Annotated in this window: 563 protein-coding genes, 1 tRNA gene, 2 pseudogenes and 2 riboswitches (1 of these 568 only partly in view); of the genes and pseudogenes, 259 read left to right on the plus strand and 307 right to left on the minus strand. The window is 45.5% G+C overall.

Annotated features, from left to right (window positions below; all coding sequences use genetic code 11):
- A protein-coding gene (locus tag VCHENC03_RS0125385) for a hypothetical protein (RefSeq protein WP_032802080.1) crosses the window boundary here: on the minus strand, positions 1-44 show its 5' portion. The gene continues 358 nt to the left of window position 1, outside the view; only the first 44 of its 402 coding nucleotides appear in the window; its start codon is at positions 42-44; the stop codon falls past the left edge of the window.
- Positions 45-322: 278 nt separating this feature from the next.
- Here VCHENC03_RS0125385 and VCHENC03_RS26625 point away from each other — a divergent pair.
- From VCHENC03_RS26625 to VCHENC03_RS21640, 3 genes and pseudogenes are all read left to right on the plus strand, one after another.
- Positions 323-773, plus strand: a pseudogene (locus VCHENC03_RS26625) (transposase); the annotation flags it as partial.
- A gap of 84 nt (positions 774-857) precedes the next feature.
- Complete coding sequence (locus VCHENC03_RS21645) at positions 858-1061, plus strand: hypothetical protein (protein WP_009704695.1); 204 nt, start codon at positions 858-860, stop codon at positions 1059-1061.
- Positions 1062-1239: 178 nt separating this feature from the next.
- Positions 1240-2916 carry a hypothetical protein gene (locus VCHENC03_RS21640; protein WP_009704696.1) on the plus strand — a complete coding sequence of 559 codons (1677 nt, stop codon included), beginning with the start codon at positions 1240-1242 and terminating at the stop codon, positions 2914-2916.
- Between the two features lie 272 nt (positions 2917-3188).
- Here VCHENC03_RS21640 and VCHENC03_RS21635 read toward each other — a convergent pair whose 3' ends face one another.
- The 12 genes from VCHENC03_RS21635 to VCHENC03_RS21585 all read right to left on the minus strand — a co-directional run bounded on the left by VCHENC03_RS21635 (position 3189) and on the right by VCHENC03_RS21585 (position 18894).
- Positions 3189-4571 carry a replication initiation protein gene (locus VCHENC03_RS21635; protein WP_032802081.1) on the minus strand — a complete coding sequence of 461 codons (1383 nt, stop codon included), beginning with the start codon at positions 4569-4571 and terminating at the stop codon, positions 3189-3191.
- A 744-nt stretch (positions 4572-5315) separates the two neighbouring features.
- On the minus strand, positions 5316-6146 hold the full coding sequence (locus VCHENC03_RS26390) for an HNH endonuclease (RefSeq protein WP_050554361.1): 831 nt from the start codon (positions 6144-6146) through the stop codon (positions 5316-5318).
- Between the two features lie 4 nt (positions 6147-6150).
- Positions 6151-6927 carry a M48 family metallopeptidase gene (locus VCHENC03_RS21630; RefSeq protein ID WP_009704700.1) on the minus strand — a complete coding sequence of 259 codons (777 nt, stop codon included), beginning with the start codon at positions 6925-6927 and terminating at the stop codon, positions 6151-6153.
- Positions 6928-6929: 2 nt separating this feature from the next.
- The gene (locus VCHENC03_RS21625; RefSeq protein WP_009704701.1) at positions 6930-10226 is read right to left on the minus strand and encodes a type I restriction endonuclease subunit R; all 3297 of its coding nucleotides are present in this window, start codon (positions 10224-10226) and stop codon (positions 6930-6932) included.
- Positions 10227-10228: 2 nt separating this feature from the next.
- The gene (locus VCHENC03_RS21620; protein ID WP_009704702.1) at positions 10229-11335 is read right to left on the minus strand and encodes a PD-(D/E)XK nuclease family protein; all 1107 of its coding nucleotides are present in this window, start codon (positions 11333-11335) and stop codon (positions 10229-10231) included.
- Positions 11319-11918 carry a GTPase family protein gene (locus VCHENC03_RS21615; protein ID WP_009704703.1) on the minus strand — a complete coding sequence of 200 codons (600 nt, stop codon included), beginning with the start codon at positions 11916-11918 and terminating at the stop codon, positions 11319-11321. The genes VCHENC03_RS21620 and VCHENC03_RS21615 overlap by 17 nt, the downstream gene beginning before the upstream one ends.
- On the minus strand, positions 11918-12793 hold the full coding sequence (locus VCHENC03_RS21610) for a GTPase family protein (protein WP_009704704.1): 876 nt from the start codon (positions 12791-12793) through the stop codon (positions 11918-11920). The genes VCHENC03_RS21615 and VCHENC03_RS21610 overlap by 1 nt, the downstream gene beginning before the upstream one ends.
- Before the next feature lie 229 nt (positions 12794-13022).
- Complete coding sequence (locus VCHENC03_RS21605; protein WP_009704705.1) at positions 13023-14294, minus strand: restriction endonuclease subunit S; 1272 nt, start codon at positions 14292-14294, stop codon at positions 13023-13025.
- Positions 14284-15801, minus strand: a complete 1518-nt coding sequence (locus tag VCHENC03_RS21600; RefSeq protein WP_009704706.1) for a type I restriction-modification system subunit M — start codon at positions 15799-15801, stop codon at positions 14284-14286. Before VCHENC03_RS21600 ends, VCHENC03_RS21605 begins: the two co-directional genes overlap by 11 nt.
- Positions 15802-15941: 140 nt before the next feature.
- Complete coding sequence (locus VCHENC03_RS21595; protein ID WP_009704707.1) at positions 15942-17984, minus strand: recombinase family protein; 2043 nt, start codon at positions 17982-17984, stop codon at positions 15942-15944.
- A complete protein-coding gene (locus VCHENC03_RS21590; RefSeq protein ID WP_009704708.1) occupies positions 17959-18195 on the minus strand; it encodes a DUF3820 family protein in 237 nt (78 codons plus the stop codon). Before VCHENC03_RS21590 ends, VCHENC03_RS21595 begins: the two co-directional genes overlap by 26 nt.
- 18 nt (positions 18196-18213) lie before the next feature.
- Positions 18214-18894: a DUF3313 domain-containing protein gene (locus VCHENC03_RS21585; RefSeq protein ID WP_009704709.1), complete on the minus strand. Its 681-nt coding sequence runs from the start codon at positions 18892-18894 to the stop codon at positions 18214-18216.
- 159 nt (positions 18895-19053) lie between these two features.
- Here VCHENC03_RS21585 and VCHENC03_RS0125395 point away from each other — a divergent pair, with 159 nt between their 5' ends.
- Positions 19054-19362 (plus strand): cysteine-rich CWC family protein, encoded by a 309-nt coding sequence (locus VCHENC03_RS0125395; protein ID WP_032802083.1) that lies wholly within the window; start codon positions 19054-19056, stop codon positions 19360-19362.
- A 60-nt stretch (positions 19363-19422) separates the two neighbouring features.
- Here VCHENC03_RS0125395 and VCHENC03_RS21580 read toward each other — a convergent pair whose 3' ends face one another.
- A complete protein-coding gene (locus VCHENC03_RS21580; RefSeq protein ID WP_009704711.1) occupies positions 19423-19767 on the minus strand; it encodes a HopJ type III effector protein in 345 nt (114 codons plus the stop codon).
- Between the two features lie 232 nt (positions 19768-19999).
- Here VCHENC03_RS21580 and VCHENC03_RS21575 point away from each other — a divergent pair, with 232 nt between their 5' ends.
- Positions 20000-21769, plus strand: a complete 1770-nt coding sequence (locus tag VCHENC03_RS21575) for a choice-of-anchor I family protein (protein ID WP_009704712.1) — start codon at positions 20000-20002, stop codon at positions 21767-21769.
- Between the two features lie 94 nt (positions 21770-21863).
- Here the strand turns inward: VCHENC03_RS21575 and VCHENC03_RS21570 are convergent, their stop codons facing one another.
- Both VCHENC03_RS21570 and phhA read right to left on the minus strand, forming a co-directional pair.
- A complete protein-coding gene (locus tag VCHENC03_RS21570; RefSeq protein WP_009704713.1) occupies positions 21864-22202 on the minus strand; it encodes a 4a-hydroxytetrahydrobiopterin dehydratase in 339 nt (112 codons plus the stop codon).
- Entirely contained in the window at positions 22192-22986 is a 795-nt protein-coding gene (gene phhA, locus VCHENC03_RS21565) for a phenylalanine 4-monooxygenase (RefSeq protein ID WP_009704714.1), read from the minus strand. Before phhA ends, VCHENC03_RS21570 begins: the two co-directional genes overlap by 11 nt.
- A gap of 221 nt (positions 22987-23207) precedes the next feature.
- Between phhA and VCHENC03_RS21560 the strand changes: the two genes are divergently transcribed.
- A complete protein-coding gene (locus VCHENC03_RS21560) occupies positions 23208-25181 on the plus strand; it encodes an acetoacetate--CoA ligase (RefSeq protein WP_009704715.1) in 1974 nt (657 codons plus the stop codon).
- Between the two features lie 144 nt (positions 25182-25325).
- Positions 25326-27134: a hypothetical protein gene (locus VCHENC03_RS21555; RefSeq protein WP_009704716.1), complete on the plus strand. Its 1809-nt coding sequence runs from the start codon at positions 25326-25328 to the stop codon at positions 27132-27134.
- Between the two features lie 63 nt (positions 27135-27197).
- Here the strand turns inward: VCHENC03_RS21555 and VCHENC03_RS21550 are convergent, their stop codons facing one another.
- Positions 27198-27896, minus strand: a complete 699-nt coding sequence (locus tag VCHENC03_RS21550) for a class I SAM-dependent DNA methyltransferase (protein ID WP_032802089.1) — start codon at positions 27894-27896, stop codon at positions 27198-27200.
- A gap of 49 nt (positions 27897-27945) precedes the next feature.
- Here VCHENC03_RS21550 and VCHENC03_RS21545 point away from each other — a divergent pair, with 49 nt between their 5' ends.
- Together VCHENC03_RS21545 and VCHENC03_RS21540 are read left to right on the plus strand one after the other, a co-directional pair.
- Positions 27946-28824 (plus strand): LysR family transcriptional regulator, encoded by an 879-nt coding sequence (locus VCHENC03_RS21545; RefSeq protein ID WP_009704717.1) that lies wholly within the window; start codon positions 27946-27948, stop codon positions 28822-28824.
- A 175-nt stretch (positions 28825-28999) separates the two neighbouring features.
- The gene (locus VCHENC03_RS21540; RefSeq protein ID WP_009704718.1) at positions 29000-29893 is read left to right on the plus strand and encodes a cation diffusion facilitator family transporter; all 894 of its coding nucleotides are present in this window, start codon (positions 29000-29002) and stop codon (positions 29891-29893) included.
- 1134 nt (positions 29894-31027) lie between these two features.
- Here VCHENC03_RS21540 and yddG read toward each other — a convergent pair.
- The gene (yddG, locus tag VCHENC03_RS21535; protein WP_032802090.1) at positions 31028-31930 is read right to left on the minus strand and encodes an aromatic amino acid DMT transporter YddG; all 903 of its coding nucleotides are present in this window, start codon (positions 31928-31930) and stop codon (positions 31028-31030) included.
- A gap of 129 nt (positions 31931-32059) precedes the next feature.
- On the opposite strand from yddG, the gene VCHENC03_RS27710 reads away from it, so the two are divergent.
- From VCHENC03_RS27710 to VCHENC03_RS21520, 4 genes are all read left to right on the plus strand, one after another.
- The gene (locus tag VCHENC03_RS27710; protein ID WP_005453721.1) at positions 32060-32206 is read left to right on the plus strand and encodes a hypothetical protein; all 147 of its coding nucleotides are present in this window, start codon (positions 32060-32062) and stop codon (positions 32204-32206) included.
- 12 nt (positions 32207-32218) lie between these two features.
- Positions 32219-32869, plus strand: coding sequence for an isoprenoid biosynthesis glyoxalase ElbB (gene elbB, locus VCHENC03_RS21530; protein WP_005442612.1), 651 nt, complete (start codon positions 32219-32221; stop codon positions 32867-32869).
- Positions 32870-33203: 334 nt separating this feature from the next.
- Positions 33204-34352, plus strand: a complete 1149-nt coding sequence (yiaY, locus tag VCHENC03_RS21525; protein WP_005442614.1) for an L-threonine dehydrogenase — start codon at positions 33204-33206, stop codon at positions 34350-34352.
- A gap of 149 nt (positions 34353-34501) precedes the next feature.
- Entirely contained in the window at positions 34502-35578 is a 1077-nt protein-coding gene (locus VCHENC03_RS21520) for a PQQ-dependent sugar dehydrogenase (protein WP_009704720.1), read from the plus strand.
- Between the two features lie 27 nt (positions 35579-35605).
- Here VCHENC03_RS21520 and VCHENC03_RS21515 read toward each other — a convergent pair whose 3' ends face one another.
- Positions 35606-36601: a S66 family peptidase gene (locus tag VCHENC03_RS21515; RefSeq protein ID WP_009704721.1), complete on the minus strand. Its 996-nt coding sequence runs from the start codon at positions 36599-36601 to the stop codon at positions 35606-35608.
- 124 nt (positions 36602-36725) lie between these two features.
- Between VCHENC03_RS21515 and VCHENC03_RS21510 the strand changes: the two genes are divergently transcribed.
- Positions 36726-37340 carry an HAD family hydrolase gene (locus VCHENC03_RS21510; protein ID WP_005388252.1) on the plus strand — a complete coding sequence of 205 codons (615 nt, stop codon included), beginning with the start codon at positions 36726-36728 and terminating at the stop codon, positions 37338-37340.
- 108 nt (positions 37341-37448) lie between these two features.
- Here the strand turns inward: VCHENC03_RS21510 and VCHENC03_RS21505 are convergent, their stop codons facing one another.
- The 4 genes from VCHENC03_RS21505 to VCHENC03_RS21490 form a co-directional block, all read right to left on the minus strand.
- A complete protein-coding gene (locus tag VCHENC03_RS21505; protein ID WP_005388254.1) occupies positions 37449-37928 on the minus strand; it encodes a Dps family protein in 480 nt (159 codons plus the stop codon).
- Between the two features lie 300 nt (positions 37929-38228).
- Positions 38229-40229, minus strand: coding sequence for a HAMP domain-containing methyl-accepting chemotaxis protein (locus VCHENC03_RS21500; protein WP_009704722.1), 2001 nt, complete (start codon positions 40227-40229; stop codon positions 38229-38231).
- A 121-nt stretch (positions 40230-40350) separates the two neighbouring features.
- Positions 40351-40704, minus strand: a complete 354-nt coding sequence (locus VCHENC03_RS21495) for a hypothetical protein (RefSeq protein WP_005375589.1) — start codon at positions 40702-40704, stop codon at positions 40351-40353.
- A 167-nt stretch (positions 40705-40871) separates the two neighbouring features.
- The gene (locus tag VCHENC03_RS21490; RefSeq protein ID WP_009704723.1) at positions 40872-58418 is read right to left on the minus strand and encodes a tandem-95 repeat protein; all 17547 of its coding nucleotides are present in this window, start codon (positions 58416-58418) and stop codon (positions 40872-40874) included.
- Between the two features lie 199 nt (positions 58419-58617).
- On the opposite strand from VCHENC03_RS21490, the gene VCHENC03_RS21485 reads away from it, so the two are divergent.
- The 7 genes from VCHENC03_RS21485 to VCHENC03_RS21455 all read left to right on the plus strand — a co-directional run bounded on the left by VCHENC03_RS21485 (position 58618) and on the right by VCHENC03_RS21455 (position 68155).
- Positions 58618-58971, plus strand: coding sequence for a hypothetical protein (locus tag VCHENC03_RS21485; RefSeq protein WP_009704724.1), 354 nt, complete (start codon positions 58618-58620; stop codon positions 58969-58971).
- Between the two features lie 12 nt (positions 58972-58983).
- Entirely contained in the window at positions 58984-60333 is a 1350-nt protein-coding gene (locus VCHENC03_RS21480; RefSeq protein ID WP_009704725.1) for an HlyD family type I secretion periplasmic adaptor subunit, read from the plus strand.
- A 3-nt stretch (positions 60334-60336) separates the two neighbouring features.
- Complete coding sequence (locus VCHENC03_RS21475) at positions 60337-62568, plus strand: ATP-binding response regulator (protein WP_009704726.1); 2232 nt, start codon at positions 60337-60339, stop codon at positions 62566-62568.
- The gene (locus tag VCHENC03_RS21470; RefSeq protein ID WP_017821589.1) at positions 62543-63967 is read left to right on the plus strand and encodes a TolC family protein; all 1425 of its coding nucleotides are present in this window, start codon (positions 62543-62545) and stop codon (positions 63965-63967) included. The genes VCHENC03_RS21475 and VCHENC03_RS21470 overlap by 26 nt, the downstream gene beginning before the upstream one ends.
- On the plus strand, positions 63957-65543 hold the full coding sequence (locus VCHENC03_RS21465) for an ATP-binding cassette domain-containing protein (RefSeq protein WP_009704727.1): 1587 nt from the start codon (positions 63957-63959) through the stop codon (positions 65541-65543). Before VCHENC03_RS21470 ends, VCHENC03_RS21465 begins: the two co-directional genes overlap by 11 nt.
- Positions 65540-67678, plus strand: coding sequence for an ATP-binding cassette domain-containing protein (locus tag VCHENC03_RS21460; RefSeq protein WP_005442632.1), 2139 nt, complete (start codon positions 65540-65542; stop codon positions 67676-67678). Before VCHENC03_RS21465 ends, VCHENC03_RS21460 begins: the two co-directional genes overlap by 4 nt.
- 108 nt (positions 67679-67786) lie before the next feature.
- The gene (locus VCHENC03_RS21455) at positions 67787-68155 is read left to right on the plus strand and encodes a hypothetical protein (RefSeq protein ID WP_005453700.1); all 369 of its coding nucleotides are present in this window, start codon (positions 67787-67789) and stop codon (positions 68153-68155) included.
- Positions 68156-68218: 63 nt separating this feature from the next.
- Here the strand turns inward: VCHENC03_RS21455 and VCHENC03_RS21450 are convergent, their stop codons facing one another.
- From VCHENC03_RS21450 to VCHENC03_RS21420, 7 genes are all read right to left on the minus strand, one after another.
- The gene (locus VCHENC03_RS21450; protein ID WP_032802095.1) at positions 68219-69109 is read right to left on the minus strand and encodes a sigma-70 family RNA polymerase sigma factor; all 891 of its coding nucleotides are present in this window, start codon (positions 69107-69109) and stop codon (positions 68219-68221) included.
- Between the two features lie 290 nt (positions 69110-69399).
- Positions 69400-70659, minus strand: a complete 1260-nt coding sequence (locus tag VCHENC03_RS21445) for a hypothetical protein (protein ID WP_009704728.1) — start codon at positions 70657-70659, stop codon at positions 69400-69402.
- Positions 70652-71365, minus strand: a complete 714-nt coding sequence (locus tag VCHENC03_RS21440; protein ID WP_009704729.1) for an ABC transporter ATP-binding protein — start codon at positions 71363-71365, stop codon at positions 70652-70654. The genes VCHENC03_RS21445 and VCHENC03_RS21440 overlap by 8 nt, the downstream gene beginning before the upstream one ends.
- On the minus strand, positions 71365-72600 hold the full coding sequence (locus VCHENC03_RS21435) for an ABC transporter permease (protein WP_009704730.1): 1236 nt from the start codon (positions 72598-72600) through the stop codon (positions 71365-71367). Before VCHENC03_RS21435 ends, VCHENC03_RS21440 begins: the two co-directional genes overlap by 1 nt.
- Positions 72590-73819 (minus strand): ABC transporter permease, encoded by a 1230-nt coding sequence (locus VCHENC03_RS21430; protein ID WP_009704731.1) that lies wholly within the window; start codon positions 73817-73819, stop codon positions 72590-72592. Before VCHENC03_RS21430 ends, VCHENC03_RS21435 begins: the two co-directional genes overlap by 11 nt.
- Positions 73820-73885: 66 nt before the next feature.
- The gene (locus tag VCHENC03_RS21425) at positions 73886-74632 is read right to left on the minus strand and encodes an outer membrane lipoprotein-sorting protein (protein WP_009704732.1); all 747 of its coding nucleotides are present in this window, start codon (positions 74630-74632) and stop codon (positions 73886-73888) included.
- A 117-nt stretch (positions 74633-74749) separates the two neighbouring features.
- Positions 74750-76192 (minus strand): transporter substrate-binding domain-containing diguanylate cyclase, encoded by a 1443-nt coding sequence (locus VCHENC03_RS21420; protein WP_009704733.1) that lies wholly within the window; start codon positions 76190-76192, stop codon positions 74750-74752.
- 363 nt (positions 76193-76555) lie between these two features.
- Between VCHENC03_RS21420 and VCHENC03_RS21415 the strand changes: the two genes are divergently transcribed.
- Positions 76556-77719: a threonine/serine exporter family protein gene (locus tag VCHENC03_RS21415; protein ID WP_009704734.1), complete on the plus strand. Its 1164-nt coding sequence runs from the start codon at positions 76556-76558 to the stop codon at positions 77717-77719.
- Here the strand turns inward: VCHENC03_RS21415 and VCHENC03_RS21410 are convergent.
- Positions 77716-77982, minus strand: coding sequence for an alternative ribosome-rescue factor A (locus tag VCHENC03_RS21410; RefSeq protein ID WP_009704735.1), 267 nt, complete (start codon positions 77980-77982; stop codon positions 77716-77718). The genes VCHENC03_RS21415 and VCHENC03_RS21410 overlap by 4 nt on opposite strands.
- A 368-nt stretch (positions 77983-78350) precedes the next feature.
- Between VCHENC03_RS21410 and VCHENC03_RS21405 the strand changes: the two genes are divergently transcribed.
- The 4 genes from VCHENC03_RS21405 to VCHENC03_RS21390 all read left to right on the plus strand — a co-directional run bounded on the left by VCHENC03_RS21405 (position 78351) and on the right by VCHENC03_RS21390 (position 80220).
- Positions 78351-78560: a cold-shock protein gene (locus VCHENC03_RS21405; RefSeq protein ID WP_005433440.1), complete on the plus strand. Its 210-nt coding sequence runs from the start codon at positions 78351-78353 to the stop codon at positions 78558-78560.
- A 75-nt stretch (positions 78561-78635) separates the two neighbouring features.
- Positions 78636-79181: a YaeQ family protein gene (locus tag VCHENC03_RS21400; RefSeq protein ID WP_009704736.1), complete on the plus strand. Its 546-nt coding sequence runs from the start codon at positions 78636-78638 to the stop codon at positions 79179-79181.
- Positions 79168-79710 (plus strand): hypothetical protein, encoded by a 543-nt coding sequence (locus tag VCHENC03_RS21395; protein WP_009704737.1) that lies wholly within the window; start codon positions 79168-79170, stop codon positions 79708-79710. The genes VCHENC03_RS21400 and VCHENC03_RS21395 overlap by 14 nt, the downstream gene beginning before the upstream one ends.
- Positions 79711-79860: 150 nt before the next feature.
- Positions 79861-80220 (plus strand): glutaredoxin family protein, encoded by a 360-nt coding sequence (locus VCHENC03_RS21390; protein ID WP_009704738.1) that lies wholly within the window; start codon positions 79861-79863, stop codon positions 80218-80220.
- A gap of 78 nt (positions 80221-80298) precedes the next feature.
- Here the strand turns inward: VCHENC03_RS21390 and VCHENC03_RS21385 are convergent, their stop codons facing one another.
- A complete protein-coding gene (locus VCHENC03_RS21385; protein ID WP_032802098.1) occupies positions 80299-80922 on the minus strand; it encodes an OmpA family protein in 624 nt (207 codons plus the stop codon).
- A 371-nt stretch (positions 80923-81293) separates the two neighbouring features.
- On the opposite strand from VCHENC03_RS21385, the gene VCHENC03_RS21380 reads away from it, so the two are divergent.
- Both VCHENC03_RS21380 and VCHENC03_RS21375 read left to right on the plus strand, forming a co-directional pair.
- The gene (locus VCHENC03_RS21380; protein WP_009704740.1) at positions 81294-81926 is read left to right on the plus strand and encodes a thiol:disulfide interchange protein DsbA/DsbL; all 633 of its coding nucleotides are present in this window, start codon (positions 81294-81296) and stop codon (positions 81924-81926) included.
- 14 nt (positions 81927-81940) lie between these two features.
- Positions 81941-82414 (plus strand): FKBP-type peptidyl-prolyl cis-trans isomerase, encoded by a 474-nt coding sequence (locus VCHENC03_RS21375; protein ID WP_009704741.1) that lies wholly within the window; start codon positions 81941-81943, stop codon positions 82412-82414.
- Positions 82415-82490: 76 nt separating this feature from the next.
- On the opposite strand, the gene VCHENC03_RS21370 is transcribed toward VCHENC03_RS21375, so the two are convergent.
- A complete protein-coding gene (locus VCHENC03_RS21370) occupies positions 82491-83093 on the minus strand; it encodes a beta-phosphoglucomutase family hydrolase (protein WP_032802100.1) in 603 nt (200 codons plus the stop codon).
- A 76-nt stretch (positions 83094-83169) separates the two neighbouring features.
- On the opposite strand from VCHENC03_RS21370, the gene arfB reads away from it, so the two are divergent.
- Together arfB and VCHENC03_RS21365 are read left to right on the plus strand one after the other, a co-directional pair.
- Entirely contained in the window at positions 83170-83583 is a 414-nt protein-coding gene (arfB, locus tag VCHENC03_RS0125405; RefSeq protein WP_032802102.1) for an alternative ribosome rescue aminoacyl-tRNA hydrolase ArfB, read from the plus strand.
- A gap of 71 nt (positions 83584-83654) precedes the next feature.
- Positions 83655-85424 carry a methyl-accepting chemotaxis protein gene (locus VCHENC03_RS21365; protein ID WP_009704743.1) on the plus strand — a complete coding sequence of 590 codons (1770 nt, stop codon included), beginning with the start codon at positions 83655-83657 and terminating at the stop codon, positions 85422-85424.
- A 94-nt stretch (positions 85425-85518) separates the two neighbouring features.
- Here VCHENC03_RS21365 and vmeZ read toward each other — a convergent pair whose 3' ends face one another.
- Together vmeZ and vmeY are read right to left on the minus strand one after the other, a co-directional pair.
- Positions 85519-88671 (minus strand): multidrug efflux RND transporter permease subunit VmeZ, encoded by a 3153-nt coding sequence (gene vmeZ / locus VCHENC03_RS21360; RefSeq protein WP_009704744.1) that lies wholly within the window; start codon positions 88669-88671, stop codon positions 85519-85521.
- A gap of 8 nt (positions 88672-88679) precedes the next feature.
- Positions 88680-89807: a multidrug efflux RND transporter periplasmic adaptor subunit VmeY gene (vmeY, locus tag VCHENC03_RS21355; RefSeq protein ID WP_005435881.1), complete on the minus strand. Its 1128-nt coding sequence runs from the start codon at positions 89805-89807 to the stop codon at positions 88680-88682.
- A 350-nt stretch (positions 89808-90157) separates the two neighbouring features.
- On the opposite strand from vmeY, the gene VCHENC03_RS21350 reads away from it, so the two are divergent.
- Complete coding sequence (locus VCHENC03_RS21350; protein WP_005435882.1) at positions 90158-90616, plus strand: dCMP deaminase family protein; 459 nt, start codon at positions 90158-90160, stop codon at positions 90614-90616.
- 120 nt (positions 90617-90736) lie between these two features.
- Here the strand turns inward: VCHENC03_RS21350 and pepT are convergent, their stop codons facing one another.
- Positions 90737-91966: a peptidase T gene (gene pepT, locus VCHENC03_RS21345; protein WP_009704745.1), complete on the minus strand. Its 1230-nt coding sequence runs from the start codon at positions 91964-91966 to the stop codon at positions 90737-90739.
- Between the two features lie 192 nt (positions 91967-92158).
- Positions 92159-93019 carry a DUF6279 family lipoprotein gene (locus VCHENC03_RS21340; protein WP_032802103.1) on the minus strand — a complete coding sequence of 287 codons (861 nt, stop codon included), beginning with the start codon at positions 93017-93019 and terminating at the stop codon, positions 92159-92161.
- A 263-nt stretch (positions 93020-93282) separates the two neighbouring features.
- Between VCHENC03_RS21340 and VCHENC03_RS21335 the strand changes: the two genes are divergently transcribed.
- A complete protein-coding gene (locus VCHENC03_RS21335; protein WP_009704747.1) occupies positions 93283-93456 on the plus strand; it encodes a hypothetical protein in 174 nt (57 codons plus the stop codon).
- Positions 93457-93514: 58 nt separating this feature from the next.
- Here the strand turns inward: VCHENC03_RS21335 and VCHENC03_RS21330 are convergent, their stop codons facing one another.
- The gene (locus tag VCHENC03_RS21330; RefSeq protein ID WP_009704748.1) at positions 93515-94147 is read right to left on the minus strand and encodes a response regulator; all 633 of its coding nucleotides are present in this window, start codon (positions 94145-94147) and stop codon (positions 93515-93517) included.
- Complete coding sequence (gene narQ, locus VCHENC03_RS21325) at positions 94134-95870, minus strand: nitrate/nitrite two-component system sensor histidine kinase NarQ (protein ID WP_009704749.1); 1737 nt, start codon at positions 95868-95870, stop codon at positions 94134-94136. The genes VCHENC03_RS21330 and narQ overlap by 14 nt, the downstream gene beginning before the upstream one ends.
- A 246-nt stretch (positions 95871-96116) precedes the next feature.
- On the opposite strand from narQ, the gene napF reads away from it, so the two are divergent.
- The 6 genes from napF (at position 96117) to VCHENC03_RS26630 (ending at position 100729) form a co-directional block, all read left to right on the plus strand.
- The gene (gene napF, locus VCHENC03_RS21320) at positions 96117-96602 is read left to right on the plus strand and encodes a ferredoxin-type protein NapF (RefSeq protein ID WP_009704750.1); all 486 of its coding nucleotides are present in this window, start codon (positions 96117-96119) and stop codon (positions 96600-96602) included.
- Between the two features lie 43 nt (positions 96603-96645).
- A complete protein-coding gene (locus tag VCHENC03_RS21315; RefSeq protein WP_005433349.1) occupies positions 96646-96954 on the plus strand; it encodes a chaperone NapD in 309 nt (102 codons plus the stop codon).
- On the plus strand, positions 96951-99440 hold the full coding sequence (gene napA, locus VCHENC03_RS21310; RefSeq protein WP_009704751.1) for a periplasmic nitrate reductase subunit alpha: 2490 nt from the start codon (positions 96951-96953) through the stop codon (positions 99438-99440). The genes VCHENC03_RS21315 and napA overlap by 4 nt, the downstream gene beginning before the upstream one ends.
- 76 nt (positions 99441-99516) lie before the next feature.
- On the plus strand, positions 99517-99972 hold the full coding sequence (locus VCHENC03_RS21305; protein ID WP_009704752.1) for a nitrate reductase cytochrome c-type subunit: 456 nt from the start codon (positions 99517-99519) through the stop codon (positions 99970-99972).
- 28 nt (positions 99973-100000) lie between these two features.
- Positions 100001-100579 carry a NapC/NirT family cytochrome c gene (locus tag VCHENC03_RS21300; protein WP_005435291.1) on the plus strand — a complete coding sequence of 193 codons (579 nt, stop codon included), beginning with the start codon at positions 100001-100003 and terminating at the stop codon, positions 100577-100579.
- A 15-nt stretch (positions 100580-100594) separates the two neighbouring features.
- Positions 100595-100729: a TIGR02808 family protein gene (locus VCHENC03_RS26630; RefSeq protein ID WP_009704753.1), complete on the plus strand. Its 135-nt coding sequence runs from the start codon at positions 100595-100597 to the stop codon at positions 100727-100729.
- A gap of 281 nt (positions 100730-101010) precedes the next feature.
- On the opposite strand, the gene phaC is transcribed toward VCHENC03_RS26630, so the two are convergent.
- The 4 genes from phaC to VCHENC03_RS21280 all read right to left on the minus strand — a co-directional run bounded on the left by phaC (position 101011) and on the right by VCHENC03_RS21280 (position 105205).
- Entirely contained in the window at positions 101011-102786 is a 1776-nt protein-coding gene (phaC, locus tag VCHENC03_RS21295; protein WP_009704754.1) for a class I poly(R)-hydroxyalkanoic acid synthase, read from the minus strand.
- A gap of 66 nt (positions 102787-102852) precedes the next feature.
- The gene (locus tag VCHENC03_RS21290; protein WP_005435289.1) at positions 102853-103200 is read right to left on the minus strand and encodes a phasin family protein; all 348 of its coding nucleotides are present in this window, start codon (positions 103198-103200) and stop codon (positions 102853-102855) included.
- A 44-nt stretch (positions 103201-103244) separates the two neighbouring features.
- The gene (locus VCHENC03_RS21285; RefSeq protein WP_009704755.1) at positions 103245-104453 is read right to left on the minus strand and encodes an acetyl-CoA C-acetyltransferase; all 1209 of its coding nucleotides are present in this window, start codon (positions 104451-104453) and stop codon (positions 103245-103247) included.
- 11 nt (positions 104454-104464) lie between these two features.
- Positions 104465-105205 carry an SDR family oxidoreductase gene (locus tag VCHENC03_RS21280; RefSeq protein ID WP_005435287.1) on the minus strand — a complete coding sequence of 247 codons (741 nt, stop codon included), beginning with the start codon at positions 105203-105205 and terminating at the stop codon, positions 104465-104467.
- Positions 105206-105958: 753 nt separating this feature from the next.
- Here VCHENC03_RS21280 and VCHENC03_RS0125410 point away from each other — a divergent pair.
- A complete protein-coding gene (locus VCHENC03_RS0125410; RefSeq protein WP_032802106.1) occupies positions 105959-106579 on the plus strand; it encodes a LysE family translocator in 621 nt (206 codons plus the stop codon).
- 13 nt (positions 106580-106592) lie between these two features.
- On the plus strand, positions 106593-106859 hold the full coding sequence (locus tag VCHENC03_RS21275) for a hypothetical protein (RefSeq protein ID WP_005435281.1): 267 nt from the start codon (positions 106593-106595) through the stop codon (positions 106857-106859).
- A 125-nt stretch (positions 106860-106984) separates the two neighbouring features.
- On the opposite strand, the gene secF is transcribed toward VCHENC03_RS21275, so the two are convergent.
- From secF to VCHENC03_RS21255, 4 genes are all read right to left on the minus strand, one after another.
- Positions 106985-107887 (minus strand): protein translocase subunit SecF, encoded by a 903-nt coding sequence (gene secF / locus VCHENC03_RS21270; RefSeq protein WP_009704757.1) that lies wholly within the window; start codon positions 107885-107887, stop codon positions 106985-106987.
- A gap of 2 nt (positions 107888-107889) precedes the next feature.
- Positions 107890-109728, minus strand: coding sequence for a protein translocase subunit SecD (gene secD, locus VCHENC03_RS21265; protein ID WP_009704758.1), 1839 nt, complete (start codon positions 109726-109728; stop codon positions 107890-107892).
- A gap of 166 nt (positions 109729-109894) precedes the next feature.
- Positions 109895-110374, minus strand: a complete 480-nt coding sequence (locus VCHENC03_RS21260) for a hypothetical protein (protein WP_009704759.1) — start codon at positions 110372-110374, stop codon at positions 109895-109897.
- A 144-nt stretch (positions 110375-110518) separates the two neighbouring features.
- Positions 110519-111187 (minus strand): SH3 domain-containing protein, encoded by a 669-nt coding sequence (locus VCHENC03_RS21255; RefSeq protein WP_009704760.1) that lies wholly within the window; start codon positions 111185-111187, stop codon positions 110519-110521.
- Positions 111188-111304: 117 nt separating this feature from the next.
- On the opposite strand from VCHENC03_RS21255, the gene VCHENC03_RS21250 reads away from it, so the two are divergent.
- Positions 111305-111844 (plus strand): ATPase, encoded by a 540-nt coding sequence (locus VCHENC03_RS21250; RefSeq protein ID WP_083481802.1) that lies wholly within the window; start codon positions 111305-111307, stop codon positions 111842-111844.
- Positions 111845-112020: 176 nt separating this feature from the next.
- Positions 112021-112251, plus strand: coding sequence for a hypothetical protein (locus VCHENC03_RS28165; protein WP_078609136.1), 231 nt, complete (start codon positions 112021-112023; stop codon positions 112249-112251).
- A 56-nt stretch (positions 112252-112307) separates the two neighbouring features.
- On the opposite strand, the gene VCHENC03_RS21245 is transcribed toward VCHENC03_RS28165, so the two are convergent.
- Positions 112308-112922 carry a class I SAM-dependent methyltransferase gene (locus VCHENC03_RS21245; protein ID WP_009704762.1) on the minus strand — a complete coding sequence of 205 codons (615 nt, stop codon included), beginning with the start codon at positions 112920-112922 and terminating at the stop codon, positions 112308-112310.
- A 44-nt stretch (positions 112923-112966) separates the two neighbouring features.
- Positions 112967-113422, minus strand: a complete 456-nt coding sequence (locus VCHENC03_RS21240; RefSeq protein ID WP_005442405.1) for an Lrp/AsnC family transcriptional regulator — start codon at positions 113420-113422, stop codon at positions 112967-112969.
- Positions 113423-113571: 149 nt separating this feature from the next.
- On the opposite strand from VCHENC03_RS21240, the gene VCHENC03_RS21235 reads away from it, so the two are divergent.
- Both VCHENC03_RS21235 and VCHENC03_RS21230 read left to right on the plus strand, forming a co-directional pair.
- Positions 113572-114498, plus strand: coding sequence for a DMT family transporter (locus VCHENC03_RS21235; protein ID WP_009704763.1), 927 nt, complete (start codon positions 113572-113574; stop codon positions 114496-114498).
- Positions 114499-114591: 93 nt separating this feature from the next.
- The gene (locus VCHENC03_RS21230) at positions 114592-115254 is read left to right on the plus strand and encodes a PilZ domain-containing protein (protein WP_009704764.1); all 663 of its coding nucleotides are present in this window, start codon (positions 114592-114594) and stop codon (positions 115252-115254) included.
- A gap of 58 nt (positions 115255-115312) precedes the next feature.
- Here VCHENC03_RS21230 and luxQ read toward each other — a convergent pair whose 3' ends face one another.
- The 5 genes from luxQ to VCHENC03_RS21205 form a co-directional block, all read right to left on the minus strand.
- Positions 115313-117892, minus strand: coding sequence for a quorum-sensing autoinducer 2 sensor kinase/phosphatase LuxQ (gene luxQ / locus VCHENC03_RS21225; RefSeq protein WP_009704765.1), 2580 nt, complete (start codon positions 117890-117892; stop codon positions 115313-115315).
- Positions 117892-118989 carry an autoinducer 2-binding periplasmic protein LuxP gene (locus VCHENC03_RS21220; protein WP_009704766.1) on the minus strand — a complete coding sequence of 366 codons (1098 nt, stop codon included), beginning with the start codon at positions 118987-118989 and terminating at the stop codon, positions 117892-117894. Before VCHENC03_RS21220 ends, luxQ begins: the two co-directional genes overlap by 1 nt.
- Before the next feature lie 352 nt (positions 118990-119341).
- The gene (locus VCHENC03_RS21215; protein WP_009704767.1) at positions 119342-119665 is read right to left on the minus strand and encodes a GIY-YIG nuclease family protein; all 324 of its coding nucleotides are present in this window, start codon (positions 119663-119665) and stop codon (positions 119342-119344) included.
- On the minus strand, positions 119662-120315 hold the full coding sequence (locus tag VCHENC03_RS21210; protein ID WP_009704768.1) for a YceH family protein: 654 nt from the start codon (positions 120313-120315) through the stop codon (positions 119662-119664). Before VCHENC03_RS21210 ends, VCHENC03_RS21215 begins: the two co-directional genes overlap by 4 nt.
- 93 nt (positions 120316-120408) lie before the next feature.
- Positions 120409-120612 (minus strand): hypothetical protein, encoded by a 204-nt coding sequence (locus VCHENC03_RS21205; protein WP_009704769.1) that lies wholly within the window; start codon positions 120610-120612, stop codon positions 120409-120411.
- Between the two features lie 238 nt (positions 120613-120850).
- On the opposite strand from VCHENC03_RS21205, the gene VCHENC03_RS21200 reads away from it, so the two are divergent.
- Positions 120851-121165, plus strand: a complete 315-nt coding sequence (locus VCHENC03_RS21200) for a DUF496 family protein (RefSeq protein ID WP_005442423.1) — start codon at positions 120851-120853, stop codon at positions 121163-121165.
- A gap of 123 nt (positions 121166-121288) precedes the next feature.
- Positions 121289-122614, plus strand: coding sequence for an MATE family efflux transporter (locus VCHENC03_RS21195; RefSeq protein ID WP_009704770.1), 1326 nt, complete (start codon positions 121289-121291; stop codon positions 122612-122614).
- Between the two features lie 79 nt (positions 122615-122693).
- Here the strand turns inward: VCHENC03_RS21195 and VCHENC03_RS21190 are convergent, their stop codons facing one another.
- Positions 122694-123683, minus strand: coding sequence for a Gfo/Idh/MocA family protein (locus tag VCHENC03_RS21190; RefSeq protein ID WP_009704771.1), 990 nt, complete (start codon positions 123681-123683; stop codon positions 122694-122696).
- Between the two features lie 59 nt (positions 123684-123742).
- Positions 123743-126379 carry a hybrid sensor histidine kinase/response regulator gene (locus VCHENC03_RS21185; RefSeq protein WP_032802108.1) on the minus strand — a complete coding sequence of 879 codons (2637 nt, stop codon included), beginning with the start codon at positions 126377-126379 and terminating at the stop codon, positions 123743-123745.
- A 631-nt stretch (positions 126380-127010) separates the two neighbouring features.
- On the opposite strand from VCHENC03_RS21185, the gene VCHENC03_RS21180 reads away from it, so the two are divergent.
- The gene (locus tag VCHENC03_RS21180) at positions 127011-128444 is read left to right on the plus strand and encodes a glyceraldehyde-3-phosphate dehydrogenase (protein ID WP_009704773.1); all 1434 of its coding nucleotides are present in this window, start codon (positions 127011-127013) and stop codon (positions 128442-128444) included.
- A 256-nt stretch (positions 128445-128700) separates the two neighbouring features.
- The gene (locus VCHENC03_RS21175) at positions 128701-128922 is read left to right on the plus strand and encodes a hypothetical protein (protein ID WP_005442428.1); all 222 of its coding nucleotides are present in this window, start codon (positions 128701-128703) and stop codon (positions 128920-128922) included.
- Positions 128923-129036: 114 nt separating this feature from the next.
- Here VCHENC03_RS21175 and VCHENC03_RS27960 read toward each other — a convergent pair whose 3' ends face one another.
- From VCHENC03_RS27960 to VCHENC03_RS21150, 5 genes are all read right to left on the minus strand, one after another.
- Positions 129037-129375, minus strand: coding sequence for a hypothetical protein (locus tag VCHENC03_RS27960; RefSeq protein ID WP_232310314.1), 339 nt, complete (start codon positions 129373-129375; stop codon positions 129037-129039).
- A 337-nt stretch (positions 129376-129712) separates the two neighbouring features.
- A complete protein-coding gene (locus VCHENC03_RS21165; protein WP_009704775.1) occupies positions 129713-130327 on the minus strand; it encodes a LysE family translocator in 615 nt (204 codons plus the stop codon).
- A 108-nt stretch (positions 130328-130435) separates the two neighbouring features.
- Positions 130436-131350: a LysR family transcriptional regulator gene (locus VCHENC03_RS21160; protein WP_009704776.1), complete on the minus strand. Its 915-nt coding sequence runs from the start codon at positions 131348-131350 to the stop codon at positions 130436-130438.
- Positions 131340-131717, minus strand: a complete 378-nt coding sequence (locus VCHENC03_RS21155) for a nuclear transport factor 2 family protein (protein ID WP_009704777.1) — start codon at positions 131715-131717, stop codon at positions 131340-131342. Before VCHENC03_RS21155 ends, VCHENC03_RS21160 begins: the two co-directional genes overlap by 11 nt.
- Positions 131714-132169 carry an Lrp/AsnC family transcriptional regulator gene (locus tag VCHENC03_RS21150; protein ID WP_005442432.1) on the minus strand — a complete coding sequence of 152 codons (456 nt, stop codon included), beginning with the start codon at positions 132167-132169 and terminating at the stop codon, positions 131714-131716. The genes VCHENC03_RS21155 and VCHENC03_RS21150 overlap by 4 nt, the downstream gene beginning before the upstream one ends.
- A 176-nt stretch (positions 132170-132345) precedes the next feature.
- Between VCHENC03_RS21150 and yjeH the strand changes: the two genes are divergently transcribed.
- Positions 132346-133608: an L-methionine/branched-chain amino acid transporter gene (gene yjeH, locus VCHENC03_RS21145; protein WP_009704778.1), complete on the plus strand. Its 1263-nt coding sequence runs from the start codon at positions 132346-132348 to the stop codon at positions 133606-133608.
- A gap of 61 nt (positions 133609-133669) precedes the next feature.
- On the opposite strand, the gene VCHENC03_RS21140 is transcribed toward yjeH, so the two are convergent.
- Together VCHENC03_RS21140 and VCHENC03_RS21135 are read right to left on the minus strand one after the other, a co-directional pair.
- Positions 133670-136720 carry an efflux RND transporter permease subunit gene (locus VCHENC03_RS21140; protein WP_009704779.1) on the minus strand — a complete coding sequence of 1017 codons (3051 nt, stop codon included), beginning with the start codon at positions 136718-136720 and terminating at the stop codon, positions 133670-133672.
- Positions 136720-137817, minus strand: a complete 1098-nt coding sequence (locus tag VCHENC03_RS21135) for an efflux RND transporter periplasmic adaptor subunit (RefSeq protein ID WP_005442435.1) — start codon at positions 137815-137817, stop codon at positions 136720-136722. The genes VCHENC03_RS21140 and VCHENC03_RS21135 overlap by 1 nt, the downstream gene beginning before the upstream one ends.
- Before the next feature lie 179 nt (positions 137818-137996).
- On the opposite strand from VCHENC03_RS21135, the gene VCHENC03_RS21130 reads away from it, so the two are divergent.
- Positions 137997-138602 carry a TetR/AcrR family transcriptional regulator gene (locus tag VCHENC03_RS21130; protein WP_009704780.1) on the plus strand — a complete coding sequence of 202 codons (606 nt, stop codon included), beginning with the start codon at positions 137997-137999 and terminating at the stop codon, positions 138600-138602.
- 20 nt (positions 138603-138622) lie between these two features.
- On the opposite strand, the gene pdxR is transcribed toward VCHENC03_RS21130, so the two are convergent.
- On the minus strand, positions 138623-140053 hold the full coding sequence (pdxR, locus tag VCHENC03_RS21125) for a MocR-like pyridoxine biosynthesis transcription factor PdxR (RefSeq protein WP_009704781.1): 1431 nt from the start codon (positions 140051-140053) through the stop codon (positions 138623-138625).
- Positions 140054-140153: 100 nt separating this feature from the next.
- Here pdxR and VCHENC03_RS21120 point away from each other — a divergent pair, with 100 nt between their 5' ends.
- Positions 140154-140810, plus strand: coding sequence for a pyridoxamine 5'-phosphate oxidase family protein (locus VCHENC03_RS21120; RefSeq protein ID WP_009704782.1), 657 nt, complete (start codon positions 140154-140156; stop codon positions 140808-140810).
- Here VCHENC03_RS21120 and VCHENC03_RS21115 read toward each other — a convergent pair.
- Positions 140791-142113 carry an ATP-binding protein gene (locus tag VCHENC03_RS21115; RefSeq protein ID WP_009704783.1) on the minus strand — a complete coding sequence of 441 codons (1323 nt, stop codon included), beginning with the start codon at positions 142111-142113 and terminating at the stop codon, positions 140791-140793. The genes VCHENC03_RS21120 and VCHENC03_RS21115 overlap by 20 nt on opposite strands.
- Before the next feature lie 3 nt (positions 142114-142116).
- On the minus strand, positions 142117-142809 hold the full coding sequence (locus VCHENC03_RS21110; RefSeq protein ID WP_009704784.1) for a response regulator transcription factor: 693 nt from the start codon (positions 142807-142809) through the stop codon (positions 142117-142119).
- 369 nt (positions 142810-143178) lie between these two features.
- Between VCHENC03_RS21110 and VCHENC03_RS21105 the strand changes: the two genes are divergently transcribed.
- A complete protein-coding gene (locus VCHENC03_RS21105) occupies positions 143179-144720 on the plus strand; it encodes a hypothetical protein (RefSeq protein WP_009704785.1) in 1542 nt (513 codons plus the stop codon).
- A gap of 12 nt (positions 144721-144732) precedes the next feature.
- Positions 144733-145422, plus strand: coding sequence for a hypothetical protein (locus VCHENC03_RS21100; protein ID WP_032802110.1), 690 nt, complete (start codon positions 144733-144735; stop codon positions 145420-145422).
- A 72-nt stretch (positions 145423-145494) separates the two neighbouring features.
- Here VCHENC03_RS21100 and VCHENC03_RS21095 read toward each other — a convergent pair whose 3' ends face one another.
- Positions 145495-146496, minus strand: a complete 1002-nt coding sequence (locus VCHENC03_RS21095) for an AraC family transcriptional regulator (RefSeq protein ID WP_032802112.1) — start codon at positions 146494-146496, stop codon at positions 145495-145497.
- Between the two features lie 107 nt (positions 146497-146603).
- Between VCHENC03_RS21095 and VCHENC03_RS21090 the strand changes: the two genes are divergently transcribed.
- The 6 genes from VCHENC03_RS21090 to VCHENC03_RS21065 all read left to right on the plus strand — a co-directional run bounded on the left by VCHENC03_RS21090 (position 146604) and on the right by VCHENC03_RS21065 (position 154374).
- Positions 146604-146930 (plus strand): MFS transporter, encoded by a 327-nt coding sequence (locus tag VCHENC03_RS21090; protein WP_005442452.1) that lies wholly within the window; start codon positions 146604-146606, stop codon positions 146928-146930.
- Entirely contained in the window at positions 146930-148153 is a 1224-nt protein-coding gene (locus VCHENC03_RS21085; RefSeq protein WP_005442453.1) for an HlyD family secretion protein, read from the plus strand. Before VCHENC03_RS21090 ends, VCHENC03_RS21085 begins: the two co-directional genes overlap by 1 nt.
- Positions 148154-148254: 101 nt before the next feature.
- Positions 148255-149577, plus strand: coding sequence for an ABC1 kinase family protein (locus tag VCHENC03_RS21080; RefSeq protein ID WP_009704788.1), 1323 nt, complete (start codon positions 148255-148257; stop codon positions 149575-149577).
- A 74-nt stretch (positions 149578-149651) separates the two neighbouring features.
- A complete protein-coding gene (locus VCHENC03_RS21075) occupies positions 149652-150998 on the plus strand; it encodes a magnesium transporter (protein ID WP_009704789.1) in 1347 nt (448 codons plus the stop codon).
- An 850-nt stretch (positions 150999-151848) separates the two neighbouring features.
- Entirely contained in the window at positions 151849-153087 is a 1239-nt protein-coding gene (gene codB / locus VCHENC03_RS21070) for a cytosine permease (protein WP_005442458.1), read from the plus strand.
- Between the two features lie 9 nt (positions 153088-153096).
- Positions 153097-154374, plus strand: coding sequence for a cytosine deaminase (locus VCHENC03_RS21065; protein ID WP_009704790.1), 1278 nt, complete (start codon positions 153097-153099; stop codon positions 154372-154374).
- Positions 154375-154424: 50 nt separating this feature from the next.
- On the opposite strand, the gene VCHENC03_RS21060 is transcribed toward VCHENC03_RS21065, so the two are convergent.
- Entirely contained in the window at positions 154425-154607 is a 183-nt protein-coding gene (locus VCHENC03_RS21060; RefSeq protein ID WP_009704791.1) for a hypothetical protein, read from the minus strand.
- Between the two features lie 535 nt (positions 154608-155142).
- Here VCHENC03_RS21060 and VCHENC03_RS21055 point away from each other — a divergent pair.
- The 10 genes from VCHENC03_RS21055 to VCHENC03_RS21010 all read left to right on the plus strand — a co-directional run bounded on the left by VCHENC03_RS21055 (position 155143) and on the right by VCHENC03_RS21010 (position 163105).
- Positions 155143-155913: a hypothetical protein gene (locus tag VCHENC03_RS21055; protein WP_005442462.1), complete on the plus strand. Its 771-nt coding sequence runs from the start codon at positions 155143-155145 to the stop codon at positions 155911-155913.
- A gap of 106 nt (positions 155914-156019) precedes the next feature.
- A complete protein-coding gene (locus tag VCHENC03_RS21050) occupies positions 156020-156673 on the plus strand; it encodes an HD domain-containing protein (protein WP_009704792.1) in 654 nt (217 codons plus the stop codon).
- Position 156674: 1 nt separating this feature from the next.
- Entirely contained in the window at positions 156675-157412 is a 738-nt protein-coding gene (locus VCHENC03_RS21045) for a helix-turn-helix domain-containing protein (RefSeq protein WP_009704793.1), read from the plus strand.
- Between the two features lie 10 nt (positions 157413-157422).
- Positions 157423-157782, plus strand: coding sequence for a hypothetical protein (locus tag VCHENC03_RS21040; RefSeq protein WP_009704794.1), 360 nt, complete (start codon positions 157423-157425; stop codon positions 157780-157782).
- A 182-nt stretch (positions 157783-157964) separates the two neighbouring features.
- Positions 157965-159821 carry an MFS transporter gene (locus VCHENC03_RS21035; protein ID WP_009704795.1) on the plus strand — a complete coding sequence of 619 codons (1857 nt, stop codon included), beginning with the start codon at positions 157965-157967 and terminating at the stop codon, positions 159819-159821.
- 59 nt (positions 159822-159880) lie between these two features.
- Positions 159881-160498, plus strand: a complete 618-nt coding sequence (locus VCHENC03_RS21030) for a PGAP1-like alpha/beta domain-containing protein (RefSeq protein WP_005442468.1) — start codon at positions 159881-159883, stop codon at positions 160496-160498.
- A 122-nt stretch (positions 160499-160620) separates the two neighbouring features.
- Positions 160621-160761, plus strand: a riboswitch (FMN riboswitch).
- Positions 160762-160935: 174 nt separating this feature from the next.
- Entirely contained in the window at positions 160936-161592 is a 657-nt protein-coding gene (gene ribB / locus VCHENC03_RS21025) for a 3,4-dihydroxy-2-butanone-4-phosphate synthase (protein ID WP_005433496.1), read from the plus strand.
- Positions 161593-161701: 109 nt separating this feature from the next.
- Positions 161702-162247 (plus strand): glutathione peroxidase, encoded by a 546-nt coding sequence (locus VCHENC03_RS21020; protein WP_009704797.1) that lies wholly within the window; start codon positions 161702-161704, stop codon positions 162245-162247.
- A gap of 11 nt (positions 162248-162258) precedes the next feature.
- Positions 162259-162705: a DUF3429 domain-containing protein gene (locus VCHENC03_RS21015; protein ID WP_009704798.1), complete on the plus strand. Its 447-nt coding sequence runs from the start codon at positions 162259-162261 to the stop codon at positions 162703-162705.
- Positions 162706-162859: 154 nt separating this feature from the next.
- Complete coding sequence (locus VCHENC03_RS21010) at positions 162860-163105, plus strand: hypothetical protein (protein ID WP_005433479.1); 246 nt, start codon at positions 162860-162862, stop codon at positions 163103-163105.
- Positions 163106-163161: 56 nt separating this feature from the next.
- Here VCHENC03_RS21010 and VCHENC03_RS21005 read toward each other — a convergent pair whose 3' ends face one another.
- Both VCHENC03_RS21005 and VCHENC03_RS21000 read right to left on the minus strand, forming a co-directional pair.
- Positions 163162-163761, minus strand: a complete 600-nt coding sequence (locus VCHENC03_RS21005) for a thiol:disulfide interchange protein DsbA/DsbL (protein WP_009704799.1) — start codon at positions 163759-163761, stop codon at positions 163162-163164.
- Between the two features lie 86 nt (positions 163762-163847).
- Entirely contained in the window at positions 163848-164225 is a 378-nt protein-coding gene (locus VCHENC03_RS21000; protein ID WP_009704800.1) for a hypothetical protein, read from the minus strand.
- Positions 164226-164418: 193 nt separating this feature from the next.
- Here VCHENC03_RS21000 and VCHENC03_RS20995 point away from each other — a divergent pair, with 193 nt between their 5' ends.
- Both VCHENC03_RS20995 and VCHENC03_RS20990 read left to right on the plus strand, forming a co-directional pair.
- Positions 164419-164724, plus strand: a complete 306-nt coding sequence (locus VCHENC03_RS20995; protein ID WP_009704801.1) for an isoamylase early set domain-containing protein — start codon at positions 164419-164421, stop codon at positions 164722-164724.
- A 226-nt stretch (positions 164725-164950) separates the two neighbouring features.
- The gene (locus VCHENC03_RS20990) at positions 164951-165670 is read left to right on the plus strand and encodes an SDR family oxidoreductase (RefSeq protein ID WP_009704802.1); all 720 of its coding nucleotides are present in this window, start codon (positions 164951-164953) and stop codon (positions 165668-165670) included.
- An 86-nt stretch (positions 165671-165756) separates the two neighbouring features.
- Here the strand turns inward: VCHENC03_RS20990 and VCHENC03_RS20985 are convergent, their stop codons facing one another.
- A complete protein-coding gene (locus VCHENC03_RS20985) occupies positions 165757-166410 on the minus strand; it encodes a GntR family transcriptional regulator (RefSeq protein WP_009704803.1) in 654 nt (217 codons plus the stop codon).
- A gap of 148 nt (positions 166411-166558) precedes the next feature.
- Here VCHENC03_RS20985 and VCHENC03_RS20980 point away from each other — a divergent pair, with 148 nt between their 5' ends.
- The 3 genes from VCHENC03_RS20980 (at position 166559) to VCHENC03_RS20970 (ending at position 170842) form a co-directional block, all read left to right on the plus strand.
- The gene (locus VCHENC03_RS20980; RefSeq protein ID WP_009704804.1) at positions 166559-167914 is read left to right on the plus strand and encodes an FAD-dependent oxidoreductase; all 1356 of its coding nucleotides are present in this window, start codon (positions 166559-166561) and stop codon (positions 167912-167914) included.
- A 10-nt stretch (positions 167915-167924) separates the two neighbouring features.
- Positions 167925-169049 carry a mandelate racemase/muconate lactonizing enzyme family protein gene (locus VCHENC03_RS20975; RefSeq protein ID WP_009696264.1) on the plus strand — a complete coding sequence of 375 codons (1125 nt, stop codon included), beginning with the start codon at positions 167925-167927 and terminating at the stop codon, positions 169047-169049.
- 188 nt (positions 169050-169237) lie between these two features.
- Complete coding sequence (locus VCHENC03_RS20970; RefSeq protein WP_009704805.1) at positions 169238-170842, plus strand: BCCT family transporter; 1605 nt, start codon at positions 169238-169240, stop codon at positions 170840-170842.
- 100 nt (positions 170843-170942) lie between these two features.
- Here the strand turns inward: VCHENC03_RS20970 and VCHENC03_RS20965 are convergent, their stop codons facing one another.
- Together VCHENC03_RS20965 and VCHENC03_RS20960 are read right to left on the minus strand one after the other, a co-directional pair.
- Complete coding sequence (locus tag VCHENC03_RS20965) at positions 170943-172178, minus strand: hypothetical protein (RefSeq protein ID WP_009704806.1); 1236 nt, start codon at positions 172176-172178, stop codon at positions 170943-170945.
- 226 nt (positions 172179-172404) lie between these two features.
- Entirely contained in the window at positions 172405-173592 is a 1188-nt protein-coding gene (locus VCHENC03_RS20960; protein WP_009704807.1) for a hypothetical protein, read from the minus strand.
- Between the two features lie 228 nt (positions 173593-173820).
- On the opposite strand from VCHENC03_RS20960, the gene VCHENC03_RS28205 reads away from it, so the two are divergent.
- From VCHENC03_RS28205 to VCHENC03_RS20925, 8 genes are all read left to right on the plus strand, one after another.
- Positions 173821-174072 (plus strand): helix-turn-helix domain-containing protein, encoded by a 252-nt coding sequence (locus VCHENC03_RS28205; protein WP_080773153.1) that lies wholly within the window; start codon positions 173821-173823, stop codon positions 174070-174072.
- 104 nt (positions 174073-174176) lie between these two features.
- On the plus strand, positions 174177-174890 hold the full coding sequence (locus VCHENC03_RS20955) for a response regulator transcription factor (RefSeq protein WP_009704808.1): 714 nt from the start codon (positions 174177-174179) through the stop codon (positions 174888-174890).
- Entirely contained in the window at positions 174890-176176 is a 1287-nt protein-coding gene (locus VCHENC03_RS20950; RefSeq protein ID WP_009704809.1) for an ATP-binding protein, read from the plus strand. The genes VCHENC03_RS20955 and VCHENC03_RS20950 overlap by 1 nt, the downstream gene beginning before the upstream one ends.
- Positions 176177-176310: 134 nt before the next feature.
- Positions 176311-176703, plus strand: coding sequence for a glycine zipper family protein (locus tag VCHENC03_RS20945; protein ID WP_009704810.1), 393 nt, complete (start codon positions 176311-176313; stop codon positions 176701-176703).
- Positions 176704-176882: 179 nt separating this feature from the next.
- On the plus strand, positions 176883-177239 hold the full coding sequence (locus VCHENC03_RS20940) for a diacylglycerol kinase (RefSeq protein WP_032802115.1): 357 nt from the start codon (positions 176883-176885) through the stop codon (positions 177237-177239).
- A 21-nt stretch (positions 177240-177260) separates the two neighbouring features.
- On the plus strand, positions 177261-178913 hold the full coding sequence (locus VCHENC03_RS20935) for a phosphoethanolamine transferase (protein ID WP_009704812.1): 1653 nt from the start codon (positions 177261-177263) through the stop codon (positions 178911-178913).
- A gap of 117 nt (positions 178914-179030) precedes the next feature.
- Entirely contained in the window at positions 179031-179747 is a 717-nt protein-coding gene (locus tag VCHENC03_RS20930; protein WP_009704813.1) for a hypothetical protein, read from the plus strand.
- Between the two features lie 153 nt (positions 179748-179900).
- Positions 179901-180833: a Gfo/Idh/MocA family protein gene (locus VCHENC03_RS20925; RefSeq protein WP_009704814.1), complete on the plus strand. Its 933-nt coding sequence runs from the start codon at positions 179901-179903 to the stop codon at positions 180831-180833.
- On the opposite strand, the gene VCHENC03_RS20920 is transcribed toward VCHENC03_RS20925, so the two are convergent.
- Positions 180834-181757, minus strand: a complete 924-nt coding sequence (locus VCHENC03_RS20920; RefSeq protein ID WP_032802117.1) for a GlxA family transcriptional regulator — start codon at positions 181755-181757, stop codon at positions 180834-180836.
- 120 nt (positions 181758-181877) lie between these two features.
- Between VCHENC03_RS20920 and VCHENC03_RS20915 the strand changes: the two genes are divergently transcribed.
- The 5 genes from VCHENC03_RS20915 (at position 181878) to VCHENC03_RS20900 (ending at position 185479) form a co-directional block, all read left to right on the plus strand.
- Positions 181878-182396, plus strand: coding sequence for a cysteine hydrolase family protein (locus VCHENC03_RS20915; protein WP_009704816.1), 519 nt, complete (start codon positions 181878-181880; stop codon positions 182394-182396).
- A 278-nt stretch (positions 182397-182674) separates the two neighbouring features.
- The gene (locus VCHENC03_RS20910; protein WP_009704817.1) at positions 182675-183208 is read left to right on the plus strand and encodes a DUF3332 family protein; all 534 of its coding nucleotides are present in this window, start codon (positions 182675-182677) and stop codon (positions 183206-183208) included.
- Between the two features lie 266 nt (positions 183209-183474).
- Complete coding sequence (locus VCHENC03_RS27245; RefSeq protein WP_005535284.1) at positions 183475-183627, plus strand: hypothetical protein; 153 nt, start codon at positions 183475-183477, stop codon at positions 183625-183627.
- A gap of 12 nt (positions 183628-183639) precedes the next feature.
- Positions 183640-184854 (plus strand): MFS transporter, encoded by a 1215-nt coding sequence (locus tag VCHENC03_RS20905; RefSeq protein WP_020194086.1) that lies wholly within the window; start codon positions 183640-183642, stop codon positions 184852-184854.
- A 193-nt stretch (positions 184855-185047) separates the two neighbouring features.
- Positions 185048-185479, plus strand: a complete 432-nt coding sequence (locus tag VCHENC03_RS20900) for a YccF domain-containing protein (RefSeq protein ID WP_009704819.1) — start codon at positions 185048-185050, stop codon at positions 185477-185479.
- A gap of 113 nt (positions 185480-185592) precedes the next feature.
- Here VCHENC03_RS20900 and VCHENC03_RS20895 read toward each other — a convergent pair whose 3' ends face one another.
- The 3 genes from VCHENC03_RS20895 to VCHENC03_RS20885 form a co-directional block, all read right to left on the minus strand.
- A complete protein-coding gene (locus VCHENC03_RS20895; RefSeq protein WP_009704820.1) occupies positions 185593-186243 on the minus strand; it encodes a hypothetical protein in 651 nt (216 codons plus the stop codon).
- 87 nt (positions 186244-186330) lie between these two features.
- Positions 186331-186996: a zona pellucida protein alpha gene (locus VCHENC03_RS20890; protein WP_009704821.1), complete on the minus strand. Its 666-nt coding sequence runs from the start codon at positions 186994-186996 to the stop codon at positions 186331-186333.
- 179 nt (positions 186997-187175) lie between these two features.
- Positions 187176-188117 carry a LysR family transcriptional regulator gene (locus tag VCHENC03_RS20885; RefSeq protein WP_032802248.1) on the minus strand — a complete coding sequence of 314 codons (942 nt, stop codon included), beginning with the start codon at positions 188115-188117 and terminating at the stop codon, positions 187176-187178.
- Positions 188118-188780: 663 nt separating this feature from the next.
- Between VCHENC03_RS20885 and VCHENC03_RS20880 the strand changes: the two genes are divergently transcribed.
- Together VCHENC03_RS20880 and VCHENC03_RS20875 are read left to right on the plus strand one after the other, a co-directional pair.
- Positions 188781-189398: an NAD(P)H-dependent oxidoreductase gene (locus VCHENC03_RS20880; protein ID WP_009704823.1), complete on the plus strand. Its 618-nt coding sequence runs from the start codon at positions 188781-188783 to the stop codon at positions 189396-189398.
- Positions 189395-191353, plus strand: coding sequence for a monovalent cation:proton antiporter-2 (CPA2) family protein (locus VCHENC03_RS20875; protein WP_009704824.1), 1959 nt, complete (start codon positions 189395-189397; stop codon positions 191351-191353). The genes VCHENC03_RS20880 and VCHENC03_RS20875 overlap by 4 nt, the downstream gene beginning before the upstream one ends.
- Before the next feature lie 51 nt (positions 191354-191404).
- On the opposite strand, the gene VCHENC03_RS20870 is transcribed toward VCHENC03_RS20875, so the two are convergent.
- Together VCHENC03_RS20870 and VCHENC03_RS20865 are read right to left on the minus strand one after the other, a co-directional pair.
- Positions 191405-191698 carry a hypothetical protein gene (locus tag VCHENC03_RS20870; RefSeq protein ID WP_005442525.1) on the minus strand — a complete coding sequence of 98 codons (294 nt, stop codon included), beginning with the start codon at positions 191696-191698 and terminating at the stop codon, positions 191405-191407.
- Positions 191699-191850: 152 nt separating this feature from the next.
- The gene (locus VCHENC03_RS20865) at positions 191851-192717 is read right to left on the minus strand and encodes a LysR family transcriptional regulator (RefSeq protein ID WP_009704825.1); all 867 of its coding nucleotides are present in this window, start codon (positions 192715-192717) and stop codon (positions 191851-191853) included.
- Positions 192718-192834: 117 nt separating this feature from the next.
- On the opposite strand from VCHENC03_RS20865, the gene VCHENC03_RS20860 reads away from it, so the two are divergent.
- On the plus strand, positions 192835-193206 hold the full coding sequence (locus VCHENC03_RS20860; RefSeq protein WP_009704826.1) for a YybH family protein: 372 nt from the start codon (positions 192835-192837) through the stop codon (positions 193204-193206).
- Positions 193207-193281: 75 nt separating this feature from the next.
- On the opposite strand, the gene VCHENC03_RS20855 is transcribed toward VCHENC03_RS20860, so the two are convergent.
- Complete coding sequence (locus tag VCHENC03_RS20855; protein WP_009704827.1) at positions 193282-194418, minus strand: permease; 1137 nt, start codon at positions 194416-194418, stop codon at positions 193282-193284.
- Positions 194419-194669: 251 nt separating this feature from the next.
- On the opposite strand from VCHENC03_RS20855, the gene VCHENC03_RS20850 reads away from it, so the two are divergent.
- From VCHENC03_RS20850 to VCHENC03_RS20840, 3 genes are all read left to right on the plus strand, one after another.
- Positions 194670-194963: an ArsR/SmtB family transcription factor gene (locus tag VCHENC03_RS20850; RefSeq protein ID WP_009704828.1), complete on the plus strand. Its 294-nt coding sequence runs from the start codon at positions 194670-194672 to the stop codon at positions 194961-194963.
- Complete coding sequence (gene sigZ, locus VCHENC03_RS20845; RefSeq protein ID WP_009704829.1) at positions 194950-195510, plus strand: RNA polymerase sigma factor SigZ; 561 nt, start codon at positions 194950-194952, stop codon at positions 195508-195510. Before VCHENC03_RS20850 ends, sigZ begins: the two co-directional genes overlap by 14 nt.
- Positions 195511-195685: 175 nt before the next feature.
- Positions 195686-196129: a GNAT family N-acetyltransferase gene (locus VCHENC03_RS20840; protein ID WP_009704830.1), complete on the plus strand. Its 444-nt coding sequence runs from the start codon at positions 195686-195688 to the stop codon at positions 196127-196129.
- A gap of 34 nt (positions 196130-196163) precedes the next feature.
- On the opposite strand, the gene VCHENC03_RS20835 is transcribed toward VCHENC03_RS20840, so the two are convergent.
- Entirely contained in the window at positions 196164-197057 is an 894-nt protein-coding gene (locus VCHENC03_RS20835; protein WP_009704831.1) for a LysR family transcriptional regulator, read from the minus strand.
- 85 nt (positions 197058-197142) lie between these two features.
- Between VCHENC03_RS20835 and VCHENC03_RS20830 the strand changes: the two genes are divergently transcribed.
- Positions 197143-198258: a linear amide C-N hydrolase gene (locus tag VCHENC03_RS20830; protein ID WP_032802119.1), complete on the plus strand. Its 1116-nt coding sequence runs from the start codon at positions 197143-197145 to the stop codon at positions 198256-198258.
- Between the two features lie 104 nt (positions 198259-198362).
- Here the strand turns inward: VCHENC03_RS20830 and VCHENC03_RS20825 are convergent, their stop codons facing one another.
- Both VCHENC03_RS20825 and VCHENC03_RS20820 read right to left on the minus strand, forming a co-directional pair.
- Positions 198363-199361, minus strand: a complete 999-nt coding sequence (locus tag VCHENC03_RS20825) for an AraC family transcriptional regulator (protein WP_009704833.1) — start codon at positions 199359-199361, stop codon at positions 198363-198365.
- 9 nt (positions 199362-199370) lie between these two features.
- Positions 199371-200150 (minus strand): SDR family NAD(P)-dependent oxidoreductase, encoded by a 780-nt coding sequence (locus tag VCHENC03_RS20820; protein WP_009704834.1) that lies wholly within the window; start codon positions 200148-200150, stop codon positions 199371-199373.
- A gap of 235 nt (positions 200151-200385) precedes the next feature.
- Between VCHENC03_RS20820 and VCHENC03_RS20815 the strand changes: the two genes are divergently transcribed.
- On the plus strand, positions 200386-200889 hold the full coding sequence (locus tag VCHENC03_RS20815; RefSeq protein WP_005441115.1) for a lactoylglutathione lyase family protein: 504 nt from the start codon (positions 200386-200388) through the stop codon (positions 200887-200889).
- A 74-nt stretch (positions 200890-200963) separates the two neighbouring features.
- On the plus strand, positions 200964-201953 hold the full coding sequence (locus tag VCHENC03_RS20810) for a zinc-binding dehydrogenase (protein ID WP_009704835.1): 990 nt from the start codon (positions 200964-200966) through the stop codon (positions 201951-201953).
- Positions 201954-202020: 67 nt separating this feature from the next.
- On the opposite strand, the gene VCHENC03_RS20805 is transcribed toward VCHENC03_RS20810, so the two are convergent.
- From VCHENC03_RS20805 to ppiC, 3 genes are all read right to left on the minus strand, one after another.
- Positions 202021-203370: an alpha-amylase family protein gene (locus tag VCHENC03_RS20805; protein WP_009704836.1), complete on the minus strand. Its 1350-nt coding sequence runs from the start codon at positions 203368-203370 to the stop codon at positions 202021-202023.
- Between the two features lie 504 nt (positions 203371-203874).
- Entirely contained in the window at positions 203875-204789 is a 915-nt protein-coding gene (locus tag VCHENC03_RS20800; RefSeq protein ID WP_009704837.1) for a BRCT domain-containing protein, read from the minus strand.
- Between the two features lie 158 nt (positions 204790-204947).
- Positions 204948-205241 (minus strand): peptidylprolyl isomerase PpiC, encoded by a 294-nt coding sequence (gene ppiC, locus VCHENC03_RS20795; protein WP_223976268.1) that lies wholly within the window; start codon positions 205239-205241, stop codon positions 204948-204950.
- Between the two features lie 253 nt (positions 205242-205494).
- Here ppiC and VCHENC03_RS20790 point away from each other — a divergent pair, with 253 nt between their 5' ends.
- A complete protein-coding gene (locus VCHENC03_RS20790) occupies positions 205495-206409 on the plus strand; it encodes a chemotaxis protein (protein ID WP_005441118.1) in 915 nt (304 codons plus the stop codon).
- Between the two features lie 6 nt (positions 206410-206415).
- On the opposite strand, the gene VCHENC03_RS20785 is transcribed toward VCHENC03_RS20790, so the two are convergent.
- The 5 genes from VCHENC03_RS20785 to hutW all read right to left on the minus strand — a co-directional run bounded on the left by VCHENC03_RS20785 (position 206416) and on the right by hutW (position 210143).
- A complete protein-coding gene (locus VCHENC03_RS20785) occupies positions 206416-206826 on the minus strand; it encodes a hypothetical protein (protein WP_009704838.1) in 411 nt (136 codons plus the stop codon).
- A gap of 141 nt (positions 206827-206967) precedes the next feature.
- Complete coding sequence (locus VCHENC03_RS20780; RefSeq protein ID WP_009704839.1) at positions 206968-207504, minus strand: ATP:cob(I)alamin adenosyltransferase; 537 nt, start codon at positions 207502-207504, stop codon at positions 206968-206970.
- A 104-nt stretch (positions 207505-207608) separates the two neighbouring features.
- Positions 207609-208139, minus strand: a complete 531-nt coding sequence (hutZ, locus tag VCHENC03_RS20775) for a heme utilization protein HutZ (RefSeq protein ID WP_005441121.1) — start codon at positions 208137-208139, stop codon at positions 207609-207611.
- 107 nt (positions 208140-208246) lie between these two features.
- Positions 208247-208750, minus strand: coding sequence for a heme utilization cystosolic carrier protein HutX (gene hutX / locus VCHENC03_RS20770; protein WP_009704840.1), 504 nt, complete (start codon positions 208748-208750; stop codon positions 208247-208249).
- Positions 208751-208772: 22 nt separating this feature from the next.
- Positions 208773-210143, minus strand: coding sequence for a heme anaerobic degradation radical SAM methyltransferase ChuW/HutW (gene hutW / locus VCHENC03_RS20765; RefSeq protein WP_009704841.1), 1371 nt, complete (start codon positions 210141-210143; stop codon positions 208773-208775).
- Between the two features lie 167 nt (positions 210144-210310).
- Here hutW and VCHENC03_RS20760 point away from each other — a divergent pair, with 167 nt between their 5' ends.
- The 6 genes from VCHENC03_RS20760 to VCHENC03_RS20735 are packed head-to-tail and all read left to right on the plus strand — an operon-like array spanning position 210311 to position 214890.
- Positions 210311-211057 (plus strand): energy transducer TonB, encoded by a 747-nt coding sequence (locus tag VCHENC03_RS20760; protein WP_032802122.1) that lies wholly within the window; start codon positions 210311-210313, stop codon positions 211055-211057.
- Entirely contained in the window at positions 211057-211755 is a 699-nt protein-coding gene (locus VCHENC03_RS20755) for a MotA/TolQ/ExbB proton channel family protein (RefSeq protein ID WP_005441125.1), read from the plus strand. Before VCHENC03_RS20760 ends, VCHENC03_RS20755 begins: the two co-directional genes overlap by 1 nt.
- Positions 211752-212165 carry an ExbD/TolR family protein gene (locus VCHENC03_RS20750; RefSeq protein ID WP_005441127.1) on the plus strand — a complete coding sequence of 138 codons (414 nt, stop codon included), beginning with the start codon at positions 211752-211754 and terminating at the stop codon, positions 212163-212165. The genes VCHENC03_RS20755 and VCHENC03_RS20750 overlap by 4 nt, the downstream gene beginning before the upstream one ends.
- Positions 212166-212191: 26 nt before the next feature.
- Positions 212192-213061: a heme/hemin ABC transporter substrate-binding protein gene (locus tag VCHENC03_RS20745; protein WP_009704843.1), complete on the plus strand. Its 870-nt coding sequence runs from the start codon at positions 212192-212194 to the stop codon at positions 213059-213061.
- A gap of 9 nt (positions 213062-213070) precedes the next feature.
- Positions 213071-214108, plus strand: a complete 1038-nt coding sequence (locus tag VCHENC03_RS20740) for a FecCD family ABC transporter permease (protein ID WP_009704844.1) — start codon at positions 213071-213073, stop codon at positions 214106-214108.
- On the plus strand, positions 214108-214890 hold the full coding sequence (locus VCHENC03_RS20735; protein WP_009704845.1) for a heme ABC transporter ATP-binding protein: 783 nt from the start codon (positions 214108-214110) through the stop codon (positions 214888-214890). Before VCHENC03_RS20740 ends, VCHENC03_RS20735 begins: the two co-directional genes overlap by 1 nt.
- Positions 214891-214977: 87 nt before the next feature.
- Here the strand turns inward: VCHENC03_RS20735 and VCHENC03_RS20730 are convergent, their stop codons facing one another.
- Positions 214978-215439, minus strand: a complete 462-nt coding sequence (locus tag VCHENC03_RS20730) for a TetR/AcrR family transcriptional regulator (RefSeq protein ID WP_005441131.1) — start codon at positions 215437-215439, stop codon at positions 214978-214980.
- 527 nt (positions 215440-215966) lie between these two features.
- Between VCHENC03_RS20730 and VCHENC03_RS20725 the strand changes: the two genes are divergently transcribed.
- A complete protein-coding gene (locus VCHENC03_RS20725; protein WP_005441132.1) occupies positions 215967-216266 on the plus strand; it encodes a YfcZ/YiiS family protein in 300 nt (99 codons plus the stop codon).
- A 71-nt stretch (positions 216267-216337) separates the two neighbouring features.
- Here VCHENC03_RS20725 and VCHENC03_RS20720 read toward each other — a convergent pair whose 3' ends face one another.
- Positions 216338-216610 (minus strand): YnjH family protein, encoded by a 273-nt coding sequence (locus VCHENC03_RS20720; RefSeq protein WP_032802124.1) that lies wholly within the window; start codon positions 216608-216610, stop codon positions 216338-216340.
- 147 nt (positions 216611-216757) lie between these two features.
- Between VCHENC03_RS20720 and VCHENC03_RS20715 the strand changes: the two genes are divergently transcribed.
- Positions 216758-217357 carry a hypothetical protein gene (locus VCHENC03_RS20715; RefSeq protein ID WP_009704847.1) on the plus strand — a complete coding sequence of 200 codons (600 nt, stop codon included), beginning with the start codon at positions 216758-216760 and terminating at the stop codon, positions 217355-217357.
- A 75-nt stretch (positions 217358-217432) separates the two neighbouring features.
- Here VCHENC03_RS20715 and VCHENC03_RS20710 read toward each other — a convergent pair whose 3' ends face one another.
- The gene (locus tag VCHENC03_RS20710) at positions 217433-218539 is read right to left on the minus strand and encodes a 1-acyl-sn-glycerol-3-phosphate acyltransferase (protein ID WP_009704848.1); all 1107 of its coding nucleotides are present in this window, start codon (positions 218537-218539) and stop codon (positions 217433-217435) included.
- A 192-nt stretch (positions 218540-218731) separates the two neighbouring features.
- Between VCHENC03_RS20710 and VCHENC03_RS20705 the strand changes: the two genes are divergently transcribed.
- On the plus strand, positions 218732-219340 hold the full coding sequence (locus tag VCHENC03_RS20705) for a hypothetical protein (protein ID WP_009704849.1): 609 nt from the start codon (positions 218732-218734) through the stop codon (positions 219338-219340).
- A gap of 65 nt (positions 219341-219405) precedes the next feature.
- Here VCHENC03_RS20705 and VCHENC03_RS20700 read toward each other — a convergent pair whose 3' ends face one another.
- Entirely contained in the window at positions 219406-219888 is a 483-nt protein-coding gene (locus tag VCHENC03_RS20700) for a hypothetical protein (protein WP_005441137.1), read from the minus strand.
- A gap of 26 nt (positions 219889-219914) precedes the next feature.
- The gene (locus tag VCHENC03_RS20695; protein ID WP_005441138.1) at positions 219915-220436 is read right to left on the minus strand and encodes a nicotinate-nicotinamide nucleotide adenylyltransferase; all 522 of its coding nucleotides are present in this window, start codon (positions 220434-220436) and stop codon (positions 219915-219917) included.
- A 210-nt stretch (positions 220437-220646) separates the two neighbouring features.
- Between VCHENC03_RS20695 and nadE the strand changes: the two genes are divergently transcribed.
- Positions 220647-221477 carry an ammonia-dependent NAD(+) synthetase gene (gene nadE, locus VCHENC03_RS20690; protein ID WP_009704850.1) on the plus strand — a complete coding sequence of 277 codons (831 nt, stop codon included), beginning with the start codon at positions 220647-220649 and terminating at the stop codon, positions 221475-221477.
- Positions 221478-221587: 110 nt separating this feature from the next.
- On the opposite strand, the gene VCHENC03_RS20685 is transcribed toward nadE, so the two are convergent.
- Complete coding sequence (locus VCHENC03_RS20685; protein WP_009704851.1) at positions 221588-223405, minus strand: hybrid-cluster NAD(P)-dependent oxidoreductase; 1818 nt, start codon at positions 223403-223405, stop codon at positions 221588-221590.
- A gap of 273 nt (positions 223406-223678) precedes the next feature.
- On the opposite strand from VCHENC03_RS20685, the gene VCHENC03_RS26645 reads away from it, so the two are divergent.
- Complete coding sequence (locus VCHENC03_RS26645) at positions 223679-223843, plus strand: YqaE/Pmp3 family membrane protein (RefSeq protein ID WP_005453437.1); 165 nt, start codon at positions 223679-223681, stop codon at positions 223841-223843.
- A gap of 154 nt (positions 223844-223997) precedes the next feature.
- Positions 223998-225026: a dihydroorotase gene (pyrC, locus tag VCHENC03_RS20675; protein WP_009704853.1), complete on the plus strand. Its 1029-nt coding sequence runs from the start codon at positions 223998-224000 to the stop codon at positions 225024-225026.
- A gap of 103 nt (positions 225027-225129) precedes the next feature.
- Here the strand turns inward: pyrC and VCHENC03_RS20670 are convergent, their stop codons facing one another.
- Positions 225130-226038: a DUF808 domain-containing protein gene (locus VCHENC03_RS20670; protein ID WP_009704854.1), complete on the minus strand. Its 909-nt coding sequence runs from the start codon at positions 226036-226038 to the stop codon at positions 225130-225132.
- 173 nt (positions 226039-226211) lie between these two features.
- Here VCHENC03_RS20670 and VCHENC03_RS20665 point away from each other — a divergent pair, with 173 nt between their 5' ends.
- The gene (locus VCHENC03_RS20665) at positions 226212-227129 is read left to right on the plus strand and encodes a M14 family metallopeptidase (protein ID WP_009704855.1); all 918 of its coding nucleotides are present in this window, start codon (positions 226212-226214) and stop codon (positions 227127-227129) included.
- Here the strand turns inward: VCHENC03_RS20665 and VCHENC03_RS0125420 are convergent.
- A complete protein-coding gene (locus VCHENC03_RS0125420; RefSeq protein WP_032802126.1) occupies positions 227124-227912 on the minus strand; it encodes an AraC family transcriptional regulator in 789 nt (262 codons plus the stop codon). The two genes, VCHENC03_RS20665 and VCHENC03_RS0125420, sit on opposite strands and share 6 nt — an antisense overlap.
- Positions 227913-228010: 98 nt before the next feature.
- Here VCHENC03_RS0125420 and VCHENC03_RS20660 point away from each other — a divergent pair, with 98 nt between their 5' ends.
- The 3 genes from VCHENC03_RS20660 to VCHENC03_RS0125425 all read left to right on the plus strand — a co-directional run bounded on the left by VCHENC03_RS20660 (position 228011) and on the right by VCHENC03_RS0125425 (position 230002).
- Positions 228011-228916 (plus strand): DMT family transporter, encoded by a 906-nt coding sequence (locus tag VCHENC03_RS20660; protein WP_009704857.1) that lies wholly within the window; start codon positions 228011-228013, stop codon positions 228914-228916.
- Between the two features lie 160 nt (positions 228917-229076).
- Entirely contained in the window at positions 229077-229562 is a 486-nt protein-coding gene (locus VCHENC03_RS20655; protein ID WP_005441158.1) for an acyl-CoA thioesterase, read from the plus strand.
- Between the two features lie 194 nt (positions 229563-229756).
- Positions 229757-230002 carry a hypothetical protein gene (locus tag VCHENC03_RS0125425; RefSeq protein ID WP_027726536.1) on the plus strand — a complete coding sequence of 82 codons (246 nt, stop codon included), beginning with the start codon at positions 229757-229759 and terminating at the stop codon, positions 230000-230002.
- A gap of 372 nt (positions 230003-230374) precedes the next feature.
- Here the strand turns inward: VCHENC03_RS0125425 and malG are convergent, their stop codons facing one another.
- The 3 genes from malG to malE form a co-directional block, all read right to left on the minus strand.
- Positions 230375-231265, minus strand: coding sequence for a maltose ABC transporter permease MalG (malG, locus tag VCHENC03_RS20650; protein ID WP_005441164.1), 891 nt, complete (start codon positions 231263-231265; stop codon positions 230375-230377).
- Between the two features lie 12 nt (positions 231266-231277).
- Positions 231278-232852 carry a maltose ABC transporter permease MalF gene (gene malF / locus VCHENC03_RS20645; RefSeq protein ID WP_009704860.1) on the minus strand — a complete coding sequence of 525 codons (1575 nt, stop codon included), beginning with the start codon at positions 232850-232852 and terminating at the stop codon, positions 231278-231280.
- A 79-nt stretch (positions 232853-232931) separates the two neighbouring features.
- Positions 232932-234110 (minus strand): maltose/maltodextrin ABC transporter substrate-binding protein MalE, encoded by a 1179-nt coding sequence (gene malE / locus VCHENC03_RS20640; protein WP_009704861.1) that lies wholly within the window; start codon positions 234108-234110, stop codon positions 232932-232934.
- 669 nt (positions 234111-234779) lie between these two features.
- On the opposite strand from malE, the gene malK reads away from it, so the two are divergent.
- The 18 genes from malK to VCHENC03_RS20550 all read left to right on the plus strand — a co-directional run bounded on the left by malK (position 234780) and on the right by VCHENC03_RS20550 (position 254399).
- Positions 234780-235898, plus strand: coding sequence for a maltose/maltodextrin ABC transporter ATP-binding protein MalK (gene malK, locus VCHENC03_RS20635; protein ID WP_005441167.1), 1119 nt, complete (start codon positions 234780-234782; stop codon positions 235896-235898).
- Between the two features lie 407 nt (positions 235899-236305).
- Positions 236306-237706, plus strand: a complete 1401-nt coding sequence (locus tag VCHENC03_RS20630; RefSeq protein ID WP_009704862.1) for an undecaprenyl-phosphate glucose phosphotransferase — start codon at positions 236306-236308, stop codon at positions 237704-237706.
- Entirely contained in the window at positions 237696-238922 is a 1227-nt protein-coding gene (locus tag VCHENC03_RS20625) for an outer membrane beta-barrel protein (RefSeq protein ID WP_009704863.1), read from the plus strand. The genes VCHENC03_RS20630 and VCHENC03_RS20625 overlap by 11 nt, the downstream gene beginning before the upstream one ends.
- A 12-nt stretch (positions 238923-238934) precedes the next feature.
- The gene (locus VCHENC03_RS20620) at positions 238935-239468 is read left to right on the plus strand and encodes a polysaccharide biosynthesis/export family protein (RefSeq protein WP_005441171.1); all 534 of its coding nucleotides are present in this window, start codon (positions 238935-238937) and stop codon (positions 239466-239468) included.
- A complete protein-coding gene (locus VCHENC03_RS20615) occupies positions 239468-241663 on the plus strand; it encodes a GumC family protein (protein WP_032802127.1) in 2196 nt (731 codons plus the stop codon). The genes VCHENC03_RS20620 and VCHENC03_RS20615 overlap by 1 nt, the downstream gene beginning before the upstream one ends.
- Positions 241641-242456, plus strand: coding sequence for a putative capsular polysaccharide synthesis family protein (locus VCHENC03_RS20610; protein ID WP_009704865.1), 816 nt, complete (start codon positions 241641-241643; stop codon positions 242454-242456). Before VCHENC03_RS20615 ends, VCHENC03_RS20610 begins: the two co-directional genes overlap by 23 nt.
- Complete coding sequence (locus VCHENC03_RS20605) at positions 242453-243505, plus strand: glycosyltransferase (RefSeq protein WP_009704866.1); 1053 nt, start codon at positions 242453-242455, stop codon at positions 243503-243505. Before VCHENC03_RS20610 ends, VCHENC03_RS20605 begins: the two co-directional genes overlap by 4 nt.
- The gene (locus tag VCHENC03_RS20600) at positions 243471-244733 is read left to right on the plus strand and encodes an O-antigen ligase family protein (protein ID WP_009704867.1); all 1263 of its coding nucleotides are present in this window, start codon (positions 243471-243473) and stop codon (positions 244731-244733) included. The genes VCHENC03_RS20605 and VCHENC03_RS20600 overlap by 35 nt, the downstream gene beginning before the upstream one ends.
- Positions 244734-244776: 43 nt before the next feature.
- Entirely contained in the window at positions 244777-245610 is an 834-nt protein-coding gene (locus tag VCHENC03_RS20595; RefSeq protein WP_009704868.1) for a putative capsular polysaccharide synthesis family protein, read from the plus strand.
- Positions 245607-246638: a glycosyltransferase gene (locus VCHENC03_RS20590; protein ID WP_032802129.1), complete on the plus strand. Its 1032-nt coding sequence runs from the start codon at positions 245607-245609 to the stop codon at positions 246636-246638. The genes VCHENC03_RS20595 and VCHENC03_RS20590 overlap by 4 nt, the downstream gene beginning before the upstream one ends.
- Positions 246639-246646: 8 nt before the next feature.
- The gene (locus tag VCHENC03_RS20585; protein ID WP_009704870.1) at positions 246647-247954 is read left to right on the plus strand and encodes an oligosaccharide flippase family protein; all 1308 of its coding nucleotides are present in this window, start codon (positions 246647-246649) and stop codon (positions 247952-247954) included.
- Between the two features lie 2 nt (positions 247955-247956).
- Positions 247957-248346, plus strand: a complete 390-nt coding sequence (locus tag VCHENC03_RS20580; RefSeq protein ID WP_009704871.1) for a VanZ family protein — start codon at positions 247957-247959, stop codon at positions 248344-248346.
- A 98-nt stretch (positions 248347-248444) separates the two neighbouring features.
- Positions 248445-249845 carry a serine hydrolase domain-containing protein gene (locus VCHENC03_RS20575; protein ID WP_032802130.1) on the plus strand — a complete coding sequence of 467 codons (1401 nt, stop codon included), beginning with the start codon at positions 248445-248447 and terminating at the stop codon, positions 249843-249845.
- Between the two features lie 98 nt (positions 249846-249943).
- Positions 249944-250264 carry a N(4)-acetylcytidine aminohydrolase gene (gene yqfB, locus VCHENC03_RS20570; RefSeq protein ID WP_005432046.1) on the plus strand — a complete coding sequence of 107 codons (321 nt, stop codon included), beginning with the start codon at positions 249944-249946 and terminating at the stop codon, positions 250262-250264.
- 50 nt (positions 250265-250314) lie between these two features.
- Complete coding sequence (locus VCHENC03_RS20565) at positions 250315-250902, plus strand: TetR/AcrR family transcriptional regulator (RefSeq protein WP_009704873.1); 588 nt, start codon at positions 250315-250317, stop codon at positions 250900-250902.
- Between the two features lie 102 nt (positions 250903-251004).
- Positions 251005-252036 carry an NADP-dependent oxidoreductase gene (locus VCHENC03_RS20560; RefSeq protein ID WP_009704874.1) on the plus strand — a complete coding sequence of 344 codons (1032 nt, stop codon included), beginning with the start codon at positions 251005-251007 and terminating at the stop codon, positions 252034-252036.
- A 14-nt stretch (positions 252037-252050) separates the two neighbouring features.
- The gene (locus VCHENC03_RS20555) at positions 252051-252668 is read left to right on the plus strand and encodes a glutathione S-transferase family protein (protein ID WP_009704875.1); all 618 of its coding nucleotides are present in this window, start codon (positions 252051-252053) and stop codon (positions 252666-252668) included.
- 294 nt (positions 252669-252962) lie between these two features.
- Complete coding sequence (locus tag VCHENC03_RS20550) at positions 252963-254399, plus strand: catalase (protein ID WP_009704876.1); 1437 nt, start codon at positions 252963-252965, stop codon at positions 254397-254399.
- A 195-nt stretch (positions 254400-254594) separates the two neighbouring features.
- Here VCHENC03_RS20550 and VCHENC03_RS20545 read toward each other — a convergent pair whose 3' ends face one another.
- A complete protein-coding gene (locus tag VCHENC03_RS20545; RefSeq protein WP_009704877.1) occupies positions 254595-255473 on the minus strand; it encodes an NAD(P)-dependent oxidoreductase in 879 nt (292 codons plus the stop codon).
- A gap of 116 nt (positions 255474-255589) precedes the next feature.
- Positions 255590-255958 carry a DoxX family protein gene (locus tag VCHENC03_RS20540; protein ID WP_009704878.1) on the minus strand — a complete coding sequence of 123 codons (369 nt, stop codon included), beginning with the start codon at positions 255956-255958 and terminating at the stop codon, positions 255590-255592.
- Between the two features lie 101 nt (positions 255959-256059).
- On the opposite strand from VCHENC03_RS20540, the gene VCHENC03_RS20535 reads away from it, so the two are divergent.
- Positions 256060-256947: a LysR family transcriptional regulator gene (locus tag VCHENC03_RS20535; RefSeq protein WP_009704879.1), complete on the plus strand. Its 888-nt coding sequence runs from the start codon at positions 256060-256062 to the stop codon at positions 256945-256947.
- Between the two features lie 63 nt (positions 256948-257010).
- Here VCHENC03_RS20535 and VCHENC03_RS20530 read toward each other — a convergent pair whose 3' ends face one another.
- Positions 257011-258882 (minus strand): fructose-specific PTS transporter subunit EIIC, encoded by a 1872-nt coding sequence (locus VCHENC03_RS20530; RefSeq protein ID WP_009704880.1) that lies wholly within the window; start codon positions 258880-258882, stop codon positions 257011-257013.
- 232 nt (positions 258883-259114) lie between these two features.
- On the opposite strand from VCHENC03_RS20530, the gene VCHENC03_RS20525 reads away from it, so the two are divergent.
- On the plus strand, positions 259115-259414 hold the full coding sequence (locus VCHENC03_RS20525) for a PTS fructose transporter subunit IIB (RefSeq protein WP_005441202.1): 300 nt from the start codon (positions 259115-259117) through the stop codon (positions 259412-259414).
- Between the two features lie 12 nt (positions 259415-259426).
- Entirely contained in the window at positions 259427-260203 is a 777-nt protein-coding gene (locus VCHENC03_RS20520; protein WP_009697159.1) for a PTS sugar transporter subunit IIA, read from the plus strand.
- Positions 260204-260226: 23 nt separating this feature from the next.
- On the opposite strand, the gene VCHENC03_RS20515 is transcribed toward VCHENC03_RS20520, so the two are convergent.
- Positions 260227-261069, minus strand: coding sequence for a helix-turn-helix transcriptional regulator (locus VCHENC03_RS20515; protein WP_005451367.1), 843 nt, complete (start codon positions 261067-261069; stop codon positions 260227-260229).
- 382 nt (positions 261070-261451) lie between these two features.
- Between VCHENC03_RS20515 and VCHENC03_RS20510 the strand changes: the two genes are divergently transcribed.
- From VCHENC03_RS20510 to VCHENC03_RS20495, 4 genes are all read left to right on the plus strand, one after another.
- The gene (locus VCHENC03_RS20510; protein ID WP_009704881.1) at positions 261452-263359 is read left to right on the plus strand and encodes a PTS fructose transporter subunit IIABC; all 1908 of its coding nucleotides are present in this window, start codon (positions 261452-261454) and stop codon (positions 263357-263359) included.
- A 76-nt stretch (positions 263360-263435) separates the two neighbouring features.
- Positions 263436-264668, plus strand: coding sequence for a mannose-6-phosphate isomerase, class I (manA, locus tag VCHENC03_RS20505; RefSeq protein ID WP_032802131.1), 1233 nt, complete (start codon positions 263436-263438; stop codon positions 264666-264668).
- 201 nt (positions 264669-264869) lie between these two features.
- Positions 264870-265805, plus strand: a complete 936-nt coding sequence (locus VCHENC03_RS20500) for an ADP-ribosylglycohydrolase family protein (RefSeq protein ID WP_009704883.1) — start codon at positions 264870-264872, stop codon at positions 265803-265805.
- Between the two features lie 144 nt (positions 265806-265949).
- Complete coding sequence (locus VCHENC03_RS20495; protein WP_009704884.1) at positions 265950-266855, plus strand: LysR family transcriptional regulator; 906 nt, start codon at positions 265950-265952, stop codon at positions 266853-266855.
- Positions 266856-266921: 66 nt separating this feature from the next.
- Here VCHENC03_RS20495 and VCHENC03_RS20490 read toward each other — a convergent pair whose 3' ends face one another.
- The 6 genes from VCHENC03_RS20490 to norV all read right to left on the minus strand — a co-directional run bounded on the left by VCHENC03_RS20490 (position 266922) and on the right by norV (position 272899).
- Entirely contained in the window at positions 266922-267917 is a 996-nt protein-coding gene (locus VCHENC03_RS20490) for an HlyD family secretion protein (protein WP_009704885.1), read from the minus strand.
- On the minus strand, positions 267917-268240 hold the full coding sequence (locus VCHENC03_RS20485; protein WP_009697165.1) for a DUF3302 domain-containing protein: 324 nt from the start codon (positions 268238-268240) through the stop codon (positions 267917-267919). The genes VCHENC03_RS20490 and VCHENC03_RS20485 overlap by 1 nt, the downstream gene beginning before the upstream one ends.
- Positions 268241-268666: 426 nt before the next feature.
- The gene (locus VCHENC03_RS20480; RefSeq protein ID WP_009697166.1) at positions 268667-269524 is read right to left on the minus strand and encodes a DUF2608 domain-containing protein; all 858 of its coding nucleotides are present in this window, start codon (positions 269522-269524) and stop codon (positions 268667-268669) included.
- Positions 269525-269856: 332 nt separating this feature from the next.
- Positions 269857-270195, minus strand: coding sequence for a DUF1971 domain-containing protein (locus VCHENC03_RS20475; RefSeq protein WP_009700543.1), 339 nt, complete (start codon positions 270193-270195; stop codon positions 269857-269859).
- Between the two features lie 42 nt (positions 270196-270237).
- Positions 270238-271386: an NADH:flavorubredoxin reductase NorW gene (gene norW / locus VCHENC03_RS20470; protein ID WP_009704886.1), complete on the minus strand. Its 1149-nt coding sequence runs from the start codon at positions 271384-271386 to the stop codon at positions 270238-270240.
- Positions 271387-271396: 10 nt separating this feature from the next.
- Complete coding sequence (gene norV / locus VCHENC03_RS20465) at positions 271397-272899, minus strand: anaerobic nitric oxide reductase flavorubredoxin (protein WP_009704887.1); 1503 nt, start codon at positions 272897-272899, stop codon at positions 271397-271399.
- A gap of 190 nt (positions 272900-273089) precedes the next feature.
- On the opposite strand from norV, the gene norR reads away from it, so the two are divergent.
- The 3 genes from norR to VCHENC03_RS20450 all read left to right on the plus strand — a co-directional run bounded on the left by norR (position 273090) and on the right by VCHENC03_RS20450 (position 276057).
- Entirely contained in the window at positions 273090-274622 is a 1533-nt protein-coding gene (norR, locus tag VCHENC03_RS20460) for a nitric oxide reductase transcriptional regulator NorR (RefSeq protein WP_009704888.1), read from the plus strand.
- A gap of 97 nt (positions 274623-274719) precedes the next feature.
- On the plus strand, positions 274720-275367 hold the full coding sequence (locus VCHENC03_RS20455; RefSeq protein ID WP_009704889.1) for an HAD family hydrolase: 648 nt from the start codon (positions 274720-274722) through the stop codon (positions 275365-275367).
- Positions 275368-275523: 156 nt separating this feature from the next.
- Entirely contained in the window at positions 275524-276057 is a 534-nt protein-coding gene (locus tag VCHENC03_RS20450) for a cytochrome b (RefSeq protein ID WP_009704890.1), read from the plus strand.
- Between the two features lie 50 nt (positions 276058-276107).
- On the opposite strand, the gene VCHENC03_RS20445 is transcribed toward VCHENC03_RS20450, so the two are convergent.
- The 12 genes from VCHENC03_RS20445 to VCHENC03_RS20390 all read right to left on the minus strand — a co-directional run bounded on the left by VCHENC03_RS20445 (position 276108) and on the right by VCHENC03_RS20390 (position 296343).
- Positions 276108-277415 (minus strand): dicarboxylate/amino acid:cation symporter, encoded by a 1308-nt coding sequence (locus VCHENC03_RS20445; protein WP_032802134.1) that lies wholly within the window; start codon positions 277413-277415, stop codon positions 276108-276110.
- An 83-nt stretch (positions 277416-277498) separates the two neighbouring features.
- On the minus strand, positions 277499-278728 hold the full coding sequence (locus tag VCHENC03_RS20440) for an NAD(P)/FAD-dependent oxidoreductase (protein ID WP_009704893.1): 1230 nt from the start codon (positions 278726-278728) through the stop codon (positions 277499-277501).
- 221 nt (positions 278729-278949) lie between these two features.
- Entirely contained in the window at positions 278950-280662 is a 1713-nt protein-coding gene (locus VCHENC03_RS20435; RefSeq protein WP_009704894.1) for a GMC oxidoreductase, read from the minus strand.
- A 211-nt stretch (positions 280663-280873) separates the two neighbouring features.
- The gene (locus VCHENC03_RS20430) at positions 280874-281824 is read right to left on the minus strand and encodes a hypothetical protein (RefSeq protein ID WP_009704895.1); all 951 of its coding nucleotides are present in this window, start codon (positions 281822-281824) and stop codon (positions 280874-280876) included.
- A gap of 246 nt (positions 281825-282070) precedes the next feature.
- Positions 282071-282838, minus strand: coding sequence for a LysM peptidoglycan-binding domain-containing protein (locus VCHENC03_RS20425; protein WP_083481803.1), 768 nt, complete (start codon positions 282836-282838; stop codon positions 282071-282073).
- A complete protein-coding gene (locus VCHENC03_RS20420) occupies positions 282786-283826 on the minus strand; it encodes a hypothetical protein (protein ID WP_009704897.1) in 1041 nt (346 codons plus the stop codon). The genes VCHENC03_RS20425 and VCHENC03_RS20420 overlap by 53 nt, the downstream gene beginning before the upstream one ends.
- Positions 283807-284499: a hypothetical protein gene (locus tag VCHENC03_RS20415; protein WP_009704898.1), complete on the minus strand. Its 693-nt coding sequence runs from the start codon at positions 284497-284499 to the stop codon at positions 283807-283809. The genes VCHENC03_RS20420 and VCHENC03_RS20415 overlap by 20 nt, the downstream gene beginning before the upstream one ends.
- 5 nt (positions 284500-284504) lie before the next feature.
- On the minus strand, positions 284505-287207 hold the full coding sequence (locus tag VCHENC03_RS20410; protein ID WP_032802136.1) for a TcfC E-set like domain-containing protein: 2703 nt from the start codon (positions 287205-287207) through the stop codon (positions 284505-284507).
- A 76-nt stretch (positions 287208-287283) separates the two neighbouring features.
- Positions 287284-287793: a hypothetical protein gene (locus VCHENC03_RS20405; protein ID WP_009704900.1), complete on the minus strand. Its 510-nt coding sequence runs from the start codon at positions 287791-287793 to the stop codon at positions 287284-287286.
- A gap of 44 nt (positions 287794-287837) precedes the next feature.
- On the minus strand, positions 287838-288437 hold the full coding sequence (locus VCHENC03_RS20400) for a hypothetical protein (protein ID WP_032802137.1): 600 nt from the start codon (positions 288435-288437) through the stop codon (positions 287838-287840).
- Between the two features lie 636 nt (positions 288438-289073).
- Positions 289074-292580, minus strand: a complete 3507-nt coding sequence (locus VCHENC03_RS20395) for an Ig-like domain-containing protein (protein ID WP_009704902.1) — start codon at positions 292578-292580, stop codon at positions 289074-289076.
- Between the two features lie 139 nt (positions 292581-292719).
- Positions 292720-296343 (minus strand): Ig-like domain-containing protein, encoded by a 3624-nt coding sequence (locus tag VCHENC03_RS20390; RefSeq protein ID WP_009704903.1) that lies wholly within the window; start codon positions 296341-296343, stop codon positions 292720-292722.
- A gap of 611 nt (positions 296344-296954) precedes the next feature.
- Between VCHENC03_RS20390 and azu the strand changes: the two genes are divergently transcribed.
- Positions 296955-297407, plus strand: a complete 453-nt coding sequence (gene azu, locus VCHENC03_RS20385; protein ID WP_005441233.1) for an azurin — start codon at positions 296955-296957, stop codon at positions 297405-297407.
- A gap of 81 nt (positions 297408-297488) precedes the next feature.
- Here the strand turns inward: azu and VCHENC03_RS20380 are convergent, their stop codons facing one another.
- The 15 genes from VCHENC03_RS20380 to pstS all read right to left on the minus strand — a co-directional run bounded on the left by VCHENC03_RS20380 (position 297489) and on the right by pstS (position 339995).
- A complete protein-coding gene (locus tag VCHENC03_RS20380; RefSeq protein WP_032802251.1) occupies positions 297489-299555 on the minus strand; it encodes an EAL domain-containing protein in 2067 nt (688 codons plus the stop codon).
- A 337-nt stretch (positions 299556-299892) separates the two neighbouring features.
- A complete protein-coding gene (locus VCHENC03_RS20375) occupies positions 299893-301983 on the minus strand; it encodes an EAL domain-containing protein (RefSeq protein WP_009704906.1) in 2091 nt (696 codons plus the stop codon).
- Positions 301984-302267: 284 nt separating this feature from the next.
- Complete coding sequence (locus tag VCHENC03_RS20370) at positions 302268-303116, minus strand: mechanosensitive ion channel family protein (RefSeq protein ID WP_005441240.1); 849 nt, start codon at positions 303114-303116, stop codon at positions 302268-302270.
- A gap of 97 nt (positions 303117-303213) precedes the next feature.
- A complete protein-coding gene (locus tag VCHENC03_RS20365; protein ID WP_009704907.1) occupies positions 303214-304119 on the minus strand; it encodes an OmpA family protein in 906 nt (301 codons plus the stop codon).
- Positions 304120-304128: 9 nt separating this feature from the next.
- Entirely contained in the window at positions 304129-307644 is a 3516-nt protein-coding gene (locus VCHENC03_RS20360; RefSeq protein WP_032802141.1) for a hypothetical protein, read from the minus strand.
- Between the two features lie 68 nt (positions 307645-307712).
- On the minus strand, positions 307713-319034 hold the full coding sequence (locus VCHENC03_RS20355) for a hypothetical protein (protein ID WP_443083367.1): 11322 nt from the start codon (positions 319032-319034) through the stop codon (positions 307713-307715).
- A gap of 142 nt (positions 319035-319176) precedes the next feature.
- Entirely contained in the window at positions 319177-319668 is a 492-nt protein-coding gene (locus VCHENC03_RS20350) for a DM13 domain-containing protein (protein ID WP_009704910.1), read from the minus strand.
- A gap of 363 nt (positions 319669-320031) precedes the next feature.
- Positions 320032-320949 carry an OmpA family protein gene (locus VCHENC03_RS20345; protein WP_009704911.1) on the minus strand — a complete coding sequence of 306 codons (918 nt, stop codon included), beginning with the start codon at positions 320947-320949 and terminating at the stop codon, positions 320032-320034.
- Between the two features lie 29 nt (positions 320950-320978).
- Positions 320979-324494: a hypothetical protein gene (locus tag VCHENC03_RS20340; protein WP_009704912.1), complete on the minus strand. Its 3516-nt coding sequence runs from the start codon at positions 324492-324494 to the stop codon at positions 320979-320981.
- A gap of 30 nt (positions 324495-324524) precedes the next feature.
- Positions 324525-334997 carry a DUF11 domain-containing protein gene (locus VCHENC03_RS20335; protein ID WP_050554365.1) on the minus strand — a complete coding sequence of 3491 codons (10473 nt, stop codon included), beginning with the start codon at positions 334995-334997 and terminating at the stop codon, positions 324525-324527.
- Positions 334998-335438: 441 nt separating this feature from the next.
- Positions 335439-336164: an SDR family NAD(P)-dependent oxidoreductase gene (locus VCHENC03_RS20330; RefSeq protein WP_009704914.1), complete on the minus strand. Its 726-nt coding sequence runs from the start codon at positions 336162-336164 to the stop codon at positions 335439-335441.
- A gap of 125 nt (positions 336165-336289) precedes the next feature.
- Entirely contained in the window at positions 336290-337150 is an 861-nt protein-coding gene (gene pstB / locus VCHENC03_RS20325; RefSeq protein WP_198158275.1) for a phosphate ABC transporter ATP-binding protein PstB, read from the minus strand.
- Complete coding sequence (gene pstA / locus VCHENC03_RS20320) at positions 337147-337983, minus strand: phosphate ABC transporter permease PstA (RefSeq protein ID WP_009704916.1); 837 nt, start codon at positions 337981-337983, stop codon at positions 337147-337149. Before pstA (VCHENC03_RS20320) ends, pstB (VCHENC03_RS20325) begins: the two co-directional genes overlap by 4 nt.
- On the minus strand, positions 337980-338909 hold the full coding sequence (gene pstC / locus VCHENC03_RS20315) for a phosphate ABC transporter permease subunit PstC (RefSeq protein WP_009704917.1): 930 nt from the start codon (positions 338907-338909) through the stop codon (positions 337980-337982). The genes pstA (VCHENC03_RS20320) and pstC (VCHENC03_RS20315) overlap by 4 nt, the downstream gene beginning before the upstream one ends.
- A gap of 51 nt (positions 338910-338960) precedes the next feature.
- Positions 338961-339995: a phosphate ABC transporter substrate-binding protein PstS gene (pstS, locus tag VCHENC03_RS20310; RefSeq protein WP_032802258.1), complete on the minus strand. Its 1035-nt coding sequence runs from the start codon at positions 339993-339995 to the stop codon at positions 338961-338963.
- Positions 339996-340365: 370 nt separating this feature from the next.
- Between pstS and VCHENC03_RS20305 the strand changes: the two genes are divergently transcribed.
- Together VCHENC03_RS20305 and VCHENC03_RS20300 are read left to right on the plus strand one after the other, a co-directional pair.
- Positions 340366-341760, plus strand: a complete 1395-nt coding sequence (locus tag VCHENC03_RS20305) for a sensor histidine kinase (RefSeq protein ID WP_009704919.1) — start codon at positions 340366-340368, stop codon at positions 341758-341760.
- Positions 341757-342386, plus strand: a complete 630-nt coding sequence (locus tag VCHENC03_RS20300) for a response regulator (protein ID WP_005441035.1) — start codon at positions 341757-341759, stop codon at positions 342384-342386. Before VCHENC03_RS20305 ends, VCHENC03_RS20300 begins: the two co-directional genes overlap by 4 nt.
- 90 nt (positions 342387-342476) lie before the next feature.
- Here VCHENC03_RS20300 and VCHENC03_RS20295 read toward each other — a convergent pair whose 3' ends face one another.
- The 8 genes from VCHENC03_RS20295 to VCHENC03_RS20260 all read right to left on the minus strand — a co-directional run bounded on the left by VCHENC03_RS20295 (position 342477) and on the right by VCHENC03_RS20260 (position 350969).
- A complete protein-coding gene (locus tag VCHENC03_RS20295; protein ID WP_009704920.1) occupies positions 342477-343037 on the minus strand; it encodes a sugar O-acetyltransferase in 561 nt (186 codons plus the stop codon).
- Between the two features lie 136 nt (positions 343038-343173).
- Complete coding sequence (locus VCHENC03_RS20290; protein WP_009704921.1) at positions 343174-344514, minus strand: HlyD family type I secretion periplasmic adaptor subunit; 1341 nt, start codon at positions 344512-344514, stop codon at positions 343174-343176.
- On the minus strand, positions 344489-346207 hold the full coding sequence (locus tag VCHENC03_RS20285) for a type I secretion system permease/ATPase (protein ID WP_009704922.1): 1719 nt from the start codon (positions 346205-346207) through the stop codon (positions 344489-344491). The genes VCHENC03_RS20290 and VCHENC03_RS20285 overlap by 26 nt, the downstream gene beginning before the upstream one ends.
- Before the next feature lie 61 nt (positions 346208-346268).
- On the minus strand, positions 346269-346853 hold the full coding sequence (locus tag VCHENC03_RS20280; protein WP_009704923.1) for a calcium-binding protein: 585 nt from the start codon (positions 346851-346853) through the stop codon (positions 346269-346271).
- 205 nt (positions 346854-347058) lie between these two features.
- The gene (locus VCHENC03_RS20275; protein ID WP_032802144.1) at positions 347059-347715 is read right to left on the minus strand and encodes a LuxR C-terminal-related transcriptional regulator; all 657 of its coding nucleotides are present in this window, start codon (positions 347713-347715) and stop codon (positions 347059-347061) included.
- 230 nt (positions 347716-347945) lie between these two features.
- The gene (locus VCHENC03_RS20270) at positions 347946-348614 is read right to left on the minus strand and encodes a LuxR C-terminal-related transcriptional regulator (protein ID WP_009704925.1); all 669 of its coding nucleotides are present in this window, start codon (positions 348612-348614) and stop codon (positions 347946-347948) included.
- A gap of 178 nt (positions 348615-348792) precedes the next feature.
- Entirely contained in the window at positions 348793-348993 is a 201-nt protein-coding gene (locus VCHENC03_RS20265) for a chromosome segregation ATPase (protein WP_009704926.1), read from the minus strand.
- 59 nt (positions 348994-349052) lie between these two features.
- Positions 349053-350969, minus strand: coding sequence for a methyl-accepting chemotaxis protein (locus tag VCHENC03_RS20260; protein ID WP_009704927.1), 1917 nt, complete (start codon positions 350967-350969; stop codon positions 349053-349055).
- Positions 350970-351286: 317 nt separating this feature from the next.
- On the opposite strand from VCHENC03_RS20260, the gene VCHENC03_RS20255 reads away from it, so the two are divergent.
- Genes VCHENC03_RS20255 through VCHENC03_RS20230 form a run of 6 tightly spaced genes read left to right on the plus strand, consistent with a single transcriptional unit; the run spans position 351287 to position 358099 of the window.
- Positions 351287-352243 (plus strand): AAA family ATPase, encoded by a 957-nt coding sequence (locus VCHENC03_RS20255; RefSeq protein WP_005432145.1) that lies wholly within the window; start codon positions 351287-351289, stop codon positions 352241-352243.
- A gap of 14 nt (positions 352244-352257) precedes the next feature.
- The gene (locus VCHENC03_RS20250) at positions 352258-353184 is read left to right on the plus strand and encodes a DUF58 domain-containing protein (protein WP_009704928.1); all 927 of its coding nucleotides are present in this window, start codon (positions 352258-352260) and stop codon (positions 353182-353184) included.
- Positions 353185-353227: 43 nt separating this feature from the next.
- On the plus strand, positions 353228-353704 hold the full coding sequence (locus tag VCHENC03_RS20245; RefSeq protein ID WP_009704929.1) for a DUF4381 domain-containing protein: 477 nt from the start codon (positions 353228-353230) through the stop codon (positions 353702-353704).
- Entirely contained in the window at positions 353697-354701 is a 1005-nt protein-coding gene (locus VCHENC03_RS20240; protein WP_009704930.1) for a vWA domain-containing protein, read from the plus strand. The genes VCHENC03_RS20245 and VCHENC03_RS20240 overlap by 8 nt, the downstream gene beginning before the upstream one ends.
- Positions 354694-356448, plus strand: a complete 1755-nt coding sequence (locus VCHENC03_RS20235) for a vWA domain-containing protein (RefSeq protein WP_009704931.1) — start codon at positions 354694-354696, stop codon at positions 356446-356448. Before VCHENC03_RS20240 ends, VCHENC03_RS20235 begins: the two co-directional genes overlap by 8 nt.
- Before the next feature lie 4 nt (positions 356449-356452).
- Positions 356453-358099, plus strand: a complete 1647-nt coding sequence (locus VCHENC03_RS20230) for a BatD family protein (RefSeq protein ID WP_009704932.1) — start codon at positions 356453-356455, stop codon at positions 358097-358099.
- An 81-nt stretch (positions 358100-358180) separates the two neighbouring features.
- On the opposite strand, the gene VCHENC03_RS20225 is transcribed toward VCHENC03_RS20230, so the two are convergent.
- The 5 genes from VCHENC03_RS20225 to VCHENC03_RS20205 form a co-directional block, all read right to left on the minus strand.
- Positions 358181-360247, minus strand: a complete 2067-nt coding sequence (locus VCHENC03_RS20225) for a sensor domain-containing diguanylate cyclase (protein WP_009704933.1) — start codon at positions 360245-360247, stop codon at positions 358181-358183.
- A 372-nt stretch (positions 360248-360619) separates the two neighbouring features.
- Positions 360620-361369: a phosphate ABC transporter ATP-binding protein PstB gene (pstB, locus tag VCHENC03_RS20220; protein ID WP_005441058.1), complete on the minus strand. Its 750-nt coding sequence runs from the start codon at positions 361367-361369 to the stop codon at positions 360620-360622.
- Positions 361370-361429: 60 nt separating this feature from the next.
- Complete coding sequence (gene pstA / locus VCHENC03_RS20215) at positions 361430-362293, minus strand: phosphate ABC transporter permease PstA (protein ID WP_005441059.1); 864 nt, start codon at positions 362291-362293, stop codon at positions 361430-361432.
- Positions 362294-362315: 22 nt separating this feature from the next.
- Positions 362316-363248 carry a phosphate ABC transporter permease subunit PstC gene (pstC, locus tag VCHENC03_RS20210; protein WP_009704934.1) on the minus strand — a complete coding sequence of 311 codons (933 nt, stop codon included), beginning with the start codon at positions 363246-363248 and terminating at the stop codon, positions 362316-362318.
- Between the two features lie 98 nt (positions 363249-363346).
- Positions 363347-364168, minus strand: coding sequence for a phosphate ABC transporter substrate-binding protein (locus VCHENC03_RS20205; RefSeq protein WP_005441064.1), 822 nt, complete (start codon positions 364166-364168; stop codon positions 363347-363349).
- Between the two features lie 333 nt (positions 364169-364501).
- Here VCHENC03_RS20205 and VCHENC03_RS20200 point away from each other — a divergent pair, with 333 nt between their 5' ends.
- Positions 364502-366145 (plus strand): methyl-accepting chemotaxis protein, encoded by a 1644-nt coding sequence (locus tag VCHENC03_RS20200; RefSeq protein ID WP_009704935.1) that lies wholly within the window; start codon positions 364502-364504, stop codon positions 366143-366145.
- A gap of 102 nt (positions 366146-366247) precedes the next feature.
- Here the strand turns inward: VCHENC03_RS20200 and VCHENC03_RS20195 are convergent, their stop codons facing one another.
- The 7 genes from VCHENC03_RS20195 to VCHENC03_RS20170 form a co-directional block, all read right to left on the minus strand.
- Positions 366248-366820 (minus strand): Lcl C-terminal domain-containing protein, encoded by a 573-nt coding sequence (locus VCHENC03_RS20195; protein WP_009704936.1) that lies wholly within the window; start codon positions 366818-366820, stop codon positions 366248-366250.
- A 1-nt stretch (position 366821) separates the two neighbouring features.
- Positions 366822-368255, minus strand: coding sequence for an Lcl domain-containing protein (locus tag VCHENC03_RS20190; protein ID WP_009704937.1), 1434 nt, complete (start codon positions 368253-368255; stop codon positions 366822-366824).
- A 25-nt stretch (positions 368256-368280) separates the two neighbouring features.
- The gene (locus tag VCHENC03_RS20185; RefSeq protein WP_009704938.1) at positions 368281-370533 is read right to left on the minus strand and encodes a proprotein convertase P-domain-containing protein; all 2253 of its coding nucleotides are present in this window, start codon (positions 370531-370533) and stop codon (positions 368281-368283) included.
- 9 nt (positions 370534-370542) lie between these two features.
- Positions 370543-372684, minus strand: coding sequence for a TonB-dependent hemoglobin/transferrin/lactoferrin family receptor (locus VCHENC03_RS20180; protein WP_009704939.1), 2142 nt, complete (start codon positions 372682-372684; stop codon positions 370543-370545).
- The gene (locus VCHENC03_RS20175) at positions 372685-374697 is read right to left on the minus strand and encodes a prolyl oligopeptidase family serine peptidase (RefSeq protein WP_032802146.1); all 2013 of its coding nucleotides are present in this window, start codon (positions 374695-374697) and stop codon (positions 372685-372687) included. It lies immediately after the preceding gene.
- A 383-nt stretch (positions 374698-375080) separates the two neighbouring features.
- Entirely contained in the window at positions 375081-375254 is a 174-nt protein-coding gene (locus tag VCHENC03_RS27720; protein ID WP_009704941.1) for a hypothetical protein, read from the minus strand.
- Between the two features lie 183 nt (positions 375255-375437).
- Complete coding sequence (locus tag VCHENC03_RS20170; protein ID WP_032802148.1) at positions 375438-376781, minus strand: DEAD/DEAH box helicase; 1344 nt, start codon at positions 376779-376781, stop codon at positions 375438-375440.
- A gap of 422 nt (positions 376782-377203) precedes the next feature.
- Here VCHENC03_RS20170 and VCHENC03_RS20165 point away from each other — a divergent pair, with 422 nt between their 5' ends.
- Positions 377204-377452 (plus strand): Lpp/OprI family alanine-zipper lipoprotein, encoded by a 249-nt coding sequence (locus tag VCHENC03_RS20165; protein ID WP_005441096.1) that lies wholly within the window; start codon positions 377204-377206, stop codon positions 377450-377452.
- A 26-nt stretch (positions 377453-377478) separates the two neighbouring features.
- Here the strand turns inward: VCHENC03_RS20165 and VCHENC03_RS20160 are convergent, their stop codons facing one another.
- The 4 genes from VCHENC03_RS20160 to VCHENC03_RS20145 are packed head-to-tail and all read right to left on the minus strand — an operon-like array spanning position 377479 to position 381594.
- Positions 377479-378405: a L,D-transpeptidase family protein gene (locus tag VCHENC03_RS20160; RefSeq protein WP_009704943.1), complete on the minus strand. Its 927-nt coding sequence runs from the start codon at positions 378403-378405 to the stop codon at positions 377479-377481.
- Between the two features lie 6 nt (positions 378406-378411).
- Positions 378412-379827: a deoxyribodipyrimidine photo-lyase gene (gene phrB / locus VCHENC03_RS20155; RefSeq protein WP_009704944.1), complete on the minus strand. Its 1416-nt coding sequence runs from the start codon at positions 379825-379827 to the stop codon at positions 378412-378414.
- Positions 379828-379850: 23 nt separating this feature from the next.
- Positions 379851-380654 carry a MerR family transcriptional regulator gene (locus VCHENC03_RS20150; protein ID WP_009704945.1) on the minus strand — a complete coding sequence of 268 codons (804 nt, stop codon included), beginning with the start codon at positions 380652-380654 and terminating at the stop codon, positions 379851-379853.
- Positions 380644-381594, minus strand: coding sequence for a YbgA family protein (locus VCHENC03_RS20145; protein ID WP_009704946.1), 951 nt, complete (start codon positions 381592-381594; stop codon positions 380644-380646). Before VCHENC03_RS20145 ends, VCHENC03_RS20150 begins: the two co-directional genes overlap by 11 nt.
- Positions 381595-381992: 398 nt before the next feature.
- Here VCHENC03_RS20145 and deoD point away from each other — a divergent pair, with 398 nt between their 5' ends.
- The 4 genes from deoD to VCHENC03_RS20125 all read left to right on the plus strand — a co-directional run bounded on the left by deoD (position 381993) and on the right by VCHENC03_RS20125 (position 387462).
- The gene (gene deoD / locus VCHENC03_RS20140) at positions 381993-382703 is read left to right on the plus strand and encodes a purine-nucleoside phosphorylase (RefSeq protein WP_005441106.1); all 711 of its coding nucleotides are present in this window, start codon (positions 381993-381995) and stop codon (positions 382701-382703) included.
- Between the two features lie 68 nt (positions 382704-382771).
- A complete protein-coding gene (locus VCHENC03_RS20135; protein WP_005441107.1) occupies positions 382772-384241 on the plus strand; it encodes a hypothetical protein in 1470 nt (489 codons plus the stop codon).
- A gap of 169 nt (positions 384242-384410) precedes the next feature.
- On the plus strand, positions 384411-385895 hold the full coding sequence (locus tag VCHENC03_RS20130) for a hypothetical protein (RefSeq protein ID WP_009704947.1): 1485 nt from the start codon (positions 384411-384413) through the stop codon (positions 385893-385895).
- Entirely contained in the window at positions 385879-387462 is a 1584-nt protein-coding gene (locus tag VCHENC03_RS20125; RefSeq protein ID WP_009704948.1) for a GGDEF domain-containing protein, read from the plus strand. The genes VCHENC03_RS20130 and VCHENC03_RS20125 overlap by 17 nt, the downstream gene beginning before the upstream one ends.
- Before the next feature lie 118 nt (positions 387463-387580).
- Here the strand turns inward: VCHENC03_RS20125 and VCHENC03_RS20120 are convergent, their stop codons facing one another.
- Positions 387581-388471 carry a DMT family transporter gene (locus VCHENC03_RS20120; RefSeq protein ID WP_009704949.1) on the minus strand — a complete coding sequence of 297 codons (891 nt, stop codon included), beginning with the start codon at positions 388469-388471 and terminating at the stop codon, positions 387581-387583.
- Between the two features lie 146 nt (positions 388472-388617).
- Between VCHENC03_RS20120 and VCHENC03_RS20115 the strand changes: the two genes are divergently transcribed.
- From VCHENC03_RS20115 to VCHENC03_RS20095, 5 genes are all read left to right on the plus strand, one after another.
- A complete protein-coding gene (locus tag VCHENC03_RS20115; RefSeq protein WP_009704950.1) occupies positions 388618-389004 on the plus strand; it encodes a DUF3302 domain-containing protein in 387 nt (128 codons plus the stop codon).
- The gene (locus VCHENC03_RS20110; protein ID WP_009704951.1) at positions 389004-390134 is read left to right on the plus strand and encodes an HlyD family secretion protein; all 1131 of its coding nucleotides are present in this window, start codon (positions 389004-389006) and stop codon (positions 390132-390134) included. Before VCHENC03_RS20115 ends, VCHENC03_RS20110 begins: the two co-directional genes overlap by 1 nt.
- A gap of 310 nt (positions 390135-390444) precedes the next feature.
- Complete coding sequence (locus tag VCHENC03_RS20105; RefSeq protein ID WP_005432209.1) at positions 390445-390993, plus strand: ECF-type riboflavin transporter substrate-binding protein; 549 nt, start codon at positions 390445-390447, stop codon at positions 390991-390993.
- 6 nt (positions 390994-390999) lie between these two features.
- Positions 391000-392781, plus strand: coding sequence for an ABC transporter ATP-binding protein (locus VCHENC03_RS20100; protein ID WP_009704953.1), 1782 nt, complete (start codon positions 391000-391002; stop codon positions 392779-392781).
- Positions 392778-393617 (plus strand): energy-coupling factor transporter transmembrane component T family protein, encoded by an 840-nt coding sequence (locus VCHENC03_RS20095; RefSeq protein WP_009704954.1) that lies wholly within the window; start codon positions 392778-392780, stop codon positions 393615-393617. Before VCHENC03_RS20100 ends, VCHENC03_RS20095 begins: the two co-directional genes overlap by 4 nt.
- Positions 393618-393737: 120 nt before the next feature.
- Here the strand turns inward: VCHENC03_RS20095 and VCHENC03_RS20090 are convergent, their stop codons facing one another.
- Both VCHENC03_RS20090 and VCHENC03_RS20085 read right to left on the minus strand, forming a co-directional pair.
- Positions 393738-394919 carry an MFS transporter gene (locus VCHENC03_RS20090; RefSeq protein WP_005438997.1) on the minus strand — a complete coding sequence of 394 codons (1182 nt, stop codon included), beginning with the start codon at positions 394917-394919 and terminating at the stop codon, positions 393738-393740.
- Between the two features lie 175 nt (positions 394920-395094).
- Entirely contained in the window at positions 395095-395562 is a 468-nt protein-coding gene (locus tag VCHENC03_RS20085; protein ID WP_009704955.1) for a YhcH/YjgK/YiaL family protein, read from the minus strand.
- A 306-nt stretch (positions 395563-395868) separates the two neighbouring features.
- Here VCHENC03_RS20085 and VCHENC03_RS20080 point away from each other — a divergent pair, with 306 nt between their 5' ends.
- From VCHENC03_RS20080 to VCHENC03_RS20070, 3 genes are all read left to right on the plus strand, one after another.
- Positions 395869-396747: an NAD(P)-dependent oxidoreductase gene (locus VCHENC03_RS20080; RefSeq protein WP_005438999.1), complete on the plus strand. Its 879-nt coding sequence runs from the start codon at positions 395869-395871 to the stop codon at positions 396745-396747.
- Positions 396748-396990: 243 nt separating this feature from the next.
- The gene (locus tag VCHENC03_RS20075) at positions 396991-397737 is read left to right on the plus strand and encodes a metalloregulator ArsR/SmtB family transcription factor (RefSeq protein ID WP_009704956.1); all 747 of its coding nucleotides are present in this window, start codon (positions 396991-396993) and stop codon (positions 397735-397737) included.
- An 832-nt stretch (positions 397738-398569) separates the two neighbouring features.
- On the plus strand, positions 398570-398815 hold the full coding sequence (locus VCHENC03_RS20070) for a hypothetical protein (protein WP_005439002.1): 246 nt from the start codon (positions 398570-398572) through the stop codon (positions 398813-398815).
- A 37-nt stretch (positions 398816-398852) separates the two neighbouring features.
- Here the strand turns inward: VCHENC03_RS20070 and VCHENC03_RS20065 are convergent, their stop codons facing one another.
- From VCHENC03_RS20065 to napG, 3 genes are all read right to left on the minus strand, one after another.
- A complete protein-coding gene (locus tag VCHENC03_RS20065; RefSeq protein ID WP_009704957.1) occupies positions 398853-399104 on the minus strand; it encodes a hypothetical protein in 252 nt (83 codons plus the stop codon).
- Between the two features lie 204 nt (positions 399105-399308).
- Complete coding sequence (gene napH, locus VCHENC03_RS20060; protein WP_005439006.1) at positions 399309-400163, minus strand: quinol dehydrogenase ferredoxin subunit NapH; 855 nt, start codon at positions 400161-400163, stop codon at positions 399309-399311.
- Positions 400163-400933, minus strand: coding sequence for a ferredoxin-type protein NapG (gene napG, locus VCHENC03_RS20055; protein ID WP_005439014.1), 771 nt, complete (start codon positions 400931-400933; stop codon positions 400163-400165). The genes napH and napG overlap by 1 nt, the downstream gene beginning before the upstream one ends.
- 405 nt (positions 400934-401338) lie before the next feature.
- Between napG and VCHENC03_RS20050 the strand changes: the two genes are divergently transcribed.
- Positions 401339-401839, plus strand: coding sequence for a GNAT family N-acetyltransferase (locus tag VCHENC03_RS20050; RefSeq protein WP_009704958.1), 501 nt, complete (start codon positions 401339-401341; stop codon positions 401837-401839).
- A gap of 64 nt (positions 401840-401903) precedes the next feature.
- Here the strand turns inward: VCHENC03_RS20050 and VCHENC03_RS20045 are convergent, their stop codons facing one another.
- The gene (locus VCHENC03_RS20045; protein WP_009704959.1) at positions 401904-402884 is read right to left on the minus strand and encodes a phosphotransferase; all 981 of its coding nucleotides are present in this window, start codon (positions 402882-402884) and stop codon (positions 401904-401906) included.
- On the minus strand, positions 402884-403159 hold the full coding sequence (locus VCHENC03_RS20040) for a GNAT family N-acetyltransferase (protein ID WP_005439019.1): 276 nt from the start codon (positions 403157-403159) through the stop codon (positions 402884-402886). Before VCHENC03_RS20040 ends, VCHENC03_RS20045 begins: the two co-directional genes overlap by 1 nt.
- A gap of 152 nt (positions 403160-403311) precedes the next feature.
- Here VCHENC03_RS20040 and VCHENC03_RS20035 point away from each other — a divergent pair, with 152 nt between their 5' ends.
- Entirely contained in the window at positions 403312-404049 is a 738-nt protein-coding gene (locus VCHENC03_RS20035) for a flagellar brake protein (RefSeq protein ID WP_370736490.1), read from the plus strand.
- 163 nt (positions 404050-404212) lie between these two features.
- On the opposite strand, the gene VCHENC03_RS20030 is transcribed toward VCHENC03_RS20035, so the two are convergent.
- The 3 genes from VCHENC03_RS20030 to VCHENC03_RS20020 form a co-directional block, all read right to left on the minus strand.
- The gene (locus VCHENC03_RS20030; RefSeq protein ID WP_005439023.1) at positions 404213-405160 is read right to left on the minus strand and encodes a porin; all 948 of its coding nucleotides are present in this window, start codon (positions 405158-405160) and stop codon (positions 404213-404215) included.
- Between the two features lie 408 nt (positions 405161-405568).
- Positions 405569-407197 carry a methyl-accepting chemotaxis protein gene (locus tag VCHENC03_RS20025; RefSeq protein WP_005439025.1) on the minus strand — a complete coding sequence of 543 codons (1629 nt, stop codon included), beginning with the start codon at positions 407195-407197 and terminating at the stop codon, positions 405569-405571.
- Between the two features lie 227 nt (positions 407198-407424).
- Positions 407425-409785, minus strand: coding sequence for a Lon protease family protein (locus tag VCHENC03_RS20020; RefSeq protein WP_009704962.1), 2361 nt, complete (start codon positions 409783-409785; stop codon positions 407425-407427).
- A 197-nt stretch (positions 409786-409982) separates the two neighbouring features.
- On the opposite strand from VCHENC03_RS20020, the gene VCHENC03_RS20015 reads away from it, so the two are divergent.
- Both VCHENC03_RS20015 and VCHENC03_RS20010 read left to right on the plus strand, forming a co-directional pair.
- Positions 409983-410480 carry a hypothetical protein gene (locus VCHENC03_RS20015; RefSeq protein WP_005439030.1) on the plus strand — a complete coding sequence of 166 codons (498 nt, stop codon included), beginning with the start codon at positions 409983-409985 and terminating at the stop codon, positions 410478-410480.
- Between the two features lie 74 nt (positions 410481-410554).
- Positions 410555-412186, plus strand: coding sequence for an ABC transporter ATP-binding protein (locus tag VCHENC03_RS20010; RefSeq protein ID WP_009704963.1), 1632 nt, complete (start codon positions 410555-410557; stop codon positions 412184-412186).
- Between the two features lie 221 nt (positions 412187-412407).
- On the opposite strand, the gene VCHENC03_RS20005 is transcribed toward VCHENC03_RS20010, so the two are convergent.
- Positions 412408-414447: a prolyl oligopeptidase family serine peptidase gene (locus tag VCHENC03_RS20005; RefSeq protein ID WP_009704964.1), complete on the minus strand. Its 2040-nt coding sequence runs from the start codon at positions 414445-414447 to the stop codon at positions 412408-412410.
- A 137-nt stretch (positions 414448-414584) separates the two neighbouring features.
- On the minus strand, positions 414585-415484 hold the full coding sequence (locus tag VCHENC03_RS0125430) for a LysR family transcriptional regulator (protein ID WP_005439033.1): 900 nt from the start codon (positions 415482-415484) through the stop codon (positions 414585-414587).
- A 156-nt stretch (positions 415485-415640) separates the two neighbouring features.
- Here VCHENC03_RS0125430 and VCHENC03_RS20000 point away from each other — a divergent pair, with 156 nt between their 5' ends.
- Together VCHENC03_RS20000 and lldD are read left to right on the plus strand one after the other, a co-directional pair.
- Positions 415641-417332 carry an L-lactate permease gene (locus VCHENC03_RS20000; RefSeq protein WP_009704966.1) on the plus strand — a complete coding sequence of 564 codons (1692 nt, stop codon included), beginning with the start codon at positions 415641-415643 and terminating at the stop codon, positions 417330-417332.
- A gap of 290 nt (positions 417333-417622) precedes the next feature.
- A complete protein-coding gene (lldD, locus tag VCHENC03_RS19995; protein ID WP_005439035.1) occupies positions 417623-418762 on the plus strand; it encodes an FMN-dependent L-lactate dehydrogenase LldD in 1140 nt (379 codons plus the stop codon).
- Positions 418763-418836: 74 nt separating this feature from the next.
- Here the strand turns inward: lldD and VCHENC03_RS19990 are convergent, their stop codons facing one another.
- Both VCHENC03_RS19990 and VCHENC03_RS19985 read right to left on the minus strand, forming a co-directional pair.
- Positions 418837-419892, minus strand: coding sequence for a glycosyltransferase family 9 protein (locus VCHENC03_RS19990; RefSeq protein ID WP_032802154.1), 1056 nt, complete (start codon positions 419890-419892; stop codon positions 418837-418839).
- 91 nt (positions 419893-419983) lie between these two features.
- A complete protein-coding gene (locus tag VCHENC03_RS19985) occupies positions 419984-420331 on the minus strand; it encodes a helix-turn-helix domain-containing protein (protein ID WP_005439037.1) in 348 nt (115 codons plus the stop codon).
- 349 nt (positions 420332-420680) lie between these two features.
- On the opposite strand from VCHENC03_RS19985, the gene VCHENC03_RS19980 reads away from it, so the two are divergent.
- Positions 420681-421784: a mechanosensitive ion channel family protein gene (locus tag VCHENC03_RS19980; protein WP_009704968.1), complete on the plus strand. Its 1104-nt coding sequence runs from the start codon at positions 420681-420683 to the stop codon at positions 421782-421784.
- A 66-nt stretch (positions 421785-421850) separates the two neighbouring features.
- Here the strand turns inward: VCHENC03_RS19980 and VCHENC03_RS19975 are convergent, their stop codons facing one another.
- Positions 421851-422570, minus strand: coding sequence for a carbonic anhydrase (locus VCHENC03_RS19975; protein WP_009704969.1), 720 nt, complete (start codon positions 422568-422570; stop codon positions 421851-421853).
- A 503-nt stretch (positions 422571-423073) separates the two neighbouring features.
- Here VCHENC03_RS19975 and VCHENC03_RS19970 point away from each other — a divergent pair.
- Positions 423074-424054: a hypothetical protein gene (locus VCHENC03_RS19970; protein WP_009704970.1), complete on the plus strand. Its 981-nt coding sequence runs from the start codon at positions 423074-423076 to the stop codon at positions 424052-424054.
- Positions 424055-424200: 146 nt separating this feature from the next.
- On the opposite strand, the gene tdh is transcribed toward VCHENC03_RS19970, so the two are convergent.
- The 9 genes from tdh to VCHENC03_RS19925 all read right to left on the minus strand — a co-directional run bounded on the left by tdh (position 424201) and on the right by VCHENC03_RS19925 (position 435923).
- A complete protein-coding gene (gene tdh / locus VCHENC03_RS19965) occupies positions 424201-425232 on the minus strand; it encodes an L-threonine 3-dehydrogenase (RefSeq protein ID WP_005383983.1) in 1032 nt (343 codons plus the stop codon).
- Between the two features lie 203 nt (positions 425233-425435).
- Positions 425436-426629: a glycine C-acetyltransferase gene (locus VCHENC03_RS19960; RefSeq protein ID WP_005432273.1), complete on the minus strand. Its 1194-nt coding sequence runs from the start codon at positions 426627-426629 to the stop codon at positions 425436-425438.
- A gap of 212 nt (positions 426630-426841) precedes the next feature.
- Positions 426842-429169, minus strand: a complete 2328-nt coding sequence (locus VCHENC03_RS19955) for a putative bifunctional diguanylate cyclase/phosphodiesterase (RefSeq protein WP_009704971.1) — start codon at positions 429167-429169, stop codon at positions 426842-426844.
- Positions 429166-430098 carry a transporter substrate-binding domain-containing protein gene (locus tag VCHENC03_RS19950; protein WP_009704972.1) on the minus strand — a complete coding sequence of 311 codons (933 nt, stop codon included), beginning with the start codon at positions 430096-430098 and terminating at the stop codon, positions 429166-429168. The genes VCHENC03_RS19955 and VCHENC03_RS19950 overlap by 4 nt, the downstream gene beginning before the upstream one ends.
- 61 nt (positions 430099-430159) lie before the next feature.
- Positions 430160-431560, minus strand: a complete 1401-nt coding sequence (locus VCHENC03_RS19945; RefSeq protein WP_009704973.1) for an aminotransferase class V-fold PLP-dependent enzyme — start codon at positions 431558-431560, stop codon at positions 430160-430162.
- Between the two features lie 606 nt (positions 431561-432166).
- Positions 432167-433540, minus strand: a complete 1374-nt coding sequence (locus tag VCHENC03_RS19940) for a sensor histidine kinase (RefSeq protein ID WP_009704974.1) — start codon at positions 433538-433540, stop codon at positions 432167-432169.
- 116 nt (positions 433541-433656) lie between these two features.
- Positions 433657-434388 (minus strand): response regulator transcription factor, encoded by a 732-nt coding sequence (locus tag VCHENC03_RS19935; RefSeq protein WP_009704975.1) that lies wholly within the window; start codon positions 434386-434388, stop codon positions 433657-433659.
- A gap of 146 nt (positions 434389-434534) precedes the next feature.
- Positions 434535-435230, minus strand: a complete 696-nt coding sequence (locus VCHENC03_RS19930) for a spondin domain-containing protein (RefSeq protein ID WP_009704976.1) — start codon at positions 435228-435230, stop codon at positions 434535-434537.
- Between the two features lie 9 nt (positions 435231-435239).
- The gene (locus tag VCHENC03_RS19925) at positions 435240-435923 is read right to left on the minus strand and encodes a spondin domain-containing protein (protein ID WP_005384002.1); all 684 of its coding nucleotides are present in this window, start codon (positions 435921-435923) and stop codon (positions 435240-435242) included.
- A 288-nt stretch (positions 435924-436211) separates the two neighbouring features.
- Here VCHENC03_RS19925 and VCHENC03_RS19920 point away from each other — a divergent pair, with 288 nt between their 5' ends.
- From VCHENC03_RS19920 to gloA2, 3 genes are all read left to right on the plus strand, one after another.
- Complete coding sequence (locus VCHENC03_RS19920) at positions 436212-436685, plus strand: hypothetical protein (RefSeq protein WP_009704978.1); 474 nt, start codon at positions 436212-436214, stop codon at positions 436683-436685.
- Positions 436686-436762: 77 nt separating this feature from the next.
- Entirely contained in the window at positions 436763-437692 is a 930-nt protein-coding gene (locus VCHENC03_RS19915) for a LysR family transcriptional regulator (protein WP_009704979.1), read from the plus strand.
- Between the two features lie 11 nt (positions 437693-437703).
- Positions 437704-438087, plus strand: a complete 384-nt coding sequence (gloA2, locus tag VCHENC03_RS19910; RefSeq protein WP_009704980.1) for an SMU1112c/YaeR family gloxylase I-like metalloprotein — start codon at positions 437704-437706, stop codon at positions 438085-438087.
- A gap of 51 nt (positions 438088-438138) precedes the next feature.
- Here the strand turns inward: gloA2 and VCHENC03_RS19905 are convergent, their stop codons facing one another.
- The 5 genes from VCHENC03_RS19905 to VCHENC03_RS19885 form a co-directional block, all read right to left on the minus strand.
- On the minus strand, positions 438139-439578 hold the full coding sequence (locus tag VCHENC03_RS19905; RefSeq protein WP_009704981.1) for a PepSY-associated TM helix domain-containing protein: 1440 nt from the start codon (positions 439576-439578) through the stop codon (positions 438139-438141).
- 414 nt (positions 439579-439992) lie between these two features.
- Positions 439993-440352, minus strand: a complete 360-nt coding sequence (locus VCHENC03_RS19900; RefSeq protein WP_080773099.1) for a hypothetical protein — start codon at positions 440350-440352, stop codon at positions 439993-439995.
- A 173-nt stretch (positions 440353-440525) separates the two neighbouring features.
- Complete coding sequence (locus tag VCHENC03_RS19895; RefSeq protein WP_005436021.1) at positions 440526-440915, minus strand: cytochrome b562; 390 nt, start codon at positions 440913-440915, stop codon at positions 440526-440528.
- Positions 440916-441015: 100 nt separating this feature from the next.
- Positions 441016-441768, minus strand: a complete 753-nt coding sequence (locus tag VCHENC03_RS19890) for a phosphatase (RefSeq protein WP_009704984.1) — start codon at positions 441766-441768, stop codon at positions 441016-441018.
- Between the two features lie 86 nt (positions 441769-441854).
- Entirely contained in the window at positions 441855-442295 is a 441-nt protein-coding gene (locus VCHENC03_RS19885) for an SRPBCC family protein (RefSeq protein WP_005436019.1), read from the minus strand.
- A gap of 252 nt (positions 442296-442547) precedes the next feature.
- Between VCHENC03_RS19885 and VCHENC03_RS19880 the strand changes: the two genes are divergently transcribed.
- Together VCHENC03_RS19880 and VCHENC03_RS19875 are read left to right on the plus strand one after the other, a co-directional pair.
- On the plus strand, positions 442548-442736 hold the full coding sequence (locus VCHENC03_RS19880) for a hypothetical protein (RefSeq protein ID WP_009704986.1): 189 nt from the start codon (positions 442548-442550) through the stop codon (positions 442734-442736).
- Positions 442737-442739: 3 nt separating this feature from the next.
- A complete protein-coding gene (locus VCHENC03_RS19875; RefSeq protein ID WP_009704987.1) occupies positions 442740-443447 on the plus strand; it encodes an EAL domain-containing protein in 708 nt (235 codons plus the stop codon).
- 8 nt (positions 443448-443455) lie between these two features.
- Here the strand turns inward: VCHENC03_RS19875 and VCHENC03_RS19870 are convergent, their stop codons facing one another.
- Together VCHENC03_RS19870 and VCHENC03_RS19865 are read right to left on the minus strand one after the other, a co-directional pair.
- Positions 443456-444403 carry a hypothetical protein gene (locus VCHENC03_RS19870; RefSeq protein ID WP_009704988.1) on the minus strand — a complete coding sequence of 316 codons (948 nt, stop codon included), beginning with the start codon at positions 444401-444403 and terminating at the stop codon, positions 443456-443458.
- Between the two features lie 248 nt (positions 444404-444651).
- Positions 444652-445605: a DMT family transporter gene (locus VCHENC03_RS19865; RefSeq protein WP_009704989.1), complete on the minus strand. Its 954-nt coding sequence runs from the start codon at positions 445603-445605 to the stop codon at positions 444652-444654.
- 143 nt (positions 445606-445748) lie between these two features.
- Between VCHENC03_RS19865 and VCHENC03_RS19860 the strand changes: the two genes are divergently transcribed.
- The 3 genes from VCHENC03_RS19860 (at position 445749) to VCHENC03_RS19850 (ending at position 450145) form a co-directional block, all read left to right on the plus strand.
- A complete protein-coding gene (locus tag VCHENC03_RS19860) occupies positions 445749-446663 on the plus strand; it encodes a LysR substrate-binding domain-containing protein (protein WP_009704990.1) in 915 nt (304 codons plus the stop codon).
- 101 nt (positions 446664-446764) lie between these two features.
- A complete protein-coding gene (locus tag VCHENC03_RS19855; protein WP_198158276.1) occupies positions 446765-447805 on the plus strand; it encodes a S1 family peptidase in 1041 nt (346 codons plus the stop codon).
- A 123-nt stretch (positions 447806-447928) separates the two neighbouring features.
- Positions 447929-450145: an EAL domain-containing protein gene (locus tag VCHENC03_RS19850; protein WP_009704992.1), complete on the plus strand. Its 2217-nt coding sequence runs from the start codon at positions 447929-447931 to the stop codon at positions 450143-450145.
- Here the strand turns inward: VCHENC03_RS19850 and fliJ are convergent.
- The 8 genes from fliJ to VCHENC03_RS0125435 are packed head-to-tail and all read right to left on the minus strand — an operon-like array spanning position 450140 to position 458091.
- Positions 450140-450580 (minus strand): flagellar export protein FliJ, encoded by a 441-nt coding sequence (gene fliJ, locus VCHENC03_RS19845; RefSeq protein WP_009704993.1) that lies wholly within the window; start codon positions 450578-450580, stop codon positions 450140-450142. The genes VCHENC03_RS19850 and fliJ overlap by 6 nt on opposite strands.
- Positions 450581-450611: 31 nt before the next feature.
- Entirely contained in the window at positions 450612-451961 is a 1350-nt protein-coding gene (gene fliI, locus VCHENC03_RS19840) for a flagellar protein export ATPase FliI (protein WP_009704994.1), read from the minus strand.
- On the minus strand, positions 451954-452709 hold the full coding sequence (gene fliH, locus VCHENC03_RS19835; protein ID WP_009704995.1) for a flagellar assembly protein FliH: 756 nt from the start codon (positions 452707-452709) through the stop codon (positions 451954-451956). Before fliH ends, fliI begins: the two co-directional genes overlap by 8 nt.
- A 4-nt stretch (positions 452710-452713) precedes the next feature.
- Positions 452714-453733, minus strand: coding sequence for a flagellar motor switch protein FliG (locus tag VCHENC03_RS19830; protein ID WP_009704996.1), 1020 nt, complete (start codon positions 453731-453733; stop codon positions 452714-452716).
- Entirely contained in the window at positions 453696-455447 is a 1752-nt protein-coding gene (fliF, locus tag VCHENC03_RS19825) for a flagellar basal-body MS-ring/collar protein FliF (RefSeq protein ID WP_032802161.1), read from the minus strand. The genes VCHENC03_RS19830 and fliF overlap by 38 nt, the downstream gene beginning before the upstream one ends.
- A 3-nt stretch (positions 455448-455450) precedes the next feature.
- On the minus strand, positions 455451-455807 hold the full coding sequence (gene fliE, locus VCHENC03_RS19820; RefSeq protein ID WP_005435984.1) for a flagellar hook-basal body complex protein FliE: 357 nt from the start codon (positions 455805-455807) through the stop codon (positions 455451-455453).
- Between the two features lie 14 nt (positions 455808-455821).
- Positions 455822-457153 carry a sigma-54-dependent transcriptional regulator gene (locus VCHENC03_RS19815; RefSeq protein WP_009704998.1) on the minus strand — a complete coding sequence of 444 codons (1332 nt, stop codon included), beginning with the start codon at positions 457151-457153 and terminating at the stop codon, positions 455822-455824.
- A complete protein-coding gene (locus tag VCHENC03_RS0125435; RefSeq protein ID WP_232310318.1) occupies positions 457153-458091 on the minus strand; it encodes a MotY family protein in 939 nt (312 codons plus the stop codon). Before VCHENC03_RS0125435 ends, VCHENC03_RS19815 begins: the two co-directional genes overlap by 1 nt.
- A 486-nt stretch (positions 458092-458577) precedes the next feature.
- On the opposite strand from VCHENC03_RS0125435, the gene VCHENC03_RS19810 reads away from it, so the two are divergent.
- From VCHENC03_RS19810 to lafA, 9 genes are all read left to right on the plus strand, one after another.
- Positions 458578-459396: a FliM/FliN family flagellar motor switch protein gene (locus VCHENC03_RS19810; RefSeq protein ID WP_009705000.1), complete on the plus strand. Its 819-nt coding sequence runs from the start codon at positions 458578-458580 to the stop codon at positions 459394-459396.
- On the plus strand, positions 459393-459761 hold the full coding sequence (gene fliN, locus VCHENC03_RS19805; RefSeq protein WP_005435977.1) for a flagellar motor switch protein FliN: 369 nt from the start codon (positions 459393-459395) through the stop codon (positions 459759-459761). The genes VCHENC03_RS19810 and fliN overlap by 4 nt, the downstream gene beginning before the upstream one ends.
- Positions 459762-459779: 18 nt before the next feature.
- The gene (fliP, locus tag VCHENC03_RS19800; protein ID WP_032802164.1) at positions 459780-460547 is read left to right on the plus strand and encodes a flagellar type III secretion system pore protein FliP; all 768 of its coding nucleotides are present in this window, start codon (positions 459780-459782) and stop codon (positions 460545-460547) included.
- Between the two features lie 12 nt (positions 460548-460559).
- On the plus strand, positions 460560-460829 hold the full coding sequence (fliQ, locus tag VCHENC03_RS19795; protein ID WP_005375036.1) for a flagellar biosynthesis protein FliQ: 270 nt from the start codon (positions 460560-460562) through the stop codon (positions 460827-460829).
- Positions 460829-461605 (plus strand): flagellar biosynthetic protein FliR, encoded by a 777-nt coding sequence (fliR, locus tag VCHENC03_RS19790; RefSeq protein WP_005435968.1) that lies wholly within the window; start codon positions 460829-460831, stop codon positions 461603-461605. The genes fliQ and fliR overlap by 1 nt, the downstream gene beginning before the upstream one ends.
- On the plus strand, positions 461602-462729 hold the full coding sequence (gene flhB, locus VCHENC03_RS19785; protein WP_005435967.1) for a flagellar biosynthesis protein FlhB: 1128 nt from the start codon (positions 461602-461604) through the stop codon (positions 462727-462729). Before fliR ends, flhB begins: the two co-directional genes overlap by 4 nt.
- Before the next feature lie 31 nt (positions 462730-462760).
- Positions 462761-464851, plus strand: coding sequence for a flagellar biosynthesis protein FlhA (flhA, locus tag VCHENC03_RS19780; RefSeq protein ID WP_009705002.1), 2091 nt, complete (start codon positions 462761-462763; stop codon positions 464849-464851).
- On the plus strand, positions 464844-465641 hold the full coding sequence (locus VCHENC03_RS19775) for an EAL domain-containing protein (RefSeq protein WP_086027696.1): 798 nt from the start codon (positions 464844-464846) through the stop codon (positions 465639-465641). The genes flhA and VCHENC03_RS19775 overlap by 8 nt, the downstream gene beginning before the upstream one ends.
- 226 nt (positions 465642-465867) lie before the next feature.
- Positions 465868-466731: a lateral flagellin LafA gene (lafA, locus tag VCHENC03_RS19770; protein WP_009705003.1), complete on the plus strand. Its 864-nt coding sequence runs from the start codon at positions 465868-465870 to the stop codon at positions 466729-466731.
- Positions 466732-466846: 115 nt separating this feature from the next.
- Here lafA and VCHENC03_RS19765 read toward each other — a convergent pair whose 3' ends face one another.
- Positions 466847-467134, minus strand: coding sequence for a hypothetical protein (locus tag VCHENC03_RS19765; protein WP_005435960.1), 288 nt, complete (start codon positions 467132-467134; stop codon positions 466847-466849).
- Positions 467135-467550: 416 nt separating this feature from the next.
- Here VCHENC03_RS19765 and fliD point away from each other — a divergent pair, with 416 nt between their 5' ends.
- The 9 genes from fliD to VCHENC03_RS19720 all read left to right on the plus strand — a co-directional run bounded on the left by fliD (position 467551) and on the right by VCHENC03_RS19720 (position 474162).
- On the plus strand, positions 467551-468888 hold the full coding sequence (gene fliD / locus VCHENC03_RS19760) for a flagellar filament capping protein FliD (protein ID WP_009705004.1): 1338 nt from the start codon (positions 467551-467553) through the stop codon (positions 468886-468888).
- Between the two features lie 19 nt (positions 468889-468907).
- On the plus strand, positions 468908-469294 hold the full coding sequence (gene fliS, locus VCHENC03_RS19755; RefSeq protein ID WP_009705005.1) for a flagellar export chaperone FliS: 387 nt from the start codon (positions 468908-468910) through the stop codon (positions 469292-469294).
- Positions 469278-469598, plus strand: coding sequence for a hypothetical protein (locus VCHENC03_RS19750; RefSeq protein WP_009705006.1), 321 nt, complete (start codon positions 469278-469280; stop codon positions 469596-469598). The genes fliS and VCHENC03_RS19750 overlap by 17 nt, the downstream gene beginning before the upstream one ends.
- On the plus strand, positions 469595-470653 hold the full coding sequence (locus VCHENC03_RS19745) for a flagellar hook-length control protein FliK (RefSeq protein ID WP_032802167.1): 1059 nt from the start codon (positions 469595-469597) through the stop codon (positions 470651-470653). Before VCHENC03_RS19750 ends, VCHENC03_RS19745 begins: the two co-directional genes overlap by 4 nt.
- A 22-nt stretch (positions 470654-470675) precedes the next feature.
- Positions 470676-471185, plus strand: a complete 510-nt coding sequence (locus VCHENC03_RS19740) for a flagellar basal body-associated FliL family protein (RefSeq protein ID WP_009705008.1) — start codon at positions 470676-470678, stop codon at positions 471183-471185.
- 12 nt (positions 471186-471197) lie between these two features.
- On the plus strand, positions 471198-471926 hold the full coding sequence (locus VCHENC03_RS19735) for a FliA/WhiG family RNA polymerase sigma factor (RefSeq protein ID WP_009705009.1): 729 nt from the start codon (positions 471198-471200) through the stop codon (positions 471924-471926).
- A 10-nt stretch (positions 471927-471936) separates the two neighbouring features.
- The gene (gene motA / locus VCHENC03_RS19730; protein WP_005435952.1) at positions 471937-472794 is read left to right on the plus strand and encodes a flagellar motor stator protein MotA; all 858 of its coding nucleotides are present in this window, start codon (positions 471937-471939) and stop codon (positions 472792-472794) included.
- The gene (locus tag VCHENC03_RS19725) at positions 472794-473786 is read left to right on the plus strand and encodes a flagellar motor protein MotB (RefSeq protein WP_009705010.1); all 993 of its coding nucleotides are present in this window, start codon (positions 472794-472796) and stop codon (positions 473784-473786) included. The genes motA and VCHENC03_RS19725 overlap by 1 nt, the downstream gene beginning before the upstream one ends.
- Positions 473787-473874: 88 nt before the next feature.
- Positions 473875-474162 carry a hypothetical protein gene (locus tag VCHENC03_RS19720; RefSeq protein WP_005435947.1) on the plus strand — a complete coding sequence of 96 codons (288 nt, stop codon included), beginning with the start codon at positions 473875-473877 and terminating at the stop codon, positions 474160-474162.
- A gap of 10 nt (positions 474163-474172) precedes the next feature.
- On the opposite strand, the gene VCHENC03_RS19715 is transcribed toward VCHENC03_RS19720, so the two are convergent.
- The 3 genes from VCHENC03_RS19715 to VCHENC03_RS19705 all read right to left on the minus strand — a co-directional run bounded on the left by VCHENC03_RS19715 (position 474173) and on the right by VCHENC03_RS19705 (position 476077).
- Positions 474173-474931, minus strand: a complete 759-nt coding sequence (locus VCHENC03_RS19715) for a PhzF family phenazine biosynthesis protein (RefSeq protein ID WP_083481804.1) — start codon at positions 474929-474931, stop codon at positions 474173-474175.
- Positions 474932-475365: 434 nt separating this feature from the next.
- A complete protein-coding gene (locus tag VCHENC03_RS19710) occupies positions 475366-475743 on the minus strand; it encodes a PH domain-containing protein (protein WP_005435945.1) in 378 nt (125 codons plus the stop codon).
- Positions 475744-475861: 118 nt separating this feature from the next.
- Positions 475862-476077: a TIGR02450 family Trp-rich protein gene (locus VCHENC03_RS19705; RefSeq protein ID WP_005435943.1), complete on the minus strand. Its 216-nt coding sequence runs from the start codon at positions 476075-476077 to the stop codon at positions 475862-475864.
- A gap of 182 nt (positions 476078-476259) precedes the next feature.
- Here VCHENC03_RS19705 and VCHENC03_RS19700 point away from each other — a divergent pair, with 182 nt between their 5' ends.
- Positions 476260-477024 (plus strand): transporter substrate-binding domain-containing protein, encoded by a 765-nt coding sequence (locus VCHENC03_RS19700; protein WP_009705012.1) that lies wholly within the window; start codon positions 476260-476262, stop codon positions 477022-477024.
- 558 nt (positions 477025-477582) lie between these two features.
- Here the strand turns inward: VCHENC03_RS19700 and VCHENC03_RS19695 are convergent.
- On the minus strand, positions 477583-477993 hold the full coding sequence (locus VCHENC03_RS19695) for a DUF1330 domain-containing protein (RefSeq protein ID WP_009705013.1): 411 nt from the start codon (positions 477991-477993) through the stop codon (positions 477583-477585).
- Between the two features lie 243 nt (positions 477994-478236).
- On the opposite strand from VCHENC03_RS19695, the gene VCHENC03_RS19690 reads away from it, so the two are divergent.
- Positions 478237-479034 (plus strand): aminoglycoside 6-adenylyltransferase, encoded by a 798-nt coding sequence (locus VCHENC03_RS19690; RefSeq protein WP_009705014.1) that lies wholly within the window; start codon positions 478237-478239, stop codon positions 479032-479034.
- 106 nt (positions 479035-479140) lie between these two features.
- Here the strand turns inward: VCHENC03_RS19690 and VCHENC03_RS19685 are convergent, their stop codons facing one another.
- The 6 genes from VCHENC03_RS19685 to VCHENC03_RS19660 form a co-directional block, all read right to left on the minus strand.
- The gene (locus tag VCHENC03_RS19685; RefSeq protein WP_009705015.1) at positions 479141-479563 is read right to left on the minus strand and encodes a hypothetical protein; all 423 of its coding nucleotides are present in this window, start codon (positions 479561-479563) and stop codon (positions 479141-479143) included.
- Between the two features lie 187 nt (positions 479564-479750).
- The gene (locus tag VCHENC03_RS19680) at positions 479751-480203 is read right to left on the minus strand and encodes a hypothetical protein (RefSeq protein ID WP_009705016.1); all 453 of its coding nucleotides are present in this window, start codon (positions 480201-480203) and stop codon (positions 479751-479753) included.
- 140 nt (positions 480204-480343) lie between these two features.
- Positions 480344-480589, minus strand: coding sequence for a hypothetical protein (locus VCHENC03_RS19675; RefSeq protein ID WP_009705017.1), 246 nt, complete (start codon positions 480587-480589; stop codon positions 480344-480346).
- A 302-nt stretch (positions 480590-480891) separates the two neighbouring features.
- Positions 480892-481605 (minus strand): class I SAM-dependent methyltransferase, encoded by a 714-nt coding sequence (locus tag VCHENC03_RS19670; RefSeq protein WP_009705018.1) that lies wholly within the window; start codon positions 481603-481605, stop codon positions 480892-480894.
- A gap of 156 nt (positions 481606-481761) precedes the next feature.
- Complete coding sequence (locus VCHENC03_RS19665) at positions 481762-482163, minus strand: GFA family protein (protein WP_005435931.1); 402 nt, start codon at positions 482161-482163, stop codon at positions 481762-481764.
- Positions 482164-482330: 167 nt separating this feature from the next.
- Entirely contained in the window at positions 482331-482810 is a 480-nt protein-coding gene (locus tag VCHENC03_RS19660) for a porin (protein ID WP_009705020.1), read from the minus strand.
- Between the two features lie 499 nt (positions 482811-483309).
- Here VCHENC03_RS19660 and VCHENC03_RS19655 point away from each other — a divergent pair, with 499 nt between their 5' ends.
- The gene (locus tag VCHENC03_RS19655; RefSeq protein WP_009705021.1) at positions 483310-484794 is read left to right on the plus strand and encodes a winged helix-turn-helix domain-containing protein; all 1485 of its coding nucleotides are present in this window, start codon (positions 483310-483312) and stop codon (positions 484792-484794) included.
- 21 nt (positions 484795-484815) lie between these two features.
- Here the strand turns inward: VCHENC03_RS19655 and VCHENC03_RS19650 are convergent, their stop codons facing one another.
- On the minus strand, positions 484816-485538 hold the full coding sequence (locus tag VCHENC03_RS19650; protein WP_009705022.1) for a TerC family protein: 723 nt from the start codon (positions 485536-485538) through the stop codon (positions 484816-484818).
- Positions 485539-486050: 512 nt separating this feature from the next.
- Between VCHENC03_RS19650 and VCHENC03_RS19645 the strand changes: the two genes are divergently transcribed.
- Entirely contained in the window at positions 486051-486665 is a 615-nt protein-coding gene (locus VCHENC03_RS19645) for a mechanosensitive ion channel domain-containing protein (protein WP_009705023.1), read from the plus strand.
- A 31-nt stretch (positions 486666-486696) separates the two neighbouring features.
- Here the strand turns inward: VCHENC03_RS19645 and VCHENC03_RS19640 are convergent, their stop codons facing one another.
- Both VCHENC03_RS19640 and VCHENC03_RS19635 read right to left on the minus strand, forming a co-directional pair.
- Positions 486697-486960 (minus strand): DUF3012 domain-containing protein, encoded by a 264-nt coding sequence (locus VCHENC03_RS19640; protein WP_005435930.1) that lies wholly within the window; start codon positions 486958-486960, stop codon positions 486697-486699.
- Positions 486961-487077: 117 nt separating this feature from the next.
- Positions 487078-487515 carry a PACE efflux transporter gene (locus tag VCHENC03_RS19635; RefSeq protein WP_009705024.1) on the minus strand — a complete coding sequence of 146 codons (438 nt, stop codon included), beginning with the start codon at positions 487513-487515 and terminating at the stop codon, positions 487078-487080.
- A gap of 151 nt (positions 487516-487666) precedes the next feature.
- On the opposite strand from VCHENC03_RS19635, the gene VCHENC03_RS19630 reads away from it, so the two are divergent.
- On the plus strand, positions 487667-488554 hold the full coding sequence (locus VCHENC03_RS19630; RefSeq protein ID WP_009705025.1) for a LysR family transcriptional regulator: 888 nt from the start codon (positions 487667-487669) through the stop codon (positions 488552-488554).
- A gap of 72 nt (positions 488555-488626) precedes the next feature.
- On the opposite strand, the gene fni is transcribed toward VCHENC03_RS19630, so the two are convergent.
- Both fni and VCHENC03_RS19620 read right to left on the minus strand, forming a co-directional pair.
- Positions 488627-489646 carry a type 2 isopentenyl-diphosphate Delta-isomerase gene (gene fni, locus VCHENC03_RS19625; RefSeq protein WP_032802170.1) on the minus strand — a complete coding sequence of 340 codons (1020 nt, stop codon included), beginning with the start codon at positions 489644-489646 and terminating at the stop codon, positions 488627-488629.
- A gap of 249 nt (positions 489647-489895) precedes the next feature.
- A complete protein-coding gene (locus tag VCHENC03_RS19620) occupies positions 489896-491689 on the minus strand; it encodes a cation:proton antiporter (protein ID WP_009705027.1) in 1794 nt (597 codons plus the stop codon).
- Positions 491690-491913: 224 nt separating this feature from the next.
- Here VCHENC03_RS19620 and VCHENC03_RS19615 point away from each other — a divergent pair, with 224 nt between their 5' ends.
- The gene (locus VCHENC03_RS19615) at positions 491914-494643 is read left to right on the plus strand and encodes a DUF2339 domain-containing protein (protein WP_032802171.1); all 2730 of its coding nucleotides are present in this window, start codon (positions 491914-491916) and stop codon (positions 494641-494643) included.
- 124 nt (positions 494644-494767) lie between these two features.
- On the opposite strand, the gene VCHENC03_RS19610 is transcribed toward VCHENC03_RS19615, so the two are convergent.
- The 12 genes from VCHENC03_RS19610 to flgB are packed head-to-tail and all read right to left on the minus strand — an operon-like array spanning position 494768 to position 504770.
- On the minus strand, positions 494768-495808 hold the full coding sequence (locus VCHENC03_RS19610; protein ID WP_009705029.1) for a flagellin: 1041 nt from the start codon (positions 495806-495808) through the stop codon (positions 494768-494770).
- 11 nt (positions 495809-495819) lie between these two features.
- Positions 495820-496719, minus strand: a complete 900-nt coding sequence (gene flgL, locus VCHENC03_RS19605; protein WP_005432410.1) for a flagellar hook-associated protein FlgL — start codon at positions 496717-496719, stop codon at positions 495820-495822.
- Positions 496720-496731: 12 nt separating this feature from the next.
- Entirely contained in the window at positions 496732-498105 is a 1374-nt protein-coding gene (gene flgK, locus VCHENC03_RS19600; RefSeq protein WP_009705030.1) for a flagellar hook-associated protein FlgK, read from the minus strand.
- On the minus strand, positions 498106-498654 hold the full coding sequence (locus tag VCHENC03_RS19595; RefSeq protein WP_009705031.1) for a rod-binding protein: 549 nt from the start codon (positions 498652-498654) through the stop codon (positions 498106-498108).
- A gap of 10 nt (positions 498655-498664) precedes the next feature.
- A complete protein-coding gene (locus VCHENC03_RS19590) occupies positions 498665-499786 on the minus strand; it encodes a flagellar basal body P-ring protein FlgI (RefSeq protein ID WP_009705032.1) in 1122 nt (373 codons plus the stop codon).
- Positions 499786-500457 (minus strand): flagellar basal body L-ring protein FlgH, encoded by a 672-nt coding sequence (gene flgH, locus VCHENC03_RS19585; protein ID WP_005435900.1) that lies wholly within the window; start codon positions 500455-500457, stop codon positions 499786-499788. The genes VCHENC03_RS19590 and flgH overlap by 1 nt, the downstream gene beginning before the upstream one ends.
- Positions 500458-500489: 32 nt before the next feature.
- Complete coding sequence (gene flgG / locus VCHENC03_RS19580) at positions 500490-501275, minus strand: flagellar basal-body rod protein FlgG (RefSeq protein WP_005432423.1); 786 nt, start codon at positions 501273-501275, stop codon at positions 500490-500492.
- Between the two features lie 39 nt (positions 501276-501314).
- A complete protein-coding gene (flgF, locus tag VCHENC03_RS19575) occupies positions 501315-502046 on the minus strand; it encodes a flagellar basal-body rod protein FlgF (protein ID WP_009705033.1) in 732 nt (243 codons plus the stop codon).
- Positions 502047-502058: 12 nt separating this feature from the next.
- On the minus strand, positions 502059-503258 hold the full coding sequence (gene flgE, locus VCHENC03_RS19570; RefSeq protein WP_005535960.1) for a flagellar hook protein FlgE: 1200 nt from the start codon (positions 503256-503258) through the stop codon (positions 502059-502061).
- 26 nt (positions 503259-503284) lie between these two features.
- Positions 503285-503971 carry a flagellar hook assembly protein FlgD gene (flgD, locus tag VCHENC03_RS19565; RefSeq protein ID WP_005535962.1) on the minus strand — a complete coding sequence of 229 codons (687 nt, stop codon included), beginning with the start codon at positions 503969-503971 and terminating at the stop codon, positions 503285-503287.
- Positions 503971-504405 (minus strand): flagellar basal body rod protein FlgC, encoded by a 435-nt coding sequence (gene flgC, locus VCHENC03_RS19560; protein WP_005432431.1) that lies wholly within the window; start codon positions 504403-504405, stop codon positions 503971-503973. The genes flgD and flgC overlap by 1 nt, the downstream gene beginning before the upstream one ends.
- A 2-nt stretch (positions 504406-504407) precedes the next feature.
- Positions 504408-504770 carry a flagellar basal body rod protein FlgB gene (gene flgB / locus VCHENC03_RS19555; protein WP_005432433.1) on the minus strand — a complete coding sequence of 121 codons (363 nt, stop codon included), beginning with the start codon at positions 504768-504770 and terminating at the stop codon, positions 504408-504410.
- A 78-nt stretch (positions 504771-504848) separates the two neighbouring features.
- Here flgB and flgA point away from each other — a divergent pair, with 78 nt between their 5' ends.
- The 4 genes from flgA to VCHENC03_RS19535 all read left to right on the plus strand — a co-directional run bounded on the left by flgA (position 504849) and on the right by VCHENC03_RS19535 (position 507250).
- Entirely contained in the window at positions 504849-505646 is a 798-nt protein-coding gene (flgA, locus tag VCHENC03_RS19550; protein ID WP_083481805.1) for a flagellar basal body P-ring formation chaperone FlgA, read from the plus strand.
- Positions 505647-505784: 138 nt separating this feature from the next.
- Positions 505785-506066 (plus strand): flagellar biosynthesis anti-sigma factor FlgM, encoded by a 282-nt coding sequence (gene flgM, locus VCHENC03_RS19545; RefSeq protein ID WP_009705035.1) that lies wholly within the window; start codon positions 505785-505787, stop codon positions 506064-506066.
- 22 nt (positions 506067-506088) lie between these two features.
- Positions 506089-506526 (plus strand): flagellar export chaperone FlgN, encoded by a 438-nt coding sequence (gene flgN, locus VCHENC03_RS19540; protein WP_009705036.1) that lies wholly within the window; start codon positions 506089-506091, stop codon positions 506524-506526.
- A gap of 46 nt (positions 506527-506572) precedes the next feature.
- Positions 506573-507250 carry a lytic transglycosylase domain-containing protein gene (locus VCHENC03_RS19535; protein WP_032802261.1) on the plus strand — a complete coding sequence of 226 codons (678 nt, stop codon included), beginning with the start codon at positions 506573-506575 and terminating at the stop codon, positions 507248-507250.
- A gap of 404 nt (positions 507251-507654) precedes the next feature.
- Here the strand turns inward: VCHENC03_RS19535 and VCHENC03_RS19530 are convergent, their stop codons facing one another.
- On the minus strand, positions 507655-508173 hold the full coding sequence (locus VCHENC03_RS19530) for an NUDIX hydrolase (RefSeq protein ID WP_009705038.1): 519 nt from the start codon (positions 508171-508173) through the stop codon (positions 507655-507657).
- Positions 508174-508401: 228 nt separating this feature from the next.
- Here VCHENC03_RS19530 and VCHENC03_RS19525 point away from each other — a divergent pair, with 228 nt between their 5' ends.
- Together VCHENC03_RS19525 and VCHENC03_RS19520 are read left to right on the plus strand one after the other, a co-directional pair.
- Entirely contained in the window at positions 508402-508662 is a 261-nt protein-coding gene (locus tag VCHENC03_RS19525) for a putative hemolysin (protein WP_005443680.1), read from the plus strand.
- Between the two features lie 263 nt (positions 508663-508925).
- Entirely contained in the window at positions 508926-509585 is a 660-nt protein-coding gene (locus VCHENC03_RS19520; RefSeq protein WP_009705039.1) for a hypothetical protein, read from the plus strand.
- Positions 509586-509600: 15 nt separating this feature from the next.
- Here the strand turns inward: VCHENC03_RS19520 and VCHENC03_RS19515 are convergent, their stop codons facing one another.
- Positions 509601-510437, minus strand: a complete 837-nt coding sequence (locus VCHENC03_RS19515) for a YdcF family protein (protein WP_009705040.1) — start codon at positions 510435-510437, stop codon at positions 509601-509603.
- 144 nt (positions 510438-510581) lie between these two features.
- On the opposite strand from VCHENC03_RS19515, the gene VCHENC03_RS19510 reads away from it, so the two are divergent.
- Both VCHENC03_RS19510 and VCHENC03_RS19505 read left to right on the plus strand, forming a co-directional pair.
- Complete coding sequence (locus VCHENC03_RS19510; RefSeq protein ID WP_009705041.1) at positions 510582-511952, plus strand: L-serine ammonia-lyase; 1371 nt, start codon at positions 510582-510584, stop codon at positions 511950-511952.
- 374 nt (positions 511953-512326) lie between these two features.
- Positions 512327-513802: a peptide MFS transporter gene (locus tag VCHENC03_RS19505; protein ID WP_005443672.1), complete on the plus strand. Its 1476-nt coding sequence runs from the start codon at positions 512327-512329 to the stop codon at positions 513800-513802.
- Positions 513803-513882: 80 nt separating this feature from the next.
- On the opposite strand, the gene VCHENC03_RS19500 is transcribed toward VCHENC03_RS19505, so the two are convergent.
- Positions 513883-515154 (minus strand): Nramp family divalent metal transporter, encoded by a 1272-nt coding sequence (locus tag VCHENC03_RS19500; protein ID WP_005443670.1) that lies wholly within the window; start codon positions 515152-515154, stop codon positions 513883-513885.
- A gap of 223 nt (positions 515155-515377) precedes the next feature.
- Positions 515378-515617 (minus strand): hypothetical protein, encoded by a 240-nt coding sequence (locus tag VCHENC03_RS19495; RefSeq protein WP_009705043.1) that lies wholly within the window; start codon positions 515615-515617, stop codon positions 515378-515380.
- Between the two features lie 209 nt (positions 515618-515826).
- On the opposite strand from VCHENC03_RS19495, the gene VCHENC03_RS19490 reads away from it, so the two are divergent.
- Positions 515827-516717 carry a LysR family transcriptional regulator gene (locus VCHENC03_RS19490; RefSeq protein ID WP_009705044.1) on the plus strand — a complete coding sequence of 297 codons (891 nt, stop codon included), beginning with the start codon at positions 515827-515829 and terminating at the stop codon, positions 516715-516717.
- Here the strand turns inward: VCHENC03_RS19490 and VCHENC03_RS19485 are convergent.
- The 6 genes and pseudogenes from VCHENC03_RS19485 to VCHENC03_RS19460 form a co-directional block, all read right to left on the minus strand.
- Positions 516714-517499 carry a phosphotransferase enzyme family protein gene (locus VCHENC03_RS19485; RefSeq protein ID WP_009705045.1) on the minus strand — a complete coding sequence of 262 codons (786 nt, stop codon included), beginning with the start codon at positions 517497-517499 and terminating at the stop codon, positions 516714-516716. The genes VCHENC03_RS19490 and VCHENC03_RS19485 overlap by 4 nt on opposite strands.
- Before the next feature lie 153 nt (positions 517500-517652).
- Positions 517653-518534 (minus strand): LysR substrate-binding domain-containing protein, encoded by an 882-nt coding sequence (locus tag VCHENC03_RS19480; RefSeq protein WP_009705046.1) that lies wholly within the window; start codon positions 518532-518534, stop codon positions 517653-517655.
- 120 nt (positions 518535-518654) lie between these two features.
- Entirely contained in the window at positions 518655-519620 is a 966-nt protein-coding gene (locus VCHENC03_RS19475) for an OmpA family protein (RefSeq protein ID WP_009705047.1), read from the minus strand.
- Between the two features lie 615 nt (positions 519621-520235).
- Complete coding sequence (locus VCHENC03_RS19470; RefSeq protein WP_009705048.1) at positions 520236-521360, minus strand: M14 family metallopeptidase; 1125 nt, start codon at positions 521358-521360, stop codon at positions 520236-520238.
- A gap of 113 nt (positions 521361-521473) precedes the next feature.
- Positions 521474-522822: pseudogene (locus tag VCHENC03_RS19465) on the minus strand (FAD-dependent oxidoreductase).
- Between the two features lie 259 nt (positions 522823-523081).
- The gene (locus VCHENC03_RS19460) at positions 523082-523441 is read right to left on the minus strand and encodes a DUF3316 domain-containing protein (protein ID WP_005442378.1); all 360 of its coding nucleotides are present in this window, start codon (positions 523439-523441) and stop codon (positions 523082-523084) included.
- Between the two features lie 525 nt (positions 523442-523966).
- On the opposite strand from VCHENC03_RS19460, the gene VCHENC03_RS19455 reads away from it, so the two are divergent.
- Both VCHENC03_RS19455 and VCHENC03_RS19450 read left to right on the plus strand, forming a co-directional pair.
- Positions 523967-524872, plus strand: coding sequence for a VirK/YbjX family protein (locus VCHENC03_RS19455; RefSeq protein ID WP_009705051.1), 906 nt, complete (start codon positions 523967-523969; stop codon positions 524870-524872).
- Positions 524873-524901: 29 nt separating this feature from the next.
- Complete coding sequence (locus tag VCHENC03_RS19450) at positions 524902-525453, plus strand: outer membrane beta-barrel protein (RefSeq protein ID WP_009705052.1); 552 nt, start codon at positions 524902-524904, stop codon at positions 525451-525453.
- Between the two features lie 92 nt (positions 525454-525545).
- On the opposite strand, the gene VCHENC03_RS19445 is transcribed toward VCHENC03_RS19450, so the two are convergent.
- The 5 genes from VCHENC03_RS19445 to VCHENC03_RS19425 form a co-directional block, all read right to left on the minus strand.
- Complete coding sequence (locus VCHENC03_RS19445; protein ID WP_009705053.1) at positions 525546-526451, minus strand: EamA family transporter; 906 nt, start codon at positions 526449-526451, stop codon at positions 525546-525548.
- Positions 526452-526517: 66 nt separating this feature from the next.
- Positions 526518-527222 (minus strand): phosphonate utilization transcriptional regulator PhnR, encoded by a 705-nt coding sequence (gene phnR / locus VCHENC03_RS19440; protein ID WP_009705054.1) that lies wholly within the window; start codon positions 527220-527222, stop codon positions 526518-526520.
- A gap of 9 nt (positions 527223-527231) precedes the next feature.
- A complete protein-coding gene (locus tag VCHENC03_RS19435; RefSeq protein WP_005442364.1) occupies positions 527232-528956 on the minus strand; it encodes a putative 2-aminoethylphosphonate ABC transporter permease subunit in 1725 nt (574 codons plus the stop codon).
- A gap of 8 nt (positions 528957-528964) precedes the next feature.
- Entirely contained in the window at positions 528965-530071 is a 1107-nt protein-coding gene (locus tag VCHENC03_RS19430) for a putative 2-aminoethylphosphonate ABC transporter ATP-binding protein (RefSeq protein WP_009705055.1), read from the minus strand.
- Between the two features lie 689 nt (positions 530072-530760).
- Entirely contained in the window at positions 530761-531771 is a 1011-nt protein-coding gene (locus VCHENC03_RS19425) for a putative 2-aminoethylphosphonate ABC transporter substrate-binding protein (RefSeq protein WP_005384363.1), read from the minus strand.
- 266 nt (positions 531772-532037) lie between these two features.
- On the opposite strand from VCHENC03_RS19425, the gene phnW reads away from it, so the two are divergent.
- The 3 genes from phnW (at position 532038) to phnX (ending at position 535443) form a co-directional block, all read left to right on the plus strand.
- Complete coding sequence (gene phnW / locus VCHENC03_RS19420; protein WP_009705056.1) at positions 532038-533141, plus strand: 2-aminoethylphosphonate--pyruvate transaminase; 1104 nt, start codon at positions 532038-532040, stop codon at positions 533139-533141.
- Between the two features lie 26 nt (positions 533142-533167).
- Positions 533168-534547 carry an aspartate aminotransferase family protein gene (locus VCHENC03_RS19415; RefSeq protein ID WP_009705057.1) on the plus strand — a complete coding sequence of 460 codons (1380 nt, stop codon included), beginning with the start codon at positions 533168-533170 and terminating at the stop codon, positions 534545-534547.
- A gap of 80 nt (positions 534548-534627) precedes the next feature.
- Entirely contained in the window at positions 534628-535443 is an 816-nt protein-coding gene (gene phnX, locus VCHENC03_RS19410) for a phosphonoacetaldehyde hydrolase (RefSeq protein WP_009705058.1), read from the plus strand.
- An 85-nt stretch (positions 535444-535528) separates the two neighbouring features.
- Here the strand turns inward: phnX and VCHENC03_RS19405 are convergent, their stop codons facing one another.
- A complete protein-coding gene (locus VCHENC03_RS19405) occupies positions 535529-536557 on the minus strand; it encodes a LacI family DNA-binding transcriptional regulator (protein ID WP_005442357.1) in 1029 nt (342 codons plus the stop codon).
- Between the two features lie 248 nt (positions 536558-536805).
- Here VCHENC03_RS19405 and VCHENC03_RS19400 point away from each other — a divergent pair, with 248 nt between their 5' ends.
- From VCHENC03_RS19400 to VCHENC03_RS19390, 3 genes are read left to right on the plus strand one after another with little or no spacing between them, the layout of a single operon-like run.
- Entirely contained in the window at positions 536806-537249 is a 444-nt protein-coding gene (locus VCHENC03_RS19400) for a PTS sugar transporter subunit IIA (protein WP_009705059.1), read from the plus strand.
- Between the two features lie 59 nt (positions 537250-537308).
- The gene (locus tag VCHENC03_RS19395; protein WP_005374080.1) at positions 537309-537596 is read left to right on the plus strand and encodes a PTS sugar transporter subunit IIB; all 288 of its coding nucleotides are present in this window, start codon (positions 537309-537311) and stop codon (positions 537594-537596) included.
- A gap of 9 nt (positions 537597-537605) precedes the next feature.
- The gene (locus VCHENC03_RS19390; RefSeq protein WP_009705060.1) at positions 537606-538862 is read left to right on the plus strand and encodes a PTS ascorbate transporter subunit IIC; all 1257 of its coding nucleotides are present in this window, start codon (positions 537606-537608) and stop codon (positions 538860-538862) included.
- Between the two features lie 191 nt (positions 538863-539053).
- On the opposite strand, the gene VCHENC03_RS19385 is transcribed toward VCHENC03_RS19390, so the two are convergent.
- Positions 539054-539416 carry an ATPase gene (locus tag VCHENC03_RS19385; protein WP_009705061.1) on the minus strand — a complete coding sequence of 121 codons (363 nt, stop codon included), beginning with the start codon at positions 539414-539416 and terminating at the stop codon, positions 539054-539056.
- Between the two features lie 9 nt (positions 539417-539425).
- Positions 539426-541801, minus strand: coding sequence for a S8 family serine peptidase (locus tag VCHENC03_RS19380; protein WP_009705062.1), 2376 nt, complete (start codon positions 541799-541801; stop codon positions 539426-539428).
- Positions 541802-542236: 435 nt separating this feature from the next.
- Between VCHENC03_RS19380 and VCHENC03_RS19375 the strand changes: the two genes are divergently transcribed.
- Entirely contained in the window at positions 542237-543496 is a 1260-nt protein-coding gene (locus tag VCHENC03_RS19375) for an SGNH/GDSL hydrolase family protein (RefSeq protein WP_157621040.1), read from the plus strand.
- Between the two features lie 102 nt (positions 543497-543598).
- Here VCHENC03_RS19375 and VCHENC03_RS19370 read toward each other — a convergent pair whose 3' ends face one another.
- The 3 genes from VCHENC03_RS19370 to VCHENC03_RS19360 all read right to left on the minus strand — a co-directional run bounded on the left by VCHENC03_RS19370 (position 543599) and on the right by VCHENC03_RS19360 (position 547394).
- Positions 543599-544459, minus strand: a complete 861-nt coding sequence (locus tag VCHENC03_RS19370; protein ID WP_027726729.1) for an SIS domain-containing protein — start codon at positions 544457-544459, stop codon at positions 543599-543601.
- A 73-nt stretch (positions 544460-544532) separates the two neighbouring features.
- Positions 544533-545933 carry a glycoside hydrolase family 32 protein gene (locus VCHENC03_RS19365; RefSeq protein WP_009705065.1) on the minus strand — a complete coding sequence of 467 codons (1401 nt, stop codon included), beginning with the start codon at positions 545931-545933 and terminating at the stop codon, positions 544533-544535.
- Between the two features lie 66 nt (positions 545934-545999).
- Positions 546000-547394, minus strand: a complete 1395-nt coding sequence (locus tag VCHENC03_RS19360) for a sucrose-specific PTS transporter subunit IIBC (RefSeq protein WP_005442341.1) — start codon at positions 547392-547394, stop codon at positions 546000-546002.
- A gap of 256 nt (positions 547395-547650) precedes the next feature.
- Between VCHENC03_RS19360 and rpiB the strand changes: the two genes are divergently transcribed.
- The 4 genes from rpiB to VCHENC03_RS19340 all read left to right on the plus strand — a co-directional run bounded on the left by rpiB (position 547651) and on the right by VCHENC03_RS19340 (position 553094).
- On the plus strand, positions 547651-548091 hold the full coding sequence (rpiB, locus tag VCHENC03_RS19355) for a ribose 5-phosphate isomerase B (RefSeq protein WP_009705066.1): 441 nt from the start codon (positions 547651-547653) through the stop codon (positions 548089-548091).
- A 1-nt stretch (position 548092) separates the two neighbouring features.
- Entirely contained in the window at positions 548093-548761 is a 669-nt protein-coding gene (gene rpe, locus VCHENC03_RS19350) for a ribulose-phosphate 3-epimerase (RefSeq protein ID WP_009705067.1), read from the plus strand.
- Between the two features lie 148 nt (positions 548762-548909).
- On the plus strand, positions 548910-552179 hold the full coding sequence (locus VCHENC03_RS19345; RefSeq protein WP_232310315.1) for a mechanosensitive ion channel domain-containing protein: 3270 nt from the start codon (positions 548910-548912) through the stop codon (positions 552177-552179).
- Positions 552180-552242: 63 nt separating this feature from the next.
- On the plus strand, positions 552243-553094 hold the full coding sequence (locus tag VCHENC03_RS19340; RefSeq protein ID WP_032802264.1) for a DUF3626 domain-containing protein: 852 nt from the start codon (positions 552243-552245) through the stop codon (positions 553092-553094).
- Here the strand turns inward: VCHENC03_RS19340 and VCHENC03_RS19335 are convergent.
- Positions 553091-553594, minus strand: a complete 504-nt coding sequence (locus tag VCHENC03_RS19335) for a hypothetical protein (protein ID WP_009705070.1) — start codon at positions 553592-553594, stop codon at positions 553091-553093. The genes VCHENC03_RS19340 and VCHENC03_RS19335 overlap by 4 nt on opposite strands.
- Positions 553595-553854: 260 nt before the next feature.
- Here VCHENC03_RS19335 and VCHENC03_RS19330 point away from each other — a divergent pair, with 260 nt between their 5' ends.
- Together VCHENC03_RS19330 and VCHENC03_RS19325 are read left to right on the plus strand one after the other, a co-directional pair.
- Positions 553855-554175 (plus strand): DUF4377 domain-containing protein, encoded by a 321-nt coding sequence (locus VCHENC03_RS19330; RefSeq protein ID WP_009705071.1) that lies wholly within the window; start codon positions 553855-553857, stop codon positions 554173-554175.
- A gap of 35 nt (positions 554176-554210) precedes the next feature.
- Complete coding sequence (locus VCHENC03_RS19325; protein ID WP_009705072.1) at positions 554211-554633, plus strand: DUF6559 family protein; 423 nt, start codon at positions 554211-554213, stop codon at positions 554631-554633.
- A gap of 121 nt (positions 554634-554754) precedes the next feature.
- Here the strand turns inward: VCHENC03_RS19325 and VCHENC03_RS19320 are convergent, their stop codons facing one another.
- Positions 554755-555294 (minus strand): NUDIX domain-containing protein, encoded by a 540-nt coding sequence (locus VCHENC03_RS19320; RefSeq protein WP_009705073.1) that lies wholly within the window; start codon positions 555292-555294, stop codon positions 554755-554757.
- A gap of 259 nt (positions 555295-555553) precedes the next feature.
- Between VCHENC03_RS19320 and VCHENC03_RS19315 the strand changes: the two genes are divergently transcribed.
- A complete protein-coding gene (locus tag VCHENC03_RS19315; protein WP_009705074.1) occupies positions 555554-556045 on the plus strand; it encodes a hypothetical protein in 492 nt (163 codons plus the stop codon).
- An 85-nt stretch (positions 556046-556130) separates the two neighbouring features.
- Here the strand turns inward: VCHENC03_RS19315 and yjjG are convergent, their stop codons facing one another.
- The gene (gene yjjG, locus VCHENC03_RS19310) at positions 556131-556805 is read right to left on the minus strand and encodes a pyrimidine 5'-nucleotidase (protein ID WP_009705075.1); all 675 of its coding nucleotides are present in this window, start codon (positions 556803-556805) and stop codon (positions 556131-556133) included.
- Between the two features lie 148 nt (positions 556806-556953).
- Here yjjG and VCHENC03_RS19305 point away from each other — a divergent pair, with 148 nt between their 5' ends.
- Complete coding sequence (locus tag VCHENC03_RS19305; RefSeq protein ID WP_009705076.1) at positions 556954-557862, plus strand: LysR family transcriptional regulator; 909 nt, start codon at positions 556954-556956, stop codon at positions 557860-557862.
- Between the two features lie 92 nt (positions 557863-557954).
- Here the strand turns inward: VCHENC03_RS19305 and atzF are convergent, their stop codons facing one another.
- From atzF to VCHENC03_RS19270, 7 genes are all read right to left on the minus strand, one after another.
- Positions 557955-559757, minus strand: coding sequence for an allophanate hydrolase (atzF, locus tag VCHENC03_RS19300; protein ID WP_009705077.1), 1803 nt, complete (start codon positions 559755-559757; stop codon positions 557955-557957).
- A gap of 19 nt (positions 559758-559776) precedes the next feature.
- Complete coding sequence (uca, locus tag VCHENC03_RS19295; RefSeq protein ID WP_009705078.1) at positions 559777-563367, minus strand: urea carboxylase; 3591 nt, start codon at positions 563365-563367, stop codon at positions 559777-559779.
- A 93-nt stretch (positions 563368-563460) separates the two neighbouring features.
- Complete coding sequence (locus tag VCHENC03_RS19290) at positions 563461-564099, minus strand: urea amidolyase associated protein UAAP2 (RefSeq protein ID WP_009705079.1); 639 nt, start codon at positions 564097-564099, stop codon at positions 563461-563463.
- Positions 564100-564110: 11 nt separating this feature from the next.
- Positions 564111-564869, minus strand: a complete 759-nt coding sequence (locus VCHENC03_RS19285) for an urea amidolyase associated protein UAAP1 (protein WP_032802181.1) — start codon at positions 564867-564869, stop codon at positions 564111-564113.
- Positions 564870-564879: 10 nt separating this feature from the next.
- Positions 564880-565665, minus strand: coding sequence for an ABC transporter ATP-binding protein (locus VCHENC03_RS19280; RefSeq protein WP_009705081.1), 786 nt, complete (start codon positions 565663-565665; stop codon positions 564880-564882).
- On the minus strand, positions 565658-566488 hold the full coding sequence (locus VCHENC03_RS19275) for an ABC transporter permease (protein WP_009705082.1): 831 nt from the start codon (positions 566486-566488) through the stop codon (positions 565658-565660). The genes VCHENC03_RS19280 and VCHENC03_RS19275 overlap by 8 nt, the downstream gene beginning before the upstream one ends.
- A gap of 33 nt (positions 566489-566521) precedes the next feature.
- On the minus strand, positions 566522-567595 hold the full coding sequence (locus VCHENC03_RS19270) for a putative urea ABC transporter substrate-binding protein (RefSeq protein ID WP_232310316.1): 1074 nt from the start codon (positions 567593-567595) through the stop codon (positions 566522-566524).
- Between the two features lie 66 nt (positions 567596-567661).
- Positions 567662-567759, minus strand: a riboswitch (guanidine-I (ykkC/yxkD leader).
- A 360-nt stretch (positions 567760-568119) separates the two neighbouring features.
- On the opposite strand from VCHENC03_RS19270, the gene VCHENC03_RS19265 reads away from it, so the two are divergent.
- Positions 568120-568302: a hypothetical protein gene (locus tag VCHENC03_RS19265; RefSeq protein ID WP_009705084.1), complete on the plus strand. Its 183-nt coding sequence runs from the start codon at positions 568120-568122 to the stop codon at positions 568300-568302.
- Between the two features lie 73 nt (positions 568303-568375).
- On the opposite strand, the gene VCHENC03_RS19260 is transcribed toward VCHENC03_RS19265, so the two are convergent.
- The 4 genes from VCHENC03_RS19260 to VCHENC03_RS19245 form a co-directional block, all read right to left on the minus strand.
- The gene (locus VCHENC03_RS19260; protein ID WP_009705085.1) at positions 568376-568609 is read right to left on the minus strand and encodes a hypothetical protein; all 234 of its coding nucleotides are present in this window, start codon (positions 568607-568609) and stop codon (positions 568376-568378) included.
- 44 nt (positions 568610-568653) lie between these two features.
- Positions 568654-569469, minus strand: a complete 816-nt coding sequence (locus VCHENC03_RS19255) for a hypothetical protein (RefSeq protein ID WP_009705086.1) — start codon at positions 569467-569469, stop codon at positions 568654-568656.
- A 121-nt stretch (positions 569470-569590) separates the two neighbouring features.
- Complete coding sequence (locus VCHENC03_RS19250) at positions 569591-570145, minus strand: sugar O-acetyltransferase (RefSeq protein ID WP_009705087.1); 555 nt, start codon at positions 570143-570145, stop codon at positions 569591-569593.
- 111 nt (positions 570146-570256) lie between these two features.
- On the minus strand, positions 570257-570655 hold the full coding sequence (locus tag VCHENC03_RS19245; RefSeq protein ID WP_005438193.1) for an OsmC family protein: 399 nt from the start codon (positions 570653-570655) through the stop codon (positions 570257-570259).
- A gap of 185 nt (positions 570656-570840) precedes the next feature.
- On the opposite strand from VCHENC03_RS19245, the gene msrB reads away from it, so the two are divergent.
- Together msrB and VCHENC03_RS26655 are read left to right on the plus strand one after the other, a co-directional pair.
- Positions 570841-571983 carry a peptide-methionine (R)-S-oxide reductase MsrB gene (gene msrB / locus VCHENC03_RS19240; protein ID WP_009705088.1) on the plus strand — a complete coding sequence of 381 codons (1143 nt, stop codon included), beginning with the start codon at positions 570841-570843 and terminating at the stop codon, positions 571981-571983.
- A 44-nt stretch (positions 571984-572027) separates the two neighbouring features.
- Complete coding sequence (locus tag VCHENC03_RS26655) at positions 572028-572174, plus strand: DUF2256 domain-containing protein (RefSeq protein WP_005374142.1); 147 nt, start codon at positions 572028-572030, stop codon at positions 572172-572174.
- Positions 572175-572235: 61 nt separating this feature from the next.
- Here VCHENC03_RS26655 and VCHENC03_RS19235 read toward each other — a convergent pair whose 3' ends face one another.
- From VCHENC03_RS19235 to VCHENC03_RS19225, 3 genes are read right to left on the minus strand one after another with little or no spacing between them, the layout of a single operon-like run.
- The gene (locus VCHENC03_RS19235; RefSeq protein ID WP_009705089.1) at positions 572236-572943 is read right to left on the minus strand and encodes an SDR family oxidoreductase; all 708 of its coding nucleotides are present in this window, start codon (positions 572941-572943) and stop codon (positions 572236-572238) included.
- On the minus strand, positions 572943-574487 hold the full coding sequence (locus VCHENC03_RS19230; RefSeq protein WP_009705090.1) for a cryptochrome/photolyase family protein: 1545 nt from the start codon (positions 574485-574487) through the stop codon (positions 572943-572945). The genes VCHENC03_RS19235 and VCHENC03_RS19230 overlap by 1 nt, the downstream gene beginning before the upstream one ends.
- Positions 574487-575839: a DASH family cryptochrome gene (locus tag VCHENC03_RS19225; protein WP_032802185.1), complete on the minus strand. Its 1353-nt coding sequence runs from the start codon at positions 575837-575839 to the stop codon at positions 574487-574489. Before VCHENC03_RS19225 ends, VCHENC03_RS19230 begins: the two co-directional genes overlap by 1 nt.
- A gap of 298 nt (positions 575840-576137) precedes the next feature.
- Here VCHENC03_RS19225 and gefA point away from each other — a divergent pair, with 298 nt between their 5' ends.
- A complete protein-coding gene (gefA, locus tag VCHENC03_RS19220) occupies positions 576138-577151 on the plus strand; it encodes a diguanylate cyclase GefA (RefSeq protein WP_005438203.1) in 1014 nt (337 codons plus the stop codon).
- A 119-nt stretch (positions 577152-577270) separates the two neighbouring features.
- Here the strand turns inward: gefA and VCHENC03_RS19215 are convergent, their stop codons facing one another.
- On the minus strand, positions 577271-577849 hold the full coding sequence (locus VCHENC03_RS19215) for a malate synthase (protein ID WP_005438204.1): 579 nt from the start codon (positions 577847-577849) through the stop codon (positions 577271-577273).
- 174 nt (positions 577850-578023) lie between these two features.
- Between VCHENC03_RS19215 and VCHENC03_RS19210 the strand changes: the two genes are divergently transcribed.
- On the plus strand, positions 578024-579580 hold the full coding sequence (locus tag VCHENC03_RS19210; protein ID WP_005438205.1) for a DUF3612 domain-containing protein: 1557 nt from the start codon (positions 578024-578026) through the stop codon (positions 579578-579580).
- 409 nt (positions 579581-579989) lie between these two features.
- On the opposite strand, the gene VCHENC03_RS19205 is transcribed toward VCHENC03_RS19210, so the two are convergent.
- Positions 579990-581348: a diguanylate cyclase gene (locus VCHENC03_RS19205; RefSeq protein ID WP_032802188.1), complete on the minus strand. Its 1359-nt coding sequence runs from the start codon at positions 581346-581348 to the stop codon at positions 579990-579992.
- 141 nt (positions 581349-581489) lie between these two features.
- Between VCHENC03_RS19205 and VCHENC03_RS19200 the strand changes: the two genes are divergently transcribed.
- Positions 581490-582098, plus strand: a complete 609-nt coding sequence (locus VCHENC03_RS19200) for an alpha-ketoglutarate-dependent dioxygenase AlkB family protein (RefSeq protein WP_009705095.1) — start codon at positions 581490-581492, stop codon at positions 582096-582098.
- A 69-nt stretch (positions 582099-582167) separates the two neighbouring features.
- Positions 582168-583268, plus strand: coding sequence for a DUF3541 domain-containing protein (locus VCHENC03_RS19195; protein ID WP_009705096.1), 1101 nt, complete (start codon positions 582168-582170; stop codon positions 583266-583268).
- 33 nt (positions 583269-583301) lie between these two features.
- On the opposite strand, the gene VCHENC03_RS19190 is transcribed toward VCHENC03_RS19195, so the two are convergent.
- From VCHENC03_RS19190 to VCHENC03_RS19180, 3 genes are all read right to left on the minus strand, one after another.
- Positions 583302-584096: a helix-turn-helix domain-containing protein gene (locus VCHENC03_RS19190; RefSeq protein WP_009705097.1), complete on the minus strand. Its 795-nt coding sequence runs from the start codon at positions 584094-584096 to the stop codon at positions 583302-583304.
- A 112-nt stretch (positions 584097-584208) separates the two neighbouring features.
- Complete coding sequence (locus tag VCHENC03_RS19185; protein WP_009705098.1) at positions 584209-585498, minus strand: sugar phosphate nucleotidyltransferase; 1290 nt, start codon at positions 585496-585498, stop codon at positions 584209-584211.
- 210 nt (positions 585499-585708) lie between these two features.
- Positions 585709-586917: a NupC/NupG family nucleoside CNT transporter gene (locus VCHENC03_RS19180; protein WP_005438212.1), complete on the minus strand. Its 1209-nt coding sequence runs from the start codon at positions 586915-586917 to the stop codon at positions 585709-585711.
- A 366-nt stretch (positions 586918-587283) separates the two neighbouring features.
- Here VCHENC03_RS19180 and VCHENC03_RS27965 point away from each other — a divergent pair, with 366 nt between their 5' ends.
- From VCHENC03_RS27965 to VCHENC03_RS19170, 3 genes are all read left to right on the plus strand, one after another.
- The gene (locus VCHENC03_RS27965; RefSeq protein WP_083481807.1) at positions 587284-587514 is read left to right on the plus strand and encodes a hypothetical protein; all 231 of its coding nucleotides are present in this window, start codon (positions 587284-587286) and stop codon (positions 587512-587514) included.
- Positions 587479-587562: transfer RNA gene (locus VCHENC03_RS19175), tRNA-Leu, on the plus strand. Before VCHENC03_RS27965 ends, VCHENC03_RS19175 begins: the two co-directional genes overlap by 36 nt.
- Before the next feature lie 31 nt (positions 587563-587593).
- Positions 587594-588205, plus strand: a complete 612-nt coding sequence (locus tag VCHENC03_RS19170) for a DUF2913 family protein (RefSeq protein WP_005438213.1) — start codon at positions 587594-587596, stop codon at positions 588203-588205.
- A gap of 65 nt (positions 588206-588270) precedes the next feature.
- Here VCHENC03_RS19170 and VCHENC03_RS19165 read toward each other — a convergent pair whose 3' ends face one another.
- Entirely contained in the window at positions 588271-589671 is a 1401-nt protein-coding gene (locus tag VCHENC03_RS19165) for a tryptophanase (RefSeq protein ID WP_009705100.1), read from the minus strand.
- Between the two features lie 414 nt (positions 589672-590085).
- Entirely contained in the window at positions 590086-591330 is a 1245-nt protein-coding gene (locus tag VCHENC03_RS19160; RefSeq protein ID WP_009705101.1) for an NADH:ubiquinone reductase (Na(+)-transporting) subunit B, read from the minus strand.
- 169 nt (positions 591331-591499) lie between these two features.
- Between VCHENC03_RS19160 and VCHENC03_RS19155 the strand changes: the two genes are divergently transcribed.
- Positions 591500-591907 carry a cystatin gene (locus tag VCHENC03_RS19155; RefSeq protein WP_032802191.1) on the plus strand — a complete coding sequence of 136 codons (408 nt, stop codon included), beginning with the start codon at positions 591500-591502 and terminating at the stop codon, positions 591905-591907.
- Positions 591908-591954: 47 nt separating this feature from the next.
- Here the strand turns inward: VCHENC03_RS19155 and lhgO are convergent, their stop codons facing one another.
- The 3 genes from lhgO to VCHENC03_RS19140 form a co-directional block, all read right to left on the minus strand.
- Positions 591955-593181, minus strand: a complete 1227-nt coding sequence (gene lhgO / locus VCHENC03_RS19150; protein WP_009705103.1) for an L-2-hydroxyglutarate oxidase — start codon at positions 593179-593181, stop codon at positions 591955-591957.
- 8 nt (positions 593182-593189) lie between these two features.
- Positions 593190-595313, minus strand: coding sequence for a TRAP transporter permease (locus tag VCHENC03_RS19145; RefSeq protein WP_009705104.1), 2124 nt, complete (start codon positions 595311-595313; stop codon positions 593190-593192).
- Between the two features lie 88 nt (positions 595314-595401).
- Complete coding sequence (locus tag VCHENC03_RS19140) at positions 595402-596412, minus strand: TAXI family TRAP transporter solute-binding subunit (RefSeq protein ID WP_005374185.1); 1011 nt, start codon at positions 596410-596412, stop codon at positions 595402-595404.
- 836 nt (positions 596413-597248) lie between these two features.
- Here VCHENC03_RS19140 and brnQ point away from each other — a divergent pair.
- Both brnQ and VCHENC03_RS0125445 read left to right on the plus strand, forming a co-directional pair.
- The gene (gene brnQ / locus VCHENC03_RS19135) at positions 597249-598556 is read left to right on the plus strand and encodes a branched-chain amino acid transport system II carrier protein (RefSeq protein WP_009705106.1); all 1308 of its coding nucleotides are present in this window, start codon (positions 597249-597251) and stop codon (positions 598554-598556) included.
- A 164-nt stretch (positions 598557-598720) separates the two neighbouring features.
- Positions 598721-599926 carry a GGDEF domain-containing protein gene (locus VCHENC03_RS0125445; RefSeq protein WP_032802193.1) on the plus strand — a complete coding sequence of 402 codons (1206 nt, stop codon included), beginning with the start codon at positions 598721-598723 and terminating at the stop codon, positions 599924-599926.
- Between the two features lie 23 nt (positions 599927-599949).
- On the opposite strand, the gene VCHENC03_RS19130 is transcribed toward VCHENC03_RS0125445, so the two are convergent.
- The gene (locus VCHENC03_RS19130; protein WP_009705109.1) at positions 599950-601299 is read right to left on the minus strand and encodes a sigma-54-dependent transcriptional regulator; all 1350 of its coding nucleotides are present in this window, start codon (positions 601297-601299) and stop codon (positions 599950-599952) included.
- A gap of 178 nt (positions 601300-601477) precedes the next feature.
- On the opposite strand from VCHENC03_RS19130, the gene VCHENC03_RS19125 reads away from it, so the two are divergent.
- The 3 genes from VCHENC03_RS19125 (at position 601478) to VCHENC03_RS19120 (ending at position 606413) form a co-directional block, all read left to right on the plus strand.
- On the plus strand, positions 601478-603541 hold the full coding sequence (locus VCHENC03_RS19125; RefSeq protein WP_009705110.1) for a sensor histidine kinase: 2064 nt from the start codon (positions 601478-601480) through the stop codon (positions 603539-603541).
- A 174-nt stretch (positions 603542-603715) separates the two neighbouring features.
- The gene (traF, locus tag VCHENC03_RS0125450) at positions 603716-604843 is read left to right on the plus strand and encodes a conjugal transfer protein TraF (RefSeq protein WP_032802195.1); all 1128 of its coding nucleotides are present in this window, start codon (positions 603716-603718) and stop codon (positions 604841-604843) included.
- A 178-nt stretch (positions 604844-605021) separates the two neighbouring features.
- A complete protein-coding gene (locus VCHENC03_RS19120) occupies positions 605022-606413 on the plus strand; it encodes a glycoside hydrolase family 1 protein (RefSeq protein WP_009705112.1) in 1392 nt (463 codons plus the stop codon).
- Between the two features lie 118 nt (positions 606414-606531).
- Here the strand turns inward: VCHENC03_RS19120 and VCHENC03_RS19115 are convergent, their stop codons facing one another.
- Positions 606532-608568 (minus strand): PhoX family protein, encoded by a 2037-nt coding sequence (locus tag VCHENC03_RS19115; protein ID WP_009705113.1) that lies wholly within the window; start codon positions 608566-608568, stop codon positions 606532-606534.
- 219 nt (positions 608569-608787) lie between these two features.
- Here VCHENC03_RS19115 and VCHENC03_RS19110 point away from each other — a divergent pair, with 219 nt between their 5' ends.
- On the plus strand, positions 608788-609126 hold the full coding sequence (locus VCHENC03_RS19110; protein WP_005438242.1) for a YggL family protein: 339 nt from the start codon (positions 608788-608790) through the stop codon (positions 609124-609126).
- A gap of 696 nt (positions 609127-609822) precedes the next feature.
- On the opposite strand, the gene VCHENC03_RS19105 is transcribed toward VCHENC03_RS19110, so the two are convergent.
- Entirely contained in the window at positions 609823-610689 is an 867-nt protein-coding gene (locus VCHENC03_RS19105) for a helix-turn-helix domain-containing protein (protein WP_009705114.1), read from the minus strand.
- 167 nt (positions 610690-610856) lie between these two features.
- Between VCHENC03_RS19105 and VCHENC03_RS19100 the strand changes: the two genes are divergently transcribed.
- Positions 610857-611102 (plus strand): hypothetical protein, encoded by a 246-nt coding sequence (locus VCHENC03_RS19100; RefSeq protein WP_009705115.1) that lies wholly within the window; start codon positions 610857-610859, stop codon positions 611100-611102.
- A gap of 527 nt (positions 611103-611629) precedes the next feature.
- Positions 611630-612529 (plus strand): LysR family transcriptional regulator, encoded by a 900-nt coding sequence (locus VCHENC03_RS19095; protein WP_009705116.1) that lies wholly within the window; start codon positions 611630-611632, stop codon positions 612527-612529.
- On the opposite strand, the gene VCHENC03_RS19090 is transcribed toward VCHENC03_RS19095, so the two are convergent.
- Positions 612497-612841, minus strand: a complete 345-nt coding sequence (locus VCHENC03_RS19090; protein WP_009705117.1) for a DUF5329 family protein — start codon at positions 612839-612841, stop codon at positions 612497-612499. The genes VCHENC03_RS19095 and VCHENC03_RS19090 overlap by 33 nt on opposite strands.
- A gap of 110 nt (positions 612842-612951) precedes the next feature.
- On the minus strand, positions 612952-613965 hold the full coding sequence (locus tag VCHENC03_RS19085) for an MBL fold metallo-hydrolase (protein WP_009705118.1): 1014 nt from the start codon (positions 613963-613965) through the stop codon (positions 612952-612954).
- Between the two features lie 155 nt (positions 613966-614120).
- Here VCHENC03_RS19085 and VCHENC03_RS19080 point away from each other — a divergent pair, with 155 nt between their 5' ends.
- The 3 genes from VCHENC03_RS19080 to VCHENC03_RS19070 all read left to right on the plus strand — a co-directional run bounded on the left by VCHENC03_RS19080 (position 614121) and on the right by VCHENC03_RS19070 (position 616454).
- Positions 614121-614735 (plus strand): TetR/AcrR family transcriptional regulator, encoded by a 615-nt coding sequence (locus tag VCHENC03_RS19080; RefSeq protein ID WP_009705119.1) that lies wholly within the window; start codon positions 614121-614123, stop codon positions 614733-614735.
- Between the two features lie 323 nt (positions 614736-615058).
- Complete coding sequence (gene rimK / locus VCHENC03_RS19075) at positions 615059-615964, plus strand: 30S ribosomal protein S6--L-glutamate ligase (RefSeq protein WP_005438260.1); 906 nt, start codon at positions 615059-615061, stop codon at positions 615962-615964.
- Between the two features lie 61 nt (positions 615965-616025).
- Positions 616026-616454, plus strand: a complete 429-nt coding sequence (locus tag VCHENC03_RS19070; protein WP_005432588.1) for an ATP-dependent zinc protease family protein — start codon at positions 616026-616028, stop codon at positions 616452-616454.
- Positions 616455-616513: 59 nt separating this feature from the next.
- On the opposite strand, the gene VCHENC03_RS19065 is transcribed toward VCHENC03_RS19070, so the two are convergent.
- Positions 616514-617263: an MBL fold metallo-hydrolase gene (locus VCHENC03_RS19065; RefSeq protein WP_009705120.1), complete on the minus strand. Its 750-nt coding sequence runs from the start codon at positions 617261-617263 to the stop codon at positions 616514-616516.
- A 336-nt stretch (positions 617264-617599) separates the two neighbouring features.
- Here VCHENC03_RS19065 and speA point away from each other — a divergent pair, with 336 nt between their 5' ends.
- The 4 genes from speA to VCHENC03_RS19045 all read left to right on the plus strand — a co-directional run bounded on the left by speA (position 617600) and on the right by VCHENC03_RS19045 (position 624332).
- Entirely contained in the window at positions 617600-619510 is a 1911-nt protein-coding gene (gene speA / locus VCHENC03_RS19060) for an arginine decarboxylase (RefSeq protein ID WP_009705121.1), read from the plus strand.
- A 1-nt stretch (position 619511) separates the two neighbouring features.
- Positions 619512-620432 carry an agmatinase gene (gene speB / locus VCHENC03_RS19055; protein ID WP_005432598.1) on the plus strand — a complete coding sequence of 307 codons (921 nt, stop codon included), beginning with the start codon at positions 619512-619514 and terminating at the stop codon, positions 620430-620432.
- 262 nt (positions 620433-620694) lie between these two features.
- A complete protein-coding gene (gene emrD, locus VCHENC03_RS19050; RefSeq protein ID WP_009705122.1) occupies positions 620695-621900 on the plus strand; it encodes a multidrug efflux MFS transporter EmrD in 1206 nt (401 codons plus the stop codon).
- 266 nt (positions 621901-622166) lie between these two features.
- The gene (locus VCHENC03_RS19045) at positions 622167-624332 is read left to right on the plus strand and encodes a S9 family peptidase (protein WP_032802197.1); all 2166 of its coding nucleotides are present in this window, start codon (positions 622167-622169) and stop codon (positions 624330-624332) included.
- Between the two features lie 180 nt (positions 624333-624512).
- On the opposite strand, the gene VCHENC03_RS19040 is transcribed toward VCHENC03_RS19045, so the two are convergent.
- From VCHENC03_RS19040 to VCHENC03_RS18940, 21 genes are all read right to left on the minus strand, one after another.
- The gene (locus tag VCHENC03_RS19040) at positions 624513-625508 is read right to left on the minus strand and encodes a porin (RefSeq protein WP_009705124.1); all 996 of its coding nucleotides are present in this window, start codon (positions 625506-625508) and stop codon (positions 624513-624515) included.
- A gap of 215 nt (positions 625509-625723) precedes the next feature.
- Positions 625724-626593, minus strand: a complete 870-nt coding sequence (locus tag VCHENC03_RS19035) for a metal ABC transporter solute-binding protein, Zn/Mn family (RefSeq protein WP_032802200.1) — start codon at positions 626591-626593, stop codon at positions 625724-625726.
- Positions 626594-626609: 16 nt separating this feature from the next.
- On the minus strand, positions 626610-627485 hold the full coding sequence (locus tag VCHENC03_RS19030) for a metal ABC transporter permease (protein WP_009705126.1): 876 nt from the start codon (positions 627483-627485) through the stop codon (positions 626610-626612).
- Positions 627485-628210 carry a metal ABC transporter ATP-binding protein gene (locus tag VCHENC03_RS19025; protein WP_009705127.1) on the minus strand — a complete coding sequence of 242 codons (726 nt, stop codon included), beginning with the start codon at positions 628208-628210 and terminating at the stop codon, positions 627485-627487. The genes VCHENC03_RS19030 and VCHENC03_RS19025 overlap by 1 nt, the downstream gene beginning before the upstream one ends.
- Positions 628210-629136: a metal ABC transporter solute-binding protein, Zn/Mn family gene (locus VCHENC03_RS19020; RefSeq protein WP_032802202.1), complete on the minus strand. Its 927-nt coding sequence runs from the start codon at positions 629134-629136 to the stop codon at positions 628210-628212. The genes VCHENC03_RS19025 and VCHENC03_RS19020 overlap by 1 nt, the downstream gene beginning before the upstream one ends.
- Before the next feature lie 23 nt (positions 629137-629159).
- The gene (locus VCHENC03_RS19015) at positions 629160-629714 is read right to left on the minus strand and encodes a DUF6162 family protein (RefSeq protein WP_009705129.1); all 555 of its coding nucleotides are present in this window, start codon (positions 629712-629714) and stop codon (positions 629160-629162) included.
- The gene (locus VCHENC03_RS19010) at positions 629711-630031 is read right to left on the minus strand and encodes a hypothetical protein (RefSeq protein WP_009705130.1); all 321 of its coding nucleotides are present in this window, start codon (positions 630029-630031) and stop codon (positions 629711-629713) included. The genes VCHENC03_RS19015 and VCHENC03_RS19010 overlap by 4 nt, the downstream gene beginning before the upstream one ends.
- A 44-nt stretch (positions 630032-630075) precedes the next feature.
- Positions 630076-630906, minus strand: coding sequence for a DUF4198 domain-containing protein (locus VCHENC03_RS19005; RefSeq protein WP_009705131.1), 831 nt, complete (start codon positions 630904-630906; stop codon positions 630076-630078).
- A 16-nt stretch (positions 630907-630922) separates the two neighbouring features.
- Positions 630923-631462 (minus strand): DUF2271 domain-containing protein, encoded by a 540-nt coding sequence (locus tag VCHENC03_RS19000; RefSeq protein WP_009705132.1) that lies wholly within the window; start codon positions 631460-631462, stop codon positions 630923-630925.
- 23 nt (positions 631463-631485) lie between these two features.
- Positions 631486-632115, minus strand: coding sequence for a PepSY-associated TM helix domain-containing protein (locus VCHENC03_RS18995; protein ID WP_009705133.1), 630 nt, complete (start codon positions 632113-632115; stop codon positions 631486-631488).
- Positions 632116-632253: 138 nt separating this feature from the next.
- On the minus strand, positions 632254-633111 hold the full coding sequence (locus tag VCHENC03_RS18990) for a CPBP family intramembrane glutamic endopeptidase (RefSeq protein ID WP_009705134.1): 858 nt from the start codon (positions 633109-633111) through the stop codon (positions 632254-632256).
- Positions 633112-633285: 174 nt separating this feature from the next.
- The gene (locus VCHENC03_RS18985) at positions 633286-634458 is read right to left on the minus strand and encodes a tetratricopeptide repeat protein (protein WP_009705135.1); all 1173 of its coding nucleotides are present in this window, start codon (positions 634456-634458) and stop codon (positions 633286-633288) included.
- The gene (locus VCHENC03_RS18980) at positions 634455-635075 is read right to left on the minus strand and encodes an energy transducer TonB (RefSeq protein WP_005438297.1); all 621 of its coding nucleotides are present in this window, start codon (positions 635073-635075) and stop codon (positions 634455-634457) included. The genes VCHENC03_RS18985 and VCHENC03_RS18980 overlap by 4 nt, the downstream gene beginning before the upstream one ends.
- On the minus strand, positions 635075-635479 hold the full coding sequence (locus tag VCHENC03_RS18975; RefSeq protein ID WP_005438299.1) for an ExbD/TolR family protein: 405 nt from the start codon (positions 635477-635479) through the stop codon (positions 635075-635077). Before VCHENC03_RS18975 ends, VCHENC03_RS18980 begins: the two co-directional genes overlap by 1 nt.
- The gene (locus VCHENC03_RS18970; protein WP_009705136.1) at positions 635476-636030 is read right to left on the minus strand and encodes a MotA/TolQ/ExbB proton channel family protein; all 555 of its coding nucleotides are present in this window, start codon (positions 636028-636030) and stop codon (positions 635476-635478) included. The genes VCHENC03_RS18975 and VCHENC03_RS18970 overlap by 4 nt, the downstream gene beginning before the upstream one ends.
- A complete protein-coding gene (locus tag VCHENC03_RS18965; protein ID WP_009705137.1) occupies positions 636030-637397 on the minus strand; it encodes a MotA/TolQ/ExbB proton channel family protein in 1368 nt (455 codons plus the stop codon). Before VCHENC03_RS18965 ends, VCHENC03_RS18970 begins: the two co-directional genes overlap by 1 nt.
- A complete protein-coding gene (locus tag VCHENC03_RS18960) occupies positions 637398-638165 on the minus strand; it encodes a DUF3450 domain-containing protein (protein ID WP_032802205.1) in 768 nt (255 codons plus the stop codon).
- A 75-nt stretch (positions 638166-638240) separates the two neighbouring features.
- Positions 638241-640331: a TonB-dependent siderophore receptor gene (locus VCHENC03_RS18955; RefSeq protein WP_009705139.1), complete on the minus strand. Its 2091-nt coding sequence runs from the start codon at positions 640329-640331 to the stop codon at positions 638241-638243.
- Positions 640332-640537: 206 nt separating this feature from the next.
- Positions 640538-641911 carry a sensor histidine kinase gene (locus tag VCHENC03_RS18950; protein WP_032802206.1) on the minus strand — a complete coding sequence of 458 codons (1374 nt, stop codon included), beginning with the start codon at positions 641909-641911 and terminating at the stop codon, positions 640538-640540.
- Complete coding sequence (locus VCHENC03_RS18945; protein WP_005438307.1) at positions 641911-642576, minus strand: response regulator transcription factor; 666 nt, start codon at positions 642574-642576, stop codon at positions 641911-641913. Before VCHENC03_RS18945 ends, VCHENC03_RS18950 begins: the two co-directional genes overlap by 1 nt.
- A gap of 160 nt (positions 642577-642736) precedes the next feature.
- Positions 642737-643690, minus strand: a complete 954-nt coding sequence (locus VCHENC03_RS18940; RefSeq protein ID WP_009705141.1) for a lactate/malate family dehydrogenase — start codon at positions 643688-643690, stop codon at positions 642737-642739.
- 271 nt (positions 643691-643961) lie between these two features.
- Between VCHENC03_RS18940 and VCHENC03_RS18935 the strand changes: the two genes are divergently transcribed.
- Complete coding sequence (locus VCHENC03_RS18935) at positions 643962-644672, plus strand: glycerophosphodiester phosphodiesterase family protein (protein WP_009705142.1); 711 nt, start codon at positions 643962-643964, stop codon at positions 644670-644672.
- A gap of 25 nt (positions 644673-644697) precedes the next feature.
- Here VCHENC03_RS18935 and VCHENC03_RS18930 read toward each other — a convergent pair whose 3' ends face one another.
- Complete coding sequence (locus VCHENC03_RS18930) at positions 644698-645180, minus strand: L,D-transpeptidase family protein (RefSeq protein ID WP_005432644.1); 483 nt, start codon at positions 645178-645180, stop codon at positions 644698-644700.
- A gap of 176 nt (positions 645181-645356) precedes the next feature.
- On the opposite strand from VCHENC03_RS18930, the gene VCHENC03_RS18925 reads away from it, so the two are divergent.
- Complete coding sequence (locus VCHENC03_RS18925) at positions 645357-646352, plus strand: 2-hydroxyacid dehydrogenase (RefSeq protein ID WP_009705143.1); 996 nt, start codon at positions 645357-645359, stop codon at positions 646350-646352.
- A gap of 84 nt (positions 646353-646436) precedes the next feature.
- Positions 646437-646793 carry a YibL family ribosome-associated protein gene (locus VCHENC03_RS18920; protein WP_005530256.1) on the plus strand — a complete coding sequence of 119 codons (357 nt, stop codon included), beginning with the start codon at positions 646437-646439 and terminating at the stop codon, positions 646791-646793.
- Positions 646794-647125: the final 332 nt, after the last annotated feature.

Consider the following 647125-nt stretch of genomic DNA (forward strand, 5'->3'; position numbering starts at 1 on the left):
ATATTTACACAGTCACAATCAAGTGCCACAACAGTAATTCCCACAATAAATTCCTTTGTTCTGAAGATTGATATATTTACAACATAGGAAGAAATATTATGGAAGGGTTTTTTAGGGTTATTAAATCAGAAATTGACCTAGATCAATGTGGCAACATAGTGACACAAGCCATTGTTTTTAAAGGATTATACCAAACCAAAAACTCAAGGTTTAGATAATTTCCTTCTCTTTTTCGTAATTTGTAATGGGATCGTGATTTTGGTTACTTAGTTAGAGGTGATATCATCACCTCATAAATTAACAGTTGACATAAGCTTCGTTTCGTAAATCGTGGAAACTTCATCTTGCTGTTGATACATATACACATGAAATGAACGCCGCTGAGCTGACACTATAGGGGGTGACCAATGCGGAAGTAGTAGCCCCCAATCTACTCAAGCAAACACGCCGAACCATCAAGGAAGTCTCGGGAGATGGTGTATACAATACAAGAGAATGTCACTAGGCGATTAGGCTTAAGAAAGCGCCCCCTCTAATTCCTCAGCGTGAGGGTGCAGCTTTCTGAGAAAAAGGCCTCACGTAATCTGGTAGTTGGCAGCCAAAAGCTCTATGGCTCGAACAAAAAGTGGAAACAGAAGTATTGTTACCATAAACGGTCATTGTCGGAGACCGCTATGTATCGTATAAAACAACTACTAGGTGCTTCACTCACGCTTCGAAATTACAATGCACAAATTGGTGAGACCTACGCTATGATCAAAAGCATTAGATAGTGGGTAGCGATTTCAGAACGCCACGGTGAATACTTCGACAGTAAATTTGATGAGCTTGACGGGTATTATAAAAACGATAGCTCCATGAAAAATATTTATTACTCTTACAAAGTGAATGATGGTGACGTTGTTTTTTGCGACCACTGCGACACCGAAGTAATCGAAACTGATAGTTTGACGGACGCTGCAATTTGTCCTGGTAGTGGTGAGGTTATAGAAGACGCTTGGGCTGGTTCTAAGTATCTCTGCCCTGCTTGCGATACAGTCGGTTACTCATACCCATCTTGATCAACAACTAGCGAATTTGTAATCTTTGTATATAACCCACAGATTTTTAATGTGTGGGTTAGTAACCAGCTACGTGCTCACACACTTTCACTTCGTGAAAGATGAGTAAACACTACTGGCGGGGCTGCCGCCTTCGACCCAAAGAGCGCCACAGCGCATAAAAAAGTTATAATTTTTCATGACTTTTACTACCGTAATTTACCGCCACGTTAACTACTCAAAACGTGCTAAATTTGCCAAGACACTTGCACATTCTTTGCGTGTAAAAACGTCTGAATTCAAGCACAACGAATGGGTTGAAGAACTCCAAGATCGCAACTTCATTTTTGATGAAAAACACCCTAACGGGTTGCGTCTGAATTCCATTTCACTAGCTCAACGCCAAGCTTATATCGATAGAGTTTTATCGAGCGAATTTGACTCTACGAACGCCACTAAAGAAGACAAAGCAAATTTTAAAAGGTACGAATACAAGCTGAAGCAAAAGATCGCTAAATCGACTGCTGATGGCGACGATTACGTTGCCAAGGCACTAAAGCATATAGCCGCCAAAAAGCCTAAAAACTACCGTGAAATCATTGAGAATATCGAGGGCGTTAAGCGTAAAAAACAGCTACTTGGAATGCTCGATAAATACATGGACTTTGCCTCTAAAGTGGAGGGCACAACCGATCAACGCCAAGCCCGTGTTCACGAAGCCTTTTTCAAGTTCCCACACAAGCACGGTGTTAAAGCCGATGCCAAGCAGATGGCAGATTGTATTCGTCATTTCTACGCCGAGATCGCCCCGAACCATAAACCTAAATTGGTTGTCGTCCATGACGACGAACGCACAAAGAACTCAAGCACTGGCACGCACCCACATATATTTTTATCTACGAGGGACAGCGTAACAGGCGAACGTAACCTCAATGTAACGCTACGTAACGCAGCTAACGCATACCTAGCTGCCAACCCTACTAACGTGCAGTTATGGAACGCTGAGAAACAAGATCACGAAGTACACCGTGTAACAAACATCGATACCGCCGTAAGCGGCTACGCTGCATCAAAATTACAGGGTATCGTGATCCAAGACATGTTTATGGCGCATGTGCGCAGGGTTTTCCCAGCGCTAAGCATTGCCTTTACTGACAAAAGAAGCAGAAAAATCAAGGCATTCCACGAGCAATACGAAGGCGCAAAGAAGCCAAAAGCAGATCGAGAATTCAACCTCAATGCGTTACTAAGTATCGAAAACGATGCCCTAAGCATGAAAATGAAAAAGCAGGCGGAGCATCATCGAATCAAGCTCGCTGAGGAAACCAAGGCACATCAAGCCAAACTAGCCGAGGAATCCATGTTGCATCAAGCCTCAATCACTCAAAAAACTGATGAACTAGCTGATCTCGACAAAAGACAGGATCACAGTAAAAGCATGATTAAGCGCACTGATGCCATGCTTAAAGACAAATTCAAGCAAGTATCTGAAATTGAAGAGCAAATTAAACAAAGTGAGACTCGTGTCGCTGATTTGACGGAACAAGAAGAAACCCTGCTGGATAGCATCAAACAAAAGCTTGCAGAGCATGTAGAGCGCTTTATGGCAGCATACAGCGCAATGTTTGAGAACATATTGAACAACAGAAGTGCATTCACCAACGCGAATCAAGTTTTGACAATATTTCGCAGCACCAATGAGGATGCGAGGAATGCGCTGTTTAATTTGGTTGATAGAAACCAGGGCCAATTGCAAACCATGCAAAACATTAAGCCCGAGGGTAAAGCCATTCACACAGACATTCACAACAAGTTTAAAGAAGTGGTAAACCCCAAGCCAGCAGGAATGAGATCACCATCCCCCCCTAGACCATAGGTCTGACCGATGGTCTAGCGCCTGTAGTCTTCTTAAAAAAACTCACCGAATTTACCGTGAACTGGTGTGAGTTTTTTTTCAAAAGGCATGATGCGATCGGTGGTACTCATCAACCATAAAAGAATTGTTTGTTAAGCTATTCTGCTCTGGTGGGTGCATGCGCCAAACCCACGAACACAGCGGTGCTTTATTAAAAATTATTAAACCATTTAATAATTCAACGCCCACAAAAAAGAGACCCGAAGGTCTCTGCGTTAATTATTTGTTGGTGCTTAAAAAGGCTTACTGTCTTTCACTGCATTTAAGATCTCAAGATTACCGCCACCCTTGCCAATCCTCCCCTCAAACCCAAGCAAATCCATCAAGCTAGGCTCGGCTGAGTCATCATTTGAATCAAATACATCCAGTGCTAACGGATTAGTTACGAAATCAGGGAGTGCGACTGGCGGCGGATTTCTAAGTTTGTCATTCTTCATTTTTTTCTTTGCTGATTTAGGTAACTTTGTCTCTGCTTTAAGCGCATCATCATGAGCAACCTTCCAACCAGCGTTAGAATTAGCTGTTTCTCGCTTCTTCGTCACTAACTCAGTCGGATCAATCTTAAATGTGATTGAGTACGTTTTTCTACCGCGCTCGTTAAACTCATAGTAATTATTCGGCTCATCAGAATTACCCTTAACCTTCAGTAGCTTGAAGCTTGCTTTTTTACGCGCATCCAATTCAGCGGTGCCATCATCAATCGCTTTATTTGTAGCATCGACGTTGGCGGTAATAGCCAAGATATCGCTAACAGCTTTATTAATCACGTACCGGGATAGATCTAGGCGCTTCTTATACTGCTCTTTAACGCCCATTTCGTCGCGAAACTTATCCATATCAATTGTGATCTCACGTACACCTGCAGCCCCTTTTAGGTTAATACGGCGAAGTAGAGCCATCAGCAGCTTCATGGTATGCTCGCTAGTTGCGTGACGCACAAAATAAATTGGAAGTTGAGTAAAACCCAATTTAAGTAATTCGCTTGAGTAAAAGACAAGATACGGCATAAATGCAGAGTTCAACCTCACTTGAACCGCTTTTGATGTCACCGCGATCTCACTAAAAACAGGGATATGGCGATGAACTTTCTCTCCATTTTCGGTGAGGCAGGCTTCGTATATAGCGCCTGAGAGTTTCTTTAAGCTTTTATTCATTGCTTTTGTGATTGCCGACATCTTAGCGTCCTCTCGCGCTAGCAACTCCGGCGTCCAGTAGTTAATGAAGTCGCGAGGATCGAAGTTGAATATGCGGTACTGGGCATTGCTTGCAAAAAACATGTGCGTACATTCAAGGGCAGCAGTCGCAGACCAAATCACCTTTCGCTCTTCACTACCCACCTCACCTTCAAATTTAATATTATTAGTAATGCGTGGCAGATCATCAAATGCTTTCAATCGTTCAGATATCTTCTTAGTATCCTCAAGAGCAATAAGATCTGCCTCGATACCACCAACAAACTCATTAATTTCTGCGTTCATAACTTTGCTAGTAGGTGCAAACGCCGCCACCGCAGAGATAAGTAGACGCTGTTGTGTGATAGAAGCATCGTGCGATAAAAGGTAATTGCTAAAATTCGCAGTACGCGAATCATCGATCAGGGTAAGTGGCATTTTCATGATTCTCTTTTTTCTTAAAAGATAAAAACATTTGGGAGAGGAGTCAACGCCTCTCTCGCCCAAAAAAAGGGGGGCGTCTCTCCCCCAACGGGGGAGCATCCCTCTCCCAAAGGGAGGGCATCCCTCTCCCAAGGGGGGGTATTCCCCTCCCAAAAGGGAGGTATTTCTCTCCCAAACACCATTTAAACCATTGATAGTAAACACCTTTTAACCACGAAAATCTTTAACTTATTAAAAGAATGAAACTTATAAAACTCACTTTCTCTTTTTTATAAGAGAAAGAACCACAACAAACACGAACTGAGATCCAAGATCCAGACTAGCTACGCTAGTTTGTTTTTGGAGGATTGTTCCAATCCTATATGTTGGCTTACAGCCATGCTCTTAACACAAATCAAGGACCACAGTGGAAGAAACAAAGGAATACGTGGTGGTTATAACTTATCGAAAAAACACCACTCCAATCAAAAGGTAAGTTCACCCTTAATCAGAACAGTCCCTTCATCAACCTCAAAACACCACCTAAAGGCGCATATAGCGCCAACCTGATGGTTTGGGCTAGTAACAGCAGAAATGGATACTAAATGGATATTGTTTTGGGCTATTGTGTGGGTTATTGACTTGCAAGGAACACCAACATGAAGAACAAACGCAAAAAGAATAAATCAGAGGTCAACAACATTAACAATCCGCGTAAATTGGCAGAAGTCTTGGCGAAAAATCAAAAGTCTGGCGAAATCGAACTTATCTAAAAAACCACAACCTCAACTCTTCCAAGTTTTTCTCAGCATCTTTTGTTCGATGAACCATCCTATGACAATTCGGGCATAGAAGTATCAGATCGTCGATGTGAGTCGGTGTGTGCTCCGCCAGTGTTGATATTGGTTTGATATGATGGACTTCAATATATCCTTCAGAAAGAGAACTTGGGTATTTCTCATTTAGATTTTCACGGCATAGTTCGCAATGGATGAAGTCATTGGTTGTCAGAAAATGCTTAACTTTCGCCTTGCGCAAAGCACTTGAACGCTCTCTTCTTTTGTGCAGGACATAACGATACTTACCCTCACAGTCCGTAACGTTACTAGGCGTGATTTCATCGATCTCTTCATCTGAATCATCGCTATTATTCCAAGCAGAGAGCATTACATGAGCTATGGTAGCTTCGACTTGAAATACTGTACCAGTGGGATTAGTAATAATCCGATGTTTGCTGACAACTGAATCTGACTTGAAGTGCTCTCGTGTTGTTGAATGCTCACCACAAGTCAATCTAACTTCACTGATAGCAATGCCAACCTTTATATCGTTGACATCCATTTCGTCCGAAGTCCAGAAACGCTGCCCCAGCAATTCAGGAAACTTGATACTTGATGCAAGAGTTGGGGCTTCAACAATTTCCCCAATAGCAATCATGCCTGCATCTTTACCAGCTCGCCACAATATGGCTTTGTCTCCGATTTGAATCTTATCTTTGTAGTTTGGACAGCGCCAGTAAATGTATGGATGTGTCGCCAAGTAGGTATCCATATCGTAATATTTGGGGTTGCCCTGAAATAGGTACGTATTAACCATTCTCTCACTCATTCAAATACAACTCCGCCATCCCATCTAAACGGCTTTTCACTTCTTTCCAGTTCGGCATCACGCTGGTTAATAAGCGCCAAAAACGCTCGCTATGGTTGTATTCTGCGATGTGGCAAAGCTCATGTAAGATCACGTAGTCAATACACTCTTTGGGGGCTTTGATTAGGTGAGGGTTAAGCATCAACGTGCCTTTAGCAGAGCAGCTTCCCCACTGTTTTTGCATCGGCATAATGCGAAATGAAGGGATGCCCTCTACCCACGTTGCCTGCGGCAACAGCGCAGCTAAGCGTTCATGGAATACGCGCTCGGCACGAACGCCATACCAACCAGACACCAGTGCTTTAACGAGCTTTGGCTTATTTTCATTGAAGCGGTTGAGCGTGACTAACAGCTTGCCTCGTTCCATCTTCACGTTGGAAATAGCATCTCTGTCTTCAACCACCTTTAACACATATCGACGGCCTAGATAGAATTGCATCTCACCGCTCACGTAGTGCTTGGTTTGAACGTATTCTAAATGAGTTCGAAACTCTACCAATGCATTCCAAATCCATTGAGCGCGTTGCATAACCGCTTCGTGTATTGCCGATTTCTCAGCGTCTTGAGGCGCTGTGACAGCCACTCGGCAATCTGGATGCACTCGGATGGTGATTTTCTTTTTCTTGCCTTCAGCAAATACCTTGCGGATCACTTCATAGGTAACAGCTTCATCACCGTAGATGAAGCTGTATTCCTCGATATTGCCTTCTTTATGGTTAACAGAAGTCATACTTAGTGACCTGACAAGCCAAGGCGAGTGATCTGAATGACATCCGTGATAATGCCTTGCGCTTTGTCGATACCAACATCATTAAACAGTAGTGGCAATAGCCCTAAACGGATTTGGTTTTCAATCTCCGATGGGTTAATTGAAAACTCGGCAACCGCTTTACGCACAATGCCATCAATGTCTAACGCATACTGAAAGCATTGCTCTTCGCTTAAAGGCAAAGGCTCTCCCAACACTTTCAAGAACAGACCATAGTAGGCTTGAACATGACGTTTGATTTTAGGATCAAGCTCTGCAAAACGGTCTGTCGGTAATCCTGCTACATCGCGATCCTTTACTTGTTGTTCAAAGTCAGCAAACAAAAGGTACTGTTTAACCGGGCTATCAAACATCTCTTTGGTTTTAGCGATGGCTTGCTTTAACAGGTTCGAGAAATACTCTTGAGCATACGGATCATCCGCCAAATCTTGCTCAATCATCTTGGTCACGCGACCTGTGATAACATCTTTTTTGTTATTGGCTTCATCATCGGTCATTTGCTCTGGTTTGGCATCTTTACCCATGTTGCCAACCAGATAAGCCCCCTCAGGCTCTTCAATCGACACACCTGCAATGTGCTTGTCTAGCATGGCGCGAATATTTTCCGAATACTCGTCGTAGTCCACGGTTTCTTCAGCATCTGCACGTACTTGTTGACGCAGTTGGCTCATGGACTTCAGTGTATTCTTGTAGTGCTGGCGAGTGCCCACGGTCGTGTTGGGGAAAATGGCGTCAAAACTTTTGTCTTCAAAGTACGTCGCTGATTGCAGTGCGACTTTTAGGCAGTTAGCAAACGCCGTCAACGCATCATAAAAATCATTACGCAGTTTTAAGTTGGTATCTGTTAATTGACCATCAATGGTATCAATTTTAGGTGCCAAAGCCTGACGAAGTGCTTGTCCATCTTGCTTGTTCTTCACACCAGAAAAAATGGCCCAAAGGTCATCATATAAACCTGGCAACTTCTTATACTCGGTATCCATGCGGTTATATAAACCTTTGAGATCATCGATATCAAAGCCGCCTTGGGTGCGTTCAGCCAAGTCTTGGTACTTTTCAATGGTGATATCCAACTCTTTGAGGATGCCACGGTAATCAATCAAATAACCGAACTGCTTTTTGCTGTGCAGGCGGTTAACACGCGCAATGGCTTGAATAAGGTTGTGCTGCTTTAACGGCTTGTCGATATACAATACCGTGTTTTTAGGCTCATCAAAGCCCGTTAGCAGTTTATCGACCACGATCATAATGTCGGGACCTTCATCCTTTTCAAATTCTTGGATGATGTGCTTGGTGTAGGCTTTTTCATCGCTCCAGCCTTTCTGTGTGACGTTCTCTTTCCACCAATTTTGCACCAGATCGGTACTTTCATTATCGACGTTATCGTGTCCCTCACGGGTATCTGGTGGCGACATCGCAACCACTGAAGTGACTTTACCGATTTGGTCGAGAAGCTTCTTATAGCGGATTGCAGAGGTTTTAGAATCACATGCCAGTTGTCCTTTCAAACCTTGCTGCTTGAAGTTCTGGAAGTGATCAGAAATATCGTGCGCGATTAACTCTAAACGCCCTTCAGTTTGGTAGATCTGACCTTTTTGCGCGAATTTGCGTTTTAAGTCTGCACGTTGCTTTTCCGATAGAGTATCGGTGATACGGTCAAACCATGCATCAATGGCTTTGTCGTTGGTGCTCAGATCGGGAATACGTTCTTCATAAAGCAAAGGGGTAACGGTGCCATCTTCGACGGCTTGCTGCATGGTGTAAGAGTGAATGATCTTACCGAACTTATTCTCGGTTTTATCGTCTTGCAGCAGAGGTGTACCAGTGAAACCGATGTAAGCGGCTTTCGGCAAGGCTTGCTGCATTCGGATGTTGTTCTCACCGTTTTGGCTACGGTGCCCCTCATCCACTAATACGATAATGTCAGGGCTATCGTTGTAGCATTCAGGTAGGTTAATCGCCGTACCAAACTTGTTGATGATCGAGAAAATGATACGCTCATTGCCTTTACCGATTTGCTCTGCAAGGCGTTTACCTGTGGTTGCCATTGCCTCTTTTTTGTCTTTATCTGACAGTGCGCCGCCAGAGGCAAAGGTGCGAGCAAGTTGGTCTTCTAAATCCACACGGTCAGTCACAACCACAACGCGGCATTTAGCTAACTCTTTTAGCCAAATCAGTGCTTTTGACAAAAACACCATCGTGAATGATTTGCCTGAACCAGTGGTATGCCAGATCACACCACCGTTACGTGCGCCTTTATCATCAAAAGAAGTGATGCGCTCCACTAAGGCTTTGATACCAAAAACTTGCTGATAACGCGCAACAATCTTGCCTGCTTTTTTATCAAACAGGGTAAATAAACGGGTTAGCTCTAGTAAGCGGTCATGGCGCAGCAAGGAGACCAATAAGCGATCTTGATCGGTCACCACTAAATCACCGCCTGCAATCAGTGACAGGTATTCATCTTTGATTGCTGGCGTGCGATGGCTGAAAATTGCATTCAGTTGAGCGCCATTCAACGGCGTGTTTTTGAGGCGTTCAAAGGTGCTTTCACTAATTTCTTCTTCTTTCCATTTCGCCCAAAACTTACTCGGTGTACCGCATGTAGCGTAGCGTCCATCATGCCCATTGACGGACATCACCAACTGATTGTATGCAAACAGGGTTGGAATATACTCTTGCTTCTGATTTCGAATCGTTTGAGAGATGCCTTCATCAATCGTCGGTTTCCCTGTCGTTGACGAATTAGGTCGTTTTGCTTCGATCACTACCCACGGTAATCCATTCACAAAACAAATGATATCAGGCGTGTAGTAGGTTGTACCTTGAGTATTGTCTACATCCATCTCTTCGGTGAAATGAAATTGGTTGTTTTCAGGTGCGTCCCAATCAATGATTTGAATGGTTGGGTTCGCTTTTTTGCCATCAACAAACTCGGTGACGCCAATACCGTAGGTTAACGCGTTATAGAGCTTCTCATTGGCCGCTTTAAGCCCTTCATTCATGGCAGGATTGGCAAGCTCTTGCACGATTTTGTCAATCGCAGCTTGTGATAAATGGCGCTCTTTACCCATGAATGAATAGGTTTTATAGCTTAATACCTTGCGTAAGATTTGCGGCAAGATCACCGTAGTTTTGTTGCCACGCATTGCCATGCATTCACTCGGCGGAATGAATTGGTAACCAAGGTTAGTTAGAATTGCGAGTGCAGGGATCTTTGCACTCTGCTCTTCTTTGAAGTTAGGGAGTTGATGCTGCATCATTAGTTCATTTCTATGGTAGGGCGAATGTTATGTTCAAAGTCGTTCATCAGTCGTAACTTGTGTGCGAGCTTATCTTGCATGTGCTCGATACCATCGTTATCAAAATGGGCTTTGTAGCAACGACACGTATCACGAACTTCATTCCATGGTTGACGGCAGTCTTGTTCCATAAAATGTTCATCCGCTACTTTTCTTGAAGCATCGTCATTTATCTCACTTGAATAGTAATTGATACAAAATGATTTACTTTCTCGCCCATCTAAAAATAGAACAACATCTGAATCTGTTGGCCAGTTGGTGTATGCAAAACGAATCGCAGGATATCCATACCAATGAACAAGCGCTGAATGCAATGTTGTATCTAACATCGATTCAAGCTGCTGATGAAGGCTTTGTTGATATTGTTTAATTGTTTTCGTTTTTAAATCTTGGATTTTTTTAATCTGTGTAAGGTTATCAAGCACGAAATCCAATGCTTCTTTTGATACGTTAGGCGTTGACATCACACTCTCCAGATGAAGAATAAACTCACGTAATAAGATGACCCACTTATTCATAGGTTGAGACAGAAAGCAGTTTGCCAATGCCTTCTTTATCGATTCGATAAACTGCGAATAGCTAACCCCTATCCAGCGATCCTGTTGCTTAGCTGGCACCAAACCGTCAGGAGACAGCAGTACAAATATCGTTTCCTTACCCCCATAGCGATTGATGTTATCTTTTAGCAAATGGTTCTGGTAATCACTGAACGGGTTCACTTTGGTATGAAATACCTTGTTCTCTATCAGCATCACCCACTCTTCACTTTCTAGTAAGAGATCAATCCTTTTCCCTCGCTTGGTTTTGACCTCACGTTCAGGTGATGTAGACAAAGAACAATCCAGCTTGTTAAAAGGCTCTGGAAGAGTATCCATTAATGCAGTTAAAACAAGCGCATCTAATCCATGGGCACCACTGTCATCTAAAAAAAACGCAAGGATGTCTGTGGTAGGGTTTTCATAGTAGCCACGGCTTCCTATACCGAAAATAGTTAACTCTTGTTGGGGCTTTGTTGTCAAAGCCAGCATTTGCTGAAATAGCTGCTCTATCCTATCGAAATCGTGCATTTTTATACTCTAGGCTCAATTGCTTAAGATATTGATGAAGTTCTGAAACACCAAAGCCCGTGGCGGCGGAATAGTATAAAGGACATTTGATCGCAGCCCCTGTATTCTCTTTGACTCGCGCTTGAATTGTTTCCGCTTGATTGTTAAGAAATTCTACCAAGGGCATTGTTGGCGAATGTTGTGAATGATCCCAATTACGGCCTTTCATCGCTTGATCGGCTTGATTCAGAACAATCGTCAGTGATTTGGAGTATTTGGGGTGAACGATTTCCTCAATCACCTTATACACGGTGCCGAGATCTCGCTTGTTGGCTTCAACAATCAGCAGAATATGATTAATGTGGTAGGCTGAACTGTCTGAAAGAAGTGATTTGATATGTTGGATATGACGAATATCTTCATTCACGCCTTCCCCTAAACCTGGTGTATCCCATAACACATAGCCATTCGCTCCATACCCCATCAGCTTTTGTGTTTTTGGCTCTGAGCCATACCCCACTTTTGCCATCGTTTTTTGGGTAAGTGCATTGATAGTTGATGATTTACCAACACCAGTAGCACCGAGTACAAGAAAATGCGCCATTAAAACAACCCAAAGAAAAAGCCGACAATTCCGCCTATTATTTTGCCCAGACCGAAAGATTCTTTTGTACTCGTGTTATAGTCTTTACGCCCATCAGAACTCTTCCAGCTTTCTTTCTTCTGTGAAAGATTGGTGCGCAATGCTAATCGTTTCTCGTTTGGTGCTTTTTCCACAATCATGTAAAGCAACTTCGATAAATTAAACGGACACTGTTTACCAAATTGATCTTGGTAGCCCGCAGAAAAATACATTGGCTCAACCATTACTTGAGTTGACGCATAAATACGTTGCTTAACATTTTCAACCTTTTCATCCAAAAATCGGTATCCAACTTCAGTTGGCGCATTAGTGCCAAAGTCCCAACCATTTGTTCCCTTGTATGCCACATCCGCTTGATTGATTGCAACCAAGATACGCTTCGCAGGTTGTTCTCCCAGATGAGGAATGACAACGTTGTTGATCAATTCAAATGATGTCCCCATATCTCTAGAACTTCCATCCAAGATAACCAAAACAAGATCGATGACAAAAGCGTTGTTGCCATCTTTTTGTTGTAACTGATGGATAATTTTCTGGATATGCTGCTTATCCTTTTCGACACCATCCCCTAACCCCGGTGTGTCCCACAGCACTAGGTTTCCTAAGTCGTAGCGAGTGATATCCATTGTCATCGGATCGGCACCAACACCAACCTTAGCTTGTTCGATCGCAAACAATGCATTGATAGTGGAGCTTTTACCAGCCCCTGTGGCACCAACGATCAAAATATTAAGCTGCTGGTTTACCAAGTAGTGAATCACTTTCTCTCTCTGTGCTTGAGAGAGTTGTTGATGCTCTGTGAGTAGAAGGCTTTCTAATTTAGCTTTGATATCCATACTTAGCCTATGACATTGTTCTTATTGTTAATCAGGGCTTGCTAAACAAGCCCTGTATCGGTAGTCAAAAGATGCGCCAATTAAGCGGCTTCGGTTTCAGAAACTTGTTCCCTTAAAGCTTAGGGTTTGTCGCTAGGCGGCAAGCTTTTCTAGCCCCATGAACATAGTTGTCCTATGTGATTGGGGTAGAAAAGCGTAGCCCGTCTTTTTTGCAAAAGGGCGACAAGCACTAAGATGACAGGGAAACGCGACGCTTACCCGTCAACAACTGCTGCATCAACGCTTTTTTCTCTTGCTTGAAGTGTGCAAGCTTGGCTTCTAACAACTCGATTTCCTTGTCGGCAGCAGTGAGGACGGAGGCGATTTTTTGTTGCTCGATAAGTTCAGGAACTCGAAACTTAATATTTTTTAGATCTGTTAAACCAATTCGTCTTCTCGTAGAGCCTGTGCTTTTAGCTAGGGCATTGTTTCTAAATTCACGATAGTTAATGGTTTCAAGGATAAATCTGTTATTGTACTTAGATTTATCAATAGCTAAGCGAATACCATCAGAGGCCATTAAATATCTTTGATGGATATGAGGTATCAAAGTTGCACGTGCAACTGGATCACCCATCTTTGAAATTATGATGTCGTCTGGAAAAATATTACAACTAACTAATTCATCGGCCTTTTCCTGACTCGTAAATATTTGGTAAGAGTTATGAAAAGTACCATCTCCAATGTTCTGAAGTTGAATAATTCGAACGCCATTTTCTGTGTAGTCTGATGATTTAAGATCAGAGCCAAATGGTCCGCCAGTAAAGCTGTACTTTTCTTTACTAACAGTATCGATTAGACGCACCTCTTCCCACTCCCCCTCAAACGCTTTACCCGTTTCAGGATCAACCAAACGCTTTTTACCCGTCAACAACTGTTGCATTAAGGCTTTTTTCTGCTGCTTGCTGGCATCAATCAGCTTTTCTGTGGTTGCAATACCGCGATCCCATGTCGAAAGGATTTGGGCGATTTTGCGTTGTTCAGGGAGTGGTGGAAGCAAACAAATCACAGATTTAAGCTTATCTGGCGATGTGTGCTTTACTTTGGTTCCTGTAGATTGCTCTGCTATTTGTTTTCTAACATATGGTGAATTGTAAGTTAGGTATAGAAACTCAGGACAAATACCATTTTTGTCTTTTATTTGAATCAGACCAAGCCGTTGATTATGCAAATAGCGATCATGACTAGGGACAAACAACGTACTACCCAAAAGCCCAGCAGCTTGTTCGGTCATAGCAACAAGTAACTCGCCTTTTGATAGTAAATATCCTTTGGGAATGTCGCCCACATAATACTTAGTTTTGCTCTTTTGGTCGCGAAAGCCACCTGGTTCATAGAAACTACCAGGAGTTAAAAGCACATACTCACCTTCCTCTCTAAAGTATTCACTCTTAAAGGCAAAGCCATGTTTGATATCTATAAAGGGATTGAGATCAGTTTTAAGCCAACCATTAGGCACCATAACCCAACTCCTCTAGGTAGCCCGCCATTTCCGCTTCTAGATCAGCGAGTTCAGTTTGCAGCGCCAAACGCTGACTACGTACCACCATCAAATCGATTTCCGCTTCTTCTTCAAACGTATCCACGTAGCGAGGAATGTTGAGGTTGTAGTCGTTCTCACGGATCTCATCAAGGGTGGCCACATACGCGTACTTATCCACGTTGTCGCCGCTGCGGTAGGTCTTCACGATCTTGTTGATGTTTTCTGCCGTCAGTACGTTCTGGTTTTTACCTGACTTAAACTCACGCGAAGCATCAATAAACATCACATCATTAGTATCTTTCTTCTTCTTGAAGATCAAGATTGCCGCAGGAATGCCCGTACCAAAGAACAGTTTTTCAGGTAAGCCGATCACAGCATCTAATAGGTTTTCTTCAATCAGTTGTTGACGGATTTTACCCTCGCTTGATGCGCGGAATAGCACACCATGAGGCACAACCACACCCATACGACCAGTTTCAGGTTTTAAAGTCTCGATCATGTGCGAGATGAAAGCGTAGTCGCCTTTGGTTTTTGGTGGCACGCCACGACGGAAACGACCAAAGTGATCGTTTTCTGCGTCTTCATGACCCCATTTATCTAATGAGAAGGGCGGGTTTGCGGTTACTACGTCAAAGTGCAGTAAGCCACCATTAGCATCTTGCAGCTTAGGGTTACGAATGGTATCGCCCCATTCAATGCGGTGGTTGTCTTCGCCATGCAGGAACATGTTCATTTTTGCCAATGACCATGTAGAGCCAATTGCTTCTTGACCAAACAGGGCATACTGCTTAGAGCCGCCAAAGTTCTTTTGAACTTGCTTACCACATTTCATCAATAGCGAGCCTGAACCACACGCTGGGTCACAAATACTGTCGCCTTGTTGTGGCTCTAGGATGATAGAAAGCAGATCCGATACCTCTGGTGGGGTATAGAATTCACCTGCCGATTTTCCGCTACCTGCGGCAAAGTGTTTGATCAGGTATTCGTAAGCGTTACCAATCACATCCAGCGAACCAACACGGCTTGGACGTAGGTTTAGAGTTGGCTTACCAAAGTCTTCCAAAAGGTGACGTAGGATGTCGTTCTTTTGCTTTTCATCACCCAATTTATCGGTGTTAAAGCTGATGTCTTGGAACACGCCTTTAAGCTTGGTGCCGTTGGCTTCTTCAATCGCGTGCAGAGCTTGGTCAATACGAGTACCGTTACCTGCGGTATTACGTGCATCATACAAATCCCAGAAGGTTGAGCCTGTTGGAATTTTGAATGATTGGCTGGCAAGCATGGCTTCAACCATCTCTTTGTTGTCACCGAACTGTTTAGTAAGTTCTTCAACTTTGTCTTGGCGTACATCTGAGATGTATTTTAAGAACAGCATGGTCAAGATGAAGTCTTTGTAGATAGATGGGTCTACGGTGCCACGGAAAGTATCGCACGCCGACCAGACGGCTTTGTTGATTTCATCTTGGTTGATTGCAGAGTTTGGCATGTTTATCTAGCCTTGGTATTTTTAATATTTGTTACTTGGTATCAGTGGCATACGCTGCCAAGCACCGCAAAAAGATAACGCCTCTACATCACCTTGCATCGGCGCTCTAGAAGCGTTATCAACAATAAAGCGAACAACTCTTACGACATCAAAAAGTCGAGTGATGCGTAGAGTTCTCTATTGAAGTGATTATCCCGTAAAAACTCTGTAAAATCACGCGTTTCAGCGAAGCCAAACTTACAGACTAATTCAATGAATGTAGACTCTGGATAGTCGTAAACGATATCATCCGTTGATGGGTCATTGAACATAAGGGAAAGGAAATTTTGAGAGTTCAAGGTCTGTACCACCTCATAGCCATCACGATTGAACTCGAATACATGACGATAACTTAAATCATGTGACTCTAAAAACACGCCATCAGTAAGCGGTACCCAATAAGATTTGCCACAAACCAAAACCAAATGGCTCCATTTATAACGGCCTTTTGACGGAAACAAATATTTTGTCAAATCGAGTTTATGCAGTTTTTTTAGTATATCTGATAAGAACTGGCTGCCATCTTCAACCTTAATGTTATTTGTGCTGCTGTACATATACACAAATGGCAAATATAGAGCTTTGCCACCATCATCTGTTTGCATGTACTTGTAAGGCAACATTGCCAACCTACGCTTTTGTCCATTTTTGAAGTGCCATGTAATATCAATACAGTTTGCTATCTTCGTTTTGGCATCACTGCAAGACTCAACAGAGCGAGTCACTATAATTGATGATATAAACCGATAGAGATTATTGCGAATAGCCAACCTCTCAGGATGTAAATAGTCTGAGCGAACATCATCACTGTAGATTTCAGGTAAGCTTGCCAACTCATCAGCGTTAATCACTACACTATTTTGGTTTATGGCATCTAACCTTGCTTCAAGATCCAAGATTTTAGCTTCATTGTCAGCAATAAGATCTAGAAAGGTTTTTGTTGGGGTAGCTTTATAATAATCACGTAAATTATCTCGGCTTTCTTGCTGCTTCTCCAACTCAGCCTCTAGTTTTAATTTTTCAGTATCAATAACGCTATTATTAGCATTCCCTGATTCAACAAGATAAGCATCTTTACAAACCTCTAGCGTCAATAGGTCAAGCATATTGGCATTGTATAGTTCACGTTCATGCTCGCCCTTCGATGCCAAATTACACACATAACTAACATTGTCGCCACCTTTATCCATAAAGACCATCGCACCACCGCAAATACCGCAACGAACAAGGCTTTTTAATAAAGGGATTTTGCCGCTTCCAGTGTCTCTACCTTTCTTTCTTTTCTTTAAAGCTTGCAACTTTCGGAATGTATCTTCATCAATCAATGCTGGATAATAGTTTTCCATAACATGTTCCACCCCCTCTATCTTAAAAGCCTTCTCACCTATCAGTGTTCGTCTATCCCATAGTTGGTAAATGGACGTGTAATCCCAAGTGTTTGATTGTTTGACGCGCCCCTTTTTCCTTGTAGGCTTGTATTCGAAGTTTGCATCAAGATATTGCTTGATTTTTAAGTCACCATAACCAGCAATCTTCATTTCAACCGCTTTTTTGACACCTTCAGCATTGATATTAAACGTGTTGGTACTTTGATCGATCCAAAGTGGCGTGCGCCCAAGGTTACGTTGTGACTCGCTGGTTTCCTTCCAACGTTTCAAGGCAACTTTTGAAGCACCAATCGTTCGCTTTGATTTGGTTTCTGATTCCTCGTTTGCAAGCTGCATGGTCAACAGTGACATTATGAGATCTACTGTCAAATGTTTGCTCTTCGCATCAAACATTTTACTATCAATATGGGTATACACACGCACACCTCGGTTGATGATCCTAAGCAGTTGCTCCATCGCGATATTAACGGTTTCTCTCGAAAGGCGGTCGAGAGAGAAAACGACTAGAATACTACCCGCAGGAATTTCACCGCTATCGATTCGAGACAACACAACGCCAAGCGCTCCCTCTTTATGCTTCCCATGATATGCGCTTAGACCCTGATCGACGAAGTTCTCATCGTGAATAGGAAGGTTATGTTCTAAAGATAGGCTTTCAAGGACGTTTTTTTGCTGCTGCGTTTCTAAACCAGCGCCATGTATCTGCTTGGTGGTGCTAACGCGAGCATAGTTATAGATTTTTGGGGTAGTTAACATTTTTCAGTGGCTTCACAACAGAATCTAAGCCCTCAATCTTGAGAGCCAAACAGAGCTGCATTAAATCACCCAATTCGCCCGAAGGAAATTGTTTTTTATTGGCAAACCAGAGTAGGTATTCTTCTGGAAGATCAATCAGTACTCGCCCTGCGTATTTGCCAAACGGCATTTGCATTCGAGCGAGTTTGATTAAATTTTCTTTTTCTAACATGGCGTTTTGTCTAACGACCTAGATTTGGGTAACTTGGTTGTCGAAAGTAACAAATAATCGATTAACCCACCAGTCGATTGCGTCTTTCGCTCCACTTAACCCGTCAACAATGTTATCCAAATCTTTATCGCCAACATGTCGGTCTATCACCGCAAAGATAGGCTCCGCCGTTTTAGAGTCGCTTACCAGTAATTCAATGGTCGCCTCTCCCACATTGGTGTGCTCGCCCGTTGTTAGCTTGGATATTGTAGAAACACCAATACCAAAAGGCAGCACAGAGCTTGTTACCGCTAAGATCGGATTAGGCGTTTCCACATTACTGATCGCGATACTCAAACGCAGTGTTGAGTCACTTGGCTCATCCACAATGCGTTTATTGGTCGAGATCTTCTCTTTGAGCCTCATCACCATGTAGTCAGACAGTTCATTAATGCTCTCATCATCCAACTCAGCATCTTTCACCACCACAAAAACACGATCCACCAGTACGCTATCGTATTTATCTAGAACGGCTTTTAATGTTTGCGCATCTTTAATGTCATCTCTTGCCCACACTAAATCGACTCTGCCTTCAGGACCCGGTCGAAAGTCCTCATACGAAGTAAATTTAGTCTCATCGACTTGTGGACCTCTGGCACAACCAGCCAAAAGAATGATAAAAACAGACAAGGTGATGCACTTAAAATACGGTTTAAACATGACGCCTCCTAAAATTGAATATACAGTTTATCATTCCATATAAATTTAACCAGTATTTATTCACTCAATGGATATTTTGTTGAATCAAGTATTGAGCTTCCCGCTGCACAATTTCATGTTAAAGTACGCCGCTTACTGGAAAGCATAACGAGAAAAATAATGAAGTCACCTTGCCGCGCAGCCTGTAAAAACAACGGCGGAATCTGTTCTGGCTGTCACCGAACCATGGAAGAAATCGTGCAGTGGAAAGATAAGTCTGATGCTCAACGAGACGCGATCATCGAACAATTGGTTGGAAATGATTCAACCCACTCTTGTCCTGAGTGTGGCACGAACGCGCACTGCGATATTGCTGCGGGGAAAGAGACGTGCTGGTGCTTTGATATTGAGCCCAGAGATCTACCCAAGCCAGAAGCGGGACAACTTTGTTTGTGTCGTAAATGTTTGGAGAAAAAGCCAGTCGCCTAACCTATCGAACATAGGACATAACGGACTGGCTATCATTGAAATGAAGGTGAGGTCTGCGAACTATTTCTGCGCTAACGCTTGGGATTCAAACTTCACACCATCCCAACCTGTCACCATAAAGTTACGAATGTTTTGATGGTCGTTGTTCTCTGGATGTGCCAATACGTCTTCACGGTAGAAGCGACCAAAACACGCTAGCGTCGCCTCTTTGCTTAGGTTATTCAATTGACCAAACGCGAAGATCTTGCACGAGCCGTTATTCTCACCGGCATTGTTATGCGTTTCACCATTCACAAAAGCCGCTGGCGTAAACGCGTAGTTTGCCTCTATCGCTGCCATTGTCGTTTCAAATTCGACTGTCTCAGGTGATGCCGCTAGCGCATCCAAAAATTCTTTAAGTTCCATTATTTCTAGTTCCTAGTGTCTTTTCATCTTAGGTGTTCGACATACGTTCAGATTAAAACTGACACATTTGTTTCATCAAAAGCCAATATAAGAGTCATAAATCATAAATATATTCAGAGCCTTATTTAATAACACATCAATCAATGCACTATTCCTCACTGTTGTAGTGAATGAATAGATATCTAATTTAGGTGCATTGAGCAACATTGTATCTGCTTAATAAGGAAATATCATGACCACCCCATTTAAGGCAATAGGCGTATTGGCATTATCTTCACTTGCCATCGCATGTTCATCTCAACCTGACGATTCTCTCTCTTCGTTTGCAGCCCAATGTAAAGCACCAGTAGCACCTGTTGCTGGAGAGACATCCATCCAAGGTTTGACCTTTATGGGAACGTCTATCGCTGACGCACCATTCGATACGTCGGCAGCAGAAATCGTTCAATATGATGCATGTACTGACAAGCTTTACGTGGTCAACGCTCAAGCAAAGCGTGTCGATGTGCTTTCTATGGATGACAACGGCGCACCAACGCAAACCGCATTCATCGATCTCAACAGCGCGGGCAAAGCGGCAGGCGTTGAAATTGGCGCAGCAAACAGCGTTGCAGTCTTTAATGGTTTAGTCGCTGTAGCAATTGAAAACAGCAATAAGCAGGCGAATGGCATTGTTGGCTTGTACCGCTCGGATGATTTGTCGCTTATCACCACCTTCCCTACTGGCGCATTGCCAGACATGGTTGGCTTCTCAAAAGATGGCAGATACATTGCGACAGCAAACGAAGGTGAGCCAAATGGTGACTACAGTGTCGATCCTGAGGGCAGCATCACATTGATCGACTTGAGCCAAGGCGTAAACCAAGCAGACGTCACGCAAATTGGTTTCAATGAGTTTGATGGTGTACGTAAGTCTGAATTACCTGCTGATGTTCGAATCTCAGGCCCAAATGCAACGGCGGCGCAAGATCTAGAACCGGAATACCTCACCTTTGCTGACAACGGAAAAATCTACGTTGCACTGCAAGAGAACAATGCAATGGCAATCGTAAACCCAGAAATCAAATCGGTAGAGAAGATTGTGAGTCTGGGTGAGAAATCTTGGTCTGATTCAAAACTGGATGCTTCGAACAAAGACAAAATCATTGGCAACTTTAAGAGCTACCCACAGCTGGTTGGTCTGTATATGCCAGATACCCTCGACAGCTACTCGGTAGATGGTAAAACTTACCTCCTCTCTGCCAACGAAGGTGACGGTCGTGAGTATGGCTTCAAAACAACACAAGCTCTATGTGACCAAGCAGGCTTCAAGTGGGATGAAGACGATTACCTCGGTACAGATGAATATACTTCTGAGCAAGGCACCTGTTTAAGCCATGTCGACGAAGTGCGCGGTAAGAAGCTGAAAGTCGCGGCAGACCACCCATTAGCAGAGGCACTAAAAGACAACAAACAACTCGCGCGTCTAAAAGTGATTAAGCCTGAACAAACGCTTTCTGCACAAGACAATGTTCAAGCCTTTGGTGCCCGTTCATTCTCTATTTGGGATGAAAACGGTGAGTTGGTTTTCGATAGTGGTGACAATTTCGCGACCATCGCACTAATGAATGAAGGTAAAAACTTCAACAGCACCAACGATAGCAATGACAGTGGCGATGACCGCAGCGATGACAAAGGCATTGAGCCAGAGGCAATTGAAGTAGCACAAATCAATGGTCGTCATTACGCGTTCATCGGCTTGGAGCGTCAAGGCGGCATCATGATTTATGACATCACAGACCCGAAACAAGCGCAGTTCCTACATTACGTAAACCGTCGTGATTACAGCCAACCAGTTTGTACAGAAGTGGAAGATGGCGAATGCGCGAACGACACTTACAATCCAAAAGCAGGTGATTTGGCGCCGGAGTCAATCAACTACTTTGCTCGTAACGGACAACACTTTATCGCAGTAGGCAATGAAGTGTCAGGCACAACATCTGTGTTTCGAATTGAGCTTTAATACCCACTTTTCAAGACGACAAAACTAAAAGTAAAGCGCCCGAACTTTAGTCCGGCGCTTTTTGTTTATAACGAGTGAACATAATCACTCAGCTCTATTCTTCAATCACCAATGCATCGCACTTCGAAGCACAGATAAAGTCGTTCTTATGCAGGCCTTTAATAGAATGGCTCCACCAAGTGATGGTCACTTTGCCCCACTCTAACAAGATGGATGGGTGATGGAATTCATCTTCTGCAAGTTCAGCAATCTTGTTGCTAAACGCCCACGCTTGCTTGAAGTTCTTAAACTTATAGACCTTCTCAAGTTGAGGAATCTCATCTCTCTCAATGATCTGCCAATCAGACAATTGCAGCAGCAAAGACTGTTGTTCCTCTTTACTAAGTGCAATGGCATCGATACTACAAGCTTCGCATTTTTGTTCATTCAACATGAGCAGGTTCCTTTGGTTCAAAAAGTGGTGGAAGCAATCCGGCTTCAATCGCTAGATCGGCTTGTTTCAATAGATTCAGTTGGCTAATTTGGAAAAGCTGGGACAAATCTTCAATCACGTAGTATTTCGGCTGCATGATATCGATGCGATAAGGGGTCCTTAGTACAGTTTGTAGGTCGAATTCGTCTCTAATCGCGATGTCGCTTTCCAATGAATAGATGGTTTCTCCCGGAGATGAAAGGATGCCGCCACCGTAAATTTTGGTTTTATTACCCTCTTGAACCAAGCCAAACTCGACTGTAAACCAATATAGACGCGCAAGGTACCCTCGCTGCTTTGGTGTCGCGGCTTGTCCAAGCTGTCCGTAATGCTCGGTAAAGGCGGCAAAATCAGGGTTGGTGAGCATGGCACAATGACCGAAAATCTCATGGAAGAAATCTGGCTCTTGTAGGTAATCAAACTCTTCTCGCGTTCTCAAAAATGTCGCGACTGGGAAGCGTTTATTGCCAAGCAAATTGAAGAAACGATCAAAGTCGATCAATGCAGGTACTGGCTCCACTTGCCAGCCCGTTGTTTCCATCAAGACACGATTGATTTCGGGCAGTTGTGGCACGCGGTCATGAGGTAAATCGAGTAACTTGAGTCCATGCAGATACGCGTTGCATGCACGGTCTTGAATCACGCTCATTTGTCTTGTTACCAAGTCGCGCCAAATGGCATCCTCTTCATGGCTCCATTCTACCCTTCCATCCTGATCGACGGGTTTTGAATGATACTGAGTCATTGCACATCTCCGTTAACAAATCCTTTACATCAAGCCTATCTACACTCTTTTGTCCTTCCAATCCCCTGACCATTTTCCACTCAAAATTCAGGTGTAACATTTTCTTTACATAAACACCTAACACATTGATATACATAAGGAGCCAGTTTCTCCAACGAGTTTGACTTTATTTCTGGTTCACCTCAGACTGAAAACGTTAAAACTTTGTTATAGAGGGAGCTATGCGCGAGAGCAACAAAGTCTGGCAGCCGACGGAAGATCGAATCGAGCAAGCCAATATCACGCAGTTTATCGAGCACATTAATCGGCAGGGTTTCGAGCTCAAAAACTACTCTGATTTGCATCAATGGTCTTTGGAGCATAACGAGCATTTCTGGAAAGAGGTTTGGCAGTTCTGCGACCTAATTGGCACGCAAGGCGATACCGTAAAAGCACAAGGTGAAAGCCGTTGGCAATCACCAATGCAAAATCGAGATGCCGTGTGGTTCCCTCAAGCCCAAGTTAACTATGCAGAGAATCTACTCAGCTTGGCAGAGAAACAAGCCGATGAGCTTGCAATTTGGTTCGAAAATGAACGCGGAGATAAACAGACCTACACATGGAAAGAGCTGTGTAATGAGGTCTCGAGCGTTCAGCAATGGTTAGTCGAATGTGGCATCAAGCACGGCGATGTGGTTGCAGGTTATTTACCACATATGCCACAAACCGTTATTGCAATGCTAGCCACCACCAGCTTAGGCGCGATTTGGACGTCCACCTCCCCTGATTTTGGCGTAGAAAGCGTTATTGAGCGCTTCGGGCAAGTGAAGCCAAAGGTTCTCTTTACCTGCGATGGTTATACCTTTAATGGAAAAACCTTCGATATGTCGGAGAAGAATCACCACATCGCGGATCATCTCGATGGACTGAAACAAGTGTGCCAGATCGGATACCTCAAACCGCATGTGTTCGAATGCGATGTTTGTACTCACGATTGGCAAAACATCATTAATCAGTATTCCCCAGCTCCGTTGCATTACACTCGCGTGGAATTCAATAGTCCGCTGTTTGTGCTTTATTCCTCTGGCACGACGGGCAAGCCTAAGTGCATCGTGCATTCTGTTGGCGGTACGATTCTTAATCATCTTAAAGAACATCAACTTCATTCAGATATTCAGCCTAAAGACCGCGTCTTTTACTACACAACTTGTGGTTGGATGATGTGGAACTGGCACGTATCTGCTCTAGCGAGTGGCGCGTGCTTGGTGATTTTCGACGGGAGCCCGGTTTATCCAGCACCTAATGTGTTGTGGGATTTAGCTCAGCGCGCCGAGGTGAGTCTCTTTGGTACTGCCGCCAAGTACCTAGAGGCGATAGAAAAAGCCGGACTGTCACCAATCCAAGATTACTCTCTCCCTGCTTTAAGAACTTTGTGCTCTACGGGCTCAGTGCTTTATCCAGAGCAGTTTGATTACGTGTATCAACACATCAAGCAAGATCTGCACTTGGCTTCTATTTCAGGCGGAACAGACATCTGTGGCTGCTTTGTATTAGGCAATCCTATCTCGCCTGTTTATCGTGGTGAGTGCCAGTACGCCGGCTTGGGTATTGATGTTCAAGTGTTTGACTCGCAAGGTCAAAGCGTGAGTGAACAACGCGGTGAGCTCGTCTGTGTCAATTCCATGCCTAACTTCCCTGTCGGCTTTTGGAACGATACAGGGGAGCGCTACCACAACGCTTACTGGGACAAGTTCGATGATATCTGGCATCACGGTGACGATGTCGAACGCAGCGCCAAAGGTGGATTTGTTTTCTACGGTCGTAGCGATGCATTGTTGAATCCTGGCGGTGTGCGCATCGGCACAGCAGAGATTTATCAGCAGGTAAATGCCATTGAAGGTATCGTCGATTCTATCGCTGTAGGTAAAGAAGTCGATCGCAATGAGCAAATCTGGCTGTTTGTGCAGACCGCTTCGGGTGTCACGTTAGATCACGGATTAGTATCAGAGATTAAGTCGCGCCTCAAAACGTCCTGTTCGCCAAGGCACGTGCCAAGCCAAATTTTCGCCATCAGCGACATTCCTAAAACACGCTCAGGAAAGTTGGTAGAACTTGCAGTCAAACAAGTCATAAATGGTAAGGAAGTTGAGAACTTAGGTGCGATTGCGAACCCGGAAGTTTTGGAGGAAATAAAGAGACACTCATTCCAAAGTTAGCGTTATGCCGAATATTTAGCCATACACTCAACAAGAAGTGTGAAACGAAACCAATTTACAGAGTGTATGCATTGCAAGGCTTTGCAACCATATGATTACATTCGCTCGTCTATTCAACAAACTATATAAAATGGATGTAATTATATGATCAGGCGAGATATTTATTGCATGATGTCAGGCTTGGCGCTTGTAGCGCTAACTGGGTGTGGAGGAGGCGGTGACAACGGTGGCTCAAAAGCTTCAAGCTCCATCTCCATGGCTGAAACCAGCTTCAAGACGGAGTCAAGCGCGTACTACTCAGCTTATGTCGAAGTCCCTTTCCGCGTCAACTACGTGGAAGGTGATGACCTGTACTACGGCGTACTAACCGATACCGGCAACTTACTTTCTGATGTGTTTTTCTACTTCAATGAAGACGGAAGTGGTTATGCATCGGTCACATTCAAAAGAGGTTATGAGATCGGAAACGGCGAAAAATCGACAACAGCGCAGTTTGCTGTATGTCATGACATAAACTGTGACAAACATTATTCTGGCTCTCCAATAGAAGTGACTTTGACGAACGAGGTTACCCTTGATCAGAAAATTGAGCTTGTCGTTCCGAAGATTGATGTTTCGGCTGATTACAGCGAAAGTTTTGTCTCCAAAGATGTTTCAGATGCCATCGCTCTTTCTGGCTCCAATCTCTACAATCTGAATATAAATGCCGACGAAAACAGCTCGGTAATTTCATACGTTTCACCGAGTGTCTCGAATACAAACGTAAACCTTTACATGCAAATGGAAGATCCTATCTTCCTTGGTACGGGAACATTTGATACGGAAATAACCGTAAATGCGTGTTTTGATAATAGCTGTTACTACCCTATTGAAGGTAGTCCTTTAACCATCCCTGTTAGTTACACGATCACAGATTATTCGACACCGGGTCCTGACGAAGGTTTGCCTGATACGCCTGCGGCAGGAACCGAGGTAACCTTTGATGGCGCATCTCGCCATAACGTGGTCGACTCTACATACTCTGACGCTTTAAATGTCATCGCCGTTGTTTCAAATTCGCCCAAAAATGCGATTTATTTTTATGATCTCAACGACTCTAAGTCATATGAATTTGAACTTGGTAAGTACCCATCTTCAGTAGACGTAGATAACATAAATGGGACAAATCGTTTTGTCGTTGGACATGATGCGATGATCACAACATTTGATTACAACGCAACTTCGCCGCTGAGTACTGTCGCGTCAAATGTATTCACATCACAAAACATTTATGACCTCTCTACTAATGGTAACTTCGTATGGACATTGCCCGCAGACGACCAATGGGCGGGGTTGCAGATCATTGATCTAGGAACTGGGGCTGTAACGTCAACCGGTGGCTGGAATTACTATGCTCAATCAGTGCTTAAAATGGACCCATCAGGAAGTGCTTTATATAGTTTATCCACAACAGTAAGCCCTGGAGATATTTCGAGAACCGACATTACGGACGCAGCAAGCCCGAGTGATCCAATTGATTCACCATACCATGGTGACTATGAGTTCTGCCGTAACTTCTGGTTTAATCATGCAGGCACATACATTTACACAGAATGTGGAGTTAGGCTAAATGCGTCAGGAGATGCAGCATTTGACATGACTTATGCAGGTAAGATCACGCTACCAGATAATGACTATACTTGGCCTTATATTGAGACAATTCAGTCTCTCGATGAATCTCATAACGGCAAAGAGGTCGCAATCGCACTGGCGGGAGCACAGAATAGAGTCGCTATTTTGAACTCTTTGTACCTAACTGAAATGGAGACGTTCAGCCTTCCAAATACAACCGTTAATGGTTCTAGCTATACAACGGTTCCTAAGTTTGTCTTTTATGATAAAGATGGCAAGCTAAATATTGTTGGTGATGCAACTGTTAATGGCATTTCCCATACCGTCGTCATCCAAAAATAACGACAGTTTGGAAACAAAAAAGCGAGCTAAATAGCTCGCTTTTCTTATGTTCTTTGTCGGGGATTAACGGCGACCTACGCCCATTAATACTGACATTGTGTGACCGTCTGATGTGATTTCGAAGACCTTCTTCGTTTCAACTTCAGTAAAGCCGGCTTTGATAAGTGCGTTTTCTGATTTCGCTAGCGTGAAGCCTTCTTTTGCTGAATCTGCGATCCAGTCAAAATGCACGAAGTGACCACCAGCGTTGAGTAACGAGTGAGCAATCTCTAGAGACGTTTCGTAGTCTTCGATAAAAGCCAGCACTGAAGAAGCAACGACAAGGTCAAACTGACCACGGAATGCTGGATGCTGAGCGACTAGACCACGCGTCAATGCGTCAACAACTGGTTCTACATTCTCTAGCTCTTTCTTATCAAGCTCTTCAATCATGGCTTCAGATGCATCCAGCGCCACAATCTCTTTTGCGGATGGCGACAATAGTTGGCTTAACTGCCCTGTCCCACACCCAAAATCCAATACTTTAATGCCATCAAGCTGAGTAAGCTGTTGTAACTGTGCAAACACCGACTGAGCAAATTGATCTGTTGCTGGGTTAGATTCCCAATTCTTTGCTAAGCCGTCCCAATCTTGTGCCATCGTGGCCTCCATGTTCACTTCTTGTAACCCCCATAGATTACCGCAAAAACGCCAAAACACCATAGACTTATCTGGCGAATCCGTGTTTTTTTCGATAATCTTTCTAAGCGTCAGTACGTTCATTCGTCTACGCTATCGATTCTCATCATTTCAGTTTAGGTCTTTTTTAATCATGAACTTATCGCAAGTTGAAGCCTTTTGTACCATTGCCGAGTATGGCTCCGTCTCGGAGGCTGCGCGTCAACTCGATTGCAATCGTACTAAGCTGAGTATGGCAATTAAAGCACTTGAGAAAGACCTAGACGTCGAGTTATTCACTCGTACTGGCAATCAGTTAACACTCTCGGAAGCAGGGAAAGCGATCTTTAAAGACTGTGAAAACCTGCTTGTAACCGCACAACGAATCAAAAAGACCTGCGCTCAAGTTTCTGACGGCTTCAATGCCGAGGTCTGGGTGGCACGTGATGACTCGCTGCCAGACGAATTATGGCAAGAGCTATCTCATACTCTAAACAATCGCTTCCCGTCGACAACCTTCAACTTAATATTGGCGTCAAGTGGTGACCTTTCAAATTTAGTCAGTACACAACAAGTCGACTTTGCATTTGGCGTGGACTACGAACGTGTCGACGATCCGCATATTGTCTACAATCCTCTAGGCAAAATTCGCATGATGTCAGTATGCAGCTTCGAACATCGCTTAAGTAAGATGCGCCGTGTCACAGACGAAGATTTGCGTAACCAGATGCAAGCGTTGATGGTGTATTTGAACGAAAAAGACAATCCAGAGCTGCAACCCTTTTCTACTCGATACATTGGCTTCTCCAGTTTTGACTACATGCTGAACACCATTTTGGAAGAAGATGCGTGGGGCGTATTACCAGAGCCACTGATCCGACATTACTTGAGACATCAGAAACTTGCAGTGATCAAACACACTTATGGTTTGACGCAAGAAGACTACTGTATGTTCGTTCCAAATGGACAAACAGAACACCCAGCAATGAGTTGGTTGGCCGATAAGTTAAGCGAGTATTTATTCGACTTCTAAACATATTGCAGTGAGCGTCAATTAAATTGACAGCGAGATTTCAACGTAAGCCATTGATATATAATAAAATACATAAAAACCCTCATTTCATCGTTTAAATGTCACACAGTTTTCATTTGCTTATATTTACCCCAAGGAGAAGAATGTAAGGGTGTAATAATTTAAGGCATCTTTTATGTGTGACAGGACAAGCAAAAACGAAAACCGTATCTTAACCTTCTCAGCCCTTTTAGCATCTGGGTTTGCAGTCGGAGGGATGGTACTTGGCTTGCTTGTTGGGTCGATCGTCATCGTATTTGACGGTGTTTATTCTCTAGTCAGTCTGCTGTTAACTTTATTGTCACTGGCAGCTTCTTACTACATCAGCAAGCCATCAAAATCTATTTTTCCTTTCGGCAAAGCTGTACTTGAACCTATCGTTATCGCTATCAAAGCAGCCGTTATTTTAGTTGTTGTTGCTTTCTCATTATTCTCTGCGGTAACTGCGTTGATGACAGGTGGTCGTGAGGTAGACGCTTCCATCGCAACCATCTTCGGTGTCGTTAACGTCGTTGGTTGTGGTTACGCTTGGTGGTTTATGGCGAAGAAAAGCCGTCGTTTTTCATCAGGTTTAATCGAGGCCGAGAAGAAACAATGGCAAATGGATACGCTACTTAGTGTTGCAGTAACCCTTGGTTTTATCGCTGCATGGTTGGTATCACTAACACCATACGCACACTACGCGGTCTATGCAGACCCTATGATGATGGTCTTGATGGGCTTCTACTTCCTTAAAGTACCATTTGATATGCTAGTTGGTGCCCTACGCGAACTGCTAATGATGACACCTAGCAAAGAACTATGTCAGAGCGTTGGTAAAGACGTTCTTGAGATTGAAAAGGTAACTGAGCACCAATTGAAACTGGCTGGCGTAACTAAAGTAGGTCAAGAACTGCGAGTAAATGTGGACGTGCATGTGGATGACGACACACTAGAGCTTGATACGCTAGAGCACACTCGTAAGCAGCTTACTAAGCGACTATCGAAGCACAGATTCAAGCTTCAATTACAATTGAACGTCGCGTATTAGAGCGCCACCTGAAATCATTAGAACTCAAAAGAAAAGCTCCCAATCTCGGGAGCTTTTTTATTTCTTCGATTGATGCACTTACAACCCCCTCCAACTCCCACTTTTATTGACTTGAGTTGCTTCGCATTTGAATACGGCGATTAAGGGGGAGAGCTATTCTTTGCTAACTTCAGCTACCCGCTTTTCGACTGACCCGGCGAATGCTCATAGTGGGCAATGGATTTATTCTCGGATGCAGGAACAGTCCCTCCCCTTTGGCTCGGGGTGTTGAGAGCTTGGATGCCAAATACAAGGGGAGGTTAGGAGGGGTTGGTACATTGAACTGTGGCTTGTGAACTTGTAACCCCTTCCAACTCCCCCTTTTATTGACTTGAGTTGCTTCGCATTTGAATACGGTGTTCAAGGGGGAGAGCTATTCTTTGCTAACTTCAGCTAGCTGCTCTTCTACTGCTCCGGAGAATGCTCATAGTGGGCAATGGATTTATTCTCGGATGCAGAGCCAGTCCCTCCCCTTTAAATCAGGGGTATTGAGAGCTTGGATGCCAAATACAAGGGGAGGTTAGGAGGGCTAGTACACTGAACTGTGACTTGTGAACTTGTAACCCCCTCCAACTCCCCCTTTTATTGACTTAAGTTGCTTCGCATTTGAATACGGCGATTAAGGGGGAGAGCTATTCTTTGCTAACTTCAGCTACCCGCTTTTCGACTGACCCTGCGAATGCTCATAGTGAGCAATTGATTTATTCTCGGATGCAGGACCAGTCCCTCCCCTTTGGCTCGGGGTGTTGAGAGCTTGGATGCCAAATACAAGGGGAGGTTAGGAGGGATTGGTACATTGAGCTGTGGCTTGTGAACTTGTAACCCCCTCCAAATCCCCCTTTTATCGACTTGAGTTGCTTCGCATTTGAATACGGCGATTAAGGGGGAGAGTTATTCTTTGCTAACTTAAGATCGCTGCTCCTCTACTGCTCCCGCGAATGCTCATAGTGCGCAATAAACTAATCGCGCATGCAGGACCAGTCCCTCCCCTTTGGCTCAGAGTGTTGAAAGCTTGGATGCCAAATACAATGGGAGGTTAGGAGGGGTTAGTACATTGAACTGTGGCTTGTAAACTTGCCCTCTCCTACAGAAAACTTATCCAGCGGCTTCGCGCTTCTCTTTAGTGACCAGCCAACACATCAGCGAACCAACCGTTACCATTACGACGCCTTGCCAAAAGCTGTGGCTTAAAGTGACGCCTAGAATAATAGAAGAAAACAGAGCAGAGAAAATCGGAGTAAAGTAAGACAAGGTTGCGAGAAACACCATATTGCCGCCAACAATCGCGATATTCCACAATCCGTAACCACCCGCCATTAAAGCTGCAGAAGCCACTAAGTACCCCATCGCTTCCCAACTGAATGTCATTGGCGGCTCATCAGTAAAGGCGTATTTGATCCACAAAGAGATGGCTGTCGCGATAAAGAACAAAGTAATCGCGTTATGCTTCGATTGTTGTCTTTGAGTCAGATTACAATACACAGCCCAGATGACTGCGCCTGCAAATGCCATGAAGTAAACAATCGGATTGCTGCTGATGTTCGCCAATAACTGCGTCGGTGATAAGCCGCTATCACCACTGACCGTCCAAGCGACACCAATGAATGCCAACATAACTGCCGGGTACAGTAACCAGTTCGGCTTTTTGTTACTGCCCAATACCGCAAACAACACGGTTAGTGCCGGCCATAGATAATTGACGATCGAAACTTCAATCGCCTGAGAACGAGAATTGGAGTAGCCCAATGCCAACGCGAGGAAGATCTCGTAGCAGACAAACATCGCCCCACCGAGAACTAAATACTTGGGTGAGAAATACGACAGTTTTGGGATACCAACCACAATCAACAGAAAAATGGAGCTCAGAGAATACAGCATGGCTGATCCGCCCACGGGCCCTAAACTTTCTGTCACCAACCTCGCGATGCCTAGCAAACAGCTCCAAGAGAGAATGGCGATACAACCATAAAGGGTGAAACGAAACTGATAGGATTGCATGTTATCTATGTGACCTACTGCTCATGAATGCCAAAGGAAACTGCAGCTTAACTCAAAAATGATCCGCTTCAACGTACTCTTTTTCCAAAATCGGTATAAAAACCACTCTATTAAGCGGTTGGAGTCGATATGAAACATTTTCTGCCTTCGAGTGTCATGCTGACACCGTTTGTTGTGCGCTACTATGAGGAAGACGACGAAAGTGAAAACGTTGAAACACATTCGGAAACGCATGGTCTAGATAGTGAAGAACAATCTAAGGAACGTTCAGAGTAAAGGAATCCAATCATGAAAAAAGTCGCAGTCATTTTAAGTGGTTCAGGCGTTTACGACGGTTCTGAGATCCACGAAGCCGTATTGGCGCTCTACGCCATCGAGAAAGCAGGTGCAACTTGGCATTGCTTTGCACCTAACATTGACCAACTCCACGTCATCAATCACCTAACTGGTGACGAAATGGATGAAACACGTAACGTATTGATCGAATCAGCTCGTATTGCACGCGGAAATATTGACGATGTCGCCAAACTTAACGTTGATGAATACGATGCCCTACTGCTTCCAGGTGGATTTGGTGCCGCGAAAAACTTAACCGACTTCGCCGTCTCAGGCGCAGAGTGTTCGATTAATACTCACGTCGCCCAAGCGTGTCGTGCGTTCGCTCAAGCGGGCAAACCTGCAGGGTATCTATGCATCGCACCAACCATTATCCCTATGATTTACGATCAAGGTGTAAAAGGCACCATTGGTAACGATGAAGCCACTGCAGCAGCATTCGGTCATATGGGGGGCGAGCATGTCAATTGTCAGGTGGATGAAATCCATTTCGATGAAAAACACAACGTGCTTTCAACACCAGCTTATATGTTAGCGGAGAATATCTCCCAAGCCGCGTCAGGCATTGAAAAACTAGTAGATAAGTTAGTTAAAATCGCCTAAATCGAAAACGTTTGCTTAAAACACACCATACGAATCCCCATTGATAGACTACATATTAATGGGGATTTTTTATACTTTAGTCGAATTGAGAGATAAACCGTACGAATCTTGTTATTTTTGCCAATCGTTTGCGTGATAAATGAGATATTTCAGCTACGTTAAGTAGGTGTTGCACCATCTCACTGTGCAACAAGACTGTCATCACACTTTCAGCCCTCAAGATACCCCTAAGGGGTTAAACTTGTCCTAGATCAATCTAAATCAAGAACGGGGTATGCAAGAGTAAATGACAGATTAAGAAAGATTATTAAAAATAACGACGGAGCAATCCAATATGACAAGTGCATTTTTTATCCCTACCGTAAACCTAATGGGCGCTGGTTGTCTGAAAGACGCAGCAGACAGCATCCAATCTCAAGGCTTTAAAAAAGGTTTGATTGTTACGGATAAGATTCTTAACCAAATCGGTGTAGTAAAGCAGGTTCAAGATCTACTAACAGAACGCGACGTAGCAACTGTTGTGTTCGATGGCACTCAACCAAACCCTACTATCAGCAACGTTAACGACGGTTTAGCACTTCTTACTGATAACGAATGTGATTTCGTTATCTCTCTTGGCGGTGGTTCACCACACGACTGTGCGAAAGGTATCGCGCTTGTTGCTTCTAACGGCGGCAAAATCGCAGATTACGAAGGCGTAGACCAATCTGCAAAACCAATGATGCCACTTATCGCAATCAACACGACTGCGGGTACTGCATCTGAAATGACGCGTTTCTGCATCATCACTGACGAAGAGCGTCACATCAAGATGGCTATCGTTGATAAGCACACAACACCGCTTATCTCTGTAAACGATCCAGAGCTAATGCTAGCTAAACCTGCTTCGCTAACTGCGGCAACAGGTATGGATGCGCTAACTCACGCGATTGAAGCTTACGTATCTATCGCTGCAACACCAATCACTGATGCGGTAGCAATCAAAGCGATTGAACTTATCCAAGCGTACCTACGCACAGCAGTGAAAAATGGTGAAGATCTAGAAGCTCGTGAACAAATGGCATATGCACAGTTCATGGCGGGTATGGCGTTCAACAACGCTTCTCTAGGTTACGTACACGCAATGGCACACCAACTTGGTGGTTTCTACGACCTTCCACACGGTGTTTGTAACGCGATTCTTCTACCTCACGTACAGCGCTACAACGCGCAAGTATGTCCTGAGCGTCTACGTGATGTAGCGAAAGCAATGGGCGTAAACGTAGAAGGCATGTCTGCTGAAGCAGGTGCAGCGGCAGCAATCGACGCTATCGTTACTCTAGCGAAAGATGTGGGTATCCCAGCAGGTATTAAAGAGCTTGGTGCGAAACTAGAAGACATCCCAACACTAGCAGACAACGCACTGAAAGACGCTTGTGGTTTCACTAACCCTAAACAAGCAACTCACGAAGAAATCTCTAAGATCTTCGAAGAAGCGATGTAATCTCGCTACATAAACAATTCTCTAGCCTTAATTCAATCCCCGATCTCGTATCGGGGATTTTTTACATTCTTATACAATCCATGCTCTGCAAAACGTTCTCTTTTAGTGTTAGCTTTTAAGCATTAATACGATTCATATTGGAAGGAACCATGAGAACGATTGCTGCTGCCCTACTCGCTTGTTTATCCTTTTCTGCCAACGCTGCCGAATACCGCGCTAACGAAGTGGCGAATGGATTTCAGATCCCTTGGGGGATCGAGTTCTTAGATAGCCAACGCGTTATCGTCAATGAAAAGAACGGTACGGTTTCGTTGCTGGATATCACCACAGGCAAACCTCAAAAGCTGTTTAACGTTCCCGATGTGAACACCAGTGGACAAGCCGGCTTATTGGATGTTGCGCTCGCACCGAATGCCGATAAGCAAAACCCGCAACTCTTCTTTACCTACAGCAAGCGTACGAGCAAAGGCAATACGGTGGCGTTAGCGACGGCGCAATTGCAAAACAATCAGCTTGTAGGTTGGAAAGATCTCTTTGTTGCTGATGCCTTCACCGATACCGGTCGCCACTACGGCAGTCGAATTTCATTTATTGACGACAAAGTTTACTTCTCAATCGGTGACCGTGGCGAACGTGATAATGGGCAAGACACTCAAACCCATGCTGGCAGTATTCTACGCCTTAATCTTGATGGTTCGGTTCCGCAAGACAACCCATTCAAACCTTCCGAAGCTCGTCCTGAGATATGGAGTTACGGGCACCGCAACCCACAAGGTATGTTTTACGATGAAGCAACAAAACAGCTGTGGTCGATTGAGCATGGACCACGCGGCGGCGATGAAATTAATCTAATCAAGAGAGGCGCGAACTACGGCTGGGCAAAAGTATCTCATGGCAAAGAATATTGGGGACCGTTGGACGTCGGCGAAGCTAAGTCGTTGCCGGGAATGGAAGATCCAAAGTTGGTATACATTCCTTCTATCGCACCCAGCAATATGATCTTGTACCGTGGCGATAAATACCCAGAGTTGGACGGAAAAATCCTCGCCGGCGCATTGAAGCTGGCGCACATCAACGTGGTCTCTATTGATAATGGCAAGCTCACCGAATCAAAAAGATTGATGGAGAATCTTGGTGAGCGAGTAAGAGATATAACCATCAGCCCCGATGGCTACATTTATTTTTCTACCGACAGCGGCAAAATCTTTCGTCTTGAGGAGAAATAGTTTTCTCTTAAGAGCTAGTCAAAAAAGCTAGCTCTTTAAACTCACTGCTACCGTTTCATTGTCAAAATCGAGCGTCATGGTCGAGCCCAATGGAACGGTAAGCATTGGGTGGGTATGACAGCTGTCAAAGTCATACAAAATTGGCAGTGGTTGACCGTTAAGTACTTCTAGTAACACGTCTATAGGTGCTCGTCCTGTGCCTTTATCATTGAACTTTTCATGCTTGCCGAGCACAACCGCACCAACTTTATCAAACACACCAGAGAGCTTGAGCAGCGCAAAAGAACGTTCGACCGTTTCAATACCTTGCAAACAATCTTCCACTAGCAAAATATCGCCTTGTTCGATACTCCGCATAAACTTACTTGCCCAGATGCCCGTCATGGTATTGAGGTTGCCGCCAATCAAACGTCCAGTGATCTTGCCTTCACCTTTGAAGTGCCACTGGTTTTGCAAGGTTTGCTTTGCGCGGTCTTGCTCGCCCCACTCTATCCATTCATCTGTCCAACCTTGAGGCATTGTGTATTGATGCGCCAAGCTATCTAATGTATTCACTATCGATTCGAACGAAGCGAAGGTCTCGTCCACCAGTGGCGGGAATTCACCCAGAGATGCCACCAAGGCAGGACCATAAAAAGTAACGATGCCAGTTTGTGCGTAAATGCCCATAAGCAAAGCTGTCACATCCGAATAGCCAACAATGATCTTGGGATCTTTCTTCAATGCCTCGTAATCAATGTAAGGTAGCAAGGAGTTACTGTTGTAACCGCCAATGGTCGACATAATACAGCGCACTTCAGGATCGCGAATCAGCGCATTCAATTCTTCTACTCGCTCTTGAATCGAACCCGAGCGATATTGGTCAGTTTTGCCGGTTAAGCTGCCTGCTTTTAGCTGGTAACCATGGGATTCCACATACGCTTTGGCACGCTCAAAACGCGCTGGTGCAAATACCGTGGCTGGGGAGGATGGCGAGAAAAAGCCGATGGTGTCGCCTTTTTGTAATGGTTTAGGAATGATCATACGCGTCCTTGTTTTGTGATACATGGTTGATTTATTTTCGTACAATCTAAGCAGAAGAATCTAAACTTAACAATAACCTTTTGTTTTTTAAAACGATAGTTCGGTTAAGTTGTACGAGGTCATTATGATTCCATTCCCTTTACAGCTCGATAAAATTAAAGCTGTGGTGTTTGATTTAGACAACACCTTGGTGAGTTCTGATATGAACTTCGGCGAATTGCGACAGCAGCTAGGTTGTCCGCAGAGTGAAGATCTATTGGATTTTGTCGACGCACTTGAGCATCCTCATCATCGAGAGCACGCTCATAACGTGATATTTGATTACGAGATTTCTGATGCTGAGCAGTCTGCTCCAATGATTGGCTGCCATGAATTGCTCGCCCACTTGCATCAAAATGAAATCAAAACCGCTATTGTGACGCGCAACTGCCAAATCGCCACGCAGCGCAAACTAGAACACAACCAAATCTCTGTGGAGCGTGTCATCACTCGTGAATGCTTCCCGCCCAAGCCAGATCCATTGTCTCTGCAGGTGTTAGCGAAAGAGTGGCGTTTGATGCCTGATGAAGTGCTTTATGTCGGCGATTACCTTTACGACTTACAGGCAGCGTATAACGCTCAGATGCCGTCTTGTCTTGTGCATCATGGTAATCAAGAAACCTTCAATGACTCAGCCTCGTTGGCGCTTAATGAACTCAGTGATTTATTGAGCCGTTTCGAATCCTTACCACGCAAATAAAGCACACATATAAAATACGCAAACAAAAAAAGGGGCACCAACGTGCCCCTTATGACTTATTCCCGATTGTTTCATGCGTTCCCAAGGATTACTTGGGTGATGCGCCACTTAGCCTTGTAGGTAAGCGTTAAGCATCCACATTAATTTTTCTTGCTCACGGATGTAGTCACCCATCAATGCCGCTGTACCTTCGTCATCTGCTTCACCCGCGTTTTGTAGAATCTCACGCTGTTTTAGAAGTAGAACGCTAAAGCCTTGAACCAGACCTTGTACACACTCCTCACCAGAAGTCGCGTTTTGATGTTCTTTAATTTCACTTGCTTCCAAGTAGTTGCTGAATGCGTGCGCTGGCGTATGACCCAAAGTTAGAATACGCTCTGCAAGCTCATCGATTTTTGTTTGTAGATCAGTATAGATTTCTTCAAATTTTACGTGCAGTTCGAAGAATTGCGCACCTTTAATGTTCCAGTGGTAACCGCGAGAGTTCATGTACAACACTTGGTAATGCGCTAGCAGTTGATTTAACTGTTGAGCTAGTTGTGCTGATTGTTCGCTGTCTAGACCAATTAGGCTTACTTGTTTGTTCATAATCTTGCTCCTAGAAGGATGATACCAATCGTAGTAACGAACTATTCTCTTACCGGGATTGGTATAAAGTTTAAAAATTCTTTTGCAGTATTTGCTGCCGATGGAGTCATATTACGACTCCGGCTCGGTGAAGAAAATTTGGTTTTAACTATGATTTAAATAGCTAAATCCAATGAGCAAGTAGACGAATATCGGCGTATCATCCAACAAAAAGCCCCAACCCTTTTTGTGTAAAAAGGATTGGGGCTTTTTTACTATTTGGTTAACGTTCAAAAGTAGATGAACAGACGTAAACCTTATCTACGCCGTTTTAAAAGTTGCCATCTGTTGATTCAGCTCGGTAACTTGCTCTTTTACCTGCAATGATGTCTCTGATGCACGTTGGCTAGTATTCGAAACCTCATCCACTGATTGAGTAATACCGGACATCAATCCAGTGATCGAGTTGGTCGCATGAGATTGCTGCTCTGCCGCTGCCGCAAGTTCTGCCATTTGTTCATTCAAAGAACCAATTTGCTCGGTCGTGACAAGCAAACGAGTTACCGCTTTTTCAATGTGCTCAGCGCCCTGCTCCGCAAGTGATTGGCTGTGTTCAATCTCCTCAACCACCGAATTGGTCGAGCGTTGAATCGCGTTGATAATGCCGTTGATTTCCGTCGTCGATTGAGTAGTGCGAGTCGCTAACATACGCACTTCGTCCGCCACAACCGCAAAGCCTCGCCCTTGGTCACCTGCGCGCGCGGCTTCTATCGCGGCATTCAATGCCAGTAAGTTAGTTTGCTCTGCCAAACCTTCAATCACTTCCGTCACTCGACCAATGGCTTCGCTCTCTTTGCTTAGCTGTGTGACTTGCGTACTCGCAGTTTCAATGCTGCCGTGCAAACTTTCCATAGTGACTTTGTTTTGCTCTAAGGCATCGCGACCTTGTTCAATCTCGCCTTTTGAATCAGAAAGCTTCTGCACAGATTGATTGGCTTGATCTAGAGTGTTACGCGCGGCTAAAGCGATTTCATCCAATTGGCTTCCCATTTCAACAATGCTGGTCTGTTGCTGTTCAACATTCGATGAAGTGACTTGCGCCGATTCCAACAAAGCTCCCATGCTGGTATCCACTTGGTGCGCTTTTTCACTCACCCCTGCCACGATGCTCGCTAACGATTGGTTCATGCGGTTAATCGAATCGGTAAGGTCTGCCAATTCATCTTTCCCAACAACGGTGAGTGGAGGCTGAGAAACGTCTCCTGAAGCGATCGTCTTTGCACGCTCCGATAAGTTTTTCACTCGGCGACCAATGGTATTGCCCATGTATTTTGAAATCGCTACTGCGGCAAACAAAACTAATGCTGCTGCAATCAACATAGTGGTCAGTACGTTCTTGATCGACTGATTAATACCCTGTCCACTTTGATCAGCACGACTTTGCTGAGCCAATACGATCGTTTCTAAACTTTGGTCTAGTGCATCCGCTGCTGGCAACAGTTCATTCGCCATTAACAAGTTTGATTCGTTCCATTCTGGCGATTGACGCAATGCAATCACCTGCTCTGCTAAAGGAAAGTACAGTTGCTGCATTTCTTTAAACAGTGACCACAGTGATTGGTCGTTATCAGTCAGTCTGTCGAGTTTGCTGTCGATTTCCGCCACGGACTGATTGTGGTACTTAATCAAGTCGTGGTATTTGTCCAGATGATCTTGCTGCCCGTACAACAGGAAATCTCGCAAAGCAGACAGTGCATTGGCGAGGGAGGTATAACTGTCGGCGTAGACTTTAAACAAACGCTTTCTGTCCCCACCAAATGGGTTCCCTGACTCTTCGTTGATTAAGCTTTGAAGCTGATCAAGTGCCACTTCTGCAATGGGTGCCGCTTCGTTAATAAAGAGGTTATGCGCGGGTAAGTTCTCATCACTGTGGCTAAGTTCAATCAACTTGTTTAGAGAAACTTTTACCGCATCCCACTGGGTTTGAATCGCTTGAAAATCCTGTTCAGAGAGCAAAGCCTGCAACGTTGGAAGCGACTCGTCTGTAGATGCCATGATATTGCGTACGTCCTCACTCAGACGTGCGCTCGCCTCTTCATCGCCACCTAGCAACATGTAGGCTCGAATAGAAGACAGCGACGCTTGAACGGACTGTTGGATACCGCGACTGGTGTCGACGGTCGGTAAATCGGATTTAAGTAACGAAGAGGCGTATTGCTCTACGGTGGTGACGTTGCGATACGTGAATACCGCTGATGCCATAAAAAGTACGGCTAGCAGCACAAAACTGAGCTGCAACTTCCCTGATATCGTAAGGTTCATCCATAAACTCCTGACAACGATGAGCCTTAAATATAACGATGTTTACAAAAATGTTAAATACGGGTATCAAAAGTTACCAAGAAAACCATGTAAACCACTATTTCAAGCCAATAAATGGGACTTATTCGAAGTATGGTATGCGCTCACTACGTAAAATCAGATAATTAACGTAAGTCGTTTCTAAGCAGTCTTGCTCCCACAACGAGAGAATCCGCTTGGTGGCAAAGTAGTAATCTTTGTTACGCAGTAGCACGCCCACCGTACGGCTGAGCTGCTCAAAGCGCTGCTGCTCATTAGCAGAAATGTAATTGTCTTCATTCTGAATGATGGGCGCCAATCCATCGGCAAACCAATTGTTCAGAATTTCACGCATCTCTAGTTCTGACTCCGGCACATCGATACTCGACAACTCACGATGCTGTGGTGGTGGCACTATGTACTTCGATGCTTTTGGCGAACTGACATAACGGTACATGCCGCTCCTCCTTATAATTCACTCTTTAATTAGATAAGAATACTTTTTTCAATTTCCAAGTTTTTTTCTACAGCTCATAGAAAGAAGCCCAACAAAAAAGCCATGCAAAGTAGGCTCTGCATGGCTTTGATTCGGGCAGCAATGACACTGCCCTTGTCTAGGACTGGTTACATTGAGCTTTGATCGAAATCGTTGCTTTGGTCAGTACCCGTTTGAGTATCCGAGTCGAAGCTGCCAGAGTCATCCGTGAAGTCAACACCTTGATCTTGACCTCCCGCACTTGTCCAGTCGCTGCCGCCAGATTCCATACCCGCCATGTCTGGTTGCTGATCTTGAGCAGAACCTTGCATGGTGTATTGATCATCGACTTCAACTTCAACTGTGCCACTCGCACCTTCTACTGCGCTGCCCAATTCGTCGTAACCTTGGAATTGGATTTCGCTCGTACCTTCGTAACCTTCTGGTAAGTCAACCGATACTGGTTGGTTCAGGTTGCCACTTAATGTGAAGCTGCCATCGCCATTATCCAATGCGTTGCTTACTGATGCACCATCAGGTAGACCGGACATTTCTGCATAATCCACCGATTCGTTACCACTGACCTCGTCTGGAACCGAGATAGAAATGGTATCGCCTGGTGCCGCAGTAACATCAGCTGCGCTCTCCTCTTCACTGTCTGCACCGTTTGCTGCTTGCTCTTCAGGCTGTTGCGCTTCGCCAACTTGCTGCTCTGATGATGCTTGAGCAGTTTGGATTTGTGGCTCGTCGCTTTGCGCTGAATCGTCCGCAACTTGGATGCTCAGATTCTGAGTCGATACTTCACCGTTGTCGTTGACCTGAACATCCATAGCCAAATTGCCATCGAAGTCATCGTTCGGCCAGTATGTCCACTCTTCATCACCTGATTTCGCGAAGAAACCTGCATCGTTTGCATCGGCGACATCCAACACTTCTGCTGAAGGGCTAATGCCAAGCTCATCAATCAACTGTGCTTCCGTTAGTGTTAGTGAACCATCATCAGCCAGTGCGTAGCTTTCGCTGGTAGTGGTTTCACCTTCACCTTGGATGTCGACATTAAAGAAGCTCTCAATGCGGTTTTCACCGTCAGTTGCAATGAAGCCAATTTGAACATCTCCGGTGTAGCCTTCTGCTGGTGTGAATTGGTAGTTACCTTGGTTATCGGTCTCTATCACACCTTGACCTTCCATTAGGCTCACTGACTCAATGCTCAAGCTGTCGCCTTCTGCATCGCTCAAGGTCGATAGCATGTCGTCATTGGTGAACGACAAGGTGCCATCCGCTGCCATTTCTGTGGTAGAAATGCTGTCGATTTCTGGTGAAGCATTCTCTTGTGGTGCGTCTTCTTTCACGACCACGCCTGTTTGCTCATCATGAAGCACACCGTCTTTATCAATCACGTAAGCGATATCCGCTTCACCCGTAAAGCCTGGTGCTGGATTGAATGTCCATGTGCCATCACCGTTATCGACAATCTCACCTTGGCTGCGATCAGCTAGGTGAACGAATTTCACTTCATCACCCGCGTCAGCATCTACGTTCTCTGCCAATCCGATTAGGTCATCTGCGGTTAGTATAACTGGCTCACCCGCTAGGGTTTCGAAGTCACCTGAATCGATGCCATCTTCGAACTCTTCTGGCTCGTCACCATAATCCACCGTTGTTGCGGTCACGGTTACGAAGAACTCGCCATTAAAGTCAGCCGGAGGCGTCATTTGCAGGTCTGAGATATCCCACTCGTTCAAGTCGATGTATTGACCCGGTTCCGTAATGGTAATGGTGTTCACACCATCCGTAACTTCGAAGCCAACAGGGAAACCAGTCATCACTAGGTTGCTTAGCGTTTCTGAATCGTCGATTAGACCGACATTCAAGCCTAGGTGACCTGTTTCGTCTTCACCGAAGACTAACGGACCATCATGATCGGTTGTGATGACCGCGCCATCCGCAACAGGGCGAACAAACACTGGTACATCAAGTACTGTCTCAAACTCACCGTCACTTACCACAACTTGCAAGTCAGAAACCCCTGCAAAATCGCCAGTTGGTGTGAATGTCCAAGTACCGTCACCGTTGTCTGTTACCTCACCACCATCTTCACCTTCTGCGGTGATAATGCGTGATACGACTAGGTTTTCAGTGTCGATATCGCCGAACAAGTTCATCAGGTCGCCAGCGTCGAAGGTGAATGCGCCATCCTCGTCAGTTGCCATAAAAGCATTACCCACATTGAATGGAGCATCGTTGACTGGAATGACATCCACATTCAACGAGCCTTCAACCACTTCTTCACCATCCGTCGCGGTGTAGCCCAGTTCCACCAAACCATTGAAGTCTTGAGTGGTTACCAAGTGGTACATACCATCTGGTTGCTGGGTTAATGTCGCGTTTGCAGGAGCGCGAACCGTGATGCTTTCTACGCTGATTTCGTCACCATCAAGATCCGTAACTTGATCAGCGATGTAAGCTGGGTCAATCACCATGACCACATCTTCTTCGCCTTGCATCTGGATGGTTGGCGCTTCTGGTGCATCGTTAACCGCTTCGACGTTTAGATTGCCTTCAACCGGCGTAACTAAATCACCATCGCTGACGCCGAACGACATTGGCACATCACCATTGAAGTTCTCAGCCGGAGTGAATGACCAAGTACCATCACCGTTGTCTAGCAAATCACCGTATTGCTCATCAATCACTAGGTCGACAGCAGACAGTTCATCGTAGGTGTTGTCGATGTCTGTCGCGTTAGCAAGCAACATGTCCTGCGTAATAAGAATGGTGGTATCTTCGGTGCCAGCAATATTCACTGGCGTTGATTGCGGCGCATCGTTAATTGGGTTCACCGTTAGGTCGACGCCCACTTCCACGCTTGCACCATCGTTATCAATCAAGTCGAAACTTAGGTCGATATCGCCATTGAAGTTCGCATCAGGCGTAATCGTGAAGCTACCATCTTGGTTCTCAACAACGGTCGCATTGGCTACCGCAGTTAAGTTCACTGCTTCTAGATTATCGCTGTCGACGTCACCCGCTTGAGCCAGTAACTGCTCTTGACTCAATGTGATTGAACCGTCTTCATCGACGCTGTAAGCCAAGTCACCAGATACCGGAGCATCGTTGACTGGCAATACATCAATGTTCGCGTTGGTTGTCGCAGTTGCACCGTCTTCATCAGCGACTACTACGTCTAGGCTTACGCCACCGTTGAAGTTTTCATTTGGCGCGAAGCTATAAGTGCCATCGTCATTCGCCGTTAGAATACCATCGCTACCACTGTAAGAGACACTTTCTAGGCTCACGTCGCCTTCCACGTCACTTGATTGCGCTAGCAGTTGCTCTTCCGTGAAGATAATGACTTCATCTTCATTGACAGAGTAACTTGTCGCACCTGCGATTGGCGCATCGTTCACCTCAAGAACGGTAATACCCGCAGTGGTTGAGTCTGTCGCACCCTCTTCATCGACAACTACAACGTCTAGGCTGACCTCGCCATTGAAGTTCTCGTTTGGAGAGAAGGTGTACGTACCATCACCATTGTCTTGGAACACACCATCGTTACCACTGTAAGTCACACTACTGATGTCTACGTCGCCTTCAATATCCGACGAATTAGCCAGTAGTTGCTCGTCACTGATGGTAATCGAGTTGTCTTCATGTACTGTGTAAGACGTGCTGCCCGCCACCGGAGGATCGTTCTCTGGCGTCACACTCACATCAATGTTGGCAGAGGTCGTATCCGTACCGTCTGACACATCGAAAGTGAAGTTCACATCGCCATTGAAGTTCTCATTCGGTGCGAAGCTGTAAGTGCCGTCACCATTGTCGGTGAGAACACCGTCTGCACCTGTGTAAGTCACGCCTTCAACTGTTAGGTTGTCACCTTCTACATCCGTCGCGCCTGTTAACAAGTCAGCATCGGTGAAGGTAAGAAGACCGTCCTCACCCACAGTGAACGCTTGATCTTGTGGCTCTGGTGCGTCATTGACTGGCGTTACCGTTAAGTCGAGACCAGCCGCAACCACTTCTTCGCCATCCGTGACATCGTAGGTGAACTCGATATCACCGTAGAAGTTCTCGCTCGGAGTAATGGTAAAACTGCCATCCTCGTTCATTTCAACCGTTGCATTTTCATCATTGGTGCTCAGGTTGATTGCGCTTAGATCATCACCATCGATATCAACGGCATGCTCAAGTAACTGCTCTTGAGTCAACGTGATGCTGTTGTCTTCGGCAGTGACTGCGCTAATATCACCCGTTACTTCTGGTGCATCATTAGTAGGCGAGATATGAATCGTCACATCTTGCGTCGCTGTCGCCGTGGTTCCGGTATCTACATCCGTAGAGGTTGCATTCACGGTTAGCGTCACATCGCCATTGAAGTCCGCAGACGGAATAAACTCTAACCCTTCTAGCTCGCCTGGTTGTAGTGACCAAGTGCCGTCGCCATTATCAACACCTGCTGATAGTGCGCTGCCTTCTGGCACGTCTTCAATCAAGATAGCGAGGTTTTCTGAACCATCGGTATCGGTTAATGCTGCATCGATATCAAGCGGCACTGGTGTATCTTCGGTACCAATGATTTGGTAATCCGCGTCCGCTACCGTGATTTCGATGTTGTCGATACCAAACGATTCATCCCAAACGTCTTGATTCAAGGTTGAGCCGAAGCCGAGTTGCAGTTCACCATCCTCGACAGGAACCGTCAGATTGATTTGGTGAGCTTGGTCATTCCAGCCACTGAAGCCTTCACGTTGAGAGGCTCCGTGGATCACTTCACCCACTTCATTACCATCTGAGTCGTAAAGCGTTGTCGTACCATCTTGAGTACGGAACGCGGAATTTTCCAAGGTGGTTAGCTGTTCGCCACCTACAAAGATTTGGAACGACTCGCCATCCCATGAATCGATTTCGTAGAAGCTAAACGAGATATTCACTTCGTTGACATCGCTTGGGATCTCGTAGGTTTTGCTGACCGCTTCATCACCGCCAGTGCCACCAATACGACCCAACATGTCGCCCGTTTCGAAGCCTTGAGAGCTTTCAGTGTTCGCGTTCCAACCGTTCGACCCAGACTCGAAGTTATCAGACGCAATCACCAAGTCCGAAGCAATAGACAGCTCTGGCATATCAACCACAGATTGAACATCAATGTTCGCTTCTGCTGGCACGGTTGCGGTGCCATCGTTGACATCAAACGTCACGTTCACGTTGCCGTCGAAGTTTTCGTTTGGCGCGAAGGTGTACGTGCCATCACCGTTATCAACCAAGGTACCGCTGTCAGAGGCAACGTTTTCAACCGTTAGGTTATCACCATCGATATCACCTGCATTTTGCAGCAGTTGCTCTTCGGTAAAGGTGAAGCTGGTGTCTTCTTGCGTGACGAACTGTGGCTGACCAACCGTTGGTAAGTCGTTTACTGGATTCACAGTCAGATCGGCAGTCGCTTGAATGGTTGCATCGCCGTCCGTAATGTCGAAGCTCAGGTCAATGTCGCCATTGAAGTCCGCATCTGGTGTGATTGTGAAGCTACCGTCATCGTTTGCAACAACGGTCGCATTACCGTCAACAGTCAGGTTGGATGCAGTTAGGTCATCACCATCCACGTCGCCTGCTTGTGCAAGAAGCTGCTCTTGGCTGAGAGTGATAGAACCATCTTCATCCACGCTGTATGCCAAATCACCTGATACCGGAGCATCGTTGACTGGAAGAACATCGATGTTGGCATTGGTTGCTACCGTTGCACCATCTTCATCGGTCACGACTACATCTAGGCTGACATCACCGTTGAAGTTTTCGTTTGGTGCGAAGCTGAATGTACCGTCGCCATTGTCAGTAAAGATACCGTCAGAGCCGCTGTAGCTAACGCTATCAATCGCGACGTCACCTTCAACGTCAGAAGCATTCGCCAATAGCTGCTCAGAGCTAATGGTGATGACTTCGTCTTCGTTCACTGAGTAGCTAGTCGCGCCGGCAATTGGCGGATCGTTCACCTCAAGAACAGTAATGCCAGCGGTAGTGGAATCCGTCGCACCGTCTTCGTCTACCACAACAACATCTAGGCTCACTTCACCATTGAAGTTCTCGTTTGGCGAGAAGGTGTAAGTACCATCACCATTGTCTTGGAACACGCCATCTGCGCCGCTGTAGCTGACGCTGTCGATTGCTACTTCGCCTTCGACGTCAGATGAGTTAGCCAATAGTTGTTCGTTACTGATGGTTATCGAATTATCTTCATGCACCGTGTAAGACGTGCTGCCTGCCACTGGTGGATCATTCTCTGGCGTCACGCTTACATCGATATTTGCGGTCACGGTATCCGTGCCATCAGAAACATCGAAGGTAAAGTTCACGTCGCCATTGAAGTTTTCGTTTGGCGCGAAGCTGTAAGTGCCGTCACCATTGTCGGTTAGGACACCATCTGCGCCAGTGTAGCTCACACCTTCAACCGATAGATTATCGCCATCGATATCCGTTGCGCCATCAAGCAGATCTTCATCAGTGAAGAGCAAGACGCCATCTTCACCGATGGTGAACGCTTGATCTTCTGACTGCGGTAGGTCGTTAACTGGATTAACCGTTAGGTCAGCCGTTGCAACGATGGTATCCGTGCCATCATTGATGTCGAACGTGATATCAATGTCACCATTGAAGTTCGCATCAGGCGTAATGGTAAAGCTGCCATCATCGTTTGCCGTGACCGTTGCATCACCGTCAACCACTAGGTTAGATGCAGTTAGCGCGTCGCCTTCTACATCCGATGCTTGAGCAAGAAGCTGCTCTTGGCTAAGCGTAATTGAATTGTCTTCATCGACACTGTAAGCCAAGTTGCCCGATACTGGCGCATCGTTGATTGGCAATACATCGATGTTTGCGTTAGTTGCCGCAGTTGCACCGTCTTCATCAACAACCACAACATCTAGGCTAACATCGCCATCAAAGTTGGCGTTTGGTGCGAAGCTGAATGTGCCGTCACCGTTATCGGTAAAGATACCGTCTGAGCCGCTGTAGCTTACGCTATCAATCGCAACTTCACCTTCAACGTCAGAAGCGTTCGCCAATAGCTGCTCAGAGCTAATGGTGATGACTTCGTCTTCGTTCACTGAGTAGCTGGTCGCGCCTGCAATTGGTGGATCGTTCACCTCAAGTACCGTGATACCTGCGGTAGTTGAATCCGTCGCACCATCTTCATCTACCACGACAACATCTAGGCTCACTTCGCCATTGAAGTTCTCGTTTGGCGAGAAGGTGTACGTACCGTCACCATTGTCTTGGAACACACCATCTGTGCCGCTGTAGCTGACGCTATCAACCGCGACATCTCCTTCGACGTCTGATGAATTTGCCAATAACTGCTCGTCACTGATGGTGATCGAGTTGTCTTCATGCACTGTGTAAGACGTGCTGCCTGCCACCGGTGGATCGTTCTCTGGTGTGACTGTCACATCGATATTCGCGGTCACGGTATCCGTGCCGTCAGAAACATCGAAGGTAAAGTTCACGTCGCCATTGAAGTTCTCGTTTGGCGCGAAGCTGTAAGTGCCATCGCCATTGTCAGTTAGGACACCATCTGCGCCTGTGTAAGTGACGCCCTCTACCGATAGATCATCACCATCGATGTCCGTTGCGCCATCCAGCAGGTCTTGATCAGTGAAGGTCAACACGCCATCTTCACCAATGGTGAACGCTTGATCTTCTGGCTGCGGCAAATCATTAACTGGGTTAACGGTTAGGTCCGCCGTTGCAACAATAGTATCGCTGCCGTCGTTGATATCGAACGTGATATCAATGTCGCCATTAAAGTTCGCATCTGGCGTGATAGTGAAGCTACCATCGTCGTTTGCCGTAACCGTTGCATCGCCATCAACCACTAGATTAGATGCGGTTAATGCGTCACCTTCTACATCCGATGCTTGAGCAAGTAGCTGCTCTTGGCTCAACGTGATTGAGTTGTCTTCGTCGACGCTGTACGCCAAGTTACCCGATACAGGTGCGTCATTGATTGGCAATACATCAACAGTGATGTAAGTATCGACCTCTGCGCCGTCTTCATCACGAATGGTCACATCCAACTGCACTTGACCATTGAAGTTTTCATTCGGTGCAAAGCTACAAGTACCATCACCGTTTACTGAGAAGATACCATCTGGACCGTCGTAGCTGATGCCTACTAGCTCAACATCACCTTCAACATCCGAAGCATTCAGTAGCACTTGCGACTCACTAAAGGTCAGAACTTGGTCTTCATCGATAGTGTATGCAGTAGGACCTGCAATTGGTGGGTCATTTACCTCAATCACAGTAATGCCAGCAGTGGTAGAGTCCGTTGCACCTTCTTCATCGACTACGACAACATCTAGGCTCACCTCGCCGCTGAAGTTCTCGTTTGGTGAGAAGGTGTAAGTACCATCACCGTTGATTTCTAACACACCATCGTTACCGCTGTAGCTCACGCTATCAATCAACACATCGCCTTCAATATCCGATGAGTTCGCTAATAGCTGTTCGTCACTGATGGTAATCGAATTGTCTTCATGAACGGTGTAAGCCGTGCTGCCTGCAACCGGTGGATCGTTCTCTGGCGTCACTGTTACATCGATATTTGCCGTCACGGTATCCGTGCCATCGGAAACATCGAAAGTGAAATTCACGTCGCCATTGAAGTTCTCGTTTGGTGCGAAGCTGTAGGTGCCATCACCATTGTCAGTAAGAACACCGTCTGCGCCTGTGTAAGTGACACCCTCAATAGATAGGTCATCCCCTTCAATATCGGTAGCGCCTGTTAGCAGATCCGCATCAGTAAAGGTCAGTACACCATCTTCACCAACAGTGAACGCTTGATCTTGTGGTTCAGGCGCATCGTTAACTGGTGACACCAATAACTCAAGGTTGGTAGAGACAACATCATCGCCGTCAGACACATCAAACGTAAAGGTGATATCACCATTAAAGTCCGCATCTGGCGTTAAGGTGTAAGTACCGTCGCCATTGTCTGTGATGGTGATGTTTTCATCATCCGTTGCCAAATTCAGCGCTGTCAGTTGGTCTCCATCCAAGTCACGCGCATTAGCAAGCAAATCTTCTTGCGTAATTAGGATTGAACCATCTTCTTCAACCATCGCTGAAACAGGCAATGCTTCAGGCGCATGTTCAATGTGGGCACCTGTTGCATTGACATAGATGGTTTGAGAAACGGTTTCAGAATCATTATTTGATAGCTCTGTTGCCGTTGCCGTTACATTGATTTCTAGCTGTTGGTTAAAGTCTTCTGGCAATTGAATCTGTAGCTCTTGTTCAATTGCTGTGGTTGGAAGCGTTACAGAACCATCTGGACCGACTGTAACTTCACCGCTGTAAATTTGGCTGTTCACTTCACCCACATCAATGGTGAAGTTGAAGTCGGTGTAATCGGCATCGCCGCCACCGTAGAGATCTTCAAAGCCGTAAACCAGTTCACCGTCTTCGTTCACGGTAGTTCGGGTATGTTCAATACCATCTTGGTTGAGCTCTGAGCTTGAACCACCGTGGAAGACTGCATCACCGAATTGACTTTGAATCACGGTTTCAGAACCATCAGCGCCAACAAACACGAGTTGTGGGTCAACTGTATCCATGTTCGCAGGAGAGCCATCTGCTGCACGGAACTCATATTGACCATCTTGCATGGACGCGAAGTCATTAAAGTTATGACCGTTAGGGATCAAGAATAGGTTGAAGCTTTCCCCTTCCGAGATTTGGAAGCTGAACTGATCTTGTCCCGGAACGAGGTCACCGCCGCCGCCAACTTGAGAGGCGTTTTCGTACACCACTTCAACGCCCGTGATGTTGCCATCTTCATCGACTTTGTAGTAACCCGCTGTGTTTTGGTAACCCGCGGTTTCACCTTCAAACGTAACCGTGATTTCAGTATCGTTGAAACTGGTGATACCGTTGTCTTGATCGTTAAGCACCCCTTCGTTGTCGTAGCTGATCACCGAACCTTCAGGAACACCATCCACGGTCACAGTCAGCGTTTCTGACAAGTCTTGGTCAACCAATGCTGCGGCAATGTTCACTTCAACAATACCGCCTGGCTCAACCAAGATCGCTTGGTCATCCACGTTTCGACCGTCGCCATCAGTGATGACTAGGTCTGGCGCATCTGCCACGGCTTCGATATGGACATTAATGTCTTGCTCAACTTCATCAGTACCGTCAGAAACCGTAAAGCTGAATTGCAAGTCACCACTGAAGTGCTCTTCTGGTACGAAGCTAAATGTACCGTCACCGTTGTCCGTTACAGTACCTTCATCACCCGAGTAGTTAATGCTGGTAACGGTGAGGTCATCACCATCAATATCAATCGCGCCACTTAGCAGATCTTCTTGCGTGAACAGGATGCTGCCATCCTCTTCAATGTGGTACATGCCAGGTGCAACAATTGGAATGTCATTAACTGGGTTCACCGTCAATGTCATTTCATTGGCGACACTCAATTCACCGTCGCTCACTTCATAAGTAAACTCGATGTCTCCATTGAAGTGCTGTGAAGGCGTAACGGTAAAGGTGCCGTCGCCGTTATCCACGATAGAGGCATTCGGATCATTGGTTTCTAGTGCCGTTGCGTATAGGTCATCACCATCTTGATCGCTGGCGTTTTCAAGCAGCATTTCTTGTGTCACGAGGATAGAGCCATCCTCGTCCACGTCTGCCACGATTGGTGCTGCTTCTGGTGCGTCGTTGACGAACTCAACTTTCAAGTCGATGTTTGCCGCCACCACATCGGTGCCATCACTCACATCAAACGTGAGGTCAACATTACCAAAGAAGCCCTGCTCTGGCGTTAACGTGTAAGTGCCATCGCCATTGTCTGTTACTTGAACCGTATCGCTTAAACTCGTCACGTTAACAACAGACAGATCATCGCCTTCGATGTCCGTCGCTTGAGCCAGCAGCTCTGCTTCAGTAATCGTGATAGCTTCGCCGTCTTCTGTGGTAAAGGACAAATCAGGTACATCTGGCAGGTCGTTCACTGGGTTAACGGTGAGGTTTAGATCCGCAGCGACGGTTTCAATCGCGTCCGTTACGTCATAAGTAAATTCGATTTCACCAAAGAAGTTTTCGCTCGGTGTAATCGTGAAGCTACCATCAGCGTTCTCAACGATGGTTGCATTAGGATCGTTGGTCGACAGGTTCACCGCTTCAAGGTTGTCACCATCCACGTCCGTCGCGTTCGCTAACAAGTCTTCTTGAGTGATGGTAATTGAACCATCTTCATCCACGACCGCATCAACAGGACCGCTAACCTCTGGACCTTCGTTGACGATCTCAACATCGATCTTCGCAGTGCTTGGTGCACTTGCTTGACCATCGCTGATGTCGAAGGTCAAGTTCACTTCACCATAGAAGTTCGAAGTTGGTTCGAAGGTAAAGGTGTTGTCGCCGTTGTCTGTCAACGTACCTTGTGACTGGTCAACAAGCAGCAGATTCTCGATATGCAGAATGTCGCCATCCACATCGGTCGCACCTGATAACAGGTCTTTTGCTTCGATGATGATGGTGCCGTTTTCTAGCATTTGAGTATGCAGCGGCGCACCAGGAACTGGCACATCGTTGACTGGAATAACGGTCAGATCTAGATGGGTATCGACTTCATCGGTGCCATCGAAGACTTTGTAATCGATGTCGACTTCACCATTGAAGTTTTCATTCGGCATAAAGGTGTAAGTGCCGTCGCCATTGTCGACAAGCTCACCGTTATCACCGCTGTAAGAGATATCAGAGATAGACAGCGCATCGCCTTCCACGTCACTTGCATTGGCAAGCAAATCATCCGCGCTAAACGTAATGCCCACATCCTCATCAGTCGACAACACAATCGGACCAGAAACGATTGGCGCATCGTTTACTGCTTCGAAGTTGATGTTGATGATGTTGTCGTCCGTGAGTTCACCATCCGTAACTTGGTAGCCAAGCTCAATCTCACCGTAGAAGTTCTCATCCGGTGTGACTGTCCACGTACCATCGCCGTTGTCGGTTAACGTAGCGTGCTCCGCGTTATCCCCCACCAGCTCTAGGTTTTGAATATCAAGGACATCACTATCGATATCACTCGCTTGTGCTAAAAGCTGCTCTTCTGTAATTACCACAGAGGCAAACTGCGTAGAACCTTCGGTATCGATGGTCACATTTGGCAAGTCAGCGGTCAGTTCGATTTCACTGTCACCTTCACGGATATTCAGTTCTACCGTTTCAGTGATTTCCGTGCCGTCCACGCCAATAGATGTGAACACCGCTTCATCATGACAAGTTTGCGAAACCGTCATGTTTTGAACCACGTAAGTACCGTTACCTTGAATCGTACCTAGCTCAAAGTAAGAGACCGGCTCGTTCACCGTTAGGGTGTAATCCGTCTCATAGCTACCACGATCTTCTTTGTGGTAAGTCATCGAGTCGATCAAGTCACCATCGGAGTTGAATGCGCGAATTTCGACTTCGGTAAAGTGGCGAGACTCTTCCATAAACCAACCGCCTAGACCATCTAGGTGGAAGCTGATTTCGTTGATGTCTTGACCTTCAACGGTCACAGTTAGTTTTTCATCACCACTCAAGCCCTGACGGTCAGTATCGCCAATACCATGCCCAATGTGTGTGTTACCATTCCATGCACCAAGCGGATCATCATTACTCTGTACCGTTACGGTCAAATCACCATCAGTGAACTGGCGAGTATATGGGTCAATTTCATCACCCCAATCATCAACACTCGCATTGTCATCAAAGGTACCGATTTGGGTGGTATGCGTACCGTTCGCCAACGCATCATCATTTGGAATGAAGCGCACTTCCGTATCTGCAGGAACCTCCTGCCCGACTTCTAGCTGTACCCATTCGTCATTTAGATTCGCTTCGATGATGCCGTTTTCAGGGGCTTGGTCGAGACGTAACGCAGGCTCTTCACGCAGAGAAACACCCACTGTTTGGTCTTCTTCTGCTTGAATAAAGATCTCGTCGCCCGCTTCTGGCGCATCGTTGACAGGGTTAACGGTCAGATCCAGCGTGGTCAGAACATCATTTTCGCCATCGCTGATGTTGTAAGTGAAGTCCAACTCACCGTTAAAGTTTTCGGTGTGCGTAATGGTGAAAGAACCATCGTCGTTGGCTACGATCGTCGCATCTGGGTCATTGGTTTGTAGATTGCTGGCAACAAGGTCATCACCTTCAATGTCTGTCGCATTCGCAAGCAATTGTTCTTGCGTGATGGTGATGGCGTTATCTTCATCCACTTCAGCTTGAATGCCTGACGTTTCAGGTGCGTCGTTCACCGCGATAACATCGATGCCTGCGGTTGTTGTATCCGTTGCACCATCTTGGTCGATGACCGTAACGTCGAGCGAAATGTTACCGTCAAAGTTCTCATTTGGCGTGAAGGTATATGTGCCGTCGCCATTGTCCACGAAGCTACCGTCGTTACCAGAGTAGCTAACATTCGCCAAGGCTACATCGCCTTCCACATCAGAAGAGTTGGCTAACAACTGCTCGTCACTAATGGTGATTTGACCATCTTCTTGAACCGTGTAAGACGTAGAACCTGCCACCGGTGGATCGTTCACTGGTGTCACGCTGACATCAATGAATGCAGGTGTTGAACCTGTGCCGTCAGACACATCGAATGTGAACTGAACATCACCGTTGAAGTTCTCATTCGGCGCGAAGCTGTAAGTGCCATCGCCATTATCGGTAAGCACACCATCCGCACCAGTGTAGAGAACGTTTTCGATAGACAGATCATCGCCGTCAATATCCGATGCGCCTTCCAATAGGTCTGCATCCGTGAACAGCAAGGTGCCATCTTCTTCTACCGTGAACTGTTGATCTTGCGCTTGTGGCAAGTCATTCACAGGATTAACCGTAATATCCAGACCAACTTGTACCGAACCACCATCGTTATCAATGATATCGAAGGTCAGATCTAGGTCGCCGTTGTAGTTTTCATCCGGTGTGATGGTGTAGCTGCCATCATCGTTGTATTGAATTGTCGCGTTGTCATCTGTCGATAGATTGATGGCTTCAAGGTTCTCACTATCAATATCGCCTGCTTTGGCAAGCAACTGCTCTTGGCTTAACGTAATTGAGCTGTCTTCGTTGATGGTGTAAGCCAAATCGCCCGATACTGGTGGATCGTTGATTGGTAAGACATCGACATTGATGTGTGTATCAACGGTTGCCCCATTCTCATCTTGAATGGTCACATCCAACTGAACTTGACCATTGAAGTTCTCGTTTGGTGCAAAGCTGCAAGTACCATCACCATTGACGGTAAAGATACCATCCGAGCCTTCATAGCTGATGCCAACAAGCTCTACATCACCCTCGATATCAGATGCGTTGGCAAGAATTTGTGACTCACTGAATGTCAGTACTGAATCTTCGTCAATCGTGTAAGACGTTGGACCGGCAACTGGAGGATCATTCACTTCAATGACCGTAATGCCTGCGGTCGTTTCGTCAATCGCACCTTGCTCATCCGCCACAATCACATCAAGGCTGATATCACCGCTGAAGTTCTCATTCGGCATGAAGGTATAAGTGCCGTCACCGTTGTCTTGGAATACGCCATCGGTGCCTGCATAGGTCACGCTATCGATGGACACTGCGCCTTCCACATCCGAAGAGTTAGCCAGAAGCTGCTCGTCAGAAATCGTAATCGCATTATCTTCATCAACCGTGTAAGACGTTGAACCCGCAACCGGAGGATCGTTCACTGGAGTGACGCTCACGTCCACATTTGCAGGTACGGTTTCAGTACCGTCAGAAACACCAAAGCTAAAGCTGACATCACCGTTGAAGTTTTCGTTTGGTGCAAAGGTGTAAGTACCATCACCGTGGTCAGTTAGCACACCATCGCTGCCGGTGTAGCTAATGCCATCAACCGTTAAGTTGTCGCCATCGATATCGGTCGCGCCAGCAAGCAAGTCTGCATCGGTAAACTGAAGCGTGCCATCTTCTTCAACACTGAACTGCTGGTCTTGAGGAACAGGAAGATCGTTAACTGGATTAACCGTTAGATCCGCCGTTGCTTGGATTGTGTCTGTGCCATCTGTAATGTTGAATTGGATATCAATGTCACCATTAAAGTCCGCATCTGGTGTAATCGTGAAGCTGCCATCATCGTTCGCTGTAACGGTTGCGTTTCCATCGACAGTCAAATCGCTAGCAGTCAGGTCATCGCCCTCAATATCAGACGCTTGAGAAAGAAGCTGCTCTTGGCTGAGTGTAATCGCACCGTCTTCATCAACGCTGTAAGCCAAATCACCCGATACTGGCGCATCATTGATTGGCAATACATTCACATTGATGACGGTATCAACTTCTGCTCCATCTTCATCTCGAATGGTGACATCAAGCTGAACTTGTCCGTTAAAGTTCTCGTTTGGCGCGAAGCTGCACGTGCCATCATCGTTAACGGTGAAAATGCCATCCGGACCATCATAGCTAATGCCAACAAGCTCTACATCGCCTTCCACATCAGAGGCATTCAACAGCACTTGCGACTCACTAAACGTCAGAACTGAATCTTCATCAATAGTGTAAGAAGTTGGTCCAGCGACTGGTGGATCGTTCACTTCCAGCACCGTAATGCCAGCAGTGGTGGCATCCGTTGCGCCTTCTTCATCAGCGACGACAACATCAAGCGTCACTTCACCATTAAAGTTTTCATTTGGAGAGAAGGTGTATGTACCGTCGCCATTGATTTGCAACACACCATCGCTGCCAGAGTAGCTCACGCTATCAATCGAGACATCCCCTTCTAAATCCGAAGAATTTGCCAACAGTTGCGCGTCAGAAATGGTAATAGAGTTGTCTTCGTGAACCGTGTAAGACGTTGAACCAGCCACCGGAGGATCATTCACCGGCGTGACGCTCACATCTACATTCGCTGAAACCGTATCCGTGCCATCAGATACGTCGAAGCTGAAGTTCACATCACCGTTGAAGTTCTCATTTGGCGCAAAGCTATATGTGCCATCACCATTGTCAGTTAGAACGCCGTCGGTGCCTTCATAGCTGATTCCCGTTACAGAAAGGTCATCGCCTTCAATGTCGGTAGCGCCAGTAAGTAGATCAGCGTCCGTAAAGATCAGTGTGCCATCTTCTTCCACGCTAAACTGCTGGTCTTGAGGAACAGGTAAATCGTTGATTGGATTAACCGTTAGGTCAGCGGTTGCTTGAACGGTATTCGTGCCATCTGAGATATCAAAGCTGATGTCGATATCACCATTGAAGTCTGCGTCTGGTGTGATGGTGAAGCTACCATCGTCATTTTGAGTCACCGTCGCATTGCCATCTACCGAAAGATTAGATGCCGTCAGTGCATCGCCTTCCACATCAGAAGCTTGCGACAACAACTGCTCTTGGCTCAGACGAATCGAGCCATCTTCATCCACTGAGTAAGCAAGATTGCCAGATACTGGTGCGTCATCGACAGGCGTGACGCTTACATCAATGTTGGCAGAAACCGTATCTGTGCCATCGGACACATCAAAGCTGAAGTTCACATCACCATTGAAGTTTTCATTTGGCGCAAAAGTATAAGTCCCATTGCCGTTGTCGGTCAGGATGCCATCGCCACCGTCGTAGCTCACACCTTCAACGGAGAGGTTATCGCCTTCAATATCCGTTGCGCCAGTAAGCAGGTCTGCATCGGTGAAGATCAGCGTGCCGTCCTCTTCCACCTCAAAGGTTTTATCTTCAGGCACTGGTGCGTCATTGATTGGACGAACGGTTAAATCGATAGAACTTGAAACGGTTTCTTGACCATCACTGATATCAAACGTTAAGTCGAGTTCACCATTGAAATCAGCGTCCGGAACCACGGTGAACGTGCCATCACCGTTGTCTTGAACCGATGCATTCGCACCCACTTGGACGTTAGACGCAACAAGGTCGTCGCCATCAACATCACTAGCGTATTCGAGTAATTGTTCTTGAGTGAAGGTAATGGTGCCGTCTTCGTCCATGATGTAAGCCAGATCTTGTTCTACCTCTGGCGCGTCGTTTTCACCTTCGACTTTAATTTGGAACGTTTCGCTCGTGGTTTCTGAGTCGAAATCATCTTCTACTTGCGTCGTGGTCTCTTCACTGGTGTCTTGAACGTCCACCGCAAAGGTTTCTTCTGTGGTTTCTGAATCTAGGGTATCACCACCTTGTGAACCTTCAGAATCAGATGAAGAGGCACTTGGCACTGCTGAAGTTTGTACAGCTTGTCCTTGTGCTTCATTGCCTTCTGCGTCCGAACCACCTTCAGAGCCAGAAGCATCACCGCCACCAACAGCTTGTGCACCCGCACCGGAAGCCGCGCCGCCGCTGCCAGCTGCTTCTTCACCAGACCCACCGTCTGATCCCACGCTGTCTACCACGTTCGATTGAGCGGCATCCGAGCCGCCAGCATTCTCTTTTGCTTCTTCTGACACTGCTTTACCCGGAGCATTATCACTGTTTCCAGGTCCAGCCGAAGATGGCGAGTCTTCCATCGCCTGATTGGCTTCGTCTGCTGCATCGGTATTTTCAGCACCCGTCGCTACGGTCGAAGCAATCGTATTTTGTTGATTTTGCTGATTCTGCTGCTGGGATGGCGTACCCGCGTCATTGGTTTCCGTTTGTTCTACCGCGTCGTTTAGGTCTTTGTTTTGGTTATTTTGGTTGTTGTCACCTGCCATTACAGCCTCCGTTGCCATTAGCTAACTGATCGTGTTTAGAGGCAGTAAAGGACACCATTCTGGAAAACCAACTTTTTTATCCAACTTTTTTCATACTCATGTTGTTTAACCAGAAAGAGGTAAAAAAATTTGAAAACGCAATTTAAAGATCCTTAGTTATTGTCATTAAAGCAATTAGGGCGGTGGAACAATGATAAACATGACGAATCTGTTGCGTTCAGTCGACAACAGCCACAAAGGGCTGCAATTGCTATTGGGAGATTTTTACAAGGATTTCAGCAGCGCGGCGATCAACATCGAAATGCTGCATAAACAAAACCGTTTCGAAGAGCTGAGCGGCTACTCAAAAAAGCTAAAAACCATTCTGGTCTTGCTTTGTGATGATGATTTACCACCCAAGATGGCAAAGCTGGAGCATTTGAGTAAGCACCACTTTCCTGCACCTAATGAATTGATTGAGGACATCAAAACTGAGCTCAACAACGTGAACAAGCAAATTAGCCAGCTGTTAGATATCGAGAACTCTATCGATGACAGCACTGATGATGAATAACCGAGGTGGATCATGAGTAACAAGCAGATCGAACACCACCTCAGAAAGGCACTCGTTTCCAACAACGAGTCTTCGAAGGTGACTGCAGACGATACGATCGTGCTAGCCAGTGCGATGACCAGCGTACACAAAACATTGCTGGTTATCTTTTTGCTTTCAATGGTGGCGATCGCCGTTGCGTCTCAAGCTCGTATCGACATTGTGGTGTCGGTGCGCGGTGAGCTATTGCTGGAATCTGACGTAGAAAAAGTGCAACACCTCGAAGGCGGTATTCTCGAAGAAATGTTAGTGCGAAAAGGCGAAGTGGTTTACGAAGGTCAACCCATTGCGCGAATTCGCTCTTTGGATAGAAACACTCAACTCGATACGGTGAACACAGAAATCATTCAGCTCGAATTGGACAAACTCCGTTATGAAAGCCTGCGCGATATGGTAGAGCCCGATTTCTCTGCCTACATCGAAAAATACCCAGAATTGGTTCAGGTAAATATGAATACCTGGCAACAAGAGTTTTCCAAAAACCGCTCTAATGAAGAGTTGATCACTCACGACATCAATCACAAGAACTCGTTGATTGATTCTATGCTTAAGCGCCGCAAAAGCTCCGAGAACCAGCTTTCTTTGATTCGTAAGCAGCTCAATATCAAGAACACCTTGTACAAAGAAGAAATGGCATCTTATGTCGATGTTCTGAATATGCAGGTTCAAGAGTCAAACATGGTGCGTGAGATTGAAAATCTCGATGAGTCAGTCATGAATGAGCGTTTCCAACTCGACAAGCTAGAAAAACAGTACCGTGACTTGGTGGAAAATCGCAACTCCGAATACCAAGCGCAAATCATTCAAGCGAAGAAAGATCTCAAGCTGAAACGCATTCTTCGTCCTCAACACTCAGACAAAGTGGATCGCCTCGTGGTCTACGCCCCTATTGATGGTGTGGTGGATAAAGTGCACTTTAATTTCCGTTCTGCCGTGATACCGCCGGGTGAAAGTATCGCGGACATTGCGCCGATTAATAACTCTCTTCACGGCGAAGCGAAGATTCCACGTAAAGACATGGGCTTTGTTGAAATCGGACAGGCAGTCAAAGTGAAGATGGACACCTACAACTTTGCCAAGTACGGATTTTTGGAAGGTCGAATCGCGTCGATCAGCCGTTCGTCCTATGAAGAAGAGGACGCTGAATTCTACCTCGCTGAAATCCAAATCAGCCAAAACTATCTAGAGCGTGGAGGCACACAATACAAACTGTCCCCTTACATGGAGTTTACCGCCGACGTGAAAACAGGGTCACGTCGGGTTATCGAATACGCTGCGAAGCCGGTTATGTCGGCTATCGAAGACGCGTTCGATGAGAGGTAATGGATGAGTAACAAACCTTCTTACAATATTTCCGTTCCTGTTATGCGCCTAAGCATTGCTTTCAGCTTGGTGCTGGCTGCCCTCGCCTTTTATTTGTATGTCTCTTGGGAAAAAGTGGATTCAGTGGAGCAAGTGCAAAACGCGCCTCTGTTAGTTCAAGCTCAACAACTCAACCAAACCATCGAACTTGATATCCAAACGCTTCAGCGCTGTTTAGCCGCGCGTTATTGTAGTACAACAGAACTCGATTTTGAGGTTCTGAAGAACGAAATTGACCAGTTTAAGTCTCTCGCGTCACTCAACAAAACCGAGTTTAGCTTGGTAGGCGCGACCGAATATACGCAGCTTGAACTGGCGATTAATCGCTTCTCGGACAGCTCAAAAACGCGTGACGATGTGTTGGCACTGTATCTCTCGCTCACCAATAACTACCTACAAATGGACGACAACTATCGCACCATGTTTAACAACCACGCGAGCGACCTAATGATGGAGAAAAACGAGTTCTTCATTTGGTTGTTTATGGTCGTTGTTGTGTTGGTTGGTATCGCCGTTCTATCGAATTTAGTGGCAATCCTAAAACTGAAAAAATCCAGTTCGAATGAGCGAGACATTGACCAAGAGTTCGATGGGCTTTATCAAGAGCTCAAACAACTGGATTTACAAAGGCTGGAAGAGTTGCTGAACGAAGTGAGCATCAATCCGAAGCAGCGTCAGATTTACTCTCACCTAAAACTGATTTTCAGCAAACTAGAAGAGCAAAAACGTAATAACGATCTCTACAAGCAACTCTATGCTCTGATTGGTTACGAGATTCGTGGAATCACCAACACCATTAACGGCGGCGTGCAATATCTCGTTCAAGAGACCGATGAGAGCGGCGTGTTGATGGCGCAAGATATAACCTCGGCTGCCAATACCTTGTCTGAATTGGCAGAGAACTACAACCGACTCATTTCACAAGGGACCGAGAGCAAATCGAAAGAGTTTTCACTGCTAAATGTACTGTCTGAATTGATGATTCACATCAGTTCAAAAGTGCAGCGAAATGAAGGTGAGCTAGACTGCTTTATCTCGGATAACTTACCAAACCGTGTTGAAGGACAGTCCACCAGCTTATTCTGGGTGTTGTTCCTACAGCTATCGAATGCCATCCAACTCAAAGCCGACAAAAAACTGTTTGTCACCATTGAATCGGGCGCGGCGTCAGACATTGAAAACACCCGCCTGACCATCAATCTAAACTTCTTAACCACACTGGATGTGCCGTTTGCCAAGCTCAATACTCTACACTGGAGCGACCATAAACAGCACACTGCAACCAAAGACGATTTGGCAAAAAGCGTACTGAAAGATTACGGCTATTACGAAAGCCATTGGTATCAATCGGGCAATCAGGAACGTTTTCAAATTCAGCTCGATTTGAAAGCCAAAAGCTTCCACACCGAGAAAACTCGCTTCGACAATAAGCGCCTATTACTGTGTGCCAACTCTCAGCTGCGCATTGATGTGATGAACAAAATGTTAATCAACTTGGGATTAGAGATCACACCAATTCGCACGCCGAACGAGCTCTTCTCTGCGGCAAAAACCTTTGGCGAATACGACGCCATCATGCTGACTGACACGTTCGAGCCAAACAAGCTGCCCTCACTGAGCAAAACAGTGAAATCGCAACTGCGCAATCACCCGAATACTAAATTGCTGCTTTCAGTCACTAGTACTCAGCAAGCACAAGAGAGCCATACCTTTGTCGACAAGATTCTGAACTCTCCTGCGATTCCGTATGAGTTCATCCCCAATCTTTTAGCAATCATGGAAGCGGAAGCCTCTGAAGATCAGATGGAGAACAGCTCATTCCTGATTGTGGAAGATGACCGTGTTCAACAGATTCTACTCAAACGTATTTTGAGCAAGCAAGAATACGAAGCCGACACCGTTGGCGATGGCGCAGACGCTGTTCAGCACTTCATGAATCAACGCTCGGACATCATCTTTATGGACTGCATCATGCCTGGCATGGGCGGTATTGAAGCAACCAAACGCATTCGACAATACGAACAAGAGAGCGGACAAAACCCTTGCACCATCATAGGTGCGACAGCATTGACCAGCAGTAATGAACACCAAGCTTGTATCGAAGCTGGAATGGATTACGTGATCAGCAAACCTTATAAAAACGACGAAATCATCAAGGTGATCAACAAGTATGTGGCGGTACAGAAACTTAACTAGCTGCGTATTGGCAGCGCTTACATTGAGCAATGCTCCTTCAGCAATGGCGACCACCTTGCTTGAGGCGGTCAAACTCGGCTTGGAAAACAATTTATCTCTGCGCGCTAGTGACAAAGGCGTGGAAGAAAATGAATACAACATCGACATTAGCCGTTCTAAGTTCCTGCCCTCTTTAAACGGTGCCGCTGATACTACATGGAATGAAAACGAGACCATATTAACGGGAACACCAGATACGCGTTCTAGCTACAACTCAAACAGCTACAGCGTGTCTTTATCCCAATCGGTGTTTAACCTTGGCGACATCTTCAAATACGGCACCGCGAAGCTGGATTTCAACATTGAAGAAATCAAGCACGAGAACAAAATCCAGAGCACCATTTCTGAAATCGCGACGCAATATTTCGAGTACCTGAAAAACAACGCGCAAATCAAAGCCACCAAAGTCGAGCTTAAATCTTCTGAAACACGTGAGCGCCAAATGCGTCGCAACGTGGAGCTTGGCAACACTGCGGCGAGCGAGTTGTATGAGGTGATTGCTCAGAAAGAAGGCATTGCCAATCGCTTAAGAACCTTAGAGAAAGACCGACGTGTGATTTTGAACGGTTTAGAGATTCAAGTTCAATACCCGGTCACCCCATCGCAGGACATCTACGAAAGCGTGCCCTTGGCAGAAATCAGCGAGTCCGAACAACGTGCGATTCTTGAACAAGCTTTGAAGCTCAATAACGATTTATTGGTTGCGAAGAAAACCGTAGAACGCAGCCGAAGAGGCTTGAAAGAAAGCGGTTCAAACTTTGTGCCGACCGTCTCGCTCTCTGCCAGTTACCGTTACGACGATGCGAACAACTATGACCGAACCGACCCCACCGCAACAGGGGACAGTAACTCCACCAGCGTCGGTTTGAACTTGAATGTGCCGATTTTCTCCGGCGGTTCGGATTATTACGGTTATCAAAAATCTTCAACTGCTATCGAGCGAACCGAGCTACTTTACCAAGATTCGTTGTTCACGACGCGCAATAGCGTTAACACCTCGGTACTCAACATTAATGACTTCTCCCGCGCTATTAGCAGTTACGAGAACATCATCCGAGCTAACTACGCCTCCTACAAAGGCATTCAGCGCGCTTACCAGCTTGGTACGCGAACCATTACCGACTTACTGGCAGCAGAAAGTAAACTGTTTAGCGCGCTACGTGATTACGAGAGCGCGCGTTATGACTACATCATTGAATCGATCAATCTTGAGCAAATCAAAGGTATGTTGTCGGTGCAATCCATCGAAAGCATCATGCAATTGATGAGCGATATCGAAGGCAGAAGCAATCAAGACTTAGTTCCAAAACACCTTCTCTCCAAACCATCGATTAAGAAAGGAGGTCGCAATGCAAACTGAGCATTTTTCCCAGAAGATTAACTTTACTGACAAGTGTTATCTGACTTTCTCAACGGTCATCTCGACGCTGTTTGGCTTAGTACTGCCCTTTTCGATACTCATTATTTTTGACCGTGTTTTACCTAACCAAGCCAAAGACACGCTGTTTCTTCTGTTTGCCATTATCTTGATCACCATCTTCCTCGACTATCACCTAAAGAATCAGGAAGAGAAGATTTCGTCGGTGATCATGAAGCAGTTTGAAACCAACTTAACTAACAAAGTGTTTCAATCCATCTGTTTGGCTGAGATCTCGAAATTTCGTCGCCTAGAACCCGGTGAATACCTAGAGCGTATTGCGACCATCCCTGAGATTAAATCCTTCTTTGGCGGAGAATCTGTACGGGCATTGATCAACCTTGCCGTCAGCATACTGACCATTCTGATTATCGGTCTGATCAACATCTGGGCAGGGGTGACCATCTTGCTCGCCTCCATCATTTTGGCAGTGTTCGCACTCAGTCTTTCCAAGCAAAAAATCAACAGCCTAGAAAACAAATCCGACATCGAAGGCTTAACCACGTCGAAAATCATCGAGATCATCTCTAGCCCACTCGATATCAAAGCGCGCAATATGGAATATCGCGTTGAGAGCTTGATGACACAAATGGTGGAAGAGCGTGAAGTCGAGAACATCAAATACGAGCAAATCGAATCAAACTTCAGCCTTATCCTTTCGCTCATACAACAGCTCTCCATTGCTTGTGTGGTGGTGGTTTTGGCAACGGCAGTTATCAACATGCAATCGAGCCAAGGCATCATGGCAGCCATCATCATGCTTACCAACCGTTACTTCGCGCCATACCAGCAAGTGATGCGCACAGTGAGCCGCTGGGAGTTGAACAAGCTTCATATTCAACGTATCGCCGAGTTGCTTGAGCTTGCTGCATCTGTAGAACAACAAAATGACACGACAGAAGTCGAGCGCATCTCGGTGAAGTATTCGGAAAAGCAACGCATCGAGTTTGAACGTGGTCAGGCTTACTTGCTGACGGGGAAAAGCGGCGCAGGCAAAACCCATCTTGCCAATTGCATTACGCGGCAAAACACCGACAGCAAGCTCGATATCCAAATCAACGAGACACCGCTCGATGACGTCAATTACAACGTCTGGCGCAATAGCGTGCTCATGGTCGACAAAACCAGTTCGTTCGTCGAAGGCACCATCATCGACAACTTGACTTGTTTCCGCCCGAGCTTAAACAACACCGCATTTGCGCTTTGCGAAACCATGAACATCAAAGCACAAATCGATGCCCTTCCCGCTGGTTTTTACACCGAGCTTAAAGGGCATTTACGCAACCCATTCTCGCGCCAAGTCGCTTATGCCTTGTTGTTGGTGCGTGCCTTACTCGCGAACAAACGTGTGTTGATCTTCGACGACATCGACTGTGTTTATGACGACGACTTTGCTCGATTGGTTTTGACTAGTACCGCCTATCGCGCCAACGACAAAATACTCATCATCGTCAGCAATAAGATGGACAAACTCAATCATCGCCTCAAACGCGTCAAACTTACCGGAGGTGACCAATGAGTATTTTGGTTGATTTTAATAATGTCCCTCAGCGCTTGTTGGACTTTGAGGCTCGCAGTTATGACGAGCGATACAATCAGTCACCTTTGATTCGTGGTTTAGCTTACACCCTCATTGCGCTTGAATGGGAAGGCACACCTTCTATCCTCAGTGACGCTTTTATCCCTAAACCAAAAGACAGCGACAGTTTTATCGCCACGATTGAACGCCTTGGTTACCGTTGTGACGTCACCAAATTAAAAACGTTGGAGCACATCGAGGGACACCCTCACCCTTGTTTTATCGAGATAGAAAACCTCACGGCGATTTTCTTGGGAACCAAAGATGGCAAACTGATCCTGTTTGATTACACCAATAACAACACCATTGAATACCCGCTCTGCAAAAAGCCATGTTTGTTGGTCTCGATCAGCGAATACTCACGCTTGTTCCGAGAGCCGCCACCAGAATCTCAAGACCGCAGTAACTGGATTAAATACGCGTTTTATCGCTACAACAATGAACTCAAAAGCTTGATTATTCTGAGCTTTGTCATCAGTATCTTGGGCGCGCTCCAACCCTTCTTTATTATGAGCGTGTACAACTTCGCCTTGACGTCTAGCTCGCAAGCCACGCTCTATTGGCTCACCTTGTTTGCGGTGATTGTTGGGTTCTCGGAATACTTTTTCAAGAAGATGCGGGTCAACATCATTGCCACGTCAGGTAAGGATTTGGCGGTGCACATTTCTCAAGCTGTTATTTCCAAGCTGTTATGGCTCCCTTATGCGATGACATCCACCGCCGGCGTGTCTTCTCAGCTGGCGCGTTTAAAAGACATCGACACATTCCGCCGATTGGTAACGGCAGAGTCTACCTTGAGCTACTTCGACATGCCGTTTGTTATCGTGTTCATTGTCGCGATTGCCATCATGTCAGGAACCGCTGCACTGGTCGTCATGGCGGGTTTGATTCTGATGTTGGTGTTCTGTGTTTATTCTCGATACATCTATTCACAAGCCACGTCAAAGAGCTCTCGCGCTAACGCCATGGTTTCTTACCAATGGAATGAGATTCTTCGCGGCATCAAAACCATCCAAGGCTTGCCTTTGCTGCGCGTTATTCAATCTCGCTTCAGCGCTTCACACATGCAAAGCACCAATGATGCAGAAAACGTTGCGGTGACCAACAGCAAAGTTCAAGCCGCAGGTGGCAGTTTGATTCAGGTGATAGGTACCGCAAGTATCGTGACCGCGGTTATCGGTGTAATGGATGGCACGTCAGACGCAGGCGCTATGCTTGCAACTGTGATTTTAGTCTGGAAGGCGTTAGGTCCGATAATGGGTATCTACAACTCCATTTCCAAATTCCAATCCATTAAGGCGTCCTCTGCGCAAATCAACAACCTTATGGCGATGAATGACGACAAGCTAACGTTGGAGAAAAGCCCCCCTATTCGCCTCTTCCAAGGCAGTATTGTCGGCAGCGGTGTGAGCCATCGCTACACTGGCGCAGCAACAGGCTTAACCAATCTCGGATTTAAAATTGCCCCAGGGGCGAAGGTGGTGATTTGTGGACCGACTGGTTGCGGTAAAACCACGCTAATTTCCATTCTTGCGGGTTTAGAAGATAGATACCAAGGCGCAGTGTCAGTAGACGGTTACAACATCAAACAGTTCAACAGCTATCGTTACCGAACCTCAATTAACTACATCCCGTTTAATTTGCATATTTTTGAAGGCTCTCTGGAGACCAACTTCATCTTGCATAATGGACTCATCCCTACAGAAAAGATGCAAGAGATGGTGAGCTTTTTCGAACTCGATGCGTGGTTGCCAGAAGGATTGAACACTCAGCTAAGCGTAGATAAATGCAAGAATTTACCTAACGGTATTCAACAGAAATTGCGCCTCGCGCTGGGGCTTGGAAGCTGTGAACAATCACTGATCATCATTGATGAACCATTTAATGGCGCTGAGCAAGAAAATGCCCAGTACTTCAACCGCTTGTTCACCGATAAATTGCTAAACAAAACCGTGGTGTTCTCTACCAATGACCCGGGGTTGATCGCCACTTCGAACATGAGTTTGGTATTAGAGCCAGACGGCAACTTGAAATATTTTGGCTTAACAGACAAATACTTAAACAGCTTAAGTTAATACTGTGGCGCTTATTCACAATTAACTCTTTAATCAGACAGATACAATTGACAAAGATATAAACCAGAGAGATGATTCGACCGAGATTTAGAGGTATTTAGGATTCAGATGTATACATTTGTTGCTGACAAATTGGATGTGGTTTATTTATCAGCGATACCGGAAAACCACGCATTGCAGGACTTTGATGTGCCTGAAGAAGAACTCGAAATCCGCGAGATTGTCGAGGTGTGGTACGAGTGTGCATTTTTGCCTGATTTCAATCTCGAGCAAATCGACATCGCAAACAAAGCGGAGCTAGTGGCAACACAAACTCAAGTGGTGAACAACTACACGAGTACTCTAGCTTTCTTACTCAAGAGCAGAGTGTATCGAGCAGCCCTTAACCGCATGTTGAGCATCTGGACACTGGAACCCTCCGCAAAAGCACAACTTGAGTTACTGCTTTTTGCCGAAGAACAAGCAAAGACCAACTGAGCAACACGCAGATAGAAAAAAGCCAGCAACAACGCTGGCTTTTTAGAAGCTATTGAACTGATATTACACCCATCCATCAAACTGAAGACGTTTTTGTATTCGCTCTACTGCCTCTTTCTGCATTTGTCTCACGCGTTCGTTAGAGACATTCAGTAAGTCCCCGACTTCAGCTAATGTTTTCACGTTATGTTCAAACAAGCCAAAGCGATGAATTAACACTTGCTGCAGCTTCACAGGCAATGTGTTGACGACGTGCTCTAATGCTTGAGTAAAGCAGTGGTCTTCGCAATCTTGCTGTGGGTCTGTTGTGTATTCACTTTCGCACTGTTCGAGCACAAATGGCGCATGATTAAGGTCGACAGTCGTTGAAACATCGATAAAGCCGCTCAACGCGACTAACTCATCAACACGTTCCACCTTTACGCCTGAACAATGGGACAACTCTGAAATCGAAATGTCTTTGCTCATGGTTTTGCTCGCATCGTGCTTTTTCGACGCAAGGCTATTTATCTCTTTACATACGTGAGCAGGTAAACGCACCGTGCGGCCGTTGTTCATTAATGCCGCTTCAATGTTTTCGCGAATCCACCACACTGCGTAAGTTGAAAAGCGATAACCCGGCTCAGGATCATACTTGTCGATGGCTTTGATCAAGCCAATGTTGCCCTCTTCAATCAAATCAAGCAGCGTGAAGTTATTACCAGTACGTTTTAAGTAGCTTTTGGCAATCTTCACCACTAAACGCAAATTAGATTCGATCATCACCTCGCGCGCTTCTTTGTCCCCCGCTCGATTGAGTTTGGCATAATGCAGTTCATCTTCTCGAGAGAGTAAATCAATCCCCACGATGTCTTTTAGGTAATGTGCATAAGGATCTTTACCTGCAGAAAACGTTTCTTTCATTGGCATCTCATCCGTGACACCTCGGGACCTAGCAAAACACTCGTTGTTCATTTCCCCGTCCTTATCAGCCAACTTTACTGGTGTAGCTCTTTGGCTACTTTTCTCCGTGGCTCAATGAATATGCCACCCAACGAATAACATTCGTTTTACGTTGAGTGTAGACAAGGCTTTTTAGCTTTACCAAGAAATTGCATTTAATTTCATATCAACCCTGCACTCAACTGTTAAAGCGTGAGCGGGTTGGGATTTATGGAGCAACATTCAGTATCGTATTTACATCAGAGTTGATAGAAGAGTTTCACTTACTAACCGTTAGATAAATTCATTGTTAAAACATATATTTAAAAACTGTACTTTACATTAGCAAACAACAAAGTCGCAGGTACTTCGCCAAACAAGCTGCCATTGCTACCGTTAAAGCTTTGGACTACCGTGAGCAATTGCCAGTCATTTGCGAGGGAATAGTTGCTCGATGCTCCTATGAAATAAGAGTGATCATCATAGTAACTGGTCGAGACTGTGACGCGGTTTAACGGGGTTAAATCAAAGCTCACATCGGCGTACCATGTATTTCGTGTAAAGCTCAACGTTTTTGCATCGAGAGGAAGATTCAAATACGCCAATGCGCTTGATGCATCTTGCGGTTCAGAGATAAATAACCACGCTGCACGCCCCATCCAGCTGCGTTTGCCGCCAAAGCTGTAATCCGATTCAATACTGGCAACTGTAGTCTTTTTGGTCGGTTCACCCTCAAATTCTGGATCAATGGGATCAAACCAAGTGAGCTCTCCACGAAAACCCGCATCAAACACATCCGTTGCAAAACCAGCGCCGAGTACGTAATCCATCCGAGCTCGTCCTGCAATAAACTGATAATCCCATCCCGATTGATTGGCGAAATAACGCAGTGAGGCACTGTCTTGTCCTGACTGACGAGCTGGTGAAAACACCAAATCTACCCCATCGGCAAAACCTAATTTTCTGCTCAGCATGGCCGCATCCGTGCCTGCTCGCTCTTCATAGTCAAAATCGTAAATCGAATACGCATTGTAGATATCGTTTGGATTCCATATCGTATTCATCGACCAATTGATACGAAAGCGCCCTAGTTGCGCTCCCCAGTCATCTTGCTGCCAAGTGAGATATAGACGATCAAGCTGACTGTTAATGACCACATCATCTTCATGCCAGTTTTTGCTCAAATCCATGTAACCAGAATCCAACGCAACCAAATCGGCATAGCCAGGAAAGTCGGTAGAATCGCCCCAAAGTGCTCGATTTCGTAGCCCAACATTCATACGCCAGTTAGAGGAAAAACGGTATTCAAAGTTAAGTCGATTGTGTATCAGGTTATCGAACGTATTATCAGTTCCATCAGGAATACTATAGGTTGCCATGTATTTGATGTAACCATCCAAATCCCATGACTTTTGAGGCTCCAATCCGGGGACAGCAGACAAGGCAGAACCAGCCTGAAGACTAAGCAATGAAAGACTTAATGCCTTAATAAACACTGCATTTACTTTTGTTCTAGACAAGCCGGTATAGAAATGGAGAGCTTTGGTGCAAGTCGCAGACAAATAGGAAACAGCTCTATGCATGCGACCTCTCTGCGCGATTATCAATATTACTGAAATCACGCGCTAAACGACCATCTTCAAACACGATAATTCGGTGTGCACGTTTTATCACTCGCGGATCGTGGGTCGAGAAGATAAACGTCGTCCCCTCTTGTTCGCTAAGTTGCTCCATAATGTCGAGCAACTCCGCGGTGCTTTTGGCGTCTAGATTGGCAGTAGGTTCGTCCGCCATGACAAAACGAGGCTTTGGCGCTAAAGCACGAGCAACCGCAACACGCTGCTGCTGCCCGCCGGACATTTTACCAGGCACCTTATTCATCTGTTCCGCCAATCCCACTTGCTCAAGTAAGGACGTCGCACGTTCACGACACTCTCGCTCGGTTTTACCTTGCAGCTGCATGACGAATTCCACATTCTCAAGCGCGGTTAACACAGGTAACAAACTGTAGTCTTGGAAGATGAAGCCTATATTATCGCGACGATAGGCAATCAGCTCTTTTTCTGACATCGATGAAATCATGCAACCATCGATTTCCACCTTGCCAGAGCTTGGAGCATCAATACCGCCAATCATGTTCAGCAACGTCGTTTTACCCGAACCGGATGGTCCCATGATCGCAACAAATTCCCCCTGCTTAATCTCTAAGTCTACCGACTGCACTGCGTGCACAGGGTAATCACCATCGGCGTTGTAAATCTTAGTTAGGTTTTCTAGTTTGATGGTCATTAGTTTTTCTCCGCCATGGCATCCACTGGTCGATGCTTCAAAATTTGTCGTGCGGGATACAGGGCTGCGATAAAGCTGGCAACAAAAATCGCGACAATGATCATTTGATATTCCGCTATCGATACCCGTGGGTAAAGCAAGGTATCCACGCCATAAGCCCCTAGCCCTTCCGCCATACCAGCCAGCGACAATCCGGTAATACTTAGCACCTTGAGCATAATTGCACTCCCGAGCAACCCAAGCGCACAACCGCTTAATCCGAGGAACAAGGTTTCAAAAACAATCAACAAACGTATCTTGTGTTTTTGCATGCCGACAGCCATTAACACACCGAACTCTCGTGTGCGTTCAAACACCGACATCAGCATGATATTGATGATGCCAAGGGTCATCGCCAGCACAAAAACCACCAGCATTACTTGGTTGGAAACATCCATCGTGCTCATCATGGTCGAGAGCAAAGGTTGGATCTCCTGCCAAGGTCTCACACTGAGCAAACCTTGACTTTCCGGCGGCAAAATAGAGTGAGTGAACGCCAGTAACTGCTTGAGTTCAGCATCGTTATTAGAAGTAAGGAGGATCGCGATTTCGTGTGTACCACTCAGCCCCGCCACCTTTTCAAGATCCACTTTTCGGACGTAAACATTACCGTCATCAAACCCTGTCGATGGTGTTTTGAATATACCTCGAACACGAAATGCTGCACCGGCGACCTCCCCATTGACATCAGACAGAGTGAGTACCACTTTGGAGCCAACGCGTAGCTTTAATCGCTCAGCTATCTTGCTCGATACTAGAATCGGATTTCTGCCTTCTTCGCTCAGCCATTCCCCGTAGACAATATGTTTCGAGAGTGGCGTGATGTTTTGCTCTTGATCGATATTAACGCCATTGATGCGAATACCTCGTGTACTGCGCGCAGACGCTATCATGCCATCTGCTAATAGTCGCTCAGAGATGGCTTTCACTTCTCGGTTACTCGCCAACACTTTGCTTATCTTATCCGCATCGGGAATCACATCTTTTAGCTCTGGATTGACTAAGTAGGACTTTTGCTGGATCTGCAAATGACTGGTTTGCCAAGAGATGGCGTTCTTGATCATGCTATCGACCAAGCCATTCATGAATCCCATCATGGCAACCACGCCCATCAAGCCAAATACCATGGCTCCGAGCATAATTGAGGTTCTCAACTTGTTGCGCCACAAGTTACGCCACGCCAACTTAACCAGCATGAGCACCTCCTTTTAACCCTGCCGCAATTGGCATTCGAAACACGCGAACCATTGGGTAAAGCAGACATAATAAAAGAATGAACAGCACGACGGCGATTTGATTGAGCAGTAAGTGTGGGTCGAGCGAAACAGGCACAATAGGTTCAAAACCACTTTCGCGCATGAGCTTGGCAGCATCGCCGGTAATTTCGATTGGATTAAAGTAGAAATACCCCAACACAGGGGCACTCACAATAAGCCCAATAAGGATGCCAATGACGGACATAAACAGAGACTCTATCGTGAGCAGAAGGACGAGCTTGGAGCGCAGCATTCCGGTTGCCAGCATGACAGCAAACTCACGTTGGCGTTCTAATGTTGTCATCAAGATAGTCGCAAACAAGCCAAAACCAACAATGCCGTAGAGAATATAAATCAAGAAAATACCGCCCGCTTTATCTAAGGCGATTTGCTGTGCCATTTCTGGCGACAACTCTTTCCAATCCTTCACGGCGACATTTTTGCCATACTCGGCTTTAAGTTGTTCAACGGTATCAGGTAAGTCTCTTAGACTCTCAGTATTCAAAACCCATGCGGTGACTTGGCCATCCAATGAATACAGGTTTTGCGCAGTATCGAGCGGCATGTACACCAACTGAGAATCAAGCTGCTGCAAAGGAAAATGAAGAATGCCCGAGATTTGATACAAACCTGCCGCGGTCTGTCCTCGATAACCGACACCATATAGCACCAGTTCATCGCCAACCTTGAGTTGCAAATAATTCGCTAAACCACCACCAACTAGCACTGCTTTTTGCCCTGATTGGATGTAGCTTCCCTCAATCAATTTGTCGCTGATATTGGAGTACTGATCTTCCGCTTCAGGCTCAACGCCTAGTACCATCACGCCTTTTGAGCGTTCGTCTTTTGCGGCTAAAGCAAAAGACTCTACCCGAGGTAATACCACATCAATATTGGGATTGTTTTTCGCCGCTGAAATGAAGGTGTTGGTTTGCGGCAAGACATCATTAATGCTGGAAGAGTCACCAAACTCGGGGTTTTGCAGTTGAATCAGACCCGTATAAAACTTGGCTGCATTTTTGATATTGGACGTATAACTGCCTTCTTGAAACGCTCGCGTAATCAGCGAAAGAAACAGCACCAATGCCAACGCAGACGCCGTCAGTAGTGTCCTGCGCTTTTGTCGCCAGAGGTTTCGCCAAGCCAGTTTCACAAGCATTGATTCGCTTCCTTCCGTTGATGTTTGATTATCCGTTTCTTCTTTTAGCCGTTCATTTATCCAAACTTAGTCGCGCAGCGATTTCATCTGTTGCTGAGAGAAAAAGCTGTCATCGATATCGAAATCAAACTGTGCTTGGTGAGTAATGAGTACGGTTTTGTTCTTAGGCTTATCAAGCGGCTGCATTTCCATTCTGGTCGCCAATTTTCTCCCGCCGAGCTCTTTCACGTCATAAGTCGTCATCACGTTCACTCGCTCATCAAACTCATCGTAGAATTCCACTTTGCGCTGCAGATAGGTCGACTTGGAAATCCACAACGTTACTTTGCTCCAAACTACAGGAGCATCGGGCTTCGCAACAGCATCTATCACCCAAACCTTGTCGCCATCAAACACATCCTCGCCTTTTAATTCATGTTGATAATCGACCACGATAGAAGACTGGTTGATCAAATCATCGTTGGTGAAGTCAGAGCCCATCCACGATTGGCTCAACATAGATGGCGCAATTTTGATGACGCGTTCAATACTCGGCACCCAGTTCCACATTTCTCTCTGTCGTTTTAGAGAAGCGCTGCCCTTATCTTTGGCTGGCGCCGTAACCAACACCAAAGACAAATCCGTCCCTTTTGTCCAACTCTTCATGGTCATCGACCGAGTCCAATCAGGACGAATGATCTCCATTGTAGATTCGGTATAACTGGAATCACCGCGCATTGCTCGATCTGACTTTTGCACGATATCAAAAGCACTTTCAGCCACAGCAGTAAATGAAATGGACCAACACAATAGAGATAACAAAGCAGTACGCATAACCGTCCTCGACACTGAAATCCAACATTATTCGCGTCAGAAATGACAATAAAAACAGGGAGTTCAAATCAGTATAGCAAGGAGAGGATGAAGGTCAGCGAGAGCTCGCTCAAAGTTTTACTGAGCTTTACGAAGTAATGGTTCCACTTTGTTTCTGTTGATGATTTGGAACACCGCACGGTTCTTGCCGCTGGCTTTCCCACGATACATAAGTTGATCAGCATCTTGCAGGCTTGGCGTCTCATCAAACTTAGGATAATACGCGCAACCAAGACTGATGCTCACATGAATGTTCTGACCATCTAATGGGATTGGCATTTGATTAACGTGAGTACAGATTTCACACGCCAGCGTTTGGGCTTCTTCTGCCGATAGTGACACACTCACCAACGCAAATTCCTCGCCGCCAATTCGAGCTAATGTCACCTTTTCATCGGTTACCGATTTCGCGGTATTCGCAACAGCAACGATTGCTTGATCTCCAGCTAAATGACCAAATTGATCATTGATGGATTTGAAGTCATCAATATCAAACACCATAACCGTCAGGTCTCTTTTTACTGTGCTTAATGTCGCCAACCTTTCAATCAAATGACGTCGGTTATAAAGCTTGGTAAGAGGGTCTGTTAGGGTCAACTCAAACAATTGTTGGTTGGCTAAAGTTAACTGCCGAGTTCGCAACGCCACCGTTCTTTTCAGTGAAAAGATATGGAACATGGCGGCAATAACCAAAGCGAACACGGCCAAGGGCGCCAGATAGGCCGGATAAACAGTTTTGATATGAATCCAACGGCTGAGTATGCGATCTTTATCCGCCTCCATCACTCTCTCGAAGTTTCTGGAGATCTCATCAATCGATTTAGGACTGCCCTCTCCCGAGGCAATTCGTAAGTTTTTGCTGTAAAGGTGAACAGCAGGTAAAAAAGCCACAGGCTCGGGTGTCGTGGCCATGTAAAAGTTCGACACTTGAGTGTCAGCAACAAAGAGGAAAACTTTCTTTTTTGCCACCGCATCTAACATTGCATCATTATTCGAATAGAGCTTTACCGCCGCGTTTGGGTAACGTTTACGAATAAAATGCTCTTCGAATCCACCACGAACTACGCCAATTTCCATCGCAGATTCGCCTTCAAGCACTGAGTTGATGTCCAAACCGAACACATCTTTATTCACGTAAAGTTGGGTATCAATGGGCATGATCACCGTACCAAAATTCAAGTACTGGCTTCGTGCTTCGGAATATATTAGCCCCGCATGGACGTCTGCACGCCCCTCCTTAACTGCGAGTAAAGACTCTTCCCAATCAAGCAGAAGGAATTTAACGTGCACATCATTACGAACAGAGTACTCACGCCAGAAATCAATCAAAATGCCCTGTGGCTCGCCATCTGGAGTAAGATAAGAGAATGGTTTCCAAGCTTTGGAATTGGCAACAATCAAGGTGCCTTGTTTGGTCTCATGACTTTGGGATGCGGCGCTGTAAAACACACTCACGATCATCAGAGCGATGCCAAATGTTGCGCTTTTCCAACCATAAGTACTATAACGTATGAGAGCCATACCTACTTCTCGCCAACCTATCCGAAAGTATTATCTAAGACTTAATTAGAACTAAAGGTATAGCAGAGCTTTTAATGATGGGAAGTGACTCTTATTGATATGAATCTAAATTAGTACCTTTGTGCTGAAAAACGGTACTTTATTACCATAATATTTTATTAATCCATCGCGAATTATTATGAAATTTATATGGATAAAAGTGCGATAAATACATTCTGCTTTCTTAGGTTTTATCGTTGCGCGTAAAAACACCTGACACAGCCCACAAAATCACATAAAAAAAGTAATGATTATTCGCTCGATAAGAATCACTTTGTTAACTTACGCGCAATTTTTTTGTGACCCGAAATTTTCGCTTTCGCCATGCCTTCTCAATATAGAATTAACAAAATCGTCGAAATTGGCGATACGCTGCATCGTAGTGGCTGTGCGCCTTACAAAGTAGAAAAATACACTCAACACTACGCGCAAAAACATGGCGTGGATGTGATGATTCAAGCTACACCTACCGCGATCAACTATCAGTTTCCTGATGACAACAACGCCGTCGTGCTCAAGCGACTCAAGCCGGCATCAATTAACCTCAGCTTGCTCGCGAATACCATCATCCGTATCAACCAACCGAGTAGCGAACCCGTTCCAGAACCTGCAGGATACCCTTCGTGGGTTATCGCGTTGGCAAACATGGGCATTCCACCCGCATACTTGATGTTGGTTGGCAGCACCTTAGAGGCGGTCGGCTTTGCTTTTATTCTCGGTTTTATGGTCTGGGGATGTCAGCAAGTTTGCCGGGCGAGACGCGCAATTGCGGTTGAGTTTATCGCTGCGTTGTTCACCGGCATTATTGTCGCTTATCTATCTAGCACTGGACTTCCGATCCCTGTTTGGGCGCTATGTATCGCGACGATTGTCTTATTCGTGCCCGGCCTCTCCATCGCTAACTCACTCGAATGTTTGGCGTTTAATGATTTGGTGTCTGGTACCAGTTTACTAGGACAATGCGCTCTCACACTGATCAAACTGTTTGTTGGTATCACGATGGGGCTGAACATTGGCGAAGCGATTTGGGGACAAGCTCAGTCTATTGCTTACACCAATGAAATCCCGATTTGGATGCACATTAGTGGCTTGTTCTTAATTTCAGCATGTCTTGGTGTGATTTTTAACGCTCGCCCTATCGATATACTGCTTGGGTTGCCTGTCGCGATGCTGGGGATGTGGGGGCCATTCTATCTCGGCTTCGAAAGTGGCTGGGTAGTTGGAACTTGGGTAACGACCGTTCTGATTACACTTTACGGCACATGGATTGCGAAAAAGATGGAGCTGACGGGTTCTATCTACATTGTTCAGGGCATCATTATTCTGGTTCCAGGCAGTCGCGTCTTGGTCAGTGCAAGTCAGTCGGTATTTGAACAATCGATCCTTCCGATTCCGAGTATTGGTCTCTCAGCACTGTTTATGTTCTCTGCCATCGTTGCAGGGCAAATTACAGCCTACTCGATTTACTCGCCAAAAATAGAACGCTAGAACACCGCTTCACCATTACTTTCAGACAAGAAAAAAGCCCTATTCAAAATCCACTTTAGTGAGAACTTTGAATAGGGCTCTTTGCCTCTATGCTTCGCTTTCCGGTTGAAGCTGCCTTTGCCTTTTTTGGCTTTCACAACTCGCGTTCTAAACAGTTGACTGGTGACGACCGCTTTAAGTGCGTTGTCTTTGATTTCCCCTCTGCCAAACTCGGTATCTTGATTCAATTCATTTGGCTGAGGATTGAGTTTTTTCTTTCCCATAGATCCTCCGTAATGGTCGAACCAGATTGGACAATAATTAGATAAAATAGTCAAATTTGTAGAATTATTTTCATTTTATTCTTCAAAAACTTCACATCAACGTCATTTATTTGAAATTTCATCAAAAAAACACTGTATAAAAAGTGACTAGATACAAATATTTGCCTTTGATAGAGCAATAAATGTTGACTATACCCGTAATTAACCTAGACTCGAACACGGCTAGAAAGAAAGTTCTTTGTTTTCACATTTCGTTGGATTACTCGTAATTCCCCCGTCCTGTGGTACGCAATAGCAATTTATTTTTCCACGCTATAAGCGCCGATTAGGCGAAGATTTACATAAAATTAGATATTTAGGAAATAAACATGTCTAACAAAGCTACTGGTACAGTTAAGTGGTTCAACGAAACTAAAGGCTTCGGCTTCATCCAACAAGAAAACGGTCCTGACGTTTTCGCACACTTCTCTGCAATCCAAGGTGACGGCTTCCGTACTCTTGTTGAAGGCCAGAAAGTAGAATTCGAAATCACTCAAGGTCAAAAAGGTCCACAAGCTGAGAAAATCACTCTAGTTTAATCCTTTTAAGATTTTGATATGGTAGCCAGCTTTTTAGCTGGCTATTTTTTTGCCCTCAAATTATTGATCACTCTTATGGCTCTTAAACCGACGATATACAAGTTTCGTATCGCGATCTCCGATATGAACAACGATTACTACGATTCAAAAAACCTGACCATTGCCCTACACCCTTCAGAAAAACCACAACGCATGTTAGCGCGCATTTTGGCTTACTGTTTGAATGCCCAAAAAGAACTTGAGTTTACTAAGGGCCTTTCTACGACAGAAGAACCGGACTTGTGGCGCGTTGAAGATGACCAATCCATTACACATTGGATTGAAATCGGTGAGCCAGAACCAGACCGCATCAAGAAAGCATCACGCCTTGCTAAGCATGTGAAGGTGTACACGTACAACACGAAAGCATCGGTTTGGTGGGATAAAATGGCAGGCAAATTTGGCATGCTTCCAGTGGATGTGGCAAGTCTAGATTACGACGCTATCGACTTGATTTCACAGCACCTTGACCGCGGCACTAGTCTATCTGTTATGATTACCGGCACCTCTATTTTCGTTGATATTAACGAACAACACGTCGAAGTGACGGTGAAGGAATTGCAAAGTAATGACGCCTCTTAATGAACAGATCCAACAAATGGGGTTCACAAACATTCCCTTCGTTAACGAGCACAAAGCAGCAAGGCGACGTTGGACAAAGGAACAAGCCCCATTGTTCATTAGAGTATGTGAAAATAAGCCTGAGACAGCCCCTGCGCTGCATCTACTTGGGCTTTTAACCAAATCTCACATCGAAGCCAGTGCTCTCTATGAGCAGCACGCCACGTCGACTCATCATATGCAGCAAGTCTTGAGTGACACGCTAGGTGATGAGCACGCAGAAAAGTTCACTAATCAGTCCGCTGAAGACCTCGTTCTAGTGACACATTTGTGGTTGTATACTCAAGGTTATCTCAACATGGACTTTAGCCTTGCGCACGACCATGCTGAGCAAACGCAAAACATTCTGCAACACGAGTTAGTGATCAAACGTATGGATCTCGATGCTTTCCGTACCGACTTAATGCAGAGTTTTTACCTCGGTAAAGAAGCAAACCCAGCAAAAGCTAGCGGGCTAATTAGCTGGATAAAGCGCCTGTTTTCCTCATAAAAAACATGGTTTTGTCAAAACCAAACACCTGATAGACTACTTCCTTTCATGCAACGGCTTGCTTTGGTTGTTTGTTACACATGGCCTGTTATTTATAGCTCGTTGCATGACATTCAAGGACACTCATCCACTGAACATCAAGGGATCATTATGAAGTTTATCCGTTGGATTTTGGGAAAAATCATCTTACTTCTCAATGCTGTATTCTCTCCTCGTGGCGTTAAACGCTCAGCAGAGGCACAAAAAAGCGTTGATGACAAAGCGAAGAACTACGCGCTATACCAATTTGAAGCTTGTCCTTTCTGCGTAAAAGTTCGCCGTGCTATGAAGCGTCAATCCGTAAACATTGAATTACGTGATGCGAAAAACGACCCAGTACATCGTGAAGCACTTGAGCAAGGTGGCGGTCGCGTGAAAGTACCTTGTCTTCGCATTGAAAAAGATGGCGAAACGCAGTGGCTTTACGAATCTTCAGACATTGTCACTTACATTGAAAAAGAATTTGCCTAGTTCCCCCTAAGAACATTGGCGGATGTAAAAGAGGCACCATACGGTGCCTCTTTTCTTTTGTTTCAATTCAATGGGAATTTACTGATCGACAATCAACATCAATTCCACGCGGCGATTGCACGCCTTACCACTTGCCGTTGCATTGCTGCATTGGGGTACATACTCACCAAAACCACGTGAGAAGACTCGTTGGCGCGGCAAGCTTGTCGCTAACAATTGCTTTTCAACTTCGCGAGCACGTTTTTCTGATAGAGAATCGTTAAAGGTTGCTGCACCTGTGCTGTCAGCATGGCCATCAATGACCACATCAACGTCTGTTCGTCCGGCAAGGTAATGCCCAAGATTACGTAGCCAATCTTCTGACTGTGATGATAATCTCGCAGATCCAGTTTGGAAGTGTACCTGTTCTTTCAAACGCACCATAAGGTGGTCGCCACTGATGGTTTCGTGGGCGATTTGATGCCTATTTAAAAACATCTCCAGTGACGTCACGCCCTGTGACTTTTTTCCCATTGTACTCGGTGCTTGAGCCACATAGCGAGGTGTTGATGCGTAAGACTTCGCATAACCCCACTCTGGGTGTCTGAGTTCCGAGTTAGTTCGAGGAGCGGTATCCAACATATTACCGCCCGGAACCATATCTGAATTAATGCTGCCACATCCAGCTAAAAGGCCGCATGCCACTAAAAACCAATGCTTCATACCGTTACCAACGTAGAATGAATTCCTGTTCACTGTGTCGGCTCAAATCGTCCAAACTTTAGTGCTTTTTACATTTCATCCCATTTACCAAGCACCTATCGTGCCAAAGTTCTGACTTCACTTCTCATTTGTCTAACCTCATCAATGGTGATGGGCTGGATACAAATATTGCACTTATCAAGAGTGAGCTTTGTAACGGTCGAAATCTTCGATTTTTCAAGCATTGAAGCCTTTAATTGACTCGTCATAGCCATGTTTTGTCTAAACTTTCTCCGATTGTCTCACTTTAGTGTAACAAGCCGTATTAATGGTTTTCGTCGATACCGTTAACCGATAAACTAGCAACAATTTTACTATTTAGAGCCTGACCCATGTTTAAAACTATTTCTAAAGGCGCTGCACTTTTTGCGGCAGTGTTTGCCCTTACAGCTTGTGATAACGGCAATAGTCAGCCACAACAAGGCAAGCAGTACGAAGAGCTGCCTGTTTCTCTTGCTGAATACAACCTAGCGCCAGTTACTGAAGTTTTCTCTCTAACTTGCGGACACTGTCGTACGATGGAACAGTTCGTTCCCCAGATTGAATCGTTGACAGAACAAAAAGTTGAGAAGATGCACGTTACCTTTAACGAGAGTGCACAGATCAGCGCGATCATCTTCTACACAGCAGCAATGCAAGTTAACGGCACACCAGACAAAGCATTTATGGAAGAGCTGTTTGCGGCAGTTCAAATGGGGGCAGATGCAACAGCAGACGAGCGCCAAGCGGCAGTTGAGAAAGCATTTGAGTCTCGCAACCTAGTAAGCCCATACCAACTAGACGACGCGCAACAAGCAAAACTGTTTGAATACATCACCAAAGCAGAAGAGATCACAACTCGTGGTCAAATTAACTCAGTTCCAGCGTTTATCGTAAACGGTAAATACCAAGTGATCACTGGTGGTCACGAAACCGTTGAAGCTATGGCTGACACCATCAACTATCTGCTAAAACAACCAAAATAAGACAAGGAGCTACTGTGTCTAAATTTCTGTTTCCTCTTATTATTTTCGTCCTAGCGGCATTCTTTATCTACCGCACTTGGACCAACCACAAAGTGGCTGACGAGAACTTTGCTAAAGGCCAAGAATTCCTGCTTGAGAACAGCAAGAAAGAAGGTGTAATTACCACAGAAAGTGGCCTGCAATACCTAGTACTTGAACAAGGTACTGGTGATGTTCACCCGACCGCAACGAGCAAAGTGAAGGTGCACTACCACGGCACACTGATCGACGGCACGGTTTTCGATAGCTCTGTAGAGCGCGGCGAGCCAATCACATTCGGCCTAAACCAAGTGATTAAAGGCTGGCAAGAAGGTCTGCAATACATGGTTGTGGGTGAGAAAATCCGCCTGTTCGTACCAAGCACACTTGGTTATGGTAAAAACGGTACGGGCCCTATCCCACCAGCAAGTGTACTGATCTTTGATGTGGAACTATTGGACATCCAATAATCCTCAACAAGAACAAAAAAACGCCGCATTGATTGCGGCGTTTTTTATTGGGAGAGCTCTTCTGAGCAATGGCGAGTTAAGCCTTTGGATAAAAGACTAACTTATCCCCTTCGACCATTACACAATCCATACCTGCAGCGTGAGCGGCTTTCTTGCCTAACTCGGTATCTTCAAATACCACACAGTCTTGTGCGTTTAAACCAAGTTGTTCTGCGGCCATAAGGAATGTATCTGGGAAAGGTTTGTGGTTTTCGACGTCCGTCGCTGTGACGACAGCATTTAGCTTCTTCAAGATGCCTGCTTTCGCCAATAGACGCAGTGCACTGTCTCGTTGGCTACCAGTACCAACTGCGATCTTCTTATTACCTAGATGTTCATCCAATACGATGTTAGTACACGAGATGATTTCTCCGTGTTGTTCCATCTCTGCAAACGTGTCCATTTTGAAACGAGATACGGTTTTAGGGTCGAGAGACAAACCGTGTTGACGGTTCACTTCGCCAACGATTTTGAAGCTTGGCATGCCACCTAAACTGTGCAACCAATCTTGGTTGAAAGGGAAATCGAAACGGTCTGCCGTCGCTTGCCACGCTGCTAGATGCGCTGGCATAGTGTCGATTAAGGTGCCGTCCATATCGAAAATCAACCCTTTATAGGGGCTTAAATCTATCGTATTCATGTCAATTCTTCTATTTGTACATCTCTGATGGTAATTTATCAGCCATTACAACATTCCTTATTGGCATTTAGTAAACATGCTCAAAATTTCGAACTCCGTCACAATTCAAGATTGGGAAATCCAATTATCTCCCATCAGGGCTCAAGGAAGTGGTGGGCAAAACGTTAATAAGGTATCGTCCGCGATACATTTGCGCTTTGACGTACGTCATTCCACGCTGCCGGAATTCTATAAAGAGCGATTACTTGCCCTTTCTGACAGCCGAATATCCAAAGATGGCGTAATCATCATCAAAGCACAACAGTTTCGGACGCAAGAGCAGAACAAAGAAGACGCACTAAATCGATTACAAGCGTTAATACAATCTGCAAGCCGGCAAGAAAAGAAGCGTATTAAAACCAAACCAACTCGCGCTTCGCAACGTCGCAGACTTGATAGCAAAAACAAGCAAGCGACAAAAAAACAGCAACGCCAAAGAGTGCTGTACTAACAAACGTCAGAGCTAGCCATTGGGAACCTTTTTGGGCTCCTTACTTTAGTCAACTATTCAGGACAAACTTTATGACTATTAGGCACAAGCTCTACTCCTTAGGAGTGATCGCCATTCTGGGCATTATGGCCCTGCTGGGTACCTCGTCACACTTCGCTAACCAAAGCCAAGAGCTCGGTCATGCTGTTAAGCTCGTTGGTGATTTAGAGATTCGTCTCCTTAACTTACGCCGTAATGAAAAAGACTTCTTACTGCGTAGTAACATCAAGTACCTTGATAAGTTCGATGATAACGTCGATAAATTCTTGGTGATTGAACAAGAATTGGCTGGCATCCTTAACCGTTATGACCTCCCTTCTAGCCACCAATTCAAGCAAGACTTATTGGCCTATCAAAAAGGTTTCCAGACTTTAGTTTCTGCTTACGGACGTTACGGTCTAGATGCGGAAAGCGGCTTATGGGCGACTTTTGAGCGAGAGCTTTATGCTGCAGAGCAAAATGCTGATCATCAACAAGTCATGGCTCTGACTAAATTCTCAGAGCTTGTTAAAGCTGGTGAAATGGACGAAAGCCTTCTACAAGGCCTATACGTACCTGCTTTGATTGAAAGTGCGCGTCAGCTTGCTGCGCAAAAGCAAACTATCGGTGTGGCTTACAATAAAGGTTTATTGGGTGATACTCGTGCTCTATCACACGCGGTAGAACAGCAGTTCAAAACCTTTTCATCTGACCTGAGCGACGCAGCACAAGCTCGTGATAGCCAAAACAATTTGGTGAAACAAGTCATCACAGCGGTGGTGCTCGTCATCATCTTTGCCTTGATCTTCCAAATCTCACGTTCGATCAATACTCGCGTTAGCAGCTTGCTTACCACTATTAAAAACATTAGTGAAAGCAATAACATGGGCCTACGCTCTGAACTCGCGGGGAAAGATGAACTGGCAGACATCAGCCATCACTTAAACGATCTGTTAGACAAACTTGAGCACCTTATCCACGGAACACAAGAGAAGTCAGCGCAACTATCGGCAAGTACAGACAACATGCACCGTGAGCTGGAAGGCGTAATGGAACAATTCCATGCCCAAGCCGATCATACTTCGTCAATGGCAACAGCCGTTCAGCAAATGGTCGCAACCATTGGTGAAATCTCTGAAAGCACTTCAGTAGCAGTTGAAGGCGTTCACCAAGCAGCAAACAATGCAGAACAAGGCCGTACTGTTGTCGAGACGACAGTTTCGAATGTCGGCCAGTTGACTGGTATTCTTTCAAACAGTCAGCAGTCCATTGGCTCTCTCAACGAGCACGTGGCGAAGATTGGCGGCGCAGTAAATATCATCCAAGATATCGCTGAACAAACTAACCTACTCGCACTTAACGCAGCGATTGAAGCAGCACGTGCCGGAGAACAAGGTCGCGGCTTTGCTGTTGTGGCCGATGAAGTACGTGCACTGGCAAGTCGTACTCATCAATCGACTGAGGAAATCACCCGCGTGGTGTCTGATATTCAATCGCAGATGTCGATGGTCGTATCTGATATCGACCAATGTAACGATCAGGGTCAGCAAACTCTCCACGCTTCAGAGAAGCTCGATTCTAGCTTGCAACAAATCATCGCAGACATGCACGCAATTCAGGGCAACTCCGAGCGCATCGCCTCTGCCATCGAAGAGCAAGGCATCGTAATGAATCAGGTGAGCGATTCGATTACTGAGTTAAACGTGATTTCAGAGAACAACATGCAATCAGCGCAAGAATGTTTGCATGAGGTGAACTCGGTTTCAGCTCAGGCCCATGAAATGGATGATGCTGTCGCTGAATTCAAAACACGCAGCGTGTAACCAACTATCCCTCATAATCATTATTGATTAAACAAATAAAAAGCCCGAAGCACTCTCATGCCTCGGGCTTTTTCTATCTGATGAAACTCAGTGCTTATTCGTCATCAAGAGGAACAAGCTTGGTGCTACCGCCGTGGATCTTCTCACGCTTTCTCTGTACCAGAGCGTAGAAGCCTGGGATCAGGAAGGTACCCGCTAGAAGTACACACAACAGACCACCGATTAGGGAAATACCCAACGAGTTCTGACTCACGTGCCCCGCACCGGCTGCGAAGATCAGTGGGAAGATACCCAAGATGAACGACCAAGAAGTCATGTTCACCGCACGGAAACGAAGCTTACCACCTTCTACTGCCGCATTATCAATATCCACATCTTTCTCTTCACGCTCTTGTTTGGCGAATTCCACAATCAGGATTGCGTTCTTCGCCGCGAGCGCTATGAGCAAGACGAGACCTATCTGAGCGTACAAGTTAAGTGGCGTTCCGGTTAGGTTCAACGCAAGGAAAGAACCTAACGTTGCCACAGGTACCACAAGGATGATCGCCAGAGGGATACTCCAACTCTCGTACTGAGCTACCATGAACAAGTAGATAAAGATCAATGCCAACGCAAACGCGTAGATTGCTTGGTTGCCTGCCAATACTTCTTGGTAAGCCATACCCGTCCATTCATAAGTGTAACCTTGCGGCAGCACTTCAGCTGCGACACGCTCCATCGCTGCGATCGCATCACCACTTGAATAACCCGGAGCTGGTTGACCTTGAATGATCGCACTGCGGTACATGTTGTAACGCCACGCTACATCTGGCTCGAACACCTGCTCGTAGCTTACTAGCGTACTCAGCGGCACCATATCACCACTTGAAGAACGAACGTGGAAACGCTCCAGATCGTCCATGCTGCTACGGTGCTCACTATCTGCTTGCATGGTTACACGGAAGTTCTTACCAAACATGGTGAAGTCGTTCACGTACAACGAACCAAGGTTACCTTGTAGTGTTTGGAAAATTGACGACAGTGGAATACCCAACTGCTGTGCTTTTTCACGGTCAATATCCACATAGTAATGCGGTACATTTGCACGGAAAGTACTGAAGGTATAAGCGATTTCTGGTGCTTGGTTAGCCGCCTGAATCATCTCACCCATTACCATCGACAAATCAGTACGGCTACGACCTAGCGTGTCTTCCAGTACAAACTCAAAGCCAGACGCTGCGCCCATACCCGGTACTGCAGGAGGCCCCATCGCGAATACCACTGCTTGAGGCAGTTCCATCGCAGCACGACCGTTGATGCGGTTTGCAATTGCGTTAGCAGCGTGTTCACCGTCAAGCGAGTTTCGCGTGTCCCAATCATGCAGTTTGATGAACAGAGACGCACCGTTTGATGCTGCTGCACCCGTCATGAATGAGTAACCATTCGCAACGGTTACGCCATCTACACCCGGCTCTTGTTCAACCATCTTCATCAGTTCATTGGTTACTTCCTCGGTACGAGAAAGCGACGCCGAATCCGGAAGCTGAACGTTCACCAACAAGATGCCTTTATCTTCTTGAGGAACAAACGCCGTTGACGTTGTTTTCGCGAAGAACGTTACTGCCGCAACCGCCACGAAGAAGAAAGCAATCAGCAACATAGACTTCTTAACCAAGAAGCCCGCAATTTGACCGTAACGCGCAGTTACGCGCTCTAGACCACGGTTGAACGCTTGGAACCAGTTTGCTGTGTTGCCGCCACCCTGCTTCAGTACCAACGAACATAGTGCTGGAGACAGCGTTAGTGCGTTAATAGACGAGATAACTACTGAGATACAGATCGTCAATGCGAACTGACGATACATGATGCCGGTAATACCCGGAAGCATGGCTACTGGTAGGAATACCGCCAATAGAACCAAGGTCGAGGTAATGATTGGACCCGTTACTTCTTTCATCGCCAACAAAGTTGCTTTACGCGGTGAAATAGTTGGGTCTTTCGCCATGGTGGTATCCACGTTTTCGATAACCAGAATCGCGTCATCTACCACGATACCGATGGCGAGGATCAAACCGAATAGGGTTACCGTGTTGATGGTAAAGCCCGTCGCCTGCATGATGGCGAATGTACCGATAAGGGATACAGGAATCGCAACAACCGGAATCAAGGTTGCACGCGCACTACCAAGGAACAGGTATGTTACTGCGATTACCAGCAAGATAGCTTCAATCAGCGTTTTTACTACACCCTTGATCGACTCAGCAACGAATACCGTCGTATCGTAACTGGTCTCGTAAGCCATGCCTTCAGGGAAGTTAGTGCTTAAGCGCTCAAGCAAGTCCATAACCGCTTGGCCACTTTCCAGTGCGTTTGCGTCTGACTGTAGTGACAGAGCTACGATTGATGCATCTTGACCACGGAACTTACCGTTACCATCGTAGAACTTCTTACCAAGCTCAACACGAGCCACGTCTTTTAGGTATACCGTAGAACCATCTGGGTTTGCGCGAAGTACTACATCCTCAAACTCGCTCACGCTCTCAAGACGACCTTTGGTCACCAAGTTGAACTGAACTTCTTGAGGGTTGTTGTACGGCGCAGCACCGATACGACCTGCCGCTACCTGTACGTTCTGTTCCGCCAATGCTGAGTAAACGTCGGTTGTCGTGAGATTCAGGTTAGCCATTTTTTCTGGATCTAACCAAACACGCATCGCGTATTCACCACCACCGATAACGTTAACTTCACTGATGCCTTTAACACGCGCCAGTTGGTCTTTTACGTTCAGGTTGATGTAGTTGATAAGGAACTTGTCATCGTACTTACCGTCAGGTGAGTAGAAGTTCAGAACCATCAACAAGTCAGGAGAACGCTTTTTCACCGTTACGCCTACCATGCGCACTTCTTGAGGCAGTTTGGACTCAATCTGTGATACACGGTTTTGCACGTTAACCTGCGCCATGTCTGGGTCAGTGCCTACATCGAAGGTAACGTTTAGGCTGTAAGAACCATCGTTTGCGCTCTTAGACGACATGTAAATCATGTCTTCTACACCGTTTACGGAGGTTTCTATCGGGTCGGCTATTGCCTGTTCCACAACCTCTGCACTTGCTCCCGTGTAGAATGCGGTCACGCTCACCGATGGCGGGCTGATTTTTGGATATTCAGCAACTGGCAAGATCGCTAAAGAGATGGCACCTGCCAACGTCAATATGATCGAAATAACCAGTGCGAATTTTGGTCTTTGAATAAAGAAACGACTTAACATTGCGCCTCCTACTGCTTGTCTTCAGCAGGAGATTGAATGCGCACTTCTACACCGTTACGTACACGTTGCAGACCCTGTGTAATTACAGTGTCGTCTTGTTCCAAACCTTCATTGATGATGATGCCCTGCTCTACTTGAGGGCCAAGTTTCACGTTGCGACGCTCTGCAACATTGCCTTCAGTCATCACCATTGCGAAATCACCCTCTAGGTCAGTTTGTACCGCACGACGAGGAATCACGATAACGTCTTTCGCGTTTTTATCTCGCAGATTCACTTTAATGTGCTGACCAGGAAGCAGTTGTTGCTCTGGGTTCGGTACCAGTGCACGCATCGCAATCGTACCGGTTTGGGTGTTGATACGGTTGCCCAAGAAGTCTAACTGACCTAGGTGCTCAAAGTACTCACCGTTTTCCAATTCAAGTTGAACTTCTACACCACTCGACTCATCACTGCCGTCACCCTTAATGCGGTCCATACCAAGCGTTAAACGCTCACGTTCACTAACGCTGAATGAAGTATGCACTGGGTCTAAGCTAACAAGCGTTGTCAGAATGCCAGAAGAAGGAGAAAGCAGGTCACCTGTACTTACTTTACTGTCGCTGATGCGGCCACTAAATGGCGCACGAATTTGCGTGTAAGAAAGGTTTACTTCTGCAAGCTTAAGCTGAGCGTTTGCCGCTTCTAACTCGGCACGCGCGCCAAGAAGAGTGGCCGTTAACGCATCAAATTCAGATTGAGAAATACTGCCTCGTGGCAACAAGTTCTTACCTCGTTCGTGGTCAAGTTCCGCTTTCTTCAAGGCAGCTTTAGCTTGAGCCAAGGCCGCTTTTGCACTCGCCACTTGCGCTTCAAAAGAAGAAGGCTCGATGGAGTAAAGCAATTGTCCTTTCTCGACCATTTGACCTTCATCAAAATGGCGAGCTTCAAGATAGCCAGAGACTTGTGCCGTGATATTTGTATCTTCTACTGCTTCAATGCGACCGATGTAAGATTTGCTCGGCTGGTAGTCGATAATTGTGACATCTTGAGTCACAACAAGAGGAGCTTGGCCCCCCTTCTGGGCATTGTTTGCTTCTCCGCATCCTGCGAGGATAGCTGTTGCCGCCATTAATGCGACGAGTGGTTTCTTTTGCATGTATATACCGTCTTTATAGAACAGGATTCGTTTGACAATACCCTAACCTTACAGGGTGCTTTGTCCGAAAACTTTAAAGGAAACCGGGGAAAGTGTATCAAAGTGTAAGCCAATGAAACGACTCGCAAACATCGTAATTAGCAGGCTATATTTGTTGCGATCCTGTACTCGAATCGCAATGAAAGTCGTGTAAATGTTGTGGGTTAGAGAACGGAGATTATTTGCACAATGATAGGCCGATAACCTAGTAAAACGAAAACTTCGTAAGCGCAGCGTATGATTTGACTATTTTTTTAAACAAAATGCGTTATCATGCAAGTAATTCAAAGCTTTCGACCGAGAGGATTAGTATGATTTCTAAATGGGAGAAACGTTTTTACCAAATGGCTGAGCTTGTGGCGTCTTGGAGTAAAGATCCATCAACACAAGTTGGCGCGGTAATCACTAAAAACAACCGCATTGTCTCTGTTGGCTTTAACGGCTACCCACACGGTGTTTCCGACAGTGTGGATACGGATGAACGTGAACTGAAGTATCTAAAAACGTTGCACGCTGAAGAGAACGCGATTTTGTTCTCTAAACGCGATTTAGACGGTTGTGATATTTGGGTTACCCACTTCCCTTGCCCGAACTGCGCTGCGAAAATCATTCAAACAGGTATTGCACGCGTAAGTTGCCCTGAACAATCTGAAGATTTCTTATCTCGTTGGGGCGACAAGATTCAAGTGAGCCAAGACATGTTCGACCAAGCAGGTGTGGAAGTAAACTGGCTACCAATCAGCGAAATCGAAGAGAAAAGCGTTCGCTAAGTTATCACTGAGCTTTTGTTTGAGCACTCAGGCAACCCTAATCGAAAAAACAAATGAAAAAGCCCAGACACGCGTCTGGGCTTTTGTTTGTCTAAATGGTTAGGTCAACCAGCCGTATGATTAACCGTGTTTCTTCGCCGTTAGTTCTGCAATTTTGACGATCACTTGTACCGACTTCTCCATCATCTCCACTGAAATAAACTCATGGATACCGTGGAAGTTGTAACCCCCCGTGAAGATGTTTGGACAAGGCAAGCCCATGAACGACAAACGCGCACCATCTGTACCACCGCGAATTGGCTTAATCAGAGGTTCAACATCGCACGCTTCCATCGCTTGCTTCGCCAAGTCGATAATGTGAGGATATGGTTCAACCATTTCACGCATGTTGTAATAGCTGTCTGTTAACTTCAACTCAACCGAACCGTGTTTCAAGCCTGCGTTCATGTCATCAACGAGCTTCTGCATAAAGGCTTTGCGATTTTCCAGACCTTCACGGTCGAAGTCACGGATGATGTAACCTAGCTCACTGCGAGCGACACCAAGTTCACCAGATTTTAGGTGGAAGAAGCCTTCATAGCCTTCTGTGGTTTCTGGCGTTTGATCTTCTGGCATCTGCACTTGGAATTTAGCCGCCAAGTTCATTGCATTAACCAATTTACCTTTTGCTGTGCCCGGGTGAACGCTCACGCCATGGAAGATAACGTCTGCACTGGTTGCGTTGAAGTTTTCGTATTCCAACTCACCTTGCGGGCCACCATCAATAGTGTAAGCCCACTCAGCACCAAATTTCTCAACATCAAACAAATCAGCACCGCGGCCAATTTCTTCATCGGGAGTAAAACCAATACAGATGTCACCATGTGGGATTTCTGGGTTTTCTATCAACATCGCTACCGCTGAAAGAATCTCTGCAATGCCCGCTTTGTTGTCAGCACCAAGAAGTGTTGTGCCATCTGTGGTAATTAGGTTGTGGCCATGAAGCTCGTGCAAATCTGGATACTGCACTGGAGAAAGCACTTCATCACCTAGACCAAGTGCGATATCGCCACCTTGATAGTCTTCAATAAATTGTGGTTTTACGTTCTTACCTGAAGCATCAGGAGCCGTGTCCATGTGTGCGATAAAACCAATTGCTGGCACATCATAATCAACGTTAGATGGCAGCTTAGCCATTAGGTAGCCATTGTCACTCAAGGTCACATTGCTTAAACCAAGTTCAATCATTTCTTTTTTAAGCTGCTGAGCAAATACAAGTTGCCCGCCGCTGCTTGGGCAAGCTGATTCGTGGGGATTAGATTGAGTATCGAACGTGACGTAGCGAAGAAATCTTTCAACTAAATGCTTCATAATTATTCTCATTGTTTTGAGCGAAGGATGCCACGCACAGGGATGTAAGGTGTGCGAGGATCCTATCCAACATGGTTCGACAAGCCATGTTACGCTCATGCCACAATAAGAATTTGCTTTGAATCAGTTTTTCATCAGAAAGTGCTGACACGCCACATCAGCACTCACATTAAGGGATTGTTTTATCGAGAATTAATTCAATAAGTCTTCAGCAAGTTCACGCCATTCACGGATTTTTCCGTGGAAATGTCGCCACTGTTTATCACTCATTGTTTGAGAAATATCTAGGGTGAATTGATCCGTTAGAGCGATATTATGATCAATATTCTTGGTCAGTTGATCACTATAATAACTTTCCGGTTCAAACAGGAGCTGCATGAATACCTGCTGGTAAACCACGCTATTGTTTTTATTTTCGAAAAGATACTCTAATTCCTGAATTATAGAGGAACGATAATCACGCCATAATGGGCTATTAATTATCACATCTTGAGAAAGCTGTTTGGCACGTGCTTTTTGTTTGCTAGATAATTTACCTAGCCATTCTTCCATCCACTCTTCTGTATTCTCTAAGACAATTTCTCGCAGCTCTTGTTCCGTTTTCCCTGCATATTTTTCATCGCGTTCTTTGTAACGCTCTTTAACGCTATCGACAAACTCCGATTCTTGCTTACTGTCTAACTGCATACTCAACGAGAACAGGTCTGGCGCGGCTTTCGAGACAAGACGTTGGTAATGATCTCGCATTTTATCTCGGTTGGCTTGCAATGACTCTAGTGTCACGTTGTCTTTATTCAGTGACTCTAATTGTTTTAAGTGATCGATATATAAGGGTAATTCCTCTTCTTTATGCCAATCCGCCAATAATAAGATACGTTCTTCCAACAGAGCTTCTTGCTCACCATCTAATGAGACGTAGTCATCCAAATATTCAATCACGACCCAATCAATATTGCTGTATAAGAACTTTTTCGCGCAGCCAGCGAGTACCAGAATAGATATCAAAATACATCCGTATCGAACCGCGTTATTAGATAAACTTTTTAATTTCATCACCGATCCATATTCCCTTTTCCATTGATTAAGTTCTATACTCATTCTTAATCACTTATTATTGCGGCAAACTTTCGTCAGTACGGCAAAGTGACATTGCCACTCATGTAGTATATAGAGTTTGAAATTAACTTTTTTATCACAACTATTCGCAAAAAAGTGAGTTAGTGCGCAATTATCGACCAAAACTTGAACGAAACGGCGTTCCTTATATGGCATATAATTTGCATCAATAACATCAGGATAGTTTATGGAGGCGTAGCATGGCTGCTGCTGAGCAACTTGATACGAGTGTAGAGTACGAGATTCGTTACTTTGAACAGGGGAAAATGCACAGTATGAGAGTCGTCGCGGAAGATAAAAACGCGGCACATCATTACTACTTGGAGTGCGGCAAGCATAACAGTGATTTGTATTCGATTCGCCCAGACAAATAAAAAAACCGCCGATGATAGGCGGTTTTTTTGTGCTTAAGATGTGCTTAGCTTTGGGCGGTTATTTGATCTCGCCAAAACGCTCTAGGTAAAGCACAGTCGCGGCGGTGCGAGAAGGCACTTTGAGCTTTTTCAACAAGCTTTTCATGTGTACTTTCACCGTTGACTCAGAGATAAACAGACGATCTGCAATCTGCTTGTTACGGAAGCCACGCGCGACCTCTTGCAAGATCTGCGTTTCTCGGTCAGTAAGCGTGTCAAACACGTCTTCTTGTCCTTCACGTTCGTTCAGATACTTAGCAACGGCTTGGCTGTATGCCTTGTCACCCTCGTGTGCTTGTTTTAGTAGTTCAACCAACTCATCCGGCTCGGTATCTTTCAACAAGTAACCATCTGCACCACTTCGCACAATCGCTTCGATGTCCGCAGGGCTATCCGATACCGTTAGGATAACGATACGCGCTTCACAACCGTCCGCGCGCAGCGCTTTCAGCGTATCTAGGCCCGACATGCCCTTCATGTTCAGATCAAGAAGTACCAAATCCAGTTCTAGTTCGTGAGCTTTAGCAACCGCATCTGCGCCGCTGCTCGCCTCTGCAACCACTTCAAACTCTGGCTCGAAACTGAGAAGCTGATGAATACCACGTCTCATGAGTGGGTGATCATCCACCAGCATTACTTTACACACTGTCAATGTTTACTTCCTTACTATGTTGGAATTCTAGTCTTACGATACAGCCACTATTCTTCGCTGCCTCTATTCTGAGGTCGGCGTGCAACCTTGCCGCACGCTCTTGCATGATGCTCATACCGTAATGATTTAATTTTTCATCTTGTTGCTCAAAGCCTATACCATCATCGGTGACCGTCACTGTGACTGTCCCTTCAGAATCAAGACATTGAATATCAATATTTTTAGCTTGAGCGTGCTTGATCGCATTAATTGTCGCTTCTCTGATCAACTGTAGTAGATGTACCTGTTGGTGCGCATCTAATTCTGTTGAAGAGAGCTTGTTATTGAGAGAGATTTCAGCCGCCGTTTGATCGTCTAGCGTCGAAACCATCTCTTGAAGTGCCTGACCAAAACTGCCCTCTTTTATCGTTAGACGGAATGTAGTCAGCAATTCACGTAACTGGGTGTAGGCCGCTGAAAGCCCGGTATCTAATTCGGCAATCACTTGATTAGTTTGCGCGATCGCTTTCTCATCAGGGATGTTCTTCACACTGCGTTTTAAGAGCGACACTTGAATCTTCAGATAAGACAAGGCTTGAGCCAATGAATCATGAAGCTCGCGAGCAATGGTGGCACGCTCTTCCATCAGCAATAATTGCTCGGCTTGTCGTTGCGCTCGGTTGTAATATACCGCACGAGATAAGATTTGAACAAAGTTATCAATAAGGGACTCATTTGGGCAAGGTAGCCCTACTTTCCAATGCAAGAAGCCAAGATGCTCGCCATCTAAAGTAAGCGGCTTACTGTGGCATTCACTGTCACACTCATGACGACACTCTTCCCCTTCCGTAAGAATCCAATTTGGTTCCCCAATTTGATCAATTTCGAGCTTAACAGCACGAATTCCTTCCAAACTTGCAATATGTTGTAAAATCGCTTGGAAATTTTCTTGATGAATACGAGAAGCGGTCAACTCTTTTGATGAATCATACAGTACTTGGAGTGTTTGGTTTGCATGTTGAAGCTTGCGAGTTTTCTCATCCACCGCCAGCTCCAACCCACGATATAGCTTCCCTAAATCAGTCGCCATCCGATTGAAAGTTCGAGTTAAAATGCCCATTTCATTGTCACTCGAAACATTCAGTGAAACGTCAAAAGAACGGTTCTGGATCTGCTCACTGGCAAACACTAGCGCGCGTAATGGTCTTACGACTTCTAGCCTCACAAAGTGCACAACAAACATGCTCACGCACAAGATCCCGCCAAGCCCTAATCCACCAATCCACGCTAAGTTAATCAGTTTTTGTTCAGAATAGTTCTGTAGCTTAAACACGAAACCATCAATTTGTTGAACAAAACCAGCCACTAACACCAAATACTGATCTCTGTCTTGGCTCTTTAATACGGTTTTCAGCTCGTGCCAGCGAAGAATCAGTCGATAGTAATCTTTTGTAATATCTTCTGGCACCGACCAATGCTGCAGTGCGAGCATCGAGTGGGAATAAATAGACTGCTCAAATAAATCAATATGTGAAGAATAATCGACAGATTCGCTTTGAATATCATGGGCTAAGCGATAGCTCTGCATTCGCATAGAGCCAGAAACGTTGACGGCCTCTGCATCATTTAAGCTCGACGCAAGAGTGAAAATAGCAAAGCCAGTGGTTGCGACAGAAAGAAGCAAAATCAACATCATGGCAGACGCAATCGTGCGCGTTACTGACTTTTTCACATTTTTAAACAACTCTGAACTCCGCTCATTTGATAACCATGTTTGTCTTTATACAACACGTATTATCTTTCAACTTTATCAATATGTGATCACCTGCGACGGAATTTATTGATCCAAAACAATATTGCGTCCTAATTACCCCCTAAGAGGTATTTATAGATATATGTCAAAAACTACAATTTCGTGTACTTAAATGACAGTTTATTAATGAAATTGTGGACTATGCTTAGTTTGGGTTTCAATTTCCGAGGTGACTAAGTGGTAGACCTTTCTAGAAGAAGACTTTTTGCACGTAAAGCGCAGCCAGATAATTCGGTACGTCTTCCTTGGTTAGCTAAGCCGACTCAATTCACAGACGATTGCACTCGTTGCGGTAAATGCATCGAGGCTTGTGAAACTAAGATTATAACTAAAAGCGACGGCGGATTTCCTGCGGTCGATTTTTCGATTGATGAATGCACGTTTTGTTATCAGTGCGCTGAAGCTTGCCCAGAGCCGCTATTCTTAGCAGAAGCTGAACAACCATGGCACGCAAAAGCAAGCATCAACGAAAGCTGTTTAGCAAAACAAAATGTCGAATGCCGAAGCTGTGGGGACATGTGCGACCCGATGGCAATCCAGTTCAAGTTAGAACTTGGCAAAGTAGCACAACCAAATTTAGACCTTGATGAGTGTAACGGCTGCGGCGCCTGTGTTTCAGTGTGCCCTACTTCATCCATCAATGTGAGCAATATAACAGCCTAGCCGTTAGTGGTCGGCGCGAAAGGCGATAAAACGAGAGAGATGTATGTCACTAAACGAAGTGCACATTTCGAGTCTGGTAGTCCATGTTCTGCCTGAACATCTGGCTGAGGTCAAAACCCAGATTGAAGCGTACGAAAACGCAGAAATCTACGGTGACAGCCCAGAAGGCAAAATCGTGGTGGTGCTAGAAACTGAGAACCAAGGTTTCATCACCGACACTATCGATGCGATTAATAATTTACCGAATGTCTTGAGCACAGTACTGGTTTATCACCAAATCGAAACTGGGCTTGAAGAAACGGAAGAAAAAGACACTGGAACACAACATTCCCAAATCGAGGGTGAAGTATGAAAATGACAAGACGTGCGTTTGTGAAAGCAAACGCGGCTGCATCAGCTGCTGCTGTCGCAGGTATTACACTACCGGCTTCTGCAACCAATCTGATTGCAAGCTCTGATCAAACTAAAATCACATGGGACAAAGCGCCTTGTCGTTTCTGTGGTACAGGCTGTTCTGTTCTTGTTGGTACACAAAACGGCAAAGTGGTAGCAACTCAGGGTGACCCTGAAGCACCAGTAAACAAAGGCCTTAACTGTATCAAAGGTTACTTCCTTTCTAAGATCATGTACGGTCAAGACCGTCTGACTCAGCCTCTTCTACGAATGAAAGATGGCAAATACAACAAAGATGGCGACTTCACTCCTGTATCTTGGGATGCGGCTTTCGACATCATGGCTGAAAAATGGAAAGCGTCTCTAGAGAAGAAAGGACCAACAAGCATCGGTATGTTTGGTTCTGGTCAATGGACCGTAATGGAAGGTTACGCTGCCGCTAAAATGATGAAGGCGGGTTTCCGTTCTAACAACATCGACCCGAACGCACGTCACTGTATGGCGTCTGCAGTAGTAGGCTTCATGCGTGCATTTGGTATCGATGAGCCAATGGGTTGTTACGATGACTTCGAGAACGCAGATGCATTCGTTCTTTGGGGTTCAAACATGGCAGAAATGCACCCAGTTCTTTGGACTCGTATTACTGACCGTCGCCTAAGCCACCCTCACGTTAAAGTGAACGTGCTTTCTACTTACTACCACCGTTCATTTGAGTTGGCAGACCACGGCTACATTTTCAATCCTCAGTCTGACCTTGCGATTGCTAACTTCATCGCAAACTACATCATCGAAAACGATGCAGTAAACTGGGACTTCGTGAACAAGCACACGAACTTCACGCAAGCAGATACTGACATCGGCTACGGTCTACGTGACGATGATCCGCTACAAAAAGCAGCGAAGAACCCGAACTCTGGCAAGCTAACTTCTATCTCTTTCGAAGAGTACAAGAAATCAGTTGCACCATACACAGTAGAGAAAGCATCTGAAATCTCTGGTGTAGAGAAAGAAAAACTGATTGAGCTTGCGAAGCAATACGCGGATCCAAACACGAAAGTAATGTCTCTATGGACGATGGGTATGAACCAACATACTCGTGGTGTATGGATGAACAACTTGGTTTACAACATCCACCTACTAACCGGTAAGATTGCGACTCCGGGTAACAGCCCATTCTCACTAACAGGTCAGCCATCAGCGTGTGGTACGGCTCGTGAGGTTGGTACGTTTGCTCACCGTCTACCAGCAGACATGGTGGTTGCTAACCCTAAACACCGTAAGATCGCAGAAGACATCTGGAAACTACCAGAAGGTACTATTCCACCAAAACCTGGCTTCCACGCAGTACTACAAGACCGTATGTTGCATGACGGCGTTTTGAACTGTTACTGGGTTCAATGTAACAACAACATGCAAGCAGGTCCGAACATCAACACTGAACGTCTTCCTGGTTACCGTAACCCAGAAAACTTCATCGTTGTATCTGACCCATACCCAACAGCAACAGCGCAAGCAGCTGACCTTATCCTTCCTACAGCAATGTGGATCGAGAAAGAAGGTGCTTACGGTAACGCAGAGCGTCGTACTCAGGCTTGGTACCAACAAGTTGAGACTATTGGCGATGCGAAGTCTGACCTATGGCAGGTAATGGAATTTGCAAAACGCTTCAAGATGGAAGAAGTGTGGCCAGAAGAGCTACTTGCAAAAGCACCAGAATACCGCGGTAAGACAATGTACGACATGCTGTTCAAGAACGGTCAAGTCGACAAGTTCCCTATCGAAGAAGCGCGTGAGATGAACGATGACGCTCACCACTTCGGCTACTACGTACAGAAAGGTCTGTTCGAAGAGTACGCGACGTTTGGTCGTGGTCACGGTCATGACTTAGCACCATACGATGTTTACCACACAGTACGTGGTCTACGTTGGCCGGTTGTTGATGGCAAAGAAACACAATGGCGCTTTAAAGAAGGCTCTGACCCGTACGCGAAAGCTGGTTCAGGTTGGGACTTCTACGGCAATGCTGATGGTAAAGCGAAGATCATCTCTGCACCATACGAAGCGCCACCAGAGGTGCCAAACGAAGAGTTTGACCTATGGCTATGTACTGGCCGTGTTCTTGAGCACTGGCACACAGGTACTATGACTCGTCGTGTACCAGAGCTTTACAAAGCGGTTCCTGACGCGGTGGTTTACATGCACCCTGCGGATGCGAAGAAACGTAACGTTCGTCGCGGTGAAGAAGTTCTGATTGCAAACAAACGTGGTGAAGTACGCGTTCGCGTTGAAACTCGCGGCCGTAACCGTCCACCTGAAGGCTTGGTATTCGTACCGTTCTTTGATGCCCGTATTTTGATTAACAAGTTGATCCTTGATGCGACTGACCCGCTGTCAAAACAGACAGACTTTAAGAAGTGTCCAGTCAAAATCACTAAAGTCGCTTAACCGTCAAATAACGAATGCAAGGGCCGTCTACTCGGCGGCCTAAAAAGAATTTAAGCCATAAGGCGGAGATGAAATGATGAAAAAATACCTTATCGCACTTTTATCTGTAGGTGCTTTGTTGACAGGCGTTGCACAAGCTGAGCTGGACAATCCAGGTGGCACAGGCGGTCTAGACTCGCTACGTGGTACTGCACAACTTGAAGACACGCGTCCTGCAGATGATTTCAAAGACTTTCCAAAAGACCAAATCGTTGCAGACAGCTTTGTATATCAGCCGCCACTGATCCCTCATAGCATCCGCAACTACGAAGTGTCTTTGAACGCAAACAAATGTCTAGCATGTCACAGCTGGAAAAATGCTAAAGACGCAGGCGCTACCAAGATCAGTGTAACGCACTACGTTAACCGTGAAGACGCGGTACTGGCAGATATGTCGCCACGTCGTTACTTCTGTTTGCAATGTCACGTTCCACAAACAAATGCTACTCCACTAGTGGAAAACGAGTTTAAGGCAGTCGATTCGCTTCAGTAATTGAAACGCGAGTACTAAGAGGTTACTTATGAAAATACTTAAAGCGTTTTGGAAGAGACTGTCGAGCCCGAGTAAAGCTGCCGCTGGTATCGTTTTATTCTTAGGCTTTACTGGTGGTCTTCTATTTTGGGGCGCGTTCAACACGGGTATGGAAGCGACCAACACAGAAGAGTTCTGTTCTGGCTGTCACGCTCCAATCGTTGCTGAAATTCAAGAAACGATTCACTACTCGAACCGCTCTGGTGTTCGTGCAATCTGTTCAGACTGTCACGTACCACACGAATGGACTGATAAAATCGTTCGTAAAGTTCAGGCATCTAAAGAGCTGTTTGCGCACTTCGTAACGAAGACGATCGACACGCCGGAGAAATTCCAAGCACGTCGTGAGCACTTAGCAGAACGCGAATGGGCACGAATGAAGAAAAACGACTCACTTGAGTGTCGTAACTGTCACGAGTTCGACTTCATGGATTACTCTCAACAGGGTAAACGTGCAGCTGAACAACACTCAACCGCTCTGGCTTCAGGCGAGAAAACGTGTGTAGACTGTCACAAAGGTATCGCACACAAACTGCCTGACATGCACGGCGTTGAAGGCTGGCAATAAGGAGAAACAAAGACAATGAGTAATCTTGAATCCTTTATCTGGCATTTCCTTGGGTACAGCGCAATGCCAGTCATTATTCTTTCCGGCTTTGTCGGAGTAGCAGCAGTCTCTCTATGGCTACTCTCACTAGGTAAGGATAAAGAGGTTTAATCTGCCTCGAATCAGTCGACATTTTTGCCTATTTTGTTGACGGAAAACGCCAAGCATTTGCTTGGCGTTTTTTCTTTGTGGTTCTGACAATTCAAGAGTGCTGACAATGTACTAAGAAGTTCTGTTCTTAATCCCCTCCCACCGACTCAAACTCTCATTACCACAATTCAAGCTTCCGTGCTTCACTCCCTCACTAAGCCTCCTCGGCTTCCTTGAGGTACGCCAGAAACAAAAAAGGCGACCATGGTAGGCCGCCAAATGAGACTGATGTGAGGAGCAGCTTAGGACTCTTTGATTGGCAATACTTGTCTTACGTACTGACCAGGAGCGTCTTCAATCACAGGATTCTGCTCTGAACCAACCGGGAACGGCTCAACTTGCTCTTCTGGGTTGAATTGCAACAGCCATTGATGCCAATGCGTCCACCAAGAGCCTTCCTGATGGTTGGCATTGTTAAACCATTCATCAGCAGAGTCATCAAGGTTGTCGTTCAACCAGTAGCCATACTTGTTTTTAGCAGGATGGTTAACGATGCCCGCGATATGACCAGACTCGCCCAACACAAAGGTCTTGTTGCCGCCAGTATTGAGTGCCCCACGATAGGTTCCTTGCCACAATGCGATATGGTCTTCTTTGGTCGATACAAAATAGCTCGGGATCTTAATCTTATTCAGGTCGATCCAGACGCCACCGATCTTCACGCCCTTGTCTTGAACGAGCTTGTTCTCTAGATAGAGTTCACGCAATAAGAAGTTGTGGGAAGCCGCACTCACATTGGTGCTGTCGCTATTCCAGTACAGAAGGTCGAAGTCTACAGGGCTGTTGCCTTTGAGGTAGTTATCAACGTAGTAATTCCAGTACAAGCTGTTCTCACGCAGCAAACTGAATGTCACGCTAAGAGAGCGGCCGTCCATGTAACCTTTCGCGTTGTTTTGCGTCTCAATTGCACTGATGATCGTATCGTTGATGTACGCCCCTACTTCGCCCGGCTGAGAGAAATCCAGTAGCGTGGTAAAGAAAGTTGCCGACTTAATGCGCTTCTTCATACGCTTCGCCGCATAGTACGCAACCGTGCTCGCCAGAACCGTACCACCGATGCAATAACCCGCTGCGTTGATCTGCTCTTGGCCTGTAATGTCTTCAATCGCCGTGACCGCTTTCGCCACGCCTTCAGTTACGTAGTCGCCAAACTCAACGTGAGCCTGCTCTTTACCCGGATTGCGCCAAGACATCATAAATACGCTGTGGCCTTGCTCTAGCAACCAGCGAACCATAGAGTTCTTCGCCGTCAGATCAAGGATGTAGTATTTGTTGATAAATGGCGGGACGATCAACAGTGGCGTTGCATTCACTTTTTCTGTCAAAGGACGATATTGAATCAACTCAAACAGTTCGTTTTGGAAAACCACGTCACCCGGCGTTGTCGCAACATCATCCCCCACGCGGAAGGCATTATTGTTGGTCATGCGTACTTTGAGAATATCGGCACTCGACTCAACATCTTCTTTTAGCTTTTCTAGCCCCGTCAGCAGGTTTTCACCATTTTGTTCAAGAGTGAGTTTAAGCAGCTCTGGGTTAGTCGCAATGAAGTTAGATGGAGAGAGTGCATTGATAGCTTGGCGAGAAAAGAAAGTAATACGTTCTTTCGTCTTCTCATCAAGACCTTCGATAGAATCGAGCGTGTCGAGGTATGTCTTGCTGAACAATAAGTAGGATTGTTTGATGAAGCTGTACATGGCTTCTTGTTGCCAAGCATCGTTTGAGAAACGCTTGTCGCCCTTCTCGGCTTCGATGATTTGTGTTTGGTTGCCCGCCAGTGCCACGTTCTGCCATATTTGAAGCTGTTGCTCCCACCATTCGGCTTGTAACTTTAAAATCGCCGCTGGCTGGTTTGCCGCTTGCTCGAACAGTTTGGCAGTATCTTCGAAGTTCACTTCTTGCATGGCCTTATTCAAAGGAGAATTCACGACTGCCTTGTTCACTTCGAAATCATGCCACCACTGATGATTGGTTTCCTGAAGCTTTACAAGATAGTCCGAAAAGAAGTGTTGAAACATAGTCTTACTCCTATATTCGGAAAAAACAACGCCGCCCAAGAGCTCGGGCGGCGATAAGCGGACGTATTACGCAGGAGTAACAGTCTTTAGGTTTTCCGAAGTCATTTGCTCAACGTCTTCTTTGAATTCTTTCGCGATAGATTGCAGCTTGTTGCTGTCGTCCATCATTTGCTGAGAAAGCTTAGTAAGAACAGCTAGCTGTTGGCTGTTGAAAGCCGTTAGAGAAGTCACGTCTTTGATTTCAGACGCTGCTTTCATCTGGTTTAGGCCAACTTCACTGTAAGTGCGGATTGCGTTCAGTTGAAGCTCAGTAAGAACTTCCACGTTCTTTGTCACTAGCTTGTTGAACTTCAAGTATGGTTCTAGATTCTTTTCAGTTTGATCGCTAAAAGTTTTGAAGAAATCAGTGTACATGGTTTATCTCCTAGAGAAAGAATTAAAAATGTCCGTTTAAATAACTACTTAACTGCTTTTACAACCACAGCCGTGCCCATACCGCCGCCTACACAAAGTGAAGCGACACCGTACTGACCGTCTTGTTTGTGAAGTTCGTGTACTAGCGTAACCAGAATGCGGTTACCCGATGCACCGAGTGGGTGGCCCAATGCGATAGCACCACCATTAAAGTTGGCTTTATCTTGAATTGAGCTCACTGGTACTTGGTTGGTTTCTGCCAGTTTATGAATCACACCTAGTGCTTGCGCAGCAAAGGCTTCATTCAGTTCATAAACATCAATGTCGCTGGTTTTCAGCTCGGCTTTTTGCAGCGCCTTGTTCACTGATTCCACAGGACCAAGACCCATAATCTTAGGATCCAAACCGGATTGAGCGTAGCTCACCACTTCAGCAATTGGCGTCAGACCATGCGCTTGAACCGCGCTTTCTGATGCTAAAATGATGGCACTGGCACCGTCGTTGATACCTGAAGCATTACCTGCGGTTACTGTACCTTCACGGTCAAACGCAGGACGTAGCTTGCTCAAACCTTCTAGCGTCGCGTTCGCTTTTGGATATTCATCTGTATCAAATACAACAGTTTCGCGGCGCTGCTTGACTTCTACCGGGACAATTTCATCTTTGAACTTACCCGCTTCAATCGCAGCCACGGCTTTCTGCTGGCTTGAAAGTGCATATTCGTCTTGTTGTTGACGCGATAAGCCCACTTCCTTAGCCACATTTTCTGCGGTTACGCCCATGTGGTATTGGTTGTAAACGTCCGTCAAACCGTCAGCAATGAGGAGATCTTTCAACTCCATGTTGCCCATCTTATTACCATCACGTACAACGCTAGGCACAATGAATGGGATTTGTGACATCACTTCTACACCAGCGGCCACAACGATTTCTGCGTCGCCACTGCGAATATGAGAAACGCCATCCATGACGGTTTTCATACCACTGCCACAAACCATGTTGACGCCGTATGCAGGGACAGACTCTGGAATGCCAGCAAACAATGCCGCTTGACGCCCAACACCCATGCCTTGCCCTGCAGCAATCACGTTACCAACGATCACCTCATCAACTTTCTCGCCAGATAGCGATGCGGCCTCAAGAGCACCTTTGATCGCAACCGCAGCTAGATCGCCTGCTGATGTGTTTTTTAAGCTTCCGCCAAACGCACCGATAGGTGTGCGTTTCGCTGCAACGATAAATACTTTTTCCATCATCCCACTCCTTAGCTCATGTATAGGCCGCCATTCACTGACAATGTCTCGCCAGTGATGTACGCGCCGGCATCACTCACTAAGAAGCTTACTGATGCTGCAATTTCTTCAGGCGTCGCTAAACGCTTCATTGGAATTTGGTTGGTAATAGACTCAAGCACTTCCGGCTTCATCTGTTCAACCATTGGCGTGCCTGTGTATCCCGGAGCAATCACGTTCACAGTAACGCCAGAGCGAGCACCTTCGTATGCCAATGCTTTAGAGAAACCAATCATGCCAGCCTTAGCCGCTGAGTAGTTTGCTTGACCGAACTGACCTTTAAGACCATTTACAGAAGAGATGTTAATGATGCGACCACCACCCTTTTCGCACATCGTTGCGAATAGAGGCTGTGTGACATTGAATAAGCTGTTGAGGTTGGTGTTGATTACATCGTTCCAAGCTTGTGCAGTCATCTTTTTAAACACGCCATCACGTGTGATACCTGCATTGTTGATCACGACATCAACGGTTCCTTCTTCCTCAAGCAAAAGTGCTAATTTTTCAGCACATTGCGCTGTGTTGGTTACATCCAATTCAAAAAGGCGTACCTGATCTTTCGTAAACCCTTTTTCATTAAACCATTCCAAAGCACATTCATAATTACCAGTATAATAAGTAGCTATTACTCGATAACCATCATTCACTAATTGAGAGGAAATAGCAGAACCAATTCCGCCTTTTGATCCAGTGATCAAAGCGACTTTCTTCATTGAAGACTCCATTCTTAACGGCATTAAAAAAGCGAATTAAGACACTGGCGAAATGTATCGCCAACTGACGTGTTAATTTATTCTTGTGGCAACAAATCCTCTGCTGCCTTTTATTTTAAGTTAACCTAGAAATATTACATTTCAAATAAAAAACTCATTCATTTGCATAAGATTGATTTAGATCTCACTCGCACTGAAATGTTATAAAAACGTTAACTTAACATAAGCTCATGTTTTAAAAGAAAAAACCTTAACTACAATGTCATTATTAAATTTAAAAAACATTGATTATTCAGTAAGTTGCACGCATTTTTATGTGCGTTACATTGACTAAGAGTTTAAGATCATCCTTCTTCAATCAAGTAATAAATTGCGATTAAATCATTGGAGCAATACTTCTAACCGACTTACTAATAAATATGAAATATATCATTTGGTTAGCATTTTATTGAGTATTTAATTTATTAAAACAAACCTCACTTGGTGATAAATTTGTTTATTGGAAAAATATTAAATATCAAGTAAACATTCTTTTAACCTTAATTCCAATCAGCCACGTTTATTTATAAATGTCATTCTTTGGTGCAATGTCGCACTAATATGTCGCATGCATTTAATTACTATTTAAGTTTTATTAAATAATTGAATGTTAACTCTATACTGGCGCATTCAAGATTGTTTAGAGGTGGCATCTCTTCTCCTTTTGCACTATCTTTGTGGCCTAGTTGTTTACTTATACAATCATCAATATTCATGAATACAGCCTTGTTAACCATGTTCATCCCCACCTTCTTTTTTGTCTCTATTACGCCTGGGATGTGCATGACGCTTGCTCTAACACTAGGGATGAGTGTCGGATATCGACGAACCCTATGGATGATGGCAGGCGAATTAGTTGGTGTTGCTCTCGTTTCTGTCTCAGCAGTACTTGGTATCGCAGCCATTATGCTTAACTACCCTTGGTTATTTACCGCACTTAAATTGATTGGTGGTGGTTACTTACTCTACTTGGGTATCGAAATGTGGCGCTCAAGAGGCAAACTCGCGATCAATGTTGAGAACGTTGATGTCCCTACCAGCGGCAACTGGGATTTGGTCTTGCAGGGCTTTGTTACCGCTATCGCGAACCCAAAGGGCTGGGCATTTATGATTTCTCTTCTGCCTCCTTTTATCGATCAGAGTGCTGCTCTTGCACCTCAGCTTGTCATACTGGTTTCTATTATTTTGATGTTCGAGTTCATTTGTATGTCTCTTTACGCAACGGGCGGCAAAGGATTGAAGCGTTTACTGGGGCAATCAAAAAACGTACGCTTAATGAACCGAATCGCTGGCACCTTGATGATGGGTGTGGGTGTATGGCTATTAATGAGTTAGAAAAGCCTAAGTTATGAAGAACATTTTAAACAAGCTCAAGCAATCTATTGGTGAAGTGTTGGATTTTCAGGCCCGAGTGTGGGTTGTCAACGTTTATGCGGGCGAACATAAAGGCGAGTCTTATGTGGTTAATGAAGACAGTTTTTCTGAGCCTTTACAATGGATGAAAAAGAAAGGGTATAAAGAGGCGATGCTTACCAAAGTTGAATCAATGAAGCGTTCGCAAATCATTGAGTTTGATTTAGGTGCAGTCAAACATCGCTTGATGCGCGTGAAATAGCCCCTCTTCTATTTTCCATTTCGTTTCTCGTTTCTCGTTTCTCGTTTCTCGTTTCTCGTTTCTCTAGATAAAAAAGCGCCACTCAAATTGAGTGGCGCAAGCACTTTTACCTTAAACACCAAGCATTATGGTGCAGTGTCGATCTCAACTGGTAGGTAGTGTTTTGGTTCTAGCTTCAACCATTCAGGAAGCACCGTACCAATCGAGATGGATGACCACGTACCTGAAAGTACGCCAATAAACATCGCTGTTGAGAAGCCAGCCAGAGCCGAGCCACCCATAATCCACAACGCCCCAACAGTGATCAGAGTCGTACCTGATGTCACCATTGTACGAGAGAATGTAGCCAGTACGGCTTCATCGTTGATCTGCTCTGTTTTCCAGTTTTGCTTAGCCACCAGCAATTCACGAATTCGGTCTGCGATGATGATCGAGTCATTGAGCGAGTAACCAAGGATCGCCAGAATCGCAGCAAACACCGTTAGGTTGAACTCCATTTGTGTAATCGCAAAGAAGCCTAATACCAAGATAACATCGTGGGCTAATGCGAATAGAGAACCACTCGCTAGACGCCATTCAAAGCGGAAACACAAGTAACCAAGAATCGTTAGTACCGATACTAATAGTGCCAAGCCACCTTGATCGAACAGGTCTTGACCCACTTGAGCGCCAACGATGCTGTTACTCACCACATCTACTTGGTGTGAAATAGGCTTCAGCACATCAGCTACGCTCGGTAGTGTTTGACCTTCTGCAGGCGCAGAGTAGCGAATCACCCAACGGCCATCTTCACCTGAGCGTGTTACTGATGTTGATTCACCAAGCTTTGGTTGAAGTGCGTTAAGCAGATCATGGTTAGTCAGTTGTTTATCGACTTTCACTTCAGTAACCATACCGCCAGTGAAGTCTAGACCTAGGTTAAGCCCTTTCATTCCAAGAGCAACCAGAGCAATAATCGTTAGAATTACCGATACTACAGTCGTGAAGTAACGAATCTTGCGGATATTTTGTTTTAGCATTTCGACCATGATTAAACCCTCACATCACGACGGCCATCGCGGCCCCAAATTAAATTGATCATTGCACGAGAAGCGAATACGCCAGTAAACATACTGGTCATCAGACCCAAGCCTAGCGTTAGCGCAAAGCCTTGGATTGGACCGTTACCAATCGCGTATAGAATCACAGCAGTGATCATGGTGGTGATGTTGGCATCAAGAATAGTTGCGAACGCGCTGTCGAAGCCTAGGTCGATCGCTTGAGCGAAACTGCGACCTTCACGCATTTTATCTTTGATACGTTCAAAGATGATTACGTTAGTATCTACCGCCATACCGACAGTCAGAACCAAACCGGCAATACCAGGAAGCGTTAGCACGGCACCAGGAAGCAGTGCGATTAGACCAAGCAAGCAAAGCATGTTTGCACACAAAGCCACGTTCGCAACCCAACCAAGACGACGGTACCAAAGTGCCATAAATGTCAGTGTTAGACCCATACCCAATGCTAGAGCAGCAAAACCGTTTTGAATATTTTCTGCACCTAGAGAAGCACCGATTGTGCGTTCTTCAACAATGGTTACTGGCGCAGTTAGAGAACCCGCACGTAGAAGCAATGCAAGTTGCTGTGCTTCATCCATGCTGCCCGCACCTGTGATGCGGAATTGGCTACCAAGTTGAGACTGGATAGTTGCAACACTGATGACGCGCTCGCTACGCTCTGTCATACCACGTTCGTCTGTTTTGTACTCGCGGTATACAGTCGCCATTGGTTTGCCGATGTGTGTTGCAGAGAAGTCACTCATCTTCTTACCACCCGCGTGGTCTAGAGAGATGTTTACTTCTGACATGCCCATTTTATCAACGCCCGCACGCGCGTTTACGATGTGCTCACCCGTTAGTACTGGACGCTTAGTTAGGATTACTGTGCGACCATCGTTGTCTTTCAGAACGAGATCTTGGCTGCTACGTGCTTGACCAGCATCTTTTACTTCGTAGAACGCAAGACTCGCTGTTGCGCCAATTACGTTTTTCGCTTGAGCAGGATCTTGAACACCAGGAAGCTCAATACGAATGCTCTCTTTACCTTGGCGTTGAACCAACGCTTCTGTAATACCCAACTCTTCGATACGGCCACGCATGATCTTCAAGTTTTGTTGAAGTGTCGTGGTTTGGAATTCTTGGATGTTTTGTTCGCTTGGTTGAAGTTCAAAACCACGGTCTGAGCTTGTCATTGTCCAACCTGGGTAGTTCTGACGAATGAACTGGCTCGCCGCTTTTAGGCCCGCTTCGTTTTCGCTGTTTACTGCGATGTGGTTGTGCGCTTCTGCACGAACTTGAACGCCACGAACACGTTCTTCACGAAGGCTTGCTTTGATCTCGTCTACTAATGCATCACGTTGTTCTTCAAACGCTTTGTTCACATCTACGTTCAGAAGGAACTGCACACCACCACGAAGGTCAAGACCAAGTTTGATAGGGCTAAAGCCCATTTCGTTCAACCACTCAGGTGCAACAGAAACGTAAGAGAACGTAATGTTGTCATCTTTGTCTAGCTGTTCGTTAAGCAATACACGCGCTTTACTTTGTGCGTCTTCGCCATCAAAAACGATGGTGGTTTTGCCATCTTTCTCAATGATCTTAGACGCAGGAATGTGGTGCGTTTTCAGCAATTGGTCTAACTGAACTACAGACATTGCGCTGTTGTTTTGGTCAGCAAACGTCACCTGAATAGAAGGCTGCTCACCAAACCAAGTTGGAATGGCACTTAAGGTTAAAATGATAATGGTCGTGATAAGTACGACGTATTTCCATGCTGAGTAATGATTCAGCACTTTTCTGGTTTTTTGTGGTTTTGGTGTTTTCTTCATGTAAACATCATCCCTTCACTAAACAGTGAAGTTTTCAATAATTGGATTCAAGACACGACAAAACGCTCACCTGACTAAAATGCAGGTACAGAATGCCCAGAGCGTCAATCGCTCTGTCGAAGAGTTGTCGTGTTAAGAACGCACAAGATGTGCAGAGTGATGGTGCTTACGCAGAAAACTGACTATTGAGGGCGACGTACATGGCATTGGTTTCTTTCCAGCCGGAAATACGATGGTCGCTAACGAAGTGATTAAATACGGATTGGTTTTGACGCCAGCTGATGTCCATTAGGCTATAAGCGTAGCCAGCATCAGCGTAGAAAGGCGCATTTAAATCGCCAATGAAATCAATGTGTTCATCGTCGATATTCTCACGCAGGTGCGATGTCCAGCGCTGAGAATTAAAGATGGCCAGTGAATCTTGAAGCGCATGCCCTTCAGAAACCGGAGACTGCGTGCTTTCTTCAGTCAGTTCAGAGAAATCAACCGGAGAGTTAGACGTAGAGCTGCTTGCCGTAAAAGGCTGCAGTTTAGAAAAGTGAGGCAAATAGGATTTTTGTTCTGTTTGTGCAGCCGACGCCTGCATTGGCGACAAAGCCATTGCAAGAAGCAGCAAAAACAGTTTTCTAACGTAAATCCAAGGCATGATAGCTCACTTAAAACAAAACGAGCCGAGTTCTTCAACTCAGCTCGGAGATAGTATTCCTATTGCTTATACTTAACAACTAAAAAGTTATAAATCTCTGTTTTCAATCGTGGAAAGCAAAGGCCATAAGGGTTGAGGCTATATTCATCGATAAAATATTTCGCCTTTATCCACATCTAGGTAGATTTTGTTTTCTTGTTCCAGCCCGCCACAATAGATGAAATACACGTTACGCTTCTTATAGGTAACTGAGCGAACCCAACCACCGAGTTCTTCGAAATCACTAGGGTCACAGGTTTCATCATCAAGCAATTGCTGCGTTTTGTTGCGGAACATATCTAAATGCGTTTTTAAATCGTCTGATTTTTGCAGGTAGCCATCCAAGATTTCCAAACGCTCTTGTTCTTTGATAACTGGCTCTGCATCAGACAGCCCTTTTGAATCCACCCACTCAGCGGTTTCTTCCCCACCCTCTTCATACACGATGTAATCTGATAAACGGAACCAACCATCGGCTTTTTCAAGCACAGAGACTTTCTCACCTTTGTAGAGAGTATCAACGATTAAGGCTTGGTTCTCCGGCTTGTTGTACACGTTAATGCGTCGCTCAATCACGTAGTATTCGGTGATTTCCGGTGCCGGAGCTTCGAGATCCATGATCGGCTTTGGCTTTTCTTTTGGCTCGCTTGGTTGCTCAGGCTCTGGTTTTTGCTCAGCCACTGGCTCGTCTTTTTGCATAAAGAAAAAGTAGTACCCAGCACCTGCTCCACCTAACAGAAGCAAAATGACCAATGCTATCAGGGCTTTCTTCATGTTCAATTCCTTTTTCGTTCCTTACGCAGTAGACGCCAATACACAAACTATACTGATATAAGATGCATAACTGATGTGAAAGCTAATAACGTGAAAATAGTTAACGTAAAAACAATCATGACCAAATGGACATTGGTTTGGTTACTAACACCATTTTCTGCTTTTGCGGGCCTCAAATGTGACCACGCTTCGTGGAATGACAATCTTACCCAATTCAACCGTTTAGAGTCCAACTACAATCAGTATGTTGAGACATTCAATGCACTCCTAACTGAACACAAGCAAAGACAATTACTTTCACAAACCTTTTCGTTACATGAACTAACCCTGTTGTGGCGTGCACAAAACAACCAACGAGCTTTTCAAGATCAACTTAAAGCATCCATTCAGTATCACGAAGAACTGACCAACAAGGCGAAAGCGTTAGCAAAGCTCAGTAAAGAGTCGATATGGATGGCCAACGGCTGGGAGAAACTCGCAGAGAAGTGTGAAATTTCGGATGAAAAAGCGAATCAGATTACCGCCGAATGGTATCAAGTTAACGCCTCTCAGCTTGCCAAAGACTATACGCAACTGGAGACACAATACCTTGGATTAGCACGACTGTATGATCGAGAAGCCAACGCGCTCCGTTTCGCCCAAAATAGCCTCCAATAATTCTGTTCATATTGGGATTGTTCCCTTTTCAAAAATTGAGCAATTAATAGACAAACAGGTTAAATTATAGAGATGTACGTCACAATAACGCTGTACTTGCGACCAGTTTTTGGGTAATTTACCCATTAACAAAATTTAATATAAAGTCACATTTGGCTGGAGATGATGCTAAACCAATGGTTATCAATCGATTAAGTAACAGGGATTGTCCTAATGCTACCAGAGCCAAGTTTTTGTCAGTAGTTAGGCACGTTAAAGAGTTTGGTTCAATCAGTGATTTGGACCTTTGTAAAATCTTTGGAGAAACAATTTGGAGCGATGGGAGGGAATACCATTCAGCCGCGTTCTCATTCAAGGTTGATAGACACACAGGCAACTGTGAGATCTCAAAATACAAATACCAATAAGGCTTAAAAGAATACGCAAACGGAGGCAGGAAACTGGCTCCGTTTTTTATTGCGTGCTATTTGCTCAGCTTAGGCATCACCACCGTGAAATCATGGTCGGAATAACCCTCAATGAGATAACTCCTTTCACTCAGCGATTTGCAGTAACGCAACACGCCCTCTTTATTATGAGATTCTAGTAATCTCATACTCGGTAATTTGGCCTCATCTAAAAGATTAAACGCACACGCGATGTTCGCTGCATGATACATCTTCTCTATCATCTCTACTGTATGATTCGGGTTTGCGGAGTGGTAATTCAATGAACCCGAAGCAAACACGTAGTCCGACTTTGGCAGCACCAATTTCGAAAAGTCACCACGAATAAATTGAGTCTTTGTCCGGAAACTGCGCTTGCGAGACTCCGCGACAAACTGTTTTTGCTGATCGATGCCAACATAAAGACTTGGGCTACTGCCCTTTTGTTCGATGAAGGTCAATAAGTCTCCATAACCACAACCAATATCGAGAACGCTTTTACCATCTAACTCTAGATCTCGGCATAGAGCTTCAAAGCGCGTGATTTGGCTAAAAGTGTCTTGCCAACCAAGCGTTCTGGCTTTGTCGTCGCCAAACTGCTTGTGTCTTTTGCGGTGATAGTGTGCGATACGTAATCTATCGAGCCACTTCATAATGCCTTTTTACCTTTGTATGGGTTAGCCGTGAATCGCCGTATTTATGAGTAAATTGGTAGGTTACCATTACCCTTAACTTGGCGGATGGCCAGATGCGTATGGATGTCTTTGACGTTTTCAAGTCGTTGTAGTTTACGCGTGAAAGCTTCGTATCCGGTGAGATCTTTACTCACGACCTCTAACAAGTAGTCATAAGCGCCAGAGACCACATGGCATGAAATCACCTCTTCCATATCGCTAATTGCTTGCTCAAAGTCATCAATAGAGGTCGCTTGATGGTTGTTTAGACTGACTTCTACGAACACTGTCATCGCAATACCTGCTTGTTCGCGAGAAATCATTGCTCGGTAACCACTGATCACGCCCTCTTGCTCTAAGCGTTTTATTCTTCGCGCGCAAGGCGAAGCAGAAAGCCCAACCTTATCCGCGAGCTCGCTTGTGGTCATTGTGGCGTCTTGTTGGATCAAATCCAATAACAGTCGATCAATTTTATCCATTACGTCTTCCCTGCCAAATTTCACCAAATAACATTCATTCAAAGATGAAAATCACTAAGTTCTAATTATATTCGGTCATATTTTGCCACCATTGAGCGTCACTTTCATTCGATAATTAACACATTATTTACAAACGCACGGAACGCCTTATGGCACTTGGATACGCCGCAATCATCACAACGTTATTTCTTTGGTCAGGATTTTTTCTCTCACTACGCGGAGGCGCGATATCAAACCTTCACCCCGCCGACATTGCGTTAGCGCGCTTTCTTATCCCTGCCATTGTGCTGCTTCCATTCGTTCTAAAGTCTATGGATAACATCCGTGCTGTACCGAGCAAATACTTACTGGGTATCGTTGTAGGCAGCGGTCTGCCTTATCTCCTTGTCGCTGGTACAGCGATGCACTTTGCGCCCGTCTCTCATGGCAGCGCACTCATCCCTGGCACTTTGCCTCTATTTGTCTCTGCGATCGCAGTAGTGTGTTATCAACAACCGTTGAGTCAACATCGCATTATTGGCTTATCCGCAGTTTTACTCGGTATCCTGATCTTCTTGTTATCTAACGTTGGTGCAGAATACAACTGGCTGCAATTAAAAGGGCATCTTCTGTTTTTGGTTGGCAGTTTGATGTGGGCAGGCTTCACCATCAGCGCCCGCGTCGCCAATTTGAGTGCGTATGTTTGTGCTGGATTTGTTTCTCTGATTTCATTTGCGCTACTGATCATCGCGGTTGGTTTTGGTTGGCTTGATAGCTACCTTGCAACAACGCCTGTAAATCAGTGGCCTTGGAATGAGTTGTTTGGTCACTTGATACTGCAAGGCATAGGAGCAGGCTTGTTGGCTTCGTTCACCTTCCTTTACGCGGTTAGAACCATAGGTGCAGAAGCCAGTGCGGCATTCGGCTCACTCACACCCGTATTAGCAACGTTATTAGCCATTCCTGTCTTTAACGAACAACCTGATACTATCACTTGGTGTGCGCTGCTGTTCGTGACCTGCGGAAGCATCGTCGCAAGCAATGTTCTGATGAAACAAGATCCTAGCCAAGATTATCAGCCTCCCGTTCACAGATAAGAATAAAACTGCATAACTTTTCATCTCGCCTATTGAAAGCAAAAACGGCGATTTGATAACCTGTCTGGATAATAAATTAAAACGTCAGAAGTTATGCCATCCACTCATACTAAAGATGAACTGAATAAATTCCTAAAAACAGGGATGCGACTCTCAATTAACTTTGAGTTTGGTCAGGACGAAAAGTACATTTACGCTGCGACCTATCTGGGACTAAAAGAAAACGCTTATATCATCCTCGATATACCTACTCGCTTATTGGAAGAACAAGCACTTAGAAAACTCAACAATGTCGACGTTGTTATTCGTGGTGTGTCGGACACCGATCTTGGGCATGTTGTCGCTTTCAAAACAAGTGTGTTGATGAACTTAGTTCGTCCTTCACCATTGTTGTTTATTCGAATTCCTGCAACGTTTGCAACGAAGCCAGTACGAGAACATGAGCGTTATAAATTGCAACTCGATTGCGCGATCGACCACATGAGCAATAAATACGACGGCTGTTTGGTCGACTTCTCACTTTCTGGGTGTGGTATATCCACTCTGATTGAACCAGAGTTTGCTGTTGGGGATAGAATCACAATTGAGTCCCCGCTTAGTGGTTACATTGATGAAGACAACCGCTGCTCTATCGCCAATATCAAGAAGCTACAAAAAGGCTGGATTGTTGGGGTTAAGTTTGCAGAGCCTCTCGATATGACGGAAGCACTTAAGAATGAACTGCTAGAGCAATCTTTTTCGGCCAGCACTATTTAAGACTTGGCAAACAATCAGATACAAAAAAGGGAGCATTTCGCTCCCTTTCTCTTTTTCATTATGTTCTTTCAAGCAAGAATCGCTGCTTAAAATCGACAAACGCCTCATGCAATGCGTTTTCTTTTATCGGCTTAAGTAAGACGTAGTTCGCGCCTGCTGCCATAAACGCATCGCTGGTTTCCTTCGCGGTATCCGCTGTACACGCATAGATTGGCGTACCTAAACGTAAGTTCTGACGAATCTCATGTGTTGTCTCGATACCACCAAGGTGCGGCAACTGGTTATCCATCAAAATGAGGTCATAGGTGTTATCAGCAAGAAACTCCATCGCTTCCAACCCATCTTTCGCCCAATCCACCTGCATCTTGTACTTCTTACAGAAAGCCTGAAGAATAAACGCATTGGTGTGGTTGTCTTCCACTAGAAGTACTTTCAAACTCTCATCAAACAAGAGTTCTGGCTTAACACGTTGACTGACCTCTAAAGGCCTCAATACGCGTTCACGATCCTTCACTGGGAGCGTCACAACAAACGTGGTCCCCACCCCTTTGCTACTGCGAACTTGAACGTCACCTTCTAGCATATCGACAAGGTTCTTCACAATGGTCAAACCTAGGCCGCTTCCGCCGTACTCACGTGTGGTCGTTGCCTCTTCCTGCACAAAAGGTTCAAACATTTGATCTAGTTTGTCGGATTCAATACCGATACCCGTGTCGGTGATTTCCACCACTAAAACGCTGTTATCTGCGCCGTAAAATTGCTCCAGTTCGGCATTCAAGCGAATCGAGCCAGAAGGGGTGAACTTAACGGCGTTGCTTACCAAATTAAACAAAATCTGGTTGAGACGAACTTGGTCAGTGAAGATCTCGACATTCGGATCAAGTTTGTTCTCGATAACCAACTCGACCCCTTTGTTCGAACAGATTGGGCGGTAGATGTTTTCCAACGTGCGCATCGTATCGGTGAACGAGAATGGGTGTTTCTGAATATTGAATTTCCCCTGCTCTATCTTCGAGAAATCAAGAATGTCGTTCAAGACCGCCAACAGATGTTCGCCACTGTGACAAAGTACGTCGATTTGATTCTTCTGCTCTTCCGTTTCTACCGAATCTTTAAGCAACTGAGCAACACCAAGAATGCCGTTGATCGGCGTGCGGATTTCATGGCTCATCTTGGCAAGGAAATCGGCTCGTGCTTGCGCTGATTTCTCCGCTTCTCGACGAGCAATATTACTCTGCTTCTCAGCTTCGATAAGCGTTGTAATGTCTTGGCCTTGAACGATGATGCCACTGATATCGCCATCAACCCGAATGGGTGACAAGTTCCAGCGGTAGATCTTGTTACCGATAGGCACATTAACGCCCGTCAATGTCGCGCCTTGGGCGGCCATTTTGAGGTGTGGTGTCAGCTTGTCTTTAAAGCCCTGGAATACCGGATGCATCGTTTCATGGTCGTCTTCAATCACTAACTCTTTGCGCGCTGCAGGGTTCATTTGAATCAAGATGCTTTCTTCAGACCAAACCATGATTGGAGATAGCGCAAAATTAAACAGGTCTCGGAACGACTTTTTCTGTGCTTCTAGCTCTTCAAAGGTACTTTCTAGGGTTGAGCCTATGTGATCAAACTCTTCGATATCCGAGCCACCAAATCGTTCAAACCCCTTCTCCTCTCGCGCAGAGCGGGTATAGGACATCAAAGATTCCAACTGAGCTGCCACTTTGCTTTCAATCCACTCTTTGGTCATGAGCGCAATCATGATCATACCAATGATAGAAGCCAGCATGGCCAAAATGTGTTGGATTTGTAGCGTCACAACGCTCTGGTTGTCTTGTACCGTCAACAGGCAAAGCTCGGTCGTCACCGCATTCACTTCAATTGGCGTTTCAATCACCAGCAGTTTATCGAGCCTTCTGTCTGAAGCTTTACGGTGCAGTACATCCACCACATCATAAGGCTCATCGCCAATCAAAGAGTTCGCTAGAGGCACGTTATTGGCAATCAAGACGACGTTATCAACGTTACTCTCACTCTTGAGTTTTTCCATCAAGGCAAAGTTGTTGTCCAACACAACGGCATTGAACGAAAAGCCAAGCACCTCACCTGTTGGCGGATCTAATACAGGAACTCGACGAATCAGCATGTGCCTTGACCCAATAGAGGTCATCACATTCACGTAGTACCAGTTGTTGCTAAAGGTTACTCGATTAGCAAGACTATCCAGAATCAGGTCATTCACACCGTAGAAGTGTGCATTGCCATCGTCCCAAATAATGCCTTTGTGATCGGTCAGAAAGCGAAATTCTGGTGTGTGTGACGGGTCACTCTGGTCGATGCTGAGAAAGAAGAAGTTGAGCGCATCCGTATTTCGACTGGTGTAAAAGTCACGAATCACTTCACTTTTGGAATTGCTGTCATGATGTATTTGAATCGCCGCAAAGTGGCTATCAAATATATTGTGGATCAGTGCAGAGGTTTGTTGCTTCGTCCTGTCTACTTCTTGCCAGATTATCTGCTTGGAGAAGTAGTAGCTCTGAATGAAAATCCCTAGAATGATCGGAGCAAGAACAAGGATGATGATCTTTGTAATGAGCGTCGCCAGAGAGCGACGCTTTTTTATGTTTGATCGCGTTGTCGTCATCAATTATCTGAATATCTAAATGCACGCTTTTTAAGCGCTTCGATTCGTTCCGGTGAATCCGCCTTTGTGACAATTTCAAAGTCACCGGAGTATACGGTTGGCACTGGCTTTCCTTCCAAGTCCCACTTAATGGCTTCTGCCATGGCGATGCCAGTATCGTCATTCATACGCATGACGGTAATGTCTAAATCGCCTTTTTGAATAGCGTCTAGTTCAGCAGAGCCTCCACCCCATCCATTAACCATAATGTCGTCACGACCCAACTCAGCCAATGCATCAACAGCGCCTAGGGCCACATCGGTCGAACACGCATAAATAAAATCAACGTCTGGGTGTTTCGCTAAACTTGCCTTCGCGGCCTCATAGCCGGATTGCTTGGTTGCTTTCGTGTAGTACGCTGATTGTAGCTCAAAGTTATTGTCTCGGTTAACTTGGTGAATGAAAGTGTCACCTCTTACGTCGCTAATGTACCCTTCAGAAAAGTAAAGCACACTGTAATATGTGTGTTTTGGGAAGTACTTTCCGAATTCTGTTGCGAGTTCACGACTGCCTTCTGCGTGGTCAAACCCAACATATAAAAATGGCTGATGCTTATCCCATTCACGCACTGGTGTGGTGATATTTTGTAAGATTAATTTGGTGTTGGTGGAATCTAATACGTGCTCAACAAATTTACGGTGTCTTGTCGTATCAAGCGTGAAAATCAAATAATCGGATTTGCTCTTAAGCGCCTCCATTAATGACAAGCTCTGTTGCTTAATATCGGCATTTGGTCGTGTAAATACTTGGTTGATTTGATAGTTGATATTCAACTTGTCTAATCGTTTTTCAAATGCAGCGATGTTTCTTACCCAGTAATCGGACACTTGTTGCCCTGGATAAACAACCGATATTTTGAGTGGACGCTTTTTGGCTTTAGAAAGCGGAACAGGACGCTCTCGAACGGCTTCCGCCAACGCATTGGTCAGTTTTCTCTGCTCAGGAAATTCATCTAAGAATTCTTGATATGCCCAGTACCCATTCAACACTTGAGTGGCGTGGGTAACTGGAGAAAAACTCACCATAGAAATTAAGGAAAATAGTAACGCTTTATTCATTTGTTGCTCATTTAGTTTTTTATGGAGCATGGAGCTGCTCTATTTTATTACCTAGCCGAGTCATCCTTTACCCTATTAATTTCATCTTCCATAAATTGTCCGTTTCTATATAAATATTTTTGATATAAAGCCGAACGGACATCAACGTATTATGTGGTACAAGCGCCCGAAATGATACCCACAAGCGCCAAAAATAAACCGCCATTTGAAGGCGGTTTATTTTTTGACATCATTAGGTATTAATTTAGAGGACAAACGTTGAACTAGCTGCACAATTTTGCACTTTTTGACCGATTGAGGGTTGCACTTGCTAGATTTAACTCAAAAGCCTATCAAGCAACTGGATGATTTCTTAGCGTTGTTGTTTACGCGTTTGAAATGCAAGTAATTGGTCTTCACCTACCTGAATATCCGCGCTTTTTTGCACCAACAGCTCTTTCTTCGTCTTGGTTAGCTGCTTGATGAAGTATTCGGCTTTCATTGCCATGCTTTTGTTCTCAAAAGAACAGGACCACTCTAACGTTAGCGGCCCTTTGCCTTTTAAGGCTTTCGCGCCTTTCCCACTCTCGTGCTGCTTGAAGCGTCGCTCAACGTTATTCGTCACACCGCAATACAGCGCATTGCGGTTATTACGAATCAGGTAAACGCTCCAATTCTGCTCGGCAGTCTCACTCATGAAAGTAGAGATTCAACCTGCTCTTTTAGCGCTGCAAGCTCTTCACGAAGTTCCGCGACTTCTTGTTCTAATTGAGCAATACGTTCAGAACCCGCAGAAGAAGGGGCTGCGCTTGCTACTGCCAACTCACTCACATCCACTTCACCACAGAATAGGTGCATGTAGCGTGATTCACGTTTGCCAGCTTCACGAGGAAGCTTAACCACAAGTGGGCCTTTCTCATCACTTGCTAGATGCTCAAGTACGTTTTCGACTTCTTTTACATCATTGAAAGTAGCCAGACGGTTAGTACGAGTGCGGATTTCACCAGGAGTTTGCGCACCACGAAGCAACATGCAGCATACGATGCCCTTTTCTTGTTCCGTCAGTTTTAGATCGCCAAACTCAGTATTGCAGAATCGGTGTTGGTATTTGCTCACGCGGCTATTAAAACCACTTTCGTCGCTGACTAGACGGCGTTCAATTAGCGCATCAACCGCATCCAGAACATCGGCTTCGGATAACGACATTACTGGTTCGCGGTTACTTTTTTGGTTACATGCGTTAGTCAGCGCGTTAAGGCTTAGAGGGTATTGGTCGGGGGTGGTCACTTCTTTTTCGATTAAGCAGCCAATTACTCGTGCTTCAATTGCCGTTAGCTCAACTTTCATAATGCATTTCCTTATTATTGTTGCATTTGAATTTGGGTATCAGGCTAAAGCATAGCGCATGGACCTGACACCCTTTGCGAATCGGGTTAGGTCTTAATGCTCTGAGAGAATCGACACCTTGGTCATTTTTCCATTCTCATCAATCATCATTATCTTCGAACGATTGAGTTCAACTTCAGTGATTTCAAGTTGCGTTCTCGCCGCAACATAGGATGCTTTGAGCTTGGCCGCCAGAGAGTCGTTTTGGGTTTCGACATCTTGGCTTTCAACTTGCTCCGCAATAGTCCCAGAGTTCATTTCGAGCTTCATATTTTTGTATTGAATGACGCTGATAATATAGCGAAGGCATCACCATGACAACGAGTCCCTGCGTTCAAGTGAGCAACATTCACGCTTTTAACACTCGATTGTTAATAGCTCATCAGAATTGATGGATAAATGCTCAACCCAGCATGACGTTTGATCTAAAGACTGTTATGCCACGAGATGTTGTGCTTTAATCGAGTCAGATATTCACAAATTAGGAAAGGGAACCATGAGTAGCGTATTTGAAATCGTGAACCAAGCTCGTCGTAAAAACAAACTAAAACGTGAGCTGCTTGATAACGAGAAAAAAGTTCGTGACAACCGTAAACGTGTAGATCTACTAGAAAACCTACTAGACTACATCAAGCCAGAAATGACTCACGATGAAATCCTAGCAATCATCAAAAACATGAAAGCAGATTACGAAGACCGCGTTGACGATCACATCATCAAGAGTGCAGAAATCTCTAAAGCACGTCGTGACATCAGCCGTCGTATCCGCGAACTGACTGAAGAAGACAAGCAAACTAGCGGCAAAAAATAAGTCGAATTAGTTTCAGAATTCAACCCCGAGCAGGGATAACTTGCTCGGGGTTTCTTTTTGTCTCTTTGTTGTACACTGTGTACAATAAAATCAATTTCTGTTCTAAACACACTCAACGTTCCTATGCCTTCTACTTCTTCTAACGCACAACCGACGTTAGCAAAACAACTGTTTACTATGACATGGCCAATGCTCTTTGGTGTGTTGTCATTGATGAGCTTTCAACTTGTTGACAGTGCCTTCATCGGTCAACTGGGCATTTTGCCGCTCGCGGCTCAAGGCTTTACTCTGCCTTTGCAAATGGTGGTTATTGGCATTCAAGTTGGCCTCGGCATTGCTACCACCGCTGTTATTTCAAAAGCGCTAGGCGCAAATGACACTCGCTATGCAAAACAACTAGGCGGTCTCGTCCTGATGATTGGCTCTGTAGGCGTGGCTGTATTTGGCTTGCTTATCTGGCTATTACGCTACCCTATTCTCTCACTATTGAGCGCACCTGATACCGTGATGCCAATCATCGACAGTTACTGGCCTTGGTGGCTATTGAGCTCTTGGGTAGGTGCGGTGCTGTATTTCTACTACAGTATCTGCCGCGCCAATGGCAACACCATGCTACCTGGCACCATGATGATGGTCACCAGTGGGGTGAACTTAGTGCTCGATCCGTTGTTTATCTTCACGTTTGATTTGGGGATTAACGGTGCGGCAATTGCCACCATCATCGCCTTTGGTTTCGGTATATTGGTCGTCGCTCCTCGTGTTCAAAAAAACCATTGGGCAACCTTCCAGTGGCAAGATTTGAATGTGGTTAAGAGCATCACTTCCATTGGTAATATCATGGGCCCAGCGATGATCAGCCAGCTTCTACCACCGCTCTCTTCTATGTTAGCAACCAAGCTACTTGCAGGTTTTGGTACTGCCGCTGTCGCTTCTTGGGCATTGGGGTCTCGCTACGAGTTCTTCGCTATCGTTTCGGTATTGGCATTAACCATGTCTATGCCACCGATGGTTGGTCGTTTGTTGGGCGCAAAAAACTACACTGATATCCAGTCGCTGATTTCTATCGCGGTGAAATTCATTCTAGGTTTCCAGCTATTGATTGCGGTGATTACATTTATCGCCGCAGATCCACTTGCGCTGCTGATGACTAGCGATGCAGAAGTGACCAACGTACTTGAAATGCACCTGATGATTGTGCCAATTAGTTTGGGCTCTTTGGGCGTGTGTATGCTGATGGTTTCTATCTGTAACGCTTTAGGCAAGTCATACACCGCGTTAACAATTTCAGCATTGCGTCTGTTCTTGTTTTTCCTTCCTTGCCTGTGGGTCGGTGCACAAATGAGCGGAATCAAAGGCCTGCTTATCGGAGCTTGTCTCGGTAACATAATGGCTGGTATTGCCGCTTATATTACGTACCGAAAAACCATTCATAAACTTGCATCCGCTTAAATAACAATTTAAGAATATCGCACAAAACAAAGCCCTCATAACGAGGGCTTTTTAATGTTTGATTAGGAAGTTGAGTAAATTAACCCAATGCGATTTTATCGGCAGGGAACACAACTCCAGTTTGTCTTCTCACTTCAGTTAGCACTTTCGCGACCGTCAATGAGCGCTGCTTCATTTGAGGATCAATCGAGCCAAGTTTCAGTTGCTTAGCAAACGCCTGCGCTTCATAGAACATGTGGTTCTCTTCTTGAGGTAGCGTGAGAACCTCTTTGTCTTCGCCACGTAGAATGCGTTCTACACCACGACCTGTGGCAATCATATCCACCAGCACACTGCCCTGTTCACCTTGGAATTCGCTTGGGATAAGTGAATCACTCACCTTCGAGTGCAATAGGTTCACATTAAAGCCATCGTAAGCGAGCGTCACGCTGCCACAACCATCAACGCCGGAAGGCAGAACATGAGCACTTGCTTGCACGCTGTTAGGCTCTCCAAACAACTCAACAGCAGAACCAACACAGTAGTAACCAATGTCCATGATAGAGCCGTTGGAAAACTCTGGATTGAAGGTATTTGGGTTCTCACCGTTCAGGTATTTCTGGTAACGAGAAGAATACTGACAGTAGCTAATGGTGGCATGACGAAGAGGAGCAATCGTCGGAAGGCTATCTTTTAGCACTTGGAAGTTTGGTGTGTATGGCGACATGAAAGCTTCAAACAATACGACGTTATTCTCTTCAGCCGTTTTGAACATCGCTTGAGCAAGAGAGTAATTAGACGCCATTGGCTTTTCACAAATCACATGCTTACCGGCTTTAAGCATTTGCATTGCTTGAGGCGCGTGAAATGAGTTAGGGCTTGCAATGTACACTGCATCAATACTCTCATCGGCACCCAGCGCCTCTAGGCTGTCGTAGTATGCTTCTGCGTTGTAAGGTGAGCCAAATTCGCGCGCTTTTTCTACATCGCGTGAGTAAACGGCTTGAAGGCAAAATTCTTTGGTCTGAATCGCTGCTTCAACAAATTGTTGAGAGATCCAGTTTGTCCCGATTACAGCAAGTTTGAACATGTTACTTCCTTTTCTTTATCGTTCTAAAAGCCGTAAAGAGTCCGGCTTTCAAGTGCGATTTAAGCAAGCTTTAGTTCATTAAACAACTCAAATAGTTGATTCGATTTGTAAGGTTTCGGTAAGTATGCGTCCATCCCTGCAGCAAAACAGTTTTGGATATCTTCTTCTAGCACGCTAGCTGTAAGAGCAATGATTGTGATTTTGTCGCTCCCGACTTCTTTCTCCCAACGACGAATCTCTTTTGTCGCAGTTAACCCATCCATTACCGGCATCATGCAGTCCATCAAAATGGCATCAAACTGCTCGCCTGTGGTGATTGCCTCCAGAGCTTCCTGCCCATTGCTCGCGATGAGATAATCGTACCCTGCTTTATCTAGAAAGAAACTGGCTATCTTTTGGTTCATCAAATTGTCTTCGGCAATCAAAATGCGACGATGCGTGCGTGACTGATTAATATTGTGAATTACAGCTGATTGCGTGACATGGTAACTTTTAGCATTCTGCTCAACTTGAGCAAGCTCATCAATGGCATGCCTAAAGCGATTACCAAGAAATGGTTGAGTCAGCACCGCATGAATTCGTTCAGAGTTGGTATAGGTGGTGGTGAGGTGATGTTGGCAAACAATGATTCGGCTCGCGTCGACATAATTCTCTAGCTCGTCGATGGCCGAATCCAGCTTACTTTTGCCATCATGACAGTAAAAAATGACTTCAGATTCTCTTGCGGAGGAGGTCAAATCATCAATGTGCTTAACCTCTGAGAGTTGTATTCCTGCCAAGCGGCATTCTTTAACGATTTGGTCTGTGTGAGGGTACTGGTCTGCGATGAGTATACCGGTTCGGATTATTTCTGAACGCCAGCCAACAATTGGAAGCACTTCCACTTCGATTGAGAATTCGAAACTGGTTCCAATACCTTTCGATGACGTCGCGGTGAGTTTGCCCCCCATCATGGCTACCAATTGACGACAAATCGCTAAACCTAATCCAGTGCCACCAAACTGGCGCGAGATGCCTTCATCTTCCTGAGTAAAAGGTTCGAAGATGGTATTCAGTTTGTCTCGCTCAATACCCACTCCAGTGTCTGTCACTCTGAAAGTTAGGAAAACGCTCTTTTGCGTCGTCGACTCTTGATAATCAACATCGACTGAAATGTGCCCTTCATGGGTGAACTTCACCGCATTCGAAACTAAGTTCATGATGATCTGTTTGATTCGGTGATCGTCGACCATAATGCGCGGAGGAATACGTTCATCCAGGTTGATGTTTAATTCCAATTGCTTAGACGTAGCCTTGGATTGAAATAAAATCATCGACTGATAGACGACCTCGCGAATGTCCGTCTCGATTAAAGAAAGTTGCAAGTGTCCGGATTCAATTTTCGATAAATCAAGAATGTCGTTTAGTAGAGTCAACAAGGTATGAGACGAAGTATCAATATCGGTTAAGACTTCTTTCTGATGATCGGAAAGATCACTTTGGGACAGTATCTCCGTCATTCCGATAATGCCATTCAGCGGAGTTCGTATTTCATGGGACATGCTGGCAAGAAAGACCGATTTTGCACGGTTTGCAGAGATGGCCGACTCTTTGGTTTTCAGAATCTCTTCTGTTTGTCGGTTTTGCTCTTCCATCATGCGATTGACTTGCTGCGCGAAAATGGTGAATTCATCGTTACCGTCAACGGCAACCTTCTCTCCTTTCACATGTTCATGAATGAGGGTGTTGAGAGAGTGAATGATGGCGTCCAGTTTGCTGTGCACTCGATACCAAGTACCAAACCCCAACCAACACAACAACACGATGATGACCATGACTCCTGATGTCATCAGCGTGATACTTTGTTTTTGAGAGCTGACTTGGACTAATAACGCGCTTTCAACTTGTTGCGTGAACCCTTCCGTCATCACTTGTAAACGCTGTACGCGGTGATCAAGGTCTCTCAGATAAGTCACATAGTCCGATTGCGACAACTCTCCAGCCATCAAACGTCCACGAGCTTCAATGCTAGAGAGATAGCGCGGCGATGTGTACAAGCTCAATAGTTTATCAACTTGCTCATTTGAAGCCCCTAGCTTTAAGAACCCTTCCAAACTTTGCTGTTGTCGCTCAATTGCTTGGAAAAACATCCCTTGATTCGGCTTGCTTTCTGGCTCCAACACCAAGCGATAGGTTAACCAGGCCTCTTTTTGCGTCCAATAAGAAAGCTGTGCGAGATACGCAATGAAGTCTTGCATCCAATGCGCTTCGTCACTGTCGAATAGGTGGTAATGCTGAACCAATGCTTCAGACATTTCCTGTAAGAGACGAAATGACCAATCTCCTGCATCCACACTGCCCCTTATGTCACCAGAGATCACATCTAACATGGCTTGCTTTAAATCTTCGGAATACTCCAAGGTGTGGCTGTTTTTCATAAACTTGTCATAAATAGCGAGCGCTTTATCTCGTTGAACTTTGACTTCAATTGGAAGAGGCTGTTCTTCTCCATATTGGTGACGCTCTTTCTCCATCTCGTATACAAAGTGAGAGGCTTCTGAAATCAGCTTTAAGCCTTGGATATTACTGACGGTTTGGTTAAGTCTGGCGACTCGTTGGGAGTTAACAGAGAATTGGTGAACGGCGAACACAGAAATAACCACCGCAGGTAACAGTGCGAGTAGAGCTAAACGTAATTTTATAGAAAGTTTTATCATCCGTTCGCCCGAGTTAAGAAAAGGCCCTCGAATTAATACTAGACTACTTTCATAGATTGAATATGAACTTATGCGAAGGGTTTTATTGGCGCTTTTGCTTCGCTTATCTGCTCAAATAGGCAAAAACAACACTTAGAGCCCTTTGTTGCACCAAGGTTAACCGAACAAAAAGTGTGACTGCTTGCAAAATTTTGCAGCATCATTTTTAAACAGATTTGGTTAAATCGACTCATACCATTGGTGAATCCCGAACCACCGCTAAAAAGCGCCTAAAACGTTTACTGTTTTCGTGTTAAAGATAACAAGAATCACAAAATCCAAATGCATCCTATCATTGTTACAAGCTATCCATTTGAAACGAACCTTTATCATCGCGAATTAAGTTTCATATTTGTAAAAAGTCAATCCCCATCAAACCCTGCCTTAGTCACATTAATCAACCATTAAAATGACGATTTACCACACTTTAAACTGGATTTATTTTTCCTAGCAGAATAAGACCTCCACCCGTACAATCCGCACACATAATTATTACAACCCAATTACAAAACACCCTCACTTCACGCTCTACCGTTGAGGTAACAGCAGAAAGTAAGGTCAGCCCCCAAAACGTGAAAGGTCCAAAACAACAATGAGTCCAGAGAAATATCTCCAAGACTGGCAAACTAGCCAAACGATTGCTGAATCTATCTCCCCTCTTATTGGTAAGCTGTATCGTCAAAAAGGAATCGAAGTGGTTCTGTTTGGTAAAACACTTATCAACGCAACAACCATAGACATTCTCAAAACTCACCGTATTGCAAGACGTTACACCGGAAGCCCTCTCTCTCTAGAACAAACCATGCCAATCATCCAAGCGTTGTGCGAGATGAGCATTTCATCTTGCCGAGTAGATGTTGGTCAGCTTGCTGGTGTGTACTGGAAAGATCACGAAGACACAACTGCACTTAACGACTTCTTACACACCGCTTTACATGGTGCTCGCGATGCAGATTCATCTCTGGCTGCTCGTGATGTGGTTCTTTATGGTTTCGGTCGTATCGGTCGCCTATTGACTCGCCTACTGATTGAAAAGAGCGGTCCTGGTTACCCATTGCGTCTGCGTGCAATTGTCGTGCGTGGCGGTAAGAAAGGCGACCTAGAAAAGCGTGCTAGCTTGCTACGTCGTGACTCTGTTCATGGACAATTCAACGGTAGTATCGTGATTGACGAAGAGCGTAAAGCTCTGATCGTGAACGGTAACTACATTCAAATCATTTACGCTAACAGCCCAAGTGATGTGGACTATTCGGTTTATGGTATCAACAATGCGCTTGTTGTTGATAACACAGGTGTTTGGCGTGATGCCGAAGGTCTTAGCCAACACGTAGCTTGTAACGGAGCAGAGAAAGTACTGCTTACTGCACCAGGTAAAGGCGACATCAAGAACGTCGTATTTGGTGTGAATGAATCTGTGATTCAAGAAGATGACACAATCATCTCTGCCGCGAGTTGTACGACTAACGCCATCACTCCGGTTCTAAAAGCACTTAACGATAAGTACGGTGTGCTTTCTGGCCACATTGAGACCGTTCACTCTTACACCAACGATCAAAACCTAATCGACAACTTCCACTCAGGCGATCGTCGTGGTCGCAGCGCTTCATTGAACATGGTTCTAACATCAACAGGCGCAGCGAAAGCGGTAGCAAAAGCACTGCCGGAACTTGCAGGTAAGCTTACAGGCAACGCAATTCGTGTACCTACTCCAAACGTATCAATGGCAGTTGCGAACCTAAACTTAGGTGAAGATGTAGACCGTGATTCGCTAAACGAATACCTACGTGAAATGGCATTAAACTCTGAGCTTTCTGCGCAGATCGATTACACAGATTCGACAGAAATCGTATCAAGCGACCTAGTTGGCTCTCGCCACGCAGGTGTAGTGGATGGCCAAGCGACCATTGCTCAAGACAAGCGTTGTGTACTGTACATCTGGTACGACAACGAATTCGGTTACAGCTGCCAAGTTGTGCACTGTATGGAACAAATGATGGGCGTTCGTTACCAAACATTCCCTCAATAAGGTGAACCTTGCTCCACAACGTTAACCACAATGTGTAACGAGCAACACCCCAGCATTTGTTTTAAATAATAAGCGCCTTGCGCATTACTAATATACTTCCCCGCTTATACGCCTGATGACCCTCAGGCGTTTTTTCGTTTTTAAGACACTTTGACATTCCTCAGACAAATCGATGCGAAATTGAACGGTATATTCATGTTTCGTTCATATTCAAACTCGTAATATGAACCCATAGATTGAAAGAGAGGTCATGATTATGAATCGAATTATCGTTACTGCACTAGCACTGATTACTGGCTTTTTTACTTTGGTATTCAGCCTAATCATGGCGATTCCATTGACCATCGCAGCCCTGATTACTGGTAAACGTATTGAAAAGCGCGTGAAGCAAATGCAGCAAGAAATGCATGAAGAGTATGAATTCAATACGGGCAAATCCGACGCGATTGAAGGCGAGTTTGAAGAAGTTCGTCGCTAACGCTTCTGAAGGTTCCACACTCCCCCTATGTTCCTGAGCAACCTTCTTTGCTGACATCCTATCTCGTTAAGAGTTAGGATGTTTTTTTGTCTGTAGAAAAAAACAATGGCAAAATTAGAGTTTGTTCTCTTGGGCGTTTTGCTTACTAGCTAAATCATAACCTTCATCCCAAAGCTCACCATCAGCACCTGTATAAGGGTTCGCCACTTTCGGCTCACCACACAGAAAAGCAGCTTTTCCTTCACCGCGAATATCTTCAATCTTGCTCCTGATATACAAAGAGGATTCAGGATCAATTTTATACATGTACGATCGAATTAAAAACGCACAGCTAACGGTAAAAAAGAATAGGCTTAGAAAACCCATCGAACTCTTTCCAGTCAGAAAAAACCAAGCTAAAAAAAGCAAGCCAGTCAATAACGCAGCAGGAATCAAGCCAAGTGTTTTTTTCACTTTTCTCTCACTTAAATCAAGATCTTGTTTAAACCCATTTGTGCGGCGGGTAAGGAAAATCCATTTGTTCGAACAAGTTATCTAGGTGTTATATGCGACCAAATTAGTCACTATGTTAAATACACTAGTTGAATGATGATTCTAGCTAGAGACTTCACTGTCAGAGTAGGGAATCTCACCAATAATACCTGATTTATGAACCAAGGTAACATTTATTGATAATAATCTTTTTAACTATAGAGCATGTCAAATGAATGCGAATAATTCATAAAAAAATCAAACTAATTAAACAAAAAAAGCAGCCAATTTAGGCTGCTTTTGACAAGTTGGATGATGATCAAATCGTCACAACCACTCGCACCGCTAATAGCATTAAAACGATGCCAGATAGTCGGTCAATCAGTACTGCCTTTGAGCGAATACGGTCCACAACGCGAGAGTTCGACAGCACCAATGTGATGAAGGTGTACCACAAACCATCGACGACAAACGGTGTCGCGACGATGATCATTTGGTTGCTCAGATCGTTACCCAGCGCCACAAACTGGCTGAACAATGCGATGAAGAACAGAGCAATCTTCGGGCTTAGAATCGAAATAAGAAAGCCTTCTCGCGCCGATTGTAAAACCGTCGTCTCTTCACCAGATTCGAGCTTCGCTGCCACACCACCTTTTGAGCGCAATGCATTGAAACCGAGATACGCCAAGTAAGCTGCACCTGCCAAACTGATAGTCTTAAATAGCAATGGGCTTTGTTGAAGTACCACTGCCAAACCTATCAAGGTAATGAACGCATAGATACCAATACCAAACGCGTGCGCCCATGCGGTAGCCAAACCATTCATGCGGCCACCAGCTAACGAGTGCTTAGCTACAATCGCTAAACTCGGACCTGGCGACATTGCCCCCAATAAACACACGGTAAAAAGTGATAACCAAACTGTTAGTGTCATAAGAATCTCCCCTCTTTGACGCTAATCTATCAACGGAACAGGTATAATTAGAAATCAAAGTTTTTCATACTAACCATGATTTTAAATCATAACCTAATAAGGCATTTATTATCGGATGGAATACTCTGAAATCTGCATGACCGAACGAATCTCTTCGCGCACCCATTTATGCGCTGGATCGGTATCGTATTTTGGATGCCACATTAACCAATACTGATGAATAGGTGTCTCGAGAGGCAGTGCTTTATGGGCTAAATCCCAATGCTTCGCAAGATTGACCGCAATATGCTCTGGAACCACCATCAGATGTTCACTAGAAACTAAGCGATTGATGGCAGCAGAGAAGAAAGGCACTTTGAACGTAATATGACGTGTATGCCCTAGTTCTCTTAATGCTAAGTCGGTGTACGAATCTTTGTCCCCACCACCTGTGACTTTAATGTGGGAGTAAGAAATTAAATCTTCAACACTGATACTGTCGTGCTCTGCTAACGGATGAGAAGCTTTCATCAAACAAACTGATGAGTCTTCACCAATTTTCACACTAGATACACCCTGAGGCTTCTCTGGATACATGGAAGACGCGATATGAATACCAGTCTCATGCAGCTTATCTAGAAAGTCTGGCTGCCATAGTCGGTACGCCATATCTAACTGAGGAGCAAAGCCACTCAGGTGAGAGGCAATGTCAGGGAGGACGTATTGAGCGACATAATCACTCGATGCAAATACTAACTCCGCTTTCCAATCCTCAGGTTCAAAAGGCTTGTCATCGAGAAGGTGATCGAATTCCGCTAATAAGTCATCTAACTTCTCTTTTAGAAGCAATGCTCTTGGTGTTGGAATAAGTTGGTTACCCTGCCGAACCAATAAAGGATCGCCGCACAATTCACGTAACTGCGCTAATTGACGGCTTACCGCCGATTGGGTGATGTGCAAACGCTCTGCAGTTCTGCTCACATGGCACTCTTCAAGCAATACATGCAAAGAGCGCAGCAGATTCAAGTTAATGTTATTCAGCACGTTCAACCCACTTTGCGCGCCAATCTGCTGCTGGATACTCTTCTGGCCAATATTCAACTTGCTTGCAAATCAATCCATCTCGCACAGTGTGGAAAGTAATCGCGCGATCAGAGCGAACCCCATCGCTAACTATCACATCAGTGACCACCTGTTCACCTTCCCCTACAATACGCTCAATCGTAAAAGTCCACTCACCTTCTGCTGGGTAAGCAGAATTCAATTGGGCAAAATTCCTTCTGCCACGAAGCACTTCTTTTGTCAGCGGCCAAACAATTTCACAATCGGGCGAAAGGAGCTCTGCTGCCGCATAGAAGTCATTGCTTGCCATGACTTTCCAAAAATTGAGGACGATGTCTTTCTCGGTCATTTTACGAACTTGCTCCCTGTGGTATTGAAAAACTCCGTTAACACGGTATGTGTCATCACGTTACGAAGTTCTGGATAGCTTTGGATATAGTCTCGAATCTCGTTGAGGCGAGCGATATTTGGCACTTCGACGAATAACATCATATCCGTTTCACCACTGATCGCATGGCACCATTTCACGCCATCGATTTTGTACAGATCATTCGCGTAGTTATCACAGTGATGGCTAGAGGCTGATGTATCAAACTTCAGCGCCATATACGCGCAAATCGTCGACTCTTTCGATGTTGCAATATCGGCATGGTAGCCAAGAATCACTTGGTCTTTTTCTAGCTTTTTGATTCGTGCGGTCACAGCAGAACGTGACAAGTTAACTTGCTCTGAGATTTCAGTAATAGAGAGACGGGCGTTCTGCCGTAAGAGGTCTATGATCTGATGATCAAATTTGTCCATAACATCACCAAGCTTTCCTTAATTTTGTCATTCTACTCAATTACAACTTATTGAAAACCGACAATTTGCGGTTTATCGGCAAAACAACCGTCATTTTGACGGTCGACAACATCATTTTGCTGTGCAGAATTTAGATATGCTTATGGCTTGCATTACCTAGACGTTCAGAGGTCGTTATGGAACAACTCAAAAAAGACATTACGCTGATATCCGGAATCGGTCAGCTCTCAACAACCTTAATGGGCACGGGTCTATTTATGATCCCAGCGATTGCTGCTGGCATTGCAGGTCACTTCTCGCTTTGGGCTTGGATTATTTTATTCATCGCTATTTGCCCTATCGCCCTTACCTTTGCTCAACTAGGCAAACGCTACCCAAGTGCTGGCGGCACGGCGTTTTTTGTCCGCAAAGCCTTCAACAGTAAGCTAGAGAGCAGCGTGGCGTGGTTGTTTGTTAGCGTCATTCCTGTTGGTGTGCCTGCCGCTGTCGCACTTGCTGCAGGCTTTTTACAACAACTGTTACCAGAGTCCATTAGTAATCACCTTTTCGCTCAAATTCTCACGGTCGCTCTGTTAATGGTGGTCAACTTGCTCGGCACCAAATCATCAGGTCGCTTACAAACCATTATCGCACTGAGTATTTTTGCTTTGGTCGGTGCATTTCTGTGGAAAGGCGATGTTGGTTCTGTCGATTTAACCATGCCTGCCATTACGATGGATTCAACGTGGTCGATTGCAGCGGCTTTGGGCGTGATGTTCTGGTGTTTTGTTGGAATAGAAGCTTTTGCTCATATGGGCGAAGAGTTTAAGAACCCACAACGAGACTTCCCAATTGCGATTATCGTTGGCTGTTTTGTCGCGGGCGCGACCTATTGGGCATGTTCTGTTGTGATACTAAAATTTGGTGCTTACGGCAGTGCAGAGTTCGACAGTGCATCGATTCCTTGGCTAAGTGCCCATCTATTTGGTGATCATGCCAAGTGGCTAATCAGCGTTATCGGCTTCTCTGCATGTTTTGCGAGTGTGAACCTCTACACTCAAAGCCTAGCTCGAATGGTGTGGGCGCAAGCAAGAGAACACAAACCAACCAGCGCTATCGCGAGAGTGTCAGTTCGAGGTGTGCCAGCAAATGCCACGTTAATCGTCGGCGCTATATTGCTTGCTTCTTGTGTTATTGGCTCGCTATCCGGATTGGATTTGGAGTTCTTCCTTAAACTTGCGAATGGTATTTTTGTTCTGGTCTATCTATTAGCAATGCTTGCTGCTTACAAATTGCTAAAAGGCTGGGGAAAGGTCCTCGCGGGAATTTCTCTTGTATTGTGCACCGCAGTATTCATTTGTTTAGGTTGGTCTATGCTCTACGCCGTTACTATTTTTGCCATGCTCTCTTTACCGTGGAAGCAATGGCGAAAAAAGCACACTAGACGGGTGACTGAATAAGTCAAACAAGTACCCAAAAAAGAAGGAGCCAAATGGCTCCTTCTTAAGTTTTAACTGTATTTTATGCCGTCTCTATTTTTACGCGGAAGAAAATGGCGTAAAACAGCGGGATGACAACCAAAGTAAGAATCGTGGCAAACAATAGACCGAACATAATGGTCACCGCCATGCTCTTAAAGAACGGGTCAACCAACAACGGGGCAACACCCAAAATAGTCGTGAATGCGCCCAGTAGAACCGGACGGGCACGACTTAGTGCTGCATCAATAATCGCGGTATAAGGCGTTTTACCTTCGCGAATTTCAACATCCGCTTGATCCACCAATACAATCGCGTTTTTCACCATCATACCAATCAAGCTTAAGAAGCCGAGAATGGCCATAAACTCAAACGGTGTTTGGAAGATAATAAGCCCCACGGTGACGCCGACAACCGCGAGCGGTGCCGTTAACCAAATCACCAATGGCTGACGCAGTGCGTTGAACATAAAAATCACCGAAAGAATCATCGCAGCAAACCCGTATGGAGCTGAGATAACTAACCCTTCATTGGCATCTTTCGACGCTTTATATTCCCCATACCATTTCAACTCGTACCCTGCTGGCAACTCGATGGCTTCAATTTGAGAGCGTACTTGCTTGAAAGCATCCGCAGTTAATACTCCCGGAGCAGGATCCGCTTGAACCAGAATCGTCGGCATGCGGTCAATTCGACGCAAAATGGCATCTTGGTATACCACATCCACAGAGTTCACTAGTTGACTTACCGGAATATAAGCACCGACCGTTGGGCTGAAAACTTCCGTATTTTCAATCGCACGTTGGTGGCTTCGCTCACTTTCTGGCGCACGGACAACGATTGGGATCAAATCATCTCCCTCTCGATACACGCCCACATTTCGGCCTGTTAAGGTTTGTGCAATGGCCTGATTAATTTCCATCGTTGTCAGCCCGTATCTTTGCGCTTCTTCGGCAGAATATGCCGGGCGAAGTACAGGAACTTGTTGACGCCAATCATCCTGAACCGCTATCAAGTTGCTGTCCGCCAGCATAATGGCTTTCGCTTGCTCTGCCAGTTGACGCAACACCGCACTATCAGGCCCTTTGAAACCAGCTTCTATCTTCTTACCACCTCCGCGACCAAGCATGAACTTCCACACTTTGATGGACGCATCTGGGTATTTGGCTTCCAACTCACTTTGCAGCTCACCCAATAAAGGGGCGATCTTTGTGTAATCATCGATATCAATCAGCAGTTGGCCGTAGCTTGGGTTACGAGCTTCTGGCGCGTAGGTCAGCATGAAACGTAAGCCGCCACCACCAATAAAACTGGTGACGTTGGTAATTCCCTCTTTGGCTTTCACATCTTGCTCAATACTCGCGACCACAGCTTCAGTACGTTTGATATCTGAGCCTTGCGGTAAGTAAACGTCCACAACAAATTGCGGGCGTTGAGATTCCGGCATAAAGCCCGGAGGTACAAACTTCACGCCCCAAATTGCTGCTGTCATCATTCCCAACAACAGTGCACAACTGATGATGCGGTATTTCAATACCCATGCGAGCAGTGACTTGTAGCTTGCCACGACGCGACTAGGCTTCTTATCTGGATTTGCCGCTTTTACTTTGAGGAAATCGTGACACAGCATTGGTGTTACTGTGACTGCGAATACCCAACTAAGGAGCATTGAGTAAAGGATCACCCAAAACAGAGAACCTGCGTATTCCCCCATGTCTGAAGGCGATAAACCAATCGCACTGAATGCACAGATACCAACGACGGTTCCTCCTAACAAAGGCCACTTGGTTGCATCGACAACTTCAGACACCACAGTGTTGCGATCAGCGTCTGGATCTTGTTGAAAACGAACCAAGATGCCGTCGGTCACTACAATCGCATTATCCACCAGCATCCCCAAGGCAATGATCAACGCCCCAAGAGAGATGCGCTGCATTGCAATATCTTCAATGAGCATGATGCATAGCGTGCCTGCGACCGTTAGTAGAAGAACGAAACCGATAATGACACCCGAGCGTACCCCCATAAACAGCAGAAGCACGACGAATACAATGCCAACCGCAGCGATCAAGTTGTTGATAAAGTTCGCCACCGATGCGCGCACCGAGTCTGACTGCATCGAAATCACATTCAGCTCCATCCCCAATGGACGCTGACTTTCCAACTCAGCCAAACGAGCTTTAACTGCGTCTCCCATATCCACAACGTTACCGCCGGATACGTTGGAGATACCAAAGCCCACAGCTCGTTCACCGTTGAAACGCATCAACATGGTTGCTGGCGTTTGGTAACCGCGAGTGATGTCTGCAATGTCGCCTAAACGAAGCACTGTATTGTTGTCACCCAGCCCTACTTGTAGGTTTTTCAGGTCAGCAACTGAGTCAATATTGGAACTTGGGATCACAGGAATGCGCATCGCATTGGTTTCGATGCTACCAGCTACTGTGACTAAGTTTTGCTTTTGCAGAACCTGAAACACTTTCTCAACTGATACACCAAATTCGGCTAAGCGCTCACTTGAGATTTCCACGAAGATGGTTTCTTGCTGTTGTGCCAGCGTCGCTGTTTTCGCAACACCCGGAACAAGTACGATTTCACGACGTAAACCATCGACATAATCTTGCAATTGCTTATCGCTGAACCCTTCACCAGTAACGGCAAAGAACAAGGCATACACATCCGCAAAGTCATCATTCACAATTGATGGCCCTGCTCCCGGTGGAAGCTGGCGCTGTGCGTCTGTTACTTTGCGGCGAAGTTTATCCCATACTTGTTGTAGCTCTGCGGCGCTGCCTGCAAACTCCAACTTAATCTCGACCGTGACCTCTGACATTCCTTGCATCGAGACGGATTTCACTTCTTTGACTTCTTGCAAAGCCTGAACAGCACCTTCGATAACATCGGTCACTTCATCAGAGACTTCCTGTGCCGTTGCACCAGAGTATGGGGTTGCAATCACCGCCTGACGAATAACAAACTCAGGGTCCTCAAAACGGCCTAGTTTGAGGTAACTGATGTAACCGCCTAAAAGTATCAGAGCAATCAGCACCCAAACACTCGTTCGCTTGGCTATGGTATAACGTGCAATGTCCATCATTGTGCTCCAGCGCGATCATCTGTGTAAGGGCGAACTTCCATGCCCTCTCTCACACTTGATACCCCAGCAATGATCACCTTCTCACCCAACGAAAGGTGTTCCGTGACAATAATGCGATCTTTGCTGAGCGCGCCAATCGCCACATAACGCTTCTGTGCTTTGTTGTCATTACCAACTACCCAGACAAATTGCTTGCCTTGGTTATCTGGGACAATAGACGTCAGCGGTAAAGTAATTTGTTGATTCTGAGCTTTACCAGAAGAAGAAACTGGCAACACTTTCACCGCCATTCCCGGTAATACATGGAAACCGTTCAAGTGTTCGAAGCCCAACACAACCGGATAGGTCTGAGACACAGGGTCTGCAACGGTCGCCACTGTGCGCAGCTTTAATGGAAAAGATTGACCTGGAATGGCTGAGATTTCAGCAATCGCTTTGGTCTCCTCTTTACCAGAGAGCATCACTTTATGCGGAATGTGGATCACCACCTCAAGATCATTAATATTATGAACAATCAGGATCGGTGCATTTGCTTGGACTTGGATGTAGTTGTCAACCAACTTGCGTCCAACCACACCATCAAAAGGGGCAAAGATTTGGGTGTATTCTAGATGACGTTTTGCATCTTCCACACGTGTACGAGCAAGGTTATAGCGTGTCGTGATAGTATCTAGGTCAGCCTTTGAAATTGCTTGGCTTTTCTTAAATACAGCTTGAGCTCGCTCGTACTCACGAGACACATTCTCAAACTCTAATTGCGCTGACACCAATGCGTTTTTTGCATCTCGATCATCTAAGGAAGCAAGCAGTTGCCCCTTGCTTACTTCATCTCCTTCCTTAACGAAAATATTGGTCAGTTTTCCACTTACTCGGAAAGCGAGATCTGCGCTATCTGCAGCACGCACGATGCCATTAAAGCTGAGCTCCGTTGCTGACTGGGTACTCACTACCTCGGTAAGTGCAGGCTTAGCAGTAGGGACAACCACTGAAGGATTCGCCTCACTACCACAGCCGTTAAGGTTAATAACGGACATCAATAATGCCGAGGTTACACTCAATTTAAGAACTTTTTGGCCAACTTTTGCTACGACCATAGATACTTCACTCCAAGAGCGTGACCGATAAACCTACCGGCCAACAGTTATGTGATAATTTTGTAACAAGGTAAACTTCGGAGTTTATTTTAAGACCAATTCAATACAGGGTAAACTCAAAAGTTTACCTGTTTGTATCAATTTGTTAGATTGGCCGGAATGCATAAAGGAGAGAGACCATGGCACTCATAGAAGAAAAGCGTTTAGCCATTATTATTGCGGCTAAAGAAGAGTTTATTGAACATGGGTTTACCAAGGCGAATATGGATAGAGTATGTGCGTCCGCAGGGGTATCAAAGCGAACTCTTTATCGTCACTTTAAGAGTAAGGAAGTATTGTTTGAGTCGATACTTGCCATCATCAAATCAAGCGTCGATGAAAAAAATCATTATCCGTTTGATGCACATAAGAGCCTGACTGAACAACTGACAGCCATAACTCGGAATGAAGTGGAAATTCTTTACAAAACTTATGGAATTCCCTTTACTCGTGTGGTGATGGCTGAGTTTTTGCGCCAACCAGAAATGGCTCAACAAATCATAACAAAGCTGTATCGTTCTCACGTCCTAGCGAAATGGTTTGAGGAAGCACAACAGGCCAATGCAATACAACACATTGATAGTGCTTTGCTTTCTAATACATATTCTAGCCTGTTCAATGGTCTGTTTTTGTGGCCATTCGTGTTCAACATGAAACCACTTCCATCCTCAGAGGAGATAGAGCAGAAAATCGAACATCTTGTTTTTGTTATCTCAAGCACGTGTGAAGCATCAATTCAACGTTAGTTAAAGTGATACTTCAGCAACTAAAACAACTCAGAAAGCTGTTCAACCAGAGCATCAATCTCACTCAGCGCGACATTGCCGTAGCCTAAGACTGCACCTTGCCAATCTCGCGTTCTAAAATCTGAATGCTCATAAAAACTCATCGGACGCAGCACAATACCTTTAGACTGAGCACGCTGCGTCCATTCGTGTTCATCAATACCCTGCTGCCACTTTAAAGTGATATGGAGACCAGCAGCCTGACTGATCACCGCAACTCTATCGCCAAAGTGCTTTTCAACCGCCAAACACATCTGCTCATGCTTAGTTTTGTACAGTCGGCGCATTCTTCGGATATGACGTAATAACCCACCTTCAGTAATAAAATCTGCCAACGCTTCTTGTGTGTGCGTAGGTGAATCACCACTCAACGCATCTTTAACCACTAAACATTGCTCCACTAAACCTTCAGGAACCACAAGGTAGCCAAGCCGCAAGCCGTTAAACATCACTTTACTGAAAGAACCCACATACAACACGCGATCGTCTCGACCCATTTGAGCCGCTAGCCCTTGTAAACTGGTATAGGGGCGATGAGCAAACTGGAATTCGCTGTCATAATCGTCCTCGATGATCCAGCGTGACTGTTCGACTGCCCAGTTGATGATCTTCCCTCTTTGCTCGGTATTGAGTGTGGTGCCCATCGGATATTGATTACTTGGGGTGATATACAGCGCATCGGCATCGCTTGTGGTCACCGCTTCCACATCAAAGCCTAGTTTCTCTCGCACGAATAAAGGCTCAAATTGATACTGCTGGAATTGAATCAACTTCCGCATTTGCGCGTAACCCGGTTGCTCCATCAGAACCTTATCACCTTGCTTGAGAACAACCATCGTCGCAATAGACAACGCCTGCTGCGCCCCAGAGGTAATAATGATGCGCTCTGGGGAGCAATTCACTGAGCGGCTTGATGCAAGGTAGTCAGCTAAAGCACTGCGTAATGTCCAACTGCCCTGAATATCTTGATTCCCCAACAAGCAGGGGCGGGAGAGATGGCGAGCAAGTAACTTTTGCCATTGCGCCATCGGAAACGCTTCCAAATCAGGCACACCCGGTGCAAATGCACGGTTGATATCAAAATTGGTTTTCGGCGAAGAGTCCGTCTTGATTGAACTCGGTTCAGGTAGATACTGCTCCGGCAGTTCTACGGCAACATAAAAGCCCGAACCTTTCTGACTGTTCAAGTACCCTTCCGCCACAAGCTGTTCGTAGGCTGAAATTACGGTATTCCGACTAAGATTAAGCTCTTGTGACAGCTTTCGTGTAGACGGCAATTTACCATTCTTCGCCCACAGACCTTGCACAATCTTCTCGCGGATCGCAAAAAATAACGCTTGCTGACGCGTTCCATCACTTTCTTTTAAATGCAGGTCACCGATATCAATCAAAGACAAACTGGATCCATCCATTAGTTAAAACTGGCTCTCTTTAAGCTACCAGTTAAACGCTACATTGCAATCAGAGATTGAGGAGCAAGTGCTCGTCCATCTGAGCAAATAAGGAGAGAAAATGTTATCCAATACCAATAGAACGGAAATTAAGAAAGGCGTACATAAAGCCGTCTCTGATGTTAGCAAACTGCACGCCATCATAGATGAAAGCCTGATCGCTCATGTTGCAATAACCAGCGAGTCTGGCCCTGTAGTTATTCCCATGTTGGCATGGCGTGTCGATGATTACGTGTATATCCATGGTGCCAACAACAGTCGATTGTTACGCTCACTCAAACAAGGAGTGCAAACGTGCCTTACCTTTACTTTGTTTGATGGTTGGGTATTAGCTCGAAGTGCATTTCATCATAGCGCGCATTATCGTAGCGCCGTGGTCTTTGGTCAGTTTGAGATTGTGGATTGTAACCAAGAGAAAGACAGATTACTGAATCACTTTATCGAACAGATCGCTCCGGGGAGAACCGAAGAAGTCCGTTTGAGTAATGAGAAAGAGCTCAAAGCCACTATGCTACTGCGCATTCCACTCACAGAAGCATCCGTGAAAATCAGCAATTTTGGCGTCAATGATGATGCGGAAGACATGGACATTCCTGTTTGGGCTGGTGTCTTACCCTACCGAACCATCGTAGGCCCACTGCAAGCTTGTGAAGATTTGTATGAAGGTATCGCTGAGCCAGATTACCGCAGCGCCTATCCTAATCGTTGGCAGGAATAAGTACCGTAAAACGTGCACCGCCTAAGTGGCTCTCGCCGACAGAAAGTTCCCAACCTAATTGCCTCGCTGCACTGGTAGCGATGGCAAGTCCTAAACCAAAACCTTTCACGTCGGCGTTGCGGCTTTTGTCTAAACGCGAAAATGGAACAAACACTTCTTCTCGCATTGCTTCAGGAATGCCCGGACCATCGTCCTCGATATCAACAATCCAGAAATGCTCAACCGACCGAATCGTCACCTCAACGCAAGATTCACCGTAACGTTTCGCGTTCTGCAGCAAGTTATCGAGGACAAGATTGCCTAAAGTCGGCTGCAAGTGAATGGATTGATACTCGAGTTCATTTTCTACCGTCAACTTGGCGAACTCTAAGCCTCGGTAATTCATTCGGCTTTTGCACCAAAGCGGCAGTTCAATGGTTTCAACAGAATCGCTCAAAGAGTGGTTTTTGACGCTCAAACGAGACAGCATGACAATGTCGGACGTTAAATCCGTCACGACATCAACGTACCGTTCAATATCATCATGCAACTCTGCCTGCATTTCACCGCTGGTGCGCCTTGCTAAATCGGTCGCTAACTGAATTCGGCTGAGCGGAGTACGCACTTCGTGAGGGATGGCTTGGGTAAAGATGTGTGTCTGGCGTACACGCCTTTCTATGTCTTCTGACATGTTGTTGAAGCCTTGGGCAAGTTCTTTCACAGGTTGCGAAAATTGCTTTAGATCGACTCGCGTATTCAACTCACCAGATCCAAACTGTTGTTGTGCGGCTGTTAGCTGTCGGATCTGGCGATCAAGGCGACGCACAGGGATGTAAACCATGACACCTAAACTGCACACCACAGTAAGTAACAGAGTGAGAACGAAAATGATCTCGGAATCTTCATCCCAATCGATATCTGGACTGAAAAAGTCACGCTTTTCTTTAAAGACCAAACTCTCTGACGTGTTAGGAAGCGGAAACACCGCAGCGTAGATACTGTCATCGATTAAATAAACGGGTACCCCTTGCATACGATAAAGCAACTCGCAATCCAAGCACGGTGGTGAGCCATCCCAGTTTTTCAACAATGTGAGATCGAAGATAAAGAAATCTTGTTTTCCATTGGCGGTGAGCTTTTTGTACAGTGAATCGGGTGAGCCTCGCTGCTCGATATACTGGTCAACAAAGTAAGCACCGTCACTTAAGAAAATACCTGCTTCTGTTTTACGCATGTACTCGTCGCCCATAAAAAGGAACAATGCGACCGTTAACGCGAGGCCAGTCACCAACCCCACGTAAAGACGAGTAAACATGGAAAACATGCGCTACTTCCCTGTGAGCATATAGCCGCGATTACGCACGGTTTTTATGGTTGCAGTATGGATATGAGCCTTGGAAAACTTTTTCCTGAGCGAGGAGATTCGCATGTCAATGGAACGATCGGTAATGCAATATTCAATACCTCGGGCGAGACGGCAGCATGACTCTCGGGAGACAGGCTTATCGACGTTGAGCATTAGGAGCTCTAGGATCTCAAATTCAGAGTCCGTGAGATCGATGTCTTGTTCCAAGTAGTAAGCTTTGGAACGACGGGTGCAGAGGTCAATACCATATCGACTCAATTCAGTCTCTTCTACGGTATCCACTTGACGGCGATAGCGGCGCAACGCGGCTTCAATGCGAGCGAGCAGAATATTACCTTTGATCGGTTTGGTCAGGTAATCATCAGCCCCAAACTTAAACAAGCTGACTTCACTCATCTCATCATCCGTCGCGGTTAAAACAATGATGATACCGTGGTAGAACTCTCGCGCCTCTTGGCATATTTCCGCGCCATTTTTGCCGGGTAGCATCAAATCTAACAGCACTAATTCCGGCTTGAGTTCCTTAATCGCCTCTAACGCGTTTAGACCATTATCGACCACTGTGACTAGATAGCCTTCCGCCTCTAGATACATTTTGGTTAGTCGAGCAATCTCAGAATCATCCTCTACTAGCAAGATTTTATTGCCACCCATGAACCATTCACTCCATCTATAAAACAGGAGAAGTATATCGTTCGTTTTGTAGGGCGCAACCCACATGCACGACACTTTTTCCTACAGGAGATCGCTTACAAACACTTACAAACCATACATTTATAAAAGCCAACCACACTAAAAATAAGACAATTAGAGCAAATGACCAATTTATAAATCAAACACAGAACATTGAGTAATTAAAATCAAACACGGCAATATATAAATCCTTTATTATTTTGGGTTTATCGAATTAAAAACCTTACAACAAAACATTTCCAATCATTATGACTCAGCTTGCTCATATAGACAGATTTTTCTGTTCCCCCTAAATTCCCACCGAACCCTCAGCCTGTGAGTAATACAAAAATGAAATTCGCTCGATTAACGCCTTTAGCCATGTTGTGTGCGGTTAGCCTAACAGCTTGCGGTGGTAGTGACTCAAATTCGAAAACCTCGACAACCACACCTCCGACGCCACCAACCCCAACATTGAACACCGTTATTATCCCTACTGTCGTTTCTACAGAATTTCCTGCCGAGTTAAAAGTAGCAGCAGATGCTGGCTTCACCCACTATGTCAAAATCTCCCTTTCTGAAGCAAACAGCGACGATGCATTTCACATTGTGGCGGTTGATGATGGTGTGAATAATGAAAAAATCTTTCGTGCCGCAAAAATCATCCAACACCTACTCACAAACCAACCGGATTCTAAGTACGGCGCCGACAAGTCTGGTATCGCTAAGACATTAACCGACCGTGATGCGACACTAATGCTGACAGCAAACGATGACCAGAATAACGAAATGCTAACCAAGATTTTTATTGGTGAGCTACTTCGTCAAGACAAGTTGAATGATGCCGTCGCAGACTCAGGGTTATCTCAATCTTTTAATACCAGTTCACTAGACAAGTTTATTGCTGACATGATGGCACTAAACGAAGACGACATGGACACATTAGTGGAGTCTTTGATAACGACACTAATGAGCAGCAAAGACACGCCAAACTGGCTCATGAACAGTCAATCTCTAATGTACCGAGAACTCACGGTTGAAGGCGATTGCCATTACATGAGCAACTTTGCTGACTACTGTGCCAATCTTGGCAACCACGCCGACCGTGATGCCGCTTTTGAAGAAATTCTACACTTGGTCCAAGCGCAAGGCATTGCACCTAACGCGTCGACTGCGGCACTGCAAAACGACATTCAAGCTCATGCGTTAAGCATCTATAACGATATCCAAGCTAGCAACCCAACGGTATGGCGTCCTACACAAGATGATTGGGAAGATTGGGAGTCAGACGACTTCGATCCAGAACGTGTTAAACAAACCGGCCCTTCTTATTCTCACGAATATTTTGCTGCCGCTTTTGAAGCGTACATGGGCGTAGCAAAAGCTAACGGGCAAGGCTTAGACGGCTACCAAGCATTAACGCGTGAGGAAATGCAAACCCAAGATCCACAAGCGGTTGATTGGATTAGCGGCTTATTCCACGGATATCTGCAATACACGGCAAACATCGATTCTGCAGGCGTCAAACTCTACACAGAGAAGACGAATCCAGGCACGGTACCTACCTTCCGTATGTCACCAAACAAAGACGGTTTGGTAGAAGCGTACACCTACAAATCTCAGTGGCTGACAAAAGTGAAAATCGTTGGCGACGACGCAATCAATGTCATCGGTAATGACCAAGACAATACGTTTGAAGGCAACAGCAAAGACAACAGCATTTATGGTGAAGGCGGCGTCAACACCTACATCGTGCCGCACAAACTGGCGGAATGTATCGTAATCAAAGCGAAGAACGTCTCTGTTGAGTGTCCTAGCACAGGCACTGACGAGCTATACGATATTCAGAACATCCAATTCACCGATCAAACTTTAGATGTAACCAAGCTATAAAAAATGAAAAACATGAAGAAACTTACTTTACTCGCTCCCCTATTCCTTGTTGGTTGTGGTGGCCTTGCTGTCATGGATCGTACGGATGCGGTAAAAGCGCAACCAGAAATGTTGGTGAAAACCGACGGCGATTTTTGGGGATTCGGTACGGATGGCCATTTTGATTTTGCTGGCAAATACAAAGGCAAATATTCACGCAGTGCTTCAAACTCAAGCTGGTTCAATCGCATCTCATTTAAAGAAGGCGCAATGGGCGCAGAAGTGACTCGCATAGACAGCGGTGAAACTTGGCTCCTAAACTGCACAGGCGGCGGCATGTCGGTTAACTACATGGGCGTTGATTTTGGTGGCAACGATCCATACACCTGTGACATTACTCAAGATGGTAAAAAAGTCGGTGAGTTTGCGATGGAGCCAAAATCTGCACTTATCGACATCAGCCTTGAGAAAAAAGAGACTGGCGTCGTTCGAGTTGGCGACACGCATTTCAATGTTGAAACCGTACACACGAGCCCTGACTCCATGATGGCGGTAGACATTCCATTGGGTTACAGCTTCAAGCAAGGCACACAAGAAGTTGCAGCAGTACAGACGAACGGCACAATTGCCGTACAGATGTTGCCAGAGCTTAACGATAAACAAAAAGATGTGGTTGCCATCGGTGCCGTTGCGAGTGCACTGAGCTGGCGCCCTGAAGAATAAGCGTCTAAATAACGCACAAAAACCAAAGCCCTCAACTTAGAGGGCTTTTTTGTTAATACACGCCTTGTCAGACTATTTTTCTAGTCGCGCTGCATACTGTTTCGGTGTTAAGCCTCGGTGCTTTTTGAACATGCGATTGAAACTCGCCACATTGGTGTAGCCAAGCCGCAGTGCAATATCGTCAATACTATTCTGCTTACTCAACAACTCTGCCGCGACATTACTCAGTACATAGCCAGACACGGTTGAAAAGTTCAGTCCTAATTTGTGTAAGCGACGTTGAAACTGCTGCTCAGATAAACCCAATAACGTCGAAACGCGTTCAAGTGTAGGAAGTCCATAGTGGCTACTGTAATTCACCACTTCATAAATCACTTTCAGCTCATCTTCTGGATCGGGCATGTTGAGTAAATCATCCAAATCGGAAAAACTCATCGCTAAACGGTTGTCTTCACGATGATTTACCTGTCGCGAAGCAAGACGATCATCACCGTTAATCCATATTTCTGTCTTGGGTTGGCTCCATTCCACATCACAGCCAAAGTACTCTTTATAGAGCTCACCATTTTTCCTAGAGCCAGAAATCATCACTCGCAAAGGTTGATAATCTTCACCCAAAAACTCGCGTAAGATTTTGATCATGAATATTGCACAACGAATGCTGTCGTGCACTTTGACTGAGGTTTCAATAAAGGGATTATGATAGGTCCATTTGATGATTTTTCCGGATTGTTCACCCGCAAAGAAAGCACCAGATTGAAGATTACTCGTACCATAATTGACTCTTCGAATCGTGCTAGCTAAGTCATTGCCAGAGAACAGCCATCGCCCAACAGGGCCAAGCTTTTGCAACTCGATGTCTCGGCTAAGGTTCAAGATCACATCTGGGTCATTGCTTCGCTCTTCAACACGTCGATACCATTCGGACACCGCTCTCAAGGGAATTAAACTCATCGGGTTATGAAACACCGAAGCAGGTATACCAAGCTCATCTGAGCTCAAATTGTACTTAGATAACGCAAGGTTATTCATGTTTAAAATACCCATGGCGCGAATAAACCGAACTGTTCTCATAACCAATCACATCAAATTTAATCCTCTAGTGATTGAATTTGTCACAAAGACTCACCTATTTCAATTCCTGATCACAATAAGCCAACAGTTTGATAGAGGAGTGTTTAATGAGTTTACTGAGTGTCCCATTTGTCGGAACCGGCGCAGATACAGCGTTGCATGTCGTTGCTGCCGTCGTTTTAATCGCGAGTGTTGCAGGCGCGTGTTACGGCTTTTGGAAAATCCATGAGTTACCAATTAATAAGGCACATAGCAAAGACCACCATCAGATAGGGTTGATCACCGCCCTCACCTGGATAGGTTTTGTCTGGCACTGGGTATGGGTGCTAGCCGTGATTTTTGCATTCGTTGATATGGAAAAAGCCATCATCAATCTGCGTGATACATGGAAAAGTAAACCGCAAACAGAAGCACAGCCACAAGAGGAGGCGTAATGTTAGAAGGTTTAGCGGTTTGGGCACTCTTCATCTATTTGCTGCGTTTAGTCGGCATGCCTTGGAACAAAGCGACCAAATCGTTCGCTTATCTTGGCGGTTTGGGTTGGCTGATGTTTGTATGGGTGGGCTTGATTAACTTCACACCGATGGATTTATCCGGCGGTTCAGTGGTGCAATCTCCTCATGTTCAATTGCGTCCAGATTCAACTAACGTGAAAGGCAAAGTTGACCACATTTACATCAAGCCGAATCAACAAGTTGAAAAAGGTCAGCTCATTTATGAACTTGACCCAACGCAATACGAAATTGCATTAAATCAAGCGAACGTATCCGCTGATTCTGCTCGCGTCGCATTGGCGACAGCAAAAGGCGACATCGAGATTGAAGAAGCTAACCACGAAGCGCTAGTGCAAGATCTGGAAACATCAAAGAGCCAATTGGAAGCTGCGAAAGTTGACTACAAATTGCAGAAAAAGATGCTAGATCGTTATGTTGAGCAAAACCGAGTGGTGCAAAACACTATCACGGAAAGCGACATCGACAAACAGTCGAGCACAGTAGACATGGCTCGCCACAATGTGTTGACTCTTGAGTCTCAAATCAAGAAGAAACAAGTTGATATTTCACGTGCGAAGCTGGCGATTCATAAAGCAGAGCTAGCGGTTGAAACGAAACAGGCTGAATTGCGTCAAGCGGAAGAGCAAATCGCAAAAGCACAATGGGATTTGAACAGCACCAAAGTGCATGCACCTAGCGATGGCTTTGTGACTAACTTTATCCTGCGTGAAGGTCAGCGTGTATCAGCAATGCCGCGTATTAATATGTACACCAACGAGAAGTACGTACTGATGCGAGTGAACCACCAAGCGATTCGTAACATCAAACCGGGTCAACCTGCGGAATTCTCCTCTTCGGTTTATCCAGGTAAGATCTTCTCAGCGACCGTCGAGGGCATTGTTGAGGCAACAGGTGAATCACAAGGTAACCTAATGGGCTTCGATGACTCTGTTCGCGTAACAACTGGTAAGAACTTGCAGAACAAACACCACTTTGTTCGTCTTAAGATTGATGAGCCAGAAGGCTACGATATCCCTGTTGGCTCTGTTGGCCTCGCATGGGTCAGCGGTGAAAAACCGATAGGCTTCATGGCCTTCTTAGATGTGATCCGCGGGATTATCATCCGAATGAAGTCTCAACTGTACTTCTTCTACTCTATCTAAACGCACAAACCGCCAGTTACGCTGGCGGTTTTCTTTTCATTTGTATCCAAGCACGTACTTTTCCCGTATAACAATTAGTTAGTAAACAGCGGAGAAGATTCATGTCGGCAAAGGAAAGAAGCCTACCTACCCATCGTATCTCAAGATTCAGCAAGTTCGCTTCACTTGCTACCCGTGTCGCAGGCAATGTAATTGCAGAAGGCACGAAGCAGATCGCCAAAGGCAACAAACCAAAAGCGAAAGACCTATTGCTGACGCCGCAGAACATCGCGCGCTTAACCGACCAGCTCGCCCATCTACGTGGCGCAGCAATGAAGCTCGGTCAAATGCTGTCAATGGATGCTGGTGATGTTTTAGAACCTGAGCTCGCTGATATTCTCTCCCGTCTTCGTTCCAACGCAGACCCAATGCCAGCGAAGCAACTGAACGGTGTTATGGAAGGTTCGCTTGGTGCTAACTGGAAAGCCGAGTTCCTGTCCTTTAACTTCAAACCTATTGCCAGCGCCTCAATCGGACAAGTCCATCAGGCCTACAGCGATGCAGGTGATAACCTAGCCGTCAAAGTGCAATATCCGGGTATACGAAAAAGTATCGATAGCGACGTCGATAATGTCGGTACACTACTTAAAGTCGTTGGGTTGATTCCAGAGTCCGTTGATTACAAAGGCTTGCTGGAAGAAGCGAAAAAGCAACTGCATGATGAAGCCGATTACGCACGAGAGGCGCAATTTGCCATTCGTTATCATGATGCTTTGAAGGAGCACCCTCATTTTGTGGTGCCGAAGATTCACACCGAAAGCAGCTCAGACTCCGTTCTCGCGATGGAATTCATTGATGGTAGCCCCATTGAGCAAATCGAACATTATGATCAGAGTACGCGAGATTTTGTCATGCACAGCCTACTCGAATTACTGTTTCGAGAGCTGTTCGAATTTAAGATGGTGCAAACCGATCCCAACTTCGCCAACTACTTATATATCGAAAACACTCGTCAAATCGGCTTGCTAGACTTTGGTGCGACCCGCGAATACAGCGAACGGTTCAGTACCGGCTATCGCCAAGCTTTTGCATCTGTCGTGAATAATGACGAACAAGGCTTAAATGATGCGCTTGAACAAATAGGCTTCTTTAGCCAAACCATCCTTCCAGACCAGCGCCAAGCGATTCTCGATCTAGTGAAAGTGGCATGTGAACCCATGTTGGTCGATGAGCCGTATGATTTCAAAGCTAGCGGCTTAGCACAAAAGCTTCGCGAGGCTGGCACTATTCTAAGCATGGAGCAAGAGTACTGGCACACGCCACCAGCCGATGCCCTATTCCTACACAGAAAAATTGGCGGTATGTACTTACTCGCCGCTCGTATTGGCGCAAAAGTGAACATTCGCCAATTGGTCTCACCTTACCTACAGATAACTGACCAATAGGCTATTGTTTTTCTGCTATTTTCGAGTACCTTGATCAGCTGCCTATAAGAATAATCTGACTGTCGGGGTGCTCGGTGAGTAAGTTTCAAGACCTCTCCACTCTAATCGAACAAATTGTCCAAGCAGACGAAGCGGAACAAGTCACCGCTTTGAATGATTCTATCGAATGCGGTCTCGAGCCCGGTGCGGTTGCATTGATCCTCGAAGCCTTCCCGATCGATGATCGTGTGCGCTTGTGGCGTGCGTTGCCTATGGAACTGCACATCGATGTGCTAACCGAAATGCGTGCAGAAGTGCGTCTTTCGATCATCGAAGCGCTTTCTGAAGTTGAGTTAAAGCTTACCTTAGCCAAGCTAGATAACTTATCTCTGATCGAATGGGCAGACTCTCTGCCTGAAGAGTTTATCAATGAAGCGCTAGAGCTGATTGAGAAAGACGAACTCGACCTCTACGATCAAGCAAACGAATACGAAGACGAAGAACTTGGCCGCTGGGCTGAGCGTAAGATCATCACCCTCCCTTTTAATATCACGGTTGGCAAAGCTCGACGCTTAATGGAGCGTTACAGCTACGATACACCGCAACAAGTGTATCTCATCAATCGTAAGAAACAGTTTCGTGGCGCGGTGAACTACTATGAAATCTTGCGTAGTGAAGAAGACGTTCGCCTTAAAACCTTAGCAATAGAAACCGTCACCGTACTCGACAGTAAAATGGAGTTACCAGAAGCGGTCGAAGCGCTAGAGCACAGCCCTCTTCCTGCTTTGCCAGTGACGGATGCTGACCAAACCTTAATTGGGGAAGTAGATTGGCAGTTTGCTCTGAGCACGCAACGTGAAATCTACGAAGCACGCTTGATGGCGGGTACCGGTATGGATGAGGGCGATGACTTGTTCGCACCTATTCTAAAAAGCTCGCAAAAGCGCGGCGTTTGGCTCGGTATCAACTTACTGACAGCGATTCTAGCCTCTGTCACTATCGGTTTGTTTGAAGACGTGATTTCACAAGTGGTTGCTCTTGCTGTTCTGATGCCAATCGTCGCCTCTATGGGTGGTATTGCGGGCAGTCAAACACTGACCTTGATGGTTCGTGCGATGGCATTAAATCAGATCACCCCTGGTAACCGTTTTGCGCTGCTTAAAAACGAACTGGGTATCGGCTCTCTTAACGCTTTGTTGTGGGCACTGATCATCGGTGGGTTAGCAGGACTTTGGTTCCAATCTCCCGTTCTAGGCGGAACCATCGCGTTGGCCATCATCGTCAATATCGTTACCGCAGCATTGTTTGGCGTTCTGATCCCTATTGTTCTGGATAAACTAAAGCTAGACCCAGCCTTGGCAGGTTCAGTTATCTTAACGACCGTTACTGATGTCGTCGGTTTCTTTGCTTTCTTGGGTACTGCCAGCCTAGTAATGTTGTAAAAATGATTGCCCTAGTTAATTAATTCATCATTAGCATATTAATTACAAATTGCAATCCGCATTTGCATTTTGCAATTAACACAATAAATTAGGCAACCTATATCACAGAAACCGCGTTTTTACGGTGGTTTTAAAGTTGGCACGCTAACTGCATTATCTACAGTGACCCTTCTTAAGCCGAGGGTCACCTAGCCAACTGACGTTGTTAGTGAACTTGAATTTGTTCACAAGTATATAAGCCAATCGCACTCTTTGCGGTTGGCTATTTTTTTATTTGTATTTTCGTGATTCCTTTCTTCGCCTTCCTCCTTCTCGCACTCAGTACTCTCTATTCAAGCTGCAGAAAAATCCCAGTATCAAAGTCAAAACCCCAAAAACTTACAAACGATTTCACTCCATATTTTTCCAAGTTAACCACTAAAAATAACCACCTGAGGCTATATTCCTTATTTAAGCCGCATAAACATCAGTGATTAAACTTAATTATGTTTAATTTATGCGCAACACAACACTCAATTAGAAAGAAAACGTTTGCTTTAAAAACATAAGAGATCACAATGGTTGAGTTTATAAAGAAAGTGTGTAAAGCAAAGGTGATATAAGAAAGCGCCCAATGATACCGATTTCATGACAAATTACTCTTGCATGAAGCAATCAATTAACAAACTTTTTTGCTCTTCAAATAAAATATAACCTTATGTTTTTAATGGAATAAAAAAACACAAAGACTTGAGTAAACGTTTAAATGACAAAAAACTCATTGACTATGAGATTTACATCACGATAATACGCGCCGTTTGCCCAGAAATTGGGATCTATAATTAGTTTTAATTTTTATGCGGAGGTAAAAATGGCTGCAGACAATAACTACAGTCTCGGACCGGTTCCTAACACTGCCAGAAAAGGCGTGGCATCATTAACCATGGTTATGTTGGGACTCACTTTCTTCTCCGCAAGTATGTGGACGGGCGGCTCGCTCGGTACTGGCCTTTCTTTTGATGATTTCTTCCTCGCTGTTCTCATTGGTAACCTAATCCTCGGTATCTACACTTCTTTCCTCGGTTACATCGGCGCTTCTACTGGTCTCTCCACTCACCTCCTTGCTCGTTTCTCTTTTGGCTCTAAAGGCTCTTGGCTTCCTTCCGCACTTCTTGGCGGTACACAAGTTGGTTGGTTTGGTGTTGGCGTAGCAATGTTTGCGATTCCAGTAAACAAAGCAACAGGCATCGATACAAACACGCTTATCATCATTTCTGGTCTACTCATGACCGCAACGGTTTACTTCGGCATCTCTGCGCTTATGGTGTTATCTGCGATTGCAGTTCCGGCGATTGCCCTTCTTGGCGGTTACTCTGTGATTGAAGCAGTAAACAGTGTTGGCGGCGTGGCTGAACTGCAAAAAGTACAACCGGCACAACCTATCGACTTTTCAGTAGCGCTAGCAATGGTGGTTGGCTCATTCATCAGTGCAGGCACCCTAACCGCAGACTTTGTTCGATTCGGCAAGAAGCCAAAAGGCGCAGTGATGGTCACGATGGTGGCATTCTTTATCGGTAACTCGCTGATGTTCATCTTCGGCGCAGCTGGTGCAGCGGTAACCGGTCAATCGGACATTTCAGAAGTGATGATCGCGCAAGGTCTTCTTATTCCAGCTATCATCGTTCTTGGCTTGAACATCTGGACAACCAACGACAACGCGCTTTACGCATCGGGTCTAGGCTTTTCCAACATCACTGGTTTGCCAAGTAAATACATCTCAATGGCGAACGGTTTAGTAGGTACATTGTGTGCACTATGGTTGTACAATAACTTTGTAGGCTGGTTAACCTTCCTATCGCTTGCAATTCCACCAATTGGCGGCGTAATCATTGCGGACTTCTTCATGAACCGTAAACGTTACACAAATTTCGCAGCAGCAGAGTTCCAAACGGTTAACTGGGCTGGCATTATCGCTGTGGCGATTGGTGTTGCAGCAGGTCACTTCCTTCCGGGTATCGTGCCTGTGAATGCGGTACTTGGCGGCACAATCAGCTACCTGATTCTAAATCCTATTCTTAATAAAAAGACACTGGCACAGCAGCCAGCGTAAGGAACCATCATGACAACACTATTGATCAAGAACGCAACGCTAAAGGGACAGGAAGGTCTCCAGCAAATTTTGATTGAGGATGGTCAATTCAAGCGTATTGAAGACAATAATGTAGAACTAAATTACACAGGTGATGTTCTTGATGCGGAGGGTGGCATGGCTGTCGCTCCTTTCTGTGAGCCGCACATTCACCTAGACACCACGCAAACCGCCGGTGAGCCAAGCTGGAACATCTCTGGCACGCTTTTCGAAGGTATCGAGCGTTGGGCTGAGCGTAAAGAAACGCTGTCGATTGAAGACGTGAAATCACGCGCAAAGCAAACACTTAAGTGGCAAATTGCAAACGGCGTCCAACACGTTCGTACCCACGTTGACGTTTCTGACCCTACCCTAATTGCTCTAAAAGCGATGGTAGAAGTTCGTGAAGAAATGAAAGAGTGGGTAGACATCCAAATCGTTGCATTTCCACAAGAAGGTATTCTGTCTTACCCGAATGGTAAAGAATTGCTAGAAGAAGCAGTTCAGTTGGGTGCTGACGTTATTGGTGCTATTCCTCACTTTGAATTCACTCGTGAGTACGGCATCGAGTCTCTGCACTACGTTTTCGAACTGGCACAGAAATACGACCGTTTGATCGACGTACACTGTGATGAGATCGATGACGAGCAATCACGTTTTGTTGAAACGCTTGCAGCGCTAGCGCACAAGTTCAACATGGGCCACAAGGTAACCGCAAGCCATACAACGGCTATGGGCTCTTACAACGGTGCTTACGCATCTCGCCTGTTCCGTCTACTACGAATGTCTGGCATCAACTTCGTTGCAAACCCATTGGTGAACATTCACCTTCAAGGCCGCTTCGATGATTACCCGAAACGCCGTGGTGTGACTCGTGTGAAAGAAATGCTAAATGCAAACATCAACGTATGTTTTGGTCACGATGATGTATTTGACCCTTGGTACCCACTAGGTACTGCAAACATGCTACAAGTGCTGCATATGGGTCTGCATGTGTGTCAGGTGATGGGTTACGACCAAATCAACAACTCACTGGATCTGATCAGCACCAATTCAGCACGTACATTGAACATTCAAGACAAGCACGGCATTGAAACAGGTAAGCCAGGTAGTCTACTGATTCTTCCTGCAGAAAATGGTTTTGATGCAGTACGTCGCCAAGTTCCGGTTCGCTACTCTGTTCGTCACGGTAAAGTGATTGCAGAAACACAGCCTGCAACAACACACATTCACCTTGGTGAGCAAGAGCAAGTGACTTACAAGCGCTAATCACTGAGCTTTTAAACAAAAAAAGGGTCTGATTAAATCAGACCCTTTTTTTATTTCTTCACGCGCTGTGTTAGGTGTCTACGGCAACTAATGACATTCCTTAGCAACGAAGGCGTATTCCCTAAATAGACAACCTTGCCATCTTCATCAACAATGGCAGGTACAACCTTTAAGCCTTTCATATCTGCGCCGTATTCCACCAACTTACGTTCTAGCTCATATAAATCCTGCATATCTCGGACTCAATTTATAATTATCAATTTTCGCGTGAATGCTATCCCTCTAAAGAGATATCAATACTGATCTGGATCATGAAAGATAGATCCTAATTATGGTGGGCTCAAACTTGAGACACTTCATGGTTTGAATGTGTTTTTGAATGTGAAATTTTGTGAACTGCATTCAAATTAAATTTCAGAATATAGACAGTTTGCGTAATAAATATTTGCACTCCTTCGTAACAAACACTAAAGTTAGGGAGTTAGTTGAGCTTTATACTAAAAAGCCAAAAATCGCCCAAACACAGATTTAACACTAACAACGTCAAAATTAGTGCTTATAAAATAAAGAATAAAACAAAACCTAGGGTCAGCAGCAATGTTGACCCTTTTCTTTGCCTTCCTCAATCCGAGCCAAACAGAAAAACTTTGAGCCTTATAGTAAACAAAACTTTTGCGTGATAACTGTCGGTTATCAGCGAGATAAGTGGATTCCTAATCAAACAGCGTTCAATAATAGCTTCGAACCAAACATCTCGGAGTGAAATACATGAACATTTTCAACAAAACTACATTGGTCGCGGCGCTATCTCTTCCCCTACTTGCAGGATGCGTGACTCCGGGAGAAGATGATCCAAACGCATTAACAAAACAAGGCGCTGCAGGTGGTGCACTTTTAGGTCTGACTATGGGCGCTTTGACGGGTGATGCTGAGCTCGCCGTGAAAGGCGCAGTTGCGGGTGGTGTAGCCGGTGGTGTCGCAGGTGCTGGCGCGGATATTCACAATAACCGTGACAACATTCGCCACGACAGCCGCAATGACGCGATTAGTGGTATTAACGGTGGTCAGAACACAGCAGCAACCAATGCCCCGCAGCAGTGGCAAGAGATCGATAACTTTGTTGGTGATTGGAACGTAAATATCCAGAACCACAATCGCGACTTTAAAGGTTTAGAAGGTCTGTCGGCACACGGCTCGCTAGCAAAAACAACAGAAGCAAATGTTAAGGTGACCAATTCGCAAGGTGTTGACCTTAATGCCGCGTTCACGTTCGATCCACAAGCAGGCTACCAACTAACGCTGACTAATGAAGCAAAAGATGTATCGGTTGCTTTTGCTGGTGAACAACAATCACAAAACCATCGCTACAACTTCTACCCGATGAACATTAACGACGTCATTTACCAAGGTATTCCGACGGGTGATGTGCGTGTCGAGCTAGGTTTTGCAGGTCCAAACGTTTGGACCATCGATAGCTACGCTTACATCGACGGAGCAGAACAAAAAGTACAAACGTTCCGATTCACTCGCACCCAGTAAAACAACAAGGCTTTCTTCGCAACATCTCAATAACAACGTCTCATTTGGCAATTTAATAAAGGCTTAGGCATACTCTGTCTAAGCCTTTATTTTTTAGAAGAAATCCATGTCTCAACTTAACCTAGCAGAGCTCAGCCAATTTGAGCCTCAGTTCCTACAGTTTATGCAGCAAGAGATGCAAACTGATGCCGCTCACGACCTCAGTCACGTCCGACGCGTAGTCAAAACCGCTCGTCAGCTAGCAGAACAAGAAGGCGCAGATTTAGCCGTTGTATTGCCTGCTGCGTATCTGCACGATTGCTTTACTTACCCAAAAGATCACCCGAACCGTAAGCAAAGCTCAACAATTGCGGCAACCAAAGCGATTTCGTTTCTAGAAAGTATCGACTACCCTGCTCAATACCATGACGCTATCGCCCACGCTATAGAATCTCACAGCTTTAGCGCCAACATTACACCTAATACTTTGGAAGCTCAGGTCGTCCAAGACGCAGACCGCTTAGACGCGCTTGGCGCAATTGGTGTGACACGTTGTATTCAAGTGAGCACGTTGTTTGATGCCGTCTTATATAACGAACAGGACATGTTTGCAGAGCATCGAGAATTGAAAGATAAACGATTCACCATCGATCATTTCCAAACCAAATTGTTTAAAATAGTCGAGACGATGAACACCAAAGCAGCCTATGAAGAAGGTTTGAAGCGTAAAGCGTTTATGCAGTCTTACCTAGATCAGTTGCGCCAAGAAGTAGAAGGTTAATATGTCGGAAAGTCACGACCTAATTAAAGAGCTCAAACGCCAGCTCAAGCAGTCTGGTTTGCACTATGTCGATGTCGCACAGCATTTGGAGCTAAGCGAGGGCTCAGTAAAACGCTTATTGGCAGAAGGCAGTCAAATCAGCCTCGACCGCTTGGAGCGTATCTGTCAGCTGATTGGGTTAGAAATGGCAGAGCTATTTAAACTGGCAGCAGCACACAACAAAGGGCTGGAGTCGCTCACGCTAGAACAAGAAAAACAGTTGGTTGATGATAAAGGCTTATTGTTGGTTGCGGTTTGTGTGGTCAATGGTTATCGCTTCGAACAAATCATCGAGCAATACACCTTTGATGAGTTAGAGCTGATACAAAAGCTAGCTCAACTCGACCGCCTCAATATCATCGACTTGCTGCCAGGTAACAAGATTCGTCTGCGTATATCTCCGACATTCAAGTGGCACACAGGTGGCCCTATTCAGCGTTTCTTCCAGCAACAAGTTCAAGAAGCTTTCTTCCAGAGCTATTTCTCTGCTGAAGATGAAAAGCTAGTGATGGCAACGGGCTTAATGAGCTTGCCAACCAACAAGAAGATGCAGCAAAAGCTACAAAAGGTCATTGATGAGTTTTATCAGATCTGTCAAAGCGACGATTCACTAGATATGAATGAGAAGCACGGTACCTCTCTGGTGATTGCGATGCGTCGTTGGACATTCCCGCTGTTTAACCCTTGGGAACGCAAATAGGTACTATCTGATGCTCGATAAACTCAAAAGCCTATCGGTCAAGACGAGACCTATTCTCCCTTTATTCATACTCATCGCGTTTGGTGGTTTTGCGGTGTTCATTACCACACTCTTGCAACTTTCTGATGTGGTTAAGGAGTCTTATCTTATTCCGAGTGGCGTAACGGCGTTGTGGGCGCTTGCCGCTTGGGTGATGATCTCAAGCTTTCAGCATGTCCCTGAACTTACGCCGAGCCTCGGTTTTTTCAAACGAATGAAAGCTCGCTTGGTGCGTCTGTTCTTTTATTTGGTGACATTAGGCTTTATTGGGCTCTCTGGTTTTATTCTGTTTGTCACATTGAGAATGCTCAGCGTCTGGTTTCGACACTAAGCTAATCTCGTAACGTATAAAAGCACCAATTAGTGCGATATCACAAAATCATGAAACCAAAAGTATCGCAAAGTGTTACTTTTGGTTTCTCATAACGTAACTCTTTTCTTCACACTGGCTTCCCAAAGCCAAGCCTTTAAAGTGCTCCCATCTCAACGCGATTTTGCAATTACGGAGCCAGCATGTTTCTCACTAAGCGATTCTTCCCCTATTTCGTGACTCAGTGCCTTGGTGCACTGAACGACAATATCTACAAGAATGTTCTCTTGTTGATGGTGACCTACAGCCAAATTGACTCACTACCGATGTCGGTCGATCTTTTTGCTAACCTTGCGGCTGGCTTATTTATTCTTCCCTTCTTTCTGTTTTCTGCCCACGCCGGTGCGATTGCCGACAACATGGATAAAGCCAAGTTAATCCGCCGCTTAAAACTGATTGAATTAGTGATCATGAGCTGTGCAGCGACGGCTATCATGACGCAGAGTGCCATTCTAATGCTGGTTCTACTCTTCATGACTGGTACTCAATCGGCTTACTTCGGCCCTGTGAAATACGCTCTACTTCCTCAAGCGCTAAAATCTGATGAGCTAGTGAAAGGTAATGCTTGGGTTGAGATTGGGACTTTCCTTTCTATCCTGATTGGTACATTAAGCGCAGGTCTATTGCTTGCGATTCCAAATGGTATGCTTATCGCCTCTTGCATTGTGATTACGCTGTCACTACTGGGCTTTTTAAGCAGCGCAAACATCCCTTCTTTGCCAAGTAAGAAAAGTGACCAAGTAAAATTCGAACCTATTACTGGTTTGAAGAAAACACTCAAACTGGCACAAAAACAACGCGGTATTTGGATGTCGATACTAGCGATCAGTTGGTTCTGGTTTATGGGTGCGACTTACCTGACTCAATTCCCAAACTTTGCTCGTGAACACCTATTTGCAGACAGCACTGTGGTTTCTCTTTTGTTGGCTCTGTTCTCAGTTGGTATCGCGACAGGCTCGTGGTTATGTGAAAAGCTGTCTTTCAATCAAGTTGAACTGGGTATTCTGCCATTTGGTATTTTGGGCTTAACGATTTTCAGTGCCGACCTACTATGGGCAGTACCTGCAATCGAATCTTTCCCAAGTCAGTATTACGATGTACAAAGCTTTGTTGCCCAATCTTCACATATTCGAGTAATGATCGACTTGTTCTTGGTTGGTGTGAGCGGAGGCGTATTTATTGTTCCCCTTTATGCGTTTATCCAATCGCGCTCAGAAGAAGGCGAATGCGCTCAATCTATTGCGGCAAACAACATCATGAACGCACTGTTTATGGTCGCTTCCGCTGCTGTTTCTATCTTGGTGTTAAGTGTTTTAGAGTTCTCTATTGTTGAGCTATTTGCCATTTTGGCAGTCGGTAACTTCATCGTGGCTATCTACGTTTACCGTCAAGTACCTGACTTTACTCAGCGCTTTGTTAGCTACTTGCTGAGCCACTGTCTGTATCGAGTTTCGGTAACCGGTCGTCAGCATATCCCAGAACAAGGCGCTGCGCTGATTGTGGCAAACCATGTGAGCTATGTAGACGCTTTGATTCTAATGGGTACATCAACCCGTCCAGTTCGATTTGTGATGGACAAATCAATCAGTGAGCTGCCTGTTCTTAAATATGTTTTTCGTCATGCCGGCGTTATCCCAATCTGCTCTCCTCGCAAATGTACAGAGACTTACAAAAGAGCTTTCGAACAGATTGAGCAAGCTCTTAATAACGACGAGGTAGTTTGTATCTTCCCTGAAGGTCGTTTGACCTCAAATGGCGAACTGGGCGAGTTCCGACCGGGTGTTGAGAAGATTCTTAAACGTACACTAGTTCCCGTGATTCCAATGGCGTTAAAAGGCTTATGGGGCTCTTTCTTCAGCCATAAGAATGGGCATGCGTTAACGAAGCGCCCTACTCGCTTTTGGTCTCGTATCGAAGTCAATATTGGTGAGCTATTGCAACCAACCACGTTAGATCGCCATTTGTTACAAAAAGAAGTGCAAGATTTGCTAATTCGCTGACAGTAGTCTCGTGGAGAATCTAGTAGGATAAACTCAACGTCATAAATCTAGGAGGTATTATGAAAATCATCATCTTACATGGTCTTTATATGCATGGGCTGGTCATGCAGCCTCTTAGCCAAAAGCTGAGAAAGCTGGGCTACGAGACCCAAGTATTGAGTTACAACACGGTTTCAATTAACGAAGAGTCGCTGTTCGATTCCATCGACAAAGCACTTAATCCACTGACTGCAAATGTGTTGGTGGGCCATAGCCTAGGTGGTTTGATGATTAAACGATACCTCGCGAGCCGAAAGCCATCGACAAGTCTGGTGTCACACGTTGTGGCAATTGGATCGCCACTGAAAGGCGCATCTATCGTCACTCGCATTCAAGATTTGGGATTCGGAGCGATGCTTGGTAACTCACCGTATCACGGCCTTAACAAGCACGAAGATGTTTGGACTTTCCCACAAAAGCTCGGCAGCATCGCAGGCACAATGGGCATTGGCGCAAGGCCTATTCTCATGCATAAAGACAACACCATGTCTGATGGCACAGTGACCGTTGATGAAACACGTTTAGAAGGCATGCAAGATCATATAGAGACGAAACAGACTCACACTAGCCTTATCTACAACACCTATGTACCTGCGCAGATTGATCACTTTATCAAAACTGATCACTTCAGCAGATAGCGCACTTTTCCATCAAGTAGTTGCAATCTACTTTTCAAGCCAAGGCGTTCGCAGTACTATCTCTACTCCGACCACTCATTTGAGTGTCGGAGTTTTTTACTTCTAACCATATTGGTTGGATTCAATGTTCTCAGGGCGGGGCGAAATTCCCCACCGGCGGTATACTCTTTTGAGTGAGCCCGCGAGCGCTCGATTCGTCGAGGTCAGCAGATCTGGTGAGATGCCAGAGCCGACGGTTATAGTCCGGATGAAAGAGAATAAGAAAACATCAGCGATTTCCTCAACGTTCTGTGTTGATGAACACTGGTGCACTTCTTTTTGGATCGCATTTTTTATTGCGTGGGTTTGTGCCATCTTACCGTTGGCGGCTCATTGCCTGCATAAAATGTGACGATCTCTCATACCGCCCTGATTCTGGTGATATTTAGGAGTTAACCATGAATCAGTCATCACTACTTGCCGAATTTGGCGACCCAATTACTCGCGTTGAAAACGCACTTATCGCATTGAAAGAAGGTCGTGGCGTACTTCTTCTCGACGATGAAGATCGCGAAAACGAAGGCGACATCATTTATTCCGTAGAGCACTTAACCAACGAACAAATGGCTCTGATGATCCGCGAGTGCAGCGGCATTGTGTGCCTATGCCTGACAGACGCTCAAGCAGACAAATTGGAACTGCCACCAATGGTTGTGAACAACAACAGCGCAAACCAAACGGCTTTCACGGTTTCTATTGAAGCGAAGCAAGGCGTAACAACTGGCGTTTCTGCCGCTGACCGTGTAACAACTATCAAAACAGCAGCAAACCCAAATGCAAAACCAGATGACTTAGCTCGTCCTGGTCATGTATTCCCTCTACGTGCTCGTCCTGGTGGCGTCATGACTCGTCGTGGTCACACAGAAGGCACTATCGATCTGATGCAAATGGCTGGTTTGCAGCCTGCAGGCGTGCTATGTGAAGTGACAAACCCAGATGGCACCATGGCAAAAGCGCCAGAGATCGTCGCATTTGGTCGTTTACACAACATGCCAGTACTCACCATCGAAGATATGGTTGCTTACCGTAATCAATTTGATTTGAAGCTAGCGTAATCAACACGTATTTGCTCTAGTCGAAAGCCGCTGAACTCAGCGGCTTTTTTGATCGATTTGATTCCTTCGCGAGTAGTTATACTTAGCAAAAACAAAAGGAATCAACACCATGAAGGGAATCACTCGCAGCGCACTTACCGCAACACTACTCTCCACCAGCTCTTTGGCTTTTGCATCGAGCTGTCCAGATATCTTGCAAGGAAAGCAAAGGCTTCTCAATTCAACGGAAGAAATAGAGCTGTGTGACGCCTTCAAAGGCAAAACGCTACTTGTCGTGAACACCGCGAGCCAATGCGGCTTTACCCCTCAATTCGAGCAATTAGAGCAGTTGCATCAGACTTACAAAGATCAAAACTTTGCCGTTGTGGGCTTTCCTAGTAACGACTTTCGTCAAGACCGTGGCAGTGAAGAAAAAACCGCTAAAATTTGTTATCTCGACTACGGTGTTACCTTCCCTATGATGGCGCGAACCTCTGTTCTTGGCGAGAATGCAAACCCAGTATTCGCCGAGATCAGTACTCAAGCGGGCATTACTCCGGAGTGGAACTTCTACAAGTTCTTGATCAACAAAGAAGGTAAAGTCGTTGCGACCTTCCCAAGTTCAGCCTCTCCAACAAGTACTACGCTTACTAACATGATTGAACAGCAACTCTAAGGAAGGCTTCCATGACGACCACACGTACGACAATGCTGCAATTGGGTTATTTAGGACTGCTGCCCTTTCTGTTCAGCTTGGTTCTCATCGTTACAGAAAGGACTTTGTTTAACTTATCTGGGGAGCAGTTTTTTATTGCTTACAGTGCGGTGATTTTAAGTTTTCTTTCCGGGGTACTTTGGGGGAACGCTATTGACCATTTCTACCATCGATTGAGTCGAAATGCCTTGGTGCTAAGTAACTTATTCGTATTGCTTGCTTGGGGAGCGCTGCTGCAAGGTAACAAACATTATGTCATCGCAACTCTGTTATTGGCCGCTGGCTACATTGCCGTTTGGTACGCGGAAAAGCTGATTCGAAGAGTAGAAAAAGAGGCGGAGCCAAAAGGGTATCAGATGATGCGAGGCAAGCTCACGACAGGTGTGGTACTTATGCATGGGTTGGTTTTAATTGCTTAAACTGGTCTGTCCACCCACCAGATCACAAAATTAACCAAGTTATATAAAACAATGTTCATTTCGTGAAGTGCGCGTAATTTTGAACACCGTTTTGTTTTAATTATGAATGGATGGTCATATAAGTATCTCAAAAGCATTCACAAAGGATATGAATATGTTTTTTCGTAAACTTCTTTTTAGTACCGCAGTTATCAATGCAACAGCGGGTTGTGTGTCTTATCAAGCACAACAGGCTGCGGTCAATACGGTGAATACCACTGGAGTGGTTCTTAACAACGTAGTGAAAACCACCATCGCTCAGCCTTGTAACGTTGCCGTCACTGTTGCTAGCTTGTTTTATCCAAATGCGATCTTTATGACTGATATGCCAACCGCAGCTTGTACGGCTGTGCTCCGCTAACGCAAAAACAACATAAAAAATGGCGACCTCATTGGTCGCCATTTTTATTGACGCGATTATAGCGTTAATAAGTAGTTCACTAACGCGTTGTAATCATCGTAACTGCGGATCTCATTCGGCAACACAATGTACTTGTTGTTCACCACAACACCCGGAACCCCAGTCAGCGTGCTTTGTTTGAATTGTTTATCAAAACCTTTCTGCATAGAGTTCACTGCAAAGCTGTTGTACGCCGCATCGAACTTCTTGCCATCGACGCCGTTATCAACGAACAGTTGCTTAAGCTCTGCTTCGTTTTGAGGTGCTTGACGCTTCTGATGAATTTGCGCAAACATCGCCGGCACCATCTTATCCTCAACACCTAGTGACACCATTGTTGCGTAAGACTTCGCCATTGGAATTGCCATATCACCGCCCATAAATGCGACATGCACTTTCTCAAAACTCGCGTCTTTCGGTAACGCTGGTTTCAAGTTGTCGATGACAGATTCAAATTTGTAACAGTGTGGGCAATAGAAAGAGAAGAACTCAGTGACTGTCGGTGTTTTTGCTTTCTCTACATCCAAGATTTTGTAGTGTTTACCCGCTTCAAATTGCGCAGCGTGAGCAGTGAATGCCAGTAGTAGAGTGCTGCAAAGAGCAAATAGCTTTTTCATGTTTGATTCCTTTGGGCACAGGTGTGCCGTATTCATTAACTAATGTTTAAAAGTCCAGCAGTGCTGGTTTGCGATGAATAAAAGGATCAAACAATTGGAGGACGGTAAGGCTTATAAATCACTGTCACTGCTTTTGGGGTGGGTGATTTATCAATCAATGCAAGACTATGCGGTAATAAAATCACATCATCTTGCAAGAGGTTAGTTGGTATTTTGACGATACAAGAAGAGCTACAACTGGTGTGCACTTGCTGCCCTTTCTCCATCAGATGATCACCATGGTGTGATTCAATACAGTCCGTATTGTCCACGCCCATTTTTTGATGAAGCTCAGCCGTTCTATCGTTGTTCGAACTCACTTCGATTGGTGCTGTGGCTGCACGCACACTCGACGCTACGCCCGTTAGCAACATGGCTAATAGACAGAGCATTGTCGTCATAAATGTACGGTTAAAACTCAGCATATAACTTCTTCAAAATACGGTGAATCTTCATCATACAGAATCCTTCTTTTCATACAAGCCAATCACTTAATGCTAGGTTCACAAACAAGACGATTCTGACACTCGATACCGACTGCAATGCCGATAACACTTGAAATCACTATGAAACCTGAGTAATAGTTAGATCAGTTTTTGTACAAACAAGGAAAGATTAATGCTTAAAAAGAGATTCTTTAAAACAAAAGATGAAGTCGAAGTCACGTTCGAGCTAGACAAAAACCAGTGGGAGTCGATTCAAATTGCAGGCGATTTCAACAACTGGCAACCAGAACCAATGAAGCTCGTGAAGAAAAGTGGCCAATTTAAGTTTAAGACGCGCTTGCCGAAGGAACAGAATATCCAGTTCCGTTACCTATTCAATGAAGCCGAGTGGGAAAACGATCCACAAGCAGACGCATACGTGCCAAATGGCTTTGGTAGTGATAACAGCGTTGTATGCACACAAGAGCAAATCGCTTAAGCACCGAATTCAGAAACAAAGGCGCACCGAGTGCGCCTTTTTTTATTGTCTAATTTTCATTGAGTTATCACTTATTGTTGTCATATGACAACAGTGTTTTAACTGAAGTGATATATATCAACAAAAGCCATTTCCTTAATATATCCACATCGCAGCGAGATAGGTGTTCTTAACTAAAAGCTGCTCTCAAACGAAAGCGATTCTTAAAAAATTAAGGAAACAAAAGATGAAAAAACTGATTGTAATCACAGGTGCAAGTTCTGGTATTGGTGAAGCTATCGCACGCCGTCTGAGCGATGAAGGTCACCCACTTCTTCTTCTTGCTCGTCGTGTAGAGCGCTTAGAAGCACTAAACCTGCCAAACACGCTATGTGAAAAAGTAGACGTTACTGAAAAAGCTTCATTTGAAGCGGCAATTGCTAAAGCAGAAGAGAAATTTGGCCCTGCTGACGCACTAGTAAACAACGCAGGCGTGATGCTACTTGGTCAAATTGACACACAAGATGCATCAGAGTGGAAACGTATGTTCGACGTGAACGTACTTGGTTTGCTAAACGGCATGCAGTCTGTGCTAGCACCAATGAAAACTCGCAACAGCGGTACTATCATCAACATTAGCTCAATCGCAGGTAAAAAGACGTTCCCAGATCATGCGGCTTACTGTGGTACTAAATTCGCAGTTCACGCAATTTCTGAAAACGTTCGTGAAGAAGTGGCTGCGTCAAACGTTCGCGTAACAACAATCGCACCAGGCGCGGTAGAAACTGAACTGCTTTCTCACACTACATCACAAGAAATCAAAGATGGTTACGGTGCGTGGAAAGAAGACATGGGCGGCGTGCTAGCTGCTGATGACATCGCACGTGCAGTTGTATTTGCTTATCAGCAACCACAAAACGTTTGTATCCGTGAAATCGCTCTAGCACCAACTAAGCAACAGCCTTAATCTCTGCGATTCTAAGACGAAGAAATTCAAAAAGCGGCTCAATGCCGCTTTTTTTGTTGTTTTAATCAAACGGACCTAAAACGGCATTACTTCCTTGGCTTAATAGTTCGATAAGCCACATCAGTTAGGTAGTCATTGAGACGATGTGATGCCATGACCGCTTCCTCGGCATCAGTATGGCTGACAGCGCGTAAAACGGCAGCATGAAGAGAAGATGCTTCAACCAAATCTGAGTCTTGGTTTTTAAATGCAAACCAAAAGCGGCGGGATAAACCTTGTAGTGGTGCCATCGCTAACTGTAGATACTCATTACATGCAGCTTTGACGAGCAAGGTATGGATCTCTTTAAGTAAAGACGCGTAAAGCAGGTCATCTTTGTTTTCTGCACAAGCTTCTAACTGCTCAGCCAACATTAACATCTGCTGTTTCTCTTCAACACTTGCTCGCGAGGCAGCGTAGTTGACACATAAGGCTTCAATGTCGCGACGGACTTCTAGGATCTTTAGTTGACTCTCGACAGAGATTGCTGGGATTTGAATTCCACGTCGCGGGTGGATCTCAACCATACATTCATAAGCCAATCTTTGTAACGCTTCTCGAACTGGCGTTCGCCCAAGCTCTAACTCTTCTGCCAACTGCTTTTCACTGACCATACTCCCTGGTTCTAATTCGCGGAAGATGATCATTTTTTCAAGTTTGCTGTATGCAACTTCTGTCTTATTGACTGAATTTACGGTCATTCTCGTTCCTATTCCATTGATCAATCTTTTAGTGAGCAATCTCACGATAAGAAGTTTTGCCATTGTACCAAAAAAAGAAATCCGAATATATTAAAAACATACAACTGATATATCAGATGAACATCAGTCATCTATTAGTGAGGTAAGAATGAAATCTTGGAACATTATCCGTCGTTATGAACACACTCCTGACCTACCTGTTTTGGCTGAAGTAGAAGTCTTAGTCATTGGCGGAGGTCCTGCTGGTGTTGCCGCAGCTGAAACGGCTGGTCGTCTAGGTAAAAACACTTGGCTAATTGAGAAATACGGTTTTTGCGGTGGTGCTGCCGTCGCGGGCTTATCTGGCACTATTTGCGGTATGTACATGGCATCGGATGATGAAAATGCACAACCAGAACAAGTAGTATTCGGTTTTACAGAACGTTTTCGTCAAGCATTAGAAAACAAAGGTGGTGTCACTGCTCCACAGCGTTACGGTAAAACGTACACAGTGACGCACGATCCTTTAATGTGGCGTGAAGTTGCTGATGATTTCCTAGAGCAAGCAAATGTCAAAACTCTATTCCATACGTCGGTCACTGGCGTGATCATGGAAGGCGATGCATTTAAAGGCGTGATCATCGAATCAAACGCAGGTCAAAGTATCATCTTAAGTCAACAGATCATCGATGCTTCTGGTGATGCTGCCGTGGTAGCTCGTGCGGGTATGGATTATTACTTTGGTGACAATGGTCGCATTCAAAACCCAACCATGTTCTTCCGTTTTGGCGGTGTCGATATGGACACTTACCTTGACTACTACGGCAACGACACGATCTGCCCTCCAAAAGTCACCGAAAACATTCTCGCAGCCAACGAAAGCGGCGAATACCAGTTGCCACGTCATAAGATTTGGATTTTTCCGACCACACGAGCGAACGAGCTGATGGTCAATGCGACACGCCTTGCAGGCCAAGATGGTCGCATGCTGAACGTCATTGATCCTGAAGATTTCACAGAGGCTGAAGTGTTTGGTCGTCGCCAAGTTCGTGAGTACGCCCGTTTCTTGAACAACTTCGTTCCTGGTTGTGAACAAGCATTCGTTGTCGACACCGGTGTAGAAGTCGGCATTCGTCAAACGCGCTCTATTGTTGGTGTCGAAACGCTAACTAATGAAGACGTTGTTAACTGTCGCAAGCGTGAAGACGGTATTTGCCGTACCCCTTGGCCTATTGAATTGCACTCCGGCGACAAACCAAAACTGCACTGGCTAATTAACGATTACTACGACATCCCATTCCACACGCTAGTGCCAGTCGTTGGTGAAAATATCATTGTTGCTGGTCGATGCTTGAGCGCCGAACACGAAGCCCTTGCTTCTGCTCGCGTCACCGCGCAATGCTTTGAGCTTGGTCATGCAGCTGGCATTGCTGCTGCACAAGCGATTGATACAAATACGGCGATTCGTGACCTAAATGTCGCGGAGATTCGCGCCACCATGATTAAAAATGGCTCACGCCTGTAAGGACTGAAAAATGACCGATCTAAAAATTGAACGTGTAGAACTTTACGCTGTAGCAGACCGCGATGCAGCACCTGTACCATGGGCAGATAACCAAGAACCTTTGTTATACACCAATAACATCGTCCGTCTAATTTGTAACGATGGTACAGAGGGGTTAGGCGCAACAATCAGCTACACAGAGAACGATTTTGACCGCTGCATTATCGAATCTCAACGCACCATAGTTCCAGGTTTACTGGGTAAAAATCCATTGGCAACTCAAGAGCTCTACAACTGGTTAATGGCGCGTTGTACTTGGGGTGGTCTGCCGGCTAAAGCGCCAATTGATATTGCAGCATGGGACATCAAAGGCAAAAAAGCGGGCATGCCTCTTTACATGCTTTTAGGTGGCGCTCGAAACAAAATGTTGTCTTACGCATCGACGCCAATGTTCGACACCGTAGAAGAGTACTTCCCGTACCTAGACGACTGTATTGCACACGGCTTTAAAGCAATCAAGCTTCACTGCTACTGCGTGTACGAAAAGGACGTTGCCCTTGTTGACGCAGTTCAGGCTCGTTACGGCAAAACAGGCATTCGATTCATGCTTGATACGGCAACCTTCTACACGCCAGAACAAGCAATGGCAATGGCCAAACGCCTAGAACGCTACCACTGGGAATGGTTAGAAGCACCGGTTTCTGATTACGACTACAACACTTATAAACGCCTAGTTAAAAACACTGACCTTGAGATTTCTAGTCATGGTAACTGCTTGTTAACACTGCAAGAAGTGACCTATGCCTTATCACAAGAGATGTGGTCTGACATTCGCCAAGACGCGACGGTTTGCGGTGGTATTACACCTCTAAACAAATGCTTCCACATTGCAGAGGGCTTCTCTAAGAACCTAGAGATCCAATCAATGGGTTACACGCTAACGCAAGCCGCAAACCTGCACGTCGCTCTTGCGCACAACAACTGCAAATTCTTTGAACAGTTCTACCCTTACGAAGACTTTGAGCTAGCGTCGAAAACCGTTATCCGCACCGACAAAGAAGGTTATGTCCGTGCTCCTGAAGGCAATGGCTTAGGTGTTGAAATGGATTGGGACAAAGTGAAAGAAATGTCTGTGGCGTCGTACGTTTTCGAATAAACCGCATGCTTCATGACATAAACAATTAATACAGAGACAGCAAAAGACTGACATCCCTCTAACCCTACACTGTCTGCCTTTCTAATTACTCGTATGGGAACGGGAGAAAGGCAGACACCCTGAGTGTCAGTGACAATAAACAAGGCCGTCCGAGTATTCTCATTAATAGACAATATTGGAAAGTCACAATGAAATTGAATACTTCAGAAATCGACTGGAAACTTACTTTTGGCAGTTTTGGATTTGTACTGCTTCTAGGTATTCTTGCAGTGGTATACCCAGAAGCCGTAAAAAGCACCATGAGCGGCATGCTAGATTTTACCGTCATTAACTTCGGTTCTGGTTTCCTTTGGTACACACTTTTTGCAACAGGTGCCCTATTGTTCCTCGCCTTTTCTAAATATGGCGATATTCGTATGGGCGACACCAAACCTAAGTTTACGAAATTCCAACTGTTCGCAATGGCATTGTCTGCGGGCATGGGTGCAAGCACCATGTACTGGGGCTTTATTGAAGCGGTATACTACTTCATGGACCCTCAGTTCGGTATTACAGATAAAGCCATGGCAATGGAATACGCTACGGCTTACAACATGTTCCACTGGGGCGCAGCAGGCTGGTTTATCTACCTCATTGTAGCCATCCCATTCGCCGTCGTATTCTACCTAAAGAAAAGCCGTCGAATGAGCTTAAGTGGTGTCATTAACTCACTGTTTGACGACCGTTTACCGGTTTGGGCGCAAAAGTTTATTGACCTACTGTTTATTATCACAACGCTTGCTGCAACCGCATTAACATTAGGTTTGGGGATCCCGATGATTTCCTCTAACCTAGCGAGCTTAACGGGCATTCCAGACAATTTAATGTTGGGTATTGGCGTTATCCTTGGGTTGTCAGTGATCTTCTCTCTCAGCTCTTACATCGGCATTGAGAAAGGCATGGCCCGCCTATCTAGTGCAACCATTTATATCTGTGCAGCGTTTGTTGGTATCATCTTCATCATCGGACCATCCGCTCTGATCATAAACAACTTAACCAATGGCATTGGTATCATGTTGACTGAATACATCCGCATGAGCACCAACACAGATCCATATGGCACAACGTTGTTCCCTCAATACTGGACGGTATTCTTCCTAGCGAACTGGATTTCTTACTCACCGGGTGTAGGTGTCTTCATCACTAAGATCATCCAAGGTCAGAAGCTAAAAGACGTGGTTCTCATCCTCGTGATTGGCGGCACAATGGGCTCTGCGGTTATCTTCGGTGTATGTGGCACCTTCTCAATGGATCTTGTAAACAACGGCGTCGTTGATGGTGTCAAACTGATTGGTGAAGGTCAGCCAACTGAGTTGGTGAAGCAAGTATTTGATTCTACCTCTATCCCGATGTTGCTTACTGCTATCTACCTAGTCACGATGATTCTGTTTACAGTAACAACACTAGATGGCACCTCGTATTCACTAGCAGGCATCGCGACTAAGCAGCTAGATGAAGAAGCAAACGTAAACCCGATGTTCCGCCTATTCTGGTGTTTGTTGCTAACAGCGTTGCCAATCATCTTCTTGCTGATTAATGCAGACTTAAACATCCTTAAAGCATTCCCTGTACTGATCATCGTATTGATCATACCAGTGTTCTTCATCGCGGCGGTTAAAACCCTCCAATACCTTAAACAAAACTACGGACAAATTATGGGGCATCAACGCCAACAAGATGAAATCCTTGCCAAGGAAGTACAACAAGAACAAACCGAGGTTACCAACCAACAACCTGCTCCACAGGCTAGTTAGTCACCTTTAGGCAATTAAAAAGCTCCGAGTAATCTCGGAGCTTTTTTGTTTTGACTGATCCGTCCTGAAATGTGTTTTCACATTGTGTGGCGAATTACAACTACTTCACCCAGATCCTAGCCGCTTTGTCATTGTAATGACTAGAAGAGTGCCAGATTCGAGTCCATCGGTAACATCCATAATAATGGTGTTTACCACGTTTTTTACCCAGTTTGATTTTGTAACCACGAGTCAATCGTGGTGATATTGTCATCGCAGAAAATGTGTAGATGTAATGATCACTCAAGTCGTACACAGCTTTCTTTGGTGCAACGCATAAACGCTTACCTGTAAAGTCATCATTTTCGTAAAAACAGGCAAGACTATCATCAGGTTCGATCAGTATCATTGATGTCTTATCATTCAGATACTTAACGAACTTTTCATCCTTGTAATAAGTCCTATATTTAGTTTTTCGACCAAATTCATAGTCAGAAACTAAAGTCACACGATACCCATTACGAATAGTGAAAGATGACGTGATGTCGTTAAAGTCAGCTGGAAGCTTTAAAGGTTTGTTTATGTCCTTAGTGGAATAGCACAAGCTGCGACCATTGTAATGAGCATGCTCGTAAAGACATAAGGCTGTTTCACCTACCCCATCATCAACTTGATACGAAGGAGAACAATCACTTACAACAGTCGGATTACCAATTGAAAAACCACCCATAGCGCAAGCTTTAATAGTGCTTGTTTCGTTAGTAACAGCTTTGCCTATCAATGTTTGTTCATCGACAAAATAACTGATCGTATTGTCTAGTACACGTTCATTTTGATCCAAGTGCTCTTGGTAGATGAACGAAAACACTCCCGCCCCATCAATAGACTGAGAGTAGGACTCTGGTTGTACACCCACCATAAGGTTATCACTGTCAACAAAATCGATCTCAATACCGCCTGTATTCTCAATGATTTGTCTAGTGCTTACAGGACTGCTCACATACTCAGAACACTGAACCTTCAAGTTGTTATCAATACAAAATCGTACTTTATTTGTTTCAATAGTGTTACTGGTTAAGTAGACTTTGCTACTCAGTTTGACACCATTCTCAGCTTGCCAGTAAATGTCTTGAGGGTTCCCTTGTTTATCAAAGTTCGTCGCCAACTCACCATCAACATAGGAAAAAAGAACATACTGCCCAGATGTACCCATGCTTTGCCGCGTTATAGAGAAGCTTTCGGAGACTATTTCTAGACTACCTAAATTGTCTAGCGCTGATGCTGACGTACCGGATAGCGCTTTCTGGGGTATTATTCCCACTAATATATAAAACAAAATAAATGAAAATTTTTTCATAATACCTTCCGTTTGTTCGTTACCTTATTTCATTAAGTAAGAGACTTTTAAATCTTCCGATGAGTTATAATTAAGAAGCTCAGTCACCTATGTTCAATGAAACAAATTTAAATTGGTTAGCAAGAATGTAAAAAGTAAAATATCTCGCTAACCAACACTTATTAAATAGAACAAACTATTGCTAGCATTTGTTGTAAAAATAAAGCAATAGTGCTAACAATAAATATTAATCCGTATTTTTCTTACAGATATAATATCCCTTATAGAAAGAGCGAGGTGCTTTTTGAACGGAAAGATCATCACTTAACATAGTGACTTCTCCCCACCCACCAGTGACAGCGAAACCGGATTCGATGTGATTGCTTGACCAGTACCCTGTTTCTCCAGGCCAAGTCGCATCAATCTCATCCATATCTTCATTGACGAGGGTTTGCATATCGGCAGCAGAAAGCGCACTTATCTTGCCACCTAGTGCTTTACAATATGAATTTAGAAGATGCTCATCTCCCTCAAAAGACGGGGCTGCTGTGTAAGTTTTTTTCGCAGTTTTATCTGCATTCCAAACATCCTCTTCATGTTTGAACGATGTCGAAGGGAAAAGAACATCAAATTGTTGTTTAGTAGGTGGGCGGCAGTAAGGATCACAATCAGATTCCGCAACAATCCTAGTAGTACACGCATTCCAAGTTGTACTACCTACATCAAAGTAAACCTCCTCACATATCTCTACTACATTTACTTCAGCCAAATTAAGGCTCTTCAATTCGTAATATGCTTGAACGTCTACCTTTTTCCCACTTAGATCCGGAGTATTGGTGCCCTCACTTACCTGAGTTGCTATGACTTTTTTATCAACTTTATCTTGTATCAGACTCAACCATAAGCCAACACCAACTTTGGAGCCTTCTTCGTCATCCCCTGTAGGTCCGATATATGAAAAATCCACTGTAATGCCGATATCGCTATCTGCACTCAGTACAACATTATCTTGAACTGTTTGACTCACAGACCACCAGTCTCGATAATCAACAAGATCATTAGCAGTTCTTAACCGATCAGGAAAGTTCACATAAACGGAAGCAGAACACGATGAGTCTAAACACAGAGATATGCTTCTCCCTGCATCAGCTTGCTTCGGAGTATACAAGATACCATTCATCAATCGTTCTTTACTTGTAGCGTCAATCCAATAGTAATTGTTCCTCTCACCCGTTGCAGAGTAAAGGTTCAATCCCATGCTTCCATTAACGCTTCCTGTAATACTTTGTCCAACGTTAACAACTCCACTTTGATGCAAAGTCGGTATTTCAATCTTTTCAACTGACGCATTACTTTTCAGTGGTAAAAAAGAGGCCAAGAATAAAACTGGGACACTATACTTATGTATAAATTTTTCTCTAAATAAAAAATGCATTTACTAAATCTCATGTAAACCAATGGAAAAAGTAAATATTCATCATCGCTTTATAATTTAAAAGTCCCCACTTCATAATTCTTCTTATACTATTTGATAAGAGAGCTAATTATTTTTAGTTTTATGTCATTCATTCACACAATAGCTTGTCATAAATTACATATAAATGGACGAAAATCTCAGTACCATTTTTACTAATTGCATTAAATACTTTCTGATCACAATCCCATGCAGTCTAATAACGTAAATGAGCTTCCCTCTTCAAGTGATCTTCCATCAAGCTCAACTTGCCAACTGATCAACGAACTAAGAAGTAAAAGAAATAGAATTAATATGAGCCAAGAAGACTTAGCGTCATTTTGTGATACATCAGCGAGCCATATCAGCAAGATCGAAAACCTCAGAGTTGTTCCTAGGCTAGATACGTTTTTGAGAATGTGTTTAGCCTTAAACGTAGAATTCACCATACTAACAAGGTAAAAAGCCTTTTAGGGTAACCATTCATCAATGCAAATGCGTTTATTGAAATCCCTGACAAATTTGTTTAAGTTTCAGGGATAATTCCTACAAGATGCATCACTGCTATGAACGTACAAGACACTAAGCAATCACTTATCATCGTGGAAGACGATCCCAAACTGCAGGCTATGCTAAGCGAATACTTTGAAGGACAAGGCTTTGAAGTTAGTTGCATAGACAATGGAACGGACGCTCCGGATGCGATTCTTGAAAGCCAGCCAGATCTCGTTCTTTTAGATTTGATGTTACCGGGGCAAGATGGATTAAGTGTTTGCCGTCAGATCCGTGAATGTTACAAAGGCAAAGTGCTGATGCTTACTGCCAGTGATGATGATTTTGACCATGTTGCTGCGCTTGAAATTGGTGCCGATGATTTTGTGACTAAGCCGATCAAGCCACGTGTTCTGCTCGCTCGTATTCGAATGCTATTACGCCGTAAAGAAGCATCAACAACAGATTCAGACACATGTTTAGAAGTTGGCGTCCTGTGCCTTAATCGTCTGCGTAAAACGTGCGCTCTAAACCAAGAGCCCATTCCTCTCACCGACGGTGAATTTGATCTCCTTTGGGTACTCGCAAGCCATCCTGAACAAACCCTTTCTCGCGAGTGGCTCACCAAAACATTACGTGGCATCGAATACGACGGCACCGACCGCACCATTGATAACCGTGTCGTGACACTGCGTAAAAAGTTAGGCGACAGCACTACACCACCACAGAAAATCATTACTGTGCGCGGTAAAGGTTACTTGTTTATGCCCGATGCTTGGAATGCGTAATGAAACGTATTTATCTGGAAAGCTTTTTAGGTCTGATCATCCTATTTGTAGCCAGTCTTGTTGGCTACGAAGTCATTGTTTATCAGCTTAATACGGACTACGACTACCTACTAGAAGAGCATGAAGCTCAAGCTTTCCATGAGCTGATCTATCCGATGTATCAAGAAAAAGGCGAGGAATACACCGTTCAGCAATTAGAGAAATTCGCAACATCGAGTCACATGTTGTTAATTGCTCAGGAAATGACGAATCTTCCTCCTGAGGTGCAAAAAGCATTCGATGAAGATCCATCCGTTAATACAGCGTTTGATGATGAGCGAGACTTGTGGTTTCGCTTTGAACCCGGCTCCCCTATCTTCAAGTTAACCCAAAACCCTAACAGCCCTATCATTCAAGCCATCAATTTTGACGACAACATCGTTTGGCTGTTTTTCCTTGCTGGTTTTGCGCTGTATTGTGTCTTGCTGATTTGGTTCTTAAGTCGACGAGTTCGCGCTTTAGAGAAGGTTACCGTTGATTTTGCCTCTGGAGATTTCAACGCCAGAGCGGACACCTCCAGTGCCAAATCCGTCGGTACGTTAAATAGAAGCTTCAACCATATGGCTGATAAGGTATCTCGACTCATCACCACCAATAAAATGCTCACCAATGCGGTAGCGCATGAGCTTCGTACTCCGATCTTTCGTCTGCAATGGCAAGCCGATCTACTGGCCGACGCCGCTTTAAATGAACAACAACAGAAGTACGTCGACAGCATCGTAGAAGATATCGACGACATGGAAAATATGGTGGAAGAACTGCTCTACTACGCCAAAATGGAGCGACCAAATGCCGAGATTCAAACTTCTTCTGTCGCCTTATCAAGCTTTGCTCAATCGTTTTTACCCAAGTGGCAACGTGACACCCAACTTTCCATCTTGATTGACGACACGAGCTCACAACAGGCGATCATTGATGCCGATCCGAAACTGCTAAAACGTGCCTTAGATAACCTACTTCGCAATGCAATGCGTTATGCACAAACCCAAATCGTGCTAGAGATTATGGAGACACCGGAGAAATCTTGTATGCGTGTGCATGACGATGGCTGTGGTGTGGAAGAGAAAGATTGGCCTCATCTGTTTGATGCGTTTTACAGCGCTGATAAATCGCGTAACAAGAGCACTAGCGGGTTCGGTTTGGGGCTTGCCATCGTCAAACAGATCGTTGAATTGCAGAACGGCGAAGTCTATGTCTCACACAGTCCGTACGGCGGTGCGTGTTTTACAATCTGCTTTCCCAAGTAAATTCATAAACTTATCAATACTCCCTTAAACGCCATTACAAAAGGCGACACTTCAATACAATTGGCCGACAGAGCACCACAATAAAACAGTGTACATTTTAATCCATAAATTCACGGCAATAATGGATCAACGCAATGTATAAACCTCTTCTTCTCGTCACCCTTTCTTCCACACTTGCTGCTTGTGCTTACAACCAAGAACCAGTTGTCGATATGACCAATGTTGACCAAGCCCAATACGAGCAAGACTTCACGTATTGCCAAGGTTACGCAGAAAAAGTGGATAAAGGCGAAGCCGCTAAAACTGAAGCACAAAATGGTGCCGTTACGGGTGCGTTGATCGGTGCCGTTGCAGGTGCATTAGAAAATGGCATTGGCGGCGCTGCTGTGGGCGCGGTGGCAGGCACTGCTGTTGGTGCAGGTGCTGGGGCTGTTGGTGGTGCTAACGATTCAACCAAAACTCAATCCTTAGTTCTGCGGAAATGCCTAGCGAACAAAGGCTATACCGTATACGACCTTGATTCATAACGTATAAATTCGCATCAATTACACAAAATTTTGCGTTGAGCGACGTTAATTTCACAAATATTTCACGCTCGACCTATTAGTTTCATGTTTTCCAATTCGATGCACTTCTGTCATCAGGGGAGGCTTTATCCCTCAAAGCGCCCCTCTTTTTTAGGGCTTAGCAGTTAAAAGGCCACATTTTGAAACCAGGTAAAACAGGCATTCGCCGGATATTGGACGCAACCGGCTATTCACTTCAAGGATTGAAAGCAGCGTGGACTCATGAAGCCGCTTTCAGACAAGAACTGATACTTACACTTGTCCTTTCTGTTTGCGCATTCTTACTTCCTGTCACCACCTTAGAACGCATCATGATGATCAGCAGCCTTCTGTTGGTCGTGATTGTTGAATTGATTAATTCCGCCATCGAAGCGGTTGTCGATCGTGTCAGCGATGACTGGCATGAACTCAGTGGAAGAGCCAAAGACATTGGCTCAGCAGCAGTATTTGTTGCACTTTTTCTCGCCCTATTTGTTTGGGCGTCGATTTTACTTTAGTCACATCGAAGCACGTCAATTATGAAGACAATTGAACTCCCAACGAAAGGTATCTCCTACATTACCTTTACGCTTTTATTAGCCTTGTATTTCGCTCTTGTAGTCAATATCCCCATCTACAAAGAGTTGGTTCATATCTTTGCGGATCTCGACCAGGTTAAGATCGGTTTCATCATTACGATTCCAATCTTCTTTTTTGCGGCGTTGAATTTCCTATTTAACCTGTTCAGTTGGCCTTGGATCAGCAAGCCTTTCTTCATCTTATTGCTGATCACATCGGGCATGGTGAGTTACGCAAGCTACAACTACGGCACCTTGTTCGATACGGACATGATCACCAACATCGTTGAGACAGATACCAGTGAAGCCAGCTCATACTTGAGTGCCTACTCACTTATCTGGACACTATTGATGGGAGTTCTCCCTGCCCTAGTCGTCTTCAAGATTAAGTTTAAGCCTCTTGAAGGCAAATGGCTTCGCTTCACGTTGACCAAAATCGTCTCAATGCTGGCTTCGTTGGCAGTTATCGCCGTGATTGCAGGCATGTATTACCAAGACTATGCGTCAGTTGGTCGTAACAACAGTTACCTAAAGAAAGTCATCATTCCGACTCAATACGTGTACGCGATCTCTAGCTATGTAAAAGAAAACTACTTAACCACGCCAGAACCCTACCGTGAGATTGGTACGGATGCGAAACAATCCCAACTTGCACTAGAGCAAGCAAAAGAGAAGCCGACGCTGCTTGTCTTTGTATTAGGTGAAACGGCACGAACTCAGAATTATCAAATCAACGGCTATGAACGAGAGACTAACCCATACACCAGTAAGTTAGACGTCATCTCGTTCCAAGACGTTTCTTCCTGTGGTACCGCAACGGCTGTCTCTGTGCCTTGTATGTTCTCTCAATTACCACGCCACGACTTCGATCGCAGTAAAGCAGACAACCAAGATAACGCATTGGACATCATGCAGCGTGCTGGCATTGACTTGATGTGGAAAGACAACGACGGTGGCGACAAGGGCGTCGCTCATAAGATCAATAAGATGGATGTCGCACGCGGCAAACAAAACACGCTTTGCAACGGCAATACCTGCTACGACATGGCGCTGCTAGACAATTTGGACGACCAAATCGCGAGCATGAAAGGTAACCGAGTTGTTGCGCTTCACCTGATTGGCAGCCATGGTCCGACTTATTTCCAGCGCTACCCGAAAGACAAAGCGTTTTTCCAACCAGACTGCCCTCGCGCAGATATTGAAAACTGCAGCGTGGAACAAATTGTTAACTCTTACGACAACACGATCCGCTACACAGACTTCGTGTTGGATCAAACCATTGCGAAACTGAAAACGTTGGAAGATAAATACAACACGGCGATGATCTACGTCTCTGATCACGGCGAGTCTCTGGGCGAAAACGGATTGTTCTTACATGGCATGCCTTATGGTTTGGCACCGGACTTCCAAAAGCGTGTTCCTATGATGCTTTGGATGTCACCGGGCTTTAAACAAGCCAAACATGTCAACACCGATTGTTTAGCACGAGAAGCACAACAAACGGCAACGCACTCACACGATAATGTCTTCCATTCATTGTTGGGCATTATGGATGTGGAAACCAATGCCTACGACGGCGCTTTAGATATCTTTAAGACTTGTCGTCAAAGCTAATAATCATATTCATAACCAAAAGGAGGGGGATATTTACCCTCTCCTACTTCGAACCATAAGCATTCAAATCAACATCTATGGCTAGGTGGAAAATTTCATGCAATACAAGGTTCTATAATGAAAAAACAAACACTCATCGCAATCTCAATCACAACCGCCGTTCTTTCAGGTTGTGGTACTGACAATCAACCATCGCTCACCCCAGACCCGATTCAAGCCGTTCATGTTCAAACCGTTAATCTTGTCGACTTTGGGAAAAACCAATATTCAGATGTGCAGTTAAAAGCTTACGAGAATGGAAAAGAGCAGCTCATGTATTCTGACATCATTCAATATGGAGCTTCCTCATCAAGCCTTTTGATTGCTCAACAGAAAAGCCACACCATTCCTTATACCTTCAAACTTTTTGATACCAACTCACAAAATGAGTTAGCCCAAAAGAAACTCACTTTAAACTCGGGTGACCACAAGATCGTGTTCGCTTTCGGTGACGTAGATAAGGGCTATTACGAACTGTCGGTTCAAAACAAACCTAATATTTCCAGTGCCTCCTCAGACGAAGTTCCAATCTATATTTTAGACTCAAGCGACGTGACAAAAGGTTCCCAAATAAGCGTCACGGTCGAAGGGAAAACGATCGATAATCTTCCAAGCAAAACGCTCTCTAGAGCATTGAATGTACCTAAAAACCAGCAAGAGATGACGGCAACATTTACTCACAATGGCATCAGTAAAACTTGTAAATTTAGCACCAAAGACACACCCCAAATGGTTATTCTTGGCCCTTACAACCGATGCTATGGCTTGAGCTTCCTAACATCGTTTGCGGATTAATACGTTACCTGCATATTAAGAAGATACCTGCGTATTACGGTACGCAGGGTTCATTCATTAATACAGAATTATCGATAACCTGCTCATAAACGAGGAGCCAAATTCAAGTTATACTCTTTTCCTGCAAATAGAACGTCGAAAGAAGAACTCAAAATGAAAATTGGCATCATTGGCTTGGGCGACATTGCTCAAAAAGCTTACCTTCCTGTTATCACTCAGCTTCCAAATGTTGAGTTGGTATTTTGTACCCGCAATGCAAACGCACTCAACGCGCTCGCTCAACAGTATCGAATCGCAGAAACCTGCCAAGACTATCAACAATTGGTTGGCATGGGCGTAGATGCGGTCATGATTCACGCCGCTACCAGCGTCCACCCTCAAATCGCGTCTTTCTTTTTAGAACAAGGCATCCCGACATTTGTTGATAAGCCTTTGGCAGACAGCGCTGCTGAAGTAGAAAAGCTATATGAACTGGCAGAACGCGTGAAACAGCCTCTGTATGTTGGCTTCAATCGCCGTCATATTCCGCTCTACAATCAACATATGCCGAACATCCAGAAAGGCGAACTTTCAGGCTTGAAATCTCTGCGTTGGGAGAAAAACCGTCATCAATTACCGGGGGATATCCGTACCTTCATTTTTGATGATTTTATCCATCCTCTTGATAGCGTGAACATCACGGCCAGAGCAGATCTGAAAGACGCTTACATTACACATCAAATGGATGGTGACCAACTGGCTCGTTTAGATATCCAATGGCAGCATGGTGAGACACAACTTCATGCATCCATGAACCGCCATTTTGGAATCACCACTGAACGTGTCCAAGCGTGCTATTCAAACAAAGCAATGGAGTTTGATTCGTTTGTTGAAGGGAAACTGTGGCAAGACAATCAAGAGCAGAAGTTGAGCTTAAAAGATTGGACGCCAATGCTGACCAGTAAAGGCTTTCACTCTATGCTGTTGGATTGGTTTGAAGTCATCCAGTCAGGCAAAATCTCTTCTGCAATCGTAGCGCGCAATATCGCTAGCCACCAACTTGCCGAAGCGATTTGTCAGCACATTGAACAGTCAGTGCGTCGATAATTAAGCACTAAAACGAGCGCGGAACGCTTTGGGAGCCAATCCCATGGTTTTAATGAACACTTTGCGAAACGCGCTCGCGTCTTGATACCCAACTTGATAAGCGATAACTTCAAAAGCTAAGTTGCTCGACTCTAATAAATCACACGCCTTTTGCACACGAAGATGCTGCAGATACTGATTCAAGTTCAAACCTGTCGCTTTTTGAAAACGTCTCTGAAGCGTGCGTTCTGTTAAACAACTGATCTCCGATAGAGCTTGGTTTGAAATCACATGTGAGAAATGATCAGCCATGTAGTGCTGGGCACTAAGAACGGCACTATCACCATGCTGAAAGTTAGGCGTGAATTGCTGATAAAAACGCTGCTCTCTGGCACCAGTATCGACCACCAACATCTTTCCCAACAAACGCATCACGGCAGATGTACTTAGCTGAGAAACCAGCTCCAACCCCAAATCAAGCCAAGACATCATGCCACCAGCGGTAATGATGCTGCCCTCATTGATAAGGATGGACTCGGGCTTAAGCGTCACGTTAGGAAACCTATCTCGGAATAACCCTGCCAAGCCCCAGTGTGTCGTGCACGCTTTGTTATTCAACAAATCAGCGTGAGCGAGAACAAACGCCCCTGCACATGCAGACGCCACCACCGCACCAGCTTTGTGCTGCTCAAACAACCAAGACGTTAACGCCTCACTTGGTGAAAGGTAATATTGCTGCGCACCGCTTGGCGGCAGTATGACGACCGTAAAATCATCGGCTTGAGTAACGCCTTCTTTCCAATCAATGATGTCGGCATGAAAGCGGCATTCAACATCCAGCTCAATCGAAGCACGGTTTGCCATCTCAAACAGCTCCTGCAAACCATAGACTGACGCTTTTGAAGCCCCCGGATAGTTCACAATAGCAATGTTTATCTTTTTCATTTGAAATGTCGTTTTTGACCTATTTTTTGTCATTTTAGACACTGAGCAAGATAAAAGAAAGCACGCATAATAGCTCCCATACCAAAGCAACACATTCACTTGAAACAAAAGGAAAACACCATGAGCAAAGCAGCACTTCTTGTTATCGATCTACAAAACGACTACTTCCCTAACGGTAAATTCCCTCTATGGAATACAGAAGCAACACTAAACAACATCAAGAGCGCCATTGCTAAAGCGAATGAGAAAAATATTCCTGTCATTCATATTCAGCACATCGCCGACCCAGCAATGGGCATTGCGCCTTTCTTTAACGAAGGTTCTGAAGGCGCAGACATTCACCCTGAGATCTTAGCGCTAGCGCCAAATGCTGATGTGGTTATCAAACACTTTGCAGACGGCTTTGAACAAACAACCCTTGAAGAAGTACTGCAAAGACACGGGGTAACAGAGCTATTAGTAACTGGCATGATGACGCAAAACTGTGTCACTCATACTGCGATTTCTAAAGCGGCAGAAAAATACGAGGTATCGATTCTTATGGACTGCTGTACAACGGTCGATGAAATGATCCACAACATCGCACTGCACGCTGTATCAACTCGCGTCCCACTAGTAACGGCAGAACAAAAACTTTAAAAATACAGCAAAAAACCAAACAAGTAGATGTAATAAAAACACGGCATATCTGTCGTGTTTTTTAGTTTCTACCCATCCCTAAAGAACTGATAACCGTTAAGGCTCATAACACTCATTGATGACTTCAACTTAACCAATCATTAATAAAATCAGTTAGAAAGATAACCACCACCCTTACCAATCTAATTCAATCCTTGGCGTAAAATGGTAACTATTCTTGCTAATTTTCATCCAGAATCTGCGCCGTCTTTTGTTCTATTTACGATTCTGGAAATAACATGAAAAAACTTGCTATTAAAGTAATTGGCTTCTCTCTTATCGCTGTTTCACTGTCAGGTTGCGTTGGCAGCAACGCTGTAACCGGAAAACTAATGAAGTTTAACGTTGAAGTTGTTGATAACCGCTATGCTCGCGCTGGTGTGAACTTTTTACTCGCTCCTGTTTATGGTATTACGACTGCTGCAGATTATGTGGTTTTCAACTCTCTTGAATTCTGGACAGGCAAGAACCCTATTACAGGTGCGCCACACATTTTCGATAGCAAAACGAAAACTCACATCAACGTGAACGATGATCTAAGCCCAGAGCTACAAGATGCTCCTATCGACCCATTGAGCAACAATAGAGAAATTGAGTCCGGTGAAATGTATCAGGTTGACGAAAATACCATTCAAATGCACATCGTTTACGACAATGGCACAAAGGCGACGTTAACAGGAATCAAAGACGGAGAAGAAGTGCGCTACTACATGGATGGAGAATTGGTTTCTGAAACCTCCATTTCGGCTCTAGAGTCTTTTCAAAACAGCTAAAAAGATTTGAAACCAAGTAAACAAGATCAAGCTCATGCCCAGACAGCATGAGCTTTTGTCGTTTTTAGAATCAAGTTTAGAACGAATACCCACCGCTTTTTATCTTGGTCTGCCTACCTGATAAACACATGCATAAAACGCATACCTTACTTCACTTTTTATCATTTGTGTCATCACAGACTTATCTCTACACTTCGCGCTCTTTTTTCTACTTGAGCGCACAATGCATGCTTTTTTCTCAAACCATTTTCGCTCAGGTGCTGAGAATGTCCGTCATGTTGGGCCTGTCGTTAATCATCGTCCATAACTCACCTAAGTTATTGGAAATATTAGCAGAGCAAGCCATCAACAGCGGTTGCCATCAGACCACTGGCGACGGCGAACACCAGGATCACTCTCATCACCACCATCATCATTAATAAGAGCAAATTATGAGTATTTTCCGATTTCCAATTCTTGTTTGGCTTGGAATAGGGATTTTGATTATCTGTCTAGGGATCAGACAATCGTTCGGCATTTTCATGATGCCAATTTCAGACCACTTCCAAACGGGCCGCGAGTTCTTTAGCTTTGCTATTGCCTTGCAAAACCTGTTGTTTGGTGTGTTCCAACCGTTTGTTGGTATGGCGTCAGACCGTTGGGGCGCGAAGCGTATAATCATTTTAGGTGCCATTTCTTACGCTTTGGGTCTTTACCTGACTTCTATCGCAGTTGAACCAACCATGATGTATTTGTCGCTGGGTGTGCTAGTTGGCTTCGGCTTAAGCGCGACCAGCTACGTGATCGTGCTAGGCGCAGTGGCGAAAGTGGTCCCTGCCCAACACGCAGCAAAAGCATTTGGTTTGACAACTGCTGCGGGCTCATTCGGCATGTTTGCGATGATCCCCGGCGCACAAGCGTTATTAAGTGACTTTGGTTGGCAAGGTGCGCTTCAGGTGTTTGCCGTGTTGTGTAGCTTTATGGTGATGTTTGCGTTGTTCATGAGAACAGCAAAACCACAAGCCAACAACGCAGCAAATGCTCAAGAAGATACGCAAACTCTGAAAGAAGCGTTAAAAGAAGCTTTCGCACACAAAGGTTACTGGTTGATCCACGCCGGTTTCTTCGTATGTGGCTTCCATGTCATGTTTATCGCCACTCATTTACCAAGTTACTTGGCAGATAAAGATTTACCGGCTTCGACAGCAGCGATGGCACTGGCGTATGTTGGCATCTTCAACATCTTTGGCTCTTACTTCTGGGGTGTGATGGCCGATCGCTTTAACAAGCGTCACGTTATGTCTGCGCTGTACTTAATGCGCACGGTGGTGATTGGTGCTTTTGTGACTTTACCTGTCACCGAACACACTGCAGCCATCTTTGGTGGTGCTATCGGCTTCTGTTGGTTAGGCACGGTGCCACTGACTTCCGGCTTAGTGCGCCAGATTTTTGGTGCTCGCTACCTTTCAACCTTGTACGGCTTGGTGTTCTTCACTCACCAAGTAGGCAGCTTCTTAGGTGCTTGGGTTGGTGGCCGCATTTACGATTACTACGGCTCTTACGATCCAATCTGGTGGTCAACAGTCGTGTTGGCATTTATCGCGGCTCTTATTCACCTGCCGATCAATGACAAACCGGTACCACGTTTGAACTTGGCGACCGCGTAATCTAAGAAGGCTCTTAACGTTATCGTTGAGAGCCTTTTCTCTTTTCTCCCCGCAACACGCTCTCTGTTTTCCCTCAATCGAATAGGCATTCTCATCAATGATTGCTTATTTAAGATAAAGTGCGTCCATTCATCCTCTGTTAAGATTCGTGTGACATACTTAACACAACGCTATAAATCAAAAAGGGTTTTAAATGAGAACACTCGGCAACATCATCTGGTTTGTATTCGGTGGCGTATTCATGGGTTTGCTATGGTGGTTCTTCGGACTACTGGCTTTCATCAGCATCATCGGCATTCCATGGGGACGCGCTTGTTTCGTGATGGGTAACTTCTCGTTCTTCCCATTCGGCAAAGAAGCGGTTTCACGAGATGAACTGACCAATGAAATGGACATCGGTACTAGCCCGCTTGGCGTGATTGGTAACGTGATTTGGTTTGTATTTGCAGGTATTTGGTTGGCAATCGGTCATATACTTTCTGCCGTAGCATGCTTCGTAACCATCATTGGTATTCCGTTCGCACTTCAACACCTGAAACTGGCGGTTATCTCTCTGGCTCCGATTGGTAAAACAGTCGTGACAACAGAAGAAGCGGCAATGGCTCGCTACAACATCAACCGTTAATTTTGTCGCCCTCTGAGCATCCTGCTTAGAGGGTTATTCCTGTCAAAAGTAAGCCCATAATTGCCACTGCATACTCAAGAATAATGGATTGAAAGTTCATACTCCCACCTTAGTTAAAAGTTAAAATTAATACCTAGTTCTACGCTGTTCTCTTCACTTATCTTGGTCGATCCTGGTGAAACTCGATGCTCACCAAATGTGTACTTCACATAAGGCTCTATCCATTTCGGTTTTAAAGTAATACGCACTTCGTGATTGGTTCGATGACCACCCTCTGTGAGTTTATTATCGTAGTTATAAGAATAACCAAGCCGGATAAAATCAATCGGTGTATAGCTTGCACCAACGGTGTTTTTCCACTCCCTTTCTGTCTTTTCCAATGATGGGAATGACTTACCAATTGAGCTGGTTCTCCACTCATGAGAACTGTTGGCGAAAACCATCCAATCATCCCCTAACGCGGTTCCGGTAAACACGCCCGCATCATAAACGTCGAACAGATCTGCGCGGCCATAGCTCACAAATGCTTCGGTGTAGAATTGCCCGAGCATAACGCCATATCCCGTCCCCAATTCTAAATACCCCGTAGAATCGACCTCAGCAGAAATGTTCCACTCTTCTGTTGCTTGTAAGTACCCTGAGGCAGTCACAATCCATTCATCATCTGTATTGGACACATCTAAACCAAAATCTGGCATTTTGTGGTCAGCAGAAAAACACGGCACGGCAAACAGCGCGCAAAGCAGCGTCAGAGATTTATTCATTGGGATACCTATCAGAAAGACTCGAAAAGAAAAAAGGAGCCACTTAAATCAAGCGGCTCCTTGCTACTTACCCTTATGCGATTTGGTTTACGAGCGCTCAACGCGGTCGCGAATCGCTCTTTTTATTTCCTGACGTTGCTCTTGTGATAGGGATTGAACCTTTTGTTTCAATTCTGCGCGCTGTTCCGGCGTTAAGCTCTTCGCCGATGCTTCCATTGCAGGCTCAGGCGTCGCCTCAATAGGGTTTTCAGGCGTGATCTCAATTGGATTCACTGGACCGTCCGCGATTGGATGCTCTGGAATCGGCTCCATCGGGTTAGAAGGTGAACCAGCGATAGGATGTTCTGGTGTTGGTTCAATTGGATGAACAGGGTTTAGTTTCGCTTCTTCTACGATAAGGCGACCATCTTCAACGCTTAAATGTACGAAGCCATCATCACTAACAAAGATAAGTTCGTTATTACGGACTTCAATGTGACCCACTACTTTGCCTGATGAATCTTTAACCACCTCGCCATCAGTGTAGTAAAGCTCACCACCGACGTTAAATACGGTGTTTCCTTCTTCGCCACGGATTGCAACTGTCGTAACCTCACCGTTATCACCCTGGATAGCCATGCCATCAAAATGCTCGCCATCAAAGGTTTGAACAGAAGCAACACCTACTGGTTCATTTGAGGAATCTGAACCTGATGAAGAACAGCCAGCTAGAAATGTCGCCGCGATGATTGCACTCAGTAATTTAACTTTCATGATTTACTCTCTTAATTTGTCGAAACTCAGGGATGCCTCTTGCAAGAAAAGTGGACTCCCTGCCCGATGAAGAGAAGTATATTGAGCAGTGTTTTATTACTCTAATCGCTAAAAAGAAACCCGCACTTAACGGCGGGTTATTAATAAACAAAGGTAGAGAGGGTGATAACCAAGGGTTATTATTGCTGTTGCGAGCGCTCCAGATGTTTGGTTATGACATCCGTGATGATGCTACGTAGCCAATGAACCATTTCATTACGGCGATTTTTATGGTGATAGTAAGCGTGCAAGCAAGGCTCAATCACGATACCGTCGAACTCGATATCCAATCTTCGTAATTGAGAGATCTTATCCACGTTCACCGTTTTTGAAGCGGGAAAAACCATGTCTGAGTTTGCCACCACGTCGATAATGGCCGACGGCAATTCAGATCGAAACGCGATTTTGGGCTCTACGCCTTTGATTTTCATTATCTTCTCAGAAAACGACACGCTGGAGTTCCAATCGGCCGCAATCACGGTCGCAAACTCTAAATCCCTGCAATCTGAGATTTGTAGTCGGTCACCGGGAAACGGATGATCTTTTCGCACGTACGCACAGAAGGTGTCTTTGACGATCATTTTCGTCAGTAGCTCTTTTGGAGCGTGGTTGATTTCGTAGTTCACACCAAGCGTAACATCGTCTTTGATGATTTCATCCATGGTGGATCGAGACCAATTCAGCAAGTGGATCTGAACGTTTGGCGCTGCTTGTCGAATCGCCTGACAGATTTCACTGGCGTAAGAACTCAAGATAAATGGTGCTAGCGCGATCTTGATGGTTCCGTTCATTTCTAATGGGTTAAATGCTTTAGAACCATTGAGCGTGATAGAGATTTCATCCAGTAACGGCGCGAGATTTTCCGCTAAATCATTCGCATACTCCGTAGCCCGCAACCCATGATGGGTTTTCACAAACAGCTCATCTTCAAAATGATCACGCAGCCGCTGCAATGCCTTACTCACGGCGGGTTGAGAAACAAACAAGCGCTCTGCCGCTCGGCGCATATTGCGCTCTTGGTGCAAAATGATGAATGTTCGGAGCAAATTCAGGTCGAGGTTTGAGAAGAGATCTTTGGCCATATTCCACGTCGATAATAACTTGAGGTTATTATTCAGCATAAGAACAGATTTGCGTACTTTCCAATCTTAACGCATGAATTCTTTGCGCTCGCTACGCTTCTATGACGGAAAAATAACAATGGCGGCGATCAAGTTGGCGTTTATAAAATTCGAAATACGCCGTTCCGATGAACACCCTGCTCTCAGTAAACGTTAATCTGCGGCATTCTTCGCTTACAACATTCATCAAGCTTATCATTTTACATGGCTTTGAAATAAGTCGTTTTGCTTATCCTAGTATCAGCTCGGATGCGGGCTTTTAGATAACTTCTTTGATGCAGGTGTGAGGATATCCAGTGTTGGTTTTTATGCGTTGATTCTCAAAAAGTAGAGTAAAAAACCTAGTACATTAAACGAGATAACCCACACCAAATTTGTAGATTGAGAACTTCCGTTAAGTGCATCCATCTTTCTCTAATAAAGGAGCTGCTCTGGCGTTTATTAGGGAAGATAAAAAGCAGTGCCCCGTGAAGATTTTCTATATTTCATTGAAAGTGATTTTAACTTTCCAATGTTCAATCACTAAAGTAGATAGGATAAGGTTTATGGGTTACAGTTTCTTACAACAATCAAAGTCTTTCATTCTTATACCAAAAATGGTTTAGACTCATAGCAAGGATTCCTATGATAAATAAAAAAGTATTGATTCTCTTTGCGCATCCTTCCCAGCATCGCTCAGAGGTGAATGCTCCCCTTTTTAAAGCAGCTAATACGATTGAAGGTGTCACTTGTGTCGATCTCTATGCCGAGTACCCGCACTTCAATATCAATATTGACCGAGAACAACAACGTTTACGCGACCACGATGTGGTGATTTTTCAGTTTCCGCTGTACTGGTACTCCACACCAGCCATTCTAAAAGAGTGGCAAGATCTGGTTTTAGAATACGGCTTTGCTTATGGTTCGGAAGGTACAGAGCTTCATGGCAAAACCATGCTTTGTGTCTTATCCGCAGGTGGTAAAGAAGAGGCATATAAAGCCGAAGGCTACAACCACTTCACCATCCGTGAGCTATTAGCTCCTATCGAGCAAATGTCGGCGCTGACAGGGATGAACTACATTGCTCCACTTGCGTTGTTTGGTTCCCGTACCGCTCAAGAAGAAGATCGAATTCCACAGCATGTTGAACGCTACAAAACGCTGCTCAATGCGCTCGTCAATGACACACTTGATCTTGAAGCAGCGGCATCGCTCATCAAACTCAACAGTGCATTACCACAACTGATTAAGGAAGCATCATGACAGGGATATTCTTACAAGCCTTTGTTTACCTTATTGCCGCTGTCGTCGCCGTTCCTTTAGCAAAACGTCTAGGCTTAGGCTCGGTATTAGGTTACTTGATTGCGGGTGTGGTCATTGGCCCTATTATTGGCCTCGTAGGTGAAGAAACCACGACAATTCAACACTTTGCTGAATTTGGTGTGGTTATGATGTTGTTCCTCGTTGGTTTGGAACTTGAGCCTAAGATGCTGTGGGCAATGCGTAACCGCTTAATGGGCTTAGGTGGCCTACAAGTTGGTGGTACTGCCGCACTGATCATGGCGATTGCCTTGTACTTTGGCCAATCTTGGACCATTGCATTAGCGATCGGTTTGATCTTCGCGCTTTCTTCCACCGCGATTGTTCTGCAAACCTTTAGCGAGAAAGGACTGACCAAAACAGAGGGTGGTCAGAACGCGTTCTCGGTGCTGCTTTTCCAAGATATCGCCGTAATTCCAATGTTGGCGTTTATTCCGCTATTAGCACTACCTGAGTTGGTAGAACAAGCACAATCTGCAGCGCAAGCAGCCGCAGAGCATCATGAAGAACTTAGCCTAGTTGCTGGACTTCCTGGCTGGGCATACGGGCTCGTGATTACGGCTTCTATTGCTATCGTCGTTGTTGGCGGACATTTCCTAAGTCGTCCACTGTTCCGCTACGTAGCAAGCTCTGGTTTGCGTGAAATCTTTACTGCAACTGCGTTAATGCTGGTGATCGGTATTGCAGCTTTGATGAGCCTAGTGGGTCTGTCTCCGGCTCTGGGTACGTTCTTAGCAGGTGTAGTACTGGCGAACAGTGAGTTCCGCCATGAGTTGGAATCAAACATTGAACCGTTTAAAGGCTTGCTACTTGGCTTGTTCTTTATCACGGTAGGTGCTGGCATCGACTTCTCAGTGCTGTTCAGCGACTTTGGTTTGATAATCGGTCTAACGCTAGGCGTAATGATTCTGAAAGCAGCGATTCTATTCGCACTTGCGTTCATCTTCCGTATCAAAGGCAGCAACCGTTGGTTGTTTACTTTGAGCTTGGCGCAAGCGGGTGAATTCGGCTTTGTGCTATTAAGCTTCTCAGTACAAAACCACGTAATCCCATTCGAGCTCTCACAAACACTGGCATTGGTTGTTGCGATCTCTATGTTCCTAACACCGGGCCTATTCATTCTATTTGATAAGGTGATCCTTCCTCGCTTTGAAAGTGAATCGAATGAGCGTGAAAGTGACACGATTGAAGAGCAAGGTACCGTCATCATTGCAGGTATTGGTCGCTTTGGTCAGATCGTAAACCGTTTGTTGGTGTCTAATGGCGTGGAAACGGTTGTACTCGACCACCAAGCAAGCCAGATTGATAACATGCGCCAAATTGGTACTCGCGCTTATTTTGGTGATGCGACTCGACCAGACATGCTACACACGGCAGGTATTGAGCATGCCTCTGCGCTTGTCGTCGCGATAGATAATCAAGAATCGAGCGTTGAGTTGGTTAAATACGTCAAGCACACTTATCCAAACGTGACTGTGATTGCGCGTGCATTTGACCGCGGACATGGTTACCTACTACGTCAAGCGGGCGCAGATATCATCGAATCAGAGACTTACCATTCTGCATTGGAAATTGGTGGTCACGCGATGAAAGCCATTGGTATTCATCCGTTCTTCACTGAGCAACAAAAATCGACTTATCGCCGCGTTGAAGATCGTAAATCCAACATGCTCTATGAAGCATGGGTCGATGACTCAGAGGGTGAACGTTACGACAACAACTTCCGTCAGCTATTTATTCACCTTGAAGAAAAAATGGCAGAAGAGATGCAAAAAGATCGTCACGACAAACTCTCCCGTTCTGAACGTGGTTGGACACCGCCACCAAAAGGCTATGCCGACGACTTCAACGAAGAAAACGTCCAAGAGCTTCATCTACCGAAAGAAGACGCTCAATAAACACGAAAACCTCCCTATGGGAGGTTTTTTATTGCCTGCGAAAAAGCGGAGCTACATGAGATCGCTCATCAATGTCTCATACTCTTCGTTCGCTTCATCCACTAAATGCGACAGTTCTAATGCATCGGTTTTCGCTAGGTTGAACTGCCATGGAACGGTGTCTTCTTTCCCGCAAATACGCGTTTGAGCGCCACTACTTTCAAAAGAAAGATCATCAAACTCGGTGGTGTGGTGTTCATGAAGCTCGACAATTTCAACTTCCAATTTACCGACGGGATTGACTTCAACATGGGCGTGTAAATCTGGGCTATTCGATAAACAATACTCTCGATGAACTGCAATCATGGCTGCCTCCTTGGTCTGCCAACTGACAACTCATCAAACAGTGTAGTCGAGGCATTTTGAACGTGGGGTGAAAAAATAATGAAGATTGATCCTGAATAAAAATCCATCAATTTTAATTCCAAACCGACTCTGAGTGTTCGCCCCGTTAACCGTCAGTTTTTACATAAAATGACTTCGTCAATGCGCGATTCAATCGCCTTTATTGCTATTGTCACTGCCATCGGCACATGCGCTTGGTAGGGATGCAATACATAAATTGGGTTCACCTTTGACGCTTTCGCACCGGGTACAGGTTCAAGAAGCGAGTTCGACTCCAACATAAAGTCAGGCAAAATACCAACGCCTAACCCCATTTCTAACAGACTGGCCACATCAAAGACGGTATTCGCTCGGTGCTTCACTGGATATTGAATTTGATGTTCTGGCTCCTTGGAAGCAAACGCATGAATAACAGGTTCAAGCTGCCAATGTTGAGCAATATAAGGCGCACTTTCAAAATCAGTATGCGCGCCTTTCACACGACACAAGACGTCACAAAACTGTCCTACTTTGCGCTGTTTAATGTTTGAATCACCAGAAGCCCCTACTCGTACGGCAAGATCGATATCCTGTTGAACAATATCCACATGCTTATCATCACTGATCAAATTTAACTGCACATCAGAGTAATCAGCAAAAGCACTCGTTAAAGCAGGCAACACTATTGAACGCATTAGTGCATGTGGCGCAGTGACGGTAAGCCTTCCCGTTGGCACTTGCTTTAACTCTGTGGCTTCTAACCACGCAGCTTCTGCTTGTTTTGTCATTTGCGCGCACTGCTCGTAAAAGCGTTCGCCCGTCGAGGTCAGAGTTTGCTTTCTGGTCGTACGTTTGAGTAAACAAGTATCCAGCTCTTGCTCTAGTTGCTTCAAAGCAGAGCTCAACACTGACTTAGAAAGCTCTAACTTATCGGAAGCTTTGGAGATTGAACCACACTCGACAATATGAACGAACAGAGACATCAAACGCAGCTTATTCATCGCCCTTTCTTATTGTTCTTTTTTACAGAACATTCAATTCTTATTAATTTGTTTTTCTATCTTAATTCTAACTCTATCATTACTCCATAAACAAACACCAATCACAGGATATTCAGGATGACTCAATCAGTTTTAGAACGCGCTCAAGCTGGCATCTCAGCATGGCAAATCGCTTTCAATAATCAAGACGCTGCGGGCTGTGCAGCACAATACGCTGAAGATGCAGTTATGATTGCAAAACCATTTGGCACCTTTGAGGGACGTGAAGCGATCCAAGCATTCTGGCAGAACATCATGGACCAAGGTTTTAACAGCGTGGATTACACCAACACTAAGTGGGAAAAAGACAGCGAAAATGGCTACATTCTTACTTCAGATTGGACGATGAACAAAGCGTTTGGTGTCGTGCACAAAGAGTTATGGGAAATTCAAGAAGATGGTTTGTCTCGCCTAACTTACGATGAGTTTGAAGTGCTTGGTGAGCGATAAGCTTTAAGTCTTTCAGAATTAAAAATCCCCAAGCCGAAACTTGGGGATTTTTGTTTTTCAGTTTACTTAATTAAATTAAGCAAAGATGAAGGTGTATAGGTAACCTGCGCCCATTGCCATCGTTAAGATAACGAATAGGAAGGCTGCAATCATTTGGTTCTTAAAGATTGATTTCAACAAAATCACTTCTGTAAGACTTGCGCCTGCGCTACCAATGATAAGTGCCATTACTGAACCCAGTGCCATACCTTTTTGTACTAGCGCCGCACTTAGTGGAATAACTGCCTCTGCACGGATGTACAATGGAATACCAATAATTGCTGCTACTGGAATCGCGTACCACTTCGCTTCACCTGCGTACTCCGCAATAAGATCCGTTGGGATGAAGCCGTAGATGAATGAACCAATCGCAATACCCATCATTAGGTAAGGGAATACTTGTTTAAAGTCTTTCCAAGTTGAGTGCCAAATACGTACCCAGCGGCTAGGCTCTTTTTCTTCCACGATTGTCGCTGTTGCACTACCGTCTGATGAGCAGCAAGACACTTCTACTTTAGGTTCTGCTTTTGGTGCGCTATCACCACAACAAGATGTTTTCGCTACCACAGGCGCTGGCTCACTACAGCATGATGTTTTTGCTGCAACTGGTGCAGGTTCACCACAAGTGCTAGTACCACAGCTTGATGCTGGTTTTGCTTGTTCTTTTTTCTTGCTTGAATCACCGCAAGATGTACCACATGAAGAGGTGCCTGCTGCTTCGTACGCTTCTGGTTTTACGTAACGTTCAAAGCCCAGCTTTTCAAGAACATAGCCTGCAACCACAGACACTGTCATCGCGATAGCAAAGTAGAATACCGCTACCTTCCAACCAAAGGTCACTACAAACAAACCAATGATCACTGGGTTAAGCAGTGGACTAGCAAATAGGAACACCATCATAGGTCCGAAACCTGCTCTTGCACGCAATAGACCTTTCAAGAAAGGAATGGTCGAACACGAACAGAAAGGCGTAATCGAACCTAATAGCGCAGCGATAAAGTAACCTTTACCCTTTTTCGAACTCAGGATAGATTGGATTTTTTCTGGCGTTAGAAAATCTTGCAACACGCCCACGATGTAGCTAATCGCTAGGAATAGGATGATAAGTTCGGTTGCTAGAAACGCAAACATATCAAGCGCTTCCTTAGCCATGGTCATGATTTCTGGATTCATATCGATTCTCCTACTGATATCACATCAGTAACTGTAAATTTCCTAATGAAGCTGAACTCTTCATTTCTATTTTTCTCGAATTATAGAATTAAAAATCGACGCGTCAATCATTATATTTCGATAAATATCGAAATATAATTTAAAGTCTTAATAATCAATTAATTAACTAGGTGATTTTTCTTGTTTGCTATTCACCCACACTTTCACTATCATCGAAATGTATTTATCGTCTGTCATTCCAAGAGGTCAGTATGGAACTCGAAGCTGTAGCAAAAGCGCTCAAAGAGCTAGGACACCCTACCCGTTTATGTATCTATAAAGAGGTGGTCAAAGCAGGCTATAAAGGAATCGCGGTTGGTGGCGTACAAGATAAACTTGGTATTCCAGCCTCTACCCTTTCTCATCACATTTCGAGCCTAGCCTCAGCCGGCTTAATCAGTCAGCGTCGTGAAGGTCGTACTTTGTATTGTGTTGCTGAGTATGAATGCTTAGATACGGTTATTGGTTTCTTGCGTGACGAGTGTTGCATCAATGAAAACTGCTAACCTCGAATCAATTTGGAGCGAATACGAACACGCTATTCATGCGTTCTTGCGCTCTAAAGTCAGCAATGAAGATGATGTAGACGACTTAAAGCAAGAGATTTTACTTAAGACTTATCAAAACCTTGCGGATATTCGTGATGTATCAAGCGTCAAATCTTGGCTCTTCCAAATCGCGAATAACGCCATCATCGATTTCTACCGTAAACGCGCTCGAAATCAGCGTGATAATGACCTCATTGCTGACGATCTTTGGTTTGAAGAGCAAGAATCAAACCTGAAACAAGAACTGTCAAAGTGCATTGCGCCCTTTGTGCAAGCATTACCAGATGAGCAATCGCAGCTGCTCTCTTCTATAGAGCTTGAAGGCATGAGCCAGAAGAAGTTGGCCGAAGAGCAAGGTATCAGCTACTCAACCCTCAAATCGCGCGTACAGAGAGGACGTGTCGAATTGAAAAAGCTATTTGAAGAATGTTGCAGTTTCTCGTTCGACAAACAAGGTCGTATGACAGATTGCAACCAAAACGGTGCTTCTTGCGATAAATGTTAATCCCTCGCTGAATGCCCACCTCGCAATGAATACCGATAGCTTGGCGGCTCGTTATTGAGTCGCCTATCCATGAACTCAATCACAGCTTTATCTCTTCATCCGCTCTCTCATTTGCTATCTTGCTGAATAGTAAGCTTTACTTCTTCTGCTTTAAGGAAGAAGGAAACTTATATTTATGATCTCATTAAGAGAACTCACCAAAGAAAACTATCTAGATTGTATTCGTCTCAATCTTCACCCAGAACAAGAAGAAAACCTTGCCTCCAACGCGATTACGATTGCTCAGTCACGCTTTGAAACCGACTACCGATTGAAAGTGATTTATGAGCAAGAGACGGTGATCGGTTTGCTTGCGTTTTGCCATGAAGACGAGCCGCTTGATTACTCTATTTACTGGCTGTTCCGCTTTATGATCGACAAAGATCACCAGAACAAAGGGGTTGGAAAGCAAGTACTTAGTTTGCTCGTTGAAGAAGTGAAACAACTTGGCGGGAAAACCTTACTCACGATGCATAAACCCTCCAATCAGCAGGCAGGTAAGCTTTATCGTGCGTTCGGATTTCAAGAGGATGGCATCCTCGATGATGGTGACATATCACTACGATTAGTGCTTTCTTAATCCAGTATGAATCCAAAACGGGAATTTCTGGCTTTTACACCTGTTTATCAAACCATTCGGTCACCAACGCCACCAGCTTTTGATGCACAGGACTTAACGTATTGCCTCGCTTTAGTAACACATAGCCTGCACGACCTTCGTTTGCCATAAAATCGATGTTTAACGGGACAAACTCGCCTTTATCATCATGAGCTTGCACTAAATGATGAGGAAGCAAGGCAAAGCCATCATTTTTCAATAATCGCATCAACACATCGATGTTACTGATTCGCGAGACATTTGGTGACATCACCTGTTGATTACCAAGTGCACTGGTACTGAAATTCTCTGCAATGTACTGATGATGCGACGCGAGATCCTGCAGAGTCACAACGGGTTTCTGCGCTATCGGACTTTTCAGATGCGCATAGAAGGTAAACCTTGGGTAGCCCAAGTTAATGAAAGACATCCCTTCGGTTGGAAACGCTTTACCACTGTTGAGCACCACCGCGAAATCCGCTTGTTTCGCCATAAGCATTTCTAACGCTTCATCTCGGCTGCGATGTAACCAATGAATCGCTGTACTCTTGTATTGCTTACGCATAGACAGGTCGATGTCCGCTATGGCATCACACGGTACCGACATGTCATGACAAATCGTTATCTCCGGAACATCCCCTTGAGAGTAGCTGTCGCAAGAAAGCTCTAAAGACTGCATTTGGTAGAGAATATGCTTGGCTTGAGTAAGTAACGTCGTTCCTACTTCCGTCAAGACTGGCGTTCTTCCTTTGCGTTCAAACAAGATCACATCCCAATCAATTTCGAGATCGCTGACTTGGTGATGCAGCGTCGCTCTGTCTTTCCCGATTACCCTTGCGGCTTGGCTAAACGATCCATGCTCCGCGACAGCAACAAATGCAGTAAGTTGATCAAAACTGGCTCTGGGCATTGGAAGCTCCTCAAACAATAAACCCGTTTATCTTAGCTCAACCGACATTCTTTTGTTGCAAACTTTGCAACATAACTGAGATTACATGGTGAGTATCACACGTAATAATGACCTCGTATTGAAACGTTACGAGGGCAATTCAATGAAAGGTTTTAGCAAAAAAGTTCTTCTAGCAGCATCTGTTGCAATGGCAGTTGGCAGCATCTCTACCGCAGCAAATGCGTGTTCACGTTTGGTTTGGGAGACTCAAGACCACGGTGTATTTGTCTCTCGTACCATGGATTGGATGGAAGCCAATCAGCCAACCATTGATGTTCGTCACGCAGGCCAAACCTACCGCGGCTACGATAAAGACGATGCGCTTACGTGGACATCGAAATACGCTTCTATCGGTGTAAGTATTTACGGCGTGGGCATTATTGATGGCTTTAACGAGAAAGGCTTTGCGGCGAATGCCCTGTTCTTGGATGAAGAAAACCCAGGGGCCCCACAAGCTGGCAAACAACAAATTGAAAACTCGCGCTTTGTCGCCTATTTGATTGATAGCTTTGCATCCGTTGATGAAGCATTGAAGCATCTAGATTCAATCCAAATCCAACAGTTCAGCCACAATGGCATCGAAATGAAGGGGCATTATTCATTAGAAGACGCAAGTGGTGACTCTGCTGTGTTGGAATACATCGACGGCGCATGGCAAGTTCATCATGGCAAACAATATGACGTGATGACTAACAGCCCAGAGTACGCGCAACACTTGAAAAACTGGCAAGAAGCGCAACCAAAAGCGAAGAGTGATGTGAATGGTGAGTTCCCGATCCCGGGTAACATTAATTCTGCTCAACGCTTTATCTGGAACAGCTACATGAAGGACCAACTTAAAGAGCCTAGCAGCTACACCAACGGCATTGCGAAACTGGATAGTGTGACCTATAAAATCCCATTGGATGCGGCAAACCGCCCAGTGAATGGCGAAATGCGTGGCTACGCAACCATCTATGGTTTGGTGTACAACCTAGACCAAAAAGTAATGAACGTGCGTTACCAGTATGACGACAGTTACACGCAGTACTCAGTGGACTTTAATAAGTTGAATGACGGCCATAACTACACCATCAAAGCCGATTTACCGGATCTGTTTGGTGACATTTCATCTCGCTTAGAAAAAGGCGATGGCGTAATGGGTCAACACTTAGTGAAATAACTCAGATTACGTAAAAAACAGAACTTGAAAGGTGTGTGGACAAAAGCACCATTCAAAAAAAGCGCCGACATGTTCGGCGCTTTGCCTTTCTATTCATTTTGTGCTTAAGGACACTGGTCTCGATAATGCCCAGGAGATATTCCCTTCCAAGCGCTGTAAGCTCGAATAAATGAGTTCGCTTCTTGAAATCCCAGTAGGAACGAGATTTCACCCAGTGACATTTGAGACTTCTCTAAATAGTGATCGGCCAGCTCAGCTCTCACCATTTGCAACACGGATTGATAACTTTCAGCTTCTGCCGTGAGCTTACGCTGCAATGTACGTTTACTCATTGCCAGTTTGTCAGCCACTATTTCAATAGCACTGTTCCCCGCAGGCAATGACTCGATCAAGACTGCTCGAACGCGCTCAACTGTTGAGGCACTGGCATCAAGATCTTTGAGTTTCTGGTTCAACCCTTGTTCGAAAAATCCCCACATTTGCGCATTTGAAGTCACGAACGGATGCACTGCATCTTCCGCTTTAAATCGCACCTCTACGTCATCACCTTTGACCAACGGGCAACCAAAGTAAGCTTGGTATTCCTCAAGGTTGTTGGGAAGCTCAGGCAACGTAACTTGTAGCGGTTGAATCCGCTTTCTCGTCGCTAAACGTGCTAACTGGGTAAAGAACACCACTTCTGTCAAAGCCAAAGATTTAGGTAGAGCTTGTCCTTGGCCATAGCAACTGATGCTGAGTTTTGTTTCTTTATCGGCAACGTCTAACGTCATTACCATAGGTCCAATCAACGGTTTATATTGCTGAATCCGTTTGAGTGCGGTGTTCAAGTTCGGACTGCAAATAGCGGCAAAAATTGGGGCGTCAAACCCCTCAACTGACATATGTTCAGCAAGGAGCAACGGCATCTCGCGCTCACCGGACGCTTGTTCAACTCCGACCCAAAGCTGAAAGTACTCATTTGGGCTAAGCGTTGCCTTTTCTCGATTGAACAAGTCGGCAGGTAACTTGGCGTATGCCAGCACCAGTTGCGGATCGATATCCATATCGTTAAGCAGCACTTTCCAACTCTGAGGCACAGTGAATTGACTCGCTCGCTTGATCATATTTGATTCCTAAGCACTTTTTTCCATGGTTTGACGCGATATTTTTAGCACCAATTTTCTTGGTAGGAAAGGCACAATCCATTCAAGCATGAACTTCAAACCACCTTCGTTGAAGGCCACTAACTTACCCTGTTCCATCGCATTGTAACCACACTCTGCAACAGAACGAGGAGACTTGGCGTTTTTAAACACTTCCACACCTTGCAAATCGCCGGCAGCAACAAAACCCGTCGCTACTGCACCCGGACACAACGCTGTCGCCGTTACATTGGTGCCTCTAAGCTCTTCCGCTATCGCTTGAGTAAACGATGTAACATAAGCCTTGGTTGCGTAGTACACGGCCTGTAATGGACCCGGCATAAACGACGCCGTTGATGACACATTTAAAATTTTACCGCGATTGCGTGCCACCATGCCTTGCAGGTACAAGTGCGTCAGATTGGTTAACGTCACCATATTAAGTTGCATCATGGCTTGGTCTGCCACCAATTCGCGTTCATGGAATTTTCCGTGTCCACCAAAGCCTGCATTGTTAATCAGCACATCAATTTGCAAGCCTTGCGCTTCGGTTTGCTCAAACACACGTGCAGCAGAGTCAGCCTGAGTCAAATCCTCTGCAATCACAGCAACCTCAACCTTGTGTTTATCGCGAAGCTCTGATGCCAGTGCCTCTAGCTTGTCTTTAGAACGAGCAACAAGCACTAAGTCTCCCCCCTTCTCTGCGTGTATACGCGCTAATTCTTCACCAATACCACCTGATGCGCCTGTAATTAATGCTGTATTTGTCATGTGCTTGTCCTCTTAGTATGAGCTAACGTCGTTGTTGGTATGGATAAAGTTTATGCAATCCAATCGCGCCACACACTGGCAAAAGATGACATCTTACTTGCCGATCGTGCCACCCTGATTAAAGACCATTGATTACATAAATTTATTACAATGAGAACAAATGATAATTTTTGGATAAAGATTGAACTAGCTAATATGCTTTGAACAGGATGAACACACAGAAGAGGCAAAGGTTATGTCTATCCCATATCCAAGAACGTTTTCTCACATTGGTATTTCCGTACCCGATTTAGAAGCAGCCGTAAAATTCTATACCGAAGTTCTGGGTTGGTATCTGATTATGGAGCCAACTGAAATCGTCGAAGACGACAGTGCGATCGGTGAAATGTGTACTGATGTCTTTGGCGCAGGCTGGGAGCGGTTTCGTATCGCTCACCTATCAACAGGGGATCGAATTGGTGTCGAACTGTTCCAATTCAAGAACCAAGAAAATCCTGAAGATAATTTTGAATACTGGAAAACTGGGATTTTCCATTTCTGCGTCCAAGATCCTGATGTCGAAGGTCTGGCTGAAAAGATCGTTGCGGCAGGTGGTAAGAAGCGCATGAAAGAACCCCGTTACTACTACCCAGGCGAAAAACCTTATCGCATGATCTACATGGAAGATCCGTTCGGCAACATCCTAGAAATCTACAGCCACAGCTACGAGTTAACTTACTCAGCAGGCGCATACCAATAAATCATCAAAGCTATCCAACGGTGATTGCGCCGTTGGATTTTTGTTTTTCGGGCAAGTGCCCTTTGGGGAAAAGAATGAAAGCGATCACTTACCAAAAAGATCAAGATACCTTCACCTATACCGACATCGACACTCCAGCGCTTGCGAGTGGGTTAGATGTGTTAGTAAAAGTTCATGCCGTTGGGCTCAACCCTGTCGATGCGAAAGTGAATCTTTGGCACGAGATGGTCGATGGTATGGACGATACTTTCGTTGGTGGCCTCGATGTTTCGGGGGAAATCGTTGCCATCGGTGACAAGGTATCGGGTTGGCAGGTAGGTGATCGCGTTCTCTATCATGGCAACATGCGTCGAATGAGCGGTGGTTTCGCCGAATACGCAATTCAAGACTCACGTACGTTGGTTGCACACCCTGATGTCGCTCCAGAAGTCGCAGCCGCGTCACCTTGTGCGGGCTGGACGGCTTATCGAGCGCTCGTTGATAAACTTAACATTTCTACACGTAAGAGCATTTTTATTGCTGGTGGTTCTGGTGGCGTGGGCAGCTTTGCCATTCAGCTCGCTCGCTTCTTCGGTGTAGAAACCATCATCACTACAAGCTCTGCAGCAAACCACGAGTTTGTGCGTTCATTGGGTGCAACACACGTCATTGACTACAAGCAAGAGGATGTACGTGAACAAATCATGGCTGTCACTGAAGGCTTTGGCGTAGAGGTATCATTGGACTGCGTTGGCGGCGACAACGACATTCTATGTGCTTCAGTGCTTGGTTTTGAAGGTGAAATGGTAGAACTAGTAAGAACAACGCGTGCAACCGAATACCCAGGTGCATTTTTGCAAGGGCTCACCTTCCACCAACTGAGCTTAGGCTCTGGTCATGTTCACGGTGAAAAAGGTTTTGCTTCTATCGTTAACGCTGGAGTGGAATTCTCCCACATGCTAGAACGTGGTGAAGTCATGGTGCCTAAATTGGAAGTCGTCGCATTAAAAGACGTCGCTCAAGCTCTAGTGTCTATTCGTCAGCAACGAACGGTCGGAAAGATCGTCGCTAAAGTCGTCGACTAAATCCCAAGCGACAAAATAAGGAAAAAAGAAGCGCAAACTCCAAAGCTGTTTGCGCTTCTAAGGGGTATTACTTTTCTACAAGCAGCATTGCTGATTTCGCCGCCACTTTAATCTCTTCACCGCTAGGCACTTCTTCTCCGGTCATCATATCAACCAGAGCCTTGTTCACTGTCAGTTGCAGTGATTGCGCTCGCGCAGATTTGTTGAGTACCAAGATGCCCTTCTCGCCGCGCTGAAGTACCAACATATCGTCGTTACCTTCCAGTACCGTCATTGGCTCGCCATGAACAAGATTATGGAATGCCACCATCTTTGCCATACGTGCGTCCTTCCACGCATTCTGCCATCTTGGTTTACCATCCACACCCTTGATACCACTGGTATCCAAATCCGTGTAGATAAGCGGAACACCGCCATCGCGTCCCAGAATGTAGGCATACGCTAGCCATTCGTTCTCTTCATCCATGACCAAATCCAGGAACACATCATTGTTTGGAATATCATGAGTGATTGCGAAAGTTATAGCTCGACGGTTAGATAAAGCCTGACCAAAACAGTACGGGTCGATCAAAGACTTAAAACTACCCTTCTTAGAGAACGCCTTAAAGATGGTAGAGAACAACGGAAAATCGTATGCACCTAAGCGTGTTTCTTTCAAATACGGTTCTAGGAACAGCTCATACTCTTCTTCTGTCGCGCCACCATCTGTGATGATTTCACCAAAGATATGAACGTCTTGAGTAATGTCTTCGGTCCAAACCAACTTTAGGTGTTCTAGCGTCATGTGCTTTGCGGCATCAATGCGGAAACCTTTCACCCCCAGAGCCTTAAGCGCTTTCAGGTAAGTACGTTGCTGCTCAACAACATGCTTGCACACACGTAAAGTCGGCAACCCAGGATCGGTTGGACCGCCCGAGATTCGACCATTTTGAACTTCCCACTTGTCTTTCCAATCTTTAATGCCAAAAGCTTCAACGAAGTCATTCTCATCAAACAGCGGTTCTGACAAGTCACCGAATAGAATCAGATCTTGATACTTGCTTGCATTTTGCTGGTAATCGTCCATCACGGCTTGGCGCGGATATTGTAAATCCGAGCGTAGATGGGCTTCGTTCGCCATGTGATTAAAGACAACATCGGCGTAAACCAATACACCTACACGGTTGAGTGCTTCAACCATGTTTTTAAAATCTGTGGTATTACCGAGCGCATTGTCAATAACACGATAATCTTGAGGTTGGTAACGCTGCCACCAGCGTTCGTCTTGTGCGCTTTTCATCGGCGGAGAAACCAATACCGAGCCATAACCTAGCTCGCTGACCTCCGCTGCGCGTTGGGCAATGTCAGCATACTTCCAATCAAAAGCGTGCAAGATAACATTTGCACCTGTTGATTGTGTTTCCTGTAAGCCACTCATGTTTCTCTCCTCGTCGCGTTCGCTCACCCATTGTTACTCGTATTCTTCGTGAGCGAATCCAATAGCCAAAATTATAAGAACTATTAGCGAACCTCCCTCACCCCTTTTGCGTTTCTGCTAGGTGGAAAAACAAGGCGTAGCTCATCCCCAGTTAAGGTTTAAACGTCCGTTTAAAAGTATTCGAACACCCAAGCCAAAACAAAGATCGCAAGGATACCGATTTAAACACCTGTTTTATAAGCATTTTGCAGATAAACCATTCTGATCGCGCCTACTCTCACTATTACGCCTTTTTTCAGTAAGAATGTGAATATGGGGCAATAATTCGATATGTAACAAATATTTAAGAAAGCGAAACTGCTGCTCACGTCACAGTTGGTGCGGTTTATAAATTGATAGAAAAGGAGAGGAAGACTCGAAATGATGACGGCAGGTGCGCGAATAAAGAACGCTAGATACAAAAATAGCGCGATAAACGCGCTATCAATAAGAAGAAATAAACGCTTAACTTGAACAGCCAACCAATGCGTTCCAAAGCTCCTCGTTAATAATTTCCAACTTAATACCTTCATCTCGGAATGAAAGAGCAGACTCTATCTTTCGTCCGTAACTTGTAAAACGCCAATCCCTGTTGGCAATAGCACCTAGCACAAGGATATCTATACTTTTTGAGACAGAACCTTTTACTTCAGCCCCTAGAGCCAATGCCCTTTGTTCTTGAACTTTACGAGTACCACTCAAGAACTTTCCGGTAAAACAGATGCGCTTTCCATCAACACACATACGACCATCTTGTGTCGTAGAGAAATCAGCAGACATTCCATAAGCGAGGCCAGTATCAAGCATTGATTGACCAGAAATAGCTTTGATCAAATCTAACAGCTCTTTTCTCTCTTCTTCATCAACAATGTCATCCGCTAAGATGGCGTCTAACCGTTTTTTAATTGCACTAGCAGGCCACATACGTGTTAAAGCCTTATCTTGTTGAAGTAAGCTAGAAAGACGCTCAATTTCCATATCGCAAAGCATACCATCTGCACTGATGCCACTCAGAAATCCCAAGAGGTGATTGACAGTGCTCTCGTATCCACCATCCTCTAAATCACCATAATCGAGGATGTCTTGCAACATTTGCTGTATATCCTTTAGCTCAGAAGTCGAGATTACTCCATCTTCTAAAATATCTTCAATTTGCTCGTGAATATCAATGAAATCACCATCTTTGAAGTTGAAGATATCATTGTCTTTCCAAGCTCTCAGGTATACCTCTTCAACCTGGTTTAAATACTCATCTGCATGGATTCCATCAAGAATTCCTTTTAACGTCAAAATTGCCTTTGCTTTATTTCTCTTGTAATTAAAAGCAATGTTGTGTGGCTGCGCGTCGATATCCAAACGCTTCGTATCTTTTACCGTCATGTTTCTCATCAAAATAAACAACCATTTGCATATTTAATAGCTCATTAAAGTATCAACATTCAATACGCAAGACGGTTAATTGCTAGTTAGATAACAAAACGCGTTGTTAAGGACACAAAAAAAGCACCTAACAAGGTGCTTCTTAAATACGTTCTACCCTACGTGCGGTATAACACCTTCACAACGTGCCAACCGAATTTGGTTTTGACTAGGTGTGGAGTAAGAACCTCACCAGAAAAACAAACTTTGTCGAACTGTGGCACCATTTGACCGCGGCGAAACTCACCTAGGTCGCCACCACGTTTACCAGATGGACAAGTCGAGTATTTCTTTGCCAATGTCTGGAATTTAGCACCTTTTTTAAGCTGCTGGATGATGTCTTCAGCTTGTTCTTTATGCTTTACAAGAATGTGTAAAGCGGCTGCTGTATTTGCCATGTGTCTGTCTCTCACTGTTCGGGTGGCGCAAGTTTACCGAATCGCTTCAATATCGCAATAATTTCTCTCATGCCGTCCTTATCTTCATCTTTTGATATTCGTTTCTATCTAACAATTTGATGAAAACTTGGCCGCTAACCGATTCAATTTCACCTTTAATTTGCGCTATTTCCTAAAAAGCTCACTTTTCCACGCTCTACGGTTGAAGCGGTCGCCTTATAAGATTAGATTAGTTACATAAATCAGTGATATTGATAAGGTTATTTTCATGGCAAAAGTCGCGAGTAAAGCGAACCAATCTCAAGGTATGTTGGTGTTTAAACTCACCCTGCAACAGAACTTCGCAATTGGCACACTTAAAGTCCGTGAAATTGTACCTTACATGCCGACCACCAAAATTCCCTATTCGCACCATCATGTAATTGGCACTGTGACAATTCGTGATTTGACGGTGCCAGTCATCGATATGGCGGCAGCAATTGGATTCCGTCCTATCCAAGAGGAAGAATACAAGAATTGCTATTTGATCGTGACAGATTGTCTACGTACCGTAGTGGCATTTATGGTGCGAAGTATCGAGAAGATCATTGAATGTGATTGGAAATCTATCGAAACACCGCCATCAAGTGCGGGTCATAATATCTTTGTAACGGGTATTACTCGCTATGAAGAGAAGATCGTCCAAATGTTGGATGTGGAGCTTCTACTATCAAAGATCTACCCGCAATACGAGAATACCAAGATTCCAATGCTTACAGACATCGAGCGCGAGCGTTTGAAAGCCTTAAATATCCTTTTGGTGGACGACTCTTCTATCGCTCGCAAGCAATTGAGCGACGCGCTAGACCGCATCAACATCCCGTATCAAATCTGTAAAAACGGCTCAGACGCACTCGACTTGATGAAGCGAGATGCAGAAGCTAACCGCCCAATTGACCTTTTAGTGAGTGACATTGAAATGCCAGGGCTGGATGGTTATGAACTTGCGTTTGAAGTTCAAAATGATTCTGCGCTGAACAACTCTTACCGAATTCTTCACACGTCTCTATCAAGCGAGATTTGTGTTGACCGAGCTCACCAAGTTGGCGCTCACGAGGCATTAGAGAAATTCAACGCTGGGGAATTGATTGAAGCGATGCTGCGCGGTGCGAAAGAGCTGGAAGCAAAAGCGATGGCTTCTTAATCATATCTAATAAGTTTGCTTGATCTGGTATACATCAATAACTTTTTCGGCAGTGAACAAACTCGTGATACTCGCTACCGAACATGAAAACATTGCAACAAAGACGAACATTTTGATATGACTATTGAGCAATAGCCCTCCGCCGAAGAAATACAGTCCTATCGCGATAACCGTTGGCATGATCAATGCGGGGCGACACAACAATTCCATTGCAAGGGAGAAAAAGTAAACCTCCTCCCTTTTCGCAATCGAATACCAGTTGTAGAAAATAATAGAAGCTGTCGCACCCACCGCTAACGCTATAGCAATCAGAACACTCGAAAAATGCTGCCCTGCAAACAACACAAACCCCGCCCTGATAGACAATACCGCGCAAAACAGCCAGACCAATAAAGGCCCCCCAACAACTAAACCCATCGTTTCTTTCCTCTGAATCAATTTTAATCGTTATTCAAACAAAGGTAGAAAGATGGGTAAAGGTAATCAAAGCACTCGAATGAGAACTCTGCGACGGCTAGCTTAAAGTCATTAAATTCAGACTATTAGGTGATATTTTGCCTATTTACTTGGCATTGTGTAGCTGCGAGACACAAACTCAGTTTCTTCGACTTGATAAATGTGGTTGATGTAAGACGCCAGACTATAGAGCACATTCGCGAGCAGGTTTGAATAACGGAACAAAATTGGATCGGGTTGTTTCTTACCTGAATGCTCAACGGAAACCAATGCACGAACCACCTTCTTTGCTTGGCAACGACACAAATGCAGTTGGCTTGAAGTTGGGTGGCCGCCTGGAAGCACAAATCCTTTAAATCCACCGTCGATACGAGCCTTAACTGCATCGTAATCGGCTTTTAGCTCATCGACTTCCGCTTCTGTAATCGCGAGTTTTCCGCGGATAGAGCCATTTACATGATATACGTTGGGCTGCATTCGAGTCAGTATGTCACGGCTAAAGTCATCGAGTTCCATCGATAGAACCAACCCAATTCGGCTACACAACTCATCAGCAGTGATTTCAAAGTCACATACTGGGCTGTCTTCATAGATGAATGGGTAACAAATCTCGCCAAGTTCCTTGCTTACTGGTCTCATGCTCTTTCTCTGTGCTTTTGTTCTAATAAAAAAGGGAGTCAGTATAACCTAACTCCCTTTGAGCATTCACATCCGTTTAGACGATCATAAGTTAGAAAATCGGCTTATGCGTTTTCGATTTTCTTGTGACCTTCTTGAAGGTGAACGAAATCAACCAGATCATCGCCTGATACTTGGTAAGCTTGACCAAAGCCTTTTACGAATAGACCTTGTTCTGCTTTTAGGTTGAACAGAACGAAGTCTTCTAGTTGACTCAGACCATCGATGATCTCACCAAAACGATCTTTCATCTGGCCAACAACTTGTTGCCACATTTCAGTATCACGCTCAACAACGGTTGCAACTGCATCAAACGTTAGACGCTTACGAGCAAATAACTGCTTCGACGAGTCTTCGTCTTCAATCATCATCAAAGATACGTTTGGATTCTCTAATAGGTTGCGTGCATGACGAGCAATCTGAGAAATAAGAACGAAGTAACCTTCCTGGTTTTGAACGTATGGTGCGTAACTTACGTTTGGACGGCCTTCCGCATCAACTGTTGCTAATTGAATGGTACGACGCTCCTGACGAAATTCCTTGATTTCTGGTCCTAGACGACCTTGTAAACGCTCTTGTTTAACTTGCTGATCCATTTTGATACCTAACTTTACTTGTTTGTTGTTCCGAGTTTTAACTCGGTTATTCTTTAATAAAATGACACTGCGCTAACGAATTAGTGCAGTGTCATGCTCATTCGAGACTACTTGTTGAACTCTGCTTGCATTGCACGGAATGCTGTTACTTGATCTTCGATTAGCTCACGCTTCTCGTTGCGGCCTAGGTAAATCTTAAAGATGTTGCTGCCACACTCAGAGAAGAAACCAAAGTAATGGCTCTCACGTCCCATAAACGGTTTACTTACTAAGGCAATGTTTTTCACGTTATCCAGTTTTAGGTGGCCATGAAGCTCACCTTCTTTGCCCATAAGGTTGTAGTAACCACGAGCAACTTTACCTTTCGGGAACGGCGCTTTAACTTCAAAGATAGAACCAAAAGAATGAACGATAGTTGTTACTGGGCCAAAACCAACAAGACCTTCTAAAATGCTTTGCGCTTGCTCACCAGGAGCTACTGCAACCATCTCTTGAGGAAGTGCAGCTACCACTTCAAACTCTGATATACCAAGGCGCTCAGCCATTGCTGCTGGAAGTAGTTGCGGTTCTTGTTCTAGTAGGGCTTCGACCTGTTGCTTAATTGATTCCATTGTTTTTTCCATTTCTTTCAGATTAATTGTTAGATACTTTTGGTACGTTTTTATTCATTTCAGAAGTCAGTACTTGAATACATGCCTGAGCCAGAGACACTGCCCAGAAGCTACCTGCTAACGTCAGAACTAAACTGCGCTCTTGTAACTCGACCAAACCTTTGTCATGCCAAACTTTGAATAGTGGCATCAGGAAACTGAAGGTGTCTTCGCCCATAAATGCTGGCAGCTTGCTCGCCTGAACAATGCCTCGATCAAAGCCGGACTTCAGTGCTGCGAATAGCGGCTCAAGTGGGCTTTGCTTCATCATCATTGCGATGGTGCTCTGCCCTTCATTTACAGCTTTAACGTAAGTGTCTAGCGTGCGGTGCTGCATCATGCCGTAACCACCGATGTTACCGCCTGCGCCACAACCGACAGGCAATACTTCTGCATAGGTCTTCGCTAAGCTGTTGTATAAGCTGCGTTCACGGTTATCAATTGCCCAGTGGTTCACGCTAAGCTGCTTCATGTGGTGCTCTGCCATAAACTTGGCGCCAAGCTCGTACATGCCCGCTTTTTCCGGTGTCGTTGCAGGTGGCGGCATTTTTCCTTTTTCAACCAAATTGAGCATTGGCGCTGTACCGCCAACCACTAACTGATAAAGGTCCAAACCATGAGCGCCTGTAGACATGAAGTCCTTAAGATCTTGCTCTAAAACGTATTTTGTTTGGTAAGGCAGGCCGTAAAGTAAATCAATGATAACAGGGATCTTGTCTTCTTTTGCCAACTCACTTACGCGATTCAATACGTCTTCGCGATCATCCAAACGCTTGGCACTACGACGAACTTTGGTATTAAAGCTCTGCACACCAAATGAGAAACGGTTGAATCCACCGTCTAGCGCACCTTGATATAACTCGTCAGAGAATCGGTTGATACGACCTTCAAGTGTAATTTCGCAGTCAGCTGCTAGAGGGAAATAGTCGTGAATGGCCTGACCAAGAATGCGAACTTGTTCTGGTGCCAGATCCGTTGGCGTGCCACCGCCGATGTAAACCGCATGGAAGATGCCACTTTGCGTCCACGGCATCGCCGCTTTCTCTTTTAGCTCTTTCATCAGAGCATCAAAGTATTCATCGACTAACTTACGGCTGGCAGCATTTTGGAAGAAGTTACAGAAAGTACAGCGCACTCGACAGAATGGAACATGAATGTATAAGCAGCGCTTATTGTTCTTAGTCGTCGTTTCCGAGGTGATTCTCGATAGGATGTCACCTTGTTGTGGCGGCGGCACTGGCATGCTACTGCCACCCGCATGCGCAGAGTGTTTTTTCACAAAAGCAAAGCGCAACGGATCGGGGCTATCACTCCCAAGGATTGATTCGTCAAATTTATAAATATCGACGGTCATATTTACTCACTTAAAGCCCACCACACAAAGGATTGAGGCTCATTTCAAAAAAACTGCAAAGATCATAATTTGGCCGTAATGATAATGCAATTGATAATTGATCTTATTTCTTTTGTAAGTGATAATCAGTCCAAGTTGATAATGATTAGCAATACCGAGATTTACCCGTGAACGTAAAAAGATATGTCATTGCCGGAGGCGCCTCTTTAGTGGTGCACGCTGCACTGCTTTTTGTCTCTCAAGAGACGAAGGTGTTTGCAATGCCTGCAGGGAATCCTACTAGCTCGGTTAGCCTCAATTTAGTCTCGGCTCCCAAACCAGTCCAAGCTGAACCGACACCACAAGAAGTGGTAGAAGAGAAGCAACCAGAGCCACAAAAAAAGCCTCAACCAAAGCCAGAGCCTAAACCGGTTAAAAAGACGGTAGAAAAGCCAATCGTGAAGAAAGAAGCGATCAAAAAGAAACCTGTCGAGAAAAAACCGAAGCCAGTCAAGAAGCCACAAACATCTAAGCCTGTTGCCAAGAAAGATCCACAGCCAAAAGAAAAAGTGGAAAAGAAAGTGGCAAAAGAGCCAGTACCGCAGCAAAAAGCAACGCCGACGGAACAATCAAAAGGCGCAACGTCTCAGCCTGTGATGATTGATCAGCCTGCTTTTGTTTCCCAGCCTGTTCAGCCTCGTTACCCTCGTTCAGCTCGTAAGCGTGGTATCGAAGGCGTGGCACTTTATGAGGTTTGGTTGGACGAGAATGGCAACCAAGTAAAACAAGTACTTATCGAATCTTCTGGTGCTGAAATGCTCGATGTTTCAGCACTGCGTGCCATCAAACAATGGCAATTCTCACCACATATTTCTGGCGGGCAAAAAGTTGCTCACCGAGTTCAAATCCCAGTTCGTTTTAAGTTGGATGGATAATGGAACAGCTACAACATTTACAAACCCAATTTGGTCTTATGACTTGGCCTTTAGTTATTTGCTCTGCACTTACAGTCATGATCATTGCGGAACGACTCTTTCAAGTATTCATCAGTCTAGGCGTAGGCAAACGCGCAATTCGTCAAAAGCTGAATAACCTTGATCCGACCAACAACAAAGATATCGAAGCGCTGGCGGATGAACTTTCTGGCAAACGCCCTCTTCTTTATCGTGGTGTTGCAATGTTGCTAGCGCATCACTCGTTCTCTAAATCTTTACGTGAAGATGCGGCGGGGATTTGGCTACAAGAAAAGCGCCATCAATTGCACTCAGGTCTTCGTTTATTGACTCTGATTGGCGTGATCAGCCCGCTTATCGGCCTATTAGGTACAGTACTTGGCCTGATCGATATGTTTAAAGGTATTGCGTCTTCTACAGGTAACATCACGCCAAACGATTTGGCCGATGGCCTAGGTCTTGCGATGCGCACGACTGCAGCTGGTTTGATCATTGCGTTGCCCGCAATTTCTGGCGCACAACTGATTGGTCTTTGGGCTGACCGCGTTATTGCCAAGCTTGAGCACACACTGAACTATGTAAACCTCTGGTTAGAAGGCATTTCTTTGCAACACGTTTCTCCAGAAAACAACAAAGAAATCGCAACGGTTGCTGATCATGTGGAAGCGAGAAGCTCATGATTAAAGCACCTCAAGACAATAGCAGCCATGGTTTAACACCGGACCTAACCCCGTTACTGGATATTATCTTTATTGTAATGGTGTTCTTGATGTTGACTGCGGCGGTCAAGCTCGACTCTTTGGATGTCAACCTTCCAAGCACTGATTCCCAAGCCGTTGCCGAAGTTGATAAACAATCAATTACGGTCAACATCCTTAAAGACGAACCGCACTGGGCAATCAATGGCAAGTCTTACATCGATTGGGAAAACTTCACGATTGCTCTGCTAGAAGAAAGTAAATCAACAGATAAACCGATTGTGATTGGCGCTGAAAAAACCGCCGATATTCAGTCACTGGTTAAGCTTCTTGGCTTTTTACAAGAAAACGGAATTCAAGCGACTCAATTGCTCACTGAAGAGTCGCAATAAAAGAACATAAGATTGAGAACATCCTAATGAATAAAACACTATCTCCAGTTCGCACCGCCTTAACAGCAGCTGTCACTATGCTGGCAAGTGCGAGTCTTTTTGCCAATGAAGCCCCTTCAACGGAACGAGTTGTCAGCGCAGGTAGCGCTGTCACCGAATTACTTATCGCGCTTGATGCAAAAGACAGCCTTGTTGCTGTGGATGTCACCAGCCAACTGCCAAAAGAAATGGAATTGCCAAAAGTAGGTTACCACCGTCGTCTGTCTGCTGAAGGTTTACTAGCACTTAGCCCAACTAAAGTGATTGGTTCTGATGAAATGGGCCCGAGCACAACACTTGAGCAACTAAAGTCTGCTGGTGTAGATGTAGAGATTGTAAACACAGAAGCAAATGTTGAAGGTCTTGTGGATCGCATAGACCAAATTGCCAACATCATGCATCGTCAAACTCAAGCAACAGCGCTAAAAACAGAAGTTGAAACGCAAGTAAAAGCACTTGAGAGCAACCAACCTGCAAAAGCTGACAAAAAGAAAGTCCTCTTCCTTCTTATTCATGAAGGTCGTCCTGCAAACGTCGCAGGTTCAGAAACCACGCCAGATGCCATCATTCAGCTTGCGGGTGGTGAAAACCCAGCGGCAGGTCAGCTATCGTCATACAAACCTCTATCTACAGAGGCCATGGTTGAAATGCAGCCTGATGTAATCCTAGTAAGTGGCCGCAGTTACCAAACAATGGGTGGTGCAGATGCCATTTTGAAAGCGATGCCTCTGCTTGCAGCTACCCCGGCTGGGATGAACAAAAACATCGTGACAATTGATGGCCACGCACTCGTAGGTGGTTTGGGACTAAAGAGCCTTTCTGAAGCGAAGCGCCTGAATGAGCTGCTATACCCGTAGAGAGATTCAATGCTATTAAGACGTACCCCTTTACCTACTATTCTGCTTGCTTTATCCGGCATTTTAGCCTTTATCGCAGTTGCTTCAATTACTGTAGGTCCAATGAATATCACCTTCACAGACAGCCTGCGAAGCTTAACAGGGGCAAGCTCTGATCTTGCTCCTCACATCCAACTCGTTATCAACGAAATACGACTTCCTCGCACTATTCTTTGCATGTTTATCGGTGCCATTTTAGCGATCTGTGGTGTCGTCATGCAGGGCTTGTTCCGGAACCCGCTCGCCGAGCCTGGCATCATCGGTGTCTCTGCTGGTGCGGCGCTAGGTGGTGCATTTGCTATCGTTGTTTTCGCTGATTTCAGCCAAAACTACCCAACATTAATGAACCTAGCGGCATTGCCTTTCTTTGCTTTCTTGGGCGGTGCAATCACTACTGTTTTAGTTTACTGGTTAGGTACAAGCAAGTTTGGTACATCCGTTACCATCATGCTCCTCGCTGGTGTTGCTATCAGTGCATTATCAGGATCAGCAATTGGCTTCATGAACTTCATCGCAGACGATCAAATGCTGCGTGACTTAACACTGTGGTCTATGGGGTCACTAGCAGGTGCGAATTGGTCAGGTATTGGCTTAGCGGCCGTGACATTGGTATTGCTGATGTTCTGGTTCCAGAAAAAAGCGATGTCGCTAAACGCTCTCCTACTGGGCGAATCTGAAGCAAGGCATTTGGGCGTTCCCGTTCAGAAGCTAAAACGACAGCTCATTTTGTTATCTGCAGTGGGTGTGGGGATTACCGTGAGTATCTGTGGCGCTATTGGCTTTATCGGCCTTGTTATTCCTCACTTAGGTCGTATGCTCGCAGGGCCTGACCATCGAACTCTGCTTCCTATTTCTGCTTTGATGGGCGCATTACTTCTTACGGCTGCAGATATGTTTGCACGTGTCGCGGTTGCACCAGCAGAATTACCAGTAGGTATCGTTACTGCACTAATTGGTGCCCCATTCTTTATCTACTTACTGTTCCAACAAAAAGGGAAAATCCTGTAATGAATAACACCGTTTTGTCGGGCAGAAATATTTCGATGCGATACGGAAACCGTGTCGTTCTGGACGACATCAGTATTGAGATTCGAGCTGGAGAAGTCACAGCATTGCTTGGTCCGAACGGAGCCGGCAAGAGTACTTTATTAAAGCTGCTGTGTGGCGAAATTCCATCTCAAAATGATATCGAATTCTTTGGTACCCAAAAGAATGATTGGGAACCTGCAGAGAGTGCAAAACACGTCGCTATGTTGCCGCAACACAGCACATTGACGTTTCCATTCTTAGCGAGAGAAGTGGTCGAGCTCGGAGCAATCCCTCTTTCTATCTCCAATAAAGAAACCAGTGAACTCGCGTTGCATTACATGCAACAAACTGATGTTTTGCATTTAGCTGATAGCCTCTACCCTGCCCTATCTGGTGGTGAAAAGCAGCGTTTGCATTTAGCACGTGTTCTCACTCAGCTTCATCAGTCTGGCGATAAGAAAATCTTGATGTTAGATGAGCCGACCTCCGCTTTGGATTTGGCTCACCAGCACAACACCTTAAAAATTGCTCGCGCAGCAGCCAAAGAGAATAATGCTGCCGTCGTGATTGTGTTGCATGATTTGAACTTAGCTTCTCAATATGCAGACCGCTTAGTCCTGCTGCATGATGGCAAGTTAGTATGTGATGACACGCCTTGGAACGCACTGACTCCAGAACGCATTGAGCAAGTCTATGGCTACCGCTCAATCGTAACTAAGCACCCAACCTTGGATTTCCCTCAAGTGCACGCAGCGGCTTAATCAGCGCGTTTTAAGCCCTTGTTTGCCATTCCAAATAATAGGCATACAAAAAAGCCCCGCAACGTTGCGGGGCTTTTTGTTTTGGGGTTATTTGCTCATTTGAATCAGCGAACGACCAATCAACCACTCTAGCTCTTTGTCGCTACCTGCACCAAATTGGCTTTCTGCCATCTTGTACAAACGGTCGATGCCATTTGCAGCAAACTCATGTGCGCTTTCTGAAGTAACAATATGGTGGAACAATAGACGCAAGATCGCTAAGAATTCAGTATCTTCTAGAGCCTTAATCCAGCTCTTAGAGAACGCATCTAGACCTTTATCAAATTCTAGATGTTCTACGAACATTTTGAAGATACGACCGTCTAACGCGGCGGTAAAGTCCGTTTTCTTAGGGAAATGGTGGCTAATACCTGTACGCGATACACCTGTTTGTTGACTTAACGTGGTGTAAGACATTTTGTCATAACCAAGTCTTAGAAGCTGATCAACAACGGCATCCATGATTTTCTGGATAGTGATTTCGGTATCTTCTTTACTACGCTTTGGCATATTTTAAGCTCTTCTCTTTGTAAATCCATCTAACTCACAATTAAATGAGGCCAGAATGAAAATCATCCTCAGCATTATGTACTGTATGCCTCTAACAACAAATCAGAGGACCAATCATAACTAAAATGCACTGCGTAACGTGCAATTTACAGTGATATTTCTGTCAATACATGTGACTCAAAATATGGCGAAAAGTCCACTCCATCAAAACCTTGCACCAAATCATTCATCGAAACTATTCTCAGGCTAAGAATGATAATTATGTAAAAATAATTAATCCGGAAATAGTCTTATAAATTGAACCCCAGTTCAACTAACCTGACAAAAATCTCACGAATATCTAGGTTAATTGATTTTAAATATTGATACATATCACATTAATTTCCTTAAGGAAGTTCTAATAAAATTAATTAACTCACTGTTAACAACATAACATACCGTGCCTTTTTTATCCAAAATCATTCATTTTTGTAGATAGAGATCAAATACCTGATAGAATACCCACAGTATTTACAAGAGGATTCGTTATGAGTGTCGAATTAGAAGAAAACCAAGTATGTGAAGCTTGCGGTTGCGCTGGTGAAATGGGTTTTATCATCAAAGAAGGTGACGATGTTGCCGACGTAACGATTTTCGCAGAGACTAAAGCAGCACTAGAAGCTGAGTTGGCGAAATACATCGAACTAGCAACACAAGTTTGTGCTGACGTTGAATACAACGTTTCAGAACTGACAGAAGAATCTAAAGAGCTAACGGCTCGATTCAAGTTTGAAGTAAGTGCTGAAAAACTTATCTTTGAACTAAAGACTCGCTCTCTAGCGCGTTAATCATCGATACATAATCGACATATAGATAAAAGCGAGCTCTTAGCTCGCTTTTTTAATGCTTGATTGGCTTGTTACTGGTTGTCTTTCTGAAACACAACCCACTTCAGTGAACCGTTGGTTTCAAAGTCATTCTCATCGGTACACACGAGCAATACGCCATCTATGTTTAACACCGCCCCAGTGGTGTATGCCTTATCGTCGTAGTAACAAACCCGCTGTCCTAGCTTCCCGTCTGCCACTACTAGAGCCTTTGTATCTGGTGTACTGTAAGATTTTGCTAACACAACGCCTGAGAAGGCCATAGCAGTACTCGCCACTAGCATAGAAATCGTTCTTAAGTTCATGAATATCCCCTCAATGAAGACCACATAAGTTAACAAAGAAACGTTTCACGTTCTTGGCAGCATCTCATATTCTTGAGACATTGGGCTGTAGCGGCCTACAATGCTTTACGTTATCCTTTTCCACTTATCCTCAATACTGTATCGGTTATGCGCGCTTTATTTCTCTTACTCGCTCTGACGGCTTTTTCCAGCTCATCCATTGCTTATGAGCTCGATTACTATGCCAAATTTGGCCATACCGATAACTATGGCAACATTGACCTTCGTAATAAGCCCTATACCACGATACCTGATGGGTTGGTTGTTAAAGGCAACCTAAACATTTCACAAACACCAATTACCAAATTACCGAGAGGGTTGGATGTTCAAGGAAGCCTAGAAGCCACCAACAGCGCATTAAAAACGATAAGACCAGGGGTGAAAATTAAGGGTTACGCGAACTTACTCGGTAGTAAGATTGAGCGTTGGCCACGCGGTGTCAAATTAGGCGGCTATTTAAACTTAACCGATACACCGTTAACCAGTTTGCCTACAAGATTAAGAGTGAAAGGCGATCTAAGCGTCATTCGTACACCGCTTACCGAACTGCCAGAAGGTTTAATCGTGGATGGTAACCTGTACATAGGTGGTTCCAAACTGACAGAATTTCCAGACACTATGACAGTGAAAGGCAATATCTTTTTGGGGGGAAATCGAGTTACGAAATGGCCAACGAATTTGACCCTAGGTGGCGCAGTTGCACCATAGAAATGGTTAGACGAAAGCTCCTTCCCAAAACCAAGCGCTCAGTGCTTTATTGCAAAGCACTGAGCGAAGTTTAAATCATTCTTGGTTGTTTACTGGGTTAGCGTAACTAGCCACCAAGTAACTGTGAGCACCGTTAGGCAGTTGCTCCAGCTTCTCTTGCAACTGAGATTTCACCGACTCCGTAATCGATTCATCTTCACGACCCGCAGCAAGCAGGTTGATTGGGAACACACGGTAGTTATTGTGAATCTGACGATCGATTTCATTCGCGAGCTCATCCGGAGTCTCAAACTCTTGATCGATCACATCACCAAATGCAACGTGTACTTTACCTTTGTAGCCAACGATACCTTGAATGATGCTTTCGATATCTTCGAATTCACCTTTCTCGTAACTACCATTCTCTGCTTTCTCATACAGCTCTTTGGCTTTTGCAATGTCACAAGGGTCATTCTGGTAAGAGATGGAAACAGGCACAATCTTCAATGAACGCGTGTATTCACCAAAACTTACTTTTTGCTTACGCCCTTCAACATGAAACATCTTTAAGATGGCAGGATCAGTAAAGTCATTACCGTCTTTGGCACGACCTTCTTTTTGCGCAATCCAAATCGAGTTGCCGGTATCAAGAGAGTGCTTGATGTAGCTTGATAGCAAGCCCAACGCTTTCATCATTTCGCGCGGCGCTTTCGCCGAGCGTTTAACGATAAAGCTTTTGTTCAATCTCATTAGCTCAGTCGCACAAGGCTTCTTAAGCAGGTTGTCACCAATTGCAATACGCACTGTACGATGATCCGTTTGGTGCAAACCGTAGTTTACGAGAGCAGGATCCATCGCGATATCACGGTGGTTAGAAACAAATAAGTAAGACGTATTCTTGTCCAGTTGGTCAAGGCCAGAAAACGTCACACCGTCAGTGGTGCTATTAAGCGTATCTTGAAGATACTTCTTCACTTCCAGCTGAATTGCCTCCACAGAATCCAATTTGCTCCACTTCGCTTTTAAGTAGACACGGATAATCGGACTCATGAGAGTTTTGAACCACGCCGCTTTGTTTGCAAAACGGTGGTTTAAAATCGCGCTGATAAACTCATCGTCTTTGATCAGGCGGTCCAGCGCAGCTGGGATTTCTTCGTCGTTATATGGACGAATTTCAATATAAGGATCGGTATTGGCAGTCATTATTCAATTCATTTCAAAAAGAGCTGGCACATTTTACGCATTGTTTTGCCAACCCGCAGCAATTCAGACCATACTTTTAACATGGTCATACCAGTACCATTACAATTTCTATTCGCAAAAAAATCTGTTATCCGGTTGGCAATTTAGGGGTTTAGCGTTACCCTTAGCGCCCCAAAAACTCTGGTATTCACAATGAACTACGCAATTGAATTTCACGACGCTAATTACCCTTTTCTTAATGTTGCTGCGCGTAAAAAAGCGCTAAAACACAGCTTACTATCAGTAGTAGAAGGTTTGGCGATCATTAAATTGGGTAAACATGAGTATGCCATTGAACCGGGTCAGTATTTCTGGATTCCTCAGGGATGTTTGAGCTCCCTCACCTTTTTGCCTAACACGCGAGTAACTCGCTGTGACTTTTCTGTGCGCTTAACTGACGCATTTGCTCAACAAGCAGGTTACGTGAAGCCATCTGCTCTATTGTCAGCGTTGATTGAAAAGTTGGTGACAACAAAAGCACGTAGCGAACACCAGATGGATTTACTGGAAGTTGTTAGACATGAAGTTCTGACACTAAAGCCAATGTTGACCAGCTCTCCACTGACAGACTCGATTAATAAGTGGAAGCCGGGCTGTGATTCTTCAATTTCGATAGAGCTTTGTCTTGTCTTGACCTTAAGAGAAGCACGTAAGATGAAGTTGTCAGGCAAAAAACAAGCGGACATCGTTGCAAGATTGTTCAACAACAACGACGAAGAATACGAACAGTTGTGTTTTTTAGTGTTTGGGGAAGCACTATAAAAACTAACGAAGAAAAGAATGTAAAAAAGGACGTACTGAGTACGTCCTTTTTGTTTTGAATTCGATTAAAACGGCACTTCTATCTGCATCATCCAATCGGCGTCGTAGTATTCGTGCCAACGGTAATCAAAACGCATTCTTGGTTCATCACCGCTCTTATCACCAAAACCGACGCTGAACATCAAACCATGGCTTTTTAGCCACTCTTCGGTGCTCATCTTCGCCTCTTCATCCCTCAGTTCTTCTGGCATCCAAAGTCCAAGACCAAAGTAATTACTTTCTAGATTCTGAGTAAGAATCGGCGTGTCTTCCGATTTAATTGCCCACTGATCCCAATAGCTCTCTGTAGGTCCCTCAATCGACTTTTCAGCAATGTACCAGTTGATCGTGTCCATACTTAACACACCAACGCTATCAAAAATATCTTCACAGATAGGCATGGTGTTATCAGCAAACACGACGGAACGATCAGATAAATAGTTACAAGCAGAGCTAGCCTGTGTTGCCACAAGCAGCGCGCATGCACTAAGTACCACAACTCTGACCATGAAAATCTGACCTCTTCGTTTTCAGATTACGATTGTTTGTATAAGCCTTCGCTTAGTAATAATTCATTGACCGTTGGTGTCGTGAATGCACTGATGTCTTCACCCTCTGATAGTGCATTACGAATGTCCGTGCTTCTGATTTTGACTTTTTCAGGACACGCCATCACAGTCCAACGTTCGGTTATTTCTTCTGCTCTGTAAAATTTAGCAAATTTGAAAAAATTATCAGGACCTATGACAAAAGTTATATCGGCTTGCGTGTGGATTTCTTGAATTTTTTCTAATAACGCAAAAGTCGTCACACTTTGTCCAGGCTGGTACAAAGCTTGCTCAAGGTCAGAGCGTTGAACATTAGAAAGCCCCATGTCCTTAATGAAGGCATCAACCAGTTTGCACCGAATTGGGTAATCCAACATATTTTTGCCCCAAGCGTGTGCAATGCTTGGCTCGAGTAGCACGAGATCAAAGTGGCTCAGTGACTCGATCACGCTCTTGTGACCTAAGCTTGGCGGGTTAAATGCGCTGCCAAAAACGGCGATTTTTTTCATATCCGGTGATTACCTGGTTGAAGAGAGTTTTCTAATCCGATGATTTCGGTATGATACTACTAATCTTTAGAGCTTTTTGACACTAAAGCGACGTTTATGAACATCAACTGCATGGTTTCTCACCATTTGTGAACTATAAACGCCTGCCGCAGTATGAATTTATTCACACTCATTTGGTGTCGTACATATTTGCAGGAAAAGGAACCCTAAATGGAACAATCCATCCGCGATGAAATGCGAGTACTCCCTTCTATCGATCCGCATTTCGAAATTGAACGCCGTGTCGCTTTTATCAAGCGTAAATTGCAAGAAGCAGGCTGTAAGTCTCTTGTTCTTGGCATCAGCGGTGGCGTTGACTCAACGACATGTGGTCGTTTGGCTCAACTGGCTATAGACCAACTGAACGAAGAAGCTGGCGACAATAGCTACCAGTTTATCGCCGTTCGTTTGCCTTACGGTGAGCAAAAGGATGAAGACGAAGCACAACTTGCTCTTGCTTTTATCCAACCAACGCACTCTGTATCGGTAAACATCAAAGCAGGCGTAGATGGTCTTCACGCTGCTTCTCACATTGCATTGGAAGGTACAGGTCTTCTTCCAACAGAAGCAGCAAAAGTAGATTTCGTGAAAGGTAACGTAAAAGCGCGTGCTCGCATGGTTGCTCAATACGAAATCGCTGGTTACGTTGGCGGACTAGTACTTGGTACTGACCACTCAGCGGAAAACATCACCGGTTTTTACACCAAGTTCGGTGATGGTGCGTGCGATATGGCACCATTGTTTGGTTTGAGCAAACGTCAAGTTCGTGAAGTTGCAGCAACATTAGGTGCACCTGAGCAACTAGTGAAAAAAGTGCCAACGGCAGACTTAGAAGAGCTTGCTCCACAAAAAGCAGACGAAGATGCGCTAAGCCTGACTTACGAGCAAATCGATGACTTCCTAGAAGGTAAGCCTGTATCGCAAGAAGTGAGTGTTCGTCTTGTAGCAATCTACAAAATGACTCAGCACAAACGTCAGCCGATCCCAACGATCTACGACTAAATGACGATTTGATTCCTGAGCGATTTGTTTCTGAAACCGCTCTGAGATAAATAGAAAAACGCCGCTAAATTAGCGGCGTTTTTGTTTGTTACGGTTTATCTTTAAGGCGTTCAGTCTACGAGTGTCACGTCCGTTTGCGGAACAGCACAACATGCCAACACTTTGCCCATCGCACGTTCCTCTGCGCTGATAGCAGGTACATCTGGGTGATCGACTAGCCCGGATTCTAATTGAACCTTACAAGCACCACATAAGCCCGCTCGACAGCTGTTGCTAATGTTTTTACCTGCATTCTCTACTTGCTCAAGTAGCGTTTGTTGGTTGTTGCCCATCAACTTAAAGCCGTTGAATTCAATCTCAACACTTTTCTCTGGTTTGGCTGTAGTAGTCGCAACGCCGAATGCTTCTTGATGATAGTTATCTTCCGGTAGCCCTTTTTTGAGTAGAAGGTTTTTCGCCTTTTGCATAAAACCATCAGGGCCACAAACGAACACTTGGCGCTTCTCAACATCTTTGATCTGTTTTATATGGGATAAGCTGATTCGCCCCTTAAGACCAAACCAATCCACCGCAGGTTGGGTTAAGCAAATCTTCACATCTAGTCCCGGATGCTGACGTCTCAGTTCATCGAGCTCATCTTTACATGGGATATCAATCTCGCTGCTGCACTGATGGTAGAACACCACATCATCAAGTTGATTATGATCAGCCAAGTAACGAACCATTGACAGCATTGGGGTTACACCGCTGCCTGCAGACAACAACAATAGAGGCTGGACTGAATGCTCTTTTAGATGAAATTGACCATCTGGCGTTTCCGCTTCCAGCACATCTCCAACTTGCAGATTATCAAGCAGTGAATTAGACACACGCCCACCAGAAACGCGCTTAACCGAAATCGCGTAGCGGCCCGGGCGAGATGGGCTCGATGACAAGGTGTAGCGACGCCCTACTTTCTTGCCTTCTATATCCACTTCGATAGGTAAATGTTGACCCGGTAAGTACGTTGGTAACTGACCTTTGCTTGGCTCAAGCCATAAGGTGACAAAGTCTCGCGCAATCTCTTCTCGTTCCACACAAGTGAGCGTCATTCGCTGAGGAGAATTGTCTGGATAGAACTCTGGCTCTTTGTATTCAAGTACTTCGACTTGGTCACCAGAACGAATAATGCCTTCATTAAGAGCAACAAGGTTTTGACCAAAGAACACACCGCCACGCTCGTTCGCACGGAATTCTTGCAGTGTTTTAAGTGGTTCTTTGCTTTCTCGGAATGTACCACGTTGAGTGTTAACGGTGGTTAGAATGCAACGCTCACAAGGTTTTACTGATTCAAATTCGACTTCACCAATGCGAATACGTTTCCATGAATCTTCTTCAAATGGCTTGGTATTAGATACCACTAGATTGGTTCGAAATTGATCCATTGAGTGCTGTTCAGAGCTTCTGCGATTTAGCTCTTCCAGTGACGCTTCACTGATAACAAGCACCGGATAACCATCGGCAAAGCTAACGTTGTGACCCAACTTTTCTCTTACACGATTGGATTGCTCACCAGTAAAAAGTAACTCAACGCGAAGGCCTAACACTTTACTAAACCAATCATCCGCTTCGTCAGTGGTGGTGTATGCCGTAAAACTGTCTTTCCAAACCGTTGCAGGTGCTTCCTGCATTTTGAAATCTTGATAACGGATCTTTAGTGGCTCTTCGCCAAGACTGGTAAACACCACTCCGTCTGGCAACAGCGCGGACTTGATGGTCACCATTTGAGGGAATTTTCGAGCGGTCACCATTGAGCCATCTGACGTCGCAATCATAAATCGACGATCAAAACTCAATCCTTGTTTTTCTACCCAAGCGGAAGATAAGGCAACACCTCCGACGGATTTGACTGGAAAAACATTAATTTGGGACAAAACTGATTGCGACATAGCCTTCTTCCTACAGGTACTTTCTCATTATTGGACTATCATATCCTCATAAGAGTAATGACCCAAGTGCCTATAAAAACTCAATTTTTATAAGGTATCTTCCCAAGGCGATTGGCGTTGTCCTTTCTTAAGCGTTCCTTTTTGTCTCACTTTATGAACAGAGTTCCATAAATTTGCACAGTATTGACGAAATAAGGATTGCCAAAACGTGACATCGCACACATAATTCGCCAACTTTTTGACACTATACATAACCTATCCGGAGCATAGACCATGGATACTAATAAACTGATTCTAATTCTACTTTGTATCTTCCTTCCACCAGTGGCGGTTTACATGGAAAAAGGTCTAGAGAAAGACTTCTTCATCAACCTGATCCTAACGTTCTTCTTCTTCCTACCAGGCACCATTCACGCGCTTTGGTTGACGATGAAGTAACCAACTGAGCTCCTGCCAAAAAGAAATGTGAAAAATGGGATGAAATGAAAGTGCAATTCCACTATCATCCTGTCGCCTAAGCGCAAGCGTTTGCTCTTGAGGTAAATGCAGCGTTTAGGCTCCAAACATAACTTTTTAATGGTGGGAGCAATTAATGACAACACTGACTATTACTCGTCCTGACGATTGGCACGTTCATTTACGCGATGGTGAAGTTCTAAAAGATACCGTTCGCGATATTAGCCGTTATAACGGCCGCGCACTGATCATGCCAAACACCGTCCCACCAGTGACTAATACTGAAATGGCGCTAGCCTACCGTGATCGCATCCTTGCTGAACAACACGGTGAGCAATTCGAACCTCTTATGGCGCTTTACCTAACAGACAACACCACGCCAGACGAAATCCGCAAAGCTAAAGCGACAGGCAAAATCGTTGCAGCAAAGCTTTACCCAGCAGGCGCAACCACCAACTCTGATTCTGGCGTAACCGACGCAAAGAACATCTACCACGTTTTTGAAGCGATGGAAGAAGTTGGCATGCTGCTTTTGGTTCATGGTGAAGTGACTCACAACCACGTTGATATTTTTGACCGTGAGAAGGAATTCCTAGACACGGTTCTTGCTCCTATCGTCAACGACTTCCCTAACCTAAAAATCGTTCTTGAGCACATCACGACTGCGGATGCGGCTAATTTCGTCAACAACGCTTCCGATAACGTTGCAGCAACTATCACCGCTCACCACCTGCTGTTCAACCGTAACCACATGCTAGTCGGCGGCATTAAGCCACACTTCTACTGCCTACCAATTCTTAAGCGCAATACCCACCAACAAGCGCTTATCGAAGCAGCAACAAGCGGCAGCAAGAAATTCTTCCTAGGTACGGATTCAGCGCCACACGCAAAAGGCGCAAAAGAATCGGCTTGTGGTTGTGCTGGGTCTTACACAGCACACGCAGCGCTAGAGCTTTACGCTGAAGTCTTTGAGAACGAAGGCAAGCTAGAAAACCTAGAAGCATTCGCAAGCTTGAATGGCCCTGATTTTTACGGCATCGATCGTAACACAGATACCGTCACGCTAGAAAAAGCAGCGTGGGATGTACCAGAAACGATGCCATTTGGCAGCGACATCGTTGTGCCAATCCGCGCAAATGAAAAAATTGAGTGGGAAGTGAAGTAATCACCCGCAAGAAATGAAAAAAGGGTCATGCCACCATATTTGATATGGAAAGGCATGACCCTTTTTTTGGCTTTAATACAGCCTCAACAAACTGAACTCGCGCTTATTTACCGCGAACCTTTTCAACCACAGTCCAAGCAGCAACCACAACCAAGCCAGCAATGACACCAATCACACCGTTAAGCAGTGTCGGTACGATCGCAGTAGCAATGGTGTGACCACGGAAATCCATAATGATAGGTTCAATCAGATGATGAATCGCAGGGACGTTATGAACAACAATACCGCCGCCAACCAAGAACATTGCCGCAGTACCAACAATCGCAAGCATCTTCATCAATTTCGGGGCGAACGCTACTAACGCCCCACCGAGTTTGGCTTTCAGACCTTCGCCATTGGATTTACGCTCTAGATAGAAGCCCAAATCATCGAGCTTAACAATACCAGCCACTAAACCGTAGACACCAATGGTCATCAAGATCGCAATCAGGCTTACTACCAAAATCTGCGTCACGATACTTGTTCCTGTGACGGTGCCTAACGCAATCACGATGATTTCAGCTGACAAAATAAAGTCAGTACGGATCGCGCCCGCCACTTTTCTCTTCTCATACTCTTCCACGGATTCACCCGTATCAGAGGACTCTTCCGCGTTATCTTCATGCTGATGAGCGTGAGGGAATAGTTTCTCTAAGATCTTCTCTGCACCTTCAAAGCAGAGAAACAAACCGCCAATCAAGAGTAATGGCATGATCAGCCAAGGAATAAACGCACTAATGAGCAACGCCGCAGGCACCAGTATCAACTTGTTTTTAAATGAACCTTTCGCGACCGCCCATACCACTGGAATTTCTCGTTCGGCAGCAACACCCGATACTTGCTGCGCGTTTAGCGCCAAATCGTCGCCCAATACACCAGCGGTCTTTTTCGCCGCTACCTTTGACATCAATGCGACATCATCCAATACAGCTGCAATGTCATCCAACAGTGTTAGTAAACTTGCTCCAGCCATTTATTTATCTCTTTTATGGAATTGAATAAGTAACAAAATGTAACACCATTAAATCACTCAGCAAAGTTATGATTCTGCAAAGAATAAGGTCACAAATTGTGTTTTGTGTTGATGTGGCTTTGAGACAGGACTAGTCTTGTCTTACCTTTCAAGCACACAAAAGAAAAGTATAGATGAAAAGCGGATACACTTACCCAGTCGGTACCCCAGGTCAACCATGGGGCGAAGCAGAACGCAAAGCTTGGTGTGAGCAACGTGACGTAAAACGTAGCTACCAAGAAGAAGTCGTGACCAAAATTGATGCCCTTCGCGAGCGTTTTGATGTTGAGCAATACGGCGCACTTTCTTACGACGAGGCACGCTTCCCTCTGTTTTGTATCAAGACTCGTAACTGGGATGCAGCAAAACCTGTTGTTTTGGTCACTGGCGGCGTACACGGCTACGAAACAAGTGGCGTGCACGGCGCACTGAAGTTTGTTGATACGCAAGCAGAACGCTACGCAGAGCACTTCAACATTGTCGTTGCACCATGTGTTAGCCCTTGGGGTTACGAAGTGATTAACCGCTGGAACCCAAATGCGATCGATCCAAACCGCTCTTTCTATGCAGATAGCCCTGCGGAAGAATCAGCAAACTTGATGAAACTGGTTGCGACCTTGGGTGATGTTCTAATGCACATCGACCTGCACGAGACCACCGATTCTGATGAAACTGAATTCCGCCCTGCACTTGCGGCGCGTGATGGCCTTAAATACATCGAAGGCATGATCCCAGACGGTTTCTACACAGTTGGTGATACAGAAAACCCGCAACCTGAGTTCCAAAAAGCAGTCATCGAGTCAGTAGCGAAGGTAACGCATATTGCACCTGCTGACGATAAAGGCGAAATCATTGGCTCGCCAGTGGTTCAGTTTGGCGTGATTAATTACCCAATGATGAAACTGGGTTTGTGTGGCGGCGTAACCAACTGCACTTACGGCACCACTACAGAAGTTTACCCAGACAGCCCGAAAGTAACTGATGAAGAGTGTAACGACGCTCAAGTTGCAGCAGTTGTAGGCGGCTTAGACTACGTGCTCGCTCAGCTATAACAAGCGGTTCTTATATTGCTCCGGTGTAATGCCGGAGTATTTCTTGAACATTGCAATGAAAGGACTGGCTTGGTTATAGCCTAACGTCAACGCCACCTCTTTTACCGTTTGCCCTTTTCTTAATAGCTCCATTGAATGCAGATAACGAACTCGTAATCGCCATTCAGTAAAACTCATCCCTAACTCACTTTGGCAATGACGAGCCAAAGTACGCTCCGTGGTGTGCACCTTTTCCGCCCACTCGCCTAAACTAATTTCATCCGTTGGCGCTTCTTCGACGGCTTTTAGAATGGGTTCCAGATATTTGTTGTCTGTGGTTGGCAAGAAATGATGCTCAACCTCTTGCTTAGCTAACTGATCAAGCAGTACCTGTACGATGCGTTTGTCTTCTTCACTTTTTGCCACGTTAATGTCGCGCTGACGAAAGTCTTCCACAATTGCAGACACTATTGGTGTTACTTTGATCAAACTGGTCTTTGATGGGAAATGCTGCGTCAGCTCTGGTGCGATATTTAAAGAGCAGTATTCCAATGGTTTACGGTTATAGCTGGTATGACGAATTCCGGCCGGCACCCAAATAGCCAGATGTGGTGGTGCTAAAAAGCGTGTGTCTTCTGCATCCATTTCTAGAATGCCGCCACTTATCAACTGCACTTGTCCCCAAGGGTGACTATGAATCCGAGTCTCAGTATTCGACAGAAAGGCTTCAAAATTCATAAACACATCTGATGGTGCCTGCTCAATTGATAATGAAGGATGAAGATTCCTCGTGCTCTTTGTCAAAATTGTCTTCCTATCGCTTACGATGTCTTTCCAGAGATACTTTTCATTATAAAGACCTGTCAGACTAGCGCCATTAATTATTGTGCGATGAGGTTCTCATGGTTTATTTGCTTCCGTTTTTTACTGTCATGATTTGGGGTGGGAATTCCATCGTAAATAAAATGGCAGCAAGTGCCATCGAACCGAGTGCAATGAGTTTCTACCGTTGGTTTGTCGCTATGGTGCTTCTGACGCCATTTTGCTTACCTGCCGTAATCCGCCAACGTCATGTCATTCGCCCTTACTTGCCAAAACTCGCGTGCCTTGCGCTGCTTGGTATGGTGCTAAACCAATCGTTGGGCTACTACGCAGGTTTGACGACGACAGCATCGAATATGGCACTGATCACTTCTCTTGTTCCTCTTATCAGTGTTTTTCTGAGCGTACCCTTGCTAGGTAAGTCAATTTCTATGTTGAGCGTGGCGGGCGGCGTGATTTCGCTTGGCGGCTTAGCGTTTATGCTTGGTCATGGCGATATTACCTACTTCCTACATCAAGATATGACACAAGGTGACAGCTTGATGCTTCTTGCTGCACTTTGTTACGCGATTTACTGCGTGTTACTTAAGCGCTGGAAGATGCCATTCAACAGCATGACTCTGGTTTACATGCAGGGCTTTTTCTCATTGGTCATGCTTGCTCCGTTATGGTTGAGCAGTGATCAACTTCTGCCAAGCCAAAGCGCATTACCTTTAATTGCTTACGCGGGTATTGCGGCGTCTATCTTTGCCCCATTGATGTGGGTGAAAGCAATTGATTTGATTGGCGCGGATTCTAGTGCCATGTTCATGAACCTGATGCCTGTGGTTTCGGTAGCCCTCGCTTCAACTATGCTCGGCGAAGAAGTGCATGTTTACCACATCATTGGCGGCATGCTGGTTATTTCTGGTGTTATCTTGTCGCAAATTAAGATTCGCAGGAAGATACAATCGCCAAGCCCAGATTTACCACCAGCGACATCGTAATTCAATCTCAAAAGCCACGGTCTTTAGCGTGGCTTTTTAGTATCTGACGACTTTATCTGAAACGTTGATAGAAAAGTTAATATTTTGTTGCATTAGCTATTCCAGTATCGATTCCTTATTGATACATTGAAGTGAGTAACAACGCACAAAGGAATGACAGATGAGCAGTGGTCAAAGAGATATTACCCTTCGTTTTCTTGCTGAACCGGGAGACGTAAACTTTGGTGGTAAAGTGCATGGTGGCGCCGTGATGAAATGGATCGACTTGGCCGCTTACGCGTGCAGCGCGGCTTGGAGTGGCAAGTACTGCATCACAGCGTATGCGGGTGGTATTCGCTTTGTTGCGCCGATTCATGTCGGTAACTTAGTCGAAGTCAGCGCGAAGGTCATTTACACAGGTCGTAGCTCAATGCATATCGCGATTGATGTACAAGCTAGCGATCCAAAAGAGTTAAAAAACCGCCTAACGACGCATTGTATCGTCATCATGGTTGCGGTCGATGAAGACGGAAAACCAACCGACGTACCGAAGTGGATTCCTGAGTCGGATGAAGACAAAGCACTAGAACAATCGGCTATTCGCTTGATGAACATGCGTAAGCAAATTGGCGAAGAGATGGAGGCGCACGTCAAATATCTCAAATAGCTCAAACAATTCAAATAACTTGCCCCACCCCAAAAGCCCCAAACTGATTATTAAGTAATCGTTTGCTCCCCATATGTGTGAAGTAATGTCATGGTTCTGTCATTCACTTCACACTAGATTCAAATTGTCATAAATCTTTCACTTTGATTTGATTAAATCCACGCACAATTTTAGTGTTGGATAGAGTTTGGATCTTGAGATTAAAAGAGACCACATTAAGTGAAAAGACATTGACCAATTTAAAGGCGGTCGAGTACCAATGGGTGCGCACCATGTATGTGGAAGGTTATAACGAAGACGAAATTAACCACTACATCCAGACTTGCTTTGGTGGCGATACCACATTTGCCGATCTTTTCCGTCGTGTCGCATTACAACAGGAGAGTTTGTACACACTTCTGCAATATGTAGGCTGTGCGCCATCTAGCCGCGAGTTTTAAAGCCCTCCCCTGATTCCACCACCGTTCCCTTTCGAATACCCCTACACTAATTATGTGAAGTGATACGCACGGCATTCGGATGCCACTGTGTAATGCATTGCAAACTGGTTAGTCTGTGTCTGTTATAAAGACAAAGTGAATCTATAGGCATAAAAAAACCTGAGTCTAAACTCAGGTTATGGTTACAAGAAACTGTTAGTGATTAAAGCGTAAGGAACTAAGCTAACAGCCAGCTATGCGTAACGCCAATAAAAGCGAGATATTACTGATCGGCGGCCAAACCAAAAGCGTAATATCGATTGCTAAATATAAGGGCGACCTAATGGTCGCCCTTTTCTAGTTATTCTTTTGTATCTTAGTGACCAACCAAGATTAACCTTTCACACCACCAGCCGTTAGACCACCAACAAGCCAGCGTTGCGCCAGTAAGAATACTGCTGTGATTGGTACAGCTGAAAGCACTGCTGCTGCCGCAAAGTCGCCCCACAAGTAGTTCTGAGGGTACAAGTACTGCTGCATACCAACCGCAAGAGTGTACGAGTTTACATCAGATAGCAGTAGTGATGCTACCGGAACTTCGCCTATCACCATGATAAATGACAAGATAAACACTACCGCTAAAATTGGCACTGACAGTGGAAGTAGTACCAGACGGAATGCTTGCCAAGGCGTTGCACCATCAAGCGCTGCTGCTTCTTCTAATGAAGAGTCGATACTTTCAAAGTAGCCTTTGATTGTCCATACGTGAAGCGCAATACCGCCTAAGTAAGCGAAGATCAAACCACCGTGGGTGTTCAAACCTAGGAACGGAATGTACTGACCTAGCTTGTCAAACAATGCGTATAGGGCAACCAATGCCAATACTGCAGGGAACATTTGGAAGATCATCATCGCTTTCAGGATAGTGTTCTTGCCTTTGAACTTCATACGAGCAAACGCATAAGCTGATGTTGTCGATAGCGCCACAATCAAGATAGCTGAGATTCCGCCAACTTTTACTGAGTTCCATAACCAAGTCATGACTGGGAATGGAGGTGGTGTAATTGAACCATCTGCGTTTGTTACTGATATACCAAGCGCCAGTTTCCAGTGGTCTAGCGTTGGGTTGTCTGGGATAAGGCTACCCGTTGCAAAGTTACCTTCACGGAATGAGATCGCAATGATCATCAACAGTGGGAAGATAATCAGTGCTAGGAACGCCCACATTGCGATATGTGTAGCCCAAACGCGGTATTTTAATGACTTGCCTTGTACCATTGCCATTGTTCTGTCTCCTTAATCCTGAGCTACTTTAGTAACACGTAGGTTCAATAGTGCTAGTGCGCCAACCAATAGGAAGATAAGCGTTGCAACTGCACTTGCTAGACCGAAGTCTTGACCACCAGCACCTTCAAATGCGATGCGGTACGTGTAGCTTACAAGTAAGTCCGTGTAACCTGCTGGCTCTGATGTGCCAATCATGTTTGGACCACCACCCGTCAATAGCTGGATAAGTACAAAGTTGTTGAAGTTAAACGCGAAGCTAGCAATCAACAGTGGCGTTAATGGTTTCAGCATCATCGGCAATGTAATGCGAGTGAAGTTAGTGATGAAGTTTGCGCCATCAATAGCCGATGCTTCGTACAGATCTTCAGGAATAGCTTTCAGTAACCCCATACAAAGAATCATCATGTAAGGGAAACCCAACCAAGTGTTAACCACTAGGATCATGGTTTTCGCCATGAATGGGTCTGAGAACCACGCAGGGCTAATACCAAACAGCCCCTCCAACAACATGTTGATCTCACCAAAGCTCTGGTTGAAGAGACCTTTAAAGATCAAGATAGAGATAAACGCTGGTACCGCATACGGAAGAATAAGCAGTAATCGGTAAACAGAGCGGCCTTTCAAGGCTTCCCACTGAACGACACTTGCAAGTACCAAACCGATAACCAGTGTACAAACAACGGTCAACGCAGAGAAAACAATCGTCCAGATAAAGATGCTGATGAACGGTTCTTTAATGCCATCATCCTTCCAAACACGTTCAAAGTTGTGCGTACCGATGTTTACCACGAAACCTGGAGAAACCGTGTTACCAACAAACTGACCATTTTCGTCTACTGGTTGGTAGTAGCCCACATCCATATTAGGACGTAGTGTCTCTTGAGTACGATTGTTGTATAGCGTCTCACCATCGTCTTGCAGCGTGTAAAGAGGAACAACTGCCGCAAACTTACGAAGACCGCTCATACGGATGTCATCGCCGTTCGGCATGTGTAAATCAACGCCACTCAGAGCACTTCGGTTTTTAACGATCGTTTTAATCGGTTCTTTATCGCCTGTCGCTTCTGTGATTGGTGTTAAGTCTAAATCCGTTGCAGAGAAACCTTGCAATTCAAAGGTTGGTGTTGCTAAAAGCGCTTCACCTTTCTTCACTACAATTTGGTGACCCTGCTCAGTTTTGTACAGAGTGAACGGGTAGCTGTCGCCACTTTGGTACGTTCTGTCCATCAAAACGGTCTGCGCACGGTCAAAAGAGAGTTGGTTTTTTGCGCTGTAGTTAGTGAATGCAAGACCTATGGTATAAGCCAAAGGGAAAAGGATGAATAAGATCATCCCCGCAATACCTGGGTAGATATAGCGATGAGCGTAGGTCTTTTTACTACCAAAAATAAATAGCGCTAAAGCGGTAAGAATGAGCGTAAGGAGTGCAAACGCAATCTCACCACGAGAATACATAAGGATTGTTGCGTAGCCATTGATAATGCCGACTGTGCCCAATAGTGCCCACTTGATAAACACTTTTTTGCTGCTCGGAAGGCTGGCGTCTGGTGCTGTCATAGCATTTGTACCTTGAACTGACTGCATAGGGAACCTGCTAGCGAATATAGGATAAAAATAGAAAAGTAAGGAGGAGTTGCCCCCTCCTTAAAAGGGTATTACTGAATTATTTAGTCATTTGTTTTTCTGCATCTGCTAGTGCAGCATCTACAGTTTGACGACCGTCAACAACGTTGATGATAGCGTTCTTAGCAGCACCCCAGAATGCGTTCATTTGTGGGATGTTTGGCATGATTTCACCGTTCATCGCATTGTCCATTGTTGCAGCAATACGAGTATCTGAATCTAGCTCTTTTTGGAATGAGTTTAGAGCAACCGCGCCAAGTGGCTTATCATTGTTAACCATACGTAGACCGTCGTTAGTTAGTAGGTAGTTCTCGATGAACTCTACTGCTAGGTCTTTGTTAGGTGATGCAGTGCTGATACCAGCAGTTAGAACACCAACGAATGGCTTAGAAGATTGGCCTTGGAACTTAGGTAGCGTTGTTACGCCGTAGTTAACACCAGACTTCTCGATGTTGCCCCATGACCATGGGCCATTGATAGTCATCGCCGTAGTGCCTTGGTTGAACGCAGACTCAGATACTGAGTAGTCCATATCTGCAGAGATAACCCCTTTGTCTACAAGGCCTTTCACGAAGTTCATTGCGTCTTTCACGCCTTCGTTCGCGATACCAGCATCTTTAACATCGTAACCAGCTGAAGTGTACTTGAATGCGTAACCACCATCAGCAGCCATTAGTGGCCATGTGAAGTACGGTTCTTTTAGGTTCCACATAATTGCAGACTTACCGTCTTTCTTAAGTTTTGCGTCTAGCGCAGCAACTTCTTCCCAAGTCTTAGGTGGGTTTGGAACTAGATCTTTGTTGTAGATAAGAGATAGAGACTCAACCGCTACAGGGTAGCCGATCAATTTGCCGTCGTAACGTACTGCATCCCAAGCGAAATCAACGATACCTTCTTGAACCTCTTTAGAAGGTTTGACTTCAGCAAGTAGACCAGCTTCTGCATAACCACCGAAACGGTCGTGTGCCCAGAATACGATATCAGGACCATCACCTGTCGCTGCAGTTTGAGGGAACTTATCTTGTAGGCCGTCTGGGTGAGCCACTGTTACTTTGATACCAGTGTCTTCTTCAAACTTCTTACCAACCTCTGCAAGACCGTTGTAGCCTTTATCACCGTTGATCCAGATAGTAAGTTGTCCTTCTTCGATGGCAGCGTTTGCACCGAAAGAGCCCAGAGCAACAAGAGTACCTAGTGCTGCAGCGCTTAATTTTTTCATGTTCGTATCCTTTTTATATTTTTGATGTAGGGCTAGTCCATTGAGGTTCAGCCGTATTTCGACATATATCATCTGAAATAATCCCATATGTCTCATCCTCCTAATCCCTACGCCCTTGCAATTATGACGTATTTTCGTGATCTGAATCGCCAAGGGTTAGAGACTCAAATCACAAAATGAATACTTCCTGTGATCGAATTCAACTTTAGGTCGCGCAATAATGTGACTTCCGCCCAACTCCACCTCTACTACTACTTTTTGCCTCCTCCCTGCCTACTCCCCCTACAATTATTTCGATTAGGAGGATGTAGCAGTGAACACAATCTTAGAAACTGCAGTCATCCAAGAGTGGATGGTAAGAACCCTTTCCCAGCAGTACCTACCCTATAGGTAAAAAAGATTTGCTGGTTTTTCATTGCCATACGAGTGGAATGTCATTATTGGTGTTGTTTGTGGTAATTATTTCACGGGGGAGACAACACGAATAATGTGGGGGAGAGAAACTCGTATTTGGCTATGGTGGGTAGTGCTCCAGTTCAGGACATTTGGAGTACTACCCTGTTTTTCTTACCAATCACAATAACTTACCGATTCCTACTGTTACTGCTCGCTAGATAATTCATATAATGATGAGCGGTGAATAATAAAAATTGATCGAGGACGAGCTACATGGCGAGTGTCACGTTAAAAAATGTTTGTAAAGCGTATGGCGACGTACTGATTTCTAAGAACGTAGATCTGGAAATCCACGAAGGTGAATTCGTGGTTTTCGTAGGGCCATCAGGTTGTGGTAAATCTACCCTGCTACGTTGTATTGCCGGTCTTGAAGACATTACTTCAGGTGATTTGTATATTGGTGACCAGCGCATGAACGACGTAGAACCATCCAAACGTGGTGTTGGTATGGTATTCCAGTCTTACGCTCTTTACCCACACCTAAACCTATATGACAACATGTCATTTGGTCTGAAACTAGCAAAAGCAGACAAAGCAGAAATGGACAAGCGCGTAGAACACGCTGCTGAAATCCTACAGCTTGGTCACCTACTGGACCGTCAACCAAAAGCACTTTCTGGCGGTCAGCGTCAACGTGTTGCTATCGGTCGTACGCTAGTGTCTCAGCCAGACGTATTCCTTCTTGATGAACCACTATCAAACTTGGATGCAGCACTGCGTGTAAACATGCGTGCTCAAATCACGAAACTTCAGCGCCAACTTGGTTGTACCATGATCTACGTAACGCACGATCAGGTTGAAGCAATGACCATGGCAGACAAAATCGTTGTTCTAGACGGCGGTTACGTTTCGCAAGTTGGTAAGCCTCTTGAGCTTTACCACTACCCACAAAACCGTTTCGTAGCTGGTTTCATCGGTTCTCCAAAAATGAACTTCATGAGTGTATTCATTGAAGAAGTCGAAGCAGAGCGCGTAAAAGTACAGCTTTCTAACGGTGTGTCGTTCTGGATTCCAGTCGATGGCACAACAGTTAACCGTGGTGACCGTATGTCACTAGGTATTCGCCCTGAGCACTTAGTTCAAGCGGTTGAAGCTGACGCGACGATTCACGGTGAAGTGATGATCGTTGAAAAACTAGGTAACGAAACTCAGGTTTACCTAAACCTGGAAGGCGCAGACGCTGACGTTATCTACCGTCAACCAGACACACTACCAGTTGAAACTGGTGACAAACTTGAAATTGGTATCCCTGCGTATCGTTGTCATCTATTCCACAGCGATGGCCGTGCATGCCGCCGACTACACAAAGAAAACGGCGTAGATTTCGAGTAAGAACTCTTTCACCTTTGCTTGCTACTAATCCCTCTCATCTGAGAGGGATTTTTTATTTCCGAAACTAAAGCATTAATTTCAATGGAAATAAATAACCCCTTCGATAAGACATCTATTAAGCCTTATTTTTTATGGTAAAACTCTCCGTATAATACTTTTCCTCATTCCTACTGGCTAAGTACTAACTTTGTCTTAAACCTCTAAACTCGACCCAACCTCAAAATTTCATTCTTATTTCCACTTACCCAAATAGCACAACTTTTTAAACTTATCTTCAAAATATAAGAGCATAAGTCTGTACGTCGGAAGCTAGGCATCTGAATACTTTCAGTCTATTCAAACACTAAGTTAAAACCATCAATTTTGGCCGCTAAAGAACGGTAGCGTACCGTTTAGGAAATTAGGATATGAAACATAAAGGACTTATTCGTTCTCATGAGGTGGAATTTGCATTTCTCTATCGCCTCACCGACCTTGCAGTCATCGTCTCATTCATGCTTTTTTTAATTCTGAATGACGCCAATACGTCGATTGAAAAGGATTACGTTATTCTGTCTTTCGTCAGCAGTGTGACTTTCTTCATCATTGCTGAAAGTGGCAAGCTATACCGCTCTTGGCGAACCAGCTCATTCAAAGACCAAGTCTTCATCGTTTGTGTCTCATGGCTTGTGACCTGTACATTCTTGTTTATGGTATTGTACTTTTCTCACGTTCATACCTTGTTTGAGCGCTATATTCTTGCGACTTGGCTATTAATCACTCCTGTTCTTCTGCTTTCTTGGCGTACACTCTTTCGCGCCGCTTTGGCTTACATGAGAAAGATGGGCTATAACACGCGCACTGCAATCATTATTGGCCAGACGCCACATGGGCTAACCCTTGCTAATGAGCTAGAGAGCCATACAGAGCATGGGGTACTATTCGATGGTTTCTATGACGAGCGCTCCAAGGACCGTTTACCTCAGTCGGAATACCCAATCAAAGGCAATGTTGGGCTAGCACTTGAAAGAGCAAAGCGTGGTGAAGTCGATTATGTTTACATTGCGATGCCAATGCACGCTAATGAGCGTATTGCGTCGTTCCTGAACCAGTTTTCGGATACCACTGCTAATACCTATCTCATCCCTGATTTCTTCACTTACAACTTACTGCATTCGCGCTGGGATCAAATCGGCCAAGTTCAAACCTTGAGTGTATTTGATACGCCATTTGCAGGTATCTCATCATGGGTAAAAAGATTAGAAGACATCATCTTATCTAGCATCATCTTGCTACTTATCTCTCCGATTTTGCTCGCCATTTCTATCGGCATAAAAGCGACCTCTAAAGGTCCGGTTATCTTCAAACAATTCCGCTACGGTTTAGATGGAAGAAAAATCGAGGTCTGGAAATTTCGCTCAATGACCACCATGGAACAAGGCAGCGACGTTAAACAAGCCACCAAGAATGACCCACGTATCACGCCTTTTGGAGGGTTTCTTCGCCGAACTTCTCTTGATGAGCTACCGCAATTTATCAACGTTCTTCAAGGCACAATGTCCATCGTAGGCCCACGTCCTCATGCGGTTTCGCACAACGAAGAGTACCGCCAGATAGTCGACCGATACATGCTTCGCCACAAAGTAAAACCGGGTATCACTGGCTGGGCGCAAATCAATGGCTATCGTGGTGAAACAGACACGCTCGACAAGATGGAAAAACGCGTCGAGTTCGACTTGGACTACATCCATCACTGGTCAGTTTGGATGGACATCAAGATCATCTTCCTTACGATTTTCAAAGGGTTTACCGGTTCCAATGCGTACTAAGTTCATCAACATGACAAAAGCGGCAAGTTTTGTGTCGATTGCTTTGGCTTCGCTTTCTGCGAACGCTGACCCAATGGCGTATAAAACGGATTCTGGGATTGAGTTCATCCCGACCTTAGGCGTGTTCTATGAAGGTGATGACAACATCAACAAGGCCGATCGTGGAGAAAACATCGAATCGGTCAACATTTGGGGAGTAGAGCCTGCCCTGCTGGCTAAAATTGAACGTAATCAATATCGAGCAAACATCCTGTACAAGCTGAGTGCTGGTTTCTCTTCCGATGACCAGAATGATTACGATGACCACACCTTTCAATTTACCAACTTTTTCGAGTTCAACCACCGCAATCGTCTAGTGGTTGACTATCAGTTTCGTGCGCAGCATGAAGAAAAAGGGGAAGACTTTACCGAAGGGCAAGGCAGTTTATTAAACGAGCCGGTTGAGTTTCATCGTAACGACTTGAGAACAAACTATGTGTTTGGCTCTGAAGGCTCAAAAGGTAGGCTGGAATTGGGTGTTGGCTATCGAGATAAAACTTACCAAAACTACCGTGATGGCTTGCCGGGAAAACCTGACGCCAAGACAAAATACAACGACTTTCGCGCCCCAAACGCGCACTTAGAGTTTTATCTTCGAGCAACACCAAGAACATATTGGTTGATTGGTACTCAACAAATGAGCACAGATTACCTTTCAGACAATCCTTCAGTGCCATCAAAAGACAGTTACTCCGGTTTCTACTACACCGGCGCACAGTGGGAAGTCACAGGGAAAACCAAAGGTATCGCCCGTTTAGGTTATCAAATTAAAGACTTTGACAGCCATCAACGCGAGACCTTTAACGGCTTCAGTTGGGACATCGGATTAGAGTGGCTACCTCAAGAGCACTCGTTGATTACGCTCAAAACCACTCAAGCCGCAGTGAGTCCAGATCAAGATGGTGATTACGACTTACAAACTCGCTATCTGTTAAACCTCAAGCACGATTGGAATAGTTATCTCACGACACGCTTAGGTGCGCTTTATCAAGAGGATGACTACACCGGTATCACTCGTAAAGAAGACCGCTATGCCCTCTCTGCAGGGCTCGACTACCAAATCAAACGATGGGTTTTACTTCAAGCAGATTGGCGCTACCAAGATAAGAGCTCCAACTGGCAAGGCTACAGCTTTGACCAAAACGTTTGGTCTCTTAGTGCTCGATTCTCTTTGTAACAAGGAATGTGAATGAACTTACTAGCAACGTTATTTGGCTTGGTACTTGTGCTTCTGAGCACACCTTCTTTTGCCAGTGCCAATGAGCAAGATTACTTACTCGACACTGGTGACACCATTTCGGTTCAGGTCTACGGCGAGGAAGATCTTTCCATAAAGAACATCCTGATCACTTCTGACGGCTATTTTGATTACCCATACCTTGGACGCATCAAGGCCATCAACAAAACCCCTAAACAGCTTAAATACGAAATAGAAACGGGATTAAAAGGCGACTACCTGATTAACCCAAAGGTGATGGTAACCATCAATAGTTTTCGACTTTTCTACGTTAATGGCGAAGTGAGAAAACCTGGTGGATTTGAATATCAACCCGGTTTAACCATAGAGAAAGCTATCGCCCTTGCCGGTGGCCTAACCGATAGAGCCTCTCGCAAAAGCATTAACCTAACCCAACACAACACGGGTAAAACCGTGGAAAGCGTCAGCATGCAGCGCTCTGTAGAACCTGGCGACATTGTATTTATCGATCAGAGCTTCTTCTAATGACAGGCAATTCAATGAACGGAACTCATTCTACTCACCCTTCTTCGAATCACGTCGAGTTGATTCGTTTTGGGCATCACTTTAGAACACTCAAAAAAAACTGGCTGAGCATTCTCGCTTTCACCATCATTTTTTCTTTGACCTGTACTTGGTATATCTATTCTAAGAAGTCGGTATACCAAGCCACGGCAACCCTTCTTATCCAAGAAGAACAAAAAAGCGCCCTTTCGATAGAGGAAGTTTACGGTGTAGATACGACCAAAAAAGAGTACTTCCAAACTCAAATTGCGATCCTGAAATCAAACCATATCGCAGACAAAGTGATCACACAGTTGAACTTGACCAAGCACCCGGAGTTTACCAGTGCCAGCGGCTTGAAGCAGAAGATAGATGAAGTAAAAGCCATCCCATTTGTACAGGACTTACTTCATGTTGCACCGAATCCAAAGGAAACCTCGCAACACAGTAAGCCTTATTATCAAGCACTCCAAACCTTCAAGAGAAAACTTGAGATTGAGCCTGTACGCAATACGCAGTTGGTGAGAATTCGTTTCCGCTCGACTGACCCTCAATTAGCGACAACCATCGCAAACGCCGTTGGTCAGGCTTATATCGACGCTAATTTCGAAGCAAAACTCGTTGTGACACAAAATGCGGCGACTTGGTTAACCAATAACTCACAGAAGCTTGAAGAACGATTGAGAGCTTCTGAACAAGCTTTACAAGACTTCTTGATGCAGGAAGGACTCATCGATATTAATGGCATTGATGATATTTACGCCAATGAACTCGAGGAGCTCAACCGTAAATTGAATGCCGCAGTCAATAAACGTATCGAAGCCCAAACGCTGATCGAATTGCTAAAACGTAAGTCATCTCAAGACTTAGATAGCCTATTGTCGATCGACGAATTTGCCAACCAAGCACAGATCCGTGATTTAAAGCTTTCAGAAGCTCAAGCGGCAAAAAACGTCTCTGAACTCTCTCAACGATACGGTCCAAAACACGATCGTATGATTCAAGCGAAAGCACAGTTAGCTTCGATTCAAGCAAGAACACAACGACTGATTCGTGAAATTTCCTTTAGTAAACAACAAGACTTACTCGCTGCTAAGTCACAAGAAGATCTATTACGAGCAGAACTAGACAGTAAGAAGTCTGACTTCCAAATGTTAGGCTCACAAAAAGCGCGTTACGAGCAACTCAAGCGCGAAGTGGAATCAAACAAAGACTTGTACGAAGCATTCTTAAACCGCGAAAAAGAGACGAACGCAACCAGCGATTACAAAAACGTTACGGCGCGATTTACCGATCCTGCAATCGTGCCACTCTTCCCTATTGCACCTCAACGCATGAAGTTAGTCCTGATTGCTACGCTCTTTGGCTTCACTATCGCGTGTGCGCTTGTGATTATCCTGGAAACATTGCGAGAAGTGATTCGCACCTCATCGGATGTACAAGACAAACTTGGCGTCACTTGCCTTGGCACTATTCCAAAGGTGAAAAAGCGCAGCTTAAAACAAGGCGGAGTGACCTATTCGGCATACTTAGATCAGGATGAAAAGCTATTTAGTGAAGCTTGTCGCTCGGTTCGAACCTCACTCTTGCTGAGATTGACCAACACGAAACAAAAAGTATTGCCCTTTACTTCTGCTATACCGGAAGAAGGCAAAACATCCACCAGCATCAATATGGCCGTCTCCTTCTCGACGATGGAGAAGGTGCTACTTATTGATTGCGACTTACGCAGACCATCATTGGCTAAGCGATTCAATCTTCCTGAATCAAACCCGGGACTGACCAATATCCTCACCATGGATACGCCTTTGAGTGAGTGTATTGTTCGTAGTGACGAAGCGAACTTGGATGTGTTGCCAGCAGGCATTATTCCACCAAACCCGCAAGAGTTATTAGCTTCCGAACGGTTCGAAAAACTTCTTGAATACCTCAAGAGTAAATACGACCGCATCATCATCGACACCCCGCCACTGCTCTCAGTGAGCGATGCGTTAATCCTTGGCCAAAAAGCCAACGGGCTGATTACGGTCATTCGATCTGAATCCACCAAAGCATCACTGGTTAACGTGGCGTTATCCAAACAAATTCAACATTCAATACCATCACTTGGCGTTCTGATCACTCAAGCAAAATCTAAGGAAGGAGAAGCGCTTTATGTCCAAAAATACGCCTACTAATCAAAGTATGCAGTGGTATCAGCTTCTCAAAAGCCAAGCAGAACCTGTACTCATTTATCAAATGGGCAAAGTGGGCTCTAGCGCACTGGAAAAGTCGATCCCAAATTCGCTTCACCTGCACGATTTGATGTCGATTGAAGCTGGCAAACAGATTTCACCCGTTCGAGCTCAACTGCATAAACCCATCACTAACCATGTGAAACGCATTTTGAAACGAACCATCATGGTCAATTTGCTTAAGCGTAAACAACAAGTACGTATTATCTCCCTAGTGAGAGAACCAGTGGGCCGAAACATCTCTATGTTCTTTCAATCACTGCCGTTTTGGATGGCGGATAAGTACCTGAAAGACGACAGTGCAGTGCGTTCCGAACGCCCTCAATTGCTTCATGAAGCGTTTGAAGAACACGTAAACCACCAATATCCGCTCCAGTGGTTTGATAATGAAATCAAAGCGCTGACAGGCATCGATGTTTTCGCTCAGCCTTTCGATCAAGAGCTTGGTTATCAAACCTATCAAAATCGTAACTTCTCACTCATGGTGATTCGTATCGATAAGCTCGATCAATCACAACAAGCCATTAGTGAATTCCTGCAACAAGACGTCACAGTCGTTCACGAAAACCAAGCCGACAACAAATGGTATTCGCCATTGATTAAAGAGTTTAAAAGCTCATACCAGCCAAAATCCGAGTTTGTTGAAGAAATGCTTTCGTCAACGCTGACTAGGCATTTCTTTACCGCGCCTGAAATTGAAAAGTTCAAACAAAAGTATCTAGCGGCCAAGTCATGAAAACTAAAATACTTCACATTATCAATGATCTATCTAAGAACGGCGGCGCTCAAAAGTTTCTCGTTGATTTGGTTATGGGGCACACATCTGAGTATGAGATCAAAGTTCTCGTACTCTGTGATGACAACGATTATTTAGAGCAACTCTCTTCCAAGAACATTGAATGCTTTAACTGGCAGACCCTCTCCCTCAAAGAGAAATGGACGCTATTGCGCTGGCCAGATCTCGTGCATGGGCATTTATACCCATCAATCTACCTCGCATTACTCGCTGTTGGTAAAAAGCGAATTCAGACCGAGCATTGCTCATATAATCGCCGTCGTGACTACCCATTGTTTAAGTTTATGGAGTTCCTGCTTTATCGCGGCCATAACCTTACAGTGAGCATCAGTGAAAAAGTACAAGAAGAGCTGGTTAAGTTCATGCCGCATTTTGAACATAAATACCGTGTCGTGCATAACGGTGTGGATTTAGCTCGCTTTCCTCTTACGGTAAAATCAGGCAGTCAACTTATGGGCAAATCGACGATCAACATCGGAATGGTGGGTCGTCTGCATGAACACAAAGATCATGAAACGCTGATTCGCGCCACTGCCCAACTCCCCTCACACTACCATCTCCACTTAGCGGGGGATGGCGTTAAGCGAAGTGAACTCGAATCTCTAAGCCAAGAGCTCAATATTACTCAGCGCGTTCACTTCCATGGTGTTGTCTCGGACATTCCCGCCTTCTTGTCTGATATGGACGTATATGTCCAGTCTTCACATGTGGAAGGCTTCGGTTTAGCCGCGGTTGAAGCCATGGCAGCCGGTCTACCAGTTCTCTCTTCTGATGTGCCTGGGCTAGATGAAGTCATGGGTAGCGATACTTACCTCTTTAAAGTCGGCCAACCAGACCAACTAGCCGAGAAACTCACGCAGCTATGTAACACCGCAGAGCTTTACCAACAAGCAAGCGAATATTCCGTGAATCGCGCCAAGCTCTACACTATCGACAAGTTCCGAGATGGATACTATGGTATTTACCAACAACTTTGCGCCAGCAAGTAACCGTGTCGCTCTACTGGCGGCGATAACTCTGTCTCTTTTCTTTGTTCCAGTAAAAGTTAGAGCCGGTGGAGTTGCATTAGCACCGTCTGATATTGCGAGTTTGCTGTCATTAGGATTAGCAGCGCTTGTGGTGATTGAAGGTAAGGCGCATAAGCTGTTTCACCCTTGTATCGGCTTCTTACTGCTGTTTACCAGCTACGTATTTATCAATGGCCTTCTCAACCGTGTACCTCTACTACCGTTGATTACCGAGACGGTACAGTGGATAGCGATCCTCAGTTTATTAGGTGTGTTGTTCGCCTATAGAGTATTTGATGATGAACGGGTGATGGTATACCTCACTTATTGTCTTGTGCTGATTTGCTCTCTGGTGGCAGCATGGCACTTCGCGCAAGGTTACCACAGCGGTTTTAAGCTACTTGGCGTAAGTAAGTATGCTTTCGGCGTACTCTGTTCCCTACTCTATTTGTATCGCGACCGAATTAGAGCATTCCCTTTCTTAATGCTGTTTGCTTTTACTCTACTTCTACTCTCACAAGAGAGAAAAGCACTGCTCGGTTTCTGTTTATTAGTCTTTGTTGATCAATTGCTTATTAAACGGCTGATACGCCAGACTATTAGCGAGACTTATACATGGACAGTATTAATCGCGAGCACCTTAATTGTATTGGCAACCGTCTCTACCACGCTTTATTTTGGCTTTGATCAATTCGCAGACAAGCTTGAAATAACCCAAGAAGACATCCTGTTTGCGAATCAAAGTGAAGCTCGTTGGGTCTCCAATTTACACCGTAAATTGCTGCTAGCAAATGGCTTAGACATCTTACTTCAACACCCTATTTTAGGCGTTGGGGCAAAGATGCTACCTAACTATATGATCAACTACTTCAATTACGATGAGCTCGCGATTTACACCCACAACTTCATTCTCGACACTTCAATCGAATATGGCTTGCTTGGTATCGCTTTGCTGTTTGGTGGTTATTTCTTATTTATGAAGTTTTGCTTCAAAACATTGAAAGACAACAGAAAAAGCCTATTACTTTCCATCTATGCACTGATTATGGTGTTTTTCGTTGCCGTTAACACCACCATCATTTTAATACTTTTACTACCCGTCATGATGAGCAAAAAACGGCATCATAGTCTTCAGACAGAACAGCAAAAACAAACTGATCATCACCATCAATCTGAATTACCGATTCCGCCAATAACAAACAATCAATAAACGCCGCGGAACAACGAATTTATAGTTATCAAGGATAGGATAAATGAAATATTCAATCTCTCGACAATTTGAAAAAAACCGAGAACTTCAAGCCGACAATTTCGTATTGGTTTATCAAATGGGCAAAGTCGGCTCTTCGTCTATTGAGCACACGTTAGGTGAAAGAAAAATACCGAGTTACCACATCCATACCTTTGATGATCATGAAGAATTTCACATGTATCACAACAAAAAGGATGTAAGTAAGTTCTTTGATTTTAAAAATCGCGCCATGTATCGCTTAGTCTTAAACAAACGTAAACGCATCTTACAAAAACGCGAACACATTAAAATCGTTACACTCGTTCGTGATCCTATCGCGACCGTTTTCTCTCGATTTTTCCAAGACTTACATCTTCAGTTTATTGAAGGTAAGAAAAATGACGCGATTCATCGCGATATGGATGTAACCTACAAACACTTGGAGCATTGCTTCGATAACTACATCAACCTGAATTACTTCGCTAACTGGTTTGATAACGAACTTAAGCGCAACTTCAACATTGATGTGTTACGCCAAGAACTGGATAACACACAACCTTTCTATACGTTTAACAACGATCAAGCGAGCGTTATCCTGATCAAATGTGAGCAACTGAGCTCACTCGATCAAGAGATTGGTGAGTTTCTTCAACTTGATGACTTCATTCTTAAAAACAGTAATGAAGCAAAGAACAAGTGGTATTCCAACATCCACCAGTACTTCAAAGAACACTACGACTTTTCCAAGCTTTTTTACATGTATGACCTCCCTCTTTATCGCCACGTCTACTCAGAACAAGAGCGTGAAGCTTTCAAAAATAAGTGGAAGCAAACACCAGGGACGAAGTCAGCATGAGAAAAGTATTACACATTACCGAAGCCTTTGGTGGCGGGGTTCAAACTGCACTATATAGTTATGTCCATTCATCACGTTCTGAACCTTTCGAGCACTCATTGCTCGCCCGTGCACGCTCAAATGACATGACGAACGAGTCCAGTAATCATGTCTTCCAACATACGAAATGGGTCGAAGGTGGCTTATTACAATTTATGAAAGATGCGAACGCCTTTATCAGTGAATTAAAGCCAGATATCGTTCATTTGCATTCTAGTAAAGCTGGCTTTTTAGGACGCTTTTTAAAGACCGGACATGCCCGTTTAATCTACACACCACATTGTTATGCGTTTGAGCGTGAAGATATCTCCGGTTTTGCTCGCTACGTATATAAGACGTTAGAAAAAGTCCAAATGAACAAGATTGACGTTGTCGCAGGTTGCAGTCAGCGTGAGTGCGATTTGGCTGTCAGCATTGGTGCAAAACGAGCAGAGTTGCTCAATAACTACGTCACTTATGAGAGTAACGAACGACCAAAAAGCGAAACGCTATCCAGCTTAAAACTTGTAGTGCTTGGCCGAGTCGCCCCACAAAAAGATCCGCAATTCCTGCTCGACACGTTAAGTCATATCAAGCAATCCGACCTAACACGCGAGTTCGATATCACTTGGATTGGCGGAGGTGATACTGAACTCGAAGATCAGTTGCGTAGTCATGAGATAACAGTAACAGGGATGATTCCACGTAATGAAGTCGTGAGCTTACTGAAAAACTCAGATTTGTATTTGCATACCGCCGCTTGGGAAGGAATGCCACTCACCATCCTTGAGGCAGCAAAAATGCATTTACCTATGGTGATTCGCTCTATCGGCGCAACGAAAGACCTGAATTATCCGTTCTTAGCACAAAGTCCTCATGACATGGCGAAGCAGTTGACTCATTGCATCAACCATTACCATGAAATTGACTTTCATCCATACACGATTGGGCTCAACGAAGCGTTCAGTGAAGAGAAGCAACGTTTGGCGTTAAACAGCATCTATAACTAAGGTTTTCTATGCTTCAATCCATTAGTCAAAAGCTCCAAAACTTACCGAGTGAAAAGAAGCAGTTCTTCTCACTCGGTGCCGCGACCGGGATAGTAAAAGCCCTCGCCGCTTTCTTCGCTTTCTTACTCACCCTAGTAGTATCAAGATACTCTGACGCCAACACCGCGGGTCAGTTCTTTTATCTGTTTAACCTTGTTTCCTTAGTCGCCATTATTGCTCAATTGGGCTTCAATATTTCTTTGGTTAAGTTCAATGCCATTGCGTTTAAAAGCCAAAACAGGAGTGAGCAAAGTAACAATTATCGGATTGCTTTAATACGCAGCCTTTTGTTCAGCTTTGTTGCATGTGCTCTTATTTACTTGGCGTTTATCACGTTCCCACGCCAACTCAACACCACTAACGTATCTGATTTCTCCCTTATCTTCGCGCTTGCGGCTATTCCTCTTCTCGTGATCGGTCAAACCAACAGTCGAGTACTCCAAGCAAGCAAGAGAATGATTTCATCTCTTATCGCACTGCAATTGGGCGTCAGCTTTCTTATGGTGCTATTGATTGTTGCTGCAAGGCCATCATTGTTGATCACTACAGATACGTTGATGACCTTACTTTTAGTTGCAGCAGCGATTGTTGCGTTACAGTCGACGCTTCAATGGGTTCGTTCTGGCGAATACCAGCATGGAAAAACGAGTGCAAACAGCGAACTCTCCTATTCAGCCAAACAAGTCTGGATTGGAAGTATCTTCACCAATTTGGTCCAGTGGGGAAGCTTAGTCATTGCAGGGTTCTTCATCTCAACTTCTGAGCTTGGCTTACTTGCCGCAGCACAGAGAACATCATTGCTCATTGGCTTTGTCCTCATCACCATCAACTTCGTTGTCGCGCCTATGTTTGCCTCACTCTACAAAGAGGGCAAGATGGATCGATTACGTAATCTGAGCCGCCTTGCGTGTCGTGCGAATATCGCAGCCGCAACCATTCCGGTGGTTGTTTGTGTCTTGTTCCCTGAGTTTGTTATGCAGTTATTTGGTAAAGAGTTTGTTGCTGCTGCCCCACTCCTTATCGCACTATCTTTAGGGCAATTAATCAACGTGGCAACAGGCTCGGTTGGTTTCCTATTACTCATGAGCGGGCACGAAAAAACGATGAAATACATCACTATAGTGTCTGGTGTTGTTTCTATCTTGCTGCTAATTGCTCTATCTCAATTCTATGGCGTTCTGGGGGCAGCTTGGGCCATCGCGATTGGCTTAGCGATTCAAAATCTAGCCGCGCTGTATTTTGTGAAACGTTACTTAGGCTTCTTTCCTGTGGGGTAAACATGACAAATACGATTGCGAGAGTGAGCTTTGTTGGCGTACTGCTACTGACCGTGTCTTTATCACTTTGGAAGAGCTCAGACATCGACCATAACATGTATCAAAGCATGGAGAACTACGTCGGTGGTTCGAGCACGTTACACTTCACCTTTAGCCTATTGATTGGGTTTCTTGCGGTGTTTAATTTCCCTAAATGGGTGAAGGCAACAAAAGCAGATATGTTTGGCATTCGCCTGCTGATTATTCTGCTGTGTATTGTTTCTCTTGAAGAGTTTAGTCAGCTGTTTATCGAAACTCGCTCATTCAGTTTTGATGATTTAAGCACCAACTGGATAGGTATCATTTTGGGCTATTTCTGTGCCAAACTTATAAAACTCTTTGCTAGTCAGTGATTTTTCCGGCGTACACACCACTCTGAATCGACAAACTACACGCCTGTCCTCCACAGGCGTTATACTCTCTCTATCCTTTCTCCATTCTGTACAGCGCCTTGATTTTAAAAAGAACACTTTCTCGAATTGCATCCAAATCCGCTATTGCCTTAGTTGCTACGCTCTCGTGCCTAACACAAGTACAAGCACAGGAAGACAAACTCTCCGTCATTAACAGTTATATCGACGATCTCTTTACATATAACAAAGCCATGGGCAGCTTCACTATTTTGGATAAAGGTAACGTGGTGCTGGACAAACAAACTGGTTACTCAAACCGTAAAGTTGGTTTATTAGCCAGCCGTGGTTATGTTCCTGCAGACAGCTCAAGCCCATACAAAGTAGCATCTATCTCCAAAACCATGACGGCTACCATGGTGATGCAGTTAATTGAAGCAAATAAGCTTAGTTTGAACACCAAACTGAACGACTTCTTTCCTGAGATTAGCAACGCTGAGCACATCAGCATCAGAGATTTGCTCCAACACCGCTCTGGGTTGGTGAACTTTATTGATGAACCCGACTTTCTGAGTTACTACACAAAACCTCAAACGCAAGCACAAATGATTACGAGATTGGCAGCGCTACCCTCTAACTTTCCACCAGGTAGTCAATATGAATACTCAAACGCAAATTACCTTTTGCTAGGCTATATCATTGAAAAAGTGACGGGAAAGGGCTTTGACGAGGTACTCCGCGCTCAAATCACGCAACCATTGAACTTAACGCACACTCAGTATTGTCTCGATCTTAAGGCGTGCGATATTCACATTACTTCGTTTTATTACTGGAACAACGCATGGGTGGCAATCACACCACACTGGTCGCCAACCGTAACAGGCGCAGCGGCGAGCATTACGTCAACAACACTCGATGTTTCTCGGTTTATTCGGGCACTGTTCCAAGGTGAGTTGCTCCCGAAAGAAGCAGTGCAAATGATGACGAAGGAGTATTTTGGTATTTACAGCCCTGAATACTCGCAACTTGAGCGCTATGGACACGATGGTCTCTTGGAAGGTTATCGCTCGTCAATGCTGTACTTCCCCAAACAAGATGTTGCGATAGTCATCTCAATCAACGGACTTCATGAAACTTATGACGACATTGTGAGAAATATTGTCGGTTTGTACTGTGATGAGAAGGTTGAATTGCCAGATTATGACCGCCCAAACATGACAATGAATGAAGGGCAACTTAAGGCCTTCACGGGAACATACAAAGCCTTGGATGGCAAAAAGGTGGTAGAGGTGTTCATTGATGATGGGGCATTAAAAGCTCAGATGGTAGGTCAACCCTCATTTACTTTCATTCCAATGACGGAAAACGAGTTCGAGAACAAAGCTTTCGGCATCATTTTAACCTTCAGCCCTGTCAAAAATGAACAGGGAAAGACCAATAACGTTAAAGCGAAAAGTGGCAATCATACTGAGACCTACTACCGACTACGCTCCTCGAAATAGCGACTCAGCGCAGGTTTCCTCGGTTAGCACTTTTTTGGATATTTTTCTTAGAGAGCGAGATATACTCTCGCCCTATTACATTAATATGAGCATCGGTTATGTCTTCACATCCAACTAAAATCACCTTCTTTGAATTCCTAACACCACTTATCACTGCGGGTAAAAAGACGATTACGATTCGTGATGAATCAGAAAGCCACTACGTGCCAAACACTGAAGTGGAAGTGTTCACCCTAGAAACAGACCGCAAGGTGTGTGACATCAAAATCCTATCAGTTGCACCACTGAAGTTTGATGACATCAACGAGTTCCACGCAGAACAAGAAGCGATTGAACTGCCAAAACTGAAAGAGCTTATTCGCGAGATCTATCCGAATATAGATGAACTGTATGTGATTGAATACGAACTGATCAAGTAAGAACCATAATTTACTAGACGACTGGTCTAATTGCTTTTATAGTATTGCTCATGAAAGCAAAAACGAACGATACACGCCAACACATTCTCGATGTCGGCTACCAATTGGTAGTGACCAAAGGTTTTACGAGCGTTGGGCTCTCAGAACTTTTAAAGGCAGCGGATGTGCCGAAAGGCTCTTTCTACCATTACTTTAAGTCGAAAGAGCAATTTGGTGAGGCATTGATTGAAGATTACTTCTCTCGCTACCTTAAGATGATCACAGCCCACTTTACTGAAAGTGAAGGCTCTGGTTGCGACCGCCTTTTGAGCTATTTCGAACGCTGGATGGCGATTGAAAATGGCCAATGTAACGCCAACAAATGCTTGGTAGTGAAGTTGAGTGCTGAAGTCTCTGATCTTTCAGAAGCAATGCGCGTAAAACTGGCTTCGGGTGCCACTCAAGTGGTGAAAGCCATCGAAGATTGTGTCCAAGCAGGCATTGAAGACAGTTCTATCCAAGTCGAGTCAGCAGAACAAACCGCCCACTTGATTTACCATCAATGGGTTGGCGCAAGCTTACTCAACAAACTGTATCAGGATCGTTCCGGTTTAATGCGTAGCTTTGAGAGCACTCAAAGTATGCTAAAAGGCAAATAACGAACCACACTTAATCCGCCTTATCTTTACCCAAAAAGTACGGCGGATTTTTTAGGAATCAAAACTAGACGACTGGTCTAATAATTAATATAGGAACTTACCATGACCCAAACGCTCAACCGTCAAATCGTATTGGCTAACCGTCCAAAAGGCTCGCCAGTTCCAGAGAACTTCCGTTTAGAACAGGCTGCCATCCCTACTCCGAGCGAAGGTGAAGTGCTTTTGCGCAGCGTGTATCTGTCTCTTGACCCATATATGCGCGGCCGTATGAATGAAGGCAAATCCTACGCTGATCCTGTAGAGCTAAACGATGTAATGGTTGGCGGAACCGTTTGTCAGGTGGTGGAATCGAAGAACTCTGACTTCCAAACTGGCGAATGGGTGGTAGCTTACACAGGCTGGCAAGATTACGCGCTATCTAACGGCGAAGGTCTGTTTAAATTAGGCAGCGAGCCGACACATCCGTCTTATGCCCTCGGTGTGCTTGGTATGCCTGGCTTTACCGCTTATGTGGGTTTATTGGAAATTGGTCAGCCTAAAGCTGGCGATACCCTAGTTGTTGCAGCTGCAACTGGTGCGGTTGGTTCTATGGTTGGTCAAATAGGTAAGCTAAAAGGTTGTCGTGTAATCGGCGTCGCAGGCGGCGCAGAGAAGTGTCAGTACGCAAAAGAGACCCTAGGCTTTGATGAATGTCTTGATCACACCGCAGATGACTTTGCAGAGCAACTAGCAGCAACATGCGACAAAGGTATCGATGTCTACTTTGAAAACGTCGGCGGTAAAGTCTTTGACGCGGTATTACCTCTGTTAAATGTCGGCGCTCGCGTGCCACTTTGTGGTTTGATTTCTCAATACAACGCGACAGCATTACCAGAAGGTCCAGATCGTATGTCGATGCTGATGGGTAACATTCTGGTTAAACGCATCAAGATGCAAGGCTTCATCATTTTTGACCACTATGAGCAAAGCTACACAAACTTCGTCAAAGATGTAAGCCAATGGCTAGCAGAAGGCAAAATCCGCTATCGCGAACATCTAGTAGAAGGTTTAGAAAACGCGCCAGAGGCATTCATCGGTCTACTGGAAGGCAAAAACTTCGGCAAGCTTGTTATTCAAACCAATCAACCTGTATAAGAAAGGATTCTTCCATGATTAAACTGCATCATTTAAACCAGTCTCGCTCAAAACGCATCATTTGGTTGTTAGAAGAATTGGGAGTGGATTATGAGATCGTGCCTTACCTTCGTGACAGCGTCACCTTCCTTGCACCACCTGAGCTCAAGAGCATTCACCCACTCGGCAAGTCACCTGTATTGGAAGATGGCGACGAGATCGTTACAGAGTCTGGTGCTATCACTGAATACTTAATTGAAAAGTATGCAGATGGACGTTTTGCACCAGAGCGTGGCAGCAAAGCTTACACGCAGTACATTCAATGGCTGCATTTTGCAGAGAGCTCAGCCATGGTTCCCCTGCTGCTCAAGATGTTTGTTGCTAAAGATGGCGCACAGACCAATTTCCTTGCGGACTACGCCGACGCGGAAACCATGAAAGTCATGGGCTACGTTGATCAAAGCCTAGAAGGGAAAACCTACTTTGTAGAAGAGCGATTAACAGGCGCGGATTTCATGATGTCTTTTGTCGTCGATATTTTAAACAAGTTTGGCGTCATTGAGCGCTTCCCATACATCCAACGTTATGGTGAACAGCTCGCGACTCATCCTGCGTTTACTAAAGCAGAAGAACTTGAAGTGAAGTTCGGTTAATCGAGTTGAGACCTTCTCAAACTGTTAAGAATTTCTGTCTATTTCGGGAATCTTTGAAATAGGCAGAAATCATTCACACTAAACATACCTGAATAGCATTTATAATCCACACGACAAATAATGTTAATTGACATAAAGCCATTAATTAACAACAACTTAAAGCATAGGTGATACCTATCACACTGATTGCTAATAACAGTTTTTTTCTTCTCAATTGCAGCGTTATTCTCCTCGCATAACTTTCGGATTCATCCAAAAGACAAGATTTATTATCACTATTGCAAGGAAATTCAAATGAGCAAGAAATTGACTACAGCAGCAGGTTGCCCTGTCGCACATAACCAAAACGTTATGACTGCAGGTCCTCGTGGCCCTCAACTATTACAAGACGTTTGGTTCCTTGAAAAATTGGCACACTTTGACCGCGAAGTGATCCCTGAGCGTCGTATGCACGCAAAAGGTTCTGGTGCTTACGGTACGTTCACAGTAACGCACGACATCACAAAATACACTCGCGCTAAGATCTTCTCTGACATCGGCAAAAAAACAGAACTATTCGCTCGCTTCACTACTGTAGCTGGTGAGCGCGGTGCAGCAGACGCAGAACGCGACATCCGTGGTTTCGCACTAAAATTCTACACTGAAGAAGGTAACTGGGATTTGGTTGGTAACAACACACCAGTATTCTTCCTACGTGACCCACTAAAATTCCCAGACCTAAACCACGCAGTAAAACGCGACCCTCGCACTAACATGCGTAGCTCTACCAACAACTGGGATTTCTGGACATCACTACCAGAAGCATTCCACCAAGTGACTATCGTAATGAGTGACCGTGGTATCCCAGCTTCTTACCGTCATATGCATGGTTTTGGTAGCCACACATTCAGCTTCATCAACGCAGAAAACGAGCGTTACTGGGTGAAATTCCACTTCAAAACTCAGCAAGGCATCAAAAACCTAACTGACCAAGAAGCAGAAGCAATCGTAGGTAAAGACCGCGAAAGCCATCACCGTGACCTTTACGAAGCGATTGAGCGTCAAGACTTCCCTAAATGGAAGATGTACGTACAGATCATGCCTGAGCTAGAAGCGGATGAAGTCAACTTCAACCCATTCGACCTTACACGTGTATGGTCTCAAAAAGACTACCCACTGATCCCAGTTGGTGAGTTTGAACTGAACCGTAACCCAGAAAACTTCTACGCAGAAGTTGAGCAATCTGCGTTCAACCCAGCAGCGGTCGTACCTGGTATCGGCTTCTCTCCAGATAAGATGCTACAAGGTCGTCTGTTCGCTTACGGCGATGCTCAGCGTTACCGTCTAGGTGTGAACCATCATCAAATCCCAGTGAATGCACCTCGTTGCCCAGTTCACAGCTACCACCGCGATGGCGCAATGCGCGTTGATGGCAACTTTGGTTCAACACTAGGTTACGAGCCAAACTACAAACAAGAATGGGCAGAGCAACCAGATTACTCTGAGCCACCTCTACGCATCAATGGCAACGCTGATCACTACGATCACCGTGTAGACGAAGACTACTTCAGCCAAGCGGGTGATCTATTCCGTCTGATGAGCGAAGAGCAACGTCAAACTCTGTTCGACAACACAGCTCGCGCAATGGACGGCGTGCCAGAATTCATCCAACAGCGCCACGTTCAACACGCATACCAAGCGGACGAAGCGTACGGCAAAGGTCTTGAGATTGCACTAGGCTTAAACAAGTAAGCAAACACGGTAATCATCACACTGTGTGATTAAAAGACATAAAAAAGGAGGTGCCCAACAGCACCTCCTGATTTCAAATCACTAATCCTTAATCACTAGCCACAACCAATGCTCAAGGAGATTCATTATGATTAACTTAGATTTCTTTAAGCTCTTTGATACCAAAGAACTGTTTATCTATTACTGATTCATCAACTACTGATTTTTAGCTACCGCTTTGATCAGTACTGATGTATCCATGCGACCTAAACCATCAAGTTGAAGGTCTGCGTATTGCTCATCCACTTTCTTAGTCAGTGGAAGCTCTAGACCCACTCGCTCTGCTTCTTGCAAACAGAAACCCAAGTCTTTGCGCATCCAATCAATAGCGAAGCCAAAATCGAACTTATCTTCCGCCATCGTATTTGCACGGTTTTCCATCTGCCATGAGCCTGCAGCGCCATGCTTCAGCGTTTCTACAACTTGAGCGACGTCCAAGCCTGATTTTTGTGCCAGCAACAAAGCTTCACTCAGACCTTGTAAAACGCCACCAATACAGATTTGGTTTACCATCTTACAACGTTGACCCTGACCGTTTTCACCCAGTAACGTCATCTGCTTCGCGTACACATCCATCGCTGGAGAGACACGATCAAAAACGCTTTGTTCACCACCACACATGATGGTTAGAACACCATTTTCTGCGCCCGCTTGACCACCAGAAACTGGCGCATCAATGAAGTGATTGCCGTACTTAACACACGCTTCAGCCAGCTCAACCGCTAGGTCTGCAGAGGTGGTCGTGTGGTCCACTAACACTGCATCCGCTTTCAAGCCAACCAGAATGCCTTCTTCACCGTAAACAACGCTACGAACGTCATCATCATTGCCCACACAGGTAAAAACGATGTCACAGCCTTCAGCCGCTTCACGTGGTGTTTCACAAGCCACACCTTGGTATTCTTCAGCCCATTTGTCGGCTTTCGCTTTTGTGCGGTTGTATACTTTGGTTTCAAAGCCCGCTTTACTTAGGTAACCAGCCATTGGGTATCCCATCACACCCAGACCAATAAATGCTACTCTTAGTTTTTCCATTGCAAGCCTCCTTGAATTCGAAATAAGTGACGTTTTGAAACTATTACTATTTGAAACAGTTACTATTTGAAACATGTTACTAAAGATTTCAGAACATTACTTGCAATAATTTCGTCTTAAATAAGCGCAACAAACTCAGTTAAAGGCGAAGCCACCAAAAGTGACAATAAAAGCGTCACAATTGACGGAATCGCATCTTTCCAAGTATCAAAACGAAAATGGAAAAACATCGCGCCAACTGAGGTGAAAACAATAAAACTTGCACCTATCGCACTTAACAAGTTGTTCGTCGATAACAAGCCAATTAACATCAAAATTGCCCCCGTTACCTCAATTAGTCCAACCAGAAACATAGCGGCACGGTTCAGACCATATTTATGAAAGAAAGCGAGCTGTGGCTCAAAAATCGGCTTCACCCAACCGATGATTTTGATAGAACTGGCAAACAAGAAAAACGCGATTAACAACCCTTGAATCAACACCATAATTTTAACTCCCGAACAGATGATGGAAGTATTAAAGCATTCCAATTAAAACTTAAGGAGGGTAATGTTTAGCTACTTATCATTCCAAACAGGAATGCACCATGGATAAATTTGATTGTTTGAAAGTCTTTTCTCGTGTCGCCCAGTTAGGTTCATTTACTGCCGCGGCTAACGAACTCAATACCACTCAGAGTGCGGTGAGCAAGAAGATCGCTTGGCTTGAGAGTGAAGTCGGCATCACCTTGTTTCATCGTCATGCTCGCGCTATCAGCTTAACTTCTGGTGGAAAACAATATCTCGAGCTGGCGCAGACACTCATAGAACAAATGGATTCCTTCGAATCGCAGCTTAGACAAGAGCAAGCGTTGGTCTCTGGCGAGCTCAAGCTTTCAGTGCCGAGTGCGTTTAGCGTTCGCTTGTTATCTGCGCCACTGAATGAGTTTCTCAACCAACATCCAGAGCTTAGCGTTGATGTGTCAGTTTCGGACAAGTTTGTCGATTTAGTTGAAGGCAATGTTGATATCGCGATTCGTGCCGCCTACCTAAAAGACTCGGGTTTAAAAGCGCGTTGGTTGATGGATAACGAATTGGTTTACTTCGCGTCTCCCAGTTACCTCGACAAGAACAAACCTATCCATACCGCTAACGATTTGAGCAAACATCTTTGTTTAACCTACTCACTCTCTAATCCATCTAACTTGTGGCGTTTTAGCGATGGAAATGAAACCATTAAAGTCAAAGTGAAAGAGCAGGTGCGAAGTGATAGCCCCGAGATGTTGGTGCAAATGGCAAAGCTTGGGCAAGGCATCGCTGCAATGCCAAAATGGATGGTAGAACAAGAGCTTAACAACGGTGAACTGATTCAAGTACTAACGCAATATCAATCAGTTAAGCTACCAATGTACTTGGTTTACAAAGATAGTGAGTACCAACCTCAGCGCATTCGCACTTTTATTGATTTCTTAGTGCAGCACTTTTCGCAGGGCTAAAAAAAGCTCCATCAAAAATGATGGAGCTAACTAGCAGATAGCCTTAGTTAGGGGGCTACATACTTAAGGGATTCTTTTCGCCTGCAGCAGTGCTGCCGCATTGAGCATCGCGTCTTTAGTGCTGACATCCAGCACCTTCATTTTTCTAAATCGCTCCGGCTCTTTGATGGCGACATCGTGAGCGAAGATAACAAACCTCGCCTTGGCGATATCTTTGTCAGTGATTCGGTTAATGATGCCGTTCGCCCCTTGTGTTTCAACCTTGATCTTAATGCCTAACGCACAGGCAGCTTTTTCTAATGACTTCGCCGCTAAGAAGGTGTGTGCTACACCAGATGGGCAAGACGTTACAGCAAGAATATCTGCCTCACCCTCGCCTTGCACAGACGTATAAGCTTGAGATTGACCAACCGGACTGTCGTCTTCTGTGACCGTCTTCTTTAGCGCAATGACAATCAATGCTGTGGTAAACGAGCCTGCGATTGTGCCAACAATGTAGCCAATCTTGCCATCAACGACTGGCAGTACAATCCAGCCGCCCCACGGAGCATGGTTAATGACATGGAACATAAATCCAATCACGTTACCGACAATGCCACCAGCAACAATCGCAGGCAGTACGCGAGCTGGGTCACCGGCAGCAAACGGAATCGCCCCTTCACTGATGCCAATCATGCCCATGATACCCGCGGCTTTACCTGCCTCACGCTCATCACGTTTAAACTTACTTGGCGATAGGAAAGTCGCTAACGCCATGCCCAGAGGCGGGGTACAGATCGCAATACCGACACCACCCATTAGCCACGGCTGAGTATTCACTTGAGTCTGAGCAAACAAGGTCGCCACTTTGTTGATAGGACCGCCCATGTCAAACGCGGTCATTGCACCCAGTACAGTGCCCAACATCACTTTGCCTGAGCCCGCCATACCTGTAAGTACATCGTTCATGGTCGTCATTGCGCTGGCTATCGGTGAGCCGATCACCCACATCACTGCACCACAGGTGACAAACGTACCAACCAGTGGGTAGATAAAGATGGAGCCGAGCGAACTCATGCTGTCCGGCAATTGAATCTTCTTCAGTAACCAAACCACAAAGCCGGCGAAGAATCCGACCACAATCGCGCCCAAGAAGCCGGTGTTGTAGTGACTAACCGCAATCCATGAGCCAATCATACCCGGAGCTAGACCCGGCTTATCCGCAATCGAATAGGCAATGTACCCCCCCAATACCGCGGTAAACAGCGTCAAGCCTGCGATACCCATCTCAGCGATATCTGCCAGAATACCTTCTTCCGGAACGCCGCCATGGCCTGAAATCATCACAGACAGAGACAACAGTACGCCGCCTGCGACAATAAACGGAATCATATGAGAGGTGCCAAACAGCAAGTGTTCCTTCATTCTGCCGAGCTTTTGCGCCCAAGGGCTGAGTGGCTCAGACGCAAACTCTAAAGGATCGATACCAGAGTCATTCGCGTTCGATTGAATATCAGTAAGTAGCTCGCGCGCTTCCTCCACCGACTCCGCCGCTTTTAACTTATTGACGAAACCATCTTCAATGATTTTGGTGGAAATTTGTGCTAAGACTTCGATGTGGTGATGGTCATCCCCATCCGGAGAAGCCAGCATAAAAAATACGTCAGACAGTTCGCCGTCATCGGCACCGTAATCAATCCCGTTTCGGCTGATGCCCACTGCGACTGCGGGTTTAGCGACTGCATTACTTTTGGCGTGAGGAATGGCAATACCCTCGTCAAAGCCGGTATTGCCAATCTCTTCTCGTTTCCAAATGTCCGCCAAGAACTGACTTTTGCTAGTGAGCTTGCCCGCCGCGTCCAACAATTCGACGAGCTCTTTGAGCGCTTCATCTTTGGTTTGAGCCTGCAAATCCAAGCAAATGGTTTCCGGCTCAATAAGGTTTAATATGTCCATTGTTTGTACCTTGCAATGTTCACGCTCGTGAGTCATGAGTTATTTGTTCCATCTATGACTGTGTACAGAGTAACCAACACTTTCTGTTTTCAATACAGGATAAAAAGTGCATTAACTGGATTAATGTAACATGAGATTTAAACTGTGATAGAGCTCTTGCGATTATCTGCTTTAAATCCATCCTTTCGTCGACCACTATGCTAAAATCCACAAAAAATAAAATGGATAGAACATGAAAATCGTAGCGGTGACAGCGTGCCCTACAGGCATCGCTCATACTTATATGGCGGCAGATGCTCTAATGAAAGCTGCGCCTAAGCACAACGTACAAATTAAGGTCGAGACGCAAGGTGCGATGGGTATTGAGAATCAGCTCACTCCCCACGACATTGCACAGGCGGATCGTGTCTTAATTGTGTCCGATATTGAGATTGAACAACCAGCCCGCTTTGAAGGCACCAACAAAGTCCAAATCCCAATTGAAGATGTGTTACTCAATGTCGATAAAGTGTTCCTCGTGCACTGTCGATGATACGCTGTGCTGATGAACGAATACCAAATCACCTTTTTTGTCGACGATATTAATGCCAGTGCTCACGTAGCGCAGCCCCTCAATCGCGTCGCCAAAAAGTTCAAAAGCACGATACACATCATCAACATAACCCAAAACCGCATCGCTGAACTCACCAAGTCAGTCGCGGTTTTACAGGTCGGCTTGCAGCAAGGCGACCTGTGCCAAATCACTGCCATCGGTATTGATGCCGAGCTTGCTTGTTTCGTTATCAAAGACATCATTGCTGAGAACTTTACCGTTGTGGGTTCCCACATTAATTACGAGTTCTCAAGTCAACTTGCGGAGCGACTTCCCCAGATTTGCCCTCCGTGTGAAATCCAATGGCATTACGCCAAAGCGCACACCGAGCTCACCAAATTTGAGTGCTTGAAAGGGCTAGCTCAGCTTATTCATCCGATTCACCCAGACGAACTCATTCTCGCCTTTATCAAACGTGAAGAGCGGTCCTCAACCGCAGTAACACCGGGCATTGCCCTGCCCCACGTCATGTTCGAAGGTGTAGACCACATTTCTATCGCAGTGATCGCTAACGAGATTCCGATGGATTGGGCATCCAAAATGGGTGAAGTGCATCTTGCTATAGCACTAGTAATGCCGGCGAAACCTACACGCGAACACATTATTGCAGCGACCAACTTAACTCGTAACCTGCTGACCGACCAAATGGCTGAGCGTTTACTGCTAACAAAAAGCAGCGTCGACTTGCAGGCGCTTCTGATGTACGCCATGTCGAGGCTGCTCGCTTAGTCTTTACCGTTTTGATTTCTGTTCTAAATTGAACCGCGATATTCCGTCGGTGTTCTGCCCGTGCGGTTCTTAAAGACTCGGCAAAAGTAGTTTACATCTTTGAATCCACAGCGCACCGACACCTCATTCAACTTAAAGTTGTATTTCTTGAGCATGAACTTCGCGCGGTCTACCCGTACCCACGTAATGTAATCGGCTAACGTCATGTGACCTTGCTGACGGAACAAACGCGACAAATGGTTAGAAGAGATGCTGAATCTCGACGCAATGCTGTCACGCGTAATTGGGCGGTGGAAGTTCTCTTGGATGTAGATACAAATGCCCTGATACAGATCTTGTACTCGGCTGTGCGCCTGCGTCTCAATAGGCGCATCTAACATCGACTTAGCGTATTGCAATAAGGCTTGCAGCAACAACTCATCCATTGGCTTCTTATTGCACTCACGAGCCAATGAGCTCAACGCTTCCAAGATATTATCAATCGCAAATCCAGAACGAGTTTGAATACTGTGCTTTTGGATATCGTAAAAGCTCGCTTCCCCTTTACGTTTGGACACGAGACTCAAACCCAATTGACGGCGACCAAAGAGAATACTTAATACCGAGCAGTCTGTATCCCAGTCAGGTTTATTCCAACAGTTAGGCGGAATAAATATCGCATCACCAGTTTTCGCCACGATATGCGTCACTTTGCGATCATGACTTTCCATTTCATTAATATATTCACCAGACAAAACCAATTCTAATCGAGGGAAGTTAACCTGATAGCTAAATTCAGGTGGTGTATGAAAATCACCAGCAAACCATATATTGTGAAATGGTTCTCGCTCGTTTAATACTGATGAAATCAAATCATGAAAAATCATTTTACGTACTCTTAAACACGCATCCATGATGCTATACCTATAGATATACACCCTACTGGATTTTTGTGCTATTGAGCAAAATCACATTTCCATTTTAAGGTTACAAAAATCCAGTTAACGCATCAATTTTCCAGTCTATCAAATCTTCACCAAAGTCCTTAAACCCTTATATATGGGAGCAATAACACATTTCACTTATGGTTCATCGACTTCCACATAATGTCACAGATATGCAGTAAGTTTATCCAGTAGACGATCTACATCACACTCTAGTCGGGCGGTTACAATCGTCCAGTAAATGCATTTTTTCTTCACTACTGTCTCCGCTTGGTTAATTTCAAAATACCCCTGAAATAAAAATTATATTTATAGGGGTTCGACAATGATCACCAAACTAATAAATGAAGACTTGATTAAGCTTGATCTTCAAGCGACTTCAAAAGAAGACGTATTTAAAGAACTGGTTGCAGTTCTACACGCCCAAGGTCGTATTTCAGACCGAGAGCAATTTCTTGCAGATATAAAAGCACGTGAAGAATTAGGTAACACCGGATTTGAGGATGGCGTTGCTATCCCACACGCGAAAAGTGCCGCGGTTCTTGAACCAGCGGTTGTGATCGGCGTAAGCAAATCAGGTATCGAATACGGCGCAGAAGACGGTTTGCCTTCAAAACTGTTCTTCATGATCGCTTCTCCAGACGGTGGCGATAACCACCATATCGAAGTTCTTGCAGAGCTGTCTTCAAAACTGATTGAAGATGGTTTCATTGATGCGTTCTTAGGTGCAGCAAACAGCCAAGACGCACTGGCACTTCTACTTGCTAAAGAAGAGCCTCAAGTAGTGACAGACGCACCAGTAAACCAAGGCTTCATCATTGGTGTTACTGGTTGTCCTGCGGGCGTTGCGCACACTTACCTAGCGGCAGAAGCGCTAGAGAAAGGTGCAGCAGCGATGGGTTACGAAATCAAGGTTGAAACGAACGGTTCAATCGGTGTGAAAAACAGCCCAACTACAGAAGAAATCGAACGTGCAGACGCAATCATCGTAGCGTGTGACAAACAAGTCGACATGAACCGCTTTGCGGGCAAACGCGTGGTTAAAACTAACGTAAAAGCCCCTATCCGCGATGCTCAAGGTCTGATTAACGAAGCGTTAAGCGCTCCAGAATACCAAGCAGAAGCAAGCAGCAATGCACAAGCGTCTGTTGCAAACAAAGCCTCTCAGGCTCGCTCGGACCTTTACCGCTACTTGATGAACGGCGTATCACACATGATCCCATTCGTTGTCACAGGTGGTCTGTTGATTGCACTTGCTCTTGCAGTCGGTGGTCAGCCAAGTGAAGCGGGCATGGCAATTCCTGAAGGCAGCATGTGGAACCAAATCCTCAACGTAGGTGTGGTTGCCTTTACGCTGATGATCCCAATCCTTGCCGGTTACATTGCTTACGCGATTGCTGACCGTCCTGCTCTAGCTCCTGGCTTGATCGGTGGTTGGATTGCAAACAACGGTTCTTTCTACGGCGCAGACGCTGGTACAGGCTTTATCGGTGCCATCATCGCTGGTCTGCTTGTGGGTTACTTCGTGAAGTGGATTACGTCGATTAACTACCACAAATTCATTCAACCTTTAGTGCCAATCATGATTGCGCCAATCACAGGTTCGCTTTTCATCGCTGGTCTTTTCATCTTCGTTATCGGCGCGCCAATCGCAAGCCTAATGGACGGTCTGACTGCGCTACTAACAAGCATGAGTACAGGTAACGTCGTTCTACTAGGCATCGTACTTGGTGGTATGGCTGGCTTCGATATGGGTGGTCCATTCAACAAGGTCGCATTCCTATTCTCTGTGGGCATGATTGCGAGCGGTCAAACTCAATTTATGGGTGCGATGGCGTGTGCAATCCCTGTTGCACCTCTAGGCATGGCACTGGCAACGGCGCTTGGTCGTAAGTTCGACCTGTTCGAAGAATCAGAAACCGAGGCGGGCAAAGCAGCAGGCGCTATGGGTCTGGTTGGTATCTCTGAAGGTGCGATTCCGTTCGCAGCGCAAGATCCAATGTCAGTGATTCCAGCAAACGTACTTGGCTCAATGGTAGCGGCAGTAATGGCGTTCTCATTCGGCATTACTAACAGTGTTGCTCACGGCGGTCCAGTTGTCGCTCTACTTGGCGCGATGAACCACCCAGTACTTGCTCTGATTTGTATGGCAGCTGGCGCAGTAGTTACCGCAGTAACGTGTGTAACTCTGAAGAAAGTTCGCAAAGCAAAAATGATGCAAGCAGCCGCTTAATACCCCTACCCCCAAATGGCTCCTATGGCTTGGACAATGTCGTCCAAGCCATGATTTTCTCTCATGGTGACACTCTATGTCTGATTTAACGATGTCCGATACACAAACGATTCAAACTCAAGCTAAGCTTCCGATGTTTTTCCTGATGAACAACGTGATTCAAAACTACGCTTGGGGCAGTACTACTTCTGTTAACCAACTGTTTGGCATTGAAAACCCAACGGGCGAACCACAAGCAGAAGTATGGATGGGCGCGCATCCAAACGGTTGCTCATTGGTGATGGTAAACGGTGAGGAGACCAAACTCTCTTCACTGATTGCTCAAGACATGAATGCCTTTCTGAGTGAAGAAGTAGCAAACCGTTTTGGTGAACTTCCATACCTGTTTAAAGTGCTTGCCGCTGAGAAAGCACTGTCGATTCAGGTCCACCCAAACAAACAACAAGCAGAGCTAGGCTTTGCACTGGAAGAAAAACAAGGCATTCCCCTAACCGCTGCAAACCGTAACTACAAAGATCCAAACCACAAACCTGAGTTGGTTTACGCGCTAACCGAATACCAAGCGATGAATGGCTTCCGCCCAACAAGTGAAATCATCAGCTTCTTCTCTGAGCTGGCGATTCCTGAGCTGCAAGGCTTGGTGGGTGACCTTATCGCAAACCAAACACCAACGGGCTTGGCGACCTTCTTCTCGGGTCTACTGTCACTAGAGGGCGAACAGAAAGAGATGGCGCTGACGGTGCTATTGGCTCAAGCTCGCATCACCGACTTACCTCTGTTCAACCTTATTCTTGAGCTAGAGAAGCAATACCCTGGCGATATTGGTTTGTTTGCACCACTGATGCTTAATGTGATTACCCTACAACCGGGGGATGCCATGTTCTTGGATGCAGAAACGCCACACGCTTACTTGAAAGGTACGGGTCTTGAGATCATGGCGAACTCAGACAACGTACTGCGCGCGGGTCTGACACCAAAATACATGGACGTGAAAGAGCTCGTTGCGTGCACACGCTTCAACGAGAAGCCATTCGACAGCTTATTGCTCGCACCAAACGAAATCGACGATATGTTGGCATACCCAATTCCTGTGGACGATTTCAAATTCGCCATCGTTAAACAAGCTCACCAGCGCACTCTTGAAGTTCAAACCGCTGAGATCCTTATGCCTCTGGATACCCAGCTTGTGCTAACTCACGCAAACGGCGAAACATGCGTGGTTGAAAAAGGACAATCAGTTTTCATTCCGGCTTACGCAAAACAGGTTACTTTGGATTGTGAAGGCCGTGTCGCACGCGCTTACAGCTAGTCGTTATTATTAATAGTACGCCACTAAAACCAACGCCTCGCCACTCGCGGGGCGTTTTGCTTTTAACCCTAGTCTTTTTGCCCCTAGTAAAGCAATGGTTAATTAAGCACTATAGTCTTGATCCAAAACAGAAAAATTTCCCTACAAAACCAAGAAACTGTGTAAGACTTATTGAGTAGCCCTGTTGATAAAGGTGGCAAGATGACTCATAGAAACGCTCGCTCTCTTCATGCCATTATCGGCGCACTCGTCGGTGATGCAGCATCTCTCGGATTTCATTGGCTTTACGATCAAGAACTCATCAGGCAGTTTGGTTCTCCGCATCCGGAATTTCATCAACCTAACCGAACTGAATACCATGACAAAGGTTATTTTGCCCACGGTAGCAAGCAAGTCGGTGACCTCACCCACTATGGCGCGCAGCTTGTTGCCATGTTAGACGCTCTGGTTCAAACCGGACACTACGACGAGGCGCGTTACATTCGCTCCTTTCGAGAATGGTTTGATTTTGGTGGTAAATGGCAGGGTTATACAGACAAACCAACTAAGCAAACACTGCTCAACATTCATGAGTTGGAAGCCAAAGAGCTGCGTGTGACCCTATGTGGGGCTGACGACACACAAAACCCTGCATTATCTAAGCTTCCGCCGTTGGTGGCTTTTCACTCCGATGATGACAAACTCGCTAAACTGGTCGACTCCGCAGTGCGGGTTACCAATAACAACGACACCGCAGTTATGTATGCCCAAGCTGTCGCAGTGATGATTCAGATGGCATTGCAAGGCGCTGCGCCCAAAGCATGTGTAATGGCAGCTCAGACGGTTTCTCCAAAGATTGCCAGCGATATTCAACGTGCAGAGGCGATGAGCGGCAGAAACGCCACCAGCGTTGCGGAGTCCGTTGGGATGCATTGCGGTTTAGACGCTTCGTTTGTGGTGATTTGTCATTTGTTGATGAACTCAGAAAGCTACGAAACTACCATGCGTGAGAACATTTACTGTGGCGGCGATTCAAGTGGACGAGCTATTCCGCTCGGTGCCATTCTTGGGGCAAGTTACTACGACACACCAATGTCGATTCCAAATCATTGGATGGATCAAACCGCGCTACCTCGCCGTTTACTGCAGTGTTTATAACCCCTTTCAACCAGCGAAAAGAACGGAACCCATACTCTGGTCTTTTCGTTGGTGATGATTTGAATCTCGCCTGACAGAAATAATCCTCGAAGTCTTTACGCTATCCACCTACATTGAAGATAAAGCAAATCAAAGAGATAGCCTATGGACCTTAACTTGTTAAAAACGTTTGATGCGGTCATGAAGTCAAAAAGCGTCAACGATGCCGCTACCGCGTTAAACATCACTGCGCCCGCCGTGAGTCACGCACTCAGCAAGTTAAGAGATCAATACCAAGATCCCCTCTTTGTTCGTCAAGGCAGAGGTATCGTGCCGACGAATTTCGCAATTGAGCTACACGCAGAAATCAAAGAGCCTTTGAGCCTATTGATCAACGGTTCGAAATCTCGTCAAGAATTCACGCCAGAAACCAGCCAACGCACGTTTCGAATCTCTAGCCATAAAGACATCGATTTAATGCTCGTGCCAGCCTTGGCGAAATACAAATCCCAGCATGCACCCTTGGTTTCTATTGAAGCAGATGTGGAACACTTGAACGAACAAGACCGTCAAGACGATTTGAGACGCCGACGCGTGGACGTGATTCTTGCTACCGTGCCTTTGAAGGATCATGGTTATCACAATGAATTGTTGTTTGAACAAGAACTTATGGTAACAGTGAGCCAAGATCACCCTCGTATTCAGGACGCACTCACGTACGACGACTTCATGCGTGAGTCTCATGTAACTTGGCGAACACAGCGACTCAACACCAACGCTTTAGACTCTTTGATCATCGAAGATACGCTTCCCCCGAGGCAAGTTGCTTACTCCACCGGCTCGACCATGACAGCGCTACAGTTAGTGTCACAAACCGATTGGATATGCGTTACCTCGCGTTGGTTCTCTGATAACTTAGCAAGCAAGCTCGGATTGAATGCGTTCCCCTTGCCCTTTGAAGCCAATAAGGTGCCTATTTACATGACTTGGCACCAATCACAAAAGAGCGACAAAGGGCATGAATGGCTGAGGAATGCAATTAAACAGGCGGTCGCTCAATCCATTGACTAACAGACAAATAATCACAGAACATCCATAGCAACAAGGGCGAAGCCTGCTGCTTCGCCCTTGTTGCTGTTAGCCTTCGAATAACCAGTTTTGCCAACTCTGCATTCTCAGGATCACTTTACGTACGATACTGAACATTTCCCATTTCGGTGAGTACACCGCAACATGTGCATCTGTGCCGGATGGCAATGGCATGTCTTTTACCAAGTCTGGATTATCCAGTTCCACTTTCACTAAGATTCGACCACCAGCAGGAATTTGTTCTGGGTACTTCATATTGCCTGATGGTGATACCGCGCCTTGAGCAAAAATGTCATTCACTTGTGTCACATGCGCCTTGTAAGCATGACCGGGAATGGTATTGAAGGTCACTTCCGCCGGATAGCCGACTTTCACGTATCGTGCTGGCGCTTGTTTAAATGCAGCAAACAGTTGTTTGTCTTCTTTGTGGACGAAGGTCAGGTTTCCTTGAAACGGCACAATGCGACTCTTCATACCCGGACGCAGCGCCACTTGCGTGACATAGCCATCCGTTGGTGCCGTGACGGTGGTTTTGGCTAGTTTAAACTCAGCAACAGCTAACTCTGATTGATATTTGCTCTTATTTGCCTTTTGTTCCAGCAATTGGTTTTCAATATCGTCCACTTTCTCTTGAGAAGAATACCCCTTACGCCCTAACTTTTGGTATCTCTCCAGCTCCGCCTGATAGAAATCAATCGCTGATTCGGTACGACTGATATCACCTTGAATACGGCTCACTTTATCTTTGAACGGTGTATCGTCAATTTGATAGAGAGGGTCACCCGCTTTCACTTGTTGGTTTCCTTGCACATACACTTGAGTAACTATACCTTCTACCTGAGAAGTGATTGGTGTCGTCACACTGTACAAACGCGCCATGCGAGAAACGGGTTGATACATTGCCATATAGAGAAAAATCCATCCCACGATGAACATGCCAATAACGGATGCCGTGGTGAGTGTCCACTTGGTTTTAGGTACACGAAATACTCGAAATACGATAACGCACAGCGCTACGTAACTTAGGATGATAAGAGTTTCCATTATTCGTCCCCTCTCACTTGCTCAAGTTGATTGATACGAACCAGTAGTTGCTCATAATCTTGTTGAGATACCGAAGGCTTAGCACCTAACCAGTTTTGCTTCTCTCCGTCGTACATGGCTGCCCATATCCAAAGAAACGGCCAAATCACATGAAGAAAGAACAAGCTCACCCAACCGGCAATATGAATCGCATCGGCATGGGGATGGTTGCGCTTTTTTGCAATTTCGTAGGGGATATCATGTAAAGCTATCAATCCAAAAATCAGAATTAACAGCACCACAAATAAGATCGCCAGAGAGGCGTAGTCCAACATTAAATTCATTGTGGAAGCTCCTAGTTTAAGACGCTTTAGACGTTTAAGACGATCTAAACAATGCTAAAACGTAACTGAGTGATGACTTTCCTTAAGCTTGTCGCTCCGTCGCAATGAAGAAATTGTAGGATGAGGCTTACATCAGGACTATTGATTCCTATTTAAATGACAGTTTAGTGATATTTAATTGTCTATAAAATCATCAAGTTAGACCTCTATACCCATTCAAATCCTGAATGATTTCAGAATAAGCAGAACAGGATCGAATCTAGCTTTCTACAGGCAGAAAAAAAGCGATACCAACATTGATATCGCTTTGGATAAGGTTGCAAGACCAGTAAATAATCCGAAAAAATCGATTGGACCCCTCCATCTCTCTAAACGGGTATTAATAACCCGGCACAAGCAACAAACCTAAATCACTTTTTCATCTGGTTATTGACCCAAACAAGTGTCACCCATACGTGCAGGCGCAATCTGGTCCAGGACTTTGTTTAACGCTTTCCAATCACTCGCCATCTTATTTGCTTGTTCCTGTGTTAGTACTGCTCCATTTGCTGCAATACGGTCATGCTCTACTTTGGTATAGTGGAAGATTGTCATATCTACTGCTTTGTCATCTTTGTAGGCATTCTTCATATTGACGACGTTCTTCTCACTGTCATCAACAAACACAACGTCACTAAAGCTTTGATCTGTCTTATCTAAAATGTACTCAAGCATGGTGCCTTTGTTCATACCTGTGGTCATCATAATGCCATTGATGTAGCTCAGCGGGCGCTTGGGATTATCGATATAGATAGGCAGTGCGTCTGAACCTTTCTCTTTAAGCGCAGTGCGTGTCATATCAAATTGATTACGCATCATTTCACGCTCTGTGGCGTAACGATAATTTGGAGAACGAGACGTTAGAGCCATCACCGTTAGACCGTCATCTTGCCATCCACGCAACATCGCAGGCACGCCATTTTCGATGGTTTTCATCGGTACTAGCTCGTACAGCATGCCGATAGAGTCTTGAAAAAGACAATCGACTTTATCGCCATCTTTCGGCTTCACATCCAATTTACCGCGTTGCCATTGGTACCAAATATCGCCCCCAATATCGGAAGTCGAAGTCAGCAAAGTATTGTCGATATCAACCACGATCAGTGGATTTTTCCCTGCTTCTTTCAGCTGATTTACTTTAGCCGCAACATCGTTAAAGTTGTTGGTATCTTTGACCTCCACATCTGCCATTGCGTTAGTTGCGAATGCCAGTGCGCAAAATAGAGCCACTTTTTTTAGCGTCATAGTATTTCCTTAAGTTGATTCTTTCCGAATAACTCGAGCTTTTCAATATTAATTACGTTATAACATAACAAAAAATATCGTAACTTTTTGTTACATTCCAACTATATAATTGATATCCATCACATAAATGAGAGCAGGGTTTCGTTTTAACGCTCTTCTCGTCGGAGTTCTGTGTACGCAAACCATTATTCAACATCATTTGTAATCGTCGTAAAGTAAGAGGAAAAAAAAGAGCAGAGACGAATCTCTGCTCTTTTGCCTACGCTTAATGCATAGTGTGATAGTAAACGCTTCTTCCCGACAAATTAGCGCTGTATTCACTTCTGTATGCGTTATTTCTTCTCGTGGAACATCGCTTGCCCACTCTTATCTTTGTTCGACCAGAAATTGATGTTGAACTGAGCATCATCGCTCATCTCAATTCGGTGCCAATATTGCGGAGGACTGGTAGCAAACTGACCTGCATTAATCACCACCACCAATTCTGCTTCTGTGGCATTTTCATCAGCAAAGCCGTAGTAAGTCACTTGCCCTTCCATGACACACAGCTGCCCAAACACACCCTCAGCGGTATTATGATGAGTCAGTAGCGCTGGTGGCACATTGTTTTTAGTGAAGAAAGGCGTTGAACGTTGAACAGTCCAGTCTTTAGGAATTCGTAGATGCGACATAATAATACCCTCTCTAATTACAATTCTTTTCGTTTAAATCGGTTAAACCTGACCGGCTTGAGACAACTCTCGAAGTAATGGAAATGCTTGCGTAACTTGTTCTCCCGTCACGACGAAGCCCATGAGTCGGCTATTTTCATCTTCTGCTTTCGCGGCAATGCCAGTTTGAGAAATCTGCACGCTCCAGTTCGTCACCGAACTAAAATCGCCTGCCAATTGAATTGGGTAGCTCGGCGTTTTCACCTTTACCATCATAGGCGGTAGTTTCAGCTCTGCTTCTTGCCCTAGTAGCTGTTTGCCCAAAGCATTGGCACTTAGCACGATCGGTTGGAGATACGGCATCATTCGGCCTTGGATCTCGGCGCAATCGCCCAATGCAAATACATTGGCAGCTGATGTCTGTAATCGGGCATTCACCTCAATGCCTTTATTGACACTCAACCCACAAGCCTTCGCTAACCAAGTGTTAGCACGTAAACCCGCCGCTGAAATCACTACATCGGCTTCAATTGCTTTACCTTTGCTCAAGCTTGCCACCAGCGAATCATCTGAGTGATTGATCGCGACAACTCCAGTCTCCAAGGCAAGTTGAATACCTTGCTGCTTAAGTTGGTTTTCAAGCGGCAATGCAACGAATTCAGGAATCAAGTTAGCGAGCAAACGGGGATTTGGCTCAACCACCGTAACTGCTTTACCACTGGTTGCGAGATCCATGGCGATCTCGACGCCGATCAAACCACCACCCATTACTAGAATTCGTTTCGCACGACTGATTTGCTCTTCCGCTAATTGATATTCTTGTAGCGAGTTTAGCGTTATCACCTCAGGTGCTGCATCACCAGATATTGGCGGCACAAAGGCTTTCGCGCCTGTCGCAAAGACCAGTTTGGAGTAAGGATAGGTTTGGCCGTTGGCGACCACTTGCTGAGTTTGCACGTCGACCTGCTCAATCATGGTATGGGCGAACAGTTCGATGTTGTGTTCCTGTGCGAACGCCTCACCACTTTTAACCACTAAGTCTTGGGCGGTTTGCTTGTTGCTGAATACATGACTCAAATCAGGCTTGTTGTATTCCGCGCCATCATCAGCAGTAAACACTTGCAGCGGAATATGTACGTCCATTCGACGCACTGTTTTCACCAATTGGTAAGCCGCAAAGCCGCTACCAATAATCACAATAGGTGCTTGCATATTCGCCCCCTTACCCGTTGTATTCGACAAAGACGTCTTTACCCAAGTGACATTCTGGGCACAAGAAGTAATCTGGCACTTCAGACCATGCCGTGCCCGGTTCAACGCCTTGATTAGGCTCACCTTTAGCTGGGTCGTATACCCAATTGCAAACCGTACAAACCATGCATTGACAATCTGCAGGATGCGCCTCGGTACTAGGGTTACTAGAAGCAGTATCTACCACAGCTTGTGTTGCTACTTGTGCAACGGGTTGTGATTGAACTTGTGGTGCAGACGCAGCAATCGACGGAGCAAGAACAGGACTTGTCAGGTCATGCTTTGCCCACAATTTCGCGATGTTCTGACCATGTTCACGGCACTCACGCATCGCTTTACCATCTGGGCGCCATTTGGTTTTCAAACTCACTGCGGTTTCAAAGCCTGCGTCGGTCAATCGAGCATGGATACGATCCACCGCACCACCGTTCCAACCGTAGCTACCGAACGCAGCGGCTTTCTTCGCTTTAAAGCGCAGACCGGTAATTTCTTCTAGCATGCCAGCGATCTTCGGCATCATGACGTTATTCATGGTAGACGAACCAACCAAAATACCTTTTGAGCGGAATACGTTGGCGAGAATTTCATTCTTATCATGCTTAGAGACATTAAAGACTTTGACCGCCACGCCAGGGTCGACATCGTGAATGCCTTGCGCAATGGCATCAGCCATCATTCGAGTGTTGTTTGACATAGAGTCGTAGAAAATCGTAATGCGATCTTCTTGATAATTGTCTGCCCATGCTAAGTATTGCTCGATGATTTGAACTGGATTATCGCGCCATACAATACCGTGTGACGTAGCGATCATGTCGACAGGCAAATTAAAGCTCAGCACTTCTTTGATTTTTGCGGTTACCAAGCTGCTAAATGGCGTTAGGATGTTTGAGTAGTAACGCAAACACTGTTCCATCAACTCATTTTGATCCACTTCATCATTGAATAAGCGTTCATCGCAGTAGTGCTGACCAAATGCGTCGTTACTGAATAACACTGCATCGCCCGTTAGGTAAGTCATCATACTGTCCGGCCAATGCAGCATCGGCGCTTCCACGAAGACCAATTGCTTACCGTTACCAATATCAATGCTATCGCCCGTTTTTACGGTTTTGAAGTTCCACTCAGGATGGTGGTGATGACCCACAATCGAGTCAATCGCCGCTTCTGTACAGTAAATTGGCGTGTTCGGAATCTTCTCCATCAATGCCGACAATGCGCCTGAGTGATCTTCTTCAGCATGGTTTACTACGATAAAGTCGATAGACTTAAGGTCGATTTCCATTTCTAAATTTTGGATGAATTGTTGACTGAATCGATGATCGACCGTATCAATCAATACGGTTTTCTCTTCACGAATTAGATAACTGTTGTAGCTGGTACCTTTTGTCATTTTGTATTCTGTACCGTGGAAGTCTTGAACTTCCCAATCGCGTTGACCTACCCAGTGGATGTTGTTTTTTACGTGAATTGTCATAATTACTACCTTGAATGACGGGATAAACAAAAATAATTTCTTCTTGTATTGCACTGGGCGTGCCAACTTTCAATTGCTATATATTTCAATACCTTAATTAAAAATAAATTTTAGAAAGTGTCATTAAGACACAGTTGAAAATTGTCATTAAGACACTAAAATAGTCATATTGACACAATCGGTATTGGCTATGACTTCTTTAATCGCGCAATGGCTACACATCACGCAAGACCTTAACTCGGCGCTCACTCAACAGGCTCGCTTTGATACGTTACTAACCACGATTCGAGAGGTATTGAAGTGTGACTCTTCTGCCCTTCTTTTGTATGAAGACCAGCACTTTAAACCTTTAGCGATCAATGGATTGGCGAAAGAAGTGCTTGGACGCCGTTTCTCCATTGAGCAGCACCCAAGATTAGAAGCCATTGCCCGAGCAGGCGATATCGTGCGCTTTCCCTCTGACAGCGACTTACCTGATCCATACGATGGCTTGATTCCAAACCACGATGACAAGCTGCATGTCCATTCCTGCATTGGTTTACCTTTGCTGATCGACGATCAACTGATTGGTGCCATTACGATTGACGCCTTCGACCCCAACCAATTTGATGGGCTACGCAACCAAGAGTTACGTTTTGTCAGCGCGTTGGCAGCAGGTGGCCTACACACTGCACTCCTACTAGAGCAACTAGAGACACAAGCGAGCCTGCCACGCGACTCTTACGCCGAGAAGCGCACCTTAAGTAATGAAATCATTGGTAACTCTCAGGGCATGAAAAATCTTCAAGAGCAGATTGATGCAGTCGCCGATACGGAATTGTCTGTGCTAGTGATGGGAGAAACGGGCGTGGGTAAAGAGTTGGTTGCGAGCGCTATTCACCATCGCTCTAGTCGCTCTAGCAATACTTTGGTTTACCTCAACTGTGCGGCGCTGCCGGAATCAGTCGCGGAAAGCGAGTTGTTCGGCCATATCAAAGGCGCATTCACAGGTGCAATCAGCAATCGCAAGGGTAAGTTCGAACAAGCCGATGGCGGCACACTGTTTTTAGATGAAGTCGGCGAACTGTCGTTAGAGCTGCAAGCCAAGTTACTTCGAGCTCTACAATACGGCGACATTCAACGTGTGGGTGATGACCGTCATATTCGAGTCAACACACGCATTGTCGCCGCCACCAACCGTATATTGCATGAAGAAGTGACTGCTGGTCGATTCCGAGCCGACTTATATCATCGTTTAAGCGTCTTCCCACTTCATGTTCCACCTCTTCATGAACGTGAAGACGATGTGGTGTTACTCGCAGGCTTTTTTGCCGAACGCTTAAGAAGCAAATTGGGATTAAACAGCATTCGTTTGTCTCCTACTTTGGTGCAGGCACTTAAAGACTATTCATGGCCAGGCAACGTGCGAGAGCTTGAGCATGTCATTAAACGTGCTGGTGTTTTGGCAAAGGCGCGTACTCACGCCATGGACATTGAGTTAGTTGAGCAAGATTTTGATATTCGAACGCCGAATCAGAACATCAAGAATGTCGAAGAAACGGAGCAAAACTCTCGGCTTGAGCTACCAGAAGGTGGATTAAAGCCTGCCACAGATGCCTTCCAAAAAGCGATGATTGTTCGAGCACTGGAAGAGAATCAAGGCAACTGGGCAGCAACGGCACGTCAGTTGGAACTGGACAACGGCAACTTACACCGATTAGCGAAGCGCTTAGGGATAAAATAGGGATTGAGTAAAAAGCGTGTGAGATGGTGGAATTCAGCAAGAAAATCGATGTTGCTTGTGTCAAAATGCGCCATCTCAATCGACAAGTCATAAAGTAATGAATTATCAAGCAGCTATTTTCGACATGGATGGGTTACTCCTCGACACCGAACGCGTTTGTATGCGTATCTTCAAAGAGGCATGCGAAGCACAACAACTTCCTTTCTTCGAAGAGGTTTACTTAACCATCATTGGCCGCAATGCCGCTGGCGTTGAAGCGATTTTTCGTAAGACCTATGGCGATGACTTAGACCGTCTGCACAATGAATGGCGTACTCGCTACGATGCGGTCGTGAAGCATCAAGCCATACCGGTAAAAGACGGTGTGGTTGAACTGCTTGAATGGTTGAAAGAACAAGGCTTACCTATTGCGGTTGCTACTTCAACTGCAAAAGAAGTGGCACAGAAGAAGTTGGAACTGGCGGGCCTAAGCATGTATTTCGACAACTTAACGACAGGCTGTGAAGTGTCCCACGGCAAACCAGATCCAGAGATCTACCTGCTTGCAGCAAGTCGTCTAAACGTAGATCCAACCAAATGTATTGCGTTTGAAGATTCCAACAATGGCGTACGTTCCGCAGTAGCAGCGAACATGGTTACTTTCCAAATCCCAGACCTTGTAGAACCTTGCGAGGAAGTTCTTGCCTTTGGCCACGCGATTGTTCCTTCTTTGCATCACGCATTAGCTGAGTTAAAACAGGCATAACCCGTTCCCACTCATCTAACTGACTAAAAACGCTCCATCTTTTGGGGCGTTTTTTGTGGATAATATTTACCCAACTTTACACTGAGATGTGTAGTTCTATTCACAACATTGATGGATAATTGCTCGTATAACCACAAATAAAACGAGGATTAATTCATGCTCAACAAGAAGCCATTAACTTGGCAAACCATTACATTGCACTGGATAACAGGGCTTGCCTTTATCGGTATATTCGCGCTTGGCCTTTACATGGTTGATTTGCCACGTAGCCCAGAAAAGTTTGAGTGGTATGGCATCCACAAATCACTAGGCGCTATCATTTTAGTTGTCGCTCTTATCCGTCTAGTGTGGCGCTTAAAAGAAGGCGCTCTGCCACCCGCTTCGGAAATGCCTGCATGGCAGGATAAAGCGGCCAAAGCAGTACACGGTATCCTTCTGCTTGCTACTTTGGCAATGCCTATCTCTGGTATCGCAATGAGCGCTGGTGGCGGCCGAGCGGTCGATATTTTCGGTTGGGTTATTATCGCTGAAGGCCCAGAAACCCCTTGGCTTCAGGAGATTGGCTCAACCATTCATCACTCTGCAGTTGAGATTCTGATTGCTGTGTTTGTTCTCCACGTTGCTGGCGCCATCAAACACCAAGTGGTCGACAAAGATGGCACCATTTCTCGAATGCTTGGTCGCTCATAGAATCCACATAGATACAAAAACGCACTCTCAACTGGGAGTGCGTTTTACTTTTAGCTCATCAACATCTCTGAAGAATCGAGCGATTGAGGTTCTACCGTCTGCTTCTTCTGCCAGCGGTCGATCACAAGCGTCGCAATCAAATCCCCTTCCACATTAACAGCGGTACGGAAGGTATCTAACGGTCTTTCTATCACCAATAAAATCGCAATCGCTTCCAGCGGAATACCCGCAGCCAGCAGCACTAACTGCATCCCCGACATGGAGCCCGAAGGCATGCCCGGCGCACCAACGGAAGAAACCATTGCCATGATGAAGATCATCACCAATCCAGTGGTACTCAAATCCACACCAAACAACTGTGCTAGGAAAATCGCGGCGACACCTTCAAATAACGCGGTGCCATCCATGTTCATTACAGAGCCGAGTGGCAACACCATGCTGCTGACTTCTGGCGCGACATCTAAATTATCTTCCGCACTTTGCTTTGCTAACGGTAGCGCCGCCGCACTTGATGACGTCGCAAACGCCATGGTTAATGGTGCTGAAATCGCTTTAAACAGCGCAACTGGAGAGATGCCCGTCATGACCTTAGCAATGGTTGGCAACACGACTAGCCCGTGCACCATAGTGAGGACAAACACCAATAACGCAAACAAGGCGAGTTGCTGAATCAGATTCCCACTTGAAGTCAGCGTGATATCAAACACGATCGCAAAAATGGCAATCGGAGACAGTTTAACGATGCCTCGAATCATGGTGTTGACGCTTTTGTTCAGCCCCGAAATCACCGCTAGCAACGGATGACCTGACGGAACAGAAAGCAAAATCGCAACGCCTGCCATAAAGGAGAAAACCACGATCGCCAGTAAGTTGCCATTCGCCAGTGCAGCAAACGGGTTCACCATCGCCATCTTAACGAGATTAGTGAGTATCGCGGCACCACCAGCGCCTTGCTCGTCAATTAAATGGACATCACTACCCACAGAAACGCTTTGGCTAAGTGGCTCCCATGCAGGCAATGCTAACGACGCACCAAGCCCTAAACTAATGGCAATTAAGGTGGTGAAACTGTAGAAGAGCAGTGTTCGCCCACCCAGCGCTTTAAGGCGAACGGTTGAGCCAATATTGGTGATGCCTTCGACAAGAGAAAACAGCACCATCAAGCCCACCACCATTTTCAGTAAGCCGAGATAGACCGTTTTGCCCAACATTAAAATTTGGTAGTAATCACTCGACAGTAAAAGCGATTTGTCTGCCACCCCATGGTCGACTAAAAGAAGGATGGCTTGAGCCCCACCCCACGCAAGTAGGGCAGAAATAAGAAGTTGAACGGGCAGAGAGAGTTGCAAATGACGCATAAAAAACACCTAGCGCCACAAATCCTGATGATTTGGGCGCTCGATAAAAATGAAAAAATGGAAGTGGAGAGCCTCGGCTTGGATTAAGACCAAGAGCCTTTGTAATATGGGTTCAATAAACCTTTTACTCGTTTAAGCACCACCAAAGCCGACACGCGGAACCAACCGAAAATAACGCGCTGATGCAACCTAAAGATCGTGTCATACAAGCGGCGAACGTAGCGTCCACGCAATACGAGTTTGTCATTCATCAATGCGCCAACCGCGTAGTCATGCCCGAGCGCAACGACCATCCCGCCGTCTTTGAATACAAACGGTTTTAACTCTTTGCCTTTCACTAAGCGTTTAAATTGCTTCGCCAAATGTGCAGCAGCTTGGTTGGCGGCTTGCGCTCGTGGTGGCACGATGCTTCCATCTTCTTGTGGACATTCAGCACTATCACCAATAACAAACACACTTTCATCGAGAGTGGTTTGCAGTGTTGGCAACACTTTAAGCTGGTTAATGCGGTTGCTTTCTAGACCATCAAGATTCGCTAACCAATCCGGGCATCGAATCCCCGCCGCCCAAATTTGTAGATCAGCAGGAATGACTTCATTTTCCGTCACGATACGGTCTGCTTCTGCACGCTGAACCTTGGTGTTTAAGCGAACATTAACACCCTGCTTTTGTAGCTTCTTCAACACTTTTGTAGACATGCACTCAGCACTTGCCGGTAACACACGATCCGCCGCTTCGATAAGCGTAATCGAAAGCTGAGTATCATCTTGATAGCGGTTTAATTGCTTGCTGACTTTCGCCCACTCGGCCGCCAGCTCAACACCAGTCGCACCAGCACCCACGATAGAAACACGATGAGAGCCGCCGTTCGCCAGCATTTGCTTCATCTGTTCCCACGCTTTTTCTGCTTGAGAAGCCGAATCTAAGAACAAGCAATGATCGCTTACGCCCGGAATTTTGAAATCGTTACTGATCGCGCCAACGGCAATCACGAGGTAATCGTATTTCAATATTTGCTCTGGAGAGAACTCAGCGCTCACCGTAATGGTTTTATTTGCTCGGTCTAAGCCTGACATGCGCGCTTGAACATATTGGTAACCGTGACAAGCAGCATGAAGACGAAACGCAACCGAATCGAGCTCATTATCAAACGTGCCCGCCGCAATCTCATGCAGTCTTGGTTTCCATAAGTGATGAGAAGATGGCTCAACCAAAGTAACGGTATGGTCAGATTTGCCTGCAAAACTGCTCGCTAAACGCGTGACCATTTCTAGACCCGCAGCACCACCACCGACAACAACAAAATTCGACATACTCCCCTCCCGGAAACCATCCATCGAAAGATAAAAATCAAAAACGCAGCAAATACGTTTGGAATGGCGGGCATTATATTGAGTTGCAAATAAATGATAATAAGCTGAAAAAGAAAATAACTATTACGGATTTGTAAAAATAAGAACTAATCGTCTGAGCCAAATACTAAAAACAAAAAAGCCACCACTTTTAAGTGATGGCTTTGCCGAAACATAATTGGTTATGAAAAATCTTTTGAGATAATGTTTTCAATATTTCTTTCTGCTAATGCAGCAATGGTCAACGCAGGGTTTGCACATCCATTGTTTCCAGGAATAAGCGCCCCATCAATAACATAAAGACCATTGTATCCATCTACACGCCCAAATAGGTCTGTCGCTTTCCCCATTTCCATTCCTCCAACTGGGTGCGCACCAGTAAAAATAACGTCGGAGAACCCTTGAGCTCCTATTCGTTGCCAGTTGGCTCGTGCAACTTTATTGTTTACTGCTCTTAACGCATCCGTTGCATCTTTCTCATTCTCTTTCGGATAATGAAGAACTGCATCATCGATAGAGGCATCATAATAAAAATGACCTCGATTCTTAAAGTCCGCAGTCACGGATAGCATCATAGAAATCCCTACGTCGGCAATACCAGCATTTGCCCAGTTTTCTGCTGCGACTGGGCTTCTTCCGGCTTCATCAACATAAATTGCTGTAGGAGAAGGAGAAGCTTGAGCAATACCAGCAGGTAATCCAAATAACGACTGTCTAAATGCCATTCGGTTGCCATTATCGCCCCAGTTCTTGCCAACATATTCATTTAACTCCGGCAAGTCTCCTCTCTCTTTTGCTCTAACAAGCATACGTGTTGTGTGGTAAGAACCAGCCGATAGAATAAGCTTGTCGCACGTAATCGTTTTTTGTTGAACAACATTGCCGTGAGCATCAAGCTCTTGAATGTCTAATTCATAAATATCACCATTCATTCGAATGTTGATCAGTTCATGCTTGTGGTGGAAAGTGACGTTTCCTGTTGCCTCCGCTAATGGAATATAGTTTTGCCCAAGGTCATTCTTACAACCGTTACTATTACCGAAATTAGTTAAGCCAATAGTTGCTGAAGGTAAGCTTTTCCCTTTGAGTTCTTGCCTGATAACATCCCAATTCCAGTTACCTTCGATAAGATAAGGAGAGTAGCCTGCTTTTGAAACTTCTCTATTCCAATCTCGACAATGCTTAAACGGCGCACTGGCAAAAACATCTTTAGGCATATTGCTGTAGTTTAAGATGGATTTCACTCTTGGATAATAAACGTCCACCATTTCTTTGTAAGAAAGCTCGTTAGGGTAGAGTTTCTTGAAATGCTCTTCCTTTGGAACAACCATAACACCGGTATAAATCACCGAACCGCCACCTACCGCAGTTCCTAATAATAGGTCGGAACCATCTTGGTTGTTTTCTCCCGGTTTATCGACAACATCAAGAACACCACCGAATTTTTCGATACTACGTGGCGTAATCGTTTGAAGGAACGGAAGATCAAACGTGAGAGCAGGAAACGTGGTCTTTGTTCTTTGCCAAAACATCCGCTTGTCAGCCAACATATCATGTGCAAATACCGCTCGTTTTGGGTCATTAGGCCAACGGTTTCCTCTTTCAATTACCGCCGTTTTGATGCCAGCAAGACCAAGTCGATAAGCGCTAATTGCACCACCAAAGCCGCTCCCAATGACAACGACTGGCAAATGGCCATTTATTTGAGGAGGGCGTTCAAAAAGCTCTGGTAGATAGCTTTCTAAAACAGGTAAGCCTTTAAACTTGTCAATCGGTTTTTCATTTTCTGGGCGAAAGAAGAAAGCCTGAGCCTTTGGAGAAGTGACACTCATACCAGCAGCAACCGAGGTAGCAACACAAGATTTTAAAAATACTCTTCGATTTGTACCATCCATTAGTAACTCTCCTTTGTTATTAAACAAGATGAATACTATCGAAGATACTACCGAAGCTTATTGTTTGTAGTTGGCATATGCGCATAAATGTTAATAACCATGCTAATTCTCAACATGCTCATTTTTGCTGTTTAAGTCGTGTAATAACGCGATAAAACACTGGCATGGAGTCTAATACGTTTGAAAACGTATGCATTCATGTGAATTAAAATCAAACAGCAATCGCATCATATGTATCATTAAAAAATACATTAGCATCCACACCATGGCTTCGCATTTGCTCATACTCCTTTTCGTAAATAGGGTGATATTTAATTATCAACCCCAGGAAGATTGGATGACTAAGAATTTTCTGCAAATCAATATGATAAAGATAAACGTTGCCGTAATCCTTGGAACAATCAATCAATTTTATCTGCTCAGCCCCCAATGTTTCATACAAAGACATATCTTCCCTACCTCTCGCGGTAAAAAAAGCATTTTTTACGTTAAAATGGTGGCGAATAATATAGTTGAGAACCAAACCAAACAAAAGCTCATAATCATCCGAATTCTTGAAAAAAGATAACCCAAAAAATAAAGTGTCTTTATTGGGATTACTTGTGTAACGATCAATGGACAAACCCAAAATATCAAACAAAGCGCCAACTTCTTGATGGAAGTACATATATGATTCTGGAATTTTACTTTCTACATTTCCTTTATAAAAAACGTCAACATTATACTTTTTATTATAGTCATCAAAACTATTTGCCTTAGCAGATATTAAATTAATTTTAGAAGTATAATCACCATATATTTCACGAGCTTCGTAATTGCTACCTTTGAAGTGGCATACCCTCGAATCACGTTCTGGATTGAGAATAATAGCATGATAATAACTATTAAATTGGTTTAGAAACTTTCGATATTGCGACTCTAAAGAAACCGGAACTTTCGGTGCTGAACATTGATTTAAAAAAACATTTAAACAACTAGCCGCATTGGCAATAAGTAATTGACGACAAGATGATGGTTTCGTTACACCATTTGTCCAACGACTCATCGTAATATTATCCAATCCTTGGAATTCGTCATATTCTAAGTGAAGTTTAATCATCAACTCCTTTCTAGGAATTTTTTTAAAAACCACTTCTTTTAAGAATTCGTGAAACTTTAACATTAAAATGCCCTTCAGAGTTCATGACATATCGAAAACCATGATTATCAATAAGCAAAAGAGTGAATACCAGAAAAGGCAGAGAAAAATATAACAAAAGGAACATTCCTACAATCAACGTAAGAAAATAAAACGTCGACTACAGGAATGCCCCTACTATATCTTTTAAACTTAAAATTTCATCGCCCCTTTTTTGCATTTTATTATCAAGCAATAACAATTTGATAAAATAGAGCCAACAAATATGTATTAATTGAAGACAACCACCTGATTTGGAAAGATTAAATCAGGGTTCTTTTTAAACTTTGGATTCCAGTGTATGAGCTCTCTAAGGTATACCTTACAGTTCCGTGCAATTTTAGATAATGTATCACCAGAGACAATGACATAAGGATCAACACATTCTTTATATTGGGCAACATCATGTATTTCATTATTCAATGGTAAGTCATTGTTTGGTAGCACAATGCCTTCTGGCGAAGAATATTCCTCAACATATTCAGTTTCCGAAACGCCTCTGTCAAATTCAGAAAGTTTAAACTTTAATCCGGCTTCAACAAAATAATCACCATAAGGATTGGCACGACTGAATTTACTCTCAATAAAAAAATCAAAGTAGTTTGATACTGAAGCTGAAAAACCAAGCCCTAACTTGCTATCTACCCCACTATTAATAAAATCCATTCCGATTATTGGGTAGATTGAATACACATCATCAAACTCATACAGGTATCCGACTTCCAAGCCAAAGTATCGTTTAAAGTAGCTATTAGATGAATGATGCATTTGTCCCTTAAGCAAATAATCCCCTAGCGTATAATCTAAGAAGTAACTGTAATAGTTATTGTTTTTGTCTGTGCTTTGATCTTCTTTGATATTGTAATAACCCGTTGAAATACCAATGCTCGCCGATTTTTCATTTCCAAGTGCAGGTTGATGAAAAAATGCGATAAGTGCACACAAGCTATAAATCCAATTCAAACCGGACGGTAACTGCATCCCTGTAATCTCCTTCATTTACATCACCAAAATAAAGCTCTTTAAAAGAAAAGGCCAAATCAAAATCTAGCGTTTTTCCAACAAAAGGAATCTTCGAGGTTGCCTGCTTCAGCTCTCCAGCTTCGACAATATTACTCTTTTCACACTTCGAACAAACTAAGCTATAAGGAATAACATCATTTGACGTAGAGTGTTCTAACTCAAACTTATCCGCAGTCCCAGAAGAGAAAAACTGCATCTTTATCCCTGGTTCTATATGCCCAGAGATACTAACTTCATAAGTTGTAGTCCCCTCAACACTGTGATTAGCCGTATCATAAGAAAGAGAAAAAATACCATCACCTGTCACGTCAACAGCTGAGATGAACGACGGTTTATAGTCAATGGTAAATACCGTCGTGTCATTGTAAGTTTGGTAAGTTGTCGCTGTTCCGTACTTCATGTAATAAGTAACAGGTAAGCTCACCGTTGCATAATAAATACCTGTAGGAGCGTTGGCAGCTTTAAATGCATCAACGAGATTATCCAGCTTGTAAGCACTTCTATAAAAATCAAATGGCTTATACTTTCTAGTCGCGTTCAGATCATAACTTGCACGACAAGTGTTATTATCTCGAAGAATGTATTGGCTTCCTGCCGAGCTCTCATAACTGCACGTATCAGAATTCGAGTTTTTTGCGACGGTAAAAGGGCTTGCAGTGCTGAATTGAATCCCCGAGTGCTGAAAAGACGTGGATACCTGTACACCTGTGGTCGAACTAAAAGTGATCGTCGAAGTTGGACTCTTCTGAAAACTTGGACTCCAGCTATAAACAGGTAATAAGTTGAATGAGCTACTTGGTTGCCAAATCTGTTGCACCACTTCTCCGCCAACAACATTTGCATTCATCCAAGTAACCTCACTCCCAACAACTTTTGCCGTAATGTTATTGGATGCATATACTGTTTCTGAGTTTAATCCAGCAGCTATAACAGCAAGTGATAGGCTACATAGATACTTGTTCATTGATACTTTCATTTGCATTTATCACCGTGATATTAATATTTTTCTTCCCGACATGGCTTTCAGGCAATTTAAACACCTTTTCAGATCCTGCTAATAACTTGTATTGGTAAATACAGTTACTAGAGAAGCCCTTTTCACAGGTATTAATTACAGCATTTAGCATGGTGTTACTTTTGTTGGAGAATCTAAACTCTTTGTTATTTACGCGCTTAATTTCGTAATTTAGTTTCACTTCAGACGCAGGATCCATGAAATAAATTCTGTATCCAAAAGCAACGGAAACCGCAGAGTCTTCACCTTCACCGACATAGGGATAAGGGTTTACATCAACCGCATAAACCTGATCTTCATCAAAATCACATGTTTGCTTCGCGCAATCATTTCGCATCCTAACCGTTCTGGTTTCACCATCTTTTAATATGATCTGGCTTGGTGAAACTGAAAACGTCCAAGTTGATAAATTATCTTTGTTTACTTTAGTGACGACTTTCTCTCCATTAACATAAGCGACTTTTGCAATTTCTAAGTTAATGAACATATCCTTACCATCATTATTCGTAATAGAAAAGTCAGCGTAATGTTCATCGTTCGCCACCTCAAACAGACTGCTTACTGCTACAGCATGGGTAAAGAAACTTGTTAATGAAGTAACTAATAATAATAATGTTCTCATGACTACTACCTATTTTTAGTAAATTTATTGGAATCAGATGTTGATAATGCGTAGTTTTGTAATTCAAGAATAACTTGTTTATTTTTTGCTATTGATAATGTAGGTTTCGCGTATAACTTAGCAAAATAATGACGGTTCCCATTAAAGGATATTTGTATTACCTCCATATCCGACATTAATTTTTTATACTTTTCAATAATGCTATTGTCATCAAAAGCACCTAAGTAATAAATGTGTTCATCTTTATCACCCAAGCCATTTACAACAATTTGCAAACCTAATTCGTCTTCTTCTATTTGTGGGAAACAATTACTCTTACCATAAGTACTATCTAGGTACCCTTCACGTAACGCACAAATCTGTTCATTTGCCGTTAACAGAAACTTTTCACCCCTTTGTACTGAAATGTTGTAGACACCATCTCCGACTTTCGCGATAGACGAACATCCTTTGCACTCTACATTATTAATTGGGCGACTATTGAAATCTTCAAAGTAAGTCAAAACGGAGACCACTTCTTCAAACTCGGTGGTGATTTCTTTCAGTGTTCCTGGGTAACTAAACATGTCACTATTTTCTATTTGTTTGTGTTTATAGCCACTTAGTTCAGTATCCAAGTTGAATCCATACTCATTGTATTCTTCCAACTCAATCAAGGTATATTTACCCTGAATCGTTTCTCGTAGGTTGTTTTGCCCGTTTCTTCGAATCTTAACTAACCCCAGATCATTCTGATCTTGGGTACTTGTTTTTGCGTTTTTTATGACTAGATAAGATTGTGCTCGCTCTCTAGATGCGTATATATCATCGGATGTAACGATGGTTGTTGATTCAATGTTAGCGGTAAAATTCTGATAATCTTCAGTGGTGCCATTCGCATATAAATTTGCACTAAATTTATCATTGTGGATATTTGCACTTACACCGTAGACAGATTGTGAGTCATTACCATCAACATACTGAGATAAATCCGCGCCTCCGGACAACATCACTCCACCCGCTTCAACTTGAGGCGAAGAATATTGTAAAGTATTACTAAATCGTGTTTTACTTCGTGTCGAATAATCAACACCAGAAATATATGAAAAACTATCATTTAGATCGAAGTTAACGTTAAGTGAGAATATATGCTCGTTTAATCTAGAGTTGTTAAAGTCTTTTTGATAGCTATAACCTAAATCGACGTACACATTATTAAAAATGTTCTTATTGTAATTTGTCGATAAATTTAAATTGCTTACCTCTAAACCCGAGTCCTCATATGTCTCTCGGTATCTATTAGCATAAAAACTAAGCGTCCCCTCATAAATTCGAGACGAATAAGAAACTGTCGCTTGTGTATAGTCATTGCTTCCGTATCGGATGCTCCCCAACTGGGATGACTCTGAAGGCGCTTTATTCGCATCTAACATTTCATAATCAAAGTTAACATCAGCGACCCGAAAGTTTGTATTGAACAGGTAGCCGCCCTGAAACTTATTGATATAACCAGCCACTGCTAAATCTGAGTCTGTATAGTTTGCGCCTACGCCAAACGAAGCCTCTTGATTGGTAAATTGAGTATTACTACCAATTAACAATCGGTCACTTAACAACGAATAGGTTGCCGCTAAATCGAGATAAGTTTCCTCATAGTCACGTCGGTTAAACGTATTGCTTGATTTCATGACCGAGGCAGAATAATCGTAGCCTCTTAGAGATGTTTCGGAGTTATTATTGTGTATGATTTTCTTTGAAACTTCTTCTGGATAGCCAACCGGTTTCAATACGATTGATACCTCGTAGTTTCCTCGCGGAAGGTCACGGTAGCTTACGCTGTGTTGCCCTTTTGACACCGAGTTCGTATAAATGATTTGGCCACCTCTCAACACTTCAATCGTGCCTCTAGCTTTCATATCGAAAAACAGCTTTTTAGTGTTACCAATATCTTTAACTAGTAGGTTGTCATTCGAGAAATAACTGATCCCTACCGTTTCTTCTTCTCTATTAAAGTTGAAAACAGAGGTCGAGTTTTCTGCTGTGTTTCCGCGATGAGTCTCATACGCTTTTATCGAGCTACCTTCTAAATCATAGGTGTAAGCCAATTCATCTACATCGAACTGACTAGAACTGTTGTCGACAACATAGAGTGATGCTTCTAGATCAACGTGTGAACGACCAAAACCAATTGTGGAGTTATTAGTGAGTGTCACACTTGTTGAACTTTGATAATGAGTGGTGAAAAGACGATTGGTTGAGATTAGAGCGCGACGATCTTCACTCAATTGAGTAAAGCCTAGATCTGTCATACCTTCTGAAAGGTAGTTTGCAGGTACTTCAATTAAGACTTGTTTCTGTGAATGATCGTAAACGTAAAGAATGTTCTCGTCACTTTTTTGCTCTTCTACGACCGTTTGTAAAACTGCATCAATATGATCGCTAGCAACACCCGACCTTCTGAGTGCTTGTTTTAACTTCTCTGGTTCTTCAATGGTCTTAATACCATCAAAATTGGAAACAACTGAAATAGATGTACGTGTCTCATTCGGTAGGACAAATACTATTTGGTTTGATTGATACTCATAAAAGTGCTCAAAACCTGGAGGAATAAACTTTGAATTGGCATACGCTGAAAACGCAGACGTAGCACTAAGAACCAGGATTGCAGTTTTAATCGAGCAAACGCCTATTCCTTGTAATTCTTTTCTATTTTTTGTTTTAGAATCCATGCAGAAAAACAACAAACCAAATACCTCCAAACCTCAGCACATGAACACTCGTAGTGCTAAGTAAACGGGTCTCTTATTAAAAATCTAATCCAATGGAGAGCGTGACTTTTCCACTACATCGCTCATCCTCAACATCAACTTGAACGTTGTTATCAAAGTCGATTCGAAAATCCTTCTCTACCCATAATGTGTCTCTATCAGTAAAGAAATCGTCCAACCTGATCTCTTTTCCTACGCTCAATACTTCACCATCCAGCGAGTGCTCAGCAAAGTTGGATTTGGTTGGGTTGCCTTTATGGTCAAAGCATTCACTTAGAAGAACGTTGGTCGATATCTTATATCCAGCAGAAAAACTGCTTGGGACATCAGTCGTCACGATAAGCTTGGTATCAATAGTTTTCAGCTCACCTGTCGCTCTATTTACATCAACTTTTAAGCTAGGTTCTTTGAACTTGAATTCTTTAATTCTGTATGAGAAAAATTTTTCATTTTGGATCTCTGCCGACAGCGGTAACACCTTGGTTACAGAGTTGGAAGACAGAGCAATAGAAGGATAAAGCAGAAATAAGGTGATAACTTTCTTCATAGGCTTAATGTGCGCGGCCTAAGTATTAGGCCGCGCGTTCCACTTTATGGCGTCGTGTATGCTGCAAATTCCACATCTGCACGTAGTACGGTTGTTGCTGTGATCACGTCACCAGCAATCACGTTGTCCATACCAGTACCTGGTGCGTTAGCAATTTTCCATTCCGTCTTCCAAGCGTCAGAAGCTGTTGATTTCAAAGCTGAGTTTGTTTTAACAACAGTGCCATCTTTAAATACGCTCACGTCAACATTTGATAGGTCAACACCTTTCTCAGATACAAACGCAGGTACGTCAACACGGTAAGTGATGCTTTCTGGTGCTACGCCAGAGCTCGCTGCGCTCTCTGTACCAACAACAACAGGCAAGCCAACTTCATTAGTATCAGAATCGTAGTAACGAACCTCAACTAGTACATTTTCAGAAGTGAAGCTGCCGTCTGGATTGATAGTTAGACCCGCATCAACAAGAGCGCCACCGTTTTGACCAGTGATTGTAATCCACTCACCGTTTACTACTGTTGGTACTTTTGCTTCCCAAGTTAGTGTTGCACTTGTTGTATCGATATCACCAGCTGATGGGTTAGCCGATGCGCCAAAAGCAAATAGTCCAGTTAGAACTGCTACAGATAACATTGTCTTTTTCATATTATTACTCTTACTATCCTGTTAAAAATATTAATTGTGGCAATGTTGAAAAATTGATTTCCTCTCTCACCCCACAGTTCATATATTAATGGTTTCATTATTTTCGGAATTAGCATCACATTTGATTATTCACCTTTCATGCCAACATACATAAAAAACTCGATTATAAACAGTAAGGAACATGTTTAAACACATATTAAAACCAATAACTATCTTTTAAAAATCAACAACATAAAATAAGACCAACAACAAAAATAAATTTAAATAAGAATAATCCTACTTTTGACACCACATATTCTTACATTGGTTTTTACTCGATATTACAAGACATATTAGATGCTCATGAAATTTACACCTTCGACTTTAATTTAAAAATATAGATAGACAAAGATAATCTTTTTCACTAGGTGATTCTTCTTATTAACACTATAGAATCTGGCGTTAACTTCTAAGTACCCTAAGTTTAAGAATCGCGAGAGTGCTATTGGTTTCTATCAATAGAATACCTTTGAATAAAAACCTTTGCTGTTGCAAAGACAGTCGACAGTTATTGACTTTGATGTGCGGCAAGAACCGCTGTGAAAAATGCTATTTAACTAAAAAAGCCTGAATCTAAGATTCAGGCTTTGTAAAAGCTTACTCACAGTTAATATTCATTGTCACCGTTTCACCATTATATGGGTCGTAAATGTCCGCAGAACCAGTACCAGCTCTCGAACATTGAACCGTATAATCAGGATCCATTGTCAAGTTGCCACCGACATAGGTATTGTTCCCTCGCATCAGAGCTCCGGACACGTTAATAAATTTATAACGCTCACCTTGGTTGCTACCGCGAACATAGATAACATGTTTCTTTGGAGATTGTCGACATAAGCTTGGTACACTACCTTGACTATCTGGAACATCATAACTACTTGCTAGCGTTACGGTATGGGGGCCCCCAGTTAAAGGAGTTTTAATCCATGTACCTCGATACCTTAAACTACATTCCGACTGGGTTGTATTACCTATCAGTTCGAACAAGTTAAGTTCCGTACCATTTGCAAAACCCATTACTCTACTATCCTTGAACGTCACACTTGCCGTTTTAGAGCTTGTCCCGTATTTGGCCGTTACTGTAACAGTTTGGGCTGTTGAGTTAGTAATGTTCGCATCTGCGTAACCACTGCTATCTGTCTTTGTTGTTTGGGAAACTTTTGCATTCCCTGTAACAGTAAAACCTATCGTCTGGTTTTCTACCGGATTATTATTAGCGTCGGTTAAAAGTGCTCTAACTTGGTTTGCTTCAGTACCGTTAGCTTTGGCATCATTTTTCAGAACAGACACTGACTTAACTGTCGCTGTACTGACGTTTGCTATAAAGCTAACGTTTGTTGATCTCGTACTCGTACCATATTTAGCCGTTACCGATGTCGTTCCAGCCGTTGTGTTTTTCACATAAACCGAAGCAACACCACTTGCGTTCGTTTTTGTTGAACTGGTGATACTACCATTCGACACTGTGAAGTTTATGGTTTGATTAGAGACTAAGTTACCGTTTGTATCTGCCAGTACTACATTGACCTGATTCGTCGCAGAGTTATTCGCCACCGCATTATTTTTTGCGATTTCAATTTTGGTAATCGTCGCAGAACTTGCATCGGCATTGAAAGAAAGCGTCACTGTTCGAGAAAATGAACCAACGGATAGCGTCACATTAACGCTTTCTGCTTTGGTATTGGTTAACTCAAATTTCGCCTTGCCATCATTTCCAGTTGCAACGGTACTACTTACGAACTTAGCACTACCTGTCGTCACACCTTTAATATCAACGCCGACTGCTGGGCTGCCATGTTGCTTGAACTCAGCCTCTACAGAAACTTTTGAGCTACCATTAGCGGCTGCAGAAGCAGTCAATGTTTTGATCGTCAAGGCACCATAACTGTAATCGTTCACAAATCTGGCATAGGAAGTAAGGCCTATCGTTTTGTAAGTTGCTTTGATACCTACCGATTCGGCAACTGTGTTTGTAAAATTGACGACCGCGTTACCACTTGCATTCGTCACACCAGTTGTATTCTTTAGTTTAGCCGTTGAGCTATTCGTAGCAGCAAAGTTAACAGTGACCCCAGGAACGGAATTAAAGTATTTATCCACAACCAGAGCAGTAATTTGGTTTTGATCGATACCATCCGCTAAAGCATCATTTTGAGAAGTCGATATCTGTCTTAAAACGGCAGTACTTACGTCTGCAATGAAAGTCACTGTTTGAGAAACTGAAAATGTTCCGCCAACATCTACGGATACACTGACTGATTCTGCTTTAGTGCTGGTTACTTCAAATCTTACTTTGCCACTGTTGTCTGTAACTTGTGAGTCTTTAACTAGGTTCGCTCGTCCCGATACTGAAGCATCAACGGTAATTCCTGAAGCCGCTTTCCCATTAACAAGGAAAGTTGCTTCTACAATCGCCTTGTCGCTGCCATTCGCTACTGCAGTGCCATCGATTGCTCTTATAGAAAGAGCACCGTTACTCACACAGGTTACATAGTAGCCTTGACCATCATCAGTAAGCTCCTGTCCGCTAGACAAGCTAACCACTTTATAAGTTGAACTATCTAGAGTTATATAGCCTCGTGAGAGTGGCCAGTTTTTGCTATTCCCTTTGTCACTCGCCCATACAGCTTGAAGTTCAGCTTTCGTTGGCAAGCGACCAAACGTTCCACAGTACTGAGCCGCATTACCTTGTCGGAATACCGCTACGGCAGGTTTCGCTGAATGCGCAGAATCAAAATAGGTGCCGTCATTTCGAATACCACCACTATCTGCTTCACTTTTCGTTAGAGGCCCACTGTAGATCTGGTTGTTGTAATAGTAATCACCCCATAACCCCGTTTGATTTGGGTTAATCGCAACAATCTTCATCAATGCAACATCAAAACCACCACGATGATCGGTAACAATGGCATTTACATAATACTGCCCTGCGTGCTCAACTTTGAAAGTGAATGTTTTGTTCGTTGTATCTGAGGCATCCGACAAAGCAACTGCTGAATCAAACGCAACAACTTGGATTAATTGGAAGTTGTCGTCCTGCTTATCAATAACGTATGGTGAAATATCGATAACTGCAGTTTTACCAACTTCTACGGTATCGAGGATTTCAATTTTGTCAGGAATGTCTATACCAACAGAACTGCGTTCAGAAACTGTGACCACAGCAGAACCAACCAGCACGTTGCCGCTACTGTTTTCTAGCGTGTATAAAATACGCTCATTGCCTTTGAACGTTGCTGCTGGTGTATATGAAATCTTGTTATTTGTTTTATCGAGAGAGACAGTTGATGAACTGCCTGTTGGCATTAAGATGACATCATCAGTCAAAGAGAAACCAGACAAAGACGTGTTATCACCAACTTTTGTGAGCTCATTTTCGATGTTGATTTCCAAGGTCTCACCTTGATAACCAGCAACACCAAATGGAACCAATTCTGCTTGTTGCGCATTGTTTGCAACCACGACACGGCTCACGCCACTTCGTTTACCAATCATTTGATAACCACTTGAATATCCATCAAGTCCAACCGTGTATTGGTAGTCACAAACCATTGCGTGATCAGAGATAATTTGGAAGCTTTCATTATCACTATCAACAAGTTGACAGCTTGGATCTGATGATAAAACTTCAACTTCAGCTAGGGAGATACGCTCCCCTCCTGAACGCGCAACTTTATCGACTACATTAACTCGGACTTCTTCCGAGTCAGTACTTTGAACGACACTATAAAAGTCTTCCGCATGAACAGAAACATATTGGTCAACTTGGTTTTCAGGCCATATTTCGCTTGAATTTCCTGAATCAGATTCGCCACCGCACGCAACTAAGATAGGAAGTAAACCTAGAGGTAGAAGTGTACGTACCCATTTCTTTAAACTATTTACTTTTTGTATCGGCATAGAACTCACACTTAAGTAATCGCCTCTTAAATCTGCGCGAGTGGGCTCATTAGACGGAAGGTAAGCTGTATTTGGGAAAGAAACAGAGCTAGATAAAAGTGCTTTCCCAATACTCGTAGAATTTAAATTTGAGCTAAACCGCACACCACTAATAGAACCACCAACACACGCCAAGGCTTTGGATGCATATTTACCGATTATCATTTTTTAATCGATTCATTGTTTAGCACTAAAAGCACATTACTCATTAGCTTGCTAACAAACATGGAAAAGCCCTGATAAAAAACAAAAAGCCACCACTTTTCAGTGATGGCTTTGTTTCATGGATATTGCTTTAGCTTAATTAGCGAGGATCAAGACCTAGCTTTTGTAGTACCAGTTTGAAGTTCTCGCGGCGCTCTTTCACGTTGTGAACATCACCTGTTGAACACGTCAGATCTGGACAGCCACGGTTAACGATGCCTGAAACGTCATCGATAAATTGTGAACCTTGCAAACCACTATCCACGTACTTCTTCAGCTCATTGTGGTAGTTCCAATCCGCGTACTGACCGCCTTCATCGTTGTATGCCTGAACTGACGTTACCCAGTAGAACAGACCTGCGATCCACTTGATCTCTTTGTTCTCTTCCGAGCTACAAATCAGGCCTGGGTTAGAACAGAAGTCCAGCTCAGCATAAAGCGGGTTCGCCGGTGGCGCTTCTACCGTTACGCCATCAATTGTCTTACCAATGGTTGATGGGTCAACGTGCGAACGACCTAGGTAGTGGTTAAGCGTACCGAAGTTCTGACGACCTGTGGTTTGGATAACACCACGGCCCCACCAGCCACAGCCTTCAACGCTTTCTTGGCTGCTACCGTCCCAAATGAACTTACCTGCTTTCTGACCCACGTAAGTCTTACACTCGTCGCGTTCCCACACTTGCTTAGACGTATCTACGCTTTCTGGAACATCGTTACAGTGACCGTTGTTTGTCCAACGACCTGCTGCACCGTTCACCAATAGGCCGCGCTCTTCAAGTACTGCATCAGGTGCTGCAAAGACTGGAGCTGGGGCGCCATACCATTTCGCATGAGTCAGAGCACTAACTTCCATTTTGTCATCACGAGGACAAGAGTACGCATGGTCCAAACCAGAAACTGGGTTTACGCCGTAATCTGCGTATTTCTGACCCAATTGACCACAACTTGCTGTCATTGGGTAATCCGCAGGCGCGCCGTATTTCACTTCAGACCAGTTGTTTTCATCACACGCGTTGTAGCGGATAGTCTCTTGCATACTTTGCGCAAGGAACGCAGCAATCGCGACTTTTGCGTATTTGATGTTGGTTGCATCATCAACTTCATCGTTCATCAACCAGAACTTGTTGCCCGCTACACCAATGTTGTGCATTGCGTTCAAGCCATCTAGGAAGTCGTTCCACTTGTAAACCGTTGACGGAACCCACTGAGATTGTGGTGTTTCGTATAGGAAGGCTTCGTTATCCATCACGCTTTCAGCATTTGCTAACTCTTGGTTTAGCGCTTCAATGCGAGTCAATGAACCTTTCTCTAACTCTTCACCTACGTAGTACAGTGGCACTTTCGCCGTTTGGTAAAGCTCAATCTTGCTGGTTAGGGCTTGAGAGTCTTGATCAAATATCAATGCAAACACGTTGCTGTACGCGGCTTTACGGATTTGCTGATCGGTTTGCGTGTTACCCATGAAGTAGTTTGCGGTTTGCTCTGTGGGCATGTTCGCTAACATTGCAGGCGCTTCAACGTAATCTGTTACCTGTTTTACGTACTCAAGTGCGTGGTGCCACTGCTCACTAGTTAGCGCAACGGTCGCGTTTGATTTAGTAAACGCCACAAAGTCAGCTTTGTTCGCAGCATCTGCTTTGTAAAGCTCGAAACTATCAAGTAGATCGGCCGTGAAAACGGACGCTTCATCCCATACGGACTGACGACCAGAGTGCGTATCGTAAGCAAACTCACCAATGCTTAGTGACCAACCAAATGTCGCTTGTGGCGCAATGGTGGTGAAGATCAAGTTGTACGCATGCGCCCAGCCTTTCACGTCATCGCTCAGTGCGTTGATCGCATCAATATCAATACGGCTACCCGTGATATCAATGGCATTCGTCAGTGCTTCTTTAACCGCAACGGCACCAAACGATGCACCTTTGTCTTGCGTAGCGAGATCCAGAACATCCGATTGAATCACGATAGATGCTGTACCCGCGCTCTCTGCTTGTTCGATAGCCGATACAAACGAACGTGTCAGTTGCTCTAGGTCTGTTAGCGCATCACTGCTGCTTGCTGCAATAGTTAGCGTGCTTGGCGCTTGAGTGGAAGGGCTCGCCACTACGAATGTGTTTGGCCAACCTGCTACCTCTAGACGCACTGGGTCCATTGGGTTACGCAATGATAGCGCTGGCGCTGTACCCGGCTCAGTACCATCACAGTTTAGATGTAATGACCATGAGCTATCGCTACCAGGAACAGATTGAGTCCAGTACACAGCTGAGTAAGCAATGTTTTTATGAACCATAATGTCGCCGCCTGTTGCGTGATCACCACGAGTCCAGTCTGGGTACACATTAAAATCAGCACACAGTCCACCTGTTGGCGGAGGTGTCGGTGTTTCTACTTTTTCAACTGTGATGTTTACACGTGCTGTAGTCGTTAGGTTCTCAGCATCCGTCGCAATCGCTTCTAGCTTAACTGCACCAACTTCTGACGCCGTCCAGTTACAAGAGAACTGGTTTGTGGTTGCTGCGTTGAAGTCACAGATTTGCTTGTTGTTTGCTTTCACGATAACGCGAGACAAATCATCATCAGCATCCGTTGCACGAACGGAAATTGATACCGCTTCACCTTTTTCAAACTTAGAACCGTTCGAAGGCGAAGAGAAGCTCACTTCTGGCTTAACAAAGCTTGGAGCTGCTTCAATAGCAACAGCGATACTGCGTTGTTCAACCATTTGGTTGTTCTGATCGAGAACCACCACTTTAAGTGTCGCATTGCCCACTTCATTTGGTGTCCAAGATTGAGAATACGTCGTTTGACCTGCAGCGATGTTACGTTGACCTAGCTTGCGGTCATTTGCCCAGAACTCTAATTTAGAGATCAATTCACCATCAACACGCGCTTTAATAGTCGTTGCCTGACCCACCATCAATGTTTGACCTTGTGTAGGTGCGACAAACGTCAGCTCATGCACTTCTGGCTCCACAGGTGGTTCAACTGGCTTCTCTTTTACTGAAATGCTGACTGCTTGTTGCTGTGTAAGACCTGAGATGTCTTCCACTACAGCTTTGATCGTGTGAGCACCTGAGCCAACAGAAGTCCAACTCGCTTGGAATGGAGCTTGTGTTACGCGAGCTACTTGTTTGTTGTCGACAAAGAAAGTCACCGCTTTAACGCTGGTATTAGTCGCCGTTACGTTTGCTAGCATGGCAACCGCTTGACCTTCTTCAAACTCAGCGCCGTTCACTGGCGATGCCAATTGAAGAGAAATTTCTGGTTCGCCTACTTCACCCTCATCGTCAGCGATCAGACGAATGGTATTTTGAAGAAGTGTCAGATCCAATACGCCGCTCACACCTAGCGTTAGCTCAATGCGTTCACCTACCGGAAGTTGGGATTTCACCCAGCTACCGCTATCAAAAGCGAGCGCAAGTGTGTTCTTGAACACGTTACCTTGCGCGTCGCTGGTGAACTTCATTCCCGGGTAGCTGATGCCAGTCGCAGACCAAGAGGGTGTCGACATTGATAGGTTCGAATCAAACGTCACTTTCGCATCACGCAGTTCAACAGGCTTTGAACCGTCGTTCGTTAGGATCACTTTGTAAGTGTTCCACCACTGGCTTTCTGAGCCGACGATAGTTGCGTCTGTGATCACTCCTGCGTGTGCAGCAGGCAACCCCATACCGATCGCCAGTGCTAAAACACTTGGCATGATCGCTAGCGTATTCTTTCTCATAATTAAGGACTTATACAAACAACAATAAAAAGGAACAGCATTATAGAGGGGGACTTTTTTCGCGCCGCAGCGGACAGATGTAACTAAATGTAACTCAACTTACAGGTGTAAAAGTGCCAAAAATAAAGCGTCTTTTTACGTCAATTTGACGACATTTCGCGCGCAATCGATAAGCAAACATAAATCTGGGACTCTAGTTCAATTTTCTGAAAGTGTGCGCAAGATAAAACAAATCAATTTATCCGTTTCTACAAATAGTGAAATTTGTGTTTCTCACACCTTTATGCATCTGAAAATCAATAAGTTACAGAATAAATACACTTGAAATACTTAGTTACATGTTAGCGAAAAAAGCACCAAAACTTGGGCGTTCTTAAGACATAAATGAAGCGCCTAAAGCGGTTATCAAGATCGTCTTCACACTTCTTAATTGAAGCGCTAAAAATAAGGTATATGAATGATCATCCAGTGAAAACGATAAGTATAACTTTGCAACAAAACGTCAATATCCGGATTGAAGCACGGTTTCAGATTGAATATTCGATGATAATGAGATGCATTGGATCGGTTTGAATCCAAGTCAGCCCAAAATAAAATATGGAGAGTGTTATATGTCTTTACGTTTAGTAGCAGCAACCTTTGCACTAGTTGGAATGAGCTTTGGCGCACAAGCGAGCGCAGAGTGTGAAGTGTCTATCGATGCAAACGATATGATGCAGTTTTCGACCAAAACTTTGAGTGTTCCAGCAACGTGTAAAGAAGTAAAACTGACGCTGAACCACACAGGTAAGATGCCAGCACAGTCAATGGGTCACAACGTAGTCATTGCAGACACGGCTAACCTACAAGCAGTAGGTACAGAAGGCATGTCAGCAGGCCTTGAAAACAACTACGTGAAACCTAACGATGATCGCGTTTATGCCTTCACTAAAGTGATCGGCGGCGGCGAGAGCACATCCATCACGTTCAGCACAGAGAAAATGACTCCAGGGGGCGATTACTCGTTCTTCTGTTCTTTCCCTGGTCACTGGGCAATCATGCAGGGCAAGTTTGAGTTCAAATAAGCGTTCACGCTCGAACTTAAGCCTCTGAAAAAGAAAAGGGAAGCACGATGGCTTCCCTTAATTGTATCTGTAGTTCAAGAGTTAAAACGCGAAGTGATCGTACTCTGAGCTGTCGTCTGATTGGGTGTATTCGAGTTTCGCAATGTCATCAAACGGCATGGGTTTATAGAAGTAGAAGCCCTGAATCAAATCAATCCCCTGCTCTGCCATAAACTCTAACTCACGCTCAGTCTCTATACCTTCCGCAACGGTTTCTGCCCCAGTGATTTTCACCAGTTTAGCTGTCAGTCTGAACAACTCTCTTCCGTTCTTGTTATCAAGGTTGAGCACTAAAGAGCGGTCGATTTTCACCTTATCGAAATCGTATTTCGACAAATAGCCGATCGATGAATAGCCGGAGCCAAAATCATCAAGCGCGATCTTCACCCCTGCTTCTCGTAACTCACTCAACACACGGTGGGTACGATGCTCATCTTGAATCAGCATGTCTTCGGTAATTTCAAACTCGACTTGCGAGTAAGAAAGTGCGCTTTGGTGAATCATCATCAACACTTTCTCTGTGAAATCTGGCACCAAACACGTTTCTGGAGACAGGTTGATCGACACCTTAAAGTTTGGACGATTCGCTAACGGAGCAACTTCTCGTAGCGTCGTTTCTACCACCCACAAGTCCAACTCACTCATCAAACCGACTTTGGCAAAATCTTCTAGAAACGTTGGAGGCGTGATCTCACCCGCTTCAGAGCGGTGACGAATCAACACCTCAAGCGAACGAATCTCACCGGTACGAGCATTTACCTGCGGTTGGTAGAACAGGACGAACTCTCCGTGTTTCTTCAAATCGCTGATGCGTTTCTGAGCAGCAAACTTATTGGTGATCTCTGGGAAGAAAGCCCCTGCGACTTGGCCGTTGTCTAAACCCTCATAGTTGAAAAAATCATCAGAGACTGACTTCGCAAACAAGGCATTTGAGCTGCCAATTTTGTCCATCTGTTTAAAGAACGGATAGTAAATCACGATGCCAACCAGAATAATGATCAGCTGCAATATCGCCCCCGTCCAAGTGTAACCTGTACCAATGTAGCCACTGGCTAATGGCGGTGTCATCCAACTCATGATTTCTGTTATCGGCGCAACTAAGCCCATCACTGTGGCAATGTACGCAATGATAAGACCGATAATCGGCGCAATCAGAAATGGCACAATCATGACCGGGTTGAACATGATTGGTAAGCCATAAATGATCGGTTCGTTGATGTTGAACAAACTGAGTACTAAGGCCGTCGCCGCCAATGCTTTGTAACTGCGATTCTTGGTTAGAAACAGCATACACAGCACCAGAGAAATGGTGTTCCCTGCCCCACCCATTCCTGCATAAAAGTCATAGAAATTGGTGGTTAAAATTGGCAGCGGTGTGCCGAGTGCTTCGTGGTTCTCTATCGCGACTCGCGTTGTCTCATACAGCTCTGCTTTGTAAGGAGCAAAGATGATGTGGCCATTGATGCCAATCGACCAAAACAGGTTACGTACAAACTCATAGATAATGCCATCAAGCAAAGAGTTCGGGTCAAGTTCCGGAAGCAGAAAACTCGCGATATCCGCTGCGCAAACCGCTTTGCCGAGCACGTATCCAAGAGCCGAATATCCAACCACCAATACAACGGTAGCCATCACAAGGTTGTATGACTGATCCACCACATTTGGCAGCTCTGAACGCATGAAGCATTTTCGGTTTTGCATCACACGCACAGACCAAGCGATCACTGTTGGTACAAGGATCGCCAGTGGGTAGTTACTCGGAACGACAGTGCCTTCTTGCAGCAAACCCCATTCGTTACACACAATAAAGTAAACCATCAGCGATGGCGTGATGACATTTACACGAGAGACTTTCAGCAAAGAAGAAAGAAACTGCGAGAAATACACTAACAGTAAGATCGGGAAAAGCTTCCAAATGATCGCGCTTGCCGTGCCTATCGTGATGCCAAGTTGCTCATAGCCAGCAATCATAAATAGGTTACTCAGCAAAGTACTAAATGCTGAAATAAGCGACACGGGCAATAACATCACGAGGACATTACACAAACTGTTAATGTATGAATTGGAAGAAATTAAAGTAAAAAGCCGATTAATGTATCGATTATTCATTTGGCTAAGTAAATCCATCAAAGTACGACTCAAAGAGCCGTTCAGGAAGTTCGCCGCAATTAAATCCGTTTAGTTTGTTTCGCAATGAGGGAGAGTTTCGACATGCTCGTCGAGGACGGTATCATTCGAGTAACAAAGCGTTGATCGTTCAACGTTGCGAATAGTCACTCAACAAAGGTAGCCATAGCCAACTTGTTGTTATCATCCAAACCAAAAGAGCACAAGCTAGGCCCCTCGTACTCTTTTAGTCTGGTTAAACGCGTTGTTTCTTGGGTCAACGTCGTTTGTTATTTCGCCTGCTATTTAAGCAAGGAGGCGCACATTAGCGTCAGCAAGTCTATATTTCCACTCGACTTTGTGATTGTGACGATAAAAGTGGCTTGTCTTGTTGCTCACCAAGGATATCCACCAGTGGTGACGGGCGAGCAAAGAAATAACCTTGTACTTTATCGACACCACAGCCTTTCACAAAATCGTACTCTTGTTGAGTTTCCACCCCTTCTGCAACCACTTCGCAATGAGTAATGTGGCCCAACTTTGCGACCAGTTCGTAGAGGTCTCTGCCCTTTTGATCGTTGGCATCGAGCAAGAGAGAACGGTCGAGCTTGATCTTATCAAACGGGTATTTCAGCAAATGCGGGAACGACGCATAGCCGGTACCAAAGTCATCCATAGCGATACGAATGCCTTGAGCTTGCAGCGCTTCCATGGTTTTAATCAAAAACACCTTATTGCTAAGAATCGCTTCTTCGGTAATTTCAATTTCCAACCACTCTGGCGAGATGCCGTAGTGAGCTAAGCGCGATAGTAAGTGCGGCACAAACTCTTCTTGTTCAATCGTCGCTACTGCGATGTTGATGGCAATCCGGCGGTCTTTCGACAGCGTCATTTGCTGCATATCTGCCAAGACTCTTTCAATGACCAACTTATCCAACAGCGGCATTGAGTTGAGCATTTGGAAGTCACTCACAAACGTCGGTGGGCAAAGGTTTCCGTCTTTATCGATATAACGAAGTAACGCTTCATAAGAGAACACGTTAACCTTCTTTGTCGACTGAAGTTTTTGATAAAACATCACCAACTCACCTTCTCGCAGTATCGTGGTTAAACGCTTTTGTGCTGTTGATTTGCTGATACTGGAGTTATTGGAGTCTCTTACATTGTTCAACAATGATTTGAATATCGAGCTCTCAATACCGGTATATGCGGTGTTCGCACGAAACTGCGCCGAAAACTTCCCTGCGTATGCCAAGTAAAATGGGCGGTAAATGAAAACACCCAACACAATGATCAACGCTTGCAGAATCGAACCTTCGATTTGATTTCCCATTGCCATGTAACCGCTGAAAATGGGTGGCGTCATCCAGTTTACGATGTTCTCTACCGGTGGCACTAAACCAAACGAAATACACGAATAGGTGATAACAAAACTCACCAAAGGCACCAGAACGAAAGGTACGATCAGGATCGGGTTAAAGATGATCGGCAAGCCAAACAGCAACACTTCGTTGATATTGAAAATCACCAGTGGCATTGCTGCCAGAGCAAGCATCAGGTGGTTACGCTCTCTCGCGAACATCAGTATACACAGCAACAAGCTAATCGAGTTGCCAGAACCACCCATCGACATAAACGCATCATAAAAGCCTTGGCTAATGACGTTGAGTGGCGCATCCCCTGCTTGCCAAGCCATCATATTGGCTTCGGTGGCGGCAAAGATCTGCTGCTTAATCGCAAACAGCAAATTGTGTCCGTTGATACCAATCGAGCCAAGTAAACCAAGCACGGTCTGATACATCAATCCACCAGTGAGCGTCAGTGGGTCGACACCCAAATCACGGACCATGCCACCAAACAGCGCCATAAAAATCGCGGTGAAATGGGACATGACCAAGGCCACCAGCACAAACAAGAAGAAGTGCACCACGTGCTTGAGCAAACGGGACGAGAAATCGAGGGCTTGCGGCTCTAACAAACGTATTTTGAATAGGCTGCAATACACATACGTCATCGTCGCGCTCAATAAAGCGAGCAACGGGTTGTTTGGCAGCATATAAGTCGCTGACAAGCTGCTGTTTTCTATCGAGACCAAATAAAACATGATCAGCGAGTAGATGATAAACAGCGCGCTTGAAACATTGGTTTTGTGGGAAAGGTAGTACCCTGCCACGACACAAAACGCACTTGGATAGAGGTTGATCAAAATGTCGGAGACGTGGAATAACAGCTGCGACAAATCAGCCAAACCAGTAAGCCTGAAAACGTGTCCGAGAAATATAGCCAACGCATTAGACAAAGTCAGTGGAAGTAACAGTAAAGCAATAGACGCCAAATCCGTTAAATAGGACTTGGAGCTCGCTCGCCATTGACTCACCACTGCCAATAAACGTTGGGCAGGTGCAAATTTGAGTGTAAAGCCAGTTTGCATGGAGCATCTTATTATAAATGGGGGAGTGAGCTGTCAAACGAACAGCCGTAATTGCAACCCGCGCCTTTTTAGGCGTGACCATCTATGTAGTCTCAGTTAGTAGTAATTTTTAGTGCTTAGCAGCAAGCGTAAGTTGTGCGGATAGGTTGCGAGGCGTAATTTAGCGATTATATGCGCCTCGATCCATTAAGATTATTTGTCGTGACGATAAGAGGATACATAAAAATAACCCTCACTGTAAAAAGCGAGGGTTAACATTTGCGAGATGATTATTGAGCGAGAACTTAATGCTCAGTATTCATTGGAAATCGCTGCTCATAAAGCTCCATAAAGTCTTTACGAATCAGATGCTCTAAATGGTTTGCCTTGTCAGTCGGGCAGAAAATCATGATGTGCAGGATTTGCTCGCCATTGATGTTACTTGAGATATGGATGTGCGGCTCTGCACCCGGTAGATCGACACCAGCGTGCTTCTCGATCATCGCATTGTAACGGTGAGCAACATCAGCAAAGTAACTGCAATGTTCATCAATCTTATCGGTCAGTAAAGGCAAAAGTGGGTAGAGATTGACGAAGTCTTTCACCACAACAGAAAAGTCATGGTATACGTAACGCTTCATGAAGTTGAGGTTCTTCACTGGGTAGGTGAAGAACATGCTGTTGGGCAACGTCGCGGTTTTCCCCGTGAAGTGGTATTGCCCATGATGCAGGTCGATTTCTTGAATCACTGTTGCCATCATATTGTGCTCAATAACCTCACCACACAACTTGCCGACTTCAATCCAGTCACCGATGCGGAATGAACGCGAACTGGCTCGTTGAATCGAACCGGTAAAACAAAGAATAATCTCTTTCGATGCGACAACAATCGCCACTGCAATCGCCGTAACGCTTAGGGCGAACTCGCTGATTTCTGATTGCCATAAGATGAATAGCAGAATCAGAGTGAGAGCAAATGTGCCGTTTTTGGTTCTCGACATCCAACTGCGTTGTTCTTCCGTAATGAAGGCATCATCGCCACGAATTCGAGACAAAATCAAACGACGTAGAACAATGATAAACAGCAGGATTAACGCGGAAAATAAAATCTTGTGAGTGAGAAGAAAATCGACGACTAACTGCACTTTCTCCATTACCCGACTCCCTGTTTGGTTTAGATAGGTTGACCTTTCATGCTAAATATCGCTCAGAAAACAGATAGCTAGCTTGCGAGAGGACAACCTTACCAAATTATTCAGTCGGTTGCCCCAGTTCGCTCTCTTTAAATACGATAAACGCACGGCGGTTTAAAGCATTGGCTTCCGGAGATTCTTCGTTGATCACAGGTTGAAGCTCACCAAAGGCTTTTACTTCCCACACAAACTGCGATGGTTCGAGTTTCGTCTTGAGATACGCCACCACGGTTTGCGCTCTTCGCTCCGCCAATTGTTCATTATAAGAGAGCGAGCCCACTTGGTCGGTATGACCAGCCACCATAATGCTACCTTCTAAACCTTGCAGTTTTGCGATGAAATCATCTAATTGTGAAAGGTCTTCCGGTTTTAATTCCGACTTATCGAAATCGAAGTGTGGTGTCATCGCCATGTAGATCTTACGTTCTGGTTTTGGCGGCTCACAGAAAGGCATCTCTTCGTACTTCTTCGCCTCTTCAAACATCACGTAAGCACGACGGTTTTCAGCACGAGCTTGATCCGATTTACCCAACGCTAGCGGCTGAGACTCACCAAAGTGCTTTACTTCCCAATCGTATTGCGCTGGGTCGAGTTGTTGCTGGAGGTACGCTTCTACCGATTCAGCACGGCGCATAGACAGCTTCTCGTTATATTCGTCAGAGCCTTTAAAATCGGTGTGACCAACAATCGTAATGCGCCCACTCAAGCCTTGAATATCACGGATAAACGCATCTAGGCTTGCCGCATCGGCTTCGCGAATGATGGATTTATCGAAGTCGAAGTGCTCGGCAACCGCAATATGGATTTCGCGTTGCGGCGCTAAACATTCACTGATCAGAAACTTGGAGACATTGACATCGGCAAACTTTTCTCGGTTCTCTTGGCTTACATACGCATCCGCCGAACAACCTGCCAATATTGCCCCTGCGATCATGCCGCTTAACAAACGAATCGTCGTTTTCATATCGCCCTCTTATAACTTACCAACTAGGTTAATGAACACGCCTGATGCGTCGTAATCGTCATCATTCGCTAGGTTGCCATCAAAGCCTGAGAAGTTATAACCCACACCGACTTTGAAGTTGTCGCTCAAATGTTTGTTAACCGAAACCAATGCGCCCTGCTCTAGTTCGTCGTAGGTGCTGTCCGTCTTCCAGTGGTACTCACCGGTCACGTCCCAATCTTTCATAACACGATAAGAGGCACTCAAACCGTAGAGAGAAATTTTACTGTCGACTGGAATGTCTTCTCCTGACTGACGAGTGAAGATTTCATGCTTGTCCTTATAAGCGTATTTCGCGCCTAAATCCCAGTTCGCATCCAACGAGTAAATACCTTCGATTTCGATGATGTGGCTTTCTTCATCTTTGTAATCCACATCGCGGTTAAGTTGGTCGAAGTCCACCAAGTAGGTGTAGCGAGAGAGTACGTTCAAACGGTCGTTGTAGATTGGGCGATATGCTAAACCTGCGGTCGACTCAATAAAACGAGCCAACACTTTATCGCTCGATTTGCTCTCTGAGCGTGAGTAGTTGAACTTACCAAATAAGGTGTACTCTTCCGTTAGATGATGCGTGTAACGGTTAGTCGTCACCCATTGGTCGATGCGTTTTTTATCTGGGTCTGCGGAATCATCGGTCTTGTCGACACGGTATTCGACTTTGTTCTTGAACAATACGTCATCCACATCAATCGACGTGCTCACACTCACGGCTTGGCGTTCGGTGGTGATCTTCTGGTCGTCTTCAATTTCGCCTTTTTGATAGCCGATGCCCATGTCGATGTCGTCGTTCATGTCGTAGCCAAAACCAAACGAGTCAATACGACCTTTACCGTTGTTCTCATCAACAAATTGGTTTTCTTGGTAGAAATCGACAGTAGAAGTCAGGTCTGCACGTTGGCCGACAATCACGTTGTTTTTGCCTTCGTAAGTGTCGTCTACGTAGGTTAAGTACGTGCTGTAATCTTCGGTTACGTCATACGTCACGCTTGCTTCTGCCGCATCGCCGCGATCACCCGTGGTGTATTCCGCGCCAACCACAAAGTCTTCTAGAATGCGGGTTTCACCACCTAGCGTGACGCTGTCGTTCTCGTCGTATTCGTCGGTTTGGCCTACGGTTTTCTGGCCTTTGATGTACACGTTGTTGTCGCTGTCCCAAATGTAATCAGCACGCAGGCCCGCTAAGGTCCCTTTGCCTTTTTCGTCTTGGTTGTTTAGCTCTTCAACTTGTTTACCCGCAGCCGAGATCTTGATGTGTTTGGTAACTTTAACTTGGGTTTCCAATTCCGCTTGCTGGGTATCGGTTCGCAAATCACCATCGGATTCGCGCTCTTCAACCGAGGTAAAGCGTGTCTTCACGGCAACTCGGTCAGTGGCTTGGAAACGAATTTCGGTACCGTAAGACTCTTGCTCTAAGTCATCATCTTGGCTGGCAAAACTGTAGCCAGCGTCTTTGGATTTGTACCAAGCTTTGACGTCGTTACCCACCGCAGAGAATACGTTTGGAGCTAAGTCGTAAAGGTTCATCACGCCTTTCACTTGGTAGATATCGCCTTCACGATCTTCCGCGTTGCTACCAATCGGAGTAAAGGTTAAGCCGCCATCGAAAGAAACGTAGTTGGAATCGGTTTGACGACCTTTACTGTGTCCGAATTCGGCTTTCAAATACGTACCTTCTGATGCACGCAAAGTTAAGTCCGTACCGTACGCCTCGTAGTCTTGGTTGTCTTTTTCTTCAGTTTGGTAGTTTGCACCCACACCGATGTAGTCGTTCACCCAACCTTTCACACGACCACCAGCGGTCATTGCGTCAAGCGCGTCACTGCCTTGAGGAACGTATTCGTAGTCCACCGAAAGGTAGTTTTTGTATCCTGAACTCGGTTGGTCGTTTATCACATCACCAAAGTTATCTGAAATGATGTTGTTCAGCGGTCTGGTCAGAATAATGCGGCCTTGGTACGGGTCGATTTCATAGTCACGCCCCGATTGCAGCGGCATTTCTTGCACTGTGATGCTGCTGTCTGGGTCGACAACTTTCACCATCACTTTGTCACTGCCCGGTACCACTTCACCATGACGCAAGAAGTACAACGAACCACCAGTACCTAGGAATTCATCGTGAGCGAAGAGTGAATCAGATTCAGCCGCAAAGCCAACAATGTTTAGACGATCTTCCCCAAACTTGGTGGTTGATCGGGTACGGTAATCCCCTTTGAAACCGTATAAGCTACGGTTGTAATCGTTGTTGTCGGAGCCAGTAATACCAGTGTTGTAGTTACCCCACAAAACATTGGATTTGTCATACTCAACGTTGAGGTAAACCTTACCTTTGGTGTTCACCACTTTGTAGATGTTGGAGCTGTCACCATAGTTGCCGTAATACATCTCATCGTCGTCTTCGAGAATGTCGAATACGCTGGAAGAATCAGAGGCAAACGGGTTCTTAAACATGTCTCGAACGTCACTCTCTTTAGTATCAAAGTGAGTGGTAACTCTGAGTTTGTCGCCAAACTTACCCTGACCAAAGTACGCCAAGCGCCCTTGGTTATAGATGTCATCTTGGTATTGCTCGTCGACGGCTAATGCGGCGGAGTTGCCCGTCACTTTATTCTTACCGATGTAGAAATCCGCAAGACCCGCTTGTACCCAATACTCATCAGGAATACGCACGTACAGTTGGTAACGACGCTCTTCACCACTGTCGAATACCACACGAGTTGGGAACAGGTACGCATCTGCTGGCAAGTATTGTTCTGCGTATAGCTCGCCCTCTTCCACATCAAACTCGTCTTCGCCAATCACGACTTTATCGACGCCTTTTAGCCCCGTACCCATGAATCTTGCCAGACCCGCAGAGGTAGGAATGTTGTGACGCATCAACTGAGCTTTACCAAGCTTGCGGCTTTGCTCTTCTTCACCGTCGTTCTTGTCGATATCGACTTCAGAATCTGGCTCGACAAGGTCAATCACACCAACCGTCGTCACGTCCATATTGCCTTCTTTATCGAAGGCTTTTAAACGGAACAACAACTGCGTGTTGGATTCAAATTGATACTCTTGGTCGGTCGTGCCATCCCAAACAATATTGAAATCGTTCGCAAATTGCTGACCTTCTACCACTGCTAGAGGGTCAACCAAGCCACGGTCACCACCACGGAAGACTTCCAGTTGGTAATGGTCAACGTAGTAGCTGAAGTTGGTTGTGATAGCGAAGCTCATTTCTTGCAACGGCTTGCCATCTTTCACTTCAACATCGCTGCTAATGCTCAGGTCAAGTACCGGATCAAATCGCATGATGTCGCGGCTTACCCAAATCGCACCTTGGTCTAGGTAGATACGTGAGTTATCCGTTTGTTCGTGAGCTTTTACTTCAATACCCAGTGAGTCACTGTCAAGTTTCTCCAATTGGCTGGTGTCTTTCGCGTACGAAAGTATCGGCAACGCAGCCGCGATACACATTGTCAGTTTTGATTGTCTAAATCTAATCATAATAATCCTGCTTAACCGCTTGAGTGGTTGGCTGGGACTGGCCCAGCCTGCGTCTGTACTGCGAACGGTTAATCATCCCCACTGCTTTGAATACTGAAGTTAAATTTCGTCAGTTTGTTTGGTGTGATTCGGCGTACTTTCGGGTTCTCACTGACCACCCTCATGCCTGTCGGTAGCGAGTCTGTGTCGACTTTGACCAAGAACTGCTTACCTTTTTTATTCAACACCCACTGATCTGGAACGTGGTATCGACCATATTGGTCTGTCTCGATGATGATGCCTTCGACCGTTAACAGTCGAACGCCTGGGATACCGTCTTCGTAAAGTCCTTTGTTCTCTACGATGATTTCCCATAAGTACATATCACCATCTCGGTAGAGGTTTCTCACCACGTCGATGTTCTCTGCCGACAGACCTTTTTTCTTATCTCCTTTGTGCTTGGTAATCGCGTTACCTTGCTTATCGAACTCGATGTGCGTACCGTTATCCGTTGTCACCTTGAACGGGAAACCTTGGCGAGTTCGTGTATTAAACTGGAACACCACTTTGTTGCTGTGTTCGAGGGTACGGTTACGAGATAGACCGAACAGCTCATCGACTTCATAACCTTTATCTACACTCGACATCACGACGTCTTGGCCTTTGTGCTTCACCTTCACATCTTTCAGTTGGGTTTCAACACCATCTTGAGTAATGAAGGTCGACCCCGGTACGTAGTCGCCCGCGGCAAGGTCTACATCGATATAAATGTCATCTGCCGTTGCGTCTGCTTGGAAACCGTCACCGTTGTGGTCTTCGAACACCTTGCCGATGATTGAAGCGGTATCGAATACCTTGTCTGGCATGACTTCGACCGTTGCACTGGCAAGGTTCGACTTCACAACGTAGTTGGTCGTGGTGTTTTGTGCCGAGAAGCTTTCTGCCGGTGGCGCTTCAGCCCATGCGGTGTTGGTGTAAACGCCAAAGGTGGCACCAACGCTTACACGCATTAGGTAGCGGATACGAACAGCATCAGCGGTTTTCGAATCGCCCTTGCCGTAAATATTCATGTCGCCCACCTCGAAGAACAGTTGATTGGTCTTCGTTGGCTCTACGGTGATTTGGATGTCATCCGAGGTATCAAATACGCCATCAGGACCACTGTTGACCATCTCAGTCGAATCTGGGATATAAGCAAATCCTCCCGGATAGCGGTCAACCAAACGTACACCAGTGAATGGGTTGTCGTTTTCATTGGTAATCACGACTTCGTATTCGACAACTTCACCGACGCTCGCCTCTGACTTGCTCGCTACCTTGGTCACTTTCAGCATGCCTTCGTTGTAAGCTTGCTTCTTAACCTTGATCGTGACGTTGGCGGACGCGACTTCACCTGTCGATGCTTTCGCGGTAAAGACGTTCGTAAAGTTGTCATCAATGCCTTGGTTGATCTCACCTGTCACTACGATTTCGTATTCATTACCTTGGTACGCCTTCATAGTGTGGTTTGAATCGACGTTGCTATCTGAATCGACAGAAACCACCACACCAGACTTAAGCTCAGTGATGGTCGCTTTCCATGTGGTGAACAATGGATTGCCGTTGTTACCAATAAGCTTGTCGATTTCATCCAACAGGTTGACGCTTTCTGCATCCGCAGAGCCTCGGTTGGTCGCCGTCATTGTGAAGGTAATTTCATCGTCGTCGTTGGTGTATTCCGCTTTATCTGCCACCTTGGTCACCGACAAAATGATCGGCAATGGTTTGATAGTTGCGAAGTCATCTGCCAGAACATCACTTTCTGACTTGTCGTAGGCATACGCGTGGTTGGTGATTTCTCCCATCGCATCTGCGTTGACGACACCTGTGATTTCAATGTCCAACTTATCGTTTGGCGCAATAATCACACGGCTATTCACATCCAGATTGTCGCCCTGAATTTGTGGTAAGACGATGGTACGGTCATCACTGTATGAGCTGGTCATGCTCCAACTGGTAAACGCTGGCGCTTCGGTGTCATGAATCGTATTCACCTTCAACTCTGAGATAAGATCTTTAAGTACTATCTCTTCGGTAAACGAGCCAGATTCATTACTTAACACCACGTGGTAAGTGACGTTTTCACCCGGACGGTAGTATTCATCATCGACGGTCTTCTCTAGCTTGACCGACTCTGGCATCGCCAATAGCATCGCGCTTGCTTCTTGAGTTTCACCGCGGAACAACGCACTTGCCGTGTTCTCAATCTCGCCCGTTGCGTATTGATTTACCAAACCAGTGATGACGAACTCCACCTCATCATTCGCTGCAATGGTCAGCGTTGAATCGATGTCCGTATTTACGCTTGGAATATTGGTAATGTCAGTATCGGAACTGCCCTTGTTCACTTCGATACGCCACGAATCGAACGCTTTGACTGTCGTGCCATCTAAACGAACCACTTCAAGATCACTAATGGCATCTTTCACCTCAACGTCTGTTGCTGGCACCGTACCTTCGTTTTTCACTTTGACGCGGAATGTCGCTTCTTTGCCCGGAATGTAGAACTCAGTGTCAGCGGTTTTCTCAATAGAGATGCCTTGCGATTGAGGCTGAATAGTCGCGCTCGATTGTTGTGTGGTGCCATTCAAATCAGCGGTGGCTGTGTTAGTAATCTCACTCGCCGCCAATGGGTTGGTTTTCGCAGTAATGGTGAACTCAACAATGTCATGGGGCGCGATATCGATCACTGAACGAATGTCTTGGTTATCGATAGGCATTGGTGTGATCGTTGTGCGGCTGTCACTGTTGGTTGTTTCAATCGTCCAGCTTTCAAACGCTCGCTCATTAACCCCGTATATGTTGATCGCTTTGATACCCGACAGGATGTCATCCAATTTAATGTCGTTATCGAAGCCATCGGTACCGTTGTAAACACGAACATGGAACACCGCGTCTTCACCCGGAATGTAAATTGGTGACTCTGCTGTTTTCTCAATCCAAACTTCTTCAGGTAGGGTTTCTAACGTTGCTGTTGCATCGGTAGTCGCACCGCCGAACTCAGCCGTCGCGGTGTTAACGATGTTAGCCACCGCACTGCTGTTGACTGTACCTGTGATGGCAAATTCAACCGTGTCGCCAGGTGCAATATCAAGGTTGGTAGAAATGTCACCGTTTGGTCCTGGTACCGTTTCGATATTGGTACGTGGGTCGCCTTTAGTGGTCACTATCGTCCAGTCATTCAGCGCTGGTTCCATTGCCCCACCCGAGGTTTCCACTTCAAGTGAAGAAATGATGTCCTCGACTTTTACATCGGCCGCAAAACCGGAACCGTTGTTGGTCACTTTGACACGGAATGTAGAGAACTCTCCCGGTTGGTAGTAACGCTCATCGGTGGTTTTCTCTAGAACGATATCGCCCGGACGCGGTTTCAACGTTGCAGTTGCCGTTACGTCTTTACTGTTGTGATTCAACGTTGCGGTGTTAACAATGTCACCCGTCGCTTCCGTATTGACTAAGCCAATAACGTAAAGGGTAATGGTGTCGTTCGGTGCGAGGTCGATGTTGTAATCGATATCCTTATCGACAACGAGTGAGTTAGCATCGACTGTGGTCAGCGAGCTGCCCGTAACATACTGAACCGCCCATTGTAGGAAGGCTTGGTTCGCTGAGCCATCAATGGTGTTAACGGTAAGCGCACCAATTTCATCTTTTAGGTTGATGTCATTCGCGTAGCTGTTGCCTTCATTGACGATTTTCAGGATGTAACCTGCCGCTTGGTTAGGGCTATAAAACTCTACCATTGGCTCTTTGGTGAAGGTTAAATCTGGGATCTTCGCCGTACTGGTCGCTTCTGCAGTTTTAGTCGAACCGTTGTAGGTCACTTCAACTTGGTTGGTGACATCGCCCACCACTTCTGGGTCAAGCTCCCCTTCCGCAGTAATCGTCACCACATCATTTGGACCGATGTCCAAGCTGCCATCTAAAAACTCACCAGTGGACGATGGGAACTTGGTGTCACCCGTCTGTGAAGATGCATTGAAGAAGATGGTGCCAGATTCAAACGCTTTTACTGTCGCGCCAGTAATACTGGTTGAAGTGATGTCGTTGACCAGATCTTTGATCGCCACATCACTCGCCCAGTTGGCTGTGGTGTTTTCGATCTTGATGGTATAGGTCAGCTTGTCACCTGATTCATACTGGCTCTTATCAACGGTTTTATCGACCGTGAGATCAGCTGTTGCCGCCACGTAAGTCGCATCCGCAGTTTGAGAGCCGCTTGAATCGCTCACTTCAACTACGTTGGTGATATCACCAACAAGGTCCGCTTTTACAACACCTTCAACATGAAGTTTCACTGTGTGGTCTGGGTGAATGTTGTAACGAATCTGATAACCATTGTCGCCAGTTACCTCAGAGCCCGCAATTGGTTGAGTCAGCGTTGGATCTGTACCATCAACACTCACTGATTTTGCTGACCAAGAATCAAACGCACGCACAGGTAATGTTGCGCCAGCTTTCTCTGCTCGAATCGTCTTCCAAAGGTCTGAAATCAGCACATCGGTCGCATAACCTGTACCGGTATTTTTCACCTCAATATCGTAACCAATGGTATCGCCCGGATGGTAAATCGCAGGGGTGATTGAGGTGACTTTAGTCACAGCAAGGCTTCCCGGCTCTGGGACGATAACTTTTTCTTTGAGGTTGTAGGTGAAGTACTTGGTTCCTGAATTCAGCTTACCTTGTAGTTGGTTTGTAAACTCACCAACGGCATCATCACGAACATGACCAACGACTTCGATTAGGATTTCACTTTCTGCACCGCCATCAACTTTACCATTCATTTTCACGGTAACATCGATGTCAGTATTGGCTGCGATAGATTGAAGCGGTGTAATGTCACGGAAGCCAGAAGCGTTACCGTCGCTCACCACACTTGCTGTTACTGTCCAATCTTTAAGTGCTGTTTGTTCAGTGCCATCAGCAACTTCAACCTTATACGTCGAGATCAAATCTCGAACGTTAATCTCTTCGTTAAGTAGCGTTTCATTTCGAATACGCATTTCATAACGTATCTCGGAACCCGGTGTGTAAGTTGGTGTGCTGGTCGACTTCTCTGCCGTTAAGCTTGAAGTACCCGGATCCAACACAATCGCATTACTATCAACATCATTCACTTTTGCAATATTTGTGATTGTGCCAGACGCATCCGCCGCTACCGTGCCGTCAATCTCAAACACAACCGTATCACCCGGCATCAAGTCGAATGCTGCATTCAGAGGTACGGTTCCTTGGTAGTTACCCGTAATTGAGAATCGGTCTGGATCGGGCGCACTTACGATTGCCACACTGTAGTCTTGGAATGCAGCCTTACCATCTGATGTATTAATGGTGTTTAGCTCATCAACGATAGTCGCGCCATTGGTAATGCTGTCACCCACGTTGGTCACGCTAACTTGATATTGAACTTGGCCGTTCGGGTTGTAGTGACAATCTGTACCTGTCGTTGATGGGAAAGTACATGTACCGCTGTCTGCGGTTGTACTCAGCACTGACTTCTCGAAGTTCAATACAGGCACAACTGGTGGAATCACATCTGTTGTATCACTTTGGTTGCCTGCTTTACCCGTGTTGCCATCGATATCACCCAGTGCATCTGGGCGAACTTTACCGGTAACCGTAAATTCAATGACTTCTTCTGGGGCAATATCGACTAACAGGTCAAGATCATCAGTTGCATCATAAGATTCGATGTAAGTGTCTTGTGTTCCCGTTGTACCTGTTGAAGTAAAGGCATGGGAAATGTTCGTCTCTGAGAACGCAGATTTCGTCGTCCCACCAATCACCTCAACGCGAACGTTAGAGACGATATCTTGGATAACGGTTTGATCACGCCACACAGGTTCGGTGTTGGTCACCGTGAATTTGTAGATGACCTCATCTTCCGGCTTGTAGGTGTCACCGGATACATAAGATTTGCCATCGATAGAGACAATTTCTTTGCTCACCGACAGGTTACTGCCCTCTGGCGTGACTTTCGCAGAATTGAAATTGCTACCGTTGTATTTCGGAGTAGCAACAATCTGGTCGAGCGCGTCTTGGCGGATTTGAGACTCCATGACAAAGTCAATCCAACCACCCGGCGCAATTGAAAGTACAGGAATATCGATGTCTGCATTTGCGCCGCCAATATAGCCATCAATTAGCGTCGTCGCTTCACCCGAGGTAGTCGCGGTCACTGTCCAACCATATTGACCAAATGCCTGTAGCGTTTGTGAGTCAGATTCGCCCGCTGCGTTCTGCGCGACACGTACTTTGACGTTTGAGAACAACTCTTTGAGTGATTTGTTGTACTCCAAACCTTTACCATTGTTCTCAATACGCAAGTGGTAAACGATCTTTTCGCCGTCTGTCGTATGGTTGTATGTGGTCTTGTGTGTCGCCAATGATGTATCGGTGTACGCTTTATGCGACTTAGCAATGCTCACCGGCAGCATGTTCACTGGCTCTGACGGTAAATTATGGCTGTTGTCTACCACCGCAACGTTGAGAATTTGGCCAACGGCTTTCTCACTGATCTTCGCTTTAATGGTGTAAGTAACAAAGGTCCCACCTGTCGCGAATCCGTTTGCGGCTAAGTTGAACTTAGTGTCGATATCACTGTTATTGCTGACAGAACCTGCATCACTGATGCCACTCGAGTCGGTACTGGTCACAATGGTCCATGAGTCAAACGCGCGCCCCCTGCCACTACCATCAAAGTAATCAGTCTGGATCTTGCTGATTTCATCCTTGATTGGCATCTCATTGATGTGAACGTTATTTAAGTTCTTCAGTGAGATTTCATACTCGATGTAACCACCCGGCGTGTAACCACCACTTAACTCGGTAGTGCCATCCTGATCGTAAATTTTGGTGACATGTTTAGAGAAGTCGTACTTCTCAGCAGACGCTTTGGTCTCCGCACTCACGGTATCGCCATCGACGGTAAGTAAGTTCAAGATCTCACCGACGGCGTTGTTGTTCACCTTAGCCGTGACAACATACTCAATGGTTGTGCCTTTAGGGATAGATGCATGAGTCTCGATATCTGCGTTATCAGCAATCTTGCCATCCAGATCGAGAATGGCTTCTGAACTGCCACTGACGATCCTTGGAACGACCGTCCAACCCGAGTCAAACGCTTTACCGCTTGTACCATCGACAAGATCGACCATGATATTGGATAGTCGGTCGATAACAGGAATGTTGTACGCGTTGCCCTTACCATCGTTTTCGATCGTTAAGCGGTAAACAAGAGGTTGTCCCGGTTCATAGCTTGATTGATCTACTGTCTTGGAGAATGCTAGATGGTAGCTGTTCGGAATGACCGTGATGCCACCAATGGTAATTGTGCCAGTTGCGTCTTCACGCACCACACCCACGACTTCAAAGGTAACAGAATCTTTTCCTGCGACATCGATCGTTGTGTTAATGTCTTGATTATCCGCAACGGTGCCATCTAACGTGCCATCGGTTGTGCCGTCGCCACCATTTGAATCGTCCTTAGAAACATCGACTGTGAAACCTTTATCAAATGGCGTCGCCAAAGAGCCATCCAACAGTTGAGTCGTTACACCAGTAATGTTTTCGCTTACTGCGTGGTCATTGACATAACCTGTTTGAGAAGAAACCGTTACTTGATAGGTAAGCGTATCGCCCGGAGAGTAGAATTTTGATTCCACGCCATTAACCAATAGCTTTCTGACAACATCACCACCATTGTATGCGCGCTCCATCTCGTGATGAGAAAGGTGTGATTCTTCAGTCACTTTGCCAAAGTCACGGTATACGTAGGCGTCATTCTCAATTTTGTCATTTAAGTTACCCATTGAGTCCTGAGAACCAATGACATTGTCTTTAACACGGGCTTTAATTTTGAACGTACGCAATTCGCCCGCAGCAAGTGTCATCGTGTTGGATGCATCACCTGGTGGGTAGATAAAGTCTTCGGTAGTTTGAGATTGAAAACCGCCACCGTCATCGAAATCAAACTGCCAGTATTCGAATGGAGATTGATCTGGGTAGTTTTCATATTGGTTGTCTTTGTCATTCGCCAAAACAGAACGAATGTCTGTCAGTAAATCAACAACCTTAAGACCATTTTCGACATTCGCGCCATTGTTCAAAACTCGAATTTCATAAGTGACGTCATCGCCAGGAATGAAGCGAACTTTGTCCGCTGTTTTCAGAATAGAAACGTTAAGAGAATCCCCCGATGTGCCACCAATTTCGGCAGAAGAGGATTGGTTTAAGTTCGTCGATGGGTCGTAGATCTCTGCGGTATTAGAGATCTCATCTTCTACGTAGTCATTTTTAACTGTAGCGTTAATGGTATAGACGACATAGCCTTCTGAGCCATTGATCTTAGGGTCAATATCGATGTAGCTATTGATGTTGCCGTTGTTTGGGAAACCTGACTTTTCACCTTCATAACTGCCTGTTTTAAATGGTGAATTATTGGAGTCTGTCGACGCTGTAATTGTCCAATCTGAGAACGCATTTAGGCCGAGGATATCATCCGTAACATGCACTTCGTTGGCATAGCCTGGACCAGTATTGACGATTGTGACTTTAAACGTCACCTTATCTCCGGGCTTAAAATCATCATCTGGCGTCGTTTTGGCAACAATAACTTTCGGGTCATGAGGGTAAACCACCACCGTGTCCGAAGCCGAGTTTTGAATGCTTGAGTCAGGCGTTTTAATTTCTGCCGTGTTATCAAATCGAGAGTAAATGATCTCGTTTTCATTTGAGCGATCGATTTGTGCCACGATGGTGTAAAGCACTTCAACGTTTGGTGGGATCTGAGCCGTCGTGTCTAGATCTGTGTTATCACTGAAGGTACCGACATCTGTATAAGCAGGGTTGCCATCGAGTTGAGGATCATCCGAGATGATCTCAGCACTGATCTTCCACGACTTGAAGACTTGTTTTGATGTCGTGTCTGGTTCCAATATCTTCGCGGTGATGGAAGATAAGGTGTCCTTTACCGCCACATTTGTCGCATAACCGTTTTCTTTGTCGTTCTTCAGGCTGATTTGGTAAGTGACCTCAGTATCTAGCTTAGAATAAGCCGTCTGCTCACCATGAAAACCTGAGTCAGTATTAGTCTTGACGCGTTTGTTTAGCTCAATCGCAAAATCACGAGGATCAGAACCTCGGTCGGCATAGACAGAGCCATCCACCGTGACTTCGTTTGAGATATGACCATTTGCAATTGGGTTAGTGTCGGCAACGATGGTGTATTCGATATAAGAGTGAGGTTGAAGCGTTGCGATAACATTCAAATTGTTAGGGTATTTCACTTCTCCTGTTATACCGGTATTTGATGCAGTCGCTGGTGTTCCATCGTCTTTAAACGCTTCAGCAGTAATCGTCCAATCCGAATAAGCATTGATTTCTTTGCCGTTGATATCGGTTGTTTTCACTGAGTTCAGGTCATCAAGTACCTGAACTTGGTTCGCAAAACCATCACCGTCGTTCGTCACGGTAATGGTGTAAGTAAGAGTCTGGCCTGAGGAGTAAAAACGGCTATCTACATCTTTACTTGCGCGCAAGTTGTCGTCTGGGGTTTGAACACCCGAGCCTTCTTCCGTGACATTATCGTTAGAACAACTTGGATCGTCATCAAGAATGAGGCCAGTGCTGGTATCATTGGTTTTCGCAGTCAGCTTGTACTTGATGGTTTTACCCGGAGCGATGTCCGGCGTTAGTGAGAGTGGACTCGACGTCCAAGTGCCGTAGCTAAAAGTGCCTGGGTCCGAGCCAATCGAGTCCTCACCCGAAATAACCTCAACTTTCCACTGTTCAAAAGCTTGGCCGTCCCCTGCTCCCCCCGCTTGCTCAGTCTTAACACACGTCAGGTTATCTTGGACTAACAGGTTGTTGGCAAAATACTTTGATGAGCCATTTGTAACAGTAATTTCGTACTCAATTTCTCCACCTGGTACATATTCGGATGCAGAAGTGGTTTTAGAAATAGAGATATCAGAATCCGTCACACTCAGCACTTTTTCTGCATCAACCGTATCCGAAATACTGGAGCTTTCAACCAAAGAGCCTGAATCATCCGTTACTGAAGCAGTAAAACCTTGCAAGGTGCCAATCGTAATTGGGGTAAGGGTTGCTTTAATTTGATAGGTGATCGACTCGCCCGGATAGATAGAAACGGTATCGTCAAAATCGACATCCGTTTGTACGCTGCCTTGGTAGTCAGAAACTGAGTTACTGCCAATGCTTGAAACCGTGATATCCCAAGTCGTGAAGGGGTTACCATCCACATCGGTGTTGTTGTAAGAAGGCGATAAATTGTTAGCTAAACCATTGCTACTAACTAGGTCTTTAATATTCTGTTTTACATGATAATTATGAGCAATCGCACCACCGTTGTTGGTCACCTTCAATTCAAAATCAACCTCACTATTAATCAGGTATGGCGATGTAGAGTTGAGTGTATGTGCGAGTTCAATGTCAGGGGCTGCTGGAGGTGTAGATAATGGGTTACTGTCGACCGTACCAGCACGAGTCGTCGAGCTTGCTTGGGTATCAATATCAGATACTAAGTCCGCAGCAACCGTCGCTTTGATGGTGTAAGTAATGTAGCCGCCGACAGAGATCTCCGCATCGGTGACCGATAAATCTCCTGCCGTTGAAAAGGTCCCCGCATCACTCCCAGATGAAGCCACGGCACTAATGGTCACGCTGCTAAATGCATTCCCTGTTGTGCCATCTAACTTTTGTCCTGTTAAAGACGCAAACTCTTGCTCAATATCTAATCCTTTAACCGCATAAGCACCATTATTGGTTGCCGTTAAAGAATAAGTCAGTGTGCCGCCAACATCGTATTCGGTCGGGCTAACGTATTCTTCCAGAAGGTAATCGTATTCAGCCGGAGGGAAAGTAATTGTATCGGGATTAGTAAAAGTCGTCTCTGTGCCGAAAACCGTTCCTTTTACTTCGGTGTTGCCAAGAACAATATCTTCAGCAGCATCATCAGCAACCGTCGCTTCAATTTGATAAGTAATACGCCCTAGCGGTAATAGGTTTGCGCCGGTCACATTCAGGTTGCTATTGCTAGAGGAGTAAGTACCTGCATTCGTACCTAGCGTGTGAGTATCAGTGATCTTGACACTACTGAACGCCCTATTCGAACCAGACATCACATCCCAAATGGCATTCGTTACGGAGACATCACTGATCGTACTGATCGTCGTATTTCGAACTTCAATCGAGTATGTAATGACCTGTCCATTTTCGTAAGGCAGACCGAATGTTGGATTAAAGGATATTTCTATTTCCCCTGCAGCTAATGCTTTGAAAGGAAGCAAAAACATCAGCAAAAACAAGGCTAGATAACGTTGAACAATTGGCACAATACTTTTCCGACTCATATAAAATATTAATTATTCAGATATTTATGACTAAGCTAGCAATAGCGTCAAAAACTAGGCGCCGAGATATTGGCGACAGAAAATTTAACATTGTCACGTTTCTGTCATTTTTTATTCGGCATCCGTTAAAACTTTTTGGCTGTCAGTTCTGGTTCAGATTTGCGACAGATTCAAGCTGCGCAGAGGTAATAAATTCACCAAATGTTTCACACCAAATAATAACGGTCGTGTAGTTGTCTAAAGGCAGATCTTGAGGAAGAGTGACCATAAAACGGTCAAATGTTTTCACGTCACCCACATTAATCATTTGCGGCTTCAATCGATTGAAATCAGCTTCTGTTTCAACGAATGTTGGAGAGAGGTAAACTTTATAATCGGGGCCAGGAGCTAACTCACCTTGGAACGCAATGGTGTCCTCAGTTAACCAGATCTCCCCTTCTCCCCAGTGCAGGAAATCACTGTCAGTTCGGTTGCGATCAAAAGAACCTTGATACAGCACACCTTCAGTGGAATTAGAGATGACGGAAACATCTGGGGAATCCGGTTGAATAAGAATAGGTAGAGCGTAAATCCCCGCAGCAAAACCAGCCAAAACACATAAAGTGTGGCTTACAAGCAACAAAATCCATTTCATAGTTATATACCTAGCTTTAGCTAAAACGACGTCACTAATAAAGTTAGTCTATAAATCTCGCTAAATCAGGGTATTACCCATAACTCAGAAAATTCCTATATGTTTTTCAGGTCAATATCACAATTCTCGTTATCATATTGAGATTCTCGATACTTAAATCGAATAATTGTTATTCAGATAAGTGCAACTCATGGAAATACAAATGAAAATAATTTGTGCTAAGGGCAAAGCGGTTTTATTTCATCTAGCGTGTATTTGCCAGCGTTTGAGAAATAGGAGAGGAGGAGGAAATAGAGTGGAAATACGGGATAAAGGTAAAAAAGCCAGCCTTTATTGATTCAATCCTAGGCTGGCTTTTTTTAATTATTGTTTAGGTTGGATAGTTGGCTGCTCTATCGAACCTTCTTTGAATACGATGAAGGCTCGGCGGTTAAGGGCATTGGCTTCTTTCGAGCGCTCATTGATAACCGGTTGTAGCTCACCAAACGATTTCACTTCCCATAAGAATTGCGATGGGTCGATCTTGGTTTTCAGATACTTCACCACTTCAGATGCTCGGCGCTGTGCCAACTTCTCGTTGTACGACAGCGAACCAATTTGGTCAGTATGGCCTGCGACAAGAATACTACCTTGCAAACCTTGTAACTTATCAGTGAAGCTGTCTAATTTGGCTAAGTCTTCCGGCTTCAGTTCAGACTTGTCGAAATCGAAGTGCGGTGTCATCGCCATGTAGATTTTGCGATCCGGTTTTGGTGGCTCACAAAATGGCATTTCTTCATATTTTTGCGCTTCTTCGAACACCACAAAAGCACGGCGGTTTTCAGCACGATCTTCATCGGTTTTACCTAGCGCTAGTGGCTGCGTTTCACCAAAATACTTCACTTCCCAGTCATAATGGTCTGGGTCGAGTTTTTCTTTCAGGAAGCTTTCCACTGATTGAGCACGGCGCAGTGACAAGGCTTCGTTGTATTCCAGTGAGCCTTTGTAATCAGTATGGCCGACAATGGTAATTCGACCGCTCAAGCCTTCGATTTCATGCACGAAGGCATTCAAACTCGTCGCATCCACGTCTCGAATGTTGTACTTATCAAAAGCAAAGTGCTCTGCCACAGCAATGTGAATTTCTCGCTCTGGCGCTAAACATTCGCTGATTAAGAATTTCGATACGTCCAAGTCGGTAAACTTGTCTCGGTTCTCTTGGCTTACGTAAGTATCAGTGGCGCAACCAGCGACAAGCAGCGTGACCACTACCCCACCAAGAAGACGAAGGGTTGTTTTCATAAATTCCTCTCACTCATTCACGGATGGGGTTATAACTTACCAACCAAGTTGATGAATACGCCTTGTGCGTCGTAGTCATCATCGTTGGTTAAGTCGCTATCAAAGGCAGAGAAGTTGTAACCAATACCGACTTTGAAGTTGTTGCCGATGTGCTTGTTCACTGACACCAAGGCACCATGTTCTAACTCATCATTTAAGGTGTCCGTTTTCCAGTGGTATTCACCGGTGACATCCCACTCTTTCATCACTCGGTAAGAGGCGCTTAAGCCATACAGATCAATGTCACTTTTGACGATTTCGTTCTTACCGGATTCACGCGCAAAGACTTCTTCTTTGTCTTTATGTGCGTATTTCGCGCCGACATCCCAGTTTTCATCAATGCTGTAAATCGCTTCAACTTCGATGATTTGGCTGCTTTCATCTTGGTAATCCACGTCACGGTCTAGTTGGTCATAATCCGCAATGTAGGTATAACGGCTCAATAAGTTCAGACGATCGTTGTAGATTGGACGGTATGCTAAGCCACCTGTTGCCTCGACAAAGCGCGCCATGGTCTCACCTGTAGTTTGACTCTCAGTAATCGAGTAGTTGTACTTACCAAACAAGGTGTGCTCTTCCGTTAAGCGATGCGTGTAACTGTTGGTCGTCACGATCTGCTCCAGCTCTCGCTGTGCGACATCGGGATCGTCTTCGTTCTTGTCGACACGGTATTCCAGTTTGTGGCTCAAGTTGATGTCATCCAAATCGATTGATGCATTCAAGCTGACAGATTGTCGCTCAGTGATTTGGTTTTCATCGTCTTCGATTTCACCTTTTTGATAACCAATGCCCATTTCGACATCGTCTGTCACGTCGTAACCAAATCCGTAGGAGTCGATACGACCGTGGCCATCGTTTTCATCGACAAACTGGTTCTCTTGGTAGAAATCCACGCTTGAAGTCAGGTCAGCACGTTGGCCGACAATCACGTTGTTTTCACCTTCGTAGTTGTCATCCACGTAAGTGACATAGGTAGAGTGGTCGTCAGAGACATCATACGTCACCGTCGCTTCGGCAATTTCGCCACGATCACCAGTGGTGTACTCACCGCCCAGTGATAAGTCTTCCAACACGCGGAACTCAGCACCAACAGAAACACTGTCGTTATCGTCGTAGTCGTCCGATTGGTTCATGGTGGTTTGGCCTTTGACATACACGCTGTTGTCGCTGTCCCACATGTAATCCAAACGTAAACCCGCCAAGGTTGCGTTACTTTGCTCATCGGCTTGGTTGAGCTCATCCACCTGTTGGCCTGCTGCCGATAGCTTGATGTGCTGAGTCAGTTTGAATTGGGTTTCTAGCTCAATGGTCTCAGAATCGGTTTTCAGATTGCCATCCATATCACGCTCTTCGTTGGCAGAAAAACGCGATAACACAGCAATACGGTCAGTGGCTTGCAGACGCAATTCCGCCCCATACGCTTCTTGCTCAAGGTCGTCGCTGCTACTTGCATAGCTGTAACCGGCGTCTTTGTCTTTGTACCAAAGTTTGACGTCGTTACCGACCGCACCGAAGATGCTCGGCGCCAAGTCATATAAGTTCGCAACTGCTGTCACTTGAATGCTGTCACCTTCGCGGTCTTCTAGACTGTCACCAATCGGCGTAAAGGTTAAACCACCATCGTACGAGACAAAGTTCGACTCAGTTTGTCGACCTTCACTGTGAGCGAATTCCGCTTTAATGAACGTTCCTTCCGTTGCGCGAAGCGTTAAATCAGAGCTGTAAACTTGGTAGTTTTGGTTGTCTTTCTCTTCCGTCGCGTAGGTGACGCCAAGGCCGATGTAGTCATTCACCCAGCCTTTCACACGGCCGCCGTAAGACATCGCATCCAGTGAGTCAGAGCCTTGTGGTACGTATTCGTAGTCCACAACCAGATAGTTTTCGTAATCGTCGTTACCTTCAATTACGCTGCCGAAGCTGTCAGACATGATGTTGTCTAGCGGCTTAGTCAGGATAATTCGGCCTTGGTATGGGTCGAATTCATAGTCACGCCCCGGCTCTAGTGGCACTTCATTTTGCGTTAAGCCGCTTTCATCTACGACCCTAACGTAAACCTTGTCACTGCCTGGTACTGCTTCGCCGTGACGCAAGAAGTAAAGCGAGCCGCCAGTGCCAAGAAATTCATCGTGTGCATACAGAGAATCTGCTTCTGCTGCAAAACCAACGATGTTCAATCGGTCTTCACCGTACTGAGTGGTATCGCGAGTGCGGTAGTCCGCTTTAAAGCCATATAAGCTACGGTTGTAATCGCTGGTTTCTGTGCCTGTGACGCCCGTGTTGTAGTTACCCCACAAGTACTGCGACTTGTCGTATTCTACGTTTAGGTAGACTTTGCCTTTGGTATTGACCACTTTCTCGATGTTTGAGCTGTCGCCATAGTTGCTGTAGTACAACTCGTCATCGTCTTCCAGAATGTCAAACACGTCTGAATCTTCCGATGCAAACGGATGCTTAAACATGTCTTTGAGTTCACTTTCTTTGGTATCAAAGTGGGTAGTAATACGCAGCTTGTCACCAAACTTACCTTGGCCAAAGTACGCCAAACGACCTTGGTTATAGATGTCATTTTGGTATTGATCATCGACGCCAAGCGCTGCACTGTTGCCTGATACGTTGTTCTTACCGATGTACAAATCCGCCAAACCAGTTTGTGCATAGTAAGTGTCTGGGATACGCACGTAGAGTTGGTAACGGCGCTCATCGCCATTATCAAACACGACTTTGGTTGGAAATACATACGCGTCGGTAGGTAGGTACTGCTCTGCGTACAAGTTGCCATCTTCAACGTCGAATTCGTCTTCGCCAATGATGACTTTATCAACGCCTTTGAGGCCGGTACCAATAAACTTCGCTAGACCTGCGTCGGTCGGAATGTTGTGACGCATCAACTTAGCTTGGCCATAGCTGCGGCCTTTGCCTTCTTCGTCTTCGTTGTCGTTTCGGTCGATGTCCACTTCTGCATCCGGACGAACGAGATCCGTCACACCCACCGTAGTGACATCCATATTGCCGTCTTTGTCCCATGCTTTTAGTCGGAACAACAGCTGGCCACCAACATCAAACTGGTAGTCTACATCTGTGGCACCGTCCCAGTTGATGTCAAAATCGTTGGCCAACTTATCACCTTCTAGAACAGCAATCGGCTCGGACAAACCAAAGTCGCCCACACGATAAACTTCAAGTTGGTATTTTTTGATGTAGTAGCTGTAATTAGTGGTAATAGTGAAACCAACGCTATCGCGCAGCGTACCCTCTTCCACTTCTAGCTCATCACTGACGCTCACATCCAGCACAGGGTCAAATCGCGTGATATCACGACTCGCCCAAATTGCGCCTTGGTCTAAATAAATACGCGATGCGTCGTCTTCTTGTTTTGGTGTTTCGACCGCGATATCAGTGGTCTCTGACTCGAGTTTTTCTAACTTGCTGGTATCGGCTGCCATGCCCATCATCGGCATGGCAGAAATAATACAGGTAGCTAAACGAGACTTGCTAAATACTTTCATACAAATTCCAGATACTGCTCCAATGACTCACTACTCTTGCTCGGTGTCTTTCGCTTTGCGATGAACACTGAAGTTAAACTTCGTGAGCTTATTCGGGGTAATTCGCAACACTTTCGGGTTTTCGCTCACCACTTCCATCGAAGTCGGTAACGAGTCAGTGTCTAACTTCACTAGGAAGTTTTTCCCTTTCTTATTCAGCACCCATTGGTCGGGCACGTGGTAGCGTCCGTACTGGTCTGTATGAATGACGATGCCTTCCACCGTCATCAGCTTGACACCAGGTATCCCGTCTTCATAAACCCCTTTGTTCTCAATCACGATTTCCCACAAATAGGCATCGCCATGTCGATAGAGGTTTCTTGTGACGTTAAGATTCTCTGCACTTAGGCCGTTCTTTTTGTCTGATTCATGAGCAAACTTGATTTGGCCTTGCGCATCAAATTCGATGCGTGAGCCACCGTCCGATGTGACGGTAAAATCAAAGCTGTCACGAGTACGTGTTTTGAATTGAATCGCGACAGATTTTGTTTCAGAGATGGTGCGGTTTATCGAGTGGCCCCAAAGATCACCCAATTCAACACCTTCTTGCACGGCTGAAATCACGTGACCATTGTCTTGCTCATCCTCAACCGACAGCTCTTTCCCATCGCGGACGACGATTGTAGAGCCTGCGATGTAGTCCTGTGTAGGCAAGTTGGCAATCAATTCCACATCAAATGCCGTCGCGTCTGCTTGGAAACCGTCTTTGTTGTGGTCTTCAAACACCTTACCGATGATGGATGAGGTATCGAATACCTTGTCCGGCTCTACGGTTACTTTGGCACTGTCTTCGTTCGACACCGCAAGGCCATCGACTTTCGATACCGCGGTGTTGATGTAGTCACCAAACGTTGCGCCAACGGAAACTCGCAGTAGATAACGAATACGTAGCTTCTCGCCCGGGTCGAAGTTCAATGATGTAAACAGCAGCTTGCCAGTGTCTGATGGTTCGATCGTCAACACTCGGTCGTCTTCATTACCAAACTCACCATCTGGGCCACTCAACACCACTTCCGATGTATCAAGTATGTACTTGAAGCCGCCAGGGTAACGGTCTTCTACGGTGACGTTTTTGAAGTACGATTCGTTGTTGTTTTCTACAATGACTTCGTATTCCACGGCATCGCCCACTTGCGCGGTGTCTTGCAGCGCCGCTTTCGTTAGCAGAAGTTCACCACTGTTATCTGGGATCTTCTTGATGTGCGTGGTCACGCTGTCACTGGTTTGTGTACCGTCGGTTTCTGTCGCGGTAAAAGTGTTAGTGATGTCGTCATCCAAACCTTTACCTAGCGTGCCCACAACTTCAAAGGCAAACGCATTACGTTTTTTCGACTTAAGGTTGACCGTTAAGTCCAAATCTTCACTTGCCGGGAAGGTGTGGCGATCAATCACGCTGCCGCTGTCGTCTACTTCGACACCTTCAATGGTCCAGTCGGTGAAGACCTTGTTGCCCGCTTCATTTTGCAACTCACTGATTTCATCGGTTAGACGAACATTAGCTGCGTTACCATCACCTTGGTTCGTCACCGCTAAGTAGTAAATCACGGAATCATCATCCGGTGTGTATTCCGGCTTATCAGAACGCTTCTCAACCACAAGCTCAGCAGGAACAGGCGGTAAATCCAACGCTGCGACTTGATCTGCAGAACCCTGCACTGAAGTTGGCGAAGGCATCATGCCTTTTGAGCGCGCCATTGCAGCCGGATTCCACGTCAGATCTAAGTAGTAACCGAGCACATCAATGTTGGTCAGCATGTCTTCATTGACGGTCAACGTGAAGGTGTAATCAATCTTACCGCCCGGTGCGATATCAACGATGGTGAACAGATCTTTATCGTCTTCATAATCGCCCGGCTGAGTTTCAGCACCCTGCCAATCGGCCGTTAGCGTCCAATCATCAAAGGCTTTGTCACGAGAACCATCGATGTAATCACCCATGGATTCACTGAACTGGGTATAGATAGCAACGTTCTTCGCAATACCGCGTCCAATGTTTTCAATCACTAGGTGATATTCCACTTTTTCACCCGGCACGTAATGTGGTGCGTCGGTATAAAGCTCAGCTTGCACAACCGCACTCACACTGTGTACGGGCGGGCTGATCACATCACCACCATCGACTTGCGCGGTGTTTACAATGGCCCCAGTCGCTGAATCCACAACCGTGCCTTTCGCACGGAATACCACCTTACCTTTTGGTGCAATATCCACGCTGTATTCTGTTGGGCTGACTGATTCGACATGGCTGCCCATGGTTTGAGATTCAACCTCAAGCGATGTTGAGCCATCTACAAACGCAGGGCCTGTCGTACCATCGTAATAACCAACTTGGATAGAAGACATGTCATCCACCACGCTCAAATCGGTGATGTAGTTATTCGAGGTGTTCTCGATAGTGATCAAGAACTCCAACTCTTCACCAGGCTCGTATTCGGTTTGAACATTTGTTTTGGTGGCAACAAAATCGGAATCCATCGGCAGCATAATCGCCGTTGAATCTTGAGAAACACCGTTGTAAGTGACGGTTGCAGTGTTACTGATCTCACCAATCGCGGTGGTACGGATCAATGCTTTCACACGGAAGGTTACGGTACTCTCAGGCGCAATATCCATGGTTGCATTAATATCGTCGCTCAGCTCGAACGTTTTTGGTGCAACAACCGTGCGTTCATCCGATGCTTCGTACGTCACTTCCCACAACATAAACGCCGACTCTTTATTACCACTGGTGGTGTCAACATCGATGTCGCTGATGATGTCTTTCAGTTCAACACCAGAAGCAAACGCCAATGACGTGTTACTCACCGTAATGTCGTAGTTGATCAGCTTCGTCACTTCATAGGTTGGAGTGTCTACTGATTTGTCGATGGATACCGTCGCGAGGATCGGTGTACTGATTGCACTTTTTTCTGTTGTATTCCCTTCAAACGTTGTACTCGCGGTATTGGTGATGTCACCCGTCGCATTGGCTACCGTTGTCGCTTGAATGGTATAAACGATCGTATCTTCAGGAGCGATATCCAGCGTCTCTTTCAGATCTTCACCTGTTGTTGGTGCTGGAACTGGCGTTTCACCCGTAGTTGAGACCGCTGAAATCTGAATTGAACTTGGGTCAAATGCTTTTCCTGTGGTACCGCCAGCAAGCGTTGTTTCAATCGACTTCAATGTGTCTTCAATTTCAACGGCTTCCGCCCAGCCTAAGCCGTTGTTCTTAACCGTAACGGTATAAGTCAGCATATCCCCCGGAAGGTATTCAAGCTTGTCGACTTCTTTCGCCAACGTGACTTGTGCGTCTTCAGGCAAATACGTCGCTTCCGCTGTGTAATCTGTGCCATCACTGTCCACTTTAACTAGGTTAGTGATGTTGCCTTTGGCCTTGTCGTTAACGGTATTAGTCACAACGAAAGAGTAACTATCGCCAGGATGGATACTGTAAGTCGCACTGTAACCCTGATCGGTATCGATCACGTTTTTACGAGCGTTCAGCAAAGGATCGCCACTACCACCGAGTACTTCATCACTGATCACCCACTTACCCGTAAAGGCCTGTGCTTTGTCGGTACTGTTCGCCACATCGGTCATAATGGTATCGATGCGATCCACCAGCACTTGGTCGACCAAGTAACCTTCACCGACGTTAGTTAACGTGATTTTGTACGCAACAGGCTGACCCGGTTGGTATTTCGCATCCGGCTCCGCAATCGGTGTCGTCTCTTTGGTCAGTTCCAATTGCCCTGGTTTTGGCGTGATGTAACCTTGTGTTAGCTTCGCTCGTTTACTACCCAGACCATAAAGAAGGAAAGCGGTATTGGTAAAACGACCTACGGCATCATCACGAACTTTACCTTGGATGTGGATACGAATAACGGTGTATTTATCACCACCACCAGTACCTGCATCATCGCGTCCTGCCATTTTTATTGAGCCCGCTGGAATATTGATATCCGGATTGGTTACACCAACGAGTTTATCTAGCTCAGAAAAATCATTTGCCGCTGGATCTGAAGGTGCAGAGTCAAACAACACTTCATAATCCAGAGTCCATTCTTCTAGAGCGGGCTTCATAGAGCCATCAACTGTTTCAACTTCAAAACTGTTAATGTCATCCAGCAGACCAAAAAAGCCGGTACTTACATCGTCATTGGTAATATCGATATAGTAGTTAACTGTGCCCCCCGGTACATATTGAGGAGTATCAGTCCATTTATCGATTAAGTACTGAGATCGGCCAGCTTCCAGAACAATATCATTCGTGTTATCGCCATTGACTTGTGCCGTATTGGTTATTGAGCCTGTCGCAGAAGCAGCTACCGTCCCTTTCACATCAAACACGATGTGTTCACCTGGGCGAAGGTCTACCGTTGCATTCAATGGTACGTTGCCGTTGTAGTTACCTTGAACGTCGTAGGTTCCCGCTGGCTCAACCGCGATCGACGTTGACCACTGCGAAAATGCAGCAGTGCCATCTGAAGTATCAATATTGTTGATCGCATCGATAACACGAACGTCATTAGCAATACTGTCGCCCGTGTTTTCAAGGGTGACTTGATACTCCACATCACCGCGAGGTGCATAAGTACAGCCACTGCCATCACTAGAAGGAACCGAACAACTCGCGGAATCGCCATCGGTGTACTCTAGCGTCTTGAAGTAGTTGATTTCTGAAGGCTTAGGTGGAATAGTTTCCGACGAAGCCGACTTACCATCTGCGGTCACTCGGTTCGCTTCAATCTCACCCAATGCGTTGTCTCTCACTGTACCTGTCAGGTTAAAGGTCAACGCTTCGCCAGCTGCAATATCCACTTCGATATCGAGATTACCGGCTACGCTGTAACCCGGAACATAGGTATCAATGTTCGCGTCGATACCATTACTCACCGTATGACTGATATCACCAGAGGCATACGCCGGTTTGGTTGTTCCGCCAATAACTTCAACACCAATATCGGTCACCGTATCTTGAATACGCACATCGTTCGCCCACCCATTTTCTGGGTTAGTAACCACGAACTCGTACTCCACTTCATCACCAGGGATGTAAGTATCTCCTGAGGTGAAAGGCGTCCCATTAATAGACACGACGCGTTTTTCCACATTGATATTGTTAGCCAAAGGCAGCAACGTGGCCGTGCGGTTTTTGCCATCGTAGTTCGCGGTGTTTTTAATATCACCCAACGCATCTTCACGGATGGTGCCATGGACGGTGAACGTCAATGATTCCTGAGGTGCGATAACAATGTCATTGTCGATATCAATACGAGAACCATCGACAAAACCAACTGCCTCGGTAATCGAGTCTAGTGCTGCATCTTTAGCCAAACTCACTTCCCAGCCAGCCATAAAAGGTTCACCAACTGGATCGCCGCCCGCCGTCGAATTATCTTCCGCAATACGGGTTTGAATCGCAGAGATGGTGTCTTTTAGATGAGAGCCATACTCGGTGCCATAGCCGTTGTTTTTCAGCAGAATACGGTAGTAAACCTCACTCTCACCCGATGCTTGCGAGTAAGTAGTTTTCTCCGTGCTGAATCCTGCATCAGAGAAGGCTTTCTTATTGAAGCTGATTTCCGGATCGGCCATTGACGCTATTGGTGATACAGCAATTAGCTTGTTGCCATTGCCTTCATCGATATAAGCTCGGTTAGTGAATGAACCAACCGCTTTTGGACTGATCTTTGCACGAATGACATATCGCACATAAGAATCCGATAAGAAGCCACTAAAACCTTTCGCTGCAATGTCGAAATGCGTGTTGATAGGCTGATTATCTCTAATAGAACTATCGACATCCGGATCGCTGATACCTGAACTGTCTGAAAAGGTGTCGATGGTCCAGCTTTCGAATGCAGGTCCACTAGTTCCGTCATAATAATCGGTGGTAATCGTATCTAGATCATCTCTCAAGCTCATATCATCAACGTGCGCGTTGGAAATATTGCCAATCAGAATCTCATATTCTATATAACCACCTGGCATGTAATCTGACGCACCTAGCATCTCGTTACCATCAACATCGTAGAAAGCTAGAATATTTTTTTGATATTCAATCTTTCGGGATTCCTGCTGGATGTCGTGTGAGATGGTATCGCCATCAACCTTCAATAGATTGACAATATTGCCATTGGCATTTTCGTTAACATTAGCAATGACTCGATACTCAACAGAAGCCCCCATTGGAATATCTGCAGTGACATTTAACCCAGCGCTCTCCGAGCTATTTGTCGTATACACATTGCCCTGACCATTACCAGCATCTACGTATTCAGCATTCGCCCCCGACGCACTAGAAGTTAATGTCCAATCAGTAAAAGCCTTACCAGAAGTACCATCGACCAATTGAGTTTCAATAGAAGAAATGTCATCCAAGATAGGGATATCATTTGCATTTGCTTTTCCATCATTCTCAATGATCAGGCGATAGGTAATGGTTTTACCCGGCTCGTAAACCGTTTCATCAGTGATTTTGTCAAAATTCAGGTGATAATCATTCGGAATGACAATGGTGTCACGATAGCTGATATTACCCACCGCATCTGGACGAATCATCCCTTTCACGGTGTACGTAACATCTTCTCCTTCATCGATATCAATCGTAGTCACGATGTCATTATTGTCAGCGACCGTACCGTCTTTAGTACCATCTGTCGTGCCCGCATTCGCAGGATCACTTTTCTCTACGCTTACGCTGAACTGATTGGTCTTTGTCGTAGGATCATAGAATGGGTTGCCCGCAGAACCATCTTGCAGCTCAACCGAAATACCATTAATCAATTCATTAACATCAACGTTATTGCGGTAGCCTTTGCCATCTTGTGACGTGTATTTGAAGGTGTAGATCAGCTCATCACCTGGAGAGTATCGGTTGATGTTGGTCGTACGAATTACTTCACCATTGTTATAAACCTGATGGTTTTCAGCCACAGCACGTTTTAAGTACTCACATGAAGTAGTACAACCTGCGTCATCTTTGTGAATCAACAATGCCTCGTTGCGGATCAAATATTGTTCACCCGCTTCGACCCCGTTAGAAACCGCGTTGTCTTTGACCAGCGCTTTGATTTTAACGGTAATAAAATCGTTCGCAGGAATGTTCAGCGGGATCTCAACATCGTCGGTATTAGGCTTACTGTAGGCACCGCCATCCACTGAATACGACCAATGTTCAAATGGATTTTGCTCGAGCAAATCTTCCACTTCTCCATCTTTGTCGTTTGCTAATGTTGTCGTTATCTCACTCAAGCGGTCAATTAATATCAGCTCAGATTCTGGCTCATCAGCATTATTTGCTACGACAATCGTGTAAACCAGCTCTTCTCCCGGCGTATAGCGCACAACACTCGTTGTTTTTGTCAGAGAGACGTTTACATCATATACACTGTCTCTATTATCGATTTGGGCCGACGAACTGTGGTCGCGATCTGTAAGTGGATCATATACATCTACTCGGTTAGAAACTTGTTCATGAGGATAATCACTCTTCACTAACCCAGTGATTTCGTAATGAACCCAACCTCCTGGAGTAATATCGACGTCAGTATCGATATTTTCGTTATTTGATACATCGCCGTAGCGCGAGCCAGGTTCGTCAGTGTTTGTCGAACCAGTTACGGACCAATTGGAGAAGAAATTCAACGCTTCAATATCATCTTTTACTGTTGCGTCATTAGCATAACCAGCACCACGGTTATACACATAGATATCAAATGTGGCCGTTTCACCAACGACAAAATCAGTGTTTTGAGCTGTTTTCGCGACAACAAGGTTTGGTTCGTTCGGGTGCGTCGTTACTGAATCTGACAAGTTGATGTTGTCTTCCGCTTCAGTCGATTTGACGGTTGCCGTATTTGAGAAATGTCCCCATAGGATTTCAGTGTCTACGCTGCGATCAAGGGTACCAACGATTGTATATGTGATGGTTACACCCGGTGGGATTTGAGCGATAACATCAAGGTCGTTGTTATCAGAAAAGTCTCCTGCGTCAGCGGCTACTTTTAACCAAGGCGAATCCGCCTCAATGTCTGCAGAAATAGTCCAAGAGGTGAAGACTTTCTTCATCGCACCAGCTGGCTCTAAGAGCTCTGCCTCTATGGTGCTGATGTCGTCTTTAATTTCGATATTGGAAGCAAAACCATTACCTTCAGGGTTAGTTACGCTGATGGTGTAAGTCACTTCATTGGTCGTATTGGTGTACCAGTTTTGTTCATCATTACCATCAACGCGCTTATCCAGCACTAAGTAGTAATCACGAGGGTATGAGCCTCGGTCAGAATAGAGCTTACCGTCCACTTCTACTTGGTTTCGGATCTCCCCATCAGCGATTGGGTTCACTACTGCAGAAATGGAATAGATGATCGTTTCTCGCGGAGCGAGCATCGCATCCACATCGAGAATGTTATCGTTGGTCTGGTTGCCCTCAATCGGGTCGACAAATCCAGGCTTGCTAATAGTCGAAGGGGAGCCATCCTCCGAATAAGCTTGAGCAGTAACGACCCAACTGACATAAGCGTTAACATTAGTTCCGTTGATTGATGTAGTAGAGACCGATGCAAGATCATCAAATACCGGCACATCAATAGCGTACCCATCACCACTATTCTCGACTGTAATGGTGTAGTTCAACGTACCACCAGCAGAGTAATAACGTGAATCCACCTCTTTTTGAACTTTTAAGTTGGCGTTTGGCATTTGTACACCAGAGCCACTCTCTATGAGGTTATCACCCAGACACAAACCTGCATCAGCTTCATCATCAACAATCTGACCTACACTGTCGTCCGCAACTCTTGCCGTCAATTTGTAACGAACATAACCTTCCGGAGCCAAATCGACTTTTAGGTTAATATCGTTGGTGGTCCAAGCGCCATAGTTAAAAGAGCCGTAGTTAGAGCCTTCACCACGACTATCCGCAACTTCAAGTTTCCATTCAGAAAAAGCAGAACCAGACGAGCCATCGACTTGCTCAGTGACGTTACATGCAAACTTATCTAACACGATGACATCATTGGCAAAGTATTTCGAATCCGCGTTCGAGATTTCGATGTCGTAAACCACTTCATTCTCACCAGAAACACCGGGCACATACGTCGTGTCTTGGGTTCGCTTGTTTCGTTTAATTTGGCTCGATGATGAATCGAGAACATCTTCCGTGTTTAGCGTATTTGCAAGCACGCCAGCTGAATCAGCGCCGCCTTCATCGTTAAGAACTTTCGCCTCCAACTGAGGGATCTTACCGATAGAAACGGGACTTGCATGCACCACAATGGAATAAACGATCTCTTCACCTGGGTAGATAGACACTTTATCGTCGAGTGATTTGTCGGTTTGCTTGCCCGATGCCTGTAACTCAGAAAGGCTGTTCGAGCCAATCGATACCACTTCATTGGTCCAAGTCGAGTACGGGTTACCCGTTGTGTCGTCGGCATTTTTGTCGTTACTGATGTCGTTGCCTAGATCCGACTTCAACGAGTCCATCAACTGCTGAACAGTGTAGTTGTGAGCGATACCTGCACCTGAAGCGTTACGCACTGTGATGGTGTATGAGAAATCTTCGCTAACGAGATAATCATCCGTTTTGTTTAACGAGTGCGAGAGTGTGACATCAGCGTCTTTTGGCGGCGTTGTGATGCCACCAGCAGATTGGTTGTCGTCACGTGTTTTTGCTTCAGCGCTGTCATTGATGATGTCGCCGACCAACGTTGAATCGATTTGACCTCGAATGGTATAGGTGACCGAACCACCAACTGCGATAGATACATCCTTCGCATCCAGGTTGCCGCTTGTTGAGAACGTCCCCGCATTACTCCCTGAGCCTGAAGTAGAAGAACTGTTTGAGACAGACGTAAAGGCTGGAATCATTGCACCATTGATGTCTTCGGCCTCAATATCTGCTACAAGGTCGGTAACCGTCATCCCTTGGATTTTTGCAGAGCCTGTATTTGATACTTTTAGGGTGTAAACCAGAGCCTGCCCAGCGCCATATTTATCAACCGACGCAGAAAGATCGATGCTGTGTTCATACACCACTCTCTGGTGGGTAGTAGTGTTTGAGTCTTCTCGCGAAAGCGCACCAGAGCGAACATTGGCAACGTTGTTAATATCACCCGCCGCCTGCTCAGAAACGGTTGCTTTGATGGTGTAGGACACCGTGCCGTTGTTTCGAATGTTTACGTTGGTCGCGGTGAGGTTTCCATTTCTGTCGTAATCACCAGCAGAAGATAGAAAAGAAGCGGACGCGGAGATCTCTGCGCTTACAAACGCATTCACTGAACCGCCGGAATCACCGGAAGTCATGATGTTCATGATCTCATCATTGACCTCTAACCCAGAAAGTGTGGAACCAGAGGTGTTGGTTAAGGTCAACGTGTATTCAATCTGGTTGCCGTTATCGTATTGACCACTTACTGGTGACAACTGGACATTAAGCCCAGCTATATCCGCTTTCGCTGGCATAGCAATCAATACCATTAGGAACGACAAAAACGCACCACCTAGGGTGCGAATCAAACGACTAAAATCTTTCGACATGCTTACTTCTACTACCCAAATCAGCTAGTTAAGGAGAATTAAGATTAATTAAGGCGAATTAATCAGCAGAAAAGTTTAGCGAAGTGAATGTGATTACAGTCGGCATCTTTCGAGCGAAGAGTTTTTTAAATGCCTATTACGACCATGTAGAAAAACAATATGTAAGGGAGGATTTAAGGGGGGTAGCATTCAACGCATTGATATATCGCTACAACTCGCCAAATCATAACCAATGATTTAATAACTCTTTAGTTGATAAAAACTTATAAAATCGTTCAATAAACGGTCAATTTGAAATCGGAAAGGGAAATTTTTGTTGACATGAAAGACTAGGAACGCGCTATTTCAGAGCATTCCTAGTCGATAGAAATGGGACTCTTCTTAATCTAGCAAGCTGTCCTGATAAATCATTTTTTTACTCATTCCACCATCAACGACCAAGTTATGGCCATTAACGAAGTCATTCTCTGGGTGCGTTAAAAAAAGACACGCATTAACAATATCTTTGGCTTTCCCTACTCGACCTGATGGATGCTGCTGATGGTCAAAACTATCAAGCTCACCATACCCTTCAACCTGAATCCAACCAGGGCTAACCGCGTTGACGGTAATTGGCGTATCTGACAACGAAATAGCCATCGATTGTGTCATAGAGACCACACCACCTTTTGATGCGCCGTAAGCATCCCAACCAGATTCATTTTGATTCCAGCGCGTGGAGGCAATGTTGATGATTCGTCCATAAGGTTGAGCATGATTCAATGCGATAAATCGTCGGGAACAAGCAAACGCGCCTTTGAGGTTGACGTCAATCACACGTGAAAACTCCTCAAAAGTCAGCTGCTGAATGGGTTTGTTAAAGTTAGCGATCGCACCATTGTTGATGAGAATATCGACTTTGCCGTACTTTCCTTTGATCTCATCAAAAGCCTGTTCAATCTGCTCTGGTCGACCTAAATCAACGAGGTGAAAATCCATATCTGGATTCTTATTGGGCGCAATGTCTAGCACGATAACTTTTGCTTGTTGCTCAAGGTAGGCAAGAGCAAGGTGTTGACCAATACCTTGGCTACCGCCAGTAATCACGACCACTTTATCTTTATACATACAGAGTTCTTAATTATTTTTAATAACCCCAATTTTAGAGCCCAAACGCATAAAAAAATAGGCACGATTCTCGCAAGATCGTGCCTAAAGAGTGCTGAGTCAACAGCCGCTATTGTTGTTATTCGTTATCCAAAATCACCAGAGATGTATCGCTTAGTACGATCATTATCTGGGTGGTGGAAAATTTTATCGGTCGTGCCATATTCTTCTAACTTACCGAGGTACATAAAACCGGTGTAATCAGAGATACGCATCGCTTGCTGCATGTTATGCGTAACGATAACAATGGTGTATTTCTCACGCAGTTCAGTAATCAAGGTTTCAATCGCTACAGTCGCAATTGGGTCAAGCGCAGAAGTCGGTTCATCCATCAAGATTACTTCAGGCTCTAGAGCGATCGTACGTGCGATACATAAACGCTGCTGCTGACCACCAGATAGGCCATTTGCATCGGCATCCAGTTTGTCTTTCACCTCTTCCCACAAATGCGCGCGTTTTAATGCAGATTCAACACGATCTTTGATTTCTGCTTTGCTAAACGTACCTTGGATTTTAAGACCAAACGCCATGTTCTCGTAAATCGACATTGGGAATGGTGTCGGTTTTTGGAAAACCATACCGACTTTAGAGCGCAGCTCGTTCACATCGGTGTTGTTAAAGATGCTTTCGCCATCCAACAGGATTTCACCTTCTGCATACTGATGACCGTACAAATCGTAAATTCGGTTCAAGGTACGAAGAAGCGTGGATTTACCACAACCCGAAGGGCCAATCAGTGCCGTCACACGGTTTTTGTAAATCGGCATGGATACCGATTTCAATGCTGCATCTGCGCCTTTGTTGTAGTAAAAATTTAAGTTTTGAATATCCATACGATGAGTCAGATTTGCTGTCACATCGTTGGTATTAATGCTGTCTACCAAAGTGCTCATAGTAGGTCCGTTCATGTTGTTTGTAGTGACTGGGTTTAAAGTTGCCGTGTTCATGCTCTTCTCGCTTTAAATAGCTGCGGCAACGAAGTCGCCAGTACGTTAACAATCAAAATAAAGGTCGTGATAATCAGTGCGCCAGCCCATGCTAGCTCCTGCCACGATGTGTAAGGACTCATCGCAAACTGGTAAATCGTCACTGGCAAGTTTGCCATCGGTTGGCTCATGTCCATGGTCATAAAACTGCTGTTTAGCGCGGTAAACAGCAAAGGTGCCGTTTCGCCTGAGATACGTGCGATAGACAATAGAATCGCTGTAATAATACCCGGCGCTGCAGCTCGGTAGCTTAGCTGGGTAATCACGCGCCATTTAGGTGCGCCTACGCCACTGCCCGCTTCTTTCAATGTTGGTGGAACAAGACGAAGCATCTCTTCGGTTGATGCCACAATCACTGGCAATGCAAGGACTGCGAGTGCAACTGCCCCCGCCCAACCCGAGTAACCACCAGTTGGAACCACAATCAAAGCGTAAACAAACAGACCGACGAGAATCGATGGTGCGCTCATTAGCATGCCGTTAAGAAAGCGCAATGACTCAGCGATCTTGTTATCTTTATCTGCCTCTGCAAGCCAAGTACCAGCCAGAATACCAATCGGTGCTGCGATTAAAATGCCCAAACCTGTCAGCATCAAGCTACCAATTAGTGCGTTTTTCAAACCACCTTGACTGCCAGGACCTGGAGTCAGTTCAGTGAAGGTAGCCAAACTCAAGCCCTTCACACCTTCACCAACAAGCGTGTACAAAATACTGGCGAGTACAAAGACACCGAATGCGGCTGACAAAGAACAAAACGCTAAGAAACTAAAGTTCTTTAATTTTCTAGTATTCATGATGACTTCCTTAGTAAACGTCGAGCAAAGCCCATCACGAAGAAAGTGATAATAAAAAGCACGACGCCAAGCCCAATAAGTGAAGCGATATGAGTTGGGTCTGTCGCTTCATTAAATTGCTGAGCAATCGTCGATGAAATTGAGCTCGCTGGCATAAAGAATGAGAACTCAATACGACTCGCACCACCGATAACAAAAGCCACCGCCATTGTTTCGCCAAGTGCTCTCCCCAGACCTAAGATGCCAGCGCTCACCGTTGCGTTTTTTACTTTTGGGATAAGAACTTTGGTGATCACCTCAAATGGTGTCGCACCTGTTCCATACGCCGCTTCACGAAGTACATCAGGGACCGATTTAAGTGCGTCACGCGTCAATGACGTCATGATTGGCAGAATCATAAATGAAAGGATAATGCCCGCCGCTAACAAACCGATACCAATCGGTGGCCCATTAAACCAGCTACCGATCAAAGGAATATCAACTAAATGCATGCCTGCCCACATTTGGAACCCTTCAGAGAACCAAGGAACAAAAACAAACAATCCCCACATACCATAGATAATGCTTGGTACGGCAGCGAGTAGCTCAATGGCTTTACTCACTGGCTGACTTAGCCATTTAGGTGCCAGTTCAGCGAGGAACACTGCCGTACCTAATGCGATAGGTGCAGCAATAACAATAGCGATGAAAGAAGTAACAAGTGTGCCGTAAATTGCAGAGGCAGCACCAAATTGACCATTAATAGGATCCCAAATATCTCTAAATACAAAGCCAGGGCCAAATTCTTTAAAAGCAGGCCATCCGCCTTCAATTAGTGATAATAAAATACCAATTAGGGTCACAAAAATTAATAAAGCACTCGCGAAACTCAATTTATTAAAAACCGAATCACCATTTACTTTATTTTTAATAGCTAATGTAGTCATAATATTTTATTCAGTTGTCTGGAGAATATATTCCCCAGACAACTTAATGAATTATTGAATAATCGCTTGGCCGTCTGATTTCAAACCATTTTTCCAAGTTTCGTTAACCATGTTAACTACCTTGCTTGGCATTGGGATGTAATCTAGTTCTTCAGCAAGTTCACCTTGCTCATAGCTCCACTCAAAGAACTTCACGATTTCTTTTGCTTTGTTCGCATCCGATTGATCTGTGTGCATTAGGATGAACGTAGCAGCCGTCATTGGCCAAGAATCAGCACCTGGCTGGTCGTTTAGTAACAAGTGGTAACCTAGTGCATTTTCCCAATCAGCGTTAGCTGCAGCTGATTGGAAAGTGTCCATACTTGGGTTTAGGAACTTGCCTTCTTTAGACTGCATTTGGGTGTAAGCAAGGTCGTTTTGCTTAGCAAATGCGTATTCCACATAACCGATCGCACCGCGAGTACGGTTTACGAAGTTTGCGACACCTGCGTTACCGTTACCGCCAATTGTTGTTGCTTTCTTTGGCCATGTGATGTCTTTGCCAACACCAATAGACTCATGCCATTCAGGGCTTACGCGGTCTAGGTAATCAGTAAAGTTGTAAGTCGTACCAGAACCGTCCGAACGGTGCACTACGTAGATAGGTTGGTTTGGTAACTCCACGCCTTCGTTTAGCGCTGCAATCGCCGGATCATTCCAATTCTTGATGTTGCCTAGGTAGATATCAGCCAGCACTTTGCCTGTTAGCTTAACTTCACCAGCATCAATGCCAGGGATGTTTACTACAGGAACAATTGCACCCATCACCATTGGGAACTGAATCATGCCCTCTTTGTTCAACTCTTCAATAGTCAACGGCGCATCTGTCGCACCAAAGTCTACTGTGTTTGCAGTTATCTGACGGATACCGCCACCAGAGCCGATCGCTTGGTAGTTAATCTGAACGCCCGTTTCCTTTTGGTACTGCTCAGCCCACTTCGCATAAATTGGATGAGGGAATGTCGCACCAGCGCCATTGATCGTTGTTTTGGCAGCAACGCCGAATGATGCTGCAACCAGAACTGAAGACACTAGAGCTGATTTCATGAATTTCACAATATATCTCCGATATAATTTAGCGATTAAGTTGGGCTAATAAAAAAGCAACATTTAATTAGCCCAGATTAGTTTTAGTGTTCAAGTAAAACTAGGTATTGAAATAAATTCAACAATCAATCGGTGCTCACCAATCGACGGGTGCAGATTAGAAATTCAATATGACAGTTTTATTAAACATCGAAACTAAAGCGCACAATGTGAATAACAATTATCTCGGAATAATTAATTATGATAAGAAAACTTCACACAACTTTTATAAAGTAAGTGAAGATGTAAAAGGATATGTATGCAATGCACCATAATAAGATTGCAAATATTAAATATTGATGAAGGGTACGGAGTCATTTAGACTCAAACCATGGACATGTTACTCATTTTTAAGATCTACCTCTTCTATGGCTTAGCTTTCTTCGCCATCTTTTTTGCCATTCTTTTTCGAGACTTACGCAAAAGCCGGATCGCTATCGCTTCTGCTTTACCTATTCTTGCGTTATTTGGGTTCATTCACGGTTTCCACGAATGGTCAGAACTTTACTTGGTCATGTATGAGCATGAGTTCACGCTCACCAAGGGAATAGAGACTTTTAAGGTATTCAAGCTCTGGTTCTCATTTATTGCGCTTGGCGCTTTTGCATGGAAGATGCTGGATCTCACGGACTGGAAGTACATTAAAGCCATCAAATATGGTGCACTCACTGTTCTTACCTTGTTTGTTATCAGCTTAATCGTTCGGTTCGGAAGTAACGAGTATGCAATTTACATTCACAACACTGCAAACCAAGTCCGATGGATATTCGGCTTAGGCGCTGGCGCCATCTCTGGGTTAGCAATGATGAGCTACGCGAACATCCTAGAAAAAGAAGGTCATGGCGCATCACTCCCATTTAAGTTAACCGGCCTTGCTTTGATCGCTTATGGCATTGCGGCAGGTGTACTGACCTCCGATTTAGGGCTTTGGGTGCTTGGCGTCAGAATGGTTTGTGCCATTTGTATTTTATGCACCTTATGGATCGCACTGCGCGTGTTTGATGATGAAAAAAGCAAACAACTTGAAAGTAACGTTCAACTCTCTCAACAAGATGCCAAACTTAAAGAGCTTGGTGAACTGACTTCCGCGGTCGCCCATGAAATCAAAACACCGCTTTCCAGCGCAACAATGAGTTGTGATTTATTGGAGAAACATTTACCAGACAACGAGGCCAGTCATAGACACCTAGCCCGCATCCGTCACGGTTTAGAACGTGCTGCAGAGATCAGCCATGAAGTCTTGAATTACGCTCACCATAAACCAATCCAACGCGAAGTGGTTTCTTTGAAAAAGATCGTGGACCAAGCACTTTCCTTAAACCAATACCGCTTGGAGGGCTTCATTGTAAGTACTTCCCTTGATGACACGCTTAATGTCTTAGGTGATGCAGGCCAATTAGAAGAAGTGGTGACCAATATCATCGGTAACGCGATTGACGCTAGCCAAGAACACAAACAACTCTATATAGAAACATATCAAGACAAACTGGTGGCAATTCTCTCCATTTCCGACTGGGGAACAGGGATGCCACTGGACAAAATTGCCAAAGCGAAAACACCTTTCTACACCACCAAACCAAGGGGTGAAGGCACAGGTATGGGATTGGCAATCAGTAATCAAATTATCTTACAACACGGTGGCGAGCTAAACTTGAGGAACTCAAAGAAGAGTGACCACATTACTGGCTTAACAGTTGAAATCCGCTTACCAAGGAATATTGAATGACACTAAAACTCTTACTTGCAGAAGACGATGTTGAATTGCGAGAGGTCCTCATTGAGGCATTAACCTTGGAATCGTTTGAAGTGGTCGCATGTGATAACGCTGAAGACGCGCTGGATATTGCCAGCGAGCAACATTTTGACTTAGCTTTGTTTGATGTCGTGATGACCGGAATGACAGGGATTGAAGCCCTTTCAGCCCTAAGACGCCTACATCCAAACATTGGCATCATCATTACCACCGCTTTTGCCACTGTTGATGTCGCTGTCGATGCGATGAAGAAGGGGGCTGATGAATTTCTTACTAAGCCGTTCAACCTTGCTGCATTGTCTGTCACGTTAAAGCGTGTCCACGCAGAGCGATCACCAAAGTCACCGCTGGATGAAAGAAAGCATGACCAGATTTTTAGTGCGCTTTCCAACCCGATTCGTCGCTCGGTCATCAAGCAGCTCAAGATTCATCGAAAAATGAAGTTCATGGATCTCTGTCGTGTGGTTGGTATTGAAGACCACACCAAGTTCAACTTCCACCTAAAACAACTGGTCAACAGCGGTTTGGTTATTAAAGAAGATGGGCGAATTTACTCGCTTACCGAACAAGGTCAACAAGTTCACTCCAGCATGCTTTAACGCATCTTTAAAATGCATAAAAAAGCCGACTGAATGTCGGCTTCTTAATTTTAATTCGCTATCCCGTCCTGAGATAAGTGACCAATTCGATTATTTTTGTTCGATTGGTCGAATCACTTTACATGGATTTCCAGCAGCAACAACGTTTGGTGGCACATCTTTCGTAACAACGCTACCCGCACCAATCACTGAGTTTTCACCGATAGTCACACCTGGGCAAACAATCACGCCGCCGCCTAACCATACGTTGTCGCCAATAGTAATCGGCGTGCCAAACTCAACTCCTTCTTCTACCCGGCCTTTTACATCCAAAGGGTGTCCTGCAGTGTAAATCTGTACATTAGGAGCAAATAGAACATTATCTCCAATATGTACTTCCGCCACGTCTAGTACGACGCAGTTAAAGTTCGCGTAAAAGTTCTTTCCTAGTTTGATGTTTGAGCCATAATCACATCGGAAAGGCGGTTCTAAATAGGCCCCTTCAGAGTCTGGAATAAGTGCATCAATTGCATTACGCCATTCCTCTGTATCTGGAATGCTGTTGTTGATTTTCTGCAGTACTTTTCTGCATTCAATACGTGCTTGGTAAAGTTCTTTATCCCATGCATTGTATGGCTCACCAGCCAACATTTTTTCTTTTTCTGTTCTCATTGTTCACGTCATCTCACACAAAATAAAGGCGCATCAAAACACATCCCAATCTCACAAAATGTGACCTCGTTAATGGATCATTTATTTACGTAATTTACGTACGTTCAATGACGAGATTTCAAACAGAAGCTATCTGCTAGTCTTCTCGGAATGCGCGATTCATACTCTCGGTTAATGGTTTAACAAGGTAACTCAGCGGTGTTCTTGGCTCTGATAGAATCAACACTTCAGCGTTCATCCCAGAAGTCAACCGATGCTTCGCAACGTCCTCTTGAGCTAAAGCAATACGGGCAAGATAAAAATCATCTTGGTTTTGCTCTGAGAGCTTATCCGCGGAGATAGTTAATACGGTGCCATCGAGAGGTGCTAGCGTTCTTGCATTCAAAGCCGTTAAGCGAACTTGAGCATGCTGCCCTGGCGTAATCAAATCGATGTCTTGTGGACTCACACGCGCCTCCACCAACAACTTGTCATCTTGAGGAACGAGCTCAAGCAAGGTCTCGCCCGAGCCAATCACCCCCTTTTCAGTAAACACTTGCATATTCACTACTCTGCCGGAGATTGGAGCGACAATCGCTGTTCTTGCGACGACATCTTTTGCAGAACCATACTCCTCTTTGATCGAAACAAGCTCTGTCTTAGTGTTACGCAACTCTTCGACAATTTGATTGAGTCGCTCTAGCTTCAATTCTTCGATTTTTGCTTGGTTTTCCTCTAATCGCTTGGCTACAGTCAAAGATTGACGGCCCAATTGGCTGAGTGTACTGCGGACTTCTGCGGCAAGACGCTTAAGCTGCAGTAAAGCAGACTTTCCTGAAAAGCCTTTTTGTACTAACGCCTGATTACTGGCAATTTCTTCCTCAATGAATTTCAAGCGCTCACGTTCAATTACTTTCGTTGCATTGAGGTTATCCAATTCCAAATTCGCGCCTGAGATACTCTGCGCAATGATGTTTAGTTTGCTGTCGAAAAAGCGCTTTCTCGCCTCAAATATCTTACGTTGTACTGATTTCGCTTCAGCAACAATCTCTGCGTTTTTAATCGTCTCAATATCTTGCGCCCAGTTAATCTCAGGCAATTCATCGAGTTCGGCATTCAATCGATTTTCTTTGGCTAGAGTATGAATGTACTGACCACCAAGAGAATCTAATTTTGCATTTGCTTGACGCTTCGAAAGCTGGATAAGCAACTGTCCTTTTTCGACCAAGTCACCTTCTTGAACGTAAAGCTTTTCAATAATGCCACCTTCCAAATGTTGAATCTCTTGGCGCTTACTCAATACAGATAAATCACCGTAAGCGATAGCAGCACTCTCTAGTTTTGAGGTGGCCGCCCAGTAGCCTAATCCGCCCAAGAATAAACTTAACGTCAACACACCAAGTAGAATGGGACCTTTAAGTTTAAGTTCGGCCGTTGGCATAAAACGGAAAACACTTTCCGCCGTCAGTTTGTTATCGGTTGGCAGTTGATTGCTCATTTCGCACCCTCGGTATATCTGTTCTTTCTTCTCCCATTAGGCGCTTTAACACCTCATCTCTCACTCCATACAATTTGACGCGACCTTCAGCGAGATACAGTAATCGGTCCATTTGGCGCAACGTACTTGGGTTATGAGCAATCACAATGACAGTGGCCCCTTCCGCCTTAAGGTGTGCGATCAAACGTTGATATGACGCTTCCCCCTCCCCATCGAGATTCGCGTTGGCTTCATCAAATACAACAACGGATGGATTGCCGTAAACGGCGCGAGCCAGAGCGATACGCTGACGCTCGCCACCGGACAATCCACGTCCATTTTCGCCAATGACAAAATCATAGCCTTTGTTTTTCTTAAGAATGAGCTCGTGACAACCAGCTAGCTGAGCGGCTTGAATGACTTTTGCAGGGTCTTCATCTTTGAATCGCGCGATGTTATCTCTAATCGTCCCCGGAAACAGTTCCACTTCTTGCGCGAGATAACCAAAGTGGGCTCCTCTATCTTCAGAAGCCCACGAAGAAACCTCCATCCCATCTAGAGTAACCTTGCCTGCGAGCGGTTTGATGTTACCGAGAAGCAGTCTTGCAAAGGTCGACTTTCCTGTACCAGAGGGGCCAATGACCCCCACGGAGACACCGGGAGGTATTGATAAAGAGATGGATGATAAAACAGGCTCTGTCGCGCCAGGGTGACGATAAGCTAAACCCGTAAATTCAAAATGTCCTTTCGGACGAGGCAGGGGCATTTCCGATTCATCTTGTTTAACGATCCTATCAATTTCCCACAACCGCTTATAAGCATTCCTAGCAGACATCGCACTGCGCCATGTTCCTATGGCTTGTTCCATTGGCGATAACGCTCTGCTCATCAAAATGGAACTGGCAATCATGACGCCTGCAGTAATCTCATGCTGGATCACCAACCATGCACCTCCTCCTAACAAGCATATTTGCAACGAACCACGAACAAACTTAGAAAAATTAGCGAGATAGATCGACTTCCCCGCTACCGTCTGCTCTAACAAGTTGGATTCGTTTGCTTTCGCGTGCCATCGCTCTAGGAACGCATTCATCATCCCCATTGCGACAATCGAGTTTGCGTTTTGAGTGGCGATTTCAGCGTGATTGATATGCGAAATTGAGCGAACTTCACTCTCTTGTAACACCTTTCTGGTCACCAATTCATTGATGATTCCAAGGCTAAATAGAACAATCGAACCGCCTAAAGCAATGTGACCTAAAACAGGATGCAGTAAATAAACGAAAAGGATAAAAACAGGCGTCCAAGGTGCGTCCAACAAAGGATAAGGTGCCTGACTACTTAAAAAACTCTTGATGTTTTGTATATCCCTCAATACTTGGGATGTGTAGCTTTTACCAGTATGGGTTTGGTATTGGATACTACGCTTAAGCATAAATGCCGACAGTTTTGCATCCAGCCAATAGCCAAATGACTTACTCATTTGCGCACGAGCAATATCTATCAAAGACATAGTGAGTAATGCCGCAAGGACAATCACGGTCAGTAAGAAAAGTGTATCGATTGAATAAGAAGAGATAACGCGGTTGTACACTTGGAGCATGTACAGAGGAATAGCAAGTACTAATAAATTTATGAATAAACTAAAACCAACCAGCAAGCCTATGAGCGTGCATAGTTTTTGTCTAACTTCTTTGAAAACCGTTTGTTGCACGATTATTTCCACATATTTTTATACATTAGGCGCTAGACTCGCTAGCGCCTAAAAAGGTGACTTAGATAATGAATAAGTCGCTGCCGTATGAGTTGATGTCCTCTTGCGTAACACCAAGCAATTTGACCGTTAGATCCGCGCCATCAGTAAAGACAGCATTGCCTTTTGCGTCATAAGTAAAGCTCAGATCAGCATATGATGTTACAGAGTCGCTGATGATATGCAGTGAATCTTCACCAATAGTGAAATCAACCACTTTCGCTTCCCCATGACCGCCAAATTTGTCGGTAAAGATAAACTTGTCTGCGCCACTGCCACCAACCATTACGTTGTCGCCAGAACCAGCAACCAGTAGGTCATCACCTGTACCGCCGTTTAGCTTGTTGTCACCCAGCAAACCGAGCAATAAGTCACTACCCGTACCACCGCCGAGGTAGTCGTTACCTGTGCCAGCCATTAGAATGTCGTCACCTGCACCACCAGTTAGACGGTCATTTCCCTCACCACCGACAACGAAGTCGTTACCACCGCCACCAACGAAAGAATCGTTACCACCAAAACCGATAAATACGTCATTGCCACCGTCAAAGTCAGCGACCTGATGGTTATCACCCGCGTCACCATAGTAAGTGTCATTTGTGCTCATTTTATGTCCCTCTTGGCTTTCTATTTGAATAGACCTTTATTTCACGCCTGTTTAACTTCCTACAGACACCGGAAGTCTAATAAACAAAAGCATAGGAACAAGTTTGAATATGGATTGATATTTCAAACTAACAATATTATTAGCACATTAAAAACTGGTACTTTTAGATATAAAAGGTATTTAAAACATAAGGTTAAATCTAGTACTACAGGTTTCTTCTCGCCCAACTAGTGGCTTGCGTTCGGTTTTTGACTTCTATTTTTCGAAATATGTTGTAAAGGTGAGATTTAATAGTATGCTCGCTGATAAATAAAGAGTCGGCAATTTCCATATTTGATCCGCCTTCTTTCAGCATCTGTAAAACTTGAACCTCTCTTCGCGTGAGCTCTACCTCTATAGTTGGATCAATAATATGACTCGCTTCTTTGCCTTTATAATAATTGACAAGTTGATCAAGCAAACGACGCGATAGCCAATTCTCTCCTTCTATAATTGCACTTAAGCCTTGGCATAATTTCTCCATAGAATCACTTGGACCAAAAATACCTTTAACGTTGGGCCAAGAAGCTAACTCCGATGTATCCAACTCATGCCCTAAATTGAGCATAATAGTACCTAATACTTTATCGCTATCCTTTAAATAAACTAAAGTATCAGATGGCGTATCTACTGAAAAATCTACCAACAGGAAATATTGTTCTGGGATGAGTTCATGATAGCTTGGATTTTTGCTATCGATAATCGTAATCTTGGTATCTGTGTTTTTTGAAAGCATCTCCTTGAAGTTCTCACTCTGCAGACTTTGTTGAGTGATCATTAGGATTTCAGGTTTTTCTTTATACTGTCCCATAATGTTTCTCATACTTTTATTGACTAAATATTTTAGATTAATAACTAGTTATAAGTATTTGAACTCATATCTAAGTGCTAGCCGATAGAGTAGAGTTATTTGCTACTTTTTTAAATTGCAATTTCGTTAAGATCATAAACAAAAAAAGTGTTTCTCATAAAAGAAACACTTTTTTGGAACGAGATAATTATATTAGATATAAGTCGCAAAGATTATGAAATTGATTGAAATAACCATATTTATTATACGGCAATAGAAAGATCAGACATATTCTCTTTAGCCCAAATTAATGCTTGCACTCTATTTTTCACGTCAATCTTCTTAAAAATATTATGAAGATGGGTTTTTACAGTATTTTCACTCACAAATAACTGTTCTGCGATCTGTTGATTCGAAGCCCCCATTGATAAGAAGGTAATTATTTGCTGTTCTCTTTTAGTTAAAATTGCGGGAACGTTCTTATTAAGTGGCCTGCTGTGTCTACGTAGATGAGTAATGTACTGTTGAGAAAACTTGCGGCTAAACCACATGTCACCTTGTAATACTTTACCAATTCCAACTTGAAGAGTGCTTATGTCATCCGATGTGTAGAATATTCCCGCGAGCGTTTGCCATACAAATAACTCTTCCGTAGAAATAGACTTGTCACAGTTTATCAAGACCTCAATAGTGTCTTTAAATGTAGCTTTCTTAAATTCCATGTAATGAGAGAACACTTCATCGGTAATCACACTGTAGTCCAACACGATTGCCGAGGCGGGATTTTGCAACTCTGCTTGGGCAGCAAGCTTTTCAGGTGCGATTAGACTTACGTTGATGCTGAGCTTCGTTTCGAGCACATCCTTCAATAAAGAGGACTGTAAGCTGTCCTCAGTTATTAAGATCACGTTCCTTGTATTTTGATGCTCCATCTTGTTCGCTGCCCTTTAGTTATTTTGATTGAAATAAGCAATAGATTTAGTTAGAGCGGCAGCATTGTCAAGTATGAAAAAAAGTAGTAACAACTAATAACTTATTGATTAGTAAATAATTGCAAGGCATGAGTTAAATGGCGGGTATTAAAAAAGGGAGTATGAAACTCCCTCTTTATTAGTGCACTGGCACCGAACTTTTCTGATTGAACTTACCAAAGTATTGCTCAAGGATTTCTGGTGTCAGCTTTCCTTCAGCCTCTAGCTTTTTAAGCTCTGCTACGATTTCCTGTTGTTCTTCAAGAGATGGCAGCTTTACCTCTGGCTCGTCACCAGCTTCTTGTGAGATCAGTTCTAGTTCTTTTTCGAAATCATTCATAGTACTTACCTAAAATATCGAGTCATTAAACTTGTAAACTAGCCCTATTCTATCCAACTCTACAGCTTGAAGCTACCAACCATCTTATCTAGGCGAGATGACAACTCTTGTAGGTCTCGGCTTGCTCCAGCCAGTTCTTCTGCTGTTGCTGTTGTCATCTCATTGATCGCATTAATTTCTTCAATGTTTTGGTTGATAGTGTGAACCACTGTCGATTGCTCTTCTGTCGCTGTCGCAACTTGTGTATTTCTATCTGAAATATCCGCAATACGCTCAGAAATATTCATCAGAACGTCAACCGCTTCGTCAGTAGAAGCAACACCTTCAAACGTTACCGCTTTGCCTGCTTCCATCGCGGTCACTGCGTCTTGAGCGTCACTTTGAAGTTGGTTGATCATCTTTTGTATCTCTTCCGTTGAATCAGCCGTACGTGACGCTAAGTTACGTACTTCATCTGCTACCACCGCAAAGCCACGACCTTGCTCACCCGCGCGAGCCGCTTCGATCGCGGCGTTCAATGCAAGTAAGTTAGTTTGCTCAGAGATATCGCGAATCACATCCAAGATAGAGCCAATGTCTTTGGTTGTGGTTGCCAGTTGCGTCACTACCATGCTGGTCGTTTCTACGTCATCAGCGAGACGACTAATCACTTCCTTCGCTTGCGTTACGACTTGGCGACCTGTCTGCGTGTTGTCAGATGCTTGATTTGCCGTATCTGCCGCTGTTGCTGCGTTTGAAGCAATCTCACTGATCGTCGCACCCATTTGGTTAATTGCGGTCACGACTTGGATCGTTTGGTCACGTTGTTCTTGGCTGTTGTCATGAGTCGAAGTCGCTTTGCTAGATACACTATCCGCAGCCTCACTTAACGCACCACTGGTTAGAGACACTTCTTTCATGGTTGCGTGGATCTTCTCAATAAAGCCATTAAAGCCTTTTGATAGCTGAGCGATCTCGTCGTTACCCTTGATTTCAATACGTTGAGCTAAATCACCTTCACCTTCGCCAAGGTCAGTGAATCGGTCTGCAATTTGGCGAATTGGGTTAGTAATGCTGTTTGCTAACAGAACGCCCATTGCGATGAAGATCAGTGCCACGATGGCTGTCGTGAACAACATTTTCTCTGCAGTTGCATCAAGATCCGCAAACACCTCATCGACAGGTACAACACCAACAACAAACCAATCCATCGAAGGTACATACAAGCTAGACACGAACATGTCTTGGCCTTCAAACTCTGTTGTCACTAGATTGAAGTGGCCTTTGTTAAGTAGCTGAGAAGCTTCACGTCCAAACAATTGGCTAATAGAGGTTTTGTTTTTGCCTTGCTCACGGTGGATCTGGATATCACCTTTGCTATTGGTCAGAAAAACATAGCCTGTTTTCTCAATCTTAAAGCCATTCAGTAGCGAAACCATGTCATCCATCGACTTAGACAGGCCTGACATCGATACGCCATTCACTTCTTGGTAGTTAGTGAACATTTTCACGTCGCCATTAGCTTCTTGGAAAACGCTTACCGACGTGTCTTGCCCTGAAGATGTAAAACCAAAGAACCACGCATCTTGCGAACGATTAAGTTGGCGTAAGAAACCGTTTTGATTCCAGTAGTAAGCTGTTTGTCGGTTTGCTACCGAAGCATCGTTCAACTGATATTGGGATTTCACATTGTTAAGCTGTTGAACAAGTTGCGCTTCTACCACTGGGTTACGATCTGTCGTCGAGAGCGCTTCAATGACGAATTCGTTCGTGGCAAGTTGTTTTGCCGCTTGCTGCATTTGTACAACTTCACGGTCAATCTCAGTATTGATCTGCTGCAACATTGCAGGTAGCTCGATATCGATTAAACGATGACTTAGCACTTCACGTGCGTGTCGCTGTGCCATGACACCGACAATGATGGTAGAAGCGAGCACGGCAAAAGTAATACCGATGACAACCTTCTGTTTGATACTCAGGGAGTTAAGTTTCAACATATCTGGACCTTTAAAAAGAATCACTCGTTATCTGTATTCTGAACAGGATAAAACTGAATGCATAACAACTCGCTATGCACGGCTTGAAACTTATATCGGCCTTCCCCTACAAAACTAGAGAAAATTCTCACAAATTAATGCAAATGTGATGTAACAGACTGTCGAACAAGGTAATTCACGGTTTTCAATGGCTTGCAATCACTTTACTCGCCCCAATATTGAAAAGATAAATTACACGGACGTACTGGAACTTTTCCCCTTGAGAAAGTGACCAATACTCAAAACAAGAATCATATGGATACCAGAGAGTCCAAAAAATGCACAAAACAAACTTCGAAACTCTTCAAAGCTACTTAGAGTCTCAGATCATTGGTCAGCATGATCTGGTAAAACAATTACTTATTGCTCTACTTGCCGATGGGCATATCTTGGTTGAAGGTCCTCCAGGATTGGCTAAGACCCGTGCGGTGAAATCTCTATCGGATTGTGTAGAAGGTGATTTCCACCGTATTCAGTTCACACCAGACCTACTGCCAGCCGATTTGACGGGTACCGATATCTTCCGTCCAGAAACGGGCGAATTTACCTTCCAGTCTGGTCCTATTTTCAACTCACTGATCCTTGCTGATGAGATCAACCGTGCGCCAGCTAAAGTGCAAGCCGCGATGCTTGAAGCAATGGCTGAGAAGCAAGTGACAGCGGGACGAAACACATACGCACTCCCAGAGCTGTTCTTGGTGATGGCAACTCAAAACCCAATCGAGCAAGAAGGTACTTACCCGCTCCCAGAAGCGCAGCTTGACCGTTTCTTGCTGCACCTTGATGTGGATTATCCAGATGCGGAACATGAGTTGGCTATCTTGCGCATCAACCGTGGTGAGGCAAAAGGCGAAGCGACGATTGAGCGTCCAAGCTTGAGCCAAGAAGACATCTTCACCGCACGCAAAGAAGTGCTCAACATTCACATGGCAGACGCTATCGAGCAGTACATCGTTCGTCTTGTGATGGCGACTCGACAGCCAAGCGATTACGACTCAGAGCTTGCGAAATGGCTATCTATGGGTGTGAGCCCGCGTGCGACGATCGCCCTTGACCGTTGTGCTCGTGCTCATGCGTGGCTGGCAGGTCGTGACTTCGTTTCACCAGAAGACGTTCAAGCCATGGCTTACCCTGTGCTACGTCACCGTCTGCTGCTTAGCTACCACGCTCAGGCAGAAGGCATTACAGCAAATCAGGTTATCGACAAGCTTCTTAATCTTGTAGGTAGCGCATAACGTAGGTAGGTGACATGTCTGCATCATATGCATTGCCGCCTCATGCGAATGGGGTGACATTAACCCTTGAAGAGCTGCTTCAATATCGCACTCAATCGGTTCGTTGGTTGCCACCAGCCCAGAGTATTTGGTCGCAAATGAGCGGTAACCATACCAGCCGTCAAAAAGGTCGTGGCATGGACTTCATGGAAGTGCGCCAATACCAAGCGGGTGATGATATTCGCAGCATCGATTGGCGAGTCACGGCTCGAACGGGAAAAGCGCACACCAAGTTGTTTGCTGAAGACAAAGAGCAAGCGGTGATCTTGTACATCGACTTGAGCCCAAGCATGCACTTTGGATCGCAATATGTATTGAAGTCGGTTCAACTGGCGCACTTCGCTAGCGTCTTGATTTGGCTGACGTTAGCCAAGAAAGACCGCATCGGCGCAGTGATTGATGATGGTTCGCAGTGTATTGAGTTCCGCCCTTCTTCTTTACAAAAGCAAGGGCTGAGAATTCTTGACGCGATAGTGAATACTCACAATCAATTACTTACGAATCAACAAGCTGACAGCACACGTACGCTGCCTTACATGAACGCAATTGAAACGCTACACAACCTGACGCCGAAAGGCAGTGAACTCATCCTGCTGAGCGACTTTGCTCAAGTGGAAGAGAAAGAGCTGGTTCAATTGCGTCGATTAAAGCAACACAACAGCGTTCGTGCAGTGCAGTTTTATGATCCTCTTGAGCGAGGCGAAACCGACTTCCGAGGCCAAGCGAAAGCATCCGATGGTCATCGAAGTCAGTGGTTTAATTTCGGTTCGAAAGGACAGCGCCAGGAGTTAGAGTCTCACTTCGTTAAGCATCAACAAGCCATCAAACAGCAGTGTCATTCGATGGCAATTCCATTTAACAGTCTGTCGAGCGGGTTACCGCTGGTTCAGCAGTTAAGCTAATCAAAGCAACAACATACAAATCATTCAAGCAGTAGTAATAATAATGACAACGAATAATCAAAGCCTAAACCTTGAACCTTTAATCCTACCGAATGCACCTGATTGGTTCCCACTTGCTTGGGGATGGTGGGCTGTTCTGGGCGGTGTAGTTCTCTCCATCTTAATCGTCGTACTGTACTTAAGATGGCGTACAAAGCGTCTTGTTGCTAAGAAGACCGCATTGAGATTGTTGACCAATCCGATCACACCACACACACCGTCTTCTGCATTAGAGGTTCTTCGTCAAGCGGCTTTGAGTTACTTCCCTCGTGAAGAAATCGCGCCATTAACAGGCTCTGCTTGGTACGAGTTTCTTGATAGCTACACCAAAGAAACTCGATTTGTCGACAAACAACAACAGTGGCAAGCGGCGTTGTATCAAAAGTCTGGTCAAGAGCAGCATCAAGCCTTAATTGATGATTGCGCTTTCTGGATTGAAACCGCATTGCCACCGAAGAAAAAGGCAAAAACTCGTGACTGAGGCAACTCTCGTTTCGAGCCTCTCTCAGTGGTTGAACATTGAGTTTGTCTGGTGGTGGGCATTATTGTTACTGCCCCTACCTTGGCTGATTTATAAGTTCTTCCCTGAAGAGACTCAGCAAGCTGAAATTAAGCTGGCGTACCTGCCAGACAACAAACACAGCAACAAACCAAAACAGGTCGTACAAAAATTCCTGTCTATTGGCGTATGGGCTCTGTTGGTTGTCGCTTGTGCTCGCCCGGTTTGGTACGGCGATCCGGTTGAGTTCCAACCGAAATACCGTGACATGATGCTAGTGGTCGACTTATCTGGCTCTATGCAGAAAGAAGACATGAATGACAACGGTGAATACATTGACCGTCTAACCGCCGTTAAAAGAGTCTTATCTGATTTCGTAGAAAAACGCCAAGGTGACCGCTTAGGTGTGGTTCTATTTGGTGATCACGCTTACTTGCAAACGCCGCTAACCGCCGACCGTAAAACCGTGATGCAACAGATCAATCAAACCGTCATTGGCTTGGTTGGCCAGCGCACCGCGATTGGTGATGGTATCGGCTTAGGCACCAAAACCTTTGTAGACAGTGACGCACCACAACGTGTGATGATCTTGCTCAGTGATGGTAGCAATACTGCTGGTGTCCTTGATCCGCTTGAAGCCGCTGAAATCGCTAAAAAGTACAACGCAACCATCTACACCGTAGGTGTGGGCGCTGGTGAAATGATGGTGAAAGACTTCTTCATGACTCGCAAAGTCAATACCGCCTCAGACCTTGATGAGCAAACGCTGACCAAGATTGCAGAGATGACCGGTGGTAAATACTTCCGAGCGCGTGATGCCAAAGAACTTGAAACTATCTACGACACCATTAATCAACTAGAGCCAGTTTCTAGCGATACGCAAACATGGCGTCCTCAGTCGGAATGGTTCCCTTACCCACTAGGCGCTGCCCTTGTGCTTTCCGTGTTCCTGTTTGTTCTAAGGAGAAAACATGGCTGAGTTTACTTTCCTAAACCCGTATTGGTTGTTGGGTTTGCTCGTCATTCCTGTCGTTCTTGCGATTAACAGCCAATACAGAACCAAAAAGTCATCATTGATTGCGCCTCATTTGGCAAAAATGCTTGGTCATTCAGTGAAAACTAAACACTACTTTGCCATATGGGGAATAACATGGGCGATCGCTTGTATCGCTTTAGCTGGTCCAAGTTGGCAGTCCAACACTCTCCCAAGCTTTGAACTAAGTCAAAACCGAGTGTTAGTTCTGGATATGTCGCGCTCTATGTACGCAACGGATGTGAAGCCAAATCGCCTGTCACAAACCCGCTATAAAGCGTTGGATTTATTGCCAAAATGGAAAGAAGGCTCAACAGGTTTGGTCGCGTACGCAGGCGATGCGTATACGTTAAGTCCACTGACGACAGATTCCAGCACACTCGCTGGCATCATCGAAAACTTATCCCCTGAGTTAATGCCTTATCAAGGCTCCAACTTACCATCAGCGATTGAAACCGCGCTTGGTCAGTTTACTCAAGCGGGGGTAAATAAAGGTGACATCGTCGTGCTGGCAGATGATTTGGATGACTCCGAATTGTCTCGCTCATTAGCGCTATTAAACGGTAAAGACATTCGTGTGTCAGTACTCGCTATCGGTACATCAACTGGCGCACCGATTGCTCTTCCGGATGGTTCGTTAATGAAGAGTCGACAAGGCAACACCGTGGTAGCGAAGACTAACCTGAAAAACTTACAGAAGTTAGCCAAAGAGACCGGCGGATTATTTGTGCCAATTCAACACAATAACCGTGATGTTGAGAACATTGCCGCGTTTACTAATAACGCGAGTAACAACCTTCCCGCCAAACAAAGTGACGACGTGAAAACCGACTCTCGCTTGAACGGTGGTTTCTGGTTGCTACCTCTGCTGTTGATTCCTGCAGCCCTACTCTTCCGACGCGGCATGATTTGGGTACTGGTCGCGGCCGTATTACCGATGAGTTGGACACCGAAAGCAGAAGCCAATGCGTTCTTGAATCAAAACCAACAAGGCGAACAGCTTTATCAACAAGGTGAATACGAAAAAGCCCAAAGTACCTTTACTGATCCTAACTGGAAAGGCGCAGCAAGCTACCAAGCTGGGGATTACGAAAGTGCGATAGAAGCATTCTCCCATAATCCAAGCCTTGATGGCCGTTACAACTTGGCAAACGCACTTGCTAAGAACGGGCAGCTTGAGGATGCGGCTGAGCTTTATAAAAACGTAATTCAAGAAAAGCCTGACTTTGAAGCTGCGAAAAAGAACCTGTCGGTTGTAGAGGAGAAACTGAAGCAACAGCAGCAACAGCAGCAACAGCAGCAACAGCAGCAACAGCAGCAACAGCAGCAACAGCAGCAACAGCAACAGCAGCAACAGCAGCAACAGCAGCAACAGCAGCAACAAAAGTCTCAGAGTGATGCTAAACAAGAGCAAGGGCAACAGTCACAAAACCAGCAAGAGCCTGAAAATAAAAAAGAAAATCAGAAAGCTGAACGACAAAAAGCCAAACAAGAAGAAGAGAAACAAGGCAAGCAAAAAGGTGAACCTATGCAGGCTCAAGCTCAGCCAGAGAAAACGCCTCAGGATGATCCTGAACTCCGTCGCTTAGAAGCGGTAGAAAGCGCGCGTGACCCTAGTTTCTTGATTCGAGCTCAAATGCAGCTTCAAGCTCAACAAAAACAACGTCCACAACAATCTAATAAGGAGTGGTAAGTCCATGATGAAAAAAGGCGCAAAACTGGTCTTTGTTCTGATGGCCAGCCTACTGACTAGCTTTTCGGTTTTTGCACAAACCCTACAAGCTAGCGTAAACAAAACTCAGGTGGCGAAGAACGAAGTGATCAACCTAAGGATCATGGCAGATACCGAGCTTGGCTCAGATGCGATCAACTTTGACGCATTGAAACAGGACTTCTTTTTAGGACAACCTCGCTACGGCCGTTCAAGTAATAACATTAACGGCCACAAAACCGTTCGCACAGAATGGAGCATCTCGATTGCACCGATGAAAGAAGGCGTCATCACCATACCGAGCTTTTCTGCAGATGGGATGAAAACCGAGCCAATTAAGCTGCGTGTGACAAAAGACAAAGGTGAGCCGAATCTCGACGATTTGTTTAGCTTTAACATGAGCGTGGATAGCCATACTTTGTACCCACAGCAGTCAGCAACGCTACGTATGCAGTTGGCGATCAAAGTAGACCCTCGTCGTTTAGATAATCCACAAGTCGTGCCGCCAAGCATTGATGGGATGAAAATTGAGCCAGCCAGCGATATGAAGCAGGCACAGCGCATCATTGATGGCTTGGAAGTGACGGTCGTAGAGCAAGCTTTCCGCATTACAGCCGAACAACCTGGTACCTACACGCTGAATGGTCCTAAATTGACGGGGTCTTACATCTATGGTGACAGCCTAACTGGCTCAACCAAGATCATGCCAATCAATACTAAAACTGAGCAAATGCCGATTACTGTAAAGCCTATCCCTAAAGACTTTAAAGGTAACTGGCTGCCAGCTTCTGCTTTAGAATTAACGCAAAGCTGGCAAGATGAGCAAGGCAATCCGCTATCAGCAAATGCTGTCAGCACAGTGAAACAAGGCTCTTCGATTACTCGCACGATTCGTATTCGAGCTCGTGGTACACAAGCGGAATATCTACCTCGTATTGGTATTGTCTACCCAAGTACACTGCGTGTTTATCCTGAACAACCTCAGTTCGAGACATCGCGTGATGGCACTGTCACCATGACAGTGAAACAGGTTTTGATTCCCACAGAAGCAGGTGATCTCACCCTGCCGGGCTACAGCCTAAATTGGTGGGACAGTAACCGTGACCAAGCGAGAAAAGCCGATATTTCAGCGTTAAAGCTTAAGGTAGAGAAAAGTGACAGTGGCTTAATCACGCTGCCAGAAAGTGCGTTACCAGCACAACCAGCGACAACCCCAGCACCTGTGGTTCAAAGGGGTGTGGATACTATCTGGAAAACACTGACGTTCGTGTTTGGTGCACTTTGGCTTGTCTCATCAGCAATTGCGTTTGGGCTTTGGAAAAAACGCGGAACCGTAAAGCCTGAGAAAGTTGAGACTTCAACGCACGGCTCATCTCTGCAAGATTTGGAGAACATCATCAAACAAGGTGACAGTGCCAAAATTGAAAGAGCGGTTAACGACTACTTAAACACACATCACTTCAACAGTGAATCCGAAGCGACAAAAGCCGTGAAAGAAGAATTGAATGTGATGAATCAAGCTCGCTTTAGTGCTACTCAGCAAGAATGGAAACCAGACTCTCTGCTAGCTAAGATCAAACAACTCGCTAAAGAGAAGAAGAGTAAGCCTAACCACCAGCTAGAAAAGCTCTAGTCGAAGGCGAGGCGTGATTAATGAAAATGGCAGCTCTTATTGAGCTGCCATTTTTGTATCTATCCGTTCAGTCTCGATGTTTTAAGCGACAATTTGACTTGTCAGCTCACAGGTTCGAACACAGTTTCGGCCACTGTTTTTTGCTTGATAGAGTGCTTTATCAGCCAGTTGGTATAAGTGATCAAAGTTAAAGTCTTTACCTTGCGCTTGATAACGCGAGTAACCCACAGAGACGGTCAGCAACTCTCCTTCAGGATTATGGCAATGTCTTATGCCTTCTTCTTCAATGCATTGACGAATACATTCGGCTCTCAACCTGACCTCTTCTTGATTTGACCCAATCATCAACAAAACAAACTCTTCCCCGCCAATTCGACAAAAGACTTCGTCTTCATCTTTTGTATGATGGTCGAGAATATTACCGATACGCATCAACGCAATGTCACCTTCTAAATGCCCATAATGATTGTTAAACAAGCCAAAATGGTCAATATCGATAAGAATCAATCCAAAAGACATCACTTCGTTATGCTCAAGAGAGCAGTACTTTTGCATAACGTGTTCTAACATGCGTCGGTTACCCAGTCTCGTTAAGGGGTCAAGCTTAGACAAGACTTCCAACTGCCGATTCGCTTCTTCTAACTCTTTAGTTCGGTTCTGAACCTCGAGCTCTAGATTCTCATTGAGCTCTCTAATTGCCTCTTGTGCTTGTGTACGTTGCAAGACTTCAACCAAGCTAGAAGCAAACATCCGAATCACTTCACGCAGTTGAGAGGTCAAAGGCGCACGGGTTAACAAGTTATCGACCGCGATGAATGCAATTGGCCCACTGCTGTTTGACGTTAGTACCGTCATAGCCGCCCAACCAAAACCGACGATATTGCAATCATGGTAAATAGGTACGGATTCTTCGAACGCCACTTCATTGGGCATGGATTTCGCTAAGTTTATTAAAGAGAAGTCTTGGGTTTCCCCAAAAAAATACGACTCATCAACCACATTGCCTTGAATATCGGTTCCCCAAGTCCCCTGCATGTAAGAGCAGTTTTCATCGGTCAAAAACACCGCCATACGGTCGATACCTAGATTCTTAATGGCAAACGTCACTGCAGATTTGCAAACATCGCTTATCGTTGTACAGCGTGATAACTCAACCATGCTCGAATGCAGCATACGTACGTTTTGCTCTTGGCGTTTGCGAATAAAGATTTGAGAGAAAAGCGAACCGAATGATTCCAGCATCTGTTTTTGATAGGCAGTGACGGGTTTACGGTGGATAAAGTTATCAAGCGCAAACCAACCAAATGGCTCGTTTCCATCTCTTAAAATCAGCATCGCATTCCACCCCTGCCCCACGACTTTACCAGCGGTATAGATAGGTGCATCCTCTACAATAACGAGGTTACGATCCAAACTGGACAGTGATGCAATGTACTCTTCACTCAACTGATGAAGGTCATATTGGGTGTGGAATTCATCAATGGTGATGCCATCCTCGTTCGTTCCATAAGTGCCACTGAAACTGCGCTTTTTCATGTCCAGCAACATTAAGGTGGAGCGGTCGAAACCTAGATGTTCTCGAAGTGCTTCCACCGCTTTCAAATAAAGATCTTTCAGTGAATCAGGGTTAGAAATATCTAACGCAACCTGCTGAACAAGCTTCATGTTTTCGATAAAACGTTCACGTTGCCCAAGCTCATCGACATACTGCGCTTCTCGTACATCGCGATACTTCATTTCTAACGAGGCGTGTTTTTCTGCGCGGACACACTGCCAACGCGCCGCCGAGAGTTGCATTGCGTCATAGCTTTCTTCATAAATATTGTGTGCGCTGCGAGCTTGAACGTTTTGAATCAGTAGGTAGGTACGTTTAATCGGCGTGTTGTCGAGCATCATGATATAACTTTCGCCACCGAGGTCTTGGACGTGATCCCAATTGCAGGTATTGATGGCCAGAGGAATGATGCTTTCTGAAGTATCGAATTGGTTAGCCCAATCCCAGAATGCTTCTGGATAATTTTGGAGAGGAAAGAGGTCACCCCGAGAGAATCGAACCGCCCAAGAAGGGTTGGTCAGCGGATCATCAAAGATCGCTATCGCACTGGGGGAAAAATGCTGCTCTAGATGTTCGAATATGGCTTCAGCCAATAACCTATGGTCCCTTGTGGAAGAGACCGTTCTTGTAAAACTCTTTAAACTCACCTGACCAACCTAATCTACTTTTTTATCCTCGATAAAAAACTACTTAGGGGTGGATATGCAATCAATGGAATCCAAGTTGAGCTGTTAAGTCATTCGCAAAAAATATGGACTTAATTTCACATTCGAGAACCCTTCAACATTTTTAGACAGGTGTTTCATCCGGATTACATACTGCAAAAATATGCGCAAAAATGAATCAACATGAACATTCTTAATATTGGTGTTTTTCAAGTCCAAAAATAAAAAAGGCCCCTCATCAAGAGGGGCAAGAGTACCATCGCTTATAGTTATTCGTGTGTATGCCAGTAAATGTGTGGATTAACCGAAGTCACCGTTTACGTAACCTTGAGTACGGTCGTCTTGCGGGTTGCTGAAGATAACTTGTGTATCATCGTGTTCAACCAGTTCCCCCATTAGGAAGAACGCAGTGCGGTCAGAAATACGACGCGCCTGTTGCATTGAGTGAGTCACGATAACGATGGTGTAGTTCTTCTTCAGTTCTTCCATCAATTCTTCGATTTTGTGTGTTGCAATTGGGTCAAGTGCCGATGTTGGTTCATCCATCAGAATCACATCAGGTTCCATCGCGATTGTACGTGCGATACATAGACGTTGCTGCTGACCACCTGATAGACCAAATGCATGTGACTTAAGACGGTCTTTCACTTCGTCCCAAAGCGCTGCGCCACGAAGTGAGCTCTCAACCACTTCATCAATGTGCTTCTTATCTTTGATGCCTTGAGCGCGCAGACCGTAAGCCACGTTCTCGTAGATGCTCATCGGGAATGGGTTTGGCTTTTGGAATACCATGCCCACTTTGATGCGAAGGTCAGCAACGTCAATGTTGCCGTAAATATCTTCGCCATCCATTGACAGCTTACCCGTAATCTTTACGCCTTCAATAAGATCATTCATGCGGTTCAAACAACGTAGTAGTGTTGATTTACCACAACCCGAAGGACCGATAAGTGCCGTCACTTGGCGTACTGGAATAGGCAGGTTGATTGATTTCAGTGCTTGGTTGTCGCCGTAAAACAGGTCTAGGTTTTCAATATCAAACTTGTTCATTTTCTTAATCTCTTAAATCTTGAATTCGTGTCTTTTAACGTGCGTTCTTAATTCGTTTTATTAGTAAGTTGCGGTGTTAAAACGTCGTGCAATCAGTTTTGTAAACATGTTGATCAGTAGAACAACAACAATCAGAACTGTCGCAGTACCGTAAGCCTGATTCCATTCTTCAATGGTAAACAGTTCGGTAGTCAGTTTGTATAGGTGAACGGTTAGCGTACGACCTGAATCCAATAAAGAATCCGGAATACGTGCAACCATACCTGCTGTCAGGAATACTGGAGCAGACTCACCAATGACACGACCAATACTTAGAATGACCGAGGTTAAGATACCTGGCATTGCGCTCGGAAGAATCAAACGCCAGATAGTGTAAATCTTAGATGCACCTAGGCCGTAAGAGCCTTCACGGTACGTCTGTGGTACTGCCATCAACGCTTCTTCCGTAGTACGGATGATAACTGGCAGGATTAGGATACTTAGCGTCAATGCACCCGATAGAATCGAGAAACCAAGGCCAAGAATCGCCACGAAGAAAGTCATACCAAACAGACCGAAGATGATCGACGGGATACCCGCCAACGACTCAGTACAGAATCGGATGATTTTCACCAAACGACTGCCCACTTTCGCGTATTCGGTCAAGTAGATTGCCGTCATGATACCGAGTGGTGCTGCCACTGCGATAGAAGCGATAACCATGTAAATTGTCGCCACAATCATTGGGAAGATACCGTGCTCTTCACCTGTGCGTGTGTAGTTATCAGTAATGAAGTTCCAATCTACGTGTTGTAGACCGTTTGATAGGATGTACCAGATAATCCAGAACAAGAAACCTACCGTTAGTGCTGCCGAGATCCAGACAAATGCGTTAAAGACATTATCTTTGAACTGGCGTGCTTTTTTCAGTTTTGCGCGATCCATAATAGTCACCTTTAACGAGCGATTACTTCGCTTTTTCTCGGTTTAGGTACAGTAGTACAGCGTTCAACGACATAATGAAGACCAGAAGTACCACACCTGTAGCGTAAAGTGCGTTCGCGTGAACACCACTTGCGTAAGACATTTCAATAGCGATGTTTGCGGTTAGCGTACGAGCCGAATCAAGGATGCCTTCTGGCATTGCCGGCGCGTTACCCATTACCATGATGATCGCCATAGTCTCACCCAACGCACGACCGATACCCAGAATCACACCTGTCATGATGCCTGAGCGAGCCGCTGGAACGAGCAATTTAAAGATGGTATAGATTTTCGATGCGCCCAGTGCCAAAGAACCTTCTTTGTAAGTACGAGGAACAGCGCGGATAGAGGTTTCAGATACCGTAATTACCGTTGGTAGAATCATCACACCAAGAACAATGATACCGGCCAAGATAGTGTTACCTGCTGGTACATCGAATACGTTCTGAATCAATGGAACGATAATAACCAGACCAAAGAAACCGTAAACCACCGAAGGAATACCAGCTAGCAGCTCAACCGCTGGGCGGATGATGTCAGCTAAACGTTTTGGTGCGATTTCAGCGATGAAGATAGCGGTTAAGACACCAACTGGAACACCCACTAAAACAGCGCCTGCTGTCGAAACGATAGAAGCAACAATCATGGTTGCAACACCGTACAGTGCCGGCGGTAGCCAGTTTTGGCCTAGAACGATGCCCGAGACGCCCGCTTCTTGGAATGCTGGGATACTCTCTCGAACGATGAAGTATGCGATAACTGCTAATGATACGATGCCGATTACAGCACTCGTTAGGAACAAGCCGTGGAAGATGCGCTCTTTCCAGTCAACGCGGCGTTTTTCGCGTAGGCCTGGCTTGCTGATCGCTTTTGCGTCAGTAGTCATAAGCTTTTCACTATTTGTTGCGATGGTCATAAAAATCTCACGGTTCTTGGCAATGGCGTCGAACACAATGGATAGAAAAGGCTCAGCCCGAAACGTTGGGCTGAGCAAACTTTAGAGTCCCGATAGGATTAGTTAACTGAGATGTAACCTTTTTGGTCAACTAGCGCTTGCGCTTCGTCAGTTAGCATCCAGTCTAGGAATTTTTGAGTTTCAGCTGATGGCTTGCCTTCTTTGTAAAGAACAAGGAATGGACGAGCAACTTTGTAAGAACCGTTTTTCACGTTGTCTACAGAAGCTTGGATGCCATCAATTGGAAGTGCGTTTACAGATGAATCAACCGTACCTAGAGAGATGTAGCCGATTGCGTATGGGTTAGAAGCAACCATTGTCTTCAGTGCGCCGTTACCGTTAGCAACTTGAGCACGTTGAGAGATTGCAGAAACTTTTTTACCAGAAATCTTCATTTTTAGAGACATGATGTCTTCGAATGCGCCACGAGTACCAGAAGCCGTGTCACGAGTGATAGCAACGATTGGCTTGTCTGCACCGCCAACGTCTTTCCAGTTTGTTACTTCACCTTTGTAGATTGCAGTAACTTGCTCAGCTGTAAGGCCAGTAAGTTTGTTTTGTGGGTTTACAACAACTGCGATACCGTCTAGAGCAACCGCTTCTTCTTTTAACGTTGGCTCTTTTTCAGAATCTTTTAGGTTACGAGAAGACATACCTAGGTCAGCAGAACCGTTCTTCGCTGCTTTAACACCTGCAGATGAACCAGGGCCTTGAACTTCGATAAATACGTTCGGGTTTGTCTTCATGTATGTTTCAGAGAAAACTTCCATCAGTGGAGTTACGCTGCTAGAACCCACTGCAGAGATAGTTTCTTTAGCAGAAACAGGAGTCACTGCCATTGCGCCTAGAAGTGCGATTGCACCGATTACTGTCTTTTTCATCACAATTTCCTTTAAGTGGCCTTATTGCCGTTGTGTTTCACTTGAACGGTGCTCACTTTAGAATCCAAATATGACAGTTGTGTTTCACTTAGTTGAAAGCTCTATGACACGTTGTCATTTCTGCTTAATAAATCGGCAATCAAACTTTATTTACTTTCGAGCTCAAAATACTTTGCAATGATTTGGTTATAACAAAATGCCAAGTACATCGCTTTTAATATATTTCATAACAAATAAACATCGTTAAATGATTGATATATCAAGCCTAATAATTAGAATCGGGTTGCTTTATTTACAAAAATGATAATAGTTCCAATCTTTAGAGGGTCAATCATGCGTCAATTACTTAGTACGCTGTCTATTAAGTCACAGGTTTTCGTGCCCGTACTTTTTACTGTCATACTTCTCATCGTCGGTTTGAGCATAGGCATAGGAAAGTTAGAACAAGCATTCGACAAGGTGACGGTTTCCACCAATAACCTTATCGTGCATAAAGAAGAGTTAAGCTCCATCGTAGACAACACTTACGCGATGCGCATTAAGGCAATCTACAGTCTCTTCAGGGCTGAAGATGTCAAAACACTTAACCAACAATTACAACAACGTCAGGCAACCAACCGAGAATTCCTCAACTCCATCGACCAAATTGAAGGCATTCAAACGGAAGTTAACGCCATGCGCGATGCCATGAATCATTACGTCGATTTTACTCGTGTCACCATGACGCCACTTCTTAATACCAAGCATTCTTCTGATTACACCACGTCCGATTTTGACCGAGAGTATGAAACAGCAATGGGTCAATACCGCCTTGCCGGTGAAGCGATGATCAACGCCATCGACAACTTGTCTAAGAAGCTCAATCAAATCGTTACTGACGAAGTCGAAGAAAACGGTGTGCTTCACTCCACCACATTGACCTACAGTACGGTCTCTCTGGTGATTATTCTTTCTGTTGCTTCTTTGATCAGCTGGCTATTGGCGAGCTACATTGTCGCCCCAATCCGTAACCTGCAAGAAACCATGCGAGAAGTCGCAAAAGGCAACTTGTTGGTAGAAGCAGACGAAATAGGCAAGAACGAAGTCTCACAACTGGCGCATGACGTAAACCAAACCATCCACCAGCTTCGCGGTACGGTCGATTCTCTGGTTCGAATCAGTGAAGACGTTGCATCAGCGTCGACCGAACTGGCAACCGTAATGACGCAAAGCAGTGCAAACTCCGACCAAGAGAAGCAAGAAGTCGAACAGGTTGCTTCTGCAATTAACCAGCTTGAGTCCACAGCGGCTGAGGTTTCAAGTAACGCACAACAAGCGGATAGCGCGTCGAATGAAGCAAGTAAGCTGACTTCTCAAAGCTTGAGTATGTTTGAAGAAAGCACGCGCGCGAGTACCAAAATGGCTGATCAACTGAATGAAGCCGCACACGTTGTCACGTCGCTTAAAGATCAGTCCGAGCAGATTGGTAAAGTGATTGAGGTTATTGAGAGCATCTCTGAGCAAACCAACCTACTTGCTTTGAATGCGGCGATTGAAGCAGCACGAGCGGGTGAAAGTGGTCGAGGCTTTGCCGTGGTTGCTGATGAAGTACGTATGCTCGCAGCGAGAACCCAAGAATCGACCAAAGAGATCCAAACCATCATTGAGGAGCTACAACAGCAGTCTGGCCATGCAAATGAAAGTATGCATTCAAGCTTAGCCATGTTAGAAGACAACCAAGCGCTTGCTGCAGAAGTAAGCCGTTCACTGAGCGACATCAACAGTGCGATTTCAGATTTGAATGCGATCAACACCCAAGTTGCAACCGCTTCTGAAGAACAAAAGCAAGTAACGTCAGACATCAACAACAATCTGAGCACCATCTATGAATTGGTGAGTCAGAACGTCACTGGTATCACTCAATCAGCCGCGGCGGCGCAAGAGCTGTCTGGCTTAGCAGAAAACCAAAAGCATCAGCTTAAGCAGTTCCAAGTTTAAAGGTTCTACTCAACACGATAAGTTTCAAAGGTTAGAAAAGAAAAAAGCTCCGCACTGGCGGAGCTTTTTAATATCTGGATTAGAGAAAATCCAACGGTGTGATTATTCTTCGTCGGTGACCAGCAGAACAGAGAAAGTGTTCGTTGGCTCTAGTGGGCTCCAGTTGTAAACCTCACCATTCACTGAATCAAACACCATGACATTTGAACCATCACCGTTCGGAGTGTTACTCCAGATGTAACCTGCATAATCACCCACCTCTAGCGTGTAGCCACTTGCGAATGCAGTGCCGTTCATCGCAGGGCTGTGACAAGCACGTTCCGTCAACGCGACCAATTCCTTAATGTTTGGTAAGCGCCAATTCTTTTTGCCAGCGAAGTCATGTAAAGCATGGTTACCTGATTCATTGCGGATTTGCTCAGCGGTTGATAGCGCTAACTGCCATGACATCTTAGTCGCAGCGCCATCACAGGCTTCATTTGCCGCATTCCACGTTGAGCCAACAGGGCAACGCATCCATGTAAGATCTGTTTTTAAGTCAGTTACGGTACCGTTATCAGAATATGTATAACGCGTGTTAGGTGCCGTTTTAGCAAAGTCAGTAGAACACTCTTGTGCAGCCATTGCAGTTTGAGAAGCCAAAGCAAGAGATAGCGCGGTGATTAGTTTCTTCATCTTATTGGCCCTTTACTGCTACTAGACGGATTGGGAATTGGAATGACGTGCCAGTGTCACGCTCCACTTTATCAGAATAAATTTCTACAAAGCTGACGTAACCACGGTCAGCGCCTTTCGCAACAACTACTGCAAACTGAAGCGCACCTTCATAGTTAAAACTAGAGTAATTGTTAAATGTGAAATCACTTAGCCAAATAGCACCTGATTCAACATCTGGGCTGCCCTTACCCTGCTGAGGGAAGTAAGCCGTCGTCATGCCATAGACATTGCCGTCGGCATCTTTCTCTGTCTCGCCTAAGTCGAGAACATCGTAGAACTCTTGGTATGTTGGTAGGCGCCAATCAGTAATGCCACATAGTGATTGCTTGTTTATATGTTCAACATATTGGCTTGTTGAACAGATGCCATCAGCAGCATCCACACAACCAACAACTTCAAGATCTTCGTAATACGGTTTGAATGTTGCTGACTCATACACGAATGTACGATCTTTAAATTGAACCGAGCTCGCATCCGCACTCTTGTTTTCCCAAACAAGACCAGTACGCTCGTCCATAGTACAAGCCCACTCAGTCGCATCTGCAGCTAAAGCAGCACCTTGTGAATCTAGCTTAACGAACTTAAAGCCTGCACCTGTCGACGTTTGCTTGTCCTCTTTGTCGAAGCCGTATTCCGCATCTTGACCAGGGTAAGCAGCTTGAACCTCAGCAACGTCTGCTGCGCCATCAGCAAAATGAAGAACGGCACCCGTATCGTTGCTGCCAACCGTTTGTTCAGCAACCGCTGCAATTTCTTCAGCAAATGCACTCACTTCCGCTTCAGACAGAAGATCAGAGGCCAACGATTTACCTTGGAAGCTAAGGCTTTGAGCAAGCAGCGCTACGCCTTTGGTCATTTGTTGTGGCTGCATCGCAGCTAATAGTGCAACCGTGTTTTGCTCTAGCTTATCTAGCTCGCTGGCTTCTGCGTTAGACATCACCGTACCAGACAGAGAAACGCCGGCATCGGTGAGTTGCGCTTTCACAATCTCTTCAGCTTGAGCAACGGTTTTACCGTCAACCACAAGACCTGCGAGCAACGTTGTTACACCATTGACCGTGTTACCCGTTGCTAAATTTTGCCCCGGAGCCGCAAGACGCAACGTTTGGTTCGAACCTTGATCAACTTGAGCAAGAATGGTACTGGTTAGTACGTTTTTGTCGCTTGAAGTCAGGCTAAATTTACCGACATTATCTGTTTTAGCACTCGGTTCAGTCGTATCACAAACGTAGTTTTGGTTTAAATCGATGCACACTGGCGTATCAAGAAGTGTACCTGCAGAAACGATGGTGCCAGCTACATCATAGGTCGGTGCCGACGTGTCACCACCAGAACCACCGCCACAGCCAGCTAGGGCTAGTGACATAGCAACGAAAGAATATTGAAACTTCATAGATTTTATCTTCTTTTGATTTTAATTAACGAGAGCGAATCACTCTCACCATTGAAAGCAGGAAAAGTCCTAACAAGGTCCAAGGCGAGCCACTGCCACCTGAACCACCACCACTGCTTTCTTTAGTGGTATCAGCACTACACTGATACTGAGCAAAGTGACTCACACCCCACTCTTTCAACACCCCAGAATTCCCTGACACACGGTCAGACACTTCGAGACGCCAAGTACCCCAACTCGGTTGACCGACAAGCGCTTGTAACTCATCGTCATACTGAGCTGTGAAGTAACCTTTAAATCCATTGGTATTGCTTGATTGATGACTAAGTAGCACGACCGATTTGCCTTGTGGAGACACAAGCGTCACTTGCAGATCCTGCAGTGAGTCATGTTCGATGTTCAGGTAAACCGCAAACGAATCATCAATCGTGAGTGACTTGTCCGATAGCGTCTGAGAGAACAGCCTGTCGCCCTGCTCTGGCAAAGCGGAATTCACTGATTGAGGCTGGATATCAAGCTCTGGCGTACCATTAACCAGCATCACCTGTTCACTCCACTGGTGAGTCTTTAAACCTTCTGCAAATTGGTAATCCAATGAAATAGAGGAATCGAATTGCGTGCCACACGTCAGACCGCTTGGTAACGCCACCTTCATAGAGGTCGAATCAGAAAGCGTTTCATCAAAGTCGAAAACGGATGCGTTGTTTAGCTGCCATTGCCCTTTGATGCTCGCTTCGCGGCCAGTTTGGCTCAGGCTCACACCAACGTCTTGACCTTGTGCGATGTATCGAGCGTCATAGCGAACGCGAAGAGGCGCTTTAAGTAAGTTGTGTTTGTTGAAGCTGTCCGTCAGGAATTGGGCGTAATCTTTATTTGGGAACAAGGTGTTTGCGGCATACACGGTCGATTCCGCAAGATCATGCATTTTCACGCCACGACCAATGCCATACATGCCTTCAAGAACAATGGCGTCAAACTCACGGAACACGTTATCGGTATCATCACCGTATCGCTCAACCGATGCTTTAAGTGCTTGGAACAGTGGCGTTGACCATAGCTCGTCGCCTAGTTCACCGCCCACACTAACGTGCGCTGGATACTCTGAGCCCTCGAAGTAACGCGCTCTTTGGTTCCATAAGCTACGAGTTGTTTTGCGTGTTCCGAACACACCGTCCCAGTTGAACACCGTATCTAACTCGAATTCTTGACCACGACGCGAAGCATCCAAATATTGAGTGCGGTAGCTCGCGCTGCCCGCCCAGTAATCAGCAAAACCTTCTGCGATAGCACCAGTGTGACCGTACGCCCAATCCGGTACGATTTGGTAATGAATGCCATGCCCAAGCTCGTGTATCACGACATCAGCATCGACTGCATCCGGAGAAACACCACCGACACCCAGCATGAGTGCTTTCGGACCGTAATAGTAAGTAGAGTTATCTTTTGATAAACCGCGAGCATCAAAACGAAGCGGTTCATCAAACAAGTCGTAAGTCAGGCTTGTCAGATATTGGATCGAGCTATCAAGATGATAAAAAGCCATCAACTGTGGGAACGCATTGTCACCAAACTCGGTGCTTTGCATCTCATCAACACTGTCAAATGCTTGAACCCCTTCTGCGCTGAGGAAGTCCAACGTATCAAGTACAGGCGATTCACCAGGTGCTGGGGCTGCAAATAAGCCCGTCGCATCCACTTGCTTCAATCTTGGGTTAGAGAGATAGAACTTACCGCCGGACTTTAAAACCTCAATCGACTTGGTGACGTACTCGATCGGCTGAGGGTAATCGGATAGTGCTGACCACGTCGATTCTGGTGCCGCTTGCTGTTGCATGGTGCGAAGATCTGGGTTGAATAAAGAAACCTCAACATCAACCAGACTTCCAGAGCTCAAAGCTGGTGGCTCTTGTGCTTGCAGTTGGCGAGGCGATTCCAATTCCATTGCAACCGTTGGTTTACCGTTGCGAATGATCGTATCTTCAAGGCTCTTAAACACTCGCACAACGTGATGATTTTTATCGGTTGTTACTACAAGGGCACGCTGAAATTGATATTCACCGTTAACCCAAACATCAAAATTGTAATGCTCACCAAGCTGAGACTGGGTTTTGTAACGGAACTTTAACTCGCCCGCTTCTGAGTAGTGGCTGTCTAGATAAGTTTTCGCTTGCGCTTCATTCGTCACCACAGAATCCGTTGCGGGATAATCCCACTCTGCAGACTGCACCGCAGGGGTACATGCAATAAGCAGTGAAAACGCCAATGGTTTTAGCTTCATCATTTCGTCCTAGAATTCGTATTTTGCATTTAGCGTGAAGTAGCGCCCAGGCTCCGTTGAGTAACGCTTACTTTCCTCAGCGATACCCGCTACGTCTTGGTATCGGATGTACTCTTTGTCGAACAGGTTGACGATGTTTGCGCTAACACGAAGGTCTTTGGAAACGTGGTAAGTTGCGCCAATATCAAACGTATTCCACGCACTTGTCTGCGCGCACTCTGTCGCTAGGCCAAGCGTGGTCTGGCATTTAGGAACGCGATCCATGGCAGCGGCCCAGTTCCAAGCCACGTAAGCGTTGAAGTCTTGGTTGGCGTATTTCAGTTGAGCGTTACCTTCGAATGGCGTAATGCTTCGAACGTATTCGCCTTCCGCGTCTTTGCCATCTACGTAGCCAAACTTAGTGCTGATGTCCCATTGTTTGGTGAGCGCGTAACCCGCAGAAAGCTCTGCGCCATATGTCTCTACGCCGTCAAGGTTTTGGTACTGTTTGATGTAATTACCAGTGCTTGAGTCAAAACCTGTTGTCACAACATCGATGAAGTTTTCAAACTTGTTGTAGAACACAGACGCATAGACATGCGCACGACCGTTATCGAACTTGTTACCAATTTCAAATGAGTCCGAAGTCTCAGCTTCTAGGTCTAAGTTAGGTGCGATAACAAAAGGCGTCAGCGGCACAAAATCATGGTTCACGAAGCCATATGCTTTGTCGTATTCCGGAGCACGGTAACCGTGGTTGTACGACACATAAACGATGTTGTTGGCAAACATTTCACGAGAAACCGACAGGCTTGGAGATACCTCTGAGCTATCCATGTCTTTTAATGGGAAGCCGCCCACTTCGCCCTCACCGTCCGGCGTTAAACGGTGCGCATCAAAGCGCAGGCCGCCAGTGATGGTCCATTTATCCAGTTCCACCATGTCTCGAACGTACAAACCAATGTTATAAGCACGAGCAGGAGCGAAAGGTTGTTTGGTCGAAGGCGTTACGCCATTCCAATCAATCTTGGAATCGCTATCTGTGCGTTCGTAATAGTCAGTAGAAAGCTCGACACCGTAAGCCAATTGGTGCTCTGCATTTGCTGCATAAATCGTATTGGTGAAGTCACCACGGAAGCCTATTGTTTCGTCAATGAAGGTTTTGTGTTCCAGCTCGCGACGTTTGGTGATCAAGCCATTGTGATCCACTTGGCGCATTAAACGGTTGGTGTCTTCCACGACTTCGGTGTGACGCCAGTAAACTTTGGTATCCAACTCTTCGAACCAAGTTGGATTAATCGGTGTCACCTCTGCGCCAATGTAAGCGCTGTACTCTTCGGAGGTTTCATCTTCAGCAAAGTCTTCAATATGCCAGATGCCATCAGGTTGAATGGACGGTGAACCCTCCAAACGCTCTTGATTCTGGGTGTAGAGTTCCGCTTTGGCTTTCAACATCACCTCTTCATTGAAAAAGTGGTTGATAGTATAAGCACCGCTATAACCATCTAGATCGCGGTTATACAAATCTTCATCAAAGTTACGTGTCTCTTGCCCTTGCCAGTATGAAACGTTAAACAAACTCTCTGTATCACCGGAGCGGAAAGCTAGATTACTCGTGCCTTTGTACTTGTTGCTGATGTCGGTGTAAGTACCGGAAACATCGGTGTAGAAGTCTTTGTCTTTTAAGAAATCACCCGGCTGACTGGATTCTAAAATCACCACACCGCCGATCGCTCCAGAGCCATGCACCGAAGAGCTTGCACCTTTAATGATTTGCAGCGATTCAAAATTGGATAGATCAAAAGTATCTCGCCCAACTGCATCATTAATGTCATTCGCACCGAAGCCATCCGCAGAACGAATGCCATCACGAACGATCATAATGCGGTTACCTGTCATACCACGGATGGTAATGTTTTGCGGACGTCCTGCACCGCCCGTCACGCTTACACCAGGTTCGTTACGCAGCACGTCATAAAGCTCGGTCTCGCCTCGTTCTTCGATTTGCTCGTTTGTGATAACCGCGACACTACCTGCCACTTTTGACAATGGCTGATCGATTTTATTGGCGGTTACAACCACCTCTTCCATTGAGAAAACCTTAGATTCGGCGTGCACTTGACTGGCAGCAAGTACCGAAAGTACTGCCGCTGACACTGGGGTAAGCTTCATTTACTGCTCCGCTTTAGATGTTTTAATTAGTGATAGTAGAAATGCGTATTCCTTCGCTTGTTGCTCTCTTGCCTGCCTTGGATCCATGCGGTGGCCAGAGTGAAAATCCGTTTGCAACAAATAAGGGCCTGTCGATTCACTGGTCGACGAAATTTGAGCGAGATACTTCGCGCCTTCCCAATAAGGCACACGTTGGTCGTTCAATCCGACTTGAACCAACATGGGTGGGTAAGCATCTTTATGGATATTGAGGATAGGATCATAAGCTTGCATCGCTTTGAGCTGCTCTGGGAGTGTCGGATTCCCCCATTCCCCATATTGTTGTGCGGTAAGTGGTAACGTCGTATCGGACATACTGGCAACGACATCGACAAATGGAACCTTCATCACCGCGCCAGCAAACAAGTCAGGAGCTTGGTTGATCGAACCGGCGACCAAAGTGCCACCAGCACTCGATCCAATCGCGTAGACATCACGTTCACCACCATCAAAGTGTTTAAGCGCTTGTGCAGCCGCCGTGAAATCATTGATAGAGTTAGCTTTAAGAACGCCTCGGCCTCGCTCGTGCCAGTCAGCGCCAAAGTAACCGCCACCACGAACATGCGCTATCGCGTAGATAACGCCTTGATCTAGTAAGCTCACGGTTTGAGGCATGAAGTAAGGTTTCATGGTAAACCCGTAAGCGCCATAGCCGTACAGCACAACAGGAGCGTTGTCGCTGAGCTTATCTTTGCGGTAAGCAAGAGAAACCGGCACTTCCACACCATGGCTTTTGACCATAATGCGTTGAGAAACATAATCTTGGCTAGAGAAGCCGTGATAAACATCTTGCGAGAGATTTGTCTTTGTCAGTGCTTTAACATCAAACTCTTCCCACAACGGCGGTGTCGTCATCGACATACTACGAATGCGGATTTTGTTAGAGCGGTAATCACCAAGAGTGCTCAACCAAGCAACGCGACCTTCCGACTCTAACGGAAGAGATTTTTTCGCCGTGCCATCATAAGAGTAAACCGAGATTGTCGTTTGATTATCTTGCTTGGTTAATGCCACAAGTCCCGCATCGTACAAGTAAAATTGTTCTACGCCATTTTCTGAGCGTAAGAAAGACTTCCAATTAGACTCAACGGTGTCCGTATGTTTCTCGGGCATCGCAGTTTCAAACAAACCAAACTGACCATTAAGATTGTTGTTGATAAAGACTCTGTCTTGAGCAACATCCGCATAATACTCCACACCAGATTCTGGTTTACGTAGCGACGCCGTTAGCTCTCCAGAATCAAGGTTTAGGATCTTTTGTTCGGTGGTCGATTCATTGTTACTTTGTACCAGTGCGAAACGCGCGTCGGCTGCTGGATAGAAAGACATAAGCCAATCAGTCTTGTCCTCTTGCCAAAGTACTTTCTGCTCATTGGTCTGAGTATTGATTCTCACGACTTGGTAAGGACGTTGAGTTTTCGCTTCTTTTGAGACGACGAAAGCAAACTTGCCATTTGGTGAGAGCAGAACCCCATTATCAATGTTGCTGATCAGCTCACGTACTGCACCACTCTTTAGATCAACCAACACAGCACGGTACTGCTCGCTGCCATCAATATCTTCTGTAAACAACAAAGAATCGCCTTGAATACGCCATTGACCAATTTGGAAATATTGACGTTCTTCTTGGTGAGAAGAGAAATCGTAAACCACTTTCTCTTGCGCGTTGTTATCAGCTCGCGAAAGCAAAACAAAGTTGCCTTGTCGACGAGTCAGGTTCCATTCTTGACCGTTTTTAATCGCCCAAGGCTTCTCGCCTTTTTCTGCTGCCATGGCTTCCCATTGGCTCAACAGATTTTGGGTAATCTCGTCATAACGTTTCTGAAATTGTTCTGTTTTTTGGTTCTGTTGCTTGAGGTAAGAAAGGACTCGCTCATCTTGTCTGGAATCGTCTCTCAGCCAATTAAAGTTATCCGAGGCAACACTGGGCATAGAGGTGACTAAAAGCCCCAAAAAAACATGATTAAATTTCATATAAATGGCACAACTATTTATAGGATTAATATTATGTCGCGTATTCTGCCTTTAAATAAAAATGAGATCAATTATCATTTACATATTTTCGTGACATTTTTATCGGTTTTTATTATGCCAAACGTTCAAATCATGGATGAATGCACTGTGATGCAAAGCTATTGTTAGATAAGTCATCTATTGCTATGCAATTAAGAATCTAGAAATGAAAACGTCACCTGAAGAAGGTGACGAGGGTAACTTTTTTACTTTAGTCAGTAGCTCAAAAGAGGTAGAAAAACTAGAAAAGATGACTAGTTACAACCCAAAGTAAAGCAAGAAATCCAACAAAATAGAGGGAGGAAAAAACGACCGATTTAATCAATTCACCCATTTGAGACTTTTCAGTAATCATGTGAGCCTCCGCGATTGTGTACTAAGGTACAACTCACCAACGCTACGCAGAGAAACGCCAACATCTCAACCCAGACGCCTTTCTTTCCCCAACCTAACGATTTGCACTGTTGTTCTGTAAGGCTCAGATCGATGTCTTCTAACCACTGTTCTTCTTGATACATATTCTGTCTCCTCTTTTGGAAACCTATGCTAAGCAAAATTGGCGTTCAGAAAAATCAAAGACTATTTAACCCTTGTTTAGAGCAGCTAAACAATAGTCGTGAGAAAGCAAATTTCAGATATAAAAAATCCGAGCTCGTAAGCTCGGATTTGAATTCAGTTAACCTCTAACGCTGAGTTGAAGATTAATCTTCAGCTTTTGGTTCCGCTGGCTTTTTCTTAGGAATAAACACGTTTTCACCCACTGCCACGTTTTGGTAGAAACCTTTATCGCGCTTAACAGGTTTCTTCGCGACTTTCTTCGCTTGTGGGCGTGCTTTTTTGGTTTCTGTCTTCTTACCACGGAAATCAGGTTTACGTGGTTTCAAGCCTTTGAATTTACCCTTTAAATCTTCAAATACAGAGAAGTTCAAATCTTGCTGTAGGTAAGTTTCAACACGCTTAAAGCTGTCCCAGTCTTTAGGGCCAACAAGAGACACTGCGTCACCTTTGTTACCCGCACGACCTGTACGGCCTACACGGTGCACGTATTCTTCTGTGTGCTTCGGCATATCGAAGTTGATAACGTGCGTTACTGTTGCGATATCAAGACCACGAGATGCAACGTCTGTCGTTACTAGAATCTTAAATACAGCACGCTCAAACTGACTCATGATGGTGTTACGTTGAGTCTGGTTCAAGTTACCGCTCAGCGCGACCGCTTTAAGCTTCTTCTCATTCAACTTGTTCGTTAGACGCTCAGTGTCATCACGAGTTGCAGTAAAGATGATCACCTGACGGTATTCGGCCTCTTCAAGAACACGCTCAAGGATCGCTTCTTTGTGATCTAGGTGATCACACAAGTAGAATTTTTGAGTGATGTCTTTGTGCTCTTCGTTTGATACGCCGATAGCAATACGTTTTGGCGCATTCAGCATCTCTGATGCAATGTCATTCACTTCTGCGTGATCAAGCGTTGCTGAGAACATCAGAGTTTGACGACGACGGTGTTTCGCCGCTTTATGGATACGACGAAGCTCTGGTGCAAAACCTAGATCGAGCATACGGTCAGCTTCATCTAGAATCAGCGTTTCCAAACCATCAAGAAACAGAGAGCGATGCTCTAGGTGGTCAGCCAAACGTCCTGGTGTTGCTACGATGAACTTCGGGTAGCGGCGTAGCGCTTTTACCTGATCGTTAAAGTTCTCACCACCAAGAATCAATGCTGCGTCATAACTCAGACCACCAAGCATTGAACGAAGCTCGCCATATACTTGTTTTGCTAGCTCACGCGTAGGAGCAAGGATGACTGCACGAGGGTCTTTTGCAGAAAACGACTTCGTCTTTAGTGACTTGTGAAGCATTGGTAATACAAATGCCAAAGTCTTACCCGAACCCGTTTTCGAAGATGCCAATAGATCCTTGCCTGCAATCGCAACAGGAATCGCCTGCTTCTGAATGTCAGTCGCTTTTTTGAAATCGTAGTGTTTTAGGTTCTTCAACAATCGGTTGTCTAGGCCTAGATCTTTAAATTGCAAAGTATTCTCCAATAAATAGTCATCGTTTGAGCGCTTTTTCAGTGTCGTTTCCGCTCTAACGCAGCAAAAAATAAAAGCTCGGTATAATACCGCAAATCATAGGAGTATAGATAGAGATCACACAAACTAATTCCATTAGAAAAAATAAAGATTCATCTAAGAAACTTTCATTTGTGTAAATTTCGTCTAAATTATTGATATCAGGGACGTGGTAAAAGAGCTGCTGTACTACCCGATACTGGCGTTAAAGGTGAGTAAACGCTCACTTATGTAAACTAAAGGTTAGCGTCCGTATCAGGTACTCTATGAAATCCTTGGATTTTTTTGACTTTTGCTACATCATGTACTGATAGAATGTATTCACATTTACCACTATGACTATATGACACAAAACGTATAGCGTAGGAATTTAACTATAGGCAAGGAGTTCTAAAATGAACAAAACGTTGATCGCAGCTGCAGCAACTTCAGTACTTCTACTAGCAGGTTGTGCTTCTTCTGACGAAGCAGCAACAGCTACTAAACTAGACGAACTAAGCAACCAAGTTAGCCAACTAAGCCAAGACGTTCAGTCTCTACAATCTGACGTTCAAAAGTCTAACGACGCGGCTATGGCAGCTCAAGAAGAAGCTGCACGTGCTAACGAGCGTATCGACAACATCGCTCAGTCTTACACTAAGTAAGATGTGATTCCGCGCTTTAACGCTTGTTAAGGCGCGGTTATTTCTACTGGAACACCATTCTGAGCAGCAATCGTTGCTTTAGCTTTCGCATTCGTCATCCCATATTCATCCAACCACCAATCCAACTCTTGTGGAATTTGTAGGTGATCTTTCTCGCCGTTGCTGCGAGTCAATGGTTCATGCGCCTCAACAAATACACTGCGGTCTGGTTCTAGCGTGACTTTAACTGGCTGATTGATGATCTTCACTTTTTCACCACGACGTACTTTGTCGAATAGCCACTCGATGTCGTTAGGGTCCATACGAATACAACCCGCACTTACACGCATGCCAATACCAAAGTCTTTGTTAGTACCGTGGATCAAGTACTCACCATGACCATACGCCAAGCGCAGCGCAAACATACCAAGTGGGTTATCAGGCCCAGCAGGTACGACTGCAGGTAGGTCAATGCCCTTCGCCTTGTATTCCGCACGGATAGATGAAGGTGGTGTCCAGGTTGGGTTTGGACGCTTCTGGCTAATGCTCGTTGTCATCTCTGGCGTGTCTCGACCAATACGGCCAATACCTACCGGGAATACATGAACCACATTTTCTTTAGCTGGAAAGTAGTAAAGACGCAGCTCCGCCAAGTTAATAACGATACCTTTGTGGGGAACGTCTGGGAGAATAAGCTGAGTAGGAATAGTAAGAACGTGCCCTTCTTTTGGTAGAAAAGGGTCCACGCCTTTGTTGGCCGCCATTAACGCCAGCATGCCGACATCGTACTGCTTAGCAATGTTTGCCATGGTTTCGCCTTGTTCAACCACATGGTTTTCCATGCGGCCTATGACGCGCGCCCCGTCCTCCGGCAATTCGTACATCTTTGCGAATGACAAACCACTCACTAAAGACAGCGATACAGACAACAGGGTTCGTTTAGCGATACTCATCGGACGCTTCTTGCTAGGCATCTCTCTCTATTCCTTGGCGTTTTTGAAGAGCCGTAAGGTTATCTCTCTTTCCACCTTGTGATCAACCATCGGCTTGTGATAATCCAGTAAATTAAAACCACTCCATAGCCAAGGGTTATGAATAAACTTATTCGGTACCTCTTTAATTTCCGGTACCCAATGGCGAACAAAGGAGCCATCAGAGTCAAACTTTTCGCCCTGACTAATAGGGTTAAAAATTCGGAAGTAAGGTTGCCCATCACAGCCCGTAGACGCCGACCATTGCCATCCACCATTGTTGGCAGCAAAATCGCCATCCACCAGCTTACTCATGAAGTATGCCTCTCCCCAACGCCAGTCGATATGCAGGTCTTTAGTTAAGAAGCTCGCTACAACCATGCGTAGACGATTGTGCATCCAACCTGTCGTGTTCAGCTGGCGCATCGCAGCATCAACAATAGGATACCCTGTTGTGCCTATTTTCCAGCGTTCGAAAGCTTGCTCATCATAAGACCATTGGATCTTCTCTTCCCACGGAATAAAGCCCTTTCCTCTAACAAGCTTTGGTTCAAACACCAATAAGTGTTGGTAAAACTCTCGCCAGATAATTTCACTCAGCCAAGTAGCTTTCCCTTCAGTGAGATCAGGAAGTGGGTTTTCTGCATAAAGCCTTGCGATACATTGTCTTGGCGACAGCGCGCCAATTGCGAGATAGGGAGATAACTGACTGGTGCCATCGACAGCAGGAAGGTCTCTCTCTGCTTGATACGCATCGCTGCGCTCACGGGCGAACTCTCTCAGCTGTTGAACAATATCTGTGGTTGAGGCGTGCCAACGTTCACTGGATTCGCGTGGGTAAGAAAAAGGCACATCGGCATGATAAAGATCTGCTTCAACTGTCTGAAGCACGTCTTTGGACAGCTCGGCTTGCGGTTGTGGTTTAGACACCATTGGCATTTGGAATTTCAACAACCAAGCACGCTTGAATGGCGTGAATACCTTGAAGTATTCACCTTGCTTGTTTAATACCGTGGTTGGCGCATGAACACATTTGTCGTGGAAAGCTTCGAACGTGACGTCGCTTTTAGCAAGAACCTCTGAAACATCTCGGTCTAGCGCTTGTTCATTGACCTCGTAATGGATGTTCGCCATGACGCTTTCTACGTTCAGTGATAATGCCCACCCCTTAATGACCTCGGTCACGTCGGAAAATTTGGGTACTTCTTTGTACAGAAGCGGGACATTGAGCTCAGCCAGCTCTTCTTCAAGGTGCATTAAACGTCGTGCAATAAGATCCGCCTGCATGGGTGCCATGTGGTGTTCTTGCCATTGCTCTGGCGTTGCAACAAAACCGGCAACAACAGGCTGCCCAGAATCGAGAGCAGCCTTAAGCGCTGTGTGGTCTAACGTTCTTAGGTCACGTCGAAACCAAACCAGAATCATGTCGTCTCCTTACGAGGGTATTTTTAGGCAGCAAAGTGCAACTTTTCTATCACTTCAGAAAACTGAACCTTTTCTGGAAGTTGTGTTTGTAAAGTGGTTAGCACTTCCACCTGCTTGATAGGCAGTGCTTTGTTTGAGAAGAAGTGGACGAATTGATAACGAGAGAGCACGTCATGGTCAATCAGACCAGAAACATCTTCTACTTTATCGATCAAAGTAATGTGATAGCCCTGTTCACACAGTTTTGCTGCTTGTACCCAACTCTCTGAATCACGTGCTTGGTCAAAGCTAAGCAGTAAGCATTTGCCCTTTGAGGACGCTTTGTTTTCAGAATCGACAACCAATGCCAATCGAGTGATCAAACAAGTTTGGAACAACCCCAATTGAAGAGAACGCTGCGACACTTTCACTAAGTCTAACGCTTCGAAAACTGGGTTTATCAACTGTTCTATAACAATGTTAAGTGGGTATTCCTTTAATACGCCAGATAACAAGGTTTCCGTTTTGCCACGGTTGAGTTCGGACAGGGCTTTCAGCATGGCTTCGGCTTCTTCCAAACGCTGAACGTCAGAGGCGACGTCAACATCGGACTCTTGACCCAATAATCCCTTAACTTTGCCAATCGCCACACCCTTGGCAAGCCACCCTTGGATCTCACGGATCGTATCTAGGTCTTGTTGGCGGTATAGGCGATGGCCTTTTTCTGTTCTCTGAGGTTGAATCAAGTTATAGCGTCTTTGCCAAGCTCTCAGAGTGACGGGTTTTACGCCCGTCAACTCTGATACATCTCTAATTGCGTATAGTTTTTCTTCTTGGCTACAATCCATAACGTAGTCTCATCTCCTGCGGGTATGGTTCTAAATATTTTTGTTTTTGTAGGTACTCATCTGGGTACGCATTGAGATAGTGCTTAATTAAGGTTAACGGGGCAAGCAATGGTAACAGGCCAGTTCGGTAGTCACTGATAACCGTCGCTAACTCTGCTTTTTCATCACTATTCAGCGAACGCTTAAAGTAGCCTTGTAAGTGCATCAACACGTTAGTGTTATTTTTACGACTCGCTCGGTTTTGCAATGCCTTCATCAGGCCAAGGCGATATTCGTTGTAGAAGTCTTCGATTTCATAGTTCGCAACATCAGCCACCAATCGACCTAGTGATCGGTAAGATTCTGGGTGGTGCGCCATCAGTGTTAGCTTGTAACGTGAGTGGAACTCGATGATCTTGCCACGAGTTGGCTCGCCGCCCATCGACTCATAAAAGTCGTTCAAGCAGTAAACGCGAGTAATGAAGTTCTCTTTCAATACAGGATCATTAAGGCGACCGTCTTCTTCTACTGGTAACCACGGCATTTTTTCCATCAAAGTTCTGGTGTACAAGCCAATGCCTTCTTTCGCAGCACTGTTCTTGCTGTAAACCTTCACTCGTTCCATGCCGCAAGTTGGAGACTTAGCACATACGATGTATCCACACAGCTGCTCCCCTTGGAGCTCATTCACTTTGTTTTCTGAGTACGTCAGCATTTTATCGGTATGATCGTTTTCAGGATTCTTTGTTTCGACCAATGCAATACGTTCTTCGTTGCTCACTAGACGAATGGTTGGACGAGGCACTGTCATGCCAACACCGACTTCCGGGCATACAGGCACGAAGCTGAAGTACCCATCCAATTCTTTAGTAACGAAGTTGCTGATTTTGTGCCCAGAGTCGAAACGTACACGTTCACCTAACACACAAGAGCTGATACCTACTTTGATTGACGATTCCATGATGACGCATCCCTATACAAAATGTTTTGTTGTATAACTTATAGCAAGCCTTTCCAGATTGTACAAGAAAATAAATTGTACAATTTAACCGTTTTACTCACTTATATGGGAATTCGATCAGCACGATTTCAGAAAAAATTTAGGCAAAGAAAGGAAGAATTTGTGCGCGCAATCGACAAACTGCTCAAAAGCAAATCGATTGCCTTTTTGCTTTCAACAGATTTAGTTATCAACAGAATATTTAAACACTAAAACCGACCGTTTTGTGACTTAACTCTCAAGTCCCCTTACCCTGTCCCGATATTATGGCCTCAACGAAAACGAACAAGTTCAACAGAATTGGTAATAGCATTCTATAATTGATGCGTTTTACCTGAACAAAACTTTGGAGAGCACTTATGGCAACCCCACACATTAACGCACAACCAGGTGATTTCGCTGAAACAGTTCTAATGCCAGGCGACCCGTTGCGCGCTAAATACATCGCAGAAACGTTCCTAGAAGATGTGAAACAAGTTTGTGACGTTCGCAACATGTTCGGCTTTACTGGCACTTACAAAGGCAAGAAAGTTTCTGTAATGGGCCACGGTATGGGTATCCCATCTTGCTGTATCTACGTACACGAACTAATCGCTGAGTACGGCGTGAAAAACGTTATCCGTGTAGGTAGTTGTGGTGCAGTGCGTGACGACGTGAAACTAATGGACGTTGTTATCGGTATGGGTGCATCTACAGACTCAAAAGTTAACCGTATCCGTTTCAACAACCACGACTTCGCTGCAATCGCTGACTACGGTCTTCTAGAAGAAGCGGTTAACCAAGCGCGTGCTCAAGAAGTACCGGTTAAAGTTGGTAACGTATTCTCTGCAGACCTGTTCTACACACCAGAAGCAGACCTGTTCGAGAAAATGGAAAAACTAGGCATCCTAGGTGTAGACATGGAAGCGGCTGGTATCTACGGCGTTGCTGCTGACCTAGGCGCGAAAGCTCTAACTATCCTAACAGTTTCTGACCACATCATCCGTGGCGAAAAACTAAGCTCTGAAGAGCGTCAAAAGTCGTTCAACGACATGATGAAAGTTGCTCTAGAAACAGCAATCAACATCTAAGAAACACCTAAGTAGTAAATAGCAGCCGGGGCCTGACCGGCTGCAAGAATTATCCCGAGGGGGCGATTGTGTCTAACGGCGAACTGCCAAGGGACGCAGATGGGTTACAACTCAACTTTTGTAAAACATTGGCGTGTGACAACTTTGGATTGAGTGATGCAAAGCGATACGTTTTGCAACATGCTAACCCTAAACGTCCGGCGATGGTATGCCGTGAGTGTGGAGCTTTCCCCCCCTTACTTAATAACCGCGATGTAGTGAACGAACTTCATCGTCTGCGTCACGTCCACAGTGACGGGTTACCTGCTTGTCGCAACGATGACTGCGATAACTTTGGGCTTTCTGTCCATACTCATAAACACCTCTATCACGCTTTCGGTTACAGTGGCGATCGCCAACGTTACCGCTGCAAAGTGTGTCAAAGTACTTTTGTCGATAAATGGTCTGGTGCCAACAAAAAGCTTCAATTCCAAGAGAATTTAATGGGCTTATTGTTTACTGGTTATTCCGTTCGCGAAATCTGCCGCAAACTCAGCATCAACCCAAAAACCTTTTACGATCATGTTGACCACATCGCTAGCCGTTGCCGACGCAAACTGGCGACGATTGATGCACGCTGGGTAAACCACGCTGAGCATTATGAGCTCGCGTCGAACTACGTCGCGCTGCAGCCAAACAGCAATAATGGCGTTTATTGGATTGCTTCAGGTGAAGCACATTCGGGTTATATCCTTTGTCAGCATGTGAACTACTCTTCTGATGATGAGCCAGTCGCTACACTGGATCACAACCCATACGATGAAGTGTCTCGCTTTGTCTCGCAAGAATACACAGCGGAAGCGAGTGAACCGCCACCAGCACCGTCTAAAAAACTGCGTGAGCGCATCGATCAGAAATATCAAACCATTCTGGCTCGTGGCAACGTAGAAGATCCTTTGGGTAACCTTTCGGTGTTCCATTACCCATCCAAGGGCGCTTTGATTCGTCCGCCATACACTTCTTATGCGCACTATCTTCATGTGCTAGATATGTGCTGCCCTGAGAAGCGCGTTTCTATTTACATGCCTCAAGATCCCCTGCTCCGCTCTGCTGCGTTGAGCGTTTGTTTGTCTCGTATCCAAGAGAAAAATGTGGATCTTATGTATGTAGAAGAAGACGCGATTTGGGACATGAGTGCGCCATTTGGCAAAGTAGACATTGCCTACATGAGTTGGTGGCGAGATCGCTGGGCGATTTCTAGCCAGTATGAGTGCAACAAGGGTATTTGCTATTTAGCTGGCGATAAAAACGAGCCAGAAGCCTGGTTTAATGTGGCAACAACACGTCACATTCAGTTCTATCAAAACCGCTTCCAACTGTTGTTTGAGAGCTTCATCAACGAGCCACGTCGCAAATTACGACCTGCCGGGATATTGCCTCTTTTAGATATATTCAGAGCTTGGCATAATTTGTGCTATCAGGATAAGCAAGGACTTACTGCTGCTCAAAGACTGAAGGTCACAGACGCACCGCTAACGATCAAACAATTGTTGTCATGACTATTTAACAGTTTACTCATTTATGAGTGGTAAGTAAGTGTTGAACACGGTATACATTACAGTATCCGATTCCTTATTGGTGTGGCCATTTTCCACACCAAAACGATAAACGCATCTAACCACTTGTTTTTAGGTGTAAATTCCAGTTCGATAGTCATGGATGTGAACGTTGGATAAAAGCCAAATTCAGCTCGAGGCCGAGCTCAACGCCCTTGAAGGCCAGATAAAATCTGATCCCGAGCGAGCATTCCGAATCGCAGAACAGTGCCGTATTCGTGCAGAGCAAATTCTATTTGTCGATGGCGAGATCCGTGCACTTATCATCATGTCGCACGCATGCTGGTGTAGCATGGACTATCGTCATGGCCTAAAGCTGATTAAAGACGCTTACAATATTCAAATTCAACTCGATACTGACGATCACCTCCCAGAAATTCTCCACCTGTTCGCGCTTCAATATTGGGGACAAGCAAAGTATTACTCCGCTCAGCAATATTGGATTAACGCCCTTGAACAATCGGCCTTGGTCGACGACATCGAGATTCAAATCGAAGCCTTAATCGGCCTAGGCAATGTTTGGCGAATCACTAACGAACATAAGCTTGCCGCTTCCACGCACGAGCTTGCGGTTAAAGTGGCAAATAACGTCCGTATTGCTTGGTTAGAAGGGAAAGCGAGAATCCTGCTGGCTTGGGATTACTACCTACTCAACAACTTTGTTGAAATGCTCACCGTCTTAGACGGCGCAACCGAAGTCCTAAGAGATCATGAAGACAGCACTTGGCAAGCTGAGATATGGGATTTTAAAGGTCTTGCGCTTCTTGGCTTAGAACGCCTCGATGCCGCAGAAGAAGCGACCCAAAAAGCCCACCAGCTCGCGATAGAGCAAGACCTGACTTGGATGAAGGCCCACTCTTTCATCAGCCGAGCAAGACTCGAACTATTGCGTAAAAACACAGAGAGTGCTGCAAAACTTTTGCAATCCGCCGAACAATCCGCGCTCGCATTTGATAACGGTGAACTGCTCAGCCAAATCTGCTTCCAACAATCACGAGTTGCCGAAGAGCAAGGCAATTATGAGCTCGCTTTCCAAGCGTTTCAAAAATATCGCAAACATGCCCTCAAGATGCTTAAAGAGCAGACACACCGAGTCAGCATGGACAAAGCTCGTGGCTCAAAACGCCAGTTAGAGCAGCGAGCAAGAAAACTCATCAACCGTATTCGTGCTCAACATGAATACGACCCAGAAAAGCAGTTCTCAAATGTGGTGTCAGAAACCTATTGGTGGGAACAACTGGTTCTGTTTAAGACCGAATTAAAACGCTCGAATCATGCGATCATCATGATCCGTCACTCCGATCCGGCGTTTCTCGACATCTGTACCGAACTAGTCCATTCGCTCACCACGTCTAGTGATCTTATCTCGCGCTTGAGCAGCGACCGTCTAGCAATGTTGATTGCTGAAAAGGACCAAGCCGCTGAAGATCTCTACCGCACCGTTTGCGCTATGTTGGACATCTACCCTTGGAAACGTCGCGGTTTAACTGGCCCTAAGCCAACCCTTTATCTACAGGACATCCTAACCTTCCCGTTCACGTTAGAGCAGTTGGAAGAGAGCCACATTGAGGTAATGAAGAATGGAACAACTGCTTAGTAAGGTCACCGATGCAGGCATGGATCCCTCTTCAGTCACTGGTGAAGAGGCGTTGATCTTGTGGGAACACATTCGCCTACACATTGCTTCAACCAATCGAGAGAAAGCGCATTGCTATATCATCAGTGCCGAGTATCGCAGCAAGATTAAACAGTTAACAGAAAGCATTGAAGAGCTACGCCACGCACTCGATTTACTCAAACTGCCAGAGGACGTCGAAGACATTCTTTCGGTGAAATCGAGCTTGAGCGATCGCTTGGTCGAAAAAGGCGACTACAACGCGGCATTAACTGAGTACATCTCTTCTTCCAATATATCGGTGGAATACGGTTACATTGACGAGTACGTATTAGCCATCATTGGGATGGGCAATCTGTGTGATGCGTATGGCGATCATAATCGTGCTCTACGCTACTACCAAAAGATCGATGCAATTGATCATGCGATTGGTAGCCGCTCACTGAGATTGCGCTACAAACTCTATATGTTGGCGTGTTACATCAGCCTTCAGCGCATCGGCGCGGCGACAGACTTGCTCAGCGAATGTGAAGAACTCAGCATCTTGGTCAGTGATAAAAACCTAACGGGTCAGATTCATTTATACCGAGCCAAACTGCACCGTTTACAAAAAGAGTACAACGAAGCGCTGCTTGCCATCTCTCAAATCCAGTACGCGACCGGTAAGCAACACACGTTCTGGCTCTCAACCATGGTAAAAATCGAGACTGCTTATTGCTTGAATGAAGTCGGCCACCAATCGCTATCAAACCTACTTTTGGCCTCGACTGGCAAACGTATCAACGAACATTCTTCACCATTGATTGCGAACCGCTTTTACAATGCAATGAGCCAAGTGTGTTCATCGCAAGGCTTGTTCAAAGAGGCGCTCAATTACGAGAAGAAAGCGTTTCGCGTTGAATCTGACTTGGTGAAACACATTCCAATCAGCGAGCTAGGGCCTGCACAGTTGCGCCGCCTGACTCGATTTGAATTACAACTCAAACTTATCCTGTCAGAGATTGAAAACAAAGAACTGAAAGAGACCACCCAACAACATAAAAATACGGTAGCCCAGTTGCAACAAGACGTGTTCACAGATCCTCTCACTTCTTTACACAACCGACGTTGGTTGGAAGTGAAGTTAAAAGATTTGCTGCTGCACGACACGCCTTTCGCCTTACTGGTTATCGACATTGATCACTTCAAATCGATCAACGATGAGCTCAGCCACTTAGTGGGTGATAAAGCCATTGTGAACGTTTCGAAAGAACTCTCCGGTTACTTTAAATTCCGAGGGTCTTCATGTGTACGTTTTGGTGGAGAAGAGTTCTTGGTGATTCTTGAAAACACCGAAGTCGCTAAAGCTGAAATGCACGCTGAAAACTACCGTGAGCGCATTTACCAGTTTGGTTGGCATGAAATCTTGGGCGAGCGCGGCTTGACCGTCTCCATAGGTATTACCTTACATCGCGAAGGTGAAAACACTCAACGTACCTTCTATCGTGCCGACAAAGCTCTGTATCGCGCGAAAGCCAACGGCCGAAATCAAGTGTGTACTGAGTTATAAGCCAAACTTCAACGATAAACCAAGCTCTGCGCCACAAACCAAGTTCTGAAAAATAAAAAACGCCCCAGCTCAATCTGGGGCGTTTTTATATCTTGTTTCCACTTGCTAAGAGAAAGGCTTATAGAAAGAACAACGAAATACCGCCAAGCGCGACCAATGTACCTATCACACTCTTCACGCCCACCTTTTCACCTTTAACGGCGTAAATCACCAAGATAAACAACGGGCTTGTAGCGATTAAAGTTTGCGCTATCGCTGGGTTGGCGTACTTCAACGCAATCTGTTGTAGCCAAAGGGCAAGGAAGGTTCCGACAAAGATCGCCAGTAGCAACCATCCCATCGCTTTGTTGCCCATCTCTTGAATGTGCTGCTTGATGCCTTTAAACGGTGCAGGCTCAACGACTTTAATCACCAAGCAGACCGCTAACACACCAATGCTGAGTCTAATCAATGCACCAAGCAACGGCGGAAGATCGCCTGCAACCAACGCATAATGCGAAATCACCACACCCGAGGCTTGGCATACACTCGCCAACAGGCCAAACCCAATGCCACTCCAATTTGTTTCTTCGCCTGAAGAAGAAGGTTGAAAGACCACAAAAGTCACTGCTGCGGTTGTCACCACCACGCCAAGCCAACTTTGTAATGTCAGCTCCGAACCAAGAAACACCAAAGCAAGCACGCCCGATAGCGGAGGAGCAAGAGATTCCAGCAATAAGGTTTTGTTCGGACCAATGCGCTTTAACGCGGCGAAATAAGCACTGTCGCCAATGGCAATACCAATCACACCGGAAACCGCTAATACAGCGAGATGTAATGGTTCAATTTGTGTTGGTATACCCTGCGGCAAAAATGGCATGACCACCAGCATCATCGCCGACGCAATAACGCCTTTGACAATGTTCAACTGCATCGCCGAAAAGCGATGACTGAACTGACTGTATATCCATGTGGCAACCGCCCAAACGACCGCCGCGCAAATTGCAGCAATCTCACCTGAATATTGCACTGCTTACTCCTTCGTATTGCATGCCGTATCTCTCAATAACAGCGCATCGAGTTATAAATAACTTGATTCACTTATTGTTTCATCAAATACTTAAACAGTTAATTTACGTAAGTTTTTCTATTTAGCAACAAGCACAGGGAAGTAAGATGTTTCTAGACTATTTTGCACTTGGGTTACTCATTTTCGTTGCTTTGGTTATCTTCTACGGAATCATTGTGATTCACGATATTCCTTATGAAATAGCAAAAGAGCGCGAGCATCCTCACCAAGACGCTATTCACTACGCTGGCTGGGTAAGCCTTTTCACACTTCACGCCCTTTGGCCTTTCCTTTGGATTTGGGCGACATTATGGCGCAAAGAACGAGGCTGGGGCTTCAAACAACTCGAACAAGAAACGCATGATATCCATCATCGCCTCGAAGAGCTAATAGATGAAGTCAACGAATTGAAAAAAGAAGTCTCTACGCTGAAAGGCGAAAAGCCAGCATCAAACGCTCCAGCACAAAAAGAACAAGGTAAGGAGGAACAATAATGGATTTACTACTGGTTCTGACTTACGCCGCGTTATGTATCGCGATTTTCAAAATCTTCAATATCCCATTGAACAAATGGACAGTTCCAACTGCTGTTCTTGGTGGTGTGGTGTTGGTCGGTACACTTATCTTGCTGATGAACTACAACCATCCGTTCACGCAAATCGGTAACCAAGTCTTCTCAACCACACCAGTGGTGTCTGGCGTTCGTGGCCGAGTGATTGAAGTACCTGTTCAACCAAACCAACCATTACAGAAAGGTGATGTACTTTTCCGTATCGATCCGATTCCATTCCAAGCGGAAGTGGATAAGCTGCGCGCGAAAGTGAAAGAAGCCAGCCAAGGTGCATTAGGGTTAGAGTCTGGCGTTCAAGAAGCGGAAGCAGCGGTCATCAAAGCACTTGCTGAGCGTGATAAAGCGCAACGCGAATTCGACCGTTACCAACGTGGCTTCGATCGTGGCGCCTTTACCGAGCAACAATTGGATACTCGCCGTCAAGCATTTAAAGCGGCTCAAGCGACGCTTGAAGTTGCTCAGTCCAAACGTGAACAAGCACAAATTGCGTTGGACTCTGAAGTCGGCGGAGAAAACACTCAGGTTGCTTCACTATTGGCCGAGTTACGCCAAGCAGAGTTCAACCTCGATCAAACCGTTGTGAAAGCGCCAACCGACGGCTACGTGACTCAGTTAGCATTGCGTCCAGGCGTAATGGCGGTACCGCTGCCACTTGCTCCTGTGATGACTTTCGTTCACACCGAACAAAAACTGTACACCGCCGCGTTCCGTCAAAACTCTCTACAACGCCTAGAACCTGGCTTTGAAGCCGAGTTCATGTTCCGTGCGCTGCCGGGACAAGTGTTCAAGGGTAAGGTCATCGAAGTGCTACCTGCCATCGCGGAAAGCCAGTTCCAAGCACGTGGTGCGCTACTGGGTACCGATGCACTTCGCACCAGTGGTCGTGTGTTCGTTACTTTGCAAATCACTGATGATCTGACTGAGTATCACCTACCACTCGGTACGGCGGTTGAGGTCGCGGTTTATTCAGATAGCTTTACCCACGTTTCTATCATGCGAAAAGTGCTTATCCGCATGAAGAGCTGGCAAAACTACCTATACCTAGACCATTAATTTAATGGCGAAAAACGCATCAAAAAGTGTAATCAGGGGCTGACAGTCAGCCCCTGTTTTCATTCTAGCCATCCAGACAGATAGCATTCCCACTTTTATCAATATTCTGTATAATGCGCGCCTTATTTTTGATGCTTGCTGAAAAACTAAGCCAGTCAATGGGATGCGTGAATCCAATCACACATTTCTTGAAGAAAAACAGAGCAAACAATAAGCAGCTTGGTTGTTTCCTAACTTTGTTACACAATCAGCGCTATAAAACAAAGCAAGTGAACGTTCTTTAAAATCGACAATTGAACTGAGGTTATCTATGAATCTTTCTGCTAAAACCGTAGTGGTTATTGCAATCGGTGCTGCGCTATACGGCATCGGCGGTTTGCCAATGTTTGGCATTCCTGTGTTTGCAAACACGACGCTGAAACCAGCAATGGCGGTATTGGCATTGTTCTCAGTGTTATTCGGCCCTCTTGTAGGCTTCTTGGTTGGCTTCATTGGCCACTGGGTTACTGACCTATTTGCAGGCTGGGGCGTATGGCTAACTTGGGTACTTGGTTCAGGCATTGTCGGTTTAATTATCGGTCTTTTCCCTTCTCTAACACGCAACCGCTTAGAGAAAGGTGACTTTAATATGAAAGACTTCGCGTTGTTCGTGGTGCTTGCTCTATTGGGTAACGTATTTGGTTACGGCTGCTCAGCCTTCCTAGACACCATCTTGTATGCAGAACCGTTCACTAAGGTATTTACACAGCTGTCGATCATCGCACTGGGTAACACCATTCTTATTGCTATTGTTGGCTTCTTCATTCTTAAGTCTGTCGCAAAACGTAACAAGCAAAGCCGCAACTTAACAGAGGCTTAATGTCGAATGACAATCGAATTTTCTAACTTCTCTTTTAGATATGAGTCGCTGGACAAACCGACGCTAAAAAATATCAATCTAAGGATAGAGAAAGGAGAGAAAATCGTCATTATCGGTCCAAGTGGTAGTGGTAAATCTACCCTTGGCCAATGTCTTAACGGACTGATCCCACACGCAATCAAAGGGGAAACCAGTGGCCAGCTGACCATCAATGGTCAAGACACCGCCCCTTTTGACATGCACCAGTTCACCGAACAAGTTGGTACCGTACTACAAGATACGGACAGCCAATTTGTTGGGTTGAGCATTGGTGAAGACATCGCATTCGCGTTGGAAAACCAATTGATGTCTAACATCGACATGTACCCATTGGTCAAAGCGACGGCCAAAATGGTCGATTTGGAACAGATGTTAGATCGCTCCCCTCACGATTTATCAGGCGGTCAGAAACAGCGCGTTTCTTTGGCGGGTATTTTAGTCGATGACGTCGACATCTTGTTGTTTGACGAACCACTTGCAGCCCTTGATCCAAAGACGGGTAAAAAGACCATCGAGATTATCGATGATCTGCACCGTGAAACGGGCAAAACCATCATCATTATCGAGCACCGTCTTGAGGACGTACTGCATCGCTCTGTTGACCGTATCATTCTGATGGAAAGTGGTGAAATCATCGCAGATACCACACCGGATGAAATCTTAGCGTCCCCGCTTCTTGAGGAGTACGGTATCCGTGAGCCTCTTTACCTTTCCGCTTTGAAAGAAGCAGGCTGCGCGATTGAAGGCGATGCAAAGCCATCAAGCTTAAGTACATTGCCATTGGTGCAATACCAATCCGCCGTCAGCGCATGGTTTGAAGCCTCAAAAACAACCAATGTTGAAAAGCAAGCCGAGACTCTTCTGGCTGTTCGTAACCTAACCTATTCATACGATGGTGAGAAAAACGCGCTTGAAGACGTTAGCTTCGACGTAAAACGCGGCGAATTCGTTTCGGTTTTGGGTAAAAACGGCTCTGGTAAATCCACCATCACTAAACTTGTGATGGGCGTGATTGAACCAGACCAAGGCTCGATGATCTTGGACGGCCAAGACTTAAATGAGCTAACGATTTTCGAGCGTAGCCAAAAGGTTGGCGTGGTAATGCAAAACCCAAATCATATGATTTCGCATCACATGATTTTCGACGAGGTGGCTTTCGGCCTGCGTAACCGTGGTGTTGAAGAGAAACACGTCGAAGCGAAGGTATTGGAAGTCCTTGAGCTGTGTGGTTTGAGCAAGTACCGCCATTGGCCAATTGAGGCATTAAGCTACGGTCAGAAGAAGCGTGTGACGATTGCATCGATTCTTGCCCTAGAGCCTGAGCTTTTGATTCTGGACGAGCCTACTGCTGGCCAAGATTACCGTAACTACACGTCGATGCTGAGCTTTATCGAGAAGCTTAATCGTGAACTTGGCATTACGGTGATGATCATCTCTCATGACATGCACTTGGTCTTGGAATACACCACTCGTTCCATCGTGATTGCTGACAGCAAGTTGATTGCTGACGCGCCAATGACTGAGGTGTTTAGTTCCCCAGCACTGTTAGACCAAGCGAACCTAGCGACAACTAGCTTGTATGAACTGGCTACTGAGTTAGGCATTGAGAACACGAACGACTTTATGCAGCACTTTATTGACGTTGAAAAAGCGCGTCGAGAGCGTGAAAACAACGCCGATATCCAAGCTTCAGAAGCTCAAGATTCACAAAATAATGATGTTAAAGACATTGAGAAAGTAGTGGCATGAAAGACAATAAGATGAAGTTTGGTATCAACTACATCGATACCCAATCGCCACTGCACAAACTCAATGGCATCACCAAGTTTTTGATGTTCATTGCGTGGGTAACAGTGGTACTTACGACCTTTGATTTGCGCATCATTGCTCTACTGATCGTTGTAGGTCTTGGTTTGTTAAAAATGACCAAGGTACCTTTCCATGTGTACAAGCCTTTACTGATCGGTACAGGCAGTGTTTTGTTGATTAATGCACTGTTTATGTTCGTATTAGCGCCGCAGCAAGGCAGTGAATACATGGGCTCAACAACGGTATTGTTATCGTTACCGGGTAATTACTCACTCACCCAAGAGACCTTGTTTTATTTGGTGACCGTGACACTGAAATACTTCAGCATGTTCCCAATTGCTTTGGTGTTTGTGTTTACTACGCATCCTACTGAGTTTGCAGCAAGTTTGAACCGCATGGGTGTGCCTTACAAAATCGCCTATGCAGTAAGTTTGACCTTGCGTTACTTACCAGAAGTGAAGAAAGACTTCGTGAACATCATGCACGCTCAACAAGCTCGTGGTGTTGAACTGAGTAAGAAAGCGCCGTTGTTTACCCGTATGAAGAACGTTTCTAAGATCTTAGGCCCTTTAATTTTCTCTAGCCTAGATCGCGCTGACCAAATCTCTAACGCGATGACATTGCGTGGTTTTGGTCGTCATTCTTCTCGTACTTGGTACAGCCTAAAGCCGCTGACCAAAGCCGATATGGTGTGTATGGCAGGCATCGTCGTGATTGTTGCCGCAGCGATTAGCAAACGCGTTATAGACACTCAACTATTTTGGTATCCGTTCTAAGCGAACCACTCTCACAACAAACCAGTATCACGTTGAAAACCGAATACAAAAATGGGATGCCTCTGCATCCCATTTTTATAACCAGATTTCGCATTAAGTTATTGAGTAGTAAGTACTAACTTAGTTCCATCTCAACACACGTGTTTCGTTACCCTCTCCCGGCTTAGCTGGAATATTCAAAGACAATAACAAGCTCACTGCGGCCATAGCAGCACCAATGTAAAACACGCTTGAAGGCGAAACCAACCAAATCACACCAAAGGTTACCGGAATCACGACCGCAGCAATGTGGTTGATGGTAAACGCCACACCAGCCGTTGACGCCATGTCTGCCGGATCGGCAATCTTCTGGAAGTAAGTTTTGATTGCGAGTGCCAGCGCAAAGAACAAATGATCAATCACGTACAATGCTGCCGCCCACTCCGCTGTTTGCACTAAACCGTAGCCGACGAAGACAAAAATCAGTCCCACATATTCAAACATCAATGCTTTGCGCTCACCAACGGCTCCGATAAAGCGACCAATACGTTTAGCAAACAGGAAGTTGAACAAATAGTTGATTAAGAAAAGCAGTGTGATGTCCGCTGCCGAATAGCCAAACTTCTCCACCATCAAGAAACCAGCGAAGACCGTGAAGATTTGACGGCGAGCACCACTCATAAAGGTCAATGCATAGTAAAGCCAGTAGCGCTTACGCAGCACCAACTTTTTGTTTTGTGGAACTTCCGTTTTGAATTCAGGAAACGCAAATGCCATCACCATAATCAGGATAAAACCCGTACCGCCTGCCAATAAATAGACCGTCTTAAAATCTAACTTCAGCTGTTCTAGCAGCACCCAAATCGCACCATAGGTAATTAAAGACGCCAACGCCCCAACCGAGATGAACTTACCCAACATCTCTGGCGCTTCTTCCTTAGAAAGCCATTGTAAGGACAAAGATTGCTTCAGTGTTTCGAAATAGTGGAAGCCAGTCGACATCAACAAGGTAGTAAAAAGAAGTCCAAACAAAGATGGGAAGTAACCGGTGATTGCCGTGCCCAGTGTCAGCATGGCGAGCGAGACCAACATAAAACGTTGCTCGCGGATAAACAGCAAAACAAAGACAACAGTGAAAGCAAGAAAACCGGGAATCTCACGCACACTTTGCAGTAAGCCGATATCGGCCCCATCAAAGTTGGCTTTTTCGATAACGAAGTTGTTCAGCAGCGCCATCCAAGTGGAGAAGGCAATAGGAACAATAATGGAAATCAGCAGAAGAAAGTTTTGTGGCGTTCTCCAGCTTTTCTGTGGCGTATTCATGATGAGTCCTTAGGATATGAAGCCGCCATCATACCGCCAAATGTAACAAATTCGCAATATCATTATTATTTATTTACTTTCTATTTTTTACTTAAATTTCCGAAAGTTAGAATAAAAAACCGCCTCTAAACTTGCGTTTAAAAAGCGGCTATGTCGTTATTTTTTAAAGTTTATTTTACAAAAAATCTTTATGTACTTTGATGATTGCCTTACGGACTGATGCCGGTCCTGATTCTGTAGCAACCAATGGGCGATGTGGTTGCCCCGGATAGAAAATAATGAACTCTCCGGCTCCCACTTTTATGAACTTCTCATCAACCAACTGTTCACTAAAGGCCACGTCTTTGTCTGTTAGCAGGTCTTCTTCTATTGCTGTGAAAGGATTCAAACTGTAGCCAAATACCTCTTCACCTTCGAGTAGGATTTGTACATCGAGATAGTTACGGTGAATCTCAGAACGTCGGTTTTCAAGTAGCTGGGTTTGATCTTCAACCACCATCATAAAAGCCGATTCTCCAAATAACTCATACTTACCATTTTCAATCGGTGTGCTGAGCTTATCTTTTGCTATCTCGATGACGCTTTGCAGCTTAGGAGATAAATAAGAAAGGAACGTTAAGTGTGCTAAATGTCCGGTGTACATAAATGCCTCAAGTAAATAAAACAAGATATATTTGTAATACAAATGAACTTATTCTACTTACGAAGACTTGTATGCTCGCCAGATCACAAAACCGTGAATTCATGCCTCTAGCTTTTTAACCTTTTTAGGCGTCAAAACTGAACATAAGCCATTGATATAAATTAAAAACAAAAACATAAAATTTAATTCACTAAAAGAAACTGAGATCCGACAACACATTTGGGGAATTTTTTCATTGCAAATTCCAGACGGGCGAATATTATAATGACCATATAATCATACAATAGTATATTTTAGGAGTTAGATATGACAAAACCTGTGATTGGTTTCATTGGACTAGGTCTAATGGGCGGCAACATGGTTGAGAACCTACAAAACCGTGGTTACGAACTAAACGTAATGGACCTGAACAAAGAAGCGGTTGCAGCGTGTGTTGCTCGTGGTGCTAAAGAAGCAAGCTCTGCAAAAGAACTGGCTGCAGCAAGTGACATCGTGATGCTTTGTCTAACCACTTCAGAAGTTGTAGAAAAATTGGTTTACGCAGAAGACGGTATCCTAGCAGGCATCAAAGAAGGTGCAGTGCTGATCGACTTCGGTACTTCTATCCCAGCTTCTACTCGTAAGATTGGCGCAGATCTAGCGGCAAAAGGCGCAGGCATGATTGACGCACCTCTTGGCCGTACTCCTGCTCACGCGAAAGAAGGCCTACTAAACATCATGGCTGCTGGTGACATGGATACATTCAACAAAGTGAAGCCAGTACTTGATGAGCAAGGCGAGAACGTATTCCACCTAGGCGCACTAGGTTCTGGTCACGTGACGAAACTTGTAAACAACTTCATGGGTATGACAACAGTAGCAACCATGTCTCAAGCGTTTGCAGTTGCAAAACTTGCTGGTGTTGATGGCCAACAACTGTTCGACATCATGTCTGCAGGCCCATCAAACTCACCATTTATGCAGTTCTGTAAGAACTACGCTGTAGATGGTAATCCAAACCTAGGTTTCTCTATTGCAAACGCAAACAAAGACCTTGGTTACTTCCTAGAGATGGTAAAAGACCTAGGTACTGAGTCTCTTATCGCTGAAGGTACTTCTGCAAACCTACAATCAGCGCTAAACGCTGGTCTAGGTCAATCTGACGTACCAGTAATCTTCGACTACTTCACTAAGCTAGAGAAGTAATTCGGATTGAGCCTTACTGCGCAAACGTCGCAGTAAGGCTACTTTACTCTTCCCGCTATAACTTTGTATTCCGCACTTTTCTATTCTCCACTTTTTCATCACGATTCTTCGTATCTAGCACGTCTAAACGGTTAATATAGAACCTGATGCACGTTCGGGTGCTTCTTGTTCACCCCATGCAGCGTTATACTGTCTTCTATCAATGGTCACAGTGGCATACGCCTCCGCATTTTTTAGTTTGATATGATGAAAAAACAAGTCCTATTTCTTTGCACTGGTAACTCCGCTCGCTCGCAACTTGCCGAAGCGATCTTTAACCACATGGCAGGAGACCGTTTTCATGCTGACAGCGCAGGCGTTCACCCAAGTGAAGTCGACCAACGGGTGTTTGAAGTTTTAGATGCACAGAACATCACAAGTGAAGGACTTCGCTCTAAAGATTATGCGGAAGTTGAAAGCAAGCACTACGACTTTGTCATCACCTTATGTGACAACGCAAAAGATGAATGTGTTATTTTCGAGCAAGATGTCGATCAGCTGCATTGGAATCTTGTTGATCCCAAACCACTGGAAGGCGTTAAGCCATTTAAAAATACCGCCAAAGAACTGATTGAGCGCATTAGCCTATTTTTGCTTCTCAATAGCGAAGAGAACAACACGCATGTTGATCCGAGCAGCTTCTTTAAACTGATGAGCGATCCGCTACGCTTGAAAATATTAATGCTTTTGGAAGACGAACAAGATTTGACGGTCACGGATCTTAAAAACGCGTTAAATGAAAGCCAGCCGAAAGTCTCTCGCCACTTAGCATTATTGCGCGATACCACGTTCTTAAAAGACACACGCCAAGGGCTTTGGATTCATTACCGTTTATCGCCATCTTTGCCAATGTGGATCAAGCATTTACTGCAAACGGTTCGCGTTGGTAACCCTGGTATCATTAACGTTGAGAAATCGCGCTTAAAAGCCGCGCAACAGAACGAGCAATAAGAGCTTCACTCCCACCACACCGCTACATTTAATCCAGAGACACTGCTGAGTATTTTTATTTGAAGCAGTGTCACCTTGTCATCGTTTCGTCAATTCTATTGCTTGGTAATTACCCAAGTTCAACAAAAATTTAAACCATTGATATATAAAAACAATAAAGCACAATCTTTCCGCTTTTGGGTATACCCCATACCTCTTCGTTTTAGATGAGCAAACTAACCATTTTTCTGTTGGGCATCGACCAAAATCGCTTTATTTAAGATGCCTTTTTGAACACACCGGCAAACGATATTGTAGGTTTCTTGCTACTACGGTCCCGACTCCAGCTGTAGCAGTTTGTGACTCCACATAAGCCTTGCCCACCTACCACTCCATAGGTGGGCTTTTTTTCAAAAAATGCTGTGTGTAGGCATTCCAGACCGAGATGTTTTAAAGGTGATAACTTCGGCCAGTATTCATTGAGATATCATCTGAACATCAGCCAAACAACTGGCTCAATCAATATTTCATCTTTGATAATCGGGAATACCCATGCGAAACGCTAAAATCGCGAAGACCGTTTTGTGGGTTGTGGTCAGCAGTTCGATACTTTGGCGGCAGCTAGTCAGCATGGACTACTTGCTCCATTAGACAAGCAGACCGCACACCTAGTGATAATGAGGTGAAGCCTCATCGAAAGCCCTTTTCTCACGGAAGAGAGAGGGCTTTCAACTTTCTATACCGACCTAAACGGCTATAGTCATCTGGATGATGAACAATCTTGGGAATGCCTAAATCCTTTTTAGTACCGATGCTAAATTAAGCACCGAATTGAGAGATTAGGATTCATGAGATGAAATACGCATTTTCAGTGATGTTATTGTCACTGCTTCCTGTGGTCGCAAACGCTGGCCCTATCGACCCGAAATGTAGCCCTAAGAAGCTGGCTAACGGTGTAACGAAGGTTGTAGGTAACCGTTGTACGCTTGATGAGACGATCGCGGATACTACGAAAGAAGCGCTAGGCGTCGACCATCGCGTTAACCCTAAGAAGCGACTAGAAAGAAAAGGCCTTATCAAAGACGAAAAGTCGGACTAAGCGCCCACCTTCCATTCCTTCCTAAAATGGCCAGTGTTTATCGACACTGGCCATTTGGTTTTAGCTCAACCGAAGCCCCCTCGCCTTTAATCGTCGTAGGCCCAATATCAAAGCGGCATGCTTCACCACTAAGGTAAACGGTATTCAATAGATTGTGCTCTTGATAAGTGACTCTGACTTGAGACTCCATAGGAGCAACAACGATGATGTCAACTTCACGTCCAGTGGGTTGAGCTTGGTTAACACAACCAGCGCTAAGTAAAACAAGAGGAACTAAGAGGCTTTTCATAACAATAGAGTTTTTCATTCACGTCATAACAGTCAAAAAAAACCACCCAGATACAAGGGTGGTTAATAAAAAGGAATACGCTATTTCTATAACAGTGATGAATCTTAATTAAGCTCAATAATATTTTGATGGCATCGAAAAATTAAGCAAAACTAGACTGCCTACCAGCTAAACTCGCTCTTTGTTCTCTTACTCTTTGTTTTGTTATTCAATGTTCTTCACATTCAGTCGATTCTGGAACTCAAACACCTTTTCAGGACACACATCTAAACAACGCCCACAACTCATACAGGTTTGATCCATCACGCGACGGTCGCCTTCTTTTAACGGTTGACGCAAAATCTCCGGCTCGGGGCAAACATAAAAACAATCCATGCACTTAGTACAGTCTTCTCGGCGCACGGCGGTGACTCGCATTAAACTCTTGCTACCAATCACACTGTACGTTGCTCCCAGTGGACACAAGTGACCACACCAGCCGTGCTCAACTAGCAATAAATCCAGCACAAACACCAATAAGATCAAAACCCAGCCAGCGCCCATGCCAAATACCAAACCACGATGCAGCGCCGCAACAGGGTCAAGCCAAGTCCAGAGCACTGACCCCGAAATCGCGCTGCCAAGCATCAATGCGGGGATTAACCAGTAGCGAATATTTGGCGACCAACGATAACTCGCTTTGAGATTGAGTTTTCTGCGCAGCCACGCAGCAAAATCCGTCACGATATTGAGTGGGCATACCCAAGCACAAAAAGCGCGAGGAGCTAGAATCGCGTAAAACACCAACACAATCGCTACGCCTAGGAAAGCGTTAAACTCTGGAATATGACCTGTGGCGAGAGACTGTAATACAATCAAAGGATCGCTCAGTGGCACCGTATTAAGCAGCATACTGGAAGATAAATTGCCTTGCAGAATGCCCCATGTTGGCCCTGCCATAAACAGAACAATGATGGTCAGTTGGCATAGTCGACGTAGAATGAGAAAACGATGCGCACGCCACCATCCCAGTTTTTCGATGGCTTCTTTGCCAGCATCTTGCGCTAAGTTCTTGGCCATTATTGACCTCCTTTGAGCGACTCAAGCGCACCACTTGGTACTGGATTATCTGCTGGTAAGACATTTTCAAGCGGCTTGTCGATTTCTTGCCAGCCAAAGTTGTAGTGACTACCAACCTTACCTTTGGCGAGATCGGTCGGCACCACTTTGATCGCTGCCACATCAAGCACGCAAGCTTGTTCGCATTTACCACAGCCCGTACACACATCAGAATTGACGGTTGGGATCAGTTTCGCGTGATAGCCCGTTCTGTCATTGCGAATATTTTCCAATGTGATCGCTTCGTCGATCAGTGGGCACACGCGGTAACAAACATCACAACGTAAACCTTGCCAGTTGAGGCAGGTTTCGTGGTCGATAAGCACAGCCGTTCCCATTCTCGCATCGTCTATATCGGTGAGATCATGATCTAACGCACCGCTAGGACAAGCCACGACACAAGGAATGTCTTCACACATTTCGCAAGGAATATCGCGCGCAGTGAAGTACGGTGAACCTGTGGCAACTGGGGATAGCAGACTCGCAAGCTTCAAAGTGTCATAAGGGCACGCCTGAACACACAGCCCACAACGAATACAGGCAGACTCAAAATCACCTTCTGGCAACGCGCCAGGCGGACGAATAGGCACACCTTTAGTTTCGCGTGCTTGGCTCTGCAAAGACTGCAATCCAAGAACACACGCTGCCGCACCCACACCAGCGGCGGTACGGGCAGTGTCACGCAAGAATCGACGTCGACTTTGCGAGACTTTTGACTGAGAGGATTTCATTATTATTTTCCTCAAACACGCTCTAATTGCTCTTAAATAAGTTAAGCATAAATAGCGCTAAAAAGGCGTGCTCCCCATACCCCATAAGAGGTAACTCCAACCTGTCTTGATTAAAATCAACTCGTTGCAGATACCAACTTCACACTTTGATAAAAATGGCTTTATTTTAGTCAATACAACTTCACCATTATTCTCCATAAAGGTGAAGTTTCTTAGTACAAAAATTCAACGGAAAATCAGTCTCACTGGTATTTTCAATGATAATTCACTATAAAAAGTGAAAGTTAGAGGTTCGTAACATACTAATTTAAAAGCCATTTGAACGGTAAAAGTAAAAAAAGGCTATTCAAAGCAACGTTCTCTGGTTAGATTGAAGTTAATTCCAACAAACCACAGGAGAGAAGCATGGAAATTATCGTTCGTCCAACCACTGTTGAAGACGCCGCTGCGCTAGTCGAAATTTATTCGCAACCAAAAGCACAACGTGAAACCCTGCAACTCCCTAAGCCATCTCTCAAGATGTGGGTTGAGCGACTATCGAACATGCCAGCTGGTGTGTATAGCTATGTTGCAGAAATCGATGGCAAAGTAGTGGGAAACATTGGATTTCATCATTCACAGCGCCCGAGAACTTCGCACACCGCCTCGTTTGGCATTGGTGTTCATGACAAGTTTCACGGCTTAGGCGTTGGAAGTGCGTTGATTAGTACGGTGACAGAACTGGCCGATAACTGGTTAAATGTGAGACGTATCCATATCGAAGTGAATGCGGATAACGACGCTGCAATAGGCTTGTACAAGAAGCACGGCTTTGAGATTGAAGGTGAGTTTGTTGATGCCTCTTTCCGAGACGGTGAGTTTATCAACACCTATAGCATGGCTCGCATTCGAAAACCGAAAAGCTAACAGTTATCCTCCATGATAAAACTCCCGCTTTTTCACTATGAAATCCAGCGGGAGTTTTTATTTACTACTTCAAGTCCAAATAGTCTAACGCTCGTTTCGTTAACGATACGGTATAGGGGTTAATCTTCCAGTGACTAGGACTCCAGCCTTTCACAAAGCGCTGAAAATCCGCCCAAGCAACGGCGAACAATGGTCGCCATTCTTGCTCAACCACAGAAGCATCAAGCTCAGGCTGATAATGTTTAAGTGCACTATCTAGGGCGTCAAAGTAGGTATTCAGCACCCAAGATTCCATCTCTGCACACTGATTCGGTTCAACAGCACTGCTCATGAACAGCGCCACGTCTTTCATCGCGCAGCCATGACCTACATACTGAAAATCTACTGCAGCAACAGCTGAGCCTTCATCATCAAAGCAAAAATTGGCCAGCTTGGCATCACCATGAACCAGTGTTTGAAAGCGCGCCTGACGCAAAGTGCAGTCAATCATCTCCGCATGTTGCTTGAGCCTGTCATCTTGCAGTGCGGCCAATTCATCAGGTCTTGTGGCCAAATGCCAATAGGTACCTGTTGGCCATAAAGTGTCGTCACTAACACCAATATAGCGCGCGTGGAAGTTTGCCAACCAAACCAAGCAGGCTTTCAAGTGCGCTTTACTCGCCTCTTTAATCACGTTTGGATAACCGGTTTGAGCGAGATCTTCCATTACAATCAGCCATTCATTTTCGTTCTGAAAACATTTGAGCCCTTGCGGGATTCGGCAACGTTCGTCGGCTTGTTGGCTAAAGTGCTGATACCAACTCACTTCAACCTGATAAGAATGCAGCTTACGTTGATGGGAGCGATCGGTGTTCCAACCACGAGGATGTTCCGATGGTTTAGGAAGTTGAACGTGTTTAACGATGATCGAGCGGTATGGAAAAGTCAGCCGAACTAACTCACCATAACCACCCCATAAGGATTGAATCACATCGATGCGTTCAAGCGAACCGAGTTTGAGCTCGTCACCGATGTTTTGATAAAGCGGATTGTTCATTGGCTCCATTATGCGAGTAAATGCGCCCATTCAGGGTGTGTTGCCATGTATTTAATCACGTAAGGGCAAACGGGTACAACGCGATAGCCTTGTGCTTCAATTTCTGGCAGTACGGCTTCCATCATCACTTTGCCATAGCCTTTACCGCGCACTTCCTCAGGTATCAGCGTGGATGTTATGTGCATCTCTTGTCCATCAAGCTTATAAACCACTTTTGCTTTGTGGTCTTGCTCTAAATCGACCCAAAAAATTTGGCTTGTTGTGTCTTGTGTCACTTTCTGCATTATCCGTGCCCCACTTTTCACTCGTGCTTTATTGAAACCAGCTATGTGACTGCATAGAATGATATCCACGCAATAGTCTAGTCATTTAGTACTACCATAACATAGCGCAAAACCGTCTTCTCACATTAGGTACGACAATAATAATGAGAAATATGATGACGAGTGCAAGGGACAATCGTTCGTCTCTTACAAATAAAAAAGCACCAGAACGTCAGGCAAGCACATTAAACAGCACCGATGCAATGGCAATGGTGGAACATGGAAGTGAAGTGACACTTAACGTCACCACGCCGGTAGGCACCAAGTTCATCACCACCAGCACATTTATGGGCTGTCATTCCAACAATACCGCGCTGATTGAACTCCCAAATATCTCCGACGAGGATTTGAAGTTTTACTTTCAGGAAGGCTTCTGGATTAACGTAAAAGCCTATTCCCATCGTGGTGAAGGCGCCGTAATCCCTTTTCGAGCCCAGCTTCAGCACCGTTTGGGCGACCCATATCCATTATTGGTACTGAGTCTGCCTAACACCATGCAGGTTTATCAGCTGCGAAAAGAAGTGCGATACGAAGTGAATCTGCGTAGCCGCCTTCAGTTCGAGCAATACCGAGCAGAATGTGAAATACGAGACCTTTCCAAGAGTGGCTGTCGATTTGTTACCTCACCTATGAGTAGAACGCTCCAAGTCGGTGATCTTGTCACTCTCGACATAACGATGCCGGGTAACGGACGCATGTTAGCGCCACTAAAAGGGCGAATCTGTAACTTACAGAAATCGACACACTACGCGCGATACGGGGTCGAGTTTGATGATTTCGGGAAAGCAAATGCCAAAAACCTTTTAAGTCACCTCAAATTTGATGGCACCAAGCTAACGCTGAAAGGATAAACCAGCCCATATCCAACGTATGAAGCACTGCGTTCAAGTAGCCTAATTAGTTCAAATAACCCTAAGGCGTTCAAATAACCCTAAAATGAAGAAAACCCCTTACCACGCGGTAAGGGGTTTTGTTTTACTAAGAAAAAGGCGGGATCTTAGAAAACAATTTGACTTAGAAGTCGTAACGTAGACCTAGTGCTAGTTCGTCTTGCTCGTCAGAACCTTCGTTGTCCATTAGGTCGAAGTTGTATGACGCGTAGCCACGGAAGTTAGGCTTGAAGTAGTAAGTTACGTCAACAGCTAGGTTTTCTACAGTATCTGTGTCTTCTACGTCACCTTTGTTGTAAGTAGAAGTGAACACGGTTTGACCCATAGTGTATGCAGCTGCTAGTTCGTAACCTTTGTAATCGTCAGAATCTTGCTCGATACCTGTGTAGTTACCAGCAACGTAGAAGTTACCTACAGTGTAAGAAGCCGCTAGCATGTATTGATCAACATCATCCTGGTTAGCAAAGCCAGCACCTAGCTCAAGGCCAGTGTCAGCGAATGCGTAAATACCAGATAGAGAGAAGCCATCTTGCTCGTTGTCGTCAAAGCCGTTTGCATCTGTTGTGCGATCAGCAAAACGGTAGCTTGCACGAAGCGCTAGTTGCTCGAATTGGCCTGAGTAAGAAACCATGTTGTCTGTGCGGTCAGCAACTGGCAGTTTTAGTGCTGCAGTGTTGCCGTGGTAAGCCATGATATCAGTGAAGTCAGTGATAACGCCTAGTGCACCGTCGTTTTTACCGTAAGTGATTTCACCGTATTTACCGCCAAGACCTGCGTACGCGTAACGAGTCTCTAGATCGCTGTTGTTATCAACTGCGCCGTTTTCGAATGTTTCAAACTCACCTTCCCAGAAACCAACACCGTATAGGCTATCGCTGATTTCCTGCTTACCTAGGAAGTTAAGACGGATACGTGAACGGTCTTCTGCTTTGCCGTCGATCATAGATAGACGAGCTTCAGCGCGGCCGCCCATTTCTAGTGATGTACCGTCTTGGTTGTACAATTCTGAAGCGACAACTTGAGATCCAGATGCCATTAGCGCCACTGCTACAGCTAAAGTTTTCAATTTCATTTATAGTTTTCCATATCTTTGTTTTGTCATCATTTTCTCACCAGAAAACAGGACTTTTCTGTACCAACGAGAAAACGGGCGGCATCGTAGCAGCTGCTATTTTTAACGCAACAAGTTGAATACACAGCCTTAATTGAGCAAAACACCACTGGAGATGACGATATGAATACCTCCAAACCCTCAAGTTATCGGTTCGGTGAATAAAAGCGTGCGCGTCAAAAAAATTTTGACGCTAAAAAGTGAGACTCAACATTTATAAATGTGACATAAATCACTTTTTATTTTGGGTAACTGACTGTTTTAATTACTGTTAATTAAATCATTACTCGATTTTTGATAAAAAAATCCCCAAGCCGAAGCTCAGGGATTCTTTTCAATCAGTCGATGTTTGTCGCTCGCTGCTTTTGACTAAAGCTTGAAGAAACTCAACTGCTCTTTTTGTTTTTCAGCAAGGTGAGAAAGCTCTGTACTTGCGCTCGCGCTTTGGCTGATGCCAGCTACGTTTTGGTTTACCAGTTCAGACATGTTTACCACGTTGCGGTTGATGTCTTGTGTTACTTGAGACTGCTCTTCCGCTGCCGTCGCCACTTGCGTGTTTGAATCGTTGATGTTCGCTACCGACTCGGTAATACCAATCAGGGCATCGTTCGCTTGTTGAGTGAGCTCGTTGTTGCGGTTAAGCATCTCTAGGCTCACCTGCATGCTGTCGTTTGCAAGACCAGACTGCGCTTGAAGCTCCTCAATGATAGAAGAGATTTCTTGCGTCGAGTCTTGAGTGCGCGCTGCTAGCATACGAACTTCATCTGCTACAACAGCAAAACCACGACCAGATTCACCAGCACGAGCTGCTTCAATCGCCGCGTTCAGTGCTAGAAGGTTAGTTTGCTCAGATACGCCACGAATCACTTCAATAACGTCGTTGATTTGAACCGATTGTTCTTTCAGACGAAGAACCACTTGCGCCGCATCGTTAAGCGCTTGAGACATTTGCTCGCTTGCTTGTGCACTCTCTTGGAAGATCGCTAGGCCAGATTGCGCTAGGCCATCGGCTTCACGTGCTGTTGCGTCTGCTGATGTCGCGTTGTCGCTTACGTTGTTTGCTGTGCTTGCTAGCTCGTTAACCGCCGATGCCACTTGCTCGATTTCAGCCAATTCTTGTTGTGCATTCGCTTCAGCTTGTGTCATTACCGCTGCAAGTTCTGTTGAAGCAGAAGCCACTTCTTCACTGATGCGCATCAGTTGGTCAACCGTATCGTGAAGCTGTTTCGCTGTTTGGTTTACGTCTTTGCTCAGCTGTGAAATTTCGTTGTCGCCATCAATGTCTGCACGTACCGACAGGTCACCACCTGCTAGCTTGCGCATCACTTCTTGAAGTTTTTGGATTGGCGTAACAATCATGCCAGATAGGAACCAAGCACCTAGCAAAGAGAAGGCAAATACCGCAATCACTGACATCATGGCATTGTTTTGTACACGAGTATGTTCACGTGCGCTTGCTGCGGTTGCTTCCGTCGCAATCTCATTCACACGTTGTGATAGTGAGTTGATGGTTGCAACCATTTCGTTACCAACACGGCGGTAACCTGAGATAAAGTTTGTGTATTCGCTATCAGAAACTAAGCCACGGTCGTGACGGTTAAAGAATTCTACCGCACGTGTTGAGTAATCAATGTAAGCATCAATACTTTGACGTACTTTCTGCGCTTCTTTGCTGAACGTACCACGAGCATCGACAAGATCGAGATCAGCATCAATTGCTTTTGCACCCGCTTTTAGGTCAGCAAGGAAAGCATCACGACGAGACGCATCGTAGATCGCGTAAACCGCGCTAATGCGCAATGGGTAAACTTGGTCGTCGATTTTAGCCAATGTGTCTTTGTAGAACACAAGAGAATCGGAGTTAGAAGCAACCAATTCTTGCTCTGCTTCTAGGTTGTTTTGAGTGATCCACAATGTGATGAACAGAGTGATCGCAGTGAATAGAACTGGAACCAAAACTTGCGTTCGTACTGACAAGTTTTTCAGGGATAGCTGCATGAGTAACCTCAGGTATTTGAGTGTTGGCTTCCTTGCGATGGGATTATTCCCGGACGAATAGACAAGGGGGCAAATACTAGAGATAGATCACACTTTTGTCCAGAGCAAAAAGCCATCAATTTCATGGCTTTAGCGACAATATCCCGACAACTGCGTCGGGATATTGTCATTATGACAAGTTATGAAGATTTATACGCTTTTCTATCAACTTTTATGTCAATAAGTGCTTATTTTCTCAGCGCATTTAGCTTAGCTTGTGCCAAGCCAAAAATGGTGTCGATAGGGTAAGTTCCCTCATCGGTCGCTTCACCAGCATCTTTGCCGGTAAACAGCTCTACCGCTTCGGTTACGTGGTCGATAGCCCAGATATGGAAATCTCCCTTCTCTACCGCTTTGACAATGTCAGGGCGAAGCATCAGGTTATGTACGTTTGAACGCGGGATGATCACCCCTTGTCCAGCATGACGACCTTTGATTTCACACACATCGTAGAAGCCTTCGATCTTCTCGTTTACACCACCAATAGGCTGCGCTTCACCGAATTGGTTCATCGAACCGGTAATCGCAATATCCTGACGGTTTGGCTGTTTCGAGAACGCCGACACAACTGCACAGAACTCAGCCATACTTGCACTGTCACCATCTACACCACCGTACGATTGCTCAAAGGTAATCGTGGTTGTGAGTGGCACACGTGCTGTCTTACCAAACACAGACGACAAGTAAGCAGACAGAATCATCACACCTTTCGAGTGAATACTACCGCCAAGATCAACACTTCTCTCGATATCAATCACTTCACCATCACCGTAACACGTGGTTGCCGTAATGCGGTTCGGCGCGCCAAACATGTGATCACTGGTGCTCAATACCGACAGTGCGTTGACCTGACCAACCGCAGAACCTTCGGTACGAATCAAGGTCGTTCCATTAACGAAGGTTTCCATCACGCTATCTTGCAAACGGCTGACTCGCATTTCTTGATTGCTCAAAGCCTCTTCCACGTGTCCGATACGGATCATGTTGGAATTCGCCTGACGAGCCACGTAGTTAGACTCACGCAATAGGTTAGCGATATTGGCAGAATGCAACGAAAGCTTGGTTTGGTCTCCAGACAAACGCGAACTGTATTCGATGATGCGTGCGATGGCTTTCTTATCGCAGTGCAGCATGTTGTTGTCGTTCACCACACTAGAAATAAAACGTGCGTATTGCAGTTCTGAATCCGGTGTACGCTTCATTTCGTCTTCGAAATCCGCCGTCACACGGAATAGTTCACCAAACTCTGGATCGTAGTGTTGCAGCAGTTGGTAAGTGCGGTAATCACCGAACAAGATGATTTTGATGTCCAATGGAATCGGTTCAGGATCAAGAGAAACCGCGCCAGTCAATGTCACTTCTTTTTCTAAAGAGGTAAAACTCAGCTGACGAGAACGTAATGCACGCTTCAATCCATCCCACACATAAGGTTGCTCAAGCACCTTTTGTGCATCCATCAATAGCACACCGCCGTTCGCTTTATGCAAGCTACCCGCTCGAATCAAAGAGAAATCAGTAAACACTGTGCCTTTGAACGTCGCCGTTTCAATTGAACCAAATAGCGAGTGGTAGTTCGGATTCTCTTCCACCACGATTGGGAACTCGCAATCTTTACGACTAACCAGTACGTTGACTTTGTAACGACGTGGAAGCTTCTTATCTAAGGAAGCGGTAGCAATCTCACCTTGTTCACCACTCTGCTCTAAGAAGATGTCGGCGTTTTCGACAATATCTTTTTGCAGATCAGTTAGGTAGGTTTTGATTTCCGGATACTCAGCGTAATCCACTTTCAACTGCTTGATGAAGTGAGTAATCACATCCAGCGTTACGTCGTCATTAAGCTTTTTGATCTTCTCGCTAAATGAGTCTTCCCACTCAGTGAGCTCGCGAACCATATTACGCAAGCTGACTTCTAGCTCATCGATACTGCTGCCAAAGTATTCTTGCTCTTTCTTGCTGAGCGCTTCGAAAGACTCTTCGGTATGCAGCTCTTCACCGTCCATCGCAACAAACTGATAATCACCTTGCGCCGTGATCGTTAGGCTAATGCCTTTCTCTTTTGCTTCCTTACTGATGCTGTCCAACTCGTGTTGCTGTTTATTCGCAAGTTGGTTTTTTAAGCGATCAGCTCGGCTGTAGTACATCTCATTGTCGAACGCGAGAGGTAAAGCATTGAGCAATTTACCCATCAGCTTTTCGATGTCTACTTTGAGCTTGCTACCAATTCCGCACGGGAGCTTTAGGACTTTTGGTATACGCGTGTCTTCAAAGTTCGCGACATAACACCAATCAAACAGTGCTGCAGCATCGTGTTGATGGCGGTTTAAATAGCGCAAAATCATGGTACGCTTGCCTAGGCCGTTCTGACCAATGGCGTAGATGTTGTACCCTTTCTCCTTGATTGACATGGCGAACTCGACCGCTTTCTGTGCGCGCTCTTGCCCTACAATTTCGTCAATCGGAGGTAATTCCTTGGTCGACTTACATGGCATATTCTCTAGATCAGCTACAGAATACAGCTGTTTAGGTTCCAATCTTTGTACTGCCATACTCGCCTCCTTTTCTTATTGTCGTTACCTCAGTGTAGAGATTATTTGTTTAAATTTAAGTGATTTATCTTCCACCCCGGTTCGTTTGGACATTTTACGAACAGCTGTACGCCTTTTAAAATGATAAAAGGTCGCACTTGCAATTGATAATTAATTTCATTTAATATCTGTTCAAATCGAATTTTGTGGAGATGAAGATGAATATTGAGCAATGCTGGATGCGCTATTTAAAAGCAGAGCAGCTGATGGAACAAGGCCATTGGCCAGAAGCTCATCGCTTGTACGAAGACGTGCTCAGCCACCTGCCAAACCACATTCACTCCGCACTTGAAAACGAACAAACCAAGCCGTGTCAGTTTGTGTGTTTAATCAGTGGGTTGCGTGATGCGAGCGTTGCGCAATCAGAAATTCTCAACAAACTCGGTATGCAGCAAGAAGCGTTCGCGGCGCTTAACCAGTCTTACGCTCTGTTCCAGTTCTTACAGCTCGAAAGCCACGATTTAATCGGCCGCGTTAGCCAAATGCTAAGCAAACAGAGTGAAGATTTATTGGCACACATGGCGGCGTTTTGCTCTGCTCAGCGTAACGCTCAGTGGATGATAGAGCTCGATCACGTCACCCGTGCTCATGAACAGTTCTTGTATCTACAAGCCATGAGTTCTGCAGAAGCGGGCGCGTCTCAACTCTACAATTAGCCCTCTTCATCAGAGTTGCCACGGTAAGGCACAACAAATAACAGTAATAACAACTCGATACACAAGGAAACGTGATGTCCACACAAACCATTCTTTCGGTGAACAACCTGTCTGTCAGCTTTACGACAAACGATGGTATCGTCGATGCAGTAAAGAAGGTTAGCTTTGATCTTAAAGCTGGTGAAACGCTGTCTATCGTAGGCGAATCTGGCTCTGGTAAATCTGTCTCAACCAATGCGTTGATGAGATTGCTGCCAGATAATGCCATCTTGCACGCCGACTCCTCTATTGTCTTTGAAGGCGAATCAATCCTAGAGAAAACCGAACGCCAAATGCAAAGCATCCGTGGCGATCGCATTGGTATGATTTTCCAAGAACCAATGACTTCTCTTAACCCATACATGCGCGTTGGTATTCAAGTGGCGGAGGCCATTATGTGCCATCGTCCAGTGAGTAAGAAACAAGCCAAAGACAAGGTGCTTGAGCTGTTTGACTTAGTTCACTTACCAAATCCTCAACAAGCTTACACAAAGTATCCGCACGAATTCTCCGGTGGTCAGTTGCAGCGCATCATGATTGCCATGGCTTTGATCAACGAGCCAGACATTCTGATTGCCGACGAGCCAACCACGGCGCTTGACGTTACCGTTCAGGCAGAAGTGCTTTATCTGATCAAAGAGATCCAAGCCAAGATGGGCATGGCGATCTTGTTCATCACTCACGACTTAGGTGTAGTGAAACACTTTGCTGACCGAGTATTGGTGATGTGTAAAGGTGAAGTCGTCGAAGAAGGCATCACAGAAGCACTCTTCTCCGAACCGCAGCATGATTACACCAAGATGCTAATTAACTCGATTCCCAAAGGCAGCAAAGACCCGATTGAAGAAAACGCCGCTGAACTTCTTAAAGCCGATGATATCCGCGTTAAGTTTCTTGTTAAGCCGCACTTCATCGCCAGCAAGAACGAGTATTTTGAGGCAGTTAAAGGCATTTCACTAGAGTTAAAGCAAGGCGAAACGCTTGGTATTGTTGGTGAATCAGGTTCCGGTAAATCAACACTAGGACGAGCTTTGATTGGTTTGCTGCCATCAAGCGGCAAGATTCAATTCAAAGGACAAGACCTTTCCCTACTCTCTACCAAACAGCGTTTTGAGTTAAAGAAAGATGTCCAGATGGTGTTCCAAGACCCTTATGGCTCACTTTCTCCTCGCATGACGGTCGGTGACATCATCACTGAAGGTCTCACAGTGCATCAACCTCAAATGAGCAAAGCAGAACGAATGCAAAAGGCACGTGATGTTCTGCGAGAGGTGCGCTTAGACCCTGCATCCATTAACCGTTACCCGCACGAGTTTTCTGGTGGTCAGCGTCAACGTATCGCTATTGCGCGTGCGTTAATTCTTGAACCTTCTTTCATTTTGCTTGATGAGCCAACCTCTGCTCTCGACCGCTCTGTTCAGTTGACCGTCATTGATCTCCTGAAAGATTTGCAGAAGAAACACAACATCGGCTTCTTGTTTATCAGTCACGACCTCTCCGTAGTCAAAGCGCTGTCGGACCGTGTTCTGGTGATGCAAAAGGGTGAAGTCATGGAGCAAGGAACGGCAGAAGAAATCTTCCATAATCCGAAAAGCGATTACACAAGAAAACTGATTGATGCCTCATTTGACCTTGAAAACAATGAAAATCAAGATGATGCAGCCTAGATTCATCACAGTTTCATATTCTTAAACTAGGATTAAAGTATGGTGAATTTTTCGCCATAACTACGAAAAATGGTATAGCTGCCATTCGGTTTGGCCGCCGAGACTGGTTGGTTCAAAGTTAGGCTTAGTCACCCTAACTAACACATTGAGTTCCCCCAACCATGAAAAATGCCGCGATGGATGTCGCGGCATTTTTTATTATGTAGATCCTGCGCTTCGTATTAAATATCGAGCGTTTCGATACCCATGTTATGTAATGCAAACGCGTAAACGTCGGTAGTCAGGTCGATTTGTTTGCTGAGCGGCATTCCCGCGCCATGGCCAGCATTCACATCGATACGAATCAGCACCGGATTGTCTCCTTGATGCTTCTCTTGCAACTCTGCAATGAACTTATATGAGTGCGCAGGGACAACACGGTCGTCGTGGTCTGCGGTCGTGACAAGCGTAGCTGGGTACGAGACACCCTCTTTGACGTTGTGCACAGGTGAATACCCAAGTAGATATTGGAACATCGCCTCGGTTTGCTCTGAAGTGCCGTAGTCGTACTTCCAACCCTCACCAGAGGTAAAGGTGTGGTAACGAAGCATGTCTAATACGCCAACTGCAGGAATCGCCACTTTAAACAGCTCTGGACGCTGAGTCATACACGCACCAACCAACAAGCCGCCATTTGAGCCACCACGAATCGCCAATCGCTTCGAGCTGGTGTAGTCGTGCTCAATCAAGTATTCCGCCGCGGCAATAAAGTCATCAAACACGTTTTGCTTTTGTTGCTGAGTACCTGCATTGTGCCAAGCTTTACCATATTCGCCGCCGCCACGCATGTTTGCCACCGCGTAGATACCACCAAGTTCTAACCAGTTCGCGACATTTCCTGAGAACATCGGCGTCAAACTAATGTTAAAACCACCATAACCATACAGCATGGTTGGCGCCGTACCATCTAACTTAGTGCCTTTCTTATACGAGATGATCATCGGCACTTTTGTTCCGTCTTTTGAGGTGTAGAACACTTGTTGAGACTCGTATTCTTGACGGTCGAACGGGGCTTTCGATTCTTGGTAGAGTGCAGACTCACCGCTTTCTACATCAAAAGAGAAGATGGTTGGAGGGGTCACGTAGTTAGTAAAGGTGTAGTAAAGCGTCTTATCTTCTGCTTTGCCCTGTAAGCCATATACGGTGCCTTGATCAGGCAGAGTAACCTCACGCACTAACTCGCCTTGGTAAGTAAACTGCTGAACCTTAGAGAGAACATCAACCATGTAAGTCGCAAACAAGTAGCCACCACCTTTGCTTATATCCAGTGGTTGTTCCTGCTCGGCAATGATCTCTGTCCATTGCTGGGTTTGAGTGTTGTAGCCAACCACTTTGCCGTTAGGCGCATCTAGGTTGGTATAGAAGATTAAGGTGTCATCTTGGTTATCAATCAGATGTGTATCACCATCGGTTGTATCTCGAAGCGTGATAACTTCTTGCTCTTCTGAAACTAAATCGACATAGAACAGCCTGTTACCCGATGTCGACTCTGCGCCGGTAATGATAAGGAAGCGATCGTCTTTGGTTGTCACTCCCCCTACATAACGGTGCTTCTGCGCGTCCAACGCACCAAAGACGACTTTGTCTTGAGATTGTGGTGTGCCTAGCTCATGGTAGTAAAGCTTGTGCTGCTCAGTGCGCGCCGAAAGCTCACTGCCCTTAGGTTTGTCATAACTCGCGTAATAAAAGCCCTTGCTACCAAGCCAAGAAATTGTGGTGAACTTAGCGTCGACAATTTCAGGCTCAAGCTGTTCTTTGGTTTCTACATTAATGACGAAGATCTTACGCCAGTCGCTGCCACCCTCAGAGATAGAATACGCGACAAGAGAATCGTCTTTTGAGAACTTCACTTCACCAAGCGATGTTGTTCCTTCTTCTGAAAAGGTATTCGGGTCTAGGAAGATTTCCGCTTCTTCATCCCCTTTACGACGGTATAAAACGCTCTGGTTCTGCAAGCCATCGTTTTTGTAGAAGTAAGTGTATTCACCGTGAACAAAGGGTTGAGAGTACTTTTCGTAGTTCTGACTGCTCGCCACTAAGTCGCGGATTTGTTGGCGGAAAGGAATCTGACCTAGATAATCAAAGGTCACTGAGTTTTGTCCTGAAACCCACTCTGCGGTTTCTTGGCTGAGATCGTCCTCTAGCCAGCGGTATGGGTCTGCGATGTCGTGACCAAAATAAGTGTCGACGACGGAATCTTTACGAGTTTTTGGGTAATGCATAACGTCCGTGTTACTCCGTTTGAAGTTAAGTGTTTTGTTTTATTGTTTTGTTGAGATTTATTCTCAATACCTACCTTAAGGTTCAAACACCGAATTTCAACCAATAGATTGAAACATTTCTTATATTTATGAACCAATTAAAAGTAATGCGAGATAGTGAGGTATCGCTCTCGGATGTGTTCGATCAAGAGCTTCACTTTATTCGGCGGCTGACGAGTAAAAGGGTAAACCGCGTAGATGCCCAACTTTTTACCTACTAACTCAGGGAAAATATCCACCAGCTCACCACTGCGAATATCGTGATAGACCAAACAACGCGGTACGTAAGCGATACCATGTCCACCCAAGGCTGCCTTTCGCAATGCAGTAGCGTTATCTGTCGAGAAACAACCCGAGACTCTGACAATATAATCGCCATCTTTGCCTTTAAACTGCCAGTCGGTCGCCCCAGTAGTTTGATAGGCATATTGCAGACAGTTGTGTGTGGTTAAGTCGATAGGCTCAATCGGTTTACCATTCTTGGCGATGTAAGAAGGCGAGGCGCAAACCACCCATTGTGAATCAAGAATATGACGCGCAATCAAACTGGAATCTTCTAGGTAACCGGTTCGAATCACCAAGTCAAAACCACCAGCAACCAAGTCAACAAAGCGGTTATCAAGCGACATATCGACGGTGAGGCCTGGGTGCATATTACAAAACTCGGCAACGGCGTCTGCCAAAATCAAATCACCCGAGATAGTCGGCACCGACATTTTGATATGACCGCTGACATTCTCACCAAAGCCTGAAACTGCATCCATAGCCTCCTGAGTGGCTTGCTTCACATTTTTAGCACTGTGTAACAAAACCTTTCCCGCTTCAGTCAGGGTCAATTTACGCGTTGTTCGATATAATAGCTGAGCGCCGATTTCTTCCTCTAGTCGAGCAATCCTCTTACTAACTACCGAATTTGTAAGGTTATTTTCTTCCGCCACCTTACTAAAGCTACCCATTTCTACTACCTGTGAGAACAGGATTAGGTCATCTGCACGCATCGATTATGTCACTTTTGGAATAAATTAATTTCATTATTTCCCTATATCTATAAAAAATAAAGGGGTAAATTCACGCCAAATTAACAAAACCATTACAACAAAAATCATCTCTACAGCATAAAGCCGTTCGAGAAGTCAGCGTACGAGGATGTACCAATGAGTGAAACCCTACTTGCCCTTGTGGCGTTTTCGCCAATTGTTGTCGCCGCCATATTATTGGTTGGTCTCAACTGGCCCGCTAAAAAAGCCATGCCTGTTGCGTTCGGTCTAACCGTCGCTATCGCCCTAATGTTTTGGGATATGTCAGCTACTCGCGTACTGGCGTCTGTCTTCCAAGGATTAGGTATTACTGTCTCTGTTCTTTGGATCGTGTTTGGTGCCATCTTCTTGCTCAACACTTTAAAACACACTGGCGCGATCACCACTATTCGCAATGGGTTTACTGATATTTCAGCCGACCGTCGTGTTCAAGCCATCATCATCGCTTGGTGTTTCGGCTCGTTCATTGAAGGCGCATCTGGCTTCGGTACGCCTGCTGCTATCGCTGCTCCTCTATTGGTAGCCATTGGCTTCCCTGCGCTTGCAGCGGTACTGATGGGCATGATGATCCAATCTACGCCAGTATCTTTCGGTGCGGTTGGGACACCAATCATCGTAGGTGTGAACAAAGGTTTAGACACGCACAACATCGGTGAAGCACTGGTTGCTCATGGCTCAACATGGGACGCGTACTTACAGCAAATCACCGCAAGCGTAGCAATGATTCACGCAACGGTTGGTACTCTCATTCCTGTACTCATGGCAATGATGCTGACGCGCTTCTTCGGTAAGAATAAGAGCTGGAGCGAAGGTCTAGACATTCTGCCATTTGCACTATTTGCTGGTGTTGCCTTCACTGTGCCTTACGCACTAACAGGCGTGTTCCTAGGTGCTGAGTTCCCGTCACTAATCGGTGGTCTAGTTGGTCTAGCTATTGTAGTTACTGCGGCGAAGAAAGGTTTCCTCGTTCCAAAAACCAAATGGGACTTTGAGAGCGAAGATAAATGGCCAGCAGAATGGCTAGGTTCTCTAAAGATCAATCTTGATGACAACCCAGGCAAACCAATGAGCCTAACCAAAGCTTGGGCACCATACGTGATGCTAGCGGTTATCCTAGTGGCAAGCCGTGTAAGCCCTGAGTTCAAAGGTCTGCTTAAGAGTGTAAGCCTATCGTTCGGTAATATTCTTGGTGAAACCGGTATCAGCACGGCAATTCAACCTTTATACCTTCCGGGTGGCATCTTAGTCTTCGTAGCGTTACTTGCGGTTCTTTTGCAAGGTGGCGGCGCTAAGTCACTAGGCAAAGCGTTTGGCGAATCAAGTAAGACACTAATCGGTGCAGGTTTCGTTCTTGTCTTCACCATCCCTATGGTTCGTATCTTTATTAACTCAGGTGTCAACGGCGCCGAGCTAGCAAGTATGCCTGTAACCACGGCAAACTTTGCAGCAGACCTCGTTGGCTCAGCATTCCCGGCGTTGAGCGCTACTGTTGGTGCCCTTGGTGCATTCATCGCCGGTTCTAATACCGTGTCGAACATGATGTTCAGCCAGTTCCAGTTCGAAGTAGCGCAGACACTGACCATCTCAAGTGCCATTGTGGTTGCTCTTCAAGCAGTTGGCGCTGCTGCCGGTAACATGATTGCCATCCACAACGTTGTGGCAGCCTCTGCAACGGTTGGCCTGCTAGGACGAGAAGGTGCAACGCTGCGCAAGACGGTTATCCCAACGTTCTACTACTTGGTGGTCACAGGCATCATAGGTCTGATTCTGATTTACGGATTCCAACTAACAGACGCCTTAATGAAGTAACACTTACGCAGGGTCTCCCCCGCCCTGCACTTTCTCTGGCACAGCGGTCAGCACTACTACCCCGACACTTTTGGTGTGGCTTGCCGCATCAATCCCCCGACCGATGTGCCAGTCTTTTTCAGTGCAGATAATTGATTGTTCCGTGTATGGAATGTCTCACAGCTCAATCACTTATCTATACTCTATTCTGATGTCGACTGCCGAAAGGATGGCAGTCAGTGAAACACTGACAGAGCAGGTGCTCATTGACTCAGGACGCAATCTTAGAATAACAGCCAGGACACACGAATATGATTATCTCTGCTTCTACAGATTACCGCGCTGCTGCGAAAGCCAAGCTGCCTCCATTCCTTTTCCATTACATTGATGGCGGTTCATACGACGAGCGCACATTAAAGCGCAACACCGATGACTTAGGTGACGTGGCACTACGCCAACGTGTTCTGCGTGATATGAGCGATCTAAGCCTAGAAACAGAAATCTTCGGCGAGAAGCTGGCAATGCCAATAGCTTTAGCGCCTGTTGGCCTGACCGGTATGTACGCACGACGTGGTGAGGTTCAAGCAGCAAAAGCGGCAGAAAAGAAAGGCATTCCTTTCACCATGTCGACTGTATCTGTTTGTCCAATTGAGGAAGTGGCACCTGCGATTGAACGCCCAATGTGGTTCCAGCTGTATGTTCTAAAAGACCGCGGCTTTATGAAGAACGTACTTGAGCGCGCGAAAGCCGCTGGCGTAACAACGCTGGTCTTCACAGTGGATATGCCAGTTCCAGGAGCGCGTTACCGTGACATGCACTCTGGTATGAGCGGCCCTAATGCCGCGATGCGCCGTGTATTCCAAGCGATGCGCCATCCAAGCTGGGCGTTGGATGTCGGCGTGTTAGGTAAACCTCACGACTTAGGTAACATTTCAACTTACCGTGGCGAACCAACTAAGCTGGAAGATTACATTGGCTGGCTAGGCGCAAACTTCGATCCTTCAATCTCTTGGAAAGATCTAGAGTGGATTCGAGACTTTTGGGACGGACCAATGGTCATCAAAGGCATCCTAGACGAAGAAGATGCAAAAGACGCGGTTCGCTTCGGTGCCGATGGTATCGTGGTATCTAACCACGGTGGTCGCCAGCTTGATGGCGTACTATCAACAGCAAAAGCGCTGCCAAGCATTGCAGATGCCGTAAAAGGTGACCTGAAGATTTTCGTCGATTCAGGTATTCGTACTGGTTTGGATGTAGTTCGAATGCTGGCACTAGGTGCAGACTGTACGCTACTTGGTCGCTCTTTTGTATACGCACTCGCAGCCCAAGGCGGTGCTGGCGTAGAGAACTTGCTTGACCTTTACGACAAAGAAATGCGCGTAGCAATGACGCTTACAGGAGCGAAAACCATCTCTGACTTATCGCGTGATTCTTTGGTGAAGATTCCTTAGGCAAATCGCCCTAAACCATGTTCATACAAAAAGTGACAGCACAATTGGCTGTCACTTTTTCATTTCATCCGGCGTTACGCCATTCTTAACACAGGCTCGAACTCGGCTTGTTCCTCCGAAAGAAACAATCGAATCGCATGGCATTTCTCGCCCATCAACCCGAATCGCTGTGGGCACGTTTCCGTATAAAAACCAAAGCAAGTTGCACCTGCGGCATCCGCTAAATGCAACGGCCCCGTATCACAGCAAAGAAACCCATCAAGATAACGCAACGTTGCACCCAATTGACGCAGGTCCTTGCATGCCAAAGTGCGGGAGTCTTTTAATAGTGGCTGCTGGATATCTGGGCTTAATACCTCTACCCAATTCACTCTCTGTCCTTGTTTGCGTTCAAATTCGGCCAGAATGTTTAACCAAGCATGGTCACTGAGCTTTTTCTTGCCTCGCGCACCACGGAAGAAAGCAAACGTTGGCTTGCCTTCTTCGCGTAATTTACGTGTTTGCTGAATACCAGAGGAAAGCTCTTTTGAATCAAACACAATATGATGATCTAAGGTGTTATCAAGTTCATATCCCATCGCTTCAAGGATAGAAAGTGGCTTGTAGGCACCGTGACGAAAAGGCGAATCGGTGACCGAGGAGTGAGTAAATACTTGCTCTGTTTTAACTTTCTTAAAAGCGATCTTATTCTTCGCCGGAATCACAGCGGAAAGAAAAGTGTCGCACGCCCCCGCAGTCGGTGCGAACAACAAGTCATATCTCTCTCGCTTTAACAAACGGATAGTCGCAAGTGCTTTATCTGGCGATTTGAATGACAAGTTGGAGTAATGAATTTGATTGATGCCAAGATTCTTGAAGACTTCCCCCTGCCAAGGCGAATTCAACAATAGATCAACTTTCGTATTTGGGTATAAGCGTAGAACCTGATGAACAAAAGGAAGCAGGAAGTACATATTTCCGATACGACTGTTGTTTCTCACGATCAAAATACGTTTCACCTGATCGTGCGGCATTGGTTCGTGAACAGTGAGAGAGTCGTCATTCAACCAACCTGCAAGTTTAGGCTCAAGTTGGTGCGTCAAACGACGACGTTGTTTATCGAAATTACGGAGAAAAGTCTTCACAGCCATTCCTTTCATTCAAAGGGACATCATGGCTGCTAGTTTTATCAGTAGAGATGTGAATAAATTGTCTACGACAAAAAATACACGGATGGATCGGCTAGTTCACCGTGTGTTCGTACTCGATCACAACTTGGTTGCCTTCAATGAAGACATTACGGATTTCACCATCTACGGTGATACGGTTTTGTAGATACACGGAGCCCGAAGAAGAAATATCGCGTTTGCTCATAGATGGAATCACTTGCCCAGGACGAACGTGCAATTGTTCGCAAAGTTGCTTCACGAAGCCAAGTGTTAGCGGAGCGTTCCCACGTAACAAAGCAGAGAACTCATGCAAGCTTAAACCTAGGCGCTTTGCCATCTCCATTTGGGTGAGGTGCATTTTTGCTTTTTGCGACATCCAAATGTCGTAGAGCGCATTTCTATCTAGCTCTGTGAATTCCATGGTTTATCTCCGTATGTCAAAGTGACACTAAAGTCTCATATTTGAGCTTGATAAATGTTAGCGATGAGTCAAAGAACCTACAATTGATGGTTCGAATGATAGCGCTTATCTTTCAAAGTTCGAGTTTCATCACACCATGTAGGTTGAACAGTACTAGTTTTACATTTCACCATACGTATCATCATCTTGTATTTACACATTAATCATTAACATCACTCTAAACACTCCTCTCCTTAACAGTAGTGATAAGAAGACAAGAACGGATTATTCGAATCACATCATTTTGCTAGGGCGGAAACTCAAACTCTGCTACCTTTCACTCATTGTTCCAAAAAATGAAACTTTACTTATGCCACAGTGGTTTACAGAACTTCAAACTTACATCATGGCCCATCATCAAGACTGGAGCAGCAGCGTACTGTTCATTACGATTGCGAGCTTTTTTGCTTGGATTGCGTGGCGCGTATTGCATTCTCGATTAGCCATTTTGGTCGAGAAAACCCCATTTCATTGGGATGACCTTTTATTAGAAGCACTCAAAACCCCCGTCAGTACCTTAATCTGGTGTTGGCCTGCGACGGTATCTTTAGGCATTGTTTTGCAAAGTGAGCTGGGGAACGAGTTCAACTGGCTCAGCACTCTTAAACTCATTCTTGTTATCAGCATCCTAGTTTGGATTGTGATGCGTCTTATCACCAACGTCGAAGACTACGTGCTGGAGCAGAAAACCCGTGACGAGACGACCGTACAAGCCGTCGCGAAAGTCGCTCGCCTGTTCTTTATCGTTATCGGCGTATTGACCGTTATGCAGGCATTTGGCCTTAGCCTTTCTGGTTTACTGACCTTTGGTGGTGTCGGTGGTTTGATTGTCGGTTTGGCAGCCAAGGATCTTCTATCAAACTTCTTTGGTGGTTTGATGATTTACTTCGATCGTCCGTTTAAGGTTGGCGATTGGATCCGCTCTCCTGACCGTCAAATTGAAGGAACGGTGGAACGCATTGGATGGCGTATGACCAGCATTCGTACCTTCGATAAGCGACCTATCTATGTGCCTAACTCAGTATTCAGCAACATCGTGGTCGAAAACCCGTCCCGCATGTTGAACCGCCGAATCTTTGAGACAATTGGCCTGCGCTACGACGATGCAGACAAAGTACCAGTAATCATTGATGAAGTGCGCGAAATGCTGAAGAACCACAAAGACATCGATACGCGCCAGACACTTATCGTCAACTTCGATGCGTTTGGTGCGTCTTCACTGAACTTCTTTATCTATACCTTCACCAAAACAGTGAACTGGGTTCGCTACCACGAAGTGAAGCAAGATGTGCTTTTGCAGGTCATGGCGATCATTAAGAAGCACGAAGCGGATATTGCGTTCCCTACGCAAACACTCAAGCTTGACCCGATTCAAATGGCGAAAGCTCAAACGCAAGACGACAGTGGTTTCTAATTTCAAAATACCAAACACAAAGCCCGCTAAATCAGCGGGCTTTTTTATGACTGGTCACTTCAACCATTATTGCTGCGCTAGAATCATTCGAGCGTTAAGCGGTTGGATTGGACGGTTGTTTTGCCCCATCGCTTTCGCAAACTCTTTCACCTGCTCTGGGGAGATAGTTTGTGTCTCTTTAATCACCAACCAACGCACACCTTCAGAACACGGTGGCGTGGTTAGAGAGCCATTGAAGCGGTAGTAGTCTTTATCACTTGGAATAAGCGCGTCAGCATCAAATGGAACCTTGATGGCTACGTCCTGATCTTTAGTTGGGATGTTAGCCAGCAGCTTAGCAAGATCTGGGTTCGCGTCACCCAGTTTAAAGAACACCGCGACAACCGCCAGATGGCCAGCCTTGTCGGCATGCACAAAGTGCGCTTCTAGTGGATATTCTTTACCATCTACATGGTTTTCAGATGGCGTATGGAAGTGGAACTGTTTTAACGTAAACTCTTTACCATCAATAGTGAGAGTATTTTTGCCTTCTAAACTGGTCTGTAAAGTGTGGCCGTTATTCAACAGTGAAATCGCCTTACCTTCGTAATCGAAATCCAGTTTTTCTAGCTTCGCTTCAGCCGCTGATTCGATATTGATTGGACTTTGGTTTTGACCTTTCGCACATTCAGGTGCGAATTCACCCCAATTTGCCGGGCCGTGCTCACCCTCATAGCCCCAGTTTGCCGCGTTTGCTGAGCCTGCAAATACCAATGCTAAACCAAGTGCTGTCAGTGACTTTCTCATTTTCATTTCCTTTTGTATCTATGGTTAAGTAATGAACACTTTCTTATGCGTATGTTCACGCATGCAGTATTAACAAAGGAATGACGAAAATGGATTAGCTCGCGCTATGCAATCTATGTTTACCTGCTAAATTTGGAAATGATCTCCACATTTTATGTAATTGATAAGTCGGCAATTAGAAACCATAGAGAATCAGACCAGTACAAAAATATTGCAGCAATAAAGGGGAGAGTATTGGCTAAGCTGACTGTTAAAACAATAACTTTGAATATTATAAAGACGCACTTTAATAACTATCACAAATAAATAAGTTCTTAACAGTCATCTATTGAATTTTATAAGTGGTTTTTATTTAGCCACAACAAACTTAAACACACAGCTGAATTTAAAATACAATTTCGTTCTGAGCTTTCTGTTAGTAAAAATCACTATTTAAACAGTCGCCTCATGAAATATTGAAAATCATAGGTATTCTTTTATTTATTTTTATTGGAATGCCGACTATGCGATATCAATCAGCGCCTGCTAATACAGAAGAAGCACAAGAAACCACAGCGCAACGAGCAGCACGACAACAGCAAGAACGCAGGGATGAGTTAACTTACTCGTCAAGTGACTACAAGCGCTGGAATGATAACCGAGACAAAGTCGTCGCCGACCGCAAAGAAGAAGAACAGAAAAACCATATTCACGTGGGCGAAGAACGTGAGCTGCCTGACGCTATCCTGTCACCGATGCCCGCATCAAGAATGGAAATGAACGATGCGATAGGAAAACGCGTCTTGCCATCAGACCTGCTTGGTTCTAGCTTTGCCAATCAGCCTGTTAGTGCAGAGGTTGTCGCTCTTCAGATGTCATCACTCACCCCTACCACTCAAAAGGAAGTTAAAGAGAGTGGTGAGCTTGTGTTTAGTGGCATGCAATACAAACACGCTCATGGAGCGGTAGGTGCGCTCCAAGTTATCGATACATATGCAGGCGAACAACCCGATAAAAATACATCACAGATGGCCTACTGGGTCGCGCAAGGCAAGTATCTCGATATACCTAAACACCCTGATCCTCATCGCGACCATTTATATGTTTTCACGCCCAATTTCAGCGGTTGCTCTTTTGTTGTGGATGACTGGAGCGATGATTTAATCAGGGTTTACCATGTGGAAGGTGGCAAAGAAGATAAGCAATACAATGATGTAAAAGACCATATCAACGGATTAATCAACTATATGAGTTTCCGTGATTATGGCTTTTACCAAAAAGGTAGCACCACGATTAAGAATATTACGGGCTTTGCCTTTATGCGCTACAACACTCAAACTCGAAATTGGGAAATTCATTACCAGAAGCAGGAGCATGCCCCTTCTATCAGTCAACCTACGACATCAGCTAAAACACTCTTCTCATCAGAAAAGCACACGGCAAAAGTCATGGCATCGAAGGAGTCTCGTGTAGTTGAAACAGGAACCATAGTAATAAAACGCTAACGCTGAAGTAGTAATGAGTTTGAGTTGCCAACGAAGCGCTGTTCAACAAAATAGTCAGTCATTAAAAACAAAAAACGCCCCAAGGTTCACTTGGGGCGTTTTTATTAATTTGATATCAAGAGGTTTTAGGTTGCTTTATCGCGACCTTATTCCCAATCAAGAATAACCTTGCCTGACATACCGCTGCGCATTACATCGAAGCCTTCTTGGAAGTCATCAATCTTGTAGTGGTGCGTGATGATTGGCGATAGATCCAGACCAGATTGGATCAGTGAAGCCATCTTGTACCAAGTTTCGAACATTTCACGGCCGTAGATACCTTTGATCACCAAGCCTTTGAAGATAACTTGGTTCCAGTCGATACCCATGTCTGATGGTGGAATACCTAGTAGTGCAATACGACCACCGTGGTTCATTGTCGTTAGCATCGAGTTGAATGCGGCTGGGTTACCAGACATTTCTAGACCTACGTCGAAGCCTTCTGTCATGCCTAGCTCAGCCATTACGTCTTCTAGCTTCTCTTCTGCAACGTTTACTGCGCGCGTTACGCCCATTTTACGAGCAAGTTCTAGACGGTATTCGTTCACGTCTGTGATCACTACGTGACGAGCACCAACGTGTTTTGCTACTGCCGCTGCCATGATACCGATTGGGCCTGCACCTGTGATAAGCACGTCTTCGCCTACTAGGTCGAAAGAAAGCGCGGTGTGTACTGCGTTACCAAACGGGTCAAAGATAGACGCTAGATCGTCAGAGATACCTTCAGGGATCTTAAACGCGTTGAACGCTGGGATCACTAGGTATTCTGCGAATGCACCTTCGCGGTTAACGCCTACACCAATTGTGTTACGACAAAGGTGAGTACGGCCGCCACGACAGTTACGACAGTGACCACACGTGATGTGACCTTCGCCAGATACGCGGTCACCGATTTCAAAGCCACGAACTTCCTGACCAATCGCAACCACTTCACCCACGTATTCGTGACCGACAACCATAGGTACTGGAATTGTCTTTTGTGACCATTCGTCCCAGTTGTAGATGTGTACATCTGTACCACAGATAGCGGTTTTCTTAATTTTGATCAGAATGTCGTTATGGCCAACTTCAGGTTTATCAACCTCAGTCATCCAGATGCCTTCTTCAGGCTTTAGCTTTGATAATGCTTTAATTTTCATAGTATTCACCAAACATTGCCCCGCTCTATGCGTGACAAAAAATTCTTTCATCTAATGCGTTTAAAGAAGAAACAAAGGCTTTGCCCATGAGCCGACTCAGAAGAGTTGGGAAAGCCTTTTTATCTTTAAACGTAAGCTCTTTCTCCTTTCCATCTAATCCCTCTCCTATGTTTTAGGAGGAGGCTAGGAAGGGGAAACGAAACTTAGATGATGCCCATGTCCTTACCAACTTGGATGAACGCGTCGATTGCGCGGTCCAGTTGCTCACGAGAGTGTGCCGCAGACATTTGAGTACGGATACGCGCTTGACCTTTTGGTACAACTGGGAATGAGAAGCCGATTACGTAGATGCCTTTCTCTAGAGCGCGCTCTGCGAATTCTGCTGCTACTTTTGCGTCGCCAAGCATGATTGGAATGATTGCGTGATCAGCACCACCCATCGTGAAACCAGCGTCTTCCATGCGAGTACGGAAGTGTGCTGCGTTTTCCCATAGACGGTCACGTAGGTCACCGCTCTCTTCTAATAGGTCTAGAACGCGGATAGAAGCGCTTACGATTGCTGGTGCAACAGAGTTAGAGAATAGGTATGGACGAGAACGCTGACGTAGCCAGTCAATCACTTCCGCTTTACCAGATGTGTAACCGCCTGAAGCGCCGCCCATTGCTTTACCTAACGTACCAGTGATGATGTCGATACGGTCAACCACGTTGTGGTGCTCGTGCGTACCTGCACCTGTTTTACCCATGAAGCCAACAGCGTGAGAGTCATCAACCATAGTCAGTGCGCCGTACTTCTCTGCTAGGTCACAGATAGCTGGTAGGTTTGCTACTACACCGTCCATTGAGAACACGCCGTCCGTTACGATAAGAATGTGGCGAGCGCCTGCTTCTTTCGCAGCGATCAGTTGTTGCTCTAACTCTTCCATGTTGTTGTTTGAGTAGCGGAAACGCATCGCTTTACATAGACGAACACCATCGATGATTGACGCGTGGTTTAGTGCGTCAGAGATGATTGCGTCTTCTTTACCTAGAATAGTTTCAAATAAGCCCGCGTTTGCGTCGAAACATGATGTGTAAAGAATCGTGTCTTCTTTACCTAGGAACTTAGAAAGCTTCTGCTCAAGCTCTTTGTGGATGTCTTGAGTACCACAGATGAAACGTACTGAAGCCATACCAAAGCCGTGCTCGTCCATGCCTGCTTTACCCGCTTCGATAAGTGCTGGGTGGTTAGCAAGACCAAGGTAGTTGTTCGCACAGAAGTTTAGTACTTCTTCACCAGTAGAGATTTTAACAGCCGCTTGCTGTTGAGACGTGATGATACGCTCTGCCTTGTAAAGGCCTTCCGCCTTCACTTCTTCAATTTGCTGTTCAATCTGTTGGTAAAATGCAGAAGACATTCGCAATTCCTTCCTGTTTATTTTGTCGAGTTTTCACTCGATTAGAATTAGGTTGAGCCTTTATGTGACGGGGGTCACAGGCACTTACTTATCAATTAAGTGTAGTGTAATTCAAGGAAGGAAAAACGATTATCCCTCAAGGTGGAAAAGCATTAATGAACCCAAGGCACGAATCCAGTTAATGCTTTTCTATGAGGTTGTAATGAAAGGAGTTATAGCCAAGTCGGCTTAGCTAAAAGTGCTTCAAAGTCCTTAGCAGGTAATGGTCGGCTATAGTGGAAACCTTGTCCGAACTCACAGTTTAGGTTTTTCAGGTAATCCACATGACGCTGTTCTTCGATGCCTTCTGCGACGATCTTCAGATTCAACGCTTTCGCCATCGCAATAATTACGTTCACAAGCTCACGGTCGGACTCATTCTCAAACATGTTCTGCAAGAAGCTGCGGTCGATCTTGAGGCGATCAAACGGGAACTTCTGCAAGTAACTTAATGCGGAATAACCGGTACCGAAATCATCAATGGTAAGCTTCGCGCCCAATGCTCGTAAGCTGTCTAACATCCCCATCAGTTCGTTACTGTGGTTGAAGAGCAAGCTTTCCGTTACTTCTACATCGAACATCTCGGCAGGTAATCCCGACTCTTCGAGGTGCTGCTTAATTTGTTCTAAGAGTTGATCACAGTATCTAAACTGCACACTAGAGAAGTTTACTGACACGAACAGAGGTGCAACGGTCTGCCATTGGGCAGCTTGGTGGCACGCTTGGCGAATTGCAAAGTCCCCTAGCTGATGAATCAAACCGTTCTTCTCGGCAATTGAGATAAACTCTTCTGGATTGACGAAACCAAACTTCTCATCGTTCCAACGCATCAAGGCTTCAGCACCAACAATCGTACCGCTGTTCAAGTCAATAATAGGTTGGTAGTAGAGCTCTAATAAATCATGCGCAATGGCATGACGCAGACGGCTTTCTAAATCTAAGAAGCGCTGCAAATCTTGGTTCATGTTGTGGTCATAGAAGCAGAACGCATCACGACCATCTTGCTTCACGCGGTACATCGCCATGTCTGCACACGCCAGTAGTTGCTCTGCGTTGTCGCCATCCTCTGGGAACACCGACATACCAACACTTGCCGATAGGAAGAACTCGTGGTTTTGCCAAACGAACGGTTCATTGAACACAGACAGAACAGTCGTAGCAAAACGTTTTGCGCTGTCGGCATCTTGCAAATCAGGGATAACCAAGAGGAATTCATCGCCACCAATACGCGCGAGTAAGTCAGTCTTGCGTACCGCGTTGTGCAGGCGTTCTGCTGCCAGTTTCAAGACTTCATCACCGACAAAGTGACCCATGGAGTCATTGATTTGTTTGAAGTGGTCGAGGTCAATGAACATAACCAATACGTTGGAACCCATTCGCTCAGCGCGTGACAGTTCCAGATCCAAACGTTCTGAGCCATATACTCGGTTTGGCAGTCCGGTTAGAGAGTCGTGTTTTGCTTGGTAAGCCAACTCCATCTCTGATGATTTACGACGCTCGATTTCACTGGTTAATCGTTGGTTTTGCTGAGACAGAAAGTCTTTACGCTTTTTTTCTTCTTCCAGTTTGATCTTAAGCTCGACGCGCGTGTTATTTAGGCTAAACGCATACAAGAGACCAAACACAATCAAAATAGCAAGGATACTCAACCCAGTAATGAATACGCGCGAGGTGTAGATGTCGCGTTCACTGAGCGATTCAAACCACGCCATCAACTCGAAATGATGGCGTTCAATTGGCACTTCGAAGTAAATCTTCTGTTTAAGCTCTTGAGAAAGCGCCTCTGGGCCCGTAACATTTTCTTGTTCCAGTTTGCGGCTGATCGAATCCCAAACTTCCATTTCAACGTCATTGATCTTCAGCACCATGCGACTGTAACTGTCTTCATGTTCCTGATTGGTGAGTTGAGAAATCACTACTTGCTTGTTGATGTCTGCAATCAAGTAACCAACCGGTTTGCCTGAGAACATCACTTGCTTGACCACTTGGATTAACACTCTACCGTCATCACGAACGGCTCGTATCTCTTCGGTATTTTTGTGGTTTTGCAGTAATCGCGAGGTGTCGATGCGATGGTCTGTTTTCGCACCAGTTGTGACGATTGTTGATCCATCAAGGCCAATCAGGGTCAGCTTCTTGTAGATGATTTGGTTATTGACGATTTTCGTTTCGGACTTTTCTTGCAGCTTGCGTTTCAAATTAATCAAACTCGCACCCAAGCCGTATTCCATCGACATGCCAGAAGCGAGGTTAGCAAAAAAGGTCTGCACCGTTTTATCGGTGGATAGATGGTCTATATCTTCGCTGGCAAGCGTAAATAAATTATCAAGCGTACCTGCGTAACTTTTCACCTTTAGGCCGAGTTCTCGGTGTTGTGAATCTTTTAATTTATTTTGACCTAAACTCGTCACAGTAATAAGCATCGCCAAGTAAAGCGATACCAAAATCGCACTGATGGTAATGATCTTCTGGCTTGATATTTTTTTTACAGACTTTCTCATATATCTTTCTTACTATCTTCTAAGAAGTAGTCATTATAGAAATAGTAAATAGATGGGTAATATTTCTCGACCAGAGCTTGGTACGTCCCATCTTGCTTAATTGAATTCAAATATTGGTTAAACGCGGCTTTTAATTCAGGAGAATCCTTACGGAAGGCAACCGCCATTTTTTGATTTTCAGAGACTGGGCCAATGACTTTGATTTCACCTGGCCATTTTTCTAATGCAATCAGTGTATCTGCCACATCTAGCAGCGTACTCTCTGCATCGTTCTTCATGATGGCAGGAACCATTTCGTTCAAACGGCGCTGGCCATCAGGCAAAATCACCTTAGCACCCGTGTCATACAAGTTGTAAAGATTTGGGTCTAGGCATGAGTGCTCCATCGCCAGAACTTCACGTCCATTAATCAGCGCTTTTACTTTGGTGATGTCGCGCTCCACCGAGCCAGTCGGCGTGATTGGCGTAAGAGTAGAGTCGGTACGAGCCACCAGCCACACTGCAGATGGGAAGTAGTCATCTGAAAAATCAACGATTTGAGCACGCCAATCCAAAATAGTGACACCGTTAGCGATCAGATCGCCTTCAACTGGCATCTTCTCACCCACGACGAGCTGCGCATCTTTGTATTCAACTTGCTGGCCTGTCAGTTTACCGACCACATTATTCCACTGCGCTGGCACGTACTGGTAACGCACGCCGAGAGATTGAGCAAACCCTTTAATGATATCGACATCAAGACCTGTCAGTGTCTGCATTTCCCCTTGATCAATGTAAGAAACGAAGTTGGCGTAAGGCACACCGATATGACGCAGCACGCCACTGTCTTTAATGTCTTGCAGATCGCCCGCCGAGGCAGAAGTCGACATGATTGAAGCAAGAGCAACGGTAAGTGCCGTCATGGTTCGTTTGATTGTTTTCACTGACATGGTGAATATCCCTCTCTTCCACAAAGCGCCCAATAAAGGGCGCTTTGAAAGTTCAACAACGTTAGAACGAGTAGTAAAGATCCGTGATGGCTTCTACAAGCCCTTCTACGTCTTTCTCATCGTGGAATAGATGCGTTGAGATGCGCAGTGCTTGTGTTTCGTAAGCATCATCTTTGTACAGCTTGAAGCTTGTCGTACGGATGATGTAGCCATAGTCTTCACGCAGACGGTCTCGGAACAAGGTGAGTCGTTCTTCATCCGTCACATCGCTAAATGGGTTGAACGTCGTTAGGCCGCTGGTTAAGCCTTCCACATTTGGCGAGTACATTTGAGCATGTGGTAACGCTTCATTAAGCAGCGTTTTGCATAGGTCACTTAGTTCAAGAACGCGCTCTTGAATGCGGTCACGACCAATCTCATCCCACATCTTACAGCTATCAGCAAGTGCTTGTTTTGCTGGGTAGTTGTCATTACCAATGTATTGCATTTGCAATTGCTTGCCTAGGTAATCAGCGTGAGAAAGAGAAGAGTTGATCAACCACAATGGATTCTCGCGATCGCTCCAGTACTCATTCAAACGGTTGCCGTTATCACGTACATACAAGATACCTGTCGCGCCTGGACCACACTGCCACTTATGGCCAGATCCTGCATAGAAATCACAATCCATATCGTGGAAGTCTAAATCGAACATACCAACAGTGTGCGCACCATCAACTAAGGTTGGGATACCGTGTTGCTTTGCGAGAGAACAGATTTCTTTGGCTGGAAGAGTAGTACCTGTTTTGTAGGTAATATGCGAGAAGACGATAAGACGAACGTTGTGGTGGGCTTCAATCGCTTCGCGGAACGCTTGAATGTAATCTTGTTCAGAAACGTCTTCAGTACCAGTGAAAACAGGAAGTTGAATTTCGACCACATCCACACCGAATCGGTGTTTTGCTACATTCATTGGCGAAGTGGCAGCAACGTGTTCGTGGTGAGTCGTTAGGATGACATCGCCCGGTTCGAAATGAAGGCCATTGATAATAGAACATAGGCCATCAGTAGTGTTGCGGCTTAGAATGATTTCATCTGGGTTAGCACCAAAGCCCGGCGCTACTTGCGTCACCATTTCAGAAACATGAGGCCAAGCACCAAACTTGTCTTTCATATCCCACGGGTACTTAGCAACGATTTTGTTGCTGTCTTCGTATCCTTCAAGAACATGTTTTGGCATTGAACCTGTCGTACCGATGTTCATGTAAGTCGTTCGTTTATCCAACACGAACTGCTTTTGAACTTTACGCCAAAAGCGTTTATCGTTCTTTTTACCTAGACGGCTCCAGTCGATATTCGGTTCCTTTGCTTGAACAGCACCAGAAAACGCTGAAGCACTGACGCCAGCCACAACTGCACCAGTTGCACCTTTTAAAAAATTGCGGCGGCTGCGATTAGTCTGAATAGATTCCTTGTCGCTCATCTTTTCGATCCTTGTCGGAAGTTTAGCCATATTATTAATTATGAATCCGTAACTATCTGTTACTAAACCATTATTACCTAATAGGTCTATAGTTTAGATTTTTCCGCTGCAATTAAGTGACTTTAGTTCCACTTTTTCATTCCATCTGATGATATAAGCAACAATTCCCACACCCACAAATAGACAACCAAACACATATTAAAATATTCACTAAAACACTTATTGCTAATATAAATCACAAATCAATTTATAATCTCTACGAAAAGATAAAAACTATGTTTGTAATATTTTCATCACAAATTAGACAACAAGGTTAATATTGCAATCTAGCACGTTAAATATGTAACAGAATACGTTTTATTCGCACATGTTATTTGTTCAACGATTAAATAACGGATTGGATGAATTATTCGAGATGAAATTAATGTTTAATGAGTATGACTAGCCGATTCTGTTTTCAGCAATTACATTGAGTGTGTAGCTTAAGAGAAATACCGGTTGTATGAGACAAACAAAAAGCGCCCGATAGATAGGCGCTTGCTTTATGTGTGATAAGAGCTGGAACTAGGGGAGCAGAGTAAGAACCTAAAGGCGGTGAAAAAGCGCTCACACCGCTCTTAGAGTGAACTTCTGCTGATACTGAGAGGATGTTGCATTGGTCTCAAGGTAGCTGTGGTGAAGCATTAAGATCGATTGGACAATCTTCGTCCCGATCCCCAAAGAACCGCCCTCCGCTTCTTCCTCGATGTGATTGACGAAGGTAAAGTGGATGCGCGACTTATCTTCACTCAAATACGCTTGGCAATGCACTTCCGAGCCGATTGGGCTGTGGCGCAATGCATTTTCAAGCAGGTTCAATACCAACCGCTCCAAAAGCCCCTTGTCACCCACGGTTTGGATCTCGCTATCGATATCCACTTTCAACACCACTTCTTTACGAGAAAACTGACTCTGCATCGTTTCAGCACATTCTGCCATCAACGCGCCAAGATCTACGGGGCGGTACTCGTAGTTTGGCATTGGTGCTTCTTTGCGCGCGGCGTCTAACAAAGAATGCAATTGAGTTGAAAGCTTCTCACAATTTCGGAAAGCGACGTCAATCAAAGGATCAGATTCCGGATGTTGCAAACGCCACGTTTCCAAATAGCCCAACACGCTCGATAACGGCGTTTTTAAATCATGACTAAGCTGCAACAAGCTTTGACGACGATGAGACGATTGATACTCCAACTGTAAAAACTGCTGCTGAATGTGCTTTGCCATCATCTGATAAGAGTGCGCAATCGGCACGAGCTCCGGCACTTGGTGAGTAAAATCAGGTTGCAGGCGGAAATCATGTTCAGCTTGCTGTTGAAGTTGCTTGGTCACACGCTCAATCGGGTTCAATAGACTACGTTTGACCAGCACATAAGCCCCGAGAGCAAAGCCTAAAATGGACACTAAAACCAATCCTGCCAGCGCGATGTAAGGGGTATCGACTTGAGCATTGGCAATGGCGTCATGTCGGGTACTGCCAATCACCACGTAGAGATAACCGACCGTTGAGCCTAATTCCTCTATCGCCGCGACAGAAAAGACTTTGTGTTCACCACGATTACGTGGATCTTCACCCAAAATAGGAAAAGGCTGGTCATTTAAGAATTGCTTAATGGGATTGAGATCCACCTTCCCCATGATCTCCGCCCCTTCCGGTGCAGCATGGGTGGTGATGTTACCTTGGCTATCGAGGAAGTAGATTTCAAAATCAGGGCCGATCAGCATAAGCGTGTGAAAAATCGACTTGAGCGCTTTGGGGTTGTAATCCGTGCCGATCATCAGCGGATTATCATCACGCATATGGCTAGCTAGCTCTTTATGCAGGCTTTGCTTAGTGCGTAACTCGATGGTTTCTTTTTGCCAATTGTAAGTCAGTGCAATCACCACCGCCGCGAGGCAGAACCACAAGCTAGTAAATACTACCAAGCGAGATTTGAAGCTCATCCTATCGCCTCCTTAAACAGCGGTGTTTCTGAAACACCCGTGATGATTGAAAAATGACGGTAAAAACAACTGCCGACTTACTGTCTTGGCTTGATGTTTTGACTTACTTTCTTGCATTAGTGTCTTGGTTGAAACTTATATCCAACACCCCACACGGTTTGAATGAAGTGATGATCAGAATCAGACAAAGACAACTTGCTGCGTAAACGGTTTATGGTGCTACACACCGTGTGGTGATAACCAGAATGACTGGTGTTCCAAACGTGATCGAGCAATTCATCTTTACTGTAGACTCTGCCCGGACGAGTCGCGAGAAACTGCAGCAAAGTAAACTCTGTCGCGGTGAGCGTGACATCCTTGTCGTTTAGGGATACTTGGTGCAACTCCGGAATGATTCTCAGCGGACCAAAATCCATCGCATCTTCGAGGACTTCATCTACTACTTTGGCTTCTGCGGTTTGGCTGACTCTGCGTAACACGTTTCGCACTCGTGCTTGGAATTCTAATACGCTAAATGGCTTAGTGATGTAGTCATCAACACCCGCTTCTAAACCGTCAACCTTGTCCATTTCACCGTCTCTGGCGGTCAGCATGAGCACAGGGCTCCAATCTTGTTGCTGACGCAAATAATGGCAGATATCTAGACCATCACCATCTGGTAAACCTCGGTCAAGGATCAATAAATCAAAGGGTTGTTGCTGGTATTGCGCTTTAGCATCGGCGACATTTGTTGCTCGCGACACTTGGTGTCCTTGAAACTTGAGATGCATCTGAACCAGTTCCGCCAAATCATCGTCATCTTCCACCAACAAGATGTTCGCGACTAAATTGATTGCCTGTTGTTCCATGGTCCTTTCCTTGCCTTCGAGTATCCTCACTTTGCACATGACCGGAACAAATTAGAAATTCTTTCAAAAAAGGTTCCGATGACGCCATGAGGGATAAAGCGCGCGGCTACAAGCGCTTTGGAAAGGAGACGTCATCGGAGCCTGTGTTACTCGACTCGAGTGATGGTGACTTTCGCACCTGGGTTCAAGAAACGATGGTTCGCAGAAAGTGCTGAGTTTGCTAATCCATCATCTTGGCTAACTACCCCCGCATGGAATGCAACAACGTCATTGCTGTCATTACGGGCGGCATTGAAGCCCTCACCGCCGCCTGCTGGGCCCGGAATGGTTGCAGCAAGTTCATCGTTCAGCTCTGTGCCGGAATCCCAAACGTTCATGCTCATTTCGTAGCTTTCACCTACTGCGAGCGATTTGAGCGATAGCCCCGTTTCACCAACAAATGCATCGTTGGTATTCACGAACATAGACGCCACAGACAAGTAACCGTAACGACTAGGGTCAACCGTGATGGTGACTTCGTCCGATGCGCCAGGCAACACCAATCCATTGCCCGAAATACCTTGGTAAACACTGTCATTGCTGTTCATCAACTCAATCAGCTCAGCGTTACTCCCGCCTTCGGCAAGGTGCTCAAGTTCAACAGATGCCGCTTGTCCAATTTCAAACAGTTGGTAGTCACCATTGTGAGTGAGTACCGCGAGCGGAGACATAGGTTGATTCGCAGTCAAGTTCGCCACGTTGATGGTGTAGCGGTACGATTTCACTACGTCATTATCATCATCGCTTGGACAACCGGCGAGCAAGCCGACTGAAGCTGCTACTAGTAAGATTCTGTATTTCATACATCCCCCTTACTTCACAACGATTGTGATGGTTGCAACTGGGTTTAACCAACGATGGCTGCTGCTGTCGAGGTCACTGATGCCGCCGGTTGGATCGCTATCACCAAGATTGCCCGGATGCACGTGAACTTTGTCGTTAGTTACCGTTGCTTCAACGCCTGTGCCGCCAGTACCAAAGGTAATGAAAGGTGGGTTTGGCATGCTAGACGCAAGTTCATCGTTCGCTTCTGTACCGGCATCGTAACTTCTTAGCGTTGCTCGGTATGTACCCGCTTCCGTTGGAATCTTCCAACTATCCAGACCGACGAAACCGTCATTGGTTGGCAGCAACATCGCGCTCAGAGAAAGATAACCGTGGTCGCCACTATCCAAGGTGAAGGTGGTTGCAACACCTGGATTCAAAATGCCACCAGCAGGGTTCTCAACCACCGCACCACCAGCGTTACCAATCACACTAGCAAGCCCAGAGATATCACCACCTTCTGCCATTGCTTCTAGTTCTGGCGTTGCTGCTTGACCCGTTCTGAACATTTGAAGATCAGAGCCATGTGCAGCAACAATAAGTGGCGTAAAGTAGATGCCTTTGGTTGCGTTTGTCACGGTGATTTCCAATTCCGCCGCATTCACTGATGCAGAGCCTAGTGCCATAGCGACTGAAGTCATGACGAGTCCGAGTTGGGTACGTTTTTTCATTGTGATTCCATCCTTTAATGAGGGTTGAACTACCCAAGCCCATGTGTACGGCTTTACTTCTTTGTTCGTGACTTGAGTAGGTTAAGCATTACGTTTCGAACGTTTTGCGTTCTTGCCTCTAAGAATGACGAGCAAATCTATCAGCAACTTCATCGAATTCTCATAAAATTCTCACAAGTTCTGTTCGAATTCTGTCAGCAGCACTTTTTTACTCTTAATCAGGTATTTACACTTCGCGCTTTCCCCTCCTACAATGCGGTATTCCCTGTTTAAATCACGATTCTCACCATGATTCATAACGCTCTGTCTGCCTACTATGGCGAAATCTACGGCATCGCTTTTTTCAACCACTACTTGAGCCATTCCGCCCAAAGTGAACAACAAGCGCTGTGGCAAACCTTGATTGAAGTGGAAGAACTCACCGCAGAAAAGCTCAAACCTGTACTGCTGACAAATGGCATGGATATCGAAAGTCGATACCAAGAGATGCTGGATAAAGGCTTGGCAGATGCAACCAAGTGGATTGGTTTACCATGGCAAGAGTTGGTGGCGACTCTTCTGAAGTGGGTAGAACCTTATGAGGTCAAATATCGAGAGTGGCATGAAGAAGTGAAAGCTTCACAGCAGCATTCAATCGCTGAGCGAGAAGCTATCGAGTTGATTGCAGACCACGAAACGGCCATTTATCACTGTTGGCAGCAATACCATACTGGTGAATCTGGCTTGCCTGCACTCAATGCATTTTTGGCAAAATATCGTTAAAGCGAGACGGTGACACTTGAACCTCGTGAAACCGTACCAGACAATATCGTTATTCCGCTGCGCAGAACTGAACAATTATGGTTAATCCAAAACTCATTGCCCTACTTCCTGATCTTGCTTCGTTTATCTTGGTGGTAAACGAAGGCAGTTTTACCGCTGCTGCTAAACAACTCGGCGTAACGCCATCGGCTTTAAGTAAGTTGATCACACGGTTGGAACAAGCCCTCTCGGTCAAACTGTTTGAGCGCACGACTCGTAAGTTGATCATCACTCAAGCTGGGCAAAAGGTTTACGACCAAAGCATCGCAATGGTGAATGCCGCACAGCAAGCCGTTGAGCTATCTGCGGAAGATCATGCCGAGCCAACAGGCGCACTCACAGTAGCAGCCCCTGAAGCATTTCTTAATTCGGTGCTTCAACCGTTTGTGTTGCCATTCCTAGAACGTTATCCAAATATACAGCTTAAGCTGCGTGCAGCAGATGGTGAGATCGATCTGTTCCGCCAAGGTATTGATGTCGCGTTTAAGCTCACCGACAAACCCGATGAGAATCTGGTACTCAAAGAGATCAGCAAGACCAATCTCGTTTTATGTGCCTCTCCAGATTACCTCACCAAACACGGTATGCCTGAGCATCCCACTGAGCTTGAGCAGCACGACTGCATTTACCTTGCCGAGAACGACAAAGACAACATCTGGTCGTTCTTTAAAGAGGAAGCCTTTCATTCGATTGCCGTGAGTGGGCGCTACGCCGTCAACCATTCTCAAATGCGCTTGAACGGGGTTAAGTCTGGCTTGGGAATTGGGATCTTCCATGATTTCGTGATCAAAGACGCGTTAGAGCAAGGGGAAGTGGTGGAAGTATTGCCGGATTGGATGATCAAGAGTAACTACCACGGCGCTATCGCGATGCAGTATGCGCAAACCAAATACATGCCTGCTCGCCTGCGCGTATTTATCGACTTCGTTAAGGAGCATTTAGTCTCCGAGGATACAAGCCATGTTTGAAGAGGCTAACCATGTTTAATGCTATTCATCACGTCGCGATCATTTGCAGCGACTACCCAAGGTCAAAACGCTTTTACACTGAAGTGTTGGGATTGAAAGTCATTGCTGAAAACTATCGTGAAGCCAGAGACTCCTACAAGCTTGACCTCGCTTTACCCGACGGCAGCCAAGTTGAACTGTTTAGCTTTCCGGGCGCACCAGAGAGACCGAGCTTTCCCGAAGCACAAGGGCTACGACATCTCGCGTTTTTGGTTGATGATGTTGAACAGGTGAAAGCCTACCTAGAATCGAATGACGTTGAAGTTGAGCCAATTCGTATTGACGAATTCACAGGCAAAGCCTTTACCTTCTTCCAAGATCCAGATGGCTTACCGCTGGAGATTTACCAGAAATAAAAAGAGCCAGCACTTCGCTGGCTCTTTTACTATTTCATTCTTTGTCTGTTACTAATTCAACGCCGTTTTCAGCTTCTCGACGCGGTTAAACAACAACCAATCCAGAGTGAGAACCGTAACAATCGCCAAACCGCCCATCGGGAACGCCAGACACAATACTACCAACGTTACTAAGCCAAGCTTCCAAATGCCGTCTTGCTGAAACTTAGGTGGCGCACCCAATGCAGCACTGCGACTTGGTCTACGAATCCACCACATCACCACAGCTGTGATTGAGATTAAGATGAACGCCAAACAGAACACCACGTTGAGTACTTTGTTAAGCACACTGACATCACCTTGGTGTAGTGACACACCTGCCGCCATGAGCTTGGCAAATAGGCTGTAATCTTGCCACGTTACATCCACCAACAAGCGACCGGAATATTGGTCAAAGTGGCTGGTGCGATCTTGTCTTGGGTCGGAAATATCGCCGCCCATAGAGTTAGCTGCAACGGTGTAAACGCCCGTCTCAGAGCGTGGCAAAAACAGCTTATAGCCAGTGAAGCCCATCATTTCAGCCTTGAGGATGATATCATCAATGGAGAGCGCATCATGGTTGCCTGCGTATGCCATCTCTTCCTTCATATTGGCATGATCATGAGCGGGTTTGTCTTTCGACTCTGGCACAGCAGCAAGCTCTAAGTTCCATGGCATCTCTTCTGAAGCACCATGGTTAAGATCTTTGTGTGCCAGTGTCGACTCTGGTTTCTCACCCCATGTGTAATAGGTTGGGAAGGTATTCCAAGCTTGCACCATTTTCGCGCCCCATATCCCAGCCCAAGACAGACCTGAAATCAAAAAGAACAACAGAACAATTGATAGCACACCACCTAAATTCGCATGCAGATCTCGCATCAAAATACGAGTTCCACTGCCAAAACGAATTTTCAAAAAGCCAGCACGGCTGGCGTTGTCTCTCGGTAGCCAAAGGTACAAACCAGACACCAACAGCAAAATCCCCAGACTTGCGGCGATTTCAATTAAACGGTCGCCTAGGTCGCCGATGAGCAATGTGCCGTGAATGCTGTTCATCAGTTCATAAATGCTATCACCACGATTAATGGTGCCTTGTACGTCTCCTGTGTAAGGATTTACTGCAACAATCAGCGAGCTGCCTTCTTGGTTTTGAATCGAGAATCGGTTGGCAATATCGGCCGTTTTAGCAGGTACAAATTGAGTGACATTAAAATCGGGATACGCCTGCTTTACGGTTTCTAATTGTGCAGAGACAGGAACCATTTGCTCTTGTGGTGAAACTTGCAATGTCGCTTCGTATCGAGCCAGTTCGATTTCATCATCAAACAACATCACCAACCCAGTGAGGGAAAGCATGAGCATAAATGGAATGACGAACAAACCTGCGTAGAAGTGCCATCGCCACGTCATAAAGTAGATGGATTTTGCGCGTGAGGCTTCCTTGAGTTGAGGCTTTGCCGAGTTTCTCAACATGTGTATTTTCCTTTTTTCATTGTTGAACACCCAAATTCAGCCAAACGCAACTGCACATACACATTCGTATGCAGCGCTAATTGACTTAGATTTGGGAGTACCACTGCTCGAAGTGGCAGTGTTGCTGACTATATACCCAAGTGACTTCAAGATGCTGGATTCAGAGCGTTGTCATTGATTCGAGTGCAAAGAAAACAACGCTGTGTAATAGACAACTCTTTCCAAGTTGTTTGAAGCAGCAATCGGAGCAATGACACGCTCCCGAAGGGCGAGTTGCCTTGGCTTGTATACTTTGTTGTCGATATCTTGATTTAGACCCACTAGACCTTTAAATCGCCGCCGCGTCTACAAACCAAGTCATTCTCGCTGAACCAAGCATCTCGAGGTTACTTGGGTATCGTGTAATGGTTTTCGTTATGAGAAAAGGGAAACTGGCGGCGCTCGAGGAACTGGCGTTTCAAATCGCACACTTAGAGCCAAATAAGCGTAGCTGTCAGAAATCACCAAGCTCAGTCTTGAGAGTATTGGTGTCGTTGGAAGTGTATCGTGATGAAAAGTCGAGAAGTGGCTAAACGGACAAGGCTTACCTTTGTGGCTGACAGAATTGTCGCCCTCTTCTATTTGAACCAATTCAAAACCGTTAAGCGTACATAGCGTTGCCCACACGCCCATGCTGTTACCATGAGCATTGATAACAGGCATCAGCGTCACTAGCGCCCAACTGAGAGCACTAGCAAATAACATTGAGCGGTAAAAAGGAATTAATCTACGCATAACGGTGACTTAACAAATTTCACACAGCGTAACCAATTCTGAGTGGTAGCTCAAAAACAGGATCAATAAGTGGCTGCTACCTCACAGGTTTTCTTGAATACCTCGATTGACAGGCACAAAAAAGCCCGCCGAAGTAGCAGGCTGATGGTCATTTCTTCAAGTTGGATAAACGGTTAGCTAAACAGTTTGCTCCAGATACTTGGGTTGCGTTTGTCGTGGTACTCTTCACGAAGGCTATCGATTTCACGCAGTTGGTCTTTCGCTTCTTCTAGCTTGCCTGCATCAAGATCCGCTTCAATCTTATCTAGCGTTACCGTCAGCTTGTTAAAGCCTTCTAGGTAGATATCGAACTTCTCTGGTGGGTAATTACCACGCTTAGATTGTTCAACGATCGCTTGCAAGCTATCAATCGCAGATTTCATGGTTTCAACATCAGACGCTTCTGCCGCCTGTTTGAATTCCATCTTCATCTGCTTCATGTTTTGTTTTAAGTCGACGGCTTCTGCCATTGCGTACGTTGAGCCTAACGCAATTACACACCCCAACACTAAAGGACGTAACATCTTCACTTCTCCATTGAATGCCGAATTCTGAGTCGGCTTTTTAATGCGAGCAGTGTAAAGCAATCCCTTAACACTTGCATAACCAAAAATGTAATCAAGTTTATGCGTTGCGAATCTCGTCATACTCTGCAATTGGCATACGGCCACGCAGCTCTAAGAAGGCTAAGAATTGTTGTGCTGAGTGAGTAATTACCTTGCTGCTATCGATGCCGACTCTATCCATTAACTCACCCACCAAGCTTAGGTTACCCACATCGTGGCAGAAGTGCGCATCACTGCCCGTGGTGAAGAAGACACCGAGCTCTTTACCGATTTGCGCAATTTCATGGCAACGGTCTACGCTACCGACACGGCTGTTGCCTTTCAATGTGGTGTTATTGATTTCAATCGCGACATTGTGCTCTTTAGCGCACTTCAGTACAGCTTCAAAATCGAAGTCAAAGTTGGGGTTCCCCAAATGGCCTAGCGCATCAACACGACCATTTTTGATGATGTTCAGCAGCGCTTCAGTGTGCGTAGCACTATCCGCTGGGCGGAACACTGGCTCATGAAAGCTAGCAATCACCCAATCCAAGTTGCGAACAACGCTATCTGGAATATCGATCTCACCCTTGGTGTTCATGATGTTAGATTCAACACCGCGAATAATCGCAACGCCTTCAAGAAAGCGAGGTAGAATTTTCTGGTTAGAGAAGAACCAGTAATGAGGCGCACCCGGCATTGATTCAGCGTGGTCGGTCGTGCAGAACATATCTAGCCCGTTCTCTTTTGCCGATTTCGCGTTTTCAATCAACGTACTATAAGCGTGGCCGCTGGCGTACGTATGCGTGTGGGTATCAACCTTAAATTCCATCATCAACTCTCTTGGTGCGCAAATTGGCGGCTATTGTATACCCACAAGCAACCTGTCGTCAGCCCAAATTGACCCGCAATCTAACCTTACTCTTCGCTGATGAGCTTGATCAACGGCAGTGCCTTTTCCCAACCATGATTGAACATCGACACAAAATCACTGTGAGTATGAATGGTGATACTCAGCAATAAGCGATCTTCTATCGTCTCGATCTGATAGATCTCACGAGATCCGATCCACTTAGATGCCAAATCCCCATCCAATTGCTGCCGATTATCCGGGTTAAAAATGGCAACATGATGAAACTCGAGTTTTTGTAGCGGCAGCACCGTATCGATGATCGCCCTTGTCCCGCCCATATCTGGATCAAAGAAAGTAATGTCACTTCCCTCTTCCCATGCACCATCAAATTGAGACTGAGGTGAAAAGGCTTGCGCCCATCGCTTGTATAGTTCGACATCGGTCAACACGCTCCATACGCGTTGAGGCGTCGCGGCAATCTCGACGTGATAGTTTAAAGTCAGCATATTTTCTCTCCCTGCTCCTTTCTTGACGCTAGTTCATTCTGGTTAAAAATCAAACAATTCAATGGCGACCAAAGGAGAATTGCGAAGCCCGACATCAATGGTGCAAATAAAAGAAACAGGTAAGTCATCGAGACTTAGCAGTCTGTTTGATTTTAAAACAACACTGCCAACTCAATAATTAGGCCTTTTAATTAAACTGTTTCCAAAGTGATTGAAATATAAATGTAGAGAAACACTAACAACAGGCAGCACATGAATGGCTTAGAAAACGGCGAATTTCAATACATAAAACAACGTATAACTGAAATGAAACCGGAGCAGTTGCGGGAAATTAAAGGCTTTATCGAGTTTAGAAGGAAAGAACTGGTTGATGAGGAGCCTCTTATCTCTGATGAAGAGATGGAGTTCCTCACTATCATGTTCAAGAAAATGGAAAAATAAAACATGTGTTTTCTAATTGAAGATTACTTAAACAAAAGCAACGGTATAAGTCTTCTCGATATCAATTATAAATTACAAGAAATCGTTGATATTAAAGGTAATAACTTGGGCTTCGAAGTGCTAATTGATCCCAGAACTCTATCTAAACAAGCAGCGGAAGAGGTATACTCTACGGAGATCAAATATCCTCATATGAGTCGTGCGTTAGTTGCAAGGCTAGATCGTTACATCAATCGTTATTCTGACGATTTTAAAGGAAAACATCTGTTCATTAACCTAGAGCGCAGCAATCTTTGCGACAAATACCTACTGTGCGATATCGTCATTCTCAAGAAAAGCTTAGAGGAGCTAAAAGCTAACTTAGTTGTAGAAATTACAGAAAGAAATTCATGTAAAAGCTGTTCTGAGATAAGAAAAGGATTTGAGTTTCTACAAAAACAGAAGGTTATGTTAGCAGCTGACGACTACGACTTAGATTCTGATTTTCGGGAAAAAGAGCTTTTATCTGGCTTCTATCAATTTCTCAAAGTGGAACACTCTACTGAAGCAGATCATTACAGTAAGGTGATTGAACTAAGTAAAAAAACGCGCACAAAATTAATAATTGAGCGCGTCGAAACTAAAGCAGCACGTAAACAAATAATGAAAAATGACGTTACTTTCTGGGGGCTACAAGGTTTTTTATATTCCACTGTTTTTGTAAATTTGTAAGAGAAATACTACTGTCGGAAATCCCTAAGATTGCACAAGTTACAATCAACAAAATCACAAGACTGTAGACATTTGAGCTTTTTCTTTATTTTTGGAATTAATATAGGGTTTGAAATTGCTTTTATAATATTTATTTTTACAAGATAAAGCCCCATTTTTTGAGATCCATTTACAGGAGGGTAATATTTTACTTCTTTTGCATTAAAAACTTTTCTTGCAAATTCAAGTACTGGATATCCTGCAATAAAAATATAAACATAATCTTTACTTTTGAAATGGTTAAGCAAGTAATAGCAAATAGCCTGAACAACGAGTTCAAAAAAATGATTAGAATTCATTGCATGCCCTAACTTAACTAGGCAACTACGCTTAACTTCATCTTCAGGAATAGGAACAAAGGAAGGCAAGTTATCTATTTTTTCAAGATTCAAAATACCAGCCCAATGCCCAATAACTTCGCCCTCTCCATTTTTAAGTAAAATACACTTATATTTAACCTCTGATTTAAGGGAATAAAGTTCTGATAAAAAACCACTTATAGCAGATAGGTTTCCATAGAATTCATCAAATAATTCAATATGGTCATAGTAAGTATGAGATCTTATCTCACTAGTCACTTTTTCAGGTACACTTTTGTACGATAGTGCCGTTAAAGAAAAATCAAAAGCCTTAACCAAGTTAGTTAATATGGTGGTATATCTCGAAGGACTCTTCAATTCGTCGACATTAATATTTAAGATGATCTCTCTCAAATCATAGTCAAGACATTTAGCAATAAGAAATTGTTTGTATAACGGGGGTACCACCTTACCGGTTAACCAGCGACTCAGCGTTATCGAATCTAATCCGCCAAACTCCTCATAATATGCTTGTTGTAAAATAGCGATGAGTTCCTTCCTTGAGATTTCCTTTGCTTCTAACCAATGTGCCAAGTCTCGCTCAAAGTTATATTCCATACATTCTACCACTCTATCTTTATAATTATTTAGTCAAGAAACCAGTAGATATTAATAAAAATAACACTAGTAACTATACTGAAACCATCCGCTCAAACAGCTCAATTTCATACATAGATCTTACACTAGTTTATAAAGTCAATTAGTTAGCAACTGCATCAATAGTCATACGCTCGTGCTAATAATTAAACATATCAATTGATATACAATCTTTATAAGATGAGGGGATTTAACTTGAGCATTAAACTCTATTGATTTTTTCCTATTGTTTTAAAATCATATCGTTCATTACGATGCTTTCTATTATCTAAAAATACAGAGAACCGAACCCAACATGTGTTTAATATCGTAGCTAGCACAATAAGGCTTATTCCGAATATTTGTCTGTGGCTCATTTGGTCATCGAAAAACATCCATTGCCACACCGCGGTAAACAGTAGATTGGTGAAAATAAGCGGTGCAAGTTGAGAGCCACTGCTAGCCAATTGATACGCTTTCGAACGAAAGACCTGTGTATTGATGATCAAAAGAGACATCAAAAAGACAAGCAATGTATTCGGTGTTTCAAACGCGTGGAGTGAAAGCGAGTGCAATAACACATTTGTATCGTTGAAAAGCATCAGTGGCAATATCAGTAAAGCAGCACAACCGAACGTCCAGAAGTTGATTTCTAATGGCGACAGGTCACTTTTACTGGCTTTATAGAGTGTCAGTTGTGAGCCTGAGTTAAACAAACCACCAGCCAAACCCAATAACAGGTCGACTCGCCATGTAAATTCACCATCTGCGCCAGCCAACAGAATCACACCAGTGAATGCCATAACCAGCGCCACTATGGTCGACATTCTAATTTGTCCGCGCATAAAGAGTTTTTCAACGATAGGCATAAACAAAGGCCCTGTCGCAAACAACACCACACCTTCGACTAAAGTGAGCGTTTGCAAAGAAGCGATAAAGCACAACTGACACATACCAATACAAAAGGCACGAAGCAAAATGGGTTTAAAAGTCTTGCCAGTAGGAAGAGTCAGGTTTTTTAAGCGCAGCATGACCAACAAAATCAACGCCGGAGTGAAAAAGCGCAAGAAACTGAATAGGGTCACCGAAAGATCATCACTAAGCTGCTTCGCTAGCAGTCCAGTAACAGATAAGCTTAATGTAGACATCAACATAAAGATGACGGGTTTATTTTCGACTTTCATTGGATACTCCTTAATTCATGGAGTATTTTAGGCAAAGGCGTTCATCAGAAATAGCGAGTTATTTTAAACGCTAATGTAAGAAAAACTTACAGATTTAGAATCAGCTTACCGCTAACTACAAAGGTAATAGGAGTGAAGACACTATGCGCAAATTAGTCCCACTGAAGTCGATCTATGCCTTTGTTGCGGTAGCAGAGACTGGCAGCATGACAGAAGCGGCTCAACAGCTCTCTGTTAGCCACTCAGCGGTTAGCCAAGCCATCAAATCCCTAGAGAGCCAAGTGAACAAGCCTTTGTTTGATCGAGTTGGTCGCCAAGTTCGCCTCAATAACGAAGGAAAAAAATACTATCGCAAGGTCGCACCTGCACTTGAGCAGATTGTCGATGCCACAGAAGCGCTGATTCATGACCAAAATTCCAAGCGCATTACCTTTAACATGGTCAACTCACTGGCCCTGCATTGGTGGATACCTCGAATGTCGAGTTTGCAAGAGTTCGCTCCGCAACTAGATATCCGCTTATCTAATCTCATTGGCCAATTCAGTTTGGAACAAGAAGGCATCGATGCCGCCTTGGTGCACGGCAGTCCTCTTGAATGGCAAGATTACTATTGTGAGAAGCTGAGTGAGGATGAATTGGTCTTGGTGTGCAGCCCTGAACTGCTCGAACACTCTGCGCCTTATGACATTCCAGAACTTCTGAACACTTACCCTATTATCGAAGTTACCAATGATCGCCGAAAACACGACTGGCAAGTTTGGCAAGAAGAAACCGGCATAGAACGTCCAAAAGGGACAAAGCCAGTCACCTTTGATATGTCGATTCAGGCCGTGCAAGCAACAATCCGACGACTAGGCTTGTTGGTCACGCACCGTCTATTTGTAAAAGATGACATCAAATACGGCCAACTCGTAGAATTAGGGCAGCCAATCATCAATCCTTACCAGCAGTTTTACTTCGTCTGTCCGCCGCACAAACTCAAACATGAGGCGTTTCACTTGTTACGCTCTTGGCTGCGACAAGAGTTTGGTCAGAGCAATATACAACCCCTTGAGTAACCTATAGGCTTTATTAAAATTATTCGTTTCTTAAGTGAATAGATTAATGCCGGAATTGGTATAAAGTAAGAAGAGTACTTTCAAAACCCAAGGATGGCTTTATGAGGTTGTATCATGTCTTAATGAGTGGCGTTTTACTCATGGTGCCACTGTCTGGAACTGCAGAAACCGCCAGTAGCGGTAACGATCCTGATTTAAAAACGTTTATTATTGGCGGGCAACAAGCGTCTGCGAATCAACTCCCCTTCTTTGCGCGCCTTATACTGCACCGCACTGGCTCAAGTCAATTTGCCAACATCTGTGGCGGTACGATCGTCAATGACAGGTACATCATGACGGCTGCACACTGTGTAGAATCGGATGTATTCACCGACGGGTGGACAATCAATGATCTTCGCGTTTTAGTCAAAAACCCAACCATGGATGATGTGTTTGTCGAAGAGTTCAAAGACGTACGCTCTATCACGATTCATCCCGATTACAGCGCGAGTGACTTGTGGATCAATGACATCGCGATATTGGAACTGACGCGCCCTATTACAGACAATGTCCAATCCATCACTTTGCCACAGGACTTTGGTGACTACAGTAACCGGTCAGTGTTCCAAATCTTTGGGCTTGGTCAAACCTCGACCAACGATGCGACAGGGCCGAATTACCTGCGCTGGGCAGAAATCCAACCTCTCACAGATTCACAATGCTCTTCACTGGTTTCTGGTTTCAACTCTCAAGAAAGTTTGTGTGCCAACGGCTTCCCAAACCGAGCTTACACGGGGATATGTAGTGGTGATTCAGGCGGCCCGTTAACGTATCAAGATGGTAGCGGTAATTATCAGCAAATCGGTATCGTCAGTTACGGCTCATCAGTTTGCGAATCTCCTGCCATTCCTAGCGTATTTACTGAAGTATTGAATTACACCCCTTGGATTGAGGCGCAGACCAGCGCTGGCACTAAGACCACTTACGATGCCGCATTAGCCACAACCGAAGATTACCACAGTGAAGGGGATTCAGGTTTTGACCCAGAAGACACCACAAGTAATGACTTCGGCGATAACGGCAGTGATGGTGGTTCTATCGGGTTTGGATGGGTAGCTTTAGGAGGACTACTGGCTTGGACAAGACGACGTAAGTCTTTGTAGCACGTAGCTTTATCCTTAGTTACAATTTTTAGAATAAAAACTCTAAGCCACGTAATTTTCCAGTTCATCTCAAGCCGATAATACTGTTATTATCGGCTATCCAACCATTTTCAGATCAAACTCATGAATAAAGCTGCATCGGCTCGCCGAATCAAAGCGATGCTGTTTCTGACTCTTGGCGTCACTCTGTCCGTGTTTGCCGGATTTGCACTGTCGCAAATGTTCGTCATTGAAAAAGATGCATTCCAGCTTATATCAGTCGTTAGCTCAGTAATGGTGGTGAGTTTTTTACGTTACCAATGGCGAGCTTTACCTGCGATTGTATTGAGCTTGATGGCCTATTACTTCTTTACGGGTCGAAGCTTTGAGCACGCCTTGCTCTATTCCCTCACGGTTCCTATACTGCCTTTTGCGTTTTCAAGCTTATTTCACTACCTCAACAGTCGCTCACTTCATCAACCTGCTGCACGGCGGATAAGCCTGTTTTTCATCATTATTGGTTGTTTATTTCCGTTCGTTAATACCGTCAAGATGATGTTGGTCAACACCTTCGTTGATGGCCAGTTCTTGAGTGCCGATTTTCTGTTTTATGCCACGTTAGGTAACTACTTAACTCAATTGCTGGTCACGCCAATCTTGTACGTGGTGGTCAGTTTGTTAACCGACACCGATACCCAGTCCTACCTCGCACTGGATAAACGTTTGAGGGTCTCTAACAACCGTTGTCAAAGCTACATAACTTGGTTGGTAAGTTGCGTCGCAATTTTCTTTGCTGCCGCACTCTCCTCTTCTTCATTTATGCTCAATTCACTGAGCTTCTTTGCCGTCTTACTTGTCGTAGTTGGTTTAGCAAAACACGGTTTGATTCGCCCGCTCTTTGTCGGCTCGCCGTTTATTTTGTTGATCCTTAACGACGGTATTCGTCACTTCAATGAAGGATTGATTGGAGACAAACAGTTCTACGGCTTGCTGATCATTATTACCGTGCTCACAACGTTAGCTTACCTACTTGGCGGCTACTCAGTGAAACTGTTTGAGATGACACAAAGACAAATCCGTTCAGAGCGTATCGACCCATATTCAGGGCTTTCAAACATCGCTCAGTTGAAAGAGGACATCAGTCATCAATCGCGTTCCTTGTTGATCTACCTTGACTTAACGCCAACGCTATCGATGTTGACCGATTTAGGGCATGAGGGAAAATCTCAACTCATCATGCAGCTTAGTGAGTTTTTGTACTCACGCAACAACAGCATCAATCGCTGCTATCGCCCACCTTTCTCTACAGGGCTGCTGAGCTTTACCCATTACTCAGATACTGCAGAGGATGATCTTAACGAAGTCGCCAAGTACTTAGAGAGCTTCCAATTCTACTGGCGGGGCACATCCGTCGCATTGGTGTCGCCGACCATCTTCTGCACGCTCGTTAGCCAAGACCAAGACATTGAGAAAGTGGTGTCGATTCTGTGCGATCAGCCACCACAGAATGACAGCAGCATCCATTGGGTCAACATTCAATCTTTTGAAATGGACCGCGTGGACAAACTCAATCACATTCAACAGGTATTTAAGCGCGAGCAGTTTGAGTTGTTCTGCCAACCATACATGAAGCTTTCTGAATCTGAGCCGTCTAAACACAGCTTTGAAGTACTTCTTCGTCTGAAAGAGCGCGATGGGCAAGTTCTACCACCTTCGGCATTTTTCCCATTGATTAATCAGTTTGGGTTGGAGCTCAAACTCGACCATTGGGTCATTCTCAATACCTTCCGAATGCTGAGTGACAAGGTTAAGAATTGGGATGAGATTGGCCACTGTGCAATCAACTTAACCGCCAAAACACTCAGTGCCGAAAACCTTGCAGCACGCATTATTGAAAGCGCTCAAAGCTTCTCTATTCCGTTAAATAAGATTTGCTTTGAGATCACCGAATCGTCCGCCCTGATCAATGAACAGCAAGCCATTGCAACCTTGAATTACTTGCGAAATCAGGGCTGCAAAATCGCGATAGACGACTTTGGAACAGGTTACGCTAGCTTCGCGTACTTGCGCAGATTGCCACTGGATATTCTTAAAATTGAAGGAGCGTTTGTTCGTGAGATTACGCAGAATGAAACCGACCGTTTGATCGTCAGCTCTATCGCGACGGTCGCAAAAGAAATGCATTTAGAAACAGTGGCAGAGTTTGTCGAGAGCACCGTACACATTGCGATATTAAGAGGTCTAGGCATCGACTTTGCGCAGGGTTATGGGGTCGCGAAACCGATGCCTTTGAGCGAGTATTTAGACGAGCTATTTAAGGCTTCACACAAAGCTCAACAGCCAGAGTTGGAGACGCTATAAGGCTTTGCGCTTTAAGCGAGAGTTGATGATATCTTCAATCAGCTTTTGTTCTTTCTTGGCTTTTTCGTAGTTTTGCTTAGTGCGCCAACGTTCCAACACCTTCTCCAAGCCTTGAACTCGGGCATGTTTGTATTCGAGATGTTTTTGCACCGACGCGCATTCCGCCTGCATCACCGCTTGTTCCTGTTCGTGGTGGCGCAACATCTTTTGTAGCATTTGGTCTACTCGATTAAGATTCATCAGTGCAGCACTATTCAGCACGGGCGTGGTTAAAGCAGATTGTCCGGCGTGGTTCTTCAGGGCAGAAAGTTGCGCTAACTGCATTGAAAGGTGAGAGTGGCGCTGACGCATGACATCAAGTTGTTGCCCGACTTTGTCTCGCTGCTTCTCTTCCATCAATTGCAGCTTGCCCACCGCCTTAAGTTTCGATTCCATCTAATTCCTTAATCCGCTTATCAAGCAGCGATTACTGCTCGCTTTGAAACATCTGCGCTAACGTCGTCAAACTGGTTGGATAGTCCACCGCTTCATTGGCTGACTGTTGTAAATAAGCACGTAAATGCGGATACATAGAAACCGACTGATCCAGTTCAGGATCTTGCCCTGGTTGGTAACCACCAAGAGGCAATAACTCTTTCACTTGCAGGTAGTTGGAATAAAGCTGACGGAAGTTATTCGCAATCGTACTGTGCGCTTCATGGGTACAAGCGTTCATACAACGACTGATAGAGGCGTTGATATCAATCGCTGGATAATGGCCTTGCTCAGCCAGTTGCCGAGACAGCACCACGTGTCCATCTAGAATTGCACGCGCCGAATCCACCACTGGATCTTGTTGATCATCCCCCTCGGCGAGAACGGTATAGATCGCGGTTAAACTGCCGTGGGGGTTTTCGCTGTTACCTGCTCGCTCAAGAAGCTGAGGCAATACGCTGAATACCGAAGGCGGATAACCACGCGAGGCAGGCGGCTCTCCCAAGGAAAGCGCAATTTCACGTTGTGCCATAGCGTAACGTGTCAATGAGTCCATCAGCAATAAGACGTCTTTGCCTTGGTCGCGAAAATACTCTGCCACACGATGACAAAGTAGTGTCGCACGCAGTCGCATGAGCGGAGATTCATCGGCTGGCGCGGCAACGATAATGGCTTTCTTACGCGCTTCTGGAGTGAGGTTTCGCTCAACAAATTCACGAACCTCTCGACCACGTTCGCCAATCAAGCCCACCACAATCACATCGGCCTCGGTGTTCTGAGTGATCATTCCCATCAGGACACTTTTACCGACGCCACTACCGGCCATTAAGCCGATACGCTGGCCTTTGCCCACAGTGAGCAAACCATTGATCGCTCGGACGCCAACATCCAAAGGCGTATCAACAGGGCGACGCTTAAGTGGGTTGATCGGTTTAGGTTCAAGTGAAACACGATCTCCTCCCTTAAGCGGCGCACCGTCATCAAAAGGTTCGCCAAGTCCATTCACTACACGCCCTAGCCATTGTGAACTGAGCTGAACCGTACTGTCGCCATCAAGGGGAATCACCTTGGCACCAGCGAACAAGCCACCTAAGCGGCGAATCGGCATTAAGTAGGCCACTGTATGATCAAAGCCAACCACTTGTGCCTCGATCATGTCACCTTCTGCCGTTTCCACTAAGCAACGCTGTTCAAGTTTGAATCGGCACCCGACGGCTTGCAGCATTAAGCCGTTCACTTTAATCAAACGCCCTGTTACTCGCGCGACAGGAATCGAATCGAGCGACGCCAACGCCTCACTCAATCTCTCGTTTAACAGTTCATGGCTCAATGTATTACTCATGCTCAGTCTCTACTTGTGGCATCGAGACTTCATCGAGCAAATGCTGTTTTACGTTATCCATGCAGGCTTGCAGACGTGAATCGCAGCTTGCGTCTGCTTCTGCGTCTTCTGTTACGAGTTGGCACCCACCAACAGGTAGCTCCGCATTTGCCACTAACTTCCAAGCCGTTGGTAGGTCAGCATTGATTTGCGTAATGCGCTCTAAGTCCTGAGGATTGAGATGAACAATCACGCTCTCCGCTTTACCCGGCATGGCTGACAAGGTTTCATCAACAAGAGCCAGAATCTGTTGCGGCATCAAGGTAAGCTCCGCACGAATCACTTGCTGCGCTACCTTTTGCACCAGCTCACAAATCATATGACGCTGCTGTTGTTCTTTGTCATTTTGCCAACGAGACAAGGCTTGAAACAGTTCATTGACTGGCTTCGCCGCTTCGACAAAGCTTTGCTTACCTGATTGCTCACCAGAGATGAATCCCTTCTGGAAGCCTTCTTTCTGCCCTTCAAGCAATCCTTGTTGTTTACCTTGATCAAGCCCCTGACGTAACCCTTCATCATGGCCTTGCTGCAAACCTTGCTGGAAGCCTGCTTCAAGCTGCTGTTGAATATCCGCTTGGGTATCTTGCCAACCTTGACTATCTAGCGCGAAATCATCTTCAATATTCACTGGCTGCGCCAGCGGTGGAAAACGATGTAAACGGTAGCCACTTGGTGGCAAGCGCATGGTGTTGGTTGCTCTCTCTGCCATTGCCTTACTCCACCGTCTGCTCTTCATAAAGCAGCAATTGGATTTCGCCCGCTTCATCAAGCTCACGAACCAGCTGCATAATATCTTGGCGAGCGCGTTGTACTCGGCTCAACACCACAGCACCACGTAGCTCCATGTCGTCTTCCAATGCTTTCGCCATGCGTTGCGGCATTGAACGTTTGATGGTTTGCTGCAAGGTAATCTCGGAACCTTTTAATGCCACCGCCCACAATTCCAACGGGATCTGCTGGACAAGCGCATCCATGGTTTCTTCGCGCTGACGACCAAGCACCATAAAGTCGAACATGTTCTCTTCGATTTCGTTGACCACGTTTTCGTCGTGCAACTTGAGCATTTCCATCAAGGATGCGCGATCACCTTCGAATCGGTTAATGATGTCTGCGGCTTGTTTCACGCCCGAAAGCGGTGTGCTTTGACTTGCAGACACTTTCTCGATGCAACGCTCCACCAGTTCATGCAAGTCATTCGCTACTTGATGATCGATGTCTTGCAACTGAGCGATGCGGAACAAGATTTCATCGTGGTAATCCTGAGGTAGATGCTTCAAGACCGCAGAAGAGCTGTCTGCTGGCAAATAGGCCAAGAAGATAGCTTGCATCTGAGGGTGTTCATTGACAATAAAGCGCGCCAACGTTTCTGCTTCTACCCATTGTAAACGCTGCATGTTGTTGCGAATTTCATCGCCATACAGATTGTTGAGTAAGCCTTTCGCTAGGTCATTACCCAATGCTTTACGCAGCGTATTCGATAGGTACTCTTTTGATGCACCACGGATACCGCTGTGTTCACGAAAATCTTCAAAGAAATGTTGAATCACACCTCGTGCAGAATCACTCTTAATGCCATTCAACTTCGCCATTGCACGTGTGACGCGTTGGGTTTCATCTCGGCTGAAGTGCTGCAACACTTTGGCGGCCGCATCTTCACCCATGCCCAACAGCACAAGTGCGGTTTGTTCTACATAACTAAGCGTCTGCTTTGACGTCGACTGCGCTGTGTTCATTGATGTTTACCCATTGTTTCAGAATTTCGGCTACACGCTCTGGCTCTTCGTTAGCAATAAGCTGTAGGTGTTTCAATTGAATCTCGAGTGGAGAGCCTGCTGGCGGCAGCATGTCGCTGTTCACATCTAAGCCAGACGACACGGCGATGCCTTTCTCCGACAGTTTGCGGTTAAGCACTTCTTCTCTCTCACGCTCTTCACGTGTCTGAAGGTTGTCGTATTCCGGCTCCACTTGTGGCTCAGCAAATTCAAGCTCTGGTGCTGGTTTGTCCGCCCCCGTTAAGTGCATGATCAAAGGACGAAGCACGAAGAAGATCATTGCTAAGCCCAGCATGCCGCCAATTACGTAGCGCAGTGGCTGCTGTACCGTCGGGTCTTGCCACCAAGGCAGTGCTGGCGGCGCATCAATCTCAATCGGAGTGAAGTTAAAGCTCATCAAACTTAGGCTGTCACCACGAGTATTTGAGATGCCTACTGCGTCCATGATCATGGTTGAGATCTGAGTTTTGTCCGCTTCACTCCAAGCAACGCCGTCTGGTGCCGCTTGCGAGTTAAGCAATACAGAAACGCTCAACTTTTCGATTTGGCCTTGCTGGTACTGAGTACGACGCACGCTACTTCCAACCGCATACTGACGGTTGATTTCTGAACGGGCATTGGTGTTCTGGCTATCGTTGGTTGGGGTTTCACCGGTTACTGGCGGTTGGTTGCTCAGCGAGCCTGGAATGCCTAGTGCAATTTGATCAACAGAATTGTTTTGAATGGTGTGCTCGTTACGAACCACTGGTGCGTTATCGAGGATCTCTTGGGTTTCCTCGACTTGGCTGAAGTTCATGTCTGCCGCAACTTGTACGCGGAAGTTACTTGGCCCCACGATTGGCGTTAGCATGTCTGCCGCACGTTGGATAATCTGCTTCTCAACACTCTTTTGGTATTCAAGGTACTTCGCGTTGACTTTACCCGCCTCGGCAGAAGCAACGTCGGCACTCAGTAGTCGGCCGTATTGGTCAATCACAGAAACAAATTCTGGCTTCATTGCCGTGACACTGCCAACCACCAAGTTGATGATCGCTTCCACTTGTTCTGGCTTAAGATCTTCACCCGGCTTGAGTTCTAACATAACAGAAGCCGAAGGGTTTTCCGTGTTTTGACGCACGAATAAGGTTTGACGAGGAATCGCTAAGTGCACACGCGCGTTGGCTACCGCATTCAGCGACATGATAGTGCGCACTAACTCACCCTCTAAACCATGGCGGTAACGTGCCGTTTCCATAAACTGACTCGTACCCAGTGAGCTGTCTTCTTTAAGCGAATCTAAACCCGTAGGCAGTTTGGCTTTGACACCTTTCGACGCAAGCAACATGCGGATACGGGCGACTTCACCTTCTGGAACCAATACTTGACCATTTTGCTCTTGCATGCGGTAGCTGATGCCTTCAGTTTCTAATACCGACACAATTTCGCCGATATCAAAACGCTCTTGCTGACTGTAAAGCGGACGGAAACTTTGCGAAGAACTCCAAAGCGCTACCACGATGATAGCCGCAACAATGGCCGCTAAAACCGCAGACAACACCAAGTTACGTTGGCTGCTTGACCACAATTGCTTGAGTTTATTGGTTACGTCATCCATCCCACGGTTTGGGGACAGAGTCTGAGTGGAGCCGGCATGCATTGCAGAATTTCCGGCCACTTGAGTGGATAGTTCTGACATGGGTTACACCGGCATCTTCATGATATCTTCAAAGGACATGACCACTTTGTTGCGCACTTGCATCAAAGCATTGAATGAAAGACTCGCCTTTTGACTGGCGACCATCGCGCCGACCAAATCGTCACTTGCGCCGGTTTCAACTGCGGTCATTTTTTGGCTTGCTACCGATTGATGCTGATTGACCGTGTCGAGCACATTAGTCATCGCTTGTGAGAAAGAAATCGGTGCATTCAAAGTCTGTTGATCTAACGGGTTTGCACTCACAACAAATTCAGGTGGCTGAGCTTGTGTTCGCATCGCCTCCATTTTAGACAGCATTAATTGCTCTGCTGAGACTGCATTAGTTGGTTGACTTGCCATCTACTTTTCTCCTTTTAGGCAGCCGAGCCAAGCGCCGACTGTAAATCAATACCGTGTTCGCGCATTGCTGCAAGCTTGTAACGTAACGCCCGAGTAGACACACCCAAAGCGTTGGCGGTTTTGGTTCGGTTTCCACCAAACTGACGTAATTTATCTAGGATGAATTGGAACTCGGCTTGCTTCTTCGCTTCGACATGACCAAAGCTAGAAACAGGCTCAGCGGAAGGCACTGGCGTCAGCAATTCAATTGGCAGCATTAGATCATGAGCCGTGATGTAATCCCCATGGCGCATGACAAGTGCTCGTTGAATGACGTTTTCGAGTTCGCGAATATTGCCCGGCCAGTGGTACTGGCTCAGCGCAGCAATGGCATCCTGTGACAGATGACAACGGCTGCTATCTTGGTATTTTTCAATAAAGAATTGGCTGATAGGTAAGATGTCTTCTTTGCGCTCACGCAATGGCGGCCAATGCAATGGCAGCACATCTAGGCGGTAGTAAAGATCTTCACGGAACGTGCCTTTTTGCACTTCTTCACGCAAGTCTTTGTTGGTCGCGGCGATCACTCGGATATCCAACTGAATCGCTTTGTGGCTGCCAACACGTTCTACTTCGCGCTCTTGAAGTACACGTAACAACTTTGCTTGAACCGCTGGTGACATTTCACCAATTTCATCGAGCAGAATCGTGCCACCATTAGCCTCTTCAAACTTACCACTTTGCGAATTGGTGGCTCCGGTAAATGCGCCTTTCACGTGACCAAACAACACCGCTTCCAGCATTGATTCTGGAATAGCGGCACAGTTCACGGCAACAAACGGGCCGTCATCACGAGGCGATTGCTCATGAACGTAACGCGCCAGCACTTCCTTACCCGTGCCAGATTCACCAGTAATGAGCACGCTAGCATTAGTACACGCGGCGCGATGCGCGAGTTGAAGTACTTGTTTACTGCGCCATGATTCGGCAACGATGTTTGCCAGTGGTTTGCCCAGCGCTTCTACACGCTTGAGCAAGTTCAGCAATTGGTTTGTTTCAAATGGGCGAAGCAAGTAATCCGTCGCACCCGACTTCATCGTCTCCGCCGCCAAAATGCCCTGCTCTTGGTCAACAATCGCAATCACCACACCAGCATTGCGCTGCTTTTGATGACAAGCGACAAACTCACGCACACACATGTCCGGTAAGTTTGAGCTGACCAACGTAATGCAAGCTCGCTCTTCCAATAGCGCGCTGCGACCAGTGCGGCTGTGTCTTGCGGAATAACCAGCATTCCCAAGAACATCTAGCACTGGTTGAGCGAGGTGTTCATTTGGCTCAACCAACAAAATATCCGTTTTCGTCATCATTGAACCTTTACCTTCTCTTGTTGGGTTTGTTGTTTTGCTTCTGCGTTGTTGGTAGCAACGTTGATTTTGGCAACCACACGCTCGTTGTCTCGAACAAGGCGCAACGTCACACGACGGTTTTTAGCTTGTCCCGCTTGCGTGTTATTGCTTGCTATTGGATATCGCGAGCCATGAGCACGAACTTCAATCAACGAGCGGTCAACACCTTGTTGAACCAGAGCTTCTGCAACTTGCTCCGCTCGCTGGCGAGATACGGTTAAGTTCGCCAATTGAGAGCCAACATTGTCGGTATGACCATCAACCAGAATCTTGGTGACGCGGTCATCGACAGAAATGTAGCTGTATAACGCTGCGATAGTACTTTGCTGGCTGCGACTCAATGTTTTTTGGCCAAACTGGAATGGCAAGTTCACATCACGAGCTTGGGAGTACGACAATTTCGGCAACTGCGCTCGGCATTGATTGAATGACGCCAACGCATTTTGAATTTGAATGGTTGGTAAGGTGACACTACTGATGGCGGAATCATTCTTTCCGTTTAGTGACAACGTAACCCAACCTCCGGAAGTAATGGCTTTAAGTAGGGACTCAGTTCCATGCGTAAAAGCAAACTGATTCGTTGCTGTTGTTAATGCAAGAGAAGCCTCTTCTTTCCTTAAAAGCTCTTTTTCCCAAGGAGCGCTCTCACTAAGCAATAAAGCGTTATTCCATTTATTGTTGTTATTGTGAACGTCAGCAATAAATGTAACTTGGTTATTTGGTTCCGCTAGGAAATAAAACTTCCCCTGTGGAATATTTGAATGCATTAAGTTGCACTCAAATTTATTTCCTTTATATAGCCAAGTAGAAAGGTCCATGGGTATGGTGATTTTTTCACCTGCCAATGCAAAATTAGGTGAAGTTAAACCAGCTAATAGGAATACTTTAGAAAATATTATCAAACCTCTTCTTCGCAGGTATTTATCACACAACCCTGACATTAAAGGTTTAATTAAATATGCCATTGGATGAAAAAATTTGGCATAGGTAATCATATTAATTCCCTATTCTGAAATATTAAAAGTGGTCATTAATCGTTCATACAGCTTAGAGGAGCATTCGTCGAAAGACTTTTTTAGACCAACAAAACAATGAGTTAGAAAGCTCAAATTGAAAAAGCCGCTGCTTTCCCTATCAGCATAAACTGACCGAATTAACAACAACTTAGCTAATAATTGTTATAATTTTTTATTAACTCTTTTATAAGTCAAAACTAACTCTTTTTAATTTTTATTAAAAGTACCTATGGTTAGCTTCAAATCAACATGTGAACTAAAGTCACAATCTTTAAAGTTGAAACTAAAGGATCATAAAAAAGTCTGTGTAGACTGTCCGCAATTAAGTTAAAACAGTTTCGTTTGTTAACGCACGGTAAAATATAAATGGAAAGCAGAGTTAACGAGCCTATTTCCGACATCAAATTGCTTGATGTAGAGTTGCTAGGCAAACCTATTCATATCATTCGAGAAAAGCTCGAAAGTTTGATTTCAGAATCTTGTTCAAGCCTAACCAATGAATTACAAAATTGGCTCAGCACCAACAAAATCGAAGCGAATTTAGTTGCAGTAGAGCTACACAGATTCTCGCCAACGTTATTGGATAAAGACCAAACCTCCACTTATCAGCATCAAGATGGTGGCATGGCGTATATCCACGGAGACGCACAAGCATTAATTAAATTGGCTGACCGTTTTTACGGTGCGGCAACAGAGCGTACTTCTACTAGCTTGACCGCGAGTGACCTGCGCCTTCAAGAGCGTATCAGTCGAATCATCATCAACTGGCTAGCGCCGCAAGAAATGTGGCAACCCTGCGAATACGAAACGCCACGAGGCATCGGTCTGCATGCTGAGCTTTCAATCGCGTTTGAAGATTTCCAAGGTGCCATTCATCTCAAGCTTGATAGCACCATGATTCAAACCTTGATTGAGCAGCTAGCCCTTCATAACGATGCCGATTTGTATCAACCGTTTTGTCGCTCGTTAGAGTCAACCCCTGTACGTCTTAACGTCGTTTTGAGCAAGAAAACCATGGCATTGAGTGATGTGGTTGGATTGCAGCCAGACGATATTTTGCCAATCGAACTTCTCAATACCGTGCCAGTGAGCATTGGTAACCAAACTCTTTTCTCTGGTCGTGTTGCAGAACAAGACGGTCAGCTTGTATTGATCTTTAACCCAGATAAGGAATCGCAGCGATGAGCGAAGCGCAAGAGAACCAAGCATTCGACGCCGATGAATTAAACTTTGACGATTTTCAATTAGAAGATTTCGAAACCGAACAAGCTTTCGCTCCTGAGCCCGTTGCTGAGCGCGATTTGAGTTTCTTCAAAAGCATCCCGGTTACCGTGACACTTGAGGTGGCGAGCAAAGAAATTCCTTTGGGTGACTTGATGAAAGCCGGTGAAGGAACAGTGATTGAACTGGACAAACTCAATGGCGAACCACTTGATGTAAAAGTAAATGGTTCTCTAATGGGACAAGCGGAAGTCGTCGTCATTAACGACAAATATGGCCTACGCCTGATCAACGTTCATGATTCTGCGCTTAACAGCGTAGGTCGATAGTTTCAGGTGGGTTGTGCGATGAATGTTCTGGGTGCCAGTCAACGTCGATTACCTTTGTTGGTGATTGCATTGCTTGGTTTGCTGTTATTTACGCTTCCAACCATGGCTGCTGACAACGGTTTAACCATCTTATCCGTTTCCGACGGGGACACGCAGCAAGAGTACAGCGTCAAGCTGCAGATTCTGTTGCTGATGACGGCGCTCAGCTTCTTGCCAGCTTTCATCCTCATGGCCACCAGCTTTACGCGCATTATCGTGGTATTGGCGATTCTGCGTCAGGCATTAGGTCTACAACAAAGCCCGCCAAACCGTGTTTTGGTCGGCATTGCACTGGCATTGACGTTACTGATCATGCGTCCTGTCTGGACCGATATTCACGACAATGCCTTTAAGCCTTATGACAATGGCGAGATCACCTTGATGCAGGCGTTTTCGGTGGCCGAAAAGCCAGTGCGAAACTTTATGTTGGCACAAACCCATCAAAGCTCGCTGGAGCAAATGTTACGTATTGCCAACGAGCCCATCGACCAAAATGTGGAAGACATTTCGTTTGCAGTCGTGTTGCCAGCTTTTGTCATCAGTGAGCTGAAAACCGCCTTTCAAATCGGCTTCATGTTGTTTATCCCGTTCCTGATCATCGACCTTGTTGTCGCCAGCGTATTGATGGCGATGGGTATGATGATGCTGTCACCTCTGATCATTTCTCTGCCGTTCAAATTGGTGGTGTTTGTGTTGGTTGACGGTTGGGCAATGACGGTCGGCACACTATCCGCCAGCTTTGGGTAGTGGGAGCGCATCATGACACCGGAACTCACCGTTACCCTATTTTCTGATGCCGTCTGGCTGATCATCTTGATGGTGGCCGTTTTGGTCGTACCGGGTTTGATTGTCGGCCTGTGTATTGCTGTATTCCAGGCTGCTACGCAAATTAACGAGCAAACGCTAAGCTTTCTACCACGTTTGTTGGTCACGCTGCTAATGGTTATTTTTGCCGGTCACTGGATGCTGCGAAAAATCATGGAGCTGTTTGACTTCTTGTTCCACAACATTCCGGGGATGATCGGCTAATGGCGATCACGTTTGCGGAACTGTCCGTGATTCTAGGTCAGCTTTGGTGGCCATTTTTTCGCGTCGGTGCCGTGTTCATTTCCATGCCATTTTTTGGTGACGCGCTAATTCCAGTCTGGGTTCGCAGCTTGCTTGCTCTCTCTATTGTGGTGATCACCGCGCCACTGATGCCACCGATGCCAGAAGTCGAACTGTTCTCAATGACCTCGCTTTTCTTAGCGTTCGAGCAAGCGATATGGGGTCTGATGTTCGGCTTAATCCTGCACATGCTATTCAATGTTTTCACCATGCTCGGCCAGACAATTTCATTGCAAATGGGCTTGGGTATGGCCGTGATGAACGATCCGGTTAACGGCTTGTCCGTAGCGATTCTCGGTCGCATGTTCCTTATCTTCTCAACTTTGCTGTTTCTTGCGCTTGAAGGGCATTTACTGGTTATCGACATCGTCATTCAGAGCTTTGTCGTCTGGCCGGTGGGATCGGGTATCACCGCCCTGTCTTTGCAAGGCGTTGTGAATATCTTTGGGTGGATGTTTGCTTCCGCGTTGGCTCTCGCATTGCCAGCTATCGTTTCCATGCTGCTCGCTAACATCAGCTTTGGTGTGATGAACCGAGCCGCGCCCTCTCTAAACGTTTATGCACTGGGCTTCCCGATGACCATGCTGTTAGGTTTGTTCAGCGTGTTGATCTCTGTTTCTGGCGTGCCAAGTCGTTATACCGCGTTAGTCCACGACACTATTCGTTTCTTAAATAACTTTATGTTGGGGGGCGCATGAGCGAGCAGTCGTCTCAAGACAAAACCGAGAAAGCCTCCCCCCAAAAGGTGAAAAAAGCCCGTCAAGAAGGGCAAATCCCTCGTGCAAAAGAGTTCACTACCGCGGTTATCTTCTTAGCCGTTGCGATGTTTTTCTATTCCCAGCTCAATAGCATTTGGGAGAGCATGTCGGGCGTATTTCGTTACAACATGACCCTGACCAAAGCAGACCTAGAAAACCCAAAACAATTGGTGGAGCACCTTGGTCAGAGCTTGGCGGTGATCATTGAGATGCTCTTGCCTCTCTTTACGGTCATCATCATTGTCACCTTTGGCAGCAGCATGGTGTTAGGCGGTTGGATGTTCCGCCCAGCAAACGTGCTACCAAAACTGAGTAAGCTCAATCCCATTTCGGGCATTAAGCGTATTTTCTCCACTCGCTCAGTGGTGGAGCTGGTTAAATCCACCGTCAAAGTATTAGTCATCTTCGGCATTCTTTATGGCTACCTAGACAACCATCTTCAGCCACTGCTTGGCATGCAAAACTTACCGCTCAGCCAAGGCTTCTCGCTGATCATGTCGATTCTGTTTGAAGGTCTGCTGCTGATGGGCTTTGCCCTGTTGTTATTCGGGGTGATTGATATTCCTTATCAACGTTGGGAGCACCTCAAAGAACTGCGCATGACCAAACAAGAGCTGAAAGAAGAATTTAAGAACAACGAAGGTCGACCTGAAGTTAAGCAGCGTATTCGCCAAATTCAGCAACAGTTCGCACGTCGTAAAATCGACAAGATGGTGCCCACCGCAGACGTGGTGATCACCAACCCGACCCACTATGCCGTTGCATTGAAATACGAGCCATCGCTATCTGATGCACCATTTGTGGTGGCAAAAGGCGTCGATGAAACCGCCATGCACATTCAACGCATCGCACGCGAGAACAAAGTCGAGATCATAAACTCGCCGCCGCTGACTCGTTCGATTTATCACACCACTGCGATTGAGCAAGCCATACCAAGCCAGCTCTACATCGCCGTGGCACACATTCTGACTTACGTTTTGCAATTGAAAGCCTTCCGTAAAGGGGATGGAAAAGAGCCTACGCCTTTGCCTCATTTTTCAATTCCAAAGCATTTGCAACACTGATTAACCCGCGTTTACCCAAGGACACCAGAGTATGTTTAACCGGTTAAAACAACTTCAAACTTCCACCAAAGGCTACATTGGCATTCCAATCGTCTTGTTGATGGTGCTGGCGATGGTCATCTTGCCTTTGCCACCCTTGCTATTGGATGCGCTGTTCACCTTCAATATCGTATTAGCGATCTTGGTATTGTTGGTCAGCACCACAGCGAAGCGACCACTCGACTTTTCGATTTTCCCAACCATTCTGTTGGTCGCGACCTTGCTGCGTCTTACTCTGAACGTAGCTTCAACACGTATCGTATTACTCGAAGGTCACAACGGCGGCGATGCTGCTGGTAAGGTGATTCAAGCCTTCGGTGAAGTGGTGATCGGTGGTAACTACGTGGTCGGTATGGTGGTGTTCATCATCTTGATGATCATTAACTTTGTCGTGATCACCAAAGGTGGCGAACGTATTTCTGAAGTATCAGCACGCTTTACCTTGGATGCGCTACCGGGCAAACAAATGGCCATCGATGCCGACTTAAACGCAGGCTTGATTGACCAAGAAACTGCGCGTCAACGCCGTAAAGAAGTGGCGAACGAAGCGGACTTCCACGGTTCAATGGATGGTGCGTCCAAGTTTGTTCGCGGTGATGCGGTTGCCGGCTTGCTGATCCTGTTCATCAACATCATTGGTGGTATCAGCATTGGTGTATTCGAGCACGGATTGCCTGCATCAGAAGCCTTCAAGACTTACGCCCTACTGACCATCGGTGACGGCCTTGTTGCTCAAATTCCATCACTGTTGCTTGCTACCGCTGCCGCGATTATCGTGACGCGCATAAACGACAGCGATAACGGAATGTCAGAAACCATGCACAAGCAGCTGCTTGCAACGCCAGCTACCTTGTTTACCGTGGCGGCGATCATGGCTGTTATTGGCATGGTTCCGGGAATGCCTCATCTCGCGTTCTTCACCTTTGCTGCAGTATTGGCATTTGCAGGTTGGCGACAGAGCAAAAAGCCGGTGCAAGATACGCAAATCGACCAAGTAGAAGCTCTCTCTCATGCGATGCAGGAAGAAGAAACCGCACTTACTTGGGACGATATTCCTCATGTCCACACTCTGTCTCTTGCGTTGGGCTACCGATTGGTGCACTTGGTTAACAAAGAGCAAGGTGCACCTTTGGCGCAGCGTATTCGCGGTGTTCGTCGTAATCTATCCGAACAAGTGGGCTTTCTACTTCCGGAAGTGCGTATCCGCGACAACTTAAGTTTAAAGCCGAACCAATACACCATTGCTCTGAACGGCGAAGTGATTGAACAAGGTTTTATCGAGCCAGAACGTTTGATGGCGATTGCTGTGGGTGAAACCTATGGCGAAGTGGATGGTATTCTTGGCAGTGACCCAGCCTACCAATTGCCTGCGGTTTGGATTGAACATCAAGACAAAGCGAAAGCGCTAAACATGGGCTACCAAGTGGTTGATGATGGCACGGTTATCGCCACACACATCAGCAAAATCATGAAAACCAATTTGGCTGAATTGTTTACTCATGACGATGTTGAAGCCATGACTCAACGTCTTACGGCGCAAGCGCCAAAATTGGCTGAAGCCTTAGCCGCTGCACTAACGCCAGCACAGCAACTTAAGGTTTACCGTCAGCTTCTGCTAGACCAAGTGCCATTGAAAGACATTCGCACCATCGCTAACACCATGTTGGAATCTTCAGAAAACACCAAAGATCCGATTTTACTCGCGGCGGATGTACGCTGCGCACTTAAGCGAACCTTGATTAACTTGGTTGCGGGTCAGAAGAATGAGCTGAACGTCTACGCCTTGTCTGATGAACTTGAACAGATGTTAATGACGTCGTTGCAACAAGCTCAAGCCGCAGGCGCTGTCATGCTCGATAGCTTCCCAATCGAGCCAAACATTCTTAGTCAGTTCCAACAGAACTTGCCTTTGATTCGTCAGCAGTTGAAGCAACAAGGGTTGCCGCCAATCTTATTGGTCATGCCTCAACTGCGCCCATTGCTGGCACGATACGCACGTACCTTTACCCAAGGATTGGCGGTACTGTCTTACAATGAAATTCCAGAAAACAAACAGATCAACGTGGTAGGAAACCTTGGTTAATCTCATCTCAACAAAAGCGATGTACGACTATTTGTGCGATCTCGCACTGCAACACATTGTCACGGACGACGACCAACTGGTGTTTGATGCACTTAAACACAATGACATTCAACACGCCTGTCAGGCGATCCGTGAAACCAAAACTGGCGAGGTGGAATACCAACACCTCACTCTACGCTTTGGCCTACGTGGGGAGCAGAGTGTCTATCAGTTTGAATTGTCAGAGCAAATGCAATATTGCTTAGATTTATACAGCTTGTATTTAGCGCTGCGCCAAACACAGTTCCAACTTGAGACCTTTCATCCCGACCTTATCAGCAATGTCGTCGTACCCATTCGTGTTGACGCTTTGTTGTGGCAGGCAGGCGGCTATTTTTTGAATCAGATGATTCAATTCCACAAAGCGGCATTTCAGCATGTGGTGCCCTCTTTGCAGGCCGATGAAACCCTGTGCCTGCACGAACGAGTCACCACTTTGGTTGAACAACTGAAAGACAACGCGTATGCCTTATGGTTTGAAATCGCGACCAGCCAAGCGCACTTTGAGCGCATTGCTGAGTTTGAACCCGACATGATCAAGCTGTCCGTCACCATGGAAAACAAACAAGATCAACACGCGTTCCTACCTATAGCTCGCTTCCTGCGTCGTAACCAATTTCCTTGGGTAGCCGGAAGAGTCGCAAGCCAAAATGAACTCAATCGCTACCGCTTACTTGGTGCGAGTTATTACTTTGGCTATTTCAGTGATATTCCCACTTCATTGTCGTTTAAATCGTTCGACGATGAATAAACAGGGGTGACGATAAAGGGTGAGTTCAGCAATAAGAACTCGCCCTTTTTTATGTCTGAACAGCCTTAAAATGCGGATTTTCTGGAATAGATGTCACCAAAAATCATCAAATTAGGCGATTTCGAAAAAATTTTTAAATTTCCAATTAATCATTAAAACCAACCGACCGCCTCTAGTTAGTGAGCGGGGCGATAGTCCCACATTGAACAATCAAGGAGAACAGATTATGGCTCTATCAATGCACACTAACTACGCTTCGCTGGTTACTCAAAACACGCTAAGCAATACAAACAACATGCTTAACACTGCGATGGAGCGTCTAAGCACGGGTTACCGCATCAACTCAGCAGCTGATGACGCTGCAGGTCTACAAATCGCGAACCGTCTAGAAACTCAATCACGTGGTATGAACGTTGCAATGCGTAACGCACAAGACGGTATGTCTATGCTGCAAACAGCGGAAGGTGCTTTCGATGAAGCAACTAACATTCTTTACCGCATGAACGACCTAGCAACACAAGCAGCGAACGGTACTAACTCTCAAGCAGACCAAACTGCACTTGATAAAGAGTTTGCAGAGCTTGAAACAGAGCTAAACAGCATCATGACTAACACTAAATTTGCTGGCGACGCTTTGTTTGCGACTGGTGGTGTTAAAGGCGGCGGTCTTACTCTTCAAATCGGAGCTTCAGGTGCAGAGACACTAAGCCTAGCAACAACAGTTGACGGTGCAGTTGGTACAGCGTTTGACACTCTTACTGCTGGTTTCACTAACTTCAGCGGCGGCGCAGACGTTGCAGCAGACCAAGCAAACGCAAAAACGGCTATGGGTGAAATCCAAACAGCAATCGACGAAGTGGGCGCAGCTCGTGCAGGTATGGGTGCAACAATCAACCGCCTAGACCACACAGTAGTGAACCTAAGCAACATGGTTGAGAACACATCTGCAGCGAAAGGCCGCATAACTGACGCAGACTTTGCAGTTGAATCTTCAAACATGACTAAGAACCAAATGCTAATGCAAGCAGGTACAACGGTTCTTTCTCAAACTAACCAGCTGCCAGGCATGGCAATGTCGCTACTGCGTTAATAGAACCTTTCTATTCGCTAACAACGCGCAAAATTTAGTTCGTCCGAAAGCTCAAAGCCTCCCCTTCATCCGGGAGGCTTTTTCTTTGTCTGCAAAAAGCGTTTGGAAAAGAATTCTAGCGACGGATGTAGATGGAAGTAGCTTCGTTAGTGTGGCTAGCAGGAATACGGAAACCGGCTTTCAGCATGGTGTTGTGCAAAACCTTGTTGAACAGCTCCAACTCGGCAGACTCTACTCCTCGATGAGGTTGATACGCTTTGAGTTCTGGGAATCGAGAGATCGCTTCTATGCGGATGTTCGCCAGTTCTTCGGCATTAATGTTCTGTTTACTGCGTAGTTTAGTGCCAATGAAAGCCTCATACGCACGAGCACACTTCATCAGTCGTAAAACAAATTCATTCATTACTGTCGTTCTTTTTAGTCGAATTGGGGGGAATAGCCAGACGTTAGCAACCACAAAAATTGCAGGGGCATAAGATAGCAAACCTTTGCATTCAGACAGGGTCAGAAAAATCTGAATCCTTTAGCAGTAAACGCCGAATTCTGCTCGTTATGCATACAGCCCCATACCTATTCTTTCTTTCCTCCATTGGATTAAATCTTTCAGCCTTTTTGGTCGCCTGTTTTATTTGGGAAACCCCTTTAACCATCAAGGGGAAAGCGGAACCAACAAGGTGGAAAAAGCGCTTCCTCCCAACTAACAAAAAATATCGTAAGGCACTGTTTTATATAGACATAAACATCAGGCACGCATCTTGCGATTGAGTATTTATTACTGGCACAAAAAAGCCAAATACAGATGAGAGAGGGAGCGACCTCATGAGTTCGTTAGATCCAATTACTATGGCAACCCAGTTCGCCACGTTAGATGTTCAGCCATTTCAACAGCGCTACCAATTGCAAGCCGATCGATACCAGGCGCAGCTTACTGCTTTAGGTAAGGTGGAAAGTGCACTGCGTGAGTTCCGCACTGCGGTTAACGAGATGAACAGCAGCACAAACAGCATCATCAAGAATACGGCAACGACCTCTCAAGATGGCTTTTTCACCGCGAGTGCCGATGCGAACGCGTTAGTCGGTAACTACCAGATCTTTGTTGAACAAGTCGCAACGTCACACCAAATCTCTACCGGCATGCCAGCAAATCTAGATGCCTCAACAGAAGTTCCGACTACCGGCACTCTAGAGTTCACCATCAACGGCGAAACCATGACGTTAGATATGTCGACGGTAGATACCGACGGCGATGGCAAAGCGACCGTGACAGACCTAGTCAGTGCAATCAACAACAACCCTGATAACCCAGGCGTGAATGCCACACTTGTTCGCTCAAACGGGCAAACACACTTCATGCTCTCTAGTACCGAGACAGGCGTGGCAAACACCATCAATGTCAGTTCGACGGGAACAGGGCAAGCTTGGTTTGAAGATGCGTTCACCAACACGACAGAAATCAGCAAACCACAAGATGCTGTTATCTGGCTTGGCGCGGAAGGAACTGGTCTTCAACTCACCAACTCAAGCAATACTTTTGAAGGCGTGATTGATGGCGTCGATATTACCGTCACCAAAGCACAAACCTCAGGAGAAGCGCCGATCTCAATGGAAGTAGGCGCAGATAGCGAGGGAACGAAAGAACAAATCACCAAGTTTGTCGATACCTATAACGCATTGATTTCGACCTTAGATGAGTACACTCAGATCGGCGGCGAAGACCAAGCCCGTGGTGTGCTCGCCAGTGATCCAACGTTGCGTTCAATTGACACACAGCTAAATGCACTCGTTCGTGGTGAGCATGGTGGCATGCGATTGAGCGAAGTCGGTATCACTCTTGATCGTGACGGCAAAATGAAAGTCGATCAGGATAAGTTTGCCGAAGCACAGAAGAACAACAGTGCCGCACTAGAAACCATGTTTAACGGTGATGGGGCCCTGCTCGACTCGCTCGATGACATGGCAGAACCGTTCTTGAAGTTCTCTACAGGCACGTTCACTTCTCGCAAAGATGCGCTGCAAGCCAACTTAGACCGAATTGACGACAAGCAAACCTCTTTACAGCGAAAGTACGAGATGTCGTACAACCGCTACCTCACCCAGTTTACTCAAATGAACACCTTAATGACGCAAATGAACCAAACCATGTCGATGTTTGGTTAAGGCTTTAGGAGAAGTACTCATGCTAATGGATTCCGGCTACGACTCATACCAACAGGTCGATCTTGATGCTCAAGCAGCATCAGCCAACCCACACCAACTCGTCGTCATGTTGATCGATGGGTTACTCGATGAAATTGAGCGTATTCGTGGCCACCTTGCCGCGAGTCGCCTAGAAGCAAAAGGCGTGAGCATTAACAAGTGCATGAACATCCTTATCGGCTTAAGCAGTGCGTTAGATGACGAAAACGGCGGCGAAATCGCGGAAAACTTACGCCAACTCTATGACTTCTGCCAAATCGAGTTGTATTACGCCAGCACACAGAACGACGCAGCACGTTTAGACAACGTAGAGCGCGTGATGGGTAACGTACGAGAAGGATGGATGAATTTTGGACAGCAAGCATAAAGTGTCGCCAGAGCGATTTCGCCACTTATCAAAACTGATCCAAATCGCGACTAAAACGGCCGATTGGCAAGCGCTTAAACGCTACGACTTACAGTTGCGTGAACTGCTGATCAGCCATAAGCCATTTTTGAAAGATCCGAAACTCGCACCGGAAATCCAGCGAGCAAAAGCCGTGCATGCGTGCGCGTTCACGGCATTGGAAAAAGCCACCAGCGAGCTAAAACAAGAAATGAATATGGTGAACGATCAACAAGAGCGTGCCATGGCTTATCAGCTCGCGATGACGATGGAGCTAACGCAATGATGGTAACCAATTCAGTGCCTGCAAATGCGCCTTCTCAGTCGTCATCGTCGGGCAAAATCTCACAAGCGCGTTCAGAACAAGGCTTTTCGCAAACCGATGCAACCTCGGTAAATCAACAGGGCCAAACCAACGCACCTCTTGTGGTGGCGGGGTTTCGTTTAAATGCGCAAGCCTTACCGACGCAAGCTAACCCACCAGAAGCTGACACACAGGAACTCAACGCTGAAGTCAGCCCTGATGGCGCGTTACTGACTGCGGTTCCTGCTACCACGGATCTCGCCACTCAAGCGCAAGCTCTCATCCAAGGAATGGGCAAAACCGAGCTCAAGCAAGGTGAAACCAACCAACTTGCGCAAGTATCGGCAGGTCAGGCTTCTCAAAATACAAATGTCGGAAACCAAGCAAACCCAATGCTTAACACAGTGCAAGAGAGCCCAAACGCCCCTCAAACCGGCACAACAAGCGCACTAAAGGTATCGGCTTCGGACTTGCAAACTCTGCTTAATCAACCCGCTCAAGGGCAAGCGCTAGTGGCCAGCTCACAAGCGCAAACAACAACAGGGACAGCACCGCATTCGAACCCAACCTCACCACTAGCAGCGACTCAAGCTCAAGGTGCGGAATGGGCGGCCGTTCGCGTGGATACCAGCTCTGGTAGATGGGGCGAGCAGATGATGCAAGTGCTGCAAGATCGCGTGACATTACAGGCTCAGCAAAACCTACAAGAAGCCAAAATCCGTCTCGACCCACCAGAACTGGGCAAGTTGGATTTGCTGGTACGCGTGGAAGGTGACCGCCTGAGCGTGCAAATCAACGCCAATACCGCCGCAACTCGTGAAGCCTTGATGCAAGTGTCTGAGCGCCTTCGCACCGAGCTTCAAGAGCAAAACTTTGTGCATGTAGATGTCAACGTAGGTTCGGACCAAGGTCAAGAAAGACAAGCACATGATGGTGCTCAAGAAGAGGCAAACATCTTCGCTGCGCGTGAAACCAACGCATTTCAAACACATACAACAACAAACTATTCAGAGCATTGGCTGAACACCCAAGCCTAATTAATCATCGAGGAAAAAGGTTATGACCAAACAACAAATGATCGCCCTGTTTATCGCCATGATCATCACCAGTGCCCTCGTTTCCGCTGCCACTGTGGTAGGCGGTATTTGGTACCTCAACAAAAGTTCGGAGTCTTCTTCATCAGAGTCGAGCGTTAGCACTTTCTTGGAAGATTCACCGCTGGCTTTCTTAACTGCTGAGCAACCGACGACGAAAGGCCCTAGCTTTCATCCATTAGACAAAGTAGTTCTGACCATCAAAGGCAAAAAGCAGACGCACTTTGTGATGCTTGAGCTTGCCGTGGAAACACGCCGTCCTGAACGCATCAAGAACATCGATGCTTACATGCCAATGGTACAAAACTCGCTGTTAAAACTGTTCAGTGACAAAACCTTTGATGAGCTCCAACAAACGGGCGCTATCGATATTCTGCAAAGCGAAGTGAAAGAAACCCTACTGCTGGCCTTTGCAAAAACCGACATCGTTCGCGATATCGATGATGTTCTGCTGACCAAATACGTTGTGCAATAACGGAGCACAGCTATGTTGGAGATGAACTTACAGGAAAGTTATACCACGACGGAGGAAGTGAATACTCCGTCTCGCCCAATTGATGAAAACGCCTTGCTGCAACGTCATCAAGTCATGGTCAAACGCGTGGTCAACCAACTGCGCGTTCACGCGACCTCTCATTGCAGTATTGAAGACATGCAGCAAATTGGTTTGATAACGCTTGTCGAAGCCGGACGTCGCTATGGGGATGTGGATGACCCACACTTCCCCGCTTTTGCTGTTTGTCGTGTTCGTGGCGCGATTTTGGACGAGCTTCGCCGTTTAGATTGGCGCTCTCGCAAAACCCGCCAACAAGCGCATGAGTTGAACGACGTTACCCGAGACCTCACTCGTGCACTGGGCAGAATGCCGACCGATGCTGAAATCATCAAAGCGCTTGGCACTGACGAGCAAGACTTCTACAACCGCCAAAATGCAGCGTTGGCGGGCGAAATGCAAAGCCTCGACCAACTGATGGAAACAGGTGGAGACAGCCACTTCGGCGGCCAATACGACGGTATGGAGCATGAACATATTCGCCGTAGCTTAGACACCGCACTTGGCAAAATGTCGAAGCGCGATCAGCTCTTGCTCACCTTGTTCTATCAACACGAACTCAACCTCCATGAAATCGCGCTCGTGCTCGACCTGACACCACCTCGCATCTGTCAGTTGCACAAACAAGCGCTTAAACAACTCAACCAATTAATGTCCTCTTAGGAGTCACAAGATGCAAAAGTTTTTTGGAGCCATTACCGTCCTGATGTGTGTCTTCGGCGGATACATGTGGGCAGGCGGTAACCTCGGTGCAATTTGGCAGCCAGCCGAGTTTTTGATCATCATCGGTGCGGCAGCAGGCTCACTGATCATCGGTAACCCGCCACAAGTACTAAAAGAAATGCGCCAACAAGTGCGTGCGACCATCTCTGGCCCACGTGAAGAGTACGAGTACTACATGGAGCTGATGGCACTGCTGAACAACTTGCTTGAAACCGCACGCAGCCGTGGCTTTAAGTTTCTCGATTCTCACATTGAGTCACCAGAGCAAAGCTCGATTTTCCTCGCTTACCCACAAGTCAGTAACGATCACCGCCTTATTTCTTTCATTACCGACAATTTACGTTTAATGGCAATGGGACAAATGTCGCCTCATGAATTAGAGGGACTGTTAGAACAAGAAATCGAAGCGATTCAAACCGAGATGCTCCTACCTTCGCGCTCCATGCAACGCACGGCAGAGGCACTTCCAGGGTTCGGTATTCTTGCGGCAGTCGGTGGCATCATCATCACCATGCAAGCTATTGATGGCTCAATTGCGTTGATTGGTTATCACGTTGCCGCCGCCCTCGTAGGTACATTCATTGGTATTTTCGGTTGTTACTGTTGTTTAGATCCACTCAGTAACGCCATGGCTCAACGAGTTAGACGAAACATGACGGCTTTCGAGTGTGTACGCGCCACTTTGGTTGCTTACGTTGCGAAAAAGCCAACCTTGCTCGCTATCGACGCTGGCCGTAAACACATTCAGTTAGACATCAAACCAACTTTCAACCAAATGGAGAAGTGGCTAGCTGAACAGGAGGGATAATGCAAAAACAAGAGCATGTGGTGTTCAAACGCGCGAAAGCACATAACCATGACGAGTTTCATGGTGGCGCGTGGAAGGTCGCGTTTGCCGACTTCATGATCGCGTTGATGGCGCTGTTTCTTGTCCTTTGGGTCATGCAAGTGGTCGACAAGGAAGAGCGCAAAGCCATTGTAGCGCACCTTCATAGTTCGAGCGTTTTTGATAAGAGTTACGGCAACCCTTTCGATACCTCACAAAGTATCTCTCCTATCGACTTGGCACAGGACTCTTCTGTGCCAAGTAAACACAACTCCAACCATGTCGTCAGCTCTTTCTTTCAAGGTGACGGCGATGGCCCAGAGATAGACTCACTTATCCCGGGCAATTTCGACACCCAAGAGCAACTTGCTCTGCTGGCTAAAGTGATTGATGAAGTCGTCGGACAAATCAGCGCGCAAGGTAACGTTAATGTCACCATCACACCGCAAGGTCTGCGCATTGTTTTGCAAGATGACTACAAGCAGCACATGTTCAGCCGTGGCGGCGCTGAGTTGACCCCTTTCTTTGAAGACTTATTACTTGCGCTTGCTCCCGTGTTTGAACGCATCAGCAATCCGTTGATCATCAGTGGCCATACTGACTCGACACCGTTCAAGAAGCGTTTTGGTCGACAATCAAACTGGGCGTTGTCTGCCTCTCGTGCTGATGTTGCAAGAAATACCTTGGTGGAAGGTGGCATGCCAGATGATCGCGTTATGCAAGTGACGGGAATGTCGGATCGGGCGCTACTGAACCCGGAAGAGCCCGACTCTAGCGAAAACCGTCGAATCGAGTTGTTTATTCTGACTACGCCAGCGGCACAAGTTTTGGAAACCTTCTTTGGCAATCAAGAAGGCAGTGAGTTACAAAAGGCCAAGCAACAAGCGGAATTTAATCAGCCCGTCATTAGGCAAGAAGTGATTCGTTACTCGGTCGAACCGAGCGACCAAAAAACTCAGATTCAAGACCTCTAACCCCCTAAAAGGTCACCAGTTTCTACCCTCTGCGTGACCTTTTACTCCCAACGATAATATTGCTGAAATTTGTTTAGTTGAGTTCGATATGCCCGTACCCGCGCCCAATAAATCAAAAAATGACTCGCTTAAAAAAGCCTTTCTCTGGCTGATCATTTTCGACTACCTATTGCTGGCGTTTTTTCTCACTCAGTTATCAAGCCTCAATCTCAACAGCGGCACCATGATTAGCTTGTTGCTCGTGCTCTATAACATCTTGCTGGTCTCTTTTTGCTACCAGCGCACCAGCAACCACGATTCTTACATCATCTATCCAGTACTTTCAGCAACACTTTTAGCGTTCGTCTGCTTTCTGTATTTCTTCTTTTTGGTGTAACTCGTTAGCCTTACTGCTCTCTTAATCGCGCTGATGCAGATATCACTAACGTGTCAGAGCTGAGTTTCGCGACTTGGAAAAAGCCGCCTTTTGAGGAAAATTGACTCGCGTTGAGGTTATCCACATCCAACTTCTTAAACCAATAGGGAGCGAGTGAGCACTGTGCTGACCCTGTTGCGATATCCTCATTGATGCCGATTTTTGGCGCAAAGTAACGCAAAACATAATCGTTAGGCCCACTTTGAGCGGTGACCATCACGGCATGAAAGTCTCGGATTTGGCATAGGCGCTCAAAATCCGGTTGGTACTGTTTCACTTGCTGCTCAGACGCTAACACCACCACAAGATCTCGGGTAGTGACAACATCTAACACTTGCACACCAGATTGCTCTAAGTTTAATAACTGTAAATCTAAACTGGCAGGAACAGGACTTGCGTCCCATGCAGGCAAAGCCATTTGGTACTGAGTACCATGCTTAGCAATGGTGATATCCCCATAATTGCTGTGCAACTTAACAGAGCGTTGGTTTAGATGAGCAATTAACGCCGCGCCAGCTCCCATACTGCCATGACCACACAAGTTGATTTCACTAGTCAAAGAAAACCAACGAATCCACCAACGCCCATCCACACAGCAAAGGAATGAAGTGATAGGTTGGGCGATACTTTGAGTTATCTCCAACATCTCTGAGTCACTCAACCACTCAGACAAAAACACTACGCCACAAGGATTACCTTGCGCATCCTCAGAGCAGAATACATCATAAATTTGGGTATCGATAACTCACCTCATATCGCTATTCAAACGTCACATAGCTCGGTAATAGCAAACATCCCTAAACGATGGAAATGCTAATTTTACCTAACAGAAGGTGAAAATATCGTGCGACAAATCATTACGCAAGCACACTCATATCGTTAAGTGACCTTAAGCGACGATTTATCTCTGCAAAGGTCTGAACCAAATGAAGGGAATGAAAAAGGAAGCCGTGAGGGCTCCCTTTGAAGGTGGTGATTGAGTTCTGAAGCGTTAAGTATCGAAGCTCAGATTAACGAATCATCAGATAAAATATCACACCTGCCGTGAACCCTAATATGGCCAAAAATGTTGAGCTCGGTTTGCTGTGCTTCTCTGTCGATGCTATTTGTTTGGCCATGTCGATTCCTTGTCTTTGGCGTTCCTTTTCGTTTCTACGCTAATGTCTAAGCCAGTACGCGTTCGCTGATCATCTTGTTGAACGAGACCAGATCAAAAGAGCCTCTGATTTCAAAGCGCACTCGCCCTACTTCACTGAGGAACAATTCAATCTCACAATCCAGATCTAGCGTGCCTGAGGTCTCAATCGAGAATGCATTAATCTTGCTGTATGGCAGAGAAGTGTAGTCTACTTTTGACCCTGTAATCCCTTGCACGTTGGCTGCGATAACGCGCTTATTGGTGAACACCACTTGGTCACGCACCGTTTTGAAGCCAGCGAAAATGCTCTCTCCGTCAATTAAGAATTTGTGGAAATCGTCGCGCACCTTTGAGATTTCAATTGGCTTAAGTTTGAATATCGATGAGTTTTCGAAATCGATCATGGCGTTACCTTAGAATCTAAATAAATCACTCATCAATTAATAGCAAAGTCTCTACCACGAGCCTATTGATTTTGGTGACTTTTCTAACTCCATCTCGTTTTTGGTCATCACACCATGGTTATTTCCATCCTTGTCGCCATTGTTGCGTGTCTTTCAAATCATGCCAATCTAGCTCGCGCTCTCGCTTGGTCATAACTGCTTCAATCACGCATCTCACGACGTTGCCTTCTTCATCAAACTCCATTTCTGAAATGATGAAGTGCTTCTCTTTGTTTACAGGCTCGGTCGCAGTCCATTTGCTGCGAAGTAACTTTTTAGGGTGAACTCGATTCATAACGCTCTGCCATTCATAAGAAAAAGTTTGCTTTTCATACGTATAAATTAGCAAATGCAATCACATTCAATGTCGCTATTTTTTTCTTCAATATCGTGTTTTTCTTATTGGTTTGATCTCTTTTTCTGATACTTCCTGTTACTTTGAGTGTTCAAACAAACACAACACATCAAACAACGACAATGAAAAAAACAACACTTTTACTTGCTTCCGTAGCAATGGCGCTTTCCGGTGTCGCCCAAGCCGATAAGCTGGAAGATATCCAAAAATCAGGCACGTTACGTGTCGGCACAACGGGCGATTACAAACCGTTTTCTTACTATGATGGCAAGACCTACTCTGGTTACGATATTGATGTCGCGAAGCACGTCGCGAAACAGCTCGGCGTAGAGTTAGAAATCGTTCGCACAAGTTGGAAAGATCTTCTGACCGACCTGAACCAAGATAAGTACGACATCGCCATGGGCGGTATTACCCGCAAAATGCAACGCCAACTGAATGCAGAACAAACCCAAGGTTACATGACGTTTGGTAAGTGCTTCTTGGTCGCTAAAGGGAAAGCCGAGCAATACAACACAATAGACAAAGTAAACCAAGCCTCTGTGCGTGTAGGTGTGAATATTGGCGGTACAAACGAAGCCTTCGCCGATGCTAATTTACAAAAGGCCAGCTTTACTCGTTTCGAAAATAACTTAGACGTACCGAAAGCCGTCGCAACAGGTAAAGTCGACGTGATGGTAACCGAAACGCCTGAAGGCCTGTTCTATCAAGTCACGGACGAGCGTTTAGAAGCGGCTCGCTGTGAAGACCCGTTCACCAAAGGTCAGTTTGGCTACCTCATTCCGAAAGGCGAACAGCGTTTATTGAACACAGTGAACTTCATCATGGATGAAATGAAACTAAAAGGCATCGACGAGCAGTTCATGCACCATAACTCGCTGAAGTAATAAGAGAGGGCATGCTAAGTGGTGAGACTTCACTCATTTTGCATGCTCTTTACTTCACAGGCGACTTCAATTCCCCTCACTAATAGTCGTCACTATTTAAATGTTTAATTGAAACCAAACACATAAAGTCAATAATATCCCGTCAATAATAAACTAAACAAATATAGGGTTATTTATGGTTAGGTTCATTGTTTTAGCAGCACTATTTACTAGCTTTGGTGCGTACTCATCTAATGGGTACGAAGTTGCTGGAGGCAAAATTAATGAAGGAAACGTATCTAACATACGTGTAGATTTCGAAGAGTGTAAGGTTTATCAGAATTCTCAAGACTTGGGAGGCTCAACAATTCATTGCAATAAACAAAATGAGTTAATCCTCGCATTTGGTGATAGTAACTGTAAGACTCTAAGTCATTATAGAAAGCTTGAAAATGGAAAAACCGCTCTTACTTCTTTTCGCTTTGAGTGTGAACACTTTATAAAGCAAGGCTTTAACTCTTCTTCGATGTTCGTCTTCTAAATTGTTTAAAAACCGACCTCTTTAGATCGGTTTTTAAATCATTCAGGAATGCGAGTTTCAATGTTTAACTGACCTGCAAGTCCTGCTTCTCGATGCACACTTAGCACTTTAAATTCCTCTGATGAGGTCATGTCTAATAACGCTTGCCTTGACGGATATTTCACAATCACAAAGTCATCCCACAACTCATCTATTTGCCCAATTAACAGTCCAGTCACTCGAGAGAAAAACACCACCTCTGCACCATACTTTGCCAAAACATCAATCATCGGCTGACCATAAAGCTGGTAGGCTTGTTTGCCCGATAACTCTGTTACTCTCCCGTCTAAGTATTCTGCTTTATCCTTGTATTTAAAAAGATTAAGGAGATAAATTGGACCAGTTTCAGAATCTGTATGTAAATGTGCCATTTGTGCATCAGTTGGAAAAAGTCGATTACTGACTTCCATGCTTACTCTCCTTGTCTTGTTTCCTGCAAACGCCGCGGGGCAAACAATCAAGCTATCATGGCTTTAAGAGCTATAGACATAAATGCACTTGAAATTCGGCAAAACACGCAGAGAAAAGTGTCAGCATACCGATTTTTGTTGCTTCTTAAGATGCTTCACGCCATATTGTAATGCTGCGCTAATTTTACCGCACTAACCATCCTGCTGATGGTTCTAATATCAACCATGATTAATAGGTAAAATATGAAATTCTCAAGCACGCTTCCTCAAACTCATGAACAGCTTCTAAGTAAAATTCTTGCGGTATTTACTGCTGATCCACGCATTCTTGGCATTGGTGCAAGTGGCTCTTACGCCTCTGACTCCATGGACAAATACAGTGATTTGGATTTGGTCATCGCCATTAATCCTGAAGATTTTGATTCGATAATGGCAGAGCGCTTTTCGCTTATCGACCAAGTAGAAGGTCAAGTCGCGGCTTTCACTGGTGAACACGTGGGAGAGCCAAGATTGGTGATCGCAATCTACGCGCCAGATGCGATTCATGTCGATTTCAAATTTGTCTCTTTACCCGATGCTGCGACTCGTGTTGATGACACTAAAGTGCTTTGGGAACGCGACGGACAGCTATCGCAAGTCTTCGAGACTGCAAACCCTCACTACCCTCAACCGGATCCACAATGGATTGAAGACCGCTTTTGGATTTGGGTTCATTACGGCGCAACCAAGATTGCTCGTGGGGAATACTTTGAGGCCGCGGAATTTTTGTCGTTCCTGCGCTCTGTTGCGATATCGCCATTAGCCCTGAAGCAACAAGGATTGACTCCTTCTGGCGTCAGAAAGATTGAATCACGCATGCCTGCGTTTGCGGCGGAACTAAAACAAACCGTCGCCATGCCGGAGCGAGAAGCGCTGATTCCTGCATTTGAAAAGATCGTAGAGCTGTATTTGTCGCTGCGAGAGAACGAGCAAGTCAGTATTAAACCGGAAGCTCAGCAGCTTTGTATGGATTACTTCCAGCAAGAGCTGACAAGCAAGTAGAGCTGGCACAGCGTAGAAACAACGACACGCAAAAACAACGATAGATAGAAACAACAAAGGGGATATCACTATCCCCTTTTTCATCGGTTTGATTCGCTGAGAGCGATTACATCACGCACTCTTTTGCGGCTTGTGCTTTCTCAATGCCTTCTTCAATCAGAGATTTGGTTTCTTCGCTTCCGATAGATGACATCACTTTGTCCATCACCTTATCTACTGTCGATTCAGAAGACGCTTCTACCAAACAAGCGTACGCATTGGCAATGTGTTCTTTCGCTTCAATAAGCGCTTCAGGGTCACTAAAATCCACATTCATTGCTTCTTCAACCGATGCCGCAAGTTCTTCTGCAGATTCCGCAGCATCACCAAATTGGTCCAGGTTAAACGCTTCTTCTACTGAATCCATCTGCTCTTGAACCGTATCAATCGCTTTGTTTGCGGCTTCTTGTGCTTGGTCAATGGCTTTGCTTGCGTCATCACAGCCGACAAGTGCCATTGCTAAAACCATTGTTGAGATTGTCTTTTTCATATTTGTTCTTCTAACAAGTAAATCGCTAATCATCACAATACGTGATTAGCCGGTAGATTTTAATTCAAGAGTTGTAAGAAGAGGAAACAGAAACGTTTGAAAGCCCCAAAAACAAAGCCGCTACGAATGAGCGGCTTTTGTATTTGCTTTAACGTTTACTCAGGTGTTTAAGTAAGCATTAAACCTGTCAGGCAATTCTTCCGTGGCTGATTGCCATCATTTCATCGTAGGTACGTTGTAATGCATCAAACGTCCATTCGAAGTAAACGCGACGTTCCATCAGCGGAGCAATTTGGTCTGCATCAAATGACTCGATCGTCAGATCAGAATACTCGACTTGCAGGCTGTTGCCGTCCGTACCCCAATCTTCGTACTCACGATTACCAATGAGATCGTAAAGGTTATTACTTAAGAAGCTGTATACCACTAAGAATGATTTTACTGCGTCTTCCGAAAAGTTAAGCATGCTCGCGACTTGCGCGACGTCATACGACTTTTCTTTATCACCTTGGTCAATATCAAGCCTCACCAATTGAGTTTCCCACGCTGCCAATTCACCGTAGGAATCCAAGACGTATTGGTTCAGTGCTTCGAACACATGAAAAAAGTCTTGGATCATTGAGATGTATTTATCAGACATAACGTCCCTTATTGTATTTGGTGAACGGACGATCTCCGCCGCCGTGTTATTGCTCACCCTAGCCAGTGGTTGTTAAAAGTTAGACTACAAGTTGCAACACCGCATACTGTACTTGTAATTTTGTTGTCATTTTTGAGTGATCAGTCAATTAATAGCGTTGGCTCATCGATGCCCATGTAATCACACAGTTCACGTTTAATTCGGTGAAAGTCTAGTACCGAGACAAAGCAATCGGCGTATTCTGTTTTTCCATCAATGCCGATATAAACATGAGCAAAAGACTCGACCGTCGACGTAATTTTGATGGAATCATGGCTGAGTTCGAACGTAACAACTTGGTCCATATTCAGGTAACGACCAGATTCGATTTTTAGTGCTTTCGCCATAATGGGGTCCTAAGGTAACAGTGCAGATCTGGAAAAAGGCAGCATCCCGATGCTCAAATAGAAAGGCTTGCTAATTTGAGGGTGATTCTGCCCCATAATTGAAGTGAGCCTATCACAAGCCCCTGCCTTCAGAATTAGAGTTTGACCGCACTTTCCTTTGGTTTTACTTACAGATGAAACAGTTACTCAAAATCTGACCGCAAATTCACACACAAAAGAAAAACGGAGCGTATTTCACAGTTTCACGCAACAAAAAGGCCACTGTGATAGCGGCCTTGGTAAGTCATTAATTGGTGTGAGCTTCACGCGTTTATCTGGTACATCGCGAAATAGGTATCAGCTTGAATAACGTGTTTTTGGCTAAGCTGCTTCAAAGCCTCAACAGCGTTTGCGAATGGGTCGTCTCCTGCGAATGTCTCAACCAACTTGTTGTAACGCTTTGAAGAAGAAAACAGCACATGCGCCAGCTCTTCAGTGCTGACTTCTAGCTCTACGGTCTCTTTGTAAACCTTCATCGCTTGGAAAGCGTCACAATCACTGAAGTTGATAGCGTGGTCATAGTTGGATTCCGTCAGCTCCATCTCTATGCCCAATAGCTTGAGGGGCTTTTCGAGCAACACTTCAAAATCGTACACCACAACGCGCGCTGCAGATTGGCAAACGCGTTGAAGCTCAGTCACCAAAGCCGCAGATTTCGCGTAAGAAAGTGAGCCTGCAAACGTCACGACATCCACACTGTTGTCTGGTAGTGGCACATGCTCACCATCGCCGACATGATACTTAATACCTTCTGATGGTTTGGTTTGCTCAATCATTGACGTGCTTGGTTCCACACCATGCAATTGCTGACAGTATTTAGCCAATGCCAGTGTTGATACGCCCGTACCGCAGCCAATATCTAATCCCAACTGGAACTGGGGTAACGCACCTAAGTTAGCTTGTAGGATGACTTGATGCAGCGGCGGGCGATAAGCCGCGTAATGCTTAGAGATGGCTTGGTTGTATTCTTCGCTCACTGATGTTCTCCCAAAATCTGTCGATGTTGTTTAACCGTATCCGTATAGTGTCGGATATTACTGCCACTCAAAAGCAAAAAGCCACTCATTTGAGTGGCTCTATCTCACAACTTTAAATGCTTTCTGATTCGGTACGACGCTCAGCCTCAAACCCGCTTATAGCTTGGGTTCGGCTTCGAATTGCTTGAGGTCATCAGTAATGTCATTCCAAGGCGCTTTGGATGCGACAAAAATATGGAAGCTTGGCTTATGGGAAGGCACATCATCAAGAATACCCAAGCGCACATTGACGATACCGTTGTTCTTTTTCGAATAAAGGCTAGAGCCGCAGTGACGGCAGAATGAGAGTTCGGTATTGGCGCTCTTCTGATAGGTTTGGATGTGTTCCGCGCCCTCAATCACAATCAGTTTATCCAGTGCAACGCCACCTGCTGACGAGTAATCGGATCCGGTAAATTTGCGGCATTCAGAGCAATGACAATTGCCCATGTATTTGAATTCATCCGCGACTTCGAGTTTCACCTTGCCACACAGACATGAGCCTTTGAGTACTTCCATTGTTAAGTCCTTCTCTTTATTGGAATGTCAGTTACCGAATCACCATGCCAGTCCAACACGACGAAATAAAGACAAGTAAGTCAGGTTTGCAAAAATGGAACGAAGAAAACCACCGCACTCTTCCATAAGCGCAGTGGAAAACAACTAGGACAAGTCGTTGCTTTTTTTTAGAAGCGGAACTCTGCACTTAGCGCGTAGCTGTTCTCAACAACTTTTGCTTCGTACATGGTGTACTCAAGTGCAACGCGAGCTGGGCCCAATGTCACACCTGCACCTACGCCGTAGTAGATGTCGTTCGTGTCACCAAGGTTAGTTTGGAAGTGACCCATACCGACACGACCGTAAACGTCGAAAATAGTGATTGGTAGTGTTAGTTTCGCACTTGCTAGCCAAGCATCAGAGTAGATGTGCTCGAAGTCTTTGTGCGTATCGATGAAATCTGCATATCCACCTTCAATCGATAGTAGGTCATTAAACTGGTAACCGATGTAAAGGTTGTAACCGCTGTTTTGATCACTAAAGTCTGTGTTCTCATTCTTTACTTGGTATTCAGAATATAGGTAGCTAGCACCAATGTATGGGTTAGCAGCAGCTTGTGTAGCAAAGAAGATAGCAGCGATTGGAAGAATAAATTTGTTCAGTTTCATTTCTTAATAACTCTCAATATAAAAGGTTGACTAACATTCCCTAATCCTTCAGTACGTGATGCTCATGCATCGATTTTTTATTTCCTTATTGCAAGTGACTCCAGGGAACGTTGCGCCTTTTCTCTTTTAAGAAGCTCGCCCCTCACTTGCGGTATGGGATGCATCATCCTGTGTTTTCGCCGCTGTGACATAACGTAAAGCTCAGCAGTTAATAAAACTTCATCACTGGCATATAAACAAAATATAAAACCAATAAATACATAACCTTAAACATCAAAACAGAGGATAAAACAAACAAATTAATTGGAACTTTTCTTCCATTCAGTGTTGATTTCCTAGGTAAAAAGGAAAGCACTAGAGGTTGAGAGCGGAAATCCGCATTCCGATAACGAAATGTGTAGAAAATCACGTTACTCGCGCTTTAAATTGTCAGCAAAATCATTCAATTGAGACTACATTTACTCAATGAGATGAATAAAAAATAGAAGAGCGAGCGTGAATGCCTGACAAAAACATCAGTTTTATCGTAGATGAGTGGCGTTTTGTGCCCAATGAGGGGCAAATACAGTTTGCTGACTCATGCATTACGATTGATAACCGTCTCTCAAAGTTGCTTGAGTTCTTGTGTCTGAACCCAGGACTGACTCATACGCGTGATGAACTTATCGAGCAAGTGTGGGGCGGCAGTGTATTGACCGATCAAGTGGTCACTCAAGCGGTATTTGAACTCAGAAAAGTACTGAAAAAGCACAGCCAACAGGAATGCAGCTGCATCGTCACCGTACCAAAGCGTGGGTATCGATTTGATGGCGAAGTAAAACTGGAAAAAATCGCGATACAGAAACCTGAAGATCAGGTGATTGAAGAGGAAGAGTCGCAAACTGAAGCCTCGAAACCCGCGATAGAGGCCGTTGAGCACCGTCCTACAAAGAGCAAACAACCCATCTTAATTGGTGCACTTTCTTTGATTGTTCTTATCCAGGCGGCATTTTTACTGTTTAGCGCAAACGACTCAACGCCGAACCCAGACGCACACACTGGGCACTTAAGCCATTACGAATTTCGTTATGCAGTATTGAATGTCAGTGAGGATGTGAAAGCACGACCAGAATTGTACGGCATCGTCATTAAGTTCATGGAACACATTGGGTTTTACAGCAACATTCGTGTGGTCAAATCTAAAGAACACAGAAAACTCGCCGCCATAGAGTTCAACATCTCCACCAGCAAGAGCAGCGATGGTAAAAAGTTGCGTTTGTTGTTCCAGTATCACAATCGCGTATCGGGGCAGACTCATTTGAATCGTCGTTACTCGACCAACTTTGAACGGTTTCATCAAACTTTCCCATCCATAATCGATGACATGCTACGCGCGATGTACATTGAGGTGCCGGAAGAAGAGTTAGAACACAATGTGTCGATCTTCCCTAAAGATCCAGAAGCTGTAAAAGCTTTGATGTCTGGGACGGGCGCTTTGTACAACAACGCTGGCTATGAAAATGCGATGGCGTATTTTCGTCAAGCAAAAGCCCTCGCACCAGATAACGCCTACACCATTTCGGTAAGCTACATTGGTGAAGTCATGAGAGTATTTACAAAAGATGAAGCGAATAAGAAGCAAGTAATTGAAACACTGAACAAAGAGTACTCTTCTTCTTTGTCCGAGGTGTTGAAGCGAGGGAATAACCCAAGAGTGTGTGAAGCCAACGCAATCTTGGCGCTGTCGGAAGACAATCCGGATAAGGCATCACAAATACTGTTGTCGATTCCGTACAATCAGCAAACGTCCTTAACCTATCTATTACTAGCGAAGGCGGAAGAAGCTCGCGGTCACACAAGCGGGGCAAAAGAACTGTATTTGCAAGCAACACAAAATACGTCGTCGCCAATTGCACTGAAACTTGCGGGTCCATTGTTCTTTGACAGCAACTTGGACACCATGATTAAAGAATTGCAAAGCGTAAAAAGCGAAGCTAACCCATAGTGGTTAGCTTCGCATTAAAGTTTAGAAGTACTGTCCTGCCACACGTCGAGAAGAAGGTTGTCGGCTGATCAAGATATGGCATAGCTCAAGCAGCAAACCAAACGCAAGCGCACTGTAAACGTAGTGCTTATCGATATTTAGCCCCAACCCTTCAACAATCAGCAGCGCACCTAATACAATCAGGAATAGCAGCGCGAGCACTTTCAATCCTGGATGGCGAGTAATCACAGCCTGAACTTTATTCGCCATCAACATCAGAATCACGCTTGAAGAGATGATCACACCAGCAAGAATGGTAATGTCCTGCGTAAGGCTTGCCGCGATAATCAATGAATCGAGAGAAAACACCGCGTCCACCGCAATAATCTGCAATATTACCGTGCCAACTTGCCCAGCAAAGAATTGATGTGGTGGCGTTTCAATAGGCACGACCCACGCCCAAAGCTCTTTGATGCCTTTAAACAACAGGAATGCACCGCCGACAATAAAGATAAGATCATTACAAGAAAGGGATACCCCTTGGTATTCGACAAACGGTTCTTTCCAAGACAGCAACCAAGATACCGAAAATACCAGCGCAATGCGGTTTAACACCGCTAAACCGATACCGAGATTACGTACGCGTTGGCGCAAATGAGCAGGAAGACGCTCAGTCATGATGGTAATAAAGACGATGTTATCGACACCCAGAATGAGTTCTAACATGAGTAACGTGCCGAAGGCGATAAAGTAGTCGAGATTCATTATTTAAGTTCTCTGTGCAAAGTACGAAAGAATAGTTATTCAATATCCACTCTCTCCTAAGCAGGCACTACCTTGCGCTCAAATCCCCTCTCTAACATGGGGAAGTCTGTATTCCGTTCTTAGGTGCTTTGGGTGAGTTGTTCCCTAATGACGCGATTATGAGTAGCGTCTTTTCATTGCTTTGTAGAACACGTAAAGCAATTTGATCGCGATAAGTGTCATCACTTTCTCCAAGGTTGTGGTTAATCAGAGGAAGGCTATTGTATTCACCCGTTTCATAACCACATCACAAAGCACTTAGAAAAAGATAAAGAAAATATAAAACAAATAAACACTTTAATTTCATAGCTTTAAATAAACTCAAAACCACCAAAGGTGAAAAATTCGTACCAAAAGAAACGGTTTCTTTGGCTTATAAAATGACATGAGAGAGATATGATTTTTTGCTGAGAGAGACTTGACGCTTTTTACGAGGGTTGACCGTACACTCGCCCTATAAAGAGGAGAACGTAATGCTGTCATCGATTGAACAATTTCTACAAATCCTGAGTGACTACGACATACTACTCGGTCTGATTTTCATTTTGGCTTATCAAATCTTCAGTAAGATCGCGACCAAAGCACTCACTACGTTAGCGCGGAATAAAAAAGTCAAACCACCAAGAATTTTATTCATTACCAGAACGGTGAACATTTTGTTGTTCGTCTTCTTATTTGCTACGTTTTTGCTCGTGAGTGGTATTGGCTACGGGAATTTTTCGATCTTCCTTTCTTCTGTGTTTACCGTTCTAGGTGTGAGCTTTATTGCTCAGTGGTCAATTCTGAGCAACATCACCGCTAGCTTTCTTATCTTCTTCGTTTTCCCTTACCGTGTAGGCGATAACATTCGTATTGATGATGGCGCAGGAATTGAAGGGATGATCATAGACATTCGTTTGTTTCACACCTTGATAAAACATGAAGACGGCGACTTTTCGACTTACCCAAATAACCTCTTGCTACAAAAGAACGTCACCAAGAGAACCCATAAGAATGCCGTTGAACCCACTCTACAAAAGGTCACCGACGTAGATATCGATGTTGGTGTCGGTGTTGATGACCTTCAGATACAAGAAAGCCGAGCATAGTGCTCGGCTTTCTCATTTTTGTTCGGTCAATTTAGAACACACAGTGCTTAGCAAAGTCTGTCGCTTCGTTTGCCGTCCACTCACCTTTCGGCTTGTCTTTTAGGTTCTTACACCACTGCTCGCTACCGATGCCATCTTGCAGAACACAATGCTTCGCGAAATCAACCGCGTTGTCTGTTGTCCATTCTGTCTTTGGCTTTTCGCGCATGTCTTTACACCAAGCTTCTGTACCCACTTCGTCAGAACATGCCGTTAGCGCTGTTGCCGCTAGCAGTAGCATTACCAGTTTTTTCATAAATTTAGGTTCCACTTTCAATTGATGAATGAACTATACCCAAAATATCAGCGCTCGTGTTAAGCCAACGACAATTTATCGACTCACGCTCCGTAAAAGAGACGAAATTCCTTTAAATCAGCCTAACTGCACCGAAGTTGCCATTCGACGTTTCATCATAAACGCTCGAACATGATCATAGATGTAATTGAAGACAAACGCATACAGGGTAATGAAAATCGTCACGCCCACGTCCATGATAAACGCTTCCCACATGCTGACTTCTAGCATCCACGCCATCGCCGGAATGGTGGCAAACAACAAACCCGCTTCAAACAACACCACGTGTACGATTCGAAGTCGGATTGTACGTTTCTCTTTTGCCCCTGTCGCAAAGCGATCAAATATCCAGTTGAAGATGAAATTCCAAATCATCGCGATGGTCGCAACGACTATCATGGTTCCTGATAATGCACTGACTTCATGATCTGTAAACAACGCCAAACCAATAATGGATAAACTGATTGCCAATAATTCAAATAATACAGCGTGAAACACACGCTCTAACGCTCCCATAAAAACCTCACAACTTTGCATGGAACAAGTTAAGTGGCGGCGATTATGACAGCGTGATAACGAAGGGAAAGTTAACAACCATCACGAATAGTGATAGCTTACGACTGTGCTTTCCGGATGAGTCTCATCCAAGTTCTCTTTAGGTATTGAAATGTACAGCTTTGAACAACTCAAAATCTTTGTCACCGTGTGCGAAACGGGCTCCTTCTCCGCAGCCGCAAGAAAGCTAAAGCGAGCGCAATCAGGAGTTAGCCAATCTGTCGCTAACCTTGAGATAGCAATTAACCAAGAGTTATTCAATCGAGAGAAAAACACACCGACATTGACGGATAGCGGTAAAGCCTTATTGCCTATCGCTCAGTCCATTCTGCATCAACAGAAATTCTTCGACCAAAAAGTCGAGTCCTTAGAGCAAGCCTACGAACACGAGCTAGTGATTGCGGTGGATGAATCTCTCATCAACCAATCGCTACTGGCGCAATTTGCCAGCTTGGCGGATCAATTCCCTATCACGCAGTTCGATATCATTACCGCACCAACATTCGATGTTGAAGAGTTGATTCGAAAAGGAAAAGCGCAAGTGGGTATCGTGTTGGCTGATGGCGAGCTAAAAATGGACATGGATTTCTTTACCCTCGGGCACACTCGTTTTCTCACTGTGGCTTCGCCTTCTCACCCATTAGCACAGCTGTCGGTGGTTCATGATGCGGAGCTCAAAGCCCATCGCCAACTGGTACTGCGCAGCGCACAAAGGAAAGAACTTTGGTTCAGTTACGCCATCAGCACTCAGTTATGGTTCGCTAATTCGCATCAGACGCTAACCGACTTAGCGTGCCAAAACGTTGGCTGGGGTTTGTTGCCAGAAAGAGTGGTCAGCAATGAGATTGAGAGCGGTAAGCTAGTTGCCCTGCCCGTTGCGCACGAATTTGATGGCTGGCTCACGACAGTTGGATGCTTGGTCTCTCGAACCCGAGGTATGGGCCCAGTTTTGCAAGCACTGGTAAAAACCTTGCAGAGCTATCGCTATCAGGACGAGTAGCCCAAAACTGTTTTGTAGGTTCAAGCTTTAGAATTTGTCCGAGACCTAGAAGATCTCTAGGTCTGATTGAAGCTAAAGACGACGAGCTTGGGTCAATGCTTGGAGATTCGCAGAGCCAGTTCCAAAGCACGCTAAACGCAGCTCTAATGCCATTTGTTCAAAGTGATCGACAACAGACTGTGTGCTGATTGTTGCGGCTTTTAATACCGCACCAGCTTGCCCAACAAGGCTAGCACCAAGGTGTATCGCTTTTGCCGCTTCTAAGCCGTTATGCACGCCACCAGAGGCAATTATAGGTAAGTTAGGGTATTGAGCGTGGATTTGTTCTAAACACTTAGCCGTAGGAATGCCCCAGTCACGAAATAGCTCCGCAGCGCGCTGCATCTTGTTGTCTGTTTGGCAGTAACCTTCAACCGCAGACCAACTCGTGCCACCAGCGCCCGCAACATCAATCGCATCCACGCCCGCTTCGACAAGTTGCTTGGCTACCGCACCACTGATGCCAAAACCGACCTCTTTGATGATCATTGGAACATCGACGCGCTGTTTTAACTGCTCAATCGATTTGAGCACGCCAATCCAATCATGGTCACCATTCTGTTGAAAGGCTTCTTGCATAGGGTTGAGATGCACGAATAAAGCGTCCGCTTGGATGAAGTCGACCGCACGTTGGGCGTTGTCGAGGCGTTGCTTGTCTCTCAGTTGAGCGGCACCCAAGTTGGAATACAAAGGCACGCCTTTAGCAAGATCACGAATGGTTTTGCCCAAACCTGAATGTAGGCTGTCTTCTAAGCTCACGCGCTGCGAGCCGACTCCCATCGCAATGCCCATTTCACTGGCCGCTTCTGCCAAACGACAGTTGATGATCTCTGCATCTTTTGCGCCACCCGTCATGGAGCTGATCAAAAACGGCAGCGCCAATGAGTGACCAAGAAACTCGCTCGAAAGATCGATGGCGTTAAAGTCACATTCAGGCAATGCGCAATGCTCAAATTCGACAGACTCAAAGCCCGCCGTTTTGCTTTTCATGTTCATGTCATGATGTAAAACAGCGTCTAGATGTAAGTCTTTTCGATTAGATTGCGGAGCCATAATGTCACCCTAAAGTAAAACAGTCGCGCAGTATTGCGATCCTTGTCATTGCCGTCAATGCGAAAATTCGGAAATTGAACAATTTATTTACCGAATCGAGCCTTGTGGGCTCTGGCCTTATGACTAAGGAATCATATTAAGGAGCAGCGTTTAAAACACTGCGCCTCACTGCTCTATTAAGCTTGGGTAACGATTAACAATGTTGCCACTCCGATGTGCCAAGAGTGGCAGTTCTAGATGTCATTTAGACTATTGAGTCTCGACGGATTGAATAAGCGCCACCACCGTGCTGGTTGTAGGTGGTGTGAACTGGTCCGGATCATCACAGAATTGAATTTTGCCTTTCTCTTCAACATGAAAAAGCGGAATCACCAAATTGTCTTTGTGGTGCTCAAGGTAATCTTGGTAGGTGAAGCTCTCACTCAACTTAGTGTGTTTGATTTCTGCACCTTGGCTCAGCAAACTCGCCATTTGGGTATAACTGACGTTGCCGCCCATCAATAATTTGCCGTGATACTCTTCTGCAACCGAGTGTTTTTCATTGCCGTTAGATTTGGTTTTCTGCAGGCAATGTACTTTATCTTCGCCAAACTCGCCGACAAATTGCATACAAGCCATAATATTAAAGTGTTGGTCTGGCGTTAGCGCCACCACTTGCCCAATGCCAATCAGATTCAGGTTGTCATCAGCATGGCTAGAGATCGGGTTTCCGTAGTAATGGTCTAGGCCCAGCATGCGAACTTGGCTAATGTAGTCCCAGTTCGAATCGGTGAGCAGAACTTTACGATCGTATCTCGCCAGCGCTTTACCTATCTCTTGCGCCACTCGGTTTGCACCAATCAGTAGGAAACCTCTTGGTGCTGGCTCAGCCACACCCAACGCTTTAGCCATAGGACGCGCCGTCGCACTTTGCAGCACCACCGTGCCGATGATCACCATGAAGGTCATTGGCACCAACAGCATGGCTTCTGAAATACCATATTCCGTCAGCTTGATCGCAAACAGGGATGAGATGGACGCCGCCACGATACCGCGCGGCGCAACCCACGAGAGGAAAAGCTTATCTTTGAAGGTTAAGTTACTGCGAATGGTTGAAGCGAAAATCGAAAGTGGACGCGACACCAACTGCATGAAAACAAACAGCAACACCGCACCGCTACCAAGCGCCGCAAAATCATCAAGACTGATGCGTGCTGCTAGGAAGATGAACAAACCGGTGATCAACAAGATGGTTAAGTGCTCTTTAAAGTGCAGAATTTGCTGAATATTGATGCCCTTGGCGTTCGCCAGCCACATGCCCATCACAGTAACGGTCAATAGACCTGCTTCCGATTCCATTTGGTTAGAAATCGAGAATACACCGAGCACCACCATCAATACCGCAAAGGGCTGAAGGTATTCTGGCAACCAAGCTCTGCGCAGCACGGTAGACACCGCAGCACCAGAAGCGACACCGAGGATCAAGCCCACCGCAATGATAGTGCCAAACACTTCAACACTGTTAACGGCATTGTGCGAGACGATGAATTCGTACACCATCACCACAAACAACGCGCCCAATGGGTCGATCAAGATACCTTCCCAGCGCAGGATATTGGCCAGTTTGGAACTTGGGCGCACGGTTCTCAGCAACGGCACAATCACCGTTGGACCAGTCACGACGGTTAAACTGGCGAACAAAATCGCAAGCTCCCAAGTAAAATCAAGGAAATAATGCGTCGCCACACTGGTAGCCACCCAAGAGATGATCGCGCCAACAGACACAATGCTCCACACCGAACCGCTCACGCCACGAATCTCTTTAAAGTTAAGGGTTAAACTGCCCTCAAACAGAATCACCGCCACGGCGAGAGAAACTAAGGGAAAGAGTAAATCCCCAAGAATGTCGTCTGGATTGAGCCATTGCAGGATCGGCCCAACAATGATCCCTGCTAATAGCAAGAACAGAATGGCAGGTAAGCGCATTCGCCACGCTAACCACTGACAACCTAAACCTATTACCCCAACCGCCGACAGCACCAGCGCTTCGTTGCCCACTTGCATTTATCATCACCTAATTTGTTATTGTTCTGGTGAGCTTTCGCCCAAAACCGATTAACTCTATAAAAAAGATTAGTTTAGAGTGAACGCTCCGCCAGTTTTCGTTCAAATATGCGACTCTCTCTCAAAATTATCGGTCTGTGTTGTATATCCCGTTAGCTTGGCACACAGTGAACTAAGCTTAGCTAAGTTGCTCAAAGTTAAGGATTCTGAAACAAGGACAGGGAGTGCAGCAGTTGTTTATCTCATTGGCGGTTATCTTGGCGGTTTGCGCCTTACTCATCACATTGAAAGCAGTTGGTCGAATATCGAGGCTCGAAGACGAAGTATCTCAGCTTCATAAAGAACTGGCAGAACTGCGCGCGCGTTGGTTTGAGAGAGAGACACCGCCGACTCCAGAACCCGAGCAACACGCCTCTCAACCACAACAGGCGTCGCCAGAACAGCCCGCACAACCTAGTGTTCCGACGCTTAAATCAGATTCAAAGCCAACACTGGTCTCAGAGTCTACCTCTGCGCCTCTAGCTGCTAAAGAAGTACCACCGCCAATTGTCGAGCCTAGCCTCCCGTCACTCGATGAAGTGCACATAGGTGGTCTGGCGCAAAGCAGTGAATCCGTATTTGAGAAACAAGCCAATAAGCTGCTGACCAACATCCAAGAAAACTGGTTGGTTTGGGTTGGCGCGCTCGCTATGTTGATTGGTGGTGGTTACCTTGTACAAGTGATTGGCAGTCACATTGAGTTCTCACCAATCATGCGCGTGACCATCGCATTCTCTATTTCTCTTGCTACCGTGATAGCAGGTGAATGGTTCCATCGCCGCGAGCAGAAATCCCCAGACCGAGCAGGACGAGCGAAAGGCTTTACTTACGTTCCTGCCGCCATCACCGGAACAGGGTTAACTGGCATCTACTGCACGGTGATCTTTGCGTTTGTCTTCTATCAACTCTTATCGCCAAGTGCGTCACTGGTGATCTTGGCGGGCGCAGCATTTTCGAGCTTAGCGCTTTCTCTACGCCAAGGGCCTTTGATGGCCGTGCTCGGCTTAATCGGTGGCTATTCAGCACCACTTTGGATTGGCGGTGCAGAGCCCAACTATTACCTACTCTCGGGCTACATCACTGCGATTTCAGTTGCCGCAACGCTACTGATGCAAAAGATCCGACACGCTTGGATTTCACCATCGATTACCGTGCCGCATATTTTGTGGATGTTGTTGCTGATTGAGAGCATGCCAATAGAACAACTTTTCTCATGGCTTGCGGTCTTCCTCTCTCTGAGTTTGTACCTGCTGTTTGCGGTGCCAAGAATGGGTTGGATACTCAAACCACGTTACCGTCATTGCCAAGGCAGATGGACGCATCCACCGACAGGTATTGCTCTCGCGATGACATTATTAGTGCTGTCGGCATTAGCTCGCATGTCTAACGTTGATACCGCTGAGATGATTTACTTCTATGCCTTCTTTACTGCCATGATTTGGCTACCCGGCATTCGTAAAACTTGGTCATTAAGAGTCTATCTACCATCGATATTGGTGCCTTCTACCGCGATCATGCTGCTTTCTATTGCGCTTGAATCTATCTACATGGCTGAAGGGCAAACGCCAGTACTGGTCGCGCTCGGCATTAGTATCGTGTTGATTGCACTGAGAACATTATTACAGACACTCGCAGGTGACCGCTCTCAACTAACGGGCATCCTCTTCCTTGTGCTTGCCCCTGTAATGACCTTGATTACCTTGCTCTACACCTACGAGTTCATGAGCCGTCATGTTCTGGGTTGGACACTCTTCACCGCTGCAGTTGCGGTTTACTACGCCTTGCTTGGACAAAGATTCAAAGCGTTGGCACTGGAATGCTCTGCAATCATGCATGCCATCATTGCCGGAACCGCTTTCGTTTGGCTGAATGACACATGGCTCACGACAGCTATTTCGATTCAAGTGGCGGTTATGGCGTTGCAGACTCAAGCCAATGTTTTCCGCCCTGCGAGTTGGGCAGTCAAAGTCGCCATGGGCATCTTAGTCGTACGTCTAACGCTGTTACCGTTTATTCCAGAGTGGCAGCCCGTCAATGCGGGACACTGGGCTTGGGTGCTGATAAGTTACCTGCCTTCTTTGGCGATTCTTGCTTACGCTCGCACTGTGTTACATCGCTCAGATACAGAACTCGCCAATTGGTTTGAAGGGGCGTTTTTACACGTGTTCTTGATGGCGGTGTTCACCCAAACCAACTACTGGCTCACAGGGCAATACGGTTACCTGGGCTACATCGATTTCACTTCGGCGATTGTGTTTGCTAACCAAGCATTAGTGATGGGGTTGGTTTACAGCTATCGCAGTCAGTTTGCACAGCAACTAGAACGCGTTTATCAGGCATACAGCTATCTACTTTGGGGCGCTTTTGTTGTGCTGATGATGTTGCTCAATAGCCTTGAATCACCGCTGATGGTCAATAATGTTTCCGCTGAATCCATGCCTGTGTTCAACATGCTGTCTCTTGGCTGGTTGCTGCCTGCGATTGTTTTGCTAGTAACCACTTACAAGCGTTGGAACACGTTGCAGATCCCTCGCCCTGTGGTCGCCAGCTTTGGTCTTATCTTGGCAGCCATTTGGCTAGGTATGTCGATTCGCCAGTTCTGGCAACCTATCTCTATGACGCTAGCGCAACCGACCGGCATGGCAGAGCTGTTTACTTACTCAATTGCTGGTTTGATTGTCGGCGGCTTGCTGACTTGGGTTGGCGCAACCCGCAAAGCAATGACGATTCAACGCATTGGCCTAGCCGTGTTGGCTTGCGTCGCGCTTAAGGTGTTCTTGTGGGATGTTCGCTCCTTGGATGGCTTCTGGCGTGCGATCAGCTTCTTGGGCCTAGGTGCATCACTGATTGGATTAGGCTGGTTATTCCAAAAACTCCATCGCTCGGTCGCGGAACCTTCAGAGCAAGTGGAATAGAGTTCAAGATAAGAAAGGTGATTCCCAACTCTTTTCTGGGTTACGCAACCACTGGCGAATTGAGAAGGGAATCTTGGAGTGTTCTTAAAGCGCTATTTCAACCGGGTCTATTTCAAATAAAGAGTTATTTCAGCAGCGCCACAACCGTATGACGACGAACATTCGCTTGTGCATTCAGTGCTTGGAACGTCGAGCTAAACTGACCGGAAGTGGCCATAAAGCCATCGAGTTTCGCATTCACATCAGCAGCACTTAACTGCTTGGATTGGCTCTGCACTGTACGCATTTGGGAGTTCAATTCTCCGTGAAACGCTTTGGCTTCTTCCAAGCTGGTTTGTACCTGCCTTATATGCTGATTCACTTTGGCGATGGTTTGCTTAATGCCATCACGAGAGCCTAAATCAAAGCTCAACTCAGCGATGCCATCCGGTTCTGATTTTAGGTTCAGAACATTCGCTTGCCCTGCAGGAAAACGATGACCTTCGCCCGTCACTAGCACCTTTTGCTGCATTTGTTGATATGCGGTATCGCGCGCTTCAAACAAAATGGTGCCGTCTTCTGCCAGTGATGCTCGCATGCCCATCGCAATCAAACTGCGGTCGAGCATTTTCACGGTGCGCGCGCCGTCGGCTTGACCATCAAATTGAATCATCACCGATTGGCCTTGGGGAAAATCTAAGCGGATTTGCTCGGCTTTCTCACTCAAACGATGCACATTCAAACCGGGAATGGAGAAACGGCGAATATCCGCTTTATCCAGTTTGAGGTGCAGTTCGTTATCAATCACTTTCTGCCCGTCAAAGCGCGCCTGTTCAACCACTTGTTGAATCGATGCTTTAGAACGTACTAGCCCTTCTTGCAGACCGGTAACATTCTGCACACCTTGGTTGATAGCTTGGGTCAAACCTCGCTTGATTTGAGTCAGCTCTTTACCAATCACTTGCAACGACTTAGAGGCAATTTGCACCGCTGTTGCTTGTTGCTGACCTTGAGTAAGCTGAATGCCAGAAACGGAATAGGCTGACGCGGTGTCAGCCTGAACTTGCGTAGGACGCGGCTTAATCGCACTGCTCGAATCCGCTGAGCGGGTTGGCATGATAGAGGCTTGTTCTTGCCCACCTAAGCGTATGCTATGGGGTCTTACCTCTACTGTGCTCATCACCATATAAAACTTCCTTAAATACGATCAAACAGGTTGAGATCGTTGATCTTCACGTAGCTAGCTTGCGTTGCTTGTAACGCCGCCATGTAGTTGCTCAAACGTACTGACGCCTCACCGTAATCCAATGCAGATAAGTCACTGGTCACCTTATCAACGAACAGCTTGTTTTCACCGTGCGCGCTGTCCATTAGGTCGAGGTTGTTATGGCGACCACCAATTTCTGTCATCGCCCCCAGTACGTTCGCCAAGGTATCATCAATGGCAGATAAGCTAGCGTCTACTTCCGCTTGAAAATTCGGACTCGGGTTCTCAAATTCTGCAATCAAAGCATCGATTTGGTTCAATACATTATCGCCACCGCCAAGCTCCAGAATCTCTTTTGCCGTCATGTTGGAATCCATGGTCACGCCCTTCGCAACGGTTACCACGCGCTTGTCACTGTTACCATCAACTTGGTACGCACCGCCTGCATTACTCACCGCAGGCGTGTCCGTCTGAGTACCAGAAAACAGGTAGTGGCCTTCTTCGTCTTGCGCGTTGAATGAAGATTCAATCGAATCACGGTAGCTTTTTAGCTCAATGATCATGCCGCTACGGTCTTCATCGGTTAATGTGCCGTTCGCGCCCCAAAGCACCAAATCACGCACACTCTTCAAGCTCTCGTTGACCGAATCCAAATGGGTTTCTTGAGCAGAAAGTGTGGTTTTCAGATTGGCGATATTACTCTGGTACTGGCCGATCGCGCTGTTTTCACGTTCAAGGTTCAGTAGCTTTATCGACGCCATAGGATCGTCAGAAAGCTTGGTTAGTCGGTCACCCGTGGCCATTTGTTGAAGAACATGCCCCAAACCTGCGTTGTTGGTTTGCAGGCTTTGCAGCATCATTTGGCTAAATTGACTGTCACTGATTCGCATCTCGGGTTCCTTTTAGAATAACTGCAATACAGAGTCGAAAAGCTGATTAGCGGTGCTAATGACTTTCATGTTGGCGTTGTGTGCGTTAGCGAATGTCATCAGATTCGCCGCTTCTTCATCACTGTTCACCGCACTGACGTTGTCGCGCGCGGCATGCGCTTGTTTGTTCATTGCCGCTTTAGCTTCATAATCCGCTTCTGCTTGGCGGGCTTTGATCGCCGTTTCACCGACCATTGCGGTGAACGCATCGTTTAAGCTCAGCGAGCCATAGCCAGTGACTGAGACCGGCTTATTGCTCAGTTGAATTAGGTCATTCAACACATCGGCATTACCCGGAGTGCCATCACTGGAGAACGCTAATTCTTCCGCGCTGATATCGGTAATGGTTAGACTCGCTGCTGGGTTTGCTGGATCGTAGCTAAACAATGGCTTGCCCGGATTGCCGTTAAGATCTTGCCCTGTCGCCAGCACAGCGTTGTATTCATCCGCCAATGCTTTTGCCATGTCATCCAAAGCGACTTGGTTTGGCTTAAGCACATCGGTTTGATAATCGTTAATCGCACCCAACTTACCGCCTACCGAGTGGTCAATGACAAAGCTTTGCGAGGCGAAATCGACACTCAAATCCGCAAGATATGGGTCGCTTGGATCTGGCTTCGCTGTCAGCTGACCATAATTCGAACCCATTACCAAAGGCTGACCAGAAGCGAGTGTCACCTGCATGCTGCCGTCTGGTTGGTCGGTAGTTTTGATTTCAACGATTTGAGAAAGCTCGCCAATCAGCACATCGCGAGTGTCCATCAATTGAGCCGGATTGCCGCCTGTGCCTTGCATCTCTACGATCTGCTTGTTCACATCCGCAATGTTCGCCATCAAGCTATTGGCATGGTTCAACGCCGCAGTGCGCTGGTCACTCATGTCTTTATGCTGATTATGAAGGGACTCAGTTAACGTATTGAAACGACGCGCCAACGCTTCCGATTCATTGATGATCTGCTGACGGTATGGGATTGATTCTGGTTTTACTGTGGCATCGTTAAGCGCAGCATTAAGGGAATCTAACCCCGCAGAAACGCTAAAACCATCCGCGCCAAGCGTATTCTCAAGCTGGCTCATGGCGGTGGTATACCCAGCAGAATACGCAGCTAAACTGTTGGTAGACCACGTTTGCTTCACCAAGAACTGGTCAGTGACACGGCGAATACTTGTCACTTCAACACCCATGCCTGGGCTGAGCTTGTTGTACTTACCGTCACCGACAGACGCGGTTAGCGCTTGTTGGCGGCTGTATCCGGGCGTGTTGATGTTTGCCACGTTTTGCGCGGTCACATCCAACGCTACACGGTTCGCGTTTAAGCCTGAAAGGGCGATATTAACAAGGTTCATTTACAGCTCCATTTTCCTGATCAGCGGCTGAGTAAACGCGGTCGTCATTCCGGCTTCACCGAGCACTTGTTTAACAGAGGCGACCGCTTGCAGCGTGGGATTAACTACATCGGTCTTCATCGCGATTTCATCGTTTTCAAGTTGTGATGCGCGTTCAAGGTTGACCACTTTTCCATCGTTCGCCGGAGAGACATTTCGTGCTTGGTCGAACGCCACTTCACGCATTGAAGGGCTCAGTTGCTGGATCAGCATATTGGCGATACCGGAGTTCTGTTTTTTCGCCAACTCCATCGCCAATTGCCCATCGTACATATCACGAAACACGCCTTGTTGTTGGCTAGCGAATGGGCTGTCTTTGTCGGCCAATACATCACTGCTGCTGCGCATTTGACGTAGCACCATTTGTAGGAACATCGCCTCGAATTGACCCGCAACCACTTCAAGAGCACCTTCTTGATCGCGGCTTTTCTTGATGCTCGCTAGGGCGCTGTTGTCGTGATACAGCATGGTATTGAGTTGTGCTTGATCGCCGCTCGTATCTAACTTCATCGCTAACTCCTTAAATCACCACAAGCTCAGCATTCAGCGCGCCTGCTTCGTTCAATGCTTGTAGAATCGACATCAGATCCGTTGGCGTTGCGCCTAAGCTGTTTACGGCGTTGACGATGGTGTTTAGTTCCGTACCCGGAGGCCAAATCACCATCTGCGCTTGCTCTTCGTTTACTTCGATTTGAGTTTGATCCACGACTTTGGTTTCACCATCAGCAAATGCGTTCGGTTGGCTTACTTGTTGAGATTCGGAGATTCGAACAGTTAAGTTGCCGTGGCTTACTGCCGCTTCACCAACCTTAACGTTCTTACCAATCACCACCGTACCCGTACGTGAGTTGAAGACGATTCGAGCTGGTTTTCGACCTTCTTCCACGCTCATTTCTTCCAACATCGACATCATGGTGACACGCTGCTGGGTGTCCATCGGCGCACGCATTTCGACACGCGCCTTGTTGATCGCTTTCGCTACGTTTGGACCAAAAGTATTGTTGATTTCACGGGCGATGTTTTTCGCCGTTGTGAAGCTTGGTTTACGCAAGTTCAGAGTAATTTCATCGCGTTGGTTAAAGTCGGTTTCGATTTCTCGCTCTAGCGTTGCTCCGTTTGGAATGCGACCCGCAGTTGGCGTGTTCACTTCTACTTTAGAGCCGCTTCTGCCTTCGGCTGACAGACCACCAACAACCACGCTACCTTGAGCAATGGCATACACTTCGCCATCGATACCGCGTAGTGGTGTGAGCAGTAACGTGCCGCCGCGTAAGCTTTTCGCATCGCCGATAGAAGAAACTACTACGTCTAGTGTTTGACCCGGTCCCGCCATTGGGTCAACGGATGCGGTAACACTTACCGACGCCACGTTACGTAATTTCGGGTTCATGCTGTCATCAATCTGAACCCCAAATTGGCGCAGCATGTTAGTAATCGATTGAGCGGTGAATTTCACTTGGTTACGGTCGCCTTGACCGGCCAAGCCCACCACTAAACCGTAACCGACCAATTGGTTTTCTCGGATGCCCTGTACATCCACCAAGTCCATGATCGGAATTTCCACTTCGGCATGTGAAGTGGCAGGAAGTCCCAAGGTCAGAGCCAATAGGAAAGAGGTAAAGAATGCGTTGATTGGCTTCATTAGAATGGTACCCATGGGCTGTTGAAGAACTGAGTCAGCCACCCGGCTGCGTTGCTGTCGGCTAATGCGCCACGACCAGCGTAGGTAATGCGAGCATCCGCAATACGTTGAGAAGACACTTGGTTGCTGCGGTTGATATCATCAACACGCACAATACCTGTTAGGCGAATAAACTCGTCGCCTTGGTTGAGTCGGAGCCACTTTTCACCGCTAATGCGAAGTACACCATTTGGCAGTACCTCATGCACCGTCACGGTGATCGCGCCTTGTAACTTGTTGCCTTGCGAGCTAGATGCGCTGCCATCGAAATTACGACTGCCATCAATACTCACGCCCAACTCATCTATGGTTTTGGTGCCAATAGTTGGCGTAGCAAAGTCAACGGTAGAGCTTTTACCAAACTGGGTGCCCGCTTTCTTGCTCGACTCGGTCTCTTCAGAAAGCTGCACAGTCAAGACATCGCCCACTCGGTAAGCGCGACGGTCTTGGAATAACGTCATAGTGTATTGGTGACGATAAAGGCTGCCGGATTTGGCTTCTGGCAAGGTGTAATCCAGCACTGGCGGCGCGTATTCCTCTGTGTTTGGCTCAGGTGGAATAAACTCCTGACGCCCTGCACATCCCACCAGCAACACGACGGCAACTGCCCAACTCTTCGAAAGCCATTTCATTGCTTTTTCCTTCATCATCACCAATTTCTTACTTACATCGATTGCGCGACAAACTTCAGCATGTCGTCTGCGGCAGAAACCACTTTGGCGTTCATCTCGTACGCGCGTTGAGTGGTGATCATGTCCACCATCTCTTCCACTACCTGCACGTTTGAGCCTTCTAAAGCGCCCTGTTTGATGCTGCCTGCTCCGTCTTCGCCTGCAATCAATTCATCCGCAGGACCACTTGCTTCAGTTTCACGGAACAAGTTGCCGCCAACGGCTTCTAGACCCGCAGGGTTGATGAACTTCGCCAACGTGATTTGACCCAGTTGCTGCGGCGTTGGATCGTCAGCCGATGTGGTTGTTACCGTGCCATCCACACCCACAGAGAACGAAATCGCGTTGTCCGGGATTTGAATTTGTGGCTCTAGTGGCAAGCCTTGGCTGTTGACCATCAAGCCCTCTGAATTGATGTGGAACTGACCATTACGCGTGTACATGATCTGCCCGTCAGAGTTTTCGATTTGGAAGAAGCCTTGTCCCATCACCGCTAAATCCAACTCTTGAGTGGTGTTTTGTGTGTTACCTTGAGTGAAGACTTTTTGAGTTCCGACTACGCGAACACCGGAACCAAGCTGAACACCGCTTGGCAGTTCATTCACTTGGTCGACTTGCGCGCCCGGCTGACGCTGAATGCTGTAAAACAAGTCTTCAAACACCACGCGGTCACGCTTAAAGCCGACCGTGTTAACGTTCGCTAGGTTGTTAGAGATGGCAGTCATTTTGGTATCTTGAGCTGCCATGCCCGTTTTACTTACCCATAATGCTGAATGCATTGGTTATCTCCTTTGGACGAGAACCCCTTGCTGAGAGGGTTATCTCGCCGCCATCAATTTGTTTCCGGCTTGCGCCAAGGTTTCTGCGGTTTTCATCATGCGGACTTGCATTTCAAAGTTACGCGTCAGCGACATCACGCTCAGCAACTCATCAATGGCAGACACGTTACTGCCCTCAATGTGCTCTGGAGAAAGCTGCACGGTTTCATCCGCAGGGAAAGGCACACCATCGACGCTATGCAGCAAGCTGTCGCTCTCTTTTTGCAGTTGGTTGATTGGTGGTTTCACCATCTTCAAGGTGCCCACTTCCACTTCTGCACCACCACCCGGAGGAATCACAGAAACGCGGCCACGTTCACTGATTTCAATCTTCTGAAAATCAGGCACAACGATTGGTCCGTTTTCACCGACAACCGGGAAGCCATTGATGCTCATTGCGCCAAAGGTATCGACTTTGATGTTGCCTGCTCGGGTGTAAGCTTCATTACCAATTGGCGTTTCTACGGTAAGGTAGCCCTCGCCCATGATCGCCACATCGAGAGGACGACCGGTTTTCATGATGTCGCCAGAATCAAAACGCGTTGCGGCTGAGTTGGTCACCACCATGGTACGGCCATTAAAGCCCGCACCTTGTAGCTCAACACTGCGCACGCGTTCCATATCGGCACGGAAACCTGCGGTGTCAGCGTTCGATAAGTTGTTCGAACGTACGTGCTGAGCCTTAAGTACTCGACTCGCACCCGACGTGGCAGTAAATAACAAGCTATCCATGCGACTCTCCCATTACACCGCGTTGAACAGAGCTTGAGTCAGCTTGTCATTGGTCGAAATGGTTTTCGCGTTCGCTTGGTAGTTACGCTGCGCCGTCATAAGCGCAACCAGCTCGCTGGTTAAGTCAACGTTAGAGCCTTCTAGCGCACCCGGTGTTAAGTCACCCAATGTGCCCGTCCCCGGAACACCCATGATTGGTGCGCCTGAGCTAAAGCTTTGTGTCCAAGCCGTGCCGCTCACTTTCGATAGACCTTGCGTGTTAGCGAAATCCGCAAGCACAACCTGACCTTGCAGCTGAGACTGACCATTGGTGTAAGTCGCGTAAACCATGCCGTTGTCTTCCACTCGAACGCCCGCAAGCTCACCAGAGGTGTAACCGTTCGGGTTGTTGGTGCTCACGCCAAACGCAGCGCCAAACTGAGTGCTGCCGTTCAAGCTGATATCAATGCTCATTGCGTTTGCGCCCGCTGCTGGGAATGCAACGTTGAAAGAACCTGTTGGAGAAGCTAGCGTGCCGTCGGTATTGAATTGAACCGTTTGAGCCGTTGCTGGCGTCGTTGGTGCACCGTCAACTTCCACATTCACTTGCCATTCGTTATCTGATGTCTTGGTGAAGTACTGAGTGACTGTGTGCGAGTTGCCAAGCGAGTCGTACACCTTAGTGGTGTAAGAAGAGTTGAATGAGTTTGGATCGGAAGAATCGAATGGATAAATCGCTTGATCGACTGCCGTTGCGCTTGCGTCGAAGTTCGCCACAAAGTCCAGATTGTCAGTCGCTTTTGCGTTAAGTGAAGAAGTAGAAACTTTGATGTCGCCAACAGAGCCAGTTTGAAGGTTCGCATTGTTGTCTACGCTGTAACCTTGCAACTTGGCACCGTTATTTGCGGTCACAAAGTTGTTCTTATCAGTGCCAAACACACCTGCGCGAGTGTAAAGCATCTGACCCATGTGATCTTTCGTCACGAAGAAGCCACTGCCGTTGATCGCCAAGTCCATTGCACGGCCTGTGCCTGTCACCGAACCATTCTTATCGAAGTTCTGAGAAATCGACGCCACTTCTACGCCGCCAGGCTGCATACCGTTGTAAACTGCGGCAAATTCTGTGCGGCCACCTTTAAAGCCGTACGTTGATGCGTTGGCAATGTTGTGGCTGATGGTGTTTAACTCTGTGTTGGTCGCGTCCAGACCACTAAGTGCGATGTTAAAACTCATAAATAACCTCTGATTTCCTTATTTGGTTAAGCACCAAACTGAGTGATTTGATAGAAAGGAACGTTGCCAACGCCTTGAACATTGACCAGTGCTGCGCCACCTGAGCTAGGAATTCGTACCTGCTCAACCGTGCCTGCCAGCAAAACATTTGGGCTCTTTTGCCCTTCTTGAACTTCCACCGCAACGGTGTATTTACCCGGTTTCAAACCAAGCTCTTCTGGATTGATCGAGAACTCGACGTCACCCGCACCGTGCGCACCTAAAGGCACTTTGGTCGATTGGCCGAATTCATCTTTGACGACTAATGTCACTTGGTTCGAACCGTGTTCAAGCTCGACCTTGCCACTTTGCACGCCTTCACCAAGCTCAAACTCGTTTGAAGAGACGTACACGGTTTGACCAACCAAACCAGCCGTTGAAAGCACCTGCATGTTGTCGAGCAATACCATGCTGTTTTGCATCAGCATCGACATGTTTTCAGTACTTTGAACTTGCGAAAATTGCGCTAGCTGGCTGACATACTCAGTGCCATCAAGCGGGTTAAGTGGATCTTGGTTTTGAATTTGCGCCACCATGAGCGAGATAAACTCGTTTTGCAGTGACGTTGCGCTGTTCATATCCGATGGGTTCGCTGAAATGCCGCCCGTATCACCACTAGCGGTCGTTGCGACTGGTGCATCCGAAGAGAGCGCAGTGTATTGTGCGAGACTCATTAATTACCCTGCCCTAGTCGAAGCAGACCTTGCTGCATGCTTTTCACATTCGTCAGCACTTCCACGTTGGTTTCAAAGCTGCGCGTCGCGGACATCATGTCGGCCATCTCCGACACCACGTCAATGTCTGGGTAGTACACGTAGCCTTCGTCGTTCGCTAACGGGTTGTTAGGTTCGAAGCGTTTTTCTGCCTGACCTGCGTTTTGCACCACATCTACAATGCGCACTTCCGCATTCGGATAAACACCGTTTTCTGTCGCCATCTGCGTTTTTTGATACACAGTGGCGAACACAGGTTTGAGTGCTTTGTAGGCATCATCCGGATTGGCAGACACCGCGTCGGCGTTGGCAAGGTTACTGGCTACCGTGTTCAGGCGAACGGTTTGCGCCGTCATCGCCGAGCCAGTGATCGAATAGATATCAGTAAATGACATGTTTAACGTCCCTCAATCACTTTCGCCAAGCCACTGAATTTCATGTTGAGAAACGTCAGGCTGGTTTGAAAGTCCATGTTGTTTTGCGTGAACTTGGCTTGTTCAACGCCCAGTTCCACAGTGTTGCCGTCTTTGCTGTTTTGGTAAGGCACCGAATATTGCGCCTCAACCTGAAACTTCGGCACCGGTTTGTTCACACTGCCCGCTGACATTTGGTTCATCACGGTGGTGAAACTTAGGTCCTTTGCCAAATACCCAGGGGTATCAACATTTGCTAGGTTACTGGCGAGGACTTTGGTACGCTGAACGCGAAAATTGAGTGCCTCTGGATGTACACCTAACGCATTTTCGAATGTGATCGCCATGCATCTTTCCTTAAAGTCGGCTCGAATACGCCAAGATCAAAACAAGATGCATGCCATAAAATTTAGTTATATATATCAATGAATTACGAACAAGGAAGGAAGCCTCGCTTCCGGTTTACGGAAACCATTCAAACCAAGGGGAAAGGTCGATTTTCCTCAATCATGCTGCTTTGCGGTTTGGCTTTGAGTGCAAGCTCAATCAGTGCTTTAGCGAATGAGAAAAACCTAACCGCAGACGAGTTAAAAGCCATTGTCGGCGAGCAGTTTGAGCAAGAAGTGGCGCAAGTAGCACACTCACGTCAATGGGGACATTACCAACTCGATTATCAAATATGGGTGCCAGGCTCTGCCAATCATCTACCGGTTTGTGACGCCCCTTTGGCAATCACAGGACGCGATAACCGCCCGTTGCCTGTTGGCAATTTAAAGCGTGCTGTCAGTTGCGAAGCGGTGAGCTCTCCATGGCGCATCAATGTCACAATCAAATCGGCGGTGACGCTTCCTGTGCTTGTTGCCACCAGCACAATTGACCGCAACGACACCCTCTCAGCCTCAAACTTAAAATCAGAAACACGCACGATTTCACGCCAAGACGATTTCTACACGAAAGCAAACCAAGCCATAGGCCTTGAGACCACCCGCCGCATTCGAGCAGGCCAAATCATTGACCCAACCAACTTAAGTTCGCCGCCATTGATCGAGAGAGGCAACGAAGTGATCATCATCGCCAGCAAAGAGGGATTTAGTGCCAGCACTAAGGGAGTCGCTTTAGAACAAGGTAAGAAAGGTCAGCAAATTGAGGTAGAAAACACCAGTTCTGGCAAGGTGATACGCGCTGTCGTAACGGGGCTCAATCAGGTGCATACCCAATTTTGATTTTGGACTCAGGTTATCATTTTTCGATTTAGGCACTCGTCAGCGCAGGTGAACTTCGAGTACAAAAAATAAATATTTAATGTTCATCACACCCTAGTCGCCTATTCGATTTAGAACATGATGATTGAGGACAACAGCATGAAAATCGACAAAGTCGCGGGCGGTCATGTCCCACAAACTAAATTTCAGCAGGCGAGTAAAAAGCCAGTCGACACCATCGCACAGAGCAAAATTAACGAGCCAGCACTTCAAGCGAACACAGCTGCGATCGATCGCGCTCAAGCAGAAATGAAATCTCTGCCAGACGTAGACATGGCAAAGGTTGAGCAAATTCGTAATGCATTAGCACGTGGTGAACTGAATCTAGATACCAAAGCATTATCCAAAGCAGTAATGCAATTTCACACCGGTCACGAGTAACGCAGCGCACTAGGAGTCATGCATGGCAACGGCGGCATCACAGCATATTCAGCAGTTTGTTCGTTCTATTTCCGAAGACATCAAACTCTACCAGCAATTGCTGGGGCTGATTCAACAGCAAAAAGCACTGTATTTGAAGTTCGATGGTGAGGCGCTAAGCGAGAACATTCAAAAACAAATGCCGATTTTGAATCAGCTTGGTCGCTCCGCAAGTGAAAGAAGCCAGTTAATGCGTAAGCTCGGATTGCCTTGTAATGAGACCAGTGTGAATCGTATTTTCAATGCCTTGCCCGCCAAGATTGGTACGCAAGCGAGAAAACAATGGACGCTGTTGGAATCCTTGGTGAAACAATGCCAACAGGACAATCAGAGCAATGGCCAAAGCTCTGCAGCGTTCCAAGAGTTAGTAAGTCAACTCAAACAACCTGTGCAACACACTTATGAAGAGCGTTCGTTCTAAACAACGATTCTCGCCTTGCCTGCAGAGTCTACCGCCATCCCGGTCGATTGCTGTGGGCTTTTTTGTTTTGTGCGTGACGTGCTTGTCTCCAATGACGATGGCCAAGCCGCATGAAGTCACTATCAGTCAGCAATATCAAGTGCTCGCGCCATATCAAACGCAAATTAGCCAACGTCTCGATTCCGTTAGCCCGCTTCTCGATCATATTTTCAAACAGCTTAAGCAAAAGTCTTTGCCCGCCAACTTGGTGTTAGTGCCCATGCTGGAATCATCCTACAACCCTAAAGCTGTATCACACGCCAATGCCGCCGGTTTATGGCAACTGATTCCTGCTACAGCGACGCGCTTTGGCTTGCAAGTGAGCGATAAGCAAGACGAGCGCTTTGATACTAAAGCCAGCACTCAAGCCGCCATAAGATATTTAGAATTTCTGTATAACAAGTTTGATCAAGATATTGCGCTCACTCTAGCCGCTTACAACGCAGGAGAAGGTCGCGTTGCACGTGCCATCAAAAAAGCAGACAGTCGAGATTTCACGGCACTTACTTTGCCGAAAGAGACTCAGCAATACGTCAATCGCTTTTACGCGTTGGAACGTTTGGTGAATATACAGAAATTGCGTACCGATTCTTTCCAGCCATTACTTTTGTTTGCAGACCATTCCACTATCTACGCCGAACCGCTTATAGACCTTAGTCGATTGCCTCCACTAGTGGAATTGTGAACACTCTCACTAAATTCCACCAATGTCAGAAGCACGTAAAATTACAAGATCCTGTTCTGCCAATTTGCAAACTCGTGATCTCGATGCAAACGCGTGCATAAAAGTTACGGTAATGTATCTCAAAGATAAGAAAGAGCAGTGGTTTGCTGATAATTTACCAACTTGCACTTGTACATTGGCTAGATATCCATCACATTACGTGTGCAAATAAAGTGAAAACCAATAGTTAGACCTATTAATTATTTACACAACAAATATAAAGCCGCTATTGTTTTCACAGATTGATACAAAAAACAGAATATCGAGATGACGCTTCGCTTGCGCGTCTGGAATAAGTCCGGGTTCCGGGGGGGAGCTCGGACTTTTTTTATTGCTTGGAAGTTACAATTTTGATCTGAGGAGGGTTACAGCAACTCTTTTGCGATAAGTTGTAGCAAGAAGGTTTCGCGTTCAATGCTCATGCCTTTCTTCGGGCTTTCCGCCATCGTCTTTTCATTGTGCGCGATCGCGTCGTGAACATTCATCCATACTGGGCGCATGCCGTTCTTCACTTCGTAATCTTCATAAGCCGTTTCACCTAGCTCACGGTCAATTTTGCACGTGTAGCAGTATGACGTCATGTGCATCACATCAGCATCGTCTTTGTACCAAGGACGAAATTCTTCGAAGATGCCGTAAGGCTTGATGTTGTGAATGTTCTTCGCACCGGTTTCTTCTTCCAGCTCACGAACTAAACCTGCAATCACATCCTCACCGTCATCGATGCCACCGCCAGGCAGTGTGTAATCGTGGTAACGCTCTGTGTAAAGAAGCAGGACATCTTCACCGTCTAATACAATGGCGCGCGCCGCATTGCGTTGGAAGATGATTTTGTCATCCAGATGTTCGATTTCTGGGTGCGTGGTGGTTTTCAAATGTCTCATCGCAGAATCCGCTGTGAATGTTTTGCGCGCATACTACCGAAATTCATGCGCATTCCCAAGTTTCAATTTGAGCACGTCTGAAACAAATATAGGCGAACAGTGAGCAAATTCTAAAATTGCACAGAATTCCCTTACAAGCGTCGTGCTTTTAACAAACATAAGACAATATTTTTCTGAAACTCTCCTATAATCAACACACTACTCGTTAATCCCATGCGGAGATCAAGAATGAAAAAGACAACTTTAGTAACGGCAGTGGCAGCAGCGATGGTGTTGGCAGGTTGCTCAACTTATGACGGTGCAACTCGCTCAAATGAATACACATCAGCAGCAAACCCAGCAGCGGTATACTGCGTACAGCAAGGCGGCGAGCTAGATACAGTAACGGAAAATGGTGAACGCGTAACTTACTGCCAACTGTCTGAAAACGAGCGCTTTGAGCAGTGGGAATACTACCGCAACAACCACAAAGAAGATGGCGAGTCGTAAACAACGTTAACATTTACGCAATCTAAGATTACAATTTTACCAACAAAGGAGCTTTAAGCTCCTTTTTGTTTACCGTAAATTTCCCTACTTTCTGATACTTACCCCTTTATCCATCGGCCTTACCGCATAGCGACACGATATCGAACGGCGTTTTATTCCTGACATTCCCCTGACATTACTTTCCACTTGGTCAATAAAATTTCTCGCGCACATCACGAAATTTCACGTTTTTTCCACATTTTTTACGGGAGCGGGTGGTCAGGATGAAAACAGATACAGTCAAACAAGCCGAATCGGCACAAACCAATGTGATTACTGAAGAGTCAAAGCGCATCATCTACAAATCGATGTTAAGTGCATTGACCATCATTGCGCTTAGTATTTTGGTCAACCTAAGTATCCGCGTGGACTACGTTTTACTCGGTTCAAGCTTGGGAGAAACCTCTGTTACGGAAACCTTACAGCTGATCATGTTGGCTGTTGCGTCTTGGTCTTTCTTCCGCATTTCTAGACAAGAAAGCCATGTATCACACGCGGCAATCTTGATCGCTGGGTTCTTTGCGGTATTGATGATCCGTGAAATGGACTACTGGTTTGACATGATTCACCACGGTTCTTGGGTCTTCCCTGCTCTTGCACTCACTGCACTGGCTTGTGCGAAAGCGTACCAAGGCGGTAAAGGCACCGTGAACGAAATGGCAACCATTCTACAATCACCTTACATGAAGCTACTTATCGGCTCGGTGATCTTGTTGTTGGTGTTCTCTCGCCTGTACGGCATGGGTAGCTTCTGGCAACACGTAATGGGCGAGCATTACATACGTGATGTGAAAAACATCTCAGAAGAAGGCATGGAGCTACTGTGTTACAGCCTAATCGCGCTAAGTGCCGTACGCACACGCCGCGAACTAAAGCGTCAGTAAGTTGAAGTGGCTTACCTAGCCTTTCGCTTCGGGGTCAAGTTGCAGGTTCAACGCCGTTAATATCGGATGAAACACTGCTAACGCTTGCTCTGCTGCAACCACTGAATCATCAAAGGCCGTCATTTCGATGGCCTTTTTCATATCTGCAACTTGCCCTCGCACTTCAGGCTCTAAATCGAGCGCTTGAAGCTTTTCTATCGCACCAAGGCCAATGGCTAAAGGCTTTACTCGTACCTCTGCGAGGTCACGTTCAAAGGCGCAACGCTTGACTCCCTCTAGATACACTCGGTAAGTCGTGAGTTCATCAAACAACAAAAACGCTTCCGCTAAAACACCTGTATTGGGGTAAGGCACACTCACATGATGCGAGAGATCCAGCGGAATATTGAGCTTTACTCCCATGTCCGCGCAGCGCGACTTCAACACGCGCAATAAACCTTGCTCATCCATTAAGGTTTGAATCTCGATGATGCGCTCTAGGTGATAGTCATTGGAGAGTAAAGTGACTTCAATGGTTTGCCCTGTTTCGCAAAGGCCACTCCTCAATAATTCCGCAGCAGCATTTTGCATGTTCTGCACCGTATTGAGTGAGCGATTCTCGATGATGACCTGCTGCTCAGGAAAATCGATTTCCCTGGCCTTGGCTAACTGGCAAAAATAGCGGTACATCGCATCCGCTTCTGAAACGGTTTGTCCTTGAGTCACACCGCCACAAAAAACCAAGGCAGTCGTCTCAAAGCAAAATTCGTTTAAAACATTCAACAGCGCTTCCACGCGTGATCGGCCTTCAGCACTCAACTGATCGTGCACCAACCGCTTACCTAGAATGATCACTACCTTGTTTAACTTCATTACCCAGATCTCAATTACTCATACTTTAGCGAACAATTTGTATACAAAAATTTGCTTTGCCAATACTCTTTCAGGCATTAACATCTAATTAACAATGTCGTTCTAGAGACCTAAACAAAGGTCCGCAGAGAAAGGAAGTCAATTATGCTGTCGATTTTCGATATTTTTAAGGTCGGTGTCGGTCCATCCAGTTCCCACACCAATGGCCCAATGCTCGCAGGTTACCATTTCACTCAATTACTTAGCGACTCTATGGCGAAAGTGCACAAGGTGCAAGTTGACCTTTATGGTTCTTTATCGCTGACTGGCAAAGGCCACCATACAGACCGTGCCACCGTCCTTGGTTTGATGGGCAATAAGCCCGATACCATTAAAATGACCAGCGCCAAGAGTGCACTGCAACATACCATTGAACATGGCACACTCTCGGTCGCAGGTGTTCATGAAATCGTGTTTAGCTATGAGCACGATATTGTCTTTCACAGTGATAACCTCCCCCTTCATGAAAATGGCATGACCATTACGGCTTATGATGCTGCTGGTGATCAGGTGGCGTTTGAAACTTACTACTCTATCGGTGGTGGCTTTATTGCAACCGCTGCCGAGTTGGAAAATGGCAGTACCGAAACGGAAGTACAGGTACCTTACCCATTCAAATCCGCCGATGAAATGCTAGAAAAAGCCGAGCAGAACGGATTCAGCTTAGGTGGAATGATTCTGCAAAACGAGCGTGTCTTCCGTGAACAGGAAGAGATCGATCAAAAAGCCGAACAGATCTGGAAAGTGATGTCGCTGTGCATGCAACGAGGCTTTGATACCGAAGGGATTCTCGAAGGCGGGTTGAACGTAACGCGCCGAGCGCCAAACCTACTCAAAAAACTCGAAGCCAATGCGGCAGTAGAGAACGATCCAATGGAGATCATGGATTGGATTAACCTGTTTGCCTTTGCTGTAAGTGAAGAGAACGCCGCAGGTGGTCAGGTAGTGACTTCGCCAACCAACGGCGCTGCTGGTGTTATTCCTGCCGTGCTTATGTACTACCATCGCTTCATTAAGGAGCTAGATAACAAGCAATTGAAAGACTTCTTAGCCGTGGCGGGGGCGATTGGCATCTTGTACAAAACCAACGCTTCCATCTCAGGGGCAGAGGTCGGGTGCCAAGGCGAAGTCGGCGTATCTTCTTCGATGGCGGCCGCAGGCTTAACGGCACTGCGTGGAGGCAGCAATGAGCAGATATGTATTGCCGCAGAGATCGCCATGGAGCACTCACTCGGCATGACTTGTGACCCGATTGGCGGTTTGGTTCAGGTGCCGTGTATTGAGCGAAACGCGATGGGCGCGATGAAGGCCATTAACGCATCACGCATGGCCCTGAAACGCACCAGCAAATGCCTTATTTCATTAGATAAAGTTATCGAAACCATGTACCAGACGGGCAAAGACATGAATAAGAAATATCGTGAGACATCACTTGGAGGACTCGCGGTGATTCATATGGCCCCACCATGCGAATAGCATACTTTATATCAGTTTTTGCTAATTAATATTTTTCATTGTTGGCGGACAAAATTCCGCCAACGCCTTTGTTCGTGTATAAAAATCAGCCTGCCTCTCGCTTCTCTTCATTCTGCTTATTAATTCAGCGACTTTTCAAAACCTTAAAAAACACAAAAGAATAATAGTCTTATAAATTGTTATTTTTTAGTCATTTATTCACATAATTTTCAGTTGATCTAGAACAACACATTAGCGAGGCAAACGTTTCGCATTAGAAATTTTAGTGCATTAATTTCGTTTTATGCGACAATTGTTTCAATATGTAACATAGCGTTTAAGTAACATTTAACAGAAATAATAACTACCTTTCTCGCAATAGTGAGTATTTAATTATGTGGAATAAACTAAATAAATCTATGATGTTCTGCCAAATGATGTTTGGCTTATCATTTTACGGCGTGTTAGTCAGTCTGACGCGTTTCTTCTTAGAGGATCTGAATTACAACGAAGCTGATACCATGATGATCGTCGGTGCATTTTCGGCGATTGGCCCTCTATTTGCGATTGCTGGCGGCTTTATCGCTGACAAATTTTTAGGTGCTTACCGCTCTCTATCGATTGCCTTCTTAGCATTCGCATCTGGCTACGTACTGCTTGTTCTTGGTGCTTCGGCAACCAACGTACCACTTTCAATGTGTGGTATCGCGCTAGCAAGTTACGGCCGTGGTTTGATGTCTCCTTCTTACCCTAGCTTGTACAAACGTACCTTTAAGTCACAAGAAGACTTCGAGAAAGGCTACCCAATCAACTACTCAGTGAACAACGTGGGCGCTTTCCTAGGCCAATACTTGTTCCCTATGATTGTGCTGATCATCGGCTTTAATGGTGGTTTCACTATTTCTGCAGTGATGGCTGGCGCAGCATTGGTGATGCTACTTGTGTTCCGTAAAGGCTTGGTAGGCGTTGCTTCTGATCTGGATCGTCAAAGCGTAAGCATGAAGAACTGGATTTTCTTCGCGATTATCTCAGCGGCGATGATTGCACTGGTATTCTTCATGTTCTCTAACATGGATATCGGTCAAAACATCGTTTACGCCATCGGCGGTGCAGCGATTCTTTACTTTGTTTCTTTGATGTTGAAAGCAAGCAAAGCAGAATCATTGAAGATGGGTACTATCCTTATCGTTACCTTCTTAACCACGTGTTTCTTCGTTTACTACGGTCAAATGATGACTTCAATGAACATGGTAGCGATCAACACTCTGAAAGGTTCTCTGTTTGGCTTCATCCCACTAGAGCCTGAAGCAGCAATGGCAATGAACCCACTATGGTGTATGGTTGGTGGCCCTATCGTTGCTGGCTTCTTTGGCATGCTAGAAAAACGCGATATTCACCTATCAACAGCGACTAAGATTGCATTGGCATTCGTGCTAACCGCTATCGCATTCGGCATCCTAACATTCGCAGTAACGACTGTTGGCGAAGACGTAATCATCATGCCTGAAATCTTCCTAGCGATTCACTTCTTCCAAGCAATTGCGGAAGTTATCGTAGGTTCGATGGTAGTTGCGTTCATTCTATCTGTGGCACCTAAGCACATCGAAAACTTCTCAGTAAGCTTGTTCTCTGTAGCAATCGCGCTAAGTGGTATCGTCGGTGCTGCGTTCTCTACGTCTATCGCACTAGAGAAAGGCCAAGAGATCACACAAGAAATCGTACAACACGTTTACGGTGATTACTTCCAACTGCTGACTATCCTAGCGGTTGTCATGGTGGCTATCGCACTTGGTGCATCGTTCATCATTCGTAAGATGCTTGAAGCGGCAAAACAAAGTGAAGCTGAATTGGAAGTGGTTGAGCAAAACTAATTCTCTCTCAGCATCAAACAAAAACGGAAGCCAAGCGGCTTCCGTTTTTTTTATCGACAGAGAAAAGGAGGGAGAAATCATTAAGCGGTTAAGGTAACCATCAGATAACCGTTGAGTGCCAGTACCAAAGTAACGATAACCATACCTGCGTAAGAGACCCATTTGTTGTTTTTGAACTCACCCATCAAGCGTTCGCTGTTGGTAAAGATAAGCAATGGGATAATCGCCAACGCAATACCAAAGCTCAATACCACTTGGCTCATCACCAAGATATCGGTGGTGTTCATGCCTAAACCAATCACCACAAACGAAGGTGCCATAGTAATAAAGCGTCGTACCCACATTGGAATAGAGAAGCGTACAAAACCTTGCATCACCACCTGACCTGCCATTGTGCCAACGACGGTAGAAGACAAGCCTGAAGCAATCAACGAGACACCAAACAACACAGATGCGGCTTTACCTACCAATGGCGTTAGCGTCATGTATGCCGTTTCAATTTCTGCCACATGTTGGTTGCCTGAGTAATGGAACACTGCAGCGGCCATCGCAACAATCGCGATATTCACAAAGCCTGCAATTACCATCGCAATCAACACATCAAAGCGAGTGGTACGAAGGCGAGTTTTGGTGCTTTCGCCATAGCTGTTTTTGAACAGTGCAGAATGAAGATAAATCACGTGAGGCATTACAGTCGCGCCTAAAATACCCGCAGCAAGGTAGATCTGGTGCGAATCAGTAAAGGTTGGGGTTAGCAAACCTTTCACCATTTCACCGCCCGCAGGGTGCGCAAAAAACAGTTCAGCAATGTAGATAACCGCGACCAGCATCAAAAGCGAACCAATCACGACTTCTAGCGGTTTTTGACCTTTCTGGTTAAGCATCAAAATCATCACGGTTGCTACCGCAGTGATCATCGCACCTTCCATTAAGCTAATTCCAAACACCAACTGAAAGCCGACTGCGGCACCGATAAACTCGGCAAGGTCTGTTGCTATCGCGATGATTTCAGCTTGGATCCAGTAGAAGCCCACCGCCCATTTATTTGGTAGGTGATCACGTAGATGCTCTGCTAGGTTTTTGCCTGTAACGATACCTAGCTTGGCGGATAAATACTGAATCAACATCGCCATTAGGTTTGCCCATAGCACTACCCAAAGTAGCTGGTAACCAAATGAAGATCCTGATTCAATATTTGTCGCAAAGTTGCCTGGGTCGATGTAACCAATCGCGGCAATAAACGCCGGGCCTAACATCAGCATTTTACGTTTGATTTTATTGAATGCCGAAACTTTTGATGTTGTGGCGGCATCTAAATGTATGGATGCATTATTTATCGATACATTACTCATGGCGATATTCCTCTCTAGTCGATGAGAGAATCATACGCCCACCTAAATGAGAATCAATATCATTTAGGTGCACAAAAACGGTAATTAAGATTTCAACAATTAATTTTTAATTATCGATAAACAAAAGCTATCAAAGATTTCTGTTGAATTTGGGTTGCTATTACCTAAAAACAACAATGCCGCGTTAGACGCGGCATTGAAAGCGGGGGATGGTTTCGATTACTTAGTCGCGACGGCCGCGCAATTGAATCGGTTGGTTGGAAGCGTCTGTTTGAATCATCACGCCACCGTAAGTAGCGTCATTACGACCTTTAAGAGTCAGGTTAGAATCCGCGCGCTCCACATTAACTTGGTTTGTTTGGCTAGTAGCCATATCAATGGTACCCGTGTATGAGCCATCGCCAGCGAATGCTACATTCATTGAACAAGCCATTAAGCCTACTAGTGCGATTAGTTTTTTCATACGTCACCTCGATTATTTGTGGTACATCGTTTCGATGAAGAAACTGTAGCAACAGTTCCAAAGTAGCACGAGGAAAACCCGAATTTACCAAATGGAAATCCTCGGCCAAAAAATGCTTTTCTGCCATAACCTTAGAATTGACCATCCCCTGTCTTTTTTTATGAGAGGCGGAGTTATGATGCCGTGGCAACGTTGGCTGGAGTAAAAGAATGACAATGAATCTAGATATGCAAAACGTCTTGGTATTAAAGCGCATGTATGAGCTGCGTAACGTTCGTTTAGTGGCAGAATCAATGGGGAAAACCTCAGGTGCCATCAGTAAGAACTTAACCAAGATGAAAGCGCAACTGGACGATCCTTTGTTCATTCAAACCAAAAATGGCTTTGAGCCGACCTCGTTTGTTGAAGCCAACATGCCTCACTTTGAACAGATCCTCGCCAGCGCAGACGCCATTAAGCCACAGCAGTTCTCACCAGATTTATTTACGGGCGAGGTTACCATCTATGCCAATACACTGTTTTGGGATCGTTTTGGTGACAAGCTTTATCTCGAACTACTCAAGCAAGCACCACATGCCAGTTATGCCTTTTTAAGATGGGGGGCGGATGCGCGCAATCGCATCATTGAAGGTGAGAATGCCATTGCTATTCACTACTTTGATGAAGACCTGCCTCAATCCATCGCTCAAAAAGAGCTTGGTCGAGGGAAAGCCGTCTTCTTTGTGAAAGAAGATCATCCTGCGCAAGACTTTCAATCTTTGAGCGATTACACCTTTGTTCTGTTCAAAACACCGGGGTGGAACGATCACAAATACCCGCTGTTGGATCGATTGAGAAACATCGGTTTTCACGTTGAGCCCAAAGTTGAGATTGAGCACCCTGCGATGATTCACAGCATTATCATGAACACCGACCATTTCGGTATTACCATGAGTGGTAACGTTCCTGAATCATGCCGCAGTATCGAGCTACCAAACGGGCTGGAGCTTGGTGTGAGCTTTGTGATGAGCTGCCGACGTTCTCAGCAGCATGATCCACAAAACCAATGGTTGTTTGACGTGATTCAATCCATCATTAAGCAGCATTCAAAGCCAGATTAAAATTTGATTTCACCGAGTACCCCGAGCGTAATGGCTTGGTGATGCTTATTAATGTATTCAATATCTTGCAAGTAAGCGGTGTGGTGACTGTCCTCCATATTAGCTTGGAACTGAGCATCGCCCTTCGCAGCCATTGACCGCATGTGGTCTACCAACGCCGTCAAACGCAACGTCATTACCTCGACCAACTCTTCACGTTCTAATCGAGTACAACCATAAGCGTCACAGAAGATCTTGGCTCTGCGAATTTGCTCCTCAAGCGTCCCCATTTTGTCGTCTTCATCAGTTTTGAACGGTGCCCAGCCATACACAGAAAAGGCGATGTCCCAAATTCGAGGTGCTGGGTACGCGGTATCAAAATCGAATACCCCCACCACAACATCGCCCTCTAACGCGACGTTATAAGGCATAAAATCACCATGGCAAATCACCTCTTTTGGAGAGCGTGAAGGCAGCATCCAGTGATGTACATCTTGTGTATTGAGCTTGAGAAAACTTTCAGAGGCATCGTGAAAACGACGTAGTAGCTTAGCGGCGGATTTCAGTGCCGTTAACGAGCTAATTGACCCTTCTAGCGGGTAATTGTAAGTCTCGCCTTCAACGAAAGTCAGCAGCTCTTTTCCTCCCTCAATGGAGACGGCTTTTGGACATGCAGTAAAGCCGTGGCTGTGAAGATGTTGGAGCAATTGATGAACCGTCATCGTCCAATGACTGGCAGGCCGGCTAACGAGCTCTCCCTTACGGTAAATGGCATTCTCTCTGCCACCTTCTAACGCTTCCATTACAGCTCCTTGATGCTCAGAGCGTGCGCTCTGTGAGTGATGACGACATGAAACGTACTTCGTCATCTTAGCACCCGAACTTTACTCATGGAGGCTGATAATGTTTCAGATTGTTAGATAAATCGCAGTTCGTTTCCGTCTTGTGATTGAGCCCTAAAATTGCGCTTCTAGACTTTGCTTTAACCACTCGATAAATGCTTTCACGTGCGGCCTTTCTTCACCGCGAACAATCATGTGATGCGCACCTCGGCTTGGCATCGACCAATCTCCGATTTGCACCAACGATCCTTGCTGAAGATGGTCCTCGACCAATAAATCTCTTACAAGCAAAATGCCCAGTTGGTTCACCGCAGCTTCAATCGCTAACAGAGAGTGCTCTAACTCTCCCGTGAGCTTCACTTCTTTGCATTCAACGCCTTGATACGCTAACCAACACTGCCACGTTTCTTGGTAGCCTCCCGTAGCCAACTTAGGCAAGCGAGCAAGATCAGATAAGTGAGAAATGGGATTCAGATGCAAAAAGCCTGGGCTTGCCACCACAATCCAGTTTTCTTGGGTCAGTTGAATGGCTTGCTGCGACTGCCAATCGCCATAACCGTTAATGATCTCCACATCAGCGATATCACTGTTGCTCGGCATTGCGTTGGCCGTGGTAGAGACTTTAAAGCTCACTTTAGGGTATTGACGATGGAAATCAGCCAGACGCGGCATTAGCCATTGAGAACAAAAGCTGTGTGCCACGTGTAACGTTAACTGCGCTTGCTTTTGTCGGGAGAAAAGATGTTGAGTCGCAGCAGATAAGCTCAGAAAGACGTGACTGACCACAGGTAAATAATCACGAGCAGCTTGAGTGAGATTGAGCTGAGCACCATTGCGTTCAAACAAGGTAGCGTCTAAGTACACTTCGAGGGACTTAACTTGCTGACTGACCGCCGCACGGGTGACATTGAGCTCTTCTGCCGCCTTGGTAAAGCTTTGCAATCGAGCGGTTGCTTCAAACGCTTTGAGAGAATTGAGTGGCGGTAGGTTTTGCATATCAGGCTCCAGACGAACAAGTAAGAAAATACTATGACGGAGCTGTGACAGATAAATGAAGGGGAAACAAAAAAGCCAGCGTCAGACGCTGGCTTTTAAAGTTACTGATTCAATAATGAATTATTGAGCAGCTTCTTCAGTTTGGTATTGGAACGCAGGAACAACAACTTCTACACGACGGTTCGCTTCACGACCTTCGCGAGTTTCGTTGCTAGCTACTGGGTTAGCTTCGCCCATACCTTTAACAGTCATACGGTCTGCAGCGATACCTTCAGCTTGGAAGTGATCAGCAACTGCTTGTGCACGCTTCTCAGTTAGCTGTTGGTTGTAAGCTTCAGAACCAGTTGTGTCACTGTAGCCGTTGATTTCAACTTGAGCTTGTGGGTAAGTGTTCATTAGCTCTACAGTACCGTTGAACGCAGAAGCGTCTTGTAGTTCAGCGCTTTCTAGGCCGAATTGTACTGTTGCTGTTTGAGCTGGGTATTCGTTCTCAACGATGCGAGTCGCTGGACGAGTTTCAACTACTTCTTCTTGAACTACTGGCTCAGAACCGAACTTGTAGTTGAAGCCGATACCGAAGAAGTCAGCATCCATGTCGTCGATGATGTCATCAGACATGTCTTGGTAACGTTGGTACTCAGCGCGTAGGCTCCAGTTGTAGTTGATTTGGTATTCAGCACCTAGAGAGCCAGTTGGTACGAAATCTTTCTCGTCACCAGCCATCATGTATGCAGCACCTACTTTAGCAAATAGGTTCCAAGAATCAGTTAGAGGAAGGTTGAACTTAGGAGCTAGAGTTAGCGCCCATAGGTCACCGTCAACTGTGTTTAGGCCAGCTTTGTTGAAGTTAGCTGTGAAGTTACCTAGGTAATCAACACCGTATTCAGCTGCAACGTATTCGTTGAAGTTGTAACCAATGTGCATACCAGCTGCGAAGCTGTCGTCATCACATGGAGCGTCTAGGTGACATGCGTCGTTTAGAGCGTTGTAACCAAGTTTGCCGCCGATGTATGTATCAGCAAGAGCAACATTCGACATTACGCCACCAGCTAGAACGGTAGCCACTGCAAGAGCGATCTTTTTCATTATTTTTCCTTTATGCGAGGCGACCCGATTACTTTCCCCAGAAAAATCTGTTTTTAGGAAACTCAGAACCTACACTGTTTTCAAGTGATTAAAAACTACGCCAACAATCTCTATTAACGCATCATCATGCGACGCCTTAATCGGGATTAATCCATTAAGAGCGTTGGTTGGAATTTTGATGCACCTATCTGCCACGATATCACTGACGCCTTTAACCAGCACATCAGGAGTGAGAGATAACGATGAGCAAACCTCTGTAGGTACAAGATTCCGGGACGAAAATTATCCGGATTCTATCTTGTAATCACATAGCAACTAAAAAGTAATTTAATCGGCTGTGCCTACTTCAACCGCAAACTCTGGATCGGTAACCCTATGAGATGATATGAGTTTTGTGACAAGAATCTCGAAACGGACTTTAACAGAATAACCATCTCTAAAATAAATCATTATTTTTGTCGTCACGACAAAAAATTCTTATCGATACTCAGATAACCATCAGATATTGCAGATTTTTTGTTTAAAGCGCTTAGAAAGTAGTTCGTCAATAGAGAACGTGGAAAGAATAGTGGCAGAAAAGACAGCCCGTAAAGTACGGGCTGTGAACGAATTGCGTTAAATTTTGTCAGAGACCGCCAATGTTGCAGCCAAAACATCCTGTCCAAACAAGACACTACGCTCAGGAGACCAACCGTATAGAGGGTCTGGATGGTTATTATTGTCTTTGAATGGCATCTCAATCGTGTAAGACAAACACTTGAATTGCTCTGCCACCCAGTTAGAGCCAACGGTTAGGTTCGCTTTACCCGGTTCATCTTTGTCGTAACCGATCTCGTCTTGGAACTCTGGCGTAATCGTCAGAAGTGCTTGTTTAAACGCGTTTTCCAACTCAGCCATGCCTTCGTCATAAGAAGGAATACCTTCAGAGCCCGCCACAAAGTTGTAAGGGATAGCTTCATCACCATGAATATCTAGGAACATATCAACGCCAGTTTCTAGCATGCGCTCACGAACCAAGAAGACTTCAGGACTCTTTTCCATTGATGGCGTTTGCCACTCACGGTTTAGGTTTACGCCAACCGCGTTAGTACGTAGGTGACCACGCACACCGCCGTCTGGGTTCATGTTTGGTACAACGTAAAGTACTGCTTTTTCAAGCAATGCACGCGCAACCGTGTCGTTCTCATCAAGCAGACGTTGGATCATGCCTTCCATGAACCATTCCGCCATCGTCTCACCTGGGTGCTGACGTGCAATCATCCAGATTTTCTTTTTGCCTTCTTCTGGCTCACCGAAAGTTAGCAAGCTCATGTCATTGCCATCTAGCGTATGACCAAGCGTCTCTAGTTGGCAGTGGTGCGCGCTTTGTGCCATGTGTAACAGGTCTAGGTGGCGGTCATACGTGTAAGGTGCAAAGTACGCGAAGTAAATTGAGCTGCGCTCAGGGATAACAGTGAAAGTCAGCGTGTCGCCATCGAACTCTGCCGGTACTCGGAACCACTCTTCACGATCGTAAGACGCAACCACGTCGTAACCTTGCCAACCTTCTGGGTAAGCTGATTTCGCAAGATCAAGAAGTTTGATGGTGTGTGATTGCTCGGCTTCTGTCTCTAGACGGAAGTGGAACCACTGGTAGAATTCCGACATGTTGTCGTTAGGAATTTTGAGTTGGATATCGTTTTTGTCGTCCGCTTTCACTACGTGAATGCTGCCGCTGTCAAAGTTGCTGAATACTTTCATTTTATTACTCACCTTTTGCATCTGAGCTTGAAAGACTGAGGCTAACACAAAGGGAAGAGGTGCCTCTAACACTTTCACTTCTTCCCTATCCGTTTGCGATCAAAATATTCAGTTTAGTCGAGCTTATCCGCTTTGCCTGCTGGTCCTGCGAGTTTTGCTAGCCACTTATCCCAGATGAATGGCGTCTGCTCGTTATCTTCTGCTTCCTCTTTGCGACGTACCGCGTTGCGTACCATCATTGCTCCTGTCCATCGGAATGGCTCCGGTGGGAAATGCCCCAACGGCCCTTTGGCTAAACCGCTTTTCGTCCATTCATTCTCGATTCCCAATACCAACGAAGATAAGATCTTTCCGCCCATTCGAGTCTGCGCCACCCCGTTACCCGAATAACCAAAGCCATAAAAGATATTGCTTTGGTTATCTAACTCACCGAAGAATGGAAATCCAGTAGCGGAGCGATCTGAACCGCCCGTCCATGAATAAGCGAACTCAGCCCCTTTCAAACGCGGGAACAACTTATCGAACGATTTACGCAGTAGCTCTTGATAGCGCGTTGGCTTGTTGAACATTGCGTTGACTTGGTTGTTGAAAGAGAACTGATTGCCACCTTTCCCCAACATCAAACGGCCATCTGGCGTATCTCGGTAATAGTGTACAAAAATGCGAGAATCCAACACGCTAGAACCTGTCTGCCAACCAGATTGAGAGAGCGCGTCACCAAGCGGTTTGGTGATCACCATGTCGGAAGAGACCACCACGATACTGCTTTTGAATTGCTTAAACTGCTCCACCATCCACGCGTTTAATGCCAACACCACCTGCTGCGCTTGAATATTTCCTGTAGGTGTACAGACAGTGGCAGGTTTTCCATAATCTAAACGCGTCATCGGCGTGTTCTCATAGAGCTCAACACCCAATTCTATTGCGACGCGTCTTAATCCTCTCGCCAATAAAGCAGGTTGAACGCTGGCAGCAACTGGAGAGTGAAAGCCCTCTATATTGCGCGGCGATCCCGCATTGGCACGCAACTCCTCAGCTTGGCAATGGCGCCAACTGTTCACTTCCAAACGCTTTAACTCGTCCACAACTGGCTGCATGCCCCCAGTTTGAGCGTGGTTGGTTGCTGTGTAATAAACGCCTTTCAATGATAATTGCGCATCGATGTTGTGCTGCTGACAAAAGTCGTCAATCTCTAGCACTGCTTGTTCCGACTCTTTTACCAACCAAGCGGCGTGTTCTTCACCGAATAAGCGTTTCAAAGTCGGAAACTTTGTCGACCAAGTCAGCATACAACCACCTGTTTTTCCGGCGATTGCTGCTTGATCATGATCGCAGTCCAAAGGCCGGTGTAACCACCGCCGACAATAGCGACATCTGCTTGGATATTTTGTTGAAGTGGTTTAGCGGTTTCTGGCTGCTCAATTTCAAGCGCTTGCTTAAACCAATATGAAGGGTGAGTCATTCGATATCCTTTGTAAAAGTGACGCACACAACCGTGCTTTGTCACCACTTTACAAACCTACCGAATATTCAACGAGCTAGAAAAACTTACGCTGAGCGTTAGAAAATATTTATGGGATATTATATTTAAGAAATACATTCATCAGGAATATATATTTGATAATAAAAAAGGGGAGCAAATGCTCCCCAAAAATAATAGAACGAATATACAACAAGGATTAAACAGGCAATAGAGTTATAAATGCTAGCGAATAAATAAATTAACGATTACCAGGTTCACGCATGCGGTATTCGTATTTCACATTCAATATTGGTTGGTATGCGATTTGACCGTTATCTTGCAGGAATTCATCTACTGTTACTTTCGCATTAGTAATAGAGAAAGACTGGCGGTCTACGATATCAAATGAGCTTTTGAATTCGTCTCTTAGCTGTGCTGACGACTTGCTTTGATAGTTCTTAATCATTTCAAAGCCCATGTCGTAAGCGGCTTGTTTACTATCTACAACATTACCATGAATGGTTCTGCTGTTATTAGTCCATTGGTAACCACCAGCAATAGCAGCGATTGGAGTAGCGGTTAATGCGATAAGACTTGCTAGAGTGATTAAACGTTTCATAATGTGCTCCTTACTTACCTTTTAAATATCGAGTTCCAAATACTCGATTAATGTAGGGTACGTATAGAGACCTATAGCGAGTCAGATTAATTTCAGAAAAACTTTAATTAATTTCCATTTTATTTTTAATTGACTGTCAGGCTTGGCTTTTGCTTTTAATAAAAAACTAAGTAAATCCGTAGATTAGCTTTTCTCGATAGCTTAATCAGACCGTCTAAATTTTTTCTTATCGGATTGAATATATCTAATCGATATAAATAAGTGCGTTTTGGATATGACACAATGCCTATCTCTTGTACGCGCTCTGACCGCGAATCCTGACACTCTCATACCAAGCCTTACAATACCTCGCCACGCTTTTCTCATAGAATCCTCAACAAAAGAACACTGTTCAAAACTAATTCCTGTCTAGCTGGAGTGAAAAACGGCTCACTTTGCTTTCTCCCTTTTTGCGTTCGATACCTAACGCTCACAGCCACATGACAGAACCGACACCACTGGAAATGAGTTTGGAGTGAAATAACCATGAATAAATCCATCCTTCACCACAGCAAAACCATTTACTCGGATGAGTATGCTGAGATTTATCATCCAATCTGGACATACCGCATCAAGTTCATTGCTCGTGCGTTGTTCTATCGAAAGTCATTTAAGTATCTGGCAGACAACATTGAGGCTTCACTGCTGGAGATGTTGTGCACGCGTACTCACCGTTTCTTAGAAAAGCCATTTCGTCCGTATATCGTAAAAAATAGCCCTGCGATTGATCGTTCAGCGCTTGTGGTTGATCACTACAACACAGTGTCGGAACTCGTCTCACCTGCTCTAATGAAACAGATCTATACCGATGCCAAGGGACTCACTCTGATGACCTTTGAGATCGAGGATATTCTCTACACGGTCAGATTGGTTTATGAAGCTCGCTACCAAAAAGAAGGCGACATGAGCTTGGTATTACACAGCCAAGAAGATGGCAACTTCTATACTCTGTCGTTCACATTGGGACACGAGAACGGCGCTCGCAGCATCATGATTGGTGGCTTACAAGGCCCACGCAGCAACGAAACTAGCAATGAAAAAATCAAAAAGCTGACTCGTAAATTGTACGGTCAGCGTCCAAAAAGTTTGATGGTCAGTCTGCTGGATCTTCTGGCTCAGATTTGGGGCGTTGAAACCATTCTTGCAGTGAAAACCCAATCTCACACTTATGCGGCAAAGCGCTACAGTAAAGGACGAATCAAAACGGATTACGATGCATTGTGGAAGGAACTTGGCGGTACTGAATACGATCGCAACTTCTACTCACTCACAGTGAATGCTCCGCGCCGTGATCTCGATGGGATGTCGCGCTCTAAACGTTCGATGTACCGTCGTCGTTATGAATGGCTAGACAACACCAAAGCAACATTCGAACAAGTACTAAGAAACTAAAAAAGCTAAAAAGCTGAGGAGAAACGTTCATGCGTTATTCATTCGTTGCTGCTCTGGTGTTGTCGACTCTTTCCCTATCGGCGAACGCAAGTACAAGCAAGCACATCATAGGCACGAACCTAGGTTATGGCGGTGTAAGCTATGACGCCCCCGCAAGTGAAGAATCCGGTGATATGTTTCTTGGTGAAGTTTATTACCGATACATGCCGACCCAAAACTTCGGGATTGAAGCTGGCTTTAAAGGGGCGTTTGATGGTATTGGCTCAACGCTGTTAAGCCCAATTTCAGAGGTTACCGATACGAGCTTTTCCGGCCCACGATTAAGCGGCTATGCTAGCTATCCTCTTGGTGCTGGTTTCGAACTTTACGGTAAAGCAGGTATGACGCTCTACACCCTTGAGTACACTTACAAGGTGAATGGGCAGAGTCGAAACATTGAACACACTAGCGTTGGTGGTGAAGCGGCGGCAGGATTAGGATGGAGCTACAAGCACTTTGGTTTAAACGCAGAGTATGTGTACTCAAAGAACAGTGATTTTGATTCTGGTGGCGTGATGTTCGGCGCTCAATTGCGTTTCTGACGTCCCTTATACTCCTACCCCTTCCCCAAAAAATAAAAAAGAAAAAGGCCGCGATGGCCTGAGTTGCTGCCTTTTTCTTTCATCAATATGTGTCAGTTCGTCAACGCAAGAATGATCCCCGCCACGATCGAAGTAACGCCAAGCCCTCGGGTGAGATACCATTTCTCAGACAGAAACCAAATCCCCATAAACAATCCAAACACAATGCTGATTTGCCTTAGTGCTACGACCAAGCTAACGTTGTCTGTCATGGTCATCGCAAACAGCACCAAGCCGTAGGTGGATGCCATCATTACCCCTGCCATGCTGGCTGTTTTGCGGATCTGCCACGCAGTCTTAATCTCATCTGGCTTGCCTGTAACCAAGCACCACACAAGAGCTGGAATACCAATTGCCCAAAACTGCACGCCTAAATAGAAGATCGCACTGTACTGATCATTCAAGATCTCTGATGCTTGCCCTGTGAGTAAACTCAGCGCTTCTTTGTCGACCACCGAGTAACCCGTTGTGCCTATTGCAGCAATCAATGCCCAGAACACACCGACGTTTAAATAAGAGCCCAATGTCATCTGACGAAAGTTCGTCAGTGGTACCAGCATACAACCAAGGGTAATCAACAAGAATCCAAGCCACTGCTGACTGGATAACTCATGTCCCAATGCCACACTGATTGCGCCGACCATCATCACAGGCAGTGCCCGAGCAATCGGATAAACCACACCCACGTCTGCGTGCTTATAAGCGACAATCAAACCAACCAGATAAACCATTTGTGAAATGCCGCTAATGAACAGCAACCCCCAAAACTCACTCGGTAATGATGTCCAGCCAATGGTTGCCAAATACCAAATCAAATAAGGGGTAAGAATGGCACAGGCAGAAAAGCTGGCCGCCATAGTAAACGCGAGTCCAGAGCCTGAGTTGCTTTTGCCAAGGATATTCCAGCCCGCATGGAGAACAGCAGAGAAAACGACGAGACCAATCGCCAACAAATCCATTTCAACGTTCCTGTCTGAATAAAAGAAAGGCCCCGAGATGGAGCCTTAGATAATGAGAAAATCCACTTAACGATTGAGTTCCGCCAGAGATTCAATGCTGATGGCATCGTGTCGCCAATATTCGATATCGCAATCAATCAACTCACCGTGCTGGTTGTAGTTGATGCGCTCCACTACCATCGCTGGCGTACCGGCTGTCGCACGCAGTGCCTGAGCCATTTCACCCAACAAAGTGCTGGTTGAAATGCGGTAGCGAATCTTTTGATACGTCACGCCAAAATGCTCGCGGTAAATGTCCGTCAGTGAGTTTGACAAATCATAGTCCAGCAGATTCGGAAACAGCTCTGGGCGAATATAGTTTGTTACGAATACTACAGGTCTATCTTCAAGGTATCGCACACGGTCGACTCGATACACGTCCGAGAAAGGCTGCAAGTCCAGCAAGCGCGCCGCTTGTTTGTTTGCCAAGGTTCCTTTTGCGGCGACCAACTCCGTTTTTGGCACGCGATTTTGCGCTTTCGCCATGTTCGGGAAGTTTAGCGTTTGGGTAGGGTCGTAACGCAATGGCTCAGGTGAGATAAACCAACCTCGGCGATCTTCGCGATAGATTCGACCTTCCACTTCTAGCAGTGATAAAGCTTCACGCAAAGTAACGCGTGTAGTATCGAACGACTCCGCCAACTTACGCTCTGCTGGCAGTTTTTGACGCGGCGATAGCATGCCCGCTTCAATCTGTTCAACAATCGAATCTTTAATTTTTACGTATTGCACGAAGTGTCCTTATCTTTTGCGCCAAGCTTGTGTGCGATTCTCTAACAATTTACCCAAAGTCATCTGAACAATCTTCGCAATTGCGGCAGCCATCATGATCATCACCGCCATTGCTGCTGCAGCGCCAGTTTGACCTGCATCGTCCATATTCAGAATCGAGACCGAAGCCGGAATCGTATCGGTTGAGTAAAGGAATACTACCGCAGAAGTGGTGGTCAATGCATTAACAAACAAGTAAGTCGCAATGTCCAAAATCGCAGGTAAACACACAGGTAATGTCACTTTAAAGAACAACTTGTATTGAGGAAGCTTCACCGATGCTGCCGTGGCTTCAATCTCCGATGGCAACTGCTTTAGCGCTGTCAGGGCGGTCATGTGACCCACCGTGTAGTAATGCACTACCGTGTTAATCACCAAGAATGCCATGGTGCCATAAAGCACGTTCAAAGGATTGTTCGCATCATTGAAGTAAAAGATGTAACCCAAGCCAAGCACCATACCCGGAACCGCCATTGGCACCACGCTAAGCATTTGCATCACTTGACGAATTGGACCAAACGCACGCCCTTTCTCAATGCAGTACGCACCGACAAAGATGATGGCTGTACCAATAACCGCTGTCCAACCTGCCAGTGTTAGTGAGTTGAAGAATGGGCTCCAACCGTAAGTGCTCATTTCAGCAAAGTTGTAGTTGTTTAGCGTAAGCGCTTTGTTCCAAGGCCAGAACGTAACTAACGAGCCATACACCGCCATGCCAAGCACAGCCAGCACTGCAATAGAAATGATGCTGCAGTAAACCAAACAGATGCTGTCGCGCGCTTTGTTGGGTTCTGGCTGATATGGCACCGAGCGAGTGTCAAATAAGCTCTTTTGTTTTTTCTGTACCCAACGGTCTGCACCGAACGCCATTACCGCAGGGAATAGAAGCATAATGCTTGTCACCGCACCCATGGCAAAGTTTTGCTGTCCCACAACTTGTTTGAAGATGTCAGTCGCCAAAACGTTGTAGCTGCCCCCAATCACTTTCGGCACACCAAAGTCCGTGATAACCAGCGTAAAGACGACGATAAGCGTACTGATCAAACCGTATTTCGCCGCAGGTAGCGTCACCATAAAGAAGGTTTTGATGGGTGAGGTTTTAAGTGCGCGTGCTGCTTCATACAAGCGGGCATCTGAAGTGCGCAGTGAAGTGGTCAAAATCATCAATGCATGAGGGAAGGTCCAGAAGATCAAACCCATCGAGATACCAATCACGCCATAAATCGAGTTTCCTAACAGCATCTCTTTAGCAATGCCTTGATTGCCGAAAAGGAAGATCAAACTGATCGCCGGCAACAACGAAGGCGCAAGGATCGGCGCAGTACCTAGAATTTGAAACAAACCTTTAAACGGCATACATGAACGAGTCAGCGCGTAGGCATAACCGAACGCAAGCACACCCACTACCGAGGTCACTATCACGCCCAAAGTGAAGGTGTTTCCCACTGACACCCACAAGCTTGAAGAGGAAAAGTATGTCGCAAAGTTTGCCAGACCGACAAATTCGCCATTGGCATTTTGCACACTCTTGGTCAACATTGCCCAAAGCGGCATTAAGATGAACAGCACCATCATGGTCGACAAACCAGCGAGCAAACCGAACAACACAAGGTTGTCGCGGCTAACACGTCCGAGTAGGGATTTTGCTTTGTCTTGCGTGGTTAGGCTATTCATCGTCATTGTCTTCGCATCCATGTTTACACCTACGCTGCTAGCGCTTTATCAACCGAGGGCACGGCGTAACCATGCAGCCCTTCTTCAGCAAACTGGATGTAACGTACATCGCCCGCCTTGATATTGAGTTTTTGAACCGTTTCCACAGGCACATCCACTACGATGGTTTTCGTTGAGCTGTCGTTTTGCAATACGCAATCAATGCGGAAAAACGCACCCAGAAACTCGGTTGCCGTCACTCGCACAGGTAAAGAGTTGGTGTAGTTTTCAACGAACTTGATACTTTCAGGCCGCACCGCAAGGTCGAAGCGGTCACCGCGTTGGATCTTACGATTAGTCAAGCTGGGCGCTGGCATCAAGGTTTCCGCAATGCGTACTTGGGAGTCCGTTGCGGCTGAGGTTTCAATAAAGTTCATGCTGCCGACAAACTCAGCGACAAAGCGCGTTGCTGGTTGTTGGTAGATTTCTTGAGGTGTGCCAACTTGCTCAATCACGCCATGGTTCATTACCACGATACGATCCGCCATCGACAACGCTTCATCCTGATCGTGCGTAACCATGATGGTGGTGATGCCCAGCTTACGTTGTAGCTTACAAATCTCGTCACGTAAGTGAACACGCACTTTTGCATCCAGCGCTGACAGCGGCTCATCCAATAACAATAAACCCGGAGACAACGCCAATGCACGAGCCAAAGCAACACGCTGTTGTTGACCGCCAGAAAGTTGATTAGGGAATTTCTCGCCAGAGGTTGGAAGACCAATGGTTTCTAGCCAGTAATCCACCTTCTCTAACGCTTCTTTGGTCGACATACCTTGGTTTTTCAAACCCACCGCAATGTTTTCTTGCACGGTAAGGTTCGGAAACAGCGCGTAAGATTGGAATACGATGCCGAAATCGCGCTTCTCTGGTGGTAGGAATGTGGTCTCTTGACCGTTTTGAAAAATCGCACCAGACGTTGGCAAGTCTAGACCGGCAATGGCACGTAGCAGAGTGGTTTTACCGCAGCCAGAAGGACCAAGAAAACAAACGAACTCGCCCTTTTCAATCGCTAGCGAGATTTTCTTTAATGCAGTGAACTGTCCGAATTGCTTCACTACATTTTCGATATTTAGGTAATGTTGGTTAGTTGACATAACACATGCTCCAAATGGTATATACCAACTTTAGTTTTGGAGTGTTACGTTCCAATGACAAATTTATAGCCAGAAGATGACAAATAGATGAAGAGAAGCGAAGTTTGTTTACGTGACAATTAGAGATTCCCGACTCGCTCCTTCGTCACTCTCGAGAATGACATGATGAGTGTGGATTACAAATTCTGAAATCACATTCGCGGCTCAGAACGACAAGTTTTGACCTTCACTCCATATACTTAAGATCGTCATTCCGGACGAGCCTAAGCGAGCCATCCGGAATCTCTTACAAGTACTATATTCTGAGATTCCCGACTCACTCCTCCGTCGCTCTCGAGAATGACGTGGTGAGTGTGGATTATAAATTCTGAATCACACTCATTGCCTAGAATTACGAGCTTTGACTTTCACGCCATCCCCTTAAAATCGTCATTCCGGACGAGCCTAAGCGAGCCATCCGGAATCTCTTACAAGCACTATATTCAGAGATTCCCGACTCACTCCTTCGTCGCTCTCGAGAATGACGTGGTAAGTGTGGATAGAAGATCCCAACTTTCTTAAGTCCGTCATTCCAGCGAACCTAGGTGAGACTAGGAATCTACTTGCAGCAAACTCTGAAATAACAGAGAAAACAAAAAAATCCACCTCAACCGAGGTGGATTTCAGTATTCAACTCAAAGCAAATTCAATTAAGATTTTGGCTCTGATTTCGCGTCGAACTTCTCAGACCATGCCGCTAGGATCTCTGCACGCTTGCTGCCCATTTGCGCGAAGTCCATCTTCGCCATGTTCTCTTGAACGTTCGGGAAGTTAGATACGGTCGCTTTCACTTCTTTATGTGCAACCACTGGGTACATTTCTACGTAAAGCTCGTTTGCTGCTTTAGAGATTGACCAATCGACCACGCGCTTCGCTGCATCAGACTCTTTTACTAGACCAACGGCTTCTGATTCCCAGCCGATGCCTTTTGGTGTGATAACCGCTAGTGGTGCGCCTTGTGTTTTTAGCTTCGCGCCGCGGCTCGCCATCGAAATACCAATAGCCACTTCACCCATGCCCGCTTGAACACATGGCTTAGAACCCGAGTGCGTGTAGTGTGCAATGTTCTTGTCTAAGTCACGCATGTAATTCCATGCCTGATCTTCACCCATGTTTTGTAGCCAAGCAGAAACCTGCATGTAGCCAGTGCCTGAAGACGCTGGGTTTGGCATTGCAATGTGACCTTTGTAAACCGGCTTTGTTAGGTCTTCCCAAGACGTTGGTTTCGGTAGGTTAAGTTGTTTCGCTACAGCTTCGTTAAAACAAACTGCGTTAAAGAACGCATCGTTACCGAACCAAGCTTGGTTTGATTGAGGGTCGTTTAGGTTCGCGTGCAGCTCTTCCAAACCTTTTGGTGTGTAAGGCTTAAGAAGACCTTCATCTTTAAGCAGTGCCATTGATGAGCCAGCCAGACCCCAAACCACTTCCGCTTGAGGGTTGTTCTTTTCTGCCAGCAATTTCGCCGTCATGATACCGGTGGAATCGCGAACCCACTTAATCTTGATATCTGGGTTATCTTTCTCAAACGCAGACTTGTATTTCGCAAGAATGTCAGTTTCGAAAGCGGTGTAAACCGTGACTTCCTGTGCTGCCATTGCATTCGTAGCTAGCAGAGAGACAAGTGCAGCCAGCGATCCTTTCATCAAACGGTTTTTCATCATTTTCTCCAGTTAATTTGGCTAAGTTTTCATTTGGTCTGTACCAGTTGACGATATACACCCTACTGAGCCTTTGTGACGAATTCATGACCATTAAATGGCAGTTTTACGAAAATTATCGATGAATAATCGTTCAATTGATCCGCCATTTTCTGGATATTAAAGTTTTATGAAATTGGAGATTCGCCTATTTACTGCCCTTTTCTTCCTCGCTAGAGTGAACTTGAAATTTGGTGTAGACCAATTAGCCTATTCTGATGGAAATCGAGATGAAAAACGAATACCTACTACTGACTCCAGGTCCTCTATCTACTTCTGAAACAGTACGTGAAGCCATGCTAAAAGACTGGTGTACTTGGGATGATGAATACAACAAAGACATTGTAGAAGTGATCCGCACTAAGCTTGTAAAACTGGCAACTCAACAAGACGGCTACACCAGCGTACTAATGCAAGGTAGCGGCACCGCATCAGTAGAAGCGACGATTGGCAGCGTCATTGGCAAAGATGGAAAATTGTTGGTTGTCGACAACGGTGCGTACGGTGCACGTATCGCTCAGATCGCTGATTACCTAAATATTCCATGCCATGTAGTTTCCCCAGGCGAAACATCACAGCCACACTTGAACGAGGTGGAAACTGCATTGGCATCGGATCCTGCGATCACACACGTGGCGATTGTTCACTGCGAGACAACCACTGGCATGCTTAACCCAATTGAGGCATTTGCTTCTGCAGCGAAAGCACACGGTAAAGTGGTGATTCTCGACGCCATGTCGAGCTTTGGTGGCATTCCTATCGATATTGCTGAGCTAGGCATCGATTTTATGATCAGCTCTGCAAACAAATGTATTCAAGGCGTGCCGGGCTTTGGCTTTGTGATTGCGAAACAAACTGAGCTCGAAAAGTGCCAAGGTCAGGCTCGTTCTTTAAGCCTTGATCTTTACGACCAGTGGCACTGCATGGAAGTGAACCACGGCAAATGGCGTTTTACGTCTCCAACGCACACGGTTCGCGCTTTCTATCAAGCATTGTTAGAGCTGGAACAAGAAGGCGGCATTGAGGCTCGTCATAACCGTTACCAAACTAACCAGAAAACACTGGTTGCAGGTATGCGCTCTTTGGGGTTTGAGCCACTACTGAGTGATGACCTTCACTCGCCAATCATCACTTCTTTCTACTCTCCGACGCACAGTGATTACCAGTTCAAAGCGTTCTACACACGTTTAAAAGAGCAAGGTTTTGTGATTTATCCGGGTAAGGTATCGAACGCAGATTGCTTCCGTATCGGCAACATTGGCGAAGTTTACCCAGCAGATATCGAGCGCTTAATCGGTGCGATTGAAAAAGCAATGTACTGGCAAGTTGCGTAAAGCAGCCTTCTGATTGAGAGAGCGTTATGACTCAGAATATCAAACCGACTCATTTCCGCAGCGAAGGTGATGTCAACACGACACCGGCACGCCAAGCTTGGAATGCATCGATGGACGACGAACGCACGCAAGCCTTGTTGAAGCGTGATTCGGAAGTCTTTCTTCATCAAGCCATGTCGACGCCTTGCTTAGATACCTTGGAAGCAGCAGAAGGCATCTACATCCAAGATGCCACGGGCAAAAAGTACATGGACTTCCATGGCAATAACGTCCATCAGCTGGGCTATGCTCACCCGCATGTGATCAAACGCGTAGAAGAGCAAATTGCCAAACTGCCGTTTTCACCACGTCGTTTTACCAACAAGACCGCGATTGAATGTGCCGAAAAGCTCACCCAAATCTGTGGCGGTGAATTGAACCGCGTGCTGTTTGCTCCGGGTGGCACATCTGCGGTTGGTATGGCTCTTAAACTAGCACGCCACATCACGGGCAACTACAAGGTGGTGTCTCTGTGGGATTCCTTCCACGGCGCATCATTGGATGCCATCTCAGTAGGTGGCGAAGCGTGTTTCCGCCAAGGTATGGGACCATTAATGGCAGGTGTTGAGCGCATTCCACCAGCAGTGTCTTACCGAGGCGCTTTTCCAGTTGCCGACGGTAGCGATGTGCATTACGCCGACTACCTTGAATACGTGATTGAGAAAGAAGGCGGCGTGGGCGCATTTATCGCAGAAGCGGTTCGTAATACCGACGTACAAGTGCCGAGCAAAGCCTACTGGAAACGCATTCGAGAAATCTGTGACAAACACAATGTCATGCTGATCATCGACGACATCCCTAACGGCATGGGTCGCAGCGGTGAATGGTTTACCTACCAAGCCTACGACATCGAGCCAGATATGCTGTGCATCGGTAAAGGTTTGGGCGGAGGCTTAGTGCCTATCGCAGCCATTGTCACCAAAGACAAATACAACACTGCCGAGCAAATCTCAATGGGTCATTACACTCATGAGAAAAGCCCTATCGGTTGTGCTGCGGCACTGGCGACCATGGAAGCTATTGAGCAAGGCGGCTTGCTAGATAAAGCCAAAGCCGACAGCCAGTTCATGCGTGAAAAGCTGCTAGAGATGAAAGCCAAATACCCAGTGATTGGTGATGTGCGTGGCATCGGCATGTTGTGGGGCATTGAGCTAGTCACTGACCACGAAAGCAAAGCACGCGCGTATGACGAAGCGGAAGCTGTGTTGTACCAATGCCTCAACAACGGAGTGAGTTTCAAAGTATCGCAAGGCAATGTGATTCAACTCAGCCCACCGCTGATCATCACCCGCGAACAACTGACAGAAGCATTGGCGATCTTCGAAGAAGCCATCGCCAAAGTGTGCAAAGACTTTAACTACTTCTAACCTCAACAAAAACCAATTTATCCTGAGCGCAGTTCCAACGTGTAGGCAAGCGCTCTGGCAAGCAAGAAAAAGGATTGAACATGAGCAACTCACCAATTCAAGCAGTGATCTTTGACTGGGCTGGCACTATCGTCGATTTCGGCTCTTTTGCGCCAACCAGTATCTTTGTGGAAGCGTTCAAACAAGGCTTTGATTTCGATATCGATCTTGAGGAAGCGCGCGAACCAATGGGGCTTGGTAAGTGGGATCACATCCAAGCTGTGGGTCGTATTCCTGCCGTTGATAAGCGTTGGAATGAGAAGTTCGGTCGCTCAATGACCAGCGAAGACATCGACGCTATCTACGCAGCATTTATGCCTCTGCAAAAAGCAAAAGTGGCAGACCATGCAGACCCAATCCTTAATGCGATTGAAGTTGTGAACGCTCTGAAAGACAAAGGCATCAAGATCGGTTCTTGTTCTGGTTACCCTCGCGAAGTGATGGATGTACTGATTCCTGTTGCAGCGGATTACGGCTACAAACCAGATTACGTAGTAGCAACGGATGACCTGCCACAAGGTGGTCGCCCTGCACCATTTATGGCACTGAAGAACGTGATTGAGCTGAATGTTACCGACGTTAATGCGTGCATCAAAGTGGATGACGCCGCACCGGGCATCGATGAAGGTCACAACGCCGGTATGTGGACCGTTGGTTTGCTGCTTTCTGGTAACGAAGCGGGTCTAACGTTTGAAGAATACCAAGCCGCGGACGAAGCAACACTTAATGCCGCTCGTGAAAAAGCGCGCACAAAACTGCTCAAGAGCTCGCCGCACTATCTCATCGACACCATTGCTGACTTCCCAGAAGTGGTTGCAGATATCGAACGTCGCCTAGCGGCAGGTGAGCGTCCTTAGTCGACAATCACTATTCTCACGCATAAAAAAACCTCTCAGCATCGAGAGGTTTTTTGTATCGCGTTTTGTCGCTAACCAAATCAAATTAGTTGATCGCAGTACTTGCTCGGCGTTTTAGCTTAAAGCCCATGTCCGTTGCGTGCTCTACAGGCTCACCTTTAATGGCTTGCAGTAACTTGTCTGCGGCTTTCGTCCCCATACGTTCGTAATCGAATTCCGCACAGGTCAAACTTGGGTAGGCGTGCTCACCCATAGAAGAGCCTTCCAAACAGATAATCGCAATGTCAGTCGGGACTTTCAGCACTCGGCGATGACACTCAAACAACGCGCCAATCGCAATCTCTTCATGGCTACATACCAGAGCATTCAAACTTGAATCGCGCAGCAATAACTTTGCCAACCCTTCCGCACCTAATTGTGAAGATGGCGCTTCGTGGGTGGTTAAGAAATGGTCCGGTGCAAGGTAGTTCTCAATCATCGCGCTTTGCCAGCCGTGTAGCTTACGTTGCAAAGTGGAGTGATCCCCACGCGCACCAATGAAGCCCACGTTCTTGAAGCCTTGCTCAATCACATGCTTGGTACAGGCTTTACCTACCTCAAAATGGTCAACACCGATATTGAGATAGCTCGCTTTCGAACTTAACTCAGCAATTTCCAATACTGGCGTGTTCGAGGCTTCCAAAAGCTGATTAGTGCGTTGGCTGTGTTCATTACCAAACAGCACTACTCCGGCTGGGCGGCTCTCAAGAAATGTCGAAAGCAGTTTCTCTTCTTGCTCTACCGAGTAATCACTGTAGCCAAGCAGCAACTGATAACCCGCTTTGTTCAACGCTTGTTGAAAGCTCGGTAAGAAAAGCGCGCACGCTTTTTCAAACAGGGAAGGAATGATAAGAGCGATGGAGTAACTTTCAGCAGACGCCAAAGCCCCTGCCGCTTTATTCGGGATATAGCCGAGCTCATCAACCACTTGTTGAATCTTTTCTCTCAGCTTGTCAGATACTAGCTCGGGCGTTCGTAATGCTCGCGACACCGTCATGGTGCCTACGCCGGCTTTTTTAGCGACGTCCGCCAAGGTGACATTGCCAGTACTTCTTCGTTTGCGAGGTTCGCTCATTGTTCTTATTTAGTGTTCTCTATTTTCTGCCGCGACATCTTACCACAGCGTTTTAGTGGTTTTGATATTAGCGCATTAGAACTCGATCACAAGCATATGAAACTCGGATGACTGATAAAAATGGTAGCGCTATCACAATTTATGATAGCGCTATCAGATAGCGCTACCATTTGTGATCATTCTCAGGTTTTTCTGACAAATTGATCGATAAAGTACCCATCAACAAAACAACAAACCGGAAAGATCCAATGCTACGTGAACTGATTACCTCTGATGTGATTCGCATCCATTCTGATGCTACTGACTGGAAAGATGCGGTGAGCAAATCCTGTGAAGCACTGATTGAAAATCGCGCGATTGAACCAAGCTACGTGGACGCTATTTACCGCTCACACGAAGAGCTCGGTCCTTACTACGTGGTAGGTCCTGGTATGGCAATGCCACACGCTCGCCCTGAAGATGGCGTTAACCGTTTGTCTCTTGCTATCACGGTGATTCAAAACGGCGTGAACTTCGATTCTGAAGGTAACGATCCAGTAAAAATGCTGGTTACACTAGCCGCGACAGACAGTAACTCGCACGTGGATGCGATTTCTAAACTGGCAGAGTTGTTTATGAATGAAGAGCATGTAGAAGCCATCTGCACCGCTCAAAACACACAAGATGTTCTCGCGATCATCGAAAAATACTAACTCCTGATGTGCCCTTAAAAAATGGGCATACCCCCCTATAAAAAGAAAAGGTCTGAATTATGAAAATTATGGTTGTTTGCGGTCACGGTCTTGGTACTAGCCTAATGATGGAAATGAGCATCAAAGGCATCGTGAAAGAATTGAATGTAAACGCAGAAGTGGATCATATCGATCTGGGCTCTGCAAAAGGTACGGATTGTGACATCTTCATCGGTACTAACGACATCGTTGAACAGTTGAACGCGCTTGGCGTTGAACCACGAATCGTTGCGCTTGATAACATGGTCGACAAAGTGGCAATGAAAGAGCGTCTATCTGTGGCACTTCAAGAGCTTGGCGCTCTATAAGGTGGCGTTATGGAATTTTTCAGTTTCTTAATGAACGATGTCCTATCAGAGCCGGCGGTTCTGGTAGGTCTTATCGCCCTAATCGGCTTAATTGCCCAGCAAAAACCGGTCACCGAGTGTATTAAAGGCACGGTAAAAACCATTCTTGGTTTCATCGTGCTTGGCGCGGGTGCAGGTCTGGTTGTGACTTCACTGGGTGACTTTGCGACAATTTTCCAACACGCATTTGGCATCACAGGCGTGGTTCCAAACAACGAAGCTATCGTCTCTATCGCGCAAGAAGCGTTTGGTAAAGAGATGGCGATGATCATGTTCTTCGGTATGTTAGTGAACATCTTGATCGCTCGCTTCACGCCATGGAAATTCATCTTCCTAACAGGTCACCACACGCTATTTATGTCGATGATGGTAGCGGCGATCCTTGCTTCTAGCGGCATGAAAGGTGTTCCACTGATCGCGCTTGGCTCTCTGGTTGTGGGCTCTGTGATGGTGTTCTTCCCTGCGATTGCTCACAAGTACATGAAGCAAGTAACAGGTTCTGACGACGTTGCGATTGGTCACTTCTCTACCCTTTCTTACGTGCTAGCTGGCTTTATTGGCAGCAAGTTCGGTAACAAAGAACACTCTACTGAAGAGATGAACGTACCTAAGAGCTTGTTGTTCCTACGTGACACGCCAGTGGCAATCTCGTTCACTATGGGCATCATCTTTATGGTGACGTGTATCTTCGCTGGCGGTGACTTTGTACGCGAAGTTAGCGGTGGTAAGCACTGGTTCATGTTCGCGCTGATGCAATCCATCACATTCGCCGGTGGTGTGTACGTTATTCTTCAAGGTGTACGTATGGTTATCGCAGAAATCGTTCCAGCGTTTAAAGGTATCTCAGACAAACTAGTACCAAACGCAAAACCTGCGCTTGATTGTCCGGTTGTATTCCCATACGCACCAAACGCAGTATTGGTTGGCTTCCTATCGAGCTTTGCGGCGGGTCTTTTGGGCATGTTCCTACTTTACGTGATGGGTCTCACTGTGATTATCCCTGGTGTTGTTCCACACTTCTTTGTAGGTGCTGCAGCAGGTGTATTTGGTAACGCTACAGGTGGTCGTCGCGGTGCAATCTTGGGTGCTTTTGCACAAGGTCTACTGATTACCTTCCTACCAGTATTCCTAATGCCAGTACTGGGCGACCTAGGCTTTGCTAACACGACCTTTAGTGACGCAGACTTCGGCGCTGTAGGTATCCTACTGGGTCTGATTGTTCGCTAAGTAGTTAGTCTGAATATGACCAGCTGATAACTGGCTTGATTGATGCGCGCATAGGCTCATCGGCATCAATCCTAAAGAACCTCTAGTCATAGCAAACGACTGGCTTTATAAGAACCGGATCATGAAAGAAAACAAACGCCCCTTACGTGAGGGGCGTTTTTCTTTTTGGCGCTATCTTAAGGAGGTTTGGCTTATTGAAGCGTAGTTCCGTTAGATAGCAGCTTTCTTGTCGGCTCTTGCTCGGTGTATTCAACCGCATCGTGATCGGCAAGTTTATCGACTTCCGCCTGTTCACCCACCACAACCAACACGTGTTGTTTCACCAGAGCGTCGACCACTTCAATGTTGTGCTGACGAAGAAGCGCTCTCACTTCGCTCTCTTTCCCTTCATGATACTTAACAAAGTAACGTGCAGGTTGCTGCTCGGCTTGATCTTGGCGTTCATCCACGAGAGGAAATCCTTGATTGTTTGCCAAGCTGCTTGAGCTCAGTCCGATTGCCAATAGTGCGGTAGCGCCTACCGCAGACAAAGAAAGTAAGGTCAACTTCTTCATAGTCACTCCTTATTGAAAGGTCAGAGTCCAACTGTTGATGGTGCCTGTGTCTCTTCTGGCATTGTCCACCGCTTTAAGTTCCCATGTGCCTTGCGATTCAAAACCAGAGAAGTCCGCTTGGAAACTGGTTTTAATGTCGTTCGCACCACCACCTGCATTGTCGTGCAGTACTACTTGACCACCATCTGGTGACGTTAGCGTGACACGAAGATCGCCAATGTAGGTGTGAGTGATATCCAAGTCGATAGTCACTGAACCTGCATCGCCAGAGCGAGCCACATCTAATGGGCTTACGATGCCTGCAGAGCTGTTGTCAGGAATCGCTACTGCATTCGAGTTGGTGTAACTAGAAGGTGCAGAACCGCCGCCTGATGAATCACCCGAGCCGTTATGCGCTGCAACAAGAGAAACACCAGAGTACGCACTGTAGCCGTAAACCAATACTTCATATTGCCCTGCGCCAGATACGTTCAAGCTACAGCTTTCGCCATTACCGCCCGCCCATGAACGACAGTCGTAAGTGCTGGTACTTGGTGTGCCATTGAAGCGTACGTAAAGGTCAGCATCACCAGAGCCGCCACTCATGTTGAATGTCGCTTGCGTTGCATCCGCAGGGACGTCAAACACGAATACTGTGCTTGATTTGCTGCCGCCAGAAAGCTGCGTTTTCGCCACGCCATTTTCTAGAACGTTGTCGCTGCCAGAACCTCCGCCATCCGGACCATTACAGCCAGCGTCTAGGTATTGTTTCGCAGCCTCAGCATTCACAAGACCATGACCAGTGCGGTTATCACGACCTGTTACGTCGATGTCCGTTGCTGTCTTGATCAGTGCGTTACGTACTTGCGCAGCGGTACAAGTTGGATGGTAACTCCACACCAAACCTGCAACACCGGTTACGTGCGGCGTCGCCATCGAAGTACCGTTGTAGTACTCGTAGTCTTCACCCTTGGTGGTCGATACCGTGATGTCTTGACCAACATAGCCCAACAGCTCCTGACCGAAGGCACGATCAACCGTTACTGACACAATACGCGCCGCGTTGTTTTGATCGACAAGGAAAGGATTCTGCAAACCCGGTAGCTCAGAGTTACTGTACACAATCGCCGCACTTGCGCCTGCGTTGTAACACGCTTGAACTGCATCGATTTCTGGGTAGTTGCCTGATGATTGGTTGCCCACACGCTCGGTCAAACAGATCTTGCCAGACATATCGCCACAGCTGAAGCTGCTACCAGATACATCACAGCTTGCCAGTGTCGCCGTGATAGAACCGGCTACTGGATCAGGACCGTAACTGCCACCCGATTGGATCAAGCGGTTGTGAGGAACGATGCCACGATCGAACTGGCTAACACCGTTCAAACGAATGTCTGAAAGCTTACCCTCGCCCACAGTCACCGTAGATAGAATCGCTACGCCCGGACCTGCGATTTCAACTTGGTCTGTCGCTTGAGAGAACGCCGCGTGATCACGCTTATCATCCACCGCCGCAACGGACATAACTGAGTCGTAAGACGCTGGGTAGCTGTGCGCAGTGTTACCATCGTTACCCGCAGCGGCAATCAGCAACACGCCTTGGTCGTAAATGGTTTGCAACGCGTTTTTCTCCGTCACACTCGACTGGCTACCACCAAGACTCATGTTGACGACGTTCGCGCCGTTATCAGCACAAGTTTGGACCGCTTTCACCAAGCTGGATGAGTAGCCCCAACCCGCTTCATTGAACACCTTAACGATGTGCAAATTCACGTTTTGGTTCGGCATAACGCCTTTGATGCCCTCTGTGTTGGCAATCGCGGCAATCGTACCTGCTACGTGCGTACCGTGAGCGTTGTTGTTCCCCGGAACACTCCAAGAACCTGTACCGCTGTCGTTTGTACCCGACACTCGGTTACCACTCAGATCGTTGTGCGCCAGATCGTAACCCGAGTCGATGATACACACGGTGCGATTCCCTGCATTTGAGTCATCCAGAAGCTGAGCATTCACCGCCTCATAGCCCCAAGGGATAGTCTCGCTTAACAGATAGCGCGGTGGGTCAATTTCAACGTATTCCACATCGTTGCGGTTACGCAGTTGCCCCAACTCCGAGTCTTCCATTTCCACACTGTAGATCGCGCGGTTTCCTAGCTTTTCCACTTTACGCGCTTTGAGTTGATCTAAAACCGACTCTTGCGCGATGCGTGGCCCCCAGAATGAGTTCCCACCCAATGCTGAAGGACTGGACGTATCTTCTTTAAATTTGACGATGTATTTAGTCGGCAAGTTAGATTCGTCGAACCCCGTTAAAGGAGCCGCATGCGCTGACATCGAAAATGTCAGTGCTACTGCAACGGCAGACAATGAAAACAAGCCATTTAATTTAGTTGTTGTGTGATGCATTTGCTCTATTCCTTTTTGAGCTGATTTTTATTCACTTTATCCTCATGAAAAATCATAACCTTGACTTATGCATGAGCGATTCAGCTATAGGTTATCGCCTAAAAATGCCAAACAATTTGTTTCATGAATACACAACAATGAACAAAAGATCATCTAAACAACAGATTTAGTTAACATATAAAAACACCATCAAAACCTTATAAAGCAATTACTTATTAACACAAAAAGTGCATGTTAAATTAATGTTAGTGAGTAATTATTCTAGACTTTATAAAATCTTAGTATTTACCAAATCTATTGAAATACGATTGCGGTACCAAAATTGACAGAATGAATAATTAGATATTTGACTAAGTAGGGTATTTACTCAGAATGAGGGCGTTTAGTGAGATAAATTCTCACTTAAATCATGACGATAATCATCATAGAGAGTGAATCATGAATAAGACCATTACGTTACTTAGTGCATTATTACTACCACTGAGTTTGGCTCACGCCGACGAGCCATCACTGACTCCTGAAATGGTAAGCGCCTCGCAAGTCAGAAGTGCGCAAGCGAAACAAACCTACACTTATGTTCGCTGTTGGTACCGCAGCAGTTATTCAGAAGACGAGCCTGCGACAGATTGGGAGTGGGCCGAGAATCCTGACGGCAGTTACTTCACAATTGACGGCTATTGGTGGAGTGCTGTTTCTTTCAAAAACATGTTTTACACCGACACGCCACAAGGCATCATCAAAGAGCGTTGTGAGCAGACCCTAGATCTAGCGAATGAAAACGCTGACATCACCTTCTTTGCTGCCGATAACCGTTTCTCCTACAACCACACCATCTGGAGCAACGATCCAGTCATGCAGCCCGATCAAATCAACAAGGTCGTCGCGCTGGGTGACAGTTTGTCGGATACAGGCAACATCTTTAACGCATCACAATGGCGATTCCCGAATCCAAATAGCTGGTTCTTAGGGCATTTCTCTAACGGGTTTGTATGGACAGAGTACATTGCTCAAGCCAAAAACCTACCGCTCTACAACTGGGCTGTAGGCGGCGCAGCGGGTGAAAACCAATACATCGCTCTGACGGGAGTGGGTGAGCAAGTTTCATCTTACTTGGCGTATGCGAAACTGGCCAAAAACTACAAGCCAGCCAATACCCTGTTTACACTTGAGTTTGGTTTGAATGACTTCATGAACTACAACCGCAGCGTGCCAGAAGTGAAATCAGACTACGCGGAAGCATTGATCAAACTGACTGATGCGGGTGCGAAGAACTTGTTGTTGATGACGCTACCAGACGCGACTCGTGCGCCACAGTTTACCTACTCAACTCAAGAAGAAATCGACAAGATCCGTGCGAAGATTGTCGAGATGAACGAGTTCATCAAGGCGCAAGCGGCGTACTACACAGCGCAAGGCTACAACATCACCCTGTATGATACCCACGCCCTGTTTGAAAGCTTAACAGCGAACCCAGAGCAGCACGGCTTCGTTAATGCGAGCCAAGCTTGCCAAGACATCAACCGTTCGTCTTCTGCAGATTACTTGTATCACCATGCGCTGCGCTCTGAGTGTGCTTCTTCTGGCTCTGACAAGTTTGTGTTCTGGGATGTGACTCACCCAACTACCGCCACGCATCGCTACGTAGCAGAGAAGATGTTAGAAAGCAGCAACCAGCTATCGAACCATCCGTTCTAATCCTAGAACCTGAGGTACAGATAAGAAAAAGGCTGACGTAATGTCAGCCTTTATTGATTTCGAATTCTGCGTATCTCGAAGCTTTGCCTCGTTCAGCGACCTTTATCGGTGCAGAATCGCCACCGCTTTGGTGGTCTTCTCTAAATTCTCTTCCGCTTGATCTGGAATCTTACTCGCGATGGTCGCATACAAGCTGTCGATCATGGCAAGTTTGACCAAGCGCGCGATGCCGTTTTTACCCAATAGCGGTTCTGGTGATGCCGGCGCGTATAGCGGGTAATCGGAAAGTTGGGACAACTCAGCGTGGAAGTTGTTGGTGATAGAGATGATCGTCGCACCTGATTGCTTCGCAAGACGGACAGCATCCATCAAATCAACGGTCTGACCTGAATGCGATACCACCAGCACTACGTCTTTTTCGCTCAGCACGCTAGCCGACATCAACATTAAGTGACGGTCACGAGGCACTGATGCGCGAATACCAAAACGCAAAAGCTTGTGCTGGAAATCTTCACAGATAATGTTCGAACCACCCGCTGCATACAACTCAATGTTACGCGCGTTAATGATGGCCTCGGCGGCAGCGCTCACCATGTTGGCATCCACAAAGTTGAGGATTTCCGTCAAGGCATTGATGGAGTTTTGCAGCACCTTAGTGACAATCTGCTCGCAAGAATCATCCGGCTGAAGTTGCTCACTTGGCGCGTAAGAATCTGAGTGATGATGGGCGTTTAACGCGTCTTTAAGCTGTTTGAAACCACTGAAGCCAAGCTTCTTTGACACCTTAACGATCAACGCCGTTGACACACCCAATCGCTCCGCCACTTCTTTAATTGAAGTCGACTTCTGCATGAAGTGAGGCTTGAGAAAGTTTTCCGCAATGGATTGTTCGGTACGCGTGAGTGAAGGCATACGCATACGAATATTGGGAATTACTTGATTGACATCCACGGACAATATCATTCCTTGTGAAACAGTCGGATCATTATACATAGCTACCGCTCTCTCGTCATGGTAACTGCACTTGCAGCTACGGTTATGCCTTTAATTGCCAATGCGTTGCCGTGACTGCGCTTTCGCTCTCAATCACAAAGCCCACACCTTGCGCGTTTTGGCCGAAGAAGCGTGATGTCGACACCGCCTCACCTTGGTTAATAAATACTTCCACACATGAATGGTCGCGTAGAATTTGTAGGTGACGAACCTCACCTTCCCACTGCTTTGATTCCCACTCACCCGTTTTCAGATTTCGGCGAATAGTTGCTAGCCCTTGTGGCGTCACTTGCAACTTCAAATCGGCGGCAACGTCGATGGTCAGTTGTGCCGGAACATCTTCAATCAGCAGTTCAGAAGACAATCCATAAAAACGCAGCGATTGGTTGGTAAAGCTTTGTGGTTGAGAACGCAAAGATTCGAGTTCTGCACTTGATTTTTGCAGTAAGCGGCCATCTTGAAGAATCAGCTCTCGCGGGCAAGTCATTTGATGAATCCAACCAAACTCTATGGTTGGTTGGTAAGATTCGAACTCATCTGGTTTTCCCATCCATCCAAAGAGAATGCGACGACCTTGTTCATCTTCAAACGTCTGTGGCGCGTAAAAGTCGAAACCATGATCCATCAATACGCCTTCGCCATGTTCAAAGCCCGCCGTTGGGTAATCAAGCTGACCGAGATGATAAGTCACATCAAAGGTTTCCACTTTACGACCGTCCACTTCTAACCAGTTTTTCGGGCAAGTGATCAGCGCATATTGGTCACCAATCGGGAAAAGATCTGGGCATTCCAACATAAAGTCATCACTTTGATGTTGATTGCAGCCATCACCAAATACTTCACCAACAAACTGCCATTGTTTTCTGTCTGATGAACGGTACAGCAGCACTTTGCCTTTGTAATCGAGATCTTCTGCACCCAGCACCATGTAGTACTCACCATCGTGCAGCCACACTTTTGGATCGCGCACATGGCCGCTGTAGCCTTGTGGTAAGTCGAGCACAATGCCTTGCTTCTCAGCCTGTTTGCCCGCCTCTAACGTAGCTCTGCATTGGTAAGCGGTTCGGCCACCTTGTTCAAACTTCACGTTGCCGGTGTAAAACAGTTCCAGCGCACCATCCACCACCAAGCCTGAGCCAGAATAACAACCGTGCGTTTCGTAGTTTTCTGTTGGTGCTAACGCCAAAGGTTGATGCTGCCAGTGAATAAGATCTTTACTGGTGGCGTGTCCCCATGCTTTCGCACCATGCGCACACGCTTTTGGATTCCATTGATAAAACAGGTGATATTCGCCCGCAAAGTGCGCCAAGCCGTTTGGGTCGTTCAATAAGCCAAATTGCGGTGCAAAGTGCCAAGTCGGACGGAAAGGGTCTTCTTGCGGATTTGCCATCTGATTTAAGGCAATCGCCAACACGTCGTTAATGTAGGTTTGTTCTGCTGTCATGGTAAGCCTTATTAAAATCTAGAAACAGGAATCCCCCTGAAGTCAGGGGGATGAAAACACAAGGGATTACTTGTCTTGCAGCATCTTGTCTGAGTAACCAAATAGGTAAGTCAGAGTAAATGCCGTACCGATAGCAATTAAGTTCACCGCTAGGTAACCCAGCATTTGACCATTCAAGTAGAGCAGCGCTCCTGGAATTACCGTGATAGCCATGCCTGTTGCTTTCAAACCAAATACCGTTGCGAAGAAGCCGCCAACTGCACCGCCAATCAAGCCCATGATGAATGGTTTGAAGAAGCGAAGGTTCACACCGTATAGCGCTGGCTCAGTGATACCCAAGAATGCAGATAGTGTTGATGGCATTGCCAGAGCTTTGAGTTTCTTGTCTTTAGTTTTCACACCTACCGCAAGACAAGCAGCACCTTGTGCAGCGATTGCAGCGGTAATGATTGCGTTGAATTCGTTTGCACCAGTGTTGGTCAGCAATTGAATCTCAAGCAGGTTGAAGATGTGATGAACACCCGTCATCACAACGATTTGTTGTAGACCACCAATCAAGATACCGCTCAGACCCAGTGGCAGATCCAGCATGAACTGGGCGCCTTGCAGAATAATAAGCTCTAACCAGTGGAAGATAGGACCAATCACAAATAGGGAAGCCGTAATCATCACCAATAGCGTTAGGAATGGCGTGACGACTAAGTCCAAAGCTTCTGGTACGAAGTTACGAATACGGCGCTCTAGTTTGGCTCCCAACATACCGGCAATAAAGGCAGGGATAACCGAACCTTGGTAACCAAGCACAGGAATAAAGCCAAAGAACATGATTGGATCAAGCTCACCAGACGCCACAGACCATGCATTTGGCAGCGCTGGCGACACCAGCATCATACCCAAAATCAAACCAATTAAAGGAGAGCCACCAAACACGCGCGCCGCCGACCACGCGATCAGTGCTGGTAAGAAAATGAAAGCAGTATCCGTCAGAATTTGAGTATAAAGAATGAAGTTTTGCGGAATGGTTTCTGGCGTTAGACCAAACAAGCCTAAGATCTCTGGCTGCATGAACAAGCCACGCAAACCCATAAACAAGCCTGTCGCAACAAGCGCTGGAATGATTGGCACGAAAACATCACCAAACGTACGGATCGCACGTTGGAAAGCCGTCCCTTGTTTTTCAACCGCTTTACGTTGTTCATCTTTCGAAGCGGTCTTCAGCTTTAAGTTCTCAAACGCTTCAAAGACTCGGTTCACCGTTCCGGTGCCGAAAATAATTTGGTATTGGCCGCTGTTAAAAAATGCGCCTTTTACCTTGTCGGTGCCTTCGATGCGTTTCTTATCAATTTTGTTTTCATCGGCAACCATTACGCGTAATCGAGTGGCACAGTGAGCGACAGAGACAATGTTTTCTTCTCCGCCTAACGAGCCCACCAACTCTTCTGCAATCATCGTGTAAGACATATTCAAACCTGTTTCGTGATTAATGGATTAACTGCCTATTAAGCTATCAATAAGTCATAGACTCTGCCTCTACCGAGATCACAAAAATAAACTTTTTGTGAATTTTTTATTTCCGTGAATTTTATTGTGAACTTTTATTTACTTCAAATACAATAACTTAAATAACATTTAATGAATTTCGATTAAATTCATTGTTTACAGTTGTGATTTTATTTGTAAACTTTAAAGCAAATCTGAACGCTTGAGAGTTACGAATATGAAAATTGCTATCGGTTGTGATCATGTAGGGATTGAACATAAAGAATTGGTTATCAAACACTTAGAAAGTAAAGGTATTGAAGTGATTGATTTCGGCACGCATTCAGCAGAGCGTACTGACTACCCTCAATACGGTTTAGCCGTCGCGAAAGCGGTAACAAGTGGCGATGCAGACCAAGGTCTTTTGATTTGCGGTACAGGCGTTGGCATTTCGCTAGCAGCAAACAAAGTTCCGGGTATTCGCGCCGTCGTTTGTAGCGACCCATACACGGCGCAGCTATCTAAACAGCACAACAACACCAACATCCTTGCGTTCGGCTCTCGCGTTATCGGCATTGAGCTAGCAAAAATGATCATCGACAGCTGGTTAGAAGCAGAGTTCGAAGGTGGTCGTCATCAGAACCGTGTAAACCAAATTGCAGAAATTGAGGAGCGATAAGATGGCTAAGTTTTGTCCTTCAATGATGTGTGTCGACTTCTCCAAGTTGGCAAGCGAGCTGAAAGAGCTAGAAAAAGCAAACGTCGATATGCTGCATATTGATGTCATGGACGGTCACTTTGTACCAAACTTCGCGCTTGGCCCAGAAGACATCAAAGCGATTCGTAACCTAACGGACATCGAATACGATGTGCACCTAATGTTGTCGGATCCAGACCAGTTCATCGACTTGTTTGCAGCACTAGGCCCTAAGCTGATGTACATCCACGCAGAAGCGCCACCACATCTGCATCGTTCACTCGGTAACATCCAAGCGAAAGGCATTAAGTCTGGCTTAGCAATCAACCCAGGTACGCCATTGAGCGCAATTGAAGACGTACTGGATGTGACGGACGTGATTTTGGTTATGTCGGTAAACCCTGGTTTTGCAGGACAAGCCTTTATTCCAAATGCTTACAACCGCATCGAGCGTATTATCGAAATGATCGAAGCGAAAGGCACCAACACTAAGATCGCCATCGACGGCGCGATCAGCCCAGAAGTAATTGAACGTCTGAGCGACAAAGTGGAGTACTTTATTCTTGGTACTGCGGGGCTGTTTGGTAAACCAAAGAGCTACGCAGACACCATGCAAGACCTACGTGCCCTTGGCGAAAAAGCGGTCGCTTAATACCCCCAACTATCTTTTCTTAGTTTATCCCCGAGTGCTTTGCTTCTGGTGCGCTCGGGGATTTTTTGTCAAAACAGGCGTACATTCCATCTAGCGTATACACTTATTTCTACTCAATAAATTCAGAGTCGAGGTTGGTGTGAAGGGAATGAGAAAGCCGATGTTTGCCCGCAGCTTGCGTTGCTTAACCGCTGTGTTGTTATTGCTGATTTCCTTTGTCACCGTCGCGCAGACCCTACCCGAAACCGACTTTCTGAAAAGCGAAATCGCACGCTTGAACACGGAGTCACCAAAAAACGACACGCTGATTGGTCAGTACGAAACTCTACTCAATCAAATTACAGGGTTCGACGCGCAAAAAGCATCGCGTGACGATTATCGAAAAATCATTAGCCAGTTCCCCTTGCAGCGAGAACGTCTTCTCAAACAAATCGAAGAAGCCGAAAAACTCGACATGTTCAAGGCCAAGCAGCTCAATAGTTACAGCGACCTATCTCAATCCATAGCGTCACTTCAGGCTGCGATGAGTGAATGGCGCACCACTTCACAAGCAAATGCTGAAAAGACCAAACAACTCAACGCAGCAAGAACCTCCCTCCCCGTTTCTTTGGCTCAATTGAATCAACAAATCGAGCAAGCTTCATTGGTCAAAAGTGAAAACGGCGCAGAGATAGAACAATGGTTAGAGACCGCGAATCTCACCTACCTTAAGTTACAAAAAGAGGTGATGACCGCCGAGCTACAAAGTTTGGATGAGCGCACAGAGCTTGTGCGATTAGAACAGCAATTGTTGGCGAAGAAGCTTCAGTTAGCCTCTCCCATGCTGATTGAACTGCAAGACAAGCTCACCCGAGTGGAACAAGAATCGGTAAGAGGTTTGATTGCCGAAGCGCGAGAGCTAAGCGCGAAAGCCGATGAATCTGACGTGGAGAAACAGCGACTCATCGAGCAGCTTCGTCAGTACACGCTAGAGCTAGAACAAGTGTTGGTAGAAATCGACCAAGCACGCATTGCTGGGCAAAAGTTTGAATCAGAGCGCCGGAGCTTGTCGGAAGAACAGCGCCTAATCAAAGAAAACCTCTCATGGCTGCGAGACAGCACAGCATTTGGCGCCTCGATTCGCGCTCAGCTGCAGCGTTTGCCAAACCAAATTCAAAACAAGACCATTCCCGATGAGATCGCCAATGCTCACATCCGCAAATACGAAATCAGTCAGTTGCTGGATGATTTTGCGCTTGAAGATGCGGTTCGTGCAACGCAATCCAATGCCAAAGCTCCAGAGCGTTTAGAAACCTTATCACACGAGTTAGTTGAACAGCTCTCACAAGATTATGAAAAACTCATTATCGCCTTAGGAAAACTGCAACTGACCATCAACCAGTACGCCATCGAAGTCGAAAATGCGCGAGCCTTCTTACGTGAACAACAACTTTGGACACGCAGTAATGTGCCTTTCTGGCAGCACCTGACTGACTTCGATAAAGAGATTTGGTTTGGCACCAAAACCCCATTGAAAACCCTGCAAGATGAGGTCAATCCTGACCAACTCAAAATGGTGGGTGGTGCGTTTGTTTTCTACACCTTGGCATTGTTTTATCTGGGGCGTCGTTTGGTTCGTCGTACGACTCGACTTCGTCATGAATACAAAAAGGTGTTTGGCCACCCGCTCAAGGACCGCTTCCAAAACAGTATTTCACTGCTGTTTATGGCGATGTGTCGAGCAGTGATTCTGCCACTTTGGTATGCCATCACCGCAGCAGCACTGTTCTGGTTGTGGCCTGCTCCCAACGCAACCGAATCCAAAATGCTGATCGTTGCCAGCGCTTCTGCCTTGTTTGTGATTGAATTGATTTATGCCATGAGCTCGAAAAAAGGCTTGTTGGAGCTGCACCTAAATTGGCCAGAACGCATTTGTGATTATGTTCATAAGCAGAGTAACCGCCTGCGTTTTCCGTTTGCCCTCTTCCTCTTGCTGATCTTCTTTGCAGAGTTGGTTGCCGGCGACCAAGAAGCAGAAATATCTCGCCTGTTCTTCCTGATGCTAATGGTCGGCATGACGATGGTGTATGGCGCTTTACTTAAGTCTGATCGCATCCCATCGACACTACCTGTTCCACTCAATCGCGGACTTGGATTGTTGCTGCTTAAGGTGATGATCCTCGGCTCCTTCATTGCCATCATCATTATGGCGTTGATGGGTTTGTACATTGCTGCATGGCTGTTGCTCATTTACCAGCAACTCACCCTGTTTGTCGTGCTTGGCGTCTTGTTTACGTATCAGCTTGGCGAGCGCTGGCTCAAACTCGAACATCGTCAACTTAATTACCAACGCCTACTAGCGCGCCGTGAAGAATTAATTGCTCAACAACAAGAACAAGCAGACGAACCACCGGAAATCGCCGAACTCAGAGAAAACTTCCCAGAAGTGGAAGAGCAAGGCTTGGGTAGCGAGCAGATCAGCGAACAATCCATGACACTGTTGCGCGGTTTATCCTTGATTGGCTTGGTTATTGCGGTTCTGACTTTATGGTCGAGTGCGTTAGAGATGACCAGTTGGCTCGATAAAGTGGTGGTGTGGCAAGTCAGTGAAGTGGTCAGCGGCAGTTCGACCTTGGTTGACGTGACGCTACAGTCTCTGATTTATGCGCTAATCACCTTGCTTGTTACCTTTGTTGGCGTACGCAACTTACCGGGTATTCTGGAGCTGCTGATTCTGCGCCGTTTAGAGTTATCTCCCGGAACGGGCTACGCGGTGACCACTTTGCTTCGCTATCTGATTTTGATGACGGGTGTGCTGTCTGCTTTCGCCATTCTTGGTTTTCAGTGGTCGCGTTTGCAATGGCTCGTGGCGGCATTTGGTGTTGGCTTGGGCTTCGGTCTGCAAGAGATCTTTGCGAACTTTATCTCTGGTTTGATCTTGTTGTTTGAGCGCCCAATTCGTATTGGCGATATCGTCACCATCAATGACCTATCAGGCACAGTGAGTAAAATTCAAACTCGCGCTACCACCATCATCGATTGGGACAACAAAGAGATTGTGGTGCCGAACAAAACCTTTATTACCGAAAAACTCATCAACTGGTCGCTCACCGATTCAATCACTCGTATTGTGATTCCAATTGGCGTGGCGTACGGCTCTGATGTCGAGAAAGTCGAAGAGTTGTTGTATCAAGTGGCTGAAGAGCACCCATTAGTGTTGAACGATCCGTCTCCATCAGTCTTTTTCTTAGCGTTCGGGGCAAGCAGTTTGGACTTTGAGTTACGTGTGCACATTAACTCCATCGATCACCGCTTATCGACCATTCACATCATCAACAAAAACATCGATAAACTGTTCAAAGAGAACGACATCGAAATCGCCTTCCCACAAATGGATGTGCACGTTCGCGACTGGCCGCAGGATGGTGAGAAAAGCTAAATCTGCCAATTGCACCGCACGGATAAACTCGGTAAGTTGAAAGAAAAACCAGAGGTCAATGTCGTGCTCGATCATCCATTTACTCAACGCGCTCTTGATGTGATTCGCTCGAAATCCGCAGGAGCGCCGCAATCACATCCTTTCGCAGTGACCATCAACTTTCATCCAGATCGAACTACCTCAAGAGGCGAGCCTTTGCTTAAGGCAATAGCCCAAGATGGAAAGATCAAATCCCAATTTGAAACCGGTACAAGCAATGGCGGACTGACGGCTTACGAAGGTGGAGAGCGTTGGCGTTGGGAGCAGCGTGTGTTTGATGGGGTGTACGACAATAGCCAACCAAATCAACGCCCAAAGTATGGCGCGTTAAACTTCTCAGGTTCAGAAGTTGGCGCTTCACCAAGATTTGGTTCGAGCTACTTCTTATTGAAACCAGAGATCAGCAAGCGAGCGACATTCTGTTATCCAGATAGCTTCTTCGAGCCAGAGCACTTTGCCACCATTGAACGCGTTCAACCCTTGTTGGATGAGTTAAACGCACAAGCGCCAGACAGGTTGGACGCCTATATCGAAACTCAAATCCACGGCGATTTGCGCTTAGAGGAAGATATTCAAGCCTTGGTGCTCGACCCTTCATTTAAAGGCACAGAGATAGAAGATTACGCTCGTGAATTGCCAGTTGAAATTCGTTGGCACAGTGGTTTTTGTGTCTCAATAGAAGACATCAATCTTTATCCATACTATCGAGGACAAGCCATATTAAACATCGCCAATCAGGTTGCAGAAAATGGCACGCTAACACCACGCATTATTGGTGAAGCGGTAAAAGCAAAAGCGTTTGACGAGCAAGATTTGAAAAAAGTCTGGCACTACTTAGCGCGATTTGGGTTTGATTATCGACAGACTGGGGATTAAAAGCCACCAGCCCATTTGTCGAAATCGTCGATCACGTTAAGCTCTTGTTGAGTACGAGGGCGCGGGTAATACGGTAGAGCAAGTAACTTCTCTGATGGCATTAACAGCCAATCTGGTGACATCTTCATGCGCACCAACTCTTGCTCATCATCACGGCGAACAAACATGTAATAGCCATCTGCGTGGGTATTGGCGTAGCTGGCTATTTGTACAATCTCGCCGCTTGGCAGTTTGACTTTGCGTCCCAAAGGATACAAACGATGCAGCGCAAAGCTCACATGTGCATCCTCTAGATAACCCTTTTTGAATCGAGAGATGCCAATCGCAGTCGACGTTGTTCGATGAGACCATCCCGCTAGCTTCAAGCCCTTGAGAGAATCTTTGAATGGTTGTCCTTTTGGCTCACCTTCATTGGAGATGAATTGCACCGTTAGCGCGTCACCTTGCTCATCTAAAATCTGCAAGAACTGCTCACCCGTTTTATCTGCCAATAATTTCACGTTACTGCTCCGCCAAAAGGTTTGTGAATGGAATACTATAAAGCCACCATCGCAAAGTTCAAGCTCATCCTCTCAATCCCTTTTCCCGATGAGTAATCGTCTCTACAACGAGAATGCACAGTGTCGGGTTCTACAAACAGCGTTTAGAGACAGACACAAGCAAAAATTGTTAGGGTGGGTTTATCTTTTTTATCGTGGGTTTACCATCACTTTTCGTCAATCTTGCTATGATGATTTGGTAACCCTTTAAGGAGCAAAGAATGAATCTAAAACGCTATGTTGTGTTGCCTATGATGGCAGCAGCGCTATTTGGCTGTGCTCAACACGAATCCGATGACACCGCAAAAATCATGACCGTTAATGTAGGTCCAGAACTGGTGGACTGTGTGGGTGTCGGGCCAATGAAATGCATGGTGGTCGATGGTAACTACTTCTATGATCAAATCGACGGTTTTGAATTTGAATCAGGTTCCGAGTACACCTTAAAAATCAAACGCACTCAACGATTTACTCCAGAGAATGCACCAGCTGATGCGAGCTTGTATCGATATGAGCTGATTGAAGTGTTAGAGAAGCGATAACCATAACATTCACCACCCATAGAAAAGGAAGTTTTATGTTTGGAAGTTGGAAACGAAACCGTCAAATTCGCGAGGTCGCAAAGGACATCACGCCAAAATTAGCACTCAAATATGGTGAGAAAGCAGATTATTCGAAGGAAGAGATCGACTGGGCGCTGAAAGAAAATGGTAAGACAGATGATACCTTTGCCCTGATCGCATACGGCATGTTGATTAGCCAAGCTGCTTACGTGCCGATGGGCCTGAGCCAAGAGCTAGGTGAACATGCTGACTTCCAATCCGAAGTCTCACTTGCTTTGTTTGACCAAGCGACAGATCTTGTAAGCGTCAGTGCTTTACTGACTTACGCGGAGATTCAAGACAGTCACAAACAACAGCCCGCTACCGATTCGGATGATTTCGATGCTGATGGCGGAGACTTTGGAGGAGACGGCGGTGGGGATGGTGGTGGTGAATAGCATCACGCCAGCATCTGTGGCAATAAAAAGCGACGCTAAGTCATCTCAATATTAACCACAAAAAGGCTCATCACGAGCCTTTTAGCTTATCACCTTGAGTAACTTAGAAGCTTCGTTTTGCTTACACCAAGCCTTTCAATTTCGCTAATCCATAAGCAGCGATAGTCACGCAGTCTTTGATTTCACCATCGATCATCATGCGCTCGAACGCTTCAACTGAGAACGAGCGTGTGATCAAGTCTTCTTCTTCACTGTCTAGCTGATTGCCTACTTCAGACAACTCACTCGCGAAATAGACATGGCAAGTCTGGTTTAAGAATCCATAAGCGATGAACTGCGCACCAACGTACTCCATCTTATTGGCGTGCATGCCCGTCTCTTCTCGAAGCTCACCTTTTGCTAGCTCAAGATGATCCGCATCTGGATTTGATTCCCACGCCCCTTGAGGGATTTCCCAGCAACGTTGACCTACGGTGTAACGAAACTGCTGTACTAAGTGAATCACGCCGTTATCGATAGCCAGAATCGCTGCACAGTCTGGCTTGTCGACCACACCGTAGATGCCCTCTGCTCCACTAGGACGTTGGATCTTATCTTCACGTACCGTCATCCATTTGTTTTGATACACCACTTTGCTGTCGAGCTGCTTGATGTCTGCCATGAGAGTCCTTACTGCTTGATTCTTCGAAATTAGTTATTGGATTAGAAGCCATTCTAGCGCTGTTTGCGTGTCAGTTTGTAGACGGTTTTCAAATTCAAGGCGCTTATTGGTATTCAATATATCCAATCAAAACAATCATTCATCGCAATGATTAGGATGGCGCGAAATGGCAAGTTTTCAATTCAAGGAACTCATATAGTTAACCCATCGACGCAAGGCATGGCTTTGCAAACTTGTTCATTATTGATTGAGGGTTCTTATGAGCGCATCGGATAAAGTCTACGGTTTCAACACTCCACAACGTCTGTTTGTTGGTTATACCTTGGCGGTATTGGTAGACCTTACGGTACTGAACTTCTATGACGAATATTGGGATTTCGTAACCATTGATTCATTTACGATTTCTTTCGCCGCGGCATTACTGCTTCAGTTGCTCTTGAAGTTGTCTATTAAAGCGGAACACAAAATTGCAGAGTACTTTAAATCGAAGCCGGGTACGGCACCTAAGATTTACCGTGGTATCTCGACTTACGTTATCTTGGTCGGTTCGAAGTTCGTGATGCTAGAAGCCATTAACATTCTGTTCGGTGACAAGGTTGACTTTAGTGGTCCTTGGAACGGTGTCGTCGCCTTCTTTGCGGTGGTGTTTACTATCCTGATTTCAGAAGTCATCGTCGGTAAGATTTACTTCAAACTTGGCGAGAAAGAACAACAAGCACAACGTGAGTTGGCAGAAAACAAAGCTAGCTAATAAGCAAGCTCGATGAATGCAAAACAGCATCGATAGAAACAAAAAAGCGCTGAGAAACCAGCGCTTTTTTCGTTTGTTTGTTCACTTAGGCCACAAGGATGCTCTTAAGCTCGTTCAACGATTCCACCGTGTAGCTTGGAGCAATACGCTCATCTACACTTGCGCCTGTGGTGTTCAACCAACACGTTTCAATACCAAAGTTGTTACCACCCAAGATATCAGAGTGCAGATTGTCGCCCACCATCAACACGCGCGTCTTACATGGGTTGCCCATTTGCGTCATCGCGTATTCAAAAATACCCAGATCCGGCTTAGCAATACCAACTTGCTCAGAAATCACCACGTGCTCGAAGTAATCGCTCATACCAGTGCGCTCTAGGCGAATCGCTTGCAGTTCAGTAAAACCATTGGTGATGATGCCCATTTTGGCTTTACCTTGCAGCGCTTCCATCAACTCTTTCGCACCCGGCAACAAAGTACAGATGTCAGCCATCGCTTCTAAGAAGGCGCTGTTGAGATCCGCCGTTGTGGTGTTGAGCTTTTCTGCCCACTCAGTAAAGCGTTTGTGCTTGAGCTCATTTGCCGTCACTTTGCCATCTTGGTAATCTACCCAAAGTGGCTTGTTGACCGTTTGGTAGTGGGCAAAATCTTGCTCGGTGAAGTCTACGCCTTTGCGAGAAAACATCAGCTGCAAACCTTTGAAGGCATCAAAGTGAAACAAGGTTTCGTCAGCGTCAAACAAGATCCAATCGTATTTCATTTTCTTCTTTCCAATATCCAGGTCGTTTTCTGCCGCATAGTCTAATTGTTTTCTTCTTGAAGATAATCTCTATAATTGGAAAATGATTGTATCGTTTTTCTCAACAATATAACTAATAATAGATACCCCAATAACCTAGGAGCACGCCGTGAATGCCATTGCGTCACTGCCAGTATTTGTCGCTGTCGTCGAATGCGGCAGCTTTTCCCTTGCCGCCAAGCAGTTAAACCTCACCAAATCGGCGATAAGCAAACGCATTAACCAACTCGAAGATGACCTTGGCATTCGCTTGCTTAATCGCACTACGAGAAAGCTCAGCCTAACCGAGGCTGGACGCCGATACTTCGAGTACGCTTCACAAGCAGTGAACCTTGCTCAACAAGGTGTCGATGCCGTTTCTGAGCTACAAGGCTCACCGCAAGGTCGGCTCAAAATCACAGCTCCCATGTCTTTCGGCGTATTGCACGTTGCACCACTTATCAGCGAATTTCTTGCACGTTACCCGAAAATTGAGGTCGATTTACAGCTAGAAGACGCCATGGTGGATTTGGTCGAACAAGGCTTTGACTTGGGAATTCGCATTGGCGAACTTGCGACTTCTAACCTTGTCGCTAAGCGCCTTGCTCCGTGTAAAAGCGTGCTGTGTGCCTCTCCCGAATACCTAGAAGAGTTTGGCGTACCAACCAAACCAAGCGATTTGGTGACACACAACTGTTTGCGTTATTCGTATTTCCGAGGCGGGGTCGAATGGATGTTCATCAACAGCGGTAACGAATATAAGGTACTGCCTAAGGGCAACTTTGTGGTCAACAACAGTGAAGCGATTCGCCAGTTGCTATTAAGAGGGTCTGGCATCGCACAATTACCAACTTTTATCGCAGCCAAAGACTTTGCAGCAGGCAACTTAAAACCGCTAATGGAAGACTTCTCTCTCCCAGAGCATGCCATCTATGCGGTGTTTCCTGAGCGCAAACACATGCCATTGAAAGTGCGTGTATTCATAGACTTCATCAGCGAAAAGCTTGGCACTGATACACCGTACTGGGATCGCTATTGATCGTTTGATACTGTGACCTCCCTCAGCACAAGCATAGTAATGAGGTGAGGGAGAAAATCTGCTAATTACAGAATTTTTAGTATTGTATTCAGCTAGAGCGTTTCAGCGATAAACCTTCTCCACCCGCCAGTATGTGTAATGTCCGTTGAACCATCGACAGCGATGGGTTCACATATAAAGCCCTTCACCCATTGGCCGGAATCTAACTCGACATTACCTAATCCTAGAGGGTGTGGAATTTGTTCAAGCAATGCTCCAATATGACGTTTTGGTATTCGCCAAATTTCGACTTCTATCCTCTTGCCTTGCTCTGGCATTCTTACCAAGCCCGGTCTTAATGGTGGTCCACCAGCAAGACAATAAAGCGCGTAGTTTTCAGACGTTGTTGTTCGCAGCTTGAAATTCGCCCCTAGCTCAATCAACTGATGATTTAACGTTAAGTCTTTCATGTGCGCCCCGCATACCAGCAGATCTACGCTATCAAGATTAACAAGCTGAATTTGAGTCGCACCAAGAGGCAAATTCATCATTGTTTGCCACTCACCAGCCAAGTTGATTAAGGTTTCATCTTGATATGCCTGAGCAAACAAAGTCACGCCAAATGGTAGCCCTTCATCGGTAAATCCGGCAGGTATCGCAATCGCGCTGTAATCCAACAAGTTCATGAAGTTAGTGTAGTAACCGAGGTTGGTATTGAGTGCAATAGGGTCGTCATTGACCTCCTCAATCTTGTAGATGGTGCCTGCCGTTGGGGTAAGAACAACATCAATGTCATCCATTAACTGATCACACTGCACTTTGTATTCTTGAAGTTGGTAGATGGCTTTAAAGGTATCTGCCGCCGAGAGCGCTTTGGCTCCACCGACAATCTTTTGAATCACATCCAAACAGTTTTCTTCATTACTCTCAAAGAACTCTTGTATCGCAGCATAGCGCTCCGCAACCCAAGGACCGTGATAAAGTAAATCTGCAGCTTGGATAAATGGCTCAAGATCAAACGGAATCACCTCGGCGCCCAATGCTTCCAAGCGAGCTACAGCCTGAGCATAAAGCTTACGATACTCATCATTACCGAAGAACTTCAATTGCGCTTCATTTGGAACACCAACCCGAACACCTGCAAATGTTTTCGGGTCGTCAAAGCTTGGCCCAATAGAACATCGTGAGAAACAATCCTTCTCATCGTATTTGGCAGCGACTTGATACAGTGCACTGAGATCCTCTGCACTCTTTGCAAAGAAAGTTACGCAGTCCAAGGTTCGACAGGCAGGAACAACGCCACTGCAACTCAACAAACCCTTACTCGGCTTTAGACCGTATAGGTTATTAAACGCAGCCGGAACGCGCCCGGAGCCAGCTGTGTCAGTACCTAACGAAAAGTAGACTTGGTTAGTCGCCACAGAGACCGCACTGCCCGAGCTTGAGCCGCCCGAAATATAACTTGGGTCGAAGCTGTTCTTCACTGCCCCCCAAGGGCTGCGAGTACCAACTAGGCCTGTCGCGAACTGGTCCATATTGGCTTTTCCAAGTGGTACAGCACCCGCTTTTATCAGTAGTTCAACAACGAATGCAGATTCAGAAGGTTGATAGCGGTATGCTTCACAACCCGCTGTCGTTTCTAATCCGGCTAGATCAATGTTGTCTTTAATGGCGAAAGGAACACCAAACAGAGGTAAGTCGTGGCTGCCTTTTTCCGTTAGGTAATTAATAAAAACATCCAGTTGTTCATCTGAAATCACTGAAATCCAAGAGTTAAACTCATCCTCTCGCACTTGCTGAAGTTTTTCAGTCAGAAACGCTTTAACGTCGAGTTCTTCAGAGCGATAAGCTTCTAGCAAATCACTAATCGTTAAAGGGGCTGATTGAGAGAAGTTTGATACGGTTGAATCATTCATATTTCTATCCTTAGAACCGTTATGCGGCACACGTGTTTACAACAAGGAGTGGCTCACCAGCATGAACTTGAGCGCCGGCATCATGACAAATGGAATCGACAACACCAGACACACTTGCTGTCACCTCTAGTTCCATCTTCATGGCTTCAAGTATCATCACGACCTCGTTTTCTTTGACCGTCTGTCCCGGCTCAACAAGCACTTGCCAAATATTGCCTGCGACATGGCTTTCTATCGCCTCTTGCCCTTCTTCGAGTTCCGTTTTCACAGATGATTGCTCGATTTCTGTCGCTACAAAGTTCGCTTGTCCTGACTCTTCCCAGCGTTGACGCTCTTCTTCAAAAGCCTTCTGCTGACGCGTTTTGCTCACATTGATCTCATCAGCATGTTCATCGAGAAAAGCTTGATAATCCGAGAGTGAAAATTCAGTCTGTTCAATTTTCACTGGATAATGACCTTGTGGGTGTTTCTCACGAATATCGAGGAGCTCTTCTGCACTGACTTCATAGAACTTAATCTGATCAAAAAATCGCAACAGCCAAGGTTTAGTGAAGGCTTCTGTTAGGCGGTAGCGGTTCCACATTTGCAGGGTACGCCCAACAAATTGATACCCTCCCGGCCCTTCCATGCCATAGACACACATATATGCACCACCAATCCCCACCGCATTTTCCGGTGTCCAAGTACGAGCTGGATTGTATTTTGTTGTGACTAAGCGATGTCGAGGATCCATCGGCGTTGCCACTGGTGCTCCAAGATAAACGTCCCCAAGTCCCATGACTAAGTAGCTGGCATCAAAGACGATTTTCTTTACGTCCTCGACAGAATCGAGGCCATTGATACGGCGGATAAACTCAATATTATCAGGGCACCAAGGCGCATCTTTACGAACCACCTCATCGTATTTTCGAATCGCAAGTCGTGTTGCTTCGTCGTCCCAAGAAAGCGGTAAATGCACGATTCGGGCGGGCACCGATAACTGGTCAATGTTATCTAACCCCGCTTCAATCGCTTCTAACTCTGCTAGTAACTGCTCTCTCGGTAACACAAGGTTATCGTAGTGAATCTGCAAGGAACGAATCCCCGGAGTGAGCTCTTCAACACCCAAAATTTGCTTCTGCTGCAACTTGAGCATGAGGGCATGAACACGAAAGCGAAGACGGATATCCAATACTTGAGGGCCATATTCAACCAGTAAGTAATCTTCGCCACTTGGACGATAAATAACCTCTTCACCATAGTGGTCAGCTGGAATGGTTTTGATGACCGGTGAGATAGGTTCGGCTTTTGGCAGTGCTAGTTCGCTGATCACGCCCGTTTCAATCTGAGCCAGTTGCACGCGCTCGGCATTTTCTGCGTCTTGCACCGACACCGGAATAAAGCGAATTTTGTCACCCGCCTTGAGTTGTCCCATTTTCCATAGGTCTGCTTTTATGATGGTCGCAGGACAAACGAAGCCACCTAAGCTTGGGCCATCAGGCCCCAGAATGACTGGCATATCCCCAGTAAAATCAATCGTGCCAACCGCGTACGCATTATCGTGGATATTGGATGGATGTAGCCCTGCTTCACCACCATCAGAGCGCGCCCAATTTGGCTTCGGTCCGATTAGGCGAACGCCAGTACGACTGGAGTTAAAGTGCACTTTCCATTCTGCGTCAAAGAAGCTGTCGATATCCTGTTGGGTGAAATAGTCCGGTGCTCCATGTGGGCCGTAAATCACCCTAATTTGCCACTCACCATCCAATTCGGTTTGTGTTATCGCGTCTAGCTTTGGCTCTGCCTTTGACACTTCTCTATTGAGGTGCAAAACATCACCAGCCACAAGTGCTCGCCCAGCGTGACCACCAAACTTCCCAAGGGTAAATGTTGAACGACTGCCAAGGTATTCTGGGCAATCTATTCCTCCATGAACTGCCAGATAAGTTCTAGCTCCATCAAGTACCTTGCCCAGTTTTAACACTTGTCCCGCTTCCACTTTTATACGGGTTTTCATTTCGATTTGCTGACCATCCAGTGAAGCTTCTATCGTTGCCCCAAACAGCACGATAAACGTGGCTTGATTGAATCTTAGCGTTGGGCCAGACACAATGATCTCTAACCCTGCCGCTGACTCAAGGTTTCCAACAAGGCAGTTCGCTAAACGGAAACTTAATGAATCCATGGGGCCCGACGGTGGCACACCAATATCCCAATAACCGGTGCGTGCAGGGTAATCTTGAATCGTGGTTTGCGTCCCGCCACTGAGCACATCAAAAGTATGAGGTTGGAATTCAAAACTGTTTAAAGATTGAGTCAGCACTTCGCCTTTTTTGACTAACTCACTACCGAGTAGTTGGCTCAGATAAGCTTGGTTGTGCTCAATGCCATAGACAGTGCTGCTATCAAGGCCGCGTTTAAGCTCTGATAACGCGGTCTCTCGGTCTTTCGCATGAACGATGACTTTAGCAAGCATAGGGTCAAAGAACGGAGAGACTTCCACCCCGGCCTCAATCCAATGTTCGATGCGTAAGTTATCTTGCTTCGCCCAGTCCACATGGCTCAATAACCCAGCACAAGGTTGGAAATTTTTATTGGCGTCTTCCGCATAGAGTCGAACTTGGATGGCATGGCCTTTTGATTCTAGGTTTGTGCCTGCTTTTTCCAGATCGAATGCCTGTGCACCTTGTCGAATCATCCATTCGACCAGATCAACACCAAACACCTCTTCCGTCACACCATGCTCAACTTGCAGCCGTGTGTTCACTTCCAGAAAGTAGAACGCTTGGGTTTGTTGGTCCAACACAAACTCGACCGTACCCGCGTTTCGATAGTTCACCTTGCTAGCAAGACGAATTGCCGTGTTCTGGAGCTCTGTTCGGGTACTTTCGCTCAAGTTCGGAGCAGGCGTTTCTTCAATGACTTTTTGGTTTCGGCGCTGAGCTGAGCAATCTCGCTCTCCGAGTGCAACCACATGTCCGCGTCCATCACCAAAAATCTGTACCTCGATGTGACGAGCTTGCTGAATAAACTTTTCGACAAACACACCGTCATTACTGAAGTTGTTTGCGCTAAGCCGCTTTACGCTATCGAAAGCTTCCGTCAGTTCATCACTAGAAAAGCAACATTGCATGCCTATGCCACCACCACCAGCGGTACTTTTCAGCATCACTGGATAACCAATCTTTTCTGCCGCGATAAGTGCTTGCTGTTTGTCGCTGAGAAGCTCCGTCCCGGGAAGCAACGGAACCTTCGCTTGTGTTGCAATACGGCGAGCTGAATGCTTCAAGCCAAACGCTCGCATTTGTTCCGCAGTCGGTCCTAAAAAGACCAACCCTTCTTGTTCACAACGTTCTACAAATTCTGGATTTTCACTAAGAAAGCCGTAGCCGGGATGAATGGCTTCCGCACCCGCCTGTTTGGCGATAGAGATAATCTTTTCTTGATCGAGATAGGTTTCCGATGCTCCACCCTTTCCAAGTGAGAAAGCTTGGTCTGCATCGACAACATGTAGGCTTTGCGCATCGGCCTCACTGTAAACGGCGACACTTCCGATATTGAGTTGTTTTAATGTACGAATAACACGGCAGGCAATGGCACCACGGTTAGCAATTAACACCTTACTAAACATAATTTTGTCCCTAAAATCCGGGTCGTCCCGGAAGAATAAAGAGCATCAAATAGGGTCGTCCCTAGCTCGTTTTCTCAGCTCATTTACTGGGATTTACTGCCAAACAAGAACCTCAACAGGTGTTGGATTGTAAGCGTTGCATGGGTTGTTTAATTGCGGGCAGTTTGACATGAGTACGATGGTATCCATGTGAGCTTTGAGCTCAACGTATTTACCAGCGCCACTGATCCCATCGGCAAAGGTCAACCCACCTTCCGCGGTAACAGGCACATTCATAAAAAAGTTGATGTTATGAGTAAGGTCGCGCTTACTCATGCCAAAATGCTCATTCTCTGAAACCGCAAGTAACCAGCTGTCACGACAGGCATGCATGCATTTTTTGTCAATCGAATAGCGGACCGTATTGCTCTCCGTCGCACACGCACCGCCAAGAGTATCGTGTCGACCACATGTGTCTGCGACGATTTCAAGCATCACGTTACCAAGATCTGAGAGAATTTTAGTGCCTGCGGTGAGGTAAACATTGCCTTGCTCTCGTATCGTATCAATTGCACTGTAACGTTCTGATGGGTCATTCGCATTGTAAAACAGCACATCCGCCGCTTGGTTGCCTTCAATATCTAGAATACGAACGGTGTGGCCTTTCTTGACCACCTTCATGTAGTAGTCACCCGCAGGAACGACATCTCGATAGAGCGCTTCACTTGGTATTAATTGGCTTTCGACGATCATGTTTTACTCCTTTAATAACGATGATGAGATTGAGAGGACGCTTGCTGAGTAGCATTGGTATAGCGTCGGTTGTTTTCAAAACCGCGCGCATTTTCTTCTCGATGATTTAGGCATGCATCACTTTCTAACATCGCCTCCGACTCAAACACGGATACTTCTACTGGTTTATATGGATAGGTCTCTGATGGATTGAGAGGATGTGGACACGTGGTCATCACAACCAAGGTATCCATCTCAAAGCGAAGTTCGATACAGTCATCGGCTTTACTGTGGCCTAAGTGATAAGCCAGATTGCCTTCTTCATCCGTCGCCACTTTGCTAAACAGATTGAGGTTTGCGGCCAAATCTCGCTTTCCTAAGCCGTATTTTGCCACTTCAACTAGCAAGGCATCGTAGCCATTTTGCTTCCATTGATTTCGCTCAGTTTGGTAGTCTCTTTCCCCCCATTTTTGCGCCACTTTCTGCTTGTTCGCGACACCACAAACGGTATCGATCCATCCGGTATCATCACGAACGATAGAACAGAAAATTCGCCCCATATCCGAGTACAAACAGTTACCCGTCGACAGTTTAAAGGTGTGTTGGCACTTCAATGTATCTGGCGCATTGTAGCGCTCTAGAGGGTTTGCAGGGTTGTAGAACAACACACTCAAGTTTGCTCCGCCTTCTAAGTCTTTAAACCTTACCGTGCGCCCTTTCGGCACCATCATAGACCAGTGTGCAGCACCGGGTAGTGTGTCGGAAAAAGACACGTCCTGTCCTATTAACATATTCAGTTCCTTATGCGATTTTCTTGAGAATAAGATCTCGAGGCGTTTGTTCAATTTGCTCCGTCGGGATATCAAACGTCACTTGAGCGCCAAACCTTTCCGGGGCTTGGTCATCTTGTCGAGTGTGGTCAAACACCCATAGGCGATTACCAAGGTGAAAACCTTCGCTGAGATCATGTGTGATCATAAATACGGTGAGTTGCTGCTCTTTCCACAGAGACTTAACCAAGGTGTGCATGTCCTTTCGAATACCTGGATCAAGTGCACCAAACGGTTCATCCAGTAGGAGTATTCTTGGCTTCTTGATCAAAGCTTGAGCAATCGACAGTCTTTGTCTCATGCCACCTGACAACTCATGGGGATACTTATCTTGAGCCGCAATGAGCCCGACCTGCTCTAGCATGGCTTGAGCTTGTTGCTTTGCTTGTTGTCTTTTGGCACCTAGTAAACGCCCAAACAAAGTGCTGGTTACGCCTTTGCCTTCAAACTCATAACCCAACATAACGTTTTCAAGTACAGTCAAATGGGGAAACACTGAATACTTTTGAAATACAATACCGCGCTCAACACTCGGTTCTTTAGCCAAAGGTTGACCATCCAAAAGTATGCGTCCTCTAGACGGTGTTTCTGTTCCTAGCAACATATTCAGAAAGGTGGTTTTTCCACACCCAGAAGCTCCTACAATGCTGACAAAATCGCCCTGATTCACCGTGAGGTTCAAACGCTCTAGCACAATGTTGTCACCGTACTCTTTCCACACTTGATTGATTTCAATAATCGGTTGCTGGTCAGCCATGATTCTCTCCTTGAGCTTGGTGATACCAAGGGCTTAGTTTTTGCGATGCCAAACGCAATAACCAATCCATGCAGTAGGCTAAAATCGTGATCCACAAAACGTATGGCAAGATCACATCCATTGATAAATAACGACGAACAAGGAAGATTCGATAACCCAAGCCCTCTGTTGCGACAATCGCTTCTGCCGCAATTAAGAACAGCCATGCACTGCCTAATGTGAGTCGCACAGCTTCAATCAATTTGGGCATGATTTGGGGCAAGATGACTCGGACAATGATCTGCCAACTATTAGCCCCAAGAGTCTGAGCTTTGATGAGTTGCTCATCAGGTAAACTTTGCACACGTAGCTGAATGTCTCGAATAATGATCGGGCACACTCCGACCACGATCAGCACCACCTTTGATACTTCACCGACACCAAACGAGATAAACAGAATAGGTAGAATCGCCATAGGTGGAATCAGTGAAACCGCGGTAATCACCGGTGACAAAGACGAGCGCACCAAAGGAATGATGCCAGTAGCAATCCCTAACGAAAGTCCAAGCAGTGCACTGATCCCTATACCCCAACCAAGACGAACCAAACTGGCGCTGGTGTCTACCCACATGAGGTATTCGCCCGTTCTCTTGCTTGACGTAAAAGCCATGCGGTCAATGGCGTCAGCAAAGCTGCTAAATGCTGGCAGTAACTTGTCTGCTGAATTTTCAGCTAACCGGGCATCAGATGCCGTGACATAAACAGCCAGCATGATTAGGAAAGGCATCACACCCAACATGACACGCCCAAACTTCGATGGGTAACGATTGATAACTTTGGTCATAACAACTCCATTTCCAATAACCAAATACAGCAATTACAGTTTGTTCTCTGCCGCCATTTGCATGTATTCAGAAGTAAATCGGAGTTTGATGTTATTTGGGTTTCCGTACACACCTGCATGCGTCTCTACGCCAATGAACTTAGCATCCGGAGCACCATCACCCAGTAACCCATGTTCGAAAGAGAACTCGCTGACTTTTTGCATTGTCGTGGCCAGTTTCGGGCTTTGAGTAAAAGTCACGGCATCATCGGCGGAGTAAAACATATTGGTCGCTTGCAGCTGGGACTTGTAACCTTCAAGGTCTGTGCCTGAAGCTTGTGCCATGTATGACTTCGCTTCATCGCCTTTGGAGTCGGATTGCATGACCGACATGATTTCATACCATGCGCCAGTCAGTGCTTTGCCCAGAGCAGGATTGTTTTTCAGAGTGTCTGTGTTCACCACAAGAAGGTCAATTATTTCGCCAGGAATATCAGAAGAGTCGAAAACAAAAGAGGTATCTGGTTGAGAAGTAATTTCGCTGAGCAGTGGGTTCCATGTCACGACGGAAGAGACATCATTAGTGCTAAACGCGGCGACCAGATCCGCATCCGACGTATTGACGACCTTAACATCTCGCTCACTCAGCCCAACACTCTCTAGCGCACGAGCCATTAGGTAGTGCGAAACACTCAGTTCAACGAGGTTGATAGATTGGCCTTTTAAATCGGAGAGGCTTTTGTCACCTTTGAGAACAATACCGTCGTTACCATTAGAAAAGTCACCGACAACCAGCGCGGTTGAATCTACGCCACTTGCAGCAGGAATGGTTAAGGCATCCATATTGGTCATCACAGTGGCATCAAACTGACCGGTGGTGAACTGGTTAATCGATTCGATATAGTCGTTGACCTGTACGACATCAATCTCAATGCCATACTTCTCAGCCCACTTGTCTAAAATGCCAGAATGGTCTGCATAATCCCAAGGCATCCAACCTACATAAATAGACCACGCGAGCGTAAACTTCTGTTTCTCTTCTGCTAATGCTGTTGAGGGAATTGCAGCGGCCAACAGAGTGGTGCCAAGCATTGCGGTGAGTACGCTTTTCCTGAATCGAGCTTTCATTGGAATCTCCTCCATGAGTCACACTTAGATATCAACACAAGAGACATAACCAAATGGCTTGGTTTAATCTCCCGGGCTTCTATCCCTCCGTGTGACCTCTTGCGAGGTTGACAACTCTTGACCCAGACACTGTATCAACAGCCGGAACCCTAGATGTCTATTGCCAAATTGTCCGTTAGATACACATAACTGTGCTTCTAACCTTATGCTCTTGCGACACAGTTATCAGTAATCCAAATCTCATGCCAAAAACTTAAGCCTTTAAATATCATAACCTTACTTGGAGTTCGTAATAGCCCACCACATAAAAGCCCACTAACTTAGTGCAAGGATCACCAAGTTAGTGCAAAGCAATGGAGAACCGCAAAATACCTTTGGAATCTGACCAATAAGAATGGTGCGAGATAGACTCAATCTGCACTTCTTAGCATTTGGTTAATCTAATGTTTCATTTTTAACAGGTGCGCAACCATCATAGGAGCGCTAACTTAAGTAGCACGTCAACCACACCGGAGTGTGAAGCTATGAAAGTACTGATTCAATACACCCAAGCGGGTAAATATCGTGACCAAGCGTGGGAATCACTGACGCTAAAAGCAAAAGGCGAGATGCAAGCTGTGACGCCTTCTTATGCCGCACAGCTTATTGAGCAAAACAAAGCGACGCTGGTAATGACGGAAGACGAGCAAGTCATCTTCCATTCTTAAGTAACAGGCATCGATAAAAAATGAGCTCAAATTGGAGCTCATTTTTGTTTGATTGGTGGGTGAATTATCACGATCAATCTTGAATGATCTTGTTGCCGCAGTTTTCGCAGATTAGATGACGAGAGAACTCATCCATAGACGCAAGGAAAGCACCAAAGACTGTGCTTTTTAGAAAACCAGAAATGAACTCCTTCTTACTGCGATTCTTATCTCCCTCAAAAGCACTTTTCTTTCTGACCAACACCACAACATGATGCGTTTCCACACCACACGAAGGACACATAACAACTTCCGTCTTTTTAGACATAATAAGCTCCTTGAAATCGATTCTGTTTTCTAAAAATTGTCTCGTTAAAGCCTCGCACTGACCTTCTCCCTCAGCGCTCGTGCATACTCAGTTAATCGTCGAGCATTGTCGGCGGTTTCTACGTCCCCACAGACTTGATCTTGATAGGTAATATTTGGGCTGGAATACACAGGTAGGAGGTTGTCTGAGTAGCTCATGATGGTTCCAGAATCACCACACAAAGCAGCATGAGCATAACGCTTGATCTGTGATTGGTTATCCTCTGTCGTCATGGAGTTGAGTGTTCTACTCTGAAGCTGAGATGACAGTGTTTTTAAATCATGTTGTGCCCACGCTAAATGCCCTAGCTCATGCTCCAAGGCGAATGGAGCAGCTCGTACATCAGAAACCACAAAGTTAGGAAACAGATCGACCCACGTTTCGGCGATTTTGTACTCAAAATCAAAGTAACTGTTGTCTTCACTTAGCACTAGCACAACATAGAAGTTTGGCTCTTGGTACGCACGCTCCAACAAATTGCGGTGTTGCAGATTAAGTTCATAATGGGAGGACAACATGTCTGCTGGCTTCGCGTTGTGAGCATCGAAGAATTCATAACCAGCGCTCTTACGAATCATGGGGATACATGAGTTTGAGAGAATAAGATTTGAAAGGGCTAAGTCTTCCTCGATTCGTGCTTCCAATGCTTCTATATCGAAATCGCTGAGAATGGAGTAGTCAAAGACGAATTGAACCCAAGTCTCGACTTTTTCTTCTTGGGGACATTGCGGAAGCGCGAGCTTTTGGGCATCAAAATAGAGGCGAGCACTCGCAAACACCGCAACAAAAATTAAGCAAATACTTACAACTTTCAGCTTCATACATTCTTCTTACAAATTTCGTAGGCAACAAATATAAGCACATGAAATTTATAAATTAATGAAACCAATATGTAAACAAGCGCTTATTGATTATGAGAATAAGCGCCGTGAGTATGTGTGATTACTCGTCCTCGTTTAAGCGACGAATCAATTTGGCAGGCGTACCGCCATAGAGACAATCTGGTGGAACATCACTGTTTACCACGGAGTTAGCAGCAATGACTGAACGAGCACCAATGGTGACCCCTTGGTTGATCACCGAGTTGCCACCAATCCAAACACTATCTTCAATGGTGATTGGTTTACAAAACGTTTCCCACTTAAGTCGGCTACGGTAATCCAACGAATGTGATGCCGTGTAAAGTTGCACACTAGGGCCAATAAGTACGTGGCTACCAATGGTGATTTTGGCTCCATCAAGCATGACGACATTCATATTGATGAAAGTCTCTTCACCGATTTCAATCGTCTTACCAAACTCACAATGGAACGGCGCTCGGACCATACTCATTCCAACTTTACCAAACAGATCCTTTTGCAAAGCATCACGTTGAGATTCGTCGGTATTGTTATTGAAGGCCTTCAACGCATGAGTTGCGTGAGTACGGATCGCTTCGATCTCTTCGTCTGTGCCGTTAAACACTTGGCCAGACATCATTTTTTCTAATTCGGTCACTGGATCATTCCTACAACTTTTGACCAAGATAGATTAACGTAAAAGAGGAATAAAAAAAGAGAAAAGCACGGGCTTTTCTCTTTCCTATTTTGTTGTTGTGTCACGCAGAGGTTATACGATTTCCCAGCTGTGAGTCATCTCAACGCCTTCGCCCAACATTAGACATACTGAGCAGTATTTTTCTAATGAGTCCGCCGCCACTTTAGCTACGATTTCTGGGTCTAGTGCTTCACCAGAGACTTCAAAGTGAATGTTCACCTGAGTGAAGATACGTGGAGCTGTTTCACGACGTTCAGTGGTGAGTTTCGCGTTGACAGAAGCCACTTTCTGGCCCGCTGATTTTAGACCATCAACAACGTCCACAGAGCTACAACCACCAGCAGCCATCAACACCATTTCCATTGGGCTTGGTGCCGTTGCACCGCCATTGCCATCCATCACGACTGAGTGACCAGATTGAGACTGACCGAGGAATTTAAAGTCTTCGACCCATTTTACTTCTGCTTGCATGGTTTCCCTCATTATTGCTTTTGCCTCATCGGAAACCTTCTACCAATGAGCGCTTGTTTCGTGCCGTTACTGTAGCCCTGTTGCGAGAAAGGGCAAAGAATTTTTCGTAATCACTGCAATTTTTTCGCTCTTACTTCTGTCTTCTTACGTAACATTCATTGAGAAAAATGACGTTTGAGGAAGTTATGAAGAAAGTATCTAAGCTATTGGTGGGATTCTCATTCACACTCCCTGTACTGTTCATCTTGCTAAGTAAAACAGGTACCGCCGATACCATGGATAAGATGAACGCATCTGGTAAAACTGACATCGCAACACTTGCAGGTGGCTGCTTCTGGTGTACCGAATCAGACTTAGAACAATTGCCCGGCGTGTTAGATGTTGTCTCTGGTTACTCAGGCGGTGATTTAGAAAACCCGACTTATCGACAAGTGTCTTCTGGCAAATCTGGCCATATTGAAGTGATTGAGGTGAAGTACGATCCTGCTGTCGTAAACTACGAACAAGTGCTGGACTACTTCTTCCGCCATATCGACCCGACTGACGACAAAGGCTCATTCGTCGACCGTGGTCCCCAATACCGCCCGGCGATCTTCTATCATAATGCGGAGCAAAAACAGATTGCTGAGCAGTTTATGATGGAAATCGACAAGGCGATGATCTATCCAAAACCGTTGAAAACAGAACTGATCGAGTTTGAAAAGTTCTACCCTGCGGAGTCGTACCATCAGGATTACTACAAGAAGAGTAGCCTGAAGTACAAATACTACCGCTACGCATCAGGTCGCGATAAGTACCTCGACGAAGTGTTTGGTGAAGACCGTAAAGAGAACCCAAAAACACTGCGTGAACTTATCAACGAAAAAGAGTTGGTGACGAAAGTGAAGGTGTACGAGAAACCTTCAGACAAAGAAATCAAAGCTAAATTGACTGAGCTTCAATACTACGTGACACAAGAAGAAGGTACGGAGCGTCCTTTTAACAACAAGTATTGGGACAACAAAGAAGCAGGCATTTACGTTGATATTGTCACTGGTGAGCCTTTGTTCTCATCAACGGATAAGTACAAATCGGGTACAGGTTGGCCAAGCTTTACCAGACCAATTAACCCAGGCTACATCGTAGAGAAAACCGACTTTAAACTGGTTTATCCGCGCACTGAGATCCGCAGTAAGTTTGGTGATTCGCATATTGGCCATGTATTTAAAGATGGCCCTAAGCCAACGGGATTACGTTACTGCATGAACTCAGCTGCAATGGAGTTTGTACCAGTGAACAAGATGGCGAGTTTAGGCTACGGCGATTACCTGTACCTATTTGATAAGTAGCTAGACCACTGTTTTAACCAAATTAGGAGTGAACATTCAGCGTAATGAAAGGTTTTAAATCCAACCTTCCCATGAAAGTCTGTCCGGTCTGTCAGCGCCCATTTTCTTGGAGAAAGAAGTGGGCGCGAAATTGGGAGGAAATCGTTTATTGTTCTGAGCGTTGCCGAAGAAATAAATCAACGAAAACGTAGGTCACTCCGACCCTCTCTGGGAAACGCTATTTCCTTTGTATCAACGTTTGTGTGCGTTTTCTTACCAAGGCAATAACGTCCCATCATAAGCCCAAAAAGCCCCGCTATCTTGCGGGGTTGCTTTTTCTATCAAGCCTAATAGATCCTTAGCTACTCGCTCTGGTGTAAACAGCTTTCCCTCTGGCACATTGGTTTGAAAAGGTGCCGACAAAACTGTATCTGTGGTGCCTGGGTGAAGTGACAGCACAGTGCCGTGTTTGACCATTCTTTGCCATTCGATCGACATGGTTTTAAGGAACATGTTTAATGCGGCTTTCGATGCTCGATAGCTGTACCAACCACCTAACTGATTATCGCTAATGCTGCCAACTTTGGCCGAAATGGTCGCAAACTTAGGTGCAGTACTGCGCTTTAGCTTGGGCGTGAAATATTTCGCCAACAGCAAACTTGGCAGAGTATTAACCATGATGGTTTGCTGAAAAAAGTCTGCGTCGAGCGAGCTAAGATTCTTCTCAGGGCCTTTCTCTTGGGTGTGCAACATACCAACACAGTTCACTAACCAATCGACATGTTCAATCTGCTCACTGAACGCTTTTACCTGCTCGTCTTGCGATACATCCACTTGATGCCAAACGACATTTGGATGTTGCCAATCTGGTTGCTGCTTACGATAAGTGGCATGCACGTGCGCTTGAGGGAACCGAGCTGCGGCTTCTTGAACCATCGCCAAACCAATTCCACCATTGCCACCGACGATGAGTATTTCCATCACAAGTTCTCCACGTTTTCTATGTAGTGCTCTGCGGTATCAAGTATCGCTTGGCGCTGCTGTTCTTCCATATTGTCCCAAGAGCGGAAAATCATCCCGATTCGTGGGTTGGTTGCGAGACGCTTGTCGTGCTTGTTCATAAAGCGCCAATACAAGCTGTTAAACGGACACGACCCTTCTCCACTGCGCGATTTATTGTCGTAATGGCAACCCTTGCAGTAATCGCTCATTTTGTTGATGTAAGAGCCACTCGCCGCGTAAGGTTTGGTGCCAACAATGCCGCCATCCGCAAACAACGCCATGCCACGAGTGTTTGGCATTTCTACCCACTCAATTGCATCCACATAGATACCGAGATACCACCCATCCACTTGGTCTGGATCTATCTCGGTTAGCAAACAAAAGTTACCTGTGACCATCAAACGTTGGATGTGGTGTGCGTAGGCATAATCGAGAGACTGCTCAATCGCATTGCGCACACAGGCCATTTTAGTTTCGCCATTCCAGAAGAAATCTGGCAGCTTTCTGTCTGCGCCCAACTCATTCTTTTTCGGGTAATGAGGCATGTTCGCCCAATAGACGCCTCGGATGTATTCTCGCCATCCTAAGATTTGGCGAATAAACCCTTCGACTTGAGAAATGTCGATGTCCGCGTTGGAATGAAATGCCTTGAGTGATGCATCAATGACTTCTCTCGGGTGCAGCAATTTGCTGTTGAGCGAGAATGAAATTCGGCTGTGGTACAAGCTCCACTTAGCATCGTGCTGACCTGTCATGGCGTCTTGAAAACGTCCGAACAACGGTAAACAGACTTGGCAGAAATGCGCGAGTAAAGAGAGGCTTTGCGCGCGATTAATTGGCCACAACAAATCCCCTTCGAGATTTCCGATAGTTTTGATGTCATGTCGTGCCAACCGCCCAGTAACATCGCGCACGTCGGTACTGAACATCAAAGGTTGTGGCAGTTGTTCAATATCTTTGGCTTTGAGCTTATTACGGTTATTGGCATCGTAATTCCATTTTCCGCCGACGGGTTTTCCGTCTTGCATCAAGATGTCGAAGCGCTTGCGCATACGGCGGTAAAAGTGCTCCATCATGATGTGTTTGCCTTGAGGGAATTGCGATTCAATTTCCTCAAACGGCAACAAAAAGTGTTCCGAATCGACACAACGTGTAACGACCCCATCAAGCTTTAGTTTGGCTAACTGCTCTATTAAACGGTATTCATCGGGGCGTTGATATTCAAACTTACTTGCACCAACTTCGCTCACGTAGTGTTGCAAGACTTGCTCAAGATCGTCGAAGGATTGTGTGTCATCCAACGTGAGGTGCAGAACTTGATGACCTTCGCTCTGACGCTCTTTCGCAAACTGTTCCATTGCAGAAAAGAACGCACACACTTTCTGAATATGATGCGTGACGTAAGTATTCTCTTGCTTGAGCTCTGAAATCAGGTAAAGCACTTTCTCATCCGGTTGCTGAAACCAAGAGTGCTCACTGTTAAGTTGATCGCCCAAGATCAATCGTACGGTTTCAAATTGCATTACGGTTTCTCCGATGACGAAGCTTTATCACTGCTGCCCATTACGATAGGCCAATCGACCATGTCTACACTATCCAAATGTGCACCAGCACAACGACCTTGCCACTTATCGATGAACTCCATGTGCGGATCGTACATTTCGGTTTGCTTTTCGAGATTGAATTGTCGTGAACCACGCGGATCAGCACCAACGCCTGCTAAGTATTGCCAATTTCCCCAGTTCGATGCCACATCGTAATCAACCAGTTGTGACTCAAAGTACGCCGCGCCATAACGCCAATCGAGGCCAAGCTCATGCACTAAACAGCTGGCGACTAACTGCCTGCCACGATTCGACATATAACCGGTTTCATTTAGCTGATGCATACACGCGTTCACGATAGGAAATGGCGTTTCACCTTTCTTCCATTGCTGGAAACGGTGCGCGTAAAAGCTGGTGAGTGGTGCTTGATTTTGGATGCCACCGAATCGGAACAGCTGCCGCTTGTATCGACGTGCATACCAATAAAAGTACTCACGCCAAAGCAGTTCGAAGTAAATCCAATAGGTTGAATCATTTGCGCCATTCGCGGCTTCATAACGTTTCAACATGGCATAAATGGTTTTCGGAGAAAGACACCCATGAGCTAACCAAGGAGAGAACTTGGTGGAGTAATCCATGCCATCTAAACCGTTGCGCGTTTGTTTGTATTCACTTGCTAGTGTTGAAGCAAAATACTGACGACAATGTTCAAGCCCTGCTCGCTCACCGCCGGTAAACAGGCTTGGTTGGATGTCACGGGTCAAACTCAACGTCGGCAGTGCGAGTCCGTCTGGCAGTGGAGGCAAAGTTGTTACTGCTTCTACAGGTTCAGCGAGAGCAAGTTTCTCAACCTTTTTTCGGAACTTGGTGAAGGTGTCAGGAAGCGCTTCAAGCTCAAACGGTAAATCTTCGACAGAGAACAAGCTACGTACTTCACTTTGAATAACCGCTAAATGGGGCGCTTCTGCCTGAATCTTATCGACCACATCTTGTTCGTCTGATCCAGCAACCGCATCCACATAGAGGTGCGTCACGCCAAGTTTGTCAGCAGCGTGCTTGACGGCTTGATACGGATGTAAGTCAACAACCTGCAAACGCTGATTAAGCGCATTCAAAGACAAATTCAGGCAATGCAGCGACTCATCCAAAAACTGCTGTTTGGCAAACCCGAACTCCGGCTCTTGTGCGTATTGCTTTAGATAGGAGGACACTTTTGGATAGCAGTATATGCAGATAAGCATATCAACTTCTGCAGAAGCTCTTAGTAGGAGCGGATTGTCGTGCAATCTTAAATCGTTGGTAAACCAGTACAGTCCGATTGTTTTGTTCAAAAGAAGCTCCTTTTGGCTCTTTTCTATTGCGCGCATGCCAGTTTTTACGCATCTTCGTTGGTCACGATCAGCGTGCCATCGACATTGCTCAAAACTCCATCAAACAAACCTCTTTAGTAAACAGAATGTTACGGATAATTTTATCAAATTTAATAATCAAACCTTACATTCATGAAACTGTTTGATTATTTGCTCATTTTTTTTAAGAAAACCAAGCAAAAATGACAAAAATTAAAGCGATATTGTTTTATATCCGTTACCCTTAGCCTAATTCCATTTTGCTTGTAACACCGCAGAAATGACCGACGAATTTAAGAAATCAACCGCGAATCTAAAAAAAGCGGTGCCACTAATGATAAAGAACCACGTAGCGGCGACACCTGCCAACTACGCGCTGTGGTACACCTACGTAGACAAGACGATCCCAGAACTAAACCAAGAGTTAGATATGGTTCTGGAGAATTATGACGTCTGTCCACCCGCTATGCATAAGCAGCTCTACAACAACTACGTGGCGAGCAAAGCTGAAACCAGCTTAGAAGAGCTCAAAACGAACGTCGAAGTGCTGCTGGGTGAAGTCTCTAGCTCAATGAGTGACACCATTACGGATACTTCATCCTTCTCAGACATGGTGGACAAGAGCTTCAACAAACTAGAAAAAGTTGAAGATAACAGCCTAAGCATCGAAGAAGTGATGAATGTTGTTCGTCAGCTTGTCGTTGAATCCCGCGAGATCCGCCATTCCACCAAATTCCTAAATAGCCAACTCACCACGGCCAGTGAAGAGATCTCCCGTCTTAAAAACCAGCTTGCTGAAGTACAAAAAGACGCGCTGTTTGATGGCCTGTCAAACCTATACAACCGCCGTGCTTTCGATAACGACCTGCAAATGCTGATCGACAGTAACCAAGCAATGACCTTGGTGATGTTGGATATTGATCACTTCAAAGCGTTTAACGATAACTACGGCCATTTGTTTGGCGATACAGTGATTAAAGCCATTGCGCGCCGTCTGCAACAAAGCTGCCGTGATGGTATCAGCGCTTATCGTTTTGGTGGTGAAGAGTTCGCCGTTATTATCCCGAATAAGTCGCTACGTATTGCTCGCCAATACGCAGACACTTTGCGTCGAATGATTGAGAAACTTCGCGTCCGTGACAAACGCTCTGGCACTCAAGTGCAAAGCATTACCGCATCGTTTGGTGTGGCCGAGTTTGAAGTAGGTGATACGCCAGAAAGCTTAGTGAACAAAGCGGATAAACAGCTCTACGAAGCCAAACAACTGGGTCGCAACCGTGTGATGCCCCTGTAACGCCAGTAAAGCAAACTAGCGAAAGCAATTCACACAGGCTAAAAATATAAACAAAACCCCAAGCGCTTGCTTGGGGTTTTGTCTTTCTTGGGCTGGCTCGTTATTTGTTTCTTAAATCATTAATCAATGCTGTAGCAGTAGCTTAAGAAGTAATCATCGCCGTTTTTCGCGGTGTATTCTTTGTCTTCACTGCATGCCATTGGTTTACCTTTCTTATCGCCTTTGATTAGGCTGATCCAGTGGCGCATCGCAGTTGGTGCATTGCCGGTTAGTTCAGGGCTAAAGGTGGTGCGTGTTTCCAATTGGATATCGTCGATGTCCATCAACTCCACACAACCGGTGCCTTTGTGACAACCAAACATCACTTCTGCGTGGCTACCTGATTCGTCTTTAAACAGAATCGATTTAGGGTCTTCTTTCTCGCCAGTGTACGCTACAAAATGCTTTGGGCTCTTAAGACCGCTGTGGGTGCCGTCTTTGAAGTAAGCCATTACATGGCGGTAGTCGATCACGTAGCTTGATACGTCTTGGTGAGAACCGTTCTCCAATGGGAACATACGGTCTAGTAGTTGTTTCGCCTTAACTTGTTTCTCGCTCTGCTGTTCAGCACTTACCGCCTCGACGGCAAATACGGCTTCAGCGATAAATGGGCGTTCTTGTTGTTGGATGTCTTTTTTATCGAAATTCAGCATATTCATCGTCGTTTCCTCGCACTTAAACACTCTTCCTAGAGTAAAAACTTAAAACTTCCGTTTAAGTTTCAGGCAAATCTGTGAAGTGGATGGTTAATTTCCTTGCCTGCTCATTATGTAGACTAGCGAAATTTTGACTACAATTTCACAACAAAAATTTTACAATGTGAATTTTACAAAATGTCTGTGTCAAAAAGTCTTATCCGCCAATCACATTTCTTAGGGACGAAAATTCGTAACCTAAGGAAGAATAACCATTTAACGATGGAAGATTTGTCTGCGCGCTGCGTTAGGATCAATCCTGAATACGCGCCGTCGGTTTCTTATCTGTCGATGATCGAACGTGGAAAACGCGTACCGAGCATCGATATGTTGGAAGTGATCGCCGAAGTTTTCCAAAAAGAACCCGCTTGGTTTTTGGACGACGAGCCAGAGCTCGAAGCCATCACGCCCAATAAAGGTAACCGTGGCGGCATTAACGGGATGGCGCTCGAACCCAGCTTCCTGTTCTCTAACGATATCTTGCAAATCGCGATACCAGAAATGCTCTCCCAAACTGGTATCACAGGGCGGCAGTTTGCTCATCTATTGATTCGAGCACACCAAGAAAACCACCAAAACCACTTCCCAGATCTGGAACGGGCAGCGGAAGAAGTGGGCTTAAAGCGACTTAATCTGTCAGTGGAAGATCTGATCGACATTGCAAAAAGCATGGGGTTGGATATTCGCTGGGTAGACCGCGCACCGCAAGATGTGATTGATGAGCTTGGCGTGAGTGCAAAGCAGTTGATCACGTCGTTTATGGAAGCGCCGGGGACGATTTACCTCAACAAACGCATGCGTGATTACCCAACACGTTTGAAGTACGACCTAGCTGTGTACATCGGCCATCGAGTGCTGCACAGCAGTGATGGTATGAGTAACGTGCTGTCTATTGGGCATCAGAACAACTGGGAGCAAAGTGGCTCGCAGGTTTCAAACTCTGAGCTCAACTCACAAGACATTCTGCAAGCATGGCGCGATTTTGAGTCAAGCTTCTTTGCCGGTGCCTTGCTGTGTCCAAAAGTGCCATTTCGTCAGTTGCTTGACCGCTCTGGCTATGAAATCGATGTTCATAAAAAAGCTGGCGTCTCCCCTTCGGTCGCAATGCGTCGCATGACGGTGGTATCGCCCTACCCGCACTGGCATTACTTCGATGCTTATGGTCCGGGCAAACTCAAAGCCGTGTATCGCGGTAATGGTATCCCGCTTCCTTGGGGTAACATGCGCAAGGTAAACGACCCTTGTCAGCATTGGGCAGTATTCCGTCGCTTGTCCCAACCATTGGATACCAGCTCTGCACAAATTTCGATTCTAAATGTCGGTAATGAGCCGCGTATCTACTGCTGTGAATCGGTCAACGTCTTCGACCCAGCCGGTAACAATCGTGTTCTGTGTGCAGGTATAGACCTCAACCCTGCGATTTCAGCCCAAGGTGGCGATGCTATTGCGATTGCAGAAGAGTTGAAGTCTCTATGTGTATCGTCAGGCGGTAGTACTGTGATTCCTCAGCACATTAAGAAAGATCTCACCACGATAGCTAAGATACTCAACATCAACTGGATTGAACGTGGGATTCAAACTCAAGCTCGATTGATTTGTTCGAGAGGTGCGGTGTGTCCAAGACAGCCAAGCTGTTACAACAAGTGCGGAGATTCAGGGGAAGCGGGCGATGAGGTGCAAATTCTTGACCTCTAGAAAGAAAAAACGCCAATCACAATAAAGGTGATTGGCGGTATATATCTGTGAACAATGTGTATTCACTAACAACGTCAGTTGGCTAGGTGACCCTCGGCTTAATAAGGGTCACTCTCTATAAAGCACGATGCGTGCCAACTTTTAAAACTCCGTTTTTTCTTCGATCTTGATGCATATTGGTGCTTTATTGAGCACACATTTTGCAAATCGCAGTTGCAAAATGCAAATCAATGCAAAATATGCTACTGCACACATTGCTACTAATCCCTTTATCAGCAAATCAGCGTTTAAATAAGAAAGACTGTCAAGATGAAAAAGCCCCGTAGGTATACGAGGCTCTAACTGTCTGTATTCTAACGTTGCATTTCGCTCATAGACGTTGCTTTGCAAGCCTACTTCGTTTTAAACGCTACCCGCCATAGTGTTTTTGTTGATACATACGCTCGTCTGCGATTTTCATCATTTGCTGCGGTGAGGTCATTTCTGGGTCAAACATGGCGTAGCCCATACTGGTTCGTAAATAGATCAGCTCTTCGTCATAGATAACTGGCGTTGAGCACAATGCAAACCTCAGTTTCTTCAACAAGGCTTGAATGTTCTCTTCCGTCTTTGGATTGTGTACAACCACCAAGAACTCATCACCGCCCATCCGCGCCACGATGTCAGATCGACGCAGACTACTTTTGATCCTCTCTGCACACGCCACCAGCACTTTATCGCCCGCATCATGGCCATAGGTATCATTAATGTGTTTGAAATGGTCGAGATCGATGTTGATCAAAGCGAAGCTGTAACGCTTTTTGTAGCGCTTCGCAATTTCGAACTGCTGCTTGTATGACTGCATAAAGTAGCGTCGATTTGGCAATTGCGTTAGCTCATCGTGCAACGCTCGGCTGTCGGCGACGATGTATAAGCGATAAATCACAATCAACGCAATACTCATCGCTAACACGATGGGATAACCGACTAAGCGAGCCAATTGTAAAATATACCAAGGTACTTGCTGCTCTAACCGGTCATCCGAATAAACGGCGAGGCTCCATCCTCCGTATGGGAAGTGAACCTGCTCTTTTGCGTATATTTTTCCGCTTTTGCTTGGCTGGCCGAAAAACACATCCCCGAATTCACCTCCGCTATCGTACCCACTGATAGTCATGTGATAGCGGTAAGAGAAATCAATTACACCGGTTTCACGGAGCAAGCTGTCAAAATCAATAACAGCGCTGATCACCCCCCAATAATCATCATTAAAAGGCGGATCTCGAAAAACGGGCACACGCACAATCAGCCCTAACCCGCCTTGCACCAGCTTAACTGGTCCCGCTATGAATATTTCTTCAATGTCTTTGGCCTTTTGTACTTGGACCCACTGTTCAGGAACAGTGCGATAATCAAGCCCTAAAACGCTCTCATTACCTTGAAGAGGGAAGAGATAACGAACGATGTCGTTTTCCGCGATGCCAATAACGGAAATGCGCTTACTCTTGTTTAGGATACGGTTAACCGCGATATTCAGCTTGCGCTCTTCTTCATTGGGTAGCAAAGTGATGAGAGTAGCAAGTGTGCTCGCGTTGTAGATGTCAGCCATGAGTTCCGCTTCCAAATTGGAACGGAGAATGGAAAGTTGTTCTTTGGCCTCAACTTGAACTCGCTCTTGATGGAGGTTTTGCTGGTTTCGGTGCAACAGCTCGATAACCCCAACAGACAAGGCAAAAAAAGTGAGGAAGAACAATGCAAAATAACACTGTTTTCTGGGTGAATAACGCATTTGTTCCCCACTAGCTCGTAGCGATTCGCCACGAAGCTTAATATTTATTGTTAAAATACTTATTTAATTTAAGAATAACCAATACTTATCGGAAAGGTAATAAATATCGAACCTTTTTATAAATGAGACAGGTAAAGTGAGATGCAAGTACAAGGTGATTTATTTAAAAGCTCATTTTGGCAAGAAGTAGCACAGGGAAAGATCTACTATGAGCCTAACTTTCTGAGTCAATTAGACGCTGATCGCTGCTTTTCGCAACTCCGCTCTACCTTACCTTGGCAACAAGAAAGCATCATGATGTTTGGCCGTTCTGTCTTGCAACCTCGCTTGCAAGCTTGGCATGGCGACGTGGATTACACCTATTCTGGATTAACCATGGCACCACACCCTTGGACACCTGAACTGACAGAACTGAAGGCGCGCAGTGAAGCCATCGCTGAAGTGCAGTTCAACTCAGTATTAGCCAACTTATATCGCAATGGACAAGACTCCATGGGATGGCACCAAGACAACGAGCCGGAACTAGGGAGAAATCCTGTTATCGCATCGATTAACCTCGGTGAAACCCGCCGATTTTTACTGCGAAATTTACATTGTAAAACCCAAATAGAATATGAACTTAGCCACGGCTCATTACTTATTATGGCGGGTGAGCTTCAGCACCACTGGAAGCATGCAGTGCCAAAAACAGCCAAACCAAAAGGCGAACGTATTAATCTGACTTTCCGCCATATCGTGACCAACTATTGACTGAGTTATTACATAGCAAATAAGCATTGATGGTAGGTTTGAATTCTAGATTTCTAACGGAATGTGTTTATGCGTATCAAACCTCTCAGCTTAGCCGTGTTGCTTTCATGCTCACTGGCTTTCCAAGTGCAAGCCGCGCAAGAGTCTCCTGTTTTGACCTATTCACAATCCGCTCAGTTAATTAAAGATACCTATGAATCGCGGCTCTACACACTGCCTGCGTTTCGTGAAGGGCACTTTGGCCTTCGAATGTATCGCCAAACCCTAGATGACAAATACCTTCCAGCCGTTTGGACAGACATGGCACAAGTCGCTAGTCGCCTGAACCATTTTGCCAGCGATGTCACCACGCAAGAACAGATCTTCCTCTATTCAGAAGAGCGCCTCGCGAATTACCACGACCAAGAAGATGAAAGAGGTCAGCGCCGCTATACCGTGACCAAGCACCAGCCAGAATATTTCTACTTAGGTGTGGATCTGCTCGGGGCAATGGCGAGAGCAGATGAATATGGCCTAAAACACAAGCAAGATAAGACCTTGAGAAGTGTCTTGCGCCGCTATGATTTCTCTCGATACGCCACTGATCCCGAGATGATTGAAGCATGGGCTGCGCAGTTAGCGAATCAGGTGTATTGGTTGCGACAGCTTGGAGAGCAAGATGTGGTCGCTCAGTTTACCAAAGCCTTCCGTAGCACGTACCCTGATAGCCAAGACAAGAAACTGTCGCCTCAGCAATACAGCAACAAGATTTATGGTATGACGCACATCATCTTTGGCGATTCGCAATACTACCAAAAGCAGGTGAATGAAGCGGATCATCAATGGATTTATGACTACTTTCGCGACAACATCGACACCATCATCCTACGTTCAAAAGAAGACGTGATAGCGGAGGTTGGGATTACTTTCTTGTTGGCTGGTTTGGATGACGATCCGGTGGTTGATAAAACACGTCAGGCGATTCAAGGCGCCATCAACACCGAACAAGGCATGATTCCCTCGGTGGAAGGCGATTACGATCTAAAATACGGAGAACACCGCAACGTATTAGCGATTATGCTGCTCGATTGGCAAGGTGTGCATCAAGCACCGACAGTGAAAAATCAGCCTTACGCCTTTGAATCCCTGCCTTATGGTCTCATGCCAAAGAAGACCGAACAGTCGCGATAAACGAACAACAGCAATAAATAAAAAGCAGAGTAGTTAACTCTGCTTTTTTGTTACTTGCTCGTAGCGTACTAATCGAAAGTCCTGAAACCCTTGCATAACGCTTAAGATCATCGGATTCTCAAAAAACTGCTCACTGGTTCCTGCATAAAACGTGACGCTGTGGCTATAACAACACTTCTCTAAAAAGCAGTCTTCCATAAACTGATTCAAACTGTGGTCTCGGATCGGGAAGTAAACCGTCAAACCTTTACTGATTTCAGCAATATGGGAAAGCAATGCCGTTCGGATGGTTTTCGTGAGAAACACCACACTCACCAGATAAATCGCGTTCTGCTTTTGTTCATAAAGAATGTGCCCCACCAGCATCTTTTTGTAATAGAAACAAAATACCTTTGGTTGCGTGAGGTGCAGTGCGTCTAATGTATCCGTCACCGCACTGCCGTTTTGTCGATGATGTGACTCACAAATCAACTGTTTGTCATCTTCGTCCAGCTTTTCAAAAGCGACATGGCTACGATGAGTAATCTCATAATCGTATACAGTGCTTAAGTTCTGAAAATTCACCGGGTGTTGCAATGCCTTCTTGACGCTTTTTAGCTCTTGCTCATCATAATGATAAGGCTGCTGAAAGAAGTGAGCGATACCTAGGCGACGTAACAGTGTCGGTTCTATTCGTCCCCTTTCCCACTGACTGAGTGTGGCTTGATTCAAACTTGAAAACACACGATGAGCGGAAGAAAGCAACTCGGCCAAGGCATCTTGCGAATATTTAGATTTTTTCCTGAAATGTTTTAGTGCATCTGCAAAATGAGCGCGTTCAAACTGCATGCTCTCTCCTAGCCAACTTATTGTAATTTAGAATTTTATTTATCTTTATAAATTAGAATAGACAACAAATTGTCTTTTGGTAGAACCTTCTTTAGAAACCACCATACCTTTATTAGAAAGTGTTGGCTGTAACGCCTTCGGGGTAATTCTCGTGCAGAGGCGCAAGCTCACTTTCAAACCCGACGCGACTGCCCCTTGGGATCACCACAAGTCCACCCTCGGTAATGAAGAATTGCTCACTGTCTTTTTCCGGCTTTTCTCCAATGACCGTACCCGGAGCGATATGAACATCTTCTTCGATGATTGCACGGGTAATTCGGCTATTCGCCCCAACTTGGCAGTGCCCCATGAGCACCGCTTCATGCAGGATACTGTTTCTGCCCAAGTCACAGTCAACACCAATCACTGAGCGGATAGAACAAGCCCCTTCAATGTTACATCCTGACGCGATGTAACTGTCTTTAATGCGCACTTTAATGCCATCAATTTCATTGCGTTGACAAGGTCTATCTGACTGCGCTTTTTCACTTAACAGCGGCTCTGATTGAGATTTTTTCAAACGGTGGTTTTCCGTCAACAACATCATTTGTGCACGCCAATAGTCGTCAACGTTATTCAATCCATGCCAGTACATAGGCGTTTGCTCTGAATAAAGAACTCCGAGATCAAACAGCTCAACCTTCACACGACGGGCCAATAAACCAACAATATCCTTAGTCAGATCATGCTGACCATCGAGCTTTTTCGCGTTGGTAAACAATCCCTTTACTAACACTGGACGTTGGAAGAGATAGTTCTCTGTCAGCACCATGGCAAAGCCCGGCTTGTTTGGTATTTCTGCAGGATGTTCTGGTTGATGTTGAATACTCACAACTTGACGTTGAGTATCCAGTTCTACGACATGATATTTCGAGGCTTGCTCGATTGGCACCTGTACGACAACCAAAGTCAGTTCTGCTTTTTGGATTTGGTGGTATTGAAGTAACGAGGCAATGTAGTTGCGATGAATTTGCTCACCACCAACCAACAATACATGCTCATCGGTCGGATGATTAATCGAATCAAGATTCTGCAACAGTACATCGGTCCAATTTTGTTCCAATGCAGGCAAAAGCCGAGTCTGAGGATAAGTAGTTTGAGGATAAGTCGGCTCAAGCACTTCAATGCGTGCTTGATAGTTTTGCCACGCCTGTTCAATGTGAGTGTTTAACGCAGCACAATGAAAGCGGGTTAAAACCAGATTTCGTTTAACGCCTGCCTGAATCAGATTACTTAAAGCAAAATCAATCAAACGATGAGATCCCGCAAACTGCGTGACCGATTTACAACATGTTTCTGTGAGAGGCCCTAGCCCTGTCCGCTCTCTATCGGCAAGCACCACCGATACGACTTTTGACGTCACGCTCTTCCTCCTTGTCATATTAACAAATTAGAAAGTAAGCCCAAACCGTACGGCAATACTATTCGATATAAGGAGCAAATGACTCAGAAATGAATAATACAGAGCGATGTACTCTTAAATATTTAACCAACCTCTCATTCGGTAGCCTAATAAAATAAAACCCACCAAATTGGCGGGTTTCATTAAAGTATTTTATGTGCAGGCATCCCTTTATAGCGAGATAAAGATACCCGCCAAACATGCGCTCATTAGGTTAGCTAGCGTGCCTGCTGCTACCGCTTTCAGACCCATGTTCGCTACGTCTTTACGACGCTCTGGAGCCATCACACCGATAGAACCAAGTTGAATGGCAATAGAACCGATGTTTGCGAAACCACACAGCGCAAACGTGATGATCACTTGTGTGTGTTCAGTCAGCGTTGCTTTATGTTGTACGAAGTCGATGAATGCCACGAATTCGTTCATTACGATTTTCTGACCGATGTAAGAACCAGCCGCTAGAACTTCGTGACTAGGCACACCAATCAACCAAGCAAGAGGAGCAAATAGGTAGCCAAAGATTGCCTGTAGCGTGATACCCGCAAAGCCGAACATTTCGCCTAGGTTTTCTAGACCGGTGTTCACCATCGCAATCACACTCACAAACGCGATTAGCATTGTACCTACCGCAACCGCGACTTTCATACCGCCCATCGCACCGCTTGCTAGCGCGTCGATCACGTTGCTTTCTTCTGATTTATCTAGCTCGATGTTGTTGTAATCGCTTGGTGTTTGACGCTCTGGCACAATGATTTTTGCCATCAACAAGCTACCTGGTGCTGCCATGAAGCTTGCTGCGATTAGGTATTTCAGCTCTACACCTAGACCTGCGTAACCACCTAGAACACTACCCGCTACTGATGCCATACCACCCGCCATTACCGCGAACAGTTCTGAACGAGTCATGTTTTGCAAGAAAGGACGGATAAGAAGTGGCGATTCGCCTTGAGATAGGAAGATGTTACCTGTTGCAACAAGAGATTCTGCTTTGCTGGTACCCAAGAATTTTTGGATTGCACCACCGATAAATTGAATCACTTTTTGCATGATGCCCAAGTAGTAAAGGGCAGAGATAAGAGCGCTGAAGAAGATAATGATAGGAAGAACGCGAACCGCGAAGATGAAGCCAGTAGAAGCAAGGTCACCAAAGAGGAATTTGATACCTTCATCGGCAAAACTTAATAACCCCGCAACACCACTACTCAAACTCGCCAGTGCCGCTTGCCCCCAAGGGAAATAAAGCACTAAAGCTGCAAAACCCATTTGAAGCAACAATGCTCGAGACACGGTTTTCCAATTGATTGAAGAACGGCTCTCTGACAGCAGGAACGCACAACCTAGTAGTGCAACAATACCAAATAGACTAAATAGAACACTCATGAATCGGACCTACTGAACGTTGAAAAAGAAAGGAGCGCCAAAAGCATTGGCAGAAGAAAGAAACAACGTATCGAGTGACAATGCACTCGCAGATCCAGATTGGAGGAAGAACGGATAGTTCGACATCTTATTTTTACCTTATACAAGCAATTGAACGTAGCTGGTCCGGTCCGTGGGGTCATTCACTGTTAGAGAGTTCGTAACTCATCTCGCTCCATGTGACGGCTTGTATGGGTAAGGGCCCTGAACAACGAACCCTAATTCCCGCTTAAACGGGTCGCAAGTATAGCCATCAAAACGAGAGTTTCATCACATTTATTTACGCAAACGTTCAAGCGTTCATAATTTGAGCAAAGATGCCTTTTTATGGTCATACTTGTAGGGAAAATAGGGGTATTAGGAGGAAAAGATAAGATGAAATGGCCAAAAATGGACAATAAATGTTCAGTTGAACACCAAAGACCAAAAATGAGCAATTTTGCTCTCGCCAATCTATGGATTTTGGATATACAATTTGGAACGCTTCATTCCGAAGCCTCTGTGTATTCAGAGCATCATGATGCCGAGATGGTGAAATTGGTAGACACGCTAGCATGAGGTGCTAGTGCCTTTGGTGTGAGGGTTCGAGTCCCTCTCTCGGCACCATTCCTTTCTTTACAAAGAAATTTAGAGTGTAATGCAAAGTTCTAAGCAGGCAAAACAATCCGCGGACGCTAATCAATTACTTAGCGAACTTGCGGTGCACGCTTTATTACACCTGCACTTCAAAATCCACGCGTCATCGCGAATTATCCCCTTAAAAGAACGTAACGACCTGCTCCAGAAGTGGTTAAAACCGAAACTAAAAAGCAATCGCTACAAACTGATTAAAAAGCCATTAAAGTCTCTGACTCAACAGGCAAAAGGGGAAAATGGCAATTTAGAAGCCTTACTCGAACGTTGTGTAGGTGCCGATAAACCAGGAAACCCACAGCCTCACCTCGACAGTTACCTACTGTTGATCAATGAAGTTGAGAAAAAACTGGGTACGACCGTACTACTTTCTCGTCCGGAAGATGTAGATCTTTCCCACGACCAACATGGTTGCTTGTTGTGTGTGTTGTCAGAGAACTTAAACCAACATTTCGACGACAATAACGCCTTGATCGCACCAATTTCGATGCTTTTCCGCGGGCCAATGAGCCAACGTTCGTTGTTCCTAGGTAGTATTTATGCGAATAACACCTTCAATTACGAAGTGTTGTATCAAGACGAGCAATTTGTGCGAATCACGCTAGAGCTAGCGTAATCGCAAACGGCAAAGATGAAAAAGGCTGCGAACACCGCAGCCTTTTGCTTTTCTAGAAACCCATCTTATTCAATATTATGAAAACGTGCAGTGAAGTGACGAAGCACTGGCGGCTCGTAATCAAAGGTTAACCCCTTCAACTCATGCGCTCGGTCCTTCAACTCAATGATTGCATCGGCGATGTAGTCCATATGGTCGTTGGTATACACACGACGCGGAATGGTCAAACGCATCAACTCCAGCTCAGAGGCTTTCTGTTCACCTGTTTCCGGATCTCTGCCAAGCAACAGTGAACCAATCTCTACCGCTCGAATCCCCGCCTCTAAATACAAAGCATTACACAACACTTGTGCAGGGAATTGCTCTGGTGGGATATGAGGCAAAATCTTAGCCGCATCAACAAAGACGGCATGACCACCTGTTGGGTATTGGATTGGAATGCCCCCTTCGCGCAGACGCTCACCCAAATACTGAACTTGGCTAATGCGGTAGTGAAGGTAATCTTCATCAGCGCCTTCATACAGACCACGAGCCAAGGCTTCCATATCACGTCCAGCCATACCACCGTAAGTGACAAAACCTTCCATCGGAACGCATCGTGTTTGTACCGCTTGGAATAGCTCTTGGTGATCGCGAATACAGCACATACCACCAATGTTCACCATTGGATCTTTCTTCGCAGACATGGTGAGCATATCGCCGTACTGGTACATCTCACGGATGATTTCCAGAATCGACTTGTTCTCGTAACCCGCTTCACGCTGCTTGATAAAGTAAGCGTTCTCGCAGTAGCGAGCTGAATCGATCACCACAGGGATGTCGTACTTAGTTGCGATTTCGTACACGCTGCGCATGTTTTCCATCGACACAGGCTGACCACCAGAGCTGTTACACGTGACCGTGGTGATGATCGCACAGATGTTATGAGAACCATGTTCTTCAATCGTTGCCACCAGCTTATTGAGGTCAAAGTTCCCCTTCCAGTCATATGGCGTTGTCGTATCGAACGCTTCTTCCGTCACCACGTTAATCGCTTTACCGCCATTGAGTTCAATGTGGCCTGCGGTAGTATCGAAATGGTAGTTAGAAATGAACACTGGAGTCTCACCTCCACGAACCTGACGCATACGCTCAATCAGAGCTGGGAATAAGATTTGCTCGGCACCACGGCCTTGGTGCGCTGGCACAGTAAGCTTATAGCCAAAGAAATGCTCTACTGCATCACACAAGTTGTAGTAGTTGCGACTCCCCGCGTAGGACTCATCACCCATCATGATGCCTGCCCACTGATTGTCACTCATAGCACCAGTGCCAGAGTCGGTCAGCAGGTCGATGTAAACATCATCACTACGAAGAAGAAATGGGTTAAAACCTGCTTGTTTAAGGGCAATCTCTCTGTCAGCCAATGTCGTCATTTTAATTGGCTCAACCATTTTAATGCGGAACGGTTCTGGGATACGTTTCATTATTAATTTCCTTATACGCATTGCTTTGCGCGAATAAGCGCAATCTGCTTCAATCTCTTGATTTTTATTAGAAAAATAGAAAGGTTCAATGCGGGTGCATTGAGGAAATTAACGAACAGAGATTTTACTGAGAAGGGACAAACCGTAATCGAGGTTATACCAGAACGACAGCACTAAACGGCTATCAAGAATATCCTTAATTCTCGTCATTCTCGTCCTCCTGATTTAAATAAAGTAAAGGTCAGTGACACTGCGCCGCTGACCTTTTCACTATAGAGCAAGATTTAAACAATTTTCAGTGAACCCGCCCTCACTTTTCATACCAATAAACTATAAAATTCCAAGTTTTTAAGGACTTATTAGCAACCCGTTGCAGGTAGAAACCTCAATATAATTAGGGCTACTTATTGCAAATCACCCTGCGGCACGGCGCTTGACTCTGCGTTTAATATTCTGCTCTTTCACCATGTAGTCGAACAGAGGTGCGAATAAGTTGGCAAACAGAATCGCTAACATGATGCCCTCTGGGTAAGCAGGGTTGAGCACTCGGATAAATATCGTCATCACACCAATCAAGATACCGTAAGCCCATTTACCACCGTTGGTGAAGGCAGCCGATACTGGGTCGGTGGCCATGAAGAAAGTGCCGAACGCGACGCCACCAATCACAAAGTGCCAGTAGAAAGGCATAGAGAACATGGGATTGGTATTCGAGCCAATCGCATTAAGCAATAACGACGTCACGGCTAAGCCAACAAAGACACCCGCAACAATCCGCCACGACGCGATCTTCATAAAGATCAGCACTAGGCCTGTAAGCGCGATCAGCAGGGTCGAGACTTCTCCCATAGAACCCGGCAAATTACCGACGAAAGCGTCCATCCAAGAGATAGGCTGGCCTGTCATGTTGTTGGTCAATGCGCTCTGACCACCTTCGTACCATTGGCTAAGAGGGGTTGCACCGGAATAGCCATCAGCCGCGACCCAAACGGCACCGCCAGACATATTGGCTGGATAAGCGAAGTACAAGAACGCACGCCCTGCCAATGCAGGATTTAAGAAGTTACGCCCCGTGCCACCGAAGATTTCTTTCGCTACCACGATACCAAAAGTGATACCCAGTGCGGCTTGCCACAACGGAATGGTAGGCGGGAGAATTAACGCAAACAGAATGGAGCTAACAAAGAAGCCTTCATTCACCTCGTGCTTGCGGACAATAGCAAACAGCACTTCCCAGAAGCCACCAACTACAAACACAGTCGCGTAGACAGGCAAAAAGTAGGTTGCACCGACCAGCATTTTACTCGCCCAGCCCGCTTGGCTGGCCGCCTCTACTGAACCCCAAACCCAACTCAGCCCCCAAGAGGCATCAATGGCTTGTTGAGCAGCAGCTTGGTCAAGGCCGTACAGCAGAGCATCACTGGATTGCTGACCGATGTTATACATGCCCCAAAACATCGCGGGGAATACGGCTAACCACACCATGATCATGATGCGCTTCAAATCGATGCTGTCTCGAACATGGGTTACGCCGTGATTCACTTTACCTGGCGTATAAAAAAGGGTTTCAACAGCTTCGAAGAGTGGGTAGAACTTGTGGTACTGGCCTCCCGGTTCAAACTTTGGTGAGACCTTTTCAAAATAATGCTTCAGACTCATAACGTCTCCTCCTCTAAAGAATGTTACGAGCCGCTATCAAAAGCGATCGTTTTTAGCCTGTTTAACTCCCCCATTACGTATTTATCTGTTGGCACAGAAGACCTTGCTATTATGTAAACCGTGAAAGGCGTGCTTATACTCAATCAATGACAAAACAATGGAGTGGATTATGAAGTTAAGGATGATGTGGACCGCGATGATGTCGTTGGCCGCTTTTTCATTTGCAGGTAACGCATTGGCCGTAGACAAGCAAATGTCTCCTGGTTTGAAGAAGAAAATGCAAGCCATCTGCGGCTCAAAAGGCGGTGTCCCTGGTGGTTGGCAAGTGGCGAAAGTGACACCGGATGCCGAGCGCTCGCTCAGCATGATTCTGCATCAAATGAATGCGACGGATAAGCTAAAGCAAATCAATGATGTCAGAACTCAAATCGTCGGTGGCACACACTATGCGATGGAGTTTGAGCTGAAAGACGGTGAAGTCTGGAACGCGATTGTCCTGCACAGTGCTCGCGGCGATTACATGATAGAAAGGCACGCCAAGAAAGGCGAACTCTGCCCTAAAGATGGCAACTCCTAATTCCCAGATTCAAGTACAACAAAGGCGACAGTTACGTCGCCTTTGTTTTATACCGTTTTCGCTTCTATCTTCTCATTCACTTTATCGCAAATGTATTCCCCAATCGGCATTGCAGATGTCGCTGCAGGTGAGGGGGCGTTGCAAACGTGCAGGCTTCTGGCGCTCTCGGCAAACAAGAAGTCATGAACTAAAGTGCCATCGGATAACACTGCTTGCGCACGAATACCCGCAGGATATGGTTTGAGATCGTCGACCTTGATGCTTGGGCAGTATTTGTTAACCAATTTAAGATAGCCCGGCTTCCACCACGAGTTCTTAAACTCATCCAATCCGGTTTTTAGATGCTTTTGTGTCACCTTCCAGAAACCGGAGAAACTGAGCATTTGCATAGTATCTTGCAAGCTGAAATTAACCTTGTCGTACCCTTCTCGCTTCCAGCCTTGCACCGCATTTGGACCAACGGTCACACTGCCATCAATCATGCGAGTCAGATGAACGCCCAAGAATGGCAAGTCAGGGTCGGGAATTGGATAAATAAGATGATTCACCACATGGTCGTGTTTGCTATCTAAACGGTAGTATTCACCACGATAAGGGATGATTTGGAAATCGGTCGGAATAGACATCATCTTAGTCATGCGATCCGCCATCAAGCCGCTGCAAGTGACCAAGAACTTGGCATTGAGCTGCATCGTTTGACCGTCAGAAATGCAGGTCAATTGAACTTCTTCGTCTTTCTCTTCGGCAGCCACCACTTTGGTTCTCAGGCTGATTTGACCACCGAGCTTTTTGAACTCTTCCGCCATCTGCTCAGTGACCAAACGATAATCGACAATACTGGTGGTTTTAACATAAATCGCGCCCAAGCCTGTTATGTTTGGCTCAGCCAGCTTGAGTTGAACTTCATCGAGAAGCTTTACGTCGATGCCGTTGACATGGCAGCGCTCATAGAGGGCATTCATGCGTTCGACTTCTTGCTCATTGGTCGCAACCAGTAACTTGCCACAGTTCTCCACCGGAATATCGTGCTCAGCACAGAACGAAATGGTTCGCTCTACCCCACGCTTACAAAAATCGGCTTTTAGGCTGCCCGGTGCGTAGTACACTCCAGCATGAATCACGCCGCTATTGTGTCCGGTTTGGTGCTTCGCAAAACCGGACTCTTTCTCAACCAACAAAATGGATTTGTCTGGGTGGCGTTGCTGCAGTTGCCATGCTGTCGACACACCAACGATACCGCCACCAACAATGATGTAGTCATAGACTGATTTCATACGACCTCTTATAAAACCGATAGTTGAGATTGTTGCAATTTGAACTTGCGACCACTGTAAATGAACACCGCGACAAATACCGCGCAGCTTGCCACACGAACCAACATTGGTATGTCGTGCCAAACCAGCAATGTACCCACCACTACCAACAAGAGACGCGTCAGAATGTTTAGAGGGCCTTCCAAGTAACCTTCAATCGCACCAATCAATGCATAGGTACCGATGATGGCAAAAAAGCCCACGGTAATTACCGACGTCACATCCCAACTGACTAAGCCTGTGTAAGCAATCAACAGCGGTACAAGATACAAACCTTTGGCAATTTTCCATGCCATCAAACCAGTGCGCATTGGCGGTGTTTTAGCGATGGTCGCTGCTGCAAATGCGGTCAAACACACTGGAGGCGTAACGTTGCTGTCTTGCGATAACCAGAAAATGATGAGGTGAGCAGCCAGCAATGCCAAGCCTACCGCTTCCATACCCAGGCTTTGCTCCAGTAGAGTTTCCATAAAGTCCGCAGGTACTAGCGCCACCATTTCTTTCGCGGTTTCCAACGCCATTGGCGCATTAAGCAGTTCCAGCTTTTCTGGCGCCGCCAACATAAAGATGGCTTTTGCTTGTTCTGGCAATTGACCCGACACCATCAATTCAAGCAATTGGTTTTCCGCAATCAACTTGTAAAGCGCAGGGGCAGACAGTGTTCCCAATACAATATACGCCGCTGTCACGGGTAAACCCATACCCAAAACGAGAGAAGCGAGCGCAATCAGAACGATCATGATGAACAAGTCACCATTCGCCCAACCGTCGATCATCAATGAGAAGGTGTTGCCGATGCCCGTGGTGCTGATCACGTTGATCACCAAACCGATACCCACCAGCAATACGGCGGTTGTCGCCATGTTTTTCGCGCCTTGTGAAAGTGCTTCGATGATCGCTTTTGGTCCCATCTTGTGATCTTTCGAGAACCAAGAAGCCACCACCACAGAAATGATCGACAAGCCCGCAGCATAAGTTGGCGTAAAGCCTTGAACCAACAAAGTAACCAATACCGCCAGCGGGATAAGGTTGTGCCAACCGCTGATCAGCACTTTTAATAGAGATTCATCGCTGGTCGTGATCTTCTGAACGCCGCTGCGTTTGGCTTCAATGCGCACAAAGAACGCAACAGACAAGAAATAGATAAGAGCAGGAATGAAAGAAACCGCAATAATATCAACATAAGGAATTTGCGTGTAAGACGCCATGATGAAAGCACCCGCGCCCATCACTGGTGGCATCAACTGACCACCTGTTGACGCTGCAGCTTCAACCCCCGCAGCAAAGCGCGAAGGGAAACCTGCTTTTTGCATTAAAGGAATACTGATAACACCGGTTGAAACCGTATTTGCCACGCTTGAGCCCGATACTGAGCCCATTAAACCGGAGCCAATCACCGCAATAAAACCGGGACCACCGATGATTTTGCCAGCCGCAGCACGTGCCACATTGATGATGTAATCACCAACACCAGAGCGCACAAGAAACGCACCAAACAGAATGAACATGAATACGAAAGTCCAACTGATGCGCGAGATAGAGCCAAACATGCCCTCGGAAGAATAGAAGCTACGGTAGAGCAAGGTTTCCATGCTCAAACCTGGGAAGTGGAAAATACCTGTTGCCCACTTACCCCAAAGCACAACGTAGCTCAGACACACCACAATCAGCACTGGAATAAACCAGCCCATGGTGCGTCGGATCAGCTCAATCACAATCAGAATTGCCATGATGGCGAAGACCCAATCGCTGGTCACGAACTTAACACCACGTTCATACAGCGCATCTTCGGCATAGGGAATATAGAGTAAACATGCGACCGCGCCCATGGCAATTAACACATCGATACCGAGTGCAATCTTACTCTGCTTGAGAGAGATATGAGCCGGATACCAAAGCGCACAAATCACCGCAAAGCCAGCAAAGTGGGTCGCGGAAATCCATAACTCTGGTAACGTCGATAAGGTATTAAACCAAATGTGCAAAGCAGACAACACCACGCCAAACACTGTGATTGTGGTGGTTACCCACGGAAAATCAGTGCGCGTGGGCAGCTCAAACTTCTGCAATTCCTTTTCTATTGAGTCGCTCATCTCATACTCCAAGCTCTGGCGGCTTTTTCCATCTTAGAAATCGGTAGGGATAAAATGCCCCGAGCCAAAACTCGGGGCGAAGTTGGCGTTATTTCGCCATTAAGTCTGATGGGATTTCGATGCCCATTTCTTTGTAGTAACGCGCCGCACCTGGGTGAAGAGGCACTGGCAAGCCAGCAATCGCTTTCTCAATCGCCATTGCTTTTGTTGCTTTGTGAATGCCTTGTAGGAAAGGCAGGTTCTCGTAAATTGCTTTGGTTAGCTGGTAAACGTCTTCTTCCGAGATATCTTCACGAACTGCCAAGAAGTTTGGCTGTGCAATGGTAGTGATCGGCTTATCTAGACCTGGATACGTGTTCGCAGGAATTTCGTACTTCGTCCATAGGTTGTAGTTACCGTTCGCCTCTTTGATTTGCTCGTCAGTAAACGAAAGAATCGAAATGTCTTTACCCAACGCAGCAAAAGCTTGAGTGACCGCACCAACAGGTACACCTGCAGGCGTGTTCATGCCGTCAATGGTGCCGTTTTGAAGTGCGCTCGCACTGCCGCCGTAACCCATGTAAGCAAGATTGAATTTATCAGGGTCGACCTTCAGACCTTTCATGATTTGGCGACCAGAGTTCTCTGTACCAGAATTCTTCTTACCGATAGAGAATTTCTTGCCATCTAGGTTGTTCAGGTCAGTCACAGTGCCAGTTTTTGCTAGATCAGAGCGAACAATAAAGTGCTCAACGTTTTGCCACAGCATAGAGACCGAACGCAGCTGTTCTTGACGACCGCTCTTCTCATAAGGACCTTCTCCAGACCAAGCCCATGCACCGTAAAGACCTTGTAGAATCGCGAACTGTGCTTCGTTTTCGTTCAGCAGTTTGACGTTTTCACCAGAGCCCGCAGAGCTGATTGCAGAAAGGGAGAAGTGGTGCTTTGGTGCCAATTTCACTTTGCTTAACGTCGCCAGCGCTACGCCCACAGGATAGTAAGTACCACCTGTCGATGCCGTTGCAAGAATGTAGCTACGATCTTCTGCCGCAGCGTTAGCAGCAATACCAAAAGAAGTTACAGCGACAGCCAAAGCTTTTACCAGCTTATTCATTTTCATTATTACTCTCCGTGTAGTCGTTTCACGATTGGGGATTTACATCATGTTAAATCTTTATTAACAACACATTTCCTAGAGCAATTGAAATGCCAACTTTTAACTCTTTGTATTTATTGAACTAAGTGCTGAAGGACATCAAAAATGAGCAAAATCATGCTGATTTGATAGCAAAGTAATGAGCAAGATCTTGCTTATTCAAGAGAAGAAGGCTGCACGCCTAGATCGCAAAAGGTTAATAAAATGTGATCAAGACAAAATAAATGCACGATTCACTAATAAGCAATATTTTGCCGATGCAATTTTGGATTGAATTGCAACTAATGAGCGTCTCAACAATAAGAAGAAAAAGCGCATCATTCTAAACTGCTCACTTTATCAGCGGAGGTTTATAGCCTAAACGACTACAAATAGCACAAAAATACAGCAAAACAAGCCATGTTAAAGAAATGAAAAGTCATTTATTCTAATTTTGAATTTAAAAAGCAGTTCGATCCACCAGTTCAGAAACAAACATTGACCGTATCAACTTATTTTCTACTTCGGGGTTGTGCCAATAGCCCTATGTTCGTTAGGGTAACAACACACCAAGGCAAACGTATTCCTTGGTATTTTTTCGTCATTAAGGATCACCCATGTCAGCAACTGCGCAATTACAATCCGCTTTAAAACGCCCATCTGGCGTTGCTGCTGCGATCCTCCTGCTCTCTCTGAAACTGATTCAGAGCTGACAGGCTATATCTAAACTTTCTGTCAGCTTGAGAAGAAGCTGACGGGAACACCACATACTCCTCCCATTCCTTTCAGTTTCTTCCAAGCGAAACATAAGAGGAATAACAATGTTAAGCGCACGCAATATCGCCGCTTTGGGCTTCATGACTTTCGCCATGTATTTAGGCGCGGGTAACCTGATCTTCCCTCCATTTTTGGGTTATCAAGCAGGTGAAAACTTTCTGAGCGGGATGTCTGGCTTCCTCTTAACGGGCGTAGGTCTGCCTGCGATGGCACTGGTGATGGTGGCTATCGTAAACGGTTCAGACAAATTAACCGCTGCCCTACCTAAACCTTTGGCGACCAGTTTTTGGGTAATGGTATTTATCGTGATTGGCCCTGCGTTCGTAATCCCACGTGCGATTACCGTTGCTTACCAATTTAGCTTTGCACCAATGTTTGGTGATGCCGCTTTGGTGCCTTTCACTATTGCCTTCTGTGCTATCACCATTCTATTTGCCCTATATCCGGGTAAATTGGTCGACAACCTAGGCAAGATCTTAACGCCTGCATTAATGGCTATCTTAATCATCATGTCCGTGACTGCTTTGGTTTCTCCTGCAGGAGAGCTAACTGCCGCAACGGGACCATACGTATCTGGCGCATTTGCTGAAGGCTTGACCCAAGGCTACATGACGATGGATGCGCTAGGTTCTATCGGTTTTGGTTGGATTATCTTCCGCGCGATTCGCAGCATGGGTGTGGATTGTCCGAAAGCCACCGCAAAATACACGCTAATCGCAGCTTTGATGTACGCGGTTGCCATGGCGTTTGTTTACATCTCATTGGCTTACATTGGCTCAACAAGCTCATACTTGGGTTCTGAGTTCAGCAATGGTGGCGACATTTTAACGGCGTTCACCTTCAGCCACTTCGGCGCATTTGGCTCACTATTACTAGGAGCCGTGATGGTATTAGCGTGTTTGACTACTGCTATCGGCGTAACCACCGCAGGCAGTGAGTTCTACGACAACACTTTCAGCAAAGTGAACTACAAAGGCTGCGTTATCACGACCATGGTATTGGCTGGTTTGATCGCCAACGTAGGTCTAGAGCAACTATTGGCTATCACATTGCCTGCGGTTGTGGCGCTTCACCCAGTAGCGATTGCGTTGATGATCATGGCACCAGTGCGCAACAAGATGTCGCAAATCATGGTCGTCGCGACGGCGTTCACTGCTCTAACGTTTGGTTGTATTGATGCGCTGCACATCCTAGGTTACATGCCAGAAGCCGCAAACCAATGGTTAGACAGCAACATGCCGCTGTACCACTACTTTGCAAGCTGGATTGTTCCAACGATTGCGATGGTGATTGTGGGTGTAATGGCGACCAAACCGAAAGCGCAGTTGACGGTTGCAGAATCTACAAATTAAGACATATTTCAGACCGAAGCCCACCAAGTGTGGGCTTGTTCCATTAATCACCAAAAGTATCAGCTATCCAAGACATCTCGCATCAATTGTTCTAGTATAAGTCGTGTTTATATTTAATAAGCGTATGATTTATAAAATATAAGATGAGCGGCTAGGATGGCGACATGGACAACTTTTCTTTAGATATAAGAACTCTCAACTTCATCATTATTCTTTTCTCTTGTATCTACTCAGTTGGGCTGCTTTTTACCCAATACCAACAGCGAAAAATTCCTGGGTTAACCTGTTTTGCTATCTCATTGTTATTCATTGGGGGTGGGCCTTTACTCCTGAGCTTTCGGGACAGCGCTTCCGACTGGCTCACCGTTGTCGCTTCTAATACTACGTTGCTCATTGGCTTTCTGCTGACACTTTATGGTGTTTGTATCTTCCGCGCTTTTACACTTAGGATCGCTTACGGCTTCACTGCTGTGCTGCCCATTGTTGTAGCTCTCACTTACTACTTCACTTTCCATGTGCCCTCTATCCGTATCCGTATTCTGGTGATCAGTGTTTACTTATCAGCAGTAACGTTAGCAAGTGGTTGGGCGATGATGAAAGGCGACAATCAAGACGATAAATGGCCAATGATCGGCATGGCTGCTTCGCTAGTTGGATATGGCGCTTTTATGGCCGTGCGAGTCATCTGGTCTTATTTTGGTTCAGAATTATCGAGCTTTATGTCTGCAGGACTGATCCATCAGCTCACCTTCCTATTTAGCATCTGCCTTGTCGTCTCAATGAGCTTTTGCATGCTTTGGCTAATCAACGCTCGTTTATTAATTTCGATTGAAAACCTTTCGATTCAAGATGCACTGACTGGATTACTTAATCGCAGAGCCATGGAAAAGGTTATACCGAAGATGGTGCAGCGAGTAATCGACAAACACGAAAGCTTAAGCATCATCATGACGGACATTGATAACTTTAAACACATTAACGACGCATGTGGACACTTAGCTGGGGATGAGACAATTGTACGAGTGGCAAACATTATGAGCCGTTATCTTCCTCAACAAGCCCAAGCCATTCGCTTTGGAGGCGACGAATTTATGATTGTTCTTCCGAAACATACGGCCCAACAAGCTGCAGAGTATGCTGAGAAAATTCGCAGTTGGGTAAGAACTGAACCATGCTGCGCCGCAAGCAACACGCCTGTGACCATGAGTTTTGGAGTCGCTCAGATGAAGCTGGACGAAACACTGCACGATGTAATTTCTCGCTCCGACCACGCGTTGTATCGCTCTAAAGAGAATGGCCGCGACCGCGTGACTGTTCTCTCCGAGCAAGGCAAAGAGCTGACGTTTTCTTCCTTCAAAGAGAGCGCATAAAGCAAAGCCCGTAATTGATTCAGTTAGGTGTAATCAGAGCGATTTAGACCAAACTTCTGCATCTTTTGGTTAAGGGTTCGGCGCGGTAAATCTAGCTCAACCATCACATCCGTAATTCGTCCTTGGTGTCGAACTAAGGAATCGTGTAGTACCTTACGTTCAAAATTGTGCAGCTGAATCGCCAACGGAACGCCCGCTTGTGTCTCTTCGGTTGTAGAAGATGGTCGACTGGAAAGAATTTCCATCACGGAGACGGTTTCATCCAGAGCAAAACGCATCGCGACATTCCTTAGCTCACGCACGTTACCGGGCCAAGCGTAAGCAAGAATGGCTTTTCTATCGGCTTCACTAAGCGGACGACTCTCAGAGTTACTTTTCAGGGCAAAGTGTTCGAACAAGATCAACGCGTCTTCTTCTCGCTCACGTAGTGGTGGCAAATAGATCTGCGCGACATTGAGGCGATAGTACAAATCCTGACGAAACTCATCATGATCATTGAGATCTTCTTTCGCGGCGGCGATCACTCTCAAATCAACTGAGATCTGTTGATTGCCTCCAACGCGCTCAACTGTATGTTCCTGTAATGAACGTAACACTTTCACCTGCATGGACAGCGGCATACTCTCGATTTCATCAAAAAATAAGGTGCCTTTATCCGCGTATTCCAATTTACCAATGCGCTTTTTACCCGCTCCAGTAAATGCCCCAGCTTCGTGCCCAAACAGCTCACTTTCAAACAAGTTCTCAGGAATAGCGCCACAGTTGATTGGCACAAAATGATGGGTTCTACGTTGGCTTTCATTATGCAAGCTCGTCGCCACCAGCTCTTTACCACAACCTGTTTCGCCGTAAATGATCACGTTAGTATCAATGCGCGCTAACTTGGCTACTTGTTCTCTAAGCTGTTGCATCACTCGGCTTCGCCCAATCAACACTTCTTCTAAGCCGCTAACACTAGATAGGTACTCTTGGCGATCTTGAGTAGACGTTTGTGCGCGATAACTCTCGACCGCTTCGGTCACACGTTGAGATAAGCGCTCAGGTTGGAAAGGTTTCTCGATAAAATCGAACGCACCGTTTTGTAATGCGCCTACTGCCATATCGACATCACCATGTCCGGTAATCAAGATAACTGGCGTTGGAATGTGATTGGCAATCAGGCTTTCTAGTATCGACAAACCATTGGTGTCTGGCAGGCGAACATCACTGACAATCGCATCAAATTCTTGGCTAAGAATGGCCGCTTTGCCCTCTTCGCCTAAACTGAATGCGGTCACATCAAACCCCGCCAGTTGCAGCCATTGGCTGGTAGCCTGACGAACAATATCATCGTCTTCGATAAGTGCAATTTTAGGGGTGTCGTCAAAAGCCATGAGTTACTGCCTGCTTTATGGAGTGGGAAAGAAATAGCTCTTTGTTAACGGTAGCAAAAACCACTGAGGAGAAAAGGAGCTAGATCTCACTTCTTGCTTACAAGTCTTTAACATCCAACCAGTTAGGCGCACTCTTTAATGACTGTTGGTGAGAACGCACTAGCTGAATGGAGTCGGTATGCAGCGCAAAAGGAATGGCAAAACATGGCTTGTGGTCGCAATTGCGGCAGTGCTGATGTTGTCTTGTTACAGCGCCAGCAGAGAGGTTGCCCGTCAGTGGTTGAGTGTACAAACTCAAACCGAAGCTCAACAAAAACTGCTCGACTATATTGGTGAAGTTCGTCGTGCACTTAAACGCTTCTATCACCTGCCTTACCTCGTCACCAATAACCCAGAAACCATCGCGTTTGTGAAAGGGAACCTGACTTATTACGAGCCATTGCAAACCCAACTGACTCAGCTAGATAAAGCCGCCAATACGGAAGGTTGGCTAATCCTGTCTAACTCTGGCGAAGTATTGGTCTCAAGTTTAATCGAAGAGCGCTTTAGCTTGTCTGACCGAAAAGCCATTGTGGAACAAATTCACAATCAAGGCGGCGGTGTTTCCTTGGTGAACAAAACCAAAGGTTCGAGTCCGTTGTACTATCTTGCAGCCCCTATCTACGACGGTCTGGATATCGCAGGCATTGTGGTGGTGCAGATCAACCTCAGCTTGTTGACCGAACAGACCATTACTAGCCAAGACATCATTACGTTGCAAAATCGCCAGCAACGCTTTTTCCTATCAAGCAGCTCGCTTTATAACGCAGACTGGTTTAACGAACCGAGCAACACCGTTCAGTTAGAAACGCAGCGCTTATACGACAACACCAATATCAGTGTGTGGACGCTCAATCAGCAACGCTATTTTGCGCACACCGTTAAATTGGATGATTTGAATTGGTACGTCAGCTACCTCACCCCTTCTAAGCCGATTCAACAAACCATCAACGTGATTGGTTGGAGCGTAGCGGCGCTGCTCTTATTGGCTGTATTACTCGTCATCATTGGTCTACAACGTCGCCAAAAGCACATCAATCAACAACGAATTCAAGCTCTGTTGGAAGAGTCCCAACGCCGCTTGAAACAGATGATCAATAAGACCCACGTTGGTTTGCTATTGATTGATGAGCAAGGGCAACTGTTCGATCTCAACCCAATGGCGAAGCGTTTGTTCTGTCTACCAGAAAGCGTCAATCGACACGCTTTTGCTTGGGAATTATTCGACGCAGGCAATCCCAATTCCACCACACTCAAGTTGCTTAAGGATTTACCTAAACATAAAGAGCTCGCAGAGATCAGCACGGTCGAAACCATTGCCAGACGCAGTGACGGAAGCGTCTTCCCTGTCTTGTTCTCGCTAACCAGTTTCCCTTGGCATGGCGAGCAGTATTTCCTTGCAACGATCATCGACATCAGCAAGCGGAAAAAAGCCGAGCAATCACTGCAACAGGTCAACCAAGAACTGGCACAGCGAGTAGAAGAGCGAACTCAAGCGCTAAAAGAAGCACAAAGCCAGTTAATTGAATCGAGCAAAATGGCCGCCTTGGGTCGCATGTCGAGCGCGATCACTCATGAGCTCAATCAGCCACTGACAGGCTTGCGTACCCTGCTTACAACAAACGAACTGTTAGCAGAACGTGGCGAAACCGAAATGATGAAAGCCAACAATGTTTTGGTGCAGAAGCTGATTGATCGCATGGCAAGCATGACTAGTCAGTTAAAGACGTTCGCCTACAACAAACCAGAAAGCCTACAGGCGATTTCTCTTACCTCCGCACTCGAAGAGACCTTACGCGTTTATCAATCCCAATTAGACAAGGTGGACGTGCGTGTTCGGGTTCCTCATGATTTACCCGACATCATGGGTGAAGAACAACGACTGCTTCAGGTGCTCGGTAATCTTGTCTCGAATGCGCTAGACGCGATGAACCATACCACCAACCCGCAGCTCAGCTTGATCGTCAACCCAACCGGTAATCAGGTCGAACTGATCGTCAGTGACAATGGCTGCGGCGTGTCGGATGAGATGCTTGAATCCATGTTTGAACCCTTCCAAACCTCAAAGAAAATTGGTGAAGGCTTAGGGCTGGGTTTAGCGATTACGGCCAACAATATGCGTGATATGAATGGAAATATTGCGGCAAAAACAAATACCGAAGGTGGAATGACTTTTTCCCTCAGGTTTCAAATATCCAAATAATCCTCTACTTCGCTCAACTCCTCTTATTAAAAAACATCACTTTCTAAAATTTACCGCCTAATCTACGCTTAAGATTGTTGAATAAGCAACCACTTGTTCATTAAAAATGCAGTTTACTCCTCATACGTAACATCACCAAACAGACTTAGTCTGTTTTCAAGCAATGGAAATGCTATGAGAAAAACAATCTTATTTACGACTTTTACTGCCTTAACAATTTCCACCCAATTACTTGCCGCTCCCTATGTTGCTGATGCCCGCAGTCATGGCATGGGTAATACCGGAGTCGTATCAGCTGACTATTTGACGGCCCCCTTCCACAACCCCGCATTAGGCGCTTTGTATAGAGAAAACGACGACATAGGACTGCTAATTCCAGCAGTCGGAGTCAACATCAATGACAAAGACGAGGCATTATCAACCGTGGAAGATGTGCAAGACGTATATGAAAGCTTACATGGTTTCCCTACTCCCGAAGAAGAAGCCCACATTAACCAGCTTCTAGACCAATTAAGTCAAAGTGTGCCCGTGGTTATGAACGGTGGAATAGGCTTCGCTATTGCAGTCCCTACCCAGCATGTATCGGTAAATTTGTTCAGTTCCGGTTACGTCGAGATTCTTGCTCAGCCGGATATTGCAGACTCTGACAACACACTAGAGCGATACCTTGACTCAAAGGTAAACCTCGCTGCATTTGGCAATATTGAGTACGGGTTGTCTTTTGCGCGAAATTTTTCTTTTCTCCATCAGAATGTGGCTATCGGAATAAGCCCTAAGTACCAACAACTCCGAACTTACACTCAACGAACCTCGTTGGATGACTTCGATATTGACGACTATGACAAAAGCGAAGTGTCTAAAGATGTGTTTAATCTAGACTTAGGGGTTGCGTGGTATCTAGACAAGTTTCGTGCAGGTTTGTCTATCAAAGATATTTTTGAACAAGAGATAAAGACTGAAATTGGTGATTACACTTATGAGTTAACACCACAAGCTACATTAGGTTTAGGCTACGTGGGTGACTACATCACCTTCAGTCTAGATACTGATCTTACCAAGCAAAAACGTTTTCGAGAGTTGGAAGATGATACTCAATTTATCCGCCTAGGCCTCGAAGGTAATGCTTGGGGTTGGGCGCAAATCCGGGCCGGTTATGAACTCGATCTTGAAGATAATTTGGAAGACTCCATCACTGGGGGGCTGGGTATTAGCCCTTTTGATGTATTCAGTATTGATCTAGCGGGATCATATGCTGGCGACAACCAGTTTGGTGCCGCTGCAAATCTAGCCTTTACGTTTTAATCATATCGCTCCAACTCGCAATTCGATGTTGGAGCTTCTTGCTCAAAATCCGCTCAATTGTTTCAATTCTCCCCAAGGACTGAGAAAAACACGATCTCGATACAAGAATCCCTCCTTGACCTACACTATTCTCAAGCAAATAGAACGAATAACTTCCGAACGATAAAGAGTGAGAAACATGATTAAGTTTCCTGAACATTTTCTTTGGGGCGGTGCCATTGCTGCAAACCAAGTAGAAGGGTCGTACAACCTTGGGGGTAAAGGGTTATCGACATCAGACATGCTGCCAAACGGTATTTTGAGTCCGCATCAAACCCGTGAAGAACGTACGCCGGGTATAAAAGACGTGGCGATCGACTTCTACAATCGCTACCCAGAAGACATTGCGCTATTCAAAGAGATGGGCTTTAACTGTCTGCGCCTATCTTTGGCATGGAGCCGCATCTTCCCGAACGGTGACGAGCTAGAACCTAACGAAGAAGGTTTGGCGTTCTACGATAAAATTTTTGACGAACTTGCCGAGCACGACATCCAACCTTTCGTGACCTTATCTCACTACGAAATGCCTTACGCACTGGTCGAGAACTATGGCGGCTGGGGCGATCGTCGCGTCATCGAATTCTTCGAACGTTATGCTCGCACTGTGCTGGAACGCTACAAAGACAAAGTGAAGCTGTGGTTAACGTTCAACGAAATCAACATGTCACTGCACGCACCATTTACTGGTGTTGGTTTGCAAGAAGACGCCAGTGAACAAGAGATTTACCAAGCGATTCACCACCAGCTAGTCGCAAACGCAAAAGCGGTAAAACTGTGTCAGCAAATCGTACCAAACGGCAAGATTGGTAACATGCTGCTTGGCGCAATCAACTACCCGTACACTTGTAACCCTGATGACGTGCTTGCTGCCATGCACGAAAACAACAAGTGGTTGTTCTTCGGTGATGTGCAAACACGTGGTCAGTACCCTGGCTACATGAAGCGTTACTTCCGTGAAAATGGCATTGAAATTCAGATGGAAGCAGGCGACTTAGAAGAGATCGCATCGGCAAGTGTCGATTTCATCTCATTCAGCTACTACGCAAGTGGCTGTGCAAGTGCGGATCCGAAACAGAAGGAAGTAGGTAACATCGTCGATAGCGTACCAAACCCATATCTTGAGAAGAGCCAATGGGGTTGGTTGATCGATCCAAAAGGCCTTCGCATTCTGCTGAACTTCCTTCACGATCGCTACCAAAAACCACTGTTCGTCGTAGAAAACGGCTTAGGTGCACGTGATGAAATCGATGAAAACGGTGAGATTCAGGATGATTACCGCATCGCTTACTTGAACGACCACCTTGTGCAAGCACACGAAGCGATTCTTGATGGCGTTGAGCTGATGGGCTTCACCAGTTGGGGACCAATCGATTTGGTCGCAAACTCAACTGCTGAAATGAGCAAACGTTACGGTTACATCTACGTTGATCGCCACAACGATGGCCAAGGTACGTTAGAACGTAAACGTAAGAAGAGCTTCTTCTGGTATCAAGATGTGATTCGCACTGCGGGCGGCTCGCTCAAAAACTAAGCTTATTATCTAGATACAAGCCTAGATACAAAGTGCATGTATATTTAGATAGAAAAAACAAAGCCCTGCAAACGCAGGGCTTTTCTTATTCCCGATATTCAGTCGTATGACCTATTGGTTAAACACCAATTTCACCACCGTCTTCACGGCGAATAACCACCGTCGCGGCACGTGGACGCAGTGTCATCCCCGCAGGTGTTTCTTCTGCTGCATTGTCGCTGTAAGGCCAGTTGCCTGGGTGCTGAATGTTCACGAAAAGAGACTTGTAGTCTGGGCTAATGGTAAAGCCCGTCACTTCACAGCCGTTAGGGCCAACAAAGAAACGTTTCAACTCAGCTTGGTTTTCTGCACCGATCACTTCTTGTGTGCCGTTTTCATCCGTCAGCTTAGAAGGTACAACCGCAAGCATTTGGTCATTGGTGTAAGACGTCACTTCATCTGCACCGTTGTCCGTTTGAATCCACAGAATGCCGCGAGGATCAAACGCTAAGCCGTCTGGGCTCGCAAACTGGTTAAGCTCGGTCAAGCTCGAACGGTTAGTGTCCGCATCACCGTTTGCTGGAGAGCCAAACACAAAGATATCCCACGTAAAGTCTGTTGCTGCTTCGCCTTCATCCCAACGGATTACGTGACCAAACTTGTTGTTCAAACGTGGATTTGCAGGGTTAGTTTCCTCTGTACGCTTAGTGTTATTCGTTAGCGTCAGGTAAACCGAGCCTGTGAATGGGTCAACAGTACACCACTCTGGGCGATCCATTGGCGTCGCACCAACAAGGTCGGCTGCACCCGCCGTATTCAGGATGATTTCTGCTAGAGAATTGAAGCTGTCTGCGAGTGTGCCACCAGAAACTGTCGTGCTATCTAGTGTCAGTGGTAACCAAGTACCAGAGCTGTCTTCGTTGAAGCGCGCCACATACAGTGTGCCTTCATCCATGTACTTGTCACCCATCGCCAAGCGGTTATCAGGGTTAGCATCCGCAGGATCCCACGCTGCCGCAGATTCAAATTTGTATAGGTACTCAAAGCGAGAGTCATGACCAGAGTAGAATACCACTGGTTTGCCTTCTTCAAGCTTGCCGAATGTACAGCCTTCATGGCGGAAGCGACCTAGTGCAGTACGCTTCTTCGCACGTGAGTTTTGCGTGTAAGGGTCGATTTCAACAATGTAACCATGGCCGTTCGCCTCGTTACGGTAATCGTCCAATGCGCTTGCGCCTGTTGGTTCTACATTGAATCGCGTGAATTCGTCCAAACGCTCTTCGGCATTACCCGCCAACGTTTCCCATAGGTAACGAGTGCTCGTGTCATCAACACCAATACGATCTTGTTCTTCAGTACGAACGCCAGCGTTAACAAAGTAACCCGGCCAGTTCTCTTCACAAGTTAGGTAAGTACCCCAAGGCGTAAAACCATTACCACAGTTGTTCAGTGTACCGCGCGCTTGGCTGCCATCTTGTGAGAAGCGAGTTACGGTCAATTCTGTATTTGCGACAGGCCCAGAAAGGTCCATGACTGTCGCGCCAGTGTAACGGCGGTTTAGTGGATCGGTATCGACTAACTTCCACATGTTGTCTTCAAGTTGAACGCGAACCACAGACACACCATGTGCGTTAATTTCTTTTCGAACTTCGTCGACGATAGTACGCACACCGCCCACAGCTGTCGGACCGCTTGGGTGCAGAGCTGCGGTATCAATGTACTCGTGGTTGATACACAACAAGCCGTCAGTGTCGCTGTCGTTTAGCGAGAAAAAGTGCATGCCGTCGTGGTGCATACCCAATGCATTAAGCTGGTCGGTACTCGTGTTGCTGCCGTCGTCTTTCCAAGCGTTACCTTGTGCGTTTAGAGGTGTACCCCATGGCACCAATACTTGTGCGACGTAACCTTGCGGAATCGATACTGCATCCGTCAGTGAGCCTGGAATCGAATCAAAATTGAGGACTGCACTTGAAACGCCAGAGCCCCCACCAGCAGAAGTGCCTGAACTAGAAGAGTTGCACCCAGATAGACCAAATGCGCCAAAAGCGGTCATCGCACTGATACCTAGGCCACCTTTCAGGATACTGCGTCGAGATAGGCTCGCTTCCAGTACTTCTTCAAAAGGCTTGTTATTACTCTGGTTGTAACGCGTCGCGTCGAAGGTTTCCTTACTCATGGTGTTGCTTTCCCAGTGTTAGGTTGAATTATAGGTTTGTAAATCATTGAGCGAGGCGAAGTTTGGAAGAGAAAAGTGACAGAACTAGTCTATCTTTATGAACTTTGTGTTTAGAAAATGTTATAAAGCACCCATCTATTCTATGTACTCCCGATTTTACTTGGGCTAAGCCAGATTTGGGGGTATAAGGTGTACTCAAATCATCCACGAGAGATAATCATGAAACTAGATAAAATCGATAACAAAAATCGTCGTCTGCGTAAGAAGCTATTCCTAGGTGAATTCGCGATCCTAGGCTTTGAAATCAGCTGTGAAACAGACATCAACGACTTCGACCGTTACGATGCATTCGTTGATGAGTTTATCGACTACATTGATGGCCTAAACCTATGCTTTGGTGGCGGCGGTCTAGAGCTGTTTGAAGGCTTCCTATGTTCAACAGAGCGTTACGAAAGCGCAACTGAAGAACAAAAAGCACAGGTTCTAGCTTGGCTACAAGCTCGTCCAGAAGTAAGCAGCGCAAAAGCTGGCGAATTGGTTGACGCAAACTACCTGTAATTACGGAATCACTCTGTAATAAACAGAGTTGAGCGAGTAATGAGAAAGCTGGTCTTCGGACTGGCTTTTTTGCATTTAAGGCTATGGTTTTGTGCTGAAATGTTGAAGCTAGAAAGAGTGGAACGTTTGGTTGTTTTGGAAGCTTTGTTTAGGAAAGCAGGAAGCTTAGAGTCTTGGAAAGTATGGATGTGCTAGATAATTTTAGAGCTGGCATTTTATGGAAGGTTATCCGTCCATTGCCAGCTCAGTGCCATTGAGTATGGTTTACTATGCTTTTTTAGCAGTCTCAGTCTTTGTGTCTTTCCAGTATTGGATACGAACACGATGTAGCTGAGCTCTTCTCATCTTTTTCATAGCAATCTCCCTCATCTATATAGGTAACGCTCATCTTGAGCTTATTGTCTAAGGTTGTATTCCCCTTCAATCTATCGAGGAACGAATCAATTAACCGTGACTAATTTCACAACATAATGATAAAAGTAGAAGCGTTGCAGTCATTTTTTGACCAGTAAACCTGCTTTTATCTTGTTGATACGGTCAACTTACTCATCACTTATGACAGAAATATGGCAATCAAGTTCCCTATTTAACCTGTCATCGAATCTTAATAACGATTCTTAGATAACCTAGCAAATAATATACCAGTTGCACATAAATTCCAGTTTAGTACACAACAAAAGTACGCACATGCACAAACTAAGGTTGGATTCGCTGCTGGTAATGCTGTCGGTAATCTCTCGGAGTCAGTCCCTTGTAAGTTTTAAAGTGGCGATTAAACAAAGCTTGATTGCGATAGCCTACTCGTTCAAACACAATTCCTATTGGTAACCCTGTCGATTGCAACAAATCCGCGGCATGGTTGATTCTTAGCTTCATCAAACGTTGGCTAAACGGCTCTTTAAAGTGCTTTTGAAACAACCGTGTGACCGCACTTTCACTCAACGACAAGTAGTTGGCTAAATCTGCCAATGTCACCTTGTTGGCAAAATGCTGCTCAAGATACGCATTCACACTTGCGACGCGCTCTCTTTCTTGTTGCTCGTGTTCACTCATCGAAAGGTATGAATGGGTCATCAAGGTTTTTGCTGCTTCGTCATGGGCAACCAAAGATAAGATATGAATGAATCTCGACAATTGTTCCATCGCGGGCACTTTCATCAACTCTTGCAGAAGATCCACGACTTGCTGTGCCGTTCGCTCAGAGAACACCACTCCTTTATTTGCGGCTTTTAATAACGGGTCTAGTTTACGTAACTCAGTACAATAGAACATTAGATTCGCGATCCACTCACGCTTAAACCAAATCACATGAGTCTCGCAGTTGCTTTCTACCGACGTGGAGTGAATAGAGTGAGGCACACCTGGCGCAATTAACAGCATCTGGTTGTGGGTCACCTCTAGCTCGTGATGCCCAATGTGCAAAGTCCCCGTAAAGTGGCGGTGGATGACCAACTCAAAGACGTCATCGTGAAAATGAAAATCGTATTCTTTCGCTGGTTCATCAATACGACGGTAGCGCCAAGAAAAACCAGGCCTTTGCGGTACTTTTTCGATGTGCGCCATTTGATACCCCACAAGATAGTATTGTTTCACGCGCAAATAATATCAGTATTACCGACATATTCTTCATCACGCCTCAATAGTATTGATATTGAGCGGCATACTATCAACTAAGCCTCATCACGCTCCTTATTCTTCTCTTGTAAAGACAAGCTAACTAAGGAGCTTTTATGAGTAACTTTAAGACCAAGCTACGCCAGATCATGCAAAAAACTCGTGATGAATGGGCTGCGTTTGCGATAAAGGAAATGGGAATTTCATCCAATACCATCGCCAAATCTTATGGCTACAAGTCGAGTTGTGATCTTGAGCAAATTCTTAAACAAGATGAAAAAGACGCCGATTCGTACATTCGCTCGTCACCTTGTGCGAGATCTCTCACAAGCGATGTAAGCAAAACGACCATTTTTGACTAAGAACAAATCGAACAACAAACCTAACTAACTGAAAATTAATAATTATCCTATTTTAAGCAATATTCGCTGCCAAAGTTTTTTTACCTAGCTGATTGAGAGTAATCAGCAAAACAACAATACTAGTTGTGTCGACAGGATGTTGGCGGGAACAGGAAAAAAGCCTAAAGGATTGGGTATCTTCAGGACGAAGATTTGATAGCTTAGGATGAGTTGTCAGCAAGGATGTAGTTAAGCTCTAGGATAGAGTTCGCCCGTCAGGATGATAGGCAAGAATGGACACCGCTAGGAAGGCGATGAACAAGGAACTCGGTTAAAGGACTTAGCCACAATCAAGGATAGATGCAGGGAGCACCTATTAGTAGCCGGATTGCTGCGAAAAAGAATAAGCCCCGTCTGGGAAACCAGGCGGGGTTTTATTTTGCCTGTCATTTATCATCCTCCTCTGCGTTATTCCACGCATCATGCTATTATTTCTACACTTTCTCTCGAAACGCTTTCTTTAATAAACGCTGAGCAAACAACGTCCTATGCTTAATCCAGTTTGGTTACACACATTCAAAACTCTTGTCGAAGTCGGCCACTTTACTCAGACAGCAGAAAAGCTCTATATGACCCAGCCCGGTGTCAGTCAGCACATCAAAAAGCTAGAGCAAGCTTGTCAGCACCCATTGATTAAGCGCGAGAACAAAAGCTTTGAGCTGACAGAGCAAGGCCGAATGGTGTATGCCTACGCGTTAGAGTTGGAAGAGAAAGAGAAAAACTTACTGGAAGATCTAAGCTTCGATGATCCCTTTGCAGGTCATTGCAAACTGGCTTGTTCCGGAGCACTTGCCTTGATGCTGTTTGATCCACTGCTTGAAAAACAAACCCTGCATCGCGGATTGTCGATTCACTTGGAAGCGGCACCGAATCAGTCAATTCTAAATGGGGTTGCTGACGGCCGTATTGATATGGGCATCGTGACATACTCTCCCAACAAGAGTGTTTTCCAAAGTGAACAAATTGGCAGAGAAGCGCTGTGTCTGATCTTACCAAAGTCCTATCATGGAAAGACGTTAACGCCTGAACTGCTTCGAAGTTGCGGCGTGATTGGTCACCCGGATGCTGAACATTATATGACGTTGTTTTTCGACCAATGTGCAGAACCTTTACTCAAAGAGATCAAGGTAAGTGACATGCCATTATCAGGCTACGTTAACCAACTCAGTCAGATTCTATTGCCAGTCAGCAAAGGACTGGGGTTTACCGTTTTGCCCTACAGTGCGGTGGAAAGTTTTCCATTAAGAGAAGAGTTGTATGTGGCTGAGTTAAAACAACCGGTATACGAAGATTTGTTTTTGGTGAGAAAACGCAGCCGCACTCTGCCGCTGCGATACCAGACCATCAAAGAAGTATTATTGGATGTGATTGGCGGGGCTCATCAATGATGTTAGCCACTCTTCGCTGGTAATGCGTTTATCTTGGCAATCCACCCAATATGGTTTGCCAGATAACCAGCTCTTTGACGCGACCTCTTTTATAAACACATCCACAGAATCAACGTCATCTTTGGCGTAATCCCATTTATTGCGCATGTGTTCTGCTGCTTCTTGATTAGTGTACGCCTTGCCGTTGCGGATAAAGGTGCAAGAGGATTGCTCAACTCGTTTTATCAACGTCGAGATATCTTGCTCTACCCCTGCTAGTGCAAAGGTAGGCAGAATGCTTAATGTAAGTAACAACGTCCACTTTGCTTTCATCGCACCTTTATCCTTATCCCTGACCACGTAACTAATAGCAAGTACCTAATACCAAGTAACTACTAATAAGTGACTTAACTATTGTGGTGTTTGGCTGTTTAGCTCAGACATTATTGCCACCATGCCTTCGCAGGCTGAGGCTCCGCAATCGCCAAGCGTTGACCAATCTCAGGGCTAACTAACGTTACACCGCGCTCTTCACTGATGTCTAACGCGCGTTGCATCGGTTCATTCCAATCGTGCATCGATAGATCAAACGTACTGTTGTGAATCGGCATCATTACTTTGCCCTGCACATCAATGTGTGCTTGAACACTTTGCTCTGGGAACATGTGAATGTCTGACCAAAGTTCATTGTATGCGCCAGTTTCGATCATAGTGAAATCAAACGGGCCATACTTTTCGCCAATCTCTTTAAAGCCATTGAAGTAACCAGAGTCACCGCTGAAGAACACTTTGTGTTGTTGTGCATTAATAACCCAGCTGCCCCACAGCGTCGTATCACGGTCTGTCAAACCTCGACCAGAGAAATGCTGAGTTGGAGTCAGTGTATATTCAATGCCGTCGACAGAATGTGACTCCCACCAATCTAGCTCGATCACTTTCTCCTTCGGCACACCCCAGTTAACCAGTAATTGCCCCACTTTTAACGGCACCAAGAAAGTGCCCACTTTGTCACCTAGCACTTTAATAGAAGCTTTATCTAGGTGATCGTAATGGTCATGGCTGATCACCACTACATCGATACTTGGTAAATCTTCTAGCGTAATTGGTGTTTGGTGAAAACGTTTTGGCCCTGCCCATTGCACAGGAGACGCGCGATCACTGAATACAGGATCAGTCATCACCAGTTTGCCATCGAGCTTCATTAACACGCTTGAATGACCTAAACGGTAGATAACGTCATCTTGCTCTTCTAACAGTTGATTCGCCGTCATGACATGAACCGGAATTTCAATCGTTGGTGTTGGATTGAGGCGCTCGGTCGTAAAGTAGGCTTTCATGATGCCGAACATGTCACCCAAGCTGCTTTTGTATTCCAACTCTGTGTTTGCAAATTTGTCCGGGTATGTTGGCGCTTTTTCAGTATCAACATTAGAACAAGAAATCATTGATGTACCCATCGCGAACGCTCCTACTGTGGCTAGCAAAGTTTTTTTCATAAAAAGTTAACCCGAACAAAAGTAAACTACACGGTGCAGTTTACATTCTAATTATCAAAAGTAAACTACTTAGTGTAAAATAGATCCAGAAATGATCTTCTTAACTCGGCAAGTTTATGAATGTAAAAAGAAAAGGTCGCAGTGAGACCAAAAGAGAAGCCATCCTGTGCGCAGCAAAGCAAGCATTCCAAGAGTTTGGGGTGCAAAACACCAGCATGGATAAGCTCTCTGCTATTGCGCAAGTCTCCAAGCGCACGGTCTACAACCACTTCCCTTCTAAAGAAGCGATCGTGACAGAGTTACTAACGGAACTATGGCGTTCTTCAATGATGGATAGCGACATTGAACGTTTACCAACACTCCCGCTAAAAGATCAACTGGTCGAATTGCTGTACAGCGAAATTATCGTGGTAACCGCACCTGACTATATTGAATTGGCGAAAGTGGCTTTCGGACATTTCTTGTTTAAGCCGGAAGATCTCAAAGAACAAGCGGAACACATGTCGAAGCAAGAAACGGCCTTGTACCGCTGGCTCACTCAACAATCAGAAAAAAACACATTGAAGGTTAATGATGTGGACGTGGCAAGCATTCAATTGCACAACTTAATTAAAGGCAGCGCATTCTGGCCACAATTGATGGGGATGCGAGCTTCGCTAACCTTGGAAGAATCTAGAGTTTTAGCCACCCAAACGGCTGAACTCTTCCTAAGTCATTACTTAGTTCAATAACAAAAAGCGGCTGAATGGCCGCTTTTTTGTGATTTGTGCCATAGTAAATTGATGAAATTTTGACTCATTTTTCTTTTTCATTCCCTTGACAGTCGCATGCAGCAAGGCGTGAGAGTTCGATAAATTATTTTTGTCGTATCGACGATATTTTTTCGTTTTCATCTACTGAGAAAACGCCCTAAGGTTCGCACCTCTGACGACGTGGTTGTCCAACCACAATTCTAAGTCGCTGAAGAGAGTGGATTCTGTCACATCAATTACACCCACTCACTATACTCTATACTTACATTTTTAATTTGGTACTGACTTACTAAGGAATTGCCATGCGTATTGCTATTCTTTCTCGTAATGAGAATCTATATTCAACCATGCGCCTAAAGCAGGCGGGTGAAGAGCGCGGACATCAAGTTGATGTTATCGATACTCTGCACTGTTATATGGATATTACGAGTAACAACCCTAAGATCCGTTACATGGGTGAAGAATTGCCAAAGTACGACGCGGTTATTCCACGCATCGGTGCATCTATCACTTTCTACGGTACAGCAGTTGTACGTCAGTTTGAAATGATGGGCACATTCTGTGTGAACGAGTCAGTAGCAATCAGCCGCTCTCGTGACAAGCTACGCTCTATGCAGCTGCTATCACGTAAAGGCATTGGTCTACCTCGCACAGGTTTTGCTCACCACCCTGACAACATTCAGGACGTGATCAAAAACGTTGGCGGCGCACCATTGGTTATCAAGCTACTTGAAGGTACTCAAGGTATCGGTGTTGTTCTTGCTGAGACTACGAAAGCAGCAGAAAGTGTTATCGAAGCATTCATGGGCCTAAAAGCAAACATCATGGTGCAAGAGTTCATTGAAGAAGCAAACGGCGCAGACATCCGTTGTTTCGTAGTGGGTAACAAAGTTATCGCAGCAATGAAACGCCAAGCAAAAGAAGGCGAGTTCCGCTCTAACCTTCACCGTGGTGGTTCTGCTCAGCTTGTAAAACTAAGCAAAGAAGAGCGCGCAACTGCAATCAACGCAGCGAAAGTGATGGGTCTAAACCTATGTGGTGTTGATATTCTTCAATCGAAGAACGGCCCAGTGGTAATGGAAGTGAACTCTTCTCCAGGCCTTGAAGGTATCGAATCAGCAACTGAGAAAGACGTTGCAGGCATGATCTTCGACTTCATCGAGAAGAACGCAAAACCAAACGCTAACCGTACTCGCGGTAAAGGCTGATAATTGTTTGAGTGAGAGTCTGATAAATGGCTCTCTTTTAACTCATCGCTAGGATGACACTATGAATCAGAAAATGATCATTGGGAACGCCGAAGCAATTTGCTTACCTGAGTTAGGGATTACTCACCTTGAAGCGCGTATTGATACAGGCGCACAGACTTCTTCTCTGCACGTAGATAACCTAGAGTGCACTGAACAAGACGGTCAGTCATACGTAGAGTTCGATCTACACCCAGATGTTTACCACTTAGAGCAAGTCGTTCGCTGTAAAGCTCCACTGAAGGCGAACCGCAAAGTGAAATCATCAAACGGTACTTTCGAACACCGCTGCGTGATCACAACGATGCTGCGCATGGGCGACCAAGAGTGGCCAATCGACATCACGCTAACTAACCGTGAAAAGATGACTTACATGATGTTGTTAGGTCGTCAGGGTATGGCAGACAAAGTTCTGGTAGACCCGAGCCAATCTCACTTATTGGCTCCATAATCCCCGTAGCTTCAGATGAGCGAACTCCGTGGTCGCTCATCTGGCTCTTCTCTGATTTTCTAGCTGCCCTTCTCCTGTCTATCGTTCTTCCTTTTCAGAACAGAACGCATTAATCCTTTCAGTTTTATCTTCGTTACTCGCCAATGCGTAATGGGTCTAACCGGTGCGGTATTGATGATGTGTTGATACGCGTCTTCATCAAACTCAACCTCTCCCCCATGTGCCGCCAATAAGCAGCTTGGTTTCATCTCAAAAACGCGCTTTAACGAGCTTCGATATTGGTTAGGATGAAAGATAGGAAATGGCGCGATCAAATGGCTTTTTACCTGCACCATTAAATCCGCCACGTACAACACACTCTGTTCGGCGTGATAAACCGATAAATCCCTGTCGGTATGCCCCGGTGTTTCCAATATCTGCCAATCAGCAAAACCGGGAATCACCTCTCCATCCACCAGCTCAATATCTGGCTTTAGTTTTCGCGAATACCATAAGTTGCGCTTGGGTTTGCGCATTCGGTTCGCCATCCAACGTGCCAAAATCAAATCCGTAAGATGCATTAGCCAACCATCAAAACCGCCATACCAATGCGTGTCTCGTTTTGCTGCCAATAGCTTGCAGCCCGTCAAATCTCTTAGCTTGTGCGCCGCACCAGCATGGTCTGGGTGCATGTGGGTAACGACGACCAACTTTAGGTCTGTGAACGGGCGATTGAGCTGGTGCTCGATAAAATCTTTGAGATGAGGTATATCCGCTCGACTTGCGCCATCAAGCAGCATCAATTTGTCTGGATACTCGGCAAGATACATGGTTTGGATGTATCCCTGAATTCTGTGCAGCTGCAAAACATGTCCTTGTTTTGTTGAGTCTTTGTTCTTATTTTTTGTCGACCAATTCCTTACTGGTCAGACCAAATATAACAGCAGAATGGACAGTCTGTTAAATAAATGTTTACACCAACCATCAACAACAGTTGTTAATCGAAAGCACAAATTTTAATCATTAGACTCTGGTTGGGTTTTATCCGTTAATGCGCGCACACGGAGTTCGTGTCAGGGTATGAGGTTAGCGCCTCATGATTTGCTTTTTTGTATTTTCTCCTCTATTTCCAATGAGGGCTTAAATACATTTTTGTGAGAATCGAGTTGGAAAAAGCAACTAAATTAGACCGCATCCGCGCGGACTACAACGTTCACTACTGGAGCCAAGGCTTCTACGGAATTGATGACCAAGGCGAGGTATACGTATCTCCTCGTAGTGACCGTGCACACCAAATCCCTTTCAGTGCGATTGTAAATGAACTAGAAGCTAAGCAGTTGAATCTGCCTGTATTAGTGCGCTTCCCACAAATCGTACACCAACGCGTGCATGGCATTTGCCAAGCTTTCAACCAAGCAATTGAAGAATACCAATATCCAAACAAATACCTGCTGGTGTACCCAATTAAAGTAAACCAACAGCGTGAAGTGGTTGATGAGATCTTAGCAAGCCAAGCACAGCTAGAAAATAAACAGCTGGGTCTTGAAGCAGGCAGTAAGCCAGAGCTATTGGCAGTACTTGCACTGGCTCAACAAGGCAGCTCCGTGATCGTGTGTAATGGCTACAAAGACCGTGAATACGTGCGTCTTGCACTGATCGGTGAAAAGCTAGGTCACAAAGTATTTATCGTACTAGAGAAGCTATCTGAGCTTGATCTAGTACTTGAAGAAGCAAAAAGCTTGGGCGTAACACCACGTCTTGGCTTGCGTATCCGCCTTGCATCTCAAGGTGCGGGTAAATGGCAAGCAAGCGGCGGTGAGAAATCGAAGTTCGGCCTATCTGCGTCTCAAGTATTGAGCGTAATTGATCGTCTAAAACGCGAAGACAAACTGGACACCATGCAGTTGGTTCACTTCCACCTTGGCTCACAGATGGCAAACATCCGTGACGTGCGTAATGGTGTAAACGAATCAGCACGTTTCTACTGTGAATTACGTGCCATGGGTGCAAACATTGATTACTTCGATGTTGGCGGCGGTTTAGCAGTAGACTACGACGGCACGCGTAGCCAATCTTCGAACTCGATGAACTATGGCCTTGCAGAATATGCGCGCAACATCGTAAATACCGTCGGTGATGTGTGTCAGCAGTACGAACAACCGATGCCAGTGATCATCTCTGAATCAGGTCGTTCTTTGACTGCACACCACGCTGTACTTATCTCTAACGTTATTGGTACTGAAACATACCAACCGGAAGAAGTGTTCGAGCCAGCAGCAGACGCCCCATTCTTGCTACAAAACATGTGGCGAAACTGGGAGAACCTGCAAGATGGTACGGATGCGCGTGCATTAATTGAAATTTACAACGATACCCAAAGCGATTTGGCTGAGGTTCACTCACAATTCGCTACTGGCGTACTGAACCTTGAACAACGTGCGTGGGCAGAGCAACTGTCGCTGCGCATTTACTTCGAGCTAAGTCGTCAAATGAGTACCAAGAACCGTTTCCACCGTCCTATTTTGGATGAGTTGAGCGAACGTCTTGCAGACAAGTTCTTCGTGAACTTCTCTCTTTTCCAGTCCCTGCCAGATGCATGGGGTATTGATCAGGTATTCCCTGTTCTGCCGCTTTCTGGTCTTGGCGATGTGGAAGAGCGTCGTGCGGTGATGTTGGACATCACTTGTGACTCCGATGGCGCAATTGACCATTACGTTGATGGCCAAGGCATTGAGAGCACACTACCAGTACCAGCATGGAGCAACGACAAACCGTACCTAATGGGCTTCTTCCTAGTAGGCGCATACCAAGAGATCCTTGGTGACATGCACAACCTATTTGGTGATACCCACAGTGCAGTAGTCAATGTTGATGAAGAAGGTCAATTTGAGATCAGCTACATCAACGAAGGTGATAGCGTAGAAGACATGATGCGCTACGTTCACATCGACGTAGATGCGATTCGTGACAATTACAAACAATTGGTTTCAGCACGTGTTGAAGCCAGTGAACAAGAACAAATCCTAGCTGAACTAGAACAAGGTTTGGCAGGCTACACCTATTTAGAGGACTTCTGATATGAATGATTTGTTTACTAAAACCGATTATTCGCTTTACTCCAACTCTATGTCGTTTCTACGTCGACCGTACATCAAAAATCCAGTATCGGCAGACGCAGACGTTGTAGTGCTAGGGGTTCCTCTGGACATGGCGACTTCAGGTCGTCCTGGTGCGCGTATGGGTCCAGATGCGATCCGCCGTGCGTCAGTAAACCTTGCTTGGGAAGGCAAGAAGTTCCCTTGGGACTTCAACGTATTTGATAAATTGAAAGTGATCGACGCAGGTGACCTTGTGTTCGATTGTGGTGATGCTGAAGATTTCACTTACCGCCTAGAAGCAGCAACAAGTGAAATTCTAAAGAGCGGAAAGACAATGCTAGGCTTGGGTGGTGATCACTTCATCACGCTACCAATCCTACGTGCTTATGCAAAACACCATGGTCAAATGGCACTGATTCACTTCGATGCGCACACTGACACATACGCAAACGGCAGTTCTTACGACCACGGTACTATGTTCTACCATGCGCCAAAAGAAGGTCTGATTTCTGCGAAGAACTCAGTTCAAATTGGTATTCGTACTGAATATGACCAACAAGATCACGGCTTCAATGTGATCAACGCGATGCAAGCGAACGACATGTCGGTAGAAGAGATTCTGGCAGAGATTCGTCGCACGGTTGCGGATAAGCCTGTGTATGTCACTTTTGACATCGACTGTCTGGATCCTGCGTTTGCTCCAGGTACAGGTACGCCAGTTTGTGGTGGTCTGAACTCAGATAAAATTCTGAAGATCATTCGCGGTTTCGCTGGCATGAACATCGTAGGTATGGACGTAGTGGAAGTCTCTCCTCCTTACGACCACAGCGATGTAACGGCCTTGGCTGGCGCAACTATCGCACTTGAGTTGCTTTACGCCTACGCTTCAGGTCGTGAATAACGAAAGTTGTTCTCAATGAGCACAGTATTTTAAGGGGAGCTTCGGCTCCCTTTTTCGTTTTCAACACCCAATAAAAATAGATTAGATTTTCTAATCCAAATCATAGATTTTTATCTTGCTCAACTTCACACTTTTTGATTGCTAAGTCAGCACTCAAGCTCTAATATCTCGCGCCTAGATTCCCTAATCACTTTGTTTATTTGGCTCTCCTATATGGAGCGCTAAGGCTTTTTACGTCTTAAATTTCTGGAGAGATACGCAAATGTCCGCCTCGTTTCCATTAGCGAAACTTACCTTTTTAATCGCAATTCTGACTGCCGTAGGTCAAATGACTCAAACGATGTACGTGCCTTCTATCGGTCATATGGCGGGTGAGTTCTTGGTATCAGCGTCTTCACTTCAAGCTGTGATGGCGTGTTACCTGATCCCTTATGGTCTATCGCAGTTTGTGTACGGTACGCTTTCTGATCGCCTTGGTCGTAAGCCGATCATCATTGCGGGTTTGATCATCTACATTCTTGGTACTTTGGTGGCGCTATTTGCTCATGAGTACGAATGGTTCCTAGCAGGTAGCTTTATCCAAGGTTTGGGTATCGGTTGTGGCGGGGCGATGTCTCGTACACTGACTCGTGACTGCTTTGAGGGTGCAGAGCTGCACCGCGCAAACAGCTTGATCAGCATGTGTGTAATTTTCTCACCATTGATTGCGCCAGTATTGGGCGGCTACCTAACAGAAGCTTTCGGTTGGCGTTCTAGTTATTTGTTCCTAGCACTATTTGGTATCGCGGTGGTCATCACCATGATGACAAGCATGATGGAAACCTTGCCGAAAGAGCGTCGCAAACATGAGTCTGTGGCAAAGAGCTACAAGTTCGTACTTTCAGACAAACGCTTCCAAGGCTTCTTATTGGTGTTGGTTGCTACGTTCGCAGGCGTAGCAGTATTTGAAGCAGCAGCCGGTGTACTACTAGGTGGCGTACTTGGTTTACCGGCAACCACAGTAAGCTTGCTGTTTGTCTTGCCGATTCCGGGTTACCTAGTCGGTGCAGGTTTATCTAGCTACATCGCACAACGTCGCTCTGAGCGCCGTGCTTTGAATGTTGGTCTAGTGGCTATCTTAGTTGGCTCAGCAGTGGTATTGATTCCGGGTCTGTTTGGTCTCACAACGGCGTTAACTCTGATTGGCGGTGCAACCATTTACTTCTTGGGTGCGGGCATTTTGTTCCCAGCGGCAACAACAGGCGCACTTTCACCGTTTCCATACCACGCAGGTACTGGCGGTGCTATTTTGGGTGGTATGCAAAACCTAGGTGCGGGTATCGCGACGCTGTTGGCTTCGTTCTTCCCGGCGCAAGACCAAATGCCACTTGGTTGTTTGATGATGGCAATGTCGATCATCGCCATGCTTGGTTTGCGTTGGGTTAATCGCAAGCACGATCACTCAAACGAAATGCCATTGGCGATCTAAAATCTGGCTCTCATCACCCAAAAGGGACATGCTGAAAAGTGTGTCCCTTTTTTGTTGCACACATCTTACCCTTTAGCTCTCATCCACCAGCAATTGCATTTAACATCCCATCCAATCTTTGCTAAAAAGAACAGTTGCTTATACAGAAATTATTCGTTTGCCATTCGATATAAATACATTCACTGGAAGAACACAAACGTACTTTTACTCGCAAGATAAATGAATGGCGAAAAAACACGAGAAGAGTACAAAATAAGGATACACAGATGCGTTTCACTTTAACCACGTTGGCCGTATCGGTCGCGCTAGTCGCCGGATGCAGCAATCAAGGATTACCAACCATGAACCATTACTCCCAATCGCAACTCGTTGCTCAACAAACCCAAGCACCCGTTGCTAAAAAAGTCCCTCATGCAATGAATATTCATGGTGATACACGAATCGATAATTACTACTGGATGCGTGATGATGAGCGCCAAGATCCAGAAATCTTGCAACACCTTGAGCAAGAGAATCAGTACGCAGAAACCGTTTTAAAACACACCGAAGCACTGCAAGAACAGCTTTTTGAAGAGATCAAAGGGCGTATTGCAAAAGATGACAATTCAGTACCCGTTCGAAAAGGCAGTTACTACTACTCAAATGAAGTGACAGGCGACAACGAATACGAAGTACATCTGCGTGCAAAAGACTTTGCAGGTAAAGATAAGCAAGTCATCTTAGATGTTAACGAGCTGGCAAAAGAACATGAGTTTTTCAGTATTGGCGGCTTAACGATCAGCCCAAATGAAAACTTGTTGGCTTATGGCGAAGATACCCTGAGTCGCCGTATTTACACCATCAAGATCAAAGACCTCACGACGGGTGAATATCTAAAAGATGAAATTGAAGGTGCATCAAGTGCGATTGCTTGGCAAAACGACAACCAAGCTTTCTACTACATCAAGAAAGACCCGCAAACACTTTTAGGTTATCAGGTTTACCGCCATGTATTGGGCACGCCTCAAACAAGCGATGAGCTAATATACGAAGAAACCGACAGCGCTTACTACACCTTCTTGAGTAAGAGTAAAGACGGTGAGCAAGTTTACATTTGGCACTCAAGTACAGAAACAAGTGGCGTGTCTGTGATTGATGCTAACAACCCGAACGCCAAAGCCGAAGCTTTCTACCCTAGAGAGACTGGTATTGAGTACAGCATCGCTAAATTAGGCGATTGGTACTACATCTACACCAACTATCAAGCCGTAAACTTCCGTTTGATGAAAGTGAAAGCTGAAGAGATGCATGACCGCTCTAAATGGGTCGATGTCATTCCTGCTAACGACAATTCTCAACTAGTCGATTTCGACTTGTTTGACGATCACCTTGTTTATGAGCAGCGTACGAATGGCCTGTCGACCGTGAAGGTTCGTCAATTATCAACAGGCAAAGAGTTTCCACTCGAGTTTAATGATACGGCTTTTGCTGCTTACCTCACGGGCAACCTTGAGCTAGACAATTCAAAAGTTCGCATCTACTACAGCAGCCTGACGACACCGGGGACTTACTATGATTTCGACCTAAATACAGGTGAATCTGAAATCATGAAACAAACACCAGTGCTGGGTGATTTTGATGCCGATAACTACCAGTCAGAGCGAATCATGGTGACTGCTCGTGATGGTAAACAAGTGCCAGTTTCATTGGTTTATCGCAAAGACCTATTCAAGAAAGACGGCACTAACCCAATCTACCAGTACGGTTACGGCTCATACGGCTCCACTATCGAGCCAACATTCCGTTCAACTCGTTTGAGCTTACTTGATCGCGGATTCGTGTACGCAATCGCGCATATTCGTGGTTCAGAAATGCTTGGGCGTCCTTGGTATGAAGATGGCAAAAAGCTGACTAAGCAAAACACCTTCAATGACTTCATCGACGTAACCAAAGGACTTGTTGAAGAAGGCTACGGTGCCAAAGATAAAGTGTTTGCTGTTGGTGGCTCTGCAGGCGGCCTACTGATGGGCGCTATTATCAACCAAGCACCCGAGCTCTACCGTGGTATTGGCGCGCACGTTCCGTTTGTTGATGTCGTAACGACCATGTTGGATGAATCAATTCCTCTAACCACCAACGAATACGATGAGTGGGGCAATCCAAATGACAAAACCTACTACGACTACATGCTGAGCTACTCACCGTACGACAACGTGAAAGCTCAGAATTACCCGAACATGCTAGTGACTACGGGTTTGCATGACTCACAAGTTCAATACTTTGAGCCAATGAAGTGGGTAGCCAAACTTCGTGAAATGAAGACTGATGATAATGTCTTGTTGTTCAAAACCGATATGGAAGCAGGCCACGGTGGCGCTTCTGGTCGATTCAAACGATTAAAAGAAGACGCGCTTGAGTACGCTTTCTTCCTAGATCTGTTGGAGGCCAAATAAGCTTTAGTCATCATTCACTATGAGTCATCGAAAACAATGCCCGCTTTTACGCGGGCATTTTTCAATCTAGATACTCGGTGACATGACTCAGATGAGCTGAACAGAAAGAAAAACGCCTACTCACAGCGAGTAGGCGTTAACACAATAAATGTGTTTAGGCAGTAGAAACTGTCCTATTTATTAGAAGTAGTAACGAGCACCTAGAGTCCAGTAGTCGTTTTCTTCGTTGTTGTAGTCGTTACCTAGGTCAAACTGGTAAGCAGCAAACGTGTAGAAAGATGGCGTCACTGCGTACTCAGCTTGTAGAGCCGTTTCGCTAGTGATTGTTTTGCTGTCTTTATCGTTTTCTACACCTTCGTAGTTAATACTGAATGTCCAATCGTTAACGCCGTAAGCCAATAGACCTTCAAGCTGAGTTGTTTCTTCTAACATATCGTAGAAGTAATCGTTCATACCGTAAACAACTGCTGCGTAGATGCCAGAGCCGTATTTACCGTAGTTAGCAGAGAACACGTGTGATTCAGCAGACTTTGTACCAAGAGTCGCGTTCTTAACGTCACCACCGCTGTATACGTAGCCTAGACCAAACCCAGCTAGCTCTGTGCTAAGCGCGATTTGACCACGTTGCTCATAAGTTGTTGCATTAGAAGTTTGCTCCCCTTGCCAGCCCAAGCCAACATTCAGGCCAAAACCTTCACCAAACTCGAAACCTTTGCGGTAGCTAAGCATTTTATCTGCACGTGCAGTACCTAGGTTACCTTGGTTGTCATATAAGAAGTCGTTGGCAAACGCGATTGGTAAATCCGCAACGCCTGCTACGTCATAGTATGGAGCCCACTGTGTACCAGCAACAACACGGCCGTACTGCTCGTGAGTAGCACCAATGTAACCTAGACGTGTTTTGAATGAAGTATCGCCACCATTAAGGTAGTTCAGTGCCCATTCACCTTTAGCATCGATAGTTACGCCGTTACCGATGTCTTTTTTACCACCGATGTTAATACGAGGAGATACTTGGTGAACCTTTACTTCGTCTTCAAAATACTCACCCACGCCCACAGAAACGTGGCCGCCGATAGAAAGAGATGTGCCATCGCTGTTGTAAACTTCAGCTGCGAAAGCTTGAGAACCACATGCTAGTGCCGCCACTGCAACGGCTAGAGTTTTCATTTTCATTGTTAACATCCATATAGTTGTTTGTACTGGTTCGCCCCGACAGCAAAATAAAATGCATCAATCGCAACGAACAGATAACAAAGTAGTAATGAAATATAAATGAAACAAATACTTTCTTATGCAACTGGTGTTATTTATGACTAATTTTTGATCACGATCCCATAAAAAAAGGGAACTTTTCAGTTCCCTTCATAATTTGTGTGGTGTTTTGCGTGTTACAACTGCCAGCGTGCGAGTGGCTTCTCAGTTTTGATACCTTTACTGCCCCATCGGTCAATAACATCAATTTGCAGTATGCGATCCCGTGAAACTAATGAAGTTAACGTTTTTGACGGGCGTTTATCAGTGATCAGCCACAGAGTTTCATCTTCCTCAAATTGAGCTTTTAAAGATAGTTTCTCTGCCTCTGACCATTCCAATTCTGGTTTGAATTGGCGATCGACCACAAACAGTTGGTTTCCTGATGCAAAATCTTCTAACGATTCACCCAACAATACCACCGAATCGATCTCTTTTTCGAAAATTACTTCTTGTTGTTGATTAATCAGTTCCCGTACGTCCAGCATCAAGGCTTGCTGGTTCTTTTCAATCTGAGCTTGATGTTGAGGGTACACCTTTTGTAGGTCCTCACCAACAATCGCTGCCATTCGAATCAAGTTACTCGGATTCATCCATGCGTATTTCGACGTCTCACCATTATCCAACGTCAATGCCGCAACACCTTGTGCTCTCGGTGAAATCGCTTGAGAGGCATCAATCTCTATCAAGCGCACATTTCCCTGACGCGCATAAACAAAAGTAGGGTCTTGATGCCAAACAGCACCTAGCGTGATCGCTACCGTTGCATTTTTTCCTGCTGCGGTAACTTGTTCATGTCCTTTACTTGCAAACCAATTCACCAAACGCTCAATCCCGTAACGTTTAGGCGGCAAGTAAGTCGTCTCGATATCCGTACCTTGCATCAACTGCTGAGCCAACATGTAGGTCACAGGAGTACTCGTAACGATGTCTTTCGCAAAAGCAAACGGCGCAGTTGTACTCGCTATTGCCAAGCTCAATCCCATAATTATCTTTTTCGTGTTCATATTCGAATATCCAGGTTTAGGCTTTACGCACAATGCGATACATGGTTGCAGTTAAGAAGAAGATTGCCGACACAATGATGATCGACGCGCCAGATGGCACAGGGAGTTCCAACTCCATCGGTAAGACCGTACCAACCAAGCACGCGATGGTCGCCAGCAGTGATGAGAGCAATACAAAGCTCCCCATTCTCTTAGTAAGAAGGCGGGCTGTTGCACCAGGAATCAGCAGCAATGCCCCAACTAATACAGCGCCAATGATCTTCACCGCTGCAATGGTCACAAGCGTGATCATCATGACGAACAAGTAATCGTAGAAGCTGGTATTGAATCCACGGACACGTGCGATATCTGGACTAATACAAGTCAGTAATATGCGGTTAAATGTCGGGATCAAAAGCAATAAAATGATCAAGCAACTCACAGCCAGAATCGTAATGTCTCTGTCTGTTACCGTCAGAATTGAACCAAATAGAACATTCTCTAGCATGTGGATGTTGATCTTGCGTGCCACGTACATCAGCAAGGCTGCACCGACCGCCAGTGCTAGTGCTAGAAATACACCAACTAATGTATCGTAAGGAACATTGGTTCGATTTCGCACGAAATGCAGCAACAGTGCGAAGATCATGCAGAAGCTAAATAATCCAATAAATGGGTTTTCTGGTGGCTCACCAAGCAGTACACCAATCGCAATACCTGTTAGTGCAGCATGGCCGACGGCCTCTGAAAAGAACGCTAAACGCTTGGCAATGACTAGCGTGCCTAACCCACCCAATAAGGGCCCAAGAATAAGCGCAGCCACTATCGCGTTGACCATAAACGCATAAGCAAAACTGTCACTTAACCAACCCGCTTCCACACCATGCAGAGCGAGATCTCTTAACCAATCCATTACGCCGCCTCCACTTTTGCTGTGTAGTGCTTAAACAGAGACTCGATACGTTCTGGACTCAATACTTCTGAATGGTGCCCTGACGCAACAATTTGACGATTCACGACATGGACCTGAGCATCCAAACGACGTACAGCCGTCACATCATGATGCACAGCAAGCACGGTTTTTCCTTCCCCAACAACTTCATGAATTAAACTTTCAAGGTAACGAACACCTTGCTCATCCATGCCCGTCGTTGGCTCATCCAAAACAAGCAGACTTGGATCGTCTAATAACGCTTGAGCGAACAAAACACGCTGCTGCTCACCACCCGATAGCTGTCCCATTCGGCGATCACTACGCGAAGCCATACCAACGCGCTCTAGTTGAGCAAGCGCTTGTTGAGTTTGCTTGGTCTTACGTCGCCAAAACAGAGGCACTCTGGTTTGGTTAAGCAAAACGAAATCCATAACCGTGAGCGGCAGACTGGCTTCAAACATGGCTTTTTGCGGTACATAGCCGATTTTCGCAGCATGTTTGCTGTCTGGCCAATGGACAGAAATGTCACCAGTAAATGGGGTTAAGCCCAAAACAGAGCGCAAAAGAGAGGTCTTCCCGCCACCGTTAGGCCCCATGATGACGTGACATTGGCCAGCTTCAAATTGGGTTTGAATGTCTTGCAGAATCAGGTTGTCGCCATATTGAAGGCTTACCCCGTCGAGAGAGATAGAGGGCCCTAACATCAAGCTTTCTCCTGTTCGTGCTTGCTTGCAACGAACTTCATCGCTTCAATCAGAGTTGCGACGTTCTCACGCATTTCGACTTCAACCTTATTGGCTTCGTATTCGCCATGAGTCATGTGAGAAAAACGGTAAAGCTGAACACCGGTCGCTTCTTCGATCGTGTCAACAAAGCGGTTGGGCATGTTTAACTCGTAAAACAGCACATCAATACCAGATTGACGAATCTTCTCTATGGTTTCTTGTAACTGGCTTGCGCTTGGCTCTACACCATGAGCAGGTTCGATAACTGCTGCGACGTCAACGCCGAATTCCTGCAAGATGTAACCATAAGCATTATGCGTAGTAGCGACCTTCATACCTGCTGTATCAAGTTGCCCCAAAGACAACATCGCATCACGCTTTAAAAGGCGAAACGTTTTTGCGTAAGAGCGCGCATTCTTTCGATAAAACGCCGCGTTTTCTGGGTCGAGTTTGCTTAGCTCACTCGCAATCGTGTAAACCTTTTGAATCGTGGTCGATAGGCCCACAAACGTATGTGGATTCACTGCGCCTTTACCGACTGATTGACCCATCGCAGGTAGCAGTGGCACTTCTTTGTTCGCCTCTATCACCACGAGGTCGTCACGTTGTGAAGCTTGAATCACTTTAAGAGCAAAATCATCGTGGCCGATACCATTGACCACAATCACATCCATTTGCTTCAAACGCTTTAGATCATTAGGTTGAGGTAAATAGTTATGAGGGTTAAAACCTGCATCCACCAGCGGTAGAATTTCTGCTTTGTCACCGACCACAGCTTTCACATAGCTGTAGTATGGTTGAAGAGTAATACCAATATTGAGCTTATCTGCTGCGAAGCTCGATGAAGCTACTGCCAGCAATGCACTAGCCGTTATAATTCGACGTAGAAAAGATCGTTTCATCATAGTTGTTATCGTTAAAATTGAGCTTAATGGGCGTGAGCATTTGAAGACGTAGCAGGGACAAGAACTATTTGTTGCCAACCTTGCTTCTGGCGTTCGCTTATTTCCGCAAGAGACAAATCAGATGCCTTTGTTGTAGATTGAATAAACCAAATGTCGGCGTGTTCATTACGACTATCGAGAAGCATGGAAGCCGCGCCTATTTCATCTTGCCTTACACCGAGGTAAATCCCTGCATCTAACCGTTGCCATTGGTGAGAGCCTTTGCGCTGCCAGCTTTGGTCTTGCACAAATGGGGCAACCCAAAATTCTTCCAATTCGCTGACGGCAGGCCACTCGCCAGCATCTAGATGAAGATCTCGAATTTCTTCATGGGCCAACTTTAGCTCGGCAATCATCGCAAGTTCTTCTTGTTCAAGATCAGTGATGAGAACTTGATGGGCTAGCACTTCGGTATGTTCTGTCTCGGCTTGATGGTGAGGCAGCAAAATCGTGGAGACCGCAAGAATACCTGCGATGGTTAGAGCAACCCATTTACCTTCTCGACTGCCGTTATCCGGTCTGATCTTCTGGGTAATCATTTCTCTTTTAACTCAACGATATCCACTTCTACTGGGTTTTCATGCCCCGCATCGAAAACCAAATAAAAATCGGTTTGAGGATGTGTGAACTCAGCAATGGAGCGTTTATCTGTCGTTACTTTGGCGATCAAGTTATCGTCGTAATCGTACATTTCAACGTCATAGTCCACTGCGGTAGAACCGTCTGAATAGCCTGCCTCGCAAATCACTTTATCTTGCTCTAAATGGCAACTCATCAATGGAAAGTGCGCGAACGCTTGAGAAGAGATAAAACCAGCAACCAATACTGAGGATTTAAAAATAGAAACGTTTTTCATGATGCATCCAAATTGGCTCAGCGAAGGGCTGAGCCAAATTTTGATTAGTTAAGTTGAGTTTCAAATGTTAGGTGAACGTTCATGCTTGCTTTGTCCGCAAGTGGATCGTTTTTCAGCTCACCCTTGTAGTTTGCTTTCATTAGGTAGCGACCCGCTACATCTGGAGTGAAGGTGATTTTTCCATCCTTGTCACTGACTACATCGATTTGCTCTTGGTGGTTGCGATACAGAGTACCTTCACGCGTAATTTCCGCCGTGACACCTTGCTGAGGCTCGCCGTTAAAGAAGAATTGGAATGTCACTTCTTCACCTTCAATAATGTCTGAAGGGTGCGTAATCGGCTTCATTTCTAACAGCTTACCTTCAAGCTCTAGCGCCTTTTCTGTTGGCATACCAACCGTTACATAGCTTTCTGCACGTGTGTAGCTAAGTTGGGTAACGACATCGCGTGCTTTTTCAGGAATCACGCTTGCGCGATCTGCTTTGCTCGCTTTCGCCCACTTAACCGTGTCACGACGGCCTGCTTTGTACTGGGTGTAGTAGCTAGGTTGGTTATTGATAGCCACTTTGTGTGTGCCCTCTTCAACAAAGAAGAAGTCGAACATTGAACGACGCTTGCCGCGTACGACAAAATTCGGGCGCTCAGAACGACCATCTGGCATGATCACGAACGCTTGCTCGCTACCTGCTGGCTTATCGAATACAAACGTACCGTGAGACGCTGTCACATCGAACGTTAACCAATCACCGCCTTCTTTTGATACCGTAAAGTGAGAAGGGAGAACCCAACGAGGGTGCGCTTGTGCTGTTGTCGCGGCCGTTAGCCCCATTGCCATTACACTTGCTAATGCCACCGCTTTCATTTTGGTTTTCATTGTTATTCCTTCTCTATCACTTAACTTGGTAGTTGACGGTAATGACGCCCGTCTCTTCGGTTGGTTTTATTTGGTAGCGCACTTCACTGTCCGCTAACTGCATTTTTTGACGTAGGTAATTACGGCCACCGTGTTCACGTACGACTTCTACATGTAGGGTGTAATTGCCCTGTTCGAGTCGTTGACCATCATCATTAGTGCCATCCCAAACAAATCGGTATTGGCCTGCAGGTCGAGTGGCTGACGTTACGGCATCGACCAATTCGCGATCGTAACGACCCACTTTGCGCCACCAGCTACGAAGATCTTTTAACCACTCATCTTTACCTACCCAAAGCTGAATGGTTTTGACTGGTTTGCGCTTTTCATCTTCGATCCATACTGCGACATAAGGTCTTGCGTACATCGAGGTATCAATCTTTGGTAGCTCAAACTCAAAGTCGACTTTGGCATTCTCTGGGAAAGGAGCGGCCATAAGCGGCAAAGGAGATAAAGCCGCGATCAATGCGGCTTTACTAAACGAGTGACGGCGAAAAATTCGGCCCATGTTTAACATTGGTTTTTTCTCTGAATAGGCTGTTATGGCACAGCGAAAAAATAAATAACGAGTGATAACGCAGTGCCAAAACTCATCCACTGCATTGATGTTCTAAAAGTCTTTTTCTTTGGAAGCAGCAAACACACACCTGTCAGCACAAAAAACACCATTAGCAAGGCTGTTATGTCGATAAACCATTTCCACGTATCGCCACTGTTGCGACCTTTATGTAGGTCGTTTAGCAGCGCAACCATACCGTAGTTAGTGGTTTCAACTTCAGCTTCACCCGTCGTCATATCGACGAAAACGGTGGCGTTGTAGCCCGGGCCTTTGAAATCTAAAGAGAGTTCACCAATCATCAATTCACCATCCTCAACTTCGGTATACACATCGAGTGCTGATGGTGTGCCTCGTAGGTCTGTTTCTTGTGTTAAGAAACTCAACAGGGCAGAGCGATTGGGTTGGAAGCTTCCTTCATTCGCAAATAGTTGCTCGGAAGGGACTGTGAGTGTGTGTTGCTGAATGATAGGTTCACTGCGCTCAAACAGTTCTGGGCGGTTCAACGTAATACCAGTTAACGCAAAAAACAGTGTCACCAATAAAAGAGCCATAGAAATGTAAATGTGCAGACGGCGTGCCCAAGTCTGGACGCCTTTGCTTTTGAGCAGCATAGAAAACAATCATCACCAGTAAATGAGGGAGTAATTTAGGTGATAATCATTCGTATTGGCATTTAATTTACATTGTTTACGTTTGGTCAAAAAGCATTGCTCCCGTCGATACTGACGGGAGCAAATAAGAGGGGGGCGTTATCGAGCGAGAATGGGATAAGTAAAGAAAACCAAGTGACAGAAATTAAACGCGAAGTGAGCGAGCACAGCGCACCATAAACGGCCAGTAAAATGGAAGACCAAACCGTACCCAGCCCCAGCAAGCGCGGCAAATATCATTAATAGTGGACCACCAGAAAAATGAGCCAAGCCAAACAAAAGACTCGCTACTACCAAGCCGACTCGCCAGTCAAAGCGGCGGGATAGCGACTGTTGTATAAATCCACGAAATAGCGCTTCTTCTGCCACACAAGTCAGGACTAAGTTGTTCAAAACAAATAACCACCACCAAGATGGCAAACTCAATTCAGGTTTTAAAGCACCAAGCGCTGACGCAATAGGCAACAATAGAAGTAAAGGAATCATCACCAGCAATGCCGGTTTGACTCTTACCTTTGACTCACCACCTAGCAAAATCGGATAAGCCAGTAAGAGTGCAAAGAAGGCAAGCGGCTTGTCTAAGTTAAGGTACATAGAGAATGGAGCACTTAACGGCCCCGCAGATACCTTGTCGAGCACTTGCAGATTATTAAATCCCGGGATCAGATGGACAAACAACAAGACACACCAAACGATCACGATTCCCCACCCCAAATAGAAAATGGGTTTCGTTTTTGGCTTCACTTTTAGCCTTGAAGCGAGACTGGGAATTCGGTATGACACGCCAAGCACAAACAAAGAGCCGACCAAGGCGATAAGCTCAATACGGCCAAGAATGAAGCCACTAACCAAGGTGATGCCAACCAATACGAGTGCGACTCCAGTGTGGCGGAGAAAAGCCACTGCTATCGCCAAAATTAACGGACACCATAGCCAGATGTCAGAATCGAGAATCATTGTATTATCCTTATAAACAAAAGCTGACGTTCCAGTCTTATCGCTGGATAGCGGTAATATAACGTTATGATATTTAAAAAGAGATCGAACCAGACTCAATATTTATAAACAAAAAGACCCGAGATACAACCCGGGTCTTTCGATCATTAATATATGGTCTATTGTCACATGGACTTAGCTGTTCTGGCTCGCTTTCACTTTACGCAACTGAGATAGGTATTTCACCCAACTCTCAGCTTGAGTTGAGGGCTCAATCTCATTGGCGCGTTTTGCGTTGGCAAGAGCGTCTTCAATGCGTTTCAGCTTGTAGTAGGCACGAGTCTTAACCAATGCCACATCCGCTTTGCGACCCGAGACTTTATCCAATGCAATCAGAGCGTCTTTGTAGTGCCCTTCTTGGACAAGCAACTGAGACAAGTTCCAATAGTATTGGCGATCCAGCTTCGCGGCTACGCGCCAACTCGCTATCGACTTATCCCACTCTTTCGCCATTTGCCAGTACGTAGCTTGCTGCGCTTTAAGCTTGCTGTCTGAGTTAACTTCATTTAACTCACCCAACACTTTTGCTGCACGCTCTGGAATACCGCGCTTACCATACAGCTGAGCAAGAAGTTTGAGGTCATCTTGGTTCAACTCTACGCCTTTCAGCTTCGCAAGAGCCAAAGCATCAAGAGCACGCTTATCATCATCCACACGTAGATACAGAGCAACAAGCTGACGCCACCATTCCACACGCTCTGGCTCAATCGCAATCAAACGTTTGATCGTGCCAATCGCAGGCTGCCACTTTTTCAGCTCTAGCTCTGCAGATAGCTTGATGGACAGTGGTGCCATTTCGTCTGGCTGACCATATTTCTCATAACGAGCCATTGCAGAGAGAACTTTATTCCACTGACTTAACTGGTAATGAGACTGTGCAATACGCAGCCAAATTTCATACGCCTTTTGGCTCTCAGGAACCGATTTACTCAAGTCGTAATAATGTGGCAAAGCTTTAGAGAACTGTTGTTCATTGAGCAACATATCAGCCAACATTTTGCGCGTTTGCCAAGCTTGTTCATCTTCCAGAAGACCACTGTTTACCGCAATCTCAAGCTGTTTAATTGCAGGCTTAACTTGCTCATTCTGCCAGTAGAAAATACCCAGCATTCGCGCCACAAACGCTTGATCGTAACCACGAGATAAATCGAGGCCTTCAAGAGTTGAAATGGCTTCTTGCAGTTTTTCTTCTTGCGCTAGGTTATGAGCGCGTTGAACACGAGTCGCCGTGTATTGACTCAGTTCATTCGCGACGGTGGTAAAAGCGCTTAGGCTTAATACCGCACCGATTAAGAATTGCTTCATCATTTGGCTAACTTGAACTCCACTTTAGCGGTTTGTCCGAACTGCTCAATTGAGACACCATCTTCAACTTTCGGTTGATATTTCCATTTCTTCAGCGCTCGAATCGCTTCTTTTTCGAAGATACGTTTTGGCTTAGCGTCAATCACTTCAATGTCTTTAGGGCGGCCTGTCGCGTCAATGGTAAAGCGCATCACTACGTAACCTTCCATTTTACGTTTCAGTGCTTTGCTTGGATAACGAGGATCAACGCGGTACAGAGGCAATGCTTGCTGGTTGCCCATGGTGCCTTTTAAGTTAGGTGCACTGATCGCAATGCCATCCAGAGCAGTGTTCAAACCCAATGCGCTGATTGGCGTCACTTGGCTCATCGGCTCTACTTGGGTTTCCGCTTGAGACAAATCCATCGGTTCTGGTGCTTTTGGTGGTTCTGGCTGTTCAGGAACAGAACGTTGACGACGTTGAACATCAGCATCATTCTCGACCATCACCATGTCAAAGCGCACCGCCTCTGACGGTTGAGGTGCGCGTTGATTGCCTTTGTCGACCATCCACGCCATAAAGCTAAACAAGCTCACCGCAATCAAAATTGACGCTGGTAGCGCGAGTAGTAGCCTGCCCATTAAGGTTTCTCCGCTGCCAATGCGATGTTCTTCACACCAGCACCTTTCGCCGCATCCATCACCTTCACAACCGTTCCGTTGTATGCATGTTCATCCGCTTGAATGACAAGTGATGCCTCTGGTTGCTCAAGTAACAAGTGCTCAATGGTCGCTTCTACACGTTCGATATCCACCAAACGTTTATCGATGTACACATCGTTCGCCGCTGTTACCGCAATAAAAATGCCTGCGTCTTTTTGGCTAACCACGTTCGAGGCTTGTGGTCGGTTAACTTCTACACCTGACTCACGTACAAATGAACTGGTCACGATGAAGAAGATCAGCATGATGAACACGATATCCAGCATCGATGTTAGATCGATTTGCGCTTCATCTTGTTGATTATTTCTACGTCCGAGTCTCACTTCTGACTCCTTAAAGATTGTTCTAACTGGAGGGCTTTACGCTCACACACTTTGCTCAAACGCGCATGGACAAACATGCCTGCAAGTGCCGCAACCATACCTGCCATAGTTGGCAGTGTTGCAAGTGAAATGCCTGAAGCCATCAATTTTGGATTGCTACTGCCTTGTGTGGCCATCACATCGAAAACTGTGATCATGCCAGTCACCGTACCTAGCAAACCTAACATCGGGCAAATCGCCACGAGTACTTTGATGGTTGATAGGTTTTGGCGCAGTTCAATGTGTGCTTTTGCAATCCATCCTTCGCGGATTTGATGCGCGTACCAAGAGTGGTGGTCAGGTCTTGCTAGCCACTGCTCACAAAGCTGTTTCTTCACCTTCGGAAACTCCGTTGTCAGGTAAAGTACACGCTCCATAACCAGTAGCCAGCACACCGCAACAACGGCCGCTAGCCACCATAGGATTTGGCCTCCTTGCTGCATAAAGCTCATCAAGGTTGAGGCCCAATCCTCACTGATCAAACCCAATGTGTTGAGTAGGATCTGCTCCATTACGCTGCGTTCTCCGCTGTCGTGTTAGGGTTGTTTTTGCCTTTTGGCATATCGCGCTCAGCTTGTTCCGCAACAAGACCAATGCCTTGCTTTTCAAGAATATTGCGAATGTTCTCTGCTTGAGAGCTCAAGACGTTGTGAGCAAGAAGCAATGGCATTGCCGCAACAAGACCAAGAACAGTTGTAACTAGCGCCATAGAGATACCACCTGCCATGACTTTTGGATCGCCATTACCAAACTGAGTGATCACTTGGAACGTTTCGATCATGCCTGTTACCGTACCTAATAGACCAAGCATCGGTGCTAGAGCAGCAAGCAGTTTCAGCATCGACAACCCCTTTTCAAGGTGAGTCTGCTCGTCAACTACCGCTTCTAATAAGCGAAGTTCTAATGCTTCAACACTACGATGTTTGTCTTTTTGATACACAGCAAGGATACGACCAAGCGGGTTGTCTTCTGGTTGAGTTGGGTTCTTTAACTGTTTGGCGATTTTTTGACGAGCGATCATCAATGACACACCACGAACCAACGCGATGATCAAACCAACCGCTAACAAGCCAAGAATGATCTGACCAACGACACCACCTGCATTCAGGCGATCCGCCATTGTCGGAGAATTTGCCAATTGCTCAAGCAAGATGCCGCGAGATGGGTCAATCACTAAAGAATCGATTTCACCCGAGTTCAACGAGCTTGCTGTTGGTCCATTTTCTGGTTGACGGAGGTAGCTCATCGCATCGCCGCGTTGACCGTTCCACTTAACGTAACCAGCGTCATCCAATAGCGCCATTGAGCCAAGGCGAACACCGTTGACCGTTTGTTCACGACCTTCACCATCAAGCAGAGTGAATGACACTTTCGCCATCTCACCACTTGCTTTAACTTGTTCTTCCATACTGCGCCACATCGCTTGAAGCTGAGGCAGAGTAGGCAGGGATTTCGCCGCAACGATATCATCGATATTTTGCTGATATGAGTTTGCGTCTACACCAGTGACCGAGTGCTTAAGCTCTGATTCTAGCTCTTTAGCATTCTGACGAACGACACCAAATAGCTCACCCAAGCTACCTGTTTCTAAACGTAGCTTTTCTTCTAGTTGAGCCAGTTCAGCTTCGTTTTCACTAAAAGTGACACCAAGCGTGTCAGCTTCTGCTTGTAGCGCCGCGCGTTCTGCTACAAGCTTATTCTTCATTGCTTGTAGCTCTTGCTGAGTTTTGTTAAAACCAGACTCACGAGCCACGTTATGGGATTGCTGTTGGCGATTTTCTTGTTGTGCTTTTTGCAGCAGAGTGTCACTTGCAAACGTCGTATGCGGTAAAAGCGCAGCACTAGAAATCAACGCAACCGATAGCCATTTCTTCATCATTTATTTGCCCTCCGCTACGTTTAGAGACACTGGCAGAGTTAGCATGCTTGGTGCGATCTGTTTATTTGCCATGGCAAACGCTTTATCGAGTTCAGATTTTTGTTCTGAACCAACGGACTGCCATGCGTTCTGTTGTTGTGACCAGCTCCAGAACTGCTCACCAGATAGGCTACGAGCAACTAGCGACACGCGACCTAAGTAAAGAATATCAGCCTCAACTTGGTCGTTACCTTCCAATGCAATCTTGCCTTGGTAGATACCAATCTTAGTGCCGTAGTCCATTTCGATTTGGTACGCTTCTAGAATACGACGGAACTTCTCAGCATCCGCGACATCTGCTCGAGTCATCATGGCATCAAGCTTAGCAATACGCTCCTCACGTTGCGCTTTGCGGATCGGTTTATCATTCGCAACGATAGTCTTTAGACCATCCAACATGTGATACATAAGCGGTACCACACCTTGACGAGTTTGAGCGATCTGCTCAATTTGCTCATTCAAGCTTGCCACTTCCTCGTTTTGACTATCAACAAGGTTTGAAAGGTGGTCGCGATAAATCTTCAAGTTGCTGACTTCTTCATTCAACTGTTCAATTTCAGCTTCTAGTGACAAAGACTTCTCAGCACTTGCATCGATACGCTTCTGGCTTACTGCTGACGCTTGGTTAGTTTTATTCTGCACTGCTTGAGCATCGTTAAGATTTTCCGCTTGAACGGGAATCAAAACCGATGTGATCAACAGAGCGATACTTGATTTCATTAGATTCATACGAGTTATATTTTCTGTTTTCCAAAAACGACTAAAGGGGAAGACTACTCTTCCCCTTTAAAAATCAGTTTGTTATCAGTACTTGAACTGAATTGTCGCCATGTAGTTTCGGCCCTCGCCTATCACTACACCGCTAGCTCCTTCTTGTTTACTGTTGGTGCTACCACCACCTGCTAGGTAGTCAGTATCAAACACGTTTTCAACATTGAAACGAGCCACAATATCTAAGTTCTCATCATACTTGTGTGTGTACGCAACGCCCATATCAATACGTGCATACCCATCTTTCTTAAATGTGTTCGCTGCGTCTCCGTAGCGCTCACCTTCATAAATCAGACCTAGGTTAACATCAGTGTTGTTCTGCACTTTGTAACGAGACCAAACACTTGCTGAAAACTCTGGAACGTCCGCAGGACGGTTACCTTTGTAATCCGCACTCTCAGTGATTTCTGCATCTAAGTACATTGCAGAAGCCGTTAGCGAAAGCTCCTCAGTCACAAAACCTTGCGCTAGGATTTCCGCACCGCGGTGTACTTGCTCACCATCTTGAGTCTTCTTGTACATCACATCACCGCCAGCATTAACGCCGTCTTCAACATCTAACGCGATGTTTTCTAGAGTGATATCAAACACAGCACCAGAAAGAAGCAGACGTTCATCGAACAGTTCCCACTTAGTACCCACCTCATAAGAGATACCGCGTTCTGCGTCTAGCTCTTCACCATCGTTGGTGTAATCAGTACTGTTTACCGTGCCTTGAGGCATAAAGCTCTCAGAGTACTGAACGTAAATAGAACCGTTGCTTGCAGGGTGGAAAATCACACCTAGTTTTGGTGATACTTGGCTTTCCGTTAGGTCATCGCTGCGTTTTTCATCGTAACGAACGCCAGCAAGAACCTGCCAGTAATCGTTAATTGTCATCATGTTTTGCGCGTAGATACCCCAAGTATCATATTCGCTAGTAGGCCATTTCTTAGAACTCGTTGGCTCTGGCTTCACTACCGTCTCACCTGCTGGAACATACTCGCCGTCATGGAAAGCCATAAAGCGGTCGTAGCTGTAATCCAAGTAGTTTGCACCGACTAAGAAAGTGTTATCTGTACCAAACAGAGAAAAGTCAGTCGTCACATCTACGTAAGCAGTATCAAATACCCAGTGGTCAGAACGCTCGTTACCCTTGTGCTTGATCGTACCGTTTTCTTCGTACATATCGAACTTAGGGTAAGACTCTACGTCGAAACGTTTGAAGTCTTGACGGTTATAGCCCGCTTTTACGTTAACGCTGTCCGTCATCTGTGCATTGATGTCGATGCCGTAGTTTTCTACGTCATTGTCGATCTCTGACCATTGTGCATCCCAGATGTACTTATCACCGCGAACGGCTTTGCCATCGACAATGTAAGCACCTGAATCAACGCTACCGTCATCTTTTGTACGGTCATAGTGCGCTGACACCATGATGTTTTCAGTGATATCGTATTCCACCACTAAACCACCCACTACGCGGTCAGTTTGTGGTTCCGTACCATCACCGTATTTACGCCATGAGCCGTAGCTTTCTTTTGCAAGAATGGCACGAGCACGCAACGTTTGTTCTTCATTCAACGAACCACTGACATCAAGTACAGTTCGTGAATGGTCATCTGAACCGATATCTTGGCTTAGGCTTGCGTGACTTTCTGTTGTTGGCTTCTTCGAAACCATGTTCACAAGACCACCTGGTTCTGACTTACCGTAAAGTAGACCTGATGGACCTTTAAGAACTTCAACACGCTCTAAAAGCTCAATTGGTTGACGGTAGTGTGACCAATGCTGACGACCATCACGTAGGAAGCCGTCTGAACTGCTCAGTTCAAAACCACGTAGCGAGAAACGTTCGCGGTTACGGCTTGTACCGCCCGCACTAACACTCGCGTCATTTTGTAGAACTTCACCTAACGTGCTTGCACGCTGCTCATCGATTACTGCTTCATCAATCACAGCAACTTGTCCTGGAGTTTCCAGTTGCGTCATTTCCATGCGCATTGCTGTTGTATTCGTATCTGCTTTGTAACCGAATTCACGACCTTCTACGACTAGGTGCTCATCCGCATTTTGAACTTCTGCCACTGCAGGTGCCGCTAACACCGCACCGATCACTAATGCCAATTGGCTCTTAGAAAACATACCCATTCACTCCGATTATTGGGTAGCACATAACTGCTATGTGGTTCCCTCTTAGTTATTTCGCGAGTGAATATAAGTGATAACTATTACTATTTGCATTAAATTTACATTCTTTGCATTCGTAAAGTTTTGTAAAGCGGTAAAGGGTCATACTCGCCGACAATCGAGATCTAGATCACATTAAATCAGCACTTTTGACATGGATTTTACTGTCTAAAAAGTAATGTTACTGCAAGCCCGCCTTCTGAACGATTGCTTGCAACGGCTTTCCCACCCATCATTCGCATGGATTCTTTTACAATGGCCAACCCCAGACCGTAACCACCTAACTTTTTGTCTCGAGAAGCATCCAATCGTGTGAACGGATCAAAAATATCTGTCAGTTTATCTTGTGGGATGCCAGGGCCATTGTCGGCTATCGTCACGGCTAAGTAGCTGTGCTTGTCCGTTGTTTTGTTAGCTAGAGAAACATCAATCTGGGCTGACTTACCGGCATACTTAATGGCATTGCCAATCAAATTATTCAAACAACGCACCACTAACGTATCGTCACATTGCGCTTTTGTTCTTGTCGCCTCAGAAACAAATGTAAGGTTTTGCTTTATCTGCAAATCGATTTTGCAGCGCTCGACTTGAGGCGCCAGTAGCACTTCTAAATCGCTGCGTTTTAATTCCGTATCGTAGCGAGCATTCTCTAAACGGCTGAATTCCAAGATTTCACCAATAAGATGGTTCAGCTCATTGGCCTCTTCTTCCATACGCGTCACTAGGGTTTGTTCATTTTCCCCTACTCGCTTACGCAATAGGTGTAACACTAAGTTTTGGCGCGCTAATGGTGTACGTAACTCATGGGAAACATCACGAATCAAGCGACGCTGCTTTTCAGCAAGAGAATGAATCTCTTTTGTCATGTGGTCAAAGTCTTGCGCCAATTCGTTAAACTCTCGAGTGTTCGACTTAAGCTCATCCACCACACTGACGTTAAAGTCACCATTCGAAAGTCTTTTACTTGCTTCTCTTAAGCGATCCAATGGCTGTTGTAAATTCCGTGCCATTAACAAAGAGAACAGCGCCAAGATGACCGCCGCAATCACAACCTTTAATACAGAGAAATAAAGGATGAAATCATGAGCGGGGTGCAAACGATGAGGTAACTGAATCACTAGGCTGTTGTTTCCGACAAGAGGAATATTGAATATCGGACGACTTACTCGGCCTTCCAGTTGTTCGTCCAAACGTCGCTTAAATTTCAACTTGAATTCAAAGTGCGGGTGCATCAAACGGTGTGTAAGAGGACGCTGATTTTCGTCAAGTACAAACAAGTAAAAGTGTTGTGCATTCGCCCAATCGGCCAGCTCGTCCATGTCACCTTCTTCAATCAACACGTTAGCTTGATGTGCTAGGTCCAACATTTCAGTCTTTACACTAGCAGGTACCTTTAGCATGGCTTTGACCAAGGCTTGTTCAGCAACCGCTTGAACGGCCAAGATGCTAATGACGATAGCGGTCATGTAACTAAAAAGCTGAAATGCCAGGCTGTCTCTTCGTTTCACAAAGTAGGATGGACACACAAATCGCATTAGCCAGTCACAGCCTCTAAGTAGCTATAACCCTTACCACGAAACGTTTTGATGTGCTGTTTGGATAACCCCGCTTCTACCAATTTACGTCGAATATTACTGATGTGCATATCCAGATTTCGATCAAACGGACTCAGTTCCTTTTTAAGGACTTTTGTTTGTAATTCCGCTTTAGAGATCACGACACCTTGGTTTTTTACGAGGTAACTCAACAGCTCAGCTTCTGTTCCAGTTAAAGGTAGACTGTCTAACTGATCACTAATGCTCTGTACCGTAGAACACATAGCCTGTCTCTGGCGCTCCAAGCCAACTCGGCGAAGAATGGCTTTGATTCTCATCAGGAGTTCCGAGACGTTAAATGGCTTACCAATGTACTGATCCGCACCGGCTTGATAACCATCTAACATCGAATTCTCGTCATTTAAGGCTGTAAGCATCAAAATAGGGGTAGCAAAGCGCTGGCAAATGCGACGAGCGACTTGCATACCGTTTAGATTCGGTAGCATCACATCGAGAAGTACGAGGTCAACGGGTGTCTTTTCCATATACTGCAATGCGCTCTCTCCGCAATGAACAGAGGAGACGATATACCCTTCTTCTTGCAATACGGTTTCCAACAATTCACACAAAGGAACGTCGTCATCTACGATCAAAACTCGAGACATTGCACACCACCACTTAAATAAAAATGGTTCGCATTCTATTACTCATTTGCAGATTAAACAACCATAGTTTTTAAGGTTTTTGCCCAAAAACAAGCGTAAAAAAAGCCCACTTTTCAGCAGGCTCTCTCTTGCAATATTCAGTATATTTTACTCTTTTAAATCAGCACTTTAATCCGGTTACTTTTGCAACATCTTCGACTATTCCCCTCAGGTTGATGCTGATGGAGTGAAGCGTTTCTAGTTCTTCTTCAGAAAATGGATGAGTAAGCACTGACTCCGCGCCTTTTTTGCCAACGATTGTAGGTAAACTGATCACGACACCTTCAACGCCATATTGCCCCGACATCATGGTACCGACAGGGAGAACTGAGCGCTCATTAATTTTAATAGCCTGAATGATGCGAAATACACTTGCTGCGATACCGTGAACCGTATTTTGCTTACGACGGAAAATCTCATATCCTGCCTGTTTTACCGCTTCGAGCAGTTCGTCGGCATCGATACGCTCTATATTATTGGCATCACAGTAGAAATCTGCTGGTTGACCCGCGATGGAAATCAAACTCTTAGGCGTGAAACAGTTACTGCCGTGCTCTCCAAGAACATAACCAAAGATGTTCTTAGGATCTAAATCGACACGACTTGCCACAATACTCATCAAGCGAGCAGTATCAATCACACAACCACTACTGATCACTTTGTTGTTCTCAAAGCCAGTATTGGTAGCGATAAAGTGGGCCACAATGTCGCACGGGTTAGAGACAACGATAAGCGTAGCATTTGGTGCAACTCGCTCAACTTTACGAGCGATCTCAACACCAATTTTGGCATTGATTTCAGCAATATCGATACGAGTCTGGCCTTGCTTGATCTGCGCACCAGCAGTGATGACGACAATATCAGCTCCTAAAAGGTCAAGGTAATCGTCAGTAGGAATGATATGAGTGTTCTTTGAGAAGGTAAGTGCTGCGGTATGTCGAAAATCGAATACCTCACCTTCGGCACGTTCTAAGTTTTGATCTAGTAGAACCAATTCACTCACGCTGCCCATAGTCAGCAGGTAATTACATACCCCGACACCGACAGCTCCAGCACCAATGACACCGATTTTCATACTTCTCTCCCTGATAATAAAACGAAGCTCTCACTTTGTGTCCACCTTAAAAATAGGGGCATGAGAGCACAAAAGTCCCATTGCGTAATTTGACCCAGAACACCGACCTAAACCAGTATTTCTCTGCTTGACGACGTTTGAATGATGAAAAATTCGTCTTTATATATGCATCAATAGGCGCTGTTTTAGATTACCTCGTACATTTGCGCTCTATTCTCAGAAAGAAAAAAGAGTACAATTCTCTGCAGTTTCTTATTGAGAATAGACGTATATGAAAACGCTACTGATAGGTCACCGAGGTGTGGCAGGTAAATACCCGGAAAACACAAAAGTCAGCGTTCAAGCTGCTATTGATATGGGACTGACTTGGGTTGAAGTTGACGTGCAGCCAACCAAAGACAACGTACTAGTAGTTTGCCACGATCATACCGTGAATCGTTGCAGTAATGGCAAAGGTCGTATTGATCAAATGACCCTTGCTGAGCTCAAGGCGTTAGATTTTGGTCGTTGGTTTAGCAATGAATTTGCCAACGAATCCATCATGACTCTAACAGAGCTACTAGAACTCGCTGCGGCAAATGGCCTAAACCTGAATATCGAAGTGAAAGTCGATCATCATTCAGCGGAAGATGTTGCCAAGATGGTCACTCATACTCTACTAGAAGGCCCATTAGCTAAAGACCACATCCTTTTATCAAGCTTTAGTCACGAGGTTATCAGGGCACTACACAAGCACTGTGAAGGCTATAGGCTAGGTGTTTTGAGCGAGTTTTTTACTCGTAGAGACCGATTATTATTAGAAGAAGTTAATGCTTACAGCTGTAACCTCAATATTAACTGGGTGCGTTCTCGTCAAATCAAGAAGCTGCAACAAGCGGGTTATAAGGTGATGTGTTATACCGTGAACAACCCCAACAAGCTAAAACACCTACCTGCATTGGATGGTATCTTTAGTGATCACCCAAGCCGTTTTATGCCTTAAAAATAAAGTCGGAAATGGGGGTCCACTACCACTCGATAGTAATCGGAGTTCCCATTTTAACGAGCCTGATAAATTCATCCATCTCTTCATTGGTAATGGCGATACAACCATTGGTCCAGTCAAAGCTCTGAATAAACTGTGGAGCTTGAGTCTCTCCATTTTTTAGGCCGTGAATTTTAATCGCACCACCAGGAGAAACTCCTCTTCGATGCGCCTCCAAACGATCAATTGCATCTGGGTAACTGATATGAACGGAGCGATAGAAAGCGGAGTCGTTAATCACGTAATCTAGCGTGTAATCCCCTTCCGGCGTTCTATTGTCACCCTCTTCTTGCTTGTGTCCTTTCGGATTAGCCCCTAACGCAATCCGATATTCTTTAACCACTTCGCCATTGTCCATCAGATACATTCTGCGTTTTGACTTATCAACTTTGACCAAGTCAACCGCAGCCTGAGCACCGGACACAAACGTACAACATAAGATTAAAGACAACCATTTTACTGACATCGCCAGAACGCCTAACTCACCCACTCATAGGGAAAACAAAAAAGAGAACCCATGCTAGTCAGATGGTGATTCTAAAGCAAACTGAATGTGTGCAAATTTCGCTACTCTTTGTAACGAACTTGGATTACTTTATAAGGATATTACTTTATAAATCCAGCACAAATAGAGAGGGTATTATGCTCAACATCGCTTTTTTCAGTGCAAAATCCTATGACGAAGCGTCTTTTAACAAAATCAAAAATCATCGTGATTTCGAATTCCATTTCCATGATTTTCGATTGACCTCTAAGACTGCCAAAATGGCACAAGGCTGCGAAGTGGTGTGCGCATTTGTAAATGACGATTTGTCAGCTCCAGTACTTAAACAGCTTTCTCTCGGTGGCACTAAGTTGATCGCCATGCGTTGTGCAGGCTTTGATAAAGTAGATTTAAAAGCAGCAAAAGAGTTCGGGCTGCAAGTGGTGCGCGTCCCTGCTTATTCGCCAGAGGCGGTCGCAGAGCACACCGTCGGGATGATGATGTGTTTAAACAGACGCCTACATAAAGCATACCAACGTACTCGTGATGCTAACTTCAACTTGGAAGGCTTAGTGGGTTTTAACTTCCATGGCAAAACCGTAGGTGTCGTCGGTACGGGCAAAATTGGTATCGCAACCATGCGCATCTTTAAAGGTTTGGGCATGGAAATACTATGCTACGATCCATATGAAAACCCACTTGCGTTGGAAATGGGCGCACGCTACTGCTCTCTTGAAGAAATCTATGCAGAGGCCGATGTTATTTCTTTACACTGCCCGATGAGCGAAGAAAACTATCACCTCCTCAACGAGAATTCCTTCTCGCAAATGAAAGATGGCGTAATGATCATCAATACCAGCCGTGGCGAGTTACTAGACTCCGTGGCGGCCATCGAAGCATTGAAACAAGGCAAGATTGGTGCACTTGGTTTGGACGTCTATGACAATGAGAAAGACTTATTCTTCCAAGACAAATCAAATGACGTAATTGTTGATGACGTATTCCGCCGCTTATCTGCATGCCACAACGTATTGTTCACTGGCCACCAAGCATTCTTGACTCATGAAGCTCTGAATAACATCGCGTCCGTGACTCTAAGCAACGTGGATGCTTTCTTTACCGGCAACCCGTCAGGTAATGAACTGATCAACTAAATCAATAGATCGAGCAGTATAGTAGAGCGTTGAATTTCAGCTATGCTATACTCCTCGACCATTAAAAATTTGAGTCCAATTACCATGAGCATAAAAACCGATATTCAAAAGCTGCACAACCGTTTAGATACTTGCCAACGCAAACTGGATGCGGCACGTTCTCGTGGTGATCATGAAATGATTACTAAGTTCACGAATGAAGTTGACGATCTAACCAAGAAACTAAATCAACTTAAGCACAAGCAAACATACGAGCTGAACAAAGAGCGTAAGAGCCTGCTTGATATGCCATTCTCTCGTGAAATCACTAAAGCAGAGCAAGCAGATATCGGCAAGCTTAAAAAGCGTGTACGCGGCCTAGTTATCGTTCACCCATTGACTAAAGTGGGTAAAGAACTGCGCCTAGACGTAATGACAGGTTTTGCTCCAAAAGAGTTCTAATAACTCTATTAAGCAACGGATATTGAAAAGCCCAAGCAGCTAGCTTGGGCTTTTTTGTAATTTAAATTCAGTAAGTTGGGTTTTAGTTGAAATCTATTTAAACGGCGAGTGACAGTGCAACCTGTTCAGTTTTAAACCTCCCGTTGTGGTAAAGCCTCACTTCACTTCCAGACACTAAAACAACAAAAGCCCGTTGATTTCTCAACGGGCTTTCTATTTAGTCTCTGAGTCCGAGGACGACTAATCCTAAGTCGCGACTGACTTGGGATTTAATGCAAATTCCGTCTAATTCTCAAACATCAGAAATGAAAAAAGCCTCGCTATTTCTAGCG

It is taken from the genome of Vibrio sp. HENC-03 (genome assembly GCF_000305755.2).
Taxonomy (GTDB): Bacteria; Pseudomonadota; Gammaproteobacteria; order Enterobacterales; family Vibrionaceae; genus Vibrio; species Vibrio owensii.

Coding starts and splice junctions, on each gene's coding strand:
- VCHENC03_RS21645 (WP_009704695.1), top strand. CDS start 858: ATGAAAAATATTTATTACTCTTACAAAGTGAATGATGGTGACGTTGTT.
- VCHENC03_RS21640 (WP_009704696.1), top strand. CDS start 1,240: ATGACTTTTACTACCGTAATTTACCGCCACGTTAACTACTCAAAACGT.
- VCHENC03_RS21635 (WP_032802081.1), bottom strand. CDS start 4,571: ATGAAAATGCCACTTACCCTGATCGATGATTCGCGTACTGCGAATTTT.
- VCHENC03_RS26390 (WP_050554361.1), bottom strand. CDS start 6,146: ATGGTTAATACGTACCTATTTCAGGGCAACCCCAAATATTACGATATG.
- VCHENC03_RS21630 (WP_009704700.1), bottom strand. CDS start 6,927: ATGACTTCTGTTAACCATAAAGAAGGCAATATCGAGGAATACAGCTTC.
- VCHENC03_RS21625 (WP_009704701.1), bottom strand. CDS start 10,226: ATGCAGCATCAACTCCCTAACTTCAAAGAAGAGCAGAGTGCAAAGATC.
- VCHENC03_RS21620 (WP_009704702.1), bottom strand. CDS start 11,335: ATGCACGATTTCGATAGGATAGAGCAGCTATTTCAGCAAATGCTGGCT.
- VCHENC03_RS21615 (WP_009704703.1), bottom strand. CDS start 11,918: ATGGCGCATTTTCTTGTACTCGGTGCTACTGGTGTTGGTAAATCATCA.
- VCHENC03_RS21610 (WP_009704704.1), bottom strand. CDS start 12,793: ATGGATATCAAAGCTAAATTAGAAAGCCTTCTACTCACAGAGCATCAA.
- VCHENC03_RS21605 (WP_009704705.1), bottom strand. CDS start 14,294: ATGGTGCCTAATGGTTGGCTTAAAACTGATCTCAATCCCTTTATAGAT.
- VCHENC03_RS21600 (WP_009704706.1), bottom strand. CDS start 15,801: ATGCCAAACTCTGCAATCAACCAAGATGAAATCAACAAAGCCGTCTGG.
- VCHENC03_RS21595 (WP_009704707.1), bottom strand. CDS start 17,984: ATGTTAACTACCCCAAAAATCTATAACTATGCTCGCGTTAGCACCACC.
- VCHENC03_RS21590 (WP_009704708.1), bottom strand. CDS start 18,195: ATGTTAGAAAAAGAAAATTTAATCAAACTCGCTCGAATGCAAATGCCG.
- VCHENC03_RS21585 (WP_009704709.1), bottom strand. CDS start 18,894: ATGTTTAAACCGTATTTTAAGTGCATCACCTTGTCTGTTTTTATCATT.
- VCHENC03_RS0125395 (WP_032802083.1), top strand. CDS start 19,054: ATGAAGTCACCTTGCCGCGCAGCCTGTAAAAACAACGGCGGAATCTGT.
- VCHENC03_RS21580 (WP_009704711.1), bottom strand. CDS start 19,767: ATGGAACTTAAAGAATTTTTGGATGCGCTAGCGGCATCACCTGAGACA.
- VCHENC03_RS21575 (WP_009704712.1), top strand. CDS start 20,000: ATGACCACCCCATTTAAGGCAATAGGCGTATTGGCATTATCTTCACTT.
- VCHENC03_RS21570 (WP_009704713.1), bottom strand. CDS start 22,202: ATGTTGAATGAACAAAAATGCGAAGCTTGTAGTATCGATGCCATTGCA.
- phhA (WP_009704714.1), bottom strand. CDS start 22,986: ATGACTCAGTATCATTCAAAACCCGTCGATCAGGATGGAAGGGTAGAA.
- VCHENC03_RS21560 (WP_009704715.1), top strand. CDS start 23,208: ATGCGCGAGAGCAACAAAGTCTGGCAGCCGACGGAAGATCGAATCGAG.
- VCHENC03_RS21555 (WP_009704716.1), top strand. CDS start 25,326: ATGATCAGGCGAGATATTTATTGCATGATGTCAGGCTTGGCGCTTGTA.
- VCHENC03_RS21550 (WP_032802089.1), bottom strand. CDS start 27,896: ATGAACGTACTGACGCTTAGAAAGATTATCGAAAAAAACACGGATTCG.
- VCHENC03_RS21545 (WP_009704717.1), top strand. CDS start 27,946: ATGAACTTATCGCAAGTTGAAGCCTTTTGTACCATTGCCGAGTATGGC.
- VCHENC03_RS21540 (WP_009704718.1), top strand. CDS start 29,000: ATGTGTGACAGGACAAGCAAAAACGAAAACCGTATCTTAACCTTCTCA.
- yddG (WP_032802090.1), bottom strand. CDS start 31,930: ATGCAATCCTATCAGTTTCGTTTCACCCTTTATGGTTGTATCGCCATT.
- VCHENC03_RS27710 (WP_005453721.1), top strand. CDS start 32,060: ATGAAACATTTTCTGCCTTCGAGTGTCATGCTGACACCGTTTGTTGTG.
- elbB (WP_005442612.1), top strand. CDS start 32,219: ATGAAAAAAGTCGCAGTCATTTTAAGTGGTTCAGGCGTTTACGACGGT.
- yiaY (WP_005442614.1), top strand. CDS start 33,204: ATGACAAGTGCATTTTTTATCCCTACCGTAAACCTAATGGGCGCTGGT.
- VCHENC03_RS21520 (WP_009704720.1), top strand. CDS start 34,502: ATGAGAACGATTGCTGCTGCCCTACTCGCTTGTTTATCCTTTTCTGCC.
- VCHENC03_RS21515 (WP_009704721.1), bottom strand. CDS start 36,601: ATGATCATTCCTAAACCATTACAAAAAGGCGACACCATCGGCTTTTTC.
- VCHENC03_RS21510 (WP_005388252.1), top strand. CDS start 36,726: ATGATTCCATTCCCTTTACAGCTCGATAAAATTAAAGCTGTGGTGTTT.
- VCHENC03_RS21505 (WP_005388254.1), bottom strand. CDS start 37,928: ATGAACAAACAAGTAAGCCTAATTGGTCTAGACAGCGAACAATCAGCA.
- VCHENC03_RS21500 (WP_009704722.1), bottom strand. CDS start 40,229: ATGAACCTTACGATATCAGGGAAGTTGCAGCTCAGTTTTGTGCTGCTA.
- VCHENC03_RS21495 (WP_005375589.1), bottom strand. CDS start 40,704: ATGTACCGTTATGTCAGTTCGCCAAAAGCATCGAAGTACATAGTGCCA.
- VCHENC03_RS21490 (WP_009704723.1), bottom strand. CDS start 58,418: ATGGCAGGTGACAACAACCAAAATAACCAAAACAAAGACCTAAACGAC.
- VCHENC03_RS21485 (WP_009704724.1), top strand. CDS start 58,618: ATGACGAATCTGTTGCGTTCAGTCGACAACAGCCACAAAGGGCTGCAA.
- VCHENC03_RS21480 (WP_009704725.1), top strand. CDS start 58,984: ATGAGTAACAAGCAGATCGAACACCACCTCAGAAAGGCACTCGTTTCC.
- VCHENC03_RS21475 (WP_009704726.1), top strand. CDS start 60,337: ATGAGTAACAAACCTTCTTACAATATTTCCGTTCCTGTTATGCGCCTA.
- VCHENC03_RS21470 (WP_017821589.1), top strand. CDS start 62,543: ATGTGGCGGTACAGAAACTTAACTAGCTGCGTATTGGCAGCGCTTACA.
- VCHENC03_RS21465 (WP_009704727.1), top strand. CDS start 63,957: ATGCAAACTGAGCATTTTTCCCAGAAGATTAACTTTACTGACAAGTGT.
- VCHENC03_RS21460 (WP_005442632.1), top strand. CDS start 65,540: ATGAGTATTTTGGTTGATTTTAATAATGTCCCTCAGCGCTTGTTGGAC.
- VCHENC03_RS21455 (WP_005453700.1), top strand. CDS start 67,787: ATGTATACATTTGTTGCTGACAAATTGGATGTGGTTTATTTATCAGCG.
- VCHENC03_RS21450 (WP_032802095.1), bottom strand. CDS start 69,109: ATGAACAACGAGTGTTTTGCTAGGTCCCGAGGTGTCACGGATGAGATG.
- VCHENC03_RS21445 (WP_009704728.1), bottom strand. CDS start 70,659: ATGCATAGAGCTGTTTCCTATTTGTCTGCGACTTGCACCAAAGCTCTC.
- VCHENC03_RS21440 (WP_009704729.1), bottom strand. CDS start 71,365: ATGACCATCAAACTAGAAAACCTAACTAAGATTTACAACGCCGATGGT.
- VCHENC03_RS21435 (WP_009704730.1), bottom strand. CDS start 72,600: ATGCTGGTTAAGTTGGCGTGGCGTAACTTGTGGCGCAACAAGTTGAGA.
- VCHENC03_RS21430 (WP_009704731.1), bottom strand. CDS start 73,819: ATGCTTGTGAAACTGGCTTGGCGAAACCTCTGGCGACAAAAGCGCAGG.
- VCHENC03_RS21425 (WP_009704732.1), bottom strand. CDS start 74,632: ATGCGTACTGCTTTGTTATCTCTATTGTGTTGGTCCATTTCATTTACT.
- VCHENC03_RS21420 (WP_009704733.1), bottom strand. CDS start 76,192: ATGGCTCTCATACGTTATAGTACTTATGGTTGGAAAAGCGCAACATTT.
- VCHENC03_RS21415 (WP_009704734.1), top strand. CDS start 76,556: ATGCCTTCTCAATATAGAATTAACAAAATCGTCGAAATTGGCGATACG.
- VCHENC03_RS21410 (WP_009704735.1), bottom strand. CDS start 77,982: ATGGGAAAGAAAAAACTCAATCCTCAGCCAAATGAATTGAATCAAGAT.
- VCHENC03_RS21405 (WP_005433440.1), top strand. CDS start 78,351: ATGTCTAACAAAGCTACTGGTACAGTTAAGTGGTTCAACGAAACTAAA.
- VCHENC03_RS21400 (WP_009704736.1), top strand. CDS start 78,636: ATGGCTCTTAAACCGACGATATACAAGTTTCGTATCGCGATCTCCGAT.
- VCHENC03_RS21395 (WP_009704737.1), top strand. CDS start 79,168: ATGACGCCTCTTAATGAACAGATCCAACAAATGGGGTTCACAAACATT.
- VCHENC03_RS21390 (WP_009704738.1), top strand. CDS start 79,861: ATGAAGTTTATCCGTTGGATTTTGGGAAAAATCATCTTACTTCTCAAT.
- VCHENC03_RS21385 (WP_032802098.1), bottom strand. CDS start 80,922: ATGAAGCATTGGTTTTTAGTGGCATGCGGCCTTTTAGCTGGATGTGGC.
- VCHENC03_RS21380 (WP_009704740.1), top strand. CDS start 81,294: ATGTTTAAAACTATTTCTAAAGGCGCTGCACTTTTTGCGGCAGTGTTT.
- VCHENC03_RS21370 (WP_032802100.1), bottom strand. CDS start 83,093: ATGAATACGATAGATTTAAGCCCCTATAAAGGGTTGATTTTCGATATG.
- arfB (WP_032802102.1), top strand. CDS start 83,170: ATGCTCAAAATTTCGAACTCCGTCACAATTCAAGATTGGGAAATCCAA.
- VCHENC03_RS21365 (WP_009704743.1), top strand. CDS start 83,655: ATGACTATTAGGCACAAGCTCTACTCCTTAGGAGTGATCGCCATTCTG.
- vmeZ (WP_009704744.1), bottom strand. CDS start 88,671: ATGTTAAGTCGTTTCTTTATTCAAAGACCAAAATTCGCACTGGTTATT.
- vmeY (WP_005435881.1), bottom strand. CDS start 89,807: ATGCAAAAGAAACCACTCGTCGCATTAATGGCGGCAACAGCTATCCTC.
- VCHENC03_RS21350 (WP_005435882.1), top strand. CDS start 90,158: ATGATTTCTAAATGGGAGAAACGTTTTTACCAAATGGCTGAGCTTGTG.
- pepT (WP_009704745.1), bottom strand. CDS start 91,966: ATGAAGCATTTAGTTGAAAGATTTCTTCGCTACGTCACGTTCGATACT.
- VCHENC03_RS21340 (WP_032802103.1), bottom strand. CDS start 93,019: ATGAAATTAAAAAGTTTATCTAATAACGCGGTTCGATACGGATGTATT.
- VCHENC03_RS21335 (WP_009704747.1), top strand. CDS start 93,283: ATGGCTGCTGCTGAGCAACTTGATACGAGTGTAGAGTACGAGATTCGT.
- VCHENC03_RS21315 (WP_005433349.1), top strand. CDS start 96,646: ATGTCACTAAACGAAGTGCACATTTCGAGTCTGGTAGTCCATGTTCTG.
- napA (WP_009704751.1), top strand. CDS start 96,951: ATGAAAATGACAAGACGTGCGTTTGTGAAAGCAAACGCGGCTGCATCA.
- VCHENC03_RS21305 (WP_009704752.1), top strand. CDS start 99,517: ATGAAAAAATACCTTATCGCACTTTTATCTGTAGGTGCTTTGTTGACA.
- VCHENC03_RS21300 (WP_005435291.1), top strand. CDS start 100,001: ATGAAAATACTTAAAGCGTTTTGGAAGAGACTGTCGAGCCCGAGTAAA.
- VCHENC03_RS26630 (WP_009704753.1), top strand. CDS start 100,595: ATGAGTAATCTTGAATCCTTTATCTGGCATTTCCTTGGGTACAGCGCA.
- phaC (WP_009704754.1), bottom strand. CDS start 102,786: ATGTTTCAACACTTCTTTTCGGACTATCTTGTAAAGCTTCAGGAAACC.
- VCHENC03_RS21290 (WP_005435289.1), bottom strand. CDS start 103,200: ATGTACACTGATTTCTTCAAAACTTTTAGCGATCAAACTGAAAAGAAT.
- VCHENC03_RS21285 (WP_009704755.1), bottom strand. CDS start 104,453: ATGGAAAAAGTATTTATCGTTGCAGCGAAACGCACACCTATCGGTGCG.
- VCHENC03_RS21280 (WP_005435287.1), bottom strand. CDS start 105,205: ATGAAGAAAGTCGCTTTGATCACTGGATCAAAAGGCGGAATTGGTTCT.
- VCHENC03_RS0125410 (WP_032802106.1), top strand. CDS start 105,959: ATGAATACAGCCTTGTTAACCATGTTCATCCCCACCTTCTTTTTTGTC.
- VCHENC03_RS21275 (WP_005435281.1), top strand. CDS start 106,593: ATGAAGAACATTTTAAACAAGCTCAAGCAATCTATTGGTGAAGTGTTG.
- secF (WP_009704757.1), bottom strand. CDS start 107,887: ATGGTCGAAATGCTAAAACAAAATATCCGCAAGATTCGTTACTTCACG.
- secD (WP_009704758.1), bottom strand. CDS start 109,728: ATGAAGAAAACACCAAAACCACAAAAAACCAGAAAAGTGCTGAATCAT.
- VCHENC03_RS21260 (WP_009704759.1), bottom strand. CDS start 110,374: ATGCCTTGGATTTACGTTAGAAAACTGTTTTTGCTGCTTCTTGCAATG.
- VCHENC03_RS21255 (WP_009704760.1), bottom strand. CDS start 111,187: ATGAAGAAAGCCCTGATAGCATTGGTCATTTTGCTTCTGTTAGGTGGA.
- VCHENC03_RS21250 (WP_083481802.1), top strand. CDS start 111,305: ATGACCAAATGGACATTGGTTTGGTTACTAACACCATTTTCTGCTTTT.
- VCHENC03_RS28165 (WP_078609136.1), top strand. CDS start 112,021: ATGGTTATCAATCGATTAAGTAACAGGGATTGTCCTAATGCTACCAGA.
- VCHENC03_RS21245 (WP_009704762.1), bottom strand. CDS start 112,922: ATGAAGTGGCTCGATAGATTACGTATCGCACACTATCACCGCAAAAGA.
- VCHENC03_RS21240 (WP_005442405.1), bottom strand. CDS start 113,422: ATGGATAAAATTGATCGACTGTTATTGGATTTGATCCAACAAGACGCC.
- VCHENC03_RS21235 (WP_009704763.1), top strand. CDS start 113,572: ATGGCACTTGGATACGCCGCAATCATCACAACGTTATTTCTTTGGTCA.
- VCHENC03_RS21230 (WP_009704764.1), top strand. CDS start 114,592: ATGCCATCCACTCATACTAAAGATGAACTGAATAAATTCCTAAAAACA.
- luxQ (WP_009704765.1), bottom strand. CDS start 117,892: ATGACGACAACGCGATCAAACATAAAAAAGCGTCGCTCTCTGGCGACG.
- VCHENC03_RS21220 (WP_009704766.1), bottom strand. CDS start 118,989: ATGAATAAAGCGTTACTATTTTCCTTAATTTCTATGGTGAGTTTTTCT.
- VCHENC03_RS21215 (WP_009704767.1), bottom strand. CDS start 119,665: ATGAGTGAGACTGCCGAGCAGAATTGGAGCGTTTACCTGATTCGTAAT.
- VCHENC03_RS21210 (WP_009704768.1), bottom strand. CDS start 120,315: ATGAAAGTTGAGCTAACGGCAATTGAAGCACGAGTAATTGGCTGCTTA.
- VCHENC03_RS21205 (WP_009704769.1), bottom strand. CDS start 120,612: ATGAACTCTGGGACTATTGCGGAGCAAGTTGAAAGCCAAGATGTCGAA.
- VCHENC03_RS21200 (WP_005442423.1), top strand. CDS start 120,851: ATGAGTAGCGTATTTGAAATCGTGAACCAAGCTCGTCGTAAAAACAAA.
- VCHENC03_RS21195 (WP_009704770.1), top strand. CDS start 121,289: ATGCCTTCTACTTCTTCTAACGCACAACCGACGTTAGCAAAACAACTG.
- VCHENC03_RS21190 (WP_009704771.1), bottom strand. CDS start 123,683: ATGTTCAAACTTGCTGTAATCGGGACAAACTGGATCTCTCAACAATTT.
- VCHENC03_RS21185 (WP_032802108.1), bottom strand. CDS start 126,379: ATGATAAAACTTTCTATAAAATTACGTTTAGCTCTACTCGCACTGTTA.
- VCHENC03_RS21180 (WP_009704773.1), top strand. CDS start 127,011: ATGAGTCCAGAGAAATATCTCCAAGACTGGCAAACTAGCCAAACGATT.
- VCHENC03_RS21175 (WP_005442428.1), top strand. CDS start 128,701: ATGAATCGAATTATCGTTACTGCACTAGCACTGATTACTGGCTTTTTT.
- VCHENC03_RS21165 (WP_009704775.1), bottom strand. CDS start 130,327: ATGACACTAACAGTTTGGTTATCACTTTTTACCGTGTGTTTATTGGGG.
- VCHENC03_RS21155 (WP_009704777.1), bottom strand. CDS start 131,717: ATGACCGAGAAAGACATCGTCCTCAATTTTTGGAAAGTCATGGCAAGC.
- VCHENC03_RS21150 (WP_005442432.1), bottom strand. CDS start 132,169: ATGGACAAATTTGATCATCAGATCATAGACCTCTTACGGCAGAACGCC.
- yjeH (WP_009704778.1), top strand. CDS start 132,346: ATGGAACAACTCAAAAAAGACATTACGCTGATATCCGGAATCGGTCAG.
- VCHENC03_RS21140 (WP_009704779.1), bottom strand. CDS start 136,720: ATGGACATTGCACGTTATACCATAGCCAAGCGAACGAGTGTTTGGGTG.
- VCHENC03_RS21135 (WP_005442435.1), bottom strand. CDS start 137,817: ATGGTCGTAGCAAAAGTTGGCCAAAAAGTTCTTAAATTGAGTGTAACC.
- VCHENC03_RS21130 (WP_009704780.1), top strand. CDS start 137,997: ATGGCACTCATAGAAGAAAAGCGTTTAGCCATTATTATTGCGGCTAAA.
- pdxR (WP_009704781.1), bottom strand. CDS start 140,053: ATGGATGGATCCAGTTTGTCTTTGATTGATATCGGTGACCTGCATTTA.
- VCHENC03_RS21120 (WP_009704782.1), top strand. CDS start 140,154: ATGTTATCCAATACCAATAGAACGGAAATTAAGAAAGGCGTACATAAA.
- VCHENC03_RS21115 (WP_009704783.1), bottom strand. CDS start 142,113: ATGTTTTCCATGTTTACTCGTCTTTACGTGGGGTTGGTGACTGGCCTC.
- VCHENC03_RS21110 (WP_009704784.1), bottom strand. CDS start 142,809: ATGGGTGGCAATAAAATCTTGCTAGTAGAGGATGATTCTGAGATTGCT.
- VCHENC03_RS21105 (WP_009704785.1), top strand. CDS start 143,179: ATGAAATTCGCTCGATTAACGCCTTTAGCCATGTTGTGTGCGGTTAGC.
- VCHENC03_RS21100 (WP_032802110.1), top strand. CDS start 144,733: ATGAAGAAACTTACTTTACTCGCTCCCCTATTCCTTGTTGGTTGTGGT.
- VCHENC03_RS21095 (WP_032802112.1), bottom strand. CDS start 146,496: ATGAGAACAGTTCGGTTTATTCGCGCCATGGGTATTTTAAACATGAAT.
- VCHENC03_RS21090 (WP_005442452.1), top strand. CDS start 146,604: ATGAGTTTACTGAGTGTCCCATTTGTCGGAACCGGCGCAGATACAGCG.
- VCHENC03_RS21085 (WP_005442453.1), top strand. CDS start 146,930: ATGTTAGAAGGTTTAGCGGTTTGGGCACTCTTCATCTATTTGCTGCGT.
- VCHENC03_RS21080 (WP_009704788.1), top strand. CDS start 148,255: ATGTCGGCAAAGGAAAGAAGCCTACCTACCCATCGTATCTCAAGATTC.
- codB (WP_005442458.1), top strand. CDS start 151,849: ATGGCTGCAGACAATAACTACAGTCTCGGACCGGTTCCTAACACTGCC.
- VCHENC03_RS21065 (WP_009704790.1), top strand. CDS start 153,097: ATGACAACACTATTGATCAAGAACGCAACGCTAAAGGGACAGGAAGGT.
- VCHENC03_RS21060 (WP_009704791.1), bottom strand. CDS start 154,607: ATGCAGGATTTATATGAGCTAGAACGTAAGTTGGTGGAATACGGCGCA.
- VCHENC03_RS21055 (WP_005442462.1), top strand. CDS start 155,143: ATGAACATTTTCAACAAAACTACATTGGTCGCGGCGCTATCTCTTCCC.
- VCHENC03_RS21050 (WP_009704792.1), top strand. CDS start 156,020: ATGTCTCAACTTAACCTAGCAGAGCTCAGCCAATTTGAGCCTCAGTTC.
- VCHENC03_RS21045 (WP_009704793.1), top strand. CDS start 156,675: ATGTCGGAAAGTCACGACCTAATTAAAGAGCTCAAACGCCAGCTCAAG.
- VCHENC03_RS21040 (WP_009704794.1), top strand. CDS start 157,423: ATGCTCGATAAACTCAAAAGCCTATCGGTCAAGACGAGACCTATTCTC.
- VCHENC03_RS21035 (WP_009704795.1), top strand. CDS start 157,965: ATGTTTCTCACTAAGCGATTCTTCCCCTATTTCGTGACTCAGTGCCTT.
- VCHENC03_RS21030 (WP_005442468.1), top strand. CDS start 159,881: ATGAAAATCATCATCTTACATGGTCTTTATATGCATGGGCTGGTCATG.
- ribB (WP_005433496.1), top strand. CDS start 160,936: ATGAATCAGTCATCACTACTTGCCGAATTTGGCGACCCAATTACTCGC.
- VCHENC03_RS21020 (WP_009704797.1), top strand. CDS start 161,702: ATGAAGGGAATCACTCGCAGCGCACTTACCGCAACACTACTCTCCACC.
- VCHENC03_RS21015 (WP_009704798.1), top strand. CDS start 162,259: ATGACGACCACACGTACGACAATGCTGCAATTGGGTTATTTAGGACTG.
- VCHENC03_RS21010 (WP_005433479.1), top strand. CDS start 162,860: ATGTTTTTTCGTAAACTTCTTTTTAGTACCGCAGTTATCAATGCAACA.
- VCHENC03_RS21005 (WP_009704799.1), bottom strand. CDS start 163,761: ATGAAAAAGCTATTTGCTCTTTGCAGCACTCTACTACTGGCATTCACT.
- VCHENC03_RS21000 (WP_009704800.1), bottom strand. CDS start 164,225: ATGCTGAGTTTTAACCGTACATTTATGACGACAATGCTCTGTCTATTA.
- VCHENC03_RS20995 (WP_009704801.1), top strand. CDS start 164,419: ATGCTTAAAAAGAGATTCTTTAAAACAAAAGATGAAGTCGAAGTCACG.
- VCHENC03_RS20990 (WP_009704802.1), top strand. CDS start 164,951: ATGAAAAAACTGATTGTAATCACAGGTGCAAGTTCTGGTATTGGTGAA.
- VCHENC03_RS20985 (WP_009704803.1), bottom strand. CDS start 166,410: ATGACCGTAAATTCAGTCAATAAGACAGAAGTTGCATACAGCAAACTT.
- VCHENC03_RS20980 (WP_009704804.1), top strand. CDS start 166,559: ATGAAATCTTGGAACATTATCCGTCGTTATGAACACACTCCTGACCTA.
- VCHENC03_RS20975 (WP_009696264.1), top strand. CDS start 167,925: ATGACCGATCTAAAAATTGAACGTGTAGAACTTTACGCTGTAGCAGAC.
- VCHENC03_RS20970 (WP_009704805.1), top strand. CDS start 169,238: ATGAAATTGAATACTTCAGAAATCGACTGGAAACTTACTTTTGGCAGT.
- VCHENC03_RS20965 (WP_009704806.1), bottom strand. CDS start 172,178: ATGAAAAAATTTTCATTTATTTTGTTTTATATATTAGTGGGAATAATA.
- VCHENC03_RS20960 (WP_009704807.1), bottom strand. CDS start 173,592: ATGCATTTTTTATTTAGAGAAAAATTTATACATAAGTATAGTGTCCCA.
- VCHENC03_RS28205 (WP_080773153.1), top strand. CDS start 173,821: ATGCAGTCTAATAACGTAAATGAGCTTCCCTCTTCAAGTGATCTTCCA.
- VCHENC03_RS20955 (WP_009704808.1), top strand. CDS start 174,177: ATGAACGTACAAGACACTAAGCAATCACTTATCATCGTGGAAGACGAT.
- VCHENC03_RS20950 (WP_009704809.1), top strand. CDS start 174,890: ATGAAACGTATTTATCTGGAAAGCTTTTTAGGTCTGATCATCCTATTT.
- VCHENC03_RS20945 (WP_009704810.1), top strand. CDS start 176,311: ATGTATAAACCTCTTCTTCTCGTCACCCTTTCTTCCACACTTGCTGCT.
- VCHENC03_RS20935 (WP_009704812.1), top strand. CDS start 177,261: ATGAAGACAATTGAACTCCCAACGAAAGGTATCTCCTACATTACCTTT.
- VCHENC03_RS20930 (WP_009704813.1), top strand. CDS start 179,031: ATGAAAAAACAAACACTCATCGCAATCTCAATCACAACCGCCGTTCTT.
- VCHENC03_RS20925 (WP_009704814.1), top strand. CDS start 179,901: ATGAAAATTGGCATCATTGGCTTGGGCGACATTGCTCAAAAAGCTTAC.
- VCHENC03_RS20920 (WP_032802117.1), bottom strand. CDS start 181,757: ATGAAAAAGATAAACATTGCTATTGTGAACTATCCGGGGGCTTCAAAA.
- VCHENC03_RS20915 (WP_009704816.1), top strand. CDS start 181,878: ATGAGCAAAGCAGCACTTCTTGTTATCGATCTACAAAACGACTACTTC.
- VCHENC03_RS20910 (WP_009704817.1), top strand. CDS start 182,675: ATGAAAAAACTTGCTATTAAAGTAATTGGCTTCTCTCTTATCGCTGTT.
- VCHENC03_RS27245 (WP_005535284.1), top strand. CDS start 183,475: ATGTCCGTCATGTTGGGCCTGTCGTTAATCATCGTCCATAACTCACCT.
- VCHENC03_RS20905 (WP_020194086.1), top strand. CDS start 183,640: ATGAGTATTTTCCGATTTCCAATTCTTGTTTGGCTTGGAATAGGGATT.
- VCHENC03_RS20900 (WP_009704819.1), top strand. CDS start 185,048: ATGAGAACACTCGGCAACATCATCTGGTTTGTATTCGGTGGCGTATTC.
- VCHENC03_RS20895 (WP_009704820.1), bottom strand. CDS start 186,243: ATGAATAAATCTCTGACGCTGCTTTGCGCGCTGTTTGCCGTGCCGTGT.
- VCHENC03_RS20890 (WP_009704821.1), bottom strand. CDS start 186,996: ATGAAAGTTAAATTACTGAGTGCAATCATCGCGGCGACATTTCTAGCT.
- VCHENC03_RS20885 (WP_032802248.1), bottom strand. CDS start 188,117: ATGGCCAAAGATCTCTTCTCAAACCTCGACCTGAATTTGCTCCGAACA.
- VCHENC03_RS20880 (WP_009704823.1), top strand. CDS start 188,781: ATGATAAATAAAAAAGTATTGATTCTCTTTGCGCATCCTTCCCAGCAT.
- VCHENC03_RS20875 (WP_009704824.1), top strand. CDS start 189,395: ATGACAGGGATATTCTTACAAGCCTTTGTTTACCTTATTGCCGCTGTC.
- VCHENC03_RS20870 (WP_005442525.1), bottom strand. CDS start 191,698: ATGATTGCAGTTCATCGAGAGTATTGTTTATCGAATAGCCCAGATTTA.
- VCHENC03_RS20865 (WP_009704825.1), bottom strand. CDS start 192,717: ATGAATAAGCTGCGTTTGATGTCTCTGTTCGTTCATATTGTCGAGTGT.
- VCHENC03_RS20860 (WP_009704826.1), top strand. CDS start 192,835: ATGACTCAATCAGTTTTAGAACGCGCTCAAGCTGGCATCTCAGCATGG.
- VCHENC03_RS20855 (WP_009704827.1), bottom strand. CDS start 194,418: ATGAATCCAGAAATCATGACCATGGCTAAGGAAGCGCTTGATATGTTT.
- VCHENC03_RS20850 (WP_009704828.1), top strand. CDS start 194,670: ATGGAACTCGAAGCTGTAGCAAAAGCGCTCAAAGAGCTAGGACACCCT.
- sigZ (WP_009704829.1), top strand. CDS start 194,950: ATGAAAACTGCTAACCTCGAATCAATTTGGAGCGAATACGAACACGCT.
- VCHENC03_RS20840 (WP_009704830.1), top strand. CDS start 195,686: ATGATCTCATTAAGAGAACTCACCAAAGAAAACTATCTAGATTGTATT.
- VCHENC03_RS20835 (WP_009704831.1), bottom strand. CDS start 197,057: ATGCCCAGAGCCAGTTTTGATCAACTTACTGCATTTGTTGCTGTCGCG.
- VCHENC03_RS20830 (WP_032802119.1), top strand. CDS start 197,143: ATGGTGAGTATCACACGTAATAATGACCTCGTATTGAAACGTTACGAG.
- VCHENC03_RS20825 (WP_009704833.1), bottom strand. CDS start 199,361: ATGATCAAGCGAGCGAGTCAATTCACTGTGCCTCAGAGTTGGAAAGTG.
- VCHENC03_RS20820 (WP_009704834.1), bottom strand. CDS start 200,150: ATGACAAATACAGCATTAATTACAGGCGCATCAGGTGGTATTGGTGAA.
- VCHENC03_RS20815 (WP_005441115.1), top strand. CDS start 200,386: ATGTCTATCCCATATCCAAGAACGTTTTCTCACATTGGTATTTCCGTA.
- VCHENC03_RS20810 (WP_009704835.1), top strand. CDS start 200,964: ATGAAAGCGATCACTTACCAAAAAGATCAAGATACCTTCACCTATACC.
- VCHENC03_RS20805 (WP_009704836.1), bottom strand. CDS start 203,370: ATGAGTGGCTTACAGGAAACACAATCAACAGGTGCAAATGTTATCTTG.
- VCHENC03_RS20800 (WP_009704837.1), bottom strand. CDS start 204,789: ATGACGGTAAAAGATACGAAGCGTTTGGATATCGACGCGCAGCCACAC.
- VCHENC03_RS20790 (WP_005441118.1), top strand. CDS start 205,495: ATGGCAAAAGTCGCGAGTAAAGCGAACCAATCTCAAGGTATGTTGGTG.
- VCHENC03_RS20785 (WP_009704838.1), bottom strand. CDS start 206,826: ATGGGTTTAGTTGTTGGGGGGCCTTTATTGGTCTGGCTGTTTTGCGCG.
- VCHENC03_RS20780 (WP_009704839.1), bottom strand. CDS start 207,504: ATGAGACCAGTAAGCAAGGAACTTGGCGAGATTTGTTACCCATTCATC.
- hutZ (WP_005441121.1), bottom strand. CDS start 208,139: ATGGATCAGCAAGTTAAACAAGAGCGTTTACAAGGTCGTCTAGGACCA.
- hutX (WP_009704840.1), bottom strand. CDS start 208,750: ATGGAATCAATTAAGCAACAGGTCGAAGCCCTACTAGAACAAGAACCG.
- hutW (WP_009704841.1), bottom strand. CDS start 210,143: ATGACCGTCGATATTTATAAATTTGACGAATCAATCCTTGGGAGTGAT.
- VCHENC03_RS20755 (WP_005441125.1), top strand. CDS start 211,057: ATGGAACAGCTACAACATTTACAAACCCAATTTGGTCTTATGACTTGG.
- VCHENC03_RS20750 (WP_005441127.1), top strand. CDS start 211,752: ATGATTAAAGCACCTCAAGACAATAGCAGCCATGGTTTAACACCGGAC.
- VCHENC03_RS20745 (WP_009704843.1), top strand. CDS start 212,192: ATGAATAAAACACTATCTCCAGTTCGCACCGCCTTAACAGCAGCTGTC.
- VCHENC03_RS20740 (WP_009704844.1), top strand. CDS start 213,071: ATGCTATTAAGACGTACCCCTTTACCTACTATTCTGCTTGCTTTATCC.
- VCHENC03_RS20735 (WP_009704845.1), top strand. CDS start 214,108: ATGAATAACACCGTTTTGTCGGGCAGAAATATTTCGATGCGATACGGA.
- VCHENC03_RS20730 (WP_005441131.1), bottom strand. CDS start 215,439: ATGCCAAAGCGTAGTAAAGAAGATACCGAAATCACTATCCAGAAAATC.
- VCHENC03_RS20725 (WP_005441132.1), top strand. CDS start 215,967: ATGAGTGTCGAATTAGAAGAAAACCAAGTATGTGAAGCTTGCGGTTGC.
- VCHENC03_RS20720 (WP_032802124.1), bottom strand. CDS start 216,610: ATGAACTTAAGAACGATTTCTATGCTAGTGGCGAGTACTGCTATGGCC.
- VCHENC03_RS20715 (WP_009704847.1), top strand. CDS start 216,758: ATGCGCGCTTTATTTCTCTTACTCGCTCTGACGGCTTTTTCCAGCTCA.
- VCHENC03_RS20710 (WP_009704848.1), bottom strand. CDS start 218,539: ATGACTGCCAATACCGATCCTTATATTGAAATTCGTCCATATAACGAC.
- VCHENC03_RS20705 (WP_009704849.1), top strand. CDS start 218,732: ATGAACTACGCAATTGAATTTCACGACGCTAATTACCCTTTTCTTAAT.
- VCHENC03_RS20700 (WP_005441137.1), bottom strand. CDS start 219,888: ATGGTCAGAGTTGTGGTACTTAGTGCATGCGCGCTGCTTGTGGCAACA.
- VCHENC03_RS20695 (WP_005441138.1), bottom strand. CDS start 220,436: ATGAAAAAAATCGCCGTTTTTGGCAGCGCATTTAACCCGCCAAGCTTA.
- nadE (WP_009704850.1), top strand. CDS start 220,647: ATGGAACAATCCATCCGCGATGAAATGCGAGTACTCCCTTCTATCGAT.
- VCHENC03_RS20685 (WP_009704851.1), bottom strand. CDS start 223,405: ATGTCGCAATCAGTTTTGTCCCAAATTAATGTTTTTCCAGTCAAATCC.
- VCHENC03_RS26645 (WP_005453437.1), top strand. CDS start 223,679: ATGGATACTAATAAACTGATTCTAATTCTACTTTGTATCTTCCTTCCA.
- pyrC (WP_009704853.1), top strand. CDS start 223,998: ATGACAACACTGACTATTACTCGTCCTGACGATTGGCACGTTCATTTA.
- VCHENC03_RS20670 (WP_009704854.1), bottom strand. CDS start 226,038: ATGGCTGGAGCAAGTTTACTAACACTGTTGGATGACATTGCAGCTGTA.
- VCHENC03_RS20665 (WP_009704855.1), top strand. CDS start 226,212: ATGAAAAGCGGATACACTTACCCAGTCGGTACCCCAGGTCAACCATGG.
- VCHENC03_RS20660 (WP_009704857.1), top strand. CDS start 228,011: ATGGTTTATTTGCTTCCGTTTTTTACTGTCATGATTTGGGGTGGGAAT.
- VCHENC03_RS20655 (WP_005441158.1), top strand. CDS start 229,077: ATGAGCAGTGGTCAAAGAGATATTACCCTTCGTTTTCTTGCTGAACCG.
- malG (WP_005441164.1), bottom strand. CDS start 231,265: ATGGCAATGGTACAAGGCAAGTCATTAAAATACCGCGTTTGGGCTACA.
- malF (WP_009704860.1), bottom strand. CDS start 232,852: ATGCAGTCAGTTCAAGGTACAAATGCTATGACAGCACCAGACGCCAGC.
- malE (WP_009704861.1), bottom strand. CDS start 234,110: ATGAAAAAATTAAGCGCTGCAGCACTAGGTACTCTTGTTGCTCTGGGC.
- malK (WP_005441167.1), top strand. CDS start 234,780: ATGGCGAGTGTCACGTTAAAAAATGTTTGTAAAGCGTATGGCGACGTA.
- VCHENC03_RS20630 (WP_009704862.1), top strand. CDS start 236,306: ATGAAACATAAAGGACTTATTCGTTCTCATGAGGTGGAATTTGCATTT.
- VCHENC03_RS20625 (WP_009704863.1), top strand. CDS start 237,696: ATGCGTACTAAGTTCATCAACATGACAAAAGCGGCAAGTTTTGTGTCG.
- VCHENC03_RS20620 (WP_005441171.1), top strand. CDS start 238,935: ATGAACTTACTAGCAACGTTATTTGGCTTGGTACTTGTGCTTCTGAGC.
- VCHENC03_RS20615 (WP_032802127.1), top strand. CDS start 239,468: ATGACAGGCAATTCAATGAACGGAACTCATTCTACTCACCCTTCTTCG.
- VCHENC03_RS20610 (WP_009704865.1), top strand. CDS start 241,641: ATGTCCAAAAATACGCCTACTAATCAAAGTATGCAGTGGTATCAGCTT.
- VCHENC03_RS20605 (WP_009704866.1), top strand. CDS start 242,453: ATGAAAACTAAAATACTTCACATTATCAATGATCTATCTAAGAACGGC.
- VCHENC03_RS20600 (WP_009704867.1), top strand. CDS start 243,471: ATGGTATTTACCAACAACTTTGCGCCAGCAAGTAACCGTGTCGCTCTA.
- VCHENC03_RS20595 (WP_009704868.1), top strand. CDS start 244,777: ATGAAATATTCAATCTCTCGACAATTTGAAAAAAACCGAGAACTTCAA.
- VCHENC03_RS20590 (WP_032802129.1), top strand. CDS start 245,607: ATGAGAAAAGTATTACACATTACCGAAGCCTTTGGTGGCGGGGTTCAA.
- VCHENC03_RS20585 (WP_009704870.1), top strand. CDS start 246,647: ATGCTTCAATCCATTAGTCAAAAGCTCCAAAACTTACCGAGTGAAAAG.
- VCHENC03_RS20580 (WP_009704871.1), top strand. CDS start 247,957: ATGACAAATACGATTGCGAGAGTGAGCTTTGTTGGCGTACTGCTACTG.
- yqfB (WP_005432046.1), top strand. CDS start 249,944: ATGTCTTCACATCCAACTAAAATCACCTTCTTTGAATTCCTAACACCA.
- VCHENC03_RS20565 (WP_009704873.1), top strand. CDS start 250,315: ATGAAAGCAAAAACGAACGATACACGCCAACACATTCTCGATGTCGGC.
- VCHENC03_RS20560 (WP_009704874.1), top strand. CDS start 251,005: ATGACCCAAACGCTCAACCGTCAAATCGTATTGGCTAACCGTCCAAAA.
- VCHENC03_RS20555 (WP_009704875.1), top strand. CDS start 252,051: ATGATTAAACTGCATCATTTAAACCAGTCTCGCTCAAAACGCATCATT.
- VCHENC03_RS20550 (WP_009704876.1), top strand. CDS start 252,963: ATGAGCAAGAAATTGACTACAGCAGCAGGTTGCCCTGTCGCACATAAC.
- VCHENC03_RS20545 (WP_009704877.1), bottom strand. CDS start 255,473: ATGGAAAAACTAAGAGTAGCATTTATTGGTCTGGGTGTGATGGGATAC.
- VCHENC03_RS20540 (WP_009704878.1), bottom strand. CDS start 255,958: ATGGTGTTGATTCAAGGGTTGTTAATCGCGTTTTTCTTGTTTGCCAGT.
- VCHENC03_RS20535 (WP_009704879.1), top strand. CDS start 256,060: ATGGATAAATTTGATTGTTTGAAAGTCTTTTCTCGTGTCGCCCAGTTA.
- VCHENC03_RS20530 (WP_009704880.1), bottom strand. CDS start 258,882: ATGGACATATTAAACCTTATTGAGCCGGAAACCATTTGCTTGGATTTG.
- VCHENC03_RS20525 (WP_005441202.1), top strand. CDS start 259,115: ATGAAAATCGTAGCGGTGACAGCGTGCCCTACAGGCATCGCTCATACT.
- VCHENC03_RS20520 (WP_009697159.1), top strand. CDS start 259,427: ATGAACGAATACCAAATCACCTTTTTTGTCGACGATATTAATGCCAGT.
- VCHENC03_RS20515 (WP_005451367.1), bottom strand. CDS start 261,069: ATGATTTTTCATGATTTGATTTCATCAGTATTAAACGAGCGAGAACCA.
- VCHENC03_RS20510 (WP_009704881.1), top strand. CDS start 261,452: ATGATCACCAAACTAATAAATGAAGACTTGATTAAGCTTGATCTTCAA.
- manA (WP_032802131.1), top strand. CDS start 263,436: ATGTCTGATTTAACGATGTCCGATACACAAACGATTCAAACTCAAGCT.
- VCHENC03_RS20500 (WP_009704883.1), top strand. CDS start 264,870: ATGACTCATAGAAACGCTCGCTCTCTTCATGCCATTATCGGCGCACTC.
- VCHENC03_RS20495 (WP_009704884.1), top strand. CDS start 265,950: ATGGACCTTAACTTGTTAAAAACGTTTGATGCGGTCATGAAGTCAAAA.
- VCHENC03_RS20490 (WP_009704885.1), bottom strand. CDS start 267,917: ATGGAAACTCTTATCATCCTAAGTTACGTAGCGCTGTGCGTTATCGTA.
- VCHENC03_RS20485 (WP_009697165.1), bottom strand. CDS start 268,240: ATGAATTTAATGTTGGACTACGCCTCTCTGGCGATCTTATTTGTGGTG.
- VCHENC03_RS20480 (WP_009697166.1), bottom strand. CDS start 269,524: ATGACGCTAAAAAAAGTGGCTCTATTTTGCGCACTGGCATTCGCAACT.
- VCHENC03_RS20475 (WP_009700543.1), bottom strand. CDS start 270,195: ATGTCGCATCTACGAATTCCTAAAGACTGGACTGTTCAACGTTCAACG.
- norW (WP_009704886.1), bottom strand. CDS start 271,386: ATGCAAGCACCTATTGTGATTATTGGTAGCGGCTTTGCGGCTTACCAA.
- norV (WP_009704887.1), bottom strand. CDS start 272,899: ATGACAATTCACGTAAAAAACAACATCCACTGGGTAGGTCAACGCGAT.
- norR (WP_009704888.1), top strand. CDS start 273,090: ATGACTTCTTTAATCGCGCAATGGCTACACATCACGCAAGACCTTAAC.
- VCHENC03_RS20455 (WP_009704889.1), top strand. CDS start 274,720: ATGAATTATCAAGCAGCTATTTTCGACATGGATGGGTTACTCCTCGAC.
- VCHENC03_RS20450 (WP_009704890.1), top strand. CDS start 275,524: ATGCTCAACAAGAAGCCATTAACTTGGCAAACCATTACATTGCACTGG.
- VCHENC03_RS20445 (WP_032802134.1), bottom strand. CDS start 277,415: ATGCGTCATTTGCAACTCTCTCTGCCCGTTCAACTTCTTATTTCTGCC.
- VCHENC03_RS20440 (WP_009704893.1), bottom strand. CDS start 278,728: ATGTCGAATTTTGTTGTTGTCGGTGGTGGTGCTGCGGGTCTAGAAATG.
- VCHENC03_RS20435 (WP_009704894.1), bottom strand. CDS start 280,662: ATGGATGGTACAAATCGAAGAGTATTTTTAAAATCTTGTGTTGCTACC.
- VCHENC03_RS20430 (WP_009704895.1), bottom strand. CDS start 281,824: ATGTTAAAGTTTCACGAATTCTTAAAAGAAGTGGTTTTTAAAAAAATT.
- VCHENC03_RS20425 (WP_083481803.1), bottom strand. CDS start 282,838: ATGAAGGAGATTACAGGGATGCAGTTACCGTCCGGTTTGAATTGGATT.
- VCHENC03_RS20420 (WP_009704897.1), bottom strand. CDS start 283,826: ATGAACAAGTATCTATGTAGCCTATCACTTGCTGTTATAGCTGCTGGA.
- VCHENC03_RS20415 (WP_009704898.1), bottom strand. CDS start 284,499: ATGAGAACATTATTATTATTAGTTACTTCATTAACAAGTTTCTTTACC.
- VCHENC03_RS20410 (WP_032802136.1), bottom strand. CDS start 287,207: ATGGATTCTAAAACAAAAAATAGAAAAGAATTACAAGGAATAGGCGTT.
- VCHENC03_RS20405 (WP_009704900.1), bottom strand. CDS start 287,793: ATGAAGAAAGTTATCACCTTATTTCTGCTTTATCCTTCTATTGCTCTG.
- VCHENC03_RS20400 (WP_032802137.1), bottom strand. CDS start 288,437: ATGAAAAAGACAATGTTATCTGTAGCAGTTCTAACTGGACTATTTGCT.
- VCHENC03_RS20395 (WP_009704902.1), bottom strand. CDS start 292,580: ATGATAATCGGTAAATATGCATCCAAAGCCTTGGCGTGTGTTGGTGGT.
- VCHENC03_RS20390 (WP_009704903.1), bottom strand. CDS start 296,343: ATGAGAAAGAATACGCTAGCGATCATGCCAAGTGTTTTAGCACTGGCG.
- azu (WP_005441233.1), top strand. CDS start 296,955: ATGTCTTTACGTTTAGTAGCAGCAACCTTTGCACTAGTTGGAATGAGC.
- VCHENC03_RS20380 (WP_032802251.1), bottom strand. CDS start 299,555: ATGAATAATCGATACATTAATCGGCTTTTTACTTTAATTTCTTCCAAT.
- VCHENC03_RS20375 (WP_009704906.1), bottom strand. CDS start 301,983: ATGCAAACTGGCTTTACACTCAAATTTGCACCTGCCCAACGTTTATTG.
- VCHENC03_RS20370 (WP_005441240.1), bottom strand. CDS start 303,116: ATGGAGAAAGTGCAGTTAGTCGTCGATTTTCTTCTCACTCACAAGATT.
- VCHENC03_RS20365 (WP_009704907.1), bottom strand. CDS start 304,119: ATGAAAACGACGATTCGTTTGTTAAGCGGCATGATCGCAGGGGCAATA.
- VCHENC03_RS20360 (WP_032802141.1), bottom strand. CDS start 307,644: ATGATTAGATTTAGACAATCAAAACTGACAATGTGTATCGCGGCTGCG.
- VCHENC03_RS20355 (WP_443083367.1), bottom strand. CDS start 319,034: ATGAGTCGGAAAAGTATTGTGCCAATTGTTCAACGTTATCTAGCCTTG.
- VCHENC03_RS20350 (WP_009704910.1), bottom strand. CDS start 319,668: ATGAAATGGATTTTGTTGCTTGTAAGCCACACTTTATGTGTTTTGGCT.
- VCHENC03_RS20345 (WP_009704911.1), bottom strand. CDS start 320,949: ATGAAAACAACCCTTCGTCTTCTTGGTGGGGTAGTGGTCACGCTGCTT.
- VCHENC03_RS20340 (WP_009704912.1), bottom strand. CDS start 324,494: ATGAAAGTATTTAGCAAGTCTCGTTTAGCTACCTGTATTATTTCTGCC.
- VCHENC03_RS20335 (WP_050554365.1), bottom strand. CDS start 334,997: ATGGTATTGATTGCTATGCCAGCGAAAGCGGATATAGCTGGGCTTAAT.
- VCHENC03_RS20330 (WP_009704914.1), bottom strand. CDS start 336,164: ATGTATAAAGATAAAGTGGTCGTGATTACTGGCGGTAGCCAAGGTATT.
- pstB (WP_198158275.1), bottom strand. CDS start 337,150: ATGAACACGGCAACTTTAAACCCAGTCACTACAAACAACATGAACGGA.
- pstA (WP_009704916.1), bottom strand. CDS start 337,983: ATGAATACTAGAAAATTAAAGAACTTTAGTTTCTTAGCGTTTTGTTCT.
- pstC (WP_009704917.1), bottom strand. CDS start 338,909: ATGACTACATTAGCTATTAAAAATAAAGTAAATGGTGATTCGGTTTTT.
- pstS (WP_032802258.1), bottom strand. CDS start 339,995: ATGAAATCAGCTCTAGTGTCTTCAGTTCTGGTTGCAGCATCATTCGGC.
- VCHENC03_RS20305 (WP_009704919.1), top strand. CDS start 340,366: ATGGACATGTTACTCATTTTTAAGATCTACCTCTTCTATGGCTTAGCT.
- VCHENC03_RS20300 (WP_005441035.1), top strand. CDS start 341,757: ATGACACTAAAACTCTTACTTGCAGAAGACGATGTTGAATTGCGAGAG.
- VCHENC03_RS20295 (WP_009704920.1), bottom strand. CDS start 343,037: ATGAGAACAGAAAAAGAAAAAATGTTGGCTGGTGAGCCATACAATGCA.
- VCHENC03_RS20290 (WP_009704921.1), bottom strand. CDS start 344,514: ATGAGCAATCAACTGCCAACCGATAACAAACTGACGGCGGAAAGTGTT.
- VCHENC03_RS20280 (WP_009704923.1), bottom strand. CDS start 346,853: ATGAGCACAAATGACACTTACTATGGTGACGCGGGTGATAACCATCAG.
- VCHENC03_RS20275 (WP_032802144.1), bottom strand. CDS start 347,715: ATGAGAAACATTATGGGACAGTATAAAGAAAAACCTGAAATCCTAATG.
- VCHENC03_RS20270 (WP_009704925.1), bottom strand. CDS start 348,614: ATGGAGCATCAAAATACAAGGAACGTGATCTTAATAACTGAGGACAGC.
- VCHENC03_RS20265 (WP_009704926.1), bottom strand. CDS start 348,993: ATGAATGATTTCGAAAAAGAACTAGAACTGATCTCACAAGAAGCTGGT.
- VCHENC03_RS20260 (WP_009704927.1), bottom strand. CDS start 350,969: ATGTTGAAACTTAACTCCCTGAGTATCAAACAGAAGGTTGTCATCGGT.
- VCHENC03_RS20255 (WP_005432145.1), top strand. CDS start 351,287: ATGCACAAAACAAACTTCGAAACTCTTCAAAGCTACTTAGAGTCTCAG.
- VCHENC03_RS20250 (WP_009704928.1), top strand. CDS start 352,258: ATGTCTGCATCATATGCATTGCCGCCTCATGCGAATGGGGTGACATTA.
- VCHENC03_RS20245 (WP_009704929.1), top strand. CDS start 353,228: ATGACAACGAATAATCAAAGCCTAAACCTTGAACCTTTAATCCTACCG.
- VCHENC03_RS20235 (WP_009704931.1), top strand. CDS start 354,694: ATGGCTGAGTTTACTTTCCTAAACCCGTATTGGTTGTTGGGTTTGCTC.
- VCHENC03_RS20230 (WP_009704932.1), top strand. CDS start 356,453: ATGATGAAAAAAGGCGCAAAACTGGTCTTTGTTCTGATGGCCAGCCTA.
- pstB (WP_005441058.1), bottom strand. CDS start 361,369: ATGAACAAGTTTGATATTGAAAACCTAGACCTGTTTTACGGCGACAAC.
- pstA (WP_005441059.1), bottom strand. CDS start 362,293: ATGGATCGCGCAAAACTGAAAAAAGCACGCCAGTTCAAAGATAATGTC.
- pstC (WP_009704934.1), bottom strand. CDS start 363,248: ATGACCATCGCAACAAATAGTGAAAAGCTTATGACTACTGACGCAAAA.
- VCHENC03_RS20205 (WP_005441064.1), bottom strand. CDS start 364,168: ATGAAAAAGACAGTAATCGGTGCAATCGCACTTCTAGGCGCAATGGCA.
- VCHENC03_RS20200 (WP_009704935.1), top strand. CDS start 364,502: ATGCGTCAATTACTTAGTACGCTGTCTATTAAGTCACAGGTTTTCGTG.
- VCHENC03_RS20195 (WP_009704936.1), bottom strand. CDS start 366,820: ATGAAGAAACTAATCACCGCGCTATCTCTTGCTTTGGCTTCTCAAACT.
- VCHENC03_RS20190 (WP_009704937.1), bottom strand. CDS start 368,255: ATGAAGTTTCAATATTCTTTCGTTGCTATGTCACTAGCCCTAGCTGGC.
- VCHENC03_RS20185 (WP_009704938.1), bottom strand. CDS start 370,533: ATGAAGCTAAAACCATTGGCGTTTTCACTGCTTATTGCATGTACCCCT.
- VCHENC03_RS20180 (WP_009704939.1), bottom strand. CDS start 372,684: ATGAAGCTTACCCCAGTGTCAGCGGCAGTACTTTCGGTACTTGCTGCC.
- VCHENC03_RS20175 (WP_032802146.1), bottom strand. CDS start 374,697: ATGAAATTTAATCATGTTTTTTTGGGGCTTTTAGTCACCTCTATGCCC.
- VCHENC03_RS27720 (WP_009704941.1), bottom strand. CDS start 375,254: ATGTATCAAGAAGAACAGTGGTTAGAAGACATCGATCTGAGCCTTACA.
- VCHENC03_RS20165 (WP_005441096.1), top strand. CDS start 377,204: ATGAACAAAACGTTGATCGCAGCTGCAGCAACTTCAGTACTTCTACTA.
- VCHENC03_RS20160 (WP_009704943.1), bottom strand. CDS start 378,405: ATGCCTAGCAAGAAGCGTCCGATGAGTATCGCTAAACGAACCCTGTTG.
- phrB (WP_009704944.1), bottom strand. CDS start 379,827: ATGATTCTGGTTTGGTTTCGACGTGACCTAAGAACGTTAGACCACACA.
- VCHENC03_RS20150 (WP_009704945.1), bottom strand. CDS start 380,654: ATGGATTGTAGCCAAGAAGAAAAACTATACGCAATTAGAGATGTATCA.
- VCHENC03_RS20145 (WP_009704946.1), bottom strand. CDS start 381,594: ATGGAATCGTCAATCAAAGTAGGTATCAGCTCTTGTGTGTTAGGTGAA.
- deoD (WP_005441106.1), top strand. CDS start 381,993: ATGGCAACCCCACACATTAACGCACAACCAGGTGATTTCGCTGAAACA.
- VCHENC03_RS20125 (WP_009704948.1), top strand. CDS start 385,879: ATGGAACAACTGCTTAGTAAGGTCACCGATGCAGGCATGGATCCCTCT.
- VCHENC03_RS20115 (WP_009704950.1), top strand. CDS start 388,618: ATGTTTCTAGACTATTTTGCACTTGGGTTACTCATTTTCGTTGCTTTG.
- VCHENC03_RS20110 (WP_009704951.1), top strand. CDS start 389,004: ATGGATTTACTACTGGTTCTGACTTACGCCGCGTTATGTATCGCGATT.
- VCHENC03_RS20105 (WP_005432209.1), top strand. CDS start 390,445: ATGAATCTTTCTGCTAAAACCGTAGTGGTTATTGCAATCGGTGCTGCG.
- VCHENC03_RS20100 (WP_009704953.1), top strand. CDS start 391,000: ATGACAATCGAATTTTCTAACTTCTCTTTTAGATATGAGTCGCTGGAC.
- VCHENC03_RS20095 (WP_009704954.1), top strand. CDS start 392,778: ATGAAAGACAATAAGATGAAGTTTGGTATCAACTACATCGATACCCAA.
- VCHENC03_RS20090 (WP_005438997.1), bottom strand. CDS start 394,919: ATGAATACGCCACAGAAAAGCTGGAGAACGCCACAAAACTTTCTTCTG.
- VCHENC03_RS20085 (WP_009704955.1), bottom strand. CDS start 395,562: ATGTACACCGGACATTTAGCACACTTAACGTTCCTTTCTTATTTATCT.
- VCHENC03_RS20080 (WP_005438999.1), top strand. CDS start 395,869: ATGACAAAACCTGTGATTGGTTTCATTGGACTAGGTCTAATGGGCGGC.
- VCHENC03_RS20075 (WP_009704956.1), top strand. CDS start 396,991: ATGATGAAAAAACAAGTCCTATTTCTTTGCACTGGTAACTCCGCTCGC.
- VCHENC03_RS20070 (WP_005439002.1), top strand. CDS start 398,570: ATGAAATACGCATTTTCAGTGATGTTATTGTCACTGCTTCCTGTGGTC.
- VCHENC03_RS20065 (WP_009704957.1), bottom strand. CDS start 399,104: ATGAAAAGCCTCTTAGTTCCTCTTGTTTTACTTAGCGCTGGTTGTGTT.
- napH (WP_005439006.1), bottom strand. CDS start 400,163: ATGGCCAAGAACTTAGCGCAAGATGCTGGCAAAGAAGCCATCGAAAAA.
- napG (WP_005439014.1), bottom strand. CDS start 400,933: ATGAAATCCTCTCAGTCAAAAGTCTCGCAAAGTCGACGTCGATTCTTG.
- VCHENC03_RS20050 (WP_009704958.1), top strand. CDS start 401,339: ATGGAAATTATCGTTCGTCCAACCACTGTTGAAGACGCCGCTGCGCTA.
- VCHENC03_RS20045 (WP_009704959.1), bottom strand. CDS start 402,884: ATGGAGCCAATGAACAATCCGCTTTATCAAAACATCGGTGACGAGCTC.
- VCHENC03_RS20040 (WP_005439019.1), bottom strand. CDS start 403,159: ATGCAGAAAGTGACACAAGACACAACAAGCCAAATTTTTTGGGTCGAT.
- VCHENC03_RS20035 (WP_370736490.1), top strand. CDS start 403,312: ATGATGACGAGTGCAAGGGACAATCGTTCGTCTCTTACAAATAAAAAA.
- VCHENC03_RS20030 (WP_005439023.1), bottom strand. CDS start 405,160: ATGAAATTGAAAACTTTAGCTGTAGCAGTGGCGCTAATGGCATCTGGA.
- VCHENC03_RS20025 (WP_005439025.1), bottom strand. CDS start 407,197: ATGCAGCTATCCCTGAAAAACTTGTCAGTACGAACGCAAGTTTTGGTT.
- VCHENC03_RS20020 (WP_009704962.1), bottom strand. CDS start 409,785: ATGGCAGTACAAAGATTGGAACCTAAACAGCTGTATTCTGTAGCTGAT.
- VCHENC03_RS20015 (WP_005439030.1), top strand. CDS start 409,983: ATGAATATTGAGCAATGCTGGATGCGCTATTTAAAAGCAGAGCAGCTG.
- VCHENC03_RS20010 (WP_009704963.1), top strand. CDS start 410,555: ATGTCCACACAAACCATTCTTTCGGTGAACAACCTGTCTGTCAGCTTT.
- VCHENC03_RS20005 (WP_009704964.1), bottom strand. CDS start 414,447: ATGCATTACCCAAAAACTCGTAAAGATTCCGTCGTCGACACTTATTTT.
- VCHENC03_RS0125430 (WP_005439033.1), bottom strand. CDS start 415,484: ATGCGTGCAGATGACCTAATCCTGTTCTCACAGGTAGTAGAAATGGGT.
- VCHENC03_RS20000 (WP_009704966.1), top strand. CDS start 415,641: ATGAGTGAAACCCTACTTGCCCTTGTGGCGTTTTCGCCAATTGTTGTC.
- lldD (WP_005439035.1), top strand. CDS start 417,623: ATGATTATCTCTGCTTCTACAGATTACCGCGCTGCTGCGAAAGCCAAG.
- VCHENC03_RS19990 (WP_032802154.1), bottom strand. CDS start 419,892: ATGGCTGTGAAGACTTTTCTCCGTAATTTCGATAAACAACGTCGTCGT.
- VCHENC03_RS19985 (WP_005439037.1), bottom strand. CDS start 420,331: ATGGAATTCACAGAGCTAGATAGAAATGCGCTCTACGACATTTGGATG.
- VCHENC03_RS19980 (WP_009704968.1), top strand. CDS start 420,681: ATGCCACAGTGGTTTACAGAACTTCAAACTTACATCATGGCCCATCAT.
- VCHENC03_RS19975 (WP_009704969.1), bottom strand. CDS start 422,570: ATGAGAAAGTCACTGACAGCACTTGGTTTAGCATTGGTATTTGCAGGC.
- VCHENC03_RS19970 (WP_009704970.1), top strand. CDS start 423,074: ATGCGATATCAATCAGCGCCTGCTAATACAGAAGAAGCACAAGAAACC.
- tdh (WP_005383983.1), bottom strand. CDS start 425,232: ATGAAAATTAAAGCATTATCAAAGCTAAAGCCTGAAGAAGGCATCTGG.
- VCHENC03_RS19960 (WP_005432273.1), bottom strand. CDS start 426,629: ATGTCTTCTGCATTTTACCAACAGATTGAACAGCAAATTGAAGAAGTG.
- VCHENC03_RS19955 (WP_009704971.1), bottom strand. CDS start 429,169: ATGAGAAAGTCTGTAAAAAAAATATCAAGCCAGAAGATCATTACCATC.
- VCHENC03_RS19950 (WP_009704972.1), bottom strand. CDS start 430,098: ATGTCAGTGAAAACAATCAAACGAACCATGACGGCACTTACCGTTGCT.
- VCHENC03_RS19945 (WP_009704973.1), bottom strand. CDS start 431,560: ATGAGCGACAAGGAATCTATTCAGACTAATCGCAGCCGCCGCAATTTT.
- VCHENC03_RS19940 (WP_009704974.1), bottom strand. CDS start 433,540: ATGAGCTTCAAATCTCGCTTGGTAGTATTTACTAGCTTGTGGTTCTGC.
- VCHENC03_RS19935 (WP_009704975.1), bottom strand. CDS start 434,388: ATGGAACAACAGGCAATCAATTTAGTCGCGAACATCTTGTTGGTGGAA.
- VCHENC03_RS19930 (WP_009704976.1), bottom strand. CDS start 435,230: ATGAAATACAGAATCTTACTAGTAGCAGCTTCAGTCGGCTTGCTCGCC.
- VCHENC03_RS19925 (WP_005384002.1), bottom strand. CDS start 435,923: ATGAAAAAACGTACCCAACTCGGACTCGTCATGACTTCAGTCGCTATG.
- VCHENC03_RS19920 (WP_009704978.1), top strand. CDS start 436,212: ATGATTCATAACGCTCTGTCTGCCTACTATGGCGAAATCTACGGCATC.
- VCHENC03_RS19915 (WP_009704979.1), top strand. CDS start 436,763: ATGGTTAATCCAAAACTCATTGCCCTACTTCCTGATCTTGCTTCGTTT.
- gloA2 (WP_009704980.1), top strand. CDS start 437,704: ATGTTTAATGCTATTCATCACGTCGCGATCATTTGCAGCGACTACCCA.
- VCHENC03_RS19905 (WP_009704981.1), bottom strand. CDS start 439,578: ATGTTGAGAAACTCGGCAAAGCCTCAACTCAAGGAAGCCTCACGCGCA.
- VCHENC03_RS19900 (WP_080773099.1), bottom strand. CDS start 440,352: ATGCGTAGATTAATTCCTTTTTACCGCTCAATGTTATTTGCTAGTGCT.
- VCHENC03_RS19895 (WP_005436021.1), bottom strand. CDS start 440,915: ATGTTACGTCCTTTAGTGTTGGGGTGTGTAATTGCGTTAGGCTCAACG.
- VCHENC03_RS19890 (WP_009704984.1), bottom strand. CDS start 441,768: ATGGAATTTAAGGTTGATACCCACACGCATACGTACGCCAGCGGCCAC.
- VCHENC03_RS19885 (WP_005436019.1), bottom strand. CDS start 442,295: ATGCTGACTTTAAACTATCACGTCGAGATTGCCGCGACGCCTCAACGC.
- VCHENC03_RS19880 (WP_009704986.1), top strand. CDS start 442,548: ATGAATGGCTTAGAAAACGGCGAATTTCAATACATAAAACAACGTATA.
- VCHENC03_RS19875 (WP_009704987.1), top strand. CDS start 442,740: ATGTGTTTTCTAATTGAAGATTACTTAAACAAAAGCAACGGTATAAGT.
- VCHENC03_RS19870 (WP_009704988.1), bottom strand. CDS start 444,403: ATGGAATATAACTTTGAGCGAGACTTGGCACATTGGTTAGAAGCAAAG.
- VCHENC03_RS19865 (WP_009704989.1), bottom strand. CDS start 445,605: ATGAAAGTCGAAAATAAACCCGTCATCTTTATGTTGATGTCTACATTA.
- VCHENC03_RS19860 (WP_009704990.1), top strand. CDS start 445,749: ATGCGCAAATTAGTCCCACTGAAGTCGATCTATGCCTTTGTTGCGGTA.
- VCHENC03_RS19855 (WP_198158276.1), top strand. CDS start 446,765: ATGAGGTTGTATCATGTCTTAATGAGTGGCGTTTTACTCATGGTGCCA.
- VCHENC03_RS19850 (WP_009704992.1), top strand. CDS start 447,929: ATGAATAAAGCTGCATCGGCTCGCCGAATCAAAGCGATGCTGTTTCTG.
- fliJ (WP_009704993.1), bottom strand. CDS start 450,580: ATGGAATCGAAACTTAAGGCGGTGGGCAAGCTGCAATTGATGGAAGAG.
- fliI (WP_009704994.1), bottom strand. CDS start 451,961: ATGAGTAATACATTGAGCCATGAACTGTTAAACGAGAGATTGAGTGAG.
- fliH (WP_009704995.1), bottom strand. CDS start 452,709: ATGGCAGAGAGAGCAACCAACACCATGCGCTTGCCACCAAGTGGCTAC.
- VCHENC03_RS19830 (WP_009704996.1), bottom strand. CDS start 453,733: ATGAACACAGCGCAGTCGACGTCAAAGCAGACGCTTAGTTATGTAGAA.
- fliF (WP_032802161.1), bottom strand. CDS start 455,447: ATGTCAGAACTATCCACTCAAGTGGCCGGAAATTCTGCAATGCATGCC.
- fliE (WP_005435984.1), bottom strand. CDS start 455,807: ATGGCAAGTCAACCAACTAATGCAGTCTCAGCAGAGCAATTAATGCTG.
- VCHENC03_RS19815 (WP_009704998.1), bottom strand. CDS start 457,153: ATGACGAAAACGGATATTTTGTTGGTTGAGCCAAATGAACACCTCGCT.
- VCHENC03_RS19810 (WP_009705000.1), top strand. CDS start 458,578: ATGGAAAGCAGAGTTAACGAGCCTATTTCCGACATCAAATTGCTTGAT.
- fliN (WP_005435977.1), top strand. CDS start 459,393: ATGAGCGAAGCGCAAGAGAACCAAGCATTCGACGCCGATGAATTAAAC.
- fliP (WP_032802164.1), top strand. CDS start 459,780: ATGAATGTTCTGGGTGCCAGTCAACGTCGATTACCTTTGTTGGTGATT.
- fliQ (WP_005375036.1), top strand. CDS start 460,560: ATGACACCGGAACTCACCGTTACCCTATTTTCTGATGCCGTCTGGCTG.
- fliR (WP_005435968.1), top strand. CDS start 460,829: ATGGCGATCACGTTTGCGGAACTGTCCGTGATTCTAGGTCAGCTTTGG.
- flhB (WP_005435967.1), top strand. CDS start 461,602: ATGAGCGAGCAGTCGTCTCAAGACAAAACCGAGAAAGCCTCCCCCCAA.
- flhA (WP_009705002.1), top strand. CDS start 462,761: ATGTTTAACCGGTTAAAACAACTTCAAACTTCCACCAAAGGCTACATT.
- lafA (WP_009705003.1), top strand. CDS start 465,868: ATGGCTCTATCAATGCACACTAACTACGCTTCGCTGGTTACTCAAAAC.
- VCHENC03_RS19765 (WP_005435960.1), bottom strand. CDS start 467,134: ATGAATGAATTTGTTTTACGACTGATGAAGTGTGCTCGTGCGTATGAG.
- fliD (WP_009705004.1), top strand. CDS start 467,551: ATGAGTTCGTTAGATCCAATTACTATGGCAACCCAGTTCGCCACGTTA.
- fliS (WP_009705005.1), top strand. CDS start 468,908: ATGCTAATGGATTCCGGCTACGACTCATACCAACAGGTCGATCTTGAT.
- VCHENC03_RS19745 (WP_032802167.1), top strand. CDS start 469,595: ATGATGGTAACCAATTCAGTGCCTGCAAATGCGCCTTCTCAGTCGTCA.
- VCHENC03_RS19740 (WP_009705008.1), top strand. CDS start 470,676: ATGACCAAACAACAAATGATCGCCCTGTTTATCGCCATGATCATCACC.
- VCHENC03_RS19735 (WP_009705009.1), top strand. CDS start 471,198: ATGTTGGAGATGAACTTACAGGAAAGTTATACCACGACGGAGGAAGTG.
- motA (WP_005435952.1), top strand. CDS start 471,937: ATGCAAAAGTTTTTTGGAGCCATTACCGTCCTGATGTGTGTCTTCGGC.
- VCHENC03_RS19725 (WP_009705010.1), top strand. CDS start 472,794: ATGCAAAAACAAGAGCATGTGGTGTTCAAACGCGCGAAAGCACATAAC.
- VCHENC03_RS19720 (WP_005435947.1), top strand. CDS start 473,875: ATGCCCGTACCCGCGCCCAATAAATCAAAAAATGACTCGCTTAAAAAA.
- VCHENC03_RS19710 (WP_005435945.1), bottom strand. CDS start 475,743: ATGATCGATTTCGAAAACTCATCGATATTCAAACTTAAGCCAATTGAA.
- VCHENC03_RS19705 (WP_005435943.1), bottom strand. CDS start 476,077: ATGAATCGAGTTCACCCTAAAAAGTTACTTCGCAGCAAATGGACTGCG.
- VCHENC03_RS19700 (WP_009705012.1), top strand. CDS start 476,260: ATGAAAAAAACAACACTTTTACTTGCTTCCGTAGCAATGGCGCTTTCC.
- VCHENC03_RS19695 (WP_009705013.1), bottom strand. CDS start 477,993: ATGGAAGTCAGTAATCGACTTTTTCCAACTGATGCACAAATGGCACAT.
- VCHENC03_RS19690 (WP_009705014.1), top strand. CDS start 478,237: ATGAAATTCTCAAGCACGCTTCCTCAAACTCATGAACAGCTTCTAAGT.
- VCHENC03_RS19685 (WP_009705015.1), bottom strand. CDS start 479,563: ATGAAAAAGACAATCTCAACAATGGTTTTAGCAATGGCACTTGTCGGC.
- VCHENC03_RS19680 (WP_009705016.1), bottom strand. CDS start 480,203: ATGTCTGATAAATACATCTCAATGATCCAAGACTTTTTTCATGTGTTC.
- VCHENC03_RS19675 (WP_009705017.1), bottom strand. CDS start 480,589: ATGGCGAAAGCACTAAAAATCGAATCTGGTCGTTACCTGAATATGGAC.
- VCHENC03_RS19665 (WP_005435931.1), bottom strand. CDS start 482,163: ATGGAAGTACTCAAAGGCTCATGTCTGTGTGGCAAGGTGAAACTCGAA.
- VCHENC03_RS19660 (WP_009705020.1), bottom strand. CDS start 482,810: ATGAAACTGAACAAATTTATTCTTCCAATCGCTGCTATCTTCTTTGCT.
- VCHENC03_RS19655 (WP_009705021.1), top strand. CDS start 483,310: ATGCCTGACAAAAACATCAGTTTTATCGTAGATGAGTGGCGTTTTGTG.
- VCHENC03_RS19650 (WP_009705022.1), bottom strand. CDS start 485,538: ATGAATCTCGACTACTTTATCGCCTTCGGCACGTTACTCATGTTAGAA.
- VCHENC03_RS19645 (WP_009705023.1), top strand. CDS start 486,051: ATGCTGTCATCGATTGAACAATTTCTACAAATCCTGAGTGACTACGAC.
- VCHENC03_RS19640 (WP_005435930.1), bottom strand. CDS start 486,960: ATGAAAAAACTGGTAATGCTACTGCTAGCGGCAACAGCGCTAACGGCA.
- VCHENC03_RS19635 (WP_009705024.1), bottom strand. CDS start 487,515: ATGGGAGCGTTAGAGCGTGTGTTTCACGCTGTATTATTTGAATTATTG.
- VCHENC03_RS19630 (WP_009705025.1), top strand. CDS start 487,667: ATGTACAGCTTTGAACAACTCAAAATCTTTGTCACCGTGTGCGAAACG.
- fni (WP_032802170.1), bottom strand. CDS start 489,646: ATGGCTCCGCAATCTAATCGAAAAGACTTACATCTAGACGCTGTTTTA.
- VCHENC03_RS19620 (WP_009705027.1), bottom strand. CDS start 491,689: ATGCAAGTGGGCAACGAAGCGCTGGTGCTGTCGGCGGTTGGGGTAATA.
- VCHENC03_RS19610 (WP_009705029.1), bottom strand. CDS start 495,808: ATGGTGATGAGCACAGTAGAGGTAAGACCCCATAGCATACGCTTAGGT.
- flgL (WP_005432410.1), bottom strand. CDS start 496,719: ATGCGAATCAGTGACAGTCAATTTAGCCAAATGATGCTGCAAAGCCTG.
- flgK (WP_009705030.1), bottom strand. CDS start 498,105: ATGAACCTTGTTAATATCGCCCTTTCAGGCTTAAACGCGAACCGTGTA.
- VCHENC03_RS19595 (WP_009705031.1), bottom strand. CDS start 498,654: ATGAAGTTAGATACGAGCGGCGATCAAGCACAACTCAATACCATGCTG.
- VCHENC03_RS19590 (WP_009705032.1), bottom strand. CDS start 499,786: ATGAAGCCAATCAACGCATTCTTTACCTCTTTCCTATTGGCTCTGACC.
- flgH (WP_005435900.1), bottom strand. CDS start 500,457: ATGAAATGGCTTTCGAAGAGTTGGGCAGTTGCCGTCGTGTTGCTGGTG.
- flgG (WP_005432423.1), bottom strand. CDS start 501,275: ATGCATTCAGCATTATGGGTAAGTAAAACGGGCATGGCAGCTCAAGAT.
- flgF (WP_009705033.1), bottom strand. CDS start 502,046: ATGGATAGCTTGTTATTTACTGCCACGTCGGGTGCGAGTCGAGTACTT.
- flgE (WP_005535960.1), bottom strand. CDS start 503,258: ATGAGTTTTAACATCGCACTTAGTGGTCTGGACGCGACCAACACAGAG.
- flgD (WP_005535962.1), bottom strand. CDS start 503,971: ATGAGTCTCGCACAATACACTGCGCTCTCTTCGGATGCACCAGTCGCA.
- flgC (WP_005432431.1), bottom strand. CDS start 504,405: ATGTCATTTACTGATATCTATTCGATCACTGGCTCGGCGATGACGGCG.
- flgB (WP_005432433.1), bottom strand. CDS start 504,770: ATGGCGATCACATTCGAAAATGCGTTAGGTGTACATCCAGAGGCACTC.
- flgA (WP_083481805.1), top strand. CDS start 504,849: ATGAATTACGAACAAGGAAGGAAGCCTCGCTTCCGGTTTACGGAAACC.
- flgM (WP_009705035.1), top strand. CDS start 505,785: ATGAAAATCGACAAAGTCGCGGGCGGTCATGTCCCACAAACTAAATTT.
- flgN (WP_009705036.1), top strand. CDS start 506,089: ATGGCAACGGCGGCATCACAGCATATTCAGCAGTTTGTTCGTTCTATT.
- VCHENC03_RS19530 (WP_009705038.1), bottom strand. CDS start 508,173: ATGAGACATTTGAAAACCACCACGCACCCAGAAATCGAACATCTGGAT.
- VCHENC03_RS19525 (WP_005443680.1), top strand. CDS start 508,402: ATGAAAAAGACAACTTTAGTAACGGCAGTGGCAGCAGCGATGGTGTTG.
- VCHENC03_RS19520 (WP_009705039.1), top strand. CDS start 508,926: ATGAAAACAGATACAGTCAAACAAGCCGAATCGGCACAAACCAATGTG.
- VCHENC03_RS19515 (WP_009705040.1), bottom strand. CDS start 510,437: ATGAAGTTAAACAAGGTAGTGATCATTCTAGGTAAGCGGTTGGTGCAC.
- VCHENC03_RS19510 (WP_009705041.1), top strand. CDS start 510,582: ATGCTGTCGATTTTCGATATTTTTAAGGTCGGTGTCGGTCCATCCAGT.
- VCHENC03_RS19505 (WP_005443672.1), top strand. CDS start 512,327: ATGTGGAATAAACTAAATAAATCTATGATGTTCTGCCAAATGATGTTT.
- VCHENC03_RS19500 (WP_005443670.1), bottom strand. CDS start 515,154: ATGAGTAATGTATCGATAAATAATGCATCCATACATTTAGATGCCGCC.
- VCHENC03_RS19495 (WP_009705043.1), bottom strand. CDS start 515,617: ATGAAAAAACTAATCGCACTAGTAGGCTTAATGGCTTGTTCAATGAAT.
- VCHENC03_RS19490 (WP_009705044.1), top strand. CDS start 515,827: ATGACAATGAATCTAGATATGCAAAACGTCTTGGTATTAAAGCGCATG.
- VCHENC03_RS19485 (WP_009705045.1), bottom strand. CDS start 517,499: ATGGAAGCGTTAGAAGGTGGCAGAGAGAATGCCATTTACCGTAAGGGA.
- VCHENC03_RS19480 (WP_009705046.1), bottom strand. CDS start 518,534: ATGCAAAACCTACCGCCACTCAATTCTCTCAAAGCGTTTGAAGCAACC.
- VCHENC03_RS19475 (WP_009705047.1), bottom strand. CDS start 519,620: ATGAAAAAGATCGCTCTTGCAGTGGCTACCGTTCTAGCTGGTGGCGTA.
- VCHENC03_RS19470 (WP_009705048.1), bottom strand. CDS start 521,360: ATGAAAGTATTCAGCAACTTTGACAGCGGCAGCATTCACGTAGTGAAA.
- VCHENC03_RS19460 (WP_005442378.1), bottom strand. CDS start 523,441: ATGAAACGTTTAATCACTCTAGCAAGTCTTATCGCATTAACCGCTACT.
- VCHENC03_RS19455 (WP_009705051.1), top strand. CDS start 523,967: ATGAATAAATCCATCCTTCACCACAGCAAAACCATTTACTCGGATGAG.
- VCHENC03_RS19450 (WP_009705052.1), top strand. CDS start 524,902: ATGCGTTATTCATTCGTTGCTGCTCTGGTGTTGTCGACTCTTTCCCTA.
- VCHENC03_RS19445 (WP_009705053.1), bottom strand. CDS start 526,451: ATGGATTTGTTGGCGATTGGTCTCGTCGTTTTCTCTGCTGTTCTCCAT.
- VCHENC03_RS19435 (WP_005442364.1), bottom strand. CDS start 528,956: ATGGATGCGAAGACAATGACGATGAATAGCCTAACCACGCAAGACAAA.
- VCHENC03_RS19430 (WP_009705055.1), bottom strand. CDS start 530,071: ATGTCAACTAACCAACATTACCTAAATATCGAAAATGTAGTGAAGCAA.
- VCHENC03_RS19425 (WP_005384363.1), bottom strand. CDS start 531,771: ATGATGAAAAACCGTTTGATGAAAGGATCGCTGGCTGCACTTGTCTCT.
- phnW (WP_009705056.1), top strand. CDS start 532,038: ATGAAAAACGAATACCTACTACTGACTCCAGGTCCTCTATCTACTTCT.
- VCHENC03_RS19415 (WP_009705057.1), top strand. CDS start 533,168: ATGACTCAGAATATCAAACCGACTCATTTCCGCAGCGAAGGTGATGTC.
- phnX (WP_009705058.1), top strand. CDS start 534,628: ATGAGCAACTCACCAATTCAAGCAGTGATCTTTGACTGGGCTGGCACT.
- VCHENC03_RS19405 (WP_005442357.1), bottom strand. CDS start 536,557: ATGAGCGAACCTCGCAAACGAAGAAGTACTGGCAATGTCACCTTGGCG.
- VCHENC03_RS19400 (WP_009705059.1), top strand. CDS start 536,806: ATGCTACGTGAACTGATTACCTCTGATGTGATTCGCATCCATTCTGAT.
- VCHENC03_RS19395 (WP_005374080.1), top strand. CDS start 537,309: ATGAAAATTATGGTTGTTTGCGGTCACGGTCTTGGTACTAGCCTAATG.
- VCHENC03_RS19390 (WP_009705060.1), top strand. CDS start 537,606: ATGGAATTTTTCAGTTTCTTAATGAACGATGTCCTATCAGAGCCGGCG.
- VCHENC03_RS19385 (WP_009705061.1), bottom strand. CDS start 539,416: ATGAAGAAGTTGACCTTACTTTCTTTGTCTGCGGTAGGCGCTACCGCA.
- VCHENC03_RS19380 (WP_009705062.1), bottom strand. CDS start 541,801: ATGCATCACACAACAACTAAATTAAATGGCTTGTTTTCATTGTCTGCC.
- VCHENC03_RS19370 (WP_027726729.1), bottom strand. CDS start 544,459: ATGATATTGTCCGTGGATGTCAATCAAGTAATTCCCAATATTCGTATG.
- VCHENC03_RS19365 (WP_009705065.1), bottom strand. CDS start 545,933: ATGACAGCAGAACAAACCTACATTAACGACGTGTTGGCGATTGCCTTA.
- VCHENC03_RS19360 (WP_005442341.1), bottom strand. CDS start 547,394: ATGTCTTACACGATGATTGCAGAAGAGTTGGTGGGCTCGTTAGGCGGA.
- rpiB (WP_009705066.1), top strand. CDS start 547,651: ATGAAAATTGCTATCGGTTGTGATCATGTAGGGATTGAACATAAAGAA.
- rpe (WP_009705067.1), top strand. CDS start 548,093: ATGGCTAAGTTTTGTCCTTCAATGATGTGTGTCGACTTCTCCAAGTTG.
- VCHENC03_RS19345 (WP_232310315.1), top strand. CDS start 548,910: ATGAGAAAGCCGATGTTTGCCCGCAGCTTGCGTTGCTTAACCGCTGTG.
- VCHENC03_RS19330 (WP_009705071.1), top strand. CDS start 553,855: ATGAATCTAAAACGCTATGTTGTGTTGCCTATGATGGCAGCAGCGCTA.
- VCHENC03_RS19325 (WP_009705072.1), top strand. CDS start 554,211: ATGTTTGGAAGTTGGAAACGAAACCGTCAAATTCGCGAGGTCGCAAAG.
- VCHENC03_RS19320 (WP_009705073.1), bottom strand. CDS start 555,294: ATGGCAGACATCAAGCAGCTCGACAGCAAAGTGGTGTATCAAAACAAA.
- VCHENC03_RS19315 (WP_009705074.1), top strand. CDS start 555,554: ATGAGCGCATCGGATAAAGTCTACGGTTTCAACACTCCACAACGTCTG.
- yjjG (WP_009705075.1), bottom strand. CDS start 556,805: ATGAAATACGATTGGATCTTGTTTGACGCTGACGAAACCTTGTTTCAC.
- atzF (WP_009705077.1), bottom strand. CDS start 559,757: ATGAATGATTCAACCGTATCAAACTTCTCTCAATCAGCCCCTTTAACG.
- uca (WP_009705078.1), bottom strand. CDS start 563,367: ATGTTTAGTAAGGTGTTAATTGCTAACCGTGGTGCCATTGCCTGCCGT.
- VCHENC03_RS19290 (WP_009705079.1), bottom strand. CDS start 564,099: ATGATCGTCGAAAGCCAATTAATACCAAGTGAAGCGCTCTATCGAGAT.
- VCHENC03_RS19285 (WP_032802181.1), bottom strand. CDS start 564,869: ATGTTAATAGGACAGGACGTGTCTTTTTCCGACACACTACCCGGTGCT.
- VCHENC03_RS19280 (WP_009705081.1), bottom strand. CDS start 565,665: ATGGCTGACCAGCAACCGATTATTGAAATCAATCAAGTGTGGAAAGAG.
- VCHENC03_RS19275 (WP_009705082.1), bottom strand. CDS start 566,488: ATGACCAAAGTTATCAATCGTTACCCATCGAAGTTTGGGCGTGTCATG.
- VCHENC03_RS19270 (WP_232310316.1), bottom strand. CDS start 567,595: ATGAAAGCTCGATTCAGGAAAAGCGTACTCACCGCAATGCTTGGCACC.
- VCHENC03_RS19265 (WP_009705084.1), top strand. CDS start 568,120: ATGAAAGTACTGATTCAATACACCCAAGCGGGTAAATATCGTGACCAA.
- VCHENC03_RS19260 (WP_009705085.1), bottom strand. CDS start 568,609: ATGTCTAAAAAGACGGAAGTTGTTATGTGTCCTTCGTGTGGTGTGGAA.
- VCHENC03_RS19255 (WP_009705086.1), bottom strand. CDS start 569,469: ATGAAGCTGAAAGTTGTAAGTATTTGCTTAATTTTTGTTGCGGTGTTT.
- VCHENC03_RS19245 (WP_005438193.1), bottom strand. CDS start 570,655: ATGCAAGCAGAAGTAAAATGGGTCGAAGACTTTAAATTCCTCGGTCAG.
- msrB (WP_009705088.1), top strand. CDS start 570,841: ATGAAGAAAGTATCTAAGCTATTGGTGGGATTCTCATTCACACTCCCT.
- VCHENC03_RS26655 (WP_005374142.1), top strand. CDS start 572,028: ATGAAAGGTTTTAAATCCAACCTTCCCATGAAAGTCTGTCCGGTCTGT.
- VCHENC03_RS19235 (WP_009705089.1), bottom strand. CDS start 572,943: ATGGAAATACTCATCGTCGGTGGCAATGGTGGAATTGGTTTGGCGATG.
- VCHENC03_RS19230 (WP_009705090.1), bottom strand. CDS start 574,487: ATGCAATTTGAAACCGTACGATTGATCTTGGGCGATCAACTTAACAGT.
- gefA (WP_005438203.1), top strand. CDS start 576,138: ATGACCGACGAATTTAAGAAATCAACCGCGAATCTAAAAAAAGCGGTG.
- VCHENC03_RS19215 (WP_005438204.1), bottom strand. CDS start 577,849: ATGAATATGCTGAATTTCGATAAAAAAGACATCCAACAACAAGAACGC.
- VCHENC03_RS19210 (WP_005438205.1), top strand. CDS start 578,024: ATGTCTGTGTCAAAAAGTCTTATCCGCCAATCACATTTCTTAGGGACG.
- VCHENC03_RS19205 (WP_032802188.1), bottom strand. CDS start 581,348: ATGCGTTATTCACCCAGAAAACAGTGTTATTTTGCATTGTTCTTCCTC.
- VCHENC03_RS19200 (WP_009705095.1), top strand. CDS start 581,490: ATGCAAGTACAAGGTGATTTATTTAAAAGCTCATTTTGGCAAGAAGTA.
- VCHENC03_RS19195 (WP_009705096.1), top strand. CDS start 582,168: ATGCGTATCAAACCTCTCAGCTTAGCCGTGTTGCTTTCATGCTCACTG.
- VCHENC03_RS19190 (WP_009705097.1), bottom strand. CDS start 584,096: ATGCAGTTTGAACGCGCTCATTTTGCAGATGCACTAAAACATTTCAGG.
- VCHENC03_RS19180 (WP_005438212.1), bottom strand. CDS start 586,917: ATGAGTGTTCTATTTAGTCTATTTGGTATTGTTGCACTACTAGGTTGT.
- VCHENC03_RS27965 (WP_083481807.1), top strand. CDS start 587,284: ATGGTCATACTTGTAGGGAAAATAGGGGTATTAGGAGGAAAAGATAAG.
- VCHENC03_RS19170 (WP_005438213.1), top strand. CDS start 587,594: ATGCAAAGTTCTAAGCAGGCAAAACAATCCGCGGACGCTAATCAATTA.
- VCHENC03_RS19165 (WP_009705100.1), bottom strand. CDS start 589,671: ATGAAACGTATCCCAGAACCGTTCCGCATTAAAATGGTTGAGCCAATT.
- VCHENC03_RS19160 (WP_009705101.1), bottom strand. CDS start 591,330: ATGAGTCTGAAGCATTATTTTGAAAAGGTCTCACCAAAGTTTGAACCG.
- VCHENC03_RS19155 (WP_032802191.1), top strand. CDS start 591,500: ATGAAGTTAAGGATGATGTGGACCGCGATGATGTCGTTGGCCGCTTTT.
- lhgO (WP_009705103.1), bottom strand. CDS start 593,181: ATGAAATCAGTCTATGACTACATCATTGTTGGTGGCGGTATCGTTGGT.
- VCHENC03_RS19145 (WP_009705104.1), bottom strand. CDS start 595,313: ATGAGCGACTCAATAGAAAAGGAATTGCAGAAGTTTGAGCTGCCCACG.
- VCHENC03_RS19140 (WP_005374185.1), bottom strand. CDS start 596,412: ATGAAAATGAATAAGCTGGTAAAAGCTTTGGCTGTCGCTGTAACTTCT.
- brnQ (WP_009705106.1), top strand. CDS start 597,249: ATGTTAAGCGCACGCAATATCGCCGCTTTGGGCTTCATGACTTTCGCC.
- VCHENC03_RS0125445 (WP_032802193.1), top strand. CDS start 598,721: ATGGACAACTTTTCTTTAGATATAAGAACTCTCAACTTCATCATTATT.
- VCHENC03_RS19130 (WP_009705109.1), bottom strand. CDS start 601,299: ATGGCTTTTGACGACACCCCTAAAATTGCACTTATCGAAGACGATGAT.
- VCHENC03_RS19125 (WP_009705110.1), top strand. CDS start 601,478: ATGCAGCGCAAAAGGAATGGCAAAACATGGCTTGTGGTCGCAATTGCG.
- traF (WP_032802195.1), top strand. CDS start 603,716: ATGAGAAAAACAATCTTATTTACGACTTTTACTGCCTTAACAATTTCC.
- VCHENC03_RS19120 (WP_009705112.1), top strand. CDS start 605,022: ATGATTAAGTTTCCTGAACATTTTCTTTGGGGCGGTGCCATTGCTGCA.
- VCHENC03_RS19115 (WP_009705113.1), bottom strand. CDS start 608,568: ATGAGTAAGGAAACCTTCGACGCGACGCGTTACAACCAGAGTAATAAC.
- VCHENC03_RS19110 (WP_005438242.1), top strand. CDS start 608,788: ATGAAACTAGATAAAATCGATAACAAAAATCGTCGTCTGCGTAAGAAG.
- VCHENC03_RS19105 (WP_009705114.1), bottom strand. CDS start 610,689: ATGGCGCACATCGAAAAAGTACCGCAAAGGCCTGGTTTTTCTTGGCGC.
- VCHENC03_RS19100 (WP_009705115.1), top strand. CDS start 610,857: ATGAGTAACTTTAAGACCAAGCTACGCCAGATCATGCAAAAAACTCGT.
- VCHENC03_RS19095 (WP_009705116.1), top strand. CDS start 611,630: ATGCTTAATCCAGTTTGGTTACACACATTCAAAACTCTTGTCGAAGTC.
- VCHENC03_RS19090 (WP_009705117.1), bottom strand. CDS start 612,841: ATGAAAGCAAAGTGGACGTTGTTACTTACATTAAGCATTCTGCCTACC.
- VCHENC03_RS19085 (WP_009705118.1), bottom strand. CDS start 613,965: ATGGGTACATCAATGATTTCTTGTTCTAATGTTGATACTGAAAAAGCG.
- VCHENC03_RS19080 (WP_009705119.1), top strand. CDS start 614,121: ATGAATGTAAAAAGAAAAGGTCGCAGTGAGACCAAAAGAGAAGCCATC.
- rimK (WP_005438260.1), top strand. CDS start 615,059: ATGCGTATTGCTATTCTTTCTCGTAATGAGAATCTATATTCAACCATG.
- VCHENC03_RS19070 (WP_005432588.1), top strand. CDS start 616,026: ATGAATCAGAAAATGATCATTGGGAACGCCGAAGCAATTTGCTTACCT.
- VCHENC03_RS19065 (WP_009705120.1), bottom strand. CDS start 617,263: ATGTATCTTGCCGAGTATCCAGACAAATTGATGCTGCTTGATGGCGCA.
- speB (WP_005432598.1), top strand. CDS start 619,512: ATGAATGATTTGTTTACTAAAACCGATTATTCGCTTTACTCCAACTCT.
- emrD (WP_009705122.1), top strand. CDS start 620,695: ATGTCCGCCTCGTTTCCATTAGCGAAACTTACCTTTTTAATCGCAATT.
- VCHENC03_RS19045 (WP_032802197.1), top strand. CDS start 622,167: ATGCGTTTCACTTTAACCACGTTGGCCGTATCGGTCGCGCTAGTCGCC.
- VCHENC03_RS19040 (WP_009705124.1), bottom strand. CDS start 625,508: ATGAAAATGAAAACTCTAGCCGTTGCAGTGGCGGCACTAGCATGTGGT.
- VCHENC03_RS19035 (WP_032802200.1), bottom strand. CDS start 626,593: ATGAACACGAAAAAGATAATTATGGGATTGAGCTTGGCAATAGCGAGT.
- VCHENC03_RS19030 (WP_009705126.1), bottom strand. CDS start 627,485: ATGGATTGGTTAAGAGATCTCGCTCTGCATGGTGTGGAAGCGGGTTGG.
- VCHENC03_RS19025 (WP_009705127.1), bottom strand. CDS start 628,210: ATGTTAGGGCCCTCTATCTCTCTCGACGGGGTAAGCCTTCAATATGGC.
- VCHENC03_RS19020 (WP_032802202.1), bottom strand. CDS start 629,136: ATGATGAAACGATCTTTTCTACGTCGAATTATAACGGCTAGTGCATTG.
- VCHENC03_RS19015 (WP_009705129.1), bottom strand. CDS start 629,714: ATGATTACCCAGAAGATCAGACCGGATAACGGCAGTCGAGAAGGTAAA.
- VCHENC03_RS19010 (WP_009705130.1), bottom strand. CDS start 630,031: ATGAAAAACGTTTCTATTTTTAAATCCTCAGTATTGGTTGCTGGTTTT.
- VCHENC03_RS19005 (WP_009705131.1), bottom strand. CDS start 630,906: ATGAAAACCAAAATGAAAGCGGTGGCATTAGCAAGTGTAATGGCAATG.
- VCHENC03_RS19000 (WP_009705132.1), bottom strand. CDS start 631,462: ATGTTAAACATGGGCCGAATTTTTCGCCGTCACTCGTTTAGTAAAGCC.
- VCHENC03_RS18995 (WP_009705133.1), bottom strand. CDS start 632,115: ATGCTGCTCAAAAGCAAAGGCGTCCAGACTTGGGCACGCCGTCTGCAC.
- VCHENC03_RS18990 (WP_009705134.1), bottom strand. CDS start 633,111: ATGATTCTCGATTCTGACATCTGGCTATGGTGTCCGTTAATTTTGGCG.
- VCHENC03_RS18985 (WP_009705135.1), bottom strand. CDS start 634,458: ATGATGAAGCAATTCTTAATCGGTGCGGTATTAAGCCTAAGCGCTTTT.
- VCHENC03_RS18980 (WP_005438297.1), bottom strand. CDS start 635,075: ATGGGCAGGCTACTACTCGCGCTACCAGCGTCAATTTTGATTGCGGTG.
- VCHENC03_RS18970 (WP_009705136.1), bottom strand. CDS start 636,030: ATGGAGCAGATCCTACTCAACACATTGGGTTTGATCAGTGAGGATTGG.
- VCHENC03_RS18965 (WP_009705137.1), bottom strand. CDS start 637,397: ATGATGAAGAAATGGCTATCGGTTGCGTTGATTTCTAGTGCTGCGCTT.
- VCHENC03_RS18960 (WP_032802205.1), bottom strand. CDS start 638,165: ATGAATCTAATGAAATCAAGTATCGCTCTGTTGATCACATCGGTTTTG.
- VCHENC03_RS18955 (WP_009705139.1), bottom strand. CDS start 640,331: ATGTTTTCTAAGAGCCAATTGGCATTAGTGATCGGTGCGGTGTTAGCG.
- VCHENC03_RS18950 (WP_032802206.1), bottom strand. CDS start 641,911: ATGCGATTTGTGTGTCCATCCTACTTTGTGAAACGAAGAGACAGCCTG.
- VCHENC03_RS18945 (WP_005438307.1), bottom strand. CDS start 642,576: ATGTCTCGAGTTTTGATCGTAGATGACGACGTTCCTTTGTGTGAATTG.
- VCHENC03_RS18940 (WP_009705141.1), bottom strand. CDS start 643,690: ATGAAAATCGGTGTCATTGGTGCTGGAGCTGTCGGTGTCGGGGTATGT.
- VCHENC03_RS18935 (WP_009705142.1), top strand. CDS start 643,962: ATGAAAACGCTACTGATAGGTCACCGAGGTGTGGCAGGTAAATACCCG.
- VCHENC03_RS18930 (WP_005432644.1), bottom strand. CDS start 645,180: ATGTCAGTAAAATGGTTGTCTTTAATCTTATGTTGTACGTTTGTGTCC.
- VCHENC03_RS18925 (WP_009705143.1), top strand. CDS start 645,357: ATGCTCAACATCGCTTTTTTCAGTGCAAAATCCTATGACGAAGCGTCT.
- VCHENC03_RS18920 (WP_005530256.1), top strand. CDS start 646,437: ATGAGCATAAAAACCGATATTCAAAAGCTGCACAACCGTTTAGATACT.